Raw genomic sequence first — 918,550 nt, forward strand, 5'->3', positions numbered from 1 at the left:
CGCGAAGTACAATTCGCCCTGCAACACAAGTTGCGGACAATCCATCCATGAGCGCAAACAGACAACCCAATCAGTCAGATCTGCTCATGCTTGCCGAAGCGCTTGCCAATTGCGGCGTCGAGTATGTGGTGATCGGTGGCGCCGCCATGGCTCTGCATGGGTTCCCGCGCATGACGAAGGACATAGATTTGCTTCTTCCGATCAACGCTGAAAACAACAAACGGCTGCTACGAGCATTGGAATCCCTCCCCAATGGAAAGGAAGCCCTGGCCGCGTTGCGCCCAGAATGGATGGACAAAGGCTTTTCGACGGCATTGGAAGCTGAAATCTATGTTGATTTGCTTTACGTCGCCGCCGAAAACTCGTTTGAGGATTTGCGCAAGCATATCCAGACCGTGATGGTGAATGGCGTTCCCATCATTACACTGGATGTCGATGGCATGCTCCTGTCCAAGAATACGACGCGGGAAGAAGATATCCCTGATCGGCTGAAGCTTGGGCGACTAAAGAATGCACAACACGATTTCGAAGTGCAAGCGCGAATCGACGATTTGCCAAAACTTGAGCACACTGCTGGAGTGTCATCTACATTTTGGAGAAATGCGGACGCCGCGATTAAGCAAGCCGGGGGCGCCCCCAACAAGGTGACATGGAAGCAAGTCGAAGAAATCACGATCATGGAATGCATTGGTGAGGCGCTTTGTGCTTACAGTCCGGGAGCGGCCTCGATAAAAAAACGTGAAGCGATACATGCGCTCATCGAAAAACTTGCCCCTACGCTGCAAGCGAAGTATGAGCAATCACGTTCTGATTCGGCAAACAAAGGTTATGTTCCAAATTGACCGGCATCCTTGCCTTACCCGACTGGACGATTAACCGCAGCCCGATAAATAAAGCGGCTTAGGGCTGGCTTGGTGGGCATCCCTTGCTCCCCAATTGGAATGCATCTATTGCAACATTGCATTAAAGTATTTGTATATACGACCGTTGGTGATGTATAGTTCGACGTCCACCAATTTTTGCCTAAAATGTTTCTTATTCGCAATAGTGTGATTGTTTTCCGCTGAATCTTCTCAAGCATCGTAGAACTACGCGTTGCAATATGTCCAAAGAATAAATATATTTGTATATACAAAGTGAACCAATGAGACCGATCATTATCTCATCAAGAATAGATGGCAAACTAGACGCCAAGCACACAGTAACCCCCGACGAAGTTGACCAATGCTTTGATAACAAATGCGGCGTCAACCTTATTGATGATAGGGAAAACAATCGAACAGACCCGCCTACCTTGTGGTTTATTGCCGAAACCAATAGAGGACGGTTACTCAAAATTATTTATGTTTATCGCGACGGAAACATTTATTTGAAGTCGGCTTATGAGCCAGGCCAAGTAGAAATAGATATATACGAGCGCGAAGGTAAATGAAGGCTATTTAACTGGAGAGAGTAATGAAAAATACGGCAAAAATCGAAGGCACAGCAGAGGCTTGGGAGTCTGGCGAGCTTGGCCGAGATCCCGCACATGCCAAGCGCGCACCCAAAGAGATTGAGCAGCAAGTTGATGATGCCCTTTGTCTGCAAGCAATTTCAATTCGGTTGAATAAAGAGTTGATTGAAGACTTTAAATTTATAGCTAAGCACCATGGCATTGGCTACCAACCACTGATGCGTGATGCACTGAAGCGCTTTGCTGACGCCGAATATAAGCGGATCGCCATTCAGCTGGCCAACGAGAAGGCCGCCGAAGAAAAAGAGCGCGAAGCTAGTAGGCAAGAACATAAATTGGCAGCATAGGCCTCCCCATGAGTACATAAAACCCGCTCCGGCGGGTTTTGCCACGCCAATCCAACGCTCATTCGCCGGCAGACAAGCTCACCTCGGCGCCCGCCGTCATGATGCCAGCGCCACCCTGCCCCGCTTCCACAGCATCCGCACGCGCCGGCGCCCCGGCCGCCTGCGCCACGGCAGCGGCGCGCAATGCGGCCAGGCGATCCTGCTCCTGATACTGGCCATCCATATGCATCCAGGTGGCGATGCCCATCATGATCCCGGCAAAGATCGACCACGGCCCGGGCGCCGCGAACAGCACCATCAGATTATTCACTGCGGCGCCACCCCACACTGCCGAGCCCGCCTTCATCGCCGTGCGCTTTTCCTCTTCCGGCAGGGTCTCGGCAAACTTGATCAGGCCGATTTTCAGGCCAGTCATGGCTACCAGGCCGAGCGGCGAAGACAGCAGAGGATTCATCTCGATGGCGCCGCCAGCAGTCAGCGCCACGCCTGTCGTCAGACCATCAGCCAGCGCCGCCGTGATGGCATTGTCCGCGCCATCCATATCCTCCGCGGTGCGGCTGCGCGTCACGCCGTCCACGCCTACCGTTGTGCTCATTGCGTCAAACGCAACGGTGCCGGCACCAGGTTGATCAGGCCAGGGAGCCACCGCCTGGCCGTAGCCGTTCAGGGAGCACGTCCACAAGCACAGTGCAGCCATCTTCACCAACCAGAAACTGCTGCGCGTCCGCGATGAATTTGCCATTTCCCCCCCCATGTGCCGCTGGTGAACCAGGAACCGACAGACAAGGCATGCAAGCCAGTCTTGTCATGTCCTTAGGGTAAGGATTGCGGCGAGGAGGGAGGTTGATCGCGCCTAAGTGATTTCCCGTTGGGATCGATGCAGATCAAACGATGTTGACGACATTGTTAAAATAATAAAACACCTGAAAAAATCAGTAGATTTTTGTGGTTTTTTCTGAACACCATGGCAACTAATCATGTATTATTAAAATAATGCAATATTTATGTACTACAATTTCCTAAGCTGTATTTTTTGCATCCGCCGTTAATAAGAAAGGGTTTTCCCATGAAAAAACTGTTCGTAGCTCTCACCCTGTTGAGCGCATTCTCCGGCCAAGTCCTGGCTCAAGCTGCTGCCGCTTCTGCTGCTGGCGCTCCGGCTGCACCTGCGGCTGCTACTGCAGCAGCTGCACCTGCTGCTGGCGCTGCTACTGCGGCAGCTGCTCCTGCTGCTGCAGGCGCTGCTGCCGCTGGCGCCGCTGCTGGCGCTGGCGCTATCGCCGGTGTCTCGCTCGGCGCAATTGCGGCAGGTGTCGCTGCCGCTGGCGTGCTGGCTGCTGTCGCCAGCAACGAAGGCACCACCAGCCACTCCACTACCACACACCACTAATCCAGTGACGTGACAGGATACAGTCGGCAAAGCGCCGGCGTAGATTGATGCGAAGCGACCTTTAGGGGTCGCTTTTTTCATGCGCCCCTTCGCAACTTGGCATTTAACAATTCTTAACACCATTACCTCAAACAAGCACTCTTGCAAAGTTATAGTGCGGTAACATCCCGGGATTATATTTACTTAATTAACCAGACATATTTGCAAAAAGTAAATATAAATTCCTATGGAAAATGTCGTCGTCGGCTAAAATTAACTAATACCAACGCAATTCCCTGCGACATCGCGGCTGAATGCGAAAATGTATTGTTAAATTCAAATACAGCGCACAGAACAAAAAACAAGTAATAACCGATAAAGATGTGAGCTTCATGAAGTTTTTGCGCTGTTATTTTCCTACTCGGCATTTGTCAATTTCCTGGTTGTACAGCTGCGCAATTTCCATTATTCCAACGAAAACCCCCGAAAAAATCTTTCTAGCCGATGCTGTAAGTGCGTCGCCATGCACGACGAATGCGCTTGCCAAAGTTCAGAATTACCAAATCTTCCGTAAAAAATGACTAATCCCCTCATCCGAAAAGCCGTATTTCCAATTGCAGGACTCGGCACCCGTTTTCTACCTGCCACCAAGGCCTCGCCCAAAGAAATGCTGCCCGTGGTCGACAAACCGCTGATCCAGTATGCAGTGGAAGAAGCCTACGCCGCCGGCATCCGCCAGATGATTTTTGTGACGGGCCGCACCAAACGCAGCGTGGAAGATCATTTCGATACGGCCTACGAATTGGAAAATGAGTTGGAGGCGGCGGGCAAGCAAGAATTATTGACGCTGGCGCGCTCGATTGCGCCGGACGACATGAGCTGCGTATACGTACGCCAGCCCCGCGCATTCGGCCTGGGGCACGCGGTACTGTGCGCCAAGGAATTGGTCGGCGCAGAGCCATTCGCTGTATTGCTGGCCGATGACCTGATGGTGGGAGAGCCACCCGTGATGGCGCAAATGGTGCAGCAGTTTTCCGAATGGCGCGCCAGCGTGCTGGCCGTGCAAGATGTGCCGCGCGAGCACACCCGCCGCTACGGCATTGTGTCTGGTCAGCCGGTGACCGAGAACCTGCTAGATGTATCAGGCATCGTAGAGAAGCCTGCTCCCGAGGTGGCCCCGACTACACTGGCAGTGGCAGGCAGATACATTCTTACGCACGGCATCTTCACTGAACTGGAAAACCTGCCACGCGGCGTTGGCGGTGAAATTCAATTAACCGATGGCATTGCGCAGTTGCTGCGGCGCGAAAAAGTATTTGCTTACCGCTACCAAGGCACGCGTTATGACTGCGGCAGCAAACTTGGCTTTTTGCAAGCGACGGTAGATCTGGGTGAGCACCACAAGGAAATCGGCAAGGAATTCGCGACGTGGTTACAAGAGAGAACGTGAGCGGTCGGCATAAGTCAATTCATGCGAAACTGCAATAAACAATAATGATTTATGGACACGGAAAAAAATGTTGCGTGGCAATCCGTTGCCAAGTTGGCCGAATATTATGCCAAGGCTTTTGATCTACGCAGCGCGTTCAACAAGACGCCCCAGCGCTTTGAAGAGCTAAGCATATCAGCCCCCCATGTGCGGGCCGATTTGTCAAAAAATCTTTGGGATAGGGAGGTGCTAGCGAAGCTCTTGAACCTTGCCGAGCACGCTGGCCTGAATGAGCGCCGCACCGCGCTGCTGGCGGGCGACATTGTCAATCCGACTGAAAAGCGTCCGGCACTCCATGCCTGGTTGCGCACCCGTTTCAGCGGCATTGCAACGAACACTGCGCAGGAATCCGATGAACGATTGCAGGGTCTGCAAGACATGCTTGTCTTGGCAGAGTCCATACGCGCCAACCCGGCCATTGAAAATATTGTTCACATCGGCATTGGAGGCTCTGGTCTGGGCCCCGAAATGGCAGTGCAGGCATTGCAGCCGCATCACAGCTGCGGTCAACGTCTGCATTTTGTCGGCAACCTGGATGGACACGACCTGCACCAAACGCTGCAAGGCTTGACGCCAGAGCGCACCCTGTTTGTAGTGGCGTCGAAGTCCTGGTCCACAGTTGAAACATTGCGCAATGCGCGCTCGGCCTGGGACTGGTTTCATGCCCAGGGTGGCGTGAACGCGGGCCCGCATTTCGTTGCGGTTACTGCCAAGCCGGAACTGGCCACCGCCATGGGCATGGGTCGGATACTGCACATGCCAGAGGGCGTTGGCGGCCGCTACTCCCTCTGGTCCGCCATCGGTTTGCCATTGGCAGTGGCCATAGGCGCGGGAGGCTTTGCCGAACTGCTACGCGGTGCCGCGGCCATGGACGCGCATTTTACGGATGCCCCGCTGCAGGCCAACCTGCCGGTCTGGTTGGGGCTGCTGGATGTGTGGAACAGCAGCTTCTTGCAGCTGGCTAGCCGTTGCCTGGTGCCATACCACCACGGCCTGCGCCGGCTGCCAGCCTACTTGCAGCAACTGGAAATGGAAAGCAATGGCAAGCGCGTACATGCAAACGGAACGGCACTGGACTACCCCACCACTGCTGCCCTCTGGGGCGAGGTGGGCAGCAACAGTCAACACGCGTTCTTTCAGTGGCTGCACCAAGGCACCCAGCGCATATCGACGGAATTTGTGCTGGTGCGACGCCCCGCTCACTGCCTCGAAGGCCACCACGACACCTTGCTGGCCAACGGTCTGGCGCAAGCCCAGGCACTTATGGCAGGTGCCGAGGCCGGTGTTGGCCAGTTGCCCGGCCACCAAGACTTTCCCGGCAACCGCCCAAGCACCGTACTGCTGCTCGACGAACTGAGCCCGACTGCGCTGGGTGCCTTACTGGCATTGTACGAACACCGCGTGTTTGTGGCCGGCGTAGTTTGGGGTATCAACAGCTTTGACCAATGGGGCGTTGAGCTAGGGAAGACCTTGGCCAAGAACCTTCAGCAGCGTCTAGCCACAGGCAATACTTCCGGCCTGGACGGCTCCACCGCTGGCCTTTTACATTGGATATGCGAAACCCAATGCTGAGTATCTTATATCAACGGCGATACCGATTACAGGTGTTTATCAGCGTTGCTTTCGCTCCTGAAAGCCGGGCGCGTCATCAATTTATCTTCAATGAGTTCAGCAAACTTTTCATACTTCGCAAGAGTTTCTTGGACATCGCCATACCCTACCCAGTCGGTACTAAAACCCGCTTCATTCATCAAATTGAATAATTGCTGTCTGTTCATCATGGCAATCGCTCTAAAAATTATTTAACGGCAATGTCGGAAGTTCCTCAGTTCGAACTTAAAACCGAACTGCCAAGCGGGTCATGCGTTTTCTCAAAAAACAACATTGTTTATCTAACGGATTTTTACAATTGTTGTTTTTTAAAACGGCATAAACAAATTATCATTGCCAAAAGGTTAAAATACCTGCTAACAGAAGCTGATTTTTAATACAATATTGTTTCAAATCAAGCTATTGCGTTTACATCTCGCGCAGTCGTCTTGTCACGGGGTTTAACTGCTGGAAAACATTTAAAGAATAAGCATGAAGCTGGTTGAAAATATCGTAGTGACCAAATCCCCATGGTACTTCGGAAAAGAATGTGAAAAATGGATTCTGGTAGGCCTCGATGCACTCGCCCTGCTTGCAACTTTTTACCTGACGGCCGTCATCACTTCGCTATTCAAGGCACAAGCCATCACCGGCATTTTTCCAGCACCGATGCTGCAAAGCGACTACCAGCGCGTGGAAGGGCAGTTCGCGTTGATCCTGTTATCGATCATCGCTTTCTGGACCAAGGGCCATTACTGGAAGCGCCGGCCCTTCTGGAATGAACTTCGTGAAGTCCTCAAGATTTTTTTAATCATCGGGCTCGTCGAATCCGCGCTGGTGCTGTTTGCGGAATGGCCGCTCTCCCGCGCCGACATCCTACTGAAATGGCTGCTTGCCCCTGGCCTTCTGTTAATCAGCCGCGGCCTGGCAAAACACACATTGACTGCCATGGGCGGCTGGGTCCGGCCGATGGTGATTATCGGCACTGGCAACAACCTGCTGGAAACCGCCAAGGCATTTGAAGACGAAGCGCTTATGGGGTACCGCTTGATTGCATTCCTGGTGCCGGAAGGTAAGGCCAAACCGGAGATTAATTACAAGGATAACGGCGGGCGCAGCATTCCGCTTATTTCGTTACCGCGCAAATTGCAGGCGACATTAACGCAGCTTGGCAACCCGCACGTCGTGCTCGCCCTGGAACAAGGTGAGATCAATGCGCGCCCGGAACTGGTCCAACAACTCAGCGACCTCGATCAAGACATGCAGATCGTGCCATCGCTGCGTGGCCTCCCCCTGTACGGCATGGAAGTCAACCACTTCTTTAGCCATGAAATCCTGGTCCTGACGGTACGCAACAATCTAGCGCGCCGTGCCCCGCGCATTCTAAAACGCAGCTTCGACATCGCCGCTTCGCTGAGCCTGCTGATTATCGGCTCGCCACTGCTGCTCTGGATCGCGGTAAAGGTCGCGGCATCGGGCCGGCCAATTTTTTACGGTCATAAGCGCATCGGCCAGAATGGCAAGAGTTTTCCCTGCTACAAATTCCGTACCATGCAGACAAATGCGGCCGAACTCCTGAAGGAACTGCTGGAGCGCGACCCGGCAGCGAAAGCGGAGTGGGAACGTGACTTCAAGCTCAAAAACGATCCACGCGTCACCCCGATCGGTCACTTCCTCAGAAAAACCAGCCTGGACGAATTGCCGCAACTGTGGAATGTCCTGAAGGGAGAAATGAGCCTGGTTGGCCCGCGTCCGGTGGTGGATGCGGAACTGGAGCGCTACGGCAACCAGGTGGATCTATACCTGAAAGCCAAGCCCGGCATTACCGGCTTGTGGCAAATCAGCGGCAGAAACGACATCAGTTACGACTCCCGTGTCTACCTCGATGGATGGTATGTGAAGAACTGGTCCTGGTTCCACGATATCGTGATTTTGATCAGGACAGTCAAGGTAATCCTCAAACGGGATGGTGCTTACTAAACGTGATCTTGTAGAAAATCCATCCCGCGCCAACCAGGATATGTCTGGCCCACAGCAATTGAATCACGTTCATGCAAAAGAAAATCACTAAAGCAGTGTTCCCGGTTGCCGGCCTCGGCACCCGCTTTTTACCCGCGACAAAAGCCGTTCATATGGCGTCATCGATGGGTCCACAATCAGCGATCGCATCTTGAAACTCAATGGCATCGTCGAAAACCCAGCGCTGGAAGATGCCCCCTCCAACATGGGCGTCGTCGGCCGCTATATTTTGTCGCGATCGATTTTCAAGCACCTGCACAACATACAGCTTGGTGCTGGCGGAGAACAACAACTCACCGATGCAATTGCAACGATGATTGCTGAAGAAACGATTCTGGCGTATCAGTTTGATGGCATCCGATACGACTGCGGCAGCAAACAAGGCTACATTCAAGCCACCGTACAGTTTGCATTGAAACATCCAGAAGTTAAGGATGATTTCCAGAAATTTTTACAAACAATGAATGCATCTTGTCTTAACTTCTCCAGATGATAGTCAAATTTGACCAAAGGTGGCTCGGGGCTCATGGCATTGGCAGGTTCTCACAAGAACTAGCTAATCGCGTGAAAGAGCTTTCCACAAATTCTCTTAAACGCCTGTCTCCCACCAGCCCGTTCGATGTGTTTTATCTCACCTGGAAAATTGTAGCGGACCGCCGTTCGCTCTGGTTTTCTCCCGGTTACAATGCGCCTCTGTTTGGACTGAATAGATATATTTTTACCATTCACGACCTGAATCATATTGATCTTGCAGCCAACAGCAATCTATTGAAACGCTTGTATTATCAATGGGTGATGCGCCGTGCGTGCCGCAAGGCTGTCAAAGTGCTCACCGTTTCCGAATACTCCAGGCAGCGCATCATCCAATGGGCCAAAATGCCTGCCTCACAAGTCATCAATGTTGGTAACGGCGTTTCAACGAACTTTACTCCCGATGGTGAGCGCCATACGCCCGGCTATCGCTACCTGTTTTGCGTGGGAAATCGTAAAGCACACAAAAATGAGCAAAGACTTCTGCGCGCGTTTGCTGCAGCAGATATAGCCTTGGATATTCGTCTTTTATTCACAGGACCAGAGGGTGGTGGATTGGCTGACCTGGCACGTGAGCTTGGAGTAGAAGGAAGGGTTGTCTTTTTGGGCAAGGTAACTGAGGTGCAACTGCCATCTATTTATCGTAGCGCAATAGCCTTAGTATTTCCGACGTTGTATGAGGGGTTTGGCCTTCCAGTGGTCGAAGCAATGGCATCCGGTACGCCGGTTGTTACGTCTAATGTGACCTCCTTGCCCGAGGTTGCTGGAGATGCTGCAATCCTGGTAGACCCACTGGATGAAGTTGCGATTGCGGATGGAATTAAACGTGTGGTGACTGATCAAGGTTTGCGGCAAGTGCTAATCGAGCGAGGCATACAACAGGCTAAGCGGTTTTCTTGGGATGCTGTAGCACAAAGGGTAACCCAGGTTCTCGACGAAGAGATTACGACTTTGAGGCGGGCACCATGAAAGTTGCCATTGTCCATTATTGGTGGTTGAGTAATCGAGGTGGGGAGGCCGTAGTTTCAGCCTTGCTGGAATTATTTCCCGATGCTGATCTATATGTTCATGTCTGCGATGAAGCATTAGTGCGTGCGACCTTGGGCCCGGGATTCAAAGGGCAGATATTCACCTCTTTGATTTCCCGTCTTCCTGGAGCTCGCCGTCATTATCAGAAGTATCTACCTCTCATGCCATTGGCACTAGAGCAGTGGGATCTGACTGCTTATGATCTGATAATCAGCAGCGAGTCAGGACCAGCCAAGGGAATTGTGACCCGCCCCGATGCCCTGCATATTTGTTACTGCCATTCTCCAATGCGATATTTATGGGATATGTACCATGAGTATTTGGGCAAGGCAGCAATTCCGATTCGTTTACTTTTTCCGATCCTTGCGCATTGGTTACGCGTGTGGGATCGCGCATCGGCAGATCGCGTGGATGCATTCGTTGCGAATTCAAACTTTATTGCTTCGCGCATTCGTAAATACTATCGCCGCGAATCAGAGGTAATTTTTCCGCCGGTCAATACAAGCGAGTTCGTAGCAGACCGACCACGAGGTGACTACTATTTATGCCTTGGCCAACTAGTCGCTTACAAGCGCTCTGATCTTGCGGTCGATGCCTTCAATCGACTGAATTTGCCATTGGTGATTATTGGCGAGGGTGAACTATATGCTGAGCTTAAGGCGCGTGCGGCACCGAATATCCGTTTTCTCGGGCGCCAGCCATTCTCTGTAGTCAAAGAGCATCTAGAGTGCTGCAAGGGCTTGATTTTTCCAGGCATGGAGGATTTCGGAATTGTTCCGGTCGAGGCAATGGCTGCCGGCGCACCGGTGATTGCTTATGGACGAGGCGGAGTCTTGGATACTGTGATTGATGGTAAGACAGGAATACTCTTTCATGAGCAAACGCTTGATGCACTCATTGAGGCGGTTCAAAAGGTAGAATCGGGTAATGTGCAATTTGATCCGAGCAAACTTCGCGCCCATTCATTACGTTTTGACAAAATAGTTTTCAAACAAAATATGCGAGACCTAATTAATAGCCAGCTATAGCTATTTTGTCATAAGCCAAATGGTAAAAATTTTAGTGGACACGGCTGCTTATTTACCATTCGAAATTTTCGATCAATTTTGATTTAACCTTGAACGAAAAATCCCCTCCCATGATGGATAGAGGGATAACCCAATTACTAAGACTTCCAAGCGTGACATGGGTTATATAAATATTTTGACCATGTAAGATATAGCTAAAAAGTCACGCTAATGAAAAGTCACGCTAATGAATTATCTTCCCAAGCAAATATAGAAGACTCCAGAGCTAAAAATAGGCCTTGATGCTCCAATCGGACGTGGAAGATACCAACCATTTAATTATATTACCGAAGAATTTGTTTTTACGACATTAATATGAAGCGCCTTATATTCGACCTTGATGAAACTCTCTGCACGACTATTGAGGGTGACTATCGAAATTCCGCCCCCAAAACTGAAATGATCGCAAAGATGCGTGAATATAAAAATTTGGGGTACGAGATTGCCATTAACACAAGCCGAAATATGCGAACTTATGAAGGCTCGATTGGCAAGATCAATGCCAATACGCTGCCCATCATCATCGAATGGTTGAATAAACACCATGTTCCCTATGATGAAATATATACAGGAAAACCTTGGTGTGGTACCGAGGGGTTCTATGTAGATGATAAGGCTATACGGCCTGAAGAATTCCTTTTGCTGTCTCATGAAGAAATCTGCCACTTGGTGGGAATCAGGAAATGATCCTCATTACATCAGGCGCATTTATCTCCACGGAGTTTCAAGTAGAACTAGGAAAACTGCCACCGGCTTTGGTACCTATTGGCAATAAGCGGCTTTACGAGCATCAAGTCACATCGCTTCGTACTACTTTTCCGAATCTCGACATCTATCTCTCTATTACCGATGCGTACTCATTGCGTACTACAGATGAAATTCTGTTAAAAAGACTTAATGTCAACGTAATTAGTGTACCTGATGGCCTGTCGCTCGGTGACTCACTGTTATATGTGATCAACAGCATTGGCAAGTATGATGAAACCTTGCGGATTCTCCATGGGGATACTTACCTGAGCAAAATTCCGCTTTCTGAAAATGTAATAGCATTAGCCGAAGCGGAAGACGATTATCCATGGGAAATTGAATCCGAGGATGCGACTAGCGAGAAGGTGTGGTGCGGCTATTTCTCCTTCAGCGACATAAAATTACTTGCCCGCTCTCTCTCCTCGGCTCGTGGTAAGTTTGTAGATGCAGTGCGCATATATCAGCGCAGTTGTCCGCAGCAATTCACGATTGTCGATGATTGGTTAGACATGGGTCATGTAAATAATTACTTCCGCTCTCGTGCCAAGATCACCACACAGCGTTCATTCAATGAACTTCACATAGCAGACGGCGTCGTGCTCAAATCCAGTTTCCAGCATCAAAAAATGGAAGCAGAAGCTAATTGGTTTGCATCTCTCCCCTACTCTGTTAAGCGCTATGCGCCACAACTCATACGAAATGACTTAGACAACGGTCGCCGATTTTACGCACTTGAATACCTACCTTACTTGCCCTTGAATGAATTGTACGTTCACGGCAGTCTTCCACTGCTCTTCTGGCGTAGGATCTTCAACTTGGCAGACACAGTGCTAAATGACTTTCAGAACGCCGAGGTCCTCACTCACACTCAGAAGGAAAAAATTCAGTATGACTTCACCAAGTTGGTCTCAGACAAAACCAATTTTCGCCTTTCGAAATTTGTGGAAGAATCGAACTACTGCCTCTCAGACCCAACCAGCCTGAATGGGAAACAACTCCCCTCATTGGAGCAAATCACTATTGAGTGTCAGGGCGCCGCTCTAGAATTACCAATCCGGCCTGGTATATCCCATGGGGATTTTTGCTTCAGCAACATACTTTTTGATTCCCGTTCAAATGCCCTCAAGGTCGTAGATCCCCGTGGCATCAACGTGGATGGAGACTTGACTATTCTTGGTGATTTAAGATACGACGTTGCAAAGTTCATTCATTCTTTATTTGGGCTTTATGACCACATTGTCGCCGGTCTATTCACCTTACATGAACCCACCCCGCTTAACTTCGAATTCAAGATCCATTTGGACGATACTATTGCCGCCATACAGCAAAGCTTTGAGAGAAACAATTCGCTGTTGCGCCTAACATCTCGACAGGTCATGCCACTCGTAATTTTACTTTTTATTTCTATGCTCCCCCTGCACCGAGATAGACCTGAACGCCAACGAGCATTTCTTGCTAACGCGCTGCGACTATACGTTTTTTGGAAGGAAGTCTGATATGTTTGTTATCCCTATGGTCGGGCTAAGCTCTCGCTTCTTTAAAGAAGGCTACAAAGTCCCAAAATATCAGCTACCACTGCACGGTACTACTGTGTTTTCCCATGTAATCGAATCGTTCCTGCATTATTTCGAATCTGACACCTTCATCTTCCTATGTCGCACGGACTACAACGCTCAAAGCTTCATTACTTCTGAGCTCGCGCGCATAGGCGTAAGGAACTATGTCCTAGTGCCATTTGATCGTGATACTCGCGGCCAGGCAGAGACTGTTTATTTGGGTATCCGAGACTTAGCGCCCAATGAAGAACTCTACATATTTAACATTGACACTTTCCGCCCCTGTTTTCGCAAACCTACTTTCGTTACAGAATGCGACGGCTACCTTGAGGTCTTTAGAGGAGATGGGGAACATTGGTCGTTCGTACTTCCAAGCAACAACGATAATGTCCTGCGCACCACGGAAAAAGACCGTGTTTCTGACCTGTGCAGTGACGGTTTATATTACTTCAAACGCAAGGCAGACTTTGATGCGATATTCGAAGCGGCCGTTAAGGAACAGGACACGGTTAAAGGTGAGTACTACGTAGCGCCTCTCTACAATCGTATGATTAAGGCAGGTAAGACCATCAAATATCACTTAATCGCTCCCGATGAGGTAGTGTTCTGTGGAACACCGTCTGAATACGAGGCGTGTGTGGTTACGGAGCACTACATTAGAAATAAAAAGTAATTGACCAAAGCACTATCTTTATAACCAGCGATAACGAACATCGCTCCGGTGTAAGCGCATTTCCGTAAGACGAGCATCGAAGGCACTGGCATGCTGCCTGAACCATTGATGCAATACTCTTCCAAGCACTTACCTTGGCAGCTCAGACTAAAGTGTAAGGTGAAATGATTCGCTCTCGGTCGTCATCGTCACGCCAGCCTATCAAATCACTGGGGATTAGTTGGCCTCAACTCAATCCATTCATGGTTAGTCAGCTCCGGATTCTCCTTCCAAAACACTTGACAATTGATAAAAGATTTGTACGATCGATTAAGATTTTGGTAACCGTAGTTAAAAAACCCAGATGGGGTACGGTGACCAATTTTTTTATAACAAAAAATATCCGTAGATTAGAAAATAAAAATGAATTTATTTCTAATTTTAGTAAAGAACGAACAGAAAAGAAAATGATATACAAATCATATATATCAAATGCATCAAGAAGAGTAATAAAAACTTTAATCGGCTTATTGCTAAGATTAATTGCCAATGCGTTATCTCTTATCAAGCCTCATAACTTAATTAAGATACTGGGGAAACTAGCATATGAGTTAAACGAAAAAGGTGATGGTTTCGTAACATTTCACATTCGACCTAAGAAAGCGAATGAAATTGAAATCGACAGCATATGGAAGCAAAATGATGAAGATGTAGGTATTGTAGTGCAGGGGCCATATGTCTCTACGAACAACTTTACCTTAGAGACAGTGAAATTATACAAACGAATATTCCCGAACGCACAAATCGTTTTATCAACTTGGGCCTCACATGAAGTTGAACAGTCAATGCAGGATCTACAAAAATACTGCACAGTAATTTATTCAACAAAACCAGAAACACTTGGCTCCCATAATCTCAATCTACAAAAAGCCACGACCTTAGCCGGAATAAGCCACATGAAAGGTCAAGGTAGACTTTTCTGTTTAAAAACACGTACAGACCAAAGAATTTATCGTCAAGGGGCTTTAAGCTATTTAAAAAGTCTGGTGGCAGCATACCCGGTAAAAAACAACACAATTTTGAATGGGCGAATTGTAGAACTGTCTATTACATCGTGTCGCTACAGACCATGGTCTTTATGCGACATGTTTCAGTTTGGATACACTGACGATTTATATTTGATGTGGGACTTTAAAAATGACCTTAGAAATCGTTCTGCAAGCGAGTACGCCAGCAAACCTTATAAAGTTATTGATATTGTTAACGAGAATGTTGCCGAAATTTTTGTGCATCGGAATTTTGCAAAAACAATTGGATTAAATGATTCTGCAGATTACCCTTCTTATTATGATTTTATTAAATCTGCTCTAATTTTGATCGACAAAGAAGAAGTAGATATCTTTTGGTCGAAATATACCGCCCAAGAATATAATTGGGCAGGCATCCCTCAATATAATGAAAATCAATTGCTAGGTAGACTTTCACATTCAGACTGGCACATATTAATTTCTGAAATCAATAATCAACCAGACTTCAAAAAATTTGAGTACAGACTAAACGAGTATGAAGTACTTTGACCAAAGCGGGGTCGCATCGAGAAAAAAGTGAAAAAAGAAAAACGGCGAAATGAAAGATTTATTTAAATTCCGATACAACATTATCAATGCAATTGGAATTGCAATTGGAATGTTAAACGTGATTTTGATTTACAAAAACTATGGTTCTTCAGCGCAAAGTGACACATATTTCTTAGGTTTCACCATCTACGCCACATTATCATTAATTTATCAATTATTTTCCGAGCAATTCATTTTTACTTATCGCGGAATAATAAGTGAAAAGGAAAAAAATCAGTTTTTGTTCACATACTTATCGTTCGCAACTATTGCCGGACTACTTTTAACAACAGTAATTTTCTTTACCAAGCCATTACTTTTAAATATTTTTGCATTCGGTCTAACAGATGCCAGAAAGGAGATGGTTTTTGGTGTGCTAAGTATTTTCACAATCTCCCTTGTTTGTTATTTACCGCTCCAGATTCTGCTAGCAGTATTAAACGCAATAGATCAATTAGCAGTTTCCTATACTCTGACATTTCTACCTACATCATTTGTGACGATGGCATTGCTTTTTGATTCTGGAGTTGGAGGAATTAATGAGATGGCATATGCACATCTAATTGGCTCATGTTTAGCTCTCTTATTATCTTTTCTATTTACAATCAAGATAATTGATTTTAAATCCTTAACAATAAATAAGAAATTCATTGACACTGTTTTAATTGGACTTAAAGTCAGATTTGCCCACAATGTACACAATTTTTTTCTGGGATGGGCGATCACAAATTATCTTTCAATGTATTCCGCTGGCCAAGCTTCCTTATTTTTTTATGCAAAAAAAATATCTGATGCAGCACTTTCTGTTTCTTATGGACCAACACACAAATTACTGATTAATAAAATTGTTGATAGTTTAAAACACCATTCCATCGGAAACATTGAGGATTTACTAAGAAAAATTACCTACATATTTCCTGCATTTTTCTTATTACTTTACATTGCGGTATGCATTGTAGCACCCGAATTTTTCATAATAATTGGCAAACCACTTGATAATAAAAATACATTGTTTGCAATACTTTTTTTCTTGTTCTGCGCAAATTCTTTAATTTCTATAGAAGTTGGTTACGCAATTATTAGCCAAGCAAATAACAAATATTGGAATGTAGTAATCGCAAACTTGGGGTTCGTAATGTTGTTTACGATTTGCGCTTATTCCATTCAAAATATTTCCGGGGTCATAGGGCTATCGATTTCAATGTTTATTGGACAACTGTCAAATTATTTTGTTAACAAATCTTATGCTAACAAAACGATCGCAGAAATGAAAAGGAATTTCTGCTCATGATTAAAAATGATGAAATCACATTTGTTGTGCAAGGCGCAGTATCAGATAAAAGAGCAACCTTACTTGCTATATCCTCGATAAGAAAAAATTTCCCGGGCAGTACTATTATCCTTTCGACTTGGGAAGGTTCTGATTTAACAGGGCTACAATATGATGAACTGGCACTGAGTCGTGACCCGGGGTCTTGTATCGTTGATGATTGTCGAAATATTTACTACAACATAAATCGGCAAATTGTCTCATCAAGAGAAGGATTAATCCGTGTCAAAACAAAGTATGCAGTCAAGACCAGGACCGATTGTTATTTCAAATCCCCAGTGCTGATTAAGAAATATGAAAATGGTTGCAAAACCTATGGAATTGACGCTTCCGAGTCTAATAGAATTCTTGTCATTCGTGATTTTTTTAGAAATCCAAGACGACGATATCACATGGCATATCATGTATCCGATTTTTTGTTTTTCGGAAAAACTGAAGATATAAGAACGATATTCTCTTGTAAGTTAATGTCCGACACAGAGATAAGATGGTACTCAAATCATCAAATACCAACATCGGCTCCGTCCAAGACAGTATTACATCGATTCTCTGCCGAGCAACATTTGTGGATGTCTTTTCTACATTCAAAAAACTGGTCCTTTTCTATTGAAAATGCATATGACATTTCGGAAAGTGTTATATCCAACGCAGAAGCAAGTTATCGACAATTCCTTTTAATATATTCCTCTATCTCACTGGATTTTTTTTCTATTAAACATAAGAAAATGTATCTTGTCTCGTATGACAGTTATTCCGCCAAAGAAATTAAAAACATATATGTATCCAGATTTTCTCTAGCTCCATCATTTGAGCGAACACTACTTTTATACCTACATTCTGCAGGTCGAGCCATCAAATATACAGCACGAGTTATTCTTGGATTCTTTCAGAGTCGAATCGTAAGCTAAGTTGTAACCGATGCTTGTCGGGGGCCTCCATGATGGCCAGGATGAAGGAGCTGGAGGAAGAGAACCGGCGCCTGAAGAAGATGTATGCCGAGGAGCGCCTGAAGGCGGAAATCATTGCCGAGGCCATGCAAAAAAAGTGGTGAGGCCATCTTGCCGGCGCAAGATGGCCTACTGGGCAGTACAACAGAAATCGGTCAGCATCCACCTGGCTTGCCTGATGTTTGGCATCAGCCAGACTTGCTATCGCTACCAGGCCAAGCTGTCGGCGGAGAACGAAGTCATCGCCGACTGGCTGATTCGGCTGACCACCAACCAGCGCAACTGGGGCTTTGGCCTGTGTTTCCTGTATTTGCGCAATGTGAAGGGCTTTCCATGGAATCACAAGCGCGTCTACCGCATCTATCGTAAGCCCCCGGTAATGTCATCTTGAGAAGCGCCTTAAGCATAAGGATCATGGTGCCCACCTAAAAACAGGTGGACATCTATGACCGATACGAAGATCAGACGGCGCCGTTACGGCGCAGCGCTCAAGGCGCACATCCTGGCCGAATGCGAACAACCCGGCATGTCGGTCGCGCGCGTAGCCATGGCCCATGGCATCAACGGTAAGCGATCCATTAACCCCAGCCTTGTCGCCCGCTCTTGAGGCCGGCATGATATGCCCTGAGCTTAGGGCGAATCAGGGCTTCTTGGCGGCGCCAGGCACTGGAACGAAGGCGATGCAGTTCACGACGTTAGCGCATGCCAGTGGGTATTCCGGCCCATCGTGACCGCCGATTCCGGTCTATCGTGACCGGTCATTCCGGCGCATCGTGACCGCTCATTCTGGTCTATCGTGACCGATTTACAGCCATTCCCGGAATCGGCGGTCACGATACCAGAACCATCGGTCACGATACCGGAATGGCGTCGTACGGCGCAGAAGTGGTGTTACGCATAGTGCAACCGAACGGGTACGCTTCCAGCTTTTTGTCTGGAGACAGCGTGCCCGTACCAAGGATCAATATGCGTAAGATAAAAGACGTATTGCGTCTGAAGCTGGACGCCAAACTCTCGCATCAACAGATCGCCGCCGCGCTGGGCATTTCCAAAGGCGTCGTCACCAAATATGTCGGGCTGGCCGCCGCTGCGGGCCTGGACTGGTCTGTCGTGCAGGATGCCGACGAAGCCGCGCTGGAACGGCGGCTGCTGGTGGCGCCCGAACGTCCGCGTGACCATGTTCAACCAGACTACGGCCGCCTGCACCAGGAATTGCGGCGCAAGGGCATGACGCTGATGTTGCTGTGGGAAGAGTACCGGGCCGATCACGCCGATGCCCACACCTACGCCTACTCCCAGTTCTGCGAGAATTACCGGCGCTTTGCCCGGCAACTCAAGCGTTCCATGCGCCAGGTCCATCGGGCCGGCGAGAAGCTGTTCATCGATTACGCGGGGCCGACCATCGGCCTGTCTGACGGCAGCCGCGCCCACATCTTCGTGGCCGCACTGGGCGCTTCCAGCTACACCTACGCCTGTGCCACGCCGCGCGAGACGATGGCAGACTGGATCGAATCGACGGCGCGCGCGCTGAACTTCTTCGGCGGCGTCCCCCAGCTCATCGTCCCCGACAATCCGAAGGCCATGATCGCCGACGCCAACCGCTACGAGCCGCGCAGCAACGATACCGTGCTCGACTTTGCGCGCCACTATGGCACCTCGATTCTGCCGGCACGCCCCCGCCATCCGCAAGACAAGGCCAAGGCTGAATCGGCGGTGCAGATCGTCGAACGCTGGATCATGGCGCGTCTGCGCCATCAGCAGTTTGCCAGCGTGCACGAAGTCAATGCGGCCATGGCGCCCCTGCTGGCAAGGCTCAACGACAAGCCGTTTCAGAAGCTGCCCGGCAGCCGCGCCAGTGCGTTTGCCGAACTTGATGCACCAGCGCTACTTCCGCTGCCGTTGCAGCGCTACGAAATGGCGCACTTCAAGACCGTCAGGGTGCACATCGACTACCACGTGGAAGTGGAGCGCCATCGCTACAGCGTGCCGCACGCTCTGGTCGGTCAGGTGCTGGAAGCGCGCATCACGGCGGCAGTCGTGGAGATATTGCATCGCGGCCAGCGCGTGGCCAGTCATGCCCGTAACCCTCGCCAAGGCGGCTTTACCACCTTCGCCGCGCATATGCCGGCCGCCCACCGCGCTCACATGGAGTGGACCCCGCAGCGGCTCATTCACTGGGGCCAGAGCATTGGCCCCGCGACCGCGGAAGCAGTCACGCGACTAATGGCCGAGAACAAACACCCCGAGCACGGCTACCGCGCCTGCCTGGGCCTGCTGTCGCTGGCCAAACGGTACGGCAAGCCCAGGCTCGAATCGGCGTGCACGCTGGCCCTGCAACTGGGCGCCTGCCGGTACCGCCATGTGCGCGACATCCTCGCCAATCATCGCGACCAAGGCAAGCCCGCGGCGGCCGGCGACTGGGTCAGTCCCGACCATGCCCACGTCCGTGGCCCCGACTACTATCAATAAGGAATTTGAAGATGATGATGCATACCACCCTGGCGCAACTGCGCACCCTGAAACTGGACGGTCTGGCAGCTGGCCTGGAAGATCAGTTGACCCAGCCTGGCATGGCGGCGATGAGCTTCGAAGAACGCCTTGCACTGCTGGTCGACCGTGAAGTCAATAGCCGCAATGATCGCAAGCTGCTGCGCCTGCTCAAAAACGCGCACTTGAAATATGGCCAGGCGACCATCGAAGATATCGATACGCGCCCCAGCCGGGGCATCGACCGCCGCGAGGTGATGAGCATGGCGTTGGGTGATTGGGTCAGTGCCGGCCACAGTGTCCTCATTACCGGACCGACCGGTGCCGGCAAGTCCTGGCTCGCTTGCGCACTGGCGCAGTACGCCTGTCGGCGCGGCTACTCTGCGATCTATCAGCGTGTGCCCCGTCTACAGGAAGAACTGCGCATCCGGCACGGCAGCGGCACCTTCGGCAAATGGCTGCTCCAGCTCGCCAGGACCGATGTCCTCGTCCTCGACGACTGGGGCATGGGGGCGATTGACAGCATGACGCGCTCCGACCTGCTGGAAATCATTGACGACCGCGCCACCAACAAGGCCACGATCATTACCAGTCAATTACCGGTGGAGCACTGGCATGCGTGGATCGGCGACGCCACCATTGCCGATGCCATCCTCGACAGAATCATGCAGCGCAATCACCGTTTTACCCTGACCGGCGATTCGCTGCGCACACAACGCCCTAAAACCATCAAAAAGGAGAAAAACATCGACCCATCGTGACCGCAGACATTACAATTTAACCGCGTAACACCATCTCATGCGCAGCGGTCACGATAGCCCGGAATGAGCGGTCACGTTCGCCGGAATACGCACCAGCATGACATACTTGTCGGATTCGTCCGGCGCAATGCTGGCGAGCCAGGTCGCTAGTTCTGCAGTAACGTAGGCCAGTAGGGGCCGCTCCGGGTGAGCATTGAGGTATTGCATCATGGCCCGCGCGCTCTGCGCCGGGCGCAGGTCTTCGCCGAAGCGAACAGCGGCCACGTAGCGCGCCATCTGCTTGTCCTGCTCGGCTTCGGTGATCAACGGCCAGGTCAAGCCTGTTTCTTTCATCGCCTGGAAGCAAATGAACAGCAGGTTGAGCGCGAAGTCCATTTTTTCCAGCGACACGCCCATGCGCTGCAAGACGAGCACAGAACCGAACATGTTTGGCTGGACACGGAACAATTCATCGGCAAGGGCTTCCTTTTGCCGTATGTCCATGGCTCGTATCACTTGGATGGCGCTAGCAAGCGCCTGCTGGGAAACGCGGCTCACAGCAATGCGCCTGGCAAGGAAACTTGGCCGTCGGACCCGGCCCCGATGTTCCAGGGCAGCAGCGCTTCCACATCATCGACGGTTTTCGCCGCGGGCAAATCGCGCAGCACCTGGCACAGCCATTGATACGGTTCAACGCCGTTGGCCTTGGCGGTCTGCACGAGTGAGTAAATCACGGCGCTGGCATGCGCACCAGCCGGCGTGTCGCTAAACAGCCACCCCTTTCGTCTATGCCAAGCTTGGCATAGGCGCAACAACTGGCTATTTGCCGGCAGCTTGCGCGCCGGCCAGCGTGCCGCGGCAGTGATGAGCCTGATCCACTCGGCACGGCTCAACGGTCACGATATCTACGCGTATATGAAGGACATCCTGGAACGGCTGCCTTCCCATCCGGCCAGCCGCATCGGTGATCTGCTGCCGCATCGCTGGACGCAGGTGCAATAACACCCGGCCGTCAAGATGGGTTCGCCGGGTGCTTACCATCTATCGTCAACTGGAGTTGAACCTGCGCATCAAGCCGAAGAAGCGCCTTGTCCGGGAGAAGCCAGAACCGCTGGCCGAGCCAGAAGGCATCAACCAAGTCTGGTCGATGGATTTCATGCATGACCAGCTGGCCAATGGTCGCTCAATCCGGTTGTTCAACGTCATCGATGATTTCAATCGGGAAGGCCTGGGCATGGAAGTGGATTTCTCGCTGCCGTCGGAGCGGGTGATTCGCTCCCTGGATCGCATCATCGAATGGCGAGGCAAGCCGGCCATGATTCGCTGCGACAATGGCCCGGAATACGTCAGTGCGGCATTGCAGGTCTGGGCCGACCGGCGAGCGATTCGGCTCGAATATATCCAGCCAGGCAAGCCGCAGCATAATGCCTATGTCGAGCGCTACAACCGGACAGTGCGTTATGACTGGCTGGCGCACTACCTGTTCGACACCATTGAGGAGGTGCAGGAATTCGCCACCCGATGGCTATGGACCTATAATCACGAACGGCCCCACATGGCCCTCGGTGGTATCACCCCGAAACAGAAATTGGCCTTGGCCGCTTAGCCTCTACCTTCAGGCTCGCTTAAAAATGGGGGGATTACCTCCAGAAATAACCGATTCTATTCGAAGAAATACAACAGATGTAGAAATAAGAAAAAACACAATATTAATTGGAAAAACCTTTACAAATGGCAGATTCAACATACCAATAATAAAATACAAACAATATATTATTAACCCCCAAAGAATTGCTTTTTCCTTAACATCCCGGCTAGTTTTTATGTACTTTTTTAAAGAGAAAAGTAACGTAATCATCATTGTTGAAAAAAGGGATAGTCCTACAATTCCAAAATTCAAAAACAGATATGTCCATCCGGACTCAACGAACAAAATGTCGTTCGAACCTATAAGTATGGACAGGATGCTTAAATCAAAACCAACGTTCTCATGATTCAAATGCTCCTCAATGCTTTGTGATTTGCTAGAAATCAAATAATCTGCAATAGGAAGAATCTGTTCCCAAAAAATTAATACTAGGGTAGCGAGCAACAAGCACGAAAAAACTAATGAGGCTCTTGCAAAATTACCACCAAAAAACAATATAAAGAAAGATATTAAGATCAAAAACCCTATTGCAGTCAGCGATTGTGTCACCAACAAAGAAACAATCAAGCCCAACAAAATTAAGCGTCTATTTTTTAAGTTTGAAAAATACACCCAACCAATTAATAAAAAGCATAATGCTGCAAAGCCATTGGGATCATCAAGAAAGCTACCAAAACGTACGCTGTAAGAGTCGCTATATGCCAATGCTGGAAGGCGCCCGATTAAAAAAAATAGGGCAATTTGTAAAAAATTGACACCTAATGAAAAAAATAGTAAGAACTTTAAAAAAAACTGCAATGAATCAAATCGCACATTTTTGGTGGCAAGAACAATTATTAACGATACCGCTGGCGCAAAGGCGATTTCCAAAAATTCTATCTCACCAACTACAATTCCTTTAATAGTTACATATAAAACAAAAAGTAAAGTACTCGCTGTGTACAATAATTGACTTGCAGACTTAATTCTGAATCTCAAAAAAAACAATGCAACAAATGAAAAGAAAAGGAAAATTAAATACTTCCCGATTTGTAGCAAAAATGGAGTGTCTGTATACGTTGGGCTTGTCTGACTTGAATTAATTTGCAATGGATACCGATATGAACAGTAAAAAATTGCAACTAGAAATACCGTCCAGAATATCGAGTTTTTATTTAATTTAGACATGAAAATCTTCCCGTGTGATTTGTAATTTATTTTAAGAACACAGGTATGTAAAGGAGGCTAATTTTTCAATCCAAAATGTGGACTACGGCCAAGCTGCGCTCTAATTAATCGAGTCAAATTGTCAAAGCGACGCTCACCTAAAATGTATCCGACAAGAAAATAAAGATGAAACATTGGATAGCGCGCAAACCCCAATTGCGCAAAGGATCTATACAAGGCCCAAAATTCACCTATCGATAGTTCGAGTTGATCCTTAATATAAGGATAAAAATAGTTTGCATAATCTTTCATTACAGCTTCAACGACTTCGTTCCCGATGTCACCATTTTCATGATGATGTTGAAGAATCGTGATTACCCCTGTAATCATACGAATTCTAGCCGCTGGCGTATATCTTCCTGGTGTGAATATACCTTTTTCAGATCCGCTGTTTCCAAAATCTGGAGGTTCACCATTACGACACAACACCAGTGTTTCCGGCGTACTGACTGCTGGCATCCTAGCCAGTACGTATGCCGTCAAGTGCATCTGATAATAAAGGGTACCATCGAATTCATCAGTAGCCGCTTGATTAGCCAAGTCGCGATGAACAATGTAGCCAGATATCACCCCTGCGCGCCGATAACAAACTGAGATTGCCTCCATACCAGCATTCATGAAATGCTCGTCTGAAAAATACCTTACAGTTTGATTGACATGATCCGGATCACCGTCGAACCACGCGTAACTCTTCAAGACCAATCCGACATTTGGATATGTTTCAAGGACCGTTTGCACGTTATGCAACGCCCCCTTACACATGATGTCGTCATTGCCCATAAAAAAACAATACTCACCATTAGCCTTTGACACTAGGTTCCGAATATTTCCATCGTATCCAAGGTTCTGTTCATTCTCGTAATAAAGCAAACGCCCAGGATACTTCTCTATATACTTGTTTACAATCATCGCAATTTGTGTGCGCTCAGGCGATTGGTCTTCGCAAATCACGATCTCAAACGATTGGTTGCTTTGCGCAAAAATAGAATCCAGCAATGCCGTCAAATGCCGTGCTCGATTATATGCAGGGATACAAATAGAAAATTTTGGCCGTTGTTTCTTTATATTCATATGCGTTAATCTAAATATCGAATAATTGTTGCCGGAACTCCGGCCACGACTGCAGGACGATCACAAATCAATCGAACCACACTGTTCGCTCCGACTATGCAACCCGCAGCTAAGCGTGTGCCCCCCAAAATTACCACGCCATCACCAAGCCAACATCCCGCACCGATATGAATAGCACTTGGGTTTGCCAACGGTCGACGACTCGGGTAAGTACTTAGATCGTCGGAATTAAGGTTGTGTGTCGGCCCATGGCTGTGGTCTCCAATATAAATTTTGCTTCCCAACAGACATCCATCCCCAATTTCAATGTATTCAAGGCATGATATGTGAGTCAGATCACTGACACACACATCATTACCTATTGATAACTTTGGAGAATAATGTTGGTCCGCATATTCGGTGATCGCTTCGATCCAACAAAAATCGCCAATACGAAAATTGTGCCCAAGATGGATGAATTCTAAGCCACGGAATTTTGTCTTCTCACCAATTGCCGTCGCATTGACGCCAAGTATGCTTCGCACCAATATTGCCCTCAAACGTGGGGCTGCCCGAATAACAAAATAGTGTAATTTCCGGCAAATCTTTATGTAGTAACGCCACATTATGGAATAAATAAAATAATACGTTCGCCCGCTATAGCAATTTGTAGCCAATACGTTCAGATCAAAATACATCCTACTTCGCCACTGCATATTACGACTGTGACCACGCAAGTTAAATTTTGACAAAAATTTTTAAATGGAAAGAATGCCAAAAAAGTTTTTGATACTCAATAAATTCTTTCTGCTCACGTTTTTCGCCCATAAGTGTCTGAAAATCGAACAATATCATCCTCTCCCAAATAACTGCCCGATTGCACTTCGATGATTTCCAACGGAATTGTCCCTGGATTTGATAGACGGTGAGTTTCCCCCAAGGGAATATAAGTGGACTGGTTTTCAGACAACACAATTGTTTTGTCTCCACAGGTAATTTCTGCCGTCCCTTTCACCACGATCCAGTGCTCTGCTCGATGGTAGTGCATTTGAAGGCTGAGGCTGGCTTGCGGTTTCACCTGGATACGCTTGACCTTGAAACGCTCTGCTTCGTCGATGCTGTCATACCAACCCCAGGGGCGATGAACCTTACGGTGCAGGGTGTGCTCTTCGCGCTGCTGTTGATTCAGTTCCGTGACGATATGCTTGACATCCTGGCAGCGGGACTTGTCAGCAACAAGGACAGCATCCGGGGTCTCAATAACGACCAGATTATCGACACCTACCAGGCTCACCAGCCGGCTGGTCGCATGCACCAGGGTGTTGCGACTGTCAGTGGCAAGCACGTCGCCCAGGTGGGTATTGCCGGCTCCATCCTTGGGCGACACGTTCCACACCGCATCCCAAGCCCCCAAGTCGTTCCAGCCTGCGGCGAGCGACACCATCCTGATCGGGAATGCACTGCCGGGGCACTGTTCCATCACGGCATAGTCGATCGATTCGCCGGGAATTTGCGCGAACATCGTTTTATCTGGGCGGACAAATGCGGTATCGGCGGCCTTGCCCTCCCAGGCCTTTTCAGTTGCGGCAGCGATATCAGGACAAAAATGTCGTAACGCTTTCAGCCAGACGCTGGCTTTGAGCACGAATATGCCACTATTCCATGCATACTCGCCACTATCCACATAGCCTTGTGCGGTGACCAGATCTGGCTTTTCAACGAACTGGACGACAGCATGTTCGCCGTGTTGCCCTGGTTCGCTCTTGTGCTTGATGTAGCCATAGCCGGTTTCCGGCCGATCCGGCGTAATGCCAAGGATGACGATGGCACCCGAGGCCGCAGTTCGTACACTGTCTTGCAAGGCTGCTGTGAATGCCTGGCTATCGATCACCGTCTGATCCGCTGGAGTGACTACCAGTATAGGATCTTCGCCATTCGCTGTGGCTTGCAGGGCGGCCAGCGTCAAGGCAGGGGCGGTATTTCGGCCAACAGGTTCCAGCAATAATCTGGCGTCAACGGATTTCAACTCCCTTAGTTGATCCAGCGCCAGAAATCGATGCTCTTCGTTCGTGACCACCAGCGTTTCGCCGACCTTGATATCGCTCCCCGCAAGTCCGTTGACGCGCTCGATCGCCTGCTGAAATAAGCTGTTGGTGCCCGATAGCACAAGGAATTGTTTAGGAAAGCCCGCGCGGGACAATGGCCACAGCCGCGTACCTGAACCGCCACACAAGATAATGGGAGTAATGTTGTTCATTATGACTTCGAATTGCCAATGGTTTTGTTATTGAATTTCCATGTTTCCGACAACTCTTGCCAACGATTGCTAGTTTCGGGGTCTTGACGGGAGCGTCGGTAAGCTTCGCACGCAAATGCCAGCAGTATGCCAAGTATGCCACCAGCCACCACGCCAAGCAGCGTAATGACCGCCCGCTTTGGCTTCGATTTTCTTTCAGCGGGAACGGCCTTGTCCAGCAACTGGATCATGGACGAGTCTTTGGCTTCATCGATCCTGGCCAACTCATATTGCTTCGCCAGTAGTTCGAACATGGTTTCGTAATACTTTACTTCACGCAGACTGCGGACATACTCGACGCCGACCGCTGGGATTTTCCCGGTTGGCACCATGAAATCGCCATCTTTGGAGGGCTGGTTCTTTTCCAACTTGAGCAGTTGCATCTGGAGGGCCCTGAGCTCCTCCTGCGTGCGTAACAGCTCCGGATTTTGCCCGGTTGCGAAGGTACGCATGGCATTCAGCTGGACTTCTTTCGCGGCGATCGTGCCCTTGATCTGGGCGATGCTGGCAATGATGGCCTGCACCTGGCCTTCGGGCTGGATCATGCCGGTTTTTTCCTGAGTGGTACGCAAGGCCACTTCTGCATTGGCCAGCTGGTTTTTAGTCTCTTTCAACTGGCGCTCAAAAAAGAGACGCCTCTGCGATGCTTCTGAAATCGCCATAGTCTGGGTCAGCTTAATCAGTTCAGCGACATAGGCGTTCGCCAGTTCAGCGGCAAACCTGGGGTCCTTGTCCTCGATGCTGATGGAGATCAAACCATCTTTCTTGCCCGCTCCAATTTGACTGACACCGGCCAAGGCCTTGCGCGCATCATCGATAACCTTGCTTTCATATCGATCCTGCAGCTTGAACTCCTTGATCAGATTGTCGGCAATCGTGCGACTTCCCAATATCCCCACATAAAGGTCGTTCGGATTTTTGATGCCGCCAATACCAGCCACCCCGGCCAGGCCACCGAGTTGCCCAAGCATGGCAGCCATGCCGGAGCTTTGCTGCTGCGGCGGCATGATCGTCGCCGTACTGGTGAATTTTGGCGCTATCAGCGTGCTGACGCTCAGCGCCAGCACGCCGAACAGGATCGGCATGCCGAACACTAGCTTTTTATGGCGAAGCAGGACGATCAACAGATCGAGAAAATGAATTTCATCTTGCTCGTCTTCCCTGATTTCCTGACGGTCGCTTTTGCTATCCAGTTGCTGATTCATCGCTTTCTTTCCTTAATCCTTCAAGACCTTCAGCCCTGCCGCCCCCAGACCGAACTGGAAGAAAATCGCAGTCCATTCTTTCAGGCTTTGTCGCCACGATGTACGATCGATTTTTTCCGGCACCACGATGGTGTCACCAGGATTAACCGCTGCACCGCCCACGCCACTAAACCAGCTGTCATTACTGCCCTGCGCCGTGCCATCTGCACGGATTACATACATTTCCGAAGTGTCTCCGGACGCAGTTGGGCCGCCCGCCAATGTAAGGTAATCACTGACGCTGCGGCGCGGCTTGTGGATAAAAGCATTTTGCTGGAATACCGAGCCCAGCACATCCACGGTGCCAGGTTTGCGGGGAATATAAATACTATCGCCATCCTGTAGAGCCAAGTCAGGCAAATGCTTTACCTGCGCCTCGCCATCCGGCAGCTCCAGCACGATTCGACCTTCAGCCTTTACTGCACGAAGCTGCTGGGCAAGGCGCCTTTGACGCTCGATCTCCGCTGAAATTGTCGCGACATTGTCCTTGTCTGTGGTGCCGGCCAGGCGCTGCGTAGCGACGCTTTCCAGTTCGCGTTCAAAGCGTGTCGCCACTTCATCCAGCTTGGCTTGCTGGATGCGCCGTACCGACTCACGTTTCAGCTGGGTGGCGTACACATAGCCGTTTTCCGTTGCTCCGCCCAGTCGGGCAATCAACTCTCTCAGCGTCTCGCCTTTCTTGATCGGAAACACGCCGCTTTGCTTGACCTCACCTGCAACCCGCACGTACTCATTCTGGATTTGCACCTGGACCGGCACTGCTGCGGGAGAGAACACGCGCAAAATATCGGTGGGCCGCACGGGGATGGTTGCCAGACGGCCGCTCGCGGACTTGTCGGCCAACAGCTTAGCTACGGTCTGATATTGGTTATCGACGTTCTTTTCGACGATGATTTGCTTTTGGTCTGCGGACGAGTCCACACCGCCGGCAAGCGCCAGCAGGTCGGCAACGGAAGACGTCCCCTTCAACTCGAAAATCCCTGGCTTTTTCACGTTACCGGTCAGCGCCACCAGCGGCCCGACTTCCGGAATATAAATCACGTCGCCGTCGCGCAGGCTGATGTCGCGACTCTTGTCGCCCTTGGACAGCATGTCATACAAGTCGAAGGTAGTCACCGTCTCGGCGCCGCGCTTGACCTGGATATTACGCATGGAGCCGGAAGCGTCCGGACCGCCCGATACGAAGAGCGCGTTGAGCAATGTGCTCATGGCGCTCAGGGTATAAGTGCCCGGTCGCACCGCATGACCCACCACATAAATTTGCAGCGCGCGTGTTTGCGCAATGCTTGCGGTCAACTCAAAATTGCTAAAAATCTTGCCAATCGCTTTCTTGAGGTGGTCTTGCAAATCGCGGTATTTAACGCCAGCCACCTTGACCGCACCAACTTGCGGGATATAGATGGCACCGCTGCGATCGACGGTTGCGGTGACGTCGATCTCGACCATGCCCCAGCCACGGATTTGCAATTCGTCGCCGGTGCCGATGACGTAATCCGGGTTCACTTGCACAGCATCGATGGGGGCGAAGGTGGTTGGCACATCGCCAAACAAATCCTTGCCATAAATCGCCAGGCGGCCGCCGGTGACTGTTTCCACATAAGCTTCAAAGGAATCTTTTGTGCTGCCCGTGGCTTTGGCCGGCCGGGTCTGCACCTGGCTCGCCAGCTGACGCTGGTCGGCGCGATTCGTAATGGTTGGCAAACCACCGCCGCTGGTCATTTCCATGCCGCCCGTGGCGCCTCTGCCGCCACTCTGCGCCCATCCAGATGAAGAGAGTGTCCCCAGCACGCAGGCAGCGCACAGGAATTTCACTAGCGGCTTGATTGGTAAGCTGTTCTTGTTCATGCAGTTCTTTGTCTGAAGGATTTTTAATAAGTGGTTTGCCATGTAACGCCGTATTCGCCACCGCCACCATTGAACGACACGTAGGACTTATTGCCCTGGCGTTGCGCCTCCCACAGCCAGCTGCCGGTGGCGTAACCGAGAAGACCGCCCACCACCGCATCGGAAAACCAGTGCTTCCTGGCTGCCACGCGCCCCATCGAGCCAATTGCAGCCACGCTATACAGCCAGGGTGCGTCGTACTCCTTGGCGAAGGGCGTCACCGCGGCGAAAGCGACCGAGGCGTGATTGGAGGGCAAGGATGAATCGGAGCGTTTGGGCGCCCGCGCCCAATGACCCATCTCATCCATCGGTCGGGCGCGCCCGATCATATGCTTGCCGGCGATACTGAGCCCAGCGGCCGCCGCGCCCGACTGCAGCGAGATCAGCCCGGTATTTTGCATGCGCTCGCCACCCAGCGCCGCCGCCAAGCCGGCCGCCCCCAGCATGACTACCGGCATCGCCTTGCCGAAGCGGTCCAGACCCTTGATTGCATTCGAACCGGCATGGTCTTTGGCAAAGCGGTCGATTTTCTTGTCGCTGACCGAGGCAACCACGAGCGCGCCTGCAGCAAGCCCCACGCCTTTGAACAGATCCGGCGCGCTCGGCAGGGCCGAGGATGAATTTTCCAGGCGCCTGCGCATGGCTGGCCACGGATCGCGCAATGGTTGTACCGGCGGATTGACGGCAGGAAGATTTTGCTCGTCGGGCCGCTCGGCGAAATTGCCCAGGCCATCGAAGGTGTTCATGTCGCGGCGCGAGTCCTCCACCATGTCATAGAGGTCGCCGGGCGAGGCCACCATCTGGCCGACGTCGCGCGTCCACGGCGATATCGCCATGCCGGCGCCTGCCTGAGTGTCGCTGGGCAGCATGCTGCGCAGGGGAATCGACAGGAAGATGCCCTTGTCATAATAGGGCGAACTCGGCGTGCCGGGACTAGTGATATCCCTACCGTTGGTGCGCGTATACCAGAAACCGACTTCGATGCCGGACTGGAAGCGGCGCTTCAATTCCATGCGCACGCCTTCATCCTTGGCAAGGAAGCGTCCTGCCCGCGCGGTGGCTGTCATGTCGTACGGCAGGCGGTAATGCAAGGCGCCCAAGGCAGTCATGGTCTGGTAGCTGTTCTTGCCGAACCAGCCCTGGAAATCGCGCTGCTGCAGCGCGTCCACCGTCAGGTCGACAGCCCAGCGGCTGTCCTTGGGCAGATACAGCACCTGCGCGCCGACGCCCCGGTACATTTCTTCGTACAGGCCGCCGGATACCCGCGCATACCAGCGTTCCGCCGGCATCATGTACTGGTTGACCAGCAGCCGGTGCAGCTTGAGGCGGTTGCCGCGCTTGTACTCGGCAACATCCGTGCGCACGTGCGGCAGCAGGCTGTTGGAAGGCTGCTTGACGTCGCTGACGTTTTCGATGAGCTTCAAGCCCATGGCGCCGCTCAGGTAGAGCCCGTTGCCCAGGCGCTTGTTGTAGTTGGCGGCAGCCGCCACTTCATAACGCAGCGCACCGCTGGGGTCGTTGAAGAAAAAGCCGAGCTTGGGCGCCAGCTTGAAGCGGTTGGCTTCACGGTCTTCGGAAATCAGCTGGATACTCTCGCCTTCGTGCACCGTACGCACTTCAAGGCCGGTGTTGTCCTTGACGCCAACCAGCACGCCCTCGCGGTCGGCTTGCAGCATGTCGTCCGGGTTCGGGTAGCGCAACAGCACGTTTTCGAGGAACGCCTGGCGCGGGATGCGGCCATCCAGGTAATCGGCGAGCTTGTCGAGGTCGAAGAATTCGTAAGTGGCGACCGGCTGTTCCAGCCGGGTATAGGTGACATGGATACTGCGCAGTTCGGCCGGCGCAAACGCCAGCGCGATGCGGGTGGCGCGGCCGACCGCGCGCCCCAGGTTGGAAATGCGCGAATTGGTCAGCGCCAGGTGCAGCGTATGGCCTTTTAGCTCCACTCGGATGTTCTTGTAATCCTGCTTGCCCAGGACATCGATCATGGCGGCGCCATGCGCCGGATCGTTGCGCCACTGCTCCAGCGTGGGGCGTGGACGCGCATGCTTGGGCTGGTAATACGGCGGCTCGTAAACCTTGGGAATGAATTCGCGCGCGCCGAATGGAATGCTCACATAGGCGTTGAGGCTGGAATGGTCGCGGTGGCGCGCGGCCTGCACGCCCAGCCAGCCCCAGCGGTATTCAACGCCGACCGATGGGCCCTTTTCGCGCTGGCCGGCGGAGGTTGCCGCTGCCCGGAAGTCCTTCGGGTAATCATTGGCGTCGTATTCCGCCACCAGTGCCCAGTTTGGCAGGCTTTGCGGCTGCCAGCGCACGCCGGCGAATACGCCATCCGGACGCTGGTTACCGTAGCCGATGCTGGCTTCCAGGTTGCGGTTGACGCCGAAGGTTTTGCTGGCCACGGCATATTGGCCCTTGAACAGCCCGGTGCCGAACACGTCGGTGATGCCCAGTGCGAATGCCGGTCGCCAACCGCTCTCTTCCAATAGCTGCAGCTTGGTATCGATCACCTTGTCCTTGTAGCGGCCGTACTTGCCGCCAAAAGCGTTAGGATCGTTGGAAAAGCCCGGGATGCCGGTGATCGAGACATAGCGGCCGGTTACTTCCAGGAACGGCAGAAAGGTGGACGTAACCCAGAGTGCGCCGTAGGGACTATCGTAGCTGTAGCCCAGGCTGAAGCTGCCATCAGCTGCCACCGCGGCGCTGGGCATATTGATGTAGCCGGTCTGGCCATTCAATGCGGGCGCAGCAAAGGCCTGCGCGCCACCAACCACGAGGTAACCGCACCAGGCGCACTTCATCGATGTTCGCAGCACTGATAACAAATCCGACAACCCGAAAAAAGCCGTCAGATTCAATTAAATCTGGACCACGGCGAAACAATGACAAGAAAAAAATAATTTTAGGAAATTAAACCCAGGAAACTATAAGCAAACATTGCGCCAACCACATTCGGCACCCCTACCATTAGTTCAGTGGAAATCACCGGCTGCCAAATATAGTATGCAAATATGACAGCTTGATTATTATCAATTGTTGGCGATTCTAGCATGCCGGGCTACGAGAAATCGTGAATTTGTGGCTTTAAAGAAAGCATTATTTTTGCTTTTGTTTATTTGAATTTTCATTTTCAAAACCAAAAGTTAATTACTGTTACACGCCCACAATTTGTTTGCATAATTGCATGTATAACGTCCGCCATTCGCCCGTCCCACCTACACTTCTCGCACCTTACCGCACGAAATCTCCCTGATTCCCTGCTTTTTTAAGTAAAATTCGGAATTGACTTAAAATTACTTCAAGTAAAGATTTCACATGATTTTAGTTACTGGCGGCGCGGGCTTCATTGGATCGAATTTTGTACTGGACTGGCTCGCGCAAACGAATGAACCCGTCATCAACCTGGACAAGCTGACTTACGCCGGCAATGTCCAGAATCTGGCCAGCCTGGATGGTGATTCACGCCATATCTTCATCCAGGGCGATATCGGCGATAGCGAACTGGTCAAATCCCTGTTGCAGCAACACCAGCCACGCGCCATCCTGAATTTTGCAGCGGAAAGCCATGTTGATCGCTCCATCCATGGCCCGGAAGATTTTATCCAGACCAATATTGTCGGCACATTCCACTTGCTGGAAGAAGTGCGGGCCTACTGGGGTCAACTGGACGGCGAAGCGCGAAGCACTTTCCGCTTCCTGCATGTCTCGACCGATGAAGTCTATGGCTCTTTGCGCAAGGACGACCCAGCTTTCAGTGAAACCAATCGTTACGAGCCCAACAGCCCTTATTCGGCCAGCAAGGCGGCCAGCGACCACCTGGTGCGCGCCTACCACCATACCTATGGCTTGCCGGTACTGACCACCAATTGCTCCAACAACTACGGGCCATACCACTTCCCGGAAAAGCTGATCCCGCTGATGATCGTCAATGCACTCGCGGGCAAGGCGTTGCCCGTGTATGGCGATGGCATGCAAATCCGCGACTGGCTCTACGTGAAGGATCACTGCAGCGCGATTCGCCGGGTGCTGGAAGCCGGCCAGCTTGGCGAGACTTATAACGTCGGCGGCTGGAATGAAATGCCGAATATCGACATCGTCCACACGGTGTGCGGCCTGCTGGATGAATTGCGGCCCCGTCCGGATGGCAAGCCTTACGCGGAGCAGATTACCTATGTCACCGACCGCCCGGGCCATGACCGCCGCTATGCCATCGACGCCGGCAAGATCGAGCGTGAACTCGGCTGGAAACCGGCTGAAACTTTCGACAGCGGCATCCGCAAGACTGTGCAGTGGTATCTGGATAACCCGGCATGGGTGGCCAATGTGCAAAGCGGCGCCTACCGCGATTGGGTCGCAACCAATTATGCGGAGCGCACTGAATGAAAGCACCAATGACGATCCTGCTGTTTGGCAAAGGCGGGCAAGTGGGATGGGAATTACAGCGCAGCCTGGCGCCTTTGGGCAAGGTGGTCGCGCTGGACTTTGATAGTACCGATCTGTGCGGCGACTTTAGCAATCTGGCAGGCCTGGCCGCGACCGTGGACGCAGTGCGGCCCGCTTTTATCGTGAATGCGGCAGCGCACACGGCTGTGGACAAGGCCGAGAGCGAACCGGAACTGGCGCGCACGATCAATGCGCTGGCGCCCGGCGTGCTGGCCAAAGCGGCGCATCGCGTAGGTGCCGGCCTGGTGCATTATTCGACGGATTATGTATTTGATGGTAGTGGCAATCAACCCTGGAGGGAAACCGATACACCGGCCCCGCTGAGTGTGTATGGTGCCACCAAACTCGAGGGCGAACGCCTGATTGCCGAGGCTTGCTCAAATCACCTGATTTTTCGCACCAGCTGGGTGTACGCGGCGCGTGGTGGCAACTTTGCCAAAACCATGCTGCGCCTGGCGAAGGAACGCGAGCGCCTGACGGTGATCGATGACCAGATCGGCGCGCCGACTGGCGCCGATCTGCTCGCCGATGTGACCGCGCATGCAATACGTAGCATCTCGACGCAGCCAGCGTTGGCGGGCCTGTACCATCTGGCGGCGGGCGGCGCCACTTCCTGGCATGGGTATGCGCAATTTGTGGTGGCGCATGCACACCGTGCGGGCGTGACACTGAAAACTGACATTGAGGCAATCGACCCGGTGCCGACCAGCGCTTTCCCGACGCCGGCCACGCGCCCGCACAACTCCCGTCTGGATACCAGCAAATTGCAAGCCGCCTTCGACCTGACCCTGCCCGCGTGGCAGCAAGGTGTCGAGCGCATGCTTACTGAAATCATCTGATCTGTTTAGACACCTTACCTCATTCATCATGACACAACGCAAGGGCATTATCCTGGCCGGCGGCTCCGGCACCCGCCTGCATCCGGCCACGCTCTCCATTAGCAAGCAACTGCTGCCGGTGTATGACAAGCCGATGGTGTATTACCCGCTCAGCACGCTGATGCTGGCTGGCATCCGCGACATCCTGATCATCAGCACGCCACAGGATACGCCGCGCTTTACCCAGTTGCTGGGCGATGGCTCGCAGTGGGGCATCAATCTGCAGTATGCGGTACAGCCGAGCCCGGATGGCTTGGCGCAGGCTTTCATCATTGGCGACGACTTCATCGGCAATTCGCCCAGCGCGCTGGTATTGGGGGACAATATTTTTCATGGTCACGACTTTACGCAATTGCTGAGCTCAGCCGATGCGCAGGAACATGGCGCTACCGTGTTTGCCTACCATGTGCGCGACCCCGAGCGTTACGGCGTGGTGGACTTCGATGCGCAAGGCAAGGCCAGCAGCATCGAGGAAAAGCCGCTCCAACCCAAGAGCAATTACGCGGTGACCGGCCTGTATTTTTACGACAACCAGGTAGTCGACATCGCCAAGGCAGTCAAGCCGAGCGCGCGGGGCGAGCTGGAAATTACCGCGGTCAACCAGGCTTACCTGGAGCGCGGCGAATTGAATGTGCAAATCATGCAGCGCGGTTATGCGTGGCTGGATACCGGCACCCATGACAGCTTGTTGGAAGCCAGCATGTTCATCGCAACGCTGGAACACCGCCAGGGCTTGAAGGTGGCGTGCCCGGAAGAGATTGCCTGGCGCAATGGTTTTATCAGCAGCGAACAATTGGCAAAACTGGCGCAACCGCTGAGCAAGAATGGCTATGGCCAGTATTTACAAAACATTCTCAAGGAACCGTTTTCAAAATGAATGTGATTGCCACCGCACTGCCTGAAGTGCTGATTTTCGAACCGCGCGTTTTTTCAGACGATCGTGGCTGGTTCATGGAAAGCTATAACCAGGCCGTGTTTGAAAAAGCGGTGGGGTATGCCGTGCCATTCGTGCAGGACAACCACAGTTACAGCAAACGTGGGGCATTGCGCGGCCTGCATTTCCAGTTGCCGCCCTACGCGCAGGGCAAGCTGGTGCGCGCAACGCAAGGCCGGGTATGGGATGTCGCGGTCGATATCCGCAAGAGTTCTGCGACCTTCGGCAAATGGGTGGGCGTGGAGTTGAGCGCCGAAAATCGGCGTCAACTCTGGATACCGCCCGGCTTTGCGCATGGCTTTATCACCCTGAGCGAAACGAGCGAGTTTATGTACAAGACGACGGCGCTCTACAATAAAGAGTCGGAAGGCGCCATCGTCTGGAATGATCCCCAATTGGCCATCCAGTGGCCGGAAATTCCGGCGGCGGATGTGCTGCTTGCGGAGAAGGATGCTGCAGCGCCTAGTTTTAAGGATGCGCGGGTGTTTGATTAATTGTAAGCACCTCATCAGCACCGTCATTGACTTTCGGTGCTGATGGTGATGCGGGACTCAGGCTGATTTTTTCAGGCGCTCTGCGACGTTCCATGGCAGGAGATCTGCCACGCGATTGATCGGATAGTCTGCGATGTGGGTAAACACATGGCGCAGGTACGCTTCCGGATCGATGCCGTTGAGGCGGGCTGAGCCGATGAGCGAGTACATGGCGGCAGCACGCTCGCCACCGCTGTCAGCCCCCAGGAACAGGAAATTCTTCCTGCCAAGACATACGCCGCGCAATGCATTCTCCGCGATATTATTGTCGATCTCTGCCATGCCATCGTCGCAATAATAGACCAGCGCCTGCCACTGGTTGAGCGCGTAGTTGATGGCCTTGGTCGTGTCCGATTGGGTCGATAGTGTCAACAGCCGCTGTCGCAGCCAGATTTCAAGATCGTCCAGCAGGGGCCTGGCCTGCTGTTGCCGAATCCGTTGCCGCTCGTCCGGTGGTTGCCCACGGATTTGCGCTTCGATGGCATACAGCTCGCCAATCCGTCGCAGCGCTTCGGTAGAGGTGGGCGTAGCCTTGCGCACGTGCAGGTCATGGAGCTTGCGACGGGCATGTGCCCAGCATGCCGCTTCCTTTACCTGGCCATCCGCGTAGATCGCGTTGAAGCCTGGAAATGCGTCAGCCTGAACCACGCCGGCAAATCCGGCCAGGTGCGACTGCGGATGCAGACCCTGCCGGTTCGGCGAATAGGCAAACCACACGGCCGCTGGAGCGGACGAGCCGGCATTGCGATCATCCCTGACGTACACCCAGAGTCGGCCCGTCTTCGTCTGACCATTGCCGGGAGACAGTACCGGCATCGGCGTCTCGTCCGCATGAATCTTGCCCGGGGCCAGTACATGGCGGCGCAGTGCCTCCACCAGAGGGGTAATCAGCACACCGCATGCGCCCATCCAGCGCCCTGTGGTGGCGGGATCCAGATCCACCCCTTTCCTGGCGTGGATGACCGATTGGCGATACAGCGGTTGATGATCGGCGAATTTCCCCACGGCGATGTTGGCCAGCAGACCGGGGCCGGCGAAACTGCGCTGGATCGGCCGACTCGGTGCGGCCGCCTGGACGATCACGTCGCAGCAGCCACAGGCTTTTTTACGGCGTACGTGACGAATCACCTTGAAGGCGGCGTCGATGATTTCCAGCTGTTCGGAAACGTCTTCGCCGAGCGACTTGAGGTCGCCGCCACATGCCGGGCAGGCTTGGACCTCTGGCTCGATGATGTGGTCTTCGCACGGCAGGTGGTCAGGCAATGGCTGGCGTGCCGACTTCTGCCGGGGCGTTACTGTTTCCGGCTGCTTCTGTTCGGCAGCGCCTTCCTCGGCAAGCAGATCTTCCAGACGCGTTTCCAGCTGCTCGAGTTTCTTGTCGATCTTCTCGGACTTGCGGCCGAACTGCATGCGCTTGAGTTTGGCGATCTGCAGTTGCAGCTGCTCGATTTCGAGCGTGCGCACGGAAAGTGCCAGCTCCAGCGTCGACACGGTATGGCGCAATTGCTGGAGCTCGTCGTCGCGGCGCAATAGCAAAGCCTTCAGGGCATCAATATCGTCCGGCAGTGAGGCGGGGGTGACAGGCATGCGCGGCAGTTTACGCGCTTGCCGGAATGTTTACAACAAGGAAAGCGGTGGCCCGGTGCGTTCCGGCTGCTTCCAGTTGATCCCCTCCAGCAGCATGGACAGCTGCGCCGGGGTCAGGTGGATCTTGCCGCTGTCGGCCTGTGGCCAGACAAACCGGCCATGCTCAAGCCGCTTGATGAGCAGACATAGTCCATCGCCGGTGGCCCACAGCACCTTGATGACATTGCCTCGCCGGCCACGGAAGACGAACACATGGCCGGAGAGCGGCTCCTCGGCCAGGGTCATTTGCACCTTGGCCGCCAGGCCATTCATGCCTGCCCGCATGTCGGTGATGCCTGCGGCGATCCAGATGCGTGTTCCCGCCGGCAGGCCCATCATGCGCGCACCATCCGCAGAATCGCGTGCAGCATGGCCAGATCGGCATGGCCATCGAATCGGACCGTCACATCGGCGATGGCGATTTCGATGATGCCTTGTCGCGCAACGCACGTGTTCGTTGTGCTTGCCGTCTCCGTCGTCGCCGCAAGTCGAGGCGTTGATGTGGGCGCGACCGCTGCCGCTCTCTCGACTATCGTGACGGGCAACATGGCCTGAGGCGCTGGCGCAGCATCGAACAGGCCAGCCACCAAATGGCGCCGCCACTTGAACAGCATGTTGGCGTTGATGCCGTGCTGCTGCGCCAGATGGGAAACGGAAGCGCCAGGCTCGCTGGCCTGCTGTGCCAGCTGCCGTTTGAACGCAACCGGAAAATTCGGGCGCCGCTTGCGACGCCCCTCTAAAATCAATGAATCCATGATAGTTCCCACTAAAAAATAGCGGGAACTATCGTGGATTATTTGGATAAAATCGTCCAGACGGTACAGATGAGGCGCTTACGATTAATTCAATCTGATCAAACTGTGCCATAGACGAAGTTTCATTCATTACCGCATGCTAGCCTGCCCGATCAGGCGCAGTTGTTGCGGCAGACAAACCGAATGCAGATCGTAATGGTCGATGACGCGTTGCCGGGCGTTCTGACGAAGTAACTGCATGTTTTGTGGTTGATCCAGTGCCTCGACGACCGCATCTGCAATCTGCTCCGTGCTGAAAAAATCAACCAGCAAGCCGTTTTTTCTGTGCTCAAGGACTTCCATCACCGGTGGCGTACGCGAGCCGATGACCAGGCATCCGGCCGATGAATGACATGGATCATGTCATGGTATCGTTGCGGAACCTGATTCCGCTGCCAGGTAGTCAGGGTCTGTCCGAAGTCGGCGCCGTCAAGTGCCAGCAGGTGCGGCATGTTCCATGTCCTGATGCGCAGCTTGTCATCCAAACTGGCAGGATATTCCGGGTCAAAGCCGACATCCGCGCCGACCGCGCGGTAAAAAAATTCGAAATAGCCGATCAGCGGCACGTCCGGATACACATCTTTCAGATACAGGGTTTCGCCCCAGCCGGCATGACCGAGAATGACATCGGGGCGAAAGCCCTTATTGCGTAAATCCATGCAGACCCGCAAGACCGCCTGCCCATTCAACACGGCATTTTCGGTCGTCTTCAGATAGTGGTGAGCATCGGGCCTTATGACACGGCTCGGCTTGTACAGGATTGTTTTCACGCCAGGAATATCGACGCGGCGATGCTGACCGACGCCGATAATTTCATGCTTGCCGCTTGTCCCTAGATGACCAAGCAGGTGCTTGTATTGTCCGGGGAAATTTTGATGGATCGCTAGAATTCTCATTCAGAACCTGGAGGGATTGCAATTTGCGTGCAGGCGCAGGCGCAATAGTGTAACCAAGATTTGCAATCAATTTGCCATCGTTGCCAAAATTGACATTAATCCTGTAATACAATATTCATATAAATCAATGCATTCATGCCAAGCATGATGCTCCATTTCGAATGTCATTTAAGAACTAAAATCATCAGGGAGCTTTATGAGCATCGTTCCAACCATCCTGTGCGGCGGTGCGGGTTCGAGGTTATGGCCGGTTTCTCGCGAAATGCATCCGAAACCTTTCATCCGGCTGGCGGATAACCAAAGCCTGCTGCAAAAAGCTTTTCTGCGCGGGGCGAACCTTCCTGAGGCAAAAGAAATCCTGACCGTTACCAACCGCGAGCTGCTTTTCAAAACGCAGGACGACTTCCGCGAAGTCAACAAACAGGGCCTCGCTACTTCGTTCATTCTTGAACCCTTCGGCCGCAATACCGCTGCAGCAATCGCCGCAGCGGCGCTGAATGTAGCGATGAGGCATGGCGAAGACGCTGTCATGCTGGTGCTTGCGGCAGACCACCTGATTACCGACCAGGAAGCGTTCTCCAGCGCAGTCGCCCAAGCAATGGTGCTGGCCCGCCAGGGCAAGCTGGTCACTTTCGGCATTCAGCCTGATGCCCCGGAAACCGGCTATGGCTATATTGAAGCGGAAGGCAACCAGGTAGTGCGCTTTATAGAAAAGCCTACGCTGGAAAAAGCCCGGGAATATCTGGCATCCGGCCGCTTCCTGTGGAACTCTGGCATTTTTTGTTTCGAGGCAGGGATCATGCTGCAGGCGCTGGAAAAACACTGCCCGGATATTCTTTCCGCGACGACTTCCTGCATCCAGTCATCCCGCACCGCCGAAGGCAAAGGCTTCAGCCAGATTGCGCTCGAACCGGATAGCTTTGCGCAAGTGCCGGACAACTCGATCGATTACGCTGTCATGGAAAAATCCAGCCAGGTTGCCGTTGTTCCCTGCGATATCGGCTGGAGCGATATCGGGTCCTGGAGTGCACTGGGCGATCTGACCAATTCAGACGGGCAAGGCAACCGCATCAATGGCGAAGCGCACTTGCACGACGTTACCAACTGCTTCATTCAGAGCAACAAACGTGTAGTTGGCGCAGTCGGCGTCGACAACCTGATCATCGTCGATACGCCGGACGCCCTGCTGGTGGCCGACAGGTCGCGCGCGCAGGACGTCAAGCACCTGTACACAGCATTAAAGGCACAAGGCCACGAAGCGCACAAGCTGCACCTGACCGTCCACCGCCCCTGGGGCACCTACACCGTGCTGGAAGAAGGCCCGCGCTTCAAGATCAAGCGGATCGTCGTCAAGCCGGGCGCCTCGCTGTCACTGCAGATGCATTATCACCGCAGCGAACACTGGATTGTCGTCAGCGGCATGGCGAAGGTTGTCAATGGCGAACGTGAACTGCTGGTCGCCACCAACGAATCCACTTTCATCCCGGCTGGGCACAAGCACCGGCTGGAAAACCCCGGCGTGCTGGACTTGGTCATGATCGAAGTGCAAAGCGGCGAATACGTCGGCGAAGACGATATCGTGCGATTTCAGGATGTATACGGGCGCTGCTGATTATCATACAAGTGCCAGCACGCGCATTTCAACATGCAAGCCGGCAGCAGCTGCCATCCAGCCAATTCCAGATCGATTTTGCTGGTCTTCTGTGATTTCTTCTGGAAACTCAATGCGCGTGATAATGCGCCAGCTTCAATGCAAGAAGTCGATCCATACTGAGGTGTCAACGAGTACCATGCAATGCCTCACGGCGACGCGGGATATCCTTGGCGTCGGGTTGGCTACCGGCTAGTCTTGCCAGCCGCCTGGCCGCTTCGCGTTCGATCAAGGCGCGCAAGGCTTCATGCAAAAGCTCGCTGCGCTCGGTTTTACCGGAAATAGCATGGGCTCTTTTCAGCAAGTCATCATCCAGGATAATAGTAGTACGCATGACCGCTCCTCAAATTAATGGATTCATTCTCTCATCAATTTTAGTGCCATTCGATGCAAAAAATGATGTCTTCATCCCCTTGATCGAGACGGCTGAACTCCTTTACAAGATCGTGAGCGTGCCAGCAAAAGTCTCGCCAGGCACCAGTTGTACTGGCCGCGTCACCCGTACGGGCTCGATGCAGACGAACCGTTGCCAGTCTGCATCCGGTAGGTCCGCCAGCTGCCGCCCGCCTGCTTCACCCGGATTCCACACCATCCATTGATCGAAACCGCTGGCAGAGAGAGTCAAATTTTTCTCACCCGTCCAAAGCGTCAGGTCCGGGCAACCGTCATAGAGCCGCTCGAATGGCTCGGCGCCCAGCATCAGGGCCTGCGCCTCATCGACCGCCAGTTGCGGCTGGTAACGGTCCTGCACCTTCAGCCCTTGCAGACCGCTGATGCGCATCTGCCCCAGGTCTTGCACGCGAAAATAGGGATGCAAGCCGCCGGTGAATGCAAACGCGCTCTTCCCTGCATTCCGGATGCTCAGCTCGATCGTCAGCCGGCCAGGCTGCACTTCGGCCGTCAACTGCAGGCTGGCGGCGTGCGGCCAGCTTGCGATGTCCTGGTCGGAAATCTCCAGGGTGTAGCAGATGGTTTCTGCAACGGTGTCTTGCCGATGTTCGCGCAAGGTCCACGGCATGTCCCGCACGAAGCCATGCTTGCGCAACGGACCAGACTCGGCAAACTGCGGAAACAGGACGGGTACGCCGCCGCGGGCTGGCGCATACCCGCTATTGACGATCGGACTGTTATAGAAAAGCGGGCCATGCGGTGTCAAGTCGGCGCTCAGGAGCTGGGCGCCGAGGGGCTGGTGGCTTAATTTGCTCATTTTAATTTGCTCATTAATGCAGGTGCTGTTCAAGCACTTCTACGCCCTACTGCTTGCGAAGCCAGGCTGCAAGGTCATTTTCGTCAACCTGTCCTGTAACAATACTAATGATCATATCGCCGGCAATGACAGGATCATATTCCAGCTCAATGCCATTCAGTGCCAGAATCATATCCATGGCAGCAAACGCTGTTCTTTTGTTTGCATCGTTAAATGCGTGTGCTTGCGCAATGAATGCGGCATAACATGCGGCAAGATGATAGACATCGCCAATCAAAGCATAGTCGATGCGCTTATCAATCCGATCGATGCATGATGCAAGCGACTTGTCTGACGCAAGTCCCTGCAATTCGTTTGAATTAATCACGTCATCATGAATCATGATGACGTGCGCCTCTGTCAAACCGATCATGCCTATTTATCTTCCAGGTACTTCAACGTCGGTTCAATTACCTTGCGACGATGCAAAAGTACCGCTTTGACATCGGCATCCGATGCCTTGGCGTGCGGAATGATATTGACAGCCTCGGCCGGGACAAGATAAGCCACAACGGCATTACGGTTAAAAATTGCCACAGGAGTGGATCCAGCATGCGCTAAAACTTTGCCAGGCTCGCGCAACTCTGTGAGCGACGCAGATTTAGTGGTAAGCAATGTATCCATGGAAACCTCTAATCAAAGGGAATTGAATACACATTATAATATACGTTTAAATTCACACAAAATGGGCTTGTTTTTAATAGCCGCCAAAGACCTTGTCCAATGCGGTCATGATTTGAAACTGGTTGCCCTGGGCCGAACGAACATGATCCTTCAGTTCATTTGCCGGGATTGCGTCAAGTTGTGGCGTATCTAGAAAATAGTCTTTCCCGTCAACCTCGATCACCGGGCAAAGGTCGGCCGGCGGGCGCACGGATGGAAACGCATCCATAGCACGCAGTGGGCTCACGATTCTTGTGGCTAGCCCGCTGATGAAATCGCTGTGCACATCGAGAAGATAAGGGAAGCTCTAAAATCGACAAATGACCTACATCGGCCGTTTCGCCCCCTCCCCCACAGGCCCCTTGCACCGGGGTTCGCTGGTGGCCGCCATGGCGAGCTTTCTGGACGCCCGCGCGCATCATGGTCACTGGCTGGTACGCATCGAGGATATCGACGAGCCGCGCTGCTCGCCGGCCGCGGCCGAGGATATCCTGGCGACGCTGGCGGCCTTCGGCATGCACTGGGATGGCGAGGTGGTGTGGCAGAGCCGGCGCAAGCCCCTGTACGCGGCGGCGTTCGCACGGCTGGCGCCGTGGGTCTATCCCTGCGGCTGCACGCGCCGCGAAATCGCCGATTCACGCATCGGCATCGCCGCCGATGGCGCGGCGGTCTATCCGGGCACCTGTCGTCATGGCCTGGCCGCCGGCAAGGCGGCGCGGGCGTTTCGCCTGCGGGTGCCGGATGCCGGCGCTGCGATGGACGTGATTACGTTCGAGGACCGCTGGATGGGCACGGTATCGCAACAGCTGGCTACCGAAGTCGGCGACTTCGTGCTGAAACGTGCCGACGGTTTCTGGGCCTATCAATTGGCGGTGGTAGTGGATGACGCCGACCAGGGTGTCACGCATGTAGTGCGCGGCGCCGACCTGCTGGATTCGACGCCGAGGCAGATTTACCTGCAACGATTGCTGGGATTACCGACGCCGCTTTACATGCACGTGCCGGTGCTCACCAATGCTGCGGGCGAAAAGCTGTCGAAGCAAACCGGCGCGATGGCGCTCGATGTGAAGGTGCCGCTGGCAGAGTTGATGGCGGCGGCGCGGTTTCTGGGACTGGAGGTCGGTGCGCCACAGTCAGTGGCGCTCTTCTGGCAGCAAGCGGTGGCGGCGTGGAAGGTACGCCACAGATAGCCAGTAGGCAGCGAAATCAGCGCTTGGGCGGACCGCCCAGCAGTGCCGCCACTTTGGCTTTTTGCGGCTTGCCGGAAGAAGTGCCATTTGCAAGCTGTCCCCTGTTTTCAGCGGCATTGGCCGGCGCAGGCTGGGACGGCTCATAGGGTTTGAGGAACCACGGATCGATCTTTTCCCGGCGCGGTGCAGGTCCATACGCACTGCGCCCGGCGGTCCGCCCCTGCGGGCTCGCGCTGGAACTGAAACTGGTGCGCTCCTCATCACGGCGCGGCCGACGCTCGCTGCTGCCACGTTCGCCACGTTCCCGCTCACTTCCCGGCGCCTCTTCGCGACGCGGACGGCGTTCGCTGCCGTGCTCGGCATGCGGAACGAAACCGGCCAGTTCGCTCGGCGCCAGCTGTTTCTTGATCAGCTTCTCGATATCGGCCAGCAGGCGGGCGTCCTTGTCGGTCACCAGCGAGATCGCATCGCCCAGGGCGCCGGCGCGGCCGGTGCGGCCAATACGGTGGACGTAGTCTTCGGCGTTATACGGCAAGTCGTAGTTGATGACGCAGGGCAGCTCGGCAATGTCGAGGCCACGCGCGGCAACATCGGTTGCCACGAGAATTTCGATCTCGCCTTGCTTGAATGCTTCCAGCGCCGCCATGCGCTCGGATTGCGACTTGTCGCCATGGATGGCGGAAGCCTTGAGGCCCTGCTTTTCCAGTTCGCGCGCCACGCGCGAGGCGCCGATCTTGGTGTTGGAAAACACGATCACCTGCTTGAGGCCGCGCTCGCGCACGATGTGGGCAACCGCCTGGCGCTTGGCTTCCTCGGCGACCTTGTAGATGATCTGGGTGACGTTCTCGGCGGTGGCATTGCTGCGCGCAACTTCGATGGTCACCGGCTTGTCGAGGAAACTGTTGGCCAGCTTCTTGATCTCCGGCGAGAAGGTCGCGGAAAACATGAGGCTTTGCCGCTGCTTGGGCAGCAGGTTGATGATGCGCTGTAAATCCGGCAGGAAGCCCATGTCGAGCATGCGGTCGGCTTCGTCCATCACCAGGATTTGCGTTTGCGACAGGTTCAGAGTCTTTTGCTGCACATGGTCCAGCAGGCGTCCCGGGGTGGCGATGACGATCTCAACGCCGGCGCGCAGGGCGGCGGTCTGCGGCGCCATGTCCATGCCGCCGAACACCACGGTCGAGCGCAGCGATGTGTAATGCGAATAGGCTTTGACGTTGTCGGCAACCTGGTCGGCCAGTTCGCGCGTCGGCGTCAGGATCAGCGCGCGCACCGGATGGCGCGCCGGCGAGGCGCTGTTGCTGGCATGTGCCAGCAACAGCTGGATGATCGGCAACGCAAAACCGGCCGTTTTACCGGTGCCGGTCTGGGCCGCGCCCATGACGTCGCGTCCCTGCAGGACGATGGGGATGGCTTGCGCCTGGATCGGCGTCGGATGGACATAGCCCTGGTCGGTAAGCGCGCGCAGGATGTCAGGCGATAAGCCGAAATCTTCGAAACGGACGGAGGCAGGAGTTTGTTGCGCGGTGGCGGACTGATTGTCGGACATGTTTTCTGGTGGGACTCCCATGGGTTGGACACGGCACCAAGAAGGGCGTGGGCGGGAGGAGGTATGTCAATCGGAATTCCTATTATACGCCACTGGCGTTTGGCGACTGTAATCCTGCGCGCGGCGCCCGATTCAATCCAGGGAATTGGCGCCTAATTATTCGCCCTGGGCGCATCTGGTGAGATTAAATGGGAAATCAATGCTAATCCCTTGCCATCAATTCCCTAAATTTCCATCACAATTCGTCCTTCGACCTGGCCACTTTTTAGTTTGCTGAAAATGGCGTTGACGTTCTCCAAACGATCAATCGAAATATGGGATTTGACTTTACCTTCGCCGGCGAACATCAATGCTTCTTCCAAGTCTTTACGGGTGCCCACGATCGATCCCCTGATCGTCTTTGCATTGAGCACGACATCGAAGATCGGTAGTTCAAAGCTACCCGGCGGCAATCCGACCAAGGTCATCGTTCCGCGTTTATGCAGCATCCCTACCGCCTGGGTGAAAGCCGAGCGCGACACCGCGGTGACCAATACCCCATGAGCACCGGCAATGGCCGATTGCACCACGGCAGGAGCATCTTGCGTTGCACCGTTAATCGTCATGTCTGCGCCAATGCTCTTGGCGAGAGCCAGTTTCGCGTCGTCGATATCGACGGCAATCACATGAAAGCCCATTGCCTTCGCATACTGCACCGCCATGTGGCCCAACCCGCCGACACCTGAAATTGCAACCCATTCGCCCGGCCTGCGCTCCAGCATCTTGAGTCCCTTGTAGACGGTCACCCCGGCGCACAGAATCGGCGCCGCCGGCGCGAAATCGAGGTTATCCGGAAGTTTTCCGACGTAAAGCGGATCGGCAAGAACATATTCGGCATAATCGCCGTTAACGGAGTAACCGGTCATCTGTTGCTCGCCGCACAGCGTCTCCCATCCCGTAATGCAGTGCTCGCAATGACCGCATGCCGTATGCAACCATGGCACGCCGACGCGGTCGCCTTCTTTTACGAGCTTCACTCCCGCGCCGGCTTTCGCCACATAGCCAACCCCTTCGTGTCCCGGAATGAAAGGCAGGGCCGGCTTCACAGGCCAATCTCCGTCGGCGGCATGGACGTCAGTGTGGCAAACGCCTGTAGCAACCACCTTAACGAGGATTTGACCTGGGCCCACCGCAGGAATGTCGACATCTTCAATGACAAGCGGTTGACCAAATTCATGCACCACCGCAGCCTTCATTTTCTCTGCCATCGTAATCTCCTTCCATTCACGTTGGAAAGCCCAGCGCATCCAAGCCTCGACAAAAAAATTCTGACCCCTGGGGATGGGAAAAGGTTCAGGCAATGGGATCGCGGTTCGCACCGGATGGCGCGCAAGATAAGAAAAAAGGACTTAGGTTTTCACCTAAGTCCTTTTTTTATTGGTAGGCCTCCCGTGAGTCGAACACGGCACCAACGGATTATGAGTCCGCTGCTCTAACCAAGCATGAGCTAGAGGCCCTTAAAGCTTTTATTTCCCCAGACGAGAGTTTACTCGATCAATTGCCTTCCAGGAAGCTCTTCAGCTTGTCGGAGCGGGACGGATGACGCAATTTACGCAAGGCCTTGGCTTCTATCTGGCGAATGCGCTCGCGGGTAACGTCGAATTGCTTGCCCACTTCTTCCAGCGTATGGTCGGTGGACATTTCAATGCCGAAGCGCATGCGCAGCACCTTGGCTTCGCGCGGCGTCAGCGAATCCAGCACATCCTTGACCACGCCGCGCATCGAAGCATGCAGCGCGGCATCGGCCGGCGCCAGGGTGTTGTTGTCCTCGATGAAATCGCCCAGATGCGAATCGTCGTCATCGCCGATCGGTGTTTCCATCGAAATCGGCTCTTTCGCGATCTTCATGATCTTGCGGATCTTGTCTTCCGGCATTTCCATCTTCAATGCCAGGGTGGCCGGATCCGGCTCGGCGCCGGTTTCCTGCAGGATTTGCCGCGAGATGCGGTTCATCTTGTTGATCGTCTCGATCATGTGTACCGGAATACGGATGGTGCGTGCCTGGTCGGCAATCGAGCGCGTGATCGCCTGGCGGATCCACCAGGTCGCATAGGTCGAGAACTTGTAGCCGCGACGGTATTCGAACTTGTCCACGGCTTTCATCAAGCCGATGTTGCCTTCTTGGATCAGATCGAGGAATTGCAGGCCACGGTTGGTGTATTTCTTGGCGATCGAAATCACCAGGCGCAGGTTGGCCTCGGTCATTTCGCGCTTGGCCTTGCGGGCCTTCATTTCGCCGGCAGCCATTTTCTTGTTGATGTTGCGCAGGTCCGGCAACGGCAGGACGACGCGTAACTGCAGGTCGATCAGTTTTTGCTGCAATTCCTTGACGGTCGGCACGTTGCGACCCAGGACGGCGCTGTAAGCGTGATTGCCGGCGACTTCGCCATCGACCCAGTCGAGATTGGTTTCATTACCCGGGAAGACCTTGATGAAGTGGGTGCGCGGCATGCCGCAGCGGTTTACCGCCACATCCAGGATCTGCTTTTCGATATGGCGCACTTCATCGACCTGGCCACGCAGGGTGTCGCACAGCTTTTCGACGAACTTGGCAGTGAAGCGCAGGCCGAGCAATTCGTTGGAAATGGTTTCCTGCGCCTTGACATAGGACTTGGAGTTGTAGCCTTCCTTTTCGAAGGCCTTGCGCATCTTGTCGAACTGGGACGAGATGTTGGCAAACTTTTCGAGGGCGTCGCGCTTGAGCTGCTCGAGCTGCTCGGCCGAGAAGCCGGCTGCGCCACCGGCTGCGCTGGCGGCTTCTTCTTCCTCTTCCTCTTCTTCTTCCTCGTCCTCTTCGTCCTCGTCTTCTTCCTCAACGGCCGGCGCGGCGACGACGACGGTGTCGGCCGCATTCATGTCGACCATGCCATCGACGATTTCATCGACCTTCATCTCGTCGCCCTCGATGCGCTCGGCGGCGGCGAGGATTTCGGCAATCGTGGTCGGGCAGGCGGAAATCGCCTGGATCATGTCTTTCAGGCCTTCTTCGATGCGCTTGGCGATTTCGATCTCGCCTTCGCGCGTCAGCAACTCGACCGAACCCATCTCGCGCATGTACATGCGCACCGGGTCGGTGGTGCGGCCGAAGTCGGAATCGACGGTGGACAGCGCTGCTTCGGCGGCGGCGTCGGTATCCTCGTCGGAGGTGACATTGGCGACGGCATCCGACAGCAACAGGGTCTCGGCATCGGGCGCCTGCTCATAGACGGCGATGCCCATGTCGTTGAAGGTGCCGATGATGCCTTCGATGGCTTCCGGATCAACGATATTTTCCGGCAAGTGATCGTTGATTTCCGCAAAAGTCAGGAAGCCACGATCCTTGCCCAGCTTGATCAGGGTTTTCAGTTTCTGGCGGCGCTGCTCAAGCTCTTCCTCGGAGGCTTCCACGTCAGACGAGAAGGCTTCTTTCAGCAAGGCCTTTTCCTTGGCCTTGCGGTCTTTGGCGCGCGCCTTGTCGGCGGCCTTGAGTTCGGCCCGTTCGACGGCGTTCAGCGCAGCGATTTCATCGTTTTCCGGCTGGAAGTCTTTCGGCTTGCGACCGCGGCGGCCAGGCACTTTCACGCCAGGCAAGACATAACCGGAGGTGTCGATGGCCGCCAGTGCGGCAGCATCGGTGGTCTGGCTGACCGGCGCGGCAGACGTCACCAGGATGGTCGGCTGGGATTCCACTGGTGCAGTCTTGCTGGCCTTGCCGGTCGATTTCGCTTCGGATTTCTTGGTCACAGGGGCTTTCGCTGTTACGGACGCCGTCTTGGCGGCAGCCGTGGATAAAGGTTTGGCCGCAGCCGCTTTCGGCGCCGCCTTCGCAGCCACCTTAGATGGGGCCGAAGTAGCTTTCGTCAAGGTTTTGACCGGAGCTTTTGCAATAGTATTCGCCGGCGCTTTCACATCCTTGCCCTTGACCGCTGCGGTTTTGGCGGGCGCAGCTTTTTTAGCCGGCTTGGCGGCGCTCTTGGCGGCGCTCGGCTTGGTATTTTTTTTCGCGGCTTTGTTCGGAGTTTTCGCGGAGGTCTTGGTCGCGGACTTCTTCATTGCGTTCGCCATGGAATCAACTGTCAATTAGAGGTTAATCTTGCTACGCGGTTCAGGTAAGTAATGCACTCGTTCCAGCCGGAAAACCCAATGCGCATCTGCTCGTTATCCCGTATGCGTAGCAATGCCGCGGATAAAGTGCGCTAAGGCCTTGAATCAAAAGCTTTTAATTGTAGCACAGGCAAGAGGATTCCTCCAAAGCCACAAAAGATACTTGCCTGAATGACCACCAATTATCGTTGCGTGATTTCAGCTTCGGCCTCACGGCGCAATTGATCCTGCAACAACATCAATTCGCGGTAACGCTGGCGCCCCTCTTCCGTCTGCAGGCCGGCGGCGGCCAACTGTTCCATTTCAGTCTTTACCAGTTTCATTTTAGTCTGCCGCAACGCGCCGGCAAGCTCCAGACGCGCCGCATTGGCATCAGATTCTTGATCGGCCGCAATTTCCGCAATCAAATCGTCAAATTCGCTCCCGGACGCACGCAATTGTTCGGCCAGGGCGGCAAAACTGGCTTGTTCGCCCATCGCCCGACTGACGGTGACGAGTTGCAGCAATATCTCGGCGCGCTCGGGCGCCAGCCGCGCCAGCACATCGAGCGCCGCCTGGTCGAGCCCGGCGCCCAGCGCCGGATGGGCGACCAACAGCCGCAGGATCTGCCGCTCCAGGCCGACCGGCGCCGGCCGGCCGCTGCGCGGCGGCGCCACGCGGGCGCGGGCGACCGGCTTGGACAGCTCGAACAGCGCCTCGATCTCGGCCGGGGTGGATTGCGTCATCTGCGCCAGCGCGCGCACGATCTGCAGCCGCAGCGCCGACGCCGGCAAGGCTTGCAGCAGGGGCTTGGCATCGAACTGCGCGCGCGCCCGGCCTTCGGCGGTGCGCAGGTCATGCTCGCCGGCGACTTCCTTCAGGAGGAAACGCGACAGCGGCATGGCGTCCTTGATCTGCTGCTCGAAAGCGGCGGCACCGAATTCGCGCACATAGCTGTCCGGGTCGTGCTCGGGCGGCAGGAACAGGAACTGGATGGTTTTATTGTCGCCGGCGTAGGGCAGGCAGGCGTCCAGCGCGCGGCGCGCGGCGCGCCGGCCGGCCTTATCGCCGTCGAAGCTGAACACCACATGGTCGGTCTGGCGCAAGAGCTTTTGCACATGGATCGGGGTACAGGCGGTGCCGAGCGTGGCGACGGCTTGCGGAAAACCCAGCTGGGCCAGCGCCACCACGTCCATGTAGCCTTCGGTGACCAGCACATAACCGGCTTCGCGGATCGCCTGGCGCGCCTCGAACAGGCCATACAGCTCGCTGCCCTTCTGGAACAGCGGCGTTTCCGGCGAGTTGAGGTATTTGGGCTCCCCCTGATCCAGCACGCGTCCGCCAAAGCCGATCACCTGGCCTTTGGTGTTGCGGATAGGGAACATGATGCGGTCGCGGAAGCGGTCGTAGCGCTTGCCGCTCTTTTTCCCATCGCCCCCCTCCTCCTCGCTCTTGTCGATCACCAGGCCGGCTTCGACCAGGGCGTCGTTTTGATATTCGGGAAACACCGTGCGCAGGCTGTCCCAGCCATCGGGGGCGTAGCCCATGCCGAAACGGGCGGCGATCTCGCCGGAGAGGCCGCGTTTTTGCAGGTAGGCGATGGCGTTCGGAGCGCCGCGCAACTGCTGGCGGTAATGGTCGCAGGCGCGCGTCATGACTTCCGACAGCGCCAGCGTGCGGGCCTGCGCCTCGGCGCGCTGGGCCGGCGGCAGGCGGTCGTCGGCATCCGGCACGACCATGCCGACACCCTGCGCCAGATCCTTGACGGCATCGACAAAGCCGACGCCGGAATATTCAATCAAAAAGCCGATTGCGGTACCGTGCGCACCGCAGCCGAAGCAGTGGTAGAACTGCTTGGACGGGCTGACGGTAAAACTGGGGGATTTTTCGTTATGGAAGGGGCACAGCCCCATGAAGTTGGCGCCACCCTTCTTCAACTGGACATAGCGGCCCACCACGTCGACGATGTCGACCCGGTTGAGCAAGTCCTGAATGAAGGATTGCGGGATCATGGGGACTGCCGCATCTGCCGCGTCGGGCAGCGGCGCTGCGCCGCCACCCTCAGGCCTTGGCCAGCGCTGCTTTCACCGCGGCGGAGACCGCGGTCATGTCGGCGCGCCCGGCCAGTTTCGGCTTCAAAATAGCCATTACCTTGCCCATGTCCTGCGGGCCTGCCGCACCCGTGGCAGCGATGGCGGCGGCGACCTCGGCCTGCACTTCGGCGTCCGACAGGGCGGCCGGCATGTAGGCTGTCAGGATGGCCAGCTCGGCCTTTTCGATATCGGCCAGGTCCTGGCGACCACCAGCCTCGAACTGGGTGATCGAATCCTTGCGCTGCTTGACCATCTTTTCGATGATGGCCAGCACCAGGGTATCGTTGAGCTCGACGCGCTCATCGACTTCCTTTTGCTTCATGGCGGCGGTCAGCAGACGGATGGTGCCGAGGCGGGCGCTGTCCTTGGCGCGCATGGCGGCTTTCATGTCTTCGGTGATCTGTTCTTTCAGGCTCATGCCAGCTCCAATGTCGATCAGTTCAAAAACGCCAAAACCCGCTGCGGACCGTTACCGGAGCGGGTTTGCGACAGGTCCGCACACCGGCGGACGAAAACTTAGAACAGCTTTTTCGGCAACTGCTGGCTGCGGATGCGCTTGTAATGGCGCTTCACGGCAGCGGCGAGCTTACGCTTGCGCTCTGCAGTCGGCTTCTCGTAAAACTCACGCGCACGCAACTCGGTCAGCAGACCGGTTTTTTCGATAGTGCGCTTGAAGCGACGCATGGCAACTTCGAACGGCTCGTTTTCTTTCAGGCGAATAGTGGTCATGTAAAAATCAAACCGGGAAATAGGGAAAGAAAAAGAGTTTAGCAGGTTTAATTCGGGATGGGAAGATATTTGCTGGTTTTGGCGATCATGCCGCCTGCCCCGCCGCCACGCCAGACGACCATGCCCATTGGAAATTGTAACCGCCCAGCCAGCCGGTGACATCGACCGCCTCGCCGATGAAGTACAGGCCAGGCACTTTACTGGCCATCATGCTCTGCTGCGACAGTTCGCGCGTATCGACGCCGCCGCGCGTGACTTCGGCTTTCTTGTAGCCTTCGGTGCCGGCCGGAACAATCTTCCAGCGGTTGAGCGATTCGCCGAGCTGGCGCAATGGCTTGTCCGGCAAGTCCGCCAGGCGCGCGTCGCCTTGCATGCCCTGCACCTGCAGCCAGCTTTCCGCCAGCCGCGCCGGCAGCCATTGCGCCAGCGTGTTGGCGAGATTTTTCTTGCTGCCGGCCTTGGCCTGCAGCAGCAATTCGGCCAGGTCTTCCTGCGGCGCCAGGTTGATTGTCAGGGGCGTGCCGGGTTGCCAGTAGCTGGAGATTTGCAACACCGCCGGACCGGACAGGCCGCGATGCGTAAACAACAAGTCTTCGAGAAAATGGCCGCGGGTCTTCTTTTCGCCGGTCTCGATGGCGACTTCCAGGGCGATGCCGGCCAGCGGCACGAAAGCTTGCCAGGCCTGGGCGTCGAAGGTCAGCGGCACCAGCGCCGGACGCGGCTCGACCAGCCGGAGATCGAACTGGCGGGCGATGCGGTAAGCGAAATCGGTGGCGCCGATTTTGGGGATGGACAGACCGCCACTGGCGATCACGACACTTTTTGCGAGAATTTCGCCGGCCTCGGTGTCGATGCGGAATGCCTCGCCACTCTTGCCGATGTCTACCACCTTGCACGGCATGCGCCAGGCGACATTGCCCTGCTCGCATTCGGCTTTGAGCATGGCGATGATGTCTTCGGCAGTGTCGTCGCAAAACAACTGGCCCTTGTGCTTTTCATGGAAGGCAATGCGATGGCGCCTGACCAGGTCGATGAAATCGCGCGCGGTATAACGCGACAGCGCGCTCTTGCAGAAGTGGGGATTGTCGGAGAGGAAATTTTGCGGGCCGGCGTCGCGGTTGGTGAAATTGCAGCGGCCGCCGCCGGAGATGCGGATCTTTTCCGCCAGCCTGCCGGCATGGTCGATCAGGACGACTTTCCTGCCGCGCTGGCCGGCAACCGCGGCGCACATCATGCCGGCAGCGCCGGCGCCGATTACTGCAACATCGAATTGGGTGCTCATGGATTATGCGAACGGGATAATCCATGATTGTAAACGACACCGTACGCCGGGTCGCGAGCCGCCCTACATTTGCCGGTATTGCTCCGGCAGGGCAGTGCCATGAAAATCGGCGCAACGCACCACGTCACCGATGACGATGATGCTGGGACTGCCCAGCTGCGACGCCGCCAGGTCTTCCGGCAAGCGCCCCAGGGTGGTGATCAATTGCGCCTGGGCCGCGCCGGTGGCAGCCTGGATCACGGCGACCGGCGTATCCGCCGCCTTGCCGCCAGCCAGCAGCGCCGCCTGAATCTCGCGGCAGCGTGCCACCCCCATGTAAATAATCAGGGTCAGAGTCAATTTTGCCAGGGTTTCCCAGTCGGGATTAGCCTCTTTTGTCTTGCCATGACCGGTGATGAATATCGCCCCCTGGCTCCAGTCGCGGTGAGTCAGCGGAATGCCCAGCGAGGCCGGCGCCGCCAGGCCGCTGGAGATACCGTTGACAACTTCGACCTCGATCCCGGCGGTACGCAAATGTTCGCGCTCCTCGCCACCGCGGCCGAAAATGAAGGGATCGCCGCCCTTCAGGCGCGTGACCACGCGGCCGGCTTGCGCCTCCGAAATCATCAGGCGCTCGATGAATTCCTGCGGCGTCGACTGGCAACCGCCGCGCTTGCCGACGTGGACAACACGCGCGGATGGCGACGCGTGTCCGAGCACCTCGGGATTGACCAGGTCGTCGACCAGCAGCACATCGGCGCTGGCGATCGCCCTGACGGCCTTGAGCGTAAGCAGTTCGGGGTCGCCGGGGCCGGCGCCCACGAGATAAACCTTAGCCGGAGATGTCGTTTGAATATACATGATGGATCTGCCTTGTTCGTATCTGTCTCGATACTAGCAAGCACTGTTCCACCTGTTCAGCGATGGGTCCCGGCACGGATTGTGCCCCGGCCAGCGCTTCCCTGATCCATGACGCGGTCGTCTGTGCATCACTTGAGGGCGGTAGCGGCGGAATTTCATCGACCGGCCCCTGCTTTTGCACCAGAATAGTGCGCTGATTTTCATGAAACCATTCGATCTGCTGGGCGCGCCGGGCATTGGCGACCGTTTCGCCTTCGGTGCCGCGCATCAGGAAGGCATCGCCACGCTCTGGCGGCGCGGCGGTGGTGAAATAGGCGCTGAGCATTTCCAGGTATTCCGGGTGCGTATACGACGTCAAGCGCAGCGCAGGCTGGAGGAAGGGTTGCATGATCTTCACCAGCGTGTGGGTCGAGCTGCGCACGCCGAGGATGCGCCGCAGCGACAACTGGTGCGCCAGCTTCGGCGCCAGCATGTCGATCGGCATGAAAGCCGGCACGCCGCGCTCGAATTCGGCTTGCGCGGCCTGCACCGAACCCGCCGGCGGCAGGCCGAGCTCATGAAAAACTTCGGCGGTGGTCACGCGTTTCGGATCATGCAGCACGCCATGCACCAGCACCGGCGCACCGGCCCGGGCCAGCAACAGGGCCAGCAGCGGCGTCAGGTTGGGCATGTTGCGCGAGCCGTTGTAGCTGGGGATGACGATCGGCGCATAGTCGCCGGCGGGCGCCTGCAATTGCTCGAAGGAGCGTTCGGCGGCGTCGAGAAAACCGGCCAGCTCGTCGACCGATTCACCCTTGATACGCATGGCCAGCAGGATGGCGCCCAGCTCGAGGTCGGAGACGCGGCCATCGAGCATGGCGCTATACATCAGGTCGGCATCGGCGCGCGTCAGGCTGCGCGCGCCATCCTTGCCGCGGCCGATTTCCTTGATGAAGCGGGCGGCGGCGAGGGGTTGGTTTTGGTGTAAGGGATCCATGCGCGAAGCTTACTACGAAGGCACGTCCGGCGCATCACGATATGCCTTACGCCATTAATCAATTACCCCGATTACTCCATCAAGCCGCCGCCTTCATCGACGATTGCTGGGCAAAAATGATCTTCTTTAATTCCGGCACACAAGAGCCGCAATTGGTGCCGCATTTGAGCTTGTTCTGCAAACCGGCAAGCCTGGCGTCGGCGTCGCCACCGATACTCATGCCCGCCAGGGTATCGCAAATCTCGCTTTCGGAAACATTGAAGCAGTTGCAAACGATCTTGCCACGCGACTTGAAACCTTGCGGCGCCTGGCTGGAAGGCATCAGCAGCAGGCGGCCGAGCGCAGCGACCGCTTGCCCGCCCTCCAGGTATTCCTTCAGCCAGTGTTCGGCGGAAGTGTCGCCGGCCAGGGCCACCGCAGCCAGCTTGCCATCCTTGACGAGGATGCGGCGCGTATTGCCGCGCTTGCGGTCGTCGTAGCGCAAGACGTCGGCGCCGACCAGCTGGAACTTCGCTTCGATCTCGGCCAGCAACGCCGGCTCGGCGGCATAATCGTCCGCCGCGCGGAACAGTACGCCGACCTGGTCGCGCCCGAACAGCGTACAGGAGCCATAGGCAAAGCGACGCATGTACGGACGCATGGCCGCCTGCAAGGCCAGCACCTGCGATTTGTCGACCCAGCCGAATACCAGGAAACGCCAGGGCAATTCCGCCTTGAGGATTTTCGCCGCCGCGTGCTTCAGTTCGGGCTGCTTGGAATAGGGATCGATTGCTGGCAGTGTCAGGGCGTTTACGCCATAGCTGCCGTCACCATCGTGGCCACGCCCGGAAACGTATTCCTCACCCCAATGCATGCCGATGAACGCCTGGCCGGGGCGCATATCGTCGCCCGCCACCGCCGTCAGAATTTGCGAGCCGCGCCTGCTGGTGACGTGCACCAGGTCCCCAGCCTTGATGAAGCGGCGCTCCATGTCCTGCGCCGCCATCACCACCGTAGGCTCCGACTGGTGTGCGAACAGTTGCGCCACCGTGCCGGTACGGCTCATGCCGTGCCACTGGTCGCGCAGGCGCCCGGTGGTCAGGCGGAAGGGGTAGCGCGCATCGACCGGCTCGGCCACTGGCTGGTAGACGGTATTGACGAATTTCGCGCGACCGCTGGCGGTGGGGAACACGCCGTCTTCGTACAGGCGTTTCTTGCCGCCGGCGGCGCCTTGCGGATAGGGCCATTGCTGCGGGCCCTGCTGCTCGAGAATTTGAAAACTCAGGCCGGTGATGTCGAGGTCGCGTCCGCGCGTCGATTCGCGGTGCTCGTTCCAGATTTCCTCGGTAGTTTCATAGGGAAACAGCGTGCGTTCCCGGCCCATCCTGGCTTCCAGCTTGCGCGCAAAGCGGATCACGATTTCCCAGTCGTGCAGCGTCTCGCCGGGCTTGTCGAGCGCGGCCTGCAGGCGCGTGATGCGGCGCTCGGAATTGGTGACGGTGCCTTCCTTTTCGCTCCAGGTAGTGGCCGGCAAAAGGATGTCGGCGTAGTCGACGCTGGCGGTGGTCTTGTAGGCATCTTGCACGATCACCAGTTCAGCCTTGCGCAAGGCTTCGCGGATCAATTTCTGGTCCGGCATCGACTGCGCCGGGTTGGTGCAGGCGATCCACAGGATCTTGATCTCGCCGGCGCGCACCGCTTCGAACATTTCGACCGCGGTCTTGCCGGGTTTGGCCGGCACGTCATCGATACCCCACAGTTGTGCGATCTCGGCGCGGTGTGCGGGGTTGGCCAGGTCGCGGTGCGCCGACAGCAGGTTGGCCATGCCGCCGACCTCGCGCCCGCCCATGGCGTTGGGCTGGCCGGTCAGCGAGAAGGGGCCGGCGCCAGGCTTGCCGATCTGCGCCGTAGCCAGGTGCAGGTTGATCAGGGCGGCGTTCTTGGCGGTGCCGGAGGCCGACTGGTTCAAACCCTGGCAATACAGCGACAGGCTGGCTTTGGCTTTGCCGAACAGGCGCGCGGCCGCCACGAGATCCTGCTCGCTGATGCCGCAGACCTGGGCGGCATAGGCCGGCGTGTAGTCGCGCACGGTTTGCTTGAGTTCGGCGAAGCCTTCGGTATGCGCCTCGATATAGGCGGCGTCGACCAGGTCTTCCCACAGGCAGATGTGCAGCATGCCATTGAACAGCGCGACATCGGTCCCGGGCAAAATCGGCAGGAACAGGTCAGCCTCGCGCGCAGTGTCGGTCTTGCGCGGATCAGCGACGATCACCTTCATCAGCGGATTGGCCTGGCGCGCCGCTTCCAGCCGGCGGTACAGGATCGGATGCGCATAGGCCGTGTTGGAGCCGACGATGAAGACCACATCGGCCAGGTCGATATCCTCGTAGCAGGCCGGCGGCGCATCCGCCCCCAGGGTTTGCTTGTAGCCGGCGACCGCGCTCGACATGCACAGGCGCGAATTGGTATCGACGTTATTGGTGCCGACCAGGCCCTTGGCGAGCTTGTTGAAGACGTAGTAATCCTCGGTCAGCAGCTGCCCGGAAATATAGAAGCCGACACTGTCCGGACCATGCCGGGCAATGGTGTCGGCGAATTTTTGCGCCATTGCATCCAGGCTGGCATCCCAGGTCGTGCGTGTGCGCGCGGCGTTGCGGTCTGTGCGCATTTCCGGATAGAGCGCGCGCGCCTGCTGCTGCAGCACCGGGCTGGCCGACAAATGCAGCGTGCTGCCCTTGGTGCACAGACGGCCGAAGTTGGCCGGATGCGCGGGATCGCCCTTGACGCCCAGCACCTGCTGGCCGTCGGATTCGATGATCACGCCGCAGCCGACGCCGCAATAGCAGCAGGTCGCCCTGGTTTGCCGGATTTCGCTCATGCAGCCTTCGCCTCCAGACCGAGCGCGTTCAGTTCATTGACGTCGAGGTAGACCTTGCCGTCTTCCACCTTGACGGCAAACTTCGGCGTGCAACCCTCGTCCGGCGCCACGGCGCAGCCGGAACCCAGTTCGATGTTCCAGTTGTGCAGCGGGCAGGCGACCTTCTCGCCGAAGACGATGCCCTGTGACAGCGGGCCGCCCTTGTGCGGGCACTTGTCGAGCAGCGCGAATACCTTGTCTTCGCTGTTGCGGAACACGGCAACGTCGGTCTGGCCGGCGCGCTGCACCACGCGCGCGCCCAGCACCGGGATGTCGCCCACCTGGCAGATCGGTTTCCATTGTTGAGTCATGCTTCTTCCTTGTTCGATAGGTGGATCAGACGGCATCAGAGGCTGAGGGGCGCAAACTGGCGGGTGTCGACCATCGCCTTTTCCGGCTCGTGCCAGGGATCCGGCTCGCCATCCAGGGAGAACAGCAATCGCTCGTACAGCGCCTTGCGATTGGCTTCGTCTTCCAGCACCTTCTTCTTGACGTAATCCAGCCCGACACGGCCGACGTAATGCACCGTGCGTTCCAGGTACCAGCCCTCTTCACGATATAGCTGCAGGAAGGCACCAGTATATTCCATGACTTCCTCGTGGGTCTTGAGCTTGACGAGGAATTGCGCGACTTCGGTCTTGATGCCGCCGTTGCCGGCAACGTAAATCTCCCAGCCGGAATCGACGCCGATCACGCCGACGTCCTTGATGCCGGCTTCGGCGCAGTTGCGCGGGCAACCCGAAACCGCCAGCTTGACCTTGTGCGGCGAGTACATGCGCGCCAGCTCGCGCTCGAGCTCCTGACCCATGCGGGTCGAATCCTGGGTGCCGAAGCGGCACCATTCGGAACCGACACAGGTCTTCACCGTGCGCAGGCCCTTGGCATAAGCCAGGCCGGACGGCATGCCGAGGTCATGCCAGACTTCGCGCAGGTCTTCCTTCTTCACGCCCAACAAGTCGATGCGCTGGCCGCCGGTGACCTTCACCGTCGGGATCTTGAACTTGTCGACCACGTCGGCGATGCGGCGCAGTTCCGACGCACTGGTTTCGCCGCCCCACATGCGCGGGATCACCGAATAGGTGCCGTCCTTCTGGATGTTCGCATGCGAGCGCTCGTTGATGTAGCGCGATTGCGGATCGTCCTTGGCCTCGTGCGGCCAGGTCGAGATCAGGTAATAGTTCAGCGCCGGGCGGCAGGACGAGCAGCCGTTGGGCGTGCGCCATGCCATGAGCTGCATCACGTCGGGGATCGTCAAGAGCTTGTTGGCCTTGATGGCGTCGCGCACTTCCTGGTGGGTGTGGTCGGTGCAACCGCACATCGGCTTGGCCTTGGCGGAGGTCGAATAATCGCCGCCGGCGGTCGCCATGATGATCTGTTCCACCAGGCCGGTGCAGGAGCCGCAGGACGCCGACGCCTTGGTGTGCTTGCGCACGTCCTCCAGGGTGAACAGGCCTTTTTCCTTGATCGACTTGACGATGGTGCCCTTGCACACGCCGTTGCAGCCGCAGACTTCGGCGTCGTCCGGCATGGCGGCGGCCTTGGTGTAACCTTCGTGGCCGACATCGCCGGGACGACCGGTATTGGATTCGCCGAACATCAGGGTGTCGCGGATCTCGGTGATATCCTTGCCTTCGCGCAGCAGCTTGAAGTACCAGGTGCCGTCGACGGTATCGCCATACAGGCAGGCGCCGACCAGCTTGTCGTCTTTCAGCACCAGCTTCTTGTAGACGCCGCCGATGGGGTCGGACAGGATGATTTCCTCGGTGCCTTCGCCGCCCATGAAATCGCCGGCGGAAAACAGGTCGATGCCGGTGACCTTCAGCTTGGTCGAGGTGACTGAGCCCTGGTAGCGGCCGATGCCGAAGTTGGCCAGGTGGTTGGCGCAGACCTTGGCCATCTCGAACAGCGGCGCCACCAGGCCGTAGGCAGTGCCACGGTGGTTGACGCATTCGCCGACGGCATAGATGCGCGGATCGTATGTCTGCATGGTGTCGTTGACGACGATGCCGCGGTTGCAGTGCAGCCCGGCCGATTCCGCCAGCTTCGTGTTGGGGCGAATGCCGACCGCCATCACCACCAGCTGCGCCGGCACTTCGGTGCCGTCGTTGAAACGCACCGACTTGACGCGGCCGCTCTTGCCATCATCCTTGTCGCCGAGGATTTCCTGGGTATTTTTCTGCAGAAGGAAATTCAGGCCGCGTTCTTCCAGCGATTTCTGCAGCATCTTGCCGGCGACCATGTCGAGCTGGCGCTCCATCAGGGTGTCCGACAGGTGCACCACCGACACTTCCATGCCGCGCAGCTTCAAGCCGTTGGCAGCTTCCAGGCCGAGCAGGCCGCCGCCGATGACGATCGCCTGCTTGTGTCTGGCGGCCGCCTCGATCATGGCATTGGTATCCTGGATATCGCGGTAGGAAATCACGCCTTCCAGATCCTTGCCCGGCACCGGCAGCACGAAGGGGTCGGAACCGGTGGCCAGCAGCAGGCGGTCGTATTCCGCCGTGGTGCCGTCCTCGGCGATCACCAGTCGCCTGGCGCGGTCGATCCTGGTGATCTTTTTGCCAAGGTGCAGGGTGATATTGTTTTCTTCATACCAATCGACATCATTCAGCATGATGTCCTTGATGGTCTGCTCGCCGGCCAGCACCGGCGACAGCAGGATACGGTTGTAATTGGCATACGGCTCGGCGCCGAACACGGTGATGTCATAGACGTCCGGAGCGAGCTTGATCAGCTCTTCCAGCGTGCGCACACCGGCCATGCCGTTACCCACCATTACCAGTTTCAGCTTCTTCATTGCACTACCCTCCTCGTTGTTCTCTCCCTCTCTCTAGCAAAAGCAATGCCAGTTGTCGGTGCAGGGAAAAAGCCAGAAAAAACGCAAGGACGCCCCCTCATGGTGAATTTGCCCGTCCTATTTGGTGCAAGGCACCGCGTCGGATCATTTTTGAAATTCGCCTCTTATATGTGTGCACAAAAATGATGGCATGGCACTTGCATAGGGCATGGCATTCACTTTTTTGGACCCGCGGGGACTTATGCAAAAATCATCATTCTGGAAGGCGGGTCACACGCCGACACTGCTGGCCGCATTCTTTTATTTCGACCTGAGTTTCATGGTCTGGGTAATCCTCGGGCCGCTTGGCATACTGATCGCCAAAGATCTCGGTCTGTCGGCTGCACAAAAAGGCATGATCGTCGCCACGCCGCTGCTGGCCGGCGCGCTGCTACGCATTGTCATGGGTGTGCTGGTGGACCATCTGAAACCGAAGACGGCAGGCGCGATCGGCCAGGTCATCGTCATCGCCGGCATGTTCTGGGCCTGGCTTGGCAATCTGGACACTTATTCCAGCATCCTGACGCTGGGCATCCTGCTGGGCGTGGCTGGCGCCGCCTTCGCAGCGGCGCTGCCGCTGGCCTCGCGCTGGTATCCGCCGGAACACCAGGGCACGGCGCTGGGGATTGCCGGCGCCGGCAATTCCGGCACCGCCTTTGCCGCCCTGTTTGCTCCCGGCCTGGCGCTGGCGTTCGGCTGGCAGAATGTCTTCGGCTGGTGCCTGATCCCGCTGGGCATCGCCTTCGTCGTCTATATGGTATTTGCCAAGGACGCGCCGTCGGCGCCGCCGCCGAAATCGATGGTCGAGTACCTGCATGTATTGAAGGACAAGGATGCCTGGTGGTTCATGTTTTTCTATGGCGTTACCTTCGGCGGCTTTTCCGGCCTGGCGTCGTCGCTGGCGATCTACTTCAACGGTCAGTACGGGCTGTCGGCGGTTACCGCCGGCTATTTCACCGCCGCCTGTGTATTCGCCGGTTCGCTGGTGCGCCCGCTCGGCGGCCGCATCGCCGACCGCATCGGCGGCATCAAGACCCTGTCGATCATGTACATGCTGGCGGCGACTTTCCTGTTCATCGCCAGCGTCGGCTTGCAGTCGCCGATGACGGCAGTGCTGGTCTTCGTGATGGCAATGCTGGCGCTGGGTACCGGCAATGGCGCAGTGTTCCAGCTGGTGCCGCAGCGTTTCCGCAAAGAGATTGGCGTCATGACCGGGCTGGTGGGCATGGCCGGCGGCGTCGGCGGCTTTTTCCTGGCGTCCAGCCTGGGATATGCGAAGCAGCTGACCGGCAGCTATCAGGCTGGCCTGGTCATTTTCGCCTCGCTGGCGGTGATCGCCCTGATCGGCCTGTCGCTGGTGAAGGGCCGCTGGCGCACCACCTGGGGCAGCGCGGCGATGACGACGGCGAAAATCTGATCTATATAATGTTGGGGACAGAGTAATTCGACGCGCTGCGGCGTCTCTTAAACTCTGTCCCACAAATATGCCACTTTTGATCTCCGCCGGCCATGCCACCGACGCTGGAACCCGTCCCCGCAACGAGGACTTCGTCGGCATGGTCACGCCTGGCGAGCCCGAGGTTTCCACCAAGGGCTTGCTGGCTGCGATCGCCGATGGCGTTTCCGGCAACGAAGGCGGCCGCCAGGCATCCGAATATACGGTGCGCGGCCTGCTGACCGATTATTACGCCACGCCCGATACCTGGCCCGTCACGCAAGCGCTCGAGCGCGTGCTGAAGGCAATCAACAGTTGGGTACAGCAGCAGGGCTCGATCCGGCCGGAACTGTCCGGCATGGCCACCACCCTGACCTGCGTGGTCGTGCGCGGCAGTTTCTATTATTTTGCCCACGTCGGCGACAGCCGGCTGTACATGCTGCGCGAAGGCAAGCTGACAAAGCTGTCCGCCGACCATGTATGGGACCGTCCGGAAATGCAGCACGTGCTGACACGCGCCATCGGCCTGGATTCCCGTTTGGCGATCGACCATGGCATGGGTGAGCTGCGCGAGGGCGATATCCTGCTGCTGGCCACCGATGGCGTCTGGTCGGCGCTAACCGAATACGACATGACCGCCCTGCTGGGCGATCTGGCCGCCGGCAAGCTTGACGCCGAAGCGACTGCCACCGCACTGGTCGCCGCCGCCCTGCGGGCCGGCTCCAGCGACAATGCGAGTGCGCTGGCGCTGCGCATCGATGCGCTGCCGCAGGAAAACCTGCGCGATGCGGTCTCGGCATCACGGCAATTGCCGCTGCCGCCAAAACTGAAAGTCGGCCAGTCGATCGACGGCTACCGGGTGGAAGCTGTGTTGCACGCGTCCCAGGCGACCCTGGTCTACCGCGTCATTGACCTGGCAAGCCAACGTCCGCTGGTGCTGAAGACACTGCATCCCGACCGCGCCGACGATGCTGACGAACGCTCGGCGTTCGCGCACGAGGAATGGCTGGCCAAGCGCGCGGTGGCGCGCTTCTTTGCGCAAGTCGTCACGCCCGCGCAAAAGAATTACCTGTATTACCTTTGCACCTGGCATGAAGGCGCGACCATCCAGCAGCATCTCGACAGCGGCAAGCATTTCACCGTGCCGGACGCGATCGGCCATGGCACACGACTGGCGCGGGCGATCGGCGCCCTGCACCGCCGCAGTATCCTGCACCGCGACATCAAGCCGGCCAATATCCACCTGGGCGCCGATGGCGAATTACGGGTGCTGGACTTCGGCGTGGCGCAATCCGGACTGGAAGAAGACGTCGCTGCGCGGGCGCCGCAGGCCGGCACGCCCTCGTTCCTGGCGCCGGAACTGTTCGACGGTGGGCAGCCCTCGCGCCAGACCGACCTGTATGCCGCCGGGGTGACCCTGTACCAGATGTTGACCCGCCACTATCCCTATGGCGAGATCGAGCCTTTCCAGCGGCCGCGTTTCGGCGAGCCGGTGCCGCCCTCGCGCTACCGGCCTGATCTGCCGCTCTGGCTGGAAAATGTCTTGCTCAAAGCGGTGGCGCGCGACCCCTTGCTGCGCTTCGAGACGGCCGAGGAATTGGTGCTGGCGCTGGAGCGTGGCGCCAGCAGGCCATTGGCCGCACCGGTGGCCACGCCGCTGGCCAAGCGCGATCCCCTGTCGTTGTGGCGGGCGATTGCGGCGATATCCATTGTGGTGAATCTCTTGCTGCTTTATCTGCTGGTGTTGCGCTAGCGAGATCGTGCGCATCGCGCACGATCTATCCATCTACGCCGCTTCCTTCATCGCCGGATGCGCCTGCCGGTGATACAGGAATTCCAGCACCGCGGTGCGGTAGGCCATGTACTGCGCATCCTGCGCCAGCGCCACGCGTTCGCGCGGACGCGCCAGGTTCACCTCCAGGATCTCGCCGATGGTCGCCGCCGGCCCGTTGGTCATCATGACGATACGATCCGACAGCAACACCGCCTCATCGACATCATGGGTCACCATCACCACGGTGGAGCCGGTCTTGGCGACGATCTTCAGCAACTCGTCCTGCAGGTGTGCGCGGGTCAGGGCATCCAGCGCGCCGAACGGTTCGTCCATCAGCAACACCTTGGGTTCCATCGACAGTGCGCGGGCAATGCCGACGCGCTGCTTCATGCCGCCGGAAATTTCATGCGGACGCTTTTGCTCGGCGTGGGTCAGGCCGACCAGCGCCAGCGCCGCACGGGTGCGCTCCTTCAATTGCGCCTTCGATTCGGCGGCACCGAACACCCGCTCGACCGCCAGATAGACGTTTTCAAAGCAGGTTAGCCACGGCAAGAGCGAGTGGTTCTGGAACACCACGCCGCGCTCCGGCGATGGTCCGCTGATTTCGCGGTTGGCGCACAGCAGCGCGCCTTCGGTCGCCGTCAGCAGCCCGGCGATCAGGTTCAGCAAGGTCGACTTGCCGCAACCGGAGTGGCCGATCAGCGTGACGAACTCGCCCTTCTTGACTGTCAGGTTGATGTCCTTGAGTGCGTGGAACACGCCCTTCTTGGTGGTGAACGACATTTCTGCCTGGGTGATCTCGATAAACTTGTTGTTCAGCTTGTCCATGATGGTTTCCTCTTTCAGTTAGGGTCAGCTGCGCACGCTTAGTTGCGTACATCTTCATAGGTGAATGCCTTGGCGATGGCGACCAGCGCCTGCTCCAGCAGCAGCCCGACCACGCCGATGGCGAAAATCGCGATGATGATATGCGGCACGTTCAGGTTGTTCCACTCGTCCCAGACCCAGAAGCCGATCCCCACGCCGCCGGTCAGCATTTCAGCGGCAACGATCACCAGCCAGGCAGTGCCGATCGACAGGCGCACGCCGGTCAGCATGTATGGCAGCACGGACGGAAACAGGATCTTGGTGACGATCTTCCACTCGGACAGATTCAGCACCCGCGCCACGTTCATGTAGTCCTGCGGCACGCGCTGCACGCCGACGGCGGTATTGATGATCATCGGCCAGATCGAGCAGATGAAGATGGCCCAGATCGAGGCCGGGTTGGCAGCTTTGAACACCAGCAACCCGATCGGCAGCCAGGCCAGCGGCGACACCGGCTTCAAAATGCTGATGATGGGGTTGAACATGCCGGACAAAAACTTGAAGCGACCAATCATGAAGCCCATCGGGATGCCGACCAGTGCGGCCAGGCCGAAGCCGGTGCCGACACGCTCCAGCGACATCAGGATGTTCCAGCCGATGCCCTGGTCGTTCGGGCCGTTCTGGTAGAACGGATCGGAAAACAGCACGATCGCGGCCTTCAGCGTCACCAGCGGCGTCGGGATACCGCTGCTTTTGGCGGCAACGATTTCCCAGATCAGGACCAGCAACGCCAGGCCGAGGATCGGCGGCAGCACCGCCAGCAGGAAAGGCTTGAACGAGATTTTCCGGCCATTGCTCTGGACCTGTGCAGCAGCGACTGCTTGCGCTTTTTCCGCAACGGCGGGCTTGACCGCCCTGGCGGGCGGCGATTCGGCAACCGGCACTGCCGGTTCGTTCATTCGGGTATTCATAACTGCGCTCATGATGACTCCAGATAATGTAAATCAGGCTTTGATCTTGAAACCGTCGGCGTACTTGGCCGGGTTCTTGCCGTCCCAGACCACGCCGTCGATCATCTTGCTGGTGCGCATGACATCCTTGGGGATGCTGACTTTCATCGCCGATGCCGCTTCCTTATACAGGTCGACCTTGTTGATCTGCTTCGCCACGGCCAGGTAGTCCGGATGGTCCTTGATCAGGCCCCAGCGCTTGTGCTGGGTCAGGAACCACATGCCGTCGGACAGGTAAGGGAAATTGACCTGGCCATCATTGAAGAACTTCATGTGGTTCGGGTCGTCCCAGGTCTTGCCCAGGCCATTCTGGTAACGGCCCAGGATGCGCTGGTTGATGGCGTCGACGCTGGTGTTGACATAGGACTTCTGCGCCACGGTTTCAGCCATCTTCAGCTTGTTCTGCAGGCCGGCATCAATCCACTTGCCGGCTTCGATAATGGCCATCATGACTGCGCGCGCGGTATTCGGATGCTTGTCGACGAAGTCGGCGGTGGTGCCCAATACCTTTTCCGGATGGTCTTTCCAGATATCCTGGGTGGTGGCGGCGGTGATGCCGATGCCGTCCATGATGGCGCGGTGGCCCCAGGGTTCGCCGACGCAGAAGCCGTCCATGTTACCGACGCGCATGTTGGCGACCATTTGCGGCGGCGGCACGGTGATCGCCTTGGCATCCTTGAAGGGATCGATGCCGGCGGAAGCCAGCCAGTAATACAGCCACATGGCGTGGGTGCCGGTCGGGAAAGTCTGGGCGAAGGTATATTCGCGCTTTTCGTTGGCCATCACCTTGGCCAACGAGGGGCCATCGACCGCGCCCTTGTCCGCCAGCTTTTTCGACAGCGTAATGGCCTGGCCGTTGTGGTTCAGGTTCATCAGCACCGCCATGTCTTTTTTGGGACCAGACACGCCCAGGTGCACGCCGTAGACCAGGCCGTACAGCACGTGCGCCATGTCGAGCTCGCCATTGACCAGCTTGTCGCGCACACCGGCCCAGGACGCTTCTTTGGTCGGGATGATCTTGACGCCGTACTTCTTGTCGAAGCCCAGCACAGAGGCCATCACCACCGAGGCGCAGTCGGTCAGCGGAATGAAGCCGATCTTGACCTCTTCCTTTTCCGGCTTGTCGGAACCGGCCGCCCACACGCCGCCCATGGCCAGGCTGCCGAAGGCGCCCGCTGTCATGACTGCGCCGGCTTTCAAAATGGAACGGCGCGAGATGTTGGTGCTGTCGTCTTGCTTTGTCATGCTGCTCTCCCTGGGATGGAATACAAATCCGAAAATCCAAATAAAAAAAGGTGCCCGGCCGCTGCGGAAAAATCCCGCACGACACGGACACCTTTGTCCCGGACCATCCCGACCATCGTTGGTCGGAATAATCGTTGATTGCTGCGCCATCATTGGCGCTTGTCTACCTTAATGCAATTGACGTGCCAGCCAGAAGCGCCGCATTTCCCCGGATGCCACCATACTGGCGAACATTTTTTTGCGCCATTTGCGTGCACACGCATCAAAATGGCGCGACCCGACTCCCTCAAGCCGCACAGGCATGACGGATAGCGAAGCCATCGGCATAGGCGGCCGGTGCGCTGCCGTCCCACACCACGCCATCGACCAGGGTGCTGCTGCGCATCGGATTATCGGGCACGGCAACGCCGGCCATGGCCGCCGCTTCGCAGTACAAATCGATCCTGTTGATCCCCTGCGCCACGCCGAGGTAATCCGGATGTTCTTTCAGCAAGCCCCAGCGCTTGTGCTGGGTCAGGAACCACATGCCATCGGACAGGTAGGGAAAATTCACTGCACCATCCTGGTGGAATGCCATGCAGTTCGGATCGTCGTGGCTGCCGCCGGTGCCGTCGCTGTAATGGCCGAGCATGCGTGGGCTGATCACATTGACCGAGGTATTGACATAGGCCTTGCCGGCGATAGTCTCGGCCGCGCGCAGCTTGTTGGCCGCCGAAGCATCGATCCAACGGCTGGCTTCCAGCACGGCCGCCGTCAGCGCGCGCGCGGTATTCGGGTAGCGGCGCACGAATCCGGCGCTCGCGCCCAGCACTTTTTCCGGATGACCCGGCCAGATGTCCTGGCTGGCGGCAGCGGTGATGCCGACGTTATCGGCGATCGCGCGATGATTCCATGGCTCGCCGGCGCAAAAGCCGTCGATATTGCCGAGCGCCATATTAACCACCATTTGTGGCGGCGGCACAGTCACCACGCGCACATCGCGCAGCGGATGCATGCCGTGTGCGGCCAGCCAGTAATACAGCCACATGGCGTGGGTGCCGGTGGGGAAAGTATGGGCAAAGGTATACGTGCCGTAATGACGTGGCTCCTGCTTGATCAGCCTGCCCAGCGATGCGCCGTCGCGCGCGCCCTTGCCGGCCAGGTGATTCGACAAGGTGATCGCCTGGCCATTCCGGTTCAAGGTCATCAAGACCACCATGTCACGGCGGGCGCAGCCGATCCCCAGGTGCACGCCATACACCAGGCCGTACAAGGCTTGCGCAGCATCCAGCTCGCCACTGGCCAGCTTGTCGCGCACGCTGGCCCAGGACGCTTCCCGGGTCGGCACGATCGATATGCCGTATTTCTTGTCAAACCCGAGGATCGACGCCATCACCACGGAGGCGCAATCGGTCAGCGGCATGAAGCCGATCCGGACTTCCTGCTTTTCCGGACGATCGGAGCCGGCGGTCCAGGCGCCTGCGGCGGGCGATCCACCCAATCCACCCAATGCGTGTTTTGTCATTACTGCTCCTGCTGATAGGCTTTTGCGCGGAAAAACAAAAAGGCATCCTGCCAGCGAGCATGGCTCTGCTGGCAAAGACGCCTTTGTCCTGGCTGCGCAACCGACGTTGGCCGCGCGGCCATCATTTATTCATCGTAATTCCAGTGCAATCCGCGTGCCAGCCCTGATCGCCACAATTTGCACGCATTCGTGGCAATTTCCGCTCGTCGATGCACAACTCCTGTGCAGAGTCTGCTAAAAGACGGCTCAACCGAGCAGATCGGCAACGTCCAGGATGCGTTGGGCAAGGTCGGACAGTTTCAGGTTCTTGTCCATCGCCAGGCGTCGCAACTTTGCATAGGCTTCCGGTTCACTCAGCTTGTGCCGCTCCATCAGCAGCCCCTTGGCGCGCTCGATGGTCTTGCGCTCGGCCAGCTTGAGTTTGGTATCAGACAATTCGGCGCGCAGCTTCTGGTCGGCATTGAAGCGCGCCAGTGCCACATCCAGCACCGGCTTGACACGTTCGGCATGCAGTCCGGCCACCACATAGGCCGACACGCCCGCATCCATGGCTGCCTCCATGCTCGATTTGTCGTCATCCTCGGTAAACAGCACGATCGGCCGGCGGGCATCGCGGGTAGCTACCACCACGTGCTCGAGCACGTCGCGGGCGTCCGACTCGGCGTCGATGATGATCATGTCCGGCTGCAGCTGGGCGACCCGTTCCGGCAGGTGCATGTCGGCCGGGAACACGGCAATGATGTTGTAGCCTGCTTCCAGCAGGCCGATGCGCAAGGCGCGCGCGCGTTCGGCGGCCGCCCAGGCGGCCTCGTTGTGCTCGTCTTCCGGCGGCACCACGCTATTGACCACGACGATGCGCAGCGATCGGAGTTCGTTGGTTGAAGCCTGCATGTTTATCAGATTGCCAATTGTTTACGTGGTCGGGACGCCGACCACGGCAGATTACGCGACAATCTCACGCAAGAATCGCACCAACCCGCACCCACTTCACATCCCCTGCTCCCCATGCCTGTCCTCGGCATAGAATCCTCCTGCGATGAAACCGGCGTCGCCTTGCTGGGCTCGGGCGGCCATACGCAATTGATGCGGGTCGATGACGTCGGCCTCACGCGCGCGTACACGCCTGGTTGATCTCTCGGGCACCGTCGCGGGTTGAACTACGGCGCCACCACCACTTCCACTCCGGCCTCCTCCAGCACGCTTGCCATCGCGGCCGACGGCGGCGCGTCGGTAAACAGCACGTCAACCTGCGACAGGTGGGCCATGCGCACCAGCGCCTGCCGGCCGAACTTGTCGCGGTCCGCCACCAGCCAGACCGCGCGCGACTGTTCGATGATGGCTTGCGCCACCTTCACTTCGCGCGGGTCGAAGTCGCGCAGCGTGCCGTCGGAATCGATGCTCGAGATGCCGATGATGCCGATATCGACCTTGAACTGGCGGATGAAATCCACCGTGACTTCGCCGATGATGCCGCGGTCGCGGTTGCGTACCACGCCGCCGGCAACGATGACTTCGCATTTCGGGTTGTCGGCCAGGATCGCCGCCACGTTCAGGTTGTTGGTCACCACGTGCAAGTCCGGGTGGTGCGCCAGCGCGCGTGCCACTTCCTCGGTGGTGGTGCCGATGTTGATCAACAGCGAACAGGCGGGCGGCACGCGGGCGGCGACGACGGCGGCAATACGTTGCTTGGCGTCGCTGTTCATGACCTGGCGCTGGTTGTAGTCGATGTTTTCGACCGAAGACGGCAGGCCGACGCCGCCGTGATAGCGCGTCAGCAGCTTGGCTTCCTCCATTTGCTTGACGTCGCGCCGAACGGTTTGCGGCGTCACACTCAGTTGGCGCGCCAAGTCTTCCACCGACACCGTGACTTGGGCGCGCACATGTTCCAGCAATCGGCGCTGACGCGGATTGAACGTCATTTCAGCTCCTTTTCCGTTTCTTTTGTTCGTTTAATTGCATTTAATGAAACCCACTGAACTATATCGAACTCAAATGATCATTTTATCGTTGACTTGTGTTCGTATCATATCGTATCTTCTAGTGCAGAGACAAACACAGGCGGCATAGCCGGCTTTTCACACAAGCACAATGCAACAAGCATCCCATCACATTGAGTGCGACCTGCTGGTCGTCGGCGGCGGCATCAACGGCGCCGGCATTGCGCGCGACGCCGCCGGACGCGGCCTGTCGGTATTGCTGTGCGAGAAGGATGACCTGGCCTCGCACACCTCCTCGGCCTCGACCAAGCTGATCCACGGCGGCCTGCGCTATCTCGAACACTATGAATTCCAACTGGTCCGCAAGGCGCTGATCGAACGCGAGGTACTGCTGCGGGCAGCGCCGCACATCATGTGGCCCTTGCGCTTCGTCATGCCGCATGAGTCCAGCCAGCGCCCGGCCTGGATGATACGTGCCGGCCTGCTGATGTACGACCTGCTGGCGCGGCGCGAATTGCTGCCCGGTTCGCGCGGCATCGACCTGCGCCGCCATCCGGCCGGCGCCCCGCTGCGCGCCGGCTTCTCGCGCGGCTTCGAGTATTCCGACGGCTGGGTGGACGACGCCCGGCTGGTAGTGCTGAACGCGATCGACGCCGCCGACAAGGGCGCCAAGATCATGCCCCGCTGCCGCTGCGAAACCGTGGAGCGCCACGCCGACCATTGGACCGCGGCGCTGCGCACCGCCGATGGCCGTGCGCTGACGGTGCGCGCGCGCGCACTGGTCAACGCCGCCGGGCCGTGGGCTGCGCAATTCCTGCAGGCTTCGGTGCGCCAGCAATCGAACAAGGCGCTGCGCCTGATCAAGGGCAGCCACATCGTCGTGCCGCGCCTGTTCGACCATCCTTACGCCTACATTTTTCAGAATTCGGACGGCCGCATCGTATTCGCCATCCCGTATGAGCGCGAGTTTACGTTGCTCGGCACCACCGACCTCGATTATCGCGGCAGTCTCGACCAGGTCGCGATCGAGGAGGGCGAAGTGGATTACATCTGCGGGCTGGCCAACCACTATTTCGAGAAGCGCATCACGCCGGCCGACGTCGTCTGGTCCTATTCCGGCGTGCGTCCGCTATTGGAAGATGAATCGGCAAACGCTTCGGCCGTGACGCGCGACTACCGCCTCGAATTCGATGCCGGCGATAGCCACGGCAAGCGCGCGCCGCTGCTGTCTGTATTCGGCGGCAAGATCACGACCTTCCGCAAGCTGGCCGAGGAAGCCGTTGATCGGATCGCACCGGCCCTGGGCAACCATCGGGGCGCCTGGACCGAGCATGCCTGCCTGCCGGGCGGCGACCTGTATGGCGAGCGGCCGGCGAACCGCTCGGTACTGGAGTTCGATCGCTACGTGCAGGATCTGCAGAAACTGTATTCCTGGCTGCCGGCGCCGCTGGTCGCGCGCTATGCGCGCGCCTACGGGACCCGCATCCATCTGCTGCTGACCGGCCGTACCGCGCCGGACCAGATGGGCGAGGAAATCGCGCCCGGATTGTTCGCGGCCGAGGTCGAATACCTGGTCGCGCACGAATGGGCCGCTACCGGCGCCGACATCCTGTGGCGGCGCTCCAAGCTCGGCCTGCATCTAGAACGGGGCGTCGAGCCCCTGCTGAACGCCTGGATCGCGGCCCGCATGCCCGACCTGCGGCGCGCCGCAGGCGCACCCTGCCCCGCCGGTGCGAATGCCGGCTTGAGCGCCCCGGCCAAGGTTTGAAGCAGCCACGACGCGACAGGATTGAAAAAAACGATGAGGGGCCGACCGGTGCAGGTCGGCCTCGGCAAAACAAACGGAGACGAGCGAATATGCCAAGCGCTGAACAATTGAAGGATTACCGCGAACGTTTCGACCGCGACGGCTATGTCGTGCTCGAACGCCTGATCGACCCTGCCGTCGTCAAGGACCTGATTGCGGCGCTGCTGCGGGTCGAGGCCGAACATGGTTTCGGCTATGCCAAGACTTCCTTCGAAGGCTTCAAGACGGTGCGGATCAACAATCTGCTGGTCTATGACGAACTGTTCTGGCAAGTCGCCTTGCAGCCCGACATCCTGCAATTGAGCGAATCCATCCTCGATCCGGAACTGCTGCTGTCGTCGCTGTGCACCCTGACGCTCGACCCCGGCCAGCAGGAGCAGCCGCTGCATGAAGATACGCAGTTGCTGCCGTTGCCGCGCCCGCGCGCGCCGATCTCGGTCAATGCGATCTGGGCCTTGAGCGACTTCACCGAAACCAATGGCGCCACGCAAATCGTTCCGGGCAGCCACAAGTACGACAGCCCGCCGAAATACGGCAGCGAGGTCAAGACCGTTGCAGCCACCATGCCGGCCGGCAGCGTCATGCTGTTCGACAGCGCGCTCTGGCACAAGGGCGGCGCCAATTCGAGCCAGGAACGGCGTTATGCGCTGTCCTGCTATTACTGCGCCGGCTGGATGCGGCAGCAGGAAAACCTGCAGCTCGGCATTCCGCGCGAAATCGCCGCACGCTTCCCGACCCGCTTGCAGCAGCTCTGCGGCTACAGCATCTACAAGGGGCAGTTCGGCCACATCGACAATCAGGACCCGATCACCCTGCTGGGCAAGGAGCGCGTCAAGCGCACGGTCTGGGAAGAGACCGACCTGCGCATCGCCAACAAGCTCGCTGCCAAGTCCGCGCAATGAAACACCTGCTTCCGGACAGCGGCGGCTTGCCGCGCATTCCCGCCTCGGTCGTGCACATGCTGGCCGAGGCCGCGCGCGAGCGCCCCGAGGCGGCCGCCATCAGCTTTGAAGGCACGCGGCTGAACTACCGGCAGTACGCGGCGGCCGTGGCAGCGCTGGCGGCAAGCTGGCGCCAGCGCGTCGGTCCCGGCCAGCGCGTGGCGCTGGTGATGCAAAACTCGCTCGACCTGGCCATCGCAACCTATGCCGTGCATGCCTTGCGCGCGCAGGTGGTGGCGCTGAATCCCGGCTATAGCGCGAGGGAACTGAGTTTCATGCTGGACGATGCCGCGCCCGGCATGGTGGTGCATGACCAGACGGCGAAAGCCGATATCGCCGCATGCTGCCCGGGCCTGCCCGCCGAGCGCTTCATCGCCACCTCCGGCGGCGCCTCGTTTGCCGCACTCGCGGAGCAGGCGCATGCCCTGCCCGAGGACTTGCCCGGCCATGACGACCTGGCGACGCTGCAATACACTGGCGGCACCACCGGACGCCCCAAGGGCGTCAACATCAGCCACCGCCATCTGGCTTTCAATCTGGCGCAGCGCGAAGCCCTGCTGCCCACGCAATACGGCGCCGAAACCGTCCTGTGCGTGATGCCCCTGTTCCATGTATCGGCCGTGGCGATGTCGCTGCACCTGGCATGCTACGCCGCCTCGGAACTCATCGTTCACCGCCGCTTCGACGCCTCGGCGGTGTTGCAGACCATCGGCAGCCGGCGCGTGACCTCGTTTTCCGGCGCCCCGGCGATTTACCACAGCCTGGCTGCACATCCGGAGCTGCCCGGCGCCGATCTGCGCAGCCTGCGCGCCTGTTATTCGGGAGCGGCGCCGCTGCCGCAGGAAGTCCTGCGGCGATGGGAAGAACTCACCGGCTGCCCGATCCTCGAAGGCTATGGCATGAGCGAGGCCGGCCCTTGCATGACCTACAACCCGGCGCGCGGCGTGCGCAAGCCCGGCTCGGTGGGCTTGCCAGTGCCCGCCAGCAAACTGCAGATCGTCGCCATCGATGATGCCTCGCGCGTGCTGGCGCCGGGCGAAGCCGGCGAGATCCGCGTGCGCGGGCCGCACGTGAGCGCGGGCTACCGCAACCGCCCGGACGAGACCGCCGCCGTCTTGCGTGACGGCTGGATGCATACCGGCGACATCGCCTGCATGGATGAGGACGGCTACGTTTTCATCAAGGGCCGCAAGCACGACACCATCAATGTCGGCGGCTTCAACGTCTATCCGCGCGAGATCGAGGAAGTCCTGCTGTCCCATCCCAGCGTGCGGGAAGCCGCCGCCTTTGGCGTGCCCCACCCCCGCTACGGCCAGGTGGTGCATGCCTGGGTGGTCGCCGATCCGGGTGCCGCGCCGCTCGTCGAAGCCCTGCTCAACCATTGCGCCGCGCAACTGGTACGCTACAAGATTCCGCACGCCATCGGCTTCGCCCCCGGGCTGCCCAAGACTGGCGTCGGCAAGCTGGCGCGCGGCGAACTGCGCGCGGTGCCGGCGACTGCCGAAACGACAACCAAGCAACATGTTCAACCAGAAGCTCAAAAGGAGATGCAATGACTGGTCAAATTGATATCAAGGCGGTGACTCAGCAGCTTGCTGAAGAGGGTTATGCCGTCATCGAAAACGTGCTCTCGAAAGAGCAACTGGAACTGGCCCGCAAGCGTGTCGCGGAACTGATGGAAAAGGAGCTGGCGCAGCCCTTCCATCCCACCGAGGGCACACCGGCCGAGGACGAAGCGGAGATCTCCGCCTATTACAAGAAGTCCTACGACATCAGCGATGCCGAAGCCGAACGCATGGTCGCGCGCGTGCGGTATTACCGCCACCAGAACGCCGACACGCGCTGGCCGGTGCCGTTCAACAAGGTGTCGAAGAATCTCATTCCTCTGCCGACCCTGTTCGACCAGGACAAATCCCAGCGCGTCTGGAACCTGATCAACAAGGCGCCCGACCTTGCTCCGCTGGTCGAGCATCCCGTGGTGCTGTCGATGGTGCGCCACATCCTCGGCCAGGATTGCAACCTGCACGACTTCCAGTCGACCAGCATCGGGCCGCACACAGGCGGCGGCTCGTGGCACGTCGATGCGCCGCTCGGCCAGATTGCCGAACCGCTGCCCGAATTCCCGCTGACGATCCAGAACGTCTGGCTGCTGGATGACTTCACCGAGCATAACGGCGCTACCCGCGTCATGCCGCGCAGCCACAAGCTGCGCAAGTCTCCGCCCTGGGGTAGCGATCCAATGGAAGGTGAGGTCACCCTCACCGCGCCGGCCGGGTCGGTTGCCATCTGGCTGTCCAACACCTGGCATCGCTCCGGCCAGAACACCACCGACAAGCCGCGCCGCGCCATCCTTTGCAATTACAACCTGTCCTGGTTGCGGGGCTTCTGCGACTTCACCTCGACCTTGTCGCCCGAAGTCGCGGCGGGCTTTTCCAACGATGTGCGCTACCTGCTCGGCTACTCCGCCTACGCGCCGAAAACCCGCTGAGAATGAACGTGCAAGCACTCACTGAATCCACCCTGCATGCATTGAGCGCCGACCCGCGTCATCTCGTCGCGGGCTGGTGCGCGCCGCGGTTCGAAGGCGTGCGCGACGCTTTCATTGAAAATTTCATCGGCGGCGGCGAACTGGGCGCCTCGCTGGCGATCGAGATCGACGGCGAACCGGTGGTCGATCTCTGGGGCGGCTATGCCGACACCAGCCAGCGCCCCTGGTTGCGCGACAGCCTGTCGGTGGTGTTTTCCAACACCAAGCCGGCAACCGCCTTGTGCGCCCACCTGCTGGCGCAGGACGGCCTGCTCGACCTCGACCGGCCGGTGCATCACTACTGGCCGGCTTTCGGTGACAGCGCGCGGCGCACGATCACGCCGCGCATGTTTCTCGATCACAGCGCCGGCTTGCCGGCCTTGCGCGAAAAGCTCCCGGATGGCAGCGTGTTCGACTGGGATGCCATGGTCGGCCGGATCGAGCGCGAAGCGCCGTTCTGGGAACCGGGCACCCGTGTCGGTTACCACGGTTTGACCTTCGGCTGGCTGGTGGGAGAGTTGGTGCGCCGGGTGTCCGGGCTGTCGCTGGGCGAATTCTTCCAGCAGCGCATCGCGCTTCCCCTGCAGCTCGATTTCTGGATCGGCTTGCCGCAGGAGCACGAAGAGCGGGTGGCCGCCATCGTGCCGGCGCCGCCGGCCGCGCAGCCGCGCAATGCCTTCGAAGCCATCGTTGCCGAGCAGCCGGACAGCATTGCCGCGCTGTATTTCCGCAATACCGGCGGCTGGCGGCCGAGCGGATTCAACAAGCGGATCGGCCATGCGGCGCAAATCCCGGCAGCCAACGGAATCAGCAACGCGCGCAGCCTGGCGCGCCTGTATGGCACGCTGGCCATGGATGGCGCGCGCGGCGATCTGCAACTGATCGACCCACAGCGCTTGAAGGATGCGACCGAGATTTCCTCGGCCACCCATCTCGATGCCTGCCTGCAGGTGCCCACCCGCTTCGGCGCCGGCTTCCAGCGCAGCATGGACAACCGTGCGCGCGGCTGCGATAGCGCGGTGCTGGGCGACGATGCCTTCGGCCATGTCGGCGCGGGCGGCTCGGTCGCCTTCGCCTCGCCGCGGCATCGCATGGGTTTTGCCTACACGATGAACCAGATGGGCGCCGGCGTTCTGTTGAATAGCCGCGCCGAGCGCCTGATCGCCGCCGCTTACCGGGCGCTGGCTTGATCGGATTTGACTGGAATTGATCGGAATTCTTGACACCCTGTTTTTTCATCCTGAATCGGTTCAGGAACATCACCAAAGGAGACACTCTAAAATGTTAAAATCTCGACGTTTGGAACGAAACACCAAGCTGGCCCTCAAGTCCGCGACCGCCACGGCCGTCGTCGCCGCCACGCTGGCGCTATCGGGCATGCCGGCATTTGCCGCCGATCCGGTCAGGATCGGCTATCTGATTCCCCTCTCGGGCAGCGCCGCCGCCTCGATCGGCCGCGACATGAGCCGCGCCACCCATCTGGCGGTCAAGCATATCAACGATACCGGCGGCATCAAGTCCTTGAATGGGGCGAAGCTGGAGCTGGTCGAAGCCGATACCCGTGGCGACCCGAAGGTCGCGATCACGGAAGCCGAGCGCCTGATCACCCGCGAAAAGACGCCGGTCCTGCTGGGCGCCTTCCAGAGCGGCACCACCTTCCCGGCCACGGTGGTGGCGGAAAAGTACAAGACGCCCTGGGTGGTCGATCTGGCGGCCAAGGCCGACATCACCGAGCGCGGCTTCAAATACATCTTCCGTCCGGTCCAGGTGCCCGCCTACGGCAATGCCCAGAGCACGGTCGATTTCGTCGATTACGTCAACAAGACCACCGGCAAGCCGGCCAAGTCTGTGGCGATACTCTATGAAAACACCGACTGGGGCCAGGACATGGCCAACACGCTGCGCACCGGTTTCAAGAAAATCGGCGTCGACGTGGTGCTGGACGAAGCCTATCCGCCGAATTCGCCCGACCTGCGCCCGCTGGTGCTGAAGGTGAAAGGCAAGAAACCGGATATCGTCGTGGCGACGTCCTATTCCAGCGATGCGATCCAGTTGCACAAGCTGTTTGCCCAGATGAAAGTCGGGGCGATGGCTTACATGGGCAACGCCGCAGGACAGATCGACACCAACTTCCTGCCGTCGGTGGGCAAGGAAGTTGCCAACCACGTGCTCACCACCAACGGTTGGGCGGGCTATGCCTCGACCGTCACCACGCCGTTCGCCAAGCGCTTCTGGGACGATTTCAGCGGCACTTACAAGGTCGAGCCGAACGAATTGTCGGTCAGCGCCTACGGTGCGGTGTGGGTCCTGAAGGATGCACTGGAGCGTGCCGGCAAGGTTGATCCGGAGTCGATCCGCAATGCGCTGGCCAGCACCAAGATCCAGAACACCGACCTGACCAAGTTGCTGGGCTATGACATCGAGATCGACGCCAAGGGCCAGAACCAGAAGAAACGCTACGTCATGCAGCAGATTTCCGACGGCAAGTACTACACCGTCTGGCCTGCCAACGTGGCGGTGAAGGACTACAAGATGGCTTGGCCGGCCGCCGCGGCGAAGTAAGCAATTTCACAAACCCATTTTTATCGTCCCGCGTCATGCCGGGCCACTGGCCTGGCATGACGCGCACTTCGAGGCGAAGTTTTTCGGAATACTTTTTATGTCCACGACCCTAATACAAGCTCTGCTCAGCGGTATCGCCAGTGGCGCTCTCTACGGTCTTATCGCGCTCGGACTGAGTCTGCAGTTCGGCGTCATGAAGATCATCAACTTCGCACACAGCGCCTTCCTGATGCTCGCCATGTATGTCTCGTACTGGTTGTCGATGAAGGCCGGTCTGCACCCACTCTTGACGCTGCCATTGACCGCACTGGCCTTGTTTGCGATCGGCTATCTGACCCAACGCTATCTGATCGATGCCATCTATCAGAAAGAGATCGCGCGCGAACCGATTGGCGTGCTGATCTTCACGACGGGTCTGTGGATTTTCATGAACAATGCGATGCTGACCATCGCCGGCCCCGACAATCGTACTGTCAGTTCGCCGTGGAACGATGGCTTGCTGATTTTTTCCGACTACATCCTGACCTATCCGCAAGTGGCCAGCCTGGCGGTCTCGGCGCTGGCGACCGCCGGCCTGGTGGGTTTCCTCAAATGGACCCGCCTTGGGCGCGCCATCCGCGCCACCGGCCAGGACCGCGAAGCGGCCGGCGTGCTCGGCATCAATAGCGCGCGCATCTTCCAGCTTTCCTTTGCGATCGGCCTGCTGGTGCTCGGCCTGGCCGGCGGCCTGCTGCTGTCGCTCTACCCGGTCAATCCTTTCGTCGGCGACGTCTTCGGCATGCGCGCCTTCGTCATCGTGGTGCTGGGAGGCATAGGTTCGATTGGCGGCGCCTTCTGGGGCGGCATCCTGGTCGGCGTGCTGGAATCGGTCGGTAGCCAGTTCATGCCGGTGACCTATGCCGAAGCCCTGATTTTCGGTTTGTTCCTGGCGGTACTGTACTTCCGCCCGGCTGGCCTGTTTGGCGTGGAGAAAGAGTAATATGACGAAATCCCTTTTCGGACGCGGCGCCTTGACCGCGCTGGCCGTAGTGCTGATCGCGGCTCCCTTGATCAGCGGCAGCCAGTACATCCTGTCTGTGGCGATTATCACGCTGATGTTCGGCTACCTTGCCTTGTCGTGGAACGTGCTGGGCGGCATCGCCGGCCAGTTGTCGCTCGGTCATGCGGCCTACTTCGGCATCGGCGCCTACACCTCGACCTGGCTGTTCGGCCGCCTCGGCATCTCGCCCTGGCTGGGCATGTGGGCCGGCGTGGCGCTGGCGATACTGGCGGCGGTGCTGATCGGCGCCGCCTGTTTCCGGCTGCGCGGCGCCTACTTCGCCCTGGCCACGATTGCCGCCAGCGTGGTGCTGAAGACACTGGTGGAAAACGCCGACAGCCTGCTCGGCGGTTCGCGCGGCATGGAAGTGCCGCTGCTGCATGATGCGCCGCTGTATTTCCAGCACACCAGCAAAGAGTTTTATTTCGTCATCATCGCGGTGCTGACCGCCGTCGCCTTGCTGGTCAACTGGGCAATCCTGCGCTCGCGCTTCGGCTATTACCTGACCGCGATTCGCAACGATCAGGAAGCGGCGCAGGCGCTGGGCGTCAACACCACCCGCTACAAGCTGCTGGCCGCCATCATCAGCGCCGGCATGACCGCCATCGGCGGCACCTTCTATGCGCAGTTCGTCATGTACATCGCGCCGGAGATCGTGTTCGGCGTCAACTTCAGCGTCGTCATCGCGGTGATCTGCATCATCGGCGGACGCGGCACCTTGTGGGGGCCCTTGCTGGGCGCGCTGCTGCTGCATCCGGCCGAAGAGCTGGCGCGCCACGTTTCCGGCGGCATGGTCGGCGTCGACATGATGCTGTACGGACTGATACTGATGATCGTGATCCGGGTGCAGCCGAATGGCCTGGTGGCGATCCTGAAGAAAATTTCGACGCGGCGCCAAGCGGCGGGAAAGGCACAACAATATGGCACTACTTGAATACCGCAACGTCAGCAAGCGCTTCGGCGGCTTGCGCGCCATCGACAATGTCAGCTTCAGCGTCAACGCCGGCGAAATCATCGGCCTGATCGGCCCCAATGGCGCCGGCAAGACCACGCTGTTCGCGCTCGCTTCGGGATTCCTGGATCCGACCGAGGGAGAGATCCATTTCGACGGCCGCCATACCCACGGCATGGGCGCGCCCGCCCTGTGCGCGGCGGGGCTGTCGCGCACCTTCCAGATCGTGCGCCCTTTCGGCGACATGACGGTGCTCGACAACATCATGGTGGGCGCCTTCCTGCATCACCGTTCGCGCCAGGACGCCCGGCGCGTCGCCGAACAGGTGCTCAATCGCGTCGGCCTGGGCGGCCGCGGCGATACCATCGCCCGCACGCTGACGCTGTCCGGGCGCAAGCGCCTGGAGGTCGCCAAGGCCCTGGCGACGCAGCCCAAACTGCTGCTGCTCGACGAAGTGATGGCCGGCCTGACCGCGGTCGAGACCGAGGAAATGCTGGACCTGATCCAGGGATTGCGCCGCGACGGCATCAGCGTGCTGGTCATCGAACACAATATGCAGGCGGTCATGCGGCTGTCGGACCGCATCGTCGTGATCCATCACGGCCAGAAGATCAGCGAAGGCCTGCCGGCCGCCGTCGCTTCGGATCCCAAGGTCATTTCCGCCTACCTGGGCGACGCCCATTCCAAGTCATCAGGAGCCGCCAGTGCTTGAAGTCAAACAGATCAATTCGGGGTATGGCGACGTCCAGGTCTTGCGCCAGGTATCCCTGTCGGTGCAGGCCGGCGAAATCGTCAGCATCGTCGGCGCCAACGGCGCCGGCAAATCGACCCTGATCCGCACCATCATGGGCACCTTGCCGACCCAGTCGGGCGAGATCCGCTTCCTCGGCGAGCGCATTAACGGCCTGCCATCGCACGAGATTGCCCGGCTGGGGCTGGCGCAGGTGATGGAAGGGCGCCGGCTGTTCGGCCACATGGACGTCGAGGATAACCTGCGCATCGGCGGCGACATCCTGCGCGACGAAAAACGCAGCCGCGAAAACCTGACATGGATCTACGGCATGTTCCCCAAGCTTGCCGAACGGCGCCGCCAGCTGGCGCGCTCGTTTTCCGGCGGCGAACAGCAGATGCTGGCGATCGGACGCGCGCTGATGACCTCGCCCAAGCTGCTGCTGCTGGACGAGCCCTCCATCGGCCTGGCGCCCATCATGGTCGAGTCGATTTTCGAGAAGCTCCCCGAGATCAATGCGCGCGGCATCACCATCCTGCTGGTGGAACAGGACGTGCACCGTTCGCTGAGCTACTCCTCGCGCGGTTACGTGCTGGAGCACGGCGAGGTCGTGATGACCGGCAGCAGCGCCGAACTATTGGCCGACGAGGGCTTGAAGCGGGCTTATCTGGGGCTTTGACGCCGGCGCCTTGAACCCGCGCTGGAAATTCTTCATGAATTGCAAAGAGATACTGTAATGGCTGAACAATACATACTCGCACTCGACCAGGGCACCACCAGTTCGCGCGCACTGGTATTCGACCGCGCCGGCAACATCGTCTCGGTGGCGCAAAAGGAATTCCGGCAAATCTATCCACAACCCGGCTGGGTCGAACACGATCCCCAGGAAATCTGGTCGACCCAGGCCGGCGTCGCCGCCGAAGCCCTGACGCACGCGGGCTTGAGCAGCGCGTCGATCGCCGCCATCGGCATCGCCAACCAGCGCGAAACCACCATCGTCTGGGACCGCGAGACCGGCCAGCCGGTGTATAACGCGATCGTCTGGCAGGATCGCCGCACCGCCGATTTCTGCGATGAATTGAAGACGCGCGGACTGGAACCGCTGGTGCGCAAGAAAACCGGCTTGCCGATCGATTCCTACTGGTCGGCGACGAAGATACGCTGGATCCTCGACAACGTGCCGGGGGCGCGCGAACGCGCCGGGCAAGGCAAGCTCGCCTTCGGCACGGTCGATTGCTGGCTGGCCTGGAACCTGACCGAGCACAGGCTGCACGTCACCGATGTCACCAATGCGTCGCGCAGCATGTTGTTCAACATTCATCGCCTGGAATGGGACGAGGAACTGCTGGAAGCGTTGCAGATCCCGCGCAGCATGCTGCCGCAAGTCCGCTCGTCATCCGAAGTCTACGGCCGTACCGGCACTGCCGTCTTTCCCTCGCCGATCCCGCTGGCCGGCATCGCCGGCGACCAGCAGGCCGCGCTGTTCGGGCAGATGTGCATTCGGCCCGGCATGGCCAAGAATACCTACGGCACCGGCTGCTTCCTGGTGATGAACACCGGCGACCAGCCGATCGAATCCCGCAACAATCTGGTCACCACGATCGCCTGGCAGATCGGCGAGCACGTCAATTACGCGCTGGAAGGCAGCATCTTCATCGGCGGCGCGGTCGTGCAATGGCTGCGCGATGGCCTGGGCATCATCAAGAGCGCCTCGGAAATCGAAGCCCTGGCGCGCTCGGTGCCGCATAGCGATGGCGTATACCTGGTGCCGGCCTTCGCCGGCCTGGGCGCGCCCCATTGGAACGCCCGCGCCCGCGGCACGCTGTTCGGCGTGAGCCGCGGCACCACATCGGCCCATATTGCCCGCGCCGCGCTCGACAGCATCGCCTACCAATCCTACGAAGTGCTGAAGGCGATGGAATCGGACTTGGGAAGCAGGATCGCGGAATTGCGCGTCGATGGCGGCGCGGTCGCGAACGACCTCTTGATGCAGTTCCAGTCGGACATCCTCGGCGTCGATGTCATCCGGCCGAGAATCACCGAAACCACGGCGCTTGGCGCCGCGTATCTGGCCGGCATGGCGGTCGACTACTGGGGCGGCATCGGAGACATACAGAGCCAGTGGAAACTCGATCGCCGCTTCACGCCCGGCGACGATGCGGACAATGCGCCAGCCTACCTGCAAGGCTGGCGGCGCGCGATCAACGCAAGCAAGGCATGGGCGGATGCGGTTTGATGCCATATCTATTAGTGGCGCATTGAATATTTCTGCAATGCGGCATACTTTTGTTGCCTGCAGCGAGAGGATGAAATCCGGACTCAACTTTCTCGTCGCCGGACGCTGTTGGTAACGGAATACGCTACAATCTGTACTTGATCCAAACCAACAGCGTCTGCGAACGCTGCGCCTCGCTCCCCATGCTTGTCCTCGGTATCGAATCCTCCTGCGATGAAACCGGCGTCGCCTTGTACGACACGCAACGCGGCCTGCTCAGCCATGCCCTGTATTCGCAAGTGGCGATGCACGAAGCCTACGGCGGGGTGGTGCCGGAACTGGCTTCGCGCGACCATATCCGCCGCGCGCTGCCGCTATTGCAGCAAGTCCTTGATCAAAGCGGCGCGCCGCTGGCGGCAATCGATGCCATTGCCTATACCCAGGGGCCGGGCCTGGCGGGGGCGCTGCTGGTCGGCGCTTCGGTGGCTTGCGGCCTGGCGCTGGCGCTGGACAAGCCCATACTCGGGGTGCACCACCTGGAAGGCCATCTGCTCTCGCCCCTGCTGGCGCAAGACCCGCCGCAATTCCCCTTCGTCGCCTTGCTGGTCTCCGGCGGCCACACCCAGTTGATGCAAGTCGATGGCGTCGGCCGCTACACGCTGCTGGGCGAAACCATGGACGATGCGGCAGGCGAAGCCTTCGACAAGTCGGCCAAGCTGCTGGGCCTGGGCTATCCGGGCGGGCCGGCGATTTCGCGCATGGCCGAGTTCGGCGACCCGACCGCCTACAAGCTGCCACGGCCGATGCTGCACTCGAAGAACCTCGACTTCAGCTTTTCCGGCCTGAAGACGGCGGTACTGACGCTGGTGAAAAAACATCCGGCCAATATCTGCGAACAGGACAAGGCCAACATCGCCCGCGCCTTCGTCGACGCCATCGTCGAGGTGCTGGTGGCCAAATGCCTCGATGCCATGAAACAGACCGGCATGAAGCGGCTGGTGATCGCCGGCGGCGTCGGCGCCAATGCGCAATTGCGCGCAGCCCTGAACGCCGCAGCGCAGAAAAAGCGCTTCCGCGTGTTTTACCCGGAACTGCAATTCTGCACCGACAATGGCGCCATGATCGCCTTCGCCGGCGCCCAGCGACTGGCGCGCAATCCGGCTGCCGCGACGCGCGACTACGCCTTCCAGGTGCGGCCGCGCTGGCCGCTGGAAGAACTGCCGCCGGCGTAAGCTTGGGCGGATCGCTATCCGCCTGTGCGAATCTTTCAGAGTGTTATCTATGGGAAAATGAGGCTTTGACGTTTGTCCCTTTCGGGAACCCGACATGCCTTCCGCCCAATTGATCCAGTACGCCGGTGCCGCCCTGTTTGCGATCGCGGTCCTGCATACCTTTTCCACCAAGTTCTTCGACCACCTGTCGCATACCCATCCGCGCCATGCGGGCCTGTTCCACCTGCTGGGCGAAGTCGAGGCCGTGTTCGGCTTCTGGGCCATGGTGCTGATCCTGTTCATGGCCGCCACGGCCGACCTGGATACTGCCGTCGGCTACCTGGAACAGCAGAACCTGACCGAGCCGCTGTTCGTGTTCGTGATCCTGGTGATGGCCGGCACCCGGCCGATCCTGCACCTGGCCAGGCGCCTGGTGGACTGGATCTCGGCGAGCCTGCCGCTGTCGGCTTCGATTGCGTATTACGTCACCTGCCTGATCGTGGTGCCCCTGCTCGGCTCCTTCATCACCGAACCAGCCGCCATGACCCTGGCTGCCCTGCTGCTGCGCGACCGCTATTACCGCCAGCCGATTTCGCCGCGCCTGAAGTATGTGACGCTGGGGATATTGCTGGTCAACGTGTCGATCGGCGGCGTGCTCACGCCCTATGCGGCGCCGCCGGTACTGATGGTGGCGGCCAAGTGGGGCTGGGACCTGACTTTCATGTTGAGCATGTTCGGCTGGAAGGCGGCGCTGGCGGTGGCCATCAACGCGGCCGGCGCGGCCTGGGTGTTCCGCAAGGAATTGGCGGGACTGGCGATACCCACTGCCGCCGACACCGGCAAGGAGGGCATGCCGCTGCTGGTCATCGCCATCCACCTGCTGTTCCTGCTCGGCGTGGTGTACTTCATCCACCACCCGGTGGTGTTCTTCGGCCTGCTCCTGTTTTTCCTGGGATTCACCGAAGCCTATAAAAAATACCAGGATCCCCTGATGTTGCGCGAAGGCCTGATGGTGGCGTTCTTCCTGGCCGGCCTGGTGATCCTCGGTGGCGAACAGAAATGGTGGCTGCAACCGCTGCTGGCGGGGATGGATGCCACCGTGCTGTTTTTCGGCGCCACCGCGCTGACCGCAGTGACCGACAATGCGGCGCTGACTTACCTCGGGTCGCTGGTGGAAGGCATCTCTGACACGGCCAAGTATGCCCTGGTGGCGGGCGCCGTGACCGGCGGCGGCCTGACCGTGATCGCCAATGCGCCGAACCCGGCAGGCTTTGCCATTCTCAAGGGCAGCTTCGATGAAGAATCCATCAGTCCGCTCGGATTGTTCGCTGCCGCACTGCCGCCAACCATCGTCGCGATGCTGTGCTTCCTGCTGCTGTAACGATGCAGCGTGCGCCGTGCACCAGGCGTTTGGCGCAGGCTACTGTTTTTGACCTTTTTTCTTGCTGCCGATGCGGCTTTCCTTGCCGGCCAACAGATTGGCGATATTGGCGCGGTGGCGGTAGATCAGCAGTGCGCTCATCGCCACCACCGCCAGCAGGATGGGATCGGTGCTGAACTGCCGGCTGTAGAAGTAATAAAGCGGCGCAAACAAGGCTGCCACCAGCGCCGCCAGCGAAGAATAGCGAAAGGCAAAGGCGACGATCAGCCAGGTTGCCAGTGTCGCCACGCCAAGCCAGATATTCAAGCCCAGCAAGACGCCCAGCGCCGTCGCCACGCCCTTGCCGCCGACAAATTTGAAAAAGACCGGCCAAAGGTGACCGACGAATACCGCCAGCGCCACCAGTGCGATGCCGCCGTCGCCGATGCCGTATTGCGGCCCGAAGACCTGCGCCAGCCACACCGCCAGCCAGCCCTTGAAGGCATCGCCCAGCAGGGTCAGTACCGCCGCGGCCTTGTTGCCGCTGCGTAGAACATTGGTGGCGCCGGGGTTTTTCGAGCCATAGGTGCGCGGGTCGGCCAGGCCGAACACGCGGCTGACCACCACGGCAAACGACAGTGAACCGATCAGGTAAGCAGCCAGCGCAAATAGCAAAACAGTCATTATCTTTCCTTGAAACTTTCCTACATTTTTGAAGCGCTCAATCCTCAAGCGCGCAATTGACCGGCCTGGCCTGCAAGCTTGCCATCAGCACCTGTGGATCCAGTCCGACCAGGTAGCCGCGCCGGCCGCCGTTGATATAAATCTTTTCCAGCCCCAGTATGCTTTGTTCGACAAATACCGGTAGCGCCTTGCGCGTGCCGAAGGGCGATGTGCCGCCCACCAGATAGCCGGAATGGCGGCTGGCCACTTCCGGCTTGCAAGGTTCGACCGACTTGCAGCCGATCAGCCGCGCCAGGTTCTTGGTGGAGACCTTGCGGTCGCCGTGCATCAGCACGATCAGCGGTTTTGCCGCCTCGTCCTGCATCACCAGGGTCTTGACCACGCAATGCTCGTCCACGCCCAGTTCGCGCGAGGAGACGGCGGTGCCGCCGTGCTCTTCATAGGCATACGGATGCTCGGAAAAGGCGATGCCATGCCGGCGAAGGAATTGCGTCGCCGGCGTTTCGGAAACGTGCTCTTTTTTTGCCATGCGTGATACGCTAAACCTGTTTGCAGATTGATTCGCAGATTGAAACCGGGGGCTATTATGCAACAAGAAATCCGCTTTGCGACCTTCAATGTATGCAATCTGGCGCCGCCGGGCATGACTTTTTACGACAACCTGCCGCCTTACACCCCGGAGGAATACGAAGCCAAGCTGAACTGGCTGGCGCACAAGATCGACGAAATCGATGCCGATGTAATTGGTTTTCAGGAAATCTTTTCGCAATCCTGCCTCAGGACGGTGCTGGCGCGCACCCGCGATTACCGCGAAGCGCTGCATGCAGGCTTCGATCCGGATCCTGCCATCGAACCGCTGACGCCGAGCGTGGCGCTGGTGTCGCGGCTGCCGTTCGCCGCCGCCCCGGCCGCTTTCCACGAACTGCCGCCGGCCCTGCTGGCGCGCCTGGCGCGACTGGACAGCCCGCTGAGGCGTTTTACCCGGCCCTTGCTATACGTACCGGTGCGGATCGCGCCGCACCTGACGGTGAATGTGCTGGTGGTGCATCTGAAATCCAAGCGGCCGGACTATCTCGACGGCGAGGATGTCACCGATCCCGCCCTGTCCGACCTGGCTTCGCTGCGCTCGCTGTACCGCCGCGGCACCGAGGCGGTGGGCCTGCGCCATGTGCTTGACGGCCTGATGCCGGCAGACGGCCATGCGCCGCTGGTGGTCATGGGCGACTTCAACGACATCGCCGAAGCGGTCACCACCCAGATGGTGACGGGCGCCGGGCGGCCTCTGCCCCAGGCTGCCGATATGGACGGCTTCAGCCGCCGCCTGTTCGACAGCTATCGCATCCAGACGCGGCGTGATTTTTCGCGCGATGTCGGTTATAGCCATATGCATGAGGGCGTCTTCAACACCCTCGACCATGTGCTGGTGTCGAAGGAATTCCATCCCGACTGGCCGGATGCGGTCGGCGCGGTGATGGAAGTGCTGTACCTGAACGACCATGTCCAGCTGAGCCTGCCGCAGGCTTCCGACCACGGCGCCGTGCTGGTCAGGCTGGCCCTGCATGATGCGACTTTGCCGGCGGCTGCGCCGGCGAGTTTGCCCTTGCCTTGAGGCTTGCTCAGGCGCGCTCAGCCGCGCGGATGATGTTGCGCATGCAGCAGCTTCAGGCGCTCGCGCGCGACATGGGTATAGATCTGCGTGGTTGAAATATCGGCATGGCCCAGCAGCAGCTGCACCACGCGCAGGTCGGCGCCATGATTCAGCAGATGCGTGGCGAAGGCGTGGCGCAAGGTGTGCGGCGACAGCGGCGCGTTGATATCGGCCTTCTGCGCGTATTTCTTGATCAGGGTCCAGAACATCTGCCGCGTCATGGCGCCGCCACGGGCTGTGACGAACAGCGCATCGTCGCCCTGGCCGTTCAGGATCGCCGCCCGGGCGTCTTTCAGGTAACGCTCGATCCAGCCGCGCGCTTCCTCGCCGAAGGGCACCAATCGGGTCTTGTTGCCCTTGCCGGTAATGCGCAGCACGCCCTCGTTCATGCCGACCTCGACCGATTTGAGCAGCACCAGTTCGGACACGCGCAAGCCGCTGGCATACATCAGTTCCAGCATGGTGCGGTCGCGCAAACCGAGCGGCGTGGCGACATCCGGGGCAGAAAGCAGCGCCTCGACCTGGGCTTCCGACAAGGTCTTGGGGAAACGCGGCGGCTGTTTGGCCGACTGCATGTGCAGGCAGGGATCGGCGGCGATCCTGTTCTGCCGTAGCGCCATCTGGTAAAAACGCTTCAATACCGCCAGGCGCCGGTTGGCCGATGTGGCCTTGGTGTCGGCATGCCGGGCGGCGAAATAGGCGTGCAGGTCTTCCGCCTGCGCGGCGTGCACGTGGCGGTCGCGCTCAGCCCGCAGCCAGGAGGCGAACAGGCGCATGTCGCGCCGGTAGGCTTCCAGCGTATTCTTCGCCAGGCCGTCTTCCAGCCAGAGGATGTCGCAGAATTCGTCGATGGCGGCCTGGTCGGCCGCAGGCAAGGCTGGGGCCGGGACAGCGGCGCGGTGCGGCTTGCGGGGGCTGACGGCGTTAACTGTCAAACGGCGACGCCTTCATGCGCCAGCAACCAACGCTTGACGCCGACATGAAAGCCGGTGGCGTCATCATGGTTGGAAAAGCCGCCGAGGCCGCCGCTGGCAGTCACGCGGTGGCAGGGGATCACCAGTGGAAACCAGTTGGCGCCGCAGGCCTGGCCGACCGCACGCGGGGCGGAGCCGAGCAGTTTCGCCACCGCGCCATAGGTCAGCACCTCACCGCGCGGAATAGCGGCAATCGCTTGCCAGACCTTGCGCTGGAAAGCGGTGCCACTTTCGGCCAGTGGCAGGTCGAAGCGAAAATCGGCTTGCGCCAGATAGCACTCGACCTGGCGCGCCGTCTTTTCGGCAAGGCGGCTCGCCGGGGCTTGCGCGCCGAACGCAGGCGGCAGGTAGACCAGTTCGCGCACCCATTCCTGGTCGCTGCGTATACCGACGAAGCCGAAAGGCGCGGCAACGATCGCGGAAAAAATATGGCCGGACTGCGTGGAATTCATGATGAGAAAGCTTAGCGTAAAAGCGGCCGTAGAGGAACCGGCAATAATGCCAATAAAAACGGCGCAGCAATAATAAAAAGGGCGCGTCTTGCGACGCGCCCAAATCCTGGCTGTGGCATTTTGGACCGCTTTGGTAGCGGCATTCTCAAAATACCTGTCTCCTCATCACACGGTGTAATCCGTCTTTTTTTGCTGTCTCCTCGCTACTCGTCCGGTGTTGCTTTCCTTTGACGGCTTTCCACTCAGCAACATTCATCCGCATGATGCATGCATATGCGCGTTGCTTAACATAAGAATGCCGGTGGAAAGACACTGTAGCAGGGGAAACTTAGACCTATCTGAGGAATATCAAACAAGCTGGCTTTTTCCCTGATGCCAATCAACAAAATTTGTTCCAACAATAAAGCGCCGCTATTTTACCAGCAGCACCGGCGCTTTCGCCAGATTCAAGAGCTTGAGCGAAACCGAGCCCAGCAACATGGTGGAAATCTGGTTCTGGCCGCGCCTGCCCATGACGATTTCATCGACCCCCTGTTCATTGGCAAAACGCGCCAGCACTTCGGCGGGCTCGCCGACAAACACATGGGTCTGGTAAGGAATGCCAGCTTCGTCGAGCACGCTGCGCGCGCCGGCCAGCGCCTTGACGGCGTCTTCCTGGTGAATTTGCCTGATTTGCGCAGCGTCGATGAAGGTAGAGACGCCGCCATGCAGCGGAAACTGCACATTCACCAGATGCAGCTCGGCGTTTTCACGCCCCGTCTGGATTTTCTTGACCAGGTAAGCCAGCGCACGCAAGGCGCTGGGAGAATCATCGATAGGAATCAGGATCTTGGACATCTGCCTCTCCGCAGTGAATGGTTTGAATGATTTTGCAAGGGCGAATCAAGAGGCCGCGGGCGGCTGCTCCGACTGCTTGGCTTCCGCCAGATCTTGCAAGCCCGTGGCGCGCCGCGCCTCGGTGCGGGCAGCCAGCGCCTTGCCGACCGCCACCACCGCGATAGCGCCGAGCGCCGGGCCCAGCCACTTGGCCAGCGGCAGCGCTGCCATGACCTGATCGTGGACGGCCACATCGGACACCAGCATGCCACCGGCGATCCAGCCCAGCAGCGCGCCGCCGGCCACGATCACGATCGGGAAACGGTCCATCAGCTTGATCACCAGCTGGCTGCCCAGCAGGATGATGGGAATCGACAGCAACAGCCCGAAAATCACCAGGCCCAGGTGGTCACCGGCGGCGCCGGCAATCGCAATCACGTTATCCAGGCTCATCACCGCATCGGCAATGATAATGGTCTTGATCGCGGCAAACAGGGTGGTGCCGGCTTCGATTTGATGCCCGCCCTCTTCCGGTTCCGGCTGCAGCAGCTTGATGCCTATCCAGAACAACAATACGGCGCCGATGATTTTCAGGTAAGGCACCGCCAGCAGGCTCACCGCGAAAAAGATCAGCACCACGCGCAAGCCGATGGCGCCGGCCATGCCCCACAGGATGCCGAGCTTGCGCTCGCGCGGCGGCAGGCGACGGCAAGCCAGGCCGATCACGACCGCGTTATCGCCGCCCAGCACGATATCGATGGCGACGATCTGCAAGAGCGCGATCCAGAACTGAGGGCTGCTGAAATCCATGGTGACCTTTCCAATAGTGCAAATGCATAGTGCGAAAACGGCATTATGCGCTGTTCTGGGGCAGCTGAAAATCATTAGCTTGCAGAAACATGGCATGCCGAGTATCTTCCAGCATTATTTCCCGCCCTAGCTTTCCCTTCCGGTTTCATGTCGATCGCTTCCCTGCTGCTGCCAGACTTCACGCTGATTTTTCTGGGCTTTATCCTGTTCCGCGCCACCAACTGGGGCCAGGCTTTCTGGAGCGGCGCGGAAAAACTGGTCTATTACATCCTGTTCCCGGCGCTGCTGTTTTACTCAACCACACGCGCGCCGCTGGAATTTGCCAGCACCGGCAAGCTGCTGCAGACGGCGATGCTGACCCTGGCCGGCGGCATCGCGCTGGGCTGGCTGGCCAAGCCGCTGTTCCGCCCCGGACCGATGCTGTTCGAATCCGGCGTGCAAACTGCCTTTCGTTTCAATTCGTATATTGCACTCGCATTGGCGTCGCGCCTGGCCGGCGACCAGGGCGTCGGCCTGATGGCGCTGATCATCGGTTTTGCCGTGCCGACCGCCAACATGGCAGCGGTCCATGCGCTCACCCGCAAGGACGGCGGCCTGCTGCGCGAAATGGTAAAAAACCCGCTGCTGATGTCGACCCTGTGCGGTGTGCTGTTCAACCTGGCCGGCTTGCAGGTGCCGGAAGTGCTGGGAGCCAGCCTGTCACGGCTGGGCAATGCCTCGATCGCGCTCGGGCTGATCCTGGTCGGCGCCGGCTTGCGCCTGTCCGGACTGCACGAAGCCAAGGGCATGGCCATCTGGCTTACCGCCGTCAAGCTACTGGCGATGCCGGCAATTGCCTTTGTCATCGGCCGCTGGCTGGAACTGCCGCACCTGCAGTTGCAGATCGCCGTTATGTTCGCCGCCTTGCCCACTGCGTCCAGCGCCTATGTGCTGGCGGCGCGCATGGGCGGCAACGGTCCGTTCGTCGCTTTCCTGATTTCTGCCGGCACAGTCTTGTCAGCCCTTACCCTGCCGCTGTGGCTGGCACTGGCGGACTGAAACGTCGCGTATGGCTGTAGAGCTTACTGGTCACGATAAAGTTGAATGATCGCCGACAGGTCCTTTTCTCCCCAACCGCGGGCAATCAGCATCTGATAAAGTTGTTGCGAAGCCGCGCCCAGCATCACCGGCTGTTTGACTTCACGCGCGGCATCCACCGCCAGATTGATATCTTTTAGCATTATTTCAGCCGTGCCACCGGGCGCATAGCCATGCGATGCCGGGGCATTGGGCGACACGCCGGGCCATGGATTCATCGTATCCGAACTGAAGCAGCGACCGGATGAAGTGTTGATGGCGCTTGCCAGGACCTTCGGATCGACCCCAAGCCTGGCACCCAGGGCCATGACTTCGCTGGTGCCCGTCATGGAAATCGCCAGCAGCAGATTGTTGCAAATCTTGACCACCTGTCCGCTGCCGGGGCCGCCGCAATGAATGATGTTTTTACCCATGTGCTTCAGCACTGGCTCGATGCGCGCAAACAAGTCGGCCTCCGCGCCCACCATGAACGTGAGGGTGCCGGCCTGGGCGCCCAGGGTGCCGCCGGATATCGGCGCATCCACCATTTGCCGGCCATTGGCCGCCGCCGCGCTGACCAACTCGCGCGCGGTCTGCGGATCGATCGTGCTGCAATCAACCAGCACAGTATCCTTCCCGGCGCCGGCCAGGATGCCATCCTCTGCCAGGTAAACCTGCTTCACATGCCGCGGCGAAGGCAAGGTAGTCAACACCAGCCCGGATTGCGCGGCCACGTCTTTTGCCGAGCCGGCAGCAACCGCGCCCCCGGCGACAGCCGCTGCGACCGCTGCTGGATTGATATCGAACACAATCACGGCCAGGCCGGCCTTCAGCAGGTTCGCCACCATGGGGGCGCCCATGTTTCCCAAACCGATAAAACCGACTCGCATGGATTTTTAATTTTTCCGGTTATTGATTGAAACGGTCACGGCTGAGGTGGCAATCAGGTCCATCAGGATATTTCTGGCCCGCTCTTCCGCATAGTCATTCCGGGCAGCGCCAGCGACCAGCGCGGCCTCCGATGAACCGCTGATGATTGCATCAAGCTGGTCGATATGCATATCGCAAATCTTGGCCAGACTGGGGTAACGGTCCTGATGAAAATACAAAAACCTCCGTGCCAATGTTTGCAGCATTGCATAGAATTCAGCAGCATAGCTATTGCGCGAGGCTTGTCCCAACACCCTTGTCAGGTCAAAATGCACACGCATGTACTTGCGCATGTCCTTGCGGGCTTTCAGATTCTCGAATTCTGCAATCAACTTCGACATCTCGGCGCGCTCCTGCTCGGTCGCACATAGCGTAGCCTGCGGAATAATCAGTCTCTCAATCTCGCGACGGCACTGGATAATGTGCAGCTGGCCCTGGTAATCGATTTCAGAAATAAAGATGCCCTGTCTGGGCGCGATGTGCACCAGCCGCTGGAACGCCAGCTTTTGAAGCGCATCGCGGGTCGGCGTGCGGCCGATACCGATCCGTTCCCCCAGCACGCTCTCAGACCATTGGCTGCCAGCCGGCAGTTCGCCGGTGACGATCATCTCTTCAAGGGCAACGTATGCTTTTTCGGTCTGGCTGACCGCCTCACGATCGAACAATTTTCCCGATGTGTTCACTCTGATACCTTTATCCTGATGCCGTCATTCCGCGACGGCGATACTTTTTTGAAGCTCCCGCTTTAATACTTTTCCAGTGCTGTTTTTAGGAAATTCAGGAACGAAAACGTAACGTTTCGGCCGCTTGAAACGGGCAATGCTCTGAATGCACAGCCCGTCCAGCTCCGCCGCGCTCACCGTGGCACCCTGATGGCAGACCACGAATGCGACAACCGCTTCGCCCCATTCCGGATCAGGCGCACCGACCACAGAAACTTCCGCGACCGCCTCGTGTGTCAGCAGCGCTTCCTCGACTTCACGCGGATAGATATTGGTGCCTCCGCTAATGATAACGTCTTTCGAGCGATCCTTGAGATGCAACAGGCCCCGATCGTCCAGCAAGCCGATGTCGCCGGTGCGCAGCGCACCGTCCACCACAGTTTGCCTGGTTGCGTCCGGGTTATTCCAGTAGCCCGCCATCACGGTCGCCCCCCGGACGATCACTTCGCCGGTCACGCCGGCCGCAACCGGCTGGTTGTCGCTATCCACAATCGTCACATGGATCGCGGTCTGCACAAAACCCACCGATGCCAGCATGGCCGTGTCATTCTCGGCGACAGCGCTGGCAAGTTGCTCCGCCGGCAAGGCGGAGATGGTCATCGGACTTTCACCCTGGCCATACATTTGAGCAATGCGCGGACCAAAGCATTGCACGGCACTTTTAATGTCTTCGACGTAAAACGGCGCCCCGCCGACCAGCATTGCACGCAATCCTGGCCAGCTCACCGGGTGGTGATGGGCATGCTGCACCAGCCGCTGCACGATGGTCGGCGCCGCAAACAGACTGACCTTGTCGTAATGCCGGAACAGCCGGAACAGTTCGGCTTCATCCAGCCCGCCGGAGTCCGGCACCACCTGCAACGCGCCTTTGATGAAATAGGGGATGCTGTAAATGCCGCTGCCGTGCGACATCGGCGCGACATGCACCAGCACGTCGTCGCTGGCGACAGGCTGCACGTCGGAATAGAAGTGCATGGCCGCGCAAACCATGTTCGCATGCGAAAGCATGACGCCCTTGGGCCGGCCAGTCGTCCCGCTGGTGTAGAACAGCCACGCCAGGTCGCTGTCACTGTCGCTGACAGGCTCGAGAGGCGGATTGTTCATCGCCGAGCGGTACGCCTCGGATGCCACATCGACCAATTGCAAGCCATCGACCTGCGCCGCCACCGGCTGCAGCGACAGCAGCAGCTCGCCTTGCGACAAACAGGCGCGCGCACCGGAATCTCGCAGCATGTAATCGATTTCATTGGCGTGCAGCTTGCTGTTGACCGGTACGAGACACAACCCGGCATGCCAACCGGCCAGCATCAATTCCATGTACTCAGGACAGTTTTTCATCGCCAGCATGACACGGTCTCCCGCATGCAATCCCAGCGTATGGCGCAGCCAGTATGCCAGCGACCGCACCCGCCGGTTCAGCTCCGAGTAAGTCAGGGCCGGATTTACGCCTCGGGCCAGCGCCGGACGCTGCGGATACTGTTGCACACTGCGTTGAAAGAGATGGCTCAGATTCATGGTTGCCTCGTGATGGGTCTGCTGATAATCAGTATTTAGTTCATTGCCTGCCAAGGATGATGATCGAGGTCGATGCTTCTTCGACGCCGCGGAAGCCGCCGCCGTTTTCCGCGATTGCAAAGCGGGCATTCTCGACCTGGCGCGCGCCGGCTTCGCCGCGCAGCTGCGTCACCATTTCATAGACTTGCGCCAAACCGGTGGCGCCGACCGGATGGCCGCGCGACAGCAAACCGCCAGAAACGTTGATCGGAATTTTTCCGCCGAGCGTGGTGGCGCCAGATTCGGCCATTGGCCCGCCTTCGCCGAAAGCGCAAAAGCCGAGCGCTTCGGTCTGCTGAATCTCGGCGAACGCGGTGGCATCGTGCACTTCCGCCAGCGACATGTCGGCCGGGCCGACGCCGGCGATTTCATACGCCTGCAGCGCCGCCAGATGGCACAGATGGCGCTCGTACTGATCGGCGGGGCGATCGGTGGCGCTGCGCAAGACGCTGGCGCACAGGCGCACCGCGCGGCTTTTCTGCAATTTCTTCAGGCCCGCTTCGTTGCAGATGATGGCTGCCGCGGCGCCGTCGCCGATTGGCGCGCACATCGGCAAGGTCAGCGGCCAGGACACGGCGCGCGCCGCCAGCACTTCGTCGATGGTCAGCGGATACTGGAACTGGGCCAGCGGATTGCGCGTCGAATGCACGTGGTTTTTCGCCGCCACGGCGGCAATCTGGCGCTGGGTGGTGCCAAATGTCTGCATATGCAGTCGTGCCAGGCTGGCATAGATATCCATGAATACGCTGCGCTTGCCCGGCTCGACATAATCTTCCGGCGGCTTGACGCCGGGAGCCAGATCCATCAAGGCTTGCATTTGCTGGCTGGCCTGATGCACGTCCCAGGCGCCATCGAATACCGCAAAGCTTTTTTCCTTGTCGGTCGAAAACAGCTTGTCGACGCCCACTGCCAGGCAAATGTCGCCTGCGCCCGCGGCCACAAACATCTGGGCCGCATTGAGAGCCGTACTGGAACTGGCGCAGGCATTTTCGACATTCACCACCGGAATGCCGGTAATGCCCGCCGCCGCCAGCGCCACCTGCCCTGCCACCATGTACTGGCCTTCGATCGGCCCCTGGCCGGCGGTGGCGAAGTAAGCGCCTTGCAGCATACCGGCGTCGCATCCGGCATCCGTCAAGGCTGCACCCACCGCCTCGCGCACAAGGTCCTTGACGCTGGTTTCCAGTTGCTTGCCGAAGGGCGTGATGCCGACGCCGACGATGTATGTACGGTTAGTGCTCATGATTCACTCCTGTGGTAATGATCGATTCAACAGTTTCACGTTGCGCTTCAAGTTCGGCTGCGGTGCCCGACCAGGCCACTGCGCCATGGTCCAGCACGTACTGCCGGTGCGCCAGGCGCATCGGCACTTTGAGATTTTGCTCGACCAGCACGATGCCGGTGCCCTGCTGGTGCACCAGGGTAAAGATCTCGATCAGGTGGTTGACGATCAGCGGCGCCAGTCCCTCGGTCGGCTCGTCCAGCAAGAGAATTTTCGGGTTGCCGAGCAAGGCGCGCGCGATCGACAGCATCTGCTGTTCGCCGCCGGACAACTGGTCGCCGCCGAAGCCGATACGCTCCTGCAGCCGGGGAAATATTTCCAGCACGCGCGCAATCGTCCAATAGCCGGGCTTGTGCGCCAGGGCACCCATGCGCAGGTTTTCCATCACTGACAGATTCGGAAAAATGCGGCGGCTGTCCGGCACCAGCGCGATCCCGAGGCGGCTGATGTTCTCGACCGCCTGGCGGGAAATGTCCTGCTGATGGAACAGGCGCCGGCCTTGCTGCAGCGGCAGCAGCCCCATCATGGTTTTCAGCGTGGTGGATTTCCCCGCGCCGTTGCGGCCGACGATGGCAATGATCTCGTCCTGCGCCGCCTTGATGCTCACATCGCTCAGTACGCGTGCAGCGCCGTATTGAACAAAGGCGTTTTCCAGTGCAATCATGGTTATTCATCCTCTCCCAGATAAACCGAGCGCACCGTCGCGTCGGCCCTGACCTGCTCCGGCGTTCCCTGCGCGATGACGCTGCCGTTGCACATGACGACAATCTGCTCCGACAGTGACATGATGACGTCCATGTTATGTTCGATCAGCAGGACGGTGCGGCCGGCCGAAGCGCTCTGGATCAGGCGTGTTGCCGCCTCGATTTCCTGGTGGCCGATGCCGGCGAGCGGCTCATCCAGCAGCAGGATGCGCGGCCCCGGCAGCAAGGTCAGACCGAGCTCCAGCGCGCGCTGCAAGCCGTAAGACATGGCGCCGGCAATGTCATGCCGATGCGCTGCCAGGCCGGTCATTTTCAGCATCGCATCGATGTCGTCGGCAAGCCTGCGGTCGTAGCGCGGCGCGATCCAGAACGGCATGAAGCGCGAATGCTTGATCTGGGCGGCGATGCGCAGGTTCTCGATCACCGTCATTTCAGGATAGATCTTCGTGATCTGAAAGCTGCGGCCGATGCCATGCCGTGCGCGCAGATGCGGCGCCAGCGCAGAAATATCCTCGCCATGGCACATGACCTTGCCCTGATGCTGCAACAGACGGCCGGCCAGCACGTTGAGCAGCGTGGTCTTGCCGGCGCCGTTGGGGCCGATCAGGCCGTACACCCGCCCTGCCTCGAAATCGTAATTGACGTTGTCGATCGCCTTGAGGGCACCAAAGCTGACACTCACGTTAGCGCATTGCAATGCGATATTGCTCATGATTTACCTCCGCGGCGGCGAATCCGGCCTGCGAATGCCTGGATTTCTCCCAACACCCCTTTCGGGAAGTAGAGGGTCACCAGGATGAAGATGATGCCGAGGATGCCGTACCAGTACGGCGTCCAGCCGCTCAGCCATTCCTTCAGGATTTCGAAGATCATGACGCCGGCAACCGGGCCCCACAAGGTGCCGGCGCCGCCCAGAAGGGTCATGATGATGACGTCGCCCGAGGTGCTCCAGTGCAGCATCTGTGGATTCACGTACATCAGCAGCGACCCCAGCAAGGCGCCGGCAAGGCCACTGATGGCGCCGGACACGAGGAAGGTGATCTGCTTGATGCGATGCGTGTCATAGCCAAGCTGCTGGGTGCGAATTTCATTTTGCTGGATGCCCCGGATGACGCGGCCGAACGGCGAGCTGCGGACCATGGCAATGGCCGCCATCACCAGCACGAAAATCGCCGCCACGTACCAGTAGAAATTGAGTGAACTGAAAAAATCGATGCCGAGGATTTCCGGGCGGGCCACACCGGGCAGGCCGTCGGCGCCGCCAGTCCATTCGCGCAGCTTGCTGTCGGCGAGGATGTACAGCAGTTGCGACAATGCGAGCGTCACCAGCGCAAAAAATATGCCGGAGACGCGCAGGGCGAAAAAGCTGAATACCCAGGCACAGAATGCTGCCAGGATGATTGCCGCCAGCACGCCGGCCTCGAACGGCAAACCGAATCTTTGCGTGACGATCGCCAGCGCATAGCCACCGATGCCGAGAAAGCTGGCGTGGCCGAACGACACCATGCCCAAAGAGCCGAACACGAAATCGAAGCCGACGGCGAAAATCGACCAGATCATGACCAGCGTCGCAAGATTCAGATAGAAATCGTCCTGCGTCAGGAACGGCAGCGCGAAAATAACCGGCATCATCAACAGGCCGATCAGTACATCGAAGCGTGACAGATTCATGCGGACCTCACGGGACGGGAAAACAGGCCTTGCGGACGTGTCAGCAACGTCGCGATCAGCATCGCGAACGTCAGGACATCGACCCAACTCGGCATAAAGGTGTAGCCGATCGCGCGCACCATGCCGATCAGCAGAGCGGCCGCGACCACGCCGCGGATATTGCCCAGGCCGCCCAGGATGACGACGATGAAGCAGTCGATGATGGTGTTGGTCCCCATGCCCAGCTCGATCGGGAACAACGGCGCCGCAATGGCGCCGGCCAGTCCGGCCAGGCCGGCGCCGAAGCCGAAGACCGCGGTGCGGATGGTCGATGCCGGCAGGCCGAGCGTCTGCACCATTTCGCTGTCGCTGCTGGCCGCACGCACCAGCATGCCGAAGGTGCTGCGTTCAAGCGCTGCGAACAGTCCGATCGCGGCGGCGGCGCCGAAGCCGATGACAAACAGCCGATAGACCGGGATGGTGCTGCCGAACATATCGACCGAGCCGGACAGCAGCGCCGGCATCGGCGCTTCCTTGTAGCCCAGGCCCCAGAACAGCTTGACCGCTTCGGTCAGCACCAGGATGAAGCCGAAGGTCAGGACCAGCTGGTAAAAATGCGGACGGTTGTATAGCGGACGCAATGCGAATCTTTCCATCGCGATGCCAGCCAGGCCGACGACCACCGTGGCCACGATGACGCCGAGCGCAAATGAGCCGGTGCGATGCGCAATGTCAAAGGATAGGTAGGCGCCAAGCATGTACAAGGCGCCATGGGCGAAGTTGATGACGCCCAGCATGCCGAAGATAAGCGTCAGCCCGGATGCCAGCAGGAATAACAGCATGCCAAGGCTAAGCCCGATAATGATCGTGGACATAGTTGATCTCGGTGAGGTACGGAAGGGCGTGCGACGCCGTCCGGCCGGGATGACCGGTCAGGCGGGATGCGGCGGGCGGCATGGCCCCCGCCGCATCCCGGCGCACGGGTTACTGAGGATTACTGCTTGCAGTCCTCGAAAATTTCCTTCGGAGGATACAACTTGGCGATTTTCATGACGTAGGCAGGTTGCGGCGCCTTGCCGGCAACGACTTCTCCCCACAAGCCATCCTGGCGGGCCTGGTGATCGCATGCGTTCATTTCCTTGCGGCCTTCCAGCGAGTTCTCGCGCACGCTGCCGGCAAATGCCTCAACCCATTTTTCACGATCCCAGGAACCGGTCTTTTCCACCACGTCCAGCCACCACGCCATGCCGTCAAACGCCTCACCTGCCGCGCTCGACGGGAATTCGTTGTATTTCTTGCGGTATGCCTCGACAAACTTCTTGTTCGCCGCATTATCAACCGTAAAGTGGTAACGCACGCCGGAATTGACGCCGACCGAGGTCGGCCCCACGCCTGCCGCCATGGTTTCATCGGCGATCACCGGGCCGAAAATCTTGCGGGTTTTGCCAAGTCCGACCTGGCCAGCCTGTTTCACCATGGTGATCGAGTCCGAACCGGTCATGAACAAGGCAATGCCATCCGCATTGGAGCGGGCGATCTTGTCGGCAATGGAAGAGAAATCACGGTTACCAAGCGGCGGGAAATCGGCGCCGACAATCTCGATGCCGGCCTTTTCCGCTTCCTTGCGATACCATTCCCAGCTGTCGCGGGTGGCCTGGTAATCCGCCGTCACGCCATAGACGCGCTTGAGTTTCTGATCCTTGCTGTAGGCAAGCGCCATGCGCTGTTCCATCCCCAGCGTGTTGGAAGTGCGGAAGGTGTAGCGCGAAGCGCCCGGCAAGGTGATCTTGTCATCGGCCGACATCGTCACCAGATGCGGGATCTTGCGCTGCTTGGCGATATTCATGATCGCGATGCTCGAGGCCGAGCTGACCGCGCCGAAAATCATTTGCGCACCATCCGCAATCAGGCGGGTGGTTTTCTGTACCGCTGGCTGCGGCTTGGTTTCATCGTCTTCCCATGCCACCTGGATCGGCTTGCCCAGCACCTTGCCGCCGCGCTGCTCAATGGCCAGCTCCACCCCTTTGCGCATGTCATCGCCAAAAACACCGTAGGTGCCGGAAAGGGAAACGACGCCGCCGATCTTGAATACTTCCGGGTCGGCGCCAAACGCATTGCCTGAAAAAGCCAGGGCAGTCGCCAGCCCCACTCCTGCCGCCAGACGATAACTCGTTGCTTGAATATGGGATTTCATGTTGTCTCCTGAAATTGCAAATTGATTAGGAATCGCAAGCCACTACTTTGTGATGTTTCACAATATTTTTCTGATATATCAGACATTACATCATGAAATATAAGATCATTGAATGTGAAATGCAACAGCTATTTTTCGCCCGGTTTAAATTGCTGCGGTGCGAGCGGCCGTTTTATTGCGCGCAAGTACGGTGCGAACGCGGCGTCGATCGCCTGCCTACTAGACGAGAGGGGAGGAAATACGGGGAAAGCGGTAAAATTCAGGCGCTCAAAGCGCTGCAGAACGGAGCTGAAATAACAAATTTCAGCCGATCGGATTTTTGCGGCGCAATATTGGGCATTGCGCGCAGTCTGGCGTGTGTCGAAAGGCTATTGGTGTTGCGCCAGCGCCCAGGCCACGTGTTCGCGCACCAGTTCCGATGGATGATCGGCGCGCGACTGCAGCGCCGCCACCATGTCCGGCTGCGCCTTGCCGGCCGTGGCAGCATTACCAAGCGCCACGGCGATATTGCGCAGCCAGCGCTCGTGGCCGATGCGGCGGATCGGACTGCCTTCCAGCCGGCGGTTGAATTCTTCCTCACTCCAGGCGAACAACTCGACCAGGCCGGCGCCATCCAGGCCGTTGCGCACTTCGAAGTCGGGCAGGACGGCACGTTGGGCAAACTTGTTCCAGGGACAAGCCAGCTGGCAGTCGTCGCAGCCGTAGACGCGGTTGCCGATCAGCGGACGCAATTCCTCCGGAATGCTGCCTTTCAATTCAATGGTCAGATAGGAAATGCAGCGACGCGCATCCAGCCGGTACGGCCCGACGATGGCCTGGGTCGGACAGGCGTCGATGCAGGCATGGCAGGTGCCGCAATGGGCATCCACCGGCACATCCACCGGCAGCGGCAAATCGGTATAGATCTCGCCCAGAAAAAACATTGACCCCGCCTGGCGATTCAGCAACAGGGTGTGCTTGCCGCGCCAGCCGAGGCCGGCCTGGCCGGCCAGCGCCACTTCCAGCACCGGCGCCGAATCGGTAAAGACGCGATAGCCGAACGGTCCCGCCGTCTGCGCGATGCGCTCGGCCAGGCGCTGCAGGCGGCTGCGCAAGACCTTGTGGTAATCGCGCCCGCGGGCATATACCGACACCACCGCGGCGCCTGCGTCGGCCTGTCTTTGCCGTTCCGCCACGCGCCAGTCCTGCGCCCCTGCCTGCGACAGGTAATCGAGACGGGCGGTTATCACCCGCAAGGTACCCGGCACCAGCTCGGCCGGGCGCGCGCGCTTCATGCCGTGGCTTGCCATATAATCCATTTCACCATGCATGCCGGCATCCAGCCAGGCTTGCAAGCCAGCCTCCTCCTGCGTCAGGTCGATGCCGGCAATGCGCACCTCGGCCAGGCCGAGTTCGCGGCCCCAGGCGGGAATGGCTTGCGCGAGCGCGGCAATGTCGGGTTGCGAGGTCATCTGGGCACAGGCCAATGGGGAAAATGAAAACGGCGCGCCACTGCGCTCCTTGATCCGGGATTCGAAATATGCACCATTTTAAAACCTTTCTGCACGACGAGGCCGGCACCCTGGCCTTGGGCGAATCGCTGGCCCTGGCGCTGGCGCCGGGACTGACCATCTACCTGCACGGCGATCTCGGCGCCGGCAAGACCACTCTCACGCGCGCGCTGCTGCACGCGGCCGGCCATGCCGGCCATGTCAAGAGTCCGACCTATACCCTGGCCGAACCCTATACGGTCACGCTCGGCGGCAAGCCGGTCGAAGTCATCCATTTCGACCTGTACCGCATGGGCAGCGCCGAGGAATTCCTCGACGCCGGCTTCCGCGAATACTTCAATCCGGCCACGGTTTGCCTGGTCGAATGGCCGGAAAAGGCCCAGGGCGTGTTGCCCGCCCCCGACATTGAAGTGTTTCTTGGCATCACTAAAGACGGACGTGATGTAGAATTGCAAGCATTGTCCGACCAGGGTAGAGCATGTCTCGAAAGACTCCATTTCGCACCCAACCTTTGATTCCGGCGACGCTCCCGTCGCATCAACGACGCACCGTCCTCGGCGCCGGCGCCACCCTCCTGCTCTCCGTCCTGACGCCGCTGCCGGCGCATGCCGCGCGCATCCTTGCGGTACGGGTCTGGCCGGCCGAGGACTACACCCGCGTCACCCTTGAAAACGACAGCAACCTGAAGGTCAGCCATTTCCTGGTCAAGGACCCGGAACGGCTGGTGGTGGACATCGACGGCATCGAACTGAACCCGACGCTGAAGGAGCTGGTCGCCAAGATCCAGGCCAACGACCCCTACATCAAGCAAGTGCGGGTCGGCCAGAACCGGCCCAACGTGGTGCGTCTGGTATTCGACCTGAAAGCGGCGATCGATCCGCAAGTCTTCACGCTGGCCCCGGTCGGCGACTACCAGCACCGCCTGGTGTTCGACCTCTACCCGGTCAACCCGCCGGATCCGATCGAAGTACTGATCGCGCAGAGCCAGGCCAGGGAGGCCGCGGGCAGCGGCAAGCCGCAGCACGCAGAAGCACGGCCCGAACCCGAACCCAGGCCGGTTGAAACCCGCACCGCCAGGATAGAACCAGCCGAACCGCTGCCGAAGCTGACGCGCATGATCACCATCGCGCTCGACCCCGGCCACGGCGGCGAGGATCCCGGCGCCATCGGCAGCAAAGGCAGCCGCGAAAAGGATGTGGTGCTGGCGATTGCCAAGCGCCTCAAGGCCAAGCTCGAGGAGCAGCCCAACATGCGGGTCATGATGACGCGCGATGCCGATTTTTTCGTGCCGCTGCATATGCGCGTGCAAAAGGCACGCAAGGTGCAGTCCGACCTGTTCGTCTCGATCCATGCCGATGCCTGGGTCGAACCGACCGCGCGCGGCGCCTCGGTCTTCACACTATCGGAAAAAGGCGCATCGTCCACCGCGGCGCGCTGGCTGGCGAAAAAGGAAAACGCCGCCGACCTGATTGGCGGCGTCAATATCCAGGGGCATGACAAACAGTTGGCCAGCGTGTTGCTGGACTTGTCCACCACCGCCCAGATCAACGACAGCCGCAAGCTCGGCCGTGCCGTCCTGCGCGAAATCGGCGGCATCAACCGATTGCACAAGGCCAACGTCGAAGAAGCCGGGTTCGCCGTGCTGAAAGCGCCCGACATCCCCAGCATCCTGATCGAAACCGCGTTCATCTCGAACCCGGAAGAAGAAGCCAAGCTGACCGACGAAGGCTATCAGGAGCAATTGGCCGAGGCCATTCTGACCGGCATCCGGAAATACTTCGCAAAAAACCCGCCGCTGGCGAAGAACCGCATGACATAACGCGATTGCGCCGTGACATAACGCGATTGCGCCCTGAAATAAAAACGAGGAGATACAGTGAATATTGCAAACACCCGAGTCGGCACCCGGCTCAGCATCGGCTTTGCGCTGGTACTGGTCCTGCTGGGCGCAGTTACCGCGCTGGGCATCGTCAACATGGCGCAAGTCCAGCAGCGCTTCGAACAGGTCCTGACCGTCAACAATGTACAAGGCAGGCTGGCCGCGACCATGCGCAACTCGGTCATGGACCGCATGATCGCCCTGCGCAATGTCGCCCTGGTCAGCGACGCCAACGAACTGGCGCAGGAAATCGATCGCATCCGCGAACAGGAACGGCAATACCGCAGCGCCGAGGAACAACTGGAGCAGATGCTATCCACCGCCGCCGACGCGGAGACCCGGACTTTGCTGGCCAAAATCAAGGAGGCTGCCGGCGCCGCTGTACCCCTGATGAGCAAGGCGATGGAACTGGGGCAAGCGCAGCAGGCAGCGGAAGCCACACGGATCTTGCTGACGGAAGTACGGCCGGTGCAGCGGCAATGGCTGGCCGGCCTCGACGAACTGGTCAAAACGGTGGACAAGCAAAGCATCACCTACGGTTTTGCATCCACACGGGAATATGCAAGTGCCCGCAACCTGATGCTGGCACTGGGCGGCATCGCCCTGCTGATGGGCGTGGCCGCCGCCTTCGTGATCACCCGCAGCCTGCTGCGCCAGCTTGGCGGCGAACCGGCGTATGCGGTGCGCGTGACTGAACAGATCGCCGCCGGCGACCTGACGGTTGCCATCGATACCCGGGCCGGCGACCAGTCCAGCATGCTGCATGCGCTGCGCGGCATGCGCGACAGCCTGGCGGCATTGGTCGGCCAGGTGCGCAACGGCACCGAAGCAATCGCCAGCGCCTCGGGCCAGATCGCCGCGGGCAACCTGGACTTGTCATCGCGCACGGAACAGCAAGCCAGTTCGCTGCAACAGACGGCATCTTCCATGGAAGAACTGACCTCCACGGTCAAGCAGAATGCCGAGAATGCCCGCCAGGCCAACAGCCTGGCGCAGTCGGCCTCGGACGTCGCCATCCAGGGCGGCGCGGTGGTGTCGCAGGTGGTCACCACCATGGGCTCGATCAACGCCTCCTCGAAAAAGATCGTCGACATCATTGCCGTCATCGACGGCATCGCCTTCCAGACCAATATCCTGGCCTTGAATGCCGCGGTGGAAGCGGCGCGCGCCGGCGAACAGGGACGCGGCTTTGCCGTGGTGGCGGCGGAAGTGCGCACGCTGGCGCAACGTTCGGCTGCTGCCGCCAAGGAAATCAAGGGATTGATCGGCGACTCGGTGGAAAAGGTCGATGCCGGCGCCCGCCTGGTCGATCAGGCTGGCTCCACCATGCAGGAAATCGTCACCAGCATCCGCCGCGTCACCGACATCATGGGTGAAATCACCGCCGCCAGCACGGAACAAACCGCCGGCATCGAGCAGATCAACATGGCCATCACGCAAATGGACGATGTCACGCAGCAGAATGCCGCGCTGGTCGAACAGTCCGCGGCGGCCGCGCAAAGCATGCAATCCCAGGCCGGCAAGCTGTCGCAGGTGGTGGGGGTATTCAAGGTCAACGGCGCTGCCACGCGCGCGCTGCCTGCCAAAAAGGCGGCCAGGCCAGCCGCCCAAGAATCGTTATCTTCCCCGGCGCCGGCCAAGCCAGCCAGCCCGGCGCTCAGCGTCGCCGCCCGTGCGCCGCAAGCGGAGCGCAAGCTGGCGCTGGCGCGCGCCAAGGGCGACGACGACTGGGAAGAGTTTTAAAGGAAGGTTTAACGGAAAAGTTTTAAAAACGACGGCCGGCGCGCCGTTTCAAGACGGCCGGCGCGCCATTTTCTTGTAAAACTTCCAGAGGCCGCCCAGCATGAGCGGCACCACCGCAGCACCGATGCCGATCAGCACGATGGTATTGAGGTGATCGCGGATCAGCGGAATATTGCCGAAGAAATAACCGGCAGCGACAAGGCCCGCGACCCACAGGATGGCGCCGGCAAAATTAAAAAACTGGAATTTACCGAAGCTCATTACCGATACGCCGGCGATAAATGGCGCAAAGGTACGCACGATTGGCACGAAACGCGCCAGCACGATGGTTTTGCCGCCGTGGTTCTCGTAAAACAGGTGGGTCTTGATCAAGGCGCCCTTGTCCAGCCACTTGTAATCGTGGGTAAACACCTTGTGACCGATGGCCTTGCCTATCCAGTAATTGACGGTATTGCCCGTCACGGCGGCGATGATCAGCAGGACCACCAACAGCCAGGGATCCATTGCACCCGTCGCGCAAAAGGCGCCGGCCACGAACAACAAGGTATCGCCCGGCAGGAAGGGCAGGACCACCAGGCCGGTTTCGGCAAAGACGATGGCGAACAGCAATACATAGATCAGGGTGCCGTACTGTTCGATGACCAGGCCAAGTGATTTGTCGACATGCAGGATCATGTCGAGGAATTGCATGAAATCCATATTCTCCCCTTAATGCGGCGTCATGATACACCAGCTTGCAGGCCGCGCCCCACGTTATAATCGCAGCATGAATGCGCCCCAGCTTGCCCTCCGTCCGATCCAGGCCCTGCCCGACCAGTTGATTTCGCAAATCGCCGCCGGCGAGGTGGTGGAACGCCCCTCCGCAGTGGTCAAGGAAGTGCTGGAGAACGCCCTGGACGCCGGCGCCAGCCAGATCACGGTGCGGCTGGAACAGGGCGGCGTCAAGCGCATCGCCATCACCGACAATGGCCGCGGCATCGCCACAGGGCAATTGCCGCTGGCGCTGGCGCGCCACGCCACCTCCAAGATCGCTTCGCTTGCCGATCTGGAAAAAGTCGGCACCCTGGGGTTTCGCGGCGAGGCGCTGGCCTCGATCGCGTCGGTGGCGCAACTTACCCTCACCTCGCGCACGGCAGACGCCGACCACGCCTGGCAAATCGACGGCGCCAGCCTGCAGGTGACGCCCGCCTCCGGCGCCACCGGCACCACGGTCGACGTGCAAGACCTGTACTTCAATACGCCGGCCCGGCGCAAGTTCCTCAAGTCCGAGCAGACCGAATTCGGCCATTGCGCCGAAGTCGTGCGTCGCATCGCCCTGTCCCGCCCGGACGTGGCGTTTTCGCTCACGCACAATGGCAAGACGGTCGACCACTGGAATGTCAGCGATAACGCCCGCCGCAGCGCCCAGGTGCTGGGCGAGGAATTCGCGCAGGCGCGCCTTGCCCTGGAAGAAGCTGCCGGGCCGCTGCGCCTGGCCGGCTACGTCGGCTTGCCGACCGCCTCGCGCGGACGCGCCGACAGCCAGTACTTTTATGTCAACGGCCGCTTCGTGCGCGACAAGCTGCTCACCCACGCAGTGCGCGCCGCCTACCAGGACGTGCTGCACGGCGACCGCTATCCTTGCTACGCACTGGCGCTGGAGCTGGATCCCGCCCTGGTGGATGTCAATGTCCATCCGGCCAAGATCGAGGTGCGTTTTCGCGACAGCCGCGCGATCCACCAGTTCGTCTTCCACGCCGTCACGCGCGCGCTGGCACAGACTTCCGCCACCGCCGCCGGCAACGTGCCGGCGCCACAGGCGGCGGCCTCGCCTGCCCTGCCCTGGATGCGCGAACAGCAGCAGAGTTCGTTCCATGCCCAGTTCGCCGCCCGTCCGGCGGCCGGCTTTGGCGTGGCGCAAGGGGCGGCGCAGTATGGCGCCCTGTTTGCCCCGGATAGCGGCAATGCAGCGCCAGCGGGCTACGCCGGGCCGGCCGCAGCGCCGTGGCCGGCCGCATCCGACGCATCGGTAGCATCACCATTCGCCTCGTTTGCACCGGCGCCGTCTTTTGCAGCCGGCAACGACGACGCGCCGCTGGGATACGCGCTGGCGCAACTGCACGGCGTCTACGTGCTGGCGCAAAACGCCCGCGGGCTGGTGCTGGTGGACATGCACGCGGCGCACGAACGCATCCTGTATGAACAGTTCAAGACTGCCCTGGATGAAGACGCGCTGCAGGTGCAGCCGCTACTGATCCCGGTGACCTTCCACGCCGATGCGGTGGAAGTCGGCACCGCCGAGGAAAACCGCGATACCCTGCGCTCGCTCGGCTTCGATATCGCCGCGCTGTCACCCACCACGCTGGCGGTGCGCGCGGTGCCGGCGCTGCTGAAGAATGCCGATGCCCAGACCCTGGCGCGCGACGTGCTGCGCGACGTGCGTGAATTCGGCGGCTCGCGCGTACTGCTCGAGCGCCGCAATGAAATGCTCGGCACGCTGGCGTGCCACACCGCGGTGCGCGCCAACCGCGCCCTGACCTTGCCGGAAATGAATGCCCTGCTGCGCCAGATGGAACATACCGAGCGCTCCGACCAATGCAACCATGGCCGCCCGACCTGGGTGCAGCTGGCACTGTCGGACCTCGACAAACTGTTCTTGCGCGGCCAATAGCCGGACCGGCCAATCGATGTCTTCCACCTCTCCCCCACGCAAGCCGCTGGTGGTGGCCCTGATGGGCCCGACCGCCTCCGGCAAGACTGCTGCCGCGCTGGAACTGGCGCGCCACGTGCCAGCCGAGATCGTCTCGGTCGATTCCGCCCTGGTGTACCGCGAGATGGATATCGGCACGGCCAAACCAACGCCTGCCGAGCGCGCCAGCGTGCCGCACCACCTGATCGACATTCTCGACCCGACCGAAAGCTACTCGGCGATGCAGTTTCGCCAGGATGCGCTGCGGCTGGTCGAGGAAATCCAGGCGCGCGGCAAATTACCCCTGCTGGTGGGCGGCACCATGCTGTATTTCAAGGCCTTGCAAGATGGCCTCGATGTCCTGCCACAGGCCGACCCGGCACTGCGCGCGCAACTGGATCGCGAAGCCGAACAATTTGGCACGCCGGCGCTGCATGCGCGGCTGGCCACGCTCGACCCGGAGACGGCGGCGCGCCTGAAGCCCAACGATGCCCAGCGCATCCAGCGCGCGCTGGAAATCATCGCGCTCTCCGGCCAGCCGATGTCGCAATTGCTGGCCAGGGCGCCGCGGGTCGAGTTGCCGTTCCGGCTTTTGCCAATCGCGCTGGAACCTTCGGATCGCAGCGTCCTGCACGCCAGAATCGCCGCGCGCTTCGATGTCATGCTGAAAGCGCCGGACGGCTTGCTGGAAGAAGTGCGGCGCCTGCGCGCGCGCGGCGACCTGCATCTTGACTTGCCCTCAATGCGTTGCGTCGGCTACCGGCAAGCCTGGGAATACCTGGACGGCGCCTATGGCCTGGCGGAATTGCGGGAAAAAGGCATCGCCGCCACGCGTCAGCTGGCCAAGCGGCAACTGACCTGGCTGCGCTCGATGCCAGACCGTATCGTAGTCGATTGCAATGATGCCAATGCGACTGAACTGGTGTGGCAGCAGCTTGGTCGCGCCCTGGACGAATGAGACGCGTTTTTTTGACATGTTTTCAAGGGCTTGCGGGCATTTGACGCGCAATTTTTGCGCGGTCCCGCTTGACAATTGCATGCCGTCACCGCATACTAGAGGGCTATCGTGGTGATATAGCTCAGTTGGTTAGAGCACAGCACTCATAATGCTGGGGTCGGTGGTTCAAATCCACCTATCACCACCAAAAGAATATTCAAAGCAGTTCCAAGAAGTCCCGAAACCCGCCTCTAGCTCAGTGCTGATGCGGGTTTTTTGTTTTTTGATGACTTTTGGCATCCGTTGATATCCCCTTCTTTTACGGTATGAGTAACAGCATCTGCCGATACTGCCAAAACTGATACCGTCAAAATGCCGAAGCTCGCCGCGCCGCGGCTACATCGAGCGCAACTATCTGTTTGAGACGTAAGCGCGCTATTTCCCCCACCTTCCATTGCTGAATTTCGGCAACCATAATCGGGGCTCCATCAACTCATGGAGTCACGAACATGCAAGAAGAATCGAAACAGGCACTATGGTCGGCGCGGCTGCGGGAACATGCCGAATCAGGGCAGACGATCCGGTCGTGGTGCGCGCTCAATGGCGTGACCGAGTCGTCGTTCCACTATTGGCGCAAGCGGCTGATGACGGCGACGTCGCCGGCCACGCAACTCGTTGCATTGCCGTTCGCCTCCAGCTGCGAACCGATGCTGGAGCTTGAAACGCCGCACGGCTATGTGATCCGTCTGCGCAGCCAGGCGCAGGTGGGCTGGCTCGGCGCCGTCCTGGCGGCGCTGCGCTGATGTGGGGCACGCCGCAAGGCAGCGTTTACCTGGCAACCGGCCACCACGACATGCGCAAGTCGATCAACGGCCTGGCGCTGGTGGTGGCCGACACCCTGGGTCTCGATCCGGTCAGCCCGCATTGGTTCGTGTTCTGCAACCGTGGCCGCGACCGGATCAAGATCCTGCACTGGGACACGAACGGCTTCTGGCTGCATTGCCGGCGCCTTGAGCAGGGCCGGTTCCACTGGCCAGACGACGCTGGCGACGCGCTGGCGCTGGCGGTGACGGCACGCCAGTTACGCTGGCTGATCGACGGCCTGAAATGGCAAAGCGCGGTAGCACACCAGCCGATGGCACCACGCGCCATGCGCTAACGAAAAATATTTCAAAAACAGGCAAATGACGTAAACCTAAAACGGCAAGCGGTTTGGTAAAGTCACTGCATGTACCCACCTGAGCAACTTGCCAACCTGCCCCCTGAGTTGCGCGCCTATATCCGCGCACTGGAAGGACGCGCCGCCATCGATCAAGAGCAGATCGGCGCATTGCAGCAGCGCGTTTCATTCCTGGAGGACCAGTTCCGGCTGGCGCAACTGAAGCGGTTCGCGCCGTCGAGCGAGAAATTGGGCGCCCAGGGTTGCCTGTTCAACGAAGCCGAACAAGACGCCGCCGCGTTTCCGGAAGTCGAGGATGAGGGCGAGGAGGATACGCCGAAGGTGCCGTCCAGGAAACGCGGCCGCCGTGCCTTGCCGGTGCATCTGCCGCGCAAGCGCGTTGAACACGACCTCCCCGATGCGGAGAAGGTCTGCGCCTGCTGCCAGGGTGCCTTGCACCGAATGGGCGAGGAGACGAGCGAACAACTCGACATCATTCCAGGCAAGGTCCAGGTGCTGCAGCACGTGCGTTTCAAATACGCTTGCCGCCACGGCGAATCGAGCAAGATCGTCACCAGTCCCATGCCGCCGCAGCCCATCCCTGGCAGTAACGCCAGCGCCGGCACGGTGGCGACCATCCTGACGGCCAAATACGCCGATGGCATGCCACTGTATCGCCAGCATGACTGGCTACTGCGCGGCGATGTCGATATTGCCCGCGGCACGCTGGCGCAATGGTGCATCAAGGCGGGCGTGTTGCTCACACCGCTGTACGCGGCCCTGCACCAGGAACTGCTGAAAAATCAGTTCATCCACGGCGATGAAACCAAGGTGCAGGTGCTCAACGAAGCGGGCCGCAAGGCGCAAAACACCTCGTATATGTGGGTGTACCGTACGGCCGTCGGCAGCGAACGGCCGGTCGTGCTGTTCGAGTATCAGCCCGGACGCGGACATGAACATCCGCAACGCTTCCTCAACGGTTATGAGGGGGCCGTCATGACCGATGGCTACGCTGCCTGGCGCATGCTGGCCGGCATCAAGCATTTGGGTTGCATGGCCCACGTGCGACGCCGTTTCGACGAGGCGCTCAAGGCGCAAAAAATCCCTTCTGGGCGGGCAAAGGAAGCGCTCGACATGATCGGCAAGCTGTACCACATCGAGGCCACGGTCAAAAAGAAACCGCCGCCCGAAGGCAGTACCTTGTTCGATGAAATTTACCGCTGGCGGCAAGAGAAAAGCCGTCCGATTCTGGACGCCCTGCATACATGGCTGATCAAGAACCAGGCCGAGGTCATGCCGCAATCACTGATCGGCAAGGCAATCAGCTATGCGCTTGGGCAGTGGCTGTACCTCTATCGCTATATCGATGACGGCCGTGCACCCATCGACAACAATTTGATCGAGCGCGATATCCGCCCGTTTGCCATCGGACGAAAGGCATGGATGTTCTCGAGTTCGGTCGCGGGCGCGGACGCCAGTGCCATCCTCTACAGCTTGATGCTGACCTGCCGCGCCTGCGACATCGAACCCTATGCCTACCTGCGCCACGTGCTGACCGAACTGCCGAAACGCCAGGCAGGCGCGGGCGTCGTCGACCTGCTGCCGTTTCACTTCGCTATCAGCTAAAACGCCTGGCCACCGGTGGGGTAGATATCGCGCTTACTTTGAGACCGTCATCAAGCACCCGGACCGGGCTGAGGCCACCCGGCTTTGGAACTTTCCTTATGCGGCGATTGAAGAAGCGATCGTGAATGCGGTGTATCACCGCTCATATGAGGAACGCGAGCCGATCGAAGTGCGCATCAGCCGCGAAGAGCTGGTGGTGTTGAGTTTTCCGGGGCCGGACCGGTCCATCCGCCTGGCTGATTTTGAGGCGGGCCGGGCTGTTAGCCGACGTTATCGGAACCGTCGCATTGGCGAATTTCTGAAAGAGCTGGACTTGACGGAGGGGCGCTCGACCGGCATCCCGAAAATCTTGAAGGTCATGGCGGCCAATGGCTCGCCTGCGCCGCTGTTTGAAACGGATGACGAGCGGGCGTCGTTTGTCGTTCGGCTGCCGGTGCACCCGCTGGCGAAACAGCCGACCACGGATGTCACCACGGATGTGGCCACGGATGTGGCCACGGATGACAACGCCAGCTCTGCGTCCTGCTTGGGTTTGCAGCCGAACGGGCGCCCAATCAAGTTGTTCAGGCACGATGGCGTTTTCCATTTTCAATGGCCGATGAAGTTATCGTCTGTTAGACTAGAAACGATTTAAGACGACTTTGAGGAAATTGTCTGAATACCAATTCCATGCACGCCGAACCGTGGGTCACCGCAAGCGAAGTCGCCCAGCACTTGGGCGTCGTGAAGGACACCGTCTACCGCTGGCGCGAGCGCAAGGGTCTTCCCGCGCACAAGATCGGCCGGCTGTGGAAATTCCAGCTCTCCGAGGTCGATGAATGGGTGCGTGCCGGTGGTGCGGATGAAGATTCGAATAATCCAGTGCGGCAAGAACAATAAGGGAGAGCAAACCTGATGGTTTTCAGTGAAGACTCACGCGTCAAGATCCCCTGCATCCTGCATTTGGTGCGGCTTGGCTACCGCTATCTTTCCCTGAAAGACGCCACTTGGGATGAAGAAACCAACATCTTCCCTGAGATCTTCCGTAAAGCCATCGCCCGGATCAACCCCGGCATGGAAAGCGACGACATCGGCCGACTATTGGCTGACGTCAAACTTCTGCTGGATAACGAAGATCTCGGCAAGGCCTTCTACGAAAAGCTTTTGGAACGCTCGGGCATCCGGCTGATCGACTTCGAGAACTTCGACAACAACAGCTTCCACGCTGTTACCGAGCTGACTTGCAAGAACGGCGACGACGAGTTCCGGCCCGATATCACGCTGCTCATCAACGGCATGCCGCTGGCTTTCATCGAGGTCAAAAAGCCCAACAACCGCGAAGGCGTGCTGGCCGAGCGCAACCGCATCATCACTCGCAGCCGCAACCCGCGCTTCCGCCGCTTCATCAACATCACCCAGTTGATGGTCTTCTCCAACAACATGGAGTACGACGATGGCTCGCCGCAGCCCATCGAAGGCGCGTTTTATGCCAGCCCGTCTTATGACTCGCCAGTCTTCAACTATTTCCGCGAAGAAGAAACACTGGACATCACCCAGCTTCTGGCTGATGAAGATGACACGCTTGAAAACGAAGTACTGCGCGACAACAACCTCAACGTCATCAAGCACAGTCCGGAATTTCTCAGCAACAAATCACCCGATACGCCGACCAACCGCATCTGCACCTCGCTGTTCAGCCCTGAGCGTCTGGCCTTCCTGCTGCGTTTTGCGCTGGTTTATGTAAATGAAACCGATGGCCTGCAAAAGCACGTCATGCGCTACCCGCAGCTCTTCGCCACCAAGGCAATCGAGCGCAAGCTTGATGCTGGCGTACGCAAAGGCATCATCTGGCACACCCAGGGCAGCGGCAAAACCGCGCTGGCCTACTACAACACCCGTTTTCTGACGGACTACTTTCAACGCCAGGGCATTATTCCGAAGTTCTACTTCATCGTTGACCGGCTTGACCTGCTCATTCAGGCGCAGCGTGAGTTCGCCGGTCGCGGGCTGGTAGTGCACACCATCGACAGTCGCGAAGCCTTTGCCCGCGACATCAAGACCACGCAGGTGCTGCACAACCACAGCGGCAAGCCCGAAATCACCGTGATCAACATCCAGAAGTTTCAGGATGACCCTGACGTGGTGCGCGCCGAGGATTATGACGTCAGCATCCAGCGCGTCTACTTTCTCGACGAGGTGCATCGCAGCTACAACCCGCAGGGCAGTTTTCTGGCCAACCTCAGCCAGTCCGACCGCAACGCCATCAAGATCGGCCTCACCGGCACCCCGCTACTGGGCGACGACTACAACTCCCGCGCGCTGTTTGGCGACTACATTCACAAATATTACTACAACGCCTCCATCGCCGACGGCTACACGCTGCGCCTGATCCGCGAAGAGATTGCCACAAATTACAAGCTCACCTTGCAAGAAGCGCTCGCCGCCGTGGAGTTGCAGCAGGGCGACATCGACCGCAAGCTCATTTACGCACATCCGAAATTTGTCGAGCCCATGCTCGATTACATTGTGCGTGACTTCGAAAAAAGTCGCAGCGCGCTAGGCGACGCCAGCATTGGCGGCATGGCCATCTGCGATAGCGCCGAGCAGGCCCGGCAGATGTTCGAGATTTTCAAAACAGTCTATGCTGCCCAGCCCTCGCCCGCGTACACCGTGCAGGACTCGGCGCAGGCGTTGATCGCCGCTGCGCAGCCCGAAAGCTACGCCGCACGCACCCTGCTGGAAAACCGCGCCAGGAGCGCGGCGCTGATCCTGCACGATGTCGGCAGCAAGGATGAGCGCAAGCAATGGGTGGAGGACTTCAAGGCCGGCAAGATCGACCTGCTGTTCGTCTACAACATGCTGCTCACCGGCTTCGACGCCAGGCGCCTGAAAAAGCTTTACCTTGGCCGGGTGATCCGTTCGCACAACCTGCTGCAGGCACTCACCCGCGTCAACCGCACCTACAAGGACTTCCGCTACGGTTATGTCGTCGATTTCGCCGACATCCGCAAAGAGTTCGATGCCACCAACAAGGCCTATTTCGACGAGCTGCAAACCGAGCTGGGCGACGAAATCGAGCATTACTCCAAGCTCTTCAAATCCGCAGAAGAGATTGCGCAGGAAATCGAAGCGATCAAGGACATCTTGTTCAGCTTTAACATCGAAAACGCCGAGATATTCTCCCAGCAGATCAGCCAGATTCAGGACCGCGCCACGGTGCTGGCCCTCAAGAAAGCGCTGGCCGATGCCCGCAACCTCTACAATCTGATCCGTCTGCAGGGCGACTACGCGCTGCTTCAGCAGCTAGATTTCCAGAAGCTCAACCAGCTTTACCGCGAAACCTGCAACCACCTCGATCTGCTCAACCTCAAGGAAAGCATCGAATCCAGCACCGACACCAGCAACCTGCTCAATGTCGCACTGGAAGATGTGCTGTTCATGTTCACCAAGGTCAAGGAAGAAGAGCTGGTGCTGGCCGACAAGCTCAAGAACACGCTGCGCCAAACCCGCGAAGCCTTGGCTGACAATTTCGACCAGCAAGACCCGAAGTTCATCACCCTCAAGGAAGAGCTGGAGCGATTGTTCAAGAAAAAGAAACTCAACGAAGTCAGCCAGATCGAGATGACCGCCAATATCGGCGCGCTCAATGCCATTCACGAAAAAGTGAAAGAGCTGAACCGCCAGAACCACCAGCTCCGCGCCAAATACCGGGGTGATGTCAAATACACCCGCATCCACAAGCGGCTGCAAGAGCGCGGCACGATGACGCAAACCGAGCGCCGCCTCTTCGAGGCCCTTTCTGGCGTCAAACAGCAGGCCGATGAACAGGTGCTGCAAAACATGCAGCTATTGGATAATGAAGGCTACTTCGAGCGAATGATGATGCCCATCGTGTTGGGCGAATTCGAGACCCGTCAAAAGATCCCCCTTAATCTTGACGCCGCTGACACCATCAACCATCTGGTTGTGACCGAATATATTAATGAATTTGCCTCTGGCAGTAGAACTGGAGTACGCAGTTGGTAACACAGGAATTTGAACAACGCACCCGCGAGCTGATCGACAGCCTCAAGGGTATTTGTGCCGCCTATGGCTTGGGCAACGATGGCAATGAATTCAAGATCATCACCCAGGTCTTTCTCTATAAATTTCTCAATGACAAATTCGCCTTCGAAGCCAAAAAGATCCGGCCAACCCTGGCGAAGGCCGACAAGTGGGAGCAGGTCATCGCCAGCCTGAGCGATGACGAACTTGGCAAACTGCATCGCCGGATGGGGCCAGACACCGCCCGGCTGAAACCCGAGCACTTCATTGCTCACCTGTGGAACCGTCAGACCGCACCGGAATTCGCCAAGCTGTTTGACGACACCCTGCGCGACATCGCCATCAGCAACAACGACATTTTCGCGGTCAAGACCGATGGCGGCGCCAAGATCACCCTGTTCGATCGGGTCAGCGAATTCATCGCCGATCCCTCCAGGCGCGACGCCTTTTGCCGCGCCATCATCAACAAGCTGGGCGACTTCAGCTTCGAGCGCATCTTTAACGAAAAGTACGATTTCTACGCCGCACTGTTTGAATACCTGATCAAGGATTACAACAAGGACAGCGGCGGCAAATACGCCGAGTACTATACCCCGCACGCCGTTGCCAAGATCATGGCTGCCATCCTCGTGCCGGAACCGGTACGCGGCAAGATCAAGAATGTAAGCTGTTACGACCCATCGGCCGGTTCCGGCACGCTGCTGATGAACATCGCCCACGCCATCGGCGAGCAGCGCTGCAGCATCTATTCGCAGGACATTTCGCAAAAATCTTCCAGCCTGTTGCGCCTGAACCTGATCCTGAACAACCTGGTGCACTCCATCCCCAACATCATCCAGGGCAACACCATGCTCCACCCCTACCATCGGGATGACAAGGCGCTCAAGAAATTCGATTACATCGTCAGCAATCCACCGTTCAAGATGGATTTCTCCGATTTCAGGAATGAACTGGATACCAAGGAGCATCAGGAGCGCTTCTTCGCCGGGGTGCCGAACATTCCCAAGCAGGCCGTCGACAAAATGGCCATCTATCAGCTCTTTTTACAGCACATCATTTATTCGCTGAAGCCCGGCGGCAAGGCGGCGGTGGTGGTGCCCACCGGCTTCATCACCGCGCAAAGCGGCATCGACAAGGGCATCCGTCAGCATCTGGTGGATAACAAGATGCTGGCCGGCATGGTCTCCATGCCCAGCAACATCTTCGCCACCACCGGCACCAACGTCTCCATTCTGTTTATCGACGCCGCCAACAAGGCCGACGTGGTGCTGATCGACGCTTCCAATCTCGGCGCCAAGGTCAAGGATGGCAAGAATCAGAAGACCCTGCTTTCGACGGAAGAAGAAGACCACATCATCGCCACCTTCAACGCCAGGCAGGCAGTGGAGGATTTTTCGGTGGTGGTGAGCTACGACCAGATCGCCGCCAAGAATTATTCCTTGAGCGCCGGGCAGTATTTCGAAGTGAAGATTGAATACAGCGATCTGACGCCGGCGCAATTTGCCGCGAAGATGAAGGGGTTTACGGACAACCTGGATGCGCTGTTCAAGGAATCGGCAGGGCTGGAAAAAGAGATCAAGAAGCAGTTGTCGGGGTTACGGTATGAGTGAGTGGGAGCAAACGACGGTTGGCAGGTTTATATCGCTTCAGAGAGGATATGACCTAACTGAAGACGAGCGCGAACCTGGTAACGTGCCCGTAATGGGAGCAGCGGGTCAGAATGGCTTTCACAACAGAGCGTTGGCTCCCGCTCCAGGAATTATTATGGGTCGATGCGGCGGCTCGTTTGGCCAAATTCACTTCGCAAATGAAGATTTTTGGCCACACAACACCGCGATGTTCGTTACCGATTTCAAAGGAAACGACCCGTACTTCGCTTATTATTTTCTGAAGAATCTCGACTTCAGTAAGCTGAATTCAGGTAGTGCACAGCCATCCCTGAATAGGAATTACGTCTATCCAATAAAAATATCCGTTCCCTTACCGGCAGCGCAAAAAAAAATCGCCAACGTTCTCTCAACTCTCGACGCCAAGATCGACTGCAACAACTGCATCAACGCTGAACTTGAAGCGATGGCGAAAACGCTGTACGACTACTGGTTCGTGCAGTTCGACTTCCCCGACGCCAACGGCAAACCCTACAAATCCTCCGGCGGCAAGATGGTCTACAACGCTATGCTAAAACGGGAGATTCCGATTGGGTGGGATGCGGTCCAACTCGATGAGATCGTCGATGAAGTCAGGGATAATGTTACCCCGATGGATCTGGACGGCAATACGCCTTACATCGGGCTGGAGCACATCGCACGTAAATCCATTGTTTTGGAAAATTGGGCATTGGCCGAAAAAGCCACAAGCAACAAGACCGCCTTCTGCGCCGGAGATATCCTATTTGGAAAGATTAGGCCGTATTTCCACAAAGTGGGGTTCGCGATGATGGACGGAATCGCATCCACTGACGCTATTGTGATGCGCGCAAGAAACGCATCGCTTGTCGGACTGGCTTTGCAAACAGTCTTTTCCGATAGATTTGTTGAAGCTGCCACAGCTTCCAGCACCGGCTCCAAAATGCCGCGTGCCGATTGGTCGGTGCTTAAACAGTACGGTGTTGCGCTTCCGAATTACGCAACGCAGACGCTCCTCAGTTACCAGCAATTGTTCAATCTAGCAATCACGAAAATAGAAAGGCATGTACGTGAGAATCGCGAACTCACCCAACTCCGCGACTGGCTGCTGCCATTGCTGATGAACGGCCAAGTAACGGTGGCATGAAGGAGCAAGCATGACCGGGCACGACAAAAAACTCATCCGCAACAGCACCGCCGAGTTCCTGATCTTCACCGGCCAGGCTGGCGAGCAAAGCATCGAGGCGCGCTATGAGGATGAAACCGTCTGGCTGACGCAGAAGCTGATGGCCGAACTGTTCGCAGTGGATGTGCGCACGGTCAGCGAACACTTGAAAAACATCTACGAATCCGGAGAGCTGGCGCGGGAGGCAACTCTCCGGAAATTCCGGACAGTTCAAACCGAGGGCCGCCGGGAGGTAACCCGCAATGTTGATTTCTACAACCTCGACGCCATTATCTCGGTGGGCTACCGGGTCAATTCCGTGCGGGCCACCCAGTTCCGCCAGTGGGCCACCGGCGTGCTGCGCGAGTTTGCCATCAAGGGCTTTGTGCTGGACAAGAAGCGGCTGGAGAACGGCGCTTTCCTTGGTGAGGACTATTTTGAGCGCCTGCTGGCCGAGATCCGCGAGATCCGGCTGTCGGAGCGCAAGTTCTATCAGAAGGTGACGGACATCTACGCCACGGCGGTGGATTACAACCGCGAAGCGCCGACCACCAAGGCCTTTTTCGCCAAGGTGCAGAACAAACTGCATTTCGCGATCCATGGGCATACGGCAGCCGAACTGATCGTGCAGCGTGCCGATAGCACCAAACCGCAAATGGGGCTTACGTCGTGGGAGCGCGCCCCTGAAGGCAAGATCCTCAGGACCGATGTGGTCGTCGCCAAGAACTACCTCAGCCAGCAGGAGCTGGAATCGCTGGGGCGCATCGTCAGTTCGTACCTCGACTTGGCCGAGGATCGTGCCAATCGCAAGATCCCGATGACGATGGAAGACTGGGCCAAGCGGCTGGATGCATTCCTGGAGTTCACCGAGCGCGACATTCTGCGGGATGCTGGCAGGGTCTCGGCCGAGATGGCGCGGTCGCATGCCGAAAGTGAATTCGAGAAGTACCGCATCGTGCAAGACCGACTCTTCGAGAGCGACTTTGACCGGGTGATCAAACGAATCGAGTCCGGCGGCCAGCAGGGCATCGACGAGGAATAGGGCGAATGGCCACGAAGAAGAACACGCCCAGTTGGAGTGATGTCAAGACCAAACTGGCCGACTTCGACCGCGCAGGCCTGATCGGACTGGTGCAAGACCTGTACGCGACCAGCAAGGACAACCAGGCTTTCCTGCACGCCCGCTTCGCGCTCGGCGGCGACGTGCTGAAGCTGTACAAGGCCACCATCGACCGCTGGCTATGGCCGGATGTGTTCAAGAAACAGGACACCTCGGTCGCCAAGGCCAAGAAGGCGATTGCGGACTACAAGAAAGCCGTTGGGCAACCCGATGGGCTGGCGGAACTGATGGTTTTCTACTGCGAGCGGGCCGCTGGTTTCAGCAGCGATATTGGCCTGCAGGACGAAGGCTACTTTGATGCACTGGTACGGATGTTCGAGCAGGCCTTGAAGGCCATTGCCGCCTTGCCCGACGCGGCACGACCGGCCCTTTTGAAACGCCTGGACGAAGTGCGACGCATCTGCCACAACTTCGGTTACGGCGTCGGCGACGACATGGATGAATTGCTTGCTGAGCATGGGGTCGATGACTGACCAGTCTGCCGTTGCAACCCTTCAGGCCGAAAACGCCCGCCTGATCGCGCTGCTCGACGCCCACGGCATCGAGTGGCGGCCGCCACAGCCGACCGTTCAGGTGGCGCGAGAGCCTGGACTCTCCCAGCTTTCCACTGCTGAGAAGGTGGCGCTGTTCCGCCGTCTGTTTCGTGGGCGCACAGATGTCTATCCGGTCCGTTGGGAGGGCAATACCACCGGCAAGTCAGGCTACGCCCCGGCCTGCGCCAACGAGTGGCGCGCCGGGGTATGTGAGAAGCCACGCATCAAATGTGGCGACTGCAGTAATCGCCTGTTGATCCCGCTGTCCGATGCGGTGATCTATGACCATCTTGCCAGCGAGCACACGGTCGGCGTCTATCCGCTGCTGGAGGACGACAGCTGCTACTTCCTGGCCGTCGACTTCGACGAGGCCGATTGGCGCGACGATGCCCGTGCCTTCATGCAGTCCTGCCAAGAGCTGGGGGTGCCGGCTGCGCTGGAGATCTCTCGGTCTGGTCGAGGCGCGCACGCATGGGTGTTCTTCACCAGCCGCGTTTCAGCACGCGATGCCCGGCGCTTGGGCACGGCCATCATCAGCCATACCTGCTCGCGCACCCGGCAACTGAAGCTGGAGTCCTATGACCGGCTGTTCCCGAACCAGGACACGATGCCCAAAGGCGGCTTCGGCAACCTGATCGCATTGCCGCTGCAGAAGTGGCCCCGCGAAAGCGGCTGCAGCGTATTCGTCGATACCGAACTGCGCCCGCACCCGGATCAATGGGTGTTTCTGGCTTCCCTCCAGCCGATGGCCGCACACGACATCGAGCCGACCATCCTGCGAGCCACGGGCGGCGTCCACCCGCTGGACGTCACCTTCATTGACGATGAGAACTTGGCCACGCCCTGGAAGCGGGAGAGCACGTCGACCAAGAAGCTGAGCGTGACGCTGGCCAACCTGATCTATTTCGAGAAAGCCCAACTGCCGCAGGCACTGGCCAACCGGCTGATCCGTCTGGCCGCCTTCCAGAACCCCGAGTTCTACAAGGCCCAGGCGATGAGGATGTCGGTGTGGGACAAGCCGCGCGTCATCGGCAACGCGGAGAACTATCCGCAGCACATCGCCTTGCCACGCGGCTGCCTCGATGCGGCGCTGGACCTGCTGCGGGACAACGGCATCGCCTGCGATCTGCGCGACGAGCGCTTTGGCGGTGAGCCAATTGAGATGTCCTTCGTCGGCACTTTACGACTGGACCAGGAGGCCGCAGTCGCTGGAATGCTGCACCACGACGCCGGTGTACTGTGCGCTCCGACCGCCTTCGGCAAAACTGTCACCGCCGCCGCGATGATCGCGCGCCGGGGCGTCAACACCCTGGTGCTGGTACATCGCACTGAACTGCTCAAGCAATGGCAGGAGCGCCTGCAGACTTTTCTGGGTGTCGGCAAAGGTGTGGTCGGCACCATCGGCGGCGGCAAGGCCAAACCCACCGGGAAGATCGATGTTGCTGTGATGCAGTCCGTATCCCGGCAAGGCGAGGTCAATTCCCTGGTCGAAAACTACGGTCAGGTGATCGTGGACGAGTGCCACCACGTGGGCGCCGTGTCCTTCGACGCTATCCTGAAGCGGACCAAGGCCAAGTACGTGCTGGGCCTGACGGCGACACCGATTCGCCGCGATGGTCAGCAGCCGATCATCTTCATGCAGTGCGGGCCAATTCGTTACACGGCGGCCAAACCGGCGGGTGCGCCCCATGACCTGGAGGTGCTCCCACGATCACGCTTCACTCGGATCGACCTGCCGACCGAGGCCGGCATCCAGGACGTATTTCGGCATCTTGCCAACGACCAGGCCCGGACCGACGCCATCGGTGCCGAAGTCAAGGGTGCGTACGCGCAGGGTCGAAAGGTATTAGTACTGACTGAGCGCACCGAACATCTCGACGCAATCAGGGCTGCCCTCGACGGTGTGGCTTCAGCACTGTTCGTGCTGCACGGCAGAATGTCAAAGAAACAACGCGCAGCCCTCATTGCCGATCTGGATGCATTGCCGCCCGACGCGCCACGCATCTTGTTGGCTACTGGTAAACTTGTTGGGGAAGGCTTCGATCACCCGCCCCTCGATACGCTGGTGCTGGCTATGCCCATTTCCTGGAAGGGCACGTTGCAGCAGTACGCTGGCCGCCTGCATCGCGAACACGCCAGCAAGACGAACGTGCGGATCATCGATTGCGTGGACACCGGCCACCCGGCGCTGCTACGGATGTGGGACAAGCGGCAGCGAGGCTACCGGGCGATGGGATACAGGATCGGCACCGGTGAGCCTTCGGAATGAGGCAACGAATTTGCCAGAAACCGTCTGGCATTTCGCAAATACCCGCAACAACCCGCGCCAGTACTCATAAGCTCGGGAGACCAGTCGGCACACGGTCAACCGTCCGCCACTAAAAACAGCAGTAGAAACCCCTGCAATACGTGCTCAACTGAGGGCTTACGGTTGCCTCCCCTGGCTGGCACAGCCGATGAGGTTAAGGCATGGGGCGACCGAAATTTTCGGAACGTCTTCGGAGTGCTCCCAGACGACTTTAATTTTCTCTAATACAGTGCTGACAACGTAACGCCCCCCACGAGACAGGCTGCAGAATTTTTTTTGACGGTATCAGTGACGGTATTTCAGAATTTCAAAAAAAGAAAATCCTTTATCCATGCGGGTTTCCGCAGACTGTTCCACTCCACCTATCCCATGCAGGTCGGCTTTTTTTTGCGCACGGATTTTTTGCGCGTCGGACCAAAGGAACTGTTCATCCGCGCATACTTTTTTGGCTGACGTCAAGGCAAGCGCGCGTACCGCGCCACCCTCATCGACCAGATTGCCTTTGAAAGCCCCCTCCCTCCATGGCGAACAACGACCAAGTTCTTCTTGATCGAATCGTCAAACTGCGTCACAGCGCTATAGCGGCTGCCCGGGCCCGATAGGCGCGCAGGCGCTGTGGACTTACCAGTACGACCAGTGTCCGCTAACAAGCACATGGACAGACAGCAGCAGATTGGTCGTCATGTGCGCGACGATGCAGTCCCACAACCTGCCTGTACGCTGGCGCACCAGATAGTAGACAGCGCCGGCAATTACGCCGGCCACGAAGAAACTGTGTAGCGCGCCGAACAGCAGCGAGGACAAGATGAAGGGCGCCCACCGGATCGGGCCGCCCGCCTGTCCAGCCGCATCTCCGCCGGAAAAAAACCCTGGAACATAGCCGCGGAATGCCAGCTCCTCGGCAATCGGAACCACCACCACAGTACCTGCCATGCGCAGCACTATCCACGCCGTCGACCAAAGCACGGACACGCCGAACAGACTGCCGCTGAATGCCCGATCCGCTTCAATCGAAGGCGGCACCAGCGCAATCCAGAGCAGGAAAACAAGCACACCGGCAAGCACCGGAAAAAGCCGGGGTGCGCCAGCGTCGAGATCAAAGTGCTTCCACAGCAGGACGATAGCGCCGGCAGTGGCGATGGTCCTGAGCGGGTGCAGCCATTGAAAATCGGAAGAGAACGCAGAGGCGAGCAGCGTGGCGGCCAGCATCACGAGAAACGGAATGGCAAGCGCATTCCCAGCGTCGACCACGACCTCGCGCGCGCTGACATGGCGGCTGAAGAAGCTGCTGCGGCGCGCCAGGCCCACCATGCCCAGCACCACGGCGATGAAGAATATCCAGCCTGCGTTGACGTGAAACCCTTCCTTCGCCACGTCCGACGAAAACGACGAGCCTATGGCGATCAGCAGGGCAATGCGCAGGCAATTCGACAACCAGATCGTCAGCGCGGCAACGGGAAAGAGCAGAAGCGCGGCGGGGAAGCGAAAGTCCTTGCTGAAACTGTGCAGATACCAGATGAGGAAGACGGTGATCATTCCTATGCCTTCATAGCCTGAACACAGGTGATCGATGATGACGTCGAATTGCGGTGTCCCGATGATCTTGGTCTGAAAATCGGCGTGGATATTGTTGTAAACCAGTTCGAGTAAGAACCTGACCACGGCAATGGTCGGCCCGCTGAGCCAGTCTTCCGAACGCAGGGCCAGCGAATAGACAAGGAAATGGCTGAGCGGGAAAATGCAGGCAAGCAGGAATATCGCCTTTTGCTTCCGAACGAACCTGATCCAGTAATTTTTCGGGGCGATCAGTCCCAGCGACAATGCGGAAGTCAGGACGATGCTGGCAGCCAGCAAGGCGATCCACCAGCCTGAGGCCGGTCCGCCAGCGGCGGGCATCGCAGTGAATGCGGTCGGCAGCAGCCTGCTTGCCGAAAAGAACAGCAGCACATAACCGGCGGCCTGCGGTATCAGCAGTCGTTGCCAGCGATAGCTTCCTGCGTCTTCCAGCAGCGCATCCCAGAGCGGCCTGAACCGGGTCGACAGAAAAAGGAACACGCCAAGCCCGAAATACAGCAAGGGCTGGAACAATCCCCCCGGTATCGAGAGAAACCCACCGTCAGTCCTGGGATGTATCGTCAGCTTGAGGACGGCCGCCTGGGCCGCAATATAGACCAGCAGCAGAATGATGCGGCGCTCGGCCGCAAAACGCCATGGCATGGCCTTGCTGGGATGCGCAATTGCGCCCGCCTGTGGCGGCAATGAATGGTCTGCTCGCAAAGTGGAATCGGTGGCAATGGGCCTATGCATCAGCCGCCGGCGCCGCCGGACAAGCAGCCAGCGGAAAATGCGGCGACAGGGAACATGGCGTTGGGCATGCCGACGCCTCTCACATCAAAGTGTGTCCGGCCTGGATGAACGCTTGTCGCGCCGACGGGCCAGGCTAAGGATGCCGCCGAGAAGAGCAACCGCAAGCACGACATTGCTGCCGTCGATTTCGGGCGCATGCAGCCTATTCCTATGACCATAAGCATGACCATTCCCATTCCCATTTTGGCCATTCCCCTGGGCAAAGGTAAGCAGTGGAGCAAGAAGAAGTGACGTGACTACAATTTTACGGATCATGGTCTGGCTCCTTTCAACGATAACGGTAAATGAACATTTTCTGGGATGTTTCACAATACCCCGCGCATTCGGGCGCTTGTTGAGAAAGCGCAGAAAAGGAATACGCGCTCAAAAAGGAATCGTTTAGCGATTGAGTCGCAGGCTCCGACATCACAACGAGAGTTCGCCCCGCAAGGCCGTGATTCGTCCGGGTTGCAGCTAGCAAGTGAGGTAGGCGCCCGGCACGACCATGGCGCCATCATTGCGCCCGTTTTCGGGCAAAAGCGCTTCGGCCTGAATGTCGCCCGCATCCGACACCTTGAAGACGGCAACCGACTCGGCAAGTTGCTGAGATTGCAGCTGGAGACTGCTGGCAGCCAGAGCTGTTTCCTTGACGAGCCTGGCGTTTTGGCGAGTGACTCCTTCTATTTCTGCTGCCGCTTGATTGATCAGATCAATCCCGCTGCTTTGTTGGACCGTGGCAGCGCTGATCTCGCTCATCAGGTCGGTCACGCGTTGCACGCTTTGCATGATCTTCTGCATGGTTTGTCCGGCGTCCCCGACCAGTTCGCTCCCTGCATGTACCTGGCTACCCAGCGGGATTGCGTTGGCAGTGTCTAATTATATTTCACGCCATCTGCATTCGCAGCGACTCAGAGAATGATCAAGGCATGACATTAATTTTTTAAAAGAAAAACGGGCACGACAAGGCCCGTTTTTCACTTTGCGACAGTCACCCGCGAGGGTGAGCCCCTCATCAATTAAAAGGTGTGCTTCACGCCCAGAGCAAACGACCGGGATCAGCCCTGGTCGCCGCCGCCCACCGGCAAAATGGTGCCGGTGATGTAGGAAGCTTCGTCGGAAGCCAGGAACAGGATGGCGCGCACCTGCTCGTCGATGGTGCCGTAACGGCCCATCAAGGTGGATGCTTTGGTCTGGTCGACAATACCCTGATACCAGACTTCTTCCTGTGGCGACAACTTGACTGGATTGCGCGGCACCTTGCGCGGCGGCGCTTCGGTGCCACCAGTGGCTACCGCATTGACGCGGATGCCGTCGGCCGCATGTTCCAGCGCCAGGCTGACGGTCATGGCATTGACGCCGCCCTTGGAGGCCGAGTAGGGAATGCGATAGATGCCGCGCGTGGCGATCGACGAAATATTGACGATCACGCCCGCCTTGCGCTCCACCATGCCCGGCAATACAGCGCGGCACGACCAAAGCGTGGGGAACAGCGAGCGGCGCACTTCCGCCTCGATCTCCGCTTCCTGGTATTCCTGGTAAGGCTTGGCCCAAATGGTGCCGCCGACATTATTGATCATCACATCAACGCGGTCATGGGCATCAAGCGCGCTCTGCACCACCTTCTGCGCGCCGGCATAGGTTTCCAGGTCGGCATACACCGTCAGCACCTTGCCGCCTTGCGCGCTGATTTCCGCCGCCACTTCCTCTAACAGCTCGGAACGGTCGGCCAGCACCAGCAGTGCGCCCTCTTCGGCGGCAGCCAGCGCCACGCCACGGCCGATGCCTTGCGCGGCGCCGGTGATGATGACAACCTTGTCGGTAAAACGAGTATAGGTACGCATGATGATCAGATCTCGCTGCTTGCAGAAAATTTTTCGTAATGGAAGGACGCCGGCGTGACGCCGCTTTCCTTCAGCCAGTTGCGCACGGCTTCCACCATGGCCACCGGCCCGCACAGGTAAACGTCGACATCGCCGCCATTGAGCCATTCCGGCTCGACGTGCTGCGTCACATAACCCTTGCGCGGATGCGCGCTTTCGGCGGCGGCCACGCAGGTGCGGTAATCGAATTGCGGCAGTTTTTCCTTGATGGCGTCCAGCTGCTGCAGCGCCACCAGGTCGAAGTCATTGGTCACGCCGAACACCAGGCGCACCGGCTGGGCGCTGCCCGCAGCGGCCAGCACGTCGAGCATCGACAGGAAGGGCGCAATGCCGGTGCCGCCCGCCAGGAACAACACCGGCCGCTGCACGTCGCGCAGGTAGAAGCTGCCGTAGGGGCCGGCGAAGGAGATCTTCTGCCCGGCCTTGGCGTCGGACGCCAGGAAGTGGCTCATGCGGCCATTCGGCACATTGCGTACCACGAACGACGACTGCGCCGCGCCCGGCGCCGAGCTGAACGAGTACGAGCGGGTCAGTGCGGTGCCGGGAATGCCGACATTGACATACTGGCCAGGCAGGAAACTCAAGGCTGCGGCGTCATCGAGCTGGATCGAAAAGCCGATGGTCGATTCCGACACCTGCTCGACTGCAGCCAACGTGCCCTCGAAGGACGATACCCCGGTCTTGCAGGCTTCCGACGAGGCGGCGATCTTGATCACGCAATCCGACTTCGGCCGGGTCTGGCATGCCAGGATGTAACCTTGTGCGGCTTCTTCCTCGGTCAGCGCATCCTCGATATAGCTCGACGGCGGCAGGTCGTAGGAACCTGTCTCGCACAGGCCGCGGCAAGTGCCGCAAGCGCCGTCGCGGCAGTCCAGGGGGATGTTGATCTTCTGGCGATATGCCGCGTCGGACAAGGTTTCATTCGCTTCGCAGCTGATGAAACGCGTCACGCCGTCTTCAAACTGTAGTGCAATGTTGTAGCTCATTTGCCAATTCCTCGAACTTGCTGCTTAAATGTGGTAGATGTCAATCACCTGATTGATGTAATCGTTTTTCAGCACCACGTACTTGTTCAGGATTTTCGGGCTGTCGCCGGAAAAGTCGATGACGTAACGCGACATGCCGAAGTAGCTGTAGTTGGTCTTGTAGCGATGGCTCAGGGTGTTCCAGTTGAAGCGCACCGTGCAGACGTCGCCTTCGCGATTTTCCAGCTCGATATTGGCGATGTTGTGGCTGGTGCGGGTATCCGGCATGGTGGCGCTGGAGCGCTCGGTCTTGATGCGGAATATGCGGTCTTCCAGGCCCTGGCGGTTCGGATAGTAGATCAGCGAGATCTCGCGCTGCGGGTCGGTGGTCAGCTTGTCGCGGTCATCCCACGACGGCATCCAGAAGACGGCCTCCGGGTGATAGCATTCCAGCCATGCCTCCCATTGTTCGTCATCCAGCAGGCGGGCTTCGCGGTACAGGAAGCTGTTGATGGCGGCGATATCAATGCTCTTCATTTTTGTTCTCCTTCTGCACGCAAGGCTTTTTTCATGACTTCCAGCCAGTGGCGATGCTGCACGGTGTACAAACCTTCGTCCTCGTTCTTGATGCCGGACATGACCGGGTTCAAGCCGATCTTCTTTGCCTCGTCATCAGGGCCATCGATCCAGTGCTTGGAACCGCGGCACATGTCGTTCCACTCCAGGGCGCTACCGGCATAGCCTTGCTGGCAAGCGCGGAATTCTTCCAGGTCGTCCGGTGTGGCCATGCCGCTGGCATTGAAGAAGTCCTCGTACTGGCGGATGCGGCGCGCACGCGCTTCGTCGGATTCGCCCTTGGGGGCAATGCAGTAGATCGTCACTTCGGTCTTGTTGACCGACAGCGGACGCACGACGCGGATTTGCGTGCTGAATTGATCCATCAGATACACGTTCGGATACAGGCACAGGTTGCGCGAGTTATGCAGCATCCAGTGCGCCTTCTCGGCGCCGCAGCGCTCGACCAGCTCTTCGCGACGCAGGTAGTTGGGACGATCTTCCGGATTGGCGAAACGGCTCCACAGCACCATGTGGCCCTGCTCGAAGGCGTAGAATCCGCCGCCGAGCTTGCCCCATTGGCCGGCGTCCAGCGCGCGGATATTGTCTTCGCGCGCAGCTTCCTGCTTGCGGTGGCTGGTGGTGGCGGCATAGTTCCAGTGCACGGCCGAAACGTGATAGCCATCCGCGCCGTTTTCCGCTCCCAGCTTCCAGTTGCCCTCGAAGGTATAGGTGGAGGAACCGCGCAAGACTTCCAGGCCCTCGGCCGACTGCTCCACCATGATGTCGATCATCTTGGCGGCTTCGCCCAGATACTCGGCCAGCGGCGCCACGTCCGGGTTGATGCTGCCGAACAGGAAGCCACGGTAGTTTTCAAAACGGCCGAGCTTTTTCAGGTCGTGCGAGCCTTCCTTGTTGAAGCAATCGGGATAGCCCGCACCTTCCGGATCCTTGACCTTCAGCAACTTGCCGCTGTTGTTGAAAGTCCAGCCATGGAACGGGCAGGTATAGGTGGCCTTGTTGCCACTCTTATAACGCGCCAGCATGGCGCCGCGATGGCTGCAGGAATTGATCATCGCATTCAGTTCGCCCTGGCGGTTGCGCGCGATGATGATGGGCTGGCGGCCGATATACGTCGTGTAATAGTCGTTATTGTCTGGAATCTGGCTCTCGTGGGCCAGATAAATCCAGTTGCCCTCGAAAACATGCTTCATTTCCAGTTCAAACAAGGCTTCGTCGGTGAATACGCTGCGATGTACGCGGTAGTCGCCGGTTTCCTTGTTTTCGACCAGATAGTCGTCCAGGCTCTTCAGTTTCGGATTGTTGTCCGGATGGGTAGCGATCATGTATGTCTCCTAGCGGAAATTTAGTTGGCCGGCATCTGTGCCGAAACAATCTCAACCGATCGTGCGATATTATTAAGGTATAAAATTGATCAATTTCGATTTGATCTGGACGATACATCCAGCCATTTCGCGACGTCCAACACTGAATTAGTATTGCTCAATACCACACAGGTATGAACATGGAACTGCGCCATCTGCGCTACTTTGTCGCTGTCGCGGAAGAGCGGAATTTCACCCGCGCCGCCGAGCGCCTGCACATTGCCCAGCCGCCCCTGAGCCGGCAAATCCAGCAACTGGAAGAGGAGTTGGGCGTCACCCTGTTCGAACGCGGTTCGCGCCCGCTCAAGCTGACCGAAGCGGGCCGGTTCTGCCTTGCCCACGCCCAGCAATTGCTGGCGCAGACTGCCGAACTGAAGGCAATGACCCAGCGCGTGGGGCAGATCGAGCGCAAGATGTCAGTCGGCTTCGTGGCCTCGACCCTGTACGGCATGCTGCCCAAAATCATCCGCCGCTTCCGCGCCGAATACAGTGAAGTCGCACTGAGCCTGCACGAAATGACCACCATGGAGCAGATCAAGGCACTCAAGGAAGGCAAGATTGATGTCGGCTTCGGCCGCATCCGCCATGAAGATCCGAACGTGCGGCGCATCGTGCTGCGCGAGGAACGACTGATGGCGGCACTGCCCTCCGAACATCCGCTCACCCTCGCCAAGCCCACCCTGACCTTGCTGGACCTGGTGCCCGAAACGCTGATCATTTATCCCAAGGCGCCGCGCCCCAGCTATGCCGACCAGGTGCTGGCAGCCTTCCAGGATCGCGCCCTCACGCCGCACAAGATCGTGGAAGCGAGGGAATTGCAGATTGCCCTGGGCCTGGTGGCCGCCGGCGAGGGCGTGAGCATCCTGCCCAGCAGCATGCTCAACCTCCGACGCAGCGATGTCACCTACATGGAATTGAACGAACAAAACCTGGTTTCTCCCATCATCATGAGCATGCGCATGCGGGATGAATCGCCAGACATCAAGGCCTTGCTGAACCTGATCTACGACCTGTATGACGAGGAAAATATCGAGTACAAAAAGGAACTCTGGTGAATGCCGAGGCCCATAAATGATAAAATTCGGGCAAACTTCGGGCAAACTTCGGGCAAACTTCGGGTACACTTTGCCCTATCTTGCGGCATTTTATGCAGTCGCAAGCGGTTGATTCTTTAGGGTTTTTACCCCCGACCGAAAAATCTGCCAGGCATCCCGTTCCCATCCCCGCTTTCCCATCGCAACGGAGTTCGACATGAGGATTCAACGCTTTCTGACCGTTTGCATGCTGGCACTCCTTGCTACGTCGGCCTTCGCCCTGGAGCGGCCATTTCCGGCGAACGCCAAGCGCGGGGTGCTGAATATGGGCCCCTTCCCGGAAATCGCCTTGAATGGCCAGCCACGCCGGATGTCGGCAGGCGGGCGCATCTTCAACGAGCAGAACCTGATCCAGATGCCTGCGTCGGTTACCGGCAACAACCTGATGGTCAACTATACCGAGGATTTCCAGGGCAACGTCGACCGCGTCTGGATACTCACAGAGCAGGAAGCGGCGCAAACGCCGGCCCAGCAAAAAATCAACGCGGCCCAGGCCCCGCAGGCACAGATCCTGCCGGACCCGGTCCGATAAATCTCACCGTTACACCGTTTTAGTTTTTGGACTCAATGCAAAAGAAAGTATTCATCAAGACCTTCGGCTGCCAGATGAACGAGTATGACTCGGACAAGATGGCCGATGTGCTCAATGCCGCCGAAGGCCTGGTCAAGACCGACACGCCGGAAGACGCCGACGTGATCCTGTTCAACACCTGCTCGGTGCGCGAAAAGGCGCAGGAAAAAGTATTTTCCGATCTTGGCCGGGTGCGCGAGCTGAAGCTGAAAAACCCGAATCTCGTAATCGGCGTCGGCGGCTGCGTCGCCTCCCAGGAAGGCGAGGCGATCATCAAGCGCGCGCCCTACGTCGATGTGGTGTTCGGCCCGCAAACCCTGCACCGCCTGCCGGACCTGCTGGCCCAGCGGCGCGCCAGCGGCCGCTCGCAAGTCGATATCAGCTTCCCCGAAATCGAGAAATTCGACCATTTGCCGCCGGCCCGCGTCGAAGGCGCCACCGCCTTCGTCTCGATCATGGAAGGCTGCAGCAAGTATTGCAGCTATTGCGTGGTGCCCTATACCCGCGGCGAGGAAGTCTCGCGCCGCTTCGACGACGTGCTGACCGAAGTCGCCGGCCTGGCCGCGCAAGGCGTCAAGGAAATCACCCTGCTGGGACAGAACGTCAATGCCTTCCGCGGCGCCATGACCGATGGCGAGACCGCCGACTTCGCCCTGCTGGTGGAATACATCGCCGAGATCGACGGCATCGAGCGCATCCGCTACGTCACCAGCCATCCGAAGGAATTCACCCAGCGCCTGATCGACACCTATGCCAAAGTGCCGAAGCTGGTGAACCACCTGTACCTGCCGGCGCAGCACGGCTCGGACCGCATCCTGATGGCGATGAAGCGCGGCTATACCTCGCTCGAATACAAGTCGATCATCCGGCGCCTGCGCGAAGTGCGCCCCGATATCGCGATTTCCTCCGACTTCATCGTCGGCTTCCCCGGCGAGACCGACGCCGATTTCGAGGCGATGATGAAACTGATCGACGACATTGGCTACGACAACAGCTTCAGTTTCATCTTCAGTCCGCGCCCCGGCACGCCGGCAGCCAACCTGGCCGACGACACGCCGCACGAAGTAAAACTGGCACGCCTGCAGCGCCTGCAGAAAGTCATCGGCGACAACACCCGACGCTACAGCGACGCCCTGGTCAATTCCACCCAGCGCATCCTGGTCGAAGGGCCGTCGCGCAAGGACCCGGCAGAACTGCAGGGACGCACCGAATGCAACCGCGTGGTGAATTTCGACGGCGGTCCGCAGGCGGCGCGCCTGGTCGGCCAGATGCTCGACGTGACCATCACCGAGAGCTACTCCTATTCCCTGCGCGGCGCGCTGGTGCTGCAAGACTAAGGCCAACGTGAAAAAGACCCCTGTAGAGCCGCTGCACTTCATCCCGCAGCCGCTCGACAACAAGCGGCTCGCCAACCTGTGCGGGCCGATGGATGAAAACCTGCGGCAGATCGCCGCTGCGCTCGACGTGACAGTGTTCCGCCGCGGCGAGAAATTCATCGTCAGCGGCACCCTGGCCGCCGATGCGCTGGCCATCCTGGAACGCTTCTATGCGGTCGCCGACAAGACCATTTCGATCGACGACGTGCAACTGGCGCTGGTGGAACAGCGCGCCGGCCATGCGCAAACCGCGCGCAAGTCCGCGCGGCCGGCGCGGGCGACAGAAGCAGGCGCCGCAGCAGAACCGGCCGCAGATGATCAGGGCGTAACAGGCGCCGGCGAGCCGCTGGTACTGAAAACCCGCCGCCACGACTTGCGCGGCCGCACGCCGACCCAGAACCAGTATCTCAAGGCCATCGTCGAACACGACATCACCTTCGGCGTCGGCCCCGCCGGCACCGGCAAGACCTATCTGGCCGTCGCTTGCGCGGTCGATGCGCTCGAACGCGACGCCGTGCAAAGGATCGTGCTGACGCGGCCGGCGGTGGAAGCCGGCGAACGCCTGGGCTTCTTGCCGGGCGACCTGGCGCAGAAGGTCGATCCCTACCTGCGCCCCCTTTACGATGCGCTGTACGACCTGCTCGGTTTCGACCGCACCCAGAAGATGTTCGAGAAGCAGGCAATTGAAATTGCGCCGCTGGCCTACATGCGCGGACGCACCCTCAACCACGCCTTCGTGATCCTCGACGAGGCGCAAAATACCACGCCGGAACAGATGAAGATGTTCCTGACCCGCATCGGTTTCGGCAGCAAGGCCGTGATCACCGGCGACGTCACCCAGGTCGACCTGCAGCGCAACCAGAAGAGCGGCCTGGTCGATGCGGCCCAGGTCCTCAAGAAAGTGCGCGGCATCGCCTTCACCCATTTCACCAGCGCCGACGTGGTGCGCCACCCGCTTGTGGGGCGCATCGTCGATGCCTACGAGGCGGCGAACAAGCCTGTACGTGTAAAAAATGACAAAGCCAGCGATTAAATCAGCAACTAAGCCAGCACCCAAGTCAGCAACTAGGCCTGAACTCTCGCTCTCCGTGCAATATCCCGACCCGCGCCTGCGGGACCAACTCACGCGCCCGCAACTGCGGCGCTGGGTGCAGGCGGCATTGCTGGCGCCGGCCGAACTGACCATCCGCTTCGTCGACGCCGACGAAGGCCGCACACTCAACCGCGAATACCGGGGCAAGGACTACGCCACTAACGTGCTGACCTTCCCCTACACGGAGTCGGAAGACGAGCCCACCCGCGCCGACATCGTGCTGTGCAGTGACGTGCTGCAAAAGGAAGCCGCCGAACAACGCAAGACCTTGCAGGAACATGCCGCCCACCTGGTGGTGCACGGCGTGCTGCATGCGCAGGGCTACGACCATGAAAACGACGAGGATGCCGCCGAGATGGAGCAACTGGAAGTCGAGATTTTGGCGCGGCTGGGGTTTGCCAATCCTTACCAGGCCGATTGAATCCCCCTCCCTTAAAGAAAGCCGCTTGAAGCCGTCTCGGACCGGCTAAATTCTCCCCGGCAAGATCAATCCCCAGCCTGCGCCGCGTAGGCCATTCATCCCAGCAACACATCAGGCTGTCCTCGCACGGACGCGTCCTGCAGCGTGCGCCCTGCGGCATCGGCTCTTCGCGCTCTTCATACCAGCAAGGTATGCGTAAGTACGCCAACAGTATTAGACGCCCGCGCTTTTCCGCCCCTACTATCGTCCTCGGTTACACACCAATGCTCCGCATGGAAGCAGGTAGCAGCCATTGCGGTCAATTAGAAATCAGCCTCGACGAAGGCACAAGGAGACAAGCATGACTTTACGCATTTCCCCCGTTTGCGACGGAGGCCGCGCATGACCCAGATCGCCCTCGACGCCACCGCCAACGCCGCCACTGCAAGCAGGCGCGGCGCCTCGCCAGATTCCCGCAATTCGGTCAATGTGCAAACGCTGATCGATGAGCAGCCGATGTCGGCATACCAGTATCTGGTCCTGTTCCTCTGCTTTTCCATCCTGGCACTGGATGGATTCGATACCGCCATCATCGGCTATGTTGCGCCGGCGCTGGTATCGAAATGGGGCATCGCCCGTTCCGCACTGGCGCCGGTGATGAGCGCAGCCTTGTTCGGCCTCGCCTTCGGCGCCATGCTGGCAGGCCCCAGCGCGGACCGCTTCGGACGCAAACCGGTCCTGATCATATCCAGCATGTTCTTTGCGATCTTCAGCCTGCTGACCGCCTACGCCGGCTCGATCGAATCGATGGCCATCCTGCGCTTTCTCACCGGACTGGGCCTCGGCGCCGCCATGCCGAACGCGGTGACGCTGATGGCTGAACTGGCGCCGGCCAAGCGACGCTCGCTGGTCGTCAATGCCGTGTATGTGGGATTCCCCCTGGGTGCAGCGGCTGGCGGCATCATCTCCGCCGGCCTGATCCCGCACTTTGGCTGGGAAAGCGTGTTTATCCTGGGTGGCGTGCTGCCGCTATTGTTCGTGCCCGTCATGGCGCTGTACCTGCCGGAATCGGCTTCCTACATGGCAGCCCGCAATTATCCGGCAGCGTCCATCAGAAAGGTCATGCAGCGCATCTGCAAGCGCGACCTGAGCCACGTTGCCAGATTCACCAGCGACGCAGCGGAGGTCACGAGCAAGCCCGGACAATCCGCCCTTGGACTGATCCTGTCACGACGCTACGTGGTGGCAACGCTGATGCTGTGGTCCACCTATTTCATGGGCTTGCTGATTTTTTATCTGCTGACGAGCTGGATGCCGCTGATGATGAAGGATGCCGGCTTTAGCCTGGAAAAAGCCGCGCTGGTGAGCGCGCTGTTCCCGCTCGGCGGCGGCATCGGCACCCTGGTTGGCGGCTTGTTGATGGACCGGTTCTCGCCGGCGCGCGTGCTGGCCAGCGTGTACGTGGTGGCAGCCGTGCTCCTGGTGGCAGTCGGGCAAAGCATGGGCAACGTCGGCCTGTTCGCCACGCTGGTATTCCTGGCGGGGATCATGGTGACCGGCGCCCAGGCCTCGCTGCCTGCGCTGGCTGCGCCGATCTATCCCACCCAGGGTCGCGCCACCGGCATCGCCTGGATGCTGGGCATCGGCCGCACCGGCGGCATCCTCGGCGCCCTCGCCGGTGGTGTGTTGCTCGGCATGAAACTGCCGTTCAGCCAGATCCTGGCACTGCTGGCAATCCCCGCCCTGCTGGCGATGACCGCCTTGCTGGTGCTGTCGGTAAAGGCGCCGAAAGGCGACAGTCCGACAAGCAAGTAAGCCCCGGCGGCGGTATTCCTGTAGCGGGAATACCGCCGTCCGGCCATTGTCATTCGGGCCAGACGGACATGCCCGGCGGCCTGATTGATGGACCGCGCTGGATTTTGGTGTATTCTATGGGGTCCCAAAACAACGGCTCCCCGCCATATGCAAGAGCACCCTAGTAGCGTCAGATCATTCGACACCAAGCCGCACCGCTCCCTGTTCGAACGACTGACCGCCCTGATTTCCCCCGAGCCCGACAACCGCACGGAATTGCTCGAAGTCCTCCACGACGCTCACGAGCGCAACCTGATCGACGCCGACGCGCTGTCGATGATCGAAGGCGTATTCCAGGTATCCGACCTGTCCGCACGCGACATCATGGTGCCGTGCCCGCAGATGGACGTGATCGATATTGCCACTCCCATCGAAGAATGGATGCCGCTGGTGCTCAAGACCGGCCATTCGCGTTTTCCGGTAGTCGACGGCGACCGCGACAAGGTGGTCGGCACCCTGCTGGCCAAGGACTTGCTGCGCTATTACGCCGACCAGTCCTTCGATGTGCGCAACATGGTGCGCCCGGCCACCTTCATCCCGGAATCGAAGCGCCTGAATGTCCTGCTGCGCGATTTCCGCGCCAATCGCAACCACATGGCGATCGTCGTCAATGAATACGGCAGCGTCGCCGGCCTGATCACGATCGAGGATGTGCTGGAACAGATCGTCGGCGATATCGAGGATGAATTCGATATCGAAAAGGCCGATGACAATATCCTGCGGGTACGCGACGGCGAATTCGGCGCGCGCTGGCGTGTCAACGCCATCACCGCAATCGACCAGTTCAATGAGACGCTTGGCACCGGCCTGGCGGAAGATGCGGTCGACACCATCGGTGGACTGGTCGTCACGCACCTGGGCCGGGTGCCGCACAAGGCCGACGTCTTCGACATCGGCGCGCTGCGCTTCCAGGTCTTGCGCGCCGACGCGCGCCGGGTGCATATCCTGCTGGTCGAAAAACTGCCGGCGGCGCCGGCTGCCGCAGGCAACTGAGGCACGCATGACGGTTCGCGCCGGCGCCGCCCGCCGTCCCGCCCTCCGCCTTGCTGCCATGCTGCTGGTCGCGCTGGCCGCCGGCGCCGCCAATGTCTTCGCATTCGCCCCCTTTGGCCTGTGGCCGCTGCAACTTCTGCTGCTGGCATTGCTGTTCCACTTCCTGCACGGCACCGCCTCGGTGCAGCAGGGCGCCGCGCTCGGTCTTGCCTATGGCTGGGGCTGGGCCGCCGCCGGAGTGCATTGGCTGTATGTCAGCATGCATCACTACGGCGGCATGCCATCCTGGATGGCGGCACTCGCCGTGGCGCTGCTGGCCGTATGGCTTGGCCTGTTTGCCGCGCTGGCCGCCGGCGCCACCACCTGGTTGCGGCGCCGCTGGAACCTCTCTGCCACATTGACGCTGTTGCTGGTGGCGCCAGCGCTGTGGGCGCTGGGCGAATGGCTGCGCGGCTGGATATTCACCGGTTTTCCCTGGCTGGTCTCGGGCTACGCCCACAATGAAAGTCCGCTGGCCGGCTTCGCCCCGCTGGTCGGCGTGTATGGCATCGGCTGGCTGGCGGCACTGGCCGCCGGCGCGCTGGCGCTCCTGCCCAGGCACAGGATGCCGGTGCTGCTGCTGCTGCCCGTATTGCTGGCAGCCGGCTGGGGCTTGCAGACGGTTTCCTGGACCGGAAAACACGGCGAAGCCATCGCAGTGCGCCTGTTGCAAGGCAACGTGCCGCAGGACATGAAGTTCGAGCGCGAGCGCATCGCCACCACGCTGGCCGAGTACGAGTTCATGATTCGGCAACAGCCGGCCGACCTCATCGCCACGCCGGAAACCGCGCTGCCCCTGCTGTCGCACCAGTTGCCCGAAGATTACCTGGCGCGCCTGGGCGCCTTTGCACGCCAGTCGGGCAGCCACATCGTCGTCGGCCTGCCGATGTCCGACGGCCCGGGGCGCTATGCCAACAGCGTGCTGGGCCTGGCGCCCGCGGGAACGCCCGACGCGCAAGGCACCGCGTACCGCTATGACAAGCACCACCTGGTGCCGTTCGGCGAATTCATCCCGCCGGGCTTTCGCTGGTTCGTCGACATGATGCACATCCCGCTGGGCGACTTCACGCGCGGCGCGCCGCTGCAGGCGCCATTCCAGGTGAAGGACCAGTGGATACTGCCCAACATCTGCTACGAAGACCTGTTTGGCGAGGAAATCGCCGATCAGCTGGCAGCCGGCCATTTCGGCGAGATCCCGCAAACCAGCGTGCTTTTGAATGTTTCCAACATCGCCTGGTTTGGCGACACCATCGCCCTGCCGCAGCATTTGCAGATCTCGCAAATGCGCGCGCTGGAAACCGGCCGCCCCATGCTGCGCGCCACCAATACCGGCGCCACCGCCGTGATCGACCACAAGGGCCGGGTGACGGCGCAGCTGCCGCCCTTCCAGCAAGGCGTGCTGGCTGCCACAGTCCAGGGGTACATCGGCGCCACGCCGTATATCCTGCTCGGTAACGGACCGGCCGTGCTGCTGGCATTGCTGGCGCTGGCAATCGCACGCTTCTTGCATTGGAAAAAGGCTGGAAAGCAGCCGGAGACAGGTAAAAACCGCTAAAATCTTGGGTTTTACCGATTCCATTGCTCCCCGTCGCGGGGACGAAAAACCCACCATGCTCACATTTCAACAAGTCATACTGAAGCTGCAGGAATACTGGGATGCGCAAGGCTGCGCCCTGCTGCAGCCCTACGACATGGAGGTCGGCGCCGGTACCTCGCACACCGCCACCTTCCTGCGCGCGATCGGCCCGGAGCCGTGGCGCGCCGCCTATGTGCAGCCGTCGCGCCGGCCCAAGGACGGCCGCTACGGCGAGAACCCGAACCGCATGCAGCACTACTACCAGTATCAGGTGGTGCTGAAACCCGCGCCGGAAAACATCCTCGAGCTTTACCTCGGCTCGCTGCAGGCGCTCGGCCTGAACCTGCAGCAGAACGACGTACGCTTCGTCGAGGACGACTGGGAAAACCCGACCCTGGGGGCCTGGGGCCTGGGCTGGGAAGTCTGGTTGAACGGCATGGAAGTCACGCAATTCACCTATTTCCAGCAAGTCGGCGGCCTCGACTGCAAGCCGACGCTGGGCGAGATCACCTACGGCATTGAACGCCTGGCGATGTACCTGCAGGGCGTGGAAAACGTCTACGACCTGGTGTGGACCGAGTGGGAAGAGCATGGCGTGACCAAGCGCCTGACCTATGGCGACGTGTTCCACCAGAATGAAGTCGAGCAATCGACCTTCAACTTCGAACACTCCAACACCGAATTCCTGTTTTCGCTGTTCGGCAATTACGAAGCCGAAGCCAAGCGCCTGATGGAAGTGCCGCTGGCGCTGCCGGCCTACGAAATGGTGCTGAAAGCCGCGCACACCTTCAACCTGCTGGATGCGCGCGGGGCGATCTCCGTGACCGAGCGCGCCGCCTATATCGGCCGCATCCGCAACCTGTCGCGTTCCGTGGCGCAGGCCTATTTCGAATCGCGCGAGAAGCTCGGCTTCCCGATGTGCGGCGACAATCAATAACGAGAATGCAATGAACCAGACTCTGCTAGTCGAACTCCTCACCGAAGAACTGCCGCCCAAGGCGCTGGCCAAGCTGGGCGAAGCCTTCGCCGCCGGCATCGTCAACGGCCTGAAATCGCGCGACTTCCTCGAAGCCGATGCCGTCGCCACCACCTACGCTACCCCGCGCCGTCTGGCGGTAACTGTCACGCGTGTGCGCGCCACCTCGCCCGACAAGGCGATCCGCGAAAAGGTACTGCCGGTGACAGTGGCACTGGACGCTGCCGGCAAACCGAGCGCGCCGCTGGCCAAGAAACTGGCGGCGCTGGCCGCAGTCGTCAAGGTTGACGCGATCACGCTGGAACAACTGGAACGCGCCCAGGATGGCAAGGCCGAGAGCTTCTTCTACAGCTATACCGCAGCCGGTGCACCGCTGCACCTGGGCCTGCAGGCGGCGCTGGAAGAATCCATCGCCAAACTGCCGATCCCGAAAGTCATGAACTACCAGCACCCGGACGGCGCCGACGTCCAGTTCGTGCGTCCGGTGCACAAGCTGATCGCGCTGCATGGCGCCGAAGTCGTGCCGCTGGCGATCCTGGGTCTTGCCGCCGGCCGCATCACGCTCGGCCACCGCTTCCTGTCGCAAGGCGAAGTGGCGGTGCCGAATGCGGAAAGCTATGCCGCCCTGCTGGAAGCGCAGGGCAAGGTCGTGCCGGGCGTGGTCGACCGCAAGGAGAAAATCCGCGCGGCGCTGCTGGATCGCGCCGGCCAGGACAAGGTGCTGATGCCGGAAGCGCTGCTCGATGAAGTCAGTGCGCTGGTCGAATGGCCGGTGGTCTACGAATGCCACTTCGAGGAGGAATTTCTCGCCGTGCCGCAGGAATGCCTGATCCTGACCATGCAGACCAACCAGAAATACTTCGCCCTGACCGATCACGGCGGGCGCCTGCGCTCGCGCTTTTTGATCGTCTCCAATATCGAAACCGCCGACCCGCAGCACATCATCGGCGGCAACGAGCGCGTGGTGCGCCCGCGCCTGTCGGACGCGAAATTCTTTTTCGAGCAGGACAAGAAAAAGAAACTCGCCGACCGCCTGGCGGGACTGGCAAACGTGGTCTACCATAACAAGCTGGGCACCCAGGCGCAGCGCACCGAGCGCGTCAAGAGCCTGGCCGGCGGCATCGCCCGCGCCATCGGCGCCGACGTCGCGCTGGCCGAACGCGGCGCGCTGCTGGCCAAGACCGACCTGCTGACCGACATGGTGGGCGAATTCCCCGAGCTGCAAGGCATCATGGGCACCTACTATGCCCGCCACGACGGCGAAGCCGAAGAAGTCGCGCAGGCGATCTCGGAGCATTACCAGCCGCGTTTTGCCGGCGACGCCCTGCCCGCAACCGCCACCGGCACCGCGGTGGCGCTGGCCGACAAGCTCGAGACCCTGGTCGGCATCTGGGGCATTGGCCTGGCGCCGACCGGCGACAAGGATCCGTTTGCGCTGCGCCGCCATGCGCTGGGCATTTTGCGCATGCTGCTGGAAAAGCGCCTGCCGCTGTCGATTGCCGACTTGCTGGCGCAAGCAGCGCAGCTGTTTGCCGGCAATCCGCAGTTCAAGCAGGCCGACGCCGACATCCGCGCCTTTTTGTATGACCGCCTGCGCGGCCTGCTGCGCGAACGCGGCTTCACGCAAAACGAAGTGGAAGCCGTGGTCGCGCAAGAGCCGGACACGCTCGCCAATATCGTCGAGCGCCTGGAAGCGGTGCAAGCCTTCGCCGCACTGCCGCAGGCAGAAGCGCTGGCCGCCGCCAACAAGCGCATCACCAACATCCTGAAAAAAACCGAAGTCGCCGCCGGCGCCGTACAGGCCGGCCTGCTGCAGGAAGCCGCCGAGCAGGGCCTGCATGCGGCAATGACCGCGCTGGCGCCGAAAATCGACGCCGCGTTCGTCAAAGGCGATTTCGCCGGCACCCTGAAGGCGCTGGCGCAGTTGCGCGACAACGTCGACGCTTTTTTCAACGATGTCATGGTGATGGCCGACGACCTCGCGCTGCGCAACAACCGCCTGGCGCTGCTGTCGCAACTGCACGGCATGATGAACCGCGTGGCCGACATTTCCAAGCTGGCCGCGTGACGGCGACCGGCCACATCCGCGAGCATCGAGCATGAAACTGATCGTCCTGGACCGCAACGGCGTCATCAACCAGTACGCCGAAGGCTACATCAAGTCGCCGGAGGAATGGATCCCGATTCCGGGGGCGCTGCAGGCGATCGCCCGCCTGAACCAGGCGGACTACCGGGTGGTGGTGACCACCAACCAGTCCGGCATCGCACGCGGCAAGCTCTCCATCGTGGCGCTGAACGCGATTCACCAGAAGATGCACGAAGCTGCGCAGATGGTGGGCGCCGATATCGATGCAGTGTTTTATTGCCCGCACGCCGTCGAGGATAACTGCGATTGCCGCAAGCCCAAGCCCGGCATGCTGCGCGCCATCGGCAAGCGCTATGATGTCAACCTGAAGGACGTGCCGGTTGTCGGCGACTCGCTGTGCGACCTGCAGGCGGCCTTCGTCTCGGGTTGCACTCCCTACCTGGTTTTGACCGGCAATGGCGAGCAAACCCGCGACAAAGGCGGCCTGCCGCCGGGCACCCTGATTTTTCCCGACCTCGCCGCCGCCGTCGAGCACATCCTGACGGCCGCCCCGGCGCCGGCCGCCACCGGCACCCCCTGACCCCTTTTTTCAAGATAGGCTGATTCCATGTCGCGCTTCTGGCTGTTCCTGCGTTCGCTCCTGTTTGCCTTGCTGATGGTGCTCGCCACCCTCATCTGGGCGCCGCTCTGCTTTTTTTTCGCGCCGCTGCCCTATGCCCGCCGCTACTACTGGACGTCGCGCTGGAATGTGTTCGTGATCTGGTCCGCCCGCGTCATCTGCGGCATCCGCTATGAGGTCAAGGGCTGGGAAAACCTGCCCGACGCCCCCGTGATCCTGCTGTCGAAGCACCAGTCGGCCTGGGAAACCATTTTTTATCTGGCTGCCATGCCACGACCGCTGGTATTCGTCTACAAGAAGGCGCTCGGCTATATTCCATTTTTCGGCTGGGGTATTGCCCTGCTGCGCATGATTCCGATCGACCGCAGCAAGGGCCGCGACGCCTTCGGGCAGATCCTCACGCAAGGCAAAAAACGCCTGGCCGACGGCCAGTGGATCATCATGTTCCCTGAAGGTACTCGCATCCCGGTCGGCAAGCGCGGCAAGTACAAGGGCGGCGGCGCCCGCCTGGCAGTCGAAACCAATACGCTGGTGGTGCCGCTGGCGATGAATTCCGGCGAATGCTGGCCGAAGAACTCATTCATCAAGCAACCGGGCCTGATCACCGTCTCGATCGGCAAACCCCTCTCGCCGCAAGGCCTGAACCCGGCGGAAATGATGCAACAGGTCGAAAATTGGATAGAATCGGAAATGCGGGTGATTTCGCCCGCGGTGTATGCCCGCAAGCCATCCAACCACGCGACCGAACCTTGAAACTGCTCCGCCAGAGTTCGCCCGACCCGCAACAGCTTGCGCTGCAGCTGGATTTATTTGCTGCAGCGACGACGCCGGCCAGTGTACCTATGGCATCTGCGGCTCCCGCAGCACCGACAGCGCCGGCGACACCATTCGCACCGCCCCCCGTCGTTTCCAACAGTGCCAGCAGTGTCCCGACGCCGGGCAAGCGGCGCATCCAGCTTGGCAGCCACCTGCTGGAATACACCCTGGTCCGCTCCAAGCGCCGCACGATCGGCTTTTTGATCGGTGACGAAGGCTTGCGCATGACCGCGCCCAAGTGGGTCAGCATCGCCGAGATCGAAGGCGCAATCCACGAAAAGCAGCGCTGGATCTTTGCCAAGCTCAATCAACGGCGCGAACGCTCGGCGCGCCGCCTGCAGCCGCAAATGCAGTGGCGCGATGGCGCCACCCTGCCCTACCTGGGCGCTGACATCACCCTCAGAATCGCCAGCGGCCGTTCCGCCGGCATCGAATTCCTGGAAGCCTCGCGCGAGCTGACCGTGTGCCTGCCGGCGGACGCCGGCGAGCAGCAATTGAAAGACCGCGTGCAAGGCTGGCTGCAGGGCGAGGCCAGGCGCATCTTCACCGAACGCCTGCCGCTATATGCCGCCAGGCTGGAGGTCGCCTACCGCGCCTTTTCCCTCTCCTCGGCCACCACACAATGGGGCTCCTGCACTGCCGATGGCCGCATCCGCCTGAACTGGCGCCTGGTGCACTTTACCTTGCCACTGATCGATTACGTGATTGCGCACGAACTGTCGCACCTGCGCGAAATGAACCACAGCCCGCGTTTCTGGGCGACGGTGCAATCGATCTTCCCGGAATTCCAGTCAGCCAGAAAGGCCTTGCGCGACCATGCGCCGGAAACCTTGCCGGTATTCTGACCCGCCGAGCAAAATTCACTAATATATGAGACAATTTTCCCGTGCGCTAGTTTTGGGCGCGGCGATGCGCCGATCCTGCTAACATCCCGGCTTCATTCGACCGGTGACGCGCCGCCTGGCTTGATCAGCCGGCGGATGTCGTCGCCGCATTGCCTTTTCGCCGCCAGCTCCCTGCGCACACGCCTGCCCGGTTTGCAGCCGCAGCGCCAGGATGCACCACGTCATTCCGTTCCGCTGAATGCAATCCGTCGGGCCGTTGGATTATTCCAATGCCGCCCTGGCAGCCGCATTTCGCCATGACATTCAAACAAGGAAAGCAATGAGCACGCATCAAGCCAATGCGGGGACTATCAATTCCCCGGGCCGGGTATTGTTCGCCAGCCTGATCGGCACCACCATCGAATTCTTCGATTTCTATATTTACGCGACGGCAGCAGTCCTGGTTTTTCCCAAGCTGTTTTTCCCCTCTTCGGAACCGACCGCCGCAGTCCTGCAATCGCTGGCAACCTTCGCCATCGCCTTCTTCGCCCGCCCGCTTGGCTCGGCCGTATTCGGCCATTACGGCGACCGCGTCGGCCGCAAGGTGACGCTGGTAGCTGCCTTGATGACCATGGGGATTTCCACTGTAGCCATCGGCCTTTTGCCTACCCATGCTTCGATCGGCGTGATGGCGCCAATCCTTCTGGCGCTGTGCCGCTTTGGCCAGGGTCTTGGCTTGGGCGGCGAGTGGGGCGGCGCGGTGCTGCTGGCCACGGAAAATGCTCCGCCCGGCAAAAGCGCCTGGTTTGGGATGTTCCCGCAACTGGGTGCGCCGATCGGTTTCTTCCTGTCCGGTGGCAGCTTTTTGCTGCTGGGCGAAGTGCTGACCGAGCAGCAGTTCTTCGACTTCGGCTGGCGCATCCCCTTCCTGGCCAGCGCCCTGCTGGTGCTGATGGGCCTGTACGTGCGCCTGCAAATCACCGAAACACCGGTATTCCAGAAAGTGCTGGACAAGCAGGAGCGCGTCAAGGTGCCTGTGCTGACCGTGATGCGCGACCATACCCGGCCGCTGGTGCTGGGCACCGTCAGCGCAATGGCAACCTTCGTGCTGTTCTACCTGATGACCGTGTTCGCGCTCAGCTGGGGCACCTCTGCGCTCGGCTATTCCCGCCATGACTTCCTGGTGGTGCAACTGTTCGCGGTGCTCTTCTTCGGCCTGGCCGTCCCGCTGTCGGCAATGCTGGCCGACCGTCATGGCCGCCGCCAGACAATGATCCTGGTGACCGCCGCCATCGCCGTGTTCGGCTTCATGCTGGCGCCGCTGTTCGTCGCCGGCAGCATCGTCCAGGTGACGCTGTTCATGTCGCTCGGCCTGGCCCTGATGGGCTTGACCTACGGCCCGCTGGGCACTTACCTGGCCGAACTGTTTCCGCCCGAGGTGCGCTACACCGGTTCATCGCTGACCTTCAACCTGGGGGGTATCCTGGGCGCGTCGCTGGCGCCGTATGCCGCCACCTGGCTGGCCACCAACCATGGCCTGCAGTATGTCGGCTACTACCTTGCGATCGCCGCGCTGCTGACGCTGGCCGCACTGGTGTTCACCAAAAAATCGGCGGCCGATTTCGTCGTCGTGGCCAAGGCAGCCTAGCATTCAGGGGTATATAATAATTGTCTAATGGCAACGTGACCTGCGTCACGTTGCCTGCCTTCTCAAAATTCCCGATACAATTTAGATAATCATGAATACCCTTGCTTCCAAACTGGCTGCCATCGCCCTTTTGATGGCAGCGTCTCAGGTGCCGGCTCGCGCGGTGGATTCGGTCTCGCTCGAACTCGGCGCCGGCAACAAGAGCGACCTGGCGCGGGTGGGCGTGCAGTGGAAATGGGAACAGCGCTGGTGGCAATCCAACGGCACGCATATCGGTGGTTACTGGGACCTCAACCTGGGTCACTGGCGCGGCGACCGCCACCTGGATATTCCCGGCAATCGCCAGAACATCACGACCATCGGCATCACGCCGGTGTTTCGCTGGCAGAAAGACAATCTGCAAGGCTGGTATGGCGAACTGGGCATCGGTGCCAATTTGCTTAGCGGCTATTACGACAACAATGGCCACCAGTTATCGACCCGCTTCCAGTTCAGCGACCACCTCGGCGTCGGCTACGTGTTCGCCAACAAACTGGATCTGAGCTTCCGCTTCCAGCACTTCTCGAATGCCAGCATCAAGCAACCCAACGACGGCGCGAATTTCTCCATCCTGCGCCTCAGTTATCCACTCTGACAAGGACTGCAGCATGCACATCCTCCACACCATGCTGCGGGTCGGCGACCTGCAGCGTTCCATCGATTTCTACACCCGCCTTTTGGGCATGACGCTGCTGCGCACCGTCGACCGTCCCGAGCAGCAGTACACGCTGGCGTATCTTGGCTACGGAAGCAACCCGGAGCATGCCGAACTGGAACTAACCTTCAATTACGGCGTGGACAAGTACGAATTGGGCAACGCCTACGGCCACATCGCCATCGCAGCCGACGACATCCGCGCCACCTGCGACGGCATCAAGGCGGCCGGCGGTGTCGTGACGCGCGAACCAGGCCCGGTCAAGGGCGGCAGCACCATGATCGCCTTCGTGCAGGACCCGGACGGCTACAAGATCGAGTTGATCGAGCACGGTCTCTGAGTCGCCGTGGTGAGCGGCGGGGGGAGTTTATGCCGCTGACAGACGCCTGCCCAAGGCAACGAACTGCGGCATCGGCACCGCTTCCGGCCGCGCCTGCGGATCGATGCCGGCATCGATCAGCTCAGCTTCGGTAAACATCCCGGCCAGGCAATTGCGGATCACCTTGCGGCGCTGCGAGAATGCCTTGGTGACCACCTTTTCCAGACTGGCCTGGTCGCAAGGCAGCGGATTTTGCAGGGGGATCATGCGCACAATGGCCGAATCCACCCGCGGCGGCGGATCGAAGGCAGTCGGCGGCACCACGAACATGAGCTCCATGTGATAGCGCCACTGCAGCATCACCGATAGCCGCCCGAACGCCTTGCTGCCCGGTTCGGCGACCATTCTTTCGACAACTTCCTTTTGCAGCATGAAATGCTGGTCCTGCACCTGGCTGGCGATCTGCGCCAGATGGAACAGCAAGGGGCTGGAAATGTTGTAGGGCAGGTTACCGACCACCCGCAGCTTTTTTCCCGCCGGTCGCGGAATGCTGGAGAAATCGAATTGCAAGGCATCTGCCGAGTGCACGACCAGGCGCGTCGGATCGAAATTCTTTTGCAGGCGCGCGACCAGGTCGCGGTCGAGTTCGACCACATGGAGTTGCCCGAGCGAGTCAAGCAGCAACCTGGTCATCGCCGCCAGGCCCGGGCCGATCTCGACCATGGCGTCATCGGCTTGCGGATCGATCGTGCGGATGATGTCGTGCAAAACGCCGTCGTCGGTCAGGAAATTCTGGCCGAAACGCTTGCGGGGAATGTGTTTCATGACTTCCTTGAAGAAGCGGACGCCGCCGCCATGTGCGCCGCTGTGCGGATCGCTTCGATCATGCTGCCGCAATCGGCATGGCCGAGACCGCGCGCGGCCAGGTCGAGGGCGGTGCCGTGGTCGACCGAAGTGCGGATGATCGGCAAGCCGAGCGTGATATTGACGCCGCGCCCGAAGCTGGCGTGCTTGAGCACCGGCAGTCCCTGGTCGTGGTACATCGCCAGTACGCAATCGGCGTCCTGCAGGTATTTCGGCTGGAACAGGGTATCGGCTGGATAGGGACCGGTGGCATCGATGCCGCGCGCCTGCGCCGCCTGCAACGCCGGGCCGATGACGTCGATTTCCTCGCGGCCGAGATAGCCCCCCTCGCCCGCATGGGGATTCAAGCCGGTCACGAGGATGCGCGGACTGGCGATGCCGAATTTTGCCTGCAGGTCGGCGTGGATGATTTCGATCGTGCGCAACAAGCCTTCGACGGTAATCGCCGCCGGCACATCCTTCAGCGGCAGGTGCGTGGTCGCCAGCGCCACGCGCAGGGGATGCGGCGCGTCGCCGCCGGCTAACATCATCACCACCTGCGGCGTGGCGGTCTTCTGCGCCAGATATTCGGTATGACCGGTGAAGGCGACACCGGCATCGTAGATTGTGCTCTTTTGCAGTGGCGCCGTGACTACCGCGTCGAACAGGCGCATCTGCGTGCCCGCGATGGCGATATCCAGCATCTGCAATAGCGCGCGGCCATTGCGCGAATCAAGCCGGCCCGGCACCACCACTTCGGCCAGCGGGCAATCGATCACGGCCAGACGGTCCGCCGGAAAGCGCGGCAAGCCGGCATCGGAAACCGCCATCCATGACACCGCCGCCAGACGCATTTCAGGGTCGATCGTCTCGGCCGTCTGCGCCAGGAAAGCAGCGTCGCCAACCAGCACGCAATTGACTTCGCCGCGCAACTGCCACGCCGCCCGCAGGGATATTTCAGGGCCGATGCCGGCCGGCTCGCCGACCGTAATGGCGATCGTCGGCCTTTGTTGCGACGTGACTTGCTCAGGCATTATTTTTCTTCATTACGGTATTCGACATAGGCGCGGTCGCGCACCTGGCGCAGCCATTCCTGGGTCGCTTCTTCCAGCTTGCGCTCGCGCAGCACCTGGCGCGCGACCAGGCGCTTGCGTTCCTTCGAGACATCCTCGGTCTTGCGTTCCAATACCTGGATCAGGTGGAAGCCGAAGGGCGATTCGATCGGTTCGCTGATCTGTCCCGGTTGTAATGCATCCATGGCGCGCTCGAATTCCGGCACGGTGTCGCCCGGATAGATCCAGCCAAGGTCGCCGCCCTTGGATGCGGTCAGGTCGTTGGAATTGGAACGGGCCAGTTCCTCGAAGGTGGCAGCCTTGTTATCCAGGCGCTGCTTCAGCTCCTGCAGGCGGCGCTGGGCGTCGAGCGACGAGACGATCTGGTTGACCTTGATCAGAATATGACGCGCGTGGGTCTGCGTGATGGAGGTCGGCGCAGCGGCGCCATTGCCGGCGCCGGCGCGCACCACGCTCGGCGTGCGCTTGCCGACCAGTTTCAGGATATGGAAACCGTTTGCGCTCTTGACCAGCGGCGCCACTTCGCCCGGCTGCAGGCTGGCCACTGAATCGACGAACAGTTGCGGCAGGCGATCCTGGTTGCGCCAGCCGAGTTCGCCGCCTTTCAGGGCATCGTCGGCATCGCTGGAAGCTGCCGCCAGCTTGGCAAAGTCAGCGCCCGATTTCAGCTGCTGCAGGAGCTGCTCGGCACGTTGCCGGCGCTGCTCGATCTGCTCGGGCGAGGCGTTCTCGGGGATGCGCACCAGAATCTGCGCCAGGTTCCATTCCTGCTGCGAATGCCCGGCGCCGGCGTCTTCCGCCAGGTAGTTTTCGATTTCCGATTCGCTGATCTGGATACGGTTGTCGACTTCGCGCTCGCGCAGGCGCTGCATGATGATTTCGTGACGGATCTCTTCACGGAACTTCGCAAACGACGTGCCTTCCTGTTCCAGCTGGCTGCGGAACTGCTGCAGTGTCATGCGGTTCTGCTCGGCGATCCGCGCCACCGCCCGGTCGAGCATGGTGTCATCGACCTGGATGTTCATGTCCTTTGCCAGCTGCAGTTGCGCGGATTCGACGATCATGCGTTCCAGCACCTGCCGCTGCAGCTCGGCGCGCGGTGGCATGCCGCCCTGCCCCTGGCCCTGCGCGGCGATGCGCCTGGCGATCATGTCGGTGCGGTCTGCCAGTTCCTGCTGCGTGATGACTTCGTTGTTGACCACCGCGACGATGGCATCGACCGTGCGGATGCGCGCAGGGCTGGTCGCGGCAGGCGCCAGCGGGGCCGCGCCCGGCTTGAACTGCGACCAGGCGTCGGGAGCCGCGGCCAGCGTCAGACAGGACAGGATGCATGCAAGCGCGCTGCGGGAAAACGGAGGGCGGGTGTTTCGCATAATGTGCAGTGAATCCATGAGTTAGGTAAGAACTTAGCGGGAATTGCCGCCGGGTTGGTTGATCAGCTGATAGCCCGGAATATTCTGGCGCAAGGCCTCCAGCGGATTGGAGCCGATGCGCGACAGGCCGTTCAATTCGAGCTGAACAAAAAAACCGGTGGTAGCGGTATTTGCCGCAGTTGGCGTACGTTGTGCGACCACCCGGAAGATCCAGCAGTCGGCCTTGTATTCCAGGCCGAGCAAGGCCTCCGCCGTCTTTTTGTCGTTCAGCGAATAATTCACGCGGCCGACGCCATACCAGCGCTGCGACATTGGCCATTGCGCCGACATATCGATCTGTTCCAGCGGCGACAGCAGGTTCGCCACATCGCGCCGGTATTGCAGGTTCAGCACGCGCATCGGGCCCGGCTGCCAGCGCACGCCATAATTGTCGCGCACCATGGTGCGCAAGCTCTGGCTGTACTGCATATTGGCTTCCACGCTGACCGCCTGCGAAATCTTGCCGGCGGCGGCCAGCAGCAGGTCGGAGCGGGTCTGGCTGTTCAGGATGCCCGGCAGGGTGACGCTCTGATCGGCGAAATAGTAACGCTGGCCGACCGCGACACGCGCCCGCTCGGCGCCGGAGGGCTCGATGAAGCGCGAGACCAGCGCCGCCGTCAGCTGGTTGGCATCGCTGACGCGATCATGACCGACGAAGCGGCTTTCCGAAAACAGTTGGGCGTAATTGAAATCAGCCAGGCCGGAGTCGAACAAGGGAAACTGGCTCTGGTCGCGGTACGGCGTGTACACATAAAACAGTCGCGGCTCCAGCGTCTGGCTGACAGCATTGCCGAAAAAGTTGGCATCGCGTTCGAACACCAGGCCGGAATCGATGGAAGCCGTCGGCAAGGTCCGGTTCAGGCTGGTCGGTGCGCCGATGGCCCGGTTGTCGAGCGAATAGCTGGTCGCATGCAGGGACAGTTTCGGCGTCAGGAAAAAGCCCGGACGAAGGATCGGATAGGAGAGCTTCGGATTGAACACCACGCGGTTGCCGGCCTGCGGATAAAGTATATTCGGCTGGGCGAAAACCGGATCCCCGGCCAGGTTGTCCGGGTGCCAGAAACGGGTGGCCTCGACGTCGGCCGACCAGTCCCAGCCATTGACGTCCTGCTTCTCCGCTCGCAAGGTAAACTGCGGCAGGCGGTCATAGGGCCGCGCAATCGGCGCCGCCAGATCCTGCAACACCTGGTAATTCGAGGCGCGCAGGGTGGCATACCAGAATGTCCCGCCATAGGTCAGGTTCATGTCGCGCAGCAGCAGGCGTTGCTTGCTGGTGGTGATGGTGCTGGCGAAATCGTCCGGATACTTGTCGTCGGAGGCGGTATTCAGGTTCCAGTTGAAGGTCCAGGCCGGGGCGAAACTCTGGGTGTGGATCGACGACAGCGCATAGCGGTCGGATTTCATCTCGCGGTCGCCTGGCAGGTATTCGACCCGGGTTTCGCCGGTATAGGTCTCGCCAAGGTAGCGGCCCTCGGCGCCCAGTTGCACGCCGCGCCGCGAAATAAGCTTCGGATACAGGGTCAGGTCGCGGTTAGGGGCGATATTGAAGTAGTACGGCACGGTCACTTCGAGGCCGCCCTTGTTGGTGCTGCCTATCGTTGGCGGCAACACGCCCGACTTGCGGGCATCAGACAGCGGGAAGGACATGGCCGGCGCGGCGAGGATGGGCACACCCTTGAAATACACCAGGGTATTGGTGGCGAAGCCGGTATCGCGCGTCTTGTCCAGGCGCAAGCGCGAGGATTTCAGGTACCAGTCCGGATCGGGGCTTTCGCAGGTGCTGTAGGTTCCTTCCGACACCAGCGCCTCGTCTTCCGACTGGAAATCGATACGCTCGGCGCTGCCTTGAGCATTGTTGCGTTGCAGATGGTAGGTCGGCTGGGTAATGAAGCCCTCGCCCGAATCGATGCGCAGTCGCACCGATTCACCAGTGTAGTTGTCGCCCATGCGCCGCATGCGGATATGGCCGCTGGCATCCACCTCATCCTTGAGGATGTTGTAGGTGGCGCGGTCGCCTTCGATGACGGTGGTGCCCTGGATGATTTCGACATTGGTGTCGAAATTGATCTCGCGATCAGGACGCCCGGTCATGCGTTCGGCGCTGATGCTGACCGGCTCGTCCTTGTCAGTGGCTTGCGCCGCCGCGACGCCGGGCAAAGCGGCGGCCGCCACGGTCGTTGTCACCATGCAAAGAAGCACCGGCGAATTGGAAAATGCGGGAAACCGGATCATGAAAAAAACAAAACCATGCTAGAGCCTGTTGACCATTGTTAGCGTTATCGGCATGCGCCATGCATGCAATAGCAGGCGATTTTTTGAATCGAATCCCTTATTATATGGGAATCCGCACCTTCAACAGCATTCCTGCACGTTCCATGCCCACATCAAATCCCTCCGACTTGCGCTTAATACAACTAAAACACTGGCTAGGCACGCTTGCCGAACCGGTATTGAATCCGGATTCGCTGCGTCCGGCCTCGGCAGATGCCAGTTTCCGCCGCTATTTCCGTGTCGATGGCGTTGGCAATGCCACCTATATCGTGATGGATGCGCCACCGCCGCAGGAAGATGTGCGCCCTTTCATCCATGTGGCCGATTTGTTCGGCAAGACCGGCGTGTCGGTGCCGCAGATCCTGGCACAGGATGTCGAGCAAGGTTTCCTGCTGCTGTCCGATCTCGGCAATACCACTTACCTGCACCAGCTCAACGCCGATACCGCCCACCAGCTCTACCTGGACGCCATCGACTCGCTGGTGCTGCTGCAGGTGCACAGCCAGCCTGGCGTCCTGCCGGAATACGACCGTGCCATGCTGATGCGCGAACTCCAGCTCTTTCCCGAATGGTATATCGGCAAGCACCTGGGCGTCACTCTCACCGCCGAACAGCAAGCCAGCCTGGACAAGGTATTCGATGTGCTGCTGGCCAATAACCTGGCGCAGCCGCAAGTGTATGTGCATCGCGATTACCACTCGCGCAACCTGATGGTCTTATCCAAAGGCAATCCGGGCATCCTTGATTTCCAGGATGCCGTGTATGGCCCGATCACTTATGACCTGGTGTCGCTGCTGCGCGATGCCTACATCCAGTGGGACGAGGAAATGGTGCTCGACTGGGCAATCCGCTATTGGGAGCGTGCGCGCCGCGCTGGCCTGCCGGTCAGCCCCGACATCGACGCCTTTTACCGCGACTTCGAATTCATGGGCGTGCAGCGCCACCTGAAGGTGCTGGGCATCTTCGCGCGCCTGTACCACCGCGACGGCAAGGACGGCTACCTGAAAGACCTGCCGCTGGTGATGGAATACACGCGCAAGGCCGCCGCCCGCTACCGCGAACTGATACCGCTGATCCGCCTGCTCGACGTGCTGGAAGAACGCGGCCCGCGAGTGGGATACACCTTCTAATGAAAGCCTTGATCTTTGCCGCCGGACGCGGCGAACGGATGCGTCCGCTGACCGATGCCTGTCCCAAACCGCTCTTGAAAGTGCGCGGCCGGCCGCTGATCGTCTGGCACATCCTCAACCTCGTGCGCGCCGGGATCACCGACATCGTCATCAACCATGCCCACCTCGGCCACATGATCGAGGAAGCGCTGGGTAACGGTGCGCAATTCGGCGCGAAAATCGCCTGGTCGGCCGAGGGCACGGCGCTGGAAACCGCCGGCGGCATCGCCCGTGCGCGCCACCTGCTGGGCGACGAGCCCTTCGTTGCGGTCGCCGCCGACATCTATTGCCCGCACTTCGATTTCAAGCAGGTGGTGGATGTGCTGGAAGCCAATGACCCCTGGGGCAACCCATACCCGGCCGACCGGCGCGACATGGCTTGGCTGTATCTGGTGAAAAATCCGCCGCATCACCCGCATGGCGACTTCGCCCTGAATAATTTTTCCATCGCCAACGAAGGCGAGCCCCGCTTCACCTTTTCCGGCATCGGCGTGTATCGGCCGGAAATGTTCGATGCGGTTGCGCCCGGCGAGAAGGCGGCGCTGGCGCCGATCCTGCGCGAGTATGCGACGCGTGGCCGGGTCGGCGGCGAAGTCTATCGCGGCGACTGGACCGATGTCGGCACCCCCGAACGGCTCGAACAATTGAACGCCCCCCTGACTCCTGCGAGGTCGAAATGAAATCCTTTGCCGCCCGCCGCGCCGCGCTGATCGCGCACATGCAATCCCGCGGAGGCGGCGTCGCCGTCATCCCGACCGCGCCGGAAGTGCCGCGCAATGCCGATGCCGATTTCCCCTACCGCCACGACAGCTATTTTTACTACCTGTCCGGCTTTGCCGAGCCGGAAGCGGTGGTCGTGCTGGTGGTCGGTAAGACCACCCAATCGATCCTGTTTTGCCGCGAGAAAAACCTCGAACGTGAAATCTGGGACGGTTACCGCTATGGCCCGGAAGCCGCGCGCACCAGCTTCGGCTTCGACGCCGCCTACCCGATCGCGGCGCTGGATACGGAAATGCCGAAGCTGCTGGCCAATGCGCCGTCGATCTTCTACGCGCTGGGCAGCGACAGCAAGCTCGATGCACGGGTGCAGGGCTGGCTGCATGTGGTACGCCAGCAGGCGCGCGCCGGCGTGGCCGCGCCCTCGGCGGCGCACGACATCCATGGCTTGCTCAACGAAATGCGCCTGCTCAAGGATGGCGACGAGATCGCCACCATGCGCCGCGCCGCCGTCATTTCGGCGCAGGCGCACGAGCGCGCCATGCGCGCCTCGCGTCCCGGCATGCATGAATACCAGATCGAGGCGGAACTGCTGCACGAATTCCGCCGCCACGGCTCGCAATTTCCCGCCTATACCTCGATCGTCGCCGCCGGCGCCAATGCCTGCGTGCTGCACTATCGCGCCGGCGATGCCAGGATGAAGGATGGCGACCTGGTGCTGATCGACGCCGGCTGCGAGCTCGACAGCTACGCTGCCGACATCACCCGCACCTACCCGGCCAACGGCAAATTCTCCGGGCCGCAGAAGGAATTGTATGAAATCGTGCTGGCGGCGCAATACGCCGCCATCGCCGAAACGAAGCCGGGCAAGCGATTCCCTGACGCCCACGACGCCGCCGTGAAGGTGCTGGCGCAGGGCATGCTCGATACCGGCCTGCTCGACGCCAACAAGGTCGGCACCCTCGACGACGTCATCGCCAAGGGCGACTACAAGCAGTTCTACATGCACCGCACCGGCCACTGGCTGGGCATGGACGTGCACGACGTCGGCGATTACCGCGAACCCGGCGAGGCTGCCGTCGAAGGCGAAAAGCCCTGGCGCATCCTGCGCCCCGGCATGGTCACCACCGTCGAGCCCGGCATCTATGTGCGGCCGGCGCAAGGCGTGCCGGAACAATACTGGCACATCGGCATCCGCATCGAAGACGATGCGCTGGTGACCGAAGATGGCTGCGAAATCCTGACGCAAGCCGCGCCCAAGACGGTGGCCGAAATCGAAGCGGTCATGCGCCAGGGGTAAAAGGATGGCGCCCGACCGTAGCAACAGCGGCAGCAACTCCGGCAGCAACCCCGGCAAGGACTTCGACATCGCCATCCTCGGCGCCGGCCCGGTGGGCCTGGCGCTGGCCAGCCTGCTGGTCAGGCGCGGCGCGGCGCCCGCGCGCATTGCGCTGATCGACGCCAAGACGCTTGACCAGGTGGCGCAGGACCCGCGCTCGATTGCGCTGTCGCACGGCAGCCGGCAGATACTGGAAGGCATCGGCGCCTGGCCCAGGGTAGCCGACCCGATCCACCAGATCCACGTCTCGCGCCGCGGCCATTTCGGCCGCACCCTGATCGACCGCAGCGAATTCGGCGTGCCGGCGCTGGGCTATGTCACCCGCTACGGCCAACTGGTGACGGCGCTGTCGGATGCCGCCTATACGGCCGGCGCGCAGGTGATCCGCCCGGCCCATGCCGATGCCGTCAACGAGACGGCCGATGGCGTCGATCTGCAACTGGAAAACGGCACGGCACTTTCCACCCGCATCCTGGTGCAGGCCGAAGGCGGCGTATTCGGCGCGCAAACGACAAAGTCGCTGCGCCGCGACTATGGCCAGATCGCCATCATCGCCCATGTCAAAACCAGCGCGCCGCTGCCGCAGCGCGCCTTCGAGCGCTTCACCGACGAGGGGCCGCTGGCCTTGCTGCCGCAGGATGACGGTTATGCGCTGGTGTGGTGCGCCCATCCGGCCAGCACGGAACACCTGATCGGCTTGCCGGATACGGCCTTCCTGGCGGCGCTGGGCGAGGCCTTCGGCAATCGCCTGGGACGCTTCACCCAGGTTTCGCAGCGCAATACTTTCCCGCTCGGCCTGAACGCTGGCCCGGCGACATCGGCGCGCACGGTCGCCATCGGCAATGCTGCGCAAACCCTGCACCCCGTGGCGGGGCAAGGCCTGAACCTAGGCTTGCGCGACGCCACTGTGCTGGCGCGGCTGCTGGCGCAGGATGCCTCGCCGGCCATGCTGGAACGGTTCGCCACAGAGCAGAAAGCCGATCGCGATGTGACGATCCGCCTCACCGACGTCATGGCGCGCATTTTCGTCGACACCCCGCAAAGGCCGGCCGTGCAAGGATTGCTCGGCCTGTCGCTGGGCTTGTTTGACGTATTCAAGCCTGCCAAAAAAATTCTCGCGGAACAGATGATGTTCGGCTGGCGTTAGATGAAAAAAAACCACGTGCCTGGCACGTGGTTTTTTCTCTTGCGCCAACGCGCTCAGCTTGCCTTCAAAGCCACCAGCACGTCGTCCAGCATCTTCTTGGCGTCGCCGAACAGCATGCGGTTATTTTCCTTGTAGAACAGCGGATTGTCGACACCCGCATAGCCGGAAGCCATGCTGCGCTTCATGACGATGGAGGTCCTGGCTTTCCAGACTTCCAGCACCGGCATGCCGGCGATCGGACTGGCCGGATCTTCCGCCGCCGACGGATTAACGATGTCGTTGGCGCCGATCACCATCGCCACATCGGTCTCCGGGAAGTCTGCGTTGACTTCATCCATCTCCATGACGATATCGTAAGGCACCCGCGCTTCGGCCAGCAGCACGTTCATATGACCTGGCATGCGGCCTGCCACAGGATGGATGCCGAAGCGTACATTGATCCCCCTTTCGCGCAAGTCCTGGACGATTTCGTTGACGATGTGCTGCGCCTGCGCCACCGCCATGCCGTAGCCGGGCACGATGATGACGTTCCTGGCATCACGCAGCAGCTCGGCGGTTTCGATGGCGCTGACTGCCACCACTTCGCCTTGCGGCTCTGCTTCGCCCTTGGCTGCCGCCGGCTTGCCGGCGCCGCCGCCGAAGCCGCCGGCAATCACGCTGAGGAAGTTGCGGTTCATGGCGCGGCACATGATGTAGGACAGGATCGCACCAGAGGAGCCCACCAGGGCGCCGGTCACGATCAGCAAGTCGTTCGACAGCATGAAGCCGGTCGCCGCCGCCGCCCAGCCGGAATAGCTGTTCAGCATCGACACCACTACCGGCATGTCGGCGCCGCCGATCGCCATCACCATGTGAATGCCGAACAGGAAAGCGATGACCGTCATGACCGCCAGCGGCAGCATGCCCGCCTCGATCGACTCGGCCCGCACGAACTGGATGCCGAAGTAAACCACCACCAGCAATCCTGCCAGGTTCAGCAAGTGACGGCCGGGCAGCAGCAAGGGCTTGCCGCCGATCCGGGCCGACAGCTTGCCGAAGGCGATGAGCGAACCGGAGAAGGTCACCACGCCGATCAGGATGCCGACATAAATCTCGATGTCATGGATGGTCTTTTCAGCACCTGCATAATGCGCCGATGCTGCCGGGTCGATGTAGCTGGCGTAGCCGACCAGCGCGGCAGCCAGGCCGACCAGGCTGTGCATCAACGCCACCAGTTCCGGCATTTGCGTCATTTTCACGACGCGTGCCGCATACAGGCCGATGGCGCCGCCGACCACCATGGCGCCGACGACCCATGGAATGCCGGCTGCCGCAACGCGCGGGCCAAGTATGGTTGCCAGCACGGCAATCGTCATGCCGATGATGCCGTACAGGTTGCCGCGACGGGAGGTTTCCGGGTGAGACAAGCCACCCAGGCTCAGGATGAAAAGAATCGCTGCGCCCAGATAGGCGACGATAGTGAGGCTTTCAGACATTTTGAGTTTCGCCTTTCTTTATACTTATTTGCGGAACATCGCCAGCATGCGGCGGGTCACGGCGAAACCGCCGAACATGTTGATTGCGGTGAGCACGATGCCGATCACGGCCAGCCAGCGGATCCAGTCGTCAGGGCGGCCGGTGCCGCCTTCCAGCGGTGGCGCAACCTGCACCAGCGCGCCAATGGCGATGATGCTGGAAATCGCGTTGGTCACACTCATCAGCGGCGTATGCAAGGCTGGCGTGACGTTCCACACCACCATGTAACCGATGAAGCAAGCCAGCACGAACACCGTGAAATGGCCGATGAAGGCCGCCGGGGCAAATGCGCCGATCAGCCAGAACAACGCAGCCGCAATCCCGAACGTGATGGCGATGCTGGTACCGGAGGCCGGGGCGCCGTGGCCGTGACCATGCGCCTTCGGCGCAGGCACGGCAGCCGGTTTGGCGGCGCTGGCTGCCGGCGCTGCCGACAGCTTGGGCGGTGGCGGCGGCCAGGTGACTTCGCCATTCTTGATGACGGTCAGCCCACGAATGGCATCGTCTTCCATGTTGACGTCAATCTTGCCATCCTTGGTCTTGCACAGCTCTTCCGTCAGGCGCAACAAATTGCTGGCGTACAGCGTGCTCGATTGCTTGGCCAGGCGGCTCGGCAAATCGGTGTAGCCGATGATGGTCACGCCATGCTTGACCACGGCCTTGCCCGGCTCGGTCAATTCGCAATTGCCGCCCTGCTCGCCTGCCATGTCGACGATCACGCTGCCCGGCTTCATCGATTGCACCATCTCGGCGGTGATGAGTTTCGGCGCCGGCTTGCCAGGAATCAGTGCGGTGGTGATGACGATATCCGCTTCCCTGGCCTGCTTGGCGTACATCTCGCGCTGGGCTTGCTGGAAACCTTCTGACATCACTTTGGCATAGCCGCCGCCGCCGGAAGCTTCTTCTTCGTAATCGACTTTCACGAACTCGCCGCCCAGCGACTTGACCTGGTCCGCCACTTCCGGTCGGGTGTCATTGGCGCGCACGATTGCGCCCAGGTTGGCGGCGGTGCCGATGGCAGCCAGGCCGGCCACGCCGGCACCGGCGATGAAGACCTTGGCCGGCGGGATCTTGCCGGCAGCAGTGATCTGGCCATTGAAGAAACGGCCGAAGGCATTGGCGGCCTCGATGACGGCGCGGTAGCCGCTGATGCCGGCCATGGAAGTCAGCGCGTCCATCTTCTGAGCGCGGGAAAGCTGGCGCGGCAGCGAGTCGATGGCCAGCACGGTGACATTCCTGGCGGCGAGCTGCTGCATCAGTTCCGGGTTTTGCGCCGGCCAGATGAAGCTGACCAGCGTCGTGCCGGAGCGCACGAGGGCAAGCTCATTGGCGTCCGGCGCACGCACCTTGAAGACGATATCGGCGGCAGCCCACAATGCAGCGGCACCTTCGACTACCTGCGCGTCAGCGGCACGATAGGTGTCATCGCTGAAATTCGCCGCGTCCCCCGCACCGGATTCTACGGCGACGGCAAAGCCCAGCTTGATGAGCTTTTCCACCACCTCAGGCACGGTTGCCACACGTTTTTCACCGGGATAAGTTTCCCGGGGAATCCCAATCACTAAAGCCATAAGTCTTACCTCCCTGTTTCATTGTAATTTTTGCGTGCCCGGAAATTGCTTGAGGGCTTGCCTTGCCTCTAATGGCACCGATCCCGCTAAGCCCTCCCAGGCGCAGCGGGATCGTTTTTCAAAACCTGATCTGCGGCGATCGAAGCACGCCGCAAATTTTATTTCTTCAGACCGGTCATCCGGTTATTGTCGTCCACGAAAACAATTTTCGGCTGATAGGTTTTTATCTCTTCGTCGCTCATTGGGGCGTAAGTACAAATGATCAGTAAGTCGCCCAGATGCGCCAGGCGCGCCGCGGCGCCGTTGAGGGAAATTTCGCCGCTGCCGCGCTTGCCCTTGATCGCATAGGTAGAAAAGCGCTCGCCGTTATTGACGTTGTACAGATCGATTTTTTCGAACGGCAGGATATTCGCCGCCTCCAGCAATTCTTCGTCGATGCCGCAAGAACCTTCGTAATTCAGGTCGCACTGGGTGACGGATGCGCGGTGGATCTTTGCGCGTAACATAATACGTTGCATTTACTTCTCCTGACTGCATTACTGCATGTTGCTACCATCGCGCCTGTATCAGTGGACAGCAATGGAAAAAATAATACGAGCGCATTCGGCACCCGTCGCGAGCTCGGCGGCAATGCCGATTTTCATGGATTTCCGAAAAATCGAAAAAACCCGTGAAATATTACACGCAATTCCGCGCTGTCGTAGCACCTGCGGCAATATCGTCAAAACGCCGGAATTCTGGCGATATATTTCCCAAAAGAAATATACACAAACTTTGTTCGACATCATGAAATAATGCCTTGCTTTTCGACCATTTTCCAGACAATTCCTCAAGTCAACTTGCTAAAAATCAATACATCGATTGTATTATCGCCTTGGCCCCCCTCCCCATTCCCCTTGCGACCACCACATCGCCGCCCTGGTAGCCGCGATAAATCCTTACCGTCACGGTAAAATGACGGTCTTTCAAAAAATGCTGCGGCCATCTTGCCTGCCTCATGGGCTGCGATGTGCTGCGCGGCCATCCCCGACATGACTTCAGCAACCTGGAAACCCGCCGTCACAGTCGCCGCCATCATCGAGCGCGGCGGCCGCTTTTTGCTGGTGGAAGAAGAAACCAGCGACGGCATCCGCTTCAACCAGCCTGCCGGCCACCTTGATCCGGGCGAAACGCTGATCCAGGCGGTTGCCCGCGAAACCCTGGAAGAGGCCGCGCACGACTTCGAAGCCACCGCCCTGGTCGGCGTCTACATGTCGCGCTACCTGTCTTCACGCACCGGGCAGGAAGTGACCTACCTGCGCTTTGCCTTCTCCGGCGAACTGGGCGCCGGCTACGATCAGCCGCTGGACGAAGGCATCCTGCGCACGGTATGGATGGATTACGACGAATTGCTGGCTAGCCGGGACAAACACCGTAGTCCGCTGGTGCTGCAGTGCGTGGACGATTACCGGCAGGGCAAGCGCGCGCCGCTGTCGCTGCTGTACACCCATCCGGATGCCATCGGAGCATTCAATGGCTAAACGGGTGGTGATCGGCATGTCCGGCGGCGTCGATTCTTCGGTATCGGCCTGGTTGCTCAAGCAACAAGGCTATGAAGTGATCGGCCTGTTCATGAAAAACTGGGAAGACGATGACGATTCCGAATATTGCTCGTCGCGCCAGGACTGGATCGATGCCGCTAGCGTCGCCGACGTGGTCGGCGTCGATATCGAGGCGGTCAATTTTGCCGCCGAATACAAGGAGCGTGTATTCGCCGAATTCCTGCGCGAATACCAGGCCGGCCGCACGCCCAATCCGGATGTGCTGTGCAATGCCGAGATCAAGTTCAAGGCCTTCCTTGATCATGCCATGAAGCTGGGCGCCGACCTGATCGCCACCGGCCACTATGCGCGGGTGCGCGAAGCCGGCAGCGGGGCCAATGCCGGCCGCTTCGAACTGCTCAAGGCAGTCGACGCCAGCAAGGACCAGAGCTACTTTCTGCACCGGCTGAACCAGGCGCAGTTGTCGAAAACCCTGTTTCCGCTGGGGGAAATCCACAAGACCGAAGTGCGTCGGATCGCCGAAGAAATCGGCTTGCCGAATGCCGCCAAAAAGGATTCGACCGGCATCTGCTTCATCGGCGAGCGCCCTTTCCGCGAATTCCTCAATCGTTACCTGTCCTACAAGCCGGGACCGATGAAAACGCCCGAAGGCGAAACCGTCGGCGAACACGTCGGCCTGTCCTTTTACACCCTCGGGCAAAGAAAGGGCATCGGCATCGGCGGCATGAAAAGCCACCAGAACGCCGATGGCGGCAGCGATCCCTGGTACGTCGCGCGCAAGGATATCGAGACCAACACGCTCTACGTGGTTCAGGGGCACGATCATCCGTGGCTGCTGTCGACCAGCCTGGTGGCCGCGCAGGCGAGCTGGATCGCCGGCACGCCGCCCGTGGAGCTTGCGCTGTCGGCCAAGACCCGCTACCGGCAAGCCGATGTGCCCGGCAGTTTCCAGGCAATGGGCGCGGATGAATTCGCGCTGTCCTTCACCACGCCGCAATGGGCGGTGACGCCGGGGCAATCGGCGGTGCTGTACCAGGGCGAGGTTTGCCTGGGCGGCGGCATCATCAATCGATAAAGCCTGACAAGCCGAATGCGCGCATGGCAGGCCGCAACATAAAAGGTGCATCTTAAAAGCATGTTTGATAGAATGCTTGCCTGAACTCATTGACTGCCATGCGCCTTACCCGATTTTCCGATATCGGACTTCGTGTCCTCATCTACCTTGCCCGCAGCGGCGAACGTCCCGCGCCGGTGACCGTTGCCGAAATTGCCAGCCAGTTCGACATCCCCGTCAACCATCTGGTGAAGGTGGTCGGCCAGCTGGCGCGCTGCGGCTGGATACAGGCCACGCGCGGACGCAATGGCGGACTGCGCCTGCATGTCGCACCGGCGTCGCTGAAGATCGGCGCCGTCCTGCGCCAACTGGAAGGCGAAGCGGAACTGGCTGATTGCAGCGGCCAGGCGTGCCGCCTCAGCCCCGACTGCATATTGCGCGGCGCCCTCGCCGATGGCTTGCGGGCGTTTTACGCCGCCATGGACCGCTACACCCTGGCCGACATTACCGCAGGATCAACCGGAGAGAAAATCGTGCGCATGCAGCGCGACTTCATGAAACAGCTGGCGTAAGCTTCGAGCCCGCCTGGAGATTGCCTGACCGCTCACTCGATGAGCTTGTTTTTTGTGTTTTAAGTTGCATTTTATATGCATAATTTTGGAGGAAATATGGTTTCACCTGCTTCACGTCCCTACATCGATGCCAGCGTGCCCGTATTGCGCGAGCACGGCCTTGCCATCACCAGCACGTTTTACCGCAACATGTTTGCCGAACACCCCGAACTGACCAAGCTGTTCAACATGGGCAACCAGGCCAACGGCGCCCAGCAACAGTCGCTGGCGGCCGCCGTGTTTGCCTATGCGGCCAATATCGACAATGCGCAAGCCCTGGCGCCAGTGGTCAGGCGCATCGTCCACAAGCACGCTTCGGTGGGCATCCGCGCCGAACACTACCCCATCGTTGGCCGCCACCTGCTGGGCGCCATCCAGGAAACCCTGGGCGAAGCCGCCACCGCGCCGCTGCTGGCGGCCTGGGATGAAGCGTATGGCGAACTTGCCGACGCCCTGATTGCGGCCGAACGCGAACTGTATGCCGAGGCCGGCGTCGCGGCGGGCGAATTGCGCGCCGTCCGTGTTACGGAAGTGGTCCGGCAAAGCGAGGATGTGCTGTCATTCACCTTGCAAGCCGTCGATGGCAAGGCGCTGCCGGGATTCAAGCCGGGCCAGTATGTCAGCGTGGCGGTCAGCTTCGCCGATGGCAGCCGGCAGTTGCGGCAATACAGCCTGTCGGACACGCCGCTGGCGGCGCATTTGCGCATTTCGGTCAAGCGCGAAGCGGGAAATCCGCAAGCGCCCGCCGGCCAGGTATCGAACTGGTTGCATGAAAACGTCAAGGCTGGCGACATCCTGCAGATCACCCATCCCTTCGGCGACTTCACCCCCGACGTGGAATCCAGCGAGCCGGTCGTGCTGCTGTCGGCCGGGGTCGGCATCACGCCGATGGTGGCGGCACTGAACCACATCGCCCGGGTCAATCCGGCGCGCCATGTGATTTTTGCGCATGCCGCGCGCGACGCGGAGCATCACGCCCACCAGGCCGATGTCGCCGCCGCCAAGGCGGCCATGCCCAACCTCCGGGTGCTCACCTTCCATGAAACCGCGTCCGCAACAACCGCGCGCGATCTCCATGCCGGCCGCATGGATGCGGTCCGGCTGCCATCCTGGCCGCGCACGGAAACCAATGTCTACCTGTGCGGGCCGCTGGCTTTCATGCGCGAGCAATGGCAGGCGCTGATCGCTGCAGGGACACCGGCTGCGCGACTGCATCGGGAAGTATTCGGTCCGGAAATGCTGGATTACCTCGGCTAAGCCAGCCTGCTGCCAAATTTTCCTGGCGGCAGCGGCCGTGGACAGTTGCAGTAGGATCGCCACGTAGTTTCCTGTCATTTGTTGTATGCGCCGCGCAATGTGCGCGCAGCATACGTCCATTTAGCGGAGTGAACTGGTATCAAGTGCTTCGTCGCGTAGTCGCTGCGGCAGCCAGCGCCATGCCGACGAGGATGAGGCACAAGCCCGCGGCAAAAAGCGGAGACAACCGGTTACCCAGGAGCAGTATCGAAGCCAGGATGCCGACCAGTGGCACGCCCAGCGTGAAGGTGGACATAGCAAAGCTGCTGATGCGGCGGCCGTGCTCGGCAGAAATCACGAAGCAGGCCGAAGTCGCCACTGGACCGATAAAGAACAGCAGTTCCAGGAGCCGCAGATCAAACGGGATCGCGGCTGGAGAACCCTCCAGTGCCAATGCAAAACCAGCGAGCGGCACAGTGGCAATCAGCATCTGCCAGGGCGCAAGCGACAACGGTGATGCTGTCCACCGATGGCGCTTGATATGCAGGATCACTACCGACCAACTGATGGCGCCGATCACCAGGAAGACCGCCCCCATGGCTGCACCCGGTGCAGCCCAGTCCATCTCCCAAGGCGAGCAAATCAGGCCAATACCCGTCAAGCCCACAGCCAGAGCAAGGAGCTGCCATCGAGTAGGAGCATTGCGAAACAGTAACCACCCAGCAATCACACCCCACAACGGCGTAGTGTATGCCAGAAGCACCGCGCGGCTCGTGTCCACGTGCGTCATGGCGATCATGCCCAGGCCCGTGAACACCATCATCTGCAGCAGTCCCATGCTGGCGACGATGGGCCAGTCTGCCCGAGGCGGGAATGCCAGTGAGCCGCGGACCGCGAGAAAGGCGAACAAGCACAATGCGGCGCTGCCAAATCGGATGGCAGCCAGCCACAGGGGCGGCACGGAATCCAGCGCAAGTTTGGTTGCGGGCCAGCTAAGTCCCCAAAGCAACACCATAACCCCGAGCCAAGCCAAAGTGCCGCTCCCGGCGAGCGGCGATGAGTCAGCCCGAGACGGGCTAAATGACGTTTTTGATATGTTCATGAGACGGACGCGAAATTGTCTATTTGCAGAACATATTACGCATATTCAGCAGAAATTAATTACCTATATAACCTTCAACAAGTCATAATTGGGTTAAATTTACCTAGTTTTTTCCATAATAAGGAGAAAGTATTCTTGAGCCATGTGATCTTGGATGAAGCCAGCCTCCGCATCCTGGATGAGCTGCAGCAGAATGCGGAATTGAGCAACGCCGAGTTGGCGGAACGGATAGGCCTGTCAGCGTCGCCTTGCTGGCGTCGCGTGGTGGATTTGAAGCAAAGTGGCGTTCTCCGGGGCTCGGTTTCCCTGGTCGATCCGCTGAAGCTTGGGCTTGCGGTCAACGTCTTCGTCCATGTCACGCTCAAGCAGCAAGACAAGGACTCCCTTGAAGTTTTCACGCGCGCCATCGCCATGCGGCCGGAAGTCATGGAGTGCTATCTCATGAGCGGAGAGGCAGACTTCATGCTGCGCGTGGTGATCGAAGACCTGATCAAATATCAGACCCTGCTGCTGGAGTGCTTGACGCAGATACCAGGAGTCGCAAGCATCAGAAGTAGTTTTGCCCTCAGTCAGGTCAAATACACCACGGCGCTACCTACCGGACATTTGCGCAAAGGGTGATGCGGCCATCTCAAGGCTGTTGACGCTCAAGCAATGGGTGAAGCGCGGTATGGTGCTGTTCCGCTTGCTACAGACGTCCCCTAAAATAAAAGAGGCCACCTCTTGGTAGCCTCTTTTAGGAAATTTAATTTTCCTGGGAAAAATCTAGCTTTCTATCGAATCCAATCCTACAGCCATATCGGCAAAAAGCAGGGCAGATCCATACGCCATCGCATTGAATGAAGTACTTGCATAATTCCACCAACTACCCCATAATCTAAATACGAATTGTTCTCATTCATAGTTAGATTGCAAATGAACAGCGCCTCAAACTCCGGCAAACAGCCACCGTCACCGCCTTCGGCAATTGTCCCAGTAGGGTCGGGTGCGGTCGTCCGGCTCATGTCGCAGGATTTGTTCGAGCTGGCGCGCGAAGTCGAAATCGACCACGGCGGCCGGATCTACAAGCTGCGGGTAACGCAGCAAAACAAGCTGATTCTGACTGCGTGAGTACGCATTTCCCTATTTGACTTATCGGGTAACGTAATGATTGTTTGTGTTTGCAATAATGTCTCCGATCGAAAAATCCGCCAGGCGGCTGACGAAGGCATGACCACGTTGGCGGATTTGCGCAAGCACCTGGACGTTGGCACCTGCTGCGGCAAATGCCATTCGTGCGCCAAGCAAGTGCTGCGCGAATGCCGGGAAACCAAGCCGTCGATGCTGTTCCCCATGCAGGCCATGGCGGCCTAATCAGGCGGATGGCGCTTTCCGGTATCATGACATCCCTTGCATCATCAGAAAGCCTTGCCGATGAGCGCCCGTCCATCCATCCATTTTCCATGCTTGCCAGCCAGCCTCCCGACGCCCCGACGCCCGCCAACGGACCCAGCCGACAAGGACATCTCCTGAAGCAAGCGGGCCCGCTCGGACTGGTGATTCTGCTGCACATCGGTTTTTTCTATGTCATGCAAAGCGGCTTGATGCAACAGCCGGCACCACCGGAACCCAAGGAAATCGTCGCCATATTGATCGCCGCGCAGCCGGCGCCGGCGCCCAAACCCGCAGCGCCGCAGCCGCCCCTGCCGCAGCCCGTCCCGAAGCCGGCGAAACCGGTGAAACCGGTCGTCACCCCCAAACCGCCGCAGCAACCCGCGCCCAAAGCGATCACCACGCAAGCCGAGCCGGCGCCGGCGCCGGCCCCCGCCGAACCGGCAGCCGCGACCGCACCGGCCAACAGCGCACCGGCAACAGCCACCCCCGGCCCGGTCGTACCCGCGGCACCAGTTCAGCCCCGCACCGTCACCAGCGGCGTCGAATACCTGCAGCCGCCGCGCCCGGAATACCCGGCGCTGTCGCGCCGCATGGGCGAGGAAGGCACGGTGATGCTGCGCATCCTGATCACAGAACGCGGCCGCGCCGAACGCGCCGACATCCACAAGTCCTCGGGCGTGCCGCGCCTGGACGAAGCTGCGCGCCAGGCGGCCTTGCGCGCCGTCTTCAAACCCTATACGGAAAATGGCAGGCCAGTCCCGGTCTATGCGATTTTGCCGATCAGCTTTCAACTGGATAACTGAGGAAACAACATCATGCAAGCAAGTCCGTACGGATTGGATAACCTGTGGCAGCAAGGCGATCTTGTCACCAAGAGCGTCGCTGTCCTGCTGATCGCCATGTCGATCGCCTCCTGGTACGTGATCGTCACCAAGGCGCTGCAACTGTTGCAGTACCGGCGCGCGGCCAAGGCCGCTGGCCACCAGTTCTGGGATGCCACCACCTTGCAAGAAGGCTTGGCTACGCTCGGCAGCAACAATCCATTTGCCGTGCTGGCGAGCGCCGGCGTCGGCGCCATGCAGCACCACAGCGCGCACCAGGGGCATTTGCACGACGAATTGTCGGTGAGCGACTGGATCACCCTGTCGCTGCGCCAGGCCATCGATGAAGTAACTTCCAAGCTGCAGACCGGCATGGCGGTGCTCGCGTCAGTCGCCTCGAGTGCGCCTTTCGTCGGCCTGTTCGGCACCGTCTGGGGCATTTACCACGCCCTGGTATCGATCGGCTCCTCCGGCCAGGCCAGCATCGACCAGGTGGCCGGCCCGGTCGGCGAAGCGTTGATCATGACCGCGCTTGGCCTGGCAGTGGCGATTCCGGCATCCTTCGGCTATAACGCCCTGGTCCGCGGCAACAAGAATGTCACCGCGCGCCTGCACAAGTTCGGCTTTGACCTGCATGCCCTGTTCGTCACCGGCGCCCGCAGCGGCACAGGCAAGGATGGCGCAGGCAGCGGCAAGCTAGCAGTCGTGGGAGCCTCCTGATGTCGATGGGTTCTTTTTCCGACAGCAATGACGATGATTTCAACCCCGAGATCAACACGACGCCGCTGGTCGACGTGATGTTGGTGTTGCTGATCATCTTCATCATCACCATCCCCGTCATCAACCATACTGTCAAGGTCGATCTGCCACAGGCGGTCAATCAACCGAATGAAACCAAGCCGGACAACATCAACCTGGCGATCGATGCGCAAGGCAAGGTGTTCTGGAATGCGGACCAGATTGACATGGAGCAGCTGAAGCTGCGCATCGCCGAAGCGGCAAAACATGCGCCGCAACCGGAACTGCACTTGCGTGCCGAACGCACCACCCAATATGAAACGGTGGCACAAGTCATGGCGGCGGCCCAGTCCGGCGGTTTGACCAAGATCGGTTTCATCACCGATCCGAACGCGAAATAATACTCATTTACGGCAGGAGGGCGCCGCAATCGCCCTCTCAAATGCCGCAACAAGTCGCTGCCGGTTTGCGTTATCATCCTGTTATTCTCAAACCGATTTCTCACCCGTGCCGAGGCGACCATGAAAGGCAATGCCAACATCATCAAGCTGCTGAATGCGCAGCTGACCAATGAATTGACTGCGATCAACCAGTATTTCCTGCATGCCCGCATGTACAAGCACTGGGGCCTGCAAAAGCTCGGCAAGAAGGAATACGACGAATCGATCGGCGAGATGAAGCATGCCGACAATCTGATCAATCGCATCCTGATGCTGGAAGGCTTGCCAAACCTGCAGGCGCTGAACAAGTTGATGGTCGGCGAATCGACACCGGAAATGCTCGATTGCGACCTGAAGCTGGAACAGGCGGCGCACGCCACGGTCAAGGATGGCATCAAGGCTTGCGAAGCCGCCGGCGATTACGTCTCGCGCCAGATTTTCCAGGCGATCCTGGACGATACCGAAGAACACATCGAGTGGCTGGAAACGCAGATCGAGTTGATCAACAAAATCGGCTTGCAAAACTACCTGCAGTCGCAAATGGAAGACTGAGTTACTGCGGCACCGTATCCTTGAATGACGGCCGTTCCGACAGCTTGTCGAAATGGCGGGCAAGATTGGGATAATCCTCGCCCCATTTGATTTCGGGGAAACGGAAATTCAGCCAGCCGAGCGTGCAGCCGACCGCCACATCGGCCAGCGTATGATAGTTGCCGGCACAAAAAGGCTTATCGCCCAGGCCGACCGACATCGCATTCAGCCCGGCATTCACCTTGCCCAGTTGCCGCGCGATCCAGGATGCGCTTTGCTGCGCTTCGGGACGCTGGGTGCGTTCCAGGCGCGCCAGCACCCCGGCATCGAGCACGCCATCGGCCAGCGCTTCCCAGCATTTGACTTCGGCACGTTCGCGTCCCTGCCCGGGGATGAGCTTGCCCACCGGCGTCAAGGTATCCAGGTATTCGACGATTACGCGCGAATCGAACATGGCGCCGCCGTCTTCCATCACCAGGCAGGGAACCTTGCCGAGCGGGTTGGCCTCATGGATGGTGGTGTCCTCGCTCCAGACGTTTTCAAGGATGAACTGGTAGTCAAGCTTTTTTTCCGCCATGACCACGCGCACTTTGCGCACATACGGGCTGGCGAGGGAACCGATCAATTTCATGGCGATTGCAGGGGGGAAATTCGGGTGCCGATTATACCACCGGCTGCCACTGGCACCCTATCAGCAGGGCGCGGGCCGGTACCCGCCAGCGCCCATGGCACGGCGGATTGGCGTTGCCCGCGAATGGTAAAATGGCGGATTATTCTTCTTCATTTCACCAATCCTGCCATGTCACTCTCCGCGCTTTCCGCCCTCTCCCCGCTCGATGGCCGCTACGCCGCCAAAACCGACAAATTGCGCCCGATCCTGTCCGAAGCAGGCTTCATGCACCATCGCGTCAAGGTCGAAATTGCATGGCTGCAGGCGCTGTCGGCCGCCGGATTTGCCGAGATCAAGCCGTTTTCGGCTGCCGCCAGCGCCCTGCTCGACAAGCTGGCCGCCGATTTCACCGAAGCCGATGCCGCCCGCATCAAGGCAATCGAAGCGGTAACCAACCATGACGTCAAAGCGGTCGAGTACTGGCTGAAGGAATCCATCGGCCTGCCGCTGCCATCGAGCTATGCCCATCTGCCGGCGCGCACGCTGAACATCGATGCATCCATCACGGAAGAACTGCAAGGCGCGGCCGAGTTCATCCACTTCGCCTGCACCTCGGAAGACATCAACAACACTTCCCACGGCATGATGCTGAAAGCTGCCCGCGACACCGTCATGCTGCCGGCGCTGCAAGAACTCGTCGCCAAGCTGACGGAAATCGCCCACGCCAACGCCGCGCTGCCGATGCTCTCGCGCACCCATGGCCAGCCGGCCAGCCCGACCACGCTCGGCAAGGAAATCGCCAACGTGGTGGCGCGCCTGCAGCGCGCCGCCAAACGCATCGCCGCCGTTGACGTCCTCGGCAAGATGAATGGCGCAGTCGGCAACTACAACGCGCACCTGTCGGCCTATCCGGATTACGACTGGCAAGCCTTTTCCAGGAACGTCATCGAACAGCGCCTGGGACTCGTCTTCAATCCCTACACCATCCAGATCGAGCCGCACGATTACATGGCCGAGCTGTTCGACGCCGTAGCGCGCGCCAATACCATCCTGCTCGACCTGAACCGCGATATCTGGAACTACATCTCGCTGGGCTACTTCAAGCAGCGCACCAAGGCCGGCGAGATCGGCTCCTCCACCATGCCGCACAAGGTCAACCCAATCGACTTCGAGAATTCCGAAGGCAACCTCGGCATGGCCAACGCCGTGCTCAAGCACCTGGCGGAAAAATTGCCGGTGTCGCGCATGCAGCGCGACCTCACCGACTCCACCGTGCTGCGCAATATTGGCGTCGGTTTCGGCTATACACTGCTGGCCTACGACAGCTGCCTGCGCGGCCTGAACAAGCTGGAAGTCAACCCGGCGCGCCTGGCTGACGACCTCGAGGCCACCTGGGAAGTGCTGGCCGAACCGGTGCAAACCGTGATGCGCCGCTACGGCATCGAAAACCCCTACGAGCAACTGAAGGAACTCACGCGCGGCAAGGGCATCTCGAAAGAAGCCCTGCGCGAATTCGTCTCCGGTCTGGCAATCCCGCAAGATGCGAAAGACTTGTTGCTGGCAATGACGCCCGCCAATTACATCGGTATCGCCGCAGAATTGGCGCACAAGATCTAAGGGCACGTCCGCCGCAAGCGTGCTTGCCGCCATTTTTTGACGGCAAGCACGCTTGCGATTTTTTTGCTATATTAGTCCTAATGCGAACTAATTAAAACTGAACAAATTTCTAAAAAGACATGGAAAAATATACCAAGACCCCCATGGCCCTGCACTGGCTGATCGCCCTGCTGATCATTGCCGCGTTCGCACTGGGCGTGACCATGGTCGACATCCCGGGCCTGACGCCGACCAAGCTGAAATATTTTTCCTGGCACAAGTGGCTCGGCGTTACCGTGCTGGCGCTGGCTGCCATGCGCCTGCTGTGGCGCCTGACACACGCAGCGCCCGCGCTGCCGATGAGCATGCCATCCTGGCAAGTCAAGATTTCTTCCCTGCTGCATGGCTTGCTGTACGTACTGATGTTTGCTATTCCCGTATCCGGCTATTTTTACAGCCTGGCCGCCGGCGTGCCGGTGACTTATCTCGGTGTGTTGCCGCTGCCGGTGCTGATCGAACCCAATCCTGAATTGAAGGTCGTGCTCAAGGCAGTGCATTACTGGCTGAACATGAGCTTGCTGGCTGCCGTGGCCGTGCATATGGCCGCAGCACTGAAGCACCAGTTCATCGACCGCGACGGCGTGCTCAAGCGCATGCTGCCCTGAGTCTTCCCTATCGATTTCCCGAGCACTTTCCGAAAAGGACTAGCAACATGACACCACGCAAACTGATCCGTACCGGCAGCACCGCCCTCCTGTGCCTGGCGCTGTCCGGCCTGGCCTACGCCGCACTTAATGTCGACGCCGCCAAGAGCAGCGTGTCTGCCGTCTCCAAGCAAATGGGCGTGCCGGTCGACGGCAAGTTCAAGAAATTCACTGCACAGATCGACTACAACGCCGCCAAGCCGGAAGCTTCGAAGGCCAATGTCGATATCGACATCGCCAGCTTCGACCTCGGCAGCGCCGAATTCAATGGCGAAGTGATGAAGAAGGAGTGGTTCAACGCCGCCCAGCATCCCAAAGCCAGCTTTGCCTCGACCAGTATCAAACCGGCCGCCGGCGGCAAGCTCGACGTCGCCGGCAAGCTCACGATCAAGGGCAAGACTGCCGACGTGGTCTTTCCATTGACGGTGAAGAAAGAAGGCGCCAACCAGATTTTCGAAGGCGCCGTGCCGATCAAGCGGCTGACCTACAACATCGGCGAAGGCGAATGGAAAGACACCAGCATGGTCGCCGACGAAGTCGTCATCAAATTCCGCGTCGTTACGGCGCAATAAGAAGGCCAGGGAGAAAAATCTCCCTGCCATCGTTCATCACCCCTGTTTTATTTTCTCTATCACTCTGACAAGGATTCAAGCATGAAACTCAAGCACATCGCAGCAGCAGCACTGGCCTTCGCCGCGGTTTCGGCATTTGCCGCCCCGACCGCCTACAACATCGAGCCGAACCACACTTTCCCGAGCTTCGAAGCCGACCACATGGGCATCTCGCTCTGGCGCGGCAAGTTCAACAAATCTTCCGGCACCATCGTTCTCGACACTGCCGCCAAGACCGGCTCCCTCGACATCACCATCGACGCCGCCTCGCTGGACTTCGGCCATGACAAGATGAACGAACATGCCAAGAGCAAGGATATGTTCAACGTCGAGAAATTCCCGACCGCCACCTACAAGAGCAAGTCGATCAAGTTCAATGGCATCACCCCGGTGGCCGTTGAAGGCGAATTGACCCTGCTGGGCGTGACCAAGCCGGTGACCCTGGCAATCAACAAGTTCAAGTGCATCCAGCATCCGATGTTCAAGCGCGAAGCCTGCGGCGCTGACGCCAGCGGGACGTTCAACCGCGCCGACTTCGGTCTGGACTACGGCGTGAAGATGGGTTTCTCGCCAGAAGTGAAACTCGCCATCCAAGTCGAAGCCCTGAAGGCTGACTAAACTCGAAGCTGGCGCCACGCGCCAGCTTCATTTTCAGGGCGTCCGGCACACCGGGCGCCCTTTTATTCTTATGGCAGAACGTTTTTTCCGCAGCATCCGCCTGCTGGCGCAGTGCTACCAGACCTTCGAGCAGCTGTCGAATTTGGACTTGCGTCGCACCAAACTGACGCCATCACAATTCGACATCATTGCCACGCTCGGCAACACCGAAGGCATGACCTTCCGCGAACTCGGCGAGCACACCCTGATCACCAAGGGCACGCTGACCGGCGTGATCGACCGCCTCGAAGCCCAAGGGCTGGTCCGGCGCGTGGCGCAGACCGACGACCGCCGCTGCACCGTGGTACGGCTCACCGAGGCTGGCCAGCAAGAATTCGAACGCATTTTTCCAGGCCACGTGCAGCATTGCCGCCAGCCTTTCCTCGACTATTCGGAAGAGAATTTCGCCGCCCTGGAACGCGAACTGGGCCGGCTGAAAGCCAGCCTGGATGCCGCCATGGCGGGCAGCAAGAAATGACGCCATCCTGATTGGATGCCAATCAGTAAAAAAGCCGGCGCATGCGCCGGCTTTTTTCAACCTCACGACGCGTCAGACTACCGCGCCGTCGGTTTCATCCTTGGGCTTGACTGGCTTGATCAAGTCTTCGCGCTTGACGCCCAGCCACATGGCCACGGCGGCGGCGACGAACACCGAGGAATAGATGCCGAACAGGATGCCGATGGTCAAGGCGATGGAAAAGTAATGAATGGTCGGCCCGCCGAACAGCATCATCGACAACACCATCATCTGGGTCGAGCCGTGGGTGATGATGGTACGCGAAATCGTGCTGGTGATCGCGTGGTTCAGCACTTCCGGGGTTTCCAGCTTGCCGAAACGGCGATCGCGGAAAGTTTCGCGCACGCGGTCAAACACCACCACCGATTCGTTGACTGAATAACCGAGTACCGCCAGCACCGCCGCCAGCACGGTCAGCGAGAATTCCCACTGAAAGAAGGCGAAGAAGCCAAGAATGATGATGACATCGTGCAGGTTGGCGATGATGGCCGCCAGCGCGAACTTCCACTCGAAGCGGATGGCCAGGTAGATCACGATGCCGATGATCACCATGCCCAGCGCCATCAGTCCATCGTGCGCCAGTTCCTCGCCGACCTGCGGACCGACGAATTCGACGCGGCGCAATTCGACCGTGGCATCCTGCGCCTTCAGGCCTGTCATCACCTTCTCGCTTACCTGCGATGAGCTGACGCCTTTCTGCGCCGGCAGGCGCACGATTACGTCCTGCGCGGTGCCGAAACTTTGCACCTGGATATCGGCATAACCCTGCTGGTTGATGGTGGTGCGGATCACATCCAGGTTAGCCGGCTTCGGGTAGGCGATTTCCATCACGGTGCCGCCGGTGAACTCGATCGACAGGTGCAAGCCCTTGCTAACCAGGAAAAACACGGCAGCGACAAAGGTCAGCGCCGAAATCACGTTGAAAATCAACGCGTGGCGCATGAAGGGAATGTCTTTTTTGATGCGGAATAATTCCATTATTGACCCATCTTAGTCAGTTGGGGACAGAGTACCGCTTCGCTTAACTCTGTCCCACAATACGTTAATTTAAGCTTCCGGCTTCCAGATCTGTCCGATCGACAGGCTGGCCAGTTTCTTCTTGCGTCCATACCAGAGGTTGGTAATGCCGCGCATGACGAACACCGACGAGAAAATCGAGGTCAGGATACCCAGGCAGTGCACCACGGCAAAGCCGCGGATGGCGCCCGAACCGAAGATCAGCAGCGCCAGGCCGGCGATCATGGTGGTTACGTTCGAGTCCAGGATGGTCGCCCAGGCATGGTCGAAGCCGGCGGCAATCGCCGACTGCGGCGAGGCGCCACCGCGCAGCTCTTCGCGGATGCGCTCGTTGATCAGCACGTTGGCGTCGATCGCCATGCCCAGGGTGAAGGCGATTGCCGCCATGCCGGGCAAGGTCAGCGTCGCCTGCATCCACGACAGGATCGCGATCAGCAGCAGCAGGTTGATCGACAGCGCCAGTACGCTGAAAAAGCCGAACAGGTGGTAGTAGATCACCATGAAGACGGCGATGGCGACAAAGCCGTACAACACCGACTTGAAGCCTTTTTCGATATTGTCGGCGCCCAGTTGCGGGCCGATGGTGCGTTCCTCGATGATTTCCATCGGCGCGGCCAGCGAGCCTGCGCGCAGCAGCAGCGCCAGGTCGCTGGATTCCGTGGAGGAACCCGAACCGGTGATCTGGAAACGCGAGCCGAGCTCGTCGCGAATGGTCGCCACCGTCAGCACTTCGCCCTTGCCCTTCTCGAACAGCACGATCGCCATATCCTTGCCGATCTTGCCACGGGTAGCGTCGCGCATCTTGCGGCCGCCATCGCCGTTCAGGTCGATCGCTACAGCCGGCTGCTGGTTCTGGTCGAAAGTGGCGGAAGCATTGGAGATATAGTCGCCGGTAATGATCGGTTCCTTGTACAGCACCACCGGGGCGCCGCGGCCGACCTTGAACAGTTCGGAGCCGAACGGCACCGCCGCAGTTGCCTCGGTGCCGCGCGTGACCGACTCATCCACCAGGCGCACTTCCAGTGTGGCGGTGCGGCCGATGATGTCCTTGGCGCGCGAGACGTCTTGCACGCCCGGCAATTCGACCACGATGCGGTCGGCGCCCTGGCGCTGGATCACCGGTTCGGCCACACCCAGTTCATTGACACGCTTGGACAGGGTCGAAATGTTTTGTTTCAAGCCGTCTTCCATCGTGGCCTTGATGGCTTCCGGACGCAAGGCCACCTGCAGCCTGAAATCCTCGCCACTGGCAACGTCGGTCAACACGACGTCGGCGAATTCCTTGCTCAGCGCGTCGCGTGCCTGGGTACGGGTTTGCGCATCGCGGAAAGTGACGTCGATCACGTTGGCGTTGCGGGAAATGCCAGCGTGGCGCACGTTCTTGTCGCGCAGGATGCTGCGCACGCTGGCTTGCAGTCCCTGGACGCGCTTGTTCATCACCGCCTTGGTATCGACCTGCATCAGGAAATGCACGCCGCCGCGCAAGTCCAGGCCGAGGTACATCGGCATGGCGCGCAGGCTTTGCAACCATTGCGGCGTGTTCGGCAAGAGGTTGAAGGAGATCAGGAAAGCGGGGTCGCTCGGATCCGTATTCAATTCCTTTTCAAGGAACGCCTTGGCCTTGAACTGGGTATCAGTATCGGCGAAGCGCACCCGCACCGATCCTTGCGTGCCACTCTGGTCGAACACGACGCCGTCAGTGTTGATGGCCGCTTTTTGCAGCGCCTGTTGCACCTGCTCGGCAGTACTGCTGGTCAACTTCATGGTGGCCTTGCCGCTGCTGATCTGCACCGCGGGCGATTCACCAAAGAAGTTAGGCAGGGTATACAGCACGCCGAACAGCAGCGCGAAAACAATAATGATGTACTTCCAGAAGGGATAGCGATTCATGGTGCTCCAGCGTTCGTTCGGTAACAAAACGGCGTCGAACCGGCCCGCCGCGGCGGGCCCGTCGGGCGCTTACAGTTCCTTGACTGTGCCCTTCGGCAACAAGGTGGCGACTGCGCCTTTCTGCACCACGATTTCCGTACCGTTGGCCACTTCCAGTGTCACGTACGCCTCAGTGACCTTGGTGATCTTGCCCACCACGCCACCGGCGGCGATGACTTCATCGCCCTTGGCCAGCGCTGCCATCATGGTTTTCTGTTCTTTCTGACGCTTCATTTGCGGGCGGATCATCAGGAAATACAGCACAGCAAACATGATGATGATTGGCAAAAAGCTCATCAGGCTAGACTCCGGACCAGCGGCGGCGGCTTGTGCATATGCGTTGGAAATGAACACGTTAAACTCCAGTGATTAGGGTTGAATAAAATTGACCCGGCATTTTAGCATCCGAACATCGTTTTACCGGGGTGAATTGCCATATAGATCAGACGCCACGCGCCCGTTCCGCGGCAAAGCGGGCAACGAAGAGCGCGAATTCGCCAGCCTCGATCGCCGCGCGCATATCGCGCATCAATTGCAGGTAATAATAAAGATTGTGGATGGTATTCAGGCGCGCCCCGAGGATTTCGCCGGCACGATGCAAGTGATGCAGGTAGGCGCGCGAGAAATTGCGGCAGGCGTGGCAGCCGCAGGTTTCGTCCAGCGGCGCCATATCGTCCTTGTAGCGGGCGTTCTTGATCTTGATGTCGCCGAAACGGGTAAACAGCCAGCCATTGCGGGCGTTACGCGTCGGCATGACGCAATCGAACATGTCGATGCCGTTGGCCACCCCGGCCACCAGGTCTTCCGGCGTGCCCACCCCCATCAGGTAATGCGGCTTGTCGGCCGGCAGGCGCGGGCCGATATGGGCCAGGATGCGCAGCATGTCTTCCTTCGGCTCGCCCACCGACAAGCCGCCGATGGCCAGGCCGTGGAAACCGATCTCTTCGAGTCCCGCCAGCGATTCGTCGCGCAAATGCTCGAACATGCCGCCCTGGACGATGCCGAACAGCGCATTGGGGTTTTCGCCGCGGTCGAATTCATCGCGCGAGCGCTGCCCCCAGCGCAGCGACATGCGCATCGAATCGGCGGCTTCCTTCGCGGTGGCGGCGCGGCCATCGATTTCATAGGGCGTGCATTCGTCGAACTGCATGACGATGTCGGAATTGAGCGACTTCTGGATCTGCATCGACACTTCGGGCGACAAAAACAGCTTGTCGCCATTGATGGGCGAGGCGAACTTGACGCCTTCTTCGGTGATCTTGCGCATTTCACCCAGTGAAAACACCTGAAAACCGCCGGAATCGGTCAGGATCGACCGGTCCCAGCCCATGAAGTCATGCAAGCCGCCGAACTTGTCGAGCACCTCGGTGCCGGGGCGCAGCCACAGATGGAAGGTATTGCCGAGGATGATCTCGGCGCCGATCTCGTGCAATTCTTGTGGCGACATCGCCTTGACCGAACCATAGGTTCCGACCGGCATGAAAATCGGCGTTTCGACCGTGCCGTGATTCAGGGTCAGGCGGCCGCGGCGGGCCTTGCCATCGGTTTTGAGCAGTTGGTATTTCAGCATAAAAATCTTTTCTTAGACTCGACTCAACAGCATGGCATCGCCATAGCTGAAAAACCGGTATTTCTGCGCGATTGCATGCGCATAGGCGGCGCGAATGGCATCGTAGCCGGCAAACGCCGACACCAGCATCAGCAAGGTCGATTTGGGCAGATGGAAATTGGTCACCAGGCGCGTCACGGTCTTGAAAACATAGCCTGGCGTGATGAACAGGCGCGTATCGGCGCTACCGGCTTGCAGGCTGCCGGATTGCGAGGCCGATTCCAGCGCCCGCAGGCTGGTGGTGCCCACCGCCACCACGGCGCGCCCGGCGGCTTGCGCGGCGCGCACCGCATCGACGGTTTCCTGTGCAATCGTGTACCACTCGCTATGCATCTTGTGTTCGGCGAGATTTTCATGGCGCACCGGCTGGAAAGTGCCGGCGCCCACATGCAGCGTGACGAAGGCCGTTTGCACGCCCCTGGCGCGCAGGCGCGCCAGCAAAGCCTGGTCGAAATGCAGGCCAGCAGTGGGCGCGGCCACCGCACCCGGCGCTTTCGCATACACGGTCTGGTAGCGCTCCTCGTCGAAGTCGTCGGCGGCGTGCGCGATATACGGCGGCAGCGGCAGGCGGCCATGCGCCTCGACCAGCTCGAACACATCGGACGGGAAGCCGAGCGTAAAGAACTCGCCGGCGCGCTCGCCCACCGTCACATCAAAAGCGTCGGCCAGGCGAATCGTGCTGCCCGGCTGCGGCGACTTGGAGGCGCGCACCTGGGCGTGGACAGTGCGGTTGTCGAGGATGCGCTCGATCAACACCTCGACCTTGCCGCCGCTTTGCTTGACGCCAAAAAAGCGCGCCTTCAGCACGCGGGTATCGTTAAACACCAGCAAATCGCCCGGCGAGAGCAAATCGACAATGTCGGCGAAGTGCCAGTCCGCCAGGCGGCTGCCATCGACTTCCAGCAGGCGCGAAGCACTGCGCGAGGCCAGCGGGATTTGCGCGATCAGCTCGGGCGGGAGGTCGAAATCGAAATCGGAAAGTGAATACATACTACAAACAATGACGAGGAAGTGGGCCGCGTGGCAAAATATCATGGCCACCGTAGCGTGAAACGATAGCGGCAATCCGGATAAACCCGCGGATAAACCCGCTATTCTACGCTGCGCCGGCAACTTTATAGCCCGAACACCCAAATGCCCGCACCGAAGCCCCGCCCTGCCGTCAAATCCGCCGCCTCCGGCAAGCCAGCCGCCCGCCCCAACAAGGTGGCCGACAAGCTGGCCCGGCTCGGCCTGAAAACGGCGATCGACCTGGCATTGCACCTGCCGATGCGCTACGAGGACGAAACCCAAGTCGTGCCGATCGCCGCAGCCAGCTTCATGGGCGGCTCGCACGCCCAGGTCGAAGGCGTGGTGACTTCCTGCGACGTGCAATTCCGCCCGCGCCGGCAACTGGTGGTCACCATCGCCGACGACAGCGGGCCGCTGGTGATGCGCTTCCTGAATTTCTACGGCAGCCAGACCACGCAACTGGCCGAAGGCACGCGGGTGCGCGCGCGCGGCGAGGTGCGCCACGGCTTTTTCGGCGCCGAAATGGTGCACCCGGCCTACAAGGTCATCAATGAAGGCGCGCCCCTGCCAACCGCCCTGACCCCGGTCTATCCAGCCGGCGAAGGCTTGTCGCAAGTCCTGCTGCGCAAGGCGATCCACGACGCCCTGGCGCAACTCGACTGGCACGACACCCTGCCGGACGCCCTGTGCGCCGCGCTCGGCCTGATGCCCTTCGAGCAAGCCGTGCGCCTGTTGCACAACCCGCCGGCCGAGGTCGACGAACACGCGCTGGAAGAGCGTTCGCATCCCGCCTGGGTACGCATGAAATTCGACGAGCTGCTGGCGCAGCAGCTGTCGCTCAAGCGCGCCCAGCAGGCACGGCGCAACAAGGGCGCCGCGCCCTTGACGCGCACCGCCGAAATTTCGGCTGAACTGCTCGCAGCATTGCCCTTCCAGCTCACGCCGGCGCAGCAACGGGTGCTCACCGAAATCCGCGCCGACCTGCACCAGCCCTATCCCATGCAACGCCTGCTGCAGGGCGACGTCGGCAGCGGCAAGACCGTGGTGGCCGCACTGGCCGCCGCCCAGGCCATCGACAGCGGTTACCAGGCGGTATTGATGGCACCCACCGAAATCCTCGCCGAACAGCATTTCCACAAGATCGCCGCCTGGCTGGAACCGCTGGGCGTGCCGGTAGCTTGGCTGACCGGCAGCCTGAAAAAAAAGCAAAAGCAGGAAGCGCTGGCAAAAATCGAATCCGGCCATGCGCGCCTGGTGATCGGCACCCATGCGCTGATCCAGGAAGGCGTGCAATTCGAGCAGCTGGGCCTGGTGGTGGTGGACGAGCAGCACCGCTTCGGCGTCGGCCAGCGCCTGGCGCTGCGCAACAAGGGCCTGGCCGATGTTGCAGCCGATGTTGCACCCGCCGATAGCCCGGATGGCATGGGAGATATAGCCACCGTGCCGCATCAGTTGATGATGTCGGCCACGCCGATCCCGCGCACCCTGGCCATGACGTATTACGCCGACCTGGAAGTGTCGGTGATCGACCAGTTGCCGCCGGGGCGCACGCCCATCGTCACGCGCGTGGTCGACCAGAACCGCCGCGAGGAAGTCATCGCGCGCGTGCACGCGGCGGCGCAGGAAGGCCGCCAGGCGTACTGGGTCTGCCCGCTGATCGAGGAGTCCGAAGCGCTGCAACTGCAGACCGCGACAGACACCCACGCCGCATTGCAGGCGGCCCTGCCCGACCTGCGCGTGGGCCTGGTGCACGGCCGCCTGAAGCCCGCCGAAAAACAGATGGTGATGGAGGCCTTCATCCGTGGCGAAACGCATGTACTGGTCGCCACCACCGTGATCGAAGTCGGCGTCGATGTGCCAAATGCCTCGCTGATGGTGATCGAGCATGCCGAACGCTTCGGCCTGTCGCAATTGCACCAGTTGCGCGGCCGCGTCGGCCGTGGCGCCGCCGCCAGCGTCTGCCTGCTGCTGTACCAGAGCCCGCTCGGCCCTGTCGCCCGCCAGCGCCTGATGACCATGCGCGAAACCACCGACGGCTTCGAGATCGCCCGGCGCGACCTGGAAATCCGCGGCCCCGGCGAATTCCTCGGCGCGCGCCAGTCTGGCCAGGCGCTGCTGCGCTTCGCCGATCTGGAAACCGACCAGTGGCTGGTGGAAAAAGCGCGCGACACGGCGCACATGCTGCTGCAAAACGATCCCGCCACGGTGACCCGGCACCTGGCGCGCTGGCTGGGCGAAAAAGAGGAATTCCTGAAGGTTTAAACGACCCGCCGCGCCCCTTGACACAATGACAATCGCGATTCTGCGTTATCCTTGCAGCTACCAACGAGAACCAGCCAGATGACCTTAACCGAATTGAAGTACATCGTCGCCGTCTCGCGCCACAAGCATTTCGGCCACGCCGCCGAAGCCTGCTTCGTCGCCCAGCCGACCCTGTCGGTAGCGATCAAGAAGCTGGAAGACGAGCTCGGCGTGATCATCTTCGAGCGCGGCGGCAGCGAGATCTCGGTCACGCCGCTGGGCGCGCAAATCGTCGCGCAAGCCGAGCGCGTGCTGGAACAGACCGCCGCCATCAAGGAACTGGCCAGGCAGAACAAGGACCCGCTGTCCGGACAGTTTCGTCTCGGCGTGATCTACACCATCGCCCCCTACCTGTTGCCGCAGCTGGTCAAGTCCATGATCGAGCATGTGCCGCAAATGCCCTTGATCCTGCAGGAAAACTACACCACGCGCCTGATCGAACTGCTGCGCCAGGGCGAGCTCGACGCCGCCATCATGGCCTTGCCGCTGCCCAGTTCCGGTCTGCAGATGCAAGCCCTGTACGACGAGCCCTTCGTGGTGGCCATGCCGAAGAACCATCCCTGGGCGAGCCACGCCGCCATCCCCGCCGAAGACCTCAAGTCGGAAACCATGCTGCTGCTGGGTGCGGGCCACTGCTTCCGCGACCAGGTGCTGGAAGTGTGTCCGGAAATGTCGCGTTTTTCCACGGCAGGCGACGGCATTGCACGCACCTTTGAAGGTTCATCGCTGGAAACCATTCGCCACATGGTGGCCTCCGGCATCGGCCTGACCGTGCTGCCGGCCGCTTCGGTGCCGCCAACGCCGGACAAGGATGGCATGCTTCGCTACGTGCCCTTTGCCGATCCGATACCCTCGCGCCGGGTGGTCATCGCCTGGCGCAAGAGCTTCACCCGCCAGGCGGCGCTGGAAGCGGTGCGCCAGGGCATCCTTTCCTGCAAACTGCCGGGCGCAACCATGCTGCCCGACGCCGTCGTCACTGAAAGTTAAGAGCAAGAATGAGCACCGCCCCCCTGACTGAAAACCGCCTGCAACTCTATCTGCGCCTGGTGCGCCTGGACAAGCCGATCGGCGTCCTGCTGCTGCTATGGCCCACCCTGATCGCCCTGTGGCTGGCGGCTGACGGCCACCCGGACTGGCGCCTGGTAGTGATCTTCAGCATCGGCACCGCCCTCATGCGTTCGGCCGGCTGCGCCATCAACGACTATGCCGACCGCGATTTCGACCGCCACGTCAAGCGTACGGTCGATCGCCCCATTACCTCCGGCAAGATCAGCGGACACGAGGCGCTGGCCGTCGCCGCCGTCCTCGCGGTGGCGTCCTTCCTGCTGATCCTGCCCTTCCTGAACCTGTTGACGCTGCAACTGTCGGTAGTCGCCGTGGTGCTGGCCGCCACCTATCCATTCTTCAAGCGCTTCTTCCCCGTGCCGCAGGCCTATCTCGGCATTGCCTACGGCTTCGGCATTCCGATGGCCTATGCCGCCACGCAGGGCAGCGTGCCGGCAACCGCCTGGCTGCTGCTGGTCGCCAGCGTATTCTGGACGCTGGCCTATGACACCGAGTATGCGATGGTGGACCGCGACGACGACATCCGCATCGGCATCAAGACTTCCGCCCTCACCTTCGGCCGCTTTGATGTCGCCATCATCATGCTGTGCTATGTAGTGGCCTTGCTGACATTCCTGGCAGTGGGCTGGCAAGCCGGCCTGCGCGGCTGGTTCTTCGCCGGCTGGCTGGTCGCGGTCGGCTGCGCCATTTACCACTATCAACTGATCCGCGAGCGCGAGCGCATGCGCTGCTTTGCCGCCTTCCGTCACAACAACTGGCTGGGCGCGGCGCTGTTTGCCGGGGTCGCTCTGGATTACGCGCTGCCCTCCATGATTTGATACCGCGCAAGCCACGCCCGGACCCCGTGCTTACACTCAAAGCTCTACTTAGACGGGGGATACCGACATGGAATACGGTTCACAAACGACACAGCAGGGCGAGTCGCTGGCAAGCGATCTGAAGAACGCCGCCATGGATGCAGGCGAAGCGATCAAAAGCAGCGGACAACAACTGGGCGAACGTTACCAGGGTACCCGCGCCAGAGTCCAGGAATCCCTGGGCAAGGCAAAAAGCGGCTTGTCGGACATGGAAAAGAAAGTCAGCATCCGCACCCGCGATGCGGTGGGCTCCACCGATCAATTCGTCAAGGAACACCCATGGCAATCGGTGGGCATCGGCGCCGTTGCCGGGCTGGTGATCGGGTTTCTGATGATGCGGCGCTAGGCGCTTTTCTGCCGGCTTAGCGCTTCTGAAACAATTCTTGGTGAAAATCGGCGGAGGCTACCCCGCTGGCCAAAAAATCCTTGCGCAACGCCTGACCAAAGTCGGGCGGACCGCAAAACCAGATGCTTGCCGATTGCCATTGCGGCACGGCAGCACGAATTCGCCCGGCGTCGAGCCTGCCCAGCCATGACTCCGGCCATTTCGGCCGCACCGCCAGCAAGCATGTCCACGCTCATGACGCCAACCCCGAGGACACCGCTGTATTGCATGAACACGGCGCAGAATAAAAAATAAGTGAACGGCGCCGGCACCAGCGTATCGGCCAGCAGCCCCAAGCCGGTCAAAACCAGCAAGAAGGCCCACAGGCTTAGCTTGGTATTTTTCATGTAAAAATGTTTCGCTTTCAAGAATGCTAGCGGCTTTTTTATTACGACTCGTATTCCCAAAATGCCGTGCAATTAGATGACGCGCTGCAAATGCGATTGGAGGGCGTTAAAATACCTCCATGCAGGATGGAAAATCCCTGATATTCGCTTCAGGGTTCCCCCGCCACGCCAAACAACAGCCCATAAAAAAACGACCTTGCCGAAATTGACATTCGGTTTGGCGCAAGGCACATTACGCACAACTCATTTTTGGAAGAAAATCATGCCGCAATATCGCTCCCGCACCACTACTCATGGCCGCAACATGGCAGGCGCGCGCGCGCTCTGGCGTGCCACCGGCATGAAGGATGGTGACTTTGACAAGCCGATCATTGCCGTGGTCAATTCTTTCACCCAGTTCGTCCCCGGCCATGTGCACCTCAAAGACCTCGGCCAGCTGGTCGCGCGCGAAATTGAAGCAGCCGGCGGTGTTGCCAAGGAATTCAACACGATTGCCGTCGACGATGGCATCGCCATGGGCCATGGCGGCATGCTCTACTCGCTGCCGTCGCGCGACCTGATCGCCGATTCGGTCGAATACATGGTCAATGCGCATTGCGCCGATGCGATGGTGTGCATCTCCAATTGCGACAAAATCACCCCGGGCATGCTGATGGCGGCGTTCCGCCTCAACATCCCGGTCGTGTTCATTTCCGGCGGCCCCATGGAAGCCGGCAAGGTATTGAAGGTGGTCGACGGCGTGAAAAAAATCATCAAGCTGGATCTGGTCGATGCCATGATCAAGGCCGGCGACGACACCGTCAGCGATGCCGACGTCGCCGAGATCGAACGTTCGGCCTGCCCGACCTGCGGCTCCTGCTCCGGCATGTTTACCGCCAACTCGATGAACTGCCTGACCGAAGCGCTGGGCCTGGCCTTGCCGGGCAATGGCACAATCCTCGCCACTCACGCCGACCGCAAGGCACTGTTCCTGCGCGCCGGCCGCCTGATCGTCGAACTCGCCAAGCGCTACTATGAACAGGACGACGCCTCGGTCCTGCCGCGCAACATCGCCACCAAGGCCGCATTCGAAAACGCCATGGCCCTCGACGTCTCGATGGGCGGCTCTACCAACACCGTGCTGCACTTGCTCGCCGCCGCGCATGAAGCCGAAGTGCCCTTCACCATGGCCGACATCGACCGCATTTCGCGCAAGGTGCCATGCCTGTGCAAGGTCGCGCCGATGACCGACAAGTACCATATCGAAGACGTGCATCGCGCCGGCGGCATCATCGGCATTCTGGGCGAACTGGCCCGCGCCGGCTTGCTCGACACCTCGCTGCCGACCATCCACAGCACATCGCTGGAAGACGCCATTGCCCGCAACGACATCAAGCTCACGCAAGACCCTGCCGTGCAATCGTTGTTCAGCGCCGCACCGGGCGGCGTGCCGACGCAAGTCGCCTTCTCGCAAGCCAACCGTTTCGAATCGCTCGACACCGACCGCAGCACCGGCTGCATCCGCGACAAGGCGCATGCGTATTCGCAGGACGGCGGCCTGGCTGTCTTGTACGGCAACCTCGCGGAGAAAGGCTGCATCGTCAAGACCGCTGGCGTCGATGAAAGCATCCTGGTTTTCAGCGGCAAGGCCCGCGTATTTGAAAGCCAGGACGCCGCAGTCGAAGGCATCCTCGGCGACACCGTGCACGCCGGCGATGTCGTCATCATCCGCTACGAAGGCCCCAAGGGCGGTCCCGGCATGCAGGAAATGCTGTACCCGACTTCGTACATCAAATCCAAGGGACTGGGTAAACATTGCGCCCTGCTGACGGATGGCCGCTTCTCGGGCGGCTCTTCGGGGCTCGTGATCGGCCACGCCTCGCCGGAAGCGGCGGAAGGCGGCGCGCTCGGCCTGGTGGAAGAAGGCGACATGATCGACATCGACATCCCGCAACGCCGCATCAACCTGCGCATCAGCGATGCCGATCTGGCCAAGCGGCGCGCCGCCATGGAAGCCAGGGGCGATGCCGCATGGAAGCCGGTGGATCGTGAGCGTTATGTGTCGCAGGCCTTGCAGGCGTATGCGGCATTGGCGACATCGGCGGATCGTGGTGCGGTGCGCGATCTGGCGCAGTTGAAGCGCTGAGGCGCTATAGCGTTAGCGCATAGGATAGTTTGGGGATGGCGGCCGGAGGTCGCCATCCCCCCATTGATGCTTTAGTCATGCTTCAGTCCTGAGGCAGAAACTGCGGATTCCATACCACTTCCCAGAGATGCTGGTCAGGATCCTGGAAATAGCCGGCATAGCCGCCCCAAAATGTTTCCTGTGCCGGCTTCACGACAAGGGCACCCGCGGCTTCCGCCTGTTTCATGACGGCGTCCACTTCCTCTTTCGAGGCGACGTTGTGGCCTAATGTAAACTCGGTTGCACTTGAAGCGCTTACCGGCAATCCGGAATCATGGGAAAGACTTTTGCGGGGCCAAAGCGCCAGTTTCAATCCGGCCTGCAAATCAAAGAACGCAACTGCGCCGTATTCAAATTCCTGACCAATAATTCCGTCAGTTTTTAGCCCGAGACCATCACGGTAAAACGCCACCGCCAGCTCGATGTCGTCCACTCCCAAGGTAATGACGGAAATACGTGGTTTCATTTGGATACGCTCATTGCGGCATAACAACGCTGCAAAAAATTAACAACGCTGCAGAGAAATAAAGATTTTGACAAATTTCTTGCGTTGTAATTCATTGATTCTTATCCGGCGCACACACAGGCGTCAACAGATTCGCGTCGCGGGCCAGCAACCATTTTCCTTGCTCCTTTTTGAAGACAGTCAGCGTGTGCCCGGCGCGCTTCATCGGCGGCGCGCCATCCGCTGGCGTCGCGATGACGGTGAGTTCAGCCCACATGAACGCCCAGTCGCCCACCACCTTGATCTCCTGAATCGTGCTCGTGCCGTCGAAGCTGGGTGCGCCATGTTGCGCCTGTTGCCAGGCCGCCGCAGCGTACTCGCTCTTGCGCATGGGCGGCCTGCCCGCCACAAGGAAAATCACATCCTCCGCCATCAGCCCAAGGACCGTATCAACGTCGCCTGCTTTGGTGGCTGCCATCCACGTCGCAACAAGATTGCGGATTTGCTCTTCATCGGTTTGCATGTTTTCTCCTTTGTTGTCGATGGTGGCCAACGCTAAAGATAAGGGGCGACCAGTTTGACTGGTGAAAGATGACTGCGTGTTTGAGATCGGGCATTCTCAGACATTTAAGCGAGCCACATGAGAGCCATGCCAATGGCTGCCGGGAGTGCTTGCACAAAGAAGATTTTTTTGCTGACGGTTGCCGCGCCATAGATGCCAGCAATGATCACGCAGCACAGGAAGAAGACTTTGATGTGCATGCCTGCGCTACCCATGCTTAGTCCCCAAATGAGCCCGGCTGCCAGGAAGCCGTTGTACAGGCCTTGGTTAGCCGCGAGTACCTTCGTTGACTGTGCTTGCTCTAGCGTGAGCCCAAAGGCTTTGCGACCTACGGACTTATCCCAGAGAAACATTTCCAGAACAAGGAAGTATATGTGTAGCAGGGCGACTAGAACAACGATGATGTTTGCAGCGATTGTCATTGTGGCTCCTTGCGCGGGAGAGGCCTAAAGAACGTGTCATCTGCCAGTGAGCGCGTGTGCTTCAGCGGCAGCTATCTGTTGTGTGTCCGGGTTGAGCAAGGCCTTATGCATGTTTACCGATCCGTCCGAAATGGGTAAAACCAAATCCAGCTTGATATTTGAGGCCATAGCCAAGCATGCGATCAAATCCAATATGGGCACACCAAATCAAGCCGGCAGTTAGTAACAGTGGCATGGAGAGTAATAAGCCAGCAGTTAAGCAAGCAACTGCGCCGATATACGAGTGCGCAAAATTATAGGCGACCGCACCCACCCTTGGCCCCATCAGATAGCCTAAAAACGCAAGGTCAGGTACCAAGAAGAAAATTGCAAATACACCCCAACCATTTCCGAACTTGGAATACGCAAGTAAGGCCGCAGCAAGGACGACCAACCCTTCAAGCCGAAGGATTACTCGGACACCACCTGTTACTTCACCGGACATCATTTCTCCCTTATGCATAACGCCGAACTAACAGGCACACAACATGAGCCGCGAAGCGGCAGCTTTATGTGGCGTGTCCTGGTTGAGTGATGGGATGGACTCCTCCCGTCTTTTTGCGCGATAGTAGGCGCACTGGTCGACGTGGGGATGGAGATCAGTCGTCAACGAAAGGAGTCCACCATGTATGCTACTACTGTGGCCGTTGATCTGGCCAAATCCGTCTTTCAACTTGCCGTGGCCAATGCCCACTGGCGTGTCACCGAGCAACATCGGCTTACCCGCAGTCAATTCGAAAAATGGTTCAGCAACCGCGCGGTATCCCTGGTCGTCATGGAAGCCTGCGGCTCGGCCCATCACTGGGGACGTTGGCTCAACAGCCTGGGCATCGAAGTCAAGCTGCTGCCGGCGGCTTACATCCGCGCCTACGTCAAGCGCAACAAGACCGATGCCGCCGATGCCTGCGCCCTGCTGGAAGCCGCCCGCTGCGCCGACATCATCCCCGTCAAGGTCAAATCCATCGAACAGCAAGCCTTGCAAGGCCTGCACCGGACCCGTTCGCTCTGGATGGGCACCCGCACCGCGCGCATCAATGCCTTGCGCGGTTTCTGTCGGGAGTTCGGCATTTCCGTTGCGGCTGGGAGCCGCAACGGCCTGGAACAAATCAGTCGCGTCCTGGCCGATCCCTATTCCGCCGTGCCTGGCTTGATCCGTGGCACGATGACGCTGCTGGTGGAGGAAATCCGCCTGCTCGAAGTCCGCATTGCCCAGCTCGAACGTGAACTCACCGAACTGGCCAAACAGTCGCCTGCGTGCACCACGCTCCTGTCGATTCCCGGCATCGGCTTGCTCACCGCGACCGCCATGGTGGCGGCCACCAGCGGCCAGGTCAGCCACTTCAAGGATGCGCGCCATTTCGCCAGCTGGTTTGGCCTCACGCCCAAGGAACATTCGTCCGGCAGCACGCGGCATCTCGGGCGCATTTCCAAACGCGGTGATCGTTACCTGCGCATGCTGCTCACCCATGGGGCGCGGTCGGTATTGAGAGCGGCCAGTGTGGCGCATGCGGCCGGACGACAGATCGACGGCTTGCGGCACTGGGCGTTGACGGTCCAGGGCCGCACCAACCACAACAAGGCAGCCTGCGCCCTGGCCAACAAGCTGGCGCGCATTTGCTATGCCGCGCTCAGGGATGGCGAACCTTATACCGGCATGGTGACGCGCATGAACAAGAAAATCGAACGCACCGCGTATGCGATGCCGGCATGACCCGATTGCATGACCCTTGACCCACCCGCCTTTGCGTAGAGATTGATCGCCCATCATGGCACACCGGGAAACACCCACACCGTTTGACGCCGATAACTTTTCCGGCAGCTTGCCTGCCGCTTGTAACGATTGGCGCAATGGTGACGCAGATTCCATGTCGGCACGGACCACAGCAGAGTCCACATCAGATGCCGGATATACGACTGCAGGCTTATCCCTCATGCCAGACCTATCGATCAGTTTCTTGATTTATGGGAGGAGTCCATATATGACAAGTTAAACATTTCGCCTCCATCCAATAGCCATTGCCACCATCGCCACAATCCCTAAAAACATTGCGGCTCGCAAAGTGAACACTAGATCTACGCGTATATTTAAATCATGCGGAGTGGTGAATTCAGTGTAGGTCAGCCACCACCATACCAGCGCAGCCAGGAAGAAGCACATCCTCGCCAAAATTCTATAGAACGGCAAAAATACAGATACAGATAAAGCTAGGGCGACCAGCCCACACCTGTATGGGTGCCAAGCGAACAATTCCGCAAATAGCTCCATTACAGGAAAATCCTCCATTTTCTCTGGCCGAACCTTATATGTTTAACGTTTTATTGGCGGGCGCCGCAGGCGTCACCGTTGAATTAAAAATTAAGTTTCAACGATCACAATACAAGCAACCTCCGTCTCAAACTCAACCTTCCCGCCTGGGTGGAATGGAATACGTTCCCACGACGTGGGCTACCGCCTCACTGAAACCTTCCGAGTACAGCGCCACCTCGCCCACCGCGAGTGACCGCCCAACCTTCATGAGCTTGCACACGCCGATGATGCGGCCGTGACCCGGTGGCTTGCGCAAGAAATTGATAGTTAAGCTCGTAGTCACTGCCAAGGGAACAATTCCGATTTCGCCGAGGATGGCCACATACAACGCCACGTCCGCAACGGCCATGAGTACCGGGCCCGACACCGTGCCGCCTGGCCTCAACTCATCCGGCCCAACGTGATGTGACACTGTCGCTCCACAATTGCCAACCACCTCGACTACGCATTTACTCTGCGGGAATTCCGCAGCCATAAACGCGACGACTTCTTCTTTACTCACTGCCAAAAGTTCGCTCCTTGAAATTTAACGAATAGAGTTTATCTGCCGCTCCAGCAGTGCAAGCCAAGGGCTACTGCCGTGCAGCGGCAGATAAACGCTGTTGGACTGAACCGCCACACCGGCGGTGGTTATGGGGATTGTAAGCCGGGGAATGGCTGTTTTGGCAAGAATGTGGCGGTGGTGTTGCATCTTGACGGCAGTTCTGCAACAGCGCGGCGCCAGCAGCAATCGTCCATGCACCCTGAAACCCCTTTGCGGAAGGGGAATTTTGCCGCTGGCGGCGAACGCCGGCCTGGCCAGGGGATTCGCCATGCCTTGACTGCGTCGCCTCTCATGCCGCACCCCTGGCTCCTGGCGGGCCGGTCGCCAGGCAGCGCAGAAATGGCAGGCGCACCGGCGCAATCACCTCGATCACCCGCAGTCGCCCGTGCGCACAATGCCGGCAACAGCCAATGTCGATGTGCGCCACCCGCAGCATGAAGGCATCCACGCTCTCGATGACCTGCGCATCCGGCGGCGGGACTGCTAGCGCAGCACGGCACTGTGCCAGCTTCGCCTGCTTGTGGCGGTTGGCCAGGATGCCGTAGTGCCGGATGCGCTTGAATCCCGACGGCAGCACATGTAGCAGGAAGCGGCCAATGAAGGCCTCCGCCGGCAAGCGCAGGGTGCGCTTCTTGCCGGGGCTGGCATTGTCGCGCACCCGGAATGTCACTTCCCCTTCGGCCAGGCTGGCCAGCCGGTCATTGGAAATGCCCACCCGGTGCGTATAGCGCGCCAGGTAATCCAGCACCTGGGCAGGCCCGCCCAGCGGCTGTTTCGCGTACACCACCCAGTCATGCCGGCGCAGGGCCAGCAGCAGCGTGCGCCAGCCGTGGGCGCTGTCCGTTTCCGCATGCCGCAGCTGTCCGTCGCCACGTGCCGCCTTGAGTGCATCGATGAACTTCTCGCGAAACACCTGCGACAGCGCCTTGACCGGAAACAGGAAGCCGCGGCGGCTAGCAATCCACTGACCCTGGCCAGTCAGCGCGCCGCTGGCCACCAGCGCATGCACATGCAAATGCCGCATCAGGTTCTGCGACCACGTATGCAGTACCAGAGAGAAGGCCAGGCTGCCGCCCAGCCAGCGCGGGTTGGCGCCGAACGCGACCAGCGTGCCGGATGCCGCCTCGAACAGCATGTCGGTGATCAGCCGGAAGTGGCTGCCGGCCAGGCCATTCAACGCATGCGGCAGGGTAAAAACCAGGTGAGTGTACGGCACCGGCAGCAATTCGCGATGCCTTGCGGCGATCCATTGGTCCCTGGCCCGGCTCTGGCATGTCGGACAGTGACGGTTGCGACACGAGTGATACACATGCCGGGTGGCGCCGCAATCGGCACATTGCAGGACATGGCCGCCCAGCGCAGCGGTGCGGCATGACACGATGGCGCGCCAGGCCTTGGCCTGCGCAGGCGCAAGCGCATGCGCGGCAAGATAGGCGTTGCCGTGTTGACGGAAGATGTCGGCCAGTGCGATGCGGCCGCGGTGGGCCACGCCCTAACGTTTGGACAAAAGCGACGACAGCAGGTCCAGCGGCGAATCGGTCCTGGCCACTTGCCCCTGCAGATGCAGGTAGCGGGCGGTGGTCGTGATCTTGTCATGCCCCATCAGCCGGCCGATGGTATGGATATCCACGCCGGCTTCGAGCAAGTGCGTTGCAAAGGCATGGCGCAGGCCATGGATGCCGCCGGCCTTGGTGACATGGGCGCGGCGCTTGGCCGCATAGTACATCTTCTGCACTTGCGAGATGCCGATGGGCTGACGGCCGTCCGTGCGGGGGAACAGCCAGTCCTGCGAAGGCCGGGTCCGCCAGTACTGCCGCAAGGTGTCCAGCAGCGCGGCTGACAGCAGCGTATAGCGATCCTTGCCGCCCTTGCCGTTGGCCACACGCAGCATCATGCGCTCGCTGTCGATGTCGCCAACCTTCAGCCGGCAGGTTTCCGTCACGCGCAAGCCGGCCGCATAGGTCGTCATCAGCAAGGCCCGATGCCGCAGGTTGCTGCAGCCGTCCAGGATGCGATGGACTTCGTCGCGCGAGAGGATCTCGGGCAGTCTGGCTGGCGCCTTGCGGTTGGGAATCGTGAATTCAGCAGTAGGCTGCTTGAGCGTGATGTGAAACAGGAAGCGCAGCGCGCAGGCGGCCTGGTTGGTCGTCGACCAGCTCAGCTTGCGCGCCTCGATCAGGTGGAGCAGGTACTGCTGGACATCTTCCTGCGACAGTTGTTCGGGAGAACGGTTGTAATAGCCGGCAAGGCCGGCAACCGCGGCAATGTAGGCTTCCTGGGTACGTGCCGCCAGGCCACGCAGCACCATGTCGGCCTGCATCTGCTTGCGCAGTGGGCTCATGATCGTTTCCTTTTCTGTGCCGGGGAAATCCCCCGTTACAGCGTAGGAAACGCATGGCTTCAATGCCCGCTGCTGGTTGTGACTCTTTCCACCGCGCAGCGGTTTAGTTCAACTTTAATTAGGCGGACACCAGTGTCCGTTTTTTCTGGCGACCTGCCACCTAACCCCGGCTGCCAATCTCGCGGAAACGCTGTATCCACCGGCTTTTGACGATGAACTGCATAAAAACACAGTCCTAATTAAACGCAAAAAACGTCACGAAATTAATTGCGCCGGAATCCGGCGTCCGCCTAATCTGGCCTGGCGCCACCTAACCCGGGACTGCAAATTTGTGAAAACGCAGTATTCACCGGGGCTCTGACGATAGACTGTACAAAAATACAGTCCTAATTAACGATGAAAAACGTCACAACTCCCGGAAATTCGACAGCGGACGCTAAACCGCCAAAATTACTTGATTACTTGAAACGTTGTCTTCGTGACAAGCATTATAGCCTGCGAACGGAAGAAGTCTATGTTTATTGGGCACGCTGGTTTATCCGCTTTCACGGCTTGCGTCATCCGGCGGAAATGGGCGCGGCAGAGGTAAAGGCTTTTCTTTCCTACCTCGCCAACGAACGCCATGTGGCGGTGGCCACGCATCGACAAGCCTTGTGCGCGTTGTTATTTCTCTACAAGGAAGTGCTCAGGGTGGATCTGCCGTGGCTGGACGATCTGCACCGCCCCACCAAGCCGCCACGGCGCCCGACGGTGCTGACACCGGCGGAAGCCGGAGCGATATTCCAGCGCATGCAGGGAACCCATGCGCTGATGGCGCAGCTGATGTACGGCACCGGCATGCGCCTGATGGAGTGCGTAAGTTTGCGGGTCAAGGATGTCGATTTTGCGCGGCGCGAAATCACCATTCGCCATGGCAAGGGCGGCAAGGATCGCATGACCGTTCTGCCACTCTCGCTGGCGGGCGCATTGCGCGAACAAATTTCTGCCGCCAGGATCTTGTATGACACTGACCGCGATGGGCAGCGCATGGGCGTCGCGCTGCCGGATGCGCTTGAGCTGAAATATCCGCGCGCCGGCATGCAGTGGGGTTGGTTCTGGGTGTTCCCGTCAGATCACGAATCGACCGATCCGCGTTCCGGTGTCATACGCCGCCATCACATGTACGAACAGACCTATCAGCGTGCCATCCTGCGCGCCACTGCCGAGACCAAAATCGCCAAGCGCGTTACTTCCCATACCTTCCGCCATTCATTTGCAACGCAATTGCTGGAAGCAGGCTATGACATCCGCACCGTGCAGGAATTACTCGGGCACTCGGACGTGTCCACCACGATGATCTATACACATGTACTCAATCGCGGCGGACGCGGTGTGCATTCGCCCATGGATGCATTGAATCAGGCGAAATTCATTGCCGAACAAGCCCTTGCCGAATATGCCTCAGTCCCTGCCGGACTCTTCGCCCAGCTCTCGGCCTCGCGCGGAAGCCGCATGCAGCGCCTTGACGATGGCCTGCTTTACGCCTGAGGCTTCCATGCTGGTCAGCGCCGCGTAAGTGGTGCCGCCCTTGGATGTGACGCGCTCGCGCAGGACCGAGACCGGCTCGGTGGAATCGGCCGCCAGTTGCGAGGCGCCGATGAAAGTCGCGATCGCCAGTTGCGTGCCCTGCTCTATAGACAAGCCCATTTCCTGCGCTGCCTGCTGCATCGCCTCGATGAAATAGAAGACATACGCGGGGCCGCTGCCGGAGACCGCCGTTACCGGATCGATCAGCGCTTCGTCATCGAGCCAGACGGTCTGTCCGACCGCGCGCAGGATCGCATCGGCCGCTTCGCGCTGCGCTGCGGAGACACCCGGCAGCGCCACCGCGCCGGTGATGCCCTTGCCGATCAGCGCCGGTGTATTCGGCATGCTGCGCACAATGCCGCCATGCCCGCCCAGCCAGCGCGACAGGTCGGCGGCGCGGATGCCGGCGGCGATCGACAGCACCAGCTGCTTGCCGATGTGCGGCAGCAGTTGCGCCACGACTTCCTTCATTTGCTGCGGCTTGACTGCCAGTACGATCACGTCGGCTTGCGCCAGGACCGCGTCAGCGGTCTGCGCCGTGCTGACGCCGAACTGCTGCGCCAGCTTTTGCAGGGCGGCTGCATTCGGGTCCACCACATGGATGTTGGCGCCGGCGGTCAGCTTGCCGGCCAGGCCGCCGATCAGGGCGGTGGCCATGTTGCCGCCGCCGATGAATGCGATTTTCAAATTATTTTGCATGTTGGTCTTTCTGTTGCGGTTGAATTCTGTTGGATTATTGTGCGGTTCTTGTGTGGTACTTACTCGCACTTACTGGCGTGAATAATCGCGCCGGCCGAAGATCGCCGTGCCCACGCGCACGATGGTGGCGCCTTCAGCCACCGCCGCCTCGAGGTCGCCGGACATGCCCATCGACAGCGTATCGAGCGACAAGCCTTCGGCACGCAAGGATTCGAATAATTGCCGCACCTGGCGGAAAGCAGCGCGCTGCTGTGCGACATCGTCAGTCGGTTCGGGAATCGCCATCAGGCCGCGCAGGCGCAGGCGCGGCATGGCCGCTACCGCGCGCGCGATGGCGGCGGCTTCGTCGTTCTGCGCGCCGCTCTTGCTGGCTTCATTGCTGACATTGACCTGGATGCAGACGTTCAGCGGCGGCAGGTCGGCGGGGCGCTGATCCGACAGACGCTGGGCGATCTTTTCGCGGTCGACCGAATGCACCCAGTCGAAATGCTCGGCAATCGGCCGCGTCTTGTTGCTCTGGATCGGGCCGATGAAATGCCAGGCCAGCGCCGCTTCGGGCAGCAACTCGCGCAAGAGGGCCATCTTGTCGAGCGCTTCCTGCAGATAGTTTTCGCCAAAGGCGGCCTGGCCGGCGGCCACCGCCGCCGCCACATCGTCGGCGCCAAAGGTCTTGGAGACCGCCAGCAGGCTCACCTCGTGGGGCTCGCGCGACACTGCGCGCGCCGCCAGGGCTATCCGTGACTGCACGGCTTGCAAGTTCTGAGCAATTACGGACATAATCGGATTACTTTACACGATGTAACATTTCAATTTAATTAACATGCACCACCCACGCTTGCCTCATTGCGGCATTGGCGCCTTCCGAACGGCTCAGGGATTATAAATGGACATTTCCGAACTCCTCGCATTCTCCGTCAAGAATAATGCTTCCGACTTGCACCTGTCCGCCGGCCTGCCGCCGATGATCCGCGTGCACGGCGACGTGCGCCGCATTAACTTGCCGCCGCTGGAACACAAGGATGTGCATGGCATGGTGTATGACATCATGAACGACGGCCAGCGCAAGGTGTATGAAGAAAAACTGGAGATCGACTTTTCCTTCGCGATTCCCGGCCTGGCGCGTTTCCGTGTGAACGCCTTCAACCAGGATCGTGGCGCTGCGGCAGTCCTGCGTACCATTCCTTCCAAGATCCTGAGCCTGGAACAGTTGCACGCGCCGAAGATCTTTGGCGACCTGGCGCTGAAACCGCGCGGCCTGGTGCTGGTGACCGGCCCGACCGGCTCCGGCAAATCGACCACCCTGGCCGCCATGGTCAACCATGTCAATGAAACCGAGTACGCGCACATCCTGACCATCGAGGACCCGATCGAATTCGTGCATGACTCGAAAAAATGCCTGATCAACCAGCGCGAAGTGGGGCCGCATACACACTCCTTTACGGCGGCATTGCGCTCGGCGCTGCGCGAAGATCCGGACGTGATCCTGGTGGGCGAATTGCGCGATCTCGAGACCATCCGCCTGGCGCTGTCCGCCGCCGAGACAGGCCACCTGGTGTTCGGCACCCTGCACACCTCGTCGGCGGCCAAGACCATCGATCGTATCATCGACGTCTTCCCCGGCGAGGAAAAGGAAATGGTGCGCGCCATGCTGTCGGAATCGCTGCAAGCCGTCATTTCGCAAACGCTGCTGAAGACCAAGGACGGCGGCGGCCGCGTGGCCGCGCATGAAATCATGATCGGCACGCCGGCGATCCGCAACCTGATCCGCGAAGCCAAGATTGCGCAGATGTATTCTGCAATCCAGACCGGCGCCAATGTCGGCATGCAGACGCTGGATAGCAACCTGACTGACCTGGTGCGCCGCAATGTCATTTCCCCGGGCGCCGCGCGCGCCGCCGCCAAGACCCCGGAAAATTTCCCTGGCTGATACAAATCTGCCGCACACAGTATAAGGAAGCGCCATGGAACGCGATCAAGCAACCAAATTCATGAACGACTTGCTGCGCCTGATGGTCAGCAAGAATGGCTCGGACCTGTTCATCACCGCGGATTATCCGCCGGCGTTCAAGATCGACGGCAAGATGACGCCGGTGTCGAACCAGCCGCTCTCGCCGCAGCACACAATCGAACTGGCGCGCGCCATCATGAGCGACAAGCAGGCCGCCGAATTCGAGGCGACCAAGGAATGCAACTTCGCCATCAGCCCCGGCGGCCTCGGACGCTTCCGCGTCTCCGCCTTCGTGCAGCAGGGCCGGGTCGGCATGGTCTTGCGGACCATCACCACCAGGATTCCGAAGCTGGAAGAACTGGGCGTGCCGGAAAACCTCAAGGAAGTGGTGATGACCAAGCGCGGCCTGGTGATCATGGTCGGCGCCACCGGTTCCGGCAAGTCGACCACCCTGGCCGGCATGGTTGGTTACCGCAATGAAAATAGTTACGGCCACATCATTACCATTGAAGATCCGGTCGAATACATCCACCCGCACCGAAATTGCATCGTCACCCAGCGCGACGTCGGCGTCGATACCGAGGACTGGGGCATTGCGCTGAAAAACACGCTGCGCCAGGCGCCCGACGTGATCCAGATCGGCGAGATCCGCGACCGTGAGACGATGGATTTCGCCATCGCCTTCGCCGAGACCGGCCACCTGTGCCTGGCCACCATGCACGCCAACAGTTCCAATCAGGCGCTCGACCGCATCATCAACTTCTTCCCGGAAGAGCGCCGCCAGCAATTGCTGATGGACTTGTCGCTGAACCTCAAGGCCATGATTTCGCAACGCCTGATTCCCCTGCGCGATACCAAGGGCCGCTGCGTGGCGGTCGAGATCATGCTGAACTCGCCGCTGATTTCGGACCTGATCTTCAAGGGCGACGTCCACGAGATCAAGGAAATCATGAAAAAATCGCGCGAACTGGGCATGCAGACTTTCGACCAGGCGCTGTTCGACCTTTACGAAGCCGACAAGATTTCCTACGAAGACGCACTGCGCAATGCCGACTCGGTCAATGACCTGCGCCTGGCGATCAAGCTGCGTGGCAAGGATGCGCAGGGCCGCGATCTCTCCAAGGGTACGGAACACCTGGGCATCGTATGAGCACGCCATTCGACTTTGCCGCCGACAGCCAGGCCGGCGACAAGGTCGGGCTCGGCCAGTATCGCGGCCGCGTGCTGTTGATCGTCAATACCGCCAGCAAATGCGGCTTTACGCCGCAGTACGCCGAACTGGAAAGCCTGTATCGCGAATACGGCGAGCGCGGCCTGGTGGTGCTGGGTTTTCCGTGCAACCAGTTCGGCAGGCAGGAGCCGGGCAGCGCGGCCGAAATCGGCGCCTTTTGTGAAAAAAATTATGGCGTGAGCTTTCCAATGTTCGCCAAGATTGATGTTAACGGCGCCAACACGCATCCCTTGTTCGCGCATCTGAAAAGCCAGGCGCGCGGCGTGCTGGGCACACGGTCGATCAAATGGAATTTCACCAAATTCCTGGTGAAGAAGGATGGCAGCGTCTACCGGCGTTACGCCCCGCGCACCGCACCGCGCGAACTGCGCGCCGACATCGAGCGACTGCTGGCGGAGCCCTCGCCCGCCTGAGGCGAGGCTGCCTTAAATCACTCCGAACAGTTTCAGCGCCAGCGGCAGCAGGACCGCCGTCAGCACGCCCGTCATGCCCATCGCCAGGCCGGCGAAGGCGCCCATTTCCGCGCTGACCTGGAAGGCGCGCGCCGTGCCCAGGCCATGCGCCGTCACGCCCATGGCAAAGCCGCAAATGCTGTCATCGCGTATCTTGATGATGCGCATGAAGAACTGCGCCAGTGAAGCGCCGACGATCCCGGTGACAATCACCATCACCGCCGTCAGCGAAGGCAGGCCGCCGATTTTTTCGGCGATGCCCATGGCGATCGGCGTGGTGACGGACTTTGGCGCCAGCGACAATACCACCGCCGGCGAGGCGCCCAGTAGCCAGGCGATGCCCATGGCGGCGGCCACCGCCGCAGTCGACCCCACCAGCGTGCCGGCCAGGAAGGCGAACCAGTGGCGCCTGAGTTTCGCCAGTTGCTGGTACAGCGGGATCGCCAGCGCCACCGTGGCCGGCCCCAGCAGGAAGTGGACGAACTGGGCGCCCTCGAAATAATTCCGGTAGGGGGTGTTGGTGAGTGCCAGCAGCGTCACCAGGATCACCACCGCGATCATCACCGGATTGACCAGCGGGCTGGCCTTGGCGCGCGCATGCAGGCCGAGGGCGAACTGGTAAGCCAGCAGCGTTGCCGTCAGCCACAGCAGCGGCGAGGTCGACAGGTAGACCCAGATGCTGGTGAAATCCGGCGTCATTTCTGCAACCACTTGACGGTCAGGGCGGTCACGACCATCCCCAGCACGGTGCTGAGCACCAGCGCCGCCACGATCGGCAGCCATTCGTCGGCGATGCGCTGGCCATGCAGCATGACGCCGACGCCGGCCGGCACGAACAGGATCGACAGGTGGCGCAGCAAGCCATGCGCGGTCGGCGCCAGTTTCTCCGCGGCACCCTGTTTTACCATCAGGTAAAGCAGCAACAGCAGCATGCCGATCACCGGCCCGGGAATCGGCAGGCCAAAGCCATGCGCGGCGACTTCGCCGACAAGCTGGAACAGCAGCAGGATGACAAAAGTATTGATCATGTTCTGGCGTCTGGAATATCTGGAATAATGGGGGCCCGATAAGCACACATCTTACTGCAAGTATATGGGAAATCGACTCTCGAAAATCGCCACCCGTACCGGCGACGATGGCACCACCGGCCTGGGCGACGGCAGCCGCACCGGCAAGGATAGCCTGCGCGTGCTGGCCATGGGTGACGTGGATGAACTCAATTCGCAACTGGGCGTGCTGCTGTGCGAGGACCTGCCGGCGACGCTGCGCGAAGAATTGCTCTCCATACAGCACGACCTGTTCGACCTGGGCGGCGAATTGTGCATCCCCGGCTACAGCCTGGTGAGCGACGAGCACGTGGCGCGCCTGGATGCCTGCCTGGGAAAATACAATGCGGCACTGCCGCCGCTGCAGGAATTCATCCTGCCGGGTGGGGCGCGCGCCGCGGCGCTGGCGCATGTGTGCCGCGCAGTGTGTCGCCGCGCCGAACGCAGCGTTGTAGCACTCGGCCGCGTCGAGGCATTGCATGAACGGCCGCGGCAATATCTCAATCGCCTGTCCGACTTGCTGTTCGTGCTGGCGCGCGTATTGAACCGCCATGCCGGCGGCGGCGATGTCCTGTGGAACCGGGAGCGCCGCACCGAAGACTGAAGCTGGGCGCGCATAAAAAAACCGGCGCATCGGCGCCGGTTTTTTGCGCGCTGTTGCGCGTTATTGCGCGCGCTTGTCGTGCTCGATCAGCGCGTAGGCGGAATGGTTGTGGATCGACTCGAAGTTTTCCGCTTCCAGCGTATAGGCGACGATGCGGCCGTCGGCGTTGAGCATGCCGGCGACGTCGCGCACCAGGTCCTCGACGAATTTCGGATTCTCGTAGGCGCGCTCGGTGACGTACTTTTCGTCCGGGCGCTTCAGCAGGCCGAACAGTTCGCAGGAAGCCTGTTGCTCGATCTTGGCGATCAGCTGGTCGACCAGGATGTCGCCGGCCAATAGCGCGTTGACGGTAATGTGCGAGCGCTGGTTATGGGCGCCATAGGCCGAGATCTTTTTCGAGCAGGGGCACAGGCTGGTCACCGGCACCATCACCTTCAGGGTGACTTCGACCTGGTCGCCGCGAATGTCGCCGGTCAGGCCGACTTCATAATCCATCAGGCTCTCGACGCCGGATACCGGCGCGGTCTTGTTGATGAAATACGGGAAAGTCAGTTCGATGCGGCCGGCCTCGGCTTCCAGCAACTTGACCATCTTGCGCATCAGCGCGGAAAAATGCGCGATGTCGAGCGGCGCGCGATTGCCTTCCAGTAGCGCGATGAAGCGCGACATGTGCGTGCCCTTCTGCTCTTCCGGCAGTTGCACGTACATGTTCCAGGTGCCGACGGTCGGCTGCGCGCCGGAACTGGTCTTGACGGTGACCGGATAGCGCACGCCCTTGACGCCGACGCGCTGGATCGTCAGGCGGCGGGTATCGACCGTGCTCTGCACGTCGGGGATGGTAGTAAGGTTCAGATCGCGCGTATTCATCGCAGCTCTTTCAAAAATTCAGTTATTGACGACCAGGCGCGGTTCGCCCTTGCCGAAGCGCTGCAGGATCGAAGCCTCGATACCGGCGGCATCCAGTCCGCACATGGCCAGCAACTGGACCGCATCGCCATGGTCGATGAACTTGTCCGGCAAGCCCAGGTGCAGGATCGGCTTGACGATACCGGCTTCAGCCAGCGCCTCGGCCACCGCGGAACCGGCGCCGCCCATCAGCGCCCCCTCTTCCACCGTGACCAGTGCCTCATGGGTTTCGGCAAGCTGCCTGACCAGTTCCGCATCCAGCGGCTTGACGAAGCGCATGTTGGCCACCGTGGCGTTCAAAGCCTCGGCGGCGGCCAGCGCCGGCGCCAGCATGGTGCCGAAGGCCAGGATCGCAATGCCTTTGCCGGCGCGCCGGATTTCGCCTTTGCCCAGCGGGAGCACCTGCAAATCCTGTTGCACCGTGACGCCGATGCCGGCGCCGCGCGGATAGCGCACCGCAGCCGGCCCATTATATTGGAAAGCGGTGGAGAGCATCTGCCGGCACTCGTTTTCGTCCGCAGCCGCCATCACTACCATATTGGGGATGCAGCGCAGGAAGGCAAGGTCATAGTTGCCGGCGTGGGTGGCGCCGTCGGCGCCGACCAGGCCGGCGCGGTCCAGCGCGAAGGTGACGTCGAGGTTTTGCAGGGCGACATCGTGGATCAACTGGTCGTAGCCGCGCTGCAGGAAGGTTGAGTAAATGGCCACCACCGGCTTCAGGCCTTCGCACGCCAGGCCGGCGGCGAAGGTCACGGCATGCTGCTCGGCGATGCCGACATCGTAATAGCGGTCCGGGAAGCGCTGCTCGAACTGCACCATGCCCGAGCCTTCGCGCATGGCCGGAGTGATGCCGATCAGGCGCTTGTCGGCTGCGGCCTGGTCGCACAGCCAGTCGCCAAAAACCTGCGTGTAAGTCAGTTTGCCGGCCTTGGCTGGCTTGATGCCTTCGGCCGGGTTGAACTTGCCGGGACCGTGGTAGAGCACGGGGTCGGCTTCGGCCAGCTTGTAGCCCTGCCCCTTCTTGGTGACCACATGCAGGAATTGCGGCCCCTTGAGATTCTTCAGGTTTTGCAAGGTGGGTACCAGCGATTCGAGGTCGTGGCCGTCGATCGGGCCAATGTAATTGAAGCCGAATTCCTCGAACATGGTGGCCGGCATGATCATGCCCTTGGCATGCTCTTCCAGGCGCTTGGCCAGTTCCAGCATCGGCGCCGGCAGCATGGTCTTGCCGACGTTGCGCGCAGCGGCGTAGAACTTGCCCGACATCAGCCGCGCAAGGTAGCGGTTCAATGCGCCCACCGGCGGCGAGATCGACATGTCGTTGTCGTTCAGGATCACCAGCAGGTTGATATCGTCATACACGCCGGCATTATTGAGCGCCTCGAAGGCCATGCCCGCCGTCATCGCACCATCGCCGATAACGGCGATGGCGTGGCGGCTTTCGCCCTTGGTTTTTGCCGCCAGCGCCATGCCGAGCGCCGCCGAGATCGAGGTCGACGAATGCGCCGTGCCGAAGGTGTCGTATTCGCTTTCGTCGCGGCGCGGGAAGCCCGAGATGCCATTGAACTGGCGCAGCGAGGACATGCGCTCGCGCCGCCCGGTCAGGATCTTGTGCGGATAGGTCTGGTGGCCGACATCCCAGACGATGCGGTCTGCCGGCGTGTTGAAAACATAATGCAGGGCGATGGTCAGTTCGACCGTGCCGAGGTTGGACGACAGGTGGCCGCCGGTCTTGGAAACCGAATCGAGCACGAAAGCGCGCAATTCGCCGGCCAGCGGCTGAAGTTCGGTGCGCGGCAGCTTGCGCAGATCGGCGGGGCTGTTGATTTTATTTAGCATGTCCATGAGGATCTTTTCGACTATTCTTTTCTTAAGACTGTCTCTCGACGATCAAATCCGCCAGCTGACGCAGGCGCAAGCCCTGGTCGCCGAAGGGCTGCACCGCCCGGTGCGCGTCGCCGCGCAGCTTCTCCGCCAGCGCCCGCGATTGCTCCAGGCCCAGGATCGATACATAGGTCGGCTTGTTGTCGGCCGCATCCTTGCCGGCGGTCTTGCCCAGCACCGTCGTATCGGCGGTGGCGTCGAGGATATCGTCGACCACCTGGAATGCCAGGCCGACTGCCGCCGCATAGGCGTCCAGCGCGGCCGTCTCGGCTTCGGTGAGCGCCTTGCCGCACCAGGCACCCAGCAGCACCGAGGCACGCAGCAGCGCGCCGGTCTTCAGGCGATGCATCTGTTCCAGGTCATCCAGCGACAAGGCCAGGCCGACGCTGGCCAGGTCGATCGCCTGGCCGCCGCACATGCCGATCGAGCCCGACGCCGCCGCCAGCAGGCGCAGCATGGCCAGCTGGCGCGCCGGCTCGGCATCGCCTTCGGCCAGCACCAGGAAGGCTTGCGACTGCAGGGCGTCGCCCACCAGCAGTGCAGTGGCTTCGCCATACTTGACATGCACGGTCGGCTTGCCGCGGCGCAGCGCATCATCATCCATGCACGGCATGTCGTCATGCACCAGCGAATAGGCATGAATCATTTCGACAGCCCCCGCCGCACGCGCCAGTTCGGCTGCGGGGGCGGCAAACAGCGCGCCGGCGGCAAACACCAGCAGCGGACGCACCCGCTTGCCGCCATCCAGCACGGCATAGCGCATGGCCGCGTGCAGTTGTTGCGGCGGCGCGGATTCAGCTGGCAGGAAATCCGCCAGGGATTGTTCCATGCTGCTCTGCACGCCCTTCATCCAGTCGCCAAAAGCCGGTGTGCTCATGCCGCATCCTCGTTGGCAACAGTGCCGGCGCCGTCGGCGCCAGCCACGACAAAGGGTTTGAGCATGTCGCCTTCCAGGACCTTGACCTGGTTTTCCACCTTGTCGAGCTGACCGGCGCAAAACCTGACCAGTTCGGAACCGCGCTGGTAGGCCGCGACCGAGGCTTCCAGCGGCAGTTCGCCCGCCTCCATTTGCAGCACCAATTGCTCCAGCTCCGCCATCGCCTGCTCGAACGATGCCGGTTCACTGGCGGGAACATTCTTTTTTGACATAAAGATCCAAACTGAAAGCTAACCCGTTATTTTAGAACAAACCAACCTCCCCGGGATCGGACGTCGTCGAACGAATATAAACGATAATGATTTTCATTTGCGAATGACGACTTTTTGCCTATAATTATCGACAACCCTTTTTCTATTATTCTTGGAGGAAAGTCCATGAAATTCCTGTCCGCCCTGCTCGTCACATCCGTCGCCGCCCTGGGCTTTGCGTCCACCGCATCAGCCGATGAAGTCGTGGTTTATTCGGCCCGCATCGAGCAATTGATCAAGCCCATGTTCGACGCCTACACGAAACAGACCGGCACGACCATCAAGTTCGTCACCGACAAGGAAGGTCCGCTGCTGGAAAAGCTGAAAGCCGAAGGCGCCAACACCCCGGCCGACATGCTGATCACCGTCGACGCTGGCAACCTGTGGCAGGCCGCCCATGAAGGCTTGTTGCGGCCGGTCCAATCGACTGTGCTGAACGCCAACATCCCTGCCCACCTGCGCGACCCCGGCAACCAGTGGTTCGGCCTGTCGGTGCGCGCCCGCACGATTTTCTTCAACAAGAAGAACGTCAAGCCGGAAGATCTCTCGACCTACGAAGACCTGGCCAGCCCGAAATGGAAAAACCGCCTGTGCCTGCGCACCTCGAAAAAGGTCTATAACCAGTCGCTGGTAGCGATGATGATCGAGGAGCACGGTGAAGCCAAGACCGAGCAGATCGTCAAGGGCTGGGTGAACAACCTCGCCACCGACGTCTTTTCCGATGATACCAAGATGCTGGAAGCGGTCGGCGCCGGCCAGTGCGATGTCGGCATTGCAAACACCTATTACTACGGCCGCCTGATGGAAAAGAAACCGGACCAGCCAATCGGCATCTTCTGGGCCAACCAGAAAACCGGCGGCGTGCACGTGAATGTTTCCGGCGCAGGCGTGACCAAGCACGCGAAAAATCCGGCCGGGGCGCAAAAGCTGATCGAATGGCTGGCCTCGGAACAGGCGCAGAACCTGTACACCGACGCCGGCATGGAATTTCCGGTCAATCCGAAAGTCAAGCCTGATCCGGTGCTGGTTGGCTGGGGCAGCTTCAAGCCGAACCTGATCAATGTCAGCAAGGCCGGAGAATTGCAGGCCACTGCGGTCAAGCTGATGGACCGCGCCGGCTACAAGTAATCCGGCCGCCGCGCGCAAGCGCAGCGAAGCAAAGGCGGACGGCTACTAGCGGTCCGCCTTTGCCGTTTCAAAGCCAATAGCAGGCTATCAGCCTCATTTTCGCAGAGCACCAATTGCCATGAAAAACGCCTCTCCAGCCGCCTCCCCCGTCAGCGCACCACCGCTGCGGCTGCCGCGCATTGCGCTGGCGCGCTGGCTGACCGGATGGCGCCTGGCCGCCTTCCTGGTATCGCTGGTGACGCTGGTGCCGCTGGTGGTGGTGCTGTCCTCCTTCCTGTATCCGCAGTCGGAAGTCTGGAACCACCTGGCCGAGCATGTACTGCCGGACATCCTGCTCAACACCTTGTGGCTGTCGCTGGGCGTCGCATTCGGCACCGGCGTGCTCGGGGTGACGCTGGCCTGGCTCACCGCCGTCTGCGAATTCCCCGGCCGCCGCTTTTTCGCCTGGGCCCTGATGCTGCCGCTGGCGATGCCGGCCTACGTCACCGCCTTCGTCGCGATCGGCCTGCTCGACTTTACCGGCCCGCTGCAAACCCTCCTGCGCGAATGGTTTGGCAGCAGCGCCTGGTTTCCGCGCATCCGCTCGCGCGGCGGCGTGATCCTGGTGATGTCGCTGGCGCTGTATCCTTACGTCTACCTGCTGGCGCGCAACGCCTTCATGACCCAGGGCAGGCGCGCCCTGGAGGCTGGCCAGTCGCTGGGTCTTTCCCGGCGCATGGGCTTCGTCAGGATCGCCCTGCCGATGGCGCGCCCCTGGATTGTCGCCGGCATCATGCTGGTGCTGATGGAAACCCTGGCCGACTTCGGCACGGTCGCCATCTTCAATTACGATACCTTTACCACTGCCATCTACAAGGCATGGTTCGGCCTGTTTTCATTGTCGACCGCCTCGCAGCTGGCCTCGATCCTGGTGCTGATCGTGTTCGCTCTGGTGGCAACCGAGCAGCGCTGGCGCGGCGCACGCCGCTACCAGGGCAGCGGCAGAAGCCAGGCCACGACCTACCGCCTGAAACCCGCCCTGGGCTGGACAGTCAGCCTGCTGCTCGGCCTGTTCTTTTGCGCAACATTCGCCATCCCGCTGACGCAGCTGGTCGTCTGGAGCGCCAGCGTGTTCGCCGAGGAATTCGACGCCCGCTACCCAATGTTTATCTGGCATTCGGTGCTGCTGTCGGCAATCGCCGCCGTTTTGGTGGTCGTGGCCGGCCTGATCCTGTCATATGCCTTGCGCGTGTACCGCGACTGGCCGACGCGCTTTTTTGCGCGCCTGTCCACGCTTGGCTATGCGGTTCCCGGCACCGTGCTTGCGGTCGGCATTTTCATCCCGGTGGCGTGGCTGGACAACCGCCTGCTGGCCTGGCTGCCGCAACTGGGCGGCAGTGGCGGCAGCGTCCTCAAGGGCACCTTGACGGTGATGCTGCTGGCGTATGTCGCGCGCTTCCTTGCCCCGGGCTTCAATGCCATCGACAGCGCCATGCAACGCATTACGCGCAGCCAGGAAGAAGCCGCGCGCGGCATGGGCCTCTATGGCTGGCGCCTGCTGGCGCAGGTACACGTGCCGCTGCTGCGCGGCGGCCTCCTGACCGCGGCCCTGATGGTATTTGTCGACGTCATGAAGGAAATGCCGATCACGCTGATGACGCGTCCGTTCGGCTGGGATACCCTGGCAGTCAGGGTTTTTGAAATGACTTCGGAAGGCCAATGGGAGCTGGCCGCCTTGCCGGCGGTCGTGCTGGTGCTCGTCGGGCTTTTGCCGGTGATGCTGTTGACCCGGCAATCCGGGCAGTAGAATAGCGGGATGACTATTTCTTCTTCGAGCGGCGCCGGCGGCGAGGCCATGTTGCGGCTGGCCGGTATTTCCCACTCTTATCAACGGACCGACACCTTTTCCGACCTGAGTTTCACGCTCGGGCGCGGCCAGATCGGCTGCCTGCTCGGTCCGTCCGGCTGCGGCAAGACCACCGCGCTGCGCTGCATCGCCGGCTTCGAAAGCATCAGCGCCGGCGCCATCCACGTCAACGGCCGCCTGGTGAGCAACCACGATTTTTCCATGCCGGCCGAACAGCGCCACATCGGCATGGTGTTCCAGGACTACGCCCTCTTTCCGCATCTGGACGTGCGCCGCAACGTCGCTTTCGGCCTGCGCGGCCTGGATCGCGACGCCAGCCGGCGCCGCGTCGACGAAATGCTGGAAGTGGTGGGATTGCAGACGCTCGGCAAGGCTTATCCGCACGAATTGTCGGGCGGCCAGCAGCAGCGCGTGGCGCTGGCGCGCGCGCTGGCGCCGCAGCCCGACCTGCTGCTGCTGGACGAACCGTTTTCCAACCTGGATGTCGAATTGCGCGAGCGCCTCTCCGTGGAAGTGCGCGCCATCCTCAAGCAGCAGAACACCACTGCGGTGCTGGTCACGCACGACCAGCATGAAGCCTTCGCCATCGCCGACGAGATCGGCATCCTGCACCACGGCGTGATCCAGCAATGGGACACGCCCTACAAGCTCTACCATGAACCGGCCAACCGCTTCGTCGCCGACTTCATCGGCGAAGGCGTGCTGGTGCCTGGCGTCGTGGCGGCGCCGGACATGATCGAGATCGAACTGGGCGCGGTGCCTGCCAGGATGCCGCAGGACTGCTGCCTGGGCTGCACGGTGGATGTGCTGGTGCGCCCCGACGACCTGATCCATGACGATGCCAGTCCCTTGCAGGCTGCCGTGGTCTCCAGGGCGTTTCGCGGCGCGGAATTCCTCTACACGCTGGAACTTCCCAGCGGCACGCGGGTATTGTCGCTGGTGCCAAGTCACCACAACCATGCGCTCGGCGAAAAGATCGGCATCCGGCTTGAAATCGACCATGTGGTCGCTTTCAGGCGCTGAACCACGCTCTACCTGCCGAATTCCTTCAAGCGTTCCTTGATCGGCCTGCCCGGGTTGGCCGGCAAGCCATCGAAGCGACCCTGCATCAGCGCATCGAGACGATTGACGCGCTCGGCTGGCGCCGGATGGGTCTTGAACATCAGGGCGAAGCTGGCATCCTGGCCGCTTTCGCCCTGCAACACTTGCAATACCGCCGGCAAGCCGAACGGGTCATAACCGGCGCGCGCGGCGATCACCACGCCGAGGCGGTCGGCCTCGAACTCGTCGTCCTGGTCGAGACCGCTGGCAAACACTTTCAGCACGGCGCCTTTCACGAACTCGTTGACTTGCGCGTTGTCGCCGGTTTTCGCACTCACCAGCTCGCCCGCGATACCCGTCCAGCCGCTGGCCTTGACCGCATTCAAGTGATGCTTTTTCAGCACATGGCCGATTTCATGCGCTAGCACGCCGGCCAGCTCGGCTTCGCTGCGCATGCGATCCAGCAATCCCTTGGTGACGAAAACATAGCCGCCGGGGGTAGCGAAGGCGTTGTAGCCGCCGTCATCGAGCACGCCGAAAGTCCACGGCAGGTCCGGCCGCTCGGTCTGCGATGCCAGCCAGCGTCCAAGCGTGTTGACGTAACGCTGCACACCCGGCTTGTTCAGCAGCGGCTTGGCGCCCAGCAGGGTTGCGGCAAATTCCTGGCCGAGCGCCACCTCTTCCTGCGCGGTCGGTTCCTTGAGCGCCTTGCCGAGGTTGCCCAGCAGGCTGCCAAGGTCGGGCGCCTTGCCCTTGTCCGCGCTGCGCCCCAGGCCGGGAATGGTAAAACCGCCGAACTGTGCGGCGGCGGCACCCGATGCCAGCACCAGCGCCAGCGCGATCGTGATCTTCGCGATCGTGCGCATGTCAGCCGCCCCCCATGCCGGGAGCCATCTCGCCCCCACGCGCAGGCGCCGATGCCGGCGCCCGCTCCTCCAGATAGCCGATCTGCGCCGGCGCCAGGCTGCTGCGCCGGGCAAACGCCTGGCCGGCCTCTGTCGATACGGTGTATTTTTGCATTTTCTGGAACTCGACCGGATTGGACCTGGCATTTTGCAGATCCTCTTCCTGCAGGCCACGCACGCCGGTAGTTACGGTCGCTGTGTTGCCGCTGCGGCCGGCGCCGAGCAGCTTGGCCAGCGCGCCCGCCGGGTTGGGCGCGGCAACGTCAGGTTTGCCCTCCGCGCTGGCCGGCTTCAGGTGCATCATGCGCACCCAGCCGGTCTTGCCGGCGCCGGTCCTGACTTCGCTCCAGGCGCCGCTGCGCCGCAGCACCTCGACCTTGTCGCTCTCTGCCAGCGCCGCCAGCCTGGCGGCATCCGATTGCGGCTGCGCCAGCACGTCGGTGGCGCGGTTGCTCAGCGCCGGCTCAGCCTGCGCGGCGCAGGCGACCAGCAGGAGCGCAAAGGCATGGGCTCTCATTACGGCTTCCTCACGGGTTCGAACAATTCAACTTCGGCGGCGCGCCCCTTGACTGCAAACGCACCGTGCGCGACGAAACGGATCCCATCAGGGTGGCCGCACGCCTGCATGCTTGCGCGCGTGACCAGCACGCGCGCCACGCCCTTGGTCAGTCCTTCGACCCGGCTGGCGAGGTTGACGGTATCGCCGATCGCCGTATAGTCAAGTTTCTTTTGGGCACCAATAAAGCCTACCACAGCGGGTCCGGAGTGTACACCGATGCCGACGTCGAAACCGGCGCTGTCGGCGCCCTCGGCTTGCAGCTCCTTTTTGAATTCCAGCAGTACTTCCTGCATTTCCAGCGCCGCCGCCACGGCATGCGCGGCATGATCGGGGTCATCCACCGGCGCGCCCCAGAACGCCATGATGCAGTCGCCGATGAACTTGTCGAGCGTGCCGCCATGACGGAACACGACATCGACCTGGCGTTCGAAGTAGCGGTTCAGCAGGGTCACCACTTCATGCGGCGCGCGCGCCTCCGACAGGGTGGTGAAGCCGCGGATGTCGGAAAACAGCACCGAAACCTGCGAGGTGCGGCCCGACAGGCTTTCCACGGTTTCGCCCTGCTCGACGATCTGCCGCACCACGTTCGGATTGAGGAAGCGGCCAAACAGCGAAACTGCCTGTTCGCGCGAACGGCGCTCGCGCAGGTAGCCGCCGATCGCCGCCAGCAGGTACCAGGCCCAGGCGAACGCCAGCGGCGTAGCCATCGGCACGAGCAGATTGCGCGCCAGCGCAGCGTCGGCTGCCGCCAGTGCGGCCAGCGAAACCAGCGCCAGCGCCAGGCCGGCAGCCATAGGATTCTTGCGGCGGGCAAACGCCCAGGCCAGAACGGCAATCAGCATTGCGCCGAAGGCAAACGGCACGGCGACCGGCGCGCTGCGCACCATTTGCCCGTTCTTGAGATTGTCGATCGCCCTGGCGAGGATATCGACGCCGGGGATATTGCTGCCCATCGGCGTCAGGTGGTGATCGAAAGCGCTGGCGGCGGAAGCACCAATGACGATGATCTTGTCGCCGAACAGCGGCGCCAGTTGTGCATCGAAGGCCCGGCGTTCGGCTTCGCCAAGTTGCATGCGCTGCTCGGTCAAGGTCTTGTACAGCGTGCCGTAGGAGTAGTGGCGGTGCAGCTCCCGCGACCAGCGCAAGAGAAAGTCCTGCCCTTCCGGCAGCGCGACGCCGAGGCCAGCAGCCACCCGCGCCGGCAGCGACGGCAATTGCCAGCCATGCACCTCGGTCAGCAAGGCGCCGCGCCGCAGCAGGCCATCGGCATCCTTGACGCTGTTGATCAGGCCCAGGCGCCAGGCGTCGCGTCCGATTACATGCGGCAGTTCGATGGCGGCTTGCGCACCGCCCTGGCCGCTTTGACTACCATGGCCAATACCGAAGGCTGCTGCCAGCGGCGCCAGCTTCACACCGGCGGCATCACCCGTGGCCGCCAGGCGTGTCGCGGCAAGGTACGCCGCCGGCGCCGCCTTGATCGCCTCGTCCAGCCGCGCATCGCCGGCCGGCCGCCTGGCATCGCGCACCGAGAACGTCATGTCGAACACGATGGCACGCGGCTGGAATTCGCTCAACACCTCCAGCAAATCTGCATGGATTTCGCGCGGCCATGACCAGAGTCCGGCAATTTCCTGCATATCGACCATGCTGGCATCGTCGATATCGACCACCACGATGTCGGGGTCCGGCGCCAGTTCGGCGGCATGGCGGCGCTGGTAGACATCGGCCAGGCGGGATTCGGTCACGGCCAGGAGGCGCATGCCGAACAATTCGATGGCGAAGGCGGCGACAAACAGCAGAGCCAGCAATCCATGCCAGCGCCACGATGAATGATGATCCTTGGAGGAAAAGAGAAAGCGCATGCCGTAGCCGAGATTGGTTTCTGGAAATCTTATCCTCAAGCATGCCATTCTCGCAACCATGACATGTTCCGCGACGGAATACCTCTTCCTGACGGGGTCGGGTATAATTGCGGGTTCTGTCCAAAATTTCCGTTTCATATTGTTTGAACACAGGTTTTTGCGGATTCTTTCTCTCTTAGGTTGGTGCAAATTAATTTGGGGGTGGGGATGTCCGATCTGGCTACTATTGCCAAGCTCGCGCGCTCGCATGCGCAACTTCCGGTCAACGTTTACTTCGATGAACGCCTGCTAACGCAGGAAATTCAACAACTGTTCCGCAGCGGTCCGCGCTATGCCGGCCATGAATTGCTCGTGCCCGAGGCGGGCGACTACGCCACGCTGCCCTGGGAAAACGAGGGCCGCATGCTGGTGCGCAGCCAGCATGGCATCGAACTCTTGTCCAATGTCTGCCGCCATCGCCAGGCGAAAATGTTCAATGGCCGCGGCAACGCTGGCAATATCGTCTGCCCGCTGCACCGCTGGACTTACGACTTGCAGGGCGAACTGATCGGCGCGCCGCATTTTGCCGACACGCCGTGCCTGAACCTGTCGAAAACGCCCTTGCAGAACTGGAATGGCCTGCTGTTCGAGGACAACGGCGTGAAGGTGCGCGACCTGCTGGCCAATCTCGGCGTGGCCAAGGACCTGGATTTTTCCGGCTACATGTTCGACCACGTCGAAGTCCATGAGTGCGACTACAACTGGAAGACCTTCATCGAGGTCTATCTGGAGGATTACCACGTCGAGCCGTTCCATCCGGGCCTCGGCAGCTTCGTTTCCTGCGACGACCTGCGCTGGGAATTCGGTCCCGACTACAGCGTGCAGACCGTCGGCGTCAACCGCGGCCTGCAAAAGTCCGGCTCGCCCGTGTACCAGAAATGGCACGAGCAGGTGCTCAAGTTCCGCAACGGCGAAGCGCCCAAGCATGGCGCCATCTGGCTCACGCTCTACCCGAACATCATGGTCGAGTGGTATCCGCATGTGCTGGTGGTCTCGACCCTGTGGCCCAACGGCCCGCAGAAGACCACCAACGTGGTGGAGTTCTACTACCCGGAAGAGATCGCGCTGTTCGAGCGCGAATTTGTCGAAGCCGAGCGTGCCGCCTACATGGAAACCTGCATCGAGGACGACGAGATCGCGCAGCGCATGGATGCCGGCCGCAAGATCCTGCTGGATCGCGGCGTCAATGAAGTCGGCCCGTATCAGTCGCCGATGGAAGACGGCATGCAGCACTTCCACGAATGGTACCGCGGCAAAATCGAGGTCTGAGCGCAGCAACGTATTACAATGCGCGCAGTAACCCGGGAGCCCGCGATGCGCTACACCACCCTGATCTCCGCCACCGAACTGGCCCAGCACGCGCTCGAGCCGGACTGGGTCGTCATCGATTGCCGGCACGACCTGGCCCTGCCCGACGCCGGCCGTCTGGCCTTCGAGGCCGGCCATATCCCGGGTGCGCAATTCGCCCACCTGGACCGCGACCTGTCCGGCAGCAAGACCGACGCGCAAGGTATTTTTCGCGGCCGCCATCCCCTCCCCGAACGCGCAGCCTTTGTCGAAACCCTGCGCCGCTGGGGCATCAACAACAAATCCCAGGTCATCGCCTATGACGCCCAGGGCGGCATGTTCGCCGCCCGCCTGTGGTGGCTGCTGCGCTGGATAGGGCATGATGCGGTGGCGGTGCTGGACGGCGGCGTGCAGGCCTGGACCGCGTCCGGCATGTGGCTGTCGGCCGAACTGCGCGGCAAGCCCTATGGCGACATCATCGCGCAGGCGCCACTGGTCACAACCGTCGATGCCGCCACGCTCGTCGCCAACCTGCAGGAACAGACGCTCACCGTCATCGACGCCCGGGCGCCCGACCGTTTCCGCGGCGAGAATGAAACCATCGATCCGGTCGGCGGCCATATCCCGGGCGCGCAAAACCGTTTCTTCAAAAACAATCTGCAGGAAGATGGCCGCTTCAAGCCGGCGGCGCAATTGCGGGCGGAATGGCAAGCAGTCATCGCTTCGCCGCAGGCCGCCGCCATGCAATGCGGCTCGGGCGTCACCGCCTGCCACAACCTGCTGGCACTGGAAGTGGCGGGCTTGCCGGGGGCGGCGCTGTATCCGGGATCCTGGAGCGAATGGTGCGCCGAGCCGGCGCGGCCGGTGGCCAGCGGCGATTAGGAAAGCGCGCGCCGCCAGCATTTCAGAGGGCGGCAATCGCCTCGCGGAGTCGCGCCACCAGTTCGGGAATCAGGGTGAGTCGCCCGGCTTCCTCCTCGATCACCCGCTCGAATGCCGCCTTTTTCAATGCATGAAAATCGATCGCCGCCGCCGTACTCGCGGTCACCGTGCTGGCGAGGATATCGAACAGCCGGTCGATGGCATGCAGCCGCCCCCACAGATAATCGTTCTCGCGCGTCGCGCGGCTGAGAAAGCCGCCAAAGCCGGCGAAGGTTCCACCCAGCAGCATCCGCGCCGCTTCCGGTGCAGTCAGGCTCAGCGCATCGTCCGGACTGATACGGTCGATCAATACTTCCTCGATCGGCCCGGCCTCCAGCGACAAGGCGCTCACCACTGGCCGGAGGATGATGTCCCAGTAAAAATAGCCCAGATAGCTGGTCAAAATGGCGCTGCGGCAGCGGGGCGCGAGATTGAGCACTAATGCGGACGACAACACCGCGTCGGCATCGTCGTTGCGGCGGGCCAGGTCGCATTCAATGCCAAGCCGCTTGACCAGGTTCGTGATGGCGGCATTCCTGGCGCTGACAAACTGGCTGCTTTCCATGCGCGCCAGATCCGCCACGAACAGCTTGCGGCACATGGCAACTGCCTGCTCGCTCAGGAAATGGGCGTCGTCGTACATCACCATTTCATCGATGAGCTTGTGGATCTGGATCTTGAGGAGATCGAGGTCCTCGGGTTCCGGCGAACAGCCATCTTGCAGAGGGGCATTTTCATACAGATCATTGATCTCATGCAGGACGAAATGCAGCCGGCGCTTTTTATACACGAGCCCGAAGTCGATCACCATTCTGCCGAATGCAGGCATGTCGGCGTTTTCCTGGGGGTTATCCGGCATGCGATAGGAGTCTGCCAGCAGAATCGACTGGCTTTCGGCCCACAGCTCGATCGCTTCCTCTACCTTGTGCGCCGCCGTGGAATCCCTGGCAAAGCCGCAGGCCCAGTTGATCAGTTCGACGACGAAATCCAGCGCTTCCAGGACCAGGGCGCGCATGTACGAGTCATAGACGATCGTGGTGCCGGCCAGCTGGTTGGTAGACGTCAGGCGCCAGTGCCGCAAGTCATTGATGGTGAAATTGCCGCTGATCCGCCCGCCGGTTGATTGCTCGAGCAATTTCGTCACCTGGCGCCTGGAATGGTCGATGGTCTCCTTCAGGCGCCGTACATGCTTGTTGTAATGGCTGACGCTGGCCAGTTCATTGTAGGTCGGGTCCATGCGAGGCAGGTCGGAGAGCGCCCCGCGCAAGGCCGTGAAAAACCCTGGCACACCACTGCTCGGCGGCGGTTTGTCCAGGCGCGAATGCGGGTCGATATAAACCAGGCGACGATCCACCTCACGGTAGGCGCTGTGGGTGCGGATGGCCTCGAGTGCCGCCATGATCGGCTTGTTGTCGAGGATGCTGCCATCCAGCAGCACCGCCTCTTCCGGTTGCAATCCCTGGTCACGATAGCCGCTGAAATTCCGCGCAAGAAAACGGGAGCGCGCGGGCCAGGGCCGGTGGAGGGAGGCCAGCAGATCATCCATTTCTCTCACCTGCGCCGGTGGAAAAGCCCCGGGATAAGACGCCGACGCGCGGGCCGCGAATGCCAGCGACGGCACATTGTCGAGATCAAAGTCGCTTTGCAGATGACCGGTTTTCTCATGCTCGAGGCAAAAGCGCAAGATGCGCCGATGTTCGCGCTCCTTTACCACCGGTGGATCGTGGATGAAAATCGGCCGGTCGAGGCCGCGAAAATCGGTCGCCGTCACTTGCAGATCCAGCCTTGTGCCTGGCGGCAGCAGGGACTCGTTCCCGCCCTCGGGGTTTTCCATGGCAGTCAAGCCATCCAGGGCCAGGGCGGCAAGACGACGACCATCCAGCGGCGGCTTAAACCAGCGCGAGCGCAAAAATACGGAGACCCGCTCCGCCATTTCGGCATCGATCTTGCCGACGATTAAGCCTTCACGCTGGAGCCGCGTCAGCAGGGGCCGCACGAAAGGCCAGAAAATCCATTTGTTCCAGAGCCGCGCCTTGGCCTCCGGCGCCAGCAGCTTGAGCATGTCGGCTTCCTTCAGCCACATGTCGGTCAGCGGCGCTAGGCTGAGGTCATGCGCCAGGGCGCGGGCAAGCGCAATGCCGTTCATGCCGCCGGCAGAAGCGCCGGAAATCACGTCCACGATCACCCGCAGGGCAAGCTGCTGGCCGACAGATTCAAGGCACTGCAGATAGACGTCCCCGGTCGAGCGCTGCGGCTCGTCCGGATAGCGGCGGTGAAATTCCAGGGCGGCCGAGGCAACGTTGCCGTCGTCCGCCCTGTTGCGGTGATACAACTTTGATGCCCGGACCAGGTTCAGGATTTCACGGTTGATGCCATGCTGATAGACGGCGAGCGAAACGCCGCCGAAGAATACGACCGCCAGCCGCAATTCTTTCTCTTTCATGGCCAATTTGCCCGAGGAAAGGAAATCTATCGCACCTTGACGCCTGCGCAAGGCTCGCGCGCATCCAGTGCGCTTCTGTCAGTCTGAGCGCAGCCAATCCCTGCGTCAAGCACGACTTGTCTGCCAGCTGATCGCCGGCAAATCAGTGGCTCAGTGAGCGTGAGCGTGATCGCCGCCAGTCAGGAACAGCACGATTGCCACGCCGAGCGCAATCAGCAGCACCTGCGGAATCGTTTCCCGCAAGGTCGCGCGCCGCTGCATTTGCGGCATCAGATCGCTGACGGCGATGTAGATGAAACCCGAGGCAGCGAATACCAGCACGTAGGGAATCCAGTCGGTGGCCTGTTCCAGCGTAAAGTAGCCAAGCAGACCGCCAGCCACCGCCATCAGGCTGCACAGCAGGTTGTAGACATAGGCGCGGGCGCGGGAAAAGCCGGCGTTGAGCAAGACGATGAAGTCGCCGATTTCCTGCGGAATTTCATGGGCGATGATGGCGACCGCGGCAATGATGCCCAGACTGGGGTCGGCCAGGAAAGCGGCGGCGATCAGGATGCCATCGGTGAAGTTGTGCAGGCCATCGCCCATCAGGATCATCCAGCCGGACTTGCCGGCTTCGTGGGCGTCGTGGCCATGCTCGTGATGGTGGCCGTCGCCTTCGTAATGATGCGAATGACGCAGCACCGCCATCTTCTCCAGCAGGAAAAAGCCGAGCAGGCCGGCCAGCAGGGTGGCGAACAGCGCGCGCGGATCGGCATGCCCCTCGAAGGCCGTGGGCAGGGCGTGCAGCAGCGAAGTGGATAGCAGGATGCCGACCGACAGGCTGACCATGCGGTCCACCATTTTCCCCAGCAGGCCAAAAGAAAGAACGGCAGCGGCGGATATGCTCACCACCCCCGCCAGCATGGTGGTCAGCAGGATGGAAGTCAGCGTCGAGTTAATTTTGGAACCTGTGCAGTACGGGGAGGAGCCAAATTAAAACACATGCGGCTGGTTTCAGCAAACGCGCCCATGCCTGGCCCCTGAAAAAAGCACGGCGCCCGCCGTACTTTTTCTGCAAGCGACGGCTTCAGGCCACGCCGTGCGCCTTGAACCAGGCCAGGCAGCGCGTCCAGCCATCGCGGGCAGCCGCTTCGACATAGCTTGGCCGGTAATCGGCATGGAAGGCATGACCGGCTTCCGGATACACAACGAATTCCGACTTGCTCTTGCCCTTTGCCAGCGCCGCCTTCATCTGCCCGACGGAGGTCTGCGGAATGCCGTCATCCTTGCCGCCGTACAGGCCCAGCACCGGCACCTTCAGGTCTGCGGCGATATCGACCGGGTGACGCGGCGCCAGCGCAGTCTTGTCGCCGACCAGGCGGCCATACCAGGCGACGCCGGCCTTGACCTTGGGATTGTGTGCGCAATACAGCCAGGTGATGCGCCCGCCCCAGCAAAAGCCGGTGATGCCGAGCTTGCCGGTATTGCCGCCGTTTTTCGCGGCCCAGGCGACGCAGGCGTCGAGGTCGCCCATCACCTGCTGGTCCGGCACCTTGGAAACGACTTCCTTCATCAGCTCGGCGATCGAGCCGTAAGCTGCCGCATTGCCCTGACGGACAAACAGGTCGGGCGCCAGCGCCAGGTAACCCTGCTTGGCGAAACGGCGCGCCACATCGGCGATATGCTCGTGCACGCCAAAGATTTCCGACACCACCAGCACCACCGGCAGATTGGTCTTGCCCTTGGGCTGCGCGCGATATACCGGCACCTGCTGGCCGTTGACTGTGAGCGTTACCTCGCCGGCGTCCAGACCTTCGGTATCGGTCTTGATCACGGATTGCGCGCACACCGGCAATACCGCAGCGGCAAAGCCGGTGCCGAGCGCAGTCTGCAGAAACAGGCGGCGGTCGAACTCTGCCGACAAAGGCGTTTTCGCAGCCAGGCTATCGATTTCCAGTTCCAGATCCTTCATGCATTCCTCCCGAAATAATCAAGCATACACATCAAGACTTCACCAATACGACGGCCAACAGCATAACAAGATCCACCCTGCCCGCACCGTCGCCCCCTTCAATTTTTGATATGGCTTAATGCGCCTCGTCCCAATTGTTGCCCACCCCCACCTCGGCAATCAACGGCACCTTCAGCTGCGCCACGCCCGCCATCAGCGCCGGCAATTTTTCCCGCACCAGTGCCAGCTCGGCCTGCGGCACTTCCAGCACCAGTTCGTCATGCACCTGCATCACCATCTTCGACTGCAAGCCATCGCGCTCCAGCCAGTCCTGCACGGCGATCATGGATAGCTTGATCAGGTCGGCGGCAGTGCCCTGCATGGGCGCATTGATGGCGGCGCGTTCGGCGCCTTGCCGCCGCGGACCATTCGGCGAATTAATCTCGGGCAGCCACAGGCGACGACCGAACACGGTTTCCACATAGCCGCGCGCCTTGGCCTGGGCGCGGGTGTCGGCCATGTACTGGGCGACGCCAGAAAAACGCTGGAAATACTTTTCGATGTACATCTGCGCCGCCGCGCGCTCAATACCGAGGTTGCCCGCCAGGCCGAAGGCGCTCATGCCGTAGATCAGGCCGAAATTGATCACCTTGGCATAGCGCCGCTGCTCGCTGGTGACATCGGCCGCCGCCACGCCAAAAATCTCGGCAGCGGTGGCGCGGTGGATATCGATACCCTCGGCGAAGGCGCGCAGCATGCTGGCGTCTTCCGAGATGTGCGCCATGATGCGCAACTCGATCTGCGAGTAATCGGCCGAGACGATCACGCTGCCTGGCGGCGCGATGAAGGCTTCGCGGATGCGCCGGCCCTCGGCGGTGCGGATCGGGATGTTCTGCAGATTGGGGTCGTTCGAGGCAAGCCGCCCCGTCACCGCCACCGCCTGCGCGTAATTGGTGTGCACGCGCCCGGTATTCGCATCGATCATCTTCGGCAGCTTGTCGGTATAGGTGGATTTCAGCTTGGACAGGCTGCGGTAGTCGAGCAATATCTTCGGCAAGGGATAGTCCTCGGCCAGCTTTTGCAGCACATCTTCATCGGTGGAGGGTGCACCGGAGGGCGTCTTTTTCACCACCGGCAGGTTCAGCTTGCCGAAAAAGATTTCGCCGATCTGCTTGGGCGAATTCAGGTTGAATGGCTGGCCAGCCAGCGCATACGCTTCCTGTTCGATTTCCAGCATGCGGCGACCAAGCTCGCCGGACTGCGTCGCCAGCCGGGCCGGGTCGATCAGCACGCCATTGCGCTCGATCTTTTGCAGCGCCACCGAGGTCGGCACCTCGATATGCTGATAGACGTAAGCCAGGCCGGCATCGTCCTTGATGCGCGGCCACAGCGACTGGTGCAGCTGCAGGGTGACGTCGGCATCTTCGGCGGCATATTCGGTGGCGCGGCCGAGTTCGACTTCATCGAAGCACAGTTGCGAGGCGCCCTTGCCGCACACTTCCTCGAAGGTGATGGTCTTGCGGTTCAGGTGGCGCAGCGCCAGGCTGTCCATGTCGTGCGTGCGGTGCGACTCGTACACATAGGATTCGAGCAGGGTGTCGTGCACGATGCCCCTGAGTTGCACGCCATGGTTGGCGAAAATGTGGCTGTCGTATTTCAGGTGCTGCCCGAGCTTCGGCTTGCCCGGATCTTCCAGCCAGGCGCGCATCTTGCCGAGCACCAGTTCGCGCGACAGCTGCGCCGGCGCATCCGGGTAGCGGTGCGCCACCGGGATGTAGGCCGCCTTGCCGGCTTCACAGCACAGCGAAATGCCGACCAGCTGCGCCTGCATCGGGATCAATGACGTGGTTTCGGTATCGATCGCGGTCAGCGCGGCGGCGTCGATTTTTGCCAGCCACTGGTCCAGCTGCGCTTCAGTGAGCACCAGCTCATATTCGGCCGCGGGCGCCGGTTCGGCGGCGAACAGCGCCGCCTGCGCCAGGCCGGCCTGCGCCCCATCCGCAGCGGGCGCGCCTGCCGACGCACCTGAGCCCTGGCCGGCATCGGCGGCGCTCGCTTCACGCAGCCAGGTCTTGAAGCCGTAACGGCGGTACACCTCGATCAGCGCCTCGCGGTCGGGCTGCTGCGCCGGCAGCGATTCGGCGATCGTCGTCATGTGCGGCGCCAGCGGGCAATCGGTCCTGACGGTGACCAGCACGCGCGCCTGCGGCAGCCAGTCCAGCGACTTGCGCAGGTTCTCGCCGACCACGCCGCCGATCTTGTCGGCGTTCGCAATCACGCCATCCAGATTGCCATATTGCGTGAGCCACTTGACCGCAGTCTTGGGGCCGACCTTGGGCACGCCCGGAACATTGTCGACCGTATCGCCCACCAGCGTCAGGTAATCGACGATCAGTTCCGGCGGCACGCCGAACTTGGCGATGACGCCGGCGCGGTCGAGCGTTTCATTGCTCATGGTATTGACCAGGGTGACATGGCCATTGACCAGCTGCGCCAGGTCCTTGTCGCCGGTGGAAATCACGCAATCCATGTCGTGCTTTACCGCCGCCACCGCCAGGGTGCCGATGACGTCGTCGGCCTCGATGCCCTCAACTACCAGCACCGGCCAGCCCATGGCCTTGACCGCTGCATGGACGGGTTCGATCTGGCGCGCCAGGTCTTCCGGCATGCTGGCGCGGTTGGCCTTGTACTCGGCATACAGATCGTCGCGGAAGGTCTTGCCTTTTGCATCGAAAACACAGGCAATGTATGCTGCCGGGTAATCATTATGCAAGCGGCGCAGCATGTTGATCATGCCGTACAGGGCGCCGGTCGGCGCGCCCTCGGCATTGCGCAAGTCAGGCATGGCATGGAAAGCGCGGTACAGGTAACTGGAACCGTCAACTAACAATAGGGTTTTGTGCATATGGAACAGAATGGAAAAAAGCTGCCGCGGCTGCTGCAGCTCGGGGACATGGAGCGCGCCACCGCCAAAAAGGCGCGCGAGTCATGGCATATGTTCACGATTATGGCAGAATTTATCGAGGCCACGGAACACCTGTCCGAACTGCGGCCGGCCGTTTCGGTCTTCGGCTCGGCCCGCATGACGCCCGAGCACCCCTACTATGCCAAGGGCGTCGATATCGCCCGGCGCCTGTCGGACGCCGGCCTGGCAGTCATTTCGGGCGGCGGCCCCGGCATCATGGAAGCCGCCAACAAAGGCGCCTTCGAAGGCAAGTCGCTGTCGGTCGGCCTGAACATCGAACTGCCGCGCGAACAGGTCAGCAATATCTGGCAAGACGTCTCGATCAGCTTCCGTCATTTTTTTGCGCGCAAGGTCGCCTTCGTCAAGTATGCCGATGCCTATGTCGTCTTGCCTGGCGGTTTTGGCACGCTGGATGAAATGACTGAAGTGCTGACCCTGATCCAGACCGGCAAGACCCGCCGTATCCCGGTGATTCTGGTCGGTGCCGCATTCTGGCGCGGCCTGCTGGACTGGTTCCAGAATAGCCTGGTCAAGAACGGCATGATCAGCCCGGAAGACATGGAAATCGTGCAATTGATCGATGAGCCGGCAAACGTGGTCGATGCGATCTTTGCATTTTATGAAGAGCGCGAATTTGAGCCAAGCGACGAAGAACGGCAAAAAAACTTGTATTTGTAAAAACCGAAGTCGCATGCAGCGGATTAATTGCAGAAAAATCAGCGCGGTTTGCTACAATGAACATGTTAATGGCAATCTGGCCGACTTGCGCCGATTTGCTGTTTGATATCTTGTTCAGCAACCTGGATTTCGCTTATGCGATCAAAGAATTCTATGCGCCAGATCCGCCATTATCTTTTGGCCGGCATGTGGATGGCTGCCGCTACGGCAAGCCTGCCTGCCTTGGCCCAGGAACGCGCGGAGGCGCCACCGCCGCCGCGCCTGGAAAAACTCGAAGAGGGCCAGGCGCCCGCGGTCACCATCACACCGCCGAGCGAGAAAAGCACCATCACGGAAAAGCGTGCGCCCGGCGGCAAGCGCACGGAAGTCAAGGTCAAGAGTGGCAAGAGCACCTACCGGGTCCAGCCCGCTGACGAACCCGGCAATGCCCAGCAAGGCGATGGCCAGAGCATCGCGGCCAAACCGGCGCAATTTGAAGTGCTGCAGTTCGATATGAACCGCGAAAAGAAATTGCAACAGCAACCAGTCGAGCCGCCGCCAACATTGCAGCCCGCGCCCGCAAAAAAATAAAATTAACTCATGGCAGTATTTACTCCCGTCAGCCTGGACGACCTCACAGAATGGATGACCCAGTTCCCGCTCGGCAAACCGCTGGCGATCAAGGGCATTTCCAGCGGCATTGAAAACAGTAATTTCTTCTTGACGACAGAAACCGGCGAATACGTCCTGACTCTGTTTGAAAAGCTGACGTTCGAGCAATTGCCGTTTTACCTGAATCTGATGCAGCACCTGGCGCAGCATGACGTGCTGGTGCCGGCGCCGATCGCCAACCAGAATGGTGTCATCCTGCACAGCCTGCATGGCAAGCCGGCTTCGATCGTCACCCGCCTGCAAGGCGCCTGCCAGCTGGCGCCGCGGCCCGCACATTGCGCCGCGGTCGGCACCATGCTGGCCAGGATGCACCTGGCCGCACGCGACTTTCCCATGCACCAGCCCAACCTGCGCGGCCTGGACTGGTGGAATGCCACCACGCCGACGGTGCTGCCCTACCTGTCGAATGAACGCCAGCATTTGCTGCGGGCAGAGATGCACTTCCAGGAAGCTTTCGCCGGTTCCGCGACTTACCTGCGCCTGCAGCAAGGTCCGATTCATGCCGACCTGTTCCGCGACAATGTCATGTTCGAGGGCGAACGCCTGACCGGCTTCTTCGATTTCTATTTCGCCGGCTGCGACACCTGGCTGTTCGATGTCGCCGTCACCGTCAACGACTGGTGCATCGACCTGGCCACCGGCGTCCTGGATGAGGCACGGGTGCGCGCGCTGCTCGAGGCCTATCATGCCGTGCGACCGTTTACCGCGGACGAACAGGTCGCCTGGCAAGCCATGTTGCGCGCCGGCGCCCTGCGCTTCTGGCTGTCGCGCCTGTACGACTATTATCTGCCGCGCGACGCCCACATGCTGACCCCGCACGATCCGGCGCATTTCGAGCGCATCCTGCGCCAGCGTATCGACGGCACCATTCCTATACTGTTCTGACATGAATAAACTGCCCGCATCCGCCGGCTGGCTCTGGGTCAAGCAAGGCTTTGCCTTGTTCCGCAAGCAACCGGCCGAGTTGTCCACGCTCTTCATCAGCTACATGTTCCTGATGCTGGCCCTGAACCTGCTTCCCCTCATCGGCGCGGTGTTGCCACTGATCCTGGTGCCGGTGTTCGCCATGGCCTTCATGCAGGCGTGCGTGCACGTCGAGCAGGGCCGGCGCGTCTATCCCAACCTCTTGCTGACCGGCTTTCGCTCGCCAGCCTTCCGTTCACTGCTGCTATTGGGCGCACTCTACCTGCTGGCGGCGGTACTGGCGGTGGCGGCATCGAGCCTGGTCGATGGCGGCGTGTTCTGGAATGTCATGAACGGCAAGCTGGCGCTGGATTCGCCGGAAGTGCGCGAGTCGGCCATGCCGCTGGGCATGCTGTTCGCCGCCGCCGTCTACACCCCGGCGGCAATGGCGTTCTGGTATGCCGCACCGCTGATCGCGTGGAAAGACATGCCCCTGTCCAAGGCGGTGTTTTACAGCTTTTTTGCCGTGAAAAACGCCGGCAAGGCTTTCCTGCTCTATGGCCTGGCCTGGTTCTTCCTGGGCATTCTGCTGCCGACCGTCGCCAGCACCATCCTGGCGCTGGCGGCCAGCAAGACGCTGGCGCTGTTCGTGCTGATGCCGCTGTCGATCGTGCTGACGGTCATCATGTATTGCTCGTTCTATCCGACTTATACGGAATTCTTCGGCCGCCCCTATTCGGCGCCGGAAGCGGCAGCGGAATAAGGCGGCGCGCCGGCGCGCGCCATCCAAAGCGCTCAGGCGCGCGCCATCCAAAGCGCTCAGGCGCGCGCCACTTTTTCCAGCTTCGCCACGCCCAGGTCCAGCAGCTTCATGCCGTGACGGCCGAAATTGATGTGCGCGCGCGGATTGCCGCCGCCGCCTTCGATATTCACGATCACGCCCTCGCCGAATTTCTGGTGCGACACCGATTCGCCGATCTTCCAGCCGATCCCCTTGCTGCTGATTTTTTGTGCGATGGCATTGGCGCCGGCTTGCGGCGCATCGACCCAGGCCGCCTTGGCCGTGTGCGCGGACCAGTGATGCTGCTGCACGCGTGGTGACAGCCACTTCAGCGCTTCGTCCGGCAATTCATCGAAAAAGCGCGACTTCATGTTGTAGCGGGTCTGGCCATGCAGCATGCGCGTTTGCGAAAAACTCAGATACAGGCGCTTCTTGGCGCGCGTGATCGCCACATACATCAGGCGTCGCTCTTCCTCGATGCCGCCCTGCTCCTGCTGCGAATTCTCGTGCGGGAACAGGCCCTCTTCCAGGCCGGTGATGAACACTGCGTCGAATTCCAGTCCCTTGGCCGAGTGCACCGTCATCAGTTGCAGCGCATCCTGGCCAGCCTGGGCCTGGTTGTCGCCGGCCTCCAGCGAAGCGTGCGACAGGAACGCCGACAGCGGCGACATGATGGTCGCCAGCGGGGCGTCGGCATCGATGATTTCCACGCCATCGCCGGTGGTCACCGCCGCTCCCGCGACGGCTTGCGCTGGCGGCCCGACCAGGGCCGGGGCATCGATGCCGAAGCCCTCTTCGGAGACGAACAGCATCGCCGCGCTGACCAGCTGCTCGAGGTTTTCGATGCGATCGGCGCCTTCCTTTTCATTGCGGTAGTGCGGCAGCAAGCCACTGGCGTCCAGCACCACCTGCACCATTTCCTGCAGCGGCAGGTTCTGCGTTTCGAAGCGCGTGCCCTCGATCAGCTTGATGAAAGCGCCTAGCGAAGAGCCGGCCTTGCCGGCCACGTAAGGCACCGCCGCGTACAGCGAAATGCCGTACTGGCGCGCCGCATCCTGCAATTGCTCAAGCGAGCGCGCGCCGATGCCGCGGGTGGGGAAATTCACCACCCGCAGGAAGGCTGAATCGTTGTGCGGGTTGTCCATCAGCTGCAGGTAGGCGATCGCATGCTTGATCTCGGCGCGCTCGAAAAAGCGCTGGCCGCCATACACGCGATAGGGAATACCGGCGGAAAACAGCGCATGCTCGATCACCCGCGATTGCGCATTGGAGCGGTACAGCACCGCGATCTCGCTCCTGGCCGCACCTTCGGCGATCAGGCTCTTGGTTTCCTCGATGATCCACTGCGCTTCCTGCAAGTCGCTGGACGCCTCCTGCACCCGCAGCTGTTCGCCATGGCCGGCGTCGGTGCGCAGGTTCTTGCCCAGACGCTTGCTGTTGTTGGCGATCAGGGTATTGGCGCTATCGAGGATATGGCCGTGCGAGCGGTAATTCTGTTCCAGCTTGATCAGGTTCTGCACCTGGAATTCGCGCTCGAAGGCCATCATGTTGCCGACATTGGCGCCGCGGAATGCGTAAATACTCTGGTCGTCATCGCCGACCGCGAACACCGCACTATGCTTGCCGGCCATAATCTTCAGCCACTTGTATTGCAAGTCGTTGGTGTCCTGGAATTCGTCGACGAGGATGTGCGAAAAGCGCGCCTGGTAATGCTCGCGCAGTGGCTGGTTGCGGGAGAGCAGTTCATAGGTGCGCAACAGCAGTTCGGCGAAGTCCACCACGCCTTCGCGCTGGCATTGCTGGTCATACAGTTCATACAATTGCACGAACTTGCGGTTGAAATCGTCATAGGCATCGACTTCGTGGGCGCGCAAGCCCTGATCCTTGGCGCTATTGATGAAGTACATCAAATTGCGCGGCGGATATTTTTCGTCGTCGATATTGTTTGCCTTGAGCAGCCGCTTGATCGCCGAGAGCTGATCTTGCGAATCGAGGATCTGGAAGGTCTGCGGCAATGCGGCGTCACGGTAATGCGCGCGCAGCAAGCGGTTGCACAAGCCATGGAAAGTGCCGATCCACATGCCGCGTGTATTGATCGGCAACATCGCCGACAGCCGCGCCTGCATTTCCTTGGCCGCCTTGTTGGTGAAGGTGACCGCCAGGATGCCGCTCGGCGAGACTTGTCCAGTCTGGATCAGCCAGGCGATGCGGGTGGTCAGCACGCGGGTCTTGCCGGAGCCGGCGCCAGCCAGGATCAGGGCCGATTGCGCAGGGAGAGTGACGGCAGCGAGTTGCTCAGGATTAAGATTATGGAGGAGTTTTTGCATCCCCAGATTATAGTCCTGCTGGCCTGTTGCAGGCAGATCGACGCTACGGCCGGGCTTGCGCGACCTGCTGGTCAGCACCAGCGCAATCCCGCCCAGGATTGCCGCGCTGGCGACCACCAGCCGTGGCGTTAGCGCTTCCGACAGGAACGCCACACTGCCAAATGCGGCGATCAGTGGCACCGACAACTGACGGTGGCTGCGCGCATGGCGGAAAGCTTGCTTAGCGCGGCATACCAGATCACATCGCCGATGCCGGACGTGATTGCGCCGGAAGCGACAGCCAGAGCGACACCGGTCGTATCCGCGTACGCCTTGTCGCCGAAGACCAGGCTAAGCGCGAGGGCGAGCGGCGTCGCCCGCGCGAAGTTGCCCGCGGTGGCGGCCAGCGGGTTGGCCACGCCGCGGCCGCGCAGTGAGTACATGCCCCACGCCACGCCAGCGACCGTCATCAACGCCGCGCCGAAGAGCGGCGGCGCCGCGACACCCGGCGACACCAGGTAAACCAGCCCCGCAACCGCCAGGGCGAGACCGAGCCAGGCCATGATTCCAAACGATTCGCCAGCGCGCAAGCCCGCGCTGAGCATCGTCAATTGCACCGCGCCGAACAGAATCAATGCGCCCGTTCCCGCCGACAAGGTGAGATAGGCGAAGGAAAAGAATGCGACATAAGCAAACAACATCGCCGCAGAAAGCCAGTCGGCATTGCCGGGCAAGGAGCGTTGCGCCCTGAAGCGCACGATGATGGCGAGCGTGATCGCGCCGGCAACCAGCCTGATGCTGGTAAAGCTGGCGGCATCGATACCCCGCTGCTGCAGCGCGAGCCGGCACAACAGTGAATTGGCCGCGAAGGCGAGCATTGCCACCGCAGTGAGGACGATCGCAGGCAAGCCTGCCTGGCTGAGACGTACTTCAGACATGCATCGCCACCACGACGGCGGCCCAGCCCAGTAGCGCGACACCGAGCGGCGTGCCGAGACGCCGGCCCCAGCGCACGTTCTTTTCGATTGCCATCACCGCCGCAAGCAGGAGCATCCAGCCCAGGCTGCCGGCGCCGAAGGCGAACATCAACAGCATCAGTGCCCAGCAGCAGCCGGCGCAGAACAGGCCATGCTGCGCGCCCAGCGAGAACGCGTGCCACCCTGGCGCATGCCCGCGCCAGCGCTGCATGATGAAACTCAGGGGCGTGCGGCATTTTTCCAGGCACTGGTACTTGAGCTTGCTGAACTGAAATGCGCCGGCCAGCGCAATGGTCGCCGCGCCGATCACCCAGCCATGCCAGGCCAGCACGGGCACGCTGGCGAGCAGGAACAGCAAGACACTGTGCAAGGCATGCGCCAGCAGCCCGAACGCGCCCCAGGCCGTCATGTACCCCAGGCCGAGCAGCAGGACCAGGCGCCCATGATCCGGGCGCGCGGCCGTCAGGCGGTCGAAGGCATTAAACAAGGGCAAGGTCGTCGGCAGCATCATGGCTGCCGTCATGAAGATCCACGCGGCCGCATAGAGGGTCATGGGCACCACCACGCCGCCGGCGGGAACGACGCGACACAGAAATGCCGCCGGCCCTGACGCCGTCCAGTCGCCATGCTCGAGATATCGTCCGTACGGACTGCGCGACCACGCCCACAATGCCAGCCACGCGAGTGTAATCAGCGCCACCATGAGCGGCAAGAACACGCGCTGGTGACGCGCGGCGCCGGACGGCGGCGCGCCTGCCGGCGAACTCATGCGTCGAAGGCGAACGTGCTCTGCAGGGCGTTATGGTTCTTGATGTCGAGGTCGATGCCGAGGGCGGCATTCCTGGATCGATAGGTTGGCGCCTTGCCGACAAATACCGGCGCCCCCGGCACCGTCGAGAACACGGTGTCGGCAAGCGTGGTCGGGCCGCCGCTCGGGCCGAGATACGGCTCGAGTTCGGCATAATAATTCTTGCCAATCTCGAGTTCGCCCTTGCCCCCGACCACGGTGAATCTGATCGGCGCGCGCTCCACCGAGACGACCTGACCGATGAGCTTGGCAAGCTCGGCAACCGGCCCGCCGGCCTGGCCGGTATAGACTTTCAGCAGAGCCTCTTCCTGCGCCTTGGATGCCTGGTCGTCGACGTAGATCGCGGCAGTCCAGTTGCCTTGCAGGATATTACCGGGCACATGGGCCACGGCCGCGATGGTGTTGCCACTCACATCGACGCCGTCGACTGCCCCCTTGTCTATGCGCCAGGCGATGATGGTGTCGCAGGTGCCGTTGTCAGGATCTTCGCCGATCCAGCAAGGGCACAGCACCTTGCAATTGCAAACCTCGAGCAGACGGCCTTCCAGGTGATAGCTCATACGAACCTCCGATGAAACCGCGCGAACACGACCGCGATCGATTCAATATGTACCGGCACCCGGCGAGTGGCAACCGGCACACGCCCGGCAGGAGGCAGGCATTTGACGCAAGTCAAACAGGAAGCGGTCGCCGCAGGCGTTGGCATGATGGCATGGATCAGCGATTGCGACGCCGAATGCAAAACGGTCTGCCGCGGCAGACCGTTTTGTTACTGCCTGGCGCGACAGGCTCAGGCAGCGCTGTTCTTGCGACGCATTGCGGCAAGTCCAGCCAGACCGAGGCCGAACAAGGCCAGTGAAATTGGCTCCGGCACATCATTCTGGCCACCGGCAACCGTGTACAGGTTATCGAAAATCACCCAGTCGCCGAAACCATTCAGGGTCACGCGGCTGATACCGGCGCTGTTGGCAATACCAAAAAACATCGGACTGCAGCAGGCAGGCGAAGTAGTAATGCTTTCAAGAACATTATTGGCTGCGTCATAGGCGGTATAGACCCAGGAATTATTGACGGCACCGCCCCAGATACCGAATGCCGAAACGGCATTCGAAAACACCAGGTCAAAGCTGAGCGGCGAGCTGCTGCTGTTGTTTAAAGTCTTGCCGCCAATACCATAGGACGAGGCATAGGAAGAGTCGATCGACATCGGCGAGCCATTGCCAACGATGGTCACGCCCGGCAGTGCGAGTGAGGCATAATCGCCGTCGGCAGCCGAATCAAAAGTTTCGATAGTGGCGCCGGCCAGTGCGGCATCAGCGGTGGAAGTGATGAGCGCAGCATTGGCTGAACCAGCCAACAAAAACATCAGCAAAGCAAAAAGTCGTTTCATTTCTTATTCCTTGGGGACAAATGGATTAAAAGACCAACCTTTGCCCTTAAAGCAATACATATGCCACCAGCATAAGTCATTGTTTATATTAATATTTAGCAACAAGAATGCAGCGAAATGTAAAGAAACTCGACAAAACGGGGCGGTGAACGCGATGCTCACCGTCCCGCAAGCGTGCAGCGTGACGCGACCCCGGGCCCTACGCCGGAAACAGCCCGGCGAACCTGCGTGCCACAGCTTGCGGGTCGGCGGCCAGATAGATGCTGCTGATCGCCGCGACCATGTCGGCACCGGCTGCCACCAGCGGCGCGGCGTTTTCGACGGTCATGCCGCCGATGACGACGGCCGGCAGCGGCACCTCGGCATGCGAGCGGGCGATGATGTCGGTCGACGTGGTCACCGGATACTTCTTCACGCGCGAAGGATAAAAACCACCGTAGGCGACATAGCTGGCGCCGGCGGCATGGGCGGCGCGCGCCAGTTGCAAGTCGCCGTAGCAGGAGGCGCCGACAATCTTGCCCGGACCGACGACGGCACGAGCTTCTGCGACCGTGGCGTCGGTGCCGCCGACGTGAATGCCGTCGGCATCGATGGCCAGGCACAGGTCGACGAAATCATTGATGACCAGCGGACGCTGATAGCTGCGGCACAGCGACAACAGGCATTCAGCCTGTTCGCGCCGCAGGCCGGCGTCGGCCGTCTTGTGGCGGTACTGCACCAGCGCCGCGCCGCCCTTCAAGGCCAACTCGGTGATTTCCAGTAATTTTTGCGTGTCATCCCAGTCCGGGGTGACGAGATACAAACCCTTCATCATGCTGCCTTCATGTAGGGGCGCGGACGGCTGGGGATCAGTTGCCCTGCTGCGATCTCGTAAGCATGCTCCAGCGCCTGGTGACAATAAGCCTGGCCATCCTCGATCGCTTCGGCCATCGGCTTGCCGTTGGCCAGCAAGGCGGCGATCGCCGCAGCCAGGGTGCAGCCGCTACCATGGAAGGCGCCGGCCAGGCGCGGCCAGGCCCAGGAACGGAATTCGCCCGCGGTAAACCAGCGATTGACCACCTTGTCGTCATGCGCGTGGCCGCCCTTGATCAGCACGTGCTGGCAGCCCTGCGCCAGCAAGGCCTCGGCTTGCGAATCGGTGCGGCGGTCGCCGCCGGAGAGCACGGTGGCTTCCGGCAGGTTGGGCGTGACCAGGGTCGCCAGCGCCATCAACGGCGCCAGCGTGTTGGCGGCGTCGTCGAGCCCCAGAGCATCGCCGTGGCCGCTGGCCAGCACCGGATCGAGCACCACCGGCAAGTCGGGCCGGCTTTGCCGCAGTTGCTGCACGATGGCGGCGATCGCCTCGGCATTGGCGCGGTTGCCGACGATGCCGATCTTGACGGCGGCAATCTCGATTTTTTCGATCAGGACTTGCGCCTGCTGCATCAGGAGTGTGGCGGGAACCGGGTGCACCGCATACACGCGGTCATTGTCCTGCACCGTCAGTGACGTCAGCACCGACAGCGGGTGCGCGCCCAGCGCAGCGATGGCCTGCACATCGGCCTGCATGCCGGCACCGCCGCTCGGATCAGATCCGGAGAACACCAGCACACTGGGTCGCTTCATAGAGGACGTCCTTCCATCGGTGACGAGGGTGCTGCGACAAATTTTTTCGGAATGCGGCCGGCCAGGTAAGCGGCACGGCCGGCCTCGACTGCCAGGCGCATTGCATGTGCCATGCGGATCGGATCGCGGGCGCCGGCAATGGCGGTATTCATCAGCACGCCATCGCAGCCGAGCTCCATTGCAATGGCGGCATCCGAGGCCGTGCCGACGCCGGCATCGACCAGCACCGGCACTTTGGCACGCTCGATGATCAGCGACAGGTTCCACGGATTCAGGATCCCCATGCCCGAGCCAATCAAAGACGCCAGCGGCATGACCGCCGCGCAACCGATTTCTTCGAGCATTTTCGCCTGAATCGGATCGTCGCTGCAATATACCATCACGTCGAAACCATCTTTTACCAGGATTTCTGCCGCTTTCAGGGTTTCCGGCATGTTCGGAAACAGGCTTTTTTCATCGCCCAGCACTTCCAGCTTGACCAGCTTGTGGCCATTTAACAACTCGCGTGCCAGCTGCAAGGTATAGACGGCATCGGCGGCGTTGTAGCAGCCGGCCGAATTGGGCAGGATCGTGAATTCGGATGGCGGCACCGCGTCCAGCAGGCTGGGCGCATTGGGGTCCTGGCCAATGTTGACGCGGCGGATCGCCACCGTGATGATTTCGGCGCCGCTGGCCACCGTGGCCGCACGGGTTTCTTCGAGGTCGCGGTATTTGCCGCTGCCCACCAGCAGGCGCGAACGGTAAGTCTTGCCGGCGATGGTCAAGCCTTGTTCTTGCTGGATGCCGGGACAATCAATCGGGTTCATTTTGTTTCCTTTGCTTTCTCTGTTCCCATGAACAAGCGATGATGCTCATAGGGCGTGCCACTTCGCCGCTTGCAAGTGCTTATCCACCACCAATCGCGCGCACGATATCGACGCGGTCGCGCGGTTGCAGCACGCGCTGCGCCCACAGGTGGCGCGGCACGATTTCGCGGTTGACCGCCACCGCCAGCGACTTGTTGGCCAAGTCGAGGGCGGCGATCAGGTCCTGCACGTTCTGGTTGTCGGCGAGCGGATGCGGCGCGCCGTTCAGTTCGATTTCCATCTGCCTGCCCTGATCCATTACTGCTTGCGATAGATCTCGGCGCCATTCTTGACGAATTCGACCGCTTTCACTTCCATGCCTTTTTGCAGCGCCTGCTCGTCCGAGATGCCCTGGGCCGCGGCATAGTCGCGCACGTCCTGGGTGATCTTCATCGAACAGAAATGCGGGCCGCACATCGAGCAGAAATGCGCCACCTTGGCCGAATCCTTTGGCAAGGTCTCGTCGTGGAATTCGCGCGCCTTGTCCGGGTCGAGACCGATGTTGAACTGGTCCTCCCAGCGGAATTCGAAACGCGCCTTGGACAGGGCATTGTCGCGGATCTGCGCGCCGGGATGCCCCTTGGCCAGATCGGCCGCATGCGCCGCCAGCTTGTAGGTGATGATGCCGACCTTGACGTCATCCTTGTTGGGCAAGCCCAGATGCTCTTTCGGCGTCACATAGCACAGCATCGCCGTACCGTACCAGCCGATCATGGCGGCGCCAATGCCGGAGGTGATGTGGTCGTAGCCCGGCGCGATATCGGTGGTCAGCGGCCCCAGCGTATAGAACGGCGCTTCGTGGCACTGTTCCAGTTGCAGGTCCATGTTTTCCTTGATCAGGTGCATCGGCACGTGGCCGGGGCCTTCGATCATCACCTGCACATCGTGCTTCCAGGCGATCTGGGTCAGTTCGCCCAGAGTTTTCAGTTCGCCCAGTTGCGCTTCGTCATTGGCGTCGTAGATCGAGCCCGGACGCAAGCCGTCGCCCAGCGAGAACGACACGTCGTAGGCCTTCATGATTTCGCAAATGTCTTCGAAATGCGTGTACAGGAAGGATTCCTTGTGATGCGCCAGGCACCACTTGGCCATGATCGAGCCGCCGCGCGACACAATCCCGGTCATGCGCTTGGCCGTCAGCGGCACGTATTGCAGGCGTACGCCTGCATGGATGGTGAAGTAATCGACGCCCTGCTCGGCTTGCTCGATCAGGGTGTCGCGGAAGATTTCCCAGGTCAGGTCTTCGGCCTTGCCATTGACCTTTTCCAGCGCCTGGTAAATCGGCACGGTGCCGATTGGCACCGGCGAATTGCGGATGATCCACTCGCGGGTTTCATGGATATGCTTGCCGGTGGACAGGTCCATCACGGTATCGCCGCCCCAGCGGATCGCCCAGGTCATTTTCTCGACTTCCTCGCCGATCGACGAGGTCACGGCCGAGTTGCCGATATTGGCGTTGATCTTGACCAGGAAATTGCGGCCGATAATCATCGGCTCGATTTCCGGGTGATTGATATTCATCGGGATGATGGCGCGGCCGCGCGCGACTTCCTCGCGCACGAATTCCGGCGTAATTTCGGCAGGAATGGCAGCGCCAAAATTCTGCCCCGGATGCTGGCGGCCCATCAGGTCGGCCAGTTTGTGGCCCAGCGGGCCGGAGGTCTTCAGGCCTTCCAGGTACTCCTTGCGCTGCAGGTTTTCACGGATGGCGACGTATTCCATCTCAGGCGTAATGATGCCCTGGCGCGCGTAATGCATTTGCGACACGTTTTTGCCAGCCTTGGCACGGCGCGGCTTGCGGTGCAGGTTGAAGCGCAACTCGGCCAGTTTCGCGTCGTTCAGGCGCTCGATGCCATAAGCGGAGCTGGGCCCCGGCAACTCTTCGGTATCGCCGCGCTCGTCGATCCAGCCGGCGCGCAAGGCTGGCAAACCGGAGCGGATATCGATTTTCGCTGCCGGATCGCTGTACGGACCGGAGGTGTCATAGACAAAGATCGGCGGGTTCTTTTCCGCGCCCATCGACGCCGGCGTATCGCTCTGGCTGACTTCGCGCATCGGCACGCGAATATCCGGGCGCGAGCCCTCAACGTAAATCTTGCGCGAATTCGGCAAGGGCTGGATGGCGGCCTCGTCGACCGTGGCGGTGGCTGCCAGGAATTGGGGATTGGCGTTCATGTCTTCCTTCGCTCTTGCTTGGACGAGGCAGCGTGCTGCCCCGAAAATTAATCAAATCGCGAAGGAAAGGCGGAAATATGGCAAAAAAACAATCGTTTCCGGTTGCTTCCCTTCGCTGGCATTACCCAGATCAGGTTCGAGGGTGTTTCTCACCCGGCCGCACAGTTAAAACAGTCAAAATCACCGTTAAAACCCTGTCATCGGCCAGGACCCCTAGCATGGACCAATTGCATTGGTCTCGCCGAATTATACATCCAGCGGCGGCCATTGGGCGATGCGTCCCTTATAATGTGAGGTTTCGCAAAAGACACTTCAAATCATGGAATTAGCCAAATCTTTCGAGCCCGCCGAGATTGAAAAACATTGGCGTACCGAATGGGAACAGCGCGGCTACTATACCGCCACCACCGACGCCGGCAAACCCGCATTCAGCATCCAGTTGCCGCCGCCCAATGTGACCGGCACCCTGCACATGGGTCATGCCTTCAACCAGACGATCATGGATGGCCTGACGCGCTATTACCGCATGCGCGGCCATAACACCGCCTGGATTCCCGGCACTGACCATGCCGGCATCGCCACGCAAATCGTGGTTGAGCGCCAGCTCGATGCGCAAAAGGTGACGCGCCATGATTTGGGCCGGGAAAAATTCCTCGAAAAAGTCTGGGAATGGAAAGAGCAATCCGGCTCGACCATCACCGGCCAGATGCGCCGCATGGGCGCCTCCACCGACTGGAGCCGCGAATACTTCACCATGGACGCCAAGATGTCCAAGGCGGTCACCGAAGTGTTCGTGCGCCTGTACGAGCAAGGCTTGATCTACCGTGGCAAACGCCTGGTGAACTGGGACCCGAAACTGCACACCGCAGTAAGCGACCTCGAAGTGGTGTCGGAAGAAGAAGACGGCTTCATGTGGCATATCCGCTATCCGTTGGTAGGTTCGGATGGTAAAGCGGGCTCAGACTCCCTTACGGTTGCCACTACCCGTCCGGAAACGCTGCTGGGCGACGTTGCCGTGGCAGTCGACCCGACCGACGAGCGCTATATCCACCTGGTCGGCAAGTTGCTGGAGCTGCCCTTGACCGGCCGCCAGATTCCGATCATCGCCGATGAGTACGTCGACAAGGAATTCGGCACCGGTTGCGTGAAGATCACCCCGGCGCACGACTTCAACGACTACGCCGTCGGCCAGCGCCACAACCTCGCGCAAATCAATATCTTCACACTCGACGCGAAGATCAACGAAAACGGCCCGGCCCAATACCAGGGCCTGGACCGTTTCGAGGCGCGCAAGCAGATCGTCGCCGACCTCGATGCGCAGGGCTTGTTGGCAGAAGTGAAGCCGCACAAACTGATGGTGCCGCGCGGCGACCGCACCGGCGTGGTGATCGAGCCGATGCTGACCGACCAGTGGTTCGTCGCCATGAGCAAGGCCGCCCCTGAGGGTACGCATTTCCCCGGCAAATCGATCGCCGAAGTGGCGCTGGAAAAAGTCGCCGACGGCGCGATCAAGTTCATTCCGGAAAACTGGACCACCACCTACAACCAGTGGCTCAATAATATCCAGGACTGGTGCATTTCGCGCCAGCTCTGGTGGGGCCACCAGATCCCGGCCTGGTACGACGAGGACGGCACGATCTACGTCGCCCGCAACGAGGAAGATGCCAAAGCCCAGGCCGGCGGCAAAGCAATCCGCCGCGACGACGATGTGCTCGATACCTGGTTCTCGTCCGCCCTGGTGCCCTTCTCCACGCTGGGCTGGCCGGAAGAAACCCCGGATTACAAGATGTTCCTGCCCTCCACCGTGCTGGTGACGGGTTTCGACATCATCTTCTTCTGGGTCGCGCGCATGGTCATGATGACCACGCATTTCACCGGCAAGGTACCGTTCGAGAAAGTCTATGTGCACGGCCTGGTGCGCGATGCTACCGGCCAGAAAATGTCCAAGTCCAAGGGCAATACGCTGGATCCGATCGACCTGATCGATGGCATCGAACTCGACCAGCTGGTCGGCAAGCGCACCACCGGCCTGATGAATCCGAAAGATGCGGCCAAGATCGAAAAGGCCACCCGCAAGGAATTCCCGTCGGGCATCCAGGCCTATGGCACCGATGCGCTGCGCTTCACCATGGCCAGCTATGCCTCGCTGGGCCGCAACATCAACTTCGACCTGAGCCGCTGCGAAGGCTACCGCAACTTCTGCAACAAGCTGTGGAACGCCACCCGCTTCGTGCTGATGAATACCGAAGGCAAGGATTGCGGTTTCGATCCGGCTACCTGCGGCGAAGGCGGACGCGAGTTCTCCCAGGCCGACCGCTGGATCGTGTCACTGCTGCAGCGCGTTGAAGCCGAAGTGGAAAAAGGCTTTGCCGATTATCGCTTCGACAATATCGCTTCCAGCATTTACAAATTCATCTGGGATGAATATTGCGACTGGTACCTGGAAGTGGCGAAAGTGCAAATCCAGAACGGCACGGAAGCGCAGCAGCGCGCTACCCGCCGCACGCTCTTGCGTGTGCTGGAAACCATCTTGCGCCTGGCCCACCCGGTGATCCCTTTCATCACCGAGCAATTGTGGCAAACGGTTGCGCCACTGGCCGGACGCACGCTCGACCCGGCCGGCGACTCCATCATGCGCCAGCCCTATCCGCAGGCCGAAGCGAAGAAAATCGACGAGCAGGCGGAAGGCTGGATGGCGCAACTGAAATCGCTGACCGATGCCTGCCGCAACCTGCGCGGCGAAATGCAACTATCGCCGGCGCTGCGCGTACCGCTGATTATCGAATCCAGCGGCGACAAGGCAGCAGCGCAGTCGTTCGCGCCCTACCTGCAAGCCCTGGCCAAGCTATCGGAAGTCCAGGTGGTCGATAGCTTGCCGCAATCGCCGGCACCGGTCTCGATCGTTGGTGACGTAAAATTAATGCTGAAAGTCGAAATCGATGTCACCGCAGAGCGTGAAAGGCTGTCTAAGGAAGTGATGCGGCTGGAAGGCGAGATTGCCAAGGTCAATGCAAAACTCGGCAATGAAAGCTTCGTTGCCAGGGCGCCAGCCCAAGTGGTGGCACAGGAAAAGGAACGCCTGGTGAATTTCAGCGCGACCCTGGAAAAATTGCGCGAGCAATTGGTGAAGTTGCAATAAAGGCCGGCGCTAGACGCGTCACGATCCGCGCGCGGTCTCCGACAAGAGGACAGAATGGCATTGAAGGACGCGGATTCGCCGTGAAACCGATTTCCAGCCTGGCATTTTATTGTTGTGGCGTACGCATGCAGGATGCGGCCAATGCCCATCCAGTGTGCGGGGATAATTTTGCCCATCTCTTCATGTCCGAGTATGGCGTGGGCATCTACGAACTGTTCAGGGAAGAACAGAACGCCAACGCCAGCATTCTTGTACGCCATCGCATCATCGATGAACTCTTGCGGGAACAATTGCAAAAGTGCCCGGAAAGCTGCATTGTCACCATCGGCGCCGGCTTCGACAGCCGTCCTTATCGTCTCGCCGGCGGTAACTGGTTCGAACTGGATGAGCCGCCGGTGGTTTCCTGGAAAAATGAACGTCTGCCGGCCAGGGAATGTCACAATCCGCTGCAGCGCATCGCCATCGACTTTGCCAGCGAGACACTGGAAGACAAGCTCGCCGCAATCGCGCCGGCAGGCCCGGTGATCCTGGTGGTCGAAGGTGTATTCATTTATCTGTCGGAAGCGGAAATCCAGGATTTCCTTGCCGCATTCCAGCAACGATTTCCCAATCATCAAATTATCTGCGACCTTGTCAGCCGCGACATGGTGGCCAATTACGGCCGCAGCCTGCACGCGAAAATTCAGTCCCTCGGCACCCGCTTCCAGGCAGTCGCGCGTCCGGAAACCGTCTTTACGCTCAATGGCTATTGCATCCGCGAAGGCATCTCGATCATCGAGCGGGCCGTGGATTTCGGCGTCAACAAGATCCCCAAATTGCTGCTCAACTATTTCTTCAGCGGTGAGGTCATGGGCAACGCCGTGTATGTCTTCGAACCAGCCGATCCGTACGGCGACCTGGTGATTTAAGACAGCAGCGTCAGTCCGCCGATGCCGGCGACGATCAAGGCAATGCAAGCCAAGACACGCCCCTTGCGTGATTCCCTCTGGGGCGCTTATACAAACGAAATGTGCAAACCCGGCAAACTTACGCCCGAAAACGCCGTAATCCAGGTCTGCCCCGGTTTCACCGGGTACGCCTCGGCCCAGGCGCCGGTGCTGACGATTTCGCCGGCGGCCAGCGGCGGGAATTGCGCTTGCGAAGCGAGCAGGCACTGCAAGCGCTTCAGCGCAAATACCGGGCTGTGCAGCACCTCGCTGCCAAAGCCGGCGGCGCACAAGGTATAGCCGTCGCCATCGCTGCGCGAAAGGGAAACGCTGGAGTCCGCCAATACCTGCACCAGATGATGGCGCGAGGCCTGCGACAGCGATTTCGGCTCGCCAATCAGCAAGGCGCCATGCAAGCCGAAGGCGGCAATCGCATCGGCCACCTCGAAGTGCCAGTCGGGATAGGGACAGGTAACGATTTCCAGCCCATGCGCCATCCATTCGATGCAATCGGCCAGGCCATCGATACTGACATGCGGCTCAGGCGCCTTGCCCAGCTTGAAGATGACCTCCGGCTGTATGCGCGGTTGCAAGGCCCCCGCCAGACTCTGGAGCCCCTGGTTGTCTTCCACATAACGCACCGTGCTATTGAATAAAGGCGACCAGGAAGGCATGCCCTCGGTTCCTACCAGGCCATCCCTGGCATGGAATTTTCGATTGGCAAAACCCACCTTGCGCCCCACCGGAATTTCGCCTTGGGCAATACGGATATCGGCAATCGTCTTGGCAATCTCGTACGCATCGGCAATCGACAAGCCCCCCCGCGCCGACAGCGGCGACAGTTGCCTGCCTTTGGTGCGCGCCTCCAGCAATTGGAGTGCATAACGATTTGCCTGACTGGACATCAACATGGCGTGCTCGTACTGGAAATGGTCCTCGATTGGACTCGTTCCAGCGCAAAGGATTCGATTTATTCCCGCCCGTCAAAGCGCTTGGCAGGCTAGCCCCAGAGGTCGCCGCTGGGGCTGGTGCGCGGCGCAGTGGCACCGAAATGCATATACGCCGCCGGCGTGGCGATGCGGCCGCGTGGCGTACGTTGCAAAAAGCCTTGCTGGATCAAATAAGGTTCCAGCACATCCTCGATGGTGTCGCGCTCTTCGCCAATCGCCGCTGCCAGATTGTCCAGGCCGACCGGGCCGCCATTGAATTTGAACAATACCGCCTCCAGCAACTTACGGTCCATCAAGTCAAAACCGACCGGATCGACATCCAGCATTTTCAGGGCGGCATCGGCTATTTCCTGCGTAATTTCTCCGGTGCCCTTGACCTCGGCATAGTCGCGCACCCGACGCAGCAAACGATTAGCGATACGCGGGGTGCCGCGGCTGCGGCGGGCGATTTCCAGTGCGCCGGCATCTTGGATCGGCGCATGCAGCAAGGCCGAACTGCGGCTGACGATGCGCGCCAGTTGCTCCGGCGTATAAAACTCCAGGCGGGCCACAATACCGAAACGGTCGCGCAAGGGATTGGTCAGCATGCCGGCACGGGTGGTGGCGCCGACCAGGGTGAATGGCTGCAGGTCGAGCCGCACCGAGCGCGCCGCCGGGCCTTCGCCGATCATGATATCGATCTGATAATCCTCCAGCGCCGGGTAGAGGATTTCCTCCACCACAGGCGACAAACGGTGGATCTCATCGATGAACAGCACATCGTTGGCTTCCAGATTGGTCAACAACGCCGCCAGGTCGCCGGCGCGTTCCAGCACCGGCCCTGAAGTCTGGCGCAGGTTGACGCCCATTTCGCGCGCAATGATATGCGCCAGCGTAGTCTTGCCAAGGCCGGGCGGACCGAACAGCAAGGTATGGTCGAGCGCTTCGCGGCGCTTTCTGGCAGCGCTGATGAAGATTTCCAGCTGATCGCGGATTTTTTCCTGACCAACGTATTCATCCAGCTGCTTCGGCCGCAAGGCGCGTTCGATCGCTTCCTCGTTGGGCGATACCGGCGTTGCGGCAATGATACGTTGCTCTGAGAAATTGTCGGTCTGGATCGTCATATCAACCCTTTGACAAGGCTTTCAGCGCCAGCTTGATGCCCTCGGATACGCCAGTGCCCGCAGGTACCTGCTTCAGCGCCAGCACGGCTTCCTTGTCCGAATAGCCGAGCGCCAGCAAGGCGTTCATGACATCGCCGCTGGCGTCGCCATGGACAGACACGCCGGCAGCACCCAGGTCGGCGCCGAGCTTGCCCTTCAGTTCCAGCAACAGTCGCTCAGCCGTCTTCTTGCCGATACCCGGCACCCGCGTCAGGCGGCCGGATTCCTGCAAGGTGATTGCCTGTGCCAGGTCGGCCACCGACATGCCGGAAAGGATGGACAAGGCCGTGCGCGCGCCGACGCCGGAAATCTTGATCAATTCCTTGAACACATTGCGTTCTTCGACGCTGGCAAAGCCATACAGCAAATGCGCATCTTCGCGTACCGCGAGGTGGGTCAGCAGCACCACTTTCTCGCCGAGGGCGGGCAAGTTATAAAAGGTGCTCATCGGCACCCCCACTTCATATCCCACGCCATGACAATCGATCAGCAGCTGTGGTGGATTTTTCTCAAGCAAGATTCCAGAAAGACGGCCTATCATATCGCTCTATTTTGCAGTAAATTGCATCCATCATACAGGACAAAGAGCCAATGCCATGCGCATTACCGCCCATTCCCCGCCCGCGCGCAGCTGGCAAGTGTTACCTTCGAGAATCGGCATCTTGCTAGGCATTCTGTGGGCGTTGCCGCTGACCCTGCTGGGGGCATTGCTGCTGATGCTGCCCACCCTGCTGTTGCGCGGCCGCATCGATATCGTCATGCGACCGACTCCGGCGCTGCTGGTACGCGGCCCGTTGGCCGACCGCATGCTCGAAGGCCATCCTTTCGGCGCCATGTGCGCCATGGCGATTGGCCATATCGTCATTGCGCAACGACAAGGCCTCACTGCACGCATTCTCACCCATGAACTGGCCCATGTCAGGCAAGCCGCGCACTGGGGTTTTGCATTTCCCGTGATATATCTTGCCGCAAGCATCTGGGCCTTCCTGCATGGCGAGGACGCCTACTGGAACAATTGCTTCGAGGTAGCGGCGCGACGCGCGGAGCAGGAGGCTTAGCCCACCAGGCGGCCGCCACGCACCCGCAAGCCGCGCTTGGCCAGCGCCGGCGCCAGGCCGCCCAGAATACCCAGCACATCGCTGTTATTGGCGTGGCAAATCGCCACCCCGAGGGCATCAGCCGCATCGGGGCCGGGTGCGCCCGGCAATTTCAGCAGGCGCTGCACCATCTCCTGCACCTGTGTCTTTTGCGCCTTGCCATGCCCGACCACCGCCTTCTTGACCTGCAGCGCGGTATATTCCGCCACCATCAAGTCGGCCGCCACCAGGGCGCAAATCGCCGCCCCGCGCGCCTGCCCGAGCAACAGGGTCGATTGCGGATTGACGTTGACGAACACTTTTTCGATCGCCGCGCAATCCGGGCGATAGGTCTGCACCACTTCACCGAGGCTGGTGAGGATGGTCTTGAGACGCTGCGGCAAATCGCCGTCCGGCGTCCTGATGGTGCCGGAGGCGATATAGGTCAGCTGGTTGCCTTGCTTGTGGATCACGCCGAAACCGGTGATCCGCAAGCCGGGGTCGATGCCGAGGATTTTCACAAACCTTGCATCAATGACGGAAGTGGCGGATGCCGGTGTACAGCATCACCACGCCGCGCTCGTCGGCGGCGTCGATCACTTCCTGGTCGCGCATCGAGCCGCCCGGATGGATCACGCAGGTAGCACCCGCATCGACCACCACATCGAGGCCGTCGCGGAACGGGAAGAAGGCATCCGACGCCACCGCCGAACCCACCAGCGACAGCTTGGCGTTCTGCGCCTTGATCGAGGCGATGCGGGCGGAGTCGATGCGGCTCATCTGGCCGGCACCGACGCCCAGCGTCATGCCGTTGGCACAGAAAACGATGGCGTTCGACTTGACGAACTTGGCCACGCGCCAGGCGAACATCAAATCCTGCAGTTGCTGCGGGGTCGGCTGCTTTTTGCTCACCACGCGCAATTCCGCCGGCATGACGTTTTTCGCATCCGGCGACTGCACCAGCAGGCCGCCGCCGACGCGCTTGAAATCGTACTGGTTGAGACCCTTGCCGAGCGGGATCTCGAGCAGGCGCACATTGGCCTTGGCGGAGAAAATCTGCCTGGCTTCCGCGCTGAAGGAAGGCGCGATCAGGACTTCAACGAATTGCTTGACCACCGCTTCGGCAGCGAAGCCATCGAGTTCGCAATTGAAGGCGATGATGCCGCCGAAGGCCGAAGTCGGATCGGTCTGCAAGGCCTTGCTGTAAGCTTCCAGCGCATTGGCGCCGATCGCCACGCCGCAGGGATTGGCATGCTTGATGATCACGCAGGCGGTGGCATCGAAGGTTTTCACGCATTCCCAGGCAGCGTCGGCGTCGGCGATATTGTTATATGACAGTTCCTTGCCCTGCAGCTGGGTATAGTTGGCCAGCGCCCCCGCGACCGGCTGCGCATCGCGATAAAAAGCAGCCGACTGATGCGGATTTTCACCGTAGCGCATTTCCTGCACTTTCAGGAATTGCTGGTTGAGCGTGGCCGGATAGGCGCTACGCGTGGCGTGCGCCTTGTCTTCGCCCAGCGCCGTGAAATAATTGGTGATGGCGCCGTCGTATGCTGCGGTATGCGCAAACACTTTTTTCGCCAGGTCGAACTTGGTTGCGTAGCTGACTTCGCCGGCGCCGGCCGTCAACTCGGCGAGCACGCGGGTGTAATCGACCGGATCGCAAATCACCACCACATCCTTATGGTTCTTGGCGGAGGAGCGCAGCATGGCCGGACCGCCGATGTCGATGTTTTCGATGGCGTCTTCCAGCGTGCACTGGTCCTTGGCCACGGTTTGCTGGAACGGATACAGGTTCACCACCACCATGTCGATGGTCGGGATATCGTGCTTGGCGAGAGCTGCCTGGTGCTCCGGGAAATCGCGGCGCGCCAGGATACCGCCATGCACCTTCGGATGCAGGGTCTTGACGCGGCCATCCAGCATTTCCGGAAAGCCCGTGTAATCCGCGACTTCGGTGACAGCCAGGCCATTCTCGGCGAGCAGCTTGGCGGTGCCGCCGGTGGACAGCAGCTTGACGCCCATGGTCGACAGTTCGCGCGCGAATTCAAGGACGCCGGTCTTGTCCGAAACGGAGATGAGAGCTTGTTTGATCATGATTGGACTTGCAAAAAGATAAGGAAATTATTGGAGCAAACCGTGTTGCTGCAATTTCTTGCGCAGCGTATTGCGGTTGATGCCCAGCATCTCGGCCGCCTGCGACTGGTTGCCCTCGGCGCGCGCCATCACCGCCTCAAGAATGGGTTTTTCAACGGTGAAAACCACCATTTCATAGACGTTCGTCGGTTGCTGTTCGCCCAGGTCCTTGAAATACTTTTCCAGGCTTTTCCTGACGACGTCTTGGATATTGTCTTTGCTCATTGTGTACAGATCGAAAATTCGCCACCGCCGCTCAAGCGACAAGCCGGTCGGCGGCCAGACCATATTGTAACCGCTCGCCATACCCCAACTGCTGATCGAAGAAAGTCTCCAGCGCCGCGAGTTGATCGGGGCACTGGTCCAGCAGGTTCATGCGGCGGCGGAATTCCTCCCCGCCCGGCAGCTCGCGCACATACCAGCCGATATGCTTGCGCGCCGTGCGTACGCCCAGGTACTCGCCATAAAAGGCGTAATGCGCCTGCAGGTGCTCGGCCATCACCAGCCGCGCTTCGGCCACCGTCGGCGCCGGCAGATAATCCCCGGTCTGCAGGTAATGGGCGATCTCGCGGAAGATCCACGGGCGCCCCTGCGCCGCCCGGCCGATCATCACGGCGTCGGCGCCGGTAAGCTCCAGCACATATTTCGCCTTTTCCGGCGTATCGATATCGCCATTGGCTACCACCGGGATGCCCACGGCCGCCTTGACCGCGGCAATCGTCGCGTACTCCGCCTCGCCACTATAGCCGTCGGCGCGCGTGCGGCCGTGCAGCGTCAGCATGGCGATGCCGCTGTCTTCAGCCATGCGCGCAATCGTCAGGGCATTCTTGTTGGCGCGATCCCAGCCAGTGCGAAATTTCAGGGTCACCGGCACATCGACCGATGCCACCACGGCTTGCAGGATGTCGCGCACCAGTTGCTCGTCCTGCAACAGCGCCGAGCCGCACCAGTTGTTGCACACCTTCTTGACCGGGCAGCCCATGTTGATGTCAATGATCTGGGCGCCGCGCGCGACGTTGTGGCGGGCGCACTCGGCCAGCATGCTTGGATCGGCGCCGGCGATCTGCACCGCTTTCGGTTCCATTTCGCCATCGTGGTTGGTGCGGCGCGTACTTTTCTCGGATTGCCACAGGCGCGGATTGGACGCAGCCATCTCTGACACCGCATAGCCGGCACCCAGCTGCTTGCACAATTGCCGGAATGGCCGGTCAGTCACCCCCGCCATGGGGGCGACGAAAACATTGTTGCGCAATGAATATGGGCCGATGTTCACGACAGGGGATGGGCGAAGGGGGAATCCGCTATTTTATCCCCAAAACGCCCTCTGCCCCCATCCATTCGCCGCATCTCGAACCCAATTGGGGTCAACTGCGGTCGATTTCATCCAGTACATCCTGCCGCAGGTGGGCAATATCGCCCCATTCCAGCACGCGCAAGGCGCTGTCGTTCCAGTGCAAGCGGTTGATGCTGGCGTTGCGGATATCGAAGTCGCGCGGCGCGGCCCAGCCGATGCCGCGGGCTTCGCGGCAGATGCATTCGAGCACGCCGCCATGCGACACCAGCGCAATCCGCCGCAAATTATGCGCCACCGCCAGCCCCGCCACCGCGCCAACCGCACGCGCGGCAAAGTCGCGCAGGGTTTCGGCGGGTTGCGCGCCGGGAGGCAGCACGGCATCGAGTTCGCGCGCCTGCCACGCCGCATACTCGCGCGGATAGCGCTCCCGAATGTCGGCATGGCGCAAGCCTTCGAAGGCGCCATAGCAGCGCTCGCGCAATCCTGTTTCGATCTGCACCGCGATGCCGCGTCCGGCGGCGATCGCCTGCGCGGTTTGCCTGGCGCGTCCAAGGTCGCTGGAAAAGATCGCATCCAGCGCTTCGCCACGCAAGGCCCGCCCCAGTGCCTGCGCCTGCCGCACGCCTTCGGCGTTCAGCGCGATATCCAGGTGGCCCTGCAGGCGGCGTTCGGTATTCCAGTCGGTTTCGCCGTGGCGGATCAGTAGTATCTCGGTCATGCGGCGCTCACTTGCTCAAGACGGGGTTCAGGGTATAGCTGCCGGACCATTGCGCCTGCGCCAGGACGTGTCCTGCCATCGCCGCGCGCACATCGGCGCCGGTGAACTTGCCTTCGACCGGCAAGCGGGCGAGATCCAGCGCATACAGGGTGAAAACATAGCGATGCGCGATGGCATCGTTCCATGGCGGGCAAGGGCCGTCGTAGCCGTGGTAATCGCCGGCCATGTCCGGGTCGCCGGCAAACCAGCCGGTGTAGTCGTTGATGCCATGCCGTGCTGGCGCAAGCGCGGGGTCAGCGATCCCCGGGCCCGGCTTGCCGCGCGGCGTCACGCCATTGCTGCAGGCGCCGGCTTCGATGCCAGCCAGTTGCGGCGGCAGGTCCACCAGCACCCAATGGAAGAAATCCACACGCGGCAAATCCGCCGGCACGGTGCGGCCTTCCTGGTTGACATCCTCGCCGCGCGACGGCACATCTGGATCGTGGCACACCAGCGCCAGCGAGCCGGTACCCGGCGGCAGGTCGCTCCAGGCCAGATGCGGATTTTTATTCGAGGACAAGGTCACATGGGCCAGCGGATCGATTACGCAAAAGGCGTATTCACCCGGGATGACAGCGCCGTCATGAAAGGAATTGCTCCAGAATTTCATGCGATTCTCCTGTAAGGAAAGGTCTTGACGTCCTGCTTTCGCAAAACAAACATACCAAAAACTTGCGCGCGGCGGCTTGACCCAGGTGGGTAATCGCAAAGATTCAGCGCGGCGGGGCCACTTGCAGCCAGAAGGTCACCGGACCGTCGTTGACCAGCGTCACCTGCATGTGCGCACCGAAACACCCGGCTTGCACTCGCTGCGCACCATGGCGGCCCTGCGCCCGGCGCACCACGTGATCGAACAGGCGCCGCCCGTCTGCCGGCGCAGCGGCCGGCGTAAACGAGGGGCGCGTGCCGGAACGGGTATCTGCCGCCAAGGTAAATTGCGGCACCAGCAGCAAGCCGCCGGCCACATCCTCGACACTGCGGTTCATGCGTCCGGATTCGTCGCCGAATACGCGGTAAGCCAGCGTCTTGGCCAGCAAGGCATCGGCTTCTTTTTCAGTGTCGCCACGTTCGGCGCACAACAGGACCAGCAAGCCGGCATCGATGGCGCCAACGACCTCGCCATCGACACTGACGCTGGCTTGCGCCACGCGTTGCAGCAGTGCGATCATGGCAGGCGCCTCAGGCCAGCGTGACGCGGGCGAACTTGCGCTTGCCAACCTGCAGCACGAACGCGCCGGCATCCACCTTCAGGCCCTTGTCGCTGACGACGGCGCCATCGATGCGCACGCCGCCCTGCTCGACCATGCGCAAGGCCTCCGAAGTCGACGCGCACAGGTTGGCTTGCTTGAGCAATTGCCCGATGCCCAGCGGCGCACCGGCAAGACTCACATCCGGAATCTCGTCGGGAATGCCGCCCTTGGCGCGATTGTCGAAATCGGCCAGCGCATCGCCGGCGGCCTGGGCCGAATGGAAGCGCGTGACGATTTCCTGCGCCAGCAGCACCTTGATGTCGCGCGGATTGCGACCTTCTTCGGCACTCCGCTTGAAAGCGGCGATCTCTTCCAGCGGGCGGAACGACAGCAATTCATAGTAACGCCACATCATGTCGTCGGAGATGCTCATCACCTTGGCGAACATGGTGTTGGCCGGCTCGGTGATGCCGATGTAGTTGCCCTTGGACTTGGACATCTTTTCCACGCCGTCCAGGCCTTCCAGCAGCGGCATGGTGAGAATGCATTGCGGCTCCTGGCCGCTTTCCTTTTGCAGCTCGCGGCCCACCAGCAGGTTGAATTTCTGGTCGGTGCCACCCAACTCGAGATCCGAGCGCAGCGCCACCGAGTCATAGCCTTGCATCAGCGGGTACAGCAGTTCGTGCACCGAGATCGGCGTGCCGGCCTTCAGTCGCTTGGTGAAATCGTCACGCTCGAGAATGCGCGCCACCGTGTATTTGGCCGCCAGCTGGATCATGCCGGCAGAGCCGAGGGCGTCGCACCATTGCGAGTTGTAGCGGATCTCGGTGCGCTCCTTGTCGAGCACCAGACTGGCTTGCGCAAAATAGGTACGGGCGTTCTGCTCGATCTGTTCTTTCGTCAGCGGCGGCCGGGTGATATTGCGCCCGGATGGATCGCCGATCATCGAAGTGAAGTCGCCGATCAGGAAAATCACCTGATGCCCGAGATCCTGCAACTGCCGCAGCTTGTTCAGGACTACGGTGTGGCCCAGATGCAGATCTGGCGCGGTCGGATCGAGACCCAGCTTGATGCGCAAAGGCTTGCCGGTCTGTTCGGCGCGCACCAGTTTCTGGATGTAATCGGATTCGATGAGCAATTCGTCAACGCCGCGCTTGGTGATCGCCAAAGCTTGCCTCACGGCATCAGATAATGCAGAAGATTGCTGCGGCGCAGCAGGATCAATCATGTCCTTATTACCAGTCAATTTCAAATTTCCAGTCATCTGTATAAACTTCGTTTGAGAATCTTTCCTGGCTAGGTATAATCACCGATCGCCCCTCAACATTGCTGCCAATCAAATAACAGCAAAAACCAGGGAAAGAAAACGGTTGATTTTAACTGATTGCATGTTCTCTAGAGATAAATTGATCAACATGGGCACAAGCGCCAAGCAGCTGTTCGGTTCTACCCGCAAGTCCCGCATCGTGTCTTATTCGGCACTGGTGCTGGCCGTGTGCGCATTTGGCGCCGCTGGTGTTGCGCCAATGGCGCCGGACGCCGCCGACCTGCCGGTAAAAACGGTCGCGCTGGAACTGGCCTTGCCAGATCTGCAAAGCCAGATCGCCGCCCATCAGGAAGCCCCTGAATATTACGTCCGCGAAGAAAAAGTCCGCGCTGGCGACAGCCTCGCCACGCTGCTCAAACGCCTGGGCGTGGACGATGCGGCCGCCGCCGAGTTCATCAAGACCGACCATGCGGCCTACCAGGTATTGCAGCTCAAGCCCGGCAAGCAAGTCCAGGCGCAGACCGACACGGACGGTCAGCTGCAATGGCTGCGCACGACGCTGGGCAATGGCCGCGACGCTGCCAGCAACCTGATGATCCAGCGTGCCGGCGACGGGTTCACGGCGAAACAGACCCCGGCAGCCCTGGAAAAGCGGGTGGAAATGCGCAGCGGCGAAATCCGCTCATCGCTGTTTGCCGCCACCGACCTGGCGCTCATCCCGGACAATGTCGCCACGCAAATCGTTGACATGTTTTCCACGGACATCGATTTCGCTTCCGACCTGCGCCGCGGCGACCACTTCAACGTGGTCTATGAAACTTTCTGGCAAGGTGGTGAATACATCCGTGCCGGCCGCGTACTGGCCGCGGAATTCGTCAATGGCGGACGCCCCTACCAGGCAGTCTGGTTCGACGAGCCGGGCAGCAGCCAGGGCGGCGGCTATTTCGGTTTCGACGGCAAGTCCCTGAAAAAGGCGTTCCTGAAATCGCCGCTGGAATTCTCCCGGATATCTTCGGGCTTTTCGATGCGCAAGCACCCGATTTCGGGCAAGTGGAAGGCGCACAAGGGTGTTGATTTCGCCGCCGTGACCGGCACGCCGATCCGCGCCGCAGCCGATGGCGTGGTCCAGTATGTCGGCGCCCAGGGCGGCTACGGCAATGTCGTGGAAATCAAGCACTGGGGTAATTATTCGACCGCCTATGCGCACATGAGCCGCTTCGCCAGCGGCATCCGCAAAGGCATGAAAATCAACCAGGGCGAACTGATCGGCTATGTCGGCAGCACTGGCTGGTCCACCGGTCCGCATCTGCACTATGAATTCCGCGTCAGCAATGTCGCGCGCGACCCGATGGCAGTCGACATGCCCACGACCCAGCCGCTGGCCGGGGCAAACCTGCAACGCTTCCGCAGCGTGGCCTCGGACATGCTGCATCGTTTCGCCCTGCTGAATCCGGCTGGGACCGATACCCGCCTGGCCGCAATCAAGTAAGCGGGATCGCCGCGCCCGGCGGCGGCCCCGGAAAAAACCGTTCGTGACCCAAGGCTTGTAAAATCAAACCTTCATGAACGGTTTTTTTATGCCCCCACAAGCTTCCTCCTCATCTTTGTATATCGGCCTGATGTCCGGCACCAGCCTGGATGGCGCCGATGGTGTTCTCGCCGCCTTCCCCGCCGATTATCGTGGTGGCCCGATCGAGACCTTGGCCAGCGCGTATATCGCCTTCCCACCGGAGCTGCGGCGCGACATGCTGGCGCTGCAAGCGGCCGGCAATGATGAGATCCACCGTGAAGCCCTGCTCGCCAATACCCTCGCCAGCCACTATGCCGCCTGCGTTGTCAGTCTGCTGACGCAGGCGGGGGTGGCGCCGCGGCAGGTCGCGGCCATCGGCGTGCATGGCCAGACCATCCGGCACCGCCCGGAACTGGGCTATACCCGCCAGACCAACAACCCCGCCCTGCTGGCCGAATTGACCGGCATCGATGTGGTCGCCGACTTCCGCAGCCGCGACATCGCCGCCGGCGGCCAGGGTGCGCCGCTCGTGCCCGCCTTCCATCAGGCGGTATTTGCCGCTGCCGATACGGTGAGAGTGGTCGCCAACATCGGCGGCATCAGCAACATCAGCGTGCTGCCGCCACGAAGCGGGGACGCCAACCCGGTTATGCCCAGCGCGCCAGGCACGCCAGGAATAATCGGCTTCGATACCGGCCCCGGCAATGTCCTGATGGATGCCTGGATCGGCCTGCACCAGGGTCTGGCGTATGACAGCAATGGCGACTGGGCGTCCAGCGGCAGGGTTTTGCCAACCCTGCTGGACGCCTTGCGCGACGAAGCATTTTTCAGCCTGGTGCCGCCCAAAAGCACCGGCCGCGACTTGTTCCACCTGGAATGGCTGCGGCAGAAACTCGCTGCAGCCGAGATGACCGGCACCACACCCCCCCCCCAGGATGTGCAGGCGACCCTGGCATCCTTTACTGCCACCACCCTGGCCGACGCCATTGCCAGTCATGCCCCGGGTGCCGCTGCCGTCTACATCTGCGGCGGCGGCGCCTGCAATGCGCATCTGCTGCTGCAACTGCAAAGCGCCCTGGCGCAACACCATATGCACATCGCAGTCGACTCCACCGCGGCGCTGGGCATGCCGCCCAACCATGTCGAAGCACTCGCCTTTGCCTGGCTGGCGCAGCGCTTTTGCCTGCGTCAGCCAGGCAACCTGCCGGCGGTCACCGGCGCCCGGGGCGACCGCATCCTGGGTGCGCTGTATCCGGCCTGAGCCATGCGGCCATTCGGCGGCGAACCTGCGATGCGCATACAGCGGACGCAAAAAAAGCGCAGACTACGCTGCGCTTTGTGCGAGAGCAGAAAAGCCTAAGCCGAGAACGACGAGCCGCAACCGCAGGTGGTGGTGGCGTTCGGGTTCTTGATGACGAATTGCGCACCTTCCAGGTCGTCCTTGTAATCGATTTCAGCGCCCACCAGGTACTGGTAGCTCATCGAATCGATCAGCAATTGCACGCCGTTCTTGGACATGGTGGTGTCGTCTTCGTTGACGATTTCATCGAAGGTAAATCCGTACTGGAATCCGGAGCAGCCGCCGCCCTGCACGAATACGCGCAACTTCAGGTCGGGATTGCCCTCTTCCTCGATCAATTGCGCGACCTTGCTGGCGGCGCTGTCGGTAAACACGATCGGTGCGGGCATTTCTGTGATGGCATTCATGACTTACTCCTACTGGAAACGTTACGGCAGATGCAGCATTATAACCCGATACAAATACTCAGGTATTCGTGCCGACCAGCTTGGCCGGCGCCGCCAGTTTCAACACCGGCTCTTCCACCTGGTCATGCGTCAGCTTGCCGGACACGAGGGCGCCGCCATGCATTTCCAGCGCCTTGTAATTGACATCGCCGGTAATGCGCGCCTTCGGTTGCAATTCCAGCAACTCGCAGGAATAGACTGATCCGTTGATCTGGCCATTGACCACGAGGTGCGCCGCGCGCACCTCGCCCTCGATCACCGCATGTTCGGAAATCACCAGCATGCTGGCCAGGCTCGGATCGGCGATCACATTGCCGCGGATATGGCCATCGATACGCAGCCCCCCCTTGAAATGCAGGTTGCCCTCGATTCTGGTGGATAAGCCGATCAGGCTATCGATGGTGCTTTTGCTTTTGCTGCCAAACATGATGGCACTCCTTTGACAATTTTTACGGCTTGGCCGACTGTTGCGCGCGCAACTGGCCTTTTTCAAGAATGCGCGCCTGCACGGCTTGCAAGGTGACGCCTTCCGGCAAGCTCAACATTCCTTCCAGCCGCTGATAATGCCGGAAGCCGAGCTTGAACTTATCGCTTTCGCCTGATTTGCTGTCAGGGAAAATTATCATAGCACTTTTCCCATCGCGCACCACGCTCACCGCCAATTGCAAGTTTCCGGCAAATTCACGGTCTCCCTTACCGCCTTGCATCACTAATAAGCGATATTTCAATTGATTTGGCGCAATCATCTCGGTAGTCAGGCGGCGAATCGTAATCCCTTGCGCACCTGTGCTGGCTGGCAACAAGCTTTCAAAGAATGCCAGGTCTTCCTTCAGGCGCGCATTTTCGGTCACCAGGTTTTTGACTTGTGCCGCCAGTTGCGTTTGCGCGGAACGCTCGATCTGCAACTGGCTCCCGGCGGCATCGACGCTGCCGGCATAGCGATCGCGCTCGGCGCTTGCCTGCGCAAGCTGCTCGCGCAACTGGCGCACGTCATCTGCGCCAACCCCGCTGACACCGCTGCCACGCCCGGCAAGACTGCGCCCCAGATCGTAGGTAGCCAGGGCGATCGCACCGGCCAGGCCCAGCACAACCGTCACCAGCAAGAGCCGCAGCGGCCACGGCAGATGGCGCCGGATGCTGACCCTGGGCGCGGCGACCGACAGGCGCCGGCGCCACAGCTTCATGCGCAGCGATGGCCCGAACAGTTTCCTCAGACTCATGAACGGGATACGCGCCGCTTACGGCAACACCGGCACATGCGCCAGGCCGGTTTTTTCATCCAGGCCGAACAGGATATTCATGCATTGCACGCCCTGGCCGGCTGCGCCCTTGACGAGATTGTCCTCGACTACCAGGATCACCAGCAAGTCGCCGCCGCCGGGGCGATGCACGGCGATGCGCAGCATGTTCGAGGCGCGCACCGAACGGGTCTCCGGATGGCTGCCGGCCGGCATGACATCGACGAATCGCTCGCCTTTGAAATGATTTTCATACAAGGCCTGGAAATCGGTATCGCGCGCTTCCGGCAGGATGGTCGCATACAGCGTCGAATGGATACCGCGGATCATCGGCACCAGATGCGGCACGAAGGTCAGGCCAACCTTGCGCCCGGCGATGGCCTGCAGCCCCTGCACGGTTTCCGGCAGATGGCGATGACCCTTGACGCCATAAGCCTTGAAATTATCCGAAGCTTCCGCCAGCAGGGAGGAAATCTCGCCCTTGCGGCCAGCCCCCGACACGCCGGACTTGCAATCGGCGATCAGCGCGGATTCATTGACCAGCGGCTTGCCCTGCGCCAGCAAGGGCGCAAAGCCCAATTGCATGGAGGTTGGATAGCAGCCGGGCAAGCCGATCAGGCGCGCCTGCTTGATCGCTTCCCGGTTCACTTCCGGCAAACCATACACGGCTTCGCGCAGCAAGTCCGGGCAGGAATGCGGCATGCCGTACCATTTTTCGAATTCGGCGGTGTCTTTCAGGCGGAAATCGGCTGCCAGGTCGATGACTTTCACGCCGGCCGCCAGCAATTCCGCCGCCTGCGCCATCGCCACGCCATGCGGCGTAGCAAAAAACACCACGTCGCACTCCGTCAGCTTCGCCTTTTCCGGCGCGGAAAAGGCCAGCGAGACATGGCCGCGCAGCGAGGGGAACATGTCCGCCACCGGCAAGCCGTCTTCCTTGCGCGACGTGATGGCGGCCAATTCCACCTCAGGATGCGCCGCCAGGATACGCAGCAATTCCACGCCGGTATATCCGGTACCACCAACAATGCCAACCTTGATCATAATTTCCTCACGCTTCAACAAGCCAGTATTTTACGAGAAGTCGGTGGCAATCAGCCACGCTTGCTTACCCAGAACTGGTACATCCCGGCGAAAATAGCCGGATTTTCTTCTTCCACCACCTCCCAGTTGGCCAGCGAATCACAGGCCGGGTTGCCCGGGAAGCGGGCCAGATAGCGGTTGCGGGTTTCCGGATTGGAAAATTCAAAACCCAGGAATTGCAGGCCGAGCTGGTCGAGACAGGCTGCAATTTCCAGCGGCGAATAGACATGCTCCTGCACATGAAAGATCAGGTCGCGGCAAGCGCTGGTGCTGTAAAAATCCGGGCTGATGGCAATGTCGCCGATGTCGATGCCGCTACCGCCCTGCATCACGTCGCGCCGGAAGCGGCTGATACCTTCGCGTGTGGCAGCATAGCCTTTTTGCACCACCAGTTCCCGCAGCGCGCTCACCTCGCGCCGCGCGCGACGGCTGTACAGGCCGATGTTCATGTAGCCGTGCGGGCGCAGCAATCCCGTCAGCACGCGCCAGCCTGCCAGCGGGTCACGCATGTGATGCAAGACGCCGCTGCAGACAATCAAGTCGAACTTCTGCTCCAGCGCACCCAGCTCCAGGATATCGCCATGGCGGAAATCGATATCCGCAACGCCGAATTCCCGCGTCGCCCGCATGGCATAGGCAAGACTGGTCTTGCTGATATCGACAGCGAGCATGCTGGCATGTGCGAAGGCTTGTGCAACCTGGAAGGCGTCGCTGCCGGTGCCACAGCCCGCGACCAGGATATCCGGCGCCGCCGGCAACCGCTCCGGCAAAGAAAAGTGCGGCAGGCGCTGGTGCAGGGCTTCGCGCAGCGGCTGCGCAATGCCAGGCTTGCCGCGCCGGCGCCAGCGCGGATAGGGGTTTTCTTCATATTGCTGACGCACCGCTTGCGAAACCGCATCGGTCACTCCGCTCACGCCGGGGATCAGCGCCTTGATACGCTCCTCTTCAAGCAGCTGGCGCAACTGGCGCTCGAAGAGCAGTTGCATATATCCCTGCGGCCAGTTTGCCGACAGGATTTTCGCTGCGAAGGGGGCGCGATACAGGGCTTGGTAGCAAGCCAGCAGCGCCAGCTTGATGACCGGGCAAGTGGCCTGCTGATCCAGGACGCCGGCAACCTTGGACGTCAGGGCGGCGAGCACCTCCTGCTCTTGCGGCGTCACCGTATAGAGGTATTCGTTGGCGAAACATTGCAGGGCCAGTGCGCAGGCGAAACGCTCAAGCGCTGGCACGTCGGCCGCCGGTCCAGCCGACTCTTCTCGCGAGGCCGCCGCCAGCATGACTTGCCGCGCCAGCGTGAGCAACCGCTCCAGCCGGTAGTCGGTAATCAGGCTTTGCTCCAGGAGCGCCAGCAGCAGCGGCATTTCTACCAGGGGTCGCAAACTGCCGTCGGCCAGTGCCGCGGCGATCCGGGCCACACCACCTTGCGGGTCGTTTGCTGCAGCCAGCAGCGGCTGCACCTGGGGATCGCTACAAACGATGGCAGTCGTCATCCGTTCCAGCTTTTGTGGATCCAGCACATTCTTGTCGAAGGCACGCAGCAGCAAGTCCCGATCGACCAGCGTCAAAGCGTCTTCGCTCAATAATTCCAGGATGCCGGCATACAGGTGCCAATGGCCGTCCTCGTCAGACCGGATCTGCAACAAACGCTGACAGCACAGCAAGGCTTTCTTGAGTTCGCCCTGCCCCTGCAACAGCCTGGCCAGCGCCAGCAAGGCTTCGACGTAATCGGGCTTGAGCGACAAGGCCTGCTGGAACGCGGCAATGGCGTCGTCTGGCCGGCCCAGCGCATGCAGGGTCAAGCCCAGGTTGTGGTGCGCTTGCGGGTAATCGGCTTTTGCCGCCAGCGCCCGGCCAAAGCAAGCCTCGGCCTCAACCAGTCGCCCCATGGCGCGCCAGGCTTCACCCAGGTTGCTGTGCGCTTCGGCGAAGTCCGGCTGCAGTGCCAGCGCCTGGCCGATCATCTCCACTGCCTGGGCGTGGCGGCCAGTCTGGTGCAACAGCACACCGAGCAGGTGCAGCGCATCGACATCGGCCGGGGCCAGCACCAGCGCCTGGCGATAGATCGGCTCCGCTGCGGAGAGTTGGCCGTGCTGATGGTGTGAGAGCGCCGCTTGCAGGACCTGGCGGGCATTTTCGCGCCCTGCTGGCGGCGCTGCCGGCTCGCGCAGAGCGCAGCATTGCTTGTATTTTTTGCCGCTGCCGCATGGGCAGGGATCGTTGCGGCCGATTCTGTTCAAGTGGATTCCAGGGAAAATAGTGGGCGACGTGATAATGCAATGGCTAAACTTGTAGCGCCCCATGCGGGGGAGCTATTTTCTGTATTTTATCGCCGGGCTGCAGTGACTACTTATCCATATTAATCGGGATATTGGCGGATGCAGCTCCCAGAACGGCGGGAATATGGGAGATCAAGTCCGCCCTCGATGGCAATGCGCCCTTCACTGACCATTTCGACCTTGATCGGGATTCCATCCACCTCAAGCACGGTTCGAATACCGTACCGGTCCGCACGAACTTCGCGCAGATGCTTGATCGGTTCTGTCAATAATTGCCCAAGGTCTTGGGAAACGGTATTGCGCAATAGCCGATATCCATCGTTGGAAGCGCACAAGAAATCGATATCTACAGACTCCCTGTATTCATCGAGGGAAAGCACAATGGCAGTGCCGCCGCCAAAATAACACTCGGCTTCTTGTAACAAATCACGATTGAATGCGTGGAGTACTTTGGCGACCCGCTGGTGATGTGGTCGCTTAAACATTCAAGACCCCATGGCCGTACTGCCGAATCAGACGGTCGATCAACTGCTGCTCTTTTCGATCCAGCATGGCCTCATCCACGTAGCGCCAGTTGCGCTCATACATGGCAAGGACTTCGTCTTCTTCGACAAGATCATCTTCCCTGCGATTCCAGGCAATCAGTCGAAGCTGGGGATAGTCGGCAAGACGTAGCGGCATGGCATGCTTTCATTGCGATAGACGGGCCCGTACAGTGTAACCGCAGGGAAGCGCGTCTGCAAAGTCACGTGCTTACGGACTGGCAATCCCACACGCCCGCAATGATTCAAATAATACGCGAAAAAAAACGGGCGCCGAAGCGCCCGCTTTTCTTGTCAAACTACGACATTCTGCTTGTCAGGGGAAACCCCTGGACAATTAGAAGGTGTGGTGAATGCCGACACCGAAGGTCGAAGCGGTTTCGCCAGCAACCGGAGCAGTACCGGTGAAGGTGGTGCCTGCCAGGAACGGCTGGTAAGCGCCGTTACGGTCGTTGTCCAGGCGGCTATAGAACACGCCGACGTTGGTGCGCTTGGACAGGGCCTGGTCATAGCCCACGGTGTACATCTTGGCGCCCGAATCAGTCACGCCGGTACGATCGCCAGCCTTGGTGAAGCTGGCCATGACGGTGCCGTTGCCGATGGCATAGCTAAGCGGGATCGACCATGCGGTACGGGAAATCTTGCCACCAAAATTGGCGCCGGCGGCAACAGGCTGAACTTCAGCCCGGTCAACGCCGAGGCCAACCTTGAAGCCGGCGAACTTGTAGGAACCCGAGAAACGCAGTTGCTGGACGTCAGCACCGGTGCCGCCTTCAACTTCAGCGTCCCAGTAGGCCAGGTTCAGGTACAGCGGGCCGTTGGCGTACGCGCCTTGCAGGAAGTATTCCTTGCCATCGTTGTAGTTCGGATTGCCCGCGGTAACAACGCCTTCGTTGCTAAGGCCGCCAGCAGCAGCGATACCGACGGTGCCGCTGAAGCCGCTGATGTTCGGCGTACGGTAGGTGATCGAGTTGAGGCGGCGGGTGGTGTCCAGATAGCCCGCGCCGGTTTGATCGAACACGTTGAAGGTAGCCAGCATGCTGGTCGGGATCGAAGCAACGGTGCCGGTGCCGGTAATCAATTCGGTAGTCAATCCCTGGGTTGACATCCAGGTGTGCTTACCCAGGGTCACTTGGCCGAAGTCGCCCCTCAGGCCGACGAAGGTGTCGCCGTTGCCCAGACCGTTGCCGGTAGCGCCTTGAGCAGTGCCGACGTCGGTGTTGAAACGGTTTTCCACGTAGAACAGGGCTTTCAGACCGCCGCCCAGATCTTCAGTACCGGTCAACCAGAAACGCGAGTTGAAGTCGTCGTCGATGCGCAGTTCGTTGCTGGTTTGGCGAGCGGTGCTGCTGATCTTGTAGCTCTTGATGTTGGCGCGAATAACGCCGCCGATCGAAACATTGGTCTGTGCTTGAACGGTACCGGCAGCGAAGGCGCCCAGAACTGCGAGTGCGAGTAGCGATTTTTTCATTAATATTTCTCCGAGAGTTGTGAAGCTAAAGTTGTTTTGTTGCATCCAGCAAGGCCACTAGTGGAAACGTCCCTGCCGGCACTTCTAATCCTATTGGTCAAGAAGCTATGTGCCATTTCAGCAAAATCCGGCACCCAGGGCAAAGCAATTTTGGTTTTTATGGCAATATGGCGAGGGTTGTGTCGCTTCGGTGCAACAATTCATTTCTAATAGATAAGCCTCTGACAACGTTAGTTAAGGAAGTGTCAACGAAATGCGCGGACTCGACAAATTCATCATCGGCCTGGATGGCGCCTTGCGAACCGTGGCCGGCATCACCGCTGCCGGACGGCCGAACCCGGCGCGCGGGGCGCCCGAAAGTGTGCTGGATACCGCCGAGCGCCGCCACAGCGCGGGCCTGATGCGGGTGAATCACGTCGGCGAAGTGTGCGCGCAAGCGCTGTACGCTTCACAAGGACTGTTCGCCAAAAACGACGCTGTGCGACAACAATTCGAGGTTTCACAACGGGAAGAGGAAGACCACTTGGCATGGACCGCGCAGCGCCTGCGCGAACTCGATTCGCGCCCCAGCCTGCTGAATCCACTCTGGTATGCCGGCGCTTTCGCCATCGGCCTGGTCGCCGCACGCCTGGGCGATGCGCAAAGCCTGGGGTTTGTGGTGGAAACCGAGCGCCAGGTCGAGGCGCACTTGAACAGCCACCTGGACCTTCTACCGGCCGAGGATGCCAAGTCGCGCGCCATTGTCGAACAAATGCGCCAGGATGAGGTGGCGCACGGGGCCGCGGCCAATGGGCTTGGCGCAGCCAGCTTGCCGGCGCCAGTGCAGCTGGCCATGCGCGGCATGGCCAAGCTCATGACATCGACAGCCTATTATTTATAGCCTCATGCCGCTTGCGGCGCCGCATCATCTTCGACGATCTCGAAGGAATGCGTCATTTCAGCGGTTTTTTCCAGCATGATCGAAGCGGAACAATATTTTTCGTGCGACAGCTTGATTGCCCGCTCGACCAGGTTGGATTTCAGGTTGCGGCCGCGAACGATGAAGTGGAAGTGGATCTTGGTAAAGACTTTCGGGTCTTTTTCGGCACGCTCCGATTTCAGGCTGACATCGCAACCGCGGATGTCCTGACCGCTTTTGCGCAAGATAAGTACCACATCGTAGGCAGTGCAGCCCCCCGTGCCGGCCAGCACCACTTCCATCGGGCGCGGCGCCAGATTGCGCCCGCCCCCTTCAGGGGCTCCATCCATCGCCACTACATGGCCGGAACCGGTTTCCGCCAAAAAAGTCATCCCGGACAAGCCGGCCCAGCGCACTGTGCATTCCATGGTCGATCCATTCCTCAATTAAGTGCCATTATTGTAGCTGTTCTCGCCGGCTGAATAAGCAAGGGCAACAGTGACGATTGTTGCGAAAAAGATTTCAAAAGAGCAGGAATTGCGGCGAAATTGCTACGCCGCAGCAATAATCGAAGAACTCATCTCAATTTACAAGTGATTGAATTTAAACAATAAAAATATTTCACCTGAATGGGAATTGATTTATCCGGATGTAAATTGCATAATTTTCTTGCATTGCACAATAAGCTTACCTACACTGGTTTCATCGATTGCGGGTGTTTATTCAAAACGGATGCAATCAAGCTTTGTCTCCTCCACCCTCCTCCTTTGGCGTGGATTTCAGCCCGAAGCCTCATTGCTTCGGGCTTTTTTTATGCCGGCCGAAACCCGATGGGCATAGAATTTGACGGCAAGCCTTTGAAAAGGCTATAATTTTCGGTTCTTTCATTTGCTCAGAAAGAAGATAACAAGGTCGAGTCCGCAAAACGCTGCTGTTGGGCAAGCGGAACCGCCATTATTGAGCATTTATCCCATTAGGAAGTCATCATGAAAACCTTCTCCGCAAAAGGCCACGAGGTCCAGCGCGATTGGTTCGTGGTTGACGCGACGGACAAAGTCCTCGGACGTGTTGCCAGCGAAGTGGCACTCCGACTGCGCGGCAAGCACAAACCCGAATTCACTCCGCACGTCGACACGGGCGATTTCATCGTCGTGATCAACGCAGGCAAGTTGCGCGTTACCGGCACCAAGGCCCTGAACAAGAAGTACTACCGTCACTCCGGTTATCCGGGCGGTATCTACGAAACCAATTTCGAGAAAATGCAAGCGCGTTTTCCCGGTCGCGCGCTGGAAAAAGCCGTCAAGGGCATGCTGCCCAAGGGCCCGCTCGGCTACGCGATGATCAAGAAGCTGAAAGTGTACGCGGAAGCCTCCCATCCGCACGCTGCCCAGCAACCCCAAGCACTCGAACTGTAAGGAACGGACATGATCGGTAACTACAACTACGGAACCGGCCGTCGCAAGAGTGCAGTGGCGCGCGTGTTCATCAAGGCAGGCAGCGGCAAGATCACTGTCAACGGCAAACCGGCTTCGGAATATTTTTCGCGCGAAACCGGCCTGATGGTGATCCGTCAGCCGCTGGAACTGACCAGCAACCTGGAAACGTTCGACATCATGGTCAACGTCCATGGCGGCGGCGAATCCGGCCAGTCGGGTGCTGTGCGTCACGGCATCACCCGCGCCCTGATCGATTACGATGCAGCGCTGAAACCGGAACTGTCGAAAGCCGGCTTCGTTACCCGCGATGCACGTGAAGTCGAGCGTAAGAAGGTCGGCCTGCGCAAAGCACGTCGCGCAAAGCAATTCTCGAAGCGTTAATTCTCACGCTTTGCAGCACCAAAGCCGCCAGGTTCGCGCCTGGCGGCTTTTTTCATGCCGCGCGCCGCGGTGGACGAAATACCTGCCGGTCGGCATAGAAATCCGCATCCTGCCCAGCGCACCAGCCGGGCACACCAAGCACGGGCAAGGGCGTGAAATCGCCTGTGCGCAAACCGTCTTGCAATTGCCGTGTGATCGTATCGTCTATCCATGCGCACTGTTGTGGCCGGGATAGTGAAAAGAACCCCGCATCCGCCGGCACCACCCAGGTGTGTGCGGTGATCGCTTTGTAGGGGGCGACCAGTTTTTCCATCAGGGCGTGGCCGAACAGGAAAATTTCAACGGAATTGCCGAACGCCGGCCGCTGTTCCAGCAAGGTTTCTTGCCAGCGATGGGCGCGCAAGGCGTCAACCCACTGCGGATCAGAGCACACCAGCAAGGCTGCATTTTCATCGAAAATCGTCGCCGCATCGCGCAACTTGCCGCGCGCGCCGCCTGGCTTGTCTTCGGTAATGACGCGTGCCGCCCGGCTGGTGATTTCCGCTGCCTGCAAGGCATTCAATTGTTTTTTGATGGTCGGAAAGGTAAGCCAGACCAGCGCATTGAAAAAATCATGCAGGTTGTCGCGGGTCGGCACACCGCCGGTCGCGCCGATGAATTCCTCATAAGCGACGCCAGCCGGCAGATCGGCTTGCGGCACGAAACGGATCGGCAAGCCACGCTGGTTGCAAAGCCCTGCGGCATGCGCGGCATCGTTCAGGGCGGCGCGCCAGTCCGGCGCGGCCAGGATGGGCTGTGCGCTTGGCCGCAATAACGATAGCCACGGCCTTTCCCAATCAATCTGCTGCAGAAAAGGCGCCGCCATCGATGCTGGCCGGTCGGTCCGCTTAGGCCAGCTTCCAGGCTATCGTCTCGCCGGCGTTCAGCGGCACCAGGCTGGTCTCGCCGAAGGGCAATTCGACTGGCAAGGTCCAGGCTTCGCGCGTCAGGGTCACGCTGCCGGCATTGCGCGGCAAGCCATAAAACGCCGGGCCATTGAAGCTGGCAAAGGCTTCCAGCTTGTCGAGCGCCCCGGCGGCATCAAAGGCTTGCGTATACAGTTCCAACGCATGCAGCGCAGTGTAGCAGCCGGCGCAACCGCAGGCATGTTCCTTCAAGCCCTTTGGATGCGGCGCCGAATCGGTGCCGAGGAAAAATTTGGCACTGCCGGACGTGGCCGCCTTGACCAGCGCCAGGCGATGCTCTTCGCGCTTCAGGATCGGCAGGCAATAGTAATGCGGGCGGATGCCGCCCTTGAAAATCTCGTTGCGGTTGTACAGCAAGTGGTGGGCCGTGATGGTGGCGCCGACAAAACGATCGGCCGCCGCCACATAATCGGCAGCCTCGCGTGTGGTGATGTGCTCGAACACCACTTTCAGTTCAGGCAAGGCCTGGCGCAAGGGCTGCATCACCCGTTCGATGAACACAGCTTCGCGGTCAAACACATCGACCGCCGGATCGGTCACCTCGCCATGCACCAGCAGCGGCAGGCCCAGTTCCTGCATCACTTCCAGGGTCTTGTAGCACTTGGTCAGGTCGGTCACGCCGGCGTCCGAATTGGTGGTGGCGCCGGCCGGGTAAAGCTTCAACGCGTGGATGAAACCGCTGTCCTTGGCACGGCGGATTTCATCGGCCGGGGTGTTGTCAGTCAGGTACAAGGTCATCAGCGGTTCAAACTGCAGGCCGGCCGGCAGCGCCGCCAGGATGCGCGCGCGGTAGGCGGCGGCCTGTTCAGTGGTGGTCACGGGCGGTTTCAGGTTCGGCATGACGATGGCGCGCGCGAACTGCCGCGCGGTATGCGGCAAGACATCGGCGAGAACCGCGCCATCGCGCAGGTGCAGGTGCCAGTCGTCGGGACGGGTGATGGTGATGCTGACGGGAAGGTTTGCTGGGGTAGGCATGGCGGCTCGCTGGCTCATTCTGTCGAGCCGCCATTTTACCTTTCCTGCACCGTTCCTGCCCCCTTCCGCGCGACGGTCGGACGGCCGGCGCGGACCAGCGCCGCTTCAGGGATACAGGCCGCGCATCTCGTGCGCCTGCAATACCCGGCTGCAGCCGACGATAAAGGCGGCAGTGCGCAGCGACACTTTGCGCTCTTCGGCCAGTTGCCAGACGGCGGCAAAGGCTTCGCGCATGATGCGCGTCAGGCGCTGGTTGATTTCATCCTCGGTCCAGAAAAAGCTGGAAAAATCCTGCACCCATTCGAAATAGCTGACGGTGACGCCGCCGGCGTTGGCGATCACATCCGGCACAATCAACACGCCCTTGTCTTGCAGGATGTCGTCGGCGGCCGGCGTGGTCGGGCCATTGGCGCCTTCGACAATGATCGAAGCGCGGATGACATGGGCGTTGGCCGCGGTAATCTGCTGCTCCAGCGCCGCCGGCACCAGGATATCGCAATCGACCGCCCAGAAGGCGTCCTGCTCCGGCAGGGTGTCGGCGCCGGCAAACCCGGCCACCGTGCCGCTTGCAGCCGCATGCACCAGCAGCGCAGCGGTATCCAGTCCGCTGTCGCGCACCACCGTGGCCAGATGGTCCTGCACCGCGACAACCTTCGCGCCGGCTTCGGCGAACAGACGCGCGGCGACGCCGCCCACATTGCCGAAACCCTGGATGGCGATGCGTGCCCCGCCGATCGCCAGCCCGCTCCTCGCGGCGGCCTCGCAAGCGACCACGAACAAGCCACGCCCGGTAGCGGCCTGACGCCCGAGGCTGCCACCCAGCGACACCGGCTTGCCGGTGACCACGCCCGATACTGTATTACCCGCGTTCATGGAATACGTATCCATCATCCAGGCCATGACTTGCTCGTTAGTATTGACGTCAGGCGCCGGGATATCCTTGGTCGGGCCGATGATGATGCCGATCTCGCTGGTGTAGCGCCGCGTCATGCGCTCCAGCTCGCCGCGCGAAAGGGTCTTTGGATCGACCCGGATGCCGCCCTTGGCGCCACCATACGGCACATTCACTGCGGCATTCTTCACCGTCATCCAGGCCGCCAGGGCCATCACTTCCGACAAGGTGACACTCTGGTGGAAGCGCACCCCGCCCTTGCCCGGGCCGCGCGCGGTATTGTGCTGCACCCGGTAACCTTCGAAATGGGCGATGCTGCCATCGTCGCGCCGGATCGGCACATCCACCGCCAGGATCAGCTTGGGGCGTTTCAGGGTTTCCACCAGGGGCGCCAGCGCGCCGAGATAAGGCGTGACGCGATCGATCTGCTCGAGATAGACGCCCCAGGGGCCGATGTCATGCTGGGTCAGGTAGCTGGGGATTTGATGGGAAGTGGGCATGTGTCTCCTCCGTGGTCCGCTGCGTCGATCTTGAACCCGCAAACTTCAACCCACCCATCTTAGCAAGGATACGGCCGCCATGGCCGCCGTCGTCCTTGTCCCGGGTATTTATGCAACAGCGCTGGAAGCGCCCGAAGTGCCGATGTCGGCATCGGCGCTCGCCTCGCCGGCAGCAGGCGCCGTTTGCGCCTGCTGCCTGGCCCACATTTGCGCATACACGCCTTGCGCCGCCAGCAAGCCGGCATGCGTGCCGCGCTCGACGAGCCTGCCGTGGTCCAGCACCAGGATTTGCGCGGCATCGGCGATGGTCGACAGGCGATGCGCGATCACCAGCGTGGTGCGGTCTTTGGCGATCTCTTTCAACTGCGCCTGGATCGCCTGTTCGGCGCGGGAATCGAGCGCCGACGTCGCCTCGTCGAAAATCAGAATCGCCGGATTTTTCAATAATGTGCGGGCGATGGCCACGCGCTGCTTTTCACCGCCCGACAATTTCAGGCCGCGCTCGCCCACCATGGTGTTGTACCCTTCCGGCAGCGAGACAATGAAATCATGGATCGCCGCCGCCCGCGCCGCGGCGACGATATCCTCATGCGACGCGCCTGGCTTGCCATAGGCAATGTTGTATTCGATCGTATCGTTGAACAGCACGGTATCCTGCGGCACGATGCCGATCGCCTGACGCAGCGAGGCTTGCGTGACATCGCGCAATTCCTGGCCATCGATGGTGATGCGGCCAGCCTGGATATCGTAAAACCGGAACAAGAGGCGCGCCAGCGTCGACTTGCCGGAACCGCTGTGGCCGACCACTGCGGTGGTCGTGCCGGCGGCGATGGTGAAATCGACATCGGCAAGAATCTGGCGATTGCTTTCATAAGAAAAATTGACATGCTCGAAACGCACTTCGGCGCCGACAATCACCAGTGGCCTCGCATGCGGCGCATCGGCCACTTCGCGCTCCTGCTGCAACAGCGAAAACAGGCGATCCATGTCGGCCAGGCTCTGCTTGATTTCGCGATAAATCACGCCAAGGAAATTGAGCGGGATATACAACTGGATCATGAAGGCATTCACCAGCACCAGATCGCCCAGACTCATGCTGCCATCGATCACGCCGCTGGTGGCGCGCCAGAGAATCAGGGTCACGGCCGCCGCAATGATCAGCGACTGCCCGGTATTCAGCAGCGAGAGCGAGGTTTGCGACTTGACTGCCGCATTTTCATAGCGCTGAAAGTCCTGATCGTAGCGCCGCGCCTCGAGCTCTTCATTGCCAAAGTATTTGACCGTTTCATAATTGATCAGCGAATCGATGGCCTTGGTATTGGCTTTCGAATCCAGCTCGTTCATGCTGCGCCGGAAATGCGTGCGCCACTCAGTCACCACGACGGTGAAAGCGATATAGGTGACCAGCGCGCCGGCGGTAATCACGGAAAACCAGATATCGTATTGCAGCACCAGGTAGCCGATCACCAGGCCGATTTCAATCAGGGTCGGCAAGATGGAAAACAGCGTGTACGACACCAGCGAAGATACGCCGCGCGTGCCGCGCTCGATGTCGCGCGTCATGCCGCCGGTTTGCCGGTTCAGGTGGAAGCGCAGCGACAGCGCATGCAGGTGGCGAAACACTTGCAGGGCAATCGTGCGCACCGCGCGCTGGGTCACCCTGGCGAACACGAATTCGCGCAATTCGGTAAACAAGGTGGTGGACAGGCGCAACAAGCCATACGCCAGCAGCAAGCCGATCGGCAGCGCCAGCAACGCGCGCGTTTGTCCGGGGCCGAGCGTGAGGTGATCCACCAGGTGCTTCAGGACCAGCGGCACGCCGACATTGGCCAACTTGGCGCCGACCAGGAAAGCCAGCGCCAGCATGACCCGCCCCTTGTACGCCCACAGGTACGGCAACAGGGTCTTGATGGTGGTCCAGTCACGGCGCTGGTGGCTGGACGGCATGACGGGAGCTGGCTCGGAATTGGAATTGCGTCGCATTACGGGAAGGAAAAACGATCAGAATGGTTTATGCTTGGACAAACAAGCGATGAAATACATCCATTCTATCAATCCCTGCCACTGCGATGGCCGCGATTGAAAAACTGAAATTACTGGAAAGACCGAATGTCGAACGAACAGCGCACCACCCTACCACCAGGAAAAATGCCGGAATTGCGCGTTCTGCCGATGCCGGCCGATGCCAACATCCATGGCGACGTATTTGGGGGCTGGATCATGGCGCAAGTCGACATTGCCGGTTCGCTGCCTGCGGCGCGGCGCGCCAATGGCCGGGTCGCTACGATTGCAGTGAATTCCTTTCTTTTCAAACACCCGGTATTCATCGGGGATGTGCTGACTTTTTATGCGGACATCGTCAAGGTCGGCAAAACATCGATCACTGTCAACGTGGAAGTGTATGCCGAGCGCAACCGCCTGCAGGCGGAAACGGTCAAGGTCACCGAAGCCACGCTGACTTACGTGGCCACCGACGAAGAACGCAAGCCACGCACCTTGCCGGTTCTGGACTAGCCCACCCGCTCCAAACGCTACGTCCGAAAAAAACCACCGGTCAGGCAGGCGGTCTTGGGGGCTGGCGGATCAGACCGGAGCCCGGCCCGATCCTGACAATCAACCCGTTTTCTGTTCGTCGCGCAACTCCCGGCGCAGGATCTTGCCGACGTTGGTTTTCGGCAGCGCATCGCGGAATTCGATGAATTTTGGCCGCTTGTACCCCGTGAACTGCTGCTTGCAATAATCCATCAATTGTTCCACCGTCAGCGATGGATCCTTGCGCACCACATACAGCTTGACTGCCTCGCCGGAATGGGGGTCAGGCACGCCGACGCAGGCGCATTCCAGTACGCCGGGATGTTCGGCAACCACGCCCTCGATTTCATTCGGATAGACATTGAAACCGGATACCAGGATCATGTCCTTCTTGCGGTCGACGATACGAACATAACCGCGCTCATCCATGATACCAATGTCACCGGTCTTGAAAAAACCGTCCGGCGTCATGGCTTTGGCGGTTTCGTCCGGACGCCGCCAGTATCCCGCCATGACTTGGGGACCACGCACGGCGATTTCGCCGGACTGCCCCACCGGCACGGCATTGCCGGCATCATCGAGCATGACAACTTCAGTGGAAGGGAACGGTAAACCGATCGTGCCGCTGAACTCCTTGGCATCGGCCAGGTTGCAGGTCACCACCGGTGACGTTTCCGACAAACCATAGCCTTCAGCAATGGGACATCCGGTGATTTTGATCCACTGGTCGGCTACCGCCTTTTGCACCGCCATGCCACCGCCAACGCTGATCTTCAGCGCCGAAAAATCCAGCTTGGCAAATTCCGGATTGTTCAACAAGCCGTTGAACAACGTATTTACCGCAGGAAGCATGTTGAAGCGGTATTTCGACAGCGTCTTGATGAATCCCGGAATATCGCGGGGATTGGCGATCAGGATGTTGAGCGCACCGATACGTGTGCCCAGCAAAAAGCAGGTTGTCAGCGCGAAGATATGGTAAAGCGGCAATGCGCACACCATCACGACTTGCTCAACCTTCGGCGCCTTGTCCAGTCCGGGCGCCAGCCACACATCCGACTGCAGCACATTGGCCAGCACATTACGATGCAGCAAAGTCGCGCCTTTGGCGATGCCCGTAGTACCACCGGTATATTGCAGAAAAGCGATATCGTCCTGGGTCAAGCTCACTGGACGCAAATTCATGCGCGCGGCATCGGCCAGGGCCTTGTTGAAAGATACCGCGCCCGGCAATGCATAGGACGGCACCATTTTCTTGACATGGCGTACGACGAAATTGACCAGCATGCCCTTGGCACCGCCGAGCAGTTCGCCCATGCTCGCCACCACCACATGCTTGATCTGGGTTTTGGCGATCACTTGCTGCAGGATATGCGCAAAATTTTCCAGGATGACGATCGCTTCAGCCCCGGAATCGACCAACTGGTGTTCCAGTTCACGTGGCGTATACAAAGGATTGACATTGACTACAATATAGCCGGCACGCAATACCGCAGCCATCGCCACCGGATATTGCAATACATTGGGCATCATGAGGGCTACGCGCGCACCTTTTTGCAATCCCCTGGATTGCAACCACGCCGCCAGCTTTTTCGACATCGCATCGACTTCGGCGAACGTGATGGTCTTGTCCATGCTGACAAAAGCATCGCGCGTCGCATATTTTTGGAATGACTCTTCTAGCAGGTGAACCAGGGAATGATACTGACCCAGGTCAATTTCGGCAGGAATTCCAGCAGGGTAAGATTTTAGCCAAAACTTGTCCATGTATGCCCTTGTCTCTCTTTATAAGTATTTGCCAATTGCACCGATTGCCGAACAACTTGCTATTGTTCAAACTCGATGCTAGCGGGCGAAGCTTTCAGGTGCAAGTGTTTTAGGCAATATTCGATCAATTTTCCTATTCACGCAAGAATATTGCGGTGCGGCACATTACTAATGATTATGGGCCAGCAGTCCCTCGCCTTCGGCCATGACGGCCTGTCCAGGGGCGGGAATGACGGGCACCAGGCCCGCCAGGCGCTGAGACCGTTGCGACTGGTCCAGCGCCGCAAGCGTACGCACCGCCGCATAAAATTTGCCGAGGTCTTTTTCCTGGTGCAGCAAGGCGCGGAATCCCGGCACGAAGTCATGATAGGTTGCCACCAGCGCCAGATGGGCATTGTTCAGCGGCTCGGCAAACCAGCGGTCGTAGCCGGCATAGCCGCCCCAGCCTTGCTTCAATGTCCGATAGTCCTCTTGCATGGACTGGAAAATCTGCATTTTGTTGGTGTTTTTCTGCTGGTCGCTGGCAGTGCTGGCGTAATTGGCTTGCAGCGCCTGGCGCGTCTTCAGCAACAGCGCCAGGAAATCCTGCTTGCGCGCCGTTTGCGCACGGTAGCCGGCCCGCATTTTCTCGTCCCCATAGGTGTCAAGCCAGCGCTCCACACCGACCTCCTCGACCGCGACTGCGAAGGATTCATTGAAACGAGAATCGCCGGGCACATAGGCAACCTGATGCGCCAGTTCATGGAACATCAGGCGCGCCAGTTCCGCTTCGGGATACTCGACGAAAGTCGACAATACCGGATCGTCGAACCAGCCCAGGGTCGAATAGGCGGGTACGCCGGAAATCTGGACATCGTAATGCTCGCTGCGCAGTGCGGCGGCATAGGTCTGCGCCTCTTCCTTGCTGTAATAACCGCGATAATTTACGCAACCCGCAATCGGAAAACACCATTGCCTTGCCTGCAGCGACAGCGTTGGCGTGGCCACGACATTCCACAAGACATAAGGTCGCTTCAATTCAGCATAGGTGGTGAAAGTGCCATTGTCCGGCAAGCCCAGCGTATGCGCGGCAAAGTGGCGTATCTCCTTGACCCTGGCCAGCCGGGCTTTCAGCTTGTCGGCTGCCGCCGGATCCGCCAGCCAGTCATCGATCGGCCGGGCCTGCGCCATCAATGAAAGCTGGCCTTGCGCGGCCTGCACGAAATAACCCAGCTGGGTGCAACCGCCAGCAAGCATCGCCAGTCCGCACAACAAACCGATCCGCCACTTTTTAACCATGCCTTGCTCCACTCCTGACAACAAAAACCGCAAAATTCCGTCTATACCGTGATTGGCCCAGCACTTCCCCTTTAATGAGACTTACACAGCCGAAAAAGTTCAGCCGTCAGGAAAAACCAAGTCGAAGCTTGTCAAAAGCGCAGCCGGCGGGCGACGGGTGGCGGCACAGTAGCGTAATATATATGCAAACACCACGAGCAAACCGGAGGCGGATCGACAGGCCCGCTAATACTTATGTCACTGCCCGCGCCGGCAACAGCCATGAAATTGATCGATTCCATACTAGAGTCCCAGAGCGAACTACGGCAAATCCGGCATGACATCCACGCCCATCCCGAACTCGCATTTGAAGAGAAGCGCACCGCCGGCGTAGTGGCGCAAAAACTGGGCGAATGGGGCATACCGGTATTGCGCGGCCTTGGCGGCACCGGCGTGGTCGGCATACTCAGGAATGGCGCAAGCACACGGGCGCTGGGCCTGCGCGCCGACATGGATGCGTTGCCACTCCAGGAAATCAACAGTTTCCCGCATGCGTCGCGCCATGCCGGCAAGATGCACGCCTGCGGCCACGACGGCCATACCGCAATGCTGCTGGGTGCTGCCCGGCACCTGGCCCGGCAGCGCGATTTCGACGGCACCATCTACCTGATTTTCCAGCCGGCGGAAGAAGGCGGCGGCGGCGCCCGGCGCATGATCGAAGACGGCCTGTTCGAGCAATGCCCGATGGATGCCGTATTCAGCCTGCATAACTGGCCTGGAATACCGGCTGGCCAATTCGGCGTGGTGCCCGGCCCGATGATGGCATCCTCGAATGAATTCGAAGCCGTCATCCGCGGCAAGGGCGCCCATGCCGCGCAGCCGCACAAGGGCATCGACCCGATCATGGTGGCGATGCAGATCGCGCAGGGCTGGCAAACCATCATCTCGCGCAACCGCAACCCCCTTGAGGCCGCCGTACTGTCGATTACCCAGATCCACGCCGGCAGCGCCACCAATATCATTCCCGACGAAGCACGCATGATCGGGACCGTGCGCACCTTCAGCACTGCCACGCTGGACATGATCGAAGCGAGGATGGAACAGATCGCCGCCCATACTGCGGCGGCCTTCGAGGCGCAGGTCGATTTCCGCTTCCAGCGCAACTATCCCGCCCTGGTCAACCACGCGCGCGAAACTGCGTTTGCCGTCGAAGTACTGCAAGCCATGGTCGGTGCGGAACAAGTCGACACCGCAGTAGAACCGACCATGGGGGCGGAAGACTTCGCCTTCATGCTGCAGGAAAAACCGGGCTGCTATGTCTTCCTCGGTAACGGCGAAGGACAGCACCGTGCCGCCGGCCACGGCCTGGGGCCATGCAACCTGCACAACCCCAGCTACGATTTCAACGATGAACTGCTGCCGATCGGCGCCAGTTACTGGGTGCGGCTGGCGCAAGCCTGGCTGGCCCGGCCAGCTGCGTAAGCGCTACCGGTTCTGCGACAGCAGGCGGATATCGCCATACCAGGCTTCCACCGTCTCGCCGGTATAGTCGCTGTCGGTGAGGATGCCGACGCCAATCAGGCGCCCTGGCTTTTCGCCATAGGCGTGCTCGAAATCCTCGACGATGTTGCGCTCGAACTCGCGCCACTTGCCAATGGCGTCAGTTCCACTCTGCACAACCACGCTGCGGATCCGGCTGGAACGCTTGTTCTGCCTGATGGTGCCAGCCGGTTCATTGCCATGCCACTCGTACATCAGGGTCGCGTAGGGAAAATCGTGCCCGGTAATCAATTTGGCGGTTTCGAACTGGATCTGTTCGGAAAACGACAGCTCGCCCTTGTCGCCGTCGAAGCCCAGGATGATGCGAGCCGGCGCATCCTCCATCAACTCCTGCGCCTGCACGATGCGTTCCCCCAGGCTGCCGATCTTCCACTGCCAGCGCAGCAACGGCTGCTCGCGCGGTTCGATGCTGACGTGCTGCATCAGTCCCGACGAAGCATTCGCCGACAGCGCGCGCAGCACCGTCCGCTCCTGTTCCGCGACCAGACTGTAATCGGTGCGCTTCTTCTGCTTGAAGATCACCATCGGCTGCCAGCCCTGCGGCAGCCCGCCCGCCGGGCCGCCGGAGAACATTGTCAGACGGTCGGCCAGCGGTTGCGCCGGCGCAGCCGCACCATCCTGCGACGCCTGTTCCGCCGACGGGTTGGATACGCAGCCGCCAATTGCCAACGACATCGCCAGTAACACACCAATTCGCTTCATAGGTTTCAATTTTCTCGTACGGTGATCTGAAAAACGGCAGGTCCGGCCGCCATTAAGGCAACTGGTCCGGCCGGGTGCCAACCCGCACGCCCGGATTGATGCGCTCCAGTGCCAGCAGTGCTGCCGACTGGTCGGCTAGCGGCAGCGCGGCAAGAATGCTGCGGTAGCGCTCGGTTACCAGTTCTGTGACCGGCAGACGAATGCCGGCGGCAACAGCCGCGACCAGGACGTTTTCCAGGTCCTTGGTCTGGCTCTTGACTTGGCCGCCCGGGAGGAAATTGCGCTCCAACATGCGTTGCCCATGCACTTCCAGGATACGGCTCTCGGCAAAACCGCCACGGATTGCCGCACGCACCGCCACCGGATCGGCGCCACCGGCCTGTGCCAGCAGCAGGGCTTCGGCAACGATGTTGAGAGTCCCGCCGACGATCAGCTGGTTGCACAATTTGGCCAGCTGGCCGCAACCCGCCGGCCCGACCAGAGTGGGCCGGCCCAGCACCTGCAACAACGCCTCGACCCGAGCGAAATCCTGCTCGGCGCCCCCCGCCATGATTGCCAGGCTGCCCGCTTCGGCGCCTACCACGCCACCCGAAACGGGCGCATCGATGAAGGCCACGCCCAATGCCTGCAGTTTGGCGTGCAGCGCCTGCGCTTCGGCTTGCCGGGTCGAACTCATGTCGATCACCAGCATCCCGGTGCGCAAGCCGGCCGCGGCCAGGTCGATGACTGCGGCCACCGCCGCGCCGTCCCCCAGCATGGTGATGACGATATCGGCCTGGCTGGCCGCTGCCGCTGGCGTATCGGCGACGTTGGCACCCAACCCCTCCAGTTCCATGGCCTTGGCTGGCGTACGGTTCCATACGGTGAGCGGATATCCCGCCCGCAGCAGCCGCGACGCCATCGGCTGGCCCATCAGGCCAATTCCCAGAAACGCCACGCGCACCGGCGATGTTGTTGCCTTCATGAATTTCCTTCTCTGTTCGGGTTGTACCGCGAAATGCTGCAGTATCATCACAAAAAGCACGTCCGATGTCGATAGCCGGCAAGGCTGAATGGCCGTCGTTGTGGTCAGCAGCGCACATTGTCAGGTTTGATTGGATCCCCCATGCCGCAATACATACTCGCGCTGGATCAGGGCACCACCAGTTCACGCGCCATCCTGTTCGATCATGGCGGGCACATCCGCGGCTGCGCCCAGCAAGAGTTCCGGCAGATATTCCCGCAGCCAGGCTGGGTCGAGCACGATGCCAATGAAATCTGGGAAACCCAGCTCGCGGTGGCACGCCAGGTTCTGCGCGAAAATCAGCTGTCGCCCGCCGCAATTGCCGCCATTGGCATCAGCAACCAGCGCGAAACCACCGTGCTCTGGGACCGCGTCACCGGCAAACCGGTCGCCAATGCCATCGTCTGGCAAGACCGGCGCACGGCCGCCGCCTGCGACGCGCTGCGGCAACGGGGCCTGGCCGATCTGGTGCAGGCCAAGACCGGCCTGGAGCTGGATGCCTATTTTTCCGCCACCAAGATTCAATGGCTGCTGGCGCATGTCGCAGGCGCCCGAGAGCGCGCAGAGCGCGGCGAACTCGCCTTCGGCACGATCGATTCCTGGCTCGCCTTCAAACTGACCGGCGCGCATGTCACCGACACCAGCAATGCCTCGCGCACCATGCTGTTCAACCTGCACAGCCTGCAGTGGGATGATGAACTGCTCGAGCTGCTGGATATTCCACGCGCCATCCTGCCGACCGTGGTCCCCGCCAATGCCAGGATCGGCCACTGCCACCCGGATTGCTTCGGCGCACCGGTGCTGCTGGCAGGCCTAGCCGGCGACCAGCAGGCAGCCACTTTCGGCCAGGCCTGCCACCACCCCGGCATGGCCAAAAATACTTACGGCACGGGCTGTTTCATGCTGATGAATACGGGACATACTGCCATCCGCTCGCAAAACCGCCTGTTGTCCACTATCGGCTGGACGCTCGAGGGGCGGTCGGGTGCCGACACCACCTACATGCTGGAAGGCAGTGTCTTCATGGCGGGTGCCACGATCCAGTGGCTACGAGATTGTTTGCAAATTATCCAGCACGCATCCGAGGTGGAAGCCCTGGCCGGGTCGGTGGCCGACACTGGCGGCGTCATGCTGGTGCCGGCATTCGCCGGCCTCGGCGCGCCGCATTGGGATCCCTATGCGCGCGGCACCCTGGTCGGCATGACCCGCGGTACCGGGCGCGCGCATATTGCGCGGGCGGCGCTGGAAAGCATCGCTTACCAGACTGCCGACGTACTGCAGGCCATGCAGGCCGATTCCGCGCTGCCCCTGAGTGAGTTGCGGGTCAATGGCGGAGCCGCCAGCAACAACCTTCTGATGCAATTCCAGGCCGACATTCTGGGCGTCCAGGTGGTGCGGCCAGCCGTGACCGAAACGTCGGCGCTCGGGGCGGCCTATCTGGCCGGTCTCGCGGTCGGCTTCTGGTCGTCACCGGAGGAATTGGCCACGCACTGGAGCATGGAACGGCGCTTCGAGCCCGCCATGGCTGCGGCGGAGAGCCAACTGCGACTGGCCAACTGGCGGCGCGCCGTCGAGCGATCCAAGGCGTGGCAATTTGACAATTCATGGTGGTTTTTATGCCCTGGATCATACTCAATGTGCGACGATCAGATTACTTTGTTATTTGTGAAATACCGACGTATTCCCTATCTTGAATGACGCCATCAAAAAATTGCCATTTGCAAATATCTTTAATTTTTCGCAAATACGCTGCGTCAGACTTTCACCATACTGTCTGAAAAAACTAATTGGGGAGGGGAAAATGGCTAATTATCATCAGCGCTACACGCAATGTGCACTTTTCGCGCTATTCGTTTCCCTGCTTGCCCAGCACAGCCTTGCGCATGCAGCCTCCCGCTATGACCTAATGCCAACCGGCCAGATCAAAGTCGGCCGACTCGGCTTTCAATCGAAGTGGCAATCCCAATGGTTGCAAAGCAAGGAGAGCTATCTGGGCGGCTACTGGGATGCCGCGCTATCCCGCGACTTATCGCCCGTCCCGCAAAACCTGCCCGGCTATTCCCCGACAACTCAGGATCTCGGATTAGCCGCGGTATTGCGCTATCAACGCAATGACGGCAGCGGATTTTATGCGGAAGCCGGAACCGGACCGCAATACCAGTCGATTTCCTACAACCTGGCTGGTCGCCCGCAAGGCAGCCGCTTCGCCCTCAACACCCTGGCGGGTGTGGGCTTCGTCTGGAAAAATGGCGTGGATCTCGGCTTCAAGGCCATGCATGTCACGCGCGGGCAAGGTCGGGATGGCAATGAAGCCGCGAGCATGGTCGGTGTCGGCTTGCAGTATCGCTGGTAGGACATAGTGCACTCTGCACACCTGGGCACTTATTGGATAAAGGCCAGAGCAGTCTGCACAAATTATGTGCTAGACGCAGCCTAACCGGTGCAGCCTGGCCATCCCTTTCTGGCGACATGCCAGCACTGGCATTCCCTAAAAAACCACTTCGCAAGCTCAAGGAGAACTAATGTCGCTACTGAAGGTAAAGGCAGCTTTTGCTTCACAACTTAATTTTTGCGTTTCAATTTTAATAATATCCAAATGAAAAATTCACTACTTGCGCTCACCATCCTGGGCACTTGCGCGACAACTGTTCAAGCACAGAGCAATCTTACGATCGGCGGCGTACTTCAAGCCAATGTGAAGAACTACAAGATCAGCAGCACTACTCGCCAAACCAGCAACGAACTGCGCATTGACGACGACTACGCTTCGCGCTTCTGGCTGTCCGGTACTGAAGATCTGGGCGGCGGTCTGAAAGCCCTGTTCTACGTGGAAAACCGTTTCAACACCGACGTTGGCACTGCTCAAGCAGCTACCGGCAACGGCCTGGGCAATGGCGAAACTTACGTCGGCATGAAAGGCCACTGGGGGCAAGTCACTGCCGGCAAGCATTCATGGATGTCAACCCAGGGCTTGACTACAGAGTATGTGTCCGCCTCCGGCAACTTGCTCGCCGTGCCGACCAGCATGCTTGCAACCTACTCCATTCTGAATCAGGCGGTCGGCAATCTGGATACCACTCGTCGCGCCAATTCGGTCACTTACCGTTCGCCGGTCATTAGCGGCTTCAGCGGTATGGTCGGCATATCCACTGCCAGCGCTGCCAATGAAGGCACCGTTAACGGCAGGAACGATTACAGTGATGGCCGCGAATACTTCCTGCAAGGTGCCTACGCCAACGGCCCGCTGGCGTTAGCGCTGGCGTATCGCGACTTCACTGCGGAAGGGCGGGGCTCCTTCGTCACGAATGCCGGCGTCACGGCCTTTGTTCCCGGCACCGATGACAAGCAGTTGCGATTTACTGGCTCCTACAAGTTCGGCAGCCTCAAGTTGGGCATGATGGCCGACCGCGCCACTCGGGAAGCCGTCGGTGGCAGCAAGTCTTCTCGTACCGCATGGTCAATCCCGGTCAGCTATGCCATCGGCAACGGCACCATCCTGGGCAGCGTCACCAAGGCTGGCGACCTGTCTGTCGGCCATGCTGGCCTCGCGGCCAGCACTGGCAACGATAGCGGCGCCAAGATGTACACCGTGGGCTACGACCAGGCCCTGTCCAAGCGCACCAACGTCGGCGTGTACTACAGCCGACTGGACAATGATGCGAACGGTGTCTATCAACCCTTCAATGCGGGCACTTCCTTCACCGGATCGAGTCTGGTCGCTGGCGAAACCGCTTCGACTTTTGCTTTGGGCGTAAAACACACCTTCTGATTGTCCAGGGCTTGCCCCAGACGCAGAAGGTCGCAGTCTGATAAAAATGGGCGCTACGGCGCCCATTTTTCAAACCGGGTGCTTACGTGGAAACCATGTGTTAGCTGATTCGAATGGCCCCTGCGGCAGAGCAAGGCAGCCTGAGGCAAGAAGTCGCCCCGATGGGGCCGCGGTGCAGAAGGTGCCTATCGCGGAACAGGAAGCAATGTCACGCACCGAAAATCCAAAGCGAAACGCCCCACGCTCTTTCGAGGGTGGGGCGTTTCTGGGGTAATAGCCTGACGATGACCTACTTTCACACTGGTTGCAGCACTATCATCGGCGCGAAGTCGTTTCACGGTCCTGTTCGGGATGGGAAGGGGTGGTACCAACTTGCTATGGTCATCAGGCATAACTTGTAGTGTCGCTTGTGGTGCCCGTTGACCTGGGCATCGCAAACAACGCAATCCGGGAAGAAGCAATAGTTCAGGGTACTACTTAATATTGGCGGTTGTGATTGCCAGAATCGATCATGGCATACACAGCTTACTCATCATCTATAACATCAAGGTTATAGGGACAAGCCGCACGGGCAATTAGTACTGGTTAGCTTAATGCATTACTGCACTTCCACACCCAGCCTATCAACGTCCTGGTCTCGAACGACCCTTTAGGGGAATCAAGTTCCCGGGAAGTCTCATCTTGAGGCAAGTTTCCCGCTTAGATGCTTTCAGCGGTTATCTCTTCCGAACTTAGCTACCCGGCAATGCCACTGGCGTGACAACCGGTACACCAGAGGTTCGTCCACTCCGGTCCTCTCGTACTAGGAGCAGCCCCCCTCAAACTTCCAACGCCCACGGCAGATAGGGACCAAACTGTCTCACGACGTTTTAAACCCAGCTCACGTACCACTTTAAATGGCGAACAGCCATACCCTTGGGACCGGCTACAGCCCCAGGATGTGATGAGCCGACATCGAGGTGCCAAACTCCCCCGTCGATATGAACTCTTGGGAGGAATCAGCCTGTTATCCCCAGAGTACCTTTTATCCGTTGAGCGATGGCCCTTCCATACAGAACCACCGGATCACTATGTCCTACTTTCGTACCTGCTCGACTTGTCAGTCTCGCAGTTAAGCACGCTTATGCCATTGCACTATTAGCACGATGTCCGACCGTACCTAGCGTACCTTCGAACTCCTCCGTTACACTTTGGGAGGAGACCGCCCCAGTCAAACTGCCTACCATGCACTGTCCCCGACCCGGATAACGGGCCAAGGTTAGAACCTCAAACAAACCAGGGTGGTATTTCAAGGTTGGCTCCACGAGAACTGGCGTCCCCGCTTCAAAGCCTCCCACCTATCCTACACAGATTGGTTCAAAGTCCAATGCAAAGCTACAGTAAAGGTTCATGGGGTCTTTCCGTCTAGCCGCGGGTAGATTGCATCATCACAAACATTTCAACTTCGCTGAGTCTCGGGAGGAGACAGTGTGGCCATCGTTACGCCATTCGTGCAGGTCGGAACTTACCCGACAAGGAATTTCGCTACCTTAGGACCGTTATAGTTACGGCCGCCGTTTACTGGGACTTCAATCAAGAGCTTGCACCCCATCATTTAATCTTCCAGCACCGGGCAGGCGTCACACCCTATACGTCCACTTTCGTGTTTGCAGAGTGCTGTGTTTTTATTAAACAGTCGCAGCCACCATTTTATTGCAACCCTTTCACCCTCCTGGCGCAGGCCAGTCAAGCTACTAGGGCGTACCTTATCCCGAAGTTACGGTACCAATTTGCCGAGTTCCTTCTCCCGAGTTCTCTCAAGCGCCTTAGAATACTCATCTCGCCCACCTGTGTCGGTTTGCGGTACGGTCATCATGTGACTGAAGCTTAGAGGCTTTTCTTGGAACCACTTCCGATTGCTTCGCGGCACAAGGCCACTCGTCGCACACCCTTGAATTACGCCCCCGGATTTGCCTAAGGGCCTTCTCTGATGCACAAACCGACTATTCCAACAGTCGGACAACCTTCCGCGATCCGTCCCCCCATCGCATCACACGACGGTGCAGGAATATTAACCTGCTTCCCATCAGCTACGCATCTCTGCCTCGCCTTAGGGGCCGACTCACCCTGCTCCGATGAACGTTGAACAGGAAACCTTGGGCTTACGGCGTGGGAGCTTTTCACTCCCATTATCGCTACTCATGTCAGCATTCGCACTTCTGATACCTCCAGCATCCTTTACAAGACACCTTCGCAGGCTTACAGAACGCTCTCCTACCATATGTCCTAAGACATATCCGCAGCTTCGGTGACTGGCTTAGCCCCGTTACATCTTCCGCGCAGGACGACTCGATCAGTGAGCTATTACGCTTTCTTTAAAGGGTGGCTGCTTCTAAGCCAACCTCCTGACTGTTTTAGCCTTCCCACTTCGTTTTCCACTTAGCCAATCTTTGGGACCTTAGCTGGCGGTCTGGGTTGTTTCCCTCTTGACGCCGGACGTTAGCACCCGACGTCTGTCTCCCTTGCTCGCACTCATCGGTATTCGGAGTTTGCAATGGTTTGGTAAGTCGCGATGACCCCCTAGCCATAACAGTGCTCTACCCCCGATGGTGATACAAGAGGCACTACCTAAATAGTTTTCGGAGAGAACCAGCTATTTCCAAGTTTGTTTAGCCTTTCACCCCTACCCACAGCTCATCCCCTAATTTTTCAACATTAGTGGGTTCGGACCTCCAGTACCTGTTACGGCACCTTCATCCTGGCCATGAGTAGATCACTTGGTTTCGGGTCTACACCCAGCGACTGTCGCCCTGTTCGGACTCGATTTCTCTGCGCCTCCCCTATTCGGTTAAGCTCGCCACTGAATGTAAGTCGCTGACCCATTATACAAAAGGTACGCAGTCACCCCTTGCGAGGCTCCTACTGTTTGTATGCACACGGTTTCAGGATCTATTTCACTCCCCTTCCGGGGTTCTTTTCGCCTTTCCCTCACGGTACTGGTTCACTATCGGTCGATTACGAGTATTTAGCCTTGGAGGATGGTCCCCCCATGTTCAGACAGGATTTCACGTGTCCCGCCCTACTTGTCGCAAACTTAGTTCCACAACGCTGATTTCGTGTAAGGGGCTATCACCCTCTATGGCTGCACTTTCCAGAGCATTCCACTATCAACAATGCTAAATCTTGCAGGCTCTTCCCATTTCGCTCGCCACTACTTTGGGAATCTCGGTTGATTTCTTTTCCTGTAGCTACTTAGATGTTTCAGTTCGCCACGTTCGCCTCACACACCTATGTATTCAGTGAGTGATGACCCAAAGGGCCGGGTTTCCCCATTCGGAAATCTGCGGATCAAAGCTCGTTTGCTAGCTCCCCGCAGCTTATCGCAAGCTACTACGTCCTTCATCGCCTGTAATCGCCAAGGCATCCACCATGTGCACTTAGTCACTTGTCCCTATAACGTTGATCTCTCGGTTTGTTCCCATTCCAAGAGACGTCATAGAGTTATTCTGAGTTTGTTGCGTTTGCCGTAATCCAGCCATTCTCGCTTGCGCGGGAACGCTTTCATACTTCGATGATTGATACAATCACAACCCACCAGTCTTTCCAATGCATTCCTGCATCAGGCCAACTGATAAATTTCTTTACTATTACTTCTTCCAGATTGTTAAAGAACAAAACAGCCAATGGTCTTCTAAAAACCAAACCAGAGTCTCGTCATACTGACTGACTGTGGTTTGACCTTTGTGAAACTGGTGGAGGTTGACGGGATCGAACCGACGACCCCCTGCTTGCAAAGCAGGTGCTCTCCCAGCTGAGCTAAACCCCCGTATTCCTGGTGGGTCTGGTTGGGCTCGAACCAACGACCCCCGCGTTATCAACACGGTGCTCTAACCAGCTGAGCTACAGACCCGCTTGATCAGACCTCAATTGCCCCGTGGTGCTGCGGGCACTGTTTTCTGTTCTCTTCAACTAACAGACCGATAAGTGTGAGCGCTCAACTTGCATGCATACTCTAGAAAGGAGGTGATCCAGCCGCACCTTCCGATACGGCTACCTTGTTACGACTTCACCCCAGTCACGAATCCTACCGTGGTAAGCGCCCTCCTTGCGGTTAAGCTACCTACTTCTGGTAAAACCCGCTCCCATGGTGTGACGGGCGGTGTGTACAAGACCCGGGAACGTATTCACCGCGACATGCTGATCCGCGATTACTAGCGATTCCAACTTCATGGAGTCGAGTTGCAGACTCCAATCCGGACTACGATACACTTTCTGGGATTAGCTCCCCCTCGCGGGTTGGCGGCCCTCTGTATGTACCATTGTATGACGTGTGAAGCCCTACCCATAAGGGCCATGAGGACTTGACGTCATCCCCACCTTCCTCCGGTTTGTCACCGGCAGTCTCATTAGAGTGCCCTTTCGTAGCAACTAATGACAAGGGTTGCGCTCGTTGCGGGACTTAACCCAACATCTCACGACACGAGCTGACGACAGCCATGCAGCACCTGTGTTACGGCTCTCTTTCGAGCACCCCCGCCTCTCAGCAGGGTTCCGTACATGTCAAGGGTAGGTAAGGTTTTTCGCGTTGCATCGAATTAATCCACATCATCCACCGCTTGTGCGGGTCCCCGTCAATTCCTTTGAGTTTTAATCTTGCGACCGTACTCCCCAGGCGGTCAACTTCACGCGTTAGCTGCGTTACCAAGTCAATTAAGACCCGACAACTAGTTGACATCGTTTAGGGCGTGGACTACCAGGGTATCTAATCCTGTTTGCTCCCCACGCTTTCGTGCATGAGCGTCAGTGTTATCCCAGGGGGCTGCCTTCGCCATCGGTGTTCCTCCACATATCTACGCATTTCACTGCTACACGTGGAATTCTACCCCCCTCTGACACACTCTAGCCGTGCAGTCTCCATCGCAATTCCCAGGTTGAGCCCGGGGATTTCACGACAGACTTACACAACCGCCTGCGCACGCTTTACGCCCAGTAATTCCGATTAACGCTTGCACCCTACGTATTACCGCGGCTGCTGGCACGTAGTTAGCCGGTGCTTATTCTTCAGGTACCGTCATTAGTCCCGGGTATTAGCCAGAACCGTTTCTTCCCTGACAAAAGAGCTTTACAACCCGAAGGCCTTCTTCACTCACGCGGCATTGCTGGATCAGGGTTGCCCCCATTGTCCAAAATTCCCCACTGCTGCCTCCCGTAGGAGTCTGGGCCGTGTCTCAGTCCCAGTGTGGCTGGTCGTCCTCTCAGACCAGCTACTGATCGATGCCTTGGTAGGCTTTTACCCTACCAACTAGCTAATCAGATATCGGCCGCTCCAGGAGCATGAGGTTCTTGCGAATCCCCCACTTTCATCCGTAGATCGTATGCGGTATTAGCGCAACTTTCGCTGCGTTATCCCCCACTCCAGGGCACGTTCCGATATATTACTCACCCGTTCGCCACTCGCCGCCAGACCGAAGTCCGCGCTGCCGTTCGACTTGCATGTGTAAGGCATGCCGCCAGCGTTCAATCTGAGCCAGGATCAAACTCTTCAGTTTAATCTCTGTTTTGTGTCCTTGCGGACAGGTTCCGAAGAACCGTCGCTCACTCAAAATACTGACAGGATCAATCCTTGCGGACTGACCTATTTTCTTCTGTGCGAGCACTTGATATTTTAAGCTTGACGCTGGTTACCCAGCGCTGCACTCCATCAAGCGCCCACACTTATCGGCTGTTAATTTTTAAAGAACTTGGTTTCTGCTCCGCCGTGTTATCAGCGTCGCTGCGAAGCGTTGTGTTCGTCAGCAGCAGAAAGATGAGATTATGACGTACTTTGAAGATTTCGTCACTACCCTTTTTCAGGGCAGTCTCACTTGAGACTCTCGCTCGGCACCCAAACTTTGAAATTCAGGTGCCGAGCCCGCTATTCTACTACTTATTCGCAAAGTTGGGGGGACGCTTTTCGATAAAGGCGCGCATACCCTCTTTCTGGTCTTCGGTGCCGAATGTACTGTGGAACAGGCGCCGCTCGAATTGCACGCCCTCCGCCAGCGTGGATTCATAGGCACGGTTGATCGATTCCTTGACCATCATAACGATTGGCAACGACATCCCGGCGATGACAGTCGCCGCTGCAATTGCCTCGTCAATCAATTTATCCGCTGCAACGATACGCGATACCAGGCCGGCACGCTCGGCTTCGGCTGCATCCATCATGCGCGCCGTCAGGCACAAATCCATGGCCTTGGCCTTGGATACAGCCCGCGGCAGGCGCTGAGTACCGCCGGCACCGGGAATCGTCCCCAACTTGATTTCGGGTTGGCCGAATTTGGCGCTGTCGGCGGCGATAATGAAGTCGCACATCATGGCCAGCTCGCAGCCGCCGCCGAGGGCATAGCCTGCGACCGCAGCGATCACTGGCTTGCGGATGCGGCGAATCTGCTCCCAGTTGCGGGTGATGTAATCGCCCTTGTAGGCATCCATGTAACTGTAGCCGGCCATGGCGCCGATGTCGGCACCAGCGGCGAAGGCCTTTTCGCTGCCGGTCAAAACGATGCAACCAATCGCCTCATCAGCATCGAATTTTTGTAAAGCGATGCCCAACTCATCCATTAACTCATCGTTAAGCGCATTCAATGCTTTCGGGCGATTCAGGCGAATCAGGCCGACCTTGCCCTGCACTTCCACGAGGATATTCGCGTACTCCATCAGTTCTTCTCCTTATTTACACAGCATTAGCAAAATGTGATTTCCATGATTGTAGGCGATTGCACGTCGGGAATCGAGTTTGCGCAATCCGCCCGACGAACTGTCGTAACTTTTTGTGGCCGGTCAATTCGTGCATAGCCAGAACCCCTACCATCAGAAGCACTTTACTTATTTATCCGAAACCTAACAAATGCCGTGTCAAGTGGGTGGTCTCCTCGCGCTGCCGGCTTGCCAGGTGTACTGATCGGCCCTGCTCCCATGTCATTTCATTTTTGGCTGTCTAAAATCTCTTCTGGCGCGACCTACATGGATGCCTTGCATCATGATGTTATGGTGGCCTTGATGCGGCTGAGTACGGGAGTGGATCGGGAATTCCGCGAAGGCTACGATACCTTGTTGCACAAGGTGGAACGCATCTTCCGCGCGGAAGAGCGCTGGATGGAGGAAATCGGCTTTCCAGAATTAAAACACCACCGAGAGCAGCATGCCAGCATCCTGAGCGACCTGCTTCACGGCCGCGCGAGGATTGCTGGAGGTGACACCCAGTTCGGACGCCATATCATTGAAAATTTACTGCCGGAATGGCTACTTCTTCATTCGTCGACCATGGATAGCGCACTCGCCAGGGAATTGCGGGTGGCGACGCTGGCGCACTAGCGGCGCCTTATGGCGACGCCAGGACGGTCAGCGCGCAGCTGGCATTTTTGGCAAGAGCACCCACATCCGGCCAGCCTGCTTCATTTTCCCCGCACTCTCACCAGCCGCAGCACCATAACCCCAGAAAAAATCGGCGCGCACTGCACCACGGATCGCGCCGCCAGTATCTTGTGCCAGCATCAGGCGCTGTAACGACTGGCCGGAATTCGGCCGGGTAGTTGCCAGGAAGACCGGCGCGCCAAGGGGAATGAATTGCGGATCGACAGCGATCGAGCGCTGCGAGGTGAGCGGCACACCCAACGCGCCCTTTGGCCCCAGCTGCGGGTCAGGCAGCTTTTCTTCCCTGAAAAAGACATAGCTGGGATTTGCATTCAGCACTTCCTGTCGGCGCGCCGGGTTGGCAGCAACCCAGGCCTTGATGCTTTGCGCCGAGGCTTGGGCGAGCGTCATTTCACCTTTGTCGACCAGGTAACGGCCAATCGATTTATAGGGATGGCCGTTTTGGTCGGCATAGGCCACCCGTACGGTTTCCTTGCTATCGGCCAACTGGACACGACCAGATCCCTGAACCTGCAGGAAGAAGGCTTCCACCGGGTCATCGACCCAGAGCAATTCCTTACCGGACAGGGAATTGGCTTGTTCCATGCCCCCGCGCGAAAGATACGGGACGACCTTGCGCCCGATCACCTTGCCGCGCAGGCGCATGTTTTTCAATTCCGGATAAAGCGTCCCCATATCGATCACCAGCAAATCATCCGGCACGCCATGCAGCGGCGTCTGATAGGGTCCGCCTCGCTTGCGGGCACCGCGCAACAGCGGTTCGTAATAACCTGTCATCATGCCATTTTCGCTGCCATCGGCGTTGGCAACCCGGTGCGGCACCAGGAAACTCTCCAGGAATACGCGGATGGCATTGGCATCGGCCGCATTGACGTCGCGGGCGATTTCGCAAGGCTCTTTCCAGTCGGGTTTTTTAATCAGGACCTGGCACGAAACCAGGAAAGCCGGCCAGGCCTGGCGCAAATCGTCCTCTTGCCAGCCCGGCAGATCGGCAAAGGCGACCGGCTTGAGGGTTTCGACTGGAACCGGCTTGGCCGGCACAGGCTCAGGCAACCCCGGCCGGGTTTCGGGCGGAACAGTGGTGCACGCCAGCAAGCCGAAGGCGACGCAAAACGTGGATACGAGTAAACTGAGACGGTTATATTTCATGATGGGTCAAAACAATGTGGCTGTTGCTGCTGGAGGCCGGCGTGGCCTTGTTTCTTCTGGTATTTATCGTGTGGTGGACCATGCCGTCGGCAAAAAAGCCAAATCCGCCCGCGCAGAAGCGGGAAGAACTGGCGTCATCGAAAGACCAGGAATCCTGATCAGTGCAAGGTGCGCGGCAAGGATAAAACAAATTCAGGAATCTTGACGGTGAATTGCTCGCCGTCTTCGGCAACGCAAAAATATTCGCCGGCCATTGAGCCTTGCGGGGTTTTGAGGGTGGCGCCGCTGGTGTATTCGAATTGTTCGCCCGGCTGCAGCAAGGGCTGCTGGCCGACGACGCCGAGTCCGCGCACTTCTTCGATCTGGTTGGTGGCGTCGGTGATGACCCAGTGACGGGAAATCAGCTGAGCCGCTACCGTGCCGGTGTTTTTGATCGTGATCGCATAGGCGAACGCGTATTTGGAACGGTCGGGTTCGGACTGGTCTTCCAGGTGGCGCGTGCGCACCGATACCGTCATTTCATAAGATGCCATACATTCCTCGGTGATCCGCCTCATGCAGTTCGTGCAAGTTTGGCGTGTTTGCGATGCAAACCATGCAAATTCATTAAATGATTGCACACCAAATTCCGCCATGATGCAAGGAATTATCGCAAGCACGGCGGTAAAATAGCGGATTCTTTGAAAGACCATGATCATGCCAAGCTACCGTATCGCTCCCAGCATCCTGTCGGCCGACTTTGCCCGCCTCGGCGAAGAAGTCAGGAACGTCGTCGCCGCCGGCGCCGACATCATCCATTTCGACGTGATGGATAACCATTACGTGCCGAACCTGACGATCGGACCGCTGGTCTGCCAGGCAATCCGCCCGCACGTGGAAGTGCCAATCGACGTGCACCTGATGGTCAAGCCGGTGGACCGCATCATTCCCGACTTCGCCAAGGCTGGCGCCAATATCATCACTTTTCATCCGGAAGCTTCGGAACATATCGACCGCAGCCTGCAACTGATCCGCGACCATGGCTGCAAGGCCGGCCTGGTATTCAACCCGGCCACGCCGCTGCATTACCTTGATCATGTGATGGACAAGCTCGACATCATCCTGATCATGTCGGTCAACCCGGGTTTTGGCGGCCAGTCCTTCATTCCGCAGGCGCTGCAGAAGATCGCCGCGGTACGCCGGCTGATCGATGATTCGGGGCGCGACATCATGCTGGAAGTCGACGGTGGTATCAAGATCGAGAATATCGCCGAGGCGGCGCGCGCCGGCGCCGACACCTTCGTCGCCGGCTCGGCCATTTTCGGCAAGCCGGATTACAAGGGCGTGATCGACGCCATGCGCCGCGAACTGGCACCCGCATGACGGCGCGCGACCCCATTCTGCTGAGCGGCATTCGCGCCGCCATCGTCGACCTGGACGGGACCATGGTCGATACGGCGCCGGATTTCCATGTGGCGATCAACCGCATGCGCGCCGACCTGGGACTGGCGCCACTCGATATCGAGACCATCAAGAATTTCGTCGGCAAGGGCACGGAAAACCTGATGCGGCGGGTGCTGGCGGTCGATTATGCGGCAGACCAGGCCGAGCAGCATTTCGACGCTGCCCTGGCGTCCTACCAGCGGCATTACGTGGCCATCAACGGCGAATACAGCAGCGTCTATCCGGAGGTCCGCGAAGGCCTGGCAGCGTTGCGCGACAAGGGCTTGCGACTAGCTTGCGTGACCAACAAGCCGCTGGCATTCGCGCTGCCCCTGCTGGAAAAGACCGGTTTGCGGGCGTATTTTGAAATTGTCTATGGCGGCGATTCCTTCCCGAGGAAAAAACCCGATCCACAGCCGCTGCTGCAGGTGTGCGCCGATTTCAGCCTAGCGCCGCCGAAAGTGGTGGCCATCGGCGATTCATCCAATGATGCGCTGGCGGCGCGCGCCGCGGGATGTCGGGTATTGAACGTGCCTTATGGTTACAATCATGGGCAAGCTGTACATGAAATCGATTCGGATGGTATAGTTTCCTCGTTACTTGAAGCATCTCAACTCATTTCTGCATAATTCAACCGCATGTTCCTCGTCAAAAAACGTGACATCGCACCGCCCGGCACCTTCGAGGCCTGGCTATGGCGACGCTGGCAATTCCAGGCACTGTAAGCCTGCTGCCGCCGACCATTTTGCATGGTTGGCAACGTTTTTTGACACAAATCCCGCGCTGTTGCCTGTCCGTTCTACAATAGCGCCTGGAGAGGACCATGACCGAACTCGAATTCAAATCGCTGGCCACGCAAGGCTATAACCGCATTCCCCTGATCGCCGAAGCCCTCGCCGACCTGGAAACTCCACTCACGCTCTACCTGAAACTGGCACAGCCACAGCAGGCTGGCAAAAACTCCTTCCTGCTCGAATCGGTGGTGGGCGGCGAACGCTTCGGCCGCTATTCCTTCATCGGCTTGCCGGCCACCACGCTGCTGCGCAGCTTCGGCCAACGTACTGAAGTGGTGTGCAATGGCGAAGTGGTGGAAAGCCATGAGGGCAATCCGCTCGAATTCATCGCGCAATTCCAGTCACGCTACAAGGTGGCGATCCGCCCCGGCATGCCGCGCTTTTGCGGCGGCCTGGCCGGCTACTTCGGCTACGATGCGGTACGCTACATCGAGAAACGCCTGGAACACGGGGCGCCGCCGGATGACCTCGGCTTGCCGGAAATCCAGCTGCTCGTTACCGAGGAACTGGCGGTGATCGACAACCTGTCGGGCAAGCTCTACCTGATCGTGTATGCCGACCCGTCCCGGCCGGAAGCCTATAGCAAGGCTCAGCAGCGCCTGAAGGACTTGCGCGCCATGCTGCGGCGCGCAGTGGATGCGCCGGTAACCTCAGCATCGGTGCGCACCGAATCGGTCCGCGATTTTGCCAAAGAGGATTTCCTCAAGGCCGTGGCCAAGGCCAAGGAATACATCATGGCGGGTGACCTGATGCAGGTGCAGGTTGGTCAGCGCATCCGCAAGCCTTATGTCGATGCGCCGCTGTCGCTGTACCGGGCGCTGCGCTCGCTGAACCCTTCGCCTTACATGTATTTTTACAATTTCGGCGACATGCAGATCGTCGGCGCTTCGCCGGAAATCCTGGTGCGTAACGAAGCCACCCCGGATGGCAAGAAGAAAGTCACGATCCGCCCGCTGGCCGGCACCCGCCCGCGCGGTTCGACGCCGGAACTCGACCAGCAGCTGGCGAAGGAATTGCTGGCTGACCCCAAGGAAATCGCTGAGCATGTGATGCTGATCGACCTGGCGCGCAACGATATCGGCCGCATCGCCGAAATCGGCAGCGTACAGGTCACCGACAAGTTCGTGATCGAAAAGTATTCGCACGTGCAGCACATCGTCTCGAATGTCGAGGGCACGCTGAAACCGGAGATGTCGAACCTGGATGTGCTGAAGGCCACTTTCCCGGCCGGCACCCTGTCAGGCGCGCCGAAGGTGCGGGCGATGGAACTGATCGATGAACTGGAGCCGACCAAGCGCGGCATCTATGGCGGCGCCTGCGGCTACCTGTCCTTCGGCGGCGAAATGGACCTGGCGATCGCGATCCGCACCGGCGTGCTCAAGGATGGCATGCTGTATGTGCAGGCGGCAGCCGGCGTGGTGGCCGATTCTGTGGCCGAAATGGAATGGCAGGAAACCGAGAACAAGGCGCGCGCGGTATTGCGCGCGGCCGAGCAGGTGCAGGACGGACTGGATGGAGGAAACTGAGATGCTGCTGATGATCGACAACTACGATTCCTTCACCTATAACCTGGTGCAGTATTTCGGCGAACTGGGCGAGGATGTGCGCACCTATCGCAACGATGAAATTACCCTCGACGAAATCGCGAAGCTGAATCCGGCGCGCATCTGCATTTCGCCCGGCCCCTGCACGCCGCACGAGGCCGGCATTTCGGTGCCGGTGCTGCAGCATTTCGCCGGCAAGCTGCCGATCCTCGGCGTGTGCCTGGGGCACCAGAGCATTGGTGCCGCTTTTGGCGGCAAGGTGGTGCGGGCCCAGCAAGTCATGCATGGCAAGACATCTTCCATCGAGCATACCGGCGTCGGTGTTTTCAAAGGCCTGCCTAATCCGTTCACCGTGATTCGCTACCACTCGCTGGCAATCGAGCGCGCCTCGCTGCCGGATTGCCTGGAAGTGACGGCCTGGACGGAGGATGGCGAAATCATGGGCGTGCGACACAAGGAATTCGCCATCGAGGGCGTGCAGTTTCACCCGGAATCGATCCTGTCCGAACATGGCCACGCGCTGTTGAAGAATTTTCTGACAAGCTGAGATGCGCGCCCTGCTTGCCTGTGTCCTGCTGCTGGCTGCTGCTGCCGCCAGCGCCGGCGCACTGGAAACCTGCCAGGCGCAGAAGCAGGCGGCAGAGGCCGTGCAATTGTGCGTCGAAACCGCGCAATTGCACTCGACCAATGCATTGCGCAAGCTGAGCGCGGCGACGCGCGCGGCGATCCGCAACAAAACCCAGGGAGGCGGTCGCCCAGGTCTTCTGCGCGAATATCGTCAACTGGAAGCGCGCCATGTGCGCGAACGCAATACCCTGTGTCGCAGGCAGACAGCAGCGCTGGAACGCATTGCTTGCGTGGCGGACATGAACGAGGCGCATGGCGCACAACTGTCGCGCCTCGCGGAATAAAGGCGATTCCGACGTGAATCGCTGCCGGCGCGGTGTCAGTCCCGCTGCAGGCAACCAGGCTGCAATGCCTGCCGGTCTTGACCGGGAAATTTAATCGAAATGATTTTTAGGAGTCGCCATGTCCATCACACCACAAGAAGCGCTGTCACGCTGTATCGATCACCGTGAAATCTTCCACGACGAAATGCTGTCGCTGTTCCGCCAGATCATGAGCGGCGAGATGTCGCCGGTGATGATCGCGGCGATTACCATGGGCTTGCGGGTCAAGAAGGAAACCGTCGGCGAGATCGCCGCCGCTGCCCAGGTGATGCGCGAGTTCGCCACCAAGGTCGAGGTCGCCAATCCCGACCAGCTGCTCGATATCGTCGGCACCGGCGGCGACGGCGCCCATACGTTCAACATCTCGACGACCGCGCTGTTCGCGGTGGCCGCCGCCGGCGGCCAGGTCGCCAAGCATGGCGGACGCAGCGTTTCTTCGTCGTCCGGCAGCGCCGATGCCATGGAAGCGCTGGGCGTGCATATCAACCTGAAACCGGAACTGGTGGCGCAGTCGATCGAGAAAACCGGTATCGGCTTCATGTTCGCACCCAATCACCACGCGGCGATGAAACATGCGGCGCCGGTGCGCAAGGAACTGGGCGTGCGCACCATTTTCAACATCCTCGGACCGCTGACCAACCCGGCCGGCGCCGCCAATATCCTGATGGGCGTGTTCCATCCCGACTTGGTGGGAATCCAGGTGCGCGTGCTACAGCGCCTGGGCGCCAAGCGCGCCGTAGTGGTGTGGGGTCGCGACAACCTGGATGAAGTCACGCTGGGTGCCGGTACCATGGTGGGCGAACTGATCGATGGCAAAATCCGCGAATATGAAATCCATCCAGAAGATTTCGGCCTGCAAATGGCGGCCACGCGCAACCTGAAAGTCGCCAGCGCGGCCGAATCGAAAGTAAAAATGCTCGAGGCGCTGGACAACCAGCCGGGTGCGGTGCGCGACATTGTCGCCCTGAACGCCGGCACGGCCCTGTACGCCGCCGGCTTGGCCTCTTCGATCGCCGAAGGCCTGGCGAAGGCGCAGGCAGTGCTGGCTTCCGGCGCGGCGCGCGCCAAGATGGAAGAATTCGTGAAGGTCACGCAAGAACTGAGCCGCGCGGCTTGAACGCCCGCCTATCCCTAAATCTAGATTGCATCTGACATGTCTGACATTCTGAACAAAATCCTGGCGGTCAAAGTTGACGAAGTCGCCGCCGCCAAGAAATACCAGGACTTCGCCAGCCTGCGGCGCGAAGTCGAAGGCAACCAGGAATTGCGCGCCGACTTGCGCGGCTTCGAGGCAGCATTACGCGCCAAGATCGCTGCCGGCCGCGCTGCCGTGATCGCTGAGGTAAAAAAGGCGTCACCCTCCAAAGGCATTCTGCGCGCCAACTTCGATCCGGCCGAAATCGCCGCCAGCTATGCGCAACATGGCGCGGCTTGCCTGTCGGTGCTGACCGATGAACAGTTTTTCCAGGGCAAACCGGAGTACCTGCAGCTGGCGCGCAAGGCATGTGCACTGCCTGCCATGCGCAAGGATTTCCTGATTGATCCCTATCACGTATACCAGGCGCGCGCCCTCGGCGCCGACTGCATTCTGCTAATTGTCGCCGCACTCGACCATGGCCTGATGGCGGAGATGGAAGCCTGCGCCCACGAACTGGGCATGGGCGTACTGGTGGAAGTGCACGACGCCGATGAATTGAACGCGGCGCTGCGCCTGAAGACCGCCATGCTGGGCGTGAACAACCGCAACCTGCGCACCTTCGAGACGTCACTGCAAACCACCCTGGATTTCCTGCCGCGCATCCCGCCCGACAAGCTGGTGATAACGGAATCGGGCATCCTCGCGCCGGATGATGTCAAGCGCATGCGCGACGCCAACGTGAATGCCTTCCTGGTGGGCGAGGCGTTCGTGCGCGCGCCCGATCCGGGACTGGAACTGAGCCGCCTGTTCGGCTGATCCCCTACCGGCTCAGCCAGGCCGCGCGCAAGCGGGCGGCTGCGGCCGGCTTCATTTGTGCCGACAGGCTTGCCTGCGGCGCGTCATCGGCGGCCAGGGTCGCCTCCACGCTGAACAATTCATCGCGCCGGAAGGCGTGGATGGTGACCGTGTCGCCGATGCGCAGGCGCGCCAGCAATTTGTCGAGATTGCCGGCGTTCACGCGCAAGCCATCGAGCGCCACCAGCAGGTCACCCGCAGACAGCCCGGCCCGGTGGGCGACGCCGCCTTCATACACATTGGCCAGCTTGCAATCGTTACCGTCCTTTGTCGTGCGCACGCCCAGCGCCGGCTTTGCCTCCTTGCGATCATCAGCCAGGATCACGCCGAAAGGCGCCAGCAGTTTTGCCAGCGGCAGGTCATCGGTGCCGTGCACGAAGCTGCGCAAGACGCGCTTCAGCGACAGGCCGGTGGCTTCGTCGAACAGCGCTTCGACCTCGGCTTCGGTGATGCCGCGGCCGGCTTCCGGCCCATCGCCATAAAAATCGCGGCCATAGCGCTGCCACAGGATGCGCATGACGTCGTCCAGCGATTTTTTTCCTTTGCTCTGGCCTCGGATGGTCAGATCGAGCGCCAGCCCGATCAGCGAACCCTTGGTGTAATAGCTGACGATGGCGTTCGGCGCATTCTCGTCCTGGCGATAATACTTTACCCAGGCATCAAAGCTGGATTCGGCCACGGTTTGCTTGCTGCGGCCGCCGCCGCGCAAGACGCCGTTGACGGTTTTCGCCAGCAGCTTGAAATAATCCTGTTCGTCGATCAGGCCGGCGCGCACCAACGTCAGGTCATCGTAATAGCTGGTAAAGCCTTCGAACAGCCACAACAGCGAGGTATAGCTTTCCACCCGCAAGTCATAGGGAGCGAAGGCGGCCGGCTTGATGCGCTTGACGTTCCAGGTGTGGAAATATTCGTGGCTGCACAAGCCGAGGTAGGTGCGGTAGCCGTCGCTCATTTCCTTTTTTCCGAGTACCGGCAGGTCCGCGCGCGAGCAGATCAGCGCAGTGGAAGCACGGTGCTCCAGGCCGCCATAACCGTCGCCCACCGCCAGGGTCATGAAGACATAGCGCGCCATCGGCGCATGCCGGCTTTTCGGCTCGAACATGGCAATCTGCGCTTCGCAGACTTTTTTGAGGTCAGCGGCCAGACGCGGCATATCGAGGTTGGGCACGCGGCCAGTGATGACGATATCGTGCGGCACGCCATGCGCCTTGAATGTCGCCAGGGCGAAGTTACCCATTTCGACCGGATGATCGATCAGTTCATCGTAGTTGGCGGCGACATAGGTGCCGAAACCGTAACGCCGGGCCTTTAGTTCGTGCAAGGAAGTCGCCACGCGCCAGTTCCGGCAAGCTTCCTCTTCCGGGCGCCGGATATCGACCACATGGGGCGCATGTTCCTGGCCCAGCACGCGCAGGAAGACACTGGTGCCGTTGAAAAAACCATGGGTCTGGTCCAGATGGGCGGCGCGCACCGACAAGTCCCAGGCATACACATCATAGTGGAGCGTCAGCGGCCCGGCGCAGGGCGCTGCCTGCCAGCTGTGCTTGTCGAGCTTTTGCAGCGGGATCGCTTTGCCTTGCGCTTCGGCGCGGACGTGCACAATGTTGCGGGAAAATTCGCGGATCATGTAACTGCCCGGGATCCACGCCGGCAGGGAAAACACTTGGCCGTCGACGTCCGGAGCGGCGACTGTCAGGGTAATTTCGAACAGATGGGCGGCCAGGTCTTTCGTCGCGATGGTGTAGTGGATGTTTTTTTTCATTTCAGGGATTCCAATGAAAAACCGCCATGGCGCCGAAATCGTCTTCCGGGCGCCATGGCGGCAGGCATTAAAGAATGAAGCGGGCGATTACTTGATCGACGCGAGCTTGGCTTCGATCGCTTTCAGATCGACTGCGCCCGGAATGCGCGAGCCATCGACGAAGAAGATGGTCGGCGTGCCGGTGATTTTCAGTTGCTGGCCGAGCGCGAGGATCTTGTCATTCGGGTTGGCCAGGCAATTGTCCGGCGCGGCAGCCGGCGCCTTGTTGTTCAGCATCCAGTCATCCCAGGCTTTCTGGCGGTCGGCGCTGCACCAGACATTCTTCGATTTCACCGCCGAATCCTCCGACAGGATGTTGTACATGAAGGTATAGACCGTCACGTTGTCCATGTCTTTCAGGGTGTGGCGGAAGCGCTTGCAGTAGCCGCAATTCGGGTCTTCAAAGATGGCGATGACGCGCTTGCCATTGCCCTTGACCATCTTGAGCGCTGAATCGAAGGGCAGATCGGCAAACTTGACCTTGCTGATCTGGTCGACGCGCGCCTTGGTGTAGTCTTCGTAGGTGGCGGTGTCGATGACGCGGCCGACGAACAGGTATTGCGCTTTCTTGTCGGTGTAGAGGATGTCGTTGGTATCGGTGCGAACTTCAAACAGACCGGAATACGGCGTTTTTGTCACCGACACCACCTTGGCGCGGTCGCCCAGGCGGGGTTCAATCAGTTTTTTGACCGAGGCTTCTTCCGCGCTCTGTGCGAAGGCCGATACGCAGGTGATGCTGAACAAGCCGATTGCGGCCAGTTTGATACTTTTCATGTAGGTTCCTAATCCAGGTGCGCTGCCGCCATCAGGGCTGGCGGCCCAGCGCGTGGGAAATCAATTGCCTTTTCAGGAAAGGCAAACGGTCGACGAAGTTTAATCCAAGATTGCGCGCCACGCGCAGCGGCGCGAAGTCGCTGGCGAACAGGCGCTCCAGGCCGTCGGTGGCCAGTTGCATGAGCAGGATATCTTCCTTCCTGGCGCGGGCATAACGCGCCAGCACACGGGCATCGCCGCAATCGCGCTGTGGTTCGCGCTCGGCCAGCACTTTCATGAGGCCCGACACATCGGCGAATCCCAGGTTCATGCCATGTCCGGCCAGGGGATGCACGACATGCGCAGCATCGCCGACCAAGGCCACACGCGGCGCGGTGATCGCATGCGGGCGGATCAGCGCCAGAGGGAAAGACTTGACCGCTTCCGGTTGCAGCGGCGTCAGGTGGCCGAGCGGTCCGGCGCAATAATGCCCGAGGCGCTGCGCCAGTTGTTCCAGCGGCTCGGCCAGCAGGCGCTGTGCCAGCACTTCCGGCGCCGACCACACCAGCGACACACGCTCGCCCGGCAAGGGCAACAGGGCGACAATGCCCTCGTCTGACGTAAACCATTGATAGGCCACGCCGCGGTGCGGCTTTTCACAAACGAAGTTGGTGACGATCGCACGCTGGCCATAGGGACGGTAATCCATGCCGATCTCGCACTGGTGACGTACCCAGGAATGGGCGCCGTCGGCGCCGACCAGCAGAGATGCCGCGAGCGTGTCGCCGTTATCCAGCGCCACCCGCGCAACATCGGCATCGGTGTGCAGGCGCACCGCGGGGCCGCTCACCATTTGCACGTTCGAAGCAAATTTCAGGGCCGCATCCAGCGCCTGGTTCAGGTTGGCATCCTCGACGATCCAGGCCAGTTCGCCCACCCGCGCGCCATAGGAATCAAATTGCAGATGGCCGGCATGTTCGGCGCCATCGCCGCTGATATCCATGGCATCGACTGGCGCGACCCGATCGGCATGCAAGGCTTCCCATACTTTCACGGAGGATAACAATGTATGGGCGACATGGTTGACGGCATACACGCGCACGTCCCAGGGCGCATCCGCCGCGCCCGAGGACGGGGCAGCTAGGCCGCACAACAGGCTGACGCGCAGGCCGGCTTGCGCCAGTCCGAGGGCGGCGACCTTGCCGATGACGCCATTGCCGATGATACAAACGTCGGTTTGCAAATGCATGAGATTAGGTGCCGTCAAGAGGGTTGAATGTGCTGCTGCCACGGCTCTCATTATAGCGGCAGCGGTTTTTGAAGCCTATTTTTCATACAGCACTTTGCGGAAACAAATAGTTTTGCTATACTTGCGCGTCTTGGCCTGGTAGCTCAGTCGGTAGAGCAGAGGATTGAAAATCCTTGTGTCGGTGGTTCGATTCCGCCCCGGGCCACCAAGAATATACCTCGCAAAACGCCAATCCATCGTGATTGGCGTTTTCGTTTCCAGAACTTGCAGTCCTTGGCTCCGGTCCATCTCCGGCTCGACAAGTGCTCACCGCTTTGATCGGAAGTCCTGTCCGAATCGTCCAAGTAGCCGTCGCGCCCGACGAGGGATGCCATTGACGTCGCTACGCCCGATCAACGAGTTCTGCGTTGACGCGCCCTAATATCCCCACCATACTCACTGCCACGTTAAACTTGGGCAACATTTGCCTTTTCCATACTAAGATCGCCTAGGACCTACTAAGAGGCCCGAGGTTTGTTACACGTAAATTCCGCCTCACGAGCAAAGCAAAGCACCATGGCACGTATCGAAGAAAAAATAGCCGAGATTACAGATTCCGCACTCCGCTTAAGCATTGCAGAGGAAGTCGCAAATCTAAAAAAACACACTCGATTCGGACTGGTCTTTGAAGAACACCAGCCAGAGTTTGTACCCGTCTATGGTAAAAAGATTAAGCGGGGGGAACGCGTTGCCAAGAAAACAGGTGATTTGACGGTAATTTGGCGAGTAGTCGCGATTAAAAATGGACAGGCCCTTTGCGAGCTAGAAATAGGTAGTCAAGGAATAGCTGGGGATCGCGAAACATTCCCCGTCGAGCAATTAGTGATCATTCGCAGCATGGGTGAGCCTATTTATCCATCGCTGACACCTGTCGATTCGGTAATAAATGGAGACCCATCGCTTCCCCACCATGTTTTAATCGAGGCGGACAATTACCACGCCCTGCAACTGTTACTTTTCCCTTACGAGCGAAAAGTAGACTGCATCTACATCGATCCCCCATACAACACAGGGGCACGGGACTGGAAATACAACAACGATTACGTTGATGACAACGACTCGTGGCAGCACAGCAAATGGCTGACTTTTATGTCCAAGCGCCTCCGGCTGGCCAAGCGGCTGTTGAATCCTGATTCCGGCGTATTGATCGTCACGATCGACGAACATGAGGTTCACCACCTAGGTTGCCTGCTGGAGCAGGAGTTTCCTGATGCGACCATGCAAATGGCGACAATCGTGATCAATCAGAAAGGTGTCGCGCAAGGCGGTTTGTCGCGGGCGGAAGAATATGCCTTATTCGTTTTCATGCCGAACGCAAATGTTCCACCAGCTGCGGACGACCTCTTATCACCCGACCGTGCTGACAACAAACGATTTCGCAACCCGCGCTGGGAATGGCTTTTGCGCGGTGGGACTAACTCACGGCGAGAGGATCGACCAGGGTTATTTTTCCCTGTTCATGTCGACCCCGCTACGCGCACGATCGTCAGCATCGGCGAGCCACTACCGCTTGACCAGCGGCCTGACCAGGGAACGGTGGACAACACGGTCGCCTGGCCTTTTCGCACCGACGGCACATTGGGAAATTGGCGTGTTAGCCCACCGACTTTGCGAACTCTTCTTGCTAAAGGATACGTCAAACTGGGGGGTTACGATGAAGCTCGCAAAACTTGGACGATTCTGTATCTGGGCCAGAAGGCACAGCGCCAGATCGACGAAGGTGCAATATGCATTGTAAGTCGCGACGCGACAACAAACGCGGTAGCGCTTGAGTACGTCGCAGGCGAACAACGATCAATAAAGACCGTTTGGCATCGCGCTTTACACGACGCTGGCACATACGGATCTAGTTTCTTGCGCAATATTCTTGGGGAAGGCGGACGTTTTGCGTTCCCAAAATCCATCTATGCAGTGCGGGATGCCGTTGCCGCCGTGGTGCGAGATAAGCCCAATGCGCTTCTGGTCGATTTTTTCGCTGGGAGCGGAACCACGCTTAATGCCGTTAACCTCCTTAACGCCACGGACGGCGGCCAGCGCCAATGTATTTTGGTGACCAATAATGAGGTTTCCGAGGAAGAGTCCCGAAGCCTGACTGCTCAAGGATTGCAGCCGGGCCAGGACGAATGGGACCGGCACGGAATATGCCGATCTGTGACATGGCCGCGCTCAAAATTTACAATTCGCGGCGAACGCGACGATGGTACGTCGCTGCCCGGCGACTACATTACCGGTAAGCAGGTCCCGCGCGATAAACCCCGCAATATTCGTCAATTAGGATTTGTAGAAGGTCGCCATCTGACGGTACCGCAACGCAAACAAGTTGCCGCTCTATTGCCCAATGTGCCCCAAAACAAGGTTGATGACGCACCTTGGCTCCTTAATGATGACATGGCTGTCTCGATTTTGTGGGACATACAACATGCATCGACTTGGCTGGAAGAGTTAGGTGAAGCTGACCACGTGACCGAGATTTTTGTTGTCACCATGGAAAATCGTGTCTTTACTCGCCTTAAAACCGAAATAATCGAATTGCTTGGGGCGCAGGTTGTCAGTGAGGACGAAAAACGGCCCCTGGCTAACGGCTTTGCGACCAACCTAGAATACTTCCGGTTGGATTTTCTCGATCCGCAAGAAATACAGATGGGCCGCCAGTTTGCTGCCGTTTTGCCGGTGTTATGGATGATGGCTGGGTCGCGTGGCGCGCGCCCGGCCCCACCTGACGAGCATGCCCCATGGTTGCTACCCGACGGTTGTCCATTCGCTGTATTAATGCAGGAAACGCGCTTCAAGGAATTTGTACGCCATGTGGACCACCGGGCAGACCTAACGCATGTGTTTATCGTCACGAATTCGCACGATACGGTGCATAAACTGCGGCGTGAATGGCCAGAGCTGCATGTTGTGCAGCTATACAAAGACTATCTCGAAAATTTCCGTATCAATTTGTCAGAGAACTCTACCCTATGAAATTGGAACTCAAAGACTTTCAAGATGATGCGGTCGATCAGCTCATCAAAAAGCTGAACCCCGCAAAACGCGAGGTGGCCGAAGGCGGCGACCGCCAAGCGGTGATTTTGGCGGCGCCTACTGGCTCGGGCAAAACGGTTATCACTGCGGCGCTGATTGAAGAAATTTTGACGGGTTCAGACCGCTTTGTCGCGGAACCGGACGCGGTATTTTTGTGGCTCTCAGATCAACCTGTGCTGAACGAACAATCCAAAAAGCGCATTGCCTCGGCATCCACAAAGTTGGGCAACAGTGATCTTATCATTGTGGACACCGACTTTGATCGGCAAACGTTTATCGGCGGTAAAGTCTACTTCATCAACACACAAAAATTGGGCAAGGATAAGCTGCTAACTTCGGGCCGTGGTGACAAACGCGCCTTTACTATTTGGGAAACCATCAGTAATACGGCAAAAGCGAAAAAAGACCGGTTTTACTTGATCATTGACGAGGCACATAGAGGCACCAAGGTTAACCGCAATGATGAAGCAACGCGCCAGACCGTGATGCAGAAGTTCGTCAAAGGATCTGAGGGAGAAATACCCGCCATAGACCTCATCCTGGGAGTGTCCGCCACACCGCAACGCTTTCAACAACTGATCGACGGGCAAAGCAACCGGACGCCGCGCAAATGCGAGGTGAATCCACTGGACGTACGAGCCTCGGGTTTGCTGAAAGACCGCATAATGGTTTTTCACCCGAGTGAGGCGTTCCCGACAGATACCACGATGTTGCGCGCTGCAGTTCAGCAGTGGCGAAATATGGGAGTCCAATGGCAGGAATATACTCAAGAGCAGGGCCTACCACCAATGCATCCGGCGCTGATCATTCAAGTGCAAGATGGCAGCGGCGATGGCTTGTCACGTACTGACTTAAACGAGGTAATCGCCACGATCGAGAAGGAGATCGGGCCAATTGACCCCATCCACATCGCCCATTGCTTCGAGCACGATACGCCGATTTCCGTCAACGGCGTGTTGATCCGCAAGATTGACGCGTCACGAATCCAGGAAGAAACGAATATTCGTTTCATCCTGTTCAAGATGGCACTGACCACAGGCTGGGATTGCCCGCGCGCCGAAGTGATGATGTCATTCCGAACAGCCCAAGACGACACCCTTATTGCCCAGCTTATCGGGCGGATGGTCCGCACACCACTAGCGCGTCGCATTGAGGGAAGCGAAATTCTGAACACGGTTTCGCTGTACCTACCCCACTACGATCAAGAGGGATTAACACGCGTTGTCAACCATCTAAAGCAAGGCGACCCGATGGAGCTTCCACCTACTGACGTGGAAGATGGCGCAAAAATGGTCACGTTCACGCGCGCCTCGAATATGGATGAAGCATTTGAAGCACTCACTAGCCTGCCGACTTACCGTGTGGAGCGAGTACGAAAAGTATCTAACACGCGCCGCCTGATGGCACTATCACGTCTTCTAACGACCATGCATGAAGTAGACATGAGTGCGTGGGACGATTCCAAGAAGCTGGTGATCGATACGCTGGACGCCGAACTTGCGCGACTAAAAGGCGACGATCCAAACTTCGACGCAAAAGTTAAAGGTTCAGGTCAGATCACGCTGAACGCTGTGATCGTCGAACAAGGTACATGGAAGGAAACTCATGGCCAAACGCTTACAGTTGCACTCGACGAGAAAAACATCAACGACCTATTCAATCGCGCTGGGCAACGCCTAGGCGAAGGATTGCACCTTGACTATTGGCAGACACATTACGATCAAGACGAGGCCGCTGAAATGCCTAGCCGCTCTCGGCTTGAGCTTTTCTTGATGCTGCAAGACGAGAAGACATGGAAGACGCTCGAAGCAGTCTGTGGCGCTCGTTGCGAGGCATTACTGAAACAAAATAAAGCTGCAATAAAAAAACTGACGACAGCAGAGCAAGAGGACTACAACAAGGTGCAGCAAATAGCGAAGGAGCCTGAAGCACTGTCCTTCCTTCCCCCCACCGAAATCATGCAATCAATTGACGCCAAAGACCCGGCATTTCGGAATTACGATCAGCATCTGTTTGTCGATGCCAAGGAGAATTTCACAGCGGCGTTGAATACTTGGGAGCATCTAGTTATCGCTGCTGAAATCGCGCAAGAGGATTTGGTCGGCTGGCTGCGCAATATTCCGCGTAAGCCCTGGGCATTGTCGCTGCCCTATGAACAGGCTGGTGAAGATAGGCCGATGTATCCGGATTTTCTGGTCGTACGACGCGAGGCAGATGGAATGGTGGTAGACATTTTGGAACCGCATTCGCCTGCACTGTCCGATAGCTACGCCAAAGCAAAAGGCTTGGCGCAGTTCGCGGCAAAACACAAGATGAGTTTTGGCCGTATCGAATTGATTCGGCTTGAAGGGAACGAAATCAAGCGGCTTGATTTAATTGACGTTGAGATTCGCAAGAAGGTGTTGGCGGTCGATAGTAATGCCGGGCTGGATTTGGTGTTTGGTATCGTTAATTCATGATTACTACTAGGCTCACTGCGAAACGGGCGGGGCGCATCTAATACCCAGCCCGCCTTGCCTTCCGCCACTTCCCTTAATATGTGCAAGTCACAACATCAGTCACCCAATCGGAATGCGGGCAATGCTAGCAGGCGAACCGCCATGCTGACCGCAAAGGTGGCATCAAGTAGCAAATGGGTCTGCGCAGAAAGCGCTGATCCCAAGGCCCGCCGCGAAAGATTTGACAGATCATCGATATTTCGAAAGTGGGAAAGTGGATTTCGCAGGTCCATCAGGCGTCGCAAATCATCGACATCGTTCTGACTTAATACGCCCCTCGCGAGACACCGACGCAGCGTCTCCTGGAACGAAATCTTTTTCGGAAGCTCTTCAGCCTGAATACCCAACACAAGTTCTGCGGCAAGCACGTGTTCAGCGAGACCTTGGCATAGCATCACGGTCGCCACATAATTGCCGTGAACAAAACTAGCCCGTGCTTCGATCCACGCCGCGTAAGCCGTCTCTCCTCCTGGTAGCATTGTTCCGGTTGATCCCAGAACCCCGGAAAGATCGGAAAGCTGATGAAAACGCGCGACCTTGCCGCCGAGATCATCGTGCAAATCCGCGAGCAGCACTCGCACAACCTCAATATCATTTAGCGGAGACAGTAACTTGCCCTGCGTGCCATCAGCCATAGTGTCTCACTTCAAAGTTTGTAGTACAAGCAAGCAAGCAATTTGATTCTATCAGACAGGCTTTGTGGCGCGTACTGCCATCGCGAAAAATGAGGTTACGCGCTCGCGGGCCAGTCCCCAATCAACCGCAATTTGCCGCACATATTATTTTGACGGTTTACCCCAACCAAAGCCCAAGCCATCACAAGGTCTTGGGCTTTTTCCATTCAGGATCAGAAAAAAGAAATCCCACCAATGATGAAAGTTACCGCAAGGCCGACCTGGGAATGGTCGAGCAACAACAGCTGCGCACGATCTACTGAGAGGCGAGCAATCAGCATTCCTGCTTCACCGCCTGATACCCGAAGAAGCATAGTCGATGAACCCTGCCCTGCCTGCTTGCGCCAACGCGCAGAGCAGTCGGGGCATCATCACAACGACGCGCCCGTCATCACTCCTCCTGACGCTACGCGAGATCTCTCGTTCCGGTGCGCAAGAATCGACCGAATCGACAATCGACCGAAGCCACGCCGCCTCGATAGTTGCCCCATCGCGTTCTGTGATCTATGCTCAAGCGCACAAGCCGTTCCGACCATCATTGTGGGGGCGCGCACCGACTGTAAGGGGTACCATCGGCTGCGGACGTAAGCATCGCCGTCTCAAGTGGTCGTTGTGGGTACAATGCGCAGACTGCAGCACGCCACAGTTCCGAATCAAATTGCCAACGAAAGAAAATGTGATGTCAGAAATCAAGACAGCTGGTGAACTGGGCACTGAACTTGGGGAGCATTGCTTAGAAGTCGCAAAAGATAGATTTAAGGAAGCCATTCGACCTATATATTGCAGCACAGCCCAAGGCACGCCAGTACATGAGGGGTCCTGCGTACTGCTTAAGATCGACGGAAAACATGTGCTCCTGACAGCCTCCCATGTTATCGATGCACATAAGATTAATGACACCACACTCTATGTCGGTGGCGAACATTCGTTGCTGAAGATAGAGGGTGAATTTTGGGCTACTGAGGCCAAAGCGGGAAACCGGCTGAAGGATCGGTACGACTTCGCAGCATACCTAATGCCTGATAAGTTCGTTACGGATATGGGCAATGTTCAATACATCTCGCAGGACGAGATCGCTCCGGATAGGACGGACCATCATGGCCGTCTTTACTCGATCATCGGGTACCCGAACACAAAGAACAAGTCCATCGACAGAAAAAATTATTCTGTGCAGTCAATCAGATGGCATTATTTCTCCACTCATCAGGATAGCCCTGACCTACTGAAGAAGCTCAGCGTAACCGGGGAGGACCATATATTTGTTGGCTATGACAGGAAGCAATCGAAAGATTCAAACGGGATACTTGTCGGGTCTGTTTCGACTCGCGGCGTGAGCGGTGGTGCTGTTTTTGATTTGGGTAACTTCGCCAATCCTACGAACTATGCGCGCGATGTCAAATGCACCCCGCGTCTTGCCGGAATTTTCATCGAATTCCATCACGAGCACCATGCCACTGTGACGACGAAAATAGGGGTCATCCTAAAAGCCCTTCGAGCTTGCGAGGTCACATAGTTCGGTTGGCGCTTGACTCTCCGCCCAAGGAAAGTTAACGACTTTGCCCTGCTTGCGCTGCCGCACCAGCACCATGGCATGGGCGCCGAGAAGACATACGGTCCACACGGGTTCAGTGCTAACATTGAACGTCCACGATCCAGTCAAGGCAGTGAAAAATCATACAGGAGGAACTCATGTCGGAACGCAACGGTACAGCCAATCTACTGGCCCAAGTCAAAGCATTTCGCGAACTCAAAGACGATTACAGTCCAGAGGTCGCAGAAAGCCTGACCTCAAAGAATCTCCAACGAAATGACGTTGATGCCTCCGTAACTGATGTTAAGGGATGGGCAAAAATTAATGAGGCTGCACTGCAAGGCCGCCTAGATATTCCAACTGAGATCACAATTGCAGAAGGAAAAGCTGCAATTGCTGCCGGGACCGCCATCGACCAACTTGCCGCAGTTTCAGTCGTCGTAGATGAGCAAGAAAGCGCTCAAGACGACGCTGGTGACGATCAAGATGACGCTGATAGTGACGAGCAAGATGACAATGAGGTCTCAACTGTAGATGACCTGTATGGATATGATAATCCCGAAGATAACGAGGAAGCTGCCTTCGATGACGTCCTCAAAATCCAAGAAAATTCTTAGTACCCAGATCACCCTGCGTGAATGCGGATTGTCTCTTGCCGGTCTTTTCCTATTATTCTCAAGGGCAGATGGATCTGTGGCGAAACCGTCGCACCAGAAAGACACCTCGCTCTACGCTCCCCGGCATGTGATAACCGGCCAGTCCGTGGCCGGTCATCGTGCAAATTTCAGGGCGGCAGCTACTTTAATGTCCCTTGAAGAAAATCCGTATTGCCAGGGAGGACTGCGGCGCGATGGGCAACCGGAACTTGCGACGGATTGTATCGGCAACAAACTATGTTAAATTGACGACCAGTAGCACAACCTTGGTCCGACAAACTGACGGTGTGGCAACACGGGCGCCCCAAAGATTGAAAATCCTTGGGGCGGTGGTTCGATTCCGCCCCGGGCCACCAAGAAAATCGAGCACTTAGCCCAGCCCGCAAGGTTGGGCTAAGTGCTTTCCGGAGTCTGTGTCACCCGATTCGGGAAATACTCGGGTTATCTTGCTGCTGCAGTCATTCCGATTTGCCCGCCCATGCGCCAAGAAAAAATGCTTTATTTGGTCACGCCTTGTTAAAAATAGCCCGTAACCCGCATCAGAAACAGATTTTGATAATTTTAGCGTGCTGGCAAATGGCATTTACGGCAGTTCAACAATAGGGTGAGTTTCCAGCGTCCTGGCACACTTCACGAAAGCCTTGTCGAACGTCTTGAACCCGGTTTCTTTTGCACTCATAGCCAAGTGCAACGCATCGCCAAAGTCCATGCCACCTTCATACCAATGTAAGGTATATGCCAGCGCATCAAGATTCTGTGGTTTGAAATTTTCTAACCCGCACAATAAGCGAATTGATTTGGCAATTTCTGCCCGTTCGCAATCACAACACTCCAGAACCCAAACCAATTCCAGAAATACAGTAATGGGCGCGGTGCAAGCTTCTGAACCATGCAGCAATTTTTCGGCTATATCGGCCTGTGCCGGCGAATCGTTCAGCAGATAACGAGCGAGGATGTTGGTATCAAGTGCGATCATCGGGACGGCACCTCACTTACTTGCATCGTCTTGCGCCTTGAGCCGGGCCTTAATGCTGGCCTTGATATCGACATCATCGGGGATCTGCCTGCCCCGCTTGGCAAGGAAGCCCCGCACCTCTCTCGCCGTAACCCTAGGGAATAGCGTTGTCGGGGTGAGCGTTAAGCCTGTCGCTGTCATGCTGATAACAAATTCTGTGCCGGGCGGCAGGTGGAGGTTATCCCGAATGTTTTTCGGGATAACGATTTGGCCTTTGCTGGATAGTTTGACGGTTTCCATGTCGCACCTTGTTTGCGGTAAGTCTTGGCATCTTACCGCAATACGCAGTGCGTACCAAGCGGACGTGTTATTACATGAAAATTCGTTCTACAATTCCAAACTCCCCCGCGCCGGCAAAGGCTTTGCGAGAAGGGAGGATCATGCTTTTGTAGAATGAATTGTTTAAGCCTTTGAATTGCTTAGTGAATGGGAAGACTTGAAAATCCTTGTGTCGGTGGTTCGATTCCGCCCCGGGCCACCAAATTCAAAGGCCACCCCGATCGCGGTTGGGCTTGTCGCCCCCCCCCCCGGAAATAGCTACCTCCCCTCCTCGAACAAGCGTGGCTGCAAACAATCTGTTGCGCGGAACATGTTAAATATTGTCAACAAGGAATTAACAAATTCCCTGTACCGGTAAATCTTGGTAGATTAGAAGCATTCCAAGATTAAAACCAAAACCGGGGCAATTGTTATGCGTATCGCAGTACTGGATGATGACCACAGTCAGACCGACCTGGTGTGCCAGGTGCTGAAATCGGCCGGCCACACCTGCTATCCCTTCCAGAGCGGCAAGGAGATGCTGAACCAGTTGCGTCGCGAAAGCTTCGACTTGCTGATCATCGACTGGCAAGTGCCTGACCTGAGCGGCCCCGAGGTTTTGCAGTGGGCGCGCGAAAAACTTTCCGCCAACCTGCCGGTGCTGTTCATGACCAGCCGTTCGGGCGAGGATGACATCGTCGCCGGGCTTGCGGCCGGTGCCGACGATTACATGATCAAGCCGATTCGCCGCGGCGAACTGACCGCGCGGGTACAGGCGCTGCTGCGGCGCGCCTATCCGAACCAGACCAGCGCCGAACAGATCCAGTTCAGCCAGTTTGTGTTCGAACCGCGCACCGGCCGCCTGACCGCCAACGGCCAGGCGATCGAGGTAACGCAGAAGGAATTCGACCTGGCGCTGCTGTTTTTCCGCAACCTGGGCCGGCCGCTGTCACGCGCCTATATCCTTGAGGCAGTCTGGTCACGGGATGTCGACATCCCGTCGCGCACCATGGATACCCATGTCTCGCGTGTGCGCAGCAAGCTACAGTTGCGTCCGGAAAATGGATTTCGGCTGGCGCCAGTGTATAGTTACGGCTATCGTCTGGAACAGATAACCGAATAAAGCGCTGACCAAACGCATCCAGGCTACAAGGCTGGGGGGTTTGCAAGCTGCGCAGGGGAGCCAGCATGCGCACTATCGTCCTTCAATTCTTCCTGATGCTGTTTCTGGCAAGCGGGTTGCCGGCGGCGTCGGCCAACCCGGCCAACGCCGAGCAAATCACGGTCAACCGCGCCAGCATCGTCTATGCCACGCGTGCCGGCGACACGCTGATGTCCATTGCCGAGCGTTTCACGACCCGGATCGACAACTGGCACGCGCTCAGCAAGACCAACAATATCGGCAGCGATACCGCGATACCCATTGGCACGCCGATCACGATTCCGGCAGACCTGCTGCAGGACGAGCCCAGCGAAGCCAGGGTGATTGCGCTTTCCGGCAGCATCACCGCCAGTTCGCAAGAGGGCAAACAGCTGCTGCTCGGCCTGGGCGCGAAAATCACCGAAGGCATGCAGATCGATACCGGCAACAACAGCTTCCTGACGCTGGAATTGCCCGACCAGTCGCGCATCTCCCTGCCGTCGAACAGCCGCATCCGCATCGCCAAACTGCGCATGGCGCGCTATACCAAGAGCCCGCGCACGGAAATCCTGCTCCTCAACGGCAAGATCGAATCCAGGGTCGCGCCGCTGGAACAGAACAAGGGACGCTTCGAGGTGCGCACGCCGATGGCGGTGGCGGGCGTGCGAGGCACCCAGTTCAGGGTCGGCTTCGGCGCCAATGGCATGGCCACCGAAGTATTGTCGGGCAAGGTCGAGGTGGCCCGCCCGAACAGCCGGGACAAGCAGAACCTGCATGGCGGCCAGGGCAATATCACCAACGCCAGGACGGTCGGCAAGCCGGTCGAATTGCTGCCGACGCCACAACTGGCCGGCGCGCCTGTGCGCCAGGACCAGAATGGCGCACAGTTCGTGCTGACCCCGGTGGCCGGCGCCCAGGCTTACCATGTCCAGGTCGCCACCGACCAGGAAGCGAAAAACATCATACTGGAAGGCCATGCCAAAGGCACCAGGATGAAGCTTGACGGCCTGCCCAACGGCAGTTATTACGCACGCGTCTCGGCGATCGACAAGCTGGGCCTGGAAGGCCCTGCCAGCACCCATGCCTTCACGCTTGGCGCAGCCCAGCCTGCGGCAAGCGGCCCGGCGCCCGCCGCGCCCACGGTCGAAGCCGGCGAATCCCGGCAGCTGGCGTTGCGCTGGAACGGCGCCCCTGGCCAGCAATTCCTGGTGCAGGTAGCGCGCGACCCGGCGTTTTCCTGGCTGGTCTATACCAGCAAGACCACGGCTCCGGAAGCGCGCTTCCCGCGCCCGGCATTCGGCACCTATTATGCGCGGGTGCAGGTCAACAATCCGGATGGCAGCGCCAGCCCCTATTCGGCAGCCCAGCCCTTCGTGGTCACCGACCAGTGGATCATCCATGATGGCAATCCGATCAACGCCAGGAGCGGCACGGCACGCTGAGGCGCGCACGGCAACAATCGCTTTCCATGACATCCAACTGGCTCTCCCCCCTGGTGCGGCGCCTCGCGGTACGCGAATGGCTGTCAATCCTGGCCGCGATGGTGCTGCTGGCGGGCGGCCTGGGCTGGCAAAACGGGCTGGGGCGACTGGACCAGACCTTGTATGACCAATTCATCTCCCAGAGCGGACGACCGGCGCGCGACGATATCCTGATCGTCTCCATTGACGACTATAGCCTGGCCCAACTGGGCCGCTGGCCGTGGCCGCGCACCCTGCACGCCGAACTGATCGGCCAGATCGCCGCCGCCAGACCGCGCGCCATCGGCCTGGACGTGATCATGTCCGAACCCGAGCTGACGCAAGCCGGCGGCGAACGCTCCGGCGACCTGGCGCTGGCCGATGTGCTGAAGCAGAACCAGCGTACCGTGCTGCCGGTCGTGATGACCAATGCCGGCGCCGGGCTGAGCGCAGCTTTGCCGGCGCCTGACGTCGCCAAGGGCGCGCGCGCCTTCGGCCACATCAATCTCGAACATGACAACGACGGCGTGGTGCGCAGCACCTACCTCTACGAAGGTCAGAACGGCGTGTGGTGGCCGCATTTTTCACTGGCGCTGCTGCAACTGGCCAATGCCGGCACCCCGGGTGACGGATTGCGCAACGCCAGCGTGCAGCCCGAGGCGCCGATCGACGGCAAACCGATCAGATTCGGTCACTGGCAGCGCAGCAACCAGTTGCATATCCCGTTTGCCGGCAATAACGGCCATTTCCGCTCGATTCCCTACGTTTCGGTCTTGCGCGGCGAAGTCCCGCCGCAATTCTTCACTGATAAATATGTGCTGATCGGCGCCACCGCCATCGGCATGACCGACTCCTACCCGACGCCGGTATCCGGCGGCGCCGGCGCCATGGCCGGCATCGAGATCAATGCCAACATCCTCGCCAGCCTGCTCGATGGCGAGGCAATCGCCATCGCCAAACCCTGGCAGGCGGCGCTGTTTTCCGTCCTGCCGGTGCTGGTGGCGCTGTTCGGCTACTTCCTGCTGTCGCCGCGCCTGTCACTGCTGCTCAACGCCGGCATGCTGCTGCTGACGGTGGCCGCCAGTTATTTCGCCCTGCGCATGGGCGTCTGGTTCGCACCGACGGCAGCCTTGCTGACCCTGCTGATCTCCTACCCTCTCTGGAGCTGGCGGCGACTGGAAGCGGCGATCGATTACCTCGGGCAGGAATTCATGCGCCTGGACCGGGAACCGCATGTGTTGCCCGAACTCGCCAGCAGCGACACGATCATCGAAGACGTGCTGGAACGCCGCATGAACGCCATGGAAAATGCGGCGCGGCGGGTACGCGACCTGCGCCAGTTCATTTCGGATAATCTCGACAGCCTGCCGGATGCGACCCTGGTCACCAATGTGGACGGTCACGTCCTGCTGGCCAACAAGCACGCCAACCAGTACTTCGCACTCGCCGGCCACCAGGATGTCCAGGGCGCCATGCTGCCCTACCTGTTTTCTTCGCTGGCCGCGCCGGAGCCGATCAACCAGACCATCAGCACGCGTTTCGACTGGTGGCAATTGCTTGACCTTCAGTATGCGCCGCTGCTGGCCGACGGCATCAGCACCCAGGATCAACAGGGGCGCGACCTGCTGGTCAAGAGCGCGCCATGTCACTCGGCCAGCAATGAACTGACCGGCTGGATCGTCAGCGTGATCGATATTTCGCCGATCCGCGCCGCCGAGCGCAGCCGTGACGAGACCTTGCGCTTCCTGTCGCATGACATGCGCGCGCCGCAGGCATCGATCCTAGCGCTGCTGGAACTGCAGCACGACCCGGCCTCGGCCCTGCCGCAAGCAGAATTGTTTGCCCGGATCGAAAAGGCCTGCCGCAAGACGCTTGGCCTGGCCGACAATTTCGTGCAACTGGCGCGCGCCGAATCGCACGAGTACCGGCTGGGGGAAGTCGATTTCCAGGAAATGCTGTACGACGCCACCGACGAGATGTGGTCGCTGGCCAAAAACAAGCAGATCGAACTGGCCACCGAGATTCTGCCAGGCGACTATCCAGTGCGTGCCGACCGCGCGCTGATGACGCGCGCGCTGGTCAACCTGATTTCCAACGCCATCAATTACAGCCCTGCAGGCACGCGCGTGACTTGCGAAGTGCGGCTGCAAGCCACGCTGGAAGGGCAGCATGTGCTGTGCAGCATCGCCGACCAGGGCTATGGCATTGCGCCGCACGACCAGCTGAAGCTGTTCCGCCGCTTCCAGCGGCTGGAGTTGCCGAACCAGCCACGCCACGAAGGTATTGGCCTCGGCCTGGTGTTCGTCAAGACCGTGGTCGAGCGTCACCTCGGCGAGATCCGCTTCGCCAGCAAGGTCGGCGAAGGCACCACGTTCACGATCGTGCTGCCGAGCGCCCTGCCGGCTTGAAACGCAGTCGTGCCAGCCGAACAATTGCCACTTTGACCATGACTCCAGCATGTCGCACCGCGACTGCTCATGCTGGGGTGCAAGCGGCTATAATGCTGCATTATCCCTAGCTGTAATTTCTAGACCGAAATGCAATTCCTTGCCGTCGGCCTCAACCACACCACCGCGCCGCTTGCCCTGCGCGAGAAGGTCGCCTTTCCCGCCGATCAGATCGGCCAGGCGGTGGCGTCGGCGCGCGCCTGGTTCGGGCGCGATGGCATCGCCAATGCCGGCAAGGAAGCGGCAATCCTGTCGACCTGCAACCGTACCGAGCTGTATGCGGCGGACAGCGTGGCCGGTGGGGTCGAGGCGGCAATCGACGCCACCGGCCATTTCCTGGCGCATTACCACAAGCTGCCTTATTCGGAACTGCGTCCCTACCTGTACTCCCTGCCGCAGGATAACGCCGTGCGCCACGCCTTCCGCGTCGCCTCCGGCCTCGATTCGATGGTGCTGGGCGAGCCGCAGATCCTCGGGCAGATGAAGGATGCGGTACGCCAGGCCGAAGCCGCCGGCGGTCTCGGCACTTACCTGCACCAGATGTTCCAGCGCACCTTCGCTGTCGCCAAGGAAGTGCGCAGCACCACCGCCATCGGCGCCCACAGCGTGTCGATGGCCGCTGCCGCCGTGCGCCTGTCGCAACGGATCTTCGACACCATCGCCGAACAGCATGTGCTATTCATTGGCGCAGGCGAAATGATCGAGCTGTGCGCCACGCACTTTGCCGCCCAGCACCCGAAATCGCTGACCATCGCCAACCGCACGCTGGAGCGCGGCGAGGCGCTGGCGCACCGCTTCAACGGTCACGCCATCCGCCTGGCCGAGTTGCCGGAGCAGCTGGCCAAATTTGATATCGTGGTGTCCTGTACCGCGTCGTCGCTGCCGATCATCGGCCTGGGGCTGGTCGAGCGCGCCATCAAGGCGCGGCGCCACAAGCCGATGTTCATGGTGGACCTGGCGGTGCCGCGCGATATTGAAGCCGAAGTCGGACGCATGGACGATGTCTTCCTGTACACCGTGGACGATCTCGCCACTGCAGTGCAAACCGGCATGGAAAACCGCCAGGCGGCGGTAACGCAAGCCGAAGCGATCATCGAAACCCGCGTGCAATCCTTCATGCACTGGGTCGACAGCCGCGCGATGGTGCCGCTGATCCAGGACTTGCACGAAACCAGCGAAAACCTGCGCCTGGCCGAACTGGACCGTGCACGCAAGCTGCTGGCGCGGGGCGAGGATATCGACACCGTGCTGGAAGCCCTGTCGAAAGGCTTGACTGCGAAGTTCCTGCATGGTCCCCAACAGGCCTTGCACGAAGCCCAAGGCGATGAACGTGCGCGCCTGGCGACCCTCCTGCCGCAACTGTTCCGCACCAAGCGCTAGCTGCGCCCTCTTCCCGCCGCCCCTGCAGCAGCAGGACGGCGACCGTGTCAATCAAGATCCGCTCCCACTTCCCGACATTCCCAGAACCACCCAGAATGCCACACCGGATATGCCCATGAAACCTTCGCTGCTTGCCAAACTTGACCAGCTCACCCACCGCCTGGCGGAAGTAGGCGACTTGCTGACGCAGGAAAACGCCACCGCCGATATGGACAGTTACCGCAAGCTCACCCGCGAACACGCCGAGCTGGGGCCGCTGGTGGAACTGTATCAGTCTTACACACAAGCCGACAGCGATGTCCAGACCGCGCAGGAATTGCTGGGCGATCCGGACATGAAAGAATTCGCCCAGGAAGAAATCATCGCGGCAAAAGCGCGCATGGAGCAACTCGAAATCGACTTGCAGAAAATGCTGCTGCCGAAAGACCCCAACGACGAGCGCAATATTTTCCTGGAAATCCGCGCCGGCACCGGCGGCGACGAAGCCGGGCTGTTTGCCGGCGACCTCTTGCGCATGTACACGCGCTTTGCCGAGCGCAACCGCTGGCAGGTCGAACTGATTTCCGAATCCGCCTCTGAAATGGGCGGCTACAAGGAAGTGATCGTGCGCATCGTCGGCTTCGGTGCCTATTCCAAACTGAAATTCGAATCCGGCGGCCACCGCGTGCAGCGCGTGCCGACCACCGAAACGCAAGGGCGCATCCACACCTCGGCCTGCACGGTGGCAGTCATGCCCGAAGCCGACGAGGTCGAGGATGTCAACATCAATCCGGCGGACTTGCGCATCGATACCTATCGCGCCTCCGGCGCCGGCGGCCAGCACATCAACAAGACCGATTCGGCCGTGCGCCTGACGCACCTGCCGACCGGCATCGTGGTCGAATGCCAGGATGACCGCAGCCAGCACAAGAACAAGGCGCAGGCGATGAAGGTGCTGGCCGCACGCATCAAGGACGTGCAACTGCGCGCACAGCAGGCGAAAGAGGCGGCGACGCGCAAGTCGCTGATCGGTTCGGGCGATCGCAGCGAGCGGATTCGGACGTATAATTTCCCGCAAGGACGCATGACCGACCACCGCATCAACCTGACCCTGTACAAGCTCGACTTCATCATGGACGGCGACCTGACAGAATTAACCACGGCGCTGGCGGCCGAGCACCAGGCGGAATTGCTGGCGGAACTGGGCGAAGGCGCGTGAGCGGCAGCCGCCACCCCAATCTTCATAGGACATTGAAACCAAGATGAATCAAACAAAACTCACCCTGCTCGGCGTCGCCATGGTCGCGATCGGATTGATCGGCGCGGCGCTCTACCTGCAGTTCAGCAAGGGCATGCTGCCCTGCCCCTGGTGCATCGTCCAGCGCTACATCTTCGCCGGTATCGCGCTGATTTGCCTGGTCGCCGCCTTTCTGCCGGAACGGCTGATGCGCGCCGGCGCCGGCCTGGGCTTCCTGACCTCGCTGGGCGGCATCGGCGCCGCCGGCTGGCTCCTGTGGGTGCAAGCCAACCCGAATGTCTCCTGCGGCATCGACCCGCTGGAAACTTCGCTCAACAAGGTCTTCACGGCCGAATTGCTGCCCTTTCTGTTCAAGGCGGATGGTTTGTGCACCACCGAATACCCGGCCCTGCTTGGCCTGTCGGTGGCGCAATGGTCGGCGGCCTGGTTCGTGATCCTTGCCATCGTGCTCGGCTGGACCGCCTTCAGGCGCCAGCGCTGATTGATTCCTGTACCGTGCAGCAGGATCAGCCGCCCCTTTTCACCCTCGTCGCCGGCGATACGCTGGCGGCCCTGTTGCGCAAAGCGCCATTACCGGCGCTGGAAACCCGGATTCTCGCCAGCCATGCGCTGGGGCTGACGCGGGTGCAATTGATCACCCAGTCCGAGCACCCCTTCAGCGCGGCAGAAGCGCATCTCCTGGCGAGCCTGATCCAGCGCCGTCTGGCGGGCGAGCCGATCGCCTATATCGTCGGGCAACGTGAATTCTTCGGACTGCCCTTCATGGTCACGCCCGCCGTGCTGATCCCGCGGCCGGAAACAGAATTGCTGGTGGAGCTGACGCTGGAACGCCTGCCGCAGGGCGCACGCGTGCTGGACCTGGGCACCGGCTCCGGCGCCATCGCGGTAGCGATCGCACACCAGCGGCCGGACGCCCGCGTGACGGCGCTGGATGCCAGCGAAGACGCGCTGGCAATCGCCCGTCAGAACGCCGGGCACAATCAAGTCGACGTGCGATTCCTGCATAGCGACTGGTATGCGGGTTTGGACGACCAGCATTTTGATGTCATCGTTGCCAATCCGCCCTACATTGAAAAAGACGATCCGCACCTGACGCAAGGCGACCTGCGCTTTGAACCGGCGAACGCGCTGACCGACCATGCCGACGGCTTGTCGGACTTGCGCGCCATCGTCGCCGGCGCCGGCCGGCATCTGGCCGCAGGCGGCTGGCTGCTGATGGAGCATGGCTACGATCAGGCCGAAGCCGTTCGTGCGCTACTGGCGGCACAGGGATTGACGCAGGTGCAAAGCTGGCAGGATCTGGCGGGGATCGAACGGGTATCGGGCGCCAGCTCCCCCAAAACATAGCCTGCTGCGCCTACGGCAATTGCCCCTGCAAGTCACTGATCAATTGCTGGCCGATCTGGAAGCCGCGGTCGAACATCCGGGCGCGGCGGGCCGGACTTTGGCCGTCGTAGTGGGATAGCGCGGTCAGTTCCTCGCTGAGGAATTCGATATACGCCGGGGAAGCCGCCGGGTTGTTGCTATCGGCGGGATCGAGGATGGTGATCTCCCGGCGTTTGCGCAGGCTTTCCGCCAGCGGCGCATCGACCGGCACCTGTTCCATGCAGCGGGCGATGTGGTTGTTGAGTTCGATGCTTTCAAGCTCTTTTTGCAGCGGAATACTGAAAATCGCATCGAGGAAACGTTCATTCAGTTCTGCATGGTTGTTGGGCTCGTCGCGCACGTCCTTGCTGAAGAAACGGATCAGCAGGATATGGGTGGCATCCATGTCGATCAGCGGCACCAGCGGCGGGTTGCAGCGCATCGCGCCTTCCATCCAGTGCTCGGTCTGTCCATCCACGGTGACCGGCATTGGCGCGATGTAGGGTGGACGGGCGCCGCTGGCAAAGAAATATTCAGGCGTCATGCGCAAGGCCTGGCGCTGCTGGCGCTTGCCAGTGAGCGCACGCTGTTGTTCGGCATCCGGGGCGGCACCGGAGTAGAGATAAATCTCCTGGAAATCCCTGGCGCGCGTCGCGTTGGTAAATACCGTCGGGCCCGTTTCACCGGCGCACAGCGCGCCGAGCGCAGCCTCCTTGCCGGCGGTGAAAAATGGATTGAATGCGATCTGGCCGGGCAAGCCGGAACCGAACATGGCGATATTCTGCCAGGCAGCGTTGAGTTCGGCGGCGGCGGCGGTGCCGGGGGCATGGGCGAACATTTTCATGCCGGCTTCGGCGAAGCGGCTTTGCGCATCCATCAGGCCGGAAAGATAGCCGTGCCAGGCATCGCGGCGCACCACGGGCGGGGCAATGCGTTGCTGCGCCCAGGGCGCCAGATGCTTGTCGCCGTCAAGCACGGCGGCGCGCAACGATCGGTCGCCTTTCTGGTCGGCGAGGTAGAGCCAGAGCGGGGTCAGCATTTCGACGCAGCCGGAGGCAGTAGCAATATCCAGCGGCTTCGCTCCGGCCGCGGCAGGCTGGTCATGCACGCGGCGGTTGTGAGCGCGAAAGGCATCGAGCAGGCCGGCAGCGTAATCGATATGGCCGAAGGATCCCTGGAGGGCTAACGCCAGCCGGGGCGCGCGCACCTGTCCTGCGGGGCGCGGGTCGGCGGCGGATGGCTTGCGGGCGGCAGTGGTTTTCCGGCTGGTGGCGGCCATGCGATGACTCCCTGTAATATTAAAATTGTTTGTGCCGGATTATGCCACCACGATGTGCCAACCACCGAAACTGATAGCGTCCCGGTTGGTTATTCCCTAGAATTGTCCGATAAGCTTGGCATGCCGGCGCATCATGGCAAAAACAGGCGGCATCGATTAATCAGGGGGATACGATGAACATGGAATTTCTGGAACTGGACGAGATCCTCGCCAACGTCGCCGGGAATATTATGCGCAGCTATGATTTCGACGGCTACGCCATCGCGCTCTGGAACCCGGCCGACGGCATGCTCGTCAATCACTGCGCACAATTGCCAGCGCGCCTGAAGGAAATCGAGCCGGCCTTGCGCAGTTTCCGTTTTCAGCCGAATGCCTCGACCGTGAGCGGCCTGTGCTTTTCCGAAAACCAGGCGCACATCATCGACGGACGCTCAGTGGCCGCCTATCCGGAGACGATCCGCGATTTGTACCAGCGCTGGCAATTCAGTACCTTCGCTGCCTGGCCGATTCGCCTTCAGCGCGATGGTGGGGAGAGCCTAATCGGGGTGTTCTCGGCCTTCCTCGATACGGGCGTGGTCACGCCGGAGGTAGCCGCCGCCATCGCGCACAAGCTGCTGGCGGTCGCCCCGGCCATCGCAACGGCGCTGGAACACGAACAGCTTGAAGTTCTGGATACCGGCTTGCTTGAACAGCACGAGCTGTTGCGCATGCTAACCATCAGTAATCATGGCGAATCGCTGGCTGCCGTGGCCGAGCCTGTCTGCGGCCATCTGCTGCGCCGTTACGGTTTCGACATGGCGGCGGTGGTGCTGCGCGAGGGCGAGGCGCTGGTCTTGCGCTACGATGTGTTCAAGCCGGGCTACGCGCATCTGCAGGAAACCTGGCGTCGTTTCGACGGCTTGCGCTTTGCGCAGGATGTCGGCGATGGCCTGACTGCGGTAGTCCATGCGCAAAACAGCCATTTCATGGTGGATGACGTACAGCAAATTTCGCAAGTGCCCTTCCCCGCCAAGGACCGCGAAATTCTGCAAGCCCTGCAGACCGTGCGCAGCTACCTGATGCTGCCGATCCGCGTGGCGGGCAAACCGGCGGGGGTGTTGTGGCTGCTCTCGCTGGGACAGCCGGCCGCCATCGACAAGAGCGCGATCGACACCGTGCAGCTGATTGCCGACTTCATGGGGACGGCATTGGCCAGGCTGGATCGCTAGTTCTTCCTCAGCGGTTCCAGACAATCTCCCGCCCCACCCCCATCAAGAATTCCCGATTACTCTCGCTCACCTGCCGCAAGTAATCCCACAAGGCCCGCACACGGGCGACCTCTTGCCGCTCCTTCGGCGCAATCAGCCAGAACGAGCGGATCACATCGGCTATGCCCGGCAGCACCGGCACCAGCTCGGGTGCAGTAGCGGCAAGAAAACACGGCAGCACGGCCAGCCCCTGGCCGCGCCGCGCTGCGAACAATTGCGCGACGATGCTGGTGCTGCGCAGCGGCACCGGCGCTGCAGGCGCAAGCTGCTGCAGATAACGCAGCTCGGCGCTGAAGGAAAGCTCGTCGACATAGCCGATCATGCTGTGGCCCGCCAGATCCTCCAGCGAACAGATCGGCGGGTGAGCCTCGAGGTATTCCACGGTGGCGTACATCTGCAGCCGGTAATCTGACAACTTGCAAAACACGTGGCTGCCGGTCTGCGGACGCTCGACGCTGATCGCCAGGTCAGCTTCGCGCTTGGACAGGTTGACGAAGCGCGGCACGGCCAGCAGCTCGACGGTGATGGCCGGGTGACGCGCGCAGAAGTGCGCCAGGTGCGGCGCCAGAAAATAGCTGCCGAAACCTTCGGTGGCGCCCAGGCGCACCTGTCCGGTCAACACCTGATCGCCGCCGCCGATCTCGCTGTCGATTTGCGCCAGCGTGCCTTCGATGCGTTCCACATGTTCCAGCAGGCGGTGCCCGGCGCTGGTCAGCAAATGGCCGTGCGGGTTGCGGTCGAACAGCTTGGAGCCGATCTCCTTTTCCAGCCGGTGCAGGCGGCGACTGACGGTCGAATGGTCCATACCGAGCTGGGCAGCGGCTTCCAGCGCCGACTGGCTGCGCGCCACCGCCAGGAAAATCCGCAAATTATCCCAATTGAGTTGGGCGGCCTGGGAAGGGATCTTGTTTTGCATATTTGCACACCAAGTTTGTAAATACTCTCTATGTTATTGCATAAAAGCCTGAATATACTGCCCCACACAACAAAAAACCTTAACCAGTCGTAAACAAGGAGATAAAGATGCTGCGTACCAAACAATCCCTGGCTGCAATCCTTTTGGCCTTTGCCGGCGCCGCCCAGGCACAAATTTCCGATGGCGTTGTCAAGATTGGCGTGCTGACCGACATGAGCGGCCCCTATTCCGGCATGGGCGGCCCCGGCTCGGTGGTGGCGGCGCGCATGGCGATCGATGATTGCCTGAAGGCCGAGTGCAAGGGCTTGAAAATCGAGGTGATCTATACCGACCACCAGAACAAGGCCGATATCGTCGCCTCCAAGGCCCGCGAGTGGCTCGACAGCGACCACGTCGATGCGATGGCCGACCTGACCAATTCCGCCGGCGCGCTGGCGGTGCAAAAGATGATCAAGGAAAAGGGCGGCATTGCGCTGTACAGCGGCCCGGCCACTACCCGCCTGACCAACGAGGATTGCGCGGTCAACGGCTTCCACTGGATGTTCGACACCTATTCGGCAGCATCCGGCACCGCCGCCGCACTGACGCGCAAGGGCAGCAAGTCCTGGTACTTCGTCAGCGTCGATTACGCCTTCGGCGCATCGCTCGAGAAGGATGCCAGCGAGGTCGTCAAATCCTACGGCGGCACGGTTTTAGGCAGTGTGCGCCATCCGCTGAACGCCAATGATTTCTCGTCCTTTCTGCTGCAGGCGCAAGCGGCCAAGCCGCAAGTCATCGGTCTTGCCAACGGCGCGCAGGATACGGTCAACGCCATCAAGGCGGCGCGCGAATTCGGTCTGGGCGGCAAGAACGGCCCGCAGGTCGCGGCGCTGCTGGTGTTCCTGAGCGACGTGCGCTCGATGGGGCTGGACGTGGCGCAGGGACTGATCTTTTCCGAGGGCTTTTACTGGGACATGGACGAGCAGACCCGCGCTTTCTCGTCGCGCTTTGAAAAACTCCACAAGGGCAACAAGCCAACCATGGTGCAGGCCGGCGTCTATTCGAGCGTGTTGCATTACCTGAAATCGGTGGCCGCGGCCAAGACCGATGACTGGAAAGTGGTGGCGCAAAAGATGCGCGAACTGCCGATCCAGGATGCGGTCATGCGCAATGCCACGATCCGCCCGGATGGCCGTGTCGCCCATGACATGTACCTGTTCCAGGTGAAAAAACCGTCCGAGTCCAAGGGCGGCTGGGATTACTACAACACGCTCGCCACGATTCCGGCCCAGATCGCCTTCAAGCCGCTGGCGGAGTCCACCTGCCCGCTGGTCAAGCAGGCCGCCAAGTAATACACCAACGCACAAGCCATTGTCATTTCCAAACTTAGGAAGAACCACCATGAATACCAGCATTGCCAACCAAACCAGCGTGACCACCATTCACCATTTCATCGGCGGCAAGCACTTTCCCTCGCAATCGACGGAATGGCGCGATGTCACCAATCCAGCCACCCAGGAAGTCGTCGCGCGCGTACCCTTCGCCACGCCGCAGGAAGTCGAACTAGCAGTAGCTTCGGCCAAGCAAGCGCTGAAGACCTGGCGCAACACTTCGCTCAGCGCACGTATGCGCGTCATGCTCAAGTTCCAGCACCTGGTGCGCGAGAACGTCGGCGCACTGGCCGAGCTGATCACCCGCGAACACGGCAAGACCCTGCCGGATGCCGAAGGTGAAGTTAGCCGCGGCCTGGAAGCCATCGAGCATGCCTGCACCATCACCAGCCTGCAACTGGGCGAGATCGCCGAAAACGCCGCCACCGGCGTCGAGGTGTACAACCTGCTGCAACCGATCGGTATCGGCGCCGGCATCACCGCGTTCAATTTCCCGGTCATGCTGCCGTGCTTCATGTTCCCGATCGCGATTGCCGCTGGTAACACGTTCGTGCTGAAACCTTCCGAGCAGGATCCCAGCTCGACCATGCTGCTGGTCGAACTGGCGCACCAGGCCGGCTTCCCGCCGGGCGTGCTGAATGTCATCCACGGCGGCCCCGACGTGGCCAATGCAATCTGCGACCATCCGGATATCCGCGCCCTGTCCTTCATCGGCTCGACCCATGTCGGCACCCACATCTACCACCGCGCCTCCGCAGCCGGCAAGCGCGTGCAATCGATGATGGGCGCAAAAAACCACTGCGTCGTCATGCCGGACGCAAATAAAAACCAGTCGATCAACCACTTGCTGGGATCGGCCTTCGGCGCCGCCGGCCAGCGCTGCATGGCCAACTCGGTGGTGGTGCTGGTGGGCGCGGCGCGCGACTGGCTGCCGGAAATCGTCGAAAAGTCGAAGGAGCTCAAGGTCGGCCCCGGCATCGACCGCGACACCGACGTCGGCCCACTGGTCAACAAGAAGGCGCGCGAGCGCGTGCTGAACCTGATCGACACCGGCGTCAGCCAGGGCGCCAAGCTCTTGCTCGATGGCCGCAAGGTCAGCGTCTCGGGATTTGAATCGGGCAACTTCGTCGGCCCGACCATCTTTTCCGAGGTCAAGGCTGGCATGGATATCTACGACCAGGAAATCTTTGGCCCGGTGTTGAACGTGGTCGGCGTCGACACCCTGGAGGATGCCATCGCCTTCATCAATGGCAATCCGAACGGTAACGGCACCTCCATCTTCACCTCCAGCGGCTGGGCTGCGCGCAAGTATCAGAACGAGATCGACGTTGGCCAGGTCGGCATCAATGTGCCGATTCCGGTGCCGGTCGCCTACTTCAGCTTTACCGGTTCGCGCGCCTCCAAACTGGGCGACCTCGGCCCCAACGGCAAGCAGGCGATCATGTTCTGGACCCAGACCAAGACTGTCACTGCGCGCTGGTTCGAGGAAGGCGCCGACGGCGGCCGCGTCAATACCACCATCTCGATGAAGTAAGAGTGAGGCCACTATGAATATCGCCTTCATTGGCCTGGGCAACATGGGCTTGCCGATGGCACAAAACCTCGCCAGAGCCGGGCATAGGGTAGCCGGCTTCGATCTCTCGGCGGCGCAGATGGCCAGCCTGGCAGAGGCCGGCGGCAAGGCAGCGGCCAGCGCGGCGGCGGCGGTGGCTGATGCCGAGATCGTGATTACCATGCTGCCGGCCTCGCGCCATGTCGAAGCACTTTATCTGGGCGAGGATGGCATCCTCGTCCACGCGCGCCAGAACACCCTGCTGGTGGATTGCTCGACGATCGCCCCGGAAGCCGCGCGCAAGGTGGCCGCCGCTGCCGCGAAAAGAGGCTTCGACATGCTCGACGCCCCGGTGTCGGGCGGCACCGGCGGCGCCCAGGCCGGCACCCTGACCTTCATGGTCGGCGGCGCCAGCAGCGACCTGGAACGCGCGCGGCCCTTGCTGGAAAAGATGGGCAAGAACATCTTCCATGCCGGCCCCAGCGGCGCCGGGCAAACCGTCAAGGTCTGCAACAACATGCTGCTGGGCATACTCATGGTCGGCACCAGCGAAGCATTACGGCTGGGGATTGCCAACGGCATGGACCCGACGGTGCTGTCCGAAGTCATGGCCAAGAGTTCCGGGCGCAACTGGACGCTGGAAGTCTACAACCCGTGTCCGGGGGTGATGGACAACGTGCCGGCTTCGCGTGACTACGCCGGCGGTTTCGGCGTGGACCTGATGCTGAAGGACCTCGGGCTGGCGGTCGAGAATGCACTGGCGGTCGGCGCCAACGTGCCCTTCGGCGGCCTGGCGCGCAGCCTGTACGATTTGCACAGCAAGGCCGGCAATGGCCAGCTGGATTTTTCCAGCATCTTCCAGCTGTTCGCGCCCAAGGCGTGACGTCGCCGGCAACACCCGTGCCCGCGCAATGCGGTGCACGGGTGTTGCCGCAATATCCGCGAAAAATTTCAAGCAGCGGGCTTCAACTCGGACAACAGCTCCGAAATGACGGCGCGCAGCCAGCGGTTACCCGGGTCATTGTGGTAACGCTCGTGCCAGAGTTGCTTGACCTCGTACTCCGGCAGGGGAAAAGGCACCGGAAAAATCCGGTAGGCGCCGCGGTCGCGCAACATGTCGCCGAGTCGTTTGGGAATCGTCACGATCAGGTCGGTGTGCTCGACGACCAGCGCAGCCCCAAGGAAACTCGATATTTTCAGCGTGATCCGGCGCTTGATGCCCTGGCGGGCGATTTCGCGGTCGATGATCAGCGGCGCCGACCCGGAAGACGTGATGGTGGCATGGTCTTCCGCCTCGAATTGCGCCAGCGTCAGCTGGTCGCCAATACGCGGGTGATGACTGCCTGCGATGCAGACAAAATTCTGTCGAAACAATACCTGTTGATAGAAGCCCGCTTCGAGTTGCGGCAAGAAGCCCAGCGCCAGGTCCGCTTCGCCGGTCTGGAGGCGGCGCGCGGTATCTTCGGTGAGCGGCAGCACCTCGATGTGAATTTCCGGCGCCGATGCGCGCAATTTCTTCAGCAGTCCCGGCAGCAGCACCGGCTGGCTAAGGTCGGTCATGCAGATACGGAATGTCCTGCTCGATGTCCGGGGATCAAATTCATTATGCTGGTCAAGCACGACGTCGAGCGCCTCGATCACGGCATGCACGGGACTGGCCAGGCGCTCGGCGAAAGGCGTCGGCTCCATGCCAGCGGATGTACGCACGAATAACTGGTCGCCAAAATGATGGCGCAATTTTGACAAGGCAACGCTGACGGCCGGCTGGCCGAGTTCGAGAGCGTCGGCAGCGGCGCTCACACTACCGGTCTTGTAGATTTCGTCGAAGACAGCCAGCAGCCGCAGGTCAATCGAATGCATGGGCAAATGATTATTCGAATTTGGAATATTACATATTAAACCCATTGACTGTACAAGGTCTTCGCAAGTTCTTAGGATGGCCACACTAAAAACAAATCGACCACGGTCAATCGGCCCCGCCCCTGCTGCGCCTGTTCTTGACGATCGTCGCCGGTCACCACGCTGAGGAGCTTTGCCATGCAGGATCTTGGTCGCCTTGAAGACCTTCCGGAAGACTACCGTTCGGCCCTGACCGAACAAAACCTGGTACCGCTGTGGCCCAGCCTGCGGGCCGTATTACCACCAGACAAGCCCATCCCGCGCACCCAGGCCACCGTCTGGTCCTATCAGTCCCTGCGTCCACTGCTGCTGAAGGCGGGCGAACTGACGCCGATCGAAAAAGCCGAACGGCGCGTGCTGGTGCTGGCCAATCCCGGACATGGCCTGGAAAAGATGCAAGCCAGTTCGACCATCTATCTGGGCATGCAACTGCTGCTGCCTGGCGAGTGGGCGCCTGCTCACCGCCACACCCCGAATGCGGTGCGCATGATCGTCGAAGGGGACGGCGCCTATACCACTGTGGACGGCGAGAAATGCCCGATGCAGCGCGGCGACCTGATCCTGACCCCCACCGGCCTGTGGCACGAACATGGCCATGACGGCGACAAGCCGGTGGTCTGGCTGGATGTGCTGGACCTGCCGCTGGTGTATTACATGGAAGCGTCCTACGTCACCGAAGGCAAGGCTCAGGAAGTGACCGGCGAAACTGCCGAGCGCGCCTACCAGCGTGGCGGCGTGGTGCCGGCGCCGGTGTTCGGCCGCTCGACCCAGTCATTCCCGATGCTGCGCTATCCATGGGTCGACGTGCGTGCCGCGCTGCTGGCACTGGCCGGATCGCAGCCGGAAATCGAGGCCGTGCAAGTCGCCTATATCAATCCGGAAAACGGCGCCGACTGCCAGAAAATCCTCGGCTTTTCCTCCCTGATGCTGCGCCCGGGCGAGCGCCTGGAATTGCCGGTGCGCTCCACCGCCATGGTATTCCACCAGATCGAAGGGGGCGCCGAGGTCAGCGTCGCCGGCCGCCAGTTCGTGCTCAAGGAAGCCGATACCTGCTGCGCCCCCGGCTTCGAGTCCATTACGCTGGCCAATCGGTCGACTACCCAGCCCGCATTTATCTTTATCGCCGATGACGCCCCCCTGCAGAAAAAGCTGGGTGTCTATGAAGTTCGCAACCAAGCCAAGTGAGAACAAACATCATGTCAGATACCAAATACGTCTTCAGCCCGGAACCGGTTTATTCCCTGCCGATCAAGGGCAGCGATGCGCGCTTCCCGGTCAAGCGGATCTTTTGCGTCGGCCGCAACTACCATGCGCACGCGGTCGAGATGAATCGCCCGGTGGACAAATCGACTTCCCGTCCGTTCTATTTCACGAAAGCCAACTCTACGCTGGTGGATTCCGGCGCCACCGTGGCTTATCCGGCAGGCACCCAGAACTACCACTATGAGATGGAGCTCGTAGTCGCCATTGGCGCCCCGGCCTTCCGTCTGGACCCGGCCGACGCGGCGAAAGTCATCTACGGCTACGCTGCAGGTCTCGACATGACCCGCCGCGACCTGCAACTGGTGGCGCGCGACCAGGGTCGTCCCTGGGATCTCGGCAAGGATTTCGAGAAGTCCGCCGTGTGCAGCGAAATCGTCCCCGTCGGTGACCTCGGCGTGTTGCAGCAAGGCGCCATCACGCTCGCCGTCAATGGCGAAGCCAAGCAAAGCTCGGATATCAACCAGCTCATCTGGGACATCCCCGAATTGCTGGCCGACCTGACGCAGTTCTATCATCTCGAACCCGGCGACCTGATTTACACCGGCACACCGGAAGGCGTCGGCGCGGTGAAGCCGGGCGACCGCATCACCGGTCATGTGGATCAGGTGGGCGACATTTCCCTGACCATCGGCCAGCCGGAATAAAGACATACGCAGGAGACATGAAATGACTGAGCAAGCTGAAAAACTTCCCGTAATCGTCGCCGGCGGCGGCATTGGCGGCGTGGCGGCGGCACTGGCCCTGGTACGCCGCGGCTTTAACGTGAAGGTGCTGGAACAGGCATCGCAATTTGGCGAAATCGGCGCCGGCATCCAGCTCGGGCCGAATGCCTTCCACGCCTTCGACGCCCTCGGTGTCGGCGACAAGGCACGCAGCCGCGCCGTGTTCACCGACTACATGGTCATGCATGACGCCATCGACGAATACGAGGTCGGCCGCATTCCGACGGGCGAGGCATTCCGCAAGCGCTTCGGCAATCCCTATGCGGTGATCCACCGCGTCGATGTGCATCAGTCCCTGCTCGAAGGCGCGCAGGAATCCGGCCACGTCGAGCTCATTACCTCGACACACATCGAACGCATCGAGCAGGATGAAAACAGCGTCACCGTATACGACCAGCACGGCAAGGCCCATCGCGGCATCGCCCTGATCGGCGCCGACGGCGTGCGCTCAGTGGTGCGCCAGCAGTATGTCGGCGACCCCGCGCGCGTGACCGGCCATGTGGTCTATCGCGCCGTGGTCGACAAGAAGGACTTTCCCGCGGACCTGCGCTGGAACGCCGCCAGCATCTGGGTTGGTCCGAACTGCCACCTGGTGCACTATCCCTTGCGCGGCGGCGAACAGTACAACGTGGTGGTCACCTTTCACAGCCGGCAGAAGGAAGAATGGGGCGTCACCGACGGCAGCCCGGAAGAGGTGCAGAGCTATTTCAAGGACATTTGTCCGAAAGCGCGCCAGCTGATCGAGCTGCCCAAGAGCTGGAAACGCTGGGCTACCGCAGACCGCGAACCGATTGCACAATGGACTTTCGGACGTGCCACGCTACTGGGCGATGCCGCTCACCCGACCACGCAATACATGGCGCAGGGTGCCTGCATGGCGCTCGAAGATGCCGTTACGCTGGGCGAAGCGCTGCGCGTGCATGACAACGATATCGCCAAAGCGTTCGACCTGTACCAGCGTTCGCGTGTTGCCCGCACCGCGCGCATCGTGCTGTCGTCGCGCGAAATGGGCCGTATCTACCATGCCAGCGGCGTCGAGCGGCTGATACGCAACGACTTGTGGAAAGGCCGCACGCCGGAGCGTTTCTACGATGCCATGGAATGGCTGTACGGCTGGAACGTGAATAACTGCCTGGCTGCCGAAAAATAAGGTCAAAAAAATCATGAAGCTCTACAATTTTTTCCGCAGCGGCACCTCGCACCGCCTGCGCATCGCGTTGAATCTCAAGGGCCTGTCCTACGAGTATGTCGCGGTGGACCTGCGCACCGAGGAGCACCTCGGCGATGCCTTCAAGGCGCTCAATCCGCAAGGCCTGGTGCCGGCGCTGGTCGAAGGCGACAAGGTGTTGACGCAGTCGCCCGCCATCATCGAATGGCTGGAGGAACGCTATCCGGGGCAGCCATTGCTGCCGTCTGCCCCGGACGAGCGGGCGCGGGTGCGCGCGATGGCGGCACTGGTCGGCTGCGACATCCATCCGATCAACAACCGCCGCATCCTGGAATACCTGCGCAAGCAACTCGGCTGCGACGAAGCTGCCGTGCAGGCATGGTGCGCCACCTGGATCGAGGCCGGCTTTGCCGCGCTGGAGCAGCAACTGGCAGCCGACAAGACCCGCGGCCGCTTCTGCTTCGGCGATACGCCCGGCCTGGCCGACGTTTACCTGGTACCGCAGGTCGAGAGCGCACACCGATTCAAGGTCGACATGACGCCGTACCCAACGATCGTCGCGATCGACGGTGCCTGCGCCGAACTCGACGCATTCAGCCGCGCGGCGCCTGCAGCGCAGCCAGATGCAAAATGAAGGACGCAGGATGAATCGATGATGTAACGAGGCGGAAGCCCGGGGCCAAATTGCCCAAAGCCTCCTTCCCAAGACCAACTTCTCCGGTCTTTGTTTGCCTGGATGCGCATCAAATGCGCTTCCAGGCTTTTTAATGCGCTTTCAATTGCCACGATCACAACATCCGTGGCAAACCCTCACTATCCTCAATGTCAAGACTGGCGCAATCGCATGGATTGCGTATCATGTCCGGCTTGTTTTCCTCATTTTGTCACCACATGCTGCCCTCGATCGAACAACGCCTTGCCCTCGAACTCGCCGCCAAGCCGGCCCAGGTTGCCGCCGCCGTCGCCCTGCTGGACGAAGGCGCCACCGTGCCCTTCATCGCCCGCTACCGCAAGGAAGCCACAGGCGGGCTGGACGATATCCAGTTGCGCCTGCTGGAAGAGCGCCTGCGCTACCTGCGCGAACTGGAAGACCGCCGCGCCGCGGTAATCGCCTCGATCGAAGAACAGGGCAAGATGACGCCCGCCTTGCTGGACGCAATCACCCACGCCGAGGACAAGACCAGGCTGGAAGACCTGTACCTGCCCTACAAGCAAAAGCGCCGCACCAAGGCCCAGATCGCCGCCGAAGCCGGCCTGACGGAATTGGCCGACGCCCTGCTGGCCGATCCGTCCCTGAATCCGGAGGAAGAAGCCGCCAAATACCTCAAGCCGGCATTTACCACGCCCAATGGCGACAACCCCGGCGTGGCCGACGCCAAGGCGGCGCTGGATGGCGCACGGCAGATCCTGATGGAGCGTTTTGCCGAAGATGCAGCACTGCTGCAATCGCTGCGCGAGTACCTGACCGAGCATGGCGTGGTCGAATCGAAAGTCGTGGAAGGCAAACAGGAAGCCGGCGAAAAATTCGCCGATTACTTCGATTATTCGGAAACAATCGGCACCATCCCCTCGCACCGCGCGCTGGCGCTGTTCCGCGGCAGGCGCGAGGAAATGCTGAACGTGGCCTTGCGCCTGGATAGCGAAGAAGAAAAACCGAAATGGGATGCGCCGCACAATCCCTGCGAGGCGCGCATCGCGCAAGCCTTCGGCGTGCGCAACCAGGGCCGTGCCGCGGACAAATGGCTAGCGGACACCGTGCGCTGGGCCTGGCGCGTGAAGGTCTTCATGCATCTGGAAACCGAGCTGATGACGCGCCTGCGCGAACAGTCGGAAACCGAGGCGATCAACGTCTTCGCGCGCAACCTCAAGGATTTGCTGCTGGCCGCGCCCGCCGGCCCGCGCGCCACCATGGGCCTGGACCCGGGCTTGCGCACCGGCGTGAAAGTTGCGGTGGTCGATGCAACCGGCAAGGTCGTCGATATCGCTACGATCTATCCGCACCAGCCGCGCAACGACTGGCATGGTGCGCTGCACACGCTGTCGCAACTCGCTGAAAAACACAAGGTGGCGCTGATCTCGATCGGCAACGGCACCGCCTCGCGCGAAACCGACAAGCTGGCGCAAGACTTGATCAAGCTGCGCCCGGAGCTGAAACTCACCAAGATCGTGGTGTCCGAAGCCGGCGCCTCGGTGTATTCGGCATCGGAGTTCGCCTCGAAGGAATTGCCGGAGCTGGATGTCTCCATCCGCGGCGCGGTCTCGATCGCGCGACGCCTGCAAGACCCGCTGGCCGAACTCGTGAAAATCGATCCGAAATCGATTGGCGTGGGCCAATACCAGCACGACGTCAGCCAGTCGCAGCTTGCGCGTTCGCTTGACGCCGTGGTGGAGGATTGCGTCAATGCCGTCGGCGTCGATGTGAATACCGCCTCGGCGCCGCTGCTGGCGCGCGTGTCCGGCTTGAGCAGCAGCGTGGCGCAAAGCATCGTCAGCTATCGCGACATGAAAGGCGTGTTCGCCTCGCGCGCCGACTTGCGCAACGTGCCGCGCCTGGGCGACAAGACTTTCGAGCAAGCCGCCGGTTTCTTGCGCGTCATGAGCGGCGACAACCCGCTGGACGCCTCGGCGGTGCACCCGGAATCCTACCCGCTGGTCGAGAAAATCCTGGCCGACATCAAGAAGGATGTGAAAAGCGTGATCGGCGAAGCCGGCTTGCTGAAATCCATCCAGCCGGCCAAATACGCCGACGACAAGTTCGGCGTGCCGACCATCACTGACATCCTGAAGGAACTGGAAAAACCCGGGCGCGACCCGCGCCCGGAATTCACCACCGCCACCTTCAAGGACGGCGTCGAGGAAATCCGCGATTTGCGTCCGGACATGATCCTTGAAGGCGTGGTGACTAACGTCGCAGCATTCGGCGCCTTCGTCGATATCGGCGTGCACCAGGATGGCCTGGTGCATATCTCGGCCTTGTCCAACACGTTCGTCAAAGACCCACATACGGTGGTCAAAGCCGGCCAGGTGGTAAAGGTGAAGGTGCTGGAAGTCGATGAAAAGCGCAAACGCATCGCCCTGACCATGCGCCTGTCGGACGCGCCACCGCAGCCTGGCGCCAAGCCGGCCCAGCGCGGCGACCGCAACGACGCCAAGCGCCTGGCGCAGCACCAGAACGTGCGCGAACCGGCCGGCAACAGTGCGATGGCGGCGGCTTTCGCCAAGCTGAAATCGTAAACTGCAGCGCAGCCCGGATACTTTTATAATGGCAGGATCAACTTTAATGAGGCAGCCATGAGCGACGTACAAACCTGGATCAAAGACACCGTAACCCAGCACCCGGTGGTGCTGTTCATGAAAGGCACGGCGCAATTCCCGCAATGCGGTTTTTCCAGCAAAGCAGTGCAATTGCTGAAAGCCGCCGGCGCCACCGACATCGTTACCATCAACGTGCTGGAAAACCCGGAAGTGCGCCAGGGTATCAAGGACTTCTCCAACTGGCCGACCATCCCGCAGCTCTACGTCAAGGGCGAATTCATCGGCGGCTCGGACATCATGAACGAAATGTTCGAGTCCGGCGAGCTGAAGACCCTGCTGCAGGACTGACGTGTCCGGACCAGCCGGCGCAGGCAAACCGCGGCGGCTGATCGTCGCCATCACCGGCGCCACTGGCGCCGTGTATGGCGTGCGCCTGCTGCAGATCCTGCGCAGCATGCCGGGCCTGGAAACCCACCTGCTGGTATCCGAAGCCGGCGTGCTGAACATCCACCAGGAGCTGGATCTGAGGCGCAAGGATGTCGAAGCGCTGGCGGACGTGGTCCATAACGTGCGCGACGTCGGCGCAGCCATTGCCAGCGGCTCGTTCCAGTCGGATGGCATGGTGGTCGCCCCCTGCTCCATGAAGTCCCTGGCAGCGATCGCCCATGGTTTGTCCGACAACCTGATCACGCGCGCCGCCGACGTGGTCCTGAAGGAGCGCCGCCGGCTGGTACTGATGGTGCGCGAGACCCCCTTCAACCTGGCGCATCTGCGCAACATGACCGCCGTCACCGAAATGGGCGGCATCATCTTTCCGCCGCTGCCGGGTTTTTATCACAAGCCGCAAAGCATCGAAGAGATGGTGGACCATACGCTGGGCCGGGTGCTGGATTTGTTTATGATCGAACATGCGCTGGCACCGCGCTGGCAAGGACTGCGCGGCGGCGAAGCCTGAGCGCGGCAAACTCAAAAAACGGGATTATGGCGGATAAAAAATACAGCGCCTGGCTGGCCAGGATAGACAAGCGCGAAACGGCATCCAGCATGGCGCGCGAATGTGCGATTGCCATGCTGTTCTGGGCGGCGGTGCAGGCAGCGTTTTCCTTCAAGTATGGCAATTCGCTGCTGATTCATGCCGCCATCCTGGCGGTAGGTGGGCTGTGTCTGCTGCGCTGGAAAAGCCGGGCGGCGGCGCTTGCGCTATTGCTGTATGCGCTGGCTGGCGCCGGCATCACCCTGGCCATCCGATCTGGCGTGGCGCTGGAAGGTGGAGAAAATCTCGCGCTGGCCCTCTTGATCCTGTGGACCGCATGGAAGGCGGTCGAAGCGACGTTCAGGCTGCGCGGACGATTCGCGTTTACAGCAAAGGCTTGATCGGCAGGTTTTGCCAGAGGCGCACCTTGCTGCGCTTGGCCAGCGGGACATGCCGGTCGGGGTCATCGCTTGCCGCATTCCAGCTATTCCCCGGCGCCATATCGACTTCGATGGCCGCCTCCACTTTTCGCGCCACGCTCTCGTCATGAATGATGACGCCGGCTTCGGTATTGAGGTTCTGTGAACGGGGATCGAAGTTGTAGGTACCGACATAGACCCGGGCGCCGTCCACCACCATCGTCTTGGCATGCAGGCCGAACACGAGCTGTTTGTTTTTGGTTGCCTCGAACCTGTTCATCAGCGCCTGTTGCACTTGGGGATAGGGTTTGTACTCGAAAATTTCGAAACCCATTTTCAGAAGCTTCTTGCGCTGGTTGCGATAACCGCTGAAAGCCTGGATGTTGTCGGTCGATGCCAGTGAATTGGTGTTGATGCGAACCGTCACCCCGCGCGCGAGGATGCCTCTGAAAAGTTCGATGGCTTCATTGGACAACACCAGGTAGGGTGACTGGATGGTGATCCGGGTTTGCGCCTGCGCTGCCATTTCCGCCAGCGCCGAGGTGCTCAGGCCGCCGCCATCAAGCGAGAAGGTGTTGGCATTCTTGCCGGGCATGTCGCTGATGAACTCGACCCTGCTCCAGACAATCTGCCTGGCGATTTCGGCGAAGGCGGCCGGCGCAGCGGTGATTGCCTGCCGTACTTCAGGTGCGAAATTTTCCGGGGCTTGCGCATATGCGCCCAGCTCGCGGTAGATCGCCTGGACCTCGTCGCTATCGGCACTGACATTTTTTTGCATCAGGCCCAGGCCGTTGTACAAATCCTCGACCCTGGCGCTGAGCGGACTTTCCCAGAAGCGCTCGAAACTGGCCTGCATGGTCTTGACGGCGCTCCCCAGCAGCAAGACATCGCGGTCGCGAAAATTGAATTCGTGATTGTAATCGTAGTATTCGGCCGCCATGTTACGCCCGCCGGCCACGGCGATCTTTCCATCGACAATGAACGTCTTGTCGTGCATGCGCTGGTTAATGCCGCGAAAATCGGTAAGCGCATTGAAGGCGCGCCGCGCCAGGGTGACACCGACCGAATTTTTCGGATTGTAGATGCGGATATCGATATTCGGGTGATGCGCCAGCGCCAGCAGCGATTTGTCGGGCGCATTGATCAGCAAGTCATCGACGATCACGCGCACCTTCACGCCCCGCTCTGCCGCGCGCAACAGCGTTTCCGCCGCAAGGATGCCAATATTGTCAGTGCTCCAGATAAAGTACTGGACCTCGATCGATTCCTGCGCCTGCTCGACCAGCCAGGCACGGGTGATCAGCGCCTCGGTGCCGGTATCCAGCACGTGCACGCCGCTTTTGCCTTCCTGCCGGGCGATTTCGGCGGCGACCAGCTGCATCGGTGCAGCGTTCGTGGCATGTAGCCAACCCGGCGCGAGCAGCGACAGGCACAGTAGTGCGACGGCAGTCAGTCGTTTCAATTGGCAGTCTCCAAATTATTTTTGAAAATATTTTTGTGAAATCGGCGCAATGTAACACATTTGACAACAATGTCCGTCGCCGGCCCTGCTGCACAATAAAAAAGCCAGGCCGAACTGTCGAAATTTTTTACACCACTTCAAGCCATTTTTTCTATCTCATTGATTTTAATGGATATTATTTATCGGCATAAATCTTGCCTTAAGGAATCTTAGGTAGCATTCATTGCCAACTGAAAACTCAAAGGAAATGGAATGGACGCCTCCCCCCGCAAGGGTACCGATGAAGTGAGTCGGAGGGATAAGTAGAGAAGAGGGGTTCTCACAGCCCAACGGCATCAAATGTGCCAAAGTGGAAGTTCTGAACAAACCACTTGAGGGAGGAGAACCCAAATGAAGCATAGCGTATATGGCGTTGATGTGGCAAAGCGCGTGTTCCAAGTGCATTGCGTGGATATGGAGACGGGCGAAATCACCAGCAAGCAGATCAAGCGTGCTGGATTTTTGGAGCATTTCGTCAACCGTGCGCCGTGCCTGATTGGCATGGAAGCCTGCGGCGGTGCCCAGCATTGGGCAAGGCGGCTGATGGAGATGGGGCACCAGGTGAAGCTAATGCCAGGCAAAGCGGTCAAGGCATTCGTACACGGCAACAAGAACGACGTGGCTGATGCAAGGGCGATCTGGATGGCGGTGCAGCAGCCTGGCGTCAAGGCAGTTGCGGTCAAGACGGAGGCGCAACAGGCGGTACTGGCGCTGCATCGAATGCGGCAGCAACTGGTGAAGTTCCGCACGATGCAAAGCAACGGGTTGCGCGGCTTGCTGACGGAATACGGCGAAGTGATGGCGGTTGGCCGAGCTGCTTTGGACCGGGCCATGAGCGATGTACTGGCAAGATTGAGTGATCGATTGCCGGCGGTGTTGATCGACACATTGCGCGAGCAATGGGGAATGCTGGAAAAGCTCGACCAGCAGATCGCCGCGATCGAGCAGCGGCTGTCGGCGTGGCTGAAGCAAGACAAGGCATGCAAGACGATTGCCGAGATTCCCGGTGTCGGCTTGCTGACGGCAACGGCGGCGGTGGCGACGATGGGCGATGCCAAAGCATTCAAGTCGGGGCGCGAGTTCGCTGCCTGGCTCGGGCTGGCACCAGGCCAAACGGGTACGGGCGGCCGGGTGCGGCTTCTGGGGATCAGCAAGCGTGGCGACACGTACTTGCGCACGCTGCTGATTCACGGTGCCCGAGCGGTGCTCACGCATGCGAAGGAGCCAAGCGCGTGGGTGCAAGAGATCAGCAAGCGCCGGCCGCCGAATGTGGTGACGGTGGCGCTGGCCAACAAGATGGCACGGACGATCTGGGCGTTGTTGGCGCATGATCGGCAGTATGAAAGAAGTTATGTGAGCGTCAAGCCGGCGTGAGTCGGCTGACATTGAAATCAACCAGTTTGTAACAAAGGATGGGCACGTCGAAAGGTTGCGCAAGGTACAAAGTGTGATGGCAAACAGGTCAGACCGGGACTCACGAAGCCTGAATGATTTTCTGGGCTAACAGCCCGTCAAGGAAATGAGGCGTGGGTCAGCGGATTCCATTAAGGCCAGCAGGTTCGACCTGCAACAAGGCCGGATATAAAACTGCAGCCTAGCCTGTCCAACAGCACACGATGAATTCCTTGGCAAACGGGAGGCGTCCATATAATAATCATGGTCAGTACACGGGCATTAAAGCAGTTGATGTATGGTTTCGTTGCGTCGGCAATGATTTTCTCTTCAGCGGCCGCATCCGCCACTGTTCTGGACATGGAAGGCATCGCGCCCTCCTATGGCTTGAGTTACGAAAGCGGCACACAAACTTTCAATGGCTTTAATTTTTATACAAGCCACGGTCATTTTGTCGATTCCAATGTTTCATCTTATGCAGCCAACGGCACAGACTGGTATTTGCACGACAATAGTTCGGCCATCGTCATTACAAAGTTTGGTGGCGGCAGCTTTTCCGCACAATCGCTCGATGCGACCGAATGGCAAGGCGGTTACGGAACAAGCTTTTGGGTAACGGGTTATTTCAACGGCGGCGGGTCGGTGACGCAATCGTTCACTACCGACACAAACTCACAAGCGTTTCAGACGTTTTCGTTGCTATCTTCGTTCACCAATCTGACCCAGCTTAATATCACCAGCCAATACGGCAGCATAGGTTATGACAACATTACGCTGGACAGCGCCACCTCGGTTCCAGCACCAGCGCCGATTGCACTTCTCGGGCTTGGCCTTATCGGACTAGGCTTCAGCCGGCGTAACAGCAGAAAATAACAAGGCAGATATGCATTGCCTGGAAAGCCGCCCACCGAGGCGGCTTTTGCATTTTCAGCACCCGTGATGCTCTGTCGGAAAGCAAAAAGCCCAAGATTGCGGCTTGGGCTTTTTGCTTGAATCATGGTGCCGACTGCAGGACTTGAACCCGCCACCCCCTGATTACAAGTCAGGTGCTCTGCCAGATGAGCTAAGTCGGCAAAACTGAACGACGCCGTATTGTACTGGATTATTTGATGCGGGTCAGCGTCGGACGCCCACCTTTTTTCGGTGGTTCGTCATTCCCATCGGGCGCAGCGCCATCGGCCTTGTCGGCGCCCGGTGCCGGCACGGAAGTCAGGCCGGCAGGTTCGGGCCGCGATACCCCGTCGATCTGGTCTTCCAGTCCGGCGATTTCGCCGGCGGGGGGCTTGGCGACCTCAAAGGCCATGCCCTGGCCGTTCTCGCGCGCGTAGATTGCGATGACGTTATCCACGGGGATAACGAGATCGCGCGCGACGCCGCCGAAGCGGGCGTTAAAGTGAACGAAATCGTTATCCATCCGCAAGCCGCTGGTGGCGTCAAAGCTGATGTTCAAGACGATCTCGCCATTTTTCACGAACTGCATCGGCACGCGGGTGCGGCCGTCAACCATCACCGCCAGGTAAGGCGTGTAGCCATTGTCGGTGCACCATTCATAAATGGCACGCAACAGGTAGGGTTTGGTCGAAGTCTCGGACATGTTTAACGGCGCATCACTTTCTCGGACGGGGTCAGTGCCTCGATATAGGCCGGACGGGAAAAGATCCGCTCGGCATATTTCATCAACGGCGCTGCCGTCTTCGACAATTCGATGCCGTAATGGTCTAGGCGCCACAGCAGCGGCGCAATCGCCACGTCGAGCATGGAGAATTCATCGCCGAGCATGTACTTGTTCTTCAGGAACAAGGGCGCCAGTTCGGTCAGGCGGTCGCGGATTTCGGCGCGTGCCTTTTCCTGGGTTTTGTCCGTGGCTTTGGCCTTGTCGTTTTCCAGGGTGTGCACGTGAATGAACAATTCCTTTTCGAAATTGAACAGCATCAGGCGGGCACGGGCACGCATCAGCGGGTCAGCCGGCATCAGTTGCGGATGCGGGAAGCGCTCGTCGATGTATTCGTTGATGATATTCGACTCGTACAGGATCAGGTCGCGTTCGACCAGGATCGGCACCTGGCCGTAGGGATTCATCACCGAAATATCTTCCGGCTTGTTGAACAGGTCGACGTCGCGGACTTCGAAGTCCATGCCTTTCTCGAACAAGACGAGACGGCAACGCTGGGAAAATGGGCAGGTCGTGCCCGAATAGAGAACCATCATTTTTGTAGTTCCTTAGAAACAAAGGGGTGAGACGCGTGACGACTCACCCCGATTCAACCACCCTGTAGGGGGGCTTTAAATTATTTGACTTCTTTCCAGTAGGACCGGTTCAACAACCAGGCCAGTAATACCAGAATACCGAGGAACAGCAAGACCCAGACACCGAGACGGCGGCGGGTATCCTGCGCCGGTTCCGCAACCCAGGTCAGGAAGCCGACCAGGTCGGCGACCTGGTGATCGTATTCCAGGGAAGACAGTTTGCCGGCACGGACTTGCTCGAAGCCGGCGAACTGGTGGATCGTCTTGGTCGCATCGTGCGGGTCCTTGACGTCCTGGAACTTGGCGTTGCGCACACCCTGCAACTCCCACAAGGCATGTGGCATGCCGACGTTCGGGAACACCATGTTGTTCCAGCCGGTCGGACGGGTATCGTCCTTGTAGAAAGTGCGCAGGTAAGTATACAGCCAATCCGGGCCGCTGCCGTCGCCGGAGGCCCGGGCGCGGGCGATCACGGACAGATCCGGCGGCGTGGCGCCGAACCATTCCTTGGCATCCTTGGGCGCCATGGTCACGGTCATCAGGCTGCCCACCTTGTCCGAAGCGAACAGGAGGTTGTCCCTGATCTGCTCGTCGGAGAGGCCGATGTCGCGCATGCGGTTGTAGCGCATGCTGGCAGCGGCGTGGCAGTTCAGGCAATAGTTGACGAACAACTTGGCGCCATTTTGCAACGATGCCAGGTTGCGAGTATGGTCAGGGGCCGCTTCCAGCGGAAAGCCGCCGCCGGCTGCCATCGCCATGGCCGGCGCAAACGCCAGCGCTGCGAGTAGTTTTTTCAGCAATTTCATGTTTTTATCCTTTGCGGCTTAGTGCGGATGGAAAGTCACGCGCTTGGGCACTGGTTTGAACTGGCCCATCGCGCTCCACCACGGCATCAGCAGGAAGAAGCCGAAATAGATGAAGGTGCAGATCTGCGCCACCAGCGTACGGCCTGGCGTCGGCGGCAACACGCCAAGGTAGCCCAGCACCAGGAAGGCAATGCCGAACACCATGTACACATACTTGTGCCAGCTCGGACGATAGCGAATCGACTTGACCTGCGAATGGTCGAGCCATGGCAAGGCGGCCAGGATCATCACCGACACGCCCATCAGCACCACGCCCCAGAACTTCGGATCGAAGATGAACATGCCCACCAGCGCCACCAGGGCAACGACAGCGATCGCGCCCTTGATGGCGGAGGCCAGCTTGGTGCGCAACATGATCAGCACGACATAGGCGACCACGGCGATTTCCAGCGCATACATGAATTGCGTGGTGGTGGCGCGCAGGATCGAGTAGAACGGCGTGAAGTACCAGACCGGCGCGATATGCAGCGGGGTCTTCAGCGGATCGGCCGGGAGGAAGTTGTTGTACTCCAGGAAGTAGCCGCCCATTTCCGGCGCGAAGAACACCACCGCGCTGAAAATCAGCAGGAACACCGTCACGCCGAAGATATCGTGCACCGAGTAGTAAGGGTGCGACGGGATACCGTCGACCGGATGGCCATCTGGACCGAGGTTTTCCTTGATTTCGATGCCGTCCGGGTTGTTCGAGCCCACTTCATGCAGCGCGATCAGATGCGCCGCCACCAGGCCCAGCAGCACCAGCGGCACCGCGATGACGTGGAACGAGAAGAAACGGTTCAGGGTCGCATCCGACACCACGTAGTCACCGCGAATCCACAATGACAGGTCCGGGCCGATGAAGGGGATCGCGCCGAACAGGTTGACGATCACCTGGGCACCCCAGTAGGACATCTGGCCCCACGGCAGCAGGTAGCCCATGAAGGCTTCCGCCATCAGCACCAGGAAAATGCCGACGCCAAACAGCCAGATCAGTTCACGCGGCTTGCGGTAGGAACCGTACAAGAGGCCGCGCGTCATGTGCAGGTAGACCACGATGAAGAAGGCCGAGGCGCCGGTCGAGTGCATGTAGCGCACCAGCCAGCCCCAGGGCACATCGCGCATGATGTACTCGACCGAAGCGAAGGCCAGGTTGGCGTCCGGCTTGTAGTGCATCACCAGGAAAATGCCGGTGACGATCTGGATCACCAGCACCAGCATCGCCAGCGAGCCGAAGATGTACCAGAAGTTGAAGTTTTTCGGCGCGTAATACTTGCCCCACTGGTCATTCCACAACTTGGTCAGCGGGAAACGGGAGTCCACCCAGTTCAATGCCTTGGCGGCGGCGGGCGCGTCGGCCGGCAGTTTTTTTTCTACGAAAGCCATAATTATGCTTCCCCTTTCTCGTCCTGGCCGATCACCAGCTTGGTGTCGGAGAGGTACATGTGGCGCGGCACCTGCAGGTTGTCAGGGGCAGGAACGTTTTTGTAGACGCGACCGGCGGCATCGAAGAGCGAGCCGTGGCAGGGGCACAGGAAGCCGCCTTGCCAGTCGTCCGGCAGCGAGGGCTGCGGCCCCGCCTGCAGCTTGGTGGTCGGCGAACAGCCCAGGTGCGAGCAAATGCCGACCGCCACCAGGATATCCGCATGGTCATCGCGGGAACGGTGATCGTTGCGCGCATATTCGGGCGTCAGGTCATCCGGAGTACGTTTCGAATCGGGATCGGCCAGTTTGTCGGTCAGCTTGGGCAAGCCCGCCAGCATTTCCGGCGAACGCTTCAGGATCCACACCGGCTTGCCGCGCCATTCCACGGTTTTCAACTCGCCTGTCGCCAGGCCAGAAATATCCACTTCCACCGGCGCACCGGCGGCCTTAGCGCGCTCGGAAGGCTGAAAGGTGGACACAAAGGCTCCAGCCGTGGCCAGACCCGCCACGCCGCCCGCCGCACATGTGGCGACGAGCAAACCGCGCCGGCCTGAATCGACCTGCTTTTCGTTACTCATACCTACCCCGATTTTTAGTCAAATTGCGAAACTTGCACAAAACTTCTAGCAACATTAAATTATAACGGAGTCAGAAAGCCTTTCAAAGGGAATCCATGCCGAAAAGCTATTTTTCGGGAACTTTTCAATGGCCAAGCTCTCGCTACCCCAGGTATCTCATCGCTCATCAATTCTTTGTATTGATAATTTTTGATGCCGATCAATCGCATGAATTCCCTGACAAACCCGGTTAGAATAAGATGTATTTTTGCAATTAAAAAAAGGAACTGCCATGGGAATGATGAAGGAATTCAAGGAATTTGCCGTCAAAGGCAATGTCATGGATCTGGCAGTTGCGGTAATCATTGGCGCCGCCTTCGGCAAGATCGTCGACTCGGTCGTGCAGGATCTGATCATGCCGCTGGTCGGCAAAGTTTTCGGCGGCCTGGATTTTTCCAACTATTACCTCCCGCTGAACAACCAGGGGACCACGCTGGCGCTGGCGGAAGCAAAAAAGGCCGGGGCGGTACTTGCTTACGGCAACTTCCTGACCATTTTGCTCAATTTCCTGATCCTGGCATTCATCATTTTCCAGATGGTGCGCCTCATCAACAAGCTCAAGAAAGCCGAACCGGCGGTAGCGCCAGCCACCGCCGAAGAAGTGCTGTTGCTGCGGGAAATTCGCGACGCGCTGAAAAAATAAGCACCGCGCAATGCCCCCCCTGCCCCAGCCCGGCTTACACCGGGTTGGGGATGTCGATGAAATAGTGGGCGATGCCAAAGCGTTGCGCCAGGTGTTCTCCCAGTGCCTGCACGCCATAGCGTTCGGTAGCATGGTGGCCGCAGGCAAGGTACGCCACACCGGTTTCGCGCGCCAGATGCACGGTCGGCTCGGAAATCTCGCCGCTCAGGTAGGCAGTGGCGCCGGCGGCAATGGCATCGCCCAGCAAGTTCTGCGCGGCGCCGGTGCACCAGCCGATACGGCCGAGTGCTTGCGCGGGGTCACCAATGACTTGCGGCGCGCGCCCCAACGCGGCTTCGACCACGCCCGCCAGCGCGCCGACAGTATCCACGCCTGCTGCGGCGCGGCCCAGCCAGCCGAGATCGTCTTCGCCGAAACGGCCATCGGCTTGCAATCCCAGCCGGCTTGCCAGTTGGACGTTATTGCCCAGTTCAGGATGCATGTCCAGCGGCAGGTGGTAGGCGAACAGGTTGATCCCGTGCGCCAGCAGACTGCCGATGCGGCGTTGCTTGACGCCGACGATACGGGCATCCTCGCCGCGCCAGAAATAACCGTGGTGCACCAGGATGGCGTCGGCGCCGGTCTGGATCGCGGCCTCGATCAAGGCTTGGCTGGCGGTGACGCCGCTGACGATGGTGGCGATCCCGGCACGCCCTTCCACCTGCAAGCCGTTTGGGCAATAATCGCGGAAACGTGCGATATTTAGCGTTTGCGCCAAAAACGCATCGAGTTCATTCCTGTCCACTATCTGCTGTTCCATACTTCCTGCTTCCTATGCGACGTCATTGGTTATTGTTTGCGCAAACCGTTACCATCGGTTTGGCCATCTGGTTCATTGTAGCGAGCCTCAAGCCCGAATGGGCAGGCCGCATGCTGGGGGGCACCGAGAATGTGCGCCTGAACTGGTCGACCGTGCCGGTGCAGGAAGCGCCCGCAAATCTTGTCGCCATGCAGGGCTCCTATCGCGAGGCGGCCAAGCGGGCCATGCCCTCGGTGGTCAACATCTACACTTCCAAGGCTTCGCGCCAGCGCAACCCGATGCTGGACGACCCGAATTTCCGCCGGTTTTTTGGCGATCGCCTGGACGAGCAGGATGAAAAGCAATTCAGCCTTGGCTCCGGCGTCATCGTCAGCACCCAGGGCTATATCCTGACCAACAACCATGTGATTGAAGCGGCCGACGAGATCGAGGTGGCGCTGGCCGATGGCCGCAAGGCGGTGGGCAAAGTGGTCGGTGCCGATGCGGAAACCGATCTGGCGGTGATCAAGATCAATCTGGAAAACTTGCCGTCGATCACTCTGGGCCGGGTCGAACAATCGAAAGTCGGCGATGTGGTGCTGGCCATCGGCAACCCTTTTGGCGTTGGCCAGACCGTCACCATGGGCATCGTTTCGGCGCTGGGACGCAGCCACCTGGGCATCAACACCTTTGAAAACTTCATCCAGACGGATGCCGCCATCAATCCCGGCAATTCCGGCGGCGCCCTGATCGATGCCAACGGCAACCTGCTGGGTATCAATACCGCGATCTATTCGCGCTCGGGCGGCTCTCTGGGCATCGGCTTCGCCATCCCGGTCAGTACAGTGAAGACCGTGATGGATTCCATCATCAGCACCGGCCAGGTGGTGCGCGGCTGGATCGGCGTCGAGCCGCAGGATATTACGCCGGAACTCGCCGAAAGCTTTGGTCTGGGGCAAAAAACCGGCGCCATCATCGCCGGCGTGCTGCGCGACGGCCCGGCCGACCGCGCCGGCATGCGGCCGGGCGATATCCTGATTGCGGTGGATGGCCAGACTGTCAACGACACCACTGAAATGCTGAACCTGATCGCCCAGCTGCGGCCCGGCAAAACAGCCCGCATCACCGTCCTGCGCAAGCACCAGCAGGCCAGCCTGGATGTGGTGATCGGCAAGCGACCGCTGATCCGGCGCGAGCAACGGGAATAATCCAGAGGCAGAGGCGAACCATGCACGTACGCGAGCTGTCGCAGTTTCTGGCCGAACTGGCGGAAAACAACAACCGCGCCTGGTTCGTGATGAACAAGCCGCGCTACGATATCCTGCGCGCCGAATTCCTCGAACTGGTGACGCAACTGATCACCGACATTGCCAAATTCGATCCGGCGGTCGTCGCCTGCAATCCGAAAAAGGCCTTATTCCGGATCAACCACGACCTGCGCTTTGCACGCGACAAGAGCCCCTACAAGACCCACTTTGCCGCGGCGATCACCGCCAGCGGTTTGAAAAGGCCAAGCCAGGGTGGCGGGCCGGCATATTATTTTCATATCGATGCCGACGGCATGCTGCTGGTATCGGGTGGCGAATATCTGCCGCCGCCGGCTCGCTTGCGCGCAATTCGCCAGCAAATAATCGACGATGCCGCCGGCTTCGGCAAGCTGCTGAAGAACCGAAAACTCACGCAAGGCTTTGGCGGCTTGCAGGAAGAAGGCAAGCTGGCGCGCCCGCCCAAGGGCTTCGATGCCGATAGCCCGCACATCGAAGCGATCAAGCTGAAAAGTTTTATCGTGTGGAAGGAAACCAGCATCCGGAAGAATATCCCGGCGGATTTACAGAAAGAATTGCTGTCCGGGTTTCGTGATGCCTATCCGCTGGTGGCCTGGCTGCGGCAAGTGCCACAGGCCTGAGCAAGGGCTTCCCCGGCAGCGTTATCGGGTCGCTACCGCCGCCACCACCAGGCGCTTTCAGCTTTCAGGCCGTTTCTTCCGGCTTTTGCGTCATCCGCACGAACAGCGGCGCCACCAGCAAGCCCAGTTCAAACAGCAGGCACAGGGGAATCGCCAGGAACAACTGACTCATCACGTCGGGGGGCGTGACGATCGCTGCGATCACGAAGGCGCCGACGATCACATAGGGGCGAATGCTCTTGAGCTTTTCGACCGACACCAGGCCCATGCGCACCAGCACGATCACCACCACCGGCACTTCGAAAGTGAGACCGAAGGCCAGGCACATGGTCATGACGAAATCGAGATAGTTTTCAATATCCGGGGCGAAGGAAATTGACTGCGGCGCGAAGGTATAAATGAACTTAAAAACTTGGCCAAACACCAGGAAATAGCAGAACGCCACGCCGAACAGAAACAGCACGGAAGTGGAAATCACCAGCGGCGCCACCAGCCGCTTTTCATGCGCATACAATCCCGGAGCGACGAACGCCCAGGCCTGGTACAGCACCCACGGCAGCGCCACCATGAAGGCGGCCAGCAGGGTGATTTTCATCGGCACCAGGAAAGGCGTGATGACGCCGGTGGCGATCAGTTTCGAACCAGGCGGCAAGGCCGCAATCATGGGTTGTGCAAGGAAATCATAAATCGCCCCCGGCCCGGGCATGAGCATCAGGATGCCGAAGACGATCAGGATGCCGGCAGAGGCTTTCATGATGCGATTGCGCAACTCGAACAGGTGCGAGATGAACGAATCTTTGGCGGCGGCGAAATCTGGATCGTCAGTCATGGATTTGCTGCCGCAAGGCAGCCAGGTGCATCAGTGGAAAAAGGCGGAGGATTTGCCGCCGGCAGATGCTGGCCGATACTTCGCGACGCGCGCGGCAGCCGACACGACGCGCGTCCTGTGACCACTTTGCCGCTTGTACCAGGATGGAATGGCGGAAGAACGGAGTAGCTTTTTCTTGCGAAAATTCCTGGCTTTTTCCGCCAGGCGTTCCGGTGTCGGCGCGCCGAACGGGGAAACCTCCAGCGCGGCGTCGGCCGCCTCGCTCACGGCGGCATGGATGGTGCGCCCGGTTTCCTCGAGGTCTTGCTGGACCTCGCTGGCAGCGTCCCGCATTTCCTGCTGCATCTTGCGCAACTCGTCCAGTTCTATTTCACGGCCGACTTCGGCCTTGACCTGGCTCATGTAGCGCTGCGCGCGACCGAACAGGGTGCCGGCCAGGCGCGCCACCCGCGGCAGTTTCTCCGGGCCGATCACCACCAACGCCACCACGCCGATCAGGGCAATCTTGGTCAGTCCGATATCGATCATGGTTGGCGGCCGGCGTCAGGGGCGATGCTGCATCTCATCCATTAAACCTTGTTCTTTTCCCGTGCTTCAACGTCGATGGTGGCCTTGTCGGCAACTTGCGCCGCCGGCGCAGCGGGCTTGTCTTCCTCGCCCTTGACGCCATCCTTGAAACCCTTGACGGCCTTGCCCAGGTCGCCCCCCATATTTCCCAGTTTTTTCGTGCCGAAAATCAGCATGACGACCACCAGGACGATCAGCCAGTGCCAAATGCTCAATGAACCCATGTTGCTTCTCCTTGCGGAACGCCAGGCGTCCCAGTATCAAAAGTTTGTATCAGCTTAGCGCAAGCCGCGCCATGGACGCGGGCCACCCAGTACATGCAAATGCAGATGGTACACCTCCTGTCCGCCATCCGGGCCGATGTGGAACTGGGTACGAAAACCGCCCTGGCCGGGACCTTCGGCCGCCGGCGTGTAACCGCATCCCGCTTCCCGCGCCAGCTTCGGCGCCAGCAACATCATTTTACCCAACAATGCGGCATGGCTTTCATTGCACTCAGCCAGTGTAGCAACGTGATATTTCGGGATGATTAAAAAATGGACCGGCGCGGCAGGATTAATGTCATGAAACGCAATGACGTCGTCGTCTTCGTAAATCGTTTTCGACGGGATTTGTTTGGCTGCAATCTTGCAGAAAATACAGTTATCCAATGCGTTCTCCTTGCGGCTGTTGATATTCAATCCTGGCGTTCGTCGTGTTCGCGCGCCTGCAGTTTGCGGTTGGCCTTTTCCTCGATGCCGGAAATGCCTTCGCGACGCGCCAGCTCTTCCAGCACATCCTGCGGCGTCAAATTGAACTGCGCCAGCATGATCATCGAATGGAACCACAGGTCGGCGCATTCGTACAGCAGCTTGGACGGCTCGGCGCCGGCGCGCACATCCTTGGCCGCCATCACGGTTTCCGTGGCTTCTTCGCCGATTTTTTTCAGGATCGCATCGTCACCCTTGGAAAACAGGCGCGACACATAAGATTGGTCAGGATCGCCGCCATTGGCCAGCTTGCGCGATTCGATCACGGCCGCCAGGCGGCTCAAAGTTTCACTCATGGTTTTCGCTATTCACTTGTAGATACTGTCCGGATCTTTCAGGACCGGCTCGACCGCGCGCCATTCGCCGCCGCCTTCGAGCTTTTCAAAGAAACAGGAATGGCGGCCGGTATGGCAGGCGATGCTGCCGGCTTGCGTCACCTTCAGCAGCACCACGTCCTGGTCGCAATCGAGGCGGATTTCATGGACTTTCTGGGTGTGGCCGGATTCCTCGCCCTTGTGCCACAGCTTCTTGCGCGAACGGCTCCAGTACACCGCCTCGCCCAGCTCGACCGTCCTGGCCAGGGCATCGCGATTCATCCAGGCAAACATCAGCACGTCATTGCTGCCGACTTCCTGGGCGATCACCGGCACCAGCCCATGTTCGTCCCACTTGACATGGTTCAGCCACTTGTCGTTGGCGCTCATGCCAGCCTCACCGGTATGCCTTGTTCTGCCATGAAGCGCTTGGCTTCGCCGACCGTATGCTGGCCGTAATGGAAAATGCTGGCAGCCAGCACCGCATCGGCGTGCCCCAGCCTGATGCCGTCGGCCAGGTCCTGCAGGCCGCCGACGCCGCCGGAGGCGATCACCGGCACATTGACGGCGTCGGACACCGCGCGCGTCAGGGCCAAGTCGAAGCCGCTCTTGGTGCCGTCGCGGTCCATGCTGGTCAACAGCAGTTCGCCCACGCCCAGCTGTTCCATTTTTTGCGCCCATTCGACCACATCCAGGCCGGTGCCCTTGCGTCCGCCATGGGTGAAGACTTCCCAGCGGCCGTCGCCGCTCTGCTTGGCGTCGATCGCCACGACGATGCATTGCGAGCCATATTTTTGCGCGGACTCGTAGACCAGCTGCGGGTTGGCTACCGCAGCGCTGTTCATGCTGACCTTGTCGGCGCCGGCGTTCAACAGGCGCCGCACGTCCTCGACCGCGCGCACGCCGCCGCCGACCGTCAGCGGAATGAATACCTGGGAAGCAACCGCTTCGATGATGTGCAGGATCAGGTCGCGCTCGTCGGAAGTTGCGGTGATGTCGAGGAAAGTGATTTCGTCTGCGCCCTGGTCGTCGTAGCGACGGGCGATCTCGACAGGATCGCCGGCATCGCGCAGCTCGAGGAAATTGATGCCCTTGACGACACGGCCCGCCGTGACATCCAGGCAGGGAATGATGCGTTTAGCCAGCGCCATGATCTGCTTCGTTTAACCTTGATACTTGTTGTTTCAATGATTCCGCTTTTATTCCGCGTCGCTCAGTTCGTCGGCGCGCTCCTGGGCGCTGCGCAGGTCGAGCGTACCTTCGTAAATCGAGCGGCCGCAGATCACGCCCTCGATGCCTTCGAACTCTACCGCACACAGGGCTTCGACATCCTTGATGCTGTGCACGCCGCCGGAAGCGATGACCGGGATCGTCATGCTTTGCGCCAGCTTGACGGTGGCTTCGATGTTGACGCCACCCATCATGCCGTCGCGGCCGATGTCCGTATAGATGATGGACTCAACGCCATAATCCTCGAACTTCTTTGCCAGGTCGATGACTTCATGGCCGGTCAGCTTGCTCCAGCCGTCGGTGGCCACCTTGCCATCCTTGGCGTCCAGGCCGACGATGATCTGGCCGGGGAAGGCGCTGCAGGCATCGTGCAGGAAGCCGGGGCTTTTCACGGCGGCGGTGCCGATGATGACGTAGGACAGGCCGCCATCGAGGTAGCGTTCGATGGTGTCGAGGTCGCGGATGCCGCCACCCAGCTGAATGGGGATTTCCTCGATATCGTTTTCAGTGGCGAAATCCTGCACCGCGCGGATGATGGATTTCACCGCAGCGGCATTCTTCGGCGTGCCGGCAAAGGCGCCATTCAGGTCCACCAGATGCAGGCGACGCGCGCCCTGCTGTAGCCAATGCCGCGCCATCTGGGCGGGGTCATCGGAAAACACGGTGGCCTGGTCCATGTCGCCTTGTTTCAGGCGAACGCAGTGACCGTCCTTGAGATCGATAGCGGGTATGAGCAGCATGGCTAGCGGGTAGTTTGTGGTTGTTAAGTTAAGGTGGGCAACAATGGAATTTACGGTTTCCAGTCAACGAAATTCTTGTACAGGCGCAAACCTGCGGCTGCGCTTTTTTCCGGATGAAATTGCGTTGCGAAAATATTATCCCGGGCAATCGCACAGGTGAACAGATTGCCATATTCCGTCTGTCCAGCGATATGCGCCGGATCATCCGGCACGGCGTAGTAACTGTGCACGAAATAGAAATAACTGTCGTCGGCGATACCTTGCCATAACGGGTGTGACAGAGACTGCCTGACCCGGTTCCAGCCCATTTGCGGCACCTTGTAGCGCGAACCATCGGGCTGCGACTGGCCCTCCAGGCGGAAACGCACGACCTTGCCTGGCAACAGGCCGAGCCCGGGCGTATCGCCCTCCTCGCTCCAGTCGAACAGCATTTGCTCGCCAACGCATACGCCAAACAGGGGCTTGCTGCGCGCTGCCTCCAGCACGGCTTCCTGCACGCCAGATTCGCGCAGGTTGCGCATGCAATCGGGCATCGCTCCCTGCCCCGGCAAAACCAGCCGGTCGGCACTGCGAATGTCAGCCACATCACCCGAGATCCGCACATCGGCCTCGGGCGCAGCATGACGCAAGGCCTGCGCTACCGAGCGCAAGTTGCCCATGCCGTAATCCACCACTACAATTTTGTTCATGATAAAGCTTCAAGCGCGACGCCGATCCAAATCGGCATCATCCGTTTTTTACAAGCTGCCCTTGGTCGAGGGAATCGTGCCGGCGGCGCGGGCATCGAGCTCCGCCGCCATGCGCAGGGCGCGGCCGAATGCCTTGAACACCGTTTCGCACTGGTGGTGGGCATTGTCGCCGCGCAGGTTATCGATATGCAGCGTCACCAGGGCATGGTTGACGAAGCCCTGGAAAAATTCGCGGGTCAGGTCGACATCGAAAGCGCCGATCATCGAACGCGTGAACGGCAGGTGGTATTCGAGGCCGGGACGGCCGGAAAAATCTACCACCACCCGCGACAGCGCCTCGTCCAGCGGCACGTAGGCGTGGCCGTAGCGGCGGATGCCTTTCTTGTCGCCGATCGCTTTCGCCACCGCCTGACCAAGCGTGATGCCGACATCCTCGACGGTGTGATGGGCGTCGATGTGCAAATCGCCCCTGGCTTCGATGTCGAGGTCGATCAGGCCGTGACGGGCGATCTGGTCGAGCATGTGGTCGAGGAAGGGCACGCCGGTATTCAGCTTTTGCTGTCCGCTGCCGTCGAGGTTGATGGCGACGCGGATTTGCGTCTCGTTGGTGTCGCGCGTCACTTCCGCGCTGCGTTGCTTGGACATGGCTTTCCGTAACAGACAATAATTATGCGAGCATTTTACCCATATTTTCGGCTGGAATTCTGCGCGCGGCCGGATAGTTGGCAATCCCCTGCGTTTGCCCCACCCGGCCTTGCATGGACAACAACAAAAAAATCCTGTCCCGCCGTCATGCGGCCCAGCCTCACTGTACCTGCTCCGTCGCTGCCGGCTCTGCCGGCAAGTCGTCCAGCCTGCGCTGGATCAAGTCGCAGTAATCGGGATTCAATTCGAAGCCGACGAAGTTGCGCCCGCAGCGCTTCGCCGCCACCGCCGTGGTGCCGCTGCCCATGAAGGGATCCAGCACCACGCCGCCCGGCGGACAGGATGCCTTGATCATGCGCTCGATGATCTCCAGCGGCTTCTGGGTAGGATGATCGGCGCGCTCGCGGTGCTCGCGGTGCAGGCGCGACACGCTCCAGACATCCTTGGGGTTGTAACCCATCTCCAGCCACTTGGCGCCGACGAAAATCGAGCGCGTACGGGCTTTCTTGGTTTGCTCGTCGTAGGGGATGCGCACGGCGTCGACGTCGAAATAATAATCCCGCGACCTGGCGAAAAAGCCGATGGTGTCGTGCACCGATGAAAAGCGCCGGGTGCTGCCGCCCATCGACGGTACGCGCCGGTCCCAGATGATTTCATTGACCATGGTCAGGCGCTGCTTGAGCATCACGAACACTTCCGGCGAATAACGCCAGGTCAGGAAGATATACAGGCTGCCGGTGGCTTTCAACTTGGGCAGGGCGATATCGATCCATGCCTGCATCCAGGCCAGATACGCTTCGGTATCAAGCTTGTCGGAATCGTTGCCGTAATCCTTGCCCAAACCATATGGCGGGTCGGCAAGGATCAGGTCCACGGAAGCATCGTCGATGCGCGCCATGCCGGCCAGCGCATCCTCGCAGTAAATCTGGTTCAGCCAGGCGCTCACGCGGACATCCTGGCGCACCTGTTGCTCTGCGGGCAGTTCATTTCAGGCGGTACTCGGCCGAGCGCGCATGCGCCTGCAGGCCTTCGCCGTACGCCAGCTCGGCCGCCACCTTGCCCAGCGTTTGCGCGCCGGCTTCGCTGACGTGGATCATGCTGGAACGCTTCTGGAAGTCGTACACGCCCAGCGGCGAGGAAAACCGCGCGGTGCGCGATGTCGGCAGCACGTGGTTCGGGCCGGCGCAATAGTCGCCCAGCGCTTCGGAAGAATAACGGCCGAGAAACATCGCGCCGGCATGGCGGATCAGGTCGGCCCAGCGCTGCGGTTCGGCAGCCGAGATTTCCAGGTGTTCGGCGGCGATGAAATTGGCGATCTCGCAGGCTTCTGCCATGTCGCGCACCTTGACCAGGGCGCCGCGGTTGGTCAGCGAAGTACGGATGACTTCCTGGCGCGGCATGTCGCCGATCAGCTTGTCGATGCTGGCCTGCACTCGATCAATATAGGCGGCGTCAGGGCACAGCAGGATGGATTGCGCCAGTTCGTCATGCTCGGCCTGCGAAAACAGGTCCATGGCGATCCAGTCGGGGTCGGTGCTGCCGTCGCACAACACCAGAATCTCCGACGGCCCGGCGATCATGTCGATGCCGACCACGCCGAACACACGCCGCTTGGCTGCCGCCACATAGGCGTTGCCGGGGCCGACGATCTTGTCCACGGCGGGGATGGTGTCGGTGCCGTAGGCCAGCGCGCCGACAGCTTGTGCGCCGCCGATGGTGAAGACCCGGTCGACGCCGGCGATTGCGGCGGCGGCCAGCACCAGCGGGTTCTTGATGCCATCCGGGGTCGGCACCACCATGATGACATCGGCGACGCCGGCCACCTTGGCGGGAATGGCATTCATCAACACAGAAGAGGGATAGGCGGCCTTGCCGCCCGGGACGTAGATGCCGACGCGGTCCAGCGGCGTGACTTTCTGCCCCAGCACGGTGCCGTCGGCTTCGGTATAGCTGAAACCGGCCGAGCCGCATTCGATCTTTTGCCGCTCGTGATAGGCGCGCACGCGGTCGGCGGCGGTTTGCAGGGCGCCGCGGCGCGATGCCGGCAAAGCTTCCAGCGCCGCCAGCAATTGCGCACGCGGGATTTCAAGGGCAGCAACGCTGCCCGCCTGCAAGCGGTCGAATTTGTTGGTGTACTCGAGAACGGCGGCATCGCCGCGCGTCTTGACTGCGGCGAGAATCGTCGCAGCGGCGCGGTCGATCGCCTCATCCTCGGCAGCTTCGAAGGCGAGCACATGGGCCAGCTGCTGCCTGAAATCGGCCTGGGCGGAATCGAGGGTGCGGATCTGGATAGTCATGGCGTTTTCCGGCGCAGCTTGGCCTGCGCGATCAATTGTTTCCTTGCGAGGCGCGCTCGATGGCGGCCAGGATCGGCTGCAGCCGCTCGCGCTTGAGTTTCAATGCCGCCTGGTTGACCACCAGGCGCGACGAGATCGGCATGATGTGCTCGACCTCGACCAGGTTGTTGGCGCGCAGCGTGCCGCCGCTGCTGACCAGGTCGACGATGGCATCCGACAAGCCGACCAGCGGTGCCAGTTCCATCGAGCCGTACAGCTTGATCAGGTCGACATGCACGCCCTTGGCGGCGAAATGCTCGCGCGCGCATTGCACGTACTTGGTCGCCACGCGCAGACGGGCGCCGTGGCGCACCGCGCTGGCGTAGTCGAAACCGGCCTGCACCGCCACCGACATGCGGCATTTGGCGATATTCAGGTCGATCGGCTGGTACAGGCCTTCGCCGCCATGCTCCAGCAACACGTCCTTGCCGGCCACGCCGAAATCGGCGGCGCCGTACTGCACATAAGTCGGCACGTCGGAGGCGCGCACGATGATCACGCGCACCTGCGGGTCGTTGGTCGGCAGGATCAGCTTGCGCGAGCTTTCCGGATCTTCCGTCACCGTGATGCCGGCCGCCTGCAACAATGGCAGGGTTTCCTCGAAAATGCGGCCCTTGGACAAGGCCAGCGTCAGTTGCTGTTCCATCATTTCACCCTCACGATATCGGCGCCCACGGCCGACAGCTTGACTTCCATGCGGTCGTAGCCGCGATCCAGGTGATAGATGCGGTCCACCAGTGTCTGCCCCTGCGCCGCCAGCGCCGCAATCACCAGCGAGGCCGAAGCGCGCAGATCGGTCGCCATCACCGGCGCGCCGACCAGCTTTTCGACGCCCTTGACCAGCGCGGTGTGGCCGTCGATCTCGATGGCGGCACCGAGGCGGTTGAGCTCCTGCACATGCATGAAACGGTTTTCGAAAATCGTCTCGCTGATGCGTCCGACGCCTTCGGCGATGCTATCGAGCGCCATGAACTGCGCCTGCATGTCGGTCGGGAAGCCAGGATATTCGGTGGTGCGAAAACTCACCGCCTTCGGCCGCGCCGCCATTTGCGCGCGGATCCAGTCCGGGCCGAAGGTGAGGATCACGCCAGCTTCGCGCAGCCGCTCCAGCACCACGTCGAGGATATCGGCACGGGTGTTGGTCAGGGTAATGTCGCCGCCGGCCGCCGCCACCGCGCACAGGAAGGTGCCGGTCTCGATGCGGTCGGCGATCACCGCATGGCTGGCGCCATGCAGCCTGTCCACGCCCTGGATTACCAGGCGGTCGGTGCCGACGCCGTCGATCTTCGCGCCCATGGCCACCAGCAGGTTGGCCAGGTCGGTCACTTCCGGCTCGCGCGCGGCGTTTTCCAGCACCGTCTCGCCTTCGGCCAGGGTCGCTGCCATCAGCAGGTTTTCGGTGCCGGTGACGGTGATCATGTCAGTGGTGATGCGCGCGCCCTTGAGCTTCTTGGCGCGGGCGTGGATGTAGCCCGCCTCGATGGTGATTTCCGCGCCCATCGCCTGCAGGCCCTTGATGTGCTGGTCCACCGGGCGCGAGCCGATCGCGCAGCCGCCCGGCAGCGATACTTTTGCTTCGCCGAAGCGCGCCAGCAAGGGGCCCAGCACCAGGATCGAGGCGCGCATGGTTTTCACCATTTCATAAGGCGCTTCCAGCTTGTCGATGGCGCCGCCATTCAGGGCAATCCGGTCGCCATCCTGCTCGATGCCCAGGCCCATCTGGCGCAGCAACTTGAGCATGGTGGCCACATCCTGCAAGTGCGGCACGTTCGACAACTGCACCGTGTCGGCGCTCAGCAGGCCGGCGCACAGGATCGGCAGCGCGGCATTCTTGGCGCCGGAAATGGCGATCTCGCCAGCCAGGCGCTTGCCGCCTGTAATCAGTAACTTATCCATTGTTCTTGTACTCTTGCGGCGTCAGGGTTTTCATCGACAAGGCGTGGATTTCCGCCTTCATGCGGTCGCCGAGGGCGGCATACACCAGCTGATGGCGCTGGATCGGGCGCTTGCCGGCGAAGGCTTCGGCAACGATGACGGCTGTGAAATGCTGGCCGTCGCCTTCGACCTCCACGTGGGTGCAATCGAGGCCGGCAGCGATGTAGCTCTTTACCAGTTCCGGGGTGGGCAGCATGATTTCAGTTCCTCAAGTAGCCGTGTTGGATGACACAATTAATAACGCGCTCAGTGACGCAGATCAGTGACGCAGCTTGTAGCCGGTTTTCAGCAAGCCGATGGCGATGCCTGCCACCACCAGGAAAAACACGCCGACAATGGCGAAACTCAGCAATGGATCGACATCCGACTGGCCGAAAAAGCCGTAGCGGAAACCGTCGATCATGTAAAAGAACGGGTTGAAGTGCGAGACCGTTTGCCAGAATGGCGGCAGCGAATGGATCGAATAGAACACGCCCGCCAGGAAGGTCGCCGGCATGATCAGGAAATTCTGAAAGGCCGCCAGTTGGTCGAATTTTTCCGCCCAGATGCCGGCGATCAGTCCCATGGTGCCGAGGATGGCGGCGCCGAGCAAGCCGAATATGACGATCCACCAGGGCGCAGCGAAGGACAGTTCGGTAAACCAGGCGGTGATGGCGAACACGCCGACGCCAACCGCCAGCCCGCGCACCGCAGCGGCCAGTACGTAGGCGCCGAACAGTTCCCAGTGCGACAGCGGCGGCAACAGGACGAACACCAGGTTGCCGGTGATCTTGGACTGGATCAGCGAGGACGAGGAATTGGCAAAGGCGTTTTGCAGCACGCTCATCATCACCAGGCCCGGCACCAGGAATGCGGTATAGCTGATGCGGTCATAAACCTGCACATACGCTTCGAGCACATGGCCGAAGATCAGCAGGTAGAGCATGGCCGTCAGGATCGGCGCGGTAATGGTTTGCGTCGCCACTTTCCAGAAACGCAGGATTTCCTTGTAAAACAGGGTCTGGAAACCGATCATTTCTCGCCCTCCATGATCTGGATGAAAACATCTTCCAGATCCGCCTGCTGCAACTGCATGTCTTCAATGCGCGCGCCGGCTTCGCGCAGGCGTGCCAGGATCGGCTCGACCTCGGCGTAGTCCGTCACGCGCAGGGTATATTTGCGGCCGCCGAGCAACTCTTCCGGGTGGGTCACCAGGGACTTCAGACTGTCGGGCAAGTGCCCTTGCGACAAGCTGAGCACCAGTTGCGAGCCGGAGATGCGCTTGATCAGGGCGGCGGTGGTATCCAGCGCAACCACCTGGCCAGCCTTGAGCATGGCGACGCGGTTGCACAGGGCTTGCGCCTCTTCCAGGTAATGGGTGGTCAGCACCACGGTATGGCCTTCGCGATTCAGGCGGCCGATGAATTGCCACAAAGTCTGGCGCAATTCGACATCGACACCGGCGGTCGGCTCATCCAGCACGATCACCGGCGGCTTGTGCACCAGCGCCTGCGCTACCAGCACGCGCCGCTTCATGCCGCCGGACAGCGCGCGCATGTTGGCCTCAGCCTTGCCGGTCAAGTCGAGATGGTGCATCACTTCGTCGATCCAGGCGTCGTTATTCTTCAGGCCGAAGTAGCCGGATTGCATGCGCAGGGTTTCGCGCACCGTGAAGAAGGGGTCGAACACCAGTTCCTGCGGCACCACGCCGAGCATGCGGCGCGCCTGGCGGTAATCGCGCACGACATCGTGGCCATGGATACTGACGCTGCCGCTGTCGGCGCGGTTCAGGCCGGCGATGATGGAAATCAGCGTGGTCTTGCCGGCGCCGTTCGGCCCGAGCAAGCCGAAGAATTCGCCTTGTGCGATCGACAGCGAGACGCCCGCCAGCGCTTGCACTGACTGGTAGCCTTTTTTAACATTGGTGATCTGGATTGCCGCCATGATGGCTGATGCGCTTCCTGCATAGGGCGCCGTCGGCTTGCCGGCGACGGCGTACCTTGGCGAAACCCTTGATTATAGGGGATTTCCGGCCTTCAGGCCGCAGAATGCTGACAACAAGAAAGTCTGGTCAGAGCTTCAATGGTGTGGCAACAATTCCGCCACGCCATATAGCGCAGCCAGGCTGCGCAAATTCGGTGACAGATTGGTAAAAACAAGAGCGCTGCCTTGACGCAAGGCTGCGCGTTGCCAACCCACCAATGCCGCCACCGCGCTGGAATCGGCCTGAACCAGGTCCGTCAGGTCGATGCTGGTTTGCCCCGCACAGATAGCCGCCAGCCCGGCCTGATAAATAGCCTTGGCGGTGTCGACATTCAATGGCGAGGTGGGACGAAACATGCTGGCTCGGCGTCTCAGGAAATCTGGAAATCAGGAATTCTTGGCTGGCTTGGCCGCCGCATCAGCCAGACGCTTGTTCTTCTCGTCCAATACCTTGATCAGGCCATCGATGCCATTTTTGCCGATCTCGGTAGCGAAGCTGCTTTTGTACGATTCCACCAGCCAGGCGCCCAGGACGTTGACATCATAGATTTTCCAGCCGGCCGCCTGTTTTTCGAGGCGGTAGTTGAGCTGGATCGGTTCGCCGCGCGGCCGCAGAACTTGCGAGCGCACTTCCACTTCCGTATCCGACGGCTCGGCACGCACAGGCTTGAATTCAAGCCTCATGTCGTTGACCTGGGCAATCGCACCCGAGTAGGTGTAGATCAGCAGGTCGCGAAATTCTTCAGACAGGCGCTGTTGTTGCTCGGGCGTAGCCTGGCGCCAGTAACGTCCGGCAGCAAGGGCAGTCATGCGCTGGAAATCGACGTGCGGCAAAATCTTGGCTTCAACCAGGGCCAGCACTTTCTTGTGATTCCCGCCCTGAAGATCCTTATCACTATTGGCGGCATCCAGCACTTCAGCACTGATCCGCTTGACCAGCGCATCCGGCGCTTCCTGCGCGGCGGCAATGCCGCTCAAGGCAAACGCAGCGCTGGCAAGCATCATCGTCAGTATTTTTTTCAACATAGTCATCTACCTTCTGCAGAGCCCCGAGGGCCGATTGCCATATTATGCCTTAGCGGCCCCGAACGCGCTGTCCCTGGCACACGCCACACACGCCACGCACGCCGGCACCCTTACTCCTGGCTGTCCCGGTCTTCCTTGCCATTGTTGCCGTTAGCAGGCGGATCGCCATCGTAGACCTGGCTCAGGCGCCTTTGCATATAAGCATCACGGACAAACTGGTAGCGGTCAAGGGCCGCATCCTCCAGCAGATTGGAGGCATCCAGCAAGGACGCGCGGCGGTCGACCAGCCGCAGCACGGTGCCGGTGTTACGCCAACGCAACGGCTCCTTGTAAGTCCAGGGATCGCCATAAATATCCAGCGGCAAGGCCGCGGTGTCGCGTACGGTCGAAGCGCCGAAGAAAGGCAGCACTACATACGGGCCGGAAGGCACGCCCCAGCTCCCCAGGGTTTGACCGAAATCCTCTGAATGCTTGGGCACGCCGGCGTCCGAGGCGATATCGAACAAGCCCAGCACGCCCAAAGTCGAGTTGGCCGTGACACGGACCACGTCCTGGGCGCCGGCTTCGATTTTGCCTTGCAGGAAATTATTCACGCCAGTCCAAACATCCCCCAGATTACCGAAGAAATTGCCGATGCCGGTTTGCACAAATGACGGCAAGGCAGCCTGGTAGGCCTTCGCGGCAGGCGTGAGGGCCGCCTTGTCGAGCGTATCGTTAAACGTGAACATGGCGCGGTTGAAGCCTTCCAGCGGATCATGCGGACTGCTGGCACAACCGGTCAGGGCAATGGCAACAGCCACGGCGCTGACTCTATGGGAATATCTGTTCATCATTTTTTCTCCTCACCTTCAGCGGCTTTGCTGAAGAGAAATTGACTGATGAGGTTTTCCAGCACGATGGCAGACTGGGTCATCTTGATGCGGTCGCCGGCGGCCAGATTAACGGTATCGCCGCCCGGTTCCAGGCCAATATATTGCTCTCCCAACAACCCCGAAGTCAGGATCTTGGCGGAGCTATCCTTGGGAAACTGATAACGGTTTTCCAGCTCCAAGGTGACCATTGCCTGAAAACTCTTGTCATCGAATTTGATCTCGGCCACGCGCCCGATCACCACGCCGGCGCTCTTGACGGGCGCGCGCGGCTTCAAACCACCAATATTGTCGAATTTAGTGACGACAGAATACGTTTTCTCAAACGAGAACGTGCTCATGTTGCCCGCTTTTAAAGCCAGGAACAACAAGGCCACGGCACCCGTCAAGACAAACAAGCCGACCCACAGGTCAAAAGATTTTCTTTGCATAATAATTAGACTACTTTAGATAAGCAATTTCACTTTTTTTATTGAATTTCATTTCGCATCAACCGGGCACGGCTCAATTGAACATCAGCGCAGTCATCAGGAAATCCAGCCACAATACCGTCAGGGAAGCGGTCACGACGGTGCGGGTGGTTGCCCGCGCCACGCCTTCCGGGGTCGGCTGTGCTTCATAACCCTGGTACAAGGCAATGAAGGTCACCGCAAAGCCGAATACCAGGCTTTTCAGGACACCGTTGAAGATATCCTTCCAGACATCGACGCCTCCCTGCATTTGCGACCAGAAGGCGCCCTCATCGACACCGATCAATTGCACGCCAACGATATAACCGCCGAGGATGCCGACTGCGCTGAAAATTGCTGCCAGCAGCGGCATGGCGATCACGCCGGCGACAAAGCGCGGGGCGATCACCCGTCGCAACGGATCAACCGCCATCATCTCCATTGCTGCAAGTTGTTCGCCAGCCTTCATCAAACCGATTTCCGCCGTCAGAGACGTCCCGGCACGGCCGGCAAACAACAATGCCGTCACCACTGGCCCCAGTTCACGCACCAGCGAGAGCGCAACCAGCAAGCCGAGTGCCTGTTCGGAACCGTAACGGTTGAGGGTGTAATACCCTTGCAAGCCAAGCACGAAGCCAACGAACAAACCGGACACGGCAATGATCACCATCGAGTGATTGCCGATGAAAAATAACTGGCTCACCACCAGGCGCGGCCGCCGCCACAATGCCAGCGAGGCCCCCAGGGTGGCGAAAAACAGGCGTGTCGCGTAGCCGAGGTTACCGACATAGACGCGCAGGATGCGGCCCAGGACACTAATGAGGTCGAGGATCATCGGCCACGCTCCAGTCCGAGCGAGTCGGCGAGCGATTTGCCGGGGTAATGGAAAGGCACCGGCCCATCCGCTTCAGCATGCACGAATTGCTTGACGTAAGGATCAGACGAGGCGCGCATCTCGTTCGGCGTGCCCTGCGCCACGATCGTGCCATTCGACAGGAAATACACGTAATCGGCAATCGAAAACGATTCGTGCACATCGTGCGACACCAGGATCGAGGTAGAGCCGAGGGCATCGTTCAGGGTGCGGATCAGGTTGGCAGTGACGCCCATCGAGATCGGGTCGAGACCGGCAAATGGCTCGTCATACATGATCAACTGCGGATCGAGTGCAATCGCCCGCGCCAGTGCGACGCGGCGCGCCATGCCGCCGGAAATCTCCGCCGGCTTCAGGTTTGCGGCGTTGCGCAAGCCAACCGCCTGCAGCTTCAGCAAGACCAGGTCGTGGATCAACTCTTCCGGCAAATCGGTATTCTCGCGCAAGGGAAAGGCGACGTTTTCCAGCACCGTCAAGTCGGTGAACAAGGCGCCGTGCTGGAACAGCATGCCCATCTTGCGACGCAAGGCGTACAAGCTGGCGGAGTCGAGCGCATGCACCGACTGGCCATCGACCGTCACCGAGCCTGTTTTTGGCTGCAACTGGCCGCCGATCAGGCGCAGGATGGTGGTTTTGCCGGAGCCGGAACCTCCCATGACTGCCACCACCTTGCCGCGCGGGAAAGCCATGTTGAGGCCGGAGAGGATGCTCCGCTCTCCATAGCCGAAATGCACGTCGCGAATTTCTACGAAGTCAGGCACGAATTTTTAAATGACGAATTGGTTAATTAGTGAGATTGTAGAGCAGAAACCCTTGCCTCTGCTGCTCACTGGGACCGGATACAACACGGTTTAACTGGATTTCCTTGCGATTTTTATCATGTTTTCGTGAAAAACATGGCTATTCTTGTTGCTCTGACAAAAACGCCCACTACTGGAGTGGGCGTACAGCGCAAATCGCTTCAGCCTGCGGGCTGAAGCGCGGCGATCCATTACCGTGGCAACACCGAACTGCCCATCAGATACTCGTCGACTGCACGGGCACACTGGCGACCCTCGCGGATCGCCCATACCACCAGTGACTGGCCGCGACGCATGTCGCCGGCGGCAAAGACTTTCGGTACCGAGGTCTGGTAGCAAGCTTCGCCGTCAGTGGTGGCCCTGGCATTGCCGCGCGCATCCTTGTCGACGCCAAAGGCATCCAGCACTTGCGCAACAGGCGAGACGAAGCCCATGGCCAGCAGCACCAGGTCGGCCTTGATTTCGAATTCGGAACCTGGCACTTCAACCATCTTGCCATCTTTCCACTCGACACGGGCAGCGATCAGCTTTTCGACCTTGCCGTTCTTGCCTTCCAGGCGCTTGGTGGTCACGGCCCAGTCGCGCTCGCAGCCTTCTTCATGCGAAGACGAGGTACGCAGCTTGTACGGCCAGTACGGCCACACCAGCGGCTTGTTTTCCTCTTCCGGCGGGGTCGGCATCAGTTCGAACTGGGTCACGCCGACGGCGCCATGGCGGTTGGAAGTACCGACGCAATCGGAACCGGTGTCGCCGCCGCCGATCACCACCACGTGCTTGCCGGTGGCCAGGATCTGGTCTTTCAGCTTGTCGCCGGCGTTGACCTTGTTTTGCAGCGGCAGGAATTCCATGGCGAAATGCACGCCCTTCAATTCACGGCCGGGCACCGGCAGGTCGCGCGGGTTTTCGGCACCACCTGCAATCACGACAGCGTCGAATTCCTTGTCCAGCTGTTCCGGCGAAATGGTTTCCTTGGCCCAGTTGAGGACATTGGCGGGAAAATCCTTGCCGACCAATACACCGGTACGAAAAGTCACGCCCTCGGCTTTCATTTGCTCGACGCGGCGGTCGATGTGCGACTTTTCCATCTTGAAGTCGGGAATGCCATAACGCAGCAAGCCGCCGACGCGGTCATTCTTTTCGAAGACGGTGACGTCGTGACCGGCGCGCGCCAGTTGCTGGGCAGCGGCAAGACCCGCCGGGCCGGCACCGACCACGGCGACTTTCTTGCCGGTCTTGCTTGTTGCCGGCTGCGGCGTGACCCAGCCATTTTCCCAGCCCTTGTCGATGATGAAATGCTCGATCGACTTGATGCCGACGGCGTCGCTGTTAATGCCGAGCGTGCACGCAGCTTCGCAGGGCGCCGGGCAAATGCGGCCGGTAAATTCCGGGAAGTTGTTGGTCGAATGCAGCGTATCGAGCGCCTGGCGGTAATTGCCATGATAGACCAGGTCATTCCAGTCGGGGATGATGTTGTTGACCGGACATCCATTGTTACAGAACGGAATGCCGCAATCCATGCAGCGCGCGCCTTGCACCTTGGCGGCGGCATCGCTCAAATGGACGGTAAATTCCTTGTAATGTTTCATGCGCGACTTAGGCGCTTCGCTTGCTTCCTGCAAGCGTTGGAATTCCAGAAAACCGGTTACTTTTCCCATGTTCTTCCTTCTTTATGCGTTTGGCGGGCACGCGGTGCCCTTGCCATGATTCGGGGATGTTGGCGAGGGCAGCCAGCCGCCCTCGCCTGCAGGTTCAAGCCTTAGGCGACGGCCTTTTCCTTGGCCTGGGCGGCAGCATGCATTTCGCCCAGGGCCCGCTTGTACTCGGTCGGGAACACCTTGACGAATTTGCTGCGGGCATTGGCCCAGTCATCGAGCAGGTTGCGCGCACGCGTGCTGCCGGTATGCTTGAAGTGCCGCTCGATCAAGCCTTTCAGGATCGCTTCATCGCTCAGCTTTTCGCCATTGCGCAGCGTGCTGTGCCAGTAGGCGCGGTCGATCGTGGTTTCCTGCTCTGCCGTCGACAATACCGGCTCCAGCGTGACCATCGCCATGTTGCACTTGCCGGCAAAGTCGCCTTCCGGGTTGTACACATAGGCGATGCCGCCCGACATGCCTGCCGCGAAGTTGCGGCCGGTGGCGCCCAGCACGACCACGGTACCGCCGGTCATGTATTCGCAGCCATGGTCGCCGGTGCCCTCCACCACGGTGGTGGCACCGGAATTGCGCACGGCGAAACGCTCGCCGGCCACGCCGTTGAAGAAGGCTTCACCGGCGATGGCGCCATACAGCAAGGTGTTGCCGCTGATGATGTTGTTAACCGCGCGGCCGCGGAATTCGGTGTTCGGACGCACGATGATGCGGCCGCCCGACAAGCCCTTGCCGACGTAGTCATTACCTTCGCCCACCAAGTCCAGCGTGATGCCATGCGCAAGGAAAGCGCCAGCCGATTGGCCTGCGGTGCCTTGCAACTGGATGTGAATGGTGTCGTCAGGCAGGCCTTCGTGACCATAACGCTTGGCCACTTCGCCCGACAGCATGGCGCCGACGGTGCGATTGACGTTTTTCACCGGCGAGATGAAGGAGACTTTCTCGCCTTTTTCCAGTGCGGCTTTCGCCTGGGCGATCAGCTTGTGATCGAGCGCTTTTTCGAGGCCGTGCTCCTGGACATCGACGTGGAAGCGCGGCTCGTCGGCAGCGACTTCGGGCAGGTGGAAAATCTTCGAGAAATCCAGGCCCTTGGCTTTCCAGTGCGAGATCGCACGGGCTTTGTCGAGCAGGTCGGCGCGGCCGATCAGGTCGTCGAACTTGCGGATGCCCAGCTGCGCCATGATCTGGCGCACTTCTTCAGCGATGAAGAAGAAGTAGTTCACCACATGCTCGGGCTTGCCGGAGAAGCGCGCGCGCAGCACCGGGTCTTGCGTGGCGACACCGACCGGGCAAGTGTTCAGGTGGCACTTGCGCATCATGATGCAGCCCTCGACCACCAGCGGTGCGGTGGCGAAGCCGAATTCGTCGGCGCCCAGCAGCGCGCCGATGACGACGTCGCGGCCGGTCTTGATCTGGCCATCAGTCTGCACGCGGATGCGGCCGCGCAGGCCGTTCAGCACCAGGGTCTGCTGGGTTTCGGCAAGGCCGAGTTCCCAGGGCGAACCGGCATGCTTGACCGACGACAGCGGAGATGCGCCCGTGCCGCCATCATGGCCGGCGACCACGACGTGATCGGCCTTGGCTTTTGCCACACCGGCAGCGACCGTGCCGACGCCGACTTCGGAGACCAGCTTGACCGAAATCGAGGCTTGCGGATTGACGTTTTTCAGGTCATGGATCAGCTGCGCCAGATCCTCGATCGAGTAAATGTCGTGGTGCGGCGGCGGCGAAATCAGGCCGACGCCCGGCACCGAGAAACGCAGCTTGGCGATGTATTCGGTGACCTTGTGGCCCGGCAGCTGACCACCTTCACCGGGCTTGGCGCCCTGTGCCATCTTGATCTGGATCTGGTCTGCCGAAATCAGGTACTCGGCGGTGACGCCGAAGCGGCCGGAAGCGACTTGCTTGATCTTCGAGCGCAGCGAATCGCCTGCCAGCAGCGGCGTATCGACTTCGATCTGGTCATGGCCGATGACGTCCGCCAGCGTGGTGCCCTGCTTGATCGGAATGCCTTTCAATTCCTGGCGGTAGCGTGCATCATCCTCGCCGCCTTCGCCGGTATTCGACTTGCCGCCGATACGGTTCATGGCGATGGCCAGGGTGGCGTGCGCTTCAGTCGAGATCGAGCCGAGCGACATGGCGCCGGTGGCGAAGCGCTTGACGATTTCCTTGGCCGACTCCACTTCATCGAGCGGGACCGCCTTGGCCGGATCGATCTTGAACTCGAACAAGCCGCGCAAGGTCATGTGGCGCTTGCTCTGATCGTTGATGATCTGCGCGTATTCCTTGTAGGTGTTGAAGTTGTTGGAACGCGTCGAATGCTGCAGCTTGGCGATCGCGTCCGGCGTCCACATGTGGTCTTCGCCGCGTACGCGGTAGGCGTATTCGCCGCCGGCGTCCAGCGCATTGGCCAGCACGGGATCGGTGCTGAATGCCAGCTTGTGCAGGCGCAGCGCTTCTTCGGCCAGTTCGAACACGCCAATGCCTTCGACGTTGGACGCAGTGCCCTTGAAATACTTGTCGATCAGCGCGCTATTCAGGCCGATCGCCTCGAAAATCTGCGAGCCACAGTACGACATGTAGGTCGAGATGCCCATCTTGGACATGACCTTCATCAAACCCTTGCCGATGGCTTTCTGGAAGTTGTAGATGGCTTTTTCCGGCGACAGGTCGCCCGGCAGGCCCTTGGCCATGTCGGACAGCGTATCGAGGGCGAGGTACGGGTGTACCGCTTCGGCGCCGAAGCCTGCCAGCAGGGCGAAGTGGTGGGTTTCACGCGCTGAACCGGTTTCCACCACCAGGCCGGTGGAGGTGCGCAAGCCCTTGGCGACCAGGTGCTGATGGATCGCGGAAGTGGCCAGCAGGGCGGGAATGGCGACCTGGTCAGGACCAACCTTGCGGTCGGAAATGATCAGGATGTTGTGGCCGGACTTGACGGCGTCGACGGCCTTGGCGCACAGCGATGCCAGGCGCGCCTCGATGCCTTCCTTATCCCAGGCCAGCGGGTAGCAGATGTTCAGTTCATGCGACTTGAACTTGCCGCCGGTATGCGCACTGATATTGCGCAGCTTGGCGATATCGGCATAGTCGAGCACCGGCTGCGAAACTTCCAGGCGCATCGGCGGGTTGATGTTGTTGGTGTCGAGCAGGTTCGGTTTCGGACCGATGAAAGACACCACTGACATCACCATCGCTTCGCGGATCGGGTCGATCGGCGGATTGGTCACTTGTGCGAACAATTGCTTGAAGTAGTTATACAGCGTCTTGTTCTTGTTGGACATGACGGCCAGCGGCGAGTCATTGCCCATGGAGCCGATGGCCTCTTCGCCGGTGGCGGCCATCGGCGACATCAGGAACTTCAGGTCTTCCTGGGTGTAGCCAAAGGCTTGCTGCAGGTCCAGCAGCGGCACTGCCGATTTCGGCTCGACCGGCTCGGCGTCCAGTTCGCCCAGCTTGATGCGCACCGAATCGATCCACTGCTTGTATGGTTTGGCGTTGGCGTAGGTATCCTTCAGTTCCTTGTCGTCGATGATGCGGCCGGCGTCGAGGTCGATCAGGAACATCTTGCCCGGTTGCAGGCGCCATTTCTGGATGATCTTCGATTCCGGAATCGGCAGCACGCCCGATTCGGAAGCCATCACGACGAGGTCGTCATCGGTGACGATATAGCGCGCCGGACGCAAGCCGTTGCGGTCCAGGGTGCCGCCGATGTGACGGCCGTCGGTGAAGGCCATGGCGGCGGGACCGTCCCACGGCTCCATCATGGCGGCATGGTATTCATAGAAGGCGCGACGGTTGTCGTCCATCAGCGTGTGGTTTTCCCAGGCTTCCGGGATCATCATCATCATCGCCTGGGCGATCGGGTAGCCGGCCATCACCAGCAGTTCGAGCGCATTGTCGAAGCTGGCGGTGTCGGACTGGCCTTCATAAATCAGCGGGAACAGCTTTTGCAAGTCGTCGCCCAGCACGGCCGACTTCATCACGCCTTCGCGCGCGCGCATCCAGTTGAAGTTGCCCTTGACGGTATTGATCTCGCCATTGTGCGCCAGCAGGCGGTACGGGTGGGCCAGCGGCCACTCGGGGAAGGTATTGGTGGAGAAGCGCTGGTGCACCAGTGCCAGCGCAGAGACGCAGCGCGGATCCTGCAAATCCTTGTAATACACGCCGACCTGGTCGGCCAGCAGCAAGCCCTTGTAGACGACGGTACGGGCCGACATCGACGGCACGAAAAATTCCTTGCCGTGCAAGAGATTCAGCGCCTGGATTGCGTGGCCTGAGGATTTGCGGATGACATACAGTTTGCGCTCGAGCGCATCGGTGACCATGATGTCGGCGCCGCGGCCGATGAAAATCTGGCGAATGATCGGTTCCTTGGCGCGCACGGTGGGCGACATCGGCATGTCGAAATCCACCGGCACATCGCGCCAGCCGAGCACGACCTGGCCTTCAGCCAATACGGCACGCTCGATTTCCTGCTCACACGCCATGCGCGAAGCATTTTCTTTAGGCAAGAACACCATGCCCACGCCATATTCCCCCGGCGGCGGCAGCTTCACGCCCTGCTTGGCCATTTCTTCGCGGTAGTATTGGTCGGGAATCTGCACCAGAATACCGGCGCCATCGCCCATCAGCTTGTCGGCACCGACAGCGCCCCGATGGTCGAGATTTTTCAGGATCAGCAAACCCTGCTCAACGATCGAGTGGCTCTTTTTACCTTTGATATGGGCAATAAAACCAACACCACAAGCATCGTGCTCATTGGCCGGGTCGTACAAACCTTGCGCGTGCATACACTTCTCCGCTATTCATGGAATCAAAAACCAAGAATAGTGCAGCGCAAAAGATATATCAACCACTATAAAATGGGGTCAGAGTCGAATTATTAATGCACAAATTCGGGGCATTTTTTAATGGGGACAGAGTCAATGCACGAAATGCATGCCATAGTGACACTCTCGATCCTAGTTATTTTCCTCGCCTGACGCCCCTGGCGCATCGGGTGCCACCACCTTGCGGGGCCGCCCCCGCTTGCCGGGCTGAACACGGCGTTGCACCTGCCGCTCCAGACCTGCCTTGAATTGCGCTGAGCCCAAGGCCCACCCCGTATCAGCGGCATCCTGCAAGGCCTGAACTTCCTCGCTTGTAAGTGCCTGCTCCACCAGCGCCTTGTAAGCTGCTTCGCGCTCGAACGGCGTATTCCCCAGGCTCCAGTACAGCGGGTGTTCCGTAATATAGGGGTCCGCGACGACGCCAATGTGGTGCATGTAACTGGACCACGGATAACGCGCCGGATCGACCACCAGCCCGGCGCGCGCCGGGTTGCATTCAATATAGCGCGAACAGGTCATGAAATAGCGCTCCGAATCGATCACGCTGGTCCGGTAGCGTCCCTGCCAGAGGGTACCAACCCGTTGATATTTATGATTAAAGTAGGGAACATAATAGCGCCCGATCCATTGCATCATTTTCCCCAGTCCCGCTGCATCGGCGGGAGAAACCAGCAAATGCACGTGATTGGGCATCAGGACATAGGCATGCAGGGCGACCTTGAATTGCCGCGCAGCTTCACGCAACCATTTCAGAAAGGCGCGATAGTCTTCATCGTCGCGAAAAATTGCCTGGCGATCATTACCTCGCTGAATCACATGATGCGGTTGATGGGGAACCACGAGTCGGGGAAGGCGGGCCATGAGAGCAATCCTGTCGTGTAGCGCCGTATGATGCGAAACTTAATGGCGATCAGCCAATAATTGACTCTGACCCCATTAAAAGAAAACAAAAAAAATCCCGGAATGGCTCCGGGATTGTCGATTAGAACGGAATATCGTCATCCATGTCCGAGAAGTTCGGTGCCGGCTTGGATGCCGGACGGGCTGCCGCACTACCGCCACCGCCACCGCTGCTTTGCCGCGCCGGTGCCTGCGCGTACTCGTCATCGGCTGGCGCATTGCCGCCCATGCCTTGCCGGCCACCCAGCATTTGCATACTGTCGGCGATGATTTCAGTCGTGTAACGCTCGTTGCCATCCTTGTCGGTCCACTTGCGCGTCTGCAGGCGGCCTTCGACATAGACTTGCGAACCTTTTTTCAGATACTGGCCGGCGATCTCCGCCAGCTTGCGGTAAAAGGTGATCCGGTGCCACTCGGTCAATTCCTTTTTTTCGCCAGTATTCTTGTCTTTCCAGTTCTCAGTCGTGGCGACGGCAATGTTGGTGACCGCATCGCCATTGGGCATGTAACGCGTTTCCGGATCGCGTCCGAGGTTGCCGACGATGATAGCTTTGTTGACCGATGCCATGCATTTCTCCTGTTAAGCTGCCACCGCCGCTTGGCCGCGACGTGGCAAATTTTTCATGTTAATTGCCATTATAAGCCAGACCATGGTCAGTCCGGCACCCACCTGGAATACCGCCACCCCGCCGGCATGCTGCACCAGCCAGCCACCCAGCGCGCCGCCACAAAACAAACCAAGGGATTGCAAGGTATTGTAGACGCCCAGCGCCGTGCCCTTGGCCGCCGGCGGCGCAATCCGCGACACCAGCGAGGGCTGGCTGGCTTCGAGAATATTGAATGCAATAAAAAATACCAGCAGCAAACCCACCAGCAGCCAGGCAGCACCACCGGCTTGCGTCAGCCACCACCACAAGCCAAGTTGCACAAACAACAACATCATGATCGCTGCAACAAATATTTGCTTGATTTTGCCCAACTTTTCGCCGATAAAAATCGGCGGCAGCATCAGGATAAAAGAAGCCAGCACCACCGGCAGATAGATTTTCCAGTGGCTCGCCAGCGGCAAATCCAGCGTCTGCACCAGCGCCGCCGGCACCACCATAAAGATGGCGACCTGGGTCAGGTGCAACACGAATACGCCGACATTCAAGCGCATCAATTCGCGGTTTTTCAATACTTCCGGCAAGGCGACCCGCCGCGCCTTGACCACTGGCACCGCCGGCACCACGTACAGCACCACGCCAATCGCCGCCACCGCAAGCACGCCCGTGAGCCAGAAAATCCCGCTCATGCCGATGGCCTGGTACAGCAGCGGCGCGCCGACCATGGACGCCGCGAAGGTGAGGCCGATCGATCCGCCCACCATCGCCATCGCCTTGGTGCGGTGCTGTTCACGGGTGGCGTCGGAGATCAGCGCGGTAATCGCCGCGGAAATCGCGCCGGCGCCCTGCAATGCGCGCCCGACCACCACCCACAGGATATCGCTGGCGAGCGCAGCGATCACCGCACCGAAGGCAAACATGAGCAGGCCGACAATGATCACGGGCTTGCGGCCGTAACGGTCGGAAGCCACGCCAAAGGGAATCTGGCAAAACGCCTGCGCCAGGCCGTAGATCCCCATCGCGAGACCGACCATGGCCAGGTTATCGCCGCCGGACATGGTTTTGCCATGTTCGGCAAACACCGGCAGGATCAGGAACAGGCCCAGCATGCGCAAGGCGAATATCGCGGCCAAAGATACGCTGGCACGAATTTCGACGGACGACATGCGCGCGCTGGCGATTGCAGAATCTTGGAAAGACATAAATTGAGGACTCGACCGGCGTTTTACCGCCCACTTCAAAACCCGCTATAGTAGCAGGTTGACCCAACTTACTTGCCGGCCGTGTTCCCCTGAAATGCCACTTTGACACCGCCACAATAAATCATTGATCCCATGGAAGAAATTCGCATTCGCGGCGCGCGCACGCATAATCTGAAGAATATCAACCTCGATATTCCGCGCAACCAGTTGATCGTGATTACCGGCCTATCCGGCTCCGGCAAGTCTTCGCTGGCCTTCGACACACTGTACGCCGAAGGCCAGCGGCGCTATGTCGAATCGCTCTCGGCCTATGCCCGGCAATTCCTGCAATTGATGGAAAAGCCCGATGTCGACCTGATCGAAGGCTTGTCGCCGGCGATCTCGATCGAGCAAAAGGCCACTTCGCACAATCCACGTTCCACCGTCGGCACCGTCACCGAGATCCACGACTACCTGCGCCTGCTGTATGCGCGGGTCGGCACCCCCTACTGCCCCGACCATCCGGAAAACCCGCTGGCGGCGCAATCGGTGTCGCAAATGGTCGATGCCGTGCTGGCGATGCCGGAAGACACCAAGCTGATGATCCTGGCACCCGTGGTCGCCAACCGCAAGGGCGAGCATGTCGACCTGTTCGCCGCGATGCAGGCGCAAGGCTTCGTGCGTTTTCGCGTGCAGAGCGGCACCCAGCCGGCAAGGATCGTTGAAGCCGATGACTTGCCGAAGCTGAAGAAAACCGAAAAGCACACCATCGACGTGGTGATCGACCGTGTCAAGGTCAAGGCCGACATCAAGCAGCGCCTCGCCGAAAGTTTCGAAACCGCCCTGCGCCTGGCCGATGGCCGCGCCATCGCGCTGGAAATGGATGGCGGCGCCGAGCACCTGTATTCCAACAAGTTTGCCTGCCCGACCTGCGGCTACTCCCTGCAAGAGCTTGAGCCGCGCCTGTTTTCCTTCAATAACCCGATGGGCGCCTGCCCGGAATGCGACGGTCTCGGCCATATCGAATTCTTCGATCCCAAGCGCATCGTCGCCTTCCCCAATCTTTCACTCGCTTCGGGCGCCATCAAGGGCTGGGACCGGCGCAACCAGTTCTATTTCCAGATGCTCTCGAGCCTGGCCGAGCATTACGGCTTCGACCTCGACACGCCTTTCGAAAAGTTGCCAGAGCCGGCGCAGCAAGTGATCCTGTACGGTTCCGGCCGCCAGACCATCCCCTTTGCCTACATCAACGAACGCGGCCGCACCGTGGTGCGCGAACACACCTTCGAAGGCGTGGTCAACAACCTGCAGCGGCGCTATCGCGAAACCGACTCGATGGCGGTGAAAGAGGAGCTGGCCAAGTTCATCAATGAAAAAGCCTGCCCTTCCTGTGACGGCGCGCGCCTGCGGGTCGAAGCGCGCCACGTCAAGATCGGCGCTGGCCGCCAGCAGCGCGCCATCTTCGAAGTCGCCGCCACACCCCTGCGCGACACGCTGGCCTTTTTCGAAAGCCTGAAGCTGACCGGCTCCAAGCGCGAGATCGCCGACCGCATCATCAAGGAAATCATCTCGCGCCTGAAGTTCCTCAACAATGTCGGCCTCGATTATCTGTCGCTGGAGCGCAGCGCCGATACGCTGTCGGGCGGCGAAGCGCAGCGCATCCGCCTGGCATCGCAGATCGGCAGCGGCCTGACCGGCGTGATGTACGTGCTGGACGAACCCTCGATCGGCCTGCACCAGCGCGACAACGACCGCCTGATCGACACCCTCAGGCATTTGCGCGACATCGGCAATACCGTGCTGGTGGTCGAACACGACGAGGACGCCATCCGCGCCGCCGACTTCATCGTCGACATGGGCATCGGCGCCGGCGTGCACGGCGGCGACGTGATCGCCCAGGGCAGCCTGACCGATATCCTGAAAAACAGGAAATCGCTGACCGCGCAATACCTCAACGGCAAGCGCGCCATTGCCGTGCCCAAGAAACGCACGCCGACCGATCCGCACAGGCAGTTCGTCATCACTGGCGCCACCGGCAACAATCTCAAGAACGTCTCGCTGAGCTTGCCGGTCGGTTTGCTGACCTGCGTAACCGGCGTCTCCGGCTCGGGCAAATCGACCCTGGTCAACGATACCCTGTACAACGCCGCGTCGCGCCACCTGTATGGCTCGCAGGCGGAACCGGCGCCGTTCGAGACGATTGCCGGCTTCGAATTCTTCGACAAGGTCATCGCCGTCGACCAGGCGCCGATCGGCCGCACGCCGCGCTCCAATCCGGCCACCTACACCGGCTTGTTCACGCCCATCCGCGACCTCTTCGCCACAGTGCCGACTGCCAAGGAACGCGGCTACGCGGCCGGGCGTTTTTCGTTCAACGTCAAGGGCGGGCGCTGCGAAGCCTGCCAGGGCGACGGCGTGATCAAGGTCGAGATGCACTTCCTGCCGGACGTCTACGTGCCCTGTGACGTCTGCCACGGCAAGCGCTACAACCGCGAAACCCTGGAAGTGCAATACAAGGGCAAGAACATCACCGAAGTGCTGGATATGACGGTCGAGGATGCGCACGAATTCTTCCGGCCCGTGCCAGTCATCGCCCGCAAGCTGCACACCCTGCTGGATGTCGGTCTCGGCTACATCAAGCTGGGCCAGAGCGCCACTACCCTGTCCGGCGGCGAAGCACAGCGCGTGAAACTTTCGCTGGAATTATCCAAGCGCGACACCGGCCGCACCCTCTACATCCTCGACGAACCGACCACCGGCTTGCATTTCCACGACATCGACCTGCTGCTGAAGGTGATCCACCGTCTGCGCGACCAGGGCAATACGGTCGTCATCATCGAGCACAACCTGGATGTGATCAAGACCGCCGACTGGCTGGTCGACCTCGGTCCCGAGGGTGGCGCCGGCGGCGGCCGCATCATCGCCACCGGCACGCCAGAAGATGTCGCGTCCAATCCGGACAGCGTCACCGGCAAGTACCTGGCGCCGCTGCTGCAGAAGCGATGAGGCGGCAGGCCGATGCCTAGCAATCCGGCACAAGGCAATGGCATGGCCAGGCATTTGCGCATCTCCGGCATCGTGCAAGGCGTGGGCTACCGCGCGGCGTTCGAACGCGAGGCGCGCGCATTGGGACTGTCGGGATGGGTGCGCAACCGCCTTGACGGCTCAGTGGAAGCGCTGGTGGCGGGCGATGCGGATGCATTGGCCGGCATCATTGCCTGGGCCTGGCGCGGCCCGGCGGCGGCACAAGTCGAGCAGGTTGCGGTTGCCGACGCCGATGGCGCACAAATGGCGCCAGGCAGATTCGAGCGCAGGCCGACTGCCTGACCAGGCGCCTGCGACAACCTGCGGCCTGCGGCAAACTCAGTGGCGCAGGCCCAGCCAGAGACCAAACGGCACGAACAGCAGCGCCGCCAGATTGCCCAGCAAGACGATCGACGCCACCTTGTCCGGCTCCTGCTGGTAGCGCTCGGCCATCATGAAGCAAAATACCGCCGGCGGCAGGGCCGCGAACAAATACATCTGGGCGCGCTGCGCCGCCGGCAGCGGCAACACCAGGTCCAATCCCCACGCCACGGCCAGTCCCGCGAGCGGACAGACGGCAGCGCCGACCAGGCCGATCTGCCAGCTTTTCAGGGTCATGTCGCGCATGCGCACGCCGAGCGCAAACAACATGACAGGAATCGACGCCTCTCCCAGCATCTTCAGACCCTGAAACAAGGGTGCCGGCAAGTCGATGCGCACCAGCGAAACTGCCAGTCCGGCCATCATGGCCAGCATCATCGGGTTGAGCAACAAGCGCCAGGTGGCGTTCTGCGCCTGCGGCTTGCCAGAGGCAAGGATCTTGATGCCGAGAGAAAAATAGACGAGGTTGCATGCCATGAACAAGGCCACCGCCGCCGACAGACCGGCCTGACCGAAAGCCAGCGCCGCCAGCGGCAAGCCCATGTTGCCGCAATTGTTGAAGATCATCGGCGGCAGGAAGGTACGCACATCGTAACCCAAGGCCCGCGCCAGCGGCCACGCCAGCAGGCAGGAACCCAGCGAGATCAGTACGCCGGCGGCGATCAGCATGCCATTCTGGGCCAGGTCGAAGTCCTTGGCCGCCATTGCGGTAAACACCAGCAAGGGGCTGAGGACATCCGTGCAGAGGCGATTGACCGACGCCATGTCGGCCTTGACTGCGCTGCCGCGCAGTCGGGTATAGGCATAGCCGACCGCGATGATGCAAAAGACCGGCAGAATAATGGTGAGGATGCGTTCAAACATGGTGATGGAATTCATTCAGGAATATTTTTTGGCCGGCCGGAGCAAGCGAGGCAGCAGCGTGCAGATGGCTGTTTCAGGATTTCAACAGGCGCTCCTCGGCCAGCGCCAGGCTCGCTGCCGGTCCGCGCAAGACCACGGTATCGCCCGCCTGCAGGAGTGTCGCGCCATCGACCTTGAGTCGACTTTGTCCGCGCCGCACCGTGGTCACCTCGGCGCCAAGCTCATCCAGCCGCAATATGGCCAGGGTGCGGTTGACCGCATAGGCAGTTTCCCCCAGAGGCACCGAATACAAGCGCAACTGCACGCTGTCGGCAGTCTCGCCGGCATCGGTGGCGCCATGAAAAAAACCGCGCAACGAGGCATAACGCTGCTCGCGGGTGGTCTGCACCCGACGCACGACCTTGCGCAATGGCACACCCAACTGCAGGAGCGCATGCGACGCCAGCATCAGACTGCTTTCGATCGCTTCCGGCACCACCTCGGTGGCGCCGGCGGCGCGCAACCTGTCCAGATCGCGGTCGTCGTAGCTGCGCACAATGACTGGCAAGTTTGGCGCCAGCTCATGGGTGAAATGCAGGATTTTCAACGCCGAAGCCGTGCCGGAATAAGTAATCACCAGCGCGGCGGCACGATGAATGCCGGCCGCCACCAGGCTTTCGCGGCGCGTGGCATCGCCGTAGGAAACGCTGGCGCCGCCGGCCTGGGCATCGCGCACGCGGTCTGGATCGAGATCTAGCGCATGGTAGGCGATCCCTTCGGCTTCCAGCAGCTTGGCCAGGCTCTGGCCGGTACGGCCGAAACCGGCGATGACCACATGCTGCTGCGCACCCATGGTGCGGGTAGCGATCTGGGTCAGCGCCAGCGACTGCATCATCCATTCATTGGCCGACAGCCGCATGACAATCGCATCGGCCCTGGCCAGGATAAAGGGCGCGGCCAGCATCGACAGCACCATCGACGCCAGCACGATCTGGATCAGCAGCGGATCCATCAGCTTCAAGGCGCCAGCCTGGTTGAGCAGCACGAAGCCGAATTCACCGGCCTGCGCCAGCCCCAGGCCGGTGCGCAATGCCACCCCGACAGGCGCGCCGGACAAGCTGGCGAGCGCGGCGATCACGCCGAATTTCAGCAGGATGATCAGGCCCAGGAACAACAATACCAGCCACCAGTACGCAATCACCAGGCGCACATCGAGCAGCATGCCGATGGTGATGAAAAACAGTCCGAGCAGGACGTCGCGGAAGGGCTTGATATCCTCCTCCACCTGGTACTTGAATTCGGTTTCCGAAATCAGCATGCCGACCACGAAGGCGCCCAGCGCCAGCGACAGGCCCGCCTTGTCCGTGATCCATGCGGCCCCCAGCGTGACCAGCAGCAGGTTCAGCATGAACAATTCCTGCGAGCGCCGCTTGACCACTACCCGGAACCAGCCGCGCATGAGCTTTTGCCCGATCACCAGCAGCAGCACCAGTACCAGCACCGCCTTCAGCAACGCCCAGCCCAGCGTGACCAGCAAACCCTGGCCGGGGCGCGCCAGCGCCGGCACCAGGATCAGCAGCGGCACGAAAGCCAGGTCCTGGAACAGCAACACACCCATGATGTTGCGTCCGTGTGCGCTTTCCAGTTCCAGCCGCTCGGCCAGCAGCTTGGAGACAATCGCGGTCGAGGACATTGCCAGCGCGCCGCCAAGGGCAAAGGCGGCTTGCCAGCCGATATCGACCAGTTGCGGCAACAGCCAGGCCAGCAGCCAGCCGCAGGTCATGACCGCCACCGTGGTCAGCAGCACCTGCGCCATGCCGAGTCCGAATACGATGCGGCGCATCGAAGACAGCTTGGGCAGGGAAAATTCCAGGCCGATCGAAAACATCAGGAACACCACGCCGAACTCGGCAAGGGTATGCGTGGCCGGACTTTCCTTGGCCAGACCGAACCCGTGCGGCCCCAAAAAGATACCTACAAGCAAGTATCCCAGCATTGGCGGCAAATTCAGGCTACGGAAAGCCACGACGGCCAGGACTGCGGATCCCAGCAACAATAGGGTTAATTCAAGTGCCGAAGACATGGTTTACCGGGGATGGCAGCGAGTGAACTGCCGATTGTGTTAACTCAAGAACGATATTTAGTTTATTTCTGGCAGGTTTTTTGCTTGCCCATTTCGTTTATACTTCTCATATGAGTGTAACCGATGAAAAAACCTTGACGAAAACTTTTGATGAAAAAAGTGCCGAACGCGTCTTGCACTTGGCGCGCGAAACGCTGCAAATCGAAGCGGATGCAATTATTGCACTGCAGCAGAGATTTGCCTCGACTGACGGTCGGCACTTTACGCATGCAGTGGAATTACTGCTCGGATGCAAGGGCCGCGTCGTCGTGTCCGGCATGGGCAAGTCCGGCCATATCGCGCGCAAGATTGCCGCCACCCTGGCATCAACCGGCACCCCGGCGCTGTATGTCCATCCGGGCGAAGCCGCCCATGGCGACCTCGGCATGGTTACCGAACAGGATGCCTTTGTCGCCATTTCCAATTCCGGCGAGACCGCCGAACTGCTGGACATCGTGCCGCTGATCAAGCGCATGGGCGCCAAGCTGATCGCCATGACCGGCAAGCCCGGCTCGACCCTGGCGCAACTGGCCAACGTGCATTTGAATGTCGCGGTGGACAAGGAAGCCTGCCCGCTGAACCTGGCGCCGACCGCCAGCACCACCGCCACCCTGGCCCTGGGCGACGCCCTGGCCGTGGCGCTGCTGGACGCGCGCGGCTTTCGCGAAGAGGATTTCGCCCGTTCGCATCCCGGCGGCGCGCTCGGCCGGCGCCTGCTGACCCATGTGCGCGACGTCATGCGCAGCGGCGCCGCGATTCCCGCTGTGACGGCAGGATTGTCGCTATCGGCCGCGCTGATGGAAATCAGCCAGAAAGGCATTGCGATGACCGCCATCGTCGACGACGCCTTCCGCCCGATCGGTGTTTTCACCGACGGCGACCTGCGCCGCCTGCTCGAACACACGCAGGATTTCAGCAAGCTGATCATCGCCGACGTCATGCATGCCAACCCGCACACGATCGGGCCCGACCAGCTGGCGGCTGACGCCGCCCAGATCATGGAGCAGTTCCTGATCAATCAGTTGCTGGTCACCGATGACGATGGCAAGCTGGTCGGCGCCCTGCACATCCACGACCTGACGCGGGCCAAGGTGATCTGATGCAAAACCAGGCGAACGAGCGCGCAGCACGTGTACGGTTGATGATTTTCGATGTCGACGGCATCCTCACCGACGGCAGCCTGCACTATGGTCCGGAAGGCGAGGTCATCAAGACCTTCAACGTGCTGGACGGGCATGGCATCAAGCTGCTGCAGCAATCCGGCGTCGCCACGGCGATCATCAGCGCACGTCAGTCCGCGCTGGTGGCGCGCCGCGCCAGCGATCTGGGCATCGTTCACGTCCACCAGGGCGTGCACGACAAGCGCGCGGCATTCGAGCAACTGCTGGACAAAACCGGCATCACCCCTGAAGCCTGCGGTTTTATCGGCGATGACGTCATCGACTTGCCGATCCTGCTGCGGGTCGGCTTTGCCGCCAGCGTGCCGAACGGCCACCCCGAAGTGCAAAGTCGTGTACATTACCTTACCCGCGCCGCCGGCGGTGCCGGCGCGGCGCGCGAATTGTGCGATTTCATCCTGCGCGCCCAGGGCAATTACCAGGCGGCGCTCGCGCCCTACCTCGCATGAGAGACCGGCGCGCCACGGCCAACCGTTTTCAGCTGGGCATGGTACTGGCAGTCGCCGTGCTGCTGGCGCTGGGCAGTTTCTGGCTGCTCGATGTCATGCGCCGCAGCATGGAAGACAACGCGCCGATCGCCAAGCGCACCGACCCCGACTACTACGTCGAGCACTTCAATTTTGTCAGGCTGGCGAAAAACGGCCAGGCCCGTTATCACATCGCCGGAGAGCGCATGAGCCATAACCCGCAGGACGATTCCTATGAAATCGCTCGCCCGGTCATGAAAACCTTGAGCGCGCAGCGGCCGACGACGACGATCGTGGCCGAGCGTGCTCTCACCAACAGCGACATGAGCGAGGTACGCCTGTTCAAAAATGTCGCGATGGACAGGCCGGCTTCGGCAAGTTCGCAACATTTACGTCTGACATCCGACTATATGCTGGTGCTGCCGGATGATGAAGTCATGAAAACCGACCGTCCGGTGGAACTCATTTCCGGCACCTCGGTATTGAAGGGCACAGGCATGTTCGCCAATCAAGCGACCGGCGAAGTCACCCTGGCAAGCCGCGTCCAGGGCATATTTCCGCCCAGGGCAAGGCATTAAATGCCGGGCAATCTTAATGCATCGATTAAGCTATATTCCATGAAACGATTTTTCTTCGCATCGCTGTTTGCGCTCAATATGCTTGCCGTCGGCTTTGCTTATGCTGAAAAAGCCGATGCCGAAAAGCCGACCAATGTCGAAGCCGACCAGATGGCCTACGACGATGTCAAGCAAGTCAACACATTCACCGGCAATGTCGTGCTGACCCGCGGCACGCTCATCATGAAGGCGCACAAGATGGTGGTGACGCAGGATCCCGCGGGTTACCAGTTCGCGACCTTGTACGCAGGCCAGGGAAAACTGGCCAGCTTCAGGCAAAAGCGCGATGGCGGCGAAAACCTCTGGATCGAAGGCGAAGCCGACCGCATCGAATATGACAACAAGGCCGATGTCGCGAAACTGTTTTCAAAAGCAAGGATGCGTCGCCTGGAAGGCAATAAGATCACGGACGAAGTCGAAGGGGAATTCATTTCCTATGATAACCGTACTGAATTTTTCGCCGTCAATAACACACCTTCCGACACCAGCAAGCCCGGCGCCGGCCGCATCAAGGCGGTCATCCAGCCGCGCAACGAAACAAAGAAATGACACAAGGATTGCCAGAATGAGCAGCAGACTGCTTGCCAGCGGATTACAGAAAAGTTATGGCGCACGCCAGGTATTGCGCGACGTCTCGCTCGAAGTCGGCAGCGGCGAAGTGGTCGGATTGCTCGGTCCCAACGGTGCCGGCAAGACCACCGCCTTCTACATGATCGTCGGACTGGTGCCCGCCGATGCGGGAGAGATCGCGCTCAACGATGTCAGCATTTCACGCCTGCCGATCCACCGGCGCGCCACCCTTGGCCTGTCCTACCTGCCGCAGGAAGCCTCGGTATTCCGCAAGCTGACCGTCGCCGAGAATATCCGCGCCGTGCTGGAACTGCAGCATGAGAATGGCAAGTCGCTGTCGAAAGCGGCGATCGAAGAAAAGCTCGACCTGCTGCTGGCGGAGCTGCAAATTGAAAAGCTGCGCGACAACCAGGCCCTGTCGCTGTCGGGCGGCGAGCGCCGCCGCGTGGAAATCGCCCGCGCGCTGGCCACCAGCCCGCGTTTCGTACTGCTGGATGAGCCTTTTGCCGGCGTCGATCCGATTGCCGTCATCGAAATCCAGCGCATCGTGCGCTTCCTGAAAGAACGCGGCATCGGCGTGCTGATCACCGACCACAATGTGCGTGAAACGCTGGGCATCTGCGACCGCGCCTATATCATCAACCAGGGCGTGGTGCTGGCCAGCGGCCGCCCGGATGACATCATCGCCAATGAATCGGTACGCCGCGTCTATCTCGGCGAACACTTCCGGATGTAAGCAAGCGCATCTCCATGAAACAGTCCCTTCAGCTACGCGTCTCCCAGCATCTGGCATTGACGCCACAATTGCAGCAGTCGATACGCCTGCTGCAATTGTCGACGCTGGAACTGCAGCAGGAACTGGAGCAAATCCTCGCCGACAACCCGATGCTGGAGCGCGTCGACGATCCGCTTGACCACTCGGTGCGGCTGCTGGCCGACGGCGCCATCAACGCAAATGCGGGCACGGCGGAAAAGTCCGCGGCCGAAGAAGCGCCGGCAGCCGATGGCGAATCCACCTACGAAGGTGGCGAAGGCGGCGAATCCCAGGAGTCCGGCAACGGCGAGGCCGAATGGAGCTTCGACGATGTCGCGCGCACCGGCAAGGCCCCGGAAGACGACGACGCCCGTCCGCAACTGGAAGCGCACCATGTCACCCTGCGTGAACACTTGCTGGAACAAATGCGCCTCGGTTCACATGAAATCCGCGACCGCGCGCTGGTCGAACTGGTCGTCGATGCGCTCGACAACAACGGCTACCTGGAAGAACCGCTGGAAGAAATCCATGGCCGGCTTCCCGCCGAACTGGAAATCGAACTGGAAGAATTGACGATCGCCCTGAAACTGGTGCAAAGCTTCGATCCGGCCGGCGTCGGTGCGCGCAATGCCGCCGAATGCCTGGCCTTGCAAATCCGCCGCATGCCGAAAATCCCGATGGTGACGCGGCGCATGGCATTGACGATCGTGGAGCAGCACCTCTCCCTGTTCGCCCAGCGCGATTTCAACAAGCTGAAAAAACTGCTCGATTGCGACGATGAGGATTTGCGCGAAGCCCAATACGTCATCAGGCAATGCAATCCGCATCCCGGCGCCATCTTCGCCAGCGATGCAGCCGACTATGTCGTCCCGGACGTCATCGTCAAACGCGGCAAGAATGGCTGGCAAGTGACCCTTAACCACGATGTCATGCCGCGGCTGCGGGTCAATGCCTTGTATGCGAATATCCTCAAGAAAAACAAGGGCGAGGGCTCACTCACGTCGCAATTGCAGGAAGCAAAATGGCTGGTCAAGAACATGCGTCAGCGTTTCGATACGATTCTGCGCGTCGCGCAAGCCATCGTGGAAAGGCAGCGCAATTTTTTCTCCCATGGCGCCGTTGCCATGCGCCCACTTGTGTTACGTGAAATTGCTGATACACTTGGTTTACACGAGAGTACTATTTCTCGTGTAACAACCCAGAAATACATGCTGACGCCGCATGGCATGTTTGAACTGAAGTACTTCTTCGGCAGCCATGTCGCCACTGAATCCGGCGGCGAAGCTTCATCGACGGCGATACGGGCACTGATCAAACAATTGATAGGAGCAGAAGACACCAAGAACCCTCTCTCGGACAGCAAGATTGCAGAAATGCTGGAGGAGCAAGGCATGGTGGTGGCCCGGCGCACTGTGGCCAAGTACCGCGAAGCCCTGAGAATCCCCCCGGTTAACCTGCGCAAGTCTTTGTAGTATTTGTTGTGTTTGTTGCTGTGTTCGGGCGGCCAAGCATGTTTGTCGACCACGAACCGCCAGTGACCTCATCCCAAGGAGCGCTGTATGAATCTGACCATCAGTGGACATCACCTCGAACTGACCCCTTCCATCCGGGAATATGTGCATGCAAAGCTGGAGCGTATCAGGCGCCACTTCGACCATGTCATTGATGCTGCGGTCATCCTGACCGTAGACAAGCTCGCCGAGAAAGACAAGCGCCAGAGAGCGGAAATCACGCTGCGCATGCGTGGCAAGGATGTGCATGTCGAATCCATCGCTCACGATTTGTATGCGGCAATCGACGCCCTGATCGACAAGCTCGACCGCCAGGTCATCAAGTACAAAACCATGATCCAGGACCATCAGCACCAGGCGATCAAGCACTTGCCTGCATCGGCCACCAGCGCGCCGGAGGAGTAAGCCGCTTCCAGCGCTGATTTTCAGAGATCCCATCAGGGGCGCAATCCAGGCGCCCTTTTTTATTATCGAGAACAATGAACGAACATATTCTGACCTGTGTCCAGAACCGCATTGGCCTGCTGACCCTCAACCGCCCGCAAGCGCTGAATTCGCTGTCGCTGGACATGGTGCGCACGATCACGCGCACACTGCTGGACTGGCGCGATGACGACGCGGTCGATGCAGTACTTCTCTGCAGCAATAGCGAAAAAGCCTTTTGCGCTGGTGGCGACATCCGTTTCCTTTATCAGACAGCCCAGCAAACGGCCCGGCACGGCAGCGGCCTGCTGGACGATTTTTTCACCGAAGAATACGCGCTCAACCGCCTGATCCACCACTATCCCAAGCCCTACATCGTCATCATGGACGGCGTCGTGATGGGCGGCGGCATGGGGATTTCACAATGCCATTCCGGCGGCAAGCTGCACATCGTCACCGAGCGTAGCAAGATCGCCATGCCGGAAGTGAACATCGGCCTGTTTCCGGACGTCGGTGGCGGCTATTTCCTGTCGCGTTGCCCGGGCCAGCTTGGCACCTGGCTGGCGCTGACCGCCAATGCCATCGGCGCAGCCGATGCCCTGTATGCCGGCCTGGCGGATGTCTGCATCCCGTCGGCCCAACTGCCAGCCCTGAAAACGGCCTTGTTGAGCGCGCGGCGCCACAGCGATATTGCAGCCCAAGTACGGGAATTTGCCATGCAAGCCGGGGAATGGGGCGACAGCGAACTGGCGCGGCAGCGTGGCGCCATCGACCGCCACTTTGCGTTTGATGATGTGCCATCCATCATGGCTTCACTGGCTGCCGATCCAGCGCCATTTGCGCAAGACACACTGGCCGCCATGCGCAAGCGCTCTCCCCTGATGCTTTGCGTGACACTGCAGCAGTTGCGCCGCGGCGCCGGCATGGCGATCGAGGAATGCCTGCACATGGAGCGCTCCATGATGCGGCGGTGCTTCGCGCACGGCGATGCGGCCGAAGGAATCCGCGCCACCGTCATCGACAAGGACATGCAGCCAGTATGGTCGCCAGCGAGGCTGGAGGATGTCAGCCCGCAAATGGTGGAGGACTTTTTCCAGCCGGCGTGGCCGGCGCATGCCCATCCACTTCGCTGCTGGCTGTAGGGAGCTGCTAGAGTTCGTCGATCATGAACAGGCGGCGGTGCTCGCGCATGGCATAGCGATCGGTCATGCCGGCAATATAATCGGCCACCTTGCGCGCCTGCCGTGCGACATCGCCCCCCACCTGGTAGTCCGGCGCCAGCAGGCGCGGTTCCGCCATGAAGGCTTCAAACAGCTCGCGTACGACGCGGCGCGCCTTGCTGGTCATGCGGTTGACCTGGTAATGCCGGTACAGGTTCTCGCGCAGGAAGCGCTTCAGCAAGATTTCTTCCTGACGCATGGCGTCCGAGAAGCTGATCAGCGCCGGCGAGCTGCGCACTTCCGCCACGCTTTGCACGCCGGCAGCCAGGATTTTTTCTGCGGAAGTCCGGGTCAAGTCGACGATCAAGGTATTGATCATGCGGCGCACGGTTTCATTGATCATGCGACGCCCGCCAATGCCGGGAAACGCCGCTTGCGCCTCGCGCCGGTGGCGTGCGAAAAAATCGACTTCGTCCAACTGTTCGATCGAGAGCAAACCGGAACGCAAACCGTCGTCGATATCGTGGTTGTTATAGGCGATTTCATCGGCCAGGTTGGCCAGCTGCGCTTCCAGGGTCGGCTGTTTTTTTTCGATGAAGCGCAGGCCGATCTCGCCCAGCATCTGCGCATTGGGAATGGAGCAATGCTTGAGAATCCCTTCGCGCGTCTCGAACATCAGGTTCAGGCCATCGAACGCGCCGTAGCGCTCTTCCAGCTTGTCGACCACGCGCAGGCTTTGCAGATTGTGCTCGAAGCCGCCGTACTGCGCCATGCATTCGTTCAAGGCATCCTGGCCGGCATGCCCGAAAGGCGTGTGGCCGAGGTCGTGCGCCAGCGAAATCGCTTCCACCAGGTCTTCATTCAGGCGCAGGTTACGGGCGATCGCGCGGGCAATCTGCGCCACCTCGATGCTATGCGTCAGGCGCGTGCGAAACAGATCGCCTTCATGGTTGACGAATACCTGGGTCTTGTATTCCAGGCGGCGAAAAGCGGTCGAATGGACGATGCGGTCGCGGTCGCGCTGGAATTCGGTGCGCGAGCCGGGCGGCGGCTCGGCAAAGTGCCGGCCTCGCGAGGCGGCCGAATGTGCCGCATAGGGAGCGAGGCAGGCTTCGAGGTCCATATCAGCCGACGCAGGCGTTGATGCTTTCGATTAAAACTTCTTGCGGCACGGTCGTGATGACGGCCGCGCCGAGCGGCTTCAGCAGGATGAACTTGATCTGGCCCGCCTCGTTTTTCTTGTCGACCTGCATCAGCTCGATCCAGCGGGCCACGCCGAGATCCGGCGCCACCGTGGGCAAGCCAGCCGCGCGCACCAGTGCGGCAATGCGCGCCTTCGCGGCGGCATCGATGTAGCCCAGGCGCTGCGACAATTCCGCCGCCATCACCATGCCGCAACCAACGGCCTCGCCATGCAGCCACTTGCCGTAGCCGAGGCCGGCCTCGATCGCGTGGGCGAAGGTATGGCCGAAATTGAGGATTGCCCGCAAACCGCCTTCACGCTCATCCTGGCGTACCACCTCCGCCTTGATTTCGCAGGAACGCTGGATGGCATGCGCGATCGCCGGCGCATCGCGCGCCATCAGCTTGCTGATATTGGCCTCGATCCAGTCGAAAAATGCCGCATCGATGATCGCCCCATGCTTGATGACTTCGGCCAGGCCGGCCGACAGCTCGCTCAGTGGCAAGGTATCCAGAGTCAGGGTATCGGCGATCACTGCCTGCGGCTGGTAAAACGCGCCGATCATGTTTTTGCCGAGCGGATGGTTGATGCCGGTCTTGCCGCCCACCGAGGAATCGACCTGCGCCAGCAGCGTGGTCGGTATCTGCACGAATGGCACGCCGCGCATGTAGGTAGCGGCAGCGAAGCCCGTCATGTCGCCGATGACGCCGCCGCCCAGCGCCACCAGGGTAGTCTTGCGGTCGCATTTCTCGGCCAACAAGACATCATAGATGCGCATCAGATTTTCCCAGTTTTTCTCTTCCTCGCCATCGGGCAAGATAATGGGCGTAACTTCCTTGCCGGCGGCCTGCAGGGATGCCGTCAGCTGCGCCAGATAGAGTGGCGCCACGGTCGTATTGGTGACCACCGCGACACGGCGACCGGCGACATTGCGCGCCACCAGTTCGGCATTCGCCAGCAGGGATTGGCCGATGGTAATCGGGTATGCGCGCTCACCAAGATCAACATGCAGATCGATGGGGGCGAAAGACTGGGTAGACATGGCTATCTCGGTTAAAAAAACTGGGACTCAGGCGTCCGGAGCGGCGGCAACAGGCTCAGGCTCCGGGCCCGACAGGCGTTCAAGCTCGTTCAATATGGTTTGCACCAGTGATTGTACGTTAGGACGACCGGTTTCGATGACCAGGTCGGCCACTTCGAGGTACAAGGGTTCGCGCACCCGCGCCAGTTCTTCGAGGCGCTGACGCGGATCGGCGGTTTGCAGCAGCGGTCGGCTTTTGTCGTGACTGGTGCGTTGCAGGATGCTGGTAATGCTGGCACGTAAATAAATCACTACACCGCCCGCCTTCAGGCATGCGCGGTTTTCCGGGTTGAGGATGGCGCCGCCGCCGGTTGCCAGCACGATGCCTTGCTGGGTCGTCAGGTCACGAATCACTTCGGCTTCGCGCTGGCGAAAACCTTGCTCGCCTTCGATTTCAAAGATCACAGGAATAGAGGCGCCGGTACGCGCCTCTATTTCATGATCGGAATCGATGAAACGCCGGTTGAGTTTTTTGGCAAGGGCACGGCCGACGGTAGTCTTGCCTGCGCCCATGAGGCCAACGAGGAAAATGTTTTTATTCATACAAATCAGGGCTGGACCCGCAATTTTATTGCTTTTCCCTCATTCGCGCGAGCCCAGGCGCTGATTTGCGAAATTTCTCTCTTTTATTAACGCACCGCCAGCTTGTCGCTCAGGATCTTCGGCGTCAGGAAGATCAGCAGTTCAGTCTTGTCATTGGTACGGCTGGTGGTCTTGAACAGGTTGCCCAGTACCGGGATATCGCCGAACAGAGGAACTTTCGATACCGAATCCCGTTCGGTTTGCTGGAAAATCCCGCCCAGCACGATGGTGCCGCCATTTTCCACCAGCACCTGGGTTTTCACATGCTTGGTATCGATCGCGAAACCGGCAGTCGTCGCTTGACCGACGCTATCCTTGTTGACATCGACATCCAGGATTACATTGCCATCGGGCGTGATTTGTGGTGTGACTTCCAGTTTCAGGTTGGCTTTCCGGAAGGAGACGGAAGTCGCGCCACTGCTGGTGGCTTGCTGGTACGGCAGTTCGGTACCCTGCTCGATCAAGGCTTTCAACTGGTCGGCGGTAACGATGCGCGGACTGGAAATGATCTTACCCTTGCCGTCGGCTTCCAGTGCGGACAGTTCCAGGCTGATGAAGCGGGTCGCGGCGGCGTTAAACAAGGAAATCGCGACGGTGCCGGCGGTATTGCCAAGCAAGCCAGCCGCCGGCAAGTTCACTGCATTGCCATTCACTGTTGCCAAGGCAGGCGAATTCAGGCCGATGGCATTGGCAGCCGACCCACCGGCAGCGCCGACGGTACCGGTCTGCTGGCCGCCCACTTCCGCGATTCTGTTGCCATTAAAGGTACTTTGCAAACCGAAGCCGAGTTTTGCGCCCAGGTTCTTGCTGAACGTATCGCTGGCCTCGACGATACGTGCCTCGATCAACACCTGCCTGGATGCCACGTCGGTCTTCTGGATCAGTTTGCGCACATCTTCCAGCTTGGACGGAATATCCGTGACAAACAATTGATTGGTGCGCGGATCGATCACGGCGCTGCCACGCCTGGACAGAATGCGGTTATTGCCGCCACCGGCGCCATCCAGAGCAAAAACCTGCTTGAAGGATTCCGCCTTTTGATAATTCAGCTGGAAGATTTCGGTTTTCACCGGTTCCAGTTCGGCGATTTGCGCCTTTTGTTCCAGTTCCAGCTTTTCCTTGGTCAGCAATTCATCTTTCGGCGCGATCCACAGCACCGAACCATTCTTGCGCATGTCCAGGCCCTTGGCTTGCATCACGATATCCAGCGCCTGGTCCCAGGGCACGTCTTTCAGGCGCAAGGTCAGGTTGCCGGTGACGGTATCGCTGGTGATGATATTCAAGCCGGTAAAATCGGCGATGACTTGCAATACGGCGCGCACTTCGACGTTCTGGAAATTCAGCGACAGGCGCTCGCCGCGGTAACCTTGCGTGCCCTGCGTCAGCTTGTTTGGATCTTCCTTGATCGGCTTGACTTCAACCACCAGCTGGGTATCGCTCTGGTAAGCGCTATGCTCCCAAAGCCCCGTCGGCGTAATCACCATACGCACATTTTCACCCATCGGGATGGTAGTCACGGTTTGTACCGGCGTGCCGAAATCGGCGACATCCAGTCGACGGCGCAGCACTTCAGGCAAGCTCATCTTGAGAAAATCGACCACGATGGTCTGGCCCTGCTGGCGCACATCCACGCCAACCTGGTTGTTTGGCAAGTTGACCACCACACGGCCTTCGCCGATTGCACCGCGGCGGAAATCGATATCGCGCAGCGCCGACTTGCCGGCCGGGACCGGGGCAGCGGCCACCGGCAAGCCGGCGGCATTGACTGCGGTAGCGACTCCGCCGGAACCATCAATTGTTACCACGACCGCGTTGCCTTCGACAGCGGTCGCATAGTTCAATGGACGCAAGAGGTTAAACACCAGGCGCGAACGTTCGCCGGCCTGTACCACATTCACATTGCGCACATCACCGAGATTGATGTTTTGCGCCGAAGTGCCCGTGGCGTTCGCCGTCGCAGGAAAATCCAGGGCAATGCGGGCAGGATTGGTAATGGAAAAACCGATCGGCGGCTTGCTGAGCGGGTTTTTCATTGTCACCTTGACGACGACGTTGGCACCTTGCTGGTTGGCCGTGATCGACTCAATCGCATTTTCCTGGGCATTGGCGAATGCGCAAATACTGCCAAGAACCGCCAGGGTGAGAAGCCGCCACGCCTTGGATTGTCGTGCGCCGGCATTCTTGAACTGTTCTTTTAACGCATTCATTTTTTACTCTCCTGCAACTCTAACTTGGCTTGACGTTCGACCCATTCGCCGGACGCATCTTGGACGATTTCTTTCAACTCAACTTCAGTTTCCGTAATGTTCGTGATCATGCCGAAATTCTGGCCGACGTAATTTCCCACTTTAAGATGAAACACCGTCTTTTCTGCCTGTATCAGGGCAAAATTGATCCCCGGCTTTTGCAAGGTGCCAACCATGCGCAGGGCATCAAGCGGATAGCTTTCCAGCGCTTCGCGGCGGCGATCCATGTCCGGCTTCAAGGCGCTATTCGAATTTGCCTTGGCCTTGGCCAAGGCGATCGCCAGCTTGCTCGGGCTATACGGATCAACGTTATCGCGCTGGGCATAGGTAAAGGGCAGGAATTTCTTGGGTTCGGACAGCTTGGGGACATTCACCCTGGCGTTCTGCCTGACCTCATCCATCCATTGCCTGACTTCCTGCATGCCGCCATCATCACAGCCACTCAAACCCACCGCGGCGGCGAACGCCAGGCCAGCGCAATAAAAGCGAGGGATCGTCATTTTTTACCGCCCTTCTTGTTACCACCTGCTGCCGCACGTTGCGCTTCCACTTCCTCACGGTCCAGATAGCGGAATGTTTTAGCCACTGCATCCAGGCTCAGCGCACCTTCTTTCAAGGTCGTCAGCTGCAGGTTATTCAAGGTAACGATGCGCGGCAAATTGGCGATATCGCTGGTGAAAGCGCCAACATCATGATAATTGCCAGTGATCTTGATATTGATCGGCAATTCGGCGTAATAGTCTTTCACCACCACCTGGCCCGGCTTGAATAATTCGAATTGCAAACCCCGTCCCAGGCCGGCCTGGTTGATATCGGAAAGCAGGGCATCCATTTCCGCCTTGCTCGGCAATTGCTTTTCCAGGGTGGCGACATATTCGCCGACCTGTTCCTTTTGCTTGCGCAAGGCATCCAGATTGACCGCTTGCCTGACCTTATCCTCATAAGCGGCCCTGAGTTTGATTTCTTCCTGCTTGCCCATTTCCAGCTCTTCCAGTTGCGGGCTCCAGTAGAGATACCAGCCGAGGAACGCCACCACGGCCAATGCGCCCAAGGCGCATAACAGGCGCGGCGCGATTGGCCACAAGCCGGGATGACGGCCGTTCAAGCCGCGGAATTGCGCGGACAAAGATTCGCCAAAATTTTTCAAATCTGCCATGGCGCGATTCCTGTCAAGGTGCCTTGGGCGCCGCCGGCGCCGCAGCAGTGCCGGCCGCACTTGCGGCTTGCTGTTGTTGTTCCTGGTCGCGCGGGCGCTTGATGCCGACATTGACGGTAAAGTCGAACACCCTCTTGGCATCCCTGCCCTGGCCGATACCGGTGGAGCGGATCTCGATCAAATCCGGTTTCTGCAGCCACGGCGAGCTGTTGCCCAGATTGCGCAGCAATTCCGACACCCGCTCATTGGACTGGGCATAGCCATTCAATACCACTCGCTGCCCCTCCTGCTTGAACGACTTCAGATAGACGCCTTCCGGCACTTGCTTGACCAGCTCATCCATCATGTACACTGGCTGGTTGCGGTCGCTTTGCAAGTCTTCGACCGCTTGCTGACGCGCCTTCAAGGCTTCGATTTCTTGTCGCAAAGTGGCGATTTCCTTGATCTGCACATCGAGCTTGGCATTTTCCGCCTTGATGAATTCATTACGCTCGTTTTGCCCGGCAATCTGCGCCGCGATAATGCCGCCGACTGCCAGCACGATCAGGCCACCGACCAGCGCCGCAGCGCCCAGCATGGCGACAAAGCCCGCCTTGCGTTGTTTACGTTTTTCCTCGCGATGAGGAAGCAGGTTAATCTTGACCATCAATCAAACCTCCGCATCGCCAGACCGCAGGCCACCAGATATGCGGGCGCGTCCGTACGCAATTGTTTCTCGCGAATGCTTGATGCCAATTGCATCCCCTTGAAAGGGCTGACAACGGAGGCGGAAATCTTGGTGCGTTCGGCGACGACTTCAACCAGGCCGGGAATCGACGCGCAACCGCCCGCCAGGAAAATCTGGTCGATCCGGGTGTACGGCGTCGAGGTGAAGAAAAACTGCACTGCGCGGGTCACTTCCATCGCGGCGTTTTCCAGGAAAGGCTCCAGCAATTCACGCTCATATCCCTCCGGCAAATCGCCGCTTTTCTTTTTCGCTTCCGCTTCTTCATGCGACAGGCCGTAAGCGCGCACGATATCCTGGGTCAGCTGGCCGCCGCCGAAGGGTTGTTCGCGTTCGTAAATGGTCTGACCATCCAGCAACACCGAAATATGGGTCACCTGGGTGCCAATTTGCAGCAGCGCCACGATCTGGCCCTGGCCAGCGTTCGGCAATTGGACGATCAGGCGATCGACCGAAGCCCGTGCGGCGTAGGATTCGATATCCATCACCAGCGGCTTCAGGCCGGCTGCTTCCGCCACCGCCACGCGGTCTTCGACCTTTTCCTTGCGGGTAGCGGCCAACAGCACTTCCACGTCTTCCGGCGAATTCTGCGCCGGGCCGCACACATCGAAGTCCAGGCTGACTTCATCCAGGGCAAAAGGAATGTATTGGCTGGCTTCGGTTTCCACCTGAATTTCCAGCTCCTCTTCCAGCAGGCCGCCCGGCAAGACAATTTTCTTGGTAATGACCGACGCCGGAGGCATGCCCAAGGCTACGTGCTTGGCCTTGGTGCCGCTTTTTTTCCAGACGCGCCGCACTGCTTCGGAAACCTGTTCGATGTTTTCGATATTACCGTCGACAACCGCGCCACGCGGCAAGGATTCTGAAGCGAAACGCTCCAACCGCAATTCATTTTTGCCGACCTGCGACAACTCCACGAGCTTCACGCCCGAGGTGCTGATGTCAAGGCCAACCAGCGGCGAATTTGCTTTGCCGAATAAGGATCCAAGATCTAGAGCCAAAGCCAGGTCTCCCCCGAAAACACACTCTTGTATTGAACTGTTCGCCCCACTACCTGCCTAACAGACGAATAAAAATTGCGTGTAGAAAATCTTGTTTAAAAACCAGTGTTTAGACGACTTTTGTCAAACGTTACATTAAATCCTAGCAATAAGCTTGCTGGAGTGTAAAGCAATTTCCGTATAGTAATTTATAAATCCGTTGCCAAAACCCCACGCGACAAGGATTCCGCTTTTGTTTTAGTCAGTTCCTCTGAGGCACGTCCGCCGCCGATTTGCCTGGCGTTTATAATGGTCCGGATTACGTTCCTCCTAGATAAACCGCATGATGTCAGATCCTTCCGCTGGCGAAACCACCCAGCCCGCGCCCCGCTCCCTGCTCGTCGCCGTGCTGCGCTGGCTGGCCGCATTGGTCGGCACCTTTGCCGCGCTGTTTCTGGCAGGCGTGCTGGTCCTCATTTTCATCCTGGCGATGGCCTATCCCAACTTGCCGGCGCTGGATACCTTGATGGATTACCGGCCAAAAATTCCGCTTCGCATTTTCTCGGCTGATAATGTACTGATCGGGGAATTTGGCGAAGAACGCCGCAATATGGTGCGCGTCAAGGATATCCCCGACATCATGAAAAAAGCCGTGCTGTCGATCGAGGATGACCGCTTTTACGAACATGGCGGCGTTGACTATCTGGGCATTTTGCGTGCGGCCCTGCACAACCTGAGCGGCGGCGCCAAGCAGGGCGCATCCACCATCACCCAGCAAGTCGCCCGGAATTTTTTCCTGTCAAGCGAGCAAACGGTCAAGCGCAAGGTGTATGAAATGCTGCTGGCCTGGAAGATCGAGCAAAACCTGTCGAAGGACCAGATCCTCGAGATTTACATGAACCAGATTTACCTGGGACAGCGGGCTTACGGTTTTTCCTCGGCAGCGCAAATTTATTTCGGCAAAAAACTGGCCGAGTTGAGCGTGGCCGAAGCGGCCATGCTGGCCGGCTTGCCGAAAGCGCCATCGGCCTACAATCCGGTTGCCAATCCGAAGCGCGCCAAGGCACGCCAGCAATACATTATCTTGCGCATGTACCAACTCGGCCACATCACGCAAGCCCAGTATGAACAAGCCCGCGATGAAGAACTGAAGGTCAAGACCGATAGCGCCGCATTTGGCATCCATGCCGAATATGTGGCGGAAATGGCACGCCAGATGGTGTATGAACAATACAAGGAAGACACTTACACGCGCGGCCTGAATGTCTTTACCACGATTACCAAGTCTGATCAGGATGCCGCCTATCTGGCGTTACGCCGTGGCGTGATGGATTATGAAAAGCGCCATGGCTATCGCGGACCGGAAGGCTACATGGAAATTCCGGCAAACAAGGAAGAAGCCGATAACGCCATCGAAGTGGAACTGGCCGACCATCCGGATAGCGACAATATCGTCGCCGCGGTGGTTCTGGAAGCAGCGCCCAAGGAGGTACGCGCCATGCTGGTCACGGGGGAGGAAATCGACATCCCGGCGGCCGGCTTGAGCTTCGCCGCCAGCGGGTTCAGCGACAAGACGCCACCCAACAAGCGCATCCGGCGCGGCGCCATCATCCGCGTGACCCAGGAAGGCAAGACCTGGCACGTGACGCAAATGCCGGAAGTCGAAGCGGCCTTCATTGCCGCCAATACGGAAGATGGCGCGATCCGCGCCCTGATTGGCGGCTTTGACTTCAACCGCAACAAGTTCAACCACGTGACCCAGGCATGGCGCCAACCGGGTTCCTCGTTCAAGCCATTCATTTACTCTGCCTCGCTGGAAAAAGGCTTGTCGCCGGCAACCATCATCAATGACTCGCCCATCAGCTTCGACGCCGGCCAGACTGGCGGCCAGGCATGGGAGCCGAAGAATTACGATGGCAAGTACGAAGGCCCGATGTCGATGCGCAGGGGTCTGACCAAATCGAAAAACATGGTCTCGATCCGCATCCTGCACAAAGTCGGCGCGCGTTACGGACAGGAATTCATTACGCGCTTCGGTTTCGATGCCGACAAAAATCCGCCCTACCTGACCCTGGCGCTGGGCGCCGGCAACGTGACGCCGTTGCAAATGGCCGGCGGCTATGCCGTGTTCGCCAATGGCGGCTACAAGGTCAGCCCCTACATCATTTCCAGGGTCACCGACAATAGCGGACGGGTCTTGTCGCAAGCGGTGCCCGAGCGCGCCGGCGATGAAGCCAACCGGGTTCTCGACGCACGCAATGCCTTCCTGATGGATAGCATGATGAAGGATGTGGTCAAATCCGGCACGGCAACGCGGGCACTGGTATTGAAGCGGCCCGACCTGGCGGGCAAAACCGGCACCACCAATGATTCGGTGGACGCCTGGTTCGCCGGCTACCAGCCCAAGCTGGTCGGCGTCGCCTGGATCGGTTTCGATCAGCCAAGAAACCTCGGCAACCGCGAAACCGGCGGCGGCCTGGCCTTGCCAATCTGGATCAATTACATGCAGCAGGCGTTGAAAGACATCCCCGTGATGGAAAGCGTGATTCCGGATGGGGTCATCCAGGTCGGCAGCGAATTCTATTACGCGGAGAATCCGCCCGGCAGCGGGGTGCGCAACCTGGGCACGGCCGAAGCACCGCAAAACGGTACGCCGGCAGAAGCAGGCAAAACCGGGGACGAAGTCAAGAACCAGTTATTCTGACCGTGCTGACCGTGGCCGCCCGGCGCTGCTTCAGCCAATAAAGTTCGCCAATAAAGTTCAGGCGGGCTCGAGCCGGATGGCACAACCGGCCTGATCGCCCACCAGGCGGCCCAGGGCGGCGAACAGTTCCTCGTCGCCGCGGGTATCCTGCCAGCGCCCTGCAAAGCGTTTGTAATGGAAGCCGCCGGAACGCGCGGCAACCCAGATTTCCTGCATCGGCGCCTGGCTGTTGACAATGATTTTCGCGCCGGTATCGATCAATTCGATCTCCAGCACATTGCCGGCACGGCTGCATTCGACATCCAGGCCGGCGGCATCGGCGGCGGCTTCCAGCGCACGCTCGATATCGTTCAGGGTGGTATCCGCCAGGTCCAGGAATTCTGATTCGGTCATGCTACACTCCAATGCAATTCTGTAAATCGTGATTGTAATCGTGAATTCTAATTTCAATTTATCACGGCTAAGCCTCTGCGGCATGGCTGTCGCCCTGCCGCTGTTGCTGGCCGCTTGCGGGCTGCGCGGACCGCTCTACCTGCCCAGCAAACCCGCGGCCATGACACCTGTACCCGTGCCTGCGCCTGCGAAAGCACCTGCAGCGGCGCCGGCGTCGGAGTCTGCCCCGAGCGCCCCCTTACCCACCTCGAAATAAGCCTGTACTCGCCATGTCGCACTTTTCTTACCGTAACGGCGTGCTTTGCGCCGAAAACCTGCCCCTGACCGAGATTGCCCAGCGCTTCGGCACACCGACCTATGTCTATTCCAAGGCTGCCCTGCTGGAAAATTATGGTGCCTACGCCAATGCCTGCAAAAAGCATGGCCGCGACGACAAGACGGCGCTGATCTGCTATTCGGTGAAATCCAATTCCAACCTGGCGGTCCTGAACTTGCTGGCAAAACAGGGCTCGGGCTTCGACATTGTCTCCGGCGGCGAATTGCTGCGCGTGCTGGCCGCCGGCGGCGACCCGCGCAAGGTGATTTTCTCGGGCGTGGGAAAATCCCGGGAAGAAATGCGGCTGGCGCTGTCGCACGATATCCTCTGCTTCAATGTCGAATCGCTGCCGGAACTGCACCGTCTGAACGAAGTCGCCGCCGAACTCGGCAAGCAGGCGCCGATTTCCTTGCGCGTCAATCCCAATGTCGATGCCAAGACGCATCCGTACATCTCGACCGGGCTGAAGGAAAACAAGTTCGGCGTCGCTTTCGAGGAAGCGCTGGATATTTACCGCACCGCCGCCGGCTTGCCGCACATCCGCGTGACCGGCATTGATTGCCATATCGGTTCGCAATTGCTCGATGACGCTCCGCTGCTGGAAGCGCTCGACAAGCTGATCGAACTGATCGACACCCTGAGCAACGAAGGCATTGCCATCCACCACCTCGACATCGGCGGCGGCATCGGCATCGTCTACGACCAGGAACTGCCGGTTGCGGTCGGCGATTATCTGGGCCGGCTGTTCACCCGCATCGACGCCTGGCGCGCCGCGCGCCATGACAAGGCGCCGATCACGATCCTGTTCGAGCCGGGCCGCTCGATTGTCGGCAATGCCGGCATTCTGCTCACCGAGGTGCAATACCTCAAACATGGCGACGCCAAGAATTTCGCCATCGTCGACGCCGCCATGAATGACCTGATGCGCCCGGCCATGTACGAAGCCTGGCACGGCGTGCAGGCGGTGCGCCAACGCGACGGCAGCGCCAGCACCTATGACGTGGTCGGGCCGGTATGCGAATCGGGCGACTGGCTGGCGCGCGAACGCGCGCTGAATATCGCGCAAGGCGACCTGCTGGCGATCCTGTCGGCAGGGGCCTATGGCATGACCATGTCGTCCAACTACAACACCCGCGGCCGCGCCGCCGAAGTTATCGTCGATGGCGCGGCGATGCACCTGGTGCGCCCGCGCGAACTGCCGGAACAATTGTTCGCGCAAGAAAAGCTGCTGGCGTAAGGCTGGCGCAAGAGCACCCCTGCTCATCGCGGCGCGGCACGCAATGGCGGCGTCTTGTTGCGCAGGAAGCGCCAGTACAGCCGCGCCCCGAGCAGGATGGCGACGATGACGCCAAACAGGATCGGTTCGGCGAAATCATGCTTGCCCGCCTTCATCCACCAGAAATGCAGGATGCCGAGCGGGGCAATCACATAAATCAGCCGGTGCAGCCATTGCCAGCGCTTGCCGCCCAGGCGCCGGACCATCGCATTGGTGCTGGTAGCCGCCAACGGAATCAACAGGACAAAGGCAGTGAAACCGACGGCGATGAACGGCCGCTTGAGGACATCGCGCCACATTTCGCCGATATCGAAGAAGTGGTCGAACCAGAGAAATGTCGTGAAATGCAGCACGGCATAAAAAAAGCAGAACAAGCCGAGCATACGGCGCAACTTGATCAGCCAGGGCCACTGCAGCAGGCGGCGTAGCGGCGTCACCGCCAGGGTCAGGCAAAGGAAATACAGGGTCCAGTCGCCGGTGCTGCGGGTGATGAATTCAATCGGGTTGGCGCTCAACCGGTCGGCAAAGCCAAACCAGACCAGCCGCGCCAGCGGCAACAGCGCCGCAACAAACACGGCCGCCTTGATGACCTGTAATTGTCTTGGCGCAGGATGAAACATCGACGCGTCCTCCTCAATTTTCAGAAAAACTTTTGCAAGTCCATGCCGGTGTAGAGCGAAGCGACTTCCGCATAGCCGTTGAACATCAGGGTCTTGCGCTTGCGCGTGAAAAAGCTGTCTTCACCGATGCGGCGTTCGCTGGCCTGCGACCAGCGCGGATGATCGACTTGCGGATTGACGTTGGAATAAAAACCGTATTCCGCGGCCGCCGCCTGGTTCCACGCGGTTTTCGGCTGGTCGCGGGTAAAGCGGATCTTGACGATCGACTTGGCCGACTTGAAGCCATATTTCCATGGCACGACCACCCGCACCGGCGCGCCATTCTGGTTGGGCAAGACTTCGCCATACATCCCCAGGCCCAACAGCGCCAGCGGGTGCATCGCTTCATCCAGGCGCAAGCCTTCGACATAGGGCCAGTCCAGCACCGGACTGCCCAAGCCCGGCATTTGCCGCTTGTCGGCGAGCGAGGTGAATTCGATATATTTCGCATTGCCGTTCGGCTCGACCTTCCTGATCAATGCCGACAGCGAATAACCGATCCACGGAATCACCATCGACCAGCCTTCAACGCAACGCAAGCGGTAGATCCGCTCTTCCAGCGGCGCCAGTTTGCGCAAGCCATCGAGATCGAGGACTTGCGGCTTATTGATCTCGCCCTCGATGCTCACTGTCCACGGACTCGGCTTGAGCGTACCCGCATATTTGGCCGGATCGGCTTTGTCGGTACCGAATTCGTAGAAATTGTTATAGCTGGTCGCGTCCTTGTACGCGGTCGGCTTGTCGACCACCACATAGGCGGAATTCGGTTTTGCGACCAGTTTCTGCGCAGTGGCGGACTGGGCAAAAGCCTGGCGCGTCGCCATTTCCAGCAAGGCGCCGCCGGAAATCGTACCGAGCGCGAGTTGCTGGATGAACTGGCGGCGCGATTCGAAGACTTCGCGCGGCGTGATTTCCGATGCAAACGGCCGGTCGGTACCATTGGGATTGGGCTTGATTAACATGGACACTCCATCATCGCTGGGCTTGAGATGCAGGATAGTCGATTATCCGGCGCAAACCTTACACCCCGGATTACAATTTCAGACGAGCATGCACCGCTTGGGCGACGTCCAGCATGCGCGCCTTGGTGATGCCACCCGACAAGGCGTAACCGTAATCGCGATCGATCCAGTAAAACACCGCATTGCCGTTTTGTTCCAGCAATTGAAAACCGCCCGCCATCTGCTGCCGGGCCGCATGTCGAATGGTCAGTGTCAGGCGTTCGCCTGCCGCCGATTCATACATCAATTGCGCCAGCGGCGCATCGTCCCCCGGCAACAGACGCCCGCCGAGCAGGGTAAAGCCCTGGTCGCGCAAATCAGGCGCGTGGATCGGCGCTTCCAGGCGTTTCGATAGCCAGGCCAGCAAATGCGCCTCCTGCTGAGCAGTCACTTCGACCGGATGGCGCTGTTCTGCAACGAAAACCACATGGGCAGCCAGCGCATTCCTGGCAAACCCTGAGTTCCCGGACGAAGCGACGTCTGGTGGCGCCATGAAGCCATGGGCAAACCAGCCGGCGACCACGCCGCACGCCAGGCAGGCAACGCCCGCCGCCAGCGCGCGCAGCATCGGCTGCGGCTTCAAAGCCGTCGTCAACTGCATGGGGACTGCTTCATTCATGACGCCATCATACAGGCGATGCAGGCTGCGATTTTGTTCACGCCAATGCTGCACCTGCTCCTGCGCCGGCGGCTGGCTCGCCAGATAGCCTTCGACTTGCGCGCGACGGTCGGCATCGAGCTGGCCATCGACATACGCATGCAAATCCCTTTCACCGATCGGTGTCGTCATTTCACTTGATCCTGCTTAAATGCACTGGCGCTGCGCTTGCATCCACCTGCCCCGACAATATCGCCCGCAACTGGCTGCGCGCCCGCGCCAGGCGCGACATGATGGTCCCTGGCGGCACTCCCAGGATTTCCGCGGCTTCCTGGTAGCTGACCTGCTCCAGCCCCACCAGCACGATCACAGCCCGATGTTCGACAGACAAGCGCGCCAGGGCGCGTTGCATGTCGATCTGCCAGCCATGTTCGTCCCGGCCGACCGGCTCCGGCAGCTGCGCCGCCTGCATTTCCTGCGCCTTGCGGTAGCGTGCCGCCTCGTTCAGATACAGACGGTAAAGGATGGTCATCAGCCAGGCCGTCAGGTTGCTCTGGAGTCGAAACAGCCAGCGTCGCCGCAGGGCACGCTCCAGCGTATCCTGCACCAGATCATCCGCCCAGGCGGCATTGTGGGTCAGCGCCCGCGCATAGCGCCGCAAGCGCGGGATCTGCAAGGCCAATTCCTGGGAGAAATCCAGCATGGAACGCCAGTGCCTTAAGGTTTTGCTGCATGCCACTGGTTGCTCAGGAAGCCGTCGCCCGTCTTGTCGCCGGGTTTCTGGTCCTTGATGAAGGTGTACAGTGGCTTGCCCTTGTAAGCCCATTGCTGCTTGCCGTCGTCGCGCGTGATGATGCTGTAGTCACTGGCGGCTTTGTCACCGGATTGCGCCGTCAGCGGTGGCCAGTTGGTGGCGCAGGGACCGTTGCAAGCGCTCTTGCCGCCGCTGTCGCGGTCGAAAGTGTACAAGGTCATGCCGGCCGGGTTGGTCAGCACGCCATCGGCCATTTTGACCGGCGCTTGCGCGCCTGCCATCGATGCGCACGCGGCCAGCAACACAGCCATGAATACTGCGGGAAAGGCGGAAAAGAATTTCATGAAGTCCTCACTAAATGGGTTGATCGAAGGTACGGCAAACAACAGCCGCACCCCGGTAAACAATCAGGACACCCAGTTTATTCCATCCGCCTTGAAAAATTTAGATCACTTCCTAGAGCTCACCGTAGGAATGCAAGCCCGACAGGAACATGTTTACGCCCAAGAACGCAAAGGTAGTCACCAGCAAGCCGACCAGCGCCCACCAGGCCGCAACTTGCCCGCGCAATCCCTTCATCAGCCGCATGTGCAACCAGGCTGCATAGTTGAGCCAGACGATCAGGGCCCAAGTCTCCTTCGGGTCCCACGACCAGTAACCGCCCCAGGCTTCGGCCGCCCACAGGGCGCCCAGGATGGTGGCGATGGTGAAAAAGGCGAAGCCGACCGCGATCGCCTTGTACATCACATCATCCAGCAATTCCAGCGACGGCAGGCGATCGGCCAGGATGCCTTTGGATTTCAGCAAATAAGCGACCGCCACCATCGCCGCCAGCGCAAAGGTGCCATAGCCGATGAAATTGGCCGGCACATGGATTTTCATCCACCAGCTTTGCAAGGCCGGCACCAGCGGCTGGATTTGCGCGGCATCGCGAGTGACGGAGTACCACAGGAGAAACCCGACTGCAGCGGAAATAATCAGCAGCACAAAGGCCCCCATCTGGCGGGTCTTGTAATGCTGTTCGTAATACAGGTAAAACAAGGCGGTCAAAAGGCAGAACAGCACAAAGACTTCATACAGATTGGACACCGGAATATGGCCGACGTCGCTGCCCACCAGGTAAGACTCATACCAGCGCACCAGCATGCCGGTAAAGCCCATCGCCACCGCCGCCCAGCACAGGGCGCTGCCGAGCGCGCTGCCGGTTTCCGAACGGGCCAGCAAGCCCACCCAGTAAAACAGGTTGGCCAGGAAAAATAGCGTGCCCATCCATAAAATTGCCGACTGGCTCGATAACAGATATTTGAGCAGGAATTTCTGGTTGGCCGCATCCAGCGCGCCGCCATACAGGCCGATCGCCGACAGCGCCAGCAAGCCCAGCAATGCCATCAGCCAGCGCACCGGTTTCCAGTACCAGCCGAGCCAGATGAAAGTGGGCGCCGACAGGACCAGGATGCCCTGCTCGTAATAATCCATGTATGCGTTATAGCGCTGCAGGGCAAACAGCATTGCCGCCGTCAGGGCCACCGCGTACAGCCAGTCGAACGGCGACAGGCGTTTGAAAAAACCGGGGGCCGGCGTATATGCCTTGGCGCTATTCTGGGTCAATTCCATGGTGATTCTCCGCTTGCCCGAGGCCGCTGCCGGCCCGGCAAAGTGTGCTTCATATCAGTTTGCAAAATTTCCCGGCGCAACGGCGCCGGATTGTGTCAGTTGCTGCCGGAATATCTCGAATTCCTTGTCGAAATCCAGCGTCTTGCGCTGGGAACTCATCGCCATCAGCGCCTGGGCATTGCCTGTCGCATCCGATTTTATCCAGATCCAGACGCGCCGTTCGCGAATATACAGCATGGCGAAAATCCCTAGCACAAGCAATAGGCAGCCCAGATACACGACTTTCTGGCCAGGCGAGCGCGTCACTTGCAATACTGAAGCTTTGACTTCGGTGAATTCCTGCAGTTGCAGATAAACCGGTGCGCCATAGGCAAAGGAATCGGCCAGCGCATTGGCCGCCACCTGCATGAAGCGTGCATTCTTTTCAGTTGGTTCAGGCAACGTCAGGCGCTCCTGGGCACGCGCAGCCTGCCACAGGTCCCACAGGGTGCCGTTCAGGATCTTCATGAAAATATCGGCAGCTTTTTCCTGCTGGTCCGACGGCACCTTTTGCAGGAAGCGTGACACCGCGACATAGCCGGCATCCTGTTCGGCGCCGGCAAAAATCGCCAGGCCGCGCTGCGCCGATGCCTGCAATTGTTCGCGCAGCTTTGCGGTCGCGGCATCCGTTCCCGGCAACGCGCGCGCGGCATAACGGTGCGCTGCTTGTGCCCGCAATTCCGGGGTCAACAGTGCGGCGCGCAAGCGCATCCATTCCGTCACCGAGTCATTTTCATCGGCCGGAATCCGCAGGTAGCGGAAGGGCTCGCTGGGTAAATCGCGCACCCCGGCCAAAAACACTTCGCCGCCTTCGGTTTGCACTGGCAACATGTAATTATGAAATTCACGCGCCTGGCCAGTCTTGTCACGCAGCTTGTACTGCACGCTGGGGCCGACATTCTTGAATGCCTTGCTGTCGGCGCCCCTGGCCGCCGCGCCGAGCTGTTTGTCCAGGCCTGCAGAAAACCGCTGGTTGAAGGATTGCCCGGCATTGACCGCGCGCACGTCCTGGCCATTGTTCGCCATATTTTCGACGTTAAATGGCCGGAAACCCGACCATTCCACCGTATAGTCGCCGGCCTGCGCTGCCGCCAGCGGCGTCGCGCCGCCGACTTCACCGGCGATGGCGAACCGGGTATGGCCGCTGCCGCGCATCGGGTAGCCGGCCAGCTTGAGCTTGCTGCCGCCATCATCAAAACTGGACTGGTACACCGCCATGCCCTTGTGAATCAGTGGCTGATTGACCTTGATCACTGTCGAAAAACGCTTGCCGGTATCATGGTCGATCACCGTCACATGGCTGGCAAACAGCTTTGGCATGCCAGTCGAGTAATAATCGATGACGAACTTGTCGAGTTGCAGGGTAAATGGCAAATCCTGGATCAACACGCCCTTGGCACGCGGCAGGATCGCGGTGCTGCTGCTCGCCCCTTCCGGAATGAAGGTATTGCCACGAAAACTGGGATTACCGTCACCCAGCCGGTGCCGCGCCGGAATTTGCGCAATGACACCATTGCCGTCGAAGGGCGTTTTGCCATATACCCACTCCTGGAAACGGATCGGCAAATCGGAATCGAGCAGGCCGCCGATGCAAATGATGACGATCGCGCTGTGCGCAAAGATATAGCCCCATTTGTTGGCAGCGCCCTGCTTGGCAGTGATCAGGGTGGCGCTGCCCTTGTCGACCATCTTGGCCTTGTAGCCATTGGCGACGACCCGTTGCAGCAATTGCCCGGCCAGTTCGGCCGGCGGCATAGCCACGCGCCATTCGACCTTGTGGTGGAAATTACGCAAGGATTGCTCACGCACGTTTTCGCGCCAGCTGCGCATGTCCTTGATCATCTTCGGCGCATTACGGGTAATGCACAGCGAGGTCGATAGCACCAGGAAGGCCATGATCAGCAAGAACCACCAGGTCGAATACACGGCGTACAGGCCCAGCTTGCCGAATACCTCGAACCAGAACGGCCCGAACTGGTTGACGTAATTGGTCATCGGCTCATTCTGCTTGAGCACGGTGCCAATGACGGAAGCAACCGAAATCAGCGTCAGCAGGCTGATGGCAAAACGCATCGACGAAATCAGTTCCACCAAATCGGCGACCCAGCGGCGCCTGGTATTCAACTGCAGTCCGGAAGTAGTTGTTTCCATTTTCTCTACAAAAAAACAAAAGGGGTGGCTTGCGCCACCCCCCTTCAACCCATGCAGGCCACGACGCTCGTTATTTCAGGCCAGCTACGTAATCCGCCACTGCCTGAATTTCTTCATCCGACAATCGCTTGGCGATGGTCGTCATTTGCGGACTGTTCTTGCGCACGCCGGAACGGAATGCGGTCAATTGTGCGGCGGTATAATCCTGGTGCTGGCCGCCAATCCGGGCGAACTGGGCCGGAATGCCGGCGCCGCTCGGGGTGTGGCATGCCGCACAAGCCGGCACACTCTTCTCGGCGATGCCGCCACGATAGATTTTCTTGCCAAGTTCGACCGTATCCTTGTTTTTGGCCGCGCCCGGCTTTTGTACCTGTTGGTCCAGATAGGCAGCGATATTGCGGATATCGTCATCGCTCAAGGCTTTGGCCATCGTCGTCATGACGGCATTGTTGCGCTGCGGGCCCTTGAAATCGTGCATTTGCTTGGCAAGATAAGCTTCATGCTGGCCGGCCAGTTTGGGGTTTTGCGCGATGGATGAATTGCCGGCGGCGCCATGGCAAGCCAGGCAAGCCGTAATATTGCGGGCCGCATCGCCGTTCGTATAGATCGCTTCGCCGCGTGCCGGATCGGCTTTTTTCGTTACAGCATCGGCGGCAAACGCCATGGAAGACACGGCCAGCAAGCCTACGCACAAGGATTTCACAAATGGGAGAAATTTCATTCAAACACCCTGAGACTTAATATTAATATTCTGGCCGCAAGACGGCATGTCGCCGCGCTCCGATAATTCCGCAAACGGCTTGATTTTGCAACGCAATAACCGCAACCCCTTATTGTACAATAGCTTTTCGGCATTTCGCCTACTTCAATGTATTTTCTGCACCGTCTATGTCCCTACTCTGGCAAGCCCGCTTCTTCACCACGGTGAACCATCTGCGCGATTTGCCTAACACGCAAGTCCCCGAAATCGCCTTCGCCGGCCGCTCCAACGCCGGCAAATCGACGGCGATCAACACCTTGTGCAACCAGAAAAAACTGGCCTTTGCCTCCAAGACCCCCGGCCGCACCCAGCACATCAATTATTTTTCCATCGGCGGCGCCCATGTCGGCCAGCACCGCAAGGACGAAACCCGGGTCGATGAAATCCGCGCCCTGCTGGTCGATTTGCCGGGTTATGGCTATGCTGAAGTATCCGGAACAGCCAAGTTGCACTGGCAGAAATTGCTCGGCGATTACGTGCAGAGACGCCAGCAATTGTGCGCGCTGGTCCTGATCGTCGATGCGCGCCGTCCCTTCACCGACCTGGATATCCAGATGCTGGAGTGGTTCGCCCCGACCGGCAAGCCAATCCACTGCATCCTCTCCAAAGCCGACAAGCTCAACCGCAATGACCAGGCCAATGCACTGCGCCAGGCGCGCACCCTGCTGGGCAGCTATGTGGATGCGGAAGGCCACCCCTTTCCCTTTACGGTGCAATTGTTTTCGGCCCTGAAACGCGAAGGACTGGACGAAGCCAACCAGCGCATCCTCGACTTGCTCGGCTTGGCTGCAGAGGAAGCAAATGACGCAGAGGAAGCGCTACAAACCGGCGTCGACGACGACGCAGAGCCGCTTGAAAAACCGGCAGCGCCGCCAGAAAATTCGTGAATAATCGGAAAAACGCCCAAAAAAAGCCCTGAAGAAAGGGGAGTATCTTCAGGGCACGAACGCCATATCGCTTATGTCACGATAGGCCCCGCTCAGGGAGGAGAAGCGGGAGGTGAACGAATCACCTGTTGCTGAGAGTCTGACCTTTGCTAAAAGTTTCAATCATTTCCCAATTTGTTTAAAATTTTCGGAATGCCCATTCCTGTTCCCGCCATGTCCACTACGCCCAACACCCCCGCCTTCCCCGCCATTCGTATGCGCCGCATGCGCAGGGATGCATTTTCCCGCGCCATGATGCGCGAAAATGTGATTACACCGGCCGACCTGATTTACCCCGTGTTTCTTCTGGACGGCCAGAACCAGCGCCAGCCTGTCGCATCAATGCCGGGCGTCGAGCGCCTGTCGGTCGATCTGCTGCTGCCGGTCGCGGAAGAATGCGTCAGGCTCGGCATTCCGGTGCTGGCACTGTTTCCGGTCATCAATCCCGCCCTGAAGACTCCTGACGGCAGCGAAGCCGGCAACCCCGACGGCCTGGTGCCGTGCGCGGTGCGCGAACTGAAGGCGCGCTTCCCGGAACTGGGCATCCTGACCGACGTCGCGCTCGACCCCTACACCAGCCACGGCCAGGACGGCGTGCTCGACGACAGCGGCTATGTATTGAACGATGAAACCAGCGCACTGCTGGTGCGGCAGGCGCTCATCCAGGCCGATGCCGGCGTCGATATCGTCGCTCCTTCCGACATGATGGATGGCCGCATCGGCGCCATCCGCACTGCGCTGGAAACAGAGCGTCATATCTACACCCGCATCATGGCCTATTCCGCCAAGTACGCCTCGGCCTACTATGGCCCGTTCCGCGATGCGGTCGGCTCGGCCGCCAATCTCGGCAAGGGCAACAAGGCGACCTACCAGATGGATCCAGCCAACGGCGACGAAGCCTTGCGCGAAGTCGCCCTCGACCTCGCCGAAGGCGCCGACATGGTGATGGTCAAGCCCGGCATGCCCTACCTGGACATCGTGCGTCGGGTCAAGGAGGAATTCCGGGTACCGACCTTCGCCTACCAGGTCAGCGGCGAATACGCCATGATCAAGGCGGCGGCGCAAAACGGTTGGCTCGACCACGACAAAACCATGATGGAAACCATGCTGTGCTTCAAGCGCGCCGGCGCCGATGGCGTGCTGACCTATTTCGCCCGCGACATCGCACGCCTGCTGAAAGCCGGTTGAACCCGTCAGACAAAGCCGCCGGCACCCCTCCATGGATATCCTCTTTATCAGCGAGCAACAAGCCAGGCACATCAGCGAAGCCGATACAGGCACGCTGGGTGAAGACGGCTTCCTCTGGCTCGACGCCAGCCATGCCGAAGTCAGCGCAGATGTGCCGGCATGGCGCGCGGCCATCGAACGCATCACCGGCGTCCAGCTGCACGAGCTGCATGTCAGCGATGCGGTCAACCTCAAGCACCCGTCCTACTTCGATTCGACGCGCGACTATGAACTGGTGGTCTTCCGCAAGCTGGCATTGTCGAAAGAGATGAACGGCGATGCCGTCCCTCAGGCGGCATCGGACGCCGAAGCCAGGCGCAAGATTCCACCGGCGTTGAGCAAACTGGTGACCCAGCCGGTCACCTTCCTGGTGCTGGATCACGCGCTGGTGACAGTGCACGGCGAACCTGGCCGCACCATCGAGCAAGCGCGCAAGCGTCTGCTCGATTACCAGCCCAAGGCAGGCGCCAGCCATGCCGGACGGCCGCCAGCTTCGCCGCGGGAATTAATGCTGCGCCTCCTGAATGCGATGGTCGACCAATACCTGGAATTACGCCAGCCGCTGACCACCCAGATCGACCGCTGGCAGCGCGCGCTGCTCAATCCGCGCCGCCCGTTCAATGACTGGATGGCCCTGCTCGATGCGCGCATCGAATTGCGCAAACTTGACCTCCTGTGCGAGGAGCAGCACGACGCCTTGCAGGAGTTGCGCGACCATTTCGTCGATACCGCGCACGACGGCGAAAACAGTCGCGCCAAGGACCTGCTGCTGGTGCGCATCAACGACGTCATGGAACATGTGACGCGGGTTCTGAACCACGCGCGGCGGCTGGAAGCGTCGATCGAGTCGGCAGTGCAGATCCATTTTTCGGCCATGGCGCATCGCACCAGCGAAATCATGCGCACCCTGACGGTACTGACTGCGCTGTTCATGCCCTTAACCCTGATCACCGGGATTTTCGGCATGAACTTCATCGACATGCCGCTGCTGGAAAATCATGATGGCTTCTGGATCGTGATGGGCACGATGGGTGTGACCGTGGCGCTCGCCCTGCTGATCTTCCGGCGCAAGCGCTTTCTGGAAGACCGCAACGCCGATAACTGAGACGCTTGCAGGCATGCGCTGCGAAAAAACGCCCGGGATTGCCGGGCGTTTTTGCTTTATCAAACAGTCATTTGTTGGGTTGCGGCGTCAGTCGCAGATAGGGGCGCGGCGCAGTGTACCCTTTCGGATACTTCTGCTTGATCACTTCCTCGTCCTGCACCGTCAGCGGGATGATCACATCGTCGCCATCGCGCCAATTGCCAGGCGTAGCCACCGTATATTTGTCGGTCAACTGCAGCGCATCGATCACGCGCAACACTTCATCGAAATTGCGGCCGGTGCTCATCGGGTAAGTGATGGTCAGGCGCACCTTCTTTTGCGGATCGATCACGAACAGCGAGCGCACCGTCGCAGTTTCCGACTGGTTCGGGTGGATCATGTCATACAGCGCGGAGACCTTCCTGTCAGCGTCGGCAATAATGGGAAAGCCGACCACGGTCTGCTGGGTTTCCTCGATATCCTTGATCCAGTCCTTGTGCTTGTCGGCCGGATCGACCGACAGGGCGATTGCCGTGACATTGCGCTTGTCGAATTCGCCCTTGAGCTTGGCAGTCAGGCCCAGTTCGGTGGTGCACACCGGCGTGAAATCGGCCGGGTGGGAAAACAGCACCACCCACGAATCGCCAGCCCACTCGTAAAATTTGATTTTGCCGATAGAAGAATCCTGCTCGAAATCAGGTGCGGTATCGCCCAGATGCAAACTCATGTCATGCTCCTTATGCGGTTAATTGTGCAGGAACAATATAACGAGACTACACCCGCCAGCCAACGACTTTTATCAACATTACAAATAACATTTTGCTATATCGGGTTGACGCGCTCCAACGACTGTAGAAAACGTTCCGCATTCTGGAAACCGATCACGCGGCCGCCCGGAATTTCACGTCCTTGTTTGTCGAAAAACACAATGCCAGGCGGACCGAACAGTTTGAATCGTTTGAGCAGCGCCTTGTCATCCTCGTTATTGGCCGTCACATCCGCCTGCAGCAGCACCATCTGCCCCATCTGCGCCTGGATGCGAGGATCGGTGAAAGTGAATTTCTCCATTTCCTTGCAGGAGACGCACCAGTCGGCGTAAAAATCAAACAAGACGGTCTTGCCCCGCGCCTGCGCCACTGCCGTTTCCAGTTCGGCGAGTGACTTCACCCGCATGAATTCGACATGACGGACTTCATTGCCGCGCAGCTTGGCCAACGGCGCCAACGGATCGCTCGCACCCGTCGCCACGCCTGTCAGCTGCAGCGCCCCCACAAGCGCGAACGCCAGGCCGCATGCCTTGGCCAGCCAGCCGGCGCGCCTGCTCCATAGCAGGAATGCGCCATAAGCGCCCGCCAGCAAAGCCCAGCCGAGCATTTGCAGATTCCCCGGCAACAAGGGCGATACCATCCACAAGGCCATCGCCAGCATCAGCACACCAAAGAAGCGTTTGACTTCCGCCATCCAGGCGCCGGCACGCGGCAACAGGGTACCGGCTGAAATCCCCACCAACAGCAAGGGAATGCTCATGCCCGCCGCCATCGCGAACAGCGCGCCGCCGCCCACCAGCACATCGCGCGTCTGACTGATGTAAATCAGCGCACCCGCCAGCGGCGCCGCCACGCAGGGGCCAACGATCAATGCCGACAGTGCGCCCATGGCGAAAACGCCCAGCAGCTTGCCGTGCGCCTGCTTTTCCGAAGCCTGCAACAGCCGGGTCTGGATGAAGGCTGGCATCTGCATTTGATAGACATCGAACATGGCCAGCGCAAATGCCAGCATCAGCACGGCAAATCCGATCAGGATCGGCGGCTTCTGCAGTGCTGCTGCCAGCCCTTCGCCGATCAGCCCGGCGGCGACACCCAGCGCGGTATAAACCAGTGCCATGCCGAGTGAATACGCCAACGACAATATGAAGGCACGCTTGCGGCCGGCCTGCGCACCCTCGCCGACGATGATCGAGGACAGGATCGGCACCATCGGCAGAACGCATGGCGTAAACGCCAGACCCAGCCCGAGGATCAGGAATAAGGGCACGATTGCCAGCAGGCTGCCGCTCTTGAGCGCCGCTTCGATACGCCCCATTTCCGACACCGGCACATTCACGCCGGCCGATGTCCCGGATGACGGCACGGCGCGCACATCCAGTTCCGCGAGCGACGCCATTGGCGCATAGCACAAGCCCTTGTCGGCGCAGCCCTGGCTCGCCACGTTCAGCTTGAAAATGCCGCCAGCTTCGACCGGCAACAGCACCGTCACTGCTTTGCGATAGGTCTCGACATCCTTCTGGAAAGTTTCATCAAACTTGACCTTGCCGGATGGGAGTTGCGGCGTGCCGAGGCTTGCGCCTTCCGCCGTGAAGCCGAAGCGCTCGCGATACATGTAATAGCCGTCGGCGATATCAAAGCGTACTGCAATGGTGCCCGCGTCCTTCATGCTGGCGGAAAATTTGAATGCCTGCTCTGGCGGCAGGTACTCGTCTTCGGCGTGCGCGCCGGCTGTCGCCAGCGTCAATACAGCCAGAAAAAATGTTCGCAGCATAAGCGCGAAAAGTGCGGTAAAACGTTCAGACATCGACTTCCTTCCTGGTTTCCTGCGCAATCCACTGCATGTAGGCCGGCCAGCTAGCACTTGGTGCGATTGCAATAATTTCCGGGACTTGATACGGATGCGCCTTGCGGATGGCTGCTTCCAGTTCCGCATAACGGCCCTGCACGGTCTTGATCAGCAAGGTGGTTTCTTCCGCCTGCTCGACCTCCCCCTGCCAGCGATAGACCGATCGCACGCCGGGCAGGCAATTGACGCAGGCCGCCAGGCGGGCATTCACCAAGGCATGCGCGAGTTGCTCCGCGCTTGTCGCATCCGGCATGTTCGTCATCACAAGCAGCACCGATTCCATCATCACTCCCTCGGCCGCCCGGGCGGCGTCATGTCAGCAGGCGGCGGCGGGTAAGGAGCACGGCGACATAGAAGCCGCCGATGCAGTAGATCAGCAGGATGGCAAGATTGAGCACCACCCGGTCCGGCCAGCCGCCCAGTATCAGTGGCCGTACCAGTTCGACTGCAGCACGCAAGGGCAGGCATTGCGACAGTCGTTCCAGCCATTGCGGCAACTGCGAGACCGGATAGTATACCCCCGAGAGAAAAACCATGGGCGTCAGCACCAGCGTGAAATAATAGGTAAAAAAATCATAACCGCGGGCCAGCGCATTGACGATCAAGCCGATCGCGGAAAAGCACATCCCGATCAGGAACAGCAAGGGCAACACCAGCAAGGTTTGCAGGTGCAGGCCAATGCCGAGCGCGAACATGACCGCCAGGATCGCCACGCCGGAAAACAGCGATTTGGTGGCCGCCCACAATATCTCCGCAAGCAGCACGTCATCCAGCGACAACGGCGCATTCATCAACGCGTCCCAGGTCTTTTGCACATGCATGCGCGAGAATGCCGAATACAGTGCCTCAAACGAGGCCGCCATCATGATCGACATGCAAATCGATCCGGAAGCAAGGTACTGGATGTACGGAATGCCGTCGATACTCTTGAGTAGTCCACCCAGGCCGTAGCCAAAGGCAATCAGGGTGATCAAGGGATCGGCGATATTACCCAGCACACTGGCCTTGGCAAGCTTTTTCCAGACCATGAAATTGCGCCGCCAGATCGGCACGAAGCGCAGCGAAAACTGCGGAAGTCGATATAAGGGATCCGTCATCTCAATCTCGCATTTCCCTGCCGGTCAACTTCATGAACAAGTCTTCGAGGTTCGCCGGCCGATGCAGATAGCGTATGCCTGGCATGGCCTGCAGCCCTTCCAGCAGCGCTTGCGCATCGTTGGTATAGCAGAACACTGTTTCGCCGCTGACTTCCAGGCGCGCCGACTTGCCGCGCCCCTCCCGCTCACCCCAGGCCAGCGCATTGTCACCATACACCTCGACCACCTCGGCTTCGATATGCCGGGCAATCAATTCGCGCGGCGAACCTTCCGCGATCAGCTTGCCGTGATCGATCACCGCCAGGCGGTCGCACAGGCGTTCGGCCTCATCCATGAAATGCGTCGTCAGGAGGATGGTCTTGCCTTCGGCCAGCAGCGATTTCAGGCGATCCCAGATCATGTGGCGTGCTTGCGGATCGAGACCAGTGGTCGGCTCGTCCATGAAAATCAGGTCCGGATCATTGACCAGCGCACGCGCCAATGTCAGACGGCGCTTCATGCCGCCCGACAGTTCGCCGATGCGCGCATCCCGCTTCGCCGTCAGGTTAGAAAACTCCAGCAGTGCCGGTATGCGGGCCTTGATCGTGGTGTCATCCATGCCGAAGTAGCGGCCATAGACGAGCAGATTTTCTGCGACCGTAAAATCCGGATCGAGGTTGTCGCCCTGCGGCACCACCCCCACCCGCAGGCGCGCTTCGCGGGCCTCATGGGGCACATCCTTGCCGACCAGAGTGATGCTGCCGGCATCCGGCGCTGTCAGCCCAAGACACAGGCGCAATGTGGTCGTCTTGCCGGCGCCATTCGGTCCCAGCAAGCCATAACATTCGCCACGTTGGAGGGAAAAGGACAAGTCATCGACCACCGCGGCCCTGTCCTCGCCTTTGCCATAGGACTTGCGTAAATTTTCTACTGAAAGGATGGCCGGATCACCCATGTTTAACAAGTTCGCTGTAAATATAATCTATATTGCCACAGATAATGACCGGCATAAAAAACAAAAGCCAGGCAGTGCCTGGCTTTTTTTTCATTATCGCAGAGTGGCGCGACAATATTATTCCGCGCTGGTATCTTCCACTGCCTCGGTGGTTTCCGGACGGTCGACCAGTTCAACGAAAGCCATCGGTGCATTGTCGCCCTGACGGAAACCCATTTTCAGGATACGCAGATAGCCGCCATTGCGGGTCGCATAACGCGGGCCCAGTTCGGAGAACAGCTTGCCGACGATCTCACGGTCACGCAGGCGGTTGAATGCCAGACGCTTGTTGGCCAGAGTATCGGTCTTGCCCAGGGTCAGGATTGGCTCGACGACGCGGCGCAGTTCCTTGGCCTTCGGCAGGGTGGTCTTGATGGCTTCATGACGCAGCAGGGAGACAGTCATGTTGCGCAGCATCGCCAGGCGATGCGAGGAGGTACGATTCAGTTTACGGAGGCCGTGACGGTGACGCATGGTATTTCCTTTCAGATGACAGTTTATATCCAGCTCTTCGATCGACTAGGCACAAGGCATAGTCGCGGGCCGGTCGGTATTAATGGCTTGTACTGCGTCGCTCCAGGGCCGCTGGGCGGCCCCGGTCGCGATTACTTCTCCAGACCGGCGGGTGGCCAGTTCTCGAGTTTCATGCCGAGGGTCAAACCACGCGAAGCCAGCACTTCCTTGATTTCGTTCAAGGACTTGCGGCCCAGGTTCGGGGTCTTCAGCAATTCATTTTCGCTACGCTGGATCAGGTCACCAATGTAGTAAATATTTTCCGCCTTCAGGCAATTGGCCGAACGCACGGTCAACTCAAGGTCATCCACCGGACGCAGCAGGATCGGATCGACCGACGGTGCGCGCGACGGTGCTTCAGCAGCGGCTTCCGTGCCTTCCAGGGCAGCAAACACGCTCAACTGGTCAACCAGTACGCGAGCCGACTGGCGGATCGCTTCTTCCGGCGAAATCACGCCATTGGTTTCGATATTGATGACCAGCTTGTCGAGGTCGGTACGCTGTTCCACGCGAGCGGATTCAACGGCGTAAGACACGCGACGCACCGGCGAGAAAGACGCATCCAGGATGATACGGCCGATAGTCTTGTTGGTGTCTTCCGACAGGCGGCGCACATTGCCAGGCACATAGCCACGGCCTTTCTCAACCTTGATCTGCATGTCGAGCTTGCCGCCCGCAGTCAAGTGGGCAATCACGTGATCCGGATTGATCAGCTCAACGTCGTGCGGCAGGTCGATGTCCGACGCCAGCACAGCACCTTCACCTTCTTTTTTCAGGGTCAGGGTGACTTCGTCGCGATTGTGCAGCTTGAACACGACACCCTTCAAGTTCAGCAACAGGTCGACCACGTCTTCCTGCACGCCATCCAGCGAGGAATACTCATGCACGACACCGGCGATCGTCACTTCAGTCGGTGCATAGCCGACCATCGACGACAGCAGGACGCGGCGCAGCGCGTTGCCGAGCGTATGGCCATAGCCGCGTTCGAACGGCTCCATCACGACTTTGGCATGACCGGCGCCGAGCGCTTCTACTTCGATGATACGGGGTTTCAACAAGCTGTTTTGCATGGAGGAATGTCCTTTTCAATACCCTCGGCTCGTTACACCGATAAGGCTGATGGAGTAAATCGACTATTGTGGAACGGGAAATTCAAACTGCTTGGGGACAGCGCTCCGACAACCGGACCCTGTCCCCAACTGATACAGATAATTGTATTAACGCGAATACAATTCGACGATCAGCGATTCGTTGACGTCGTTGGCGATTTCGCTGCGGTCAGGAGCTGCCTTGAAAGTGCCTTCCATCTTCTTGGCATCAACGGCAACCCAGGAAGGCAGGCCAACTTGCTCGGCCAGCGACAAGGCTTCGACGATACGGGTCTGCTTCTTGGCCTTTTCACGCACGGCAACCACGTCGCCTGCTTTCACTTGATAGGAAGCGATGTTCACAACGGTGCCATTGACGGTGAATGCCTTGTGGCTGACCAGCTGGCGCGCTTCAGCGCGGGTCGAACCAAAACCCATGCGATAAGCGACATTGTCCAGACGCTGTTCCAGCAACTTCAGCAGGGTTTCGCCAGTATTGCCCTTGCGGCGCTCGGCTTCAGCGAAATAGCGGCGGAACTGACGCTCCAGGATGCCGTACATACGCTTGACCTTTTGCTTTTCACGCAACTGGTTGCCGTAGTCCGACGTACGGGCGCCGGAAGTACGACCATGCTGACCAGGCTTGGAATCCAGCTTGCACTTGGAATCCAGCGAGCGGCGGGCGCTCTTGAGGAACAGGTCGGTGCCTTCGCGGCGGGAGAGTTTTGCTTTAGGTCCGATATAACGTGCCACAACAATTTCCTTTGTATATAAATGACGCCCCGAGCCAGCAATGGCCAGGCGCTAGTTTGATCGATTGGCAATCAAACGGTGGTCTTAAGGACAAAACCCGCCAGTATACCTGGCGGGCGAATTTACTGCCAACAGCAAATTACAACTTAGATACGACGACGCTTCGGCGGACGGCAACCATTATGCGGCACCGGAGTCACGTCCTGGATCTGGGTGATCTTGATACCCAGATTGTTCAATGCGCGCACCGCAGATTCACGGCCCGGGCCTGGGCCCTTGATACGCACTTCCAGATTCTTCACGCCACACTCCACTGCCACCTTGCCGGCGGCTTCCGCCGCCACCTGGGCTGCGAACGGGGTCGATTTGCGCGAGCCCTTGAAGCCGGCGCCACCCGAAGTCGCCCAGGACAGGGCATTGCCCTGGCGGTCGGTAATCGTGATGATCGTGTTGTTGAAGGAAGCGTGGATGTGCGCGATACCTTCAGCGACGTTCTTTTTGACTTTTTTACGCACGCGTGCTGCGGCGGCGTTACTTGGTGCTTTTGCCATAATGGTTTTCCTTGAATCCGACTAATGCCTGGATTATTTCTTCAGCGATTGCGCTGCCTTGCGCGGGCCCTTGCGGGTACGGGCATTGGTGCGTGTGCGTTGACCGCGGCACGGCAAGCCCTTGCGATGACGCATGCCGCGATAGCAACCCAAGTCCATCAAACGCTTGATGTTCATGGACAACTCACGGCGCAGATCGCCTTCGACGACGAACTTGCCGATTTCATCGCGCAGTTTTTCCAGTTCGTTGTCATCCAGATCCTTGACCTTTTTATTGGTCGGGACTCCGGTCTTGACGCAGATATCCTGTGCGCGTGGACGGCCAATGCCATAAATGGCGGTCAGGCCAATCACGGTGTGCTGATGGTTGGGGATATTAACCCCTGCGATACGTGCCATTCGTTATTCCTCGATCAATAACGTTAATTAACCTTGGCGCTGCTTATGACGCGGTTCGGTGCAAATCACACGAACAACGCCCTTGCGCTTGATAATCTTGCAGTTGCGGCAGATCCGCTTTACGGATGCGAGCACTTTCATTTTTGCCCTCTTTCTTTCATTTTCTAAAACAACGTGGGACAGAGTGAAAAACCGGTCCCTAATCAGTCACTACTTGGTGCGGAACACGATGCGCGCACGACTCAGGTCATACGGCGTCATTTCCACAGTTACCTTATCGCCAGGCAGGATGCGGATGTAATTCATTCGCATCCTGCCCGAAATATGGCCCAGCACGATATGACCATTTTCCAGCTTGACCCTAAACGTCGCATTCGGAAGGTTTTCAAGAACCTCACCCTGCATCTGAATTACGTCATCCTTCGCCATGCGCCTAGCTCATTCTCCTGACGCCTAGCGTAGCGGCAGGCCACCCTTGAAATTTGCCTTTTTCAACAGCGATTCATATTGCTGCGACATCACATAATTCTGTACCTGCGCCATGAAATCCATGGTCACCACCACGATAATCAGCAGTGATGTGCCGCCAAAGTAGAAAGGAACTTGCCACTTGGCGATCATAAATTCCGGCAACAGACACACCAGGGTGATATACACCGCACCAACCAGGGTCAGACGCGTCAGAATCTTGTCAATGTAGCGCGCAGTCTGCTCACCTGGACGAATCCCTGGAACGAACGCGCCGCTCTTCTTCAGGTTGTCGGCCGTCTCCTTGCTATTGAATACCAGTGCGGTATAGAAAAAGCAGAAGAACACGATGGCGATTGCATACAACAAGGCATGAATCGGTTCACCCGGTGCCAGCGAGGCAGCCAGATCCTTCAGGAAGCGCACCACTGGATTGGTGACATCGCCCGATGAAGTGAACCAGCTCGTGATCGTCGCCGGAAACAGGATGATCGACGAAGCGAAGATCGGCGGAATCACGCCAGCCATATTCAACTTCAGCGGCAAATGACTGCTCTGACCACCGTAGATCTTGTTACCGACCTGACGCTTGGCATAATTCACCAGGATCTTGCGCTGACCACGTTCGATAAACACGACCAGGTAAGTCACAGCGACCGCCACCACACAAATCAAGATCGCCGACAGGGCATTCATGGAACCGGTGCGAACCAGTTCGAACAAGCCACCCAGCGCACTTGGCAGTCCCGCTGCAATACCAGCGAAAATGATGATCGAAATACCGTTGCCCAAACCGCGCTCGGTAATCTGTTCACCAAGCCACATCAGGAACATCGTGCCAGTCACCAGCGTAACCACCGCGGTCAGACGAAACGCCATGCCCGGGTCAATCACCAGACCAGCCTGCGATTCAAGCGCAACAGCAATCCCGAACGCCTGAAACAGTGCCAGCCCCAGCGTGCCATAACGCGTGTACTGGGTAATCTTGCGACGACCCGACTCGCCTTCTTTCTTGATCGCTTCGAGCTGCGGCGAAACCACCGTCAGCAGCTGCATGATGATCGACGCCGAAATATACGGCATGATCCCCAACGCAAAGATCGTGAAACGCGACAGCGCACCACCGGAAAACATGTTAAACATGCCCAGGATACCGCCCTGGTTCTGTTTGAACAGTTCACCCAGCTGTGTCGGGTCAATGCCCGGCACTGGAATATGCGCACCAATCCGATACACCACCAATGCGCCCAGCAGGAACCAGAGACGGCCCCACGGAAAACCGCTCGCCGAGCGCTTGGCAGTTTGAGGAGCAGTAGCCAATTCTTACTCCAGGTTAGCCGTAACTTTACGCAACAGAGCCGCCAGCGGCTTCAATCGCAGCCTTCGCACCCTTGGTGGCGATCACGCCCTTCAGAGTGATTTTCTTGCTGATTTCACCGGACAGAATGACACGCACGACACGCGCCAATTCACCGACCAGGCCAGCCTGCTTCAATGCCACCACATCGACTTCAGCAACCGGGAGATTCTCCAGATCGCCTAGGCGAACTTCCGCCTTGTACGGTGTAGCCAGCGACTTGAAGCCACGCTTCGGCAGGCGGCGTTGCAGAGGCATCTGACCGCCTTCAAAACCGACCTTGTGAAAACCGCCCGAACGGGATTTCTGACCTTTGTGTCCGCGACCGGCAGTCTTGCCCAGGCCCGAACCGATACCGCGACCGACGCGACGCTTGGCGTGCTTTGCGCCTTCTGCCGGCTGAATGCTATTCAATTCCATGGTTTGCTCCACTCATAAGCGCGAGGCTTACGAGATCACTTTCACGAGATACGAAACCTTGTTGATCATGCCGCGCACCGACGGAGTGTCCTGCAACTCCGAAACGGAATTCACGCGGCGCAGGCCCAGACCACGCACCGTAGCGCGATGATCCTGACGTGTGCCGATCAAACCCTTGACCAGTTTCACTTTGACTGTATTTGCCATGTCGATCACCTTAACCCAGAATTTCTTCAACGGACAGACCGCGCTTGGCGGCGATTTCCGAGGCAGTATTCATCTTGGCCAGGCCGTTCAGGGTCGCACGCACCATGTTGTACGGGTTGGTCGAGCCGTTCGACTTGGCCACCACGTTGGTCACGCCCATCACTTCGAAAATAGCGCGCATCGGGCCACCAGCAATCACGCCGGTACCTTCCTTCGCCGGCGCCATCAGCACCTTGGAGGCGCCATGCTTGCCGTTGACGGTATGCTGCAGGGTGCCGTTCTTCAAGGTGACCTTGATCATCTTGCGACGCGCCTCTTCCATCGCTTTTTGCACGGCGACTGGCACTTCTTTTGACTTGCCCTTGCCCATGCCGATGCGGCCATCGCCATCACCGACCACGACCAGCGCTGCGAAACCCATGATACGGCCGCCCTTCACCACTTTGGTGACGCGATTAACCGCAATCATCTTTTCGCGCATGCCGTCATCGGGCTTGTCGCTTTGCTGCTTTGCTTGCATCTTTGCCATGACGATTCTTCCTTAGAACTTCAGACCGGCTTCACGGGCAGCTTCTGCTACTGCCTTGATGCGGCCGTGATAACGGAAACCGGAGCGGTCGAACGCGACTTCGGCGATACCGGCTTGCAATGCCTTCTCCGCAACGCGCTTGCCTACCAGGGCAGCTGCGGCAGCATTGCCGCCAACACCCGATTGACCTGCCAGTTGCTGGCGCACTTCCGCTTCCAGCGTCGAGGCCGAAGCCAGCACTTTTGCGTCCGGACCGATGATGCTTGCATAGATATGCAAGTTGGTACGGTGCACTGCCAGGCGGTTCACCTTGAGCTCTGCGATCTTAGCGCGGGTTTGAGTTGCGCGGCGCAGACGTGATTGTTTCTTGTCCATCATCAGCCCCTATTACTTCTTCTTGGTTTCTTTGATGATTACCACTTCGTCCGAATAACGGACGCCCTTGCCCTTGTAAGGCTCAGGACTGCGGTAAGCACGAACTTCGGCGGCAACCTGGCCAACGCGCTGGCGGTCAATCCCTTTGATCAGGATTTCCGTCTGCGTCGGGGTTTCGCACTTGACGCCAGCCGGCATCTGATGCACCACCGGATGGGAGAAGCCGAGCGACAGGTTGAGCTTGTCACCTTGAGCCTGGGCCTTGTAGCCCACGCCGACCAGTGTCAGCTTCCGTTCAAAACCCTTGGTGACGCCACTGACCATGTTATTGACCAGCGCACGCAAGGTGCCCGACATGGCATTGGCTTCGCGGCTTTCATCGGCCGGCTCAAACTTCAGGGTGCCATTGTCATTCTGGACCTTTACCAGGCCATTCAGCGACTGGCTCAAGCTCCCCAAAGGACCTTTTACAGTGATTTGCTCTGCACTTACGGCTGCTTCCGTGCCTTGCGGCAGTGCAATCGGCATTTTACCTACACGAGACATCTTGCACTCCTTAGGCGACGTAGCAAATAACTTCGCCACCGACACCGGTCGCGCGCGCTTTGCGGTCAGTCATGACGCCTTGCGGGGTCGACACAATCGCCACACCCAGACCGTTCATGACACTTGGAATTTCGTCCTTGCCTTTGTAGATGCGCAGACCAGGGCGGGAAACCCGCTCCAGGCGCTCGATGACAGGACGGCCAGCATAATATTTCAAACCGATTTTCAACTCGGACTTGCCATCTGCCGAAGCAACAGCAAAATCCTCGATGTAACCTTCAGCCTTCAACACATTAGCGATGGCAATTTTCACCTTGGAAGATGGCATTGCCACGGTAGTCTTCTGCACAACTTGTGCATTGCGAATGCGGGTCAGCATATCGGCGATAGGATCGCTCATACTCATTGCATATTCCCCTATTACCAGCTTGCTTTAGTCATACCCGGGATTTCACCACGCATGGCGATTTCACGGAGCTTGATACGGCCCAGACCGAACTTGCGGAAAGTGCCACGTGGACGACCAGTCAGGGCGCAGCGATTACGCTGGCGAGTCGGCGCCGAATTGCGCGGCAACGCCTGCAACTTCAGGCGCGCTTCGTAGCGCTCTTCTTCCGACTTGGATTGATCGTCGATGATTGCCTTCAACTCGGCACGCTTGCCAGCGAATTTCTTCACCAGCTCAGCACGCTTTTGTTCACGGTTAATCAGTGCCAGTTTTGCCATGGCAACCTCAGTTTCTGAACGGAAATTTAAATGCGGCGAGAAGCGCTTTTGCCTCGTCGTCGGTCTTCGCAGTCGTGGTGATACTGATATTCATACCACGCAGCGCATCGATCTTGTCGTACTCGATTTCGGGGAAAATGATCTGCTCTTTCACACCGATATTGTAGTTACCACGACCATCGAACGAACGACCGGATACACCACGGAAGTCACGTACACGCGGCAGCGCCACAGTGATCAGGCGATCGAGAAACTCGTACATTTGTGCGCCGCGCAGGGTCACCATGCAACCGATCGGATAACCTTCGCGAATCTTGAAACCCGCGATAGCCTTGCGCGCCTTGGTCACGACAGGCTTCTGGCCAGCGATCTTGGTCAGATCACCAACAGCATGCTCAATGATCTTCTTGTCAGCAACAGCTTCCGACAAGCCCATGTTCAGGGTGATCTTGGTCAGACGCGGGACTTCCATGACCGACTTGTAACCGAACTTCGCGGTCAGGTCGCCAGCGACTTTTTGTTTGTAGAATTCTTGGAGACGGGCCATGATCATTACACCTTCACGACTTCGCCGCTGGACTTGTAGACGCGGACTTTTTTGTCATCCACAGTCTTGTAGCCCACGCGATCGGCCTTGCCAGTCGCTGCATTGAACAATGCAACGTTGGACACATGAATTGGCATCAGTTTGTCGACGATGCCGCCAGTTGCACCGGTCATCGGGTTCGGCTTGGCCGCCTTCTTGGCGACATTCACACCTTCTACCACGACATAATTGGCGTCAACGCGCTGCTGAACTACGCCGCGCTTGCCTTTATCTTTGCCGGTCAGGACGATTACCTCGTCGTTTTTACGAATCTTGCTCATGACGACTCCTTACAGAACTTCAGGCGCCAGGGAGACGATTTTCATGAAGCGCTCGGTACGCAGCTCACGAGTAACCGGCCCGAAAATACGGGTACCGATCGGCTCAAGCTTAGCGTTCAACAAGACTGCAGCATTGCCATCGAACTTCACCAGCGAACCATCCTGGCGGCGCACACCTTTAGCGGTACGCACGACCACGGCATTATAGATTTCGCCTTTCTTGACACGGCCACGCGGGGCAGCGGATTTAACCGTTACCTTGATGACATCGCCAATGCTGGCATAGCGGCGCTTGGAACCACCCAGCACCTTGATGCACATGACTTCACGCGCACCGGTATTGTCGGCCACTTCGAGCCGGCTTTCAGTTTGAATCATGATGTTTTCTTTCCCAACTTAACCCGGATTCCGCACAATGCAGCATCACGGTCAGTCTTGGTCCCGTCGCCAACCCTGCAATACAAGGCCGCCGATTGGGTGGACAATTCCAAAACTCTTGCTAAGACAATTTAACAAACTGCAGAGCTTTACTACACGTTCCCGCAAATGACTTTACGAGAACCAAGCCCGGCATAATGACAGAAAAATGCCGGGCCTGCAAGCTTTTTATTACGCTGGGGTCCGAGGACAGCCTGGCTCGTTCCCTTTTTTCATAATGTTGGGGGACAGAGTAATTCGCCGCCCTTCGGCGACTCATAAACTCTGTCCCGCAATACTATTCAACTACGCAATGCTATTAAACCACTTGTGCTACTTGGACGACGCGCGTCACGGTCCAGGCCTTGGTCTTCGAAATCGGACGACCTTCCTGGATTTCAACCGTATCGCCTTCTTTTGCCTGGTTGGCTTCGTCATGCGCGTGATACTTATTGGAACGCATGATGATTTTGCCGTACAGCGGATGCTTGACGCGGCGCTCGATCAGCACAGTCACCGTCTTGTCCATCTTGTCGGAGACGACCTTGCCAACCAAGGTGCGCTTCAACGCGGGTTTCACTTGATCGTTCATTATTTGGCGTCCTTCTGGTTCATGACGGTTTTCACCCGTGCGATATCGCGGCGGACTTTCTTCAACTGGGAATTATTGCTCAGTTGTTGAGTGGCCACCTGCATACGCAGGCTGAATTGCGCCTTCAGCAGCTCGGTCAATTCCTTTGCCAGTGCTGCCTGGTCTTTGCCGCGGAGTTCAGATGCTTTCATGTTTCACTCCAATTATTGGCCGACTTGACGAACAACAAAAGTCGTCAACAACGGCAGTTTAGCAGCGGCCAAGCGGAACGCTTCGCGCGCCAGCGTCTCATCGACGCCATCCATCTCGTACAGTACCTTGCCAGGCTGAATCTCAGCGACGTAGTACTCGGGATTACCCTTACCGTTACCCATACGGACTTCAGCCGGCTTGTTCGAAATCGGCTTGTCCGGGAAGATACGGATCCAGATACGGCCGCCACGTTTGATGTGACGAGTCATTGCGCGACGCGCCGCTTCGATCTGACGGGCCGTGATACGGCCGCGACCGATCGCCTTCAGGCCGAACTCGCCGAACGAAACGGCAGTGCCGCGCTCGTGCGAGATGCCTTTGTTGCGGCCCTTTTGCTCTTTGCGATATTTTCTGCGTGCTGGTTGCAGCATGTTTATTCTCCTGCTTTCTCAGCCGGGGCAGCGCCTTCCGGCTTCTTGGCACGAACCCGCTTGGCGCCTGGCGCAGCAGCGCCTGGCACACCTGCAGGAGCCTGAGCTTCCGGACGAGCAGTGCGCGGACGGCTGCCCGGCTTGCCATCGTCACGGCGCGGGCCGCGACGCTTCTTGTCATCTTCGATCGGCGATTCAATGGTCGGAGCTTCGCCGCTGGCGAGACGATCGCCGCGATAAACCCAAACCTTGATACCGATGATGCCGTAGGTCGTTTCCGCTTCGCCAAAGCCGTAGTCGATGTCGGCGCGCAGGGTGTGCAGAGGCACACGACCTTCGCGATACCATTCGGTACGGGCGATCTCGATGCCGTTCAAACGACCGGACGACATGATCTTGATGCCCTGAGCACCCAGACGCATGGCGTTTTGCATCGCACGCTTCATCGCACGGCGGAACATGATGCGCTTTTCCAGCTGCTGCGCGATCGAATCGGCAATCAGCTGTGCGTCAATTTCCGGCTTGCGGATTTCTTCGATGTTGACGTGCACCGGCACGCCCATCATCTTGGCAAGCGCCGACTTCAGCACTTCGATGTCTTCGCCCTTCTTGCCGATCACAACGCCCGGACGGGAGCTGAAAATCGTGATGCGGGCGTTCTTTGCAGGACGCTCGATAACGACACGGCCGACCGAGGCGTTCTTCAGTTTCTTCTTCAGGTACTCACGCACCTTCAGATCTTCGTTCAGCATGCTGGCAAAGTTGCTGTTGCCAGCATACCAGCGCGAACCCCAGTTACGCGTCACTGCAAGACGGAAACCGGTTGGATGAATCTTCTGTCCCATCGTGACTCCTTAGTTACCGACAGTCACGTAAATGTGACAGGATTGCTTGGAAATACGATTACCTTGGCCTTTGGCACGGGCGGTGAAACGCTTCAACACCGTACCTTGTTCAACGTAAATCGTCTTGACCTTCAGCTCGTCGATATCGGCGCCATCATTGTGCTCAGCATTCGCAATTGCGGACTCCAGCACTTTCTTGATGATCGCTGCGCCTTTTTTCGGGCTAAAAGCCAGAATGTTCAAGGCTTGATCGACTTTTTTGCCGCGAATCTGATCAGCAACCAAGCGGCCCTTTTGTTCCGACAGGCGTACGCCCCGGAGAATAGCTTTAGTTTCCATCATCGCACCTTATTTCTTGGCTTTCTTGTCGGCAGCGTGACCCTTGAACGTCCGGGTCAGCGCAAATTCGCCGAGCTTGTGACCAACCATGTTTTCCGATACATACACCGGCACGTGTTGCTTGCCGTTGTGTACCGCGATGGTCAGACCAATGAAGTCCGGCATGATCGTCGAACGGCGCGACCAGGTCTTGATGGGCTTCTTGTCTTTGATCGCTTGCGCGGTTTCGACTTTTTTCACCAGGTGGGCGTCACAAAACGGCCCTTTTTTCAATGAACGTGTCATGTGTTACCCCTTATTTCTTGCCACGGCGCGAGACGATCATGGAAGTCGTGCGCTTGTTGCGACGCGTCTTCTTGCCCTTGGTCTGCTGGCCCCACGGCGAAACCGGATGACGACCTGCCGACGTACGACCTTCACCACCACCATGCGGGTGATCGATCGGGTTCATGACCACACCACGCACTGTCGGGCGGATACCGCGCCAACGCGTAGCACCGGCCTTGCCGATCTTGCGCAGGTTGTGTTCGCCATTGCCAACTTCACCAATGGTTGCGCGGCATTCGATATGCACGCGACGCACTTCGCCCGAACGCAGACGCACCTGAGCGTAGGTACCTTCGCGTGCCATCAGCACAACGCCGGCACCAGCGGTACGCGCCATTTGCGCGCCCTTGCCAGGCAACATTTCGACGCAGTGCATCGTGGTGCCAACCGGAATATTGCGAATCGGCAGGCAGTTACCGGCCTTGATTGGCGCTTCCGAGCCGCTGACCAACTGGTCGCCCACCGCCACGCCCTTCGGCGCAATGATGTATGCGCGCTCGCCATCGGCGTAGCACAGCAAAGCGATATGCGCAGTACGGTTCGGATCGTATTCGATACGCTCGACCTTCGCTGCAATACCATCCTTGTTGCGACGGAAATCGATCACACGATAGTGCTGCTTGTGGCCACCACCGATATGACGGGTGGTGATACGACCATCGTTGTTACGACCGGCAGATTTCGACTTCTTCTCAATCAGGCTGGCGAGCGGACGGCCCTTGTACAGGTCGGGATTGACGACCTTGACCATGCCACGACGACCTGGCGAGGTCGGTTTCATTTTCACGAGTGCCATTATTTAGCCTCCTCGTTGAAGTTGATTTCCTGACCGGGCTTCAGGCACACAAACGCACGCTTGGTGTGATTGCGACGACCCATGAAGCGACCGGAACGCTTTTCCTTGCCCAGGCGATTGGCGGTTTGCACCGATTCCACTTCGACCTTGAACATCATTTCAACGGCAGCCTTGATTTCCGGCTTGGTGGCATCACGCGCCACCAGGAACACAACTTGCTCACTCTTTTCAGCGATAAAAGTTGCCTTCTCAGAAATGACCGGCGCCAGCAAGACTTTCAACAGGCGCTCTTCGCTATGTTTGACGACAGCATTCATGCCAGCATCTCCTCAATCTTTGCCAACGCCGGCTTGGTGATCAGCACTTTCTTGAAGAACACCAGCGATACGGGATCGGCATGACGCGGCTCGACCACCAGCACGTTCGGCAAATTGCGCGAAGCGAGCAACAGGTTTTCATCGAGACTGTCGGTAATAACCAGCACGGATTCCAGACCCATGCCTTTCAGTTTCTGCGCCAGCAGCTTGGTCTTCGGCGCATCGACCGACAGACCTTCCACGACGGACAGACGGCCTTCGCGCGCCAACTGCGAGAGGATCGAGCAGATACCTGCGCGATACATCTTCTTGTTGACCTTGTGCGAGAAGTTTTCGTCAGGCGAATTCGGGAAGATACGACCGCCGCCACGCCACAGAGGCGAAGACGACATACCGGCACGAGCGCGGCCCGTACCTTTTTGACGCCATGGCTTTTTAGTCGTGTGACTGACTTCTTCACGGTCTTTTTGCTTACGGTTACCGCTACGCGCGTTAGCCTGATAAGCAACGACCACCTGGTGAATCAGCGCTTCGTTATAGTCACGGCCGAAAATAGTATCCGGCGCAGCAACGTTCGATGCAGCTTGACCCTGTTCATTCAAGAGCTTGAGTTCCATCGATTAAGCTCCCTTCTTTGCTTTGACTTTGACAGCAGGCAGAACGACGACCTGACCGTTTTTCGCACCAGGCACGGCACCCTTGACCAGCAACAGCTGGCGCTCTGCGTCAACGCGAGCGATTTCCAGGTTTTGCACGGTAACAGTATCGTCACCCATGTGACCGGTCATGCGCTTGCCCGGGAACACGCGACCCGGATCCTGCGCCATACCAATCGAGCCCGGCACATTGTGCGAACGCGAGTTACCGTGGGATGCACGACCGGAAGCGAAGTTGTAGCGCTTGATGGTACCGGCATAACCTTTACCAATAGAGACGCCCTGCACATCCACTTTCTGACCAGCCTCGAACAGACTGACAGCGACGACGTCGCCCGCCTTGAGTTCGGCAGCTTTGGCAGCGTCGATACGGAATTCTTTGAGGACAGTGCCAGCTTCCACACCAGCCTTGGCATGATGCCCGGCTGCTGCTTTGTTGACACGGGAGGCGCGGCGAGCGCCGAATGCGACCTGAACAGCGGAATAACCATCTGTTTCAGGCGTTTTGATTTGCGTCACGCGATTGTTCGACACGTCCAGAACGGTAACAGGAATCGAATCCCCATCTTCCGTAAAGATGCGCATCATACCAACCTTGCGACCAACAAGGCCTAGGGTCATTGTTTTCTCCATTCCCACCTGCGATTGGGCGGGGCTGATGTTTGTACTACCAAATAATATGCGGGCCCGCAAATTGCGAACCCGCACCAAAGCCGATGATCATAACCCGAAATTCCGCCCTTTACAATACCCGGAAAGGAAATTTCGGATCAGGATCAGGTATTACTGCAACTTGATTTCAACATCGACGCCAGCCGGCAAATCCAGCTTCATCAAGGCATCGACAGTCTTGTCGGTCGGATCCACGATATCCATCAGGCGCTGATGCGTACGAATTTCAAACTGATCGCGCGAAGTCTTGTTGACGTGCGGGGAACGCAGCACGTCAAAACGCTGGATGCGAGTCGGCAGCGGAACCGGGCCCTTGACCACAGCGCCGGTGCGCTTGGCAGTTTCCACGATTTCCTGGGCGGACTGGTCGATCAGACGATAATCGAATGCTTTCAAACGGATGCGGATTTTTTGATTCGGAGTCGACATTGTTTTTCCTTTAAAGAGCGAGCCGTAGAGGTTTTACCAACTACGGCAAATTAAAATCTTTTTATTTAGTCAGTTGGGGACAGAGTAATTCGGCGCACGGCGGCACCTCATAAACTCTTTCCCCAATGATTATTCAATGATTTTTGCAACCACGCCGGCGCCGACGGTACGACCACCTTCACGAATCGCGAAACGCAGACCTTCTTCCATGGCGATCGGATTGATCAGCATGACTGTGATCGAAACGTTGTCACCAGGCATAACCATCTCTTTATCCTTCGGCAACTCGATCGAACCGGTCACGTCCGTGGTACGGAAGTAGAACTGTGGACGATAGTTGTTGAAGAACGGAGTGTGGCGGCCGCCTTCGTCTTTCGACAGCACATAGATCTCGCCGGTGAAATGCTTGTGCGGCTTGATCGAACCCGGCTTGGCCAGCACCTGGCCACGCTCGACGTCTTCACGCTTGGTGCCGCGCAGCAGCACGCCAACGTTGTCGCCAGCCTGACCCTGGTCCAGCAGCTTGCGGAACATTTCCACGCCGGTGCAAGTCGTCGTCTGGGTATCGCGGATACCAACGATTTCAATCGATTCGCCCACCTTGACAATACCGCGCTCAACACGACCGGTCACCACGGTGCCGCGACCCGAGATCGAGAACACATCTTCCACTGGCAGCAGGAACGCACCATCCACGGCACGCTCAGGCGTCGGGATGTAGGTGTCCAGCGCTTCGGCCAGCTTCAGAATGGCTTGCTCGCCCAGCGGGCCGGTGTCGCCTTCCAGCGCCAGCTTGGCCGAACCCTGGATGATCGGCAGATCGTCGCCCGGGAATTCGTACTTGGACAACAGCTCGCGCACTTCCATTTCGACCAGTTCCAGCAACTCGGCGTCATCCACCATGTCGCACTTGTTCAGGAACACGATGATGTACGGCACGCCAACCTGGCGCGCCAGCAGGATGTGCTCACGGGTTTGCGGCATCGGGCCGTCGGCAGCCGAGCACACCAGGATCGCACCGTCCATCTGGGCAGCGCCGGTGATCATGTTCTTCACATAGTCGGCGTGGCCTGGGCAGTCAACGTGCGCGTAGTGGCGGTTGGCGGTTTCGTATTCAACGTGGGCGGTATTGATGGTAATGCCGCGCGCTTTTTCTTCCGGCGCTGCATCGATCTGGTCGTAGGCCTTGGCTTCGCCGCCAAACTTCTTCGACAATACCGTCGCAATTGCTGCGGTCAGCGTGGTCTTGCCATGGTCAACGTGACCAATCGTGCCCACATTCACGTGCGGTTTCGTCCGCTCAAACTTGCCTTTTGCCATTTTCCTATTCCTTCAAAAAGAACGATTTACTTGCTTGATATGTTGGGGACAGAGCAATTCGTCGCGCCACGGCGCCTTATAAACTCTGTCCCGCAATAATGCTTTGTTATTTAGCCTTGGTGCTGACGATTGCGTCAATCACATTCTTCGGCGCTTCGCTGTAGTGCTTGAATTCCATCGTGTAGGTTGCACGACCTTGAGTTGACGAGCGCAACGAGGTCGCATAACCAAACATTTCGGACAAAGGCACTTCGGCTTTGATGATTTTGCCGCCGCCGCCAGCGATTTCATCCATACCCTGGACCATGCCGCGACGCGAGGACAAATCGCCCATGACGTTACCGGCGTAGTCTTCCGGTGTTTCGACTTCGACTGCCATCATCGGCTCCAGAATCACTGGGCTAGCTTTACGGCAACCGTCCTTGAACGCCATCGATGCTGCCATACGGAACGCGTTTTCGTTCGAATCGACATCATGGTAGGAACCGAAGAACAGCGTGACCTTCACGTCAACCACCGGATAGCCGGCGAGGACCCCCGAGGTCAAAGTTTCACGCACACCCTTTTCAACTGCAGGGATGTATTCGCGCGGCACCGTACCGCCCTTGATGGCATCGACAAATTCAAAACCCTTACCTGGTTCTTGCGGTTCGATCTTCAGAACCACGTGACCGTATTGACCACGACCGCCGGATTGCTTGACGAACTTGCCTTCGATTTCTTCGCAGGTTTTGCGAATGGTTTCACGGTACGCAACCTGTGGCTTACCAACGGTCGCTTCAACGTTAAATTCACGCTTCATGCGATCAACGATAATGTCCAGATGCAGCTCACCCATACCGGCGATGATGGTTTGGCCGGACTCTTCATCGGTACGCACACGGAACGACGGATCTTCTGCCGCCAGGCGATTCAACGCCAGGCCCATTTTTTCCTGGTCAGCCTTGGTCTTTGGCTCAACTGCCTGGGAAATCACTGGCTCAGGGAAGACCATGCGCTCGAGAACAACAACCGCTTTATCGTCACACAAGGTATCGCCGGTCGTCGTATCTTTCAAACCAACGACAGCGGCGATATCGCCTGCGCGCATTTCCTTGATTTCTTCACGTTCATTTGCCTGCATCTGAACGATACGGCCAATACGCTCTTTTTTGTCTTTCACGGAATTCAAGACAGTATCGCCTGAATTCAACGTGCCGGAGTAGCAGCGAATAAAGCACAACTGACCAACGAACGGATCGGTTGCGATCTTGAACGCCAATGCCGAGAATTTTTCAGTATCTTCTGCCTTGCGCACGGTTGGCTCGTCATCGTCATTCATGCCCGGCACCGGTGGAATATCCACTGGCGATGGCAAGTAATCGATCACGGCATCCAGCATCGCCTGTACACCCTTGTTTTTAAAGGCAGTGCCGCACAACATCGGCACGATTTCGCTGGCAATAGTACGCTGACGGATCGCTGCCTTGATTTCTTCTTCGGACAAGTCACCTTCTTCCAGGTACTTGTTCATCAGCTCTTCCGATGCTTCAGCGGCGGCTTCGACCATGTTTTCGCGCCATTTTTTCGCGTCAGCCAACAGATTGTCCGGAATATCGCCGTATTCGAACTTCATGCCCTGCGAAGCGTCATCCCAGATGATGGCTTTCATCTTGACCAGATCAATCACGCCGGCGAATGTATCTTCAGCACCGACAGGCACTTGAATAGGAATAGGATTCGCTTTCAAACGCGCGCGCATTTGATCGTAAACCTTGAAGAAATTTGCGCCGGTACGATCCATCTTGTTGACGAATGCCAAACGCGGGACCTTGTACTTGTTAGCTTGACGCCATACGGTTTCAGACTGTGGCTGCACGCCACCCACCGCACAGTAAACCATGCAGGCGCCATCCAGCACACGCATCGAACGCTCGACTTCAATCGTGAAGTCAACGTGGCCCGGGGTATCAATAATGTTGATGTGATGCGCCGGGTAATTGTTCGCCATGCCCTTCCAGAAGCAAGTGACAGCAGCAGACGTAATCGTGATGCCGCGCTCTTGCTCCTGCACCATCCAGTCAGTGGTGGCAGCGCCATCATGCACTTCACCCAGTTTGTGATTTACACCGGTGTAGAACAAAACGCGCTCGGTGGTGGTGGTCTTGCCGGCATCGATGTGAGCGGAGATACCGATATTACGATAGCGCTCAATGGGGGTCTTGCGAGCCATAATTAATCCTAAGTCGTTTAACGCACAAAACCGAGCACCACTTTTCGGGTGCCCGGCTTCGAACAAATTAGATACATGAAAAGCCTGGCTCCATTTTCGAACCAGGCTTTCATCTCATTAGAAGCGGAAGTGCGAGAACGCCTTGTTCGCCTCTGCCATGCGATGCACTTCATCGCGCTTCTTCATGGCGCCGCCACGGCCTTCAGCCGCTTCCATCAACTCACCACCCAGACGTTGCGGCATCGATTTTTCGCTGCGCTTGTTGGCAGCTTCGCGCAACCAGCGCATCGACAGCGCCATGCGGCGCACCGGACGCACTTCGACTGGCACCTGGTAGTTGGCGCCACCGACGCGGCGGGACTTGACTTCCACCATCGGCTTGCAGTTGCTGATCGCAGCGGAAAAAACTTCCAGCGGATCCTTGCCCGACTTGGCCTGGATGTGTTCGAACGCACCATAGATGATGTTCTCGGCGACCGATTTTTTACCGGACAGCATCAGAACGTTCACGAACTTCGCAACATCAACATTGCCAAATTTCGGATCCGGCAGAATTTCCCGTTTGGGGACTTCACGACGACGTGGCATTTATCTTCCTTTCAATTCTCTTCAGTTGAACGCCAGGCTTTTTATTCCTGCGCGCTCGCGGGGACCATCATAGCCACCCACTTACTCGACCCCTCCGGGCCGATTTCAATCCGCCGGCAACGACGGAAACCTTGTTTACTTCTTCGCAGCCTTGGCGCGCTTGGCACCGTACTTCGAGCGGGCTTGCTTACGGTCCTTGACGCCTTGGGTATCCAGGGCACCGCGCACCATGTGGTAACGCACACCCGGCAAGTCTTTCACACGACCGCCGCGCAGCAACACGACACTGTGTTCCTGCAGGTTGTGGCCTTCACCGCCGATGTACGAGATAACCTCGAAACCATTGGTCAGACGCACCTTGGCCACCTTACGCAGCGCCGAGTTCGGCTTCTTCGGAGTGGTGGTGTAAACACGGGTGCAAACGCCGCGTTTTTGCGGGCTGTTTTCCAGCGCCGGCGATTTGCTCTTGACGCGCGCAGATACGCGCGGCTGGCGAATCAATTGATTGATGGTTGGCATCGGTCTAAATCCAACAAAATGTTATTGATACTACAAACCCGAAAACGATTGTCCGGGGACTTAAGGGAATACGTGCGTGAAAACCCACGCCTTCGATTCGGCCATATACAGGGGAAAAGCGTCGCGGAAGGCGAAGTGCAGACCAAAGAACGCTTAAGCCCTGGCGAGCTTAAATTCGAGAACTCGCGAGTATAGCCCTGATTTTTGTCGCCGTCAAACTACTTGTCAAGCCAGCGTCATTGCGGCTTGTAATGAAGCTTGGCGGTAGTTGCCGCATAATAAAAAAACGGCACCGGAACACCGGCGCCGTTTTGCTGATACGCAATACGCTTACGCTTCGCCTTCCGACGTACCGATGTTTTCGGTCGGGAAGACGTCGGCTTCGGTGATCCGGGCGGATTGCTCAGCCTGCAACATCGCCGTACGCTCTTCGGCTTCCCAGGTTTCCTTTTCCTTGCGGGCACGGTGGAACGCCAGACCGGTACCGGCAGGAATCAGACGACCGACAATGACGTTTTCCTTCAGGCCACGCAAGCCATCGCGCTTGCCCATGATGGCAGCCTCGGTCAGCACGCGGGTGGTTTCCTGGAAGGAAGCCGCCGAGATGAAGGAATCGGTCGACAGCGAGGCCTTGGTGATACCGAGCAACACGTTTTCATAGGTTGCCGGACGACCACCTCTGGCGATGACACGGTCGTTTTCATCCAACAGCTCGGAACGCTCGACCTGCTCGCCCGGGATGTAGTTGGCATCGGCGGCGTCGACGATCTGTACGCGACGCAACATCTGACGCACGATCACTTCGATGTGCTTGTCGTTGATCTTCACGCCCTGCAAGCGGTACACGTCCTGCACTTCATCGACGATGTAACGGGCCAACTCTTCGATTCCCAACAGGCGCAGAATGTCCTGCGGATCACGCGGTCCATCGACAATGATTTCACCCTTGTTGACCACCTGGCCGTCATGCACCAGCACTTGCTTGTCCTTGGTGATCAGGAACTCGTGCTTGTTGCCTTCCATGTCGGTGATTTCCAGGCGCTGCTTGCCCTTGGTTTCCTTGCCGAAAGCAACGGTACCAGTGACTTCCGCCAGCATGCCGGCGTCCTTCGGCGAACGCGCCTCGAACAGTTCGGCAACACGCGGCAGACCGCCGGTAATGTCGCGGGTCTTTTGCGATTCGGTCGGGATACGCGCCAGCACTTCACCGACGCTGACTTGCTGGCCGTCTTTCACGGTGATCAGCGCGCCAACCGGGAAGCCGATGGTCACCGGATGCTCGGTGCCGGCGATCTTGACTTCCTCGCCCTTCTCGTTGAGCAGTTTGACCTGCGGGCGGGCGACCTTGGCAGCAGTGGTGCCACGGCGCTTGGCATCGATCGCCACCAGGGTCGACAGGCCGGTGACCTCGTCGATCTGCTTGGCGACGGTGACGCCTTCCTCGACATTCTCGAATTTCACCGTGCCGGCGTATTCGGTAATGATCGGGCGGGTCAGCGGATCCCAGGTCGCCAGCGCGGTGCCAGCCTTGATGGCCAGGCCATCCTTGACGATCAGGGTGGCGCCGTACGGCACCTTGTGGCGCTCGCGCTCGCGGCCATGGTCGTCGGTGATCAGCACTTCGCCGGAACGGGAAATGACAATCTGGTCGCCCTTGCCATTGGTAACGTAGCGCATCGTCACGGTAAAGCGTACCGTGCCGTTGGACTTGGCTTCCACCGAAGAGGCAACCGCGGCACGCGAAGCCGCACCACCGATGTGGAAGGTACGCATGGTCAGCTGGGTGCCCGGTTCGCCGATCGACTGCGCAGCGACAACACCGACGGCTTCGCCGGCGGCAACCAGCGAGCCACGACCGAGGTCACGGCCATAGCACTTGCCGCACAGTCCATAGCGGGTGTCGCAGGTCAGCGGCGTGCGGACCTTGACTTCGTCAATGCCCCGGCGTTCGATATCCTCAACCGCGTCTTCATCCAGCAGGGTGCCGGCTTCGTAGACGGTTTCTTGAGTTTCCTGGTCGACGATGTCGGTTGCGGCAACGCGGCCGAGGATACGGTCGCGCAGGGCTTCGATGACCTCACCGCCTTCGACCAGCGCCTTCATTGCGGCGCCATTGGCGGTGCCGCAATCGTCCTCGATCACCACCAGATCCTGGGTGACGTCGACCAGACGACGGGTCAGGTAACCCGAGTTTGCAGTCTTCAGCGCGGTATCGGCCAAGCCCTTACGGGCGCCGTGGGTCGAGATGAAGTACTGCAGAACGTTCAGGCCTTCACGGAAGTTCGCGGTAATCGGCGTCTCGATAATCGAGCCGTCCGGCTTGGCCATCAGGCCGCGCATACCGGCCAGCTGGCGGATCTGGGCGGCGGAACCGCGCGCACCGGAGTCGGCCATCATGTAAATCGCGTTGAACGATTCCTGGGTGCCCTTGGTGCCATCACGCTTGATGACGTCTTCGACCTTCAGCTGGTCCATCATGGCCTTGCCGACTTCGTCGCCGGCCTTGCCCCAGATATCGACCACCTTGTTGTAGCGCTCACCCGCGGTCACCAGACCGGAAGCATATTGCTGCTCGATCTGTTTGACCTCGTGTTCGGCTTGCGAAATGATGGTGTGCTTTTGTGGCGGCACCAGCATGTCGTCGACGCAAATCGAGATGCCGGCGCGCGTCGCCAGGCGGAAGCCCGATTGCAGCAACTGGTCGGCGAACACGACGGTTGCGCGCAGACCGCACTTGCGGAACGAGGTGTTGATCAGCTTGGAGATTTCCTTCTTCTTCAGGGCCTTGTTCAATACGGTGAACGGCAGGCCCTTCGGCAGGATTTCCGACAGGAAGGCGCGGCCGACCGTGGTTTCATAACGCTTGACGGTCTTGACGAATTCGCCGCTGACCGCATCCTTCGGGTACTCGGTGATACGGATGGTGACACGGGTGGTCAGCTCGACTTCCTTGTTCTCGTAGGCGCGGATCGCCTCGGAGACGTCCGGGAACATCATGCCCTCGCCCTTGCCGTTGATCTTCTCACGGGTGGCGTAGTACAGACCCAGCACGATATCCTGCGACGGCACGATCGACGGCTCGCCATTGGACGGGAACAGGATGTTGTTCGAGGCCAGCATCAGGGTGCGGGCTTCCATCTGCGCTTCGATCGACAGCGGCACGTGGACCGCCATCTGGTCGCCGTCGAAGTCGGCATTGAAGGCGGCGCAGACCAGCGGATGCAGCTGGATGGCCTTGCCTTCGATCAGGACCGGCTCGAACGCCTGGATGCCCAGACGGTGCAGGGTCGGCGCGCGGTTCAGCATGACTGGATGTTCGCGGATGACATCTTCGAGGATGTCCCACACCACCGGTTCCTGCACTTCGACCAGCTTCTTGGCGGCCTTGATGGTGGTCGCCAGGCCCATGAGTTCGAGCTTGTTGAAAATGAAGGGCTTGAACAGTTCCAGCGCCATCAGTTTCGGCAAGCCGCACTGATGGAGTTTGAGCTGCGGACCCACCACGATGACCGAACGGCCGGAGTAGTCGACGCGCTTGCCCAGCAAGTTTTGACGGAAACGGCCGCCCTTGCCCTTGATCATTTCGGCCAACGACTTCAGCGGACGCTTGTTGGCGCCTGTCATGGCCTTGCCGCGACGGCCATTGTCCAGCAGCGAGTCGACCGCTTCCTGCAGCATGCGCTTCTCGTTGCGGGTAATGATTTCCGGCGCGCGCAATTCCATCAGGCGCTTCAGACGGTTGTTGCGGTTGATGACGCGGCGATACAGGTCATTCAGGTCGGAGGTCGCGAAGCGGCCGCCGTCCAGCGGCACCAGCGGACGCAGTTCCGGCGGCAGCACTGGCAGCACTTCCATGATCATCCAGTCCGGCTTGATGCCGGAACGCTGGAACGCTTCCAGCACTTTCAGGCGCTTGGCGTATTTCTTGATCTTGGCTTCCGACTTGGAATCCTTCAATTCCTGGCGCAGGGTTTCCGCATCGCGATCGATGTCGATCGAACGCAGCAACTCACGGATGCCTTCGGCGCCCATGAATGCGGTGAAGTCGTCGCCGTATTCTTCATACTTGGCGGCGTAGTCGTCTTCCGACATGATCTGGCACTTCTTCAGCGGGGTCATGCCGGGATCGGTCACGACATAGGCTTCGAAGTACAGCACGCGTTCGATGTCGCGCAGGGTCATGTCGAGGACCATGCCCAGACGCGACGGCAGCGACTTCAGGAACCAGATGTGAGCGGTCGGCGAGGCCAGCTCGATGTGACCCATGCGCTCGCGGCGAACCTTCGCCAGCGTGACTTCGACGCCGCACTTTTCGCAGATGACACCGCGGTGCTTGAGGCGCTTGTACTTGCCGCACAGGCATTCGTAATCCTTGATCGGGCCAAAGATCTTGGCGCAGAACAGGCCGTCACGCTCCGGCTTGAAAGTACGGTAGTTGATGGTTTCCGGCTTCTTGACTTCGCCGTAGGACCAGGAACGGATTTTCTCGGGCGACGCCAGGCCAATCTTGATGGCGTCGAATTGTTCATTTTGCTGAACTTGCTTGAATAGATCGAGCAGTGCTTTCATCTGTATCACTCCAGTAAGGCGTGAAAAACGCTTGGCGGTATGTGCGGAAGCATGCATTCGCTTCTACCCTGTTCGCATCGGCGGGAGAGCCCCGCCCTCGCCAGGACAGAGTTCCACCGATACCGGGAACGATTGCCGCTTCCCCTACCTGCCAACAACTGCGGGCTGCCGACACATGCCGGCAGCCCGTTTTACTACATTTCGGCCGAAATCAGTCGCGTTCGAGATCGATATCGATACCCAGCGAACGGATTTCCTTGACCAGCACGTTAAACGATTCCGGCATGCCGGCATCGATCACGTGATCGCCCTTGACCAGGTTTTCGTAAACCTTGGTACGACCGTTGACGTCATCCGACTTGACAGTCAGCATTTCCTGCAGAACGTAAGAGGCGCCGTAGGCTTCCAGCGCCCACACTTCCATCTCACCGAAACGCTGGCCGCCGAACTGTGCCTTGCCGCCCAGCGGCTGCTGGGTCACCAGCGAGTACGGGCCAGTCGAGCGGGCATGCATCTTGTCGTCCACCAGATGGTGCAGCTTCAACATGTGCATGTAGCCCACCGTGACGTTACGCTCGAAGGCTTCGCCGGTGCGACCGTCGTACATGGTGACCTGGTTCTTCGACGGCGTCATGCCGAGGTGCTTGGCGACGTCGTCCGGATAGGCCAGGTCGAGCATGCGGCGGATTTCCTCTTCATGCGCGCCGTCGAACACCGGGGTGGCGAACGGCACGCCGTTCTTGAGGTTGTCGGCCAGATGCAGCACTTCCTCGTCGCTGAACTGGTCGAAATCCTCTTGCTTGCCGGACTCGTTATAGATCGTCGTCAGGAAAGTGCGCATTTCCGCAGCCTTGGTGTGCTGCTTGAGCATCCGTTCGATCTGGCGGCCCAGGCCTTTTGCGGCCCAGCCCAGATGGACTTCCAGCACCTGGCCAACGTTCATCCGCGACGGCACGCCGAGCGGGTTCAGCACGACATCGGCGGTGGTGCCATCCGCCATGTAAGGCATGTCTTCCACCGGCACGATACGCGAAACCACACCCTTGTTACCGTGACGGCCGGCCATCTTGTCACCTGGCTGCAGGCGGCGTTTGACGGCGAGATACACCTTGACCATCTTTTGCACGCCCGGCGGCAGTTCGTCGCCTTGCGTCAGCTTCTTGCGCTTCTCTTCGAAAGCCAGGTCGAACTGGTGGCGCTTCTCGGCGATCGATTCCTTGATCGCTTCCAGTGCCGCTGCCATGTCGTCGTCGGCCGGACGGATGTCGAACCACTGGTACTTGTCGAGGTCAGCCAGGTATTCCCGGGTGATTGCAGTACCCTTGGCCAGCTTTTTCGGGCCGCCATTGACAAGTTTGTCAATCAGCATGCGCTCCAGACGCTGGAAGGCATCGCCTTCAACAATGCGCAACTGATCGTTCAGGTCGAGGCGATAGCGCTTGAGTTCATCGTCGATGATCTGCTGGGCGCGCTTGTCGCGCTGGATGCCTTCGCGGGTGAACACCTGCACGTCGATGACGGTGCCGACCATGCCGGAAGGCACGCGCAGCGAGGTGTCTTTCACGTCGGACGCCTTTTCACCGAAGATCGCACGCAGCAGCTTTTCTTCCGGGGTCAGCTGGGTTTCGCCCTTCGGGGTCACCTTACCGACCAGCACGTCGCCGGCTTCGACTTCGGCGCCGATGTAGACGATGCCCGATTCATCCAGGCGTGCCAACTGGTTTTCCGCCAGGTTGGAGATATCGCGGGTGATTTCTTCGGCGCCCAGCTTGGTGTCGCGCGCCACCACCGACAATTCCTCGATGTGAATCGAGGTGTAGCGGTCGTCGGCCACTACACGCTCCGAGATCATGATCGAATCTTCGAAGTTGTAGCCGTTCCACGGCATGAAGGCCACCAGCATGTTCTGGCCCAGCGCCAGTTCGCCCAGGTCGGTCGAGGCGCCGTCGGCGATGACATCGCCACGGGCCACGCGGTCGCCAACTTGCACGATCGGACGCTGGTTGATGTTGGTGTTCTGGTTGGAACGGGTGTACTTGATCAGGTTGTAGATATCGACGCCAACTTCACCGGCAGTGGCTTCGTCGTCATTGACGCGAATCACCACACGGCCGGCATCGATGTAATCCACCACGCCGCCACGCAGGGCTTGCACGGTCGTGCCCGAGTCGACTGCAACAGTACGCTCGATACCGGTGCCGACGAAAGCTTTTTCCGGACGCAGGCAAGGCACGGCCTGACGTTGCATGTTGGCGCCCATCAGCGCGCGGTTCGCATCGTCGTGCTCAAGGAATGGAATCAGCGAAGCTGCCACCGACACCACCTGGCCCGGCGCCACGTCCATGTACTGCACGCGCTCCGGCGACACCAGGATGGATTCACCGGCTTCACGCGAGGACACCAGCTCGTCGGACAGCATGCCGTTACCGTCGATGGTCGCATTCGCCTGGGCGATGATGAAACGCCCCTCTTCGATTGCCGACAGGTAGTCGATATGGTCGGTCACCTTGCTGTTTTCCACCTTGCGATACGGGGTTTCCAGGAAACCGTATTCGTTCAGGCGGGCATACAGCGCCAGCGAGTTGATCAGGCCGATGTTCGGACCTTCCGGGGTTTCGATCGGGCACACGCGGCCGTAGTGGGTCGGGTGCACGTCGCGCACCTCGAAGCCGGCACGTTCGCGGGTCAGACCGCCCGGGCCCAGGGCCGAGACGCGGCGCTTGTGGGTGATTTCCGACAGCGGGTTGGTCTGGTCCATGAACTGCGACAGTTGCGAAGAACCGAAGAATTCGCGGATCGCCGCCGAGATCGGCTTGGAATTGATCAGGTCATGCGGCATCAGGTTGTCCGCTTCGGCCTGGCCGAGGCGTTCCTTGACGGCGCGCTCAACGCGCACCAGGCCGGCACGGAACTGGTTTTCCGCCAGTTCGCCGACACAACGCACACGGCGATTGCCCAGGTGATCGATATCGTCGACTTCGCCACGGCCATTGCGCAATTCGACCAGGATCTTGATGACAGCCAGCACATCCTCGTTGGAGAGGGTCATGGTACCGGTGAGTTCGTCGCGGCCGATGCGGCGGTTGAACTTCATGCGGCCCACAGCCGACAGGTCGTAGCGATCTTCGCTGTAGAACAGGCCGTTGAACAGTGCCTCGACCGAGTCTTCGGTAGGCGGCTCGCCAGGACGCATCATGCGGTAGATCGCCACGCGTGCGGCGGTCTGGTCGGCGGTGTCGTCGGTGCGCAGGGTCTGGGAAATGTAACCGCCCTGGTCCAGGTCGTTGATATACAGGGTCTGGATATCGGTGACATGGGCATCGCGCAGGCGACCGAGCAGCTCATCGGTGAGTTCGTCATTGGCATTGGCAATGACTTCGCCGGTGTCGGCGTCGACGATGTTTTTCGCCAGCACGCGGCCAAGCAGATAGTCTTCCGGCACCGAGATGTACTTGACGCCAGCGGCTTCGATTTCACGCACATGCTTGGCGTTGATGCGCTTGTCCTTGGCAACGATCACCTTGCCGGACTTGTCGGCGATGTCGAAACGCGCCACTTCGCCACGCAGGCGTTCGGCGACGAATTCCATCTCCGCGCCTTCCGAGCGCAGGGTGAAATTGTCGAACACGAAGAAATTCGCCAGGATCTGCTCCGGCGTCATGCCGATCGCCTTCAGCAGGATCGTCACCGGCATCTTGCGGCGGCGGTCGACGCGGAAGAACAGGATGTCCTTCGGATCGAATTCGAAGTCCAGCCAGGAACCGCGGTAAGGAATGATGCGCGCGGAAAACAGCAACTTGCCGGAGGAATGGGTCTTGCCGCGGTCATGTTCGAAGAACACGCCGGGGGAGCGGTGCAGCTGCGAGACGATGACGCGCTCGGTGCCATTGATCACAAACGAGCCGTTGACGGTCATCAGGGGCAGTTCGCCCATGTAGACTTCCTGCTCCTTCATTTCCTTGACGACCGGCTTGGTCGGCGATTCCTTGTCCAGGATCACCAGGCGCACCTTGGCGCGCAGCGGCGAGGCGAAGGTCAGCCCGCGCTGTTGGCATTCCTTCACATCGAACGGAGGATCGCCCAGCACATACGACAGGAATTCGAGACGCGCAAAACCATTGTGCGACACGATCGGGAAAATGGACGTGAAGGCGGACTGCAAGCCCTCATTTTTTCGCAACGCTGGGCCCTTGTCCGCTTGCAGGAATCCCGTGTAGGATTCAAGCTGAGTCGCGAGCAGGTACGGAACGTTGTGGACGTTAGCGCGTTTCGCGAATGATTTGCGAATGCGCTTTTTCTCAGTAAATGAGTAGTGCATGGACACTCCGTGAGTGACAGGTAGGATGAAGAATTCAGGTTTCGCCACGAGAAAGGGGTGCCTTTCCCATCATCTGCGAAAGCTCAAGTCTCGGCTCCCGGTACTTTCATAAACTTGCTACGGCTGGCTATCCGCTGCAGGCAAGTCGCATTTTCCGCAAAAAACAAAAACGACAAAGGAGCCAAAGCCGAAGCCCTCCTGGGAAGGTCTCGCACTTTGACTCCGGCGTTACTTGAAACAACCAACGCCCTGGCAAACTGAAATTACTTGATTTCAGCTTTCGCGCCAGCTTCTTCCAGCTTCTTCTTGGCGGCTTCCGCGTCAGCCTTGGAAACGCCTTCCTTGACTGGCTTCGGTGCACCGTCAACCAGATCCTTGGCTTCTTTCAAGCCCAGGCCGGTGATTTCGCGCACTGCCTTAATCACGCCAACCTTGTTTGCGCCGAATTCGGCCAGAACAACGGTGAACTCGGTCTGCTCTTCAGCGGCAGCAGCTGCACCGCCGCCTGCAGGACCGGCAACAGCCATGGCTGCTGCGGACACGCCAAATTTCTCTTCGAATGCCTTGACCAGGTCATTCAATTCCATCACGGACAGCGCACCTACGGCTTCCAGAATGTCTTCTTTGCTAATTGCCATTTAAAACTCCTAAATTATTTTGGGTAATACATCCAATCGGTACCAACGCATGAAGCGAAAACGACATCCGCGAATTACGCAGCTTCGCTTTCCTTCTTGGCTGACAAAGCAGCCAGACCGCGCACAAATCCCGATACCGGCGCCTGCATCACGCCCAGCAACTGGGCAAGCAGAACTTCACGGCTAGGAATACTGGCCAACGCAGTCACACCGGCTTTATCCAGTGATTTACCTGCGTAATTACCTGCCTTGACGACCAGTTTGTCGTTGGTTTTAGCAAAGTCACTGATGACTTTCGCTGCTGCAACGGCGTCCTCGGAGATCGAATAGATCAACGGACCGGTCATTTCGGAGGCAAGGCCAGAAAACGCGGTTCCCTCGACAGCGCGACGAGCCAGCGTATTTTTCAATACGCGCAAGTACACACCCTGGGAACGCGCATTGGCGCGCAGTTGCGTCAAGTGACCAACCTGGATGCCACGATATTCGGCGACGACGACGGTCTGCGCTTTTGCTACCTGGGCGGAGACTTCGGCGACGACAGCCTTTTTGTCATTCAGATTGAGACTCAAGATCAACCTCCAAAAATAATGCTCGGTTACTACATAGCCATTGGGCTACTTACCTTGCATCGGTTCGAACACGGCGTCCGAAGTTAGGAGTTCCATACTGGCAGACCAGCTTAGAGACTACAAAACTTGTTCGGGTTCACCATCTGCGTTGGGTAAGGAATAATTATTTTCATTCCCTGTTTATCTTTGTGCCCGACTGCTGCACGCCGCCCAACGGTCTTTGATTGCCTGTCGCCCCTGCGCTCCTGCTGCAGGGACGGCAGCCCAAAGATGCGCCCCTCGTCAAATCCAGCCACAAGGGGACTTAATTCTTCTTAATCAGTTGAGGACAGAGTAATTCGGCGCACGGCGGCGCCTCATAAACTCTGTCCCGCAATTACGACAAACTTGCCTGATCCACGCGCACACCAGCGCCCATGGTCGACGAAATCGCGACCTTGCGCAGGTACACGCCTTTGCTGGAAGCCGGCTTGGCTTTGTTCAGCGCTTCGATCAAGGCCAACAGGTTGGACTTGAGGTCGGCGTCGGCGAACGACTTGCGGCCGATGGTGGCGTGAATGATGCCCGACTTGTCGGTACGGTACTGCACCTGGCCTGCCTTGGCGTTCTTGACAGCCGTGGCGACGTCAGGGGTAACGGTGCCAACCTTCGGGTTCGGCATCAGGCCACGCGGACCCAGGATCTGACCCAGGGTACCGACGATACGCATGGTATCCGGCGAAGCGATGACGATATCGAAAGGCATGTCGCCAGCCTTGACGCGCTCGGCCAGGTCTTCCATGCCGACGACGTCAGCACCGGCAGCCTTGGCAGCTTCAGCCTTGTCACCGGAGGCGAACACGGCAACGCGCACAGTCTTGCCAGTACCAGCAGGCAACACCACGGAGCCACGGACGACTTGATCCGACTTCTTCGGATCCACACCGAGTTGCACGGCAACATCGATCGATTCGTTGAACTTGGCGGTCGCCAATTCCTTGATCAGTGCGATAGCGTTATCGAACGGATAGGCCTTGATGCGATCGACTTTTGCTTTTTGCGCCTGGGCGCGTTTGGACAACTTAGCCATTACAGACCCTCCACCGTGATACCCATTGAACGAGCAGAGCCGGCGATGGTACGCACAGCTGCTTCCATGTCAGCAGCCGTCAGATCCGGACGCTTGGTCGTTGCGATCTCTTCAGCTTGCTGGCGGGTGATCTTGCCAACCTTGTCAGTATGCGGCTTGGCGGAACCCTTCTGGATGCCAGCGGCTTTCTTGATCAGGATGGTTGCCGGCGGCGTCTTCATCACGAAAGTGAAGGACTTGTCGGCAAAGGCGGTGATCACGACGGGAATCGGCAAGCCCGGTTCGACGCCTTGGGTCTGGGCATTAAATGCCTTGCAGAATTCCATGATGTTCAAACCGCGTTGGCCCAGTGCCGGACCGATCGGAGGGGAAGGATTTGCTTTACCAGCCGGGACTTGCAGCTTGATAAAACCGATGATTTTCTTGGCCATGATGGCTCCTGTATTGATTGAGTAGTAGCGCCCGTTCACTCATGAAGTTACCAGGGCTCCTCTTGAACTGCTGTACTGCCTGATGCTGCAATGCCGTTTCACACAACTACAACTGCGTGCCGCCCGACATGGGGCTTGAAATCTGGGTCTTGCGCCGGCGCCTTTAAGGTCAGACTTTTTGTCCGCACCGAAAAACCGGTGCGTTCTTACACCTTCTCGACCTGGCCGAACTCGAGTTCGACTGGAGTTGCACGACCGAAGATGGTCACCGAAACACGGACGCGCGATTTTTCGTAATTGACTTCTTCGACGTTACCGTTGAAATCGGTAAATGGGCCATCCTTGATGCGCACCATTTCGCCAACTTCGTACAAGACTTTCGGACGCGGCTTTTCGACGCCCTCTTGCATTTGCTGCATGATCTTGTCGACTTCATGCGGTGGAATCGGCGTCGGCTTGTTGGACTTGCCGCCGATGAATCCGGTCACCTTGTTGGTATTTTTTACCAGATGCCAGGTGTCGTCAGTCATGTCCATCTCGACCAGGACATAGCCCGGGAAGAAACGGCGCTCGGTCACCGACTTCTGACCGTTCTTGACTTCAACGACTTCCTCGGTTGGCACCAGGATTTGACCGAACTGGCCTTCCATGCCGGCGCGCGCAATGCGCTCGACCAGAGCACGTTGCACACTTTTTTCCATGCCGGAATAAACATGCACCACATACCAGCGTTTCTTGCTGGCAGCGGCGGGCACGACGTCTTGCGCTACTGCCGGCACGTCGCCTTGAATATTCTCGCTCATTATTATTTCCAGCCCAGAATCAGGTCGTACAAGACGACTTCCAGCAGCTTGTCGGTTCCCCAGAGAAAAATCGCCATGACGACGACAAATCCGAAGACGACCCCGGTGATTTGCATGGCTTCCTTGCGGGTAGGCCAAACCACTTTCTTGGTTTCCCGCACCGCTTCCCTGGCAAAGGCCAGGAAATTACGTCCAGGCTCGGCAGTCCACAGCACCAGCGCTGCCACGACCAAGCCACCAACCAAGGCAGCAGCACGCAGAAGCGTTTGCTGGCCAGCCAACACATAAAAACCAACAACACCTGCAAGCACGGCGCACACGGCCAATGCGACCTTGATTTTGTCGCTGGACGTGCTTACGGTCTGTACGGGATTGTTAGACATACTATTTTTTGCTTTCGGTGCCCTGCACCTGAATCGGTGGCAGGGGCGGAGGGCCTCGAACCCCCAACCTACGGTTTTGGAGACCGTCACTCTGCCAATTGAGCTACGCCCCTACAGCTAACTTTTAATGATGCATGCTGCACATCCAGCTTACTACACACTGCACAGCACCACATCATTCTAATTACTTTTCCAATCAGTTGGGGACAGAGTAATTCGGCGCACGGCGGCGCCTCATAAACTCTTTCCCCAATGATTAATCAATGATTTTTGCAACCACGCCGGCGCCGACGGTACGGCCACCTTCACGGATAGCGAAACGCAGACCTTCTTCCATGGCGATCGGATTGATCAGCATGACAGTGATCGAAACGTTGTCACCAGGCATAACCATCTCTTTATCCTTCGGCAACTCGATCGAACCAGTCACGTCCGTGGTACGGAAGTAGAACTGCGGACGATAGTTGTTGAAGAACGGGGTGTGACGGCCGCCTTCGTCTTTCGACAGAACATAGATCTCGCCGGTGAAATGCTTGTGCGGCTTGATCGAACCCGGCTTGGCCAGCACTTGGCCACGCTCGACGTCTTCACGCTTGGTGCCGCGCAGCAGCACGCCAACGTTGTCGCCAGCCTGACCCTGGTCCAGCAGCTTGCGGAACATTTCCACGCCGGTGCAAGTCGTCGTCTGGGTATCACGGATACCAACGATTTCGATCGATTCGCCCACCTTGACGATACCGCGCTCGACACGACCGGTCACCACGGTGCCGCGACCCGAGATCGAGAACACGTCTTCCACTGGCAGCAGGAACGCACCATCCACAGCACGCTCAGGCGTCGGGATGTAGGTGTCCAGCGCTTCGGCCAGCTTCAGAATGGCTTGCTCGCCCAGCGGACCGGTGTCGCCTTCCAGCGCCAGTTTGGCCGAACCCTGGATGATCGGCAGATCGTCGCCCGGGAATTCGTACTTGGACAACAGCTCGCGCACTTCCATTTCGACCAGTTCCAGCAACTCGGCGTCATCCACCATGTCGCACTTGTTCAGGAACACGATGATGTACGGCACGCCAACCTGGCGCGCCAGCAGGATGTGCTCACGGGTTTGCGGCATTGGGCCGTCGGCAGCCGAGCACACCAGGATCGCACCGTCCATCTGGGCAGCGCCGGTGATCATGTTCTTCACATAGTCGGCGTGGCCTGGGCAGTCAACGTGCGCGTAGTGGCGGTTGGCGGTTTCGTATTCAACGTGGGCGGTATTGATGGTAATGCCGCGCGCTTTTTCTTCCGGCGCTGCATCGATCTGGTCGTAGGCCTTGGCTTCGCCGCCAAACTTCTTCGACAATACCGTCGCAATTGCTGCGGTCAGCGTGGTCTTGCCATGGTCAACGTGACCAATCGTGCCCACATTCACGTGCGGCTTCGTCCGCTCAAACTTGCCTTTTGCCATCTTAGACTCCTAACGATAGTATGAGAATGTTCAGGCACGCGCCCGACCGTCTTGCTGAAACAACTGATTGGCGGACAAGCCATCCAGCGCATTATTGCACCCGATTCCGGCCCACCAACCCTGACATATGGTGCCCTTTACGTGGATTGAACACGTGGCCTCTCCCTTACCAAGGGAGTGCTCTACCACTGAGCTAAAAGGGCTTATTCTTGCCTTCCGACACCTCTCGGCGTGTCCAGCACAACTCTGGAGCGGGTGAAGGGAATCGAACCCTCGTCATAAGCTTGGAAGGCTTCAGCTCTACCATTGAGCTACACCCGCGAGGACTGCAATCTGTTACTTCAAACCGCTCTAGCTTTTCTCTGCATCGGCCATTTGATTGACCTGGTGGAGGGGGCTGGATTCGAACCAGCGTACTCGTAAGAGGGCAGATTTACAGTCTGCTGCCATTAACCACTCGGCCACCCCTCCGCAGGGAACCCCAAACTATAGATATCGCGCGGGGTTTTGTCAACCAGCATTCATAGTTTGCCTGTATTTTTTTGAGAAAATACGCTCTTCAACGGCTTTTGAGCGTCCCTCATATGCCACGATCAGGACAAAATTACATGAATTCACGCCACCTCTCCAAGGCCTGCGGGAACTTGCCGGGGCCGCGAATTCTACTTTAGAAACGGGTTTCGCGTGCTGCTCGCAGGAAATTATCGAGAATCGGCGTGCAGTCGAGCAAGCCCGGCGTGCCGATGCGGTGAAACTCGGGATGCCATTGCAAACCCATGACAAATGGCGCCTTGCGATAGCGGATCGCCTCGACAATATTGTCACTACCCGAAACCGCTTCCACGGCGAGGTCGCGCCCAAGCTCCCTGACAGCCTGATGATGAATGGAATTCACCAGCGGTTCAGCATGCTCCGCAAACAGCGGCGCCAGCGATGACCCCTGCGGGAAGTGGATCGGATGGTAATGACTGTCATAGGCGTCGTCGACATGGGCGATCGCGCTGGGCACATCGGTGGCAATGTCCTGATACAGGGTGCCGCCGAAAGCAACGTTAATCAATTGACATCCGCGACAAATGCCAAGCACAGGCTTGCCGGCTTCAATGAATTCATGCAGCAATTCCAGTTCATACATGTCGCGGGCGCGGTCGCCGCTCCATTCCGGCCTGGTTGCTGCTTGGCTATAAGAATGCGGCGAGACATCCGCCCCGCCTTGCAAAACCAGGCCATCGAGATGCTTGGCATAGTCGCGCAATCTGATATTGCTGGGATGCAATAGCCCGGCATTATTCACCGTCGGGATCATGAAGACCAGGACATCGCGCGACATCACCCATTGCGCGATCGATTCTTCCAGATATTGCAGGGTTTTTCCACGCAAGCCTTTGGCACCGACTTCAGGGTGGAAGATGCGGGCGGAGACGCCAATTCTTAAGGTGCGGCGCATCAAGCGTCGGCCGATCTGGTTGGAGGCGCTGCGCACCTGTCCTGCCACGATCTTCCAAGCCAGCGACCACGGCGCCTCATCCTGCTTCAGGTAAGCGGGAATTGCCAGATCTCTATTTTTAGCGGCAAGCTCCGAAGGTGTGCGCTCACCTTCATTGTTCGGATCTGGCACGGTCGGCGGCAATGATTCTTTCTGATTTGACATCGATTCAAGTATAAAATAAAGAAAGATGTAGACCGTCAACAATACCAAATTATCCGGGCATCATCGGAAATAGCTAGAATTATGGGTCATTTGCTTCATTTTTCGCCATGATCACTCTCTACCATAACCCGCGTTGCTCGAAGTCGCGTGAAGCTTTAGCAATCGTTGAAGAATTTTCCCAGGCCAGGGGATGGCGGCTCGATGTCGTCGATTACCAGAAGATCCCCTTGAACCAGGAACAGCTGACCCAGCTACACAGGCAATTGGGCGGCACGGTTCGCGCGATGGTGCGAACGAATGAAGAAGAATACGCCGCACTCGATCTTGCCCAGGCAGGCGATGCGGAATTGCTGACGGCCTTGGCCAGCACGCCGCGCCTGCTGCAGCGCCCGATCGTCGTCATCGGCGAGCGTGCGCTGATTGCGCGGCCGCCGGAGCAATTGCCCGCCTGGCTGGATGCCGCGTCCTGATTCGGCGTAAACGGCAGCGATTGCAGGGCGGGGCCATTTCGGGCCATTGCTGGTGATTGCAGTCGTGGGTCAGTCCAGGCCGTGCTTGCGCATGATTTGCCGATGCAATTCGGCTAAGGACGCCAGACGTGGATTGGCGGGTTCCAGCTCGCGGGCGCGGTCGATCAAGCGCCGGCAGCGCTCCCCCAACTGACGATCCCATCCCAGGTTTTCCAGGTATTTCAGGATTGCCACGGCAGCATTGAAGATGACTTGCGGATTGTCCGGCAGCTTTTGCACGGCTGCCTGCATCGCCTCCACCGCCCCCTTGTAATCGCCCTGGCGCGCTTTGTCGGCACCGGAGCTCACCAGCTCGACGACCTGGCGGCGGCTTTCCTGGGCGGTTTTTTCGGCCAGATCGGCGCGGCCATGCCGCTCGAATATGCTCATCGCCCTGGCCATCTCGGCGCCATTGGCGGCATTGTTCATCACCTCGAGCATGACTTCGCTGGCGCCTTGATCCAGGTTATTGGCCAGGCAGGTATTGGCCAATACCATCTTCATCTCGGCCGACATGCCGATCGGTTCGCGGCAGGCGGCCACCGCCGCCTCCAGTTCCTGGGCGGCGCGCACCGCATCGCCCAGCGATTCATGCAGCAAGGCCGACGAAAGCGCACGGCAAGCCGGCATCTTGTCGTTGCCATTCAGGGATTTCTGCAAATCCCGGATGACCGTAGCCGCTTGCTGGGTATCGCCCTTGGTCACCAGGGTCTTGACCAGTTTCACGTGATCTTCCGGATCGCGGAATGTGGAGTAGCGCGCCTTGCTGACGACTTGCTGGAAAGAGCGTTCGGCAATGCCAACGTCGCCGGCGGCCAGCGCCACTTCGCCCAGCTTGCGCAGGCGCCGTACGGCATGCGGGGAAATCGCCACGGCGTCCTGCAGCACTTGCTGGGCCTGGGCCAGCTGGCCGATTTTTTCATGGGTCCTGGCCAGCCAGTCGTAGGCATCCATGTACTTGTTGTTTTCTGCCACCAGCTCCCGCAACAGGCTTTCGGCATCGGCGAAGCGTTCCTGATGGTAAACGGCCTTGGCCAGACCGAGGCGAGCCCAGGCGACTGTGCGCATCTCAATCAGCTGGCGGTAAATCGTTTCCGCCTGCTGCGCCTCGCCCAGCGCCATGTGCACCTCCGCCCGCAGCCGCATGAAATCATTGGCATGGCGCGGCTGGCTGGCCGCACCCGTGGCGCAGGCGGTCACCGCCTCATGCAGGCGGCTTTGGGCGATCAACTGGTGCACCGGCTGGAAAATCGCGCGCTTGTCGAGGGCGCGGACGATGCGCTCGAGCAGCATGTCCGCAGTAAACGGCTTGAGAATGTAATCGGTGGGACCCAGCTCCGCGGCGCCTAGTACTTTTTCATACGCGCGCTCGGCAGTGACGATGAAGTAAATGGCCCAGAGACTGATGATCTGGTTGTGGCGCAAGTCTTCCAGCAACTGCTGGCCATCCTGGCCTTCGCCCAGATCATATTCACAAATGATGATGTCGTAGGACTTCCCTTGCAGCTGGCGGATCGCCGCCCCGGCGCTGACCGCATGTTCGACTTTGGTCAGATGGCACAAATTCAGCATGTTGTGCAAATTGGCGCGCATGCCCGGGTTGGGGTCAATGATCAACGCGGTAAGTTGGCTAAAGTCTGTCATCTGTCCTGTCAGGCCTACTTGCTTTATGGGAATGGCTGATCACACCAGTATATTACGTAGAAGCAATAAAACACGCGATAGGCGCCGCTTTTAATTGGGGTCAGAGTTAATTAACAGACATTGACGATGGTGGAAGACGTGATCGATGCGGTCGTGCCGATCAACACCGTGATCAGCACCAGCCATTTGTAGCGGTCGCCGTAGCGGGCGCGTAATTCTTCCAGAGTGGGAGGCAGCTTCGCGGACATGGGTTCAGACCAACTCGGCGACGACCAGTACCAGCAGATACCACAGCAGTGCAGATCCGAAGGGCAGGCAGCCCCCCTGGCCGAACAGGCGGAAGCGCACGTCGCCGGGCACCCGCCCCACCCCGAGCTTTTCCAGCCACGGCAGCAGCGCGGAAAAAATCAGCAGGGCGAGGAAGATGACGAGCAGCCAGCGGATCATCGCGGCACTCCGGCCAGAGGCTTACAGTTTGTAACTGCGGTCATTGCGGGCAAATTTCTCGGGCAAATGCACATGCGTTCCCACCACCAGCACCTTGAACAACTCGCCCATTTCCGCCGGCGAGGTCAGTTTTTGCAAGGCATTGGCTTGCGGGAGATAGCGCAGCTTGTCGGTCGGCGGCGTGCGCAGCAGGATGTCACCGATGCCGGAGTCGAGCAGGAAGGCCGCCTGGCTGGCATAGCCGAGCATATCGAGCCCGCCCTCGATGGCGGCCCGCGCCATCGCGCTGAAATCGACGTGGGCGGTAATGTCTTGCAGGCCGAGGTGAAAGAACGGGTCGTCGTGCGAATGGTGGCGGTAATGGCACATCAGGGTGCCTTGGGCGCGCTGCCCGAGGTAGTATTCCGCTGCCGGGAAGCCGTAATCGACCAGGATCGCGGCGCCGCCGTGGCCGTTCTGGTCATAGCCGGCCACCAGCATGTCGGCCAGCGAACGCATGAAGGCGATCGACACCGGGTGTACTTCAGTGACGTAACCAATGGGCAAGTGCTCGGCATCGGGGATTTGCGCGATCAGCGCCGGCGCGCAGGCGCGGTCGCGGTAGACGAACTTTTTGGTGGCAAGACCGATGCCGCGCTCTTTCCAGCCCTGCTCGGTTTTCACGACCAGGTGCACCGGCATGGCGTCGAGCACTTCATTGCCCAGCACGACGCCGGAAAAAGCGGCCGGAAAGTGGTCGAGCCAGACCACCTGGGGAAAACCGCGCAGGGTTTCCTTTTGCCGCGCGCGCAATTCGCCCGACACTTCGACGATGGCATAACGGTGCACTGCCACGCCCATGGCCGCCAGTTCGGTGAGGACATCGCGCGCGAGCTTGCCGCTGCCGGCGCCGAATTCAATGATTTGCGGCGCACTTTGCGCCATCAGCCCGGCGGCCGCATGGGCCAGGGTTTCGCCAAAAAGCGGCGTGATTTCCGGCGCGGTTGTAAAATCCCCGTCTTTACCGAGTTTTGCCGCACCACCACTGTAGTAGCCCAGCCCCGGCGCATACAGCGCCAGTTCCATGAAGCGGGAAAAGGAAATCCACCCCGAATTGTGACGGATGTCGTTAGCAATCAGGGTTTGCAGGGAGCGCGATGCATACAGGGCATCCGCGGACGGTTCGGGCAAGTTCAATTGCATGGCGTTATTGTAGTGAAAACGGCAAATGCCGAGTGAAAAATTCATCGTCGGTCGCAATTGCTCAAGCTGAGCAGGCTGGCTTTTCCACAAGCTTGACCAAATAAGCACCCAATATGACAGAAAATCGACAAAAAGTTGCACTGGTGACAGGCGGGGCCAAGCGGATCGGTCGCGCCATTGCGCTCGCACTGGCCGGGCAGGGCTGGCATGTGGCAGTCCATTATGGTCAATCCGGCAAGGAGGCCGCCGAAGTGGTGGGCGCGATCGAAGCGACCGGCCAGCGCGCAGCAGCCTTGCAGTGCGACCTGGCCGATGAAGCCGCGGTGCGGGAGTTGCTGCCACGGGCGGCGGCGGCACTCGGCCCGGTGACCTGCGTGGTCAACAATGCTTCGCTGTTCGACTACGATGACGCCGCCAGCTTTGCTTACGCGCGGCTGGACGCGCACATGCATGCCAACCTGGCCGCGCCTATAATGCTGGCACGCGCCCTGCACGATGCCACGCCGGCCGGCGCACAGGCGGTGGTGGTCAACCTGCTCGACCAGAAACTGTATAACCTAAATCCGGATTTTTTGTCGTATACGCTCTCCAAGGCCGGCTTGCACACCGCCACCACGGTGCTGGCGCAAGCGCTGGCACCGAAGGTGCGGGTGGTGGGCGTGGCGCCGGGCATCAGCCTGGTGTCGGGCGAGCAGACCGAGGCCGGTTTCGCCAAGGCGCACCAGGCTACCCCACTGGGCAAGTCCAGCACGCCTGAAGACATCGCCGCGGCGGTGTGCTTCGTCGCCGAAGCCGCGGCGATCACCGGCACCACCCTGCTGGTCGATGGCGGCCAGCACTTGATTCCCCTGCAACGCGATGTGATGTTCATCGCAAAATAATTGATAGAAAATTATGCTTGCCACCCTCTTTCACCCGGAACTCTCCGATTGCCGCCGTCTGTTCCTGCGTAATTACGAAGTGCAGATCAATATCGGCGTGCACGATTTCGAAAAGCGGGGCGAGCAGCGCGTGCTGATCAATGTCGACCTGTTCATCCCGCTGGCGGTATCGACGCCGAAGGCCGACCAGCTCGATGAAGTGGTCGATTACGATTTCATCCGCAGCACCATCGCCCGGCGCATGGCCGAGGGCCACGTGCATTTGCAGGAAACCCTGTGCGACGATGTCGCGCGGACCATGCTGGCGCACCCGAAGGTGCGGGCGGTGCGGGTATCGACCGAAAAACCGGATGTCTATCCGGACTGCGATTCGGTCGGGGTGGAAGTGTTTCACGTCAAGGAGCTGTAAGCAATGGAAGCCACAATCACGCCAACCACGCTGCAGTCCGCCACGACAGCGGCCGACCTGAAAAAGGCGGAAAAGACCGCCTACGAAAACAACAAGCTGCACAAGCGCCTGTGCCGCCAGGTCGGCCAGGCCATCGGCGACTTCAACATGATCGAGGATGGCGACAAGGTCATGGTCTGCCTGTCCGGCGGCAAGGACAGCTACGCCCTGCTGGATATTCTCATGACCTTGCGCGAGCGCGCGCCGATCCATTTCGACATCGTCGCCGTCAATCTCGACCAGAAGCAGCCGAATTTCCCGGCGCACGTCTTGCCCGAGTATCTGGAAAAGCTGGGCGTGCCTTACCATATCGAGAATCAGGATACCTACAGCATCGTCAAACGCGTCATCCCCGAGGGCAAGACCACCTGCTCTCTGTGCTCGCGCCTGCGCCGCGGCATCCTGTACCGGGTCGCCGATGAGCTGGGTGCGACCAAGATCGCGCTGGGCCACCACCGTGACGATATCCTGGAAACCTTTTTCCTGAACATGTTCTTCGGCGCCAAAATCAAGGGCATGCCAGCCAAGCTGCAGTCCGACGACGGCAAGCACATCGTGATCCGCCCACTGGCCTATGTGAAGGAAAGCGACACCGAGCGCTATGCCGAGCTCAAGCAATTCCCGATCATTCCGTGCGATTTGTGCGGCAGCCAGGAAAACCTGCAAAGAAAGCAGATCAAGGGCTTGATGCGCGAATGGGAAAAGAAATTCCCGGGACGCGTGGAGAATATCTTCTCGGCCTTGTCGACTGTGGTGCCATCGCACCTGATGGATCGCACGCGCTTCGATTTCGCTGGATTGGCCGCCACCGGCGTGGCCGATCCGGATGGCGACATTGCCTTCGACGAGGAACCCTGCGCCACGCCTGCGGCGGAATCCACCATCATCCGCCTGCACGCGGACGATTGATTCATCCCCATCCAGCTCCCGTGTCGACGCCAATCAAACAGGCGTCGCACGGGAGCATGCTAGAATTTTGCGAAAATACCAAGCTTTCGGCTCCCCCTTCATTATTTCCTTCATTATTTTCTTATGAACGTCGTCATCCTCGCCGCCGGCATGGGCAAACGCATGCAATCGGCGCTGCCGAAAGTCCTCCACCCGCTGGCAGGCAAACCGCTGCTGGCACATGTAATCGATACCGCACGTACGCTGGCGCCGACCCGCTTGTGCGTCGTTTACGGCCATGGCGGCGACGCCGTGCCGGTCGCGCTCAAGGCCGATGACACTTCGTTCGCCAAGCAGGAGCCGCAACTGGGCACCGGCCATGCAGTGATGCAGGCGATTCCGCAGCTCGATGAAACGGTGCCGACCCTGGTGCTGTACGGCGACGTGCCGCTGACCACTGCAGACACCCTGCGGCGCCTGCTGGAAAGCGCCGGCACCGACAAGCTGGCGATCCTGACGGTGGCACTGGAAGACGCCACCGGCTATGGCCGCATCGTGCGCGAAGGCGGCGAGATCGTGCGCATCGTCGAGCAGAAGGATGCCAGCGAAGCCGAGCGGGCGATCCGCGAAGTCAACAGCGGTATCCTGGTGGCGCCGACCACGGCGCTCAAGCGCTGGCTGGCGACGCTGTCGAATAACAATGCGCAAGGCGAATACTATCTGACCGATATCGTCGCGCGCGCGGTTGCCGAAGGCATGCCGGTGCACTCGGCGCAACCGGCGGCGGCGTGGGAAACCCTGGGCGTCAACAGCAAGGTGCAACTGGCCGAACTGGAACGCATCCACCAGCACAACATCGCCGGCGCCCTGCTGGAACAGGGCGTGACGCTGGCCGATCCGGCGCGCATCGATGTGCGCGGCAGTCTGGCGTGCGGGCGCGACGTGTCGATCGACGTCAATTGCATTTTTGAAGGCAAGGTCACGCTGGAAGAAGGCGTGACGATCGGCGCCCATTGCGTGATTCGCAATGCCACCATCGGCCGCGGCGCGCAGATCAAGCCGTTCTGCCATATCGAGGAAGCCATTGTCGGACCAGCATCGCAGGTCGGCCCGTATGCGCGCCTGCGTCCCGGCACCGAACTGGGCGAAGACGTCCATATCGGCAATTTCGTCGAAGTCAAAAACAGCCAGATCGCCGCGCACAGCAAGGCCAACCACCTCGCCTATGTGGGCGACGCCACGGTCGGCTCGCGCGTCAATATCGGCGCCGGCACCATCACCTGCAATTACGATGGCGCCAACAAGTTCCGCACCGTGATCGAGGACGACGCCTTCATCGGCAGCGACACCCAACTGGTGGCGCCGGTACGGGTCGGCAAAGGGGCGACGCTGGGCGCCGGCACCACGCTGACCAAGGATGCGCCGGATGGCCAGCTGACCGTGTCGCGCGCCAGGCAGGTGTCGATCGCGGGCTGGCAGCGGCCGGTGAAGCTCAAGAAGTAAGCGCTTATTTATTTAAGCGAGAAATCGACCCGGCTCGGACCGGGTCCCTTGCCTTCTTTCGTTTCGCCTTGCGCGTCGGCCTTGCCTTCCGCCGCGCCGGTGCGGGTGGCCAGGATAAAGATGCGCTCGCCGGGGATCTGGCCACTCTTCAGCAGCCATTCCTTGATTGCCTGGGCGCGCCGGTTGCCAAGCGCGGTCAGGTCGTCGGTATCGGTCTGCGTATTGGCGATCATCAGCTTTTCCATTTCCGCCACCGGCAAGTCCTTTTGCAGGCCGACCAGGTTGCGCGGCTTGGGAAATTTCTCCTCCTTGTAGACCCGCTTCAGCAAGGCCGGGTATTCCTCCGGCTTGACCGTAACGCCGCGTTCCGGCGCCGGTTCGCCGCGCGCCACCATGTCCTTTTGCTTGAGCGCGCGTACCTTGCGTTCGATGGCGGCGCGCTTCATGCCTTCGATCTCGGCGTCGCCGCCGGTGCGGGCGGCAATTTCCAGCTTCAATGCCGGCCGCTCGGCGAGCGCCTTGGCGAGCGACTTCAGCTTGTCTTCGCCCGCCCCCGGAATAGCCGCGTGGCCCGGCTCGAATTCCAGGTAAGACAGTTCCTCGCCGCCGCCGAACAGCGAGCCGAGCAGGGCAAATGGCGCGGTAACCGCCTTGCTGATCAGGTTGACGAACACCTTGACGATGACCGCGCCCATCGAGAACTGCGGGTCGTCGAGCGAACCGGCGATCGGCAGGTTCAGGTCGATGATGCCGTTGCGGTCGCGCAGCAGCGCCACGGCCAGCTGCACCGGCAGGTTGAGGGCATTGGGGCTGTCGACCTTGTCGCCGAAGGTGAGCTGGTCGAGGATCAGGCGGTTCTGCGCGCTCAGCTGGCGCTTGTCGACCTTGTAGGCGACTTCGAAGGACAGCTTGCCCTTTTCGATGCCGTAGCCGACATAGCGCCCCGAATACGGCGACAGCGGCGCCAGTTCCATGTCGCGCACGCTGGCCTGCAGATCCATGGCGAGATCGCCCTTCAGGGGATTGATGCGGCCGGCCACCGTCAGTGGCGCGCTGTTGACCTGGCCACGCAAGTCGACCGTGGCGCTGCTGGTCGGATCCGACGACAAGCCCTGCACCACGCCGCCGAGGTCCATCAGGTTGGCGGTGTAATTGGGCTTGATGAAGTTGTCGGTGAAGCGCACCCGGCCGCCCTGGAGCGTCAGCTTGCGTATTGTGATCGGCGGCATTTTGGCTGCCGGTGTCACGTCCGGCGTCGCCTGCGCCACGGTTTTGGCCGGCGCCGGTTTGGCAGTAGCTGTCGCGCCGCCGTGCGCGTCACGCTCGGTCAGGCTTTTCTGATCACCCGGATGGGTACTGGCAATATCCTGCAGGTTGATGCGGCCGCTAGGGTCGATGATGACGCGAGCGAAGAAATCGCTCAGGGCAATCTGGTCGATCGCCAGCGCAAACGGCTCCAGACGGACATCGACGCCGCCGAAGTAGAGCGATTTCCAGCGCAGGAAATCGCTGCCGCTCAGCTTGTCCAGCGTCGCCAGGTTGCCCAGCGTGAGGTCACCCTTGAAGCCGCCCTTGAAGGCGCCGCCGCCGGTCTGGTCGAGTTGCAACGCGCCCTTGCCGGACAGGCTGGCGCGCGTCAGCAACAGGTTGACCTTGTCGGTAATGTAGGGCTGCAGCGGCAGCATGTCGACTTCCTTCAGGTCCAGCTTGAGGTCGGCGTGCAGTGGCAACAGGCCGAGCGTGCCGTCCAGCGCCAGCTGGCCGCCACGATTGACGCCAGCCTTGAGCGCGAGCTTGCTGCGGGCGGACGGCGCGGTGGACAGGTCGGTCAGAATCAGGCCGACCGGCGCCAGTACCGTGACCGCTGGTTTCGGCTGGCTGCGGTCTTCCAGGCGAGCCGACCAATTTTCGATGGCGATGCGGCCGACGCCGACGACATAGCCGGCTTCATCCTTGCCGGCGGCGGACCGGGATGCGCCCTTGGCGGTTTCGCCGGCGGCCGGGGTTGCAGACGAGCTTGCTGCCGGGTTTGCTGACGAGCTTGCGCCAGCTTCCAGCTTGTCGTGCCGCACCTGGAAACCGGCGCTGCCGGAGACGATTTCAGCGATATCGACACGCCTGGTGCCGGTGTCGAGCGCGAGCTTGTGCAGCGTGGCGTCGAACTTTTCCACGCCGGCGGCCAGCGGCGCGGCCGGCTGCTGGTCGGTGTAACGCAAGGCTGCGCCACGGATGGCCAGCTCGCCCAGCATCACCCGCATGGGGGCGGATTTCGCCGCCGGCGACGCCGCAACCGAAGGTTTTACCGGCGCCGGCGCAAGCGCCGACGTAGGCACAGCCAACAGGCGCTGCACGTCGATGCGGCCCTGGCGGTCGCGGTTCACTTCCGCATCCAGCCCATTCAGCTCCAGTCGCGCCACCCCAAAACTGTTTCCCAGGACCGGCGTGTGGTCCAGCGTCACGCGCAGTTCCGGCAGTTTGAAAAAGGCCTTGCCACCCGGCTCGGCCAGCTGCAGCGACTTGAGGCTGGCCGAGCCTGACAGGGTCAGCGCCGGCGCCTGGTCGTGCGGCTGCACGAAACTGGCGGTCAGGCGGGTGTCAAGCCGGGCGCCTGCGAGCTTGAACGCCGGCTTGAACGGCAGGTAATCGACAAAACGGCTGAGGTCCAGGCCATCCAGGTTCAGTTCCAGTAGCGCTTCGCGGGTATCGGCGAAAGGCCGCGCCTTGCCCTTGAATAAAAGCGGCGTGCCATTCACCTTGGCACTCAACAGCGGCTCGACGAAGACATCGACCTGGGAATGCAGCGAAGAGATGAAAGGCAGGCCGATATTCAGCGCCTCGACCGCGTGGCTGGTGCCGGTGGGTTTGTCCTCGAAGGCGATGCGGCCGTCCACCAGCTGGATGTTATAGACGGAAAAGCGCGCCGGTCCGGCATCCGGCTCCGGTTCGGGCGATGGCTGGCTCGCCAGCGCCAGGATGTCGTCGATGTTGTAGTGGTGGGCAGCAGTGCGCGCCAGGTGAACGTAGGGCTTGTCCAGGCGCACCGCCTGCACCACCGGCGCCAGCCGCCACAGCGATTGCGCCGACAGGTTGACCGTCAGCGCCTCGAAAGAAGCAAATACGACATCGCCCTGCGGCTCCATCAGTTTGAAATCGCGCACGGTGAGCGCCATGTCGAAAGGATTGACTTCGACCTTGCCAATGCTGGCGGGACGGTGCAGCTTTTCCGAAATCAGGCGCTGCGCCTGCGACTGCAGTATGCCGGGCAGGATGAAATAACCGAACAAGCCGAACAGCAGCACAAAAGCAACGAGGCCCAGGACGGAGCGCAAGACGACGGGTTTGCGGGCGAAGGCGGCAAGGCGCTTGTCGGGAGAAACAGGGGATTCGGTCATGGCGGGGGCTGCAAAATGTGGGGATGCGACGGCCAGATTCTAGCACCCTGCCCGCTTGCGGTAGGTAGCCCGCAGCCCGCCGCGGCGCCGCTCAAAGCGCGATGCGCGTCTCGAATTTGCTGCGGTGGATGGAAAAGAAGCTGCGCACATTGCGCACATTGGCGTGCGATGCGAACAGGCGGTGCGCCAGCGCGTGGTAAGCCGGCATGTCGGCCACCTGCACCACCAGCACGAAGTCCGGTCCGGGCGAGACCCGGTAGCATTGCATGACCGCGCCCTCCTTCGCCGCCAGCGTCTCGAATTCCGTCATGCGCTCGGCGGCCTGATGATCGAGGGTGACTTCGACGATTGCCGTGAGACCCGCACCGACCTTGTCGGCAGCCAGCAGCGCCACCTGACGTTCAATGACGCCGGCGTCCACCAGGCGCTTGACGCGGCGCAGGCAAGTCGGCGGCGAGGCATGCACCAGCGCCGCCAGTTCATTGTTGGTGCGCGCGGCATCGTCCTGCAAGGCGTTCAGGATGCGGCGGTCCAGTTCATCCAGTGGCAAATCGTCCATTTCGCGCAATTTAATTAAACATTTAACTTTTAAATGAAATTATATTCCACAATAAACTGAAAGAGAAATATAAATCCATTTAACTGAATATTTCGCAAACTTATTTCATCGCCTTTCTCCTACGATACTGTCATTATTTAACCGATTCAAAGGATTAACCATGTGCGGCATCGTCGGCGCAGTAGCGCAACGCAATATCACGCCTATCCTCCTGCAAGGCCTGAAACGCCTCGAATACCGCGGCTACGATTCCTGCGGCGTCGCCCTGCACGTCGATGGCATGCTCAAGCGTTCGCGCAGCACTTCCCGCGTGGCCGAGCTGGAATCCCAAGTCGAAAATACCGGCCTGGCCGGCTTCACCGGCATTGCCCACACGCGCTGGGCCACCCATGGCGCCCCGGCGTCGCACAACGCCCATCCACACTTTTCGCGCGAGCGCATTGCCCTGGTCCACAACGGCATCATTGAAAACCACGATGAATTACGCGCCGAACTGACCGCTGCCGGCTATGTCTTCGAAAGCCAGACCGATACCGAAGTCATCGCCCACCTGATCGACCAGATGTACACCGGCGACCTGTTCGAAACCGTGCAACAGGCGGTCAAGCGCCTGCATGGCGCCTATGCGATTGCCGTGTTTTGCCGCGACGAACCGCACCGCGTCATTGGCGCGCGCCAGGGTTCGCCGCTGATCGTCGGCGTCGGTGAAGGCGAAAATTTCCTGGCGTCGGACGCCATGGCGCTGGCCGGCATCACCGACCAGATCATCTATCTTGAAGAAGGCGACGTGGTCGACCTGCAGCTGCAGCGCTGCTGGGTGGTCGACGCCCAGGGCAAGCCTGCGACCCGCGAAGTGCGCACAGTGCATGCGCACTCCGGCGCAGCCGAGCTCGGCCCCTACCGCCATTACATGCAAAAGGAAATCTTCGAGCAGCCGCGCGCCATCGGCGACACCCTCGAGGGCGTCACCGCCATCATGCCGGAGCTGTTCGGCGACAAGGCTTACAACATTTTCAAGAAAATCGATGCCGTGCTGATCCTGGCGTGCGGCACCAGTTATTATGCCGGGCTCACCGCGAAATACTGGATCGAATCAATCGCGCAAATTCCGGTCAATGTCGAGATCGCCAGCGAATACCGCTACCGCGACAGCGTGCCGAATCCGAATGCGCTGGTCGTCACCATTTCGCAAAGCGGCGAAACCGCCGACACGCTGGCGGCCCTGAAGCATGCGCGCGCGCAGGACATGGTCAATACGCTGACGATCTGCAACGTCTCCACCAGCGCCATGGTGCGCGAATGCGCGCTGTCCTACATTACCCGCGCCGGCGTGGAAGTGGGCGTGGCCTCGACCAAGGCATTTACGACCCAGCTGGTGGCATTGTTCCTGCTGGCGCTGACGCTGGCGCAGGTGCGCGGACGCCTGAGCGATGAACAGGAGGCAGGCTACCTGAAGCAGCTGCGCCATCTGCCGGTGGCCATCGGCGCAGTGCTGGCGCTGGAACCGCAGATCATCGCCTGGGCGGAAGAATTCGCGCGCAAGGAAAATGCCCTGTTCCTCGGGCGCGGCCTGCATTACCCGATCGCGCTGGAAGGCGCGCTGAAACTGAAGGAAATCTCGTATATCCACGCCGAGGCGTATCCGGCCGGCGAACTGAAGCACGGCCCGCTGGCGCTGGTGACCGAGGAAATGCCGGTGGTGACGATCGCGCCGAACGATACGCTGATTGAAAAGCTCAAGTCCAACATGCAGGAAGTGCGCGCTCGCGGCGGCCAGCTGTATGTGTTTGCCGACGCCGATTCGAAGATCACTTCCAGCGATGGCTTGCATGTGATCCGCCTGCCGGAACACTACGGCAAGCTGTCGCCGATCCTGCATGTGATTCCGCTGCAGCTGCTGGCGTATCATACGGCACTGGCGCGGGGGACGGATGTGGACAAACCCAGAAACCTGGCCAAGAGCGTGACCGTCGAATGACGGGCAGGTTCTGGCGGCGCCATTGATTAGCAACAATAAAGTCTGTCGGGATTTACTGTATTGAAATGGGAACATGCGATTGCACCGAAACCTAACGCAAGTCATTCGCCAGTTTTTGCTGCCCGATCTCTTTACTGTGCGCTGGTGTCGCTGGCTGTTACCAGCGCTATTCGTTGCCAGTGTCTCGGGCTGTGCGGTCGTGGCCGTGGCAGATGCGGCTGTGACCGTGGTGGCCACAGGCGTCAAAGTCACAGCGAAAGCCGTTGGGGCAGCGGCGGATGTGGTGATCCCGGACGGAGACGATAAATAGGAGACAGTCACCTATCTGGCACAACTACGGCAAGAAACCTTGCCATAGTTGTGCCAGCCAAGTAATTGGCATCGAACGAATGATGCAGCAAACCTATCTGCGCCGGCATTATTGCCATCGCTGGGGAGCCAATTTCTACTATTCCGCAGAATAGAAAAGCCCTCCGACGTGATCAGTCAGTAACCAACATCATTCATACAGGAAAATTGCAATGAACAGGGTCGCGTCAGTAGCGGATGTAAAGTGATTTTTCATCAGTCTGTAGAGGACTGGCTCGCCAGTAGATCCAATACAATGGCGCGCTTATCCAGCCACCAGCCAAACTGTGGAGGCCATGCGTCAAAGCTCCGCCCGTTAAGCATTCTGCCTGCGTGGTGCGGCCAGTTCGGATTCTCAAGAAGTTCTCGCGCCAGTGCGACGACATCTGCCTTCCCGCTCTGCACAATCTGATCTGCTTGCTCTGGCGTCACAATAAGCCCGACTGCCATTGTGGGGACATCGGCCCCATGCCGTACAGCCTCGGCAAAAGGTACTTGGAAGCCTAGGCTCGGGGGAGCTCGATTCCCGGATGTAGCAAGGCCGGCAATGCCACCGGACGAACAATCCACGAGATCGACGCCCTCTGCTTTTGCCGCCTGAACGAACTCAATGGTGTCTTCAATCGTCCGCCCCTCATCGGCCCCATCGATCGCGGATACACGCAACCACAAAGGAAGATCATTAGGCCACGCTGCCCGAACTCGCCTAAGAACCGCAAGTGGGAATTCCATGCGGCGTGCACTGGTGCCGCCCCACTTGTCATCGCGAAGATTGCTTAAGGGCGAAAGGAACTGGTGCAGTAAATACCCGTGGGCCGCGTGCACTTCGAGGATTTTAAAGCCTGCCTGCGCAGCACGTCGTGCGCTTGCCTCGAAATGATCTAAAATCGATTGGATTCGCGTTTCGTCCAAGGCTAACGGCGCTGGAACATCGTTGGAGAAAGATATGGCTGAAGGAGCTACTGTTTGCCATGGAAGTTCGCCCTTTGCCGCTTCCTTTGGCGATAGGCGGCCGTAGCCTTCCCATGGTCGCTGCATTGACCCCTTACGCCCAGCGTGACCGATCTGAATCCCAGGAACAGATCCGAGCGACGTGACAAACCTTGCGATACGGGCTAAGGGCTCGATGTGCTCGTTGTGCCAAATCCCCAGGTCTCCATAGGTAGAACGGCCGGACTGCTCGACCGCAGTCATTTCAACCATCACCAATCCTGCTCCGCCTTGAGCCATTTTTCCATAGGTCACAAGATGCCAATCATTGGCAAAGCCATCATTAGCTGAGTATTGACTCATGGGGCTGACAGCAATTCGATTTGGAAGTGTAACGCTCCGCTGTGTCAGCGGGTCAAAAAGAGAAGTAGTCATGATTGTCAGGTCAGTTATTAAGTAAATTCAGCTTGGTTAATTTGCTAATTGGGATATTGCATTCATAAAGGCGGTTGCATTGATATCACGATCTTGCCTGCTATGCCACCGGCCTCTAAAAAAGCATGTGCTTGCCTCAAATTCACTTCAGTCATGCCGTGAATGATCTTGGTTGCTATGCTGCCCATCCGCCCCTCATCAACAAGCGTCGCAATACGCGTCAGTATTCGATGCTGTTCAATCATGTCGGGTGTGCTGTACAACGTGCGTGTGAACATCCCCTCCCAACTGAACGACGCACTTTTGGACCGCAATTGGTTCATCGGTAAGGGATTTGCGCTTTCCACTAGCGCGCAGATATGACCGTGCGGTTTGATAAGGCTAGCCATCGTCGAGAAATAGTAATCGGTATCGGCCAAGCACAGAATGTAGTCGACCGTTGACAGACCGTAATCAATCAGCTGCGTCCTGAGATCCGCGCGGTGGTCAATCACAATGTCGGCACCCAACTGACGACACCATGCCTGTGATGTCGAGCGTGAAGCCGTGGCAACGACCTGCAGCCTAGCGAGGACCTTGGCTAGCTGGATCGCTACCGACCCCACCCCCCCAGAACCGCCAATGACAAGCAGCGTCTTGCCCGAGTTTTCTCCAGCGTCAGATATGCACAGGCGGTCAAATAGTGCTTCCCATGCTGCCAACGACGCCAGTGGTAGTGCCGCTGCATGTGCAAAATCGAGTGACACTGGCATCGCGCCCACAATCCGCTCATCCACCAAATGCAGTTCGGCGTTAGTGCCTGTACGCGTGATGCTGCCGGCATAGAACACATGATCGCCTGGCTTGAAGAGTCTGACTTCGGACCCGCAATCCAAGACGATGCCGGCACAATCCCAGCCTAAAACTCGCGGCTGGAAGCCCGCCTCCAGCGGTGCATTGCGCATCCTAATATCCAGTGGATTGACTGATACCGCCTCAACCTGGACCAAAATGTCTCTCGGTTTGGGAACCGGACGTTCTAATTCCAGGCTGGTGAGTGCGTTGCCTCCCAGTCTAGAATCCCCTGGTAAGATGCCGATCGCTTTCATGCTTGCACTCGCCGACCCTGCGTTCCGCCGGGATCTCGTTAACCTGGAAGCCGGGGCGGCTCGACGCCAGCTGCGCCGCAGATGAAGTCCAGCATGGCGGAGTAGTCACACCTCGCGTACTCGCTACCGCGCGCAATACCCATCATTTCCCGGGCAGCCGCACCCACGGGCAGGCCGACGCGAAGTTCCCGCGCTGCTTCCATCGCCAGGCTGATGTCTTTGTGGGCGAGATCGATCGTGAAGCCGGGGTTTAAATCTCCCTTCAGACATTTCGTCGCAAAAGCGACCTGGAACTGACCATTCGTTGCCGTCGTGTCCGCGGTTACTTTCTTCATTGTTTCGACGGAAAGGCCAAACTTCGAACCTAGAAGGATGGCCTCTGCCGTTACCTGGGCGGTAACAAGCAACATGAAGTTATTGACAACCTTCATGCGAATTCCGGCTCCCGCCGGTCCGCAATGATGAATGGTTGTGCCCATTGCATTGAGCAGCGGTTGGACCCGTTCGACATGCTCTACCGATCCGCCCACCATGAACAACGACTCTCCCCGTTCCGCATGACTCGCCAGGCGTCCCACGGGGGCGTCGACAAAGCCAATGCCTTTCTCTTGACACGCTATCTGCACATTGTCCGTAACATGGGGATCGATAGTGCTCATCTCCAAAAGCAGGCTTCCTGGCTTCAGGTTTTGCAACACACCCTGCTGTCCGAGCACCGCCTTCTCCACATGCTCGGTCGCGGGGAGTATCGTAACCACGATAGAAGCAGCACTCGCAGTATCAGCGATACTCCCACCGGGTTTCGCCCCAAGCGCTGCGAGCTTCTTGATTTTTTCCTGATCAATATCGTAAGCAATAACGGAAAAACCTTTTCGTATCAGATTTGATGCCATTGGTAGCCCCATGGCACCCAGCCCGATAAAACCGATAACTTCGCTCATCTCTAGTTCCTATTGAAAATGTGCCGCCTGTCTCACATCTGCGGCGCGGTGTTGACATACGCAGTTTTCGTCTCAGTATAGAAGTCGATTGCCGCACTGCCCAGCTCTTTACCGCCATAACCCGACTGTCCTTGCCCTCCAAGTGGCACGTGGAAATCTGCTCCCGACGTTGGAGCGTTGATCATGACCATTCCCGCTTTGGATCGACGACGGAATTGCTCAGCATGCAATAGGTTCTGCGTGCAGATTCCGCTCGAAAGTCCGAACTCTACATCGTTTGCAATATGAATTGCCTCGTCAAGATCATGGGCACGCATGACTGCAGCGACTGGCCCGAATATCTCTTCCTGGTTGATGCGCATGCGTGAAGTCGTATCGACAAACAGCGTTGGCAGCATGAAGTAGCCGGCAGTGTCGCTTTCAACACTGCGTCCGCCACGCACAAGCGTCGCCCCTTCCTGCTGCCCCAAATCCACGTAGCTGAGGTTCTTTTTCAGCTGTGCCTCGTTTGCAACCGGCCCCATTTCTGTCTTGTCGGACAGAGCGTCACCTACAGCGATGCTGTCAATTCGTTTTATCAGCTTGTCTATGAATTGAGCATAAATCGACGACATGACGATGAGGCGGCTGGTTGCAGTACATTTTTGCCCGGTCGAGTGGAACATGCCCTGTACTGCGATTTCCGCCGCGAAGTCCAGGTTTGCGTCGGCATCTACGATCAAAGGGTTTTTCCCTCCCATCTCGGCTTGTACCTTGACGAGCCGCTTCGAGGCCTGCTCGACAATCGCCCTGCCAGCACCCGTCGAACCAGTGAAACTCACGCCGTCTGCATGCTGGATTAGAACCGGTCCCAGGTCAATCCCGGCTCCAAGGACGAGATTGAAAACCCCGCGTGGTATGTGTGAGCGCGATATGATCTCAGTCAATGCAACCGCACATCCCGGCGTGAACTCGGATGGCTTGAACACGACGGTATTTCCGTAAGCGAGAGCTGCTGCGATCTTCATGGCCGGTAGCATCATCGGAAAATTCCAGGCAGTGATCAGCGCCGCAACGCCGATCGGCTCTCGACTTACCGTAACCGTGACTCCCGCGCGCAGGCCGGGCAGAAATTCGCCTGCGCCCCGTACGCATTCGCCGGCGTAGAAGTGAAAAATATCCGCACTCCTGCGCACCTCAGCGATACCCTCCCGAAGTGTCTTTCCCTCCTCCAAAGCCAGCAGTCGTCCCAGTTCGTCGGCGCGAGCCAGGAGTTCATCTGCGACGAAACGAAGCATTTGAGCGCGGGCTGCAGGGAGCACCTCAGCCCAGGGGCGTGATGCGCGACGGGCGGCAGCAAAGGCGGCCTCAACATCCGACGGTGTTGCCCATTGCGCCATCCCTATCACTTCAGCCGGCGCAGATGGATTGATGTTCGGCTCGGAATGCGTACCGCCTATCCATTCACCGTCAACGTAACTCAGGTATTTCATTGCAAGTTCCTCGTTCGGAAACAATATCGCGGAGAGCGCTTGGGCTTCCGGCATTTATATTCGCCGCCACCCAAGCCCACAAAACTGTTATTTCGATTTCAGATAAGGACACTCGCTCTCGGACAATGGAGCGAAGGCTTTCTCGCCCGGAATTACCCTGATGACCTTGGCTATGTCCCACTCCCCCTTTGATTCGGATGGCTTTTTGACCTCGGCCAGGTACATGTCATGCACGAGAAGTCCGTCAGGGCGCAGTTTAGCGTTCCGGGCAAACATATCGTCGATCGGGATTTCCCGCAGCTTTGCCATCACCTTGTCGCGATCGAGGCTGCCTACTGCCTGAACGGCCTTGAGGTAATGCAGGGTCGCGGAATATGTGGCGGCCTGAACCATGTTTGCCTGGAACTTACTCCGTTCAAAGAATCGCTTCGACCATGCGCGGGTCTTGTCGTCGAAGTCCCAGTAAAAGCCTGTCGTATACTTCAGACCTTGGGCGGCATCGAGGCCAAGTGCTTTGATATCGCTGTCGAAGATAAGCAAGGGCGCAATCTGTTGTCCTTTCTGAATCAGCCCGAACTCTTTCGCCTGCCGGATCGTATTTGAGACATCGCCGCCCGTGTTCGCGAGGACTACAGCATTTGCCCCGGAAGTTTGCGCCTGAATGACGAAGGAGGAGAAGTCCGAGGCACCTAGCGGATGACGAACGGAACCCACCACCTTGCCTCCATTAGCAAGGAGGACCTTAGTGGCCTCCGCCTGCATCGTATGTCCGAATGCATAGTCGGCCGTGATGAAGAACCAGGTACGCCCTTTCTCCTGAACGATTGCGGTCGCGGTAGACGCGGCCACTGCCTGCGTGTCGTACGACCAATGGGTGCTGTATGGCGAGCACTCTTTGTTGGTGATCGCCGAGGTCGCCGAGCCGGTATTCATAATGATGAAATTTTTATCGGCGAGCAACTTCTGGGCGGCGATCCCTACCGCAGAACTAAGCACGTCGGTGACCATGCTGACGTTGTCACGGTCGACCCATTCGCGGATCTTCGTGGCAGCGACGTCCGGCTTGTTGAGATGGTCGAAGGTCAGAAGCTTGATGGGCTTGCCTAAGACCTTCCCGCCAAAATCCTCCACTGCCATCTGGGCCGCAATGATCGACCCCTTTCCGCCGAGTTGCGAGTATAAACCGGACAAATCTGTGATAACGCCGATATTTACAGTGTCGTTCTGTGCAAGCACTGGACCCGATACTGCTAGAAGGGCTCCTACCATTGCCGAAAGCAATGTCTTCTTGATGTTCATTAACGTCTCCTTTTCTCTAGTCCCCGGCCTGTGCATGACGATTGACACGCTTGGCATTCCAAAAAGTACAAGCACTTCTCCGGTATGTCTCAAAGGATAATAGCATCATGAAAAGCGCGTCCAATATTGTTTTTCGTGATTCTGATACCGATTCAGTATCGGCGGGCGTACCACGGAGCGGCTGCCTGTGACCAGCAAGCGGGCAGGAACGCGCTTACGTGAGGGCGGGGCATTTGCCGGCTCTGCTGTCCCGATTGCTCACATGTTAGAATAGTTCGGCCCACCGCCGCCTTCCGGCGTCACCCAGACGATATTCTGAGTCGGGTCCTTGATGTCGCAAGTCTTGCAGTGCACGCAGTTCTGCGCGTTGATCTGCAGACGCTCTTCACCGCTCTCGTTCATGACGTATTCATACACACCGGCCGGGCAATAGCGCTGTTCTGGGCCCGCATACTTGTGCAGGTTGATGTTGACCGGCACGGTCGGATCATTCAGTGTCAGGTGCACCGGCTGCTCTTCGGCATGGTTCGTGTTGGAGATGAACACCGAGGACAAGCGGTCGAAGGCCAGTTTGCCGTCAGGCTTTGGATAGAAGATGGGCTTAAACTCGGACGCCGGACGCAGGCATGCATGATCCGCATGCTTGTGCTTGGCGGTCCAGGGCGCTTTCCCCCTGAACAGCACCTGGTCGATGCCGACCATCAGCGTGCCGCTGTACAGGCCGCGCGCCATGAAGGGCTTGAAGTTGCGTGCCTTGAATAGCTCTTCATGCAGCCAGGACTTTTCGAAAGCCTGCGGATACGCCGCCAGCTCGTCATGCTGACGATTTTCGCCTAGTGCGGCGTAGGCGGCTTCGGCGGCCATCATGCCGGTCTTCATCGCGGCATGGCTGCCTTTGATGCGGGAAGCATTGAGGAAGCCCGCATCGCAACCGATCAGCGCGCCGCCCGGAAATATCAGCTTGGGCAGGGATTGCAGCCCGCCTGCCGTAATGGCGCGAGCGCCATAAGAAAGACGTTTGCCGCCTTCAAAGAATTTGCGGATCTCTGGATGTGTCTTGTAACGCTGGAACTCCTCGTATGGCGACAGATACGGATTCTGATAAGCCAGTCCGACCACGTAGCCCACCGCCACCTGGTTGTTTTCCAGGTGGTAGAGGAAAGAACCTCCATAGGTGCCAGCATCCAGCGGCCAGCCGGCGGTGTGGATCACCAAACCAGGCTTGTGCATAGCCGGATCGATTTCCCACAATTCCTTGATGCCGATGGCATAGGTCTGAGGATCCCTGCCGCGGTTCAAATCGAACTTAGCCATGAGCTGCTTGCCGAGGTGACCGCGCGCGCCTTCGGCGAACAAAGTGTACTTCGCATGCAGCTCCATGCCGAGCTGGAATGCGTCGGTCGGGTTGCCATGGCGATCGATGCCCATGTTCCCCGTGGCCACGCCCTTGACCGAGTCGTCATCGTTATAGAGCACTTCAGCGGCCGGAAAGCCCGGAAAGATTTCCACACCCAGTCTTTCTGCCTGCTGGCCCAGCCAGCGGGCGACGTTGGCCAGGGAGATGACGTAGTTGCCGTGATTTTGAAAGCAGGCCGGCAGCAGGAAGTTCGGCGTCTTATACGCTTTGGTCTCGGACAGGAACAGGAAGCGGTCTTCCGTCACTTCGGTGTTGAGGGGCGCGCCAAGCTCCTTCCAGTTCGGAAATAGCTCGTTGATCGCGATCGGATCCATCACCGCGCCGGACAGGATATGGGCACCCACCTCACTGCCTTTTTCCAGCACGCAGACCGACACCTCTCGGCCCTGTTCCGCCGCCAGCTGCTTGAGACGAATCGCCGCCGACAGGCCCGCAGAACCGCCGCCAACGATCAGTACGTCGTATTCCATCGCTTCGCGCGGGCCGTATTGTTCTATCAGATTGTTCATTGGAGGTAATCTTGATTATTCAAACTCGACTAGAAGGTCTTTGGCGCTGACAACCGCACCAGGCCTGATGTGGACTTTGCGCACCATGCCGTCACGCTCGGCCCGGATCACGGTCTCCATCTTCATGGCTTCTAAAGACAGCAGCGGATCGCCGCGGGCCACGCGCTGCCCCTCCTGCACCGACAGCGTCACAATCATGCCCGGCATCGTAGCGCCGACGTGTGCAGGATTGCCGTCCTCAGCCCGTGAATGCTGTACCGTCGCGACCGCTCCCGCCCTGTCGACCCGGACGATGCGCGGCTGCCCGTTGAGCTCGAAGAATAGCTTGCACTGCCCTTCCTCCGCCATCTCGACCGATCCGTGCAGGCTCACGATCAGAGTCTTGCCCCGATCGATATCGACCGAAATCTCCTGGTTGGCCTGTAAGCCGTAGAAGAACACCGGCGTGGGCAAGGTGCTCACATTGCCGTACTCGTGCCGGTGCGCCGCGTACTCGCAGAACACCTTCGGATACATCAGGTAGGACGATAGCTCTTGTTCGCTTATCTCGCAGGCAACTTTGGCCTCGACTTCGGCCCGCACCGCAGCCAGGTCGACCTCTGGCAAGGACGCGCCGGGACGGCCAGACAGCGGCAGCTCGCCCTTGAGCACCTTGTGTTCCAGATCTTTGGGGAAGCCGTCCGGCGGGAATCCGAGGTCGCCCTTGAAAAGCGAGACCACCGACTCCGGGAACGCCACTTCCTTGTCCGGATTGCGCACCTCGTCCGGCGTCAGGTCGTTGGCGACCATGAACAGCGCCATGTCACCAACCACCTTGGAAGTCGGTGTTACCTTGACGATGTCGCCGAACAATTGGTTCACATCGGCATAAGTCTGCGACACATCGGTCCAGCGGTGCTCCAGTCCCATCGCTCGCGCCTGCTCGCGCAGGTTTGTGTACTGGCCACCGGGCATTTCATGGCGGTAGACGTCGGAAGTCCCAGCGCGGATATCGGCTTCGAACGGCGCGTAGTAGCGGCGAACACCTTCCCAATACTGGGAGATCTCGAACATAGCCTGACGATCCATTTCAGGATTACGGGCGCTAGCATCCAGTGCGGCAGCGATGGCACCTAAGTTCGGTTGCGAGGTGAGACCGCTCATGGCGTCCATAGCGCCATCCACCGCGTCACAGCCTGCATCCACCGCGGCCAGAACCGAGGCGGCCGAGATGCCGCTGGTGTCATGCGTGTGGAAGTGGATTGGCAAGCCGATCGTTTCCTTCAGTTCCCTTACCAGCACACGTGCCGCGTCTGGCTTGCAGATCCCGGCCATGTCCTTAATGCCGATGATGTTGGCGCCGGCGCGTTCCAGTTCGCGCGCCATGCTGACGTAATATTGCAGATTGTATTTGCTGCGTGTTGGCGCGAGCATATCGCCGCTGTAACAGATGGTGCCTTCGCATAGGGCTCCACTCTCCCGCACGGCATCGATGGCCACACGCATGTTTTCGACCCAATTGAGCGAGTCGAACACGCGGAAAAGATCGATACCGCCAGCGGCAGCCTGCCCTACGAAATGGCGCACTACGTTGTCGGCATAGTTTGTATAGCCGACCGCATTGGAGCCGCGCAGCAGCATCTGGAACAGGATATTGGGTACACGCTCGCGCAGTCCGGCGAGACGCTCCCATGGGTCTTCCTTTAAAAAGCGCATGGCGACGTCGAACGTCGCGCCGCCCCAGCATTCGAGCGAGAACAGGTTCGGCAGCAATCGCGCATAGTAGGGCGCGATTGCCAGCATGTCATGGGTGCGCATGCGGGTGGCGAACAGTGACTGATGGGCGTCGCGCATGGTGGTGTCGGTGAGCAGCACGCGACGCTCGTCCTTCATCCAACGCGAGAAGCCCTCGGCGCCAAGTTCCTTGAGCTTGTCGCGTGTACCGGGTACAACCGGACCGTCGGCCGACAGGCGCGGCAGCAGTGCCGGCGCCGGCATCTGCGCTGGTATCGTGCGGCCCTTCATCTCCGGGTTGCCGTTGACGTTGACATCGCCAATGAAGCGTAGCAGGCGGGTAGCACGGTCGCGCCGACGGGAGAACTGGAACAGATCAGGCGTGGTGTCGATGAAGCGTGTGATGCATTGGCCCGCGCGGAACTGCTGATGGTTGATGACGTTTTCCAGGAAGGCCAGGTTGGTCGACACGCCGCGGATGCGGAATTCACGCAGCGCCCGGTCCATGCGGGCAATGGCTTCCTCGGCGCTACCGGCCCAGGCTGTCACTTTAACCAGCAGCGAGTCATAGTAAGGCGTGATAACCGCGCCGGAGTAAGCGGTACCGCCGTCAAGGCGGATGCCGAAGCCGGATGCACTGCGGTAGGCGGTGATGCGACCATAGTCCGGCGTGAAATTGTTCTCTGGGTCTTCGGTCGTAACGCGGCACTGCAGCGCGTGGCCGTTCAACCGGATGTCCTGCTGCAGTGGCACGCCGCAGGCGAGCTCACCGTCGCCGCCGATATGCGCACCCTCTGTAATGCGGATCTGGGCCTTGACGATATCGACCCCGGTGACCTGCTCCGTCACCGTATGCTCCACCTGGATGCGCGGATTGACCTCGATGAAGTAGAACATGCCGGTATCTGCATCCATCAGAAATTCGACAGTGCCTGCATGGGTGTACCCGACGGCGCGGCCCAGCCGCAGCGCCGCTTCGCACAACTCTCGGCGGCCGGCGTCGTCCAGGTACGGCGCCGGCGCGCTTTCGACCACCTTCTGGTTGCGCCGCTGCACCGAACAATCCCGTTCGAACAGATGCACCAGCTTGCCGTGTGTGTCGCCGAGCAGCTGCACTTCGACGTGTCGAGCGCGTCGCACCAGCTTTTCCAGGTACATCTCGTCATTGCCGAAGGCGGCCGCCGCTTCGCGTCGCGCCACCGCCAGCTGGCCGGGCAGTTCGGCTGCGGATTCGATCACGCGCATGCCGCGCCCGCCTCCGCCCCAGCTCGCTTTGAGCATCAGCGGGTAGCCGATCTCCGCAGCCATCTGGATGACCTGCTCCAGGTCATGCGGCAGCGCCGGGGTGGCTGCCATTACCGGCACGTCGGCGGCGACCGCCGCGTTGCGTGCGGCGACCTTGTTGCCCAGAGTACGCATCACCGTCGAGTTCGGGCCGACAAAGCGGATGCCGGCCGCAGCGCAGGCGTCGGCGAAATCCGGATTCTCGGACAGGAAGCCGTAGCCGGGATGGATAGCGTCGACCCCGGCTTCCTTCGCCACCCGGATGATGCCGTCGATATCGAGGTAGGCGGCGATCGGCTTCTTGCCTTCGCCGATCAGATAACTCTCGTCTGCCTTGAAGCGGTGCAGTGAGAATCGGTCTTCTGCAGCATAGATTGCAACCGTACGGATGCCGAGTTCAGCCGCGGCGCGCATGACGCGGATGGCGATCTCGGAGCGATTAGCGATAAGTATTTTCCTGATCGGATTTACCGCAACTTTTACGTCTATCATGGCTTGGGTCTATTAAGGTAATGAGTTGCCGATGTGAAGGCTCCATCAAATCCAGCCGTGCCTGCCCGCGAAGCTAGGAGCCGCCAGGTGGTGGCGAATGCGCAATCAGCTGCAACACACACGCGATGCACGGCAGTATCGGCGACTGCTGGCCGTGCTGGAACGTGATGTGCGCCGGCATTATCGTGGGTTGAAACACGTTTTCTCAAAAAACTTTTGAACACTTGCTTATGAAGCCATTGCCGCATGGGCGTTTTCGACGATCACTGACTGCCCGACCATGTCCGATGGCTTTTCCCGAAATGGCGCGCTGATGTGTCGGTGTCGCTGCCAGGTGGAAATGGCACCACGAACTTGATGGTGCGCGATGAAAAACCCTGGGCAACGACATGCGAGGCAGGCAGGATAGCGCCACCCAGGACGAGCAATGCGGAATGCAAAAAGGTACGGCATGGGAGCACGGGCTTTAGCATCCCTGTCTCCGCTGGGTGATTAGTCCTTTAGTTATGCAAATGCCGGCCGAGAAGCGCAGGCTGTACGAACAAAGTCACTCACAAGGCTGGTATCGGAAGCGATCACGGCACGTCCCACGACTCTGTTCCAATAGCTCTCCGCGCCATGCGACATCCGCCATTCATGCAAGCGACGAGTGTAGAGTTGCAGATCATATTCCTCAGTCACGCCGATCGCACCGTGCACCGCGTGCGCGATGGATGCGACCAGTGGTACGGCCTCGCTGGTGCGCGACTTGGCAATGGCTGCGGCGAGAAGCTCTGGCACCGGCCCTACTCCTTGGAACGCTGACTCCGCGGCAATCGACGAGGCGGCCACATGCTCAGCCGCCACGCTGATCTGATGCTGTATCGCCTGAAATTTCCCGATTGACTTGCCAAACTGTGCGCGATCATTCGCGTACTGCAAGGTCATGCCGAATACTCTCTGCATTCCGCCGGCTATAAGCGCCGAGTGAATGGCGGCTCCGAAGGTCGCAATCACGCCAGGAGCAGCCGCTGCGGCAACCCCGGAGTCGCCCCTCCATGAGAGAGTTGCCGTGAGACTGCCATGGACGCCGGTAGGCTCGCATACTGCATCTTTTGCCGGTAATAGATAGAGGCGATCTTCTTCCTGTGCCAGAACGTGATCGGCGATGAGGCCGAACGGTACCAGCGGACAGGAAATACTGCCGTTTGCGAGACGTCGGACGACGGGCGCGAAAGTCAACATGCCTGTTGGAACCTGATCGGGCGTCAGTAACACGCGAGCAGCTGCAGTTTGTGCAAACGGAACCGGAACAGCATGGGCGCCGAGCATCGTTAGCACGGGATAAAGGTCCGGCAGCGCCAGCCCTGCTCCGCCGTTCTCTTCAGATGCAAGCAACTCAAGGAAACCCGCGTCGGCAATAGCGGCCCACAGCAAAGCGGGCGACTGGCCGGCCTCAATCGAACGAACCGCGGCGGGTGCGCTCACGTCTTTCAAAATATCTTCTAGGGCTTCTGCAAACATGGGAACTCCTTCTAACGCAGCCCGAGGCCGCGAGCAATCATGCCGCGCAGTATCTCGCGGGTTCCACCGCGCAGCGAAAACGTTGGCGATATATGACTCAGGTAGGCGACAGTGCGGTACAGGTCCGGGTCAATATCGACGTCAGGATCGCCGGCGATCGCGGATTCTATGATGGCAGGAATGGACTGTTCGAACTCGGTGCCGATATCCTTGACCAGCGCGGCCTCCACAATCGGGCTCGCGCCTCGCACCAGCTGGCTGGTGACCGTAATGGACATATTGCGTAATGTCGCGAGGTGCACGGCAAGACGGCCTATCGTTTCTTGGTGCGCCTCGCCGTCGGCACTCCTGCGCAGGCAAGCAATCCAATGATCGAGTAGAATGATACTGGAGTAAATGCGCTCCGGTCCGCTGCGTTCGAAGGCCAGCTCGGCGGTTACCTGCTCCCAACCGCTCCCTTCGTTGCCTATCAGTGCGTCGTCCGTCAACAGGACATCGTCAAAGAACACCTCGGAAAAATGTGCGTCGCCGGCAAGATCGTGTATAGGGCGAACGGTGACACCTGGCAGTGATAGGTCGACAATGAACTGGGACAGTCCGCGATGTCGGTCTTCGGCCGTGCCTGAGGTCCGCACCAGCGCGATCATGTAGTGGCAATGCGGCGCATTGGTGGTCCAGATCTTGCGTCCGCTGAGACGCCATCCTTGGGCCACCTTGGTCGCCCTGGTGCCTACGCTTGCCAGGTCTGACCCGGAGTTGGGCTCGCTCATGCCAATGCAGAAGAAGGCCTGGGCAGCACATATTTTGGGCAAGTATGCTCGGCGCTGTGCCTCGCTGCCATACTTGAGGATAAGTGGGCCGCTCTGGCGGTCGGCGATCCAATGTGCCGAAACGGGCGCACCCGAGACCAGCAGCTCTTCGACCAGTACAAATCTGGAGAAGGCGTCCAGCTGAGCGCCACCGTATTCACGCGGGAGGGTAAGACCTACCCAGCCGCGCTCGGCCATTTTTTTGCTGAATTCGGCCGAAAAGCCCATCCACGAGCGCGAACGCACGTCGGCGGGAGCCGGCGGCATTTCGGCACGAAGAAAAGCCTTGACGTCAGATCGGAAGGCTTCAGCCTCATCGGGCAGGCGGGCAAGGCGAAACTGGCTCAATAGTTCGCTCATCAGCGCGTCTCCTTATAGTTGTACATGACTTTGTTCCCCTTGGTCTTAGAGCACACCCTGCTCTCTCAATTCAGCAATACGCTCCGCGGACAACCCTAGCTTGTGGCTCAACACCTCTTCGGTGTGCTCCCCGAGCGTCGGCGCCGCCTTCTCATAACGGATCGGCGTGTCGGAAAACCGCATGGGATTGGCCAAGCCCGGCACCACACCGCCAAGCGAATGGGGAAGCGACACCTTCATTTCCCTGTGTCGTACTTGCGGATCCTCGAACACCTGCTGCATGTTGTTGATCGGGCCGCAGGGCACCTGCGCGGGCTCCAGCACCCCCACCCATTCAGACATGGTTTTTGTCAGCATAGTCCGAGCAATCTCCGGAATCAGTTCGCTCCTGTTGCGCACTCTCATCTCGACGGTTTTATAGCGCGGGTCATCGCCCAGATCGGGCCGCCCGATCACACGACAGAAGGCTGCATACTGGCGATCATTGCCCACTGCCACGATCACGTCGCCTTCTTTGCAGCGGAACACCTGGTAGGGCACCATGTTCGGATGGGCGTTACCGAGCCGTTTCGGCATCTTTCCCGACAGGAAATAGTTGAGCGCTTGGTTGCTGGTCACGGCGACGACGCAGTCGAGGAGCGCCATGTCGATGTATTGCCCCCTACCGCTGACATTGCGGTGCTCAAGGGCAGCAAGGATCGCTGCGGTCGCATACATCCCTGTCAGTAGATCGGTGATTGCGATCCCTGATTTCACAGGCCCCCCGCCGGGCTCATCATCCGCCTGCCCGGTCACGCTCATGAGTCCGCCCATTCCCTGGAAAACGAAATCGTAACCAGGCAACGACGAATACGGGCCGGTCTGGCCGAATCCGGTAATGGAGCAGTAAACCAGGCGCGGGTTCAGAGATTGCAGGTCCTCGTAGGAAAGACCGTAGCGCGCGAGCGTACCAACCTTATAGTTCTCGACCAGCACGTCCGCGTCTTTCGCCAGGTCGCGCACAATCTGCTGCCCCTCCGGAGACGCCAGATCAATCGTGATCGACTTTTTCCCTCGATTCGTGCACATGAAATACCCAGCATCCGTGGAGTCTCGCCCGTCACGATCCTTCACGAAAGGAGGCCCCCAGCCGCGCGTGTCATCCCCCACCCCAGGGCGTTCCACCTTGACTACTTCCGCCCCCATGTCGGCGAGGTTTTGCGTAGCCCAGGGGCCGGCAAGTATGCGCGTCAGGTCCAGAACTTTCAGGTGCCCCAATGCAGTTTTCATGTTTCTCCTATCGATTCCAAACTTGCTTGAACAAGAGAATAATTGGGCACGCCGCGCCGGTCCAATATTAAATTACCGAACAGTGATACTATTCATGTATCACTCAGCGCCATGTTCAGCTCAGCGGCGACCGCTTGCGATATATTTTTTGTATCAGTAAAACTCTCTTTGATATTGGACGTGCCGGCGTTAATACCCTAGCCTCGCAAGTTCGATCAACGCAATGGAAAACGGGAGGATACATGTCAGCCTTTCTTCGGTATGAACAGGACGATCACGTCGTTACCTTAACAATGGACGAGCCAGAGCGCCGTAATCCGCTCACCGGCAACAGCGCTGTGTCCGATTTTATTGAAGCAATCAAACGCATCGAGAATGACCCGAGCGTACGCGCCGTCATCCTGACAGGCGCCGGCAGTGCCTTTTCCTCGGGAGGTAATATTAAGGACATGGAGCGCCAGTCTTCAGGGGATGTCAGCGGCATACAGATACGTCAAGAGTATCGCCAGGGCATACAACGCCTCGCGCACGCATTGTTCAACCTGGAAGTGCCTGTGATTGCCGCCGTAAACGGTGCTGCACTCGGCGCTGGGCTTGATCTGGCGTGCATGTGTGATATTCGAATCGCATCAGTCAACGCCAAGTTCGCCGAGAGCTTTGCCAAGATCGGCATCGTCCCTGGCGACGGCGGCGCCTGGCTGCTGCAGCGCACCATCGGACTATCACGGGCCGCCGAGATGACATTCACTGCGCAGGTCATCGACGCCCAGTTAGCACTGGAGTGGAATCTGGTATCCCGCGTAGTCCCGCCGGAAGAACTGCTCCCAACGGCACGAAACCTTGCACTCAAGATCGCCGCAAACCCTCCGCATGCGGTGCGGCTTGCCAAGCGTCTGATGAGAGAAGCAATACATGCGCGGCTCGATACCGTGCTCGAACTGTCCGCCGCTTACCAGGCTTTGTCGCACCAGACTGTCGACCATCGCGAAGCGGTTGCGGCGTTTCTGGAAAAGCGAGAGCCGGTATTCAAGGGTTGAACGACCCGGAATTCGTACCTCATAAGGAAAGGGTGTTGATTTGGACTTTCGTCGAATTCGTCACTTCGTCGTGCTGGCCGAAACGCTTAATTTCCGTAAGGCGGCGGAGCGTTTGCATATGGCGCAGCCGCCGCTTACAGTGTCGATACAAAAGCTTGAGGCAGAACTTGGTACCAAGCTTTTTGAACGAGCCTCGAGCGGCGTATCACTTACTCCGAGCGGCAAGGCCGCGCTGATTGAGGCACGCCGGCTTCTGTTTCATGGCGCACAATTCTCCGAGGCCGCAAAGAGCGCAGCACAAGGCACGGGCGGCGCCTTGCATATAGGGTTCGTCGGCTCAACGACCTATGGAATGCTGCAAAGGCTCGTACCTCGATATCGTGCCGAATATCCGGGCGTGGAACTTGTCCTAAGGGAGGCAACCTCCGCCCGTATCATGCAAATGCTGGAAGAGGACACACTCGACGTCGGGCTGGTGCGCACGCCGCTCCTGACAGTAGCAACTGCAGTGCTGCTTCAACTTGAACGCGAACATTTCGCCGTAGCGCTGCCGCGCGGCAACAGACTCGTACACAAAAGTATCCTCTCGCTCGGCGATCTTAAAGATGAATCCTTCGTCATGTACAACCGCGAGCAAGCAGCCGGCCTGCATGCCGCGGCCATGCTAGCGTGTGAGCAGAGCGGTTTCATTCCAAGGGTAGCCCAGGAAGCGGTGCAGGTGCCGACTGTTCTCGCCCTAGTTGAAAGTGGTCTCGGGGTGGCACTCGTTCCGTCGAGCACACAACGATTCCAAAGCGAAAACGTCGTATTCAGGAAGTTGATAGATCCGCCGGCGGCCTCCGAGATCGGCCTGGGCCTGGTTTATCGCCCCAATATGGAGAGCGCTGCCGCTCAGCATTTCCGGGCTCTCGCCATGAAAGAGTACGGGGCCTAGGAAAAACGCCTAATGCTGCTGCAAAGCTCGCGGAAATCCTCAATGACTGGCAAGCTTGCCTTTATTAAACTCATGGCATTTTGACGCTCAAAGCTGGCGCGTACACGTTCGGCAAACAGGGAGTCAGATGTGGAAGCCATAGCCGGAAATTTTATTCGTAAGGATCATTACAAAGACAAGTTACCGTCGATACACGTTATCGCGTTGCCCCCAACTCGGATAGCCGCCCTGCCAAGGCATCGATTTCCCCCTTCTTTGGGCGCTCACTCAGATTTGACGCTGCATCGAATGCCGCCAGGATATTGCCGATGGCGATATAGACGGTGGTATAAGACTCACGTGCCAAGATCGCCAGTCCCTTCAGCGTGCCAAGCCGGTGTTGAAACGTGCTGCGTTCTTGCTTCGTGCGGCCGTGCTCGACGTATTCCCGATATTTCACCGCAGTGACGACCACGTCGGCGGAACGCGAACGATGCATTTCCAGCAGCCGTCGGCTGGACAGCCTGTTTCGGCTCAAAAACCCGTTCATTTCATTAAAAACAGCCAAATGCTGTTTTCGACTTTATTAACTACAAAATCAATCAAAGCACTGCGCTAATTTAGTTTGTTTACGACTTTACATGTCACTGATTAAACTGCACGACGACGTGAGCCGGCATCAAATCTGATTATTTGTTTTCGACTATTTTTGTAGGGATTAACGTTTTGTCGCCCAACAATAAAGTCTGTCGGGCGACAATAACGTCAGTCGGGAATGTCCGCTTTCGACCTTGGATTCGGCCGGTCAACAAGATTTTGCGAGTGTCTGCTATTGTCGCAATACCGGCCGGCCCGCTGGCTTGACGTACATAGCTTATCTAACGAACTGCAATGCCCCGTCCAGCCGACGATTAAGGTGTAGAGGATTTTCCGTCTTCAGCGCATCTGGAAGAAGCGCGTCGGGTAAATCCTGGTAACTCACTGGTCGCAGGAAGCGGTCGATCGCCAGGCTGCCAACTGAGGTGGAGCGGCCATCCGCGGTCGCCGGATATGGCCCGCCGTGCACCATCGCATGGCCAACCTCGACGCCGGTGCCGAAACCATTTACCAGGATACGGCCCATCCGTCGCTCGAGCACCGGCAGCAGGCTGCGCGCTGCGTCGTAATCTGCCGGCTCGATATGCAGAGCCGCAGTCAGCTGGCCTTCCATTGCTTCGATGATGCCACGCAGTGTCGCCATATCGGGACAGCGCACGACCAGCGACGCGGCGCCGAAGACCTCGTCCTGCAACTCCGGGTGACGGAGGAAGGCGTCCGCCGTCGTCGTAAATAGCGCGGCTTGGCATTGGTGCAAGCCGCCAGCCTTGCCCCTTGCTTCCGTAGTGACCGCGGTATGCGCCATGATGTGAGCTACGCCGGCCTCGTAGGCTCGGTGGATGCCAGGTGTCAGCATGGTGGATGCCGGCATTTCTGCCAAGGCCTGCGCGGCGGCAGCGATAAAGCGGCCCAGGTCCGGACCATCCAGCGCCAGCACCAGGCCGGGATTGGTGCAGAACTGGCCGGCGCCCAGAACCAGTGAGGATACAAAAGCCTTCCCGGTCTCTTCCGCCCGCGCAGCCAACGCATGCGGAAAAAGCAGCACAGGATTGATGCTACTCATTTCTGCATACACCGGAATCGGCTCCGCACGGTCCGCCGCTATTTTCATTAGCGCCGTGCCGCCGGCGCGTGAGCCGGTGAAGCCCACTGCCTTAATGCGGGGGTCAGCCACCAGCGCCTGGCTGATCGACAAGCCGCTGTCAAACAGCAGCGAGAAAACGCCTTCCGGCAGACCACAGTCGCGCACGGCCTGCTGCACCGCCCGCCCGACCAGCTCCGATGTGCCTGGGTGAGCAGGATGTGCTTTGGCGACTACCGGACAGCCGGCCGCCAGCGCCGATGCGGTATCGCCGCCGGCGACGGAGAAGGCAAGTGGAAAATTGCTGGCGCCAAACACCGCCACTGGCCCCAGCGGTATGTAGCGCATGCGCAGGTCGGAACGCGGCAGCGGCTTGCGCTCGGGCTGTGCTGGATCGATGCGCACGCCGAGAAAGTCGCCAGCCCTGACCACGCCGGCGAACAGGCGCAACTGGCTTACGGTGCGGCCACGTTCGCCCTCGATGCGGGCGCGGGGCAAGCCGCTTTCGGCAACGCAGCGCTCGATCAGCGCGTCTCCCAGCGCCATGATGTTGTCGCCGATCTTTTCCAGGAAGGCGGCGCGAACTTCCAGCGGAGCTTCTCGGTAGGCGTCAAACGCGTCGCGGGCCAGCGCACAGGCCTGGTCGAGGTCGGCTTGGCTAGCGCTGCCGAATGCCGGCTCCAGCAGCTCGCCGCTTGCGGGGTTGATGCCGCGGCTCGTGGCTTGGCTGCCGCGGACGCCTCGGCTGCCTATCAATAGTTCGCCCTGAATGTTCATTGTATCTCCCTATTAAAAGACTTAACGGCCCCAACGCAGCACTAGCGGCTCTAGCCGGCGCGCGACCTTCAGCAGCCCTTCCCGGGTGGCCGGATGCACTTGGGGCAAGGGATGGCGCACTGCGTCTGAGCGGATCACGCCGCCTTCCTTCATCAGCACCTTGGCCGACGCCAGGCCGCCCTGACGGTTTTCATAATTGATCAGCGGCAGCCAGCGCTCGTAATGCTGCGCTGCCGTCTCAGTGTCGCCAGCTGCATAGGCATCGAAGATCTTGCGTATGCCGTCCGGGTAGCCGCCGCCTGTCATTGCGCCGGTAGCGCCGGCGTCAAGATCCGCCATCAGGGTAATGGCCTCCTCGCCGTCCCATGGACCGACGATGGCGTCGCCGCCCAGAGAAATGAGTTCGCGTAGCTTGGCTGCCGACTGTGGCACTTCTATCTTGAAGTAGGAAATGTTTTCAATTTCCTTTGCCATGCGCGCCAAGAAAGGCACCGACAGCATGGTGCCGCTCACCGGTGCGTCCTGGATCATGACAGGGATGCTGATCGCATCCGAAACGGTTTGGAAGAACTCGTAGATGCCGCGCTCAGCGACCCGAAAGGTAGCGCCGTGATAGGGCGGCATCACCATCACCATGGCTGCGCCGGCGTCTTGGGCGGCCCGGCTGCGCTCTGCGCAGATGCGCGAACTGAAGTGGGTCGTGGTGACAATGACGGGCACTCTGCCCGCCACATGTTCCAGCGTTGTTTGCACCAGCACTGAGCGCTCCTCGTCGCTCAGCACGAACTGTTCCGAGTAGTTCGCCAAGATGCAGATACCGTGTGAGCCGGCGTCGATCATGAAGTCCAGGCAACGGCGCTGGCCGTCGAGATCCAGGCTGCCATCGTCCTTGAAAATGGTTGGGGCGACCGGGAATACGCCGCGGTAGGCGGCCCGATTATTGCTCTTGTTGCTCATGCTGTATTTCCTTCCATGATGTAATGGGGGTTCGGATGATTGCTTAAGTGATGGCGCCGATTTGCCAGGGAACGAATTCATTTTGGCCATAGCCATGCTGTTCGCTGCGACTGCGCTTGCCTGAAGCAGTGTCGAGCATCAGTTGGAACAGTTCTGCCCCCTTTTCGGCAATGCTTGCTTCGCCGGTCAGGATGGTGCCGCAGTTCAAGTCCATGTCTTCCTGCTGCCGGTCCCAGAGTGCGTTATTGGTGGCGATTTTCAGTGAGGGCGCCGGCGCGCAGCCATAGGCCGAACCGCGTCCTGTCGTGAAGCAGATCAGGTTGGCGCCACCCGCGACCTGACCGGTAGCCGAGATCGGGTCGTAACCTGGCGTGTCCATGAATACCAAGCCCTTGGCCGACACATGCTGGGCATATTCGTAAACTTCCACCAGGTTGGTGTTGCCGGCCTTGGCGATGCCGCCTAGCGATTTCTCCAGCACGGTCGTCAGTCCGCCAGCCTTGTTGCCGGCCGATGGGTTGTTGTTCATCGCCGCGTTGTTGCGCTCGCAATAGCTTTCCCACCAACGTATGCGGTTCACCAGCTTCTCGCCGACTTCGCGATTCACCGCACGCCGCGTCAGCAGGTGTTCGGCGCCATAGATTTCCGGCGTTTCCGACAGGATGGCGGTGCCGCCATGCTGCACTAGAAGATCCACGGCGGCACCGAGCGCCGGGTTGGCCGAAATGCCCGAATAGCCGTCCGAGCCCCCGCATTGCAGTCCCACCACCAGATGCCTGGCCGGCACCGGCTGACGCCTTGCCTTGTCCGCCTCCGCCAGCATGCCATGCACCAGCTTGACGCCATGCTCTATGGTTTTTGCAGTGCCGCCGGTTTCCTGGATATTGAAAGTGCGGAGGAAGTCGGCTTCGATCAAGCCCTGGGTTTCCATCAGGCGCGAGATCTGATTTGTTTCGCAGCCCAACCCGATGACCAGCACACCGGCAAAGTTGGGATGGGCTGCATAGCCGCCCAGCGTACGCTGCAGCATGGCCAGGGCCTCGCCGTCGGGATCAACCGCGCAGCCCACGCCATGGGTGAGCGCGACCACGCCATCGACATTCGGATAGGCGGCCAGCGCCTCGGGAAAAACGTCGCGTCGGAAGCGGTCGGCAATGGCACGGGCCACTGTCGCCGAGCAGTTCACCGACGTCAGGATGCCAATATAGTTTCGCGTTGCGACCCGGCCATCGTGGCGCACGATGCCGTCGAAGGAGGCGGTCTGCTGCGCCGGGACGGTCGCCTTTGCATCGGCACAGAATGCATAGTCGCGGCTAAAGTCGCCCATGGCCAGGTTGTGGGTATGCACATGTTCGCCCGGCTGTATCGCGCGGCTGGCGAAGCCGATGATCTGGCCGTAGCGCTTCACCGCCTGGCCCTGTTCGATATGGCGCGCCGCGACCTTGTGGCCCGCTGGTATCAGCCCGGAAACCCGCACGCCTTCGCACTCCAGCACGGTGCCGCCCACGAGCTGGTTGCGGGCGATGACGACGTCATCGTCCTTATGCAGGCGAATTGCCTGTACCGCCGCGTTCGCAGCTGGCTTGATTATGTCATTCATGGCTGGCATGTCGGGAATTCCTTGGTGTTGACGTTTAGTTCAGCATGTCGGCAGGCAGCGCTGTGCCAAAGTGCTTCTTGTAAATCTCGTTAAGTTTGCCGTTCTGCACATTGGTGCGAACCCAGCCATCCAGATAAGACTTTAGTTCGGGCTCGTTCTTGCGGATGCCTATGCCCAGCGGGAAGCCCTTCATGGAAAACCTGGATTCGACATCGCGCGACGGATTGGCTTTCTTCACCTGCGGGAGCACGCTCATTGCGGCGGCGATGTAGTCCTGCTGTCCGGTAGCGACCGCGGTGTTCGTGGTGGCGTCGTCTTCGTAACGCACGACGGTCACATTGGACACGTCCTTGACCCCACGCGACAGTTCCTGATCGCTAGTGGTTCCGCGAGTGACGGCAATCGTCTTGCCTGACAAGTCAGCAAAGCTGGCAAGCTTTTGCTTCGCCGGACCGCCGACCACGACCTGCAGCACAGCATATGGCAGCGAGTAGTCGATCACTTTCTTGCGCTCGTCCGTGATCGAGAAGGAAGCCATTACCACATCAGCCTTCTTGGTCAGCAGGAAAGGCACCCGGTTCGGGCCGGACACTGGCACCACCTCCAGTTCCACGCCCAGATCCTTGGCCAGCAACTGTGCCGCCTCGATGTCGGACCCGCTCTTCCTGGCCTGGGCGTCCAGCATGCCAAACGGTGGTGCGCCGATATCTACCGCTACCAAGATTTTCTTGCGCTTCTTGATGGTGTCCAGCGCATCGGCAAACGACAGCGATGCGCTGCCCAGCAAAGTCATGGCCAACAGACTGCCCAGTACGAAACGACGGTTCTTCATGGTCTCACTCCTCGTTATTGGTCTTGCGACCGATTAAATACAAACGTTTAATTACAGTCCACTACAGACAAACTGGTTAAGCTCGGTGGTGGCCGGTTGCTTCAACATGTCGCCGTTACCGCTCTCCCACACGACGCCGTGATGCATGAACAGGATCTGGTCGGCCACGTTGCGGGCAAACGCCATCTCGTGCGTGACCAGCACCATGGTCATGCCGTCAGCGGCCAGGTTCTCGATCACCTTCAGCACCTCGCCAGTCAGTTCAGGATCCAGCGCCGATGTCACTTCATCGAACAGCATCAGCTTTGGCTTCATCGCTAGCGAGCGAGCAATCGCCACACGTTGTTGCTGACCGCCAGACAGTTGCTCCGGGTAGGCATTGGCCTTGTCCTGCAAACCAACTTTCTTCAGCACATCGGCCGCAATGGCCTGTGCTTCGGCCACGTTTGTGCCGTTGACCTTGCGTGGCGCCAGCGTGATGTTCTGCTCCACCGTAAGGTGCGGGAACAGGTTGTAACTCTGGAATACGATGCCGACATCCTTCCTGAGCGATTGCAGGTCGAGTCCGGGCTTGTGCATGGCCCGGCCGCAGACTTCCAACTCACCACTGTTGATGGTCTCCAGCCCGTTGATGCAGCGTAGCGCCGTACTCTTGCCGGAGCCGCTGCGCCCGATCAGCGCGACCACCTGGCCCCTGCCGACTTCAAGGCTGACGCCCTTCAAAATCTCGGCGCTGCCAAAGGATTTGCGCACTTTCTGAAATTTAACGATGCTGTCCATGGAGTCTCCTGTTACTTCGTATATGCTGTGATTCAGCGTCAGTTTTTCTTGTATTTGCGTTCCAGCCGCGACGCCAACCGGGACAGCGGGTAGCACATCGCAAAATAGATCAGCGCCGCGATGGTGAACACAACAAAGGGTTCGAAAGTGGAGTTATTGACCACCCGCGATGAATAAGTTAAGTCGAAGAAGCCGATTACCACCGCGTACGATGAGTTCTTAACGATTTGCACCAGAAATCCCACGGTAGGCGGAATCGCAATGCGTCCGGCCTGTGGCAGGATCACATAGGCAGCCGTCTGTGCCGGCGTCAGCGCCAAGCATTCTGCTGCTTCCCACTGCGTCCGCGCCACTGCCTGGATGCAACCTTTCCAGATTTCGCCGAGATAGGCGCCGGCGTAGGCGGTTAGCGCCAGACCAGCAGCCACCAGCGCCGGCAGGTCGAAGCCGGCAATGCTGATGCCGAAATAGACCACGAACATGATGACCGGCAGCGGCACGCCTTGAATCACTTGCACGAAGAATCCGGTGCTGCGCGATAGCCAGGCATTGCGGCTGCTGCGCGCCAATGCCACCGGGACCCCCAGCAGCGCGCCGCCAATAAAGCCGAGGGCGGAAAGCACGATGGTCCAGCCCGCGCCTTTAAAGATGAACAACAGATGGTCGATGGTGATGCCTTGCATGTCGGTGTCTCCTTATTTTTGCGCGGCAAGACGGCGCCGGCGCGGAAAGGCAATGCGGGCGCCTTGTTCCATCGTCAGCCGCAGCAGCCACGACAGGATCAGGTAGACCACTGCAATCACGATGTAGATTTCAAAACCCCGGAATGTCTCGGACTGGATGCGATAGCCGATGGCAGTCAGCTCTTCGGCTGAAATCTGCGACATGATGGAGGTCGCCAGCATCATCAGCACGAACTGGCTGATCAGCGACGGGTACATCTTTTCCACGGCCTGCGGCAGAATAACGTGCCAGATCACGCGCCAGCGTTTCAGGCCCAGGCACTCGGCGGCTTCAAGTTGACCTTTGGGTATGGACTCAATGCCGGCCCGGATGATTTCGGTGGTGTAAGCAGCGACATTGACTACCAGCGCAAACACGGCTGCGGTCAGGGCCGGCACCCGCACATGCAACGCTGCCAGGCCAAAGAACAGCCAGAAGGCCTGGATAACCAGCGGCGTATTGCGTATCAGGTCGACGTACCAAGCCACCGTCTTTTGCGCCCATGGCCGACCATAAACCCGAGTAATGGCAAATACGGCACCGGCCGCAAAACCCAACGCGATGCTGAGCACCGACATTCGTATCGTCAGCCCAACGCCGGACAGGATGTCGCCCCAGCTAGTGGCAAGAAAACTGAAATCAAATTGGTAATCCATCGTTTGTCTCCATGCGGTTTTTCCGCCCTGTTATTTTCGTGTCACAGCTGCCGGATTTCGCCCGGCTGGTACTTGGTCTCCAACTGCACAGTGCCATTACGAAGCGGTGCGCCAAAACCCGGCAGGCTGATCTCGAAGATGTCGCCGTCGCAGGTGGCCACGCCATCGGAGAACGACACCGTGGCCGAGCCAAAGAAGTGAATATGCACATCGCCGGGCCGCAAAAACTGGGCGTACTTGAAATGGTGGTACTCCAGGTTTTCCATGGTGTGGCTCATGTTCTCCTCGCCAGTGCGAAAGCGCTTTTCCCACACTACGTTACCGTCGCGGATAATGCGGGAATAGCCCGACAATGACGACGGCAGTGCGCCTACTCGCAGTTCCGGGCCGAACGAGCAGTAGCGCAGTTTGGAGTGCGCCAGGTACAGATAACTGCGGCGCTCCATGATGTGATCGGAAAACTCGTTGCCGATCGCATAGCCAAGACGGCACGGCTTGCGATCGGGGCCGATGACATACAGGCCCGTCAGTTCGGGCTCTTCGCCCGCGTCCTCGGCAAATGCCGGCACCGGGATGCGGCGGCCGGGATGGATCAAAATTTCGCCGTCGCCCTTGTAGAACCATTCGGACTGCACGCCCACAGCGCCCGCTGCTGGCCGGCCGCCTTCAAGGCCCCAGCGAAACACCCGCATCGAGTCGGTCATGGCTTCCGCCGGGACATGAGCCTGGTGCATGGCGTCGCGCAGCGATGCGCTGCCGAGATGGGTCAGGCCGGTGCCACTCACCAGGCAATGGGCAGGGTCTTCCTCATGGTCCAGCGGCACCAGGATGCGCGACTCGGCGACGATGGCGTCATAGGATACGCTGCCTTGCAAGCCTAGCGCCTTAACCTGGGCTTCCAGCCCGTGGCCGGCAGCAATTGCAGCCAGCGCGATCTGCCGGGTTGACAGGGCGTTGCGGACGATCGCTATTTCGTCGGCGTCGGTGCTGCTGCCAACTAGGCCGACGCGCCGCGCGCCCTTCCCGTCCGTGAACTGTATGAGTCTCATGCCCTTGTCTCCTAAAGGCTGGCGTTGAAGCCGCCCTTATGTTTTGTGGAGCCACTGTATTTGATCCTCTATGCAATGTATATTGAATAGTTTCCATGATGTGATCACTTTTACGACTCATGAAGCAGACTATCAACGCGCTACTGTCGCGGTTGCGCATGAAACAATTGCAACTACTCATTGCATTGGATGAGCATAAGTCCATGCACAAGGCGGCCAGCGCGCTGTCTATGACGCAATCGGCGGCTAGTAAAGTGCTGCATGAACTGGAAGACATGTTCGACACGCCGCTGTTCGAACGCTCCAAAACCGGCATGATCCCGAACCAGTTTGGCCACAGCGTGATTCGCCATGCGCGGCTGCTGGTGACCGACCTCGGCGCGCTGTGCCAGGATATTGCCGACATCCGCTCTGGCAAGGGCGGCCGGCTGGCGATCGGCACCATCATGGGCGCAGTTCCCGACGTAGTAGTGCCGATACTAAACTGGCTACATACACGTCAGCCCAATCTGGCAATCGAAGTGGTGGAAGACACCAGCAGGCGCATGCTGACGTTACTGGACGATGGCCATCTCGATCTGGTAATAGGCCGCGCCAGCGTGGCGTTGGACACCGGCAAATACCTTTACCAGCCGCTACGCGACGAGCCCGTTTCGGTGGTTGTCGGTTACAGCCATCCGGCTATGCCGGACGAGAACCTGAGCTTGCGGCATCTTAAAGATCATCGTTGGCTGGTTTATCCCAAGCACATGCCCATGCATACTCTGCTGGAGCGGGAAATGGACTCAGCCGGCATGACCATGCCATCCAATCAGATTTCCACTGCTTCGTCTTTTGTCACTATTGCCATACTCCAGCGCAGCAACGACATCGTCGCGCTGCTACCGACTGATGTGGCCGACTTCTTTGCCCGCCACAAGATGCTTCGCATCCTGCCGATCGAGCTAACGTCGAAATATCAGACATTCGGCATCGTCACCAGGAAGGGGGGAGCAACGTCTCCGGCAGCAGACCAGTTCATCCAGCTATTGCGCGACAGGAATATGGTGCATTGAGAGGGTGACGCCGGCTGTTGCAATGGCATCCGCATTTCAACTGAGATGGTTTTTAACCAGGCCCTGAATAAAGTCGCGCAGCGCAATCATGCGCTGACTGGCCTTGAGATCGCGATGATAGACCAGCCATAGCTCACGCGAGAAAATAGGCTGGCTTGACCCGAACCGTTCAAGCGAAGCATCCCGATCGCCGACAAAGCATGGCAGCACACCGATGCCGATACCGGCCCTGATGGCAACGTGCTGTGCCTGTATGCTATTGCACGCGAGTGCGGGCGATTTTTCCGAAAAAGTGGCCTTAAGCCACTTTGCCATGGGCAAGTCGGCCCAGGCCTCGTCCCAAGAAACGTAATCAAGCTGCTGCCATGTATCCGGCGCTTTCCTGGCCAGCTTTGCGGCCGCTGAGCCGGCCCGGCAGTAGGCCGCGAAGTCCAGGGTGCCCGCGCGGCTGACGATATAGTCGCCGCCGCCATCGCGGATGGCGGGGTCCGCTATCCGCAAAGCCAGGTCTGCCTCGCGCTTCGACAGATTGGCGCGCGCAAGTGAAATGTTCATTTCGACGCTTAGCCTGGGGTACTGCGCGCGGAACAAATGCAGGTTCGGCACGATAAGGTGAATTGCCAATGTCTCCGACGTGGCAAGGCGAACCTGCCCTGTGATTTCCCGCTGCGCTGAGGCATGGCCATTCCTTTCCGCCGCCATCATGGCCTGTTCGACCTGCTCAACATGCTTGAACAGCGCGTCGCCGTCATCCGTGAGTTGGTAACCGCTTTGCTGACGGAGAAAAAGCGTTGCCTGCATACGTTCCTCCAGCGCCGTCACGTGACGGGAGACGGTGGACGGACTCGTATGCAATGCTGCCGCCGCACCGGTCAAGCCGCCATGACGGGCGGTCGCCAGGAAGAACTTCAAATCATTCCAGTCGAAACTCAGATTTTTCATTTATGGAAAATTGATTTCTAAATTAATTGTGAGATTTTTATATTTAGAAAACTATACTACCCCTGTATCCATCTGGGAGCAATCATCATGAGTTCATCGGGAATCTATCTGAGGTTGGTATTAGTCACCGTGTTTTGGGCATCGGTCTTCCATATCGGGAAGTATGCAGTCGAAGTGGTATCGCCATTATTCGCCAGTGCCTGGCGCTTTACGATTGCTGCCGCGGTCCTGGTGCCGATCATTACGATGCGCGAAGGATGGTCGCTTTCCGCGCTACGCCGCAGCGGGTTCGGATTGCTGGTGATGTCGGCAATAGGCGTGTTCGGCTTTAATGTTTCGCTGTTCTATGGGTTACGCATGACATCCGCGGTCAATGGCGCGCTCATCATGGGATTCACGCCTGCGCTGACGGCCGTACTGTCGGCCCTCGTCAACCGCGAATCCTTGTCACGACAACAGTTGGTCGGCATGGCGCTGGGCATTGCCGGTGTGATAGTGGTGGTCAGCAAAGGCTCATGGCACACCCTCGCGGCAATGTCGCTGTCGACTGGCGATTTGCTGGTCATGGTTGCCAGCCTTTGCTTTGCGGTTTACCCAATTATCCCGAAGCGCTTCGTGCATGGCATGTCGGCACTTCAAACGACTGGCGGCTCGATTGCAGGAGGGGCTGCCTTGATGGCTGCTTTCGCGATGATGACAGCGCCGGACTTCCTGACGCCGCCACCGTTGCCGATTGCGGCGGGAATTGCCTTCATGGGACTGTTTGGTTCAGCAATCGCTTATCTGTGGTGGAATCAGGCAGTGCGACACATGGGCGCGACCTCGGTTGCGGTGTTTTTTAATCTGGTGCCGCTCTTCACGGCATTGATCGGCGTACTGCTCGGGCAGGCAATTTCAATAGCGCAGCTATGCGGTGCCGCCTTGGTGATTACCGGCGTATTGTATTCATCCGGCAAGCTTACGTTTTTTTCGGCGACACCAGTCATGGGCCGCGTCAGGCGGGACACCAAACAGCCGGCGGCAACGCAGGTCAAATGAATGAACATACCGGCCGGTGTTGGCTCCGTGATCTCGAATTTGAACCGACCTGCCTGCACATTTTTGAAGCCTATGAGATCATTTCCAAGTTAGAGCAACTTTGCAGGACTGGCGGAAAATGAAGTCATTAATAGTATTCAAAGTTGGAGAAACATTCGACGGTATTTCGGAAAAAATTGGCGACTTTGAAGAATGGATCATCTCTGGGATTGGCCCTCTGCCCTTACCAATTCACGTAGTCGACCCCCGCAACATGGTTGAGCTCCCTAGTATTGCCACAGTTGCTGCAGCGATTGTCACCGGCTCACATAGCATGGTTACTGACCGGGCTTCATGGAGTGAAAGTCTCGCAGCTTGGTTGCGTTCTGCGATATCAGAAGATATTCCCGTGCTCGGCATCTGTTATGGACATCAGCTTCTTGCGCAGGCGCTGGGTGGCGAGGTGGGCGACCACCCGGACGGAATTGAGCTTGGGACAATTCACATTAAACTGACGAATGACGCAAAAAATGATGCGCTGTTCGAAAGCCTGCCGGAAGAATTTGCAGCACAAGCCGTGCATCGACAAAGCGTTCGGAGGCTCCCGGAGCGGGCTGTTCTGTTAGCAAGCAATGCGTTTGAACCGCATCACGCATTTCGCGTGGGACAATCAGCGTGGGGGGTTCAGTTCCATCCAGAGTTCAGCCCTGCTGCCATGTCTGGCTATATCAATGAACTGGCAAACCAGTCAGTTGACGGAGAGTCTTGCGCAGAAGCCTCATCGAGCAAGGTTCTTCCTACATTGGAAGCCGCCACAATTCTTCCAAAGTTTGCAAAAGTAGTGTGCCAACGCATGGAAATTGGTAAATAGTCATGCTCTGACAAAGTCAGGGGCGGGCTGATATCACACATTGGAATATCTGCAATCACCACAATAAAGAAGGCAAAGGGTGGATGAGGAGATATAGTGATTATGTCTCCTCCAAATCTTCTTGAATTGGATTTAGCCCGCTATCGAAAGACTGGCGGGCTTTTTTTTCGGTGGTGTCGCTTTGGCATAGCGGATGCCCAACCACATGGAAAAGATTCAAATTGATTAAAAAGAACCTGATCCCTTTGGCCCTCGGCGGGTTCGGTATTGGCATGACAGAATTCGTCATGATGGGCATATTGCCCGATCTCGCAACCGATCTGCACATTTCGATTGCGGAAGCAGGTTACCTGATCTCGGCCTATGCCTTAGGTGTCGTCATCGGCGCACCGATTCTGGCAGGCGCACTGGCGAAACACGCGCCGCAGCGTGTCTTGATCTGGCTCATGATGCTGTTTACCGTATTCAATGCGTTATCGGCGTTTTCTCCCGACTTCCACCTATTGATTATTTCCCGCTTTCTCGCCGGGTTACCGCATGGCGCTTTTTTCGGCGTCGGCGCCATTGTGGCGAGCCGCCTGGCGGGCGAGGGAAAAGCGGCGGCAGCAGTGGCGACGATGTTTGCCGGCCTTACCGTCGCAAACATCTTCGGTGTCCCGGTCGGGACGTATGTCGGGCACAATTTCAGCTGGCGCATCACATTCGTCATTGTTGCCGTCATCGGGCTATTGACCGTCATCAGCCTGAAAAAATGGGTTCCCCACATTGAACCGAACAGGCATTCCAGCTTCCGCGACGACCTGAGAATATTCCGCAACCCCCGTCTTTGGCTGGCCCTCGCGATTACCTCCATCGGCACAGGGGGATTCTTCGCCTGGTTCAGCTATATTGCGCCATTGCTGACAGACGTCTCGATGTTCACGCCGCGCTCGATTCCATTGATCATGGCTGTTGCCGGAGTCGGGATGACGATCGGCGTTCTTGTTGGCGGCAAGCTGGCTGACAGGGTTTCGCCAATCAAGGCCATTACCATCCTGCTGAGCGTGATGACGGTCCTGCTATGCCTGAATGGACTTCTGGCCAGTTCTCAACCCGCGATGCTTTGTCTTGCATTTGCAACCGGAGCCAATGCGTTAGCCTTGGGGCCGCCTATACAGATGTTGCTGATCGAGCATTCCAAAGACGCTGAAATGCTGGGATCCTCTTTAGGTCAATCCGGCTTCAACATCGGCAATGCCACCGGCGCCTTCCTTGGAGGCATTCCTCTTACGCTCGGCTACTCGTATTCGTCGCCGCAATGGGTTGCGGCAGGACTTGCGATATCCGGCGTCATTTTGTCAGCGTGCATGTTAGTCAAACGTGGCGCCCGCGCTCCGAATGGCCAGCATTTGGGCGAATCCACAGTATCTCGAAATCCCGGAGAGCCAGTTCGGCGTTGATGGAAATGACGATATCTTCGAACTCGTTGCCCAGCAGCTTGCGGACCAGCTCTGCATCGCTAACTGCATCGCTTGCCACCAGTCAGTCTGCCGCGCGGCATATTCCATACCGAAGTTCTGAAAAGAAGCGCGCTGGATTTCGCCTGTCCGAAATCCAGCGACGTCTGGCTGCGGGCCTGTGGCCTCACCCCTTCCGGAAGACGCCGAACTGGCGCAAGATGAAAATCAGCAGGACCGCGCCCGCAATCGCGATTGCGAAGCGCAGGACCCCGCCTGCGACCGCGATACCCAGAAGGCCGGCGATCCAGTTGCCCAGCAAGGAACCGACCACGCCCACCAGCACATTGGCGATCCAGCCCATCTGGGCATTGGTTTTCATGACGATGCTCGCCAGCCAGCCGACGATACCACCAATAATCAGCGAAATGATCCAGCTCATTGTTACCCTCCCCCTTGTAATGCAATGACAGTGCAATTACTTGCCGATCATCCTCAGGATGTCGTCCAGCGGATTGCCATCGCCATTCTGGTCGAGCAATGCGCCAAGGCCGCCCAATCCGCCGCCCTGCGCCGCACTGGCGCCGCCGGCCTGCCCACCGAGCAGCCCCCCCAGCATGCCGCCGAGGCCGCCCAGTCCCCCGCCCGTTGAAGCTTGCGTCGCGGCGCCGACGCCCTGTTTGGCCATGTAGCCGGTGACCAGCATTGCCAGCATCGGCAGCATTTTCCTGAGCAGGCTCGGTTCCAGGCCGGACTGCGCAGCGGCGTTTTGCGCCACCGCGCGACTCACATCCTTGGAGCCGAAGATCTGTCCGAGAACATCGTTACCGCGGTTGACGTCGGTTGGTTCCGGCGACAGGACGTTTTCCAGCAGGCCACCGCCGCCCAGTTGCCCGAGCAAACCACCCAAGCCCTCGGTGCCACCGGACTGCGCTTGCTTCTTGAAGCCACCAAGGATGGCCGGGATCAGTGCCTCGGCACCGCTTTCAGCCTGGCTCTCGCTGACGCCAAGCTCGCGCGCCATTGACTGCAGGCCACCCATCTGGGCGAGGATATTGGTAATTTGCATGTGCTTGCTCCTTTTATCAGGAAAACGCTACAGTGGGCGTTTTATAGTACCAATAAACAGAGAGCAGAGGCCAAGTGGATCAGGAATCAGCCGCGACTGCTGTTACAAATCAACCCGCCTTTCGAACCCGCCATAGATCATGGGCTTGCCATCGAAGGGCATGGCTTCGGGCTTCAAACACCTTAGTCCATTACCATCTGAAACGGCTGTTATCCCGGTTAATTCAAAAAATAGCCTGTCGAGGCGGGTGGCTGTTGTAATTATTTTACGCGTCGGCCGATTTTACTCGTACCCCACGCATCAGGCCTGCGGACGTCCTCCAGATCGCCAGCAGGCAGCAGCATGCCGGTACACGCTGCCAGTCGATCGAGGCACCAGCCTTTGCCGAGCAATAGCATGCGCGTATGCAGGTCATCCCGGGTCGGGAGATCGACATCCCTGCCCAATGCGCGCATGGATTTACTACGCAGGTCGACATACATCAAGTCGTACCGCCTGCCCAGCGAGTGCCATAATGCATTGGCGCCCACTGACTGGCGCGCGCCCGTGATCAGGCAATTTCCCGCCTCCAGCCACCAGCGATAGAGGGCGGTCGCGATGCCGCGTCGCTGATAAGCCTGCGCGTATTTGGAATGCGGCGCGCGCAGATAAGGATCAGCCCGGCGATTCACTTCCACCAGGCGATTGAACACGGTGTACCCTGCCAAACACTGGCGTGCCGAATCTTCGACATAAACGTAATACTCACCGTCAGCCTCACGGTAACGGAACACAAATCCCGGGAAATTAATGCAAATTATGGGCAGGCCATAAAGCACATCGCCGGGTCGATGCAGGCGACGGTAGAGCGTATCAAGTTCTTGTTCGAGCCCTGATGGCGCGGTGACGTCAATACGCAATTCGAGGACGCGAGCCAGCCAAGGAAAAGGGGACAAAGACATGCACAAGCGATACAACACATTCTCCAAACAAGTATGTCATGGGTTGGGGTTATTGGCAGACGCCAGCCCACCAGCCGCTCATCAGGCGCTCAGGTTTCGATCGCGCTTGCACCCTCGCGCTCGCTTCCCAGGCATCGAACTGGACAATCAAGCCTGCATAGACCCCGTAACCCACGCCCGCCCGAATTTCCTCACTTGCATGCAGACTCTCACCGGCCTTGATGGCGCCTTCAGCAATGATGGAATTGCCCGCCTTGATGCCCCAGTTCGCCTCCAGATGCCCAAGGCAAGAAATCCTCTCGCCAGCCTCAACACCATTGCCCGCAAGGAGGTCGCCAGAGACCGTGATTGATCCGCCGGCACGAACGTTCTTGCCGCACCGGATCGCGCCTTCGGATACGAGGTCGTGCCCCACCATCGCATTACCGCCCACGGAAAGCTCACCGCTGCAATAAAGCGCCCATTCGGCCCGCAATTCGCCGCCGCAGCGCAGATCGCCCTGAACATCGATTCCCCATCCCGCCTTGATGTCGCCGCCCGCCGTCAGCGCGCCGTCGCAGCGAATGCCCCCGTCTGCCCGGATATCTTCTCCGGCAATGACGGATTGGCCCGCGCGTATCCCGCCGCCGGCGCGAATGGTGCGGCCTGCGCGTAGGAGCGAATCCACCTCGATGTTGCCGCGCACCTCCAGCGTCCCGGCGAATACGATAGCCTCGGCGTCAATTGCATCGACGCTCAGGACCGCGTCCGTAGGGCCAAACTGATTGAGAAGCCAGCAGGCGTCATCCACTCTGCCGGCACTCACCAGCGCATCCAGAAGGGGCTGATAATCGCTGCCCTCCTGGTAATTGCGCAGAAACCAGCGAAAGCCATCTGCACAAGGGCGTTTGGCTTTGACAAATTCTTTATTAAGGTCCATTTCGATACAGATAAAAAAGCGCGGCGTGCTGCCTTGCGCTCGCTTGCGAATCAGCCAGAGCCAGGTTTTCGATGAGCCGAGGCTTACCTCAGCTGCGCATTGCGATTGTGCTCGACACTCATGATTTTTAAATACTCGATATATCCCATTGGCATATTCACCTTTGCGATGCCATGCAGCTTCTTGCCGATCAATGCAAGCCCGACCGGCGACAATATGGAGACTTCACGAAAGACGTTTGATCTATTCATGACCGAGGCACGAGAGAGAGTATCGGCCATCCGGATCATTTGCGAAATTCGTATACATACGTACGTAAATCACGTACACACATATCCATGCACTCCGCCCGCATTGAACGACAATGCATTCAAACGATGCGTTACGCGTAAAGGCTTGCAAGCATGGCCATAACAGCGATGCCGGCAACGACGATCCTCACCAGATTTCGCCGGCGACTGCGACGCACAATCAATTGAAGGGCGAAGTGGCGCTTGCCGTCGAGAGGTTTTGCCCATTGGTTTTCCATCATTGCCTTCCGCTGCGGCTCATACTGCCTGTTATTCATTACTTCCCCTTTCAATGCGACTGCCACTGAACTCCGCACCTGCGCCTGGAGATCTGCGGCATTGGCCATGCAAAATCTCACGCAGGAATCTTCTGGATGCCTCAGGCCTACTCGACATGCATCAACGATCTGACGTCAATGATCTTGATGGGATGTGCGGGACAGAACGGCGAAGTCACTTTGACGATGCTCTTGACTCTATGGCCGATTAACGCCAGGCCAATCGGTGAAGCAACGGAAACACGCGCCAAATCCTGATTCGCATCTTGCGGACTCACGAGCACGATCGAATCCATCGTGTCAGGATTGATGCTGCAGTAAGTAACCTCCGAAAAAAGCGCCACATGGTCTTTTTTCTGGACTTGTTCCGGCAATATGATGGAGGTGGCAAGAATCTCGAGAAGCATTTCTCCGGCATTAAAATCGACTTCTCCAAGACGCAACAGACTCTCCGCAAGCTTGCATAATATGGCAGCATCATGCTGTGTTAAGTAGCGTTTGATCTCCATGGCGACATGACTCCCTGGCCGATCGATGAATCGGCCGACAATGACTGTAATCGGATGGCAAACGCACAATGGCGTAAGCGCGCTGTTTGGGATTTTTATTGCGCCGACTATGCAGCCGGCCGTTCGTACCAGACATCATGATCCGGATCATGTCCTGGCGTAATCAGAACATCACTTGTCGTCTGATCGATTGTGCGCCTGGTGACGCTCCCAATCAAAAATTCCTCGACGCGTGAGCCGCTATGTTTTCCCAATACAATAAGATCCGGCGACACTCTCTTCGCGTAAGATGTAATGACTGGCACTGCCCAGCCGAACTGGACGACGCGGGTGATCTCTTGCGATACTGGCCCCAGGTCTTTTATGAATTGATTGAGTTCCTGCCGCGCCTGTTCGCGATATTTCATGCGATATGCATGGATAATTTTGTCATACACGCCAGCCTCCCTCATCTTCCCTTCTGCCCAGACACGGTATGCATGCAGGAAGATGATGTTCGCCTTGGGCGCAATCCTTAACGCCAGCCTGGCCGCGTGCCTTGACTCGTTCGAAAAGTCGACGGGAACGAGCACTTCACGATAGCTGCCGAGCGGATCATTCCGCACAAGCAGCACCGGCAGTTTCGACATTCGCATCAGCCTGTCCGCCGCGGTTTCCTTCAGGTTTCCGAGAAAACTTCCGGTTGGCTTAGCCATGACAATCATGTCTGCCGCCTTGGACTGCGATGCAGCGAGCACTTCCGCAACGGGGTCGCCAATACGCACGGCATAGCGGCAGCGCACATCAAAGGCAGACCTGATCCGCTGTTCTGCATTTCTAAGCTTCTGCAATGCCTGCGCAACCAACATCGCCTCCGGGTCGGAATTATCGTTTCGCAATGCATGCGCCAGAATGGCGCCTAATCTTGTGCGTTGAACAGTCAGCAACTCGAGCGCATCCAGCCGCATATCCTGGCAAAGTAGCGCTCCCCTTGATTCGGCATTGACTGAATCTGCAGAGAAGTCGGTCGTGGCAAGTATTCGCTGGATGTCAAACATGCATTCACCACTTGAATGTTTCAATTCCCGTTCCCTTCGGTGGCACCACCAGCACATCGCTCCGTGACTTCACAAGGATCTGCGACGTCACGCTGCCAAAAAAAATACGTCTGAATCGTGAGCTTGAGCTGCGGCCGATAACCAGCAAATCGGCGGCGAATGTCATCTCGCTATCCAGAATCAATTTCGGTGCGTAGCCAAATTCAGCCACCTTCACGACCTGTTGTTGCGGGACACCGCATCTCTCCAGAAGATCATTGATGCGATTAAGCGCGTCTTCATGCTGCCGCATTCGCATCTGGCGAAACCTGTCATCGAACGTTTCGTCGCAGCGTCCGCTGTTTGCCGGAGAGTGGGCCATTGCATGCACCAGGATTAACTCCGCATCCGGCGCCAGTGCATAGGCCTGCTGAATGTGGGCGCATGCGCTGTCAGTGCCATCGACCGCGACCACGACGCGGCGATAGGGCTTTTCAGAATCTTTTTTGACAATCAGCACCGGCCTGGAAACCTGGTTCAGAAGCCGCAGCGCAATGCTCCTCTTCAATGGCGCGTCCACCCAGCGCAGGATGGGAGAATCTGTCCACTGGCCAAGGGTGATCAAGCGCGCTCCCGATGCACGGGAGCATTTTCCGACCAGTCCGTTGCTGCCAAAATCATCTCTGCGGCCCCCATGCCCACTCTTCTCCATGTGCCTGCACAGCTTCATTCATCGTATTGGCCGATCCTGGCGCTGATGCCAGAAGATTGGCTATGCGGTAGTATCGGACATCCACCAGAAATTAAAAATTGGGGCTTGTACGTACGTGTTTTACTTATCAATGTCCGTTTGGCGGCATCCGTGCGCCAGCGCTGAGCGAATGTCCCATCTTCGGTATCATCATCAATTTTTGGACGCGTTGAGCAACCATGCCTGAATTGCATTCTCTGCGTTATTTTTGGTGGGTCATTGGTAGCGCCGGCGCTTATGTCGCGCTCGATATCCTGTGCGGACCGCCCATGCGGTACCAGCCGATCAATCCGATCTGGCATCCTGCTGCGGGCCTGGCGGTATTCATATTATTGCGCAGTGGCTGGCGCGGCTTGCTTCCCCTGGCGGCTGCAGCCACCCTCTCGTCGTGGGTGGTGCCGGTGTTACCTGATGCGCTTGAATGGTCGGTTTTTATCGGCGTTCTTCCGCTGCCTGGCTATTTCGCCATCGCGCTGTTTATGCGACGACACCTGGACCAGGGGATTTTCCTGGCAAGCCACAAGGGATTAATTTTGTGGCTTGCCGCCGCGACGCCCGCCAGCATTTTCAGCGGCATGCTGTATGCAAGTGTGGTGTTGGGCACCGGCGTAGTTGGGTCCGATGCCTGGTTTGATACGCTTATCCGGTATGGCGTCGCCGAAATTGCGGGAATGGTGACATTCATGTCGATAGCCTATTGCCTGTCGGATTACGAATCTCGATTCAACTTGTTCGCCAAAGTGGTGAATTGGGAAACGGCAGCTTACATGGCGCTCATCGTGTTGATACTGTGGACGTCAATGAATCAGCCGCCCAAGGAATCGATGGCCTACTATCTGCTGTTCTTTCCCCTGGCATGGGCGGCAGCGCGGCAGGGCATGGCGGGGGCAGTGGCAGCCACCGCAGCGCTGGAAGTTTGCGTCATGGCCGCGACCTATCTGCCCAATGCTTATGCAGCGAAAGTTCCCGACGTACAGGTGCTTGTGTTGACGCTGACCTTATCAGGTTTTCTGATTGGTATTGCGGTCGATGTCGCCCAACGTGCCAGCAACGAATTGCGGCAGTCGTTACGGCTTGCTGCTGCCGGCGAGATGGCAGGCGCCCTGGCCCACGAGCTTAACCAGCCTTTAACGGCATTGGCCGCGTATGGCAGCGCCTGCGCTCGACTGATCGAGCGTGACGGGGGCAACCCGCTATTGCAAAAAACCGTGAATGCCATGGTGACGGAGTCGGACCGGGCCGCCAATGTGCTCAAGCGTCTTCGTGATTTTTTTCGCACCGGATCAACGCGCCTGGAGGAACTGCAACTGGCAGAGTTGATTGACGCGGCAACCCCGCCCTTCCAGGAGCAAGCGCGTAGCGAGAAAATTGAATTTGTGATTTGCAATGTGCCCGCGGCGACGCTGTTGGGCGATCGCATCCAGCTTGAAATCGTCTTGAGAAATTTGCTTGCCAATGCCTTTCAGGCGGTTACGCAACAGGTGGATAATCAGGAACGGAAAGTCACGATCGATGCCGGCACGGATGGATCATGGATCTGGATCCGAATTGCGGATAATGGCCCGGGCATTGCGAACAAGATTCGCGCAAGGTTATTTGAACCCTTCATCTCACTGAAATCCAGCGGCATGGGGCTGGGACTGGCGATCAGCCGTTCCATCATCGAAACGCATGGGGGCACGTTGTCCATCGAGCCTAGCCCCCATGGCGTGTTGAAAATCACGCTTCCTGCAAACCCTACTGGCACTGATCACTCCAATGAACAGCAACAATAACACCGTATATATCGTCGATGATGATGCCGCTGTGCGCGACGCACTCGGCCTGTTGCTGAGCCTGCATGGCTACAGCACGGCGTTTTTTGCGGATAGCATGGCATTTTTAAATGCCTGGTCCGATGACATGCGCGGTTGCCTGTTACTGGATATCCGCATGCCGGGCATTGACGGCCTTGCCTTGCAAAAAATCTTGCGTGAAAAGATGACGCAGCTGCCAGTGATCATCATTACCGGCCATGGCGATGTCGATTCCGCGCGCGAAGCCTTTCGCGCACATGCAGTCGACTTTCTGGAAAAACCGTTACAGGAAGCGCAATTGGTCAAGGCAATTGACGAGGCGTTTTCGCAGCATGCACGCGCTGATGAAAAACGTCGTGCAGGCGCTGCCTATGCGCAAGTCTATGCCACGCTGACACCGCGCGAACGTGAAGTGCTGCTGCTCGTGGTTGCTGGTCGCCACAACAGGGACATTGCTAACGCTTTGGCAATCAGTATACGCACCGCGGAAGTGCACAAGGCACGCATCATGAACAAGATGGGCGCCGCGAATAGCGCCGACCTCGTTCGGTTGCATTTGCAAAATGAAATTAGCCTGCGTGACTACCCACCGCAGGAATAGCAAGTTTACAGATCCACCAGCACCTCGAACCCACCATAGATCATGCGCTTGCCATCGAAGGGCATGGCTTCCGGCTTCATCATGTCAGCCATGCGCGGGTCCTTCATTACTTTGTCGTTGATTTCGTCGCGCGCCGCGCGCGATGCATAGACGATCCAGGAAAACACCACGGTCTCATCTTCCTTGAGATCCACGCTTTGCGGAAACGAGGTGAGCTTGCCAGGCTTCACGTCCTCCGCAATACATTCGCGAAATTGCAACGCGCCATGTTCGCGCCAGATCGTGCCGGCTTTTTGCGCGATCTCACGATAGGCCTCCAGATTTTTTTTGGGGAGTGGTAAAACAAAACCATCGACGTAAGCCATGAAGTTCTCCTTCAGAAAGAATATCCATTGGAACGGGCAATCATGCATGAACTGGCGCAAACACAAGCCACCCAAAAAATTTTGACTGGCGCTCGTGCCGCCATTGTCTAGAATGATTTTTTGGATTGTGGTTCCCAATGTGCCAGGAGGAAGCACCATGCTGACCCAGAAAACCAAGGACATCGTCAAGTCCACCGCGCCCGTCCTCGCCGAGCATGGGCAGGCGATCATCGGACATTTCTACAAGCGCATGTTTGCTGCCCATCCCGAGCTGAAAAATATTTTCAACCTCAGCCACCAGGAACGCGGCGAACAGCAGCAGGCACTGGCGCGCGCGGTCTACGCCTATGCCGCGAATATCGAAAATCCGGCAAGCCTGGCGGCGGTATTGAAAGGCATTGCGAACAAGCATGCGAGCCTGGGCGTGCGGCCAGAGCAATACCCGATTGTCGGCGAGCATTTGCTTGCCTCGATCAAGGAAGTGCTGGGCGATGCCGCCACCGATGACATCATTTCCGCATGGGCGCAAGCCTATGGAAATCTGGCGGATATCCTGATGGGCATGGAAAGCGAATTGACTGAGGATCGCGCCGGGAAAACCGGCGGCTGGAGTGGCTGGCGCGAGTTCGTGGTGCGTGCAAAGCAGCCGGAAAGCGATGTCATCACCTCCTTCATTCTGGAACCAAAGGACGGCGGCCCGGTGGCGGATTTTGAACCGGGACAATATATCGGCCTGGCGATCCAGGTGCCGGAGCTCGGCTTGCGGCAAATCCGCCAGTACAGCCTGTCGGATGCGCCCAATGGCAAAAGCTATCGCATCTCGGTCAAGCGCGAAGCGGGCGACGCCGGCTTTCATCCTGGTTATGTCTCGTCCCTGCTGCACGACCACATCAAGGAAGGCGACACGGTCAAGCTGGCACCGCCGTTCGGCAATTTCTATATCGATGTCAATGCCAGTACGCCCCTGGTGCTGATCAGCGGCGGCGTGGGTTTGACGCCCATGATCAGCATGCTCAAGAAGGCATTGCAGAATCCGGCGCGGGAAGTGGCGTTCGTGCATGGCGCCCGCAACAGCGCGGTGCATGCCATGAAGGATCGCTTGTGGCAAGCCGCGCAACAGTATCCGAACTTCAAGCTGTTCACTTTTTACAGCGATCCGCTACCCGCCGACCAGCAAGGGAAAGATTACGATTTCACCGGACTGGTCGATATCGCGCGGATTGCCGATGCCATCCTGCTGCAGGATGCGGATTATTACATTTGCGGCCCGATGCCGTTCATGCGCATGCAGCACGACGCGCTCATGAACAAGAAAATCGATGAGCCGCACATCCACTACGAAGTTTTCGGACCGGACCTGTTCGCCGAGTAATTGGCTTTATAAAGGAACACGCCGGCTGCCACTCGCGCGTATTGGTTCAGGCAAGAGCTTGAGCAATGCATGCAGGGCCAGCGGCACCACCACGAGGTCGTCGACCACGCCCAGCAGCGGCACGGCATAACTGAATGGTGACAGCGCATACAGTCCCAGCAAGCCCAAGGCTGGCAAGAGCCAGACCGGACGTGCCGGGTGGCGCAGTGCAAACCAGGCAAGACGCAAATCCACCCTGCTGGTGCGCCATAAGATCAGGAACAATCTTTTCATTGGTCATGCCCTCTCAAGTAAGCCTCAGGTAAGCCTCAGGTAAGCAATGCATCAGATTCATTGTGGCGGGTTTCGTTCAACCAGGAAAGGCCGTATCTGCGCATCGGGCGGCCTGCTGGCAGGCAAAAGCCATCATGTATAAATCGCCTGCAGCATCAACGACGACAGGGAAAATCAATTCACTCTGACCCCATATATTCGGTACTCCTGGGCCGGCACTGCATGTTTTTTACATGGAAGACACAAATGACTGGCCAATATGCCAGTCGTGATTTCGACTCAAACGCGTTTTGTTATGGCACCATTTTGTCCATAAATGTTGCCTAAGCTATCGCACCGAATAGATCGCAATATTTAAAAAAATGTTGCTACTTAATTAAAATCACAAAAAAATTCGGAGACATTCACCATGGAACAGTCGACTCAAAATTCCTCCCCTTTTTCATCATTCCTGAAAAAAGGCCTGTTTGCCGCAGGCGCAACCCTGCTGGCGCTGAGTGCATCTTCCGCCTTCGCGGCGACCGCAGTCACCAGCTTCGGCTCCAACCCCGGCGCCCTGAAAATGTACAAGCATGTGCCGTCCGCCATGCCGGCGAACGCCCCGCTGGTGGTCGCCCTGCACGGCTGCACCCAAACAGCGGCAGCCTACGAGGCGAGCGGCTGGACTGCCCTGGCGAACCAGCACAAGTTCTACGTAGTGTACCCGGAGCAACAAAGCGCCAACAACCAGAACAAATGTTTCAACTGGTTCGAACCAGGCGACATCGTCCGCGGCCAGGGCGAAACCCTGTCGATCAAGCAAATGGTCGACAAGATGGCTGCCGACCACTCGATCGACCCTAGCAGGGTCTTCGTCACCGGCCTGTCCGCAGGCGCCTACATGGTGAATGTGTTGGCCGCAGCCTATCCGGACGTCTTCGCCGGCGCCGCCCCGATCGCCGGTGGCCCCTACAAGTGCGCCACTTCCATGACGGCGGCCTTCAGCTGCATGAGCCCGGGCACCGACAAGACCCCGGCCGCCTGGGGTGACCTGGCCCGCAGCGGCTATAGCGGCTATACCGGCCGCAAGCCCCGCGTCTCGATCTGGCAAGGCTCTACCGATTCGACGGTCAAGCCGATGAACATGGATGAGACGATGCAGCAGTGGACCAATTACCACGGCATCGACCAAACCGCAGAAGTGAGCGAGAGCGTCGCGGGCTTTCCGCACAAGGTCTATAAAGATGCCAGCGGCAATGCCATTGTGGAAACATACAGCATCACCAACATGGGCCATGGCACACCAGTCGACCCAGGCACCGGCGCCAGCCAGTGCGGCACAGCCGGCGCTTACATCCTGGATGTAAACATCTGCTCGAGCTACTACATCGGCCAGTTCTTCGGCATCATCGGCGGCGATACCGGCACGACAACCACGACATCCAGCACCTCGAGCACCTCCAACACCAGCACATCGAGCACCAACACCTCAAGCTCCGGCGCCACCACGACCACCACCACCACGACCACCATTGCCGGCGCATGCTTTAACACCAGCAATTATGCTCACGTGACTGCCGGCCGCGCCTACAACAGTGCCGGGTATGCGAAGGCCAATGGTTCGAACCAGAACATGGGCTTGAACAATACTTTCTACAAGTCCAAGTTGCGCCAGACCGGTACCAACTACTACGTCATCGACAACACCTGCCCGTAAAGACAGGCGCATATTGCCCCGGATTTCCGGGTGCAAGCAGAAAAGCGGATCGCAAGATCCGCTTTTTTATTGCCCGTGTTTATTGATCAGACGGCCATAAGACGGTATTTGACGGTATTTACAAACTTTCCTTACTTACGCCTTTCCCTACGCCACTGGCGACATATACTGAAAAAGTAATGGTTACGCTCAAGGATCCGGAAGGAGGTTCACATGCCCAAATACCTGATTCAAGCCAATTACGTTGGTGACGGTATTAGCGGTCTGCTCAAGGAAGGTGGCAGCAAGCGCCGCGCGGCCGTCGATGCGCTGTTCAAATCGATGGACGGCACGGTGGAAGCTTTTTATTACGCCTTTGGCGACACCGACGTCTTCATCATCGGCGAACTGCCGGACAATGCCACCGCCTCGGGGTTGGCGCTACGGGTCAATGCCACGGGCGCGGCGATCTGCAAGACGACTGTGCTGCTGACGCCGGCGGAAATTGATGAGGCAGTGAAAAAAACCGCCATTTACCGGCCGCCGGGATTCGAAGTGGATCCGAATGAAGTCGCCAAGTGGGACGGTGAAGGCGGGCATCTACCCAGCAAATAATTGAGGAACTTGCCACGGGCAACAATTAGAACGAACGCGCGCTAGAATTGCTGCCTTGTGCGCGCCACGGTGCTTGGAAGCTGGATAAATCTCATGTCAGTGGAGCGAGTGGACTGGGTGCCGGGTATTTAAGCCCGGTTGGCAACGGCCTCTTTCATTGCTACTTGAGAACGCCTGGTGAAATTGACCATCAAGGTTTTCTCCGGCTTCAAGACCATGTCGATTTTTGGCTTCGGCAGACTTTGTCCTTCAAGCAGGGCCAGATCAAATTCCCTGAGCAGTAAAGAAGCGATCAACGCCATCTCAATCAAGGCGAGATGCTGGCCGATGCAAACGCGCGGGCCGTGCCCGAACGGGATGTAGGCGCCACGCGGTATCTCCGGCGCATTCGGCATGAACCGCTCCGGCCGGAACTGCTCAGGATCGGCAAACCAGCGCCCGTCATGCTGGACATGCCATACGGGCAAATTGACAGAAGCGCCTTTAGGTACATGCCATCCGCCAATCTGGACATCACGGATCGCGCGCCGGAAGAACAGATTCGGCGTTGGAGGATAGAGCCGCATGGCTTCCTTGATCGTGGCGTTGACCCATTTAAGGCGCGTCAGCTCTTCAGTCGTCGGCGTCCTGTCGCCGATCACTTCTGCAATTTCTTGTCTGGCCTGGCCGGCGTAGTGCGGGTGCTGGGCCATGAGGCCGATCCACCAGGTCATCACGGTTGCCGTGGTATCGTGCCCCGCCGCAAAAATAACCATGCAGTTGGCGCCGATTTCGTCATCCGTCAGCCTGGCGGATGAGGGCGTTTTCGCCTCGTCGTCATGGGCGGAAAGGAGCATGGCAAGATAATCCGTCTTGTCCGCATGTTCATTGACCGCGGCACGGCGCATCTGGACCTGGCTATGGATCAGGTTTTCCAGCGCGGCCTTGGCGTGCAGCTTCTGCTTCCTGCCCGGATATGGCATCCAGTCTGGCGGCGTTTTGGGCCAGAAGAGTTCCCGCATGCCCTGATGCTCGAGTGTACGCGTCGCCTGGAAGGCTTGCTGTGATTCTTCCTGGCTGGTCTTGTGGCTGAACAGCACCCGCAGAATCACCTCCATGGTCAGGACGGTGGTGAAAGCATCCACATCGATCACATGATTTTTTCCTTCTGCCTGGGGAAGGCCTGCATGTAAAGCGTCTGTCGTTGCGTCGACCATCAAGTCCAGATAGCCGGCAAGTCTTTTGGGCACAAAGCCGGGCATCAGGATCCGGCGTTGCCGTTTCCAGGTCTCCCCTTCCGTTGTCAAAACATTGTCGCCATACACCTGTGAAAAGACTTCGATTGCCCGCTCGTGGCGGATGAAGTCATCCGCACGCTCCACCAGCAGTTCCCGAATCAGTTCAGGCGCAAAAAAATAGTAATAAGACTGGTTGGCCATCCGGAAATGCAGGGCATCGCCATACTGTTCCTGCAGCTTTCGCGCTGTGCCCAATGCGTCCTTTTGCATTTCGCGCAGAATCGACAAACCAAACCACGACGTTTTTGGACCAGGAGGAACTTTTTTGAAGTTAATTGGTGTATTCATGTTCTCGCAAGCCAGGTCGACATCGAACCTCCCCTTTTGTATTATTTACGGGTAGTTGTTTTTTCGGAAAGTTTATCAGTTCCTGGTGAAAATCTTCCTTAATCGTCGTTTATCTTCCACATTGATGGTTAAATGTCGGGCCAGTCAGGCGGAGACGGCAGCGAGAAAAGGCGATCGCCAGACCAACAGACTGTACTTGCGTCTCGCTTGCCCAAAGACGGATGAAAGATGAAATTCAGAATTAAGAATATTTAACAAATATCGGCATGAAAGGCATTTAGTTTCTATCCGGAATTATTTATCATGGAATAGCAACGTGAAAGTTGGGCCTGCGTCACCCAGGTATATGTAAAAGTTTTTTATTCCGTGCAAGCTGCGCTACAGTTTTATTTCTCCCAGCCAACAAAACCTTTATTTTATGGAAACTCATTTAGAATGAAAGGTTATTGTTTGCCGCTCAAATGTGCGCGCCGGCCCGCCCGGCGCGATCCGGCGATGTAAGTCACCGGCACATCGAACGCGTCAATGGCCAAGACACCGAGCATGGAAAACCTTTTAAAACATCTGGTGGAAATCACGGGACACCGTGACCATAACCTGCTGGATATCTCCATTATTTCAGCGCTCAGCGATCTGGTGGGCGCAAGGCAGGCGCGCGTGCTCGAAATCTTCCGCGTGCGTGAGGAAACCTTCGTGCGTCCGCGCGTGTGGCTCAAGGATGGCCAAGCGGTTTCGATGGAAGAACATGCCGAGGGCGACCAGAGCGGCGAGCCGATCAGTGATTTTCCGGCACTCGTGACGTGCATGGAACAGCACAGTGTAAGCATCGAGGAAACCACTGCCGAAAACGAACATGTGCTGTGGATACCGGTCTGGCTGAACGAAAAAGTCAGCACTTGCCTGCACATCGTCAATGCGACGCCGTATACGCCAGCGATGAAGGATGTCATGAACGGCATCCTGAATGTGTATCGCAATTTCCAGAATCTGCTCGATTACAGCGAACGCGATTCACTGACCGGCCTCCTGAACCGCAAGACTTTCGACGAGAAATTCTCGAAGATGACTGCCTATATCGCGCCGCCCGACAGCACCGGGCAGGAGGGCGACGAGCGGCGCAGCAGCGACGAAGTGCGCGAGCACTGGATGGCGATGGTCGATATCGACCATTTCAAGCGCATCAACGATACCTTCGGCCACCTGTATGGCGATGAAGTGCTGATCCTGGTAGCCAATCTGCTGCGCGCCTCGTTCCGCGCGCAAGACCGCATCTTCCGCTTCGGCGGCGAGGAATTCATGATCCTGCTGCGCTCGACCACGCTGGAGGATGCCCGCAGGATATTCGAACGCTTCCGCGCCAGCGTCGAGCAATACAGCTTTCCGCAAGTCGGCCAGGTCACGGTCAGCCTGGGCTTCGTGAAGATTTCCGCGCAAACGCCGGTGGTGCTGGTCGGCCACGCCGACCAGGCGCTGTATTATGCCAAGACGCACGGTCGCAACCAGGTCTGCCACTACGAAGAATTGATTGCCGCGGGCCTGCTGTATTCCGGCGTCTCCAACGATAGCGTCGAGTTCTTCTGAGATTTCGTTCACTTCCTGTCGGCCTAATTGTGCTAATGTCATCAGTGCGGCACGGCTCGCGCCACGGAATATCTAATCGTTTGTGAAACCTTTGTCAATTCGTACAAAACGCAATAGTCACTCCACAATCGCACGCGATAAAATATTGGCTTCCACCAGGAAATCCAATCCATTCGACGATTACAAAAACGCAAACGATGTCAGTGCATTAGCATCAAAACAGTTGTTTCTGCTCCCCCATCCTCTGTAGTTGCGGCGTACCACGCTGCGCTGTTTTCGCCGTCCCTATTTATCCATTGGGAGTCAGCATGAGCGGCACACCTTTTTATCGCACCCTCTATTTCCAGGTCATTACCGCCATTGTCATTGGCGTTTTGCTTGGCCATTTTTATCCTGAAACCGGCGCAGCCATGAAGCCGCTGGGCGACGGTTTCATCAAACTGATCAAGATGATCATTGCGCCGATCATCTTTTGTACCGTGGTGATCGGCATCGCCGGCATGGAAGACATGAAAAAGGTCGGCAAGACTGGTGGTCTGGCCTTGCTGTATTTCGAGGTAGTGAGCTCACTGGCCCTGGTCATCGGCCTGATCATTGTCAACTTGGCAAAACCGGGCGTCGGCATGCATGTCGATGCAGCGTCGCTGGATACCAAGGACCTGGCGACCTACACGGAGCCGGGCCAGCTGGAAAGCACCACCGATTTTTTCCTGAACATCATTCCCTCCAGCGTGGTCGATGCCTTCGCCAAGGGCAATATACTGCAAGTACTGCTGTTTTCCATCCTGTTCGGCTTCGCCCTGCACCACTTCGGCGGCCGCAACAATACGGTGTTCCATTTCATCGAGAAAATGGGCGCAATCCTGTTCGGCATTGTCGGCATCATCATGAAACTGGCGCCAATCGGTGCGTTCGGCGCCATGGCTTTCACCATCGGCAAATATGGCGTCGGCTCCCTGGTTTCTCTGGGCATGCTGATGGCGACCTTTTACGCGACCTGCCTGCTGTTTATCTTCGTGGTGCTGGGGGGCATCGCGCGCTTCCACGGCTTCAGCGTCTGGAAACTCATCAAGTACATCAAGGAAGAATTGTTCATCGTGCTGGGCACATCCTCGTCGGAGTCGGTACTGCCACGCATCATGGCCAAGATGGAAAACCTCGGCGCGAAAAAATCCGTGGTCGGGCTGGTGGTGCCGACCGGGTATTCGTTCAACCTTGACGGCACCTCGATCTACCTGACCCTGGCGGCGGTGTTCGTGGCCCAGGCCACCGACACGCCCATGACACTGACCCAGCAACTGACCTTGCTGGCGGTCTTGCTGGTGACATCGAAGGGGGCGGCGGGCGTGACCGGCAGCGGCTTCATCGTGCTGGCGGCGACGCTGTCGGCGGTGGGTGGGGTTCCGGTGGCGGGATTGGCGCTGATCCTGGGTATTGACCGCTTCATGTCGGAAGCGCGCGCACTGACCAACCTGATCGGCAACAGCGTGGCAACCCTGGTGGTGGCGAAATGGACCGGCGACCTCGATACCGCGCGCATGCGCTCCCACCTGGACCGGGAAAGCGATATGGAGGCGAACGACCCCGAGGAAATCGTCGCCGATGAACTGGACAAGAACGGCACGGTCTGACGGCAACATCACTGATCGCCCGCACGCCGCACGGCGTGCGCGGCAGGCCGGCTGCCTGCTCTGCCAAACAGCGATATCAGATGCCATTGCATGATGCGATAATTGCATTCCGCATTCTCTGCAACCCCTGCTTTTCTTTTCCTCCTCCTCATTAATGAATTCCGGTCTCCTTTACGCCGCCGTGGCCTATGCCGTGTGGGGCTTGTTCCCCCTGTATTTCAAGGCGGTGCAGGACGTCCCGCCCCTGCAGATGCTGATGCACCGGGCGGTCTGGTCAATGCTGTTCCTGGTCATCGTGCTGATGACGCGCCGCCAATGGGCATGGCTCGGCCGCGCCGTGCGCGACCGCAAAGTGCTGGGCTGTTTCGTCGCCAGCGCCTTGCTGCTGTCGCTGAACTGGTTTGTTTATATCTGGGCGGTCAACCACGGACGGGTGGTCGATGCCAGCCTGGGCTATTTCATCACGCCCTTGCTCAATGTTCTGCTCGGCCTGCTCGTGCTGGGCGAGCGCTTGCGGTCGCTGCAATGGGGCGCGGTCGGCCTGGCGGCGGCCGGGGTGGCCTGGCTGACCTGGCACAGCGGCGGCCTGCCGTGGATCGGCCTGTTGCTGGCAGCGACCTTCGGCATCTATGGCTTGCTGCGCAAGACCGCACCGCTGGGCGCGCTGGAAGGACTGACGCTGGAAACCCTGCTGATGTTTCCGGCCGCCGCGCTTTATCTTGGCTGGCAAAGTGCCGCCGGCGCCAATGCATTCAGTGGCGCGCCGCTGTCGACCCAGTTGCTGCTGGCTGCGGCCGGCCCGATCACCGCGATCCCCCTCTTGATGTTCGCCACCGGCGCGCGCCGCATTCCGATGTCACTGTTAGGCTTGCTGCAATACATCTCCCCGACATTGCAACTGCTGCTCGGCGTGGCGCTCTATGACGAGCCGCTCGGCGGCGCGCGCCTGCTCGGCTTTATCCTGATCTGGGGCGGCCTGGCCATCTATTCACTGGAAGGCTTGTGGCGCAGCCGCGCCGGCAAAACGCTCGGAGCATGAAGCATCGGCAAGCGCGTTAGCGTCCCGATGCTTGGAAATGTCGGATTTTCCCTGCGTGCCCATGTTCGCTGGCAACCCTTCGGCTCCCCGATGCGGTATCCTTGCACTCTTCATTTTTTTGGATTCAACTCCGGTATTTACCATGGCCAATTACGTCTACACCATGAACCGCGTGGGCAAGATCGTCCCGCCCAAGCGCCATATCCTGAAGGATATTTCCCTGTCGTTTTTCCCCGGCGCCAAGATCGGCGTGCTCGGCCTGAACGGCTCGGGAAAATCGACCCTGCTGAAAATCATGGCCGGCATCGACAAGGATATCGAAGGCGAAGCCGTGCCAATGCCGGGATTGAACATCGGTTACCTGCCGCAGGAGCCGCAACTCGACCCCGAACAGACCGTGCGCCAGGCGGTGGAATCCGCCCTGGGCGAAGTGTTCGAAGCACAAGCCAAGCTCGATGCGGTGTATGCCGCCTATGCCGAGGAAGATGCCGACTTTGACGCACTGGCAGCAGAACAGGGGCGCCTGGAAGCGATCATTGCCGCCTCCGACGGCAACAGCCTGAACCAGCAACTGGAAATGGCCGCCGACGCCCTGCGCCTGCCGCCGTGGGAAGCCAAGATCGGCGTCTTGTCCGGCGGTGAAAAGCGCCGCGTCGCCCTGTGCCGCCTGCTGCTGTCGAAACCCGACATGCTGCTGCTGGACGAGCCGACCAACCATCTGGATGCGGAATCGGTCGATTGGCTCGAGCAATTCCTGCAGCGCTTCCCCGGCACCGTGGTCGGCATCACCCATGACCGTTATTTCCTGGATAACGCCGCCGAATGGATTCTCGAACTCGACCGCGGCCACGGCATTCCCTGGAAAGGCAATTACAGCTCCTGGCTGGAACAAAAGGGCGCCCGCCTCAAGCAGGAAGAATCCAGCGAGTCGGCACGGCAAAAGACCATTGCCAAGGAACTGGAGTGGGTACGGCAGAATCCGAAAGGCCGTCAGGCCAAGAGCAAGGCCCGTCTGGCACGCTTCAATGAATTGTCCGAACACGAATACCAGAAGCGCAACGAGACCCAGGAAATCTTCATCCCGGTGGCTGAGCGCCTGGGCAATGAAGTCATCGAATTCAAGAATGTGTCAAAGGCATTCGGCGACCGTCTGCTGATCGACGACCTGAACTTCAAGATCCCGGCTGGCGCCATCGTCGGCATCATCGGCCCCAACGGCGCCGGCAAATCGACGCTGTTCAAGATGATTGCGGGGCTCGAGCAACCGGACAGCGGTGAAGTGGTGAAGGGCGCGACCGTGCAGATTTCCCTGGTGGACCAGTCGCGCGAGCAACTGGAAAACAAGAAAACGGTGTTTGACGACGTTGCCAACGGCGCCGATCTTCTGACCGTCGGCCGCTTCGAGATGCCGGCGCGCGCCTATCTCGGACGCTTCAACTTCAAGGGCGGCGACCAGCAAAAGATCGTCGGCAACCTCTCCGGCGGCGAGCGCGGCCGCCTGCATCTGGCCAAGACCTTACTCATGGGCGGCAACGTCTTGCTGCTGGATGAACCATCCAACGATCTGGATGTGGAAACCCTGCGCGCGCTGGAAGACGCCTTGCTGGAATTCGCCGGCAGCGTGCTGGTGATCTCGCATGACCGCTGGTTCCTTGACCGCATCGCCACCCATATCCTGGCGTTCGAGGGCAATTCGCAAGTGACTTTCTTTGACGGCAATTACCAGGAATATGAAGCCGACAAGGTCAAGCGCCTGGGCGAAGAAGGCGCCAAGCCGAAGCGGGTGCGCTACAAGCCGGTCACCCGGTAAGCTGCCAAGCCGATCCGGCGGCAAGTGCAACGGGGTGAGCCATGCTCGCCCCGTTTTGCTTTCAATCGACCGCGCCCTGTTCGCGCAGCCATTGCACCAGCTTTTGCAAGCCAGCCTGGTTGATGGTGATCGAACTGGAGACCACGTCCTGGCCGCCGGCATCTTCGCGGATCTGGATATCGACCGAGGAATCGTTTTCCGGATGCAGGGTCACCACCAGTTTTTCCGTGCCGATCGCGGTGGCGTTCTGGATCACCGCCTGGCCGGAGTCCGATGCCTGGAATGTCGAATGCATGCCACCTCCCTATTCATCCATGCCGTTCAGGGTTTCGATATCGCCGATGGCCAGCTTCAGCATCAATTCGGGCGTGGCTTCTTTCGCCGATATGCCGGTCACTATGGCATCCGGGAAAGATTTTTTCATGATGCCATTTCGATGGATGAAGTATTCGCCTTGATCATACTCAATGACATAAGTTAGCCGCTTGCCGCCGCGGCGCGTATATTCTTCAACTGGCATGGCGGTTCTCCATGTGCGGTGGTGAAGCATCGATAACGTTCACGCTAGCATGGTATATCAACTGTCGATGCGCGTTTGATCAAAAAGTGATTTTAGACAGCGGGGTTGACGATGCCGTCACAGCTGATCGATGAATTCGAGATCGAGTATGAGGGAGTCCACTTGCCGGACAAGCAAGGCTGGGGGGCGTATGTGGCAGTGTATGGTCCCTCGCACAATCCTATGCATATGAACAATCTTTTTCCGAAGCAGCATGTGACTATCGAGGTGGTTTTCCCCACGGAACAATTGGCCGAAGCGGAAGCGCACCGGGTGGCACTGGAACTGCTGCAAGGCCATCGGCCGCACCAATAAGCGTTCAAGCCCTTAGCCTCCAAATCCCGCAGATACGCCGGCACGCCGGCACGCCGATCGTGACTGTGCCGGCGCCAAGGAACAATGGCCAGGATTTCATGCCTAATTACTTTAGTAATGATAAATATGCGCATCAGCGCAGGCATGGAGACTGACATGAGCATTGCAAAACTGCAAAAGGAAGCTTGGCGTCCCTACTTTGACGCCATGTCCAAGGAATTGGCTGGGAAAACCGCCGAAATCGCTGTTGATTCCCTCAAACTCGGGCATCAGATCGAGGCGGAATGGCTACCGCTGTATGGTCTTGTCTATGATCCGAAAAGCGATATCTTCGAAGTGGTGATGGAAGGTCTGGACCATATGATCGCGCATCCGCAGGAAGTGTATGTCGATGTTGACGCCAGCGGCTTGAATAGCGTGGAAGTGATCGATGAAGACGATGTGCGCCAGATCATCAGCCTGCGTTCTCCCTTGCTGCTGCCGCAGTCGCTGCATTAAAAATCCAGGCCAACAAGGATAAACTTCAGGGCACAATTGACAACGTGGCGGCTTGTCTTCTGGCCGCTACCGTTGCCGCAGGAGTTGTGGTATAAATGAAAACAAAAAGCCCCAACACACGTTCTGGCAATCGGGCTTCTTGTGCATGTTTTTCGGCTTGCCGTTGTTCAAGGCTTGAACGCTCGTAGAATGATTGCATTGCACTTGGCCGTCCCTTGCGCACCATGCGGTGAGGAGTGGCCGTGCTTGCCTCTTTTGCAATAGGCGAACGACAAGCACGGCGAGCGCTGGTACGGCACAACGGATTTTCCAGCATGGAACGCATTATTCATTTTGGTTTCCTGACCACTGTCTCGATCATCATCGGGATGAGCCTGTTGCTGTACGGCGCATTGTCGCGCTCGCATGAAGCTTCCCAGCAACTGTATCAAATCAATGCAATCCTCAATGGCCTGCAGCAGGTGCGGGACGACTACCTCCGAGCCGAACTGGCGGTGCGCAAATATACCGCCGCCGGCAATCCCGCCGATTTGGCCGAAAACGCGTTCTTCCTGAAGCGGATCGGTGCCGACATCGCCGCGCTGAAACCGCTGTTGGCAGACGATGCCGGCCAGCAACGCCGGCTGCAACAACTGGCGTCCGCATTCGCCAAGCCCAACCCGGCACTGGATGCATCCCTGCCGAACCGGCCCGCCGACAACATTGGCGCCCCACTGATGCAGGTACGCCAGGATTTTTTCGATGTGGCCAGCGACATTGGTAGCGAAACCCTGCGCGACTTCACGGCGCATGGTGAAGCAGCGCAGCGCCGTTTCCACACCACGCTGGTGACACTGGCCAGCATGGTCGCCATCGGCTTGATGATGCTGCTTGCAGTGTACCTGAACGTGATCATGCAAATCCGCGCGCGCAAGCTTGCCGAAATGCAGCAAAAAGAAAGCAGCGAGATATTGCGCCTGACGGTCGATTCGGTGGATGGCATGATCATCTATGTCGATCGCGACCAGCGCTTCAAATTCCACAACAAGGCTTACGCGCAGTTATTCAAAGACGGTAGCGAATCCATCGTCGGCGCCACGGTGGAACAAGCGCTGGGCCAAGACTTGTACGGCAAGATCAAGCACTGGATCGACCAAGTCCTGGCAGGACAGACGGTGCAAGGCGAATACCAGCGCATACTCCCCGACGGCAGCCGCATGGATGTCCGGACCAGCCTGGTGCCCCACCGCGACGAGACCGGAGAGGTACAGGGCTTCTTCGGCCAGCTGACTGACATCACCGAATACAAGCGCAAGGAAGCCTTGCTGCTGGCGACGACCACTTTCCAGAAAGCGATTCTCGACAGTGCACGCATTTCCATCATCACGGTCGACCGCGAAGGTAACATCCAGTCCTTCAACGTCGGCGCCGAACGCATGCTGGGCTACCGCGCCGAGGAAGTCATTGGCAAGATCAACCCCCTATGCTTTCACGACGAGCGGGAAATCCGTGAACGCGCACCGGCCTTGAGCCTGGAACTGGGCGAAACGGTCGAGCCCGGGCTCGACGTTTTCATCGCCAAGGGAAAACGCAGCCAGGTCTACGAAGATGAATGGACGTATGTGCGCAAGGATGGCTCGCGCCTGCCGGTATTTCTGTCGATCACCGCGCTGCGCACTAACGCGGATGACATCATCGGCTACCTGGGAATCGCCTTCGACATCACCCAGCAGAAAGAAACCGAGGCGCAGCTCCAGCAGGCACGGGCCGACGCGGAAGAGGCCTCGCGCGCCAAAAGCGCCTTCCTTGCCACCATGAGCCATGAAATCCGCACGCCCATGAATGGCGTGCTCGGCATGGCCGAGGTACTGGCGCGCAGCAAATTGACCCGACACCAGAGCGAAATGGTGCAAACCATCCGCGACTCGGCGGGCGTGCTGCTGAACCTGATCGACGCTATCCTCGATTTTTCCAAGATCGAGGCTGGCCGCCTGGAACTGGAACGGGCACCGCTTTCCATCCGCGACCTGGCCGAAGGGATTTGTACCTCGCTGCTGCCGGTGGCGGCGGGCAAGGGCGTCGACCTGAACCTGTTCGTTTCGCCCGCCATTCCGGAACGCGTCATGGCGGACGATGTGCGGCTGCGCCAGATGCTGTACAACCTGCTGGGCAACGCCATCAAGTTTTCCGGCGACCGCCCCGGACAACGCGGCCGCGTCTGGCTACGGGCGGAAGTGTTGCAGGCGGCACCGCTGAAAATCGCCTTCCGCATCAGCGACAACGGCATCGGCATGGCGCCGGAAGCGGTGGACAAGCTGTTCAGTCCCTTCACTCAGGCCGAAGCGTCGACCACGCGCCGCTTCGGCGGCAGCGGTCTCGGACTGGCAATCTGCAAACGCCTGGTCGAGCTGACGCAAGGCGAAATCAGGGTTGACAGCACCTTGGGAAGCGGTTCAAGCTTTACAATCATATTACCCTTCACGCTTGCCGAGGAACAAACAGCGCAGGCATTGCCGGATCTGAATGGGATCAGCTGTATCGTGATCGAAAATCCGCAGATTGCCGCTGCCGACCTGTGTGCCTACCTGGCCCCGCAGGGCGCACAGGTGCATATCGCCGCCAGTCTTGAAACCGCGGCGGCGATGGCGGCTGGCGCTGCGCCACCCGTGGTGGTCGTGCATGATGCCAGCAGCGACCAGCAGGCGGCACGGCAGGCAGTGCATGCTGCCTTTGCAGCCACCCAGGATGTGCGCCACCTGCTGCTGACGCGCGGCAGCCGGCGGCAGGGGCGCGCTGAGGCGCCCGGCATCGTCAGCCTGGATGCCGATGCCTTGCCGCGAGGCAGTTTTCTGCATGCTGTTGCGGTGGCTGCCGGCCGCTTAGCACTGGAAATGTTGCACTATTCAGCCGGCGACCAGCCGGCAACCGAGGTAGCACCACCCGGCGTCACCGAGGCCCGGGCGCAGGGTCGCCTGATCCTGGTCGCCGAAGACGACGCCATCAACCAGAAAGTCATCCTGCGCCAGCTGGCCGTGCTGGGCTATGCCGCCGAAGTCGCCGGCACCGGGGTCGAGGCCCTGCAGCTATGGCGCGCCGGCAGGTATGCCTTGCTGCTGACCGACCTGCACATGCCGGAGCTCGATGGCTACGAGCTGACGAAGGCAATCCGGGCGGAGGAATCTCCCGAGCAGCATATGCCGATCCTGGCGCTGACCGCGAATGCGCTGCGCGGCGAAACCGGCCTTGCCCGCGCGGCCGGCATGGACGACTACCTGACCAAGCCGGTGCAACTCAAGGTGCTGCAGCGCGTTCTTGAGAAATGGATGCCGGCTGCCGATATGGCTACCATTGGCGCAACGGTAGCCGCCCCGGACAATGCCGCGCCCGAGGCGGCTGCGGTCGATGTGAATGTGTTGAAAGGCCTGGTCGGCGCGGACGACGATGCCGTGCGCGAATTGCTGGCCGATTACCGGGCAATTGCGCGCCAGCAGGCAGTGGAGTTGCGTCATGAGCTCGACGCCGGCAATATCGGGCTGGTCGGCGCCATTGCCCACAAACTCAAGTCGTCGTCGCAATCGGTGGGAGCGCTGGCGCTGGCGGCGGTGTGCGCCGAACTGGAACGTGCCGGCAAAGCGGCGGACAAGGATGCCGTCCTGCGCAATATGCCGAAATTCGACGTGGCACTGGGCGCCGCCGACAGCGCACTTGCCGGCTTGCTGGCTGAAGAACCAGGCACGGCAAGCAGGAGCAAGCCATGAAAATTCTTTTGGTTGACGACGACGCCTTCGCGCTCCAGCTCCTCAGCCGTCAGTTGGCCAACCTCGGCTTTGTCAATATCGTTCCTTGCCTGCGGGCCCAGGAAGCCTTGGTCTGGCTGGAAAGCAATAGCGCACACTTCGGCCTGATATTCTGCGACCTGCAAATGCCGGAAATGGATGGCGTCGAATTCGTCCGCCAGCTGGTGCACATCGGCTATCGCGGCGGACTGGCACTGGTCAGCGGCGAGGATGAGCGGGTTTTGCAAACCGCCGAGAGGCTGGCCAGGGCGCACCGGCTCGATGTGCTGGGGGCGCTGCACAAACCGGTTGCGCCCCAGGCGCTGCAAGAGATGCTGGCCCGTCATGCCCGGCGCGTTGCCGGCAAGCCCGACGCCACCCCCAGGACGTATACGCCGCAACAGCTGCGACAGGCGATCGACGATGGGCAGTTGATCAACCATTACCAGCCCAAAGTGGCTTTCGCCAGCGGCGAGCTGATCGGCGTCGAAACGCTGGTACGCTGGCAGCATCCGGACGACGGCCTGGTCGAGCCGGATCAGTTCATCGGCATCGCCGAGGACCATGGCATGATCGATGACCTGACGCGCATGGTGCTGGGCGCCGCCTTGCGGCAGGGTGGCGCCTGGCATGCGGGAGGCCTGCCGCTGCAGGTGGCCGTCAACATCTCGATGGACAACCTCGGCGCGCTCGACTTTCCCGATGTGGTCGAACGCGCGGCGGCGGCGGCCGGCATGCCGCTCACGCACCTGGTGCTGGAAGTGACCGAAAGCTGCCTGATGAAGGATCCGCTGTCGCCGCTGGATATCCTGACGCGCCTGCGCCTGAAACGCATCGGCCTGTCGATCGACGATTTCGGCACCGGCCATTCGTCGCTGGCGCAGCTGCGCGACATCCCCTTTACCGAACTCAAGATCGACCGCAGCTTCGTCCATGGCGCCAGCCGCAACGCCTACCTGCAGGTGATTCTCGAAGCCAGCCTCGGCATGGCGCGCCAGCTTGGCATGAAAACGGTGGCCGAGGGCGTGGAAGAGTCGGAGGACTGGCATCTGTTGCGCGCCTGCGGCTGCGATGTGGCGCAAGGTTTCCTGGTCGCCAGGCCGATGGCGGCGGCGGAATTGCCCGGCTGGCTGCGGGAGTGGGAAACTCGCCGGGGCGAGCTGACTGCGGATGCGGCATGACGCCGGCCATCGACACCCTGCCATCGAAAATCCGCAGTCTTATGCTTGCAGCACCACCTTGATGCACTGCCAGCATTTACACTGTCGCCTACCCCGATGCTTGCGATGAATGCCGCCGATGAAATCCGCCAATCTGCTCCAGAACATTCCACAACAATTGCCAGAGGAATTCGCCGAGATCCTGGCCGCCTCGGACAGCGTGCGCATCGAGCGCATCGTCTCGCGCGGGCATTGCTCCCCACCCGGCTTCTGGTATGACCAGGAGCAGCACGAATGGGTGCTGTTGCTGCAGGGCGGCACCAGCCTGCGCTTCGCCGATCAGGATGAACCGGTGCGCCTGGCGCCGGGCGATTACGTGAATATTCCAGCCCATGCGCGGCACCGCGTCGAATCGACCGATGCGGACACGGATACGGTGTGGCTGGCGGTGTTTTACTAGACCCACTTCGGCAAACCCGCTTCCGGCCAAAACTTCCCAAACCGGATAAGCGCATGCGACAATCGCAGCCATTGTTTTAGCCACGCAACTTCCCATGCAACGCGATACCCTGATTTATTGCAAGCCCGACGACTTGCCCTGGGTGCCCTGGGCCTTGCCCGGCGCCGACTTCAAGCTGCTGCACGCCGACCCCGACAGCGGCCGCTTTTCCCTCATGATCCGACTGGCCGGCGGCGTCGATGCGCCCATGCACAGGCATATCGGCGCAGTCGAAGGCTGCGTGCTGGCCGGCGGCTTTTATTATGACGATCAGCCGGACGTCTGGTTCGGCCCGGGGTGCTATCTGCTGGAACGCGATGGCGCGGTGCACCGTCCAGTCTGCCCGCACGGCGCGGAAATGTTCGCGGTGTACTACGGCGCGGTGGAGGGACTGGATGCGGCGGGCAACGTCACCGGCCGCATCGACTGGCGCTGGCATGTGAAAGCCTGGCGGCTACGCACGGCAAGCGCCCGCAGGGCGCGCAGCCCCGGGCAGGCGCCGGCATGAGGCGCGCCAGGAATATCTCTGCATGAGCGACGCCGTCGGTACCGGCGGTACTGGCAGCGCACGTGGCGGCCGGCGCGCGCGCTATGCCGGCATCGCCCTGGTCTTGCTGCTGGCACTGGCGGCGGCCGGCTTTTTCGGGCTGCGCTACGCCACTGCCCTGCTGAAAACCCAGGTCGAGGCGGCGCTGGGCGAGACCAGCGAAATCGGCGCCATCGACGTCGGCTGGTCGGCCATCGAAGTGCGGGACTTGCGCATCCGCGCGCCGCGCGACTGGCCGGCGCAAGATACCCTGCAAGCGGCCAGGATCATCATCGTGCCCGACCTGCGCGGTCTCTTGTCGGACCGCTCGCGCGTCCACATCCACAGCATCACGATCGACGACGCCTACCTGTCGGTGCTGCGCACCCGCAGCGGCCGCCTGCGCCTGTTGCCCAGCCTGCTGGAAACGAAAAAAGACCAGGGCGACGGCGCCGTCCCCAGCAACGGCGCCATCGAGGTCGCCATCGGCAAGGTCGAATTGCGCGGCGGCCGGGTGGAATTCTTCGATGCCAGCGTCAAGCAACCGGCGCACCGCATGCGGCTGGAACAGTTGCATGCCAGCGTGGAACAACTGCAAGTGCCCAGCCTGGCCGGGCGTACCGGCGTCACGGTCGATGGCGTGATCAAGGGCGTGCGGCGCGACGGCAGACTGGCGGTGTCCGGCTGGCTGGAACTGGCCGCTAAAAATTCCCAGTTGAACAGCCGCCTGGTCGGGGTCGATCTGGTCGCCCTGCAGCCTTACCTGATCAAGGCCGCCGAAACCGGCGTCAAGCGCGGTACGCTCGAGATGCAGCTGCAATCGACGGTGAAAGCCAACCGCCTGCATGCACCGGGCAAGCTCACCCTGACCGACCTGGAATTACGTGAAAAAAGCGGCGCCGTCGGCACCTTCATGGGCTTGCCGCGGCAAGCGGTGGTGGCGGGCCTGAAAGACCGCAACAACCGCATCACGATCCAGTTCACCCTGGAAGGCAAGCTCGACGATCCGCGCTTTTCCCTCAATGAGAATTTTGCCAAGAGCATCGGTGCAGCCACCGCCGGCTTGCTTGGCATCAGCATCGAAGGCCTGGCAAAACACCTGGGCAATGCCCCGCAAGCCATCGGCTCGGCCATCAAAAACCTGTTCGGGCAATAGCGCCGGAGCCACGCACACCGAACTTCCGGGGCGCGCACGACTCCATTGATTTTGACCCGCAAGGAGACGACATCATGGAAAACACGCAAGGACTGGAAGGCTTGCGCGTGGCGATTCTGGTTACCGATGGCTTTGAGCAATCCGAATTCACTGGCCCACGCGATGCGCTGCAACAAGCCGGCGCCAGCGTTACGGTCGTGTCCACCCACCTGGGCACGGTGCAGGGGGTCAAGCATGTCGACAAGGCCGATACCTTCGACGTCGATTTGAGCTTCGACGACGCCGATCCGGAGGATTTCGATGCGGTTGTCTTGCCGGGCGGCGTGGTCAATGCCGACCAGATCCGCATCGCGCCGCAGGCGCAGCAATTCGTGCGCAGCATGCAGGATGCCGGCAAGACCATCGCGGTGATCTGCCACGGCGCCTGGCTGCTGGTATCGGCCGGACTGGTGCAGGGACGCACCCTGACCAGTTGGCCGACCCTGCAGGATGACATCCGCAATGCCGGCGGCCACTGGGTCAACCAGCAGGTGGCAGTCGATGGCAACTGGATCAGCAGCCGCCGCCCGGGGGACATTCCGGCTTTCAATGAAAAGCTGATCGAGAAGCTGGGCGAACGTGTCAGCGTGAGCGTGCGCGGCACTGCCGATGAACAGCGGCCGGGGCTGAGCAGTTAAGCAGTAGCGTTTGAGTGCGCCGGCTGGCGCTGGCGCACTCAGTTTGTTCGCGGGAATTGCGGCAGTTCGCTGGCCGGCACCGGCTGGGTGCAATAATTTCCCTGGAATTCGTCACAACCCTGCGAACGCAGGAACTCCAGCTGATCGTTGGTTTCGACGCCTTCGGCGATCACTTTCAGCTTCAGGCTCTTGGCCATGATCAGGATGGCGCGGATGATCGCGGCATCATTGGCATCGCCGCTCAGGTGGCGCACGAAGGATTGGTCGATCTTGAGTTTATCGACAGGGCAATGCTTCAGAAAATTCAGGCTGGAATAACCGGTGCCGAAATCATCGACTGCCAGTACCACGCCCATTGCACGCAACGCATGCATGGTTTCCAGCGCGGCGCCGGCGCTATCGACCAGGACGCTTTCGGTGATTTCCAGTTCGAGGTATTGCGGCGCGAGGCCGGTCTGCCGCAGCACCTCCCGGATCTTTTGCAATAAATCCTTTTGCCGGAACTGGATGGCCGACAAGTTGACGCCGACCATCATCGGCGTGCCCTGGTCATGCCAGCTTCTGGCCTGGCGGCAGGCGGTTTGCAATACCCAGTCGCCGATCGGCAGGATCAGTCCGCATGCCTCGGCTGCCTCAAGGAAATGTCCGGGGGTGAGCATGCCGGCGTCCGGATGCTGCCAGCGCAGCAATGCCTCCACGCCGATGATGCGGCCGCTGGCGATGTCGATTTCCGGCTGATATGCCAGGAAAAACTGCTCCTGTTCGAGCGCCGTCTTGAGCTGGCGTTCCAGCGTCAGTCGCGCGACCATGCGCACATTCATGTCCGGGTTGAAGAACTGATAGCTGTTGCGCCCGCTTTCCTTGGCATGGTACATCGCGGTGTCGGCATTCCTGAGCAAGGCATCCATATCCTGACCATCGTCCGGATACATGCTGATGCCGATGCTGGTCGTGATCGTCAAGGCATGGCCCTCGATCTGGTAGGCCATGCTGGCCGAATGCAGGATGTTGGCGGCGATATGCGCCACCTGTTCGACGCCGCCGATCTCGGTCAGCATCACGACGAACTCGTCGCCGCCCTGGCGGCTGACGGTGTCGTTGCCGCGCACGCACTTCTTCAGGCGCTCGGCGACGGTTTGCAGCAGCTTGTCGCCGATGTGATGGCCAAGCGAATCGTTGACATTCTTGAAGCGGTCGAGGTCGAGGAACAGCACCGCCAGCTTGCCGCGGTTGCGCCGCGCTGCGGCGATTGCCTGCTGCAGGCGGTCGCGCAGCAATATCCGGTTCGGCAACCCGGTCAGGATGTCATGCTCGCTCAAGTGGCGAACGCGCTCTTCGGCCGCCTTGCGATCGGAAATGTCGCAAAAGATGACGATGAAATTGACAATGTCGCGCACGCCGCCGGGTACGGCGGAGATGGAAGCCCAGGCTGGAAACGCTTCGCCATTGCTGCGCCGCCCCCAGAGTTCGCCTTGCCAATGACCGTTGCGGCTGACTTCATCATGGATGGCGTCATAAAATGCCGCATCATGCTCTTCCGAGCGCAGCAACGACTCCTTCGCGCCGGTGAGTTGTTGCTCGCTAAAGCCCGTCATGGCCGTGAACGCGGCATTGACGCTGACAATGCGCCATTGCGCATCCAGGATAATGATGCCTTCATGACTGTTCTCGAATACCTGGGCCGACAGGCGCAGCGCCTGCTCTGCCTGTTTGCGGTCGGTGATGTCGATATCCATGCAAAAGACTTGCCGGGTCTGGCCATGTTCAAGTACGGGGAACATGGTCGAATACACCCAGAGCAGCTTGCCGGACACCGTGCTGACTTGCCAGTCACATGGCAGTGCGGGCTGTCCGCTCTCCCACATGGTCGTCAGAACGGCGTCAAATGCAGCGGTAGTGCCGCGGAAAGTCAGCAAATCGCAGAAGTGCCGTCCGATCGCGTCAGCGCGCGCAATGCCATACAGCTTTGCACTGGCGTCATTCCAGGTACAAATGATGCCGTCACGATCAACGCCCTGCAACGCGACCATCGACGTTTGTTCGATCGCTTCGGCAAATGGGCCCCGCACATCAATGGCCATCCCGCCACTGTCACCAGCAGGCATTTCCCTATCCAGCGGCGCGATGCTGCGCAGGCCGTCCGCTGCCGGCGCTGCCTTCCTTCCAAAAAATTTGTCGCGCATAAGGCTTTCCATGCTTATCAAAAAACAAGAAAACACCTGACGCAGTAGTTTGCTGGCAGGGCGGCAGAAGGAGACTAAGTGCTTACGAATAGAATTGAAATGCACAATAACCAAAAATCCGTGCGGTTTTTTGATTAGTTGTTGCCAATTTGAGGCGGATTAACATTGTTCCCTGATTACAAGGAGGCGATGTTTGCTTTGTGTTTTAAAAACATCGCAAAATGCACGCAAAACGCTTTTTTCCATTTTCCATCAGGAAGTTTTTTTAATGCCGGTGCCGCGTGCGCGTCTTTGTGCAGAGGCGAGCGTACCGGGCGACGGGAAAACCTCCATCACGCATTTTTTATCAGTAAGTATGACAAAGGACGTAAAGCGTACTGACAGCATCGCGCATCGGCAACACCTTTGGCAACTACAAGGCGAGACGTTTTTTCGCTTCCCTGTATTCGTATTCCAAGCGTTCGACCACCTCGGTGACGGCCGGCGCGTCATCGATCAGGCCGACGCCCTGCCCGGCACCCCAGATATCGCGCCAGGCTTTGGCAGCGCTATTGCCGCCGGAGGCGAAACTCATCGCGGATTTATCGGACTGCGGCAGATTGTCCGGGTCCAGCCCGGCCTGGACGATCGATTTTTTCAGGTAATTGCCATGCACGCCGGTAAACAGGTTGGTGTACACGATATCGGCGGCGCTGGACTCAAGGAGTGCCTGACGGTAGGCATCGCTGACATTCGCCTCCCGGGTCGCCAGCCAGCGCGAACCGATATAGGCCAGATCCGCCCCCATCGCCTGCGCCGCCAGGATCGCGTCGCCGCTGGCGATCGCGCCCGACAAGGCCAGCGGCCCCTGGAAAAACCGCCGCACCTCGCCCACCAGCGCGAACGGCGACAAGGCGCCGGCATGGCCGCCGGCGCCGGCGGCCACCAGGATCAGGCCATCGACGCCGGCTTCCAGCGCCTTGTGCGCATGGCGAATCGAAATCACGTCATGCAGGACGATGCCGCCATAGCCATGGATGGCCGCCAGCATCTCGGGGGGCGGCACACGCAAGCTGGAAATGATGATCGGCACCCGGTGCTGCACGCAGACCGCCACATCCTGCGCCAGGCGATCGTTGGACTGGTGCACGATCTGGTTGACCGCAATCGGGCCGACAATTGCTTGCGGGTGGGCAGCCTGGTAAGCGGCCAGTTCGGCCTGCATGTCGGTCAGCCAGGTATCGAGCATGGCCGCCGGGCGCGCATTCAGGGCGGGAAAGGCGCCGACCAGGCCAGCCTTGCATTGCGCCAGCACCAGTTGCGGGCCGCTGGCGATGAACATCGGCGAACAGATCACCGGCAAGCGCAAATGTTGCAATACGGCGGGCAGGGCCATGGCCTTTTCCTTTCAGAGTGCGGATGCGGATGATTATACGGAAAAAAGCACGGTCGTTCACCATTTGACCGAACTTCATATACTCCGTATGGTGCTGTTGTCAAAAAGAAATAGTTTGCTGAGATGAAAAAATTTCCGGTTTACGCCTATCAAATCCTCGGGCTGGCAATTGCCCTGTTTGGCGCGACGATCGCCCTGCGCTGGATCTTCCAGATTGAAGCGATTGCCCACCTGATTCCCGGTTCGGAGCAGATGGGTTTGAATACCCCGCTGATGTTCCTGGCCAGCGGCCTCGCCTGCGTATGCCTGCCGCAGCGCCAGCCGCCGCTGCAGGTGCTGCTCAGGCTGTGCATCCTGCTGCTGATGGTGCTGCCGGGATTGACCATGGTCCAGCACCTGTTTGGCGTCAATCTGGGGATCGATTTCGTGCGGGTGCCAAGCATGCCGAGCGCATCCATCCCGTATCCGGGGCGAATGGCGCCGAACACCACGCTTGGCTTCCTGTGCGCCGGAATGGCGTTGCTGCTGCTGTCCCGTCCGGGCCGCGAGCGCCGCCGCGATCGGCTGGGCATGGTGGCGATCGCCGCCACCATGCTGATCGGCCTGGCCGCGCTGGCCGGCTATTTCATGCGCCTGGATGCGCTTTACCACCTGGCCAGTTTCAACCAGATGCTGGTGCCCACGGCGGCCGTCATGAGCATGCTCGGCTGCTGCCTGTGGCTGCTGCGCCAGCATCGGTACAATCCGCGGCAGGGCGGCACCAGCGCCTATCAGCGCCGTATCACCTGGCGCGCCGGCGTGGTGCTGACGCTGGTGGCGCTGGCCGCCGGCGTGGCGGGTTTCGCGGTGGTGCGCAATGTGCTCGAAAAAGCATTGACGGACAACATGTTGTTCGCCACCACCACCAACGCCACTTCCATGGCCAACATATTGGACGACAGGCTGGCCTTCCATCGCACGATCGTCACCCGCCCCATCGTGCAGCGGCAGTTCGTCCGCCTCGCCGCCAATCCTCAAGACCGGGAAGCGCGCGATTTCCTGCAAACCGCCGCCAGCAATCTGCTCACCGCGGGCCCAAGCGGCGTGCGCATGCTGGATGCCGACGGCCGCCTGATTGCCGCCAGCGGGCAGGTGCTGCGCGAGCGCGCGCCGCTGGCGCAGCACCTGCAGCGTGCCGGCCAGAACGCCTACCTGGTGTGGCAGGACGATTACCTGCTGTATGCCGAAACCCCGGTCCTGGCGAACGGGCACCGGGTCGGCACGGTGGTTGTCGAACAACCCCTGCCGGCATTCGACAAGCTGCTGCACGTGATTCAGACCAGCGGCGACTCCACCGACGCCCTGTTGTGCAGCCGCCGGCAGGATGCGGCGCTGTGCGCGCCCAGCCGTTTCAACAGCGGCGTCACCAGCATCCCCGCGCACCTGGAAGGCAAAGCGCACGACCAGCCCATCCACCGCGCGCTGGCCGGGCAACGCGGCGTGATATCGATTCTTGACCTGCGCAAAGTACCGGTATTCTCCGCCTACACGCCGCTGCAGGACTTCGGCCTGGGGCTGGTGATCCAGAGCGATTCCGACAGCCTGTATGCGCCGTTGAAGGCACAGACGCAGTTGCTGACGGCGCTGCTGGTGGCCTTGGTGGCGCTCGGCACCACCACTATGGGCCTGGCAGTGCGGCCGCTGCTGGAGCGGATCGAGCGCGACATCACCGATCTGCGCCTGGCGGAAGAAAAACTGGCCGGCAGCGAGAAGCGTCTGCGCTCCATCACCGACAATCTGCCGGTGCTGATTTCCTACATCGACCGCGAGCAGAAATACGGCTTTTGCAACCGCACCTTCGAGACCTGGACCGGCGTGCCGCCGCAACAGGTGCTGCAGCACCATGTTGCGGAAGTGCTGGGCCAGGAGCGATACGTGGAGCGCCAGGCCAACATCGCGCTGGCGCTGAGCGGACAACGGGTCGAGTTCGACATTGCCACGCTTGGCGGCGACGGCACTCTGCGCCAGCTGCACACCACCTTTGTGCCGGACATTGCCGCCGACGGCACGGTGCTTGGCATCTACACGCTGAGCACCGACGTCAGCGCCCTGCATGCGGTGCAGCGACAGCTGCAGCAGATGGCGCGCTTCGATGCCCTGACCGGCTTGCCGAACCGCTACCAGATGAACGAGAAACTGGTCGAGGCGATCGCCCGCTGCCGCCGCGCAGGAACACCGATGGCGCTGATGTTCCTCGACATCGACCATTTCAAGGCGATCAACGACAGCCTCGGACACGCGGCCGGCGACGAGATGCTGAAGGAATTCGGCCGGCGCCTGAAGGCCAGCGTGCGCGAAACCGACGCGGTGTGCCGCCTGGCCGGCGATGAATTCCTGATCATCCTGGAACAGCTGGGCAGCACCGCAGAGACCGAAGGCATCGCCCGCAAGATCCTCGCCAACGCCGGCGCGCCCTGCAAGATCCAGGGCCAGCCGCTGCGCATCGGCACCAGCATCGGCATCGCCTACTGCCAGGAGCAGCCGCTGTTGCCCGATGCGCTGATCGACCATGCCGACCAGGCCCTGTACCAGGCCAAGCAGGCCGGGCGCGGCACTTTCCGCCTGATCCTCTGCTGAAGCGCGGTTCGCCGATTCAAGCCGCCAGTTTCAATTCGAAGACGGCGGCGGCATCCTGCAGCAGCGGCTCGTTCGGCGCCTCAGGGTCGTTCAGCACGGCGAACAGGTAGTCGACATTGACGGCCTGGATCAGCAGGTCGCCGTCGTTGGCCTTGATCACCTGCGTGATCAGCATGCCGCCCTCGCCGTTGGCCAGCGGCGTCGGAATGATCTGCGCGACATCGAATTCCGGCACGCCATGCAGGTCTTCCACCAGCAGGCCGATGGTCTGGCCGCCGTGGGACACGATCATCACCTGGCTGGCGGCGTCCACCGGCGAGGGTGTGCCGCGCATCAGGTGGCCGAGGTCATACACCCAGGCGAAACGCTTGTCCTCGCCCTGCTGTTCCAGCGAGATGATGCCGACGCGCTCGGGCCTGCCACCGAGCGACACGCGCGAGATGCGCTGCGCCGGCAGCGCCTGCTGCGCATGCTCGGCGGCGATTGCGAACATGGCGCCGTCGAGGAAGAAGGTGGCGAATTCACGGCCGCCGACGCCGGCGTCAAGCACGGTTTCCTGCCGGTGCCTGGCCGCCATCTTGCGCACCTCGCCGAAGTAGGCAAACACCACCGCCAGGACGTCGTCGACATAGCCGTCGGAGACCTTGAATTCGCGGTAGCCGCTGCATGCCGTGCAACCCATGACGGCGTAGTGACCACGATCTTCGACAATGCGTGAAGTGCCGCTGCCACCGGGAAGTTTCAGCAGGACCGGATCGATGTCCAGCACGCTGCCGACCGGGCGAGCCGGATCGGTGCTGGAAATGATGCGGCCCTGGCGGTCGACATAGAAGGCGTGCGCGGCATCCTTGCCGGCCAGGCCGCTATTGAGCATTGCCGAGAATTCCACCGTGGCGTCGAACACGATGCCGATGCCGCCGACCACCACGCCGGCATTGTCGGGGGCGCGGATCGCCGCATGGTAGACATAGGTTGGTGCCCCTTTATACAGCGAGGTCGGCACAAACGGCGTGACGTGGTAGTTCTGCTCGCCGCGCAGGGCTTTGACGCTGGCCAGCGTGGCAGCATCGAGCGCGGCGCCGACAATGGTGTTGCCGCCTTCCCCATCCCTGCTGCTGGCGACGATCATGCCATTGCGGTCATACACGAAGATGCGCGTGTAGACCGTGTAAAGGCGATTGATGTAATCGAGGATGGCGCTCACCTGCTGGGCCGATTCCAGATCCATTTCATCCTCGGCCAGGCGCATGCGCAATTCCGGCGTCAGGGCCCACCAGCGGCAGTCATCCGAACGTTCGTACAGATTGCGGTCGAGCAGGTCCACCAGCAAATGCGAGACGAACTCGACATCGTCCAGGCTGGAGCCGAGCACGGTCTGGTACAAGTCACGGATCGACTGCGAAAACAGTTCATTGCTGCGGTTGCCGGTTTCGCCGATCTGCTCGAGGATGGTTTTGAGCTTCTGCAGCTCGCCGCGCTGACCGGCGGTCATGACCTGGCCGTTCCAGACCACGCGGCGGATGGTGTCGGCGGCAGTCATGATCTCGAACAGCGGCGGGCAGAACGAGTGCGCATGGGTCAGCAGGCCTTCGGCGCTGGCCGGATCCAGCGCGTCCAGTGCATTGCTGGCGGCGCCGCTGAACGCCACCTCCACCGGGATCATCACCTGGCCCTGCCAGCCTGGCGGCCCCATGTAGCCCTGGTAGCCGGCGGTGGCAAAGGTGCGCACCAGGTATTCGCGGCCGCCATAGATCATGAGGCGCGGGCTGCCGTCGCGGTTGACCGGCACGGTGGCGCCGACATCGATCCAGCTGCGGTCGGCGCTGGCGATGACGCGGTTGGCGCCGTCCAGCAGCAGCATGTTGAAGCGGTCTTCCTCCTCGCGCAGCGAGCGGAACACGCCCGCCATCTCCTCCTCGAAATTGAAGCACAGGCACAAGACCCCGACCACGACGCCGGTCTGCGGATGCAGCATGCGCTGCGAATAGATCAGCGCCTGCTTCCTGGACGGGCGCAGGTCGGTGGCGCGGAAGGTCTGGACATAGCCCGACGCCGCCAGGGTTTGCCCGAGCAGCGGATCGACGCTGCCCTCGACCGGGCTTTCCTCGTCGATCTGCACCAGCACGTTGCCTTTGGTATCGAGCAACATGATCTCGTCGTACACGGTGTACTTGTTGCGGTAGGCGCGCAGGCGGTAGCGGATGGCATCGACATTGTCGGTATCGCCGGCGACAAATTCGCACAACTCGCGATCGGTGGCGAGAAAACCGACATCGGCGGTGCGCTCGTACAGGTTGCGCACCACGATATCGATCACGTATTGCGCCTTGGCGCCGATCTTGGCCAAAACGGTGGCGACCTTTTCACGCACCAGGCTGGTCACCAGTTCCTGCTCCAGCCGGTTGAAGCCGGCGCGGGTGGCGGCCATGGTCGGCAGAATGGTTTTGGCCTCGGTCGGACAGTTCATCTTGGCGGAGGACTCGATCATGCGCCACATCAGGTTCAGTTCATGCAGCGACTGTTCGCACCGGATCACGTCGCGCATGTAGGGCAGGAAGTTGTCGATCTGTAGCGGTGCGTGGCTTTCCATGGCGGCATTCCTTAAGGCTGGCGAAGCTGTTGTTTCCCGTTGTGGTGCAAGGCGATCAGTTGCTGCAGCGGCAGCGGCCGGCTCAGCAGGTAGCCCTGCAGGTAGGTGCAGCCGAACTGCGCCAGGTACAGCAACTGGGCGTCGGTTTCGACGCCTTCGGCCACCACGTCGAGCTTCATGTGGCGTCCGAGGTCGATAATCGAACGCACGATGGCGCCGTCGCCGCGGTCGTGCGGCAGGCCGGCGACGAATGAGCGGTCGATCTTGAGCGAGGTGATCGGCAGCTTTTTCAGGCGCGACAGCGAAGAGTGGCCGATGCCGAAATCATCCAGGCTGATATGAAAGCCCAGCTGGCGCAGCATTTGCATCACCGGCAGCACCTTTTCCGGCTGCTTCATGACCAGGCCTTCGGTCAGCTCCAGGCACAGGTGCCGGGCGGCGATGCCACAGGAGGCAACCACCTCGGTCAGTTCGTAGGGCAGGCTGGTGTTGGTGAATTCGGGGGCCGCCATGTTGACGTTAACCCGCAGGCCGGCCAGGCCGGCGCTGTGCAGCACCGCCAGGTCGCGGCAGGCCTGGCGCACCACCCAGCGGCCGATCTGCACGATCAGCCGGCTTTTTTCGGCGATGGGAATGAACTGGTCGGGAGGGACCATCTCGCCGTCGGGCTTGCGCCAGCGCAGCAAGGCTTCGACCGCCACCATGCGGTCGCCGTAATGGTCGAACACCGGCTGGTATTCGAGGTGGAATTCGTTTTCCGCCAGGGCGCGGTGCAGCTCGGCTTCCATGGTCAGCTGGCGCGCCAGCGAGGTCTGCTGCTGCGCCAGCAGCAGGGTACCGCTGTCCGAGCAGAAGCAATAGGCATTGCGGCCGCTCTTCTTGCTGCGGTACATGGCTTCGTCCGCGCTGCGCAGCAATTCCTGCGGGGTCCAGCCGTTTTCGGCAAACACGCTGATGCCGATGCTGGTGGACACTTTCAGGTCATTGCCTTCGAACTGGAATGGCATGCGCGCCGCCGCCAGCACACGTTCGGCCAGCGCCTGCAAGGCGGGCATCGCCTCGGCCCGGCACGCGAGCGGCGCCAGGATGGCGAATTCGTCGCCGCCCAGGCGACCAATGCAGACGTCTTGCGGCGCCAGCTTTTGCAGGCGCTGGGCGAACTCGCGCAGCACCAGGTTGCCGGCGTCGTGGCCAAACGCATCATTGACTGGCTTGAAGCGGTCGAGGTCAATGTAAAGCAAGCCGAAGGGTGCGCCGCTCCTGCCGGCATCCGCGCTCATTTCTTCCAGCTGGCGGTGAAAATAGTTGCGGTTGGCCAGCCCGGTCAGGTCATCGGTCTGCGCCAGGCGACGCATGATTTCCTGTTGCTCCATGCGCTGCACCGCCTGCGCGATCAGGCCGCCGATCACCGCCGACAGGTTCGGCAATTGCGCATCGTGCTGGCGCGTCAAGGTGCTGAAAAATTCCAGCACGCCGACGCTGTGGCGCTGGCCATCGGCCGTCACATACGACACCGGAAAGGCGTAGCCGGATTCCAGCCCGCATTCGCGCGCGCTGTCGCGCCGCAGAAAGCTGCTGTCATTTTTCATATCCTCGATCCAGCACGCCTGGCCGGTGTCCCAGACATGGCCGATGAAGCCTTCGCCTGGCGTCATGCGGATATCGCAGCTTGCGCGGGTAAATGCCGCCAGCGCATATTCGGAATGATTCCAGAAATACTGGCAGGCCAGCTGCGGCTGTTCCATCGGCGCATGCCGCATCTGCCAGTAGGCGCCCCACTCCCACCCGAGGTTCTCGCACACCAGCTGGATTACCCGCGGCACCGCTTCGTCCAGCGAACCGGCGCCGACCAGCGATTGCGTCATCGCGTAACTGAAACGCTCGCGCATTTCGATATGCCGCGCAGCAGTGACATCGACCAGCACGCCGGCATGCATGCCGGCGATGCCGCCCTCTTGCGGCACCGATTGCATGCGCAGCCAACGCAAGCCGCGCGTGCCCTGCAGCACCCGGAATTCATAGTCAAGCTTCACACCGGGCAGCTTGGCCTGCATTAATGCCATGATCAACAACAGCATGTCTTCCGGCACGACGTGGGTGAAACAGGTTTCCAGCGCGCGGTGCAAGCCCGCATCCACATTGAGGAATTGCGCCGCGCCATGCGACAGGACCAGCTGCGCCTCGCGGGTATCGAGCCACCAGCGGCCGAAGCCCGCAGCGGCTTCCATGGTTTCGGGCAACGCGACCTGTGCCAGCAGTGCGGGCAGGGCGATGGCACGCGGCGCCTCGATCGCCCCCCGCTCTACCTGCGAAGATAACAGTTTGTTATTCATGTGAATTTCCTGCTCTTTGACCGTGCTTTATATCTATAAAGCAACATCCAGGCCATCAGGAACGGGGGGGTTTTGGGTGCGCTTATCGCCCGTCCAGGGGCAGTAACGTGCTCTGCGGGAGGCGTCGATACAGGTCGCACCAGGGAAGTGCGCCCCAGAAGTGTGCGAGATGAATGATCAGATGCTGCATTCAGCGCCGCAGGACAAGGCGCGCCAGAAAATCAGCGGGTGTTCTGGTAAGCCAGCGCGATCTTGGCGAATTCGATCAGCACGTCTTGTGTGCAGCCATTGAAAGTCATGAAGGCAGTCCCCGTACGCACCGCCAGACGCGGCGGGAAAATCCAGCCGGCGTAGGGAATGCTAAGCATTTTCACGCCGCGCACGTCAGACCATGCCACCTGCTTCGTATAGAGCGAGGTTTGGCGTATGCCTTTTTCATCGATGGTGGTGCGTGCCTTGAGGAACCAGTAATAACTGACGCCGAGCATGAGAGCGGCGCCCAGCAAGAGCAATTTGACGCCCCAACCGAGCTGCAACAGCGGGAAGCGCAGTGCGACCGAAAGGCCATAGGCTGCCAGGCCAAACGACAAGACCGTGGCCATCAGCTTGAACCAGAGGCTGTAGGCCGGTCCGCTGACTGCTTTTTCAGGTTGATACCAAGGTAAAGTCATGCGTCTTAATTTCCATCAATGTCAGGATCACTGTTGGCGGCAAGATGCGGGTGTTCAAGCCCGCACCGCCTGCCCGGTCGCCATTATGCCGGCAAATAGTCCTGGCCGAGGCCGGGGCGCGCGCTTTCGCCTTTTTTGTCGCCGGTTAGATTGTCGATATAGCATTTTTACCAGTGGACAATGCCAAGACAGGCGTTTAGACTTTCTTCCATTATAAAAAAGCAAACGGCCGAAGCGGTATCGGATTGCATGAGAGACAGGGCTTGAAAGTTATTGAAGATCACTTTCGACAAAGCCTCACTAAAGGAGAATGCATGACCGACGCGCGTAATTACGATGCGTTGCCGATGAATTGGGTCGGCGATTATTCTGGCAAGAAGGCGCTACTGACGCCAAACCTCGAAGCGATTTTCGACCCGCATGACGGCGCCCGTTACACCTACCGGCAAGTCGATGAACGCGCCAAGCGCGTCGCCACTTACCTGGTCGACCAGTTGGGCATCATCAAGGGCGACCGCGTGGCGCTGATTTCGCGCAACCGCATGGAATGCATCGATTTATTTTTTGCCTGCGGCAAGATTGGCGCGATCCTTTGCCCGCTCTCCTACCGCTTGCAAAAACCGGAGTTGCGTGATCTGATGGCGCGCGAATTGCCGAAAGTGATCTTTGTCGAAGACATGTTCGCCGCGCTGGCCGATGACAGCGTCTTGCCGGCGCCGCAACCGACGGTGATCTGTTTTGGCGACGCCAGCGATGTCTATGACGCGATCCTGGCCACCGAAGCGCGCGATGTCACCGTGCCGATGGCAATGAACGATCCGTTTCTTTACATTCACACCGGTGGCACCACCGCAGTTCCCAAGGTCTGCATCGTGCCGCACCGGCAAATGATGTGGAATGCCTTCGAAGCGCTGCTGATGTCGGCCGGCTCGCCGCAAGCCAGGGAGCTGGTGTTGTTCCCGCTGTTCCATGTCGGCGGCTGGAACGTATTCTTCTGCCTGTTCATGCGCAACAGCCTGGCGATTCCGCTGCGGCAGTTCGATGCCGGCCAGATCCTCGACATGATCGAGCAGAAAGTCATCAACCGGCTGGGGGTGGTGGAAGCGATGCTGCAAATGCTCAAAGCCCATCCGAAGTTCGAGCAAACGGATTTTTCGGGGCTGGAGCTGATCACCACCGCCGCCGCCCCCTGCTCCAATGAAACCCTGCAACCCTTTTGGGAGCGCGGCATTCCGACCAACCAGGCGTATGGCCTGACCGAAGCCGGCCCTTCGAATTTCGCCTTCCTCGCCCGCGAACCCGGCATGGAACACATCAAGGCCCATTCGCGCAAGGTCGGCACCCCCTTCTACTGCTGCGATTACAAGATCGTCGCCGAAGATGACCGCAACAAGCTGCAGCCGCCAGGCGAAATCGGCGTGCTGTGCCTGCGCAGCTACCACAACTTCGACGGTTACCTGCACGACCCGGAACGCACCGCCAAGGTGCTCGACGCCGACGGCTGGATCTATACCGGCGACCTGGCCGTGTGCGATGAGGAAGGACTGGTGTCGGTGGTCGGCCGCGCCGACAACATGTTCATTACCGGCGGCGAAAACGTCTCGCCGGAAGAAATCGAAAACGCCCTGCGCAGCCACCCGGCAGTGGCGGCCGCCATCTGCGCCGGCATCCCCGACAAGAAGTGGGGCGAAATCCCGGTTTCGATGGTGGTGCTCAATCCCGGCAAGAAAGCCAGCGAAGCCGATCTGCGCGCGCACTGCAAGGAATTGCTGGCCGCGTACAAGGTGCCGAGATCAGTGGCGATTGAAGAGACGATTCCGCTGACGCCGGTCGGCAAGCTCGACCGCAAGGCGCTCAAGGCTTACTTCACCAGCAGGGAAGCGGCGTTCGGCTGACGGGCTGACCTGCCGCGGCCGATGCCAGTGTGCGGATTTGTCACACCGGCGGCGTTTTCGGCAGCTTATTTAGCTTTTATAAGCTTTTCCCCATTCCCCTCGGAAAACAAACCAGTACAATAAAAAAACCGAGGGGACATTGGCATAAAAATAATACGCCATCGCCAAAGCCTGCCATACACAATAACAAGTTCATAGAGACAAAGGCAAATGAATCTGGCAAATGCAAGCATCCGCGTCCGGCTCCGCTTTAGCCTGGGCATCCTGTTGTCATTCCTGGCCGCCATGACGGCGCTAGCCCTTTTCACTGCCGCTCCCGATGCCAGCCAGGCGATGATCGCCGGCACCGGCGCCGCCATGCTGGTGGCCGGCATGCTATGCGCATGGTGGCTCAGCCACAGCCTCATCGCGCCGCTGCAGGAAGCCATCGCCATCGCCAGGCGCATGGCCGAGGGCGACATCAGCGAGCCCTTCAGCGCACGCGGGCACGGCGAATTGCTGGAACTGCAGCAATCGCTGCAGGAAATGAGCGAGCGCATGTTCCAGATCGTCGCCAAGGTGCGCTCCGGCACCACCGCCGTCGCGACTTCGGCCGGCTTCGTCAATGGCGACAATACTGCGCTTTCCGCGCGCACGGAAACGCAGGCCAGCTCGCTGGAGGAAACCGCTTCCTCGATGGAAGAGCTGACCTCGACGGTGCGCCAGAATGCCGACAATGCCCGCCAGGCCAACCAGCTGGTGGCCTCCGCCGCAGGCTCGGCGGTCAAGGGCGGCCGGGTGGTCGATGACGTGGTCGCCACCATGGGTTCGATCAAGGACAGCTCGCGCAAGATCGTCGACATCATTTCCGTCATCGATGGCATCGCCTTCCAGACCAATATCCTGGCGCTCAATGCCGCCGTGGAAGCGGCGCGCGCCGGCGAGCAGGGGCGCGGCTTCGCGGTGGTGGCAGCCGAAGTGCGCACGCTGGCGCAACGCTCGGCGTCGGCGGCCAAGGAAATCAAGACGCTGATCGGCGATTCGGTCGGCAAGGTCGAGGCCGGCGGCCAGCTGGTCGATGAAGCCGGGCGCGCCATGAAGGAGATCGTCACCAGCGTCAAGCGCGTGGAAGACATCATGAGCGAGATCGCCGCCGCCAGCGCCGAGCAGAGCAGCGGCATCGAGGAAATCAACAAGGCGGTGATGCAGATCGACGGCATGACCCAGCAGAACGCCACCCTGGTCGAGCAGTCCGCCAAGACCGTGGTCAGCCTGCAGGAGCAGGCAGTGCAGCTGAGCCAGGCAGTATCGGTGTTCGACCTGGGCGAGCGCGAATTCGGCAATGCCGAGGAAGCCCAGACGCTGATCGAGCGCGGCTGCGAAATCCTGCGCACTTACGGCAAGCAGGCCTTCTTCGACGAGGTATGCAATCCAACCGGCCAGCTGATCGACCGCGACCTCTACCTGTCGGCCTGCGACGACACCGACAGGATTGTGGTGCACGGCACCCTGCCGCGCCTGGTTGGCATCGATGGCAAGGCGGTCAAGGACCCGGACGGCAAGCATTTCATTGTCGAGATGCTGCGCATCGGCCGCACCCAGGGCAATGGCTGGGTCGATTACAAGTTCGTGCACCCGGTGACCAAGGAAGTCATGCCCAAGACCGCCTACGTCTGCGCGGTCGGCAACATCGTCATGACCTGCGGCTTTTACAAGCGCTAAACTTTGAACGCCTGGCGCCGACGGCGGCGGCGGAGGGAGGCATCTTACGGCTGTCCCGGCCGCTCCAGGAACTGCTCCAGGCGGACGTTGAATTGCACCGCCTTTTCATGAAACAGCACATGCCCGGCCTGTTCGAACAGGGCCAGTTCGGCGTGCGTGCCGATGCCCCTGGCCAGCGTGTGTGCGTTCTTCACCGGCCACACCACGTCGTCCTCGCCGTGCATCACCAGCACCGGCACCTTGATATGCCCCAGCCACTTGTAGTACGGCCTGCTATCCTGCACCGCCATCAGCTGCGCCTTGGTTGCGTGCTCGGGCTGGGCGCCAATACGGGCATACAGCCGCGCCGCATCATCGAACACTTCCGGATGCGCCGCCAGGTATTGCGGGTGGAAATACAGACCGAACAGGGTCTGCATGCGCTGCTGCGGGGTGGTGCCGGGAAAGGCCAGCCTCTGCAGCACTGCCATCGAAGGAAAGGTAATGTGCGGATCGCCTCCCGCAACGCCGGTGGACACCAGCACCAGCTGCGCGACACGCCAGGGATAATGGTGGATGAAGCATTGCACCAGCACGCCCCCCATCGAGGCGCCGACCAGGTGCACCGGCTCGGCGATGTCGAGGGCATCGAGCAGGCCGGCCAGGTCGACGGCCATTTCATCCATGGTATAGGGGCCGGGCGGCTTGCTGCTGCGGCCCGAGCCGCGGTTATCCAGCGCAATCACGCGATAGCGGCGCTGGAAGTGGGCAATCTGCGCGCGCCATGACTCGACCGTGCCGCCCAGACCGGGCACCAGCACCAGCGGCGCGCCGGCGCCGAATTCCTCGTAGTACAGGTCGATTCCGTTGATGTGCGAGGTCGGCATCGGTGGCTCCGTGAAAGGTTTCAGGGAAGTCGGGTCAATGCGCGCGCTGCTGCACCAGGATCCAGGGCTTGACCACCACGGTCCACAGCGCCGCATCGGCTTGCAGCCAGCTTTGCGCTTGCACATCCGAGACCTGGCCAAGCTGGCCGGCCGCCATCCACTGCGCGACGGCGGCCTTGTTGTCCCTGGCTATCTGCACGGCGACCTCGACCAGGTCGAGGGCATCGTCCACCACAATCACGGTACCAGCGGCAAAAAACCGCTGCAATTCCTTCCAGGCAAAGCGCGCAGTTTCGCCGTTCAGGGTGGCGCGCAACTGTTCTTCCTGCGAAAGTGCGTCTGTCGAATCGGTCATTTTTCCGCTGCCTTGCGAGAATTAAAGTACCGCCATTTTAATCGTTCATCGGACGCAGCGGACCAGCGGTGCCCGCCCTAGCGACCGACCACCAGGATCAGCGATATGCAGGCAGCGAGCACGGAAATGCCCATCGCGGTCACGCAGAGGCGCAGCAGGCGCTGCGCCTTGGCATCAGCTGCCAGCGCCGCTTCCTCAAGGGCCGTGACGGCGGTTTGCAGTTGCGCGGCCAGTTCGCGGATGTGCGCATCGTTTTGGGCGGCCACCGCCTGCAACTCGTCGATCTGCTGCTGTACCGGGGCGTTCGCGGACAAGCCGGCCGCATCGGCGCTTGTCTTGGTGAAAATCGGCTTGGCGGCCGAAACGATGGTGCCCACATGCGGCAGCACCGCTTTCAAGGCAGGGATGATCCAGGGGGCCATGCAGTGCTCCTTGCACGCGACAATATGAATAAAAAAACCGCGGAAACCCTGATGCGCGGCATCGCATTCAATGGTTTAATACCACTCTATCACTTCATAAAGGCATCGGCATGACCAGGCAAAACAGTGAAACCGAAGACGATGACTCGATCTGGGTTGTTTATGAAGCGCCGCCCGATTTTCCGGACCAGTATGTTGCCCGTCGCCTGCACATGAACCGGAGGACCGCCGATTATGTCGTCGGCGACACGCTCAATGATGTGCGCAGCAAGCTGCCCAAGGGTTTGTTCAGGATCGAGCGCAGCGAACGCGACGATCCGATGATCCGGGAATCCTGGATTTAACTGCCTGGCGGCAGGCCGTCGAAGAATTCGACCAGGCCGGTTTCCAGCGAATACTCGGCGCCCACCACCACCAGGCCTTCCTTCTGGATCAGTTGCTCGATGACTTCCGAACCATGCCGCAGATGGTTGGCCGAGGCGCGGATGTTGGCGCGCACGGCATGGTGCACGAGGGCGCCATGGTCATGTCGCAATTCGGTCGCGAGCAGCGCTTCCACCGAGGGCCGCACGCGGTCGACGATCGAATGCAGGTTGCGCGACTGGTTTTCGGTCGGCCGCTGCAGCTCTTCCAGGGTCGCCTGGATGGCGCCGCAGCGGGAATGGCCGAGCACGACCACCAGTCGCGTGTGAAAACGCTCGGCGGCGAATTCGACGCTGCCGACCTGCGACGGCGCCACGATGTTGCCTGCCACACGGATAACGAACAGGTCGCCCAGGCCCTGATCAAAAATGATTTCGGCCGGCACCCGCGAATCGGAGCAGCCGAGGATGATGGCGAACGGTTCCTGGCTGGCGGCCACTTCGCTGCGCCGGCTCTGACTGGTGAGGGCGCCACTGCTCTCGGTCTCCGAGACGAAGCGGAGGTTGCCTTCGCGCAGGCGCTGTAGTGCTTCTTGTGCTGAAATCATCGGCAATTCATCCTTTCTTGCCTGGTCGGCGATTTCCCTGCAGACAGGCGCTGCAGTGTGCAGGAGCGGCTTGATCGTTCAAAAAAATCCACATGTTTGATTTACTGCCGGCACATTGCCGCCGGCCGTTTGTTGCTGGTTCTTGCCACGCGCGACGCTGCGCCGGGCAACATCAAGGCAGGTTCGCCATTATAGGGGAAGCCCCGCAACGCCGTAAATGTCGCGCCCCCTTGCAGCCTGTTTCCAGTAGCCGCTCTCAGCCAAACCGGTAGGCCGAGATGGCCACCTCAAGTACGCGGTCGGCAAACACACAGCGGCCGCTGTCGGCAGCGGCGGCGCCAGCCGCCACCAGCAGCGGCAACAAGTGTTCCTCTGCGCCCGGCGGATGCGACAACCGCGCCGACGGACCCTGCTCCCATTGCCGCAGGGCGGCGTCGCGTTGCGCCGGTGCGGATTCAACCGTCGCGGTCAGCCAGCGATCGAAATCGTCGGAAACCGGCCCGAAGCGCAGATCGCCATAGCCGCGCATGTTATGAAAACTCATGCCGCTGCCGACGATCAGCACGCCTTCCTGGCGCAGCGACGCCAGCGCGCGCCCGGCATCCAGGTGCGCCTGCGGGTCGAGGTCGGTACGCAGCGACAGCTGCACCACCGGAATGTCGGCATCCTGGAACATCAGCTTCAGTGGAATGAACATGCCATGGTCGAAACCGCGCACGGCATCTTCGCGCGCGGCGATGCTGGCCTGGCCCAGCAGTGCGGCGATGCGCTGCGCCAGTTTGGGACTGCCGGGAGCGTCATAACGCAGTTCGTAGGTATGCGGCGGGAATCCGTAATAATCATAGATCAGTTCCGGGTGCTGGCCGCTGGTGACACTGAAATCGCGCTCGAGCCAGTGTCCCGAGACCAGCACGATGGCGCTCGGCTTTTGCGGCAGGGTCGCCGCCACGCCCTTGAGAAAATCCGCCATGCGGTTCCAGGTGTCGGGCGGATTCCAGTCCATGAAAAAGCAGGGGCCGGCGCCGTGCGGGATGTACAGGGTCGGCATGCTTGCTGAAACAGAAGTTTGATTGATTGACATGGTGCTACTCCTGTCTGATGAATTGCCAGGACAATAGCACGCTACACATCAATCTCGCAGCGCGCATGCCGAGCTTGTCCAGCAAAACGCGGTCGGCATCGAATTGCGGCGGGCCGTACTGGTCCAGAATATGTTGGGGCGTCATCAAGCTAACCTATTATTGAAGAATGCTTCGCAGTAGCGAGCGACAAAAAAATGCTCGCATCCGTGAAGAGTACGAGCTGAAACCACATTGGAAGTGGTGGAGAAACTGAATTACGCTGTTTCGCCAAACAATTCTCGGCCGATCAGCATGCGGCGGATTTCTCTGGTGCCGGCGCCGATCTCGTAGAGCTTGGCATCGCGCCACAGGCGTCCGGCCGGATATTCATTGATATAGCCATTGCAGCCGAGTGCCTGGATCGTCTCGCCCGCCAACGCGGAGACTACTTCCCTTTTTCTCCCGTCAAATAGTCGACGATTTGCCCTCGGTACTTGGCATCATCAAGGAAGTAGGTCATCAGTGAACCCGGCGCAACTTGTTGGGTGTCGGTAAGCCAGGCATCGAGCAGCTCCTTGGTCCAAACCTTGCCCGTCAGTGCCTTCTTGAACGCAGGAGAGTAGGCGAAGCCGGGCACGCTACCGGCTTTTTGGCCTATTAACCCGTAGAGATTCGGACCCTGCCCGTTCGGACCACCCTTGTTGAAACTATGGCAGTAGGCGCAGCTGTTTTTAACTAAGGCCGGCAATGCCAGCTCACCGCTCGTTGCTTGGGCCATCACTGAACTTGCAAAAAAAAGTAGTGCGCCACCGCACCAGACATGGAAATTTTTCATGCCGAAACCTCTTTCACAGATTCCTTTTGCAAGGCATTGGCAGCACGGTAAGCGAATGTGATGATCGGCCCCAATGTTGCACCACCTGACCAATACGCCGGACCAGATGCTGATGCGACGCAATTGCCAACCCCATACAAACCGGGAATCGGCTTGCCATTCACATCAAGAATGCGGCCATGCGTGTCGGTTCTTGGGCCGCCTTTTGTATCCAGCGAACCCGGCCCGAGCAAAGCAGCGTAAAACGGCCCCTTGTCACTGATGGGCGACATGGTGGGGTTTTTCTTCCCTGGCGCAGTCTTGACATTGCCATTAAACAAGAGTTCGACGGGGCGCTCGCCACGATGGAAATCGGTATCTTTTCCGCTGCGGGCAAAGCCATTGAAGCGCTTGATCGTCTCATCCAGATTCGCGACAAATTCCGGCGCCAGCGTAACATTGACCTGTTCGCGATACTTTGCAAGTCGCGCGGCGATATTTTTCGCCAGTTCTGCCCGCGTCGCCCCCTTGATCACGTGGCGGTCATCGCTACCGGGCGGAACGATATACGATCCATAATTTGCTTCAGCGCAGTTGTCTTGCGCCTGCTGGTCCCAGATCGCAACGAGCAAAGCGTTCGGAAACTCTTCCCTAGTGCCGTCCCAAGCCCAAAATGCACGGGTCATTTCGTTGTACTGCAATTTCTCATTGACGACACGACGTCCGTACTTATTGACGAATACCATCGAATCGCCAGAGGGCATGAATGCCCCCCACATCGAACCTTCCTTGGCAACTGCTTTCTCATACACAACCGGGCAATTCCATGCATGGTTCATGTTGCCAAGTTGCATGCCCAAAGGACTCGAGATGCGGATCAAGTCGCCTTCGTTCGAGTTGGCGGCACACCCCCCTACGATGTTGCCCCCCAAAAAATCGCGACGCAATTCCGGATCATGGGTAAAGCCGCCGGTACCGAACACCACCGCTTTTTTTGCCCGGAATCGCAACTGTCCCCCATCCGGTGCCGTCACTTCGACGCCGATGACCTCGCCCCGATTGTTGCGAATGACGCCCTGTACGCGGTGCGAGGTTTTGATGGCAATGCCGTCACGTCGCGCAGCAGCAGAGAGCGCACGGATCCCGAACTTGCCACCATCATGCAGCTCTGCGCCTGCGGGCTGCAATGCACGTCCCGTCGGCGCCTTATTCTCGGGCAACTCGGCCCAATAGTCAGGTACTTCCTTCCTATGCTGATAGGGCAATGCATTCTTCTCGTTAAGCAATTCAGCTGCGGTCGAGGCGGTGTCATAGAACGCCTCACACATCTCGTATTGCCAATCGCTCAATCCCAGTTTTGGTAGCGCTGGGTTATAGGCATGCGTCGCCGTCAGGCGCGCGACCAGCTTCATGAAATCAGGTTTTGGGTCGGCAATTCCGGCCTTTTGCATGGGGACATTATTCGGAATCCAGTACCAGAAACCCGACTTGGCCGTGGTACCACCAACACTGCCCGCTTTTTCAAGAACCAGCACCTGATTGCCTTGCCAGCGTGAAAACAACGCAGTGCCCAGCCCTGCTGCGCCGCTGCCGCACACGATCACGTCGTATTCGGCATCAAAGCGCTGCTCGCCCTTGGTAGATGCAGAAGCCGTCTGTGTGAGTGCGCCCAGCGCCCCCGCAGTAACTGCCCCTGCGGCCCCCAAAAAACTACGCCGCGAAAGCTTGCCGTTCGCAAGGTCCTCAATTTTTTTTACATCTTTGCTCATACACTTTGTCCCCATTTTTAAATTTGCAGCGGCGGAGACCGCCGCGGCTGCAAGGTCAATATACTACTGGAAACTTTCCAATATTTCGGCGTTGAATTTGGTCGCATTCATCCCGGTATCGTTCACCCCGGGATCCGTATGGAAGGTCGAGTGCCCGGACTTCACATCCAGGTATTCTCCGGACACGACAGAGATGTAGCGGATGCCGGATTTAACGCCAGTTCTCGTCTGAAAGTTGTACTGCATCCAGCGCCAGAACTCCCCTTTCTTGTCATACGCCTCACCTAAATAAATCGCATTGGTAGCAACATCGGCGTAGACCACCTTCTTGCTATAGGGATGCTCCGGGGGCGGGGTTCCTTCGACCACCCACACTTCACGTGGAGTGACGTTGTGGGTTGACGTCGCATAACCTTGGGAGATATTAAGGTGTGGCCACTCCTCGGCCGTACCCGCCTTGTCCTTGACGCGCTTGAGCTCGACATCGACTGCAGCAAGGATCCAACGCTTGCCGAGCAGCTTGGCAGATTTGTAACGCGATGGGCGTGAATTCCAGATATTGATGTCGTCATTGATGAAATCAAACCCGGCAACATTGTCCATCCAGGCATTGCCGGACAGGCGCCGGATCCGGCGGGCAGACTTGATATATGCCCACTGGTCATCCAGCTTTCCAGCGACATCGTATTGCACCGTCATGGTGCCCACGCCTTTCAAGTCCTGCGGCGCCCGCGCCACCAGCGCTGTCTTGTGGAGCACATCTTGCTCGCTCGGGAAAGCCATCTCCCCGCCCCACAAGCGGCCGCGGTTGTAAATGCGCTGATAGGCATAGAACTGCGTGGCCTCGTAGCCATTTTTATTCGCCGTTACGAAATGCACATCCTGGTTCAAGTCCGAACCGGTCGATGCGCCGTAGTAATAATTCCAGATGACCTTGTCGCCGGCGAACGGATCCGCCGGGTCGATATTCGGAAATGGCTTGCCTGCGACATAGCCTGTCACTTCCCTGGTCTGCGGATCAAACTTGACCTGGCCAGAATATTTTTTTGTCGCTTCTACATACTTCGGATCCAGTGTCGGCTCTTTGCTCTTCACGAGCGGGAATTTCTTATCATAGTTTCGGACCATCCATTCCATCTTCTCCGTCAACAGATCACCGATCTTGTGTCCCATGAAGGTGTCATTGCGAACCTTGTCGAGATTGCTCTTGCTGATGACCGTCCCCTCAGGCAACTCCGCAGCAAACGACGAAGCGCTCAGGGAAAGCAGGATGACTGCCATTGACGTGACAGCTTTTCGCAACGTAATGGTATGCATGGTGGGCCTCATTTTTTTAGCTGATACGTGGATAATTGAGTTGTTCATTGCACGATTTCCTTTTCTCAGAACTGATAGGTGGCACGAATAGTTGCGTAGTCATGGCGGTTCATAGCGGCAAAGCCTGCGCTTTGATATCCTGGGTCGACAATATTGTCGGTCCTGGCGTGATCAGCACGGAAGAACACGGCGTCAGCGGAAAGACGCCAGTTGTTGCCGATGTTGTAAGTCACACTCGGAATAAAGAAGCTGGTGCGCGCCTGGAACTCCCGTCCAACGGCCAACATGTAGGTAAGCCGAGAATTCATGTACGGAAACTGCATGAGCGCGGTACCGATCGTGTAATGTTTGCGCAGTGGTGCCGCACCGCCAACCGCGGCGACAACGTCCTCACCACTTCGCAATTGAGGCACCCAGGTGTCAAATATCTGGATGGACGAGAACGAAGGGGCATTCGTGCCAAGCCAATCCTGCAAACGCACCTGCTTGTCTATCCGCAGGGTGGTCTGAACCACATCCTTCTTGACGATCGGGCCCATCGTGCCGGCATTGTTGGGGATCTGGAAAAAACCGCTGGCATTCGGCACACCGCTGACATTCGAATTCGAATTGAACAGACGGCCTTTCTGGTATGCCATCTCGAAGTTCACGACCGCATCGATCGTCTGGCTTTCACCGCTGGCGCTGAATCCGAAGACATCGATGATTGGATAAATCCAGTCGCCATATGCCTTGTTTTGCGGCGCCTGCTTGTAATACAGGCTTCCCACGCAGCCGCTGGCATCCCGCTGTCCCGCGCCGGCGAACACACCACAGGGATTGAGAACGAAGTCCGGCTGGAATACGCGCTGGTAACCCAACGCATAATTCAGGTTCCCCGCCGTGCCCGCCCAACGAATCGCCCCTGTGACCTTTTTGTAATCTGCGTCCGGGTGGTCATAATTGAATGCGGTTGCATACGCCAGGTAGTCAACACCCATGTTCGGCGAAGCCGACCAGCGTCCGCCTGAAATGTCATAGGTGTTGCCGATGTCTTTCTTGCGATCCCAGCCGGGACGCACCACAACTTGCAAACTGCCTTGCGCCTCGGGCACGGCAATCTTCACATTGGCCATGATGAGCGGCTTGCGCAGCTCGTCGCTTTCAGGCTCGCCAAACAGGCGCCAGCGATAGTCGAAGCCATGGAGCAAATCGTTCGGGTGGAAAAAATCGGTCTCCCCGAATACAACTTGTTGCTTGCCGAGACGAACGGAAACGCGCTCACCCAAATTAAAATCCGCGTAAAACTCACGCAACTCACCTTGATTGTAGCTATCGCGAACATTGCAGCCGGGGCCCACGGGCGAGCCCGCGATCGTCGCGCTATAACAAGAGCGCGATTGCAATTCCTTTTGATAGGAGGTGATCGCTTCACGATCCACTCGGCCAACTGCTCGCCATGTCACCGGACCGCTCTTGGCATCGGCAGTCAGTTGCACCGCTGCACGCTGCATCATCATTTTTCCCTTGCCGCCCAACTGGGAATAGGGCGGCTGCCCAGGGAGCGGACTGGTTACATCGATCTTGTCGCGCAGGTTCCATGACAGCCAGGTGCGGGCGTATCCACCCACCTTGAAATAATTCCCATTTGATTCTTCCTCAACAGCCGGTTCATCTGCAGCCATGGCATTGCTACAAACTGCCCCTAGCACCAGAATGGATGCCGCAGATCGTCGCAACACGTCGATTGTTTTGTCTGATATATTTTTCATGTCTCCTCCATTGTCATATTTAATTACTACCAATTAAATCCACCACTGCCTGTCGCCCGCTCATGCACTAAGCGGCCATCACCATTCTTCTCGCGGGCATCGCACCGCAATCAGCGACCGTTTTTTTTCGCTTACTCATCACGAATTCCGGTTTGAATACGTAGACCATCGACGGAACAATGAAGAGTGCGCTGAATGAAGAAACGAACAGCCAGATCGCCATCAGGATGCCCATCTCCGCCTGGAATCGCAGTGATGACGAAAACCACAGGACCACGCTCACAGTCAAGGTAAGCGAGGTAATCAGGACGCCCATGCCCGCAGTGCGCAAGGCCTTGGCGATCGCAAGTTCCAGGTTGTCGTTCTCATGCAATTCCTCACGGATCGCGTCGACGACGTAGAACGCATAATCAACGCCAAGGCCGATTCCGAGTGCAGCAACCGGCAGCGTACTCAAGGTCATGCCAATGCCCTGCCATGCCATCACACTAAAGGTGATGGTATTGGACAGCACCACGGGCACCATGAAAAAAATACCTGCGCGCGTGGACCTGTAAGCCACGGCACAACAGATGACGAGAACAAGCAAAGCCAAGGCGATACTCTCGATCTGACCAGCAAAGATCACTTCGTTGACGGCAGCTGTCACACCAATCAGGCCGCCGGCAAGCACGTACTTGCCCTGCTCTATCGGGTTTTCCGCAATGAATTCCTTGACGCGATGGATCGCCGTGCGAATCGTTTCGCCACGATGGTCCTTGAAAAAGAAAGTTACTGGCGCAGAAGTTTGCTGCGGCTCCATGAAACGGGCGGCATCGCCGGCATCGGGGCCCCACATGTAGAGCAGCTCGCCGTTTTCGTTGGCACTCCGGCCAAGGTCGCGGTAGCGCGGATTACCCTCGCGCAGCACTTGATTTACCATCGGCAAAATATCGACGAGCGAGAGGCTGCCGCCGATCTCGGGTTGCGCTCCCATGAAGCGCTGCATAGACGCCATGCTATTCAACACTGCTGGCTCCTTGATCGCACCGGGCTGCTTTCCTTCGAATACAACATACATGCGGTCCGCACCCTGGAACTGCTTATTGATGGCAGCGGCATCCTGGTTATAGCGAGAGTCCCGCCACAGGATGGGCGAACCTGCGTCGGCGTCACCCACCTGCAGCTTGAAAGCGTATGCGCCGGAACCGAGCAATACCACCGCCGTGCCCGCCAACACAAAGTAACGCCGGCGCGATGTCGCCACCGCGATGCAAAGGTCCAGTAAGCGTTCCAGGGCCGGGGCGATATTGATCGGATGCGCAAATCCCTTTGGCTGCTTGACCCAGGAAAGCAAGACCGGGGTCATGACGCACGCGCACAGACCGATCGTGAGCACCCAGATGGTGCCAATGAGCGAGATTTTTTGCATCAATGGGATTGGCGTGAGAACCACGACAACCATGCATCCGGCATCGGCAACCACGCCAAGCATCCCCGGCTTGAACAACTGCAGCATCGCGGAACTCGCTGCTGCACGCGGCGTCGACGCGCCCGTCGCCAGTTCATCCCCGAAGCGTGTCACCAGTTGCACGGAATGGGAAATCGAACGCGCCGTAATCAGGAAGGCAATCACGATAACCAGCGGATCAAGGTTGTAACCGATCAACCGCGCCGCACCCAACGCCCAGATAGCGCTCGTTGCGCCGGCAAGCAAGGGCAACAAGGTGCCACGCCAGGTACGCGCAGTCACGAAGAGCAGCGCCAACAGGCAGGCCAGCGTCATCATGAAAATCTGCATCGTTTCCGGGACATAGAAGTCCACCCAGCCGAACAGGATAGGTTCACCCACCACCCGTACGCGCACACCGTCGCCCTGAGCAGAATCAACGAGCTTCATGATCTGGGGGAAAATCTTGCTGTAATCGACCTCATTTTCGTAAAAGTCGACAGTAATCAGGGCGGCCTTCAAATCCTGAGACACATAGGCCCCATAGATCAATGGGCTCTTCAGGACTGTATTCCTGAGCGCATCCATCTCTTGCGCCGTCTTGGGAACATCCGGGAACATGACTGGACTCGATTCAATCGCATCGGTAGAAGACTTGATGTCTTTCAACTTACTCGATGCCAACGAGAGAATCTGGAACGGATTGACGCCATGAACGAGCGCCAGATCGTTGGTGAGCTTCTTGACTTTTTCGAGCGCTCCGATGTTGAAGATATCGCCCTGCTCCACTTCCACCATGATGCTGACCATATTCGATCCGCCAAAATCCTGGCGGAAGCGTTTATGTACTTCAATGTAGTCATGACTGGTGGGCAGCAGGTCGTCAAACACGGTCTTGACTTCGACCCGCGCAGCGAAGAATCCCATGACCAGTGTCAGGAGCGTAAAAATGACGGTAACTGCAATACGGTGCCGGATGCATGCCTCGACAAATTTCTCGAGCCTGCTTGATTTGGAAGTCTTCATATGTATCTCTTCTTTAAATGGCGCACTCTGGAATTGGGCATTGATATGGCTTACAAAACGTTTGCCGGCGTCACGACGACCCGCGAACCGGACAAGTAGTAATGCCCCTCATGCATTGCAATCGCGGTGTACCAGTTGCGATCGAGCTCGGACAATCGGGTCGCTTTCCATTCGGCGCCCTTGGCGTCGCCCACCAGAATCGCGCCGTTGGCACCCACTGCCAGCCAGCGCTGGCCATCCCACATCACGTTGAACATATGCTCGGCCGAAGCCTTGCTGGCCAGCTCCCATTTTCCACCGCCATCACGCGTGACCAGAACGATGCCGCCAAGACCGACGGCAACACCCACCCCGTCGTCATTAAACGAAACCGACATCAAGCTGCTTTTGGCAGGGACCGTGACCTTGCGCCAAGTGGCGCCGTTGTCGTCGGAAACCTTGACCCGACCGAATTCTCCAACCAGCCAAACCTGATTCTTCGTGATCGCAATGTCATTCCATGCCGAGTCTTCGTGCGCGCCGGCTTGTCGCCAGGTTGTGCCGAAATCTGTTGAATGCAGAATGTTGCCAGCCTCACCAGCCGCCCATGCGCTGCCGCCAGGCTGCACCAAAACAGTCAACAGTTTGTTTGCGATGCTCGACTTTGGAACTTCGACATTGCGCCAGCTTTGGCCGCCATCCTCGGTTACCACCACCACCCCGCCATTGCCGACCGCAACGGCACGCTGCTTATCCCAGGCGGACACGCTTTGCAATGTCTCTGTGACGCCGGTAGCCTGAACTTGCCATTCGGCGCCACCGTTTTCTGTTGCCGCAATTTTTCCGTTGCTGCCAACGACCCATACCGTTGAACGATCCGCCACCGACAAGCCGTAAAAGCCTTCGCCGCGCGCGAAAACAGGAATTGATACAGAGCCTCCGGCGGGCACCGGCTTGATGAAAAGTCCTGCATAGAGCAAGCCACCGACGATCAACAGCGGGAGCGCGGACATGAAAAGTTTGAGAGCACGTTGCATTTTTTTACCATTCCACATGTATTAAAGGGCGGCTAATACGGCTGATATTCATGCTATTTTCCGAAGGCATTACAGTCCAATGCTTTTTATATCAACCGTCGATACCGAACCCGTATCAACAATTTTTTCCAGACCAAAAAGTCACATCAACCGCCCGGACAACAAGTCTTGAATGAGCGCGCGCCAAGCGCTCTGCCGACAACAGCAGCGCAAAGGGCAAGTTTTAAAGATCGGGATCGCCGCTGCCCATCAGGTCAAGACGTTAAAGAAACTTTCTCGCGGGGTGTTGTCCTGGGAAAAAGAGGCTGCTCCGAGGTCGCTCGTATCCCAGGTAAGCACCGGAGTGTCGGGATAGTGAACATAACCACCGGTGAACACTTCATTGCGGTTACCGGATGGATCAAAGAAATAAATCGTCGCACCGCGTGTAATGCCATGCCTGTTGGTATTTACATCAACGGGAATGCGATATTTTCCGATCAAGTCCGCAGCATGGAAAAGATCGTTGATCGAATCCAGAAGGAAGGAAACATGATGGAATCGATTCGGCTCTGGTTGCAGAACGAATGCGACATCATGCGGCTTGGTAGAGCAACTGACAAACAGCGCAAGCGACTGTTTGGAATCCGCATCCACCAGACGCTCTGTCATATCGAATTCGAACACTTCCTGGAATAGCTTGGCGTTCTCGTCAATATTCACGCCGCCTAACAGCACATGGTCAATGCGGTTGATCCGGAAGCCGCGGACGACACCTTCGTCTGGCATCACCCCTGGATTACTGGTCCCCAGCGTATTGCCGATCTGTTCTTTTTCAGCATAAAGATGCATCGTGTGACCGCTCGGCAGGACAAACTGCAAGCGTCGACCACTTTTTGGATAGACGCCAGCGGCAATACGTTCCACCGGAATTCCATAGGCATTTAACTTTTCTTCGAGATCCGTAAGAGTTTGGTCGTCGTAAACCTTGAATGCGAAGGAGTCGATTCCGGCAGAGTCTGCCTCGCGCAACACGATGCAGTGGTGATCATGCTCATCCCACGCCTTGTAATAATGCTTACCCTCCGCGTCGGTCATCACTTCAATCAGACCCATGCGGTCGCCATAATGGCGGCGGGCCGCCTTCATATCCAATACCCGGATGCAAACCTCGCCCAATCGCAGAACGCCTCTTAGTGCCATTTTCGTCTCCTTAAAATTATTTAATATTTGTTGCAATGAGGGCCGCCAGCCTGGCCACCGCCCATCAAGGGTTGATCAAGCAACGGCTTTCAAAAGACCGCGCTCTTTGGCCATCGTCATCGCAGTGTCTTCAATCATGTCTTCCTGGCCGCCGATCAACTTTCTGCGGCTCATCTCGATCAAGATATCGCGCGCCGGCACGCCATATTTCTTTGCTGCCCGTTGGGCCGGATACAGGAAAGTGGAATAGACGCCTGCGTAGCCAATCGTGAGCGATTCGCGGTCTACTCGCACCAGGGTATCCATCAATGGCACAACGATTTCTTCGGCAATGTCCATCAGTTTAAAAAGATCAACACCTGTTTCAATGCCCATCCGATCGCACACGGCGGCGAAGACTTCGAGCGCCGTATTCCCTGCACCTGCGCCAAGACCACCTACCGATCCATCGATCCGGTTTGCGCCGGCCTCCAATGCAGCGATGGAATTTGCCACGCCCATGCCGAGATTATTGTGGCCATGAAAACCAAGTTCGGTCTCCGGCTTCAGGACATCGCGGAGTAGGCGGATACGCGCCTTGACATCCTCCGGCAGCAGGTAACCTGCGGAATCCGTGACATAAATGCAATTGGCGCCATAAGACTCCATCAGCAATCCTTGCTTGAGCAGACCTTCCGGAGAATTCAGGTGCGCCATCATCAGAAAGCCGGTCGTATCCATTCCCAGATTTTTCGCACAGGCGATATGCTGCTCGGCGACATCGGCTTCTGTGCAATGCGTAGCCACATGCACGCTGTGCACCCCGCATGCGCGCGCAGAACGCAATTGGTCCATGCTTCCCAGACCAGGCACCAGCAACACAGATACTTTTGCCTGCTTAAGTTTCGGAATTACTGCATTGAGATATTCTTCGTTGGTATGTAGCGCACGCCCAAGATTCAGTGAATGACCGCCAAGACCATCCCCATGCGTCACTTGAATCAACGGGACACCGGCATCATCCAGCGCGGTGGCAACACGCACCATCTCGTCCAGTGTCATCTGATGATGCTTGGAGTGCATACCATCGCGCAGACACATGTCATGCAAAAATACTTTTTTTCCTTTTAAAGACATCACGCGATCTCCTTCTGTTTCGGCGAGAGTTTCAGTGCTCCGGCGAGCATCTGTTCTGCAAACATTTCCGCTGTGCGCGTTGCCGCTGCAGTCATAATGTCCAGATTGCCGGCATAGGTTGGCAAGTAGTCGCCCAAGCCAGCCACCTCCATATAGACAGAAACCTGATGACCGTCGAAGACGGGGCCGTTGACAAGCCGATAGCCTGGAACATATTTTTGAACTTCTTTGATCATGGCCAGAACTGACGCAATGATGGCTGGCTGATCCGGCTCGCCTTCTGTTTCGCAGTAGATCGTGTTTCGCATCATCATTGGCGGCTCGGCCGGATTGATGATCGCCATTGCTTTACCTGACTTTGCGCCGCCGACTTTCTGGATCGCGTTCGACGTCGTGCAAGAGAATTCATCCAAATTCTTGCGGGTTCCTGGCCCGGCGGATTTTGACGAGATGCTGGCGATGATTTCTCCATACGCTACGGGCTGCACACTTGACACCGCATAGACGATGGGGATCGTTGCCTGCCCCGCACAGGAAATCATGTTCACATTCATCTCACCACGTTCGGCAATCGAGCGTAGATTGACCGGGGGAACGCAAAGCGGTCCAATTGCGGCCGGTGTCAAGTCGATTACCATGACGCCAAGCCCATTGAGCTTGCGTGAATTTTCCGCATGCACATAGGCAGATGTGGCGTCAAATGCAATCTTGATGCCATCTGCTTCAATATGCGGCAACAATCCATCGATGCCTTCAGCGGTTGTCTTGATGCCCATCTTTCTGGCAAACGCAAGACCTTCCGAGTCTGGATCAATCCCGACCATCCACACTGGTTCCAGCACCGCACTACGCTGGATTTTATAGATCAGATCTGTTCCAATATTGCCGGAGCCGATCAGTGCGCATTTAATTTTTTTCATGATTTGCCATCCCATAAGTCGCGTTGAGAGTCTCGCTATGGACTCGCTCAAGATGTTCCCCTCTGGTTTTTCCGGAAACCGCAAAATGCTCCGGCAATAACTCGTCAATCAAGATCCTTACTTGATCGGATTTAACACCCAGGGCGTTCGTCACTGCGTCGGTAATGCCTGCTATCAGGGCGCGTTTTTGAATGACAGAACGGCCTTCAAGAAGGTGAATTTCAATAATTGGCATTTTTTCCCCTAATGAGCTGGTAGAACCCTTTTCGTTGATCAACTTTCATGTAGCGCTCAATGCTGGTCATATAAACCGCATGGAAACACTTCCAAGTTCCTGAAATCGTGCCGTCACGTGATCGCCCGCCTTTACCGGAATCGCTTCGGTAATTCCACCGCTCATGACGAAACTGCCAGCCGCCAGTTCTTCACCTTGCGCATGCAGGATATTGACCAGCCTGGCGATCGCTTCTGCAGGATGGTCGAGTACCGCTGCCGAGGCGCCCGTGGCGACAATTTCGCCGTTAATCTCAATCACTACACCGAGCGTACGCAGGTCGAGATCAGACGTATTTCGCGCGCGTCCGCCAGCCACGAAACGGGCGCTGGAACTGTTGTCCGCGATGACGCTGGGGAGGTCAAATTTATACGCGGCATAGCGGGAATCGATCACTTCGACGGCAGGCAGAACAAAGTCGGTCGCCGCCAACACCTGCGCCCTGTTACAGTCCGGGCCGCGCAGCGCCTGCCTGGTGACGAATGCCACTTCACACTCCACGCGCGGATGAATCATCCCGGCGGCAACGATCGTGGAATTTTCCGGCCGTGCCATGTCGTGCGTGAGAAATCCGATCGCTGGCTCGTACACGTTCATCTGCTGCATTTTTGCCTTGGATGTCAGCCCGATCTTCCAGCCGATAAGGCGGTTGCCGCGCACGACCCAGCCGCGACGAAGTTCCTGTTGCACGGCGTAGCCATCTGCCACGGTCATTGCAGGGAATTCCTCTGTCAGCAGCGGAATGACATGGGCCGTGGTTTGCGCTTCAGCCACGCGCTCCGCAAGGCGAATAATGTCTTCCTTTTGCAATGTCAGGCTCATGCCGCACTCCTTCCAGAAAATGCAACCTTGCAGCTTCCCAGGCCGCCGATGGTGCAAACAAGTTCATCACCATCTTTGATCGGCAAAAGTGCTGATTGCGCACCAGACAGAATCACCTCGCCAGCCTTGAATGAAATGCCGAGTGCTCCGAGCGTGTTGGCCAGCCATGCAACGGCGTTGGCCGGGGATCCCTGGACCGCTGCGCCAGCGCCTGTCGACACCAGCTCGCCATTTTTCTCTACCACCATGCCGGCCAGCGTGATATCCAAGGTGCGCGGATCGCCTTTGGTTTTTCCCAGCACATATACGCCGCATGAGGCATTGTCCGCGACCGTATCCTGAATTTTTATCTTCCAGTCGGTAATCCGGGAATCGACGATTTCAAAGCAGGGCACGACATAATCCGTGGCACGGATTACATCCATTGCCGTAATGCCGGGACCAATCAAATCATCTTTGAGAACAAAAGCCAGTTCGGCCTCGGCCTTGGGCTGTATCAACGTATCGATATCAATCGTGCTGCCATCTGCATAACTCATGCCCGAGGTGAGCTGCCCGAAATCGGGTTGAAACACGCCGAGGAAATCCTGGATTGCCTTACTGGTGACACCGATTTTTTTTCCGACGATCGTCTCTCCGGCCTGCACGCGGCGCTCGATCATGCGCTGCTGAATCCGGTATGCGTCGTTAATGGTGATGTCGGGCTCTCGCTCAAGCAGCGGCGCTACCGTCTTTCTTGCGACCAATGCCTCGTACAACTCATCACCATACTTCTCGATTTTCTGAGCATTCATCATCTGAGTCTTCCCCTATCAAAGCTTGACGCAGATATTGCGCGTCTCGGTATAGAACTCCAGGGAATGGATGCCGCCCTCGCGACCGATCCCGGATTGCCCGGACCCACCAAATGGCGTGCGCAAATCTCGCAAGAACCAGCTGTTGATCCAGGTAATGCCAACTTCCACGCGCGCAGCAACGCGGTGCGCACGCGCAAGATGTTGCGTCCAGATCGTCGTGGAAAGCCCATACTGGGAATCATTGGCAAGCTTGACCACTTCGTCTTCGGTGTCGAACGGACGTATGTGGCAACATGGGCCAAAAATTTCTTCCTTCACGACTGCGGCATCGTCGGCAAGGCCGGTCCAGATGGTGGGCTGCACCCATGCGCCGCCCTTGAGCTCAGCCGACATGTCGGGCACGCCGCCGCCCGTAACCAGACTGGCACCGTCGTCCAGCGCTTTTTTGTAATAGGAAAGTACTTTGCGCTGGTGCTCCAGGCTGATGAGGGGGCCGAAATTCACGGCGTGATCCTCCGGCCGACCGAACTTCACAGCCTCAGCCTTCAGCTTCAATGCCTGCACAAATTTTTCAAAGATCGGACGTTCGACATAGACCCGCTCCGTGCCCAGGCAGACCTGCCCGCTATTGAGGAAGGATGAGCGGAAAATTCCCTCGACTGCAGCGTCAAAATCGCAATCGGCGAACACGATCCCGGCATTTTTTCCGCCCAGTTCAAACGATACGTCGCGCATTCCTTCGGCCGCCGCTTTCATGATGGCGGTGCCGGTGCGCGTCTCGCCTGTAAAGGTGATGGCATTGATACCTTGATGCTGGGTCAGAAATTCTCCAGCCGATCCTGGCCCGAAGCCATGCACGACGTTATAAACGCCTTTCGGTATGCCGACCTTGTTCATGACTTCGCCAAGCAATGCTGCCGTCTGCGGCGTTTCCTCGGAAGGTTTCACGACCACGGCATTGCCACATGCGAGCGCCGGACTGACTTTCCAGGTCATCAGCAGGAATGGCGCGTTCCAGGGGCAAACAACGCCGATGACACCCTTGGGTGAGCGGATCGCATAGTTCAGCGCGCCACGCCCGTCTGGCGTAGCCATCTGAAAGGACTCGGCTGCGACGTTTTTCACCACATCGGCAAAGACCTTGAAATTGGCTGCACCGCGCGGAATGAAGGCATGCGTCATGACATGATGCGGCTGCCCCGTATCGGCCATTTCTGCGGCAACAAAATCATCGAAGCGACGCGTGATCTCATTGGCGACTTCGTACAGAAGTTCCGTCCGTTGATCGATCGTGATCCGGCTCCACTCTCCCTGAAGCGCGGCGCGAGCGGCCCTTACCGCAGCATCCACCTCGAGCTGTCCCGCTTCGGAGACGCTGGCAATCAGCTTGCCATCCAGTGGCGATCGCTTTTCAAAGCGCTTTCCACCAATTGCGGAGGTGAACTCGCCGTTAATAAAATTCTCTATTTGATGCATGCCATCTCGCCTTTTTTAATCAGTAATGCACACCGGGGCGTGTAATGAAGCGACCATTCATCGTCACCTCTGTAATCACGTTTTTCGTCACAACATTTCCATCAGCGACTGGTTCTGCGATGGTTGTTGAAATCGAGTCTAGGTTTGCACCTCAATACCGTCAAATACCTTTGGAGGTAACTCTCATTTCCTTTTCGGTATCAATGGGCACAGCACTCAATGCGCGCTGCCATCCCCCCCTGACCGGACGCCACGAATCAGATCGCTTTGAATAAAGGACTGCGCACACGCTGGGCATCCGCGGCGGAAAAGAATTTCTCCATATAGATGTCACGTTCGAATAATCTTCCCTGCATGAGCGTCGTAATGCATGCATCGATCATGAGGGGCGGACCACATAGATATGCTTTATGTCCACGGAAATCATTATTGAAATGCCCCTTCGCCACCTCATGCACGAATCCTCTGGCACTAGTCCAGCCATTGCCATCAAGCTCGCCAGATAAGGCCGGGATATACGTGAAGTTGGGGTGCTCAGCCGCCAGGCGATCAAACTCCTCGTGGTAATAGAGCTCATCTCGGCTGCGCGCGCCATAGATCAAAGTAATGGGAAGTGTGCAACCGTCCTCGATCAATTCCAGAATCATTGATCGCGGACTCGACAAGCCGGATCCTCCCGCGAGAAAAAGCGAAGGAAGATTGGCCGACTTCCGTACAAAAAATCGTCCATATGGGCCACTCAAGCTCACGCAATCGCCTTCGCGCAATTCCTGATGAATCCAGCCGGTCACTGTGCCACCAGGTACATGGCGAATGTTCAACTCGATTTCGCCGTTCACCGAGGGCGCATTTGCAAGCGAAAATGCGCGCCTCGTCTGCCCGTCCGGCATGTTCAGATTGATGTACTGGCCAGCCTGAAAACGCATTCCGCCTGGACTATCGAGGCGAATCCAGATGCCTTTGATGGTTGGCGTAAGGTCCTCGATTCTGCTGACGACACCGCTAAAATCCTGAACCGGAAATTCCTGCGCATCCGGGTCTTCCTCGATATCGGCCTCGATCGTCAAATCGCTTTGCAGCGTTGCGCAACACGCCAGGCATTTCTGTTCGTCACGCTCGATATCCATGAGCGCGAAATTCGTTGCCTCGCCGTGTTCGATTTCACCATCTAGCACCTGCACTTTGCAGGTGCCACACACACCGTGGCCGCAGGCATGTGGCAAGTGGAGGCCTGCGCGCAGGCTGGCGTCAAGAATGGTCTGGCCTGCCTGAACTTCAATCGTGCGTCCCAGCGGTTCGATCGTCAGTTGATAGCTCATATAGACCCCTTTTACACTCCCACTCCGGCAAGCCCATCTCTGCCGGGTGTCTGGAAACGCAGGACATCTTTATGCTCAAGGCCGTTTTCCGCGATGGATTTATCCATGTCCGGTGTCCATGGCTGGCCAGACTTTAGCCAACACACTTGATTCCAGTCGATGCCGGAAAATTCCGGGTGCACGCCATAGGCATTGGCCAGGTGCGTTTCAACGACATCACGGAAACGGGTATCCGGTGGCAGGCAGAACACCGTCGGCGCGTAAAACAGCAGATGCTTGTCCCAACCGACATACAGCAATTGCGCGCCATGAAAGTTTTCTTTGCGGTCCTTGTTATCCACCGGATAAAGCTTGATTGATACAACAGGCATGTGTCTTCCCCCTTAGTTTTTTGTAGAGGCCTGGCGCCATTCGGCAAAATTTTTCTGGTCTTCCGATCCTTCGAAATCCAGATTGTCTTTTCCGAATTGCAAGTTCCAGTACGCCATGACAGATTTGATGGGATCGAAATCCGGCGCCGTCGGATCTGCGCCTTCAGCAAAACAATTTCCTTGGGAAATCTGGTGCGCAGGCAGCCACGCTTGAGAATATTTCTCCGGCTCTTTTTCGAAAATGCATTTGCAGTGATCGGAGCAGAAGTGAAACTTGTCGCCAAGGTAAGTGGTCTCCCGGTACGCAATCTGCGTCGGGTCATCCGGTTCGGTAAACATCATCGGGATCTGGCAGGTCTGGCAGAGCATCGGCATGGTCGTGCCATAGAAACGCTCGCCTTTGTCGGCCTTCTGCTTCCAGAATTCAAGACGGGGACGGTAATACTTGTCGAACGTGTCTGGATACTTCGACGCCAGCCATGTCATTTCTTCTTCACTTGGCAGCCAGGTGTGGAAATTGGTCATCCCGCCTGCAGTATAAAAAGCCAGCCATGCCTGATGCGAGATATGGTCTTTCTCCTTGCGGATCTGTTCGACGCATGCCGGCACCTTGATGCCATAGCGCGCCAGGTCGTCAAAGAGCGCCATGGCATTCTCTTCGAAGTAAATGCCCCATGCCTCTTTCCAGCTCATCACACGCTTCGGCAGCATGTAATCCATCATCATCGCAACCAGCGTCAGGACCCGCACGCCACGCCATGTCCATTTATCGATCCAGCCCTGAACGATCGGGAGATTGTCCGGATCCTGCTCCAGCATGAACTTGATAAATTCAAGGCCCAGCGTCATATGACGCGCCTCATCGGACTGCGCGGAAAAGCCGAATGTCATCGCAGCCATGTCGCCGTTGTGGGCTGCGCCGGAAATGAATGGAACGAACACGAGATTGGTGAGTACGTATTCGAACGAAAACCCGATGGCCGTGATGAACTCGAATGGCCCGGCGGTCATCGCATCTTCAAAGAATGACTTCGAGACCGACAAGTACCACATCTTGTCGTTCATGTTGCGCCAGTCATGGAGGCCGTTGTAGTACTTGTTGTAATTGGAGAGAGAGTGAATCTGCGTCTGCGCATGGCGAATTTCATCCAGCGACTGCATCTGGCACGCCACCGCAGGTCCAACGCCGCGCATCTGTCTGCCAATATGGGCAAATCCGCGATGCGAGTTGTATTCCAGTGATGGAAAAGCTGACATGATCAGCTTCAGCGCATTGAGATAGCGCGCGTCGGTGACACCAAGATGGCCGTTATTTTGAGCAAACGCATCAATAATGGCGTAAAGCTTTTTCTCTTTTTCTGCCTGATACTTCCAGTAGGAGTCCATCGTTAGCCGGAATGGATCTTCCCATTTGTCCCAATCATGAATCTTGATGCCCTCAAACTTCATGTAAGGATAAACATCATCCATGGACTCATAAGTAGTTTCCCAGCCCAGGTCGCGCGTCATCAGCGAGTACTTTTCTTTCAACCCCAGCTTTTTCTTGACTTGCATATCCATGCTATATCTCCTTGTACCCTCAATTGTTTATATTCATTTCCAGAACAGCGTAAATTCTTCTGCCGTCTCATCGACATGACCGGAAATGCTGATCAGGTGCAGCTGCAGTTCTTGCAGATCAAAGTCACGTCCGATTTTTTCTTCCACGGTTTCGCGTTTGATGACCATCCGGCCGGGAACGTCCACCTTGACCATTGCCGGCTGTTCGTTGACGATTGCCGTGGGGTTGTCTTCGACAATGGCGGCGATAATTGCGCGGCTTTCGTCGCTGGCCTGCAGAGCAATGAATACGTTATGCATGGCGGCTCCTCAGATTGACAGGCCGAGCCTGGCGGCACGCGCATTGAATGCATCGACAACGACATTGAGCGTTTCATTAGCCTCCGATTTCAATGCCTTCATCACCAGCGGCACCAGTGCTTCGACAGCACGCTCACGCCAGTAAGCCGCCCACTCCGACAACAACGCCTTGTTTTCTTCCGATTCTGCCGCCGCCGTCTTGATGCACGCGTCAATCCACTTGCTGGTTTCCACGTACCAGTCGGTCATGAATGATGTGACCATGGCGATTGGCGCGCCCCCGGAAGTCGTCATCTTCTTGTCAATGACGTTTTGATAGACGAGCGGGTAAAGCAAGCCGTCGAGCACGAAATTTTGTGCAACGAACAGCTCGAACCAGTCCTTTTTGACCAGCAGATTTTCTGTATAGCGACGCAGCCCTTGCCATTTCGGATTGACCAGCCATGCCTGCTTTGCGGAATCGAGCGCGTTGGCATCCGCCAGAAGGAGACCGATCCTGGTCAGGTACTGTGCAATGGCAAGATGGTCCATCGCATGAAATGTGCAGGGCTGGGTGATTGCGGTGCCGTATCCATACGCGCAGATATAGGTATTGTTCAGGTTGCCGCCCCATGCAAGGTGGCGTAAAGGCAGCAGTAGTTCGAGCGCTTGCTGCGTGACTTCCTCAGACAGCTGCTCGGTCAGATTGCGTGACTCGACAAAAACAAATCCTGCCTCGACTGCCTCATGCTGGCGCGCACGCGCCATTGTGTAGGTGCCATAGTAGAACTGGCGCGGATCCTTCAGCGCATACCAGTCCTTCATCACGATTTTTGTCCGACGCGGATCGTACAGCTCGTGGTCCGGATCCCATGTCGGGCGATAATGAAAATGCTCTGTCGGCTGAACGTCAAACGTCCCTTCCTGATATCGGGTCGCTGGCTTGTCACCGCCGATACGCTTTGCGATATGGTCAAAAGTCTGTCTTAATGGTTTGATGCTGACAGTGCGCAAATCGAGTTGCATGTGTTCTCCTCTATATTGTGGCGGCTGGTATTAGTTGCATTAATCAATGCCTGGACTTGAATCTTTCCGTGGTGGCGTCATGCAAATTCCATGACCATTCCTCGTCGCCCGGCGAAATCATTTTTTCGCCTACGAGAATCGTCACCTTATTGGCTAAACAGAACGCGTCGAACGCTTCATCCGCAAGGATTAACTCGACGAACAGCTCTGGCTCTCCGACGGAAAAATCAAATTCAATGAAGCCGTCACTACGCAGCTCGCGAATACGCACATACTTGTGTGCGGGATTAAACTGATTGACGGCCGTGCGATTTTTTTTATCGGATATCATCGCATCTGCCCCGAATGAATCGTCTGATGGGTTGACGTCGCCAGGAGGCGCTGCCCCAGTCTGCCGATAGCGCAGACCTGCAAGTCGCTGGCCGGATAGACGCAGCACGCGAGCAGACGCCCGGATCGCTCGTCATCTTCGCTGACGTGACGACGACTCATTTGCCGGGTATGCACCTGGCCAGATAGCACTTCCACCTTACAGACACCGCAACCGCCACCACGACAGCCCACCGGGATGCCTTTTTTCCCGGTACGTGCGATTGCCGCCAACAATGTCTCGCCTGCCTTGCAAGCTACGGTCTCGCCGCTATTGGATAGCCGGACCGTGAATTGGTACGCTGCGATTTGCCCAGACGTAGTAGTTGGCGTCTGCGCAAACATCGATGAAGCTGTCATGCCGTCTCCTAAGCTTTGTTATGCCGCGCGCAATTCACCAAGCGTTGGCGCGACTGTATTTGTATCGACTTAATAGCAACGACCATGCCAGCATTTAAGTGATTGATTTTTATAATATTTTTATTCAATCCACGTTTAGCCATGCGGGATGGCATGACGCAATGGTTCACGCCAACGCAGTGGTGTACGAATCCGTACAGCGATTAAAAGACGCGCGCACCCGGCATCAGTGCTGTCGCCTCGCGGTAGCAGCGCGTGCGAGATTGGCCTTACGAGGGAGAGATGCATGCCAGTACAGAGACAGCGAATACTGCGTTACGTCTGGCGACATGCCCGAGGCTGCAAAAGCATCTTGGCAATGCGGACTGATAGAAAAATCAGCCGATGGGAATTGCGTTGGGTCGATTGCTGGTGGTCTGCGCGACGCACCAGCAGGTGGAAAGAGCCTTGAAGCTAGTGGACTGTAACATTTAAAAACGAAGTATACTCATGCTCATGGAGGGCATGATGATACTCACCAAAAGCGAACGCATGGAGCTCCAACAACAGGTCAGTGCGAGGAATGGACGGGCAGATACTGCACGTCGCGCCCGGCTGATTTTGCTGCTGGCCGATGGCCATACCTGGGCCGATATCCGCGCCAAGCTCGATTGCAGCGACAGCTTCATTGATCTCTGGAGCAAGCGTTTTTCCGCAGACCGGCTTGCCGGACTGTTTTCGCGCCATGCCGGGCGGGAACGCTACAAGGTCACCGACCGCATCGAGGCACGCGTCCTGGCCCGAACCACGAAACACAAACCGGCCGATGGTTCGACGCACTGGTCGACACGCAAGCTGGCTGCCGAACTGGGCGGGGGGATTTCGCACATGGCGGTCGCGCGCATTTGGACCAAGCATGGCATCAAGCCGCATCGCCTCGAAGGCTATCTCGCCTCCAACGATCCCGACTTTGAAACCAAGGCCGCCGATGTGATTGGCCTCTACATGAATCCGCCCCAGCACGCGGCCGTGTTTTGCGTGGACGAAAAAACTGCGATCCAGGCGCTGGATCGGAAAGACCCAGTGCTGCCGTTGTCGCCCGGACGCGCCGAACGCCATGGATTCGAATACTACCGGCACGGCACGCTGTCGTTGTATGCCGCCTTCAACACCAGGACTGGCGAGGTGCTGGGCAAGACCGCTGTGCGACACACCTCGGCTGAGTTCGTGGCCTTCCTCACAGACATCGTCGCCAACCAACCCAAGGGCAAAGAAATCCACGTCATCGCCGACAATCTCTCCGCGCACAAAACCAAGCTCGTCGCGGCATTTCTGGAGGCGCATCCCACGGTGCATATGCATTTCACTCCTACATATTCATCCTGGCTGAATCAGGTCGAACTGTGGTTTGCAAAAATCGAACGCGACGTCATTGCGCGGGGCGTTTTCACATCGCTGACTGATCTCAAGAGAAAACTCATGCGTTACATCCGTCACTACAACACCCAGCCAAAGCCAGTGAAGTGGAAGTACTTCGATCCAAGCAAGCGAATCACTCCCGAATCAATTGTTACAGTCCACTAGATGTACAGCTATTCGCCGGCGCTCTCCGGCCGCTTGGAAAGCCTGTATGACAGTTGGCGGCGCGTGATGCCGAGAAGGCGTGCGGCATGGGTGAGGTTGCCGTTTGCCTTGTCCACAGCAAATTTCAATAGGCTATCCTCGTGGGCATTGAGATCAAAACCATCACTCAACAGCTGCTCGTAATCGTCTGGTGTCCTGACATCCGATTTGCCGTGCAAGTGGCCGTCACTGGCGATCTCTTGGCCTTCTCTCTGCAGTTGCTCGATCTGGGCAAATAAATCGTCCACTTCAATATAGCCGCCCGCCGACACAAGCAATACGCCCCGCTCAATGACATTTTCGAGTTCGCGGATGTTTCCGGGCCACGAATATTGAGACAGCATGAGAAGCGCACGGTCAGTTATACCTCTGACCTTCTTGTGATACCGCGTGCTATGTTTTTCAATTAGCGAATTAATCAGCAAAGGCAAGTCCGCACGCCGCTCGCGCAGCGGAGGTATGGTGATCGGATATGTGGCAAGCCGATAATATAAATCTGCCCGGAAACGTCCGGCAGCAATAGCATCCTGCAAGTTCACATTGGTCGCCGCGACAAGACGCACATCCACCTGGAAAACCCGATTGTCACCGAGCCGCTCCACTTCGCCGGTTTGCAATACCCGCAAGAGCTTGACTTGTGCTGCCAGGCTCATTTCGCCTACTTCGTCCAGAAACAGCGTGCCGCCGTTGGCACGTTCGAAGCGGCCGGGCCTCGATTGGTCTGCCCCTGTATAGGCTCCCTTGGTTACGCCGAACAATTCTGATTCGATCAGATCATGCGGAATCGCAGCGCAGTTAATCGCCACAAACGGCTTGTCTGCGCGTGGTCCGTTATCATGCAGCCATCGCGCGAAACGCTCCTTGCCCACCCCGGTTTCGCCCAGCAGAAGTACGCTGATAGCACTTGGCGCAGCCTTGCTGACAAGGTTAAATGCCTTGCGAAAGCCGTCCGATACGCCGATAAGGCTGCCCGGCATCTTCTCACTCGATAAGGTTTCGCGTAATTGCGCGACTTCTTCCCGCAACTCCGTTAACTCTCCCTGGATGTTGTCGGGACGGAAATAGCACAGATAGTCGGGGTCATCCCAATCTTCTGCCAGCTTGCCGACGATGCGACAATTCGCCGCCCCGCAAGCTTTGCATTCCATTTCGCGAAAAATGACGAGTTTATTGGTGAAGGCTGTTGCATAACCAGACGCATAGCCAATCTGGGTCCAACAAGCATGCTCATTGCCGATGCCGAATTGCTGAATATGCGCTTCGGCTTCGCTGGAATATTCCCAAATGAACTCACCGTGATAAGCGCCTTGCTCAAGATTGATTTTCGAGTCCACAGCACGCACTTTCACCATGCCTTCAAGCATGTGCATTTCCGCACCCAGTAGAAAAACGTCTTCCAGAGCATTGTCTCCGACGATTCTCTTTGCTAGTTCGGCATCTTTTTTGCCTGACTCAAAGCCCATCCGCACCAGAAGCCCACGTGCCCGCTCGACGCCGAGGGAATCGAACAATTCCTTGCGCAAGGCACCGAACGCTTGCGCATGAAGTAAAAACATCCGGTTTTCATGAAGCCATATTTCGCCATTTTCCGGATCGAAGCGAAGCCGCGAGCGCAAATTCAAACGCTCAATTAGGCCTGTCAATTTCATTTCTGTGTGTCTCCGTTATAGTTCACGGGCGAGCGCCACGCCTGATGGCAGAAGCATACGTCCGTATCGCGAGACATGTCCCTCAGGATTAGCTGTGACGAGGGCGTCTGCGATCCATAGTCTAACCTACTGTGGTATATAGTATGCTGCCAAAAACGGGGAAATTTTTCCTCCGAAACATCCGGAAAGCGCGGCTATCCAACCACCTGCTTGTCGCCGCTTTCATCGCAGATTGAACCACTCGTTCACTTCACAGAGGAGTATTGGATAGGCATGGAATTCCGCCACTTGAAATATTTCATTGCAGTCGCAGAAGAACTCCATTTTGGACGTGCGGCAGTTGCTCTGCACATTTCGCAGCCTCCGTTGACACGACAGATTCAACAACTGGAAGAGGCAATTGGCGTCCAGCTGTTCATACGCACGCCCAAGGGTGTCGAACTGACTCAGGCAGGCGAGCTGCTGCTGCAGGAAGGCAAGAATCTATACTCGCTGATAGAACAAACAGTAGAACGGACCCGGCGTGCTGGCCAGGGAAATCTTGGCCGCATCGACATCGCCATTTTCGGCTCAGGCACGCTGGATGTCATTCCCAAACTGTTACTACGCTTCCGTACCATCTATCCAGATGTGAATGTTGTGCTGCACACCATGGTAAAGAGCGAGCAGATCAATGCATTGCGGCAACGAAGAATCACTGTGGGCTTCAACCGTCTGCTGGAGCCTTATCCGGATATTCGCAGCGAGCCGGTAACAACCGAGCCAATCGTGGTTGCTGTGAGCACGCAGCATCCGTTGGCGGAAGAAGAAGAAATTGAGTTACAGGCGCTAAAGAACGAACCAATGGTTTTGTTTCCGACTGGCGCGCGACCAAATTTCATCGACAAGGTCATGGATCTCTGCCGAGGAGAAGGCTTCCTTCCGATCGCATCACAATCGGTTGGAGATGCTGTCACCGGCATTGCGCTTGTCGCCAGTGGCTTTGGAATTTCATTGGTGCCAAAGTCTGCTACCACTTTACAGCTGCCCGGTGTTGTCTATCGCCCGTTGAAAAATGCCCCTAATGCAGTAGTCGACTTGAGCTGCATCTATCGGCATGACGACGAGTCGCCGATTCTGAAGGCATTCCTCGAAGTCGTCAGATCGTTTCACAATGAAAGCATGTTTTAATTGCCGCCACGCACGATGTCCGGGCACACATTGCTGTACCCGGGCATGTGCAGGTTAATGCCCCCCGCGATCAACGAATTCGTCACGCAGATGCATACAGCGTAACGAAAACGTCAAGCTCAGCCCCCATAGCTAATAGCGAACCACAAAAAAATCTTAAGAATCAATGGCTTAAGTTTTGGCCTGTTTATTGCTAGAACAATCGCTGTAGCATAAAAAAGTGCAGCAAGCTTAAGCTGTCGAAATCGATATACGTCGGTTACACATTCATCATTTATGAGGAGACAAGAACAATGATACCTAAAGGTATTTTGCATACTGGCACGCTCACAATCCATATCACGACCGGGCATCAAGCCACCATCAATAGGACGGCAGTCTTGCCACGCATGCTTCGGCAAGGAGATTGAACGATGACGACCAATCGCTTATTGCCGGAAGGCTTCGAGAACCTGGAGCCGTTCGTCGGCTATTGGGTGCGCGACACAAATAATGAACGCTGGAAACAGCGTTCATTGGCATCCATGGAAGACATCCGCAGTTTTTATGATGCCATGCTTGCCCGGGCTGAAGACGCCATCACCCATCTCGACAAGTTCCCGCTCGATCAGATGCCCGAAGATGCTGAACGCCTCTTCAAACTACTTCTGGCCATCGCGCATGCCGCCATGGCTGTCGAAATTCATGGGCAGCCAAGAGCACGTAATGCGAAATTGCGGAACGACCTGAACGTAACGCAGGGCCCCTGGCCATTCGGCGGAGTACGCAATGGCGGCGATCATCAGAAAACTATCGGAAATAAAGAGGTGGGGTAATGAACGACATGACAATCGGGGCAGGCATTGAAGAGGCAGGTGCAAAGGAAAGCTTCACGCTCGCGGCAGGACTGTCCACCGAACCGGTTCCGGTGGATTCGTATATTTCTCCGGATTTTTTTGAACTGGAAAGAAAGCGCGTCTTCGGCAGGGCCTGGCTGTTTGTGGGACGAGTCGACCAACTCCCCGAAGAAAACAGCTACTTTGTCAAGGAAATCGATATTTGCAAGGCATCGGTGCTGGTGACCCGTAACGAAGCAGGCAAAGTACAGGCCTTTCATAATGTCTGTTCCCATCGCGGCAATCTGGTGGTTAACGATGACTGTGGAACAAAAAAGCGCTTTCGCTGCGAGTATCATAACTGGACCTACCAAAATGACGGTGCGCTGATCGGCGTGCCAGACCAGAAAAACTTCTTCAATCTCGACAAGAAAAAATGTGGCCTGACACCGATTGCGACCGGTGTCTGGGAGGGCTGGATTTTCGTTAACATGCAACGCGAACCGGAAATCAGTCTCGAAGAATTTTTAGGACCCTATGGCAAAGCCTATGCCGGCGTACCATTCGGGGAAGACCATGAAACATTGGTCATTGAAGCGCGCTTCAATGCCAACTGGAAGCTGATCATGGATGCATTTGCCGAGTCTTACCATGTCCCGGCAATTCACCCCGGCACGCTGGCACCAGGATTCGCAAATCCGGTGCACAACAAATATGCACGGCCGTTGAGCGGAAATACATTCGGCCTGCATGCCGCCTGGTCCGCTTACGGCAATCCGGAGTACGCTCCGCCACCCGACTCGGAAGTGGAACGTATCGCCTGCAAAATTGATACCGGCGGCCTGCTGGGCAGCGATGTGAACGACGAGGTTCTGCGACTGCGGGCGCACCCGGCAATCAATCCAACCAAAGAGTCCTGCTGGTCGGCAGACGTCACCTCAATCTTCCCCAATTTCAATATCGATTACTCGACCGGCGGTTACTGGACGCACGAATTCTGGCCACTGTCCCGCGACGCGACACATTGGATTCTCACCATCCGGATACCGAAGGCAAGCTCGGTTCGTCACCGGCTGCAGCTGGAACACTATGCCGCCCGCTGGGCTGAAATCGTACTCGAAGACGTTACCAACTGCGAGCGCATCCAGAAAGGCCTGGAATCCGGCGCCAAGGACGTAATGATTCTGCAGGACGGCGAATTCATGATCCGCCATATGCAGGAAACCCTGCGCAAATGGGTCAATGCCGAAACTGTCGCCGATGCAATGAAGTGACCGCCAGCTGGCGAGCCGGCACGGCGCCGGTCGCCAGCGCTATCGAATAACAAGGAATTGCAAAAAAATGAATAGATGGGTATGCGTGATATGTGGCTGGGAATATGACGAAAGCAAGGGCATGCCTGAACATGGCGTTCCACCCGGCACCCGCTGGGAAGATATTCCCGACGACTGGGAATGTCCAGACTGTGGCGTAGGGAAAGCAGATTTCGAAATGGCCATGGTTGCAACTTAATTAGCGCCACCGCGCTTCAGGGATAAACTAAAAATGCAACCGATCATCATTGTCGGCAGTGGACTTGCGGGATATACCGTCGCACGGGAATTTCGCAAACTGGACGCAACCACACCATTGAAAATCGTCAGCCGTGACTGCGGCAGCTTTTATTCGAAGCCAATGCTGTCCAATGTCTTTCATCAAAAAAAAGACCCTGCCAAGATCGCCAGCTATTCCGCTGCTCAAATGGCCGAGCAGTTGCACGCCGAAGTACTTCCCTACAGCAGTGTGACGGCACTGGATCCGGCGACCCGCACCATCCAGATCAACCACCAGGACACCGGCTACCAATCGCTGGTGTTAGCACTGGGTGCCGACCAACGCCGAATCGATCTTGCCGGCGATGCGGCAGAAGACGTACTGTCGGTCAATGACCTGGCGGACTATCTCCGCTTCCATACCTTGCTGCATGACAAGCGCCGAGTAGCGATACTAGGTGCGGGCTTGATCGGCTGCGAGTTTGCCAATGATTTGACAAGCGGCGGCATCACGGTCGATCTGATCGATCCGGCGTCTTGGCCATTGAGCCGTTTTTTACCAGAGCCCGCCGGACAGGTGATGGCGGATGCGCTGAGCGGCATCGGCGTACAGTTGTGGCCAGGCTGCACTCCGGTGGCTGTCGACCGCAGCGATGATGGCTACCGCCTGTCGCTCTCTGGCGGGAAATCACTTCAGGTCGATCTGGTGCTGTCGGCAATCGGGCTTGTACCACGAATTATGCTGGCACAGGCCGCCGGCCTGACGACTGCGCGCGGCATCGTGACAGATGCCTGCTTGCGCACGAGCGCCGAGCATGTTTATGCAATCGGCGATTGTGCCGAGGTCGAAAACCTGCTGCTACCGTATGTGATGCCAATCATGCAGTGTGCCCGCGCATTGGCCAAAACGCTGTTCGGCACGCCTGCCAAGGTAACTTATCCTGCAATGCCCGTGGTCGTCAAAACCCCTGCAATGCCAACCGTGGTAGCACCGCCATTGCAACAAGACGGCGCCTGGGAAACTGACGGGAAAGCAGGCAGCATGCGCGCCGTATACCGCAACGCCGACAGTAGCGTGGGCGGCTTTGCACTGTTGGGAGACCGTGTAGAAGAGAAGGGCGCCTTGTTAAAGCAAATAGCGCCTTGGCGCATCTAGTACTGCAGTTATATGCCGATTGGAGCGGAGGATATTGAAAGTGGTCGACTGTCTTCTCCGGCGGCCATCATCATGCCATTCCCCATGCTTGCCGCTTCAACTGTAGGTGTGCCCAGTTATGAATTACAGCTGTAATACCAGGTACTTGCAGCTTTGCAATCTGAAAGTGAATAACGTGTTCTTTCATCGGCCCACGAAACACTTTCAGTTGGACTATAAATTAATTCAATTAAAGGAGACTCACAATGTCCATGAATCTTGTTGTTCTCATCAAAATTAAATATGGGCGTGTCGAAGAAGCCGTCAGTATTCTTAAAGAGATAGCGCAGTTTCTTGAGCCTCACGGCTGGAAGCTGCTCGCTTCCTACACCCCATTCATAGGAGATTTGGGCCATCTCTATGATATTTGGGAAGTGCCGGATGCAAACGCCGTACCGAATGCTCTCACGGCTCTTGCTGGCAATAAAAAATGGGAGGAAGTCTTCGCTCGCTGGAGCGATGTCTGTGAATCAGAGCACATCTCCGTCTGCGCAAAAGTGATCTAGCCAGCCGGCTCTATTCTCCAGGAGCAGTACGAAAATGATATGTTGGTGATTGCTTGAAATTAAGCCAATTTCCTCAATGCTCCTCGTTACCGTTTGCCCCCGCATTAACGCATTGACTGGCACACATCACCCGGTACTTGTAACAAGTACCGGGTCCGGGCCATCAAGCTGATGGTCTTATAAAAACTCCAGAATGTGGCGCCAAATCACGTCGCCCCCGGTAGAGGATGCACTGCCCCCTCCGCGCACGGCATTGCCGTCGGCTCAACAATCTCTTAGGCGTTATGCTTAGCCATCAATCTCGCAGCGCGCATCCACGGCGGTGCCGCGCGCGACCATGCCCAACTTGTCCAGCAGGGCGCGGTCGGCATCGATTTCCGGATTGCCCGTGGTGAGCAGCTTTTCACCATAGAAGATCGAATTGGCGCCCGCCACGAAGCACAAGGCCTGCACCGCCTCGCCCATCTGCCGGCGCCCGGCCGACAGCCGCACGCGCGCCTTGGGCATGGTGATCCGGGCCACCGCCACGGTGCGCACGAATTCCAGCGGGTCCAGCGCCTCGGTGCCGTACAGGGGGGTGCCTTCCACCTGCACCAGGTTATTCACCGGCACCGATTCCGGGTACGGCTCCATGTTGGCCAGCTGAGCGATCAGGCCGGCGCGCTGAAGGCGCGATTCGCCCATGCCGACGATGCCGCCGCTGCAGACCTTGATGCCGGCGCCGCGCACCCGCCCCAGGGTGTCGAGCCGGTCCTGGTATTCACGGGTGGAAATGACGTCGCCATAGAATTCCGGCGCCGTATCGAGGTTGTGGTTGTAGTAATCCAGGCCGGCGGCGCGCAGGCGTTCGGCCTGGCCCTGTCCCAGCATGCCGAGGGTGACGCAGGTTTCCAGGCCCAGGGCCTTCACCTCGCGCACCATCTCTTCGACCTTCACCAGGTCGCGGTCCTTGGGCTCGCGCCAGGCCGCGCCCATGCAGAAACGGTTGGCGCCCTGCGCCTTGGCTTCACGCGCGGCCTGCAGCACGGTGTCGAGCGGCAGGATTTTTTCAGCCACCACGCCAGTGTCGTAGCGCGCCGCCTGCGGGCAATAGCCGCAATCCTCGGAGCAGCCGCCGGTCTTGATCGACAGGAGCGTGGCCAGTTCGACTTCGCTCGGGTTGAAGTGCGCGCGATGTACCTGCTGGGCGCGGTACAGCAATTCGGTAAAGGGCAGCTCGAACAGCGCGGCGATGGCTTCCACCGGCCACTTGTCGGCGACGATGGGCGCCACAGGCGCGGGGGTAGGTTGGAATACCAGGGGTTGCGACGACATCAAAAATCCTTTTCAGGCAATCGCTTTCAGCCGCATGCAAGCAGGCCTGAAAGCCACAATGTTAATCAATTCCTTGCAAATTCATTCACGCGAGCCGCGTTGCGCCGTTACTACCGGCCATCCGGGCAGGCTGGAAAAATCCAGGTGTGCCGCAGCGGCCGCCGGCAGTGCCGCCGGCAGGCGCGGCACGCATCCCAGGAGCGGCGCCGGCAGGCGCGCGCTGAGGGTTTCAAGGTTGGCGATGCCATGCTGCATTGACAGATCGACCACGTTGGCCGCCCAGCCGACCAGCTTCAGGCCGCGCGCAGCAATCGCCTCGGCGGTCAGCAAGGCATGGCTGATGCATCCCAGCCGCAGGCCAACCACCATGACTACCGGCAGGCCCAGTTGCTGCGCCAGATCGGCGGTGTCAAAACGGTCGGTGAGCGGCACGCGAAAACCGCCGACACCCTCGACCACCACCGCCTGCGCCATGCCAGCCACGCGATCATAGCAGGACTGAATGTGCTGCGGGTCGATTTCGATCCCTTCCATGGCGGCAGCGATATGCGGCGAAGCCGGTTCGCGCAGCAGGTAGGGCGTGGCCAGTTCCACCGGCAAAGGCACCGAGGCTGCCGCCGCCAGCGCATCGGCATCGTCGTTATGCAAGGCGCCATCGCGCAGTACCGCGCCGGCGGCCACCGGCTTCATGCCGGCGGCGCGGATGCGGTTTTCCGCCAGCACATGCAGCATGGCCGAGGCGATCAGGGTCTTGCCGATATCGGTATCGGTGCCGGTGATGAAATATGCGCAAGATGCAGTCATCTGGAGCCTCCTGTTTGTTGTGAGAACATGTGTTTCAGCAGCCGTGACTCATGCCGTCCTGGCTTCCAGCGCATTGAGGGCGCGCGCCAGTTGTGCGACCTGTTCCACGGTATGCGACGCCGACAGTGTCACGCGCAGGCGCGCGGTGTCCCGTGGCACGGTCGGCGGACGGATGGCCGGCACCCACAAGCCTTGCTCATGCAGGGCGGCGGCGGCATCGAGCGACTCCTGGTTGGCGCCGATCACCACCGGCTGGATCGCCGTGATCGATGGCAGGCGCTGCCAGCGTTGCAGCGTCAGCGTGGCATCCAGCTGGCCGATCAGCGCTTGCAAGTGTGCGCGGCGCGCGTGCCCTTCCGTACCGGCGATCAGGTCCAGGCTGGTCAGCAAGGCATGCGCCAGGGCCGGTGCGGCGGCGGTGGTATAAATATAGGGGCGGGAGCGCTGCACCAGCCATTCGATCACGGTTTCGTGGGCAGCGACAAAGGCGCCGCCGACACCTGCCGCCTTGCCGAGCGTGCCCATGTAGACCAGGTTGGGCGAACGCAGGCCGAAATGTTCGAGGGCGCCGCGGCCATGCTCGCCCAGCACGCCGAAACCGTGTGCATCGTCGATCACCAGCCAGGCGTCATGACGCTCGCACAAGGCGAGCAGTTGCGGCAGCGGCGCGATATCGCCATCCATGCTGAAGACACTGTCGGTGACGACCAGTTTGGTGGCGGCGGTGCTGGCGATGAGCATCTTTTCCAGCGCGTCAATATCGCCATGCGGATAGACCTGCACCTGCGCGCGCGCCAGGCGGCAACCATCGATCAGCGAGGCGTGGTTCATGCCCTCGGAAAAAATCATTGCGTCGGCGCCGCCCAGCGCGCCCAGCAGCGCCAGGTTGGCCATGTAGCCGGTGCAAAAATACAGCGCGCGGGCCTGTTCCAGATGCGGCGCCAGGAACTCCGCCAGTCTTTCTTCCAGTTGCGCATGGGCGCGGCCATGGCCGCTGACCAGGTGCGAGGCGCCACTGCCGGCGCCATACAGACTCGCGCCCTCGCGCAAGGCTTCGACCACCTGAGGGTGCGCCGCCAGGCCGAGGTAATCGTTGCTGCAGAAGGCCAGCATGTCGCGGCCATCGACGACGACACGCGGCGCGCAGGGCGAATCGGCAGTGCGGCGACGGCGCTGCAGGCTTTGCACCTGCAGCTGGCCCAGCTGTTGCTGAAGATCGTCGAGCAGTTTCATCCTTTGAGTACCTTTTCAAATACGCTGTGCGTGCGCTCGGCCAGCAGGTCGATTTCCTGTTCATCGAGGATATACGGCGGCATCAGGTAGACCGTGGTGCCGATCGGACGCAGCAGCAATTCATGCTCGAGCGCGGTGGTGAAGAAACGGCGCGAGAAGCTTTGCGCCTGCTGTGCATCGTCGATCACCGCATCGAAGGCCCAGATCATGCCGCGCTGGCGGAAATGACGCACCTGTTCGTGCTGCGCCAGCGGCGCCAGCGCCTGGGTAATACGCGCGGCCTTGTCGCGGTTGCGATTCAGGACATCGTCTTCCTCGAAGATCGCCAGGGTCGCCAGCGCAGCGCGGCACGCCAGCGGATTGCCGGTAAACGAATGCGAGTGCAAAAAGCCGCGCGCGACATCCCGATCGTAGAAGGCCTGGTAGATCGCATCGGTGCTCATCACCAGCGACAGCGGCAGGTAGCCGCCGCTGATGCCCTTGGACAGGCACAGGAAGTCCGGCCAGATGCCGGCCTGCTCGCAGGCGAAGAAAGTGCCGGTGCGGCCGTTGCCGACCGCGATCTCATCGGCGATCAGGTGCACGCCGTAACGGTCGCACAGGGCGCGCACCTCGCGCAGGTAGGCAGGGTCGTGCATGGCCATGCCTGTTGCGCACTGCACCAGCGGCTCGACGATTACTGCGGCAATGTGGTCGGCGCGCTCCTGCAGCAATCGCTCCAGATCGCCGGCGGCGCGCAAGGCGACATCCGCCGCCGATTCGCCATCGCGCGTAGCGCGGGCATCGGGGCTGGCCACCACGTGCACCTGCTGCAGCAGGCTGCCGTAGGCTTCGCGAAACAGCGGCACATCGGTGACCGCCAGCGCGCCCAGGGTCTCGCCGTGATAACTGTTCTTGATGCAGACGAATTCGCGCTTGCTCGCACGGCCGCCATTGCGCCAGGCGTGCACGCTCATCTTCAGGGCGATCTCGACGGCGGAAGCGCCATCGGAAGCGTAGAAGCAATGGCCGAGGGCGTGGCCGGTGCGCTGCGCCAGCTGCTCGGAAAGCTCGATCACCGGCTCGTGGGTGAAGCCGGCCAGCATGGCATGCTCGAGGCGGTCGAGCTGGTCTTTCAGCGCTGCATTGATGCGCGGATTGGCATGGCCGAACAGGTTCACCCACCAGGAACTGATGGCGTCCAGGTAGCGCCGGCCGTCGGCGTCATACAGCCAGGCGCCCTGGCCACGCGCCACCGGCACCAGCGGCACGTTTTCATGATGCTGCATTTGCGTACAGGGATGCCAGACGCTTTTCAGGCTGCGGGCGATCCAGTCGGCTTGTTTACTTTGTTCCAAATAACGTCTCCAAAAACTTTTTTCCTGTCGGCCTGCAGCAGGGCAGCGACGATGGCATCGGCGCGTTCGTCCAGCGCATCGGCCGCCACCGCTTCGTGCACCAGGCCGAATTGTTTGGCTTCAAAGGCGGAAAAACGTTCCGCCGTCAGCAGATAGCGCCGCGTCGCGCGCGCGCCCATGGCTTGCGCCACCCAGGGAATATGCGCCACAGGCGCCACGTCGGGCTGCATGTCGGGCTGCAACTCGGGCAGGCGGAAGCCGGCATGGCCGGCGGCCAGCGCGATGTCGCAGGCGGCCACCAGTCCAGTGCCGGCGCCATGACAGTCGCCCTGCACTTTCGCCACCACCGGCACGGCGCAGGCATGGATGGCCTGCAGCAGGGCCGCCAGGCGCGCCTCCGCGCCGCAGCGGTCTGCCGCATTGGCAAGCAGCTGCTGGCGCCAATCGGGATCAATGCCCAGGCAGAATTGCGGACCGCGCGCTGCCAGCACGATCGCACGCAACTGCGCAATAGCGCCGAGTTCTGCGAATACCGCAATCAGTTCATCCAGCATGCGGGAATCGAGGACATTGTACTGCCCCGGGCGGTTCAGCCAGACTGTCGCCAGCATGCCGCCGCCATGCTCGATTTGCAGGGTGTGATAAGTCATGCGGCCCTCATGCGCCACCATCCGGAAAGCTGCCGTCCACATAATACCAGCGTCCCGCCTCGCGGATAAAGCGGCTCACTTCATGCATGCGCTGCGCCCGCCCGCCTACCTTGTAGCGGGCGACAAATTCAACCACGCCCTCGTCGCCGGTGCCGGCATGCCGGCGCACGTCCAGTCCCAGCCATTTCATGCCCGGCTCGGCAGAGATCAACGGCCCCTCGGGCAAGGTACGCGGACACCAGGTGGCGCGCACATAGGCTTCGTCGCCCAGCGTATAGGCGCTATAGCGCGAACGCATCAATTCTTCGGGGGTTTGCGGGATTTTTCCTTGCGCAATGAAACGGCCGCAGCACGCCGCATAATCGCTGCCGCCGCATGGACACCTGGAGATTTCACTGGTGCGCGCCATCGACTTGGAACCGGCCTTGCTTACCATGGCAGCCGGGTGCCGTCATGGCTATAGAAACTGCCGCTATCGCCGGGCTGCAATTTGCCGATCACATCCAGCATGTCTTCAACGCTTTGTTCCACCGGGACGGGTGCGTTCGGTCCGCCTATGCCGGTTTGCACCCAGCCCGGGTGCAATGCCACGAAAGTCGCATGGCGGTAGTCGAAGGAGGCCGACTTGACCACCATGTCGAGCGCGGCCTTGGAGACGCGGTAGACCCAGCCGATGCTGGCGGTGGCGCTGCCGATGCTGCCCATGATGCTGGAGATGAAAACGCACTTGCCGCGCGCTGCTTCCACCATCGGCGCCACGGTCGGGATCAGTTGCATGGCGCCCAGCACATTGGCGTGCATCACCTGGTCGAATGCGGCGCTGGTCGGCGCCGTTTCGGCGCCATGGCCGGGCCCATAGACGCCGGCGACAAACAGCGCCAGGTCCAGCTTTTCGCCATCGAGCTGCCAGCCGAGCGTGGCGATCGAGTCGGTTTGCGCCACATCCAGCTTCAGCGCTTGCGCTCCGGCGCTCTGCAATTCCGCCAGGCTGGCGTCGTCGCGCGCGGTCGCCCAGACCTTCCAGCCATCCCGTAATAATTGCCTGACGAATTCGCGGCCGATACCGCGCGAGGCGCCAATGACGAGAGCGGTCGGCATACTGTTCTTTCTGTTTCAGTCCTGATGCATCTGCAGGCCAGCCCCTCGCCGTCGCCGGGAGGGGCTTCCGGCATTACATCAACTCGATGGCCATGGCGGTGCCTTCGCCGCCGCCGATGCACAGCGCAGCCACGCCGCGCTTGCCACCGGTGCGCTGCAGGGCGCCGATCAGGGTGACGATGATGCGCGCGCCGGAGGCGCCGATCGGATGACCCAGGGCGCAGGCGCCGCCATGGACATTGACTCTTTCGTGCGGAATGTTGTGCTCCTTCATGGCCGCCATCGGCACCGCTGCGAACGCCTCGTTGATCTCGAACAGGTCGACTTCCTCGGTGCTCCAGCCGACCTTGCTGTAGAGCTTGGCGATGGCGCCGACCGGTGCGGTGGTGAACCATTCCGGCGCCTGCGAGTGGCGGGCGTGGCCGAGGATCCTGGCGATCGGTTTGCAGCCGAGTTTTTTCGCGGTCGATTCGCGCATCAGCACCAGCGCGGCGGCACCGTCGTTGATCGAGGAGGACGAGGCAGCGGTGATGGTGCCATCTTTCTTGAATGCCGGCTTCAGGCTCGGGATCTTGTCGAGCTTGGCCTTGAGCGGGCCTTCATCCTTGTCGATGACGACATCGCCGCCACGGCCGGAGATGGTGACCGCGGCGATTTCCGGCGCAAACCAGCCGTTGGCAGTGGCTGCCTGGGCGCGCTTGACCGATTCAATGGCGAAGGCATCCTGATCGGCGCGGGTAAAGCCATACTTGGCGGCGCAATCCTCGCCAAAGGTGCCCATCGAACGGCCGGCGCCGCTCGCATCACGCGCATAGGCGTCTTCCAGGCCGTCATACATCATGTGGTCGAAGATCATGCCGTGGCCGATGCGGTAGCCGCCGCGCGCCTTCGGCACCAGGTAGGGCGCGTTGGTCATGGATTCCATGCCGCCGGTGACCACCACTTCGTTGGTGCCGGCAACGATGGAATCATAGCCATACATGGTGGCCTGCATGGCGGCGCCACACATCTTGGAGAGGGTCACGGCGCCGGTCGAGGTCGGCAACCCGGCCTTGATCAGGGCCTGGCGTGCGGGCGCCTGGCCCTGCCCTGCCATCAGGCAATTACCGAAAATGACATCCTGCACTTGCTCGGGTGCCAAGCCGGCACGCTCGACGGCGGCGCGGATGGCGACCGCGCCCAGCTCATTGGCCGAAAGCGTGGAAAAGTCGCCCTGGAACGCGCCCATGGGCGTGCGGGCGGCACCGACGATAACGATGGGATCTTGCATGATGGTCTCTCCAAGTAGTTAAAAATGTTAGTTAGAAAGTGTTGGGGACAGAGTACCGCTGCCCCCAATTTAGTAACTTGCTTGCGCGGATGCGCTCGCTGCATGCGGCTGGTTGCAAAAGCGCATTTCCTGAGGATAAGGGAATACATCCTCGATATACCCCTGCATTATCCGCTGTTTACGATTCTGCCAGAATTCCGGCGTGAGCAAGTCGGCATGATGCTTGAGGAAATATTTGCGCACGCTGGGGTTACCCAGCAAGAAGGTTTCAAACTGCTCGGGGAAAACGTCGTGCTTGCCGACCGGATACCAGGGCTCGGCCGACATTTCATCCTCTTCATTGCGCGCGACCGGAATGGCGCGGAAGTTGCAATCGGTGATGTACTCGATTTCATCATAATCGTAAAACACCACGCGGCCATGCTTGGTCACGCCAAAGTTCTTGTACAGCATGTCGCCAGGAAAAATATTGGCGCCGACCAGATCCTTGATGGCATTGCCATATTCCTTGATACCGTGTTCCAGCGCATCCGCGTCGCCACGCTCCTCGGCTTTCGTCAGCCAGATATTCAGCGGCACCATGCGGCGTTCGATATACAGGTGGCGGATGACGATCTGTTCGCTCTCTTCCTCGACCAGCGACGGCGCCACCTCCTTCAATTCCGCCAGCAATTCCTTGGAAAAGCGCTCGCGTGGAAAAGCCACATGGGAAAATTCCAGGGTATCGGCCATGCGGCCGACGCGATCGTGGTTTTTCACCAGCAGGTATTTTTCCGCCACCAGCGCCGGCGTGGTGTCCTTGGGCGGCGGGAAATAATCCTTGATCAGCTTGAACACGTAAGGGAAGGACGGCAATTCGAACACCACCATCACCAGGCCGCGGATGCCGGGCGAGGCCTGGAAACGGTCGGAGGAATGATGCAGGTGGTGCAGGAAGTCGCGATAGAACAATCCCTTGCCGAGCTTTTGCAAGCCCAGGATGGTATAGATCTCGCTGCGCGGCTTGTAGGGCATCATGCTGCGCAGGAAATGCACATAGGCCGATGGCACTTCCATGTCCACCATGAAATAGGCGCGAGTGAACGAAAACAGCACCGTGATCAGGGCCGGGTCGAAGATCACGGTATCGAGCAGCAGCCTGCCCTTGCGGTTCTGCAGGATCGGAATCACGAACGGATAAATGCGGTTGCCGTTGATGCCCTTGCCGACGATATAGGCGCCCTTGTTACGGTAAAACAGGCTGGCCAGCACCTGCACCTGGTAGTTGGATTCGATCTCGACATTGCCGAAGATTGCATCCATACGCTGCTCGACGTAGGCGGCATCGCGGTCGAGATCGACGAACTCGCTCTGCAACTTGAACTCGTTGACGACGTGCTTCCAGACATTGCGCATGCCTTCGCGTCCCGGGTAATACACCCGGTAGGTCGGTATGCCCTGCACCGGCTCGATGTATTCGGTGGAGACCGCCGGACGCACGAAGATGAAATCGTTATGGAAGTAGGTACGGTGCAGGATGCTGCAACACACCGAATTGAAGAAAATTTCCGCCAGTTCCGGCTGCTTGTGGTTGATCAGCAGGCCGATATAGTGCAACTTGACCTCGCGCCAGACTTCGTCCGACAAGTCGTCCGGGGCGTATTCATCCTCCAGAATCTGCACGCACTCCTGCACGCGCTTGTCGTAATAGGAAATCCGCTCGCGCGCGGTGCGCTGGGCGTTGGCCCAGTCGCTCTTTTCGAAAAAATCCTTGGCTTGCTGGCTGACCTGGCGGAACAGCCGGTAATGCTTGTCGAAACCATCGAGGATGGTGCGCGCGATATCGAAAGCGATCTGCGAAGACAGCAGTTTGGGGAAGTCGGGTTGCATCTGACTCTTTACAAGAGGGCCGGAGCCGCTAGTTTAACCAATTGCGTTTAAAATCCCGTTGCAATGAAGCGCATTGTAGGCGCATGCAACACAAAAGAAAATGCGCCGGAAATTGCGATAATTGCAATTCCCATGCCCACGACCCCTGGACCGCTCCTGCCGCCCCTCATGAATCCACTTGAATCCCAGCTCGACTACCCCTTCGCTGACAACCTGCCCGCGCCAGCCACCCTCATACAAGTCGCGCCCGGCGTGTACTGGCTGCGCATGGGCCTGCCCTTCGCCCTGAACCACATCAACCTGTGGCTACTGGAAGATGAAATGGCGGGCGACGCTGGCCCGGTGAAAGGCTGGACCATCGTCGATTGCGGCATCGCCAACGATGCCACCCGTGCCGCCTGGGAATCGATATTCGCCAACCAATTGCGCGGCCTGCCGGTCTTGCGCGTGATCGCCACCCATTTCCATCCTGACCATCTCGGCCTGGCCGACTGGCTGTGCCGGCGCTGGCAGGCGCCGCTGTGGATGAGCGCCGGCGAATACGCGTTTGCCCGCATGATGCACGCCAAGCTGCCTGGCGTCGCTGATGCCGCGATGTTCCCGCACCTGCAACGCCATGGCATGCAGGACAGCGCCATGCCGGCACTGCTCGACGCACGCAAAAATTACTATCCTTCGCTGGTGCCGGCAGTGCCGGAATCCTACATCCGCCTGCAGGACGGCCAGGTGCTGCCGATCGGCGGCCGCGACTGGCGGGTCATCACCGGCTTCGGCCATGCGCCGGAGCACGTGGCGCTGCACTGCGACAGCCTCGGCGTGCTGATTTCCGGCGATATGGTGCTGCCGCGGATTTCCACCAATGTCTCGGTGTTTCCTATCGAACCGCAAGCCAATCCGGTCCAGCTCTACCTCGACTCGCTGGGCAAGTACGACGCGCTCGCCGCCGAGACCCTGGTGCTGCCATCGCACGGCAAGCCCTTCCGTGGCCTCCATGTCCGCATCAATCAATTGCGCGAACACCATGCTGAACGTCTCGCGGAAGTGCTGGAAGCCTGTCGCGAAGCGCCACGCTCGGCGGCCGATATCGTGCCGATCATGTTTCGCCGTGCACTCGATGCGCACCAGTTGACCTTTGCCCTGGGCGAGGCGCTCGCGCACCTGCACCAGTTGTGGCTTGCGGGCCACTTGCGGCGCCTGCAAGGCGCCGACGGGGTGTTCCGCTTCACGCTTGCCGCCCCAGAGGCAGAGAATTTGTAACCAATTGCAGAAGCAACAATGACTTTCATTGACCGGTCAGCCGTATTGACCGCCGCTGGAAAACCGCGCTGAAAACGACGCTAAGTCCTGCCAATACGGCACCCCTCAAAAAGTTGCCTAACAAACAATGCCGCTTCCACCCCTGCAAGTTCACCGGCATGGCACCGCAATGTAACTGAATGTAACTGAATTTCCGGCTGACATGTCGTGTAATTTACATTACACTTGCTGTATAGTTTGCAATGGTTTTTGTGAACATTAATCGTCGCTTCCCTGAGATGTGCGACACCATCGCCTCACGGTCTCCTGGTCTACCAGAGCCCATTCTCAGACTGTTTTTTACGCGGATTTGCAAACAGCAATCGTTCCCGCGACCATTAGAGTCACTGCCACCCTTTGACATGGAATAGTGCGCGTCATGAAAGCATCGATAGAACGAGAAGATTTCAGCGAGCGCTTGCAACAGGCATTGCGCAACGCTGACTATTCCCCAGACAGCCCGACCCAGCTGGCGCGAGAATTCAACATCCGCTTTACGGGCCGCCCGATCACGGTCCACGCCGCCCGCAAATGGCTGGTGGGTGAAGCCATCCCCACCCAGGAAAAGCTGCGCACCCTGGCGCAATGGCTGGGGGTTCAGGCGGAATGGCTGCGCTTCGGCAGCGGCCAGCAAGAGCAGCGTGCCGGCGGCGCCGGCGGCGACGTGGCGGAGCGCTTCGACTCCGCCGATGTCAAGCTGATCGCCGACCTGCAGCGCCTGGATGATCATCACCGCATGATTGCACGCGAAATGATCCGCCTGCTCGTGCGCATCAACCGCGCCAAGGACTAGCCGCCGGCAGCGCCAGCTTGCCAGGCTAGTCCGGCAAGCTGCGCGGCTTGCGCCCGGCCTTCGCGCTCAGGGCGTCGAACACCGCATTGGGCAACAGCCGCAACAGCTTTGCCACCATCCCCATCTGCCAAGGAATCACGCGATAGCTGGCGCCGGCATCGATCGCCCGTTGCGCCTGCGCGGCAAATTTTTCGGCCGTCAGCAGGAAAGGCATGCGGTAAGGATTAATGCGCGTCATCGGCGTATCGATATAACCCGGCGCAATGGTCACCACGCGGATGCCGCTGTCGCGCAGCTCTACCCTCAAGGATTCGCAATAACTGATCACCGCCGCCTTCGAGGCGCTGTAGGCGCCGGCGCCGGGAATGCCGCGAATGCCGGCGACGCTGGCAATGCCCACCAGGCGGCAGACGCCGCCCTCGCCCGCCTGCCGCTTCATCGACGCGATGAATGGCGCAAACGTCGCCACCGTGGCGCAAAGATTGGTGGCCAGGATACGTTCGAACACCGCCAGGTCTTCGGCATATTCGGTCAGGGTTCCCGCCGAAATGCCGGCGTTGGCAACCACCACGTCGGCGCCGCCGGTGGCAGCGATGAAATCGGCGGCGGCGGCCGCCAGGGCCGCGTGATCGGTGACATCAAGCGGATAGCAACGGTGGCGCTGCGGATTCGGCAAGCCGGCGGCCAGTTGCCGCAGCGCGTCGGCGCGCCGCGCCACCAGTCCAAGGCACGCGCCCTGTTCGGCATAACGCCGCGCCAGCGCAGCACCGATGCCGCTGGAGGCGCCTGTGATGAAAACTCGTTGCATGTCGATTGTTCTTGAAAATAAAAAAGTCCGCCGTCTTGCGAGCGGCGGACCGATGGGCGGCGACCGTCAGGCCGCGCGCCTTATTTCTTCGCCGCCGGCTTGGCGGACATGGTCACCAGCTTATCCATGACTTTCAGGGTGGCGGCGTGCAAGGCCGGCTCCGGCATGCGGCCATTTCCCTCGGAGACGATCGACGGCGCGGTGAGGTAGCGGCCATCGACCGCCAGCGTCGGCACGCCCTGGATCTGGTAAGCCGACTGCAGTTGCACGGCGCGCTTGACCTTGGCATCGACCCCGAAGGAATTGTAGAGGTCGAGGAATTTCTGCTTGTCCACGCCTTCCTTGGCGATGAATTCGACGATCTGCGCCTCGGTGTCGAGCTGGCGACGTTCGACGTGGATCGCGCGGAAAATTTTCGCTTGCAGCTCGTCGGCCTTGCCCATCGCTTCCAGGGAATAATACAGGCGCTGCTGCGGCACGAAGGAATCGCGGAAAGCCACCGGCACGCGCTTGAAGGAAATCTTGTCGCCCTGCTTTTTCACCCAGTCCGCCAGCGCCGGATCCAGCGCACTGCAGTGTGGGCAGGAATACCAGAAGAATTCGGTGACTTCGACCTTGCCGGCGGATTCAGTTTGCTGTGGCTTTTCGAGGGTCAGGTAATCCTTGCCGTTTTGCGGATTGTCCGGCGTTGCGCTTGCGCTTGCCGCCAGCAGGGAAAAACCGACTGCCATGAAAAATCGAGAAAGAAGACGCATATCGTTCCTTATAAAAAAATTATTTCTGGATGCGCACAACCGCCACATCCACCCCATTCTCAGACAACTTTGAACGGATCCTGTTCATTGCATCGACTTGTGCGAACGGCCCCACCCTTACACGGTACAGTGTGCCGGTGGCGGCATCGCCGTTGCGCTCGCTGATACTGCTTTCGACGCCCAGCAAGGCCAGCTTGGCCTTGGCGTTTTCCGCATCGGCCTGTTCGCGGAACGCGCCGGCTTGCAGATAATACGACCACTTCTCGTCGCCTGCAGCGGCGTCCTTGGCCGCTGCGCCGCCATCGGCCGGCTTGGCCTTGTCGGCGGGCTTGTCTGCGGGTTTGTCAACCGCAGGCGCCTTGGCAGGCGCGACTGCGGCCTGGTTGGGCGGCGCCGCCTGGCCGGCCCCGGCGGGTTCGGCGCTGACGGCGGGTTCGGCGTCCTTCTGGAATTCCTTGGCCGCCTGCTTGGCCGGTTCACGGTTACCGTACAGCGACTTGTTCAAGTCCGGCATCTGGCCCGTGTCGGCATCCTTGGCGGGCTTGAAGCCGCGATCGACGAAAGGGATCGGAGTCTTGTTGATGGTGACCGCCACCCCGACTGCAATGCCCAGGCCGATGATCAGCCCGATGATAATCCCGAGAAAAGTGCCGCCGGCTTGATTGTGCCTGTAATTCATGTAATTCCTGCCGCTTCCGAAAAGAGAGTCGCTCACATCCTTGACGGCGCCGATACACCGATCAGCGCCAGGCCGTTGCGCAATACCTGGCGGGTTGCCTGCAGCAAGGCCAGCCGTGCCAGTTTGGTGGATTCGTCATCGACCAGCACCCGTTCGGCATTGTAATAACTGTGCAAATCGCCGGACAGGTCGCGCAGATAGAAAGCTACCTGATGCGGCCCCAGTTCGTCGAGCGCTTTTTGCAGCATGTCCGGGTATTCGGCCAGCCGCGCCAGCAAGGCCGCCTCGCGCGGCGAATTCAGTGGCGCAAGGTCCACACCGGCCAGGCCGGCTTCGTCGCCGCCCCACTGGTTGAACACCGAGCAGATGCGCGCATGCGCGTACTGCACGTAATACACCGGGTTTTCATCGGACTGCGCCAGCGCCAGATCGACGTCAAAGACGAATTCGGTATCGGCCTTGCGCGAAATGAGGAAGAAGCGCACGGCGTCGCGCCCGCGCGTCAGGTCGCGCGCGCCGGCGTTGTCAGTGGCGTCAGCGGCGTCGGCGGCAGCCTCGCCGGCCGACCATTCGATCAGGTCGCGCAGGGTCACGTAAGAGCCGGCGCGCTTGGAAATCTTCACTTCCTCGCCGTTCTTCATCACGGTCACCATCTTGTGCAGCACATAGTCGGGATAGCCCTCAGGGATGCCCACGCCGACCGCCTGCAAGCCGGCGCGCACGCGCGCGATGGTGCCGTGGTGGTCACTGCCCTGGACATTGATGACCTTGCCGAAACCGCGCTGCCACTTGGTGATGTGATAAGCCACGTCCGGCACGAAATAGGTATAGCTGCCATCGGACTTTTTCATCACGCGGTCCTTGTCGTCGCCGTAATCGGTCGAACGCAGCCAGAGCGCGCCGTCCAGCTCGTAGGTCTTGCCGGCCTTGACCAGTGCATTGACCGTGGCTTCGACCTTGCCATCGTGGTACAGCGAGGATTCGAGATAGTAGTTGTCAAACTTCACGCCAAAGGCTTGCAGGTCGAGGTCCTGCTCGTGGCGCAGGTAGGCGACCGCAAACAGGCGGATCGATTCGAGGTCGTTGGGGTCGCCGCTGGCGGTGACCGGCGCGCCGTCGGATGCCGACACGGTTTTCTTTGCCAGGAAATCGGCGGCGATGTCGGCGATGTAGTCGCCGTTGTAGGCCGATTCCGGCCAGTGCGGATCGCCCGGCTTGTGGCCGCGGGCGCGCGCCTGCACCGAGTACGCGAGGGTGCCGATCTGCACGCCGGCATCGTTGTAGTAAAACTCGCGGGTGACGGCGTAGCTCTGCTGCTCGAACAGCGCCGCCAGGGCGTCGCCCAGCGCGCCCTGGCGGCCGTGGCCGACGTGCAGCGGACCGGTCGGATTGGCCGAGACGAATTCAATCAGCACCGACTTGCCGGCGCCGCCCTCGCCCTTGCCGAAGCGCGCGCCCTGCTGCTGCACAGCGCTGACGACGGCCTGTTTGGCGGCTTCCGCCAGGCGCAGGTTGATGAAGCCGGGACCGGCGATGTCGGCGCTGGCGATCAGCGCCTCGCGTCCCGGGCTGGCCAGCAGGTTGGCCACCAGCGCCTGTGCCAGTTCGCGCGGGTTCTTTTTCAGCGGCTTGGCCAGCTGCATGGCGATATTGCAGGCGACGTCGCCGTGCGCGGGGTCGCGCGGGCGCTCCAGCACAACGGCCGGGACGAGATCGCTGCCGGCGACGATAGGCGCCAGCGCGTGCTGGAACAAGTCGATGATTTCTTGTCTTTGTATTGCGAGCATGAAAATTTCAGTCTATGCGGCGCCGGGCGCCAGGATTGGAGTTCAGGCGTGATTATACCGGCTACGCCGCCCGGCTCGTCTGCCCACCGGCAATGTGGAGCATCCTACACTGGCGCAAGGCCAGCACGTGTAACATAATGAAACAAGATCAACATCCGGTAAGCAGCGATAGCAAGCCTTGCGGCAAACGACGGCATCTTCTGCTTTTTTTGGCAAGATGGCATCATCGCCCCATTGTCCCGTCGTTCGTTTGCCAGAAGCCTACCCCGAGGAGCGCAACATGAAACCCATCGTCCTGCTGCCGGCCGCCGCGCTGTTCGCCGCCTGCCTGGCACCGGGGGCGCTGGCACAAGCCGCCGCTGGCGCCGTCCGGGAGGCGCCAGCCCATCAGGAAGCCACCCGGATCTACCGGCAAGTGCTGCCGGACGGCCGTATCGTCTATTCCGATGAAGCCGTCGCCGGCGCCAGGCTCGACCACACCATCACGATGACACCGCCAATCAAGGGCAACCTGTGGAGCACCGAGCCCGGCCAGCGTCCGAAGGTAGCGCCGCAAACCACGCCGACCCCGCTGCAACGCGTCGACCCGCTGCGCACGCCGGCGCCCGGCAAGAGCACCATCGCGGTTCCCGATGCGGCCCTGGCCGAAGTCATGCGCGCCGAAATGCTGCTGGAGGATGCGAAAAAACGCCAGGCCGCCGGCGCCAGGGCCTTGCCGGGCGAGCAGCGCGACAACAGCGATGGCGGGCTATCGTATAACCAGGCCTACTTCAGCCGGCAAATGCGGATGGCACGCGATGTCGAATACGCCCAGGATGCCTTGAAAAAAGCCCTCGTCACGCGTGATGGGGTACGCACTGCGGACGTACGCCCTGCGCGCTGATCCGGGCCGAACATGTTGCGTCCCCTGCTTCGTCTCGCCGCCAGCCTCGCCATCCTGCTTGCCGCCGGCGCCACCTGGGCCGCCCCGGCGGCACCGCCTGCCACGCTGCGCGTCTACCCCACCGGGCCGATCTATGACTTCCGCTGGAAGCTGCTGGAACTGGCGCTGGCGCATACCCAGGATGACGGCGGCGTGATGCGGCTGCAGCCGCAGGCCGAAGAGGCGACGCAAAACCGCGCCATGCTGATGTTGCAGGCAGGCACGATCGACGTCATTGCGCTGGGCACCAACGTGGAGCGCGAGGCCATGGCGCGGCCGGTCCGGATCGATATCCTGCGCGGCATTGTCGGCTACCGCGTGTTCGTGATCCGCGCCGCCGACCAGCCGCGCATCGCCCGCATGGAAGCAGGGGAACTGCGCCAGCTGACTTTCGGCCTGAACAGCCAGTGGGCCGACCTGCCGATCATGCGCGCCAACGGCTTTACGGTCGAGACCTCCACCAGCCATGAAAACCTCTATGGCATGCTGGAGGCGCACCGCTTCGACGCCTTTCCGCGCGGCCTGAACGAAGCCACGCGCGAACTGGCGCAACACCACCATCTCTACCCGCAGCTGACGCTGGAAAGCAGCAAGGCGCTGTACTTTCCCTACCCGGTGTATTTCTGGGTCAGCCGGACCAACACCGCGCTGGCCAGCCGCATCGAACGCGGCCTGCAGCTGGCGCTGGCCGACGGCTCCTTCCGCAAGCTGTTCGAACGCTATCATGCGGAAGAAATCGCCGCACTGCAAAAGGACCGGCGCCAGGTGCTGCGACTGCGCAACCCGGCCCTGCCAAAGAATAATGCCGAGCCGGACACGCGCTGGTGGTGGCGACAATAGATGACGACAATCGACAAGACAATCCTTCAGGATTGACAGGGGAGTAACAAGAATGGCCAAGCAAAAGCTGGCGCGGCGCCTGCTGTATACGATGTTTCCGTGGTACCTGGTACTGGCGCTGAGCGCCACCGGTGTCCAGTTGGCGATCCAATATTTCACCGTCGAACGCGCAATCGTGCGCGATCTGGCCTCGCTCGGCGCCACGGTCGGTCCAGGCGTCACCACCGCGGTATGGGAACTGGACACGCCAGCACTGGCATCGATGGCGCGCGCGCTGCGGCAAAATGCCATCGTCTCGGGCGTGCGCGTCGCCGACGCCACGGGCGGAACGCTGGCGGCCGATGGCGATCTGTCAAGCGCAGATGACGGCGATGCGGGCACGATCTTCAGCCCGCATCGCCGCCAGAGCGCGCCGTTGGTGTATGAGTCGCTGCGCGAAGGCAAGCGCCTGATCGGCTACCTGCACCTGTACTCCAGCCACCAGGTATTGTGGGAGCGCTTCAAATACGGCTTTTTCGTGGTGCTGGCCAGTTCGCTGTTCATCACCACCGGCCTGTGGCTGCTGTTTTCCTGGACCATCCGCTATCGCCTGGCCGACACCGTGACCCGGGTTGCCGAAACAGTGGCGGAGTGGCGTATTTCCGGCGACGCCGCACCAGCCGAACAAATCGCCTATCCCTACCGCGACGAACTCGGCACGCTGGTCAATGCCTTGAACGACAGCCGCGGCCGCCTGTCCGCCTCGATGCAGGAACTCAAGGCCGTCAACCAGAACCTGGAACAGAAGGTCGAGGAGCGCACGCGTGAACTGCAGCAAGCCAAGGAAGCCGCGGAAGCCGCCTCGCAGGCCAAAGGCAGCTTCCTGGCCAACATGAGTCATGAAATCCGCACGCCGATGAATGCCATCATGGGCCTGACCCACCTGGTGCTGCAAACCGAGCTGGCCGGGCGCCAGCGCGATTACCTGGAAAAGGTGCAGACCTCGTCGGCGGCGCTGCTGGGGCTGTTGAACGACATCCTCGACTATTCGAAAATCGAAGCTGGCCGGCTGCAACTGGAGCAGACCGAATTCGAACCGGAGCGCAGCCTGAAGAATGTCGCCGACCTGTTCATCGGCCGCATCGAGGAACAAGGCCTGGAACTGTTCGTCGAGATCGATCCGGCGGTGCCGCGCCGGCTGGTGGGTGACTCGCTGCGCTTTGAACAGGTGTTGAACAACCTGGTCGGCAATGCCGTCAAGTTCACCGATGCCGGCGAGGTGCACGTACGGCTGGCGCTGCAGGAAGACAGCGGCGACCAGGTCGTGCTGGAGGCGACCGTGCGCGATACCGGCATCGGCATGGCGCCGGAACAGGCAGACCGGATATTCGAGGCCTTCACCCAGGCCGACAGCTCGATCACCCGCAAGTTCGGCGGCACCGGCCTGGGGCTGGCGATCTGCCAGTACCTGGTGCAGCTGATGGGCGGCAAAATCGCCGTGGCCAGCACACCCGGCCGCGGCAGCAGCTTCAGCTTCAGCGCGCACTTCGGCAAGGCCGCCGCGCAATCCGCGGCAGAGATCGGACACCTGCAGCAGTTGCGCCCGATGAAGACCCTGGTGGTGGATGACCAGGAGACCTCGCTGACCCTGCTCGACAAGCTGCTGGCGGCCTGGGGCTTCGAAGTGGCGACCTGCACCTCCGGCGCCGCCGCGCTGGAGCTGGTGTTTGCCGCCGAAGCCGCCGGCCAGCCATTCGACCTGTTGTTGCTGGACTGGAAAATGCCCGGCCTGAGCGGGCTGGAAGTGGCCCACGAAGTTGCACAGGCTGCGCAAAACGGCCGCATCCATTCACCGCCAATCATGGCGATGGTCACCGCGCATGACCGCGACCAGCTGCTGCGCGAAGCCGGCGCCACCCGTCTCGATTCCGTTCTGGCCAAGCCGGTGGTGCCCTCGGCCCTGTTCGACGCCATCCTCGCCATCCAGCATCCGCAGCAGGCCCAGCAGGCGCGCGCCGCGGATGCACGCCAGCACCATGCGGGTCCGCGCGCGACGCTGGCGCAGATCCGCGGCGCTCACGTACTGCTGGTGGAAGACAATCCGCTGAACCAGGAAGTGGCGCGCGAATTTTTGCTGCAAGGCGGCCTGCGCGTCACGCTGGCCGGCAACGGCCAGGAAGCGCTCGAGCAGGTACGCGGCGGCCGCTTCGATGCGGTCCTGATGGACCTGCACATGCCGGTCATGGATGGATTGGAAGCGACCAGGCGCATACGCCAGCTGGACCACGGCCGCGACTTGCCAATCCTGGCGATGACGGCGGCGGCAATGGGCCAGGACCGCATCGCCAGCGCCGCTGCCGGCATGAACGATCACATCGCCAAGCCGGTCGATCCGCTGGAACTGGCCGAGCGCCTGGTGGCATGGATCAGGCAACCCGCCGGGACCAAGGTCACCGCCGCTGTTACGGCCGCTACGCCCACTACGGTCGCCGTGCCGGCCGACATCAATGCGTCCGGCACGGCGGCAAGGGAGACGCAAGCAGCGGCGCTGGCGCGTGACTTGCCCGGCGTCGCCGTGACACAGGCGCTGGCCCGCCTGCACGGCAATACCGCGCTGTACCAGCAATTGCTGACAAGCTTTACCGACCGCCACCGGCACGCCGCCGCCGCGTTGCGGCGCCATGCCGCGACCGGCGACAGCGATGCACTGTACCGGCTGGCGCATGAATTGAAAGGCGAGGCCGGCAACCTCGGGCTGACGGCCGTGGGCACCGCTGCCGACGCGCTGGCGATCTGCGTCAGGCAAGCGCAGCCGCACGCCGTGGAATCGGTCAAAGCGCTGGCCGAGACGCTGGCGACAGAATGCACACTGGCGCTGGCACAGCTCGATGCGCTGGCGGCGAGCGCTGCATCGACCATCGCGGCCGTTGCCGCCGTCGCGGCCAGCCTGGGCCTGCATAATGACGAACAGGTCTTGCCCTTGCTGGAAACCCTGCACGGCGAACTCACGGCACGGCAGTTCGCCGCAATCCAGACGACAGAAAGGATCGAGGCGCTACTCAAGGGCAGCGCGCTGGCGCCAGCCTTTGTTGCGGTGGTGCGGCCGGTGCGCGTATTGAATTATGCGGTGGCGCTGGCGGCGCTGCAGCGATTCATGCTGCAGCGGGCCGGGCAGGCGTGAGTGAAGTAAATGCGTGAACTCAATGCCTGAAGTCAGTGAGTCAATAAAGTTCAGGGTTCAGGAGCCCACCAAGCTATCGGCGCGTGCCAGCAGCGCCTCGAAGTCGGCGACGACGCAAGGCTTGCCGAAGTAAAAGCCCTGGAACAGGGTGCAGCCCTGCTCGGCCAGGAAGCGCCGCTCCGCATCCGTCTCCACCCCTTCGGCAATCACCGGGATGCCCAGGCTGCTGCCCAGCGTCATGATGGAGCGGATGATGGCGGCATCGACGCTGCTCCCGGGCGCATGGCGCACGAAAGACTGGTCGATCTTCAACTGGTCGATCGGCAGCCGCTTCAGGTAAGCCAGCGATGAATAGCCGGTGCCAAAATCGTCCAGCGAAAAACTGATGCCGATTTCGCGCAGGCGCGTCATCTTGCGCACGATGCTGTCGGTATTTTCCAGCAACAGGCTTTCGGTGATTTCCAGCTTGAGCTGGTGCGGATCGATGCCGCTGGCCTGCACCAGCAATTCGATATCCTCGACGAAGCCGGATCGCTCGAACTGGCGCGAACTGACATTGACCGCCATCGACAGGTGGGCGGTGGCCGGATTGCCCTGCCAGTGGCGCAGCTGGCGGCAGGCCGTTTCGAGAATATGCAGGCCGAGCGGTGCGATCAGTCCGGTATCTTCGGCCAGCGGGATGAAATGCCCCGGCGCCAGCACGCCGTCTTGCGGATGTTGCCAGCGCACCAGGGCTTCGGCGCCGACGATGTGGCCCGCGCCGTCGACCTGCGGCTGGTACAACAGGAAAAACTCGCCAAGTGCCAGGCCCTTGTACAGCGCCTGCTCGAGGGCGACCCGGGTCAGCGCGCTGGCCTGCATTTCCGGCTCGAAGAAGCGCAACGCATTGCCCGGCTTGGACTTGGCGCTGTACATGGCCAGCTCCACCTGCTGCAGCAGCGCTTCCTCGCCCTGGCGCTGGCCGGAAAACAGCACCGCGCCCAGCGAAACGGAAATGCGATACTCGCTGTCGGCCACTGCCACCGGACTATCCACCGCCGCCATGATGCGCTCGCCGATCATGCCCGCCAGCCTGATGGCTTCGACCTCGCTGTCGCCCAGGTTTTCCAGCAGCACGAGGAACTTGTCGCCACCCAGGCGCGCCACCATGCCGCCGCTGCGCACCGATTGCTCGATGCGGCGCGCCATCTCGACCAGCACCAGGTCGCCGACGCTGCGGCCCTGCGCCTGCTCGAGGCGGCGGAAATTGTCGAGGTCGAGAAACAACAGCGCCCCCACGCCTTTGCCATGGGCGCTGTCGGCGAGCGCCGCGCGCAGGCGGTCGCGCAGCATGCGCTGGTTGGGCAGCCGGGTCAGCTGGTCGTAGAAGGCCAGTGTGCGGATCTCTTCCTCGGCCAGCTTGCGCAGCGTAATGTCCTGCAATACCGCCAGATAACCGGTCGGATTCGCATCGGCCCCCGCCAGCGCATTGACGGTCAGTTGCAGACAGCAACGCTGGCCGTCCAGCTCCAGGTCGAACTCTTCCTGCGCGGTGCACTGGCAGTCGGCCGCTGCGGCGATCGACTGCGCCAGCTGCCGCCCCAGTTCGCGCGGCAGCACCGCGCCATACGCATTGCCCACCACGTCCTGCGTCAGGAAGCCAAGCCGGCAATCCTTCGGCGTATGGCACATGGTGATATGGCCTGCGCGGTCCAGTACCAGCACCGCGTCCTGCAGCGAGGCGATCATGGTGGCCAGCTGCGATTCGCGGCGGCGCAGTTCGATTTCCGCATGCTTGCGGCGGCTGATATTCATGTAAGTGCCCATCAGCCTCACGGGATGCTGGTGGGCATTGAATTCGACCCCTTTGCCGTGCAGCTGCATCCAGACGTAGGCGTCGTCCTTGTGGCGCATGCGGATTTCCGGATCGAACAGCCTGGCTTCGCCGCCAGAATAGGCGTCGCGCGCGGCAAACAGGGCCGGCCAGTCGTCGGGATGCACCAATTGCCGCCAGCTCATCACGCAGGGCGCCATCTCGCCGCGGGCGTAACCGAGCGGAATGGCCCAGTTGGCGTTGAACATGACTTCATCCTGTTCGGGACGCCACTCCCACAAGCCCTGCTCGGCGCTGACCAGGGACAGTTCGAGGTCGCGCCGGCGGCGGCTGCGTTCGAGCACGTTGCGCACCCGCGCCAGCAGGATCGGCACCACGATCGGCTTGGTGATGTAATCCTCGGCGCCCAGTTTGAAGCCGGCCAGCTCGCTGCCCAGCGAGTTATCGGCGGTGACGAAGATGACGGCGGTATCGCGCAGCAAGGGGTTGATGTGCTGGCGCAGGCGCCGATGCACCTCGTGACCGCTCATGCCGGGCATCATGACATCGAGCAGGATCAGGTCGGGCGGCGCGCGCTCGGCCAGTTCGAGCGCCTCCGCGCCGGAAGTGGCGAAGCGCACCTCATAGGCGTCGGCCAGTGCATTGCCAAGCACGACGACATTCGCCGGAACGTCATCGACAATCAGGATTTGCGCACGATCAGCTGCCTGACCCTTCACCTCGATAGCCACTCTCACTCCCCTTTGCGCCGTCTGCTGGCACGGCATACTGGCTTGATCCCGCCGCCTGACGGGAACTGTTTGCCGTTAATTGTATGCCAATTTGGGCGGTGCGCCCAAACCCGGGAGTACGGCAGGGAAATGGCAGGGCTATCGCACTATGCCGAAAGCCAGGGTGCGGGCCGGGCGCCGCTCGAACAGCTTTTCGCAGTCAGCCGGCGGCACCGGCTTGCTGAAGTAAAAGCCCTGGCCAATACCGCAGCCATGCTGGGCCAGGAAAGCTTGCTGTTCGGCAGTTTCGATGCCTTCTGCGACCACGCCGATCTGCAACTGGCGCGCCATCGCCAGGATGGCGGTCACGATGGCGGCATTGTGCGCATCGACGTTGACATCGCGCACGAAGGAACGGTCGATTTTCAGGATGTCGATCGGAAACTGCCTGAGGTAGGACAGTGAAGAATAGCCCGTGCCAAAATCGTCGATCGAGATCGACACGCCGAGGTCGCGAATCTTCTTCAGGCGCGCGGCGCTGTTTGCCGGGTCTTCCATCACGATGCTCTCGGTCAGCTCCAGCTCCAGCAAATGCGGATCGAGTCCGGTGCTTTCCAGGCATTGGGCAATCTTGGTGATCAGCTCGGGATCCTTGAACTGACGCGCGGAAACATTCACCGCCACGCCGATCGGCTCGGCGCCGCGCATTTGCCAGTCCTGCGCCTGGCGGCAGGCTTCCTGCATTACCCATTCGCCGATCGGCACGATCAGGCCGGACATTTCCGCCACCGGGATGAATTTCAGCGGCGCGATCATGCCCTGGCCGGGCCGGTTCCAGCGGATCAGCGCCTCGACGCCGACGATGGCATTGCTCTGCAAGTCATGCTGGGGCTGGTAGTGCAGATGGAATTCGCGGTTTTCGATGGCTTGCCGCAACTGGTTTTCCAGGGCCAGGTGCTCGCGCGCCAGCGCGCTCATCTCGGCGGCATAGAAGGCGAAGCCGTTGCCGCCGGCCTTCTTGGCCTGATACATCGCGGTTTCGGCGCGCAGGACCAGCTGCTCGGGCGTGTCGCCGTCATCCGGGAAGGTGCCGATGCCGATGCTGGGGGTCAGATACAAGTCCTGGCGTTCGATCACAAACGGCATCTCGAAGCAGCGCTGCAGCTTCAGCGCCGCCCGCGCCAGGTCTTGCGAATCGTTCACATAAGGCAGGACGATCAGGAATTCATCGCTGCCCGGACGGGCGATCAGGTCCTCGGCGCGCAAGTTCTGCTTCAGGCGCTCGGCCACCGCGCAGATCAGGTCGTCGCCGGCGGCGTGCCCCAGGCTGTCGTTAATAGCCTTGAAGCGGTCGAGGTCAAACATCAGCAAGCCCAGCTTGAACTGCTGGCGGCGCGCCAGCGACAGCGACTGGCGCAAGCTTTCCAGCAGATGACTGCGGTTGGGCAAGCCGGTCAGGCCGTCGTGCTGCGCCAGGTAGCGCACCCGCTCCTCGGCGGCGCGCTGGTCGCTGACATCGCGCAGCGCCGCCAGACGCACGCGCCGGCCTTCGTAATCGAAATCGCGCGACTGCACCACCAGCGGCACTTCGCGGCCGGCGGCATCGGCCAGCGTGATTTCATAAGTCTCGTCGCGGTGCGAGCGCAGCTTTTCCTTGAGCCTGGCGCGATGCGCAGGAATCGCAAATTCCAGCGGCGAACGGCCGACCAGGGAATCGGGAGAAGTGCCCAGCATGCGGGCGAACGCCTGGTTGGCGTTGATGATGATGCCGCCCTCGTGGAATACCAGGCCTTCGCTGGCGACCGCGGCCAGCTGTTCGAAACGCGCCTGGCTGGCGCGCGCGGTGGTGGTTGATTGCAGTGCGGCCTGCTCGGCCGCCTGGCGGGTTGCCACCTCGTCCTGCAGCGAAGTCACCAACGCGTCGTTGTTGAACTGCGCGCGCAGCGCCTCCCGCAAGGTATGCGCCAGCCGATTCGAGGTCAGCAGCATCAGCAGCAGGAACACTGCCGCCATCACGGTCAGTTCGCGGCTGGCGGTGGCACCGGCCAGCATGCCCCACACCAGCAGCGGCGCCACCGCAGATAGCGCAAACACACGGTAAACCCGCGGCACCGCCGAAAACATCGGCAAGGCAGCGGCGCTCACACCCAGCACCAGTACCGCCAGCAAAAGTTGATATTCGAAGCCGACATGGGCGGAAAACAGGATGGGGCACAGGCTCCAGCACACCCCGGCCAAGGCCGCGCAGCCGGCGAAACGATTGGCCCACAGGGAGGCATTCTGCTCGGCGTCGCTGGCGCGCCGACGCCTGCCGTGAATGACCACCAGCAGCCCGGCGGCAACGACGACTGCCGCCAGCCAGCCCAACAACAAAACCTCCGGCACCGCTGGCGCCACCGTAGCGGCCACCAGCAGCGCAGTCACCACGGAAGCCAGCGCCGTACCCTTGGCTTGCTGATACAACAAATCCACCTGCCTGGGAAACAGGCGATTTTCGGTCGGCACGGCAGTCTCCTGATACTAATTTTCAAAAAGTATATTTCCTATTGGAAATAACTACGACGGGCCGAACGGCCAGTCGGCTGCCCGCATATTGCGGCGCAACATTTTCATCTATCCCGTCGGCATTGCCCTGATATGTGCACCGGCACGCGTACTGCCGCCGATGGGCAGGCAACTTTGCAACCACCGGGTGGTCTATTGCAGGTCGATTTTCGGCCTGTGCAAGCTTGACGCGCCGCGCATCGAGTCTCCCCTTCCCGGATAAGGTGCCTGCCATGAAATATCATCGGCGCAGCACGGCGGCAACCCTAGGCGTGGCACGGCCGCGCCTGCGGTTCCGGCAATCCACCGTCACCCGCAGGCGACCTGCGCCCGATGTCCTGTATGGCGATGCCGCCGAACGCGGCAAGCACCAGCGTTGCATCCAGGCCCTCGCCGAAAGCACCGCATGGCCGCTGCTGGTAATCGTTCCGGTCTATGAAATGGTGCTGGCCGAAATGCGCCCCCTCGCCCGGATCACGGAATACCTGCCCATCTTCGTCAGCCGCCGCGTGCGGCACCTGCTGCGACCGGACGGGGCAGCGGTCCCGCTTCAGGCAAGTTCCAGCAGCAGCGGCTGATGGTCGGAGGCGTCGCTCGCCGTATCGACTGCAATCGTGCGCAGCCGCGGCAGCAAGTCTTCGCTGACAAAAAAGTAGTCGAAGGTAAAGGGCGTGCCCGGCCATTGCTGCTTGTCGTACAGGCCGACGGTGGGGGCGTGGAGAGTGCCGGGATGCAGCAGAGTCCAGGCATCCAGATAAGGCGGCGTGACAGCATCGATCGGTTGCAGGAGCTGGATGCGGCTGGCCGAATCCGGAATGAAGTTGCAATCGCCGCAAAGGATCGCCGGCGCTGCCCGCAGCGCCCCGGAAAACGGTCCGTCGGCCACGCTGCCCGGGCCGGGCTGGCGCGCGTGCGCCACCGCCTCGGCATGCAGCGCGCGCAGGCGCTGGATTTGCGCCGTCCGTTGCAGCATCGAATAGTATTCAAGGTGGGTAGTCGTGACGCGCAACAAGCCCTGCGGCGTCGCGAGGTTGGCTTCCAGCGCCACCCGCTGCATGCTCGGCGCGAGCGGATCGCAGGGCCAGGGCAACAGGTGCCGAAACACTTGCAGCACCGGATGGCGCGACAGGAGCATGTTGCCGAAGCGCTTGCGCCTGCCACCCACGCCATCTCCAGGATCGGCATCCATGGCGAACGCGGCGGTGGCCACATAGTCTGGAAACAATTGTTCGAGAACAGCGAACTGGTCTGCGCCGTCATTGTCTTCCAGCTCGGGATAGGCACACGAGACTTCCTGCAGGCAAATCACATCGCATTCGCCCAAGCGGCGCACATGCGCCGCAATCCGCGCCAAATCGACGCGGCCATCCGCGCCGCGCCCCCATTGTATATTCCACGTCAACAGTTTCATGTTCATGCGTCCAGCTACGGGAAAGCTTCATATAATCTAGACCATTTACGCCGCTTGCGCGACGCTTGCATTAGCTTGCATCAAACGCACATCGCTTCGCGAAACACGCCATGGAAATCGAACTGAAGCTGCTGATTGCGCCGCATGACGTCAAGGCCCTGCGCCAGTCGCCGCTATTGCAGCAATACGCCAGCGCGCCGCCGCGCACGCTGCCGATGCACGACATTTATTTCGACACGCCGGACTTAGCCATCCGCAACAGCCATGCCGGCTTGCGCGTGCGCGAAGCCGACGGCGCCTGGATCCAGACCCTGAAAGGCGGCGGCGGCGTGGCCAGCGGCTTGCACAGCCGCTACGAATGGGAAACCCCGGTGCCGGGTCCGCAACCGGATCTGGCCACCCTGGGCCAGCGCCTGGATGCCCACAGCGGCTGGGCCAAGTTGCTGCGCCAGCCGGAACTGGCCGCCAGCCTGGAGCCGGCTTTCACCACCAGCATCCGCCGCACCCTCTGGGATTTGCGCTTGCCGCAGGGCGATCTGGTCGAATTCGTGCTGGATGAAGGCGACATCGCATGCCGGGGCAAAAAATCGGCCGTCAGTGAAATCGAAATCGAGCTCAAGGCAGGCATCCCCGAACACCTGTTCGATTTTGCGCTGGCACTCATCGACGGCGGTATTCCGCTGCGCCTGTCCAACAGCAGCAAGGCCGAACGCGGCTATGCGCTGTACCAGCCGCAAGCCCCCGCCATTGTCCATGCCAGCGCCGTGCGGCTGGCGCGCGAGCTGACCGTCGAGGAAGGATTCCGGGTCATCATGGCCAATTGCCTGTCGCAAATCCAGGGCAACGAAGCCGCCGTGGTCGAGGGAATCGATCCCGAAGGCATCCACCAGATGCGGGTCGGCTTGCGTCGCCTGCGCTCGGCGCTCAAGCTGTTCAAGGACCTGGCGCCCTGCCCGGCGCAATTGCTGGCCGAACTGGCATGGCTGGGCGAGGCCCTGGGCCAGGCGCGCGACTGGGAGGTATTGCTGGACGCGACCCTGCCGCGCATCGCCGCCGCCGTGCCCGACCAGAGCGGCATGGCGCTGCTGAGAGAGGCGATCGAAAAAAACGTCCAGGAACAACACCGGCAAGCCGCCGCCGCGGTTGCCTCGGCGCGCTTCGCACGGCTGGCGCTCGGTTTCGGCGCCTGGCTGGCCGGTGCCCGCTGGCGCGACGGCCTGCGCGGGCAGCGGCAGAGAAAACTGGCGGCGCCGCTGCCAAAATTTTCCCGTCAAGTGCTGGCGCGCGACCAGGCCGCGCTGCTGCGCCGTGGCCGGCGGCTGGCGCACGCCGACCAGGCAGCGCGGCACCGCCTGCGCATCGCCGCCAAGAAAACCCGCTACGCCACCGAATTCTTCCAGTCACTGCACCCGCCCAAACGCGTCAAAGCTTACGTGGCGGCGCTCGCCGACCTGCAGGATGCACTGGGCTGGCTCAACGATGCGGCGGTGGCCGACGGCTTGCTGGGCAAGCTGCAAGAGCCCGACACCGCCACAGCCACGCTGGCCGGCGCGGCCGGTTACGTGCGCGGCTACCTGAGCGCGGCGGCCGGGCTGGAACAGCCGCAACTGCGCAAACTGTGGAAGCGTTTTGCCAGCACCCGGCCGCCGTGCCGCAAGTGAAACGCAAATGAAAGTGGCATGAGCAACGCGGCTATGCCTGGCTGTGATAAACCTTGAGCGTGATGTGCGGATCTGCCACCAGGCGGGCGAACGGGCCGGCGTCGTCCAGCACGGCGGCATCGATCAGGCCATCGGCCACCGCCGCCGCCAGCGCCTGTGCGCGCATGATCACATCCAGCTTGGCAGCACCACCCGACCAGACATGGCAAACGCGCTGCGCCGCCAGCGCCCGTAGCGACAGCGACACGCGCGCATGCGGCGCCTGCCCCGGCTGCAGTGCCACATAGCGGCGGCTGGTGCTGGCTGCCTCCGGCCATTGCGGCGCGTCAGGAAATAACGAAGCGGTATGGCCGTCGGCGCCAAGACCGAGCACGATGGCCGCCGGCCGCGCCAGCGCCGGATTGGCATTGGCGAGTTGCGCCGAACGCCGCGCCCACAGCCACGGATCGGTCGCCTTGGCCACCACCGCCATTAGCGGCAACAGCCGCGCCGCTGCTGCGGCGCCAGTCAGCAAGTGCTTACCAACCAGAGTGGCATTGGAATCCGGATCGCCGGACGATACGCTGCGCTCGTCCACCAGCGAGACATCGATGTGCTCCCAAGGCAGAGGCTGCTGCGCCAGCGCTGCGAAAAACGGCAAGGGGCTGCGCCCGCCGGACACCAGCAGCAAGGCACGGCCGCCAGCCGGCCCTGATGCCAAGGCCATTCGCAAGTCCTCACTCACTTGCAAGGCCAGTGCCAGCGCCGCCTCCTCGGCGATTTTGAAAGTCGTCAATTGCAAGGCCATAGCCGCTCTCCGGGGCGCGCAAAACGCGCGAACCCGCATCATATACGATGATGCCGGAGTGGCATTAAAACTGCTGCACGTAGCGCAGCGCCAGCAGTTTTTCGGATGGTGCGGCCGCCACATTATCGGGATGGCGCCGCAGCGACACGGCCCAGCCGGCATAGGCGGCCTGCCCCAGCGGGGCGACATAATTCATTTCCGCCAGCAGCTCGCGCCCGTTCGCCACCACCGCAGGCGCGCCCATTGCGACGCCTGTCGCCTCCCGTTCCCGGAGCCCATGGTAGGTGCGGATCGGCTGCGACAGCGTCAGCGAAAAGCGGTCGCCGGTGCGGTAGCGGTCGGAGGCCACCAGCCCGACCGAAAAAGCATTGCTGCGCACGGTGTCGCCAGCCAGGCCGCTGCCGCCCGGGCTGCGACCATAAGATGCCTGCGCCGCCAGGGCGATTTTCGGGGCCAGCAGCCAGACCCCGGTCAACTGCGCCGAGCTGGTCGGCGCCCCCAGGCTAAAGGCCGACACGGTGCGCCGGCTGCCGGGCCAGGGATTGCGCTCCTTGCTGCGCATGAGGGAAAACGACAGCGCCGCACGATCAAAGGCATAGGAAAATTCCAGCACGCGCGCATTGATGCGTGGCTGTACCGTCATCAGTGCCGGCGACAGCGCATCCGGGTCGAAGGCGCGAAGTGCCATGCTGTGGGCAAGGCCGCTGCCCAGGATGCCGAACTTGATGCGGACGCCGCCCAGTTCGCGCGAGATACCGACATGCGCGGAATTCGGCGCCAGGACGAAATACGGATTGACCAGGGCCGGCGGGGCAGCAATATCGGCGGCGACTGCGGCCCTGTCAAGCCTGACCCCGAGGCCGCCAACGCCAAAGTAATCAGCCGCCAGCCCGGACCCGCCGCGGTCGATCTGGCCGAACACCTGCTCGAACGACATCGATGCCGGCCGGATGAAACCGCGTCCCAGGTCGGCTGCCACCGCGATCCGTGCCGGCGCGGCCAGCACCGCCGCCAGTCCGGCTAGTCCGAACAGTCCGAACAGTCCGATTACGCAGGACTTGAGGTGAATGTACGTTGCCATACGCCCTCCCTTTCCCGCTCTGCCGCCACGGCACAAGGGCTGCGGGTTGGCCCCTGGTTTCATTTTGTACCAGAATTTCCAATTTGCAAGAAATTCCCAAGAAATCCCATATTTATGGGATACCCATGCGGAACCTTTTAGCGTGTAATTGCTCCATTACAACAATACAGCCATCCGGAGCATAAATATGCAAGCGCTCGACGACTTTACTGAACATTGGCGCGACCAGCCCAGTTTCCTGGTCGATTATTCTGGCAATTCCACGTTCCTGGCCAAGGTGGAATACCATTCCGAGCAAATTCACCACCGCCATTCGACGGTGGTGCGCATCCGCAAGCAGGGCAAAGACCTGGGCCAGATATCGCTGCAAAAGGCCCCGGCACTCTTGCCGGGCTTTCCGCAATTGCTGTTCTCGCCGCCGCTGCATGCCTACGATTACGACCGCGCCAACCATGCGCTGCTGGTGCAGGGCCACTCCAACCTGCTCGGCGGCGACTATCAGGTGGTGATCACACCGGCCTAAGGCAGGACAGATTCGCGCTGTTTCGGTGTCAGGACTGCAATATCCCGATTAGTGGCGGAATTATTTGCTATAATCTGCGGCTTCGCGCATTGCGAACCTGAATCCAGGAGAGATGGATGAGTGGTTTAAGTCGCACGCCTGGAAAGCGTGTGTAGGTTCATAGCCTACCGGGGGTTCGAATCCCCCTCTCTCCGCCAGTATGTTGTTTTAAGAAGTCCAAAGAAGTCCAGAAACCCGCGTCAAGCCCAGTGCTGATGCGGGTTTTTTTGTTTGTAGAGTGTTTTTACCGTCCATTGCAATCCAGAATCTTTGACGGTATGTTTAACGGTATTAACTGATACCGCCAAAACGGATACCGTCAAAATGCCAAAACTAGCCCACCCACTGACTGACGTGCAGCCACGCACGGCCAAACCCAAAGACAAGCCCTACAAATTAACGGACGGCGGGGGTTTATATTTGCTTATCAACGCTGACGGCGCGAAATATTGGCGCATGGACTACCGGCACGGCAGCGCACGCCGGACACTAGCATTCGGCAAATATCCCGAAGTATCGCTTGCGGACGCCCGAGCGAAGCGCATGGCGGCGCGCAAGCTACTAGATCAAGGTATCGATCCCGGCCAAGATAAAAAGGATCGAGAGCGCCTCAAAAGCGAGGCAGCGGCCAATACCTTTGAAAAGCTCGCCCGTGAATGGCACACAAACAAGTTGGCCTCATGGCGGGAATCCACTGCTAAAGACACAATGCGGCGCTTGGAAATCGATATATTTCCTGAAATTGGATCAATGCCGATTGCTACCATTACGCCCCAACAGATGATTGCAGCATTGCGTAAGATCGAAAGTCGGGGCGCGCAAGAGGTTGCGCACCGCATCAAAGCGACCTGTGCGCGTGTTTTTAGCTATGCGATACAGTCCGGTATCGCCGACCGCAACCCGGCTGCGGATCTGAAGGATGTATTGAAGCCGGCCAAAGCCGGACACTTTGCCGCGATCACGGCCGATGAATTGCCGGCCTTTCTGGCGGCAATGGACAAGAACGATGCACGCCTGTTCAAGCCCACGCGGATTGCTCTGCGCTTGATGATGCTGCTCTTCGTCCGCACCAGTGAATTGATCGAAACCCCATGGGCCGAAATCGACCTTGCAAATGGCGAATGGATCATTCCTTGGCAGCGAATGAAGCGCGGCAAGCTGACCGTAAACCCAGATGAGACTAATCATCATGTTTGCCTATCAAAACAAGCGCTAGCGCTGCTAAACGAGTTGCACACACTGACCGGCGGTGGAAAATATCTCTTCCCCAATCAGCGCGATCACAAAAAGCCAATGAGCAACGGCGCGATCCTGATGGCATTGAAACGTATGGGCTACCAGAACAGAATGACTGGCCACGGCTTCCGAGCACTGGCAATGAGCACGATTAAAGAGCGTTTAGGGTATCGGCATGAGGTCGTAGATCGTCAGTTAGCGCACGCCCACAAAGACAAAGTGGAAAGCGCCTATGACCGGGCGAAATTCCTAGCAGAACGCAAAGTAATGATGCAGGATTGGGCAAATTTCATTGACGGCATAGCGAGCGGTAACGTGGTGGCGGGTAACTTCGGGCGGAAGGCAGCATGAACGAAAAGGAATCAAAGATCAATTTTAAGGCGTTGGCTCATTGCTAGCGCAAACAAAGCGGCGGCTCCGAGCCGATGGCTTAGCTCCACATTTGCAACTATTTGTCACTTCATCGTTACTTATGGTGCTTGGGTGTTGCATGCAAATGAAGTAACTTTGGTCTTAACTATAATCAGTCTGGATAGCATCCCGCTGAATCCATTAGACCTCTAGGAGCTTTACCGCATGAACCAATTTGCACCCGCGCCAAAATTTCCCGAAACGGGCTATTTGCGCCTGCCGGACGTTCTCTACTTCTTTCCTATCTCGAAATCGGCATGGTGGGCCGGTATCAAAGCCGGCATCTATCCTGCTGGTTATAAGCTGTCGGCCAGGGTAACGGCATGGCGAGCGGAAGACATCCGCAGCCTCCTTCAACGTGGGGTGCCAGTATGAGCGCCCCTTTCGACCCCACCCCTGAAGAAATGCAAGAGCGCGGCGACCACCTTGCCGCAATGGAGCGCAATCACTTCATGCGCAATTCCGGCATGCTGGATGATGCACAGCTTGATGAATTTCTTGCCTCGTCCTGCATCACTGGCGCGTCACACGAAAGCAAATTTATCGGTTTTCAGGTTGTTTTCGGATTCGACACTACCGGGCGCGACTTCGTTGCAATCAAAGACCTTGCAGGGCAAGGCGCGCACATTGTTTTCGTGGCCGATCAATGAAAGGAACCGACATGAAAAAGCTGAAATTCTCTGAACTTGATCCAAACCAAAAGCGAGCGGTTTCTTGGCTTGCCGACGAAGCCGGCACCCTTACGCCGACAATCCTGGCAGCGACGGCACACGTTGGCGAACTTTGGGAAGCGAAAGCATTCCTGAAGCACTTCCAGCGTGGCAGCACACAGCATGAGCAACTTGCAGACCGGCTCCGAATGGGGGGCGCTGGCGCTGAAAGCATCCTGGATTGCATCCATCATGCAGCGCCAGCATACGAGACGCTAGGGGATCGTTTCGCGCTGGAGCTTACCGACCTATTGCCGGAACTGGAAAACGGCATAGCGGGTCTGTAATGCGGCCAAATGTTCAAGCTACGGATGCAGCATCCGGCGCGGCATTCCAACCGCTTGCACCGTTGCTGCAATCCACTCCAACTGACAAGGTTGACGCTTTCCGGCAAAGGCTTGTCAACCTTGACAGGGATAAACTGATTGATCTGTTCGGGCGAGCCATTGCAAGCGGAAAGCGGGTTGCTGCATTCTTGATCGCCGACGAACTGACCGCACGAGGCATCCCGCCAGCCTTCCGGCATTTGCACGCGGCAGAAACAAGTTACAGCCTGGATCAGCGGTTTGATCTGTTACTGGCCGATTTGCGCTGGCTGCGACGATGGTATCCAGAACACGTTAAAAGCATCCGATACATGCGCTACCGTGAATTGTTTGCGTTTTCCGAATCCGCCTTTCATCGGGCGGCGGAATATGTGTTCTATGAAGGCCGCCGGCCGGCATGGAAGATTGTCGCGTCAATGAGTTTGACCGAGCGCCAGCAATGGGATTGCGCCTGGCTTCGTTCCGCGCCGATCAAGAAGCACGACGCGACAACGCAAGCGGCGCATGAGCAAGTATTTTCTGCTTTGCGGGATGATCTGCACTCCGTCCGGCGCACCAAGAAATTTACAGAAGAGGCCGCCCACACGACCCTAGTGCGCCGCCATGCTCTATGGCTCTGCTCGCGGATGGCGGGTGGCAGTCCGGCTGAAACGGCGATCCGTTACACGCAATTGACAGGTATCGAAATCACGCGGGACATAGCCGCAAGGCAGCTTCAAAAAGTGAATGAGACCCTGATCGAAAAACGACTCACAATGAGCAAGAAAAAGTGAGCAAGAACATATGATGTATCCCCCTTTTCGGAGCAAAGCTCCGATTGGTTCTCAGACATGCCGCCAGCCTTACGCAGCAACGTTCTTGACGTGTCTGAAAGAGAGCAACAAACACGTTCAATTTTCCGAAACTGACCAGACACGTCAACCTTATACACCATCAGACACGTCAACTGCCTATTATTTAAGCAAAATAACGCGTAAGCAACGCTTAACGATTTCATGCAAATTAACACAAAACCCGTCACGGCCCCGGTATTAAAAGGGCCGAACTTTGAAAGGAAATACAATGCAACACGTCACACTTGAAACTCTATGCGATCACCTGGAAGTCATGACCATTGAGCGCTCCGAGGATCGCGGCTTCGCAATTGCCCACTTCGGGCACATCGAAGGACACCCGACTATCGCCATTTCACACATTAACGGAACCGGCGTAATCATCCAGTAATCAGGACGGCAAGGAAAGGCATTCACTTTTCCTTGCCGCCTTGATAGGTAAGTCACCACTGACTGACTCCAGTAATCGAGCGCGGAATCTTTTGATTATCGCTTTGCGGCCTGTTCATCAATATAGTCGAAGCAATAAGCCATCCCCAATTGGAACGCGCCCTGCTTGTCGGACACAATCCCTTTTTGCATGGCATCAATTGCCCTATCGTTGACGGGATGCAGACCACGCGCACGTCCGACTGCACCCGGTGACTCTTTATACAGTTCATAGGTTGCAGCCGCCATCTCGCCGGACTTGCGGCAGGCATTAATTTTTTCCGCAACGAATCCGTTGTTTCCCTGCGCATTGGCATCAAATGCAAGCAGCATCGCTACGGCGGCAAAAATAGTATTCTTCATGGACTTGCTTAATCGACAAAATACTGATCATAACTCTTAAGTTGTCAATGGGCAACTATCTGGAGCGACACTGCTTTTCTCACAGACAAATGGCAGCATATGCGCAACCTGAAGTCCTAGAAACATCGCATTATGCTGTAGGTGCACCCTTCATCAACTTTGCCTATTTTTAAAAAAAACCTTATAGATTGTTGCAATCACCCCACAGACAGAAAAAACATCGCATCTTGAACTAGCGGCTTGATCATGAAAACCTGCGAAGGCTAGATGAAAAATATTTTGACAGTATCAGTGACGGTATATCGCAACTGAAAAAACCGAAAACCCTTTATTCATGCGGCTTTCAAGGCATGATTAGGCTTCCCCTCTCCAAAACACAAAAGCCCCGCACTCGCGGGGCTTTTCGTTTTGGCGGAGAGAAGCGCGCATGTGCGCGTGGGGGATTCGAAGCTTTGCGCCTGCAGGCGCAAAGCCGGGAGAATCTGCGGGGCGGTGTGGCGCGCAGCGACGCGCCGGGCCGCAGGGCGCCTTATGTCGCCAGCCACTTTATTCATGGTGACTCATACCTCCAACTTCGACCGAATTCGCGAGAACCGCCGCCATCCGAGTATGACGCCGGTCGCGCTGATGCCGATCCCGAAGAAAAGGAACACGGTGATGAGAATTTTGCGCAGTCCGGGACGATCGCGCAAAACTGGAAAATCCATGCTGTGCAAACCCTGATACAGCCAGCGCTGAGAGCGATTGGCTGCAGCAAGGCGCTTGACGATGCGTCCATTCGCCGGGTCGATGTAATACCATTCGCCGTCCGCAAACGTCGCACGCGCCACCGGCAGCGGCCGCTCGCCGGTCTCCGGCGCGGTGCTGTAATAGTAGTCGTCGTATTCTGTCAGTAGCGCAAAAGACTCCAGCGCCACGTCCGGTCTAGCGTGGCGCAACGCCGTCTCCAGCGCCATCGCATCCCATCCGCTGCTGACTGTTCCTTGCCGGGGCAGCAGCAGGTCCGCGGGCAGCAGCGACTTACGCAGCTGCAAAGCCGTCACGCCGCGCAGCCGATGCCATTCGACTTCCCTGATACCCTGCCCTGCCAGCCCGCGCAGCAGGCCTGCCTCGACGCTGTCGCGGCGGCTCAACGGGCCGCCGTGCCAGGCGGCCAATAGTTGCGGGTCGGGCTTTGACGATGGAAAAAGGCTGAAAGGGTTCATCGACATCAGGCCGCTGAAGATCCAGCCCAGCGCCAGCAGCGCGCCGGACAGGCCGAGCACATGGTGCCAGCGAAACACCGGCTCGCGGAAAGGAATGCGGCGGCCCGCGTCGCCCTTGCCGAAGCGCACTCGCACGAGTCCCACAAACAGTCCCGTCATCGTCACCAGTACGCCCGGCAGCGCCAGCCAGACGACGACATGATGCCAAATGTCGCCATGACGGCGCAACTGCACCGGGTAAATCCAGTGCGGAATGGCGCCGATCCAGTTCCAGAAACGTTCCATCCTGCGCGTGTCGCGCACCACTTCCGCGCTGGCCAGCGACACGTAAAGATGCGTCCCATCCGCGTCCTGCATGTCGACTTCAGCCAAGGGGCGGTAAGGATGCAGGTTTGCCGACACCGTCCATTGGTCGAGTTCGAAACTGTCCACCTGGCGTGCCGTGCCGCCGCCCTGGAAGCCTGCCGCGACCGCTTGCGCATCCACCGTCGTCACGCGTTCGCCGGTGTCGGCAAACACGGCCTGCCAGCGCGCCGATTTCCCCGTTGCCAGGATGCGATAAACCGGCCGGCCGTCCAGCATGCCCAAGCGCACTGCTTCGGCCTGATCCAGCGCCAAGGCATCCAGCGCTTGCGACAGCGTCACCGCGCAGCGTTCCAGCGCAAGCGGCGGCAAAGCCGCAATGCGTTCGGCCGGCGTCAGGCGCGGAAACGGTACATACAGCAGCACCAGGCCGCTGGCGAACCACATCAGGAAAAACAGGGCCAGCGACATGCCGAAATAGCGGTGCAGGAAGACCACGGCTCTTTTAATTGCGCTCCCCATCGCGCCGGTCAAAAGCTTGCGCGCACCGAAGCCTCGTAAGTGCGTGGCTCGGCGATCATGACCTGCTGCGGACGGTAGGCCCAATGCGCATACAGCGCATCGGTGGCGTTGCGCACGCGCATGCCGATTTCCAGCCGCTTGCTGACTTTATAGGTCGCGCCGAGATCAAGGGTCGTATAAGCGGGCAACCTGACGGTGTTGGCGTTGTCGGTATGCACTGTCGACACGCGCCGAACCCAGGTACCGAATTCCCATTGGGCATCCGGCGCATAGCGCACGCCCAGGTTGGCGACAGCTTCGGGTACGAACGTCGGCGTGTTGCCATTGCGCGATACGGGCGGCGAGCCTTCGCTGAAATCGTCAAAGCGCGCATTCACCAGCGCCAGGTTGGCGTCCAGCGTCCACTGCCGGGTAGGGCGCAGGCTGACGCTGACTTCCGCGCCGGTCGACGACTGTCGGCCAACAGGCAGACGGTTGGCTGGATTGACGGGGTCGGGCACGAAAACATTGGTTTTGACGATATCGTAGATGGCCAGCGTCCATTCGCCCTTGCCGGCCCAGAAGCCTTGCTTTAAGCCCGCTTCCCACTGCTTGGCTCGCGACAGGGCGAGCTGGCTCTGGTTGCGGTTAAGCAGCAGCAGCGTGCCGCCTGGTTCGACCGCCGTGGCGTAGGATGCATACAGCGTCAGGTTCGGCAGCACATCGTAGACGAGGCCAGCGCGGTAGGAATTGGCCGAGTACGTTTTCGATTCGCTTGGCGCGCCGGCGAGATCGAAATAAGTCCAGTTCACGTCGAAGCGGTCATGGCGCAGGCCGCCGACCAGTTTCAGCGCCGACGTCAGGGACAGTTGATCTTCGGCGAAGATCGACCACTGGTCGATGCCGACCCTGCGCGCGGGCGAGCGGTTGATCGGCGTGGCTGCGGCGAAAGAGCCCGGTGCCGGATTGAAGGCGTCGACAGTCTGCGGCGCGGCGGGAAAACCGTTGCGGGCCGTGGCAAAGCGCGTGGCGTTCACATCCATGCCGATCGCCAGCCGGTTTTCCAGCGCCCCAAGGGATCCCTTGTGCAGGGCTTCGGTCCGGTTGCCGGTCACCTGGTGATCATGATCGAGATCACCCCAGGAAAAGCGTGTGACCGTTGGCGCCGCGCCGGCATTATAGGTGAGGTTTTCGACGTTGCGCCAATCGCGGTAAGAGTCGTAGTGATACAACTGATTGCGCACTTCCCACTGGGCGTTCGGGGTCCAGGATAGATTGGCGCGCAGCCAGGTGGTATCGGCGGCGAAGCGGTCATCGTTCAGATTGTTGTAATTAACGCGGCGCAATGCCGGATCGATGCGGCCATTGACCAGCGGCGTGCCCCAATAGGCGTTCTTTTGGCGATCGCGCATCTTGTCGAATTCCAGCGTCAAGTCGAGTGAGGGCGCGAGGGTGAACAGCAGCGAACCGGTCAGTCGCTCCAAACGGCTGCGGTTGTCTTCGACATGGCTGCCGTAGTCGTTGAGGCTGGCATCGATCCGGTAATACGCCGCGCCTTCCTTGACCGGCCCGCCGGTGCCGGCATGCAAGCGATGGGAGTTAAAGCTGCTAAATGCGTAGCTTGCCTCGAACGGCGCCTGTTTTCGGCTGGGCGTCCTGGAAATGAAGTTGACCGCCGCGCCGATCGCGCCTTCGCCGTACAGCACCGAGGCCGGCCCCCGCAGTACTTCGATGCGGTCGAAGTTGGCAACATCCATGTTGCGGCTCGACATGCCCGTTCCTCCCGGGATGCGCACGCCGTTATGGAGGAAAGCCACGCCATTATTAGTGAAACCGCGCACCGAAAACGTGCCGGGCGTACCGCCTGTAAAACCGCCGCTGAAACCGGCGGCTTTCTCGACCGCCTCCACCATGGTGCGGCTGCCTTGCGCACGCATGGCTTCCTGCGTCAGAATCTCCACGCTGGCTGGCACATCCTTGACTGAGACGCCGAGCCGCGTGGCGGTGCCTGCTTCGGCGTCCAGCGCCACCCCGCTGGTTACGCGGCTCCCCTGCACGGTAACGGTCGGCAATTCTTGTTGCTCGGCATACGCCGACGGTGCCCAAATGCCCAGCACGACGGCCGCCATTGCCAATGCGAATGGTTTTACAGCCAGGCTGGTAGGGCCCGCAAAAACAGAAGATTTCATTGTTGAGTTTTGTGCGATAAGCAACCGGCCCGCTTCCCCGCAGGTCGAATTGAACAGAAGCGCACAAACTGAATAAGCGAGCGAAATAGCGTGCGGCATGCCGAAACATGCGCTGCCAGTATCGCGAACATCCCCGTTCGCACACTTCCACTTGTTTGGCCGGTATCCGGGCTAGCAAGTCAACCGTCTTGCCTTCCCATGCAAATGCACAGTGGCGTTGAGAGACGACTTGTCACGACAGGAATCGTGACGCTTGCTTTCCGTTGCGGGGGCAGCACACCTTAGTGCAGAGCACTGGTGTTTCCCGTTTAACTGCGGACAGAGACGTGTCCGCGGGCACCAAAAACAGCATTGTACGGCTCGCACCATTTCATGACAACTGAAACACGCTGTTTCAGCTGAAGCGGATCATATCGGAGCGTGTGCCAGCGGTTTCCAGTTGTGGGGTGGTGAGCATTTTGACACCGGGCCAGCGCCCGCACCGGAGGTTTTTACACAAGCATCCGGTGCGCGAGGCACTGCCCCGCGCCTGCGGAACGTCGTCGGCTTGCAAGACGACGCTCCGTTTCTTAGGGTGGGGATGGGTTTAAAACTGCACTGTGTCGGCCACTGACACCCATCCCTGCCTTCTCCTTCTCCTTGAAGAGGAAGGAGTGCGATGTGCGACCGTCGTCTTAATTCCCGACTGCTGCGTAAGTGAACGGCATTAGGGTTCGAAGGACAGGCTTCCCGCTGGTCGGAAGCGGCAGGCAGCCCATCTGCAACAATCTTGCGCACTGCTCGGCGGGCACCGGCTTGCTGAAATAATAGCCTTGCGCCTGATCGCAGGCTCGGGCGATAAGCAGCATGATCTGCGCATCGGTTTCGGTCATCTCCGCAACGACTTTCAGGCCCAAGTGGTGCGACATGGCGATAATGGCGTCGGCGATCGCCAGGCTGCGCGGATCGGTCGTGATCTCCCGGACAAAAGAACCGTCCAATTTCAGCTTGTCGATGGGGAAGTTTTTTAGATACTTCATATTCGAATATCCGGTACCAAAATCGTCGATCGACAGGCTCACCCCCAGTTTTTTCAGCTGGTGCATCAGGGGGATGATCGTATTGGGGTCGTCCATGGATGCGCTCTCGGTAAATTCCAGTTCGAGGCAAGCTGGATCGAGCGCGGTGGCGGACAGGCAGCCAGCGACAAAGTCGACCAGTCCAGGATGGTTCAATTGCTTCGGCGACAGGTTCACGGCCACCCGTATCAGCGGGAAGCCCGCTTGTTGCCACGCCTTGTTTTGTTTGCAGGCTTCCTGGATCACCCATGCGCCGATGGGCATGATGAGTCCCATTTCTTCCGCCAGCGGAATGAACTCGGCCGGCGCGATTTCGCCAAGCTCGGGATGCCGCCAGCGCAACAACGCTTCCAGCCCCACGATGCGGCCGCTCTGGAGATCGACCTGTGGCTGATAATGCAGCATGAGTTCATCCCGTTCGATTGCTTGCTGCAGATCGGTTTCCAGTCGGACTTTCCTGTCGATTTGCGCCCGCAAATCCGGGTCGAAAAGCCTTATCTTGTTGCGCCCCATCTCCTTTGCCTTGTACATCGCGGCATCGGCGCACTGGAGCAGCGCCTCAGCGCTTTGTCCGTCATCCGGGTAGCTGCTGCAGCCCAGACTGCAGGTGATCGTTACTTCATGACCGTTCAGCGTCATGGGGGTGGAAACGGCCTCCACGACGCGATCGACGACATGCATGTGTTCGTACGGATTATCCTTATCCGCATGCCGCAGGAAGAGCACGAACTCGTCCCCGCCGATGCGCGCCACCGCATCCTCTTTGCGGAGACAGCCAGACATTCTGCGGGACACGGTTTTGAGTAAGGTGTCCCCTGCTTCATGACCCAGACTGTCGTTGATCCATTTGAAGCGATCCAGGTCGATGAAAGACACCATGAATTGCCTGTTGTGATGCCTGGCATACGCAATTTCCTGTTGCAGACGGTCGGTCAGGAGGTTGCGATTGGGCAGTCCGGTCAGCGCATCATGCGTCGCCAGATGGTTAAGCTGCTTTTCGAGACGCTTGCGCTCGGAAATATCGCGCGCCACGATCTGAACCGCCGTCTTGTTGCGATAGATAAACGCGATGCGGGTCATGGCGATATCCATGATCGTGCCGTCGAGTCGAAACGCCTGTTCTTCGACGGTGGGACAAACCTTATTCTGTTCCAGATCGAGCATCGCCGCCGCCACATTCGCCCGGCAAGCCGGGGCGGCAAGGTTCAGCATCGTGTAGCCAAGCAGATCGGCCGGCTCCTGAGCGCCGAACAGACGCGCGGCGGCGGCATTGGCATAGGTAATCCGCCCTTCTGCCGCAATCAGAATCGCATCGGGTGACAATTCCACAAGCAGTTGATAACGCTGCTCGCTTTCCCGCAGGGCGGTCTCCGCCAGTTTCTGCTCCTGCAGCTTTCTTTCAAAGAGTTCCTGGCTCTTCTGTTCGAGCAGCGCCTCGGCCTGCTTGCGGGCGGCGGCCTCCCGATTCAGACGGCGTTCGTACAATTCAATGCGGCTGTCCATGGAACTGCCTCGTCAGCGTGAACCGGACACGTGTGCCGTCCGCGCATAACAAATCCTCGCGCGCCAGCGCGATGGTTTCGCGGAAGTGGTCGATGCAGCCGCCGATCAGCCCTTCAGCCAGATCGGCGAAAGGGCGTCTTGAATTGTAGACGAGGATCATGCGATCCGGCTCCGGGAAATCGTGCTGAAATGAAGGCAGTTCGGCATCGGGGTAAAGCTTCTTCACTTCTATATGAATCTTGCTGTCAAGAATGCGAAGAAAATCGAAGGTGGAATGCAGTGCCGCGAAGTGCGAAGGATAGAGTTCGGAAAAGCGTTTGAACAGGCGTGCGCCAAATGCGCGCAGCAGCTCGGGTGGTTGGAGGCCGGTCGTTTTGCTCAAGTGGCCGACGAGTTCAATGATTTCCCGATGATCGTAGGTGCCTACCGTGGTGTACGCGCCCGCCGTCGACAGATTGGACGAAGAAATGATCTTGTCAGCGGTTTCCGGAGAAAAATGCTCTTCGACCATTTCGATGAATTCGCGAAACACAATTCCCTTCATAAATTCTCCTTATCCTTACATAGAGCGGATGGTGTGCCGGTGTGTGGGGGGCACGCAATCTGCTTCAGATTTTCTGGTAAGCAGAAGGGAAAGGAAATCGCCCCAGCTGCCTTAATTTTTCCACGTGGAAATTCTTATTCTGTAGGAAAGTTTTCAGCGTTATATTGATTTTCGACAACAATCTTGAATAGATCGCTGTTTTTATAAGACGCAATGCGGCGACATAGCAATTCGTTTCTTATAGTTAAGACGGCGTCGGGCCATATCCGGAAAGCACATTCAAGCTCTTACGCCTCAATACGGATGATCGTTTGATCTCGCTCAAAATTCGCCTGAAGGCTCTGACGAATATTCTGTAAGGGAGCGAGTTAAGCCACTAGCAAGTGAAAACAATACGTCCCTAGCTGCTTCTCTCAGGCGACAGGGCCCGTGGCATTTTGCAAATGGAGCTTTATTATGCGAAAGAATCTGGCTGTTCTCTTCGTCGCGGCATCCTGCGCAGGAGCGTTCAGCATTTCGGCAAGCGCGGCTGAATCGGGAGAACACATTATGGTGACTCCTGAGCAGATGAAGTGGAGCGACATTCCATCCCTGCCGCCAGGAGCAAAGATGGCCCTCATTCAAGGACCACTCGATCAAGCAAATCCCTTCACGTTCCGCTTGAAATTCCCTGCGAACTATAAAATCCCGCCCCACTGGCATCCGGCTATTGAGCATGTCACCGTCATCTCGGGGACATTTCATCTCGGCATGGGAGACAAGTTCGACGAGTCGAAGATGAAAGCCCTGTCTCGTGGAAGTGTCGCGATCATGCAGCCAAAAACGACCCACTTTGCCATGACAAAAGAGGCGACCGAAGTTCAGCTTCACGGTGTCGGCCCTTGGGCAATCACTTATGTAAATCCAGGCGATGACCCTCGCAAGAAATAGGCTGAGTGCGAAGTAGGCTGAGTGAGGAATAGGCTTGCGGGCTCTGGAAGGCAAAACCCTCTCTCATCGCCTCTTCCGCGCTTCAATTTCCTTCCGCAGGCGTTCATGCGCGGCGCGCACTTCGGCCTCGCGCTGTTCCCGCTCGCGCTCTGCTGCTTGCCAGCGTGCAATGGCGCGCTCGCCGGCGATCGGCGTGCCGCGTTTCGGCAAGTCCGCCATCGCCAGATAGGCATCGACGCGCTCCCAGACGAAATCCCAGGCGAACTCGCCGATGAACGCCAGGTTCAGCGCCTGGTGGACCGGCACCCAGGCCTCGCCATCCTGCGTGCTGCGGCGCACCGACAGGTGCGGGTTGAACTGGTACCAGCCTTGCGCGATGCGCACGAACAGCGCCCGGTTATAGGCATAGTCGCGTTCCACTTCGTTGCGCGACAGGACGGCGGAAAGGTGCTGGCGCTTGTTGCGCTCCGGCTTGACGACATTCGCCGGCAGATGCTGCCACGCTTCCAGAACCGCGTGCGTCTCGAACGCGCCATACGGGCGCCGCTGCTTTTCCGTGAAGCGCGACTTGAACAATGCCCACAGCGTCTGGAACAGGAAATACTCTGACAGATGGCGGTCGATGCGCACCAGGCGTTCGCCGGTGTTGACGTCGATGCTGGCCGGCGCCAGCAACTCATAGAGCGCGGCGAACGGACCCCGCGCGAACTTCGCGTCGCGGAAGGCTTCGCGCATGGCCCAGTGCAGCGCGTTGCTGCCGAAGTGGTCGACCGCCTCGCGGTCGGCGCCGCGCTCCAGCAGCGCTTCGACCAGCGCCACATTGCCGGCGGCGGCGGCGGCCATCAGCGGCGTCTGGTTCATCGGCAGGCGGTGCTCGACGCCATGCCGGTCGCACTGCTGCAGGATGTCCTTGAAGTGGTTGGCAAAGTACGGCGTGTAGCTCTTGCGGCCCAGCGTCGCGCGCTGCTGCGGGAAGCTCCTCGCCACCTCGAATTTGGCTTCCTGAACCAGCCACGCGGCCAGTGCCGGCTCATCATGGCAGGCGGCGATTTCATACAGTTGCTGGCGCTGCTTGCTGCCGGGCGCCTGCTCGCGAAACACCTTGGCCAGCAACTCGGTGGTCTTTGCCTCGTCAAACACCGGCCACGGCGCCGGCGTCTGCCTGAGAATGTTGCGGCGAATCGCGTCGGCCTGTTCCTGCTTGCCCTGCAGGTCCAGCTTGCGCGCTTCCTTCTGCCAGTCTTCCAGAGTCGATTGTCCGGCGTCCACCTTCATCTGTCCGCCCGCGGCCAGATCGAGCAGCTCAAACAGCGGATGCGCAGTGTCGGATTCGACCAAGTACAGATTCTGGATGGCGCGCGTAAGTGCGACATAGAGCGCGTTGACGAAAAACTTGTAGACCTCCATCGACTTGTCGCTCTTGTCCTTGGCGCGGCGGTAGTCGAGCATGTCGGTCGCGAGATCCTGTTTGTCGACGCCGTCGACGATCTCGGTAAATTGCGCGCGGTGGTCGGACACGAAACGGTACAGCACGATGTTGTCGTATTCCAGCCCCTTGGCTTCATGGATGGAGAACAAAAGCGGCGTGCCGAAGTGCTTGCGCGCCTCCGCCTTGTCCTCGTCGCGCATGACCAGGACGGCGAAACGGGTCGACTGGCGAATCTTCTGGTCGAGTTCCTTCTTGACGCTGTCCTTGTCCGGCACCAGCGCCACCTGGCCGGCGCTGCCGCCGACTGCCTGCACCAGGAAGTTGCTTTCGCGGTCGATGGAGCCGAAGCGGCGCTGCTTGATCTTCAGCAGCTGGTTGGCGGCGCGGGTCGCTTCCGGGCCATTGCGGAAGTTGGCGGTGAGTACGCGCAGTTCCTGCCGCTGCGCCAGTTGCGGATCGCGCCAGAACAAGCTCTTGACGTGTCCCCATGAGAAAAAATTCGGATGCACGATCTGGTTGGAATCTCCGCACAGCAGGAAGTTGCCGGGCTTTTTCAGCGTTTTGAGCACCAGCGCCAGCTGGATGCTCGTGAGATCCTGCACTTCGTCGATGACCACGAAGTCGTAGCGAGGTGCGGCCAGCGCCTGCCACTCGTGTGCAACCAGGTTGAGGTCGAACAGTGTCGATTCGGCGAGCCAGGCGCGATATTTTTCAAACAGGTCGTAGAGCAGTTCGCGCTCATCGCCGAAATAGATCGACTGCCGCACACCGAGCGCCCGATAGGCGTCGCGCGACAGCACCCCGGCGGCGTCGGCGGTGATGACGCCGCGGATTTCCTCGAACGCCTGGTGGCCGTCGATGCCCTTGAACGCCTGCCGCATCCGGGCGAACCAGCCGGTGAAATCGCGCCAGAGCGCTTCCCGTCCGGTGGGGACGCGGATCGACTCGACGAACTCGCGGTAGGACAGGAACACGGCGTCCTGCCCTGCGTGTTCAAAGCCGTTCGCATAGTAGAGGTCGCGGGCATTCCGGGCCAGGTAGGCGGACTGGGTGACGTACAGCACCTCGCCTTCGGCATGTTTGAGCTTTTCCAGTGTCAACGCGGTCTTGCCGCTGCCGGCGCTGCCGACCACGATCAGCGGCGGCGGCTGGCGATAGATCGCTTCCTGCGCATCGTCGAACGAAATCGGTTTGTCGAGCAGGTGGACGGCACAACGCTCGGGATGCAGGTAGCGCATCGGCTGCGCCTCCCGCATTGCCTCGGCGGCACCGCAGTCGGGAATTTTCGATTCGTCGATGGCCGCGCCACGCAAGAAACGCGACTTGTCATAATTATGGTGCTCGATGACTTCCAGCATCAGCGCGCAAACCTCATCGCCATGGCGCACCAGCGAGAATAGCAGGCGGTCGGCGCCATCGAGTCTGGCGCGGTAGAACTTGCCGTGGGTCAGGTTGGCGAGTTTCTTGACCTGCGCGGCGCGAAAGTCTTCGCGAGCAATGGCTTCGGTCACCTTGTGGTAGGCGGCCTTGACGCGCGACGTGTCGAGACCGGCATATTCGAGGATTTTCATGAAAGAAAGAGGAAAAAGCGGGGCGGGTTGAATTGGACAATGCGTGTCTGCCAATTGTCCCATACCGGGACGCTAACGCATCTTGCCCGCCCCGGGGATATAAGCTGCGATATCGTCGGCCGCCATCGGCATGGCCACCTGCGCGCCTTGCACCACGTCGCATTGCAGGCTGCGCAGCAGGTGCAGGATGTGTTCGCTTTCGACGCCTTCGGCAATCGTCGTCAGATTCAGGCTGCGTGCCATCTGGATGATGGCACGCACGATCGCCGACTCTTCCATGTCGCTGCCGAGGTCGCGGATGAACGACTGGTCGATCTTCAGCTTGTCGACTGAAAAACGCTTGAGATAGGCGAGACTGGAATAGCCGGTGCCGAAATCGTCGATGGCGAGCTTTAGTCCCAGCGCCTTTAACCGCCGCACCGTCGCCAGCACCTGGTCGGAATCGTGGATCAGCACCGATTCAGTGAGCTCCAGCTCCAGCAGCGCCGGGTCCAGGCCCGATGCGGCAAGCGCCGCGCCGACGCTTTTTTCGAGTTCGCCGCGCTTGAACTGCACGGCCGACAGATTGACGGCAACCAGGAATTGCGGCAGGCCCGCGCGCTGCCAGGCGACTGCCTGCCGACACGCCTCGTGCAATACCCATTCGCCGATCGGGATGATCAGGCCGCAATCCTCGGCCGTCGGGATGAAGCTGCCGGCCGGCAGCATGCCCAGTTCCGGATGATTCCAGCGGATCAGCGCCTCGACACCGACCACCCGGCCGCTGGCCAGGCTGATCTGCGGCTGGTAATGCAGCACGAACTCGCCACGCTCCAGCGCCAGGCGCAAGCCATTGCGCATGTTCAGGTGCTCGCTGGCTTCGGCATTCATCTGCTCGGCGTAAAACCGGTAGGTATCGCGGCCGGCTTCCTTGGCGTGGTACATCGCTGTATCCGCTTTTTTCAGCAGCGTATTGAAGTCGCGGCCGTCGTCCGGATAAACGGCCACGCCCATCGACAGCGTGGCGAACAATTCCAGGCCATCGATATTGAACACCCGCGCCATGTTTTCCAACACCTTCTCCGCCACTTTGGCAATCGCCTCGTTGTCCGGCATGTCCGACAGCACAATCAGGAATTCGTCGCCACCCTGGCGGCTGATGGTTTCCGTTTCGCGCACGCTTTCGCGCAGGCGCGTCGCCACTGCCTTGAGCAGGGCGTCGCCGATCAGGTGGCCGAGCGAGTCATTGACCGATTTGAAACTGTCGAGATCGATGAACAGCAATGCCGCCTTGGCATGCGAACGGTCGCTGTACGCCATCGCCAGTTCCAGCCGATCCTTGGCCAGCAGGCGATTGGGCAGCTTGGTCAATGCATCGTGATAGGCCAGGAATTCGATATACGCCTCGGACACCTTGCTGTCGGTAATGTCCTGCGCGGTGCCGATCGCCATCAGGGCACGCCCTGCATCGTCGAACGTCATCTCCGCCCGCTGATGCGCCCAGCGCATGCCCTCGGCGGTTTCAAAACGGTGTTCGACGTCAAACGGCGCGCCGCGCAAGGCGGTCTGCCATGCATTGCTCACCAGTTCCCGGTCGTCCGGCAGCACGCAGTTGAGAACAAATTCCCGAGACAATGGCGTGCCGGCCGGGATGCCGAAAATCTTGTACGTCTGTGAGGACCAGGTCACCTTTGCGTCGGCGATATTGAGGGTCCAGCTGCCGATGTTTGCCACCGACTGCGCTTTTTTCAGCGTGCTTTCGCTTTCCTGCAGCGCTGCATGAAGCCGGTTGCGCTCAACCACCAGCCGGTTGAAGCTGTTGACCAGCCGCCCGGTTTCGTCATCTTGCGCCACCGGCAGCGGCGTCAAGGCATTGCCGTGTTCGGCCATGTGCCCGATCGCCTTTGCCGCGTCTTCCAGCGGGCGCAGATGGCGCGTGAAGATAAGGTGCAACAGCGCGGCAATGGCGACTGTCATCAGTAGCGCCGTCAGGTAGATTTCGCGCTGCAGCGTCTTGATCGGCGCAAACGCCGTCTTGGTCGCCACGCCGGTGATTACCATCCAGTCGGTCGTCTTCATGAAGCGGTTCACATTCAGTGCCTCGACGCCGTTGGAAACCACGGCAATGCCCGGCACCTCGATCCGCTCGCCCAGCCGGCGGTCCAGCAAAGGATTGAGGCCCTTCGCAGGCAGCTTCTGCATGATCCGTTTCTGGTTGTCGGCGAAGACGATCATGTTTGCCTTGGCCGACATCACCACGACCCGCACGATCATGCCGAGATTGAGGTTCTCGCGGAACTTGAACAGATTCGGGTCTAACGGCGAGATGCCCCCGGTCAGCACGCCGGCTGCAGCACCGGAAGCATCCCGCAACTGCATTGCGAACGGCACGACTGGCTGATTGGAAAAGCGGCCGATCACGGGCGTGCCGACATACGGCTTGTTTGTCGTCATGCTGGCGCGGAAATGCTCGCGGTCGCCGATGTAAGTGCCTACACGCCCCGGGCGTGGCGGATAATCGGCAATGATGGCGCCGTTTTTATCGGCCACCAGCAAGCCGTTCGGGAACAGCTCGCGCGACAGGCTGCGCTGTTCAAACAGGCGCTGGATTTTCGCCGGATCGGCCAGCATGGCCGGCGTGATTGCGGCTGCCGCCTGGCTGAGCAAATCCATGCGCAGCTGCAGCTCGCTGTCGAGGTCGGCGGTGACAAAGTCGGCCGTTGCCGACATTTGCGCGATCAATATTTTTTCAAGATCCGCCTGCAACACGGCAGACATGCGTACCGCGAAGCCCCAGATGGCAGCGACAATCACGATCAGCACCGCCACGAGCATGCGCATCTTCAGGCTTTTAGGGCCGAACGGCTTGGTCATTAAGCAATGTATTTTGTGCAAGACAGACGGCAATCTTAACATTCGATCCCGGTGTTCACGCACTTGAGATGAATGCTGACGATATTTAAGCAAATAGTGTCGCCTGTGCGGCCGGTTTCGCCGGCTGCTGGTGCGATAGGAGAAACGGGCGGATACCTATCTGACGATGCTGCACTTCGCGTGCGGCATCATTTCATAAGTTGTTAGAAAGGCGCGCAGCGACGCGCCGGGCCGCAGGCGTCCCCCTGTCATCGTCAAGAAAGAGAGCCTGATCAGCCAATTTCACCGCGGAATGTCGCCACAGAATATCTCATGATTTCCATCTGCCGGCGCCAGCCGTACACTGATGGCAAATGGGGTGGACCGCAGCCGGTCAAAGGACACGGGGACGCGTTGGCTAATCCGAACTGGCCCCTGGAATGCGCCGATGGCCTCCGGATCATTCACCGACTGAGCCAGGACGTTTTTGGTCAGAGCGTACTTCATTCCTGACTCCCCACCCTCGCAAGAACCTTCAAACAGATAGGAATAGAGATGGATTGGCCGCGACGTCTCCGACGGCACGCCGCTGATGGTCAACGTAATCCCTGTTTGGTCGCGGACCGGAACCAGGATGGCGCTGCCGATCTTTCCAGGGTTGTAGCGCGTGGCATCGAGCCGGGCGGTGATGGAATTCCTGACGCCATCTCTACTATCCCCTGCCGCCGCAGCGAGCGCACTGCAACAAAGCAGCCCCACCCCGACTCCCATGACCGCTGCAAAACCTGACTTGAACATCATGATGAACTCCTTCGGAATTCGGACGCCAGATGTCTTCCAGAGACTTTGCAAAAGTCTAAAAGTTGCGCGTGAAATTGGTACCCATGAAGACGCACATTGCGGGTGGTCAAACTACACGATTTCCAGCTAGCCGCTTGAGGCTATGCAGCCTCAGCCTGCCCGCCCCACAAAGCCCCTCCCGCCAGATCGATATGGGTCAAATACAAGCGCAGATCAAATTCGAACTGATGGTAATCCGGCTCCATGTGCTGGCAGAGCTTGTAAAACGCCTTGTCGTGCTCCTTCTCTTTCAAATGTGCCAGTTCATGCACGACGATCATCCGCAGGAACTCGATCGGCACGTTCCTGAATACGGAAGCGACGCGGATTTCATGCTTGGCCTTGAGCTTGCCGCCCTGCACCCTGGAGATGAAAGTGTGCGTTCCCAGCGCATGCTTGAGCACATGAATCTTGTTATCAAAACCCACCTTGCTGATCGGCTCCGCATTGCGCAGGAATGCGTTTTTCAGATCCTGCACGTATTGATACAGCGCCTTGTCGGTCCGAACTTCATGCGCCACCGCATATTTTTTTAGCAGCAGGCTCGCCAGTTTGTTTTCCGCGATGAGCCCCTGAACCTGTTTCTTCAAATCTTCGGGGTAAGCCGCCAGATATTTCATTTCTTGCTTCAAAATGTCATCGAACTGCTTGCGTCGCATCCAGTGCCGGATAATCAATATACCCCTCCGCCCCGCCGCCGTAGTAAGTCTGCGGATTGGGCGTATTGAGCTGCGCACCGCGCCTGAACCGTTCCACCAGGTCGGGGTTGGCCAGGAACAGCTGGCCGAATGCCGCGAGATCCGCCTGTCCCGCCTGCAGCACGGCGTTGGCCCGCGCCAGCGTATAGCCGCCCGCGACAATCAGCGTGCCCGGATAAAGCGGTCGGAAAAATCTGGCGGAAAGATCGGGCATCGCATGTTCGCCCTGGGGCTGGACAGGCTCGATCAGATGCAGGTAGGCCAGCTTGCGACTGGCAAGCGCACGCACGACATGGCTGAAGGTCTCTTGCGGGCGATTGTCGCACATGTCGTTGAAGCTGCCGCCCGGCGAGAGCCGCACGCCGACCCGCTCGCTGCCCCATACCTGCGCCACCGCGTCGACGACTTCGAGCAGCAGCCGCGCGCGGTTCTCCACGCTGCCGCCATACTGGTCGGTGCGCTGGTTGGTGCCGTCTTCCAGGAACTGGTCCAGCAGATAGCCGTTCGCGCCATGCACTTCGACGCCATCGAAGCCGGCCGCCCGGGCGTTCTTCGCGCCTTCCCGAAACCCTTCGACAATGGCCGGGATCTCGGCCGTTTCCAGGGCGCGCGGCACGGGAATGTCCTGCAAGCCCTGCGCGGTGTAGGTCTGCACGCCGCGCGGCGCGATGGCCGATGGCGCTATCGGTGATTCTCCGCCGCGAAAGTCGGGATGGGAAATGCGCCCCACATGCCACATCTGCAGAAAGATCAGCCCGCCTTTCTGGTGGACGGCATCCGTGACTTTTTGCCATTCTGCCACCTGGGCCTCGCTGTGAATGCCCGGCGTCGCAATGTAGCCTTGCCCGCCGGGACTCGACTGCGTTGCTTCGGTGATGATCAGGCCCGCCCCCGCACGCTGGCTATAGTAGGTGGCAGCCATGCTGGAAGGAATGTTGCCCTGCCCGGCCCGGCTCCGGGTCATGGGCGCCATCACCACGCGGTTCTTGAGCTGCAGCGGGCCCAGCTCGTAGGGCGAAAAAACATCGATGGCCTGGGCGGATTCTGGATTCATATGGCGCGGCTCCTGGTAGATGGCATGGGTCCGACATTGCGCAGAGTCACGCTGGCAATGAAAAGGAAAATATGAAAGTCTGATAAAGCGATCGCCGTTTGGTTCATTTGCTGCGGCCCATGTAAAAGCACCGAACGTGAATGATACACGTCCGGTGTCAGTCAGGTGATCAGACGCAGCCGCGCCGACTGAGGACTTAAGGCAGGGTGAAGTTCACACCCGACTTGCCGCCAGTGTTAAGGTCAACCGACGCGACCGATTTCGGCGTGAAGCCGAAGGCGGATGCTTCCACCGCATACTTGCCGGTGCCCGGCGTGGTGTTGGTTTGCCCAGCCCGCAGGCCGGGTTTCAGGCCGCTTCTGCCAGAGCCGGATAGTCGATGTAACCCGCCGGCCCGGGCACGTAGAAGGTTTGCGGATTGGGCGCATTGAGCGCCGCATTGGCCTTGAAGCGCTGCACCAGGTCCGGGTTGGCAATGTACATGCGGCCAAAGGCAACCGCATCGGCGCGGCCCGATCCCACGGCATCGATCGCCATGTCGCGGTCGTAGCCATTGTTGGCGATGTAGACACCCTTGAAAACCTGGCGCGCGCCGGCAAAATCAAAGCCGGACACGTCGCGCGCGCCGCCGGTGGCGCCGTGGATTTCGACGCCGTCGAACCCGGCGCGGATGGCGTTGGCGGCGCCGCGGCGGAATGCCTCGACCACGCCGGCGATTTCTTCCGTGCTCAAGGCCTGCGGCACCGGCAGTTCGACCTTGCCATTGCGCGTATAGGCCACACCCCTGGGCTGCACCGCCGAAGGCGCCACGGGCTGGGCGCCACCGGTCAGGTCGGGATGACTGACCCGCCCGGCATGCCAGATCTGCGCAACAATCTTCGATCCGGCATCATGGACAGCCTGGGTAATCTTTTTCCAGCCTTCGACCTGGGCGTCGGAATAGATCCCTGGCGTCGCCAGGTAGCCCTTGCCCAGCGGCGATACAGGTGTACCTTCCGTGATGATCAGTCCGGCATTGCTGCGCTGCCGATAGTATTCGATGTTTAATTCGCTGCCCGGTATATCGCCGGCTGCCTCATCGGCACGGCTGCGCGTCATCGGCGCCATCACGACGCGGTTGGCGACTTCGATGTCACCGATGCGCAAGCCTTGAAACAGCCTGGCCGCGGCGACTGCAACGGCGTTGGTGCCGGGATTTTTCAGGTGAGCATCCATGCGTGCTGGTCCATTCCTTACTTCGTTACAGGGTAACGGCAAATGCAATGAAACAAAACGGCTGGATTTCAAAAAATATTTTTATCCGTAAGTCCGTTCCACCGCGTCGTTGAATTCAGGGGATATCAACGACCACATCGGCCCCCTGCTTTTTGAAGGGAGCGCGATGCTTGAGTCAGGCATTCAATTGCTCGATTACTTCCAGAGCGCGCACTTCGATTCAGCTTTGTTCATGAACGCCTGTTGACCTGGAATCGTTTCGATGAGCTTGTAGTAGTCCCACGGATACTTCGATTCCTTGGGAGTCTTGACTTGCATCAGATAGAGGTCATGGACCATGCGACCGTCAGGGCGGATCACACCGTCCTTTGCATAGACGTCATTGACCTTGGTCGCTCTCATTTGCTCCAGCACTTTGTCGGCATCATCTGTCCCAATTGCCTTGACCGCCTTCAGGTAATGGGACACTGCCGAATAGTCTGACGCGTGTAGATTCCCAGGGAATTTTTTTGTTTTATCCCTGTAACGCTTAGTCCACTCGCGGGTCTCCTCGTTCATATCCCAATACCATGCGGAAGTCAGGTACATGCCTTGGGTTTTTTCGAGGCCCAGCGATTGAATATCGTGCTCAAAAATTAACATGCCAGCAAGTTTCATTGTTTTGTTAATGCCAAATTCACTGGCGCTTTTAATCGCATTGATGGTGTCGCCGCCACCAGATGCGAGACCAAGGATTTGCGCCTTGGAGGCCTGTGCCTGCAACAAAAATGAAGAGAAATCCGATGCAGAAAGTGGAAACTTGGTACTTCCAACTACCGTGCCGCCATGGCTCTTGACAACGTCGGAAGTGTCTTTTTCAAGCCCCGCACCAAAAACATAGTCTGCACTCAAGAAGTACCAACTTTTCCCACCCTGTTTGACGATCGCCGCGCCAGTTCCTCTTGCAAGAGCAACAGTGTCATAGGACCATGCCACTGTGTAAGCTGTACAGTCCTCGTTCGCTAGCCGTGGGCTTATCCCGCCAGTAGAGATAAAGGGTTTCTTCTTCTCCGCAGCGATCTTTGAAATTGCAAGTTGCGTGGAAGAATTTGCGCCGCCGATGATCAGGTCAACCCCTTGCTGGTCAAACCACTCACGCGCCTTGCTCGCTGCAACGTCTGTTTTGTTCAAATGATCTGCGACCACCAGCTCGATTTTCTTGCCGTTGATAGCACCGCCAAAGTCCCCAATCGCCAACTTGATGGCCTCAATAGATCCAGGCCCAGTGATGTCGGCGTATACACCTGACAAATCTGTGATTAAGCCGATCTTGATCGTGTCGCCGGATATTTGCGCAGACGCATTCCCTCCCTGCGCCAATGCGAATGCAGACGATATGGCAATGGCGACTGCCTTCAAGTTAGCTTTGCGTAACAATTTCATAATTTATCTCCTAGATTATTGTTTCGGCCATTAAATGTCTTACCTATTTTTCCCTGGCCTTAGAGGGAAACGTACTTAATTTAGTCACGACAAATAATTGCCGGATTAATAAACTGCACCACTCTATCGGCGGCACTGGGTATCACGATCAGTTCACCTTATTGCTTGTTACTTTTCGCATTCTTCCGTGGTTTGGTGGACGGCGGAACTCCTTCGAGTCCATAGCGGACAAACTTCATGTACGTTTCCGCGACGGAATTCTGCAGCGTCGGGACACCACCTTCTTCCTGCATATAGTTGCGGGCCAGATAGTCACGCGCGCCCATTAAAATGGGCACGATCACCGCCAATTCATGCGGCTCATAGCCCGGGAATTCACCATGCGTCTTGGATCGCATGAGGAAACGCATATAGTTGCTGAAAACCGTTTCCATATGGCGTTTATGGCCCTGCAGCGAGAACAAGTAGGCTTCGCTGAGTATCCGCGAGAACTTCGGTGCTATCTGTAAAAATGAAAAAAGCGCGCGGAATTGTTCATCTTCGAGTTCCGCAAAATTTTGGCCAGTGCCCAGCTTCCCCTTGATGTAGGCCAGCATATTCCGACCTACAGCCGGCATCACTTCATCCAGAATTTCCTGACGAGATTCGAAGTAATTGTAGAAAGTGCCCTGTGCGACGCCGGCCTTTTGGGTGATTAGGGCAATCGATGTATTTGCATAGCCCTTCTCGCCTACCACGTCCGCGGTGGCCGCCAGCAACGCCTCGCGAATCTGCTCTGATTTCTCAATACGTCGCTTGCCGCGCGGAGGTTTTTCAATCTGCTGCACTGGCTTTTTATCGTCCCCGGTTGCGGTCGAAATCTCGTCCCGAATTGCTGGCTTTTTCTGTCTCATCGTGAAAGCCTTTAAGTAGATATTGCTCGTCCATGACAGTAATCAAGCGCCGGTTAATTGTCTTGAAAATTCATGAAGACATACATTGCAACGGACATTGGCGGTGATTCGTCTTGATTTAATGAAGGCACGCGCGACCACCTTCAGGTTGGCTTGCGCAAGCCGCCATACATGTCCCAGGTACATCCAACCAACCAGCCGCCGTCAACCGGCAGGTTAACTCCGGTGATTGCGCTGGCGCCATCGGACAACAGAAAACAGACGGCAGCGGCCACCTCGGCGGGGAGAACCAGGCGTCCCAAGGGTGTGTTCTGCAAAGCGCCTGAAACTTCACGCTCACCGCGTCGTATCGCTTCTTCAAGCAGCGGCGTCAGGGTATAACCTGGAGCGACTGCGTTGACACGAATGCCTGAAGGCCCCCACTCCGCCGCAAGGCATTTCGTCATGCTGATAACTGCTGCTTTGGCCGGCGCGTAGGAGTGCAGGGGCATGGACGACAATCCCGCAATCGAGGAAATGTTCACGATCGCACCGCGCTTGCGAGCAAGCATCCCCTCAGAGAATGCAAGGGCGGCAATATAGGAACCGCGAAAGTCAACGTTCTGTATATGATCCCACTGGTCCATGCCAAATTCGGCGGGTGGCAATGGCTTTTGCGTAATGCCTGCACTATTGATCAATCCGTAGACGGGACCAACGTCTCGCTCTACTTCTCGCGCCAGGTTCCGGATGCTGCCTTCGTCAGCAGCATCAAAACCATATGCAACTGCACCAATGCTTGCAGCAATCTCTTGCGCCTTTTCTGTTTGCATATCGGCCAGGACTACGGTGTAGCCTTCCTTGGTGAGCAACTCTGCGCAACTTGCGCCGATGCCGCTGGCACCGCCAGTTACCACTACGACTTTTTGAGCGCCCTTGGTCATATTATGTCCCCACAGTTTTATTTTATAAATAATGACTCATGAACCACGGTTCATTTTAAATCAATTTAAACGCCAACATTCAGATTTTCAACGCAAAGAAATAGAGGGTTTAGATTATGAAAGTAGCCGACATGGGATCTGCCTTGCGAGGGGCGGTTGGCTTCCCACCCAGGAACAGCCCTTCTCACATTTGCGCAACTGCTCCCAGCATGACGAGCCGCAGAAACGACCTGCACTCTCGATTCAGCGGCAATCGGATTAGCCCAGCTCTCTCACCAGTACCGGCACGATGTCGAACAGGTCGCCGACGATGCCGTAATCGGCCACGCTGAAGATCGGCGCTTCCGCATCCTTGTTGATCGCAACAATCGTCTTCGAATCCTTCATGCCGGCCAAATGCTGGATCGCGCCGGAAATGCCCACGGCAATATACAGCTGGGGCGCGACGATCTTGCCGGTCTGCCCCACCTGCCAGTCATTGGGCACATAGCCCGCATCCACCGCTGCGCGCGAAGCGCCCATGGCGGCATTCAACTTGTCGGCCAGGGGTTCAAGGATCTTGAAGCTTTCGCCCGAGCCCATGCCGCGCCCACCCGAGACGATCACCTTGGCCGCGGTTAGTTCTGGCCGGTCGGACTTCGCCACTTCACGCGAGACGAAGGCCGACTTGCCGAAGTCGGCCACGGCAGGAATGGTCTCGACGGCGGCATTACCAGTGCTTGCTGCGGCATCAAAGCCGGTGGTGCGCACGGTGATCACCTTGATCGGATCGAGCGACTGCACGGTGGCAATCGCATTGCCGGCGTAGATCGGCCGCTCGAAGGTGTCGGGTGCATCGACCCTGGTGATTTCGGAAATCTGGCCGACATCCAGTCTGGCGGCCACGCGCGGGGCGATGTTCTTGCCATAGGCAGTCGCCGGGGCGAGGATGTGCGAGTAGTCCTTCGCCAGCGCCAGCACCTGCGCCGCGACATTCTCGGCCAGGCCATCGGCAAAATGCGCGACATCAGCCACCAGCACCTTACCGACACCCACCAGCTTCGTTGCGGCTTCGGCGGCAACGAAGCAGTTGTGGCCGACGATGAGGACGTGGACGTCACCGCCGCAGGCGGCGGCAGCGGTGACGGTGTGTGCAGTGCTGCTTTTCAGCGAAGCGTTATCGTGTTCGGCAATGACGAGTGCAGTCATGGTTTTCCTGACAAAATGATGGGCCTGAGCGGGGATGGCGTTATCGCTCAGGCTGCTTGTTGAATGGGACGTTCTTCGCAGGGACGGTCAACCGGCTCCCAGCCCAGTTGTTGCCGGATATGCGCCGCCTCGGGGAGCGGAGCATGGCTTTGCCTGCGGTTGGCAAGCCATTCCCTGATTTGCTCTTTGGTGGGCTGGTGAATGTTTTCCATGACAATGGTTCCTGTGCGGTTCGGATCGGGCTAAATGACCTTGGCTTCGTTCTTCAGCTTGGCCACGAGGGTCGCCACATCCGGCACGATGATGCCGGCCGAGCGCTTGGCCGGCTCGACCACTTTCAGGGTTTTCAACCTTGGCGCCACATCGACGTTGAGATCGGCCGGCTTGAGCACGTCCAGCGGCTTTTTCTTGGCTTTCATGATGTTGGGCAGGGTCACGTAGCGCGGCTCGTTCAGGCGCAGGTCGGTGGTGACGATGGCCGGCAGGGCCAGGGAGACGGTTTCCAGACCGCCATCGACTTCGCGGGTCACCACGGCGCGATCGCCTTCGATCACGACTTTCGAAGCAAAGGTGGCTTGCCCCCAGCCCAGCAGGGCGGCCAGCATCTGGCCAGTCTGGTTGCAGTCGTCATCGATGGCTTGCTTGCCGAGAATGATCAGTTGCGGCTGCTCGCGGTCGGCCAGGGCTTTCAAGAGTTTGGCCACCGCCAGCGGCTGCAGGTCGGCATCAGTCTCGACCAGGAGCGCGCGGTCGGCGCCGATGGCCATGGCGGTTCTCAATGTTTCCTGGCATTGCGTCACGCCGCAGGAAACGGCGATGACTTCAGTCGCCTTGCCGGCTTCCTTGAGGCGCATGGCTTCCTCGACGGCGATTTCATCGAAGGGATTCATCGACATCTTGACGTTGGCAGTATCGACGCCCGAACCATCGGACTTGACCCGCACCTTGACGTTATAGTCAACCACGCGCTTGACGGGAACTAAAATTTTCATGATTCATTCTTCCATCTTGATCTGGGACACGTCGGTGGGCAATGCAGGGAGAGGATTCGCGGCGATTGATCTGCACACCAACTGCGCCATCGCAAAGGCCAGCTGCTCATTGGTCCATACGCCCTCTTCCCGAAACCACTTGGGCACCCAATTGATTGCACCGTAAATCGTGAAGATCGCAAGCTTGGGATCACACGGAATGACACTGCCGTCACGTATTCCTTCGCGCACCAGTTCACGCAGCTGGCCTTCGTACATATCCCGCTTCTGAAAAATGATTTCCTTATGCTCCGGAAGCAGGGCATGCTCTTCAGTCAGAATGACGCAACGGCTCAGTTCGTGCAATGAAACATTCAGGTAGCCCTCAAGGGCCATCTGCAAACGTTCCAGGCCATTGCTTCCCGCCAGCTTCGCCTTTTCAAGACACTCGAAGGCGACACGCAGCGCTTCACTGAATGCCTCGAATAGCAAGGCATGTTTATTCGGATAGTAATGGTACAGCGCAGCCTTGGTCACACCCACGCTGTTGGCGATGTCGTCCAGGGATGTAGCATGAAACCCATTCTTGCTGAAAGCCGTGACAGCTTGCCGCAAAACCGCTTCGCGCTTCAGCTGATGCAATACCTTCCGGTTAGGTACTAAATTTTTCCAGGCAGTCACGCCTCATCTCCTAATTCAAGTCTTACATGCTATGCATGGTGTGCCCTCGACCAATCCGGCCAAGCAGCGGGTAACGAATGGTACATCATCCTTTTCTACCGATATACAGTTCTGTCAGCGTACCCTCGTATGCTTCGGCGGCAAAGGCAAAGGTCTCGGACAGTGACGGATGAGGATGAATCGTCAGTCCGACATCGCCGGGCTCGCACCCTGTCTCAATGGCCAGGGTCGCCTCGGCAATCAGATCGCCCGCATGCGGACCGACAATGCCTACTCCTAGCAGAGCCCGCGTCACCGGGTCGACCAGAATCTTGGTGACACCCTCATCCCGCCCCATCGTCAGGGAACGTCCGCTGGCCATCCAGGGGAAAGTGGCTTTTTCAAAAGCAATCCCATCCCGCTTGGCGGCCGTTTCATTCAAGCCGACCCATGCCACCTCCGGATCGGTATAAACCACAGAGGGAATGACTTTTGCGCTATTGGTGACATGCATCCCTGATGCAAGCTCGGCAGCAATCTTGGCTTCATATGAGGCTTTATGGGCCAGCATGGGATTTCCGACGACGTCACCGATCGCAAAAATGTGCGGCACATTCGTACGCTGGGCACTATCTACTTTGATGAAACCCTGGGCATCCACATTGACGCCCGCCTTGTCGGCATGCAGGCCATCGCCGTTCGGCCGGCGCCCTGCGGCGCTCAGGATCCGGTCATAGATCTGCGGCGATGGCGCCTTGGCGCCTTCAAAAACAACCTTGAAACCTTCTTGCAGTGTTTCTACCGCCTTGACACGCGTGCCCGTCATGATGGCCTTGAGCCGCGCGCCAAGCCGTTTTTCCAGGGGCCGCACGAGATCGCGGTCACATCCCGGCAGCAGTCCATCAGTCAGCTCGGCCACACTGACTTCCGAACCCAGGCTGGCATAGATGGAAGCCATTTCCAGGCCGATCACGCCACCGCCCAGCACCAGCAAGCGCTTTGGCAGGTCCTCGAGCGCAAGGGCGGAGGTGGAATCCATGATGCCAGGATGATCCGGCAGGAACGGCAGCCGCACTGGCCGGGAACCAACGGCGATTATTGCCTTATTGAAACGCACGCTTCCCTGACCGGCAACCTCCAGGATATTTGGGCCGGCAAATACACCCTCACCACTTAACACTTTGACGCCGCGCTTGCTCGCCAGGCCGGAAAGACCACCGGCGAGCTTGGAAACCACGGAATCCTTCCAGTCCCTTAAGCGATCGAGCTTGATCACCGGCTTGCCGAACTCGAGGCCGCGCTCATTCCATTCCGCCACTTCCTCGAGCAGTTTGGCTGCTTGCAGCAAGGCTTTTGACGGTATGCAACCGGCGTTCAGACAGACGCCGCCAAGTACATTGCGTTTTTCCACCAGGGCTACGGACATGCCCAGGTCGGCGGCGCGAAACGCGGCAGTGTAACCGCCTGGCCCGCCGCCGATCACGACCAGGTCGACGTTCAGATCTACACTCTGGTTCATTTGCATACTCACTTTCAATAATCTCTTCTATCGCAGATCCGGACAGTTCAGGAACCGCCAAGGTAGGCACTCGACAGGCCTGCAAGCCCGCCTTCCTGCAAGGTTTTACTGTCTCCCTCAAATGCCAACTGGCCGTGCTTGAGCACATAACCATAGTCAGCGACCTTCAGGGCCAGGTTTGCCATCTGCTCGCTGATCAATATCGCGCGCTCACCCACGCTGCAATATTCCTTGATGAACTCGAATATCTGGGTAACGATGATCGGGGCCAGTCCCAGCGAAGGCTCATCGAGTATCACCAGGCGCGGCGCATGCATGGTCGCCATGGAGAGGATCAGCATTTGCTGCTGTCCGCCGCTCAATGTTCCAGCTTTGGCATTCGCACGTTCCGCCAGTATCGGGAAATGTGCAAACACCGCATCGCGCGCCGCCTTGAAACTGCCCTGGGGCTTGCGGAAGTGCCAGGCCGTGATCAGGTTCTCGTCCACGGTGTGCTGATGCAGGATGCGGCGGCCCTCCATGGCATGCGCGACGCCCATGCGGGCGCGCTCGTGGGGCGGAATGCGCGTGATATCGCAGCCGTCCAGCAGAATCTGCCCGGAGCGCGGCCGGGTCACGCCCGAGATGGCACGCATCAGGGAAGACTTCCCGGCGCCGTTCGCGCCGATTAATGCGGTAATATGGCCAGGACGCGCCGTCAGTGAAACGCCCCGTACCGCCTCGATCGCCCCATAGGCAACTTGCAATTCACGAACCTCAAGCATGACAGGCCTCCTCAGTGCCCAGATAGGCCTCGATTACCGCGCTGTTAGAGCGCATCCCTTCCATATCACCTCTGTAAATCTCTTCTCCGGCCTCTAAGACGACCACTTCATTGACGAGCCCGGCCAGGAAGTCCATGTGGTGGTCAATCACCATGACTGCCACGCCGTTTTCGCGCGCCATGCGTATGAGCTTGATCAGCTGTTCGGCTTCCTGCTCCGAAAGCCCGGCGGCCGGTTCATCGAGCATGAGCAGGTCCGGATCGCTGGCCAATGCGCGTGCAACTTCGGCAAGGCGCTGAATGCCATACGGCAGGTCACCGATAATGTCGTCTGCATGCATTGCCAGTCCGGAGATATCCAGCAACGCATTCACCCGCCGCAAAAATTGCATCTCTTCGGCTTGCGCTGCCCCCGTGTTGAAAGCCGCACCGACGGCGCCATGCAGATACAAGCGGTTGGCGCCCATCAGGATATTCTCGCGAACGGTGAAACTTGGCACATTGCGCGGGTCCTGAAATGTCCGCGTGATGCCAGCCCGCGCAACACGGAACGATGGCCAGCCGCCGATATCCTCGTTATTGAACCAGATATGCCCGGAGGTCGGCTTGTAGATGCCGCTGATGACATTCACCAAAGTGCTCTTGCCAGAACCATTCGGGCCGACCAGCGCGGTAATCGTGCCCCGGCGCAGTTCAAGCGACACGCCCTTGAGGGCGCGCAAGCCGCCGAATTCCATGGTCACGTCCTGGATCCGGATCAGAGGCTCTGCCCGGCCTTGCACATCGCGGCGGGTCAAGGGTGTCGCGGCTTCCCTTCCCTGCCCCAGGTCCGACTGCTCGAACTTGCAGTAACGGGTCCTGGTTTTGAGTAGCCCCGCCAGGCCCTTTGGCAGCAAGGTAAAAACGCACACCAGGATCAGGCCGTAAGCCATGTACTGATAGTCGTTGAATGCCTGAAGCTTTTGCGGCAAATAGGTGAAGACAACGGCACCGAGGACCTGCCCGGTCAAGGAGCCGAGGCCGCCGACGATGGACATCACGAGCACCTCGACCGAGCGCATCATGCCGAAGCTCTCCGGCGTAAGGTAGCCCACCAGGGGCGCATAGAATGCGCCTGCCAGGCCGGCGATACCCCCACTGATGGCATAGGCGGCACGTTTCGTTGCGCTTTGCGAGATGCCCAGCGTTCCCGCTGCGATCTCGCTGACATGCACGGCGAAAAAGGCACGGCCGAAATGGCTTTTGACAAAATTGCGCAAGGCGAGCATCACGCCCAGCAGCGCTACCAGAATGATCCGGAAGTACCACACGGTGTCGATCGTCCAGCCGAACAGATTGAGGGTGCCGATTTGCGACGAGGGAATGCCACGCATCCCCATGATGCCTCCCGTTACCCCGCGCCATTCACGCGCAAGTTCATAGACAATCAGGCCAAAGGCGAGGGACATCATCGCGAGATAGAATTCACGCACCCTGCCGGCGGGAATCGCCAAAACATAACCCACCGCCGCAGTTGTGACGATGGACAGCACGAAAGCCAGAGGAAAGGGAATACCCCAGGTCTTCAGGACTGCGGCGCAAACATACGCGCCAATGGCAAAGAAACCCGCGTGACCCAGTGAAATTTGCCCCGTGATGCCAGTCAGAAGATTGATACTTTGAGCCAACAATATATTGATCAGGACGAAGCTCCACATTTGCACCGTGCCGATATCGGCGAAACTCGCGCCGATCGCAAATGCAAGAGCGAACGCGCCCAGCACCCACGTGTTCGTGATCAGTTCTACCAGTTTTTTCATGAAGATCACACCTTAACCGTTTCGCGTTTACCAAACAGGCCCTGCGGACGAATAGTCAATGCGCCGACCAGCAGAATGAATGCCACCATTTCGGCCGCAGCGGGTGAAACGTAGCCGCCGACCAGTTTTTCCATGATGCCCAGCGTGAGGCCGCCGACCAGCGCGCCCGCGGCGCTCCCCATGCCACCGACAACAGCGGCGACGAAGGACAGGATAAGCAGGTGCATGCCGAAATTCGGGTCAACCGTGCCCGAGACTTGCGAGACCAGAATGCCTGCGATCCCGGCGAGCAAGCCGCTGACCAGGAAAGACCCGATCACGACGCGGCGAACCGGTATACCCAGCAACGATGCCAGTTCACGGTCATGCGCCACCGCCATGACGCCGAAGCCCCAGATAGAACGGCGCAAAAACAATTCCATCAAACCGACGATGAGCACGCAGATGATGAAAACGGCGATGTACTGCACCGAGATATAGGCGCCAAATAACTCGACCGTATCTGCGCTACTGAAAAGAACATCCGGGAAGGCCACTGCCTGGGTGCCAAACAGCCAGCTGGCGAGTCCCTGCAGGAAAATCCCCACACCCAGCGTGGAAACAACCCAGCCCATGCTTCCAGGGAGCTTTCGCATCGGGCTGACTGCGATGAGTTCGACGATGAACAGGATCAGCGCCGCGGCAGCGAGTGCCACACCAATGGCGACCAGTATGCTTACCCCCTTGGAAACCAGCATTGCAGTGACCATGGCCGCAGCCATCATGACTGCCCCCTGACCGAAATTCAGGACCTTTGTCGTCCAAAATGTCAGATTGAGCCCGAGGGCAACCAGGGCATAGACCGCCCCGACACTCAGGCCGGAGACCACCATTTGAATGAAAAAATCCATACAGCACCTTCCACAATGATCAGGACAGCCGGACGGCTTTCGCCGGCCGGCTCAGTTACTTGCTCAGCGGGCAACCGGTTTCAGTTTTACCGCATTACCTTCCCGCTCATACTTGAACACACGCACGGCATCACTTTCAACGCCGTGGTGTTTGTCCTTCGAGAAGGAGTAGATGGCGTTGACGCCTTTGTAATCCTTGATGGATTCGATGCTGGCAATAATATCCTTGGGGTTGGTCGAGTTGGCGCGACGGATGCCCTCGAAGAGGATATTGGCAGCGTCATAGCCGTTCGAAACGGAAATCGCCATGAACAGTTGCGGACTCTGCGGATCGTTGCCCCACCAGCGGTCAACACCGTGCTTGGCCTTGTAAGCCTTGGCGAATTCGGCAGTCGCCTCACGCATCGGATTACTATATGCGCCGATCATGGTTCCCAGCGTGCCAATGGTGAGGTCGCCGGCGCCTTCCTGATAAGGCTGCCCCAGCGCGCCATTTGCCGCCACCAGCGGTGCCTTGACATTCAGGCGGGCCATGGTCCTGCGCAGCACGGCAAGGTCCTTGCCCAGGCCGATTGCAGCAATGACGTCGACATTGGCGCGGCTCAATCGCGCAACTTGCGCAGTCATGTCCTGGGCGCCCTGGTTATAGGAGTCGACCGCAACCGGCTTGCTGCCGCCGTTCTTCTCGATCGACTTGCCCAGATATTCAATGCCGGTCACGCCATAGGCAGTGCTTTCATGAATGACGCCAATGCGCTTGAAGTTCTTCGCCAGGTATTCGCCCATCGCGACCGACTCGACATCGTTTTGCAAGGCGAAAGAAAACACGTTCGGGCGCGGCTTAACACCGGGAACACCATCGGGATAGGTAATCACAGGCGTCTGGGCGATCGGGTTCATGTAGGGGCGGCCATCGGCCTGCACCATGTCGATCACCGCCAGCGTCGGACCGCTGCCAGCCGGCCCGATGATCCCGACGATGCTCTTGTCATCCAGAATGCGGCGCATGTTCTGTACTGCCCGATCCGGATTGAGCTGGTCATCGAGCAGCATGGCGATCTCGATTTTCTTACCGTTGATCCCGCCCTTGGCATTCCACTGCTCGACCGCGAGTTCGACCGCACGACGGTTACCTTCGCCAAATTCGTTGTAGGGACCGGTAAGCGCCGAGGTCATGCCGATCCTGATGGTATCTGCGGCAAACGCGACAGATGTCATCATCGCGGCAGCGGACATCGCTGCCATCAAGACTGCTTTTTTGGGATTGTTGCGCCAGTTCATGGTTTTTGTCTCCTTGGTTTATAGTTACATTGATACAGCACTACGCCAGATTGGCGCGACTCACGACAACATCGACCGGATGCTGAATTGGCCGAAATGCGTTCAGCACATCGTTCAAATCAGCTCGCGGCAATTCTTCAACAAACTTTTCAAGACGCGCATAGGATTCCGCAGCGACGCCGGTTTCTTCGCCGATTTGCCGGATGAGCCGGGAAACGCGGGCGCGGTCGTAACTGTATGTCGCGTGGTCGGCCTGGAATTCCTCGATGAGCGGTGCCGGTTGCCCATCCAGTTCAACCTCGATACGGCAAGCCAGCAATCCAAGCGACTCATCAGGAATCGGCGTCATCCGCGACATGAATGCGTTAATGTCCTGGTCATCGAACTGGCTCATCTGCGCCACTGTCGGGACGCCATTGAGCAAGGTCGTGGCGACGCAATACTGGATGCTCATGAGCGTTCCGGAGACGCTTTTGAAAGGGCCGCGCGAATTCATTCCGGCGTATCCGACCACGGTCGGATTGAGATAAATTTTTGCCGACTTGACGCTTTTCAGCGGCGCCTGAATTTTTTCTCGCAGCCGCAATGCCGCATTCACCGGCGTCTGGTTCAATGCGCACACCGGATAGGGCTTGAAGGTCACTTTCATGACGGACCATTCGCGGCCGAGCTTTTCCAGGAAGTGTTCGACATTGCAGTCAGTACGCACGAACGTCCGGACAAATCCAGCGCGACCTTCGAAAGCATTTGCAGCCGAAATCGAGCCTTGCAATGCAAGCGCTGCCGCAGTCAGGCCATTGCGGCCGGCAATCCCGACCTGATAGCGCCATTCATCCGTGCCGTCGCCGAAAGACTGCAATATGCCGCCGGTAAACGAAGCGGCATTGGCAAGGGCGGCGCCCGTCTGTTCAACGTCGAGCTTCCACAGCCTTGCGACTGCAGCGGCAGCGGCAATCGTCCCGTAGAGGGGGGTGGCCCGCAATCCAGCGGCCGTGGTTTGCGGTGAATAGGCAGACTCGAGTGCTCCGCCCACTTCGTAGCCGGCAACCATGGCGGGAATAAAGTCGGCGACGTCACCTTCGTCATTCTCGATCAAGGCGGTCAGCAAAGGGAGCAGGATGGCGCCGAAATGCGCCACGCCACAGGTATCTTCCTGTGCGCGGCCGTGAAATAACGCCGCATTTGCCAACGCTGCGCCTGCCGGGCTCGTCTTGCGTCCGTCACGCAGCAAGGTGGCGCCATTTTCACGCTCGCCATCCATCATCAGCACGGATCGCGCCGCCACCGGGAAGAAAGCGGTCGTATGCGATCCCAGTGCGATCCCGTAGCCGTTCAGGATGCAGGCGCGGGTCTTTTCGATTACCTCCGCCGGGATCGAGTCCATCGCGAGCCCGGCAACAAAACGGGAAAATATGCCAGCCATGTTCGTCGTCATCTTCATCATCTCCTGTTGCGCTGTGTGCAGCGTATTTTTATAAGATTAATTTTTGGGGCCTTGATGCTCTTCCCGCAAGCGCCGCTTGAGAACTTTTCCAGAAGGATTTCGCGGCAGGTCAGTGGCAAGGATTAATTCCCTGGGCACCTTGAAACCGGCCAGGTACTGGCGACAATGGGTGGCAAGTGCCTCATACGTCAGCTTCGCCCCAGGCTTGAGCACCACGACCGCGACCACGCGTTCGCCCCAGTTTTCATCGGGAACGCCAATCACGGCTGCCTCGGCGACTTCAGGCAATTGATAGATGACATTTTCGACTTCGCACGACGCGACATTCTCTGCACCGGAGAGGATCATGTCCTTGGCGCGATCGGTCAGGAACAGGAAGCCGTCCTCATCCAGATGCCCGATGTCGCCAGTGCGCAGCCAATCGCCGTAAAAACTCTCGGCGGTTTTTTCCGGGGCGTTCCAGTAGCCTTTGGTGACTTTAGGGCCACGGATGCAGATCTCGCCGTCGACATTCGGCGGCAAACTGTTGCCCGAGTCATCGGCGATCCGGATTTCGACATGGGGCAGTGCGCGGCCGGTGGAACCGATTTTCTTCAGCTCCCATCCGGCTTCCATGAGCGTATCGCCGCTGCAGGTTTCGGTCATCCCGAAACCATCGATATAGCGGCCGGCGCCAAATACCCGGGTAAAGTCGCGAATACGCGATTCCGGCGTCTTCTCGCCGCCGCCGATGCACCAGCGGAACGAGGAAAGGTCGAAGCGCTCCGGCTGCTCGACGGCCAGGGTGCGGCTCAACATCACCGGCGCCATCCAGCCGCAGGTCAGCTGGTGTCGCTCGATGGCCGCCAGCGCCGCCTCCGGATCGAACTCCCGATGCACGCAAAGGACCCCGCCCGCCCACAGCACAGCGATTCCGGGCAAATCGAACGCGCCGACGTGGTACAAAGGCCCCACCACGAGCAGCCGGTCTTCCCGGTTGATCCCGAGGACGGTCATATGATCGATGGATTTCCAGGAAATATTGCCATAGGTATGCATCACGCCCTTTGGCCGGGAGGTGGTTCCCGAGGTGTACATCAGCCGTGCCAAGTCTTCCGGACCGCGCGCTACCTGCTCCGGAATGTGCAATCCGTCAGCGGCCTGGCCACTGAAGTCTTCCTGATGCTGCGCATCGAGCACGACCTTGTCGATTTCCAGTGCCTGGATAGCCTTGAATTCCTCATCCACGAACAGCAGCCTGGCCTTGGCATCCTTCAGGATGAAATCGGCTTCGGCCGGTGCCAGGCGGTAGTTAATCGGCAGGAACACCGCACCGAGATAGCTGGCAGCAAACGCGATTTCGAGAAATGCCGGACTATTTTTCAGGAACAGCGCGACGACATCGCCCGGGCCAATTCCCCAGGATTGCAGAAATGCCGCTGTACGGCGGATGCGATCATAGAACTCGCCATAGGAAATGGCCTTGTCCTGATAGATGACTGCCGGCCGCTGTGGCGCCACCATGGCGTGGTACCTGATCAATGCACTCAAGTTGAGCATCTTTTGTCTCCTTCTACCCGCGTGGTCCGTGATCTCGCCGGCCCGCCCGGTATTCTTCTATTGCTGGCAATATCTCAATACGATTTCGGCAATCCCAGGTCATGGATGGCAATGTAATTCAGGATCATCTCTTCGGAAATCGGCGCGACCTTGAATAGCCGGGCGTCGCGCCAGAGGCGCTCGACGTGGTATTCCTTCGCATAGCCCATGCCGCCCATGGTCTGCGCGCCGCGCTCGATGGCATGGAGGGCGGCCTGGGAACCGATCAGCTTGGCCATATTGGCTTCGGTTCCATAAGCTTGGCCCAGATCGCATTGGGCTGCGGCCTTCAGGTTCATGAGTCGGGCACATTCCAGTTCGGCATGCGACTGCGCCAGCGGGAACTGCAAGCCCTGGTAGGCACCAATCGGCGTATTGCCGAATATCTTGCGATCTTTAGCGTAATCCACCGCCAGCCGGGTGGCAAGACGTCCGGCCCCCACCATGCCAGCAGTCGTCACGATGCGTTCGGTGTTCAAAACATCCAGCAATTCCTTGAAACCGTTGTGCAATGTCCCGATCAGCTCGTGCGGCTCGATGCGAACATTATCGAAGAACACGGAGCAGGAGCTCAGTGTATTCGTCCCCATCTTTTCAATCGGCGCAAAGGTCAACCCAGCCCGCTTGACGTCGATCATGAACATGGAAATGCCCTGGATCGGTCGCGCCACTTCCTCCGGCTTCTGGGTACGCGCGATCACCAGCATCTTTTCGGCCGAATCCACCGCGGTAATCCAGATTTTCTGGCCATTCAGGCGCCAGCCCTCACCATCGGCCGTGGCCATGGTCTTCAGCGCCAGGCTGTTGGTGCCGGCATCCGGTTCGGTCAGCGCCATACAGAAATTCAAGTCCCCCGCCACCAGGCGCGGCAGCAGATCCGCCTTCATTGCCGCATTGCCAAACCGCGACAAAGAAACCCCGCCAAAGATCGGATTGATCATGAACAGCTGCCCCAGCGTGGCACCGCCGCCGCCTGCCGCGAGCTCCTCGATGATCAGGGCCAGCTCGAACATGCCCAGCCCGGAGCCGCCAAATTCTTCCGGCAGCGCCGCACCTACCAGCCCTGCTTCGCAGATCGCCTGCCAGCATTCCTTGGGAAAGGCCTTGTTGCGATCCAGTTCCGCCCAATACTCCAGACCGAATTGCGCGCCCACCTTGCGGGCGGTTTCGATCATCATCTTTTGTTCTTCGTTCAGTGAAAAGTCCATGGTGTTCGCCTGTATGTGTTATTTATCAGCTTTCCCGCTGCGCAGCAGGAGATATGGGTCTTGCAGGAAGTCGATGACGCGATTGAGAAATTGCAAGCCGCTGGTACCGTCGTGCAGGCGATGGTCGCCCGCCAGAACCAGGCCCATCTCGCGCTTCAGGACAGGCGCGCCATTCGCGTCCGGACGGAACACGTCGCGGATGCTGCCGACGCCGAGAATTGCCGACTGCGGCGGATTGATGATCGGCGTCATGTAGGTCACGTTGAACATGCCGGCGTTGGAGACGGTGATTGCGCCCCCCTGCATGTCGTCACGCGAGGCCTTGCCGTCACGCACGCGCTGCACCAGCTGGTCGGCCCGCCGGGCGATCTCGTCGAGACTGCAGCCACCAAGGTCATGCAATACCGGCGCCATGAGACCGCGCTCGGTCGACACGGCGACGCCCACTTCGATGGTACGGAACTGCACCACGTCGCCACCGTCCCAAATCCGGTTCTGTTGCGGCAAGGCTTCCAGGGCGCGCGCCACTGCGGCAACAATGAAGTGATTCAGCGTGAGCTTTACCTGCCCTTGCTGGGCATTGAGCCGCGTGCGCAGGGCCAGCAGTTCGCTCACCTCCGCTTCTGCGGACAGATAGAAATGGGGCGTGTTCTGCTTGGCCTCCACCATGCGCCGGGCCATGGCCTGCACCAGGCTGCTGGCTGGCGCACGTTCGGCGGCCGGAGCGATCGCCGCTTGCTTCGCTGGCAAGGACGCAGACGTCCCTTCCTTCCTGGCTGCAGCCGCGCGCACGTCAGCGGCCTTGATACGGCCATGCGGCCCGCTGCCCTGCACGGTTTGCAGTGCCACGCCCAGCTCCTCGGCCTGGCGACGCGCCAGCGGCGTCGCCACGATCCGGACAGCGGGATTGGCAGGCGTTGCTTGCGCTTGCGGCTGCGACACCACCAAAGACGCAGGCTTTGGCTCTGCAGCGGGCGCCGCAGCAGTTTCCGCCGAAGCACGCTGGCCGGGGCCGGTCCAGCGCGCCACGATTGTGCCCACAAGCACCGTCTCTCCGACAGGAACCAGAATCTCACCCATTACACCGTCGTCGTCGGCAGTGATTTCGTTGGCAACCTTTTCGGTTTCCACCACAAAGATGATATCGCCTTGTTTGACGCTGTCACCAGGCGCCACGCACCATTCGGCCACAAGCCCTTCGGTCATGGTCAGACCGAGCTTGGGCATCAGCAGATCGTTCATGCCGCTCATCATCAACGCCCGGTGAAATTGGCTTGCCGCTTCTCCAGGAATGCTGTCATCCCCTCGTGTGCGTCAGCCGTATCGAATACCAGGCCGATCATGGCCTGCTCATGCGCCAGCGCCACTGTCAACGGCATTTCGGCGCCATCGCGCAGGGTGCGCTTGAGCAGCTTCAGGACCAGCGGCGACTTCCGCGCAATCTTGCGCGCCAGTTCCAGCGCCTCATCCAGCAGGCGCTCCTTGGCCACCACCCGGTTAGCCAGGCCCATGCGCACCGCATCCTGTGCGCTGATGCGCTCACCGACAAACATCAGTTCCTTGGCAAAGCACGGCGCAATCTGGCGGATGATGCGCTGACTGCCGCCGGCGCCGGGAAACAGCCCCAGGCCGATTTCCGGCAGGGCCAGCTGTGCCGTCTCGGCCAGCAGGCGAATATCGAGCGACAGCAGCAGCTCGGTGCCGCCGCCCAGGGCCCAGCCATTGACCGCAGCAATGGTCGGCTTGTCGCAGGCTTCAAAACGGCGCATCACCCGGTGAATGTCTTCACCGAATTCCTCGTAATGGGCAATGCCATGGCGCGCCGTCATCTCCGACAGATCGCCACCCGCCACAAATGCCTTGTCACCCGCACCGGTCACCACGATAACGTGCACTTGCGAATCGCGTTCGAATTGCAGCAGGGCCTGCTCGAGCTCGAGCAGCAGCGGCGTGCTCAGCGCGTTATGCACCTCAGGCCGGTTGATCGTGAGAATGCCGACATTCTCACGCACTTCGGTCAGAACAAGACTACGTTCGGTCATGATTGGGTCTCCATTTTTATTTAGGCGCAAAGCTTGCGCACTGCTGCGATGATGTGTTCTTCCCCGGGCTGGTACTGGCGCTCCAGGCTGGGTGCAAACGGCACAGGGACAAAGGGCGCGGCAACGCGCATGATCGGCGCATCCAGTTCGTCAAAGCCGATGTCAGCCATGCGGGCGGCAATTTCCGCGCCGACCCCGAAAGCCTCGACTGCTTCATGCACGATCAGCAGGCGATGGGTGCGGCGCAGCGATTCCAGCACGGCGGCCTCGTCCCAGGGCTGAATACTGCGCAAATCCAGCACTTCGACGTCGAGCCCCTGTTCGGCCAGGGTAGCGGCGGCGCGCTCGGTCTTGGCGACCATTGCGCCATAGGTCACGATGGTCACGTCCTTGCCGGCCCGTACCAGCCTGGCCTTGCCGATCGGGATCGGGCCGGCGTCATCTGCCAGCTCGCCCTTCATTGCGTAAAGCGCTTTATTTTCCACGAAGATCACCGGATCCGAATCACGGATGGCCGCCTTCATCAACCCATAGGCATCCGCCGGATTGCTCGGGCAAACCACCTTCAGGCCTGGCACATGCGCAAACCACGCTTCCAGACACTGCGAATGCTGGGGCCCGGCACTGATGCCGCCGCCATGCGGCGTGCGCACCACCAGCGGCACCGAAGCCTGGCCGCCAAACATGTAGCGCGCTTTTGCCGCCTGATTGACCAGGGCATCCATTGCAAAGGTCATGAAATCCATGAACATGATTTCCAGGACCGGCTTCAATCCGCTCAGCGCCGCGCCTACGGCGGCATTGGACATGGATGCCTCGGAAATCGGGGTATCGCGAATACGGTCTTCGCCAAAGCGGGCATGCAAGCCCCGGGTGACGCCGAACGGTCCGCCCGCCTCGGCCACGTCCTCGCCAAACACAAATACAGCCGGATCTTCTTCCATGCATTCGGCCAGGGCACGATTGATGGCCTGCGCAAATCTAAGTTCGGCCATTTCAGTTCGCCTCCATGTTGGTATAGACATCGCTGATTGCAGCGCTCCAGTCCGGGCTGCGGCCATTGCGCGCATTGGCAACCGCCTGTTCGACCAGTTCGTCGATTTCATGCCGGATCGCCTCTACGGCGCTCGCTACCACGCCCTGCTTGAGCAAGCTGGCTTCATGACGCGTCAGCGGATCGTGCTCGCCCAATCCGGCCAGTTCGTCACTGGAACGGTATTTCTGCGGATCTCCCTCGTAGTGCCCGCGCCAGCGATGAGTGATGCACTCGATGACCTGCGGCCCGGCGCCAGAACGGATCCGCTCCACGGCGGCACTGGCGGCATCAATGACATCCATGACGTCATTGCCGCCCACCTTGACGTGCGGTATCGAGAAAGCCGACGCCAGCTTGTCCAGCGGTGCGACAAACTGCTTTTGGGTCGGCGAGAACTCCGCCCAGCCATTGTTTTCGCATACAAACAGCAGCGGCAGCTTCCACAATGAGGCCATGTTCATGCTTTCGTGCAGCACACCTTCGGCCATCGCGCCATCGCCAAAGAAGGCAACGGCAATTGCATCCGTCTTGCGGACCTGGTGCGCCAGCGCACTGCCCAATGCAATCGGGACGCTCGCGCCCACAATCGCATTGGCGCCCAACATGCCAATCGACAGATCCGCGACGTGCATCGAGCCGCCCCGCCCCTTGCAGATACCCTCTTCCTTGGCCATCAACTCCAGGAAGAAATCGTTCAGGTCCACGCCCTTGGCCAGCGCATGGCCATGCCCGCGATGCGTCGAGGCAACTGTATCATCCTTGCGCAGCACTACGCCCAGCGCCGTTGCCACTGCTTCCTGTCCCACGCTCAGATGGATAAATCCAGGAACCTCGCCGTCGGCGAACAGCCGCCCAAGTCTCAGTTCGACGGCTCGGATACAACACATCCGCCGGTAAATTTCTAATTGCTCTTCTGCACTGATTACGCCTGCCACCGCATTCTCCTTCAAGTCAATACTTGCATCACAGCTGATATACGATCTAGTTTTCTACCTGCGGGTTAATATAAATACTCATGGTTTAGCAAAGATTACTTTAGAAAATCCTGGATAGTCAAGATATTTATTGAAGAAATTGATATGTCGCAAGTCATTGATTATTAATGAACAGAACCATACGGCAAATAAATTTAATTGATAAATCTCCATTCCAGCCAAATAAATCCGTACGGAAATTCGCTGCACCGCAGGATCATGTGGCGTGGCTAAACAAGAACTTTATGACCCTTGAGTATAATTTTCGTCCGGTTGGAATAAGTACTTGACGCTCAGTGATTAAGCTCATTAATATTTGAAGGAGCAAGGGAGTGACCAGCAAGGTCAACATAAATAAAGACCCACAGAAAATGCGGCATCTATGGATGCATTGGAGACATAAATGAAGTTGCTTTCGATTGCAGCCGCACCGGCATTGCACTTCTTTTTGCGCCAGATTTCCCACCAAAAGCCATCAGGATTGGCATGCCGCCCACCTGGCGGCATCAACTTCATCAGGGAGCAAGCATGACAATGTCCGGCACTTATGAATTTCTGGCTCAGGATCGCGTTATTTTCGGCCGCCCGGCGCATGAAGCCGTGCTCGAAACAGCAAGCAAGCTTGGCAAGAGCCGCCTGATGATCGTTGCGAGCAAGACGCTCAGTCGCAAGACCGACGTCATTGCCAAGCTCAGGCAGGCACTGGGCGAGCGGTGTGTAGGCATGTTCGACGAATGTGTCGAACATGTGCCGCGCGGATCGGTGCTGGCCTTGGCTGCCGAAGTGCGCCGCCTGCAGCCAGACCTCATCGTGACGATAGGTGGCGGAACCCCGATCGACACTGTCAAGGTAATGCTCATGGCGTTGGCCGAAGATATCCGCAGTGTCGAGGACTTCGACCGGGTCCGCATCAGGGTCGGCGAGGATGGCAAGCGGCTTGTCCCCGTGGTTAATGATCCACCGCTACGTCAGATCATTGTGCCGACTACGCTATCGGGAGCAGAATTTTCCAGTCTCGGTGGCGCGACCGACCACACGCGCCAAGTCAAGGACCTTTACCATGGCCGTCTCATCGGCGGACAGGTGGTGATTCTGGACGCAGCGGTGACTGTACATACGCCTGCTGATCTCTGGTTATCCACCGGAATTCGTGCAGTCGATCACGCCGTTGAGACCATTTGCTCGCGCAATCCCCAACCGTTCACTGACGGAACCTGCCTGCATGGCCTGTCCATGCTATCGAAGTCCCTGCACACCAATCATATTTCGCCTGACAATCTGGACGCCAGGCTGGAAAGTCAACTGGGGGTGTGGCTTGCCTCTACGGGGCTCGGCCGGGTGGAGTGGGGCGCAAGCCATGGCATTGGCCATCAACTCGGCGCTGTGGCCAACGTACCGCACGGACATTGCTCATGCGTGATGCTGCCGAGCGTCCTGACCTGGAACCGCGCGAACAACGCAGAACGCCAGACCTTGGTTGCTCGGGCGATGGGGCGTGACGATGGCGACGCGGCGCGGGCAGTAGCCGATCTCGTTGCCGCCCTCGGCCAGCCCTCCCGATTGCGCGATGTCGGCGTCGAGCGTTCGCATTTTGATGCCATTGCCAGAGGGGCAATGCAAAACATGATGGTACGAAGTAACCCACGCCCGATTACGTCCGAAGCAGATATTCATCAAATCCTTGAACTTGCCTGGTGAGCACCTGATAATCGTTACAAGCTGAATAGTAATCGAACGGTTCCTGCCCACTTCTCCCCAGTCGATTCTCCGCTGCGGAGCATTGGGTACATACAAATCAGTAAATAAAATTTCCTCCGATAAGAGACCGACACATTCGATAGGTACGCGCCAATCCGCCTTTCTGGCTAACATCTTTATCGGCATGGCGCGCCCGATGCGCTATGCTTTCGCCATGCCCCCATCATCACAACCATCACTGGACTAGACTATGGATGCCACCCTGCGCAATATTCTCGAAAAAATGCCGAAGGCAGAACTCCATATCCACATTGAAGGCTCACTGGAGCCGGAGCTGATCTTTGCCCTGGCCCGGCGCAACGGCGTTGCCCTGCCCTACGCTTCCGTAGACGCGCTGCGCAGCGCCTATGCCTTCACGGACCTGCAGTCATTTCTCGACATTTACTATGCCGGCGCCAGCGTCCTGCTTGCCGAGGAAGATTTTTACGACATGACCATGGCGTATCTTCAGCGGGCGAACAACGACAACGTCAGGCATGTGGAACTATTTTTCGACCCGCAAACCCATACCTCCCGTGGTGTGGCGTTTGCCACCGTGGTCAATGGCATCCATCGCGCGGTCCAGGATGCCCGGGAAAAGTGGGGGATGACTGGCGCACTCATCATGTGCTTCCTGCGGCACCTGTCCGAGGAAGAAGCGTTCGCCACGCTCGAAGCGGCGCTGCCGTACCGCGACAAGCTGATCGGCGTCGGCCTCGACTCTTCCGAACGCGGCCACCCGCCCGAAAAATTCGCCAGGGTATTCGCGCGCTGCAAGGGGCTTGGCTTGCATCTGGTCGCGCATGCCGGCGAAGAAGGTCCGCCGGCCTACATCACGACCGCACTGGATGATTTGCATGCGGAGCGCATCGACCACGGTGTCGCCTGCATGCAGGATCCGGCGCTGGTGCAGCGCCTGGTGCGCCAGCAAACGCCACTGACCGTATGCCCGCTGTCGAACCTCAAGCTGTGCGTGTTCAAGCGACTGCAGGATCACAATCTGCTGGCGCTGCTGGAGGCTGGCATTGTCGCCACCGTCAATTCCGACGATCCGGCCTACTTCGGCGGCTACATCAATGACAACTTCATTGCAGCTTTCGAGGCATTGCCCTTGACCAGGGAACACGCGCGCCGGCTGGCGCGCAACAGTTTTTCGGCGGCCTTTTTGGCGCCGGAGGACAAGGCACGCCGTCTGCGCGAGGTCGAGGCGTTTTTCAGCCAGTGAAATACTCAGTGCAATACTCAGTGCAATAGTTACGCAGACAAGTACCGGGCGAAGCTCAGTTCGTGGCCATCCGGATCCTGAAGGTGAAAGTAGCGTTCGCCCCAAGGTGCATCGCGCGGCGCAAACAGTGGGCGAAGCCCTGCCTCAAGCGCTTTGTGGTACATGTCATCGACATCGGAAACATGGATGATGACGCGCCCCCACCAATGGATTGGCCCGTGTGTTTCGGCAATCAGGTTTAAACACGACGGTCCCACCGAGAATGTCGTAAATGCCGCGTCGGCTCCCCCGGCTGTCAGCGCAAACCCGAGCGCCTGGTAAAAGTGCACGGCACGCGCCATGTCACGTGTCGCCAGGGTAATGGCGCTCAGGCTTTCGAGAACCGGTGGCGTTTTACCTGCAGCAGGATTCATGGCAAACCCTCCATGGATGGTCAGGTGGTTCACTATAGCCGAACCACCTGACCCTTGCCGCCCTCCCGGCGGCGCGCGCAGGCTTTTCTTGCGATTCAGCTCTGGAGCCACACCGATCGTCGTATCATACTTATTACATTCGTCAGTTTTCCAGGGAAGCCAAATGATCTGTCCTCTCCATGTCATGCAAGGCAACTTGCTGAAAAGCTAGAATGGCTAGGCAACGGCTTCTTTCCTTGCCGATGTCGCGTGCCATAGTGGCATTTGTTGTAGTACTGGGACTGACACTTGCCCTGTTTTCGACGAGATATTGGCTCGAATCCGGCAAGGCTGATATTGACTTCGCGCAGCGGGCGCATGTCCGGATTACTGCGCTCACCGATCGCATCAATGTATCCATTGACAGCCTGCAATCGGTCAATCAATTGTTCATGGTCAGCAATGAGGAAATCACGCGTCACCAGTTTCAGCAGATTACGCAACCGTATTTGTCGAAATATCCCTATATCCAATCCTTTGTCTTCCATCGCCTGATTTCGGCCAATAGACGGAAGCACTATGAGGCGAGCGTTCGGAAAATTTTTCCTGAATTCAAAATAACGCAATTGCAAGGTCGCCAGCTCGTGCCGGCATCGGCCCGCGAATTGTATCTGGTGAATGATTATGTCGAGCCGCTGAAAGGCAATGAGGTCACACTAGGTTACGATGCATTATTCGACCCGATGCAGGCGGAAACTTTTTGGCGAGCGACCGATACAGGCCGTCCTGCGGCGACCGGACTGAAGATCCTTTTACAAGGCGAAAAAAAGGGCTTCACGATTCATATACCGGTCTATCGGCGGAATGCGCTACTGCTGGACATACCGTCGCGGCGCGCCGCCGTCATCGGCGATACCGAAGTGGTATTCATTGCCGAAAACCTGGTCAGAAAAATCCTGGAAGACACCGGCTTGCTGCTCATGCCCGGCATCCATATCGCTGTCTATGCCGCAGACAGTGCCGATGCGGCTGCGCTTGTCTTCAGGAACGGAAGCCAGCCGTCAGAAAATGGGGAAGCCTTATTCGGCTTTCCTGGATGGCCTGCTTTCGCGCCAGTCAGGGACGTTTCCCATACTTTTGATCTGGCAGGGAAGCCTTGGCATATTGTCGTTTCATCGGCGTCCACGCCCTTGGCCACCCTCCACTTTGGCTCCCTGCTGATACTGGCTACCGGGATTTTTCTCAGTATTGCCGTGGCCGTGCGCAGCCATGCCGCGGCTACGCAATCGCAGCGTGTCGAGGAACTGGTACGGCAGCGCACGGCAGAACTGCGCGCCACAGCCGCTGCGCTGCAGTTGCGGCAGCGCGCCATCGATGCCAGCCCCAATGCCATCGTCATCGCTGGCGCCCAGCGTCCCGATTTCCCGGTCGAATACGTGAACCCGGCATTTGAGCGCATTACCGGTTATGCGGCAAAGGATGTCATTGGCAAGCCGATGTGCCTGATGCAAGGAGAAAAACCGGACCAGGAGGCGATCGCCGGGCTGGAAGCCGCCCTTAATGCAAGACAGGAAGCCCATGCCGTTTTCCGGCATTACCGCAAGGACGGCACAATGTACTGGAACGATGTCTATATCGCGCCGGTAAGAGATGAGCGTGGCGAGATCCACCACTATGTCTGCATGCAATACGATGTTACGGCAACCAAGCGCTATGAAGAAGAACTTGAATTCAGGGCGAACTACGATACGCTGACTGGCCTGGCCAACCGGAATTTGCTACGGGAACAATTGGCCCAGGCTATTTCGTATGCTTCCCGCTATCAGCATTCGATCTGGATAGCGTTTATCGACCTCGACCGTTTCAAGTTTGTGAATGACAGTCTTGGTCACCATGCCGGCGACGCGCTACTCCAGATTGTGGCGGCCCGGTTGCGTCGCGTCGTGCGCGGTGTGGATACCGTTGCGCGGCTTGGCGGGGACGAATTTGTATTGCTTCTTCCTGGCGATGGCAACAAGCGTGGCGCCGAGGAAACGATCACGCAACTGCTAGCCGAGATAGCCAAACCGGCCCTTGTCGAAGGCAAGGAATTCTTTGTCACCTGCAGCGTCGGTATTGCGATTTATCCCAATGACGGCACCGATCCGAATCTCCTGATATCGCACGCCGATATTGCCATGTTCCGCGCGAAAGAATTGGGCGGCAACAATTTCAAGTTTTTTGAAACATCCATGAATGCGTCCACGCTCAAGCGATTGCAATTGGAAGGCGACTTGCGCAAGGCGCTCGACAATGACGAATTCGTGCTGCACTACCAACCGCAAATTGATTTACAAACCAGGAAAATCGTTGGCGTTGAGGCGTTAATTCGTTGGTCGCATCCCGATCTTGGCGTCATTCCGCCCGCCCAGTTCATCGGCCTGGCAGAAGAAACCGGCCTCATCGTTCAGATCGGAAAATGGGCACTGCATGCGGCTTGCGCACAAAACAAGGCATGGCAAAACGCCGGGGTTGGCAAATTCAGGGTCGCCGTCAACCTTTCGGCCATTGAGTTTGCGCAGCCGGATTTCGTCCAGACCATTACAAGCATCCTGACGCAGGCGCAATTAAATCCAGAGTACCTGGAAATTGAAATGACTGAAAGTATGGTGATGCACGATGTGGAAACTGCGATTCTCAAGTTACACGAGCTTAAGGCACTCGGCGTGAAAATATCCGTCGACGATTTTGGTACGGGTTATTCAAGCCTGTCTTACCTGGCACGTTTCCCTATCGACGTGCTGAAAATTGATCAGTCGTTCGTGCAAAATATCACCACACATTCGAATGGCGCGGTACTCGTCACTTCGATCATTTCGATTGCCCACAACCTGCACTTGCGGGTCATTGCCGAAGGCGTGGAAACGTCTGAACAACTTGCCTTCTTACATTTAAATGGCTGCAATGATATACAGGGATATTATTTCAGCAAACCCCTTTCTGCGCCTGCCGTTGAACAGCTACTCAGCCAGGACGTGGTCTGGCAGACTTCATAAAACATTGTTGAATAGCGGATTTCTTTTTGGAATTCCATTGCATGAACTGGCCCACACTCTGCACACTTGCGCTTTTGCTCCATTTTCCTGTCGACTCACTTGCTGCAAGCGAAACGCCCCCCGAGTCGGGGCTTGAGCCCATCCGACAGAAGGAGCAGCGCGTGATCCGCAGGGCCGTGCCCGCCCGTGTACCCGACACCGTTTCAACACCATCCACCACCACGCAATCCACCCCGCCACCCATGGCCATTCCGCAGCCGCCGCAAGCAGTTCGGCCGGAGCGGCCAGTCCCGCTGACCGGCTGCGATCCCGGGGGATGCCGGGATGCCGCCGGCAACCGGTACAATAATGGCGCGGGCAGCACGTATTTGAATGATGCGGGACGGCTCTGCACGCGCAACGGTACCTGGATGCAATGCTTTTAGCGCTGGGGAAAATTCAAGGAAGGCAGGCTGAAAAGGATTATCGGATGGCCCAGCACCACACGCTTAAAAAAATGCGCGGCATCACCATCGTGCAGACAATGCTGATCCTGATGGTGATCGGCATCGTGGGTTCGTTACTGGTGAATTTCATCATCGACAAACGGTGCGAGGCCGAGCCGTCACGGGAAATCTGCACCGACCGGCGCTAGGCCAGGCGTGTTTGCCGCGGCGCCAGAATTACTGGCCAGAATTGTTGGCCAGATTTTCTGATCTATAGCGCCTTGGCGGACGCCTTGGCGCTTGCCGCCAGACTTTTATTTTTTTCCGCCAGCGTCTCGATCAGCCCGGCGATACCGCCGCGGTTGATTTCCGAGGTAAAAGTGTTTCTGTATGCCTCGCTCATCCACACCCCGACCACGTTGACGTCGTAAATTTTCCAGCCATCTGCTGATTTTGCCATTCGGTAACTAACGCGGATCGGTTCGGCGCTGCGCTGGGGACGCCTCACCTCGAAGCGCACTTCAACTTCGTCAGCGTTGGGCTCGACGCGCAACGGCAGGAAGCGCAATGGATACCCCTTCTTGATTTGCGACATGGCACCGGCATAGGTGTACATGAGCAAGTCACGGAATTCGCTGATCAGGCGTTCCTGCTGTTCCGGCGTCGCGCCGCGCCAGTGGCGTCCGACTGCCAGCGCGGTGGCGCGGCGGAAATCAGCATGCGGCAGAATTTTTTCATTGACGACCGCCAGAATTCGCTGGCGGTTGCCGGCCTGAATTTCCTTGTCGCTGGTCGCCAGATCGATGATTTCCTGGCTCACGCGCTTGACCAAAACATCCGGCGCTTCCTGGGCAGACGCCAGGCTGGCAAATGCCGAGGCGGCATAAAGCATACAGGCAACAGTTGTTACCCAGAAATAGACTTTTCTCATTTGCCTGCCTCAATTTATACGGTGTGCTCCCGGCGCTTACCGGAAGCACATGCTGCAATGCGAGGTCCGATGTAATGTATCTTGCGCGTTTCGCAAACGCATCTCTTGTTTCGCATTAAATTTGATTGACACGCCCTGCAGGAAATTTACGCGGGTCGACCGATCCCTCACTATATCCCGAATAGCGGAAGCAAGTGGCTATTCAAAGGCAATGCTGCAGGTTTGCCGATAACCGCCACTTGCCTTTGACCTCCGCTTACAGTGACTTGAGATACTGCACCAGGTCGGCGATTTCAGCCGCCGTCAGCCCCAGCGATTGCCTGGTATTGTAGGTCTGGACGACATCTTCCAGCGTGGCAGCCGTGCCGTTATGGAAATATGGCGGGTGCTGCCAGAGTCCCCGTAATGGCGCGGTCCGATACATTTTCGTCGCGCTGCGGGAAGCATAGCTGGGAACGCCAAGGGGTTCGGGTTCGCTGACCACCTCGCTGGGCAGATGCAGGCGCACGTTGGCATCCGTAAATTCGAGCCCGCTATGGCAGCTGGCACACCTGGCCGCGCCTTTGAAGACTGCACTCCCCCGCAGTGCGGCTGAGGCATCGAAGCTACCGGCAGGCGGCGGCGGGGCGGCCAATGACAGCTGATAGGCCTGCAATGCCGGCAGCTTGGATGAGATCAGATCGTCCGTGCCATTCGTCACGTTCACCCCGGTGCGCGGCTCGAAAAACGTGCCGTGCCCGCCCATTTGCGTGACACCGACGTAGCGGTTCCAATAGGCGATCTCCGTGCCATCGCCGGTGGAGGTGATGCGATGGATGCCCTTGAGTCCGTATGCCGGCGGGATGACTTGCGGACCGTTTTGCCCATCCAGGTTGAAGCGCGGATCATACTTGCCCTTGCCCCAGGAGTTGTACACTGCTTTCTTGACGGCATCGAGCGCCGGTGAAAGGGCTATGATTGCCCCCGGATCGAGGTCGCGATTCGGCCAGCCGTCGAGCCGTTTGCCAATGCCGGGCGCGAAGGAATTGTCCACGGTCGAATGGCACAGGGCGCAGGTGACGCCAACACGCGTGAGCGTATCCTTGCCGTTGACGACTTCAACCTTGCCTTGCAGGCCGACGACGGCATTCAACTTGAGCAGGGCAACTGTCGTATCCGGACTTTTCAGGTTGATGCTGCCGTTTTGTATTCCCTGCACGACGGCCGGCGGCAATGCTTCCGAATCCACTTTCAATCCTACCGACAATGCAGTGGTCGGATCGACTGCGGTGCGAATGACTTCGTGCAGGCGCAAGGTGTCGGTCCATTGCGTTTCGTCGCCGAAGGTGTCGAAACGGAAAATCTGCTTTCCTTGCGCGACCAATTCTGGGTCCGGCTCGTCAGAATCGCCGCCACAACCGGCCACGAGCATGGCGGTGACCCCTAGTGCGCCTGAAACGATCAGCTTGCGTATTCTGCAGCGCCGCCGGGAAATGCTGGGGTCACCGATTGCCAGGGACTTGCTATCGAGTGCTGCCGTTCCGAATGATATTGCCTGTTGCATGACCAAGCTCCTTCAGCGGGCGTGCAGCAAACAGGCTGCAACTGTTTCCATTTCCCCCTGATGGCCATTTTTCTGGCCGCGCCCTGCGGGCGCCTTCTTATGCCGCCCGGCCCGGGCTGGTGATGCGGGTAAACGCTATCCCCATCCATTCGGGGATGCAGACCCGATTAGATGAAGCTGAGGTGCGCGACGTTCCCGCACGCGCATTCGGGCAATTTTCCGCCGCAACACGGGCTCTGGGCGCCGGTCCTGCCAATGGACTCACAAATGAAATTGCCCGCATGCGATAGCAGTGCGGGCAATAGCGGAGTTGAACAAACCGGGACGGTGGGCTTTCCGGCAGTCCGCCGTCCGGCTGTGCGTTTTTAATTGCTGACGTGGTGGACGGTGATTGCTTCGCGGTAGAAGCCGTCGATGTAGGACACCCGCACAGAACGGAATCCTGACGACGCACCGGATGGCAGCGTGAGGCTGAACGGGCCGAATTTTCCTTCGCCGGCCTTGAACAAGCCATCCACATAATTCCCATTGTGCAGCAGCGCCGCCCAGACCGACTTCACATTGGCCGGCACCGTTCCCTGAATGCCGTTGAGCGTCCCGCCGGCGTACGGCGCCAGCTGGGTCAGGGTAGGCGCAGTGATGATCGGGAAGGCCAGCGTTGCCATTTCCGCATGGGTGTAGGGGCGTTTCGGCAACTTCTTCTCGTAAGTGGCGAATACGGTGTTGTTACCATTACGGACGATAATAGTGTATACGGCATTGTCCGGGATGCTGTTGATGGCGGCATCCGTTGTGATCGGATAAAAATTATGATTTGTTAAACCCGAACCTCCGCTGATAAACCAGGAACCGCCCGAGCCTGGCTTGGTAAGCGTTACGCCAGCATCCGGCAGGCCCGGCCCGGTGACGACCGCATAACTTACGGCCGGGCTGTTGGCGCCGTCGAGGTCCTCGATCCAGAATTCAATGCCGGTCGTCTTCGTGGTGGCCTGAATGTTCGAGTGCACTTGGAAGCTCATGGCAAACTGCTCGACCTCAAGCTTGCTCTGATTACCCAGCCAGAGCCACTTGTCGCCGACTTTCTTCAGCTGGAAATCACGATCATGCTGCTCCAGCACGCCGTTCTTGTCGACTACGTCGAAGCTTACCTTCGCCGTGTCGCCGACGAGGCTTTGCAGCTCGACGTTGGTGAACTTGATTCCGACATTTTCGGGCATGCCGCTCGCTTCTGCGGCGAAATTCGCTCCGAGCTGGTCCTGGTGCAGGAAGTCCGTATGCAGCAAAGCCAGGATCTTCGCTTCCTCAGGCAGACCCGCGGCAAACAAGTCGCTGAAGGTTTTCATCGTCGCAACGATCGCCTGCAGATCGGTCAGGCCGGTAGCGACGTTCGTGGTATCGGTCAGCTTGGTCGCATCGGTGGTCGACGCCAGGTTGTCTTCGATTTTTTCCTGCGTGATGACGTTGGTAATCGTCGCCAGATTGGTGGCGGGATCGACACTCACGCGCAGCACGTCGAGGGCGGCGTCGAGCTTGGTATTGTTCACGGTGAATTGAGTATGCAGCAGGTCAACCGCTGCATCGACGCCGAGTGCGGTCAGGACGGTTTGCAGGCGTTCGCGCAAAGCGGTTTGCTGCGCTGCAAGCGTGGCAGGCGTCAGTTTTTTCGCGTCGGGATTGTCGAAGAAATTCTCAGCGATCTGGCCAGCGATGTTGGCGACGATCAGGTCGGTCAGCGGAGTGACATTGACGGTCTTGGTGGCATCGGTCGCCGCAGAATGAATCACGTAGGTCCTGCCGCCGACGCTGCCCTCGGCGCGAAACACGAACGGTCCGGTCATGTCGGTCACATCGACGGAATAGCCGCCGCCGGGGCCGATCGGCACGGTCTTGGTCTTGCCGGTCGAATCCTTGACAGTCACGGTGCCGACCAGCGCCGCGCCTGCGGCGGCGGTGCCGGAAATGGTAACCGTCGGGGCGGTACCGCCCGTGCCGCCCGTGCTGGCGGTCGAACCGCCCCCGCCGCCGCAGGCGGTCAGCAGAACCGCGGCGCAAGCCGCGGCGCAAGCCGCGGCGATAGTGGTTTTCCTGAATGCCTTCATGATTATCTCCCTGGTAAATTGGATCAAATGATCGTATCCTAGGAGAAATTATTTTTTGCAACCATCCCCCATTCGGGGGAGAATTTTCAATTTTTAACAATCGCGGCCGCTGCGGTCCGACGTCCTGCGCCGATGTGCAGGAGCCCGCAGCAGATCACTGTTCGGCTTGGCCACCATCGGCCAGGAAATAGGCGGGGCTGGCAAGCAGCAGGGACACCAGTTCGGTCTGGCGATTCGCCCCGGTCTTGCTGAAGACATGCTTGAGATGGGTTTTTACCGTGCTGGGTGCGACCGACCTCTCGCGCGCGACATCGTCCAGGGTCTTACCGCTGCACAGGGCAACCGCCAGCGCGGCCTCGGTCTCGGTCAGTCCGAAGAGCTTGCGTATGCGGCCAGTCGTCAGGCCAGGCGCAGCCTGCGGGTCAAAGGCGAACATCAGCGCGGCGCCATGCCCCTGTCCGCCCCCAAGCCGGACCGGCGCCACCATCAGCATCAGCGGCATTTTTCCGCTTCTCGGCACCAGTACGACTTCATTGAGCGCGATCATCTCGCCGCGGCTGACGCGGATGGCGTTGCTGATCTCGAAATTCAGTCTGCGGCTGGCATCGCCATCGACAGCGACCAGGTGGCGCGCTTCCAGGCGCAGCACCTTGCCATCCGCCAGCAGCTGCACCGCGCGCCTGTTCATGTGTGCCACGCGGCTGTGCTCATCGAACAGGATGGTCGGCATCGCCAGCACGTCGAGTCCGCCCGCCAGCACGTCCCGGCTTGCCTGCAGTGCAGCAAAACGCTCGCGCATCTGCAGTGCGCGCTGCAGATGCGGCACCAGCGCATCCAGCCTGGCCAGCTCCTCGCGCGTATAGGGCGGCTGGCCTGCGGCACGCAACAGAAATGACTGGGTAAACCAGGCGCCTTCGCGCAGGATCACCGCGCCCGCGCCACTGGCAAAACCTTGCGGCACTACCCATTCCCGGTAGAAGCTGGTCTGCGGAATCAGTTCCGGCTGCGGCACATCCAGGTTACTGGCGTAGAAATGGCCGATCGGCGCGCCCATGACGTGCTGGGCGAGCATATCGTCTTGCACATAATTGAGCGCATAGCGCTCCGCCCACTCCGGCGTAATCCCGTGCAGCCACAAGCCCTTCATTTCATGCGTTTCCCGATGCTGGATGAACAGCGACATGGCGGCCACATTGAATGTCCTGGCGAACGCCGCCAGGAAATCCTGGAAACCGTTGGATGCGGTGACGCCATCATAGAGCGTCATCAGCAGCGGCTCCAGGAGACCAAGTGGACTTGGTGGTGTTATGGACGGCGTGGACGGGGTTGCTTGATCAGGCATGGCGCTATCCAGGTAAAAGTTTGCAAATAATTCATCAAGCAAGAAGCTAGCCTGTACTTGCGCAAACGTCAACTCCCCCGACAGCTTGACCAGACCAGGGATCGATATTTTGCAATGTCAATCGACCAAGTTGACCATCAGGCAGCCAGCCGGCTGGCCAGCTCGCCGATGGGCATCGGCTTGCCGTACAGCCAGCCCTGGGCGTAATGCACCCCGTGTTCGCGCAGGTATTGCGCCTGCGCTTCGGTTTCCACGCCTTCGGCGATGATCCTGAGGTTCAGCGATTTCGCCATTTCGATGATGTGCAGGATGACCTGGCTGGTTGCGGCTTCGGTGCCGATGGTATCGACGAAGGACTTGTCGATCTTCAGGTAGTCCAGTTCGAACGTGGTCAGATAGGACAAGCTGGAGTAGCCGGTGCCGAAATCGTCGATGGCCACGCCGATGCCCATCGCGCGGATGTCCTTGATTGTTTGGGTGGCATGCTCGGTCTGGAGGAAGCCGCGCTCGGTCGCTTCCACCATGATGCTGCCTGGCCCGATGCCGGCCGTTTGCAGCATGTTGCGCAATTCGCCGACGATGGCGTCGCTGTGCAGATCCGCGGGCGACAGGTTGATGCCGACATGAAAATCCGGATGGCGTTGCAATAGCCTGGAAACATCGCGCACCACCAGTGCCATCACTTTCTGCGTCAATTGCCGGATCAGGCCGCCCTCCTCCGCAGCGGGGATGAATAGGTCCGGCCGCAGCAGTTCGCCGTCCGGACGGCGCCAGCGAATCAGGGCTTCGGCGCCATGCCATTTACCGCTTTGCAGATCGACCAGCGGCTGATAGAGAAGGAAAAACTCGTCCGCGCGCAGCGCAACGCGCAGCAGCGCGGGCAGCGACAACTGCTGCCGGGTCAGGTAGAACACCGCCAGCGCCAGCACGAGGCCGGCCGCGATCCCGACCGGCACCAGCACCAGTGCGGCGCGGCGCATGCCGGCGTGGAGATAGGTAGCCGGCACGGCGGCATAGGCGGTATAGTCGTATTTTTCCGAGGGCTCGGTGGCAAGCACATACTTGCCGTCGAACGCTCTGCCTTTGCGTCCCTGCCGGATCCCTTCCAGCCATTCCGGCTGGAACGGACCACGGCTCAGAATCAGTTCGCGGCTGCTTCTGCCGGCCAGGCCGATCGACATGTCGGGGCGGTACAGCGCCACATCCAGCGCACGGTCACGATGGACGATGGCGGCATAGCCGCTTTGCTCCCGGGTGGCAATGGTGAATGGCATGCCCGGCGCAAACGGCAGCTTGACCGAAGTCCGGATACTAACGCCGCTGGCATTCACGTAGTCCGGCTTGCCCACAGAAAAGCCGGCACCATGGCGGCCCAGCGAAGAACACATGAGCTTATTGTTGGCAACATAGCCGACCGCCTGCAGCTGGGTCGAGCCCAGATCGAGCTCGCGCATGCGTTCGATGTTTGTCAGCGAGCAGGGATCGTCGGCATGCGCGGCCTCCAGCTTTTCAAACGCGGCAGAAATCTGGTTGCTGGTTTCGTCACTGCGGCGCAGCACTTCGACGGCCAGCGCAGCTGCCCGCGCCATTTCTTCGTCGAGACTCTGGCTGCTGGCCAGGTACAGCGCCGCCAGGATCGGCGCCACGATGGCAATCAGTCCGGCAACCATTGCCATCGCGATGGCAGTGCGTTTTCTTCTCAAATCGATCTCCTCGATCGGATGGGCCGATCAGCGGCGCCGGTCTGGCAAGCTTGCCGCATTCGCGCCGCTTTGTCTTGTTGATATGCTTGACATAGCGCGAGCGCATGCTGGGGCAATTGTTTCTTTGCAACACATTCCTGCACCCGGCCATGCCTTAACTGTAAAAAAATACGCCCGGCATTGATCTATAGGCGTCGTCGATTTGCCAATTTCGCACATGTGTGCTAAATTCATTGCATGGATACTGTAACCAGCAAAAGCGAACTCACCTATGCCGCCATCGTCGATGCCGGGCTGGCGCTGGCGGCTGCCGAAGGCATTGGCAAGCTGTCGCTGGGCGAAGTGGCAAAGCAGCTTGATCTGAGCAAAAGCGGTGTGTTTTCCCGGGTAGGTTCGCTGGAAGCGTTGCAGCAGGCGGTGCTGGACGAATTCGACCGGCGTTTCGCGGCCCAGGTCTTCGCGCCCGCGCTGGCGCTGCCGCGCGGGCTGCCGCGCCTGAATGCGATTGTCGACAACTGGATCCGGCGCGTCTGCATGGCCGACGCCACCTCCGGTTGCCTGTATACGGCCGGTTCATTCGAGTACGACGACGTCGCCGGTCCCTTGCACGACCGCTTGCAGCAAGGTGTGCAGCAGTGGCGCGCCGGGCTGCGCAAGACGGTGCTGCAAGCGCTGGAAGCCGGCCACCTGCGGCCGGACACGGAGCCTGAGCAATTGATTTTTGAAATTTACAGCCTGATCGTCGGCCTCATGCACGATGTGCGCTTTTTGCACGATCCCAAAGCCCCGGAGCGCATGCGCCGGGCCTATGCGCGGCTGATATCGACTTACCGCAGCTTCGATTACCTTGACCAGCCTGGTCTGCGGTGATGGATGCATTTTTTTGAAGTAATTTAGCACACATGTGCGAAAAGGAGATGAAAATGCCAGTGATATTCATTCTTTCCGGGTCGGCTGCGCTTGTCGCTGGCCTTGCCCTGTATCGCCATGTTGCCAGGCTGCTGAGCCAGCTGCCTGGCAACAATGACGGCTTCACCCTGGAAATGAGAGAGGAGCAACGCAGCCATGATTTTTTCATTGCCAGTGACTCGCCCTTGTCCTCGCCAGCCGTGCCGCCGTCCACTTTTATCTGGCGCAAGACTGTCTGAAGGTCAAGATCGGTAGGATGGCCCTGGATTAGAATGCGGCTTTTAGCACTACAGCTGTAAGCTCGACTTTATCCATTTGCAGAGAAATTTATTAAATGCAAAACCCGGTCAACGCGGTCTATTGATTACCACTCCAGCACGAGCGGTCAATCAAGTCGACGTCGCCAACCGGGTTTGCTCATTTGATCCGAGCATTCGCCAGGTTTTCCGACACCATCGCTTCCGTGCGCCAATGGCTGTATAGCGGCAGATTGGTGTCGCTTATTCAAAGGGCTTGGCGGGAAGCACCACACCATGGCATGTGCCGAAGCCGACGCGGAACCCCTCGCCCTGGCACCAGCCACGCAATACAAGTTCATCGCCGTCCTCGATGAAGGCACGTTTTTCACCGGTTTTTAAGGTGATCGACTCACGTCCGTTGAAAGTCATTTCAAGCAGCGATCCGAGTGAATCACGCGTCGGGCCACTGATCGTGCCCGAACCCATGAGATCGCCGACCCGGGTGTTGCAGCCGGACACAGTGTGGTGCGCCAGCTGCTGCGCCATCGACCAATACATGTATTTGAAGTTGGTATGGGCGATTGTCGTCGGTTCAGCCGCCTGCTGCGGCTTCAACAATGCCTCCAGTTCGATGTCGAACGCATGTTTTCCTTCATGTCGGAGATAAGGCAAAGGTTCGGGCGACTGCACCGGCTGTGCGGTGCGGAACGGCTCCAGCGCATCCATGGTTACGACCCAAGGCGAAATTGTCGTCGCAAAGGTCTTGGCGTTAAACGGGCCTAGCGGCACGTATTCCCATGCCTGGAAATCGCGCGCGCTCCAGTCGTTCAGCAGCACCATGCCGAAGATATGCTGCTCCGCCCTTTCGCAAGGAATCGGATCGCCAAGCTGATTCGGCACGCCGACGATAAATCCGGTTTCCAGTTCCAAATCGAGCTTGCGACATGGACCGAAAATCGGCCGTTCCTGGTCCGGCAATTTGATCTGCCCATTTGGCCGGCGGACCGGCGTGCCGCTTACCACCACGGACGATGCGCGGCCGTTGTAGCCGATCGGAATCTCCGACCAGTTCGGCAGCAATGCGTTTTGAGGGTCGCGAAACAGCATGCCGACATTGGTTGCATGCTCTTTGGATGAATAAAAATCGGTATAGCCCGGTATGTCAACCGGCAGCAACATGGTAGCCTGCGCCCGAGAGATCAGGGCTTTCGACCGCAACCCGCCATCGTCTTGCAATGTCCGGTTCGATTCCGAAAGCAGTGCGCTAATCTGCTCCCGGACGTTGCGCCAAGCCACGCGTCCCAGCGCAATGAAATCATTCAGACGCGGACGCGAGAAAACGCCTGGCTCGCAGTGCAAAAGACCCACGTCGGCAAGCGCCGCCAAGTCCAGTATCTCGCTGCCGATGGCGACCCCGACCCTTGCCGGCGAATCAGCCGTTTGGAATACACCGAAAGGCAAGTTCTGCATTGGGAAATCAGTATCTGGAGCATTGGCACTTTGTACCCAGCTTTTCAGTGAAGGCAATGTAGTGGGATCAGATTTCATTTTTTTCCGGGTCAAAATTTTTCTTCAGTGTTTGCCAGCATTGGAAGTATTCGCTTTGCAGCTGAGCGGTCTCCAATGCGAACCGGGTTGGCTTGATGACGGCGGGTGTCTCGAACATGAAAGCCATTGTATCTGCCACCTTATTGGGCCGCGATGTGTCCGCATTAGAGGCTTTGTCGAAGGTTTCTGCATCCGGACCATGGCCTGACATACAGTTGTGGAGGCTCGCGCCCCCAGGCACGAATCCCTCTGCTTTGGCGTCATATTCGCCGTGAATCAACCCCATGAATTCGCTTGCGATATTGCGGTGATACCACGGCGGCCGAAACGTTGATTCTGCCGCCAACCAGCGTGGTGGGAAAATCACGAAGTCGATCGTATCCACGCCAGGTGTGTCGCTTGGTGACTGAAGTACCAAGAAGATTGAAGGATCTGGATGATCAAAACTAATCGACCCGATGGAATTGAAACGGCGCAAGTCATACTTGTACGGCGCATAGTTACCATGCCACGCTACCACATCCAAAGGCGAGTGACCGATTGCGGCGCTCCAGAGAAAGCCATTAAACTTCGCCACCAATTCAAACTCGCCTTCAACGTCCTCATACCAGGCTTGTGGCGTAAGAAAATCTCTTGGGTTAGCCAAACCGTTGGAGCCAATGACCCCGAGATCCGGAAGCCGGAATAATGCGCCGAAGTTTTCGCAAATATAGCCGCGTGCCTGTCCATCAGGCAACTCTACACGGAAGCGCACGCCGCGCGGGATAACGGCAATTTCCTGCGGTGCGATTTCAAGGCGTCCAAGCTCGGTTGAGATCAGCAAACGTCCGTGCTGCGGCACGATCAACAATTCGCCATCAGCATTGTAAAAGAATCGACCTGACATCGATTGATTGGCCGCGTATAAATGAATGGCACAACCTGACTGCGCGTCCGGCGACCCATTTCCTGCCATTGTTACCCAACCTCCAACGAAGTCGGTAGGCACAGTTGGGATTGGCAACGGATCCCAACGTAATTGATTCGGTGGCGTTGGCGGCACATGTGAAAAGTCTGACACGATGCGCCCATGGTCAATTTGCTTGAAGGGCTGATGTACGGCCGCTGGCCTGATACGGTAAAGCCACGAACGCCGATTATGGCTACGAGGCGCGGTAAATGCAGTGCCAGAGAGCTGTTCTGCATACAGACCGTATGCAGCGCGCTGCGGAGAATTTTGGCCTATCGGCAAGGCACCCGGAAGTGCTTCGGTTGCGAATTCATTGGCGAAGCCGGATTGATAAGCCATTTGCACTGGCAAATCGACCGGGGCCATTCTCTTATCAGAAATCGTATTCATGCGTTTCCTTTAATGCAGGTATCAATTTTCAAGAGCAGTAAAGATCACACCACATTCAAATCGTGAGTAACTGGGTGGCGTACTTGCGGCGTCAAGATATTGGGCACGTGCGCCCGCCTGCCGTCGCCGCTTCGCCCCCAGACCGGCACAAATGTGCGTCTGTTGTGTTTAGGCTCCGGCCTTCGCGATTTCCAGAGCCTGTTTTAGGACATTAATGTCACCGATGTGATTAGCCAAAACCAGAACCAGCTTTGCATTGACCGTTTGGCTTTCTGCATCGCTCAAACCTTGGTGGGTATCGATCAGCATCTGATAAAAGTCATCGACTCGGTCGAGGTTTGGCTCCAAATTTAATGATTGACTCATGCTTTGCTCCTTCTATACGTTACATGTCGCGCGCCCGACGGCAGCACGGACTTTATTCAAATCGAAGGTGCGCCATCTCGCGCAGACATGCTGATCCGGCCGTAGTAAATAAAATGTGCCCGGCACTGCGTCAAAACGTTGCTTAAGCAGTCCCGTGCTGTCCGTAATCACCGTCAGGCCGGGAAATTTAACCGAATTGCTCTCCGCAGGCATCACGACGATTGGCCTTACTGGCAGATCTGCATGAGACAAGGAATGCAAGGCATCCAATTCTTTGGAAGAAGGGCCGTTCTTGTCCGCAAAATACAATGCGTTAAAGTCGCCTCCTAACAGACTGAGCAACCATCCCGGTCTGCCGTCAACTGCAATCGAAGCATCCGTACATGGCGCACCTGGCACCATCTTTCCCGCAAACGTGTCGATATCGGGCGTTGCCAAGAGCGACCGGGTATAGGTGGTCGGCATGGATAGTCTTCCACTATTGACGATACGTCGGGCAAAGCCATGATTTTTCGAGAGCTCTAGTACGGCGTCACGGAAGATCTTGCTGACTGCGCTTTTTGGCGTAATAAAATCAGTCGCCCGTGTCGAATTGAGGATATTTTCATCAGCAGCCTCTTCACGCTCGACCCCATACGTATCCAACAATGTATCGGGCGCTTTGCCAGCCAAAACCAGCTTGAGTTTCCATGTAAGGTTATCTGCATCCTGCACGCCACTGTTTGCCCCGCGCGCGCCGAATGGCGACACACCATGCGCAGAATCGCCAGCGAACAGAACCCGGCCATGTCGGAACTTTTCCATGCGCAGACAAGAGAAGGTGTACACGCTGACCCACTCAAGTTTGAATTCGACATCTTCGCCAAGCAGGGCCTTGATACGCGGGATAACACGTTCCGGGTCCCTTTCGGCGACCGGGTCCGCATCCCAGCCAAGCTGAAAGTCGATGCGCCAAACATCGTCTGGCTGCTTGTGCAACAACACTGACTGATTTGGGTGAAATGGCGGATCGAACCAGAACCAGCGCTCTGTAGGAAATTCGGCACACATTTTGACGTCGGCGATCAAAAACCGATCTTTAAAAACGCGACCATTGCTTTCTAATCCCATAAAATTTCGAATCGCACTGCGGCTGCCATCCGCTACTACGACATATTTCGCACGAAGCTCATACGTTTCCTCCGGCGTCTCGACTGTCAATACAACGCAGTCATCGAGCTGCTGCAAGCCAACCACCTTGTTCTTCCAGCGCAGATCGAGGTTCTTTTCCTGGATTGCCTGTTCGTAGAGGAAGCCTTCCACATAGTACTGCTGCAAATTGATAAAGGCGGGACGTCTGTGCCCCTCTTCCGGCAGCAGATTAAAACTATAAACAGGAGCGTCGCGGAAAAATACCTTACCGACATTCCAGCTCACGCCCTTGTCGACCATGCGATCACCGCAATGCAGGCGATCGAAAATTTCAAGCGTGCGCTTGGCGAAGCAAATCGCTCGTGAGCCTTCTGATAGCCTGTTGCTGTCGTCGAGCAAAATTGTCTCGATCCCCTGCTGGGCCAAATCGACCGCAGCAGATAAGCCAACCGGACCAGCGCCCACTACGACGACAGGAAACGGTGCGTCAGAAGCAGCCTGAAACTTTGAGGGCTTCGTATAGCTGAATTCAATTTTTTGATAATCCTTATCCATAATCTCTGCTCTGCCAAATCCAATCTGAAATTTCCCGCGCCTGCGCAGCGCCACCAATCAATTGAAAGGTGGCGCGACCCCAATGAGGCTTCTTCAGCTTTGCAGCGAGTGCCACATCTCCTTGTCGCGCTCGGCAGTCCAGATGCGTGGATGCTTGATGCCACTGGCTTCGTCTACTGCACGGGTCACATCAAATGGCAAACAATGTTCGTAAATGAACACATCGCCGAACTTCGGATCCATCACGCTACGCGCATAGGCCATTGCGTCTTTCAATGACTTTCCTTGTTTGACAGCTTCCTTGGCGCAGCTCAGCAAGGTCGTCACAAAATCTTTCGTGTAATCAATCCCTGCATTAACTTCTTTTGGATTCAATAATGCTGGTCCGCGGCCCGGGACAAGCTTTTCGGGCTGCATGGCTCGAAGTGCTTCTAACGTTGCTGGCCATTCTTCCAGCTGCGCGTCGCCGGTGTAGGCCGCTGCATCGTATTCGACCAGGTCGCCGGAGAAGCAGATTTTTTGAGACGGAATCCAAGCGATTGTGTCGCCTTTGGTGTGACCCATACCGATATGCATGAGCTTGACTTCCAACTTGCCCATGAAGATCGTCATCTCTTTTTCAAAGACCATCGTCGGCCAGCTTAGACCCGGAACAGTTTCGACGCCGGCGAACAAACGTGGAAAGCGTTCGATCTCAGACTGCATATCCTGCTCGCCGCGCTCAGCAATCAATTCATAGGTGCCTCGTGAAGCAATGATCTGCTCAGCGCCTTCCTTAAAATAAGCCGAAGCACCCAGCACCCGTACCGCATGATAGTGGGATAGCACGACATATTTAATCGGCAAATCAGTTACGGACCGGATGTGTTTAATCAGCGCCTGCGCCATTGCGGGCGTGGCGGTGGTATCGATCACCATCACGCTGTCGTCACCGATAATGACGCCCGAATTCGGATCGCCCTCCGCCGTATAGGCATATGCATTGTCAGACAACTTAATGAAGCTGGTCTTTTTCTCTTCCAGATCAGCTTGAGACGCAAATTTCTTTTCAGTCATGATGAAACTCCAGATAAATGATTTAAGGTAGGCAAGCCGGGCGCACTTGGATTCAAATTCCCAAGTAGGCCTTTTTCACCTGTTCGTTCTGCAACAGCTCCCGGCCCGGGCCGCTGAGCAAAACTTTTCCGGTCTCGAGTACATAGCCGATATCGGCAATGGAAAGAGCGGCGTGGGCGTTTTGCTCAACAAGGACGATTGTTATTCCCTGGGCCTTCAGGTCTTTGATGACTCGAAAAATCTCGTCAACCAGTAATGGGGCCAGACCCATGCTTGGTTCATCGAGAAGCAATAACTTTGGACTGCCCATTAGCGCGCGGGCCATCGCGAGCATTTGCTGCTGACCGCCGGATAAGGTTCCGGCGGGGAGTGCGCGTTTTTCCTTCAACACGGGGAAAAGCTCGAACATTTTTGCAAGTCCGTTTTCGATTTCAGATGCCGGTCTTGTAAAAGCTCCCAGCTTGATGTTGTCCTCTATGCTTAGGGGGCCAAATACCCGCCGCCCCTCCGGCACCTGGCAAATGCCAGCTTTTACCCGCCGGTCGGCACGTAGGCGCGTTATATCCGAATCAATGAAACGAATGGATCCGCCGCTGGCAGGCTGCACGCCCGATATCGTGCGTAGCAGCGTCGTTTTGCCGGCGCCATTAGCGCCGACCAAGGCAACCAATTGTCCTTCTTTCACTTGCAGATCTATGCCGTGCAGCGCTTTAATCCGGCCATAGTGGCTGGTCAATCCGGTTACTTCCATCATCACCCGGCCGGTTCCGGTCGCACTTCTATGAGGCACTTCAGCCTGAATAATGTCAATTGTTTGCATGCCAAGGCCCTCTTTATACGGACGCGCCCAAATAGGCGGCGATTACGTCTGGATTTACGCGTACCTCCGCCGCAGTGCCTTCGGCGAGTTTTTTGCCGTAATTGAGCACGAGGATGCGGTCCGATATGTTCATCACCATTTTCATGTCGTGTTCCACGAGGACGACAGTGATGCCTGATTGCGCGATCTTGACCACCAATTCTTCAATCTCATGCGTTTCAGTGTGATTCAGCCCAGCGGCGGGCTCGTCGAGAAAAAGAATTTTCGGCTTTGCAGCCAACGCCCGGGCAATCTCCAATCTTTTCAGAGCGCCATACGACATGCTGTTCGCATGGGCATCGACATATTTCCCGACACCGACAAATTGCATGAGCTCGGCGCACTCCTGGCGACATTCGTCATCTGCCTTGCGTAAGCTCGGCAGTCGGAAAATCGCGGCCAAAAAGCTCTGCGACAGCCTCAAGTGCGCACCGGTCATGACGTTTTCGAGCGCAGTCATATTCATGCACACTTGCAGATTCTGGAAGGTGCGGCTAATACCCAGGGCTGCAAGCGCATCGGGTGCAAGGCCAGTCACATCTTTGCCACCGAGGCGAGTTACACCGCTAGTCGGGGTGTAGATTCCTGTAATCAGGTTAAAGAGGGTGGTTTTCCCGGCGCCATTCGGGCCGATCACGGAATAGACACCACGCTCCGGAATTTCGAAGCTCACGTCCTGCACGGCGCTCAAACCGCCAAACGTCTTGGTGAGATTGTCGACGCGAATCATTTCAGTTTCCTTTCTTGCGCCAGAGCGACGACAAGCTTGGCACCACGCCTTTAGGCAGGAAGATCATCGTCAGCATCAAGATCGCGCCAAACGCAACCGTCTCCCAACCTTCAAACTTCGCGAGTAATTGAGGCAGCAGCGTCAGGAGAACTGCGCCGAGGACTGATCCATAGATCGATGCCATACCGCCAACGACGACCATCGTCATGAGCTCGACCGAATGGAAGAAGCCAGCGATGCCTGGCGTCAAAAAGCCGACATAATGCGCAGCAACGCTGCCCATGAAGCTGGCGATCACTGCCGAGAAAACAAACATCTTGGTTTTAAAGGCGGCAGTATCGACGCCGACTACGCGTGCGGCCACTTCGGAGCCGTGAATCGATTGCAATGCACGTCCCGCCGGCGAATTCACAAGGTTGATTGCCCCTCCCAAAACCAATAGCAAAAGTGCGGCAACAACCCAATACCATTGTTTTTCGCCGTTAATCTCAATGCCAAGAAAGCTGAGAGCAGGCACCGTGATGCCATCTGGACCGCCGGTAAATTTGGCCTCATTGGTTATTGCAATACTGATGATCATGCCGAGACCAAGCGTCGCCATCGCAAGGTAATGCCCTTTTAATTTTAAAATGGGTCGTGCTACCAACAGCGCAAGCACGCCGCTGGCGACCATACCGGCCAACAGCGCGGCGAACGGAGGCCAATTGAAATGCACGGTAAGTATGGCGGTCGAATAGGCGCCGATTCCCATGAACCCTGCATGACCAAGGCTGATTTGCCCCGTGTAACCCGCCAGAAGATTCAAAGCAATCACAACGATGGCATTGATTCCCATCCGGATTACCAGGTCGAGATAGAAGTTATTCGGAAGAATAAGGGGCAGCAGGGCCAACACCGCACCGATCACGACCAAACCGCCGAAGCGCCGTAGTAATCCTTCGTTGACATGAGCAGTCATAGGAGCGATTGGTCTGACGGCAATCGGCTTAGATACTGTAGCTTGCTTACTCATACACGCTCCGTTACTTTGGCGCCAAACAATCCACGCGGCATAAAGAACAATAAAAACAGAATGAGGACGAATGGCATTGCATCTTTATATGCAGAGGATATGTATCCCGCCGTCATGGCCTCTGCCACACCCAGAAGCAAGCCCCCAACGATGGCGCCAGCACCACTGCCCAGGCCGCCAAGTGTCGCTGCTACAAAGCCTTTTAGCCCAAGCATGATTCCGACGTCATAGGAAGTCGTAGAAATTGGGGCGATTAGAATGCCCCCGACGGCACCCAGCATCGCAGCCAAAGCAAAACTCAACAGAAGAATAAGTTTGGTATTGATGCCGACCAGCTGTGCCGCCAGCTTGTCGTGGGAGGTGGCGAGCATTGCTTTGCCAAGCCGGGTACGGTTAAAGAACCAGCCTAAGGCGCTAACGATTAATACTGTTACGCCGAGTACCCACAAGCTTTGCGGCAAGATCGTCGCCCCTAGTATCGAAAACGGCGCGTCACCGCTAAATGAGGGCAGTATGTGATTTCCCTTGCCCAGGTAGACTTCAACCAGTCCGCGGACGACCAAGGAAGCGCCGATCGTGATAATGATGAGATTGACGACTTCCCCCTTGCCGGCTGGTTCAATAGCCAATTTTTCGATCAAGATGCCGACTGCAGCGGCGATGACAATTGCTAACAGAATTGCCAACCAGAGCGGAATACCAATTTGTGCGAGAAAGACAGCAGCCATGCCGCCGACCATGATGAATTCGCCTTGGGCAAAGTTGATGACCCCGCTGCTGTTATAGATCATGGCAAATCCCAATGCGGCCAGCGCATAAGTAGAGCCTTGGGTAATGCCGGAAAAGAGAAATTGTAGAAATTCGGACGACATGTTTTACTCCGGTTTAGGCAAAGCAGGGCCCTGCGGGCCATTCGGCCGCTAAAACAGAACTCGTGGAGAGAAGCCGGTTGAAGGCAAGCGCTTAGAGGCAGCGCCTGCCTTCAACTAGACTAGAGGCTTAATCATTGATCAGCGTCCAGTCGTTGTTGCGGATTTCCAGCATTCGCAAGCCAGACAAATCCAGGCCGCTATGGTCAGTCGCGGACATGTTCACGACGCCATTGGTACCGACGAACTTCCTGGTCGATTCCAGCGCGGCGCGGACCTTTTCCTTGTCGGTGCTATTGGCGCGTTTGACTGCATCAACATACAACATGATGCCGTCGTGTGCGTTGCCGCCGAAGGCAGATGGATCGACTTTGTAACGATCGTTGAATGCTTTGGTATAGTCAGTCACTACCTTCTTTTGGATATCGCCAGCCGGCAGCTTTTCTGGCACTAAGAGCGCTGTTGCTGGCAAACGGATGCCTTCGGCAGAGGGTCCGGCAAGTTTGATAAATTGTTCAGATGCGACGCCGTGCGACTCATAATGTGGCGTCTTCATACCAAGTTGCGCCATGTTCTTTGACACGATTGCCGGCCCCTGGCCGAGACCGAAAACAAACACCGACTGAACGGCGGGATTGCCTTTGATCTTCGTTAGCTGGGCGGTCATATCAGTGTCCTTTGGGCCATAGGTCTCGACCACAACAACTTCCATTCCCAAAGTAGGCGCCAATGCCAAAACTTCCTTGTGGCCGGACTGTCCGAAACCGCTGGTTTCCGATAACAATGCGATTTTTTTAAAGCCGCGCTTTTGCATGTCGCGCAAAACGCGCTCGACCACTTGCCGGTCGCTATGCGGTGTTTTGAAGACCCATTTCTTCACTGGTTCGACGATTGCGATGCCCGCTGCAAGCGAAATAAACGGCACGCCGGCGCGCTCTGCCAAAGGCACGGCTGCCATTGTGTTGCCGGTGGTTGTTCCGCCGATCAGGACGTCGACCTTGTCTTCTTCGATCAAACGTTTAGTAAATGAGTTGGATTTATTTGCTTCACTCGCGTCGTCATAGCTGACAAGTTCCAGCTTGCGACCGAGCAGACCGCCCTCACTGTTAATCTTTTCAACGTAAAGCTGCAAGGTTTGCTGCTCCGGCGTACCTAAAAATGCCGCCGGTCCGGTCACGGATAAAATTGCGCCGATTTTAATGTTCTGTGCGAAAGCACCTGCTGACAGCGCCATACCCAGTGCTGCAGCAATCAACTTGAATTTGGTAAATGATTTCATGTCTTCTCCTAGTTGTAATAGCCCGCTCGCATTCGCAATGCTTGCGGTTGAACCAATAAAAACTGTCCATTAGTTGTACTGCTTTATTTCCAGTCGAACGCCGAATTTATGACTTCATCAGATCAAAGGTCGAGGTCAAGTACGCTGCTTTTTGCACGCGATACACAGATCATCATGGTCTTGTTCGAAGCTTGTTCCTCATCAGTCAGTACATAGTCACGATGATCTGGTACACCTGCGCATACAGCGGTCTCACAGCTTCTGCAAAGCCCTTCTCGACATGAAAATGGCATCAGGACGCCGGCGTCTTCCAAGCACTCCAAAATACTTTTATCTTCTGGAATAGTGATTTCCAGCTTGCTTCTTATCAAGCGGACCACGAAGGTGTCGCTCGGCGCCTGTTTATCAGAAGACGGTGCACTGAAGCGCTCAAAATGCACTGCATGCTTAGGATGCGCGTGCGCTGACTTCTCAACTGCATTCATAAGCGGCTCTGGGCCGCAGCAATAGATATGGTCCTGCGCGTCTAGATCAGCAATAAACTTTGCTACGTCGGCATATCCCTGTTTTTCATCGTCGAAATGCAGCAAGATATTGTCGCGATCGAACGCCAGCAACTGATCGAGATAGGCTGCCCGTTTTCTGCTGCGTACTGTATAGAGCAAGCGCCACCTCTTCCGGCTCATTTCGCACCAGCGAATCATGCTTAAGATTGGCGTAATGCCGATTCCGCCTGCAATAAAGACATATGTCGACGCATCCGGCACCAGGGCAAAATTATTACGCGGTGCGCTGATCTGCAACTTGTGACCTTCCAGTACCGACTCGTGCACATAAGTTGATCCGCCGCGGGAAGCATCAGCAAGGCCTATTGCGATTTCATAGGTGTCAGGCGCTGGCTGATAATTACAGAGAGAATACTGACGCACTAATCCGTTCGGCAAATGGACATCAATATGGGCTCCAGGCTCGAAATCTGGCAGCGGACGGCCATCGGAGGTTTTCAATTCGAGTTGCACGACGCCATCAGCGCCAATTGCGCGCTCGGCGATAACAACTTCATATGTTTCAGGCTGGCTCGGCACTCTTGTTCTCCTGCTCGATTGCACGGCTCACAATCCATCTGAACTGTGAAAGCGCCGCATCAATGCCGAGGTTGACCATCTTGAAGTTAGGGTCAAGCGCGACCATGGCTTGCTGTGCCTCCACGATTTCGCGGTCTTCGTCAAAGGCTGTCACCACGCTTTGGTGAATCGAATCAGTGACGTCCGGCCGGTCGATCGCAAAATTATGCGGATGAGCGAAGAAATAATGGGTTGAATTGTCATGCTCAGGCGACAAGGCCTGGCAGCCGCGGAATTCGACTGCATTGACTCTATTTCCCTCCGGAGCGCCGGTTCCGGCAGGAGCCATGCCGGAGTCCATCAGCAAGATCCCTGGAGCGATAAAGTCGTAGATGTTCCAGCGGTCGACCTTGCCCTCGAACGGATGCACTTTTTGTACAAAGGCCGGCGGATCAATGTTCAACGCCCAGCGGGTAATCTTGACACCACGATCGGTACGTTCGACTTTGGGTTGGACTTTTGCGTAGTCCTCGGTGCCGCCAAGCGTGGTTGGGTGCACATAGGGGAGATGGGAGAAATCAAGTAAGTTATCGGCGATCAACAGGTAATTCACGTCATAGTGAATGTACCCGTCGTTGCTGCGCCAAGCCGGGTCATCGAGCCAGTGCGTGTCTGGGATTAACGATTCGTCAGCAAGGCTGGGATCGCCCAGCCAAATCCAAATCCAGCGATGCTTTTCAACGACTGGAAATACGCGGACTTTTGCCTGAGGCGGGATTCTCGGTTGAGACGGGATTTCAATGCAAATGCCTTTCACATCGAATTTCAGACCGTGATACATGCATCGCACACAGTCACCTTCTCTACGGCCTTTCGACAACGGCGCGCCACGATGGCAGCAGCGGTCTTCGAAGGCAATGACTTTGTTATGGCTGTCGCGCCATATTGCCAATGGCATATTGGCAATAGTTCTGCTTAGAAAGCCGTCTTGCGGGACCTCTTTATCCCAGCCAGCGACATACCAGCAATTCTTGATAAACATCCCGGTCTCCTTTTGAGGTCATATACGAACAACATATATGACATATGCGATGGATGCATATTAGGATTTGTTTTATTATGCGTAAATAAGCAATTGATCATAATGATTATGAATACCGCGCATAACGCATCGTTGGATCTGAATCTCATCGCCGTCTTCGACGCTCTGCTTCGTGAACAAAATGTCAGTAAAGCTGCTGACCAACTTGGCATGTCGCAAAGCGCAATGAGTCACGCCTTACGCAGGCTACGGGAGTTCTTCAACGACCCATTGTTTGTCAAAACGGGACGCGGGATGAAGCCTACACCGCGCGCTGAGGATCTCGCAGCGACAGTGCTTGGCGTGATGGGATCGATTAGAAATGATTTGTTGGTCGCCACTCGCTTTGACGCGAAAAAAGCGAAGCGTGCCTTTAGTCTGTGTATGACGGACCTTGGAGAGTTAATCTTTTTGCCGCCATTGATTGAGCGGTTACGGGAAGCTGCACCAAACTGCACGATTCAATCGATACGGATCCGTCCCAAGGAAATTTTTAACGCGCTTGAATCAGGTGAAATCGATCTGGCTTTAGGCTCACTGCATTCGATTCCCAAGGGGCTCTTTCAACAACAGCTTTACATGCGCTCTTTCACTACGATCGTCAGCTGCAAGAATAAGAAAATCGGCGATGAAATCTCGGTTGATCAGTATTTTGAAATGGAGCACATTACTGTTGCATTGGCTGATCGGACGGAAGGTTACTATGACAGCGTGGTAGATGACTATGGCAGAGAACGCAAAATTTATTTTACAACGCCGCATTTTTTAACAATCCCGCTAATCATTGAGCGCAATCCCGATCTAATTGCAACGGTACCACGCGAACTGGGCACAGTTTTTTCAAAGTTTAATACAGTACGGATGGTCCCCCCTCCAATCCCGCTTCCTCAATTCACGTTGCGTCAGCATTGGCATCCCAGATACCACCACGATGAGGCGAACACCTGGTTAAGAAGACTCGTCAAAGAAACGTTCGATTCCTTATCTGAGTGATCCCACAAACCAAACCGCAGCGTATTAAATTTCGCTCAATTCAACATGCCGCCTTACAATGCCTTCCATCACCAGTCCTCCAACGCATCCTCACGTTGGACAGGCCAAATCACCAAATATTCTCCAAACTTACAGCTGTAGTATTAGCCCCCGGAGCGCCCATCGTGATGCGACTACTTCCGTTTACCCTGCCGTGTCCGCCCACTTCCCGCATGATCCTCGTCAGCCTGTTTCTGCTAGCCGCCAGCGGCGCGACAGCGCCCAACGACGCCCATGCGCTGAGCTGCGGCATCCATGAAAAAAGCGTATGCAAGGGGACGGACCAGCAGTTTGCGGGGGGATTCAACCCCGGCACCGGCTACGGCGGTTTTGGCGGCAGCGCCTGCAAGGCGCACAGGACCCCGGTGATATTTATTCACGGCAACGCCGACGGCGCGGTCAGCTGGGATGCGCCGCCCGGCAATGTCACCGGCTATCCGACGCCGCCGCGCTCGGTGTATGCGGAAATGAAGGCGCGCGGCTACAAGGATTGCGAACTGTTTGGCGTAACGTATCTGAACGCCGAGGAACGCAAGCTTGAAAACGTCGGCAAGAATTACCACCAGCCGGCCAAGTACCGCATCATCCATGATTTCATCCTGGCGGTGCAGGCGTATACGGGCAAGCCGCAGGTCGATATCGTGGCCCATTCGCTGGGCGTGACGCAGACGCTGGCGACCCTGCATTACTACAAGATGCACGGTTCGGTGCGCAAGTTCGTCAATATCGCCGGCGGCCTGCGCGGCCTGGCCAGTTGCCAGTTGACCGGCTTCGCCAACCCGCAGGCGCCGACATGCGGGTCGCAGAATCTGGCGGACAGCAATATTTTCGGTTTTTATCCGGAAGGCTTTGCCGGCCTGATCTGGGTGACCAACCGCTGGACCGGCAGCGGCAGCGACACCTCGTTGCGCGAGGCGCCCCGGCATGCGCCCGCCACCATGTTCTATACCATCGGCGCCGGCTACAAGGATGAGGTGGCTTGCGCGGCTGCGGGCGTGCGCTCCGGCTGCAACCAGACCACAAAATTCGACGCCGCGCCCAATGTGAAGGCACAAATCGACATCGGCGCCGGCGCAGATGCGGCGCAACTTGATCTGGACTGGTCGGACAAATCGCCCTTCAACCGCATGGGCGGCGACGCCAGCAACGGCATCGGCCACTTCCGCGCCAAGGATAATGCCGGCAGCATTATTTATCGCATGCTGCAGACGGATTGCCGCGGCCTGGCGTGTGCCTGGGATTACAACTACGGACCCAAATCCTTGTACTGATGCTGGGCAATTATCGGAAGTTTGTTCAAACGCAAAAACAAAAGTTTGTCATCGGAAAATAATCAGCTTCATTAATGATTTGATGACAACAAAATGATCAATCTGAACCGCGCTGGCGCGCCCCTGCATGGCAGCGCGCCGATTATCCTGCAAGCCGAAGCCTATCTGGCCAGTCTGCCTGAACTCTCGGGCGGCGATCTGAAGGCCATGCTGGCTGACGGCATGGTGCTGGTCTCGGGCCTCTTATGCGGCGAGACAAATCACACGCCAACGCAGGAAAGGCACAGCAAGCTGGCGAAACTGGTGCTGGCGAAAATGCAGCGCATTACGCGCGAAAACGCCAGGCACGCCAAGCAAGACGCCTATCCCTGCTTTAGCTCCTGAAGCTGATTTCCTGCTTACTTGCTCAAGCCCTCGACCAGCGCGTATCCCTTGACCAGACCGGCCTGAATCGCCGCTTCCCGGGTGGGGAAGTCGCCGTCGTCGCCGGACTTGCCGACCACTTCGCTATCGCTGCTGGGATCCTCGCCCGGCCAGGCGATGCGCACGGCATAGTCCCAGAGTGCAGTGGAACCTTCGTGCGGCAGCGCGGTGACATAAATTTCCATGTCTTTGTACAACTCGGTTTGCCAATCCTGTTCGCTTGCCATGATCGCCTCCTTTTTCAATTCAGCATAATCCATTATGCCGGCGATGGCACGGTAATCGTTCAGCGGGCTTTCGACAACACGATCAGCCACCTGCGCAACAGCAGGATTTGCAAATGGCCCGGGGCGACGCCGGGGCTGCATTCGATGAGGGGATGGGCGCTGTAATAGCGGGTGCGGAAGTCGCGGCCGAGCGACATTTCGCGCCGGCCGACGCGCAGCTGGACGGATGTTGCAACGGAAGCAGGATTGAATCCGGCAGGGAGAGAAGACGTCATGTTTGCCATGGTGCTAGCCTTTCTTGTATATTATTGACATTGAACGCAACGCTACTCTAGCACAACTACTGTATAAATAAACAGTAATTATGCCGGCTGTTGTTTCTCCGCCAATTCCCCCAGCAAGACCCGCAAGCCACTCGCCCGCTGCGTCTTGCGCACCACCGCCGCCTCCAGCACTGCCACAGCCGGCGTCACCAGCGTAAAAAATTCGCGCGCACGCGTAATGCCCGTGTAGACCAGCTCGCGCGCTACCACCTGGCCGGCTTCGTGCGGCAGGACCATCGCCACATGACGGAATTCCGAGCCTTGCGACTTGTGCACCGTCATCGCATAGGCGGTTTCCACCGCCGCCAGGCGCGTCGCCAGCACGCTGCGCACCGCGTCGCCATTCAAAAAATACACGCGTTGCGAATCCGCCCGCGCCAGGTCCGGCAGGACGATGCCGATGTCGCCATTGAAGACGCCGACGCCATGATCATTGCGGGTCACCATCACGGGACGGCCGGTGTACCACTCGCCGCGGCGGCGGATCAGGCCTTCTCTTTCCAGGCGCTGCTCGATTGCCTGGTTGATGCCGGCCACGCCCCATTCGCCTTCGCGCACCGCGCACAAGATGCGGAAGGTATCGAAGGCTAGCAACACCGTTTTTACCCATGCTTCATAAGCGGCGGCATCGCCCGCCGGCGGCATCTGCCGCAGCAATGCAAGGTAGGCGCGGTAACCGCCCTCGGCGCCGGCGCGGCCATCGATGGCCAGCCCTAGCAGATCGGTCTGGCGCGCAGGCTCCAGCCAACGCAAGGCGGCATCTTCCCGAGCGCGCAGGCAGGCTGCCGCAGCGAGCGCGTCGCCATCGTTGACGGCAGTCGCCAGCGCACCGATCGGCCCGCCGAAGCGGCGGCTCTTGCGCAGCATGACGGTCTGCTGGGCCAGGGCGTCGCCGCTGGCCGCGATCGTGGCGGCAAGCGTGCCGGCAATCGCGGCGGGGGTTATTTGACCGCTGGCCGCCAGCACATACTGCGCGCTCGCCGGCGTGTAACGGCCCGCCTGCGCATCGAAACACAGGTCGCCCAGCACGGCGCCGGCTTCCACCGAGGCGAGCTGGTCCTTGTCGCCCAGCAGGATCAGCATGGTGGTCGGCGGCAGCGCGTCGAGCAGCGCCGCCATCATTTCCAGGTGCACCATCGATGCCTCGTCGACGATCAGGACATCGACTTCGAGCGGATTGCCGGCGTGGTGGCGCAGCGCGCGCGTGTCGGGGCGCGCGCCCAGCAGGCTATGCAAGGTGCCGGCGGCCGGCAGGCGCGCCGCCAGCCCGGCCAGCGGCAGCGCCGTGCCGACCCGGGCGACCAGGCCACCCAGGGCATCGTCGATCGACTGCTTCAGGCGCGCGGCCGCCTTGCCGGTCGGCGCGGCCAGGGCGATGCGCAGGCGCTCGGGTTCTTCGGCCAGGGCAAACAGCAGGGCCAGCAGGCGCGCCACCGTGTAGGTCTTGCCGGTGCCGGGGCCGCCGGTGATGATCGAAAAGCTGCTGCGCACGGCAATCGCGCAGGCGATCTTTTGCCAGTCGGGACCATCCGCCTGCATCCCGGGCTGGCCAGCGTCGAACAGCAGGTCCAGCCACTGGCGCACCCGCGCGGCATCCACCTCGCGCAGACGCGTGGCACGGCTTGCGGCCTGGCGCGCCACCAGGGTTTCATTGCGCCAGTAGCGGCGCAGGTACAGCCGGTCGCAGTCCAGCACCAGCGGCTGGCGGTGTTCTTCTGCACCAACCACCCAGACCTGCTCGCAGGCGGCCAGGGCCGTGCACCAGGCGCCGGCGTCGGGCGGCAGCGGGCCGCTGCGGTCCAGCAAGGCATCCCACTGCTCGCGCGTCCAGCCCATCAGGGCGCAGGGGTCGGCCGCCAGTTCGTCAAGCTTCAGGCAACTGTGGCCGCGCCCTTCGAGTTCGGACAGCAGGGCGCAGGCCAGCGCCAGCGGCGCCGGCGTGGGGCCGAGGGAAGTAATGAAGCGGGCGAAGGCGGCGCCGAGCCGGCGCAGCAAGCCCGCCTCGACCAGGTTGTCGAAGCCTTCGAGCAAGGCGTTTACCTGGGTCATGCGCAATCCTCCATGGCTGCCGGTGCAGGCAGCAATGCATCCAGCGCGTCCAGCAGCGCCGTGTGCGCCGGCAGGTGGTAACAGCCGTGCGTCTCGGGATTGTCGAGGCCGCGCAGAAAATAGAAAATCGCCCCGCCCAGCTGCGTTTGCGGATCGTAGTCCGGCCCCAGCCGGCTTTGCAGCAGCCGGTGCAGCGCCAGCAGGTAGATGGCGCCTTGCACGTCGTAGCGGCAGGCGGCCATGCCGGCCATCAATGCCTGGCGGTGGTAGCCGGCGTCGTTGGGGGCCAGCGCATTGGACTTGTAATCCATCACCCAATAGCGTCCTGCATGCTCGAACACCAGATCCTTGAAACCGCGCAGCATGCCATGCAGCTGGCGCGGCGACAGCGGCGCGCGCGCCATGCCGTCGAGCAGATATTGCTGGCACACGGCGTCGAGCGTACCGGTGTCGAGCTCGTTTGCGGGGAACCAGAATTCGGTTTCCGGCATGGCGAGCGCCAGCTCGCGCAAGGCCGCGCCCAGCGGCGGCAGCGTTGTCGCCGCAACCGCACGCAGCCAGGCCACCGCATCGTCCTGGCGGTGGCCCCATCCTGCCCGCTCGCAGCGCGCACACAGACGGGCGTCGAAGCCCGGCTCATCGACGATGGCAAAACCTTCGTTGGCCATCCATTCCAGCTGCGCGTGCAGGAATTGCCCAGGCAGCGAGCCGCGCGGGAAGCGGTGCCAGGCGGTGTCCTGGAACTTGCCGAAGGCCAGGCGGTCGTCATCCTCGGCCAGCTTGTCCGCCAGCGGCGTGGCCGGCGCCGGGGCGCTGCCGAGCTCGCGGGTGATGGAGGAATAGCTGGCGATTTTCCAGTTGCGCTCGAAACCTGCGGCGTAGGCCGCGATCTCGCTGAGCTGCGGCTGGCGGTCGCGGCGCGACAGCACGGTGTGGCCGCAATCGGCGCTGGCATCGCGTAACGTGATGCCGGCGCAATCGCCGCGCAGCTCCTGCAATTTCACCATCAGCGCCGCGCCGTCGATCTTGGCGCCGCCCCCCAGCAGATAGCCGAAGGCACTGTCGTGGATCTTGTCCTTGAGCGACACCACGCCCAGCCACAGGGCATGGCGCGCCCGCGTCAGGGCGACATACAGCAGGCGCAGATCTTCTTCCATGCGCGCCGCGTCCAGCGCATCGCGCGCTGCCTCGGACAGGGTGAAGTCGATGCGGCGCGCGCCGCTGTCATCGGCAAAAGCGAAAAAGCGGCGGTTCTTGCGGTCGACCGCCCTGGCGCTGACCGCGAACGGCAGGAACACCAGCGGATATTCCAGGCCCTTGGACTTGTGCACGGTGATCACCTGCACCAGTTCGGCATCGCTTTCCAGGCGCAGGATGCGCTCATCGCCGCCCTCGCCGTCATTGTCGATCTGTTCGGCCAGCCAGCGGATCAGGGCATGTTCGCCATCCAGGTTCTGGCTGGCGCCCTGCAGCAGTTCGGCCAGGTGCAACAGGTCGGTCAGGTCACGCTCGCCGCCGGTCTCGCGCAGCAGCGTGGCGGGCAGGCCGAGCTCGTGGATGAAGCGGCGCAGCATGGCCAGCACGCCCTGGCGCTGCCAGACCGCGCGCAACGCCTTCAGTTGCTCGATGCGCGCTTCCCATGCCAGATCGTCCGCCGCCAGCTGCGCCAGTTCGTCCAGGCCAAGCCCGGCCGTACGGCTGGCGAAGGCGGCGCGCGCCAGGCCGGCGTCGAGCGGGCTGGCGACGGCGTGCAGCCACAACAGCAGATCGGCCGCCGCCGGGCTGGCGAAGACGGAATCCTTGTCGGACAGATAGACGCTGGGAACACGGCGCCGCTGCAGCGCGCGGCGCACCGCAGCGGCCTCATGACGGTCGCGCACCAGCACGGCGATATCGGCCGGCTTCAGGGCGGTGAATTCACCCGCCTGCATGAAGCCCGCCTGCGCATCATCGAGCAAGGCGACGATCTGCTCGGCGCACTGGGCGGCGAAATGCGCGCGGTAGGTTTCCGCAGTCAACTCGGCACTGGCAGAACACCAGATGGTCATGGCGGCAACCGCGCCGGCCGAATCGACCAGGCATTCCTTGCGCCCATGGGCGGCGACGGACTCGAACGGCAAGGGGTTTTCATCATTGCGGCGGAAGCGGAAGGCGCCGGCCGCATGTCCGGAATGGCCCAGCCTGCCTGGCGCGTCTGGCGCATCCGGCTCGCCTTCGGCGTGCAGAAACACGCGGTTGACCGCCTTGACCAGCGCATCGGTGGAGCGGTAATTGGTGCCGAGCAGGTAATGCCGCCCTGCCGTGGCGCGGCGGGCGTCGAGATAGCTGTGAATGTCGGCGCCGCGAAAGCCGTAGATCGCCTGCTTGGGGTCGCCGATCAAAAACAGGCCGAGCTTGTCCGGATTGTCGGCAATGCGGTAGAGGCGGTTGAAGATGCGGTATTGCTCGGGCGACGTGTCCTGGAATTCATCGATCAGCGCAACAGGATATTGGCCGGTGATGCGGCGCACCAGCGCCTCGCCATTGCCGCCTTCCAGCGCCATGCGCAGGCGCGTGAGCATGTCGGCGAAGCCGAACTGCCTGCGGCGCTGCTTGAGCTCGCTCATGCGCTGCGAAACCCGGCAGGCGGCATGGCGCTGGATGTGGTGCGCCAGCGGCTCGATTGCAGCCAACGCCTGCTGCAGCGGCGCAATGGCGTCGAAATCTTCCGGCACGGCGGCGGAAAAATCCTTGTTGAAGGCAGCGGCGATCTTTTCAGGGAGGAGCTTTTGCCCGTGTTTGCGAAAGCCTTCCTCAGGCAAGATGGCGTTTGCATCTTCCGCCCAGGCGCGCAGGGCCGCGAAGCATTCGTCCAGCGTCGACTGCTTCATTTTCGTACCGCTCAAGCCCTTGCGGTTCTTTTCCACCCACGCGGCCATGCGCGCCAAGCGCGCGCTCCAGCCTGGCTTGAGCGCGGCCGCCAGCGCCTGCTGTTCCTCTGCCACGCGCGCGATCATCTGCGCCAGCGCCTCCTCGCCGGTGTCTTCGAACAGGCCGGCATGCCTGACCAGCTGGCGCATCCCGGCTTCCAGCGCTGCCAGGTTTTCCCAGCAGTCGAGCAAGGCGGCCAGGGTCTTGCCGTCCAGCGAATACACGTGCTGGCGCCAGTAGTCGCGCACCGCATCGCGGAACAGGGCTTCCTCGTTGCTGACCAGTTCCTCGTCGAACAGGCTGCCGCTGTCGAAGGCATGCTCGCGCAGCATGCGCTGGCACCAGGCATCGATGGTGAAGATGGCGCACTCGTCCATCGCCTCGGCCGCCAGCATCAGGCGGTGCGCCGCCTGCAGCCGCTCCTGCTCGTCCGGGCAGGAATCGATCAGCTCGCTGAGAAAAGTGTCATGCGCCTGCGGCGCCTGGCCGCGAAAGCAATGCGCTGCTTCCAGCAGGCGTGCGCGCACGCGGTCGGACAGCTCGCGGGTGGCGGCGCGGGTGAAGGTCATCACCAGGATTTCCGAGGGCGCCAGCGGCCGGCCATAGCCCTCTTCACCGCCATGCCCGAGCACCAGCCGCACGTACAGGGCGGCGATGGTCCAGGTCTTGCCGGTGCCGGCGCTGGCCTCGATGAGGCGCGAGCCTTTCAGCGGGAAGCGCAGCGGATCGAGTGGCTGGCTCATGCCGCAGCTCCTTGTTGTTCTTGCTGTTCTTGCTGTTGATACGCGATGACTTCCACCGCGCCATTCCTCCAGGCGAGCAGCGGCTGGTACAGGGACAGCGCCGTCTCGCGCCATTGCGGCGCGGCGTCGAGTGCGGCAAAATCCGGCCACAGACGCGCCAGGCAGGGTTCTTCGCTGGCTTCGCCGCTGGTGTTGTAGCCGCCGTCGTAGAATTCATGGAGTTTTTCGTCGCCGTCTTCGCACAGGCGCAGGGCGGTCTTGCAGGCCACCGGCAAGGGAGCCTGCAGGCCGTCGCGCCAGAATTCCAGCAGGGCGCCGAGCGTTTGCCGGGCCTCATCGGGGTCCAGCGGCGCCATCTTCAGGACCGCATCGCGCCCGACCAGGTAACCGCTCACTTCCTGCCCGGCCACGGCGGCGGCGAGCTGGCGTACCCAGGCGCCGAACAGCTTGTCGGCGCGCGCCACGGCTTGCTTGTCGACGGTTCTGGTCAGCTTGCCGGGATTTTGTTCCAGCCACACGGTGCCGCTGCCGTTGCTGCGCAGCTTGTCGATCCAGTCGTCCAGGCGCAGGCCGGCGTGGCCGAATGCAACCGGCAGCTTGCCGGCGGCATGGGGAAACCTGCCGCACAGTTCAAGCCAGGCGCTGCGCGCCGGCGTCAGGTCGCGCACCAGTTGATCCTGCCAGTGCCGGCCCATCAGGCCGATCGGCAAGACACCCTGGCGCGCCAGGCACGCGGCGCGCTCGCGCATGCGGGCCGGGACTTCCACCAAGGTTTCGCGCGGGCCGCTGTCATCCAGCAGCAAGGCGGCAATGCCGTATTCCTCGAGTCCGTCCAGGCCGAAGGGCTCCTCGTCCTGGCCCACCAGCGGGCTGGCGGCGAAGACTACCTGCAAGCGTTGGCGGAAAAAATACTTGACCGGCTGGCGCAGGAAGCGTGCCAGATCGCCCAGCTTCAGGCTGGCCGACTGTTCCATCGCCAGCGGCGCCAGCCTTTGCGCTTCCTGCTGCGGTACGTCTTCATGGGCGCTGCGCCACTCGCGGGCGTAGGTCAGCAGTCCGCCTTGCTCGAAATAGCGGCGGCTGAACGGCTGCAGCGGGTGCTCGGTGGTAATCTGGTGCAGATCCAGGTCCCAGCCGCGCACGAGGTAATCGCGCAATTGCGACACCAGCACCGACGCGGGCTGCTCGCTGTTGTCGCGCACATTGCGGCCGACCCAGCTGACATACAGTTTTTCGCGGGCCGCCAGCAAGGCTTCCAGCATCAGGTAACGGTCATCGTCACGACGCGAGCGGTCGCCCGGACGCGCCAGCTGCGGCTGGTTCAAAAGATCAAAGTCGGCATGGCGGGCGCGGCGCGGATAATCGCCATCATTCATGCCGAGCAGGCACACCACGCGGAACGGCACGGCGCGCATCGGCATCAGGGTGCAGAAGGTGACGCCGCCGGAAACGAAACGCTGGGCGAGGGTCGGCTCGTCGATGGCGCCCAGCCAGGCTTCGCGCAGCACCGCCAGCGGCACCGGCTCGTTAAAGCCGCCGGTGTCGCAGTCTTCCAGCCAGCACTGCAGCGCCTGCTCGAGGCTGGCGATGGTCAGGCGGTCGCGCTCGTCGCGGGCGTCGAAAAAGGTGGTCAGTAACAACCTCGCGCGCGCGCCCCAGTTTTGCGGTGTGGCGTCGCCGGCCAGCACGCCGCGCCAGGCCAGCAGCTTCTCGACGAAGCTCGCCAGGGCGCCGGCCAGCGCGGCATCCAGGCCGCCGACCTCGGCATAGGGTTCGATGCCGGCGTAGCTGGCGCTGGCACCATTGGCGTAACCCAGTAGCATGCGGCGGATGCCGAAAATCCAGGCGTTCTGCTCGCCGGCCGGCCCGAGCCCGAGGCTGGCGCGATGCTCGCGGTCCAGGCCCCAGCGCACACCCGCGCCCTCGATCCATTGCCCCAGACGCGGCAAGTCGGCTTCGGCAATGCCGAAGCGCGCCGCCAGCGCCGGCACCTCGAGCAAGTCGCGCACCTCGCTTTGCAGGCAGCGCTGCTGCGGCAGGCGCAAGAGCCATTCGAGCGCGACCAGCAAGGGATTGACCTGGCGTTCGGTGACGTCGGCGATTTCGAAAGGAATCCAGCGCGCATCGTGGCGGCCGTACTGGCCGAACACGGCGGCGATCGACGGCGCGAACACTTCGATGTCCGGCACCATCACCACCACGTCGCGCGGCCGCAGCGTGCCGCCTGCCTGGTCGGCGAACATGCCCAGCAGGCGGTCGTGCAGAATTTCGACTTCGCGCTGCGCGCTGTGGGCGGCGTGGAACTCGATCGAGCAATCGTCCGCGGCAATGCCAATACGCGGATGTTCATCCAGCGGCAGCATGTCGCGAATCGATGCCTGCACCTGCTGCAGCAGGCACTCGCCCTCGCCTTCGCTGAACAGGTCGATGCGCAGGTTGGAAAAATGTTCGCGGGTGGCCTGGGCGTCGTCGAATTCGTCGAGCATGCGCACGAAGTCGCGCCCGAGCCGGCCCCAGCCCGCCAGCAGCGGGTGGCTGTGCGCGTGCAGCTGTTCCAGCGGCAGTGCCGCCAGGTCGCGACCCTCGCGCAACTGCTGGCGGCGGCGGCTGGCCTTGAGCAGGTCGCGTCCGGCGATGATGTCGCCCCAGTAGTAACGGCAGGGATTGGGCACTGCCACCACCACCTGCATGTGCGTCGCCAGCGCGCCCAGCGCCTGCAGGGTCTGGTGCGGCAGGGCCGACACGCCAAACACCACTACCCGGCGCGGCAAGCCCCGGCCGGCAGGTGCGGCGCCGGCGCCGATGGCGTCGAGAAACCGCTGGTGCACGCCGGCGCGGCCGTCGGTGCGTTCTGCTTCAGGCAGGCTGGCGAGCACCGCGCGCCACAGCTGCGGCTGCCAGCGCTGGTCGTCGGCCAGCGCGACCGCTTCGCCGGCGGCGCCGCGCAGCACATCGCGCCCGGCGGCCCAGTCGGCCAGCCAGTCGGCGCGGTAGACCTGGTATTCATCGAACAAATCGGCCAGGCGCTGCGCCAGCTGCAGGCGGCGTTCCGGATCGCCGTCCGCGAGGAAGTGACGCAACGGCGCGAAAGGCGCCTGCGCCAGCAGCGTCGGCAGCAGGCGCATCAGGCGCCAGGTCAGCGTCGACTCGTCCAGCGCGGAACGATACGGCACCTGTTGCGGACCCAGCATGCCGCGATAGGCTTCCCACAGGAAGCGCGCCGGCAAAGTGATGCGGGTGGAGGCGCAGACGCCCATTTCCTCGGCCAGGGCGATTTTCAGCCACTCGGCCACGCCATTCGACTGCACCAGGACGATCTCCTGTTCCAGCGGCGCCAGCGGATTGTTGCGCAGCCAGCCGAACACGGCGCCGCGCAATTGTTCGAGCTGGTTGCCGTGGATGGCGATGAAGCCGGGGCTCAGGTTGGATGGCATAAATGCTGATTAAGTCGGTGGATCAGGCAGCGCGAGGCTGGCCAAGGATAAACATGGTCATATGAATTGCGCCGGCATGCAAGCATGCGCCGCAAACTTTCATGATTCCGTAATTTTTTTACATGCCTCGTTGGCCACGCCGTACGGCACATGGCCGGTGGCGACGTGTTCGCGCGCCGAATCGCAGTGGCCTTTTTGATCATCGAAGAAGATGTCGGCACCGAAGGCCTTGAGGAATTCGCCCTTCTTCATGCCGCCCAGGAAAAGCGCCTCGTCGATGCGGATGTTCCATTCGCGCAGGGTGCGGATCACGCGCTCGTGCGCCGGCGCGCCGCGGGCCGTGATCAGCGCGGTGCGCAGCGGCGAAGCTTCCGCCGGATATTCGGCCTGGATGCGGTGCAGTGCGGCGAGGAAGTCCTTGAACGGCCCGCCGGTCATGGGCGTATGCGCCGCCATTTTTTCATTGGCGGCAAAGGCCTGCAAGCCCTGCTGCTTGTAGATGCGTTCCGACTCGTCCGAGAACAGCACGGCGTCGCCGTCGAAAGCGATATGCAACTGCGCATCGGCGCGCGGCCCCACCTGCGACGGCAGGATGGTGGCGGCGGCGTGGCCCAGATCGAGGGCCTGGCGCACGTCGTCCTGGTCGGTCGAGAGGAACAGGTGGGCGCCGAAGGCCTGGATGTAGCGGTGCGAACTGCCGCCACCGCAAAACGCCGCACGCGTGATATCGAGCTGGTAATGTTCGATCGAATTGAAGATGCGCAGGCCAGTGTCAGCGCTGTTGCGTGACAGCAGGATGATTTCGACCCGCGGATGGGCCGGGTCGGGCGCGTTCAGCGCCAGCAGCTTCTTGACAAGATTGAACGCCACGCCCGGCTGCAAGGCATCGTTTTCATGCGCGGTCTGGTAGGCGCAATAGGCTTCGACGCCCTGCGAGACATAGACCTGGTGGCTTTCGTCGAGATCGAACAATGCCCGCGACGAGATTGCGATGACCAGTTTGTCTTTGGTATTTGCCGTCATGATTCCCCCTTGCTTGCCTGCTTGCGAACCATGCGCAGGCGTCCTGTTTGCATTTTTGTTACGCAGACGCCATATTAGTGCGTCAGTAGCTCACAGGATAAGCTATATCGACAGGTATTAGCCGAGTGGCGGAAGATGACAGCGACCGTCTGCGGCCTTGCAGCGGCCCGCATGGACAGTGCATGGAGAGACTGACGCAGGTGCCGGAGATAAGAAGGGTGGCGCCGGCGGCGTTGAAAAGGCAGGTGATCGCGATGTTGCAGATGTTGCACAGAGGGCTGGAGAATATCTGATCCCCAGCCCCTGCCCTACGGCGTCAGATGCCGCCCATGCACAGGTACTTGGTGACCATGTAGTCATCCAGCCCATGCCTGGAGCCTTCGCGACCGATACCGGATTGCTTGACGCCGCCGAACGGCGCCGCCTCGTTGGAAATGATGCCGGTGTTAATGCCAACCATGCCGTATTCCAGCCCTTCCGAAACACGCCAGACGCGGCCGATATCGCGGGTGTAGAAATAGCTGGCCAGGCCGAATTCGGTATCGTTGGCCAAGCCAATGACTTCCTCGTCGGAGTGGAAGCGAAACAGCGGCGCCAGCGGGCCAAAGGTTTCTTCCTTCGCCACCAGCATCTCCGCGCTGGCGTCGCGCACCACGGTCGGTTCGAAGAAGGTCTGGCCGAGCGCGTGGCGCTTGCCGCCGGCGATCACCTTGCCGCCCTTGGCGACAGCGTCGGCGATATGCTCTTCGATCTTTGCCACGGCATTGGCGTCGATCAGCGGGCCTTGCGTGACGCCGCCTTCCAGGCCGTTGCCGACCTTGAGCTTGTTGACGGCCGCGACCAGCTTTTCGGCGAATTGGTCATACACGCCATCCTGCACGTACAGGCGGTTAGCGCACACGCAGGTCTGGCCGGTATTGCGGTATTTGCTGGCCAGCGCGCCCTCGACGGCAGCGTCCAGGTCGGCGTCGTCGAAGACGATGAACGGCGCATTGCCACCCAGTTCCATCGAAGTCTTTTTGACGGTGCCGGCGCATTGCTGCATCAGCAGCTTGCCGATTTCTGTCGAGCCGGTAAACGTCAGCTTGCGCACGATCGGGTTGGAAGTCATTTCGCCGCCGATGGCGGCAGCAGACCCGGTCACCACCGAGAACACGCCGCGCGGCACGCCGGCTTCCTCGGCCAGCGCCGCCAGCGCCAGCGCCGAATACGGCGTCTGCGTCGCGGGCTTGACGACGATCGGGCAGCCGGCCGCCAGCGCCGCGCCGGCCTTGCGGGTGATCATCGCCGCCGGGAAGTTCCACGGCGTGATCGCCGCGCACACGCCGACCGGTTCTTTGATGACGACGATGCGGCGGTCGCCGGCGGGACCCGGAATGGTGTCGCCGTAGGCGCGCTTGGCTTCCTCGGCAAACCACTCAAGGTAGGAGGCGGCGTAGGCCACTTCGCCCTTGGCTTCGGCCAGCGGCTTGCCCTGCTCGACCGTCATGATGCGCGCCAGGTCGTCGGTATTGGCCAGCATCAGCTCGAACCATTTACGCAGGATGCCGGCACGCTCCTTGGCCGGCTTGCTGCGCCAAGCGCCCCAACTGGCGTTGGCCGCTGCGATGGCGCGGCGGGTTTCGTCGGCGCCCATCTTGGGAATGGAACCGATGGTTTCGCCGGTGGCGGGATTGGTAACGGGCAGCACGGCGCCGCCATCGGCGTCGATCCACTGTCCATCGATATAACATTGCTGGCGGAACAGCGCCGGCTTGTTCAGGGTGATCATGATGATGTCCTTCAAAAATAGGTCAGATGTGCAGCGCGCGTTCGTACGCTGCCAGCACCGCTTCATGCATGGCTTCGGATTGCGTCGGGTGCGGGAAGATTGTTTCCATCAATTCCGCTTCGGTGGTTTCCAGCTCGCGCGCGATGGTATAGCCCTGGATCATTTCGGTGACTTCTTCTCCGACCATGTGCGCGCCCAGCAGTTCGCCGCTGGCCTTGTCGAAAATCACCTTGGTGAAGCCGCCGGTCGCGCCCATCGCCAGCGCCTTGCCGTTGACGGCAAACGGGAACTTGCCGACGCGGATCTGCCGTCCCGCCGCCTTCGCCTGCGCTTCGGTCATGCCGACGCTGGCGACTTGCGGATGGCTGTAGGTACATGCCGGAATCTTGCTGGCATCCAGCGCATGCGGGTTCTTGCCGGCGATCTTTTCGACGCAAATGATGGCCTCGTGGCTGGCCTTGTGCGCCAGCCATGGCGCGCCGGCAACGTCGCCGATCGCGTACACGCCCGGTTCGCCGGTGGCGCCATAGGCGTCGGTGACGATATGGCTGCGATCGACCTTGACCGCGGTGCCTTCCAGGCCGAGCTCCTCGACATTGCCGACGATGCCGGCCGCAGTCAGTACCACGTCGGCGGTCAGGGTTTCCTTGTGCTTGCCATCCAGCGTCAGCGTCCATTCAGCGGCCTGGCCGGCGCCGCGCTTGTTGCTCGATGCGATGCGCGAACCGAGGTACAGCTGCATGCCCTCCTTGCGCAGCGACTCGCCGACATAGGCCGAGATTTCCTCGTCTTCCACCGGCAGCACGCGTTCGGCCATTTCCACCACGCTGACCTTGGCACCCAGCGCATGGTAGAAACTGGCGAATTCGATGCCGATGGCGCCGGCGCCGATCACCACCAGGTGCTTGGGCACGCGCGTGGGCACCAGGGCTTCGCGGTAGGACCAGACGCTGTCGCCATCCGGCGTCAGGCCCGGCAGGACGCGGGCGCGGGCGCCGGTGGCCAGAATGATGTGGCGCGCGGACAAAGTCGATTTGCCCTCGGCGCCGCTCACTTCCAGCTTGCCTTTGCCGGCCAGCCTGGCATGGCCGTTGACGACGGTGACCTTGTTCTTCTTCATCAGGTAACCGACGCCGCCCTGCAATTGCGCCGAGACGGCGCGCGAACGCTCGACCATGGTCTTCAGGTCGACCTCGGGCTGCGCCACCTTGACGCCAAAACGGGCGGCGTCGCGCACCATGCGCAGCACGTCGGCCGAACGCAGCAGCGCCTTGGTGGGAATGCAGCCCCAGTTGAGGCAGATGCCGCCCAGCTGCGCCTTTTCGACCAGTGCGGTTTTCAGGCCGAGCTGTGCTGCGCGGATCGCCGCGACGTAGCCGCCGGGGCCGCCGCCGACGACGACCAGATCATATTGTGCTTGGGTCACGTTGGCCTCAGATCAGGATGCTCAAGGGGTTTTCGATGTATTGCTTGAACAGCGCCAGCCATTGCGCGCCGACCGCGCCATCGATGGCGCGATGATCCACCGACAGCGTGACCGTCATCACCGAGGCCACGGCAAGCACGCCATCGACCACCACCGCCTGCTGTTCGGTAGCGCCGACCGCGAGGATTGCCGCCTGCGGTGGATTGATGATGGCGGAGAATTCCTTCATGCCGAACATGCCGAGGTTGCTGATGGTGAAGCTGCCACCCTGGTACTCTTCCGGCGCCAACGCATTGCTGCGCGCGCGCGCCGCCAGGTCAGCCACTTCGGCGCTGATGGCCGAGAGCGACTTGTTTTCCGCCGCGCGCACCACCGGGGTAATCAGGCCACCTTCGGTGGAAACCGCCACGGAAATGTCGGCCTGGGCATACTTGCGCAGGGCGGCATCGGTCCAGCTCACATTCATGTCCGGCATGGCGCGCAGGGCGGCGGCAACCGCCTTGACGATGAAGTCGTTAATGGAAATCTTACGCGGTGCAGCGGCATTGATCTCGGCGCGCAGGGCAAGCAGCTTGTCCATGCGGCAGTCCGCTTTGAGGTAGAAATGCGGGATGCTGGTCTTGCTCTCGGTAAGGCGGCGCGCAATGGTGCGGCGCATGCCGGAATGCGGCACTTCGACATACGGTGAGCCCACCCCGGCGGCAATCTGCGCGGCTGGCTGGCTTGTGCCTGCTACAATAGTCTGCACCGGCGCTGTCGGCGCCGCTGCCGCCGTCTCGACATCGCGTTTGACGATGCGGCCATGCGGGCCGCTGCCCTGCAATGCACGCAGATCGAGACCGCGATCCTGGGCCAGGCGGCGCGCCAGCGGGCTGGCGAAAATCCTGCCGCCATTGGCCACTGCCGCCGATGCTGCCGTCACAGCAGGTGCTGCCGCGGGGGGCACAGCGACTGCGGTCCCGGAAATGGCGGCCTCGGGAATCGCAGCCAGAGGAATGGCAGCAGGCGCCGGCGCGCTTGCCACGCCGGCTGCGGCCAGTACCGCATCGATATCGACATTGGTTTCGCCAACGGCAAACAGCACCGCGATCGGCGCGCCGACTTCGATATCCTTGCCGGTCGGCGCCAGAATCTTGCCCAGCACGCCGGCTTCGTCGGCGTCGAACTCGATCAGCGCCTTGTCGGTTTCGATTTCAGCCAGGACATCGCCGACCTTGACGGCGTCGCCTTCCTGCTTGGTCCATGCCTTGATCACCGCCGAGGTGGCATTCGCGGCAATCTCCGGCATCTTGATTAGTTTAGCCATCTCAGTCGCGTCCTTATTTCTTCAAGTCGGCGCGATAAGCGCCGATGTCGGTGTATTGCACCAGTTCGAGCACATTGCCTTCGGGGTCGCGGCAGAATGCCAGGTACACGCCGGGGCGCACTTCCGCGCGCTGATTGCCGGTCATGAACTCGATGCCAGCTTCCAGCAACTTGCCGATGGCAGCTTCGATATCCTCGACGATGAACGTCAGATAGGTGGCATTGGGTTTGTCCAGGATGTATTTCGCGGCGGCGGCTGGCGCCGGCGGCGTGTTCGGCGCCAGCAGCTTGATGCGCTCGCCGTAATTGGTCTGCAGGCGCACGACGGTATAGCCTTCCGCCGACAACGCCGATTGCGCTGCCTTGTCGGCGCCGATCTGGATTTCGCTGACAAAGGAAAAGCCCATCACTTCTTCGTAGAAGCGGCGCAGTTTCGGCAGGTCGCGGCAAGCGATGCCGACTTCCATCGGCACGATCATATTGATGCTCATAACTGTTTCTCCTTGATCAGGCTGCGCCCTTGTCGCGCATGACTTGTTTGAGACCCTCGACCACTTCCTCGGTGCGCGCCGCAGCGGCGCGTTCCAGCACCTTGGAAATACTCGGCGAAGCTTCGCTGCCGGAAACGCGTTGCACCGGCTGGTCCAGCCAGTCGAAGTAGCGGCGCTGGATTTCATCGGCCAGCCAGCCGCCGTAGGAAGTGCCGATCGAGCCCTGCTCGACGATCAGCACATTGTTGGTCTTTTTGATGCTGGCTTCGATGGTGTCCCAGTCGATGCTGGCGCGGTCCAGCCAGCGCAGGTCGACCACCTCGGCATCGATGCCGGTCTGCTCCACTGCTTCCAGTGTGTGCGCTACCATCGACAGATAAGTCAGCACCGTCACTTCGGCGCCAGCGCGGCGCACGGCGGCCTTGCCGAACGGGATCTGGTAATCGAAGTCTTCCACCGGCGCGATGCCCGACGCGTTGTACAGGTCGACGTGCTCGATCACCAGCACCGGGTCTTTCAACGCCAGCGCCGCATTCATCAGGCCGACATAGTCGAACGGCGTGGAGGGGGCGACAATGCGCCAGCCCGGGCTGGTGGCGAAAATACCGGCCGGGTCCATCGAGTGTTGCGAGCCGTAGCCGGTGCCCATAGCCACCTTGGTGCGCAACACCAGCGGCACCTCGATATCGCCGCCGAACATATGGCGCGCCTTGCCGATCTGGTTGAACACCTGGTCGGCCGCCACCCACATGAAATCCGGGTACATGAATTCGACCACTGGCTTGAAGCGGCCATCCATGGCCATGCCGCCACCGAGACCGACGAAAGCGTTTTCACTGATCGGCGTGCCGAGGGTGCGGTCGGGGAATTTATCTTTCAGGCCGCGGGTGGCGCCGTTGGTGCCGCCTTTCAGACGGTGCACGTCTTCGCCCATCACCACCACGCTGGGATCGACGCTCATGCGGCGGTCCATCACATCGGCCACCACATCGATGAATTTTCGGGTATCGAGCTTGCCGGAAAAGCTGGCCTGCTCTTCGGTGCGGGCGCCGTTCAGCTCGGACAGGTCGCCGCGCACGCCGACGTTGCGGAAATCCGGGCTCGGCCAGAGTTCCGGGCGGATGCGCTTCTTGCCAGCCTTGCCGTTCGGATCGGCTTCGGTCAACGCCGCGACTGCCTTGGCCATCGATGCCTTGATGCGGTTTCTGAGCGCCAGGATGCCGGCGGCATCGATCAGGCCGCGCTGCTGCATTTTGGTGCCGAGCAGTTCGAGCGGATCGCGCGTGCGCCAGCTCTGCTCTTCCTCGCGGGTACGATAGCCAAACGCGCTGCCGGGGAAACCGCCGTTCTGGTGGAAGAAGCGGTAGACATCGGCTTCGATCACGGTCGGGCCCTTGCCGGCGCGCATATGGGCCAGCGCCTCGTTCATCGCCAGGTACACTGCCAGCGGGTCCATGCCGTCAACCTTCCAGCTCGGAATGTTGAAAGCCAGGCCGCGCGCCGACAGGCGCGGTTCGGCAGTGGCTTCATTCACGGTCGTGGAAACCGCGTAGCCATTGTTTTCGATAAAGAAGCACAGCGGCAGTTTCCAGGCTGCGGCAAGATTCATGGTTTCCAGCACCGAGCCGATATTCACCGCGCCATCGCCGAAATAGGACACCGCCACCGCATCGGTGCCGGCATGCTTGTGCGCCCAGGCAGCGCCTGCCGCCAGCGGCACGCCGCCGCCGACGATGGCGTTGGTGCCGAGCGCGCCCGCTTCTTCCCAGCGCAAATGCATGGAGCCGCCGCGGCCGCTGCAAAAGCCTTGCGCCAGGCCGAGAATTTCCGCCAGCGTGCGCTGCAAGAGCGTGTCGATTTCCGGCGTCAGTTCGGCTTGCGGATCGATGCCGTTGGGCGTGAGATAACCCAGCGCCTTGGCCAGAAACTGATGGTGGCCGCGGTGCGAGCCGTTGACCTGGTCGGCCGCCGTCAGCGGCACGATGGAACCTGCGGCGCCGCCTTCCTGGCCGATGGCAGAGTGGGCCGGGCCGTGCACCAGGCCATCCATGGCCAGTTCCAGCACGACTTCTTCAAACGCGCGGATCAGGTGCGCGTGGGTGAGCAGCGTGCCGAGTACAGCCGGGTCGGCGGCTGCCCAGTCGGCATCGGTGGTGCGCAATTCGACCCAGTTGGACGCCGGGACGAGTGCAATATGGTCTGACATGGTGCCAATCTCCAGATAGAGGATATGAATTAGGTTGGATTCAGATGTAGCTGTAAGCGGACCAGCCGCCGTCGGCGACGATGGCCTGGCCATTGATGTAGGCGGCGCTGTCGGACGCCAGGAACAGCGCCAGCGTGGCGATTTCGTGGGTCTTGCCGAGGCGGCGCGCCGGCGTGCGGGCGATCAGGGCGTCAAAATCCATGCGGCCGGTGCGCACCAGCTCGTCGGTCAGCGCTGTCTGCACGTAGCCGGGCGCAAGTGCATTCACGCGCAGGCCGGACGGCGCCCATTCCACCGCCAGCACCTTGGTCAGCATCACCACCGCGGCCTTGCTCGAGCAATAGGCGGCGCGTTCTGGCGCGGCCACCGTGCCATACATCGAGGCGGTATTGAGGATCACGCCGCTGCCCTGGGCAATCATGCGGCGCGCCGCCGACTGCGCGCAATAGAAGGCGCCGTTGAGATTGATGTCGATGGCGCGGCGCCAGTCGGCGGCGGCCAGCTCCAGCGTCGGCTTGTTCATCGAAATGCCGGCGTTATTGAGCAGCACGTCGATGCGGCCGAAGCGCGCCTGCGCGGCGGCGACGGCGTTTTCCACGGCAACGTCGTCAGTGATCGATGCCACGACGGTTTCGACTTCGATGCCTGGCCAGGTTTGCTGCAGTTCCTGCTGCGCCTTGTTCAACAGCTCGGCATTGATGTCGAGCAGCGCCAGGCGCGCACCATTGACGGCAAAGGCATCTGCCATCGCACGGCCGATGCCGCTGCCCGCGCCGGTGATGAAGACCACCTTGCCGGCCAGGTCGGAAAAATTCTTGTATTGCACTTCTGCATGCAACGCATGGGCGTCGATGTCTTTTTGCGTGGTGTCTTGGACGTTGCTCATACTGCCAGCCAGTCTTTCAGGAGTTGCGGATTGCCGGTCAGTTCATCCGGGGTGCCGCGAAACACAATGTGTCCGTGGCCCAGCAGGCAAACGCCGGTGGAAATTTTCATGGCGATGGTCAGCTTCTGTTCGATCAGCACCACGGAGACGCCGCGCCGGTGGATTTCCTGGATCGCCTCGCCCACCACTGTGACGATCTTCGGCGCCAGACCTTCGGTCGGCTCGTCGATCAGGATCACTTTCGGGTTGCCGAGCAGGGAGCGACACATGGTCAGCATTTGCTGCTCGCCGCCGGAGAGGTTGCCGGCGCGCGTACTGCGGCGTTCCTTCAAGCGCGGAAAAAAATCGAACATTTGCTCGACGGTCCACTTGGGCGCATCGTCGTGGCCGGGCTGCATGCCCATCTGCAGGTTCTCGTCCACCGTCAGGTTGCCGAACACTTCGCGTTCTTCCGGCACGAAGGAGATGCCGGCGCGGCTGATCGTGTAGGGCCGCTGGCCGGCGAGGTCGCGGCCGTCCAGCAGCACCTGGCCGCCGGTCGGCGGCACCAGGCCCATGATGGCGCGCGCCGTGGTGGAGCGGCCCGAACCGTTGCGGCCCAGGAGGCTGATCACCTCGCCGCGGCCGACATCGAAAGAAACGCCCTGCAGGATATGGCTCTTGCCATAGTGCGCATGCAAATCCCTGACTTGCAAAAGCGGCGTGGATTGCTTGGTCTGGCTCATGCCGCCACCTCCGTGCCCAGATAGGCTTCCTGTACCTGTTTGTTGTTGCGGATGTTTTCCGGCGTGTCGGTGGCAACCACCTGGCCGTACACCAGCACGCTGATGCGGTCGCACAGCGAAAACACCACGTCCATGTCGTGCTCGACGATCATCAGGGTGCGGCCCGCCGTCAGCTCGCGCAGCAGGTCCACCGTGTAGTCGGTTTCCTCGCGCGACATGCCGGCCATCGGCTCGTCCAGCAGCAGCACCTTGGGGTCGGAGGCCAGCGTCATGCCAATCTCCAGCGAGCGCTGCTCGGAATACGACAGCTCGCCGCCCAGCGTGTCGCGGTGGCGCGTCAGGCGCACCTGCTCCAGCAACTGCTCGGTCAGCTCGCGCACCTTGACGTAGCCGGCGATCGGCCGCCACAGGGTGTACTGCATGCCGAAGCGCTGCATGACGCCCAGGCGCAGGTTTTCGTACACCGACAGCTTGGGGAAGATGTTGGTGATCTGGAACGAGCGCGCCAGCCCGAGGTGGTTGATCTTTTCCGCCGGCAGGCCGCTGATGAGCTGCTGGCCCAGCCTGATCTCGCCCGAACTGGGCTTGAACTGGCCGGAGATCAGGTGGAACACGGTCGACTTGCCGGCGCCGTTGGGGCCGATGATGGCATGCCGCTCGCCTTCGAACAACTCCAGGTTGACGCCGCGGATGATGTGCGCCTCGCCGAAGGATTTATTGACGTCGCGCAGCGACAGCGCAATCGGTCTGACTTGATTGTGGACTTGCGTGCTCATGCCGCCTCCCCGTCGTTGAGCGCTTGCCAGCGGGCGCTGGTGAATTTCAGAATCGCGATGCCGATCGCCAGCAGCGCCAGCGGCAACAGCCAGGTCGTGACGGCGCCGGGCAGCCAGGCGCGGCCGAACAGCTGGATTGCCGGCCAGGCCTGGCCGGCCACCAGCAGGAACTGGTAATCGTCGGCCAGCGCGCGCTGCAGCAGTTCGACGATGAAGACCACGCCGGCGGCGCTCACCAGGGTGCCGGCGGTCCAGCCCAGCATGTAGCGCAGCAGGGTCGCGGCGGACTGCTTGCTGCCCTGCCACCAGACGGCGATGCCCGACAGGCCGGACGGCAGGAACATCATCACCGCGACGAAGATGATGCCCTGGTACAGCAGCCAGGAGCGCGTCAGGTCGGAAACCGCGTAGCCGAAGAAGGTCATCACCGCCGCACCCAGCGCCGGGCCGAAGAACACGCCGACGCCGCCGATGTAGGAATTGAGTACCACTTCGGACGACAGGCGCACTTCAAACAGCGAGTAATTGGCCGCTTCGTTGCTCATGGCCAGCAGACCGCCGGCGATGCCGGCGAAGGTGGCCGAGATCACGAACACCATCACGCGCGCCATGTGCACGTTATAGCCGAGGAACTTCAGGCGGTGCGCATTTTCGCGCAGGCCCAGCGTCAGGCGGCCGAGCGGCGTGCGCGTGAAGAAATACAGCAGGGCCAGCGACACCACCACCCAGGCCAGGGTCAGGTAATACACCTCGGTGGGCGTGCCGAAGGTAAAGCCCCAGGCCGGCATGCGCATGGAAGGCACGCCGCCTTCACCGCCGAAAACACTTTTCAGATGCGGCGCCAGGGCGTGCAGCAGTTCCGCCAGCGCCAGCGTGATCATCGAAAAATACACGCCGCTGCGCTTGGTCGAGAACCAGCCGGCGACCAGGCCGATGAGGGCGCCGCCGATGGCGCCGAAGATCGGCAGCAGCGGCGTCGGCAGCAGGCCCTGGCCGGAGAACGCATTCATCGCGTGCAGAGTGGCGAAAGCGCCGATGCCATAGTAGGCGCAGTGGCCGAAGGACAGCATGCCGCCCTGGCCGGCCAGCACGTTGAAGGCGCTGGCGAACAGCGCCGCGATCAGCATCTGGATGGCGGCATTGAGCAGCGACGGCGACAGAAAGCCCGGCATCGCCACCAACAGGATCAGCAACGCCGCCACCAGGATCTTCGGCAGCATTGGCAGGCCCGCTGGCCGGGCCGCAGCGGCCGGCGCGACGGCGACCTTGTCGAGCGAATTGTTCATCGTGTTCATTCCTTTTCTCCCATCAGGCCGGACGGACGCACCAGCAGCACCAGCAACATCAGTGCAAACGGAATCGTCGCTGCCAGCGAAGATACTTTCAGCGTCAGCAAACCGCCGACTTGTTGCGCCCAGTCGCCGGCGCCGACATACGCCAGCAGGTCGGCGGCGCTCAAGTCGATGCCGACGGCGAACGACGAGATCAGGCCGATCAGGATCGATGCCACCATGGCGCCTCCCAGCGAACCGAGGCCGCCGATGACCACCACCACGAACACCAGCACGCCCAGTTCCAGCGCCATGTTGGGATTGGTGGTGTAGAAGGCGCCGGCCACCGCGCCGGCCAGGCCGGCGAGCGCAGCACCGACGCCGAACACGCCCATGAACACCAGCGGCACGTTATGGCCGAGCGCCTCGGCCATCTTCGGCCGGTAGATCGCCGAGCGCACCACGATGCCGACGCGGGTGCGCGACAGCAGCAGGAAGATCAGGCCGAACATCAGCAGCGAGATCACGCCCATCATCAGGCGGTAGAACGGGTAATCGGTGCCGAACAGCTGGAACGCAGCGAAGTTCAGCGATGCCGGCACCTGGTAATTGACCGGATAGTTGCCGAAAAATAGCTTGATCACCTCGGCGATGATGAAGGACAGGCCGAAGGTCACCAGCAATTCATGCGCGTGGCCGTACTTGTGCACGCGTCGCAGGAAAACGCGCTCGACGACGACGCCGAGGAAGCCGACGATGATCGGCGCAATGATGATCGCAGGCCAGAAGCCGATCACCTTCTGCAGGCTGTACGCCAGGTAGGCGCCGATCATGTAAAAGGAGGTGTGGGCGAAGTTGAGCACGCCCATCATGCCGAAGATCAGGGTCAGGCCGGCCGAAACCATGAACAGCAGCAAGCCGTAAATGGTGCCGTTGATCAGCGATACAGTGAAGAATTCCATGAGCTTATTCCAGAATGTGCGGGGAATCGGACCCCGCGCCACGCATTCCCTGCGCAGCAGAACTTTCCAGGCGGTGGCAGGCCGATGGCGCCGCCGCCTCGTCGCGGCGCGCGCCGTGCCATGTCACGGACGCGCGCCTTTCACAGCGCCTTAGGAGGGGCGCTGCATATTGCAGGATGCCTGCACCGGGTTGGCGGCTTCGCTGGCGCTGAAGGTCTTGACGACCTTGTAGCCCATGTCGGTGCCGTCAACCTTGAACTTGGCGCCCTTGTCGACGCGCGAGACGACCATCGGCAACTGGACCTGGTGGTCGGCCGCGCGCATCGTCACTTCGCCCATCGGCCCCATGATCTTGGCCTTTTCCAGGTTCTTGGCCAGTTCGGTGACATTGATGCTGTCGCCGGCAGGCTTGGTTTCCTTCAGTGCCACCGCCAGCATTTGCATGCCGACGATGGTCTGCGGTTCGATGAAGGCCGGGTAGTGGCCGGTCTTGGCCTTGTATTCATTGCCGAATTTTTCGGATTCCTTGTTGGCCTCGACGTTGTAGGTATGCGAGACGTAGTGGCCCAGCGCAGTGTCGCCAGCATTGCCGATATTGCCCGGCTGATCCAGGAACACGGTGCCGAACCTGGTCTTCAGGCCGGCCGCGCGGGTCGCCTTCATCAGCAGCAGCAGGTCGTTGGACCAGTTGCCGGTCAGCACGGAATCCGCGCCGCTGGCCTTGATCTTGGCGACGTAAGGCGCAAAATCCTGGATCTTGTTGACGTCATGCAACGTGCTTTCGACCACGGTGTAGCCGCCCGCAGCCGCGTTGTCCTTGACCGCCTTGTCCACGTCCATGCCCCAGGAATAGTTCTGGTTCATCGCATAGACCTTGGCGCCCAGCGCCTTGGCTTCCTTCATTGCCGGCACCAGGGTCTTGATGCGCATGATGGCGTTGGTGGTGAAGCGGAAGTGGTAGAAGTGGCACTTGTCGCCGGTCAGCTCGAGCGCTTCGCCGCCCATGTTCAGGTACAGCACTTCCTTGCCGGGGTTGCGCAGGTTGTGCTTGCGCACGTCTTCGGTGATCTGGCCCGCCACGGCGGACGAGGAGCCCTGGATGATGATCTGGGCGCCGTCGGCAATTGCCGCCTTGACTTTATCGGAGGCGCCGGCGGTGCCGCCCTGGTTGTCGTACTCGGCAACGGCGATTGGCGCGCCGCTCCAGCCGCCGGCCGCATTCATGCGGTCGAGCTCAAACTTGATCGCAGTGCGGTACAGCAGGCCGGTGGAGGCTTGCGGGCCCGACAGCGTTTCCACCAGTGCCACCTTCAGCGGCGCCGCCTGCACTGCGCCTGCGGCAAACAGCGCGCAGATGGACAAGCTGATTTGTTTCTTTTTCATTGAGATATCTCCATTATGGTTATGTCACACGATCAGGCACGGCGGTAATACCGACATCAAACCTGGATTAAAAAAGGCTTGCAGTTCAGGGTGTCACAAGCCGCGTTGCACTACTTTGTTGAAACTCTTGTCAAATCAAGTTCAGGAACTGCGCCATGCGCTCGATCTGCACTTCCATCATGTGGCGGCCGAAATGCACCGTCAGGCCACGTTCACCAGCGCGCGCCAGCAGCGGCGTGACATCGGTTTTCATCACCGCTTCGGCCACCACGGCGCCGGCCGGCAGGCGGTCCGGCGAAAACGGCAGCGCATCGCCTTCGTTCAGGCCCAGCGAAGTGGAATTGATGGCCAGCGTGTAATCTGCCGGCGCCGCATCGGCCAGGTGTACCTGCAATTGCGGATGATGCGCGCGCAAGTCTTGCGCCAGCTGTTCGGCGCGCTCGGCGCTGCGATTGTAAATGCCGAGTGCGGCAATGCCCTGCTCGGCCAGCGCATGCGCGATCGCCTTGGCGGCGCCGCCGGCTCCGGCCAGATAGACACGACGCCCGGCCACCTGGTGGCCCTGGGCCAGCAGGCCGCCGAAAAAGCCGGCGCCGTCGAAATTGCTGCCGATCACGCTGCGCGCGCCATTGCCGGCGTCGGCAAAGCGCACGATATTGACCGCGCCCACGCGGCGCGCCGCATCGGTCAGCTCGGTACAGTGGGAGAGAATGGTTTCCTTGAACGGGATCGTGACGACCAGGCCGGCGAGGCTGCGGATCAGCGGCGCAGTAGCCATGAAGCTGGCGAAATCCTGCTGCTGCACATGGAAGGGCACCATCACGGCATCCACGCCGCGCTGCGCCATCAGGGCATTGAAAGCCTGCGGCGTGCGCACATGCCCGATCGGGTCGGCGACGATCGCCACCACACGGGTCTTGCCGCTGATAACACCTGTGTTGCTGGCAATCGCCATGCTGTCTCCTGGTTCACGCCGCCATCCGTACATGCGGTGACTGGTCTTTTTCTTTGCTTGTCGGCAAGTATTTCGCACTTGCCGCAGTAGGATTTTATCCGGATGTCTGATAAGCTTTTAAACATGTCAGACAAGTTGTGTGGCGATTCTACCGACGAGTTTTTAAGGTGTCAACCGCCAGCAGCTCCCGACCTGAAAAAACCTATTTCAATCCGAAGGAGACAAGATGATTTCATTCAAGGACAAGAACTTTTTGATCACTGGCGCTGCCGGCGGCATCGCCCGCGCCACTGCCCGGCTGGTGGTGCAGCACGGCGCCCGCGTAGCGCTCAGCGACGTCAACCCGACCGCGCTGGCGGCATTGCAAGCTGAATTGCTGGAACTCGCACCGGGCGCCGAGGTGAGCGTGCATGCAACCGACGTTTCCGACGCCCAGGCTTGCCGCGATACCGCGCAGGCAGTGGCGGCGCGCTTCGGCGGCATCGACCACCTGGTGCATGCCGCCGGCATCTATCCGGAAAAACTCGTGGCAGACATGAGCGACGATGAATGGCACAGCCTCATGAAGATCAATCTGGACGGCAGCTTTTACATCTGCCGCGCCGTGATCCCTTACCTGAATGAAGGCAGCTCGATCGTCACGCTGACTTCGGTGGCGGGGCAGCGCGGCAGCTACGCGCATGCCCACTATGCGGCCTCGAAGGGTGCGCTGATCAGCTTTTCGCGCAGCCTGGCGCTGGAGCTTGCCCCAAAAACCCGCGTCAATGCATTATCTCCGGGTATCATTGCAACGCCGATGACCAAAGACTTGCTGGCCAAAAACGAGCAAACGCTGCTGCAGAACACCCCGCTCAAGCGGCTGGGCACGGCCGAAGAAGTCGCTGGCGGCATTGCCTTCCTGTGCTCGCCGCTGGCCGGCTTCATCACCGCGGAAACGCTGCAAGTCAATGGCGGCCTGTATATCAATTGATGCTTTGAATCATGAGAAACGAAACAGCACGCGTGCCGTCACATTCGCTGACCGAAGAAATCGTCGAATGGCTCAATGAAGAAATCCGCTCGCAGCGGCTCAAGCCGGGCGACAAGTTGCCCAGCGAAAAGGAGCTGGGCGAACAATTTTCGGTCAGCCGCTCGGTGGTGCGGGAAGCGGTATCGCAGCTGAAGTCGGAAGGCATCGTCAGCGCCCAGCAAGGGCGCGGCGTGTTCGTCAACGAGCGCGGCTCGCGCCAGGCCTTCCGCCTGGACGCCATGGCGCTGGACGATGCCCAGGGCCTGGAACATGTCATCGAGCTGCTGGTGACCATCGAAGCGGCGGCGGCACGCTATGCCGCCCTGCGCCACACACCGGCAGACTTGAAGCGGATCAAGCAGTCGCTGATCGGCATGGAGTACGCCATCGTCAACGACAAGCTCGGCGACGAAGAGGATTATGCCTTCCACCAGGCCATTGTCGACTCCACCAAGAACCCGCACTTCCAGATGCTCAACGAGTATCTGGAACAGCATGTGCGACGCCTGATCCGGCAGGCGCGCAGCAACACTGCGGCGAACTACAACAACCTGGTCGAGGCGGTGCAGGGCGAGCACAAGGCGATCGTGCAGGCGATCGAAAAACGCGATCCTGCAGCGGCGGCGCTGGCGGCGGAAACGCATTTGCGTAATGCCGCAAAGCGGCTCAACAAGTATCTGAAGGATTGATGCGCTACTGATTAGCAGTGGCTGGCAACAGATACGCCTTTGTTGTGTTCGCGAGTCAATCCGATCGCTATATAATGCTCGGGAAGCAAGGAGAGATTATGTCCCGAGCAATGCCGCCTTTAAACCCATTGCGCGTATTTGAAGCTGTCGCCAGACTCGGCAGCTTTACCAAGGCCGCTGAAGAGTTGTATGTAAGCCAGTCGGCGGTCAGCCGCCAGATTTCCCTGATCGAAGAGTATCTCGGCGTGAAACTGTTTGAGCGTGAACAGCGCGGTGTTACGCTAACAGCGATCGGCCATGCTTACCAGCAAGACATCGGGCCGGCATTTGCACAAATCAGCGCGGCAACCCAGAACCTCCTGACCAGCACCCGCGGCGGACCGATCAAGGTACGGGCCTACACGACCTTTGCCGCCAAATGGCTGATGCGCCGACTGCCCGAATTCCAGGAAGCCCACCCGGATCTTGAAGTACGAATCAGCACCAACGTCACGCCCATCGATTTTCAGAAAGAGAATATCGACCTCGCCATCCAGTTTGGCGACGGCAATTGGCCCGGCAGCGTGTGCGAACGCTTGCTTGACGATGAAATTGCGCCGGTTTGCGCCCCAGCCTTGCTGAAAGGAAAAGTGCCGCTAAAAACCCTGGAGGACTTGAAACAGCACCGACTTTTGCACTCCCATTACCGCAAAAGCGATTGGCCCGACTGGCTGTCGGCGGTGGGACGCCCCGAACTTGCGGAGCACCATGAGAGCATGGAGTTTTCCAGTTCGATTCTTACCTATCAGGCGGCGGTAGATGGTTTGGGCGTGGCCATCGGCCAGATTGCGCTGCTCGACCAGGAGCTTGAGAAAGGCATTCTGGTTTGTCCCTTTGAGCAAATCGTCAAGCGCCCTTTTGCCTATTATTTGCTGCAACCGGAACGGCATTCCACACCGCGCAACGTGCGCATCTTCCGGGAATGGCTGCTCGACAAGATTCGCGCTACCCCTTCCCGGCCCTCGGCGCAAGCCAGCTTATAACGCATCCACCAGCTGCGGCACGATTTCGAAGAGGTCGCCGACGATGCCGTAATCGGCCACCGCAAAGATCGGCGCTTCCGCATCCTTGTTGATCGCCACAATCGTCTTCGAATCCTTCATGCCGGCCAGATGCTGGATCGCGCCGGAAATGCCCACCGCGATATACAACTGGGGCGCGACGATCTTGCCGGTCTGGCCCACCTGCCAGTCATTGGGCACGTAGCCCGCATCCACCGCGGCGCGCGAAGCGCCCATGGCGGCATTGAGCTTGTCGGCCAGGGGTTCGAGAATCTTGAAATTCTCGCCGGAGCCCATGCCGCGCCCGCCCGACACGATGATCTTGGCAGCGGTCAGTTCCGGACGGTCCGACTTGGCCACTTCACGCGACACGAACGCCGACTTGCCGCAGTCGGGAACGACAGGCAGGGCTTCAATGGCGGCATTGCCGCCGCTTGCTGCGGCATCAAAGCCGGTGGTGCGCACGGTGATCACCTTGATCGGATCGATCGATTGCACGGTGGCAATCGCATTGCCGGCATAGATCGGGCGCTCGAAAGTGTCGGGCGCATCGACCTTGGTGATTTCGGAAATCTGGCCCACGTCCAGCTTGGCCGCCACGCGCGGCGCGATGTTCTTGCCGTAGGCGGTGGCCGGCGCGAGGATGTGCGAATAGTCTTTTGCAATCGCCAGCACCTGGGCGGCAACATTCTCGGCCAGGCCATCGGCAAAATACACCGCGTCGGCCACCAGCACCTTGGCCACGCCGGCCAATTGCGCGGCAGCGACAGCAACTGCGCCGCAGCTTTGACCGACAACCAGGATATGGACTTCACCGCCACATTGGGCGGCGGCAGTCACGGCATGGGCAGTGCTGCTTTTGAGCGAAGCGTTGTCGTGTTCGGCAATGACCAATGCAGTCATGATGTCTTCCTGTAGATGAATAATTGCGGGACTGAGTATTAGTGATTATTGAACGACCTTGGCTTCGTTCTTGAGCTTGGCCACCAGGGTTGCCACGTCCGGCACGATGATGCCGGCGGAACGCTTGGGCGGCTCCACCACTTTGAGGGTCTTGAGACGCGGCGTCACGTCCACGCCCAGCTCTTCCGGCTTGAGGATATCCAACTGCTTCTTCTTGGCCTTCATGATGTTGGGCAAGGTCACGTAACGCGGCTCGTTCAGGCGCAGGTCGGTGGTGACGATGGCCGGCAGCGCCAGCGACAGGGTTTCCAGACCGCCATCGACTTCGCGGGTCACCAGTGCCTTGTCGCCTTCGATCACGACCTTGGAAGCGAAGGTGGCTTGCCCCCAGCCCAGGAGCGCCGCCAGCATCTGGCCGGTCTGGTTGCAGTCGTCATCGATGGCTTGCTTGCCGAGGATGACCAGTTGCGGCTGCTCACGCTCGACGATGGCTTTCAAGAGCTTGGCCACGGCCAAGGGCTGCAGTTCAAGATCAGCTGCGGTCTCCACCAGGATGGCGCGGTCGGCGCCGATGGCCATGGCGGTGCGCAGGGTTTCCTGGCATTGGGTCACGCCACAGGACACGGCGATGACTTCGGTGGCCTTGCCGGCTTCCTTCAGGCGTATCGCTTCCTCGACCGCGATTTCATCGAAGGGGTTCATCGACATCTTGACGTTGGCGAGTTCGACGCCCGAGCCATCGGACTTGACGCGCACCTTGACGTTGTAATCGACCACACGCTTGACTGGAACCAAAATTTTCATGAGATTTCTCTGGACTAAAGTTGATTGCGAATTGCAGTTTCACTGCACAGCAAAATTGTCGGGCAGTTTGCCGCTGCCGGCCAGTTCGCATTCATCATGCGCCCATAACTTTTTCGAAGCGCGAGACTGGCTACCGCTTGAATCAATGCGTATCGTTGAATCCACGCGCACTCAGGAAACTGAACAGCGGTCCGATGACCAGCACCAGCACTGCCATGCGAACAACATGAAATGCCGTCACAATCGGCACGCCCAGTTCCAGGGTTTTGGCTGTGAGCGCCATTTCCGCAATGCCGCCGGGCGAAGTGGCGAGTATGGCCGTCGCCGGGTGAATGCCGGATAGCTGCGCCAGCACAAAGCCAAATCCGGCGGCAAGCAGGATCGCCGCCACGCTGCACAACGCGACACCGCCGAGATAGCGTGGCGCGGCGCGCAAGAAGGCCGGAGTAAAGCGTGTGCCAAGCGATACGCCGATCAGCAATTGGCCACCGTTGATGATCCATTGCGGCAATGCAGACAACTGGATATCGCAGGCTGTCAGGCCTGTGCTCATGATGAGAGGACCGAGCACCCAGGCATTCGGCGCCTGCCGGCGCTGCAAGACATACCCGAGGCAAGCTGTCAAAAGAATCAGGCCGGCCAGGCCGGGCAGATGCACCTGCCTGGTCGCCGGCAGGAAGGGATCGAGCCCATGCACGCCCCAGAATTTCAAGGCAAACGGCAGCGCGATTACCACCAGCATGATGCGCAGGCTATGCGCCGCGGCGATTCTGTCCATCTGGGCGCCATGCTGTTCGCCCTGCACCGCCATTTCCGAAGCGCCGCCGATCGCCATGGCAAAGAATGCGGTCTTCCTGTCGACGCCGGTTATCCGGTGCAAAAGCCATGCGCAGGCAATTCCTAGCGACAGCGCAAAAATCACTCCCGCAGCGATATAACCCAGATAGGCAGACAAGATTTTCAGCACCGCCGGCGTGAAATACAAGCCCAGCGCGGTACCGATCACCCATTGGCCGGCTTGCCGGCCCTGTACCGGGCAAACCAGGCGGCAACCGCTCATGCAAGCCGCCGCCGTCGCCAGCAGCGGACCGATCATCCATGGCAACGGCGACTTGAGCCAGGTGCAAAGATGCGCGGCAAGGATGCCGATCACCAGCGCGCCGCAGAACGGCAGCAAGCCTGGAAATACCGGCTCCAGGACGGAACGAATGGCCTTCAAGACAAGCGGCCTAGGCCTGGCTGACGTACTTCACCTGCATGAATTCACGCAAGCCCTCGATACCGCCTTCGGAACCGATGCCGCTATCCTTGACGCCGCCGAACGGCGTTTCCGGCAGCGATGCCTGGCAATGGTTGATGCATACCACGCCACTTTCGATGGCATCGCTGGCACGGCTGGCGGTGCGTATGTCATTGGTAAAAACATACGACGCCAGTCCGAACGGCAGGCGATTGGCTTCGGCGATCGCGCCATCGAAACTGTCAAAGGGACGCACCATCGCCAGCGGGCCGAACGGCTCGACATTGGCGGCGAGGCAATCGTTGTTGAAATTATCGAGGATGGTCGGTTGCCAGAAAAATCCCTTGTCGCCGATGCGCTTGCCGCCTGCCTCAATGCGGATACCGCGGTCGGCGGCGTCGGCGACCATTCTCTCGATCGCTTGCAGGCGGCGCACGTTCGCCAGCGGCCCCATCTGGGTCGACTTGTCGAAGCCGTTGCCCACGCGCCAGGCGCGGGCATGATCGCCCATGCTCTTGACGAATGCGGCGTAGATCGATTCGTGCACATACATCCGCGTGGGCGAGGTGCAGATCTGTCCGGCATTGCGCAGCTTCGCCGTGATGATCGCCGCCGCCGCCGCCTGCGGATCGGCGTCGCCGAAGACCAGGACCGGCGCATGGCCGCCCAGCTCCAGCGTCACGCGCTTCAATGTGCGCATGGCCATCTCGCCGAGTGACTTGCCAATCGCGGTCGAACCGGTAAAAGTCACCAGGCGCGTGATAGGCGACTCCAGCAATTGCGTCGAGATGCGGCCGGGATTGCCGAACACCATATTCAATACGCCTTTGGGCAGGCCAGATTCCTCCAGCGCGCGGGCGATCGCCAGCGCAATTGCCGGCGTTTCCTCGGAGGGCTTGATAACGATCGAGCAGCCTGCGGCCAGGGCGCCGGCAATCTTGCGCGAAGGCGTGATGCCCGGCGCGTTCCATCCGGAAAAAGCAGCAACCGGACCCACCGGCTCCAGAGTGGCCATCTGGCGCATGCCTTGGACGCGAGGCGGGATGATGCGTCCGTAGGCGCGTCTTCCCTCCTCCGCGGCCCAGTCGAACATTTCGGCAGCGACCGTGATCTCGCGTACCGAATCGGCCAGCGGCTTGCCCGACTCCAGCGTAACCACCGGCGCCAGTTCATCGGTGCGCGCGCGCAGCCAAGCGGCGGCGGTGCGCAAGATGCGGCCGCGTTCGACCGGCGCCACCAGGCGCCAGGTCTTGAAACTCGCGTCGGCTGCCTGCAACGCCGCCTCGACATCCTGCGGCGTGGCATGCGGTACTTCGCCAATCACGTCGCCGGTTGCCGGGTCGATTACGGGCTCGGATGCACGCGAGCCTTTTTCGAGCCATTCGCCGGCGATATATAGAGCTAATGCAGGATATTGCGGATTCATGGATGATTCCTTGATTAATTATTTCTTGACCAGCGGGCACTTGCTATCGGCCAGTGATGAGTACGCCTGTTCGCCCGGCACGGTCTTGACGATACGGTAGTAATCCCACGGCGTCTTCGACTCTTTCGGCGCCTTGACCTGTACCAGGTAATTATCATGGATCATCTTGCCGTCAGCCCGGACCTTGCCATTTTTTGCGAACGCATCGTTGATCGGCATCGAACGAATCTTGCTTACGACCGCATTGGTGTCATCGGTGCCGGCAGCTTGCACCGCTTTCAGATAGCTTAGTACCGCCGAATACTGCCCAGCCTGCAGCGCAGTCGGCATGCGCTTGTGTTTTTCAAAGAAGCGACGGGCGAACTTGCGCGAATCGTCGTTCAGGTCCCAGTAAAAGGTTTCAGTAAAGTACATACCCTGCGCCTGTTCCAGCCCCAACGAATGGACATCGGCGATGCTCATCAGCATGGCGACAACCTGCTGCTTTTGCGTCAGACCGAATTCCTTTGCCTGCTTGATGGCGTTTTGCGTGTCCATGCCGGCATTTGCCAGCGCCACCACTTTCGCGCCGCTAGCCTGCGCCCGCAGCAGATAGGAACTGAAATCCGAACCCGGCATAGGATAGCGGGCCGAACCCAGCACCGTGCCGCCGGCATCCTTGACCACGCGAGTACCGTCGTTTTCCAGCGCATGGCCGAAAGCATAGTCCGCCGCGATATAGAACCAGCTCGAACCGCCACGCGCCACCATTTCCTTGCTGGCCACGTTGGCCAGCGCAAACGTGTCATATACCCAGTGGAAATTCGTCGGCGTGCAATCCTCGCCGCTGATGCGCGTCGCGCCCGCGCCGGTGACCATGGTAATGCGGTTCTTTTCTGCGCCGATCTTCATGGCGGCGAGCGCCACGGCACTGCTGCCCAGCTCGGTAATCACGTCAACCTTGTCGCGATCAATCCATTCGCGCACCTTGGCCGAGGCAATATCGGCCTTGTTGTGATGGTCGATGGTGACGATTTCAATCGGCTTGCCGAGGACCTTGCCGCCGAAATCCTCGACAGCCAGGCGGGTCGCCAGCACGGAACCCGGGCCGACGTTGTCGGAATAAAGGCCGGACAAGTCGGTGATCACGCCGATTTTCACGATGCCGTCGGATACCTTTTCCTGTGCATGGGCGGGCGCGACGCTGGCGATGAGGATGGAAATGGCGCTGCAGATCAATTTTTTCATTTGAATATCCTTGTCTCGAAATTTAATAGGTATAGATGTTCGCTATTCGCTTGCTGCATTGACGTACGAAAAATTTTCCATACACAGTCTTCCTGCTCTTATCGCTGCTGCTCCAGCAGGCTGGCGATATCCGCCTTCCTGAACCCCGGCCCTGACACTTCGGCAATATGATCAAGCTCCGCCAGCAGCTCATTGCGGCTGCGGCGACCGGCCCAGAACAGCGGCCCGCCCTCGTGCCGCGGAAAGCCGTAACCGTTCACCAGGACCAGGTCGATGTCGGCAGCGCGCTCTGCAATCCCTTCCTGCAGGATCAGCGCCGCCTCGTTGATCATCGTCACCAGAGCGCGACGCTGGATCTCTGCGGCATCGAATGCCCGGCGGGGAATGCCCTTTGCCTGCGATGCGGCCTCGACCAGCGCCCGCACCTCGGGATCGGTTTCGCCCCTGCGCGCGCCCGGTGGATAGCGGTACCAGCCCGCGCCCGTCTTTTGGCCGAAACGTCCCTGTTCGCAAAGACGGTCGGCAATTTCGACGTAGCGCTCGCGCGGGTCGCGGCTTGCCGCCAGGCGCAGGCGTGTGCGCCAGGCGATGTCGAGGCCTGACATGTCGCCAACCGCAAACGGTCCCATGGCAAAACCGAATTGTTCGAGTGCCGCATCAACCTGTTCCGGGTAAGCGCCCTCTTCCAGCATGAATTCGCACTGGCGGCGGTATGCCGCGTAAATGCGGTTGCCGATGAAGCCCTCGCCGACACGGGCGACCACGGCAAGCTTGCGGATCTTTTTTGCCACCGCCAGCGCGGTGGCGAGGGTATGGGCGCTGGTCGCTGCGCCGCGCACCACCTCCAGCAGGCGCATCACCTGTGCCGGACTAAAGAAATGCAGCCCCACCACATCCGCCGCACGGCCGGTGGCAGCTGCCAGGCGGTCAAGGTCGAGGTAGGATGTATTGGACGCGAGGATCGCGCCAGGCCGCAGAATCGCATCGAGGCGCTGGAACACTTCAGTCTTGACCGCCAGGTCCTCGAATACCGCTTCGACCACCAGGTCGGCATCGGCCAGGCTGGCGAACTCGATACTGCCGGCAATCCGTTCCAGGCAGGTGCGCGCCAGTCCCGCGTCGAGGCGGCCGGTCTTCACCGAACGTTCGTAGGTTTCCTGCAGGCGCTGCATGCCGCGTTGCAGGGCCTGCGCATCCTGTTCGATCAAGGTCACCATGTAGCCGGCGTCGGCAAAGCAGATGGCGATGCCGGTGCCCATGGTGCCGGCGCCGACAATCCCGACCCTGGTGATGTCGGCGGCCACGGCGCCTTCCAGGCCGGCCACCTTCGCCGCTTCGCGTTCCGCGAAAAAGAGATGGCGCAGGGCCGCGGCTTCGTCGCTCATGCGCAGCTGCTGAAATGCCTCGCGCTCTCTGGCGAGCGCCTCCGCAAATGGCAACACCGCTGCCGACTTGATCGCTTCGATCGCCTTGACGACCTGGGGCCGGCCACGCCCGGCGCGCAGGGCTTCGCGCTCGGCCTGGTCGATGCGCTCAGGCTCCTCGGGCGGCAGCGCCGCCTCGCTGAGGCGGCGCTTGCGTGAAGCTGCGCCCAGTGCGCGGGCATACGCCAGCGCGCCGGTCCGCAGATCGCCTTCGATGACTGCATCCACCAGGCCCAGGCTGACGGCCTCTGCCGCCTTGATTCTGCGTCCTGAGCAAATGATCTCGATCGCCGCCGCCACTCCTACCAGGCGCGGAGTGCGCTGGGTGCCGCCGGCGCCGGGAATCATGCCCAGCGTTACCTCCGGCAAGCCCACCACCGCATCCGGCAGCATTACGCGGGCGTCGCACGCCAGCGCCAGCTCGAAGCCGCCGCCGAGCGCGGCGCCATGGATTGCCGCCACCACCGGCTTGGGACAAGCCTCAATGGCAGCGAGCACCAGCGGCAGTTGCGGCTCTTCGAGCGGCTTGCCGAACTCGCGGATATCCGAGCCGGCGACGAAGGTGGAACCCGCGCCGATCAGGACCGCGGCCTTGATGGCGTCTTCGGCTGCCACCATGTAGATGGCGTCAAGGAGCCCGCACCGCACTTCGCGCGAGCCGGCATTGACGGGAGGATTGTCAATGATGATGGCGGCAATCTCGCCGTGCCGCTCGAGGCGCACGCGCGAACGGGCAAGGGCTTCGGATAAGGGGTTCAAGACGGCAACCATTAGTTCGCCTTCTGGCCGGCTGCGCCGGACGCGAGAATGTTGTCGAGAACCGGGCGCAGATACCTCAAGAAAGTTTCCGGGTCTTCGCTCATCGGGAAATGACCGAGGCCTTTCATGATGGTCGCATCCGCGCCCTTGATGCGCGACACCAGATCCATCGTGTCTTCCGGCGTGCAAGAATAGTCATACTCGCCAGTCAGCAGATACAGCGGGCAGCGGCTGGTATCGATTTCGGCCACCCGGCCGCGGATATCGCCGTCCTGCTTGTAGAAATACAGGTCGCCCTTGAAGATGCCTGGGCCGCCTTGCATGTAGTGCCACAGCGTTTCCCAGCGCTCGGCCTCCGGGCTCAGCGGTCCTACCAGGCCGGAGACTACCGCCGCGCTGACTTCGCCATGCACGTCCGGGCGGTGCAGCCAGGTGACGTCATAGTAAGGATCGACATGCGCGCCGGATTGCAGGCCGATAATGGCGCGGAAGCGCTCGGGATGCTCCAGCGCCAGCTGCAGCACGATGCGCCCGCCGATCGAGCAGCCCATTGCCACCGGGCTGTCCAGCGCCATCGCATCGACCACGCCCATGATGATATCGGTGTAGTCGCGCGAAGTCAGGCGGTAGTCTGCATTCTGCCAGCCGGCCGGCGGCGACGACTTGCCATGCCAGGGCAAGTCAAAGGCAATGACGCGAAAACGCTTCAGGATTTCCGGGTCGTTCAGGAGTGCGCGGTACTGACGCGTGTCGGAACCGGCCGTATGCAGGCACAGGAGCGGAATGCCCTGCCCGGCTTCCTCGACATACAGGCGGTGCGGCTTGCCCAGCAGTTCGAGGTGCAGATAGCGGCCCACTATGGGTTCGAAGTAGCTTTTCATCATTTGTTTCCACCTGTGCGGAGCGCGGCCATCACGCCCTTGAAATAGAAGAGATTGGCCATGAACGGGTGCAGGTTCCCCTCAACCTTCAGCGCGCGGCGCTTGATCAAGGCGAACAGGTCGTTCGATCCGGGCGGCGGCACCGGCAGCCAGAATTGCTCCCACTCTTCACGCGATGCGCGCAACGCAAAGCTCCAGCTCGGCATCACGAAGGGCCCGCGCGTCACCGAGGCAATGCGCCCTTCCGTCACCTTGATCAGGTATGCGGTCTCCCCCACTTCCACCATAAAGCTCGTATCGATGAAACGGCCTTTCCAGACCAGTCGTTCATCGGCATTCACAAGTTGCGCCAAATTTTCCATATGCAGTCTTCCTTGAATTAAGCCAGCCTGACCAGCGCGTCCACGGCGACCACGCCCTGGCCGGCGCGGCGTACCAGCAACGGATTGATTTCCGCTTCGGCCACCACCAGATCTTCGGTACACGCCAGCTGCGACAGCGCGACGATGGCTTGCGCCACAGCGTCGAGATCGCCGGCTGGCTTGCCGCGGTAGCCGGCGAGCGCTTCCAGCGCCTTGACTTCCGCAATCATGTCCTTTGCCGTAGCCAGGTCGACCGGCGCCAGCCGCAGGCTGCGGTCGCGATAGATTTCGGTCAACACGCCGCCGGCGGCCAGCATGACGACAGGCCCCACCTGCGCATCGAGCCGGTAGCCGATCAGCACTTCGCCAATGCTCTCCACCATGGGCTGGGCGATGACTTTCTCGACCACCGTGCCCGGACGCCGGCGAGTGACGTTGTCCCTGATTTCGGCAACGGCGCGCATCAGGCCTTCTGCGTCGCGCACGCCCAGCACCACCCCGCCAACATCGGTTTTGTGGGCAATCTCGGCAGACAACACTTTGGCAACCACCGGATAGGAAACCGGCAGATCGGGCAGCACAGCGGCATTAGCGTCGATTGCAATCGCCGGCGCATGGGGCACGCCCAGACGGTCGAGCACGCCGTAAGCTTCCAGTTCATCCAGCATGCGGCCGTCGCCGGCCACCCGACCCGCATGCAGCGCCGCAGCCTTGGGCACGCGGCGCGAGAATGCGGAAGCGATGGCGTCGGCGCAGGCTTCCGGGGTGCGGAAATTCGCCACGCCCGCAGCCGTCAGGAGCGCCAGGGCCTCCTGCGCCTCCGGCACGACAAACGCCGCCAGCGGCTTGGCCGAGCTGGCGCTGTCGATCACAGGCCGCACAGCAAGGTTCGGGTGGTAACGGGCGGACGAACCGGCCACCGCGACCACGAGATCGAATTCCGGGGCCGACAGCAACACGTCGAGCGCGCCTTTCATGACTTCATAGCGGGTGCCGGCCAGCGTCAGGTCGACGATGCGCCCTGGCGAGACCTTGACGCCGGCGGCCGCCAGCCGGGCGAAAGTTTCGGGAGACGGCTCCTGCACATCGACATTGCGCACGCCCAGCTGGTCCACCACCATGGCAGCGCCACCGCCTGTCGTGGTGACCACGCCGACGCGAGGGCGGCCGCCATGGGCGGACGCCAGAGGGGTTTTGCGCAACAAGGGCAAGCCCTCGATCAGTGCTTCCAGCGTCTCGACGCGGGCGATGCCGCAATCCCGCAGGAAGGTATCGGCGACATCGTCTTCGCCGGCCAGCGCGCCTGTATGCGAGACCGCAAGTTCCGCGGCGGCGGAAGAGCGGCCGAGTTTGTAGGCGATCACCGGCTTGCCCCGGGCGGCGGCGCCCAGCGCGAATGCGCGCAGATCTTCGCCCTTGCGGATGGTTTCCAGGAACAGCATGTAGCCATCGATATTCGGGTCGTCCAGCGTGGCGGCGCAAATCTCGCCAATGCCGAGGTCCGCTTCATTGCCGACCGAGACCAGTCCGGCAAAACCGACACCGCGGGCGATGCCGCGCGACACTAGTGCGCCGATCATGCTGCCGCTGTGCGAGGCGACAAAGATTTTTCCCTTTGGCAGGCCTGGCTCGGCAAAGGCAGCGTTCGCCGTCAGCACCAGTTGCTGGTGGAGATTGACCACGCCCAGGCTGCTGGGCCCGAGGATGCGCATGCCGCTACGTGCGCTGATATCGCGCAGGCGCTGCTCGCGCTCGGCGCCCTCATGCCCGGCTTCCGAAAAGCCGCTGGCAAGGATCGTCACTACCTTGACGCCGCGCGCGGCGCATTCCTCAACCGCAGCCATCACGCCTTCGGTAGGGACCAGGATATAGGCATGGTCCGGCGCTTCCGGCAGGGATGCGACCGATGGCCACGCGCGCTCGCCCTGGACGATTTCACGATTCGGATTGATCGGATAGATCGTGCCCTTGAAGCCGGCGCTGCGCAGGAAATGCAGTGGACGACCGGCAGTCTTGGCCGCATCATCGGAGGCGCCGACCAGGGCGAGGCTGCCCGGTTCCAGCAAGGCACGACGCAGCGCCTCGGGTGTCAATTGGTTCATTGCTTCAGTCATTCTATTTGCGCTGGTCGAAACGTTGGCCAAACACTTCTTCAGCGATACGGTTCTTCAGGATTTCGATGGAGCCGCCGGCAATCATCCAGCCGCGCGTGCGGCGCACGCAGTATTCGACCAGCGATTCCTGGCTGTAGCCCATGCCGCCCATGACTTGCAGCGCTTCATTGGCAACTTCGAAGCCGGTGGTGTTTGCATGGAGCTTGGCGACCGCGGTATCATAGGCGGAGGGTGCTCCCTTGTCGGCATTCACGGCGGCACGGTAGAGCAGCAACTGGGCGGCGTCGAGCTTGACCGCCATGTCAGCGAATTTCCACTGCAATCCCTGGAACTCGCACAGCTTGCGGCCGAACTGTTCGCGGATCAGCGCATGCTCGCGCGCTTCATTGTAGGCGTAGCGGCCCAGAGCCAGCGCGCGCGAAGCGTTGCCGATGCGCTCGACGTTAAAGCCGGAAATCTGCTTCTTGAAGCCGCCCGGGCCGAGGAGGATGTTTTCCGCGGGAATGCGGCAATCCTCAAAATACAGTTGGCACCACTGTTCACCGCTCATGAACGCCGAGGGCTGACCAATCGTGAAACCGGGCGTGCCGCGTTCGACCAGCACCGAACCGATATTGCCGACGCCCGGACCATAACGCAGGTAGATCAGGAAAAGGTCGGCATCCGGACTATGGGTAGAAAAGATCTTCGTGCCGTTGATGACATAGTCATTACCGTCCTGGCGCGCCGACGTGCGCAAGTCCGTCACGGCGGAGCCCGCATCCGGTTCGGTCATGCCCAGAGACATCAACTTCTTTCCTGCCAATAAATCCGGCAGAAAACGGGCTTTTTGCTCCGCATTCGCATACATGGCAAACGTACGGATCGGACCGAAATTGCCGGCCTGAACCACGTCGGCACTTTTCGGGCATACCAGCGCCAATTCCTGGATGGCGATCACGGCATCCATAAGGGAGCCGCCCTGGCCCCCGTCTGCTTCGGGGATGGTAATCCCAAGCAAACCCATCTCGGACAGCTTGGCGGCGATTTCCCATGGATAGCCATGGGAATGGGCGCGCTCGACAGCGCCTGCGGCTAATTCAGATTTTGCGAAACGGCGCACTGTATCGGCAAATGCCCGCTGTTCTTCGTTGAGGTCAAATTCCATGACATCCCTTGTTTAACTGTGCCACTACTACCGGTTGGAGGATGTCCGGATTATTCCACTGCAGGCAAACCCGCGCCATTTCGCATTTGGAATGGCGGCATGAGTTTATGGAATGCCGGCCAGGCCGGCATTATTTTGATTATTCGTTAAGCAAATGCAAAAAGCGGTCGAGGATATGAAAGTGGTCTTCAAAGAATTCCTCTTCCATGCCGGCCAGTTGCACAATCGGCAGCCAGCGCGCCTGGGCGGCATCGTCGGCCGCCTCCACCGCAGGCAGCTCACCGCCCCCCAGGATGAAGAAGTGCGCATGGGTGATGGTGCGCCCGCGCTGACTGCGGTCCGGATGATCGAACACCTTCACCTCGCGCAGCGCCGCCTGCAGAATCGGTGCGGCCACCGCCAGGCGGGTTTCTTCGGCCAGTTCGCGCAAGGCGCTTTGCAGGAGGCGCTCGCGCGGCTCGACAAAGCCGCCGGGCAACGCCCATTGCCCCTTGCCGAGAAAACCGCCGCGGCGGATCAGCAACACGTGGCCGATGGCAGTGACGACGGCGTCCACCGTGGAAAAAATCGGCGGATAAGGCGCCACGCTCCAGGCCGCTTTATACTGCGCCACCTGCAGGTATTCCTCTGCCAGCGCGCCATATTCGGCTGAAGCCAGCCACGCCTGCAGTGCCTGCCACACCGCGGGCGGCACCAGGCTTTCCAGCGCGGCGAGCGCCTTTGCGGCACTGCCGGCTTCGAACAGGATGCGGCGTATCGCAGTGGCGTCAATGCCGCCGGCGTTTTCCGCAGCAATCAATTGCCATTGCGGGAAATGGCTCAGGTAATAACTGGAGTCATCCTTGAAGTGCCCGACCAGGGCAATCCGTGCGCCTGGCCCGGCATGCGCGTCCACGTCCCGGCGCAGCGCCGCCGACCAACGCCCGTCGTCATAATAATCACGCAAGGGGATGAATTCGACGCGGGCGCGTTCCGGCGCCGACAGACTGGCGGCGATCATCGCCGCACGCTCGCGCCAGTTGAACGGATTCCTGGCACTCCTGGCATGCCACGACGAGCCCAGCACAACCGCCACCCTCGGCGCGGTGTCGAGCGCCCGCCGCAGCAATGCGGCATGGCCGTTGTGAAAAGGCTGGAAGCGGCCGATCAGGACGGCAAGATCGGCAGTAGCATCGACAGCGCGGATATATTGCGTCATGGTTCCTGGTTCGGGTTGGTTTTTCGGGCAACTGTGAGGATACCTGCAACCACACAGGATGGCGAGGACGCCGGCTGGAAGTGGGTTCCTTGCTGCTGATGAATTGCAGTCCCGAGAAGTTACTGGTATCCCATCAGCGTGCAGACAATCATGCTGTCAGCACCGGCTCCAGAACCAGGCGCCCCGCCATGCTCTAGCAAAAAGTCGGCATTGTGCCCAGCCGGGATATGAAGGGGGCGGCGCAGAAGAGTCAGACGCCGGCCACAGAAGCAAGCACTATCTCGTTGAAAATATCGGCGATGGCTTCCGGGCCTTGTGCTCCATCCGGCTTCATCCACAGGTAAGTATAGAAAAACATGCCCAATAGTCCTTTGAGGCGAATCGGGTTATAGGGACGGAAAATCCCCTTTTTCTCCCCGTCGATTAATACCTGGCGCCAAATATGCTCGTATTCCCCGTGGAGCATTAGCACTTCATTTCTCCGCTCGCCAGTTAACGAATAAATTTCTCGAAAGCAAACAGTTAATTCCGCTTGATGATCTGCAATGGTTGTCATCAAGTGCTTGCCAAGTAGTTGGAGCCTGAGCTTGGGATCGGCTTCAGTCTTCAAAATGTGGTTACCGTGTTCCACAAGGCTACTGATGTAATGACGACTAATGTCGTACAGCACGTCTTCCTTGCTCTTAATGTGGTGATACAAGGTGCCGCGACCCAGTTCTACGGCCTCACCCAGCTCAGTCATGCCTACGGCATGATATCCGCGTTCGGCGAAAAGCTTGGCGGCAATCTTCAAGATCCGTTGCCGTGGCGATAGGTCCGCATGTGATTTAAGTGACGTCTGCATTTTTTCCTCTCGAGTTCGTAGTCAGCGTCTTACTTAACAAGCAATCATAAAATCGACTGATCGGTACAAATTATTTAAAGTATATAACTTTTTCTCCCTTTAGTGCAGGCCGTCAGAACTTGATTTCTGTCAAAAGACACCAATAAACCCAGCAAAATCACTTGACGTACCCAATCGCAAAATCTAAAGTACCGACTGATCGGTACATATCGACCGATCGGTACAAATAAATTTATAGTCGGAATGGAGACCTCAAATGTTGCCCCCTTTTATCGACCCAATATCCCGGAATATCCTTTGGCAGCCCAGTGAAAAACTGATTGCAGACGCCAATATCACCCGCTTTGCAAAGCTTAATGGTTTTGCCGGTGCGCCATACGAGACACTGCACCGCTGGTCAATCGGTCGTCCAGAAGAATTCTGGAGTGCGCTCTGGGATTTCGTCGGCGTGAAAGGGGAAAAGGGAAGTATCGCCCTGGAACGTCAGCCCGGAAAAACCATGCTTGGCGCGAAGTGGTTTCCTGAGGCATCGCTTAACTTTGCCGAAAACCTCCTGCAGGGCCCAGATGATGCGTTGGCGATTATTGAAGCCAATGAGGACGGCATCGTCCGCCGCGTGACAATGGGACAATTGCGGCAACGCGTCTCCCAGGCGCAGCAAGCCCTCCGCAAGCTTGGCGTGACACGCGGCGACCGCGTTGGCGCCATCCTGCCAAATAACCTGGATGCATTGGTTGCACTTTTGGCCACGGCCTCACTTGGTGCGATCTGGTCTTCCTGCTCGCCGGATTTCGGCGCCGCCGGCATCATCGACCGGATCGGCCAGATTCAACCCAAGGTCGTCATCGCTGCAACGAGTTACCGATACAACAACAAGCTGTTCGAGGTCAGCGATCGTCTCAATACCGTCATTAAAGGCATGGCCGGCGTCGAGCATCTGGTCCTGACGACGCCTTCGACTGCCTACAAAAACGACAGCAATGCCAGCGTCCATAGCTGGGAGGATATCTGCAACGTGCCCGCCCAGCCGCTCTCTTTCGAGCAATGCCCGTTCAACCATCCCTTATACATCATGTACACATCAGGGACGACGGGCCTCCCCAAAGGAATCGTGCACAGTGCCGGTGGAACCCTGCTGCAGCACTATAAAGAACATGTGCTGCATGGCGACGTCAAGCCGGGGGATACACTGAGCTGGTATACGAACACGGCCTGGATGATGTATCACTGGGTCATCTCAGGGTTGGCAGCCGGCGCCGCGATTCTGCTTTATGACGGCGCCGCAATGGTCAAGCGGGACGATCGCCTCGATATGGGCATCCTCTGGAAAATTGCGGAGGAAGCAGGCGTTACCCACTTCGGCATAAACCCGAAATATCTTTCCACACTCATGGAAAGCAACTACATCGTCGGCCAGCGCCACGACATGAGCCGCCTGCGCAGCGTACTCTCGGCCGGCGCTCCGGTCTCGCCGGAACAATACGACTGGGTGTACTCGTCGATCAAATCCGACATGATCTTTGCGTCCATCTCGGGCGGCACGGAAATCATCGGTTGTTTCGTTCTTGGCTCTCCCATCCACCCCGTGCGACGCGGGGAGATTACCTGCAAAGGCCTCGGCATGGCCGTGGATGTATTTGACGACCGAAACGCATCGGTCATCGGGGTCAAGGGCGACCTCGTGTGCACACAGCCGTTTCCCAGTGCGCCGCTCACCTTCTGGGGTGAAAACGGCGACCAGCGGTATCGGGATACCTATTTCAGCCAACGCGAGGACACCTGGACCCATGGCGACCTCGCAGAACAGACGATCAACGGCACGGTAATCATCTACGGCCGGACCGACACAACACTCAAACCAGGCGGCGTGCGGATCGGCACTGCCGAAATCTACCGCGTGGTGGAATCGTATCCCTGGGTTCAGGATTCCATCGTCTTTGGCCATGCGGTTCCAGGGGACGAGGAAATTGTGCTTTGCCTGGTCATGAAGGAGGGACAAGAGCTCACCGCCGACAGGATTGGCGCCTTGCGTGCCGCAATACGCGAACAGGCATCCCCCCGTCATGTTCCCCATCACATCACTGCAGTACGCGGCATCCCCTACACGCTAAGCGGGAAGAAAGTTGAGGGGGCGGTTCGCTCGGTTGTCTCCGGCAAGGAAATCAAAAACCTGGGGTCGATCGCCAATCCGGATTGCCTGGAAGACTTTGCCAATCTTTTTGCGGAAGCAGCATGATGAATGCCTTTGCAAAAGCTGCCATTGTCGGTGTCGGCGAACTGAAGCCGACCCGGACAACGAATGGCGCAACGACACTGGGCATGATTGCCGAAGTCGTCAAACGAGCCGTCGAAGACGCGGGGCTGGAAAAGGACGCGATCGACGGCCTCCTTGTCGGACCGCAGGTAGGCGAGACGCCCCAGCATGTTCCCGCGACTGTCGCTGAATACCTCGGATTGCAGCCAAAAATGTCGAACGTCGTCGACCTGGGCGGCGCATCCGGTGCAGGCATGGTGTGGCGGGCAGCGGCTGCAATTGCTGCCGGGATGTGCGAAGCGGTCGTGTGCGTATTGGCAAACACGCGTGAAGCCGAAGCACCGCGCTCGCCGAACCGCAACCCGATTCGGGAATTTGACGTGCCTTTCGGCGCTTCCGGTGCGAATATCCCCTATGCGATGCTGATGCAGCGCCATATGGCGGAATTCGGCAGCACGCCGCGCCAGTTTGCGCAAATCGCCGCCTGGGCGAGACACAACGCCCAGCACAATCCGGATGCCATCTTCTATGGAAAACCGGCAACGGTGGACGATGTGCTGGCCAGCCCTTTCGTTACTTCACCTCTTCACTTGTTCGAGATCGTCATGCCGGTAGCAGGGGGCGAGGCGGTCGTGGTCACGAGCGCCCAAAGAGCACGGACTTTGCGGCACCGCCCGGTGCATCTTCTCGGCGCAGGGGAAAAGATCACGCATCGGGCCTTGAGCCAGGCGCCTTCACTCACGACCGGTCCGCTAAAACCCTCCATGATGCAGGCATTTTCCCAGGCCGGCGTGAAAGCGGACGACATGCATCTGCTGTCATTGTATGACTGCTATACGGTTATGACCGCCATCACGCTTGAGGATGCGGGCCTGTGCCGCCCCGGTCAATTCGGCCGGTGGGTTGAAGAGCACTCGTTGGGCTTCGACGGCGACCGGCCGCTCAATACGCATGGCGGCCAGCTGGGATTTGGCCAACCGGATCTGGCAGGCGGCATGACGCACATCGTCGAAGCGGTACGCCAGCTACGGCATACCGCCGGCGCTCGTCAAATTGCCAACGCAAACCTGGCGCTGGTCACCGGTAACGGTGCCACGATGAGTGAAGCAACCGCGCTAATACTTGGAGGTGCCTGATGTACGAGCTTTTGAAAGACTTGCGGGTGCCAGGACCGATTCCTACCGCAATCACCCGTCCATTCTGGACTGGCGTCCAGGAAAACAGGTTCCAGCTCCAGTTCTGTAATTGCTGTGAGAAATGGGTCTTTTACCCTCGCGCCCTCTGCCCCCATTGCTGGAGCGACAGGCTCAGCTGGCGCGAGGCCTCAGGCATAGGCCGAATCAAGACCTTCACTGTCGTTCACAAGCCCGGACATCCTGCATGGACTCCCATGGCCCCCTATGCGCTTGCATTGATTGAACTGAAGGAAGGCCCAACCATGCTCAGCCTGCTGGTCGGTGTCGACCCGGATCAAGTCATGGTCGGGATGCCTGTCAAGCTGCATATGACGCGCGTCGGCGAACTCATCCTCCCTTGCTTTGAACCGGACCGCGTGCCAACAGGGGAAAGCCATGAATGAAAACCTCGCCCACGTGTACCTGCTTGCCGGCCTGCGGACCCCGTTTGGCCGCCTCGGTGGGCAACTGGCTGCCTACACTGCCACCGACCTTGCGGCGACCGTGATCCGTCAGCTCGCGGTGGCACACCCTCTTGCCAGGCGTCCGTCGGGCGTACTGCTGGGATCGGTGGTGCAAGCCGGGCTCGGCCAGAACCCTGCCCGCATTGCCGCCACAAAAGGAGGGATCGACAGCAGCACGCCCGCCTTGACGCTCAATAACGTCTGCCTCGCCGGCCTTGAGGCAGTATGCGACGCGACACGTCGCATACGCACGAATGAAGGTTCGCATTACGTCGTCGGCGGCTTTGATTCGATGACCAATGCCCCGCTTCTCGACGCCGGCGGCACCGCTGAAGGCGAGCGGCGCACCTATATGATCGATGGCCTCACATGCGCGCTCAGCGGCCAATCGATGGGGATGCTTTCGGACGCCTGCAACCGGGAACTTGGCATTTCGCGGCAGATGCAGGATGAATGGGCCTACCACTCCCATCAGCGCGCGACGGCGGCTGCCAATCTGCTCGCGGCAGAAATGGCCGCCGTATCCGATGCGCTCGACAAGCCGCCTCGCGATCAAGGTGTCCGCCCGAACAGCAGCATGGAAGCCTTATCCAAACTCGAGCCCGCATTCTCTGCCGGGGGGAGTATCACAGCAGGCAATGCATCCCAGATGGCCGACGGCGCGAGCATCGGCATTGTCGCGAGCGAGGCCGCGGTCCGTACGCATGGGGAGCAACCGCTTGCACGCATTGTTGACTGGTCATTCATTGCCGGCCCCGACTATTCGCTCCATCTGAAGCCTGCAGCTGCCATGCGCAAGCTCCTGTCGCAACAGGGACTGAAAGCATCTCAAATCGATCTTTTCGAGATCAACGAAGCGTTTGCCGGCGTGGCTGTTGCATCGAGCCGCGACCTGGACATCCCGTATGACATCGTCAACGTCAACGGTGGCGCGATCGCCATTGGCCATCCCCTTGGGGGGACGGGATTTCGCCTGCTGCTCACGCTGGCGATGGAAATGAAAAGGCGTCGGGTGCGACGCGGGATCGCAACATTGTGCGGCGGCGGCGGACAGGCACTTGCAGTACTGATTGAGCGGGTTTAAGAACAATTCACTTTGAAGAGGAGTCCAAAATGGCAGCGAATCTTTACGAGAAAAACGGCTGGCTGGGTGTCACCAACGGCATGCCGATAGTAGGTGATGTTGCAGAGCGTTCAAAGCTGATCGAGGAGCGCTTTATTGCTCTCTTCACCGACATGTCGGGCGATCGCAACCCTTTGCACTTCGATAAAGCCGCCGCGGAAGCATCCGTCTTTGGCGGATTGATCGTGCAAGGCGGCGTTACCTCCGGCATCCTCAATGCGGTGGTTGCCGAAGACCTTCCGGGTCCAGGCACCGTATTCCTGGGTGTCGAATGGAGTTTCGTCAAGGCCGTCTATCCGGGTGACGTCATTACCGGACGCGTGGAAATCCTGGAGGTAAGACAAGACAAACCCATCTGCAAGATCGCCACGACAATTCGAAACCAAAACGGCGACGTCTGCCTGAAAGGAACTGCGACAACCTTCACCGTCCCGCTCAATAACAAGTAAGCCCAAGCATCTTTGAAAGAGATCGAGGAGACATCATGCAAACAGATTACGCACTTTCCCCAACGAATGACGACGCAAAAAAAGCAGAAGCACCGCAACATCGCAAAGTGGCGATGGCGAGTTTGATCGGCACTGCAGTGGAATGGTATGACTTTTATATCTACGGCACTTGCGCCGCACTCATTTTTCCAAAGTTGTTCTTTCCGAGCGTCGATCCGACATTGGGCGTCATTGCAGCATTCGCCACCTATGCCGTTGGCTTCATCGCCAGGCCCGTTGGCGCCGCTGTCTTCGGCCACTATGGCGACCGCGTAGGACGGAAGAAGATCCTGATGCTGTCATTGCTCATGATGGGCGGCAGTACAGTCGCGATCGGCTTGCTGCCAACGTACGAGACTGCCGGCGTGTGGGCTGCCGTACTGCTGTGCCTGATGCGCCTGTTGCAGGGTTTTGCCGTCGGTGGGGAGTGGGGCTCCGCAGTGGTGATGGCGGTCGAACATGCGCCGAAAAACAAGCGCGGCCTGTTCGGCAGCATGCCGCAGGTTGGCGTACCACTTGGCTTGCTGGCGTCAACTGCGGTTTTCTCTCTGGTCTCAAGCAACATGACGGACGAGGCCTTGTATAGCTGGGGATGGCGCATTCCATTTCTGCTGAGTATTGTGATGATCGTGATCGGCATGTTTGTCCGCTCGGAATTGCATGAATCGCCGGCATTCAAGGAAATGGTCGAACAAAAGGAAGTCGCCAAGAACCCCGCAATCGAAGTGGTGCGGGAACAATGGAAGACGCTGCTGGTCACGATCGGCATGAAGATGTTGCAGAACGCCGTGTTCTACATCTATAGCGTGTTCATGCTCAGCTACATCGTGAAGGAGCTGCACATGCCCCGTTCGGTCGGCTTGAATGCGATTATTATCGCTTCCATTGTCGGCATCTTTACGATTCCTGCCTGGTCCTATCTGTCGGATAAGATCGGCCGCAAGCCCGTCTACATGTTCGGATGCATCGCCTCGGTACTGTTCATCTTCCCATTCTTTTACCTGGTGCAGACAAAATCGGTCGTGTTGATCACCATTGCGATCGTAATCGGCTTGAACGTTTTGCATGATGCGATGTACGGGCCGCAAGCAGTCTACTATTCCGAGCTGTTTGGCACCAAGGTCCGGCTGAGTGGCGCAAACATCGGCTACGCGATCGGCGCAGTGCTGTCAGGCGGTATTGCCCCCATGGTCGCTGCGGCGCTGATCGCCAGCAACAAAGGCAGCACGGACGGCGTGGCGTGGTATCTGGTCGGACTTGGCGTGATCAGCGTTATTGCGACCCTGTTTGCACGTGAAACCTTCAAGGAGCACATCGGCGGCGCCAAAGAGAAGAGCCCCCGTCGCGCAGTGACGAGGTAGTTATAAGTCCTTAACCGAGGCGGCAATCGTTGATCGATTGCCGCCCATGACGCAGTGCTGCCGGATTCAGGGCGCCCGATCGCCCACTGGTACCAAGCACTGAAATGGCCAGCCTGAAAAGCAAGGATCAGATGTGGATGCCTCAGCGGAAGGATTAAAGATTTTCTCGACGGCTCAGATGGAAGGGCCTGCCGCAGCAGCACATGCTGCAGCCAAGCGCTGGCAAGTACTGTCCATCCTGGCAGTCTGTATCGTACTGACGATGACAACGTGGTTCTCGGCCACCGCCGTCGTTCCGCAATTAATGGAAACATGGCAGCTGAGCAGTTCGTTGGCAGCGTGGCTGACGATCGGTGTGCAGGTGGGATTTGTCATCGGTGCTGTCGGCTCCAGCGTCATCGGGCTTTCCGATGTCATGCCAGCGAAGACACTCATGATCTGCGGCTCCCTGGGCGCCGCCATCGCCAACCTGGGAATGCTTTTTGTAGACGCCGCATTGCCGGGCATAGGGCTGCGCATGTTGACAGGGGTATTCCTTGCCCTCGTCTATCCACCCTCTCTGAAGTTCATCGCCACCTGGTTCCTGAGGGGACGAGGCGTCGCCCTGGGTGTACTCGTCGGCGCAGTTACCTTGGGCTCGGCGTCACCGCATCTGGTCAATGCCATTGGCGGATTGAACTGGCAAATCGTTATTATTGCGACATCGGCGGCTACCGCGGCCGGCGCACTGTTGTTGGTGCTGTATGTTAATGAAGGGCCCTACCCATTTCCACGCGCACCGTTCAATCCCGGACGAGTAAAGCAGGTATTTTTTAACCGGGGGATTGTACTGGCGAGTATTGGTTACTTCGGCCATATGTGGGAACTATACGCAATGTGGGCATGGTTCCTGACCTTTGCCCGTATGGCACTGGAACTCCAGCAGATCGGCAGTCCGGCAATGGCGTCCTATCTGACGTTCGCAGTCATTGCTGTCGGTGCGATTGGCTGCGTCGCAGGAGGGATTCTTGGTGACAGGATTGGCAGAACGCTGACAACCAGCCTAATGATGGGCCTGTCAGGCGGATGTGCCCTGCTGGCCGGGTTTGTGTTTGATGGACCAGCGTGGCTGTTTATCCTGGTCGGCCTGGTGTGGGGTTTTTCAGTTGTTGCAGACTCGGCCCAATTCTCGACGATCGTCACCGAACTGGGCGACCCGATGTATGTAGGGACCGCGCTGACTATACAGCTCGGCATCGGTTTCATGCTGACAGTAGTGACGATTTGGCTGTTGCCGCTCGCAGCGGCAACGCTCAGCAGCTGGCAGTGGGTCTTCCTGATTCTGTTGCCTGGGCCTGCTATCGGAATTGCAGCAATGCTCCTGTTGCGCAGGCTGCCTGAAGCAGCCGGGATTGCCATGGGTAGCCGATAAGGACGGCAAGATCCGCGGTATCGTCGACAGCGCGGATATGTTGCGCCATGGTTCGTGGTTCAGGTTGGTTTGTCGGGCAACTGTCAGGATACCTGCAACCGCACAGGATGGCGAGGGCGCCGGCTGGAAGTGGATTCCTTGCTGCTGATGGATTGCGCTCCCGAGTAGTTACTGGCATCCCATCAGCGTGCAGGCGATCATGCTGCCAGCACCGGCTCCAGAACCAGGCGCCCCGCAAGCGGGCGCCCCAGCGCCCGCGCGCGCTCGCGCATCTGCGCCAGCAAGGCAGGCTGCTCCAGCAGATGCCTGACACGGTATTCCAGCGCCACGCCATCGACCGCTTTCATGGCCACGCCCTGCTCCAGCAGGAAGTCGGCATTGCGCTCTTCCTGGCCGGGAATCGGCGCATTGACGATCATCGGCAAGCCCATCGCCAGGCACTCCGACGTGGTCAGGCCACCCGGCTTGGTGATGACCAGGTCGGCGCACGCCATCATGCGCTCGACCTTGTCGGTGAATCCCTGCGGGAACAGGCGGCCCGGATGACGCACCGCCAGCGACTGCAGCGCGGCCAGCGCCGCGGCATTTTTGCCGGCCAGGACGATTAACTGGAAATCGCCTTCAAGCGCCAGCAGACGAGCCGCAACCGCATCCATGCTGCCCAGGCCGGCACCGCCGCCCATCAACAGGAAGGTCGTTTTGGCGGGATCGGCGCCGAGTTCCTGCGCACAAACGATACGATCCGGCGGCACGGCGAAGGCCGGCATGATCGGGATGCCCGTCACATGAATGCGTTCCGGCGCAATGCCGCACGCCTGCATGCGCCAGGCGACTTCCTCGTTGGCGGCGAAATAACCGGCCATGCCTTCGTGCACCCACATGCGATGCAAATCGAAATCGGTCACCTGCACCCACACCGGGCAAGCCAGGCGTTCCTTGCGGATCATGCGCGCCAACAGCTCGGCCGGCAGGAAATGCGTGCAGATGATGGCATCCGGCTTGAAGCGCTCGATCTCGCGACGCAGGGCCGCCGTGTTCAGACGTTCGACGGCGCGGCGCAATCGTTCAATGTAACTGTTGGGCTTGGCCTCATGCGTGAACTGGTAGAGGTAACCCCACAACGCCGGCGCCTTGTTGACCAGCTTGATATAAAAATCCGTGTACAGCTTGCGGAAAGTCTTGGGCACAAAATCCATGACATCCAGGTGCGTGGCCTGCGCCGCACCGCCAAAGGCCGCTGCATGGCAGCGCAGCGCTTCGGCGGCGCGCAAGTGTCCGGCACCGGCCGAAACGCTCAACAGCAGGATTTTTTTCTGTGCCATGGTTCCCCTGGAATAAAGGCAAAAAGGCCCGGACTGGCCTTTATCTATCGAGACTGCGCCGAAGCTTAACGGCCGGATATGACAGGGATATTTCAATGGATGGGCTGAAATTCTGGCAAAAGACTACAATCAAGCATCTGATTACCCACTCGCTCACTATGACAATGAACCCATCGCTTCTTGAAATTCCCCTGCGCCGTATCAACGGTGAAGAAACCACCCTCGATGCCTATCGTGGCAAAGTCATCCTGGCGGTAAATGTCGCCTCTGCGTGCGGCCTGACGCCGCAGTATGCGGCGCTGCAGAAGATCTATGACGAGAAGCACGCCGATGGCCTCGTCGTCGCCGGCTTCCCGGCCAATGAATTTGGCGCCCAGGAGCCGGGCACCAACGCGGAAATCGGCGAATTCTGCACCGGCAGGTTTAGCGTGACTTTCCCGATGTTTGAAAAAATCGTCGTCAAGGGTCCGGGACAACACCCTTTATACCAGGGATTGATCGCGGCCCAGCCGCGTGCGCAGGAAAAGGAAGGTGGCGAGTTCCGCGCCAAGCTGGCCGGATATGGCATCAAGCAGGAAAATGAGACCGATATCCTGTGGAATTTCGAGAAGTTCCTGATCGGTCGTAACGGCAAGGTCGTTGGTCGTTTTGCACCCGACATCACCCCGGAGGATCCCGAGCTGGCAGCCGCGATCGAGCGCGAACTCGCCGCCTGATAAAACCAAGGGCCAAAGAGAAGATGCAGGCGCCTTGCTGCGTTTGCATCTTCTTGCATCATGCGAATCTGCGGACAAAAAAAAGCCCGCTAGCGTTACGGCTTGCGGGCTGAATCCAATTCTTTGAGGAGATTGGAGGAGACGTGATCACTATATCGCGTCGCACCCTATTCTCATAATTTATTCTGCGCACATCTGTTATTCAAAAATCGAATAACTAACAAGGTAGGACTGGTGCCGCTGCTTTCCAGCTCCGCCCGTGCTGCTATCCACCTTCGGTAGTTCGCGTCATTATCGTTTCTGTTGGGCGACCGGTGCGGCAATATCGGCGTCCAGTGTTCCGACGTCAAGCGACAAGGGCTTTACGGGCAAGGCAAACTTCCCCTCGGTCAGTCCCAGCGCAGCCGGCGTCACGCAAGCGCTTGCGGTTTTGCATGACATCGTAGGAAATGCCTGCAGCACTCGCGAGCAGCTCCTCGCGTTCGCGCCCATTGATCAGCTGGTTCCATGCGATGCGCACGGTTTCGTCCGTCTTGTTGACGACAGCGACCTCGCGATCGATATGCCAGTACTCACTGTACGCCGCCTGTGCCCCACAATGAGCAGGGCTGTTAATAAAGCAGTTGGCCCAAAGCCTTCGGCTGGATGCCATCAGCTGCGTGCCCAGCCTATGGACCAATGTGCCGCAGCCTGCGGGCCTGTTCCGTCACCTCGTGCTCAAAGGCGTCCTCGAATGCAGTCAGCTCAGGAGCGGTAAGCCCCACCTCATCACTTAAAGCCACTTTTTTCCAGTCCTCAACAACCGCCAGCACGCCTGCCAGCACGTCATGCGCCTCGGCAGTCGTGAGGGAGAAGTACGGCGCCGCATCGAGTAGCATCTGCACCGACTCAATAGGCCCGGTGTCCTCACTCAGCCACGTTTTCGATTCCCGCAGCTTTCCGGGCATGGGATTGACGTCGAACGATGGCGCCAGCTTCCATTGGCCTTCGCCCGCATAAAGGAAGCCATGATTTTGCAGGTGGTCGTCAGTGTTGGTGATGAGCAGATTAAAGGCCAGTCGGCGCCACAGCTCCCGGGCATCCTGGTCGGGATTTGCACATCTCTGCCGCATGACATCGACAATCTCGGTGTACGCACGGGTCTCCTCTCGTGAGGCCTGAAGCATCGAGGCAGCTGAAAGGTACGGAATTCTCTTGTCGCCCGGGGCCCTGTCGAAACGCTCGATGAGCGCGACGGCCGTTCCCTTGACAGAAATGGCGCGCGCTGTAGCGGTATTGATACCTGCACGCCGCGATAAAACCAGCGCAAGCACTTCGCCGCGGGTGACGTTGAAGGTGTCGTTCACGCTTGGGAATTTACCGATGGCCAGCTTGCCTGTCTCATCGAGCACAGTGCACTTGGGTCGCATGCCTCCCAAGGACGTGCCTTTTCCTTGCAGGTACTTCAGGTCGTCAACCGTTTCCTTGTTGTTCTCAATCGCCCGGCTGGCCGAGTACATGTGTTCAAGTTCCAACAAGGGAGGCGTTGTTCGCCGGCCGGCATCGACTGTCTGCAAATAAGTCCCGCTTTTATGCAGGCGCAGTGCGCCAACGCGGCTGAAGTCATCGACCGCGCACAGGTAGTCGAGTTCGGAGCGAGGTGCAAGATTAGGATTCTCCTTGCGAGCCTTTGCATGCGCGCGCTCAATGACACGCCTGCCCCAGGCATCCGGAGCACTGTCCGAGAGTGCAGAGTGGAAAACGGCGTCGACCTTGGAGGACGCGCGCCTTGTGGCATGTCCAGCTTCAAACGGGAGGTCTGGTGAAATTTCAAAGCCATCCGGGCTATCCAGCCACGTTGATGCGTAAGCGAACTGCGACAGCTCGCGCTGGCCCTGGCGCACATACGTCAAGTTGCCTACAAGCGTGCCTGCCGAGCCGAGATGTATCTCAACTGACTCCTGCGCATTGAGCTTCGAAGCTTTTGCCTTCATCGAGAGGCCTCTCTGTATCAGAACGCGTTCTCGCGCTTTTTACTCGGGCGCACACGTTGGGGGAGTCGGTCGTCCATTAACGTCAGGCCAATTTCATCCTGCCCGCTGTCGAGCAAAGTGCCTAGGCGGTCCAACTCGCCAAACAAGAACAGCATCCGCGCCAGGAAGTGAAGTGGAACCTTTAGGTCGCCACTCTCAAGTCGCTTCACCGTATTGAGTGAGGCACCGATGCGCTTCGCCACTTCCTGCTGAGTAAGCTTGCGTCGGCGGCGCGCACGATTGAGGTCCTCCCCTAGCTTGCCGAGAGCGCGGTATACGGGGGCAGGCACCGGAAGGCTAGTCTTACGGCTCTGTTCGGGGCTTTTATGCTTCTCAATGGCTTCCATGAGAGCCATTATAGTAAAAATACCGAAACGCATCCAAAAATTTTAATAATAACCCCTATGAGAGCCTTAATGCTTTATAAAAGCCCCAATCAGGGCTGTTATTTAATGAATAGGGCATTGGAGTTTTCGGCAACAACCAGTCACGACTGTAGCCCACCCCGTGCAGTGAGTAGTGGCCGGCAAGCAAGTCTTCGGCCAGCGATGGCCTGCATTGAGCACCTGCTTAACATCCCCTCTGAGCAGACAAACACCCGCCGCGTTGCGCAGAACAGAGTTTGTCCAAGGAATGCTTATAAAATCAATTTCCGAAGACGGCCATATCAACCAAAGCGCCGGAACGCGTGCCGTCATAGCCTGCCAGCGCATCGATAGATTTTCTGAACTCGTCGCTCCGCATCAGCGTCACGGCTAACGCCAGCGCCGAATCATTCAGGTGAGCGGAATCGACCGCAAAAAAATACTGCTCCCTCGCCACGGGAATGAAATCGAGATCGAAGCGCCTTGCTGCGGTTTCCACTCCGAACGCGGCGTCCGCCATCCCGCTTGCGACATAGGCGGCCACCGCGGCATGCGTGAATTCGGCGCTTTCATAGCCGTTGATGTCGCTAGTCCTGATGCCCTGCGCCTGGAGGAACAGTTCAAGCAGCATGCGTGTGCCAGATCCGTTCTGACGATTCACGAAACGCACGCCTTCACGCGTGAGGTCAGCGAGGCTGAGAATGCTTTTAGCATTGCCTTTGGCGACGAATAATCCTTGCCTGCGGAACGCCAGGTGAATCAGCGTGTGGCGCTTCGGATTCAACCATTTCAAATACTGTGCGGCGGCAGCCTGCCTGAACTCCCCTTCGGGCAAATGAAAGCCGGCCATGTCGCATTCGCCCCGTGCCAGCGCAGCCACGGCTTCCGTGCTGTTACGGTATTGAAGATCGACGCTGATATCGTTCGCGCCTAGTTGCTTCATCAGGGCATCCACCGCAAAGCCATGTGTGGCGGTAATGCGCAGCGCCGAAATGTCGCGACTCAGCAGCACTGCCAACTCGCGCTCCAACTCCGAGGCAAGGCTTTCGAGGAATGGCGAAAGCCGCGCCTCGATCCGTTTGTCCGCCCAGATCAGTTTTTCCGCTAGAGGCGACAACTGCGTGCCGCGCCCACGCACCTTTTGCACGAGTGCCGCGCCGAACTGCTTGTCGAATTCTTTCAGCAATCCCCATGCATGACGATAAGACAAGCCGAGCCTGGCCGCCGCCTGGTTGATGCTGCCCAGATCGCGGATGGCGGTCAGCAGTCGCAGTAACAGGGGGAGCGAAACGGCTAAGCCATTCGCCTGCTTCAGCAGCCATTCAGGGCGGATTTCTATTTTCATATATATGCAATTTGTATCATATTGAAGAGCGGTATTCCCTATGCTACTGTAATTAACAATGTTAAGAAAAGACTTTCATATATGCTTTTGATTTCATATATCTAATGGACCAGAACACCACTTGCCAGGCGGCTTCGCCTCTCACCCTGGCCAAAATCCAGGCCCTGATCGACGCCGGCGCAGCGCAGCCGGGCGGATTGCTCCCGGTCCTGCACACGATCCAGGATGCGACCGGTTTCATTCCGCCAGAGTCGGTGCCGTTGATTGCGGATGCCTTCAATCTCTCACGCGCCGAAGTGCATGGCGTGATTACGTTTTACCATCACTTCCGCACCACGCCGCCGGCGCGGCATGTAGTGCGTATCTGCCGGGCGGAGGCATGCCAGAGCTTGGGTGTGGCAACACTCATCGCACATGCCGAGCAAAGGCTGGGCTGCAGGATGCACGAGACCAGCGCTGATGGCACGTACTCCCTGGAGCCAGTCTATTGCCTCGGCCACTGCGCGACCTCGCCCGCCATCATGATCGGCGACGAGGTGCATGCGCGCGTGACGCCGTCCCGCTTCGATGCATTAATAAAGAAAACCAGGGAGTCGGCGTGAAAATCAAGATTTTTGTTCCACGCGATTCCACCGCACTGGCGCTAGGCGCCGACAGTGTTGCCAACGCAATTGCGGCAGAAGCAGCGAAGCGCGGCATCGCAGTACAACTGATACGCAACGGTTCGCGCGGCCTGATGTGGCTGGAGCCATTGGTCGAGGTTGAAACCACACGCGGCCGCGTCGGCTATGGCCCGATCGATGAAACCGATATCGCCAGCCTGTTCGAGGCCGACTTTCATCTCGGCGGCAACCATGCACGCGCACTCGGACTGGTAGAGGAAATTGCCTACCTGAAGCGGCAAGAGCGCCTGACCTTCGCCCGCATCGGCGTCATTGACCCCCTCTCTCTGGACGACTATCTGGCGCATGGTGGCTATCGCGGGTTGCAGCGCGCGTTGACACTGGGAGCCGCAGAAATCGTGCAGACGGTCACCGACTCCGGATTGCGCGGCCGCGGCGGCGCAGCCTTTCCAACCGGCGTGAAATGGAAGACCGTACTCGACACGCCGGCAATGCAAAAATATATCGTCTGCAACGCCGATGAAGGCGATTCCGGCACGTTCGCCGATCGCCTGACGATGGAGGGCGATCCCTTCATGCTGATCGAGGGCATGACGATCGCCGGCCTCGCCGTTGGCGCAACACAGGGTTACATCTACGTACGCAGCGAGTACCCGCATTCGATCGCCACACTGAATGAGGCAATTCGCGCTGCGTACGACCATGCTTATCTCGGCTCGAATGTGCGGGCGTCCGGTCAGCGTTTCGATCTCGAAGTGCGCAAGGCCGCCGGCGCCTATATCTGCGGCGAGGAAACTGCGCTGCTTGAAAGCCTGGAAGGCAAGCGCGGCATCGTGCGGGCCAAACCGCCGCTACCCGCCATCAAAGGTCTGTTCGGCCAACCGACGGTGATCAACAACGTGCTATCGCTGGCCACCGTGCCGCTTATCCTCGACAAAGGCGCCCAGATTTATCGCGACTACGGGATGGGCCGCTCGCGCGGCACCTTGCCGATCCAGCTTGCTGGCAATATCAAGCGTGGGGGCCTGATCGAAAAGGCCTTCGGCGTCACCTTGCGCGAGATCCTCTACGACTATGGCGGCGGCACCACCTCCGGCCGCCCAATCAAGGCGGTGCAGGTCGGCGGGCCGCTTGGCGCCTACCTGCCGGAATCGCAATGGGATACCCCCCTCGACTACGAAGCTTTTGCCGGACTGTGGGCAGTGCTGGGCCACGGTGGCATCGTGGTGCATGACGACTCCACCGACATGGCGAAACTGGCACGTTATGCGATGGAATTTTGCGCCATCGAATCGTGCGGCAAATGTACGCCCTGCCGCATTGGCTCCACGCGCGGCACCGAAGTGATCGACAAGATCCTTGCCGGCCAGGAGCGTCACAAGCAAATTCCCCTGTTGCGCGACCTGTGCGACACCATGCTGCACGGCTCGCTTTGCGCGATGGGTGGCATGACGCCCTATCCAGTCCTTTCCGCACTCAAGCACTTCCCGGAAGACTTTGGCCAGCCGGCATCCGGGCAAAGCGAAGCCTAGGAGAATGCAATGAACGAAACCATCCTCAAGTACGATTTCGGCACGCCGCTTCGCGAAGCCACGGAACAGGTCACGCTGAAAATCGACGGCATCCCGGTGACGGTCGCCGCCGGCACTTCGGTGATGCGCGCCGCAGCGCAAAGCGGTGTCAACATCCCCAAACTGTGCGCCACCGACAGCCTGGAACCTTTCGGATCTTGCCGTCTGTGCCTGGTCGAGATCGAAGGACGGCGTGGCTATCCGGCCTCCTGCACGACGCCGGTGGAAGCAGGCATGAAGGTACGCACACAATCGCCCAAGCTGCAATCACTGCGCAAGGGCGTCATGGAGTTATATATCTCCGACCATCCTCTGGACTGCCTAACCTGCCCTGCCAACGGCGATTGTGAATTGCAGGACATGGCCGGCGTCACCGGCTTGCGCGAAGTGCGCTATGGCGCTGACGGCGCTAACCATCTCGATAGCAAGAAGGATGAATCCAATCCATACTTTACCTACGACCCGTCCAAGTGCATCGTCTGCAGCCGCTGCGTGCGCGCGTGCGAGGAAATCCAGGGCACGTTCGCACTGACCATTTCCGGTCGCGGTTTCGAGTCACGCGTATCACCAGGGCAAGACCAGTCTTTCATGGAATCGGAATGCGTATCGTGTGGCGCCTGCGTTCAAGCCTGCCCCACCGCCACGCTCCAGGAAACATCCATCATCTGGCTTGGACAGCCTGAGCACAGCGTCGTCACGACTTGCGCGTATTGCGGCGTCGGCTGCGCGCTGAAAGCGGAAATGAAAGGCAACGAGGTAGTGCGCATGGTGCCGCACAAGGATGGCAAAGCCAATGAGGGCCATGCGTGCGTGAAAGGACGCTTTGCCTGGGGCTATGCGACCCACAAGGACCGCATCACCAAGCCAATGATCCGCAACAAAATTACCGACCCGTGGCGCGAAGTCTCCTGGGAGGAAGCGCTGGATTATGCAGCGTCGAAATTTCGGCGTATCCAGAACGAGCACGGAGTAAACTCGATCGGCGGCATCGTCTCTTCGCGCTGCACTAACGAGGAAGGCTATCTGGTGCAAAAGCTGGTGCGCGCGGCATTCCGTAACAACAACGTCGACACCTGCGCCCGCGTATGCCACTCCCCCACCGGCTACGGCCTGAAGCAGACGCTAGGCGAATCTGCCGGCACGCAAACCTTCAAGTCGATTGAATACGCCGACGTGATTATGGTCATTGGCGCCAATCCGACCGATGGCCATCCGGTATTCGCCTCGCGCATGAAAAAGCGCCTGCGCCAGGGAGCGAAGCTGATCGTGATCGACCCTCGACGCATCGACCTGATAAAGTCGCCGCACGTGCGCGCCGACTATCATCTGCAACTAAAGCCCGGCACCAATGTCGCCATCGTCAATGCGCTTGCCCATGTGATCGTAACAGAAGGCTTGCTGAATGAGGCGTTCATCGCGCAACGCTGCGAGGACAGGACATTCGGGCAATGGCGCGACTTCGTTGCGCAGCCTGAAAATTCCCCTGAGACCATGGAAAGCGTGACCGGTGTGTCCGCCACGCATGTCCGTGAAGCCGCGCGCCTGTATGCGACAGGGGGAAATGCCGCCATCTACTACGGCCTGGGCGTGACCGAACATGCGCAAGGTTCCACCATGGTGATGGGCATCGCGAATCTCGCAATGGCGACCGGCAATGTCGGCCGCGAAGGCGTCGGCATCAATCCGCTGCGCGGCCAGAACAATGTCCAGGGATCTTGCGATATCGGTTCCTTCCCGCATGAACTGCCCGGTTACCGGCATGTGTCCGATACCACGACCCGGATACAGTTCGAGGAAGCCTGGGGCGTATCGATTCAGTCCGAGCCGGGCCTGCGGATTCCCAACATGTTCGACGCCGCGCTGCACGGCAGCTTCAAGGGGCTGTATTGCCAAGGCGAAGATATCGTGCAGTCCGATCCGAATACCCAGCATGTCGCGGCGGCGCTGTCGGCGATGGAATGCATCGTGGTACAGGACATCTTCCTGAACGAGACCGCGAAATACGCCCATGTGCTCTTGCCGGGATCCTCCTTTCTGGAAAAGGATGGCACTTTCACCAATGCCGAACGGCGCATCTCGCGCGTACGCAAGGTCATGCCGCCGCGTGCCGGCTATGCGGATTGGGAAGTGACCATACAGCTTGCCAAGCGCCTCGGCTATGACATGCATTACAGCCATCCATCCGAGATCATGGACGAGATCGCCCGGCTGACGCCAACATTCCGGGGTGTCAGCTACGAAAAGCTTGACCGCCTGGGTAGCATCCAGTGGCCGTGCAACGACCATGCGCCCGAAGGCACGCCGATCATGCACAGCGATCAGTTCGTGCGCGGAAAGGGCAGGTTCATGTTGACCAAATATGTCGCGACCGACGAGAAGGTGACCCGCAGATTCCCGCTGATCCTGACGACCGGGCGCATCCTGTCGCAATACAATGTGGGCGCGCAAACCAGGCGCACCGAGAATGTCCGCTGGCATGCGGAAGACCGCCTTGAAATCCATCCTCATGATGCGGAAGAACGGGGCATCAAGGATGACAGCTGGGTCGGCATCCAGAGCCGAGCCGGAGAAACCGTATTGCGGGCCAAGGTCACGGACCGGATGCAGCCGGGCGTGGTGTACACGACCTTCCACTTCCCAGAATCAGGCGCCAATGTCATCACGACCGACAATTCGGACTGGGCAACAAATTGCCCCGAGTACAAGGTCACAGCGGTGCAGGTGATGCCGGTAGCACATCCCTCGCAATGGCAGAGAGAATACCAGCAATTCAACAAGACGCAACTCGACTTGCTGGACGTGGCCGATGGCACGCTCGCTGATGCTGGCTGAGGCCGCCATGAAGTGGGTGACGGATCCACAATCTCTGCCTCCAACCAGCCGCCACGATGTCGCTCGCCTGGCGGTATGCGACCGCAGGCAATCGCACGACGACTTGGCGGAAGAAGTCCCGGTTGCACTGGAGTACAACGGCATCGCCCATGCGGTGATGCTGGCGACGCCTTGCGACCTGGAAGAATTCGCCCTCGGTTTTTCGCTGACCGAAGGCATTCTTCAAAGCAAACGGGAACTGTATGACATCGAGATCCGGCATAGCTCAGCCGGCATCACGGTTTCCATGACGGTCAGCAGCGGCGCATTCATGGCGATGAAGGCAAAGCGACGCAATCTGGCCGGCCGCACAGGTTGCGGCCTCTGTGGCACCGAGCAGCTCGATCAAGTGCTGCGCCCAGTGCCCGCGATGGCATGGGACCGTCCGCTGCAGGCATCGGCGATCCGGCAAGCATTGCACGGACTTGGCGCACACCAGCCGATCGCGCGCCTCACCGGCGCTACACATGCGGCCGCCTGGTGCTCGGCCGAGGGCCGGATATTGGCAGTGTTCGAAGACGTCGGGCGCCACAATGCTCTGGACAAGCTGGCGGGCGCAATGGCGATGACTGGCATGGACACGGATTTCGGATTCGCGCTGATAACCAGCCGTGCCAGTGTGGAAATGGTACAAAAAGCGGCTACTGTCCGGATCCCGGCACTAGTTGCCATCTCCGCACCAACAGCGTTGGCAGTGCGCACTGCCCAGCAATGTGGTTTGACCCTGGTCGCCTTTGCGCGAGGAGATAATTTCGTCGCCTATACCAACGCCAACACGATTGAATCGGATTAAATGAAATGGATATACAGAACCTGATCAAGATGGCAAACCAGATCGGTGCCTTTTTCGCCTCCTATCCGGACGCGCAGGAAGCTTCAAGCGAAATCGCAAATCACCTGAAAAAATTCTGGGCGCCGGGCATGCGGAAGCTTCTGCTGGACCACGTCGATGTGAACCACGGCGACGGGCTTGACGCCATTGTATTGTCAGCGATTCATACACATAGACGCGCCTTGGAACCTTCGACCTGTTAGATCGCGCAACTGGTATCAAGTTACTTGCGGGTCGCCAGACGCGTACTAAGTTCGGAATTTTGTCCACAGTCGGCCAGTGGGCTGGATTCCTTGCGCCTCAAGCAGCTTGTATAGCGCTGCTCCGAAGGCCTTGGTCTCGGTCTCCGTCAGGCATGCGCGCCATTCGCCCTCCTGCTGTCGAGCAATGGCGGCCAATGTCGAAATAACTTTTTCCCCGTCAGTCGTCAATTCCAGGAAAACCGATCGCTTGTCTTCCGCGTGAGGCCGCTTGACTAGCAAACCCTTGGCGACTAGTCGATCAATAACGCGGCTTACCGAACCAATATCGATGTCAATGCGCTTCGCGATGGATTGCGGTGTATCTGCGTCCTGATGATAGATGGTAATCAGGACGTACCATTGAGCATGAGTAACGCCGTATTCGGCCAGTGTACGTTCGAACTTTTTCAGAACCGAATCCGACTGGCGATGTAGCCAATAGGCGAGGTAATCGTGAAGCTCGGTTATTTTTTCTGGTTTGGATTTCATTTCTAATAGTAATTACGGGGCCAATTTCAAAAGCATTTGGCCAGAATCGGACTTACAAGGTCTTTCTCATGAAAGATCCTTCTTGTATCAAGGGACTATTGATTCTTGATTTACCGCTTATAACAGCCCTTACATGGCTAATTATAAGGCTCAAAATGCGCGGAAAACCGAGAGCGACTTAAAATACTTGACTAAACAAATTTGACCTGACATGATTTGTACTTGTCTAGACAAATATAATTTTGGCTCTGTCGGTAGGTTGCGGTTGTCCGGTCCGCCTGGGTTAAGCCCGGTGAGGACTCAATGGCGACAAGTACGCTGCCACGAATGCGGGAGCACAGAGTTATAAGTCGAGCGTCCCTACTCGGGCATGAGGCGGCGAGATAGCCGCCAGAAGTGAGATTTTCAGGAGATATTCATGAGCAATTTGCAGTTGTCGATAGCCGTTGGAAACTATGATCGCGTGCGGCCCCTGTTTAGTGGCCGTACCCAGATTGATGGCGTGGATCCAGTTTTCATGGCGTTGTCGCCCGAAGAAATATTTTTTCGAGCATTTCGCAATCAAGAGTTCGACGTCACCGAAATGTCGTTCTCGAGTTACTTGATCAAACATTCCCGGGGTGAAAGCCCCTACATCGGTATTCCGGTATTTCTGTCGCGGGCCTTCAGGCATACGGCAATCTACGCGCGCAAGGATCGCATCCATCAACCTGCCGATCTGAAGGGCAAGAGAATCGGTATCCCTGAATACCAACTGACTGCACTGGTGTGGGCGCGCGCCATTTTGATGGATGATTACGGGGTCAATCCGGCAGATGTGACATGGGTATTGGGTGGCATCGATGAACCTGGTCGCATTGAGAAAATCAAGTTGGAGCTCCCCCCTAACGTCCGACTGGAGCATGCCCCCGAGGGAGAAACCATCTCCTCACTGCTGGATCAGGGTGCGATCGATGGCTTCATTGCCCCGCGAGCACCGAGCGGTGCTGCGATCAAAAACCCCAACGTGGGCTGGCTATTTGATGATCCAACCGCGGTCGCAAAAGACTACTTCAAGCGTACAGAAATCTTTCCAATCATGCACGTACTAGGTGTCCGCAAAGAGATCGCCGCCAAACATCCATGGCTGCCGGGGGCGCTGTTCAAAGCGTTCGAAGAAGCCAAGACAGTGGCGTTGGAAAGTTTGAGTGAAACGTCGGCAACCAAGATCACGCTCCCTTTTGTAGAAGAGCAGTTAAAGGCCGCACGGAACTTGATGGGATTTGATTTCTGGTCCTATGGCGTGGCAAAGAACCTGCCGACGCTGGAAACCTTCGTTCGGCAGCACCATGCCCAAGGGCTGTCAGCGCGCCGGATGAGTATCGACGAAATATTTCATCCAGCCACGTACGAAGGCTTCAAGATCTGAGTGCGGCACCTGGGGCCGCAATGATAGGCCATTTTCCCTTGTGCCCTCAGCCGGAAAAAAACCAGGCAGTTCAGCAGTCCGCGCGTAATTGATGGCAGTGAATTGCCGCGTAACGGCACAACAAAACCATCTATTTGTCCAGACAAGTTTCATACATGCAATCCCGTAAGAAAAAGGAGATACCCAATGATCAACTGGTCTGATTTTCAAGAACTTTGCAAAAAGCAACTGGAGATGTGCAAGGTCAAACCTGGTGAAACCGTCATCGTTTTATCACAAGGCAATGACCGTTTGGACTATGCCGATGCTTTTGTCGCGGCCGCGCGAAAGCTGGGGGCAGAGAGCTTCAATGTACGGCTGGGTAACACCGCTTCGGTACTGAACGGTCCGGCGCTTACGGAGGTTGGCATCAATCCGCTGGTCGGCAATAAGGCCGCTATTGAAGCGCTAAAGAAAGCCGACCTGGTCATTGATCTGGTATTCCTGTTATGGTCCGACGAACAACATCAGATCCAGAAGGCCGGAGCGCGCGTACTCACTTGCATTGAGCCACCGGAGCTTTTGAAGCAGATGTTCCCTACCGAGGATCAACGCCGCCGTGTGGAATTGAGCCACGACCTGCTCAAAGCTGCTAAAAAGATGCACATCACCAGCAAGGCAGGCACTGACGTCACATATGATCTGGGGCATTTCCCAGTGGTGAGTCAGTACGGTTACACCGACGAGCCTGGACGCTGGGACATGTGGCCGAGTGGCTTCCTGTTCACCGCCGGCGCACCTACAGGCGTCAACGGCAAGGTGGTCATCGATGCTGGCGACATCATCGCCGCACCATTCCGAAGCTACGTGAACACCCCCATTCATGTGACCATTCGCGAGGGCATGATCACTGCGATTGAAGGCGGTGTTGATGCAGAGATGATGCGCTCCTACCTGTCGGGTTTCAACGATCCGCGCGCCTATGGCATCTCCCACATTGGCTGGGGCATCAATGAAAACGTGAACTGGACCACGATGAAGCAAACATTGCGCAGCCTGTCTCAGGAGGCGCGGGCCTTCTACGGCAACGTCATGTTTGCAACCGGCCCCAACACTGAACTTGGTGGTGATAACGACACCCCTGCCCACATGGATATCCCGCTTCGCAACTGTAGCGTGTTCCTGGATGAAAAACCAATCCTGGTGGACGGTGAATTCACCGTTCCCGAGTTAATCGTCAAACATTGATTCTAATTAATCTAAGGAGACAAGATGAACACAGCAACCGCACACGCCTTCCCGACAGTTGAAGGCTTTGATCCGCTCTCGGAAGAGTTTCTGAACAACCCGGTACCGATGATCCAGAAGGCGCAAGAGCAAGCGCCGGTGTTCTATCACGAACCTCTCAAGATGTGGGTAATCACGCACTATAGCGACATCTGCAATGCGGCGCGCGATTACGAAACATTTTCGTCCAAGGCTTTGGGTCTGATCCCGCCTCCGGATGATCTGGCGCATCGCGTGCCTCCCGATGCAGAGAAAGAGTTGTTCGTCGCGATTGATCCGCCCGAGCATACCGGTTCTCGCATGTCGGTGGCGCCGTTCTTCACGGCGCGCGCTGTGGCCAAGATGGAACAGCCTTCCCGTGAAATCGCCAATCGTCTGATCGACCAGTTCATCGCCAAAGGCAGTTGCGACTTCATGTATGACTATGCGTATCCATTTTCGCTGGAAGTCATCATGCAGCTGCTTGGCATTCCGACCGAACGTGCCGCCGATTACCGTCAGTGGACTGCAGATTTATTCTCTGTATTTTCACCCAAGTCCATGACCAAGCCCATGGCCGAAGACGAGCTACGCGAACGCTGGACCCGATTGATCGAGTGCTTCGAATTCTTTGATGCCTTGGCCAAAGACCGTGAAGCGAATCCCCGTGATGATGTGCTCACCAAAATGATGCAGGCCAAAGGTCCCGACGGTCAGCCCTTAGTGAACCGCTCACGTATCCTGCGCCACATTAATGAATTGGTGGCCGCCGGAAATGACACGACGCCTAATTTGATGGGGGCAATGTTCCAGTTGCTGGAAGAAAATCCCGATCAGTGGGACGACCTGCGACAGCACCCGGAGTTGATGAGCGGCGCCGTGGAAGAAACGCTACGCCGCCGTGGCACGTCACCCGGGCTGTTCCGCATCACCACGCGCGACGTGGAGATGGGTGGCACCACCATCCCTGAGGGCGAAATCGTTTGGCTGCTGTTTACCGCCGGCGGTCTGGACGCACAGAAATTTCCCAATCCAGAGAAGTTTGACATCCGTCGCGCGAACGCGGTGGAGCACTTGGCCTTCGGCCATGGCCGGCACATGTGCCTGGGTAATCCGCTAGCGCGGCTGGAAATCAAAGTGGGCATGGAAGAGTTCTTCCGCCGCATTCCCGATGCACATATCGTCAAGAACCAAAAGCTGACTTATCTGCCGGTGCTGACGGTGCTGGCACTGGAAAAGCTGATGGTCGAATGGGACCCGAAGAAAGTCCCGGCCTAAGCACACAGCGAGGAGATACAACATGTCCACTTCATTGAACACGCTAATTGTCGAGCGGGTTGAGCTCGCCACACCCGAGGTCATCGCCGTCGACCTGGTCGACGCAAGCGGCGCGACGCTACCTGTCTGGGAGCCTGGCGCACACATCGATCTGCATCTGCCATCGGGCACCATACGCCAATATTCCTTGTGCGGAGACCCAGCTGATCGCCAGCGTTACCGCGTGGGTATTCTGCGAGACGCCAACGGCCGTGGCGGATCTATCGAGGCGCACGAAACCTTGGCACCCGGCGTGGCTGTGCAGGTCAGCGTGCCGCGAAACCACTTTGCACTGAAAGAAGCGTCCGCCTATCTATTCGTTGCCGGTGGCATTGGTGTGACGCCACTGCTCCCGATGCTGCGCGCTGTCCATGCTGCAGGCACCCCCTGGCAGCTGGTGTATGGCGGCCGCACGCGCGAAAGTATGGCATTTGTCGAGGAATTGGCCCAATACCCAGCCAAACGGGTGAGCTTGCTGCCGCAGGACAGCAGCGGCCTGATCGATCTGGCAGGGCTAGTGGCGCACGTCGCTGCGGGCACGGCGCTATACAGCTGCGGCCCAGGTCCCATGCTGAACGCACTGGAGCAGGTCTGTATGGAGGCGGGAAAGAGTGCACAACTGCATATCGAACGCTTCTCGGCACCAACGACGCAAAAGCAGGATGGAGGCGGAGAGCAGCGTGCATTCAAGGTCGAATTGGCAAAAAGCGGCCTGACGCTGGACGTGGCGGCCGGCCAGAGCCTGAAAGCGACGCTGGTAAAGGCAGCGATCCCTGTCCCCTTCTCGTGCGAGGAAGGTTACTGCGGCAGCTGCGAGACGCGCGTCATCGGCGGTGAGCCTGAACACCACGACAGTGTACTGACGCCGGAAGAACGCGAGGAAGGGAAATTCATGATGGTCTGCGTGGGGCGTTGCAAGTCTGACCTGCTGGTGCTTGACCTCTGAGCACGCAAGCCCACTTACACACTCACCGAAACAAGGAATGAACGATGCGATTCAAGAACCAAGTTGCAGCAATTACGGGTGCCGGGCGCGGCATCGGCCTGGCTACGGCAAAAAAACTCGCTGCCGAAGGCGCTGCCGTTGCCTTGCTGGACATTGACGGCGATGCTGCCACCGCCGGCGCGCGCGAGATTGAAAAAATGGGCGGACGCGCTGTAGGACTAACCCTTGATGTGACTGATGAGGCAGGTATCGGGCAGGCTATGGAAGCCGTCGCGGCCAGGCTCGGCGCCATTGACATTCTGGTCAACAATGCCGGCTTTTATCCGCATATTCCCCTTGAAAGCATGTCGTACGCAGACTGGCGCAAGATCATGGCGATCAACCTTGACAGCACATTTCTATGCACGCGGGCCGTGTTCAGGGCCATGAAGGCAATGAGATACGGTCGTATCGTCAACCTGTCTTCTGCCGTTGTGTTCACCGGTCTGACGGGTGTCAGCGCCTATGCGGCCTCCAAGGCCGGTGTAATCGGTTTCACGCGTGTCGTCGCCACGGAGGGCGGTCCATTTGGCATCACCGCCAACCTGGTCGCTCCGGGATTGATCGAAACCGAAGGTGTCATGGAGCAAATCGCGGAGCACTTCGACGATGTGTTACCGTTGCAGATGATCAAGCGCCGCGGAAAGACCGATGACATCACGGAAGCAATTGCCTATTTGGCAAGCCCCGATGCAGGCTTTGTCACCGGACAGACTGTCGGTGTCAACGGCGGCATGTACTATAAATAGACAGGAACACTGATATGCCTCTTCTCAGACTAGCATGCGCGAAGCACCCTACACCTGAGCAGCGCAAACGACTTATCCAGCGTCTGACGAGTACCATCGTCGAGGAACTGGGTGTGCCGGTCTCCTCGGTGAATGTCTTGATCGAGGAAGTGCCACCCTCCCATTGGGGCGTAGGTGGCGTCGGGCTGGACGAGATCTTCTCAGCCCATGATCGTCCAGCGCGGAACCACACATCATGAGCGATGCCAAGCGCAGTGCTTCAATGCCGGCGGGCGCGGTGCAGCGCCGCGCTCAGAACGGCAAGGTGGGCCTGAGTGCGCTGGATTGGCCCGGCCAGGCGCCCGCGGTGCTTATCGTACCGGGGATTACCAGCCCGGCCGCCACTTGGGCCTTCGTGGTCGAGGCGCTGAAATTACCGAATCGGGTGATCGTGCTCGACTCGCGAGGCCGCGGACTTTCGGACGCTCCGGAAACTGGATATGCGTTGGACGACTATGCCGCTGACTTGCGCGTCTGGTGCGAACAGCTCCAACTGGAGAGCCCCATCTTGTTGGGTCACTCGATGGGAGCGCGCATCGTAGCCCATTTCGATGTGCTTTGGCCGGGTCTCGCAGGCCGGCTGATCGTGGTCGATCCACCGCTATCAGGTCATGACGGGGCGCCCTATCCGATACCACTGAATTTTTATATCGAGGGCATTCGTAGTGCGTCCGCGGGCGCAACGCTGGAATCTATGCGCAAGAGTGCACCAAGCTGGAGCGATGCACGTTTGCTCGATCGCCTGCAGTGGCTGCCGACCTGTTCGGAGAAAGCCGTTGAAGCATCGTGGCGCATGTTTCACCAGGAGGATTTTTTCCTGTCATGGAAAGTGGTCAATGCGCGAAGTCATCTGATCTTCGGTGAAAACAGCCAAGTCGTGACCGCACAAGGTGCGGCGGAACTTCAGCAGGCCTTGCCGAGCGCCGATTACATCCGGATTCCGGGCGCAGGTCACATGATCCCGTGGGATAACCTTCCGGCATTCACAGAAGCCGTCCGGCACATCGTTCTGTCATCAACCTCTAACAGTTAACCATGAATCAAGATAACAAGATCTCCGACGAGGAATTCTTTCGTCAACGCGGCTTTGGCATGCCGATCGGCTTTGGAAGCAAGCCAGTCATCATTGTGGTCGACCTCGCCAAGGGCTTCACCGACCCGGGTCGTCCGTTTGGCTCCAATCTCGACATCCAGGTGGACGCCACCAATCAACTGCTCGATGTCGCTCACGAAAAACACATCCCGGTCATCCTCACCGCGGTGCGATACGACGACGACCAACTGCGAGACGCAGGCATCTGGGCCATCAAGCAAAAAGGCGCGTCCAGCTTGAAGGCCGGCGGCGACGGACACGAGATTGATGCACGCATCCACAGGTCATCGACCGACTCCATGCTGTACAAAAAATATGCCTCCTGCTTCTTCGGCACCGATCTGGTGTCGCGCCTGGTTTCCTTCGGCGCGGACACGGTGATCTTGACGGGAACCTCGACGAGCGGGTGCGTACGCGCCACGGCAGTGGATGCGTGCCAGTACGGCTTCCGGCCGATGGTCGTGCACGAAGCAGTTGGCGACCGGTCTGTCGCGTCACACGAACAAAGCTTGTTTGACCTCAACGCAAAATACGCCGATGTCGTATCGCTGGCCGACACACTGGCGTATCTGAACGCGCTGTGAGCGGCCACCAACAGAAGCCGACATGACCGATCTGGAAGCGATTCTGTCCACGCCAGGAGAAAGGCACGTCAAAAGCTTGGGCAGATAAGAAACAAGTGATGGGGAAAAACGCGGCAGAATGCGGCCGCGTTTACTTTATAGAAGCTAGCGGCGAATGCCACAATCAAAGACCAGATGTGCGATTGCAATCGCTATTCTGTGTGGATGTGGCGTTTTTTTATTTGGCAAATGGCGGCATCGATACAGGTCCCTCGCTCTCGTGAGACGGTTTGCTAAAGCGCATTGAGAAGTCAACCGCCTGCACGTCCTTGACTAAACCGCCAATGGATATACGGTCAACGCCTGTTTCAGCCAATTCCTTGATCGTTTCAAAAGTGACGCCGCCAGAAACTTCAAGGCTGCATCGTCCATCGGCAATCTTCACGGCCTGGCGAATCTGATCAAGTGACATGTTATCGAGTAACACCATCGAGACCCCAGCCCGGAGCGCTTCATTGAGCTGCTCCAATGTTTCTACTTCAACCTGGATGAATTTTGCAGTATTTTTCAATCGCAATGCCGCTTGGTAGGCCGCAGTCAAACTCCCGGCAGCAGCAAGATGATTCTCCTTGATCAGCATGGCGTCAAAGAGTCCCATGCGATGATTTTTGCCCCCACCACAACGCACTGCGTATTTCTCCGCCATGCGAAGCCCAGGGATAGTCTTGCGAGTATCAAGAATAGCGACCCTCGTACCGGCCACGGCATTCACAAATTTCGCAGTCTTGGTGGCCACGGCACTGAGCGTTTGTAGAAAATTCAGGCAGGTGCGTTCAGCGGTCAATAGCTCTCGCGCACCTGCGTATATCTCGACGATTGGCTGATTAGGTTCACATCGCTGGCCGTCCGAAACGTTCCAAACCGCCCTTGCCGAGGGAGCCACCTGTCTAAGCACCTCCATCACCCAAGCCTGTCCGCAAATAATTGCGGATTCACGACAAATGACGATCGCTCGCGCCGTTTGTTGTGCCGGGATCAAGGCTGCAGTCAAATCACCAGCACCGACGTCTTCCTCGAGTGCACGTCTAACATCGGTTTGGACTTGTAGATCAGAAATTGTAATATCCACGCTAAGACACTATCGTTAAAAAAAATCCATTTACGGGGCAGGCCGGCGCTACTCACCAAGACAAGTTTATGAAGAGCGATTCTTTTGTCAGTTAGATATTAAGAGACACCTCTTTCGAGGGGAGCTGAGCTTCTCTTCGACGATTTTTCAAGGAAATTGTCCACTCCTTGCGTCCCATCAGCCCATGAGGACGAATGAGCAAAATGGCACCCAATACAAAGGCAAGGGCTAGCTGCTGCGATCCAGCCGGTAAGCGAATGGCGTTGGCGCCAATGCTGAAACCTGCCTCACCAAGATGCAACAGTTCGATCAGCCATGAAACGAGGATTGCGCCCAGTATGGCGCCAGACAGGCTCTGCATTCCACCGATCACTAGCATGGCTAGCAGAATAAACGTTGTGTCCAGATACATGGAATCCGGTGACAGGAAGCCGGTAAAGTGCGCATATAAGGCCCCGGCAAAACCACAGATCGCTGCGCTCAATACGAATCCGGCCAAACGCACGCGAGTCAGTTCAATGCCAATTGATTGCGCAGCAGGCTCACTTTCTCGTGTCGCTTGCAGAAGCACCCCGGTCCGCGAATTCTGGAACCACCAAGCGCCCGCGATCACGACGACGGCGGCTAGCCATACTTTGCCCACTGTCACTGAGGTCGGAATGCCGATGATAGAACTGGTGCCGGCGGTCAGCGCATCCCAATTGGCAAAGACACTGTTGAGAATCATGAGGAACCCAAACGTGGCAATCGTTGCGGCGATCCCGGAAAGCCTCATCAAGCCTAAGCCAAGCAGCATTGCGACCGCTGCGGAAAGGATCGTGGCAAATGTCAGACTTACCCACAAATCATAGGAATGGCTGCGTAATATTTCTGGTAAGTCTGTCAGCATGATCTCCTTCCATTCCGGATCACAGCCAGCCCAAGCCGCAGCATAAGCGCCAAGACACATAAACCCGACATGGCCGAACGACACAATTCCGGAATTGCCAATAAATGTGTAAATTCCGACCACCGCGATGAGACGAATCAGCATTTCAGTTGTGCTGATAGAAAATCCTCGGTCTCCCGAAAATTCAGCGACCAATACAATCAATCCCAGCGATAGACTCCACAGCAGCGGTGTGGAGAACGCTCGAAGTTTGCTATTTGAATTTGTCATTATGTGCATTTCAAACTCTGTCAATTAATGTCTTCGAAGGGAAAAGACCTTTTGGCCGGAACATCAATACAGCAACAATTAATGTAAACGTGAAGGCTTCCCGGAAGTTGCGAAGTTCGTCGGGGAGGAACGACTGGAAAAGCGTCATGACCACCCCGATGAGAAATCCTCCCACGACAGCCCCAGTCAAGCTGCCCAGCCCACCAACGACAGTGGCGATAAAACCAAACAGTGCCAAAGGTACGCCCATGGTGGGGCTTAAAGCGCCTGTTTGGGCAACGAACAGGACCGATACGATTGCGGCAAGAATCGCACTGAGCGCAAAGGCAGCGCCAATGACTCGGTTGCCCCGTACCCCGAGCATTCTGGCCATACGGAAATCCGACGCTGCGGCGCGCATCTGGATACCTATCGGTGTGAACTTCAGCAGTCCGCCTACCAGGACGAGAAGTAAACCTGTCACGCTGATAGTCGTTACCTGTAACAACGACACGCGAATCCCGAAAAATTCGATGCCTTGGCCCAGACTGGACCACAGATCGATACCCTTAGGCCGCGCGCCGTAAATCATCATCACTGCATTCTGCAAAAAGTAACTCAGTGCGAATGAAGCAATCATCAGGGTGCCAACGTTTGCCTGTCGAAGTGGCTTGAACAGACCATGGTCCACCACCAGCGCCAGGACAATCACGACGACGCACACCATCAGGACTACGGCGGACCAATGCCATCCCTGGTAGAGCATGAATGAGGTCGCGTCGACCGAGGGAACAATGAGTGAATAGGCGCCCACCGTGATGAAATCCCCGTGTGCCAGGTTGATAAGACGCAGTACGCCAATCAGAAGCCCGAGCCCAAGGGCCACGAGAGCATAGAGACTGCCGAGACTGGCCGCATCCAGGATTGTTTGTCCGATATTCATTTTTAAGCCTCTATATCCAATGGATTAGATACGCCAGGCAGACCGAAATACGCCTCACGAATGGTATCGCCATCCCTTAGGCGGTCCGGGGTTCCCGTCAACCTTACCTCTCCACCACGCAGGACGTATATGCGGTCAGCGTATCGTAAGACGCGATTTGTACTTTGTTCGTTGATCAGCAAGGTCAATCCTTTGGTCTCCCGCAATTTCAGCAAGGCGCGATATACGTCTTCTGTCACACGCGGGGCCAAGCCTAGAGAGGGCTCGTCGATCAGGAGCAGCTTGGCATCGGTTAGAACAGCACGTCCGATGACGAGCATTTGCTGCTCCCCTCCTGAAAGATTGCCTGCTGCAGAGTGGCGCCGCTCATATAAACGCGGGAACAACTGGAAAATCGTGTCAAGTTCCTGCGCTACCCGATTGCGGTTGGGGCGCATGTAGGTACCAACCTTCAAGTTCTCCAATACCGACATTTCGGGAAACACATGTCGACCTTCCGGCACCATGCTTATTCCCAATCTCGCAATGGCTTCAGGTGACTTTCCCTGCAAGGGAATCCCATTCAGGCTAATCGAGCCGGATTCTCTGCGACCTGACAGACTGCCTGCAACCGCATTCATCGTGGTGGACTTGCCTGCGCCATTTTGTCCGACAATGCAAACGACCTCGCCTTGGTCCACGTGAAGATTTAGTCCACGCAATGCAGGCGTTTTTCCGTAACTAACGCTCAAGGACTGAACTTCCAGGATGCGGCGGCTCATGACTCCTCCCCGAGGTATGCCGCCATCACAGCTTTATTTCGCAGCACTTCAGCAGGCTGCCCTTCGGCCAGCGTGCTGCCGCCGTCCAACACATGCACACGATGACAAACACTAGTAATGAGTTGCATGTTGTGCTCAATCAGGAGCACGCCTGCACCCAGCTGTTCGGGAATTTCTTTGATAAGTCGCATCAGTTGCTCGCATTCCACATCCGACATGCCAGCGGCAGGCTCGTCGAGAAGTACATAACTTGGCTCACCGATAAGTGCCCTGGCAATGCCGATCCGGCGTTCGTCGACATACGCCACCGTTTCAGCAGGCCTCTCCAATGATCCGGTGTAACCGGCCCACTGCAACATTTCACATGCCTTTGCACGCGCGGAATTGCGATGCATACCGAGCGCCAGTGCCGCTGCTTCGACGTTTTGCAATACCGTCATGGAGCCGAAAAGACGGCCGCCTTGAAAGGTCCGCGCGATGCCCCTTTTGCGTGACAATGCCGGCGACCAATTTGACACTACTGAGCCTTCGAGCTGTATTTGTCCGCTGGTGGGTTTTTGAAAACCAGAAATACAATTCACCAACGTGGTTTTTCCGGCACCGTTCGGCCCAATTAACCCCAGTACTTCCTTGCGGAAGATCGACAAAGTCACGTCAGAGATTGCTTTGACACCGCCAAACCTGACGCTTACGTCGTTTACTTTTAATTCGCTCATGTTTGATCAGATCTTAAAGCGCTCGTAGCTGACTGGTTGAAGAGACTTTCATCAGCATTGATTTCTCGGACAGAACTTGCACAATAGGGGTGTGTGCAAATGCAGATCGCATTAGCGTGTCTCGTCTTCTCAAAATTGACATCTGCATAAACATCCTCTGCGGATAGCAGCTCGAGTACTGTGTTTTATGTGATGGGCGAGGCGAGCACCGGCAAGGTGCTCGCCGCCGAGCTTATTTCTTTTGTGTACGGTAAAGTACGCTTACGGGGATGGGATCACCAGGCGGAATAATGGTTACGTCGGTCTGTTTTCCGCCATCTATTTTCACGATCGCCATCTCTGCGCGATCCTGAATATGGAGCTTGGGCGAGAAACTGTAAGGGCCAAGACTCGTGGAGACATCCTTGTACTGGTTCATTTTTGCTACGACATCCTTGGCATCGAAGCTTCCCGCCTCTTTGACGGCCCGCGCCCAGAGCTCCATCCACGCATAGATGGGCAAACCGGTTGCCTGTCCAAGTGGCTTACCGTACTTGGCTTTGTACGCATCAAGGATCTTCTTGACTGAGGAACGGGGATCCCCTTCGGTTGAAGCTTGCATGACCGCATGGAAGTTGCTTAAGTTAGGCACCGAACCTGTCCAGAACGTCCCAGCCATCGCTTGGCCACTGACAATCGGGAGATCAATGCCAGCCGCCCGGAGCTGACGCAACGCAGTTGCTGAGCCCGGCAAGTAAGAGCAAAGCATAATTAGATCCGCTTTTTTTTCCTTTATCGCGGCTGCGATTCGGGTCACTTGCGTTGCAATGCTTGGATCCCCATTGCGGAAGGTATCGCGGCCAATAATCGTGCCGCCATTCTTTTCCCAAGCCCAGTCAAAGCCTGCGCAGACCGATTTCGTGTATTCGATCGTGCTATCCAAAAGGACGTAGGCATTTCGCGCCTTCTTCTGCTTGTATGCCCATTCAGCCAGTGTTGCGCCCTCAACCTGGGCGGCGATGGTGGAGCTGAACACATTATCTCCGGCACCCACCGGACCCATCTTTGGATCGCCAGCGCAAAGCGATACACTCATTACGCCGGCCTTGTTTGCTTGCAGCGCCGCAGGCGCACCAAAATCGTAGTCGCATGTGACGAAAACGAGCTTCGCTCCGTCTTTCAGTACGGCGTTGCCTGCCTTGGCACCTTCTACGCGATCGGATTTCGTATCAGCCATTACTGACTTCAATTTATGGCCGAGAAGTCCGCCACTGGCATTCAACTGGTCAATGAATAACTGAGCGACTTTCGCTCCTTCTTCATCATATGGTTGGAACATGCCGGATTGGGCGATAGCGAAACCCACCACTGCCTCTTTATCCGCTGCCTGGACTGCAGCGGTCGTCAGCATGCCTATTGCAGCGCAAATAACGGCTGCTGAACGGGGTACCGACCAATTCACTAATTTATTCATGGTTGTCTCCTTCAATTTTGGATATCTATGAGTCTTGTGCTAGCCAGCATGCCGGCTGTCCGATTAATTGCTACGACATATTTGTCTCGGCAACCATATGATCGTATAAAACCATTGTTTAGACAAGCTCCTGGTCGCATCAAATATGCCGCGTGTAGTTACAGTTCGTATCTGGTGGTGGCCTGGTTACTTTTAGAACCAAACCACAAGGTCTGCAGAAAGTGCTGTTTTTGAGTCCTTTCCGCCGTAGAACGCGCCTACGCCATTGTTATTTTTTTGCCAGTCATGCCTGAGCTCGGAACGCACGCGGACGTTTTTAGTCACAAGATGACTCGCTCCCAGGGTCGTAGCGTAGTAGTCTGTTTTCACCATGGACAGGGGATATAAGCCAAAACCATCACGGTCTTTAAATCTCTCGAAACGGACGCCATATCCAGTTTTTTCGTCTGCAGCATACAGAAGGCCAAGCGTCTGACCATTCCATTTGGCACCCGAGAAATTGGGGCCACCAATGATATCGATGGTGCTGCTTCTACCATCGCCTGCCTGTTTCCCGATCACGAGTTCGCCGTATGCCTTCCATTTGCCATCTCCAAAGATATGGTGGCCACCAAACGAGTGAACCTGACGGAGCTGGTTCTGGTCAGAGATGATTCGATTCGCACCAAACTGGAAGGGTCCATTTGGGTCATTTTGGTCATTTCCTGCAATGAAACGCCAATCGAATCCGGTTGCAAGATTCGCGCTTCTCCAATGCAGTGCACCTACCAGGTTCTTTTCAGAATTGTTGTCCTGGCTGTTACTCCAGCCATTCACCATCCCTCCCTCGACGGTCCACAGTCCGGCTTGCGCGCTACGCCACAAATTTGTAGAAAGTAAGAAACCCAGGTGAGTGACCGGTTCACCGAAAAAGGTATAAGGACGGCTATAAAAGAAATTCCCTAAAGGAGTCTGGCTGGTAGATAGGGATACCTCATTACTGACGGGGGAAAGGAATCGACCTACCAGTAAGGATGTGCCATTTCCCCAAGGCATGTAAGCCTTCAGGAATGCTTCCGAATTGGCCAGATAATGATGACGGTCCCGAGTGCCGCTTACAGGGTCTTTTTGGTTTCTCGACCAGTTGTCATCCCAACCAGCCATGAGATGAGCGATGGCCATCCTTCCATAGGTCAGGCGAGTCTCAAATCCAAAATCATATTCTTGAGGAACAGGCCCGGGCAATCCAAATCCACGCGGGATAATATTGCTTTTCAGAGGCTTATCGACATGGACCTGCAGATTGTTGAGCTGAAACCCAGTATCGCCATTGGGTGCTGCCGGCCCGTTTGCTCCGCCATCACTTGGATTTCCGTTGCTGCTTGCGACGTATCCAAGTTGTGCAAATCCAGAGATGGTAATTCCTCCCATCCGCTCGGAAATATCATTTCCGAACAGGGAACGCATCAAGCTGCCTTCCGGCGGCAGTGAAGCTTCTGCCAACACAGAAACCGGGGCAGCCAACAAAGAAGCTAGTGTGCCGGTAACGAGAATATGGGTTAGTTTCGACATAGATTGTCATCCTCCTTTAGGATAATTTTATTTTCAAAATTACGCTATCCGGCCATACAAAATCCGTCTGAAAGTTAAGTACGTACGGATAGCGCTACACGCCAACTACTTCTGTTATTGCCAATTGCCCCAGCGTTGGGAAGCCACACTTAAAAAAGAAATGTCAACCGGCGTCAGGCTGCACTGCAGGTGCGGCGCGGCGAAAGGTTTCCAGTTCCGCGCTTACTTCTCAGCGGTGAGGCAATTGTTGACATTCCAGCCGTACAGCCACTCCATGGCATCGTAGAAGCGTTCCGGCGTGCGACCTTTCCACAAGTCGTTGCGGATCAGCCGCTCGACGCCCTTGGCGTGGTAGAGGCGGCCCATTTCGCGCGACGACAGCACGATGCGCGCGGTGCGGGCGATGCGCGAACGCTGGTAGAGGTCAAACGCCAGGGCAAAATTGTTGTCATGTACGCGCAACGCTTCACCCAGCGTGACCGCATCTTCGAGCGCCATGCACGCACCCTGCGCCATGTATTGCGTGGTCGGGTGAGCGGCGTCGCCCAGCAGCGTGGCTCGTCCGAACGACCATTGCCCGATTGGTTCGCGGTCTGCGGTGGCCCAGCGCTTCCAGCTCTTGGGCAGTTCGATCAGCTGGCGCGCCTTCGGACAGATGCCCTGGAAGTAGCTTTGCACTTCTTCCGCGCTGCCTTCGGTGACGCCCCACTCTTCCTGCTCGCGGCTGTGGAAGGTCACCACGACGTTGTACTGCTCGCCGCCGCGTAAGGGATAGTGGACGAGGTGGCAATTCGGCCCGACCCAGATGCTGGCCGCGTTCCATTGCAGATTTTCGGGAAAGTCCTTCTTGTCGACGACTGCACGATAGACGACATGGCCGGTCACGCGCGCCGGGTCGTTGACATATTGTTGGCGCACTACGGAGCGAACGCCGTCGGCGCCGATCAGGGCCACGCCGCGATGGCCATTGCCATGCTGGTCGTAGACGGTCACGCTGCCGTCATCCTGCTCGATGCGCTCGATGCGGGTCGAGGTGAGGAATTCGACGCGGCCAGTTTCCTGTGCTCCTTCGAGCAGCGACTTATGCACATCGACGCGATGAATGACCGCATAGGGATTACCGAAGCGCTTGCGGAAAGCCTCGCCGGTCGAAATGCGGCCGACCTCGTATTCGTCGATAGCGTCATGCATGACCATGTAGTCGGTAAACACCGAGCGGCTGCGCGCCTTGTCACCAATGCCGAGGGCGTCGAATGCATGGAACGCATTCGGTCCGAGCTGAATTCCCGCGCCGATTTCGCCGATCTGGTCGGCCTGTTCCATCACCTTGACCCGAAAACCTCGGCGAACCAGCGCAAGTGCCGCAGCTAAACCACCGATGCCACCGCCGGCGACGAGTACGGGAAGTTGTTGGCTCATGATTTGTCTCCTTGCTGCATTTCTGTTTTCGGGCATCCTATCCAGGAAGCCTCTGCTCTGATTTCTTATTCCGGCTGGCCGATGGTCAGCGCGATGTCGCCCACCTTATCTACATGACCGGTGATGCGGTCGCCCGGCTTCACCGCGCCCACGCCTTCCGGCGTACCGGTGAAGATCAGGTCGCCCGGTTCCAGATGATAGAACTGCGTCAGGTCGGCCAGCAGTTCGGGGATGTCCCAGATCAGCTGGCTAAGGTCCGAGCTCTGTTTGGTTTCGCCATTGACTTGCAGCGAGACGGCGCCTTGCTTCAATACGCCCAGGTCACCCACGGGGACGATTTCCGTGCATACCGCCGATTTTTCAAAGTCCTTGCCAAGATCCCAGGGGCGGCCCTGGTCGCGCGCCACCAGTTGCAGGTCGCGGCGGGTCATGTCGAGGCCGGCGGCGTAGCCGTAGATGACTTTCGCCGCGTCGGCTTGATCCAGACGGAAGGCCGGGGCGCCGATGGCCAGCACCAGTTCCATCTCATAGTGATAGTTTTGCGTGCCGGCCGGATAGGGAACGGTCGCGCCGGATTCGACCAGTGTCGAATTGGCTTTGGTGAAGTAAAAGGGGCGGGAAGTCGCCTTGTCCACCGGGCGGCTCATCTCGATGGCGTGCGCGTGATAGTTGCGGCCGACGCAAAAGATCCGCTTGACAGGAAAGTGCGCATCGCTGCCCTTGATCGGCAGGGAATAGACAGGCTCGGGATTGAAGACGTATTTGGTATCTGCCATGATGTTCTCAATAATTCTGGTTGCGCACTTCATAGACGCCCAGCTTCTTCTGCAGGGGAGCGTCGTCGGCGATGAAAATGAATGCGGGCTCGGTAGTCGACCGATTTGCCAGCGTGACGGCTTCAAAGCCAGGCACGCAGCAGGTGTCGGCTTCAGCGAGCGCGAACTGGCGTTCGGCGACGCTGACGTCGGCGCCGCCTTCGATCTGATGGAAGACCATGGCGGTGGAGCGTACCGGCAGTGCCAGACGTTCTCCCGGGCGCAGCATCAGGGCGGAAAAGCCGAGAATTTTCTGGCAGTCGGTGCCGTTTTCCGGGTTGACATACGCTACCTGCACCGTCTCGATTTCCGGCTGCGATGTCGCCAGGGAGAGCAGCGCGGCGCGAACGTCGGCCCATGGATAGCGCAGCATGGGGAATGGCTGCGTGGCGCGTTCGAACACCGGCGTGGGTACCACGCCGCCCCGCAGATAGCCGCGGTTGTTGGCTTCGGCATTCGTTTCTTGCGCCTTGCCTTCGGTGACGTAGGACGCTTCCATGTAATACACCAGCGGCAAATCCAGCACATCCAGCCAGACCACGGGCTTGTCGCCGTCATGGCCGTGTTCGTGCCACAGGCCGGTGGGGGTCAGGATCAGGTCGCCGCGTTGCATCGGGCATTTTTCGCCATTCACCGTGGTGTAGGCATCTTCGCCTTCGACGATCATGCGCACCGCATTCGGGGTATGACGATGTGCCGGTGCCCATTCGCCGGGCAGCAGCAGTTGCATGCCAAGATAAATGGTCGAGCTTGCTTGCATCTTTTCCAGGCCATGTCCGGGATTGGCCAGCACCAGCACGCGGCGTTCGGCTTTTTCGATCGGCGTCAATTCGCCTGCCTTGAGCAGCAGCGGACGCAGGGCCTGGTAGGACCAGAATGCGGGTTGGGTGCGCGGAATGGGTTTGCCAGGCGGCAATACTGCACGCAAACTGGGCCACAGCGGCACCAGGTTTTGTTCGGTCAGTGCCGAGCGATATTCTTCCGGCAGGTCTTCCAGGCGACCAAGATCCTGCATAGCGTTCTCTCCTCCATCATTCGGACTTGTCAATCGGCCGCCCCGCGCGATGCAGTTGCGGCGGTGATTGGCTTAGGTGATGGCGCTATCCTAAGAGCAGAGCATTATTCTGTAAATGCAATACATTTGATAAGATGTATTCGATTTTTTAATAGTAGGAAAAATTACTCCATGACCGGAATCGATGTTCACCTTCTTGCTATTTTTAATGCGATCTACAAAAGCCGGAGCGTAAGCGGTGCTGCCCAGGCACTACGACTTAGCCAACCAACGGTCAGCGTTGCGCTGTCAAAACTCCGGAGTCATTTCGGCGATCAATTGTTCGTACGCACCTCATCAGGGATGGCGCCCACGCCGTTCGCCGAGGAGCTGGTGCAGCCCGTGCTCACGGTGATCGAGGCGCTCGATACGGTTCTCGGCCGACGACACGAATTTAATCCGGCCTCTTCGGACCGCACATTTGCGATCTGCATGACGGATACCAGTCAGGTTGTGCTACTGCCAGGCCTACTGAAAAGACTGCGGGCGGTAGCGCCGGGTATCCGCATCCGTGTCGTCTCGATTCCTAATGATCTCGCGCGGCAGATGGAAGGTGGCGACATTGACCTTGCCCTCGGTTCATTTCCCCAGTTGGAAGTTGGCGTTTATCAACAGGTTTTGTTTTTGCAGAATTTCGTCTGCATGGCCAGCAAGGACCACCCGCGTATCGCCGGTACACTGACACTCGAGCAATTCGAAGCCGAAAATCACGCGACGATCGGCTCCACTGGCGCGGCGCCACAGATCATTGATCACGAAATCGCCCGCCAGGGAATTTTTCGACGTACTGTGCTGGAAATCCCGAATTTCTTCGGCGCTGTCTCCGTGGTCGAACATACAGACCTGATCGTGACTATCCCGGAACGACTGAGTTTTGTCCTGCAAGGCAGAGGGGCATATCAAGTGTTGCCTGTGCCGTTTCCCCTACCGGGATATGAAGTCAAGCAACTATGGCATCAGCGCTATCACAACGACCCGGGCGTTCGATGGCTGCGCGGCGTAATCTCCGAATTGCTTTCAGACACGGAAGACCGTTCTCTCCAGACTGATGCCTGACAAGGAGCGGTACTGACGCTAGTCCGATCCGCGTGTGGAAAATAAACTCACATCAGGTCCGAAGGCGCTGTCGACATATGGATCAAGCCGAGAAGATAAAAGGCGGCGCATCTTTCCGGGTATCCTGGCAATTTTCTCGTGGCCGCGTAGAACAGATTAGGCTTTAGCTAATTTAATCAGCCTCGTGCTCAAATCTGACCAAAGGTCAAAAACTGCTAATTTGCGAAATTGCCCGAAAATCCATGGGCACAATTTGGCACAGCGTGGGCACAGACAAATCTAGTCAGTGCTCACCCTCACTGTGGCTTCGGAGTGCAAGAATTTTGCTGGGTATAAACAGCAGTTGAATTTACGGCAAAAGTGCTTAATCGGCTAACTCATTGATTATTTTTGTCTTTCATTCTTTTGCTTCGTGACCACAAAACAACCATTCACACCGATTATGTTTAACTAGTCACACTAGCTGGCACAAGAAACTCAACTGAAACGCCAACTATATGACTATTAACCGAATCAATTAAACCACAAATTTCTTGCAAAACAAAAAATTTTTAGTTAAATTATTTCCACCCTGAGCTGGCAGGGCTTCGCCAACCTAGCCTAAATTTGCAGTCTTGCACGAACTTGTGCTTCGCTGCCTTGGTTCTTGAAACCAGATCTATATGCCTCGTGCAAATCAGCATGAGGCCGCAGGAGAAAAGTCGAGTCGCCTGACTCCCTTTTCATTTTTTCCTTTCTTTCTGCCCTTCCCGGAATTTTCGCGAACTTTAGTCTAAACATCTAGGCTAGCCATTCGTTCGCCTGGCATTTCGCCAATCTCCGCCTGCTTTGCCAGGCCCGCTTCCTTTTCGGTTGCGCTAGCTGTCGTTCGGCAGCCTAACGCCGGTAGTCCGGCATTCGTCGTTCTCATCACTTAACCGAAAAGGACTCATATGCGACAGTTTCACCCTTCTCTGCACACAAGCATTCCCGCAACAGCAACTGCATTCATCACAGCATCCGACAAAGATCGGATCATCCGCATCCTGACGGTTCTCGGTGCATCAAAAGGTGCGCCGCTGGTGGGCAGCGTGCTGACTCTGTGCAGGTCTGCTCTTGAAACATTTAGCCGCAATTTGCCATTCCACTCAGAGCAGTTGACAGAACTGAACGATTTTCTTGCCCGCGTCACGCCAATTTTGGCGCTGACGCACGACGATTTGGATCCTGACCTGGCAATGCAGGGAATAAAAACGGAATTCCCTGGGTGGAGCGCATTGTGCAGCCTACAGGCAACCTCGGTGCCAGAAAATGTACTCGAGTATCTCGGTGGCGAAATTGCCCACTGCGCAGTATCAGGAGGGAACCTCAGGGAGTCATCCATCAAAATTTTGAAGAGTGCAGCAAAGCACCTAAAAACCTCGTTTGTCCTTCCAGAGGAAATCCATACCAAGTTGCAGCGCAAAACTTTTGAAGCAATACGAAAACACCGTCCCAAGGGTTGGACCGCCGACGAGAATCTAGAACGACAACATTTTTCAGGCTATTACCGCAACCATATTTTCAGTGAAATAAACTTCGCAAGATCCGAGGATCGCAAAGCGACCCAGAACCTTGCAATGCAAACCCCATCCGATTTTTTTGCCAGCACGCGGCTCCTTCGACGCGACGTCGAGCAAGGAGACATGGCAGCGCTCTTTCTATGCCTAGATCTATTGGTCGGCGTTCCACCAGGAATGTCTCGCAAAGTACCGATACTGCTTCCGGAGATATCTGATTGGGTGATCGTTATTGACGTTGTCGCAGGCATCATCAAAACAGATTTCTCGACCATCATTGCACGCGCCAAAGCGCCGCTGGCAGGCTGCATACCATCGAACTTCATTGCCTGCCGCCCACTTCCAATATTTTTGGCAGAGGCGCTTCGGCAAGCGTATATGAATAACTCAAGAGCGCAGACGCTAGGCGATCTAGACAGCGAGCAGCATTTATTTGCCAATAAAAACCGCACCCACCATTACAACCCACACTCGAACATCATTCCCAGCCGTTCGAGGCTGATTGCGGCCCGCGGCGCAATCGCCTTACAAGCGGGGGTGAATCGCGCTGCCGCAGCGCACATCGTTGCGGATTTTCAATTGATCGGAAATGCCCAGAATCATTACATCGTTATAAGTCGGGAGGAAATTTCTCTGGGGGCGGCCAAATTCTACGACCACATCGGTTGGGGCGCTCCAGTCCCCTTGGAAGCTGGGCCAGCGACCGGTTCAGTAATTATGCCCGAACGGCAAACCATCATGCGTCGTCATGCAAACTTGGCCGCACAAGTCTCTGACACACATCCCGGGAAAAAATACTCGATCCTGGGGTTGGCAACGTATCATGCAAATTACGCCAATCTTTGTGGTGCCACGCTCGAATTAATGACCGCGGCGCGCGCAACCAATGTACTTCGTTTCACAGCAGCGACATTTCCTTCCGGGGCGAGCTATACCAGCATTCTTGACAAAAAAGTAGGACTGCTGGACGGTCATTCGCCTGTTCCGATTTCACCATTTCTGGCCGAACAGGTACGTCTCTGGCTCGCGCATTGCCGCTGCCTTGACCAGCGCTTGGCGCGTAAAAATTGGTTAACGACTCACCCCGTCCGCCAGCACATTCAACGCATCTTCACAGGAGAAGCGGTTCCGCTGCTGTTTCACTTTCAGGAACAGCAACTCGAATTTATCGGTTCGCACCATATCGAGCAGACATTGCCTCCCGAACTTCGGCACAAGGGCGACGGCGCAAGGCATTTTTGGGAAAACACCCTACGAGTGGCTGGCCTATCTTCCCCGGATATCAATCGCTTCATGCGCCACGAAACGATTGGATTAGAAAATTTTTCGTCGACCTCGGACGGGACACTCGCTGACGCGTTTGCGCGCATTACATCAGTGCAGCAAAAGACACTGCTTGAGCTCGGCATTTTCCCTGTTATTGGCCTGGCAAAGAGGTAACCCGATGGCAACGCAATCTTCTATCAAAATAATTGCCCACGAGGGGGGACGCAAGCATTTATCTCCGACAATCGGGGCTGGCGAGCGAGCTGCCAGAGTTGCTTCCTTTCAGAAACAGTTGATAAAAGGCTTCGTATTTCATGATGACCCGGAGGCAAAGCTGATCGCGCTTGCTATAACAACCGAGGCCCTCGTCAATCTATCGGAACTCAAATTATTCTTGAGTGCAGTAAATAACGTATATGCGATTGAAAGCAAGCATTACGTCAGTTGGATAGCCGAAGATCGGCGAGTTGACCGTCGCGAAATTTGCACATTTACAAGGATCACGATAGCGCAATGCAACGCTGGCACTAATTGGCATGATGCATTGAAGCGTTTCAGTCAAAAATTGCGCCAAATGCATTACCTGCCAAGGCTACGCTCAGATCCCGATGAGTATCTAACGGAATTTTCGCAAGATGCGGAGGCTTATTATTTCAGCATCCTTCCCAATCCGCTTTTCTGTCATGTAAAGCGAGTTGCTTCAATCGCCGCACTACCGGACAGTGCATGGGCGAGATATGCATCGCACAGGCCTCTGGCATCGAAGAAAGTATCGGACGAGTTGGTATCTACAGAGAGCGTGGAATCAACTGTTCTCGACGCTTTGTACGAAAACGCACTTCCGGCAAGCGGCTCCTGGTTCATCCCCTTGTTGACTGCCGCAACCGGCCAGGTCGCCCAATTATCGAAACACACGGGGCGACAGGCCGTCCTGCAGGCACTAATTGACCTTGCACCGCAATGCAAGGTCGCCGGTCCGATTGCCGCCCTGCTGCTGGGATGGACCTGGCATATGACAACCTGTGGCACTCCGCAAACCCAGAGCGGGAATCCCAAAACTGTGCGCGCATACGTTTCTTCCGTCTCTGGCGTCTTGTACTCGGAATTAGCTGCGTCCAAAACGCATCCTCTGGATCTTGAAATGACAGAGCTTCAGAATATTTACGCAAAAATCATGACGCAAGGTGTCTCCGGCACCGTCACCAGAGCAGCACTGCACGCGTTTCATACCTATCTAGTGCAGGTGCATGACTTTCTTCCGCTTGTGGTTCCACTTTCTGAAACGGAAGATCCGCTCCCCCGCGCTAATCTGTTTTGGGAGCACGAAGTTTCTCATCTGCGTAATCTGTTATTGCATAGCCATGACAACGCCGACAAACGGCTTCTTCAGCAGATCCGTGTGCTATTCGAATTGGGGCATGCACTGCACTTTCGAATCGGGGAAGCATTGCATTTGAGGCTCTCAAACATCTGCGTGATCGAGGGTGTGATTGAAGTTGAAGTGGCGCCTAAGCGGAACGACGTCGGATTAAAAACAAAAAGCTCCCGCAGGAAAATTGCAGTTACGTGCCCCATCGCAGCGGAACATTTGTTGGCATGGGTGGCACGACGCACACTTGAAGGTGCGATGCCGGACGAATTTCTTTTTGGCGACCCCCATCGTGCCGGCAGTCTTTACCGGGTTGGCGCCACCCGAACAAGCATCAACAAGCTATTAAAAATTGTTACTGGTGATGATTCAGCCAAGTTCCACATGCTACGGCATGGAATTTCATTTCAAATGTTGGATGTTTTATGCAACCACGGCCCACTTGGCGAAATTAACGCAATTGATATCCTGTCGAGCCGCCTCGGACATGCATCTAGTCAAACCATTTTTAGTTGGTATTTCCATCTCCCGGAGCGCCCGCTTCGCACGGCAATTGACCGTGCATCACGCAGAGTGGATCTTAACAGTGCGGATGTTGCCCGCTGGACCAACATTAAAGAAGCGACCATACGCAAAAAGTTGCAACGAAAGACTTATGACAAGGATACTCATGAAAAGGATACGTTACATTGGGAAATACTTGATGCCTATGGCAGCACATTGGATTCAACACCCGTCACGACACGCTTCGAAACCACCGTCCCTCCCGACGTATTCACTCTTGCGACCGCCCGGCCGCTCGACTTCAATGTCATAGAAAATGTTCTGCGCGATATTGCCGACGGACGCCCAGTGGAGTCAGTGTGCCTGCGCAATGCACTTCCTCAAACCACCGTTGAAAGAATAGCCAGTTCGGCGATTCAGGTTGGCGGGCCGATATTCCTCAACCGAAGTATCTTGCGAGCGCTCGGCACAGACAGCCCCGTGAAAATTCTGATGGAACAGTTTCAACTCGGACGATTTCCGGATATGAATCGGTGTAGTAGCAGGAAATTTTCGCAAATCCGAAAATTCCTCCTGAGTCGGTCGGCGCACCAATCGGTTGCCCCCGCCCTCGTAGGGTGGTCACACCTCTGGGAGCAGGGTTACCTCTGTCTGGACAACATTTCAGATTTCAAAGCAATTGCGATTTTTCTGCACCACTGTGAGATTTCGCCATCCAGTCTCTTAGTCCGTGTCAGCACATTGGACGGATTTGCACTAACACAGAGACCTCATCCTCTTCGGGCATTCGACAACCCTGTTTTTCAAGCTACGGCTGATGTCGACCAAGTGATGAATAACATCTTCGGAGTATTGCCCCGCATTCAGATTGTTGATGAGCGCAGCGGTCGTCCGAAACGCTACCTAATTATTACCAGCCAGTCTCCCGATCTGGCCGAAAGTGCTTCGTCCGCGGCGAGCTCAATGGCGGGATTTCATGCACTCATGCTAATCGCAATGGTTTCTCAATCGATTACAGAATCAGATTCATCTTTTCAGCAGGATCGAGAATGACCCCATCAACCTGGGTTGCCGATATTACGCTATTCCCGACTGGAATCATTTCAATCGACGAAGAACGCCTGAAAATAGCCTCGCTAAAGAACTTACTTGAAGTACTGATTTTTCCATGTGGGCTCTATGATCGTCTTAAATTTTTCACTTTTGACGAGAGTGGATTTACTTGGCTTCGTCTCAATCTGCCAGCACCAATACAACAAGAATTGCGACTCGCGGCTGACGAAGATAAGTGGTTGCACGGGCAATACGTTGAAGACCTTATGGAGAGAGAAAAACAGCAAATCCGCCGATCTCTTTTCGGGTCCATGGAATTGGCAGGCAAATTTCTTTATCGGACAAATCCAGGGAATATTATCAAGCAAATAGATCAATCTGCTTATGATGCAGTCGAGCGAAAAAAACTTCGGGCAATCCATGCTGCGTGCAGCATGTTCCCAAAAAGAAAAATATTTTTTAGAGATTCGGCTGGCAATCACACGCTAGAATTTGAGCAGTTCCGACGCTTTGCCACAAACCCAGTCACTATCGCAATTTCCGCAAAAGTTTTACAAGTAGGGCGAAATCATGCAGATCTGATCAATGTCGTGTCGATTGAGGGCGGACGACTTTCTGGAGACAAAAATGGGAAAAAAAGAATGCGATGGAATTTTCAGCGCTTTCCTGAATTAGGAGAAATTCTTTACAGCCATGTAAAAAATGGTGAAAAGATTGATTTGAAAGTTCGCGAAACCAGATGCGCACTGACGTTGGGCCTCGTGCAATTGGAATTTAATAGTCGAATGGAAGATTAGCACTCAAAAAAATCCGACGCTTATAACAATAGCGGCCAAATATCCGATGGCTATTTTCCAAATCACTGTTTCTCTCCAATCAAAAATTATCGACGCCTTCAATCAGGGGGGCTTTACATAATCTACAGGGAGGAATCCATAAAGCAAGGTTCACAAAAAGTGTCACCACTGGTGACACTTTTCAGGGTATTGTGGACTGTTATATCCGCTCCTCTTCCGACCCGACAGAAAAGATAAGCTTTTACATTCAGCCATTGCGATCCATTGCGACATTTTTGTACGTTGCGATTTTTTGGCCATTTTTTAGCAACGGGTGATTTTGTGGCTGATTTTTAGCAACGTGTGATTTTGTGGCTGATTTTTAGCATTGAAGTTGTCATTTGGCCGCTGCTTTCTGCTCTTTAATCCACTCATTCTTGCCATACCGATAGCCAGGAAACTCCTTCTCCAAGGTCGTTTGCCCCACAAGCAGCCGTCGCGCCAACGAGGCAACCTGAGCCAGTTCAACCTCGTTTCTGACCTCCAGCGGAACAATCAAACTGATCCCCGTGGCCCAATTCAAGCGTTCGCGTTTCCACGAGGCATTGACCTCCAGATCAATGCCTTCGGCAGTCAGACGTTCGCGAATTAAGCGCAATTGCTTGTAGTGTGCCTCTTGCTCAGCCGAAGGTTGGCGGGTGGTGTAGCTGACGATCTTCTTGCGCGATTTACCAACCCGCTTGTAATTCGTCGTCGTCCCATCCAACAGCCAGTCATCCTGCGGGCCGGGACCAGCTTCAACCCAGGATTGCTCGTCAATCGCGCTGCCATAGACATGGCGCGGGTGCTGCCACCAGACGATAATGCGACGGCCATTGAGAATGAATCCGACATCATCCCACCGCGACAAACTATCCGGCCGTGTTTCATTGTAGGAGTGTGGAACGTACAAGCCATTGTGATTCAAGCGCCATGGATGTTTCCGATGGTATTGGCGCTGCATTCGGACAAGGAGTTCTTGTTTGTGGTTTTTCATCGCAGCACCTCTGAAGGAAAAATTATTGACTCAGCTTGAGCCGCAATTTTCGCTAGACGACGTCATCGATACCAATTGCGGGATCACACTGCACCAGATTTGGCAAAAACGGTCTGAACCAGTGGCCGCAATCATCGAGCGCTACCCAACTCTCCAAAACGCGATTGGACTGCCCGCAACCAGCCCTCCACTTCAACGTGCCGTGGGTAGTTCCAGATGACCTCACACAACGCAGGCAGATTTCGCCAATCCGGCGTCAATCCGACAATCCGGGCGCCGATGTCGGTTGAAAACAGCGCCTGCAGTTCGGCGAACGATCATGTCTGCCGCCAGATACTGGAAATGACGATCTCGACCTGAGAGTAATCGTGTAGAATCATCTCGAGCTTTTCTCGATGGCAAAGTAGCTCTTCACCTTGATTACAAAATTCAGGGTGTAGCGCGCCGTCAAAATCGAGAAAGAGAATCATGCCGCAATACCGAATTCCCGTTCCACTGGCCGCATGAATTCCCAACCATACTCCTCGTCGGTTAGCCAGTGACGTGATTTCTACCGACGCCCACGTTTTCGCATCTCATCAATTTCCGCCTAATCGATTGTGCCCGTCCGGTTCTTTTTTACTTTCCGGATTGCGTCCGATACAAGGGCCACTGACTCATTATCATGCAGCGACATACCACGCGATCGGATCGCCGAACTCGAGTATTGACGTGAATAAATAGTGCGCTTTCTGGTTCTGCTTTTCATGATTGCTCGCCAACGCCATTTTTCTTAACTTCGATTGCGTTCCCGCTCAATCCGGCCCATCTCAATCTTGACTTGCCTGTATGCCCCGACAAGTGGCGCGAAATACAAACGCAAGCTGCTTCTGAAGATCCTTCGCACATCACATGCATTCATAACCATTCTCCTCACTAATTAATGAGAATCGCAGGACAAAACATCAATGGCTGAGTTTGAACCTCAATTCAACCTCAACGACATCATTGATGCCCGTTGCCGCATCACACATCACCAAATTTTTCAAAAACGGCCTGAACCAGTAGCCGCGATCATCAAGTGCCACCCAACTCTCCCAAACACGATTAGCCTGCCGCAACCACCCTTCCACCTCCACGTGCCGTGGGTAATTCCCGATGACATCACACAACTCAGGCAGATCCCGCCAATCCGGCGTCACTCCGATAATCCGGGGGCCGATATCAGGGGAAAACAGCGCCTGCAGTTCGGAGAGCGATCGTGTCTGCCGCCAGGTACTGGAAATGACGATCTCGACCTGCGGGTAATCTCGCAGGATCGTCTCGAGTTTATCTCGACGGCAAAATAGCTCTTCACCTTGCTTATAGAATTCAGGGTGCAGCACGCCATCAAAATCGAGAAAGAGGATCATGTCGCGAGCCTAATCATTCTGTAGATGCCGCCAATCGAATTCATTTCGCCATTCGCCTTTATTCGTCAGACTAGTTCGTTAAGCTAACCTCGGTCGTCATGAGAATTTCTTGTCTTTGCGTGAACCCATTCCATTGACTGGATTCTCTGATTCGATTCATGAACAAACCGCTCAGTCTCGTCCATTGATGTGGCTGCAAGATTGGCAGCTGCTACAGCTGCATCGGCGAGTGCATCCAACTCTGCTAACCGCTCGAAATCCGGGCTAGCGAATTCCCGTCCCACTGGCCGCATGAATTTCCATGCATATTCCTCGTCGGTTAACCAGTGACGTGATTCATGATACGTCTTGGACATGGCGTAAATGCGATGCTTTTTCTTCCGGTGGTTCATGGACGATCCAGTATCGAGATTGAAGGAGTCCCTGGTTGAGAGTTTTTGGTATGCAAGAAATCACATACTACTTACGCTTCTTCCACGAGTCGATATCGATTCTTGATATTCTGTTTGCAGCTTTCTGGTTTAGGTCTCTTATCGCCAATCCAAGCGGCATGGCATCGCTTTGCCAGTCTTCCACAACGGAATCAATACCAGAGAGTTTTGTCTCCATATCTGCATGGATTTTATCGCGAAGAATCTTTACCTCATCTTGCGTATTCATCTTCTGAATTTCTTGGGCTCGCACACTGAGCGATTGCGCTGCTTCCTTTATTACGAACCTGAATGCTGTGCGGCAATTGATGTTCTGCGTAGATTTCGCGAATTGATCAAGACCTTCCGCATCTTTTTTCTCTAGCAAAGCCTTTTTCTTTTGTACGCAAGCTCTCAAGCTTTCCAGCGATTTTTCAAAACCCAGCCCTTGATAGTATGCAATGTCGCGTACGGGCTCCGCCTTGTCGCAACCCAGCAGAAGTGCAAAGGCAAACGCCGAGACGCCCAATTTGATTTTTCTGTTTTTCGACAAAATATATTCTCCCCTGAATATGGTATTGCGTTTATGGAATATGGATACTGGAAAGTCTCGCAGTTGCTTTCAGATTCGATCAGCCGTTCAAAATTCTTCGGTCATAGCAGGCATCGCAGCCCGCTAATTTTCCAGAATTTTTCTTTTTTCCTTCTCGAATTCTTCCTGCGTCAACAATCCTCGCTCCTTGAACGCAACCAGTTTTTCAATTGCTTCGATTCGCGAAACCGGATTACCCGGCGATTGTGGCGACTGTTCGGGATTCGCCTCCGTATATTGCGGCGCCGGATCGGACCGCTTGAGCTTGCTGGAGATCCAGCAAATCAGCCGGTACAGAAAATAGAGCTGCAGAAGCGCCAATGCCAGCTTAAAAAGCCCGCTGAAAACAGTTCCATGGCCGCCTAATGAAAGAATCACGTAAGCGAATGGGGCAATACAGATCGCGCAAAAAATTGCCATTCCAATGCGTATCCCACCACCGGTTTCGTACATGACTGCGCCACATATATTGCATAAATGTTGGGTTTTCATGTAAGTGATGTAGCCATACCATGGCGAGTAATTCCAAAGCCTTGGATGAACATGATTTTGACAAGACGGACATGTGACTGCGGTCATTGCTTTGACTCCTTTCATGCTTCTAACGCTCGTGACCTTTGATGATTTATCCTGCATACGCCACGTCAGACGGCGAGGTACCGGTTGACATACCCGCTAGGGCGATCCGCAAGTCTTGCCAACCCTGTCAGAATGCCCCTGTCGTGAATGTGAAGTTGATGTTCACTGCCGCACCGTTGTTCGTGCCTGCCGCGGTGAAACGATAGGTGGTGTTGGTCGCTAGCGGGGCATCTGGCATAAAGATGATCATCGAACCGTCGGTGAGGCTGTTGTTCTGGTCCGTGGTACGGTCCAGACGGTTCAGCATCAGCGCGGTATTGCCACCATCTACGCGCAGATCGACCGTGGAAAACATCAGATTTTTCCCGTCACGCGCCTTTACGTAGACCGGGTGGCCGATTGGCTGGGTCGCTAGATTTCGACCTGCGATAGGCGCCGGAGACTCATCGTAATAAGTTTTCGTCAAAACACCCGTTGTACCGGCGCACGGATAGGTGGCGACAACGTTCCCGGCCAAGTGCTGAGTTGAGCGAGCGTCGGTCGTCGCAACGTTGATGCTGTATACCCGGCGCAATGCGTTTGAGCCTACGCCAATGCCGATGTCGCGGTAGCCGAGCAACAGCGTTCGGCCGTGATAAGGCGCAGCAAAAAGATCTTTGAGGTTGGTTTGGCCGAGGTCTGTGCCATAGGCAGGGAAAGAATATGCGATTCCCTCGCCCCAGGTTGTCGACGAATAACCGGCCGCGAGATTGCGGTCATAGACGTTCGCGCCGGTAAAGCCAACCGGGAACGCCACGCTGTTCTCTCCATGACCAGACGTATTATTATTGATTTGATAGTCCGCATGGGCTTGAGCGGCAATATCCAGTTTTACGTCCTGCTGCAATAGTCCGAAACCGCAAGCCAGCCGCTGGGCATTCAGGTAAGCATAACCGGCTAGTTTATCGCTGCCGACACCATAGGTCGCTGCAGTAATACCACTGTTTTGGATCGTGCTTGCAGCGCTCGTCGTAGTGGTCGTTGTCGTAACCGTGGTATTACCAGCCGCATCGCCCCCACCACCTCCGCACGCAGCAACTAACGCGGATGTCGTCAATACAGCCATGGACGCTCGTATTGTCCGAACTCTTCTATGCATAGTTACTCTCCCTGAATTTTCTTGTTCATATTTTTAAAGGCATTTTCCGAGCCAAATCGGCGCCCTGGACATTTTGCAGAAATTCACCACTGGAGTTTATACTTAAACACCATAAGTAAATAAGGCGATAGACCTGTTTTTTATTCAATTTTTGTTAATCCGTCGTATTCTGTAACTTGGCAAGTGGCTTGCTTTACATACCCTCGCCGTTACGGTAACTGGACTCGCGGTAAGCAGCATTCGCGTATCGTGCCCAACACATGGTTCCGTACCGCCTGAAATAGCGGCTCATTACTTGCCTGCGGCCGATGCAGGCTGACCAATTACCCGATGCCGTCAAATACATTGCGTTCCGCGGCAGATCCAGCGCCCCCATTTCAACGATCAGATCGTCGCTGTCGTCCAGCGTGATCCGTAGTTGCTCGCGGCTCGCTCCAAATTCCGTGATGCATGTCAGGGTCCAGCTCGAATCCCCGACCAGTGGAAGTTGGAGTGCTAATTCTCGAAGGATGGGATGTATCTGGATTACTGAGGAGTTCGTCATAACGATGTTCCTTTCGGGCGTTAATGCCTTACTTTCCCACAGCGCTTTTCGAATTCAAGAGGGCTTTCGAGAAAAATGTTTTGATTTTTACCCTGCATTGACGCACCGTGTCCTACCAGGACAACCTCACTTCTTGCCTATGCTGTTTTAGTTCTGATGCATTCAAGACGTATTGATCAGTCTGTTTTTGAACGGATATTTGTCATTAATTCATTATTAGTGAATAAACACGATCACTGATAGTGAATGTTGCAAGCGGTAATGTACGGCGCATGAAATCCGCCTCCGAGAAGACTGCTGCACTGGAAAGACAAGCGTTCAGCGACCGGCTTCGGCGTGCCATTGCCGATTTTGATGAATCGCTTCTAAGTCCTACAGTCCTGGCGCGCGAGTTCAATCGTCGATCCCGCCATAGCACGATCGGCACGACGGCCGCGTACAAGTGGCTGTCCGGCGAGGCGATTCCCCAGCAAGAGAAGCTAAGTTTTCTGGCAACCTGGCTCCGTGTATCAGTGCAATGGCTGCGTTACGGCGCTGTCGCGGACGATTCTGAAGCTGGTGCCGTGGTCGGCAATAAGGAAAGGCGGCGCCAAGACAAGCTGTTGAGCGACTTCGGCGCACTAGGGGAGCGTGACAAGGCGCTGATTGAAAATCTGATTCAGGCGATGCTGCACAATCAGTCGTCCTGAATTCTTGCAGTGCACAATAAAATCAGCTGTCCAACTATCTCGATTGATTCTATTACTTAATAATACCCAGGCCGTTTCGGCTCTGGTGCATCCAGAATCGTATCGCACACCTGCATCATCGGATCGAGCCAATCAGCCTTGGCCAGCGCCCACGCTATCCAGTCTGCGTGCTCCGGTCGAGCCCCCATATCGGTAATCAGTTTCTGTTCGCGCGCCGCTATATAGCCTCGAAGACGTGCCGCCCTTTCCCAATTGATGGCATCGGTTTCCAGCTTCTTAAATCGCGCCAATTCGTTCTCGCGCCGCTGCACAAGATAAGCATATCGTTCCTCTCGAAGCCGACGCGCCTCTTTCTGCCGCGCTTCTTCTGCTTCTTTTGCCCTAGTCTCCTCGATCAGCGCAATGAGTCCGGTAACGATCTCTGCCATGCGCTTTTCGAGCGGCGTGCGACTTGTATCGTTCCAATTTCGTGAGGGCCACCGGCCTGCTGAAATGGTCAATATTCCGGTCGGACGATAGTCATATCCAGGGGTATGCGGATATGGCATCGCCACATCCAGCATTGACCGACTCCGATACCGCTCTTTCGCCCGCCTTTCGGCGGGCGTATCCACGTGGGTAGTACGTTCGACCCGTTCGGTGATGCTGAACGAGACGACCGTGCCATCAAGATCCAGGAGCGTTTCCTTGCGCTGCGCATCGATGCGTATCGTGACGGACTGCTTTTCAAGTTGCTTCAGCAAGGAATCGGCGATCAATAGCGCGCGGTCAAGCGATGAACTGGAAACCTGAAGATGCAACACTTCAGCCGGAGCTGCCCGAAGACCTTTCTCGTCGCTTACACCCTCCCGTTGTTTGAGCCGTTTGCCGGCAGCTTTCACCAGGGGATGGGGATCAACGAGTTCCGTCGGAACGGTGATTGCCTTTTCAAGGTCCTCTCCGTGACTGATTATTTTTTGTTTGGCGACCGTTTCCGCTGCCTTCCTTACTGGATCGACCTTGCTCAGTACCGCATCTTGGGGGCTGTTTTCCTTGAGCTTGGGTAAAGGCATCTTTTTCATGATCCGTCCCGCTTTGACTTTGGCCCAGTATCCCCGGGTCGGCAGCGGTATGCTCAGTTTCTTGCAAATCTTGGCGAGCCCTACGTCGGAAATGCCATAGCGCTTGGCGACAATCACAACGGGATCTGCCCACACCTCCTCATACAATTTTTGCCTATCCACGACAGTTTGATTGGGATTTGCCATAGCATTTACCGTTTAAAGTCGTTTTGGGCTGAAAAAAGAAATAGAGTGCTAGATTAATCAGCATTCCGCATCCACATCTCATAGAATTACAATTTGCGCAATATTGTTGTCGCCATATACATTAAAAGATATCAATCAGCGATCAGGAATTCACGGAAGCTGAATTCGTCATTTCGTCAGGCTAATTACGCAAGGGGATTTATTGGTGTTTAGTGAAATCGTCGCCGGTTTGAATCTTTGGGATCGATGTTTGAAACTTTGGGATCGATTCAAGAAATGGCATCACGCCAAGCAAAATCCGCCAATCGAATCGGTGGCGTCCCGATTCATCCGCCTCTTTGAAAATTACGGCGTTCACCGTAACCAGATTCCCCGATATTTTGGTCATGGCATCAAGATGCTGGACCTACAGGACGATGCTTCGCTCCTCCTAAAGCTAGACGAAGCTATCCTAGACGCGGCATGTGCGCGTTTTGCAGTTCGCCGAGAATGGATGGATGGAGCGGATCTTCAGGCACATCTTTGCCACGATTTCTATAAGGATCCCAAAGGCTTCGCGGTTTTACTCGAAACCCTAAAACAAAATAATCCGGATGGAGAATTGAATGGCATATTGGTCGCTCCTCTTGAAAAAGAGCGAGATGCAGAAGCCTTGCTTATTTTGCAGGAATCAATTGGCTTTATAGGCGAAAAGCCGATCTATCGCTATCATTTGTGTAATAACTGGTCGTTTTCCTACTGGAAGTCCCGTGCTTATTTGACGGCATGCATCGCAATCGCTTGGAAGCATGAAGTTTATGTACATGGCATTTTTGCGCGGAAGAAAGTCATTGAGAAATTATCAGAGGGGAAAACTTTACTTGGCTGGCAGGGTGATGGAATGTGGAGCCTTGGTATTAAGCGATGGCATCCAGAAGACATGGCCCTACGCCCAGAAATATATCTTAATGGGCTTGATCCTGAACAAGACAATTTTGGAATCGTGGCCGGCTTGCAGCTCTGGCTTGAATTGGAAAATAAAGGCTTGATGAATACTGGCGTTGATGAAAGCGCCCGACCACAGTTTCAACAAGAGCTAGCCAAGTATCAAATTGCATCGCAATCCATGGATTCATAGGTCAAGCTTCTTACCTAGTAGCGGAATTACGAAAGCTTTTATCAGTTTATGAATTTTTACATCAACAAAAATTAAACAGCGGTTCCCACATCATAGGCTAGGAATGTCTACCGTGGTGCGTTTGACACATTACAAAAAAATCATGCCTCTTCAAAATCATTCAAAAAACTGCGAGCTTGTAATTGGAATAGTAGCGCCAGTGGGCGTCAACCTTGACGACGTCCAAAATAGACTTGGTTCACTTTTTGAACAGTTCCAATACAAGTTGAATTTTATCCAAGTCAGCAAACTAGCGCTGTCCTACCTAGATGTTGAGGCCTCCACGGTAATCCCCCCATTTTTAAGCGCTTAACTTCCGGGGGGATTACCAGACAACGGTGCGAAATTTACGGCGACGGCGGTGATGAAGTAGCTGCGGGACCAGAATATCGGCCCTGCCTATATAAAACCAGGAAGTCCCTGGCAGAACGGTTTTGTGGAAAGCTTCAACGTCAAGTTGCGCGAAGAATGCCTGAACAGGGAATGATTCGTGACACGGCGGGAGGCAAAAGTCGTCATTGAGAAATGGCGCCAGTTTTACAATAACGAGCGACCGCATTCTGCGCTCGGCAACCGCACGCCGGCTGAAGCATGCCGGCAACGATGGCAAAATCAGACTGCTTGCCCCCGAAGGCTTACTTTGGAAATGGCTCCAAATTTCTGTAACAAGTCAAACATGCGCAGCCAAATCGAATGTATCCATGACATGCTGACCAACACTTGCTTCAGGACCTTGGTCACATTGAATCATTGTCTTACTCCGGAAAGCGCATTTTTAAAGTCTAATTGTACCCGCCGAAGGCAGGTAAATAGCCGACATCGAAATATTGATAATTTGGGTTTCTCCCGCTTGAGACGCGCGTTCTCGGCACGCAGTCTGGACAGTTCCATTTGTTCCGGCGTGACGACTTTTCTGCCAGCACCTTTGAGCTTACCTGCCGCAGTCGCCTTGCCCCAATTCCTTTACCACGGCCGTGATTGATTCGCCGGCTGTGACGCGCTTGACGGCAAGCGCCTTGAACTCAGTCGTATATGCCTGTTTCGGCATCTTTTTCATTTCCAGTCTTTCCCAAGTAACGTCAATTTTACGTCACTTTTGGCCGACGAAATTTCATGGGGATCTCACCGTGATGTCGAATCATTTTCCGCGCACTTTCTGATGGTTGAATTGTGGCTCCGTAGACCGAGCTTTTCAAATAGTGCGCGGTCCACATCGGCCTCCGGGTTACCGGTGGTCAGCAGCTTGTCGCCATAGAAAATCGAATTTGCGCCGACCAAGAAGCACATCGCCTGCACTGCTTCACCCATTTCACGGCGGCCGGCCGACAGGCGCACGCGCGCTTTCGGCATCGTGATGCGTGCAACCGCGATGGTGCGCACGAATTCCAGCGGGTCGAGCGGATCGATGCCGTGCAACGGCGTGCCTTCCACCTGCACCAGGTGGTTGATCGGCACAGATTCCGGATACGGATCGAGGTTCGCGACCTGCGCGATCAATCCGGCGCGTTGGCGGCGCGATTCACCCATGCCGACGATGCCGCCGCAGCACACCTTGATGCCGGCGTTGCGCACCTTGTCGAGCGTATCAAGGCGATTCTCATAACTGCGAGTGCTGATGATATCGCCGTAGAATTCCGGTTCAGTATCGAGATTATGGTTGTAGTAATCGAGTCCTGCGGCGGCGAGGCGCTCGGCCTGGCCGTCTTCCAACATTCCGAGCGTGGCGCACGCTTCTAGCCCAAGGTTCTTGACGCCGCGTACCATGGCCTCCACATGATCGAGGTCGCGGTCCTTCGGGCCGCGCCAGGCGGCGCCCATGCAGAAGCGCGTGGCGCCATGCTTTTGTGCTTCCCGCGCGGCGGACAGCACGGTGTCCAGTTCCAGCAGTTTTTGTGCGGTGACCCCAGTATCGTAGCGTGAGGCTTGCGGACAGTAGCCGCAATCCTCCGGACAGCCGCCGGTCTTGATCGAGAGCAGCGTTGCCAGTTCAACTTCCTGCGGATCGAAGTGTTCGCGATGTACCTGTTGCGCACGGAACACCAGATCGTTGAAGGGCAGGTTGAACAGCTCCAACACCTTGTCGACCGGCCATTGCTGTGCGGCGATGGCCCGTAGTTCGGCGGGAGTCGAAATCTGCCGGAATGTGATCGGTTGTGACGACATGAATTACTTCCTTTGCATCAAAGTGAAACGGAACTTGCGGCGCGCACTTTCGGCCAACCAGGCAATACCAAAAATCGAGATGTGCCAAGGCCACTTGGGCCAGCGGCGACGCCAGCCGCGGTATCGCGCAGGAGATACGGCGTGGCCAGGGAAACCGGCAGCAGCACATTCCCGGCGTCGGCGACGATGTCCACATCCTCGTTGTGCCAGACGCTCTCGATTAAGCGCGCGCCCGCTGCAACGGGCTCATGCCGGCGACGCGCACGCCATGTTGGACCAGTGCATACAGCATCGCGCTGGACACCAGTGTCTTGCCGATCTCGGTGTCGGTGCCGGTGCCGGTGACGAAATAACCGATGGGCGCGTTCATGCGGATGTCTCCAGTAATTAGTTGGCTTGACTGGATAACGCCGAGACAAGGAAGCCTTTCGCCTGGCAAATTATTGGCCGATGAAAACGGGCGGCCGCTTTTCAATGAAAGCACGCTGCGCTTCCTTGGAGTCTTCTGTCGCCGAGATGATCGCCGTCATGTCTTGTTCGTAACGATAGCCATCGCGCAAGCTCATATCCTCAATCGTATTCAAGGTATGTTTCGCCTTGCTGGAAGCAATGGGGCTCTTGGAAGCAATTTCTCGCGCCAATTCGATGACCATGGGTAATAGCTGATCGGGGGCGACGCATTCTTCCACAATACCAAGACGGTAAAGCTCAGACGCGGGAACGCGATAGCCGGTTAGCATCATACGGCGTAGTCGAGAGTGGTTGAAAAGCCGCATGGCGTGACGTCCGCCACCCATTAGCCCGACATTTATTTCGGGCAGCCCGAGGCATGCGGTTTCGGAAGCATATAGGATGTCGCTTGACGCAGCAATTGCAAGGCCAGCTCCTAGAGCAGGGCCATTTATGGCTGCAATCACAGGCTTTGTGCATTCTCGGATAGAGTGAAAACACTCTCGAGTCCGTCTCGAATGAGCCGGAAGATCGCCCGCCTTCTTAATGTTTTCTGCCCTGCTCTTGAGGTCCGCACCGGCACAAAATATCTTTCCTGCGCCGGTGAGAATTACGACGCGCACATCGTCACGCTCGGATATTTCGTCGAGAGCCGCCGTTAACTCGTCATTCAAGGTACGGCTGAGGGCGTTAACTGGCGGATTGTCCATCGTCAGTGTCGCGACGAATTGCTCAATATCAACCTTGAGCTGCGTGAAATTTTCCATAACTTTCCCTTACCAAAATATCATTAATTATTGACTTTTTCGAGCGATTAGCCATTTATATCGTTGGCCAGAAAAGCCGAAGCAACATCGAGGCGTCCCATGTTACGAGCTTGAAGCGGAACGGCAGGTACGTGAAGCCAACACAACGACCAGCGGCAGCTGCAACTCAGGCAAGGGCATTCCGGTCGTATCCGCATCAATGACTTCAAAACGCTGACGAGCACGACGGCATTGATTCTCGGCTTGTATGTTGTCATTAAATTTCTTACACTCCGCCCGACCGATCGATGGCCGGATGCAAGTATGTTTATGTCGGTAGGCCGCACGCCATTCTGCGCGGTCCCATTCGGATAACCCTTTTTACTAATACACTTAATTTTCGCAATCCGTATTACCACTTGAGCCGAATACAGGGGGACGTTTACTTAGAAACGCCGCTGCTCCCTCGGCGAAATCGGCAGTGGCCACGCATTGCGCGGAAAGCTCCATCTCTCTTAGTAGCTGCTGGTCATAATCGGTGTGGGCAGACTCGCGTATAGCGGTCTTTACCGCGGCTAGCGCAAAGATCGGACCGCGCGCGAGCTGGGCAGTCAGTTCGTCAACAGCACCGGAAAATTCGGAGTCGGGATAACAGCGCCAGATGAGTCCCCACTCCTCGGCTTGTCGAGCACTGAAAGTTTCACCCAGCATGGACAACCCGAGCGTCCGCGCACGTCCAATAAGCCGTGGCAGCATCCAGGTACAACCAAGATCAGGGATCAAGGCAAGCAATGGCGTGAACTTGGGCAGAAAGCGGGCAGACTCAGTAGCAACCACGATATCGGCTGCCAGCGCCAGCCCGATCCCCCCACCCACGACTGGTCCATTGACCGCAGCGACCACTGGCTTCGGACAGTGGTGGAGACTAATCATGAGCGGGTTGATAGCATCTCGCACAAACCGCAAGGAACTTTCGCTTTGCGCAGCGCGACACGCCGGATCAAAACTCGTATCAACATTGCCGAGATCAGCTCCCGAGCAAAAGGCGCTTCCAGAACCGGTCAATAACAAGGTTCGCACTTGTGCATCGGTGACAGCTAGCCGCACTGCCTCCCGCAGCTCGCGCGCCATCTGGTCATTCAATCCGTTGCGAACTTTTGGCCGATTCATCGTCAGGCGAGCAACCCCATTTTCAACGCTGTAACATATTGTCTGGAATTCCATTGATACCCTTTACTTTGCTGTTATCAGCACATTGCGGATAGACATGGTCGAACGCGCCCACCCCCGCGAGCCATGCCATCTCCCCGCGTTGTTGAATATCGTGGCAATTGATGAATCAAGCGTGGATTGGCGAGGTTTCACGAACACAAATTTGGCGAACGCTGGTCTCCCCCTCACGTACATCTATTTTCTTTCAAAAGCAGCACCTATTGGAGAATTCGCAATTTCGCAAATCTTCTCATCAAGCGCCGGCTTGGAAACGGACCGCCATCCAATCTCGACCTGGATCTGCCTTACGTCAAGTGGCGGGTGCTTTTTTCGCAGGCGATCCACTAACCAAAGCCTTACTTTTTCTTTACTTGGCCTACCAAATTCTTCCATGCCATTTTTCATCGCGTGCATCAAGCCATATTAGAGAAAGAAACTGTACTGGGAAACTCACTTCAATATCTCATTCCACTGCTCTGGCCCCGTAGCCTTATACACGGCCAATGCTACTGTCTCGACAGCCAGTGCGGTGCTCAGTGGAAGGTTCTGCTTATTCAGAATTTCAATGATCGCCTTCGCACTCTCCTCGTTTTCTGCCTCAAAATTGTAGAGGCATAAGTAGCGCTGGTGAAACGTCTTAGAAGGCGCGAGACGCAACAACTGAAACCTCTGCGCACTGAGCACCCCAGGCACCTCAAGCATGTCCGGAATATGAGTTTGGTCATACCAATCCCCACATTCATTTTCCTTGCCATTTACTGGATTGCTCAATGCAGCCAGAATAAATCTCGCCATCACTTTTCTCCTGTATAACTTAGTATGTTATATCGTCGTTTCGGTTGGAAAATTCGGAGGACGCTTTTGCAGGAAAGCTTGCATGCCCTCCCAACCCTCTGGCCCGGCAAAGCCCATAAATTCATAGGCGACCGAGGCGTCAAAAATTGGGGAAGCATTTCGCACCCAGCTGTTGAGAGAATACTTTGTCCACCTGATCGCAGCCTGTGCGCCTTCTGCTAGCTTTGTTGCGACCGCAATTGTATGACTCTCAACTTCCTCGTCATTGACTGCCATAGACACCAATCCGATGCGTTCTGCTTCAGCGCCATCCAGCTTCTCGCAGCACATGAGGTAATACTTTGCTTTGGCCATGCTTACGAGGAGCGGCCAGATGATCAAAGCATGATCGCCTGCCGCAACACCGATCTTCGTATGTCCGTCCATAAAATTCGCATCCTTTGCGGCAATTGACACGTCGGCCAATAGTGCGCAGGCGACCCCTGCACCTACAGCCCATCCGCGGATGCCGCTCACAATGGGTTTGGAGCAATTGATCATGCCGTATACAAGATCCCTGGTTTCCTTCATTGCCTGCATACGCAAGTCATAGTCCTTGGCTACCTTAAGTTCGTGCTCGAGATCGCCGCCGGCCGAAAATGACTTTCCGGTACCAGTGATAATCACGGCGTTGACACTTCGGTCGGTATCGATATCCGTCCAAATCTCTGACAACTCGCGATGCATAACAGGATCCATTACGCCGAGTTTAAGCGGCGAATTCAGGATAATACGTAGCACCTTTGGATGCGGACGATCAAACTTCAAACTTGAATAGCGTTCATAGCGGTTCGTCATAGTAAGACTTTCGAGGTTAGGTTATTGATGCCGGTGTAGCAGAACGCGTGTCAGGCACACCGTTGAAAAGTGTCGAACAAGCGGTTGACTTGCTTTGGACGCGATCCATGAGATACGCCAAGTCGGTATACTCTCCGCATGAGTCGATGCAAAGGGAACTCCATGGTGTAGCCAATTGCCCCATGTAGCTGAAGAGCACACTCAGCGACGGACTTGCCAACTGTTGTTGCAAAATGCTTGGAAGCGCACACTGCAGCTTCCCCATCAACATCTTCCGCATCGATCGCTGCAGCAGCGTATTCTATGCTCGCCACCAATGCTTCAACACTTACATGGCAGTCTGAAAGAGCATGTTTCAGCGCTTGATTTGCTCCTAGGACTTGGCCAAATTGCGTCCGTGTCAACAGGTATTCTTTAGTCATTCCGACCATGCGCCGACAGGCACCGGCGATTTCTGCTGCAGCCAGCAGGCTCGACCGCTGCTCAAAAAGTTTTACGAGACTGGTGTTGCTATCTGTATTCGCTGCGAGCACACTGCCAACGGAATTTTTAAAGATAATGTCTTGCACCGGATAATCTATCTCTACCGTGCGACGTTGCGCGCGCCCGATGTCATTGCCTACCATGTTCACTTCTACCAGGACGGTATTATTCCCTTGTTTTGCAACGGCAAATGTGCGCGTCGCCAAATCGACATATGGCACTAGCCTCGCCGAACCGCTGAGGCGACCATTTTCCATAACCAGTCGTTCGTGCCCATCGCAGTCAGAACCGGGCAGGGTAAAAAACACCTCTGAACTTGCGATTGACGGCGTGCTGCTTTGCACTCTTACCGCACTCGCAACGAGGTTTTCAAGCACCGGAAAGGGGAGACAGGCGGCGCCCGCTTCCAATGCCACGAGGCTTTGCACCAACGCCGATGCCATTGAAGAATCGTCGGCGGAAGAGGGGAAAATGCCGAGATCAACTAACGCACGCCCAACCTGCATACTGTTGATACGTCCCATTCCGTGCTGAATTTCCGCCGAGTCCTCAGCTACAAGATCGCTGAAAAGCCTACGGGCCGTCTCACCGATCATGCGGTGCTCGTCTGTGACAAATTTATACATAAACCACCTCATGACGAAAATTTCGGTATCTCGTGAATGACCACATTACAAACTAAGACTACCTTGTGCGCGGCAAGTCCAGCAGGCGCTCGGCAATGATGTCCTTTTGGATTTCTGACGTTCCCGCAAAGATAGTCTCCGCTCTCGAATGAAAATACACTGGCATAAAACGTTCGCTGCCAAGGGAATCCTCTTCCGGGAACCAGTGATCCTCTCCAAGCAGGTCAGCAATGATTCCCGTGGAGTTCTGATGAAAGTGGCTCCAGCATTGCTTAAGTATGCTTGCCTCAGAGCCCACTTTCTCCCCAGCGACAATTTTCCCCACAAAGCGTACATTGAGAGCCCGCAGCACTAACAACTGGCTGTACGCCTCAGCAATTTGTTGCCTGGCAAGATCCGACTCGTCGATATTGGGACGCCGCCTCTTGGCGATTCGATACGCGTGCTGCAGTTCATTCAGGTACCGCTGCTGCCGATACAATCTTGTTGTAGCGCGCTCAATTGCGAGAACGGCGCCAGACACAGCCCATCCCTCGCCAACAGGCCCTAATACGTTTTCCGGTGGCACCGCGACCTCGTCGAAAAACACTTCATTGAAATCCCAAGTACCGTCAAGTTGCTGCATGCCGCGCCGGGTAATGCCCGGCGAAGTCATTGGCACCGCCATTAAGGTCAATCCTTGGTAGTTCTTCTTTTCCGTTGAGGTTCGCACAAGCAGCAAACACATATCGGCATGCTGCGCATAACTTGTCCAGATCTTTTGTCCCGTGACGATCCACATGCCATCTCGCTGAACGGCACGAGTTTTGAGGGATGTGAGATCCGAACCAGCATTCGGCTCTGAGAATCCCTGACACCAGATATCGTCACATGCCGCGATACGCGGGAGCAACCGCGTTTTCTGCTCTTCAGAGCCGGCATGCAGCAGCATGCCAGCGACCAACTCGCGTCCGATTGGGTTAATGCCTTCTGGCGCAGCAACACGCCCGCTTTCTTCGCCAAAAATAAAATGTTCAGTTAACGTTTGACCATGACCGCCATACTCCTTCGGCCAATGAAGCCCTGCATATCCAGCTTCGTAGAGCTTACGTTCCCACTTACGAAGCGCCTCACCGCGCCCCGCTTCGGTTAATGGCTCGACAAAACGGCCGTTGCGCCAGTTTTCTGGCAAGTTTTTCTGGAGCCAGGAACGGAGCTCGGCACGAAATTCGCGCTGTCCTTCTGTGAGCAGAAAATTCATTGTGTTTGCCCCTTTTTTCTTCCCGATGTTCGATGGTGAGAGATCGCCGCGCCTTACACTTCAATTTATAGTCCGACACAACGGTCTATTTAATAACTAGAATAACAGGCCCTTCTGAAGGTTGTCAATGCAATTTATTTGATGAGATATACGTGGATCGATCTTATGAAGTGCACACACCAAAAGTGCCATCATGGCATCCGATTCGCACTCGCGAGTACCATACAAGTCATTCCCTGAAGTTGCCAGAACTGACCAGCCGACTGACCCGGCGGTGACACGACACCAGACGCTGCTTGATCCACTATGGGCCGAGTGCAGAATTGCAGATATGCAAGCTGAGTCAAAAAAATCCCGCTGCCGGTTGAATTTAAGCACAATCGACAGCGGGAAAAACCCTAGCGAAAAGGCGCTAGAGAGGAGACATCAGAAGAACGATTTCAACTAAATCCCTTACGCTACGTAGCGCTCCCCGCAGGCAGCCATTTCTCGTAGTTGCGCTGGCACTTCGAAGCGCTCGCCATAGATTTGAGCCATACGATCGCATTCAGCCACAAATTGCTCTGCACCGATTGTGTCAATTTGACTAATTGCGCCACCGAGCGCGGCAGGGAATCCCCATCCAAGCAATGAACCAACATCGGCGTCCTTCGGAGTCACGATGCCTTCGCTGACACACCGCGCGGCCTCGACAGATTGAACATACATGAGGCGCTTTGTCACTTCTTCCAAACTTGGTTGTACTGTGCTTGTCGGGAAGTGTTGAGCAAGGTCAGGCCAGAGTGTTCTCTTGCCGTCAGGCGTGTAGTCGTAAAACCCTTTTCCATTCTTGCGGCCAAGCCTGCCAGATTTTTCGACCATCGCAACCAAGACTGCGTCTTGTCCTTGCTCAACATATGAATCCCCTTGATCCGCACGATTTTGTTTGAGGACCTTGTATAGCAATTCGATTGAAAATTCATCGACAAGAGCAAGCGTTGGCATTGGCATTCCTGCCTGCCGGGCAGCGTTTTCGACTAAATTGGGACACACTCCTTCTTGCAGAAGGATCATCGCTTCGTATGGTAAGCGACCGAACGCTCTATTCGCATAGAACGAGTGGCAATCACCTACCAAAATTGGCGTCTTGCGCAGCAACTTTACAAAATCCATCGCATGCGCAATCGCGGCATCGCCGGTGCTTTCGCCACGGATCACTTCCACGAGCGGCATTTTTTCGACAGGTGAAAAGAAATGCAGCCCGACGAATTGATGCGGCCGTTTCGATGCGCTCGCCAGGCTCGTGATCGGTAGTGTCGAAGTATTGGAGGCAAAAATGGCATCATCCGGGAGTACCGCTTCCGCACGGCGGGTAGTTTCCGCCTTGACTTGACGATCCTCGAATACCGCCTCAATGACGATATCGCAATCAGATAACATTGAATAGTCATCCGTCGGCAATACCCTGGCCAGGATCCGGTCGCGCGTCTCCAGATCCATCCTGCCGTTAGCGACTTGTTTGCTCAGAATCTTCTCAGAATAGGACTTCCCTTTTTTTGCTGATTCAACGCTAACATCGAGGAGGACTACGTCGAGACCGGCGACAGCACTCACATGAGCCACACCGGCCCCCATCATCCCCGCGCCAAGAACGCCCACTTTGCGGAACGATCTGGTCGGAATTTCCTTGGGCCTACGAGCAAGGCGGTTGGCCTCCCCAATGGAGAAGAATTTAGTGCGAATCAGATTTTTAGTAGTCACTGAAATCGCCAGGCGCGCAAAGTGCCGCTGCTCGATTTTGAGGCCGCTATCAATGTCAACTTGACAACCGTCGTAAATACACGCCAGGATTGCTTCAGGTGCAGGGTAGATACCTTGCGTTTTAGCGAGCGTCTGACCAGCGATTCCGGCGAAGATCTGCTGTACGCCGCTTGTTTGAACGGCACCGCCTGGAAATTTGAAGGCTTTTTCGTCCCAAGGCTTTACAACGTGTAGCGCACCTTCGGCAAGCAACCACTCACGCGCACGCTCCCGCAATGTGGTTGCCGGCACAATCTCGTCGACGAGTCCAGCTTTTAGCGCTGCCTGTGGATTGAGCCTACGACCTTCTGTCAGAAAGGGCAGTGCATGCTTTATCCCAATCATTCGTGGAAGTCGTTGTGTGCCCCCGGCCGCAGGTAGCAGTCCAAGGGTAACCTCAGGCAGACCAAGTTCAATTTTTGGATTGTCCGCTACGATGCGGCGATGGCAGGCCAGACAGATCTCTAATCCCCCGCCCAGTGCGCTGCCATTGATGGCCGCAACAAAGGGCTTTGGGGAGCGCTCCAATGTTCGCAGGGTCGCGCTCAGCCTATGGGTAATAGACATAGACTCTTCGGCAGTCTTAATATTAAGGATTAACTGCAAGTCCCCGCCTGCCACAAATTCGCGACGGTCAGAGGTAATAATTATGCCCTTGACGCGCTCGTCCGCAATTGCCCGCTCCACAGCAACGCCAAATGCCTCTGCCGATACCTGATTAATAACATTCATCGGGCGATCGGTGACGTTCCAGGTAAGCGTCGCGATACCGTCGTCTACGCAGTATTCGATCATTCCAATATTCTCCAGTTGTCCAAATTCAAAGGTTTTCACAGAAAGTGTTTCAAACACGCTCAATCACCATGACCGACCCCATGCCACCCCCAACACACATTGTGACGACACCGATGCTTTGATCCCGTCGCTCGAGCTCGTCGAGCAGAGTGCCGATAAGCATGCCGCCGGTTGCACCAAGCGGATGGCCGAAGGCGATGGCACCGCCATTGACATTTACTTTAGAGTGCGGGACGTCGAGCGCGTCCATGAAGCGTAGAACCACTGCTGCAAAAGCCTCGTTGCACTCATAAAGGTCCACATCAGTTGCATTGAGGCCGGCTCGACGCAAGGCCGCTTGGGCAGCGGCTGCCGGGCCGGTAAGCATGATGGTTGGCTCCGACCCTACCGTGCCGAATGAACGAATCCGTGCGCGCGGCTTCATCCCCTGTGCTTTGCCTGCAGCCGCACTACCGATCAGCACCGCAGATGCACCATCTACAATACCTGATGAGTTGCCCGCGTGATGAACATGATTCACTCCCGCAAGCTCTGGATAGCGATGCAGTGCAACCGCATCAAATCCCAGCGTTTCACCTTGCGAAGTGAAAGACGGCTCCAGCATCGCCAGACTGTCAACCGTCGTATCCGGCCGCATGTGTTCGTCGCGTTCGAGAATGATCAGACCGTTGCAGTCACGCACTGGCACTATGGATTTAAAATATCCTTCACGCCAGGCATGTGCTGCACGTCGTTGGCTTTCGGCTGCATACACGTCGACTTCCTGACGGCCGTATCCCCATTTTGTCGCGATCAGGTCGGCTGCGACGCCTTGCGGGATAATGCGATGTGGAATGGTAATTTGCGGATCAGTCACCCAAGGTGCACCGGCAGAGAACATCGGCACGCGAGACATGCTCTCAACACCGCCGGCAACGATCAGCTCGGCTTGTCCTGATTTCACCATCGCTGCTGCGAAATTGCATGCTTCAAGGCCGGATCCACAAAAACGATTTACCTGAATGCCTGGCACAGAGGGATCGAAGCCGGACGCGAAAACTGCGGCTTTAGCGACGTTTGCAGCTTGCTCGTTAATCGTCTCAACGCAACCGAGGATCACATCGTTGACCATGCGGGTGTCTAGATTGCTTCGCTCGCGTAGTTCGCGCAACGTCGTTGCTGCCAAGCGTGCTGGAGCAACTTCGTGGAGTGCTCCGGAAATGCGGCCTCGACCGCGTGGGGTCCGTACAGCATCAAATATGTACGCTTCAGTCATCACGCCTCTTTCATGAATATTGATTGAAATTCCAGTTTCTTTTAACACGCGAAAAACCGTGCAATCCGAACCACGTTAATAATACCGTCTTGTCGGTCTTTAATAAAAAATTATAGCGTTCCAGATTTTTTCAACAGAGGCTATTTCTCCGGCGCGAATTTCAGAAAGGTCAACGCCGCTTGGGGTATTTTCCTGTGCACAATCATTGCTAGAATGCGTTGTCGCCTTGTTTGCCGTAATAAATACTACTTGGGTAATCTTTGACTAGCGGATTTGTTTGAATCTAGGCCACTTATCGTGCATTAACCCCGACACCACGTCGCTCTTTCACGAATCCATGCAAGAAAAGGTTTGTCACCTTATCGTAGAAATCGTCGGGAGATATCTTTCCTGAACTCCGATACCAGAGTTCAACCCAATTCATCATGCCGATTAACAGTAGCGAATGCGCTCGATACTCGCTTTGCTCGTAACTGCTATCAACCTTTTGCAATACCGTACTAACGCGATCTAGAATGTCTCGTTCCAGTTTAACGATCTTGCTTTTTTGTTCGGACGTTAGATATCTTCGGTCATGCAACGCGACGACATGTCGCGCGCGCGAAGCCTTCGATCGCTCCAAGTACAATGCAATGCACGTACGAAAATATTGGTTAATATCGGTTTCGTTAGTGCCCAAATCCGGTTGATATTCTTCGAACAAGGTAACTATTCTCAATAGATGCTGGCTAAGTATCTCGTACAAAACATCTTCTTTTTTTTCAAAATAATGATAAAGCATCGATTTTGAGACGTTGCATGCCTTGGCAATATCCTGCATCTTACAACCGGAATAACCTTGATCAGCAAATAGCGCTGCTGCGACACTTAGGATGCCATTCTTTTTTTCTTCATAGTCATCAGCGCGAATTCTTGACATTAGAACTTGATACCTTTAAATAAACAAAGTGTTGAATTGCATCCAACAGACGGTTCAACATGCAGCGAAGCCGCCATCGACGCTTAACGCCGCCCCCGTAACAAACGAAGCCGCGTCAGAGCAAAGCCATAGCACCGAATCGGCGATCTCATCAGGTGTTCCCAGGCGGCGGATCGCTGCCCTACGACTGGCGACCGTGGCGGACTTGTTTGCGTTAGTTCCATTGCCTTCAATCATTGGCGTGTCGACAAAGCCTGGACAGATTGCATTGATTCGAATTCCATCTCGCCCATAGTCTAATGCCGCGGCCTTTGTCAAACCAATCACACCATGTTTTGACGCACAGTAGGCTGCTGCTCCCTGAGCGCCAACTAAACCCATCACCGAAGCAGTATTGACGATCGCCCCTCCCTGCGCTTTCATTACCGCTACCTCACACTTCAAGCAATTGAACACACCGGTGAGATTTACATTGAGTACCTTGTGCCAAACGTCCTCGCTACAGCTTCCCACCGGGCAAAGTGGAGCGATAATACCGGCATTGTTGAAGGCAAAGTCCAGTCGACCAAAATGCGATATAGCCTTGTCCACCAGAGCCTGACAAGCGTCCATTCGACTTACATCGGCATGCACAAATAATGCTTGCCCCCCTAAAGACAAGGCCTCCTCAGCGACCTTCTTGCCGGCGACTTCGGCGACGTCAGCAACAATCACCTGCGCGCCACTACTGGCAAACTTGAGAGCTGCGGCCCGGCCGATTCCGGATGAACCTCCGGTTACCAGGACTACCTTTCCGTAAAAATCGTGCTTTACATTAGTCATAATGCAATAGTTCTTTCATATCCCTCAGAACATCATTTCCCCAGCACGTGTGTGCATAGAGAAGTTACGCTTTCCGACTATCGAGAAAACCCTTAAGCCTTTCCTTATGCCCGTCGGTGCTCAACATATAGCACTGTAGGTAAAGCTCATATGAGGTGCATGTAGCGTAGTCCGCCGACTCGCCTCGAAGCAGTATCTGCTTTGTCGCAGCTACAGCTCGCCTGGGCCCGGCAGCGATAATACTGCGGGCTAAAGCGACCGCAGTATCCAGAACCTCTGCACGAGGCACCACATCGACAAACAATCCGTCCGCCCTTCCCTCATGGGCATTGATCGTGGCGCCAGTCAACAGAATTTGCTTCGCGCGCGCGGTACCAACAATGCGGGGGAGTAGATATGCGCATCCCATGTCCGCAGCAGCAGCACCGAGACGGCCAAATGGGAAAGAGTACGAGCCTTCCTCCGCTGCCACCACCAAATCGCACGCCAGCGCCAATGCTGCACCACCGCCGATCGCTGCACCGTTGAGCGCACAGATTACTGGCAGATCGTGCTCCCGAATGCGTTGGACGGCACGGAAGGTTTGTCGGATCGCCCGCAACTGCTCTTCCATATCCACGCCATCTACTTTCATGATCTCGCCGATTTTTCCGCCTGCGCAGAAAACTTTCCCAACGCCACTGATCACGATCGCGGACACAGAATCGTCCCGTTCTATCTCGTCTAGCGCTGATAAGAGGGCGCCACCAAAAGTAAAACCTTGCGCGTTCGCGGCACGTGGCCGATTGAACAACAGGATTGCCACCCCGTCCCGACGTTCTATCAAAATCTCCGGTGCATCGTTGTCATGAATCGCATCAATCATAAAATCTCCCTGAAATTGTGTGCAGCGCTTAGTTACAGCATTGTGTGGTCGACATATATCTACATCCAGTATGGAACGTCGTCCCAACGCTTTGCAATTTCATCGAGCATAATCTCAGTTGCACCACCGCCGATCGAGCATAGACGAGCATCGCGCGCCATGCGCTCAATTTTCCCCTCGCGCAGATAGCCAAATCCACCGTGGAACTGCAGGCATGTGTACATTACCTCATTGACCAACTCGCCCCAGTAGGCCTTGCACATGGACACTTCCCGAACCGCCTGCTCACCCTTCGCAAGTAGCGATGCAGCATGATAGACAAGCTGCCTGCCTGCCTCGGCGCGCGCATGTAACATCGCCAGGCGATGGCTAATTGTTTGCCGTTCGATCAGCGGCAAGCCAAAGGTCTTCCGTTCGCGCACGTAGTCGATCGTCATCTTAAGGGCCGTCATCGCCTCGCCGACGTTGGATGCAGTAAGCACGAGGCGCTCGTTTTGGAAGTTCTTCATGACGGCATAGAAGCCTTTTCCCTCAACGCCCAATAGATTTTCATGAGGAATCACACAGTCCTCAAAAATCAGCTCCGCCGTGTCGTTGGAGTGATAGCCCATCTTTTCGAGTTGCTGGCCGACACGGAATCCGGGGGTTCCCTTTTCGACGATGAACATGCTGATTCCGTTGGCACCTTTTGCAGTGGAGTCGGTACGCGCCGCAACGAAATAGACGTCGGCATTGACGCCATTGGAGATATAGAATTTGGAGCCGTTGAGCACCCAGCCGCGCTCGCTACGTACAGCCCGCGTACGAATTGCGCCGACATCGGATCCGGCATCGGCCTCACTGACTGCAATCGCCGTAAGAATTTCCCCCGTGACTATCCCGGGCATGTACTTTTCAAGCTGGGCTTCGGTACCTGCATGCAGCAGGTGAGGCGCTGCCATTATGGAATGGATTGTAGCCACACCAGTCACTCCCGCAAAGGTCGATCGGCCCAGTTCCTCGGCTAGCACCACCCAGCCAAGGACATTCATATCGGCGCCGCCAAATCGCTCTGGCACACGAATCCCAAAAAATCCTAGTTCACCCATCTTCCTGATGACCTCACGCGGCACCATTCGTGCTTTTTCCCATTCATCAGCGTAAGGCTTAATCTCGCTCTCAACAAAGCGCCGTACGAGTCGGCGCAGTTGCTCATGTTCTTCATTGAAATATTGAATGCTCATAAAATTCTTTCCATATTAATTAGTAACAGCCAGAGGCCGGTCAGCATGCAGCCCGCCCCCCCGTTTGCCTCTACAATCAACTTCCGCGGCCATGTTCTTCCCGATAGAGCCGGCAAGACTCTGCCATTTCACCGAATACCGTTGGGTCCTCTACCGAGTTAAGGTCTCCGGGCGCTTCTCCCAGCCAGGCTTGGCGCGCGAGCCGCCGAATTACCTTACCATTACGCGTTTTCACAATCCGCTGCACTGGCACCACGGCATGGGGTCGAAATGTCGGCCCCATTGCTGCCCGCAGCAATGTGGTCACCTGCTGGTCCAGTCCGTCCGGATATTCCTGATCACTGCCCCGCACTACCAGTACCACCATGGCCTCGCCACTACGAGCGTCTGGCACACCAAACACCACCGCCTCAGTAATGCATTTTCCATCGGCGACGATGCCTTCCACTTCGGAAGGGCCGACCCGTTTCCCAGAGATTTTCATCACGTCATCGGAACGGCCAAGCAAAAGATACTGCCCGTCCTCTTCTGCAACTGCCAAATCTCCATGCACCCATAAGCCGGGCATGCGCGACCAGTAAGTTTCGAGGTAGCGCTCAGTATCGCGCCAGAAGCCGCGTGTCATCCCGACGAAGGGCTGTGCGATCGCCAGCTCTCCTGGTGCTCCATGCACTGTTTGGCCGGTGGAATCGACAACGCAGGCGCTCACGCCGGGAGCCGTGCTGTTGAAGCGCGAAGGTGCAATCGGTCGGACGACTACATTGGTGAGGATTGCGCCGGAAACTTCGGTGCCGCCGGTATAATTAATGATAGGCAGATTTCCCGAACCGAAACGCTGGAAATACCAACGATGGGAATCGGCGTCCATCACTTCACCGCCGGTCATCAGCACCCGCAAATCGCTCGCATTTGGTGCCAGTGCGACGTTCTCATCGGCCGCCATGGCGCGCACTGAGGTGGGGGAACTACCGAAATGTGTAACGCGATGGCGCGCAGCGATGTCGCGCAAGCGCCCGATATCGGGCACGTCCGGTGATCCATCGTAAATCACATAACTACCTTTGAGCATCAACGTTGAGCAAATCGAGAACGGACCGACCATCCAGCCCATATCGCTCATCCAGAAGTAGCGATCGCCAGCTTTGAAATCAAACAGGTAGGCGACGTCCTGTGCCACTCTTAATGGAAATCCACCATGCACGTGAACCGCGCCTTTCGGTTTTCCTGTGGTGCCGGAGGTATAGATCACCATGAACGGATCGTTTGCAGCGGTAGGCGCAGCCGTAGCGACATCTCCATTGTTCTCGATGATATGCCAATCGTAGAAAGGGAACGGTACTACCGCGTCACCTTCGCGGCGCACCATGACCACTTTTTCGAGCGACAATATGCGCTCTTGCACGGCACTAACCAATTTGGCGAGAGATACATATCGGCCACGGCGCAGGAATCCGTCCGCGGTAACCAGACAGATCACTTCTGCATCCATAAGACGGCTCACGATGGCATCCACTCCGTAACCACTGTACAGAGGTACCGCGATTGCGCCGATGTAACAGATGGCGAGGAAGGAGATCACTGCTTCGGGAATATTCGGAAACAGCAGGCCGACACGGTCTCCTGGTTTCACTCCCAGCTTTAGCAAGCCGGCAGCGAATTGGCGCGTACGCTTCTCCAGCTCGACGTAGCTCATATTTCCGCAGCGTCCGTCCTCGCTTTCCCAGCTTAGCGCAACCCGTTCCGGGCAATCAGCCGGGGGCCGCACGCAGGCAGCGGCGAAATTAAAGCCAGCACCAGGGAAAAATTTTGCCCATGGCTTACCCTCTGAGACATCCAGGAACTGCTCCGCAGGCGGATCAAATTGAATGCCAAGATGCTCCAAAGTTGCTTCCCAGTACTTCTCTGGAGAGTCAACTGATAGCTTGAGAAACACATCGTAAGATGGTGTTCCCAAGCGGCGCATCAAAGTCACGAGGTTCGAGATCGTCAGCCACGTTTCGTCAGGATGCCATATATCAGAAGCCGAATTACGCATGTACCATGTCCTCATCTAAGGCAAATCAGCCCGCCGTTCTCGCTACGCTCAACGTCCTGTCCAACGCGGCGCACGCTTTTCCGCAAACGCCCGCGCGCCTTCCTGTGCATCGTCGCTTGCATACGCCGGGCGGTAAATCTGCCAAGCCATTTCCAATCCGGTATCGCATCCCACGCTCATCGCCGTAAGAATCGAGCGCTTTCCGGCCTCCACCGATAGCGGTGCATTGGCGCGAATCTGTTGTGCTAGCTGGAGCGCGCGTTGTCGTACTGCTTCCGGAGTTTCCTCAAGGTAGTTGATGAATCCGATGTCGTGAAAACGCTCAATAGGCATAAGTTCCGCCGTCAACGTCATCTCCATCAGCAGTGGCTGAGGCATCATCCACAGAAGCGGCATGGCCCAAGGTGATCCGCGTCCAATCTTTGATTCAGTTATGCCGACACGAGAACCAGACAGGCCCACGCGCATATCGCAGTTCAAGCTCATCAGCATACCGCCCGCCATGAGATGCCCTGTCATCGCGGCGATAATAGGCACCTTTACTCGACGCATGCGGTAATGAAAAGGATCTTTCATAAAAGTAAGAATATCCTTGCCAGTGTCACGTTTCAGCGCGGCGGCCTGCTTTAAATCCATTCCCGCGCAAAATGTTCCGCAATCACTTGAGGTGAGAATCACCACGCGTACGCTGGGGTCCTGATCAATCTTTTCCCACGCTTCGTACAAGCCATTACACGCTTCGACGGAGAGTGAATTTCGTTGCCCCGGTCGATCGATTGTCACCGTGGCGATTCCATCGTCAATACGGATTAGGATCGGGTTCTCGCTTATAGTCATCTCATTCATCAACTTCTCCAACTGATTAGCTGTTAGGTCGTCATATCAATTCAGCGATGTTTGCTGCATCGCCGACCGCAATGGTGCCCGTTTCGGCCTGCCAGCATGCATCAGCTTGCCGGTCAGACTCCTGCCGAACATGCGCTCGGCCAGCAGCGCTGCCTCAATCAACCGATCGAGATCCACACCAGTCGAAATGCCCATTTCTTCGCACATGAACACCATGTCTTCTGTACAGATATTCCCTGCGCCATGTGAATTCGCATGGTTTGCAAATGGGCATCCTCCCAGTCCGGCCACGGAACTGTCAAACAGATCTACTCCCATTTGAAGCGCGGCGAAGAAATTGGCTGCACCAATGCCTCGCGTGTCATGCAGGTGCAAACCCAGCTTCGCCTCCGGATACGCCTCTCGCACGGCGCCGACGCGCCGCTTGATTTCTTCCGGATTCGCCCAGCCGACAGTATCGGCAAGCATGATCCGCGGAAGCGGAAAGCCATGCTCCAAAGACAGGTCAACGATAAACCTGACGGAATCCATCATTACCGAAAGGGGCACTTCGCCCTGAAGATTACAGCCGAAGGCTGTCACGATATAGGCAGACTCGATCGGTTTTCCGGCGTCCTGGTAGAGTTGCACCCATTGTCTTTGGCGTTGCTGCATATTCGCCACACTGCAATTATTGTTGCGTTGGCTCAGCGCGTCGGTCGTGTATAGCATTAGGAAGGCACTAATATCGACGTTCTGAGTTGACATTGCACGCCGAAAGCCGGCTTCATTCAGCCACAATGCGGTATAGCGAACGTCTTTACGAGGCGTGATTCCTGCAAACAGTTGATCGATATCAGCCATCGACGGCACTGCCTTCGGATTGACAAAGGAGCCGACCTGAATCTGTGATAGCCCGGTTTCCCCCAGAGCGTTGACCAGCTCAATTCGTTCAGATAGCGGAAATATCTGTTTTTCGATCTGCAGACCTTCGCGAGGTCCCTCCTCGTGAAATATGACTGCGCGCGGTATGTCACTCATGTATATTCTCCCGTTCGTTAACTCGTGTAGGCGTTTACATACCAATTCAAAAATTAATTTGACTGCTCGATCTCAACAATCAATTGGTGACGTTCCACCATATCTCCGTTTGCACACACAACTGCGCTTACTGTTCCGCTGCACGGCGCATGTATTGATAACTCCATCTTCATTGATTCCAGAATAACCAACACATCGTTTTCCGCCACCACGCCTCCTGGCTTCACAATCACTTTGGACACCATGCCCATCATTGGCGCTCTTACTTGGCCGTTAGATGCGCCGGCTGTGGCATCCAAGGACAGCGATGGAACTACTGAAAACGCGCATTTGCCAAACGGCCCTTGAAGATGCACCTTGTCATTCGACACGCTCGCTGCAACGGTGAATACGCGCTGCTGGAGCGTGAACTGGTAACGGCCTGGTGATTGAGACCTCACACTTACTGCCAATGTCTGATCATCAATGAGCAACATCAGGCCTTCGGCTGTCATTTGTCCTACTGTGACTGGCCAAATACGGCGATCGTCGGCAACCAAAGAGAACGCTGGCAGACCCGGGAAGTGCTCAGTACCATCCGTGTAATTCCATCCGAGGAAATCTTCGTGCCCCGCCCAGAGACCGGTGTTATCAGATGAATCAGCATCATTCCAGCATGACAAAGCCAACAATGCAGCCATAGCCACCACGTCTCGCTCGCTATGTGCGGAAGCGATCAGTGTCAAGTCCCGGTCAATAAAACGATTATCAGCCGTTCCCGCCCTTACGACCGGATGCTCAAGTAGTTTGGCAAGAAAGCCTAGATTGGTCTCGACGCCGAACACTACCGTGCGATTTACCGCGTCGAGGAGAGAATCTAGCGCCTGCGCCCGTGTTCCCCGATGGGCAATGAGCTTAGCGACCATAGGGTCGTAATAGGGCGTGATTTCGGAGCCGCTCTCCACGCCCGTCTCTACTCGGACCTCGCCCCATGGAAAGTCAACGTATTGCAAGCGCCCAGTGGATGGAATGAAGCCAGCCGCCGAATCCTCTGCATAGACCCGGGCTTGAATTGCATGCCCGCTGAGAGATATCTGATGCTGCGATTTTGGCAATGCGGCTGCGTTCGCAATCGCAATTTGCAACTCCACCAGATCCACGCCAGTGACCTCTTCAGTCACTGTATGCTCCACTTGCAAGCGCGGATTGCATTCCAAGAAGTAGTAACGATCTTCACACACCAGGAATTCAATGGTTCCCAGGCTACGATAGTTCACACTTTCACCGAGTTTTACAGCATCTGCGATAATTTGCTCGCGCAGAAACGCCGATAGATTCACGGCCGGCGCTTCTTCAATTATTTTCTGGAAACGACGTTGCAGCGAACATTCTCGTTCGAACAAGTGAATCACAGAGCCTTTCCCGTCGCCGGCAATCTGCACTTCCAGATGTCTTGCGTTTTCGATAAACTCTTCAACAATCAAGTCTGGACGCCCAAACGACGACTGCGCCTCGCGCATCGCTGACTCAATGGTTTCGAGCAAACCTTCTTGACTTCGAACCACTCGTACGCCCCGCCCACCGCCGCCTGCTGCGGCTTTCAGAACAACGGGAAGACGCATTTCGGCGCGGATTAGCCGATCGATCTTTTCGGCGTTGTTATAGCTACCCTCGCTGCCACCAATGACTGGCACATTAGCTTGGCGTGCTTCATGTTTTGCCGCCCACTTGTCGGCAAAACGTCGCAAGATATCCGGACGTGGCCCGATAAAGATCAGCCCATGCGCTTCTACTGCTTCGGCAAAAACTGGGTCTTCTGAAAGAAAGCCAATGCCAGGATGAATCGCATTTGCGCCAACTTTTTCAGCCGCGCGTAGAATCGCCTCAATGTTTAGATAACTCTGCGCTGCAGGTGCAGCTCCAATAGCGACCGATTCGCCGATTTCACGTACATGAAGAGAGTCTTTGTCCGCGTCCGAATGGACTGTGGCGACTGGCAAACCCATGCGCCGACAGGTCCGCGCAATGCGACAAGCGATTTCCCCACGATTGGCAATTAGTATTTTCTTGATCACATCAACGCTCCGTTACATTCTAAATACGCCGAACTTCGTTGCCTCCAGGGGGCGGCGCGCAGCCAAGTCCAGAGCCAACCCCAAGACCGTACGCGTTTCCACAGGATCGATTACGTCGTCGATCCATAAGTTGCCGGCAAAATTGTAGATGTCTGCGAACGACTCGAATTGCTCTTTGATTGGGACCTTAAATGCTTCTTCCTCTTCGTCCGACCAGACCTCGCCATCTCGTTCCCGCTTCTGCCTCTGCACCATAGCTAACGTCGTCGCAGCTTGGTCTGGGCCCATTAGCCCAGCTCGTCCATTAGGCCAACCGAAGACCAGATCCGGCTCGAACTGACGGCTGCACATGGCCAAATGACCTGCGCCGTAGGATCCGCCGATGATGAGATTAAACTTCGGAACATTAGCTGAAGACATTGCAGTGATCATCTTGGCGCCGGCCTTGGCAATCCCACTACGCTCGGCGTCTCGGCCCACCATGAAGCCAGCGATGTCGGCAAGAAACAGCAGCGGCACCTGCCGTTTGCAGCACAGATCAATAAAGTGCGCTGCCTTTAACGCGCTTTCTGTGAACAGCACTCCCAGGTTGGCCAGAACCCCGACTTCAAATCCGTGAATGTGAGCAAATCCGCAAAGCAGCGTATCGCCGTGGTCAGGCTTGAATTCGCTAAACCTGCTGTCATCCAAAAGCCGCGCCAATATCTCCCGTGTATTAGTGGGAAACCTCGGATTGTTACTAACAATGCCGTAGATTTCTTTCGGGTCGTAACGTGGCGGCAAAGCCTTGATAGGAGGCCTGATATAGCCTCCTTGGCGCGGCAACCCAGCAATAATTTCCCTCATAATTGCTAATGCGTGGCGGTCGTTGTCCGCTATGTGATCCGTGACCCCGCTGACCTTTGTATGCATTTCGGCACCACCCAGAGACTCACGATCAACCTTCTCACCGGTCGCAGCAAAGGTGATTTCTGGCCCCCCCAAAAACATGTAGCCTTGATTGCGGACGATTACAACTTGTTCGCATAGCGAGGGGACATAAGCTCCGCCGGCCACGCACGTTCCGTGCACCACCGCAAGCTGTGGAATTTCTTCAGCCGACTGGCGGACAATGTTGTGAAAGACACTCCCATACTGCCCTTCGTCCGGGAACACTTTAGCCTGCTCGGGGAAATATGCGCCTCCGGAGTCAACCAGCGTAATTGTTGGCAGGCGATACCGTCTGGCGACTTTTTGTGCACGTACATGCTTCTTCGCCGTCATGCCAAAGTAGGTGCCGCCTTTAATTGTCGAATCGTTGGCAATAATCATGCAAAGTCGGCCCTGAACGCGGCCGATGCCGGTGATGATTCCCGCCCCGAGTTGCGCCGCCCCCGAAGATTCACCTCCGGCGAGCACACCAAGTTCCAGAAACGGTGCGCCAGGATCAATGAGTGCATGAACGCGGTCTCGCGGCAGCAATTTTCCGGCTGCCAAATGCCGCTCCTTGATTTTCTGACTAGCGCCTTGGAAAGTCACGTGTCGCTTTTCGTGCAGCGTACTGACTAGCCGACGGTAGTGTGCATCGTTTTCTTTAAATGATTGCGCTGACGTTGCAATTGATGACTGAATAATCCCCATCTGCTCTCCACGATCTCACGAATGATCTGAACTCCGGACACCTCAAACGGTCGGAGCGGGAAGCTACGACCGACTCCAATTCTTACATAAACCGACCAGACGGTCTGCGAATAGGGCTAGATTACTGTAGGTTGGATTCGTTGTCAACACCCTTCATTGAATTGAGGTAAAGATAAACGATAAGCGTCACGCCAGCATCGCCAAGGGCAAAAATGACGAAAGAGCGCAAGTGGTTCTCACCGAAGCAGCGGCGTGATTTCAATTAAACACTAGAGCTCAGCGAAGAAGCCGAAACGGGTAGCCCGACCATTCGTTCGATTTCAAGAATCGCTCAGCGCAACTGGAATACGAGGCTGCAGTTTCAAAAACTTTTCAAAAAGTAGTTACACACGTCTCGAGAAAGTAGAAGGAAATGGCACGGCATAATGTTAATATTTAGTCCGACGAGTCGGTAGATCATAAAATTGCCGACCGACGCCAATTCCTTCACTCGCGAAGCAAGATCCGGAATTTACTTTCTTGACAATTAAAGGAGTTACATGAAAATCTTAGTAACAGTCAAACGCGTAATCGATTTCAACGTCAAGGTGCGCGTCAAGTCCGACGGCAGCGGTGTGGACATCGCCAACGTCAAGATGTCGATGAATCCCTTCGATGAAATCGCCGTCGAGGAAGCCATGCGCCTCAAGGAAGCCGGCAAGGCCACTGAAGTGGTGGCGGTGTCCTGCGGCGTGACGCAATGCCAGGAAACCCTGCGCACCGCCATGGCCATCGGCGCCGACCGCGCCATTCTGGTCGAGACCGATGCCGAGCTGCAGCCGCTGGCGGTGGCGAAACTTTTGAAAGCGCTGGCCGACAAGGAAGCCCCGCAACTGATCATTCTTGGCAAGCAAGCCATTGATGACGACAATAACCAGACCGGCCAGATGCTGGCCGGTCTGCTGGGCTGGGGACAAGCCACCTTTGCTTCGAAAGTCGTGATCGAAGGCGACCGCGCCGTGGTGACCCGCGAAGTCGATGGCGGTCTGGAAACTGTCTCCCTGGCCTTGCCGGCCATCGTCACCACCGACCTGCGCCTGAACGAGCCGCGCTACGTGACCTTGCCCAACATCATGAAGGCCAAGAAAAAGCCGCTGGACGTGGTCAAGCCGGCAGACCTGGGGGTGGATGTGGCGCCGCGCCTGAAGACACTGAAAGTGGTCGAGCCGGCCAAGCGCTCGGCCGGCATCATCGTGCCGGATGTGGCCACGCTGGTCGCCAAGCTGAAGAATGAAGCAAAAGTCATTTAGCCATATCCGAACAGCACAGGAACCATTGTCATGGAAAACATCCACCAGCCCACCAAAGAGCAAATCAGGGAATGGCTTGCCAGGCGTAGGCAGAATCCTGCGCCGATACCGGATGCCAAACAGATCCGGCGCCAGCTGGGCTGGGAACAAGATGACCATGCATGCCAGCAACCCATTCAACAAGCAGCCTGAGGAGCGGCGCCATCGCTGCCCAGGCCGATTACTTCATCTGGAAAATCATGACTGCACTCGTCATTGCCGAACACGATAACGATTCCCTCAAGGGCAGCACCGCGCACACCGTCACCGCTGCCGCTGCCTGCGGCGACGAAGTCCATGTCCTCATTGCAGGCCACAACTGCGGCGCTGCCGCCGAAGCCGCGGCGAAGCTTGCGGGCGTCGGTAAAGTGCTGGTGGCCGATGCCGCGCATTTTGCCGATGGCCTGGCCGAGAATGTCGCGGCCCAGGCGCTGGCGCTGGCGCTGGCCAAGGATTACTCGCACATCCTCGCCCCGGCGACTGCCTATGGCAAGAACATCGCCCCGCGCGTGGCCGCCAAACTGGATGTGGGCCAAATTTCGGAAATCACCAAGGTCGATAGCCCCGATACCTTCGAGCGCCCGATCTATGCCGGCAACGCCATTGCCACCGTGCAGTCGAGCGACCCGGTCAAGGTGATCACCGTGCGCACCACCGGCTTCGACTCCGCTGCCGAGGGTGGTTCCGCGCCGGTGGAAGCCATTCCGGCCGTGGCGGACTTCGGCAAGTCGGCGTTCATCTCGCGCGAAGTGGCCAAGTCCGACCGGCCTGAGCTGACGGCTGCCAAGGTGATCGTTTCGGGCGGGCGCGGCATGGGCTCGGGCGAGAGCTTCAAGATCCTCGAACCCCTGGCCGACAAGTTGAATGCCGCCATGGGCGCCTCGCGCGCCGCGGTGGATGCGGGTTACGTGCCGAATGACTGGCAGGTGGGGCAGACCGGCAAGATCGTGGCGCCCCAGCTGTACATCGCAGTCGGAATTTCCGGCGCCATCCAGCATCTGGCCGGCATGAAGGATTCGAAGGTGATCGTGGCGATCAACAAGGACGCCGAAGCGCCGATCTTCGGTGTGGCCGACTATGGCATCGTCGGCGACCTGTTCGAGGTCGTGCCGCAGCTTATCGCTGCACTCGGCCGCGGCTCGGTTTAATCAATTTTTCTTGTAGGAGAATCTCTAATGGCTGGACCATTGAATGGAATCCGTATTGTGGAATTTGCAGGTATGGGCCCTGGGCCGTTTTGTGCAATGATGCTGTCTGATATGGGTGCCGAAGTTATACGTATTCAATCGAAAAATAGTAGCTCGGTGACGCCAGTTTCAAATAGCAAGTTTGATGTCATGGCACGCGGCAGACGCTCAATGGCAATAGATCTAAAAAAGCCGGGTGCCGCCGACGCCATGCTGCAACTAATCGACAGAGCCGATGCATTGATTGAAGGCTTTCGTCCAGGAGTTATGGAACGGCTCGGCTTGGGTCCGGAAATTTGTTGCAAACGAAATTCAAAGCTGGTATTCGGCCGGATGACAGGCTGGGGACAGACTGGCAAGCTCTCTGCGACTGCTGGCCACGATATCAACTATATTTCGCTCTCCGGAGCTTTAAACGCCATGGGGAGCCGAGGGGCGCCCCCCGCGGTCCCGCTGAATCTCGTTGGCGACTTCGGCGGTGGCGGAATGATGCTCGCGTTTGGCGTTGTTTGCGCACTACTCGAGGCGCGCGAATCGGGTAAAGGGCAAGTAGTCGATGCCGCGATGACAGACGGCTCTGCATTACTTTCCTCGATGATGTTCGGGTTGAATGAAGCTGGTTTGTGGTCCAATCAACGAGGTGACAACCTACTGGATGGCGCTGCGCATTTTTACAGCACTTACGAATGTGCAGACGGCAAGTGCGTGAGCGTTGGAGCAATCGAACCTCAGTTCTATAAAGCCCTGTTGCTTGGCCTTGACGTGAGCGATCCGTTGTTTAACAATCAGATGGACAAGGCCTTGTGGCCGGAGTTGAAAAGCCGTCTTGCCAAGATCTTCAAGACGCGCCATCGTGACGAATGGGCTGCAATTTTTGACGGTAGCGATGCTTGCGTAACCCCAATCCTTGACTGGGATGAAGCGATCCAACATGAGCACAATCGGGATCGAGAGGCGTTCGTCGAGATTGACGGAGTAATGCAACCTGCGCCTGCGCCGAGGTTCAGCCGTACTAAGCCGGAGATGCCCCTTGTTCCAGCGCATGCCAGTGAACATACCTCCGCGATCTTGTCCGAATGGGGTATCGATGTTCAAACTGTAAGCTTACTGCGTGAGCAAGGCGCGATTTGAGCATAAGAAGCACAGATCTAATTCTGTTTGCCTTTGAATGGATGATTCACATGCAACACGTCGACAGAATCACTCAGCTGCTGGTCTGGCCATTCTCCGGAGATAGTTAAAACTACTGCAATCCAAGGGCTTTCCGGAAGCAATCGAATCGGAGTTCCCAAAAACGGCGGTGCAGCTGTGTATCTTGCCCATGGTGCGCTACAGCCTGAACTTTGTTGGCTAGAATCTGCGCAAGGCAGTCTTGGCCGATCTGCGCGCCATCTACACCGCCGTGACCATTAAATAAACGGCAACGCGCCTGTTCGAACTCGATGTCCAGTTGGGTGCGGATTATGCGTTGATCTGTAGTAGTTTCGACTTGATCGTAAAGTCCTGACAGCGCAACTGGGTGCGCATCGTGCCATTTTTCGATTATCCGGCAGAAATCCGGAAAGTGATCTACACGACCAATACGATTGAATCGTAAGCACCTCATCAGCACCGTCATTGACTTTCGGTGCTGATGGTGATGCGGGACTCAGGCTGATTTTTTCAGGCGCTCTGCGACGTTCCATGGCAGGAGATCTGCCACGCGATTGATCGGATAGTCTGCGATGTGGGTAAACACATGGCGCAGGTACGCTTCCGGATCGATGCCGTTGAGGCGGGCTGAGCCGATGAGCGAGTACATGGCGGCAGCACGCTCGCCACCGCTGTCAGCCCCCAGGAACAGGAAATTCTTCCTGCCAAGACAGACGCCGCGCAAGGCATTCTCCGCGATATTATTGTCGATCTCTGCCATGCCATCGTCGCAATAATAGACCAGCGCCTGCCACTGGTTGAGCGCGTAGTTGATGGCCTTGGTCGTGTCCGATTGGGTCGATAGTGTCAACAGCCGCTGTCGCAGCCAGATTTCAAGATCGTCCAGCAGGGGCCTGGCCTGCTGTTGCCGAATCCGTTGCCGCTCGTCCGGTGGTTGCCCACGGATTTGCGCTTCGATGGCATACAGCTCGCCAATCCGTCGCAGCGCTTCGGTAGAGGTGGGCGTAGCCTTACGCACGTGCAGGTCATGGAGCTTGCGACGGGCATGTGCCCAGCATGCCGCTTCCTTTACCTGGCCATCCGCATAGATCGCGTTGAAGCCTGGAAATGCGTCAGCCTGAACCACGCTGGCAAATCCGGCCAGGTGCGACTGCGGATGCTGGCCCTGGCGGTTCGGCGAATAGGCAAACCACACGGCCGCTGGAGCGGACGAGCCGGCATTGCGATCATCCCTGACGTACACCCAGAGTCGGCCCGTCTTCGTCTGACCATTGCCGGGAGACAGTACCGGCATCGGCGTCTCGTCCGCATGAATCTTGCCCGGGGCCAGTACATGGCGGCGCAGTGCCTCCACCAGAGGGGTAATCAGCACACCGCATGCGCCCATCCAGCGCCCTGTGGTGGCGGGATCCAGATCCACCCCTTTCCTGGCGTGGATGACCGATTGGCGATACAGCGGTTGATGATCGGCGAATTTCCCCACGGCGATGTTGGCCAGCAGACCGGGGCCGGCGAAACTGCGCTGGATCGGCCGACTCGGTGCGGCCGCCTGGACGATCACGTCGCAGCAGCCACAGGCTTTTTTACGGCGTACGTGACGAATCACCTTGAAGGCGGCGTCGATGATTTCCAGCTGTTCGGAAACGTCTTCGCCGAGCGACTTGAGGTCGCCGCCACATGCCGGGCAGGCTTGGACCTCTGGCTCGATGATGTGGTCTTCGCGCGGCAGGTGGTCAGGCAATGGCTGGCGTGCCGACTTCTGCCGGGGCGTTACTGTTTCCGGCTGCTTCTGTTCGGCAGCGCCTTCCTCGGCAAGCAGATCTTCCAGACGCGTTTCCAGCTGCTCGAGTTTCTTGTCGATCTTCTCGGACTTGCGGCCGAACTGCATGCGCTTGAGTTTGGCGATCTGCAGTTGCAGCTGCTCGATTTCGAGCGTGCGCACGGAAAGTGCCAGCTCCAGCGTCGACACGGTATGGCGCAATTGCTGGAGCTCGTCGTCGCGGCGCAATAGCAATGTCTTTAGGGCATCGATGTCGTCCGGCAGTGAGGCGGGGGTGACAGGCATGCGCGGCAGTTTACGCGCTTGCGGGGATGTTTACAACAGCGAAAGCGGTGGCCCGGTGCGTTCCGGCTGCTTCCAGTTGATCCCCTCCAGCAGCATGGACAGCTGCGCCGGGGTCAGGTGGATCTTGCCGCTGTCGGCCTGCGGCCAGACGAACCGGCCATGCTCAAGCCGCTTGATGAGCAGACATAGTCCATCGCCGGTGGCCCACAACACCTTGATGACATTGCCACGCCGGCCACGGAAGACGAACACATGGCCGGAGAGGGGTTCCTCGGCCAGGGTCATTTGCACCTTGGCCGCCAGGCCATTCATGCCGGCCCGCATGTCGGTGATGCCTGCGGCAATCCAGATGCGCGTTCCCGCCGGCAGGCCCATCATGCGCGCAACATCCGCAGGACTGCATGCAGCATGGCCAGATCGGCGTGGCCATCAAACCGGAGCGTCACATCGGCGATGGCAATTTCCATAATGCCCTGTCGCGCAACGCGCGTGTCCGTTGTGCTTGCCGTCTCTGTCGTCGCCAGAAGTCGAGGCGTTGATGCGGGCGCGACCGCTGCCGCTGTCTCGACAATCGTGACTGGCAACATGGCCTGAGGCGCCGGCGCAGCATCGAACAGGCCAGCCACCAAATGTCGCCGCCATTTGAACAGCATGTTGACGTTGATGCCGTGCTGCTGCGCCAGATGTGAAACGGAAGCGCCGGGCTCGCTGGCCTGCTGCGCGAGCTGCTTCTTGAACGCGACCGGAAAGTTCGGGCGCCGTTTGCGACGCCCCTCTAAAATCAATGAATCCACGATAGTTCCCACTAAAAAATAGCGGGAACTATCGTGGATTATTTGGATACTCTCGTCCAGACGGTACAGATGAGGCGCTTACATTGAATCGCTCAACATGAGTCTGCGCAAGGTCACCAAAAACCTCAAATCATTTTCCAATGACGACGTCTTGATCAAGCTGCATTATTTGGTACTGCGCAACATCAGCAAGAAATGGACAATGCCCATCCAGAAAAGGAAGGCAGGCCTGAACCGGTTCACCTTCCTGTTCGATGAGCGCATGCCGCAACATTAATCGAAAACAAGATCACACAAAATCGCGGACATCATCGGTGCGGAACGCCAACTCCATCTGCGTTCTCAGCAGCTTGGTCCAAGCCAGTTTTCTGCGACATTTTCGCGGTGAAATGTCGCATCACCGAAGGCCATTTCGAGGCGTTTAGCTCGCTTTAGATAAAAGTGAATATCATGCTCCCAGGTGAAGCCGATAGCGCCGAATATCTGTAATGATTTTTCCGCGGTTCGGACATAGGCATCCGAAGCGTATGCCTTGGCAGAGGAAATGGCTATCTCAGCGTCTGGCAATTGATTTTGCATCGCCCATGCGGCGTAATATACTGAACCTCGCACTGCCTCCAGGTCCGTAAGCATGTCAGCACAGCGATGTTTAATGGCTTGATAACTGCCAATCGGCTTTCCAAATTGTACACGCTCTCTACTATAACTTACCGCCATTTGGAGGGACTTATCTATTCCACCAATCATTTCTGCGCTAGCGAGCAGCGTTGCAAGACCCTTTCCCTCTTTCCAGATCGGCCACCCTTGGTCAATTTTGCCAAGTATGTTTGCGCTGGGCACCCGGAGTCCATCCAGATTAATTTCACATAATCGGTACGATTCGTCCATGCTATTCAAGGGCATAACCGGAATGTCAAGCTGTTGGCGGTCAAACACAATGAGGCTGATCCCTTCCTCGCTATTGAGATTTTGCGAGGTTCGTACAGCGCATATTATGAGGTCCGCGACGTTGGCATACGGGACCCATAGTTTTCGTCCGTTCAGAGAGTAGTCGTCCCCTGAGTGTACGGCGGTGGCCTGTACTGCATCAGCGCACCAGTAGCCATCTGGCTCGTCAATAGCGTAGGTCGCCACTAACTGACCTGCGGCGATTTTCGGCAGATACATCTTCCTCTGCTCGTCTGTGCCGGCCTTGACGAGCATGTCCGCCACCGTTATTGTTTCAAGATATGGACCTGGAAGTGGAATGCTACCGAGACATTCCATTACAACGGCCAAGTCAACACTACCGAGTCCGCTCCCGCCGAATTCTTCAGGAACGTTCATTCCCAAGAGACCCAAATTTGCGAGATCATTCCAGACCTTTTCTGAAAAACAATCGCTACTTTCGATGATTTTTCGAATGGTATGCAAATCGCACTCGCTGTGCAGATAGCGCTGAACCGATTCTTTTAGCGCTATCTGGTAGTCATTTAGTCCAAAATTAAACATAATCATTCCTAACGAGGCATCTCAAGAATACGTTCTGCGAGCGTATTTCGGTTGATATCCGAGGTTCCGCCCGCTATGGTTTCGCATCTCATCCAAAGATAGTAATAAGGCCAATGCCCATTGCTGATTGCCCGCTCAGATCCCTTCATAATTTGGGAATACGGTCCTTCAATATCTAGGGCGACAGACGAAAGACGCTGCATTATTTCTGTCCAATAGACCTTCAGGATCCATGATTCTGCTCCAGGTTCCTGGCCACGGATTTTCGCGCTTACTGTGCGCAACACCGCATATCGAAAGCTTTCAATCTCTATTCGGCACTGTGCCAGCTTCTGTCGAATGATTGGGTCTTGTATGACGGGCTTTCTGTTTCGAACGGTATGTCGCGCAAGATCCACTAATTGTTCAAGTATGCGGAGATGCCGGATAGGCAGATCGAAATAAGCGGAAGTTCTCTCGTCGGCCAATGTCGTCATCGCGGCATACCAGCCTTTATCAATACCACCCACCACGTTGCTCAATGGAATGCGTGCCTCGTCAAAAAATATTTCACCATAATCCCTGTCCTTAGTAATCTGCCTGATTGGTCGTACTGTGACGCCTGGCGTCTTCATGTCGATCAGTACATAAGTCAATCCCTTGTGGCCTGGCTGGGTGTTAGAAGTCCTTACCAAAGCGAAGCACCAGTCTGCAATATGAGCCCAGGTAGACCATATTTTTTGTCCGGTGATTACAAGGTAGTCGCCATCGATGACGCCTTTCGTTCTCAGGTTCGGCAAATCTGAGCCGGCATTCGGCTCGGACCAGCCTTGGCACCACACTACATCTCCGCGGAGAATGGGCGGAATAAACCTCTCGCGCTGTTCTTCGGTACCGTGCGTGAGAATAGTCGGGCCAACAAGACCTTTACCTTGCCAAAGACCTTTAGGAGCATCTGCCTTGGCCATCTCTTCGTAGAATATTAGTTGCTGCGCCAGCGTGGCATCCATGCCTCCATACTTTTTCGGCCATGAGATCATCGCCCAGCCTTGCTTGAATAACAATCTGTCCCATTCCTGGTCGATGTGATCACGAGCATCCCGATCGTTTTTTACGTTGTTAACTTTCCATTCTTCTGGAAGATTAGCTTTTATCCATGATCGAACTTGCTCTCTAAACGCTTCTTCATCTGCAGTAAATTGTAAATTCACGCCTTTTTCCCTTTTGAAGAATCAAAAACGAATAACTTTCAGTGCTGGTCTTGAATTTCCGACTTCACTTCGGTTGTGGATTCCTTATCTGGCTCATCACATTCAGATAGGCCAGCGACACTGCCCTTTATAAACATTCCGTCTGGACGGACTATTTTACACCTTAGAATTTTGTTTGCCCACAGCTCTTTATTTATCTCCCACGTTACACCGCTTGATAACGCCCATCTGGAAGTATGCCCCCCCCTTCCGCTATCAGTTCATCAAGATGCATGCTTATGCTACGCCGCTCTACAGAGCGCTCGTTCAGCACCGCCCTATGGTGCGAAGTGACCCAGATATTCAGATCAAGCTCGGCCACGGCCTTCATGGTTGGCCACACATCATCATTGTCGGCGTAACCGAAGTATCGCGCTAAGCCCTCCCACGATTGCAGCGCCGCCCAATCGGCTTCATGCACTTGAACATGGGCCTGTAGCAAACGATGCAGGCCCGCGACGTGATTCTCATGCACATGACTGAGCACAACCAAATCGACTTGGTCGATCGCTGGCCCGATGCGGTTTGCCACTAACGGGATATCAAATTCCCCCCGTAGATCCGCCCCAATCACGATCACCCGATTCCCAGCAGGGTATTTTCCGGCCTTTTCTCCAGTCATACTGAGACTGTGCCGTATCACATCGTCTCTTCCAATTCGAGGGTATCCAATCGTTACCGATGGCTAAGACTCCGTTGTTCACACCCCTTCAACATGAGCGCCGTACATTGACGACCGCTCATTGCGCCACCCCTAAATTCAAGTTCGCAACAAACTCGTACTGAATATTAATGGCGATTGCTACTGCCTTCTCATACCGATACGTAATGCGGTGCTGCCGCCCGTGCACGAATGCGTTTTCAACAAAGCCCTCAATCACTTCTGTCTCGCTAATGGCGTCGACGCAACTCACAATGACCGAGCTTTTGATAGCGTGGTGCCGGCGCGTTCGCGGCAATGACGCATCGTGCCAAAATTTGAGGGCGAGATTTAGAACTCATCAGCATTGAACGCGTAGCGTTTCATGGCTTGATAACAACCTTCCCCATTGCCCTGCGGCTGGACAGCCTCTTGAGTGCTGCAACGCCTTCCGAAAGGGGGACGACTGAATCGATCGCGGGGTTTATGATTCCTTGTTCCACCCAGACTAACAGTTCTTCCATATTTTTTGCATGGAGCTCCGGTTGCTGCCTGACAAAGGTAAGCCAATGTACGCCAATGACGGAATAAACCTTAACCAATGTTAAGTTGACCGGTAAGATCGGTAGGTTTCCTGATGCAAAACCAACCACGAGCAATCGTCCATTGGTAGCCATAGCCCGCGCACATGCACCAAACACATCGCCGCCGACAGTGTCGAAGACAACGTCGGCGCCGCGACCGCCTGTGCGCTCCTTAATCGCTTTTTTTAGATCTTCCTTTGTGTAATTGATTGTCTCGTCGGCCCCCTGAGACTTCGCAAAAGCCGCCTTCTCGTCGCTTGAGCAGACTGCGATTACCCGTGCGCCGATAGCTTTTCCAACCTGGATTGCGCCACTACCGGTCGCACCCGCGGCCCCGGTAACGACTAAGGTTTCACCAACTTGCATGTCTGCACGCTGTCGCAATGCATGCTGAGCAGTCGCAGTCGACGACATCATCGCCGCGCCAGATTCGTAGGAAATGTTTGGTGGTAATCGTGTTGGCAACCATCCCGGTAATGCAATTTTTTCTGCAAAAGCACCAAAATTCATTGCCAGGCTCATTACCCGATCCCCCGGCTTAAACCGGGTGACGTTACTTCCGACAGCAACAACATCTCCTGATATTTCAGTCCCCAAGATAAAAGGCAAGGCGGGCTTCGTCTGGTACTTGCCTTCGGCAAGCAGAATATCAGTGAACACCACACCGGCGGCCCGTACCTGTACGAGAACGTCATCAGAGCCTGCATTCGGATCAGGCATCTCTTGATAAGAGAGCGTGTTCACATCTCCGAAATTGTTACAAACAAGGGCTTTCATCACTATTTCGGGTTTCCTTTTTCGAGGAACAGAACGCTCATCTCGCTCCTCACTTGGCAGCAACTTTCCTCAGCTTCGCGAAATCACATACGAGCGTCGATTATCTTCGCTAAGCACTGATCCGTTTCGCCGATCTAATTCACTTTCGGCTGTAATCGGTCTTGCATCATGTCGTCGACTTTGGATATGTCGATCCAGCCCAATACTTTTTCTTCAGCTCAAGCTTGTTAAGCTTGCCGGTGGCAGTCACAGGCAAGCTGTCAAGAAACTCGACTGACTTAGGCTTGGCATAGCTGGCCATGCGCGGCGCACAAAACTCGATCACTTCGCGCTCAGTAAGCTTTTCGCCCGGTTTGCACACAATGAAGGCCTTGACGACTTCGCCCCATTTGCTGTCCGGTACGCCAATGACCGCAACGTTGGCAATCTTGGGATGGTCGAACAACGCATTTTCGATTTGGGCCGGATACACGTTTTCCCCACCGGTAATAATCATGTGGCTCTTGCGATCGACAATGTAGATATAGCCATCCTCATCCACTGTCGCCAGATCCCGCGTGTAATACCATCCATCGCGGATTGCCTCCGCAGTCTCCTTTGGCTTGTTCAGGTAGCCTGCCATCACTTGCCCACTTCTGACGATGACTTCCCCTACCTCGCCCGGGATGACGTTCGTTCCGTCATCGCGCACAACTCTTACCTCTGAAAGACTGGCCTGCCTCCCGGCCGAGTTCAGCCGCCCTGCAACACGGCCCGCTCCCGTTAATGCTTCCCGATGGTCGGCAACACTAAGCACCGATATGAATAAACATTCGGTAGCACCAAGTGCCTGCATGATCTCACAGCGCGGAAACATCTTGGTCGTTCGCCTCAGAATCTCCTGAGGCATGGGTGCGCCGCCGTAGAGCAGACGACTCATGCTGCTTAAATCGTAATCTTTGCCAAAATCAAGCACCATATTGAGCACTGCCGGGACCAAAGTCGTTTTTGAGATGCCATGCTGTTGGACCATTTGGCAGAATTCCAATGGCACGAAATCCCTAACAACGACGTTTGTAGCGCAGCGAAACACTGCTCCTAGTGCAATTAGGCCGATAGCATGGAACATCGGCAATGAGCCGAGGTAGCGATCCTCTGGTCCGAACTGCATCTCGATGGCGGCGCTGTACATACGCATGATCATGTTACGACGCGTCGCCATCGCGCCTTTGGGGTCACCCGTCGTGCCGGTGGTGTAGATGACGGCTGCCAGGTCATCATCGGCATGCACGGCTTGCGGCTCCGCTGACGATGCACTCGCCAGCAAAGACTCGTAATCCAACAAGCCCTCCACCGCCCCCCCGACTGCAATGATGGCTTCCAATGCGGGCAAGCGCGTGCTCATCTCCTGGACGGTAGCGGCAAACTCCGTATGGACCAGCAATGCCCGGCATTCCGCATCGGCAATGATGGTGCAAATCGCGTCAGGGTTAAGTCGATAGTTAATCGGAACCACCACGATCCCGGTCTTCGCCCCCGCCGCAAAGGCATCAAAGCACTCGGCACAGTTCTTTAGCACCACTCCGACACGGTCGCCCTTCTTCAGCCCCAGGCCAAGCAAGGCATTTCCCAGCCGATGCTGCCGATCCCCCCACTGCTTCCACGTAAAACGCCGATCCCCATCAACAAGCACATCTCGTTCCGGATATAGCGTTATTCCTCGATTAAATGCTGCGCGATAGTCCATTCCGCCTCCTCCATGTCTATTTGCCGTTGCCGAGCTCGTCGGCTTGAATTTTGGTTGACCGATCGGTTCAAATAATTGTTGTGCTAATCTCGACTCGGATAATCTCCAACTAGCGCCCCCAAGGTGCGATCAGCGATTTATAGTCTTTTCCGGTAACCTCTCCCACGGTTAGAAGAGCGCCATATCCAACCCCGTCGCTTGCAATACCCCACTGTGCGACCGTATCACCGGTATGATAGAGATTTTCGACAGTTGGGTGCTTAACTGGCAGGCGACGCTCGCCAAGCTGACCAGGGCAAATCGACATGCCGTACATATCCTTGGCTCGGGTGAAATAGCCCCATTCGTAAACATCATCCCACTGCGGGTATTGCTTTCTGAAGAAGTCATAAATTAACTGTATCATCTTCTGGATCAACTCGTCGTTTGTGATTTCCGTCGCGCCAAATGGATTTTTTGGGTATAGTGAAATCCAGGTATTCATCAGACATTTACCATTCTTCGCTCGAGTCGGATCAACCTCGCTAGTTTGTTCAAACGAGAAAATCGAGCCTTCGCCAATCACATCCAGCTCTTCAGTACCAGGTAGTTGCCTAATACTGAAATCTCCCTTTCGACCGTCGCCTTTTTCGATCGGCTCCTTGAGACCAATGAATCCCAAGAGTCCCGCCAAAGGAAACTGATTTTCAATTCTCTGCTTGAACTCCATCGGCCAATACGTTTGAGGAAGAATATTCCCAAGGTAGCGGGGAGGAATGTTATTAATAATGACTGGCGCGTTGATTTCCTGCTCCACGCCACTGTCTTCTTTGAGGCGCACGCCGACAGCTTTGCGGTCCTTAACGACGATTTCTGTGACACGGCTATTGGTTCGAATCTCGCCACCACTTTCCCGGATCACGTCGGCGAAAATGTTTGCCACCATCTTGAATCCGCCGGTAACGACGCCGCCCCCCCCGCCTTTTTGGAAATGCATCCCAGCCATGTTGTTCATATTGTTGACCCGAATAATTTCACCGGCTGAGACCGTCGTCGGGCAATTCAAGCCGCCAGAGTAGCAGCCCATCAAACCATAATAATCAATGACATTCTTATCGTTCGTTATGGACTCGAGGAAAGCCTGATAGTCAACGTGATCGTACTGATGCGATTGTTCCTTTGAGATCAACGATGTATATTTTGCAACCCTCTTGCGTTCTTGTTGCGACTCTTTTGGCCAAGAATTGGCGATGTCGCTGAGTTGCATAAATTTGCCGTCTTGGTGATACAAAAAGCCGACTGTCGGCGAAATCGGGATGCTTTTACCAAGGGCATTGGCAATTTGAGCGAAACGATTTCTCGGGCCAAGCGACATTTGATGCCACCCGGTATCGACGATATAGTTCTTGAATAAACCATGCTTTTCCATGATTTCTGGAAATGCCGGCTCGGAGTGCACAATCGAAGAATGGCCGCAGGCCGCCAAACTTTTTCGATATTCGCCTTCGGTAATGTCAGGATTGTGCAGATATCCATAAGACATGATTTTCCCGCCAATATCGGGATTTTTTTCCAGGACGAGTACTTTTTTCCCCTCCATTTTTGCCAAGATCGCCCCGGAAATCAGACCTCCCAGGCCCGCCCCGATAATAATTACGTCATAGTTATTTGCTGTTGCCATCAATCCAACTCCTTTACCGATATGAACAAGGAAGCGCGAAGATTTCGGGAAAAATCGCCGTAACCCCGTGATCGAAACGCACCCACATATAAAATAGACCGACGCTACGGTCTATTTATGGTGCCAGTTTAGGTAGATTGAAACAGCATGTCAACTAAGAACCTGTTCCACCTGCATTTATTTCTTTGGCATCCGAGACAGAAGCAAGCTCCCCATGACGCGCTTAAGTATCGCTTCAGCGATGCGCGCAATGGATGGCAAGGTTGAACATCAGGACGAAGCCGACCAGGTGCCCGCCACATCGCGCGCGCCATAGTCGATGGGATCGTGCAATCGCATTCTGCGACGTCACAAGAACCCGCGACGACAGGCTTTCGCCTCAGGACGATATTGTCCAATTCGCGGATCTCCCGACACCGCACCTCCTGCACAATATACCGATGGGAAGCAGGTGGTGTCGGGCAAGTAGCGGTGAGACGAGGTGCGCCTCATCATGGAGAACGAGACGCTGGCCGCTCTGGCACCCAGCGCCAAGAACGACCTTTTCCTCGCGTAGCTTGAACAAAAGGCGGCGGGGCAAGCCCCCGAAGAAAACCTCGCCGCATTCAGCGCCACCCCGTCGCACTGCTGCATACCAACCGCCGTCATCTTATGGACCGACGAGTCGGTTTGTTATAAAATAGTTTTCACTCCGGGGTCAGACTATTCCTTATGACCATCCCATGCCGTCGCCCGCCTTGTTTCCGAGCATGCTGGGCGGCCCACCAGGAAAATCCATGCCGTCTTATTCTATTGAGGGCGTTATTCCCGTCGTCGATCCCTCCTCTTACGTTCATCCCACTGCGGTGCTCATTGGCGACGTGATAATCGGCCCAGACTGTTATGTCGGTCCATGCGCCGTACTGCGCGGCGACTTTGGTCGAATCATCCTGGAACGGGGCGCCAACGTGCAGGACACCTGCGTCGTGCATGGTTTTCCAGCAAGCAACACTGTAATCGGGGAAAACGGCCACATTGGCCATGGTGCAGTGCTACATGGATGCATCATAGAGCGCGACGCTCTGGTCGGTATGAACGCGGTGGTAATGGACGAAGCCACCGTCGGCCAGCGCAGCTTCGTCGCCGCGAGCGCCTTTGTTCGTGCCGGCATGGAGATCGCCCCTGACATGCTGGTGGCGGGAGTCCCGGCGAAGGTCATTCGCGAACTCACAGCGCAGGAAATCGCATGGAAACATGAGGGCACCCTGACCTACCAGGGCTTGGCGAAACGCAGCCTGACCACGATGCACGAGGTGTCGCCCCTGCCGGCGGTGGAAGAAGGCCGGCGGCGCATCAACGCGTCGGACGCGAAGCCATTGATTGTTACGAAGCGCAACGGCACCTGACTTCGTCCGCGGGCCAAAGATGGCAGCCAGACGGAATCACGGGGGATCTAGAATGGGCTCAAGCCCGCCCATCCCGGGCTTACTATTGTGATTGCCTGTCTATCGATTGCGGCCAAATTCAGCACCCTGTTGGCACCGACCGAAAATTGACCCATCTATAGAATGAACCCCTTCCGGTCCATGTCCAGGGGTTCACTCCACTCCAGCGATGGGTCAATATTTGATCGGCGCCAACAAACATATGGCAGCAACTGCATTGCCGCAATCGGCGCGACGCATTGATTGCGATAGGCCGGACGAGCGCGATGCGGTTTTACCGACGAACTCAGTCGGGCGCTCGGAATTGGTCGGGAAAGTACTTACGCACAATGTCGCCGTCAAAACGTAGTGCGTGGCAACCGCCGACCATGTTGAACGGCTTCCCCATCTGGGCCCAAATAGGAAGGAGAAGTTGAAATGCAGCCGTTGCCATCGGCGGCAACAACTCGTTCAGGTGCGTGCATCCCAGTTCGTCGCGGAACTGGCGCTTAACGAGCTGCGTGAACCCAGGCTTGATCTGCAAACCAATCAGGGACCGGTACGTCGCGTTGATTTCGCCACATACCGGGTAGGGCCCGTGCAAGGTCCTGGCCTGCGCGTCAATGATACGCATCTCCAGATCGATAGTGATGCATAAGCGCATCTCGTGCATCGGTTCTCCGGGCGCAATCGTGCCAGTGACGAGCTCGACGGACTCTGTTACCGTATCAATCAGATGGCCCTCGATGTCCCAGGTGCCATCTGACCGGGCGAAGCCGCTGCACGTAACCCGACGCTGGTGGATAAGACGGCGCTCAACTGATTCAGACGTTTCAGTAATCATGGTGGTTTTCAGTTCGTTAGGACAAATCATGCCCTGGATCTATTCGACGCAAGTGCCTATCCCGGAAAGCGCAGCCATCAGGACGATTCTCAAAACCGTCACGCCGAAATCAATCGCCGCATCGCGACAAACCTCGTAAGGTGGCGGATTGGCGGACGGTTGAATTGTCAGGATGCTGCCGAACGGCCGATCGGTGAACGTGCGCCAGTGCGCGATTTCCTTCGCCGAGTGCTCTGGAGCAGGCTGTGTGAGTGCTGGCAGCATACCCATCACGCCCGCATTGGACACGGCCGAGGCAATCTTGTCGCGCCCACCCAAATCATGCCGTCTTGGATGATCGTGTCTCGGCAACCCAAGAGTTCAGTGACGCGCATTTTCATTTAAATTAAAGCTCATCCGTTCATACATAAACCAATGCGCCGCCATAGCGGCCGAAAGGCATTCGGATAGCATCACAAATAATAGGCATAACGGGTCATGGGTAGTCCTTTCTAGTGTCCTGAGTTTGAAATTCGTTGAATTATTTTGCCTGTTCGCTGTCCCAGTTTTATTGTTTTCGACAGTGAGGATGATATGGCAGGCAGACCGAAAGCGGCGTTGGTGTTGAGCGCAGAAGAACAAGAACAATTGCATGCTTGGGCACGCCGACGCAAGACGGCGCAAGCATTGGCTCTGCGTTCGCGCATCGTGCTGGAATGTGCCGACGGAGCGGAGAACAAGGCGGTCGCCGCCAAACTTGCAGTGACGGGGCAGACGGTATCGAAATGGCGCGGGCGCTTTGTGCAAATGAGATTGGATGGTTTGCTGGACGCCCCCCGCTCGGGCGCGCCGCGCACGATCGATGATGCGCGCGTCGATGCCGTGATCGCCAAGACGCTGGAAGAGAAACCGTCGAACGCCACGCACTGGAGTACGCGCACCATGGCACGCGAAGCTAAGCTGTCGCAAACGGCGGTCAGCCGTATCTGGCGCGCATTTGGCTTGCAACCGCATCGTCAGGAAACCTTCAAGCTATCCACCGATCCGCTGTTTGTCGAGAAGACCCGCGACATCGTGGGGCTGTACATCGATCCGCCGGTCAAGGCGATGGTGCTGTGCGTCGATGAGAAGAGCCAGATTCAGGCGTTGGATCGGACCCAGCCAATCTTGCCGCTGGCTCCTGGCGTTGCAGAACGGCGCACCCATGACTACCAACGTCATGGCACGACGACCTTGTTTGCCGCGCTCGACATTGCCACGGGCGAAGTCATCGGGCAGTTGCACCGGCGGCATCGCAGCAGTGAATTTCTGAAATTCTTACGCACGATCGAAGCCTCCGTTCCGAGCGATTTGGACATTCATTTGGTGATGGATAACTATGGTACGCACAAGACACCAACCATCCGCAATTGGTTCGCCCGTCATCCGCGCTTCCACGTACATTTCACGCCGACCTCTGCTTCGTGGCTCAACCAGGTCGAGCGCTGGTTCGCCACGCTGACCGAAAAACAAATTCGCCGCGGAACCCATCGTTCGACCCGTCAATTGGAAGACGCCATTCGCGATTACCTCAAACTCAATAACGCCGCCCCCAAGCCGTTTGTCTGGACCAAGTCCGCTGATGACATCATGGCCAGTATTGAACGATTTTGTCTGCGAATTTCAAACTCATGACACTAGAAATGCTTTGCGCTTGTACTCCACGTGACGGTTCGTTCACACTTCACGGTTAGAAGGAAATAGTTGCTGCGCGTCGCCGCGGACAAATCCAGGTCCGCTTAACTCGGCGAGCCAGTCGAACTCCTCTTCCAGCTGATCAACCGCGCGTTCGCTCGCCCAGAATACTGGGCCGCCCTCCCACTTCGGAAAACCGTAGCCGTTTACCATCGCCACGTCGATATCGCTTGCTCTGTGCGCCACACCCTCCTGGAGAAGCAGCGCGGCTTCGTTGGTCATCGCCAACAGGGCGCGCTTCGTGATTTCATCGTCGCCAATTTGGCGAGGAACGATACCTTTGGCCGCTCTTGCACTATTGATGATTTTTTCCACTAGCAGATCGGGCCGCCTTGCCCCGCCTTCCTGCTCGTACAGGTAGTAGCCGGCACCGCTCTTGCGTCCGAGGCGTCCGGCTTCACAGAGCAAGTCTGGAATACAGACATAGCGTGCCATCGGGTCGCGTGTAGCGGCAAGGCTCTGGCGCATCCGCCAAGCGATGTCGAGGCCGGAAAGGTCTCCTACGGTGAAGGGGCCCATTGCAAAGCCGAACGATTCAAGGGCGGCATCAACTTGCTGGGGAGAGGCCCCCTCTTCCAGCATGAACTCGCATTGGCGTCGATATGCTGCATAGATCCGGTTGCCTATGAAGCCAAATGCGTTGGCAGACACTACGGGTTGCTTATGTAGACGTCTTGCGAATTGCAAGCTTGTTGCGATAACCTCCGGCGACGTGGCAGCCCCATGTACGATTTCGAGAAGACGCATCACGTGTGCCGGGCTGAAAAAGTGGAGTCCGACGACGTCCTGCGGGCGCGAAGTCACGGCGGCTATCGCATCAAGGTCTGAATAGGAGGTATTCGACGCTAGAATGGCGCCTTGGCGCGCCACCTCATCCAGAAGACGAAAGACATCCTGCTTTATCTGCAAATCCTCGAATACGGCCTCAATCACGAGGTCTGCAACAGCCACCGTCGACCAGTCGAGGCTTCCCCTCAGACGCGCATCGCGCGCTGCGGCTTCGGCGGCGTGTAGCTTTCCGGCGTCGACGCGGCTGCGATAGTGATTGCGTATGCGGTCAATACCCCTGCTGAGTGCGACGTCGTCACGCTCTAGTACGGCGACGTCGAAACCGGCATCGAGTGCAGCAATGGCAATTCCTGCCCCCATTGTGCCGGCACCGATCACTGCCACGTTTTTTATCGGACGTGGCATGGCAGTTTCAAGTGCCGGGTGCTTGGCCGCGTCACGTTGTGCGAAAAACTGGTGGCGTAACGCGCGTGCTTCCCGCGACGTCCGCAGTGATTGAAATGCGCTACGCTCATCCACCAATGCGAGGTCAATAGGAAGTGTTTTGGCCAAACTGATACAGTTGATTGCCGCATGCACCGCTGGACGGCATTTCCCGGCGCGCAATGCACTTTCGGCCGCCTTGGTGATCGAGGACTCGTCGCACACAGGCACGGGCATATCCCGCACTCTCGCTTTCCTGCCACGCATTTCCCGTGCCAAAGAAATGGCTTCTTTACGCAGGCTTGTTGCCGCCACCTTGTCGATGAGGCCGAGAGACAGCGCCTCTTCGCTAGATACTCGCTCACCGCTGCAGACGAGGGAGATCGCCTTCGGAATGCCAGCCAGACGAGCCAAGCGTTGCGTGCCGCCCGCTCCAGGAATGATGCCGAGTGTTACTTCAGGCAGGCCAACCACAGTGCCTGCAAGCGCAATTCTTGCATCGCAACCAAGGGCAAGCTCGTATCCGCCGCCCAGTGCTGCACCATGCAATGCTGCCACGACCGGTTTTTCGCAGGATTCAATCGCCGCGATGACGGCAGGCAACTGGGGATCTGCAAGCGGTTGTCCGAATTCACGCAAATCGGAACCTGCGACAAACGTATTTCCAGCGCCGATGATGACAATGCCGTTAACAGCAACATCAAACTTCACTTCTTCGATAGCAGCCAGCAATCCGCTTCGCACTTCGAGCGATCCGGCATTGATCGGAGGATTGTCGATCACTACAATGGCAATATCATGCTCCCGTTCAATACGAATACAATTGTTCAACATCATGCTTTCCCCTTCGACTTACCTATGCTCTGTTCCAAAAAAGCCATGACCGATTCGCGGTGTTCATTGCTCGTGTAGCAGATCCCTTGAGCCTGGCTTTCCTGTGCAAAAATTTGCTCGGCGGATAACTCAAAGCTTTGATTAACAATTGTTTTGCTCAGCGCAAGCGCTGTCCGCGATCCCTTGCTCAGTTCAATTGCCCATGCGCGGGCATCAGCCAACAGCGTTTCCGGCGAGCTGAGACGATCTGCGATCCCGATACTCAACGCCTCAGCTGCATCGACCTTTCGGCCGCTGAAAATCAATTCCTTCGTTTTGGATAGACCAACGCGGCGTGGCAGCAGATACATCCCCCCCCCATCCGGGACTAGTCCACGGGCGACGTACGACCATGTAAAGTTGGCTTCACTGCTAGCAATGACGAAGTCGCACGCCAGGGAGGTATCCGCTCCAAGACCGGCCGCCACACCATTCACTGCCGCAATCGTAGGTTTTGGCATGGTGTGGAGTAGCGACTGGGTATAATGAACGTGCTGCTGACGACGCCAGCCATTAAAGCCTACCTCGCCCGCTGGCACGTTCAAGCGCCTCTCCATGCTAGCGATGTCGCCCCCTGCACAGAATCCTCTACCGTTACCGGTAAGGATTAGTGCACGGATTTCGGGATCAGCCGACACTTGCTCTAATGCGGAAATGAACTGAGTACGCATGTCGTCGTTCATCGCGTTATGCTTTTCTGGACGGTTCAGGAAGATAGTAGCTATACCCGACTCGATTTCTAATTGGATCAGTTCACTACACATTTGGTGACCCCCTTAAATTTTCAATAGGTGTAATTGGGCGTGCACAGCCGGGGAAAAATACGCCTACATGTTCGGATAATTCGGCCCGCCGCCGCCTTCCGGCGTGACCCACACGATATTCTGGCTCGGGTCCTTGATGTCGCAGGTCTTGCAGTGCACGCAGTTCTGCGCATTGATCTGCAGGCGATCCTGGCCGGCATCGGTCTTGACGAATTCATATACGCCGGCCGGGCAGTAGCGCTGCTCCGGCCCCGCATACTTGGACAGGTTCACGCCCACCGGAATCGCATCGTTCCTGAGCGTCAGGTGGATCGGCTGCTCTTCCGCATGGTTGGCGTTCGAAATGAACACTGACGACAGCCTATCAAACGTCAGCTTGCCGTCCGGCTTGGGATAGGCGATCGGCGTGCATTCGGCGGCCGGTTTCAGGCACTCGTGGTCGGCGTAGTTGCGGTGCAGGGTCCACGGCGCCTTGCCGCGGAAAACCATCTGGTCGATGCCGGTCATGATGGAACCCAGGACCAGGCCCTTGGACAGCCATGGTTTGACGTTGCGCGCCACGTGCAATTCTTCATGCAGCCACGAGCGCGCGAATGCCACCGGGTAGGAGCTTAGTTCGTCGTGCTGGCGCTGCTCGCCCAGCGCGGCAAAGGCAGCCTCGGCGGCCAGCATGCCGGTCTTGATGGCGGCGTGGCTGCCCTTGATGCGGCTCATGTTGAGAAAGCCCGCGTCGCAGCCGATCAGGGCGCCGCCCGGGAAGACCAGCTTGGGCAGCGACTGCAGGCCGCCGGCGGTAATCGCCCGGGCGCCATAAGAGAGGCGCTTGCCGCCTTCGAAGAAGGAGCGGATGGCCGGATGGGTTTTGTAGCGCTGGAATTCCTCGTACGGCGACAGATAGGGATTGGCGTACGACAGGCCAATCACATAGCCGACCACGACCTGGTTGTTTTCCAGGTGGTACAGGAAGGACCCGCCATAGGTATCGTTCTTGAGCGGCCAGCCAGTGCTGTGGATCACCAGCCCCGGCTTGTGCAGCTTCGGATCGATTTCCCACAATTCCTTGATGCCGATGCTGTAGGACTGCGGATCCTTGCCCTGGTTCAGGTCATAGCGCGACATCAGCTGCTTGCCCAGATGCCCGCGCGCACCTTCGGCAAACAGCGTGTACTTGGCATGCAATTCCATGCCCAGCTGGAAGGCATCGGTGGGATTGCCTTCGCGGTCCACGCCCATGTTCCCTGTCGCCACACCTTTGACCGAGCCATCGTCGTTGTAGAGGATTTCGGCGGCAGGAAAGCCGGGGAAGATTTCCACGCCCAGGCTTTCTGCCTGCTGGCCCAGCCAACGCACGACGTTGCCCAACGAAACGACATAGTTGCCGTGGTTTTCAAAGCAGGCCGGCACCATGAAGCCGGGCGTCCGGTAAGCCCTGGTTTCGGTCAGGAAGAGGATGCGGTCTTCCGTGACTTCGGTATGCAGCGGCGCGCCCAGCGCTTTCCAGTCCGGCAGCAGCTCGGTGAGCGCGCGCGGATCCATGATCGCCCCCGACAGGATGTGGGCGCCGAGTTCGCCGCCTTTTTCGAGGACGCAGACGGCGATGTCATTGCCCTTTTCCGCCGCCAGCTGTTTGAGTTTGATGGCCGCAGACAGGCCGGCAGGTCCTCCGCCGACGATGACAACGTCGTATTCCATTGCTTCGCGCGGGCCGTATTCTTGTTCCCGGCCTTCTTCAAATTGCATATTCATTCCACCACATGTCCATTTGTATTCAATTGCACAGATTGCACATATAGCGCACATTTCGATCGATCATTATCGTTTGAGTGAGCTTGCTAGTGCGCGTCAGCGTCGACGTTATCGGTAACTACGTTCTATAAAGCGTTCTGGGGCGACGCGAATTCCACGTACATTCTCTCGAACCTGATATTTTCTGCCGCGAGTTATTTCAAGCAACACGACTGGGACTAACCGAATTCTGAATAACTTTCTTTCGAGTTGTAGTACGTCATTTCGAAAAGACCATAGCGGCGACAGATCTAGCTCACATTTGCCCTCCACTCTTCAGGAACAGCCGACTGCGGCGTAGTCTCATTCGAGATTGCCGTCTTCTCATTCAAGAGAAAATATGACAGCGCCGGAATCAATACTAATGCGCCAACCATATTCCATAGAAACATGAAAGTTAACAAAATTCCCATGTCCGCTTGAAATTTAATCGGAGACCACGCCCATGTGATGACCCCGGCAGCGAGCGTGAACCCAACCAGGGCAACCACTTTTCCGGTAAATCCGATGGCCTGCTGATACGCGACTGCGAGTGGCATCCCAGCCCGCTGATTGTCCATCTGAATGCTAAGCAAATAGAGTGAATAGTCGACACCAATACCAACTCCCAAGGCAATCACGGGTAATGTAGCCACTTTCACGCCGATACCCAACACTGCCATTAGCGCCTCGCACAATATGGATGTGACAACGAGTGGAATTACTGCGACTACGACCGCACGCCAGCTGCGAAATGTAATGAAACACAGAAGCACGACTGCAGCATAGACGTAGAACAACATGGTACGACTAGCTCGCTCGACAACGATATTGGTAACCGCTTCAATTCCGGCTGGCCCGGCGGCAAGCAGGAAGCGAAGGTCCTTGTCATTATGCTCTGCGGCGAAGCGCTCTACCGTCGATAGCACATTGCGCAGTGTTTCCGCCTTGTGGTCAGCGAGATAGGCAAACACCGGAATTGTTGAGCAGTCCTTATCCACCATCTCTGGGTTGTCGCTCAATGTCCAGTGCACGGCACCACCCGTCAGCATTTTGTTGCGAGACACACTGAGCCACTTTGGATTACCCTCTTGAAGACCACTGACGACTTTGATGACGTTGTCCGACAAAGCAACCGTGCCCGTAACACCGGGAACCTCGCGAAGAGCCCAAGTAAGATTTTCTGTTTCTTTCAGCACTTGGAAATCTGCACATCTCTCCGGAGACGTCTTCACGATCACTACGAACTGATCATTCGATATCTTGTAATGGCCATTGATGTAATTAGTATCACGGTTGTAGCGAGAGTCGGGCCGTAGCTCCGGAGCGCCAGGGTCAAGGTCTCCGACTTTAAGGTTCAGACTTAGGGCATAGCCAACAATGGTAAGTAGCAGCGCAACTGCAATGGCTCCAATTGCCCAGCGTCGCGTCGTAAATCGGTCCAGAAGCGTCCATACCACCCCGAATCCACTCCCTCCAAGCTCTTTGCGTTCATTATTGAGGCTACGCCGCGCGGCACCTGGGCTGATTCCGATATAGGAAAGCGAGACTGGCAGCAGCAACAAATTTGTAAGCACTAATATTGCGACACCGATGCTGGCAATCAGCGCCAGATCGCGAATGACAGGGATGTCAATAAACATTAGAACTGCGAATCCCGCAGCATCGGCAATCAAGGCTGTCAAGCCAGCGACAAATAGACGGCGAAAGGTAAAACGCGCCGCCACATAGCGCGGGATACCGCGACCGACATCCTGCATGATCCCGTTCATTTTTTGTGCGCCATGACTGACACCGATAGCAAAAACCAAAAATGGCACCAACGCTGAATACGGGTCCAGCTCAAATCCGAGCAGTTGAATCAGGCCGAGCAGCCATAACACGGCAATAAGCGAGCAAGCCAGAACGACTACTGTGCTACGCAGGCATCGAGTGTAGCCAAGTATTATGGTGACGGTAACCAGAATGGCAATTCCGAAGTAGGTAAGCATTTGCTGGATCCCTGCGATTAGATCTCCAACCAGCTTCGCAAAGCCAACAATATGAATACGTACTTTCGCGGCGGGCCCACCCGGTTCAAACTCGTTCCTGATCTTGGTCTCGAGACGTTCCCCTAGCGCACCATAATCGAGACGTTGGCCATTCACATTTTCGAGTAGAGGAACAACGATCATAATGGACTTGTAATCATTCCCAACCAGATTTCCGACTAGTCCCGCCGTACGAATGTTGCGCTTCAGTTCCTCAATTGATTGCGCCGTTCCGTCAAAATTATCCGGCATCACTGAGCCGCCTCGAAACCCTTCCTCAGTTGCTTCTGTCCACCGAACGCTCGACATCCAAATCGACTTTACCCACGCGCGGTCTACGCCCGGCGTAAGAAATAATTCGTCGTTAACGCGTTTCGTTATTTCCAAAAAATTAGGATCAAAAATATCGCCTTGAGTGTTTTCCACCACAATGCGCAAAACATTGCCTAAGCCTCCAAGCTTGTCGCGGCTCTCGAAATAATTCTGGATATAGGGATGATCCTGTGGAATCATTCGGTCAAAGCTGGCGTTCGCAGTAAGCTTGGAAGCGAAAAATCCTAACGCTATCGTCAAAAGAATGCAGATGGCGACGAAGCTGGATCGATTATTGAAGACAAGCCGCTCGAGAATATTACCTGACTTTTTGTCGAATTCTTGGGCACTTGTTGGTGGGATCCGGTCTGTCATCGAACTACCTTCAAATATTTATGCTTGATTGAGACTACGGCGGGTCCATTGCTGCCAACTAACGCAGCTTTCTCATCCGACATGCGTACTACTCCGAAGTAAGAAGGCATTGGTGTGGCAATCGTCACCTCCGAAAATAGTTCTCCGCGGTCGCCGCTTATCAGTAGCTTGCCATCTTGGGTTGATATTAGGAGGATGTCGGCTAAGAGGCTCGCGCCAGTAATCGATGCTAAGGCCCCGACAGAAAGTTTTGTCCACGACTGTCCATGATCACTGCTGCGAAAGGCATTTCCGCGCATGCCGAAAACAATTAATACTTTATCATCCCCAACGGCACCGAAGTAGCTGCCGGAATATGGTGAATCCATTTCCACAAAACGTTCACTCGCCCGATCCCACCGCCGCAGCAATCCTTGTTCGCCGACGAGGAATAACACTCCGTCGCTGACCGCCAACGCATACAAATGAAATCCTTTGGGATTTCCTGTGCGGTCAATTATTGGCGCCCAGCTCTTGCCACCATCCTTGGTGTGAAAGGCGAGGTTGAATGCTCCTACGGCAAATCCCTCGTTGTCATCTACGAACAAGATATCGAAGAATGGCTTGTCAGCACCTTCATCACCCATCCGCAGAATATCTGCTATACCATCAATTTTTTTGGTGCTTGCTTTCAAGTTTCCGTAGTGGCGACGAATGATCTCAGCGGCTTGATTGCCATCGAATTGCTTTTTCCAGCTTAGGCCACCGTCGGTCGTGTTTAGGATAATGCCGTCGTGGCCCACAGCCCAGCCGGTCTTCGAATTGAGGAAACGGACGTTGACGAGGTCGGAGCTCACAGGAGCCTGCACCTGCTGCCAGCTTTGGCCGGCGTCACGCGAAATGAGAATGTGCCCTCGAGGCCCAACTGCAACCAAATTCGATCCGGCTTGTGCAACAGCAAGGAGGCGGCCGCGTTGTGCCAGCGGTGTCAAAGTGGACACGCGTTCCAACGGATCCTTAAAGTCAGCCGCTGCCGATGCAACAAAGCCCACGAATAGAACGCATCCCAGCGCGGTTTTAATACCTGAAACCTTCATTCTGCTCTCCACCTTGAATGCTCAAGACTCAGGAAGCACCTGCCAATACTGCGCAGGTGTCCCTATGCAATACTCGTTACGGTTTTAGAATATGCGTCGTCATTGATTCCGGCGTCAATGAACTCGGGGCAAGTGCTGGATAGTGTACGTGTCCACCTTCTGGCGACATCCAGATGTAGATCCCCGTGACCAAATCAAGAATATACTGATCAGTGATTCCTGGAGCTTGAAGATCGTAGGCAGGAACACCCGGGTTAATGTTTACCCGGTAAAGGCTGCCTGACTTATCATAGTTTTCTTCAATACCAGCGGCGAAAGTATCTTCATCCAGGAAGAAATCACGCTTCTGATATACATGCCGCTTCCCTTCTTTCAAGGTGGCCTGCACATGCCAAACGCGGTGCATTTCCCAACGCACGCATTCGGACTTAAGGTGGTTCGGCAGTAGCTTTGCGTCCCCTTTGCATGCGTTGCTATTGTCAGAATTCGTCAGCTTGTATGCATTGTAGGGGATAAGGACTTCTTTCTTACCGACCAACTTCCAGTTGTAGCGATCACGCTTGCCGGAAAAGATTTGCTCTTCATCATAAACCATCGCTCCGCCCACTGTACTCACCGGTGCATCCCCTGCCAAATCCGGCGCCAAGCGGACGCGACGCGTTGATGGTTGATAAGACCATGCCCGACGTTCGCTATCGGCAACCCTGTCGTAATACTGAGTGGTTTGACCATTCAGACGCGCTGGGCTGTAATACTCCAATCGGACCAATCCGAAAGTGTCTGGCGGATTTTTACGTGTGTCATACAGACCCAGTTCGCGGTACAGATTGGATCGCTGCGTGACAACGATTTCACCCGATGGCTTAACATAGTAAGTTGAGAAATTTTTGCTCACAAAGGACAAACCACGATAGCGGGCGGCGTGGTTCCACATTACTTCAAGACCAGATTTAGGGATCGGAAACGGCAGGCCGAATCCGCACCCTTTTGAGGTGTCTAGCCCGTCGCCGTCCGCGATGAGGGCGCATCTCTCTGCATTCTTTACTGTATTTTCAAGAACCGTGGACGGGTAAGTGGCCGACCGATGCGTAGGATATACGTCAACATAAAAAGTCGGGTATTTCCGAATCAGTGCAAGCGTTCCCGGGGTGAGTTTGTCATTGTGCTGTTCAGCATTTTTTGCATCGATGCGGTACAGAGGCTTATCTTTATCAAAAGGATCGGGCCTTACTCCCGGGTTGCTCTTAACGAACCCCGGTGGCATCTCGATAATGCCCCCCGTGTATGCAGGGATCGTCCCAGACGCATTTGCCGCCTTCTCGGCGCCCCAAGGCGTCAAGGTGGTACCGAGCTTTTTCATCTCATCAGGCGAAACAGCAGCCCGTGCCGTGCCAGTTACGGAAATACAAGCGACCAGGCCAATCAACGCGATGTTCAAATTCATTTTCTATCTCCTTGGTGTGTTTCGTTATTGATTTAGAACGATCCCTTGTAGGTCAGCACGACCCAGCCACGATCCTGACGTTGAGTGCCATTCGTCACACGGGTGACGCCAGATGCCGTCGGTTCATAGGTAGCTCGGTAATCATTGTAAGAAATTGAGAAGTCATGCCGCTGGTTATAGGTGAAAGTAGCTCCCAAACTATAACTCCCCCCATTTTTGGTGCCATTGTTTGCCACGGCCGAATTGCCTTTCAAGCCGAGGCTATAGCTTGCCAGACCACTGACATCCCAACCCGGCCACACTGACAACCACTGGGGTGTAAAGCGGACCATAGCCTGCAGTGCATCCTTTGTGACGCAACCAGTACCTGCGCCTTGATCACCTGCCGGTCTTTGGCTGCACCCGAGAAAATAATTTTGGCCGGTCGTTACCTTATCCCAGCGGCTGTACCCCAGTTCGCCAATTAGGGTTGCACTGTTCCAAATCGCATTTGGCGCCATTGCAACCACTGCATTTGCCAGCAAGTGCCACGTATTGCCGCGCGCCCCCTCCTGGTTACCATCCGTAATGGAACTTACCAACGGCTGGTTCTTGCGATAGCTGACCTCGCTTCCGAAGCTTATCCCGCCGAGATTCTTGGAAAGACTCATACCGATAAGTTGGATGTTCTTCGGGTACACGGGGTTGTAGATCCTACTGGGAATATTTAAGCTAACGCTCGGATTTTTTTCAGTAAAATCGCGGTAATAAACCCCGACAGTTCCGTCTAACCACGAGGGACGCCACCGCGCGGCTAGGCCCCAGTCGCCCCTTCCTGATGGTTCTATATTTCCTCCGTTCCTAAGAAAGAGTCCGGGCGCAGGCGACACCCGGTCTGGGCCGTTCAACAGAAAATCGGTGCCAGCAAGATAGGTTCCCCCTTCTGGTGACCGTGAGGGGCGCCATTCGAAATAATATTGAGCTGAAAGGCTGAGCTCTGGTGTTGCCTGGAGGTTCGCGGAAATCTGTCCGATAGGCATCGCCAATTCCTTGGCGTCGATACCCGGGTTCGTTACAGCCTTAAGCCCATCCGTCGGCGCTTGACTGTGCGAGATGCTATTGACCGTCAAAAATACAGCCTCCCCCCACAACACCGAATGGCGACCTATCTTAACGTCGCCTGGCATGCCGCCAAGCTCGAAGTTACTGAACACATAGGCGTCGAGAAGTTCGCCCGAGAGACCTTTGTGGTAGCGCTTTGTAAAGTTTGAAAATTGATTATTGAAATAGCTTCCACGCGATGCGAGGGTGGGACCGGTTCTAACATCATCATGGAATGCAGCGTCAGCCCATGCCGCACCGCTAATTCGAAACCCCAATTGCTTTCGATAGCTGAAATCAAACTCGCTTAGCAAGTCGAGCCGATTAGTGACCATGTCTCCGCGATTGAATGAGTTTGTCCCTTCATCATTGCTGGGACTCCTAGCGAGAACCGGATCGCGATTCTCAACTCTCCATCCGGCATTGTAGCGAACGGTATTTCCCCACTGCATACTGATATCCGGATTTTCGCTAGGAATGTCTATTGCATAAGCATGCGCAGCGACGAATGAAAATACGGCAGCCATACATGCCTCCGCATACTTCTTACGTCCTATATTGATTGTCATTGTCTTCCTCCAGTTATTTTCATGAATAATCCTATCCCCAAATCTGACAGACCGCACAACAATTCTGCCTCCTTAACGTAGACGGTCATTTACCACTTGCTTGAGACACTTCTTGCCGAGAACAATCATCGCCTTCGCTGATGTATGTGCGCGATCAAATGAAGTGCGCATCCGGCGCTTCGGCACTCACTTACAAGACCGTCCGACAGGTCGGTCTAACAACTGGGTCAAATGTAATCCCCCTCCATCCGATCTGTCAACAAGTAAATTGAACACAGGCGACTTGCCTTAGCGACGACTTTGGCACAGGAGCTTTTTATGTTGCTGGAGCGGCTGCTACGTTCAATCATCGACTCGATTGTCGTGTGCGTCTTCCCGTACTAACCGATCATTTTTGCCGATCCAGCCCAATACTTTTTCTTCAGCTCAAGCTTGTTAAGCTTGCCGGTGGCAGTCACAGGCAAGCTGTCAAGAAACTCGACTGACTTAGGCTTGGCATAGCTGGCCATGCGCGGCGCACAAAACTCGATCACTTCGCGCTCAGTAAGCTTTTCGCCCGGCTTGCACACAATGAAGGCCTTGACGACTTCGCCCCATTTGCTGTCCGGTACGCCAATGACCGCAACGTTGGCAATCTTGGGATGGTCGAACAACGCATTTTCGATTTGGGCCGGATACACGTTTTCCCCACCGGTAATAATCATGTGGCTCTTGCGATCGACAATGTAGATATAGCCATCCTCATCCACTGTCGCCAGATCCCGCGTGTAATACCATCCATCGCGGATTGCCTCCGCAGTCTCCTTTGGCTTGTTCAGGTAGCCTGCCATCACTTGCCCACTTCTGGCGATGACTTCCCCTACCTCGCCTGGGATGACGTTCGTTCCGTCATCGCGCACAACTCTTACCTCTGAAAGACTGGCCTGCCTCCCGGCCGAGTTCAGCCGCCCTGCAACACGGCCCGCTCCCGTTAATGCTTCCCGATGGTCGCCGGGGCTCAGAAAGACAATCGTGAAGCATTCAGACGCACCAAACGCCTGAATCATGTCGCAGTGTGGGAGCACCTTGATTGTCCGCCTCAGAACCTCCTGCGGCATAGGAGAGGCGCCGTAGAGCAGACGACTCAGACTGCTCAAGTCGTACTCATTCACCTTGTCAAAATTGAGCACAACATTGAGAACCGCAGGCGCCAAAAAGGCTTTGGTGACTTTTTCCTGCTGGACCGTACGGCAGAATTCGAGCGGAATGAAGTCCTTCAAGATAATATTTGTCGCACATCGGAATAGTGCGCCTAATGCGATGATTCCCGCGACGTGAAATATTGGTAAAGAATTCAGGTAGCGATCCTCAGGTCCGAACTGCATCTCGATCGCGATGCAGCACATCCGCATGATCATGCTACGACGCGTCGCCATCGCGCCTTTGGGGTCACCCGTCGTGCCGGTGGTGTAGATAACGACTGCCAGGTCATCATCGGCATGCACGGCTTGCGGCTCCGCTGACGATGCACTCGCCAGCAAAGACTCGTAATCCAACAGGCCATCCACCGCCCCCCCGACTGCAATGACGGCTTCCAATGCGGGCAAGCGCGCGCTCATCTCCTGGACGGTAGCAGCAAACTCCGTATGGACCAGCAATGCCCGGCATTCCGCATCGGCAATGATGGTGCAAATCGCGTCAGGGTTAAGTCGATAGTTGATCGGAACCACCACGATCCCGGTCTTCGCCCCCGCCGCAAAGGCATCAAAGCACTCGGCACAGTTCTTTAGCACCACTCCGACACGGTCGCCCTTCTTCAGCCCCAGGCCAAGCAAGGCATTTCCCAGCCGATGCTGCCGTTCCCCCCACTGCTTCCACGTAAAACGCCGATCCCCATCAACAAGCACATCTCGTTCCGGATATAGCGTTATTCCTCGATTAAATGCTGCGCGATAGTCCATATCACCTCTTGTTATTTCGGCATGAACTCAATGTTCTTTGCATGACATACACGCACTGTCTTTGCCGCTAAACAGGACAAATCACTTCGCTATCAGGCCGCCTCCAGCAGTGTCTACGACTGCTGTTATCACCTCTCACAGAAAATGAGATGAACAGCACCCAGACGGCAGCAATATTGCGCGCCAATCCCGTCTGTGCGCTCCGCCACCTTTTGCTAACCAACCCTACTGTTTCACAAGCGCCAGCATCGCCCATCCCGCTATTACGCCATGCGACGCTACCCGCTGCGCTCATGGCTACATATCAGGCATAGAAGGCAAATGGCTGTTTCAAGCAAAAGCTACTGCACGACGATAGCACTGCGATAAAAATATCTCATGATCGTCTCGTCTAGCCTCTACAGCGATTCAACGGGCGGCATGAGCGCGTCTTCCTAATATTAAACATCGAGCATTTCGCAATTTGTCTGAGTACTATCTGGCCGATTTTTAAATTCGTGTGAGTCGCATCTGCTGCCCCTGTTCATGCCGGCTTTTTGTCATTCATCGAATTTAAATTTCTCTTTGATGGGGCGGCAATATTTCGTGCATATAATTCTTTCCGGTGATTTCATTTGTACAAAGGAGCGCTCCATAGGCAACACCGTCCATAAACTTGCCATAATTTCTTACCGACTCACCGACAAAGAACAGTCCTTCAATGTCGTCACTTTTCGGCGCGAGCTGGCCGTCCCACGCCTGCGCTGGGGTAGGCGCCACTGAAGTAACGAAATCGAAGGCGGGGAACAATGCCCACTCCAATGAGTCCTTGAATCCCGGGTGGCTCTTGTCCATGAAGTCGAGGATGCTGTCGCACAGTAGCTGTAGTTTTCCGGTTCTCTTTAATTCACGCAATTCTGAAGTCGGCAATCCCACCCAGCACTCGATGATTTCTTTGCCTTTCGGTGCTTTACCTTCAATGAACAATGAGTGCGCCTCATATCCGAACATAATTCCGTCTGGGAAGGCCGGATCGTCAATTGCGATCTTTGTCATTAACATGCCGGGAATATCAATTACTGATTTTTTTAACCCAAAGATTGGCGTCACCGCACCGCTCGACTCAAAGCTAGCAACCTTTTCAATAAACTCTTTCGACAAATACGCGTTTGGAATTAGCTCGCGCTTGACCGCAAGTTTAATTGGCACGTTACAGACGATAGTGGGTGCGGTAAATTCCTCGAAGCCACCTTCCTTCCTTACACGGACACCTGTTGCTGTACCAAAGTCGACCGTAATGTTTTCGACATGTTGGCCCAGGCGAACTTCCCCCCCCTGGGCAGTAATGATACTTTCTAGATTATGGGCAATCTGCATAAATCCTTTTCCGCCCATTTGTCCAAGCGTACCATCCGCAAAATGCAGCCCGCCAAGCATCGGCATCCGTGTCACCAGAATAAACTCGCCTGCGGAGAGTTGCTTTGCCGAGTTCATGCCGACTGTAAATGCACCCAAGATGTCAAAGAACTCAAGCACTTTAGGATTCTGGGTCTTCGGTGCGATATACTCCGCGAGTGATATACGGTGGTTTTTTCGAATTTCATCCACCGGCATCTTTACCATTTCACTAATAATCGCGCGCATTTCCCTATAGTCGTCCCCATCCATCCAAGGCAGCTGCCCGCGCGTCATCGAATGCAGTTTACCGTCACTCCAGAACCCGCATGCCTTCAGTGGAACGATCTCGACGGGTACTCCGAGCGCTTCAAGAATGTGGCAGACCCTAGAACTTGTACCGTTGACTATGTCGTGCATTCCGAGTTCGAATTTGTAACCGGCCAGAAGGCCATCATCGATAATTTTTGGAAGGCTGGGAACGCTCGTAACAAGCCACCCGGTTGAAGCACCCAGAGGGCCGAGATAGTCCTCTTTAGTCTTGATATCATCGCCGATGAAGTGATGCATCCTTCCACCGATACCACTCTCCTTCTCCAAGACCAGTACCTTCTTTCCTTCCATCTTCGCAAGCAAGGCGGCAACGCAAAGCCCCCCGAGACCAGCACCTACAACGATTACATCGTACGCATTTTGAGTATTCATATTTCCAATTCCCTTTCATTTATATGCCGACCCGACGGTCTTTTAAAGAAGCCTACTGCAATTCGGAGGGCGTGTCAACAGGACTAACTCCTGATACGACTCGAAAACCTGGAGGGGCTTACCTCCCTTCCACCATCATCGTGCTGCCTTCCTGGGTATTACACAGACAAAGACCGCGAAGCCGAGCCATATTGGTGCCGTCTTATCCGGAGCGAACGAGCTCAAGGGTATCGACTGGGAATGGCTTGTCCTGGATGGAGCAATGGCCAAAGCGCCTCTGGGAAGTGAAATGGACTGGCCCAAAACCCTCCAACCTGGAGGAAAGGCGGCGTCAAACACAGTCTGCTCACTAAAGAAGCGCACAGTGATCCATTGGCTATAGAGATAGAAATTGGGCCCGTCAATCGACACGACATAAAGCTGGTAGTACAGACAGTAGCCAAGAACATGCTGGCGTGGCCGGCTAAAGAACAGCGACGGCGACTGCGCATGGATCTAGGACACGGCTATAAAAAACTGCGAGAAAAGCAGCGGAGAACGGCGCTGGGAGTCGAGCGAACCCATAGCTGAATCAATCGATCTCGACGATTATTGGATTGACGGGAAAAACAGGCTGAGCTTACCTCGCTATGTCGCGGTTTGCATGCGGCTCATTACGTGACAATCCGCCCTATCAAAATAGATTCTAAGCAGAGAAGAACAATTTGCGGGCATTTTCCGCAACAAATTTGGCCAACGTTTCCTCGTCGCGAATTTCCAACCCGGCGATCTCCTTCATACATCGCTCAAAGGTGAGCACTGGATAGTCACTTGCCCACATAATCCGGTCGGCGCCACGGGTATTGAGATAGCGAATGATAGCCGCAGGAATATGCTTGGGCGCAAATGCCGATGTCATGTAAAAAAGATTGGGCCACTTAAGCATCAACTTAACGCAAAGATCTGTCCATGGTTCGCCACCATGGGCCATGATTATTTTCAACTCAGGGAAGAAGTGGCAGACCTCGTCCAAGGCGAAGGGATCTTGGCACTTGCTCGGGACTCGCGGCCCTGGGAACCCCACATTCACACTGACCGGAACCCCTAGCTCAGCGCACTTCGAATAGATCGGAAAATATATTGCATCATCGTAGGGCTTTTGAGTCATGAGCGCCATCATGCGGATCAAACGATAACCGTCATTTCGAACAAGACTATCGACAAGTCGCACCGCATCCATACCTTGACGAGGATCGATAATATGAGAGGCGGCAAACCGTTCTGGAAACCGGTTCACTGCATCTTTTACCCACGACAACGTATCCCCGGTGCCATACCCGGAAACGAGAACCGCCTTTTCAATACCAGCAGCATCCATTTCATCGCAGAGTTGAGAGAGCGTGGTGCCCCTGGCCCATCGCTCGGCGAGTCCAGGAAATAAGTAGTTGGCATCACCTTCCGGGGCACCGAGATTAGTATTTACCCAGCAATCAATTGCCTTAAACTTTAATGTCATTTTGAAACCTCACTAGTCATGACCGACGAACGCGCTGTGGCACCACAGAAGATTGAATTAGCTCTCATAGATAATGCTGAAATAAAAGTGCGACGTGATCGATGACAAGATGTGCGCCGCCGTTGAAATGAACAGAATTCGCCGTTTTCAATTCCCAACCCAGCTTATAACCAACCACAATTAAACGTGTAACTTCGCATACCGTTTGATAGTCCGACTCAACGGTCTATTAAACATAGATTAACAGTGGAAATCCTTGCTTGTCAACGCCAACTCTCGGTTATTTTGGACTCTGCAACGGGAAGCTGGATAAGAGCATCTAACAAAATCGAATAATTGCGGTCAAATCAGCTTTCCAGTATGTTCTGTGAAGAGACGACATGGCACGCGAAGCGGTTGAAAATGAACTATGGGAAATCGTTCGTCTCTTGCTTCCGCCACCATCTGCGCACAAGACGCCAGCCGGCCGCAAGCGCCTGGACGAGCGGCGCCCGCGCGATTGGCAACAGGCCGGTGTTTGGGACCGGCTGCACGCATCCTGCTGGCGACACTACGCCATGCCGGCCACATCGACTTCTAGTGGATGATCGCCGACAGTTCGTCGGTGTGGGCCATGTATGGGGGGCGAACCGGGCCCTAGCCGACTGATCGGCGCAAGGCAGGCAGCCAACGCCATCTTGCTGTCAACGCCCACGGCTCGCCGCTCAATGTGATCCTGACCACCGGCACGATTCGACCCAGCTGATGCCGTTGCTCGGTAGCGTCCCGCCGATCGCCGGGCGACGCGGACGACCGCTCGCCAAAGCGAAGTGCGTGCAGGCCGATCGTTGCTATGACTTTGAGGCCTATCGACGGATCTTGCGACAGCGTCGCATCAAATCGAAGCGTGGCGCCATTACTAGAATGAAGGTCGCCCCATAGCGCCTTGAACTGGCAGACTCCGTACGAATTCGTACGCCAGGCAAGGGCCGGAGAGAAACGAATACATTCAAAACAGTCGGATTTTTCTACGTTAGCACCAATTCCGGCGCAGGCTCATATTATTGCCCGATAGCGCTATGGCGTATAATGACAAGAAAAATTTACAAATAAAAAATCAATTGGGAGCTGTCAATTATGACTCGCACGCGTGCTGAAGACTATGATGTTAAGACTCAGATGATTCTTGATAAAGCTGCGCAGTTATTCGCTCAAGTTGGCTACCCTGCTGCGAGAATGATAGATATTGCAAAGGAGTGCGGTGTCTCCAAATCTATGCTGTACCACTATTTTCCGGCTAAAGACGATATTCTCTTGGCGATGCTTTCTGAGCATGCGGACGGAATGATCAGTGCGGTCGAAGAGATATTGGGGGCCAAAGGAAAGGCGGAAGCACGGTTTGGAATGTTTATCAATTCCTACCTTCACAAGTCGGCACATGCCCGTAGAAGACATCTTGTGGCGGTCAATGATACGAAGTTCTTGCCGAAAAAAATGCAAAAAATTCTCGTAGATCGAGAACGAAAGTTATTGTCGCTACTTGCACGGCTCATGAATGAGTTAAATCCAAATCTTGACGTCGACCTTTATAAGCCATATGCGCTGCTCCTTATCGGTATGCTGAATTGGATTGAAACGTGGTACAAGCCAGGCGGCAAGATAACAGACGCGGAGCTTTGCGAGAGAGTATCCAGGCTGTATTTGCGCGGCTTTCTCGCTGAACGGTAGATCAATCGACGATCCTCGTCGAGGCGTGATATCTACGACTAATTAAAATTTGAACGACTCTGAAAAAGAGTCGTTCAACGCTAAAGTATGCCAACGCGCTTGCCTGGGCCCGCCTCATCTTGGAAGACGAATCACCCCTGTCTGGCACAGGTGGCCATCGTGCTCCGTCACTGCTCTTCCCGATGGAAGCGGTCTTCGAAGCGTTTGTTGCCAAGCACTTGTCGAAGCAACTGATACAGCCGTTGCTATTGAAAACTCAAGGCCGGCCCCATCGCCTGGTCCGGCACCGTGAGCAAAACTGGTTCCGACTAAAGCCCGATCTGGTGGTACGTGAGCCCACTCAGGACCTGATCGTATTGGACAACAAATGGAAGCTGCTTGACGGTCTGAAGGCCAACGGCACCGAAAAATATGGCTTGTCTCAAAGCGATTTTTACCAGTTACAGGCCTACGGTCAAAGCCACCTTGATGGCCAAGGGGAAGTCGTGCTTATCTACCCACCCAAGGACCGAATCCTTTGATTGTCTGTTGCCAGTGTTCGAGTTTTCAAAGACCAGCGGATTGAGCCTCTGGGTATTGCCGTTCTGCCTGAAGTCCCGGTCGTTAATTGTTCCAGGGGACGCTCCGTTTTCCGCCGCTTTCAAGCCGGGAAGTACGGCAGTGCCTAAATTGGTCATGGCATGAGAATTATGCGCATGGAAATCCGCTAAGTAGTGAGATTTCCCTTTTTTCTCCCGAGGGTAGGGAGACGGATACCTCCCAACGTGTTGATGATCACAGCAAATTGACCCACCAATAACACTTTCGCGTGCCCCATCCTAATTCGTGGCTGACCCGCAAAGCCGCTGCGTCTCTTGCCCGCCAAGTAGGGTCAATCGAGGGCGAGAATATTTGCAGAAATTGGCTCAATTTCAATCGATCGGCAACAGTCGCCCCCACATACTGCTTCAACCTGAGCAATCATCACGCCTGCAAACATGCAGGCAAGGGCCACTCGATAATTTCAGCTGCCCGGCGTATTATCCAACGGGCTTCCGTTGGACTTACCCAATCCGCAGCTTCCAGCCGATGAAGGTATTGCTCCACAATATCCTCCTCTGGCATATTTTTTCGTTTGCCATTCTTGGTCCTGATGCAGCTTTCCGCGAATTGATGACCCAGATCTTCGCAAACCTGCCATCGTTCGTAGATTTCTGGCGGCGTACACCCGGCCTCATAGAATTTGCCCTTGTACTTCGTGGCCAGAAATTTGACCTGCGCGCCCGGCACTGCCCCTGAGCGTTCCGGCCGCGGAAAATCCTTCGGGATTCGTGAAAAATCTACTTCGTCGCTGCCTGACGCCGAAGCGTTGTCGTGTTTTGCTGTCATGTCGGTTTCCTTTTATCATTTATTTGAATTGGTAGCCAAGGCAATTGGCTTAGCCCCGCAATGCATCATCGATCCTTGCCAATACGGTCTTCTGCTTCAAATCCGAGTGGAGACTCGGATAGCGATTGCAGAAACCCGTCGTGATTATTTCTTCCAATGCCACATGCAAGCTGCACTTTGCCGAACCGAGAGCAAAGCCAATCAAACGCCTTGATTTCGGATGAGGCACGAATCCAATCGTTTTCCGCAAGCTTTCCGACATCAGGTTGCCATCTCGAATCCGACCCAGGTCATACAGAAATGCTGCCGTGAGCACCATATCGGCCTCCTCCTGAGTCTGGAATCCCATCCCGATTGCCTGTTTTGCCGCCTCCACGGTTCGCACCAGCAAGCCGCAGGGGTAGGTATAGCGCTCGCTGCCGGCAAAGCGGGTCAGGAAGGGCAAGAAAATCGTAGCATCCGAAAAGACATTTTCAAGCACCTGACGCAGTTCAGGCGCCTGGACGAACTGGACCAGATGCCGCAGTTCATCAAGTTTGCCGGGCAAGGCACAGATCGAGCGTGGCAACAGATCCAGATATGAACACATCACTGCTGCAGTGGTGCGCAGCTTCATCACTTCGGCTGTTAGCTTCCCGTTCGATACCGTGGTCACCACGTCGACGTGCAGAAGCTGCCAGTCATGGAATAAATGGATATCCACGTCAGGACGTGAAATGCGCGCATTGATGGTGCCCTCGGCATTGTGGAGCGTGCACAGAATCGCTCCGCTTGCATCACGCCGGAAGTTGGTGCCCCGGCACCAGACCTGCTCCATATACCCGGTAGGGAACGGCAGGCTCAGCGGAAAACTGGGAACACTGAGATCAGCCTGGGTTTCGAATTGGGCGAGTTGTTTCGATTGTGTCTTCATCATCTATCCTTTGTTATCTTATTCACAGGGTGTCTTGCTGACCTATGCGCTGGCCTGGTTACGTGTCTTGGGTATCGTTTTTTTCTTTGCTGGCCCCGGCACTTCCAGCACCGATTTCGTTGCGATCGGGTGTATGGAGCTGGCCAGCAGGCGCTCGAAGGCGCTGCCGTCCTGACGGGTCAGGTTCGGCACATACCGGGAATAGACACGGAACAGCATTTCCGTCGTTGTGTGGCCCAGCTGGCGTGCAATCCATTCCGGGTTCTCGCCAGCACCAAGCCACAGCGTGGCGGCCGTGTGCCGCGTCTGGTAAGGCCGGCGCTTGGTAAGACCGAGATGACGCAGCAACGGATACCACACCCGGTTGGTGACGTTCTTGTTGTCCAGCGGCAGCCCTTCCCGGTTGCAGAAGACATAGACTGACCGCTTTCCCGTATTCTGGTATTGGCGCTGCATAGCCTGGAACACTGGCTCTGACATGACGATGTCACGGCGGGAACCATCCGTCTTGGTCTGGTCGTCCTCGCCCATGACGATGGTTTCCCGCACCATGATGCAGCGGCGCGCGAAGTCGACGTATTTCCACTTCAAGCCATCGATCTCGCCTGTCCGCATCCCCGTGAAGAAGCGCACGATGTAGTAATCCGTGAAGTCCGGGCGCACGGTCGCGAGAATCCGGTTCACTTCGTCGAGCGTGAACGGGTCGATATCCGTGCGGGCCACCTTCAGGCTTTTAATGTTCTGATAAGGCGTGCTAAAGTTAAAGCGGTCGGCCGCTTCATTCAAAATCATCCGCAGGGGCGTCAGAATATGATTGATCCTGGTGGTTGAGAGACCTTCCTTGTTTTTGCGTCCCGGAACTTTGGCGAGTGAGGAACGTAGTTTGAGGATGTCTGCCTTGGTGATTTGGTCGACCGCCCTATCCCCGAATGCCGGGATCAGATGCTTGTCGATGGTGCTGCGCACGGTTTTGCGCTGACTGCGGCGCCAACGGACTTCATTCTCTCCGAACCATTCATCGGCGAAGTCCTTGAACGTTATGCCAGCGGAATTTGATGTGGCTGGAGACGCAATTGGCGCGGCCTTGGATGCGTTTAATGCCGCAGTCTCAAACTTCAAGGCCTGCTTACTTCCCGGAAAGTAAGTTTGGTAGTTGAAAGTCCCCAAAGTGATTTCAGCTTCGATCCGTTTTAAAAGCAGTTCCACTTTTTTACGGTTTTCGCTTGTATCCTCCAGCGCCGTCTGTTCACGACAGCGCGCCCCTTTGTAGCCGAAATCCAGTTGTAAGCGCCCGGTTTCCGGACGCACCCTCACCTTACCCATGGCATACGCTCCCATTCGCCATCGGGATAGTGAGGGAGTTGGCCATAGATGATTTACCAATATCGCGCTCGACCGCTTCCCATACAAACAGGATCTTCCTTCCACCGAACGGCCGGATGTAATGGATACCCTCAAGCAAAACGCTATCCTTCAAGCGCTCGCGAATGGTTCGAGCGTCGTATTTGATGCGCGCCGATAGTTCTTCCGTTGTAAGGTATGTGCCTTGCATGCTAGTCTCTCCTATCAAGTGATAACCAAAATAATCAATCGATACGCTAATTTATCGTTCGATGATTAATATTAGCATCTAAAGATAACTTTGCAAGTCATTTGATAGTTTTTATTATCAAATGAAACGTCATTACAACAGGCAAGCGATGATCAGGTTCAAGCTCGGTGAGCAAATAGAGAAGAAACAGTTTCAGGAAGGGCGCCGGATTACCATTCAGGAAGTGGCAACGGCGACGGGAGTCAATCGCATGACGCTTTCCAAGATTCTGAACCAGCGGGGTTACAGTACCGGTACGGAAATTGTCGACAAGCTATGTGAATATTTCAATTGCCGTGTCGAAGAGTTGCTCGAATACACGCAGCCCGATAGTTTGGAATCAGGCAAGGATTGAGTGCATCGAACCGATGACTTCATCGGAAGTGGAAGTGGGATGTGATGCTGTGACGTTGGTGACCGAGGGTCATTTTTCGACGGAAGACAAATCAGACGATTTTGGAACCGTCACAGATCCGTCACAGACTTGTCACAGCGCGATGTAAGTTAGCAAACACTATCGCGAAGACCCCTGTAAAACTGGTGCGGCTGGCTGGAATCGAACCAGCGACCCTTGGCTTCGGAGGCCAATACTCTATCCACTGAGCTACAGCCGCGTAGGAGGATTACAGAAGAGTCCCGAAGGATACCGTTTTTCTGGCGTGTCGTCCATGCAAACCGCAGCCAATCCGTTCCAAATCGACAGCATTGCGTCTATAATCAAAGGTTTGGCGACCTATTGCGCAATGGAATCCCAGTCGGGCTTCGGAATTGTGCGCACCGGCCTACCGGTTTAAAAAATGTCTTGAGGGAATAATGAGCGACGCACATAACGAACACGAATCCTTGATTAAAACACCCAAGCAGTTGATCGCTGTAATTGCCGCAGCCTTTATCGTGCCGATCCTGATCATCGTGCTGCTGACGAAATTCGTCGCCGGCGACAAGGGTGGCCAGTCCGGCCTTTCCGATGAACAAATCGCCGAAGCCACCGCCACGCGCATCCGCCCGGTCGGCGACGAAGGCTTCACCCTGAAGGATGTCAATGCGCCACGCCAGCTGCAAGCCGGCGATGGCGTCTACAAGGCCGCGTGCGCCACCTGCCACGATGGCGGCCTGGCAGGCGCACCGAAGATGGGCGACGCCGGTGCCTGGTCAGCCCGCATCGCGCAGGGCTATGACAAGCTGGTCGGCAATGCCATCAATGGTATTCGCGGCATGCCGGCCAAGGGCGGCAACCCGGATCTGGACGATGTCGAAGTCGCACGCGCAGTGGTCTTCATGGCCAACAAGGCTGGCGCCAGCTTCAAGGAGCCGGAAGTGAAAGCCGCACCAGCCACCGCCGCAGCGCCGGCTGCCGAAACTGCTGCACCTGCGGCACCCGCAGCAATCGCAGCGCCCGCTGCAGCCGCTCCCGTCGCCGTCTCCGCCGACATCGGCAAGAAAATCTATGACACCGCCTGCATGGCTTGCCACGCTGCCGGCGTGGCTGGCGCGCCGAAGTTAGGCGACAAGGCTGCCTGGGCACCGCGCCTGAAGAAGGGCACCGATACCCTGCACGCCAGCGCCATCAAGGGCTTGGGCGCCATGCCCGCGAAAGGCGGCTCGTCGGCCTCCGATGCAGAAATCATGGCTGCGGTCGATTACATGGCCGCCGCCGTAAAATAAGCAAATTCCTTGCAGCAAGAAGCCGACCCGAGGGTCGGCTTTTTTATAGGCCAGACTTGCACAAACTTACGCGAATGTGTGCAAATTTGCGCGAATTTGCGCGAATTTACGATTAATTGCGTTTGCCGATGCGGCGCGCCTTGGTTGCTGTGGCGCGCTTGACGGCAAAAGCGGCCAATGCACCCAGCGCGGCGACCGTCAGCAGCTTGCGCACCGTCGGCCCGGAGGGCTTGATCCGCCCAAGGAAGGAGAGACCGCGCATGGCCAGGGGCGCCGCCAGCGGCAGCAATGCCGCCATACCGCCGGCCCCCGCGCCACCGCCTTTTTTACTCCGCAACAAGGCCAGCCCGGCCAGCGCCAGACCGCCCGCGCCCTTGACCAGCGCGCCGGCATGCAAACCGGCGGAGACCGCCTGGCCGGCTTGTGCCATGCGCTGCCGGTGCAGTGCGGCTTGCGCCACCAGAGCCTGCTTGCGGTCGGTCGGATTCATGGAGGGCTCGTTCATTGCAGGGCGTCGCGGTCGTTGCGCAATTCCGCCATGGTCAACGGCAGCGACAAGCGGCCTTCGCGGATCAGGGCACGCGCATAAAAGGCGATCAGCACGGTCGCACAGGTATGGACCAGGGCGACGATGGCAAGGATTTTCCAGCCCAGGCTTTCCCAGGCCAGCATTACCACCAAGCCGGTCCAGCAAGCCAAGGCGAAAAATGTGGTGATGACGCCCGCCGCGAAAAACACCGCCAGCTTCAGCAGTGCCGCCCGCACGTCGGCCAGTTCCAGTGCCGCCAGCTCGACACGGCACAGCACCAGGCCAAGCAGGTTGCGCGCCATGGTGGCCACGCCGCCCAGCAGGCCGGGCCGCGCCGACTCTTCGTTGGTAGTTTCGAAAGGCATGCAGCGGCCGGCTTACTTGCGGCCGATCAGCATGCCGAGCAGCACGCCGACACCGGCGGAAATGGCGACGGCTTTCCAAGGGTTTTCCTTGACGAAGTCATCCGTGGTGCTGGCGAGTTCCTTGCCGGTTTCAACGGCGACCGTCTGCAATTCCTGGGCGCGCTGCGCCGCGCTGTCGAGCAATTCCTGGCCCTTGGAGCGCAATTCGTCGGCGCGTTCACCGGTGGCCACGCTGGCTTCACGGAACAGTTGCTGTGCGTCACGCACCAGGGTTTTCATGTCGTTGCGCACGGTTTTATAACTGGAAGCGGTCATGGGGATTCTCCGTAGTGAAATGAAATTGTCGGTCTTATCATACCCAGCGATGCAATTGCGGGCAAGCCGGCAGGCATAATTCCTCACTGAAAATTGGACGGACATCAGGCAATAGCGCTTGCGCGCCTTCCCGCACCGCATCGCAGTGAGCAGTCACTCAGGCTTCGCGCTTGAAAACGGGCGGTTGCTGGTCATGCAACTGGTACCACAGCAAGCCTAGCCATTCATGCAAGGCATAGTAGCTCAAGTCCAGTGCCTGGATGTTAGGCAACCAGCTATTGAACGAGGTGGACTTGTGACTGGCAAACACGGTCGGCGCGGCCAGTACCGTCATGCCGTGTTGCTCGAAGGCACGGCGCGCACGCGGCATGTGCAAGGCGTCGGTGACCAGCACGATTTTCCGCACACCGGCCGCGCGCAGGATGCGGGCCGAGAATTGCGCGTTTTGCGCCGTGTTGTCGGAGGCATCCTCGACCCAGCGCACCGGCACACCCAGTTCGTCGCGCAATACCCTGGCCATCAGCACCGCCTCTCCTTCGGCGGTACCGTCAGGCGAGCCGCCGCTGACCAGCAGCGGCAGGCCGCTGGCGCGCTGCACATAGGCGCCATAGCGCAGGCGGCCGAGCGTGGTCAGCTTCGGCACGTCGACGCCGCCATATTCGGGCGCCTGCGCCAACCGCCCACCGCCCAGGACCACGATTGCCTCGGCCTCCAGTCCGCGGGCCGACCGCAGCGGCGGATTCTGGCTTTCCAGCGGACGCGCCAGCTCACGGGCAACGATGCCAGTACTCAAAGCAGTCAGCAAAAGCAGCGCCAGCGCGCTCAGGGCAAGTCCGGACCGTGGCCGCTTGCGCGCCACCAGGAGGCCGATAGCGGCCAGCAGGATCAGATTAAAAGGTGGCAACAGTACAGTGCCGACGACGGTATTGAATATCCAGCTAGCACTCATGGAATCTTTCCAGGTTCGGGTAGGCGCACTTTGCAAGCAAGTGCGCCCCGACGTCAAGCAAGACGTGCCAGCGTGTACGCTTATTGATCCACTTATTGATCCATTTGCTGCTGCGCCGTGCTGCGCAGCTGGAAGCGGCCATCGTTATTGAACAGCCAGGTCTCCGACAGTTCAAGGCGGCCGCGCTGCAACAGATGGGATGCCGGCCGCGGGAATGGCGCGCTGTTGCGCAACGTGGCCAGGGCGGTCGCTTCGGTGGTGCGGTCACGGTTGGATCGCATGATTTCCGAACGCAACAGCTTGCCGTCGCTATCCACGACATATTTCAGCACCACCACCGACCGCAGCAAGGCTTGCGGCCGGCCGGGATACATCCGCTCGCCATTGACGGCGGCGATATGGTTGGCAAGGGCGACCTTGTAGGCGTGCACACTGGCGGCTTCGGCGGTCACTGCACGCCCCGGACCGCCAATAGCCGAAGGGCCGGGAATATCACTGGCGCAGCCGGCGAAGATAGCGGCGGCGCAGAGCAGGCTGAGTCTTGTTTTCATAGGCAGCTGACCTTGTTCCCGGCTGATGCCGCGCGGGTCGGCCGCGCGGCTTTATGTTAAATGGATGTCAATGCAAAACATGCGCCACGTCGGCGCCTGTGGCTGGGGCAAAGCCTGCTGAATATAGTTCCTTTTGGAAACATTCGCAGTCTTGCCCGGTATGCCCAACCACCATTTAATCACAGTTTATTGCATAAAAAATATCCAGTCCATGGCAAGCCCCGGTTGATGCCCCACTCGGCGATCCGTTCGCATCTCCTGTCCGGGAACATGCAAAAGATGGTCGGCGCCAAATTCATCGGCAGCAAAGTGCGCGAGCAATTCCGCGAAATGCGCGCGGAAATTATGAAGCGCAAAAATGGCGAAGCGCGCAGGCTGTAAGAACGGCAGCGATGGCCGCTTGCCGCCAGCCTCTCCGAGCGCGATCTAATCGAAACGTCCCTGTCGCCTGAATTGTTCGGTGGCCGCCACCAGCGCGCGGGCGATGCCCGGCTCCATGCCGGCGTGGCCGGCGTCGGCGATCATGTGGAATTGCGCTTCCGGCCAGGCCTGGTGCAGGCGGTAAGCCGACAGCGGCGGGCACACCACATCGTAGCGTCCCTGCACGATCACCGCCGGCAAATGGCGCAGGCGCCCGGCATTGCGCACCAGTTGATCGTCGCTGAAAAAGCCGGCATTGAGAAAGTAATGCGCTTCCAGCCGGCCGACGCCGATGCTGGTGGTATCGGTGGCGAAGGCATCGACAGCGTCCGGCTGCGGCAGCAGATGCAGGCAGCTGCCCTCATACCGGCCCCAAGCGCGCGCGGCCTGCAGGCAAGCTTCTTCATCGGTGCCGAACAGGCGGCGGGCAAATGCCTGCAACAAGTCGCCGCGCTCCTCCTGCGGGATCTGCCGCACGAATTCTTCATGCACTTCCGGAAAAAACCAGCGGATGCCATGCATGAACCAGTCGATCTCGGCCGGCGTGCACAGAAAAATGCCGCGCAGGACGAAGCCGATGCAACATTGTGGATGCGCCTGGCCATACGCCAGCGCCAGCGTCGAGCCCCACGAACCGCCGAACACCAGCCAGCGCTCGATGCCAAGCATGGTGCGCAGGCGTTCGATATCGGCGACCAGCAGTGGCGTGGTGTTGTCGCGGTATTCGCCCAGCGGCGTCGCGCGGCCGGCGCCGCGCTGGTCGAACAAGACGATGCGGTAATGCGCCGGATCGAAATAGCGGCGGTGATTGGGCGACAGGCCGGCGCCGGGTCCGCCATGCAGGAACAGCACCGGCTGGCCTTGCGGGTTGCCGCACTCTTCCCAGTAAATCGTGTGGCGGGCATCGACCGGCAGCATGCCGCTGCGGTAAGGCTCGATGGGCGGAAACAGCGGCAGTTCTTCGTTCATGTGCAACTTGCAGGGTCGACGTTGAAATCACCATGATACGCCGGTCGAAGCAGGCAGGTAAGGCGAACTCGGCACCTGCGGGGAGGTCAGAACAGGTCTGAGCAAATGGAGGACAGTCCATGATGAAGACCCGCTATCCGATAGTCGGTCAGCGGCGGCATCGTGCGCAACGATCCGGCCGTGCCTGTACCGATGACGACGATGAAGAACTCGACGAGGTCGAATCGCTGCCGCGTGATGCCGAGCACGATGAAGACGAAATTGATCCCGATCCCGATCGCCATCCGGCGCCGTCGGAACATGCGCAGGAACGGCACTCGTCGTGAGGTGATGATGTAACCGTCAGGATGGCGCCAGCGGGCGCCTGCTAGCGGCCCGCCTCGGCAGACGGCTCATTACTTCCCGCGCTCGGCGGACGAGATTTGCTGGCGTGCTGCTTGCCCCGGGCTCGCGCGGGCATCTTGGGCAATGTCACTTGCGGCGCGATCCTGCGGGCGCCCGCCGGCACCATCACCACGGCCGATCCACCGCTGGATGCACCTGGCGACTCTGACCTGAGAACAGGGGGTGCCGAGGCGGGCGGTGTGATTTCCACAGGTGGCGGTTGTGGCAGTTGTGAGGAGGGCACCGGCGCAACGGCTTGGGCTGGCGGTGCAACGGCCGGGGGTGGCAGTGTGGCGGCTGGCGGTGTGGCGGACATGGGCGGAGTTGGCGCGGGTGCGCCGCTGGCCGGGTTTGCCCCGCCCGGCAAAGCGCCGCCGCCAGATCGCTGCGCCATGCCAGGCGCGGATGCGGCAGGCATCGGCTCCTGGCTTGCCTGTGCCAGTATGATCGGCGCGCGCGTGGATGCGGACATTGGCGCGAGCGTGTCCGCATCGGCTGACTGCGCAAGATGATGAGCAGAGAAAAGCATCACTGTGCAGCTCAACAGTCTGGAGCATGTATGCATCGGATTCCCTTTGCCGACGCCAACCGGATCGACTTTTGGCAGAATTGCCTGACGCATCAAGGCATCAGGCAGCGCATGCTCAATCGACAGGGAAATCCGGGGGGAGTTCAACCCTTGCGTTCGGGCAAGCCGGGCACGGGTGCGTGGAAGGTAGCAGGAGCGTGCGTATCTGCGTCGCGGGTCGCCGGATAATGCGACGGATAAAGTTAATAATGCGGCGGTATTTCGTCGACAGGGTCACGCGGCTCGTCGGCGCCTTGCCGAACTTCCTGCATACGGCGCACCAGCGCCATGCACAGGGCTTCCAGTTCGTCGATTTTCTTTTGTTGCCGGTAAATGGTCTGGTTCAGCGTATCGACCAGGTCTTCCTGGCGCGCCAGCTTGATTTCAATCTCGACCAGGCGGTTTTCTATCATTGTCTGCGATGCTCCATGTGGCATGCCGCATGCCGGCACATCCGCCAGTATAAAGCCTCGGGCTTGCCGATGCCGCCGGTTCAGGCGCCCGGCAAGGCCACCGGCAGCGCTTCCTCGAGCTGGATGGTGCGCCCGCCGCCCTCCCCTTGTGCCTGGCGCATGGCCTGTTCGGCGCGCTTGATCATCGATTCGGCGCTGTCGCCAAAGGCATTGGTGGTGATGCCGCCGGAGAAAGTCAGCGCCAGGCCCGGCGCGGTCTCGCCCCAGTCGCAATCGGCAATCGCCTTGCGCAAGCGCCCCATGGCGATCATGCCCTGGTCGAGCCAGGTGGCCGGCAAGACGATGCCGAAGGATTCCCCGCCCAGCCGACCGAAACGGTCGACGGTGCGCAACAAGTTGACGGCGGTATCCGCCATTTTTTTCAGCACCGCATCGCCCGCCAGGTGACCGTACTGACCGCTAACCTGCGCGAAGCGGTCGAGTTCGAGTACCGCAAAGCAAAAAGGATGGCCCGTGCGCTGTGCCCGCTGCAGCTCGGCCACCAGGGTTTCAAGCAGGCTGCGCCGGTTGAGTGCGCCCGTCATCGAATCATGCCGGCCGAGTTCTTCCATGCGGGCGCGCAGTTGCGCGACTTCCGTTTCTTTCTCCGCCAGTTGGGCACGCAACTGTTCACAATTGCCGCAGGAATGATTTGCGCCTGTCATGAAAAACTCCTGGATGCATCGATAAAGGGACACGGCAACGATAGCATATTTGTATTAAGGCAAGGAAATATTGACGGCTTCGGCAACCGGCTGCCGGGAATCCGGCTAGACTAGACACTTCTTTGTTGCACTCCAGCCGGATTTTTCATGCGATCGACCAAAGCCAGCGCCGCCGTTACCCGGCTCAATACGCGCGATCCCGAGCACCGCTATTCGATGGGGATGACGGCAAGCGGCTTTTTTTACCTGCTGCGCGTCGGTGCGGATGGTGCCGCGGAACGGATCAGCGAGGAGCTGACCCAGGAAGAATTCGTCGTCTGGGTTAACCGCATCGGCCCCCAAAAGCAGGTCAAAGTCAGCCGCAACGATGCGGCGTTCGAACTGCAGCTACATAAGCGTAAATGAGCGTAAATGAGCCGTCCCGATTAAACAACGGGCTGACGCAGTCCTCTGTGCACACGCCAACCTGTCGGGCTTGGTAGCGCAATTCAGGCCGAGGGCTTTGGCGGCTCCTGGCGCAATTTCTTGTCCAGATTGAGCATGAACTGCTCGCGCATGCGCATTTGCGTGTTCTTCATGTATTCGGCAAAGGTTTCTTCGATTTGCGGCATCGCTTCCAGGAAAGCCTGGCCCGCCTTGGTAGCGTCAAAGCGCTTCATGAGGGCTTTTTCCTTTGGGGTAAATACCAGTTGCGACGCCTCGCCGGCGGTGAGCATCTGCACCTGCGTCTTTACCAGCTTCTTGCCGACCGGCCCCTCCCAGAACGCCGCGATCTGCTTGCAGGTCGCCTCGTCGAACTGGCTGGCGAAATAGCGCTTTAATTGCTTGGCGGTATATTGCTTTTCCAGATAGGGTTCCATCGTGGCCGACATCAATGGGGCGTTTTCCGGATCTTTTTCCAGACTGTTCTTCAACAATTGCCTGGTCGGGAGAATGAACCGCTCGGGCAAGGCCATGGCATAAATCACGCGCTCGGCGGCGGCCAGGTGGGTTGTCGCGTATTCCTTTGCCGGGTTGGCGTCTTGCGCCTGAGCCCAGGCCTGGCCGGCGGCCAGCAGAAAAAACAGGGAACAAAGTCTGAGCAGTTTCATGGATATCCGCATTCAATAAGGTGGAAACTTTACCGCATAGGCGAAGCATATCCTAAAGCCGTCACAAAATAAAAAATCCCCAGGGCATCCGGGAATGCCTTGGGGAAAACGGGAAATGTCGCGATGGAACCGGAGAAACCTGGTGCCGCAGCAACGACCTGTTGCGTACGGATCAATTCATGATCAGGTCGGCTTGCTTGCTGCTGGTGTAGGCTTGCAGGCCGAGATGGCCCAGCGCATAGTCGTAGCTGGCGTTTTGCATGTCGATGTTGCTGGTATGCGAGCCGTACACCAGGCAGCTGCCAATACAGACCAGTTCATCCATCCAGCTCTTGATTGAATACATCTTGGTGCCGTAACGCTTGTTGCGCACGGATTTGATCAGCGGGCTGTTGATCGACAGGCCGGCCGAGCCGCAGGTGGCGGACCAGACGTTGTATGGATAGACGCCGCAGGAATTCAAGCCGTGCTGGGCACCGGCCACGCCAATGAAGCTATTGACCTTGGCGGAATACCCCAGCTCATTGATTGCCTTCATCGCCAGGGTCACGCCCATGGAATGGCCGATGACATCGATCTTGCCGGTGCAGGAAGCCGCCAGCGCCGATTGCAGGGCGGATTTGACGACGCCGGTATTGGTGCTGTCATGGCTGTTGCTGCCGGCATTGGTTTTCGAACCCCAGCTTGGACGGTACAGCTGGGAATCGACATAGCCGCGACTCTTCAGGGTGCTGACGGTGCTATTCCAGCTCGATGGGTAAGCCATATTGCCATGCACCAGCACGACATTGTCGAGGCAGGCGGCCTGGGCGGAAAAGGCGGTGACCGTCAGGGCGACGGCGGCGAGTAAACGGGAAAGCGAAAAAACTGATTTCATGATGTCTCCTAAGTGCTTGTTATTTTTTAGGGGGGCGCCGTTTTTTTCTGATTGCCGTCCCGCTCAAGGCGGCACTGACATCGTCGGCATGGAAGCAATGTAATGGCAAGCAGGGTCGGATGCCACTATCCGTTCGGGGAGGGGATAGCGCGGGCGGCGCCAAAGGCAGATTGCTGCGTCGCAGCAATCTGCCTCAGGGTAGTAGCATGCTCGCCAGCTGTGGGTCGAGCATGCGCAGAAATTCGTCGACCTGGCGCGTATAGTCGGCTTTCCGGCCCAATAGCAGGTTGATGTCCCGATGCGACATATCCAGCGCCAGCACCTGCGCGCGGCCCCCCAGGGATTCCGCCTTGGCGGCGAAATGCCGCGCTTGCGGGCAGGCGTCCTTGCGCCTGGCCGAACAGACCGCCAACATGGGTTGGATGGCGCCGTCGAGCTGGCGGTAAGGTGAGGCCGCGGCCCATTCCTGCGGATCTGCGCCGAAGGCCTGGTCGTACAGGCGCGGATGCCGCGCACGCATGATTTTTTCGATGTCGTACGCCGCGCTGTCGAGCGCGATGGTGCCCAGCACCGGTGCGGCGCCGGCGTTGCGCAACAGGCTCGGGGTGGATGCCAGCAGCGCCACCAGGTGGGCGCCGGCCGAATGTCCCATGAGGACGAACTTGCCGCGCGCACCGCCCCAGGACGCTGCCTGGGCTTGCGCTGTAGCCAGCGCGCGCGCCACATCCCTTGCCTGTTCCAGCGGCGGCGCATCGGACAGCATGCGGTAGTTGGCCGAAATCAGGATCACGCCCTGCGGCACCCAGTGCGCCACTTTGTTGTCCACGGCGGCGGCCATCGCCTTGTCGCCGCGCCGCCAGCCGCCGCCATGCACCATGAACAGGACCGGGGCATCTTGCGCTTGCGGCGGCAGATAAAGGTCGAAGCGCTGTTGCGGATCGCTGCCGTAGGCAATGTTCCGGCGCACTGTGACGCCGGCCGGCAGGACGCCGGCAGAGGCGCTCTGCCAGGCCAACAGGATGACCAGCAGCAGCGGCAGGCAGCAACGCCACCAGCCTGCATATGAATGAATTGCGGCTTGCGACGCCGCGCGCTGATGTAACCGGTCCATCAAGTCCCCTTTGTTGCCATGTTGAAAAAACCCGTCGTGATGCAGGGATTTTCTATCACGCAACCGTTTGTTAAATACATTGACAGTGAATAAGATGTGAAATTCATCAGCGTTCATGACAGGAACAAGGTGTAACAACGACACCTTGGAATTTTTTAATTTACAGCAATATTACTTTTGGTATATAAATTGCATTAAATAGATCAAGGACTGACATGTCAGACCAGGCGAAGACAGCGATTGGCGGTGACACACTGCGCCTGCGCTATGAAACGATCGAGGCGCGTCGACGGACTCTGCTCGTCTATCTCGGCAACGGCGTCGCCAGCGTCTTCCTGTTCGGCTTCGGCATCGCCAACCTGTTGGAAGACCGCTACACGCTGGCCTGGTTTTCCCTGATCCATGGCTGCATCACCCTCGGCAACATCCTGCTGTTGCGCGTCACCCGCAATCCCGACTGGGCGAGTTACGGCTTCGCGTATGGCTTGCTGGCGCTGTTCGTTTTTCTGACTATCACCGGCGGCGTCGATCACACCGGGCCGCTGTGGGGGTATCCGATGGTCGCCGTGGCGCTGTCGATCCTGCGCGCGCGGCTCGGCCTGGCAATCATCGTGGCAATGTTGTGCATTGCTCTCCTGCTGTTCCTGGCACCACCGTCCTTCATCGAGGTCGCGCCCTACTCGACCGCTTTCAAGGTCCGCTACACCGCCACCTTTCTGGCACTGATTCTGTTTACCTGGCTGCACGAGTTCGCGCGCGCCAGGAGCCAGGCGGAACTGATCCGCGTCAGCGCGCAAATCGACCGGCTCTCGCAGACCGACGTCCTCACCGACCTGCCCAACCGCCGCTACATGCTTGAGCGGCTGGAGGCGGAAAACAGCCGCTATCGGCGGCACCAGCGCCCGTACGCGATCCTGTATGGGGATGTCGATGATTTCAAACAGATCAATGACCGCTATGGCCACCAGGCCGGCGACGAAGCCTTGTGCGCCATCGCCCAGGCCTTGCGCGCCAATCTGCGCCAGCATGATGTGGTATGCCGCTGGGGCGGCGAGGAATTTCTGGTGCTATTGCCGGAAACCGGCGCCGACATTGCCCTGGAAGTGGCCGAGAAGCTGCGCGCGGCGATTGCCGCCGTCGACTTTCGCCCGGCCGATGGCGCGCACCGCCTGACCATGAGCTTCGGCCTGCACACAGTTCTTTGCCAGGACAGCGTCGACCACTTTATCCAGCAAGCCGACCGCAAGCTCTATCACGCCAAGCAGACCGGCAAGAATCGCGCGGTGGCCGAACTGGCAACGGCCTGATTTCAGCCCTGCCGCTTCGGATAGCCTTCGCGGGTAATCCTGATCCACACTGCATCCTTTTCCGCTGCGGACATGGTGACCCAGTGCGAGACTTCCGTCGCGGTGCGTCCGCAACCACGGCAGACATCGTCGAACAGGGTGGAACACACCGCCACGCAGGGCGTATCCGGGCGATTTTTAGGCGGCGGCGCCATTACTTCCTGATACTGGCATGGCTCAGTCGTGTTTGTTCTTGTGCTTGTTGCCATGCCCATGTTCGCGCGCGTGCTCATCGTGACGGTCGTGACGGTCGTGACGGTCGTGACGGTCGTGATGATCGTGACGGTCATCGCCGCGATAGTCGCGATGCTCATGCCGGTCGCCGCGGCGGTGATCGCCGCCGTATTCCGCCGTCTTGACGAAATACACCGGCCGGTTACAGGCATTATAGCGGTGGCAATGCTTGCCCCATTTTTTTGCGTGGCCGGGCGGCACATTCATGTAGATCGGCTGCATCGGCCGCGCCGGCTGCATGATGACCATCGGCTGCGCATACACCAGCGCAGGCCGCGCGTTGCCGACATTTACCTGCCCATACACGCCGGGTGCAACTTGCCCGCCGACGCTGACGCCGAAATTCACATCCGAAGCATGGGCAACCGTGCCGGCCAGCGCCAGCATCAGGATGACTGCAGGTTTGATCATTTTTTGCATGCTTGCTCACCTGTCATTATGTTAATCATGGCCGTACTTGGCTAAGTCGGACCCGCTATCGGGGCAAACCGCCCGCCTGCGCATCGCGCAGGGCTGACGGCTTTCTTCAAGTAAATTATCTACGGTCTGATGGCGAAAAGCACGGAAAGTTTCATTCAGTTACTTCTAGGGCGCGCCTATCGCCCCAAACCCTTGAGCAAGTTCAATCCCTGTTCCAGCATGCCGCCGCCTTCGGGCAGCTGGCCGTCGGGCGTCAGCCGGTCTATCAGCTGCGGCAGCATGGTTGCCAGGCTGCCGGAAGCCTCGGCCGTGGACAAGCCCAGCTTCTGGGCGATCGCCTGCACCTGCTCGCTGCCCAGCACGGACTGGATTTGGTCCGCGGAAATCGGCAAGTTGCTGCCGGTGCCAATCCAGGAAGCCACCGTATCGCCCAGACCATGCTCCTGGAACGTCTGGATCAGGCCCTGCAAGCCACCCTGGCTGTTCAGCAGGGACATCCCCGCTTCCAGCAAGCCGCCCTGGCTGTCGCCATTGCCGGCACCCGGGATCATGCCACCCAACTGGCCGGCGATCGAATCGAATAGACCCATGATTTGCTCCCTTATAAAATGCACAACGCGACGCCGGCAATCGCTGACAGCATCGCGAACCGCAAGGCAGCGGGCAGGCTGCCCGCTTATGCCGTCATCGATTATAGCCATATGCCGGACCGGCAACACCTTACGCGGGCGACGGTTGCGCTGACCTTGCATGACGGGGAAGAAAAAATGGCAGAGCATGCGCCACGATGTTTTCCCTACTGGTTCCAGGTTGCCGGCCCGTAGATTTCATCATAGTCAGCCGCCGCCACAGGCTCCACGCCGACCGCCTTGAGAAAGTAAAGCTTCCCCGCATCCTTGTCGGCAGCGCCGTGGACATACCAGGCGGCCTGCCTGCGCTCGGGGAACTTGCGGTAATACTTGGCCCGTTCGATCAATAACCAGCGCAGGAACACTTCGTTCTCGGCCAGCGCCAGTCCGAAGATCAGCAGCGGCTTGTGAAACACGACCTGCAGCCAGGTCACTGCGCCCGGCCAGGCCTGCATATCGCCACCAGCAGACAGCCGTGCCGGCCCTTTGTGCAGCCAGGCCCGGGCGCGCTCGACGGCGCCCATGTAATGGGTCAGGCCAAGACGGATGCTTTGCCGGTAGCATTGCATGCCGTTGATGTGCCACACTGCGAATTCGCGGCAGGGATCGACGCCGGCCCGCGTGCCGTAATAGCGCTCCCAGGGATAAAAAGCCGTGAACTTGTCGTTGGGTATGCGCTGGAGCCGGCAGCCAATGGCATCCCCCAGGGTGCTTTCAAAATTGGTGGTCAGCACCGGGATCTCATGCTGCTGCGCCCAGCGCACGATCCGTTCGTGCTGCGCCTGGGGGCGCCAGCCGGCCATCAGCTCGCAGAACTGCGTTTGCAGGCTGGCCTCGCCGGCGCCACGGGAACACGCCAACTCGAGCACGTCGTAGAACTCCGTCATGGATATGCCGTCCGGCAGTTTCTTGTGCACGGGATCCAGGTATTTTTGCGCCAGCTCGGTCAGCAGCGCATCCCAGGAATTGTCGTTGGCCCTGGCGCCGTAGCGATTGATGCCATTGCCAATCAACAGGGCCAGGTCGGCGCGGTGGCGTGTCAGGAGAGCCTTGAGTTTCATCGCGCCAACATTACCCAGCAATTGATCGAATTGCAATACGAGTTGCAATAAAATAATTACTTCCAAATACCTATCAGGCTCTCTCTTGAGAATCGCCTCAACATGCCTACATTACGTGCGCGCTTTGTGAGCTTTGCAGCTCTGCCGGGTCCAGCAATCCGCCTGCCCGCCGTCAGACGTCGATGCAAAAGGCTACGCCACCTTCGGCTTCTGTAACAGCGCCTTCAGATTCGCCAGCCGGTTCTGCGGCGTGATCACTTCCTCTTCCGTCGGCACCGCATCGCCCTCGTCCAGCTTCATCTCCTTGATGAAACGCGAGGCATCGCAATTGACCGTTTCACGTGCGCGCTTCCTTTTCTTGCACCAGCTGATATGCAGGGTGCGTTGCGCCCGCGTGATCCCGACGTACATCAGGCGCCGCTCTTCCTCGATGCGCGCGCCCAGCGTTTCGATCGGCGCATCCGGGTCACCCTTGTGCGGCAGGATGCCTTCTTCCACGCCGACCAGGAACACGTGCGGATATTCCAGTCCCTTGGAAGCGTGCAGGGTCGACATGCGCACCGCATCCGGTTCCTCGTCGCGGCCTTCGAGCATGCTCATCAGCGCCACCATCTGCGTCAGCTCCAGCAGGCTTTTTTCTTCACCGGTGCCATCCCTGCCGCCCTTGCCTTTTTCCTTCAGCCAGTTGGTGAAGTCGAGCACGTTCTGCCACTTGCTTTGCGCCGCGCGGTCGTCGAAGGCGTCATACAGGTAGCCTTCGTAATTGATCTCCTTCATCATGTCGTCCAGCAGCTCGGCGGCGTTTTCACCGCGCTTTGACGCCCGCGCTTCCAGCTGGTTGATGAAGTTGCAGAATTCACGCAAAGGGTGCAGTTGACGATCGGCCAGCTTGGCTTCGATGCCACCCTTGAACACGGCCTCGAACAGCGAGCATTGCCACTGGCCTGCGAAGGAGCCCAGTGCTTCCAGCGTCGACTGGCCAACGCCGCGCTTGGGCGTGGTGACGGCGCGGATGAAGGCCGGGTCGTCGTCGCCATTGGCGACCAGGCGCAGATAGCTGATGATGTCCTTGATCTCGGCGCGGTCGAAAAAGCTCTGGCCGCCGGAGATCGTGTAAGGAATGCGTTCCTTGCGCAGCGCCTGTTCAATGATGCGCGCCTGATGGTTGCCGCGGTAGAGAATGGCGTAGTCGGAAAACTTGGCGCGCCGTTCGAACTTGTGCGCCGACAGCATGATCGCCACCTGCTCGGCTTCCTGGTCGTCGTCCTGCATGGCCATCACCTTGATCGGATCGCCCAGGCCATGTTCGGACCACAGCGATTTCTCGAACAATTTCGGGTTGTTGCCGATGACCGCATTGGCTGCCTGCAGGATGCGGGTAGTGGAACGGTAATTCTGTTCCAGCTTGATCACCCTGAGGTCGGGGAAATCGACTTGCAGGGTTTTCAGGTTTTCGATGGTGGCGCCGCGCCAGGCGTAGATCGCCTGGTCGTCGTCGCCCACCGCGGTAAACAGGGGCTTCTTGCCGACGCCGGTCACCAGCAGCTTGACTAATTCATACTGGCAGGTATTGGTATCCTGATACTCATCCACCAGCAGGTAACGCAATTTCCGTTGCCAGCGGTCGCGCACCGCTTCATTGGTCCTGAACAGTTCCACCGGCAGGCGGATCAGGTCGTCGAAATCCACCGCCTGGTAGGCCGCCAGCGTGCCGACATAGCTGCGATAAATGCGTCCGGCCTGGGCTTCTTCTTCGGTGACGGCATTCTTGATGGCGTCGTCGGGGCTCACCAGGCCATTTTTCCACAATGACATGGCGGTCTGGATGCGCCGCACTTCCTGCTTGTCGGTGGTGATCGCCAGGTCCTGCACCAGCGAAAAACAGTCGTCGCTGTCCATGATGGAGAAGCGGTCCTTCAGTCCCAGCTCCCTGGATTCGCGGCGCAGGATATTCACGCCCAGCGAGTGGAACGTGGACACCGTCAGTTGCTTGGCATGGCGCGGCTCCTTCAACTGCTTGGCCAGGCGCTCCTGCATCTCGGTGGCGGCCTTGTTGGTAAAGGTCAGCGCAGCGATGTTGCGGGGGTCATAACCGCGGTCCTCGATCAGGTGCGTGATCTTTTGCGTAATCACGCGCGTCTTGCCGGAACCGGCGCCAGCCAGCACCAGGCAAGGGCCGTCAAGATACTTGACCGCTTCGCTTTGCGGAGCATTCAAGCCGAAAGAAGGGGGATTGGACATGCGACAAACCGGAAGAAAGAGCAGCGCATCATTGTAGCAGTGCGCCGCCGCCGATTTGCCCGCATGAAAAATAAATGCCGCAGCCGGGCAGAAAACCGGCGAAGACTGGCTATTTGTGGCGCTTGAGCGGGACGGAAGCAGAAGCGGTGTTGTCAATACGCAAGGCTGCAGCCCGCACCAGGCGCAGCTGCACCGGCTCTTCCTGGCGCAGGTTCAGATTGGCACGGACCCAGCGCTTGTGCTGTTCCTTCCAGTCGCGCAAAACGGTGGCCGGGTAATGCGCCCCTTTGTTGCGACTGGTGATCTCGGCGCATTTGGTGCACAGGAAAATCGCGTTATCGATCGCCTTGCGCTGATTGCCATTCATGCCGGCATCATGGCGCGGACCGCCATCGGCGCCGCAGACCGCCACCGCGCGGCCGCGGTAAGCCACCTTGCTGACGTCGTCTCCCGCCAGGGTGAGGGTCAGGCAGCGGCAATCGGGGTTGGCGCAAATATACGCGGCGCGCTGTGCCAGTGCGGATTTGACGGATTTGGAAAAGTCGATTGCTGTCATGTTACGCCCCTCGATTGTGTCCGTGCCTGCCATCAGGCGCAAGCCTTTGCGATATTCCGGCGCTTCCCATCCATGCCTTGATTGTGTGCAGAACGTCCTGGGCCGTTGCTGACTAGAATTCGGGAAATAGCCTGTTGCAGATGGTAGCGCCGCACTGCGATGGTGCGCATCCCATAAATATGGGAGAAAACCCGAAATATCCGACTTTTTTATTTGCAATTTCGAAAAGCCTGACAAACACAGATATGGTCCGACCCATGGAAAAGCCTGCGGTAGACGGCAGCCACGACGAGGTGCCCGCACAGGAATTGCTGCTGGCGCTGGGCCATGCCCTGCTTCTGGGCGCCGCCTGGGAAACCGTCTTCAACGACCCGCGCTGGGCCTGGCGCGCGCTGTATATCGCCTATACCCATGACAAGCTGGGCACGCCGGACCAGGTCGAGGGGGTATTTTTCGGGCAGGACGAAGCCGAAGCGCTGGTGCAGCGGGTCGCGTCCGACTATGCCAGCAGCCAGCCCTGGCAGCGGCCGTTCTACAAATTCAAGGTGGCAGACTGGCCGCTCGGCACGCTGGCGATCCGCGACGCGCGCGACAGTTTCCATCGCAGCGTGATTCGCCATGTGGTGATATTGATCAAGCAGGCGCTGCAGCGCCACGGCCGGCTGCCGCGCGGCGTGGCCACCGTCGCCATCGGCCCGGTTGGCGCGATTGGGGGCACGGCCGCACCGGCCCTGCCGGCCTATGTCGACGTGCGCGGACGGCGCATCGTGCTGTGGGAAGACTGCGGCAGCAACGCCGGCGCCGAGGAATCCATTGTTTTCACCACCTGCGGCAAAACTCCCTTATGTGGCCTGATGAATGGCAGCGGCGAGATCCTGGTGCCGCCGGCCTTCGAGAAAGTGGCGCCGCTGCGCCACGGCCTGGCGGTCGCGACACGGCATGGCAAGGTCGGTTACATCGACGCCGGCGGCAACGTGGTGGTGCCCTTCCTGTATGAAGATGCGGTCGACTGCTGCCAGGAGCTGCTGCTGGTCAGGAGCGATGGCCTGTGGGGCGCGCTCGACCGCGACGGCCAGGAAGTGATTGCGCCGCGCTTCACTGCACTGACGCACGACGTCGGCAACGAGGCCTTGCGCGCCATCCTCGACGGCCAACATGGCTACCTGTCGCTATCCGGCGAACTGCTGGCCGGCTATTGCGAGCGGCCACTGCTACTGGCTGAGCACGCATTCGCCGGCGAACGCGCGGTTTTCATTGCCCGTGAAGCGAGCACGGATGCCGGCGCCGCCCCGCTGCGGCAGGTGCTGGTCGATGCACTGGGAAGGCAATGCGGCTTGCAGGACTTCGCGGCAATCGCCTACGGCGCGCACGATGCCGGCCTGCTGCGCGCCAGCGCGCAGGATGGCCAGGGGCTGCGCCATGGCTATGTCGGCTTGCATGGCGAAACCCTGATCGATTTCCGCTTTGCCGCCGCCGAATGCTTTTCCGAAGGGCTGGCCGCGGTCGCCGACGTCGCTGCGCCGTCATGCTACGGCTACATCGACCGCCGCGGTCACTGGATGATCGCGCCGCGCTTCGACGCCGCCGGCGAATTCCACCATGGCCTGGCAGTGGCAAGCGCGCCGCCGCCAGCGCCAGGCTGGCGCTGGCGCGCACGGGCGCTCATGGAGCGCCTGCACGCCTTAAGTCGGGGCAAGCGGCCGGCCAGCCGCCCGCTTGCGCAATCTGCGGCCGGGCACCGCTACGGCTACATCGATCGCCGCGGCAACTGGGCAATCGCACAACGCTATCTTGAAGCAAAACCCTTCAGCGAAGGACTCGCGCCGGTGCGCACAGAACGTGGCTGGCGCTATATCGATACCTGCGGCATTGCGGTCACGCCCGACCATTACCAGGAAGCCGGCCCCTTCAAGCGGGGCGTGGCGCGCATCGGGCGCCGCTTCGACGGCCCCTTGCGCTACGGCCTGGTGGATAGCGGCGGGCGCGAAATCATCCCGCCGCGCTTCGAGCGCCTCTCCTACCCGCAGCGCGGCATGGTCACGGCGCGCGACGAATTCGGCCTGTGGGGCTGCTTCACCCTGTACGGCAATATCGTCGCGCCTTTCATCTACCGCGAAGCGCATGACCTGCAGGTAGCGCTGGCTGCGCGCGGCGCCACCCAGGTCACCTAGGCTGGGCCAGGTTCATGGTCCAGTAATTGCGGTAGCTGGAAGCGTCATTCTTCACGCATGCCACGCCGACCTCGGTGAAGTTCTTGCTCATCAGGTTGGCGCAATGACCGGGACTGTTGACCCAGGCCGTCATGACCTGCGCCACGCTGGTCTGGCCGGCGGCGATGTTTTCGCCGGCGGCGCGCCAGCCATAGCCGGCATTGGTGATGCGCTGGCTGAAGCTGCGGCCATCCTGGCTGGTGTGCGAGAAATAGTTTTTCGCGGCCATATCCGCCGAATGGCCGGCGGCGGCATTGAACAACTTGTCGTTCCACTTTACCGGCGGCGCTGCCGCGTAGGACAGCGATCCGCAGGCGCGGGCGGTAGCGCGGATCTGGTTGATACGGTCGAGCAGCTCTTGCTGGAAATTGGCCAGGCCACAGGTTTGCGCCGCCGGCAGCGCCGCGCCTGCCCCCAGCGTGGTGGTGGTGGTGCCAGCCACGGTGGTGGTGGTCGCCGCAGTGGTGGTGGTCGCCCTTGCAGTGGTCGTCGTCGCCCTTGCAGTGCTTGTCGTTACCTTCGCGGTGGTGGTGGTCGCCGCCAGGGTCGTGGTGGTGGCCAGCCGGGTGGTTGTCGTGGTCGGCCTGGTCGTCGTGGTGGCGGCGGCCGTCGTGGTGGTGCGATTCGAGTAGCTGCTGAAATAGCTGGCGAAATCGGCCCAGCTGAAGCTGGCGGCGGTGGCTTGGCTGGCGCCGGTGGCACACAAGGCGCCCATCAGGGCGAGGGCACAGGTATTACGTTTCAAGATTGGTCTCCCTGAACAAATATGAATAGTGTTATTGCCTGTATGGCATGCATGGGCCTTTGCCATCAGAAACAATGTCGAAAGACGCCGGACCCATGACACTGACATTGCCAAGGATGAACAAGTTCCGAAAGGCAATCGTTTTTATGCCGCTGCCACCCCGCTGCCGATTGCATTACACTTGTGCCATCTACTTGTTCTATCCGCCTTTTCTATCCGTTCCTCCGAGCGCATTCCATGAATTTCCACCACCTGATTGAAATCAACGATCCGCGCAACCCCCTGGCCGAATTTTTGACGCGGGAACAGCTTTGGCGCGGCCTGGTCTTGCGTGCCGAAGCGCCGACCCTGTTCATGCCGCATCTGGACCAATGCACTATCCTCGAACGGACGGCCAGCGGCTTCTCGCGCGAATTGCGTTATGGCAGCCTCGTCATCCGCGACCAGGTCAGTTTCAGCCCGCAGCACGAAGTCTTGTATGAAGTGCCGGCCCAAGGCGAGATTGCCGCCGCGCGCCTGACGATGCGTATCGAAGAGCCGCAGCCGGAAGCGTTTTTCGTCCGCTTCGACTATGAGGAAGGTACGCCGGAGGTCAGCGGCACGATGGATGAGTTCTACAATGAATTCCGCCGCTCGGCTTATCACGAAGCCGATCTGGACACCATCGCCACCATCCGCGCGCTGGCACAGGAAGGCCGGCTCGATCGCTTGCCAAGCTGAGCGGACGTCTGCCTGCCGAACTAATTGCGCCGCGGCGACTCTTATTGAACAAGCATCGCTTGTTATTCGAGGAGCTTGCCATGAGCACTATCATTGCCGGTCGCTTCGACCAGCAAGCCGGGGTGGAAGAAGCACGCGCGGAACTCCTGCGCGCCGGATTTTCCGAGGAGCAAGTCACCAGCTTCTACGTCAACCCGCCGGGGCAGCATGACCTCACCCCCGTGGGCGGCGATGAAATCGAATCGCCTGGCGCCGAGCACAGCCGGCATGGTCTGGCCCAGGGCGGCGTGGCTGGCGGCGTCGTCGGCGCAGCGCTTGGTACTGCAGGCATTCCAGTGCTTGGCCCGGTCGGTCCCCTGGTCGGCGCCATGGTAGGTGCACATATCGGCGACCTCGCCGGTTCGCTGTCCGAAATGGACGATGACGGCGGCAGCGGCAACACCGCCGGTTTGCCGTATCGCCGTTCCGGCATGCTGCTGGCGATCCTGGCCGACGACCCGGACGCGGAAGACCGCGCCATCCGCCTGCTGCGTGCGCTTCATGCCCAGGATATCGAACGCGCGCAAGGCACCATTGCCAACGGCGACTGGGAAGATTTCAATCCGCTGCAACCACCCAGCCTGGTGGACATGCACTAGCTATCGTTTCTAGATATCGACCGGATCGACTTCCAGCGACCATTTGACGCGCGGCTTGATCTCCCGCAGCAACGGTAGCCAGGCGTTCAAAAAGGCTTGCAATGCCGGGCGCGAACCCGACTCGATGAGCAGTTGTCCGCGCTCGACATTGGCCACCCGCGTCATCGCCATCGGAATCGGATCGTGGATAGTAATGGCCTGATGTTCCAAGATCTGGCTGGACGCATGCAGGAATTCCAGCGCCATCGGCAACTCGCGCGCCTCGGCCCGCAGCAAGGCCTGGTAGATAAAGGGCGGCAAGGCTGCCTGGCCCCGTTCTTCCAGCTGGCCCAGCGCAAAGCGCTCGTAATCGTGCGCCATCAGCGCGCCATACAGCGGATGCTGCGGATAGCGGGTCTGGATCCACACCTCGCTCGGACTGCCCGCTGCCTTTTGCGCCTGTCGCCCGGCGCGCCCGGCCACCTGCATCAATTGCGCAAACAGCCGCTCGGCGGCGCGGTAATCCTGCGAGAACAACGCCGTATCCGGATTCAGCACGCCCACCAGCGTCAGGTTCTGGAAGTCGTGGCCCTTGGCCACCATCTGCGTGCCGACCAGGATATCCACCTCGCCCTGGTGCACCGCGCCGAAAGCCGCCTGGGCGCTGCCCTTCAGGCGCGTCGAATCGGCATCGATGCGCAGGATGCGGGCAGTCGGGAACATCTGCTGCAAGCCCTCTTCCACCCGCTGCGTGCCGCGCCCAAGCGGCTGCACATCGACATTGCCGCAAGTCGGGCAATGGCGTGGAATGCGCATCTCGCAACTGCAGTGGTGACAGCGCAAACGCCGGTCCAGCTTGTGCAGCACCATGAAAGCGCTGCAATGCGGGCAATTGCTGACCCAGCCGCACGACTCGCAGGAGATCACCGGGGCATAGCCGCGCCGGTTCAAAAACAACAGGGATTGCTCACCGCGCTCCAGGCGCAGCTTCAATGCTTTCACCAGGGTTGACGTCAGTCCGTCGGTTGGCTTGTCGCGCTCCATGTCGATCAGGCGCACACGCGGCAGCACCGCATCCGGCACCGCGCGCTCGCGCAATTCCAGCTTTTGATAACGGCCCGACTGCACATGCTGCCAGGATTCCAGCGAGGGCGTGGCCGAGCCCAGCACCACCGGAATAGCGAGCTGATGCGCGCGCCACACCGCCAGGTCGCGTGCCGAATAGCGCAAGCCTTCCTGCTGCTTGTAGGAGGGGTCGTGTTCCTCGTCGACCACGATCATTTTCAGGTGCGGCAGCGATGCCAGGATCGCCAGGCGCGTGCCCAGCACGATCTGCGCGCGGCCATGGTGCGCCGCCAGCCAGTGCGCCAGCCGCTCGCCCTCGGCCAGGCCGCTGTGCAGCAGCGCAATCGACAGATGTGGAAAGCGTGCCTGCACATTCGCCAGCCATTGCGGCGTCAGGTTAATTTCAGGCACCAGGATCAGCACCTGTGCGTGTGGAATCTCCGGCGGCTCCGGCGGCTGCGCGCGCGCCAGAATGCGCGCCGCCGCCTGCAGATACACTTCGGTCTTGCCGCTGCCGGTCACGCCAAACAGCAGGAATGGCGCAAAGCCTGCGGCGCCGGCGATCGCCGCGACCGCCTGCTCCTGCGCCGGATTCAGGGGCGGTGCGAGCGGGACTGCCGGCGCCCCCTCTAACGCATTCGGCGCGGACGTCGCCGGTGCATCCTCGACGGTTGCCACCGTCTGCGCCTTGCTTGCCCTGGCGGCCCGCAACGGCACGCTTGCCGGGTCAGCCTTGTGCAGTTTTTTCAGGGCCTTGTCCAGCGCCGTGGTCTTGGTGGTACGCAGGTTTTTCGGCAAGCCCGGCACCGCCACCTCGCCCAACGGCCGGTGATAATAGTCAGCGGCAAACTGGCACAAGTCGAGCCAGGCACGCGACAGTGGTGGTATCTGCACGTGCACGGCCAGTGCATCCTTGAGTTTTTCGGGCGGTACCTCGCTATGCCCGGCCACGGCGACAATGACGCCGACCACTTCCCGCCGCCCAAACGGCACGATGGCCAATTGCCCTGCTTGCGGCAGGCATGCCTCGCCGTCCGCAAATTGCCAACGGTAATCGAAACAGCTGTCAAGCGGGGTATCCAACGCGACTTTGAGGATGCAGGGTTCCACGCAGTTAATGTAACTCTTTAATAACGAAGCTAAGCATTGGTTTCATAAGCATTTTTTCAACTATCCACAGCTTCTGTGGATAACTTTGTGGACAAGGCCCACTTGACAGTCGCAAGCACCAGTATTTATGCGGGTTTCAATAAACTGCTCATTCGACGGGCAAAAAAATTTGCCTTTAAAATCAAACACTTAAATTCCATGCTTTGACGCAGGAAATTATTTTCAGCAAAAAATTTATATTGCTTTGCAACACTGGCTGTATGTGAATAAGTTGAACGGTCCGTAGTTTTTTGGCGAATGTGGAGAACAAAAAATGTTCCAATCGTCAAGCGATTCCGGTGGGTCATAGGCTGGCCCCAAGCTCAGGTAATACTTTAACTGATAGCCTAAGTCCTGATTCCATAAGGGTTTTTCCATCTATCCACATTATCTGTGGATAACTTTGTGGACAAGGTGCACTTGACAGGCTGCAACCCCACTATTTACGGGGGTTTTATGCAATTTCCCCCTGCGTCCACAGAAATGCAACTCCCTTACAAATCAATGACTTATGAAAATTGCTTTGAGAAAAATCATTTTTCAAAATAAATTTTTTTGCATAAGGAAATTTGCCCACATTCTGTGAATAACTGCGCGCCCTGCCCCAAATAAGTACTTCTCTGCATCATTTTGGAATGACTTCAGCCCTGTTGACGCAAAGCCCGACTTTGCGCATGCACCGCCTCGACCAGCACGGCCACCGATTCCGGCGGCGTGAATTGCGAAATGCCATGGCCGAGGTTGAACACATGGCCATTTCCTGGTGCACCAAAGGATTGCAGAAGCTTGCCGACTTCGGCTTCGATCTGCGCGGGATTGGCAAACAGCACGTTGGGGTCGAGGTTGCCCTGCAATGCCACCTGCTGCCCCACGCGCGCACGCGCCTGACCCAGGTTGACGGTCCAGTCCAGGCCAACGGCGTCGGCGCCGATGGCGGCAATCTGCTCCAGCCACAGGCCACCGCCCTTGGTAAACACGATGCTCGGGATACGCACGCCGTTGTGCTCGCGCTTGACGCCAGCCACCACTTCGCGCAGGTAAGCCAGCGAAAACGCCTGGTAAGCGCCGTCGGCCAGCGCGCCGCCCCAGGTATCGAACACCATGACTGCCTGCGCGCCCGCCTCGATCTGCGCATTCAGGTAAGCCGCAACGGCCTGCGCATTGGTCTTGAGGATATGGTGCAGCAGGTCCGGGCGCTGGTACAGCATGGTCTTGATGGTGCGGAAATCGGCCGAGCCGCCGCCCTCGACCATGTAGCACGCCAGCGTCCAGGGGCTGCCGGAAAAACCGATCAGCGGCACGCGGCCGTTCAATTCCGTGCGGATCTGCGTGACGGCGTCGAACACGTATTGCAGGCTGCCCGGTTCCGGCACGCGCAGCGCCTTCACTGCCGCCTCGTCGCGCAGCGGCCGTTCGAATTTCGGTCCTTCGCCGTCGGCGAAATACAGGCCCAGGCCCATCGCATCGGGCACGGTCAGGATATCGGAAAACAGAATGGCCGCATCCAGCGCAAAGCGCTCCAGCGGCTGCAGCGTCACTTCAGTGGCGTAGTCGGGATTTTTTGCCAGGCCCAGAAAGGAGCCGGCGCGCTTGCGCGTGGCATTGTATTCCGGCAGATAACGTCCGGCCTGGCGCATCAGCCACAGCGGCGTGTATTCGGTCGGCTGGCGCAGCAGGGCGCGCAGGAAGGTGTCGTTCTTGAGGGGAGCGAAGGAACTGGACATGGGCATCTTCTGGCGGAATTGGGTAACCCGCTATTATCGCCCAAGAGGGGGAGTTGCAGAGGAAATGGCGGCCACGTGACGGCAATTGCACGAGCGAGGAATGGCGTGCCGGGGAGCTGCAATGGAAATTATTGCCAAACAGATAAAGTTTTCATACACTGGCGGTAACTCGACATTGCGTGACTGTCTGTATTTCCCGGTTGTTCGGGTCTGACTGGACTAATACCGATCCCGAGAGCCATCACATTCCAGTATGAGCGAACCAACGCCAGTACCACGTCGAACTTTTCTGTTTCTTGCGCTCGCAGGCATCGGTTTTCTTTCGATCGGAACGGTCGGTCCAGTTAGCGCAGTTGAACTGCTGGTACCCAATGTAACAGGGTTGTACTCCGTTATTGTCGCGCGAATTATCCAGCCTTCCAGCACCAGGAAAGTGTCAGAGTCCGTGCGCAGCTGGCCAGGTAGCGTGGCCATCGGCGGGGGACGTTACAGTATGGGAGGCCAGACTGGCATTTCGGGTGGCTTGCACCTCGATATGCGGGCAATGAACGGTTTGATTTGGTTCAAACCTGAAGCACGCTGCATCAGGGTGCAAGCAGGGATGCGTTGGCGCGGCCTGCAAGACATTATCGATCCGCACAATCTCTCGGTACAAACAATGCAAAGTTACGCCAATTTTACCGTTGGCGGGTCAGTATCAGTAAATGCGCATGGGCGTTATGTTGGCAACGGCCCGATCTGCAATTCAATCAGGGCACTTCAAGTAGTATTGGCGGACGGGTCAATCATCGAAGCCAATGCTGACCAGAACAAGGACTTGTTCCGGGCGGCTATCGGTGGATATGGGGCAGTAGGCGTTGTTACTGAAGTTGAACTGGATCTTGCGGAAAATGTTCGCATGGAGCGGGTTGTACAGCGCGTCCCGCTTGCGCAGTATCCCGACTTCTTCAAGAAAAATATTGAATCTGATCGCGCCAGTGTGATGCACAATGCCGACCTCATACCGCCATTATTTGATACCCCTCTGTCCGTCACCTGGAGGACAACAGCCAAGCCGCTAACGGAAACCACAAGGTTGGTCCCAACTGGGCAGCTTTACAGTACCGAGCAAAACATGATTTGGGCACTGACCGAATTACCGCACGCAGAAAAATTACAGGACAGCGTGATACGCCCAATGCTTTTAAACAAGCCTGTTGTGAAGTGGCGTAATCATGAAGCCAGCCTGGATGCTGCTGAGCTAGAGCCCCGGACGCGAAGCATATCGACATACGTTCTTCAGGAATACTTCATCCCGCTGCGTAATTTCGTTGCGTTTTCAAGGGCGATGACAAAGGTTTTGCAACGACGCAATGTTGAAGCACTGAACGTATCAATCAGGCACTCGCCTGCGGATGAGGTATCGATGTTGCCATGGGCGAAAGAAGCGGTTTTTTCCTTTGTTTTGTACTATAAACAGCGGACCTATCGCAAAGCACGGGAGGCGGTCGGTGACTGGACGCGTGAACTGATTGGCCTGGCATTGGAAAACGAAGGCAGATATTACCTTCCCTATCAGTTGCACGCGACAAAGCAACAATTCAATCGTGCTTATCCAGAGGCCGAGCAACTTCATAGATTAAAAAACGCCGTAGATCCGAAGAACAAATTTTCGAACGAGCTGTGGAGCAAGTATTTATGATCGGCATGCCCGCCTTCGAAACCAGCACAGCATTTTTCAGCCTGTCCCTGCTCCTCGGTTTCAGCCCCGGGCCCGACAACCTGTTCGTCCTCATGCAATCGGCAACGCACGGGCGCAAGGCCGGATTCTGCGTGGTGCTGGGTCTGTGCTGCGGCTTGCTGGTCCATACCGCTGCCGTCGCGCTCGGCCTGGCCGCAGTATTCGCCGCCTCCCCTGCCGCCTTCACTGTACTCAAGTTCGCCGGCGCGGCCTACCTGGCGTATCTGGCCTGGCAGGCCTGGCACGCTCCTGCCAACGCAAAGCTGGCACAACAGGCGCCGCCGATGAACCCCTGGCGCATGCTGGCGCGCGGCTTCATCATGAACCTCACAAACCCGAAGGTGATCTTTTTTTTCCTGGCATTCCTGCCGCAGTTCGTCGCCTCCGGGCGGGGTGCGGTCGTGCTGCAGCTGTGCTGGTTTGGCTTCCTCTTCATCCTGGCGACCCTGGTTTCCTTTGGTCTCATTACCTGCTTCGCCGCGTTTCTGGGCGCACGGCTCAGAAGCTCGCCAAGGATGCAGCGTCGTCTGCACCGCTTGACCGCCATAGTATTTGCCGGCCTGGCACTCCGGCTGGTGCTGGCGAAAGCCTAGTATTTCAAAGGCAACAGATTTCCCCGGTCGTAGGCGGAATGAAGATTACAATTCTTCAAAATTTTGGTATAAGAACAAGGATTATCAAAAAGCCAAACCACTCTCATGCGCAATCTGTACGATATTCTGGGGCTGAGCAGCAGCGCCACCGCTTTGCAGATCGAACAAGCTTACCTGGTGCGTACGCATGGCTTGAAGGATCAGCAAAGGCTCTTGTCCGAAGCGGAAGGCCTGGAGCTGCGGGCGGTGGAAGAAGCCTATGCCTTGCTGTCTTCGCCAGCACGGCGCGAGCGCTATGATCAGAAGCTGAAGGCGGCCAACCAGCCGATCCGCTACGAAGTGGTGGAGCCGCGCCGGATTCCGTGGCTCGGCATTGCCTTGGTGGCCATGCTGGTATTGGGCGCAGTATTCTATTACCAGAATCAACAAAGCAAGGCGCGCATCGAACAACTCCGTCTTGAGGAAGCCCGTACCAGGGCCGAGGCCGAGCAAGCCGAGCAATTGGCGATCGCCGAGAGCAAGCGCCTGGAACGGGAAAAACTGGAGCGTGAGGAGAGGCTTGCAAGGCAAGCACAGATACGCGAGGAGTATGCGGCGAGGGCAAGCGCCCGCCAGCAAACCGCCGCCATGGAACGGGCATTGAATCGGCCGATCGAGGGAAGCAACCGCCGTCCGAATGTCGTCGTAATCCCGAACGAGCCGGCGCGGCCGGCATACGCGCCCCAGCGTTAAGCGATTGCGAAGGCGGCGCTGGACGGTGCTTGCAGCAAGGATAAGTGGCGATAGAGAGGAGCATGATGTCCATTCCCGGGCCAGGCACTTTCGATATTGACTGCGACCTCCTGATCATCGGCGGCGGCATCAACGGCGCCGGCATCGCCCGCGATGCCGCCGGGCGCGGCCTGTCAGTTCTGCTGTGCGAACAGGACGACCTGGCCGGCCATACCTCGTCAGCCTCGACCAAGCTCATTCACGGCGGCTTGCGCTACCTGGAACATTTCGAATTCGGCCTGGTGCGCAAGGCCTTGCGCGAGCGTGAAATCCTGCTGCGCGCTGCGCCCCACCTGATCCGGCCATTGCGCTTTGTGCTGCCGCATGATCGCCACCAGCGCCCGGCCTGGATGATCCGTGCCGGCCTGTTCCTCTATGACCATCTGACCCGACGCGAACTGCTGCCCGGCTCAGGCCACATTGCGCTGCGTCGTCATCCGGCCGGCGCCCCCCTGAAAGCCGAATTTACCGACGGCTTCGAGTATTCCGATGGCTGGGTGGACGATGCACGGCTGGTGGTGGCGAACGCCATCGATGCTGCCGAGCGCGGCGCCACCATCCTGACCCGCACCCGCTGCGCTGCCGCGCTGCAGCGCGGCGGCTGCTGGCATGCCAGTCTCGTGCGTGCCGATGGCTCATCCATTGCGGTGCGCGCGCGCTGCCTGGTGAATGCCGCCGGGCCCTGGGCGGCGCATTTTCAGCACGCAGTGTTCCCGGCCCGCCCCGAACCGGCGCTGCGGCTGGTCAAGGGCAGCCACATCGTGGTGCGCAAGCTGTTCGAGCACCCGTTCGCCTATATCTTCCAGCATCCGGACCGGCGCATTGTCTTCGCGATTCCGTACGAGTCGGATTTCACTCTGATCGGTACCACCGACATCGACTTCCAGGGCGACCCGGCTGCAGTCGCCATCGAGCGCCAGGAAATCGCTTATCTCTGCGAGCTGTGCAACCATTATTTTGCGCAGGCGATCTCGCCTGCCGACGTCGTCTGGACTTATTCCGGTGTGCGCCCCCTGCTCGATGAGGGTGCTGCGGCGGCGGCCACGCTCACGCGCGATTACCATTTCGAGCTGGAGAATGACGGCGCCCCCATGCTGTCGGTTTTCGGCGGCAAGATCACCACGTACCGCAAGCTCGCCGAAGAAGCCATCGACCGCCTCGCGCCACTGCTGCAGCCGGCACGCGGCGCCTGGACCGAACATGCCTGCCTGCCCGGCGCCGATTTCCAGGGACCGACGCCATCGGCTGCCGCTGCGGCCGGCTTCGGTCAATTCGTGCGACAGCAGCAGCAAGGCTTTTCCTGGCTGCCACCAAGGCTGGTAGCGCGGTATGCGCACGCCTATGGCACCCGCATCGGCCAGTTGCTCGGCGGCTGCAGCGCCCTTCCCGACATGGGCGAAGAGATTCTTCCAGATCTTTTCGAGATCGAGGCACGATACTGGATAGAGCGGGAGTGGGCACTTACCGCAGAAGACATGCTATGGCGCCGTTCCAAGCTCGGCCTGCATGTGCCGGCGGACGGTGCCGCCATCCTGGCCGCCTGGATCACCGGGCGCCAGCAATGCGTGGGCGACATGCGCGGCAGGTGCGAAGGCTGAAAAAAAGCCCGCCGAAGCGGGCTTTTCTTTGAAGCGTGTTGCGCCTAGCGTTTCTGACGCAGCTTCTGAATTGCTGCCAGCTGCGCAATAGCTTGCGCCAGTTCGGCTTGCGCCTGGGCGTAGTCAATCTTCGAATCCTTGTTGACCAGCGCTTCCTCAGCCATTTTCTTGGCTTCAGCTGCCTTCGCTTCATCGAGGTCGGCGCCGCGGATCGCGGTATCGGCCAGGACTGTTACCGTGTTCGGCTGCACTTCGAGGATGCCGCCGGCGACGAAGACCAGTTCTTCCTTCTCCTGACCGCCAACCTTGATGCGTACCGCACCCGGCTTGATGCGGGTGATCAGCGGGGTGTGCATCGGATAGATGCCCAGCTCGCCTGCTTCACCCGGCAACGCGACGAATTCGGCTTCGCCCGCGAAGATCAGCTCTTCGGCGGAAACCACGTCAACGTGAATAGTGTTTGCCATATTGGAACCTTATATCGTTCGTCGGACCGAAGGAGGCGCATCAGGCAAGCCGGTTACCCGGCGCCGTCTGACCGCCCCCTGGCGAATTACTGCATCTTCTTCGCTTTTTCGATCGCTTCTTCGATGGTACCGACCATGTAGAAGGCCTGTTCCGGCAGGTGATCGAGTTCACCGGAAGCGATCATCTTGAAGCCCTTGATCGTGTCTTTCAGCGAAACGTACTTGCCCGGCGAACCAGTAAAGATTTCAGCAACGTGGAACGGCTGCGACAGGAAACGCTGCATCTTACGAGCGCGAGCCACCAGCAGCTTGTCTTCCGGTGCCAGTTCGTCCATGCCCAGAATCGCGATAATGTCACGCAATTCCTTGTAGCGCTGCAGGGTACCTTGCACGGCACGTGCCGTGTCATAGTGTTCCTGGCCAACCACGTCCGGGGACAGTTGGCGCGAGCTCGAGTCGAGCGGATCGATCGCCGGGTAGATACCCAGGGCAGCGATGTCACGCGACAGAACCACGGTCGAGTCCAAGTGGGCGAAGGTGGTAGCAGGCGACGGATCGGTCAAGTCATCCGCAGGGACGTACACGGCCTGGATCGAGGTGATCGAACCGGTCTTGGTCGAAGTGATACGCTCTTGCAGGCGGCCCATTTCTTCAGCCAGCGTCGGCTGGTAGCCCACGGCGGAAGGCATACGGCCCAGCAGTGCGGACACTTCGGTACCGGCCAGGGTGTAGCGGTAGATGTTATCGACGAAGAACAGCACGTCCTTGCCTTCGTCACGGAACGATTCAGCGATCGTCAGGCCGGTCAGCGCAACGCGCAGACGGTTACCCGGCGGTTCGTTCATCTGGCCGTACACCATCGCGACTTTCGACTTGGGGAAGTCTTCGACGTTGACGACGCCGGCTTCGATCATTTCGTGATAGAAGTCGTTACCTTCACGGGTACGCTCACCAACACCGGCGAACACGGACAGACCCGAGTGCGCCTTGGCGATGTTGTTGATCAGTTCCATCATGTTCACGGTCTTGCCGACGCCGGCGCCGCCGAACAGGCCGACTTTACCGCCCTTGGCGAACGGGCACACCAGGTCAATCACCTTGATGCCGGTTTCCAGCAGGTCGGTCGATGGCGACAGTTCGTCATAGGCAGGAGCCTTGCGATGGATCTGTGCGGTTTGTGCATGGCTCACGGGACCGACTTCGTCGATCGGGTTGCCCAGCACGTCCATGATGCGACCCAGGGTTGCCGGGCCCACCGGCACCGTGATCGGCGAGCCGGTGTTGGTGATTGCTACGCCACGACGCAGACCGTCGGAGGAGCCCAGCGCGATGGTACGGACAATGCCGTCACCCAGCTGCTGCTGCACTTCCAGGGTCAGGTCGGAACCTGCCATTTTCAAAGCATCGTAGACCTTGGGTACTGCATTGCGTGGAAATTCCACGTCAACCACGGCGCCGATACACTGAACGATTTTGCCTTCAGCCATTTTCGTTCCTTCTTCAGTAATTTAGATTCGTTCTAATCAGTTGGGGACAGAGTAACTCGCCGCGCTTCGGCGCCTCGTAAACTCTGTCCCGCAAAGGGTTACGCTTTTAAACCGCTGCCGCACCAGCGACGATTTCGGACAACTCGGTAGTAATCGCGGCCTGGCGGGTCTTGTTGTAGACCAGCTTCAGTTCCTTGATCACGTTACCGGCATTGTCGGAAGCCGACTTCATCGCCACCATGCGCGCCGATTGCTCGGACGCCATGTTCTCGGCGAGGGCCTGGTAAATCAGCGCTTCGACGTAGCGCACCAGCAGTTCATCGATGACGGTTTGCGGATCCGGCTCGTAGATGTAATCCCACGAATGGGATCCCTTGTCGGCCTTCATTTGCTCCGATGACAGCGGCAGCAACTGCTCCAGCATCGGTTCCTGCTTCATCGTCGTGATGAACTTGGTGTAGCACACGTAGACGGCGTCCAGCTGGCCTTCCTGGTATGCGTCCAGCAGCACCTTGACCGGTCCGATCAGCTTTTCCAGGTGCGGGGTATCGCCCAGTTGCACTGCGTGCGACACCACCTTGGCACCGATACGGTTCAGGAAGCCGAAGCCCTTGTTACCGATGGCAACCGCTTCGACCTTGACGCCTTCGCCTTCCGCTTCGCGGATCTTGTTGGTCGTCAGGCGCAGCACGTTGGTGTTCATGCCACCGCACAGGCCCTTGTCAGTGGTAACCACGATCAAGCCGATCTTCTTGGCGCCTTCCTGTTTCACCAGGAAGGGATGCGTGTATTCCGGATTAGCCTGCGACAAGTTAGCAGCGATATTACGAACCTTCTCACTGTAGGGACGGGCGGCCCGCATCCGGTCTTGCGCCTTGCGCATTTTGGATGCGGCGACCATTTCCATCGCCTTGGTGATCTTCTTCGTATTCTCTACGCTCTTGATCTTGCCGCGTATCTCTTTTCCTGCAGCCATGAGGTATTACTCCTTCTAGCTGTGGGTTCAGAAAGTTTTCTTGAAGTCGGCAATCGCGGCGGCCAATGCTGCTTCGCCGTCTTTATCGAGTTGCTTGCTGTCTTCAATCTTTTGCAAGAGAGCGCCGTGGCTGGTCTTCAGGAAGTTGTGCAGACCGGCTTCGAAAGCCAGCACTTGCTTGACTTCGATGCTGTCGAAGTAACCCTTGTTCGCTGCGAACAGCGAAGCGGCCATCAACGAGATCGGCAGCGGCGAGAATTGCTTTTGCTTCAGCAATTCGGTCACGCGGGCACCACGATCCAGCTGCTTGCGGGTCGCTTCGTCGAGGTCGGAAGCGAACTGTGCAAACGCTGCCAGTTCACGGTACTGCGCCAGATCGGTACGGATACCGCCGGACAGGCCCTTGATGACCTTGGTTTGCGCTGCGCCACCGACGCGCGACACCGAAATACCGGCGTTAATCGCGGGACGGACACCGGCGTTGAACAACGAAGTTTCCAGGAAGATCTGGCCGTCGGTAATCGAGATCACGTTGGTCGGCACGAAGGCGGAAACGTCGCCAGCTTGCGTTTCAATGATCGGCAGTGCGGTCAGCGAACCGGTCTGGCCCTTGACTTCACCGTTGGTGAACTTCTCGACGTAGTCGGGGTTCACGCGGGCTGCACGCTCCAGCAGGCGGCTGTGGAGATAGAACACGTCGCCAGGGTAGGCTTCGCGGCCCGGCGGACGGCGCAGCAGCAGGGAGACTTGACGGTAAGCCACGGCTTGCTTGGACAGATCGTCATACACGATCAGTGCATCTTGACCGCGGTCACGGAAGTATTCGCCCATGGCGCAACCGGAGTAAGCCGACACGTATTGCATCGCGGCGGATTCGGAAGCGGTAGCAGCGACCACGATGGTGTATTCCATGGCGCCGTGCTCTTCGAGCGCGCGCACCAGGTTTTTCACGGTGGAGGCTTTTTGACCGATCGCGACATAGATACATGTCACGCCCTGGCCTTTTTGATTGATGATGGTGTCGATCGCGACAGCCGATTTACCGGTCTGACGATCGCCAATGATCAATTCGCGCTGGCCGCGGCCGACTGGCACCATGGCGTCGATCGACTTCAGGCCGGTTTGCAGCGGCTGCGAAACGGATTGACGAGCAATAACGCCTGGCGCGATCTTTTCGATCGGGGCGGTCAGCTTGGTGTTGATCGGGCCCTTGCCGTCGATCGGTTGACCCAGCGCGTTGACCACGCGGCCACACAGTTCAGGACCGATCGGCACTTCCAGGATGCGGCCGGTGGTCTTGACCGTGTCGCCTTCGGAAATGTGTTCGTAGGCACCCAGAATAACGGCGCCGACGGAGTCGCGCTCGAGGTTCAGCGCGAGGCCGAAAGTATTGCCCGGGAATTCCAGCATTTCGCCTTGCATTGCATCGGACAAGCCGTGAATGCGGACGATGCCGTCGGTCACGGAAATAACCGTGCCCTGGTTGCGGATATCAGCGCTTTCGCCAAGACCCTGGATACGGCTCTTGAGCAGTTCGCTGATTTCAGACGGATTGAGTTGCATGTTAACTCCTAATATTTTTCACTGTGCCTGGGTCGGCGGCTATTTGCCGGTCACGACACCAGGGCTGTGTGCAGTTTCTGCAGCTTGGCGCTTACCGAGGTATCGAGCACTTCATCACCCACGGTCACGCGCACGCCACCAATCAGCGAATTGTCGACGGTCACGGCAGGGACGAGCTTGCGGCCGAATTTCTTTTCCAGCGTTGCCACCAGTTGCGTCACCTGCGCGTCGCTTAACTCGAACGCGCTCGTGATGTGCGCATCGGCAGCGCCTTCCTCGGCATTTTTCAACGCCAGGAATTGCACGCCGATTTCCGGCATGGCAGCCAGGCGGCCGTTTTCCACCAGCGCGCCGATGAAGTTCCTGGCTTCCTGGCTGACCGGGGACTTGATCAGGGACAGGAAAGTATCACTGATCTGGGCGTCGGACAGTTTCGGATTGCTGACGAATGCCTGAACTTCGGCATTGCCGGCGACTTGCGCCATTTCGGATACCAGCTCCGACCATGCGTTGATGTTACCGGCCTTGGCCACGCGGAACAGGGCTTCTGCATAAGGACGAGCGATCGTTGCGAGTTCTGCCATGATTACAGCTCGGCCTTCAGTTGGTTCAACAAGTCGGCGTGTGCCGCTGCATTGACCTCACGCTTCAAGATCTGTTCGGCGCCGGCAACCGCGAGGGTTGCGACCTGGCCGCGCAGAGCTTCACGCGCTTGGGTTACCTGCTGTTCCGCATCAGCCTTGGCTGCTGCGACGATGCGGGCGGCTTCGTCGGAAGCGGTTTTCTTGGCGTCTTCGATGATCGCTGCAGCGCGCTTTTCGGCGTCGCCGATGCGCTTGAGACCTTCATCCTTGGCGACGGCCAGTTCGGCCTGCACGCGCTTTTCGGCGGCAGCCATTTCGGCCTTGCCTTTTTCAGCAGCGGCCAAACCGTTCGCGATCTTCTCGGCGCGCTCATCGAGCGCTTTCATCAGCGGCGGCCACACGAATTTCATCGTGAAACCGGCGAGGATGAAGAAGACCACGAACTGTGCAAACAACGTTGCATTGAGGTTCACGGTATTTTCCTTCTCAAAAGAACAAATGCCGAACGACTACGGTTCGGCGGTTGAGAATCGGCGAAGCGCCGAATTAAGCCGCAACCTTGGCGATGAACGGGTTTGCGAATGCGAACAACATGGCGATACCAACACCGATCAGGAACGCAGCGTCGATCAGACCAGCCAACAGGAACATCTTGGTTTGCAGGGCGTTCATCAGTTCAGGTTGACGAGCCGATGCTTCGAGGTATTTGCCACCCATGATTGCGATACCGATACAGGCGCCGATAGCACCCAGGCCGATGATCAAACCGCAAGCCAATGCAACAAAAGATACGTCAGTCATGAGAGTTCCTTCAAGAGGTTAAAGTTAAAAATAAAAATGAAAAGCCAAAAATCAAACTTCTTTACTACTACTATCTTTCGATTCTTTACTGCCGGCCGCAATCAATGGCCTTCATGCGCCTGACCGATGTACACCAGCGTCAGCATCATGAAAATGAACGCCTGCAGGAACACGATCAGGATGTGGAAGATGGCCCACAGCGAACCGGCAACCACGTGACCGATGAAGCCGAAAGCAGTGGCCATCGAGCCCAGCAAGGCGATCAACAGGAACAGCAGCTCACCGGCGTACATGTTGCCGAAAAGTCGCATGCCGAGCGAAACGGTTTTTGCGGCGTATTCGATGAGGTTCAACAGCAGGTTGAACGGTGCCAGCCAGATGCCGAACGGGGCGGCAAACAATTCATGGATCCAGCCGCCCAGGCCCTTGATCTTCACGCTGTAGTACACCATCAGCGCCAGTACGCCCAAGGCCATGCCGAGCGTGCCATTCAGGTCGGCGGTCGGCACTACGCGGTGGTAGGGGATGACGCTGTCCAGGCCAACCAGATGAAAGAAGGAGGAGAACATGTCGACCGGCAGGAAATCGAGCGAATTCATCAGCGCAACCCACACGAAGATCGTCAGCGCGAGCGGCGCAATGAAACGACGGTCGCCATGCACAATCGATTTCGACTGGTCTTCGACCATTTCGACCACCATCTCGACGAATGCCTGGAAACGCCCCGGCACGCCGGCAGTGGCTTTGCGTGCTGCCAGCCACATGACGAAGCAGCCGAGAACGCCGGCAAACACGGACCAGAAAACCGTGTCCATGTTAATGATCGAAAAATCGACGATCTTTTCTTGATGGTGGGTAGAGAAATGTCCGAGATGGTGGACGATATACTCGGAAGCCGTGGGCGTAGCAGATGACATATCAGTGCCTAAACAATAAGATTATGTAACTTTTCAGTGCCACGATGAGGCCGACAATCAGTGCCAGCCAGTTCAAATCGTGGTACTGCCAAACGACCACGCCCAATAGCGCAATCGTTAATGCAATCTTGATAAATTCACCGATGAAAAAAGATATCGGATTGGCGCCGCTGGACTTGTGCGCGCCGACGAACAGGCGCCATGCAAAAAGACCATTCGGCAGCACATAGCACAGGCCACCCAGAAGCGCTGAGTAAAACGCCGCGCCCCCACCGAGAATGCCGGCGATGATCGCCGTGACGACCGTAGCCGCAAGTTGCAAAAGAACGATGCGTTGCATACGGGTCCAAGCTGGCGCGGCCATGCATCGGGCACAGCGCAAGCATTTGTTTACATTTCGGGAACGGTTTCTGTGAAGCCACGGGATTATAAGGTGATTCTTAAGCCGACGTCAAACATTTGCCGGCCAGAAAACCCGGGGCATTTCGCAAAAAAACCACCGTAAAAATACGATGTGCCAATCCAGCGCCGTATGTATTATTGAGCACGGCACCTCCCCCCTTTGCGTTGCTTGAGCCGCGCAACGTCAGCTTGTTACTTATTGCCATTTGGAAATTCTCGAGCCAACATCTCAAGCGCATGCTTTTTGATGCAGCAAGCGTTAGTCGTTACGTGGACAAAAACACATCCCCCGCTCGTGACGCATGATCAGGAGCAACTGTTGCTAAAAAATTAGCAACAGTTATTCGCGTTGCTCCAGATCAAGCCGCTATAATTAGAATCTGATAAAGCAAGCAATTTTCCATGGGTTTATGCGTTCGGCCATTGAGTTTTCTATTATCTGCGATGCTGCCTGGGCGCCCGGTATAGAAACCCGGGAAGCGTGGCGCAATTGGGCGCGCGGGCAGCTTCCGGCTTCCGCCGACTCAGAGCCTGTAGTGCGGGCAATGCCGGCCATGCAGCGGCGGCGCCTCGGCCTGCTGGGAAAAATGGCGCTCGAAGTCGCGTATGAATGCCTTGGCCAGCGCCAGGATGTACCAACTGTATTTTGCTCCAGGCACGGCGAGGTCTCGCGTTCGGTCGAGCTGCTGCGCGACCTGGCGCATGGCGAGCCGCTTTCCCCGACTTCGTTCGGGATGTCGGTGCATAACGCCGTCGGCGGCATGTTTTCGATCGCACGCGGCGACGTGGCCAACAACATTGCGCTGAGTGGCGGGCGCGGCAGCATTGAACATGCGCTTATCGAAGCATGCGGCCTGCTTGCGGACGGCGAAAAGGCGGTGCTGCTAGTAGTTTACGATTGTCCGTTGCCAGCCGTGTATGCGGATTTTCAGGATGAAGACGCCCTTCCCTTCGCGTGGGCATGGCTGATCGAACCGCCACGCGAGGACGTAATTTCCCTGTCGTGGCACACATTATCCAGCGATCATGCCGGCGACGAAACGCCACCGGCGACAAGTCTCGATGTCCTGCGCTTCTTTTTGCGGCGCGATCCGTGCATGGAGCGAATCTACGGCAGGCAATCATGGCGATGGACGCGGCATGTTTCTTGAACATATCGACAGATACTGGCGCGTGCTGGGCACCGGCTTGAGTTTCATCGTCTTCGGTACAGGCGGCTTGTTGTTGCGCGTGGTGGTATTTCCGGCAATTAATCTGTTTTTCCGCGAGCCGCGCATGCGCACCATGGCAGCCCGCAACGTGATCCGGCTGACGTTCCGCTCATTCATCGCGCTCATGCAAGGACTGGGCGTACTGCGCTACGAGGTGAAGGGACGGGAAAAGCTCGAACGCAATGGTTTGCTCATCGTTGCCAATCATCCAACCCTGATCGATACGGTGTTTCTGATGGCGTTTGTAAAACGGGCCGACTGCATCGTCAAAAGCGGATTGTGGAATAATCCGTTTACCCATGGCCCCGTGCGTGCGGCTGGCTACATCAACAATGAAAACGGGCCGGGTCTGGTGAGCGAATGCATCGCCACTTTGGTAAATGGCAATAACCTGATTATTTTTCCGGAAGGTACGCGCAGCTCCCGTCATGGCGCGCTCAGTTTCAAGCGCGGTGCTGCCAACATCGCCGTGCGCGGAATGCATAATCTGACGCCAGTGGTGATCCGCTGCACGCCCTCAACCCTTGGCAAAGGCGATAAGTGGTGGCGGGTACCAGCTCAGCGCGTGCAATTCAGCATCGAGGTAAGGGAAGACATTCCCGTCCAGCCCTTCATTTCGGCATGTGATAGCGAGACGCTCGCTGCACGCCGGCTGACGGATTTTTTGCAGAACTATTTTGCCGAGGATAACAAACGCCATGCAATCGCTTGAAGGAGAAGTAAAACAGCTCATCATCGACGCCCTCCAGCTGGAAGACATGACGCCGGAGGATATCGACACCGATGGACCCTTGTTTATCGAAGGCCTCGGCCTCGATTCGATCGATGCGCTGGAACTGGGCGTGGCCTTGCAAAAGCGCTACGGCATTTCATTATCCGCCGATTCGGAGGAAACGCGCCGCCACTTCAAATCGGTGCGTACGCTTGGCGCAATGATCGCCGGCCATAGAACAAAGTAATCAACAGGGGATAAGGAAATGTCTGCGCTGAGCACCATGAGCCGGGATGATATTCATGCATGGATCGCCGATACCTTGCATGAGATGTTTGAAATCGACAAGGCGGCGATCGCCCCGCAATCCAATTTGTATACAGACCTCGATATCGACAGCATCGACGCGGTGGATCTTGCGGTGAAGCTGAAGGAATTGACCGGCAAGCGCCTTTCGCCCGAAATCTTCAAAACCGTACGTACCGTCGAAGATGTGGTGAACGCTGTGGTTGACCTTCTGGCGGAGTAAGACATCAAGCGCCGCATCCTGGCTGCGTTGCCGGTCCTGGTCACGCTGCTTTACCCGCTGCTGGTCTGGCTCGGCCATGGGGAGGTAGAGCCGCGCCTGCTTGCCGGAGTATTGGTGCTGGCCGCCTTGCTGCGCCTGCATGCGATGGAGAGCGGCAAGGCGGGGCGCTGGTGGCTGGCCGGCGCCCTGCTGCTAGCGCTGGCGGCGGCATGGGGCAATGCATGGATGCCGCTCAAATTGTATCCCGTGCTGGTCAACGCTTTGCTGCTTGGGGCTTTCGGCTATAGCCTGGTGGCGCCGCCGTCGCTGATCGAGCGCCTTGCGCGCATCAAGGAACCGGATCTGCCGCCATATGCCGTGCAGTACACACGGCGCGTCACACAGGTATGGTGCGTTTTCTTTTTCATCAATGGCGCAATCGCCCTGTGGACCGCGCTGTGCGCCTCCCCCGCAGTCTGGTCCCTGTACAACGGCGTGATCGCCTACGCGCTGATGGGCAGTCTGTTCGGCGGCGAGTATCTGGTCCGGCTTCGATTTCAACACCGTAACAATGGCTAACTGCATCAACATCCTCGAACTCTTGTCCATCCCGCGCCCACCCGAAGTCATTGTCGGCTGGCGTGATGGCCAGGCGATTCGCTACACTGATTTTTTTTCCCGCGTGACGCAGTGGCGTGCGCTGCTGGCGGGCGTGGATGGAAGGGATGTGACGCTGTTTTTCCATGACAGCATTGAATTCGCCGCCGCGCTGTTTGGCGCATGGCACGCGGGAAAGACCGTCTATCTCCCCTCGGATACCCTGCCTGCCACCTGCGCCTCCCTGCGTCCGATGGTCAGTCGCTATATCGGGGATTTTCCCTCCGCCTTTGCACCGCTGGCCGCGCCGGCGACCGATGCGTCCGCTCCAGCACTAGGTGGCTTCACCGCGCTGGATCCGGACTTCACTGGTTTGGTGGTCTTCACTTCGGGCAGCACCGGCACACCGCAAGCGATCCCGAAAAAATTGTCGCAACTCGCCGCAGAAGTGCTCACGCTTGAACAATTGTTCGGCAAGGATGCCGGCACAGCCACAGTGGTTGCAACGGTATCGCACCAGCACATTTACGGCTTGCTGTTCAAGGTATTGCGGCCGCTGGCCTGTGCCTGCCCCATCGAGGCGCTCAGTCTGAGTTATCCGGAACAAATCGCCGCGGTGATGGCAGTGCGTGATTGCGTCCTGGTGGCCAGCCCCGCGCATCTCAAGCGCCTGCCAGACAGCCCGATATGGACAGCCTGCGCGCACCGCTTGCGCGGCGTGTTTTCTTCCGGCGGACCGCTGCCGCCTGAAGTGGCGCATGCCACGGCACGGCGTCTCGGCCGGGTGCCGATCGAAGTGTATGGCAGCTCGGAGACCGGAGGCATCGCCTGGCGTCAGCGCAATCCGGGCGCTGGCGAGGACTGGCTGCTGATGCCCGGCGCCGAGGCACGCATCGGCGCGGATGGCGAGACACTGGAAATCCGTTCGCCGCACTTGCCCGACACCGCCTGGTTCGGCTGCGCGGACCGCGCGCGCATGGTGGACGAGCGCCGCTTCACGCTGCATGGCCGGGCCGACCGCATCGTCAAGATCGAGGAAAAGCGCATTTCGCTCGATTTGCTTGAAGCACAGCTGCTGAAATCCGGGCTCGTAACGGAGGCGCGCACAATTGTTGCAACCGGCAGCCGCGACCGCATCGCCGCCTTCGTCGTACTATCCGATGCGGGCCGCAAGGCGCTCGCCGATGGCGGCAAGCTGGCGCTCAACCTGCGTTTGCGCGAATGGCTTGCCGATGCCGTCGAACGCGTCGCCTTGCCGCGCAGCTGGCGTTACCTCGATGCGCTGCCGGTCAATACGCAGGGCAAGACGACCCAGTCCGCCTTGATGGCATTGCTTAATGACACAGACACACAAGGAACAGCGCGGCCCACAATGCCGTGCAAGAAGCTGATCGAGAAAGAAGCGCTGCGCGCAGTGTTTGCACTGGAAGCGCCGCCCGACCTGGCCTACTTCGAGGGCCACTTCCCGCAAACGCCAATCCTGCCGGGCGTGGTGCAGGTCGAGTGGGCAATGCAGCTGGCGCGCGAATGTTTTGCGCTGCCGCCACTGTTCCGCGGCATCCACGCGCTCAAGTTCAAGCGCGTGATCTGCCCTGCAATGCCCTTTTCGCTGGAAATGCTGCACGACCCGTCCAAAAACAGCGTCGCCTTCCGGTATTTTTCCCCGGATGGCGCACACGCAAGCGGGCGACTGATGTTTGGGGACGCCCATGTTTAAGCCTTGCGTTGTGATTCCGGTTTATAACCACGAGCATGCCGTCGGCGCGGTGGTGGATGCGGTCCTGGCGACCGGTTTGCCGTGCATACTGGTCGACGACGGCAGCACGGCGGCGTGTGCGCAGGTGCTGGGCCACATTGCTGCTGCGGCGCCGCAGCAAATCATACTGGTGCGGCATGCGCGCAATCAGGGCAAGGGCGAAGCGGTGCTGACCGGCATCCGGCACGCCGCCGACGCCGGCTATACGCATGCGTTACAAATCGACGCGGATGGCCAGCACTGCGTCGCCGATATTCCGCGCTTCATCGAGCATGCGGCCGCGCACCCAACATCTCTGGTCGTCGGCTATCCGCAATACGACGAGTCGGTGCCGGCGATCCGCCTGTACGGCCGCTATCTCACGCATGTGTGGGTATGGATCAATACCCTGTCGCTGCAGGTCAAGGATTCGATGTGCGGCTTCCGGGTCTATCCGGTGGCGCCGGTGCTGGCGCTGGCCAGGCGGCACAGGCTCGGCACGCGCATGGATTTCGACACGGAAGTGCTGGTAAGGCTGTGCTGGGATGGCATGGACTTCATCAACGTCGGTACCCGGGTCGGCTATCCCACCGATGGGGTATCGCACTTTCGCATGTGGCGCGACAACGCCCTCATTTCACGCATGCATGCGACGCTGTTCTTCGGCATGCTGATACGGGCGCCGAAACTGCTTGCGCGCAAATGGAGCAAGGCATGACGCCCCCGGTGCATATCGCACCGCGCCGCCATTGGGCGCAGATCAACGAAGCCAGCTTCATTGCCGGCATGCGCTTCCTGTTCTGGGTCTGCCGCACTTTCGGGCGCTGGCCGTTCCGACTGCTGCTGTATCCGGTGCTGGCCTGGTATGTACTGACCCAACCGACGGCGCGCGCAGCTTCGTCGGATTACCTGCGCAGGGTGCGCGGATTCGGCGGGCTGGCATGGATCGACCCGGGCCTGCTCGGCGTCATGCGCCACTTCGCCGCATTCGCCGAGTGCATCCTCGACAAGATGCTGCTGTGGGGCGGCCAGGTCGCGTTGGCTGATATCGAGTTCTTCGGCGAAAAAGAGCTTGACGACGACATCGCCAGCCAGCGCGGCGGCCTGATGATCTGTTCGCACTTCGGCAACCTGGAACTGTGCCGCGTGCTGGCCCGTCAGCAGGCCGGCTTGAAGCTGACGGTGCTGGTGCATACCAAGCACGCGCACAAGTTCAACCAGCTGCTGGCGCAACTCGATCCCGAAAGCCAGCTGAACCTGCTGCAGGTGACGGAGATGTCGCCGGCAACTGCCATGCTGCTCAACGAGCGGGTCGCGCGCGGCGAGTTCGTGGTCATCGCTGGCGATCGTGTGCCGGTGACGTCGGGCGCACGCACCTGCCAGGCCCGCTTCATGGGCGAACAAGCGCCCTTCCCGGTCGGCCCCTATATACTGGCAAGCCTGCTGCAATGCCCCGTGTACATGCTGTTTTCAATGCGCGTCGGACGCCGCTCCGAAATCCATTTCGAACGCTTGCGCGACGCAATCCACCTGCCGCGCAAAGGGCGCGAACAGGCATGCGCGGCGCTGGCGCAGGACTACGCGGCGCGACTGGAGCATTTCTGTCTGCGCGCTCCTTTCCAATGGTTTAACTTTTACGAATTCTGGCGCTCGCCTGACATGGAACCTACCGATGCATCCCGCTGACCTGAAGACCACATCGCGCGCCGTCCGCTTCGACCAGGGACGTTTGCGCATTGAAGACATAGTCGATATCGCCGAAGGGATGGCGTGCGCCACGCTCTCGCAGGCGCAGGAATTCCGCGCGACGATCACGCGCGGGGCGGAATTCCTCGATCGTCTGCTGCGCGAAGACGGCGCCATCTATGGCGTGACCACCGGCTATGGCGATTCATGCACCGTGACCGTGCCGCCCGAACTGGTGGCCGAACTTCCGCACCATCTCTACACCTATCACGGCTGCGGCCTCGGCGCGTATTTCAGCCCGGAAGAAACGCGCGCCATCATGGCGGCGCGGCTGGCTTCGCTCAGCAAGGGTTACTCCGGCGTCAGCCTGGAGTTGCTGGAACAGATCGTGCGCCTGCTGGACAAGGACTTGCTGCCACGGATTCCCTCCGAAGGCTCGGTCGGTGCCAGCGGTGATCTCACGCCTCTTTCCTACCTGGCAGCCGCCCTCTGCGGCGAGCGCGAGGTTTTGCGCGATGGCGTCGAGTTACCGGCCGCGCAGGCGCTGGCCGAGGCCGGCATTTCACCGTTGCGCCTGCGCCCGAAGGAAGGCCTGGCCATCATGAACGGCACGGCAGTGATGACCGCGCTGGCCTGTCTGGCCTACGCGCGCGCCGAATACCTGACCCGGCTGTGCACGCGCATTACCGCCATGGCGTCGTTCGCGCTGGACGGCAATGCCCACCATTTCGATGCCACATTGTTTTCGGTGAAGCCGCATCCCGGGCTGCAGCGCGTGGCGGCCTGGCTGCGCACCGATCTGCCATGCGAGGAGACCCCGCGCAATGGCAAGCGCCTGCAAGACCGCTACTCGCTGCGTTGCGCGCCGCATGTCATCGGCGTGCTGGCCGACGCCCTGCCCTGGCTGCGCGAGTCGATCGAAAACGAGCTCAACAGCGCCAACGACAATCCGATCATCGATCCGGACGGCGAACGCGTCCTGCACGGCGGCCATTTCTACGGTGGCCACATCGCCTTCGCCATGGACAGCATGAAGAATGCTATCGCCAACCTCGCCGACCTGATGGACCGCCAGATGGCGCTGCTGGTCGACAGCCGCTACAACAACGGCCTGCCATCCAACCTGTCCGGCATGCAGGGTCCGCGGGCGGCCATCAACCATGGCTTGAAGGCCTTGCAGATCAGCGCTTCCGCCTGGACCGCCGAAGCCCTCAAGCAGACCATGCCGGCATCGGTATTCTCTCGTTCCACCGAGTGCCACAACCAGGACAAGGTGAGCATGGGCACGATCGCCGCGCGCGATTGCCTGCGCATTCTGGAACTAACCGAGCAAGTCGGCGCCGCCTTGCTGATCACGGTCTTGCAAGGCAGCTTGCTGCGCCAGCACGTCAACCCAACGGTCGCGCCGGAAGCGCCGCTGCAGGCAATGCTCGATGAGCTTGCCGGCGACGTGCGCATGATTGAGGAAGATCGCCGCCTGGAACCGGATCTGCGCCTGATGCTGAAACGCATTCGCGCACGCGCATGGAAACTGTATGACTAAGCCCGCGCGCGAGTGGTCGGTCGAGATCGAGCTGCAGGTGCAGTTTTTCGACCTCGACCCGATGGAAGTCGTGTGGCACGGCAACTACGTCAAGTACCTCGAACAGGCGCGCTGCGCGCTGCTGGACAGCATCGGCTACAACTATCCGGAGATGAAGGCATCCGGCTATGCGTGGCCGATCATCGACATGCATCTGCGTTATATCGGATCGGCGGTATTCGGCCAGACCATCAGGCTGCGCGCCACCATCGTCGAGTGGGAAAACCGCCTGAAGATCGCTTACCTGATTACCGATCCACAAACCGGAAAACGCCTGACCCGTGCTACCACGATCCAGGTGGCGGTCGAGATCGCCACCGGTGAAATGTGCTTCGTATCCCCGCCCGCGCTATATGAAAAACTGGGAGTGAAACCATCATGAAACGCCTGTTTGTCTCTTTCTGCTTTGCGCTGGCAATGGCGCCCAGCCATGCCGCAGTACCAGTCGGGAAGATCCAGGCCTTGCTGGCCAAACCGGAAATCCTGTGCGGCCGATTCGACCAGACCAAACATCTGGCGGGAATGAAGAAACCCTTGCTGTCGAGCGGACGTTTCTGTGTCGCCGCCGGCAGGGGGGTGCTGTGGCGCACCTTGCAACCGTTCCCGAGCACCTTGCGGCTGAGCCGCGATGAGATCCTGCAGATGCACGGCGACCGCGTCGCCGTGCGCGTCGACGCCAGGCAGGAACCGACTGTGCGGCTGATCAACAACATGCTGTTCTCCCTGCTGGCCGGCGACCTGGCGCAACTGGAGAAGCTGTTCGAAGGCGAAGGCAGTGTGCAGGACAAGCAGTGGTCGGTGGCGTTGAAAGCGCGCGATCCCGGTCTGGCGAAAGTGATCGCCGGCGTGTCACTGGAAGGCGGCGCCTTTGTCAGGCAAATCACCCTGCATGAAGCCAACGGCGACCGCACCAGCATTTCCTTCTCGGCGATGCAGACCGGCGAGGCCGCCATCGCACCTGAAGAGGCGGCACAATTTTGAAGCGACACAATCTCCTCGCGCTGGCCTGGGGCGTCGTGGTGGCTATTTTGCTCGCGCACGGCGTGAGCCTGTGGCTGAACCAGCGTATCGCTCCCGATACCGACATCCTGACGCTCCTGCCGACGCAAGAGCGCGACCCCGCCGTGCAGCAGGCATTCGCACACATGGCGGATGCGGCGCAGCAGAAGCTCATCGTGCTGGTCGGCGCCAGCGATTGGGAACAGGCGCGCCGCGCGGCCGACGCCTACCGCGCGGTGCTGTCGCCGCATGCGGATTTGCTGCAGTTCGCAGACAAGCTGGGCGAGCAAACGCAACAGGATTGGCTGGCGCTGTTCCAGCGACACCGGCTGGCGCTGATGACCGCCGAAGACGAAACTGCACTGCGCACGCAGGACCGCCAGTACTGGGTCGATGCGGCACTTTCCAAGCTTTACAGCCCGTTCGCCGGGCCGAAGATCGGCGCATGGCAGGACGATCCCTTCGGCCTGTTCGGCGGCTGGGTGCAGGCGCGCGCGCAGGAAACACCGGTGCGGCCGCGCGACGGCCGCCTGTTCGTCGCCGACGGCGAACGCACGTACGTGGTGATGCCGATGATCTTGCGTGTGCCGGCTTTTTCCATGGATGCGCAAGAAACGGTCATGCCCCTGCTGGCAAAGGCGCGCCAGGCGGCGAGCAGTGCCGTAGCCAACGCCGAGGTGCTGGAAGCAGGCATGATCCTGCACGCCGCCGCTGCCGGCAAACAGGCCAGCGGCGAAGTTTCCACCATCGGCATCGGCTCGCTGCTCGGCATCGTGCTGTTGATCTGGTTCTCGTTCCGATCGCTCAAGCCATTTGCATATATCGCGCTGCTGCTCGGCGTCGGCTTTCTCGGTGCGCTGACGCTGTGCCTGCTGCTGTTCGATCGCGTGCATCTGCTGACGCTGGTGTTTGGCGCGACCCTGATCGGGGTGGCGCAGGACTACGGCATTTATTTCCTGTGCCATCGTTTGGGCGCCGGTGCTGCCACTACCTCGCCGCAATTACTTCGCCACCTGCTGCCCAGCCTGTTGCTGACGCTTCTCGCGGCGGCGATCGGCTATACGGGGCTGGCACTGACGCCGTTTCCGGGGCTGCGCCAGATGGCGGTATTTTCGGTGGCCGGCCTCGTGTTCGCATGGCTGACGGTAGTGTGCTGGTATCCGGCCATGATCGGCCCGATGACTTTGAAGAATGCCCGCCAGGCGCAGGCTTTCTCCGCCGTCCTGAAGCACTGGCCGGTGCTGCGTGCCGACCGGCGATCGGCACTGGCGCTGCTGGCGGTAGCGGTGCTGCTGGGGTTCGGCTGGTCGCGCCTCGGCGTCAACGACGACATCCGCTCCCTGCAGAATCCGCCGAAACAGCTGGTCGCCGAACAGCTCAAACTGGGCAAGCTGCTCGACGCGCCGACGCCGGTGCAGTTTTACCTGGTGCGCGGCGCAAGTGCCGACCAGGTGTTGCAGCGTGAAGAGGCATTGAAGCGCCGGCTCGACCCCTTGATTGCCCAACGCACGATCTCGGGATATCAGGCGATCTCGAACTGGGTGCCATCGGCGCAGGCGCAATCCGGGCGCCACAAGCTGGTGAAAGAAAAGCTGATGGGCGACGGCGCCGCCTTGCCGGTGCTGGCAAGCCGGATCGGCGAGGATGCCGACTGGGTTCATGCAATGCGCGAGCGGGCGGCAACGGTGCCGTCGTTGACGGTGGATGAATTCATGAAGGCCCCCGCCAGCGAGCCATGGCGCCACTTGTGGCTGGGGCGGCTTGACGACGATTATGCGAGTGTGGTCGCCGTGCGCGGGCTGAGCCTGGCCAAACTGCCCGCGTTGCAACAGGCCGCCATCGGCATCGATGGCGTGCAATGGGTCGACAAGGTTGCCGATATTTCTTCCTTACTCGGGCGCTACCGGCAGTACATGGGATGGGCGTTGCTGTTTTCGTATGCAGCGGTGTTTTGTTTGTTGTTCCTGCGCTATCGTGCCGCCACTTGGCGCGTGCTGGCGCCCACCGCCCTCGCCAGCGGCGTCACGCTCGCGTTGCTCGGCATCGCCGGGCAACAGCTGCAACTGTTCCATGTGCTGGCGCTGATGCTACTGCTTGGCATAGGCGTCGACTATGGCGTGTTTTTCCAGGAGCGACCGGATCGCCGCGAGGCTTCGGCCTGGATGGCGGTCAGCCTGTCGGCGGCAAGCACGTTGCTGTCCTTCGGCCTGCTTGGCCTGAGCAAGACGCCGGCTTTGCAGGCTTTCGGCTTAACCATGCTGCTCGGCACGGCCTTGGTATGGTTGATTGTCCCCTGCTTTGCCCATGAGCATGCGGCTGTGGCGCAAGCGGTGCGAATGGAGGAGGTGTGCGAATGATCCTGCGTTGTATTTTTTTCTGCGCGGCCATGATGCTGGCGCTGACCTTGGCCGGCTGCCATCCCCCGCAGCAAGTGCAACCGGCCCGGCTCGGACTACGGCTAGAACCAGCAGCGCTCGGGGCGTCGATCAGCCTGCAGCAGCGGCTTGCCGTTGAACGCGAAGGCCGGATCGATTATCTCGAAGCCGCGCTGGAAGTCGACGACCGCCATGTCGGCATGATCGGGCTGGCGCTCGGACAGCGTGTCATGAGTCTGGAGTTCGACGGCAACGAACTGAAATCGTGGCGCCATGCGCTGCTGCCGGAACAGGTGCGCGCCGAGGATGTGCTGGAAGACATCCAGCTCACGTACTGGCCGGCCGCCGCAGTGCGCGCGGCCTTGCCCACCGGCTGGCGCATCGAGGAGGAAGGCATGCGCCGCACAATATGGTCGGACGACGCAAAGGTGGTGGTGATCAACTATAGCGCCGAACCGCGCTGGAACGGCAAAGTCGCGCTGACCAACCTGCGCTATCAATATCAGCTCACTATCCAATCGGCTCCCGCCGGTCCGTAACATGATTTATCTGAACCAACTCGGCATCATTTGCGCCGCCGGCGATTCACGCCATGAAGTCCGGCGGCGCGTATTCGCGGCAGCGCAAAGCGGCATTATGCCGACCGAGCGCCACTCCCCCGGGCGCGTGCTTCCGCTCGGCTGCGTGGATGCGCCGCTGCCTGCGTTCGAGCACCTGCCGCCGCGCGAACGTAGCCGCAACAATCGGCTCGCGCTGGCGGCGCTGGCGCAAATCCGCGAGGAAGTGGATGCGGCGATTTCGCGCTTCGGCGCAGACCGCATCGGCATCGTGCTCGGCACCAGCACTTCGGGCATCGCGGAAAGCGAAGCGGCGTTGCGCGAACATGCCGCAAGCGGAAAATTGCCCGGACATTATCACTACGGCCAGCAGGAACTCGGTTCGTCGGCATCGATGCTGGCGGCAGTGCTCGGTACGGGCGGTCCCGCGTATGTGCATTCGACCGCATGCGCGTCCAGCGCCAAGGCGCTGGCCAGCGCCGCCCGCCTGCTCAACATGGGGGTATGCGACGCGGTGATCGCCGGTGGTGTCGACTCGTTGTGCGCCTTCACCGTCGCCGGGTTCGCGGCGCTGGAATCGGTCAGCGAAGCGCGCTGCAATCCACTCAGCGCCAACCGCAACGGCATCAACATCGGCGAAGGCGCGGCACTGTTCCTGATGACGCGCGAGCCCGCCACCGTATCGCTATGCGGCTGGGGCGAATCGTCCGACGCCCATCACATGTCGGCGCCAGATCCATCGGGCAAGGGTGCGTCGACCGCGATCGAGAAGGCGCTGGCGCGCGCCGGCATAGGGCCAGCGCAGATCGATTACATTAATCTGCATGGCACAGCAACGCCGCAGAACGATGCCATGGAATCGCGAGCGGTGCATGCCTTGTTCGGCGACGCGGTGGCGGTCAGTTCGACCAAACCGTTTACCGGTCACGCCCTGGGTGCTGCCGGAGCAATTGAAGCGGCGCTATGCTGGCTTGCGATGCAGGACGACAATCCTGAAGGTGTCTTGCCACCACATCTATGGGACGGCGCCCGCGACCCGGTTTTGCCCGAATTGAATACGGTAGCGCCCGGGGCACGCCTCGGACGTCCGCTGGACTGGGCCATGAGTAATTCGTTCGCATTCGGCGGCGCCAACGCGGCGCTGGTGTTCGGGAGAAGCTGACATGGAGATGCCGGATATCCGCTCGCTGGTGCCGCATGCCGGGCCGATGGTTCTGCTGGACCGCGTCATTTCGGTGGACCATGACAGCCTGTGCGCCGAAGTCACGATCCGCGACGGCGGCCTGTTCTGCAGTCCTGATGGCGTCGGCGCCTGGGTCGGGATCGAATACATGGCACAGGCCATCGCAGCGCATGCGGGTCATGCCGCTCGCTTGCGCGGCGAACCAGTCAAGATCGGTTTTTTGCTTGGTTCGCGGCGCTATGAATGTACGCGGCCCCTGTTCGCCGTCGGCAGCGTGTTGCGCGTGCACATTGCCAGATTGCTGCTTGCCGAAAATGGCCTCGGATCTTTCGACTGCCGCATTGAAGATGAAGACGGCGTGGCGGCGACGGCCACAGTATCGGTATTTTTGCCTGCCAATGTAGATGAATTCCTTAATGGGAGCATGGAGTGAACAAGAGTGTGTTGGTAACGGGTTCGAGCCGTGGCATCGGTAAGGCGATTGCGTTGCGCCTGGCGCACGATGGTTTCGATGTGGTGCTGCATTGCCTGAACCGGCGCAAGGAGGCTGATGACGTGGCGCAGAGTATCGCGGCACTCGGCCGCAATGCGCGCGTGCTGCAATTCGACATCGGCGAACGCCAAGCGGCCGAAGCCGCGCTGAGCGCGGACATAGAAGAGAACGGCTGCTATTACGGCGTGGTGTGCAACGCCGGTGTGGTGCGCGACAATGCCTTCCCCGCCATGCCCGGCGAGGACTGGGACCTCGTATTGAAAACCAATCTCGACGGCTTCTATAACGTCCTGCATCCCCTGATCATGCCGATGGTCCGGCGCCGCAGCCCCGGGCGAATCGTCACGCTGGCGTCGGTGTCCGGGCTGATCGGCAACCGCGGCCAGGTCAATTACAGCGCGGCCAAGGCTGGCATCATCGGCGCCACCAAGGCGCTGGCGCTGGAACTTGCCTCGCGCGGTATCACCGTCAACTGCGTCGCCCCCGGCCTGATCGAAACAGACATGGTCGAAGAGGTGCCGGTGGAGGAAGCACTGAAACTGATTCCGGCGCGGCGCATCGGCAAGCCGGAAGAAGTCGCGGCCACGGTCGGCTTCCTGATGACGGAGGACGCCGCCTATATCACTCGCCAGGTTATTTCGGTCAACGGAGGATTGGCATGAACCGTCGTGTCGCAGTCACCGGCATGGCCGGCATCAGCCCCCTGGGCAATGATTGGCCGAGCATGCGCGCTGCGCTGGGCCGCTATCGCAATGCCGTCAGGCGCATCGAGCAATGGTCCGAATATGACGGGCTGAACACGCAGATCGCGGCGCCTGCCGCGCCGTATGAACTGCCGGAGCGCTACAACCGCAAGAACACGCGCAGCATGGGCGCCGTCGCGCTGATGGCCACGCGTGCCAGCGAACTGGCGCTGCTGGATGCGGGCCTGCTCGACGATCCGCTGGTGAAAAGCGGATTGATGGGTATTTCCTACGGATCATCCGTCGGCACCACGCAAGCCATCTGCGGCTTCGGCAAGATGCTGGAGGAGAAAACCACGCGCGGCATCAACGCCACAACCTATATCAAGATGATGGCGCACACGGCGCCGGTCAACATGGGCGTGTTCTTCGGCGTAACCGGGCGGGTAATCACCACATCGAGCGCCTGCACTTCCGGCAGCCAGGGCATCGGCTACGCGTACGAAGCAATCCGCAGCGGCCGCCAGCGCGCCATGATCGCCGGCGGCGCCGAAGAACTCTGTCCGACCGAAGCCGCGGTATTCGACACGCTGTTTGCCACCAGCGTGCGCAACGACGCCCCCGATACCACCCCCAGCCCGTTCGACGCCGAGCGCGACGGCCTGGTCATCGGCGAAGGCGCCGGCACGCTGATCCTGGAAGACCTGGAGCATGCGCGTGCGCGCGGCGCGACGATCTACGCCGAGATCGTCGGCTTCGGCACCAACAGCGACGGCTGTCATGTGACCCAGCCGAACCCGGACACAATGAAAGTCGCGATGGAGCTGGCGCTGGCCGACGCCGGCCTGCCGCCTTCCGCGATCGCCTATGTCAATGCGCACGGCACCGGCACCCAGCATGGCGATGTGGCCGAATCTCAGGCGACCGCGCAGGTATTCGGCAACAAGATTCCGATTAGCTCGCTCAAGAGCTACATGGGCCATACGCTGGGTGCCTGCGGCGCGCTGGAAGCATGGGCCTGCGTCGAAATGATGCGCGAAGGCTGGTTTGCGCCCACCATCAACCTAAAGCGCCTTGACCCGGCATGCGCCGAGCTCGACTACATCACCGAAACTGGCAGAAGCCTGGAATGCGAATACGTGATGTCGAATAATTTTGCCTTTGGCGGCATCAACACCTCGATCATTTTCAAAAGGTGGACATAAGCGTCAAGAAAAAATACCAGCCGCCATTTTGAATTTTGATAGGCGCTGTTACTTTGCAAGGAATTGAATTATCACGCTGCGATAGCTGGCACGATTTAACTGCAACACCCTTCACATCACTCGAAAAGGAGCAATAAGATGAAAAAATGGATTTCTTCGTTTGTGGTTCTTGGTGCTGCGCTTACCGCGGTAAGTTATGTCCAGGCACGCGATACCAAGCTCATGCTGCCGATTGCCGCGGCAATGGAAACCCCGGATACGCAAGAAAAGCTGGTGGGATCGGTAAAGTTCTATTTCGGCGACCAGAAGCCCCCCAAAGTCCTGGGCAAGCTGGGCAGCGACTTTTCCAATCGCAAAACAAACGCCTTCGGCAAGTCGGATGAAACGGCGTGCAACTGGGCGTTTTTATCGGCGCTGATGGCGCTGGAACAGCGCGCCATTTCACTGGGCGCCAATGCTGTTGTGAATGTCGCCAGCTATTACAAAAAGAACACGCACTCAAGCCAGACCGAATTCGAATGTCACGCAGGCGCCTTGATGGCTGGCGTGGCGTTGAAAGGGGACTTTGTCAAAATCGCCGACAAATAATCGCTTTCAAAGGTAAAAATCATGATGAACAATATGCGTTTTTCCATCGTTATGGCTATCGGCACGGTCTTGCTTGCGGGCTGCGCGACCAATGTGAAAAAGCCCGAAGCCGCGCAGAATCCCGCGCCGGCTGAAGCATTTTCAAAGTTCAGCTCGTTCGAACTCAAGCCGATCAACACTGGCGAAAGCTGTGACAAGCAGCATGGCGCCGATGTGGCGCTGCGGACAATACAGGAGCAATTGAATATCCGCCTTGGCAAAGTGGTCGGAGGCTGGAACAGCAGCGATGCGAAGGCGGCGATGCCGCGCAAGCTGGTCATCGAACCCGTCTGTTCGGATGCCAAGCTGGTCGGCACCCAGGCGCGCATCTGGGGCGGCGCGCTGGCCGGCAGCTCCGCGGTCGTGATCAAGGTGCGGTATGTCGACGCCTCGACCAACAAGACGATCGCCGAACCTGTGTTTTACCAGCGCGCAAATGCCATGGGCGCTGCGTGGAGCTTTGGCGCCACCGATCGCAACATGCTTACGCGTATCGTGGATTTGATCACTGACTATACTTCGGCGAATTACCAGGCCGCGGTGGGCGGGCCGACAGGCTTGTAGTGCATTGTTAAATCAAAGGGAGAACAAGAATGAAAAAACAGATGGCAATGGCGATTCTCGGCGTATCCATTACAGCTACGCTTCTGCCCGCGCAAGCGCGCAATGTCAAATACATGGTGTCAATTCCGAACACGCTGGAATCGGAACAGGTAAAGGCCAAACTGGATGGCTCGGTGAAGCTGTTCTTCGGCCCGCAAGCCTATGCAAATGATTCCCGAACGATCGCGTCAATGAACGCACACGGCAAGATGTCGATTGAATTCAAGGCAGATATTGCTTCCTGCCAGGCGTCTTTTGCGGATGCCCTGGGCACCTTGCAAAACAATGCCAAGGCTGCCGGCGCCGATGCGGTGGTAAATATTGTCAGCTATTTTAAAAATGGCCCGGTCATGTCGAGCGCCACCGAATTCGAGTGCCGTGCCGGCAGTAATTTTTCCCATGTCATGCTCAAGGGGGAGCTTGTCAAACTCTCCGGCAAGTAACAGCCGTGCGCCTTCCGCCGCCTTATGGCTGGTGGACGGCCGCAATGTGCCCGCTAGCGACCTTGGACATTTTGTGCGTCGATTGAGCAAGGCGGAAGCGGCCCGCTACGCCAGGTTCAAACGACCGCAACGCCAGCAGCAGTATCTGCTTGGACGCATGCTGCTGCGGCATGCCGTTGCCTGTGCTACCGCCGTAGCGCCGCAGGACATTGGCACGATCGAACAGCCTGACTCAGCGCCTTTGCTTGTGCTTCCAGAAAATGAGCCCCACCCTGCCTTCAGCTTGTCGCATAGCCGTCACTGGATTGCATGTGTGGTCGGCAGTAGTCCCTCGCTTGGTGTCGATATCGAAGTAATCGATGCACGACGCAATGTGCTTGCCCTGTCAGAAGCCGCCTTTGATACGAGCGAGCATGACTTCATCCGCAAACACGGCGAGTCCGAACGCGTGCTTGCCTTCTATCGCATCTGGACGATGAAAGAAGCGCTGTTCAAGCTATGGTCGAGCGCAGGGCGCCAAGACAAGCCACCGGCAGTGATCAACGCCGAAGGCGAACTGCAGCTGCAAGGCGATGGCTGGACATGCGCCTTCCTTGAACATCCGCACCTGGCCATCGCCGTCTGCAGCGCGTTGCCGCTGGTGGAAATCACGCGGAGCGAACTGCTAGCGTTCTCCTTTTAAGCATCTAGGGTTGCGACTTGATCGCGACCAGGTTCAGCAAGGTTTCTTCCCGCTGGCCAAACGGTGGCGTCTTCTTGATTCCCAGCCGGTTCAGCAAGCCAAGGTCGCTGAGGCTCCACCACAGGTAAGGGTAGGAAATCCGCTCCGCCTGCGCCTCGAAGCCGGCCCAGCGAATCAGCGCCAGATACTCCTCGGCAGTTTTCTGCACTTCCATCGGATGACGGAACAACAGACGAATGATCCAGGAATGAATGTAGGCGCGGGTCGACTCCGCGAACAGCAGCATGCCGCCCGGTTTGAGGACGCGGTAAAACTCCGCGATAGCCTTTTCCTGCTCCACCAGGTGATGAAAGGTCTGATGGCAGAACAGGATATCAACGCTATTGTCGGGCAGAGCGATCGCCGCGCCACTGCCGAGCATCAACTCGACCGCCACGCCATCCTGCTGTGCCCGCTTGCGTCCTACTTCCAGGATTTCCGGGTCGGCATCGATGCCGATCAATCTCTGCGGGTTGAAGCGCTGCTTCAACAGGGTAAACGATTTGCCCTGGCCACAGCCGACATCCACTACCGTGCCATAAGTCTCCCGACGCTCCTTGCCGATCAACCGGACCAGGTCTGCGATCGCTACCTCAAGCACATGCTTGAGCCATGTCTCACTGCCGAGAAACCAGATACCAAAACGGGTTTCCGGCACAAATGCATGTTCGTTCAAATTCCCCCCTCTTGCATCGATCGTCATTGTGTACGGTATCGTCGGCGGCTTATCCGTTTCCCCGAAGGATATGCTCAAGTTTTCACCAGGACCGGAATGGCCTGGCGAGCAGGGAATGGTATTGCCGGGATAGTTGTTGTTATTGTTCGGTATGTGCCTCACCGCGCAGCCTGCCGATGACGCCATCAAGCGCATCGAGGTCGGCAAAGTCGATGATCAGCTGGCCGCGATTTTTCGCGCCGAGCTTGATCGCCACCTGCGTTGCCAGCGCATCCGACAGCTCTTCCTCCAGCCGTTCGATGTCGCGGCTCTTGGTGCGGCCATCCTTTTGCCGCGACGCGCCCTGCTCGCTGTTGGCGCGCACCACCAGTTTTTCCGCTTCGCGCACCGACAGGCGCTTGGCGATCACCTGGTTGGCGAGGGTAATCTGGATGGCGCCATCGACCGCCAGCAAGGCGCGCGCATGGCCCATGTCGATGTCGCCGGCCATCAGCATGGTCTGTACCGGCCTGGCCAGGTTCAGCAAACGCAGCAGGTTGGAGACCGCGCTGCGCGAACGGCCGACCGCGCCGGCGGCCTGCTCGTGGGTGAAGTTGAAGTCGGTGATGAGACGATGGATACCTTGCGCCTCTTCCAGCGGATTCAAATCCTCGCGCTGCATGTTCTCGATCAGCGCCATGGCCGCGGCGGTCTGGTCGTCGACATCTTTCACCAGCACCGGCACTTCATTCAGGCCGGCGATTTGCGCTGCGCGAAAGCGCCGCTCGCCGGCGATGATTTCATGCGTAACACCGCCGGCAGCGGCCACAGGACGCACCAGGATCGGCTGCATCAAGCCCTGCGTCCTGATCGACACCGCCAGCTCATTGAGGGCGCCTTCGTCCATCCTGGTGCGCGGCTGGTACTTGCCGGCCTGGAGCTGCGCCACGGGCATGACGTTCGGCGCGCCGGCGGCAACCGGCACTTCCTCCATCAAGTCGCTGGAGCCGCCCAGCAATGCATCCAGGCCGCGGCCCAATCCTTTGGTTTTTTTGGTCGCCATGATTTTCTTTGATTACATTGTTTTGATGCGCTCAACCATTTCCGCGCCGAAGGCGATGTAAGCCTGCGCGCCCTTGGACGTGGGATCGAAGGTAACGCCGGGAACGCCGTAGGATGGCGCTTCGGCCAGCCGCACATTGCGTGGAATCAGGGTCTTGAATACCTTGTCGCCGAAGTGCTGCTCCAGCTGCGCCGAGACTTGCTGTGACAGCGTCATGCGCGGATCGAACATGACCCGCAACAGGCCGATGATTTTCAGCTCCGGATTGAGCTTGGCGTGCACTTTCTTGATGGTGTTGACCAGGTCGGACAAACCTTCCAGCGCATAGTATTCGCACTGCATCGGGATCACCACGCCGTGCGCTGCGCACAAGCCGTTCAGGGTCAGCATCGACAACGCGGGCGGGCAATCGATCAGCATGAAATCGTATTCGCCATCGACTTCGGCCAGGGCATCCTTCAGGCGCTTTTCGCGGTTGTCCAGCTCGACCATCTCGACTTCGGCACCGGCCAGTTCGCGGTTGGCAGGCAGCACGTCGAAACCGCCGGCATCCGACCTCTGGCGCGCACCGTTCACATCGGCCAGACCCAGCAAGACTTCATACACCGACGCCGTCAGGGTCGCCTTGTTGATGCCGGCACCCATGGTGGCATTGCCTTGCGGGTCGAGGTCGACCAACAGCACGCGCTGCTCCAGCTTCGCCAGGCCCGCAGCCAGGTTGACCGCAGTCGTGGTCTTGCCGACCCCGCCTTTTTGGTTGGCCACACAAAAGATTTTTGCCATATGCCCTTATTTCGTCGTCAATTCGTCTTCAATGTAAAACTGAAGTCCGTCAAAGCACCATCCCTACCCTTGCGATGCTGTTTCCACAGCACGCTCGATGAACACCAGGTGCCGCTGGGCCTGCAATCCGGGGACTTCTAGCGCACGCACTTCGCGCACGCGCCAGCCGGCCGGCAAGCGGCTGATCTCGTCATTCGGCGCGACACCTTTCATGGCGATATAGCAGCCACCGTCGGCCAGCAAGTGCTGCGACCAGGTAACAAAATCATTCAGTTCCGCAAACGCCCGCGACGTGATCACATCAAACTTTTGCGACACTTGCAGCGCTTCGACGCGCGCCGTATGCACCGTCACATTGGCCAGGCCCAGCTCGCTTTTGGCCTGGGTCAGGAAGGCGGTTTTCTTGTGCACGGTATCGATCATCGACACTTGCAGCTCCGGTTGGCGCGCCGCCCCCCAGATTGCCAGGACCATGCCCGGCAGGCCGCCGCCAGCGCCGACATCGAGAACATTGCGCGCACCCTCGAACGCCGGCAAGGCCGCCAGGCAATCGAGCACATGCTGGGTCAGCATCTGTTGTGGATCGCGTACGGCAGTCAGGTTATAGACGGCGTTCCACTTGGCCAGCAAGGCCAGGTAGTCGAGCAATTGGCCGATTTGTCCATCGCTCAAGTCCAGCCGCAGCTCCTGCGCCCCCTGGCGCAACTGCTGCGCAAAGGCTTCCCGATTAAATTGCATAATTGATAATAGTTTTCAAGCCGATGCCGATGTCTCGCTGCCGCTGCCGGCAAAGCCCTTGAAGCCGCCCCGCTTCAGATGCACCAGCAGCAAGGAAATCGCCGCCGGGGTTATGCCCGAGATGCGCGACGCCTGGCCCAGTGTTTCCGGGCGATGCTTGTTGAGCTTTTGCCGCACCTCGATCGACAAGGCCTTGACCTCCAGATAATCGAGGCTGTCAGGCAATTTGAAATTCTCATAGTGGTCATGACGCTCGACTTCGCGCGCCTGGCGGTCGATGTAGCCGGCATACTTGATCTGGATTTCCACCTGCTCCTTGACGGCGACATCGAACTCGATGCCGCTGGCCACTGCCACGTCGCCGGCCTGCATGCCCATCAGGCGGTCATAGGTGACCGTCGGGCGGCGCAGCAAGTCGGCCAGCGAGTATTCGCGCTCAATCGACTGGCCCAGCACGCGCTCGGCTTCCTGCTCTGCAAGAATGCGGGGATTGACCCAGGTCGACTTGAGGCGCTCGACTTCGCGCGCGACCGCTTCACGCTTGAGTTCAAATGCGTTCCACTGGGCATCGCTCACGCAACCCAACTGGCGGCCGATTTCCGTCAGGCGCATATCAGCATTATCTTCGCGCAAGCTCAAGCGATATTCGGCGCGGCTGGTAAACATCCGGTAAGGCTCCTGCACGCCCTTGGTAATCAAGTCATCCACCAGTACGCCCAGATAAGCCTGGTCGCGGCGCGGCGTCCAGGCTTCCCGCCCCTGGGTTTGCAGGGCAGCGTTGATACCGGCAAGCATGCCCTGTGCCGCCGCTTCTTCATAGCCGGTGGTGCCATTGATCTGGCCGGCGAAGAACAGACCCTGGATCTCCCTGGTTTCCAGTGAGGCTTTCAAACCGCGCGGATCGAAATAGTCATATTCGATGGCATAGCCGGGGCGCAAGATATGGGCGTTTTCCAGGCCACGCATCGAACGCACCAACTCCAGCTGCACATCGAATGGCAGACTGGTGGAAATGCCGTTGGGATAAAACTCGTTGGTGGTCAAGCCTTCCGGCTCGAGGAAGATCTGGTGCGAGTCCTTGTCGGCGAAGCGATGGATCTTGTCCTCGATCGACGGGCAATAACGCGGACCGACCCCTTCGATCACGCCGGTGTACATCGGGCTGCGATCGAGGCTGCCGCGAATGATGTCATGGGTACGCTGGTTGGTATGCGTAATCCAGCACGGCAACTGCTGCGGATGCATGGCGGCAGTCCCCATCACCGAAAACACCGGCACCGGATCGAGATCGCCCGGCTGCTCCTGCATCACTGAAAAATCGATGCTGCGACCATCGATCCGTGGCGGCGTCCCGGTTTTCAGGCGCCCTTGCGGCAGCTTCAGCTCTTTCAGACGCGCCGACAGGGAAATGGCTGGGGGGTCGCCGGCACGGCCAGCAGCATAATTATTGAGGCCGACGTGGATTTTCCCATCAAGAAAAGTCCCCGCAGTCAGCACCACGCTACGGGAACGAAAGCGGATGCCGACCTGGGTAACGGCACCCACGACACGATTTCCTTCCACCATCAGATCATCCACCGCTTGCTGGAATAACCAAAGATTGGGCTGATTTTCGAGGCGGCGACGGATCGCTTGCTTATACAGAATGCGATCAGCTTGTGCGCGCGTAGCCCGCACTGCCGGGCCTTTTGAAGAATTCAGGATACGAAACTGGATGCCACCCTCGTCCGTGGCAATTGCCATCGCCCCACCCATGGCATCGACTTCGCGCACCAGGTGCCCCTTGCCGATACCGCCAATCGAGGGATTGCACGACATTTGCCCCAAGGTCTCGATATTATGGGTCAGGAGCAAGGTCTTTTGCCCCATGCGCGCCGCAGCCAGGGCCGCCTCTGTGCCGGCATGACCACCGCCAACAACGATTACATCGAATTCTGTGGGATAGAGCATGGTGTATTCCAGTACCGCAACAAAGCTGCTAAAGCGGGATTATAAAGTTTTTCAAGGGACTTGTTTCGACCAAGGCGACAATTGTTTGGTTTCACGTGAAACATTTTCCAAAGAGCGACATCACCTCCCCGCCCGATAGCTCGACCAGCGGTTGCCAAAACGAAAACATGCACGCAATTTCCATCCCAATGCTGACTCACCGGGAAGAAATATGTTTCACGTGAAACATGTCAACGCAGCAGCCAAGCCATCTTCTCCGCGCATTGCGCTGCACTATCGCAGAAAGGCATCGTACCCTGTCTTGACGTTGACATCCTCCCCGCCCTCAGCCTTGCGGCTGCCGCTTACGCGGAAAGGAAGGGGATTCCTACGGCGCCACACGATGATTTGCGAGTCGCTTCGGTGGGTTCCTGCTTCATCGAGCGGCCTGACTGCGCCGACTCTCCACAGGCTAACAAGCGGTATCCCCACTCTAAAACATTGATCGCGCCGACCACATCGGCGTGATTTTCGTAACCGCAATCGACGCACAGAAATTTCGCTTGTGTTTGCCGATTGTCTTTTGATACGTGACCGCAGCACGGGCAAGTGCGGCTGGTGTTGTGTGGCGGTACGGCCAGCAGCATGCCGCCGTTCCACGACACCTTGTAATCCAGTTGTCGCCTGAATTCACCCCATCCCTGATCGAGAATGGCGCGGTTCAGGCCGGATTTCTGTTTTACCATCTTGCCGTGCTGCTCGCTATTGCCCTTCGATGACCTGGACATGTTCCGTACCTGCAAATCCTCAATGCATACGAGCGCGTGGTTTTGGCTGATCGTCGTTGTGGTCTTATGCAGGAAGTCTTTGCGGGCGTTGGCGATGCTGGTGTGAATCTTCTGGACGCGGGCCTTCGCCTTCTTCCAGTTGTTGCTGAACTTGACCTTGCGGCTCATGCGGCGCTGGTAACGGGCCGGGCGTTGTTGATGTTTCTTGAAGCTGTTGAGCGGCGCGATATATGTCTCGTCGCTCATGGTGGCGAACCGGGCAATGCCGACATCGATGCCGATGGCGCTTGTCGCTACCGGCAGCGGCTGTTCAACTTCGCGCTTCGTTTGAACCGACACAAACCACTTACCGCCCGACTGGCTCACGGTGACGTTGCGCACCTCACCCAGCACGTCCCGGCTGTTGCGATAGCGCAGCCAGCCCAACTTGGGAAGAAAGAGGCGGTTGTTGGCCTGGTCTAGCTTGATCTGCTTCGGGTCGGGGTAGCGGAAAGCATCGCCGCTGCCCTTGCGCTTGAAGCGCGGGAAATCGGCGCGTTTTGCGAAGAAGTTCTTGTATGCCGTCTCCAAGTCCTTCAAGGCATGTTGCAAGGGGTGACAGGGAGCATCCTTGAGCCAAGGCGTGTCAAGGCTATTGCGCCATCCCGTGAGGTGCTTCGCCATCGCCACATAGCCGATGAACTTGTTACCCTCTTCGTGATTTTCTTTTTGCTGCGCCAGTGCCTTGTTGTAGACGAACCGGCACGACCCGGCGAAGCGGCGCATATCGCGCTTCTGCTCGCCGTCTGGCATGAGTTCGTATTTGTAGGCTTGCAGGCGCTGCATGCTGTGATTATATGCAGCATGTCTGGCGTCGGCAAACAAGCTTTGAGGCAAGGATGGCTTCGCCGCCCGCGCTCTTGACCCCGCCCTGACGGGCGAGGATTGCCGCGCAACTGATCAACTTCCCAAAATAAACTGTCCACGACCGACACGCCGGCAAGCTGGATAGAATTACGCAGCGTCGGGAGGCAACGCACGATGCGCCCGCATCGTCGCCGACATCCGGCAACCATGCCCAGCGTCCAAGGTGTTCCAGCTGAGCACAACCACGCAATTGCTTTTTTAATAACTCTCGTGCGAAGTCCGGATGCCTGTCCGCAAGATACGAAGCAACTCAAACCAGCCGCACGTTACAACTGTGCAGTCGTCCTGATCACCGTCACACGACTGATAAGGAAATCACCATCGACGACGGTTCTATGGGGAACGCCAATAACATTAAAACCAGGTCCGCCGTCATCGATCCAGCGCGCCACCAAGGCATCGAATTCCACAGGTTTCAGGCGGAGCATCTGGGCGGTGATTACAAACTGTGCACCTGCCTTCTGCTTTTTAACAAAGTCATCCATTGAAGCCATACATTCCCTTTCTTAATATGGGCAGCAATCATAAGACAGTTTGTTATCGACGACTATCGGAAATGCCACGTGAAACCATCCGCGAATCACGGTCAATGGCCTGATAGGAGTGACAGCCAGGCAGCCAGCAATGCAAGTGACGACAGCCCAGGCGAAAGCGGCTTCATTGAATACCACCTGGTAGAGGCGGAGACAAAGGTCGCCGCAAAGCGCCATACAGCAAACGCGCAAGTTGGCGGTATCCGGCACCCGTCAGATGAACCCATCTGCCATCGCAAAATCTGCACGCAACGCACCGCTCGAGTCCGCCAGGTTTTGCGTGTCGACGAATACGCACCCTGCCCTGTCCGCACACAGGCGCGCCAGCAAGTGGTTTGTCGCCCGGGTGGCGCCCTCTGCCGCATCAGCATGCCGCATGGGAGGGATGCCGACGATTGCCACTCGCGACATTGCCGGTATCCTGCCAAGCACGCTGCCCATCGAAATGGCAATTGCTTGCGGCGATTTGCCATATCTGAGATCGTTGCGTCCGCTGAGCAAGACAACCTGCCTGACCCGGTCCAGCGACTTGTACTGCGTAACACGCTCGGCCAGATGTTCCGCCGTTTCCCCGCCGATTGCGTAGTTGACCACAGCACCTTCCAGCAGTGAAGTCGGCAAGCTGTGCAAATGGCTGTCACCAAAGAGCAGTGTGCTTTGATCGCCAATCAGCGAGTCGCCCCGTAAATGGATGGCCCGTAATGTCGTTTCCAGTCGTGCCTGTAATGCAGACGGCGTTCCCAGTCGCCAGTTGAGAGAATCCGATATTGCAAGATAAAGCTGCGGACAAGACACAAGCACAAGGGTCCAAAGCATTATCACGGCAACTACCAGGCAAACCAAATAGTGCCTGCCCTTGGTGCCGGTTGCGCTAAACATGCCTGATCGGATTCTCAATCTGGGTTCCCCTGTCGTTGCCTTTCAAACCCGGCGGCATTGGCCGCTTGCAGCAGTCTGCCGCTGATTCGCCAATGCGTCTGTCTTCTTCCTGATTGGAGCGCTTCGGGTTTCTATAACCCGAGCCGTTCCATCCATTTATCCAAACCTTTGTTCGGAGTATCAACTATTTCCCGAACATCAACTATCTCGAGAGAATATACCCAAAAGCCCAACCCCAATTCAATAAGCAACTCACGGGATTGCGCATCAACGCAGCCCCCTGGATGCGACGGCAAGTTTATCCATGTCAGGCAAACCGCCATAACAAGCATCAATGGCATCTGCGGCATCTGCGAATATTTCAGCGCAAGCCGACCGGCATTACCTGTATCATGCCAACATTACAAACCCTGTAGTAACTATAAGGTACGGAGCATATTTTGCAGTGGCCCTGGAAAAATCCCAATGAAGCTGATGTGATGATCATCAGCGGACTGGCAAGAAGAAGCGGATGCCAAGTGGAAACCATCCGTTACTACGAGCGGCAGGGCCTGCTTCCCGCGCCTGACCGCTCATCCGGAAATTACCGCCTGTATCGCCAAATACATGTTGAACGCCTGCTGTTCATTCGCCATTGTCGTTCGCTCGACATGACCCTCGATGAAATCCGCCGCCTGCTCGATCTGCGCGACCGCCCGCAGGCAAGCGGTAGCGAAGCGAATGCCTTGCTAGAAAAGCGCATCGGGCAAGTAGCGCAACGTATCGAAGAATTGCAAGCGCTACAGAGGCAACTGCTTGACCTGCACGGCCAGTGCCACAGGGCACAGGCACTAGTGGACTGTAACATTTAAAAACGAAGTATACTCATGCTCATGGAGGGCATGATGATACTCACCAAAAGCGAACGCATGGGGCTCCAACAACAGGTCAGTGCGAGGAATGGACGGGCAGATACTGCACGTCGCGCCCGGCTGATTTTGCTGCTGGCCGATGGCCATACCTGGGCCGATATCCGCGCCAAGCTCGATTGCAGCGACAGCTTCATTGATCTCTGGAGCAAGCGTTTTTTCGCAGACCGGCTTGCCGGCCTGTTTTCGCGCCATGCCGGGCGGGAACGCTACAAGGTCACCGACCGCATCGAGGCACGCGTCCTGGCCCGAACCACGAAACACAAACCGGCCGATGGTTCGACGCACTGGTCGACACGCAAGCTGGCTGCCGAACTGGGCGGCGGGATTTCGCACATGGCGGTCGCGCGCATTTGGGCCAAGCATGGCATCAAGCCGCATCGCCTCGAAGGCTATCTCGCCTCCAACGATCCCGACTTTGAAACCAAGGCCGCCGATGTGATTGGCCTCTACATGAATCCGCCCCAGCACGCGGCCGTGTTTTGCGTGGACGAAAAAACTGCGATCCAGGCGCTGGATCGGAAAGACCCAGTGCTGCCGCTGTCGCCCGGACGCGCCGAACGCCATGGATTCGAATACTACCGGCACGGCACGCTGTCGTTGTATGCCGCCTTCAACACCAGGACTGGCGAGGTGCTGGGCAAGACCGCTGCGCGACACACCTCGGCAGAGTTCGTGGCCTTCCTCACAGACATCGTCGCAAATCAACCCAAGGGCAAAGAAATCCACGTCATCGCCGACAATCTCTCCGCGCACAAAACCAAGCTCGTCGCGGCATTTCTGGAGGCGCATCCCACGGTGCATATGCATTTCACTCCTACGTATTCATCCTGGTTGAATCAGGTCGAACTGTGGTTTGCAAAAATCGAACGCGACGTCATTGCGCGGGGCGTTTTCACATCGCTGACTGATCTCAAGAGAAAACTCATGCGTTACATCCGTCACTACAACACCCAGCCAAAGCCAGTGAAGTGGAAGTACTTCGATCCAAGCAAGCGAATCACTCCCGAATCAATTGTTACAGTCCACTAGTCGACAGCCGCAGCCCGCAATGCCTCGCCGATGGTGTTGAAGTGGATGCTAATGTTGCGCCCAGGCTATAGAACGGTCAGGTCCGCTGTCGCCGCTGTCGCTATTGAAAAACCGGGAAACGCAAGCTGGAAAAGTCCGCGCACAAAAGACTGCGGGCGGTAAGCCGTCTTGCAACAGCTTACCGCCCGCGGATTGTTACGACGACTAGCGCCGTCAGACTGATGCTTAAGCGCGCTTGCGGCTGAAGAACGCCATGAACTCGCCAACGATACCGCGTCGGAAGGCCAGCACGCAAACGATGAAGATGACACCGATCACGATATTGACCGATTCGCCCAGCGAGCGGAACCATTCGATCGTCGTGACATTCGCCAGGAAAGTGCCGATATCGCCGAGCTTCGACTCCAGGATGACGATGACGAAGGCGCCGATGATCGGGCCGGCGATGGTGCCCAGGCCGCCAACCAAGGTCATCAGCACGATCAAGCCCGACAAGCTCCAGTGCACGTCGGAAAGGGTCGCAAAGCCCAGCATCAGGGTTTTGGTCGAACCGGCCAGGCCAGCCAACGCAGCCGACAGGACAAAGGCCAGCAGCTTGTACTTGTCGACGTCGTAACCCAGCGAAATGGCGCGTGGCTCGTTTTCCTTTACAGCCTTCAACACCTGGCCGTACGGCGAATGCACGGCACGGATGATCACGGCGATACCGAAGACGAAGATCGCCAGCACGACGAAATACAGGGTCAGGTCGCTGCTAATATCCAGCACGCCGAACAGCTTGCCGCGCGGCACGCCTTGCAAGCCGTCTTCACCGCCGGTGAAGGGGAATTGCAGACACAGGAAGTAGATAAACTGCGCGATCGCCATGGTGATCATGGTGAAGTAAATCCCCTGGCGACGGATCGCCACGACACCCATGATCCAGCCAATCGCCGCGCCTGCCAGCGTACCCAGCAGCAGGCCAACTTCAGGCGGCACACCCCACATTTTCAGCGCATGGCCAGCGACATAGCCGGCGGTGCCGAAGAAGGCGGCGTGACCGAACGACAGCAGGCCCGCATAACCGAACACCAGATTGAAGGCGCTGGCAAACAATGCGAAGCACAGCATCTTCATCAGAAACACTGGATAGAAGAAGAATGGCGCTGCCAATGCTGCTACCAGAAATAAGCCGTAACCGATTTTTTTGTTCATAAACCCCACCGTTTGCCGCTGAGGGCGGCCAGTAACACCTGATTGATCCTTGTCGACTACAACCGTGCTCATGTTATTTCACCTTACCGAACAGGCCGGCCGGACGCACCAGCAGCACGATGATCATGATGATGAACACCACGGTCGACGACAATTCAGGATAAAACACGCGCGTCAGCCCTTCGACCACGCCCAGCAAGAGGCCAGTGATGATCGAGCCGAGAATCGAGCCCATGCCGCCGATCACCACCACCGCGAACACGACGATGATCAGGTTCGACCCCATCAGCGGCGAGATCTGGATGACCGGCGCCGACAGCACACCGGCAAACGCCGCCAGCGCCACGCCGAAGCCGAAGGTCAGGGTCACCATCAGCGGCACGTTGATGCCGAAGGCTTCCACCAGTTTCGGGTTTTCGGTACCGGCGCGCAGGTAGGCGCCGAGCTTGGTTTTTTCGATCACGAACCAGGTCGCCAGGCAAACCGTCACCGAGGCAAACACCACCCATGCCCGATAGTTCGGCAGGATCATGAAGCCGAGATCGGTGGCACCGGACAAGGCTTCCGGCACCGAGTAAGGCTGGCCGGAGACGCCGTAGATCGAGCGGAACACGCCTTCGACGATCAGCGTCACGCCGAAGGTCAGCAACAGGCCGTAGATGTGATCGACCTTGTACAGCCAGCGCAGCAAAAGCTTCTCGATAATGATGCCGAAGATCGCGACGATGATCGGCGCGGCGATCAGCATCACCCAGTAATTGATGTTGAAGTACGCCATGCCCATCCAGGCCAGGAAGGCCCCAAGCATGTATAGCGCACCGTGAGAAAAGTTAATGACATTGAGCAAGCCAAAAATCACGGCAAGGCCCAACGATAACATTGCATAAAATGACCCGTTAACCAGACCCAGCAAGAGCTGGCTCAACATGGCTTGCAGGGGAACGCCGAATATTTCCATGGCAGATCACAAAGAAAAAATTCACCCTAAAAGGGCGATAAAACTTGAAAAGCGGTGCGCCACAAGGGGCGCACCGCAGGCTTGAACAGTCTTACTTGCTGCTTACTTCCAGAGGGCGCACTTGGACTCGGCCTTGCTCATGTAGGCCTGGTCACCCGGGATGGTCTGCACCACCTTGTAGTAATCCCATGGATACTTCGACTCGGCCGGCGTCTTCACCTGCATCAGGTACATGTCATGCACCATGCGGCCATCCGGACGGATCACGCCATTCTTGGCAAACATGTCGTTGACCTTGGTCGCCTTCATCTGCGCCATCACCTTGTCGCCATCGTCGCTGCCCACGGCTTTCACCGCGTTCAGGTAGTGCATGGTCGCCGAGTAGTCGGCCGCATGCAGCATGGTCGGCTCTTTCTTGGTCTTGGCGAAGAACTTCTTCGACCAGGCGCGGGTGTCGTTGTTCAGGTCCCAGTACCAGCCGTCGGTCAGGTACATGCCCTGCGTCAGGTTCAGGCCCAGCGAGTGGATGTCGGTGATGAACACCAGCAGACCGGCCAGCTTCATGCTCTTGGTGATGCCGAACTCGTTGGCTGCCTTGATGGCGTTGATGGTGTCGCCGCCGGCATTGGCCATGCCCAGGATCTGCGCCTTGGACGCTTGCGCCTGCAGCAGGAACGACGAGAAGTCGGAGGCGTTCAGCGGATGCTTGACCTGGCCCTTGACCACGCCGCCCTGCGCCTTGACGACGTCCGCGGTGTCTTTTTCCAGCGATGCGCCGAAAGCATAGTCGGCGGTCAGGAAGAACCAGTCCTTGCCACCCTGCTTGACGATGGCGCCGCCGGTGCCGCGCGCCAGCGCCACGGTGTCATAGGCGTAGTGCACGGTGTAGCCGGTGCAATCCTCGTTGGTCAGGCGGGAAGAACCTGCGCCGATCGAGATGAAAGGCTTTTTCTTTTCCGCGGCCAGCTTGGCCAGCGCCAGGTTCACGCCGGAGTTGGTGCCGCCCAGGATCATGTCGACGCCTTCGCGGTCGATCCATTCGCGGCCCTTGGAAGCGGCGATGTCGGCCTTGTTCAGGTGGTCGGCAGAGACGAATTCGATTTTCTTGCCATTGATGGTGCCGCCGAAATCGGCAATCGCCATGCGCACGGCTTCAGCGCCGTTGGGGCCGTCGACGTCGGCATACACGCCGGACATGTCGGTGATCAGGCCGATCTTGACGGTATCGCCGGAAACCTGCGCCGAGGCGGGAGCAGCGAAAGCCATCAGGGCGGCTGCGGTAGCCAGCGCCATTGCATTCAGTTTCAACGTCATTCTTTATTTCTCCTTTGGTTCTGCGGTGTTATTTATATAAAGAACTTACGAACTTACACGCCCAGAAGTGTATTCAATACAGGCATCTTGGCTTCCAACTCGGATGAAGAGAAGGTCTCGACGATCTGACCATGCTCCATTACGTAAAACCGGTCCGCCAGCGGCGCAGCGAAGCGGAAATTCTGTTCCACCATGATGATGGTGTACCCCTTGGATTTCAGGGTCGTGATCATGCGTGCCAGCGCCTGCACGATGACCGGCGCCAGACCTTCGGAAATCTCGTCGAGCAGCAGGATCCTGGCGCCGGTGCGCAGGATGCGGCCGACCGCCAGCATCTGTTGTTCACCGCCAGACAGGCGGGTACCCTGGCTGTTTTTGCGTTCCTTCAGGTTGGGGAACATGTCGTAGATTTCTTCTACCGACATGCCCTTTTCCGTCTTCGAGACCATCGGCGGCAACAGCAGGTTTTCTTCCGTCGACAGCGAAGAAAAAATGCCGCGCTCTTCCGGGCAATAGCCCAGGCCCAGATGGGCAATCTTGTGGGTCGGCAGGTGGATCGCCTCGACGCCACCGATCTTGATCGAGCCCTTGCGAGCACCGACCAGGCCCATGATGGAGCGCATGGTGGTGGTGCGACCGGCGCCGTTGCGGCCGAGGATGGTGACGACTTCGCCGTAGTTCACCGAGAGATTGACGTCATGCAGGATGTGCGATTCGCCATACCAGGCATGCAGGTTGCTGATTTCCAGCGCTTTCTCAGCCATGATCAATGGGCTCCTTCCAGTTCTGCGGCGGAGGTACCCATGTACGCTTCCATCACTAGCGGATTGTTCGATACTTCTGCGTAAGTGCCTTCGGCCAGCATGGCGCCGCGCTGCAGCACCGAAATCTTGTCGCAAATGCCAGACACCACGCTCATGTTGTGTTCCACCATCAGGATGGTGCGGCCAGCCGACACTTTCTTGATCAGTTCGGTGACGCGGTGGACGTCTTCATGGCCCATGCCCTGGGTCGGTTCGTCCAGCAGCATCAGCTCCGGTTCCATGCCCAGCGTCGTGGCGATTTCCAGCGCGCGCTTGCGGCCATAGGGCAAGTCGACGGTAACGGTATCGGCGAACTCGGTCAGGTCGACTTCGGCCAGCAATTGCATGGCGCGATCGTTCAGCTGATACAAGGACTTTTCACTCTTCCAGAAATGGAAGGACGTGCCCAGCTTGCGCTGCAGACCGATACGCACGTTTTCCAGCACGGTCAGGTGCGGGAACACGGCAGAAATCTGGAACGAACGGATGATGCCCTGACGCGAAATCTGCGCCGGCTTGTCCGCCGTAATGTCTTTGCCATTGAACAGGATCTGTCCAGAGGTAGGGATCAGAAACTTGGTGAGCAAGTTGAAGCAAGTCGTCTTGCCAGCACCATTGGGGCCGATCAGTGCATGGATGTGACCCCGCTGCACTTTCAAATTCACGTCATTGACTGCCGTGAACCCCTTGAACTCTTTGGTGAGATTTTTGGTCTCGAGGATGACAGGGGTCATCATTTCTCCTTCTTAGACGTCTATTGCTTATTGACGCTTTTGCTTGTTATTGACACTTGTAATGCCGTTTGCCGTACATGCGGCTACGCAATTTTGCGAATAGTACTAGCTCTTATGCGAAGAAACAATACCAGAGATTCACAACAAGATTCCTTTTCTTTTTTGTCATAGTAGTTCTACGGTTCTTTGCTGCATTGCAATATGAGATTTTGAAATTCGAATCCATTCCGCCACCTGCTCTGCCAGCATGATGGTCGGCGAATTGGTATTGCCGGAAGTTATGGTGGGCATCGCGGAGGCATCCACCACCCGCAACCCATGAATTCCCCTCACACGCAAGCGGCTGTCGAGCACTGCCAGCGGGTCGTCTGCAGCGCCCATCTTGCAGGTGCCGACCGGGTGAAAAATGGTTGTTCCGATCTCACCGGCGGCCTGTGCCAATTCCGCTTCGCTGCGATAACTTAAACCTGGCTTAATTTCTTTCGGAAAAAATTGTTGCAGCGCGGGAGCGGCAATTATTTTTCGTGTCAATGCCAGGGAAGCGCCCGCCACCCGCCGGTCTTCGGCCGTGCTCAGGTAATTCGGCGTGATCCTGGGTGCCGCCAGCGCATCGCCCGAACACAGGCGCACATGGCCGCGCGATTCCGGACGCAGGTTGCAGACACTGGCAGTAAACGCCGGAAAATTGTGCAATGCGTCACCAAAGCGCTCCAGCGACAGGGGCTGCACATGGTATTCCAGGTTGGCCGTCGCCTGGCCCGCATCCGAACGGGCGAAAGCCCCCAGCTGCGACGGCGCCATCGACATCGGCCCGCTTTGGAACAGCAAGTATTCCAGGCCGATCTTCATCTTGCCGAACCAGTGGTTGGCCATGGTATTGAGGGTACGCGCGCCCTCGATCTGGAACACCATGCGCAATTGCAGGTGATCCTGCAGGTTTTCACCGACGCCTGGCAATTCGGCCTGTACTGCGATGCCATGCTCGTGCAGCAAGGCCGCCGGTCCCACACCGGACAATTGCAAAATGTGCGGCGAACCGATCGCCCCGGCACTCAGGAGCGTTTCACGCGCCGCAGCGGCAAACCAGCGGCCGCCTTCGCGCAGGAATTCGACGCCGCTGCAAACCTTGCCCTGTGCCGTATCGGCAATGCGCAGGCGCTCGACATGGCAGCCGGTCATGACGGTCAGGTTGCCGCGCCTGAGTGCAGGTTTCAGAAAAGCGCGCGCCGTGCTCCAGCGCCAGCCGCGCTTCTGGTTGACTTCGAAATAGCCGCAGCCCTCGTTGTCGCCGCGGTTGAAATCTTCGGTGCTCGGAATGCCGGTCTGCGCTGCGGCCGCGCGAAAAGCTTCGAGGATTTCCCAGGACAGGCGCTGCCGCTCCACCCGCCATTCGCCGCCACTGCCATGAAACGCGTCGCTGCCCCGATGATGGTCTTCGCTGCGCATGAACAGCGGCAGTACCCGGCTCCAGGACCAGGCATCGTCACCGGTCAGACGCGCCCATTCATCGTAGTCGCGCGCCTGGCCGCGCATGTAGATCATGCCGTTGATCGAGGATGAACCGCCCAGCACTTTGCCACGCGGGTAAATCAGGCTGCGGCCATTCAGGCCGGGATCGGCTTCGGTACGGAAACGCCAGTCGGTGCGCGCATTGTCGATGCAATAAAGATAACCGACCGGGATATGCACCCACAGGTAATCGTCCTTCTTGCCGGCTTCAAGCAGCAGGACTTTCACGTCCGGGTCTTCGGAGAGGCGGTTGGCCAGTACGCAGCCCGCCGAACCGGCGCCAATGATGATGTAGTCGTATTGTCCCGCTGACTGCATGGCCGTCCCCTACTTCGCCACCGGCATGGTGAACTCGGCGCCCTTCGCAATCGACTCCGGCCAGCGCTGCATGATCGACTTGTAGCGGGTGTAAAAGCGCACGCCTTCCTCGCCATAGGCATGGGCATCGCCAAACAACGAACGCTTCCAGCCGCCGAAGGAATGCCAGGCCATCGGCACGGGAATCGGCACGTTCACGCCAACCATGCCGACTTCGATGCGGCGCGAAAATTCGCGCGCGGTATGGCCATCGGACGTGAAGAGCGACACACCATTGCCGTATTCATGGGCATTGATCAACTCGACCGCCGCCGCCAGGTCCGGCACGCGCACCACGCACAGGACCGGCCCGAAGATTTCCTCGCGATAGATGCTCATGTCCGGCGTGACGCCGTCGAACAGGCTGCCGCCCAGGAAAAACCCTTTTTCATGACCGGCTACGCGCAAACCGCGACCATCGACCAGCAGCTTTGCGCCAGCCTGCACACCGGCGTCGATGTAGTCCTCGATCTTTTGCTTGTGGGTGGCGGTGACCAACGGCCCCATCTCGGCATTCGCCTCCATGCCATTGCTGACCTTCAGCGCCTTCACGCGCGGCACCAGCGCTTCGACCAGCCGGTTGGCGACATCGCCTACCACCACCGCCACCGAAATCGCCATGCAACGCTCGCCAGCCGAACCGTAGGCGGCGCCAATCAAGGCATCAACCGCCTGCTCAAGGTCGGCGTCCGGCATCACCACCAGATGGTTCTTTGCGCCTCCCAGCGCTTGCGCGCGCATGGGATAAGGCCCCTTGCGCTTGGCCGCCTCGGTGTAAATGTATTCGGCGATCGGCGTCGAACCAACGAAAGAAATCGCCTTCACGTCGGCATGCCGCAACAAGGCATCGACCGCCACCTTGTCACCCTGTACCACGTTGAACACGCCTTCCGGCAAGCCAGCCTGCATCAACAAGTCCGCCAGCATCAGCGAAGGCGAGGGATCGCGCTCGGACGGCTTGAGTACGAAGGTGTTACCGGTGGCCAGCGCCATCGGCGCCATCCACAAAGGCACCATCACCGGAAAATTGAAGGGCGTGATGCCGGCGGTGACGCCCAGCGGCTGGCGTAACTGCCAGTTGTCGATGCCGCCGCCGATATTGTCGGTGAATTGGGTCTTCAGCAATTGCGGCGCGCCGCAGGCGAATTCCACCACTTCGATGCCGCGCACCACTTCGCCCTTTGCATCGGAAAACACCTTGCCATGTTCGCGCGTAATCGCGGCAGCCAGGGCATCCTGGTGCTTTTCCATCAATTCCTTGAACTTGAACAGAATGCGCGCGCGCTTCAAGGGCGCGGTTTCAGCCCATGCCGGCGCGGCCGCCTTGGCTGCCGCCACTGCGGCATTGACTTCCTCGACGCTGGCCAGGGCCACCTGCGCACTGACTTCCCCGGTGGCGGGATTGAAAACCGCTTGGCGGCGCCCACTGGAAGAAGCCGTTACGCGACCACCGATGAAGTGTTCAATACGGGAAGAAGACAGGTTTTCCATAAAAATTCCTTTGGCAAATAAATCAATTTCCGCAGAATATCGCCCTATTTCTGGTAAATCCAATCAGTTATTATCACTATGATATAAATATAATTTATGATGATTGGATTTGCAGTTTCAAAGAATTCAGCATGGATCCATCGCAGCTACGTGCTTTCCTCACTGTCGCCCGCACCGGCAACCTCACCCGTGCAGCGGTCGCGCTGCATCTGACGCAACCGGCTGTCAGCCTGCAAATCAAGGCACTGCAGGCAGCCCTCCAAGTCCAGCTGTTTACGCGCACGCCGACCGGCATGGTACTGACCGCCGAAGGCGCCAAGCTGTTGCCACTCGCCGAACGCATCCTGGGCAATATGGCGGAACTGCAGCAAGCGGCCAATGCACTGCATTCGACACTGAGTGGATCATTGTCGATCGGCACCATTCTCGATCCCGAATTTACCCGTCTGGGCGCCTTCCTCAAACGCCTGGTCGAATCCTGGCCGCAGCTGACGCCACGTCTGCAACATGGAATGTCGGGGAATGTCTTGCAAATGCTGAAAAGCAGCCAGCTCGATGTCGGTTATTACCTGGGCGATCCCGGAAAAGATTGCCATTCCGTCATCCTGGCGCCATTTACCTACAACGTCGTGGCACCGTCCGGCTGGAAAAACCGTGTCGCCGGCAAGGATTGGATTGCACTGGCGCAATTGCCCTGGATCTGGACACCGCCCGATTCCGTCCACAACCGTTTGCTGAGCACCGTCTTTTCTTCGTACCAGGTACATCCACCGACAGTAGCACAAGTGGACCAGGAGCAATCCATGCTCGCACTCGTGAAATCCGGCATTGGACTTTCCCTGGTCCGGGAATCCATCGCCCTGCGCGAAGCCCATGCTCATGGACTGGTGATTGCCGATGCAGTCAGCGTAACAACGGAATTGCGCTTCATCACCTTGGCCAAACGCCAGCATGAAATAGCTATTGCGGCGGTATTTTCCTTGCTGGCCAGCGTCTGGAACAATTAAACCCCGAATTGTCTTGTAAATTTATATATAAAAAATGTTTATCCACAATGACTGTGGATAAGTTTGGGGATATCCCTTGTGTGTATTGTGCACAAGCAGCTACTTTCTTCCGGGCCATTTTTTTATCCAGAATTTATCCGAACCGGATACAAGCTTTATCTGCGTCCTTATACAGCGACTAAGTCGCTGTAAACATTCGCTGTTTACCACTTATCCACAGAAAAGCAGGTCGTTTACTACTATTACTATTCATATATATAAATAACTATTCAAAACCAGGCCTTTCGAATTTTTTCGCCTGTCCTGACAAAAAGCCTGGATTTCCAACAGAGTTATAAAATTTTTTTGGTCAATATTGGTCAGCAAAAAATAGTAAAAACAATCTTGTCATCTCGTCATCCAGATCGGCAATTGGAATCGGTGCGTTCCGGCTTGCGAAACCATGCCAATAAATATTTATCTTATTTACAATATTCGACAATTTTTGCTGCCAGCTGTGGATAACTCAGTGCATAGGCAGCGGGTATTTTGTGAACAAGCGCATGTTTTTCCACTGACAGATTTTTTATCCAGAATCTATCCGCCTCAGAAACAAGCTTTATCAAGCGCCTTGTACAAAAGCTAAAAGCTTGATTTTAAAAAGCGTTTAGGAGTTATCCACAGAAAACTACGCCGTTTACTATTACTACTATTTATATATATAAATACTTATTAAAAAACACTGCGACAAACGCGAAGCTTGAAAAACCTCGCAAAAATCGAAAAAATAGCATTAAAGACAATTTTTCTCTTTCGATTCGCTTGCTCTTTAGATAAAAATGATTTGAAGGCAATAAAAAAAATAAAAAAAATCCACTGCCGGCATAGCCGGCAGTGGATTTCAAATATTAATATTAATTAAATTACAATTTTAAAATACCACTTCCTATCGCGTTTTCGGTTGCTTCCGATAATTTTCCCCGTAACCAGCGGTGTGCAGGATTACGGGCATCGCGCTCATGCCAAAGCATATCGACATGCACTGGTGGCATCTCGAACGGCAAATCCTTGGAAATCAATTCTTCGCTTCTCCCCGTCGAGGCAATCAAATGGCGTGGCAACACCGTAATCAAATCCGAATTGGCAACCACCGAGCCACCGGTATAAAATTGGTTGACTGTCAACAGGATGCGGCGTTCACGTCCCAGCTGCGCCAGTACATCGTTCACCTGGCCATGCGCGCGTCCGGAAAAACTCACCAGCAAGTGATTCGCTGCGCAGTAAGTATCCAGGGTCAGTTCCTGCGATGCGAGCGGATGATCCTTGCGCATCACGCACACATACTGGCCCGTGTACAAACGCTCGTGGCGGATTGGCGTACTCGGTTCGGTCGCCATCTGGTTCACCACGCCTGGGAAAAACCCGATGGTCAGGTCGATATCGCCGCGCAACAGGATGGGACGCGGATCGCGCGTGGTAAGCGGCATCATGCGTACGTTCATGCCGGGTGCTTCGCGCTGGATGTCCTTTACCAACATCGGCAGCCACTGTGCCGCCGGCGCGTCGGCCATTGCCATGCGAAAGGTCGTGTGGGTTTTTGCCAGGTCAAAACTCTCCGGCGTCAATGCCGACTCCAGCTCAGTCAGGGCATTGCGTACCGTTGGCCATAATTCTTCCGCCCGCGGCGTGGGGCGTACGCCATGGGCGGTACGAATCAGCAATTCATCGCCGACCGCATCGCGCAGGCGCTTCAGGGCATTGGATACTGCCGGCTGCGTCATTGCCAGACGGCTCGCGGCGCGTGTCAGATTCTGCTCCGACATGACGGCATCGAACACACGCAAAAGGTTTAAATCAATTGTCAGAAAACTCATGGTATTGGATTAATTAAGCAATTCGAAATTTTTAGCCGACATGCAGTGTTATGCAATTAATCTATAAGAGATATCGACATTGGAAATTAGATTTATAACAGAGTCATTCATATACTGCAACGCACCAAGTTCATGTTTTAGAGAAAAAGCATGTCGATCTTTACCCTTGTTTATCCAGGCCAGGTCGCGGATCCTGTCATGACCGGTTCAATCGATGTTTTATCCTTGGTGATGTTGGGATTGGGTCTGCTGGGCACGCGATCGAATCGACGCGCTTGAGTCCACGCCCTTGAATTTTCGTCTGTCGGCGTAGCGATCGCCACCTGTACCGCTTGTCTCCTCATCCTTCTTGCTGAAGGATTTAAGCCCTGCTGGCACGAGTCTCGCGGGGATTTTTTTACTCGGCCTCCAGACCCTCGATCAGCATTTGCGTATTCACCAACCGCGCCGGGCCGCGCACGATTTCTTCGCCATGACGAAACCAACGCTGCAGCACATAGGGTGCAAAACCGGTTTCTTCGCGGATGGCAAACTGGAAAATTGCATCCCATTCGCTATCGCGCGGCATCACCCAGACGACCTGGCGTCCGGCATCGCCAACGATCCCGGCATGGCGCAGGTTGCCTCGCACACGTCCGGCGCGCTGCTCAGGCGAGGCGCCAAAGCTTCCCGAAGCATCCGGTAAGGGCAATACCACGGGCACCCGCTTTTCCGCCAGCGCGGTGGCGCTAGTCCTGAACTTTGCCCACGGACCGAGCAAGGCCTGTTCGACCAGGCGGCGCTCATCATCCGACAAGGGATCGTCCAGAAAATAACAAGACAGAATTCGTGCCATAAACACATAATACGCCTTGCCGAAGACAGAGCCTTACCTGCGGCGTTTTTTCCAGTTGTAATCCGCCGCCGGATCGGCAACGCCGGCATGACCAACCACATGCGGATTTTCCGAACACATGGTGACAAAGCTGATCGGCTCGCCGGCGCGTTTACGCATGCGTAACTGTTCCATGAAGTGCAGGGCTGCACCCATCTGGCTGGAATTGAAGGCCTGCGCCCGCGTCAACGGCAGGTCGTTGTCATGCTCGGTCCAATACACCATGTACATGGCTGATTCCTGTCGCGTAGATGCCGGTAGACGCCGGATTGCCGGCAAAAGTGCCTGCCTGCTCCAGGCTAGGCGGGTTGCGCCCCATCCGGCATGGGGGAAACGCTGCTTGGCGGATTTTTGGCATCGAGCCGGGCGCGGATCTTTTCCCAGGCTTTGTCATGCAATGGCAATAGCACCACATTGCAAATAGGTTCGAGAATCGCCGCCACGCCACCAAATGCCAGCGAACCGGTGATCACATACATGACGCCAAAGGCGACGCCCATGTGCAAGCCGACTTGACTGGCGGTTTTAGCTGCAGTGACCATGATGAGACTCCCTATCTTGATGATTGGTAGCGCTTGATACGCCCACAAGCGAATGATAAGGATTCTCATTCATTAGATAAAATTTATAAAATTTAAAAAATTGATAGCTTCACCCTATTTAAGAAAACTATCGGGCATCACGCCTGAAAACTCCCGCCCGCCAGGGCAAACCCCTGCAAGAATTCGCGCGCAGCCAGGCGCTTACCGCCGGGTTTTTGCAATTGCGTCACGCGGATTGCGCCGCTGCCGCAGGCAATTACGACGCCATCCGCATCTGCCTGCAGGACTTGTCCTGGTACCGCACCGTTATTGTTGGCGAGCGTTTCCGCTTGCCAGAGCTTGACGGCAACTTCATTGAATAAAGCCGATGCCCCTGGAAAGGGATTGAAAGCCTGGATCTTGCGCGCCACTTTGGTGGCGGATTGTGACAAGTCCAGCAAGGCCTCTTCCTTGGCGATCTTCGCAGCGTAGGTGACGCCCGCTTGCGGTTGCGGCGTGGCCGGCATATTGCCTTTTTCAAGCTGGGCCAGGGCAGCCACGATCATGTCTGCGCCGAGCGCCGCGAGCTTGTCGTGCAGGGTGCCGGTGGTGTCGTCTCCGGCGATGGGCAGGCTTTGCATGGCCAGCATGGGCCCCGTATCCAGTCCCTCTTCCATCTGCATGATCGTCACGCCCGTTTCGGCATCGCCCGCTTCGATGGCGCGATGAATGGGCGCCGCGCCGCGCCAGCGCGGCAACAGCGAGGCGTGGATATTGATGCAGCCAAATTTCGGGATATCAAGCACCGAGCGCGGCAGGATCAAACCATAAGCCGCCACCACCATCACATCGGCACCGACGGATTGCAGCAAGTCATGGGCGTTGCGCGCCACTTGCGGATGTTTGCCATCAAGCTTGAGGGATACCGGTTGCGCCACCGGCAGATTATGGGCCAGCGCGAACTGCTTGACGGGTGAAGCCTGCAATTGCATGCCGCGTCCGGCGGGGCGGTCGGGCTGGGTCAGGACGAGGACGATTTCATGGCCGGCGGCGTGCAAGGCTTGCAAGGCGACGGCGGCAAATTCGGGGGTACCGGCGTAGATGATTTTCATGGACGAGATTGTATTACGGGCGGCTTGGGATGCGTTTGTTGCTAGATGGATAAAACACACATACACTGGCGGTAACTTGAGCAGGTAGGACTTTGTGTAACCAGTGTTTACAGGGGGCTGTATAAGTTGATGTTGCGTTGCAAGGCCACAGGATGCGGGGATCACATGCGATTTTGCGAAGTGCGTGTCAGCTTGGTGCTGTGCATATTGGATAGCCATGCCTTTTAATTACACAGTTCTTGCGGACGGGAAATACGGTCGCCGCGCAAGCGCGTCGCCGATCAGCTCCAAATGTTATGCCGCAATGGGAGTAGCAATCGTATGACCTCTAAATTCGAAAGAGTTGTTTCCGGATTCTTCTCCGAGGCGAAGACTGTGTGTGGCTCCGAAGGTCTTTACCAGTCTATCTTCTACCATCACGCCAGAAGCGAATTTCGACAGAACCAAATTCGTAGAGAAGAACCGGCTGAAGGCGGCAAAGTCGACTTCGTTCTCGAAGATGCCGACCGCGTCATCGCGGTTGAGCTAAAAGCAGGAGCGAATGGTCACCGCAATTCTCTCGCGAACATGAAGGAAGTCGAAAGCAAAGGGAAAGGGCTCCAGCACGATCTCGCCAAGTTGCATAGTCTGCAACGAAGGTCGTCGAAGCCAGTTGAATCTTGGCTCGTGTGCGTTGATCTTGCTGCGCTGGGTATCGCGTTTTTCCGATCTGATCTTGAGAAATACTCCGGCCTTTCCAACGATCAAGAAACAAGCTTTGCGTATCTCTCGCAGCTTGATGACGAATATCAAACATGGGTGGCAGGAAAGCGAACAGCGCGGAAGCTGGAGGCGCCTCAACGCACACCGCAAGTCGACCCTTGGCAACTCATGGCAAGCAAAGCGCTTTGGAACGACTTCTTTGCTGAAGTGGCTCGTGATAGTGGGCCTGAGTGTTCCCATGTAGATTTGTTCTACCACGCCCTCCGTCGCGCGGGTCTCCTCCACAGACAAGTGGCGTCTGAGGTTTTCTTCAACTGCACCCGCTACGGAACGCGCCAGTACTATATCCCCGATTTTGCAATCTTCGACGAAGGGTTTCCCGGCCATTTCCAGCTTTACGGAAATAATCGGCGCACTGTCGAAAACGACCAATACAAGTTACCTGCATTGCTATCCGTACTGGAATTCAAAGGAGGCGAATCCTTCAGAGCCAAGTCAATTTCGAAGCGCAAGGAGGAAATCGTTTCGGATGTGGAGAAGCTTGCACAACAGATCAAACCGCGCATCGAGGCTGCGCCTTCATTCCTAGACCGAGCCAAGACTATTGCCAGCCCCAAGTACACAATGGTGGTAACTGACAGCGACCCTCGCCTACAACCGTGCATTGAAGCGTGAGAGCAAAGCACAAGGGCATCGCGGACATCAGGTGGCCCGGTGATGCATAACCCTGCGGGTCCACCGGACGCTGCGCGATAAAGCCGCGCAGCGACGGTGACTTCCACGTTAGATTCCCAATACACACTGGATTAAATTATGGATTTTCGAGAGCACCTTCAGCGACAACTTGGCTTTCTTGAAAGATCGTGCGAAAGCTACGATGCCGGATATCGCGACGAAGCCATTCGGATTGCCACGATCATCCGAGTCCT

General features: G+C 58.7%; 865 protein-coding genes, 12 tRNA genes, 3 rRNA genes, 15 pseudogenes and 1 riboswitch (2 of these 896 running past the window's edge). Of the genes and pseudogenes, 338 read left to right on the forward strand and 557 right to left on the reverse strand.

All coding sequences use genetic code 11. From position 1 onward, the window contains the following. The 4 genes from D3878_RS10910 to D3878_RS10925 all read left to right on the forward strand — a co-directional run. Positions 1-51: the 3' end of a hypothetical protein gene (locus D3878_RS10910; protein ID WP_119785488.1), read on the forward strand. Its footprint begins 237 nt before the window's first position; 51 of the gene's 288 nt are visible here — the last part of the coding sequence; its start codon lies beyond the left edge, outside the window; it ends in the stop codon at positions 49-51. Then, positions 48-842, forward strand: coding sequence for a DUF6036 family nucleotidyltransferase (locus D3878_RS24090; protein ID WP_199688143.1), 795 nt, complete (start codon positions 48-50; stop codon positions 840-842). Before D3878_RS10910 ends, D3878_RS24090 begins: the two co-directional genes overlap by 4 nt. 302 nt (positions 843-1,144) lie before the next feature. Then, positions 1,145-1,432 carry a BrnT family toxin gene (locus D3878_RS10920; RefSeq protein WP_199688144.1) on the forward strand — a complete coding sequence of 96 codons (288 nt, stop codon included), beginning with the start codon at positions 1,145-1,147 and terminating at the stop codon, positions 1,430-1,432. Positions 1,433-1,455: 23 nt separating this feature from the next. Then, a complete protein-coding gene (locus D3878_RS10925) occupies positions 1,456-1,800 on the forward strand; it encodes a hypothetical protein (RefSeq protein ID WP_119785489.1) in 345 nt (114 codons plus the stop codon). Between the two features lie 58 nt (positions 1,801-1,858). Here the strand turns inward: D3878_RS10925 and D3878_RS10930 are convergent, their stop codons facing one another. Then, the gene (locus D3878_RS10930) at positions 1,859-2,542 is read right to left on the reverse strand and encodes a hypothetical protein (protein ID WP_119785490.1); all 684 of its coding nucleotides are present in this window, start codon (positions 2,540-2,542) and stop codon (positions 1,859-1,861) included. Between the two features lie 324 nt (positions 2,543-2,866). On the opposite strand from D3878_RS10930, the gene D3878_RS23785 reads away from it, so the two are divergent. The 3 genes from D3878_RS23785 (at position 2,867) to pgi (ending at position 6,230) form a co-directional block, all read left to right on the forward strand. Continuing rightward, complete coding sequence (locus tag D3878_RS23785; RefSeq protein WP_158592243.1) at positions 2,867-3,190, forward strand: hypothetical protein; 324 nt, start codon at positions 2,867-2,869, stop codon at positions 3,188-3,190. A 556-nt stretch (positions 3,191-3,746) separates the two neighbouring features. After that, a complete protein-coding gene (gene galU, locus D3878_RS10940) occupies positions 3,747-4,619 on the forward strand; it encodes a UTP--glucose-1-phosphate uridylyltransferase GalU (RefSeq protein WP_119785492.1) in 873 nt (290 codons plus the stop codon). 51 nt (positions 4,620-4,670) lie between these two features. Beyond that, complete coding sequence (pgi, locus tag D3878_RS10945) at positions 4,671-6,230, forward strand: glucose-6-phosphate isomerase (protein ID WP_119785493.1); 1,560 nt, start codon at positions 4,671-4,673, stop codon at positions 6,228-6,230. 26 nt (positions 6,231-6,256) lie between these two features. Here the strand turns inward: pgi and D3878_RS10950 are convergent, their stop codons facing one another. Continuing rightward, positions 6,257-6,439, reverse strand: coding sequence for a hypothetical protein (locus tag D3878_RS10950; protein WP_119785494.1), 183 nt, complete (start codon positions 6,437-6,439; stop codon positions 6,257-6,259). A gap of 301 nt (positions 6,440-6,740) precedes the next feature. Here D3878_RS10950 and wbaP point away from each other — a divergent pair, with 301 nt between their 5' ends. The 15 genes and pseudogenes from wbaP (at position 6,741) to istB (ending at position 20,990) form a co-directional block, all read left to right on the forward strand. Further along, positions 6,741-8,228 (forward strand): undecaprenyl-phosphate galactose phosphotransferase WbaP, encoded by a 1,488-nt coding sequence (gene wbaP, locus D3878_RS10955; RefSeq protein WP_119785495.1) that lies wholly within the window; start codon positions 6,741-6,743, stop codon positions 8,226-8,228. A 71-nt stretch (positions 8,229-8,299) separates the two neighbouring features. Further along, complete coding sequence (locus D3878_RS24640) at positions 8,300-8,422, forward strand: hypothetical protein (RefSeq protein WP_274381908.1); 123 nt, start codon at positions 8,300-8,302, stop codon at positions 8,420-8,422. Next, a pseudogene (locus tag D3878_RS23490) lies at positions 8,365-8,760 on the forward strand (sugar phosphate nucleotidyltransferase); the annotation flags it as partial. The gene D3878_RS24640 and the pseudogene D3878_RS23490, both read left to right, overlap by 58 nt. 71 nt (positions 8,761-8,831) lie before the next feature. Then, on the forward strand, positions 8,832-9,767 hold the full coding sequence (locus D3878_RS10965) for a glycosyltransferase family 4 protein (RefSeq protein WP_199688145.1): 936 nt from the start codon (positions 8,832-8,834) through the stop codon (positions 9,765-9,767). Continuing rightward, positions 9,764-10,855 carry a glycosyltransferase gene (locus tag D3878_RS10970; RefSeq protein WP_119785498.1) on the forward strand — a complete coding sequence of 364 codons (1,092 nt, stop codon included), beginning with the start codon at positions 9,764-9,766 and terminating at the stop codon, positions 10,853-10,855. The genes D3878_RS10965 and D3878_RS10970 overlap by 4 nt, the downstream gene beginning before the upstream one ends. 354 nt (positions 10,856-11,209) lie before the next feature. Then, a complete protein-coding gene (locus tag D3878_RS10975; protein WP_119785499.1) occupies positions 11,210-11,581 on the forward strand; it encodes an HAD-IIIC family phosphatase in 372 nt (123 codons plus the stop codon). Continuing rightward, positions 11,578-13,137: an aminoglycoside phosphotransferase family protein gene (locus D3878_RS10980; RefSeq protein WP_119785500.1), complete on the forward strand. Its 1,560-nt coding sequence runs from the start codon at positions 11,578-11,580 to the stop codon at positions 13,135-13,137. The genes D3878_RS10975 and D3878_RS10980 overlap by 4 nt, the downstream gene beginning before the upstream one ends. Before the next feature lies 1 nt (position 13,138). Next, positions 13,139-13,870, forward strand: a complete 732-nt coding sequence (locus D3878_RS10985; protein WP_119785501.1) for a glycosyltransferase family 2 protein — start codon at positions 13,139-13,141, stop codon at positions 13,868-13,870. Between the two features lie 278 nt (positions 13,871-14,148). Continuing rightward, positions 14,149-15,426: a WavE lipopolysaccharide synthesis family protein gene (locus tag D3878_RS10990; protein ID WP_158592244.1), complete on the forward strand. Its 1,278-nt coding sequence runs from the start codon at positions 14,149-14,151 to the stop codon at positions 15,424-15,426. Between the two features lie 49 nt (positions 15,427-15,475). Further along, a complete protein-coding gene (locus tag D3878_RS10995) occupies positions 15,476-16,756 on the forward strand; it encodes an MATE family efflux transporter (RefSeq protein ID WP_119785503.1) in 1,281 nt (426 codons plus the stop codon). Further along, positions 16,753-17,703, forward strand: coding sequence for a WavE lipopolysaccharide synthesis family protein (locus D3878_RS11000; protein ID WP_119785504.1), 951 nt, complete (start codon positions 16,753-16,755; stop codon positions 17,701-17,703). The genes D3878_RS10995 and D3878_RS11000 overlap by 4 nt, the downstream gene beginning before the upstream one ends. After that, positions 17,622-18,112, forward strand: a pseudogene (locus tag D3878_RS11005) (IS3 family transposase); the annotation flags it as partial. The gene D3878_RS11000 and the pseudogene D3878_RS11005, both read left to right, overlap by 82 nt. Before the next feature lie 75 nt (positions 18,113-18,187). Beyond that, positions 18,188-18,307: pseudogene (locus tag D3878_RS11010) on the forward strand (transposase); the annotation flags it as partial. Positions 18,308-18,687: 380 nt separating this feature from the next. Continuing rightward, positions 18,688-20,211, forward strand: coding sequence for an IS21 family transposase (gene istA / locus D3878_RS11015; RefSeq protein ID WP_119785506.1), 1,524 nt, complete (start codon positions 18,688-18,690; stop codon positions 20,209-20,211). A gap of 11 nt (positions 20,212-20,222) precedes the next feature. Then, on the forward strand, positions 20,223-20,990 hold the full coding sequence (istB, locus tag D3878_RS11020) for an IS21-like element helper ATPase IstB (RefSeq protein WP_119785507.1): 768 nt from the start codon (positions 20,223-20,225) through the stop codon (positions 20,988-20,990). Between the two features lie 48 nt (positions 20,991-21,038). On the opposite strand, the gene D3878_RS11025 is transcribed toward istB, so the two are convergent. Together D3878_RS11025 and D3878_RS11030 are read right to left on the reverse strand one after the other, a co-directional pair. Then, positions 21,039-21,473, reverse strand: coding sequence for a hypothetical protein (locus tag D3878_RS11025; protein WP_233556306.1), 435 nt, complete (start codon positions 21,471-21,473; stop codon positions 21,039-21,041). A 50-nt stretch (positions 21,474-21,523) separates the two neighbouring features. Next, positions 21,524-21,754 (reverse strand): annotated as a pseudogene (locus D3878_RS11030) (transposase domain-containing protein); the annotation flags it as partial. Positions 21,755-21,776: 22 nt separating this feature from the next. On the opposite strand from D3878_RS11030, the pseudogene D3878_RS24805 reads away from it, so the two are divergent. Both D3878_RS24805 and D3878_RS11040 read left to right on the forward strand, forming a co-directional pair. Beyond that, positions 21,777-21,971, forward strand: a pseudogene (locus D3878_RS24805) (transposase domain-containing protein); the annotation flags it as partial. A gap of 22 nt (positions 21,972-21,993) precedes the next feature. Beyond that, a pseudogene (locus tag D3878_RS11040) lies at positions 21,994-22,575 on the forward strand (IS3 family transposase); the annotation flags it as partial. 9 nt (positions 22,576-22,584) lie between these two features. Here the strand turns inward: D3878_RS11040 and D3878_RS11045 are convergent. The 7 genes from D3878_RS11045 to D3878_RS11075 all read right to left on the reverse strand — a co-directional run bounded on the left by D3878_RS11045 (position 22,585) and on the right by D3878_RS11075 (position 33,116). Then, on the reverse strand, positions 22,585-23,784 hold the full coding sequence (locus D3878_RS11045) for a hypothetical protein (protein WP_147383933.1): 1,200 nt from the start codon (positions 23,782-23,784) through the stop codon (positions 22,585-22,587). Positions 23,785-23,841: 57 nt separating this feature from the next. Then, positions 23,842-24,894, reverse strand: a complete 1,053-nt coding sequence (locus D3878_RS11050) for a glycosyltransferase family 2 protein (RefSeq protein WP_119785509.1) — start codon at positions 24,892-24,894, stop codon at positions 23,842-23,844. Between the two features lie 5 nt (positions 24,895-24,899). Next, positions 24,900-25,571 (reverse strand): LbetaH domain-containing protein, encoded by a 672-nt coding sequence (locus D3878_RS11055; RefSeq protein WP_233556307.1) that lies wholly within the window; start codon positions 25,569-25,571, stop codon positions 24,900-24,902. Between the two features lie 113 nt (positions 25,572-25,684). Next, the gene (locus tag D3878_RS11060) at positions 25,685-27,130 is read right to left on the reverse strand and encodes a mannose-1-phosphate guanylyltransferase/mannose-6-phosphate isomerase (RefSeq protein ID WP_119785510.1); all 1,446 of its coding nucleotides are present in this window, start codon (positions 27,128-27,130) and stop codon (positions 25,685-25,687) included. Then, positions 27,130-28,374 (reverse strand): GumC family protein, encoded by a 1,245-nt coding sequence (locus D3878_RS11065; RefSeq protein WP_119785511.1) that lies wholly within the window; start codon positions 28,372-28,374, stop codon positions 27,130-27,132. The genes D3878_RS11060 and D3878_RS11065 overlap by 1 nt, the downstream gene beginning before the upstream one ends. Positions 28,375-28,386: 12 nt before the next feature. Beyond that, positions 28,387-30,258 carry an SLBB domain-containing protein gene (locus D3878_RS11070; RefSeq protein ID WP_158592245.1) on the reverse strand — a complete coding sequence of 624 codons (1,872 nt, stop codon included), beginning with the start codon at positions 30,256-30,258 and terminating at the stop codon, positions 28,387-28,389. 23 nt (positions 30,259-30,281) lie between these two features. Further along, complete coding sequence (locus D3878_RS11075; RefSeq protein WP_233556308.1) at positions 30,282-33,116, reverse strand: YjbH domain-containing protein; 2,835 nt, start codon at positions 33,114-33,116, stop codon at positions 30,282-30,284. 499 nt (positions 33,117-33,615) lie between these two features. Between D3878_RS11075 and rfbB the strand changes: the two genes are divergently transcribed. From rfbB to rfbC, 4 genes are read left to right on the forward strand one after another with little or no spacing between them, the layout of a single operon-like run. Beyond that, a complete protein-coding gene (gene rfbB / locus D3878_RS11080) occupies positions 33,616-34,683 on the forward strand; it encodes a dTDP-glucose 4,6-dehydratase (protein WP_119785514.1) in 1,068 nt (355 codons plus the stop codon). Between the two features lie 8 nt (positions 34,684-34,691). Then, positions 34,692-35,582, forward strand: coding sequence for a dTDP-4-dehydrorhamnose reductase (gene rfbD, locus D3878_RS11085; protein WP_119785515.1), 891 nt, complete (start codon positions 34,692-34,694; stop codon positions 35,580-35,582). Between the two features lie 28 nt (positions 35,583-35,610). Then, positions 35,611-36,498, forward strand: a complete 888-nt coding sequence (rfbA, locus tag D3878_RS11090; protein WP_119785516.1) for a glucose-1-phosphate thymidylyltransferase RfbA — start codon at positions 35,611-35,613, stop codon at positions 36,496-36,498. Further along, the gene (gene rfbC, locus D3878_RS11095; RefSeq protein ID WP_119785517.1) at positions 36,495-37,049 is read left to right on the forward strand and encodes a dTDP-4-dehydrorhamnose 3,5-epimerase; all 555 of its coding nucleotides are present in this window, start codon (positions 36,495-36,497) and stop codon (positions 37,047-37,049) included. Before rfbA ends, rfbC begins: the two co-directional genes overlap by 4 nt. 57 nt (positions 37,050-37,106) lie before the next feature. Here the strand turns inward: rfbC and tnpC (D3878_RS11100) are convergent, their stop codons facing one another. From tnpC (D3878_RS11100) to D3878_RS11115, 5 genes are all read right to left on the reverse strand, one after another. Beyond that, positions 37,107-38,675, reverse strand: coding sequence for an IS66 family transposase (tnpC, locus tag D3878_RS11100; RefSeq protein WP_119785518.1), 1,569 nt, complete (start codon positions 38,673-38,675; stop codon positions 37,107-37,109). Positions 38,676-38,705: 30 nt separating this feature from the next. Further along, entirely contained in the window at positions 38,706-39,053 is a 348-nt protein-coding gene (gene tnpB, locus D3878_RS11105) for an IS66 family insertion sequence element accessory protein TnpB (protein WP_119784367.1), read from the reverse strand. Then, a complete protein-coding gene (gene tnpA / locus D3878_RS11110; RefSeq protein ID WP_119785195.1) occupies positions 39,050-39,469 on the reverse strand; it encodes an IS66-like element accessory protein TnpA in 420 nt (139 codons plus the stop codon). Before tnpA (D3878_RS11110) ends, tnpB (D3878_RS11105) begins: the two co-directional genes overlap by 4 nt. A gap of 129 nt (positions 39,470-39,598) precedes the next feature. Continuing rightward, positions 39,599-39,811 carry a hypothetical protein gene (locus D3878_RS24335; RefSeq protein ID WP_233556309.1) on the reverse strand — a complete coding sequence of 71 codons (213 nt, stop codon included), beginning with the start codon at positions 39,809-39,811 and terminating at the stop codon, positions 39,599-39,601. Next, a complete protein-coding gene (locus D3878_RS11115) occupies positions 39,811-40,404 on the reverse strand; it encodes a hypothetical protein (protein WP_233556310.1) in 594 nt (197 codons plus the stop codon). The genes D3878_RS24335 and D3878_RS11115 overlap by 1 nt, the downstream gene beginning before the upstream one ends. Positions 40,405-40,600: 196 nt before the next feature. Between D3878_RS11115 and D3878_RS11120 the strand changes: the two genes are divergently transcribed. Next, positions 40,601-42,016: a mannose-1-phosphate guanylyltransferase/mannose-6-phosphate isomerase gene (locus tag D3878_RS11120; RefSeq protein WP_119785519.1), complete on the forward strand. Its 1,416-nt coding sequence runs from the start codon at positions 40,601-40,603 to the stop codon at positions 42,014-42,016. Between the two features lie 166 nt (positions 42,017-42,182). On the opposite strand, the gene D3878_RS11125 is transcribed toward D3878_RS11120, so the two are convergent. The 5 genes and pseudogenes from D3878_RS11125 to D3878_RS11145 all read right to left on the reverse strand — a co-directional run. Further along, positions 42,183-42,389, reverse strand: coding sequence for a type II toxin-antitoxin system VapB family antitoxin (locus D3878_RS11125; RefSeq protein ID WP_119785520.1), 207 nt, complete (start codon positions 42,387-42,389; stop codon positions 42,183-42,185). A gap of 102 nt (positions 42,390-42,491) precedes the next feature. Continuing rightward, complete coding sequence (locus tag D3878_RS11130) at positions 42,492-43,262, reverse strand: aldose epimerase family protein (RefSeq protein ID WP_119785521.1); 771 nt, start codon at positions 43,260-43,262, stop codon at positions 42,492-42,494. Between the two features lie 46 nt (positions 43,263-43,308). Continuing rightward, complete coding sequence (locus tag D3878_RS11135; RefSeq protein WP_119785522.1) at positions 43,309-43,674, reverse strand: type II toxin-antitoxin system death-on-curing family toxin; 366 nt, start codon at positions 43,672-43,674, stop codon at positions 43,309-43,311. Positions 43,675-43,676: 2 nt separating this feature from the next. Beyond that, positions 43,677-43,925 (reverse strand): prevent-host-death family protein, encoded by a 249-nt coding sequence (locus tag D3878_RS11140; RefSeq protein WP_119785523.1) that lies wholly within the window; start codon positions 43,923-43,925, stop codon positions 43,677-43,679. A 73-nt stretch (positions 43,926-43,998) separates the two neighbouring features. Continuing rightward, positions 43,999-44,256 (reverse strand): annotated as a pseudogene (locus tag D3878_RS11145) (CcdB family protein); the annotation flags it as partial. 28 nt (positions 44,257-44,284) lie between these two features. Between D3878_RS11145 and gluQRS the strand changes: the two are divergent. Continuing rightward, entirely contained in the window at positions 44,285-45,154 is an 870-nt protein-coding gene (gluQRS, locus tag D3878_RS11150) for a tRNA glutamyl-Q(34) synthetase GluQRS (RefSeq protein ID WP_119785525.1), read from the forward strand. A 16-nt stretch (positions 45,155-45,170) separates the two neighbouring features. On the opposite strand, the gene D3878_RS11155 is transcribed toward gluQRS, so the two are convergent. The 4 genes from D3878_RS11155 to rpoD all read right to left on the reverse strand — a co-directional run bounded on the left by D3878_RS11155 (position 45,171) and on the right by rpoD (position 50,465). Continuing rightward, positions 45,171-46,703: a DEAD/DEAH box helicase gene (locus tag D3878_RS11155; protein ID WP_119785526.1), complete on the reverse strand. Its 1,533-nt coding sequence runs from the start codon at positions 46,701-46,703 to the stop codon at positions 45,171-45,173. 224 nt (positions 46,704-46,927) lie between these two features. Continuing rightward, positions 46,928-47,950, reverse strand: a complete 1,023-nt coding sequence (gene adhP, locus D3878_RS11160) for an alcohol dehydrogenase AdhP (RefSeq protein ID WP_119785527.1) — start codon at positions 47,948-47,950, stop codon at positions 46,928-46,930. A gap of 170 nt (positions 47,951-48,120) precedes the next feature. Continuing rightward, positions 48,121-48,199, reverse strand: a tRNA-Ile gene (locus D3878_RS11165). Positions 48,200-48,236: 37 nt separating this feature from the next. After that, positions 48,237-50,465 carry an RNA polymerase sigma factor RpoD gene (rpoD, locus tag D3878_RS11170; RefSeq protein WP_233556312.1) on the reverse strand — a complete coding sequence of 743 codons (2,229 nt, stop codon included), beginning with the start codon at positions 50,463-50,465 and terminating at the stop codon, positions 48,237-48,239. Between the two features lie 40 nt (positions 50,466-50,505). Between rpoD and D3878_RS24340 the strand changes: the two genes are divergently transcribed. Continuing rightward, positions 50,506-50,805, forward strand: a complete 300-nt coding sequence (locus tag D3878_RS24340; protein WP_233556313.1) for a hypothetical protein — start codon at positions 50,506-50,508, stop codon at positions 50,803-50,805. Positions 50,806-51,007: 202 nt separating this feature from the next. Here D3878_RS24340 and dnaG read toward each other — a convergent pair whose 3' ends face one another. From dnaG to nirB, 9 genes are all read right to left on the reverse strand, one after another. Beyond that, positions 51,008-52,816 carry a DNA primase gene (gene dnaG / locus D3878_RS11175; RefSeq protein WP_119785529.1) on the reverse strand — a complete coding sequence of 603 codons (1,809 nt, stop codon included), beginning with the start codon at positions 52,814-52,816 and terminating at the stop codon, positions 51,008-51,010. 49 nt (positions 52,817-52,865) lie between these two features. Then, positions 52,866-53,315 carry a GatB/YqeY domain-containing protein gene (locus D3878_RS11180; protein WP_119785530.1) on the reverse strand — a complete coding sequence of 150 codons (450 nt, stop codon included), beginning with the start codon at positions 53,313-53,315 and terminating at the stop codon, positions 52,866-52,868. Positions 53,316-53,413: 98 nt separating this feature from the next. Beyond that, the gene (gene rpsU, locus D3878_RS11185; RefSeq protein WP_008451879.1) at positions 53,414-53,626 is read right to left on the reverse strand and encodes a 30S ribosomal protein S21; all 213 of its coding nucleotides are present in this window, start codon (positions 53,624-53,626) and stop codon (positions 53,414-53,416) included. An 85-nt stretch (positions 53,627-53,711) separates the two neighbouring features. After that, a complete protein-coding gene (locus tag D3878_RS11190; RefSeq protein ID WP_119785531.1) occupies positions 53,712-54,908 on the reverse strand; it encodes a BaiN/RdsA family NAD(P)/FAD-dependent oxidoreductase in 1,197 nt (398 codons plus the stop codon). 63 nt (positions 54,909-54,971) lie between these two features. Next, entirely contained in the window at positions 54,972-55,748 is a 777-nt protein-coding gene (cobA, locus tag D3878_RS11195) for a uroporphyrinogen-III C-methyltransferase (protein ID WP_119785532.1), read from the reverse strand. After that, the gene (gene ybiB / locus D3878_RS11200; protein WP_119785533.1) at positions 55,720-56,724 is read right to left on the reverse strand and encodes a DNA-binding protein YbiB; all 1,005 of its coding nucleotides are present in this window, start codon (positions 56,722-56,724) and stop codon (positions 55,720-55,722) included. The genes cobA and ybiB overlap by 29 nt, the downstream gene beginning before the upstream one ends. 79 nt (positions 56,725-56,803) lie before the next feature. Continuing rightward, positions 56,804-59,581 (reverse strand): nitrate reductase, encoded by a 2,778-nt coding sequence (locus D3878_RS11205; protein WP_233556314.1) that lies wholly within the window; start codon positions 59,579-59,581, stop codon positions 56,804-56,806. Beyond that, complete coding sequence (gene nirD / locus D3878_RS11210; protein ID WP_119785534.1) at positions 59,578-59,931, reverse strand: nitrite reductase small subunit NirD; 354 nt, start codon at positions 59,929-59,931, stop codon at positions 59,578-59,580. The genes D3878_RS11205 and nirD overlap by 4 nt, the downstream gene beginning before the upstream one ends. 35 nt (positions 59,932-59,966) lie before the next feature. After that, a complete protein-coding gene (nirB, locus tag D3878_RS11215) occupies positions 59,967-62,417 on the reverse strand; it encodes a nitrite reductase large subunit NirB (protein WP_119785535.1) in 2,451 nt (816 codons plus the stop codon). 241 nt (positions 62,418-62,658) lie between these two features. On the opposite strand from nirB, the gene D3878_RS11220 reads away from it, so the two are divergent. Beyond that, the gene (locus D3878_RS11220) at positions 62,659-63,873 is read left to right on the forward strand and encodes a nitrate/nitrite transporter (protein ID WP_119787841.1); all 1,215 of its coding nucleotides are present in this window, start codon (positions 62,659-62,661) and stop codon (positions 63,871-63,873) included. A gap of 67 nt (positions 63,874-63,940) precedes the next feature. After that, entirely contained in the window at positions 63,941-65,644 is a 1,704-nt protein-coding gene (locus D3878_RS11225) for a bifunctional protein-serine/threonine kinase/phosphatase (protein ID WP_119785536.1), read from the forward strand. 33 nt (positions 65,645-65,677) lie between these two features. On the opposite strand, the gene D3878_RS11230 is transcribed toward D3878_RS11225, so the two are convergent. The 5 genes from D3878_RS11230 to D3878_RS11250 form a co-directional block, all read right to left on the reverse strand. Further along, entirely contained in the window at positions 65,678-66,493 is an 816-nt protein-coding gene (locus D3878_RS11230; protein WP_119785537.1) for an ABC transporter ATP-binding protein, read from the reverse strand. Positions 66,494-66,531: 38 nt separating this feature from the next. Then, entirely contained in the window at positions 66,532-67,455 is a 924-nt protein-coding gene (ntrB, locus tag D3878_RS11235; RefSeq protein WP_119785538.1) for a nitrate ABC transporter permease, read from the reverse strand. Between the two features lie 21 nt (positions 67,456-67,476). Then, a complete protein-coding gene (locus D3878_RS11240; protein WP_119785539.1) occupies positions 67,477-68,727 on the reverse strand; it encodes a CmpA/NrtA family ABC transporter substrate-binding protein in 1,251 nt (416 codons plus the stop codon). Positions 68,728-69,013: 286 nt separating this feature from the next. Further along, positions 69,014-70,231: a CmpA/NrtA family ABC transporter substrate-binding protein gene (locus D3878_RS11245; RefSeq protein ID WP_119785540.1), complete on the reverse strand. Its 1,218-nt coding sequence runs from the start codon at positions 70,229-70,231 to the stop codon at positions 69,014-69,016. 246 nt (positions 70,232-70,477) lie between these two features. Further along, positions 70,478-71,122 (reverse strand): ANTAR domain-containing response regulator, encoded by a 645-nt coding sequence (locus D3878_RS11250; protein ID WP_119785541.1) that lies wholly within the window; start codon positions 71,120-71,122, stop codon positions 70,478-70,480. 114 nt (positions 71,123-71,236) lie between these two features. On the opposite strand from D3878_RS11250, the gene D3878_RS24645 reads away from it, so the two are divergent. Beyond that, a complete protein-coding gene (locus D3878_RS24645; protein ID WP_274381909.1) occupies positions 71,237-71,362 on the forward strand; it encodes a hypothetical protein in 126 nt (41 codons plus the stop codon). A gap of 26 nt (positions 71,363-71,388) precedes the next feature. Here D3878_RS24645 and D3878_RS11255 read toward each other — a convergent pair whose 3' ends face one another. Then, complete coding sequence (locus D3878_RS11255; RefSeq protein ID WP_119785542.1) at positions 71,389-72,150, reverse strand: DeoR/GlpR family DNA-binding transcription regulator; 762 nt, start codon at positions 72,148-72,150, stop codon at positions 71,389-71,391. 169 nt (positions 72,151-72,319) lie between these two features. Here D3878_RS11255 and glpD (D3878_RS11260) point away from each other — a divergent pair, with 169 nt between their 5' ends. The 13 genes from glpD (D3878_RS11260) to D3878_RS11320 all read left to right on the forward strand — a co-directional run bounded on the left by glpD (D3878_RS11260) (position 72,320) and on the right by D3878_RS11320 (position 87,533). Further along, complete coding sequence (glpD, locus tag D3878_RS11260; protein ID WP_119785543.1) at positions 72,320-73,936, forward strand: glycerol-3-phosphate dehydrogenase; 1,617 nt, start codon at positions 72,320-72,322, stop codon at positions 73,934-73,936. 89 nt (positions 73,937-74,025) lie between these two features. Continuing rightward, a complete protein-coding gene (locus D3878_RS11265) occupies positions 74,026-74,877 on the forward strand; it encodes a phytanoyl-CoA dioxygenase family protein (RefSeq protein WP_119785544.1) in 852 nt (283 codons plus the stop codon). Beyond that, a complete protein-coding gene (locus tag D3878_RS11270; RefSeq protein WP_119785545.1) occupies positions 74,874-76,472 on the forward strand; it encodes an AMP-binding protein in 1,599 nt (532 codons plus the stop codon). Before D3878_RS11265 ends, D3878_RS11270 begins: the two co-directional genes overlap by 4 nt. Next, the gene (locus tag D3878_RS11275) at positions 76,469-77,404 is read left to right on the forward strand and encodes a phytanoyl-CoA dioxygenase family protein (protein ID WP_119785546.1); all 936 of its coding nucleotides are present in this window, start codon (positions 76,469-76,471) and stop codon (positions 77,402-77,404) included. Before D3878_RS11270 ends, D3878_RS11275 begins: the two co-directional genes overlap by 4 nt. 8 nt (positions 77,405-77,412) lie before the next feature. After that, positions 77,413-78,633 carry a serine hydrolase domain-containing protein gene (locus tag D3878_RS11280; RefSeq protein ID WP_199688147.1) on the forward strand — a complete coding sequence of 407 codons (1,221 nt, stop codon included), beginning with the start codon at positions 77,413-77,415 and terminating at the stop codon, positions 78,631-78,633. Between the two features lie 91 nt (positions 78,634-78,724). Next, positions 78,725-80,005: an ABC transporter substrate-binding protein gene (locus D3878_RS11285; RefSeq protein WP_119785548.1), complete on the forward strand. Its 1,281-nt coding sequence runs from the start codon at positions 78,725-78,727 to the stop codon at positions 80,003-80,005. Positions 80,006-80,102: 97 nt separating this feature from the next. Next, complete coding sequence (locus D3878_RS11290; protein WP_119785549.1) at positions 80,103-80,984, forward strand: branched-chain amino acid ABC transporter permease; 882 nt, start codon at positions 80,103-80,105, stop codon at positions 80,982-80,984. A gap of 1 nt (position 80,985) precedes the next feature. Then, complete coding sequence (locus tag D3878_RS11295) at positions 80,986-81,978, forward strand: branched-chain amino acid ABC transporter permease (protein ID WP_119785550.1); 993 nt, start codon at positions 80,986-80,988, stop codon at positions 81,976-81,978. Continuing rightward, the gene (locus tag D3878_RS11300; RefSeq protein WP_119785551.1) at positions 81,965-82,708 is read left to right on the forward strand and encodes an ABC transporter ATP-binding protein; all 744 of its coding nucleotides are present in this window, start codon (positions 81,965-81,967) and stop codon (positions 82,706-82,708) included. Before D3878_RS11295 ends, D3878_RS11300 begins: the two co-directional genes overlap by 14 nt. Beyond that, positions 82,701-83,405 carry an ABC transporter ATP-binding protein gene (locus tag D3878_RS11305; protein WP_119785552.1) on the forward strand — a complete coding sequence of 235 codons (705 nt, stop codon included), beginning with the start codon at positions 82,701-82,703 and terminating at the stop codon, positions 83,403-83,405. Before D3878_RS11300 ends, D3878_RS11305 begins: the two co-directional genes overlap by 8 nt. 57 nt (positions 83,406-83,462) lie before the next feature. Continuing rightward, entirely contained in the window at positions 83,463-84,962 is a 1,500-nt protein-coding gene (gene glpK, locus D3878_RS11310) for a glycerol kinase GlpK (protein ID WP_119785553.1), read from the forward strand. A gap of 182 nt (positions 84,963-85,144) precedes the next feature. Beyond that, entirely contained in the window at positions 85,145-86,173 is a 1,029-nt protein-coding gene (gene tsaD, locus D3878_RS11315; RefSeq protein ID WP_119787842.1) for a tRNA (adenosine(37)-N6)-threonylcarbamoyltransferase complex transferase subunit TsaD, read from the forward strand. Positions 86,174-86,267: 94 nt separating this feature from the next. After that, a complete protein-coding gene (locus D3878_RS11320) occupies positions 86,268-87,533 on the forward strand; it encodes a putative Na+/H+ antiporter (protein ID WP_119785554.1) in 1,266 nt (421 codons plus the stop codon). 39 nt (positions 87,534-87,572) lie between these two features. Here the strand turns inward: D3878_RS11320 and plsY are convergent, their stop codons facing one another. Continuing rightward, a complete protein-coding gene (plsY, locus tag D3878_RS11325) occupies positions 87,573-88,196 on the reverse strand; it encodes a glycerol-3-phosphate 1-O-acyltransferase PlsY (RefSeq protein WP_119785555.1) in 624 nt (207 codons plus the stop codon). A gap of 37 nt (positions 88,197-88,233) precedes the next feature. Then, the gene (gene ybaK, locus D3878_RS11330) at positions 88,234-88,725 is read right to left on the reverse strand and encodes a Cys-tRNA(Pro) deacylase (RefSeq protein WP_119785556.1); all 492 of its coding nucleotides are present in this window, start codon (positions 88,723-88,725) and stop codon (positions 88,234-88,236) included. A 57-nt stretch (positions 88,726-88,782) separates the two neighbouring features. Between ybaK and D3878_RS11335 the strand changes: the two genes are divergently transcribed. Further along, positions 88,783-89,805, forward strand: a complete 1,023-nt coding sequence (locus D3878_RS11335; RefSeq protein ID WP_119785557.1) for an endonuclease/exonuclease/phosphatase family protein — start codon at positions 88,783-88,785, stop codon at positions 89,803-89,805. A gap of 17 nt (positions 89,806-89,822) precedes the next feature. On the opposite strand, the gene xerD is transcribed toward D3878_RS11335, so the two are convergent. From xerD to D3878_RS11355, 4 genes are all read right to left on the reverse strand, one after another. Further along, positions 89,823-90,719, reverse strand: coding sequence for a site-specific tyrosine recombinase XerD (xerD, locus tag D3878_RS11340; protein WP_119787843.1), 897 nt, complete (start codon positions 90,717-90,719; stop codon positions 89,823-89,825). A 56-nt stretch (positions 90,720-90,775) separates the two neighbouring features. Continuing rightward, entirely contained in the window at positions 90,776-91,270 is a 495-nt protein-coding gene (locus tag D3878_RS11345) for a methylated-DNA--[protein]-cysteine S-methyltransferase (RefSeq protein WP_119785558.1), read from the reverse strand. Positions 91,271-91,681: 411 nt separating this feature from the next. Further along, positions 91,682-92,107: a universal stress protein gene (locus tag D3878_RS11350; RefSeq protein WP_119785559.1), complete on the reverse strand. Its 426-nt coding sequence runs from the start codon at positions 92,105-92,107 to the stop codon at positions 91,682-91,684. A 45-nt stretch (positions 92,108-92,152) separates the two neighbouring features. After that, positions 92,153-92,896, reverse strand: coding sequence for a TerC family protein (locus tag D3878_RS11355; protein ID WP_119785560.1), 744 nt, complete (start codon positions 92,894-92,896; stop codon positions 92,153-92,155). A 147-nt stretch (positions 92,897-93,043) separates the two neighbouring features. On the opposite strand from D3878_RS11355, the gene D3878_RS11360 reads away from it, so the two are divergent. Beyond that, on the forward strand, positions 93,044-93,934 hold the full coding sequence (locus D3878_RS11360; protein ID WP_119785561.1) for an AEC family transporter: 891 nt from the start codon (positions 93,044-93,046) through the stop codon (positions 93,932-93,934). A gap of 23 nt (positions 93,935-93,957) precedes the next feature. Here the strand turns inward: D3878_RS11360 and mmsB (D3878_RS11365) are convergent, their stop codons facing one another. The 10 genes from mmsB (D3878_RS11365) to queG all read right to left on the reverse strand — a co-directional run bounded on the left by mmsB (D3878_RS11365) (position 93,958) and on the right by queG (position 104,439). After that, entirely contained in the window at positions 93,958-94,842 is an 885-nt protein-coding gene (gene mmsB, locus D3878_RS11365; protein ID WP_119785562.1) for a 3-hydroxyisobutyrate dehydrogenase, read from the reverse strand. A gap of 6 nt (positions 94,843-94,848) precedes the next feature. Continuing rightward, the gene (locus D3878_RS11370; RefSeq protein WP_274381910.1) at positions 94,849-95,565 is read right to left on the reverse strand and encodes a GntR family transcriptional regulator; all 717 of its coding nucleotides are present in this window, start codon (positions 95,563-95,565) and stop codon (positions 94,849-94,851) included. 24 nt (positions 95,566-95,589) lie between these two features. After that, complete coding sequence (locus D3878_RS11375) at positions 95,590-97,119, reverse strand: AMP-binding protein (protein ID WP_119785563.1); 1,530 nt, start codon at positions 97,117-97,119, stop codon at positions 95,590-95,592. A gap of 40 nt (positions 97,120-97,159) precedes the next feature. Next, positions 97,160-98,401: a thiolase family protein gene (locus tag D3878_RS11380; RefSeq protein ID WP_119785564.1), complete on the reverse strand. Its 1,242-nt coding sequence runs from the start codon at positions 98,399-98,401 to the stop codon at positions 97,160-97,162. Further along, the gene (locus D3878_RS11385; protein ID WP_119785565.1) at positions 98,391-99,104 is read right to left on the reverse strand and encodes an ABC transporter ATP-binding protein; all 714 of its coding nucleotides are present in this window, start codon (positions 99,102-99,104) and stop codon (positions 98,391-98,393) included. Before D3878_RS11385 ends, D3878_RS11380 begins: the two co-directional genes overlap by 11 nt. A 2-nt stretch (positions 99,105-99,106) precedes the next feature. Beyond that, positions 99,107-99,856: an ABC transporter ATP-binding protein gene (locus D3878_RS11390; protein ID WP_119785566.1), complete on the reverse strand. Its 750-nt coding sequence runs from the start codon at positions 99,854-99,856 to the stop codon at positions 99,107-99,109. Next, positions 99,853-100,815, reverse strand: a complete 963-nt coding sequence (locus D3878_RS11395; RefSeq protein ID WP_119785567.1) for a branched-chain amino acid ABC transporter permease — start codon at positions 100,813-100,815, stop codon at positions 99,853-99,855. The genes D3878_RS11390 and D3878_RS11395 overlap by 4 nt, the downstream gene beginning before the upstream one ends. Beyond that, on the reverse strand, positions 100,812-101,669 hold the full coding sequence (locus D3878_RS11400; protein ID WP_119785568.1) for a branched-chain amino acid ABC transporter permease: 858 nt from the start codon (positions 101,667-101,669) through the stop codon (positions 100,812-100,814). The genes D3878_RS11395 and D3878_RS11400 overlap by 4 nt, the downstream gene beginning before the upstream one ends. Before the next feature lie 119 nt (positions 101,670-101,788). Further along, positions 101,789-102,988, reverse strand: a complete 1,200-nt coding sequence (locus tag D3878_RS11405) for an ABC transporter substrate-binding protein (protein WP_119785569.1) — start codon at positions 102,986-102,988, stop codon at positions 101,789-101,791. A gap of 368 nt (positions 102,989-103,356) precedes the next feature. Further along, entirely contained in the window at positions 103,357-104,439 is a 1,083-nt protein-coding gene (queG, locus tag D3878_RS11410; protein WP_119785570.1) for a tRNA epoxyqueuosine(34) reductase QueG, read from the reverse strand. 68 nt (positions 104,440-104,507) lie between these two features. On the opposite strand from queG, the gene tsaE reads away from it, so the two are divergent. From tsaE to D3878_RS11425, 3 genes are read left to right on the forward strand one after another with little or no spacing between them, the layout of a single operon-like run. After that, positions 104,508-104,993: a tRNA (adenosine(37)-N6)-threonylcarbamoyltransferase complex ATPase subunit type 1 TsaE gene (tsaE, locus tag D3878_RS11415; protein ID WP_119785571.1), complete on the forward strand. Its 486-nt coding sequence runs from the start codon at positions 104,508-104,510 to the stop codon at positions 104,991-104,993. Continuing rightward, positions 104,957-106,297 (forward strand): N-acetylmuramoyl-L-alanine amidase, encoded by a 1,341-nt coding sequence (locus D3878_RS11420; protein ID WP_119785572.1) that lies wholly within the window; start codon positions 104,957-104,959, stop codon positions 106,295-106,297. The genes tsaE and D3878_RS11420 overlap by 37 nt, the downstream gene beginning before the upstream one ends. A gap of 57 nt (positions 106,298-106,354) precedes the next feature. Continuing rightward, positions 106,355-108,100 (forward strand): methyl-accepting chemotaxis protein, encoded by a 1,746-nt coding sequence (locus D3878_RS11425; RefSeq protein WP_119785573.1) that lies wholly within the window; start codon positions 106,355-106,357, stop codon positions 108,098-108,100. A 48-nt stretch (positions 108,101-108,148) separates the two neighbouring features. On the opposite strand, the gene D3878_RS11430 is transcribed toward D3878_RS11425, so the two are convergent. After that, the gene (locus tag D3878_RS11430; RefSeq protein ID WP_119785574.1) at positions 108,149-108,799 is read right to left on the reverse strand and encodes a VTT domain-containing protein; all 651 of its coding nucleotides are present in this window, start codon (positions 108,797-108,799) and stop codon (positions 108,149-108,151) included. A 67-nt stretch (positions 108,800-108,866) separates the two neighbouring features. On the opposite strand from D3878_RS11430, the gene mutL reads away from it, so the two are divergent. The 14 genes from mutL to D3878_RS11500 all read left to right on the forward strand — a co-directional run bounded on the left by mutL (position 108,867) and on the right by D3878_RS11500 (position 125,225). Further along, on the forward strand, positions 108,867-110,750 hold the full coding sequence (mutL, locus tag D3878_RS11435; RefSeq protein WP_119787845.1) for a DNA mismatch repair endonuclease MutL: 1,884 nt from the start codon (positions 108,867-108,869) through the stop codon (positions 110,748-110,750). Between the two features lie 16 nt (positions 110,751-110,766). Further along, complete coding sequence (gene miaA, locus D3878_RS11440) at positions 110,767-111,726, forward strand: tRNA (adenosine(37)-N6)-dimethylallyltransferase MiaA (protein WP_119785575.1); 960 nt, start codon at positions 110,767-110,769, stop codon at positions 111,724-111,726. A 110-nt stretch (positions 111,727-111,836) separates the two neighbouring features. Continuing rightward, positions 111,837-111,913 (forward strand) — tRNA-Met (locus D3878_RS11445). A 301-nt stretch (positions 111,914-112,214) separates the two neighbouring features. Continuing rightward, positions 112,215-112,508, forward strand: a complete 294-nt coding sequence (gene tnpA, locus D3878_RS11450; RefSeq protein WP_119785576.1) for an IS66 family insertion sequence element accessory protein TnpA — start codon at positions 112,215-112,217, stop codon at positions 112,506-112,508. Continuing rightward, positions 112,508-112,864: an IS66 family insertion sequence element accessory protein TnpB gene (gene tnpB / locus D3878_RS11455; protein ID WP_147383934.1), complete on the forward strand. Its 357-nt coding sequence runs from the start codon at positions 112,508-112,510 to the stop codon at positions 112,862-112,864. The genes tnpA (D3878_RS11450) and tnpB (D3878_RS11455) overlap by 1 nt, the downstream gene beginning before the upstream one ends. 69 nt (positions 112,865-112,933) lie before the next feature. Then, positions 112,934-114,490, forward strand: a complete 1,557-nt coding sequence (gene tnpC, locus D3878_RS11460) for an IS66 family transposase (protein WP_119785577.1) — start codon at positions 112,934-112,936, stop codon at positions 114,488-114,490. Between the two features lie 121 nt (positions 114,491-114,611). Continuing rightward, the gene (locus D3878_RS11465; RefSeq protein ID WP_199688148.1) at positions 114,612-115,124 is read left to right on the forward strand and encodes an ATP-binding protein; all 513 of its coding nucleotides are present in this window, start codon (positions 114,612-114,614) and stop codon (positions 115,122-115,124) included. Positions 115,125-115,159: 35 nt separating this feature from the next. Next, complete coding sequence (locus tag D3878_RS11470) at positions 115,160-115,369, forward strand: helix-turn-helix domain-containing protein (RefSeq protein WP_119785578.1); 210 nt, start codon at positions 115,160-115,162, stop codon at positions 115,367-115,369. 15 nt (positions 115,370-115,384) lie between these two features. Continuing rightward, positions 115,385-118,495: a type I restriction endonuclease subunit R gene (locus D3878_RS11475; protein WP_119785579.1), complete on the forward strand. Its 3,111-nt coding sequence runs from the start codon at positions 115,385-115,387 to the stop codon at positions 118,493-118,495. Then, a complete protein-coding gene (locus D3878_RS11480) occupies positions 118,489-120,123 on the forward strand; it encodes an HsdM family class I SAM-dependent methyltransferase (protein WP_119785580.1) in 1,635 nt (544 codons plus the stop codon). The genes D3878_RS11475 and D3878_RS11480 overlap by 7 nt, the downstream gene beginning before the upstream one ends. Then, positions 120,116-121,285 carry a restriction endonuclease subunit S gene (locus tag D3878_RS11485; RefSeq protein WP_158592246.1) on the forward strand — a complete coding sequence of 390 codons (1,170 nt, stop codon included), beginning with the start codon at positions 120,116-120,118 and terminating at the stop codon, positions 121,283-121,285. The genes D3878_RS11480 and D3878_RS11485 overlap by 8 nt, the downstream gene beginning before the upstream one ends. 10 nt (positions 121,286-121,295) lie before the next feature. Next, on the forward strand, positions 121,296-122,345 hold the full coding sequence (locus D3878_RS11490) for a virulence RhuM family protein (protein WP_119785582.1): 1,050 nt from the start codon (positions 121,296-121,298) through the stop codon (positions 122,343-122,345). 5 nt (positions 122,346-122,350) lie between these two features. Beyond that, positions 122,351-122,896 carry a hypothetical protein gene (locus tag D3878_RS11495; RefSeq protein WP_119785583.1) on the forward strand — a complete coding sequence of 182 codons (546 nt, stop codon included), beginning with the start codon at positions 122,351-122,353 and terminating at the stop codon, positions 122,894-122,896. Next, positions 122,889-125,225, forward strand: coding sequence for a TOTE conflict system archaeo-eukaryotic primase domain-containing protein (locus D3878_RS11500; RefSeq protein ID WP_119785584.1), 2,337 nt, complete (start codon positions 122,889-122,891; stop codon positions 125,223-125,225). Before D3878_RS11495 ends, D3878_RS11500 begins: the two co-directional genes overlap by 8 nt. Before the next feature lie 324 nt (positions 125,226-125,549). On the opposite strand, the gene D3878_RS23790 is transcribed toward D3878_RS11500, so the two are convergent. From D3878_RS23790 to benA, 8 genes are all read right to left on the reverse strand, one after another. Continuing rightward, positions 125,550-125,723: a hypothetical protein gene (locus tag D3878_RS23790; RefSeq protein ID WP_158592247.1), complete on the reverse strand. Its 174-nt coding sequence runs from the start codon at positions 125,721-125,723 to the stop codon at positions 125,550-125,552. 162 nt (positions 125,724-125,885) lie between these two features. Beyond that, the gene (xrtE, locus tag D3878_RS11505; protein WP_158592248.1) at positions 125,886-127,481 is read right to left on the reverse strand and encodes an exosortase E/protease, VPEID-CTERM system; all 1,596 of its coding nucleotides are present in this window, start codon (positions 127,479-127,481) and stop codon (positions 125,886-125,888) included. A gap of 174 nt (positions 127,482-127,655) precedes the next feature. Continuing rightward, complete coding sequence (locus D3878_RS11510; protein ID WP_147383937.1) at positions 127,656-127,886, reverse strand: hypothetical protein; 231 nt, start codon at positions 127,884-127,886, stop codon at positions 127,656-127,658. Positions 127,887-128,084: 198 nt separating this feature from the next. Beyond that, positions 128,085-128,468: a methyl-accepting chemotaxis protein gene (locus tag D3878_RS11515; protein WP_119785587.1), complete on the reverse strand. Its 384-nt coding sequence runs from the start codon at positions 128,466-128,468 to the stop codon at positions 128,085-128,087. 197 nt (positions 128,469-128,665) lie between these two features. Beyond that, positions 128,666-129,451 carry a 1,6-dihydroxycyclohexa-2,4-diene-1-carboxylate dehydrogenase gene (locus tag D3878_RS11520; protein WP_119785588.1) on the reverse strand — a complete coding sequence of 262 codons (786 nt, stop codon included), beginning with the start codon at positions 129,449-129,451 and terminating at the stop codon, positions 128,666-128,668. 5 nt (positions 129,452-129,456) lie between these two features. Continuing rightward, positions 129,457-130,476 carry a benzoate 1,2-dioxygenase electron transfer component BenC gene (gene benC / locus D3878_RS11525; protein WP_119785589.1) on the reverse strand — a complete coding sequence of 340 codons (1,020 nt, stop codon included), beginning with the start codon at positions 130,474-130,476 and terminating at the stop codon, positions 129,457-129,459. 24 nt (positions 130,477-130,500) lie between these two features. After that, the gene (gene benB, locus D3878_RS11530; RefSeq protein WP_119785590.1) at positions 130,501-130,992 is read right to left on the reverse strand and encodes a benzoate 1,2-dioxygenase small subunit; all 492 of its coding nucleotides are present in this window, start codon (positions 130,990-130,992) and stop codon (positions 130,501-130,503) included. Continuing rightward, positions 130,989-132,356 carry a benzoate 1,2-dioxygenase large subunit gene (benA, locus tag D3878_RS11535; protein ID WP_119785591.1) on the reverse strand — a complete coding sequence of 456 codons (1,368 nt, stop codon included), beginning with the start codon at positions 132,354-132,356 and terminating at the stop codon, positions 130,989-130,991. The genes benB and benA overlap by 4 nt, the downstream gene beginning before the upstream one ends. 179 nt (positions 132,357-132,535) lie before the next feature. On the opposite strand from benA, the gene D3878_RS11540 reads away from it, so the two are divergent. The 16 genes from D3878_RS11540 (at position 132,536) to gloA (ending at position 149,394) form a co-directional block, all read left to right on the forward strand. Further along, the gene (locus tag D3878_RS11540; RefSeq protein ID WP_119787847.1) at positions 132,536-133,450 is read left to right on the forward strand and encodes a LysR family transcriptional regulator; all 915 of its coding nucleotides are present in this window, start codon (positions 132,536-132,538) and stop codon (positions 133,448-133,450) included. Positions 133,451-133,646: 196 nt separating this feature from the next. Further along, the gene (locus tag D3878_RS11545; protein ID WP_119785592.1) at positions 133,647-134,021 is read left to right on the forward strand and encodes a hypothetical protein; all 375 of its coding nucleotides are present in this window, start codon (positions 133,647-133,649) and stop codon (positions 134,019-134,021) included. Between the two features lie 35 nt (positions 134,022-134,056). After that, positions 134,057-135,397 (forward strand): tRNA (N6-isopentenyl adenosine(37)-C2)-methylthiotransferase MiaB, encoded by a 1,341-nt coding sequence (gene miaB, locus D3878_RS11550; protein ID WP_119785593.1) that lies wholly within the window; start codon positions 134,057-134,059, stop codon positions 135,395-135,397. Between the two features lie 7 nt (positions 135,398-135,404). Next, entirely contained in the window at positions 135,405-136,469 is a 1,065-nt protein-coding gene (locus D3878_RS11555; protein ID WP_119785594.1) for a PhoH family protein, read from the forward strand. Next, entirely contained in the window at positions 136,450-136,950 is a 501-nt protein-coding gene (ybeY, locus tag D3878_RS11560) for an rRNA maturation RNase YbeY (RefSeq protein WP_119785595.1), read from the forward strand. The genes D3878_RS11555 and ybeY overlap by 20 nt, the downstream gene beginning before the upstream one ends. 381 nt (positions 136,951-137,331) lie before the next feature. Then, on the forward strand, positions 137,332-138,744 hold the full coding sequence (locus tag D3878_RS11565; protein ID WP_119785596.1) for an MFS transporter: 1,413 nt from the start codon (positions 137,332-137,334) through the stop codon (positions 138,742-138,744). A gap of 147 nt (positions 138,745-138,891) precedes the next feature. Next, positions 138,892-139,776 (forward strand): HlyC/CorC family transporter, encoded by an 885-nt coding sequence (locus tag D3878_RS11570; RefSeq protein WP_119785597.1) that lies wholly within the window; start codon positions 138,892-138,894, stop codon positions 139,774-139,776. A gap of 7 nt (positions 139,777-139,783) precedes the next feature. Then, the gene (lnt, locus tag D3878_RS11575) at positions 139,784-141,370 is read left to right on the forward strand and encodes an apolipoprotein N-acyltransferase (protein ID WP_119785598.1); all 1,587 of its coding nucleotides are present in this window, start codon (positions 139,784-139,786) and stop codon (positions 141,368-141,370) included. 55 nt (positions 141,371-141,425) lie between these two features. Further along, positions 141,426-142,328, forward strand: coding sequence for a glycine--tRNA ligase subunit alpha (gene glyQ / locus D3878_RS11580; RefSeq protein ID WP_119787848.1), 903 nt, complete (start codon positions 141,426-141,428; stop codon positions 142,326-142,328). 10 nt (positions 142,329-142,338) lie between these two features. Continuing rightward, a complete protein-coding gene (glyS, locus tag D3878_RS11585) occupies positions 142,339-144,435 on the forward strand; it encodes a glycine--tRNA ligase subunit beta (RefSeq protein ID WP_119785599.1) in 2,097 nt (698 codons plus the stop codon). A gap of 31 nt (positions 144,436-144,466) precedes the next feature. After that, positions 144,467-145,033 carry a D-glycero-beta-D-manno-heptose 1,7-bisphosphate 7-phosphatase gene (gene gmhB / locus D3878_RS11590; RefSeq protein ID WP_119785600.1) on the forward strand — a complete coding sequence of 189 codons (567 nt, stop codon included), beginning with the start codon at positions 144,467-144,469 and terminating at the stop codon, positions 145,031-145,033. Between the two features lie 27 nt (positions 145,034-145,060). Then, positions 145,061-145,825 carry a lysophospholipid acyltransferase family protein gene (locus D3878_RS11595; RefSeq protein WP_119785601.1) on the forward strand — a complete coding sequence of 255 codons (765 nt, stop codon included), beginning with the start codon at positions 145,061-145,063 and terminating at the stop codon, positions 145,823-145,825. Then, the gene (locus tag D3878_RS11600; protein ID WP_119785602.1) at positions 145,822-146,733 is read left to right on the forward strand and encodes a M48 family metallopeptidase; all 912 of its coding nucleotides are present in this window, start codon (positions 145,822-145,824) and stop codon (positions 146,731-146,733) included. The genes D3878_RS11595 and D3878_RS11600 overlap by 4 nt, the downstream gene beginning before the upstream one ends. A 319-nt stretch (positions 146,734-147,052) precedes the next feature. After that, positions 147,053-148,360, forward strand: a complete 1,308-nt coding sequence (locus tag D3878_RS11605; RefSeq protein ID WP_119785603.1) for an MFS transporter — start codon at positions 147,053-147,055, stop codon at positions 148,358-148,360. A gap of 91 nt (positions 148,361-148,451) precedes the next feature. Further along, a complete protein-coding gene (locus D3878_RS11610; protein ID WP_233556315.1) occupies positions 148,452-148,994 on the forward strand; it encodes an acyloxyacyl hydrolase in 543 nt (180 codons plus the stop codon). Positions 148,995-149,007: 13 nt separating this feature from the next. Further along, the gene (gloA, locus tag D3878_RS11615; RefSeq protein WP_233556316.1) at positions 149,008-149,394 is read left to right on the forward strand and encodes a lactoylglutathione lyase; all 387 of its coding nucleotides are present in this window, start codon (positions 149,008-149,010) and stop codon (positions 149,392-149,394) included. Positions 149,395-149,421: 27 nt separating this feature from the next. On the opposite strand, the gene rsmA is transcribed toward gloA, so the two are convergent. The 4 genes from rsmA to D3878_RS11635 are packed head-to-tail and all read right to left on the reverse strand — an operon-like array spanning position 149,422 to position 154,888. After that, a complete protein-coding gene (gene rsmA, locus D3878_RS11620) occupies positions 149,422-150,198 on the reverse strand; it encodes a 16S rRNA (adenine(1518)-N(6)/adenine(1519)-N(6))-dimethyltransferase RsmA (RefSeq protein ID WP_119785605.1) in 777 nt (258 codons plus the stop codon). Continuing rightward, positions 150,195-151,250: a 4-hydroxythreonine-4-phosphate dehydrogenase PdxA gene (gene pdxA, locus D3878_RS11625; protein WP_119785606.1), complete on the reverse strand. Its 1,056-nt coding sequence runs from the start codon at positions 151,248-151,250 to the stop codon at positions 150,195-150,197. The genes rsmA and pdxA overlap by 4 nt, the downstream gene beginning before the upstream one ends. Further along, entirely contained in the window at positions 151,250-152,662 is a 1,413-nt protein-coding gene (locus tag D3878_RS11630) for a peptidylprolyl isomerase (protein WP_119787850.1), read from the reverse strand. Before D3878_RS11630 ends, pdxA begins: the two co-directional genes overlap by 1 nt. 33 nt (positions 152,663-152,695) lie before the next feature. After that, positions 152,696-154,888, reverse strand: coding sequence for an LPS-assembly protein LptD (locus D3878_RS11635; protein WP_233556317.1), 2,193 nt, complete (start codon positions 154,886-154,888; stop codon positions 152,696-152,698). Between the two features lie 188 nt (positions 154,889-155,076). On the opposite strand from D3878_RS11635, the gene D3878_RS11640 reads away from it, so the two are divergent. From D3878_RS11640 to D3878_RS11655, 4 genes are read left to right on the forward strand one after another with little or no spacing between them, the layout of a single operon-like run. Then, positions 155,077-156,102, forward strand: a complete 1,026-nt coding sequence (locus D3878_RS11640) for an aminoglycoside phosphotransferase family protein (RefSeq protein WP_199688149.1) — start codon at positions 155,077-155,079, stop codon at positions 156,100-156,102. Then, on the forward strand, positions 156,102-156,821 hold the full coding sequence (gene murU / locus D3878_RS11645; protein WP_119785609.1) for an N-acetylmuramate alpha-1-phosphate uridylyltransferase MurU: 720 nt from the start codon (positions 156,102-156,104) through the stop codon (positions 156,819-156,821). Before D3878_RS11640 ends, murU begins: the two co-directional genes overlap by 1 nt. Further along, positions 156,818-158,158 carry an aminopeptidase P N-terminal domain-containing protein gene (locus D3878_RS11650; RefSeq protein WP_119785610.1) on the forward strand — a complete coding sequence of 447 codons (1,341 nt, stop codon included), beginning with the start codon at positions 156,818-156,820 and terminating at the stop codon, positions 158,156-158,158. Before murU ends, D3878_RS11650 begins: the two co-directional genes overlap by 4 nt. A gap of 4 nt (positions 158,159-158,162) precedes the next feature. After that, entirely contained in the window at positions 158,163-159,344 is a 1,182-nt protein-coding gene (locus tag D3878_RS11655; protein WP_119785611.1) for a UbiH/UbiF/VisC/COQ6 family ubiquinone biosynthesis hydroxylase, read from the forward strand. Between the two features lie 53 nt (positions 159,345-159,397). Here the strand turns inward: D3878_RS11655 and pntB are convergent, their stop codons facing one another. From pntB to D3878_RS24345, 4 genes are all read right to left on the reverse strand, one after another. Then, entirely contained in the window at positions 159,398-160,819 is a 1,422-nt protein-coding gene (pntB, locus tag D3878_RS11660; protein ID WP_119785612.1) for a Re/Si-specific NAD(P)(+) transhydrogenase subunit beta, read from the reverse strand. A 24-nt stretch (positions 160,820-160,843) separates the two neighbouring features. Then, the gene (locus tag D3878_RS11665) at positions 160,844-162,430 is read right to left on the reverse strand and encodes a Re/Si-specific NAD(P)(+) transhydrogenase subunit alpha (RefSeq protein WP_119785613.1); all 1,587 of its coding nucleotides are present in this window, start codon (positions 162,428-162,430) and stop codon (positions 160,844-160,846) included. Between the two features lie 158 nt (positions 162,431-162,588). Further along, positions 162,589-162,948 carry an aspartate 1-decarboxylase gene (panD, locus tag D3878_RS11670; RefSeq protein ID WP_119785614.1) on the reverse strand — a complete coding sequence of 120 codons (360 nt, stop codon included), beginning with the start codon at positions 162,946-162,948 and terminating at the stop codon, positions 162,589-162,591. A 48-nt stretch (positions 162,949-162,996) separates the two neighbouring features. Continuing rightward, on the reverse strand, positions 162,997-163,218 hold the full coding sequence (locus tag D3878_RS24345) for a hypothetical protein (RefSeq protein WP_233556318.1): 222 nt from the start codon (positions 163,216-163,218) through the stop codon (positions 162,997-162,999). 243 nt (positions 163,219-163,461) lie between these two features. Here D3878_RS24345 and D3878_RS11675 point away from each other — a divergent pair, with 243 nt between their 5' ends. From D3878_RS11675 to hmpA (D3878_RS11690), 4 genes are all read left to right on the forward strand, one after another. Next, positions 163,462-163,950, forward strand: coding sequence for an NUDIX hydrolase (locus D3878_RS11675; RefSeq protein ID WP_119787851.1), 489 nt, complete (start codon positions 163,462-163,464; stop codon positions 163,948-163,950). Next, a complete protein-coding gene (mnmA, locus tag D3878_RS11680) occupies positions 163,943-165,046 on the forward strand; it encodes a tRNA 2-thiouridine(34) synthase MnmA (RefSeq protein WP_119785615.1) in 1,104 nt (367 codons plus the stop codon). The genes D3878_RS11675 and mnmA overlap by 8 nt, the downstream gene beginning before the upstream one ends. A 98-nt stretch (positions 165,047-165,144) precedes the next feature. Further along, positions 165,145-165,597, forward strand: a complete 453-nt coding sequence (locus tag D3878_RS11685) for an RrF2 family transcriptional regulator (protein ID WP_119785616.1) — start codon at positions 165,145-165,147, stop codon at positions 165,595-165,597. 96 nt (positions 165,598-165,693) lie between these two features. Next, positions 165,694-166,893 (forward strand): NO-inducible flavohemoprotein, encoded by a 1,200-nt coding sequence (gene hmpA / locus D3878_RS11690; RefSeq protein WP_119785617.1) that lies wholly within the window; start codon positions 165,694-165,696, stop codon positions 166,891-166,893. Between the two features lie 139 nt (positions 166,894-167,032). On the opposite strand, the gene D3878_RS11695 is transcribed toward hmpA (D3878_RS11690), so the two are convergent. Next, entirely contained in the window at positions 167,033-167,887 is an 855-nt protein-coding gene (locus tag D3878_RS11695) for a DMT family transporter (protein ID WP_199688150.1), read from the reverse strand. Between the two features lie 222 nt (positions 167,888-168,109). Here D3878_RS11695 and D3878_RS11700 point away from each other — a divergent pair, with 222 nt between their 5' ends. From D3878_RS11700 to bfr, 7 genes are all read left to right on the forward strand, one after another. Next, entirely contained in the window at positions 168,110-168,595 is a 486-nt protein-coding gene (locus tag D3878_RS11700) for an Lrp/AsnC family transcriptional regulator (RefSeq protein ID WP_119785618.1), read from the forward strand. Between the two features lie 294 nt (positions 168,596-168,889). Next, positions 168,890-169,084 (forward strand): hemin uptake protein HemP, encoded by a 195-nt coding sequence (gene hemP, locus D3878_RS11705; RefSeq protein ID WP_119785619.1) that lies wholly within the window; start codon positions 168,890-168,892, stop codon positions 169,082-169,084. A gap of 36 nt (positions 169,085-169,120) precedes the next feature. Beyond that, the gene (locus tag D3878_RS11710; protein WP_119785620.1) at positions 169,121-169,327 is read left to right on the forward strand and encodes a (2Fe-2S)-binding protein; all 207 of its coding nucleotides are present in this window, start codon (positions 169,121-169,123) and stop codon (positions 169,325-169,327) included. 26 nt (positions 169,328-169,353) lie between these two features. After that, the gene (locus tag D3878_RS11715) at positions 169,354-170,151 is read left to right on the forward strand and encodes an energy transducer TonB (RefSeq protein WP_119787853.1); all 798 of its coding nucleotides are present in this window, start codon (positions 169,354-169,356) and stop codon (positions 170,149-170,151) included. A 12-nt stretch (positions 170,152-170,163) separates the two neighbouring features. After that, complete coding sequence (locus tag D3878_RS11720) at positions 170,164-170,889, forward strand: MotA/TolQ/ExbB proton channel family protein (RefSeq protein ID WP_119785621.1); 726 nt, start codon at positions 170,164-170,166, stop codon at positions 170,887-170,889. Continuing rightward, the gene (locus D3878_RS11725; RefSeq protein ID WP_119785622.1) at positions 170,889-171,308 is read left to right on the forward strand and encodes an ExbD/TolR family protein; all 420 of its coding nucleotides are present in this window, start codon (positions 170,889-170,891) and stop codon (positions 171,306-171,308) included. The genes D3878_RS11720 and D3878_RS11725 overlap by 1 nt, the downstream gene beginning before the upstream one ends. Before the next feature lie 120 nt (positions 171,309-171,428). After that, the gene (gene bfr, locus D3878_RS11730; protein ID WP_119785623.1) at positions 171,429-171,899 is read left to right on the forward strand and encodes a bacterioferritin; all 471 of its coding nucleotides are present in this window, start codon (positions 171,429-171,431) and stop codon (positions 171,897-171,899) included. A gap of 1 nt (position 171,900) precedes the next feature. Here bfr and D3878_RS11735 read toward each other — a convergent pair whose 3' ends face one another. Next, positions 171,901-172,509 carry a glutathione S-transferase N-terminal domain-containing protein gene (locus D3878_RS11735; protein WP_119785624.1) on the reverse strand — a complete coding sequence of 203 codons (609 nt, stop codon included), beginning with the start codon at positions 172,507-172,509 and terminating at the stop codon, positions 171,901-171,903. A gap of 168 nt (positions 172,510-172,677) precedes the next feature. Here D3878_RS11735 and purB point away from each other — a divergent pair, with 168 nt between their 5' ends. From purB to D3878_RS11760, 5 genes are all read left to right on the forward strand, one after another. Continuing rightward, positions 172,678-174,105 carry an adenylosuccinate lyase gene (gene purB / locus D3878_RS11740; RefSeq protein WP_119785625.1) on the forward strand — a complete coding sequence of 476 codons (1,428 nt, stop codon included), beginning with the start codon at positions 172,678-172,680 and terminating at the stop codon, positions 174,103-174,105. Between the two features lie 119 nt (positions 174,106-174,224). Next, positions 174,225-174,749 (forward strand): cytochrome b, encoded by a 525-nt coding sequence (locus tag D3878_RS11745; protein WP_119785626.1) that lies wholly within the window; start codon positions 174,225-174,227, stop codon positions 174,747-174,749. Between the two features lie 47 nt (positions 174,750-174,796). Beyond that, on the forward strand, positions 174,797-175,360 hold the full coding sequence (locus tag D3878_RS11750) for a YceI family protein (protein WP_119785627.1): 564 nt from the start codon (positions 174,797-174,799) through the stop codon (positions 175,358-175,360). 81 nt (positions 175,361-175,441) lie between these two features. After that, positions 175,442-176,017 carry a YceI family protein gene (locus D3878_RS11755; RefSeq protein ID WP_119785628.1) on the forward strand — a complete coding sequence of 192 codons (576 nt, stop codon included), beginning with the start codon at positions 175,442-175,444 and terminating at the stop codon, positions 176,015-176,017. Between the two features lie 70 nt (positions 176,018-176,087). Then, complete coding sequence (locus D3878_RS11760) at positions 176,088-176,534, forward strand: MarR family winged helix-turn-helix transcriptional regulator (protein ID WP_119785629.1); 447 nt, start codon at positions 176,088-176,090, stop codon at positions 176,532-176,534. A 72-nt stretch (positions 176,535-176,606) separates the two neighbouring features. Here the strand turns inward: D3878_RS11760 and secF are convergent, their stop codons facing one another. From secF to queA, 5 genes are all read right to left on the reverse strand, one after another. Further along, positions 176,607-177,551, reverse strand: coding sequence for a protein translocase subunit SecF (gene secF, locus D3878_RS11765; RefSeq protein WP_119785630.1), 945 nt, complete (start codon positions 177,549-177,551; stop codon positions 176,607-176,609). Positions 177,552-177,620: 69 nt separating this feature from the next. Then, on the reverse strand, positions 177,621-179,480 hold the full coding sequence (gene secD, locus D3878_RS11770) for a protein translocase subunit SecD (protein WP_119785631.1): 1,860 nt from the start codon (positions 179,478-179,480) through the stop codon (positions 177,621-177,623). A gap of 69 nt (positions 179,481-179,549) precedes the next feature. Continuing rightward, complete coding sequence (gene yajC / locus D3878_RS11775; RefSeq protein ID WP_233556480.1) at positions 179,550-179,816, reverse strand: preprotein translocase subunit YajC; 267 nt, start codon at positions 179,814-179,816, stop codon at positions 179,550-179,552. A gap of 145 nt (positions 179,817-179,961) precedes the next feature. Next, the gene (tgt, locus tag D3878_RS11780) at positions 179,962-181,089 is read right to left on the reverse strand and encodes a tRNA guanosine(34) transglycosylase Tgt (protein WP_119785633.1); all 1,128 of its coding nucleotides are present in this window, start codon (positions 181,087-181,089) and stop codon (positions 179,962-179,964) included. Positions 181,090-181,101: 12 nt separating this feature from the next. Further along, a complete protein-coding gene (gene queA / locus D3878_RS11785; protein WP_119785634.1) occupies positions 181,102-182,118 on the reverse strand; it encodes a tRNA preQ1(34) S-adenosylmethionine ribosyltransferase-isomerase QueA in 1,017 nt (338 codons plus the stop codon). 144 nt (positions 182,119-182,262) lie between these two features. Here queA and recG point away from each other — a divergent pair, with 144 nt between their 5' ends. From recG to D3878_RS11805, 4 genes are all read left to right on the forward strand, one after another. Beyond that, positions 182,263-184,401 carry an ATP-dependent DNA helicase RecG gene (gene recG / locus D3878_RS11790; RefSeq protein WP_119785635.1) on the forward strand — a complete coding sequence of 713 codons (2,139 nt, stop codon included), beginning with the start codon at positions 182,263-182,265 and terminating at the stop codon, positions 184,399-184,401. 78 nt (positions 184,402-184,479) lie between these two features. Beyond that, a complete protein-coding gene (locus D3878_RS11795; RefSeq protein ID WP_119785636.1) occupies positions 184,480-185,427 on the forward strand; it encodes a hydrogen peroxide-inducible genes activator in 948 nt (315 codons plus the stop codon). 8 nt (positions 185,428-185,435) lie between these two features. Next, positions 185,436-186,323, forward strand: a complete 888-nt coding sequence (ubiA, locus tag D3878_RS11800; protein WP_119785637.1) for a 4-hydroxybenzoate octaprenyltransferase — start codon at positions 185,436-185,438, stop codon at positions 186,321-186,323. Between the two features lie 67 nt (positions 186,324-186,390). Further along, positions 186,391-186,708: an ElaB/YgaM/YqjD family protein gene (locus D3878_RS11805; protein ID WP_119785638.1), complete on the forward strand. Its 318-nt coding sequence runs from the start codon at positions 186,391-186,393 to the stop codon at positions 186,706-186,708. Here D3878_RS11805 and D3878_RS11810 read toward each other — a convergent pair. Then, positions 186,705-187,094 carry a hypothetical protein gene (locus D3878_RS11810; RefSeq protein WP_119785639.1) on the reverse strand — a complete coding sequence of 130 codons (390 nt, stop codon included), beginning with the start codon at positions 187,092-187,094 and terminating at the stop codon, positions 186,705-186,707. The genes D3878_RS11805 and D3878_RS11810 overlap by 4 nt on opposite strands. A 262-nt stretch (positions 187,095-187,356) precedes the next feature. Here D3878_RS11810 and ilvD point away from each other — a divergent pair, with 262 nt between their 5' ends. Then, complete coding sequence (gene ilvD, locus D3878_RS11815) at positions 187,357-189,219, forward strand: dihydroxy-acid dehydratase (protein ID WP_119785640.1); 1,863 nt, start codon at positions 187,357-187,359, stop codon at positions 189,217-189,219. A gap of 82 nt (positions 189,220-189,301) precedes the next feature. Here ilvD and D3878_RS11820 read toward each other — a convergent pair whose 3' ends face one another. From D3878_RS11820 to D3878_RS11835, 4 genes are all read right to left on the reverse strand, one after another. Further along, on the reverse strand, positions 189,302-189,724 hold the full coding sequence (locus D3878_RS11820) for a VOC family protein (protein ID WP_119785641.1): 423 nt from the start codon (positions 189,722-189,724) through the stop codon (positions 189,302-189,304). A 91-nt stretch (positions 189,725-189,815) separates the two neighbouring features. Continuing rightward, complete coding sequence (locus D3878_RS11825; protein WP_119785642.1) at positions 189,816-190,226, reverse strand: YybH family protein; 411 nt, start codon at positions 190,224-190,226, stop codon at positions 189,816-189,818. A gap of 104 nt (positions 190,227-190,330) precedes the next feature. Then, the gene (locus tag D3878_RS11830) at positions 190,331-190,687 is read right to left on the reverse strand and encodes a DUF1304 domain-containing protein (protein ID WP_119785643.1); all 357 of its coding nucleotides are present in this window, start codon (positions 190,685-190,687) and stop codon (positions 190,331-190,333) included. Between the two features lie 103 nt (positions 190,688-190,790). Then, a complete protein-coding gene (locus D3878_RS11835; RefSeq protein ID WP_233556319.1) occupies positions 190,791-191,174 on the reverse strand; it encodes a DUF4260 domain-containing protein in 384 nt (127 codons plus the stop codon). A gap of 177 nt (positions 191,175-191,351) precedes the next feature. On the opposite strand from D3878_RS11835, the gene D3878_RS11840 reads away from it, so the two are divergent. Continuing rightward, on the forward strand, positions 191,352-192,437 hold the full coding sequence (locus D3878_RS11840; RefSeq protein ID WP_119785644.1) for an IS110 family RNA-guided transposase: 1,086 nt from the start codon (positions 191,352-191,354) through the stop codon (positions 192,435-192,437). 688 nt (positions 192,438-193,125) lie between these two features. Here the strand turns inward: D3878_RS11840 and D3878_RS11850 are convergent. From D3878_RS11850 to D3878_RS11860, 4 genes are read right to left on the reverse strand one after another with little or no spacing between them, the layout of a single operon-like run. Next, positions 193,126-193,536 (reverse strand): PaaI family thioesterase, encoded by a 411-nt coding sequence (locus D3878_RS11850; RefSeq protein WP_233556320.1) that lies wholly within the window; start codon positions 193,534-193,536, stop codon positions 193,126-193,128. Between the two features lie 24 nt (positions 193,537-193,560). Then, positions 193,561-193,848 carry a hypothetical protein gene (locus D3878_RS23500; protein ID WP_147383941.1) on the reverse strand — a complete coding sequence of 96 codons (288 nt, stop codon included), beginning with the start codon at positions 193,846-193,848 and terminating at the stop codon, positions 193,561-193,563. Between the two features lie 19 nt (positions 193,849-193,867). Then, entirely contained in the window at positions 193,868-195,067 is a 1,200-nt protein-coding gene (locus tag D3878_RS11855; protein ID WP_420799514.1) for an IS91 family transposase, read from the reverse strand. A 3-nt stretch (positions 195,068-195,070) separates the two neighbouring features. Continuing rightward, positions 195,071-195,919 (reverse strand): tyrosine-type recombinase/integrase, encoded by an 849-nt coding sequence (locus D3878_RS11860; RefSeq protein WP_119785646.1) that lies wholly within the window; start codon positions 195,917-195,919, stop codon positions 195,071-195,073. A gap of 396 nt (positions 195,920-196,315) precedes the next feature. Here D3878_RS11860 and D3878_RS11865 point away from each other — a divergent pair, with 396 nt between their 5' ends. Next, positions 196,316-197,446: an integron integrase gene (locus D3878_RS11865; protein WP_119785647.1), complete on the forward strand. Its 1,131-nt coding sequence runs from the start codon at positions 196,316-196,318 to the stop codon at positions 197,444-197,446. On the opposite strand, the gene proC is transcribed toward D3878_RS11865, so the two are convergent. Together proC and D3878_RS11875 are read right to left on the reverse strand one after the other, a co-directional pair. Beyond that, positions 197,360-198,184: a pyrroline-5-carboxylate reductase gene (gene proC / locus D3878_RS11870; RefSeq protein ID WP_119785648.1), complete on the reverse strand. Its 825-nt coding sequence runs from the start codon at positions 198,182-198,184 to the stop codon at positions 197,360-197,362. The genes D3878_RS11865 and proC overlap by 87 nt on opposite strands. 69 nt (positions 198,185-198,253) lie before the next feature. After that, a complete protein-coding gene (locus D3878_RS11875) occupies positions 198,254-198,961 on the reverse strand; it encodes a YggS family pyridoxal phosphate-dependent enzyme (protein WP_119785649.1) in 708 nt (235 codons plus the stop codon). Positions 198,962-199,067: 106 nt separating this feature from the next. Between D3878_RS11875 and D3878_RS11880 the strand changes: the two genes are divergently transcribed. The 3 genes from D3878_RS11880 to D3878_RS11890 are packed head-to-tail and all read left to right on the forward strand — an operon-like array spanning position 199,068 to position 201,776. After that, positions 199,068-200,111 (forward strand): type IV pilus twitching motility protein PilT, encoded by a 1,044-nt coding sequence (locus D3878_RS11880; RefSeq protein WP_119785650.1) that lies wholly within the window; start codon positions 199,068-199,070, stop codon positions 200,109-200,111. A gap of 34 nt (positions 200,112-200,145) precedes the next feature. Further along, on the forward strand, positions 200,146-201,282 hold the full coding sequence (locus D3878_RS11885; RefSeq protein WP_119785651.1) for a PilT/PilU family type 4a pilus ATPase: 1,137 nt from the start codon (positions 200,146-200,148) through the stop codon (positions 201,280-201,282). Next, the gene (locus D3878_RS11890; RefSeq protein ID WP_119785652.1) at positions 201,279-201,776 is read left to right on the forward strand and encodes a glutathione peroxidase; all 498 of its coding nucleotides are present in this window, start codon (positions 201,279-201,281) and stop codon (positions 201,774-201,776) included. Before D3878_RS11885 ends, D3878_RS11890 begins: the two co-directional genes overlap by 4 nt. Before the next feature lie 12 nt (positions 201,777-201,788). Here the strand turns inward: D3878_RS11890 and D3878_RS11895 are convergent, their stop codons facing one another. Beyond that, positions 201,789-202,514: an LrgB family protein gene (locus tag D3878_RS11895; protein WP_119785653.1), complete on the reverse strand. Its 726-nt coding sequence runs from the start codon at positions 202,512-202,514 to the stop codon at positions 201,789-201,791. Further along, positions 202,511-202,843 (reverse strand): CidA/LrgA family protein, encoded by a 333-nt coding sequence (locus D3878_RS11900; protein WP_119785654.1) that lies wholly within the window; start codon positions 202,841-202,843, stop codon positions 202,511-202,513. Before D3878_RS11900 ends, D3878_RS11895 begins: the two co-directional genes overlap by 4 nt. A gap of 64 nt (positions 202,844-202,907) precedes the next feature. On the opposite strand from D3878_RS11900, the gene D3878_RS11905 reads away from it, so the two are divergent. Further along, entirely contained in the window at positions 202,908-203,465 is a 558-nt protein-coding gene (locus D3878_RS11905) for a cob(I)yrinic acid a,c-diamide adenosyltransferase (protein ID WP_119785655.1), read from the forward strand. Between the two features lie 60 nt (positions 203,466-203,525). Here the strand turns inward: D3878_RS11905 and folE2 are convergent, their stop codons facing one another. The 4 genes from folE2 to D3878_RS11925 are packed head-to-tail and all read right to left on the reverse strand — an operon-like array spanning position 203,526 to position 207,404. Continuing rightward, on the reverse strand, positions 203,526-204,332 hold the full coding sequence (gene folE2 / locus D3878_RS11910) for a GTP cyclohydrolase FolE2 (RefSeq protein ID WP_119785656.1): 807 nt from the start codon (positions 204,330-204,332) through the stop codon (positions 203,526-203,528). An 18-nt stretch (positions 204,333-204,350) separates the two neighbouring features. Then, entirely contained in the window at positions 204,351-206,216 is a 1,866-nt protein-coding gene (gene dxs, locus D3878_RS11915) for a 1-deoxy-D-xylulose-5-phosphate synthase (RefSeq protein WP_119785657.1), read from the reverse strand. Between the two features lie 25 nt (positions 206,217-206,241). Then, positions 206,242-207,132 (reverse strand): polyprenyl synthetase family protein, encoded by an 891-nt coding sequence (locus D3878_RS11920; protein WP_119785658.1) that lies wholly within the window; start codon positions 207,130-207,132, stop codon positions 206,242-206,244. After that, the gene (locus D3878_RS11925) at positions 207,129-207,404 is read right to left on the reverse strand and encodes an exodeoxyribonuclease VII small subunit (RefSeq protein WP_119785659.1); all 276 of its coding nucleotides are present in this window, start codon (positions 207,402-207,404) and stop codon (positions 207,129-207,131) included. The genes D3878_RS11920 and D3878_RS11925 overlap by 4 nt, the downstream gene beginning before the upstream one ends. Before the next feature lie 165 nt (positions 207,405-207,569). Between D3878_RS11925 and D3878_RS11930 the strand changes: the two genes are divergently transcribed. The 3 genes from D3878_RS11930 (at position 207,570) to D3878_RS11940 (ending at position 211,440) form a co-directional block, all read left to right on the forward strand. After that, a complete protein-coding gene (locus D3878_RS11930) occupies positions 207,570-208,571 on the forward strand; it encodes a Fe(3+) ABC transporter substrate-binding protein (protein WP_119785660.1) in 1,002 nt (333 codons plus the stop codon). Between the two features lie 118 nt (positions 208,572-208,689). After that, entirely contained in the window at positions 208,690-210,357 is a 1,668-nt protein-coding gene (locus D3878_RS11935) for an ABC transporter permease (RefSeq protein ID WP_119785661.1), read from the forward strand. A 9-nt stretch (positions 210,358-210,366) separates the two neighbouring features. Next, positions 210,367-211,440, forward strand: coding sequence for an ABC transporter ATP-binding protein (locus D3878_RS11940; protein WP_199688152.1), 1,074 nt, complete (start codon positions 210,367-210,369; stop codon positions 211,438-211,440). Positions 211,441-211,448: 8 nt separating this feature from the next. Here D3878_RS11940 and D3878_RS11945 read toward each other — a convergent pair whose 3' ends face one another. The 3 genes from D3878_RS11945 to D3878_RS11955 are packed head-to-tail and all read right to left on the reverse strand — an operon-like array spanning position 211,449 to position 214,784. Beyond that, positions 211,449-212,324 (reverse strand): M48 family metallopeptidase, encoded by an 876-nt coding sequence (locus D3878_RS11945; protein WP_119785663.1) that lies wholly within the window; start codon positions 212,322-212,324, stop codon positions 211,449-211,451. A gap of 1 nt (position 212,325) precedes the next feature. Further along, positions 212,326-212,880: an SH3 domain-containing protein gene (locus D3878_RS11950; protein WP_119785665.1), complete on the reverse strand. Its 555-nt coding sequence runs from the start codon at positions 212,878-212,880 to the stop codon at positions 212,326-212,328. After that, the gene (locus tag D3878_RS11955) at positions 212,880-214,784 is read right to left on the reverse strand and encodes an adenylate/guanylate cyclase domain-containing protein (RefSeq protein WP_158592249.1); all 1,905 of its coding nucleotides are present in this window, start codon (positions 214,782-214,784) and stop codon (positions 212,880-212,882) included. Before D3878_RS11955 ends, D3878_RS11950 begins: the two co-directional genes overlap by 1 nt. A gap of 207 nt (positions 214,785-214,991) precedes the next feature. Between D3878_RS11955 and D3878_RS11960 the strand changes: the two genes are divergently transcribed. Then, the gene (locus D3878_RS11960; protein ID WP_119785669.1) at positions 214,992-216,092 is read left to right on the forward strand and encodes an aromatic ring-hydroxylating oxygenase subunit alpha; all 1,101 of its coding nucleotides are present in this window, start codon (positions 214,992-214,994) and stop codon (positions 216,090-216,092) included. A 45-nt stretch (positions 216,093-216,137) separates the two neighbouring features. After that, on the forward strand, positions 216,138-216,992 hold the full coding sequence (locus tag D3878_RS11965) for a sulfurtransferase (RefSeq protein ID WP_119785671.1): 855 nt from the start codon (positions 216,138-216,140) through the stop codon (positions 216,990-216,992). A gap of 22 nt (positions 216,993-217,014) precedes the next feature. On the opposite strand, the gene D3878_RS11970 is transcribed toward D3878_RS11965, so the two are convergent. The 4 genes from D3878_RS11970 to polA form a co-directional block, all read right to left on the reverse strand. Further along, a complete protein-coding gene (locus D3878_RS11970; RefSeq protein ID WP_119785673.1) occupies positions 217,015-219,474 on the reverse strand; it encodes a patatin-like protein in 2,460 nt (819 codons plus the stop codon). 150 nt (positions 219,475-219,624) lie between these two features. Further along, positions 219,625-220,377, reverse strand: a complete 753-nt coding sequence (locus D3878_RS11975) for a ZIP family metal transporter (RefSeq protein WP_119785675.1) — start codon at positions 220,375-220,377, stop codon at positions 219,625-219,627. A 163-nt stretch (positions 220,378-220,540) separates the two neighbouring features. After that, a complete protein-coding gene (locus D3878_RS11980) occupies positions 220,541-221,425 on the reverse strand; it encodes a dienelactone hydrolase family protein (protein WP_119785676.1) in 885 nt (294 codons plus the stop codon). 115 nt (positions 221,426-221,540) lie between these two features. Next, positions 221,541-224,309: a DNA polymerase I gene (polA, locus tag D3878_RS11985; protein WP_119785678.1), complete on the reverse strand. Its 2,769-nt coding sequence runs from the start codon at positions 224,307-224,309 to the stop codon at positions 221,541-221,543. Here polA and D3878_RS11990 point away from each other — a divergent pair, their 5' ends adjacent. The 4 genes from D3878_RS11990 (at position 224,310) to D3878_RS12005 (ending at position 227,364) form a co-directional block, all read left to right on the forward strand. Beyond that, positions 224,310-225,047, forward strand: a complete 738-nt coding sequence (locus tag D3878_RS11990; RefSeq protein ID WP_119785679.1) for an LOG family protein — start codon at positions 224,310-224,312, stop codon at positions 225,045-225,047. It begins immediately after the preceding gene. A gap of 135 nt (positions 225,048-225,182) precedes the next feature. Next, positions 225,183-225,617, forward strand: coding sequence for a DUF2782 domain-containing protein (locus tag D3878_RS11995; RefSeq protein ID WP_147383943.1), 435 nt, complete (start codon positions 225,183-225,185; stop codon positions 225,615-225,617). Positions 225,618-225,626: 9 nt separating this feature from the next. Continuing rightward, positions 225,627-226,583, forward strand: coding sequence for a homoserine kinase (locus tag D3878_RS12000; protein WP_119785681.1), 957 nt, complete (start codon positions 225,627-225,629; stop codon positions 226,581-226,583). Position 226,584: 1 nt separating this feature from the next. Further along, complete coding sequence (locus D3878_RS12005; protein WP_119785682.1) at positions 226,585-227,364, forward strand: BPSS1780 family membrane protein; 780 nt, start codon at positions 226,585-226,587, stop codon at positions 227,362-227,364. Between the two features lie 56 nt (positions 227,365-227,420). Here D3878_RS12005 and D3878_RS12010 read toward each other — a convergent pair whose 3' ends face one another. The 10 genes and pseudogenes from D3878_RS12010 to thiC form a co-directional block, all read right to left on the reverse strand. After that, complete coding sequence (locus tag D3878_RS12010; protein ID WP_119787857.1) at positions 227,421-229,709, reverse strand: UvrD-helicase domain-containing protein; 2,289 nt, start codon at positions 229,707-229,709, stop codon at positions 227,421-227,423. 57 nt (positions 229,710-229,766) lie between these two features. Then, positions 229,767-230,626: pseudogene (locus D3878_RS12015) on the reverse strand (DMT family transporter); the annotation flags it as partial. After that, the gene (locus tag D3878_RS12020) at positions 230,619-231,434 is read right to left on the reverse strand and encodes a DUF2182 domain-containing protein (protein WP_119785683.1); all 816 of its coding nucleotides are present in this window, start codon (positions 231,432-231,434) and stop codon (positions 230,619-230,621) included. The pseudogene D3878_RS12015 and the gene D3878_RS12020, both read right to left, overlap by 8 nt. Continuing rightward, positions 231,431-232,033 (reverse strand): DUF1326 domain-containing protein, encoded by a 603-nt coding sequence (locus tag D3878_RS12025; RefSeq protein ID WP_119785684.1) that lies wholly within the window; start codon positions 232,031-232,033, stop codon positions 231,431-231,433. Before D3878_RS12025 ends, D3878_RS12020 begins: the two co-directional genes overlap by 4 nt. A gap of 230 nt (positions 232,034-232,263) precedes the next feature. Beyond that, the gene (locus D3878_RS12030; protein ID WP_119785685.1) at positions 232,264-232,863 is read right to left on the reverse strand and encodes a PEP-CTERM sorting domain-containing protein; all 600 of its coding nucleotides are present in this window, start codon (positions 232,861-232,863) and stop codon (positions 232,264-232,266) included. 199 nt (positions 232,864-233,062) lie between these two features. Beyond that, positions 233,063-233,674 (reverse strand): thiamine phosphate synthase, encoded by a 612-nt coding sequence (gene thiE, locus D3878_RS12035; protein WP_119787858.1) that lies wholly within the window; start codon positions 233,672-233,674, stop codon positions 233,063-233,065. Further along, positions 233,674-234,468, reverse strand: coding sequence for a bifunctional hydroxymethylpyrimidine kinase/phosphomethylpyrimidine kinase (gene thiD, locus D3878_RS12040; protein WP_119785686.1), 795 nt, complete (start codon positions 234,466-234,468; stop codon positions 233,674-233,676). Before thiD ends, thiE begins: the two co-directional genes overlap by 1 nt. Next, a complete protein-coding gene (locus tag D3878_RS12045; RefSeq protein WP_119785687.1) occupies positions 234,465-235,274 on the reverse strand; it encodes a thiazole synthase in 810 nt (269 codons plus the stop codon). Before D3878_RS12045 ends, thiD begins: the two co-directional genes overlap by 4 nt. Before the next feature lie 79 nt (positions 235,275-235,353). After that, positions 235,354-235,572, reverse strand: coding sequence for a sulfur carrier protein ThiS (gene thiS, locus D3878_RS12050; protein ID WP_233556321.1), 219 nt, complete (start codon positions 235,570-235,572; stop codon positions 235,354-235,356). Next, positions 235,572-237,485, reverse strand: coding sequence for a phosphomethylpyrimidine synthase ThiC (gene thiC / locus D3878_RS12055; RefSeq protein WP_119785688.1), 1,914 nt, complete (start codon positions 237,483-237,485; stop codon positions 235,572-235,574). The genes thiS and thiC overlap by 1 nt, the downstream gene beginning before the upstream one ends. Positions 237,486-237,804: 319 nt before the next feature. Here thiC and D3878_RS12060 point away from each other — a divergent pair, with 319 nt between their 5' ends. Further along, positions 237,805-240,624 (forward strand): valine--tRNA ligase, encoded by a 2,820-nt coding sequence (locus tag D3878_RS12060; RefSeq protein ID WP_119785689.1) that lies wholly within the window; start codon positions 237,805-237,807, stop codon positions 240,622-240,624. 80 nt (positions 240,625-240,704) lie between these two features. Beyond that, entirely contained in the window at positions 240,705-241,532 is an 828-nt protein-coding gene (locus D3878_RS12065; RefSeq protein WP_147383945.1) for a class I SAM-dependent methyltransferase, read from the forward strand. A gap of 86 nt (positions 241,533-241,618) precedes the next feature. Here the strand turns inward: D3878_RS12065 and D3878_RS12070 are convergent, their stop codons facing one another. The 3 genes from D3878_RS12070 to ruvA form a co-directional block, all read right to left on the reverse strand. Next, on the reverse strand, positions 241,619-242,461 hold the full coding sequence (locus tag D3878_RS12070; protein ID WP_199688153.1) for a 2-keto-4-pentenoate hydratase: 843 nt from the start codon (positions 242,459-242,461) through the stop codon (positions 241,619-241,621). A gap of 89 nt (positions 242,462-242,550) precedes the next feature. Next, on the reverse strand, positions 242,551-243,603 hold the full coding sequence (ruvB, locus tag D3878_RS12075; protein WP_119785691.1) for a Holliday junction branch migration DNA helicase RuvB: 1,053 nt from the start codon (positions 243,601-243,603) through the stop codon (positions 242,551-242,553). A gap of 1 nt (position 243,604) precedes the next feature. After that, positions 243,605-244,183 (reverse strand): Holliday junction branch migration protein RuvA, encoded by a 579-nt coding sequence (ruvA, locus tag D3878_RS12080; protein WP_119785693.1) that lies wholly within the window; start codon positions 244,181-244,183, stop codon positions 243,605-243,607. 55 nt (positions 244,184-244,238) lie between these two features. Here ruvA and D3878_RS12085 point away from each other — a divergent pair, with 55 nt between their 5' ends. Then, positions 244,239-244,700, forward strand: coding sequence for a hypothetical protein (locus tag D3878_RS12085; protein WP_119785695.1), 462 nt, complete (start codon positions 244,239-244,241; stop codon positions 244,698-244,700). Here D3878_RS12085 and ruvC read toward each other — a convergent pair. The 8 genes from ruvC to tyrS form a co-directional block, all read right to left on the reverse strand. Then, the gene (gene ruvC / locus D3878_RS12090; protein WP_119785696.1) at positions 244,697-245,239 is read right to left on the reverse strand and encodes a crossover junction endodeoxyribonuclease RuvC; all 543 of its coding nucleotides are present in this window, start codon (positions 245,237-245,239) and stop codon (positions 244,697-244,699) included. The two genes, D3878_RS12085 and ruvC, sit on opposite strands and share 4 nt — an antisense overlap. 10 nt (positions 245,240-245,249) lie before the next feature. Beyond that, on the reverse strand, positions 245,250-246,815 hold the full coding sequence (gene purH, locus D3878_RS12095; protein WP_119785697.1) for a bifunctional phosphoribosylaminoimidazolecarboxamide formyltransferase/IMP cyclohydrolase: 1,566 nt from the start codon (positions 246,813-246,815) through the stop codon (positions 245,250-245,252). A gap of 27 nt (positions 246,816-246,842) precedes the next feature. Continuing rightward, complete coding sequence (locus D3878_RS12100) at positions 246,843-247,079, reverse strand: Fis family transcriptional regulator (RefSeq protein WP_119787861.1); 237 nt, start codon at positions 247,077-247,079, stop codon at positions 246,843-246,845. A 31-nt stretch (positions 247,080-247,110) separates the two neighbouring features. Continuing rightward, complete coding sequence (gene dusB / locus D3878_RS12105) at positions 247,111-248,127, reverse strand: tRNA dihydrouridine synthase DusB (protein WP_119785699.1); 1,017 nt, start codon at positions 248,125-248,127, stop codon at positions 247,111-247,113. Positions 248,128-248,218: 91 nt separating this feature from the next. Continuing rightward, positions 248,219-248,866: a histidine phosphatase family protein gene (locus D3878_RS12110; RefSeq protein ID WP_119785700.1), complete on the reverse strand. Its 648-nt coding sequence runs from the start codon at positions 248,864-248,866 to the stop codon at positions 248,219-248,221. Positions 248,867-248,873: 7 nt separating this feature from the next. After that, complete coding sequence (locus D3878_RS12115) at positions 248,874-249,515, reverse strand: YbhB/YbcL family Raf kinase inhibitor-like protein (RefSeq protein WP_119785701.1); 642 nt, start codon at positions 249,513-249,515, stop codon at positions 248,874-248,876. A 103-nt stretch (positions 249,516-249,618) separates the two neighbouring features. Continuing rightward, positions 249,619-250,074 (reverse strand): D-aminoacyl-tRNA deacylase, encoded by a 456-nt coding sequence (gene dtd, locus D3878_RS12120; RefSeq protein WP_119785702.1) that lies wholly within the window; start codon positions 250,072-250,074, stop codon positions 249,619-249,621. A gap of 10 nt (positions 250,075-250,084) precedes the next feature. Then, complete coding sequence (gene tyrS / locus D3878_RS12125) at positions 250,085-251,323, reverse strand: tyrosine--tRNA ligase (protein WP_119785703.1); 1,239 nt, start codon at positions 251,321-251,323, stop codon at positions 250,085-250,087. Between the two features lie 160 nt (positions 251,324-251,483). Between tyrS and D3878_RS12130 the strand changes: the two genes are divergently transcribed. Both D3878_RS12130 and D3878_RS12135 read left to right on the forward strand, forming a co-directional pair. Next, complete coding sequence (locus D3878_RS12130) at positions 251,484-252,851, forward strand: M23 family metallopeptidase (RefSeq protein WP_119785705.1); 1,368 nt, start codon at positions 251,484-251,486, stop codon at positions 252,849-252,851. Positions 252,852-252,939: 88 nt separating this feature from the next. Further along, on the forward strand, positions 252,940-254,133 hold the full coding sequence (locus D3878_RS12135; protein WP_119787862.1) for an anhydro-N-acetylmuramic acid kinase: 1,194 nt from the start codon (positions 252,940-252,942) through the stop codon (positions 254,131-254,133). Positions 254,134-254,228: 95 nt separating this feature from the next. On the opposite strand, the gene erpA is transcribed toward D3878_RS12135, so the two are convergent. From erpA to D3878_RS12175, 8 genes are all read right to left on the reverse strand, one after another. Continuing rightward, entirely contained in the window at positions 254,229-254,579 is a 351-nt protein-coding gene (gene erpA, locus D3878_RS12140) for an iron-sulfur cluster insertion protein ErpA (protein ID WP_119785706.1), read from the reverse strand. Between the two features lie 58 nt (positions 254,580-254,637). Next, the gene (locus D3878_RS12145; protein WP_119785707.1) at positions 254,638-255,045 is read right to left on the reverse strand and encodes a bactofilin family protein; all 408 of its coding nucleotides are present in this window, start codon (positions 255,043-255,045) and stop codon (positions 254,638-254,640) included. A 22-nt stretch (positions 255,046-255,067) separates the two neighbouring features. Next, entirely contained in the window at positions 255,068-255,838 is a 771-nt protein-coding gene (locus tag D3878_RS12150; protein ID WP_233556322.1) for a DUF6776 family protein, read from the reverse strand. A gap of 18 nt (positions 255,839-255,856) precedes the next feature. Further along, positions 255,857-256,900 carry an N-acetyl-gamma-glutamyl-phosphate reductase gene (argC, locus tag D3878_RS12155; protein WP_119785709.1) on the reverse strand — a complete coding sequence of 348 codons (1,044 nt, stop codon included), beginning with the start codon at positions 256,898-256,900 and terminating at the stop codon, positions 255,857-255,859. A 50-nt stretch (positions 256,901-256,950) separates the two neighbouring features. Then, positions 256,951-259,176 (reverse strand): tetratricopeptide repeat protein, encoded by a 2,226-nt coding sequence (locus D3878_RS12160; RefSeq protein WP_158592250.1) that lies wholly within the window; start codon positions 259,174-259,176, stop codon positions 256,951-256,953. Positions 259,177-259,295: 119 nt separating this feature from the next. After that, positions 259,296-259,700 (reverse strand): nucleotidyl transferase AbiEii/AbiGii toxin family protein, encoded by a 405-nt coding sequence (locus D3878_RS12165; RefSeq protein ID WP_119785712.1) that lies wholly within the window; start codon positions 259,698-259,700, stop codon positions 259,296-259,298. Next, on the reverse strand, positions 259,693-259,896 hold the full coding sequence (locus tag D3878_RS12170) for a hypothetical protein (protein ID WP_119785714.1): 204 nt from the start codon (positions 259,894-259,896) through the stop codon (positions 259,693-259,695). Before D3878_RS12170 ends, D3878_RS12165 begins: the two co-directional genes overlap by 8 nt. Positions 259,897-260,094: 198 nt before the next feature. Then, entirely contained in the window at positions 260,095-261,228 is a 1,134-nt protein-coding gene (locus D3878_RS12175) for a porin (protein ID WP_158592251.1), read from the reverse strand. A gap of 253 nt (positions 261,229-261,481) precedes the next feature. Here D3878_RS12175 and coq7 point away from each other — a divergent pair, with 253 nt between their 5' ends. Then, the gene (coq7, locus tag D3878_RS12180) at positions 261,482-262,108 is read left to right on the forward strand and encodes a 2-polyprenyl-3-methyl-6-methoxy-1,4-benzoquinone monooxygenase (RefSeq protein ID WP_119785716.1); all 627 of its coding nucleotides are present in this window, start codon (positions 261,482-261,484) and stop codon (positions 262,106-262,108) included. 2 nt (positions 262,109-262,110) lie between these two features. On the opposite strand, the gene D3878_RS12185 is transcribed toward coq7, so the two are convergent. Next, entirely contained in the window at positions 262,111-262,554 is a 444-nt protein-coding gene (locus tag D3878_RS12185) for an OsmC family protein (protein WP_119785717.1), read from the reverse strand. Positions 262,555-263,112: 558 nt separating this feature from the next. On the opposite strand from D3878_RS12185, the gene rplM reads away from it, so the two are divergent. Together rplM and rpsI are read left to right on the forward strand one after the other, a co-directional pair. Beyond that, on the forward strand, positions 263,113-263,541 hold the full coding sequence (gene rplM / locus D3878_RS12190) for a 50S ribosomal protein L13 (protein ID WP_119785718.1): 429 nt from the start codon (positions 263,113-263,115) through the stop codon (positions 263,539-263,541). Between the two features lie 9 nt (positions 263,542-263,550). Next, positions 263,551-263,943: a 30S ribosomal protein S9 gene (gene rpsI / locus D3878_RS12195; RefSeq protein ID WP_119785720.1), complete on the forward strand. Its 393-nt coding sequence runs from the start codon at positions 263,551-263,553 to the stop codon at positions 263,941-263,943. Between the two features lie 52 nt (positions 263,944-263,995). Here the strand turns inward: rpsI and D3878_RS12200 are convergent, their stop codons facing one another. The 4 genes from D3878_RS12200 to D3878_RS12215 all read right to left on the reverse strand — a co-directional run bounded on the left by D3878_RS12200 (position 263,996) and on the right by D3878_RS12215 (position 269,258). Continuing rightward, complete coding sequence (locus D3878_RS12200) at positions 263,996-264,808, reverse strand: DUF3025 domain-containing protein (RefSeq protein ID WP_119785722.1); 813 nt, start codon at positions 264,806-264,808, stop codon at positions 263,996-263,998. A gap of 22 nt (positions 264,809-264,830) precedes the next feature. Next, complete coding sequence (gene pyrC / locus D3878_RS12205; protein ID WP_119787864.1) at positions 264,831-265,883, reverse strand: dihydroorotase; 1,053 nt, start codon at positions 265,881-265,883, stop codon at positions 264,831-264,833. A gap of 105 nt (positions 265,884-265,988) precedes the next feature. Next, positions 265,989-267,275, reverse strand: a complete 1,287-nt coding sequence (locus D3878_RS12210; protein WP_119785723.1) for a Glu/Leu/Phe/Val family dehydrogenase — start codon at positions 267,273-267,275, stop codon at positions 265,989-265,991. Positions 267,276-267,383: 108 nt separating this feature from the next. Continuing rightward, positions 267,384-269,258, reverse strand: coding sequence for an ABCB family ABC transporter ATP-binding protein/permease (locus D3878_RS12215; RefSeq protein ID WP_119785725.1), 1,875 nt, complete (start codon positions 269,256-269,258; stop codon positions 267,384-267,386). Positions 269,259-269,384: 126 nt separating this feature from the next. On the opposite strand from D3878_RS12215, the gene D3878_RS12220 reads away from it, so the two are divergent. Continuing rightward, a complete protein-coding gene (locus tag D3878_RS12220; RefSeq protein WP_119785727.1) occupies positions 269,385-269,789 on the forward strand; it encodes an acyl-CoA thioesterase in 405 nt (134 codons plus the stop codon). 99 nt (positions 269,790-269,888) lie between these two features. Here D3878_RS12220 and D3878_RS12225 read toward each other — a convergent pair whose 3' ends face one another. Beyond that, positions 269,889-271,571 (reverse strand): long-chain fatty acid--CoA ligase, encoded by a 1,683-nt coding sequence (locus D3878_RS12225; RefSeq protein WP_119785728.1) that lies wholly within the window; start codon positions 271,569-271,571, stop codon positions 269,889-269,891. A gap of 168 nt (positions 271,572-271,739) precedes the next feature. Further along, positions 271,740-272,849 (reverse strand): aminopeptidase, encoded by a 1,110-nt coding sequence (locus D3878_RS12230; protein ID WP_119785730.1) that lies wholly within the window; start codon positions 272,847-272,849, stop codon positions 271,740-271,742. 261 nt (positions 272,850-273,110) lie between these two features. Between D3878_RS12230 and D3878_RS12235 the strand changes: the two genes are divergently transcribed. Beyond that, positions 273,111-274,310, forward strand: coding sequence for a M20 aminoacylase family protein (locus D3878_RS12235; RefSeq protein ID WP_119785732.1), 1,200 nt, complete (start codon positions 273,111-273,113; stop codon positions 274,308-274,310). Positions 274,311-274,313: 3 nt separating this feature from the next. On the opposite strand, the gene D3878_RS12240 is transcribed toward D3878_RS12235, so the two are convergent. Both D3878_RS12240 and D3878_RS12245 read right to left on the reverse strand, forming a co-directional pair. Beyond that, the gene (locus D3878_RS12240; protein ID WP_119785733.1) at positions 274,314-275,090 is read right to left on the reverse strand and encodes a DUF3047 domain-containing protein; all 777 of its coding nucleotides are present in this window, start codon (positions 275,088-275,090) and stop codon (positions 274,314-274,316) included. Between the two features lie 52 nt (positions 275,091-275,142). Next, a complete protein-coding gene (locus D3878_RS12245) occupies positions 275,143-276,054 on the reverse strand; it encodes an NAD(P)-dependent oxidoreductase (RefSeq protein WP_119785735.1) in 912 nt (303 codons plus the stop codon). A gap of 141 nt (positions 276,055-276,195) precedes the next feature. Between D3878_RS12245 and glpK (D3878_RS12250) the strand changes: the two genes are divergently transcribed. The 3 genes from glpK (D3878_RS12250) (at position 276,196) to D3878_RS12260 (ending at position 279,862) form a co-directional block, all read left to right on the forward strand. Then, positions 276,196-277,791 (forward strand): glycerol kinase GlpK, encoded by a 1,596-nt coding sequence (gene glpK / locus D3878_RS12250; protein WP_119785736.1) that lies wholly within the window; start codon positions 276,196-276,198, stop codon positions 277,789-277,791. A 103-nt stretch (positions 277,792-277,894) separates the two neighbouring features. Further along, positions 277,895-278,446, forward strand: a complete 552-nt coding sequence (locus D3878_RS12255) for an acyloxyacyl hydrolase (RefSeq protein WP_119785738.1) — start codon at positions 277,895-277,897, stop codon at positions 278,444-278,446. Positions 278,447-278,689: 243 nt separating this feature from the next. Then, positions 278,690-279,862 (forward strand): porin, encoded by a 1,173-nt coding sequence (locus D3878_RS12260; RefSeq protein WP_119785740.1) that lies wholly within the window; start codon positions 278,690-278,692, stop codon positions 279,860-279,862. Positions 279,863-280,138: 276 nt separating this feature from the next. Here the strand turns inward: D3878_RS12260 and rrf are convergent. The 6 genes from rrf to D3878_RS12290 all read right to left on the reverse strand — a co-directional run bounded on the left by rrf (position 280,139) and on the right by D3878_RS12290 (position 286,540). After that, positions 280,139-280,251 (reverse strand): 5S ribosomal RNA (gene rrf, locus D3878_RS12265). A 165-nt stretch (positions 280,252-280,416) separates the two neighbouring features. Further along, a 23S ribosomal RNA gene (locus D3878_RS12270) occupies positions 280,417-283,292 on the reverse strand. Between the two features lie 299 nt (positions 283,293-283,591). Next, a tRNA-Ala gene (locus D3878_RS12275) sits at positions 283,592-283,667 on the reverse strand. A gap of 7 nt (positions 283,668-283,674) precedes the next feature. After that, a tRNA-Ile gene (locus D3878_RS12280) sits at positions 283,675-283,751 on the reverse strand. A gap of 106 nt (positions 283,752-283,857) precedes the next feature. Next, a 16S ribosomal RNA gene (locus D3878_RS12285) occupies positions 283,858-285,390 on the reverse strand. The 16S, 23S and 5S rRNA genes sit together here with 2 tRNA genes alongside, the layout of an rRNA operon. A gap of 373 nt (positions 285,391-285,763) precedes the next feature. After that, complete coding sequence (locus D3878_RS12290) at positions 285,764-286,540, reverse strand: enoyl-CoA hydratase (RefSeq protein WP_119785742.1); 777 nt, start codon at positions 286,538-286,540, stop codon at positions 285,764-285,766. 258 nt (positions 286,541-286,798) lie between these two features. Between D3878_RS12290 and D3878_RS12295 the strand changes: the two genes are divergently transcribed. Next, positions 286,799-287,197 (forward strand): bacteriohemerythrin, encoded by a 399-nt coding sequence (locus D3878_RS12295; RefSeq protein ID WP_119785744.1) that lies wholly within the window; start codon positions 286,799-286,801, stop codon positions 287,195-287,197. Positions 287,198-287,224: 27 nt separating this feature from the next. Here the strand turns inward: D3878_RS12295 and mltA are convergent, their stop codons facing one another. Then, positions 287,225-288,406 (reverse strand): murein transglycosylase A, encoded by a 1,182-nt coding sequence (gene mltA, locus D3878_RS12300; protein ID WP_119785746.1) that lies wholly within the window; start codon positions 288,404-288,406, stop codon positions 287,225-287,227. A 14-nt stretch (positions 288,407-288,420) separates the two neighbouring features. On the opposite strand from mltA, the gene D3878_RS24095 reads away from it, so the two are divergent. Continuing rightward, the gene (locus D3878_RS24095) at positions 288,421-288,564 is read left to right on the forward strand and encodes a hypothetical protein (protein WP_199688155.1); all 144 of its coding nucleotides are present in this window, start codon (positions 288,421-288,423) and stop codon (positions 288,562-288,564) included. Here the strand turns inward: D3878_RS24095 and apaG are convergent, their stop codons facing one another. After that, the gene (gene apaG, locus D3878_RS12305) at positions 288,565-288,939 is read right to left on the reverse strand and encodes a Co2+/Mg2+ efflux protein ApaG (protein ID WP_119787865.1); all 375 of its coding nucleotides are present in this window, start codon (positions 288,937-288,939) and stop codon (positions 288,565-288,567) included. Between the two features lie 163 nt (positions 288,940-289,102). Between apaG and rpe the strand changes: the two genes are divergently transcribed. From rpe to trpC, 7 genes are all read left to right on the forward strand, one after another. After that, positions 289,103-289,768, forward strand: coding sequence for a ribulose-phosphate 3-epimerase (rpe, locus tag D3878_RS12310; protein ID WP_119787866.1), 666 nt, complete (start codon positions 289,103-289,105; stop codon positions 289,766-289,768). Further along, positions 289,765-290,457, forward strand: coding sequence for a phosphoglycolate phosphatase (locus D3878_RS12315; RefSeq protein WP_119785748.1), 693 nt, complete (start codon positions 289,765-289,767; stop codon positions 290,455-290,457). Before rpe ends, D3878_RS12315 begins: the two co-directional genes overlap by 4 nt. A 194-nt stretch (positions 290,458-290,651) precedes the next feature. Then, positions 290,652-292,148 (forward strand): anthranilate synthase component I, encoded by a 1,497-nt coding sequence (trpE, locus tag D3878_RS12320; protein WP_119785750.1) that lies wholly within the window; start codon positions 290,652-290,654, stop codon positions 292,146-292,148. A gap of 1 nt (position 292,149) precedes the next feature. Continuing rightward, complete coding sequence (locus D3878_RS12325; protein ID WP_119785752.1) at positions 292,150-292,713, forward strand: aminodeoxychorismate/anthranilate synthase component II; 564 nt, start codon at positions 292,150-292,152, stop codon at positions 292,711-292,713. A gap of 1 nt (position 292,714) precedes the next feature. Continuing rightward, a complete protein-coding gene (locus D3878_RS12330) occupies positions 292,715-293,077 on the forward strand; it encodes a hypothetical protein (RefSeq protein WP_119785754.1) in 363 nt (120 codons plus the stop codon). A 118-nt stretch (positions 293,078-293,195) separates the two neighbouring features. Further along, on the forward strand, positions 293,196-294,233 hold the full coding sequence (gene trpD / locus D3878_RS12335; RefSeq protein WP_119785756.1) for an anthranilate phosphoribosyltransferase: 1,038 nt from the start codon (positions 293,196-293,198) through the stop codon (positions 294,231-294,233). Positions 294,234-294,269: 36 nt separating this feature from the next. Continuing rightward, a complete protein-coding gene (trpC, locus tag D3878_RS12340; protein WP_119785758.1) occupies positions 294,270-295,070 on the forward strand; it encodes an indole-3-glycerol phosphate synthase TrpC in 801 nt (266 codons plus the stop codon). A gap of 4 nt (positions 295,071-295,074) precedes the next feature. Here the strand turns inward: trpC and D3878_RS12345 are convergent, their stop codons facing one another. The 3 genes from D3878_RS12345 to D3878_RS12355 all read right to left on the reverse strand — a co-directional run bounded on the left by D3878_RS12345 (position 295,075) and on the right by D3878_RS12355 (position 298,912). Continuing rightward, a complete protein-coding gene (locus D3878_RS12345; RefSeq protein WP_119785760.1) occupies positions 295,075-296,871 on the reverse strand; it encodes a M61 family metallopeptidase in 1,797 nt (598 codons plus the stop codon). An 87-nt stretch (positions 296,872-296,958) separates the two neighbouring features. Further along, positions 296,959-297,684: a DsbC family protein gene (locus tag D3878_RS12350; protein WP_119785762.1), complete on the reverse strand. Its 726-nt coding sequence runs from the start codon at positions 297,682-297,684 to the stop codon at positions 296,959-296,961. Between the two features lie 31 nt (positions 297,685-297,715). Then, complete coding sequence (locus D3878_RS12355) at positions 297,716-298,912, reverse strand: UbiH/UbiF family hydroxylase (RefSeq protein ID WP_119785764.1); 1,197 nt, start codon at positions 298,910-298,912, stop codon at positions 297,716-297,718. Positions 298,913-299,044: 132 nt separating this feature from the next. Between D3878_RS12355 and D3878_RS12360 the strand changes: the two genes are divergently transcribed. From D3878_RS12360 to D3878_RS12370, 3 genes are all read left to right on the forward strand, one after another. Further along, positions 299,045-299,120, forward strand: a tRNA-Phe gene (locus D3878_RS12360). A gap of 347 nt (positions 299,121-299,467) precedes the next feature. After that, positions 299,468-301,918 (forward strand): site-specific DNA-methyltransferase, encoded by a 2,451-nt coding sequence (locus D3878_RS12365; protein ID WP_119785766.1) that lies wholly within the window; start codon positions 299,468-299,470, stop codon positions 301,916-301,918. Further along, on the forward strand, positions 301,915-304,437 hold the full coding sequence (locus tag D3878_RS12370; RefSeq protein WP_158592253.1) for a DEAD/DEAH box helicase: 2,523 nt from the start codon (positions 301,915-301,917) through the stop codon (positions 304,435-304,437). Before D3878_RS12365 ends, D3878_RS12370 begins: the two co-directional genes overlap by 4 nt. Before the next feature lie 95 nt (positions 304,438-304,532). On the opposite strand, the gene D3878_RS12375 is transcribed toward D3878_RS12370, so the two are convergent. After that, positions 304,533-305,111 (reverse strand): hypothetical protein, encoded by a 579-nt coding sequence (locus tag D3878_RS12375; protein WP_119785770.1) that lies wholly within the window; start codon positions 305,109-305,111, stop codon positions 304,533-304,535. Positions 305,112-305,829: 718 nt separating this feature from the next. Here D3878_RS12375 and D3878_RS12380 point away from each other — a divergent pair. Then, entirely contained in the window at positions 305,830-306,663 is an 834-nt protein-coding gene (locus D3878_RS12380; RefSeq protein WP_119785772.1) for a hypothetical protein, read from the forward strand. 176 nt (positions 306,664-306,839) lie between these two features. Further along, positions 306,840-307,298 (forward strand): hypothetical protein, encoded by a 459-nt coding sequence (locus tag D3878_RS12385; protein ID WP_119785774.1) that lies wholly within the window; start codon positions 306,840-306,842, stop codon positions 307,296-307,298. A gap of 622 nt (positions 307,299-307,920) precedes the next feature. Here D3878_RS12385 and D3878_RS12390 read toward each other — a convergent pair. Beyond that, complete coding sequence (locus D3878_RS12390; RefSeq protein ID WP_119785776.1) at positions 307,921-308,313, reverse strand: type II toxin-antitoxin system VapC family toxin; 393 nt, start codon at positions 308,311-308,313, stop codon at positions 307,921-307,923. Between the two features lie 12 nt (positions 308,314-308,325). Further along, positions 308,326-308,592: an AbrB/MazE/SpoVT family DNA-binding domain-containing protein gene (locus tag D3878_RS12395; protein WP_119785777.1), complete on the reverse strand. Its 267-nt coding sequence runs from the start codon at positions 308,590-308,592 to the stop codon at positions 308,326-308,328. Between the two features lie 451 nt (positions 308,593-309,043). On the opposite strand from D3878_RS12395, the gene D3878_RS12400 reads away from it, so the two are divergent. From D3878_RS12400 to prmC, 7 genes are all read left to right on the forward strand, one after another. Continuing rightward, the gene (locus D3878_RS12400) at positions 309,044-309,733 is read left to right on the forward strand and encodes a response regulator transcription factor (RefSeq protein ID WP_119785779.1); all 690 of its coding nucleotides are present in this window, start codon (positions 309,044-309,046) and stop codon (positions 309,731-309,733) included. A 65-nt stretch (positions 309,734-309,798) separates the two neighbouring features. Further along, positions 309,799-311,193: a FecR domain-containing protein gene (locus D3878_RS12405; RefSeq protein WP_119785781.1), complete on the forward strand. Its 1,395-nt coding sequence runs from the start codon at positions 309,799-309,801 to the stop codon at positions 311,191-311,193. Between the two features lie 26 nt (positions 311,194-311,219). After that, on the forward strand, positions 311,220-313,619 hold the full coding sequence (locus tag D3878_RS12410) for a CHASE2 domain-containing protein (RefSeq protein ID WP_119785783.1): 2,400 nt from the start codon (positions 311,220-311,222) through the stop codon (positions 313,617-313,619). Positions 313,620-313,748: 129 nt separating this feature from the next. Further along, positions 313,749-315,038, forward strand: coding sequence for a glutamyl-tRNA reductase (gene hemA / locus D3878_RS12415; protein ID WP_119785784.1), 1,290 nt, complete (start codon positions 313,749-313,751; stop codon positions 315,036-315,038). Positions 315,039-315,153: 115 nt separating this feature from the next. Then, a complete protein-coding gene (gene prfA, locus D3878_RS12420; RefSeq protein WP_119785785.1) occupies positions 315,154-316,236 on the forward strand; it encodes a peptide chain release factor 1 in 1,083 nt (360 codons plus the stop codon). A gap of 43 nt (positions 316,237-316,279) precedes the next feature. Then, positions 316,280-316,756, forward strand: coding sequence for a disulfide bond formation protein B (locus D3878_RS12425; protein WP_119785786.1), 477 nt, complete (start codon positions 316,280-316,282; stop codon positions 316,754-316,756). 14 nt (positions 316,757-316,770) lie between these two features. Further along, positions 316,771-317,622: a peptide chain release factor N(5)-glutamine methyltransferase gene (gene prmC, locus D3878_RS12430; RefSeq protein ID WP_233556323.1), complete on the forward strand. Its 852-nt coding sequence runs from the start codon at positions 316,771-316,773 to the stop codon at positions 317,620-317,622. A 10-nt stretch (positions 317,623-317,632) separates the two neighbouring features. On the opposite strand, the gene D3878_RS12435 is transcribed toward prmC, so the two are convergent. Next, complete coding sequence (locus tag D3878_RS12435) at positions 317,633-318,919, reverse strand: hypothetical protein (protein WP_119785787.1); 1,287 nt, start codon at positions 318,917-318,919, stop codon at positions 317,633-317,635. A 173-nt stretch (positions 318,920-319,092) separates the two neighbouring features. Between D3878_RS12435 and D3878_RS12440 the strand changes: the two genes are divergently transcribed. Then, the gene (locus D3878_RS12440; RefSeq protein ID WP_119785788.1) at positions 319,093-320,127 is read left to right on the forward strand and encodes a GAF domain-containing protein; all 1,035 of its coding nucleotides are present in this window, start codon (positions 319,093-319,095) and stop codon (positions 320,125-320,127) included. A 7-nt stretch (positions 320,128-320,134) separates the two neighbouring features. Here D3878_RS12440 and D3878_RS12445 read toward each other — a convergent pair whose 3' ends face one another. After that, a complete protein-coding gene (locus D3878_RS12445; protein ID WP_119785789.1) occupies positions 320,135-321,082 on the reverse strand; it encodes a LysR family transcriptional regulator in 948 nt (315 codons plus the stop codon). A gap of 107 nt (positions 321,083-321,189) precedes the next feature. Between D3878_RS12445 and D3878_RS12450 the strand changes: the two genes are divergently transcribed. The 3 genes from D3878_RS12450 to mmsB (D3878_RS12460) are packed head-to-tail and all read left to right on the forward strand — an operon-like array spanning position 321,190 to position 324,887. After that, positions 321,190-322,413 carry an ABC transporter substrate-binding protein gene (locus D3878_RS12450; RefSeq protein WP_119785790.1) on the forward strand — a complete coding sequence of 408 codons (1,224 nt, stop codon included), beginning with the start codon at positions 321,190-321,192 and terminating at the stop codon, positions 322,411-322,413. Positions 322,414-322,462: 49 nt separating this feature from the next. Continuing rightward, positions 322,463-323,986 carry a CoA-acylating methylmalonate-semialdehyde dehydrogenase gene (locus tag D3878_RS12455; protein WP_119785791.1) on the forward strand — a complete coding sequence of 508 codons (1,524 nt, stop codon included), beginning with the start codon at positions 322,463-322,465 and terminating at the stop codon, positions 323,984-323,986. A gap of 13 nt (positions 323,987-323,999) precedes the next feature. Next, entirely contained in the window at positions 324,000-324,887 is an 888-nt protein-coding gene (gene mmsB / locus D3878_RS12460; protein ID WP_119785792.1) for a 3-hydroxyisobutyrate dehydrogenase, read from the forward strand. Between the two features lie 68 nt (positions 324,888-324,955). On the opposite strand, the gene D3878_RS12465 is transcribed toward mmsB (D3878_RS12460), so the two are convergent. Further along, positions 324,956-325,864 carry a LysR family transcriptional regulator gene (locus D3878_RS12465; protein WP_119785793.1) on the reverse strand — a complete coding sequence of 303 codons (909 nt, stop codon included), beginning with the start codon at positions 325,862-325,864 and terminating at the stop codon, positions 324,956-324,958. 177 nt (positions 325,865-326,041) lie between these two features. Here D3878_RS12465 and D3878_RS12470 point away from each other — a divergent pair, with 177 nt between their 5' ends. The 8 genes from D3878_RS12470 to D3878_RS12505 all read left to right on the forward strand — a co-directional run bounded on the left by D3878_RS12470 (position 326,042) and on the right by D3878_RS12505 (position 333,685). Continuing rightward, positions 326,042-327,088, forward strand: coding sequence for a cupin domain-containing protein (locus D3878_RS12470; RefSeq protein ID WP_119785794.1), 1,047 nt, complete (start codon positions 326,042-326,044; stop codon positions 327,086-327,088). Between the two features lie 11 nt (positions 327,089-327,099). After that, a complete protein-coding gene (locus D3878_RS12475) occupies positions 327,100-327,810 on the forward strand; it encodes a fumarylacetoacetate hydrolase family protein (protein ID WP_119785795.1) in 711 nt (236 codons plus the stop codon). A gap of 22 nt (positions 327,811-327,832) precedes the next feature. Then, a complete protein-coding gene (locus D3878_RS12480; protein ID WP_119785796.1) occupies positions 327,833-329,038 on the forward strand; it encodes a 3-hydroxybenzoate 6-monooxygenase in 1,206 nt (401 codons plus the stop codon). 13 nt (positions 329,039-329,051) lie between these two features. Next, the gene (gene maiA / locus D3878_RS12485; RefSeq protein WP_199688156.1) at positions 329,052-329,690 is read left to right on the forward strand and encodes a maleylacetoacetate isomerase; all 639 of its coding nucleotides are present in this window, start codon (positions 329,052-329,054) and stop codon (positions 329,688-329,690) included. Between the two features lie 257 nt (positions 329,691-329,947). After that, positions 329,948-332,290, forward strand: a complete 2,343-nt coding sequence (locus D3878_RS12490; protein WP_119787868.1) for a Tex family protein — start codon at positions 329,948-329,950, stop codon at positions 332,288-332,290. 57 nt (positions 332,291-332,347) lie between these two features. Next, a complete protein-coding gene (gene grxD, locus D3878_RS12495) occupies positions 332,348-332,659 on the forward strand; it encodes a Grx4 family monothiol glutaredoxin (protein WP_119785798.1) in 312 nt (103 codons plus the stop codon). 1 nt (position 332,660) lies between these two features. Then, positions 332,661-333,266, forward strand: a complete 606-nt coding sequence (locus D3878_RS12500) for a UbiX family flavin prenyltransferase (RefSeq protein ID WP_119785799.1) — start codon at positions 332,661-332,663, stop codon at positions 333,264-333,266. A gap of 26 nt (positions 333,267-333,292) precedes the next feature. Next, entirely contained in the window at positions 333,293-333,685 is a 393-nt protein-coding gene (locus D3878_RS12505; protein ID WP_119785800.1) for a hypothetical protein, read from the forward strand. On the opposite strand, the gene D3878_RS12510 is transcribed toward D3878_RS12505, so the two are convergent. Continuing rightward, positions 333,669-335,165 (reverse strand): phospholipase D-like domain-containing protein, encoded by a 1,497-nt coding sequence (locus D3878_RS12510; RefSeq protein WP_199688157.1) that lies wholly within the window; start codon positions 335,163-335,165, stop codon positions 333,669-333,671. The two genes, D3878_RS12505 and D3878_RS12510, sit on opposite strands and share 17 nt — an antisense overlap. A gap of 390 nt (positions 335,166-335,555) precedes the next feature. Here D3878_RS12510 and D3878_RS12515 point away from each other — a divergent pair, with 390 nt between their 5' ends. Then, a complete protein-coding gene (locus D3878_RS12515; RefSeq protein ID WP_119785801.1) occupies positions 335,556-336,578 on the forward strand; it encodes an IS110 family RNA-guided transposase in 1,023 nt (340 codons plus the stop codon). A gap of 282 nt (positions 336,579-336,860) precedes the next feature. Further along, entirely contained in the window at positions 336,861-337,469 is a 609-nt protein-coding gene (locus tag D3878_RS12520) for a PEP-CTERM sorting domain-containing protein (protein WP_119785802.1), read from the forward strand. A gap of 124 nt (positions 337,470-337,593) precedes the next feature. On the opposite strand, the gene D3878_RS12525 is transcribed toward D3878_RS12520, so the two are convergent. The 6 genes from D3878_RS12525 to petA all read right to left on the reverse strand — a co-directional run bounded on the left by D3878_RS12525 (position 337,594) and on the right by petA (position 341,688). Beyond that, positions 337,594-337,669: transfer RNA gene (locus tag D3878_RS12525), tRNA-Thr, on the reverse strand. A 29-nt stretch (positions 337,670-337,698) separates the two neighbouring features. Next, positions 337,699-338,190, reverse strand: a complete 492-nt coding sequence (locus tag D3878_RS12530; RefSeq protein WP_119785803.1) for a ClpXP protease specificity-enhancing factor — start codon at positions 338,188-338,190, stop codon at positions 337,699-337,701. Between the two features lie 2 nt (positions 338,191-338,192). Further along, on the reverse strand, positions 338,193-338,804 hold the full coding sequence (locus D3878_RS12535; RefSeq protein ID WP_119785804.1) for a glutathione S-transferase N-terminal domain-containing protein: 612 nt from the start codon (positions 338,802-338,804) through the stop codon (positions 338,193-338,195). 80 nt (positions 338,805-338,884) lie between these two features. Beyond that, positions 338,885-339,649: a cytochrome c1 gene (locus D3878_RS12540; RefSeq protein WP_119785805.1), complete on the reverse strand. Its 765-nt coding sequence runs from the start codon at positions 339,647-339,649 to the stop codon at positions 338,885-338,887. Between the two features lie 18 nt (positions 339,650-339,667). Next, entirely contained in the window at positions 339,668-341,074 is a 1,407-nt protein-coding gene (locus D3878_RS12545; protein WP_119785806.1) for a cytochrome b, read from the reverse strand. Next, entirely contained in the window at positions 341,074-341,688 is a 615-nt protein-coding gene (gene petA, locus D3878_RS12550) for a ubiquinol-cytochrome c reductase iron-sulfur subunit (RefSeq protein ID WP_119785807.1), read from the reverse strand. Before petA ends, D3878_RS12545 begins: the two co-directional genes overlap by 1 nt. A 271-nt stretch (positions 341,689-341,959) precedes the next feature. Between petA and mscL the strand changes: the two genes are divergently transcribed. Next, positions 341,960-342,370, forward strand: a complete 411-nt coding sequence (gene mscL, locus D3878_RS12555) for a large conductance mechanosensitive channel protein MscL (protein WP_119785808.1) — start codon at positions 341,960-341,962, stop codon at positions 342,368-342,370. 34 nt (positions 342,371-342,404) lie between these two features. On the opposite strand, the gene D3878_RS12560 is transcribed toward mscL, so the two are convergent. Beyond that, positions 342,405-343,169, reverse strand: coding sequence for a Nif3-like dinuclear metal center hexameric protein (locus tag D3878_RS12560; protein ID WP_119785809.1), 765 nt, complete (start codon positions 343,167-343,169; stop codon positions 342,405-342,407). A 14-nt stretch (positions 343,170-343,183) separates the two neighbouring features. Here D3878_RS12560 and D3878_RS12565 point away from each other — a divergent pair, with 14 nt between their 5' ends. After that, positions 343,184-344,356, forward strand: coding sequence for a Do family serine endopeptidase (locus D3878_RS12565; protein ID WP_119785810.1), 1,173 nt, complete (start codon positions 343,184-343,186; stop codon positions 344,354-344,356). A gap of 20 nt (positions 344,357-344,376) precedes the next feature. Then, entirely contained in the window at positions 344,377-345,054 is a 678-nt protein-coding gene (locus tag D3878_RS12570) for a DUF2461 domain-containing protein (protein ID WP_119785811.1), read from the forward strand. A gap of 64 nt (positions 345,055-345,118) precedes the next feature. On the opposite strand, the gene tatC is transcribed toward D3878_RS12570, so the two are convergent. The 28 genes from tatC to D3878_RS12710 form a co-directional block, all read right to left on the reverse strand. After that, positions 345,119-345,883 (reverse strand): twin-arginine translocase subunit TatC, encoded by a 765-nt coding sequence (tatC, locus tag D3878_RS12575; RefSeq protein ID WP_119785812.1) that lies wholly within the window; start codon positions 345,881-345,883, stop codon positions 345,119-345,121. A gap of 30 nt (positions 345,884-345,913) precedes the next feature. Beyond that, positions 345,914-346,411, reverse strand: a complete 498-nt coding sequence (tatB, locus tag D3878_RS12580; RefSeq protein ID WP_119785813.1) for a Sec-independent protein translocase protein TatB — start codon at positions 346,409-346,411, stop codon at positions 345,914-345,916. A 41-nt stretch (positions 346,412-346,452) separates the two neighbouring features. Beyond that, positions 346,453-346,674, reverse strand: coding sequence for a Sec-independent protein translocase subunit TatA (gene tatA / locus D3878_RS12585; RefSeq protein ID WP_119785814.1), 222 nt, complete (start codon positions 346,672-346,674; stop codon positions 346,453-346,455). Positions 346,675-346,728: 54 nt separating this feature from the next. Next, positions 346,729-347,100, reverse strand: a complete 372-nt coding sequence (locus D3878_RS12590; RefSeq protein WP_119787870.1) for a histidine triad nucleotide-binding protein — start codon at positions 347,098-347,100, stop codon at positions 346,729-346,731. Between the two features lie 26 nt (positions 347,101-347,126). Then, the gene (locus D3878_RS12595; RefSeq protein ID WP_119785815.1) at positions 347,127-347,495 is read right to left on the reverse strand and encodes a phosphoribosyl-ATP diphosphatase; all 369 of its coding nucleotides are present in this window, start codon (positions 347,493-347,495) and stop codon (positions 347,127-347,129) included. Between the two features lie 12 nt (positions 347,496-347,507). Beyond that, positions 347,508-347,903, reverse strand: coding sequence for a phosphoribosyl-AMP cyclohydrolase (hisI, locus tag D3878_RS12600; RefSeq protein ID WP_119785816.1), 396 nt, complete (start codon positions 347,901-347,903; stop codon positions 347,508-347,510). Beyond that, positions 347,900-348,664, reverse strand: a complete 765-nt coding sequence (hisF, locus tag D3878_RS12605; RefSeq protein ID WP_119785817.1) for an imidazole glycerol phosphate synthase subunit HisF — start codon at positions 348,662-348,664, stop codon at positions 347,900-347,902. Before hisF ends, hisI begins: the two co-directional genes overlap by 4 nt. Positions 348,665-348,712: 48 nt before the next feature. After that, positions 348,713-349,483, reverse strand: coding sequence for a 1-(5-phosphoribosyl)-5-[(5-phosphoribosylamino)methylideneamino]imidazole-4-carboxamide isomerase (hisA, locus tag D3878_RS12610; protein WP_119785818.1), 771 nt, complete (start codon positions 349,481-349,483; stop codon positions 348,713-348,715). A 50-nt stretch (positions 349,484-349,533) separates the two neighbouring features. Beyond that, positions 349,534-350,172, reverse strand: coding sequence for an imidazole glycerol phosphate synthase subunit HisH (hisH, locus tag D3878_RS12615; RefSeq protein ID WP_119785819.1), 639 nt, complete (start codon positions 350,170-350,172; stop codon positions 349,534-349,536). Positions 350,173-350,220: 48 nt separating this feature from the next. Further along, positions 350,221-350,817, reverse strand: coding sequence for an imidazoleglycerol-phosphate dehydratase HisB (gene hisB / locus D3878_RS12620; protein ID WP_119785820.1), 597 nt, complete (start codon positions 350,815-350,817; stop codon positions 350,221-350,223). Positions 350,818-350,977: 160 nt separating this feature from the next. Continuing rightward, on the reverse strand, positions 350,978-351,715 hold the full coding sequence (locus tag D3878_RS12625; RefSeq protein WP_119787871.1) for a DNA-methyltransferase: 738 nt from the start codon (positions 351,713-351,715) through the stop codon (positions 350,978-350,980). An 85-nt stretch (positions 351,716-351,800) separates the two neighbouring features. Then, positions 351,801-353,114 carry a histidinol dehydrogenase gene (hisD, locus tag D3878_RS12630; protein ID WP_119785821.1) on the reverse strand — a complete coding sequence of 438 codons (1,314 nt, stop codon included), beginning with the start codon at positions 353,112-353,114 and terminating at the stop codon, positions 351,801-351,803. 31 nt (positions 353,115-353,145) lie between these two features. Continuing rightward, positions 353,146-353,799, reverse strand: coding sequence for an ATP phosphoribosyltransferase (gene hisG, locus D3878_RS12635; RefSeq protein ID WP_119785822.1), 654 nt, complete (start codon positions 353,797-353,799; stop codon positions 353,146-353,148). Then, a complete protein-coding gene (gene murA, locus D3878_RS12640) occupies positions 353,799-355,049 on the reverse strand; it encodes a UDP-N-acetylglucosamine 1-carboxyvinyltransferase (protein WP_119785823.1) in 1,251 nt (416 codons plus the stop codon). Before murA ends, hisG begins: the two co-directional genes overlap by 1 nt. Beyond that, positions 355,042-355,284: a BolA family protein gene (locus D3878_RS12645; RefSeq protein ID WP_119785824.1), complete on the reverse strand. Its 243-nt coding sequence runs from the start codon at positions 355,282-355,284 to the stop codon at positions 355,042-355,044. Before D3878_RS12645 ends, murA begins: the two co-directional genes overlap by 8 nt. 63 nt (positions 355,285-355,347) lie before the next feature. Then, positions 355,348-356,103 carry an ABC transporter permease gene (locus tag D3878_RS12650; RefSeq protein ID WP_119785825.1) on the reverse strand — a complete coding sequence of 252 codons (756 nt, stop codon included), beginning with the start codon at positions 356,101-356,103 and terminating at the stop codon, positions 355,348-355,350. Beyond that, positions 356,100-357,011 carry an ABC transporter ATP-binding protein gene (locus D3878_RS12655; protein WP_119785826.1) on the reverse strand — a complete coding sequence of 304 codons (912 nt, stop codon included), beginning with the start codon at positions 357,009-357,011 and terminating at the stop codon, positions 356,100-356,102. The genes D3878_RS12650 and D3878_RS12655 overlap by 4 nt, the downstream gene beginning before the upstream one ends. Before the next feature lie 135 nt (positions 357,012-357,146). Continuing rightward, complete coding sequence (locus D3878_RS12660) at positions 357,147-357,407, reverse strand: STAS domain-containing protein (protein ID WP_119785827.1); 261 nt, start codon at positions 357,405-357,407, stop codon at positions 357,147-357,149. Between the two features lie 30 nt (positions 357,408-357,437). Then, positions 357,438-358,082 (reverse strand): MlaC/ttg2D family ABC transporter substrate-binding protein, encoded by a 645-nt coding sequence (locus D3878_RS12665; RefSeq protein WP_119785828.1) that lies wholly within the window; start codon positions 358,080-358,082, stop codon positions 357,438-357,440. Between the two features lie 104 nt (positions 358,083-358,186). Continuing rightward, a complete protein-coding gene (locus D3878_RS12670; RefSeq protein ID WP_119785829.1) occupies positions 358,187-358,909 on the reverse strand; it encodes an MlaA family lipoprotein in 723 nt (240 codons plus the stop codon). Next, positions 358,906-359,376, reverse strand: a complete 471-nt coding sequence (gene mlaD / locus D3878_RS12675) for an outer membrane lipid asymmetry maintenance protein MlaD (RefSeq protein ID WP_119785830.1) — start codon at positions 359,374-359,376, stop codon at positions 358,906-358,908. The genes D3878_RS12670 and mlaD overlap by 4 nt, the downstream gene beginning before the upstream one ends. Before the next feature lie 73 nt (positions 359,377-359,449). Beyond that, positions 359,450-360,229, reverse strand: a complete 780-nt coding sequence (gene mlaE / locus D3878_RS12680) for a lipid asymmetry maintenance ABC transporter permease subunit MlaE (RefSeq protein ID WP_119785831.1) — start codon at positions 360,227-360,229, stop codon at positions 359,450-359,452. Next, the gene (locus tag D3878_RS12685) at positions 360,226-361,029 is read right to left on the reverse strand and encodes an ABC transporter ATP-binding protein (protein WP_119785832.1); all 804 of its coding nucleotides are present in this window, start codon (positions 361,027-361,029) and stop codon (positions 360,226-360,228) included. The genes mlaE and D3878_RS12685 overlap by 4 nt, the downstream gene beginning before the upstream one ends. A gap of 230 nt (positions 361,030-361,259) precedes the next feature. Continuing rightward, the gene (locus D3878_RS12690) at positions 361,260-362,723 is read right to left on the reverse strand and encodes a glutamate synthase subunit beta (protein ID WP_119785833.1); all 1,464 of its coding nucleotides are present in this window, start codon (positions 362,721-362,723) and stop codon (positions 361,260-361,262) included. A 101-nt stretch (positions 362,724-362,824) separates the two neighbouring features. Beyond that, a complete protein-coding gene (locus tag D3878_RS12695; RefSeq protein ID WP_119785834.1) occupies positions 362,825-367,504 on the reverse strand; it encodes a glutamate synthase-related protein in 4,680 nt (1,559 codons plus the stop codon). A gap of 171 nt (positions 367,505-367,675) precedes the next feature. Next, a complete protein-coding gene (locus tag D3878_RS12700; RefSeq protein WP_119785835.1) occupies positions 367,676-368,404 on the reverse strand; it encodes a transposase in 729 nt (242 codons plus the stop codon). A 121-nt stretch (positions 368,405-368,525) separates the two neighbouring features. Next, on the reverse strand, positions 368,526-369,011 hold the full coding sequence (gene ssb, locus D3878_RS12705) for a single-stranded DNA-binding protein (RefSeq protein ID WP_119785836.1): 486 nt from the start codon (positions 369,009-369,011) through the stop codon (positions 368,526-368,528). Between the two features lie 12 nt (positions 369,012-369,023). Further along, complete coding sequence (locus D3878_RS12710; RefSeq protein WP_119787872.1) at positions 369,024-370,214, reverse strand: MFS transporter; 1,191 nt, start codon at positions 370,212-370,214, stop codon at positions 369,024-369,026. 168 nt (positions 370,215-370,382) lie between these two features. On the opposite strand from D3878_RS12710, the gene uvrA reads away from it, so the two are divergent. Continuing rightward, positions 370,383-373,235 (forward strand): excinuclease ABC subunit UvrA, encoded by a 2,853-nt coding sequence (uvrA, locus tag D3878_RS12715; RefSeq protein ID WP_119785837.1) that lies wholly within the window; start codon positions 370,383-370,385, stop codon positions 373,233-373,235. Between the two features lie 12 nt (positions 373,236-373,247). Beyond that, entirely contained in the window at positions 373,248-373,556 is a 309-nt protein-coding gene (locus D3878_RS12720) for an acylphosphatase (RefSeq protein WP_233556324.1), read from the forward strand. A 36-nt stretch (positions 373,557-373,592) separates the two neighbouring features. Here the strand turns inward: D3878_RS12720 and D3878_RS12725 are convergent, their stop codons facing one another. After that, on the reverse strand, positions 373,593-374,498 hold the full coding sequence (locus tag D3878_RS12725; protein ID WP_199688273.1) for an AEC family transporter: 906 nt from the start codon (positions 374,496-374,498) through the stop codon (positions 373,593-373,595). A gap of 73 nt (positions 374,499-374,571) precedes the next feature. Next, a complete protein-coding gene (locus D3878_RS12730) occupies positions 374,572-376,560 on the reverse strand; it encodes a monovalent cation:proton antiporter family protein (protein ID WP_119785839.1) in 1,989 nt (662 codons plus the stop codon). Between the two features lie 110 nt (positions 376,561-376,670). Here D3878_RS12730 and D3878_RS12735 point away from each other — a divergent pair, with 110 nt between their 5' ends. From D3878_RS12735 to D3878_RS12770, 8 genes are all read left to right on the forward strand, one after another. Continuing rightward, positions 376,671-377,699 (forward strand): KpsF/GutQ family sugar-phosphate isomerase, encoded by a 1,029-nt coding sequence (locus tag D3878_RS12735; RefSeq protein ID WP_119785840.1) that lies wholly within the window; start codon positions 376,671-376,673, stop codon positions 377,697-377,699. After that, positions 377,699-378,226, forward strand: a complete 528-nt coding sequence (locus D3878_RS12740; protein WP_119785841.1) for a KdsC family phosphatase — start codon at positions 377,699-377,701, stop codon at positions 378,224-378,226. Before D3878_RS12735 ends, D3878_RS12740 begins: the two co-directional genes overlap by 1 nt. Next, a complete protein-coding gene (gene lptC, locus D3878_RS12745; protein WP_119785842.1) occupies positions 378,223-378,822 on the forward strand; it encodes an LPS export ABC transporter periplasmic protein LptC in 600 nt (199 codons plus the stop codon). Before D3878_RS12740 ends, lptC begins: the two co-directional genes overlap by 4 nt. A 39-nt stretch (positions 378,823-378,861) precedes the next feature. After that, positions 378,862-379,410, forward strand: coding sequence for a lipopolysaccharide transport periplasmic protein LptA (gene lptA, locus D3878_RS12750; RefSeq protein ID WP_119787874.1), 549 nt, complete (start codon positions 378,862-378,864; stop codon positions 379,408-379,410). Between the two features lie 16 nt (positions 379,411-379,426). After that, complete coding sequence (lptB, locus tag D3878_RS12755) at positions 379,427-380,167, forward strand: LPS export ABC transporter ATP-binding protein (protein ID WP_119785843.1); 741 nt, start codon at positions 379,427-379,429, stop codon at positions 380,165-380,167. A gap of 14 nt (positions 380,168-380,181) precedes the next feature. Further along, on the forward strand, positions 380,182-381,657 hold the full coding sequence (locus D3878_RS12760) for an RNA polymerase factor sigma-54 (protein ID WP_119785844.1): 1,476 nt from the start codon (positions 380,182-380,184) through the stop codon (positions 381,655-381,657). Positions 381,658-381,744: 87 nt separating this feature from the next. Then, positions 381,745-382,101 (forward strand): ribosome hibernation-promoting factor, HPF/YfiA family, encoded by a 357-nt coding sequence (hpf, locus tag D3878_RS12765; RefSeq protein WP_119785845.1) that lies wholly within the window; start codon positions 381,745-381,747, stop codon positions 382,099-382,101. A gap of 74 nt (positions 382,102-382,175) precedes the next feature. Continuing rightward, positions 382,176-383,261: an enoyl-CoA hydratase/isomerase family protein gene (locus tag D3878_RS12770; protein ID WP_119785846.1), complete on the forward strand. Its 1,086-nt coding sequence runs from the start codon at positions 382,176-382,178 to the stop codon at positions 383,259-383,261. A 7-nt stretch (positions 383,262-383,268) separates the two neighbouring features. Here the strand turns inward: D3878_RS12770 and D3878_RS12775 are convergent, their stop codons facing one another. The 7 genes and pseudogenes from D3878_RS12775 to D3878_RS12805 all read right to left on the reverse strand — a co-directional run bounded on the left by D3878_RS12775 (position 383,269) and on the right by D3878_RS12805 (position 391,252). Continuing rightward, positions 383,269-384,402, reverse strand: a complete 1,134-nt coding sequence (locus D3878_RS12775) for a deoxyguanosinetriphosphate triphosphohydrolase (RefSeq protein WP_119785847.1) — start codon at positions 384,400-384,402, stop codon at positions 383,269-383,271. Position 384,403: 1 nt separating this feature from the next. After that, positions 384,404-386,086, reverse strand: a pseudogene (aroKB, locus tag D3878_RS12780) (bifunctional shikimate kinase/3-dehydroquinate synthase AroKB). Between the two features lie 86 nt (positions 386,087-386,172). Next, complete coding sequence (locus tag D3878_RS12785) at positions 386,173-388,332, reverse strand: type IV pilus secretin PilQ (protein ID WP_119785848.1); 2,160 nt, start codon at positions 388,330-388,332, stop codon at positions 386,173-386,175. Next, entirely contained in the window at positions 388,329-388,871 is a 543-nt protein-coding gene (locus tag D3878_RS12790) for a pilus assembly protein PilP (protein ID WP_119785849.1), read from the reverse strand. Before D3878_RS12790 ends, D3878_RS12785 begins: the two co-directional genes overlap by 4 nt. Beyond that, positions 388,868-389,527, reverse strand: a complete 660-nt coding sequence (locus tag D3878_RS12795; protein WP_119785850.1) for a type IV pilus inner membrane component PilO — start codon at positions 389,525-389,527, stop codon at positions 388,868-388,870. The genes D3878_RS12790 and D3878_RS12795 overlap by 4 nt, the downstream gene beginning before the upstream one ends. A 13-nt stretch (positions 389,528-389,540) precedes the next feature. Continuing rightward, on the reverse strand, positions 389,541-390,173 hold the full coding sequence (locus D3878_RS12800) for a PilN domain-containing protein (protein WP_119785851.1): 633 nt from the start codon (positions 390,171-390,173) through the stop codon (positions 389,541-389,543). Beyond that, positions 390,173-391,252, reverse strand: coding sequence for a pilus assembly protein PilM (locus D3878_RS12805; protein ID WP_119785852.1), 1,080 nt, complete (start codon positions 391,250-391,252; stop codon positions 390,173-390,175). The genes D3878_RS12800 and D3878_RS12805 overlap by 1 nt, the downstream gene beginning before the upstream one ends. A gap of 322 nt (positions 391,253-391,574) precedes the next feature. Here D3878_RS12805 and D3878_RS12810 point away from each other — a divergent pair, with 322 nt between their 5' ends. After that, positions 391,575-393,935 (forward strand): penicillin-binding protein 1A, encoded by a 2,361-nt coding sequence (locus D3878_RS12810; RefSeq protein WP_119785853.1) that lies wholly within the window; start codon positions 391,575-391,577, stop codon positions 393,933-393,935. Between the two features lie 57 nt (positions 393,936-393,992). On the opposite strand, the gene cyaY is transcribed toward D3878_RS12810, so the two are convergent. Next, positions 393,993-394,328: an iron donor protein CyaY gene (gene cyaY, locus D3878_RS12815; protein ID WP_119785854.1), complete on the reverse strand. Its 336-nt coding sequence runs from the start codon at positions 394,326-394,328 to the stop codon at positions 393,993-393,995. A 40-nt stretch (positions 394,329-394,368) separates the two neighbouring features. Between cyaY and lptM the strand changes: the two genes are divergently transcribed. Together lptM and lysA are read left to right on the forward strand one after the other, a co-directional pair. Next, positions 394,369-394,584 carry an LPS translocon maturation chaperone LptM gene (gene lptM / locus D3878_RS24350; RefSeq protein ID WP_147383948.1) on the forward strand — a complete coding sequence of 72 codons (216 nt, stop codon included), beginning with the start codon at positions 394,369-394,371 and terminating at the stop codon, positions 394,582-394,584. A 13-nt stretch (positions 394,585-394,597) separates the two neighbouring features. After that, positions 394,598-395,881, forward strand: coding sequence for a diaminopimelate decarboxylase (gene lysA / locus D3878_RS12820; RefSeq protein WP_119785855.1), 1,284 nt, complete (start codon positions 394,598-394,600; stop codon positions 395,879-395,881). 23 nt (positions 395,882-395,904) lie between these two features. Here the strand turns inward: lysA and D3878_RS12825 are convergent, their stop codons facing one another. The 8 genes from D3878_RS12825 to D3878_RS12860 form a co-directional block, all read right to left on the reverse strand. After that, positions 395,905-396,540, reverse strand: coding sequence for a protein-methionine-sulfoxide reductase heme-binding subunit MsrQ (locus D3878_RS12825; RefSeq protein ID WP_119785856.1), 636 nt, complete (start codon positions 396,538-396,540; stop codon positions 395,905-395,907). Between the two features lie 20 nt (positions 396,541-396,560). Next, positions 396,561-397,541 carry a protein-methionine-sulfoxide reductase catalytic subunit MsrP gene (gene msrP, locus D3878_RS12830; RefSeq protein WP_119785857.1) on the reverse strand — a complete coding sequence of 327 codons (981 nt, stop codon included), beginning with the start codon at positions 397,539-397,541 and terminating at the stop codon, positions 396,561-396,563. Positions 397,542-397,611: 70 nt separating this feature from the next. Then, entirely contained in the window at positions 397,612-398,370 is a 759-nt protein-coding gene (locus D3878_RS12835) for an anti-sigma factor family protein (RefSeq protein WP_119785858.1), read from the reverse strand. Position 398,371: 1 nt separating this feature from the next. After that, positions 398,372-398,881, reverse strand: a complete 510-nt coding sequence (locus tag D3878_RS12840; RefSeq protein WP_119785859.1) for a sigma-70 family RNA polymerase sigma factor — start codon at positions 398,879-398,881, stop codon at positions 398,372-398,374. A 14-nt stretch (positions 398,882-398,895) separates the two neighbouring features. Then, positions 398,896-399,276, reverse strand: coding sequence for a COG4315 family predicted lipoprotein (locus D3878_RS12845; protein WP_119787875.1), 381 nt, complete (start codon positions 399,274-399,276; stop codon positions 398,896-398,898). Positions 399,277-399,388: 112 nt separating this feature from the next. Then, positions 399,389-400,546, reverse strand: coding sequence for a c-type cytochrome biogenesis protein CcsB (gene ccsB / locus D3878_RS12850; RefSeq protein ID WP_119785860.1), 1,158 nt, complete (start codon positions 400,544-400,546; stop codon positions 399,389-399,391). Between the two features lie 54 nt (positions 400,547-400,600). Next, on the reverse strand, positions 400,601-402,736 hold the full coding sequence (locus D3878_RS12855; protein WP_119785861.1) for a cytochrome c biogenesis protein ResB: 2,136 nt from the start codon (positions 402,734-402,736) through the stop codon (positions 400,601-400,603). Between the two features lie 70 nt (positions 402,737-402,806). Continuing rightward, a complete protein-coding gene (locus D3878_RS12860; RefSeq protein WP_119785862.1) occupies positions 402,807-403,457 on the reverse strand; it encodes a c-type cytochrome in 651 nt (216 codons plus the stop codon). A gap of 167 nt (positions 403,458-403,624) precedes the next feature. Here D3878_RS12860 and yihA point away from each other — a divergent pair, with 167 nt between their 5' ends. The 3 genes from yihA to D3878_RS12875 all read left to right on the forward strand — a co-directional run bounded on the left by yihA (position 403,625) and on the right by D3878_RS12875 (position 406,754). Further along, positions 403,625-404,383 carry a ribosome biogenesis GTP-binding protein YihA/YsxC gene (yihA, locus tag D3878_RS12865; RefSeq protein WP_119785863.1) on the forward strand — a complete coding sequence of 253 codons (759 nt, stop codon included), beginning with the start codon at positions 403,625-403,627 and terminating at the stop codon, positions 404,381-404,383. A gap of 213 nt (positions 404,384-404,596) precedes the next feature. Next, entirely contained in the window at positions 404,597-405,610 is a 1,014-nt protein-coding gene (hemB, locus tag D3878_RS12870; protein WP_119785864.1) for a porphobilinogen synthase, read from the forward strand. Between the two features lie 31 nt (positions 405,611-405,641). Then, positions 405,642-406,754, forward strand: coding sequence for a magnesium transporter CorA family protein (locus tag D3878_RS12875; RefSeq protein WP_119785865.1), 1,113 nt, complete (start codon positions 405,642-405,644; stop codon positions 406,752-406,754). 67 nt (positions 406,755-406,821) lie between these two features. On the opposite strand, the gene D3878_RS12880 is transcribed toward D3878_RS12875, so the two are convergent. The 52 genes from D3878_RS12880 to D3878_RS13135 all read right to left on the reverse strand — a co-directional run bounded on the left by D3878_RS12880 (position 406,822) and on the right by D3878_RS13135 (position 446,748). Further along, positions 406,822-407,460 carry a peroxiredoxin gene (locus D3878_RS12880; protein ID WP_119785866.1) on the reverse strand — a complete coding sequence of 213 codons (639 nt, stop codon included), beginning with the start codon at positions 407,458-407,460 and terminating at the stop codon, positions 406,822-406,824. Positions 407,461-407,555: 95 nt separating this feature from the next. Continuing rightward, positions 407,556-409,304: a protein-disulfide reductase DsbD gene (gene dsbD, locus D3878_RS12885; RefSeq protein ID WP_119785867.1), complete on the reverse strand. Its 1,749-nt coding sequence runs from the start codon at positions 409,302-409,304 to the stop codon at positions 407,556-407,558. Next, positions 409,297-409,629 (reverse strand): divalent-cation tolerance protein CutA, encoded by a 333-nt coding sequence (cutA, locus tag D3878_RS12890; RefSeq protein ID WP_119785868.1) that lies wholly within the window; start codon positions 409,627-409,629, stop codon positions 409,297-409,299. The genes dsbD and cutA overlap by 8 nt, the downstream gene beginning before the upstream one ends. 28 nt (positions 409,630-409,657) lie before the next feature. After that, positions 409,658-410,443, reverse strand: a complete 786-nt coding sequence (locus tag D3878_RS12895; protein WP_119785869.1) for an ABC transporter permease — start codon at positions 410,441-410,443, stop codon at positions 409,658-409,660. A 1-nt stretch (position 410,444) separates the two neighbouring features. Then, on the reverse strand, positions 410,445-411,377 hold the full coding sequence (locus D3878_RS12900; protein WP_119785870.1) for an ATP-binding cassette domain-containing protein: 933 nt from the start codon (positions 411,375-411,377) through the stop codon (positions 410,445-410,447). A 117-nt stretch (positions 411,378-411,494) separates the two neighbouring features. Beyond that, the gene (gene rplQ / locus D3878_RS12905; protein ID WP_119785871.1) at positions 411,495-411,890 is read right to left on the reverse strand and encodes a 50S ribosomal protein L17; all 396 of its coding nucleotides are present in this window, start codon (positions 411,888-411,890) and stop codon (positions 411,495-411,497) included. A 131-nt stretch (positions 411,891-412,021) separates the two neighbouring features. After that, the gene (locus tag D3878_RS12910; protein WP_119785872.1) at positions 412,022-412,999 is read right to left on the reverse strand and encodes a DNA-directed RNA polymerase subunit alpha; all 978 of its coding nucleotides are present in this window, start codon (positions 412,997-412,999) and stop codon (positions 412,022-412,024) included. Positions 413,000-413,146: 147 nt separating this feature from the next. Next, positions 413,147-413,770: a 30S ribosomal protein S4 gene (gene rpsD, locus D3878_RS12915; RefSeq protein ID WP_119785873.1), complete on the reverse strand. Its 624-nt coding sequence runs from the start codon at positions 413,768-413,770 to the stop codon at positions 413,147-413,149. A gap of 146 nt (positions 413,771-413,916) precedes the next feature. Then, positions 413,917-414,321: a 30S ribosomal protein S11 gene (gene rpsK, locus D3878_RS12920; RefSeq protein ID WP_119785874.1), complete on the reverse strand. Its 405-nt coding sequence runs from the start codon at positions 414,319-414,321 to the stop codon at positions 413,917-413,919. Positions 414,322-414,354: 33 nt separating this feature from the next. Continuing rightward, positions 414,355-414,720: a 30S ribosomal protein S13 gene (gene rpsM, locus D3878_RS12925; RefSeq protein WP_119785875.1), complete on the reverse strand. Its 366-nt coding sequence runs from the start codon at positions 414,718-414,720 to the stop codon at positions 414,355-414,357. Between the two features lie 27 nt (positions 414,721-414,747). After that, positions 414,748-414,861 carry a 50S ribosomal protein L36 gene (gene rpmJ, locus D3878_RS12930; protein ID WP_014004415.1) on the reverse strand — a complete coding sequence of 38 codons (114 nt, stop codon included), beginning with the start codon at positions 414,859-414,861 and terminating at the stop codon, positions 414,748-414,750. Positions 414,862-414,930: 69 nt separating this feature from the next. Beyond that, entirely contained in the window at positions 414,931-415,149 is a 219-nt protein-coding gene (gene infA / locus D3878_RS12935) for a translation initiation factor IF-1 (protein WP_119785876.1), read from the reverse strand. Positions 415,150-415,173: 24 nt separating this feature from the next. Then, the gene (gene secY, locus D3878_RS12940; RefSeq protein WP_119785877.1) at positions 415,174-416,508 is read right to left on the reverse strand and encodes a preprotein translocase subunit SecY; all 1,335 of its coding nucleotides are present in this window, start codon (positions 416,506-416,508) and stop codon (positions 415,174-415,176) included. Between the two features lie 25 nt (positions 416,509-416,533). After that, positions 416,534-416,965, reverse strand: a complete 432-nt coding sequence (gene rplO / locus D3878_RS12945) for a 50S ribosomal protein L15 (protein WP_119785878.1) — start codon at positions 416,963-416,965, stop codon at positions 416,534-416,536. 27 nt (positions 416,966-416,992) lie between these two features. Then, positions 416,993-417,172 (reverse strand): 50S ribosomal protein L30, encoded by a 180-nt coding sequence (rpmD, locus tag D3878_RS12950; RefSeq protein ID WP_119787876.1) that lies wholly within the window; start codon positions 417,170-417,172, stop codon positions 416,993-416,995. Positions 417,173-417,182: 10 nt separating this feature from the next. After that, entirely contained in the window at positions 417,183-417,701 is a 519-nt protein-coding gene (gene rpsE, locus D3878_RS12955; RefSeq protein WP_119785879.1) for a 30S ribosomal protein S5, read from the reverse strand. Between the two features lie 12 nt (positions 417,702-417,713). After that, positions 417,714-418,076, reverse strand: coding sequence for a 50S ribosomal protein L18 (gene rplR / locus D3878_RS12960; protein ID WP_119787877.1), 363 nt, complete (start codon positions 418,074-418,076; stop codon positions 417,714-417,716). A 12-nt stretch (positions 418,077-418,088) separates the two neighbouring features. Then, a complete protein-coding gene (rplF, locus tag D3878_RS12965; RefSeq protein ID WP_119785880.1) occupies positions 418,089-418,622 on the reverse strand; it encodes a 50S ribosomal protein L6 in 534 nt (177 codons plus the stop codon). 10 nt (positions 418,623-418,632) lie between these two features. Continuing rightward, complete coding sequence (gene rpsH / locus D3878_RS12970; RefSeq protein WP_119785881.1) at positions 418,633-419,028, reverse strand: 30S ribosomal protein S8; 396 nt, start codon at positions 419,026-419,028, stop codon at positions 418,633-418,635. 14 nt (positions 419,029-419,042) lie between these two features. Next, positions 419,043-419,348 (reverse strand): 30S ribosomal protein S14, encoded by a 306-nt coding sequence (rpsN, locus tag D3878_RS12975; protein ID WP_119785882.1) that lies wholly within the window; start codon positions 419,346-419,348, stop codon positions 419,043-419,045. Between the two features lie 7 nt (positions 419,349-419,355). Continuing rightward, positions 419,356-419,895 carry a 50S ribosomal protein L5 gene (gene rplE, locus D3878_RS12980; RefSeq protein WP_119787878.1) on the reverse strand — a complete coding sequence of 180 codons (540 nt, stop codon included), beginning with the start codon at positions 419,893-419,895 and terminating at the stop codon, positions 419,356-419,358. A gap of 5 nt (positions 419,896-419,900) precedes the next feature. Further along, on the reverse strand, positions 419,901-420,215 hold the full coding sequence (gene rplX / locus D3878_RS12985) for a 50S ribosomal protein L24 (protein ID WP_119785883.1): 315 nt from the start codon (positions 420,213-420,215) through the stop codon (positions 419,901-419,903). Positions 420,216-420,224: 9 nt separating this feature from the next. Then, complete coding sequence (gene rplN, locus D3878_RS12990) at positions 420,225-420,593, reverse strand: 50S ribosomal protein L14 (RefSeq protein WP_057289732.1); 369 nt, start codon at positions 420,591-420,593, stop codon at positions 420,225-420,227. A 358-nt stretch (positions 420,594-420,951) separates the two neighbouring features. Next, on the reverse strand, positions 420,952-421,224 hold the full coding sequence (gene rpsQ / locus D3878_RS12995) for a 30S ribosomal protein S17 (RefSeq protein WP_119785884.1): 273 nt from the start codon (positions 421,222-421,224) through the stop codon (positions 420,952-420,954). Beyond that, complete coding sequence (gene rpmC, locus D3878_RS13000; RefSeq protein ID WP_119785885.1) at positions 421,224-421,415, reverse strand: 50S ribosomal protein L29; 192 nt, start codon at positions 421,413-421,415, stop codon at positions 421,224-421,226. Before rpmC ends, rpsQ begins: the two co-directional genes overlap by 1 nt. Before the next feature lie 12 nt (positions 421,416-421,427). Continuing rightward, complete coding sequence (gene rplP, locus D3878_RS13005; protein ID WP_119785886.1) at positions 421,428-421,847, reverse strand: 50S ribosomal protein L16; 420 nt, start codon at positions 421,845-421,847, stop codon at positions 421,428-421,430. Positions 421,848-421,849: 2 nt separating this feature from the next. Beyond that, the gene (gene rpsC, locus D3878_RS13010; protein ID WP_119785887.1) at positions 421,850-422,692 is read right to left on the reverse strand and encodes a 30S ribosomal protein S3; all 843 of its coding nucleotides are present in this window, start codon (positions 422,690-422,692) and stop codon (positions 421,850-421,852) included. Between the two features lie 9 nt (positions 422,693-422,701). Continuing rightward, positions 422,702-423,034, reverse strand: coding sequence for a 50S ribosomal protein L22 (gene rplV / locus D3878_RS13015; protein WP_199688159.1), 333 nt, complete (start codon positions 423,032-423,034; stop codon positions 422,702-422,704). A 6-nt stretch (positions 423,035-423,040) separates the two neighbouring features. Then, entirely contained in the window at positions 423,041-423,316 is a 276-nt protein-coding gene (rpsS, locus tag D3878_RS13020) for a 30S ribosomal protein S19 (protein ID WP_008113170.1), read from the reverse strand. 10 nt (positions 423,317-423,326) lie between these two features. Continuing rightward, positions 423,327-424,154 (reverse strand): 50S ribosomal protein L2, encoded by an 828-nt coding sequence (gene rplB, locus D3878_RS13025; RefSeq protein WP_119785888.1) that lies wholly within the window; start codon positions 424,152-424,154, stop codon positions 423,327-423,329. Further along, positions 424,154-424,471, reverse strand: a complete 318-nt coding sequence (rplW, locus tag D3878_RS13030; RefSeq protein WP_119785889.1) for a 50S ribosomal protein L23 — start codon at positions 424,469-424,471, stop codon at positions 424,154-424,156. Before rplW ends, rplB begins: the two co-directional genes overlap by 1 nt. Beyond that, the gene (gene rplD / locus D3878_RS13035) at positions 424,468-425,088 is read right to left on the reverse strand and encodes a 50S ribosomal protein L4 (RefSeq protein ID WP_119785890.1); all 621 of its coding nucleotides are present in this window, start codon (positions 425,086-425,088) and stop codon (positions 424,468-424,470) included. The genes rplW and rplD overlap by 4 nt, the downstream gene beginning before the upstream one ends. Before the next feature lie 3 nt (positions 425,089-425,091). After that, a complete protein-coding gene (gene rplC, locus D3878_RS13040) occupies positions 425,092-425,760 on the reverse strand; it encodes a 50S ribosomal protein L3 (RefSeq protein ID WP_199688160.1) in 669 nt (222 codons plus the stop codon). A 150-nt stretch (positions 425,761-425,910) separates the two neighbouring features. Beyond that, positions 425,911-426,228, reverse strand: a complete 318-nt coding sequence (gene rpsJ, locus D3878_RS13045) for a 30S ribosomal protein S10 (protein WP_119785892.1) — start codon at positions 426,226-426,228, stop codon at positions 425,911-425,913. A gap of 129 nt (positions 426,229-426,357) precedes the next feature. After that, positions 426,358-427,548 carry an elongation factor Tu gene (gene tuf / locus D3878_RS13050; RefSeq protein ID WP_119785893.1) on the reverse strand — a complete coding sequence of 397 codons (1,191 nt, stop codon included), beginning with the start codon at positions 427,546-427,548 and terminating at the stop codon, positions 426,358-426,360. A 106-nt stretch (positions 427,549-427,654) separates the two neighbouring features. Beyond that, positions 427,655-429,760 carry an elongation factor G gene (gene fusA / locus D3878_RS13055; protein ID WP_119785894.1) on the reverse strand — a complete coding sequence of 702 codons (2,106 nt, stop codon included), beginning with the start codon at positions 429,758-429,760 and terminating at the stop codon, positions 427,655-427,657. Positions 429,761-429,877: 117 nt separating this feature from the next. Next, positions 429,878-430,348 carry a 30S ribosomal protein S7 gene (rpsG, locus tag D3878_RS13060; RefSeq protein WP_119785895.1) on the reverse strand — a complete coding sequence of 157 codons (471 nt, stop codon included), beginning with the start codon at positions 430,346-430,348 and terminating at the stop codon, positions 429,878-429,880. 135 nt (positions 430,349-430,483) lie between these two features. Then, the gene (gene rpsL, locus D3878_RS13065; protein WP_057293079.1) at positions 430,484-430,867 is read right to left on the reverse strand and encodes a 30S ribosomal protein S12; all 384 of its coding nucleotides are present in this window, start codon (positions 430,865-430,867) and stop codon (positions 430,484-430,486) included. 330 nt (positions 430,868-431,197) lie between these two features. Next, the gene (gene rpoC, locus D3878_RS13070; RefSeq protein ID WP_119785896.1) at positions 431,198-435,436 is read right to left on the reverse strand and encodes a DNA-directed RNA polymerase subunit beta'; all 4,239 of its coding nucleotides are present in this window, start codon (positions 435,434-435,436) and stop codon (positions 431,198-431,200) included. A gap of 211 nt (positions 435,437-435,647) precedes the next feature. Beyond that, the gene (gene rpoB / locus D3878_RS13075) at positions 435,648-439,754 is read right to left on the reverse strand and encodes a DNA-directed RNA polymerase subunit beta (RefSeq protein WP_119785897.1); all 4,107 of its coding nucleotides are present in this window, start codon (positions 439,752-439,754) and stop codon (positions 435,648-435,650) included. Between the two features lie 263 nt (positions 439,755-440,017). Then, positions 440,018-440,392 carry a 50S ribosomal protein L7/L12 gene (rplL, locus tag D3878_RS13080; RefSeq protein WP_119785898.1) on the reverse strand — a complete coding sequence of 125 codons (375 nt, stop codon included), beginning with the start codon at positions 440,390-440,392 and terminating at the stop codon, positions 440,018-440,020. 74 nt (positions 440,393-440,466) lie between these two features. Continuing rightward, positions 440,467-440,964, reverse strand: a complete 498-nt coding sequence (gene rplJ / locus D3878_RS13085; protein WP_119785899.1) for a 50S ribosomal protein L10 — start codon at positions 440,962-440,964, stop codon at positions 440,467-440,469. A 376-nt stretch (positions 440,965-441,340) separates the two neighbouring features. Further along, positions 441,341-442,033, reverse strand: a complete 693-nt coding sequence (rplA, locus tag D3878_RS13090; RefSeq protein WP_119785900.1) for a 50S ribosomal protein L1 — start codon at positions 442,031-442,033, stop codon at positions 441,341-441,343. Further along, complete coding sequence (gene rplK, locus D3878_RS13095) at positions 442,033-442,464, reverse strand: 50S ribosomal protein L11 (RefSeq protein WP_119785901.1); 432 nt, start codon at positions 442,462-442,464, stop codon at positions 442,033-442,035. The genes rplA and rplK overlap by 1 nt, the downstream gene beginning before the upstream one ends. A gap of 206 nt (positions 442,465-442,670) precedes the next feature. Beyond that, the gene (nusG, locus tag D3878_RS13100; RefSeq protein ID WP_119785902.1) at positions 442,671-443,267 is read right to left on the reverse strand and encodes a transcription termination/antitermination protein NusG; all 597 of its coding nucleotides are present in this window, start codon (positions 443,265-443,267) and stop codon (positions 442,671-442,673) included. Positions 443,268-443,269: 2 nt separating this feature from the next. Beyond that, positions 443,270-443,650 (reverse strand): preprotein translocase subunit SecE, encoded by a 381-nt coding sequence (gene secE, locus D3878_RS13105; protein ID WP_119785903.1) that lies wholly within the window; start codon positions 443,648-443,650, stop codon positions 443,270-443,272. Positions 443,651-443,687: 37 nt separating this feature from the next. After that, positions 443,688-443,763 (reverse strand) — tRNA-Trp (locus tag D3878_RS13110). A 143-nt stretch (positions 443,764-443,906) separates the two neighbouring features. Continuing rightward, positions 443,907-445,097 (reverse strand): elongation factor Tu, encoded by a 1,191-nt coding sequence (gene tuf, locus D3878_RS13115; protein WP_119785904.1) that lies wholly within the window; start codon positions 445,095-445,097, stop codon positions 443,907-443,909. 128 nt (positions 445,098-445,225) lie between these two features. Then, positions 445,226-445,300, reverse strand: a tRNA-Thr gene (locus D3878_RS13120). Positions 445,301-445,344: 44 nt separating this feature from the next. Next, positions 445,345-445,418: transfer RNA gene (locus D3878_RS13125), tRNA-Gly, on the reverse strand. 64 nt (positions 445,419-445,482) lie between these two features. Beyond that, positions 445,483-445,568: transfer RNA gene (locus D3878_RS13130), tRNA-Tyr, on the reverse strand. Positions 445,569-445,764: 196 nt separating this feature from the next. Further along, the gene (locus tag D3878_RS13135; RefSeq protein ID WP_119785905.1) at positions 445,765-446,748 is read right to left on the reverse strand and encodes a gamma-glutamyl-gamma-aminobutyrate hydrolase family protein; all 984 of its coding nucleotides are present in this window, start codon (positions 446,746-446,748) and stop codon (positions 445,765-445,767) included. A 107-nt stretch (positions 446,749-446,855) separates the two neighbouring features. On the opposite strand from D3878_RS13135, the gene D3878_RS13140 reads away from it, so the two are divergent. Continuing rightward, positions 446,856-447,218 carry an ArsC/Spx/MgsR family protein gene (locus D3878_RS13140; RefSeq protein WP_119785906.1) on the forward strand — a complete coding sequence of 121 codons (363 nt, stop codon included), beginning with the start codon at positions 446,856-446,858 and terminating at the stop codon, positions 447,216-447,218. Positions 447,219-447,287: 69 nt separating this feature from the next. On the opposite strand, the gene D3878_RS13145 is transcribed toward D3878_RS13140, so the two are convergent. The 4 genes from D3878_RS13145 to D3878_RS13155 all read right to left on the reverse strand — a co-directional run bounded on the left by D3878_RS13145 (position 447,288) and on the right by D3878_RS13155 (position 450,530). Further along, positions 447,288-448,901, reverse strand: coding sequence for a tetratricopeptide repeat-containing response regulator (locus D3878_RS13145; RefSeq protein WP_119785907.1), 1,614 nt, complete (start codon positions 448,899-448,901; stop codon positions 447,288-447,290). 110 nt (positions 448,902-449,011) lie between these two features. Next, positions 449,012-449,149 (reverse strand): hypothetical protein, encoded by a 138-nt coding sequence (locus D3878_RS23795; RefSeq protein ID WP_158592254.1) that lies wholly within the window; start codon positions 449,147-449,149, stop codon positions 449,012-449,014. A gap of 4 nt (positions 449,150-449,153) precedes the next feature. Then, on the reverse strand, positions 449,154-449,348 hold the full coding sequence (locus D3878_RS13150; protein WP_119785908.1) for a DUF2905 family protein: 195 nt from the start codon (positions 449,346-449,348) through the stop codon (positions 449,154-449,156). Between the two features lie 21 nt (positions 449,349-449,369). Next, on the reverse strand, positions 449,370-450,530 hold the full coding sequence (locus D3878_RS13155; protein ID WP_199688274.1) for a class I SAM-dependent methyltransferase: 1,161 nt from the start codon (positions 450,528-450,530) through the stop codon (positions 449,370-449,372). 113 nt (positions 450,531-450,643) lie between these two features. Between D3878_RS13155 and D3878_RS13160 the strand changes: the two genes are divergently transcribed. From D3878_RS13160 to glmU, 4 genes are all read left to right on the forward strand, one after another. Next, positions 450,644-451,411, forward strand: coding sequence for an SDR family oxidoreductase (locus D3878_RS13160; protein WP_119785909.1), 768 nt, complete (start codon positions 450,644-450,646; stop codon positions 451,409-451,411). 13 nt (positions 451,412-451,424) lie between these two features. Further along, positions 451,425-451,820: a dihydroneopterin aldolase gene (locus tag D3878_RS13165; protein ID WP_119785910.1), complete on the forward strand. Its 396-nt coding sequence runs from the start codon at positions 451,425-451,427 to the stop codon at positions 451,818-451,820. Between the two features lie 3 nt (positions 451,821-451,823). After that, a complete protein-coding gene (gene ttcA, locus D3878_RS13170) occupies positions 451,824-452,768 on the forward strand; it encodes a tRNA 2-thiocytidine(32) synthetase TtcA (protein WP_119785911.1) in 945 nt (314 codons plus the stop codon). A gap of 123 nt (positions 452,769-452,891) precedes the next feature. Continuing rightward, positions 452,892-454,250, forward strand: a complete 1,359-nt coding sequence (gene glmU, locus D3878_RS13175; RefSeq protein WP_119785912.1) for a bifunctional UDP-N-acetylglucosamine diphosphorylase/glucosamine-1-phosphate N-acetyltransferase GlmU — start codon at positions 452,892-452,894, stop codon at positions 454,248-454,250. 8 nt (positions 454,251-454,258) lie between these two features. Here the strand turns inward: glmU and D3878_RS13180 are convergent, their stop codons facing one another. Both D3878_RS13180 and D3878_RS13185 read right to left on the reverse strand, forming a co-directional pair. Continuing rightward, positions 454,259-457,642, reverse strand: a complete 3,384-nt coding sequence (locus tag D3878_RS13180; protein ID WP_119785913.1) for a DUF748 domain-containing protein — start codon at positions 457,640-457,642, stop codon at positions 454,259-454,261. 91 nt (positions 457,643-457,733) lie between these two features. Further along, positions 457,734-458,201 (reverse strand): Lrp/AsnC family transcriptional regulator, encoded by a 468-nt coding sequence (locus D3878_RS13185; protein WP_119787881.1) that lies wholly within the window; start codon positions 458,199-458,201, stop codon positions 457,734-457,736. Positions 458,202-458,361: 160 nt separating this feature from the next. Here D3878_RS13185 and glmS point away from each other — a divergent pair, with 160 nt between their 5' ends. Continuing rightward, positions 458,362-460,179, forward strand: coding sequence for a glutamine--fructose-6-phosphate transaminase (isomerizing) (gene glmS, locus D3878_RS13190; protein WP_119785914.1), 1,818 nt, complete (start codon positions 458,362-458,364; stop codon positions 460,177-460,179). Between the two features lie 564 nt (positions 460,180-460,743). Here glmS and D3878_RS13200 read toward each other — a convergent pair. From D3878_RS13200 to D3878_RS13245, 10 genes are all read right to left on the reverse strand, one after another. Continuing rightward, positions 460,744-461,892, reverse strand: a complete 1,149-nt coding sequence (locus D3878_RS13200; protein ID WP_119785916.1) for an NADH:flavin oxidoreductase/NADH oxidase — start codon at positions 461,890-461,892, stop codon at positions 460,744-460,746. Between the two features lie 62 nt (positions 461,893-461,954). Further along, positions 461,955-462,980, reverse strand: coding sequence for a zinc-binding alcohol dehydrogenase family protein (locus D3878_RS13205; RefSeq protein ID WP_119785917.1), 1,026 nt, complete (start codon positions 462,978-462,980; stop codon positions 461,955-461,957). 38 nt (positions 462,981-463,018) lie between these two features. Further along, positions 463,019-463,921, reverse strand: coding sequence for an NAD(P)-dependent oxidoreductase (locus D3878_RS13210; protein ID WP_119785918.1), 903 nt, complete (start codon positions 463,919-463,921; stop codon positions 463,019-463,021). A gap of 32 nt (positions 463,922-463,953) precedes the next feature. Continuing rightward, positions 463,954-465,447 carry an aldehyde dehydrogenase family protein gene (locus D3878_RS13215; protein ID WP_233556325.1) on the reverse strand — a complete coding sequence of 498 codons (1,494 nt, stop codon included), beginning with the start codon at positions 465,445-465,447 and terminating at the stop codon, positions 463,954-463,956. 33 nt (positions 465,448-465,480) lie between these two features. Further along, positions 465,481-466,692: an ABC transporter substrate-binding protein gene (locus tag D3878_RS13220; RefSeq protein WP_199688161.1), complete on the reverse strand. Its 1,212-nt coding sequence runs from the start codon at positions 466,690-466,692 to the stop codon at positions 465,481-465,483. A 258-nt stretch (positions 466,693-466,950) separates the two neighbouring features. Then, positions 466,951-468,618 carry an electron transfer flavoprotein-ubiquinone oxidoreductase gene (locus tag D3878_RS13225; protein WP_119785919.1) on the reverse strand — a complete coding sequence of 556 codons (1,668 nt, stop codon included), beginning with the start codon at positions 468,616-468,618 and terminating at the stop codon, positions 466,951-466,953. Positions 468,619-468,633: 15 nt separating this feature from the next. Then, complete coding sequence (locus D3878_RS13230; protein ID WP_119785920.1) at positions 468,634-472,107, reverse strand: pyruvate carboxylase; 3,474 nt, start codon at positions 472,105-472,107, stop codon at positions 468,634-468,636. Between the two features lie 504 nt (positions 472,108-472,611). Beyond that, complete coding sequence (locus D3878_RS13235) at positions 472,612-473,610, reverse strand: acyl-CoA dehydrogenase family protein (RefSeq protein ID WP_119785921.1); 999 nt, start codon at positions 473,608-473,610, stop codon at positions 472,612-472,614. 11 nt (positions 473,611-473,621) lie between these two features. Next, positions 473,622-474,779, reverse strand: coding sequence for an acyl-CoA dehydrogenase family protein (locus D3878_RS13240; RefSeq protein ID WP_119785922.1), 1,158 nt, complete (start codon positions 474,777-474,779; stop codon positions 473,622-473,624). A gap of 45 nt (positions 474,780-474,824) precedes the next feature. Then, positions 474,825-476,048, reverse strand: coding sequence for a CaiB/BaiF CoA transferase family protein (locus D3878_RS13245; protein ID WP_119785923.1), 1,224 nt, complete (start codon positions 476,046-476,048; stop codon positions 474,825-474,827). 242 nt (positions 476,049-476,290) lie between these two features. On the opposite strand from D3878_RS13245, the gene D3878_RS13250 reads away from it, so the two are divergent. Together D3878_RS13250 and D3878_RS13255 are read left to right on the forward strand one after the other, a co-directional pair. Further along, positions 476,291-477,085, forward strand: a complete 795-nt coding sequence (locus tag D3878_RS13250) for a crotonase/enoyl-CoA hydratase family protein (protein WP_119785924.1) — start codon at positions 476,291-476,293, stop codon at positions 477,083-477,085. Positions 477,086-477,125: 40 nt separating this feature from the next. After that, the gene (locus D3878_RS13255; RefSeq protein WP_119785925.1) at positions 477,126-478,019 is read left to right on the forward strand and encodes a LysR family transcriptional regulator; all 894 of its coding nucleotides are present in this window, start codon (positions 477,126-477,128) and stop codon (positions 478,017-478,019) included. Between the two features lie 196 nt (positions 478,020-478,215). On the opposite strand, the gene D3878_RS13260 is transcribed toward D3878_RS13255, so the two are convergent. The 9 genes from D3878_RS13260 to araD1 all read right to left on the reverse strand — a co-directional run bounded on the left by D3878_RS13260 (position 478,216) and on the right by araD1 (position 487,050). Continuing rightward, positions 478,216-478,536: a hypothetical protein gene (locus tag D3878_RS13260; protein WP_119785926.1), complete on the reverse strand. Its 321-nt coding sequence runs from the start codon at positions 478,534-478,536 to the stop codon at positions 478,216-478,218. Positions 478,537-478,872: 336 nt separating this feature from the next. Next, positions 478,873-480,453 carry an aldehyde dehydrogenase (NADP(+)) gene (locus D3878_RS13265; protein WP_119785927.1) on the reverse strand — a complete coding sequence of 527 codons (1,581 nt, stop codon included), beginning with the start codon at positions 480,451-480,453 and terminating at the stop codon, positions 478,873-478,875. A gap of 21 nt (positions 480,454-480,474) precedes the next feature. Next, complete coding sequence (locus D3878_RS13270) at positions 480,475-481,410, reverse strand: dihydrodipicolinate synthase family protein (protein WP_119785928.1); 936 nt, start codon at positions 481,408-481,410, stop codon at positions 480,475-480,477. Positions 481,411-481,453: 43 nt separating this feature from the next. Beyond that, positions 481,454-483,019 (reverse strand): UxaA family hydrolase, encoded by a 1,566-nt coding sequence (locus D3878_RS13275; RefSeq protein ID WP_119785929.1) that lies wholly within the window; start codon positions 483,017-483,019, stop codon positions 481,454-481,456. 25 nt (positions 483,020-483,044) lie between these two features. After that, positions 483,045-483,842, reverse strand: a complete 798-nt coding sequence (locus D3878_RS13280; protein ID WP_119785930.1) for a transporter substrate-binding domain-containing protein — start codon at positions 483,840-483,842, stop codon at positions 483,045-483,047. Positions 483,843-483,893: 51 nt separating this feature from the next. Further along, positions 483,894-484,622 (reverse strand): amino acid ABC transporter ATP-binding protein, encoded by a 729-nt coding sequence (locus tag D3878_RS13285; protein WP_119785931.1) that lies wholly within the window; start codon positions 484,620-484,622, stop codon positions 483,894-483,896. A gap of 38 nt (positions 484,623-484,660) precedes the next feature. Then, positions 484,661-485,305, reverse strand: coding sequence for an amino acid ABC transporter permease (locus D3878_RS13290; protein ID WP_119785932.1), 645 nt, complete (start codon positions 485,303-485,305; stop codon positions 484,661-484,663). 12 nt (positions 485,306-485,317) lie between these two features. Then, positions 485,318-486,001 carry an amino acid ABC transporter permease gene (locus D3878_RS13295; protein WP_119785933.1) on the reverse strand — a complete coding sequence of 228 codons (684 nt, stop codon included), beginning with the start codon at positions 485,999-486,001 and terminating at the stop codon, positions 485,318-485,320. 41 nt (positions 486,002-486,042) lie between these two features. Continuing rightward, on the reverse strand, positions 486,043-487,050 hold the full coding sequence (gene araD1, locus D3878_RS13300) for an AraD1 family protein (RefSeq protein WP_119785934.1): 1,008 nt from the start codon (positions 487,048-487,050) through the stop codon (positions 486,043-486,045). A gap of 119 nt (positions 487,051-487,169) precedes the next feature. On the opposite strand from araD1, the gene D3878_RS13305 reads away from it, so the two are divergent. Continuing rightward, on the forward strand, positions 487,170-488,105 hold the full coding sequence (locus D3878_RS13305; protein WP_119785935.1) for a LysR family transcriptional regulator: 936 nt from the start codon (positions 487,170-487,172) through the stop codon (positions 488,103-488,105). Positions 488,106-488,141: 36 nt separating this feature from the next. Here D3878_RS13305 and D3878_RS13310 read toward each other — a convergent pair whose 3' ends face one another. Next, positions 488,142-489,047 carry a LysR family transcriptional regulator gene (locus tag D3878_RS13310; protein ID WP_119785936.1) on the reverse strand — a complete coding sequence of 302 codons (906 nt, stop codon included), beginning with the start codon at positions 489,045-489,047 and terminating at the stop codon, positions 488,142-488,144. A gap of 87 nt (positions 489,048-489,134) precedes the next feature. Here D3878_RS13310 and D3878_RS13315 point away from each other — a divergent pair, with 87 nt between their 5' ends. The 3 genes from D3878_RS13315 (at position 489,135) to D3878_RS13325 (ending at position 492,374) form a co-directional block, all read left to right on the forward strand. After that, the gene (locus tag D3878_RS13315) at positions 489,135-490,085 is read left to right on the forward strand and encodes a DMT family transporter (protein WP_119785937.1); all 951 of its coding nucleotides are present in this window, start codon (positions 489,135-489,137) and stop codon (positions 490,083-490,085) included. Between the two features lie 118 nt (positions 490,086-490,203). Then, complete coding sequence (locus tag D3878_RS13320) at positions 490,204-490,935, forward strand: glutamine amidotransferase (RefSeq protein ID WP_119787884.1); 732 nt, start codon at positions 490,204-490,206, stop codon at positions 490,933-490,935. Positions 490,936-491,156: 221 nt separating this feature from the next. Next, positions 491,157-492,374, forward strand: a complete 1,218-nt coding sequence (locus tag D3878_RS13325; RefSeq protein ID WP_119785938.1) for an MFS transporter — start codon at positions 491,157-491,159, stop codon at positions 492,372-492,374. A gap of 184 nt (positions 492,375-492,558) precedes the next feature. On the opposite strand, the gene D3878_RS13330 is transcribed toward D3878_RS13325, so the two are convergent. From D3878_RS13330 to D3878_RS13375, 9 genes are all read right to left on the reverse strand, one after another. Continuing rightward, complete coding sequence (locus D3878_RS13330) at positions 492,559-492,813, reverse strand: GlsB/YeaQ/YmgE family stress response membrane protein (protein ID WP_119785939.1); 255 nt, start codon at positions 492,811-492,813, stop codon at positions 492,559-492,561. A gap of 36 nt (positions 492,814-492,849) precedes the next feature. Beyond that, positions 492,850-493,440, reverse strand: coding sequence for a DUF937 domain-containing protein (locus D3878_RS13335; protein WP_119785940.1), 591 nt, complete (start codon positions 493,438-493,440; stop codon positions 492,850-492,852). Positions 493,441-493,700: 260 nt separating this feature from the next. Next, a complete protein-coding gene (locus D3878_RS13345) occupies positions 493,701-494,381 on the reverse strand; it encodes an N-acetyltransferase (protein ID WP_233556326.1) in 681 nt (226 codons plus the stop codon). A 49-nt stretch (positions 494,382-494,430) separates the two neighbouring features. Beyond that, on the reverse strand, positions 494,431-495,300 hold the full coding sequence (locus D3878_RS13350) for a hypothetical protein (protein WP_119785941.1): 870 nt from the start codon (positions 495,298-495,300) through the stop codon (positions 494,431-494,433). Positions 495,301-495,383: 83 nt separating this feature from the next. Further along, entirely contained in the window at positions 495,384-495,590 is a 207-nt protein-coding gene (locus D3878_RS13355; RefSeq protein ID WP_119785942.1) for a GreA/GreB family elongation factor, read from the reverse strand. Between the two features lie 92 nt (positions 495,591-495,682). Then, on the reverse strand, positions 495,683-495,937 hold the full coding sequence (locus D3878_RS13360; protein WP_119785943.1) for a hypothetical protein: 255 nt from the start codon (positions 495,935-495,937) through the stop codon (positions 495,683-495,685). A gap of 38 nt (positions 495,938-495,975) precedes the next feature. Further along, positions 495,976-496,377, reverse strand: coding sequence for a GreA/GreB family elongation factor (locus tag D3878_RS13365; RefSeq protein WP_119785944.1), 402 nt, complete (start codon positions 496,375-496,377; stop codon positions 495,976-495,978). Between the two features lie 107 nt (positions 496,378-496,484). Beyond that, a complete protein-coding gene (locus D3878_RS13370; RefSeq protein ID WP_158592255.1) occupies positions 496,485-497,414 on the reverse strand; it encodes a universal stress protein in 930 nt (309 codons plus the stop codon). 4 nt (positions 497,415-497,418) lie between these two features. Next, positions 497,419-498,018, reverse strand: a complete 600-nt coding sequence (locus tag D3878_RS13375) for a universal stress protein (RefSeq protein ID WP_158592256.1) — start codon at positions 498,016-498,018, stop codon at positions 497,419-497,421. A 305-nt stretch (positions 498,019-498,323) separates the two neighbouring features. Between D3878_RS13375 and D3878_RS13380 the strand changes: the two genes are divergently transcribed. Beyond that, complete coding sequence (locus tag D3878_RS13380) at positions 498,324-499,919, forward strand: ATP-binding protein (protein WP_119785947.1); 1,596 nt, start codon at positions 498,324-498,326, stop codon at positions 499,917-499,919. Next, on the forward strand, positions 499,903-500,541 hold the full coding sequence (locus D3878_RS13385; protein ID WP_119785948.1) for a response regulator transcription factor: 639 nt from the start codon (positions 499,903-499,905) through the stop codon (positions 500,539-500,541). Before D3878_RS13380 ends, D3878_RS13385 begins: the two co-directional genes overlap by 17 nt. Before the next feature lie 5 nt (positions 500,542-500,546). Here D3878_RS13385 and D3878_RS13390 read toward each other — a convergent pair whose 3' ends face one another. Beyond that, on the reverse strand, positions 500,547-500,906 hold the full coding sequence (locus D3878_RS13390; protein ID WP_119785949.1) for a DUF1428 domain-containing protein: 360 nt from the start codon (positions 500,904-500,906) through the stop codon (positions 500,547-500,549). Positions 500,907-501,063: 157 nt separating this feature from the next. Between D3878_RS13390 and hmpA (D3878_RS13395) the strand changes: the two genes are divergently transcribed. Beyond that, positions 501,064-502,278 carry an NO-inducible flavohemoprotein gene (gene hmpA, locus D3878_RS13395; protein ID WP_119785950.1) on the forward strand — a complete coding sequence of 405 codons (1,215 nt, stop codon included), beginning with the start codon at positions 501,064-501,066 and terminating at the stop codon, positions 502,276-502,278. Positions 502,279-502,284: 6 nt separating this feature from the next. On the opposite strand, the gene D3878_RS13400 is transcribed toward hmpA (D3878_RS13395), so the two are convergent. After that, complete coding sequence (locus D3878_RS13400) at positions 502,285-502,551, reverse strand: hypothetical protein (RefSeq protein WP_119785951.1); 267 nt, start codon at positions 502,549-502,551, stop codon at positions 502,285-502,287. Positions 502,552-502,960: 409 nt separating this feature from the next. Here D3878_RS13400 and D3878_RS13405 point away from each other — a divergent pair, with 409 nt between their 5' ends. Next, entirely contained in the window at positions 502,961-504,247 is a 1,287-nt protein-coding gene (locus D3878_RS13405) for an extracellular catalytic domain type 1 short-chain-length polyhydroxyalkanoate depolymerase (RefSeq protein ID WP_119785952.1), read from the forward strand. A gap of 213 nt (positions 504,248-504,460) precedes the next feature. Then, positions 504,461-504,841 (forward strand): GYD domain-containing protein, encoded by a 381-nt coding sequence (locus tag D3878_RS13410; RefSeq protein WP_119785953.1) that lies wholly within the window; start codon positions 504,461-504,463, stop codon positions 504,839-504,841. Positions 504,842-504,969: 128 nt separating this feature from the next. On the opposite strand, the gene D3878_RS13415 is transcribed toward D3878_RS13410, so the two are convergent. After that, positions 504,970-506,406: a cytochrome P450 gene (locus tag D3878_RS13415; protein WP_119785954.1), complete on the reverse strand. Its 1,437-nt coding sequence runs from the start codon at positions 506,404-506,406 to the stop codon at positions 504,970-504,972. A gap of 543 nt (positions 506,407-506,949) precedes the next feature. Between D3878_RS13415 and D3878_RS13420 the strand changes: the two genes are divergently transcribed. From D3878_RS13420 to ettA, 4 genes are all read left to right on the forward strand, one after another. Further along, positions 506,950-507,987 (forward strand): GGDEF domain-containing protein, encoded by a 1,038-nt coding sequence (locus D3878_RS13420; protein ID WP_119787885.1) that lies wholly within the window; start codon positions 506,950-506,952, stop codon positions 507,985-507,987. Positions 507,988-508,295: 308 nt separating this feature from the next. Further along, complete coding sequence (locus D3878_RS13425; RefSeq protein WP_119785955.1) at positions 508,296-509,618, forward strand: dicarboxylate/amino acid:cation symporter; 1,323 nt, start codon at positions 508,296-508,298, stop codon at positions 509,616-509,618. Between the two features lie 154 nt (positions 509,619-509,772). Continuing rightward, complete coding sequence (rarD, locus tag D3878_RS13430) at positions 509,773-510,657, forward strand: EamA family transporter RarD (protein WP_119785956.1); 885 nt, start codon at positions 509,773-509,775, stop codon at positions 510,655-510,657. 142 nt (positions 510,658-510,799) lie between these two features. Beyond that, positions 510,800-512,467: an energy-dependent translational throttle protein EttA gene (gene ettA, locus D3878_RS13435; protein WP_119787886.1), complete on the forward strand. Its 1,668-nt coding sequence runs from the start codon at positions 510,800-510,802 to the stop codon at positions 512,465-512,467. A 61-nt stretch (positions 512,468-512,528) separates the two neighbouring features. On the opposite strand, the gene D3878_RS13440 is transcribed toward ettA, so the two are convergent. After that, on the reverse strand, positions 512,529-512,762 hold the full coding sequence (locus D3878_RS13440; RefSeq protein WP_119785957.1) for a hypothetical protein: 234 nt from the start codon (positions 512,760-512,762) through the stop codon (positions 512,529-512,531). A gap of 9 nt (positions 512,763-512,771) precedes the next feature. Further along, entirely contained in the window at positions 512,772-512,987 is a 216-nt protein-coding gene (locus D3878_RS13445; protein WP_119785958.1) for a hypothetical protein, read from the reverse strand. A gap of 111 nt (positions 512,988-513,098) precedes the next feature. Between D3878_RS13445 and D3878_RS13450 the strand changes: the two genes are divergently transcribed. Beyond that, positions 513,099-513,341, forward strand: a complete 243-nt coding sequence (locus D3878_RS13450; protein ID WP_119785959.1) for a hypothetical protein — start codon at positions 513,099-513,101, stop codon at positions 513,339-513,341. Between the two features lie 156 nt (positions 513,342-513,497). Next, positions 513,498-513,839, forward strand: a complete 342-nt coding sequence (locus D3878_RS13455) for a DUF5335 domain-containing protein (protein ID WP_233556327.1) — start codon at positions 513,498-513,500, stop codon at positions 513,837-513,839. A 25-nt stretch (positions 513,840-513,864) separates the two neighbouring features. Here the strand turns inward: D3878_RS13455 and D3878_RS23510 are convergent, their stop codons facing one another. Further along, positions 513,865-514,164 carry a hypothetical protein gene (locus tag D3878_RS23510; protein ID WP_147383950.1) on the reverse strand — a complete coding sequence of 100 codons (300 nt, stop codon included), beginning with the start codon at positions 514,162-514,164 and terminating at the stop codon, positions 513,865-513,867. Between D3878_RS23510 and D3878_RS13460 the strand changes: the two genes are divergently transcribed. From D3878_RS13460 to D3878_RS13485, 6 genes are all read left to right on the forward strand, one after another. Continuing rightward, the gene (locus D3878_RS13460) at positions 514,154-517,576 is read left to right on the forward strand and encodes a PAS domain S-box protein (protein WP_119785960.1); all 3,423 of its coding nucleotides are present in this window, start codon (positions 514,154-514,156) and stop codon (positions 517,574-517,576) included. The genes D3878_RS23510 and D3878_RS13460 overlap by 11 nt on opposite strands. Further along, positions 517,573-518,775, forward strand: a complete 1,203-nt coding sequence (locus D3878_RS13465) for an EAL domain-containing response regulator (protein ID WP_119785961.1) — start codon at positions 517,573-517,575, stop codon at positions 518,773-518,775. The genes D3878_RS13460 and D3878_RS13465 overlap by 4 nt, the downstream gene beginning before the upstream one ends. Before the next feature lie 118 nt (positions 518,776-518,893). Further along, on the forward strand, positions 518,894-519,214 hold the full coding sequence (locus D3878_RS13470) for a cupin domain-containing protein (RefSeq protein ID WP_119787888.1): 321 nt from the start codon (positions 518,894-518,896) through the stop codon (positions 519,212-519,214). A 94-nt stretch (positions 519,215-519,308) separates the two neighbouring features. After that, the gene (locus tag D3878_RS13475) at positions 519,309-519,761 is read left to right on the forward strand and encodes a 2,4'-dihydroxyacetophenone dioxygenase family protein (RefSeq protein ID WP_119785962.1); all 453 of its coding nucleotides are present in this window, start codon (positions 519,309-519,311) and stop codon (positions 519,759-519,761) included. Positions 519,762-519,783: 22 nt separating this feature from the next. After that, a complete protein-coding gene (locus D3878_RS13480) occupies positions 519,784-520,935 on the forward strand; it encodes a DUF748 domain-containing protein (protein WP_119785963.1) in 1,152 nt (383 codons plus the stop codon). 74 nt (positions 520,936-521,009) lie between these two features. Then, positions 521,010-521,612, forward strand: coding sequence for a type 1 glutamine amidotransferase domain-containing protein (locus D3878_RS13485; RefSeq protein WP_119785964.1), 603 nt, complete (start codon positions 521,010-521,012; stop codon positions 521,610-521,612). A 38-nt stretch (positions 521,613-521,650) separates the two neighbouring features. On the opposite strand, the gene D3878_RS13490 is transcribed toward D3878_RS13485, so the two are convergent. Both D3878_RS13490 and D3878_RS13495 read right to left on the reverse strand, forming a co-directional pair. After that, entirely contained in the window at positions 521,651-523,795 is a 2,145-nt protein-coding gene (locus D3878_RS13490; RefSeq protein ID WP_158592257.1) for a putative bifunctional diguanylate cyclase/phosphodiesterase, read from the reverse strand. A gap of 412 nt (positions 523,796-524,207) precedes the next feature. After that, positions 524,208-525,170: an NAD(P)H-dependent flavin oxidoreductase gene (locus D3878_RS13495; RefSeq protein ID WP_119785966.1), complete on the reverse strand. Its 963-nt coding sequence runs from the start codon at positions 525,168-525,170 to the stop codon at positions 524,208-524,210. A gap of 123 nt (positions 525,171-525,293) precedes the next feature. Here D3878_RS13495 and D3878_RS13500 point away from each other — a divergent pair, with 123 nt between their 5' ends. Next, entirely contained in the window at positions 525,294-527,786 is a 2,493-nt protein-coding gene (locus D3878_RS13500) for a GGDEF domain-containing protein (protein ID WP_119785967.1), read from the forward strand. Positions 527,787-527,802: 16 nt separating this feature from the next. Here D3878_RS13500 and D3878_RS13505 read toward each other — a convergent pair whose 3' ends face one another. The 3 genes from D3878_RS13505 to D3878_RS13515 all read right to left on the reverse strand — a co-directional run bounded on the left by D3878_RS13505 (position 527,803) and on the right by D3878_RS13515 (position 533,380). Next, positions 527,803-530,376, reverse strand: coding sequence for a chemotaxis protein CheW (locus D3878_RS13505; RefSeq protein ID WP_119785968.1), 2,574 nt, complete (start codon positions 530,374-530,376; stop codon positions 527,803-527,805). A gap of 11 nt (positions 530,377-530,387) precedes the next feature. Next, on the reverse strand, positions 530,388-532,709 hold the full coding sequence (locus D3878_RS13510; protein ID WP_119785969.1) for a putative bifunctional diguanylate cyclase/phosphodiesterase: 2,322 nt from the start codon (positions 532,707-532,709) through the stop codon (positions 530,388-530,390). Positions 532,710-532,930: 221 nt separating this feature from the next. Beyond that, on the reverse strand, positions 532,931-533,380 hold the full coding sequence (locus tag D3878_RS13515; RefSeq protein WP_119785970.1) for a hypothetical protein: 450 nt from the start codon (positions 533,378-533,380) through the stop codon (positions 532,931-532,933). 314 nt (positions 533,381-533,694) lie between these two features. On the opposite strand from D3878_RS13515, the gene D3878_RS13520 reads away from it, so the two are divergent. Both D3878_RS13520 and D3878_RS24710 read left to right on the forward strand, forming a co-directional pair. Next, complete coding sequence (locus D3878_RS13520) at positions 533,695-535,275, forward strand: class I adenylate-forming enzyme family protein (protein ID WP_119785971.1); 1,581 nt, start codon at positions 533,695-533,697, stop codon at positions 535,273-535,275. A 210-nt stretch (positions 535,276-535,485) separates the two neighbouring features. Then, positions 535,486-536,976 (forward strand): methyl-accepting chemotaxis protein, encoded by a 1,491-nt coding sequence (locus tag D3878_RS24710; RefSeq protein WP_119785972.1) that lies wholly within the window; start codon positions 535,486-535,488, stop codon positions 536,974-536,976. Positions 536,977-537,020: 44 nt separating this feature from the next. Here the strand turns inward: D3878_RS24710 and D3878_RS13530 are convergent, their stop codons facing one another. From D3878_RS13530 to D3878_RS13540, 3 genes are all read right to left on the reverse strand, one after another. Further along, positions 537,021-537,842 carry an alpha/beta fold hydrolase gene (locus D3878_RS13530; protein WP_158592258.1) on the reverse strand — a complete coding sequence of 274 codons (822 nt, stop codon included), beginning with the start codon at positions 537,840-537,842 and terminating at the stop codon, positions 537,021-537,023. A 34-nt stretch (positions 537,843-537,876) separates the two neighbouring features. After that, positions 537,877-538,197, reverse strand: a complete 321-nt coding sequence (locus D3878_RS13535; RefSeq protein WP_119785974.1) for a DUF2288 domain-containing protein — start codon at positions 538,195-538,197, stop codon at positions 537,877-537,879. A gap of 77 nt (positions 538,198-538,274) precedes the next feature. Then, positions 538,275-538,619 carry a hypothetical protein gene (locus D3878_RS13540; RefSeq protein ID WP_119785975.1) on the reverse strand — a complete coding sequence of 115 codons (345 nt, stop codon included), beginning with the start codon at positions 538,617-538,619 and terminating at the stop codon, positions 538,275-538,277. A gap of 110 nt (positions 538,620-538,729) precedes the next feature. Between D3878_RS13540 and D3878_RS13545 the strand changes: the two genes are divergently transcribed. Then, positions 538,730-538,963 (forward strand): hypothetical protein, encoded by a 234-nt coding sequence (locus D3878_RS13545; RefSeq protein WP_119785976.1) that lies wholly within the window; start codon positions 538,730-538,732, stop codon positions 538,961-538,963. Here the strand turns inward: D3878_RS13545 and D3878_RS13550 are convergent. From D3878_RS13550 to D3878_RS13660, 24 genes and pseudogenes are all read right to left on the reverse strand, one after another. Next, positions 538,960-539,589, reverse strand: a complete 630-nt coding sequence (locus D3878_RS13550) for a carbonic anhydrase (protein WP_119785977.1) — start codon at positions 539,587-539,589, stop codon at positions 538,960-538,962. The two genes, D3878_RS13545 and D3878_RS13550, sit on opposite strands and share 4 nt — an antisense overlap. Positions 539,590-539,845: 256 nt before the next feature. Beyond that, the gene (locus D3878_RS13555; protein ID WP_119785978.1) at positions 539,846-540,670 is read right to left on the reverse strand and encodes a DODA-type extradiol aromatic ring-opening family dioxygenase; all 825 of its coding nucleotides are present in this window, start codon (positions 540,668-540,670) and stop codon (positions 539,846-539,848) included. A gap of 4 nt (positions 540,671-540,674) precedes the next feature. Next, complete coding sequence (locus D3878_RS23800) at positions 540,675-540,815, reverse strand: hypothetical protein (protein WP_158592259.1); 141 nt, start codon at positions 540,813-540,815, stop codon at positions 540,675-540,677. A 110-nt stretch (positions 540,816-540,925) separates the two neighbouring features. Beyond that, positions 540,926-541,087: pseudogene (locus D3878_RS13560) on the reverse strand (acyl-CoA dehydrogenase family protein); the annotation flags it as partial. Positions 541,088-541,095: 8 nt separating this feature from the next. Next, entirely contained in the window at positions 541,096-541,485 is a 390-nt protein-coding gene (locus D3878_RS13565) for a c-type cytochrome (protein ID WP_119785979.1), read from the reverse strand. Beyond that, entirely contained in the window at positions 541,482-543,233 is a 1,752-nt protein-coding gene (locus D3878_RS13570; protein WP_119785980.1) for an FAD-dependent oxidoreductase, read from the reverse strand. The genes D3878_RS13565 and D3878_RS13570 overlap by 4 nt, the downstream gene beginning before the upstream one ends. A gap of 63 nt (positions 543,234-543,296) precedes the next feature. After that, positions 543,297-544,598 carry a DUF1329 domain-containing protein gene (locus tag D3878_RS13575; protein WP_199688162.1) on the reverse strand — a complete coding sequence of 434 codons (1,302 nt, stop codon included), beginning with the start codon at positions 544,596-544,598 and terminating at the stop codon, positions 543,297-543,299. Between the two features lie 17 nt (positions 544,599-544,615). Then, positions 544,616-546,301 carry a DUF1302 family protein gene (locus tag D3878_RS13580; RefSeq protein WP_119785982.1) on the reverse strand — a complete coding sequence of 562 codons (1,686 nt, stop codon included), beginning with the start codon at positions 546,299-546,301 and terminating at the stop codon, positions 544,616-544,618. Positions 546,302-546,368: 67 nt separating this feature from the next. Then, on the reverse strand, positions 546,369-548,756 hold the full coding sequence (locus tag D3878_RS13585; RefSeq protein ID WP_119785983.1) for an efflux RND transporter permease subunit: 2,388 nt from the start codon (positions 548,754-548,756) through the stop codon (positions 546,369-546,371). A 50-nt stretch (positions 548,757-548,806) separates the two neighbouring features. Continuing rightward, positions 548,807-549,772 (reverse strand): WD40/YVTN/BNR-like repeat-containing protein, encoded by a 966-nt coding sequence (locus tag D3878_RS13590; RefSeq protein WP_119787889.1) that lies wholly within the window; start codon positions 549,770-549,772, stop codon positions 548,807-548,809. Between the two features lie 249 nt (positions 549,773-550,021). Next, a complete protein-coding gene (locus tag D3878_RS13595) occupies positions 550,022-550,954 on the reverse strand; it encodes a catechol 2,3-dioxygenase (protein ID WP_119785984.1) in 933 nt (310 codons plus the stop codon). A 75-nt stretch (positions 550,955-551,029) separates the two neighbouring features. Continuing rightward, a complete protein-coding gene (gene dmpG / locus D3878_RS13600; RefSeq protein ID WP_338016806.1) occupies positions 551,030-552,073 on the reverse strand; it encodes a 4-hydroxy-2-oxovalerate aldolase in 1,044 nt (347 codons plus the stop codon). Then, positions 552,070-552,993: an acetaldehyde dehydrogenase (acetylating) gene (locus tag D3878_RS13605; protein WP_274381943.1), complete on the reverse strand. Its 924-nt coding sequence runs from the start codon at positions 552,991-552,993 to the stop codon at positions 552,070-552,072. Before D3878_RS13605 ends, dmpG begins: the two co-directional genes overlap by 4 nt. After that, entirely contained in the window at positions 552,977-553,225 is a 249-nt protein-coding gene (locus tag D3878_RS13610) for a 2-hydroxymuconate tautomerase (protein WP_119787890.1), read from the reverse strand. Before D3878_RS13610 ends, D3878_RS13605 begins: the two co-directional genes overlap by 17 nt. 66 nt (positions 553,226-553,291) lie before the next feature. After that, positions 553,292-554,080 carry a 2-oxo-3-hexenedioate decarboxylase gene (dmpH, locus tag D3878_RS13615; RefSeq protein WP_420799579.1) on the reverse strand — a complete coding sequence of 263 codons (789 nt, stop codon included), beginning with the start codon at positions 554,078-554,080 and terminating at the stop codon, positions 553,292-553,294. 2 nt (positions 554,081-554,082) lie between these two features. Further along, positions 554,083-554,880 carry a 2-oxopent-4-enoate hydratase gene (dmpE, locus tag D3878_RS13620; RefSeq protein WP_119787891.1) on the reverse strand — a complete coding sequence of 266 codons (798 nt, stop codon included), beginning with the start codon at positions 554,878-554,880 and terminating at the stop codon, positions 554,083-554,085. A gap of 18 nt (positions 554,881-554,898) precedes the next feature. Then, positions 554,899-556,359, reverse strand: a complete 1,461-nt coding sequence (locus tag D3878_RS13625) for a 2-hydroxymuconic semialdehyde dehydrogenase (protein ID WP_119785988.1) — start codon at positions 556,357-556,359, stop codon at positions 554,899-554,901. 257 nt (positions 556,360-556,616) lie between these two features. Next, the gene (locus D3878_RS13630) at positions 556,617-557,678 is read right to left on the reverse strand and encodes an NADH:ubiquinone reductase (Na(+)-transporting) subunit F (protein ID WP_119785989.1); all 1,062 of its coding nucleotides are present in this window, start codon (positions 557,676-557,678) and stop codon (positions 556,617-556,619) included. 11 nt (positions 557,679-557,689) lie between these two features. After that, on the reverse strand, positions 557,690-558,049 hold the full coding sequence (locus tag D3878_RS13635) for a phenol hydroxylase subunit P4 (protein ID WP_119785990.1): 360 nt from the start codon (positions 558,047-558,049) through the stop codon (positions 557,690-557,692). A gap of 12 nt (positions 558,050-558,061) precedes the next feature. Continuing rightward, positions 558,062-559,609, reverse strand: coding sequence for a YHS domain-containing protein (locus D3878_RS13640; RefSeq protein WP_119785991.1), 1,548 nt, complete (start codon positions 559,607-559,609; stop codon positions 558,062-558,064). A gap of 33 nt (positions 559,610-559,642) precedes the next feature. Continuing rightward, positions 559,643-559,909, reverse strand: coding sequence for an MmoB/DmpM family protein (locus tag D3878_RS13645; RefSeq protein ID WP_119785992.1), 267 nt, complete (start codon positions 559,907-559,909; stop codon positions 559,643-559,645). Positions 559,910-559,918: 9 nt separating this feature from the next. Next, positions 559,919-560,914, reverse strand: a complete 996-nt coding sequence (locus tag D3878_RS13650; protein WP_119785993.1) for an aromatic/alkene monooxygenase hydroxylase subunit beta — start codon at positions 560,912-560,914, stop codon at positions 559,919-559,921. Between the two features lie 43 nt (positions 560,915-560,957). Beyond that, complete coding sequence (locus tag D3878_RS13655; RefSeq protein ID WP_119785994.1) at positions 560,958-561,245, reverse strand: phenol hydroxylase subunit; 288 nt, start codon at positions 561,243-561,245, stop codon at positions 560,958-560,960. Next, positions 561,242-561,643, reverse strand: a complete 402-nt coding sequence (locus tag D3878_RS13660) for a 2Fe-2S iron-sulfur cluster-binding protein (protein WP_233556328.1) — start codon at positions 561,641-561,643, stop codon at positions 561,242-561,244. Before D3878_RS13660 ends, D3878_RS13655 begins: the two co-directional genes overlap by 4 nt. Before the next feature lie 507 nt (positions 561,644-562,150). Between D3878_RS13660 and D3878_RS13665 the strand changes: the two genes are divergently transcribed. Then, complete coding sequence (locus D3878_RS13665; protein WP_119787672.1) at positions 562,151-563,206, forward strand: IS630 family transposase; 1,056 nt, start codon at positions 562,151-562,153, stop codon at positions 563,204-563,206. 8 nt (positions 563,207-563,214) lie between these two features. Here D3878_RS13665 and D3878_RS13670 read toward each other — a convergent pair whose 3' ends face one another. Further along, positions 563,215-564,894 (reverse strand): sigma-54-dependent Fis family transcriptional regulator, encoded by a 1,680-nt coding sequence (locus D3878_RS13670; RefSeq protein ID WP_119785995.1) that lies wholly within the window; start codon positions 564,892-564,894, stop codon positions 563,215-563,217. Positions 564,895-565,167: 273 nt separating this feature from the next. Here D3878_RS13670 and D3878_RS13675 point away from each other — a divergent pair, with 273 nt between their 5' ends. The 6 genes from D3878_RS13675 to D3878_RS13700 all read left to right on the forward strand — a co-directional run bounded on the left by D3878_RS13675 (position 565,168) and on the right by D3878_RS13700 (position 570,112). Beyond that, positions 565,168-566,064: a LysR family transcriptional regulator gene (locus tag D3878_RS13675; protein WP_119785996.1), complete on the forward strand. Its 897-nt coding sequence runs from the start codon at positions 565,168-565,170 to the stop codon at positions 566,062-566,064. A 413-nt stretch (positions 566,065-566,477) separates the two neighbouring features. Then, positions 566,478-566,879 (forward strand): hypothetical protein, encoded by a 402-nt coding sequence (locus tag D3878_RS13680; RefSeq protein ID WP_199688163.1) that lies wholly within the window; start codon positions 566,478-566,480, stop codon positions 566,877-566,879. Next, the gene (locus D3878_RS13685) at positions 566,879-568,153 is read left to right on the forward strand and encodes an aromatic ring-hydroxylating oxygenase subunit alpha (RefSeq protein ID WP_199688164.1); all 1,275 of its coding nucleotides are present in this window, start codon (positions 566,879-566,881) and stop codon (positions 568,151-568,153) included. The genes D3878_RS13680 and D3878_RS13685 overlap by 1 nt, the downstream gene beginning before the upstream one ends. A gap of 67 nt (positions 568,154-568,220) precedes the next feature. Further along, positions 568,221-568,391: a rubredoxin gene (locus D3878_RS13690; protein WP_119785997.1), complete on the forward strand. Its 171-nt coding sequence runs from the start codon at positions 568,221-568,223 to the stop codon at positions 568,389-568,391. A 33-nt stretch (positions 568,392-568,424) separates the two neighbouring features. Continuing rightward, positions 568,425-569,567 (forward strand): FAD-dependent oxidoreductase, encoded by a 1,143-nt coding sequence (locus D3878_RS13695; RefSeq protein ID WP_119785998.1) that lies wholly within the window; start codon positions 568,425-568,427, stop codon positions 569,565-569,567. A gap of 245 nt (positions 569,568-569,812) precedes the next feature. Then, positions 569,813-570,112, forward strand: a complete 300-nt coding sequence (locus D3878_RS13700; protein WP_119785999.1) for an NIPSNAP family protein — start codon at positions 569,813-569,815, stop codon at positions 570,110-570,112. 288 nt (positions 570,113-570,400) lie between these two features. Here the strand turns inward: D3878_RS13700 and bioB (D3878_RS13705) are convergent, their stop codons facing one another. From bioB (D3878_RS13705) to aceK, 9 genes are all read right to left on the reverse strand, one after another. After that, positions 570,401-571,426: a biotin synthase BioB gene (gene bioB / locus D3878_RS13705; protein WP_119786000.1), complete on the reverse strand. Its 1,026-nt coding sequence runs from the start codon at positions 571,424-571,426 to the stop codon at positions 570,401-570,403. Positions 571,427-571,507: 81 nt separating this feature from the next. Further along, positions 571,508-572,230, reverse strand: a complete 723-nt coding sequence (gene bioD, locus D3878_RS13710) for a dethiobiotin synthase (protein WP_119786001.1) — start codon at positions 572,228-572,230, stop codon at positions 571,508-571,510. 48 nt (positions 572,231-572,278) lie between these two features. Beyond that, a complete protein-coding gene (gene bioF, locus D3878_RS13715) occupies positions 572,279-573,463 on the reverse strand; it encodes an 8-amino-7-oxononanoate synthase (protein WP_119786002.1) in 1,185 nt (394 codons plus the stop codon). Continuing rightward, complete coding sequence (bioA, locus tag D3878_RS13720) at positions 573,460-574,800, reverse strand: adenosylmethionine--8-amino-7-oxononanoate transaminase (protein ID WP_119786003.1); 1,341 nt, start codon at positions 574,798-574,800, stop codon at positions 573,460-573,462. The genes bioF and bioA overlap by 4 nt, the downstream gene beginning before the upstream one ends. Continuing rightward, positions 574,758-575,450, reverse strand: coding sequence for an enoyl-CoA hydratase-related protein (locus tag D3878_RS13725; protein ID WP_158592260.1), 693 nt, complete (start codon positions 575,448-575,450; stop codon positions 574,758-574,760). Before D3878_RS13725 ends, bioA begins: the two co-directional genes overlap by 43 nt. A 7-nt stretch (positions 575,451-575,457) precedes the next feature. Beyond that, on the reverse strand, positions 575,458-575,886 hold the full coding sequence (locus D3878_RS13730; protein WP_233556329.1) for a YchJ family protein: 429 nt from the start codon (positions 575,884-575,886) through the stop codon (positions 575,458-575,460). After that, a complete protein-coding gene (locus tag D3878_RS13735) occupies positions 575,880-576,548 on the reverse strand; it encodes an SDR family oxidoreductase (protein WP_119786005.1) in 669 nt (222 codons plus the stop codon). Before D3878_RS13735 ends, D3878_RS13730 begins: the two co-directional genes overlap by 7 nt. Positions 576,549-576,621: 73 nt before the next feature. Continuing rightward, positions 576,622-577,818, reverse strand: a complete 1,197-nt coding sequence (locus D3878_RS13740) for an acetyl-CoA C-acyltransferase (RefSeq protein WP_119786006.1) — start codon at positions 577,816-577,818, stop codon at positions 576,622-576,624. 69 nt (positions 577,819-577,887) lie between these two features. Next, positions 577,888-579,687: a bifunctional isocitrate dehydrogenase kinase/phosphatase gene (gene aceK / locus D3878_RS13745; protein ID WP_119786007.1), complete on the reverse strand. Its 1,800-nt coding sequence runs from the start codon at positions 579,685-579,687 to the stop codon at positions 577,888-577,890. A gap of 168 nt (positions 579,688-579,855) precedes the next feature. Between aceK and D3878_RS13750 the strand changes: the two genes are divergently transcribed. Then, positions 579,856-580,944: an MBL fold metallo-hydrolase gene (locus D3878_RS13750; protein WP_119787895.1), complete on the forward strand. Its 1,089-nt coding sequence runs from the start codon at positions 579,856-579,858 to the stop codon at positions 580,942-580,944. A gap of 418 nt (positions 580,945-581,362) precedes the next feature. Beyond that, positions 581,363-581,776, forward strand: a complete 414-nt coding sequence (locus D3878_RS13755; protein ID WP_119786008.1) for a hypothetical protein — start codon at positions 581,363-581,365, stop codon at positions 581,774-581,776. 25 nt (positions 581,777-581,801) lie between these two features. Here the strand turns inward: D3878_RS13755 and D3878_RS13760 are convergent, their stop codons facing one another. From D3878_RS13760 to argS, 4 genes are all read right to left on the reverse strand, one after another. Beyond that, entirely contained in the window at positions 581,802-582,584 is a 783-nt protein-coding gene (locus D3878_RS13760) for an SDR family oxidoreductase (protein WP_119786009.1), read from the reverse strand. Positions 582,585-582,664: 80 nt separating this feature from the next. Then, on the reverse strand, positions 582,665-583,339 hold the full coding sequence (locus tag D3878_RS13765; RefSeq protein WP_119786010.1) for a thiol:disulfide interchange protein DsbA/DsbL: 675 nt from the start codon (positions 583,337-583,339) through the stop codon (positions 582,665-582,667). 19 nt (positions 583,340-583,358) lie between these two features. Next, positions 583,359-584,018 carry an SPOR domain-containing protein gene (locus D3878_RS13770; RefSeq protein ID WP_119786011.1) on the reverse strand — a complete coding sequence of 220 codons (660 nt, stop codon included), beginning with the start codon at positions 584,016-584,018 and terminating at the stop codon, positions 583,359-583,361. A gap of 32 nt (positions 584,019-584,050) precedes the next feature. After that, positions 584,051-585,805 carry an arginine--tRNA ligase gene (gene argS / locus D3878_RS13775; RefSeq protein WP_119786012.1) on the reverse strand — a complete coding sequence of 585 codons (1,755 nt, stop codon included), beginning with the start codon at positions 585,803-585,805 and terminating at the stop codon, positions 584,051-584,053. A 280-nt stretch (positions 585,806-586,085) separates the two neighbouring features. On the opposite strand from argS, the gene D3878_RS13780 reads away from it, so the two are divergent. From D3878_RS13780 to D3878_RS13790, 3 genes are read left to right on the forward strand one after another with little or no spacing between them, the layout of a single operon-like run. Beyond that, positions 586,086-586,688: a hypothetical protein gene (locus tag D3878_RS13780; RefSeq protein WP_119786013.1), complete on the forward strand. Its 603-nt coding sequence runs from the start codon at positions 586,086-586,088 to the stop codon at positions 586,686-586,688. A 12-nt stretch (positions 586,689-586,700) separates the two neighbouring features. Continuing rightward, positions 586,701-587,567 carry a substrate-binding periplasmic protein gene (locus D3878_RS13785; protein ID WP_199688165.1) on the forward strand — a complete coding sequence of 289 codons (867 nt, stop codon included), beginning with the start codon at positions 586,701-586,703 and terminating at the stop codon, positions 587,565-587,567. Positions 587,568-587,619: 52 nt separating this feature from the next. Continuing rightward, on the forward strand, positions 587,620-590,727 hold the full coding sequence (locus tag D3878_RS13790) for a response regulator (protein WP_119786014.1): 3,108 nt from the start codon (positions 587,620-587,622) through the stop codon (positions 590,725-590,727). A gap of 57 nt (positions 590,728-590,784) precedes the next feature. Here the strand turns inward: D3878_RS13790 and D3878_RS13795 are convergent, their stop codons facing one another. Together D3878_RS13795 and D3878_RS13800 are read right to left on the reverse strand one after the other, a co-directional pair. Further along, complete coding sequence (locus tag D3878_RS13795) at positions 590,785-593,271, reverse strand: GGDEF/EAL domain-containing response regulator (RefSeq protein WP_158592261.1); 2,487 nt, start codon at positions 593,269-593,271, stop codon at positions 590,785-590,787. Between the two features lie 138 nt (positions 593,272-593,409). After that, on the reverse strand, positions 593,410-595,755 hold the full coding sequence (locus D3878_RS13800) for a putative bifunctional diguanylate cyclase/phosphodiesterase (protein WP_119786016.1): 2,346 nt from the start codon (positions 595,753-595,755) through the stop codon (positions 593,410-593,412). Positions 595,756-596,027: 272 nt separating this feature from the next. On the opposite strand from D3878_RS13800, the gene D3878_RS13805 reads away from it, so the two are divergent. Continuing rightward, the gene (locus D3878_RS13805; RefSeq protein ID WP_119786017.1) at positions 596,028-596,372 is read left to right on the forward strand and encodes a DUF3562 domain-containing protein; all 345 of its coding nucleotides are present in this window, start codon (positions 596,028-596,030) and stop codon (positions 596,370-596,372) included. Here D3878_RS13805 and D3878_RS13810 read toward each other — a convergent pair. After that, on the reverse strand, positions 596,345-597,205 hold the full coding sequence (locus D3878_RS13810; RefSeq protein ID WP_119787897.1) for an endonuclease/exonuclease/phosphatase family protein: 861 nt from the start codon (positions 597,203-597,205) through the stop codon (positions 596,345-596,347). The two genes, D3878_RS13805 and D3878_RS13810, sit on opposite strands and share 28 nt — an antisense overlap. A gap of 110 nt (positions 597,206-597,315) precedes the next feature. Here D3878_RS13810 and D3878_RS13815 point away from each other — a divergent pair, with 110 nt between their 5' ends. Next, entirely contained in the window at positions 597,316-598,866 is a 1,551-nt protein-coding gene (locus tag D3878_RS13815; protein WP_119786018.1) for a CYTH and CHAD domain-containing protein, read from the forward strand. Between the two features lie 31 nt (positions 598,867-598,897). On the opposite strand, the gene pgl is transcribed toward D3878_RS13815, so the two are convergent. Then, positions 598,898-599,653 carry a 6-phosphogluconolactonase gene (gene pgl / locus D3878_RS13820; protein WP_158592262.1) on the reverse strand — a complete coding sequence of 252 codons (756 nt, stop codon included), beginning with the start codon at positions 599,651-599,653 and terminating at the stop codon, positions 598,898-598,900. 64 nt (positions 599,654-599,717) lie between these two features. Beyond that, entirely contained in the window at positions 599,718-600,734 is a 1,017-nt protein-coding gene (locus D3878_RS23805) for a hypothetical protein (RefSeq protein WP_158592263.1), read from the reverse strand. Positions 600,735-600,921: 187 nt separating this feature from the next. Between D3878_RS23805 and D3878_RS13825 the strand changes: the two genes are divergently transcribed. The 8 genes from D3878_RS13825 to D3878_RS23810 all read left to right on the forward strand — a co-directional run bounded on the left by D3878_RS13825 (position 600,922) and on the right by D3878_RS23810 (position 605,203). Beyond that, on the forward strand, positions 600,922-601,257 hold the full coding sequence (locus D3878_RS13825) for a hypothetical protein (protein WP_119786020.1): 336 nt from the start codon (positions 600,922-600,924) through the stop codon (positions 601,255-601,257). Positions 601,258-601,363: 106 nt separating this feature from the next. After that, positions 601,364-601,454: transfer RNA gene (locus tag D3878_RS13830), tRNA-Ser, on the forward strand. A gap of 166 nt (positions 601,455-601,620) precedes the next feature. After that, a complete protein-coding gene (locus D3878_RS13835; protein WP_119786021.1) occupies positions 601,621-602,883 on the forward strand; it encodes a tyrosine-type recombinase/integrase in 1,263 nt (420 codons plus the stop codon). A 225-nt stretch (positions 602,884-603,108) separates the two neighbouring features. Then, a complete protein-coding gene (locus D3878_RS13840) occupies positions 603,109-603,318 on the forward strand; it encodes a helix-turn-helix transcriptional regulator (RefSeq protein ID WP_119786022.1) in 210 nt (69 codons plus the stop codon). Then, a complete protein-coding gene (locus tag D3878_RS13845; protein ID WP_119786023.1) occupies positions 603,315-603,593 on the forward strand; it encodes a hypothetical protein in 279 nt (92 codons plus the stop codon). The genes D3878_RS13840 and D3878_RS13845 overlap by 4 nt, the downstream gene beginning before the upstream one ends. A gap of 11 nt (positions 603,594-603,604) precedes the next feature. Then, on the forward strand, positions 603,605-603,940 hold the full coding sequence (locus D3878_RS13850; RefSeq protein WP_147383953.1) for a hypothetical protein: 336 nt from the start codon (positions 603,605-603,607) through the stop codon (positions 603,938-603,940). Continuing rightward, positions 603,940-604,752 carry a hypothetical protein gene (locus D3878_RS13855; RefSeq protein ID WP_119786025.1) on the forward strand — a complete coding sequence of 271 codons (813 nt, stop codon included), beginning with the start codon at positions 603,940-603,942 and terminating at the stop codon, positions 604,750-604,752. Before D3878_RS13850 ends, D3878_RS13855 begins: the two co-directional genes overlap by 1 nt. Positions 604,753-605,041: 289 nt before the next feature. Further along, complete coding sequence (locus D3878_RS23810; RefSeq protein ID WP_158592264.1) at positions 605,042-605,203, forward strand: hypothetical protein; 162 nt, start codon at positions 605,042-605,044, stop codon at positions 605,201-605,203. A 95-nt stretch (positions 605,204-605,298) separates the two neighbouring features. Here D3878_RS23810 and D3878_RS13860 read toward each other — a convergent pair whose 3' ends face one another. The 5 genes from D3878_RS13860 to D3878_RS13880 all read right to left on the reverse strand — a co-directional run bounded on the left by D3878_RS13860 (position 605,299) and on the right by D3878_RS13880 (position 612,907). Beyond that, positions 605,299-605,604: a hypothetical protein gene (locus tag D3878_RS13860; protein WP_119786026.1), complete on the reverse strand. Its 306-nt coding sequence runs from the start codon at positions 605,602-605,604 to the stop codon at positions 605,299-605,301. 560 nt (positions 605,605-606,164) lie between these two features. Further along, positions 606,165-607,610, reverse strand: coding sequence for a hypothetical protein (locus D3878_RS13865; RefSeq protein WP_158592265.1), 1,446 nt, complete (start codon positions 607,608-607,610; stop codon positions 606,165-606,167). 32 nt (positions 607,611-607,642) lie between these two features. Then, positions 607,643-609,730 carry a TonB-dependent receptor gene (locus tag D3878_RS13870; RefSeq protein ID WP_158592266.1) on the reverse strand — a complete coding sequence of 696 codons (2,088 nt, stop codon included), beginning with the start codon at positions 609,728-609,730 and terminating at the stop codon, positions 607,643-607,645. A gap of 212 nt (positions 609,731-609,942) precedes the next feature. Beyond that, positions 609,943-610,161, reverse strand: a riboswitch (cobalamin riboswitch). A gap of 315 nt (positions 610,162-610,476) precedes the next feature. Next, positions 610,477-612,363, reverse strand: a complete 1,887-nt coding sequence (locus tag D3878_RS13875; RefSeq protein ID WP_119786029.1) for a putative bifunctional diguanylate cyclase/phosphodiesterase — start codon at positions 612,361-612,363, stop codon at positions 610,477-610,479. After that, a complete protein-coding gene (locus D3878_RS13880) occupies positions 612,347-612,907 on the reverse strand; it encodes a heme NO-binding domain-containing protein (RefSeq protein ID WP_119786030.1) in 561 nt (186 codons plus the stop codon). The genes D3878_RS13875 and D3878_RS13880 overlap by 17 nt, the downstream gene beginning before the upstream one ends. Before the next feature lie 456 nt (positions 612,908-613,363). On the opposite strand from D3878_RS13880, the gene D3878_RS13885 reads away from it, so the two are divergent. After that, complete coding sequence (locus tag D3878_RS13885; RefSeq protein ID WP_119786031.1) at positions 613,364-613,837, forward strand: cupin domain-containing protein; 474 nt, start codon at positions 613,364-613,366, stop codon at positions 613,835-613,837. Between the two features lie 63 nt (positions 613,838-613,900). Here D3878_RS13885 and D3878_RS13890 read toward each other — a convergent pair whose 3' ends face one another. Both D3878_RS13890 and D3878_RS13895 read right to left on the reverse strand, forming a co-directional pair. Beyond that, positions 613,901-616,837: a UvrD-helicase domain-containing protein gene (locus D3878_RS13890; RefSeq protein ID WP_119786032.1), complete on the reverse strand. Its 2,937-nt coding sequence runs from the start codon at positions 616,835-616,837 to the stop codon at positions 613,901-613,903. A gap of 72 nt (positions 616,838-616,909) precedes the next feature. Further along, positions 616,910-619,690 (reverse strand): bifunctional diguanylate cyclase/phosphodiesterase, encoded by a 2,781-nt coding sequence (locus tag D3878_RS13895; RefSeq protein WP_158592267.1) that lies wholly within the window; start codon positions 619,688-619,690, stop codon positions 616,910-616,912. 112 nt (positions 619,691-619,802) lie between these two features. Between D3878_RS13895 and D3878_RS13900 the strand changes: the two are divergent. Then, a pseudogene (locus tag D3878_RS13900) lies at positions 619,803-619,889 on the forward strand (IS5/IS1182 family transposase); the annotation flags it as partial. Between the two features lie 83 nt (positions 619,890-619,972). Here the strand turns inward: D3878_RS13900 and D3878_RS13905 are convergent. The 24 genes from D3878_RS13905 to D3878_RS23820 form a co-directional block, all read right to left on the reverse strand. Further along, the gene (locus tag D3878_RS13905; RefSeq protein ID WP_119786034.1) at positions 619,973-620,470 is read right to left on the reverse strand and encodes a hypothetical protein; all 498 of its coding nucleotides are present in this window, start codon (positions 620,468-620,470) and stop codon (positions 619,973-619,975) included. A gap of 140 nt (positions 620,471-620,610) precedes the next feature. Further along, a complete protein-coding gene (locus D3878_RS13910) occupies positions 620,611-621,129 on the reverse strand; it encodes a M48 metallopeptidase family protein (protein WP_119787898.1) in 519 nt (172 codons plus the stop codon). Positions 621,130-621,145: 16 nt separating this feature from the next. Then, positions 621,146-622,261 (reverse strand): alkene reductase, encoded by a 1,116-nt coding sequence (locus D3878_RS13915; RefSeq protein WP_119786035.1) that lies wholly within the window; start codon positions 622,259-622,261, stop codon positions 621,146-621,148. A 348-nt stretch (positions 622,262-622,609) separates the two neighbouring features. Beyond that, positions 622,610-623,476, reverse strand: a complete 867-nt coding sequence (locus D3878_RS13920; RefSeq protein ID WP_119786036.1) for an oxidoreductase — start codon at positions 623,474-623,476, stop codon at positions 622,610-622,612. Between the two features lie 195 nt (positions 623,477-623,671). After that, positions 623,672-624,898: an ABC transporter substrate-binding protein gene (locus D3878_RS13925; RefSeq protein WP_119786037.1), complete on the reverse strand. Its 1,227-nt coding sequence runs from the start codon at positions 624,896-624,898 to the stop codon at positions 623,672-623,674. A gap of 158 nt (positions 624,899-625,056) precedes the next feature. Then, positions 625,057-625,791: a TetR/AcrR family transcriptional regulator gene (locus tag D3878_RS13930; protein WP_119786038.1), complete on the reverse strand. Its 735-nt coding sequence runs from the start codon at positions 625,789-625,791 to the stop codon at positions 625,057-625,059. Between the two features lie 143 nt (positions 625,792-625,934). Next, positions 625,935-626,714: an SDR family NAD(P)-dependent oxidoreductase gene (locus D3878_RS13935; RefSeq protein WP_119786039.1), complete on the reverse strand. Its 780-nt coding sequence runs from the start codon at positions 626,712-626,714 to the stop codon at positions 625,935-625,937. 258 nt (positions 626,715-626,972) lie between these two features. Beyond that, positions 626,973-627,902, reverse strand: coding sequence for an electron transfer flavoprotein subunit alpha/FixB family protein (locus D3878_RS13940; RefSeq protein WP_119786040.1), 930 nt, complete (start codon positions 627,900-627,902; stop codon positions 626,973-626,975). 47 nt (positions 627,903-627,949) lie between these two features. After that, positions 627,950-628,114, reverse strand: a complete 165-nt coding sequence (locus tag D3878_RS23815; RefSeq protein WP_158592268.1) for a hypothetical protein — start codon at positions 628,112-628,114, stop codon at positions 627,950-627,952. A gap of 30 nt (positions 628,115-628,144) precedes the next feature. Next, the gene (locus tag D3878_RS13945; protein ID WP_119786041.1) at positions 628,145-628,894 is read right to left on the reverse strand and encodes an electron transfer flavoprotein subunit beta/FixA family protein; all 750 of its coding nucleotides are present in this window, start codon (positions 628,892-628,894) and stop codon (positions 628,145-628,147) included. Positions 628,895-628,897: 3 nt separating this feature from the next. Further along, positions 628,898-629,554, reverse strand: a complete 657-nt coding sequence (locus D3878_RS13950; protein WP_119786042.1) for a TetR/AcrR family transcriptional regulator — start codon at positions 629,552-629,554, stop codon at positions 628,898-628,900. A gap of 85 nt (positions 629,555-629,639) precedes the next feature. Further along, positions 629,640-631,052: a dihydrolipoyl dehydrogenase gene (gene lpdA / locus D3878_RS13955; RefSeq protein WP_119787899.1), complete on the reverse strand. Its 1,413-nt coding sequence runs from the start codon at positions 631,050-631,052 to the stop codon at positions 629,640-629,642. A 47-nt stretch (positions 631,053-631,099) separates the two neighbouring features. Beyond that, positions 631,100-631,816 (reverse strand): ABC transporter ATP-binding protein, encoded by a 717-nt coding sequence (locus D3878_RS13960; RefSeq protein ID WP_119786043.1) that lies wholly within the window; start codon positions 631,814-631,816, stop codon positions 631,100-631,102. Further along, the gene (locus D3878_RS13965) at positions 631,809-633,614 is read right to left on the reverse strand and encodes a branched-chain amino acid ABC transporter ATP-binding protein/permease (RefSeq protein WP_119787900.1); all 1,806 of its coding nucleotides are present in this window, start codon (positions 633,612-633,614) and stop codon (positions 631,809-631,811) included. Before D3878_RS13965 ends, D3878_RS13960 begins: the two co-directional genes overlap by 8 nt. Before the next feature lie 5 nt (positions 633,615-633,619). Continuing rightward, positions 633,620-634,504: a branched-chain amino acid ABC transporter permease gene (locus tag D3878_RS13970; RefSeq protein WP_119786044.1), complete on the reverse strand. Its 885-nt coding sequence runs from the start codon at positions 634,502-634,504 to the stop codon at positions 633,620-633,622. Between the two features lie 63 nt (positions 634,505-634,567). Continuing rightward, positions 634,568-635,749, reverse strand: a complete 1,182-nt coding sequence (locus D3878_RS13975) for an ABC transporter substrate-binding protein (RefSeq protein ID WP_119787901.1) — start codon at positions 635,747-635,749, stop codon at positions 634,568-634,570. 76 nt (positions 635,750-635,825) lie between these two features. Beyond that, positions 635,826-637,220 (reverse strand): MmgE/PrpD family protein, encoded by a 1,395-nt coding sequence (locus D3878_RS13980; RefSeq protein ID WP_233556331.1) that lies wholly within the window; start codon positions 637,218-637,220, stop codon positions 635,826-635,828. Between the two features lie 45 nt (positions 637,221-637,265). Beyond that, the gene (locus D3878_RS13985) at positions 637,266-638,768 is read right to left on the reverse strand and encodes a long-chain-fatty-acid--CoA ligase (RefSeq protein ID WP_119786046.1); all 1,503 of its coding nucleotides are present in this window, start codon (positions 638,766-638,768) and stop codon (positions 637,266-637,268) included. Between the two features lie 74 nt (positions 638,769-638,842). Further along, positions 638,843-640,015, reverse strand: coding sequence for an acyl-CoA dehydrogenase family protein (locus tag D3878_RS13990; protein WP_119786047.1), 1,173 nt, complete (start codon positions 640,013-640,015; stop codon positions 638,843-638,845). Between the two features lie 18 nt (positions 640,016-640,033). Beyond that, entirely contained in the window at positions 640,034-641,266 is a 1,233-nt protein-coding gene (locus D3878_RS13995; RefSeq protein ID WP_119786048.1) for a dihydrolipoamide acetyltransferase family protein, read from the reverse strand. Between the two features lie 2 nt (positions 641,267-641,268). Then, positions 641,269-642,057, reverse strand: a complete 789-nt coding sequence (locus tag D3878_RS14000; RefSeq protein WP_119786049.1) for an enoyl-CoA hydratase/isomerase family protein — start codon at positions 642,055-642,057, stop codon at positions 641,269-641,271. Positions 642,058-642,077: 20 nt separating this feature from the next. Continuing rightward, a complete protein-coding gene (locus D3878_RS14005) occupies positions 642,078-643,052 on the reverse strand; it encodes an alpha-ketoacid dehydrogenase subunit beta (protein WP_119786050.1) in 975 nt (324 codons plus the stop codon). A gap of 1 nt (position 643,053) precedes the next feature. Next, positions 643,054-643,980, reverse strand: a complete 927-nt coding sequence (locus tag D3878_RS14010) for a thiamine pyrophosphate-dependent dehydrogenase E1 component subunit alpha (protein WP_119787902.1) — start codon at positions 643,978-643,980, stop codon at positions 643,054-643,056. Between the two features lie 432 nt (positions 643,981-644,412). Continuing rightward, on the reverse strand, positions 644,413-644,583 hold the full coding sequence (locus D3878_RS23820; RefSeq protein ID WP_158592269.1) for a hypothetical protein: 171 nt from the start codon (positions 644,581-644,583) through the stop codon (positions 644,413-644,415). A gap of 12 nt (positions 644,584-644,595) precedes the next feature. Here D3878_RS23820 and D3878_RS14015 point away from each other — a divergent pair, with 12 nt between their 5' ends. Beyond that, the gene (locus tag D3878_RS14015; protein WP_233556332.1) at positions 644,596-645,765 is read left to right on the forward strand and encodes an iron-containing alcohol dehydrogenase; all 1,170 of its coding nucleotides are present in this window, start codon (positions 644,596-644,598) and stop codon (positions 645,763-645,765) included. Positions 645,766-646,015: 250 nt separating this feature from the next. Next, entirely contained in the window at positions 646,016-647,029 is a 1,014-nt protein-coding gene (locus D3878_RS14020; protein WP_119786052.1) for an adenosine deaminase, read from the forward strand. A 29-nt stretch (positions 647,030-647,058) separates the two neighbouring features. On the opposite strand, the gene D3878_RS14025 is transcribed toward D3878_RS14020, so the two are convergent. Next, positions 647,059-647,442 (reverse strand): VOC family protein, encoded by a 384-nt coding sequence (locus D3878_RS14025; protein WP_119787903.1) that lies wholly within the window; start codon positions 647,440-647,442, stop codon positions 647,059-647,061. A gap of 212 nt (positions 647,443-647,654) precedes the next feature. Here D3878_RS14025 and D3878_RS14030 point away from each other — a divergent pair, with 212 nt between their 5' ends. From D3878_RS14030 to D3878_RS23825, 3 genes are all read left to right on the forward strand, one after another. Next, positions 647,655-650,456: a bifunctional diguanylate cyclase/phosphodiesterase gene (locus D3878_RS14030; RefSeq protein ID WP_119786053.1), complete on the forward strand. Its 2,802-nt coding sequence runs from the start codon at positions 647,655-647,657 to the stop codon at positions 650,454-650,456. 161 nt (positions 650,457-650,617) lie between these two features. Beyond that, a complete protein-coding gene (locus D3878_RS14035; RefSeq protein WP_147383957.1) occupies positions 650,618-650,881 on the forward strand; it encodes a hypothetical protein in 264 nt (87 codons plus the stop codon). A gap of 44 nt (positions 650,882-650,925) precedes the next feature. Then, a complete protein-coding gene (locus tag D3878_RS23825; RefSeq protein ID WP_158592270.1) occupies positions 650,926-651,090 on the forward strand; it encodes a hypothetical protein in 165 nt (54 codons plus the stop codon). A gap of 62 nt (positions 651,091-651,152) precedes the next feature. Here D3878_RS23825 and D3878_RS14040 read toward each other — a convergent pair whose 3' ends face one another. The 5 genes from D3878_RS14040 to D3878_RS14060 all read right to left on the reverse strand — a co-directional run bounded on the left by D3878_RS14040 (position 651,153) and on the right by D3878_RS14060 (position 658,499). Then, positions 651,153-651,812, reverse strand: a complete 660-nt coding sequence (locus tag D3878_RS14040; protein ID WP_199688166.1) for an MlaC/ttg2D family ABC transporter substrate-binding protein — start codon at positions 651,810-651,812, stop codon at positions 651,153-651,155. Between the two features lie 256 nt (positions 651,813-652,068). Continuing rightward, a complete protein-coding gene (locus D3878_RS14045) occupies positions 652,069-653,355 on the reverse strand; it encodes a c-type cytochrome (RefSeq protein WP_119786056.1) in 1,287 nt (428 codons plus the stop codon). Positions 653,356-653,720: 365 nt separating this feature from the next. Then, on the reverse strand, positions 653,721-655,454 hold the full coding sequence (locus D3878_RS14050) for a hypothetical protein (RefSeq protein WP_119786057.1): 1,734 nt from the start codon (positions 655,452-655,454) through the stop codon (positions 653,721-653,723). 154 nt (positions 655,455-655,608) lie between these two features. Then, positions 655,609-656,796 (reverse strand): helix-turn-helix transcriptional regulator, encoded by a 1,188-nt coding sequence (locus tag D3878_RS14055; protein WP_147383959.1) that lies wholly within the window; start codon positions 656,794-656,796, stop codon positions 655,609-655,611. Between the two features lie 137 nt (positions 656,797-656,933). Beyond that, positions 656,934-658,499, reverse strand: coding sequence for an EAL domain-containing protein (locus D3878_RS14060; RefSeq protein WP_147383961.1), 1,566 nt, complete (start codon positions 658,497-658,499; stop codon positions 656,934-656,936). A 237-nt stretch (positions 658,500-658,736) separates the two neighbouring features. On the opposite strand from D3878_RS14060, the gene D3878_RS14065 reads away from it, so the two are divergent. Further along, positions 658,737-659,369, forward strand: coding sequence for a TetR/AcrR family transcriptional regulator (locus D3878_RS14065; RefSeq protein WP_119786060.1), 633 nt, complete (start codon positions 658,737-658,739; stop codon positions 659,367-659,369). A 53-nt stretch (positions 659,370-659,422) separates the two neighbouring features. Beyond that, complete coding sequence (locus D3878_RS14070; protein WP_147383963.1) at positions 659,423-659,647, forward strand: hypothetical protein; 225 nt, start codon at positions 659,423-659,425, stop codon at positions 659,645-659,647. A gap of 261 nt (positions 659,648-659,908) precedes the next feature. Here D3878_RS14070 and fahA read toward each other — a convergent pair whose 3' ends face one another. The 12 genes from fahA to D3878_RS14130 all read right to left on the reverse strand — a co-directional run bounded on the left by fahA (position 659,909) and on the right by D3878_RS14130 (position 672,497). Beyond that, on the reverse strand, positions 659,909-661,195 hold the full coding sequence (gene fahA, locus D3878_RS14075) for a fumarylacetoacetase (RefSeq protein WP_119786062.1): 1,287 nt from the start codon (positions 661,193-661,195) through the stop codon (positions 659,909-659,911). Continuing rightward, the gene (hmgA, locus tag D3878_RS14080) at positions 661,185-662,534 is read right to left on the reverse strand and encodes a homogentisate 1,2-dioxygenase (protein WP_233556333.1); all 1,350 of its coding nucleotides are present in this window, start codon (positions 662,532-662,534) and stop codon (positions 661,185-661,187) included. The genes fahA and hmgA overlap by 11 nt, the downstream gene beginning before the upstream one ends. Before the next feature lie 168 nt (positions 662,535-662,702). Next, the gene (locus tag D3878_RS14085) at positions 662,703-662,900 is read right to left on the reverse strand and encodes a DUF2783 domain-containing protein (protein WP_119786063.1); all 198 of its coding nucleotides are present in this window, start codon (positions 662,898-662,900) and stop codon (positions 662,703-662,705) included. A 12-nt stretch (positions 662,901-662,912) separates the two neighbouring features. Then, positions 662,913-664,586 (reverse strand): FAD-dependent oxidoreductase, encoded by a 1,674-nt coding sequence (locus D3878_RS14090; RefSeq protein WP_119786064.1) that lies wholly within the window; start codon positions 664,584-664,586, stop codon positions 662,913-662,915. Positions 664,587-664,679: 93 nt separating this feature from the next. Further along, positions 664,680-665,642, reverse strand: a complete 963-nt coding sequence (locus tag D3878_RS14095; protein ID WP_119786065.1) for an MBL fold metallo-hydrolase — start codon at positions 665,640-665,642, stop codon at positions 664,680-664,682. A 52-nt stretch (positions 665,643-665,694) separates the two neighbouring features. Beyond that, complete coding sequence (locus tag D3878_RS14100) at positions 665,695-666,396, reverse strand: ABC transporter ATP-binding protein (RefSeq protein ID WP_199688277.1); 702 nt, start codon at positions 666,394-666,396, stop codon at positions 665,695-665,697. Positions 666,397-666,475: 79 nt separating this feature from the next. Beyond that, a complete protein-coding gene (locus D3878_RS14105; protein ID WP_119786067.1) occupies positions 666,476-667,231 on the reverse strand; it encodes an ABC transporter ATP-binding protein in 756 nt (251 codons plus the stop codon). A gap of 1 nt (position 667,232) precedes the next feature. Next, the gene (locus tag D3878_RS14110; protein ID WP_233556334.1) at positions 667,233-668,243 is read right to left on the reverse strand and encodes a branched-chain amino acid ABC transporter permease; all 1,011 of its coding nucleotides are present in this window, start codon (positions 668,241-668,243) and stop codon (positions 667,233-667,235) included. Further along, positions 668,240-669,115, reverse strand: a complete 876-nt coding sequence (locus D3878_RS14115) for a branched-chain amino acid ABC transporter permease (protein WP_119786069.1) — start codon at positions 669,113-669,115, stop codon at positions 668,240-668,242. Before D3878_RS14115 ends, D3878_RS14110 begins: the two co-directional genes overlap by 4 nt. A 127-nt stretch (positions 669,116-669,242) precedes the next feature. Further along, positions 669,243-670,391 carry an ABC transporter substrate-binding protein gene (locus D3878_RS14120; protein WP_119786070.1) on the reverse strand — a complete coding sequence of 383 codons (1,149 nt, stop codon included), beginning with the start codon at positions 670,389-670,391 and terminating at the stop codon, positions 669,243-669,245. Between the two features lie 122 nt (positions 670,392-670,513). Beyond that, positions 670,514-671,476: a PDR/VanB family oxidoreductase gene (locus D3878_RS14125; protein ID WP_119786071.1), complete on the reverse strand. Its 963-nt coding sequence runs from the start codon at positions 671,474-671,476 to the stop codon at positions 670,514-670,516. Next, a complete protein-coding gene (locus D3878_RS14130; RefSeq protein ID WP_119786072.1) occupies positions 671,460-672,497 on the reverse strand; it encodes an aromatic ring-hydroxylating dioxygenase subunit alpha in 1,038 nt (345 codons plus the stop codon). The genes D3878_RS14125 and D3878_RS14130 overlap by 17 nt, the downstream gene beginning before the upstream one ends. A gap of 102 nt (positions 672,498-672,599) precedes the next feature. Between D3878_RS14130 and D3878_RS14135 the strand changes: the two genes are divergently transcribed. The 3 genes from D3878_RS14135 (at position 672,600) to D3878_RS14145 (ending at position 675,223) form a co-directional block, all read left to right on the forward strand. Beyond that, positions 672,600-673,529: a LysR family transcriptional regulator gene (locus D3878_RS14135; protein WP_233556335.1), complete on the forward strand. Its 930-nt coding sequence runs from the start codon at positions 672,600-672,602 to the stop codon at positions 673,527-673,529. A gap of 167 nt (positions 673,530-673,696) precedes the next feature. Next, on the forward strand, positions 673,697-674,839 hold the full coding sequence (gene phaZ7, locus D3878_RS14140; protein ID WP_119786073.1) for an extracellular native short-chain-length polyhydroxyalkanoate depolymerase PhaZ7: 1,143 nt from the start codon (positions 673,697-673,699) through the stop codon (positions 674,837-674,839). A gap of 93 nt (positions 674,840-674,932) precedes the next feature. Then, positions 674,933-675,223, forward strand: coding sequence for a hypothetical protein (locus D3878_RS14145; protein WP_119786074.1), 291 nt, complete (start codon positions 674,933-674,935; stop codon positions 675,221-675,223). Between the two features lie 14 nt (positions 675,224-675,237). Here D3878_RS14145 and D3878_RS14150 read toward each other — a convergent pair whose 3' ends face one another. From D3878_RS14150 to D3878_RS14235, 19 genes are all read right to left on the reverse strand, one after another. After that, complete coding sequence (locus D3878_RS14150; protein WP_147383967.1) at positions 675,238-675,489, reverse strand: hypothetical protein; 252 nt, start codon at positions 675,487-675,489, stop codon at positions 675,238-675,240. Between the two features lie 59 nt (positions 675,490-675,548). Further along, complete coding sequence (locus D3878_RS14155) at positions 675,549-675,773, reverse strand: hypothetical protein (RefSeq protein WP_119786076.1); 225 nt, start codon at positions 675,771-675,773, stop codon at positions 675,549-675,551. A gap of 78 nt (positions 675,774-675,851) precedes the next feature. After that, positions 675,852-677,861, reverse strand: coding sequence for an exodeoxyribonuclease V subunit alpha (recD, locus tag D3878_RS14160; protein ID WP_119786077.1), 2,010 nt, complete (start codon positions 677,859-677,861; stop codon positions 675,852-675,854). Beyond that, entirely contained in the window at positions 677,858-681,514 is a 3,657-nt protein-coding gene (recB, locus tag D3878_RS14165; protein WP_119786078.1) for an exodeoxyribonuclease V subunit beta, read from the reverse strand. Before recB ends, recD begins: the two co-directional genes overlap by 4 nt. Then, complete coding sequence (gene recC, locus D3878_RS14170) at positions 681,511-684,948, reverse strand: exodeoxyribonuclease V subunit gamma (protein ID WP_119786079.1); 3,438 nt, start codon at positions 684,946-684,948, stop codon at positions 681,511-681,513. The genes recB and recC overlap by 4 nt, the downstream gene beginning before the upstream one ends. A gap of 99 nt (positions 684,949-685,047) precedes the next feature. Next, positions 685,048-685,971 (reverse strand): 5'-nucleotidase, encoded by a 924-nt coding sequence (locus tag D3878_RS14175; protein WP_119786080.1) that lies wholly within the window; start codon positions 685,969-685,971, stop codon positions 685,048-685,050. Between the two features lie 316 nt (positions 685,972-686,287). Then, on the reverse strand, positions 686,288-687,742 hold the full coding sequence (gene gabD / locus D3878_RS14180; protein ID WP_119787906.1) for an NADP-dependent succinate-semialdehyde dehydrogenase: 1,455 nt from the start codon (positions 687,740-687,742) through the stop codon (positions 686,288-686,290). Positions 687,743-687,764: 22 nt separating this feature from the next. Then, entirely contained in the window at positions 687,765-689,168 is a 1,404-nt protein-coding gene (gene lpdA, locus D3878_RS14185) for a dihydrolipoyl dehydrogenase (protein ID WP_119786081.1), read from the reverse strand. Positions 689,169-689,175: 7 nt separating this feature from the next. Continuing rightward, positions 689,176-690,474, reverse strand: a complete 1,299-nt coding sequence (locus tag D3878_RS14190; RefSeq protein WP_119786082.1) for a pyruvate dehydrogenase complex dihydrolipoamide acetyltransferase — start codon at positions 690,472-690,474, stop codon at positions 689,176-689,178. A gap of 13 nt (positions 690,475-690,487) precedes the next feature. Further along, a complete protein-coding gene (locus D3878_RS14195; RefSeq protein WP_119786083.1) occupies positions 690,488-690,964 on the reverse strand; it encodes a VOC family protein in 477 nt (158 codons plus the stop codon). Between the two features lie 16 nt (positions 690,965-690,980). After that, on the reverse strand, positions 690,981-693,170 hold the full coding sequence (locus tag D3878_RS14200) for an alpha-ketoacid dehydrogenase subunit alpha/beta (RefSeq protein WP_119786084.1): 2,190 nt from the start codon (positions 693,168-693,170) through the stop codon (positions 690,981-690,983). A gap of 40 nt (positions 693,171-693,210) precedes the next feature. Beyond that, entirely contained in the window at positions 693,211-694,056 is an 846-nt protein-coding gene (locus D3878_RS14205; protein WP_119786085.1) for an SDR family NAD(P)-dependent oxidoreductase, read from the reverse strand. Next, complete coding sequence (locus D3878_RS14210; protein WP_119786086.1) at positions 694,053-694,781, reverse strand: ABC transporter ATP-binding protein; 729 nt, start codon at positions 694,779-694,781, stop codon at positions 694,053-694,055. The genes D3878_RS14205 and D3878_RS14210 overlap by 4 nt, the downstream gene beginning before the upstream one ends. Further along, the gene (locus D3878_RS14215) at positions 694,778-695,557 is read right to left on the reverse strand and encodes an ABC transporter ATP-binding protein (RefSeq protein WP_119786087.1); all 780 of its coding nucleotides are present in this window, start codon (positions 695,555-695,557) and stop codon (positions 694,778-694,780) included. The genes D3878_RS14210 and D3878_RS14215 overlap by 4 nt, the downstream gene beginning before the upstream one ends. Next, complete coding sequence (locus D3878_RS14220) at positions 695,554-696,777, reverse strand: branched-chain amino acid ABC transporter permease (protein ID WP_119787907.1); 1,224 nt, start codon at positions 696,775-696,777, stop codon at positions 695,554-695,556. Before D3878_RS14220 ends, D3878_RS14215 begins: the two co-directional genes overlap by 4 nt. A gap of 71 nt (positions 696,778-696,848) precedes the next feature. Continuing rightward, positions 696,849-697,790 carry a branched-chain amino acid ABC transporter permease gene (locus tag D3878_RS14225; RefSeq protein ID WP_119786088.1) on the reverse strand — a complete coding sequence of 314 codons (942 nt, stop codon included), beginning with the start codon at positions 697,788-697,790 and terminating at the stop codon, positions 696,849-696,851. 4 nt (positions 697,791-697,794) lie between these two features. Beyond that, positions 697,795-697,917, reverse strand: a complete 123-nt coding sequence (locus tag D3878_RS24650) for a hypothetical protein (protein WP_274381911.1) — start codon at positions 697,915-697,917, stop codon at positions 697,795-697,797. Between the two features lie 23 nt (positions 697,918-697,940). Next, positions 697,941-699,173, reverse strand: a complete 1,233-nt coding sequence (locus D3878_RS14230) for a branched-chain amino acid ABC transporter substrate-binding protein (protein ID WP_119786089.1) — start codon at positions 699,171-699,173, stop codon at positions 697,941-697,943. Between the two features lie 130 nt (positions 699,174-699,303). Further along, entirely contained in the window at positions 699,304-700,128 is an 825-nt protein-coding gene (locus tag D3878_RS14235; protein ID WP_119786090.1) for a shikimate dehydrogenase family protein, read from the reverse strand. A 226-nt stretch (positions 700,129-700,354) separates the two neighbouring features. On the opposite strand from D3878_RS14235, the gene D3878_RS14240 reads away from it, so the two are divergent. From D3878_RS14240 to gcvA, 3 genes are read left to right on the forward strand one after another with little or no spacing between them, the layout of a single operon-like run. Further along, positions 700,355-701,098, forward strand: coding sequence for an SDR family NAD(P)-dependent oxidoreductase (locus D3878_RS14240; RefSeq protein WP_119786091.1), 744 nt, complete (start codon positions 700,355-700,357; stop codon positions 701,096-701,098). A gap of 11 nt (positions 701,099-701,109) precedes the next feature. Next, a complete protein-coding gene (locus tag D3878_RS14245; RefSeq protein WP_119786092.1) occupies positions 701,110-701,826 on the forward strand; it encodes a FadR/GntR family transcriptional regulator in 717 nt (238 codons plus the stop codon). Positions 701,827-701,843: 17 nt separating this feature from the next. Further along, positions 701,844-702,848: a transcriptional regulator GcvA gene (gene gcvA / locus D3878_RS14250; protein ID WP_233556336.1), complete on the forward strand. Its 1,005-nt coding sequence runs from the start codon at positions 701,844-701,846 to the stop codon at positions 702,846-702,848. Here gcvA and D3878_RS14255 read toward each other — a convergent pair. From D3878_RS14255 to D3878_RS14310, 12 genes are all read right to left on the reverse strand, one after another. Continuing rightward, positions 702,843-703,769, reverse strand: a complete 927-nt coding sequence (locus tag D3878_RS14255) for an electron transfer flavoprotein subunit alpha/FixB family protein (RefSeq protein ID WP_119786094.1) — start codon at positions 703,767-703,769, stop codon at positions 702,843-702,845. The two genes, gcvA and D3878_RS14255, sit on opposite strands and share 6 nt — an antisense overlap. A 45-nt stretch (positions 703,770-703,814) precedes the next feature. Continuing rightward, positions 703,815-704,573: an electron transfer flavoprotein subunit beta/FixA family protein gene (locus D3878_RS14260; RefSeq protein WP_119786095.1), complete on the reverse strand. Its 759-nt coding sequence runs from the start codon at positions 704,571-704,573 to the stop codon at positions 703,815-703,817. A gap of 142 nt (positions 704,574-704,715) precedes the next feature. Continuing rightward, positions 704,716-705,783 carry an AbrB family transcriptional regulator gene (locus D3878_RS14265; RefSeq protein WP_420799580.1) on the reverse strand — a complete coding sequence of 356 codons (1,068 nt, stop codon included), beginning with the start codon at positions 705,781-705,783 and terminating at the stop codon, positions 704,716-704,718. 19 nt (positions 705,784-705,802) lie between these two features. Next, positions 705,803-707,239, reverse strand: coding sequence for an NAD-dependent succinate-semialdehyde dehydrogenase (locus tag D3878_RS14270; RefSeq protein WP_119786096.1), 1,437 nt, complete (start codon positions 707,237-707,239; stop codon positions 705,803-705,805). Positions 707,240-707,257: 18 nt separating this feature from the next. Continuing rightward, a complete protein-coding gene (locus tag D3878_RS14275) occupies positions 707,258-708,466 on the reverse strand; it encodes an ABC transporter substrate-binding protein (RefSeq protein WP_119786097.1) in 1,209 nt (402 codons plus the stop codon). 98 nt (positions 708,467-708,564) lie between these two features. Then, on the reverse strand, positions 708,565-710,661 hold the full coding sequence (locus D3878_RS14280; protein ID WP_119786098.1) for a 3-hydroxyacyl-CoA dehydrogenase NAD-binding domain-containing protein: 2,097 nt from the start codon (positions 710,659-710,661) through the stop codon (positions 708,565-708,567). Then, on the reverse strand, positions 710,661-711,530 hold the full coding sequence (locus D3878_RS14285; RefSeq protein WP_119786099.1) for an alpha/beta fold hydrolase: 870 nt from the start codon (positions 711,528-711,530) through the stop codon (positions 710,661-710,663). Before D3878_RS14285 ends, D3878_RS14280 begins: the two co-directional genes overlap by 1 nt. Continuing rightward, positions 711,530-711,892: a hypothetical protein gene (locus D3878_RS14290; protein WP_119786100.1), complete on the reverse strand. Its 363-nt coding sequence runs from the start codon at positions 711,890-711,892 to the stop codon at positions 711,530-711,532. The genes D3878_RS14285 and D3878_RS14290 overlap by 1 nt, the downstream gene beginning before the upstream one ends. 17 nt (positions 711,893-711,909) lie before the next feature. Then, positions 711,910-713,994 (reverse strand): acetate--CoA ligase family protein, encoded by a 2,085-nt coding sequence (locus D3878_RS14295; protein ID WP_119787909.1) that lies wholly within the window; start codon positions 713,992-713,994, stop codon positions 711,910-711,912. A 13-nt stretch (positions 713,995-714,007) separates the two neighbouring features. Continuing rightward, positions 714,008-715,153, reverse strand: a complete 1,146-nt coding sequence (locus D3878_RS14300; RefSeq protein ID WP_119786101.1) for an acyl-CoA dehydrogenase family protein — start codon at positions 715,151-715,153, stop codon at positions 714,008-714,010. Between the two features lie 139 nt (positions 715,154-715,292). After that, complete coding sequence (locus D3878_RS14305; protein ID WP_119786102.1) at positions 715,293-716,351, reverse strand: bifunctional nicotinamide-nucleotide adenylyltransferase/Nudix hydroxylase; 1,059 nt, start codon at positions 716,349-716,351, stop codon at positions 715,293-715,295. A gap of 250 nt (positions 716,352-716,601) precedes the next feature. Then, complete coding sequence (locus D3878_RS14310; protein WP_233556338.1) at positions 716,602-717,144, reverse strand: TetR/AcrR family transcriptional regulator; 543 nt, start codon at positions 717,142-717,144, stop codon at positions 716,602-716,604. 307 nt (positions 717,145-717,451) lie between these two features. Here D3878_RS14310 and D3878_RS14315 point away from each other — a divergent pair, with 307 nt between their 5' ends. The 7 genes from D3878_RS14315 (at position 717,452) to D3878_RS14345 (ending at position 725,471) form a co-directional block, all read left to right on the forward strand. Further along, the gene (locus tag D3878_RS14315; RefSeq protein ID WP_119786104.1) at positions 717,452-719,431 is read left to right on the forward strand and encodes an acetoacetate--CoA ligase; all 1,980 of its coding nucleotides are present in this window, start codon (positions 717,452-717,454) and stop codon (positions 719,429-719,431) included. Continuing rightward, entirely contained in the window at positions 719,428-720,585 is a 1,158-nt protein-coding gene (locus tag D3878_RS14320) for a thiolase family protein (RefSeq protein WP_199688167.1), read from the forward strand. The genes D3878_RS14315 and D3878_RS14320 overlap by 4 nt, the downstream gene beginning before the upstream one ends. Next, positions 720,585-721,028, forward strand: a complete 444-nt coding sequence (locus tag D3878_RS14325; protein ID WP_119786106.1) for a Zn-ribbon domain-containing OB-fold protein — start codon at positions 720,585-720,587, stop codon at positions 721,026-721,028. The genes D3878_RS14320 and D3878_RS14325 overlap by 1 nt, the downstream gene beginning before the upstream one ends. Continuing rightward, positions 721,021-722,172 carry a thiolase family protein gene (locus tag D3878_RS14330; RefSeq protein WP_119786107.1) on the forward strand — a complete coding sequence of 384 codons (1,152 nt, stop codon included), beginning with the start codon at positions 721,021-721,023 and terminating at the stop codon, positions 722,170-722,172. Before D3878_RS14325 ends, D3878_RS14330 begins: the two co-directional genes overlap by 8 nt. 29 nt (positions 722,173-722,201) lie before the next feature. Further along, positions 722,202-722,660, forward strand: a complete 459-nt coding sequence (locus D3878_RS14335) for a MaoC family dehydratase (protein WP_119786108.1) — start codon at positions 722,202-722,204, stop codon at positions 722,658-722,660. A gap of 35 nt (positions 722,661-722,695) precedes the next feature. Then, positions 722,696-724,060 carry an MFS transporter gene (locus tag D3878_RS14340; RefSeq protein WP_119786109.1) on the forward strand — a complete coding sequence of 455 codons (1,365 nt, stop codon included), beginning with the start codon at positions 722,696-722,698 and terminating at the stop codon, positions 724,058-724,060. A gap of 133 nt (positions 724,061-724,193) precedes the next feature. Further along, the gene (locus tag D3878_RS14345) at positions 724,194-725,471 is read left to right on the forward strand and encodes an MFS transporter (RefSeq protein WP_233556339.1); all 1,278 of its coding nucleotides are present in this window, start codon (positions 724,194-724,196) and stop codon (positions 725,469-725,471) included. 197 nt (positions 725,472-725,668) lie between these two features. Here the strand turns inward: D3878_RS14345 and D3878_RS14350 are convergent, their stop codons facing one another. Beyond that, complete coding sequence (locus tag D3878_RS14350; RefSeq protein WP_119786111.1) at positions 725,669-726,793, reverse strand: MGDG synthase family glycosyltransferase; 1,125 nt, start codon at positions 726,791-726,793, stop codon at positions 725,669-725,671. A gap of 164 nt (positions 726,794-726,957) precedes the next feature. Here D3878_RS14350 and D3878_RS14355 point away from each other — a divergent pair, with 164 nt between their 5' ends. Then, positions 726,958-727,509: a glutathione peroxidase gene (locus tag D3878_RS14355; RefSeq protein ID WP_119787910.1), complete on the forward strand. Its 552-nt coding sequence runs from the start codon at positions 726,958-726,960 to the stop codon at positions 727,507-727,509. Positions 727,510-727,855: 346 nt separating this feature from the next. Here D3878_RS14355 and D3878_RS14360 read toward each other — a convergent pair whose 3' ends face one another. The 4 genes from D3878_RS14360 to D3878_RS14375 all read right to left on the reverse strand — a co-directional run bounded on the left by D3878_RS14360 (position 727,856) and on the right by D3878_RS14375 (position 731,231). Beyond that, on the reverse strand, positions 727,856-728,161 hold the full coding sequence (locus D3878_RS14360; RefSeq protein ID WP_147383969.1) for a hypothetical protein: 306 nt from the start codon (positions 728,159-728,161) through the stop codon (positions 727,856-727,858). A 16-nt stretch (positions 728,162-728,177) separates the two neighbouring features. Then, entirely contained in the window at positions 728,178-729,482 is a 1,305-nt protein-coding gene (locus D3878_RS14365) for a type II toxin-antitoxin system HipA family toxin (RefSeq protein ID WP_119786113.1), read from the reverse strand. A gap of 17 nt (positions 729,483-729,499) precedes the next feature. Beyond that, a complete protein-coding gene (locus D3878_RS14370; RefSeq protein ID WP_119787911.1) occupies positions 729,500-729,868 on the reverse strand; it encodes a helix-turn-helix domain-containing protein in 369 nt (122 codons plus the stop codon). 298 nt (positions 729,869-730,166) lie between these two features. Beyond that, positions 730,167-731,231, reverse strand: a complete 1,065-nt coding sequence (locus D3878_RS14375; RefSeq protein ID WP_119786114.1) for a substrate-binding domain-containing protein — start codon at positions 731,229-731,231, stop codon at positions 730,167-730,169. Between the two features lie 104 nt (positions 731,232-731,335). On the opposite strand from D3878_RS14375, the gene D3878_RS14380 reads away from it, so the two are divergent. From D3878_RS14380 to D3878_RS14400, 5 genes are read left to right on the forward strand one after another with little or no spacing between them, the layout of a single operon-like run. After that, a complete protein-coding gene (locus tag D3878_RS14380) occupies positions 731,336-731,833 on the forward strand; it encodes a formate dehydrogenase subunit gamma (RefSeq protein ID WP_119786115.1) in 498 nt (165 codons plus the stop codon). Further along, complete coding sequence (locus D3878_RS14385) at positions 731,830-733,386, forward strand: formate dehydrogenase beta subunit (RefSeq protein ID WP_119786116.1); 1,557 nt, start codon at positions 731,830-731,832, stop codon at positions 733,384-733,386. Before D3878_RS14380 ends, D3878_RS14385 begins: the two co-directional genes overlap by 4 nt. Positions 733,387-733,395: 9 nt before the next feature. Then, entirely contained in the window at positions 733,396-736,257 is a 2,862-nt protein-coding gene (fdhF, locus tag D3878_RS14390) for a formate dehydrogenase subunit alpha (RefSeq protein ID WP_119786117.1), read from the forward strand. Further along, positions 736,232-737,089, forward strand: coding sequence for a formate dehydrogenase accessory sulfurtransferase FdhD (gene fdhD, locus D3878_RS14395; RefSeq protein ID WP_233556340.1), 858 nt, complete (start codon positions 736,232-736,234; stop codon positions 737,087-737,089). The genes fdhF and fdhD overlap by 26 nt, the downstream gene beginning before the upstream one ends. Positions 737,090-737,094: 5 nt before the next feature. Next, the gene (locus D3878_RS14400; protein WP_119786119.1) at positions 737,095-737,331 is read left to right on the forward strand and encodes a formate dehydrogenase subunit delta; all 237 of its coding nucleotides are present in this window, start codon (positions 737,095-737,097) and stop codon (positions 737,329-737,331) included. A gap of 45 nt (positions 737,332-737,376) precedes the next feature. Here D3878_RS14400 and D3878_RS14405 read toward each other — a convergent pair whose 3' ends face one another. Beyond that, complete coding sequence (locus tag D3878_RS14405) at positions 737,377-737,859, reverse strand: MarR family winged helix-turn-helix transcriptional regulator (RefSeq protein ID WP_119786120.1); 483 nt, start codon at positions 737,857-737,859, stop codon at positions 737,377-737,379. Between the two features lie 418 nt (positions 737,860-738,277). Between D3878_RS14405 and D3878_RS14410 the strand changes: the two genes are divergently transcribed. From D3878_RS14410 to D3878_RS14445, 8 genes are all read left to right on the forward strand, one after another. Next, positions 738,278-739,267: a type 2 periplasmic-binding domain-containing protein gene (locus D3878_RS14410; protein ID WP_119786121.1), complete on the forward strand. Its 990-nt coding sequence runs from the start codon at positions 738,278-738,280 to the stop codon at positions 739,265-739,267. Between the two features lie 186 nt (positions 739,268-739,453). Then, the gene (locus D3878_RS14415) at positions 739,454-740,494 is read left to right on the forward strand and encodes a 2,5-dihydroxypyridine 5,6-dioxygenase NicX family protein (protein ID WP_233556341.1); all 1,041 of its coding nucleotides are present in this window, start codon (positions 739,454-739,456) and stop codon (positions 740,492-740,494) included. 24 nt (positions 740,495-740,518) lie between these two features. Then, positions 740,519-741,790 carry a cytochrome P450 gene (locus tag D3878_RS14420; protein ID WP_119786122.1) on the forward strand — a complete coding sequence of 424 codons (1,272 nt, stop codon included), beginning with the start codon at positions 740,519-740,521 and terminating at the stop codon, positions 741,788-741,790. A 22-nt stretch (positions 741,791-741,812) separates the two neighbouring features. Beyond that, entirely contained in the window at positions 741,813-742,775 is a 963-nt protein-coding gene (locus D3878_RS14425) for a PDR/VanB family oxidoreductase (protein WP_119786123.1), read from the forward strand. Between the two features lie 44 nt (positions 742,776-742,819). Next, the gene (locus D3878_RS14430; RefSeq protein ID WP_119786124.1) at positions 742,820-743,563 is read left to right on the forward strand and encodes an SDR family NAD(P)-dependent oxidoreductase; all 744 of its coding nucleotides are present in this window, start codon (positions 742,820-742,822) and stop codon (positions 743,561-743,563) included. 14 nt (positions 743,564-743,577) lie between these two features. Continuing rightward, complete coding sequence (locus D3878_RS24810; RefSeq protein WP_119786125.1) at positions 743,578-743,802, forward strand: tautomerase family protein; 225 nt, start codon at positions 743,578-743,580, stop codon at positions 743,800-743,802. Further along, complete coding sequence (locus tag D3878_RS14440) at positions 743,799-744,635, forward strand: alpha/beta fold hydrolase (protein WP_119786126.1); 837 nt, start codon at positions 743,799-743,801, stop codon at positions 744,633-744,635. The genes D3878_RS24810 and D3878_RS14440 overlap by 4 nt, the downstream gene beginning before the upstream one ends. Before the next feature lie 2 nt (positions 744,636-744,637). Continuing rightward, positions 744,638-745,279: an isochorismatase family protein gene (locus tag D3878_RS14445; protein ID WP_119786127.1), complete on the forward strand. Its 642-nt coding sequence runs from the start codon at positions 744,638-744,640 to the stop codon at positions 745,277-745,279. 217 nt (positions 745,280-745,496) lie between these two features. Here the strand turns inward: D3878_RS14445 and nadC are convergent, their stop codons facing one another. From nadC to D3878_RS14495, 10 genes are all read right to left on the reverse strand, one after another. Beyond that, positions 745,497-746,387: a carboxylating nicotinate-nucleotide diphosphorylase gene (gene nadC, locus D3878_RS14450; RefSeq protein WP_420799522.1), complete on the reverse strand. Its 891-nt coding sequence runs from the start codon at positions 746,385-746,387 to the stop codon at positions 745,497-745,499. A gap of 91 nt (positions 746,388-746,478) precedes the next feature. After that, complete coding sequence (locus D3878_RS14455; protein WP_158592271.1) at positions 746,479-747,546, reverse strand: branched-chain amino acid ABC transporter permease; 1,068 nt, start codon at positions 747,544-747,546, stop codon at positions 746,479-746,481. Between the two features lie 10 nt (positions 747,547-747,556). Beyond that, complete coding sequence (locus D3878_RS14460; RefSeq protein WP_119786129.1) at positions 747,557-748,468, reverse strand: branched-chain amino acid ABC transporter permease; 912 nt, start codon at positions 748,466-748,468, stop codon at positions 747,557-747,559. A 2-nt stretch (positions 748,469-748,470) separates the two neighbouring features. Next, positions 748,471-749,229 (reverse strand): ABC transporter ATP-binding protein, encoded by a 759-nt coding sequence (locus D3878_RS14465; RefSeq protein WP_119786130.1) that lies wholly within the window; start codon positions 749,227-749,229, stop codon positions 748,471-748,473. Beyond that, positions 749,226-749,945, reverse strand: coding sequence for an ABC transporter ATP-binding protein (locus D3878_RS14470; RefSeq protein WP_119786131.1), 720 nt, complete (start codon positions 749,943-749,945; stop codon positions 749,226-749,228). The genes D3878_RS14465 and D3878_RS14470 overlap by 4 nt, the downstream gene beginning before the upstream one ends. A 232-nt stretch (positions 749,946-750,177) precedes the next feature. Then, the gene (locus tag D3878_RS14475) at positions 750,178-751,398 is read right to left on the reverse strand and encodes an ABC transporter substrate-binding protein (RefSeq protein WP_119786132.1); all 1,221 of its coding nucleotides are present in this window, start codon (positions 751,396-751,398) and stop codon (positions 750,178-750,180) included. A 192-nt stretch (positions 751,399-751,590) separates the two neighbouring features. After that, positions 751,591-752,949 carry an outer membrane beta-barrel protein gene (locus tag D3878_RS14480; RefSeq protein ID WP_119786133.1) on the reverse strand — a complete coding sequence of 453 codons (1,359 nt, stop codon included), beginning with the start codon at positions 752,947-752,949 and terminating at the stop codon, positions 751,591-751,593. Positions 752,950-753,171: 222 nt separating this feature from the next. Then, positions 753,172-754,368, reverse strand: a complete 1,197-nt coding sequence (locus D3878_RS14485; RefSeq protein ID WP_119786134.1) for a 3-hydroxybenzoate 6-monooxygenase — start codon at positions 754,366-754,368, stop codon at positions 753,172-753,174. Between the two features lie 65 nt (positions 754,369-754,433). Beyond that, the gene (locus D3878_RS14490) at positions 754,434-755,144 is read right to left on the reverse strand and encodes a fumarylacetoacetate hydrolase family protein (RefSeq protein WP_119786135.1); all 711 of its coding nucleotides are present in this window, start codon (positions 755,142-755,144) and stop codon (positions 754,434-754,436) included. Between the two features lie 7 nt (positions 755,145-755,151). Then, positions 755,152-756,198: a cupin domain-containing protein gene (locus D3878_RS14495; protein ID WP_119786136.1), complete on the reverse strand. Its 1,047-nt coding sequence runs from the start codon at positions 756,196-756,198 to the stop codon at positions 755,152-755,154. Positions 756,199-756,369: 171 nt separating this feature from the next. Between D3878_RS14495 and D3878_RS14500 the strand changes: the two genes are divergently transcribed. The 4 genes from D3878_RS14500 to D3878_RS14515 all read left to right on the forward strand — a co-directional run bounded on the left by D3878_RS14500 (position 756,370) and on the right by D3878_RS14515 (position 763,820). Continuing rightward, a complete protein-coding gene (locus D3878_RS14500; protein WP_119786137.1) occupies positions 756,370-757,293 on the forward strand; it encodes a LysR family transcriptional regulator in 924 nt (307 codons plus the stop codon). A 932-nt stretch (positions 757,294-758,225) separates the two neighbouring features. Beyond that, positions 758,226-760,271, forward strand: a complete 2,046-nt coding sequence (locus tag D3878_RS14505; RefSeq protein ID WP_147383973.1) for a hypothetical protein — start codon at positions 758,226-758,228, stop codon at positions 760,269-760,271. 4 nt (positions 760,272-760,275) lie between these two features. Next, a complete protein-coding gene (locus D3878_RS14510) occupies positions 760,276-763,023 on the forward strand; it encodes a tyrosine-type recombinase/integrase (RefSeq protein ID WP_119786139.1) in 2,748 nt (915 codons plus the stop codon). Beyond that, positions 763,020-763,820, forward strand: coding sequence for a hypothetical protein (locus tag D3878_RS14515; RefSeq protein ID WP_119786140.1), 801 nt, complete (start codon positions 763,020-763,022; stop codon positions 763,818-763,820). The genes D3878_RS14510 and D3878_RS14515 overlap by 4 nt, the downstream gene beginning before the upstream one ends. A 376-nt stretch (positions 763,821-764,196) precedes the next feature. Here D3878_RS14515 and D3878_RS14520 read toward each other — a convergent pair whose 3' ends face one another. From D3878_RS14520 to D3878_RS14545, 7 genes are all read right to left on the reverse strand, one after another. After that, complete coding sequence (locus D3878_RS14520; RefSeq protein WP_119786141.1) at positions 764,197-764,835, reverse strand: hypothetical protein; 639 nt, start codon at positions 764,833-764,835, stop codon at positions 764,197-764,199. A gap of 317 nt (positions 764,836-765,152) precedes the next feature. Next, complete coding sequence (locus tag D3878_RS24815) at positions 765,153-765,305, reverse strand: HAD domain-containing protein (protein WP_158592272.1); 153 nt, start codon at positions 765,303-765,305, stop codon at positions 765,153-765,155. Between the two features lie 474 nt (positions 765,306-765,779). Next, on the reverse strand, positions 765,780-766,226 hold the full coding sequence (locus D3878_RS14525; protein WP_119786142.1) for an HAD domain-containing protein: 447 nt from the start codon (positions 766,224-766,226) through the stop codon (positions 765,780-765,782). A gap of 83 nt (positions 766,227-766,309) precedes the next feature. Continuing rightward, entirely contained in the window at positions 766,310-766,618 is a 309-nt protein-coding gene (locus D3878_RS14530; RefSeq protein WP_119786143.1) for a hypothetical protein, read from the reverse strand. 67 nt (positions 766,619-766,685) lie between these two features. Next, positions 766,686-767,189, reverse strand: coding sequence for a hypothetical protein (locus D3878_RS14535; RefSeq protein ID WP_119786144.1), 504 nt, complete (start codon positions 767,187-767,189; stop codon positions 766,686-766,688). A gap of 123 nt (positions 767,190-767,312) precedes the next feature. After that, positions 767,313-767,681, reverse strand: a complete 369-nt coding sequence (locus D3878_RS14540) for an SHOCT domain-containing protein (RefSeq protein ID WP_119786145.1) — start codon at positions 767,679-767,681, stop codon at positions 767,313-767,315. A gap of 253 nt (positions 767,682-767,934) precedes the next feature. Beyond that, on the reverse strand, positions 767,935-768,912 hold the full coding sequence (locus D3878_RS14545; protein ID WP_119786146.1) for a hypothetical protein: 978 nt from the start codon (positions 768,910-768,912) through the stop codon (positions 767,935-767,937). 849 nt (positions 768,913-769,761) lie between these two features. Between D3878_RS14545 and D3878_RS14555 the strand changes: the two genes are divergently transcribed. Next, positions 769,762-770,178 (forward strand): hypothetical protein, encoded by a 417-nt coding sequence (locus D3878_RS14555; protein ID WP_119786148.1) that lies wholly within the window; start codon positions 769,762-769,764, stop codon positions 770,176-770,178. A 56-nt stretch (positions 770,179-770,234) separates the two neighbouring features. Here the strand turns inward: D3878_RS14555 and D3878_RS24100 are convergent, their stop codons facing one another. Next, positions 770,235-771,425, reverse strand: coding sequence for a hypothetical protein (locus D3878_RS24100; RefSeq protein WP_199688168.1), 1,191 nt, complete (start codon positions 771,423-771,425; stop codon positions 770,235-770,237). Positions 771,426-771,630: 205 nt separating this feature from the next. Between D3878_RS24100 and D3878_RS14570 the strand changes: the two genes are divergently transcribed. Further along, on the forward strand, positions 771,631-772,542 hold the full coding sequence (locus D3878_RS14570) for a hypothetical protein (protein ID WP_147383975.1): 912 nt from the start codon (positions 771,631-771,633) through the stop codon (positions 772,540-772,542). A 370-nt stretch (positions 772,543-772,912) separates the two neighbouring features. After that, positions 772,913-773,221: pseudogene (locus D3878_RS14580) on the forward strand (transposase); the annotation flags it as partial. Between the two features lie 203 nt (positions 773,222-773,424). Here D3878_RS14580 and D3878_RS24365 read toward each other — a convergent pair. From D3878_RS24365 to D3878_RS14675, 21 genes and pseudogenes are all read right to left on the reverse strand, one after another. Further along, positions 773,425-773,638: pseudogene (locus tag D3878_RS24365) on the reverse strand (transposase); the annotation flags it as partial. A gap of 65 nt (positions 773,639-773,703) precedes the next feature. Then, a complete protein-coding gene (bioB, locus tag D3878_RS14585) occupies positions 773,704-774,744 on the reverse strand; it encodes a biotin synthase BioB (protein WP_119786152.1) in 1,041 nt (346 codons plus the stop codon). Positions 774,745-774,964: 220 nt separating this feature from the next. Continuing rightward, the gene (locus D3878_RS24715; RefSeq protein ID WP_158592273.1) at positions 774,965-775,114 is read right to left on the reverse strand and encodes an AAA family ATPase; all 150 of its coding nucleotides are present in this window, start codon (positions 775,112-775,114) and stop codon (positions 774,965-774,967) included. A 70-nt stretch (positions 775,115-775,184) separates the two neighbouring features. Next, positions 775,185-775,961: an enoyl-CoA hydratase/isomerase family protein gene (locus D3878_RS14590; protein ID WP_119786153.1), complete on the reverse strand. Its 777-nt coding sequence runs from the start codon at positions 775,959-775,961 to the stop codon at positions 775,185-775,187. 372 nt (positions 775,962-776,333) lie between these two features. Continuing rightward, positions 776,334-777,164 (reverse strand): enoyl-CoA hydratase-related protein, encoded by an 831-nt coding sequence (locus tag D3878_RS14595; RefSeq protein WP_119786154.1) that lies wholly within the window; start codon positions 777,162-777,164, stop codon positions 776,334-776,336. 183 nt (positions 777,165-777,347) lie between these two features. Then, complete coding sequence (locus D3878_RS14600; RefSeq protein WP_119786155.1) at positions 777,348-777,545, reverse strand: hypothetical protein; 198 nt, start codon at positions 777,543-777,545, stop codon at positions 777,348-777,350. 57 nt (positions 777,546-777,602) lie between these two features. Next, a complete protein-coding gene (locus D3878_RS14605) occupies positions 777,603-777,947 on the reverse strand; it encodes a DUF4286 family protein (RefSeq protein WP_119786156.1) in 345 nt (114 codons plus the stop codon). Positions 777,948-777,974: 27 nt separating this feature from the next. After that, complete coding sequence (locus tag D3878_RS14610) at positions 777,975-778,784, reverse strand: enoyl-CoA hydratase/isomerase family protein (protein ID WP_119786157.1); 810 nt, start codon at positions 778,782-778,784, stop codon at positions 777,975-777,977. 50 nt (positions 778,785-778,834) lie between these two features. Then, positions 778,835-779,893, reverse strand: coding sequence for an acyl-CoA dehydrogenase family protein (locus D3878_RS14615; RefSeq protein WP_158592274.1), 1,059 nt, complete (start codon positions 779,891-779,893; stop codon positions 778,835-778,837). A 58-nt stretch (positions 779,894-779,951) separates the two neighbouring features. After that, positions 779,952-781,133 carry an acyl-CoA dehydrogenase family protein gene (locus D3878_RS14620; RefSeq protein WP_119786159.1) on the reverse strand — a complete coding sequence of 394 codons (1,182 nt, stop codon included), beginning with the start codon at positions 781,131-781,133 and terminating at the stop codon, positions 779,952-779,954. Between the two features lie 453 nt (positions 781,134-781,586). Further along, positions 781,587-783,707 (reverse strand): 3-hydroxyacyl-CoA dehydrogenase NAD-binding domain-containing protein, encoded by a 2,121-nt coding sequence (locus D3878_RS14625; protein ID WP_119786160.1) that lies wholly within the window; start codon positions 783,705-783,707, stop codon positions 781,587-781,589. A gap of 49 nt (positions 783,708-783,756) precedes the next feature. Beyond that, positions 783,757-784,962 carry an acetyl-CoA C-acetyltransferase gene (locus D3878_RS14630; RefSeq protein WP_119786161.1) on the reverse strand — a complete coding sequence of 402 codons (1,206 nt, stop codon included), beginning with the start codon at positions 784,960-784,962 and terminating at the stop codon, positions 783,757-783,759. A gap of 292 nt (positions 784,963-785,254) precedes the next feature. Beyond that, a complete protein-coding gene (locus D3878_RS14635; RefSeq protein ID WP_119786162.1) occupies positions 785,255-785,881 on the reverse strand; it encodes a TetR/AcrR family transcriptional regulator in 627 nt (208 codons plus the stop codon). Positions 785,882-785,935: 54 nt separating this feature from the next. After that, complete coding sequence (locus D3878_RS14640) at positions 785,936-786,703, reverse strand: SDR family NAD(P)-dependent oxidoreductase (protein ID WP_119786163.1); 768 nt, start codon at positions 786,701-786,703, stop codon at positions 785,936-785,938. A 64-nt stretch (positions 786,704-786,767) separates the two neighbouring features. After that, positions 786,768-787,568, reverse strand: coding sequence for an enoyl-CoA hydratase/isomerase family protein (locus tag D3878_RS14645; RefSeq protein ID WP_119786164.1), 801 nt, complete (start codon positions 787,566-787,568; stop codon positions 786,768-786,770). A gap of 59 nt (positions 787,569-787,627) precedes the next feature. Further along, the gene (locus tag D3878_RS14650; RefSeq protein WP_119786165.1) at positions 787,628-788,791 is read right to left on the reverse strand and encodes an acyl-CoA dehydrogenase family protein; all 1,164 of its coding nucleotides are present in this window, start codon (positions 788,789-788,791) and stop codon (positions 787,628-787,630) included. 76 nt (positions 788,792-788,867) lie between these two features. Then, a complete protein-coding gene (locus D3878_RS14655; protein ID WP_158592275.1) occupies positions 788,868-790,826 on the reverse strand; it encodes an AMP-binding protein in 1,959 nt (652 codons plus the stop codon). A 48-nt stretch (positions 790,827-790,874) separates the two neighbouring features. Next, positions 790,875-791,663 carry an enoyl-CoA hydratase/isomerase family protein gene (locus tag D3878_RS14660; protein WP_119787915.1) on the reverse strand — a complete coding sequence of 263 codons (789 nt, stop codon included), beginning with the start codon at positions 791,661-791,663 and terminating at the stop codon, positions 790,875-790,877. Positions 791,664-791,708: 45 nt separating this feature from the next. Continuing rightward, entirely contained in the window at positions 791,709-792,692 is a 984-nt protein-coding gene (locus D3878_RS14665) for a hydroxymethylglutaryl-CoA lyase (RefSeq protein ID WP_119786167.1), read from the reverse strand. A gap of 53 nt (positions 792,693-792,745) precedes the next feature. Next, positions 792,746-794,746: an ATP-binding protein gene (locus D3878_RS14670; RefSeq protein ID WP_119786168.1), complete on the reverse strand. Its 2,001-nt coding sequence runs from the start codon at positions 794,744-794,746 to the stop codon at positions 792,746-792,748. A gap of 12 nt (positions 794,747-794,758) precedes the next feature. Next, positions 794,759-796,366: an acyl-CoA carboxylase subunit beta gene (locus D3878_RS14675; RefSeq protein WP_119786169.1), complete on the reverse strand. Its 1,608-nt coding sequence runs from the start codon at positions 796,364-796,366 to the stop codon at positions 794,759-794,761. Between the two features lie 539 nt (positions 796,367-796,905). Between D3878_RS14675 and D3878_RS14680 the strand changes: the two genes are divergently transcribed. The 5 genes and pseudogenes from D3878_RS14680 to D3878_RS24110 all read left to right on the forward strand — a co-directional run. Next, positions 796,906-797,655 carry an electron transfer flavoprotein subunit beta/FixA family protein gene (locus D3878_RS14680; RefSeq protein ID WP_119786170.1) on the forward strand — a complete coding sequence of 250 codons (750 nt, stop codon included), beginning with the start codon at positions 796,906-796,908 and terminating at the stop codon, positions 797,653-797,655. A 30-nt stretch (positions 797,656-797,685) separates the two neighbouring features. Further along, positions 797,686-797,847: a hypothetical protein gene (locus D3878_RS24105; RefSeq protein ID WP_199688169.1), complete on the forward strand. Its 162-nt coding sequence runs from the start codon at positions 797,686-797,688 to the stop codon at positions 797,845-797,847. 47 nt (positions 797,848-797,894) lie between these two features. Then, positions 797,895-798,842: an electron transfer flavoprotein subunit alpha/FixB family protein gene (locus D3878_RS14685; RefSeq protein ID WP_119786171.1), complete on the forward strand. Its 948-nt coding sequence runs from the start codon at positions 797,895-797,897 to the stop codon at positions 798,840-798,842. Between the two features lie 27 nt (positions 798,843-798,869). Then, complete coding sequence (locus tag D3878_RS14690) at positions 798,870-800,012, forward strand: CaiB/BaiF CoA transferase family protein (RefSeq protein WP_119786172.1); 1,143 nt, start codon at positions 798,870-798,872, stop codon at positions 800,010-800,012. 376 nt (positions 800,013-800,388) lie between these two features. Then, positions 800,389-800,475 (forward strand): annotated as a pseudogene (locus D3878_RS24110) (transposase); the annotation flags it as partial. A 54-nt stretch (positions 800,476-800,529) separates the two neighbouring features. On the opposite strand, the gene tnpC (D3878_RS14700) reads toward D3878_RS24110, so the two are convergent. Genes tnpC (D3878_RS14700) through tnpA (D3878_RS14710) form a run of 3 tightly spaced genes read right to left on the reverse strand, consistent with a single transcriptional unit; the run spans position 800,530 to position 802,892 of the window. Next, on the reverse strand, positions 800,530-802,098 hold the full coding sequence (gene tnpC / locus D3878_RS14700) for an IS66 family transposase (RefSeq protein WP_119786173.1): 1,569 nt from the start codon (positions 802,096-802,098) through the stop codon (positions 800,530-800,532). 30 nt (positions 802,099-802,128) lie between these two features. Continuing rightward, positions 802,129-802,476, reverse strand: a complete 348-nt coding sequence (gene tnpB, locus D3878_RS14705; RefSeq protein ID WP_119784367.1) for an IS66 family insertion sequence element accessory protein TnpB — start codon at positions 802,474-802,476, stop codon at positions 802,129-802,131. Beyond that, positions 802,473-802,892 (reverse strand): IS66-like element accessory protein TnpA, encoded by a 420-nt coding sequence (gene tnpA, locus D3878_RS14710; protein ID WP_199688079.1) that lies wholly within the window; start codon positions 802,890-802,892, stop codon positions 802,473-802,475. Before tnpA (D3878_RS14710) ends, tnpB (D3878_RS14705) begins: the two co-directional genes overlap by 4 nt. A gap of 82 nt (positions 802,893-802,974) precedes the next feature. Here tnpA (D3878_RS14710) and D3878_RS14715 point away from each other — a divergent pair. Beyond that, positions 802,975-803,169, forward strand: a pseudogene (locus D3878_RS14715) (IS256 family transposase); the annotation flags it as partial. Between the two features lie 65 nt (positions 803,170-803,234). Here D3878_RS14715 and D3878_RS14720 read toward each other — a convergent pair. The 6 genes from D3878_RS14720 to D3878_RS14750 all read right to left on the reverse strand — a co-directional run bounded on the left by D3878_RS14720 (position 803,235) and on the right by D3878_RS14750 (position 810,999). Then, the gene (locus D3878_RS14720) at positions 803,235-804,383 is read right to left on the reverse strand and encodes an acyl-CoA dehydrogenase family protein (RefSeq protein WP_158592277.1); all 1,149 of its coding nucleotides are present in this window, start codon (positions 804,381-804,383) and stop codon (positions 803,235-803,237) included. Between the two features lie 8 nt (positions 804,384-804,391). Continuing rightward, entirely contained in the window at positions 804,392-805,573 is a 1,182-nt protein-coding gene (locus D3878_RS14725) for an acyl-CoA dehydrogenase family protein (RefSeq protein WP_119786177.1), read from the reverse strand. Positions 805,574-805,778: 205 nt separating this feature from the next. Next, the gene (locus tag D3878_RS14730; protein WP_119786178.1) at positions 805,779-806,234 is read right to left on the reverse strand and encodes an MBL fold metallo-hydrolase; all 456 of its coding nucleotides are present in this window, start codon (positions 806,232-806,234) and stop codon (positions 805,779-805,781) included. 401 nt (positions 806,235-806,635) lie between these two features. Then, positions 806,636-807,613 carry an NADPH:quinone oxidoreductase family protein gene (locus D3878_RS14740; protein WP_119786180.1) on the reverse strand — a complete coding sequence of 326 codons (978 nt, stop codon included), beginning with the start codon at positions 807,611-807,613 and terminating at the stop codon, positions 806,636-806,638. A 166-nt stretch (positions 807,614-807,779) separates the two neighbouring features. Beyond that, complete coding sequence (locus tag D3878_RS14745; RefSeq protein ID WP_119786181.1) at positions 807,780-809,339, reverse strand: long-chain-fatty-acid--CoA ligase; 1,560 nt, start codon at positions 809,337-809,339, stop codon at positions 807,780-807,782. 109 nt (positions 809,340-809,448) lie between these two features. Then, a complete protein-coding gene (locus tag D3878_RS14750; RefSeq protein ID WP_119786182.1) occupies positions 809,449-810,999 on the reverse strand; it encodes a phytoene desaturase family protein in 1,551 nt (516 codons plus the stop codon). Positions 811,000-811,775: 776 nt separating this feature from the next. Here D3878_RS14750 and D3878_RS14755 point away from each other — a divergent pair. After that, positions 811,776-812,384: a phenylacetic acid degradation protein PaaY gene (locus D3878_RS14755; RefSeq protein WP_119786183.1), complete on the forward strand. Its 609-nt coding sequence runs from the start codon at positions 811,776-811,778 to the stop codon at positions 812,382-812,384. 325 nt (positions 812,385-812,709) lie between these two features. Here D3878_RS14755 and D3878_RS14760 read toward each other — a convergent pair whose 3' ends face one another. Both D3878_RS14760 and D3878_RS24820 read right to left on the reverse strand, forming a co-directional pair. After that, positions 812,710-813,246: a DUF2889 domain-containing protein gene (locus tag D3878_RS14760; protein ID WP_158592278.1), complete on the reverse strand. Its 537-nt coding sequence runs from the start codon at positions 813,244-813,246 to the stop codon at positions 812,710-812,712. Positions 813,247-813,285: 39 nt separating this feature from the next. Continuing rightward, positions 813,286-813,510: a hypothetical protein gene (locus tag D3878_RS24820; RefSeq protein ID WP_147383977.1), complete on the reverse strand. Its 225-nt coding sequence runs from the start codon at positions 813,508-813,510 to the stop codon at positions 813,286-813,288. 309 nt (positions 813,511-813,819) lie between these two features. Between D3878_RS24820 and D3878_RS14770 the strand changes: the two genes are divergently transcribed. Then, positions 813,820-814,899 (forward strand): IS630 family transposase, encoded by a 1,080-nt coding sequence (locus tag D3878_RS14770; RefSeq protein WP_119783788.1) that lies wholly within the window; start codon positions 813,820-813,822, stop codon positions 814,897-814,899. A 42-nt stretch (positions 814,900-814,941) separates the two neighbouring features. On the opposite strand, the gene D3878_RS14775 is transcribed toward D3878_RS14770, so the two are convergent. The 10 genes from D3878_RS14775 to D3878_RS14820 form a co-directional block, all read right to left on the reverse strand. After that, positions 814,942-817,008, reverse strand: coding sequence for a 3-hydroxyacyl-CoA dehydrogenase NAD-binding domain-containing protein (locus D3878_RS14775; protein ID WP_119786186.1), 2,067 nt, complete (start codon positions 817,006-817,008; stop codon positions 814,942-814,944). Beyond that, the gene (locus D3878_RS14780; protein ID WP_119786187.1) at positions 817,005-817,808 is read right to left on the reverse strand and encodes an enoyl-CoA hydratase/isomerase family protein; all 804 of its coding nucleotides are present in this window, start codon (positions 817,806-817,808) and stop codon (positions 817,005-817,007) included. The genes D3878_RS14775 and D3878_RS14780 overlap by 4 nt, the downstream gene beginning before the upstream one ends. Positions 817,809-817,871: 63 nt before the next feature. Next, the gene (locus D3878_RS14785; RefSeq protein WP_119787916.1) at positions 817,872-819,500 is read right to left on the reverse strand and encodes an electron transfer flavoprotein-ubiquinone oxidoreductase; all 1,629 of its coding nucleotides are present in this window, start codon (positions 819,498-819,500) and stop codon (positions 817,872-817,874) included. Positions 819,501-819,844: 344 nt separating this feature from the next. After that, positions 819,845-822,289, reverse strand: coding sequence for an efflux RND transporter permease subunit (locus D3878_RS14790; protein ID WP_119786188.1), 2,445 nt, complete (start codon positions 822,287-822,289; stop codon positions 819,845-819,847). Further along, on the reverse strand, positions 822,286-823,365 hold the full coding sequence (locus D3878_RS14795) for a WD40/YVTN/BNR-like repeat-containing protein (protein WP_119786189.1): 1,080 nt from the start codon (positions 823,363-823,365) through the stop codon (positions 822,286-822,288). Before D3878_RS14795 ends, D3878_RS14790 begins: the two co-directional genes overlap by 4 nt. A 76-nt stretch (positions 823,366-823,441) precedes the next feature. Next, entirely contained in the window at positions 823,442-824,809 is a 1,368-nt protein-coding gene (locus tag D3878_RS14800) for a DUF1329 domain-containing protein (protein ID WP_119786190.1), read from the reverse strand. A 32-nt stretch (positions 824,810-824,841) separates the two neighbouring features. After that, the gene (locus tag D3878_RS14805; RefSeq protein ID WP_119786191.1) at positions 824,842-826,458 is read right to left on the reverse strand and encodes a DUF1302 domain-containing protein; all 1,617 of its coding nucleotides are present in this window, start codon (positions 826,456-826,458) and stop codon (positions 824,842-824,844) included. A gap of 380 nt (positions 826,459-826,838) precedes the next feature. Continuing rightward, positions 826,839-828,398: a long-chain-fatty-acid--CoA ligase gene (locus D3878_RS14810; RefSeq protein ID WP_119786192.1), complete on the reverse strand. Its 1,560-nt coding sequence runs from the start codon at positions 828,396-828,398 to the stop codon at positions 826,839-826,841. Positions 828,399-828,950: 552 nt separating this feature from the next. Further along, the gene (locus tag D3878_RS14815) at positions 828,951-830,477 is read right to left on the reverse strand and encodes a phytoene desaturase family protein (protein WP_119786193.1); all 1,527 of its coding nucleotides are present in this window, start codon (positions 830,475-830,477) and stop codon (positions 828,951-828,953) included. Between the two features lie 685 nt (positions 830,478-831,162). Then, positions 831,163-831,972, reverse strand: a complete 810-nt coding sequence (locus tag D3878_RS14820; protein ID WP_199688170.1) for an amidohydrolase family protein — start codon at positions 831,970-831,972, stop codon at positions 831,163-831,165. A 380-nt stretch (positions 831,973-832,352) separates the two neighbouring features. Between D3878_RS14820 and D3878_RS23515 the strand changes: the two genes are divergently transcribed. The 3 genes from D3878_RS23515 to D3878_RS24380 all read left to right on the forward strand — a co-directional run bounded on the left by D3878_RS23515 (position 832,353) and on the right by D3878_RS24380 (position 834,200). Next, on the forward strand, positions 832,353-832,559 hold the full coding sequence (locus tag D3878_RS23515; protein WP_147383979.1) for a hypothetical protein: 207 nt from the start codon (positions 832,353-832,355) through the stop codon (positions 832,557-832,559). Between the two features lie 529 nt (positions 832,560-833,088). Further along, complete coding sequence (locus D3878_RS14825) at positions 833,089-833,679, forward strand: TetR/AcrR family transcriptional regulator (RefSeq protein ID WP_119786194.1); 591 nt, start codon at positions 833,089-833,091, stop codon at positions 833,677-833,679. A 119-nt stretch (positions 833,680-833,798) separates the two neighbouring features. Further along, positions 833,799-834,200: an McrC family protein gene (locus D3878_RS24380; RefSeq protein ID WP_233556343.1), complete on the forward strand. Its 402-nt coding sequence runs from the start codon at positions 833,799-833,801 to the stop codon at positions 834,198-834,200. A gap of 442 nt (positions 834,201-834,642) precedes the next feature. Here the strand turns inward: D3878_RS24380 and D3878_RS14835 are convergent, their stop codons facing one another. Genes D3878_RS14835 through D3878_RS14850 form a run of 4 tightly spaced genes read right to left on the reverse strand, consistent with a single transcriptional unit; the run spans position 834,643 to position 837,512 of the window. Next, positions 834,643-835,047: a hypothetical protein gene (locus tag D3878_RS14835; RefSeq protein WP_119786195.1), complete on the reverse strand. Its 405-nt coding sequence runs from the start codon at positions 835,045-835,047 to the stop codon at positions 834,643-834,645. A 49-nt stretch (positions 835,048-835,096) separates the two neighbouring features. After that, positions 835,097-835,963: a hypothetical protein gene (locus D3878_RS14840; RefSeq protein WP_147383981.1), complete on the reverse strand. Its 867-nt coding sequence runs from the start codon at positions 835,961-835,963 to the stop codon at positions 835,097-835,099. 39 nt (positions 835,964-836,002) lie between these two features. Beyond that, a complete protein-coding gene (locus tag D3878_RS14845; RefSeq protein WP_119786197.1) occupies positions 836,003-837,283 on the reverse strand; it encodes a site-specific integrase in 1,281 nt (426 codons plus the stop codon). Further along, complete coding sequence (locus D3878_RS14850) at positions 837,276-837,512, reverse strand: hypothetical protein (protein ID WP_119786198.1); 237 nt, start codon at positions 837,510-837,512, stop codon at positions 837,276-837,278. Before D3878_RS14850 ends, D3878_RS14845 begins: the two co-directional genes overlap by 8 nt. A gap of 121 nt (positions 837,513-837,633) precedes the next feature. Here D3878_RS14850 and D3878_RS14855 point away from each other — a divergent pair, with 121 nt between their 5' ends. After that, positions 837,634-837,906, forward strand: coding sequence for a helix-turn-helix domain-containing protein (locus tag D3878_RS14855; RefSeq protein ID WP_233556344.1), 273 nt, complete (start codon positions 837,634-837,636; stop codon positions 837,904-837,906). A 183-nt stretch (positions 837,907-838,089) separates the two neighbouring features. On the opposite strand, the gene D3878_RS14860 is transcribed toward D3878_RS14855, so the two are convergent. After that, positions 838,090-838,165, reverse strand: a tRNA-Arg gene (locus tag D3878_RS14860). A gap of 199 nt (positions 838,166-838,364) precedes the next feature. Between D3878_RS14860 and D3878_RS14865 the strand changes: the two genes are divergently transcribed. After that, positions 838,365-839,216, forward strand: a complete 852-nt coding sequence (locus D3878_RS14865) for a c-type cytochrome (protein ID WP_119786200.1) — start codon at positions 838,365-838,367, stop codon at positions 839,214-839,216. A 112-nt stretch (positions 839,217-839,328) separates the two neighbouring features. Here the strand turns inward: D3878_RS14865 and D3878_RS14870 are convergent, their stop codons facing one another. From D3878_RS14870 to D3878_RS14890, 5 genes are all read right to left on the reverse strand, one after another. Continuing rightward, positions 839,329-839,706 (reverse strand): hypothetical protein, encoded by a 378-nt coding sequence (locus D3878_RS14870; protein ID WP_147383982.1) that lies wholly within the window; start codon positions 839,704-839,706, stop codon positions 839,329-839,331. A gap of 11 nt (positions 839,707-839,717) precedes the next feature. Next, entirely contained in the window at positions 839,718-840,110 is a 393-nt protein-coding gene (locus D3878_RS14875; RefSeq protein WP_119786202.1) for a phage holin family protein, read from the reverse strand. 12 nt (positions 840,111-840,122) lie between these two features. Further along, on the reverse strand, positions 840,123-840,425 hold the full coding sequence (locus tag D3878_RS14880) for an ElaB/YgaM/YqjD family protein (protein WP_199688171.1): 303 nt from the start codon (positions 840,423-840,425) through the stop codon (positions 840,123-840,125). 157 nt (positions 840,426-840,582) lie between these two features. Continuing rightward, complete coding sequence (locus tag D3878_RS14885; RefSeq protein WP_119786203.1) at positions 840,583-841,374, reverse strand: YdcF family protein; 792 nt, start codon at positions 841,372-841,374, stop codon at positions 840,583-840,585. Positions 841,375-841,466: 92 nt separating this feature from the next. Then, positions 841,467-841,925 (reverse strand): energy transducer TonB family protein, encoded by a 459-nt coding sequence (locus tag D3878_RS14890; protein ID WP_119786204.1) that lies wholly within the window; start codon positions 841,923-841,925, stop codon positions 841,467-841,469. A gap of 60 nt (positions 841,926-841,985) precedes the next feature. Here D3878_RS14890 and D3878_RS23520 point away from each other — a divergent pair, with 60 nt between their 5' ends. Then, complete coding sequence (locus D3878_RS23520; protein ID WP_147383984.1) at positions 841,986-842,306, forward strand: hypothetical protein; 321 nt, start codon at positions 841,986-841,988, stop codon at positions 842,304-842,306. Positions 842,307-842,351: 45 nt separating this feature from the next. Here D3878_RS23520 and pip read toward each other — a convergent pair whose 3' ends face one another. Next, on the reverse strand, positions 842,352-843,314 hold the full coding sequence (gene pip, locus D3878_RS14895; protein WP_119786205.1) for a prolyl aminopeptidase: 963 nt from the start codon (positions 843,312-843,314) through the stop codon (positions 842,352-842,354). Positions 843,315-843,433: 119 nt separating this feature from the next. Between pip and D3878_RS14900 the strand changes: the two genes are divergently transcribed. Next, positions 843,434-843,640: a hypothetical protein gene (locus D3878_RS14900; protein ID WP_119786206.1), complete on the forward strand. Its 207-nt coding sequence runs from the start codon at positions 843,434-843,436 to the stop codon at positions 843,638-843,640. A 135-nt stretch (positions 843,641-843,775) separates the two neighbouring features. Beyond that, positions 843,776-844,210 (forward strand): hypothetical protein, encoded by a 435-nt coding sequence (locus D3878_RS14905; RefSeq protein WP_119786207.1) that lies wholly within the window; start codon positions 843,776-843,778, stop codon positions 844,208-844,210. A 259-nt stretch (positions 844,211-844,469) separates the two neighbouring features. Here D3878_RS14905 and D3878_RS14910 read toward each other — a convergent pair whose 3' ends face one another. Then, a complete protein-coding gene (locus D3878_RS14910; RefSeq protein WP_119786208.1) occupies positions 844,470-844,679 on the reverse strand; it encodes a SlyX family protein in 210 nt (69 codons plus the stop codon). Between the two features lie 80 nt (positions 844,680-844,759). Next, entirely contained in the window at positions 844,760-845,383 is a 624-nt protein-coding gene (locus D3878_RS14915; RefSeq protein WP_119786209.1) for a GGDEF domain-containing protein, read from the reverse strand. A gap of 147 nt (positions 845,384-845,530) precedes the next feature. On the opposite strand from D3878_RS14915, the gene D3878_RS14920 reads away from it, so the two are divergent. Next, on the forward strand, positions 845,531-845,788 hold the full coding sequence (locus tag D3878_RS14920; protein WP_119786210.1) for a hypothetical protein: 258 nt from the start codon (positions 845,531-845,533) through the stop codon (positions 845,786-845,788). An 83-nt stretch (positions 845,789-845,871) separates the two neighbouring features. On the opposite strand, the gene D3878_RS14925 is transcribed toward D3878_RS14920, so the two are convergent. The 3 genes from D3878_RS14925 to D3878_RS14935 all read right to left on the reverse strand — a co-directional run bounded on the left by D3878_RS14925 (position 845,872) and on the right by D3878_RS14935 (position 848,462). Then, positions 845,872-846,474, reverse strand: coding sequence for a DUF2059 domain-containing protein (locus tag D3878_RS14925; RefSeq protein WP_158592279.1), 603 nt, complete (start codon positions 846,472-846,474; stop codon positions 845,872-845,874). 172 nt (positions 846,475-846,646) lie between these two features. Next, entirely contained in the window at positions 846,647-847,351 is a 705-nt protein-coding gene (locus tag D3878_RS14930) for an alpha/beta fold hydrolase (RefSeq protein ID WP_119786212.1), read from the reverse strand. A gap of 193 nt (positions 847,352-847,544) precedes the next feature. Further along, a complete protein-coding gene (locus D3878_RS14935) occupies positions 847,545-848,462 on the reverse strand; it encodes an alpha/beta hydrolase (protein WP_119786213.1) in 918 nt (305 codons plus the stop codon). A gap of 215 nt (positions 848,463-848,677) precedes the next feature. Here D3878_RS14935 and D3878_RS14940 point away from each other — a divergent pair, with 215 nt between their 5' ends. Continuing rightward, positions 848,678-849,769 carry a GGDEF domain-containing protein gene (locus D3878_RS14940; protein ID WP_119786214.1) on the forward strand — a complete coding sequence of 364 codons (1,092 nt, stop codon included), beginning with the start codon at positions 848,678-848,680 and terminating at the stop codon, positions 849,767-849,769. 2 nt (positions 849,770-849,771) lie between these two features. On the opposite strand, the gene D3878_RS14945 is transcribed toward D3878_RS14940, so the two are convergent. The 6 genes from D3878_RS14945 to D3878_RS14975 form a co-directional block, all read right to left on the reverse strand. Then, positions 849,772-849,963, reverse strand: coding sequence for a DUF1289 domain-containing protein (locus D3878_RS14945; RefSeq protein WP_119786215.1), 192 nt, complete (start codon positions 849,961-849,963; stop codon positions 849,772-849,774). Between the two features lie 22 nt (positions 849,964-849,985). Next, on the reverse strand, positions 849,986-850,462 hold the full coding sequence (locus D3878_RS23845) for a hypothetical protein (protein ID WP_158592280.1): 477 nt from the start codon (positions 850,460-850,462) through the stop codon (positions 849,986-849,988). A gap of 176 nt (positions 850,463-850,638) precedes the next feature. Beyond that, positions 850,639-851,052, reverse strand: coding sequence for a YidB family protein (locus tag D3878_RS14955; protein WP_119786216.1), 414 nt, complete (start codon positions 851,050-851,052; stop codon positions 850,639-850,641). Between the two features lie 206 nt (positions 851,053-851,258). Next, entirely contained in the window at positions 851,259-852,188 is a 930-nt protein-coding gene (locus D3878_RS14965) for a hypothetical protein (protein WP_199688172.1), read from the reverse strand. A gap of 156 nt (positions 852,189-852,344) precedes the next feature. Beyond that, positions 852,345-854,393 (reverse strand): UvrD-helicase domain-containing protein, encoded by a 2,049-nt coding sequence (locus tag D3878_RS14970; RefSeq protein WP_119786218.1) that lies wholly within the window; start codon positions 854,391-854,393, stop codon positions 852,345-852,347. A gap of 109 nt (positions 854,394-854,502) precedes the next feature. Continuing rightward, entirely contained in the window at positions 854,503-854,949 is a 447-nt protein-coding gene (locus D3878_RS14975; protein WP_119786219.1) for a hypothetical protein, read from the reverse strand. 257 nt (positions 854,950-855,206) lie between these two features. Between D3878_RS14975 and D3878_RS14980 the strand changes: the two genes are divergently transcribed. Beyond that, positions 855,207-857,120 (forward strand): WG repeat-containing protein, encoded by a 1,914-nt coding sequence (locus D3878_RS14980; protein ID WP_158592281.1) that lies wholly within the window; start codon positions 855,207-855,209, stop codon positions 857,118-857,120. Here D3878_RS14980 and D3878_RS24655 read toward each other — a convergent pair. Continuing rightward, on the reverse strand, positions 857,113-857,904 hold the full coding sequence (locus D3878_RS24655; protein WP_274381912.1) for a CAP domain-containing protein: 792 nt from the start codon (positions 857,902-857,904) through the stop codon (positions 857,113-857,115). The two genes, D3878_RS14980 and D3878_RS24655, sit on opposite strands and share 8 nt — an antisense overlap. Positions 857,905-858,141: 237 nt before the next feature. Between D3878_RS24655 and D3878_RS14995 the strand changes: the two genes are divergently transcribed. Beyond that, positions 858,142-858,624, forward strand: a complete 483-nt coding sequence (locus D3878_RS14995; protein ID WP_119786223.1) for an SRPBCC family protein — start codon at positions 858,142-858,144, stop codon at positions 858,622-858,624. Between the two features lie 80 nt (positions 858,625-858,704). Next, positions 858,705-859,262: a hypothetical protein gene (locus D3878_RS15000; RefSeq protein ID WP_119787920.1), complete on the forward strand. Its 558-nt coding sequence runs from the start codon at positions 858,705-858,707 to the stop codon at positions 859,260-859,262. 9 nt (positions 859,263-859,271) lie between these two features. Here the strand turns inward: D3878_RS15000 and D3878_RS15005 are convergent, their stop codons facing one another. Together D3878_RS15005 and hemE are read right to left on the reverse strand one after the other, a co-directional pair. Next, complete coding sequence (locus tag D3878_RS15005; RefSeq protein ID WP_119786224.1) at positions 859,272-861,416, reverse strand: primosomal protein N'; 2,145 nt, start codon at positions 861,414-861,416, stop codon at positions 859,272-859,274. Positions 861,417-862,096: 680 nt separating this feature from the next. Continuing rightward, positions 862,097-863,179 (reverse strand): uroporphyrinogen decarboxylase, encoded by a 1,083-nt coding sequence (gene hemE / locus D3878_RS15010; RefSeq protein WP_119787921.1) that lies wholly within the window; start codon positions 863,177-863,179, stop codon positions 862,097-862,099. A gap of 253 nt (positions 863,180-863,432) precedes the next feature. On the opposite strand from hemE, the gene D3878_RS15015 reads away from it, so the two are divergent. From D3878_RS15015 to glpD (D3878_RS15030), 4 genes are all read left to right on the forward strand, one after another. After that, positions 863,433-864,860, forward strand: a complete 1,428-nt coding sequence (locus D3878_RS15015) for an FAD-binding oxidoreductase (RefSeq protein WP_119786225.1) — start codon at positions 863,433-863,435, stop codon at positions 864,858-864,860. 5 nt (positions 864,861-864,865) lie between these two features. Next, complete coding sequence (locus D3878_RS15020; RefSeq protein WP_119787922.1) at positions 864,866-865,492, forward strand: LysE family translocator; 627 nt, start codon at positions 864,866-864,868, stop codon at positions 865,490-865,492. 105 nt (positions 865,493-865,597) lie between these two features. Beyond that, positions 865,598-866,224, forward strand: a complete 627-nt coding sequence (locus D3878_RS15025; RefSeq protein ID WP_119786226.1) for a hypothetical protein — start codon at positions 865,598-865,600, stop codon at positions 866,222-866,224. A 62-nt stretch (positions 866,225-866,286) separates the two neighbouring features. Then, entirely contained in the window at positions 866,287-867,861 is a 1,575-nt protein-coding gene (gene glpD / locus D3878_RS15030; RefSeq protein ID WP_233556345.1) for a glycerol-3-phosphate dehydrogenase, read from the forward strand. Positions 867,862-867,905: 44 nt separating this feature from the next. Here glpD (D3878_RS15030) and D3878_RS15035 read toward each other — a convergent pair whose 3' ends face one another. The 9 genes from D3878_RS15035 to D3878_RS15075 all read right to left on the reverse strand — a co-directional run bounded on the left by D3878_RS15035 (position 867,906) and on the right by D3878_RS15075 (position 874,996). Continuing rightward, positions 867,906-868,328 (reverse strand): F0F1 ATP synthase subunit epsilon, encoded by a 423-nt coding sequence (locus tag D3878_RS15035; RefSeq protein ID WP_119786227.1) that lies wholly within the window; start codon positions 868,326-868,328, stop codon positions 867,906-867,908. Positions 868,329-868,414: 86 nt separating this feature from the next. Next, the gene (gene atpD, locus D3878_RS15040; protein ID WP_119786228.1) at positions 868,415-869,815 is read right to left on the reverse strand and encodes a F0F1 ATP synthase subunit beta; all 1,401 of its coding nucleotides are present in this window, start codon (positions 869,813-869,815) and stop codon (positions 868,415-868,417) included. Positions 869,816-869,921: 106 nt separating this feature from the next. Continuing rightward, positions 869,922-870,791 carry a F0F1 ATP synthase subunit gamma gene (gene atpG / locus D3878_RS15045; protein ID WP_119786229.1) on the reverse strand — a complete coding sequence of 290 codons (870 nt, stop codon included), beginning with the start codon at positions 870,789-870,791 and terminating at the stop codon, positions 869,922-869,924. 27 nt (positions 870,792-870,818) lie between these two features. Further along, complete coding sequence (gene atpA / locus D3878_RS15050) at positions 870,819-872,354, reverse strand: F0F1 ATP synthase subunit alpha (RefSeq protein WP_119786230.1); 1,536 nt, start codon at positions 872,352-872,354, stop codon at positions 870,819-870,821. 50 nt (positions 872,355-872,404) lie between these two features. Next, a complete protein-coding gene (locus tag D3878_RS15055) occupies positions 872,405-872,938 on the reverse strand; it encodes a F0F1 ATP synthase subunit delta (protein WP_119786231.1) in 534 nt (177 codons plus the stop codon). Positions 872,939-872,940: 2 nt separating this feature from the next. Continuing rightward, entirely contained in the window at positions 872,941-873,411 is a 471-nt protein-coding gene (locus tag D3878_RS15060; RefSeq protein WP_119786232.1) for a F0F1 ATP synthase subunit B, read from the reverse strand. A 73-nt stretch (positions 873,412-873,484) separates the two neighbouring features. Beyond that, positions 873,485-873,739, reverse strand: a complete 255-nt coding sequence (atpE, locus tag D3878_RS15065) for a F0F1 ATP synthase subunit C (protein ID WP_119786233.1) — start codon at positions 873,737-873,739, stop codon at positions 873,485-873,487. A gap of 101 nt (positions 873,740-873,840) precedes the next feature. Beyond that, positions 873,841-874,656: a F0F1 ATP synthase subunit A gene (atpB, locus tag D3878_RS15070; RefSeq protein ID WP_119786234.1), complete on the reverse strand. Its 816-nt coding sequence runs from the start codon at positions 874,654-874,656 to the stop codon at positions 873,841-873,843. A 1-nt stretch (position 874,657) separates the two neighbouring features. Next, positions 874,658-874,996, reverse strand: a complete 339-nt coding sequence (locus D3878_RS15075) for an ATP synthase subunit I (protein WP_119786235.1) — start codon at positions 874,994-874,996, stop codon at positions 874,658-874,660. A gap of 472 nt (positions 874,997-875,468) precedes the next feature. Between D3878_RS15075 and D3878_RS15080 the strand changes: the two genes are divergently transcribed. The 21 genes from D3878_RS15080 (at position 875,469) to D3878_RS15180 (ending at position 892,939) form a co-directional block, all read left to right on the forward strand. Then, complete coding sequence (locus tag D3878_RS15080) at positions 875,469-876,209, forward strand: beta-ketoacyl synthase chain length factor (RefSeq protein ID WP_119786236.1); 741 nt, start codon at positions 875,469-875,471, stop codon at positions 876,207-876,209. Next, positions 876,199-876,981 carry a lysophospholipid acyltransferase family protein gene (locus D3878_RS15085; protein ID WP_119786237.1) on the forward strand — a complete coding sequence of 261 codons (783 nt, stop codon included), beginning with the start codon at positions 876,199-876,201 and terminating at the stop codon, positions 876,979-876,981. The genes D3878_RS15080 and D3878_RS15085 overlap by 11 nt, the downstream gene beginning before the upstream one ends. Next, positions 876,968-877,228 (forward strand): phosphopantetheine-binding protein, encoded by a 261-nt coding sequence (locus D3878_RS15090; RefSeq protein WP_119786238.1) that lies wholly within the window; start codon positions 876,968-876,970, stop codon positions 877,226-877,228. The genes D3878_RS15085 and D3878_RS15090 overlap by 14 nt, the downstream gene beginning before the upstream one ends. A gap of 18 nt (positions 877,229-877,246) precedes the next feature. Then, the gene (locus D3878_RS15095) at positions 877,247-877,510 is read left to right on the forward strand and encodes an acyl carrier protein (RefSeq protein ID WP_119786239.1); all 264 of its coding nucleotides are present in this window, start codon (positions 877,247-877,249) and stop codon (positions 877,508-877,510) included. 27 nt (positions 877,511-877,537) lie between these two features. Then, a complete protein-coding gene (locus D3878_RS15100; protein ID WP_233556346.1) occupies positions 877,538-878,068 on the forward strand; it encodes a COG4648 family protein in 531 nt (176 codons plus the stop codon). Then, positions 878,061-879,803, forward strand: coding sequence for an ApeI family dehydratase (locus D3878_RS15105; protein ID WP_119786241.1), 1,743 nt, complete (start codon positions 878,061-878,063; stop codon positions 879,801-879,803). Before D3878_RS15100 ends, D3878_RS15105 begins: the two co-directional genes overlap by 8 nt. Beyond that, on the forward strand, positions 879,796-880,539 hold the full coding sequence (locus D3878_RS15110; RefSeq protein ID WP_119786242.1) for a glycosyltransferase family 2 protein: 744 nt from the start codon (positions 879,796-879,798) through the stop codon (positions 880,537-880,539). Before D3878_RS15105 ends, D3878_RS15110 begins: the two co-directional genes overlap by 8 nt. Continuing rightward, on the forward strand, positions 880,536-881,507 hold the full coding sequence (locus tag D3878_RS15115; RefSeq protein WP_119786243.1) for an LpxL/LpxP family acyltransferase: 972 nt from the start codon (positions 880,536-880,538) through the stop codon (positions 881,505-881,507). The genes D3878_RS15110 and D3878_RS15115 overlap by 4 nt, the downstream gene beginning before the upstream one ends. Continuing rightward, the gene (locus D3878_RS15120; RefSeq protein ID WP_119786244.1) at positions 881,494-883,050 is read left to right on the forward strand and encodes an HAL/PAL/TAL family ammonia-lyase; all 1,557 of its coding nucleotides are present in this window, start codon (positions 881,494-881,496) and stop codon (positions 883,048-883,050) included. The genes D3878_RS15115 and D3878_RS15120 overlap by 14 nt, the downstream gene beginning before the upstream one ends. Beyond that, the gene (locus D3878_RS15125) at positions 883,043-883,471 is read left to right on the forward strand and encodes an acyl-CoA thioesterase (RefSeq protein ID WP_119786245.1); all 429 of its coding nucleotides are present in this window, start codon (positions 883,043-883,045) and stop codon (positions 883,469-883,471) included. Before D3878_RS15120 ends, D3878_RS15125 begins: the two co-directional genes overlap by 8 nt. After that, the gene (locus tag D3878_RS15130) at positions 883,468-884,070 is read left to right on the forward strand and encodes an outer membrane lipoprotein carrier protein LolA (protein ID WP_119786246.1); all 603 of its coding nucleotides are present in this window, start codon (positions 883,468-883,470) and stop codon (positions 884,068-884,070) included. Before D3878_RS15125 ends, D3878_RS15130 begins: the two co-directional genes overlap by 4 nt. Next, the gene (locus tag D3878_RS15135; protein ID WP_119786247.1) at positions 884,067-886,445 is read left to right on the forward strand and encodes an MMPL family transporter; all 2,379 of its coding nucleotides are present in this window, start codon (positions 884,067-884,069) and stop codon (positions 886,443-886,445) included. The genes D3878_RS15130 and D3878_RS15135 overlap by 4 nt, the downstream gene beginning before the upstream one ends. After that, positions 886,442-887,002, forward strand: coding sequence for a DUF3261 domain-containing protein (locus tag D3878_RS15140; RefSeq protein ID WP_119786248.1), 561 nt, complete (start codon positions 886,442-886,444; stop codon positions 887,000-887,002). The genes D3878_RS15135 and D3878_RS15140 overlap by 4 nt, the downstream gene beginning before the upstream one ends. 1 nt (position 887,003) lies before the next feature. After that, positions 887,004-888,182 carry a beta-ketoacyl-ACP synthase gene (locus D3878_RS15145; RefSeq protein WP_119786249.1) on the forward strand — a complete coding sequence of 393 codons (1,179 nt, stop codon included), beginning with the start codon at positions 887,004-887,006 and terminating at the stop codon, positions 888,180-888,182. A gap of 1 nt (position 888,183) precedes the next feature. Next, positions 888,184-888,636 carry a hotdog family protein gene (locus D3878_RS15150; protein ID WP_119786250.1) on the forward strand — a complete coding sequence of 151 codons (453 nt, stop codon included), beginning with the start codon at positions 888,184-888,186 and terminating at the stop codon, positions 888,634-888,636. Continuing rightward, entirely contained in the window at positions 888,633-889,358 is a 726-nt protein-coding gene (fabG, locus tag D3878_RS15155) for a 3-oxoacyl-ACP reductase FabG (RefSeq protein ID WP_119786251.1), read from the forward strand. The genes D3878_RS15150 and fabG overlap by 4 nt, the downstream gene beginning before the upstream one ends. Continuing rightward, complete coding sequence (locus D3878_RS15160) at positions 889,355-890,584, forward strand: beta-ketoacyl-ACP synthase (RefSeq protein WP_119786252.1); 1,230 nt, start codon at positions 889,355-889,357, stop codon at positions 890,582-890,584. Before fabG ends, D3878_RS15160 begins: the two co-directional genes overlap by 4 nt. A gap of 138 nt (positions 890,585-890,722) precedes the next feature. Beyond that, positions 890,723-891,172: an excinuclease ATPase subunit gene (locus D3878_RS15165; protein WP_199688173.1), complete on the forward strand. Its 450-nt coding sequence runs from the start codon at positions 890,723-890,725 to the stop codon at positions 891,170-891,172. Positions 891,173-891,193: 21 nt separating this feature from the next. Next, positions 891,194-891,775, forward strand: coding sequence for a hypothetical protein (locus D3878_RS15170; RefSeq protein ID WP_233556347.1), 582 nt, complete (start codon positions 891,194-891,196; stop codon positions 891,773-891,775). A 29-nt stretch (positions 891,776-891,804) separates the two neighbouring features. Further along, a complete protein-coding gene (locus tag D3878_RS23850) occupies positions 891,805-892,257 on the forward strand; it encodes a hypothetical protein (protein ID WP_158592282.1) in 453 nt (150 codons plus the stop codon). A 73-nt stretch (positions 892,258-892,330) separates the two neighbouring features. Then, positions 892,331-892,939 (forward strand): 4'-phosphopantetheinyl transferase family protein, encoded by a 609-nt coding sequence (locus D3878_RS15180; RefSeq protein WP_158592283.1) that lies wholly within the window; start codon positions 892,331-892,333, stop codon positions 892,937-892,939. Between the two features lie 4 nt (positions 892,940-892,943). Here D3878_RS15180 and D3878_RS15185 read toward each other — a convergent pair whose 3' ends face one another. The 8 genes from D3878_RS15185 to D3878_RS15220 form a co-directional block, all read right to left on the reverse strand. Then, a complete protein-coding gene (locus tag D3878_RS15185) occupies positions 892,944-893,681 on the reverse strand; it encodes a class I SAM-dependent methyltransferase (protein ID WP_119786255.1) in 738 nt (245 codons plus the stop codon). Positions 893,682-893,793: 112 nt separating this feature from the next. Then, the gene (locus D3878_RS15190; protein ID WP_119786256.1) at positions 893,794-894,696 is read right to left on the reverse strand and encodes a ParB/RepB/Spo0J family partition protein; all 903 of its coding nucleotides are present in this window, start codon (positions 894,694-894,696) and stop codon (positions 893,794-893,796) included. A 12-nt stretch (positions 894,697-894,708) separates the two neighbouring features. Further along, positions 894,709-895,479, reverse strand: coding sequence for a ParA family protein (locus tag D3878_RS15195; protein ID WP_119786257.1), 771 nt, complete (start codon positions 895,477-895,479; stop codon positions 894,709-894,711). 63 nt (positions 895,480-895,542) lie between these two features. After that, positions 895,543-896,217: a 16S rRNA (guanine(527)-N(7))-methyltransferase RsmG gene (rsmG, locus tag D3878_RS15200; protein ID WP_119786258.1), complete on the reverse strand. Its 675-nt coding sequence runs from the start codon at positions 896,215-896,217 to the stop codon at positions 895,543-895,545. Between the two features lie 15 nt (positions 896,218-896,232). Beyond that, positions 896,233-898,167: a tRNA uridine-5-carboxymethylaminomethyl(34) synthesis enzyme MnmG gene (gene mnmG / locus D3878_RS15205; protein ID WP_119786259.1), complete on the reverse strand. Its 1,935-nt coding sequence runs from the start codon at positions 898,165-898,167 to the stop codon at positions 896,233-896,235. Between the two features lie 344 nt (positions 898,168-898,511). Continuing rightward, positions 898,512-899,759 (reverse strand): RNA-guided endonuclease InsQ/TnpB family protein, encoded by a 1,248-nt coding sequence (locus D3878_RS15210; protein WP_119786260.1) that lies wholly within the window; start codon positions 899,757-899,759, stop codon positions 898,512-898,514. 347 nt (positions 899,760-900,106) lie between these two features. Continuing rightward, positions 900,107-900,334, reverse strand: coding sequence for a hypothetical protein (locus tag D3878_RS15215; RefSeq protein ID WP_119786261.1), 228 nt, complete (start codon positions 900,332-900,334; stop codon positions 900,107-900,109). Between the two features lie 252 nt (positions 900,335-900,586). Continuing rightward, positions 900,587-901,252, reverse strand: a complete 666-nt coding sequence (locus D3878_RS15220; protein WP_119786262.1) for an SGNH/GDSL hydrolase family protein — start codon at positions 901,250-901,252, stop codon at positions 900,587-900,589. A gap of 440 nt (positions 901,253-901,692) precedes the next feature. Here D3878_RS15220 and cadR point away from each other — a divergent pair, with 440 nt between their 5' ends. Together cadR and D3878_RS15235 are read left to right on the forward strand one after the other, a co-directional pair. Beyond that, positions 901,693-902,103: a Cd(II)/Pb(II)-responsive transcriptional regulator gene (cadR, locus tag D3878_RS15230; protein ID WP_420799537.1), complete on the forward strand. Its 411-nt coding sequence runs from the start codon at positions 901,693-901,695 to the stop codon at positions 902,101-902,103. A gap of 33 nt (positions 902,104-902,136) precedes the next feature. Continuing rightward, positions 902,137-903,192, forward strand: a complete 1,056-nt coding sequence (locus D3878_RS15235; protein WP_119787926.1) for an IS630 family transposase — start codon at positions 902,137-902,139, stop codon at positions 903,190-903,192. Positions 903,193-903,417: 225 nt separating this feature from the next. Here D3878_RS15235 and D3878_RS15240 read toward each other — a convergent pair whose 3' ends face one another. The 7 genes from D3878_RS15240 to D3878_RS15270 all read right to left on the reverse strand — a co-directional run bounded on the left by D3878_RS15240 (position 903,418) and on the right by D3878_RS15270 (position 911,552). Then, positions 903,418-904,386: a branched-chain amino acid ABC transporter permease gene (locus D3878_RS15240; RefSeq protein ID WP_119786265.1), complete on the reverse strand. Its 969-nt coding sequence runs from the start codon at positions 904,384-904,386 to the stop codon at positions 903,418-903,420. Positions 904,387-904,459: 73 nt separating this feature from the next. Beyond that, complete coding sequence (locus tag D3878_RS15245; RefSeq protein WP_119786266.1) at positions 904,460-905,344, reverse strand: branched-chain amino acid ABC transporter permease; 885 nt, start codon at positions 905,342-905,344, stop codon at positions 904,460-904,462. Between the two features lie 102 nt (positions 905,345-905,446). Further along, the gene (locus D3878_RS15250) at positions 905,447-906,637 is read right to left on the reverse strand and encodes an ABC transporter substrate-binding protein (protein ID WP_420799581.1); all 1,191 of its coding nucleotides are present in this window, start codon (positions 906,635-906,637) and stop codon (positions 905,447-905,449) included. Between the two features lie 74 nt (positions 906,638-906,711). Continuing rightward, positions 906,712-907,422 (reverse strand): ABC transporter ATP-binding protein, encoded by a 711-nt coding sequence (locus tag D3878_RS15255; protein ID WP_119786267.1) that lies wholly within the window; start codon positions 907,420-907,422, stop codon positions 906,712-906,714. Positions 907,423-907,424: 2 nt separating this feature from the next. Then, positions 907,425-908,195, reverse strand: a complete 771-nt coding sequence (locus tag D3878_RS15260) for an ABC transporter ATP-binding protein (RefSeq protein WP_119786268.1) — start codon at positions 908,193-908,195, stop codon at positions 907,425-907,427. Between the two features lie 165 nt (positions 908,196-908,360). Further along, positions 908,361-910,022, reverse strand: a complete 1,662-nt coding sequence (locus D3878_RS15265) for a GMC family oxidoreductase (protein WP_119786269.1) — start codon at positions 910,020-910,022, stop codon at positions 908,361-908,363. A gap of 9 nt (positions 910,023-910,031) precedes the next feature. After that, complete coding sequence (locus D3878_RS15270) at positions 910,032-911,552, reverse strand: CoA-acylating methylmalonate-semialdehyde dehydrogenase (RefSeq protein ID WP_119786270.1); 1,521 nt, start codon at positions 911,550-911,552, stop codon at positions 910,032-910,034. A 131-nt stretch (positions 911,553-911,683) separates the two neighbouring features. Between D3878_RS15270 and D3878_RS15275 the strand changes: the two genes are divergently transcribed. Beyond that, positions 911,684-912,559, forward strand: a complete 876-nt coding sequence (locus D3878_RS15275) for a LysR family transcriptional regulator (protein ID WP_119786271.1) — start codon at positions 911,684-911,686, stop codon at positions 912,557-912,559. Positions 912,560-913,461: 902 nt separating this feature from the next. Here D3878_RS15275 and D3878_RS15280 read toward each other — a convergent pair. The 5 genes from D3878_RS15280 to fmt form a co-directional block, all read right to left on the reverse strand. Beyond that, positions 913,462-914,412, reverse strand: coding sequence for a LysR family transcriptional regulator (locus D3878_RS15280; RefSeq protein WP_119786272.1), 951 nt, complete (start codon positions 914,410-914,412; stop codon positions 913,462-913,464). A 397-nt stretch (positions 914,413-914,809) separates the two neighbouring features. After that, positions 914,810-915,247: a hypothetical protein gene (locus D3878_RS15285; protein ID WP_119786273.1), complete on the reverse strand. Its 438-nt coding sequence runs from the start codon at positions 915,245-915,247 to the stop codon at positions 914,810-914,812. Between the two features lie 33 nt (positions 915,248-915,280). Then, positions 915,281-915,517: a hypothetical protein gene (locus tag D3878_RS15290; protein ID WP_119786274.1), complete on the reverse strand. Its 237-nt coding sequence runs from the start codon at positions 915,515-915,517 to the stop codon at positions 915,281-915,283. A gap of 68 nt (positions 915,518-915,585) precedes the next feature. Further along, complete coding sequence (locus tag D3878_RS15295) at positions 915,586-915,828, reverse strand: DUF2061 domain-containing protein (protein WP_119786275.1); 243 nt, start codon at positions 915,826-915,828, stop codon at positions 915,586-915,588. 137 nt (positions 915,829-915,965) lie between these two features. Then, a complete protein-coding gene (fmt, locus tag D3878_RS15300; RefSeq protein WP_119786276.1) occupies positions 915,966-916,919 on the reverse strand; it encodes a methionyl-tRNA formyltransferase in 954 nt (317 codons plus the stop codon). 321 nt (positions 916,920-917,240) lie between these two features. Between fmt and D3878_RS15305 the strand changes: the two genes are divergently transcribed. Further along, the gene (locus D3878_RS15305; RefSeq protein ID WP_119786277.1) at positions 917,241-918,296 is read left to right on the forward strand and encodes a hypothetical protein; all 1,056 of its coding nucleotides are present in this window, start codon (positions 917,241-917,243) and stop codon (positions 918,294-918,296) included. 138 nt (positions 918,297-918,434) lie between these two features. After that, on the forward strand, positions 918,435-918,550 hold the beginning of the coding sequence (locus D3878_RS15310) for a hypothetical protein (protein WP_119786278.1). The gene runs 490 nt beyond the window's last position; 116 of the gene's 606 nt are visible here — the first part of the coding sequence; it begins with the start codon at positions 918,435-918,437; its stop codon lies off the right edge, out of view.

The organism is Noviherbaspirillum sedimenti (genome assembly GCF_003590835.1).
Classification (GTDB): Bacteria; Pseudomonadota; Gammaproteobacteria; order Burkholderiales; family Burkholderiaceae_D; genus Paucimonas; species Paucimonas sedimenti.

What these genes read in the sequence shown, in the direction of transcription:
- D3878_RS24090 (WP_199688143.1), top strand. Translation starts at nt 48, where the DNA reads ATGAGCGCAAACAGACAACCCAATCAGTCAGATCTGCTCATGCTTGCC.
- D3878_RS10920 (WP_199688144.1), top strand. Translation starts at nt 1,145, where the DNA reads ATGAGACCGATCATTATCTCATCAAGAATAGATGGCAAACTAGACGCC.
- D3878_RS10925 (WP_119785489.1), top strand. Translation starts at nt 1,456, where the DNA reads ATGAAAAATACGGCAAAAATCGAAGGCACAGCAGAGGCTTGGGAGTCT.
- D3878_RS10930 (WP_119785490.1), bottom strand. Translation starts at nt 2,542, where the DNA reads ATGGCAAATTCATCGCGGACGCGCAGCAGTTTCTGGTTGGTGAAGATG.
- D3878_RS23785 (WP_158592243.1), top strand. Translation starts at nt 2,867, where the DNA reads ATGAAAAAACTGTTCGTAGCTCTCACCCTGTTGAGCGCATTCTCCGGC.
- galU (WP_119785492.1), top strand. Translation starts at nt 3,747, where the DNA reads ATGACTAATCCCCTCATCCGAAAAGCCGTATTTCCAATTGCAGGACTC.
- pgi (WP_119785493.1), top strand. Translation starts at nt 4,671, where the DNA reads ATGGACACGGAAAAAAATGTTGCGTGGCAATCCGTTGCCAAGTTGGCC.
- D3878_RS10950 (WP_119785494.1), bottom strand. Translation starts at nt 6,439, where the DNA reads ATGATGAACAGACAGCAATTATTCAATTTGATGAATGAAGCGGGTTTT.
- wbaP (WP_119785495.1), top strand. Translation starts at nt 6,741, where the DNA reads ATGAAGCTGGTTGAAAATATCGTAGTGACCAAATCCCCATGGTACTTC.
- D3878_RS24640 (WP_274381908.1), top strand. Translation starts at nt 8,300, where the DNA reads ATGCAAAAGAAAATCACTAAAGCAGTGTTCCCGGTTGCCGGCCTCGGC.
- D3878_RS10970 (WP_119785498.1), top strand. Translation starts at nt 9,764, where the DNA reads ATGAAAGTTGCCATTGTCCATTATTGGTGGTTGAGTAATCGAGGTGGG.
- D3878_RS10975 (WP_119785499.1), top strand. Translation starts at nt 11,210, where the DNA reads ATGAAGCGCCTTATATTCGACCTTGATGAAACTCTCTGCACGACTATT.
- D3878_RS10980 (WP_119785500.1), top strand. Translation starts at nt 11,578, where the DNA reads ATGATCCTCATTACATCAGGCGCATTTATCTCCACGGAGTTTCAAGTA.
- D3878_RS10985 (WP_119785501.1), top strand. Translation starts at nt 13,139, where the DNA reads ATGTTTGTTATCCCTATGGTCGGGCTAAGCTCTCGCTTCTTTAAAGAA.
- D3878_RS10995 (WP_119785503.1), top strand. Translation starts at nt 15,476, where the DNA reads ATGAAAGATTTATTTAAATTCCGATACAACATTATCAATGCAATTGGA.
- D3878_RS11000 (WP_119785504.1), top strand. Translation starts at nt 16,753, where the DNA reads ATGATTAAAAATGATGAAATCACATTTGTTGTGCAAGGCGCAGTATCA.
- istB (WP_119785507.1), top strand. Translation starts at nt 20,223, where the DNA reads ATGATGATGCATACCACCCTGGCGCAACTGCGCACCCTGAAACTGGAC.
- D3878_RS11025 (WP_233556306.1), bottom strand. Translation starts at nt 21,473, where the DNA reads ATGGACATACGGCAAAAGGAAGCCCTTGCCGATGAATTGTTCCGTGTC.
- D3878_RS11045 (WP_147383933.1), bottom strand. Translation starts at nt 23,784, where the DNA reads ATGTCTAAATTAAATAAAAACTCGATATTCTGGACGGTATTTCTAGTT.
- D3878_RS11050 (WP_119785509.1), bottom strand. Translation starts at nt 24,894, where the DNA reads ATGAATATAAAGAAACAACGGCCAAAATTTTCTATTTGTATCCCTGCA.
- D3878_RS11055 (WP_233556307.1), bottom strand. Translation starts at nt 25,571, where the DNA reads ATGTATTTTGATCTGAACGTATTGGCTACAAATTGCTATAGCGGGCGA.
- D3878_RS11060 (WP_119785510.1), bottom strand. Translation starts at nt 27,130, where the DNA reads ATGAACAACATTACTCCCATTATCTTGTGTGGCGGTTCAGGTACGCGG.
- D3878_RS11065 (WP_119785511.1), bottom strand. Translation starts at nt 28,374, where the DNA reads ATGAATCAGCAACTGGATAGCAAAAGCGACCGTCAGGAAATCAGGGAA.
- D3878_RS11070 (WP_158592245.1), bottom strand. Translation starts at nt 30,258, where the DNA reads ATGAACAAGAACAGCTTACCAATCAAGCCGCTAGTGAAATTCCTGTGC.
- rfbB (WP_119785514.1), top strand. Translation starts at nt 33,616, where the DNA reads ATGATTTTAGTTACTGGCGGCGCGGGCTTCATTGGATCGAATTTTGTA.
- rfbD (WP_119785515.1), top strand. Translation starts at nt 34,692, where the DNA reads ATGACGATCCTGCTGTTTGGCAAAGGCGGGCAAGTGGGATGGGAATTA.
- rfbA (WP_119785516.1), top strand. Translation starts at nt 35,611, where the DNA reads ATGACACAACGCAAGGGCATTATCCTGGCCGGCGGCTCCGGCACCCGC.
- rfbC (WP_119785517.1), top strand. Translation starts at nt 36,495, where the DNA reads ATGAATGTGATTGCCACCGCACTGCCTGAAGTGCTGATTTTCGAACCG.
- tnpC (WP_119785518.1), bottom strand. Translation starts at nt 38,675, where the DNA reads ATGCCTGTCACCCCCGCCTCACTGCCGGACGATATTGATGCCCTGAAG.
- tnpB (WP_119784367.1), bottom strand. Translation starts at nt 39,053, where the DNA reads ATGATGGGCCTGCCGGCGGGAACACGCATCTGGATCGCCGCAGGCATC.
- tnpA (WP_119785195.1), bottom strand. Translation starts at nt 39,469, where the DNA reads ATGGATTCATTGATTTTAGAGGGGCGTCGCAAGCGGCGCCCGAATTTT.
- D3878_RS24335 (WP_233556309.1), bottom strand. Translation starts at nt 39,811, where the DNA reads ATGGAAGTCCTTGAGCACAGAAAAAACGGCTTGCTGGTTGATTTTTTC.
- D3878_RS11115 (WP_233556310.1), bottom strand. Translation starts at nt 40,404, where the DNA reads ATGAGAATTCTAGCGATCCATCAAAATTTCCCCGGACAATACAAGCAC.
- D3878_RS11120 (WP_119785519.1), top strand. Translation starts at nt 40,601, where the DNA reads ATGAGCATCGTTCCAACCATCCTGTGCGGCGGTGCGGGTTCGAGGTTA.
- D3878_RS11125 (WP_119785520.1), bottom strand. Translation starts at nt 42,389, where the DNA reads ATGCGTACTACTATTATCCTGGATGATGACTTGCTGAAAAGAGCCCAT.
- D3878_RS11130 (WP_119785521.1), bottom strand. Translation starts at nt 43,262, where the DNA reads ATGAGCAAATTAAGCCACCAGCCCCTCGGCGCCCAGCTCCTGAGCGCC.
- D3878_RS11135 (WP_119785522.1), bottom strand. Translation starts at nt 43,674, where the DNA reads ATGATCGGTTTGACAGAGGCGCACGTCATCATGATTCATGATGACGTG.
- D3878_RS11140 (WP_119785523.1), bottom strand. Translation starts at nt 43,925, where the DNA reads ATGGATACATTGCTTACCACTAAATCTGCGTCGCTCACAGAGTTGCGC.
- gluQRS (WP_119785525.1), top strand. Translation starts at nt 44,285, where the DNA reads ATGACCTACATCGGCCGTTTCGCCCCCTCCCCCACAGGCCCCTTGCAC.
- D3878_RS11155 (WP_119785526.1), bottom strand. Translation starts at nt 46,703, where the DNA reads ATGTCCGACAATCAGTCCGCCACCGCGCAACAAACTCCTGCCTCCGTC.
- adhP (WP_119785527.1), bottom strand. Translation starts at nt 47,950, where the DNA reads ATGGCAGAGAAAATGAAGGCTGCGGTGGTGCATGAATTTGGTCAACCG.
- dnaG (WP_119785529.1), bottom strand. Translation starts at nt 52,816, where the DNA reads ATGATCCCGCAATCCTTCATTCAGGACTTGCTCAACCGGGTCGACATC.
- D3878_RS11180 (WP_119785530.1), bottom strand. Translation starts at nt 53,315, where the DNA reads ATGAGCCTGAAAGAACAGATCACCGAAGACATGAAAGCCGCCATGCGC.
- rpsU (WP_008451879.1), bottom strand. Translation starts at nt 53,626, where the DNA reads ATGACCACTATTCGCCTGAAAGAAAACGAGCCGTTCGAAGTTGCCATG.
- D3878_RS11190 (WP_119785531.1), bottom strand. Translation starts at nt 54,908, where the DNA reads ATGAGCACCCAATTCGATGTTGCAGTAATCGGCGCCGGCGCTGCCGGC.
- cobA (WP_119785532.1), bottom strand. Translation starts at nt 55,748, where the DNA reads ATGTATATTCAAACGACATCTCCGGCTAAGGTTTATCTCGTGGGCGCC.
- ybiB (WP_119785533.1), bottom strand. Translation starts at nt 56,724, where the DNA reads ATGGATCCCTTACACCAAAACCAACCCCTCGCCGCCGCCCGCTTCATC.
- D3878_RS11205 (WP_233556314.1), bottom strand. Translation starts at nt 59,581, where the DNA reads ATGAGCGAAATCCGGCAAACCAGGGCGACCTGCTGCTATTGCGGCGTC.
- nirD (WP_119785534.1), bottom strand. Translation starts at nt 59,931, where the DNA reads ATGACTCAACAATGGAAACCGATCTGCCAGGTGGGCGACATCCCGGTG.
- nirB (WP_119785535.1), bottom strand. Translation starts at nt 62,417, where the DNA reads ATGAAGAAGCTGAAACTGGTAATGGTGGGTAACGGCATGGCCGGTGTG.
- D3878_RS11220 (WP_119787841.1), top strand. Translation starts at nt 62,659, where the DNA reads ATGCAAAAATCATCATTCTGGAAGGCGGGTCACACGCCGACACTGCTG.
- D3878_RS11225 (WP_119785536.1), top strand. Translation starts at nt 63,941, where the DNA reads ATGCCACTTTTGATCTCCGCCGGCCATGCCACCGACGCTGGAACCCGT.
- D3878_RS11230 (WP_119785537.1), bottom strand. Translation starts at nt 66,493, where the DNA reads ATGGACAAGCTGAACAACAAGTTTATCGAGATCACCCAGGCAGAAATG.
- ntrB (WP_119785538.1), bottom strand. Translation starts at nt 67,455, where the DNA reads ATGAGCGCAGTTATGAATACCCGAATGAACGAACCGGCAGTGCCGGTT.
- D3878_RS11240 (WP_119785539.1), bottom strand. Translation starts at nt 68,727, where the DNA reads ATGACAAAGCAAGACGACAGCACCAACATCTCGCGCCGTTCCATTTTG.
- D3878_RS11245 (WP_119785540.1), bottom strand. Translation starts at nt 70,231, where the DNA reads ATGACAAAACACGCATTGGGTGGATTGGGTGGATCGCCCGCCGCAGGC.
- D3878_RS11250 (WP_119785541.1), bottom strand. Translation starts at nt 71,122, where the DNA reads ATGCAGGCTTCAACCAACGAACTCCGATCGCTGCGCATCGTCGTGGTC.
- D3878_RS24645 (WP_274381909.1), top strand. Translation starts at nt 71,237, where the DNA reads ATGCCTGTCCTCGGCATAGAATCCTCCTGCGATGAAACCGGCGTCGCC.
- D3878_RS11255 (WP_119785542.1), bottom strand. Translation starts at nt 72,150, where the DNA reads ATGACGTTCAATCCGCGTCAGCGCCGATTGCTGGAACATGTGCGCGCC.
- glpD (WP_119785543.1), top strand. Translation starts at nt 72,320, where the DNA reads ATGCAACAAGCATCCCATCACATTGAGTGCGACCTGCTGGTCGTCGGC.
- D3878_RS11265 (WP_119785544.1), top strand. Translation starts at nt 74,026, where the DNA reads ATGCCAAGCGCTGAACAATTGAAGGATTACCGCGAACGTTTCGACCGC.
- D3878_RS11270 (WP_119785545.1), top strand. Translation starts at nt 74,874, where the DNA reads ATGAAACACCTGCTTCCGGACAGCGGCGGCTTGCCGCGCATTCCCGCC.
- D3878_RS11275 (WP_119785546.1), top strand. Translation starts at nt 76,469, where the DNA reads ATGACTGGTCAAATTGATATCAAGGCGGTGACTCAGCAGCTTGCTGAA.
- D3878_RS11285 (WP_119785548.1), top strand. Translation starts at nt 78,725, where the DNA reads ATGTTAAAATCTCGACGTTTGGAACGAAACACCAAGCTGGCCCTCAAG.
- D3878_RS11290 (WP_119785549.1), top strand. Translation starts at nt 80,103, where the DNA reads ATGTCCACGACCCTAATACAAGCTCTGCTCAGCGGTATCGCCAGTGGC.
- D3878_RS11295 (WP_119785550.1), top strand. Translation starts at nt 80,986, where the DNA reads ATGACGAAATCCCTTTTCGGACGCGGCGCCTTGACCGCGCTGGCCGTA.
- D3878_RS11300 (WP_119785551.1), top strand. Translation starts at nt 81,965, where the DNA reads ATGGCACTACTTGAATACCGCAACGTCAGCAAGCGCTTCGGCGGCTTG.
- glpK (WP_119785553.1), top strand. Translation starts at nt 83,463, where the DNA reads ATGGCTGAACAATACATACTCGCACTCGACCAGGGCACCACCAGTTCG.
- tsaD (WP_119787842.1), top strand. Translation starts at nt 85,145, where the DNA reads ATGCTTGTCCTCGGTATCGAATCCTCCTGCGATGAAACCGGCGTCGCC.
- D3878_RS11320 (WP_119785554.1), top strand. Translation starts at nt 86,268, where the DNA reads ATGCCTTCCGCCCAATTGATCCAGTACGCCGGTGCCGCCCTGTTTGCG.
- plsY (WP_119785555.1), bottom strand. Translation starts at nt 88,196, where the DNA reads ATGACTGTTTTGCTATTTGCGCTGGCTGCTTACCTGATCGGTTCACTG.
- ybaK (WP_119785556.1), bottom strand. Translation starts at nt 88,725, where the DNA reads ATGGCAAAAAAAGAGCACGTTTCCGAAACGCCGGCGACGCAATTCCTT.
- D3878_RS11335 (WP_119785557.1), top strand. Translation starts at nt 88,783, where the DNA reads ATGCAACAAGAAATCCGCTTTGCGACCTTCAATGTATGCAATCTGGCG.
- D3878_RS11345 (WP_119785558.1), bottom strand. Translation starts at nt 91,270, where the DNA reads ATGAATTCCACGCAGTCCGGCCATATTTTTTCCGCGATCGTTGCCGCG.
- D3878_RS11350 (WP_119785559.1), bottom strand. Translation starts at nt 92,107, where the DNA reads ATGTCCAAGATCCTGATTCCTATCGATGATTCTCCCAGCGCCTTGCGT.
- D3878_RS11355 (WP_119785560.1), bottom strand. Translation starts at nt 92,896, where the DNA reads ATGGATTTCAGCAGCCCTCAGTTCTGGATCGCGCTCTTGCAGATCGTC.
- D3878_RS11360 (WP_119785561.1), top strand. Translation starts at nt 93,044, where the DNA reads ATGTCGATCGCTTCCCTGCTGCTGCCAGACTTCACGCTGATTTTTCTG.
- mmsB (WP_119785562.1), bottom strand. Translation starts at nt 94,842, where the DNA reads ATGCGAGTCGGTTTTATCGGTTTGGGAAACATGGGCGCCCCCATGGTG.
- D3878_RS11375 (WP_119785563.1), bottom strand. Translation starts at nt 97,119, where the DNA reads ATGAATCTGAGCCATCTCTTTCAACGCAGTGTGCAACAGTATCCGCAG.
- D3878_RS11380 (WP_119785564.1), bottom strand. Translation starts at nt 98,401, where the DNA reads ATGAGCACTAACCGTACATACATCGTCGGCGTCGGCATCACGCCCTTC.
- D3878_RS11385 (WP_119785565.1), bottom strand. Translation starts at nt 99,104, where the DNA reads ATGATTGCACTGGAAAACGCCTTTGTTCAATACGGCGCTGCACGCGTA.
- D3878_RS11390 (WP_119785566.1), bottom strand. Translation starts at nt 99,856, where the DNA reads ATGAGCAATATCGCATTGCAATGCGCTAACGTGAGTGTCAGCTTTGGT.
- D3878_RS11395 (WP_119785567.1), bottom strand. Translation starts at nt 100,815, where the DNA reads ATGAATCTGTCACGCTTCGATGTACTGATCGGCCTGTTGATGATGCCG.
- D3878_RS11400 (WP_119785568.1), bottom strand. Translation starts at nt 101,669, where the DNA reads ATGTCCACGATCATTATCGGGCTTAGCCTTGGCATGCTGTTATTCCTG.
- D3878_RS11405 (WP_119785569.1), bottom strand. Translation starts at nt 102,988, where the DNA reads ATGAAATCCCATATTCAAGCAACGAGTTATCGTCTGGCGGCAGGAGTG.
- queG (WP_119785570.1), bottom strand. Translation starts at nt 104,439, where the DNA reads ATGACCTCGCAACCCGACATTGCCGCGCTCGCGCAAGCCATTCCCGCC.
- tsaE (WP_119785571.1), top strand. Translation starts at nt 104,508, where the DNA reads ATGCACCATTTTAAAACCTTTCTGCACGACGAGGCCGGCACCCTGGCC.
- D3878_RS11420 (WP_119785572.1), top strand. Translation starts at nt 104,957, where the DNA reads ATGTCTCGAAAGACTCCATTTCGCACCCAACCTTTGATTCCGGCGACG.
- D3878_RS11430 (WP_119785574.1), bottom strand. Translation starts at nt 108,799, where the DNA reads ATGGATTTCATGCAATTCCTCGACATGATCCTGCATGTCGACAAATCA.
- mutL (WP_119787845.1), top strand. Translation starts at nt 108,867, where the DNA reads ATGAATGCGCCCCAGCTTGCCCTCCGTCCGATCCAGGCCCTGCCCGAC.
- miaA (WP_119785575.1), top strand. Translation starts at nt 110,767, where the DNA reads ATGTCTTCCACCTCTCCCCCACGCAAGCCGCTGGTGGTGGCCCTGATG.
- tnpA (WP_119785576.1), top strand. Translation starts at nt 112,215, where the DNA reads ATGCAAGAAGAATCGAAACAGGCACTATGGTCGGCGCGGCTGCGGGAA.
- tnpB (WP_147383934.1), top strand. Translation starts at nt 112,508, where the DNA reads ATGTGGGGCACGCCGCAAGGCAGCGTTTACCTGGCAACCGGCCACCAC.
- tnpC (WP_119785577.1), top strand. Translation starts at nt 112,934, where the DNA reads ATGTACCCACCTGAGCAACTTGCCAACCTGCCCCCTGAGTTGCGCGCC.
- D3878_RS11470 (WP_119785578.1), top strand. Translation starts at nt 115,160, where the DNA reads ATGCACGCCGAACCGTGGGTCACCGCAAGCGAAGTCGCCCAGCACTTG.
- D3878_RS11475 (WP_119785579.1), top strand. Translation starts at nt 115,385, where the DNA reads ATGGTTTTCAGTGAAGACTCACGCGTCAAGATCCCCTGCATCCTGCAT.
- D3878_RS11485 (WP_158592246.1), top strand. Translation starts at nt 120,116, where the DNA reads ATGAGTGAGTGGGAGCAAACGACGGTTGGCAGGTTTATATCGCTTCAG.
- D3878_RS11490 (WP_119785582.1), top strand. Translation starts at nt 121,296, where the DNA reads ATGACCGGGCACGACAAAAAACTCATCCGCAACAGCACCGCCGAGTTC.
- D3878_RS11495 (WP_119785583.1), top strand. Translation starts at nt 122,351, where the DNA reads ATGGCCACGAAGAAGAACACGCCCAGTTGGAGTGATGTCAAGACCAAA.
- D3878_RS11500 (WP_119785584.1), top strand. Translation starts at nt 122,889, where the DNA reads ATGACTGACCAGTCTGCCGTTGCAACCCTTCAGGCCGAAAACGCCCGC.
- xrtE (WP_158592248.1), bottom strand. Translation starts at nt 127,481, where the DNA reads ATGCCATGGCGTTTTGCGGCCGAGCGCCGCATCATTCTGCTGCTGGTC.
- D3878_RS11510 (WP_147383937.1), bottom strand. Translation starts at nt 127,886, where the DNA reads ATGATCCGTAAAATTGTAGTCACGTCACTTCTTCTTGCTCCACTGCTT.
- D3878_RS11520 (WP_119785588.1), bottom strand. Translation starts at nt 129,451, where the DNA reads ATGCGTACCTATACTCGTTTTACCGACAAGGTTGTCATCATCACCGGC.
- benC (WP_119785589.1), bottom strand. Translation starts at nt 130,476, where the DNA reads ATGAGCTACAACATTGCACTACAGTTTGAAGACGGCGTGACGCGTTTC.
- benB (WP_119785590.1), bottom strand. Translation starts at nt 130,992, where the DNA reads ATGAAGAGCATTGATATCGCCGCCATCAACAGCTTCCTGTACCGCGAA.
- benA (WP_119785591.1), bottom strand. Translation starts at nt 132,356, where the DNA reads ATGATCGCTACCCATCCGGACAACAATCCGAAACTGAAGAGCCTGGAC.
- D3878_RS11540 (WP_119787847.1), top strand. Translation starts at nt 132,536, where the DNA reads ATGGAACTGCGCCATCTGCGCTACTTTGTCGCTGTCGCGGAAGAGCGG.
- D3878_RS11545 (WP_119785592.1), top strand. Translation starts at nt 133,647, where the DNA reads ATGAGGATTCAACGCTTTCTGACCGTTTGCATGCTGGCACTCCTTGCT.
- miaB (WP_119785593.1), top strand. Translation starts at nt 134,057, where the DNA reads ATGCAAAAGAAAGTATTCATCAAGACCTTCGGCTGCCAGATGAACGAG.
- ybeY (WP_119785595.1), top strand. Translation starts at nt 136,450, where the DNA reads ATGACAAAGCCAGCGATTAAATCAGCAACTAAGCCAGCACCCAAGTCA.
- D3878_RS11565 (WP_119785596.1), top strand. Translation starts at nt 137,332, where the DNA reads ATGACCCAGATCGCCCTCGACGCCACCGCCAACGCCGCCACTGCAAGC.
- D3878_RS11570 (WP_119785597.1), top strand. Translation starts at nt 138,892, where the DNA reads ATGCAAGAGCACCCTAGTAGCGTCAGATCATTCGACACCAAGCCGCAC.
- lnt (WP_119785598.1), top strand. Translation starts at nt 139,784, where the DNA reads ATGACGGTTCGCGCCGGCGCCGCCCGCCGTCCCGCCCTCCGCCTTGCT.
- glyQ (WP_119787848.1), top strand. Translation starts at nt 141,426, where the DNA reads ATGCTCACATTTCAACAAGTCATACTGAAGCTGCAGGAATACTGGGAT.
- glyS (WP_119785599.1), top strand. Translation starts at nt 142,339, where the DNA reads ATGAACCAGACTCTGCTAGTCGAACTCCTCACCGAAGAACTGCCGCCC.
- gmhB (WP_119785600.1), top strand. Translation starts at nt 144,467, where the DNA reads ATGAAACTGATCGTCCTGGACCGCAACGGCGTCATCAACCAGTACGCC.
- D3878_RS11595 (WP_119785601.1), top strand. Translation starts at nt 145,061, where the DNA reads ATGTCGCGCTTCTGGCTGTTCCTGCGTTCGCTCCTGTTTGCCTTGCTG.
- D3878_RS11605 (WP_119785603.1), top strand. Translation starts at nt 147,053, where the DNA reads ATGAGCACGCATCAAGCCAATGCGGGGACTATCAATTCCCCGGGCCGG.
- D3878_RS11610 (WP_233556315.1), top strand. Translation starts at nt 148,452, where the DNA reads ATGAATACCCTTGCTTCCAAACTGGCTGCCATCGCCCTTTTGATGGCA.
- gloA (WP_233556316.1), top strand. Translation starts at nt 149,008, where the DNA reads ATGCACATCCTCCACACCATGCTGCGGGTCGGCGACCTGCAGCGTTCC.
- rsmA (WP_119785605.1), bottom strand. Translation starts at nt 150,198, where the DNA reads ATGAAACACATTCCCCGCAAGCGTTTCGGCCAGAATTTCCTGACCGAC.
- pdxA (WP_119785606.1), bottom strand. Translation starts at nt 151,250, where the DNA reads ATGCCTGAGCAAGTCACGTCGCAACAAAGGCCGACGATCGCCATTACG.
- D3878_RS11630 (WP_119787850.1), bottom strand. Translation starts at nt 152,662, where the DNA reads ATGCGAAACACCCGCCCTCCGTTTTCCCGCAGCGCGCTTGCATGCATC.
- D3878_RS11635 (WP_233556317.1), bottom strand. Translation starts at nt 154,888, where the DNA reads ATGGTGACAACGACCGTGGCGGCCGCCGCTTTGCCCGGCGTCGCGGCG.
- D3878_RS11640 (WP_199688149.1), top strand. Translation starts at nt 155,077, where the DNA reads ATGCCCACATCAAATCCCTCCGACTTGCGCTTAATACAACTAAAACAC.
- murU (WP_119785609.1), top strand. Translation starts at nt 156,102, where the DNA reads ATGAAAGCCTTGATCTTTGCCGCCGGACGCGGCGAACGGATGCGTCCG.
- D3878_RS11650 (WP_119785610.1), top strand. Translation starts at nt 156,818, where the DNA reads ATGAAATCCTTTGCCGCCCGCCGCGCCGCGCTGATCGCGCACATGCAA.
- D3878_RS11655 (WP_119785611.1), top strand. Translation starts at nt 158,163, where the DNA reads ATGGCGCCCGACCGTAGCAACAGCGGCAGCAACTCCGGCAGCAACCCC.
- pntB (WP_119785612.1), bottom strand. Translation starts at nt 160,819, where the DNA reads ATGTCTGAAAGCCTCACTATCGTCGCCTATCTGGGCGCAGCGATTCTT.
- D3878_RS11665 (WP_119785613.1), bottom strand. Translation starts at nt 162,430, where the DNA reads ATGGCTTTAGTGATTGGGATTCCCCGGGAAACTTATCCCGGTGAAAAA.
- panD (WP_119785614.1), bottom strand. Translation starts at nt 162,948, where the DNA reads ATGCAACGTATTATGTTACGCGCAAAGATCCACCGCGCATCCGTCACC.
- D3878_RS24345 (WP_233556318.1), bottom strand. Translation starts at nt 163,218, where the DNA reads ATGATGTCGAACAAAGTTTGTGTATATTTCTTTTGGGAAATATATCGC.
- D3878_RS11675 (WP_119787851.1), top strand. Translation starts at nt 163,462, where the DNA reads ATGACTTCAGCAACCTGGAAACCCGCCGTCACAGTCGCCGCCATCATC.
- mnmA (WP_119785615.1), top strand. Translation starts at nt 163,943, where the DNA reads ATGGCTAAACGGGTGGTGATCGGCATGTCCGGCGGCGTCGATTCTTCG.
- D3878_RS11685 (WP_119785616.1), top strand. Translation starts at nt 165,145, where the DNA reads ATGCGCCTTACCCGATTTTCCGATATCGGACTTCGTGTCCTCATCTAC.
- hmpA (WP_119785617.1), top strand. Translation starts at nt 165,694, where the DNA reads ATGGTTTCACCTGCTTCACGTCCCTACATCGATGCCAGCGTGCCCGTA.
- D3878_RS11695 (WP_199688150.1), bottom strand. Translation starts at nt 167,887, where the DNA reads ATGGTGTTGCTTTGGGGACTTAGCTGGCCCGCAACCAAACTTGCGCTG.
- hemP (WP_119785619.1), top strand. Translation starts at nt 168,890, where the DNA reads ATGAACAGCGCCTCAAACTCCGGCAAACAGCCACCGTCACCGCCTTCG.
- D3878_RS11710 (WP_119785620.1), top strand. Translation starts at nt 169,121, where the DNA reads ATGATTGTTTGTGTTTGCAATAATGTCTCCGATCGAAAAATCCGCCAG.
- D3878_RS11715 (WP_119787853.1), top strand. Translation starts at nt 169,354, where the DNA reads ATGACATCCCTTGCATCATCAGAAAGCCTTGCCGATGAGCGCCCGTCC.
- D3878_RS11720 (WP_119785621.1), top strand. Translation starts at nt 170,164, where the DNA reads ATGCAAGCAAGTCCGTACGGATTGGATAACCTGTGGCAGCAAGGCGAT.
- D3878_RS11725 (WP_119785622.1), top strand. Translation starts at nt 170,889, where the DNA reads ATGTCGATGGGTTCTTTTTCCGACAGCAATGACGATGATTTCAACCCC.
- bfr (WP_119785623.1), top strand. Translation starts at nt 171,429, where the DNA reads ATGAAAGGCAATGCCAACATCATCAAGCTGCTGAATGCGCAGCTGACC.
- D3878_RS11735 (WP_119785624.1), bottom strand. Translation starts at nt 172,509, where the DNA reads ATGAAATTGATCGGTTCCCTCGCCAGCCCGTATGTGCGCAAAGTGCGC.
- purB (WP_119785625.1), top strand. Translation starts at nt 172,678, where the DNA reads ATGTCACTCTCCGCGCTTTCCGCCCTCTCCCCGCTCGATGGCCGCTAC.
- D3878_RS11745 (WP_119785626.1), top strand. Translation starts at nt 174,225, where the DNA reads ATGGAAAAATATACCAAGACCCCCATGGCCCTGCACTGGCTGATCGCC.
- D3878_RS11750 (WP_119785627.1), top strand. Translation starts at nt 174,797, where the DNA reads ATGACACCACGCAAACTGATCCGTACCGGCAGCACCGCCCTCCTGTGC.
- D3878_RS11755 (WP_119785628.1), top strand. Translation starts at nt 175,442, where the DNA reads ATGAAACTCAAGCACATCGCAGCAGCAGCACTGGCCTTCGCCGCGGTT.
- D3878_RS11760 (WP_119785629.1), top strand. Translation starts at nt 176,088, where the DNA reads ATGGCAGAACGTTTTTTCCGCAGCATCCGCCTGCTGGCGCAGTGCTAC.
- secF (WP_119785630.1), bottom strand. Translation starts at nt 177,551, where the DNA reads ATGGAATTATTCCGCATCAAAAAAGACATTCCCTTCATGCGCCACGCG.
- secD (WP_119785631.1), bottom strand. Translation starts at nt 179,480, where the DNA reads ATGAATCGCTATCCCTTCTGGAAGTACATCATTATTGTTTTCGCGCTG.
- yajC (WP_233556480.1), bottom strand. Translation starts at nt 179,816, where the DNA reads ATGAGCTTTTTGCCAATCATCATCATGTTTGCTGTGCTGTATTTCCTG.
- tgt (WP_119785633.1), bottom strand. Translation starts at nt 181,089, where the DNA reads ATGCTGAAATACCAACTGCTCAAAACCGATGGCAAGGCCCGCCGCGGC.
- queA (WP_119785634.1), bottom strand. Translation starts at nt 182,118, where the DNA reads ATGTATTCACTTTCCGATTTCGATTTCGACCTCCCGCCCGAGCTGATC.
- recG (WP_119785635.1), top strand. Translation starts at nt 182,263, where the DNA reads ATGCCCGCACCGAAGCCCCGCCCTGCCGTCAAATCCGCCGCCTCCGGC.
- D3878_RS11795 (WP_119785636.1), top strand. Translation starts at nt 184,480, where the DNA reads ATGACCTTAACCGAATTGAAGTACATCGTCGCCGTCTCGCGCCACAAG.
- ubiA (WP_119785637.1), top strand. Translation starts at nt 185,436, where the DNA reads ATGAGCACCGCCCCCCTGACTGAAAACCGCCTGCAACTCTATCTGCGC.
- D3878_RS11805 (WP_119785638.1), top strand. Translation starts at nt 186,391, where the DNA reads ATGGAATACGGTTCACAAACGACACAGCAGGGCGAGTCGCTGGCAAGC.
- D3878_RS11810 (WP_119785639.1), bottom strand. Translation starts at nt 187,094, where the DNA reads ATGAAAAATACCAAGCTAAGCCTGTGGGCCTTCTTGCTGGTTTTGACC.
- ilvD (WP_119785640.1), top strand. Translation starts at nt 187,357, where the DNA reads ATGCCGCAATATCGCTCCCGCACCACTACTCATGGCCGCAACATGGCA.
- D3878_RS11820 (WP_119785641.1), bottom strand. Translation starts at nt 189,724, where the DNA reads ATGAAACCACGTATTTCCGTCATTACCTTGGGAGTGGACGACATCGAG.
- D3878_RS11825 (WP_119785642.1), bottom strand. Translation starts at nt 190,226, where the DNA reads ATGCAAACCGATGAAGAGCAAATCCGCAATCTTGTTGCGACGTGGATG.
- D3878_RS11830 (WP_119785643.1), bottom strand. Translation starts at nt 190,687, where the DNA reads ATGACAATCGCTGCAAACATCATCGTTGTTCTAGTCGCCCTGCTACAC.
- D3878_RS11835 (WP_233556319.1), bottom strand. Translation starts at nt 191,174, where the DNA reads ATGATGTCCGGTGAAGTAACAGGTGGTGTCCGAGTAATCCTTCGGCTT.
- D3878_RS11840 (WP_119785644.1), top strand. Translation starts at nt 191,352, where the DNA reads ATGTATGCTACTACTGTGGCCGTTGATCTGGCCAAATCCGTCTTTCAA.
- D3878_RS23500 (WP_147383941.1), bottom strand. Translation starts at nt 193,848, where the DNA reads ATGGCGAATCCCCTGGCCAGGCCGGCGTTCGCCGCCAGCGGCAAAATT.
- D3878_RS11860 (WP_119785646.1), bottom strand. Translation starts at nt 195,919, where the DNA reads ATGAGCCCACTGCGCAAGCAGATGCAGGCCGACATGGTGCTGCGTGGC.
- D3878_RS11865 (WP_119785647.1), top strand. Translation starts at nt 196,316, where the DNA reads ATGAAAAACGTCACAACTCCCGGAAATTCGACAGCGGACGCTAAACCG.
- proC (WP_119785648.1), bottom strand. Translation starts at nt 198,184, where the DNA reads ATGCAAAATAATTTGAAAATCGCATTCATCGGCGGCGGCAACATGGCC.
- D3878_RS11875 (WP_119785649.1), bottom strand. Translation starts at nt 198,961, where the DNA reads ATGTCCGTAATTGCTCAGAACTTGCAAGCCGTGCAGTCACGGATAGCC.
- D3878_RS11880 (WP_119785650.1), top strand. Translation starts at nt 199,068, where the DNA reads ATGGACATTTCCGAACTCCTCGCATTCTCCGTCAAGAATAATGCTTCC.
- D3878_RS11885 (WP_119785651.1), top strand. Translation starts at nt 200,146, where the DNA reads ATGGAACGCGATCAAGCAACCAAATTCATGAACGACTTGCTGCGCCTG.
- D3878_RS11890 (WP_119785652.1), top strand. Translation starts at nt 201,279, where the DNA reads ATGAGCACGCCATTCGACTTTGCCGCCGACAGCCAGGCCGGCGACAAG.
- D3878_RS11895 (WP_119785653.1), bottom strand. Translation starts at nt 202,514, where the DNA reads ATGACGCCGGATTTCACCAGCATCTGGGTCTACCTGTCGACCTCGCCG.
- D3878_RS11900 (WP_119785654.1), bottom strand. Translation starts at nt 202,843, where the DNA reads ATGATCAATACTTTTGTCATCCTGCTGCTGTTCCAGCTTGTCGGCGAA.
- D3878_RS11905 (WP_119785655.1), top strand. Translation starts at nt 202,908, where the DNA reads ATGGGAAATCGACTCTCGAAAATCGCCACCCGTACCGGCGACGATGGC.
- folE2 (WP_119785656.1), bottom strand. Translation starts at nt 204,332, where the DNA reads ATGAATACGCGCGATCTGAACCTTACTACCATCCCCGACGTGCAGAGC.
- dxs (WP_119785657.1), bottom strand. Translation starts at nt 206,216, where the DNA reads ATGGACATGCTAAATAAAATCAACAGCCCCGCCGATCTGCGCAAGCTG.
- D3878_RS11920 (WP_119785658.1), bottom strand. Translation starts at nt 207,132, where the DNA reads ATGAGCACACCGGCTTTTGGCGACTGGATGAAGGGCGTGCAGAGCAGC.
- D3878_RS11925 (WP_119785659.1), bottom strand. Translation starts at nt 207,404, where the DNA reads ATGTCAAAAAAGAATGTTCCCGCCAGTGAACCGGCATCGTTCGAGCAG.
- D3878_RS11930 (WP_119785660.1), top strand. Translation starts at nt 207,570, where the DNA reads ATGAAATTCCTGTCCGCCCTGCTCGTCACATCCGTCGCCGCCCTGGGC.
- D3878_RS11935 (WP_119785661.1), top strand. Translation starts at nt 208,690, where the DNA reads ATGAAAAACGCCTCTCCAGCCGCCTCCCCCGTCAGCGCACCACCGCTG.
- D3878_RS11940 (WP_199688152.1), top strand. Translation starts at nt 210,367, where the DNA reads ATGACTATTTCTTCTTCGAGCGGCGCCGGCGGCGAGGCCATGTTGCGG.
- D3878_RS11945 (WP_119785663.1), bottom strand. Translation starts at nt 212,324, where the DNA reads ATGCGCACGATCGCGAAGATCACGATCGCGCTGGCGCTGGTGCTGGCA.
- D3878_RS11950 (WP_119785665.1), bottom strand. Translation starts at nt 212,880, where the DNA reads ATGAGAGCCCATGCCTTTGCGCTCCTGCTGGTCGCCTGCGCCGCGCAG.
- D3878_RS11955 (WP_158592249.1), bottom strand. Translation starts at nt 214,784, where the DNA reads ATGCGCTTTCTCTTTTCCTCCAAGGATCATCATTCATCGTGGCGCTGG.
- D3878_RS11960 (WP_119785669.1), top strand. Translation starts at nt 214,992, where the DNA reads ATGTCCGATCTGGCTACTATTGCCAAGCTCGCGCGCTCGCATGCGCAA.
- D3878_RS11965 (WP_119785671.1), top strand. Translation starts at nt 216,138, where the DNA reads ATGCGCTACACCACCCTGATCTCCGCCACCGAACTGGCCCAGCACGCG.
- D3878_RS11970 (WP_119785673.1), bottom strand. Translation starts at nt 219,474, where the DNA reads ATGAAAGAGAAAGAATTGCGGCTGGCGGTCGTATTCTTCGGCGGCGTT.
- D3878_RS11975 (WP_119785675.1), bottom strand. Translation starts at nt 220,377, where the DNA reads ATGCTGGCGGGGGTGGTGAGCATATCCGCCGCTGCCGTTCTTTCTTTT.
- D3878_RS11980 (WP_119785676.1), bottom strand. Translation starts at nt 221,425, where the DNA reads ATGAAGGATCTGGAACTGGAAATCGATAGCCTGGCTGCGAAAACGCCT.
- polA (WP_119785678.1), bottom strand. Translation starts at nt 224,309, where the DNA reads ATGCACAAAACCCTATTGTTAGTTGACGGTTCCAGTTACCTGTACCGC.
- D3878_RS11990 (WP_119785679.1), top strand. Translation starts at nt 224,310, where the DNA reads ATGGAACAGAATGGAAAAAAGCTGCCGCGGCTGCTGCAGCTCGGGGAC.
- D3878_RS11995 (WP_147383943.1), top strand. Translation starts at nt 225,183, where the DNA reads ATGCGATCAAAGAATTCTATGCGCCAGATCCGCCATTATCTTTTGGCC.
- D3878_RS12000 (WP_119785681.1), top strand. Translation starts at nt 225,627, where the DNA reads ATGGCAGTATTTACTCCCGTCAGCCTGGACGACCTCACAGAATGGATG.
- D3878_RS12005 (WP_119785682.1), top strand. Translation starts at nt 226,585, where the DNA reads ATGAATAAACTGCCCGCATCCGCCGGCTGGCTCTGGGTCAAGCAAGGC.
- D3878_RS12010 (WP_119787857.1), bottom strand. Translation starts at nt 229,709, where the DNA reads ATGCAAAAACTCCTCCATAATCTTAATCCTGAGCAACTCGCTGCCGTC.
- D3878_RS12020 (WP_119785683.1), bottom strand. Translation starts at nt 231,434, where the DNA reads ATGAGTTCGCCGGCAGGCGCGCCGCCGTCCGGCGCCGCGCGTCACCAG.
- D3878_RS12025 (WP_119785684.1), bottom strand. Translation starts at nt 232,033, where the DNA reads ATGAGCTATCACCTGGAAGGCCGTCTGCTCGAGGTTTGCAATTGCAAG.
- D3878_RS12030 (WP_119785685.1), bottom strand. Translation starts at nt 232,863, where the DNA reads ATGAAACGACTTTTTGCTTTGCTGATGTTTTTGTTGGCTGGTTCAGCC.
- thiE (WP_119787858.1), bottom strand. Translation starts at nt 233,674, where the DNA reads ATGAAGGGTTTGTATCTCGTCACCCCGGACTGGGATGACACGCAAAAA.
- thiD (WP_119785686.1), bottom strand. Translation starts at nt 234,468, where the DNA reads ATGAAGCGACCCAGTGTGCTGGTGTTCTCCGGATCTGATCCGAGCGGC.
- D3878_RS12045 (WP_119785687.1), bottom strand. Translation starts at nt 235,274, where the DNA reads ATGAACCCGATTGATTGTCCCGGCATCCAGCAAGAACAAGGCTTGACC.
- thiS (WP_233556321.1), bottom strand. Translation starts at nt 235,572, where the DNA reads ATGGATCAGGGCAGGCAGATGGAAATCGAACTGAACGGCGCGCCGCAT.
- thiC (WP_119785688.1), bottom strand. Translation starts at nt 237,485, where the DNA reads ATGAACGCCAATCCCCAATTCCTGGCAGCCACCGCCACGGTCGACGAG.
- D3878_RS12060 (WP_119785689.1), top strand. Translation starts at nt 237,805, where the DNA reads ATGGAATTAGCCAAATCTTTCGAGCCCGCCGAGATTGAAAAACATTGG.
- D3878_RS12070 (WP_199688153.1), bottom strand. Translation starts at nt 242,461, where the DNA reads ATGTTGATGTCCAGTCAGGCAAATCGTTATGCACTCCAATTGCTGGAG.
- ruvB (WP_119785691.1), bottom strand. Translation starts at nt 243,603, where the DNA reads ATGACGATCCAGACCGACAATTTCTCAGAGCAACGTATCATTGCCGCA.
- ruvA (WP_119785693.1), bottom strand. Translation starts at nt 244,183, where the DNA reads ATGATAGGCCGTCTTTCTGGAATCTTGCTTGAGAAAAATCCACCACAG.
- D3878_RS12085 (WP_119785695.1), top strand. Translation starts at nt 244,239, where the DNA reads ATGCGCATTACCGCCCATTCCCCGCCCGCGCGCAGCTGGCAAGTGTTA.
- purH (WP_119785697.1), bottom strand. Translation starts at nt 246,815, where the DNA reads ATGATCAAACAAGCTCTCATCTCCGTTTCGGACAAGACCGGCGTCCTT.
- D3878_RS12100 (WP_119787861.1), bottom strand. Translation starts at nt 247,079, where the DNA reads ATGAGCAAAGACAATATCCAAGACGTCGTCAGGAAAAGCCTGGAAAAG.
- D3878_RS12110 (WP_119785700.1), bottom strand. Translation starts at nt 248,866, where the DNA reads ATGACCGAGATACTACTGATCCGCCACGGCGAAACCGACTGGAATACC.
- D3878_RS12115 (WP_119785701.1), bottom strand. Translation starts at nt 249,515, where the DNA reads ATGAAATTCTGGAGCAATTCCTTTCATGACGGCGCTGTCATCCCGGGT.
- dtd (WP_119785702.1), bottom strand. Translation starts at nt 250,074, where the DNA reads ATGATCGCACTGCTGCAACGCGTGGCGCAAGCCAGCGTCAGTGTCGAT.
- tyrS (WP_119785703.1), bottom strand. Translation starts at nt 251,323, where the DNA reads ATGATTGATCCTGCTGCGCCGCAGCAATCTTCTGCATTATCTGATGCC.
- D3878_RS12130 (WP_119785705.1), top strand. Translation starts at nt 251,484, where the DNA reads ATGTTCTCTAGAGATAAATTGATCAACATGGGCACAAGCGCCAAGCAG.
- D3878_RS12135 (WP_119787862.1), top strand. Translation starts at nt 252,940, where the DNA reads ATGCCCCCACAAGCTTCCTCCTCATCTTTGTATATCGGCCTGATGTCC.
- erpA (WP_119785706.1), bottom strand. Translation starts at nt 254,579, where the DNA reads ATGAATGCCATCACAGAAATGCCCGCACCGATCGTGTTTACCGACAGC.
- D3878_RS12145 (WP_119785707.1), bottom strand. Translation starts at nt 255,045, where the DNA reads ATGTTTGGCAGCAAAAGCAAAAGCACCATCGATAGCCTGATCGGCTTA.
- D3878_RS12150 (WP_233556322.1), bottom strand. Translation starts at nt 255,838, where the DNA reads ATGAGTCTGAGGAAACTGTTCGGGCCATCGCTGCGCATGAAGCTGTGG.
- argC (WP_119785709.1), bottom strand. Translation starts at nt 256,900, where the DNA reads ATGATCAAGGTTGGCATTGTTGGTGGTACCGGATATACCGGCGTGGAA.
- D3878_RS12165 (WP_119785712.1), bottom strand. Translation starts at nt 259,700, where the DNA reads ATGTTTAAGCGACCACATCACCAGCGGGTCGCCAAAGTACTCCACGCA.
- D3878_RS12170 (WP_119785714.1), bottom strand. Translation starts at nt 259,896, where the DNA reads ATGCCGCTACGTCTTGCCGACTATCCCCAGCTTCGACTGATTGCCTGG.
- D3878_RS12175 (WP_158592251.1), bottom strand. Translation starts at nt 261,228, where the DNA reads ATGAAAAAATCGCTACTCGCACTCGCAGTTCTGGGCGCCTTCGCTGCC.
- coq7 (WP_119785716.1), top strand. Translation starts at nt 261,482, where the DNA reads ATGCGCGGACTCGACAAATTCATCATCGGCCTGGATGGCGCCTTGCGA.
- D3878_RS12185 (WP_119785717.1), bottom strand. Translation starts at nt 262,554, where the DNA reads ATGGAATGCACAGTGCGCTGGGCCGGCTTGTCCGGGATGACTTTTTTG.
- rplM (WP_119785718.1), top strand. Translation starts at nt 263,113, where the DNA reads ATGAAAACCTTCTCCGCAAAAGGCCACGAGGTCCAGCGCGATTGGTTC.
- rpsI (WP_119785720.1), top strand. Translation starts at nt 263,551, where the DNA reads ATGATCGGTAACTACAACTACGGAACCGGCCGTCGCAAGAGTGCAGTG.
- D3878_RS12200 (WP_119785722.1), bottom strand. Translation starts at nt 264,808, where the DNA reads ATGGCGGCGCCTTTTCTGCAGCAGATTGATTGGGAAAGGCCGTGGCTA.
- pyrC (WP_119787864.1), bottom strand. Translation starts at nt 265,883, where the DNA reads ATGCCTACCCCAGCAAACCTTCCCGTCAGCATCACCATCACCCGTCCC.
- D3878_RS12210 (WP_119785723.1), bottom strand. Translation starts at nt 267,275, where the DNA reads ATGCCCACTTCCCATCAAATCCCCAGCTACCTGACCCAGCATGACATC.
- D3878_RS12215 (WP_119785725.1), bottom strand. Translation starts at nt 269,258, where the DNA reads ATGCGACGCAATTCCAATTCCGAGCCAGCTCCCGTCATGCCGTCCAGC.
- D3878_RS12220 (WP_119785727.1), top strand. Translation starts at nt 269,385, where the DNA reads ATGTCGAACGAACAGCGCACCACCCTACCACCAGGAAAAATGCCGGAA.
- D3878_RS12225 (WP_119785728.1), bottom strand. Translation starts at nt 271,571, where the DNA reads ATGGACAAGTTTTGGCTAAAATCTTACCCTGCTGGAATTCCTGCCGAA.
- D3878_RS12230 (WP_119785730.1), bottom strand. Translation starts at nt 272,849, where the DNA reads ATGGTTAAAAAGTGGCGGATCGGTTTGTTGTGCGGACTGGCGATGCTT.
- D3878_RS12235 (WP_119785732.1), top strand. Translation starts at nt 273,111, where the DNA reads ATGAAATTGATCGATTCCATACTAGAGTCCCAGAGCGAACTACGGCAA.
- D3878_RS12240 (WP_119785733.1), bottom strand. Translation starts at nt 275,090, where the DNA reads ATGAAGCGAATTGGTGTGTTACTGGCGATGTCGTTGGCAATTGGCGGC.
- D3878_RS12245 (WP_119785735.1), bottom strand. Translation starts at nt 276,054, where the DNA reads ATGAAGGCAACAACATCGCCGGTGCGCGTGGCGTTTCTGGGAATTGGC.
- glpK (WP_119785736.1), top strand. Translation starts at nt 276,196, where the DNA reads ATGCCGCAATACATACTCGCGCTGGATCAGGGCACCACCAGTTCACGC.
- D3878_RS12255 (WP_119785738.1), top strand. Translation starts at nt 277,895, where the DNA reads ATGGCTAATTATCATCAGCGCTACACGCAATGTGCACTTTTCGCGCTA.
- D3878_RS12260 (WP_119785740.1), top strand. Translation starts at nt 278,690, where the DNA reads ATGAAAAATTCACTACTTGCGCTCACCATCCTGGGCACTTGCGCGACA.
- D3878_RS12290 (WP_119785742.1), bottom strand. Translation starts at nt 286,540, where the DNA reads ATGGAGTACGCGAATATCCTCGTGGAAGTGCAGGGCAAGGTCGGCCTG.
- D3878_RS12295 (WP_119785744.1), top strand. Translation starts at nt 286,799, where the DNA reads ATGTCATTTCATTTTTGGCTGTCTAAAATCTCTTCTGGCGCGACCTAC.
- mltA (WP_119785746.1), bottom strand. Translation starts at nt 288,406, where the DNA reads ATGAAATATAACCGTCTCAGTTTACTCGTATCCACGTTTTGCGTCGCC.
- D3878_RS24095 (WP_199688155.1), top strand. Translation starts at nt 288,421, where the DNA reads ATGTGGCTGTTGCTGCTGGAGGCCGGCGTGGCCTTGTTTCTTCTGGTA.
- apaG (WP_119787865.1), bottom strand. Translation starts at nt 288,939, where the DNA reads ATGGCATCTTATGAAATGACGGTATCGGTGCGCACGCGCCACCTGGAA.
- rpe (WP_119787866.1), top strand. Translation starts at nt 289,103, where the DNA reads ATGCCAAGCTACCGTATCGCTCCCAGCATCCTGTCGGCCGACTTTGCC.
- D3878_RS12315 (WP_119785748.1), top strand. Translation starts at nt 289,765, where the DNA reads ATGACGGCGCGCGACCCCATTCTGCTGAGCGGCATTCGCGCCGCCATC.
- trpE (WP_119785750.1), top strand. Translation starts at nt 290,652, where the DNA reads ATGACCGAACTCGAATTCAAATCGCTGGCCACGCAAGGCTATAACCGC.
- D3878_RS12325 (WP_119785752.1), top strand. Translation starts at nt 292,150, where the DNA reads ATGCTGCTGATGATCGACAACTACGATTCCTTCACCTATAACCTGGTG.
- D3878_RS12330 (WP_119785754.1), top strand. Translation starts at nt 292,715, where the DNA reads ATGCGCGCCCTGCTTGCCTGTGTCCTGCTGCTGGCTGCTGCTGCCGCC.
- trpD (WP_119785756.1), top strand. Translation starts at nt 293,196, where the DNA reads ATGTCCATCACACCACAAGAAGCGCTGTCACGCTGTATCGATCACCGT.
- trpC (WP_119785758.1), top strand. Translation starts at nt 294,270, where the DNA reads ATGTCTGACATTCTGAACAAAATCCTGGCGGTCAAAGTTGACGAAGTC.
- D3878_RS12345 (WP_119785760.1), bottom strand. Translation starts at nt 296,871, where the DNA reads ATGAAAAAAAACATCCACTACACCATCGCGACGAAAGACCTGGCCGCC.
- D3878_RS12350 (WP_119785762.1), bottom strand. Translation starts at nt 297,684, where the DNA reads ATGAAAAGTATCAAACTGGCCGCAATCGGCTTGTTCAGCATCACCTGC.
- D3878_RS12355 (WP_119785764.1), bottom strand. Translation starts at nt 298,912, where the DNA reads ATGCATTTGCAAACCGACGTTTGTATCATCGGCAATGGCGTCATCGGC.
- D3878_RS12365 (WP_119785766.1), top strand. Translation starts at nt 299,468, where the DNA reads ATGGCACGTATCGAAGAAAAAATAGCCGAGATTACAGATTCCGCACTC.
- D3878_RS12370 (WP_158592253.1), top strand. Translation starts at nt 301,915, where the DNA reads ATGAAATTGGAACTCAAAGACTTTCAAGATGATGCGGTCGATCAGCTC.
- D3878_RS12375 (WP_119785770.1), bottom strand. Translation starts at nt 305,111, where the DNA reads ATGGCTGATGGCACGCAGGGCAAGTTACTGTCTCCGCTAAATGATATT.
- D3878_RS12380 (WP_119785772.1), top strand. Translation starts at nt 305,830, where the DNA reads ATGTCAGAAATCAAGACAGCTGGTGAACTGGGCACTGAACTTGGGGAG.
- D3878_RS12385 (WP_119785774.1), top strand. Translation starts at nt 306,840, where the DNA reads ATGTCGGAACGCAACGGTACAGCCAATCTACTGGCCCAAGTCAAAGCA.
- D3878_RS12390 (WP_119785776.1), bottom strand. Translation starts at nt 308,313, where the DNA reads ATGATCGCACTTGATACCAACATCCTCGCTCGTTATCTGCTGAACGAT.
- D3878_RS12395 (WP_119785777.1), bottom strand. Translation starts at nt 308,592, where the DNA reads ATGGAAACCGTCAAACTATCCAGCAAAGGCCAAATCGTTATCCCGAAA.
- D3878_RS12400 (WP_119785779.1), top strand. Translation starts at nt 309,044, where the DNA reads ATGCGTATCGCAGTACTGGATGATGACCACAGTCAGACCGACCTGGTG.
- D3878_RS12405 (WP_119785781.1), top strand. Translation starts at nt 309,799, where the DNA reads ATGCGCACTATCGTCCTTCAATTCTTCCTGATGCTGTTTCTGGCAAGC.
- D3878_RS12410 (WP_119785783.1), top strand. Translation starts at nt 311,220, where the DNA reads ATGACATCCAACTGGCTCTCCCCCCTGGTGCGGCGCCTCGCGGTACGC.
- hemA (WP_119785784.1), top strand. Translation starts at nt 313,749, where the DNA reads ATGCAATTCCTTGCCGTCGGCCTCAACCACACCACCGCGCCGCTTGCC.
- prfA (WP_119785785.1), top strand. Translation starts at nt 315,154, where the DNA reads ATGAAACCTTCGCTGCTTGCCAAACTTGACCAGCTCACCCACCGCCTG.
- D3878_RS12425 (WP_119785786.1), top strand. Translation starts at nt 316,280, where the DNA reads ATGAATCAAACAAAACTCACCCTGCTCGGCGTCGCCATGGTCGCGATC.
- D3878_RS12435 (WP_119785787.1), bottom strand. Translation starts at nt 318,919, where the DNA reads ATGGCCGCCACCAGCCGGAAAACCACTGCCGCCCGCAAGCCATCCGCC.
- D3878_RS12440 (WP_119785788.1), top strand. Translation starts at nt 319,093, where the DNA reads ATGAACATGGAATTTCTGGAACTGGACGAGATCCTCGCCAACGTCGCC.
- D3878_RS12445 (WP_119785789.1), bottom strand. Translation starts at nt 321,082, where the DNA reads ATGCAAAACAAGATCCCTTCCCAGGCCGCCCAACTCAATTGGGATAAT.
- D3878_RS12450 (WP_119785790.1), top strand. Translation starts at nt 321,190, where the DNA reads ATGCTGCGTACCAAACAATCCCTGGCTGCAATCCTTTTGGCCTTTGCC.
- D3878_RS12455 (WP_119785791.1), top strand. Translation starts at nt 322,463, where the DNA reads ATGAATACCAGCATTGCCAACCAAACCAGCGTGACCACCATTCACCAT.
- mmsB (WP_119785792.1), top strand. Translation starts at nt 324,000, where the DNA reads ATGAATATCGCCTTCATTGGCCTGGGCAACATGGGCTTGCCGATGGCA.
- D3878_RS12465 (WP_119785793.1), bottom strand. Translation starts at nt 325,864, where the DNA reads ATGCATTCGATTGACCTGCGGCTGCTGGCTGTCTTCGACGAAATCTAC.
- D3878_RS12470 (WP_119785794.1), top strand. Translation starts at nt 326,042, where the DNA reads ATGCAGGATCTTGGTCGCCTTGAAGACCTTCCGGAAGACTACCGTTCG.
- D3878_RS12475 (WP_119785795.1), top strand. Translation starts at nt 327,100, where the DNA reads ATGTCAGATACCAAATACGTCTTCAGCCCGGAACCGGTTTATTCCCTG.
- D3878_RS12480 (WP_119785796.1), top strand. Translation starts at nt 327,833, where the DNA reads ATGACTGAGCAAGCTGAAAAACTTCCCGTAATCGTCGCCGGCGGCGGC.
- maiA (WP_199688156.1), top strand. Translation starts at nt 329,052, where the DNA reads ATGAAGCTCTACAATTTTTTCCGCAGCGGCACCTCGCACCGCCTGCGC.
- D3878_RS12490 (WP_119787868.1), top strand. Translation starts at nt 329,948, where the DNA reads ATGCTGCCCTCGATCGAACAACGCCTTGCCCTCGAACTCGCCGCCAAG.
- grxD (WP_119785798.1), top strand. Translation starts at nt 332,348, where the DNA reads ATGAGCGACGTACAAACCTGGATCAAAGACACCGTAACCCAGCACCCG.
- D3878_RS12505 (WP_119785800.1), top strand. Translation starts at nt 333,293, where the DNA reads ATGGCGGATAAAAAATACAGCGCCTGGCTGGCCAGGATAGACAAGCGC.
- D3878_RS12515 (WP_119785801.1), top strand. Translation starts at nt 335,556, where the DNA reads ATGAAGCATAGCGTATATGGCGTTGATGTGGCAAAGCGCGTGTTCCAA.
- D3878_RS12520 (WP_119785802.1), top strand. Translation starts at nt 336,861, where the DNA reads ATGGTCAGTACACGGGCATTAAAGCAGTTGATGTATGGTTTCGTTGCG.
- D3878_RS12530 (WP_119785803.1), bottom strand. Translation starts at nt 338,190, where the DNA reads ATGTCCGAGACTTCGACCAAACCCTACCTGTTGCGTGCCATTTATGAA.
- D3878_RS12535 (WP_119785804.1), bottom strand. Translation starts at nt 338,804, where the DNA reads ATGATGGTTCTCTATTCGGGCACGACCTGCCCATTTTCCCAGCGTTGC.
- D3878_RS12540 (WP_119785805.1), bottom strand. Translation starts at nt 339,649, where the DNA reads ATGAAATTGCTGAAAAAACTACTCGCAGCGCTGGCGTTTGCGCCGGCC.
- petA (WP_119785807.1), bottom strand. Translation starts at nt 341,688, where the DNA reads ATGAGTAACGAAAAGCAGGTCGATTCAGGCCGGCGCGGTTTGCTCGTC.
- mscL (WP_119785808.1), top strand. Translation starts at nt 341,960, where the DNA reads ATGGGAATGATGAAGGAATTCAAGGAATTTGCCGTCAAAGGCAATGTC.
- D3878_RS12560 (WP_119785809.1), bottom strand. Translation starts at nt 343,169, where the DNA reads ATGGAACAGCAGATAGTGGACAGGAATGAACTCGATGCGTTTTTGGCG.
- D3878_RS12565 (WP_119785810.1), top strand. Translation starts at nt 343,184, where the DNA reads ATGCGACGTCATTGGTTATTGTTTGCGCAAACCGTTACCATCGGTTTG.
- D3878_RS12570 (WP_119785811.1), top strand. Translation starts at nt 344,377, where the DNA reads ATGCACGTACGCGAGCTGTCGCAGTTTCTGGCCGAACTGGCGGAAAAC.
- tatC (WP_119785812.1), bottom strand. Translation starts at nt 345,883, where the DNA reads ATGACTGACGATCCAGATTTCGCCGCCGCCAAAGATTCGTTCATCTCG.
- tatB (WP_119785813.1), bottom strand. Translation starts at nt 346,411, where the DNA reads ATGATCGATATCGGACTGACCAAGATTGCCCTGATCGGCGTGGTGGCG.
- tatA (WP_119785814.1), bottom strand. Translation starts at nt 346,674, where the DNA reads ATGGGTTCATTGAGCATTTGGCACTGGCTGATCGTCCTGGTGGTCGTC.
- D3878_RS12595 (WP_119785815.1), bottom strand. Translation starts at nt 347,495, where the DNA reads ATGAGTGAAACTTTGAGCCGCCTGGCGGCCGTGATCGAATCGCGCAAG.
- hisI (WP_119785816.1), bottom strand. Translation starts at nt 347,903, where the DNA reads ATGAGCGCCAACGACAAGTGGCTGAACCATGTCAAGTGGGACGAACAT.
- hisF (WP_119785817.1), bottom strand. Translation starts at nt 348,664, where the DNA reads ATGGCGCTGGCTAAACGCATCATTCCCTGCCTGGATGTCACGGCGGGC.
- hisA (WP_119785818.1), bottom strand. Translation starts at nt 349,483, where the DNA reads ATGCTGCTCATACCCGCTATCGATCTCAAGGACGGTCACTGCGTTCGC.
- hisH (WP_119785819.1), bottom strand. Translation starts at nt 350,172, where the DNA reads ATGAACAAAATTGTAGTGGTGGATTACGGCATGGGCAACTTGCGCTCG.
- hisB (WP_119785820.1), bottom strand. Translation starts at nt 350,817, where the DNA reads ATGTCCAAGCAACGCAGCGCGGAAGTGACGCGCGACACCAACGAGACG.
- D3878_RS12625 (WP_119787871.1), bottom strand. Translation starts at nt 351,715, where the DNA reads ATGGCGCGCATCGACGATGCTTCCGTGGACCTGATCCTTGCCGACCCG.
- hisD (WP_119785821.1), bottom strand. Translation starts at nt 353,114, where the DNA reads ATGACTATCCAGATCCGCACCCTCGATTCCGCCCAGGCCGATTTCAGG.
- hisG (WP_119785822.1), bottom strand. Translation starts at nt 353,799, where the DNA reads ATGGAACAGCAACTGACGCTGGCCTTGTCCAAGGGCCGCATTTTCGAG.
- murA (WP_119785823.1), bottom strand. Translation starts at nt 355,049, where the DNA reads ATGGATAAGTTACTGATTACAGGCGGCAAGCGCCTGGCTGGCGAGATC.
- D3878_RS12645 (WP_119785824.1), bottom strand. Translation starts at nt 355,284, where the DNA reads ATGCTGCCCACCCCGGAACTGGTAAAGAGCTACATCGCTGCCGGCCTC.
- D3878_RS12650 (WP_119785825.1), bottom strand. Translation starts at nt 356,103, where the DNA reads ATGATCGGTTTCCAGACCCTGTTTTACAAGGAAATCCTGCGTTTCTGG.
- D3878_RS12655 (WP_119785826.1), bottom strand. Translation starts at nt 357,011, where the DNA reads ATGGCGGCAATCCAGATCACCAATGTTAAAAAAGGCTACCAGTCAGTG.
- D3878_RS12660 (WP_119785827.1), bottom strand. Translation starts at nt 357,407, where the DNA reads ATGTTTCGTCCCACCTCGCCATTGAATGTCGACACCGCCAAGGCTATT.
- D3878_RS12665 (WP_119785828.1), bottom strand. Translation starts at nt 358,082, where the DNA reads ATGACTATGTTGAAAAAAATACTGACGATGATGCTTGCCAGCGCTGCG.
- D3878_RS12670 (WP_119785829.1), bottom strand. Translation starts at nt 358,909, where the DNA reads ATGATGAACAGATATTCCCATAGAGTCAGCGCCGTGGCTGTTGCCATT.
- mlaD (WP_119785830.1), bottom strand. Translation starts at nt 359,376, where the DNA reads ATGCAAAGAAAATCTTTTGACCTGTGGGTCGGCTTGTTTGTCTTGACG.
- mlaE (WP_119785831.1), bottom strand. Translation starts at nt 360,229, where the DNA reads ATGATCCTCGACCTCATTAGTGTCCTGGGCCGCATCCTGCGCGTCTAT.
- D3878_RS12690 (WP_119785833.1), bottom strand. Translation starts at nt 362,723, where the DNA reads ATGGGAAAAGTAACCGGTTTTCTGGAATTCCAACGCTTGCAGGAAGCA.
- D3878_RS12695 (WP_119785834.1), bottom strand. Translation starts at nt 367,504, where the DNA reads ATGCACGCGCAAGGTTTGTACGACCCGGCCAATGAGCACGATGCTTGT.
- D3878_RS12700 (WP_119785835.1), bottom strand. Translation starts at nt 368,404, where the DNA reads ATGGCCCGCCTTCCCCGACTCGTGGTTCCCCATCAACCGCATCATGTG.
- ssb (WP_119785836.1), bottom strand. Translation starts at nt 369,011, where the DNA reads ATGGCATCGGTCAACAAAGCTATCATCGTCGGCAACCTCGGACGCGAT.
- D3878_RS12710 (WP_119787872.1), bottom strand. Translation starts at nt 370,214, where the DNA reads ATGTCGTCCGTCGAAATTCGTGCCAGCGTATCTTTGGCCGCGATATTC.
- uvrA (WP_119785837.1), top strand. Translation starts at nt 370,383, where the DNA reads ATGGAAGAAATTCGCATTCGCGGCGCGCGCACGCATAATCTGAAGAAT.
- D3878_RS12720 (WP_233556324.1), top strand. Translation starts at nt 373,248, where the DNA reads ATGCCTAGCAATCCGGCACAAGGCAATGGCATGGCCAGGCATTTGCGC.
- D3878_RS12725 (WP_199688273.1), bottom strand. Translation starts at nt 374,498, where the DNA reads ATGTTTGAACGCATCCTCACCATTATTCTGCCGGTCTTTTGCATCATC.
- D3878_RS12730 (WP_119785839.1), bottom strand. Translation starts at nt 376,560, where the DNA reads ATGTCTTCGGCACTTGAATTAACCCTATTGTTGCTGGGATCCGCAGTC.
- D3878_RS12735 (WP_119785840.1), top strand. Translation starts at nt 376,671, where the DNA reads ATGAGTGTAACCGATGAAAAAACCTTGACGAAAACTTTTGATGAAAAA.
- D3878_RS12740 (WP_119785841.1), top strand. Translation starts at nt 377,699, where the DNA reads ATGCAAAACCAGGCGAACGAGCGCGCAGCACGTGTACGGTTGATGATT.
- lptC (WP_119785842.1), top strand. Translation starts at nt 378,223, where the DNA reads ATGAGAGACCGGCGCGCCACGGCCAACCGTTTTCAGCTGGGCATGGTA.
- lptA (WP_119787874.1), top strand. Translation starts at nt 378,862, where the DNA reads ATGAAACGATTTTTCTTCGCATCGCTGTTTGCGCTCAATATGCTTGCC.
- lptB (WP_119785843.1), top strand. Translation starts at nt 379,427, where the DNA reads ATGAGCAGCAGACTGCTTGCCAGCGGATTACAGAAAAGTTATGGCGCA.
- D3878_RS12760 (WP_119785844.1), top strand. Translation starts at nt 380,182, where the DNA reads ATGAAACAGTCCCTTCAGCTACGCGTCTCCCAGCATCTGGCATTGACG.
- hpf (WP_119785845.1), top strand. Translation starts at nt 381,745, where the DNA reads ATGAATCTGACCATCAGTGGACATCACCTCGAACTGACCCCTTCCATC.
- D3878_RS12770 (WP_119785846.1), top strand. Translation starts at nt 382,176, where the DNA reads ATGAACGAACATATTCTGACCTGTGTCCAGAACCGCATTGGCCTGCTG.
- D3878_RS12775 (WP_119785847.1), bottom strand. Translation starts at nt 384,402, where the DNA reads ATGGACCTCGAAGCCTGCCTCGCTCCCTATGCGGCACATTCGGCCGCC.
- D3878_RS12785 (WP_119785848.1), bottom strand. Translation starts at nt 388,332, where the DNA reads ATGAATGCGTTAAAAGAACAGTTCAAGAATGCCGGCGCACGACAATCC.
- D3878_RS12790 (WP_119785849.1), bottom strand. Translation starts at nt 388,871, where the DNA reads ATGACGATCCCTCGCTTTTATTGCGCTGGCCTGGCGTTCGCCGCCGCG.
- D3878_RS12795 (WP_119785850.1), bottom strand. Translation starts at nt 389,527, where the DNA reads ATGGCAGATTTGAAAAATTTTGGCGAATCTTTGTCCGCGCAATTCCGC.
- D3878_RS12800 (WP_119785851.1), bottom strand. Translation starts at nt 390,173, where the DNA reads ATGGTCAAGATTAACCTGCTTCCTCATCGCGAGGAAAAACGTAAACAA.
- D3878_RS12810 (WP_119785853.1), top strand. Translation starts at nt 391,575, where the DNA reads ATGATGTCAGATCCTTCCGCTGGCGAAACCACCCAGCCCGCGCCCCGC.
- cyaY (WP_119785854.1), bottom strand. Translation starts at nt 394,328, where the DNA reads ATGACCGAATCAGAATTCCTGGACCTGGCGGATACCACCCTGAACGAT.
- lysA (WP_119785855.1), top strand. Translation starts at nt 394,598, where the DNA reads ATGTCGCACTTTTCTTACCGTAACGGCGTGCTTTGCGCCGAAAACCTG.
- D3878_RS12825 (WP_119785856.1), bottom strand. Translation starts at nt 396,540, where the DNA reads ATGTTTCATCCTGCGCCAAGACAATTACAGGTCATCAAGGCGGCCGTG.
- msrP (WP_119785857.1), bottom strand. Translation starts at nt 397,541, where the DNA reads ATGTTAATCAAGCCCAATCCCAATGGTACCGACCGGCCGTTTGCATCG.
- D3878_RS12835 (WP_119785858.1), bottom strand. Translation starts at nt 398,370, where the DNA reads ATGACGACACCGATCGGTGAAAGGGATTTGCATGCGTATGTCGATGGC.
- D3878_RS12840 (WP_119785859.1), bottom strand. Translation starts at nt 398,881, where the DNA reads ATGCTGGATTTCTCCCAGGAATTGGCCTTGCAGATCCCGCGCTTGCGG.
- D3878_RS12845 (WP_119787875.1), bottom strand. Translation starts at nt 399,276, where the DNA reads ATGAAATTCTTTTCCGCCTTTCCCGCAGTATTCATGGCTGTGTTGCTG.
- ccsB (WP_119785860.1), bottom strand. Translation starts at nt 400,546, where the DNA reads ATGGAATTGACCCAGAATAGCGCCAAGGCATATACGCCGGCCCCCGGT.
- D3878_RS12855 (WP_119785861.1), bottom strand. Translation starts at nt 402,736, where the DNA reads ATGGAAACAACTACTTCCGGACTGCAGTTGAATACCAGGCGCCGCTGG.
- D3878_RS12860 (WP_119785862.1), bottom strand. Translation starts at nt 403,457, where the DNA reads ATGAAATTTCTCCCATTTGTGAAATCCTTGTGCGTAGGCTTGCTGGCC.
- yihA (WP_119785863.1), top strand. Translation starts at nt 403,625, where the DNA reads ATGTCCCTACTCTGGCAAGCCCGCTTCTTCACCACGGTGAACCATCTG.
- hemB (WP_119785864.1), top strand. Translation starts at nt 404,597, where the DNA reads ATGTCCACTACGCCCAACACCCCCGCCTTCCCCGCCATTCGTATGCGC.
- D3878_RS12875 (WP_119785865.1), top strand. Translation starts at nt 405,642, where the DNA reads ATGGATATCCTCTTTATCAGCGAGCAACAAGCCAGGCACATCAGCGAA.
- D3878_RS12880 (WP_119785866.1), bottom strand. Translation starts at nt 407,460, where the DNA reads ATGAGTTTGCATCTGGGCGATACCGCACCTGATTTCGAGCAGGATTCT.
- dsbD (WP_119785867.1), bottom strand. Translation starts at nt 409,304, where the DNA reads ATGTCTGAACGTTTTACCGCACTTTTCGCGCTTATGCTGCGAACATTT.
- cutA (WP_119785868.1), bottom strand. Translation starts at nt 409,629, where the DNA reads ATGGAATCGGTGCTGCTTGTGATGACGAACATGCCGGATGCGACAAGC.
- D3878_RS12895 (WP_119785869.1), bottom strand. Translation starts at nt 410,443, where the DNA reads ATGACGGATCCCTTATATCGACTTCCGCAGTTTTCGCTGCGCTTCGTG.
- D3878_RS12900 (WP_119785870.1), bottom strand. Translation starts at nt 411,377, where the DNA reads ATGGGTGATCCGGCCATCCTTTCAGTAGAAAATTTACGCAAGTCCTAT.
- rplQ (WP_119785871.1), bottom strand. Translation starts at nt 411,890, where the DNA reads ATGCGTCACCGTCACGGCCTCCGTAAACTGAATCGTACCTCCTCGCAT.
- D3878_RS12910 (WP_119785872.1), bottom strand. Translation starts at nt 412,999, where the DNA reads ATGCAAAACAGCTTGTTGAAACCCCGTATCATCGAAGTAGAAGCGCTC.
- rpsK (WP_119785874.1), bottom strand. Translation starts at nt 414,321, where the DNA reads ATGGCAAAAGCACCAAGTAACGCCGCCGCAGCACGCGTGCGTAAAAAA.
- rpsM (WP_119785875.1), bottom strand. Translation starts at nt 414,720, where the DNA reads ATGGCACGTATCGCAGGGGTTAATATCCCCAACCATCAGCACACCGTG.
- rpmJ (WP_014004415.1), bottom strand. Translation starts at nt 414,861, where the DNA reads ATGAAAGTGCTCGCATCCGTAAAGCGGATCTGCCGCAACTGCAAGATT.
- infA (WP_119785876.1), bottom strand. Translation starts at nt 415,149, where the DNA reads ATGGCGAAGGATGACGTAATTCAGATGCAGGGTGAGGTTCTTGAAAAC.
- rplO (WP_119785878.1), bottom strand. Translation starts at nt 416,965, where the DNA reads ATGGAATTGAATAGCATTCAGCCGGCAGAAGGCGCAAAGCACGCCAAG.
- rpmD (WP_119787876.1), bottom strand. Translation starts at nt 417,172, where the DNA reads ATGGCAAATACAGTCAAAGTGAAACTGGTCAAGGGTTTGATCGGCACA.
- rpsE (WP_119785879.1), bottom strand. Translation starts at nt 417,701, where the DNA reads ATGGCAAAGATGCAAGCAAAGCAGCAAAGCGACAAGCCCGATGACGGC.
- rplR (WP_119787877.1), bottom strand. Translation starts at nt 418,076, where the DNA reads ATGGACAAGAAACAATCACGTCTGCGCCGCGCAACTCAAACCCGCGCT.
- rplF (WP_119785880.1), bottom strand. Translation starts at nt 418,622, where the DNA reads ATGTCTCGTGTAGGTAAAATGCCGATTGCACTGCCGCAAGGCACGGAA.
- rpsH (WP_119785881.1), bottom strand. Translation starts at nt 419,028, where the DNA reads ATGAGTATGAGCGATCCTATCGCCGATATGCTGACCCGCATTCGCAAT.
- rpsN (WP_119785882.1), bottom strand. Translation starts at nt 419,348, where the DNA reads ATGGCAAAACTGGCACTGATTAACCGTGAACAAAAGCGTGCTGAGCTG.
- rplE (WP_119787878.1), bottom strand. Translation starts at nt 419,895, where the DNA reads ATGGCCCGTCTCCAAGAATTCTACAAACAAAAAGTCGCTGGCGACCTG.
- rplX (WP_119785883.1), bottom strand. Translation starts at nt 420,215, where the DNA reads ATGAGCAAGATTCGTAAAAACGACGAGGTAATCGTCCTGACCGGCAAA.
- rplN (WP_057289732.1), bottom strand. Translation starts at nt 420,593, where the DNA reads ATGATTCAAACTGAAAGCCGGCTCGAAGTGGCCGACAATACCGGTGCG.
- rpsQ (WP_119785884.1), bottom strand. Translation starts at nt 421,224, where the DNA reads ATGAACGATCAAGTGAAACCCGCGTTGAAGCGCACCTTGGTTGGCAAG.
- rpmC (WP_119785885.1), bottom strand. Translation starts at nt 421,415, where the DNA reads ATGAAAGCATCTGAACTCCGCGGCAAAGACCAGGCAGCACTGGCAAAG.
- rplP (WP_119785886.1), bottom strand. Translation starts at nt 421,847, where the DNA reads ATGCTGCAACCAGCACGCAGAAAATATCGCAAAGAGCAAAAGGGCCGC.
- rpsC (WP_119785887.1), bottom strand. Translation starts at nt 422,692, where the DNA reads ATGGGACAGAAGATTCATCCAACCGGTTTCCGTCTTGCAGTGACGCGT.
- rplV (WP_199688159.1), bottom strand. Translation starts at nt 423,034, where the DNA reads ATGATGGAAACTAAAGCTATTCTCCGGGGCGTACGCCTGTCGGAACAA.
- rpsS (WP_008113170.1), bottom strand. Translation starts at nt 423,316, where the DNA reads ATGACACGTTCATTGAAAAAAGGGCCGTTTTGTGACGCCCACCTGGTG.
- rplB (WP_119785888.1), bottom strand. Translation starts at nt 424,154, where the DNA reads ATGGCACTCGTGAAAATGAAACCGACCTCGCCAGGTCGTCGTGGCATG.
- rplW (WP_119785889.1), bottom strand. Translation starts at nt 424,471, where the DNA reads ATGAATGCTGTCGTCAAACATAGCGAAGAGCGCCTGTTGAAAGTCTTG.
- rplD (WP_119785890.1), bottom strand. Translation starts at nt 425,088, where the DNA reads ATGGAACTCAAGCTCTTGAATGAACAGGGTCAAGCTGCATCGAACGTT.
- rplC (WP_199688160.1), bottom strand. Translation starts at nt 425,760, where the DNA reads ATGGAGAAAACAATGACCCTAGGCCTTGTTGGTCGCAAGGTTGGTATG.
- rpsJ (WP_119785892.1), bottom strand. Translation starts at nt 426,228, where the DNA reads ATGTCGACTCCGAATCAAAAAATCCGCATCCGTTTGAAAGCATTCGAT.
- tuf (WP_119785893.1), bottom strand. Translation starts at nt 427,548, where the DNA reads ATGGCAAAAGGCAAGTTTGAGCGGACGAAACCGCACGTGAATGTGGGC.
- fusA (WP_119785894.1), bottom strand. Translation starts at nt 429,760, where the DNA reads ATGGCTCGCAAGACCCCCATTGAGCGCTATCGTAATATCGGTATCTCC.
- rpsG (WP_119785895.1), bottom strand. Translation starts at nt 430,348, where the DNA reads ATGCCACGTCGTCGTGAAGTCCCCAAACGGGAAATTCTGCCGGATCCG.
- rpsL (WP_057293079.1), bottom strand. Translation starts at nt 430,867, where the DNA reads ATGCCAACCATCAATCAATTGATTCGCCAGCCGCGCGTATCTGCGCGC.
- rpoC (WP_119785896.1), bottom strand. Translation starts at nt 435,436, where the DNA reads ATGAAAGCACTGCTCGATCTATTCAAGCAAGTTCAGCAAAATGAACAA.
- rpoB (WP_119785897.1), bottom strand. Translation starts at nt 439,754, where the DNA reads ATGCACTACTCATTTACTGAGAAAAAGCGCATTCGCAAATCATTCGCG.
- rplL (WP_119785898.1), bottom strand. Translation starts at nt 440,392, where the DNA reads ATGGCAATTAGCAAAGAAGACATTCTGGAAGCCGTAGGTGCGCTGTCC.
- rplA (WP_119785900.1), bottom strand. Translation starts at nt 442,033, where the DNA reads ATGGCTAAGTTGTCCAAACGCGCCCAGGCGCAAAAAGCAAAAGTCGAT.
- rplK (WP_119785901.1), bottom strand. Translation starts at nt 442,464, where the DNA reads ATGGCCAAGAAAATCATCGGTTTTATCAAGCTGCAAGTCCCGGCTGGT.
- nusG (WP_119785902.1), bottom strand. Translation starts at nt 443,267, where the DNA reads ATGAGCGAGAATATTCAAGGCGACGTGCCGGCAGTAGCGCAAGACGTC.
- secE (WP_119785903.1), bottom strand. Translation starts at nt 443,650, where the DNA reads ATGTCTAACAATCCCGTACAGACCGTAAGCACGTCCAGCGACAAAATC.
- tuf (WP_119785904.1), bottom strand. Translation starts at nt 445,097, where the DNA reads ATGGCAAAAGGCAAGTTTGAGCGGACGAAGCCGCACGTGAATGTGGGC.
- D3878_RS13135 (WP_119785905.1), bottom strand. Translation starts at nt 446,748, where the DNA reads ATGTCAAATCAGAAAGAATCATTGCCGCCGACCGTGCCAGATCCGAAC.
- D3878_RS13140 (WP_119785906.1), top strand. Translation starts at nt 446,856, where the DNA reads ATGATCACTCTCTACCATAACCCGCGTTGCTCGAAGTCGCGTGAAGCT.
- D3878_RS13145 (WP_119785907.1), bottom strand. Translation starts at nt 448,901, where the DNA reads ATGACAGACTTTAGCCAACTTACCGCGTTGATCATTGACCCCAACCCG.
- D3878_RS23795 (WP_158592254.1), bottom strand. Translation starts at nt 449,149, where the DNA reads ATGTCCGCGAAGCTGCCTCCCACTCTGGAAGAATTACGCGCCCGCTAC.
- D3878_RS13150 (WP_119785908.1), bottom strand. Translation starts at nt 449,348, where the DNA reads ATGATCCGCTGGCTGCTCGTCATCTTCCTCGCCCTGCTGATTTTTTCC.
- D3878_RS13155 (WP_199688274.1), bottom strand. Translation starts at nt 450,530, where the DNA reads ATGCAATTGAACTTGCCCGAACCGTCCGCGGATGCCCTGTATGCATCG.
- D3878_RS13160 (WP_119785909.1), top strand. Translation starts at nt 450,644, where the DNA reads ATGACAGAAAATCGACAAAAAGTTGCACTGGTGACAGGCGGGGCCAAG.
- D3878_RS13165 (WP_119785910.1), top strand. Translation starts at nt 451,425, where the DNA reads ATGCTTGCCACCCTCTTTCACCCGGAACTCTCCGATTGCCGCCGTCTG.
- ttcA (WP_119785911.1), top strand. Translation starts at nt 451,824, where the DNA reads ATGGAAGCCACAATCACGCCAACCACGCTGCAGTCCGCCACGACAGCG.
- glmU (WP_119785912.1), top strand. Translation starts at nt 452,892, where the DNA reads ATGAACGTCGTCATCCTCGCCGCCGGCATGGGCAAACGCATGCAATCG.
- D3878_RS13180 (WP_119785913.1), bottom strand. Translation starts at nt 457,642, where the DNA reads ATGACCGAATCCCCTGTTTCTCCCGACAAGCGCCTTGCCGCCTTCGCC.
- D3878_RS13185 (WP_119787881.1), bottom strand. Translation starts at nt 458,201, where the DNA reads ATGGACGATTTGCCACTGGATGAACTGGACCGCCGCATCCTGAACGCC.
- glmS (WP_119785914.1), top strand. Translation starts at nt 458,362, where the DNA reads ATGTGCGGCATCGTCGGCGCAGTAGCGCAACGCAATATCACGCCTATC.
- D3878_RS13200 (WP_119785916.1), bottom strand. Translation starts at nt 461,892, where the DNA reads ATGACTACTTCTCTTTTTGACCCGCTGACACAGCGGAGCGTTACACTT.
- D3878_RS13205 (WP_119785917.1), bottom strand. Translation starts at nt 462,980, where the DNA reads ATGAAAGCGATCGGCATCTTACCAGGGGATTCTAGACTGGGAGGCAAC.
- D3878_RS13210 (WP_119785918.1), bottom strand. Translation starts at nt 463,921, where the DNA reads ATGAGCGAAGTTATCGGTTTTATCGGGCTGGGTGCCATGGGGCTACCA.
- D3878_RS13215 (WP_233556325.1), bottom strand. Translation starts at nt 465,447, where the DNA reads ATGCCGGAAGCCCAAGCGCTCTCCGCGATATTGTTTCCGAACGAGGAA.
- D3878_RS13220 (WP_199688161.1), bottom strand. Translation starts at nt 466,692, where the DNA reads ATGAACATCAAGAAGACATTGCTTTCGGCAATGGTAGGAGCCCTTCTA.
- D3878_RS13225 (WP_119785919.1), bottom strand. Translation starts at nt 468,618, where the DNA reads ATGAACAATCTGATAGAACAATACGGCCCGCGCGAAGCGATGGAATAC.
- D3878_RS13230 (WP_119785920.1), bottom strand. Translation starts at nt 472,107, where the DNA reads ATGATAGACGTAAAAGTTGCGGTAAATCCGATCAGGAAAATACTTATC.
- D3878_RS13235 (WP_119785921.1), bottom strand. Translation starts at nt 473,610, where the DNA reads ATGTTTGCAGAAGCCCTAGAAGATATTTTGAAAGACGTGAGCGCACCC.
- D3878_RS13240 (WP_119785922.1), bottom strand. Translation starts at nt 474,779, where the DNA reads ATGAGCGAACTATTGAGCCAGTTTCGCCTTGCCCGCCTGCCCGATGAG.
- D3878_RS13245 (WP_119785923.1), bottom strand. Translation starts at nt 476,048, where the DNA reads ATGAAAACTGCATTGGGGCACCTGAAAGTTCTGGACCTGACGCGCATA.
- D3878_RS13250 (WP_119785924.1), top strand. Translation starts at nt 476,291, where the DNA reads ATGTCAGCCTTTCTTCGGTATGAACAGGACGATCACGTCGTTACCTTA.
- D3878_RS13265 (WP_119785927.1), bottom strand. Translation starts at nt 480,453, where the DNA reads ATGAACATTCAGGGCGAACTATTGATAGGCAGCCGAGGCGTCCGCGGC.
- D3878_RS13270 (WP_119785928.1), bottom strand. Translation starts at nt 481,410, where the DNA reads ATGAGCAACAAGAGCAATAATCGGGCCGCCTACCGCGGCGTATTCCCG.
- D3878_RS13275 (WP_119785929.1), bottom strand. Translation starts at nt 483,019, where the DNA reads ATGCCAGCCATGAATGACATAATCAAGCCAGCTGCGAACGCGGCGGTA.
- D3878_RS13280 (WP_119785930.1), bottom strand. Translation starts at nt 483,842, where the DNA reads ATGAAGAACCGTCGTTTCGTACTGGGCAGTCTGTTGGCCATGACTTTG.
- D3878_RS13285 (WP_119785931.1), bottom strand. Translation starts at nt 484,622, where the DNA reads ATGGACAGCATCGTTAAATTTCAGAAAGTGCGCAAATCCTTTGGCAGC.
- D3878_RS13290 (WP_119785932.1), bottom strand. Translation starts at nt 485,305, where the DNA reads ATGCAAGGCATCACCATCGACCATCTGTTGTTCATCTTTAAAGGCGCG.
- D3878_RS13295 (WP_119785933.1), bottom strand. Translation starts at nt 486,001, where the DNA reads ATGGATTACCAATTTGATTTCAGTTTTCTTGCCACTAGCTGGGGCGAC.
- araD1 (WP_119785934.1), bottom strand. Translation starts at nt 487,050, where the DNA reads ATGAGACTCATACAGTTCACGGACGGGAAGGGCGCGCGGCGCGTCGGC.
- D3878_RS13305 (WP_119785935.1), top strand. Translation starts at nt 487,170, where the DNA reads ATGAAGCAGACTATCAACGCGCTACTGTCGCGGTTGCGCATGAAACAA.
- D3878_RS13310 (WP_119785936.1), bottom strand. Translation starts at nt 489,047, where the DNA reads ATGAAAAATCTGAGTTTCGACTGGAATGATTTGAAGTTCTTCCTGGCG.
- D3878_RS13315 (WP_119785937.1), top strand. Translation starts at nt 489,135, where the DNA reads ATGAGTTCATCGGGAATCTATCTGAGGTTGGTATTAGTCACCGTGTTT.
- D3878_RS13320 (WP_119787884.1), top strand. Translation starts at nt 490,204, where the DNA reads ATGAAGTCATTAATAGTATTCAAAGTTGGAGAAACATTCGACGGTATT.
- D3878_RS13330 (WP_119785939.1), bottom strand. Translation starts at nt 492,813, where the DNA reads ATGAGCTGGATCATTTCGCTGATTATTGGTGGTATCGTCGGCTGGCTG.
- D3878_RS13335 (WP_119785940.1), bottom strand. Translation starts at nt 493,440, where the DNA reads ATGCAAATTACCAATATCCTCGCCCAGATGGGTGGCCTGCAGTCAATG.
- D3878_RS13345 (WP_233556326.1), bottom strand. Translation starts at nt 494,381, where the DNA reads ATGTCTTTGTCCCCTTTTCCTTGGCTGGCTCGCGTCCTCGAATTGCGT.
- D3878_RS13350 (WP_119785941.1), bottom strand. Translation starts at nt 495,300, where the DNA reads ATGGACCTTAATAAAGAATTTGTCAAAGCCAAACGCCCTTGTGCAGAT.
- D3878_RS13355 (WP_119785942.1), bottom strand. Translation starts at nt 495,590, where the DNA reads ATGATCCGGATGGCCGATACTCTCTCTCGTGCCTCGGTCATGAATAGA.
- D3878_RS13360 (WP_119785943.1), bottom strand. Translation starts at nt 495,937, where the DNA reads ATGGCCAATGCCGCAGATCTCCAGGCGCAGGTGCGGAGTTCAGTGGCA.
- D3878_RS13365 (WP_119785944.1), bottom strand. Translation starts at nt 496,377, where the DNA reads ATGGAGATCAAACGCTACTTAACACAGCATGATGCTGCCATATTATGC.
- D3878_RS13370 (WP_158592255.1), bottom strand. Translation starts at nt 497,414, where the DNA reads ATGTTTGACATCCAGCGAATACTTGCCACGACCGACTTCTCTGCAGAT.
- D3878_RS13380 (WP_119785947.1), top strand. Translation starts at nt 498,324, where the DNA reads ATGCCTGAATTGCATTCTCTGCGTTATTTTTGGTGGGTCATTGGTAGC.
- D3878_RS13385 (WP_119785948.1), top strand. Translation starts at nt 499,903, where the DNA reads ATGAACAGCAACAATAACACCGTATATATCGTCGATGATGATGCCGCT.
- D3878_RS13390 (WP_119785949.1), bottom strand. Translation starts at nt 500,906, where the DNA reads ATGGCTTACGTCGATGGTTTTGTTTTACCACTCCCCAAAAAAAATCTG.
- hmpA (WP_119785950.1), top strand. Translation starts at nt 501,064, where the DNA reads ATGCTGACCCAGAAAACCAAGGACATCGTCAAGTCCACCGCGCCCGTC.
- D3878_RS13400 (WP_119785951.1), bottom strand. Translation starts at nt 502,551, where the DNA reads ATGAAAAGATTGTTCCTGATCTTATGGCGCACCAGCAGGGTGGATTTG.
- D3878_RS13405 (WP_119785952.1), top strand. Translation starts at nt 502,961, where the DNA reads ATGGAACAGTCGACTCAAAATTCCTCCCCTTTTTCATCATTCCTGAAA.
- D3878_RS13410 (WP_119785953.1), top strand. Translation starts at nt 504,461, where the DNA reads ATGCCCAAATACCTGATTCAAGCCAATTACGTTGGTGACGGTATTAGC.
- D3878_RS13415 (WP_119785954.1), bottom strand. Translation starts at nt 506,406, where the DNA reads ATGAATACACCAATTAACTTCAAAAAAGTTCCTCCTGGTCCAAAAACG.
- D3878_RS13420 (WP_119787885.1), top strand. Translation starts at nt 506,950, where the DNA reads ATGGAAAACCTTTTAAAACATCTGGTGGAAATCACGGGACACCGTGAC.
- D3878_RS13425 (WP_119785955.1), top strand. Translation starts at nt 508,296, where the DNA reads ATGAGCGGCACACCTTTTTATCGCACCCTCTATTTCCAGGTCATTACC.
- rarD (WP_119785956.1), top strand. Translation starts at nt 509,773, where the DNA reads ATGAATTCCGGTCTCCTTTACGCCGCCGTGGCCTATGCCGTGTGGGGC.
- ettA (WP_119787886.1), top strand. Translation starts at nt 510,800, where the DNA reads ATGGCCAATTACGTCTACACCATGAACCGCGTGGGCAAGATCGTCCCG.
- D3878_RS13440 (WP_119785957.1), bottom strand. Translation starts at nt 512,762, where the DNA reads ATGCATTCGACATTCCAGGCATCGGACTCCGGCCAGGCGGTGATCCAG.
- D3878_RS13445 (WP_119785958.1), bottom strand. Translation starts at nt 512,987, where the DNA reads ATGCCAGTTGAAGAATATACGCGCCGCGGCGGCAAGCGGCTAACTTAT.
- D3878_RS13450 (WP_119785959.1), top strand. Translation starts at nt 513,099, where the DNA reads ATGCCGTCACAGCTGATCGATGAATTCGAGATCGAGTATGAGGGAGTC.
- D3878_RS13455 (WP_233556327.1), top strand. Translation starts at nt 513,498, where the DNA reads ATGAGCATTGCAAAACTGCAAAAGGAAGCTTGGCGTCCCTACTTTGAC.
- D3878_RS13460 (WP_119785960.1), top strand. Translation starts at nt 514,154, where the DNA reads ATGGAACGCATTATTCATTTTGGTTTCCTGACCACTGTCTCGATCATC.
- D3878_RS23510 (WP_147383950.1), bottom strand. Translation starts at nt 514,164, where the DNA reads ATGCGTTCCATGCTGGAAAATCCGTTGTGCCGTACCAGCGCTCGCCGT.
- D3878_RS13465 (WP_119785961.1), top strand. Translation starts at nt 517,573, where the DNA reads ATGAAAATTCTTTTGGTTGACGACGACGCCTTCGCGCTCCAGCTCCTC.
- D3878_RS13470 (WP_119787888.1), top strand. Translation starts at nt 518,894, where the DNA reads ATGAAATCCGCCAATCTGCTCCAGAACATTCCACAACAATTGCCAGAG.
- D3878_RS13475 (WP_119785962.1), top strand. Translation starts at nt 519,309, where the DNA reads ATGCAACGCGATACCCTGATTTATTGCAAGCCCGACGACTTGCCCTGG.
- D3878_RS13480 (WP_119785963.1), top strand. Translation starts at nt 519,784, where the DNA reads ATGAGCGACGCCGTCGGTACCGGCGGTACTGGCAGCGCACGTGGCGGC.
- D3878_RS13485 (WP_119785964.1), top strand. Translation starts at nt 521,010, where the DNA reads ATGGAAAACACGCAAGGACTGGAAGGCTTGCGCGTGGCGATTCTGGTT.
- D3878_RS13490 (WP_158592257.1), bottom strand. Translation starts at nt 523,795, where the DNA reads ATGCGCGACAAATTTTTTGGAAGGAAGGCAGCGCCGGCAGCGGACGGC.
- D3878_RS13495 (WP_119785966.1), bottom strand. Translation starts at nt 525,170, where the DNA reads ATGGCCCTGCCCGCCGTATTGCAACATTTGCGCTTGCCGGTGATCTGT.
- D3878_RS13500 (WP_119785967.1), top strand. Translation starts at nt 525,294, where the DNA reads ATGAAAAAATTTCCGGTTTACGCCTATCAAATCCTCGGGCTGGCAATT.
- D3878_RS13505 (WP_119785968.1), bottom strand. Translation starts at nt 530,376, where the DNA reads ATGGAAAGCCACGCACCGCTACAGATCGACAACTTCCTGCCCTACATG.
- D3878_RS13510 (WP_119785969.1), bottom strand. Translation starts at nt 532,709, where the DNA reads ATGAATAACAAACTGTTATCTTCGCAGGTAGAGCGGGGGGCGATCGAG.
- D3878_RS13515 (WP_119785970.1), bottom strand. Translation starts at nt 533,380, where the DNA reads ATGACTTTACCTTGGTATCAACCTGAAAAAGCAGTCAGCGGACCGGCC.
- D3878_RS13520 (WP_119785971.1), top strand. Translation starts at nt 533,695, where the DNA reads ATGACCGACGCGCGTAATTACGATGCGTTGCCGATGAATTGGGTCGGC.
- D3878_RS24710 (WP_119785972.1), top strand. Translation starts at nt 535,486, where the DNA reads ATGAATCTGGCAAATGCAAGCATCCGCGTCCGGCTCCGCTTTAGCCTG.
- D3878_RS13530 (WP_158592258.1), bottom strand. Translation starts at nt 537,842, where the DNA reads ATGCCGACCTCGCACATCAACGGAATCGACCTGTACTACGAGGAATTC.
- D3878_RS13535 (WP_119785974.1), bottom strand. Translation starts at nt 538,197, where the DNA reads ATGACCGATTCGACAGACGCACTTTCGCAGGAAGAACAGTTGCGCGCC.
- D3878_RS13540 (WP_119785975.1), bottom strand. Translation starts at nt 538,619, where the DNA reads ATGGCCCCCTGGATCATCCCTGCCTTGAAAGCGGTGCTGCCGCATGTG.
- D3878_RS13545 (WP_119785976.1), top strand. Translation starts at nt 538,730, where the DNA reads ATGACCAGGCAAAACAGTGAAACCGAAGACGATGACTCGATCTGGGTT.
- D3878_RS13550 (WP_119785977.1), bottom strand. Translation starts at nt 539,589, where the DNA reads ATGATTTCAGCACAAGAAGCACTACAGCGCCTGCGCGAAGGCAACCTC.
- D3878_RS13555 (WP_119785978.1), bottom strand. Translation starts at nt 540,670, where the DNA reads ATGTCAATCAATCAAACTTCTGTTTCAGCAAGCATGCCGACCCTGTAC.
- D3878_RS23800 (WP_158592259.1), bottom strand. Translation starts at nt 540,815, where the DNA reads ATGACGCCCCAACATATTCTGGACCAGTACGGCCCGCCGCAATTCGAT.
- D3878_RS13565 (WP_119785979.1), bottom strand. Translation starts at nt 541,485, where the DNA reads ATGAAAAATTTCCATGTCTGGTGCGGTGGCGCACTACTTTTTTTTGCA.
- D3878_RS13570 (WP_119785980.1), bottom strand. Translation starts at nt 543,233, where the DNA reads ATGAGCAAAGATGTAAAAAAAATTGAGGACCTTGCGAACGGCAAGCTT.
- D3878_RS13575 (WP_199688162.1), bottom strand. Translation starts at nt 544,598, where the DNA reads ATGAACAACTCAATTATCCACGTATCAGCTAAAAAAATGAGGCCCACC.
- D3878_RS13580 (WP_119785982.1), bottom strand. Translation starts at nt 546,301, where the DNA reads ATGAAAAATATATCAGACAAAACAATCGACGTGTTGCGACGATCTGCG.
- D3878_RS13585 (WP_119785983.1), bottom strand. Translation starts at nt 548,756, where the DNA reads ATGAAGACTTCCAAATCAAGCAGGCTCGAGAAATTTGTCGAGGCATGC.
- D3878_RS13590 (WP_119787889.1), bottom strand. Translation starts at nt 549,772, where the DNA reads ATGCAACGTGCTCTCAAACTTTTCATGTCCGCGCTCCCGCTGTTGATC.
- D3878_RS13595 (WP_119785984.1), bottom strand. Translation starts at nt 550,954, where the DNA reads ATGGCACTAAGAGGCGTTCTGCGATTGGGCGAGGTTTGCATCCGGGTA.
- D3878_RS13610 (WP_119787890.1), bottom strand. Translation starts at nt 553,225, where the DNA reads ATGCCAATTATTGAAATTCACCTTCTTGAAGGCCGTTCTGTCATTCAA.
- dmpE (WP_119787891.1), bottom strand. Translation starts at nt 554,880, where the DNA reads ATGAATGCTCAGAAAATCGAGAAGTATGGTGATGAGTTGTACGAGGCA.
- D3878_RS13625 (WP_119785988.1), bottom strand. Translation starts at nt 556,359, where the DNA reads ATGCATCAAATAGAGAATTTTATTAACGGCGAGTTCACCTCCGCAATT.
- D3878_RS13630 (WP_119785989.1), bottom strand. Translation starts at nt 557,678, where the DNA reads ATGAGCTATCAACTGACGATCGAACCGCTGGGACGCACGATTGAAGTT.
- D3878_RS13635 (WP_119785990.1), bottom strand. Translation starts at nt 558,049, where the DNA reads ATGCCTGTTGTATCAATCAAGCTTTATCCGGTGGATAACAAGGACCGC.
- D3878_RS13640 (WP_119785991.1), bottom strand. Translation starts at nt 559,609, where the DNA reads ATGGATATGCAAGTCAAGAAAAAGCTGGGGTTGAAAGAAAAGTACTCG.
- D3878_RS13645 (WP_119785992.1), bottom strand. Translation starts at nt 559,909, where the DNA reads ATGCATAACGTATTCATTGCTCTGCAGGCCAGCGACGAAAGCCGCGCA.
- D3878_RS13650 (WP_119785993.1), bottom strand. Translation starts at nt 560,914, where the DNA reads ATGCAACTCGATTTGCGCACTGTCAGCATCAAACCATTAAGACAGACT.
- D3878_RS13655 (WP_119785994.1), bottom strand. Translation starts at nt 561,245, where the DNA reads ATGATATCCGATAAAAAAAATCGCACGGCCGTCAATCAGTTTAATCCC.
- D3878_RS13660 (WP_233556328.1), bottom strand. Translation starts at nt 561,643, where the DNA reads ATGACAGCTTCATCGATGTTTGCGCAGACGCCAACTACTACGTCTGGG.
- D3878_RS13665 (WP_119787672.1), top strand. Translation starts at nt 562,151, where the DNA reads ATGATACTCACCAAAAGCGAACGCATGGAGCTCCAACAACAGGTCAGT.
- D3878_RS13670 (WP_119785995.1), bottom strand. Translation starts at nt 564,894, where the DNA reads ATGAAATTGACAGGCCTAATTGAGCGTTTGAATTTGCGCTCGCGGCTT.
- D3878_RS13675 (WP_119785996.1), top strand. Translation starts at nt 565,168, where the DNA reads ATGGAATTCCGCCACTTGAAATATTTCATTGCAGTCGCAGAAGAACTC.
- D3878_RS13680 (WP_199688163.1), top strand. Translation starts at nt 566,478, where the DNA reads ATGACGACCAATCGCTTATTGCCGGAAGGCTTCGAGAACCTGGAGCCG.
- D3878_RS13685 (WP_199688164.1), top strand. Translation starts at nt 566,879, where the DNA reads ATGAACGACATGACAATCGGGGCAGGCATTGAAGAGGCAGGTGCAAAG.
- D3878_RS13690 (WP_119785997.1), top strand. Translation starts at nt 568,221, where the DNA reads ATGAATAGATGGGTATGCGTGATATGTGGCTGGGAATATGACGAAAGC.
- D3878_RS13695 (WP_119785998.1), top strand. Translation starts at nt 568,425, where the DNA reads ATGCAACCGATCATCATTGTCGGCAGTGGACTTGCGGGATATACCGTC.
- D3878_RS13700 (WP_119785999.1), top strand. Translation starts at nt 569,813, where the DNA reads ATGTCCATGAATCTTGTTGTTCTCATCAAAATTAAATATGGGCGTGTC.
- bioB (WP_119786000.1), bottom strand. Translation starts at nt 571,426, where the DNA reads ATGTCGTCGCAACCCCTGGTATTCCAACCTACCCCCGCGCCTGTGGCG.
- bioD (WP_119786001.1), bottom strand. Translation starts at nt 572,230, where the DNA reads ATGACTGCATCTTGCGCATATTTCATCACCGGCACCGATACCGATATC.
- bioF (WP_119786002.1), bottom strand. Translation starts at nt 573,463, where the DNA reads ATGAAACTGCTCGACGATCTTCAGCAACAGCTGGGCCAGCTGCAGGTG.
- D3878_RS13725 (WP_158592260.1), bottom strand. Translation starts at nt 575,450, where the DNA reads ATGACTTATCACACCCTGCAAATCGAGCATGGCGGCGGCATGCTGGCG.
- D3878_RS13730 (WP_233556329.1), bottom strand. Translation starts at nt 575,886, where the DNA reads ATGGTAAGCAAGGCCGGTTCCAAGTCGATGGCGCGCACCAGTGAAATC.
- D3878_RS13735 (WP_119786005.1), bottom strand. Translation starts at nt 576,548, where the DNA reads ATGCCGACCGCTCTCGTCATTGGCGCCTCGCGCGGTATCGGCCGCGAA.
- D3878_RS13740 (WP_119786006.1), bottom strand. Translation starts at nt 577,818, where the DNA reads ATGCAAGATCCCATCGTTATCGTCGGTGCCGCCCGCACGCCCATGGGC.
- aceK (WP_119786007.1), bottom strand. Translation starts at nt 579,687, where the DNA reads ATGCAACCCGACTTCCCCAAACTGCTGTCTTCGCAGATCGCTTTCGAT.
- D3878_RS13750 (WP_119787895.1), top strand. Translation starts at nt 579,856, where the DNA reads ATGAATCCACTTGAATCCCAGCTCGACTACCCCTTCGCTGACAACCTG.
- D3878_RS13755 (WP_119786008.1), top strand. Translation starts at nt 581,363, where the DNA reads ATGAAAGCATCGATAGAACGAGAAGATTTCAGCGAGCGCTTGCAACAG.
- D3878_RS13760 (WP_119786009.1), bottom strand. Translation starts at nt 582,584, where the DNA reads ATGCAACGAGTTTTCATCACAGGCGCCTCCAGCGGCATCGGTGCTGCG.
- D3878_RS13765 (WP_119786010.1), bottom strand. Translation starts at nt 583,339, where the DNA reads ATGCGTCTTCTTTCTCGATTTTTCATGGCAGTCGGTTTTTCCCTGCTG.
- D3878_RS13770 (WP_119786011.1), bottom strand. Translation starts at nt 584,018, where the DNA reads ATGAATTACAGGCACAATCAAGCCGGCGGCACTTTTCTCGGGATTATC.
- argS (WP_119786012.1), bottom strand. Translation starts at nt 585,805, where the DNA reads ATGCTCGCAATACAAAGACAAGAAATCATCGACTTGTTCCAGCACGCG.
- D3878_RS13780 (WP_119786013.1), top strand. Translation starts at nt 586,086, where the DNA reads ATGAAACCCATCGTCCTGCTGCCGGCCGCCGCGCTGTTCGCCGCCTGC.
- D3878_RS13785 (WP_199688165.1), top strand. Translation starts at nt 586,701, where the DNA reads ATGTTGCGTCCCCTGCTTCGTCTCGCCGCCAGCCTCGCCATCCTGCTT.
- D3878_RS13790 (WP_119786014.1), top strand. Translation starts at nt 587,620, where the DNA reads ATGGCCAAGCAAAAGCTGGCGCGGCGCCTGCTGTATACGATGTTTCCG.
- D3878_RS13805 (WP_119786017.1), top strand. Translation starts at nt 596,028, where the DNA reads ATGAAATATCATCGGCGCAGCACGGCGGCAACCCTAGGCGTGGCACGG.
- D3878_RS13810 (WP_119787897.1), bottom strand. Translation starts at nt 597,205, where the DNA reads ATGAAACTGTTGACGTGGAATATACAATGGGGGCGCGGCGCGGATGGC.
- D3878_RS13815 (WP_119786018.1), top strand. Translation starts at nt 597,316, where the DNA reads ATGGAAATCGAACTGAAGCTGCTGATTGCGCCGCATGACGTCAAGGCC.
- pgl (WP_158592262.1), bottom strand. Translation starts at nt 599,653, where the DNA reads ATGGCCTTGCAATTGACGACTTTCAAAATCGCCGAGGAGGCGGCGCTG.
- D3878_RS23805 (WP_158592263.1), bottom strand. Translation starts at nt 600,734, where the DNA reads ATGGCAACGTACATTCACCTCAAGTCCTGCGTAATCGGACTGTTCGGA.
- D3878_RS13825 (WP_119786020.1), top strand. Translation starts at nt 600,922, where the DNA reads ATGCAAGCGCTCGACGACTTTACTGAACATTGGCGCGACCAGCCCAGT.
- D3878_RS13835 (WP_119786021.1), top strand. Translation starts at nt 601,621, where the DNA reads ATGCCAAAACTAGCCCACCCACTGACTGACGTGCAGCCACGCACGGCC.
- D3878_RS13840 (WP_119786022.1), top strand. Translation starts at nt 603,109, where the DNA reads ATGAACCAATTTGCACCCGCGCCAAAATTTCCCGAAACGGGCTATTTG.
- D3878_RS13845 (WP_119786023.1), top strand. Translation starts at nt 603,315, where the DNA reads ATGAGCGCCCCTTTCGACCCCACCCCTGAAGAAATGCAAGAGCGCGGC.
- D3878_RS13850 (WP_147383953.1), top strand. Translation starts at nt 603,605, where the DNA reads ATGAAAAAGCTGAAATTCTCTGAACTTGATCCAAACCAAAAGCGAGCG.
- D3878_RS13855 (WP_119786025.1), top strand. Translation starts at nt 603,940, where the DNA reads ATGCGGCCAAATGTTCAAGCTACGGATGCAGCATCCGGCGCGGCATTC.
- D3878_RS23810 (WP_158592264.1), top strand. Translation starts at nt 605,042, where the DNA reads ATGCAACACGTCACACTTGAAACTCTATGCGATCACCTGGAAGTCATG.
- D3878_RS13860 (WP_119786026.1), bottom strand. Translation starts at nt 605,604, where the DNA reads ATGAAGAATACTATTTTTGCCGCCGTAGCGATGCTGCTTGCATTTGAT.
- D3878_RS13875 (WP_119786029.1), bottom strand. Translation starts at nt 612,363, where the DNA reads ATGGACAGCCGCATTGAATTGTACGAACGCCGTCTGAATCGGGAGGCC.
- D3878_RS13880 (WP_119786030.1), bottom strand. Translation starts at nt 612,907, where the DNA reads ATGAAGGGAATTGTGTTTCGCGAATTCATCGAAATGGTCGAAGAGCAT.
- D3878_RS13885 (WP_119786031.1), top strand. Translation starts at nt 613,364, where the DNA reads ATGCGAAAGAATCTGGCTGTTCTCTTCGTCGCGGCATCCTGCGCAGGA.
- D3878_RS13890 (WP_119786032.1), bottom strand. Translation starts at nt 616,837, where the DNA reads ATGAAAATCCTCGAATATGCCGGTCTCGACACGTCGCGCGTCAAGGCC.
- D3878_RS13895 (WP_158592267.1), bottom strand. Translation starts at nt 619,690, where the DNA reads ATGACCAAGCCGTTCGGCCCTAAAAGCCTGAAGATGCGCATGCTCGTG.
- D3878_RS13905 (WP_119786034.1), bottom strand. Translation starts at nt 620,470, where the DNA reads ATGATGTTCAAGTCAGGTTTTGCAGCGGTCATGGGAGTCGGGGTGGGG.
- D3878_RS13910 (WP_119787898.1), bottom strand. Translation starts at nt 621,129, where the DNA reads ATGAAATATCTGGCGGCTTACCCCGAAGATTTGAAGAAACAGGTTCAG.
- D3878_RS13915 (WP_119786035.1), bottom strand. Translation starts at nt 622,261, where the DNA reads ATGAATCCAGAATCCGCCCAGGCCATCGATGTTTTTTCGCCCTACGAG.
- D3878_RS13920 (WP_119786036.1), bottom strand. Translation starts at nt 623,476, where the DNA reads ATGGATGCTCACCTGAAAAATCCCGGCACCAACGCCGTTGCAGTCGCC.
- D3878_RS13925 (WP_119786037.1), bottom strand. Translation starts at nt 624,898, where the DNA reads ATGAAATTGTTACGCAAAGCTAACTTGAAGGCAGTCGCCATTGCCATA.
- D3878_RS13930 (WP_119786038.1), bottom strand. Translation starts at nt 625,791, where the DNA reads ATGAGACAGAAAAAGCCAGCAATTCGGGACGAGATTTCGACCGCAACC.
- D3878_RS13935 (WP_119786039.1), bottom strand. Translation starts at nt 626,714, where the DNA reads ATGACCAAGGGCGCTCAAAAAGTCGTAGTGGTAACTGGCGGTGCCAGC.
- D3878_RS13940 (WP_119786040.1), bottom strand. Translation starts at nt 627,902, where the DNA reads ATGACTGCACTCGTCATTGCCGAACACGATAACGCTTCGCTGAAAAGC.
- D3878_RS23815 (WP_158592268.1), bottom strand. Translation starts at nt 628,114, where the DNA reads ATGGAAAACATTCACCAGCCCACCAAAGAGCAAATCAGGGAATGGCTT.
- D3878_RS13945 (WP_119786041.1), bottom strand. Translation starts at nt 628,894, where the DNA reads ATGAAAATTTTAGTTCCCGTCAAGCGCGTGGTTGACTATAACGTCAAG.
- lpdA (WP_119787899.1), bottom strand. Translation starts at nt 631,052, where the DNA reads ATGAACCAGAGTGTAGATCTGAACGTCGACCTGGTCGTGATCGGCGGC.
- D3878_RS13960 (WP_119786043.1), bottom strand. Translation starts at nt 631,816, where the DNA reads ATGCTTGAGGTTCGTGAATTGCAAGTTGCCTATGGGGCGATCGAGGCG.
- D3878_RS13965 (WP_119787900.1), bottom strand. Translation starts at nt 633,614, where the DNA reads ATGAAAAAACTGGTAGAACTGATCACGAACACGTGGGTGCTGGGCGCG.
- D3878_RS13970 (WP_119786044.1), bottom strand. Translation starts at nt 634,504, where the DNA reads ATGGATTTTTTCATTCAAATGGTGGTCTCCGGCCTGAGTGTCGGGGCG.
- D3878_RS13975 (WP_119787901.1), bottom strand. Translation starts at nt 635,749, where the DNA reads ATGGCAGCGATGTCCGCTGCCGCGATGATGACATCTGTCGCGTTTGCC.
- D3878_RS13980 (WP_233556331.1), bottom strand. Translation starts at nt 637,220, where the DNA reads ATGACGACGAACATGGCTGGCATATTTTCCCGTTTTGTTGCCGGGCTC.
- D3878_RS13985 (WP_119786046.1), bottom strand. Translation starts at nt 638,768, where the DNA reads ATGCTCAACTTGAGTGCATTGATCAGGTACCACGCCATGGTGGCGCCA.
- D3878_RS13990 (WP_119786047.1), bottom strand. Translation starts at nt 640,015, where the DNA reads ATGGACTTTTCACTGAACGAAGAACAAAAGATGATGATCGAAACCGCC.
- D3878_RS13995 (WP_119786048.1), bottom strand. Translation starts at nt 641,266, where the DNA reads ATGAGCGGCATGAACGATCTGCTGATGCCCAAGCTCGGTCTGACCATG.
- D3878_RS14000 (WP_119786049.1), bottom strand. Translation starts at nt 642,057, where the DNA reads ATGACCGAACGTAGTCTTGTTCTGACCGAAGTGCGTGAGAATGTCGGC.
- D3878_RS14005 (WP_119786050.1), bottom strand. Translation starts at nt 643,052, where the DNA reads ATGGCCGAACTTAGATTTGCGCAGGCCATCAATCGTGCCCTGGCCGAA.
- D3878_RS14010 (WP_119787902.1), bottom strand. Translation starts at nt 643,980, where the DNA reads ATGTGTTGTATCCGAGCCGTCGAACTGAGACTTGGGCGGCTGTTCGCC.
- D3878_RS23820 (WP_158592269.1), bottom strand. Translation starts at nt 644,583, where the DNA reads ATGAAGTTGATGCCGCCAGGTGGGCGGCATGCCAATCCTGATGGCTTT.
- D3878_RS14015 (WP_233556332.1), top strand. Translation starts at nt 644,596, where the DNA reads ATGACAATGTCCGGCACTTATGAATTTCTGGCTCAGGATCGCGTTATT.
- D3878_RS14020 (WP_119786052.1), top strand. Translation starts at nt 646,016, where the DNA reads ATGGATGCCACCCTGCGCAATATTCTCGAAAAAATGCCGAAGGCAGAA.
- D3878_RS14025 (WP_119787903.1), bottom strand. Translation starts at nt 647,442, where the DNA reads ATGAATCCTGCTGCAGGTAAAACGCCACCGGTTCTCGAAAGCCTGAGC.
- D3878_RS14030 (WP_119786053.1), top strand. Translation starts at nt 647,655, where the DNA reads ATGGCTAGGCAACGGCTTCTTTCCTTGCCGATGTCGCGTGCCATAGTG.
- D3878_RS23825 (WP_158592270.1), top strand. Translation starts at nt 650,926, where the DNA reads ATGGCCCAGCACCACACGCTTAAAAAAATGCGCGGCATCACCATCGTG.
- D3878_RS14040 (WP_199688166.1), bottom strand. Translation starts at nt 651,812, where the DNA reads ATGAGAAAAGTCTATTTCTGGGTAACAACTGTTGCCTGTATGCTTTAT.
- D3878_RS14045 (WP_119786056.1), bottom strand. Translation starts at nt 653,355, where the DNA reads ATGCAACAGGCAATATCATTCGGAACGGCAGCACTCGATAGCAAGTCC.
- D3878_RS14050 (WP_119786057.1), bottom strand. Translation starts at nt 655,454, where the DNA reads ATGAAGGCATTCAGGAAAACCACTATCGCCGCGGCTTGCGCCGCGGCT.
- D3878_RS14055 (WP_147383959.1), bottom strand. Translation starts at nt 656,796, where the DNA reads ATGCCTGATCAAGCAACCCCGTCCACGCCGTCCATAACACCACCAAGT.
- D3878_RS14065 (WP_119786060.1), top strand. Translation starts at nt 658,737, where the DNA reads ATGGATACTGTAACCAGCAAAAGCGAACTCACCTATGCCGCCATCGTC.
- D3878_RS14070 (WP_147383963.1), top strand. Translation starts at nt 659,423, where the DNA reads ATGCCAGTGATATTCATTCTTTCCGGGTCGGCTGCGCTTGTCGCTGGC.
- fahA (WP_119786062.1), bottom strand. Translation starts at nt 661,195, where the DNA reads ATGAAATCTGATCCCACTACATTGCCTTCACTGAAAAGCTGGGTACAA.
- hmgA (WP_233556333.1), bottom strand. Translation starts at nt 662,534, where the DNA reads ATGAATACGATTTCTGATAAGAGAATGGCCCCGGTCGATTTGCCAGTG.
- D3878_RS14085 (WP_119786063.1), bottom strand. Translation starts at nt 662,900, where the DNA reads ATGAGTCAATCATTAAATTTGGAGCCAAACCTCGACCGAGTCGATGAC.
- D3878_RS14090 (WP_119786064.1), bottom strand. Translation starts at nt 664,586, where the DNA reads ATGGATAAGGATTATCAAAAAATTGAATTCAGCTATACGAAGCCCTCA.
- D3878_RS14095 (WP_119786065.1), bottom strand. Translation starts at nt 665,642, where the DNA reads ATGACTGAAAAGAAATTTGCGTCTCAAGCTGATCTGGAAGAGAAAAAG.
- D3878_RS14100 (WP_199688277.1), bottom strand. Translation starts at nt 666,396, where the DNA reads ATGATGGAAGTAACCGGATTGACCAGCCACTATGGCCGGATTAAAGCG.
- D3878_RS14105 (WP_119786067.1), bottom strand. Translation starts at nt 667,231, where the DNA reads ATGATTCGCGTCGACAATCTCACCAAGACGTTTGGCGGTTTGAGCGCC.
- D3878_RS14110 (WP_233556334.1), bottom strand. Translation starts at nt 668,243, where the DNA reads ATGAGTAAGCAAGCTACAGTATCTAAGCCGATTGCCGTCAGACCAATC.
- D3878_RS14115 (WP_119786069.1), bottom strand. Translation starts at nt 669,115, where the DNA reads ATGTCGTCCGAATTTCTACAATTTCTCTTTTCCGGCATTACCCAAGGC.
- D3878_RS14120 (WP_119786070.1), bottom strand. Translation starts at nt 670,391, where the DNA reads ATGAAATCATTTACCAAATTCAAGTTGATTGCTGCAGCACTGGGTATG.
- D3878_RS14130 (WP_119786072.1), bottom strand. Translation starts at nt 672,497, where the DNA reads ATGTTTATCAAGAATTGCTGGTATGTCGCTGGCTGGGATAAAGAGGTC.
- D3878_RS14135 (WP_233556335.1), top strand. Translation starts at nt 672,600, where the DNA reads ATGATTATGAATACCGCGCATAACGCATCGTTGGATCTGAATCTCATC.
- phaZ7 (WP_119786073.1), top strand. Translation starts at nt 673,697, where the DNA reads ATGCGACTACTTCCGTTTACCCTGCCGTGTCCGCCCACTTCCCGCATG.
- D3878_RS14145 (WP_119786074.1), top strand. Translation starts at nt 674,933, where the DNA reads ATGATCAATCTGAACCGCGCTGGCGCGCCCCTGCATGGCAGCGCGCCG.
- D3878_RS14150 (WP_147383967.1), bottom strand. Translation starts at nt 675,489, where the DNA reads ATGGCAAGCGAACAGGATTGGCAAACCGAGTTGTACAAAGACATGGAA.
- D3878_RS14155 (WP_119786076.1), bottom strand. Translation starts at nt 675,773, where the DNA reads ATGGCAAACATGACGTCTTCTCTCCCTGCCGGATTCAATCCTGCTTCC.
- recD (WP_119786077.1), bottom strand. Translation starts at nt 677,861, where the DNA reads ATGACCCAGGTAAACGCCTTGCTCGAAGGCTTCGACAACCTGGTCGAG.
- recB (WP_119786078.1), bottom strand. Translation starts at nt 681,514, where the DNA reads ATGAGCCAGCCACTCGATCCGCTGCGCTTCCCGCTGAAAGGCTCGCGC.
- recC (WP_119786079.1), bottom strand. Translation starts at nt 684,948, where the DNA reads ATGCCATCCAACCTGAGCCCCGGCTTCATCGCCATCCACGGCAACCAG.
- D3878_RS14175 (WP_119786080.1), bottom strand. Translation starts at nt 685,971, where the DNA reads ATGACGGCAAATACCAAAGACAAACTGGTCATCGCAATCTCGTCGCGG.
- gabD (WP_119787906.1), bottom strand. Translation starts at nt 687,742, where the DNA reads ATGATCACCCTGAACAAGCCGGCGCTGTTCCGCCAGCAATGTTATATC.
- D3878_RS14190 (WP_119786082.1), bottom strand. Translation starts at nt 690,474, where the DNA reads ATGGCTAAACTAATCAAGATGCCGGAGATTGCCGCGAATGCCACCTCG.
- D3878_RS14195 (WP_119786083.1), bottom strand. Translation starts at nt 690,964, where the DNA reads ATGAGCATCAATATGATCGTGCCGATGGAAGTCGGCATCGCTTGCCGC.
- D3878_RS14200 (WP_119786084.1), bottom strand. Translation starts at nt 693,170, where the DNA reads ATGTCAGACCATATTGCACTCGTCCCGGCGTCCAACTGGGTCGAATTG.
- D3878_RS14205 (WP_119786085.1), bottom strand. Translation starts at nt 694,056, where the DNA reads ATGAGCAACGTCCAAGACACCACGCAAAAAGACATCGACGCCCATGCG.
- D3878_RS14210 (WP_119786086.1), bottom strand. Translation starts at nt 694,781, where the DNA reads ATGAGCCAGACCAAGCAATCCACGCCGCTTTTGCAAGTCAGGGATTTG.
- D3878_RS14215 (WP_119786087.1), bottom strand. Translation starts at nt 695,557, where the DNA reads ATGAGCACGCAAGTCCACAATCAAGTCAGACCGATTGCGCTGTCGCTG.
- D3878_RS14220 (WP_119787907.1), bottom strand. Translation starts at nt 696,777, where the DNA reads ATGCTGCCGAAGATCCTGGTGGCGGCGTTGCTGATCCTGTTGGTGGCG.
- D3878_RS14225 (WP_119786088.1), bottom strand. Translation starts at nt 697,790, where the DNA reads ATGGAATTCTTCACTGTATCGCTGATCAACGGCACCATTTACGGCTTG.
- D3878_RS14230 (WP_119786089.1), bottom strand. Translation starts at nt 699,173, where the DNA reads ATGAAAAAGAAACAAATCAGCTTGTCCATCTGCGCGCTGTTTGCCGCA.
- D3878_RS14235 (WP_119786090.1), bottom strand. Translation starts at nt 700,128, where the DNA reads ATGGCGATTGCCAGCAACACAGGTGTTATCAGCGGCAAGACCCGTGTG.
- D3878_RS14240 (WP_119786091.1), top strand. Translation starts at nt 700,355, where the DNA reads ATGATTTCATTCAAGGACAAGAACTTTTTGATCACTGGCGCTGCCGGC.
- D3878_RS14245 (WP_119786092.1), top strand. Translation starts at nt 701,110, where the DNA reads ATGAGAAACGAAACAGCACGCGTGCCGTCACATTCGCTGACCGAAGAA.
- D3878_RS14255 (WP_119786094.1), bottom strand. Translation starts at nt 703,769, where the DNA reads ATGACTGCATTGGTCATTGCCGAACACGACAACGCTTCGCTCAAAAGC.
- D3878_RS14260 (WP_119786095.1), bottom strand. Translation starts at nt 704,573, where the DNA reads ATGAAAATTTTGGTTCCAGTCAAGCGTGTGGTCGATTACAACGTCAAG.
- D3878_RS14270 (WP_119786096.1), bottom strand. Translation starts at nt 707,239, where the DNA reads ATGAATCCGCAATATCCTGCATTAGCTCTATATATCGCCGGCGAATGG.
- D3878_RS14275 (WP_119786097.1), bottom strand. Translation starts at nt 708,466, where the DNA reads ATGAAAAAATTGATCTGCAGCGCCATTTCCATCCTCATCGCCAGCGTC.
- D3878_RS14280 (WP_119786098.1), bottom strand. Translation starts at nt 710,661, where the DNA reads ATGGTTGCCGTCTTGAACCCCTTATCCGAAGCCCTTGCCCGTTCGCGC.
- D3878_RS14285 (WP_119786099.1), bottom strand. Translation starts at nt 711,530, where the DNA reads ATGAAAAGCTACTTCGAACCCATAGTGGGCCGCTATCTGCACCTCGAA.
- D3878_RS14290 (WP_119786100.1), bottom strand. Translation starts at nt 711,892, where the DNA reads ATGGAAAATTTGGCGCAACTTGTGAATGCCGATGAACGACTGGTCTGG.
- D3878_RS14295 (WP_119787909.1), bottom strand. Translation starts at nt 713,994, where the DNA reads ATGAACCAATTGACACCCGAGGCGCTGCGTCGTGCCTTGCTGGAACCG.
- D3878_RS14300 (WP_119786101.1), bottom strand. Translation starts at nt 715,153, where the DNA reads ATGGAATTTGACCTCAACGAAGAACAGCGGGCATTTGCCGATACAGTG.
- D3878_RS14305 (WP_119786102.1), bottom strand. Translation starts at nt 716,351, where the DNA reads ATGACGCAATATATCCGCGCTGTCGATGCTACTGCCGATCTTGCCGTC.
- D3878_RS14315 (WP_119786104.1), top strand. Translation starts at nt 717,452, where the DNA reads ATGTTGCCCCCTTTTATCGACCCAATATCCCGGAATATCCTTTGGCAG.
- D3878_RS14320 (WP_199688167.1), top strand. Translation starts at nt 719,428, where the DNA reads ATGATGAATGCCTTTGCAAAAGCTGCCATTGTCGGTGTCGGCGAACTG.
- D3878_RS14325 (WP_119786106.1), top strand. Translation starts at nt 720,585, where the DNA reads ATGTACGAGCTTTTGAAAGACTTGCGGGTGCCAGGACCGATTCCTACC.
- D3878_RS14330 (WP_119786107.1), top strand. Translation starts at nt 721,021, where the DNA reads ATGAATGAAAACCTCGCCCACGTGTACCTGCTTGCCGGCCTGCGGACC.
- D3878_RS14335 (WP_119786108.1), top strand. Translation starts at nt 722,202, where the DNA reads ATGGCAGCGAATCTTTACGAGAAAAACGGCTGGCTGGGTGTCACCAAC.
- D3878_RS14340 (WP_119786109.1), top strand. Translation starts at nt 722,696, where the DNA reads ATGCAAACAGATTACGCACTTTCCCCAACGAATGACGACGCAAAAAAA.
- D3878_RS14350 (WP_119786111.1), bottom strand. Translation starts at nt 726,793, where the DNA reads ATGGCACAGAAAAAAATCCTGCTGTTGAGCGTTTCGGCCGGTGCCGGA.
- D3878_RS14355 (WP_119787910.1), top strand. Translation starts at nt 726,958, where the DNA reads ATGAACCCATCGCTTCTTGAAATTCCCCTGCGCCGTATCAACGGTGAA.
- D3878_RS14360 (WP_147383969.1), bottom strand. Translation starts at nt 728,161, where the DNA reads ATGGCATCCAGCCGAAGGCTTTGGGCCAACTGCTTTATTAACAGCCCT.
- D3878_RS14365 (WP_119786113.1), bottom strand. Translation starts at nt 729,482, where the DNA reads ATGAAGGCAAAAGCTTCGAAGCTCAATGCGCAGGAGTCAGTTGAGATA.
- D3878_RS14370 (WP_119787911.1), bottom strand. Translation starts at nt 729,868, where the DNA reads ATGGAAGCCATTGAGAAGCATAAAAGCCCCGAACAGAGCCGTAAGACT.
- D3878_RS14375 (WP_119786114.1), bottom strand. Translation starts at nt 731,231, where the DNA reads ATGAAAATAGAAATCCGCCCTGAATGGCTGCTGAAGCAGGCGAATGGC.
- D3878_RS14380 (WP_119786115.1), top strand. Translation starts at nt 731,336, where the DNA reads ATGGACCAGAACACCACTTGCCAGGCGGCTTCGCCTCTCACCCTGGCC.
- fdhF (WP_119786117.1), top strand. Translation starts at nt 733,396, where the DNA reads ATGAACGAAACCATCCTCAAGTACGATTTCGGCACGCCGCTTCGCGAA.
- fdhD (WP_233556340.1), top strand. Translation starts at nt 736,232, where the DNA reads ATGGCACGCTCGCTGATGCTGGCTGAGGCCGCCATGAAGTGGGTGACG.
- D3878_RS14400 (WP_119786119.1), top strand. Translation starts at nt 737,095, where the DNA reads ATGGATATACAGAACCTGATCAAGATGGCAAACCAGATCGGTGCCTTT.
- D3878_RS14405 (WP_119786120.1), bottom strand. Translation starts at nt 737,859, where the DNA reads ATGAAATCCAAACCAGAAAAAATAACCGAGCTTCACGATTACCTCGCC.
- D3878_RS14410 (WP_119786121.1), top strand. Translation starts at nt 738,278, where the DNA reads ATGAGCAATTTGCAGTTGTCGATAGCCGTTGGAAACTATGATCGCGTG.
- D3878_RS14415 (WP_233556341.1), top strand. Translation starts at nt 739,454, where the DNA reads ATGATCAACTGGTCTGATTTTCAAGAACTTTGCAAAAAGCAACTGGAG.
- D3878_RS14420 (WP_119786122.1), top strand. Translation starts at nt 740,519, where the DNA reads ATGAACACAGCAACCGCACACGCCTTCCCGACAGTTGAAGGCTTTGAT.
- D3878_RS14425 (WP_119786123.1), top strand. Translation starts at nt 741,813, where the DNA reads ATGTCCACTTCATTGAACACGCTAATTGTCGAGCGGGTTGAGCTCGCC.
- D3878_RS14430 (WP_119786124.1), top strand. Translation starts at nt 742,820, where the DNA reads ATGCGATTCAAGAACCAAGTTGCAGCAATTACGGGTGCCGGGCGCGGC.
- D3878_RS24810 (WP_119786125.1), top strand. Translation starts at nt 743,578, where the DNA reads ATGCCTCTTCTCAGACTAGCATGCGCGAAGCACCCTACACCTGAGCAG.
- D3878_RS14440 (WP_119786126.1), top strand. Translation starts at nt 743,799, where the DNA reads ATGAGCGATGCCAAGCGCAGTGCTTCAATGCCGGCGGGCGCGGTGCAG.
- D3878_RS14445 (WP_119786127.1), top strand. Translation starts at nt 744,638, where the DNA reads ATGAATCAAGATAACAAGATCTCCGACGAGGAATTCTTTCGTCAACGC.
- D3878_RS14455 (WP_158592271.1), bottom strand. Translation starts at nt 747,546, where the DNA reads ATGACAAATTCAAATAGCAAACTTCGAGCGTTCTCCACACCGCTGCTG.
- D3878_RS14460 (WP_119786129.1), bottom strand. Translation starts at nt 748,468, where the DNA reads ATGAATATCGGACAAACAATCCTGGATGCGGCCAGTCTCGGCAGTCTC.
- D3878_RS14465 (WP_119786130.1), bottom strand. Translation starts at nt 749,229, where the DNA reads ATGAGCCGCCGCATCCTGGAAGTTCAGTCCTTGAGCGTTAGTTACGGA.
- D3878_RS14470 (WP_119786131.1), bottom strand. Translation starts at nt 749,945, where the DNA reads ATGAGCGAATTAAAAGTAAACGACGTAAGCGTCAGGTTTGGCGGTGTC.
- D3878_RS14475 (WP_119786132.1), bottom strand. Translation starts at nt 751,398, where the DNA reads ATGAATAAATTAGTGAATTGGTCGGTACCCCGTTCAGCAGCCGTTATT.
- D3878_RS14480 (WP_119786133.1), bottom strand. Translation starts at nt 752,949, where the DNA reads ATGTCGAAACTAACCCATATTCTCGTTACCGGCACACTAGCTTCTTTG.
- D3878_RS14485 (WP_119786134.1), bottom strand. Translation starts at nt 754,368, where the DNA reads ATGAGCCAACAACTTCCCGTACTCGTCGCCGGCGGTGGCATCGGTGGT.
- D3878_RS14490 (WP_119786135.1), bottom strand. Translation starts at nt 755,144, where the DNA reads ATGGCAGATACCAAATACGTCTTCAATCCCGAGCCTGTCTATTCCCTG.
- D3878_RS14495 (WP_119786136.1), bottom strand. Translation starts at nt 756,198, where the DNA reads ATGCAGGATCTTGGTCGCCTGGAAGACCTGCCGGAAGAATATCGCTCG.
- D3878_RS14500 (WP_119786137.1), top strand. Translation starts at nt 756,370, where the DNA reads ATGACCGGAATCGATGTTCACCTTCTTGCTATTTTTAATGCGATCTAC.
- D3878_RS14505 (WP_147383973.1), top strand. Translation starts at nt 758,226, where the DNA reads ATGCGACAGTTTCACCCTTCTCTGCACACAAGCATTCCCGCAACAGCA.
- D3878_RS14510 (WP_119786139.1), top strand. Translation starts at nt 760,276, where the DNA reads ATGGCAACGCAATCTTCTATCAAAATAATTGCCCACGAGGGGGGACGC.
- D3878_RS14515 (WP_119786140.1), top strand. Translation starts at nt 763,020, where the DNA reads ATGACCCCATCAACCTGGGTTGCCGATATTACGCTATTCCCGACTGGA.
- D3878_RS14520 (WP_119786141.1), bottom strand. Translation starts at nt 764,835, where the DNA reads ATGAAAAACCACAAACAAGAACTCCTTGTCCGAATGCAGCGCCAATAC.
- D3878_RS24815 (WP_158592272.1), bottom strand. Translation starts at nt 765,305, where the DNA reads ATGATTCTCTTTCTCGATTTTGACGGCGCGCTACACCCTGAATTTTGT.
- D3878_RS14525 (WP_119786142.1), bottom strand. Translation starts at nt 766,226, where the DNA reads ATGATCCTCTTTCTCGATTTTGATGGCGTGCTGCACCCTGAATTCTAT.
- D3878_RS14530 (WP_119786143.1), bottom strand. Translation starts at nt 766,618, where the DNA reads ATGAACCACCGGAAGAAAAAGCATCGCATTTACGCCATGTCCAAGACG.
- D3878_RS14540 (WP_119786145.1), bottom strand. Translation starts at nt 767,681, where the DNA reads ATGTACGAAACCGGTGGTGGGATACGCATTGGAATGGCAATTTTTTGC.
- D3878_RS14545 (WP_119786146.1), bottom strand. Translation starts at nt 768,912, where the DNA reads ATGGCTGTATTGACGACATCCGCGTTAGTTGCTGCGTGCGGAGGTGGT.
- D3878_RS14555 (WP_119786148.1), top strand. Translation starts at nt 769,762, where the DNA reads ATGAAATCCGCCTCCGAGAAGACTGCTGCACTGGAAAGACAAGCGTTC.
- D3878_RS24100 (WP_199688168.1), bottom strand. Translation starts at nt 771,425, where the DNA reads ATGGCAAATCCCAATCAAACTGTCGTGGATAGGCAAAAATTGTATGAG.
- bioB (WP_119786152.1), bottom strand. Translation starts at nt 774,744, where the DNA reads ATGTCGTCACAACCGATCACATTCCGGCAGATTTCGACTCCCGCCGAA.
- D3878_RS24715 (WP_158592273.1), bottom strand. Translation starts at nt 775,114, where the DNA reads ATGAACGCGCCCATCGGTTATTTCGTCACCGGCACCGGCACCGACACC.
- D3878_RS14590 (WP_119786153.1), bottom strand. Translation starts at nt 775,961, where the DNA reads ATGGAAAATTTCACGCAGCTCAAGGTTGATATTGAGCAATTCGTCGCG.
- D3878_RS14595 (WP_119786154.1), bottom strand. Translation starts at nt 777,164, where the DNA reads ATGGAATTCCAGACAATATGTTACAGCGTTGAAAATGGGGTTGCTCGC.
- D3878_RS14600 (WP_119786155.1), bottom strand. Translation starts at nt 777,545, where the DNA reads ATGGAAGAATTTGGTAGGCCAAGTAAAGAAAAAGTAAGGCTTTGGTTA.
- D3878_RS14605 (WP_119786156.1), bottom strand. Translation starts at nt 777,947, where the DNA reads ATGGCGAGATTTATTCTGGCTGCATTGAGCAATCCAGTAAATGGCAAG.
- D3878_RS14610 (WP_119786157.1), bottom strand. Translation starts at nt 778,784, where the DNA reads ATGACGAACCGCTATGAACGCTATTCAAGTTTGAAGTTTGATCGTCCG.
- D3878_RS14615 (WP_158592274.1), bottom strand. Translation starts at nt 779,893, where the DNA reads ATGTATAAATTTGTCACAGACGAGCACCGCATGATCGGTGAGACGGCC.
- D3878_RS14620 (WP_119786159.1), bottom strand. Translation starts at nt 781,133, where the DNA reads ATGAATTTTCTGCTCACAGAAGGACAGCGCGAATTTCGTGCCGAGCTC.
- D3878_RS14625 (WP_119786160.1), bottom strand. Translation starts at nt 783,707, where the DNA reads ATGATCGAATACTGCGTAGACGACGGTATCGCGACGCTTACCTGGAAC.
- D3878_RS14630 (WP_119786161.1), bottom strand. Translation starts at nt 784,962, where the DNA reads ATGACTGAAGCGTACATATTTGATGCTGTACGGACCCCACGCGGTCGA.
- D3878_RS14635 (WP_119786162.1), bottom strand. Translation starts at nt 785,881, where the DNA reads ATGTCAAGAATTCGCGCTGATGACTATGAAGAAAAAAAGAATGGCATC.
- D3878_RS14640 (WP_119786163.1), bottom strand. Translation starts at nt 786,703, where the DNA reads ATGACTAATGTAAAGCACGATTTTTACGGAAAGGTAGTCCTGGTAACC.
- D3878_RS14645 (WP_119786164.1), bottom strand. Translation starts at nt 787,568, where the DNA reads ATGATTGATGCGATTCATGACAACGATGCACCGGAGATTTTGATAGAA.
- D3878_RS14650 (WP_119786165.1), bottom strand. Translation starts at nt 788,791, where the DNA reads ATGAGCATTCAATATTTCAATGAAGAACATGAGCAACTGCGCCGACTC.
- D3878_RS14655 (WP_158592275.1), bottom strand. Translation starts at nt 790,826, where the DNA reads ATGCGTAATTCGGCTTCTGATATATGGCATCCTGACGAAACGTGGCTG.
- D3878_RS14660 (WP_119787915.1), bottom strand. Translation starts at nt 791,663, where the DNA reads ATGACTATAAGCGAGAACCCGATCCTAATCCGTATTGACGATGGAATC.
- D3878_RS14665 (WP_119786167.1), bottom strand. Translation starts at nt 792,692, where the DNA reads ATGAGTGACATACCGCGCGCAGTCATATTTCACGAGGAGGGACCTCGC.
- D3878_RS14675 (WP_119786169.1), bottom strand. Translation starts at nt 796,366, where the DNA reads ATGGGGATTATTCAGTCATCAATTGCAACGTCAGCGCAATCATTTAAA.
- D3878_RS14680 (WP_119786170.1), top strand. Translation starts at nt 796,906, where the DNA reads ATGAAAATCTTAGTAACAGTCAAACGCGTAATCGATTTCAACGTCAAG.
- D3878_RS24105 (WP_199688169.1), top strand. Translation starts at nt 797,686, where the DNA reads ATGGAAAACATCCACCAGCCCACCAAAGAGCAAATCAGGGAATGGCTT.
- D3878_RS14685 (WP_119786171.1), top strand. Translation starts at nt 797,895, where the DNA reads ATGACTGCACTCGTCATTGCCGAACACGATAACGATTCCCTCAAGGGC.
- D3878_RS14690 (WP_119786172.1), top strand. Translation starts at nt 798,870, where the DNA reads ATGGCTGGACCATTGAATGGAATCCGTATTGTGGAATTTGCAGGTATG.
- tnpC (WP_119786173.1), bottom strand. Translation starts at nt 802,098, where the DNA reads ATGCCTGTCACCCCCGCCTCACTGCCGGACGACATCGATGCCCTAAAG.
- tnpB (WP_119784367.1), bottom strand. Translation starts at nt 802,476, where the DNA reads ATGATGGGCCTGCCGGCGGGAACGCGCATCTGGATTGCCGCAGGCATC.
- D3878_RS14720 (WP_158592277.1), bottom strand. Translation starts at nt 804,383, where the DNA reads ATGTTTAATTTTGGACTAAATGACTACCAGATAGCGCTAAAAGAATCG.
- D3878_RS14730 (WP_119786178.1), bottom strand. Translation starts at nt 806,234, where the DNA reads ATGACTGGAGAAAAGGCCGGAAAATACCCTGCTGGGAATCGGGTGATC.
- D3878_RS14740 (WP_119786180.1), bottom strand. Translation starts at nt 807,613, where the DNA reads ATGAAAGCCCTTGTTTGTAACAATTTCGGAGATGTGAACACGCTCTCT.
- D3878_RS14745 (WP_119786181.1), bottom strand. Translation starts at nt 809,339, where the DNA reads ATGGACTATCGCGCAGCATTTAATCGAGGAATAACGCTATATCCGGAA.
- D3878_RS14750 (WP_119786182.1), bottom strand. Translation starts at nt 810,999, where the DNA reads ATGGCAACAGCAAATAACTATGACGTAATTATTATCGGGGCGGGCCTG.
- D3878_RS14755 (WP_119786183.1), top strand. Translation starts at nt 811,776, where the DNA reads ATGCCGTCTTATTCTATTGAGGGCGTTATTCCCGTCGTCGATCCCTCC.
- D3878_RS14760 (WP_158592278.1), bottom strand. Translation starts at nt 813,246, where the DNA reads ATGATTACTGAAACGTCTGAATCAGTTGAGCGCCGTCTTATCCACCAG.
- D3878_RS24820 (WP_147383977.1), bottom strand. Translation starts at nt 813,510, where the DNA reads ATGCTGCCAGCACTCACACAGCCTGCTCCAGAGCACTCGGCGAAGGAA.
- D3878_RS14770 (WP_119783788.1), top strand. Translation starts at nt 813,820, where the DNA reads ATGGCAGGCAGACCGAAAGCGGCGTTGGTGTTGAGCGCAGAAGAACAA.
- D3878_RS14775 (WP_119786186.1), bottom strand. Translation starts at nt 817,008, where the DNA reads ATGATGTTGAACAATTGTATTCGTATTGAACGGGAGCATGATATTGCC.
- D3878_RS14780 (WP_119786187.1), bottom strand. Translation starts at nt 817,808, where the DNA reads ATGTGTAGTGAACTGATCCAATTAGAAATCGAGTCGGGTATAGCTACT.
- D3878_RS14785 (WP_119787916.1), bottom strand. Translation starts at nt 819,500, where the DNA reads ATGGAATACGACGTTGTCATCGTCGGCGGAGGACCTGCCGGCCTGTCT.
- D3878_RS14790 (WP_119786188.1), bottom strand. Translation starts at nt 822,289, where the DNA reads ATGACAGACCGGATCCCACCAACAAGTGCCCAAGAATTCGACAAAAAG.
- D3878_RS14795 (WP_119786189.1), bottom strand. Translation starts at nt 823,365, where the DNA reads ATGAAGGTTTCAGGTATTAAAACCGCGCTGGGATGCGTTCTATTCGTG.
- D3878_RS14800 (WP_119786190.1), bottom strand. Translation starts at nt 824,809, where the DNA reads ATGAATTTGAACATCGCGTTGATTGGCCTGGTCGCTTGTATTTCCGTA.
- D3878_RS14805 (WP_119786191.1), bottom strand. Translation starts at nt 826,458, where the DNA reads ATGACAATCAATATAGGACGTAAGAAGTATGCGGAGGCATGTATGGCT.
- D3878_RS14810 (WP_119786192.1), bottom strand. Translation starts at nt 828,398, where the DNA reads ATGGACTATCGCGCAGCATTTAATCGAGGAATAACGCTATATCCGGAA.
- D3878_RS14815 (WP_119786193.1), bottom strand. Translation starts at nt 830,477, where the DNA reads ATGAATACTCAAAATGCGTACGATGTAATCGTTGTAGGTGCTGGTCTC.
- D3878_RS14820 (WP_199688170.1), bottom strand. Translation starts at nt 831,972, where the DNA reads ATGACATTAAAGTTTAAGGCAATTGATTGCTGGGTAAATACTAATCTC.
- D3878_RS23515 (WP_147383979.1), top strand. Translation starts at nt 832,353, where the DNA reads ATGGCACGCGAAGCGGTTGAAAATGAACTATGGGAAATCGTTCGTCTC.
- D3878_RS14825 (WP_119786194.1), top strand. Translation starts at nt 833,089, where the DNA reads ATGACTCGCACGCGTGCTGAAGACTATGATGTTAAGACTCAGATGATT.
- D3878_RS14835 (WP_119786195.1), bottom strand. Translation starts at nt 835,047, where the DNA reads ATGACAGCAAAACACGACAACGCTTCGGCGTCAGGCAGCGACGAAGTA.
- D3878_RS14840 (WP_147383981.1), bottom strand. Translation starts at nt 835,963, where the DNA reads ATGATGAAGACACAATCGAAACAACTCGCCCAATTCGAAACCCAGGCT.
- D3878_RS14845 (WP_119786197.1), bottom strand. Translation starts at nt 837,283, where the DNA reads ATGGGTAAGGTGAGGGTGCGTCCGGAAACCGGGCGCTTACAACTGGAT.
- D3878_RS14850 (WP_119786198.1), bottom strand. Translation starts at nt 837,512, where the DNA reads ATGCAAGGCACATACCTTACAACGGAAGAACTATCGGCGCGCATCAAA.
- D3878_RS14855 (WP_233556344.1), top strand. Translation starts at nt 837,634, where the DNA reads ATGAAACGTCATTACAACAGGCAAGCGATGATCAGGTTCAAGCTCGGT.
- D3878_RS14865 (WP_119786200.1), top strand. Translation starts at nt 838,365, where the DNA reads ATGAGCGACGCACATAACGAACACGAATCCTTGATTAAAACACCCAAG.
- D3878_RS14870 (WP_147383982.1), bottom strand. Translation starts at nt 839,706, where the DNA reads ATGAATCCGACCGACCGCAAGCAGGCTCTGGTGGCGCAAGCCGCACTG.
- D3878_RS14875 (WP_119786202.1), bottom strand. Translation starts at nt 840,110, where the DNA reads ATGCCTTTCGAAACTACCAACGAAGAGTCGGCGCGGCCCGGCCTGCTG.
- D3878_RS14880 (WP_199688171.1), bottom strand. Translation starts at nt 840,425, where the DNA reads ATGACCGCTTCCAGTTATAAAACCGTGCGCAACGACATGAAAACCCTG.
- D3878_RS14885 (WP_119786203.1), bottom strand. Translation starts at nt 841,374, where the DNA reads ATGAGTGCTAGCTGGATATTCAATACCGTCGTCGGCACTGTACTGTTG.
- D3878_RS14890 (WP_119786204.1), bottom strand. Translation starts at nt 841,925, where the DNA reads ATGAAAACAAGACTCAGCCTGCTCTGCGCCGCCGCTATCTTCGCCGGC.
- D3878_RS23520 (WP_147383984.1), top strand. Translation starts at nt 841,986, where the DNA reads ATGGATGTCAATGCAAAACATGCGCCACGTCGGCGCCTGTGGCTGGGG.
- pip (WP_119786205.1), bottom strand. Translation starts at nt 843,314, where the DNA reads ATGAACGAAGAACTGCCGCTGTTTCCGCCCATCGAGCCTTACCGCAGC.
- D3878_RS14900 (WP_119786206.1), top strand. Translation starts at nt 843,434, where the DNA reads ATGATGAAGACCCGCTATCCGATAGTCGGTCAGCGGCGGCATCGTGCG.
- D3878_RS14910 (WP_119786208.1), bottom strand. Translation starts at nt 844,679, where the DNA reads ATGATAGAAAACCGCCTGGTCGAGATTGAAATCAAGCTGGCGCGCCAG.
- D3878_RS14915 (WP_119786209.1), bottom strand. Translation starts at nt 845,383, where the DNA reads ATGACAGGCGCAAATCATTCCTGCGGCAATTGTGAACAGTTGCGTGCC.
- D3878_RS14920 (WP_119786210.1), top strand. Translation starts at nt 845,531, where the DNA reads ATGCGATCGACCAAAGCCAGCGCCGCCGTTACCCGGCTCAATACGCGC.
- D3878_RS14925 (WP_158592279.1), bottom strand. Translation starts at nt 846,474, where the DNA reads ATGAAACTGCTCAGACTTTGTTCCCTGTTTTTTCTGCTGGCCGCCGGC.
- D3878_RS14930 (WP_119786212.1), bottom strand. Translation starts at nt 847,351, where the DNA reads ATGAAATCAGTTTTTTCGCTTTCCCGTTTACTCGCCGCCGTCGCCCTG.
- D3878_RS14935 (WP_119786213.1), bottom strand. Translation starts at nt 848,462, where the DNA reads ATGGACCGGTTACATCAGCGCGCGGCGTCGCAAGCCGCAATTCATTCA.
- D3878_RS14940 (WP_119786214.1), top strand. Translation starts at nt 848,678, where the DNA reads ATGTCAGACCAGGCGAAGACAGCGATTGGCGGTGACACACTGCGCCTG.
- D3878_RS14945 (WP_119786215.1), bottom strand. Translation starts at nt 849,963, where the DNA reads ATGGCGCCGCCGCCTAAAAATCGCCCGGATACGCCCTGCGTGGCGGTG.
- D3878_RS23845 (WP_158592280.1), bottom strand. Translation starts at nt 850,462, where the DNA reads ATGCAAAAAATGATCAAACCTGCAGTCATCCTGATGCTGGCGCTGGCC.
- D3878_RS14955 (WP_119786216.1), bottom strand. Translation starts at nt 851,052, where the DNA reads ATGGGTCTATTCGATTCGATCGCCGGCCAGTTGGGTGGCATGATCCCG.
- D3878_RS14970 (WP_119786218.1), bottom strand. Translation starts at nt 854,393, where the DNA reads ATGTCCAATCCCCCTTCTTTCGGCTTGAATGCTCCGCAAAGCGAAGCG.
- D3878_RS14975 (WP_119786219.1), bottom strand. Translation starts at nt 854,949, where the DNA reads ATGACAGCAATCGACTTTTCCAAATCCGTCAAATCCGCACTGGCACAG.
- D3878_RS14980 (WP_158592281.1), top strand. Translation starts at nt 855,207, where the DNA reads ATGGAAAAGCCTGCGGTAGACGGCAGCCACGACGAGGTGCCCGCACAG.
- D3878_RS14995 (WP_119786223.1), top strand. Translation starts at nt 858,142, where the DNA reads ATGAATTTCCACCACCTGATTGAAATCAACGATCCGCGCAACCCCCTG.
- D3878_RS15000 (WP_119787920.1), top strand. Translation starts at nt 858,705, where the DNA reads ATGAGCACTATCATTGCCGGTCGCTTCGACCAGCAAGCCGGGGTGGAA.
- hemE (WP_119787921.1), bottom strand. Translation starts at nt 863,179, where the DNA reads ATGTCCAGTTCCTTCGCTCCCCTCAAGAACGACACCTTCCTGCGCGCC.
- D3878_RS15015 (WP_119786225.1), top strand. Translation starts at nt 863,433, where the DNA reads ATGAGCGAACCAACGCCAGTACCACGTCGAACTTTTCTGTTTCTTGCG.
- D3878_RS15020 (WP_119787922.1), top strand. Translation starts at nt 864,866, where the DNA reads ATGCCCGCCTTCGAAACCAGCACAGCATTTTTCAGCCTGTCCCTGCTC.
- D3878_RS15025 (WP_119786226.1), top strand. Translation starts at nt 865,598, where the DNA reads ATGCGCAATCTGTACGATATTCTGGGGCTGAGCAGCAGCGCCACCGCT.
- glpD (WP_233556345.1), top strand. Translation starts at nt 866,287, where the DNA reads ATGATGTCCATTCCCGGGCCAGGCACTTTCGATATTGACTGCGACCTC.
- D3878_RS15035 (WP_119786227.1), bottom strand. Translation starts at nt 868,328, where the DNA reads ATGGCAAACACTATTCACGTTGACGTGGTTTCCGCCGAAGAGCTGATC.
- atpD (WP_119786228.1), bottom strand. Translation starts at nt 869,815, where the DNA reads ATGGCTGAAGGCAAAATCGTTCAGTGTATCGGCGCCGTGGTTGACGTG.
- atpG (WP_119786229.1), bottom strand. Translation starts at nt 870,791, where the DNA reads ATGGCTGCAGGAAAAGAGATACGCGGCAAGATCAAGAGCGTAGAGAAT.
- atpA (WP_119786230.1), bottom strand. Translation starts at nt 872,354, where the DNA reads ATGCAACTCAATCCGTCTGAAATCAGCGAACTGCTCAAGAGCCGTATC.
- D3878_RS15055 (WP_119786231.1), bottom strand. Translation starts at nt 872,938, where the DNA reads ATGGCAGAACTCGCAACGATCGCTCGTCCTTATGCAGAAGCCCTGTTC.
- atpE (WP_119786233.1), bottom strand. Translation starts at nt 873,739, where the DNA reads ATGACTGACGTATCTTTTGTTGCATTGGCTTGCGGTTTGATCATCGGC.
- atpB (WP_119786234.1), bottom strand. Translation starts at nt 874,656, where the DNA reads ATGTCATCTGCTACGCCCACGGCTTCCGAGTATATCGTCCACCATCTC.
- D3878_RS15075 (WP_119786235.1), bottom strand. Translation starts at nt 874,996, where the DNA reads ATGCAACGCATCGTTCTTTTGCAACTTGCGGCTACGGTCGTCACGGCG.
- D3878_RS15080 (WP_119786236.1), top strand. Translation starts at nt 875,469, where the DNA reads ATGCGTTCGGCCATTGAGTTTTCTATTATCTGCGATGCTGCCTGGGCG.
- D3878_RS15085 (WP_119786237.1), top strand. Translation starts at nt 876,199, where the DNA reads ATGTTTCTTGAACATATCGACAGATACTGGCGCGTGCTGGGCACCGGC.
- D3878_RS15090 (WP_119786238.1), top strand. Translation starts at nt 876,968, where the DNA reads ATGCAATCGCTTGAAGGAGAAGTAAAACAGCTCATCATCGACGCCCTC.
- D3878_RS15095 (WP_119786239.1), top strand. Translation starts at nt 877,247, where the DNA reads ATGTCTGCGCTGAGCACCATGAGCCGGGATGATATTCATGCATGGATC.
- D3878_RS15105 (WP_119786241.1), top strand. Translation starts at nt 878,061, where the DNA reads ATGGCTAACTGCATCAACATCCTCGAACTCTTGTCCATCCCGCGCCCA.
- D3878_RS15110 (WP_119786242.1), top strand. Translation starts at nt 879,796, where the DNA reads ATGTTTAAGCCTTGCGTTGTGATTCCGGTTTATAACCACGAGCATGCC.
- D3878_RS15115 (WP_119786243.1), top strand. Translation starts at nt 880,536, where the DNA reads ATGACGCCCCCGGTGCATATCGCACCGCGCCGCCATTGGGCGCAGATC.
- D3878_RS15120 (WP_119786244.1), top strand. Translation starts at nt 881,494, where the DNA reads ATGCATCCCGCTGACCTGAAGACCACATCGCGCGCCGTCCGCTTCGAC.
- D3878_RS15125 (WP_119786245.1), top strand. Translation starts at nt 883,043, where the DNA reads ATGACTAAGCCCGCGCGCGAGTGGTCGGTCGAGATCGAGCTGCAGGTG.
- D3878_RS15130 (WP_119786246.1), top strand. Translation starts at nt 883,468, where the DNA reads ATGAAACGCCTGTTTGTCTCTTTCTGCTTTGCGCTGGCAATGGCGCCC.
- D3878_RS15140 (WP_119786248.1), top strand. Translation starts at nt 886,442, where the DNA reads ATGATCCTGCGTTGTATTTTTTTCTGCGCGGCCATGATGCTGGCGCTG.
- D3878_RS15145 (WP_119786249.1), top strand. Translation starts at nt 887,004, where the DNA reads ATGATTTATCTGAACCAACTCGGCATCATTTGCGCCGCCGGCGATTCA.
- D3878_RS15150 (WP_119786250.1), top strand. Translation starts at nt 888,184, where the DNA reads ATGGAGATGCCGGATATCCGCTCGCTGGTGCCGCATGCCGGGCCGATG.
- D3878_RS15160 (WP_119786252.1), top strand. Translation starts at nt 889,355, where the DNA reads ATGAACCGTCGTGTCGCAGTCACCGGCATGGCCGGCATCAGCCCCCTG.
- D3878_RS15165 (WP_199688173.1), top strand. Translation starts at nt 890,723, where the DNA reads ATGAAAAAATGGATTTCTTCGTTTGTGGTTCTTGGTGCTGCGCTTACC.
- D3878_RS15170 (WP_233556347.1), top strand. Translation starts at nt 891,194, where the DNA reads ATGATGAACAATATGCGTTTTTCCATCGTTATGGCTATCGGCACGGTC.
- D3878_RS23850 (WP_158592282.1), top strand. Translation starts at nt 891,805, where the DNA reads ATGAAAAAACAGATGGCAATGGCGATTCTCGGCGTATCCATTACAGCT.
- D3878_RS15185 (WP_119786255.1), bottom strand. Translation starts at nt 893,681, where the DNA reads ATGACGATCGATGCAAGAGGGGGGAATTTGAACGAACATGCATTTGTG.
- D3878_RS15190 (WP_119786256.1), bottom strand. Translation starts at nt 894,696, where the DNA reads ATGGCGACCAAAAAAACCAAAGGATTGGGCCGCGGCCTGGATGCATTG.
- D3878_RS15195 (WP_119786257.1), bottom strand. Translation starts at nt 895,479, where the DNA reads ATGGCAAAAATCTTTTGTGTGGCCAACCAAAAAGGCGGGGTCGGCAAG.
- rsmG (WP_119786258.1), bottom strand. Translation starts at nt 896,217, where the DNA reads ATGCAATTTAATCGGGAAGCCTTTGCGCAGCAGTTGCGCCAGGGGGCG.
- mnmG (WP_119786259.1), bottom strand. Translation starts at nt 898,167, where the DNA reads ATGCTCTATCCCACAGAATTCGATGTAATCGTTGTTGGCGGTGGTCAT.
- D3878_RS15210 (WP_119786260.1), bottom strand. Translation starts at nt 899,759, where the DNA reads ATGCAGCGCCTGCAAGCCTACAAATACGAACTCATGCCAGACGGCGAG.
- D3878_RS15215 (WP_119786261.1), bottom strand. Translation starts at nt 900,334, where the DNA reads ATGGCTTCAATGGATGACTTTGTTAAAAAGCAGAAGGCAGGTGCACAG.
- D3878_RS15220 (WP_119786262.1), bottom strand. Translation starts at nt 901,252, where the DNA reads ATGTTTAGCGCAACCGGCACCAAGGGCAGGCACTATTTGGTTTGCCTG.
- D3878_RS15235 (WP_119787926.1), top strand. Translation starts at nt 902,137, where the DNA reads ATGATACTCACCAAAAGCGAACGCATGGGGCTCCAACAACAGGTCAGT.
- D3878_RS15240 (WP_119786265.1), bottom strand. Translation starts at nt 904,386, where the DNA reads ATGAACAAAAAAATCGGTTACGGCTTATTTCTGGTAGCAGCATTGGCA.
- D3878_RS15245 (WP_119786266.1), bottom strand. Translation starts at nt 905,344, where the DNA reads ATGGAAATATTCGGCGTTCCCCTGCAAGCCATGTTGAGCCAGCTCTTG.
- D3878_RS15250 (WP_420799581.1), bottom strand. Translation starts at nt 906,637, where the DNA reads ATGGCGCTGGCTACCGCAGCCGCCCTGATGGCTTTCGCTGCTCCCGCC.
- D3878_RS15255 (WP_119786267.1), bottom strand. Translation starts at nt 907,422, where the DNA reads ATGGCTGAGAAAGCGCTGGAAATCAGCAACCTGCATGCCTGGTATGGC.
- D3878_RS15260 (WP_119786268.1), bottom strand. Translation starts at nt 908,195, where the DNA reads ATGACCCCTGTCATCCTCGAGACCAAAAATCTCACCAAAGAGTTCAAG.
- D3878_RS15265 (WP_119786269.1), bottom strand. Translation starts at nt 910,022, where the DNA reads ATGCAGTCAGCGGGACAATACGACTACATCATCATTGGCGCCGGTTCG.
- D3878_RS15270 (WP_119786270.1), bottom strand. Translation starts at nt 911,552, where the DNA reads ATGGAAAACCTGTCTTCTTCCCGTATTGAACACTTCATCGGTGGTCGC.
- D3878_RS15275 (WP_119786271.1), top strand. Translation starts at nt 911,684, where the DNA reads ATGGATCCATCGCAGCTACGTGCTTTCCTCACTGTCGCCCGCACCGGC.
- D3878_RS15280 (WP_119786272.1), bottom strand. Translation starts at nt 914,412, where the DNA reads ATGAGTTTTCTGACAATTGATTTAAACCTTTTGCGTGTGTTCGATGCC.
- D3878_RS15285 (WP_119786273.1), bottom strand. Translation starts at nt 915,247, where the DNA reads ATGGCACGAATTCTGTCTTGTTATTTTCTGGACGATCCCTTGTCGGAT.
- D3878_RS15290 (WP_119786274.1), bottom strand. Translation starts at nt 915,517, where the DNA reads ATGTACATGGTGTATTGGACCGAGCATGACAACGACCTGCCGTTGACG.
- D3878_RS15295 (WP_119786275.1), bottom strand. Translation starts at nt 915,828, where the DNA reads ATGGTCACTGCAGCTAAAACCGCCAGTCAAGTCGGCTTGCACATGGGC.
- fmt (WP_119786276.1), bottom strand. Translation starts at nt 916,919, where the DNA reads ATGAAAATCATCTACGCCGGTACCCCCGAATTTGCCGCCGTCGCCTTG.
- D3878_RS15305 (WP_119786277.1), top strand. Translation starts at nt 917,241, where the DNA reads ATGACCTCTAAATTCGAAAGAGTTGTTTCCGGATTCTTCTCCGAGGCG.